Source organism: Polynucleobacter tropicus, assembly GCF_013307225.1.
GTDB classification, from domain to species: domain Bacteria; phylum Pseudomonadota; class Gammaproteobacteria; order Burkholderiales; family Burkholderiaceae; genus Polynucleobacter; species Polynucleobacter tropicus.
In genome coordinates this window covers 456,933-1,379,678 of sequence record NZ_CP028942.1, presented here as the reverse complement: position 1 = coordinate 1,379,678, position 922,746 = coordinate 456,933, and the positions used below count along the sequence as shown (strand labels likewise).

The 922,746-nt window shown below is 45.4% G+C and carries 902 protein-coding genes, 24 tRNA genes, 3 other RNA genes, 6 pseudogenes and 2 riboswitches (2 of these 937 running past the window's edge); of the genes and pseudogenes, 452 read left to right on the top strand and 483 right to left on the bottom strand.

The features are described 5' to 3' along the window. The 4 genes from DCO17_RS07105 to DCO17_RS07090 form a co-directional block, all read right to left on the bottom strand. Window positions 1-540, bottom strand: partial view of a transglutaminase-like domain-containing protein gene (locus DCO17_RS07105; protein ID WP_217425409.1) — the 5' portion only. It extends 570 nt beyond the left edge of the window; only the first 540 of its 1,110 coding nucleotides appear in the window; its start codon is at window positions 538-540; its stop codon lies beyond the left edge, outside the window. An 89-nt stretch (window positions 541-629) separates the two neighbouring features. Further along, window positions 630-1,217, bottom strand: coding sequence for a cysteine dioxygenase family protein (locus tag DCO17_RS07100; RefSeq protein WP_254598732.1), 588 nt, complete (start codon window positions 1,215-1,217; stop codon window positions 630-632). Between the two features lie 18 nt (window positions 1,218-1,235). Continuing rightward, the gene (locus DCO17_RS07095; RefSeq protein WP_173956052.1) at window positions 1,236-1,679 is read right to left on the bottom strand and encodes a YbgC/FadM family acyl-CoA thioesterase; all 444 of its coding nucleotides are present in this window, start codon (window positions 1,677-1,679) and stop codon (window positions 1,236-1,238) included. Window positions 1,680-1,690: 11 nt separating this feature from the next. Beyond that, complete coding sequence (locus tag DCO17_RS07090; protein WP_173956051.1) at window positions 1,691-2,128, bottom strand: GNAT family N-acetyltransferase; 438 nt, start codon at window positions 2,126-2,128, stop codon at window positions 1,691-1,693. A gap of 129 nt (window positions 2,129-2,257) precedes the next feature. Here DCO17_RS07090 and DCO17_RS07085 point away from each other — a divergent pair, with 129 nt between their 5' ends. After that, window positions 2,258-2,839 (top strand): hypothetical protein, encoded by a 582-nt coding sequence (locus DCO17_RS07085; protein WP_173956050.1) that lies wholly within the window; start codon window positions 2,258-2,260, stop codon window positions 2,837-2,839. Between the two features lie 85 nt (window positions 2,840-2,924). Here DCO17_RS07085 and DCO17_RS07080 read toward each other — a convergent pair whose 3' ends face one another. Then, on the bottom strand, window positions 2,925-3,749 hold the full coding sequence (locus DCO17_RS07080; protein WP_173956049.1) for an ABC transporter substrate-binding protein: 825 nt from the start codon (window positions 3,747-3,749) through the stop codon (window positions 2,925-2,927). Window positions 3,750-3,836: 87 nt separating this feature from the next. Here DCO17_RS07080 and DCO17_RS07075 point away from each other — a divergent pair, with 87 nt between their 5' ends. Continuing rightward, the gene (locus tag DCO17_RS07075; protein ID WP_173956048.1) at window positions 3,837-4,859 is read left to right on the top strand and encodes a substrate-binding domain-containing protein; all 1,023 of its coding nucleotides are present in this window, start codon (window positions 3,837-3,839) and stop codon (window positions 4,857-4,859) included. A gap of 28 nt (window positions 4,860-4,887) precedes the next feature. Beyond that, window positions 4,888-5,643: a molybdate ABC transporter substrate-binding protein gene (gene modA / locus DCO17_RS07070; RefSeq protein WP_173956047.1), complete on the top strand. Its 756-nt coding sequence runs from the start codon at window positions 4,888-4,890 to the stop codon at window positions 5,641-5,643. A gap of 12 nt (window positions 5,644-5,655) precedes the next feature. Here modA and DCO17_RS07065 read toward each other — a convergent pair whose 3' ends face one another. Further along, a complete protein-coding gene (locus DCO17_RS07065; RefSeq protein WP_173956046.1) occupies window positions 5,656-6,276 on the bottom strand; it encodes an FMN-binding negative transcriptional regulator in 621 nt (206 codons plus the stop codon). A 191-nt stretch (window positions 6,277-6,467) separates the two neighbouring features. On the opposite strand from DCO17_RS07065, the gene DCO17_RS07060 reads away from it, so the two are divergent. Both DCO17_RS07060 and feoB read left to right on the top strand, forming a co-directional pair. Continuing rightward, on the top strand, window positions 6,468-6,710 hold the full coding sequence (locus DCO17_RS07060; protein ID WP_173956045.1) for a FeoA family protein: 243 nt from the start codon (window positions 6,468-6,470) through the stop codon (window positions 6,708-6,710). After that, window positions 6,703-8,616 carry a ferrous iron transporter B gene (gene feoB, locus DCO17_RS07055; RefSeq protein ID WP_173956044.1) on the top strand — a complete coding sequence of 638 codons (1,914 nt, stop codon included), beginning with the start codon at window positions 6,703-6,705 and terminating at the stop codon, window positions 8,614-8,616. Before DCO17_RS07060 ends, feoB begins: the two co-directional genes overlap by 8 nt. A 97-nt stretch (window positions 8,617-8,713) precedes the next feature. Here feoB and DCO17_RS07050 read toward each other — a convergent pair whose 3' ends face one another. Next, window positions 8,714-9,601, bottom strand: a complete 888-nt coding sequence (locus tag DCO17_RS07050) for a fumarylacetoacetate hydrolase family protein (RefSeq protein WP_173956043.1) — start codon at window positions 9,599-9,601, stop codon at window positions 8,714-8,716. 112 nt (window positions 9,602-9,713) lie between these two features. Between DCO17_RS07050 and DCO17_RS07045 the strand changes: the two genes are divergently transcribed. The 4 genes from DCO17_RS07045 to DCO17_RS07030 are packed head-to-tail and all read left to right on the top strand — an operon-like array spanning window position 9,714 to window position 12,966. After that, on the top strand, window positions 9,714-10,700 hold the full coding sequence (locus DCO17_RS07045) for a tripartite tricarboxylate transporter substrate binding protein (protein WP_173956042.1): 987 nt from the start codon (window positions 9,714-9,716) through the stop codon (window positions 10,698-10,700). Further along, window positions 10,700-11,500, top strand: a complete 801-nt coding sequence (locus tag DCO17_RS07040; RefSeq protein WP_173956041.1) for a class II aldolase/adducin family protein — start codon at window positions 10,700-10,702, stop codon at window positions 11,498-11,500. Before DCO17_RS07045 ends, DCO17_RS07040 begins: the two co-directional genes overlap by 1 nt. Before the next feature lie 18 nt (window positions 11,501-11,518). After that, window positions 11,519-11,917: a c-type cytochrome gene (locus DCO17_RS07035; protein WP_173956040.1), complete on the top strand. Its 399-nt coding sequence runs from the start codon at window positions 11,519-11,521 to the stop codon at window positions 11,915-11,917. 59 nt (window positions 11,918-11,976) lie between these two features. Then, window positions 11,977-12,966, top strand: a complete 990-nt coding sequence (locus DCO17_RS07030) for a Bug family tripartite tricarboxylate transporter substrate binding protein (RefSeq protein WP_254598731.1) — start codon at window positions 11,977-11,979, stop codon at window positions 12,964-12,966. Between the two features lie 95 nt (window positions 12,967-13,061). Here DCO17_RS07030 and DCO17_RS07025 read toward each other — a convergent pair whose 3' ends face one another. Further along, on the bottom strand, window positions 13,062-14,069 hold the full coding sequence (locus DCO17_RS07025) for a Bug family tripartite tricarboxylate transporter substrate binding protein (RefSeq protein ID WP_173956039.1): 1,008 nt from the start codon (window positions 14,067-14,069) through the stop codon (window positions 13,062-13,064). A gap of 108 nt (window positions 14,070-14,177) precedes the next feature. Between DCO17_RS07025 and DCO17_RS07020 the strand changes: the two genes are divergently transcribed. The 3 genes from DCO17_RS07020 to DCO17_RS07010 all read left to right on the top strand — a co-directional run bounded on the left by DCO17_RS07020 (window position 14,178) and on the right by DCO17_RS07010 (window position 16,339). Then, window positions 14,178-14,462, top strand: coding sequence for a SemiSWEET transporter (locus DCO17_RS07020; RefSeq protein WP_173956038.1), 285 nt, complete (start codon window positions 14,178-14,180; stop codon window positions 14,460-14,462). Window positions 14,463-14,554: 92 nt separating this feature from the next. After that, window positions 14,555-15,247: a fumarylacetoacetate hydrolase family protein gene (locus DCO17_RS07015; protein ID WP_173956037.1), complete on the top strand. Its 693-nt coding sequence runs from the start codon at window positions 14,555-14,557 to the stop codon at window positions 15,245-15,247. A gap of 15 nt (window positions 15,248-15,262) precedes the next feature. After that, on the top strand, window positions 15,263-16,339 hold the full coding sequence (locus DCO17_RS07010; protein WP_173956036.1) for an alpha/beta fold hydrolase: 1,077 nt from the start codon (window positions 15,263-15,265) through the stop codon (window positions 16,337-16,339). A 37-nt stretch (window positions 16,340-16,376) separates the two neighbouring features. On the opposite strand, the gene DCO17_RS07005 is transcribed toward DCO17_RS07010, so the two are convergent. Continuing rightward, a complete protein-coding gene (locus tag DCO17_RS07005) occupies window positions 16,377-17,156 on the bottom strand; it encodes an enoyl-CoA hydratase/isomerase family protein (protein ID WP_173956035.1) in 780 nt (259 codons plus the stop codon). 122 nt (window positions 17,157-17,278) lie between these two features. Here DCO17_RS07005 and DCO17_RS07000 point away from each other — a divergent pair, with 122 nt between their 5' ends. From DCO17_RS07000 to DCO17_RS06980, 5 genes are all read left to right on the top strand, one after another. Next, a complete protein-coding gene (locus DCO17_RS07000) occupies window positions 17,279-17,437 on the top strand; it encodes a DUF5993 family protein (RefSeq protein WP_173956034.1) in 159 nt (52 codons plus the stop codon). A gap of 6 nt (window positions 17,438-17,443) precedes the next feature. Next, a complete protein-coding gene (locus DCO17_RS06995) occupies window positions 17,444-18,007 on the top strand; it encodes a disulfide bond formation protein B (RefSeq protein WP_173956033.1) in 564 nt (187 codons plus the stop codon). Between the two features lie 35 nt (window positions 18,008-18,042). After that, a complete protein-coding gene (locus tag DCO17_RS06990) occupies window positions 18,043-19,053 on the top strand; it encodes a Bug family tripartite tricarboxylate transporter substrate binding protein (protein WP_173956032.1) in 1,011 nt (336 codons plus the stop codon). 137 nt (window positions 19,054-19,190) lie between these two features. Continuing rightward, window positions 19,191-19,640, top strand: coding sequence for a hypothetical protein (locus DCO17_RS06985; RefSeq protein ID WP_173956031.1), 450 nt, complete (start codon window positions 19,191-19,193; stop codon window positions 19,638-19,640). Window positions 19,641-19,673: 33 nt separating this feature from the next. After that, complete coding sequence (locus DCO17_RS06980; RefSeq protein ID WP_173956030.1) at window positions 19,674-20,138, top strand: glycine zipper family protein; 465 nt, start codon at window positions 19,674-19,676, stop codon at window positions 20,136-20,138. A gap of 11 nt (window positions 20,139-20,149) precedes the next feature. On the opposite strand, the gene DCO17_RS06975 is transcribed toward DCO17_RS06980, so the two are convergent. The 5 genes from DCO17_RS06975 to trxA form a co-directional block, all read right to left on the bottom strand. After that, entirely contained in the window at window positions 20,150-21,541 is a 1,392-nt protein-coding gene (locus tag DCO17_RS06975) for an MATE family efflux transporter (protein ID WP_173956029.1), read from the bottom strand. 3 nt (window positions 21,542-21,544) lie between these two features. Next, window positions 21,545-23,263, bottom strand: coding sequence for an ArnT family glycosyltransferase (locus tag DCO17_RS06970; protein ID WP_173956028.1), 1,719 nt, complete (start codon window positions 23,261-23,263; stop codon window positions 21,545-21,547). Window positions 23,264-23,411: 148 nt separating this feature from the next. After that, window positions 23,412-23,759 (bottom strand): type B 50S ribosomal protein L31, encoded by a 348-nt coding sequence (locus tag DCO17_RS06965; protein WP_173956027.1) that lies wholly within the window; start codon window positions 23,757-23,759, stop codon window positions 23,412-23,414. 186 nt (window positions 23,760-23,945) lie between these two features. Continuing rightward, window positions 23,946-25,208 (bottom strand): transcription termination factor Rho, encoded by a 1,263-nt coding sequence (gene rho, locus DCO17_RS06960; protein WP_173956026.1) that lies wholly within the window; start codon window positions 25,206-25,208, stop codon window positions 23,946-23,948. 243 nt (window positions 25,209-25,451) lie between these two features. Further along, window positions 25,452-25,778 carry a thioredoxin TrxA gene (gene trxA / locus DCO17_RS06955; protein ID WP_068948270.1) on the bottom strand — a complete coding sequence of 109 codons (327 nt, stop codon included), beginning with the start codon at window positions 25,776-25,778 and terminating at the stop codon, window positions 25,452-25,454. A gap of 132 nt (window positions 25,779-25,910) precedes the next feature. Here trxA and DCO17_RS06950 point away from each other — a divergent pair, with 132 nt between their 5' ends. Together DCO17_RS06950 and DCO17_RS06945 are read left to right on the top strand one after the other, a co-directional pair. Then, complete coding sequence (locus tag DCO17_RS06950) at window positions 25,911-28,946, top strand: PD-(D/E)XK nuclease family protein (protein WP_173956025.1); 3,036 nt, start codon at window positions 25,911-25,913, stop codon at window positions 28,944-28,946. After that, window positions 28,943-32,449 (top strand): UvrD-helicase domain-containing protein, encoded by a 3,507-nt coding sequence (locus DCO17_RS06945; RefSeq protein ID WP_254598730.1) that lies wholly within the window; start codon window positions 28,943-28,945, stop codon window positions 32,447-32,449. Before DCO17_RS06950 ends, DCO17_RS06945 begins: the two co-directional genes overlap by 4 nt. Before the next feature lie 45 nt (window positions 32,450-32,494). Here DCO17_RS06945 and DCO17_RS06940 read toward each other — a convergent pair whose 3' ends face one another. Next, entirely contained in the window at window positions 32,495-32,803 is a 309-nt protein-coding gene (locus tag DCO17_RS06940) for a helix-turn-helix domain-containing protein (RefSeq protein WP_173956023.1), read from the bottom strand. Between the two features lie 237 nt (window positions 32,804-33,040). On the opposite strand from DCO17_RS06940, the gene DCO17_RS06935 reads away from it, so the two are divergent. From DCO17_RS06935 to DCO17_RS06925, 3 genes are all read left to right on the top strand, one after another. Further along, the gene (locus tag DCO17_RS06935; protein WP_173956022.1) at window positions 33,041-33,859 is read left to right on the top strand and encodes a tetratricopeptide repeat protein; all 819 of its coding nucleotides are present in this window, start codon (window positions 33,041-33,043) and stop codon (window positions 33,857-33,859) included. Between the two features lie 20 nt (window positions 33,860-33,879). Next, complete coding sequence (locus DCO17_RS06930) at window positions 33,880-34,383, top strand: DUF1993 domain-containing protein (RefSeq protein ID WP_173956021.1); 504 nt, start codon at window positions 33,880-33,882, stop codon at window positions 34,381-34,383. 271 nt (window positions 34,384-34,654) lie between these two features. Next, window positions 34,655-35,191 carry a hypothetical protein gene (locus tag DCO17_RS06925; RefSeq protein WP_173956020.1) on the top strand — a complete coding sequence of 179 codons (537 nt, stop codon included), beginning with the start codon at window positions 34,655-34,657 and terminating at the stop codon, window positions 35,189-35,191. A gap of 7 nt (window positions 35,192-35,198) precedes the next feature. On the opposite strand, the gene DCO17_RS06920 is transcribed toward DCO17_RS06925, so the two are convergent. Then, the gene (locus DCO17_RS06920) at window positions 35,199-36,170 is read right to left on the bottom strand and encodes a tripartite tricarboxylate transporter substrate binding protein (RefSeq protein ID WP_173956019.1); all 972 of its coding nucleotides are present in this window, start codon (window positions 36,168-36,170) and stop codon (window positions 35,199-35,201) included. Window positions 36,171-36,367: 197 nt separating this feature from the next. Between DCO17_RS06920 and DCO17_RS06915 the strand changes: the two genes are divergently transcribed. From DCO17_RS06915 to DCO17_RS06905, 3 genes are all read left to right on the top strand, one after another. Then, a complete protein-coding gene (locus DCO17_RS06915; protein ID WP_173956018.1) occupies window positions 36,368-36,865 on the top strand; it encodes a LexA family protein in 498 nt (165 codons plus the stop codon). After that, window positions 36,862-38,190, top strand: a complete 1,329-nt coding sequence (locus DCO17_RS06910; RefSeq protein ID WP_173956017.1) for a Y-family DNA polymerase — start codon at window positions 36,862-36,864, stop codon at window positions 38,188-38,190. Before DCO17_RS06915 ends, DCO17_RS06910 begins: the two co-directional genes overlap by 4 nt. Before the next feature lie 133 nt (window positions 38,191-38,323). Next, window positions 38,324-38,464, top strand: coding sequence for a hypothetical protein (locus tag DCO17_RS06905; protein WP_173956016.1), 141 nt, complete (start codon window positions 38,324-38,326; stop codon window positions 38,462-38,464). 82 nt (window positions 38,465-38,546) lie between these two features. Here DCO17_RS06905 and DCO17_RS06900 read toward each other — a convergent pair whose 3' ends face one another. Further along, window positions 38,547-39,272, bottom strand: coding sequence for an IclR family transcriptional regulator (locus DCO17_RS06900; RefSeq protein ID WP_173956015.1), 726 nt, complete (start codon window positions 39,270-39,272; stop codon window positions 38,547-38,549). A gap of 59 nt (window positions 39,273-39,331) precedes the next feature. Here DCO17_RS06900 and DCO17_RS06895 point away from each other — a divergent pair, with 59 nt between their 5' ends. From DCO17_RS06895 to DCO17_RS06875, 5 genes are read left to right on the top strand one after another with little or no spacing between them, the layout of a single operon-like run. Next, entirely contained in the window at window positions 39,332-40,273 is a 942-nt protein-coding gene (locus DCO17_RS06895; protein WP_173956014.1) for a hydroxymethylglutaryl-CoA lyase, read from the top strand. Further along, window positions 40,273-41,472, top strand: a complete 1,200-nt coding sequence (locus DCO17_RS06890) for a CaiB/BaiF CoA transferase family protein (RefSeq protein ID WP_173956013.1) — start codon at window positions 40,273-40,275, stop codon at window positions 41,470-41,472. The genes DCO17_RS06895 and DCO17_RS06890 overlap by 1 nt, the downstream gene beginning before the upstream one ends. 11 nt (window positions 41,473-41,483) lie before the next feature. Continuing rightward, the gene (locus DCO17_RS06885; protein WP_173956012.1) at window positions 41,484-42,452 is read left to right on the top strand and encodes a Bug family tripartite tricarboxylate transporter substrate binding protein; all 969 of its coding nucleotides are present in this window, start codon (window positions 41,484-41,486) and stop codon (window positions 42,450-42,452) included. A 10-nt stretch (window positions 42,453-42,462) separates the two neighbouring features. Continuing rightward, a complete protein-coding gene (locus tag DCO17_RS06880) occupies window positions 42,463-43,353 on the top strand; it encodes an SMP-30/gluconolactonase/LRE family protein (RefSeq protein WP_173956011.1) in 891 nt (296 codons plus the stop codon). A gap of 8 nt (window positions 43,354-43,361) precedes the next feature. Continuing rightward, window positions 43,362-44,324 carry a Bug family tripartite tricarboxylate transporter substrate binding protein gene (locus DCO17_RS06875; RefSeq protein ID WP_173956010.1) on the top strand — a complete coding sequence of 321 codons (963 nt, stop codon included), beginning with the start codon at window positions 43,362-43,364 and terminating at the stop codon, window positions 44,322-44,324. On the opposite strand, the gene DCO17_RS06870 is transcribed toward DCO17_RS06875, so the two are convergent. Genes DCO17_RS06870 through DCO17_RS06860 form a run of 3 tightly spaced genes read right to left on the bottom strand, consistent with a single transcriptional unit; the run spans window position 44,321 to window position 47,925 of the window. Next, the gene (locus tag DCO17_RS06870; protein WP_173956009.1) at window positions 44,321-45,928 is read right to left on the bottom strand and encodes an MFS transporter; all 1,608 of its coding nucleotides are present in this window, start codon (window positions 45,926-45,928) and stop codon (window positions 44,321-44,323) included. The genes DCO17_RS06875 and DCO17_RS06870 overlap by 4 nt on opposite strands. Window positions 45,929-45,934: 6 nt before the next feature. Continuing rightward, window positions 45,935-47,137: a 3-oxoadipyl-CoA thiolase gene (gene pcaF, locus DCO17_RS06865; RefSeq protein ID WP_173956008.1), complete on the bottom strand. Its 1,203-nt coding sequence runs from the start codon at window positions 47,135-47,137 to the stop codon at window positions 45,935-45,937. A gap of 11 nt (window positions 47,138-47,148) precedes the next feature. Then, the gene (locus tag DCO17_RS06860; protein ID WP_173956007.1) at window positions 47,149-47,925 is read right to left on the bottom strand and encodes an IclR family transcriptional regulator; all 777 of its coding nucleotides are present in this window, start codon (window positions 47,923-47,925) and stop codon (window positions 47,149-47,151) included. Window positions 47,926-48,011: 86 nt separating this feature from the next. Between DCO17_RS06860 and DCO17_RS06855 the strand changes: the two genes are divergently transcribed. From DCO17_RS06855 to DCO17_RS10555, 18 genes are all read left to right on the top strand, one after another. Next, window positions 48,012-49,010 carry a tripartite tricarboxylate transporter substrate binding protein gene (locus DCO17_RS06855; RefSeq protein ID WP_437342797.1) on the top strand — a complete coding sequence of 333 codons (999 nt, stop codon included), beginning with the start codon at window positions 48,012-48,014 and terminating at the stop codon, window positions 49,008-49,010. Between the two features lie 21 nt (window positions 49,011-49,031). Continuing rightward, on the top strand, window positions 49,032-49,826 hold the full coding sequence (locus tag DCO17_RS06850; RefSeq protein WP_173956005.1) for an enoyl-CoA hydratase/isomerase family protein: 795 nt from the start codon (window positions 49,032-49,034) through the stop codon (window positions 49,824-49,826). A 13-nt stretch (window positions 49,827-49,839) separates the two neighbouring features. Continuing rightward, window positions 49,840-51,936 (top strand): acetate--CoA ligase family protein, encoded by a 2,097-nt coding sequence (locus tag DCO17_RS06845; protein ID WP_173956004.1) that lies wholly within the window; start codon window positions 49,840-49,842, stop codon window positions 51,934-51,936. A 1-nt stretch (window position 51,937) separates the two neighbouring features. Further along, the gene (locus tag DCO17_RS06840; protein ID WP_173956003.1) at window positions 51,938-52,756 is read left to right on the top strand and encodes an alpha/beta fold hydrolase; all 819 of its coding nucleotides are present in this window, start codon (window positions 51,938-51,940) and stop codon (window positions 52,754-52,756) included. A gap of 2 nt (window positions 52,757-52,758) precedes the next feature. Then, window positions 52,759-54,810, top strand: a complete 2,052-nt coding sequence (locus DCO17_RS06835; RefSeq protein WP_254598729.1) for a 3-hydroxyacyl-CoA dehydrogenase NAD-binding domain-containing protein — start codon at window positions 52,759-52,761, stop codon at window positions 54,808-54,810. 13 nt (window positions 54,811-54,823) lie between these two features. Further along, on the top strand, window positions 54,824-55,774 hold the full coding sequence (locus DCO17_RS06830; RefSeq protein ID WP_173956002.1) for a D-2-hydroxyacid dehydrogenase family protein: 951 nt from the start codon (window positions 54,824-54,826) through the stop codon (window positions 55,772-55,774). 41 nt (window positions 55,775-55,815) lie between these two features. Beyond that, on the top strand, window positions 55,816-56,961 hold the full coding sequence (locus DCO17_RS06825; RefSeq protein WP_173956001.1) for an acyl-CoA dehydrogenase family protein: 1,146 nt from the start codon (window positions 55,816-55,818) through the stop codon (window positions 56,959-56,961). Between the two features lie 50 nt (window positions 56,962-57,011). After that, window positions 57,012-57,986, top strand: coding sequence for a Bug family tripartite tricarboxylate transporter substrate binding protein (locus DCO17_RS06820; protein ID WP_254598728.1), 975 nt, complete (start codon window positions 57,012-57,014; stop codon window positions 57,984-57,986). A gap of 3 nt (window positions 57,987-57,989) precedes the next feature. Further along, window positions 57,990-59,348, top strand: coding sequence for an MmgE/PrpD family protein (locus tag DCO17_RS06815; protein ID WP_173955999.1), 1,359 nt, complete (start codon window positions 57,990-57,992; stop codon window positions 59,346-59,348). Between the two features lie 39 nt (window positions 59,349-59,387). Beyond that, window positions 59,388-60,173, top strand: coding sequence for a class II aldolase/adducin family protein (locus tag DCO17_RS06810; RefSeq protein ID WP_173955998.1), 786 nt, complete (start codon window positions 59,388-59,390; stop codon window positions 60,171-60,173). 104 nt (window positions 60,174-60,277) lie between these two features. Beyond that, complete coding sequence (locus DCO17_RS06805) at window positions 60,278-61,252, top strand: Bug family tripartite tricarboxylate transporter substrate binding protein (protein ID WP_254598727.1); 975 nt, start codon at window positions 60,278-60,280, stop codon at window positions 61,250-61,252. Between the two features lie 2 nt (window positions 61,253-61,254). After that, entirely contained in the window at window positions 61,255-62,151 is an 897-nt protein-coding gene (locus DCO17_RS06800; protein ID WP_173955997.1) for an amidohydrolase family protein, read from the top strand. Next, window positions 62,132-63,148 carry a D-2-hydroxyacid dehydrogenase gene (locus tag DCO17_RS06795; protein ID WP_173955996.1) on the top strand — a complete coding sequence of 339 codons (1,017 nt, stop codon included), beginning with the start codon at window positions 62,132-62,134 and terminating at the stop codon, window positions 63,146-63,148. Before DCO17_RS06800 ends, DCO17_RS06795 begins: the two co-directional genes overlap by 20 nt. Window positions 63,149-63,187: 39 nt before the next feature. Beyond that, a complete protein-coding gene (locus DCO17_RS06790; protein ID WP_173955995.1) occupies window positions 63,188-64,378 on the top strand; it encodes a CaiB/BaiF CoA transferase family protein in 1,191 nt (396 codons plus the stop codon). Next, window positions 64,378-65,193: an enoyl-CoA hydratase gene (locus tag DCO17_RS06785; RefSeq protein ID WP_173955994.1), complete on the top strand. Its 816-nt coding sequence runs from the start codon at window positions 64,378-64,380 to the stop codon at window positions 65,191-65,193. Before DCO17_RS06790 ends, DCO17_RS06785 begins: the two co-directional genes overlap by 1 nt. Before the next feature lie 24 nt (window positions 65,194-65,217). Continuing rightward, window positions 65,218-66,195: a zinc-binding dehydrogenase gene (locus tag DCO17_RS06780; RefSeq protein ID WP_173955993.1), complete on the top strand. Its 978-nt coding sequence runs from the start codon at window positions 65,218-65,220 to the stop codon at window positions 66,193-66,195. 16 nt (window positions 66,196-66,211) lie between these two features. Continuing rightward, window positions 66,212-67,183: a Bug family tripartite tricarboxylate transporter substrate binding protein gene (locus DCO17_RS06775; protein ID WP_173955992.1), complete on the top strand. Its 972-nt coding sequence runs from the start codon at window positions 66,212-66,214 to the stop codon at window positions 67,181-67,183. 34 nt (window positions 67,184-67,217) lie between these two features. Further along, window positions 67,218-67,562, top strand: coding sequence for a YkgJ family cysteine cluster protein (locus DCO17_RS10555; protein WP_173955991.1), 345 nt, complete (start codon window positions 67,218-67,220; stop codon window positions 67,560-67,562). 16 nt (window positions 67,563-67,578) lie between these two features. Here the strand turns inward: DCO17_RS10555 and DCO17_RS06765 are convergent, their stop codons facing one another. Together DCO17_RS06765 and DCO17_RS06760 are read right to left on the bottom strand one after the other, a co-directional pair. After that, on the bottom strand, window positions 67,579-68,451 hold the full coding sequence (locus DCO17_RS06765) for a tripartite tricarboxylate transporter substrate binding protein (RefSeq protein WP_217425407.1): 873 nt from the start codon (window positions 68,449-68,451) through the stop codon (window positions 67,579-67,581). 95 nt (window positions 68,452-68,546) lie between these two features. Beyond that, window positions 68,547-69,380, bottom strand: coding sequence for an amidohydrolase family protein (locus DCO17_RS06760; RefSeq protein ID WP_173955989.1), 834 nt, complete (start codon window positions 69,378-69,380; stop codon window positions 68,547-68,549). A 58-nt stretch (window positions 69,381-69,438) separates the two neighbouring features. Between DCO17_RS06760 and DCO17_RS06755 the strand changes: the two genes are divergently transcribed. The 3 genes from DCO17_RS06755 to DCO17_RS06745 all read left to right on the top strand — a co-directional run bounded on the left by DCO17_RS06755 (window position 69,439) and on the right by DCO17_RS06745 (window position 71,849). Beyond that, window positions 69,439-70,320, top strand: a complete 882-nt coding sequence (locus DCO17_RS06755; protein ID WP_173955988.1) for an isocitrate lyase/PEP mutase family protein — start codon at window positions 69,439-69,441, stop codon at window positions 70,318-70,320. Window positions 70,321-70,388: 68 nt separating this feature from the next. Further along, window positions 70,389-71,354, top strand: coding sequence for a Bug family tripartite tricarboxylate transporter substrate binding protein (locus DCO17_RS06750; protein WP_173955987.1), 966 nt, complete (start codon window positions 70,389-70,391; stop codon window positions 71,352-71,354). 159 nt (window positions 71,355-71,513) lie between these two features. Continuing rightward, window positions 71,514-71,849: a helix-turn-helix domain-containing protein gene (locus tag DCO17_RS06745; RefSeq protein WP_173955986.1), complete on the top strand. Its 336-nt coding sequence runs from the start codon at window positions 71,514-71,516 to the stop codon at window positions 71,847-71,849. A 67-nt stretch (window positions 71,850-71,916) separates the two neighbouring features. On the opposite strand, the gene DCO17_RS06740 is transcribed toward DCO17_RS06745, so the two are convergent. Together DCO17_RS06740 and DCO17_RS06735 are read right to left on the bottom strand one after the other, a co-directional pair. Continuing rightward, complete coding sequence (locus DCO17_RS06740) at window positions 71,917-72,309, bottom strand: hypothetical protein (protein ID WP_173955985.1); 393 nt, start codon at window positions 72,307-72,309, stop codon at window positions 71,917-71,919. A gap of 31 nt (window positions 72,310-72,340) precedes the next feature. Next, entirely contained in the window at window positions 72,341-72,769 is a 429-nt protein-coding gene (locus DCO17_RS06735) for a bactofilin family protein (protein WP_173955984.1), read from the bottom strand. Between the two features lie 658 nt (window positions 72,770-73,427). On the opposite strand from DCO17_RS06735, the gene DCO17_RS06730 reads away from it, so the two are divergent. Then, a complete protein-coding gene (locus DCO17_RS06730; RefSeq protein ID WP_173956737.1) occupies window positions 73,428-73,955 on the top strand; it encodes an HD domain-containing protein in 528 nt (175 codons plus the stop codon). Window positions 73,956-74,002: 47 nt separating this feature from the next. Here the strand turns inward: DCO17_RS06730 and garD are convergent, their stop codons facing one another. After that, the gene (garD, locus tag DCO17_RS06725; RefSeq protein ID WP_217425406.1) at window positions 74,003-75,547 is read right to left on the bottom strand and encodes a galactarate dehydratase; all 1,545 of its coding nucleotides are present in this window, start codon (window positions 75,545-75,547) and stop codon (window positions 74,003-74,005) included. A 94-nt stretch (window positions 75,548-75,641) separates the two neighbouring features. Here garD and DCO17_RS06720 point away from each other — a divergent pair, with 94 nt between their 5' ends. The 15 genes from DCO17_RS06720 (at window position 75,642) to DCO17_RS06650 (ending at window position 89,320) form a co-directional block, all read left to right on the top strand. Further along, a complete protein-coding gene (locus tag DCO17_RS06720; RefSeq protein ID WP_173955982.1) occupies window positions 75,642-76,670 on the top strand; it encodes a LacI family DNA-binding transcriptional regulator in 1,029 nt (342 codons plus the stop codon). Between the two features lie 155 nt (window positions 76,671-76,825). Further along, window positions 76,826-77,737 (top strand): 5-dehydro-4-deoxyglucarate dehydratase, encoded by a 912-nt coding sequence (kdgD, locus tag DCO17_RS06715; protein ID WP_173955981.1) that lies wholly within the window; start codon window positions 76,826-76,828, stop codon window positions 77,735-77,737. Window positions 77,738-77,755: 18 nt separating this feature from the next. After that, window positions 77,756-78,730 (top strand): Bug family tripartite tricarboxylate transporter substrate binding protein, encoded by a 975-nt coding sequence (locus DCO17_RS06710; protein ID WP_173955980.1) that lies wholly within the window; start codon window positions 77,756-77,758, stop codon window positions 78,728-78,730. Window positions 78,731-78,777: 47 nt separating this feature from the next. Next, window positions 78,778-80,109, top strand: coding sequence for a glucarate dehydratase (gene gudD, locus DCO17_RS06705; protein ID WP_173955979.1), 1,332 nt, complete (start codon window positions 78,778-78,780; stop codon window positions 80,107-80,109). 37 nt (window positions 80,110-80,146) lie between these two features. After that, the gene (locus DCO17_RS06700) at window positions 80,147-81,715 is read left to right on the top strand and encodes an aldehyde dehydrogenase (NADP(+)) (protein WP_173955978.1); all 1,569 of its coding nucleotides are present in this window, start codon (window positions 80,147-80,149) and stop codon (window positions 81,713-81,715) included. Next, window positions 81,716-82,702, top strand: a complete 987-nt coding sequence (locus tag DCO17_RS06695) for a Bug family tripartite tricarboxylate transporter substrate binding protein (protein WP_173955977.1) — start codon at window positions 81,716-81,718, stop codon at window positions 82,700-82,702. Window positions 82,703-82,752: 50 nt separating this feature from the next. Then, a complete protein-coding gene (locus DCO17_RS06690) occupies window positions 82,753-83,733 on the top strand; it encodes a Bug family tripartite tricarboxylate transporter substrate binding protein (RefSeq protein ID WP_173955976.1) in 981 nt (326 codons plus the stop codon). Window positions 83,734-83,736: 3 nt separating this feature from the next. Beyond that, window positions 83,737-84,690: a 2-hydroxyacid dehydrogenase gene (locus DCO17_RS06685; protein ID WP_173955975.1), complete on the top strand. Its 954-nt coding sequence runs from the start codon at window positions 83,737-83,739 to the stop codon at window positions 84,688-84,690. A gap of 246 nt (window positions 84,691-84,936) precedes the next feature. Then, a tRNA-Ile gene (locus tag DCO17_RS06680) sits at window positions 84,937-85,008 on the top strand. A gap of 93 nt (window positions 85,009-85,101) precedes the next feature. Then, a complete protein-coding gene (locus DCO17_RS06675) occupies window positions 85,102-86,415 on the top strand; it encodes a DUF723 domain-containing protein (RefSeq protein ID WP_173955974.1) in 1,314 nt (437 codons plus the stop codon). Between the two features lie 458 nt (window positions 86,416-86,873). Next, on the top strand, window positions 86,874-87,752 hold the full coding sequence (locus DCO17_RS06670) for a PDDEXK family nuclease (RefSeq protein WP_173955973.1): 879 nt from the start codon (window positions 86,874-86,876) through the stop codon (window positions 87,750-87,752). A 128-nt stretch (window positions 87,753-87,880) separates the two neighbouring features. Further along, window positions 87,881-88,093: a hypothetical protein gene (locus tag DCO17_RS06665; RefSeq protein ID WP_173955972.1), complete on the top strand. Its 213-nt coding sequence runs from the start codon at window positions 87,881-87,883 to the stop codon at window positions 88,091-88,093. Between the two features lie 364 nt (window positions 88,094-88,457). Further along, window positions 88,458-88,667, top strand: a complete 210-nt coding sequence (locus DCO17_RS06660) for a hypothetical protein (protein WP_173955971.1) — start codon at window positions 88,458-88,460, stop codon at window positions 88,665-88,667. A 3-nt stretch (window positions 88,668-88,670) separates the two neighbouring features. Beyond that, window positions 88,671-88,841 carry a hypothetical protein gene (locus DCO17_RS06655; protein WP_173955970.1) on the top strand — a complete coding sequence of 57 codons (171 nt, stop codon included), beginning with the start codon at window positions 88,671-88,673 and terminating at the stop codon, window positions 88,839-88,841. A 107-nt stretch (window positions 88,842-88,948) separates the two neighbouring features. Beyond that, window positions 88,949-89,320: a hypothetical protein gene (locus tag DCO17_RS06650; RefSeq protein WP_173955969.1), complete on the top strand. Its 372-nt coding sequence runs from the start codon at window positions 88,949-88,951 to the stop codon at window positions 89,318-89,320. 22 nt (window positions 89,321-89,342) lie between these two features. On the opposite strand, the gene ffs is transcribed toward DCO17_RS06650, so the two are convergent. After that, window positions 89,343-89,441, bottom strand: an RNA gene (gene ffs, locus DCO17_RS06645) — signal recognition particle sRNA small type. A gap of 33 nt (window positions 89,442-89,474) precedes the next feature. On the opposite strand from ffs, the gene dnaX reads away from it, so the two are divergent. From dnaX to rlmD, 13 genes and pseudogenes are all read left to right on the top strand, one after another. After that, complete coding sequence (gene dnaX / locus DCO17_RS06640) at window positions 89,475-91,160, top strand: DNA polymerase III subunit gamma/tau (RefSeq protein ID WP_173955968.1); 1,686 nt, start codon at window positions 89,475-89,477, stop codon at window positions 91,158-91,160. 70 nt (window positions 91,161-91,230) lie between these two features. Continuing rightward, window positions 91,231-91,554 (top strand): YbaB/EbfC family nucleoid-associated protein, encoded by a 324-nt coding sequence (locus DCO17_RS06635; protein ID WP_173955967.1) that lies wholly within the window; start codon window positions 91,231-91,233, stop codon window positions 91,552-91,554. A 37-nt stretch (window positions 91,555-91,591) separates the two neighbouring features. Further along, window positions 91,592-92,206: a recombination mediator RecR gene (recR, locus tag DCO17_RS06630; RefSeq protein ID WP_173955966.1), complete on the top strand. Its 615-nt coding sequence runs from the start codon at window positions 91,592-91,594 to the stop codon at window positions 92,204-92,206. Window positions 92,207-92,280: 74 nt separating this feature from the next. Next, window positions 92,281-92,889 (top strand): hypothetical protein, encoded by a 609-nt coding sequence (locus DCO17_RS06625; protein WP_173955965.1) that lies wholly within the window; start codon window positions 92,281-92,283, stop codon window positions 92,887-92,889. A gap of 239 nt (window positions 92,890-93,128) precedes the next feature. Then, window positions 93,129-94,544 (top strand): carbohydrate porin, encoded by a 1,416-nt coding sequence (locus DCO17_RS06620; RefSeq protein ID WP_173955964.1) that lies wholly within the window; start codon window positions 93,129-93,131, stop codon window positions 94,542-94,544. Window positions 94,545-94,740: 196 nt separating this feature from the next. Then, complete coding sequence (locus DCO17_RS06615; protein ID WP_254598726.1) at window positions 94,741-96,420, top strand: TolC family protein; 1,680 nt, start codon at window positions 94,741-94,743, stop codon at window positions 96,418-96,420. A gap of 9 nt (window positions 96,421-96,429) precedes the next feature. Further along, window positions 96,430-97,689 carry an efflux RND transporter periplasmic adaptor subunit gene (locus tag DCO17_RS06610; protein WP_173955963.1) on the top strand — a complete coding sequence of 420 codons (1,260 nt, stop codon included), beginning with the start codon at window positions 96,430-96,432 and terminating at the stop codon, window positions 97,687-97,689. Then, window positions 97,690-100,767: an efflux RND transporter permease subunit gene (locus tag DCO17_RS06605; RefSeq protein WP_173955962.1), complete on the top strand. Its 3,078-nt coding sequence runs from the start codon at window positions 97,690-97,692 to the stop codon at window positions 100,765-100,767. Window positions 100,768-100,769: 2 nt separating this feature from the next. After that, window positions 100,770-101,561, top strand: a complete 792-nt coding sequence (gene surE, locus DCO17_RS06600; RefSeq protein ID WP_173955961.1) for a 5'/3'-nucleotidase SurE — start codon at window positions 100,770-100,772, stop codon at window positions 101,559-101,561. 29 nt (window positions 101,562-101,590) lie between these two features. Next, window positions 101,591-102,214, top strand: a pseudogene (locus DCO17_RS06595) (protein-L-isoaspartate(D-aspartate) O-methyltransferase); the annotation flags it as partial. 5 nt (window positions 102,215-102,219) lie between these two features. Continuing rightward, complete coding sequence (locus tag DCO17_RS06590; protein ID WP_367652081.1) at window positions 102,220-103,014, top strand: peptidoglycan DD-metalloendopeptidase family protein; 795 nt, start codon at window positions 102,220-102,222, stop codon at window positions 103,012-103,014. Window positions 103,015-103,044: 30 nt separating this feature from the next. Further along, a complete protein-coding gene (locus DCO17_RS06585; RefSeq protein ID WP_173955958.1) occupies window positions 103,045-103,866 on the top strand; it encodes a 3'-5' exonuclease in 822 nt (273 codons plus the stop codon). Beyond that, complete coding sequence (gene rlmD, locus DCO17_RS06580; RefSeq protein WP_173955957.1) at window positions 103,859-105,322, top strand: 23S rRNA (uracil(1939)-C(5))-methyltransferase RlmD; 1,464 nt, start codon at window positions 103,859-103,861, stop codon at window positions 105,320-105,322. Before DCO17_RS06585 ends, rlmD begins: the two co-directional genes overlap by 8 nt. A gap of 43 nt (window positions 105,323-105,365) precedes the next feature. Here the strand turns inward: rlmD and DCO17_RS06575 are convergent, their stop codons facing one another. Next, window positions 105,366-106,067 (bottom strand): Bax inhibitor-1 family protein, encoded by a 702-nt coding sequence (locus DCO17_RS06575; RefSeq protein WP_173955956.1) that lies wholly within the window; start codon window positions 106,065-106,067, stop codon window positions 105,366-105,368. Window positions 106,068-106,324: 257 nt separating this feature from the next. On the opposite strand from DCO17_RS06575, the gene ndk reads away from it, so the two are divergent. The 15 genes from ndk (at window position 106,325) to DCO17_RS06500 (ending at window position 123,427) form a co-directional block, all read left to right on the top strand. Continuing rightward, entirely contained in the window at window positions 106,325-106,750 is a 426-nt protein-coding gene (gene ndk, locus DCO17_RS06570; protein WP_173955955.1) for a nucleoside-diphosphate kinase, read from the top strand. Window positions 106,751-106,837: 87 nt separating this feature from the next. Then, window positions 106,838-107,986 carry a dual-specificity RNA methyltransferase RlmN gene (gene rlmN / locus DCO17_RS06565; protein WP_254598836.1) on the top strand — a complete coding sequence of 383 codons (1,149 nt, stop codon included), beginning with the start codon at window positions 106,838-106,840 and terminating at the stop codon, window positions 107,984-107,986. A gap of 27 nt (window positions 107,987-108,013) precedes the next feature. Further along, a complete protein-coding gene (gene ispG, locus DCO17_RS06560; RefSeq protein ID WP_173955953.1) occupies window positions 108,014-109,279 on the top strand; it encodes a flavodoxin-dependent (E)-4-hydroxy-3-methylbut-2-enyl-diphosphate synthase in 1,266 nt (421 codons plus the stop codon). Between the two features lie 75 nt (window positions 109,280-109,354). After that, the gene (gene hisS / locus DCO17_RS06555; protein WP_173955952.1) at window positions 109,355-110,674 is read left to right on the top strand and encodes a histidine--tRNA ligase; all 1,320 of its coding nucleotides are present in this window, start codon (window positions 109,355-109,357) and stop codon (window positions 110,672-110,674) included. Window positions 110,675-110,718: 44 nt separating this feature from the next. Next, window positions 110,719-111,378, top strand: coding sequence for a YfgM family protein (locus DCO17_RS06550; RefSeq protein WP_173955951.1), 660 nt, complete (start codon window positions 110,719-110,721; stop codon window positions 111,376-111,378). Window positions 111,379-111,380: 2 nt separating this feature from the next. Then, window positions 111,381-112,529, top strand: coding sequence for an outer membrane protein assembly factor BamB (bamB, locus tag DCO17_RS06545; protein WP_254598725.1), 1,149 nt, complete (start codon window positions 111,381-111,383; stop codon window positions 112,527-112,529). Next, window positions 112,526-113,887, top strand: a complete 1,362-nt coding sequence (gene der, locus DCO17_RS06540; protein WP_173955950.1) for a ribosome biogenesis GTPase Der — start codon at window positions 112,526-112,528, stop codon at window positions 113,885-113,887. Before bamB ends, der begins: the two co-directional genes overlap by 4 nt. Window positions 113,888-114,052: 165 nt before the next feature. Next, window positions 114,053-114,295: an RNA chaperone Hfq gene (hfq, locus tag DCO17_RS06535; protein WP_173955949.1), complete on the top strand. Its 243-nt coding sequence runs from the start codon at window positions 114,053-114,055 to the stop codon at window positions 114,293-114,295. Next, the gene (gene hflX / locus DCO17_RS06530; protein WP_496430660.1) at window positions 114,288-115,529 is read left to right on the top strand and encodes a GTPase HflX; all 1,242 of its coding nucleotides are present in this window, start codon (window positions 114,288-114,290) and stop codon (window positions 115,527-115,529) included. The genes hfq and hflX overlap by 8 nt, the downstream gene beginning before the upstream one ends. Next, on the top strand, window positions 115,519-117,060 hold the full coding sequence (gene hflK, locus DCO17_RS06525; protein ID WP_173955948.1) for an FtsH protease activity modulator HflK: 1,542 nt from the start codon (window positions 115,519-115,521) through the stop codon (window positions 117,058-117,060). Before hflX ends, hflK begins: the two co-directional genes overlap by 11 nt. Beyond that, window positions 117,060-117,929, top strand: coding sequence for a protease modulator HflC (gene hflC / locus DCO17_RS06520; RefSeq protein ID WP_173955947.1), 870 nt, complete (start codon window positions 117,060-117,062; stop codon window positions 117,927-117,929). The genes hflK and hflC overlap by 1 nt, the downstream gene beginning before the upstream one ends. 20 nt (window positions 117,930-117,949) lie before the next feature. Next, window positions 117,950-119,110 (top strand): ATP phosphoribosyltransferase regulatory subunit, encoded by a 1,161-nt coding sequence (locus tag DCO17_RS06515; protein WP_173955946.1) that lies wholly within the window; start codon window positions 117,950-117,952, stop codon window positions 119,108-119,110. A 103-nt stretch (window positions 119,111-119,213) separates the two neighbouring features. Next, entirely contained in the window at window positions 119,214-120,554 is a 1,341-nt protein-coding gene (locus tag DCO17_RS06510) for an adenylosuccinate synthase (protein ID WP_173955945.1), read from the top strand. Between the two features lie 69 nt (window positions 120,555-120,623). After that, window positions 120,624-122,837: a malate synthase G gene (locus DCO17_RS06505; protein ID WP_173955944.1), complete on the top strand. Its 2,214-nt coding sequence runs from the start codon at window positions 120,624-120,626 to the stop codon at window positions 122,835-122,837. Between the two features lie 95 nt (window positions 122,838-122,932). After that, window positions 122,933-123,427, top strand: a complete 495-nt coding sequence (locus DCO17_RS06500) for a hypothetical protein (protein ID WP_173955943.1) — start codon at window positions 122,933-122,935, stop codon at window positions 123,425-123,427. Here the strand turns inward: DCO17_RS06500 and DCO17_RS06495 are convergent. Next, entirely contained in the window at window positions 123,414-123,929 is a 516-nt protein-coding gene (locus DCO17_RS06495; protein WP_173955942.1) for a hypothetical protein, read from the bottom strand. The two genes, DCO17_RS06500 and DCO17_RS06495, sit on opposite strands and share 14 nt — an antisense overlap. An 80-nt stretch (window positions 123,930-124,009) precedes the next feature. Between DCO17_RS06495 and DCO17_RS06490 the strand changes: the two genes are divergently transcribed. Genes DCO17_RS06490 through DCO17_RS06475 form a run of 4 tightly spaced genes read left to right on the top strand, consistent with a single transcriptional unit; the run spans window position 124,010 to window position 127,336 of the window. After that, the gene (locus DCO17_RS06490) at window positions 124,010-125,248 is read left to right on the top strand and encodes an MFS transporter (RefSeq protein ID WP_173955941.1); all 1,239 of its coding nucleotides are present in this window, start codon (window positions 124,010-124,012) and stop codon (window positions 125,246-125,248) included. A 39-nt stretch (window positions 125,249-125,287) separates the two neighbouring features. Continuing rightward, complete coding sequence (locus tag DCO17_RS06485; protein ID WP_173955940.1) at window positions 125,288-125,974, top strand: dienelactone hydrolase family protein; 687 nt, start codon at window positions 125,288-125,290, stop codon at window positions 125,972-125,974. A 37-nt stretch (window positions 125,975-126,011) separates the two neighbouring features. Further along, on the top strand, window positions 126,012-126,797 hold the full coding sequence (locus DCO17_RS06480; RefSeq protein ID WP_173955939.1) for a bestrophin-like domain: 786 nt from the start codon (window positions 126,012-126,014) through the stop codon (window positions 126,795-126,797). Between the two features lie 41 nt (window positions 126,798-126,838). After that, complete coding sequence (locus DCO17_RS06475; protein WP_173955938.1) at window positions 126,839-127,336, top strand: hypothetical protein; 498 nt, start codon at window positions 126,839-126,841, stop codon at window positions 127,334-127,336. A 74-nt stretch (window positions 127,337-127,410) separates the two neighbouring features. Here the strand turns inward: DCO17_RS06475 and DCO17_RS06470 are convergent. After that, window positions 127,411-127,497, bottom strand: a tRNA-Leu gene (locus DCO17_RS06470). Between the two features lie 155 nt (window positions 127,498-127,652). Here DCO17_RS06470 and rnr point away from each other — a divergent pair. Genes rnr through DCO17_RS06455 form a run of 3 tightly spaced genes read left to right on the top strand, consistent with a single transcriptional unit; the run spans window position 127,653 to window position 131,067 of the window. Further along, window positions 127,653-130,037, top strand: coding sequence for a ribonuclease R (gene rnr, locus DCO17_RS06465; protein WP_173955937.1), 2,385 nt, complete (start codon window positions 127,653-127,655; stop codon window positions 130,035-130,037). A gap of 22 nt (window positions 130,038-130,059) precedes the next feature. Further along, on the top strand, window positions 130,060-130,827 hold the full coding sequence (gene rlmB, locus DCO17_RS06460) for a 23S rRNA (guanosine(2251)-2'-O)-methyltransferase RlmB (protein ID WP_173955936.1): 768 nt from the start codon (window positions 130,060-130,062) through the stop codon (window positions 130,825-130,827). A 54-nt stretch (window positions 130,828-130,881) separates the two neighbouring features. Next, a complete protein-coding gene (locus DCO17_RS06455; RefSeq protein ID WP_173955935.1) occupies window positions 130,882-131,067 on the top strand; it encodes a YgaP family membrane protein in 186 nt (61 codons plus the stop codon). A 16-nt stretch (window positions 131,068-131,083) separates the two neighbouring features. Here DCO17_RS06455 and tal read toward each other — a convergent pair whose 3' ends face one another. After that, complete coding sequence (gene tal, locus DCO17_RS06450) at window positions 131,084-132,058, bottom strand: transaldolase (protein ID WP_173955934.1); 975 nt, start codon at window positions 132,056-132,058, stop codon at window positions 131,084-131,086. A gap of 90 nt (window positions 132,059-132,148) precedes the next feature. On the opposite strand from tal, the gene rpiA reads away from it, so the two are divergent. Then, a complete protein-coding gene (gene rpiA, locus DCO17_RS06445; protein ID WP_173955933.1) occupies window positions 132,149-132,859 on the top strand; it encodes a ribose-5-phosphate isomerase RpiA in 711 nt (236 codons plus the stop codon). A 282-nt stretch (window positions 132,860-133,141) separates the two neighbouring features. On the opposite strand, the gene DCO17_RS06440 is transcribed toward rpiA, so the two are convergent. Together DCO17_RS06440 and argA are read right to left on the bottom strand one after the other, a co-directional pair. Then, a complete protein-coding gene (locus DCO17_RS06440) occupies window positions 133,142-133,414 on the bottom strand; it encodes an oxidative damage protection protein (protein ID WP_173955932.1) in 273 nt (90 codons plus the stop codon). Window positions 133,415-133,438: 24 nt separating this feature from the next. Beyond that, window positions 133,439-134,803, bottom strand: coding sequence for an amino-acid N-acetyltransferase (gene argA / locus DCO17_RS06435; RefSeq protein WP_173955931.1), 1,365 nt, complete (start codon window positions 134,801-134,803; stop codon window positions 133,439-133,441). Window positions 134,804-134,868: 65 nt separating this feature from the next. Here argA and hrpA point away from each other — a divergent pair, with 65 nt between their 5' ends. The 11 genes from hrpA to DCO17_RS06380 all read left to right on the top strand — a co-directional run bounded on the left by hrpA (window position 134,869) and on the right by DCO17_RS06380 (window position 149,229). Then, window positions 134,869-138,894, top strand: a complete 4,026-nt coding sequence (hrpA, locus tag DCO17_RS06430; RefSeq protein WP_173956733.1) for an ATP-dependent RNA helicase HrpA — start codon at window positions 134,869-134,871, stop codon at window positions 138,892-138,894. Between the two features lie 58 nt (window positions 138,895-138,952). Beyond that, entirely contained in the window at window positions 138,953-139,993 is a 1,041-nt protein-coding gene (locus tag DCO17_RS06425) for a YVTN family beta-propeller repeat protein (protein ID WP_173955930.1), read from the top strand. A gap of 12 nt (window positions 139,994-140,005) precedes the next feature. After that, window positions 140,006-140,791, top strand: a complete 786-nt coding sequence (locus tag DCO17_RS06420; protein WP_173955929.1) for a polysaccharide deacetylase family protein — start codon at window positions 140,006-140,008, stop codon at window positions 140,789-140,791. A 3-nt stretch (window positions 140,792-140,794) separates the two neighbouring features. Then, complete coding sequence (locus tag DCO17_RS06415; protein ID WP_173955928.1) at window positions 140,795-141,775, top strand: sterol desaturase family protein; 981 nt, start codon at window positions 140,795-140,797, stop codon at window positions 141,773-141,775. 22 nt (window positions 141,776-141,797) lie between these two features. After that, the gene (locus tag DCO17_RS06410; protein ID WP_173955927.1) at window positions 141,798-142,667 is read left to right on the top strand and encodes an EI24 domain-containing protein; all 870 of its coding nucleotides are present in this window, start codon (window positions 141,798-141,800) and stop codon (window positions 142,665-142,667) included. A 20-nt stretch (window positions 142,668-142,687) separates the two neighbouring features. Further along, entirely contained in the window at window positions 142,688-143,524 is an 837-nt protein-coding gene (locus DCO17_RS06405) for a competence/damage-inducible protein A (RefSeq protein ID WP_173956732.1), read from the top strand. A 206-nt stretch (window positions 143,525-143,730) separates the two neighbouring features. Next, complete coding sequence (glnA, locus tag DCO17_RS06400; protein ID WP_173955926.1) at window positions 143,731-145,146, top strand: type I glutamate--ammonia ligase; 1,416 nt, start codon at window positions 143,731-143,733, stop codon at window positions 145,144-145,146. A gap of 26 nt (window positions 145,147-145,172) precedes the next feature. Continuing rightward, window positions 145,173-146,294, top strand: a complete 1,122-nt coding sequence (gene glnL, locus DCO17_RS06395; protein ID WP_437342820.1) for a nitrogen regulation protein NR(II) — start codon at window positions 145,173-145,175, stop codon at window positions 146,292-146,294. Further along, window positions 146,291-147,745: a nitrogen regulation protein NR(I) gene (gene ntrC / locus DCO17_RS06390; RefSeq protein ID WP_173955924.1), complete on the top strand. Its 1,455-nt coding sequence runs from the start codon at window positions 146,291-146,293 to the stop codon at window positions 147,743-147,745. Before glnL ends, ntrC begins: the two co-directional genes overlap by 4 nt. After that, window positions 147,738-148,586, top strand: coding sequence for an exodeoxyribonuclease III (xth, locus tag DCO17_RS06385; protein ID WP_173955923.1), 849 nt, complete (start codon window positions 147,738-147,740; stop codon window positions 148,584-148,586). The genes ntrC and xth overlap by 8 nt, the downstream gene beginning before the upstream one ends. 34 nt (window positions 148,587-148,620) lie before the next feature. Further along, window positions 148,621-149,229: a glutathione S-transferase gene (locus DCO17_RS06380; RefSeq protein WP_173955922.1), complete on the top strand. Its 609-nt coding sequence runs from the start codon at window positions 148,621-148,623 to the stop codon at window positions 149,227-149,229. Between the two features lie 20 nt (window positions 149,230-149,249). Here the strand turns inward: DCO17_RS06380 and DCO17_RS06375 are convergent, their stop codons facing one another. From DCO17_RS06375 to DCO17_RS06360, 4 genes are read right to left on the bottom strand one after another with little or no spacing between them, the layout of a single operon-like run. Beyond that, window positions 149,250-151,376, bottom strand: a complete 2,127-nt coding sequence (locus tag DCO17_RS06375) for a M3 family metallopeptidase (RefSeq protein ID WP_173955921.1) — start codon at window positions 151,374-151,376, stop codon at window positions 149,250-149,252. Between the two features lie 18 nt (window positions 151,377-151,394). Further along, window positions 151,395-152,249: a bifunctional methylenetetrahydrofolate dehydrogenase/methenyltetrahydrofolate cyclohydrolase FolD gene (folD, locus tag DCO17_RS06370; RefSeq protein ID WP_173955920.1), complete on the bottom strand. Its 855-nt coding sequence runs from the start codon at window positions 152,247-152,249 to the stop codon at window positions 151,395-151,397. Window positions 152,250-152,266: 17 nt separating this feature from the next. After that, window positions 152,267-152,914, bottom strand: a complete 648-nt coding sequence (locus DCO17_RS06365) for a response regulator transcription factor (RefSeq protein WP_071467798.1) — start codon at window positions 152,912-152,914, stop codon at window positions 152,267-152,269. 34 nt (window positions 152,915-152,948) lie between these two features. After that, window positions 152,949-155,474, bottom strand: a complete 2,526-nt coding sequence (locus DCO17_RS06360) for a sensor histidine kinase (RefSeq protein WP_173955919.1) — start codon at window positions 155,472-155,474, stop codon at window positions 152,949-152,951. A 223-nt stretch (window positions 155,475-155,697) separates the two neighbouring features. Here DCO17_RS06360 and aceE point away from each other — a divergent pair, with 223 nt between their 5' ends. The 3 genes from aceE to lpdA (DCO17_RS06345) are packed head-to-tail and all read left to right on the top strand — an operon-like array spanning window position 155,698 to window position 161,821. Beyond that, entirely contained in the window at window positions 155,698-158,394 is a 2,697-nt protein-coding gene (aceE, locus tag DCO17_RS06355; RefSeq protein ID WP_173955918.1) for a pyruvate dehydrogenase (acetyl-transferring), homodimeric type, read from the top strand. A gap of 13 nt (window positions 158,395-158,407) precedes the next feature. After that, on the top strand, window positions 158,408-160,018 hold the full coding sequence (gene aceF, locus DCO17_RS06350; RefSeq protein WP_173955917.1) for a dihydrolipoyllysine-residue acetyltransferase: 1,611 nt from the start codon (window positions 158,408-158,410) through the stop codon (window positions 160,016-160,018). A 9-nt stretch (window positions 160,019-160,027) separates the two neighbouring features. After that, a complete protein-coding gene (gene lpdA / locus DCO17_RS06345) occupies window positions 160,028-161,821 on the top strand; it encodes a dihydrolipoyl dehydrogenase (protein ID WP_173955916.1) in 1,794 nt (597 codons plus the stop codon). Between the two features lie 92 nt (window positions 161,822-161,913). On the opposite strand, the gene DCO17_RS06340 is transcribed toward lpdA (DCO17_RS06345), so the two are convergent. Further along, window positions 161,914-162,285: a hypothetical protein gene (locus DCO17_RS06340; RefSeq protein WP_173955915.1), complete on the bottom strand. Its 372-nt coding sequence runs from the start codon at window positions 162,283-162,285 to the stop codon at window positions 161,914-161,916. Between the two features lie 110 nt (window positions 162,286-162,395). Here DCO17_RS06340 and DCO17_RS06335 point away from each other — a divergent pair, with 110 nt between their 5' ends. The 5 genes from DCO17_RS06335 to DCO17_RS06315 are packed head-to-tail and all read left to right on the top strand — an operon-like array spanning window position 162,396 to window position 166,825. Continuing rightward, complete coding sequence (locus DCO17_RS06335; RefSeq protein WP_173955914.1) at window positions 162,396-163,061, top strand: RraA family protein; 666 nt, start codon at window positions 162,396-162,398, stop codon at window positions 163,059-163,061. Beyond that, entirely contained in the window at window positions 163,058-164,008 is a 951-nt protein-coding gene (locus tag DCO17_RS06330; RefSeq protein WP_173955913.1) for a Bug family tripartite tricarboxylate transporter substrate binding protein, read from the top strand. The genes DCO17_RS06335 and DCO17_RS06330 overlap by 4 nt, the downstream gene beginning before the upstream one ends. A 6-nt stretch (window positions 164,009-164,014) precedes the next feature. Beyond that, window positions 164,015-164,980: a Bug family tripartite tricarboxylate transporter substrate binding protein gene (locus tag DCO17_RS06325; RefSeq protein ID WP_173955912.1), complete on the top strand. Its 966-nt coding sequence runs from the start codon at window positions 164,015-164,017 to the stop codon at window positions 164,978-164,980. A 12-nt stretch (window positions 164,981-164,992) separates the two neighbouring features. Continuing rightward, window positions 164,993-165,775: a transporter substrate-binding domain-containing protein gene (locus DCO17_RS06320; protein ID WP_173955911.1), complete on the top strand. Its 783-nt coding sequence runs from the start codon at window positions 164,993-164,995 to the stop codon at window positions 165,773-165,775. Between the two features lie 30 nt (window positions 165,776-165,805). Further along, on the top strand, window positions 165,806-166,825 hold the full coding sequence (locus tag DCO17_RS06315) for an amidohydrolase family protein (RefSeq protein WP_173955910.1): 1,020 nt from the start codon (window positions 165,806-165,808) through the stop codon (window positions 166,823-166,825). A gap of 93 nt (window positions 166,826-166,918) precedes the next feature. On the opposite strand, the gene DCO17_RS06310 is transcribed toward DCO17_RS06315, so the two are convergent. After that, entirely contained in the window at window positions 166,919-167,452 is a 534-nt protein-coding gene (locus tag DCO17_RS06310) for a phasin family protein (RefSeq protein WP_173955909.1), read from the bottom strand. Between the two features lie 215 nt (window positions 167,453-167,667). On the opposite strand from DCO17_RS06310, the gene DCO17_RS06305 reads away from it, so the two are divergent. Then, on the top strand, window positions 167,668-168,555 hold the full coding sequence (locus DCO17_RS06305) for a DMT family transporter (RefSeq protein ID WP_173955908.1): 888 nt from the start codon (window positions 167,668-167,670) through the stop codon (window positions 168,553-168,555). Between the two features lie 60 nt (window positions 168,556-168,615). Beyond that, window positions 168,616-169,647, top strand: a complete 1,032-nt coding sequence (locus DCO17_RS06300; protein WP_254598722.1) for a serine hydrolase — start codon at window positions 168,616-168,618, stop codon at window positions 169,645-169,647. A gap of 11 nt (window positions 169,648-169,658) precedes the next feature. Here the strand turns inward: DCO17_RS06300 and DCO17_RS06295 are convergent, their stop codons facing one another. From DCO17_RS06295 to DCO17_RS06235, 13 genes are all read right to left on the bottom strand, one after another. Then, window positions 169,659-170,483 (bottom strand): IclR family transcriptional regulator, encoded by an 825-nt coding sequence (locus DCO17_RS06295; RefSeq protein WP_173955907.1) that lies wholly within the window; start codon window positions 170,481-170,483, stop codon window positions 169,659-169,661. Between the two features lie 111 nt (window positions 170,484-170,594). Continuing rightward, window positions 170,595-171,629, bottom strand: a complete 1,035-nt coding sequence (locus tag DCO17_RS06290) for a quinone-dependent dihydroorotate dehydrogenase (protein ID WP_173955906.1) — start codon at window positions 171,627-171,629, stop codon at window positions 170,595-170,597. An 8-nt stretch (window positions 171,630-171,637) separates the two neighbouring features. Continuing rightward, a complete protein-coding gene (locus tag DCO17_RS06285) occupies window positions 171,638-172,384 on the bottom strand; it encodes an arginyltransferase (RefSeq protein ID WP_173955905.1) in 747 nt (248 codons plus the stop codon). Continuing rightward, window positions 172,381-173,118: a leucyl/phenylalanyl-tRNA--protein transferase gene (gene aat / locus DCO17_RS06280; protein ID WP_173955904.1), complete on the bottom strand. Its 738-nt coding sequence runs from the start codon at window positions 173,116-173,118 to the stop codon at window positions 172,381-172,383. Before aat ends, DCO17_RS06285 begins: the two co-directional genes overlap by 4 nt. Window positions 173,119-173,139: 21 nt before the next feature. After that, complete coding sequence (locus DCO17_RS06275; RefSeq protein ID WP_173955903.1) at window positions 173,140-173,694, bottom strand: NUDIX hydrolase; 555 nt, start codon at window positions 173,692-173,694, stop codon at window positions 173,140-173,142. A 9-nt stretch (window positions 173,695-173,703) separates the two neighbouring features. Then, complete coding sequence (locus DCO17_RS06270) at window positions 173,704-175,539, bottom strand: chorismate-binding protein (protein WP_173955902.1); 1,836 nt, start codon at window positions 175,537-175,539, stop codon at window positions 173,704-173,706. A 17-nt stretch (window positions 175,540-175,556) separates the two neighbouring features. Further along, entirely contained in the window at window positions 175,557-176,132 is a 576-nt protein-coding gene (locus DCO17_RS06265; protein WP_173955901.1) for a peptidylprolyl isomerase, read from the bottom strand. A gap of 57 nt (window positions 176,133-176,189) precedes the next feature. Next, window positions 176,190-176,819, bottom strand: coding sequence for a 2-hydroxychromene-2-carboxylate isomerase (locus tag DCO17_RS06260; protein WP_173955900.1), 630 nt, complete (start codon window positions 176,817-176,819; stop codon window positions 176,190-176,192). Between the two features lie 17 nt (window positions 176,820-176,836). Continuing rightward, window positions 176,837-178,150: a replication-associated recombination protein A gene (locus DCO17_RS06255; protein ID WP_173955899.1), complete on the bottom strand. Its 1,314-nt coding sequence runs from the start codon at window positions 178,148-178,150 to the stop codon at window positions 176,837-176,839. A 3-nt stretch (window positions 178,151-178,153) separates the two neighbouring features. After that, a complete protein-coding gene (locus tag DCO17_RS06250; RefSeq protein ID WP_173955898.1) occupies window positions 178,154-178,639 on the bottom strand; it encodes a DUF3429 domain-containing protein in 486 nt (161 codons plus the stop codon). A gap of 29 nt (window positions 178,640-178,668) precedes the next feature. Then, window positions 178,669-179,523 (bottom strand): 3-hydroxybutyryl-CoA dehydrogenase, encoded by an 855-nt coding sequence (locus tag DCO17_RS06245; RefSeq protein WP_173955897.1) that lies wholly within the window; start codon window positions 179,521-179,523, stop codon window positions 178,669-178,671. A 1-nt stretch (window position 179,524) separates the two neighbouring features. Beyond that, complete coding sequence (locus DCO17_RS06240) at window positions 179,525-180,262, bottom strand: glutathione binding-like protein (protein ID WP_173955896.1); 738 nt, start codon at window positions 180,260-180,262, stop codon at window positions 179,525-179,527. 25 nt (window positions 180,263-180,287) lie between these two features. After that, a complete protein-coding gene (locus DCO17_RS06235) occupies window positions 180,288-181,487 on the bottom strand; it encodes a pyridoxal phosphate-dependent aminotransferase (RefSeq protein ID WP_173955895.1) in 1,200 nt (399 codons plus the stop codon). Between the two features lie 94 nt (window positions 181,488-181,581). On the opposite strand from DCO17_RS06235, the gene yaaA reads away from it, so the two are divergent. Next, a complete protein-coding gene (gene yaaA / locus DCO17_RS06230) occupies window positions 181,582-182,358 on the top strand; it encodes a peroxide stress protein YaaA (protein WP_173955894.1) in 777 nt (258 codons plus the stop codon). Beyond that, the gene (locus DCO17_RS06225) at window positions 182,358-183,569 is read left to right on the top strand and encodes a DUF2863 family protein (RefSeq protein WP_173955893.1); all 1,212 of its coding nucleotides are present in this window, start codon (window positions 182,358-182,360) and stop codon (window positions 183,567-183,569) included. Before yaaA ends, DCO17_RS06225 begins: the two co-directional genes overlap by 1 nt. Before the next feature lie 92 nt (window positions 183,570-183,661). Here the strand turns inward: DCO17_RS06225 and DCO17_RS06220 are convergent, their stop codons facing one another. Together DCO17_RS06220 and DCO17_RS06215 are read right to left on the bottom strand one after the other, a co-directional pair. Continuing rightward, on the bottom strand, window positions 183,662-184,036 hold the full coding sequence (locus DCO17_RS06220; protein ID WP_173955892.1) for a hypothetical protein: 375 nt from the start codon (window positions 184,034-184,036) through the stop codon (window positions 183,662-183,664). 20 nt (window positions 184,037-184,056) lie between these two features. Continuing rightward, window positions 184,057-185,046: a malate dehydrogenase gene (locus DCO17_RS06215; RefSeq protein WP_173955891.1), complete on the bottom strand. Its 990-nt coding sequence runs from the start codon at window positions 185,044-185,046 to the stop codon at window positions 184,057-184,059. Between the two features lie 159 nt (window positions 185,047-185,205). Between DCO17_RS06215 and DCO17_RS06210 the strand changes: the two genes are divergently transcribed. The 24 genes from DCO17_RS06210 (at window position 185,206) to DCO17_RS06095 (ending at window position 207,859) form a co-directional block, all read left to right on the top strand. Then, entirely contained in the window at window positions 185,206-185,943 is a 738-nt protein-coding gene (locus tag DCO17_RS06210; protein WP_173955890.1) for a GntR family transcriptional regulator, read from the top strand. A 131-nt stretch (window positions 185,944-186,074) separates the two neighbouring features. Further along, entirely contained in the window at window positions 186,075-186,494 is a 420-nt protein-coding gene (sdhC, locus tag DCO17_RS06205) for a succinate dehydrogenase, cytochrome b556 subunit (protein WP_173955889.1), read from the top strand. Between the two features lie 24 nt (window positions 186,495-186,518). Beyond that, window positions 186,519-186,884, top strand: coding sequence for a succinate dehydrogenase, hydrophobic membrane anchor protein (gene sdhD, locus DCO17_RS06200; protein WP_173955888.1), 366 nt, complete (start codon window positions 186,519-186,521; stop codon window positions 186,882-186,884). A gap of 4 nt (window positions 186,885-186,888) precedes the next feature. Further along, the gene (sdhA, locus tag DCO17_RS06195) at window positions 186,889-188,667 is read left to right on the top strand and encodes a succinate dehydrogenase flavoprotein subunit (protein WP_173955887.1); all 1,779 of its coding nucleotides are present in this window, start codon (window positions 186,889-186,891) and stop codon (window positions 188,665-188,667) included. Window positions 188,668-188,683: 16 nt separating this feature from the next. Beyond that, window positions 188,684-189,388, top strand: coding sequence for a succinate dehydrogenase iron-sulfur subunit (locus DCO17_RS06190; RefSeq protein ID WP_173955886.1), 705 nt, complete (start codon window positions 188,684-188,686; stop codon window positions 189,386-189,388). Next, a complete protein-coding gene (locus tag DCO17_RS06185; RefSeq protein ID WP_173955885.1) occupies window positions 189,385-189,654 on the top strand; it encodes a succinate dehydrogenase assembly factor 2 in 270 nt (89 codons plus the stop codon). Before DCO17_RS06190 ends, DCO17_RS06185 begins: the two co-directional genes overlap by 4 nt. A gap of 82 nt (window positions 189,655-189,736) precedes the next feature. Beyond that, window positions 189,737-191,050 (top strand): citrate synthase, encoded by a 1,314-nt coding sequence (gene gltA, locus DCO17_RS06180; protein ID WP_173955884.1) that lies wholly within the window; start codon window positions 189,737-189,739, stop codon window positions 191,048-191,050. 17 nt (window positions 191,051-191,067) lie between these two features. Then, a complete protein-coding gene (gene leuC, locus DCO17_RS06175) occupies window positions 191,068-192,477 on the top strand; it encodes a 3-isopropylmalate dehydratase large subunit (protein ID WP_173955883.1) in 1,410 nt (469 codons plus the stop codon). An 11-nt stretch (window positions 192,478-192,488) separates the two neighbouring features. Next, window positions 192,489-192,698 (top strand): hypothetical protein, encoded by a 210-nt coding sequence (locus tag DCO17_RS06170; RefSeq protein ID WP_173955882.1) that lies wholly within the window; start codon window positions 192,489-192,491, stop codon window positions 192,696-192,698. Between the two features lie 36 nt (window positions 192,699-192,734). Continuing rightward, window positions 192,735-193,382, top strand: coding sequence for a 3-isopropylmalate dehydratase small subunit (gene leuD / locus DCO17_RS06165; RefSeq protein WP_173955881.1), 648 nt, complete (start codon window positions 192,735-192,737; stop codon window positions 193,380-193,382). A 23-nt stretch (window positions 193,383-193,405) separates the two neighbouring features. After that, the gene (leuB, locus tag DCO17_RS06160) at window positions 193,406-194,476 is read left to right on the top strand and encodes a 3-isopropylmalate dehydrogenase (protein ID WP_173955880.1); all 1,071 of its coding nucleotides are present in this window, start codon (window positions 193,406-193,408) and stop codon (window positions 194,474-194,476) included. A gap of 59 nt (window positions 194,477-194,535) precedes the next feature. Then, window positions 194,536-195,690: an aspartate-semialdehyde dehydrogenase gene (gene asd / locus DCO17_RS06155; protein ID WP_173955879.1), complete on the top strand. Its 1,155-nt coding sequence runs from the start codon at window positions 194,536-194,538 to the stop codon at window positions 195,688-195,690. A 10-nt stretch (window positions 195,691-195,700) separates the two neighbouring features. Further along, window positions 195,701-197,179 (top strand): FimV/HubP family polar landmark protein, encoded by a 1,479-nt coding sequence (locus tag DCO17_RS06150; RefSeq protein WP_173955878.1) that lies wholly within the window; start codon window positions 195,701-195,703, stop codon window positions 197,177-197,179. Window positions 197,180-197,188: 9 nt separating this feature from the next. Further along, window positions 197,189-198,019, top strand: a complete 831-nt coding sequence (truA, locus tag DCO17_RS06145) for a tRNA pseudouridine(38-40) synthase TruA (protein WP_173955877.1) — start codon at window positions 197,189-197,191, stop codon at window positions 198,017-198,019. Between the two features lie 27 nt (window positions 198,020-198,046). Continuing rightward, window positions 198,047-198,724 (top strand): phosphoribosylanthranilate isomerase, encoded by a 678-nt coding sequence (locus DCO17_RS06140; protein WP_173955876.1) that lies wholly within the window; start codon window positions 198,047-198,049, stop codon window positions 198,722-198,724. Between the two features lie 30 nt (window positions 198,725-198,754). Continuing rightward, complete coding sequence (gene trpB / locus DCO17_RS06135; RefSeq protein WP_173955875.1) at window positions 198,755-199,948, top strand: tryptophan synthase subunit beta; 1,194 nt, start codon at window positions 198,755-198,757, stop codon at window positions 199,946-199,948. 62 nt (window positions 199,949-200,010) lie between these two features. Beyond that, window positions 200,011-200,808, top strand: coding sequence for a tryptophan synthase subunit alpha (trpA, locus tag DCO17_RS06130; RefSeq protein ID WP_173955874.1), 798 nt, complete (start codon window positions 200,011-200,013; stop codon window positions 200,806-200,808). A gap of 5 nt (window positions 200,809-200,813) precedes the next feature. Then, window positions 200,814-201,701, top strand: a complete 888-nt coding sequence (gene accD / locus DCO17_RS06125; protein ID WP_173955873.1) for an acetyl-CoA carboxylase, carboxyltransferase subunit beta — start codon at window positions 200,814-200,816, stop codon at window positions 201,699-201,701. Between the two features lie 4 nt (window positions 201,702-201,705). Beyond that, the gene (gene folC / locus DCO17_RS06120) at window positions 201,706-203,031 is read left to right on the top strand and encodes a bifunctional tetrahydrofolate synthase/dihydrofolate synthase (RefSeq protein WP_173955872.1); all 1,326 of its coding nucleotides are present in this window, start codon (window positions 201,706-201,708) and stop codon (window positions 203,029-203,031) included. Between the two features lie 3 nt (window positions 203,032-203,034). Next, window positions 203,035-203,832, top strand: a complete 798-nt coding sequence (locus DCO17_RS06115) for an SPOR domain-containing protein (protein ID WP_173955871.1) — start codon at window positions 203,035-203,037, stop codon at window positions 203,830-203,832. Continuing rightward, window positions 203,832-204,398: a CvpA family protein gene (locus DCO17_RS06110; protein WP_173955870.1), complete on the top strand. Its 567-nt coding sequence runs from the start codon at window positions 203,832-203,834 to the stop codon at window positions 204,396-204,398. Before DCO17_RS06115 ends, DCO17_RS06110 begins: the two co-directional genes overlap by 1 nt. Before the next feature lie 4 nt (window positions 204,399-204,402). Next, the gene (gene purF, locus DCO17_RS06105; protein ID WP_173955869.1) at window positions 204,403-205,941 is read left to right on the top strand and encodes an amidophosphoribosyltransferase; all 1,539 of its coding nucleotides are present in this window, start codon (window positions 204,403-204,405) and stop codon (window positions 205,939-205,941) included. A gap of 60 nt (window positions 205,942-206,001) precedes the next feature. Beyond that, the gene (locus DCO17_RS06100; protein ID WP_173955868.1) at window positions 206,002-207,210 is read left to right on the top strand and encodes an O-succinylhomoserine sulfhydrylase; all 1,209 of its coding nucleotides are present in this window, start codon (window positions 206,002-206,004) and stop codon (window positions 207,208-207,210) included. Next, window positions 207,194-207,859 (top strand): class I SAM-dependent methyltransferase, encoded by a 666-nt coding sequence (locus DCO17_RS06095; RefSeq protein ID WP_254598721.1) that lies wholly within the window; start codon window positions 207,194-207,196, stop codon window positions 207,857-207,859. Before DCO17_RS06100 ends, DCO17_RS06095 begins: the two co-directional genes overlap by 17 nt. On the opposite strand, the gene DCO17_RS06090 is transcribed toward DCO17_RS06095, so the two are convergent. From DCO17_RS06090 to DCO17_RS06075, 4 genes are read right to left on the bottom strand one after another with little or no spacing between them, the layout of a single operon-like run. Beyond that, window positions 207,856-208,962 (bottom strand): ABC transporter ATP-binding protein, encoded by a 1,107-nt coding sequence (locus tag DCO17_RS06090; RefSeq protein ID WP_173955867.1) that lies wholly within the window; start codon window positions 208,960-208,962, stop codon window positions 207,856-207,858. The genes DCO17_RS06095 and DCO17_RS06090 overlap by 4 nt on opposite strands. Next, entirely contained in the window at window positions 208,962-209,624 is a 663-nt protein-coding gene (modB, locus tag DCO17_RS06085) for a molybdate ABC transporter permease subunit (RefSeq protein ID WP_367652080.1), read from the bottom strand. The genes DCO17_RS06090 and modB overlap by 1 nt, the downstream gene beginning before the upstream one ends. A 36-nt stretch (window positions 209,625-209,660) precedes the next feature. Then, entirely contained in the window at window positions 209,661-210,470 is an 810-nt protein-coding gene (locus DCO17_RS06080; protein WP_173955866.1) for a sulfite exporter TauE/SafE family protein, read from the bottom strand. Between the two features lie 3 nt (window positions 210,471-210,473). Next, window positions 210,474-211,715 (bottom strand): NAD(P)/FAD-dependent oxidoreductase, encoded by a 1,242-nt coding sequence (locus tag DCO17_RS06075; protein WP_173955865.1) that lies wholly within the window; start codon window positions 211,713-211,715, stop codon window positions 210,474-210,476. Between the two features lie 145 nt (window positions 211,716-211,860). Here DCO17_RS06075 and DCO17_RS06070 point away from each other — a divergent pair, with 145 nt between their 5' ends. The 17 genes from DCO17_RS06070 (at window position 211,861) to mnmH (ending at window position 225,220) form a co-directional block, all read left to right on the top strand. Next, entirely contained in the window at window positions 211,861-212,721 is an 861-nt protein-coding gene (locus DCO17_RS06070) for an MBL fold metallo-hydrolase (RefSeq protein ID WP_173955864.1), read from the top strand. 50 nt (window positions 212,722-212,771) lie between these two features. Continuing rightward, entirely contained in the window at window positions 212,772-214,124 is a 1,353-nt protein-coding gene (gene soxC / locus DCO17_RS06065; protein ID WP_173955863.1) for a sulfite dehydrogenase, read from the top strand. After that, window positions 214,108-215,193: a c-type cytochrome gene (locus tag DCO17_RS06060; protein ID WP_173955862.1), complete on the top strand. Its 1,086-nt coding sequence runs from the start codon at window positions 214,108-214,110 to the stop codon at window positions 215,191-215,193. Before soxC ends, DCO17_RS06060 begins: the two co-directional genes overlap by 17 nt. A gap of 81 nt (window positions 215,194-215,274) precedes the next feature. Continuing rightward, window positions 215,275-215,727, top strand: a complete 453-nt coding sequence (soxY, locus tag DCO17_RS06055; protein ID WP_173955861.1) for a thiosulfate oxidation carrier protein SoxY — start codon at window positions 215,275-215,277, stop codon at window positions 215,725-215,727. 51 nt (window positions 215,728-215,778) lie between these two features. Further along, entirely contained in the window at window positions 215,779-216,087 is a 309-nt protein-coding gene (gene soxZ, locus DCO17_RS06050; RefSeq protein ID WP_173955860.1) for a thiosulfate oxidation carrier complex protein SoxZ, read from the top strand. A 37-nt stretch (window positions 216,088-216,124) separates the two neighbouring features. Then, the gene (gene soxA / locus DCO17_RS06045; RefSeq protein WP_173955859.1) at window positions 216,125-216,937 is read left to right on the top strand and encodes a sulfur oxidation c-type cytochrome SoxA; all 813 of its coding nucleotides are present in this window, start codon (window positions 216,125-216,127) and stop codon (window positions 216,935-216,937) included. Between the two features lie 19 nt (window positions 216,938-216,956). Further along, the gene (soxX, locus tag DCO17_RS06040; protein WP_173955858.1) at window positions 216,957-217,595 is read left to right on the top strand and encodes a sulfur oxidation c-type cytochrome SoxX; all 639 of its coding nucleotides are present in this window, start codon (window positions 216,957-216,959) and stop codon (window positions 217,593-217,595) included. A gap of 44 nt (window positions 217,596-217,639) precedes the next feature. Beyond that, a complete protein-coding gene (gene soxB / locus DCO17_RS06035) occupies window positions 217,640-219,370 on the top strand; it encodes a thiosulfohydrolase SoxB (protein ID WP_173955857.1) in 1,731 nt (576 codons plus the stop codon). A 19-nt stretch (window positions 219,371-219,389) separates the two neighbouring features. Further along, complete coding sequence (locus tag DCO17_RS06030; RefSeq protein WP_173955856.1) at window positions 219,390-219,830, top strand: DsrE family protein; 441 nt, start codon at window positions 219,390-219,392, stop codon at window positions 219,828-219,830. A gap of 7 nt (window positions 219,831-219,837) precedes the next feature. Next, window positions 219,838-220,806, top strand: coding sequence for an MBL fold metallo-hydrolase (locus DCO17_RS06025; protein ID WP_173955855.1), 969 nt, complete (start codon window positions 219,838-219,840; stop codon window positions 220,804-220,806). A gap of 66 nt (window positions 220,807-220,872) precedes the next feature. After that, the gene (locus DCO17_RS06020) at window positions 220,873-221,190 is read left to right on the top strand and encodes a hypothetical protein (protein ID WP_173955854.1); all 318 of its coding nucleotides are present in this window, start codon (window positions 220,873-220,875) and stop codon (window positions 221,188-221,190) included. Between the two features lie 17 nt (window positions 221,191-221,207). Continuing rightward, on the top strand, window positions 221,208-222,329 hold the full coding sequence (locus tag DCO17_RS06015; RefSeq protein ID WP_173955853.1) for a YeeE/YedE family protein: 1,122 nt from the start codon (window positions 221,208-221,210) through the stop codon (window positions 222,327-222,329). Window positions 222,330-222,356: 27 nt separating this feature from the next. Then, a complete protein-coding gene (locus tag DCO17_RS06010) occupies window positions 222,357-222,794 on the top strand; it encodes a YeeE/YedE family protein (protein WP_173955852.1) in 438 nt (145 codons plus the stop codon). 1 nt (window position 222,795) lies between these two features. Then, entirely contained in the window at window positions 222,796-223,236 is a 441-nt protein-coding gene (locus DCO17_RS06005; RefSeq protein WP_173955851.1) for a YeeE/YedE family protein, read from the top strand. Between the two features lie 109 nt (window positions 223,237-223,345). After that, on the top strand, window positions 223,346-223,690 hold the full coding sequence (locus tag DCO17_RS06000) for a protein tyrosine phosphatase family protein (protein WP_173955850.1): 345 nt from the start codon (window positions 223,346-223,348) through the stop codon (window positions 223,688-223,690). A gap of 24 nt (window positions 223,691-223,714) precedes the next feature. Next, a complete protein-coding gene (locus DCO17_RS05995; RefSeq protein WP_173955849.1) occupies window positions 223,715-224,134 on the top strand; it encodes an acyl-CoA thioesterase in 420 nt (139 codons plus the stop codon). 9 nt (window positions 224,135-224,143) lie between these two features. Continuing rightward, complete coding sequence (mnmH, locus tag DCO17_RS05990) at window positions 224,144-225,220, top strand: tRNA 2-selenouridine(34) synthase MnmH (protein ID WP_173955848.1); 1,077 nt, start codon at window positions 224,144-224,146, stop codon at window positions 225,218-225,220. Here mnmH and DCO17_RS05985 read toward each other — a convergent pair. Beyond that, window positions 225,213-226,391 (bottom strand): acyl-CoA dehydrogenase, encoded by a 1,179-nt coding sequence (locus tag DCO17_RS05985; RefSeq protein WP_173955847.1) that lies wholly within the window; start codon window positions 226,389-226,391, stop codon window positions 225,213-225,215. The two genes, mnmH and DCO17_RS05985, sit on opposite strands and share 8 nt — an antisense overlap. 102 nt (window positions 226,392-226,493) lie before the next feature. Between DCO17_RS05985 and DCO17_RS05980 the strand changes: the two genes are divergently transcribed. Then, entirely contained in the window at window positions 226,494-227,204 is a 711-nt protein-coding gene (locus DCO17_RS05980) for a queuosine precursor transporter (RefSeq protein WP_173955846.1), read from the top strand. 124 nt (window positions 227,205-227,328) lie between these two features. After that, window positions 227,329-228,936 carry an ABC-F family ATPase gene (locus DCO17_RS05975; protein WP_173955845.1) on the top strand — a complete coding sequence of 536 codons (1,608 nt, stop codon included), beginning with the start codon at window positions 227,329-227,331 and terminating at the stop codon, window positions 228,934-228,936. A 40-nt stretch (window positions 228,937-228,976) separates the two neighbouring features. Here the strand turns inward: DCO17_RS05975 and DCO17_RS05970 are convergent, their stop codons facing one another. The 4 genes from DCO17_RS05970 to DCO17_RS05955 are packed head-to-tail and all read right to left on the bottom strand — an operon-like array spanning window position 228,977 to window position 232,472. Further along, window positions 228,977-229,240 carry a DUF1289 domain-containing protein gene (locus DCO17_RS05970; protein WP_173955844.1) on the bottom strand — a complete coding sequence of 88 codons (264 nt, stop codon included), beginning with the start codon at window positions 229,238-229,240 and terminating at the stop codon, window positions 228,977-228,979. Then, a complete protein-coding gene (locus DCO17_RS05965) occupies window positions 229,240-230,409 on the bottom strand; it encodes a GNAT family N-acetyltransferase (RefSeq protein WP_173955843.1) in 1,170 nt (389 codons plus the stop codon). The genes DCO17_RS05970 and DCO17_RS05965 overlap by 1 nt, the downstream gene beginning before the upstream one ends. 2 nt (window positions 230,410-230,411) lie before the next feature. Further along, a complete protein-coding gene (gene gloA, locus DCO17_RS05960) occupies window positions 230,412-230,798 on the bottom strand; it encodes a lactoylglutathione lyase (protein WP_173955842.1) in 387 nt (128 codons plus the stop codon). Window positions 230,799-230,801: 3 nt separating this feature from the next. Next, window positions 230,802-232,472 (bottom strand): electron transfer flavoprotein-ubiquinone oxidoreductase, encoded by a 1,671-nt coding sequence (locus DCO17_RS05955; protein ID WP_173955841.1) that lies wholly within the window; start codon window positions 232,470-232,472, stop codon window positions 230,802-230,804. 159 nt (window positions 232,473-232,631) lie between these two features. On the opposite strand from DCO17_RS05955, the gene DCO17_RS05950 reads away from it, so the two are divergent. From DCO17_RS05950 to DCO17_RS05875, 16 genes and pseudogenes are all read left to right on the top strand, one after another. Continuing rightward, entirely contained in the window at window positions 232,632-233,330 is a 699-nt protein-coding gene (locus tag DCO17_RS05950; protein WP_173955840.1) for a CoA transferase subunit A, read from the top strand. Window positions 233,331-233,357: 27 nt separating this feature from the next. Further along, window positions 233,358-234,008, top strand: a complete 651-nt coding sequence (locus DCO17_RS05945) for a CoA transferase subunit B (protein WP_173955839.1) — start codon at window positions 233,358-233,360, stop codon at window positions 234,006-234,008. Between the two features lie 35 nt (window positions 234,009-234,043). Further along, entirely contained in the window at window positions 234,044-235,912 is a 1,869-nt protein-coding gene (locus tag DCO17_RS10550) for an alpha/beta fold hydrolase (protein WP_173955838.1), read from the top strand. 8 nt (window positions 235,913-235,920) lie between these two features. Further along, on the top strand, window positions 235,921-237,948 hold the full coding sequence (locus tag DCO17_RS05935; RefSeq protein ID WP_173955837.1) for a RelA/SpoT family protein: 2,028 nt from the start codon (window positions 235,921-235,923) through the stop codon (window positions 237,946-237,948). An 18-nt stretch (window positions 237,949-237,966) separates the two neighbouring features. After that, window positions 237,967-238,043: transfer RNA gene (locus DCO17_RS05930), tRNA-Val, on the top strand. Between the two features lie 101 nt (window positions 238,044-238,144). Next, a complete protein-coding gene (gene thrS / locus DCO17_RS05925; RefSeq protein WP_173955836.1) occupies window positions 238,145-240,067 on the top strand; it encodes a threonine--tRNA ligase in 1,923 nt (640 codons plus the stop codon). 33 nt (window positions 240,068-240,100) lie between these two features. Then, window positions 240,101-240,634: a translation initiation factor IF-3 gene (gene infC / locus DCO17_RS05920; protein ID WP_437342819.1), complete on the top strand. Its 534-nt coding sequence runs from the start codon at window positions 240,101-240,103 to the stop codon at window positions 240,632-240,634. Window positions 240,635-240,781: 147 nt separating this feature from the next. Further along, complete coding sequence (gene rpmI / locus DCO17_RS05915; RefSeq protein ID WP_173955835.1) at window positions 240,782-240,979, top strand: 50S ribosomal protein L35; 198 nt, start codon at window positions 240,782-240,784, stop codon at window positions 240,977-240,979. Window positions 240,980-241,004: 25 nt separating this feature from the next. Then, complete coding sequence (gene rplT, locus DCO17_RS05910) at window positions 241,005-241,370, top strand: 50S ribosomal protein L20 (protein ID WP_068948443.1); 366 nt, start codon at window positions 241,005-241,007, stop codon at window positions 241,368-241,370. Window positions 241,371-241,399: 29 nt separating this feature from the next. After that, window positions 241,400-242,446, top strand: coding sequence for a phenylalanine--tRNA ligase subunit alpha (gene pheS / locus DCO17_RS05905; RefSeq protein WP_173955834.1), 1,047 nt, complete (start codon window positions 241,400-241,402; stop codon window positions 242,444-242,446). Window positions 242,447-242,462: 16 nt separating this feature from the next. Beyond that, complete coding sequence (pheT, locus tag DCO17_RS05900) at window positions 242,463-244,919, top strand: phenylalanine--tRNA ligase subunit beta (RefSeq protein WP_173955833.1); 2,457 nt, start codon at window positions 242,463-242,465, stop codon at window positions 244,917-244,919. A 32-nt stretch (window positions 244,920-244,951) separates the two neighbouring features. Continuing rightward, a pseudogene (locus DCO17_RS05895) lies at window positions 244,952-245,302 on the top strand (integration host factor subunit alpha); the annotation flags it as partial. Then, a complete protein-coding gene (locus tag DCO17_RS05890) occupies window positions 245,280-245,630 on the top strand; it encodes a MerR family transcriptional regulator (protein WP_173955831.1) in 351 nt (116 codons plus the stop codon). The pseudogene DCO17_RS05895 and the gene DCO17_RS05890, both read left to right, overlap by 23 nt. A gap of 25 nt (window positions 245,631-245,655) precedes the next feature. Further along, window positions 245,656-245,732, top strand: a tRNA-Pro gene (locus tag DCO17_RS05885). A gap of 28 nt (window positions 245,733-245,760) precedes the next feature. After that, window positions 245,761-246,180, top strand: a complete 420-nt coding sequence (locus DCO17_RS05880) for a PaaI family thioesterase (protein WP_173955830.1) — start codon at window positions 245,761-245,763, stop codon at window positions 246,178-246,180. Between the two features lie 216 nt (window positions 246,181-246,396). Continuing rightward, window positions 246,397-246,681 (top strand): H-NS histone family protein, encoded by a 285-nt coding sequence (locus DCO17_RS05875; protein ID WP_173955829.1) that lies wholly within the window; start codon window positions 246,397-246,399, stop codon window positions 246,679-246,681. A gap of 61 nt (window positions 246,682-246,742) precedes the next feature. Here DCO17_RS05875 and DCO17_RS05870 read toward each other — a convergent pair whose 3' ends face one another. Further along, complete coding sequence (locus DCO17_RS05870; RefSeq protein WP_173955828.1) at window positions 246,743-247,441, bottom strand: helix-turn-helix domain-containing protein; 699 nt, start codon at window positions 247,439-247,441, stop codon at window positions 246,743-246,745. 301 nt (window positions 247,442-247,742) lie between these two features. On the opposite strand from DCO17_RS05870, the gene DCO17_RS05865 reads away from it, so the two are divergent. The 9 genes from DCO17_RS05865 to bamC all read left to right on the top strand — a co-directional run bounded on the left by DCO17_RS05865 (window position 247,743) and on the right by bamC (window position 259,155). Continuing rightward, a complete protein-coding gene (locus tag DCO17_RS05865) occupies window positions 247,743-250,598 on the top strand; it encodes a 2-oxoglutarate dehydrogenase E1 component (RefSeq protein WP_173955827.1) in 2,856 nt (951 codons plus the stop codon). A gap of 48 nt (window positions 250,599-250,646) precedes the next feature. After that, the gene (odhB, locus tag DCO17_RS05860) at window positions 250,647-251,843 is read left to right on the top strand and encodes a 2-oxoglutarate dehydrogenase complex dihydrolipoyllysine-residue succinyltransferase (protein WP_173955826.1); all 1,197 of its coding nucleotides are present in this window, start codon (window positions 250,647-250,649) and stop codon (window positions 251,841-251,843) included. 12 nt (window positions 251,844-251,855) lie between these two features. Then, entirely contained in the window at window positions 251,856-253,292 is a 1,437-nt protein-coding gene (gene lpdA / locus DCO17_RS05855; protein ID WP_173955825.1) for a dihydrolipoyl dehydrogenase, read from the top strand. Next, window positions 253,293-254,396, top strand: a complete 1,104-nt coding sequence (gene zapE, locus DCO17_RS05850; RefSeq protein ID WP_173955824.1) for a cell division protein ZapE — start codon at window positions 253,293-253,295, stop codon at window positions 254,394-254,396. A gap of 9 nt (window positions 254,397-254,405) precedes the next feature. Next, a complete protein-coding gene (locus tag DCO17_RS05845) occupies window positions 254,406-255,254 on the top strand; it encodes a 3',5'-nucleoside bisphosphate phosphatase (RefSeq protein ID WP_173955823.1) in 849 nt (282 codons plus the stop codon). 30 nt (window positions 255,255-255,284) lie between these two features. Next, on the top strand, window positions 255,285-256,487 hold the full coding sequence (locus DCO17_RS05840) for a tryptophan--tRNA ligase (protein WP_173955822.1): 1,203 nt from the start codon (window positions 255,285-255,287) through the stop codon (window positions 256,485-256,487). 9 nt (window positions 256,488-256,496) lie between these two features. Beyond that, window positions 256,497-257,027, top strand: a complete 531-nt coding sequence (locus DCO17_RS05835) for a class I SAM-dependent methyltransferase (protein WP_254598719.1) — start codon at window positions 256,497-256,499, stop codon at window positions 257,025-257,027. Between the two features lie 110 nt (window positions 257,028-257,137). Continuing rightward, window positions 257,138-258,010, top strand: a complete 873-nt coding sequence (gene dapA, locus DCO17_RS05830) for a 4-hydroxy-tetrahydrodipicolinate synthase (protein ID WP_173956726.1) — start codon at window positions 257,138-257,140, stop codon at window positions 258,008-258,010. Then, the gene (bamC, locus tag DCO17_RS05825; protein WP_173955821.1) at window positions 258,007-259,155 is read left to right on the top strand and encodes an NlpB/DapX family lipoprotein; all 1,149 of its coding nucleotides are present in this window, start codon (window positions 258,007-258,009) and stop codon (window positions 259,153-259,155) included. Before dapA ends, bamC begins: the two co-directional genes overlap by 4 nt. Window positions 259,156-259,207: 52 nt before the next feature. Here the strand turns inward: bamC and DCO17_RS05820 are convergent, their stop codons facing one another. Both DCO17_RS05820 and DCO17_RS05815 read right to left on the bottom strand, forming a co-directional pair. Beyond that, on the bottom strand, window positions 259,208-259,396 hold the full coding sequence (locus tag DCO17_RS05820; protein WP_173955820.1) for a hypothetical protein: 189 nt from the start codon (window positions 259,394-259,396) through the stop codon (window positions 259,208-259,210). A gap of 98 nt (window positions 259,397-259,494) precedes the next feature. Then, on the bottom strand, window positions 259,495-260,742 hold the full coding sequence (locus DCO17_RS05815) for a cupin domain-containing protein (protein ID WP_173955819.1): 1,248 nt from the start codon (window positions 260,740-260,742) through the stop codon (window positions 259,495-259,497). 83 nt (window positions 260,743-260,825) lie between these two features. Between DCO17_RS05815 and DCO17_RS05810 the strand changes: the two genes are divergently transcribed. Beyond that, window positions 260,826-261,452, top strand: a complete 627-nt coding sequence (locus DCO17_RS05810) for an FKBP-type peptidyl-prolyl cis-trans isomerase (RefSeq protein ID WP_173955818.1) — start codon at window positions 260,826-260,828, stop codon at window positions 261,450-261,452. Here the strand turns inward: DCO17_RS05810 and cysE are convergent, their stop codons facing one another. Both cysE and DCO17_RS05800 read right to left on the bottom strand, forming a co-directional pair. Then, entirely contained in the window at window positions 261,453-262,211 is a 759-nt protein-coding gene (cysE, locus tag DCO17_RS05805; RefSeq protein WP_173955817.1) for a serine O-acetyltransferase, read from the bottom strand. It lies immediately after the preceding gene. Window positions 262,212-262,234: 23 nt separating this feature from the next. Continuing rightward, window positions 262,235-262,984, bottom strand: a complete 750-nt coding sequence (locus DCO17_RS05800; RefSeq protein WP_173955816.1) for an RNA methyltransferase — start codon at window positions 262,982-262,984, stop codon at window positions 262,235-262,237. A gap of 120 nt (window positions 262,985-263,104) precedes the next feature. On the opposite strand from DCO17_RS05800, the gene DCO17_RS05795 reads away from it, so the two are divergent. Next, window positions 263,105-263,893 (top strand): inositol monophosphatase family protein, encoded by a 789-nt coding sequence (locus tag DCO17_RS05795; protein ID WP_173955815.1) that lies wholly within the window; start codon window positions 263,105-263,107, stop codon window positions 263,891-263,893. Between the two features lie 24 nt (window positions 263,894-263,917). On the opposite strand, the gene DCO17_RS05790 is transcribed toward DCO17_RS05795, so the two are convergent. Genes DCO17_RS05790 through DCO17_RS05780 form a run of 3 tightly spaced genes read right to left on the bottom strand, consistent with a single transcriptional unit; the run spans window position 263,918 to window position 266,062 of the window. Beyond that, window positions 263,918-264,706 carry a UDP-2,3-diacylglucosamine diphosphatase gene (locus DCO17_RS05790; protein ID WP_173955814.1) on the bottom strand — a complete coding sequence of 263 codons (789 nt, stop codon included), beginning with the start codon at window positions 264,704-264,706 and terminating at the stop codon, window positions 263,918-263,920. After that, window positions 264,703-265,206: a peptidylprolyl isomerase gene (locus tag DCO17_RS05785; protein ID WP_173955813.1), complete on the bottom strand. Its 504-nt coding sequence runs from the start codon at window positions 265,204-265,206 to the stop codon at window positions 264,703-264,705. Before DCO17_RS05785 ends, DCO17_RS05790 begins: the two co-directional genes overlap by 4 nt. After that, complete coding sequence (locus DCO17_RS05780; protein WP_254598718.1) at window positions 265,178-266,062, bottom strand: tetratricopeptide repeat protein; 885 nt, start codon at window positions 266,060-266,062, stop codon at window positions 265,178-265,180. Before DCO17_RS05780 ends, DCO17_RS05785 begins: the two co-directional genes overlap by 29 nt. Window positions 266,063-266,123: 61 nt before the next feature. Here DCO17_RS05780 and cysS point away from each other — a divergent pair, with 61 nt between their 5' ends. The 7 genes from cysS to DCO17_RS05745 all read left to right on the top strand — a co-directional run bounded on the left by cysS (window position 266,124) and on the right by DCO17_RS05745 (window position 272,734). After that, window positions 266,124-267,545 carry a cysteine--tRNA ligase gene (gene cysS, locus DCO17_RS05775; RefSeq protein WP_173955812.1) on the top strand — a complete coding sequence of 474 codons (1,422 nt, stop codon included), beginning with the start codon at window positions 266,124-266,126 and terminating at the stop codon, window positions 267,543-267,545. After that, window positions 267,545-268,201 (top strand): DNA-3-methyladenine glycosylase family protein, encoded by a 657-nt coding sequence (locus DCO17_RS05770; protein WP_173955811.1) that lies wholly within the window; start codon window positions 267,545-267,547, stop codon window positions 268,199-268,201. The genes cysS and DCO17_RS05770 overlap by 1 nt, the downstream gene beginning before the upstream one ends. Window positions 268,202-268,210: 9 nt before the next feature. Then, window positions 268,211-269,182: an acetyl-CoA carboxylase carboxyltransferase subunit alpha gene (locus DCO17_RS05765; RefSeq protein ID WP_173955810.1), complete on the top strand. Its 972-nt coding sequence runs from the start codon at window positions 268,211-268,213 to the stop codon at window positions 269,180-269,182. Next, window positions 269,148-270,455: a tRNA lysidine(34) synthetase TilS gene (gene tilS / locus DCO17_RS05760; RefSeq protein WP_173955809.1), complete on the top strand. Its 1,308-nt coding sequence runs from the start codon at window positions 269,148-269,150 to the stop codon at window positions 270,453-270,455. Before DCO17_RS05765 ends, tilS begins: the two co-directional genes overlap by 35 nt. A 79-nt stretch (window positions 270,456-270,534) precedes the next feature. Next, entirely contained in the window at window positions 270,535-271,785 is a 1,251-nt protein-coding gene (locus DCO17_RS05755) for an aspartate kinase (protein ID WP_173955808.1), read from the top strand. A gap of 71 nt (window positions 271,786-271,856) precedes the next feature. Beyond that, a tRNA-Ser gene (locus DCO17_RS05750) sits at window positions 271,857-271,951 on the top strand. Between the two features lie 132 nt (window positions 271,952-272,083). After that, window positions 272,084-272,734 carry a phasin family protein gene (locus DCO17_RS05745; protein ID WP_254598717.1) on the top strand — a complete coding sequence of 217 codons (651 nt, stop codon included), beginning with the start codon at window positions 272,084-272,086 and terminating at the stop codon, window positions 272,732-272,734. Between the two features lie 95 nt (window positions 272,735-272,829). On the opposite strand, the gene DCO17_RS05740 is transcribed toward DCO17_RS05745, so the two are convergent. Then, window positions 272,830-273,378 (bottom strand): hypothetical protein, encoded by a 549-nt coding sequence (locus DCO17_RS05740; RefSeq protein WP_173955807.1) that lies wholly within the window; start codon window positions 273,376-273,378, stop codon window positions 272,830-272,832. A gap of 376 nt (window positions 273,379-273,754) precedes the next feature. Here DCO17_RS05740 and DCO17_RS05735 point away from each other — a divergent pair, with 376 nt between their 5' ends. From DCO17_RS05735 to DCO17_RS05710, 6 genes are read left to right on the top strand one after another with little or no spacing between them, the layout of a single operon-like run. Next, entirely contained in the window at window positions 273,755-274,051 is a 297-nt protein-coding gene (locus DCO17_RS05735; RefSeq protein WP_173955806.1) for a hypothetical protein, read from the top strand. An 18-nt stretch (window positions 274,052-274,069) separates the two neighbouring features. After that, entirely contained in the window at window positions 274,070-274,531 is a 462-nt protein-coding gene (locus tag DCO17_RS05730) for a DNA mismatch repair protein MutS (RefSeq protein ID WP_173955805.1), read from the top strand. 25 nt (window positions 274,532-274,556) lie between these two features. Beyond that, window positions 274,557-274,868, top strand: coding sequence for an ElaB/YgaM/YqjD family protein (locus tag DCO17_RS05725; RefSeq protein WP_173955804.1), 312 nt, complete (start codon window positions 274,557-274,559; stop codon window positions 274,866-274,868). A 6-nt stretch (window positions 274,869-274,874) separates the two neighbouring features. After that, entirely contained in the window at window positions 274,875-275,243 is a 369-nt protein-coding gene (locus tag DCO17_RS05720; protein WP_173955803.1) for a phage holin family protein, read from the top strand. Window positions 275,244-275,246: 3 nt separating this feature from the next. Further along, window positions 275,247-275,528, top strand: coding sequence for a YqjK family protein (locus tag DCO17_RS05715; protein WP_173955802.1), 282 nt, complete (start codon window positions 275,247-275,249; stop codon window positions 275,526-275,528). 59 nt (window positions 275,529-275,587) lie between these two features. Beyond that, window positions 275,588-277,255 (top strand): AMP-binding protein, encoded by a 1,668-nt coding sequence (locus DCO17_RS05710; protein ID WP_173955801.1) that lies wholly within the window; start codon window positions 275,588-275,590, stop codon window positions 277,253-277,255. 10 nt (window positions 277,256-277,265) lie between these two features. On the opposite strand, the gene DCO17_RS05705 is transcribed toward DCO17_RS05710, so the two are convergent. The 5 genes from DCO17_RS05705 to DCO17_RS05685 form a co-directional block, all read right to left on the bottom strand. Then, entirely contained in the window at window positions 277,266-279,014 is a 1,749-nt protein-coding gene (locus DCO17_RS05705) for an IlvD/Edd family dehydratase (RefSeq protein ID WP_173955800.1), read from the bottom strand. Window positions 279,015-279,080: 66 nt separating this feature from the next. Further along, window positions 279,081-279,977: a transporter gene (locus tag DCO17_RS05700; protein WP_173955799.1), complete on the bottom strand. Its 897-nt coding sequence runs from the start codon at window positions 279,975-279,977 to the stop codon at window positions 279,081-279,083. Window positions 279,978-279,987: 10 nt separating this feature from the next. Further along, a complete protein-coding gene (locus DCO17_RS05695; RefSeq protein WP_173955798.1) occupies window positions 279,988-280,527 on the bottom strand; it encodes a hypothetical protein in 540 nt (179 codons plus the stop codon). Window positions 280,528-280,548: 21 nt separating this feature from the next. Further along, on the bottom strand, window positions 280,549-281,868 hold the full coding sequence (locus tag DCO17_RS05690) for a peptidase U32 family protein (protein ID WP_173955797.1): 1,320 nt from the start codon (window positions 281,866-281,868) through the stop codon (window positions 280,549-280,551). A 110-nt stretch (window positions 281,869-281,978) separates the two neighbouring features. Next, entirely contained in the window at window positions 281,979-282,848 is an 870-nt protein-coding gene (locus tag DCO17_RS05685; protein ID WP_173955796.1) for a fumarylacetoacetate hydrolase family protein, read from the bottom strand. Between the two features lie 158 nt (window positions 282,849-283,006). Here DCO17_RS05685 and DCO17_RS05680 point away from each other — a divergent pair, with 158 nt between their 5' ends. Continuing rightward, window positions 283,007-284,665: a thiamine pyrophosphate-binding protein gene (locus DCO17_RS05680; RefSeq protein WP_173955795.1), complete on the top strand. Its 1,659-nt coding sequence runs from the start codon at window positions 283,007-283,009 to the stop codon at window positions 284,663-284,665. 71 nt (window positions 284,666-284,736) lie between these two features. Here DCO17_RS05680 and DCO17_RS05675 read toward each other — a convergent pair whose 3' ends face one another. Then, window positions 284,737-285,768 carry a Bug family tripartite tricarboxylate transporter substrate binding protein gene (locus tag DCO17_RS05675; protein ID WP_254598716.1) on the bottom strand — a complete coding sequence of 344 codons (1,032 nt, stop codon included), beginning with the start codon at window positions 285,766-285,768 and terminating at the stop codon, window positions 284,737-284,739. Window positions 285,769-285,922: 154 nt separating this feature from the next. Further along, window positions 285,923-285,998: transfer RNA gene (locus tag DCO17_RS05670), tRNA-Asn, on the bottom strand. A 21-nt stretch (window positions 285,999-286,019) separates the two neighbouring features. Between DCO17_RS05670 and thiD the strand changes: the two genes are divergently transcribed. Continuing rightward, the gene (thiD, locus tag DCO17_RS05665; protein ID WP_173955794.1) at window positions 286,020-286,904 is read left to right on the top strand and encodes a bifunctional hydroxymethylpyrimidine kinase/phosphomethylpyrimidine kinase; all 885 of its coding nucleotides are present in this window, start codon (window positions 286,020-286,022) and stop codon (window positions 286,902-286,904) included. A gap of 27 nt (window positions 286,905-286,931) precedes the next feature. Here the strand turns inward: thiD and thiE are convergent, their stop codons facing one another. From thiE to DCO17_RS05615, 10 genes are all read right to left on the bottom strand, one after another. Further along, a complete protein-coding gene (gene thiE / locus DCO17_RS05660; protein WP_173955793.1) occupies window positions 286,932-287,858 on the bottom strand; it encodes a thiamine phosphate synthase in 927 nt (308 codons plus the stop codon). Window positions 287,859-287,876: 18 nt separating this feature from the next. Then, window positions 287,877-288,695 (bottom strand): thiazole synthase, encoded by an 819-nt coding sequence (locus DCO17_RS05655; protein ID WP_173955792.1) that lies wholly within the window; start codon window positions 288,693-288,695, stop codon window positions 287,877-287,879. A gap of 6 nt (window positions 288,696-288,701) precedes the next feature. Beyond that, window positions 288,702-288,899, bottom strand: a complete 198-nt coding sequence (gene thiS, locus DCO17_RS05650; RefSeq protein WP_173955791.1) for a sulfur carrier protein ThiS — start codon at window positions 288,897-288,899, stop codon at window positions 288,702-288,704. Beyond that, window positions 288,890-290,029, bottom strand: coding sequence for an FAD-dependent oxidoreductase (locus tag DCO17_RS05645; protein ID WP_173955790.1), 1,140 nt, complete (start codon window positions 290,027-290,029; stop codon window positions 288,890-288,892). Before DCO17_RS05645 ends, thiS begins: the two co-directional genes overlap by 10 nt. Window positions 290,030-290,039: 10 nt before the next feature. Continuing rightward, window positions 290,040-291,962 (bottom strand): phosphomethylpyrimidine synthase ThiC, encoded by a 1,923-nt coding sequence (gene thiC, locus DCO17_RS05640; protein ID WP_254598715.1) that lies wholly within the window; start codon window positions 291,960-291,962, stop codon window positions 290,040-290,042. Window positions 291,963-292,001: 39 nt separating this feature from the next. Next, window positions 292,002-292,110: riboswitch (TPP riboswitch) on the bottom strand. Window positions 292,111-292,184: 74 nt separating this feature from the next. Then, a complete protein-coding gene (locus DCO17_RS05635; protein ID WP_173955789.1) occupies window positions 292,185-293,018 on the bottom strand; it encodes an NUDIX hydrolase in 834 nt (277 codons plus the stop codon). 226 nt (window positions 293,019-293,244) lie between these two features. Then, window positions 293,245-293,319 (bottom strand) — tRNA-Arg (locus tag DCO17_RS05630). Between the two features lie 74 nt (window positions 293,320-293,393). Continuing rightward, window positions 293,394-293,546, bottom strand: a complete 153-nt coding sequence (locus DCO17_RS05625) for a hypothetical protein (RefSeq protein ID WP_173955788.1) — start codon at window positions 293,544-293,546, stop codon at window positions 293,394-293,396. Beyond that, window positions 293,539-294,768: an MFS transporter gene (locus tag DCO17_RS05620; protein WP_173955787.1), complete on the bottom strand. Its 1,230-nt coding sequence runs from the start codon at window positions 294,766-294,768 to the stop codon at window positions 293,539-293,541. The genes DCO17_RS05625 and DCO17_RS05620 overlap by 8 nt, the downstream gene beginning before the upstream one ends. Next, window positions 294,768-295,988: a CaiB/BaiF CoA transferase family protein gene (locus DCO17_RS05615; protein ID WP_173956721.1), complete on the bottom strand. Its 1,221-nt coding sequence runs from the start codon at window positions 295,986-295,988 to the stop codon at window positions 294,768-294,770. The genes DCO17_RS05620 and DCO17_RS05615 overlap by 1 nt, the downstream gene beginning before the upstream one ends. A 77-nt stretch (window positions 295,989-296,065) precedes the next feature. Here DCO17_RS05615 and DCO17_RS05610 point away from each other — a divergent pair, with 77 nt between their 5' ends. Together DCO17_RS05610 and parC are read left to right on the top strand one after the other, a co-directional pair. Next, entirely contained in the window at window positions 296,066-298,054 is a 1,989-nt protein-coding gene (locus DCO17_RS05610; protein WP_173955786.1) for a DNA topoisomerase IV subunit B, read from the top strand. Window positions 298,055-298,233: 179 nt separating this feature from the next. Then, window positions 298,234-300,528, top strand: a complete 2,295-nt coding sequence (gene parC, locus DCO17_RS05605) for a DNA topoisomerase IV subunit A (protein WP_173956720.1) — start codon at window positions 298,234-298,236, stop codon at window positions 300,526-300,528. A 27-nt stretch (window positions 300,529-300,555) separates the two neighbouring features. On the opposite strand, the gene DCO17_RS05600 is transcribed toward parC, so the two are convergent. After that, window positions 300,556-301,515: an XdhC family protein gene (locus tag DCO17_RS05600; RefSeq protein ID WP_173955785.1), complete on the bottom strand. Its 960-nt coding sequence runs from the start codon at window positions 301,513-301,515 to the stop codon at window positions 300,556-300,558. 41 nt (window positions 301,516-301,556) lie between these two features. On the opposite strand from DCO17_RS05600, the gene DCO17_RS05595 reads away from it, so the two are divergent. Further along, window positions 301,557-302,198: a nucleotidyltransferase family protein gene (locus DCO17_RS05595; protein ID WP_173955784.1), complete on the top strand. Its 642-nt coding sequence runs from the start codon at window positions 301,557-301,559 to the stop codon at window positions 302,196-302,198. A 9-nt stretch (window positions 302,199-302,207) separates the two neighbouring features. Here DCO17_RS05595 and DCO17_RS05590 read toward each other — a convergent pair whose 3' ends face one another. From DCO17_RS05590 to DCO17_RS05580, 3 genes are read right to left on the bottom strand one after another with little or no spacing between them, the layout of a single operon-like run. Further along, on the bottom strand, window positions 302,208-302,663 hold the full coding sequence (locus tag DCO17_RS05590; RefSeq protein WP_173955783.1) for a RidA family protein: 456 nt from the start codon (window positions 302,661-302,663) through the stop codon (window positions 302,208-302,210). 49 nt (window positions 302,664-302,712) lie between these two features. Next, window positions 302,713-303,888, bottom strand: a complete 1,176-nt coding sequence (locus DCO17_RS05585) for a vWA domain-containing protein (protein ID WP_173955782.1) — start codon at window positions 303,886-303,888, stop codon at window positions 302,713-302,715. A 28-nt stretch (window positions 303,889-303,916) separates the two neighbouring features. Further along, window positions 303,917-304,798, bottom strand: coding sequence for an AAA family ATPase (locus DCO17_RS05580; RefSeq protein ID WP_173955781.1), 882 nt, complete (start codon window positions 304,796-304,798; stop codon window positions 303,917-303,919). Window positions 304,799-304,983: 185 nt separating this feature from the next. On the opposite strand from DCO17_RS05580, the gene DCO17_RS05575 reads away from it, so the two are divergent. Together DCO17_RS05575 and DCO17_RS05570 are read left to right on the top strand one after the other, a co-directional pair. Further along, complete coding sequence (locus DCO17_RS05575; protein WP_254598714.1) at window positions 304,984-305,349, top strand: c-type cytochrome; 366 nt, start codon at window positions 304,984-304,986, stop codon at window positions 305,347-305,349. Between the two features lie 11 nt (window positions 305,350-305,360). Continuing rightward, window positions 305,361-305,714: a c-type cytochrome gene (locus DCO17_RS05570; protein WP_173955780.1), complete on the top strand. Its 354-nt coding sequence runs from the start codon at window positions 305,361-305,363 to the stop codon at window positions 305,712-305,714. Between the two features lie 70 nt (window positions 305,715-305,784). On the opposite strand, the gene DCO17_RS05565 is transcribed toward DCO17_RS05570, so the two are convergent. Next, window positions 305,785-306,423, bottom strand: a complete 639-nt coding sequence (locus tag DCO17_RS05565) for a GntR family transcriptional regulator (RefSeq protein WP_173955779.1) — start codon at window positions 306,421-306,423, stop codon at window positions 305,785-305,787. Between the two features lie 67 nt (window positions 306,424-306,490). Between DCO17_RS05565 and scpA the strand changes: the two genes are divergently transcribed. Genes scpA through DCO17_RS05525 form a run of 8 tightly spaced genes read left to right on the top strand, consistent with a single transcriptional unit; the run spans window position 306,491 to window position 315,648 of the window. Further along, window positions 306,491-308,704, top strand: a complete 2,214-nt coding sequence (scpA, locus tag DCO17_RS05560) for a methylmalonyl-CoA mutase (RefSeq protein WP_173955778.1) — start codon at window positions 306,491-306,493, stop codon at window positions 308,702-308,704. 24 nt (window positions 308,705-308,728) lie between these two features. Then, window positions 308,729-309,754 carry a methylmalonyl Co-A mutase-associated GTPase MeaB gene (gene meaB, locus DCO17_RS05555; protein WP_173955777.1) on the top strand — a complete coding sequence of 342 codons (1,026 nt, stop codon included), beginning with the start codon at window positions 308,729-308,731 and terminating at the stop codon, window positions 309,752-309,754. A gap of 10 nt (window positions 309,755-309,764) precedes the next feature. Beyond that, window positions 309,765-311,297 (top strand): acyl-CoA carboxylase subunit beta, encoded by a 1,533-nt coding sequence (locus DCO17_RS05550; protein WP_173955776.1) that lies wholly within the window; start codon window positions 309,765-309,767, stop codon window positions 311,295-311,297. Between the two features lie 26 nt (window positions 311,298-311,323). After that, window positions 311,324-313,348, top strand: a complete 2,025-nt coding sequence (accC, locus tag DCO17_RS05545) for an acetyl-CoA carboxylase biotin carboxylase subunit (protein ID WP_173956718.1) — start codon at window positions 311,324-311,326, stop codon at window positions 313,346-313,348. Window positions 313,349-313,364: 16 nt separating this feature from the next. After that, a complete protein-coding gene (locus tag DCO17_RS05540) occupies window positions 313,365-313,832 on the top strand; it encodes a VOC family protein (protein WP_173955775.1) in 468 nt (155 codons plus the stop codon). A gap of 33 nt (window positions 313,833-313,865) precedes the next feature. Continuing rightward, window positions 313,866-314,600: a tRNA (adenosine(37)-N6)-threonylcarbamoyltransferase complex dimerization subunit type 1 TsaB gene (gene tsaB / locus DCO17_RS05535; RefSeq protein ID WP_173955774.1), complete on the top strand. Its 735-nt coding sequence runs from the start codon at window positions 313,866-313,868 to the stop codon at window positions 314,598-314,600. Beyond that, window positions 314,597-315,124, top strand: a complete 528-nt coding sequence (gene rimI, locus DCO17_RS05530) for a ribosomal protein S18-alanine N-acetyltransferase (RefSeq protein ID WP_173955773.1) — start codon at window positions 314,597-314,599, stop codon at window positions 315,122-315,124. The genes tsaB and rimI overlap by 4 nt, the downstream gene beginning before the upstream one ends. Then, window positions 315,121-315,648: a uracil-DNA glycosylase family protein gene (locus tag DCO17_RS05525; RefSeq protein ID WP_173955772.1), complete on the top strand. Its 528-nt coding sequence runs from the start codon at window positions 315,121-315,123 to the stop codon at window positions 315,646-315,648. The genes rimI and DCO17_RS05525 overlap by 4 nt, the downstream gene beginning before the upstream one ends. 29 nt (window positions 315,649-315,677) lie before the next feature. Here the strand turns inward: DCO17_RS05525 and lplT are convergent, their stop codons facing one another. Continuing rightward, window positions 315,678-316,997: a lysophospholipid transporter LplT gene (lplT, locus tag DCO17_RS05520; protein ID WP_173955771.1), complete on the bottom strand. Its 1,320-nt coding sequence runs from the start codon at window positions 316,995-316,997 to the stop codon at window positions 315,678-315,680. A 74-nt stretch (window positions 316,998-317,071) separates the two neighbouring features. Here lplT and alr point away from each other — a divergent pair, with 74 nt between their 5' ends. Next, window positions 317,072-318,172 carry an alanine racemase gene (gene alr, locus DCO17_RS05515; RefSeq protein WP_173956717.1) on the top strand — a complete coding sequence of 367 codons (1,101 nt, stop codon included), beginning with the start codon at window positions 317,072-317,074 and terminating at the stop codon, window positions 318,170-318,172. Between the two features lie 96 nt (window positions 318,173-318,268). On the opposite strand, the gene DCO17_RS05510 is transcribed toward alr, so the two are convergent. Further along, entirely contained in the window at window positions 318,269-319,156 is an 888-nt protein-coding gene (locus DCO17_RS05510; RefSeq protein ID WP_173955770.1) for an outer membrane protein assembly factor BamD, read from the bottom strand. Window positions 319,157-319,176: 20 nt separating this feature from the next. Here DCO17_RS05510 and DCO17_RS05505 point away from each other — a divergent pair, with 20 nt between their 5' ends. From DCO17_RS05505 to DCO17_RS05475, 7 genes are all read left to right on the top strand, one after another. After that, a complete protein-coding gene (locus DCO17_RS05505; protein WP_217425404.1) occupies window positions 319,177-320,223 on the top strand; it encodes an RluA family pseudouridine synthase in 1,047 nt (348 codons plus the stop codon). Further along, the gene (gene pgeF, locus DCO17_RS05500) at window positions 320,216-320,986 is read left to right on the top strand and encodes a peptidoglycan editing factor PgeF (protein WP_173955769.1); all 771 of its coding nucleotides are present in this window, start codon (window positions 320,216-320,218) and stop codon (window positions 320,984-320,986) included. The genes DCO17_RS05505 and pgeF overlap by 8 nt, the downstream gene beginning before the upstream one ends. A 152-nt stretch (window positions 320,987-321,138) precedes the next feature. Beyond that, entirely contained in the window at window positions 321,139-322,764 is a 1,626-nt protein-coding gene (gene phaC / locus DCO17_RS05495; protein WP_173955768.1) for a class I poly(R)-hydroxyalkanoic acid synthase, read from the top strand. 47 nt (window positions 322,765-322,811) lie between these two features. Then, window positions 322,812-323,552, top strand: a complete 741-nt coding sequence (locus tag DCO17_RS05490; RefSeq protein ID WP_173955767.1) for a 3-ketoacyl-ACP reductase — start codon at window positions 322,812-322,814, stop codon at window positions 323,550-323,552. Window positions 323,553-323,662: 110 nt separating this feature from the next. Next, entirely contained in the window at window positions 323,663-324,223 is a 561-nt protein-coding gene (gene phaR, locus DCO17_RS05485) for a polyhydroxyalkanoate synthesis repressor PhaR (RefSeq protein ID WP_173955766.1), read from the top strand. 2 nt (window positions 324,224-324,225) lie between these two features. Next, the gene (rimO, locus tag DCO17_RS05480; protein ID WP_173955765.1) at window positions 324,226-325,584 is read left to right on the top strand and encodes a 30S ribosomal protein S12 methylthiotransferase RimO; all 1,359 of its coding nucleotides are present in this window, start codon (window positions 324,226-324,228) and stop codon (window positions 325,582-325,584) included. A gap of 83 nt (window positions 325,585-325,667) precedes the next feature. Next, the gene (locus tag DCO17_RS05475) at window positions 325,668-326,852 is read left to right on the top strand and encodes an acetyl-CoA C-acyltransferase family protein (RefSeq protein ID WP_173955764.1); all 1,185 of its coding nucleotides are present in this window, start codon (window positions 325,668-325,670) and stop codon (window positions 326,850-326,852) included. Between the two features lie 4 nt (window positions 326,853-326,856). Here the strand turns inward: DCO17_RS05475 and serB are convergent, their stop codons facing one another. Together serB and mfd are read right to left on the bottom strand one after the other, a co-directional pair. Next, window positions 326,857-327,747: a phosphoserine phosphatase SerB gene (gene serB, locus DCO17_RS05470; RefSeq protein ID WP_173955763.1), complete on the bottom strand. Its 891-nt coding sequence runs from the start codon at window positions 327,745-327,747 to the stop codon at window positions 326,857-326,859. A gap of 29 nt (window positions 327,748-327,776) precedes the next feature. Beyond that, on the bottom strand, window positions 327,777-331,328 hold the full coding sequence (mfd, locus tag DCO17_RS05465; protein WP_173955762.1) for a transcription-repair coupling factor: 3,552 nt from the start codon (window positions 331,326-331,328) through the stop codon (window positions 327,777-327,779). Window positions 331,329-331,351: 23 nt separating this feature from the next. Here mfd and ispD point away from each other — a divergent pair, with 23 nt between their 5' ends. From ispD to DCO17_RS05420, 9 genes are all read left to right on the top strand, one after another. Then, entirely contained in the window at window positions 331,352-332,098 is a 747-nt protein-coding gene (ispD, locus tag DCO17_RS05460) for a 2-C-methyl-D-erythritol 4-phosphate cytidylyltransferase (RefSeq protein WP_173955761.1), read from the top strand. A gap of 10 nt (window positions 332,099-332,108) precedes the next feature. Continuing rightward, the gene (ispF, locus tag DCO17_RS05455) at window positions 332,109-332,612 is read left to right on the top strand and encodes a 2-C-methyl-D-erythritol 2,4-cyclodiphosphate synthase (protein ID WP_173955760.1); all 504 of its coding nucleotides are present in this window, start codon (window positions 332,109-332,111) and stop codon (window positions 332,610-332,612) included. A gap of 79 nt (window positions 332,613-332,691) precedes the next feature. Continuing rightward, window positions 332,692-332,778: transfer RNA gene (locus DCO17_RS05450), tRNA-Leu, on the top strand. Between the two features lie 57 nt (window positions 332,779-332,835). Then, window positions 332,836-334,173, top strand: a complete 1,338-nt coding sequence (tig, locus tag DCO17_RS05445; protein ID WP_173955759.1) for a trigger factor — start codon at window positions 332,836-332,838, stop codon at window positions 334,171-334,173. A 25-nt stretch (window positions 334,174-334,198) separates the two neighbouring features. After that, window positions 334,199-334,828: an ATP-dependent Clp endopeptidase proteolytic subunit ClpP gene (gene clpP / locus DCO17_RS05440; protein WP_173955758.1), complete on the top strand. Its 630-nt coding sequence runs from the start codon at window positions 334,199-334,201 to the stop codon at window positions 334,826-334,828. A gap of 33 nt (window positions 334,829-334,861) precedes the next feature. Beyond that, window positions 334,862-336,220: an ATP-dependent Clp protease ATP-binding subunit ClpX gene (gene clpX, locus DCO17_RS05435; RefSeq protein ID WP_173955757.1), complete on the top strand. Its 1,359-nt coding sequence runs from the start codon at window positions 334,862-334,864 to the stop codon at window positions 336,218-336,220. Between the two features lie 189 nt (window positions 336,221-336,409). Then, the gene (gene lon, locus DCO17_RS05430; RefSeq protein WP_173955756.1) at window positions 336,410-338,842 is read left to right on the top strand and encodes an endopeptidase La; all 2,433 of its coding nucleotides are present in this window, start codon (window positions 336,410-336,412) and stop codon (window positions 338,840-338,842) included. 111 nt (window positions 338,843-338,953) lie between these two features. After that, window positions 338,954-339,029 (top strand) — tRNA-Val (locus tag DCO17_RS05425). A 109-nt stretch (window positions 339,030-339,138) separates the two neighbouring features. After that, entirely contained in the window at window positions 339,139-340,602 is a 1,464-nt protein-coding gene (locus DCO17_RS05420; RefSeq protein WP_173955755.1) for a peptidylprolyl isomerase, read from the top strand. Between the two features lie 8 nt (window positions 340,603-340,610). Here DCO17_RS05420 and DCO17_RS05415 read toward each other — a convergent pair whose 3' ends face one another. Next, the gene (locus tag DCO17_RS05415; protein ID WP_254598711.1) at window positions 340,611-341,186 is read right to left on the bottom strand and encodes an arylesterase; all 576 of its coding nucleotides are present in this window, start codon (window positions 341,184-341,186) and stop codon (window positions 340,611-340,613) included. 86 nt (window positions 341,187-341,272) lie between these two features. Here DCO17_RS05415 and DCO17_RS05410 point away from each other — a divergent pair, with 86 nt between their 5' ends. Genes DCO17_RS05410 through DCO17_RS05400 form a run of 3 tightly spaced genes read left to right on the top strand, consistent with a single transcriptional unit; the run spans window position 341,273 to window position 346,773 of the window. Beyond that, window positions 341,273-341,947, top strand: coding sequence for an ABC transporter ATP-binding protein (locus DCO17_RS05410; protein ID WP_173955753.1), 675 nt, complete (start codon window positions 341,273-341,275; stop codon window positions 341,945-341,947). Window positions 341,948-341,968: 21 nt separating this feature from the next. Then, a complete protein-coding gene (gene purL, locus DCO17_RS05405; protein ID WP_173955752.1) occupies window positions 341,969-346,006 on the top strand; it encodes a phosphoribosylformylglycinamidine synthase in 4,038 nt (1,345 codons plus the stop codon). 11 nt (window positions 346,007-346,017) lie between these two features. After that, on the top strand, window positions 346,018-346,773 hold the full coding sequence (locus DCO17_RS05400; RefSeq protein WP_173955751.1) for a spermine/spermidine synthase domain-containing protein: 756 nt from the start codon (window positions 346,018-346,020) through the stop codon (window positions 346,771-346,773). Window positions 346,774-346,859: 86 nt separating this feature from the next. Here the strand turns inward: DCO17_RS05400 and DCO17_RS05395 are convergent, their stop codons facing one another. The 3 genes from DCO17_RS05395 to DCO17_RS05385 form a co-directional block, all read right to left on the bottom strand. Then, on the bottom strand, window positions 346,860-349,445 hold the full coding sequence (locus DCO17_RS05395; protein WP_173955750.1) for a bifunctional aconitate hydratase 2/2-methylisocitrate dehydratase: 2,586 nt from the start codon (window positions 349,443-349,445) through the stop codon (window positions 346,860-346,862). 129 nt (window positions 349,446-349,574) lie between these two features. Next, window positions 349,575-349,763 carry a superinfection immunity protein gene (locus DCO17_RS05390; protein ID WP_173955749.1) on the bottom strand — a complete coding sequence of 63 codons (189 nt, stop codon included), beginning with the start codon at window positions 349,761-349,763 and terminating at the stop codon, window positions 349,575-349,577. A 5-nt stretch (window positions 349,764-349,768) separates the two neighbouring features. Further along, a complete protein-coding gene (locus DCO17_RS05385; RefSeq protein WP_254598710.1) occupies window positions 349,769-350,158 on the bottom strand; it encodes a DUF2147 domain-containing protein in 390 nt (129 codons plus the stop codon). Between the two features lie 139 nt (window positions 350,159-350,297). On the opposite strand from DCO17_RS05385, the gene pyrG reads away from it, so the two are divergent. Genes pyrG through ftsB form a run of 4 tightly spaced genes read left to right on the top strand, consistent with a single transcriptional unit; the run spans window position 350,298 to window position 354,489 of the window. Beyond that, a complete protein-coding gene (gene pyrG / locus DCO17_RS05380; RefSeq protein WP_173955748.1) occupies window positions 350,298-351,959 on the top strand; it encodes a CTP synthase in 1,662 nt (553 codons plus the stop codon). A 1-nt stretch (window position 351,960) separates the two neighbouring features. Further along, window positions 351,961-352,824, top strand: a complete 864-nt coding sequence (kdsA, locus tag DCO17_RS05375; RefSeq protein WP_173955747.1) for a 3-deoxy-8-phosphooctulonate synthase — start codon at window positions 351,961-351,963, stop codon at window positions 352,822-352,824. A gap of 58 nt (window positions 352,825-352,882) precedes the next feature. Continuing rightward, on the top strand, window positions 352,883-354,169 hold the full coding sequence (gene eno, locus DCO17_RS05370; protein ID WP_173955746.1) for a phosphopyruvate hydratase: 1,287 nt from the start codon (window positions 352,883-352,885) through the stop codon (window positions 354,167-354,169). A gap of 14 nt (window positions 354,170-354,183) precedes the next feature. Next, a complete protein-coding gene (gene ftsB, locus DCO17_RS05365) occupies window positions 354,184-354,489 on the top strand; it encodes a cell division protein FtsB (protein ID WP_173955745.1) in 306 nt (101 codons plus the stop codon). 24 nt (window positions 354,490-354,513) lie between these two features. On the opposite strand, the gene hslO is transcribed toward ftsB, so the two are convergent. After that, window positions 354,514-355,479, bottom strand: a complete 966-nt coding sequence (hslO, locus tag DCO17_RS05360; RefSeq protein ID WP_173955744.1) for an Hsp33 family molecular chaperone HslO — start codon at window positions 355,477-355,479, stop codon at window positions 354,514-354,516. Window positions 355,480-355,543: 64 nt separating this feature from the next. Here hslO and gltX point away from each other — a divergent pair, with 64 nt between their 5' ends. The 5 genes from gltX (at window position 355,544) to DCO17_RS05335 (ending at window position 357,765) form a co-directional block, all read left to right on the top strand. Continuing rightward, on the top strand, window positions 355,544-356,938 hold the full coding sequence (gene gltX, locus DCO17_RS05355) for a glutamate--tRNA ligase (RefSeq protein ID WP_173955743.1): 1,395 nt from the start codon (window positions 355,544-355,546) through the stop codon (window positions 356,936-356,938). A gap of 81 nt (window positions 356,939-357,019) precedes the next feature. Continuing rightward, a tRNA-Ala gene (locus DCO17_RS05350) sits at window positions 357,020-357,095 on the top strand. 35 nt (window positions 357,096-357,130) lie between these two features. Further along, window positions 357,131-357,206: transfer RNA gene (locus DCO17_RS05345), tRNA-Glu, on the top strand. Between the two features lie 40 nt (window positions 357,207-357,246). Beyond that, window positions 357,247-357,323, top strand: a tRNA-Asp gene (locus tag DCO17_RS05340). 187 nt (window positions 357,324-357,510) lie between these two features. Next, a complete protein-coding gene (locus DCO17_RS05335) occupies window positions 357,511-357,765 on the top strand; it encodes a hypothetical protein (RefSeq protein WP_173955742.1) in 255 nt (84 codons plus the stop codon). Here the strand turns inward: DCO17_RS05335 and DCO17_RS05330 are convergent. The 6 genes from DCO17_RS05330 to DCO17_RS05305 all read right to left on the bottom strand — a co-directional run bounded on the left by DCO17_RS05330 (window position 357,762) and on the right by DCO17_RS05305 (window position 363,433). Beyond that, window positions 357,762-358,703, bottom strand: coding sequence for a CysB family HTH-type transcriptional regulator (locus tag DCO17_RS05330; protein ID WP_173955741.1), 942 nt, complete (start codon window positions 358,701-358,703; stop codon window positions 357,762-357,764). The two genes, DCO17_RS05335 and DCO17_RS05330, sit on opposite strands and share 4 nt — an antisense overlap. A gap of 19 nt (window positions 358,704-358,722) precedes the next feature. After that, on the bottom strand, window positions 358,723-359,805 hold the full coding sequence (locus DCO17_RS05325; protein ID WP_173955740.1) for a sulfate/molybdate ABC transporter ATP-binding protein: 1,083 nt from the start codon (window positions 359,803-359,805) through the stop codon (window positions 358,723-358,725). Beyond that, window positions 359,802-360,677, bottom strand: coding sequence for a sulfate ABC transporter permease subunit CysW (gene cysW / locus DCO17_RS05320; protein ID WP_173955739.1), 876 nt, complete (start codon window positions 360,675-360,677; stop codon window positions 359,802-359,804). Before cysW ends, DCO17_RS05325 begins: the two co-directional genes overlap by 4 nt. Then, the gene (gene cysT / locus DCO17_RS05315) at window positions 360,677-361,513 is read right to left on the bottom strand and encodes a sulfate ABC transporter permease subunit CysT (RefSeq protein WP_173955738.1); all 837 of its coding nucleotides are present in this window, start codon (window positions 361,511-361,513) and stop codon (window positions 360,677-360,679) included. Before cysT ends, cysW begins: the two co-directional genes overlap by 1 nt. 133 nt (window positions 361,514-361,646) lie before the next feature. Further along, a complete protein-coding gene (locus tag DCO17_RS05310) occupies window positions 361,647-362,651 on the bottom strand; it encodes a sulfate ABC transporter substrate-binding protein (protein WP_173955737.1) in 1,005 nt (334 codons plus the stop codon). 98 nt (window positions 362,652-362,749) lie between these two features. Continuing rightward, window positions 362,750-363,433 carry an RBBP9/YdeN family alpha/beta hydrolase gene (locus tag DCO17_RS05305; RefSeq protein WP_173955736.1) on the bottom strand — a complete coding sequence of 228 codons (684 nt, stop codon included), beginning with the start codon at window positions 363,431-363,433 and terminating at the stop codon, window positions 362,750-362,752. 144 nt (window positions 363,434-363,577) lie between these two features. Between DCO17_RS05305 and epsC the strand changes: the two genes are divergently transcribed. The 4 genes from epsC to cysK are packed head-to-tail and all read left to right on the top strand — an operon-like array spanning window position 363,578 to window position 368,026. Then, complete coding sequence (gene epsC, locus DCO17_RS05300) at window positions 363,578-364,477, top strand: serine O-acetyltransferase EpsC (protein WP_173955735.1); 900 nt, start codon at window positions 363,578-363,580, stop codon at window positions 364,475-364,477. 39 nt (window positions 364,478-364,516) lie between these two features. Next, on the top strand, window positions 364,517-365,437 hold the full coding sequence (locus DCO17_RS05295) for a family 2A encapsulin nanocompartment shell protein (protein WP_173955734.1): 921 nt from the start codon (window positions 364,517-364,519) through the stop codon (window positions 365,435-365,437). Beyond that, window positions 365,424-367,034 (top strand): family 2A encapsulin nanocompartment cargo protein cysteine desulfurase, encoded by a 1,611-nt coding sequence (locus tag DCO17_RS05290; RefSeq protein WP_254598821.1) that lies wholly within the window; start codon window positions 365,424-365,426, stop codon window positions 367,032-367,034. The genes DCO17_RS05295 and DCO17_RS05290 overlap by 14 nt, the downstream gene beginning before the upstream one ends. Before the next feature lie 20 nt (window positions 367,035-367,054). Continuing rightward, the gene (gene cysK, locus DCO17_RS05285) at window positions 367,055-368,026 is read left to right on the top strand and encodes a cysteine synthase A (RefSeq protein WP_173955732.1); all 972 of its coding nucleotides are present in this window, start codon (window positions 367,055-367,057) and stop codon (window positions 368,024-368,026) included. 675 nt (window positions 368,027-368,701) lie between these two features. Here the strand turns inward: cysK and DCO17_RS05280 are convergent. From DCO17_RS05280 to DCO17_RS05245, 8 genes are all read right to left on the bottom strand, one after another. Further along, on the bottom strand, window positions 368,702-369,004 hold the full coding sequence (locus DCO17_RS05280; protein ID WP_173955731.1) for a hypothetical protein: 303 nt from the start codon (window positions 369,002-369,004) through the stop codon (window positions 368,702-368,704). Between the two features lie 154 nt (window positions 369,005-369,158). Continuing rightward, on the bottom strand, window positions 369,159-371,459 hold the full coding sequence (locus tag DCO17_RS05275) for a phage/plasmid primase, P4 family (RefSeq protein WP_173955730.1): 2,301 nt from the start codon (window positions 371,457-371,459) through the stop codon (window positions 369,159-369,161). Beyond that, window positions 371,456-371,662: a helix-turn-helix transcriptional regulator gene (locus DCO17_RS05270; protein WP_173955729.1), complete on the bottom strand. Its 207-nt coding sequence runs from the start codon at window positions 371,660-371,662 to the stop codon at window positions 371,456-371,458. The genes DCO17_RS05275 and DCO17_RS05270 overlap by 4 nt, the downstream gene beginning before the upstream one ends. Before the next feature lie 58 nt (window positions 371,663-371,720). After that, the gene (locus DCO17_RS05265) at window positions 371,721-372,557 is read right to left on the bottom strand and encodes a hypothetical protein (protein ID WP_173955728.1); all 837 of its coding nucleotides are present in this window, start codon (window positions 372,555-372,557) and stop codon (window positions 371,721-371,723) included. A 2-nt stretch (window positions 372,558-372,559) separates the two neighbouring features. Beyond that, entirely contained in the window at window positions 372,560-373,768 is a 1,209-nt protein-coding gene (locus DCO17_RS05260) for a tyrosine-type recombinase/integrase (protein ID WP_173955727.1), read from the bottom strand. 290 nt (window positions 373,769-374,058) lie between these two features. Further along, entirely contained in the window at window positions 374,059-374,502 is a 444-nt protein-coding gene (locus DCO17_RS05255) for a hypothetical protein (protein WP_217425449.1), read from the bottom strand. Between the two features lie 23 nt (window positions 374,503-374,525). Further along, on the bottom strand, window positions 374,526-375,755 hold the full coding sequence (locus DCO17_RS05250; protein ID WP_173955725.1) for a TolC family protein: 1,230 nt from the start codon (window positions 375,753-375,755) through the stop codon (window positions 374,526-374,528). A 1-nt stretch (window position 375,756) separates the two neighbouring features. Beyond that, on the bottom strand, window positions 375,757-376,635 hold the full coding sequence (locus tag DCO17_RS05245) for an alpha/beta hydrolase (RefSeq protein WP_173955724.1): 879 nt from the start codon (window positions 376,633-376,635) through the stop codon (window positions 375,757-375,759). A 45-nt stretch (window positions 376,636-376,680) separates the two neighbouring features. Between DCO17_RS05245 and DCO17_RS05240 the strand changes: the two genes are divergently transcribed. Together DCO17_RS05240 and DCO17_RS05235 are read left to right on the top strand one after the other, a co-directional pair. Continuing rightward, entirely contained in the window at window positions 376,681-377,130 is a 450-nt protein-coding gene (locus DCO17_RS05240) for a DUF4118 domain-containing protein (RefSeq protein WP_173955723.1), read from the top strand. Window positions 377,131-377,193: 63 nt separating this feature from the next. After that, on the top strand, window positions 377,194-377,436 hold the full coding sequence (locus tag DCO17_RS05235) for a hypothetical protein (protein ID WP_173955722.1): 243 nt from the start codon (window positions 377,194-377,196) through the stop codon (window positions 377,434-377,436). A 15-nt stretch (window positions 377,437-377,451) separates the two neighbouring features. Here DCO17_RS05235 and DCO17_RS05230 read toward each other — a convergent pair whose 3' ends face one another. After that, on the bottom strand, window positions 377,452-378,312 hold the full coding sequence (locus DCO17_RS05230; protein ID WP_173955721.1) for a M48 family metallopeptidase: 861 nt from the start codon (window positions 378,310-378,312) through the stop codon (window positions 377,452-377,454). A 4-nt stretch (window positions 378,313-378,316) separates the two neighbouring features. Then, complete coding sequence (locus tag DCO17_RS05225) at window positions 378,317-378,922, bottom strand: hypothetical protein (protein WP_173955720.1); 606 nt, start codon at window positions 378,920-378,922, stop codon at window positions 378,317-378,319. Window positions 378,923-379,067: 145 nt separating this feature from the next. On the opposite strand from DCO17_RS05225, the gene hyi reads away from it, so the two are divergent. From hyi to DCO17_RS05200, 5 genes are all read left to right on the top strand, one after another. After that, complete coding sequence (gene hyi / locus DCO17_RS05220; RefSeq protein ID WP_173955719.1) at window positions 379,068-379,847, top strand: hydroxypyruvate isomerase; 780 nt, start codon at window positions 379,068-379,070, stop codon at window positions 379,845-379,847. 35 nt (window positions 379,848-379,882) lie between these two features. Then, on the top strand, window positions 379,883-380,782 hold the full coding sequence (glxR, locus tag DCO17_RS05215; RefSeq protein ID WP_437342818.1) for a 2-hydroxy-3-oxopropionate reductase: 900 nt from the start codon (window positions 379,883-379,885) through the stop codon (window positions 380,780-380,782). Between the two features lie 15 nt (window positions 380,783-380,797). Then, window positions 380,798-381,385, top strand: coding sequence for a YqiA/YcfP family alpha/beta fold hydrolase (locus DCO17_RS05210; RefSeq protein ID WP_173955718.1), 588 nt, complete (start codon window positions 380,798-380,800; stop codon window positions 381,383-381,385). Window positions 381,386-381,484: 99 nt separating this feature from the next. Next, window positions 381,485-382,054, top strand: coding sequence for an HNH endonuclease (locus tag DCO17_RS05205; RefSeq protein WP_437342817.1), 570 nt, complete (start codon window positions 381,485-381,487; stop codon window positions 382,052-382,054). A 213-nt stretch (window positions 382,055-382,267) separates the two neighbouring features. Further along, the gene (locus DCO17_RS05200) at window positions 382,268-383,077 is read left to right on the top strand and encodes a DUF3108 domain-containing protein (protein ID WP_254598820.1); all 810 of its coding nucleotides are present in this window, start codon (window positions 382,268-382,270) and stop codon (window positions 383,075-383,077) included. On the opposite strand, the gene DCO17_RS05195 is transcribed toward DCO17_RS05200, so the two are convergent. The 6 genes from DCO17_RS05195 to mltG all read right to left on the bottom strand — a co-directional run bounded on the left by DCO17_RS05195 (window position 383,074) and on the right by mltG (window position 388,071). After that, window positions 383,074-383,592, bottom strand: a complete 519-nt coding sequence (locus DCO17_RS05195; protein WP_173955716.1) for an ion channel — start codon at window positions 383,590-383,592, stop codon at window positions 383,074-383,076. The two genes, DCO17_RS05200 and DCO17_RS05195, sit on opposite strands and share 4 nt — an antisense overlap. A 71-nt stretch (window positions 383,593-383,663) precedes the next feature. Next, a complete protein-coding gene (locus DCO17_RS05190; protein WP_173955715.1) occupies window positions 383,664-384,374 on the bottom strand; it encodes an ankyrin repeat domain-containing protein in 711 nt (236 codons plus the stop codon). Window positions 384,375-384,376: 2 nt separating this feature from the next. Next, entirely contained in the window at window positions 384,377-385,165 is a 789-nt protein-coding gene (locus DCO17_RS05185) for a TatD family hydrolase (RefSeq protein ID WP_173955714.1), read from the bottom strand. A gap of 41 nt (window positions 385,166-385,206) precedes the next feature. Beyond that, window positions 385,207-386,340, bottom strand: a complete 1,134-nt coding sequence (locus DCO17_RS05180; protein ID WP_173955713.1) for a DNA polymerase III delta subunit-related protein — start codon at window positions 386,338-386,340, stop codon at window positions 385,207-385,209. A gap of 10 nt (window positions 386,341-386,350) precedes the next feature. After that, window positions 386,351-386,980, bottom strand: a complete 630-nt coding sequence (gene tmk, locus DCO17_RS05175; protein WP_173955712.1) for a dTMP kinase — start codon at window positions 386,978-386,980, stop codon at window positions 386,351-386,353. Window positions 386,981-387,003: 23 nt separating this feature from the next. Next, the gene (mltG, locus tag DCO17_RS05170; protein ID WP_173955711.1) at window positions 387,004-388,071 is read right to left on the bottom strand and encodes an endolytic transglycosylase MltG; all 1,068 of its coding nucleotides are present in this window, start codon (window positions 388,069-388,071) and stop codon (window positions 387,004-387,006) included. A gap of 20 nt (window positions 388,072-388,091) precedes the next feature. Here mltG and ygfZ point away from each other — a divergent pair, with 20 nt between their 5' ends. Beyond that, entirely contained in the window at window positions 388,092-389,096 is a 1,005-nt protein-coding gene (gene ygfZ, locus DCO17_RS05165; RefSeq protein WP_173955710.1) for a CAF17-like 4Fe-4S cluster assembly/insertion protein YgfZ, read from the top strand. 16 nt (window positions 389,097-389,112) lie between these two features. Further along, a complete protein-coding gene (locus DCO17_RS05160; protein WP_173955709.1) occupies window positions 389,113-389,970 on the top strand; it encodes an NRDE family protein in 858 nt (285 codons plus the stop codon). Between the two features lie 17 nt (window positions 389,971-389,987). Here DCO17_RS05160 and DCO17_RS05155 read toward each other — a convergent pair whose 3' ends face one another. Next, window positions 389,988-390,470, bottom strand: coding sequence for a PaaI family thioesterase (locus DCO17_RS05155; RefSeq protein ID WP_173955708.1), 483 nt, complete (start codon window positions 390,468-390,470; stop codon window positions 389,988-389,990). 54 nt (window positions 390,471-390,524) lie between these two features. Between DCO17_RS05155 and DCO17_RS05150 the strand changes: the two genes are divergently transcribed. Genes DCO17_RS05150 through DCO17_RS05130 form a run of 5 tightly spaced genes read left to right on the top strand, consistent with a single transcriptional unit; the run spans window position 390,525 to window position 394,121 of the window. After that, window positions 390,525-391,991 (top strand): protein adenylyltransferase SelO, encoded by a 1,467-nt coding sequence (locus tag DCO17_RS05150; protein ID WP_173955707.1) that lies wholly within the window; start codon window positions 390,525-390,527, stop codon window positions 391,989-391,991. 16 nt (window positions 391,992-392,007) lie between these two features. Beyond that, window positions 392,008-392,415: a peptide-methionine (R)-S-oxide reductase MsrB gene (msrB, locus tag DCO17_RS05145; RefSeq protein WP_173955706.1), complete on the top strand. Its 408-nt coding sequence runs from the start codon at window positions 392,008-392,010 to the stop codon at window positions 392,413-392,415. Between the two features lie 41 nt (window positions 392,416-392,456). After that, window positions 392,457-393,005, top strand: a complete 549-nt coding sequence (locus DCO17_RS05140; RefSeq protein ID WP_173955705.1) for a septation protein A — start codon at window positions 392,457-392,459, stop codon at window positions 393,003-393,005. Then, window positions 393,002-393,286: a BolA family protein gene (locus tag DCO17_RS05135; RefSeq protein ID WP_173955704.1), complete on the top strand. Its 285-nt coding sequence runs from the start codon at window positions 393,002-393,004 to the stop codon at window positions 393,284-393,286. Before DCO17_RS05140 ends, DCO17_RS05135 begins: the two co-directional genes overlap by 4 nt. A 43-nt stretch (window positions 393,287-393,329) precedes the next feature. After that, a complete protein-coding gene (locus DCO17_RS05130; protein ID WP_173955703.1) occupies window positions 393,330-394,121 on the top strand; it encodes a peptidylprolyl isomerase in 792 nt (263 codons plus the stop codon). Window positions 394,122-394,142: 21 nt separating this feature from the next. Here DCO17_RS05130 and DCO17_RS05125 read toward each other — a convergent pair whose 3' ends face one another. From DCO17_RS05125 to DCO17_RS05110, 4 genes are all read right to left on the bottom strand, one after another. After that, window positions 394,143-395,306, bottom strand: coding sequence for an MFS transporter (locus DCO17_RS05125; protein WP_173955702.1), 1,164 nt, complete (start codon window positions 395,304-395,306; stop codon window positions 394,143-394,145). A gap of 12 nt (window positions 395,307-395,318) precedes the next feature. Further along, a complete protein-coding gene (gene aroC, locus DCO17_RS05120) occupies window positions 395,319-396,434 on the bottom strand; it encodes a chorismate synthase (RefSeq protein WP_173955701.1) in 1,116 nt (371 codons plus the stop codon). A 43-nt stretch (window positions 396,435-396,477) separates the two neighbouring features. After that, on the bottom strand, window positions 396,478-396,933 hold the full coding sequence (locus DCO17_RS05115; RefSeq protein ID WP_173955700.1) for a CBS domain-containing protein: 456 nt from the start codon (window positions 396,931-396,933) through the stop codon (window positions 396,478-396,480). Window positions 396,934-397,011: 78 nt separating this feature from the next. Continuing rightward, window positions 397,012-397,860 carry a YihY family inner membrane protein gene (locus tag DCO17_RS05110; protein WP_173955699.1) on the bottom strand — a complete coding sequence of 283 codons (849 nt, stop codon included), beginning with the start codon at window positions 397,858-397,860 and terminating at the stop codon, window positions 397,012-397,014. 19 nt (window positions 397,861-397,879) lie between these two features. Here DCO17_RS05110 and wrbA point away from each other — a divergent pair, with 19 nt between their 5' ends. The 4 genes from wrbA to DCO17_RS05090 all read left to right on the top strand — a co-directional run bounded on the left by wrbA (window position 397,880) and on the right by DCO17_RS05090 (window position 400,575). After that, window positions 397,880-398,479 (top strand): NAD(P)H:quinone oxidoreductase, encoded by a 600-nt coding sequence (wrbA, locus tag DCO17_RS05105; protein WP_173955698.1) that lies wholly within the window; start codon window positions 397,880-397,882, stop codon window positions 398,477-398,479. Between the two features lie 11 nt (window positions 398,480-398,490). Further along, entirely contained in the window at window positions 398,491-398,883 is a 393-nt protein-coding gene (locus DCO17_RS05100; protein WP_173955697.1) for a DUF2069 domain-containing protein, read from the top strand. Continuing rightward, a complete protein-coding gene (locus DCO17_RS05095) occupies window positions 398,880-400,298 on the top strand; it encodes an FAD-binding oxidoreductase (protein ID WP_173955696.1) in 1,419 nt (472 codons plus the stop codon). The genes DCO17_RS05100 and DCO17_RS05095 overlap by 4 nt, the downstream gene beginning before the upstream one ends. A 91-nt stretch (window positions 400,299-400,389) precedes the next feature. Beyond that, window positions 400,390-400,575, top strand: a complete 186-nt coding sequence (locus tag DCO17_RS05090) for a hypothetical protein (RefSeq protein WP_015420997.1) — start codon at window positions 400,390-400,392, stop codon at window positions 400,573-400,575. Between the two features lie 71 nt (window positions 400,576-400,646). Here the strand turns inward: DCO17_RS05090 and DCO17_RS05085 are convergent, their stop codons facing one another. From DCO17_RS05085 to DCO17_RS05055, 7 genes are all read right to left on the bottom strand, one after another. Next, window positions 400,647-401,543, bottom strand: a complete 897-nt coding sequence (locus DCO17_RS05085; protein WP_173955695.1) for an alpha/beta fold hydrolase — start codon at window positions 401,541-401,543, stop codon at window positions 400,647-400,649. Between the two features lie 40 nt (window positions 401,544-401,583). Continuing rightward, on the bottom strand, window positions 401,584-401,976 hold the full coding sequence (locus DCO17_RS05080) for a hypothetical protein (RefSeq protein ID WP_254598819.1): 393 nt from the start codon (window positions 401,974-401,976) through the stop codon (window positions 401,584-401,586). Continuing rightward, a complete protein-coding gene (locus DCO17_RS05075) occupies window positions 401,976-402,710 on the bottom strand; it encodes an amino acid ABC transporter ATP-binding protein (RefSeq protein ID WP_173955693.1) in 735 nt (244 codons plus the stop codon). Before DCO17_RS05075 ends, DCO17_RS05080 begins: the two co-directional genes overlap by 1 nt. Before the next feature lie 27 nt (window positions 402,711-402,737). Continuing rightward, complete coding sequence (locus DCO17_RS05070) at window positions 402,738-403,406, bottom strand: amino acid ABC transporter permease (protein WP_173955692.1); 669 nt, start codon at window positions 403,404-403,406, stop codon at window positions 402,738-402,740. Window positions 403,407-403,437: 31 nt separating this feature from the next. Beyond that, window positions 403,438-404,220, bottom strand: a complete 783-nt coding sequence (locus DCO17_RS05065; RefSeq protein ID WP_173955691.1) for an amino acid ABC transporter permease — start codon at window positions 404,218-404,220, stop codon at window positions 403,438-403,440. A 49-nt stretch (window positions 404,221-404,269) separates the two neighbouring features. Further along, entirely contained in the window at window positions 404,270-405,169 is a 900-nt protein-coding gene (locus DCO17_RS05060; RefSeq protein WP_173956712.1) for an amino acid ABC transporter substrate-binding protein, read from the bottom strand. A gap of 162 nt (window positions 405,170-405,331) precedes the next feature. Beyond that, a tRNA-Arg gene (locus DCO17_RS05055) sits at window positions 405,332-405,408 on the bottom strand. An 81-nt stretch (window positions 405,409-405,489) separates the two neighbouring features. Between DCO17_RS05055 and DCO17_RS05050 the strand changes: the two genes are divergently transcribed. The 4 genes from DCO17_RS05050 (at window position 405,490) to DCO17_RS05035 (ending at window position 408,460) form a co-directional block, all read left to right on the top strand. After that, complete coding sequence (locus DCO17_RS05050) at window positions 405,490-406,512, top strand: tyrosine-type recombinase/integrase (protein ID WP_173955690.1); 1,023 nt, start codon at window positions 405,490-405,492, stop codon at window positions 406,510-406,512. Between the two features lie 232 nt (window positions 406,513-406,744). Beyond that, window positions 406,745-406,990 (top strand): hypothetical protein, encoded by a 246-nt coding sequence (locus DCO17_RS05045; RefSeq protein WP_173955689.1) that lies wholly within the window; start codon window positions 406,745-406,747, stop codon window positions 406,988-406,990. 64 nt (window positions 406,991-407,054) lie between these two features. Next, window positions 407,055-407,477: a DNA primase gene (locus tag DCO17_RS05040; protein ID WP_173955688.1), complete on the top strand. Its 423-nt coding sequence runs from the start codon at window positions 407,055-407,057 to the stop codon at window positions 407,475-407,477. Beyond that, window positions 407,474-408,460, top strand: a complete 987-nt coding sequence (locus DCO17_RS05035; RefSeq protein ID WP_173955687.1) for an AAA family ATPase — start codon at window positions 407,474-407,476, stop codon at window positions 408,458-408,460. Before DCO17_RS05040 ends, DCO17_RS05035 begins: the two co-directional genes overlap by 4 nt. Before the next feature lie 473 nt (window positions 408,461-408,933). On the opposite strand, the gene DCO17_RS05030 is transcribed toward DCO17_RS05035, so the two are convergent. From DCO17_RS05030 to DCO17_RS10545, 3 genes are read right to left on the bottom strand one after another with little or no spacing between them, the layout of a single operon-like run. Beyond that, on the bottom strand, window positions 408,934-409,506 hold the full coding sequence (locus tag DCO17_RS05030) for a hypothetical protein (RefSeq protein ID WP_173955686.1): 573 nt from the start codon (window positions 409,504-409,506) through the stop codon (window positions 408,934-408,936). 13 nt (window positions 409,507-409,519) lie between these two features. Continuing rightward, window positions 409,520-409,789 carry a hypothetical protein gene (locus DCO17_RS05025; protein WP_173955685.1) on the bottom strand — a complete coding sequence of 90 codons (270 nt, stop codon included), beginning with the start codon at window positions 409,787-409,789 and terminating at the stop codon, window positions 409,520-409,522. After that, the gene (locus DCO17_RS10545) at window positions 409,773-410,093 is read right to left on the bottom strand and encodes a hypothetical protein (RefSeq protein WP_173955684.1); all 321 of its coding nucleotides are present in this window, start codon (window positions 410,091-410,093) and stop codon (window positions 409,773-409,775) included. The genes DCO17_RS05025 and DCO17_RS10545 overlap by 17 nt, the downstream gene beginning before the upstream one ends. A gap of 90 nt (window positions 410,094-410,183) precedes the next feature. Between DCO17_RS10545 and DCO17_RS05015 the strand changes: the two genes are divergently transcribed. After that, complete coding sequence (locus DCO17_RS05015; protein WP_173955683.1) at window positions 410,184-410,417, top strand: helix-turn-helix domain-containing protein; 234 nt, start codon at window positions 410,184-410,186, stop codon at window positions 410,415-410,417. A gap of 328 nt (window positions 410,418-410,745) precedes the next feature. Here the strand turns inward: DCO17_RS05015 and DCO17_RS05010 are convergent. Further along, window positions 410,746-410,822: transfer RNA gene (locus tag DCO17_RS05010), tRNA-Pro, on the bottom strand. 84 nt (window positions 410,823-410,906) lie between these two features. Here DCO17_RS05010 and DCO17_RS05005 point away from each other — a divergent pair. After that, the gene (locus tag DCO17_RS05005; RefSeq protein ID WP_217425448.1) at window positions 410,907-411,251 is read left to right on the top strand and encodes a hypothetical protein; all 345 of its coding nucleotides are present in this window, start codon (window positions 410,907-410,909) and stop codon (window positions 411,249-411,251) included. Between the two features lie 140 nt (window positions 411,252-411,391). After that, window positions 411,392-413,422: a TonB-dependent receptor gene (locus tag DCO17_RS05000; RefSeq protein ID WP_254598818.1), complete on the top strand. Its 2,031-nt coding sequence runs from the start codon at window positions 411,392-411,394 to the stop codon at window positions 413,420-413,422. Window positions 413,423-413,424: 2 nt separating this feature from the next. Here DCO17_RS05000 and DCO17_RS04995 read toward each other — a convergent pair whose 3' ends face one another. The 5 genes from DCO17_RS04995 to DCO17_RS04975 form a co-directional block, all read right to left on the bottom strand. Beyond that, on the bottom strand, window positions 413,425-414,870 hold the full coding sequence (locus DCO17_RS04995) for an alkaline phosphatase (protein WP_173955680.1): 1,446 nt from the start codon (window positions 414,868-414,870) through the stop codon (window positions 413,425-413,427). Between the two features lie 15 nt (window positions 414,871-414,885). Further along, the gene (gene glmM / locus DCO17_RS04990; protein WP_173955679.1) at window positions 414,886-416,229 is read right to left on the bottom strand and encodes a phosphoglucosamine mutase; all 1,344 of its coding nucleotides are present in this window, start codon (window positions 416,227-416,229) and stop codon (window positions 414,886-414,888) included. A gap of 47 nt (window positions 416,230-416,276) precedes the next feature. Continuing rightward, entirely contained in the window at window positions 416,277-417,116 is an 840-nt protein-coding gene (gene folP, locus DCO17_RS04985) for a dihydropteroate synthase (protein ID WP_173955678.1), read from the bottom strand. A gap of 42 nt (window positions 417,117-417,158) precedes the next feature. Then, window positions 417,159-419,036, bottom strand: a complete 1,878-nt coding sequence (gene ftsH / locus DCO17_RS04980) for an ATP-dependent zinc metalloprotease FtsH (RefSeq protein ID WP_173955677.1) — start codon at window positions 419,034-419,036, stop codon at window positions 417,159-417,161. Between the two features lie 147 nt (window positions 419,037-419,183). Further along, window positions 419,184-419,858: an RlmE family RNA methyltransferase gene (locus tag DCO17_RS04975; RefSeq protein ID WP_173956711.1), complete on the bottom strand. Its 675-nt coding sequence runs from the start codon at window positions 419,856-419,858 to the stop codon at window positions 419,184-419,186. Window positions 419,859-419,985: 127 nt separating this feature from the next. On the opposite strand from DCO17_RS04975, the gene DCO17_RS04970 reads away from it, so the two are divergent. Then, on the top strand, window positions 419,986-420,612 hold the full coding sequence (locus tag DCO17_RS04970; protein ID WP_173955676.1) for a YhbY family RNA-binding protein: 627 nt from the start codon (window positions 419,986-419,988) through the stop codon (window positions 420,610-420,612). 25 nt (window positions 420,613-420,637) lie between these two features. On the opposite strand, the gene DCO17_RS04965 is transcribed toward DCO17_RS04970, so the two are convergent. The 7 genes from DCO17_RS04965 to gloB all read right to left on the bottom strand — a co-directional run bounded on the left by DCO17_RS04965 (window position 420,638) and on the right by gloB (window position 430,447). Next, the gene (locus DCO17_RS04965) at window positions 420,638-421,111 is read right to left on the bottom strand and encodes a DUF4149 domain-containing protein (RefSeq protein WP_173955675.1); all 474 of its coding nucleotides are present in this window, start codon (window positions 421,109-421,111) and stop codon (window positions 420,638-420,640) included. Then, window positions 421,111-421,587, bottom strand: coding sequence for a transcription elongation factor GreA (gene greA, locus DCO17_RS04960; RefSeq protein ID WP_173955674.1), 477 nt, complete (start codon window positions 421,585-421,587; stop codon window positions 421,111-421,113). Before greA ends, DCO17_RS04965 begins: the two co-directional genes overlap by 1 nt. Window positions 421,588-421,642: 55 nt before the next feature. Next, complete coding sequence (carB, locus tag DCO17_RS04955) at window positions 421,643-424,906, bottom strand: carbamoyl-phosphate synthase large subunit (RefSeq protein WP_173955673.1); 3,264 nt, start codon at window positions 424,904-424,906, stop codon at window positions 421,643-421,645. Then, complete coding sequence (gene carA / locus DCO17_RS04950; protein ID WP_173956710.1) at window positions 424,906-426,093, bottom strand: glutamine-hydrolyzing carbamoyl-phosphate synthase small subunit; 1,188 nt, start codon at window positions 426,091-426,093, stop codon at window positions 424,906-424,908. Before carA ends, carB begins: the two co-directional genes overlap by 1 nt. Before the next feature lie 232 nt (window positions 426,094-426,325). Then, window positions 426,326-428,209, bottom strand: coding sequence for a propionate--CoA ligase (locus tag DCO17_RS04945; protein ID WP_173955672.1), 1,884 nt, complete (start codon window positions 428,207-428,209; stop codon window positions 426,326-426,328). Window positions 428,210-428,237: 28 nt separating this feature from the next. Further along, a complete protein-coding gene (locus DCO17_RS04940; protein ID WP_173955671.1) occupies window positions 428,238-429,644 on the bottom strand; it encodes a transglycosylase SLT domain-containing protein in 1,407 nt (468 codons plus the stop codon). After that, window positions 429,644-430,447 (bottom strand): hydroxyacylglutathione hydrolase, encoded by an 804-nt coding sequence (gloB, locus tag DCO17_RS04935; protein ID WP_173955670.1) that lies wholly within the window; start codon window positions 430,445-430,447, stop codon window positions 429,644-429,646. The genes DCO17_RS04940 and gloB overlap by 1 nt, the downstream gene beginning before the upstream one ends. A gap of 7 nt (window positions 430,448-430,454) precedes the next feature. Between gloB and DCO17_RS04930 the strand changes: the two genes are divergently transcribed. The 5 genes from DCO17_RS04930 (at window position 430,455) to dnaQ (ending at window position 436,952) form a co-directional block, all read left to right on the top strand. Continuing rightward, window positions 430,455-431,276: a class I SAM-dependent methyltransferase gene (locus tag DCO17_RS04930; RefSeq protein ID WP_173955669.1), complete on the top strand. Its 822-nt coding sequence runs from the start codon at window positions 430,455-430,457 to the stop codon at window positions 431,274-431,276. Further along, window positions 431,276-431,722, top strand: coding sequence for a ribonuclease HI (rnhA, locus tag DCO17_RS04925; protein ID WP_173955668.1), 447 nt, complete (start codon window positions 431,276-431,278; stop codon window positions 431,720-431,722). Before DCO17_RS04930 ends, rnhA begins: the two co-directional genes overlap by 1 nt. Before the next feature lie 111 nt (window positions 431,723-431,833). Continuing rightward, window positions 431,834-433,141, top strand: a complete 1,308-nt coding sequence (locus tag DCO17_RS04920; protein WP_173955667.1) for an efflux RND transporter periplasmic adaptor subunit — start codon at window positions 431,834-431,836, stop codon at window positions 433,139-433,141. Next, window positions 433,138-436,236: an efflux RND transporter permease subunit gene (locus DCO17_RS04915; RefSeq protein ID WP_173955666.1), complete on the top strand. Its 3,099-nt coding sequence runs from the start codon at window positions 433,138-433,140 to the stop codon at window positions 436,234-436,236. Before DCO17_RS04920 ends, DCO17_RS04915 begins: the two co-directional genes overlap by 4 nt. After that, window positions 436,236-436,952, top strand: coding sequence for a DNA polymerase III subunit epsilon (dnaQ, locus tag DCO17_RS04910; protein ID WP_173955665.1), 717 nt, complete (start codon window positions 436,236-436,238; stop codon window positions 436,950-436,952). The genes DCO17_RS04915 and dnaQ overlap by 1 nt, the downstream gene beginning before the upstream one ends. Window positions 436,953-436,957: 5 nt before the next feature. Here dnaQ and DCO17_RS04905 read toward each other — a convergent pair whose 3' ends face one another. Further along, window positions 436,958-438,049: a tartrate dehydrogenase gene (locus DCO17_RS04905; protein ID WP_302479837.1), complete on the bottom strand. Its 1,092-nt coding sequence runs from the start codon at window positions 438,047-438,049 to the stop codon at window positions 436,958-436,960. Between the two features lie 63 nt (window positions 438,050-438,112). Further along, window positions 438,113-438,775 (bottom strand): SprT family zinc-dependent metalloprotease, encoded by a 663-nt coding sequence (locus tag DCO17_RS04900; RefSeq protein WP_173955664.1) that lies wholly within the window; start codon window positions 438,773-438,775, stop codon window positions 438,113-438,115. Window positions 438,776-438,857: 82 nt separating this feature from the next. Here DCO17_RS04900 and DCO17_RS04895 point away from each other — a divergent pair, with 82 nt between their 5' ends. Then, on the top strand, window positions 438,858-440,168 hold the full coding sequence (locus DCO17_RS04895) for an amidase (protein WP_173955663.1): 1,311 nt from the start codon (window positions 438,858-438,860) through the stop codon (window positions 440,166-440,168). 8 nt (window positions 440,169-440,176) lie between these two features. Here the strand turns inward: DCO17_RS04895 and DCO17_RS04890 are convergent, their stop codons facing one another. Together DCO17_RS04890 and DCO17_RS04885 are read right to left on the bottom strand one after the other, a co-directional pair. Next, window positions 440,177-441,106, bottom strand: a complete 930-nt coding sequence (locus DCO17_RS04890; protein WP_254598831.1) for a Bug family tripartite tricarboxylate transporter substrate binding protein — start codon at window positions 441,104-441,106, stop codon at window positions 440,177-440,179. 86 nt (window positions 441,107-441,192) lie between these two features. After that, window positions 441,193-442,314 carry an NADH:flavin oxidoreductase/NADH oxidase gene (locus DCO17_RS04885; RefSeq protein ID WP_173955661.1) on the bottom strand — a complete coding sequence of 374 codons (1,122 nt, stop codon included), beginning with the start codon at window positions 442,312-442,314 and terminating at the stop codon, window positions 441,193-441,195. A 157-nt stretch (window positions 442,315-442,471) separates the two neighbouring features. On the opposite strand from DCO17_RS04885, the gene DCO17_RS04880 reads away from it, so the two are divergent. Beyond that, a complete protein-coding gene (locus DCO17_RS04880; RefSeq protein WP_173955660.1) occupies window positions 442,472-443,992 on the top strand; it encodes a CoA-acylating methylmalonate-semialdehyde dehydrogenase in 1,521 nt (506 codons plus the stop codon). Window positions 443,993-444,076: 84 nt separating this feature from the next. On the opposite strand, the gene DCO17_RS04875 is transcribed toward DCO17_RS04880, so the two are convergent. From DCO17_RS04875 to DCO17_RS04740, 28 genes are all read right to left on the bottom strand, one after another. Beyond that, window positions 444,077-444,565, bottom strand: coding sequence for a DUF1178 family protein (locus DCO17_RS04875; RefSeq protein ID WP_173955659.1), 489 nt, complete (start codon window positions 444,563-444,565; stop codon window positions 444,077-444,079). 76 nt (window positions 444,566-444,641) lie between these two features. Continuing rightward, window positions 444,642-445,241 carry an NUDIX domain-containing protein gene (locus tag DCO17_RS04870; RefSeq protein ID WP_173955658.1) on the bottom strand — a complete coding sequence of 200 codons (600 nt, stop codon included), beginning with the start codon at window positions 445,239-445,241 and terminating at the stop codon, window positions 444,642-444,644. A 148-nt stretch (window positions 445,242-445,389) separates the two neighbouring features. Then, the gene (nuoN, locus tag DCO17_RS04865; RefSeq protein WP_173955657.1) at window positions 445,390-446,889 is read right to left on the bottom strand and encodes an NADH-quinone oxidoreductase subunit NuoN; all 1,500 of its coding nucleotides are present in this window, start codon (window positions 446,887-446,889) and stop codon (window positions 445,390-445,392) included. Window positions 446,890-446,899: 10 nt separating this feature from the next. Then, a complete protein-coding gene (locus tag DCO17_RS04860) occupies window positions 446,900-448,366 on the bottom strand; it encodes an NADH-quinone oxidoreductase subunit M (RefSeq protein WP_173955656.1) in 1,467 nt (488 codons plus the stop codon). 24 nt (window positions 448,367-448,390) lie between these two features. After that, window positions 448,391-450,445 carry an NADH-quinone oxidoreductase subunit L gene (gene nuoL, locus DCO17_RS04855; protein WP_173955655.1) on the bottom strand — a complete coding sequence of 685 codons (2,055 nt, stop codon included), beginning with the start codon at window positions 450,443-450,445 and terminating at the stop codon, window positions 448,391-448,393. A 2-nt stretch (window positions 450,446-450,447) separates the two neighbouring features. After that, entirely contained in the window at window positions 450,448-450,756 is a 309-nt protein-coding gene (nuoK, locus tag DCO17_RS04850; RefSeq protein WP_114638655.1) for an NADH-quinone oxidoreductase subunit NuoK, read from the bottom strand. Beyond that, window positions 450,753-451,400 (bottom strand): NADH-quinone oxidoreductase subunit J, encoded by a 648-nt coding sequence (locus DCO17_RS04845; RefSeq protein ID WP_173955654.1) that lies wholly within the window; start codon window positions 451,398-451,400, stop codon window positions 450,753-450,755. The genes nuoK and DCO17_RS04845 overlap by 4 nt, the downstream gene beginning before the upstream one ends. A 21-nt stretch (window positions 451,401-451,421) precedes the next feature. Further along, on the bottom strand, window positions 451,422-451,913 hold the full coding sequence (gene nuoI / locus DCO17_RS04840) for an NADH-quinone oxidoreductase subunit NuoI (RefSeq protein ID WP_173955653.1): 492 nt from the start codon (window positions 451,911-451,913) through the stop codon (window positions 451,422-451,424). A gap of 11 nt (window positions 451,914-451,924) precedes the next feature. Continuing rightward, window positions 451,925-452,998, bottom strand: a complete 1,074-nt coding sequence (gene nuoH, locus DCO17_RS04835; protein ID WP_173955652.1) for an NADH-quinone oxidoreductase subunit NuoH — start codon at window positions 452,996-452,998, stop codon at window positions 451,925-451,927. Window positions 452,999-453,006: 8 nt separating this feature from the next. Further along, the gene (nuoG, locus tag DCO17_RS04830) at window positions 453,007-455,316 is read right to left on the bottom strand and encodes an NADH-quinone oxidoreductase subunit NuoG (protein ID WP_173955651.1); all 2,310 of its coding nucleotides are present in this window, start codon (window positions 455,314-455,316) and stop codon (window positions 453,007-453,009) included. Between the two features lie 31 nt (window positions 455,317-455,347). Next, window positions 455,348-456,646 (bottom strand): NADH-quinone oxidoreductase subunit NuoF, encoded by a 1,299-nt coding sequence (gene nuoF / locus DCO17_RS04825; RefSeq protein ID WP_173955650.1) that lies wholly within the window; start codon window positions 456,644-456,646, stop codon window positions 455,348-455,350. Next, entirely contained in the window at window positions 456,643-457,149 is a 507-nt protein-coding gene (gene nuoE / locus DCO17_RS04820; RefSeq protein WP_173955649.1) for an NADH-quinone oxidoreductase subunit NuoE, read from the bottom strand. The genes nuoF and nuoE overlap by 4 nt, the downstream gene beginning before the upstream one ends. A gap of 22 nt (window positions 457,150-457,171) precedes the next feature. Further along, window positions 457,172-458,425, bottom strand: coding sequence for an NADH-quinone oxidoreductase subunit D (locus DCO17_RS04815; protein WP_173955648.1), 1,254 nt, complete (start codon window positions 458,423-458,425; stop codon window positions 457,172-457,174). 3 nt (window positions 458,426-458,428) lie between these two features. Then, window positions 458,429-459,028 (bottom strand): NADH-quinone oxidoreductase subunit C, encoded by a 600-nt coding sequence (locus tag DCO17_RS04810; RefSeq protein WP_173955647.1) that lies wholly within the window; start codon window positions 459,026-459,028, stop codon window positions 458,429-458,431. Between the two features lie 3 nt (window positions 459,029-459,031). Further along, a complete protein-coding gene (locus tag DCO17_RS04805; RefSeq protein WP_114638664.1) occupies window positions 459,032-459,514 on the bottom strand; it encodes a NuoB/complex I 20 kDa subunit family protein in 483 nt (160 codons plus the stop codon). Window positions 459,515-459,519: 5 nt separating this feature from the next. Further along, window positions 459,520-459,879, bottom strand: coding sequence for an NADH-quinone oxidoreductase subunit A (locus tag DCO17_RS04800; protein ID WP_068948474.1), 360 nt, complete (start codon window positions 459,877-459,879; stop codon window positions 459,520-459,522). 105 nt (window positions 459,880-459,984) lie between these two features. After that, window positions 459,985-460,069, bottom strand: a tRNA-Leu gene (locus tag DCO17_RS04795). Between the two features lie 85 nt (window positions 460,070-460,154). Then, complete coding sequence (secG, locus tag DCO17_RS04790) at window positions 460,155-460,499, bottom strand: preprotein translocase subunit SecG (RefSeq protein WP_173955646.1); 345 nt, start codon at window positions 460,497-460,499, stop codon at window positions 460,155-460,157. Between the two features lie 20 nt (window positions 460,500-460,519). Further along, the gene (gene tpiA, locus DCO17_RS04785; protein ID WP_173955645.1) at window positions 460,520-461,278 is read right to left on the bottom strand and encodes a triose-phosphate isomerase; all 759 of its coding nucleotides are present in this window, start codon (window positions 461,276-461,278) and stop codon (window positions 460,520-460,522) included. 17 nt (window positions 461,279-461,295) lie between these two features. After that, window positions 461,296-462,294 (bottom strand): NAD(P)H-quinone oxidoreductase, encoded by a 999-nt coding sequence (locus tag DCO17_RS04780; protein ID WP_173955644.1) that lies wholly within the window; start codon window positions 462,292-462,294, stop codon window positions 461,296-461,298. A gap of 31 nt (window positions 462,295-462,325) precedes the next feature. Then, window positions 462,326-464,485, bottom strand: a complete 2,160-nt coding sequence (gene pnp / locus DCO17_RS04775) for a polyribonucleotide nucleotidyltransferase (protein WP_173955643.1) — start codon at window positions 464,483-464,485, stop codon at window positions 462,326-462,328. Window positions 464,486-464,756: 271 nt separating this feature from the next. Continuing rightward, the gene (gene rpsO / locus DCO17_RS04770; RefSeq protein ID WP_068323724.1) at window positions 464,757-465,026 is read right to left on the bottom strand and encodes a 30S ribosomal protein S15; all 270 of its coding nucleotides are present in this window, start codon (window positions 465,024-465,026) and stop codon (window positions 464,757-464,759) included. A 210-nt stretch (window positions 465,027-465,236) separates the two neighbouring features. Continuing rightward, window positions 465,237-466,784 (bottom strand): 2-isopropylmalate synthase, encoded by a 1,548-nt coding sequence (locus DCO17_RS04765; protein WP_173955642.1) that lies wholly within the window; start codon window positions 466,782-466,784, stop codon window positions 465,237-465,239. Window positions 466,785-467,003: 219 nt separating this feature from the next. Beyond that, a complete protein-coding gene (gene pssA, locus DCO17_RS04760) occupies window positions 467,004-467,867 on the bottom strand; it encodes a CDP-diacylglycerol--serine O-phosphatidyltransferase (RefSeq protein WP_173955641.1) in 864 nt (287 codons plus the stop codon). Window positions 467,868-467,892: 25 nt separating this feature from the next. After that, window positions 467,893-468,540 (bottom strand): phosphatidylserine decarboxylase, encoded by a 648-nt coding sequence (locus DCO17_RS04755; protein ID WP_173955640.1) that lies wholly within the window; start codon window positions 468,538-468,540, stop codon window positions 467,893-467,895. A gap of 45 nt (window positions 468,541-468,585) precedes the next feature. Next, window positions 468,586-469,602, bottom strand: a complete 1,017-nt coding sequence (ilvC, locus tag DCO17_RS04750) for a ketol-acid reductoisomerase (protein ID WP_173955639.1) — start codon at window positions 469,600-469,602, stop codon at window positions 468,586-468,588. Window positions 469,603-469,657: 55 nt separating this feature from the next. Next, complete coding sequence (gene ilvN, locus DCO17_RS04745) at window positions 469,658-470,149, bottom strand: acetolactate synthase small subunit (protein ID WP_011902903.1); 492 nt, start codon at window positions 470,147-470,149, stop codon at window positions 469,658-469,660. Next, on the bottom strand, window positions 470,149-471,936 hold the full coding sequence (locus DCO17_RS04740; protein ID WP_173955638.1) for an acetolactate synthase 3 catalytic subunit: 1,788 nt from the start codon (window positions 471,934-471,936) through the stop codon (window positions 470,149-470,151). The genes ilvN and DCO17_RS04740 overlap by 1 nt, the downstream gene beginning before the upstream one ends. 192 nt (window positions 471,937-472,128) lie before the next feature. On the opposite strand from DCO17_RS04740, the gene DCO17_RS04735 reads away from it, so the two are divergent. The 4 genes from DCO17_RS04735 to DCO17_RS04720 are packed head-to-tail and all read left to right on the top strand — an operon-like array spanning window position 472,129 to window position 474,366. Further along, complete coding sequence (locus DCO17_RS04735; RefSeq protein ID WP_173955637.1) at window positions 472,129-472,698, top strand: RNA polymerase sigma factor; 570 nt, start codon at window positions 472,129-472,131, stop codon at window positions 472,696-472,698. After that, complete coding sequence (locus DCO17_RS04730) at window positions 472,695-473,165, top strand: DUF3619 family protein (RefSeq protein ID WP_173955636.1); 471 nt, start codon at window positions 472,695-472,697, stop codon at window positions 473,163-473,165. The genes DCO17_RS04735 and DCO17_RS04730 overlap by 4 nt, the downstream gene beginning before the upstream one ends. Window positions 473,166-473,197: 32 nt before the next feature. Beyond that, window positions 473,198-473,818, top strand: coding sequence for a DUF3106 domain-containing protein (locus tag DCO17_RS04725; RefSeq protein WP_173956708.1), 621 nt, complete (start codon window positions 473,198-473,200; stop codon window positions 473,816-473,818). Between the two features lie 11 nt (window positions 473,819-473,829). Next, entirely contained in the window at window positions 473,830-474,366 is a 537-nt protein-coding gene (locus DCO17_RS04720) for an RDD family protein (RefSeq protein ID WP_173955635.1), read from the top strand. A 9-nt stretch (window positions 474,367-474,375) separates the two neighbouring features. On the opposite strand, the gene DCO17_RS04715 is transcribed toward DCO17_RS04720, so the two are convergent. The 8 genes from DCO17_RS04715 to DCO17_RS04680 all read right to left on the bottom strand — a co-directional run bounded on the left by DCO17_RS04715 (window position 474,376) and on the right by DCO17_RS04680 (window position 482,465). Then, on the bottom strand, window positions 474,376-476,874 hold the full coding sequence (locus DCO17_RS04715) for an ABC transporter permease (protein ID WP_173955634.1): 2,499 nt from the start codon (window positions 476,872-476,874) through the stop codon (window positions 474,376-474,378). Next, the gene (locus DCO17_RS04710; RefSeq protein WP_173955633.1) at window positions 476,871-477,656 is read right to left on the bottom strand and encodes an SDR family oxidoreductase; all 786 of its coding nucleotides are present in this window, start codon (window positions 477,654-477,656) and stop codon (window positions 476,871-476,873) included. The genes DCO17_RS04715 and DCO17_RS04710 overlap by 4 nt, the downstream gene beginning before the upstream one ends. Window positions 477,657-477,720: 64 nt before the next feature. Further along, complete coding sequence (locus tag DCO17_RS04705) at window positions 477,721-478,692, bottom strand: tripartite tricarboxylate transporter substrate binding protein BugE (protein ID WP_254598830.1); 972 nt, start codon at window positions 478,690-478,692, stop codon at window positions 477,721-477,723. 27 nt (window positions 478,693-478,719) lie between these two features. After that, entirely contained in the window at window positions 478,720-479,346 is a 627-nt protein-coding gene (locus DCO17_RS04700; RefSeq protein ID WP_173955631.1) for a PqiC family protein, read from the bottom strand. Continuing rightward, complete coding sequence (locus DCO17_RS04695) at window positions 479,343-480,278, bottom strand: MlaD family protein (RefSeq protein ID WP_173955630.1); 936 nt, start codon at window positions 480,276-480,278, stop codon at window positions 479,343-479,345. Before DCO17_RS04695 ends, DCO17_RS04700 begins: the two co-directional genes overlap by 4 nt. Continuing rightward, window positions 480,275-481,087, bottom strand: coding sequence for an ABC transporter ATP-binding protein (locus DCO17_RS04690; protein WP_173955629.1), 813 nt, complete (start codon window positions 481,085-481,087; stop codon window positions 480,275-480,277). The genes DCO17_RS04695 and DCO17_RS04690 overlap by 4 nt, the downstream gene beginning before the upstream one ends. Beyond that, window positions 481,087-482,277, bottom strand: coding sequence for an ABC transporter permease (locus tag DCO17_RS04685; RefSeq protein WP_173955628.1), 1,191 nt, complete (start codon window positions 482,275-482,277; stop codon window positions 481,087-481,089). Before DCO17_RS04685 ends, DCO17_RS04690 begins: the two co-directional genes overlap by 1 nt. Before the next feature lie 111 nt (window positions 482,278-482,388). Then, window positions 482,389-482,465: transfer RNA gene (locus DCO17_RS04680), tRNA-Arg, on the bottom strand. 18 nt (window positions 482,466-482,483) lie between these two features. On the opposite strand from DCO17_RS04680, the gene greB reads away from it, so the two are divergent. Further along, window positions 482,484-482,984, top strand: coding sequence for a transcription elongation factor GreB (gene greB / locus DCO17_RS04675; protein WP_173955627.1), 501 nt, complete (start codon window positions 482,484-482,486; stop codon window positions 482,982-482,984). Between the two features lie 18 nt (window positions 482,985-483,002). Here the strand turns inward: greB and DCO17_RS04670 are convergent, their stop codons facing one another. Genes DCO17_RS04670 through DCO17_RS04655 form a run of 4 tightly spaced genes read right to left on the bottom strand, consistent with a single transcriptional unit; the run spans window position 483,003 to window position 487,267 of the window. After that, entirely contained in the window at window positions 483,003-485,384 is a 2,382-nt protein-coding gene (locus DCO17_RS04670; protein ID WP_173955626.1) for a RelA/SpoT family protein, read from the bottom strand. 15 nt (window positions 485,385-485,399) lie between these two features. Next, window positions 485,400-485,603 (bottom strand): DNA-directed RNA polymerase subunit omega, encoded by a 204-nt coding sequence (gene rpoZ, locus DCO17_RS04665; RefSeq protein ID WP_173955625.1) that lies wholly within the window; start codon window positions 485,601-485,603, stop codon window positions 485,400-485,402. Window positions 485,604-485,647: 44 nt separating this feature from the next. After that, a complete protein-coding gene (gmk, locus tag DCO17_RS04660; RefSeq protein ID WP_173955624.1) occupies window positions 485,648-486,286 on the bottom strand; it encodes a guanylate kinase in 639 nt (212 codons plus the stop codon). A 36-nt stretch (window positions 486,287-486,322) separates the two neighbouring features. Then, window positions 486,323-487,267 carry a YicC/YloC family endoribonuclease gene (locus DCO17_RS04655; RefSeq protein ID WP_173955623.1) on the bottom strand — a complete coding sequence of 315 codons (945 nt, stop codon included), beginning with the start codon at window positions 487,265-487,267 and terminating at the stop codon, window positions 486,323-486,325. Window positions 487,268-487,302: 35 nt separating this feature from the next. Here DCO17_RS04655 and rph point away from each other — a divergent pair, with 35 nt between their 5' ends. The 3 genes from rph to hemW are packed head-to-tail and all read left to right on the top strand — an operon-like array spanning window position 487,303 to window position 489,883. Then, window positions 487,303-488,043, top strand: coding sequence for a ribonuclease PH (gene rph / locus DCO17_RS04650; RefSeq protein WP_173955622.1), 741 nt, complete (start codon window positions 487,303-487,305; stop codon window positions 488,041-488,043). Between the two features lie 33 nt (window positions 488,044-488,076). Next, entirely contained in the window at window positions 488,077-488,688 is a 612-nt protein-coding gene (gene rdgB / locus DCO17_RS04645) for an RdgB/HAM1 family non-canonical purine NTP pyrophosphatase (protein WP_173955621.1), read from the top strand. Beyond that, the gene (hemW, locus tag DCO17_RS04640) at window positions 488,681-489,883 is read left to right on the top strand and encodes a radical SAM family heme chaperone HemW (protein ID WP_254598817.1); all 1,203 of its coding nucleotides are present in this window, start codon (window positions 488,681-488,683) and stop codon (window positions 489,881-489,883) included. The genes rdgB and hemW overlap by 8 nt, the downstream gene beginning before the upstream one ends. Window position 489,884: 1 nt before the next feature. Here the strand turns inward: hemW and DCO17_RS04635 are convergent, their stop codons facing one another. Then, window positions 489,885-490,697 carry an enoyl-CoA hydratase/isomerase family protein gene (locus DCO17_RS04635; RefSeq protein ID WP_173955619.1) on the bottom strand — a complete coding sequence of 271 codons (813 nt, stop codon included), beginning with the start codon at window positions 490,695-490,697 and terminating at the stop codon, window positions 489,885-489,887. 3 nt (window positions 490,698-490,700) lie between these two features. Continuing rightward, window positions 490,701-491,705 carry a Bug family tripartite tricarboxylate transporter substrate binding protein gene (locus DCO17_RS04630; protein WP_173955618.1) on the bottom strand — a complete coding sequence of 335 codons (1,005 nt, stop codon included), beginning with the start codon at window positions 491,703-491,705 and terminating at the stop codon, window positions 490,701-490,703. A 90-nt stretch (window positions 491,706-491,795) separates the two neighbouring features. Here DCO17_RS04630 and DCO17_RS04625 point away from each other — a divergent pair, with 90 nt between their 5' ends. Further along, entirely contained in the window at window positions 491,796-493,022 is a 1,227-nt protein-coding gene (locus tag DCO17_RS04625; protein WP_173955617.1) for a CaiB/BaiF CoA transferase family protein, read from the top strand. Window positions 493,023-493,054: 32 nt separating this feature from the next. On the opposite strand, the gene DCO17_RS04620 is transcribed toward DCO17_RS04625, so the two are convergent. Further along, window positions 493,055-494,488 carry a sensor histidine kinase gene (locus tag DCO17_RS04620; protein ID WP_173955616.1) on the bottom strand — a complete coding sequence of 478 codons (1,434 nt, stop codon included), beginning with the start codon at window positions 494,486-494,488 and terminating at the stop codon, window positions 493,055-493,057. A 132-nt stretch (window positions 494,489-494,620) separates the two neighbouring features. Here DCO17_RS04620 and DCO17_RS04615 point away from each other — a divergent pair, with 132 nt between their 5' ends. Next, window positions 494,621-495,535: a transporter gene (locus DCO17_RS04615; protein WP_173955615.1), complete on the top strand. Its 915-nt coding sequence runs from the start codon at window positions 494,621-494,623 to the stop codon at window positions 495,533-495,535. A gap of 12 nt (window positions 495,536-495,547) precedes the next feature. Here DCO17_RS04615 and DCO17_RS04610 read toward each other — a convergent pair. Then, window positions 495,548-495,635, bottom strand: a tRNA-Ser gene (locus DCO17_RS04610). Between the two features lie 35 nt (window positions 495,636-495,670). After that, the gene (locus DCO17_RS04605; RefSeq protein ID WP_173955614.1) at window positions 495,671-496,807 is read right to left on the bottom strand and encodes an NAD(P)/FAD-dependent oxidoreductase; all 1,137 of its coding nucleotides are present in this window, start codon (window positions 496,805-496,807) and stop codon (window positions 495,671-495,673) included. Window positions 496,808-496,936: 129 nt separating this feature from the next. Between DCO17_RS04605 and pgi the strand changes: the two genes are divergently transcribed. The 4 genes from pgi to nadC are packed head-to-tail and all read left to right on the top strand — an operon-like array spanning window position 496,937 to window position 501,952. After that, a complete protein-coding gene (gene pgi, locus DCO17_RS04600; RefSeq protein WP_173955613.1) occupies window positions 496,937-498,433 on the top strand; it encodes a glucose-6-phosphate isomerase in 1,497 nt (498 codons plus the stop codon). Between the two features lie 49 nt (window positions 498,434-498,482). Next, window positions 498,483-499,868, top strand: a complete 1,386-nt coding sequence (locus DCO17_RS04595) for a phosphomannomutase/phosphoglucomutase (protein ID WP_173955612.1) — start codon at window positions 498,483-498,485, stop codon at window positions 499,866-499,868. Window positions 499,869-499,917: 49 nt separating this feature from the next. Continuing rightward, window positions 499,918-501,045 (top strand): quinolinate synthase NadA, encoded by a 1,128-nt coding sequence (gene nadA, locus DCO17_RS04590; protein ID WP_173955611.1) that lies wholly within the window; start codon window positions 499,918-499,920, stop codon window positions 501,043-501,045. A gap of 49 nt (window positions 501,046-501,094) precedes the next feature. After that, the gene (gene nadC / locus DCO17_RS04585) at window positions 501,095-501,952 is read left to right on the top strand and encodes a carboxylating nicotinate-nucleotide diphosphorylase (RefSeq protein ID WP_173955610.1); all 858 of its coding nucleotides are present in this window, start codon (window positions 501,095-501,097) and stop codon (window positions 501,950-501,952) included. Window positions 501,953-501,960: 8 nt separating this feature from the next. Here nadC and nadB read toward each other — a convergent pair whose 3' ends face one another. Continuing rightward, a complete protein-coding gene (gene nadB, locus DCO17_RS04580) occupies window positions 501,961-503,625 on the bottom strand; it encodes an L-aspartate oxidase (protein WP_173955609.1) in 1,665 nt (554 codons plus the stop codon). On the opposite strand from nadB, the gene DCO17_RS04575 reads away from it, so the two are divergent. Then, a complete protein-coding gene (locus DCO17_RS04575) occupies window positions 503,611-503,940 on the top strand; it encodes a hypothetical protein (protein ID WP_217425446.1) in 330 nt (109 codons plus the stop codon). The two genes, nadB and DCO17_RS04575, sit on opposite strands and share 15 nt — an antisense overlap. Before the next feature lie 9 nt (window positions 503,941-503,949). Here DCO17_RS04575 and fdhF read toward each other — a convergent pair whose 3' ends face one another. The 4 genes from fdhF to DCO17_RS04555 form a co-directional block, all read right to left on the bottom strand. Beyond that, on the bottom strand, window positions 503,950-506,844 hold the full coding sequence (gene fdhF / locus DCO17_RS04570) for a formate dehydrogenase subunit alpha (RefSeq protein ID WP_173955607.1): 2,895 nt from the start codon (window positions 506,842-506,844) through the stop codon (window positions 503,950-503,952). Window positions 506,845-506,864: 20 nt separating this feature from the next. Further along, window positions 506,865-508,667, bottom strand: a complete 1,803-nt coding sequence (locus tag DCO17_RS04565; RefSeq protein WP_173955606.1) for an NAD(P)H-dependent oxidoreductase subunit E — start codon at window positions 508,665-508,667, stop codon at window positions 506,865-506,867. A gap of 174 nt (window positions 508,668-508,841) precedes the next feature. Then, the gene (locus DCO17_RS04560) at window positions 508,842-509,078 is read right to left on the bottom strand and encodes a hypothetical protein (protein ID WP_173955605.1); all 237 of its coding nucleotides are present in this window, start codon (window positions 509,076-509,078) and stop codon (window positions 508,842-508,844) included. A 9-nt stretch (window positions 509,079-509,087) separates the two neighbouring features. After that, window positions 509,088-511,529, bottom strand: coding sequence for a DUF748 domain-containing protein (locus DCO17_RS04555; protein ID WP_173955604.1), 2,442 nt, complete (start codon window positions 511,527-511,529; stop codon window positions 509,088-509,090). Window positions 511,530-511,616: 87 nt separating this feature from the next. Here DCO17_RS04555 and DCO17_RS04550 point away from each other — a divergent pair, with 87 nt between their 5' ends. Next, window positions 511,617-512,207: a 3-keto-disaccharide hydrolase gene (locus tag DCO17_RS04550; protein WP_173955603.1), complete on the top strand. Its 591-nt coding sequence runs from the start codon at window positions 511,617-511,619 to the stop codon at window positions 512,205-512,207. An 83-nt stretch (window positions 512,208-512,290) separates the two neighbouring features. Here the strand turns inward: DCO17_RS04550 and DCO17_RS04545 are convergent, their stop codons facing one another. The 4 genes from DCO17_RS04545 to acs form a co-directional block, all read right to left on the bottom strand. Beyond that, a complete protein-coding gene (locus DCO17_RS04545) occupies window positions 512,291-512,596 on the bottom strand; it encodes a YciI family protein (RefSeq protein ID WP_173955602.1) in 306 nt (101 codons plus the stop codon). A 56-nt stretch (window positions 512,597-512,652) separates the two neighbouring features. Next, complete coding sequence (locus DCO17_RS04540) at window positions 512,653-514,368, bottom strand: amidohydrolase (protein WP_173955601.1); 1,716 nt, start codon at window positions 514,366-514,368, stop codon at window positions 512,653-512,655. A 116-nt stretch (window positions 514,369-514,484) separates the two neighbouring features. Next, window positions 514,485-514,575: transfer RNA gene (locus DCO17_RS04535), tRNA-Ser, on the bottom strand. A gap of 59 nt (window positions 514,576-514,634) precedes the next feature. Beyond that, window positions 514,635-516,608 (bottom strand): acetate--CoA ligase, encoded by a 1,974-nt coding sequence (gene acs / locus DCO17_RS04530; RefSeq protein WP_173955600.1) that lies wholly within the window; start codon window positions 516,606-516,608, stop codon window positions 514,635-514,637. Window positions 516,609-516,783: 175 nt separating this feature from the next. Between acs and DCO17_RS04525 the strand changes: the two genes are divergently transcribed. The 5 genes from DCO17_RS04525 to DCO17_RS04505 are packed head-to-tail and all read left to right on the top strand — an operon-like array spanning window position 516,784 to window position 520,970. Then, window positions 516,784-518,307: a fumarate hydratase gene (locus DCO17_RS04525; RefSeq protein ID WP_173955599.1), complete on the top strand. Its 1,524-nt coding sequence runs from the start codon at window positions 516,784-516,786 to the stop codon at window positions 518,305-518,307. Between the two features lie 47 nt (window positions 518,308-518,354). Beyond that, window positions 518,355-519,179 (top strand): glutamate racemase, encoded by an 825-nt coding sequence (gene murI, locus DCO17_RS04520; protein ID WP_173955598.1) that lies wholly within the window; start codon window positions 518,355-518,357, stop codon window positions 519,177-519,179. Further along, a complete protein-coding gene (locus DCO17_RS04515; RefSeq protein ID WP_173955597.1) occupies window positions 519,176-519,856 on the top strand; it encodes an energy transducer TonB in 681 nt (226 codons plus the stop codon). The genes murI and DCO17_RS04515 overlap by 4 nt, the downstream gene beginning before the upstream one ends. Before the next feature lie 5 nt (window positions 519,857-519,861). Next, window positions 519,862-520,554, top strand: a complete 693-nt coding sequence (locus tag DCO17_RS04510) for a MotA/TolQ/ExbB proton channel family protein (RefSeq protein ID WP_173955596.1) — start codon at window positions 519,862-519,864, stop codon at window positions 520,552-520,554. A gap of 2 nt (window positions 520,555-520,556) precedes the next feature. Next, window positions 520,557-520,970: an ExbD/TolR family protein gene (locus tag DCO17_RS04505; protein WP_173955595.1), complete on the top strand. Its 414-nt coding sequence runs from the start codon at window positions 520,557-520,559 to the stop codon at window positions 520,968-520,970. A 35-nt stretch (window positions 520,971-521,005) separates the two neighbouring features. On the opposite strand, the gene DCO17_RS04500 is transcribed toward DCO17_RS04505, so the two are convergent. Both DCO17_RS04500 and DCO17_RS04495 read right to left on the bottom strand, forming a co-directional pair. Beyond that, window positions 521,006-521,479: a hypothetical protein gene (locus tag DCO17_RS04500; protein WP_254598816.1), complete on the bottom strand. Its 474-nt coding sequence runs from the start codon at window positions 521,477-521,479 to the stop codon at window positions 521,006-521,008. 25 nt (window positions 521,480-521,504) lie between these two features. After that, a tRNA-Leu gene (locus DCO17_RS04495) sits at window positions 521,505-521,592 on the bottom strand. A gap of 135 nt (window positions 521,593-521,727) precedes the next feature. Here DCO17_RS04495 and DCO17_RS04490 point away from each other — a divergent pair. The 4 genes from DCO17_RS04490 to purU all read left to right on the top strand — a co-directional run bounded on the left by DCO17_RS04490 (window position 521,728) and on the right by purU (window position 525,999). Continuing rightward, the gene (locus DCO17_RS04490) at window positions 521,728-524,187 is read left to right on the top strand and encodes a penicillin acylase family protein (protein WP_173955594.1); all 2,460 of its coding nucleotides are present in this window, start codon (window positions 521,728-521,730) and stop codon (window positions 524,185-524,187) included. 86 nt (window positions 524,188-524,273) lie between these two features. Beyond that, on the top strand, window positions 524,274-524,687 hold the full coding sequence (locus DCO17_RS04485) for a surface-adhesin E family protein (RefSeq protein WP_173955593.1): 414 nt from the start codon (window positions 524,274-524,276) through the stop codon (window positions 524,685-524,687). Window positions 524,688-524,701: 14 nt separating this feature from the next. Then, complete coding sequence (locus tag DCO17_RS04480) at window positions 524,702-525,070, top strand: hypothetical protein (protein ID WP_173955592.1); 369 nt, start codon at window positions 524,702-524,704, stop codon at window positions 525,068-525,070. A 74-nt stretch (window positions 525,071-525,144) separates the two neighbouring features. Then, the gene (purU, locus tag DCO17_RS04475; protein WP_173955591.1) at window positions 525,145-525,999 is read left to right on the top strand and encodes a formyltetrahydrofolate deformylase; all 855 of its coding nucleotides are present in this window, start codon (window positions 525,145-525,147) and stop codon (window positions 525,997-525,999) included. Window positions 526,000-526,029: 30 nt separating this feature from the next. Here purU and soxA (DCO17_RS04470) read toward each other — a convergent pair whose 3' ends face one another. Genes soxA (DCO17_RS04470) through DCO17_RS04445 form a run of 6 tightly spaced genes read right to left on the bottom strand, consistent with a single transcriptional unit; the run spans window position 526,030 to window position 530,805 of the window. Further along, window positions 526,030-526,812: a sulfur oxidation c-type cytochrome SoxA gene (soxA, locus tag DCO17_RS04470; RefSeq protein WP_173955590.1), complete on the bottom strand. Its 783-nt coding sequence runs from the start codon at window positions 526,810-526,812 to the stop codon at window positions 526,030-526,032. Further along, window positions 526,809-527,138 (bottom strand): thiosulfate oxidation carrier complex protein SoxZ, encoded by a 330-nt coding sequence (locus DCO17_RS04465; RefSeq protein ID WP_173955589.1) that lies wholly within the window; start codon window positions 527,136-527,138, stop codon window positions 526,809-526,811. Before DCO17_RS04465 ends, soxA (DCO17_RS04470) begins: the two co-directional genes overlap by 4 nt. 10 nt (window positions 527,139-527,148) lie before the next feature. After that, window positions 527,149-527,613 (bottom strand): SoxY-related AACIE arm protein, encoded by a 465-nt coding sequence (locus tag DCO17_RS04460; protein ID WP_254598815.1) that lies wholly within the window; start codon window positions 527,611-527,613, stop codon window positions 527,149-527,151. Window positions 527,614-527,636: 23 nt separating this feature from the next. Continuing rightward, the gene (soxX, locus tag DCO17_RS04455; RefSeq protein WP_173955587.1) at window positions 527,637-528,110 is read right to left on the bottom strand and encodes a sulfur oxidation c-type cytochrome SoxX; all 474 of its coding nucleotides are present in this window, start codon (window positions 528,108-528,110) and stop codon (window positions 527,637-527,639) included. 18 nt (window positions 528,111-528,128) lie between these two features. Further along, the gene (locus tag DCO17_RS04450) at window positions 528,129-530,345 is read right to left on the bottom strand and encodes a xanthine dehydrogenase family protein molybdopterin-binding subunit (RefSeq protein WP_173955586.1); all 2,217 of its coding nucleotides are present in this window, start codon (window positions 530,343-530,345) and stop codon (window positions 528,129-528,131) included. A gap of 10 nt (window positions 530,346-530,355) precedes the next feature. Then, complete coding sequence (locus DCO17_RS04445) at window positions 530,356-530,805, bottom strand: (2Fe-2S)-binding protein (protein ID WP_068948761.1); 450 nt, start codon at window positions 530,803-530,805, stop codon at window positions 530,356-530,358. Between the two features lie 136 nt (window positions 530,806-530,941). On the opposite strand from DCO17_RS04445, the gene DCO17_RS04440 reads away from it, so the two are divergent. Further along, a complete protein-coding gene (locus tag DCO17_RS04440; protein ID WP_173955585.1) occupies window positions 530,942-531,289 on the top strand; it encodes a CidA/LrgA family protein in 348 nt (115 codons plus the stop codon). After that, window positions 531,282-532,010 (top strand): LrgB family protein, encoded by a 729-nt coding sequence (locus DCO17_RS04435; protein WP_173955584.1) that lies wholly within the window; start codon window positions 531,282-531,284, stop codon window positions 532,008-532,010. Before DCO17_RS04440 ends, DCO17_RS04435 begins: the two co-directional genes overlap by 8 nt. Window positions 532,011-532,019: 9 nt before the next feature. Here DCO17_RS04435 and DCO17_RS04430 read toward each other — a convergent pair whose 3' ends face one another. From DCO17_RS04430 to aptA, 3 genes are read right to left on the bottom strand one after another with little or no spacing between them, the layout of a single operon-like run. Further along, the gene (locus tag DCO17_RS04430) at window positions 532,020-532,997 is read right to left on the bottom strand and encodes a Bug family tripartite tricarboxylate transporter substrate binding protein (RefSeq protein WP_173955583.1); all 978 of its coding nucleotides are present in this window, start codon (window positions 532,995-532,997) and stop codon (window positions 532,020-532,022) included. A 10-nt stretch (window positions 532,998-533,007) separates the two neighbouring features. Continuing rightward, a complete protein-coding gene (locus tag DCO17_RS04425; RefSeq protein WP_173955582.1) occupies window positions 533,008-533,883 on the bottom strand; it encodes an isocitrate lyase/PEP mutase family protein in 876 nt (291 codons plus the stop codon). A gap of 47 nt (window positions 533,884-533,930) precedes the next feature. Continuing rightward, window positions 533,931-535,283, bottom strand: a complete 1,353-nt coding sequence (gene aptA, locus DCO17_RS04420) for an omega-aminotransferase AptA (RefSeq protein ID WP_173955581.1) — start codon at window positions 535,281-535,283, stop codon at window positions 533,931-533,933. Between the two features lie 96 nt (window positions 535,284-535,379). Here aptA and DCO17_RS04415 point away from each other — a divergent pair, with 96 nt between their 5' ends. Then, window positions 535,380-536,360 carry a Bug family tripartite tricarboxylate transporter substrate binding protein gene (locus DCO17_RS04415; RefSeq protein ID WP_173955580.1) on the top strand — a complete coding sequence of 327 codons (981 nt, stop codon included), beginning with the start codon at window positions 535,380-535,382 and terminating at the stop codon, window positions 536,358-536,360. A gap of 19 nt (window positions 536,361-536,379) precedes the next feature. Next, window positions 536,380-537,969, top strand: a complete 1,590-nt coding sequence (locus DCO17_RS04410) for a gamma-glutamyltransferase family protein (protein WP_173955579.1) — start codon at window positions 536,380-536,382, stop codon at window positions 537,967-537,969. Between the two features lie 5 nt (window positions 537,970-537,974). Here DCO17_RS04410 and DCO17_RS10535 read toward each other — a convergent pair whose 3' ends face one another. The 14 genes from DCO17_RS10535 to scpB (DCO17_RS04340) form a co-directional block, all read right to left on the bottom strand. Next, window positions 537,975-539,315, bottom strand: coding sequence for an ATP-dependent DNA helicase (locus DCO17_RS10535; RefSeq protein WP_173955578.1), 1,341 nt, complete (start codon window positions 539,313-539,315; stop codon window positions 537,975-537,977). A 54-nt stretch (window positions 539,316-539,369) separates the two neighbouring features. Next, window positions 539,370-539,445, bottom strand: a tRNA-His gene (locus DCO17_RS04400). 54 nt (window positions 539,446-539,499) lie between these two features. Beyond that, entirely contained in the window at window positions 539,500-540,585 is a 1,086-nt protein-coding gene (gene dusA, locus DCO17_RS04395) for a tRNA dihydrouridine(20/20a) synthase DusA (RefSeq protein ID WP_173955577.1), read from the bottom strand. A gap of 89 nt (window positions 540,586-540,674) precedes the next feature. Continuing rightward, window positions 540,675-540,929, bottom strand: coding sequence for a hypothetical protein (locus tag DCO17_RS04390; RefSeq protein WP_173955576.1), 255 nt, complete (start codon window positions 540,927-540,929; stop codon window positions 540,675-540,677). A gap of 34 nt (window positions 540,930-540,963) precedes the next feature. Then, window positions 540,964-541,872, bottom strand: a complete 909-nt coding sequence (locus DCO17_RS04385; protein ID WP_173955575.1) for a pseudouridine synthase — start codon at window positions 541,870-541,872, stop codon at window positions 540,964-540,966. 34 nt (window positions 541,873-541,906) lie between these two features. After that, entirely contained in the window at window positions 541,907-544,258 is a 2,352-nt protein-coding gene (locus DCO17_RS04380) for a Tex family protein (RefSeq protein ID WP_173955574.1), read from the bottom strand. A 123-nt stretch (window positions 544,259-544,381) separates the two neighbouring features. After that, window positions 544,382-546,199, bottom strand: a complete 1,818-nt coding sequence (gene typA / locus DCO17_RS04375) for a translational GTPase TypA (protein WP_173955573.1) — start codon at window positions 546,197-546,199, stop codon at window positions 544,382-544,384. A gap of 58 nt (window positions 546,200-546,257) precedes the next feature. After that, window positions 546,258-547,169: a tRNA pseudouridine(55) synthase TruB gene (gene truB, locus DCO17_RS04370; protein ID WP_173955572.1), complete on the bottom strand. Its 912-nt coding sequence runs from the start codon at window positions 547,167-547,169 to the stop codon at window positions 546,258-546,260. A 1-nt stretch (window position 547,170) separates the two neighbouring features. Further along, window positions 547,171-547,539 (bottom strand): 30S ribosome-binding factor RbfA, encoded by a 369-nt coding sequence (gene rbfA / locus DCO17_RS04365; protein WP_173955571.1) that lies wholly within the window; start codon window positions 547,537-547,539, stop codon window positions 547,171-547,173. Window positions 547,540-547,551: 12 nt separating this feature from the next. Then, complete coding sequence (infB, locus tag DCO17_RS04360) at window positions 547,552-550,305, bottom strand: translation initiation factor IF-2 (RefSeq protein ID WP_173955570.1); 2,754 nt, start codon at window positions 550,303-550,305, stop codon at window positions 547,552-547,554. A 13-nt stretch (window positions 550,306-550,318) separates the two neighbouring features. Beyond that, entirely contained in the window at window positions 550,319-551,800 is a 1,482-nt protein-coding gene (nusA, locus tag DCO17_RS04355) for a transcription termination factor NusA (RefSeq protein WP_173955569.1), read from the bottom strand. Then, complete coding sequence (gene rimP, locus DCO17_RS04350) at window positions 551,797-552,288, bottom strand: ribosome maturation factor RimP (RefSeq protein ID WP_173955568.1); 492 nt, start codon at window positions 552,286-552,288, stop codon at window positions 551,797-551,799. Before rimP ends, nusA begins: the two co-directional genes overlap by 4 nt. Window positions 552,289-552,471: 183 nt before the next feature. Further along, the gene (gene rluB, locus DCO17_RS04345) at window positions 552,472-554,238 is read right to left on the bottom strand and encodes a 23S rRNA pseudouridine(2605) synthase RluB (RefSeq protein ID WP_173955567.1); all 1,767 of its coding nucleotides are present in this window, start codon (window positions 554,236-554,238) and stop codon (window positions 552,472-552,474) included. A gap of 6 nt (window positions 554,239-554,244) precedes the next feature. After that, on the bottom strand, window positions 554,245-554,997 hold the full coding sequence (scpB, locus tag DCO17_RS04340; RefSeq protein WP_173955566.1) for an SMC-Scp complex subunit ScpB: 753 nt from the start codon (window positions 554,995-554,997) through the stop codon (window positions 554,245-554,247). Window positions 554,998-555,181: 184 nt separating this feature from the next. On the opposite strand from scpB (DCO17_RS04340), the gene DCO17_RS04335 reads away from it, so the two are divergent. Continuing rightward, window positions 555,182-556,078 (top strand): patatin-like phospholipase family protein, encoded by an 897-nt coding sequence (locus tag DCO17_RS04335; protein WP_437342816.1) that lies wholly within the window; start codon window positions 555,182-555,184, stop codon window positions 556,076-556,078. 38 nt (window positions 556,079-556,116) lie between these two features. On the opposite strand, the gene DCO17_RS04330 is transcribed toward DCO17_RS04335, so the two are convergent. The 5 genes from DCO17_RS04330 to DCO17_RS04310 all read right to left on the bottom strand — a co-directional run bounded on the left by DCO17_RS04330 (window position 556,117) and on the right by DCO17_RS04310 (window position 562,561). After that, a complete protein-coding gene (locus DCO17_RS04330; RefSeq protein ID WP_173955565.1) occupies window positions 556,117-556,770 on the bottom strand; it encodes a C40 family peptidase in 654 nt (217 codons plus the stop codon). Between the two features lie 157 nt (window positions 556,771-556,927). Beyond that, window positions 556,928-558,574: an ABC transporter ATP-binding protein gene (locus tag DCO17_RS04325; RefSeq protein ID WP_173955564.1), complete on the bottom strand. Its 1,647-nt coding sequence runs from the start codon at window positions 558,572-558,574 to the stop codon at window positions 556,928-556,930. Further along, window positions 558,571-559,596 (bottom strand): ABC transporter permease, encoded by a 1,026-nt coding sequence (locus tag DCO17_RS04320; RefSeq protein WP_173955563.1) that lies wholly within the window; start codon window positions 559,594-559,596, stop codon window positions 558,571-558,573. Before DCO17_RS04320 ends, DCO17_RS04325 begins: the two co-directional genes overlap by 4 nt. After that, a complete protein-coding gene (locus tag DCO17_RS04315) occupies window positions 559,593-560,663 on the bottom strand; it encodes a microcin C ABC transporter permease YejB (RefSeq protein WP_173956705.1) in 1,071 nt (356 codons plus the stop codon). Before DCO17_RS04315 ends, DCO17_RS04320 begins: the two co-directional genes overlap by 4 nt. Window positions 560,664-560,674: 11 nt before the next feature. Then, on the bottom strand, window positions 560,675-562,561 hold the full coding sequence (locus DCO17_RS04310; protein WP_173955562.1) for an extracellular solute-binding protein: 1,887 nt from the start codon (window positions 562,559-562,561) through the stop codon (window positions 560,675-560,677). A 50-nt stretch (window positions 562,562-562,611) separates the two neighbouring features. On the opposite strand from DCO17_RS04310, the gene fabI (DCO17_RS04305) reads away from it, so the two are divergent. The 6 genes from fabI (DCO17_RS04305) to DCO17_RS04280 all read left to right on the top strand — a co-directional run bounded on the left by fabI (DCO17_RS04305) (window position 562,612) and on the right by DCO17_RS04280 (window position 568,997). After that, on the top strand, window positions 562,612-563,397 hold the full coding sequence (gene fabI / locus DCO17_RS04305) for an enoyl-ACP reductase FabI (protein ID WP_173955561.1): 786 nt from the start codon (window positions 562,612-562,614) through the stop codon (window positions 563,395-563,397). Beyond that, a complete protein-coding gene (gene chrA, locus DCO17_RS04300) occupies window positions 563,394-564,731 on the top strand; it encodes a chromate efflux transporter (RefSeq protein ID WP_217425445.1) in 1,338 nt (445 codons plus the stop codon). The genes fabI (DCO17_RS04305) and chrA overlap by 4 nt, the downstream gene beginning before the upstream one ends. A 44-nt stretch (window positions 564,732-564,775) precedes the next feature. Continuing rightward, the gene (locus DCO17_RS04295) at window positions 564,776-565,651 is read left to right on the top strand and encodes an HTD2 family dehydratase (RefSeq protein WP_173955560.1); all 876 of its coding nucleotides are present in this window, start codon (window positions 564,776-564,778) and stop codon (window positions 565,649-565,651) included. A gap of 22 nt (window positions 565,652-565,673) precedes the next feature. Beyond that, window positions 565,674-567,050: an MmgE/PrpD family protein gene (locus DCO17_RS04290; RefSeq protein ID WP_173955559.1), complete on the top strand. Its 1,377-nt coding sequence runs from the start codon at window positions 565,674-565,676 to the stop codon at window positions 567,048-567,050. Between the two features lie 23 nt (window positions 567,051-567,073). Continuing rightward, window positions 567,074-567,919: an HpcH/HpaI aldolase/citrate lyase family protein gene (locus tag DCO17_RS04285; RefSeq protein ID WP_173955558.1), complete on the top strand. Its 846-nt coding sequence runs from the start codon at window positions 567,074-567,076 to the stop codon at window positions 567,917-567,919. 88 nt (window positions 567,920-568,007) lie between these two features. Continuing rightward, window positions 568,008-568,997 (top strand): tripartite tricarboxylate transporter substrate-binding protein, encoded by a 990-nt coding sequence (locus DCO17_RS04280; protein ID WP_173955557.1) that lies wholly within the window; start codon window positions 568,008-568,010, stop codon window positions 568,995-568,997. 71 nt (window positions 568,998-569,068) lie between these two features. Here DCO17_RS04280 and DCO17_RS04275 read toward each other — a convergent pair whose 3' ends face one another. Genes DCO17_RS04275 through DCO17_RS04265 form a run of 3 tightly spaced genes read right to left on the bottom strand, consistent with a single transcriptional unit; the run spans window position 569,069 to window position 572,690 of the window. Further along, complete coding sequence (locus tag DCO17_RS04275; protein ID WP_173955556.1) at window positions 569,069-569,692, bottom strand: hypothetical protein; 624 nt, start codon at window positions 569,690-569,692, stop codon at window positions 569,069-569,071. After that, window positions 569,689-570,960, bottom strand: coding sequence for a sialidase family protein (locus DCO17_RS04270; RefSeq protein WP_173955555.1), 1,272 nt, complete (start codon window positions 570,958-570,960; stop codon window positions 569,689-569,691). Before DCO17_RS04270 ends, DCO17_RS04275 begins: the two co-directional genes overlap by 4 nt. Beyond that, window positions 570,957-572,690 (bottom strand): ArnT family glycosyltransferase, encoded by a 1,734-nt coding sequence (locus DCO17_RS04265; protein ID WP_173955554.1) that lies wholly within the window; start codon window positions 572,688-572,690, stop codon window positions 570,957-570,959. Before DCO17_RS04265 ends, DCO17_RS04270 begins: the two co-directional genes overlap by 4 nt. 197 nt (window positions 572,691-572,887) lie before the next feature. Between DCO17_RS04265 and DCO17_RS04260 the strand changes: the two genes are divergently transcribed. From DCO17_RS04260 to DCO17_RS04250, 3 genes are all read left to right on the top strand, one after another. After that, a complete protein-coding gene (locus DCO17_RS04260) occupies window positions 572,888-573,220 on the top strand; it encodes a c-type cytochrome (protein WP_173955553.1) in 333 nt (110 codons plus the stop codon). Between the two features lie 9 nt (window positions 573,221-573,229). Then, a complete protein-coding gene (locus DCO17_RS04255) occupies window positions 573,230-574,504 on the top strand; it encodes an NAD(P)/FAD-dependent oxidoreductase (protein WP_173955552.1) in 1,275 nt (424 codons plus the stop codon). A 106-nt stretch (window positions 574,505-574,610) separates the two neighbouring features. Further along, window positions 574,611-575,069, top strand: coding sequence for a phosphate-starvation-inducible protein PsiE (locus DCO17_RS04250; RefSeq protein WP_173955551.1), 459 nt, complete (start codon window positions 574,611-574,613; stop codon window positions 575,067-575,069). On the opposite strand, the gene DCO17_RS04245 is transcribed toward DCO17_RS04250, so the two are convergent. Then, window positions 575,070-576,482, bottom strand: a complete 1,413-nt coding sequence (locus DCO17_RS04245) for a TAXI family TRAP transporter solute-binding subunit (protein WP_173955550.1) — start codon at window positions 576,480-576,482, stop codon at window positions 575,070-575,072. Between the two features lie 78 nt (window positions 576,483-576,560). Between DCO17_RS04245 and DCO17_RS04240 the strand changes: the two genes are divergently transcribed. Continuing rightward, window positions 576,561-577,262 carry a pirin family protein gene (locus DCO17_RS04240; RefSeq protein WP_173955549.1) on the top strand — a complete coding sequence of 234 codons (702 nt, stop codon included), beginning with the start codon at window positions 576,561-576,563 and terminating at the stop codon, window positions 577,260-577,262. A 21-nt stretch (window positions 577,263-577,283) separates the two neighbouring features. Here the strand turns inward: DCO17_RS04240 and DCO17_RS04235 are convergent, their stop codons facing one another. Genes DCO17_RS04235 through DCO17_RS04220 form a run of 4 tightly spaced genes read right to left on the bottom strand, consistent with a single transcriptional unit; the run spans window position 577,284 to window position 580,995 of the window. Continuing rightward, the gene (locus tag DCO17_RS04235; RefSeq protein WP_173955548.1) at window positions 577,284-578,219 is read right to left on the bottom strand and encodes a Bug family tripartite tricarboxylate transporter substrate binding protein; all 936 of its coding nucleotides are present in this window, start codon (window positions 578,217-578,219) and stop codon (window positions 577,284-577,286) included. Between the two features lie 57 nt (window positions 578,220-578,276). Further along, window positions 578,277-579,326: an Ldh family oxidoreductase gene (locus tag DCO17_RS04230; RefSeq protein ID WP_173955547.1), complete on the bottom strand. Its 1,050-nt coding sequence runs from the start codon at window positions 579,324-579,326 to the stop codon at window positions 578,277-578,279. Between the two features lie 6 nt (window positions 579,327-579,332). After that, on the bottom strand, window positions 579,333-580,055 hold the full coding sequence (locus DCO17_RS04225) for a GntR family transcriptional regulator (RefSeq protein ID WP_173955546.1): 723 nt from the start codon (window positions 580,053-580,055) through the stop codon (window positions 579,333-579,335). Window positions 580,056-580,068: 13 nt separating this feature from the next. Next, complete coding sequence (locus tag DCO17_RS04220) at window positions 580,069-580,995, bottom strand: SMP-30/gluconolactonase/LRE family protein (protein ID WP_173956703.1); 927 nt, start codon at window positions 580,993-580,995, stop codon at window positions 580,069-580,071. Between the two features lie 146 nt (window positions 580,996-581,141). Between DCO17_RS04220 and DCO17_RS04215 the strand changes: the two genes are divergently transcribed. After that, on the top strand, window positions 581,142-582,077 hold the full coding sequence (locus DCO17_RS04215) for a 3-hydroxyacyl-CoA dehydrogenase family protein (RefSeq protein ID WP_173955545.1): 936 nt from the start codon (window positions 581,142-581,144) through the stop codon (window positions 582,075-582,077). On the opposite strand, the gene DCO17_RS04210 is transcribed toward DCO17_RS04215, so the two are convergent. Beyond that, complete coding sequence (locus tag DCO17_RS04210) at window positions 582,064-583,209, bottom strand: mandelate racemase/muconate lactonizing enzyme family protein (RefSeq protein WP_173955544.1); 1,146 nt, start codon at window positions 583,207-583,209, stop codon at window positions 582,064-582,066. The two genes, DCO17_RS04215 and DCO17_RS04210, sit on opposite strands and share 14 nt — an antisense overlap. A 61-nt stretch (window positions 583,210-583,270) precedes the next feature. Here DCO17_RS04210 and DCO17_RS04205 point away from each other — a divergent pair, with 61 nt between their 5' ends. The 4 genes from DCO17_RS04205 (at window position 583,271) to DCO17_RS04190 (ending at window position 587,186) form a co-directional block, all read left to right on the top strand. After that, window positions 583,271-584,233: a Bug family tripartite tricarboxylate transporter substrate binding protein gene (locus DCO17_RS04205; RefSeq protein WP_173955543.1), complete on the top strand. Its 963-nt coding sequence runs from the start codon at window positions 583,271-583,273 to the stop codon at window positions 584,231-584,233. 27 nt (window positions 584,234-584,260) lie between these two features. After that, on the top strand, window positions 584,261-585,808 hold the full coding sequence (locus DCO17_RS04200; protein WP_173955542.1) for a UxaA family hydrolase: 1,548 nt from the start codon (window positions 584,261-584,263) through the stop codon (window positions 585,806-585,808). Between the two features lie 72 nt (window positions 585,809-585,880). Continuing rightward, the gene (locus DCO17_RS04195) at window positions 585,881-586,861 is read left to right on the top strand and encodes a DnaJ C-terminal domain-containing protein (RefSeq protein ID WP_173955541.1); all 981 of its coding nucleotides are present in this window, start codon (window positions 585,881-585,883) and stop codon (window positions 586,859-586,861) included. A 4-nt stretch (window positions 586,862-586,865) separates the two neighbouring features. Beyond that, on the top strand, window positions 586,866-587,186 hold the full coding sequence (locus DCO17_RS04190; RefSeq protein WP_173955540.1) for a chaperone modulator CbpM: 321 nt from the start codon (window positions 586,866-586,868) through the stop codon (window positions 587,184-587,186). A 4-nt stretch (window positions 587,187-587,190) separates the two neighbouring features. Here the strand turns inward: DCO17_RS04190 and DCO17_RS04185 are convergent, their stop codons facing one another. After that, window positions 587,191-589,107, bottom strand: coding sequence for an ATP-binding cassette domain-containing protein (locus DCO17_RS04185; protein WP_173955539.1), 1,917 nt, complete (start codon window positions 589,105-589,107; stop codon window positions 587,191-587,193). A 67-nt stretch (window positions 589,108-589,174) separates the two neighbouring features. Here DCO17_RS04185 and DCO17_RS04180 point away from each other — a divergent pair, with 67 nt between their 5' ends. After that, on the top strand, window positions 589,175-589,771 hold the full coding sequence (locus DCO17_RS04180; RefSeq protein ID WP_173955538.1) for a P-loop nucleotide/nucleoside kinase family protein: 597 nt from the start codon (window positions 589,175-589,177) through the stop codon (window positions 589,769-589,771). Window positions 589,772-589,820: 49 nt separating this feature from the next. On the opposite strand, the gene DCO17_RS04175 is transcribed toward DCO17_RS04180, so the two are convergent. From DCO17_RS04175 to DCO17_RS04160, 4 genes are all read right to left on the bottom strand, one after another. Then, complete coding sequence (locus DCO17_RS04175) at window positions 589,821-590,501, bottom strand: OmpW/AlkL family protein (protein WP_173955537.1); 681 nt, start codon at window positions 590,499-590,501, stop codon at window positions 589,821-589,823. Between the two features lie 166 nt (window positions 590,502-590,667). Next, on the bottom strand, window positions 590,668-592,095 hold the full coding sequence (hemN, locus tag DCO17_RS04170) for an oxygen-independent coproporphyrinogen III oxidase (protein ID WP_173955536.1): 1,428 nt from the start codon (window positions 592,093-592,095) through the stop codon (window positions 590,668-590,670). Between the two features lie 9 nt (window positions 592,096-592,104). Next, complete coding sequence (locus tag DCO17_RS04165) at window positions 592,105-593,724, bottom strand: NAD(P)/FAD-dependent oxidoreductase (RefSeq protein ID WP_173955535.1); 1,620 nt, start codon at window positions 593,722-593,724, stop codon at window positions 592,105-592,107. A 23-nt stretch (window positions 593,725-593,747) separates the two neighbouring features. Continuing rightward, a complete protein-coding gene (locus DCO17_RS04160) occupies window positions 593,748-594,734 on the bottom strand; it encodes a tripartite tricarboxylate transporter substrate binding protein (RefSeq protein WP_254598814.1) in 987 nt (328 codons plus the stop codon). Between the two features lie 76 nt (window positions 594,735-594,810). Here DCO17_RS04160 and DCO17_RS04155 point away from each other — a divergent pair, with 76 nt between their 5' ends. Both DCO17_RS04155 and DCO17_RS04150 read left to right on the top strand, forming a co-directional pair. Then, the gene (locus tag DCO17_RS04155) at window positions 594,811-595,359 is read left to right on the top strand and encodes a YaeQ family protein (RefSeq protein WP_173955534.1); all 549 of its coding nucleotides are present in this window, start codon (window positions 594,811-594,813) and stop codon (window positions 595,357-595,359) included. 16 nt (window positions 595,360-595,375) lie between these two features. Next, a complete protein-coding gene (locus tag DCO17_RS04150; RefSeq protein ID WP_173955533.1) occupies window positions 595,376-595,786 on the top strand; it encodes a putative toxin-antitoxin system toxin component, PIN family in 411 nt (136 codons plus the stop codon). A gap of 28 nt (window positions 595,787-595,814) precedes the next feature. Here DCO17_RS04150 and DCO17_RS04145 read toward each other — a convergent pair whose 3' ends face one another. Beyond that, complete coding sequence (locus tag DCO17_RS04145) at window positions 595,815-596,813, bottom strand: LLM class flavin-dependent oxidoreductase (RefSeq protein WP_173955532.1); 999 nt, start codon at window positions 596,811-596,813, stop codon at window positions 595,815-595,817. A gap of 29 nt (window positions 596,814-596,842) precedes the next feature. On the opposite strand from DCO17_RS04145, the gene DCO17_RS04140 reads away from it, so the two are divergent. The 4 genes from DCO17_RS04140 to DCO17_RS04125 are packed head-to-tail and all read left to right on the top strand — an operon-like array spanning window position 596,843 to window position 598,037. After that, on the top strand, window positions 596,843-597,064 hold the full coding sequence (locus DCO17_RS04140) for a hypothetical protein (RefSeq protein ID WP_173955531.1): 222 nt from the start codon (window positions 596,843-596,845) through the stop codon (window positions 597,062-597,064). 12 nt (window positions 597,065-597,076) lie between these two features. After that, a complete protein-coding gene (locus tag DCO17_RS04135) occupies window positions 597,077-597,277 on the top strand; it encodes a SlyX family protein (protein ID WP_173955530.1) in 201 nt (66 codons plus the stop codon). Between the two features lie 58 nt (window positions 597,278-597,335). Continuing rightward, window positions 597,336-597,683 carry a phage holin family protein gene (locus tag DCO17_RS04130; protein WP_173955529.1) on the top strand — a complete coding sequence of 116 codons (348 nt, stop codon included), beginning with the start codon at window positions 597,336-597,338 and terminating at the stop codon, window positions 597,681-597,683. A 12-nt stretch (window positions 597,684-597,695) separates the two neighbouring features. Then, a complete protein-coding gene (locus DCO17_RS04125) occupies window positions 597,696-598,037 on the top strand; it encodes a zinc ribbon domain-containing protein YjdM (RefSeq protein WP_173955528.1) in 342 nt (113 codons plus the stop codon). A gap of 14 nt (window positions 598,038-598,051) precedes the next feature. Here DCO17_RS04125 and DCO17_RS04120 read toward each other — a convergent pair whose 3' ends face one another. Beyond that, window positions 598,052-598,270 (bottom strand): HP1242/YdcH family protein, encoded by a 219-nt coding sequence (locus DCO17_RS04120; protein ID WP_173955527.1) that lies wholly within the window; start codon window positions 598,268-598,270, stop codon window positions 598,052-598,054. Between the two features lie 225 nt (window positions 598,271-598,495). Between DCO17_RS04120 and DCO17_RS04115 the strand changes: the two genes are divergently transcribed. Beyond that, on the top strand, window positions 598,496-599,332 hold the full coding sequence (locus tag DCO17_RS04115) for a hypothetical protein (protein WP_173955526.1): 837 nt from the start codon (window positions 598,496-598,498) through the stop codon (window positions 599,330-599,332). Window positions 599,333-599,351: 19 nt separating this feature from the next. Here the strand turns inward: DCO17_RS04115 and DCO17_RS04110 are convergent, their stop codons facing one another. From DCO17_RS04110 to DCO17_RS04090, 5 genes are all read right to left on the bottom strand, one after another. Then, window positions 599,352-599,615, bottom strand: a complete 264-nt coding sequence (locus DCO17_RS04110; protein ID WP_173955525.1) for a hypothetical protein — start codon at window positions 599,613-599,615, stop codon at window positions 599,352-599,354. Window positions 599,616-599,644: 29 nt separating this feature from the next. Beyond that, window positions 599,645-599,734 (bottom strand) — tRNA-Ser (locus DCO17_RS04105). A gap of 61 nt (window positions 599,735-599,795) precedes the next feature. Beyond that, window positions 599,796-601,106, bottom strand: coding sequence for a serine--tRNA ligase (serS, locus tag DCO17_RS04100; protein ID WP_173955524.1), 1,311 nt, complete (start codon window positions 601,104-601,106; stop codon window positions 599,796-599,798). A gap of 47 nt (window positions 601,107-601,153) precedes the next feature. Further along, entirely contained in the window at window positions 601,154-601,837 is a 684-nt protein-coding gene (gene lolA / locus DCO17_RS04095) for an outer membrane lipoprotein periplasmic chaperone LolA (protein ID WP_173955523.1), read from the bottom strand. Window positions 601,838-601,843: 6 nt separating this feature from the next. After that, a complete protein-coding gene (locus tag DCO17_RS04090) occupies window positions 601,844-604,156 on the bottom strand; it encodes a DNA translocase FtsK (protein ID WP_254598813.1) in 2,313 nt (770 codons plus the stop codon). A gap of 39 nt (window positions 604,157-604,195) precedes the next feature. On the opposite strand from DCO17_RS04090, the gene trxB reads away from it, so the two are divergent. Further along, window positions 604,196-605,152: a thioredoxin-disulfide reductase gene (gene trxB / locus DCO17_RS04085; RefSeq protein WP_173955522.1), complete on the top strand. Its 957-nt coding sequence runs from the start codon at window positions 604,196-604,198 to the stop codon at window positions 605,150-605,152. 62 nt (window positions 605,153-605,214) lie between these two features. On the opposite strand, the gene DCO17_RS10475 is transcribed toward trxB, so the two are convergent. The 3 genes from DCO17_RS10475 to DCO17_RS04070 form a co-directional block, all read right to left on the bottom strand. Continuing rightward, window positions 605,215-605,556: a helix-turn-helix domain-containing protein gene (locus DCO17_RS10475; protein WP_173955521.1), complete on the bottom strand. Its 342-nt coding sequence runs from the start codon at window positions 605,554-605,556 to the stop codon at window positions 605,215-605,217. After that, entirely contained in the window at window positions 605,528-605,821 is a 294-nt protein-coding gene (locus tag DCO17_RS04075; RefSeq protein WP_254598812.1) for a BrnT family toxin, read from the bottom strand. The genes DCO17_RS10475 and DCO17_RS04075 overlap by 29 nt, the downstream gene beginning before the upstream one ends. 111 nt (window positions 605,822-605,932) lie before the next feature. Then, window positions 605,933-607,993, bottom strand: coding sequence for a sodium-translocating pyrophosphatase (locus DCO17_RS04070; protein ID WP_173955520.1), 2,061 nt, complete (start codon window positions 607,991-607,993; stop codon window positions 605,933-605,935). A 173-nt stretch (window positions 607,994-608,166) separates the two neighbouring features. Here DCO17_RS04070 and ppa point away from each other — a divergent pair, with 173 nt between their 5' ends. The 3 genes from ppa to DCO17_RS04055 all read left to right on the top strand — a co-directional run bounded on the left by ppa (window position 608,167) and on the right by DCO17_RS04055 (window position 610,765). After that, entirely contained in the window at window positions 608,167-608,703 is a 537-nt protein-coding gene (gene ppa / locus DCO17_RS04065; RefSeq protein ID WP_173955519.1) for an inorganic diphosphatase, read from the top strand. A 32-nt stretch (window positions 608,704-608,735) separates the two neighbouring features. Next, window positions 608,736-610,355 (top strand): NAD+ synthase, encoded by a 1,620-nt coding sequence (locus DCO17_RS04060; RefSeq protein ID WP_173955518.1) that lies wholly within the window; start codon window positions 608,736-608,738, stop codon window positions 610,353-610,355. Between the two features lie 71 nt (window positions 610,356-610,426). Further along, window positions 610,427-610,765: a P-II family nitrogen regulator gene (locus DCO17_RS04055; protein WP_173955517.1), complete on the top strand. Its 339-nt coding sequence runs from the start codon at window positions 610,427-610,429 to the stop codon at window positions 610,763-610,765. Window positions 610,766-610,794: 29 nt separating this feature from the next. On the opposite strand, the gene DCO17_RS04050 is transcribed toward DCO17_RS04055, so the two are convergent. Both DCO17_RS04050 and DCO17_RS04045 read right to left on the bottom strand, forming a co-directional pair. Beyond that, window positions 610,795-611,850, bottom strand: a complete 1,056-nt coding sequence (locus DCO17_RS04050; protein ID WP_173955516.1) for a helix-turn-helix domain-containing protein — start codon at window positions 611,848-611,850, stop codon at window positions 610,795-610,797. A 90-nt stretch (window positions 611,851-611,940) separates the two neighbouring features. After that, a complete protein-coding gene (locus DCO17_RS04045) occupies window positions 611,941-612,570 on the bottom strand; it encodes a response regulator transcription factor (RefSeq protein ID WP_173955515.1) in 630 nt (209 codons plus the stop codon). A 227-nt stretch (window positions 612,571-612,797) separates the two neighbouring features. Between DCO17_RS04045 and ilvD the strand changes: the two genes are divergently transcribed. After that, on the top strand, window positions 612,798-614,489 hold the full coding sequence (gene ilvD, locus DCO17_RS04040; RefSeq protein WP_173955514.1) for a dihydroxy-acid dehydratase: 1,692 nt from the start codon (window positions 612,798-612,800) through the stop codon (window positions 614,487-614,489). 83 nt (window positions 614,490-614,572) lie between these two features. On the opposite strand, the gene DCO17_RS04035 is transcribed toward ilvD, so the two are convergent. From DCO17_RS04035 to DCO17_RS03995, 9 genes are all read right to left on the bottom strand, one after another. Further along, window positions 614,573-615,052 (bottom strand): copper chaperone PCu(A)C, encoded by a 480-nt coding sequence (locus DCO17_RS04035; protein ID WP_173955513.1) that lies wholly within the window; start codon window positions 615,050-615,052, stop codon window positions 614,573-614,575. 38 nt (window positions 615,053-615,090) lie between these two features. Next, window positions 615,091-615,567, bottom strand: coding sequence for a TlpA family protein disulfide reductase (locus tag DCO17_RS04030; RefSeq protein ID WP_173955512.1), 477 nt, complete (start codon window positions 615,565-615,567; stop codon window positions 615,091-615,093). Continuing rightward, window positions 615,567-616,814 (bottom strand): sialidase family protein, encoded by a 1,248-nt coding sequence (locus tag DCO17_RS04025; protein WP_173955511.1) that lies wholly within the window; start codon window positions 616,812-616,814, stop codon window positions 615,567-615,569. Before DCO17_RS04025 ends, DCO17_RS04030 begins: the two co-directional genes overlap by 1 nt. Then, window positions 616,814-619,000: a TonB-dependent receptor gene (locus tag DCO17_RS04020; RefSeq protein WP_173955510.1), complete on the bottom strand. Its 2,187-nt coding sequence runs from the start codon at window positions 618,998-619,000 to the stop codon at window positions 616,814-616,816. Before DCO17_RS04020 ends, DCO17_RS04025 begins: the two co-directional genes overlap by 1 nt. Before the next feature lie 68 nt (window positions 619,001-619,068). Continuing rightward, window positions 619,069-619,437 carry a DUF2946 family protein gene (locus DCO17_RS04015; RefSeq protein WP_173955509.1) on the bottom strand — a complete coding sequence of 123 codons (369 nt, stop codon included), beginning with the start codon at window positions 619,435-619,437 and terminating at the stop codon, window positions 619,069-619,071. A gap of 113 nt (window positions 619,438-619,550) precedes the next feature. Continuing rightward, on the bottom strand, window positions 619,551-620,813 hold the full coding sequence (gene oxlT / locus DCO17_RS04010) for an oxalate/formate MFS antiporter (protein WP_173955508.1): 1,263 nt from the start codon (window positions 620,811-620,813) through the stop codon (window positions 619,551-619,553). A gap of 514 nt (window positions 620,814-621,327) precedes the next feature. Further along, window positions 621,328-621,403, bottom strand: a tRNA-Thr gene (locus DCO17_RS04005). Between the two features lie 15 nt (window positions 621,404-621,418). Beyond that, window positions 621,419-621,895: a cyanophycin metabolism-associated DUF1854 family protein gene (locus DCO17_RS04000; RefSeq protein ID WP_173955507.1), complete on the bottom strand. Its 477-nt coding sequence runs from the start codon at window positions 621,893-621,895 to the stop codon at window positions 621,419-621,421. Then, window positions 621,892-624,249 carry a cyanophycin metabolism-associated ABC transporter gene (locus DCO17_RS03995; protein WP_173955506.1) on the bottom strand — a complete coding sequence of 786 codons (2,358 nt, stop codon included), beginning with the start codon at window positions 624,247-624,249 and terminating at the stop codon, window positions 621,892-621,894. Before DCO17_RS03995 ends, DCO17_RS04000 begins: the two co-directional genes overlap by 4 nt. A 202-nt stretch (window positions 624,250-624,451) precedes the next feature. Between DCO17_RS03995 and DCO17_RS03990 the strand changes: the two genes are divergently transcribed. Both DCO17_RS03990 and cphA read left to right on the top strand, forming a co-directional pair. Then, entirely contained in the window at window positions 624,452-626,644 is a 2,193-nt protein-coding gene (locus DCO17_RS03990; RefSeq protein ID WP_173955505.1) for a cyanophycin synthetase, read from the top strand. Beyond that, a complete protein-coding gene (cphA, locus tag DCO17_RS03985; protein WP_173955504.1) occupies window positions 626,645-629,215 on the top strand; it encodes a cyanophycin synthetase in 2,571 nt (856 codons plus the stop codon). A 93-nt stretch (window positions 629,216-629,308) separates the two neighbouring features. Here cphA and DCO17_RS03980 read toward each other — a convergent pair whose 3' ends face one another. From DCO17_RS03980 to DCO17_RS03955, 6 genes are all read right to left on the bottom strand, one after another. Continuing rightward, window positions 629,309-630,304: a class 1 fructose-bisphosphatase gene (locus DCO17_RS03980; RefSeq protein WP_437342814.1), complete on the bottom strand. Its 996-nt coding sequence runs from the start codon at window positions 630,302-630,304 to the stop codon at window positions 629,309-629,311. A gap of 93 nt (window positions 630,305-630,397) precedes the next feature. Further along, a complete protein-coding gene (gene pepN, locus DCO17_RS03975) occupies window positions 630,398-633,007 on the bottom strand; it encodes an aminopeptidase N (protein ID WP_173955503.1) in 2,610 nt (869 codons plus the stop codon). Window positions 633,008-633,058: 51 nt separating this feature from the next. After that, window positions 633,059-633,634: a TMEM165/GDT1 family protein gene (locus tag DCO17_RS03970; RefSeq protein ID WP_173956698.1), complete on the bottom strand. Its 576-nt coding sequence runs from the start codon at window positions 633,632-633,634 to the stop codon at window positions 633,059-633,061. Between the two features lie 95 nt (window positions 633,635-633,729). After that, window positions 633,730-634,848: an alanine dehydrogenase gene (gene ald / locus DCO17_RS03965; RefSeq protein WP_173955502.1), complete on the bottom strand. Its 1,119-nt coding sequence runs from the start codon at window positions 634,846-634,848 to the stop codon at window positions 633,730-633,732. 9 nt (window positions 634,849-634,857) lie between these two features. Beyond that, a complete protein-coding gene (locus tag DCO17_RS03960; RefSeq protein ID WP_173955501.1) occupies window positions 634,858-636,243 on the bottom strand; it encodes an amino acid permease in 1,386 nt (461 codons plus the stop codon). 267 nt (window positions 636,244-636,510) lie between these two features. Continuing rightward, window positions 636,511-637,266, bottom strand: coding sequence for a tRNA threonylcarbamoyladenosine dehydratase (locus tag DCO17_RS03955; protein ID WP_173955500.1), 756 nt, complete (start codon window positions 637,264-637,266; stop codon window positions 636,511-636,513). A gap of 20 nt (window positions 637,267-637,286) precedes the next feature. Between DCO17_RS03955 and pdxH the strand changes: the two genes are divergently transcribed. After that, the gene (gene pdxH, locus DCO17_RS03950; protein WP_173955499.1) at window positions 637,287-637,922 is read left to right on the top strand and encodes a pyridoxamine 5'-phosphate oxidase; all 636 of its coding nucleotides are present in this window, start codon (window positions 637,287-637,289) and stop codon (window positions 637,920-637,922) included. A gap of 16 nt (window positions 637,923-637,938) precedes the next feature. Here pdxH and msrA read toward each other — a convergent pair whose 3' ends face one another. Further along, on the bottom strand, window positions 637,939-638,511 hold the full coding sequence (gene msrA, locus DCO17_RS03945) for a peptide-methionine (S)-S-oxide reductase MsrA (RefSeq protein ID WP_173955498.1): 573 nt from the start codon (window positions 638,509-638,511) through the stop codon (window positions 637,939-637,941). A 76-nt stretch (window positions 638,512-638,587) separates the two neighbouring features. Between msrA and DCO17_RS03940 the strand changes: the two genes are divergently transcribed. After that, on the top strand, window positions 638,588-639,985 hold the full coding sequence (locus tag DCO17_RS03940) for a coniferyl aldehyde dehydrogenase (RefSeq protein ID WP_173955497.1): 1,398 nt from the start codon (window positions 638,588-638,590) through the stop codon (window positions 639,983-639,985). Between the two features lie 5 nt (window positions 639,986-639,990). Here the strand turns inward: DCO17_RS03940 and leuE are convergent, their stop codons facing one another. Next, window positions 639,991-640,668 (bottom strand): leucine efflux protein LeuE, encoded by a 678-nt coding sequence (gene leuE / locus DCO17_RS03935; protein WP_173955496.1) that lies wholly within the window; start codon window positions 640,666-640,668, stop codon window positions 639,991-639,993. Between the two features lie 265 nt (window positions 640,669-640,933). Here leuE and DCO17_RS03930 point away from each other — a divergent pair, with 265 nt between their 5' ends. Continuing rightward, window positions 640,934-642,424: a DEAD/DEAH box helicase gene (locus tag DCO17_RS03930; protein ID WP_173955495.1), complete on the top strand. Its 1,491-nt coding sequence runs from the start codon at window positions 640,934-640,936 to the stop codon at window positions 642,422-642,424. A 2-nt stretch (window positions 642,425-642,426) separates the two neighbouring features. After that, entirely contained in the window at window positions 642,427-642,999 is a 573-nt protein-coding gene (locus DCO17_RS03925) for a chorismate--pyruvate lyase family protein (protein ID WP_173955494.1), read from the top strand. Between the two features lie 27 nt (window positions 643,000-643,026). Here the strand turns inward: DCO17_RS03925 and DCO17_RS03920 are convergent, their stop codons facing one another. Both DCO17_RS03920 and hemC read right to left on the bottom strand, forming a co-directional pair. Then, entirely contained in the window at window positions 643,027-643,845 is an 819-nt protein-coding gene (locus DCO17_RS03920) for a uroporphyrinogen-III synthase (RefSeq protein ID WP_173955493.1), read from the bottom strand. A gap of 41 nt (window positions 643,846-643,886) precedes the next feature. Further along, the gene (hemC, locus tag DCO17_RS03915; RefSeq protein ID WP_173955492.1) at window positions 643,887-644,864 is read right to left on the bottom strand and encodes a hydroxymethylbilane synthase; all 978 of its coding nucleotides are present in this window, start codon (window positions 644,862-644,864) and stop codon (window positions 643,887-643,889) included. Window positions 644,865-644,907: 43 nt separating this feature from the next. On the opposite strand from hemC, the gene argH reads away from it, so the two are divergent. From argH to DCO17_RS03900, 3 genes are read left to right on the top strand one after another with little or no spacing between them, the layout of a single operon-like run. After that, window positions 644,908-646,326, top strand: a complete 1,419-nt coding sequence (gene argH / locus DCO17_RS03910; protein ID WP_173955491.1) for an argininosuccinate lyase — start codon at window positions 644,908-644,910, stop codon at window positions 646,324-646,326. A gap of 5 nt (window positions 646,327-646,331) precedes the next feature. Then, a complete protein-coding gene (locus DCO17_RS03905) occupies window positions 646,332-646,883 on the top strand; it encodes a TRAP transporter small permease subunit (RefSeq protein ID WP_173955490.1) in 552 nt (183 codons plus the stop codon). Continuing rightward, entirely contained in the window at window positions 646,880-648,409 is a 1,530-nt protein-coding gene (locus DCO17_RS03900; RefSeq protein ID WP_173955489.1) for a TRAP transporter large permease, read from the top strand. Before DCO17_RS03905 ends, DCO17_RS03900 begins: the two co-directional genes overlap by 4 nt. 53 nt (window positions 648,410-648,462) lie before the next feature. On the opposite strand, the gene DCO17_RS03895 is transcribed toward DCO17_RS03900, so the two are convergent. The 3 genes from DCO17_RS03895 to DCO17_RS03885 form a co-directional block, all read right to left on the bottom strand. Next, complete coding sequence (locus DCO17_RS03895; protein ID WP_173955488.1) at window positions 648,463-650,730, bottom strand: arginine/lysine/ornithine decarboxylase; 2,268 nt, start codon at window positions 650,728-650,730, stop codon at window positions 648,463-648,465. 108 nt (window positions 650,731-650,838) lie between these two features. Further along, the gene (gene dcd / locus DCO17_RS03890; RefSeq protein ID WP_173955487.1) at window positions 650,839-651,405 is read right to left on the bottom strand and encodes a dCTP deaminase; all 567 of its coding nucleotides are present in this window, start codon (window positions 651,403-651,405) and stop codon (window positions 650,839-650,841) included. Window positions 651,406-651,445: 40 nt separating this feature from the next. Beyond that, a complete protein-coding gene (locus DCO17_RS03885) occupies window positions 651,446-652,297 on the bottom strand; it encodes a formate dehydrogenase accessory sulfurtransferase FdhD (protein ID WP_173955486.1) in 852 nt (283 codons plus the stop codon). 143 nt (window positions 652,298-652,440) lie between these two features. Between DCO17_RS03885 and metG the strand changes: the two genes are divergently transcribed. From metG to panC, 4 genes are all read left to right on the top strand, one after another. Next, the gene (gene metG / locus DCO17_RS03880; RefSeq protein ID WP_173955485.1) at window positions 652,441-654,111 is read left to right on the top strand and encodes a methionine--tRNA ligase; all 1,671 of its coding nucleotides are present in this window, start codon (window positions 652,441-652,443) and stop codon (window positions 654,109-654,111) included. A 103-nt stretch (window positions 654,112-654,214) separates the two neighbouring features. Next, complete coding sequence (locus DCO17_RS03875) at window positions 654,215-654,403, top strand: DUF3460 family protein (protein ID WP_173955484.1); 189 nt, start codon at window positions 654,215-654,217, stop codon at window positions 654,401-654,403. Next, window positions 654,396-655,259, top strand: coding sequence for a segregation and condensation protein A (locus DCO17_RS03870; RefSeq protein ID WP_173955483.1), 864 nt, complete (start codon window positions 654,396-654,398; stop codon window positions 655,257-655,259). The genes DCO17_RS03875 and DCO17_RS03870 overlap by 8 nt, the downstream gene beginning before the upstream one ends. Continuing rightward, window positions 655,256-656,107: a pantoate--beta-alanine ligase gene (gene panC / locus DCO17_RS03865; protein ID WP_173955482.1), complete on the top strand. Its 852-nt coding sequence runs from the start codon at window positions 655,256-655,258 to the stop codon at window positions 656,105-656,107. Before DCO17_RS03870 ends, panC begins: the two co-directional genes overlap by 4 nt. Before the next feature lie 14 nt (window positions 656,108-656,121). Here panC and DCO17_RS03860 read toward each other — a convergent pair whose 3' ends face one another. The 8 genes from DCO17_RS03860 to DCO17_RS03825 all read right to left on the bottom strand — a co-directional run bounded on the left by DCO17_RS03860 (window position 656,122) and on the right by DCO17_RS03825 (window position 665,270). Continuing rightward, entirely contained in the window at window positions 656,122-657,054 is a 933-nt protein-coding gene (locus tag DCO17_RS03860; protein WP_173955481.1) for a methionyl-tRNA formyltransferase, read from the bottom strand. A 1-nt stretch (window position 657,055) separates the two neighbouring features. Continuing rightward, window positions 657,056-658,303 carry a formyl-CoA transferase gene (gene frc / locus DCO17_RS03855; RefSeq protein WP_173955480.1) on the bottom strand — a complete coding sequence of 416 codons (1,248 nt, stop codon included), beginning with the start codon at window positions 658,301-658,303 and terminating at the stop codon, window positions 657,056-657,058. Between the two features lie 128 nt (window positions 658,304-658,431). Then, window positions 658,432-658,860: a PAS domain-containing protein gene (locus DCO17_RS03850; protein WP_173955479.1), complete on the bottom strand. Its 429-nt coding sequence runs from the start codon at window positions 658,858-658,860 to the stop codon at window positions 658,432-658,434. A gap of 116 nt (window positions 658,861-658,976) precedes the next feature. Continuing rightward, window positions 658,977-660,227: a formyl-CoA transferase gene (gene frc / locus DCO17_RS03845; RefSeq protein ID WP_173955478.1), complete on the bottom strand. Its 1,251-nt coding sequence runs from the start codon at window positions 660,225-660,227 to the stop codon at window positions 658,977-658,979. 47 nt (window positions 660,228-660,274) lie between these two features. After that, window positions 660,275-661,984 (bottom strand): oxalyl-CoA decarboxylase, encoded by a 1,710-nt coding sequence (oxc, locus tag DCO17_RS03840; RefSeq protein WP_173955477.1) that lies wholly within the window; start codon window positions 661,982-661,984, stop codon window positions 660,275-660,277. A 214-nt stretch (window positions 661,985-662,198) separates the two neighbouring features. Beyond that, window positions 662,199-662,816: a Crp/Fnr family transcriptional regulator gene (locus tag DCO17_RS03835; protein ID WP_173955476.1), complete on the bottom strand. Its 618-nt coding sequence runs from the start codon at window positions 662,814-662,816 to the stop codon at window positions 662,199-662,201. 84 nt (window positions 662,817-662,900) lie between these two features. Then, window positions 662,901-663,113: a C1orf53 family protein gene (locus DCO17_RS03830; protein WP_217425444.1), complete on the bottom strand. Its 213-nt coding sequence runs from the start codon at window positions 663,111-663,113 to the stop codon at window positions 662,901-662,903. Window positions 663,114-663,134: 21 nt separating this feature from the next. Further along, window positions 663,135-665,270, bottom strand: coding sequence for a TonB-dependent receptor (locus tag DCO17_RS03825; RefSeq protein WP_254598811.1), 2,136 nt, complete (start codon window positions 665,268-665,270; stop codon window positions 663,135-663,137). A gap of 124 nt (window positions 665,271-665,394) precedes the next feature. Continuing rightward, a riboswitch (cobalamin riboswitch) is annotated at window positions 665,395-665,605 on the bottom strand. A gap of 55 nt (window positions 665,606-665,660) precedes the next feature. Here DCO17_RS03825 and DCO17_RS03820 point away from each other — a divergent pair. The 4 genes and pseudogenes from DCO17_RS03820 to DCO17_RS03805 all read left to right on the top strand — a co-directional run bounded on the left by DCO17_RS03820 (window position 665,661) and on the right by DCO17_RS03805 (window position 667,266). After that, the gene (locus DCO17_RS03820; RefSeq protein WP_173955475.1) at window positions 665,661-665,933 is read left to right on the top strand and encodes a hypothetical protein; all 273 of its coding nucleotides are present in this window, start codon (window positions 665,661-665,663) and stop codon (window positions 665,931-665,933) included. Further along, window positions 665,854-666,129 (top strand): annotated as a pseudogene (locus tag DCO17_RS10540) (cell division protein ZapA); the annotation flags it as partial. The gene DCO17_RS03820 and the pseudogene DCO17_RS10540, both read left to right, overlap by 80 nt. Window positions 666,130-666,228: 99 nt before the next feature. Further along, window positions 666,229-666,447: non-coding RNA, 6S RNA (gene ssrS, locus DCO17_RS03810), on the top strand. Beyond that, window positions 666,448-667,266 (top strand): sulfite exporter TauE/SafE family protein, encoded by an 819-nt coding sequence (locus tag DCO17_RS03805; RefSeq protein ID WP_173955474.1) that lies wholly within the window; start codon window positions 666,448-666,450, stop codon window positions 667,264-667,266. An 11-nt stretch (window positions 667,267-667,277) separates the two neighbouring features. Here the strand turns inward: DCO17_RS03805 and DCO17_RS03800 are convergent, their stop codons facing one another. The 8 genes from DCO17_RS03800 to DCO17_RS03765 form a co-directional block, all read right to left on the bottom strand. Beyond that, on the bottom strand, window positions 667,278-668,801 hold the full coding sequence (locus tag DCO17_RS03800; RefSeq protein WP_173955473.1) for a malonate--CoA ligase: 1,524 nt from the start codon (window positions 668,799-668,801) through the stop codon (window positions 667,278-667,280). 36 nt (window positions 668,802-668,837) lie between these two features. Continuing rightward, window positions 668,838-670,196 (bottom strand): TRAP transporter large permease, encoded by a 1,359-nt coding sequence (locus tag DCO17_RS03795; protein ID WP_173955472.1) that lies wholly within the window; start codon window positions 670,194-670,196, stop codon window positions 668,838-668,840. A 1-nt stretch (window position 670,197) separates the two neighbouring features. Then, the gene (locus tag DCO17_RS03790; protein ID WP_173955471.1) at window positions 670,198-670,704 is read right to left on the bottom strand and encodes a TRAP transporter small permease; all 507 of its coding nucleotides are present in this window, start codon (window positions 670,702-670,704) and stop codon (window positions 670,198-670,200) included. A gap of 1 nt (window position 670,705) precedes the next feature. Continuing rightward, on the bottom strand, window positions 670,706-671,779 hold the full coding sequence (dctP, locus tag DCO17_RS03785; RefSeq protein WP_437342813.1) for a TRAP transporter substrate-binding protein DctP: 1,074 nt from the start codon (window positions 671,777-671,779) through the stop codon (window positions 670,706-670,708). A gap of 135 nt (window positions 671,780-671,914) precedes the next feature. Further along, window positions 671,915-673,219 (bottom strand): malonyl-CoA decarboxylase domain-containing protein, encoded by a 1,305-nt coding sequence (locus DCO17_RS03780; RefSeq protein ID WP_173955470.1) that lies wholly within the window; start codon window positions 673,217-673,219, stop codon window positions 671,915-671,917. 61 nt (window positions 673,220-673,280) lie between these two features. Beyond that, window positions 673,281-674,072 carry a prolipoprotein diacylglyceryl transferase gene (gene lgt, locus DCO17_RS03775; protein WP_173955469.1) on the bottom strand — a complete coding sequence of 264 codons (792 nt, stop codon included), beginning with the start codon at window positions 674,070-674,072 and terminating at the stop codon, window positions 673,281-673,283. A gap of 19 nt (window positions 674,073-674,091) precedes the next feature. Then, window positions 674,092-674,559: a DNA polymerase III subunit chi gene (locus DCO17_RS03770; RefSeq protein WP_173955468.1), complete on the bottom strand. Its 468-nt coding sequence runs from the start codon at window positions 674,557-674,559 to the stop codon at window positions 674,092-674,094. A gap of 11 nt (window positions 674,560-674,570) precedes the next feature. Next, on the bottom strand, window positions 674,571-676,181 hold the full coding sequence (locus DCO17_RS03765; RefSeq protein ID WP_173955467.1) for a leucyl aminopeptidase: 1,611 nt from the start codon (window positions 676,179-676,181) through the stop codon (window positions 674,571-674,573). A gap of 174 nt (window positions 676,182-676,355) precedes the next feature. On the opposite strand from DCO17_RS03765, the gene lptF reads away from it, so the two are divergent. The 3 genes from lptF to DCO17_RS03750 all read left to right on the top strand — a co-directional run bounded on the left by lptF (window position 676,356) and on the right by DCO17_RS03750 (window position 679,629). After that, window positions 676,356-677,471 (top strand): LPS export ABC transporter permease LptF, encoded by a 1,116-nt coding sequence (gene lptF / locus DCO17_RS03760; protein WP_173955466.1) that lies wholly within the window; start codon window positions 676,356-676,358, stop codon window positions 677,469-677,471. Continuing rightward, on the top strand, window positions 677,468-678,622 hold the full coding sequence (gene lptG / locus DCO17_RS03755; protein ID WP_173955465.1) for an LPS export ABC transporter permease LptG: 1,155 nt from the start codon (window positions 677,468-677,470) through the stop codon (window positions 678,620-678,622). Before lptF ends, lptG begins: the two co-directional genes overlap by 4 nt. A gap of 65 nt (window positions 678,623-678,687) precedes the next feature. Continuing rightward, entirely contained in the window at window positions 678,688-679,629 is a 942-nt protein-coding gene (locus DCO17_RS03750) for a CysB family HTH-type transcriptional regulator (RefSeq protein WP_173955464.1), read from the top strand. A gap of 64 nt (window positions 679,630-679,693) precedes the next feature. On the opposite strand, the gene DCO17_RS03745 is transcribed toward DCO17_RS03750, so the two are convergent. Further along, a tRNA-Leu gene (locus DCO17_RS03745) sits at window positions 679,694-679,778 on the bottom strand. A gap of 151 nt (window positions 679,779-679,929) precedes the next feature. Between DCO17_RS03745 and DCO17_RS03740 the strand changes: the two genes are divergently transcribed. The 8 genes and pseudogenes from DCO17_RS03740 (at window position 679,930) to rng (ending at window position 686,599) form a co-directional block, all read left to right on the top strand. After that, entirely contained in the window at window positions 679,930-680,649 is a 720-nt protein-coding gene (locus DCO17_RS03740) for a YebC/PmpR family DNA-binding transcriptional regulator (protein ID WP_173955463.1), read from the top strand. Window positions 680,650-680,693: 44 nt separating this feature from the next. After that, entirely contained in the window at window positions 680,694-681,971 is a 1,278-nt protein-coding gene (gene purD, locus DCO17_RS03735; protein WP_173955462.1) for a phosphoribosylamine--glycine ligase, read from the top strand. A 45-nt stretch (window positions 681,972-682,016) separates the two neighbouring features. Beyond that, entirely contained in the window at window positions 682,017-682,928 is a 912-nt protein-coding gene (hemF, locus tag DCO17_RS03730) for an oxygen-dependent coproporphyrinogen oxidase (RefSeq protein ID WP_173956694.1), read from the top strand. Next, window positions 682,925-683,626, top strand: coding sequence for a nicotinate (nicotinamide) nucleotide adenylyltransferase (nadD, locus tag DCO17_RS03725; protein ID WP_173955461.1), 702 nt, complete (start codon window positions 682,925-682,927; stop codon window positions 683,624-683,626). Before hemF ends, nadD begins: the two co-directional genes overlap by 4 nt. Window positions 683,627-683,666: 40 nt before the next feature. After that, a pseudogene (gene rsfS / locus DCO17_RS03720) lies at window positions 683,667-684,050 on the top strand (ribosome silencing factor); the annotation flags it as partial. A 17-nt stretch (window positions 684,051-684,067) separates the two neighbouring features. After that, complete coding sequence (gene rlmH / locus DCO17_RS03715) at window positions 684,068-684,511, top strand: 23S rRNA (pseudouridine(1915)-N(3))-methyltransferase RlmH (RefSeq protein ID WP_173955459.1); 444 nt, start codon at window positions 684,068-684,070, stop codon at window positions 684,509-684,511. 4 nt (window positions 684,512-684,515) lie between these two features. Then, window positions 684,516-685,139, top strand: coding sequence for a Maf family protein (locus DCO17_RS03710; RefSeq protein WP_437342812.1), 624 nt, complete (start codon window positions 684,516-684,518; stop codon window positions 685,137-685,139). Continuing rightward, on the top strand, window positions 685,136-686,599 hold the full coding sequence (rng, locus tag DCO17_RS03705; protein ID WP_173955458.1) for a ribonuclease G: 1,464 nt from the start codon (window positions 685,136-685,138) through the stop codon (window positions 686,597-686,599). Before DCO17_RS03710 ends, rng begins: the two co-directional genes overlap by 4 nt. Window positions 686,600-686,604: 5 nt before the next feature. On the opposite strand, the gene msbA is transcribed toward rng, so the two are convergent. After that, on the bottom strand, window positions 686,605-688,368 hold the full coding sequence (gene msbA / locus DCO17_RS03700; RefSeq protein WP_173955457.1) for a lipid A export permease/ATP-binding protein MsbA: 1,764 nt from the start codon (window positions 688,366-688,368) through the stop codon (window positions 686,605-686,607). A gap of 10 nt (window positions 688,369-688,378) precedes the next feature. On the opposite strand from msbA, the gene DCO17_RS03695 reads away from it, so the two are divergent. The 3 genes from DCO17_RS03695 to DCO17_RS03685 are packed head-to-tail and all read left to right on the top strand — an operon-like array spanning window position 688,379 to window position 691,075. Beyond that, a complete protein-coding gene (locus tag DCO17_RS03695) occupies window positions 688,379-689,146 on the top strand; it encodes a glycosyltransferase family 2 protein (protein ID WP_173955456.1) in 768 nt (255 codons plus the stop codon). Further along, the gene (locus DCO17_RS03690; RefSeq protein ID WP_173955455.1) at window positions 689,136-689,918 is read left to right on the top strand and encodes a glycosyltransferase family 2 protein; all 783 of its coding nucleotides are present in this window, start codon (window positions 689,136-689,138) and stop codon (window positions 689,916-689,918) included. The genes DCO17_RS03695 and DCO17_RS03690 overlap by 11 nt, the downstream gene beginning before the upstream one ends. Before the next feature lie 11 nt (window positions 689,919-689,929). After that, window positions 689,930-691,075, top strand: a complete 1,146-nt coding sequence (locus DCO17_RS03685; protein ID WP_173955454.1) for a glycosyltransferase family 9 protein — start codon at window positions 689,930-689,932, stop codon at window positions 691,073-691,075. Window positions 691,076-691,087: 12 nt separating this feature from the next. On the opposite strand, the gene dnaE is transcribed toward DCO17_RS03685, so the two are convergent. Then, a complete protein-coding gene (gene dnaE, locus DCO17_RS03680; RefSeq protein ID WP_173955453.1) occupies window positions 691,088-694,702 on the bottom strand; it encodes a DNA polymerase III subunit alpha in 3,615 nt (1,204 codons plus the stop codon). 3 nt (window positions 694,703-694,705) lie between these two features. On the opposite strand from dnaE, the gene gluQRS reads away from it, so the two are divergent. The 3 genes from gluQRS to DCO17_RS03665 are packed head-to-tail and all read left to right on the top strand — an operon-like array spanning window position 694,706 to window position 696,301. Next, window positions 694,706-695,662, top strand: coding sequence for a tRNA glutamyl-Q(34) synthetase GluQRS (gene gluQRS, locus DCO17_RS03675; RefSeq protein WP_173955452.1), 957 nt, complete (start codon window positions 694,706-694,708; stop codon window positions 695,660-695,662). Between the two features lie 30 nt (window positions 695,663-695,692). Continuing rightward, complete coding sequence (locus tag DCO17_RS03670) at window positions 695,693-695,989, top strand: type II toxin-antitoxin system RelE/ParE family toxin (RefSeq protein WP_173955451.1); 297 nt, start codon at window positions 695,693-695,695, stop codon at window positions 695,987-695,989. After that, window positions 695,990-696,301, top strand: coding sequence for an addiction module antidote protein (locus DCO17_RS03665; protein WP_173955450.1), 312 nt, complete (start codon window positions 695,990-695,992; stop codon window positions 696,299-696,301). It abuts the gene before it with no gap. Between the two features lie 81 nt (window positions 696,302-696,382). On the opposite strand, the gene DCO17_RS03660 is transcribed toward DCO17_RS03665, so the two are convergent. From DCO17_RS03660 to DCO17_RS03650, 3 genes are all read right to left on the bottom strand, one after another. Next, entirely contained in the window at window positions 696,383-697,786 is a 1,404-nt protein-coding gene (locus DCO17_RS03660) for a DEAD/DEAH box helicase (RefSeq protein ID WP_173955449.1), read from the bottom strand. A 6-nt stretch (window positions 697,787-697,792) separates the two neighbouring features. Then, window positions 697,793-698,197: a GlcG/HbpS family heme-binding protein gene (locus tag DCO17_RS03655; RefSeq protein ID WP_173956692.1), complete on the bottom strand. Its 405-nt coding sequence runs from the start codon at window positions 698,195-698,197 to the stop codon at window positions 697,793-697,795. Window positions 698,198-698,341: 144 nt separating this feature from the next. After that, window positions 698,342-699,526, bottom strand: coding sequence for a pyridoxal-phosphate-dependent aminotransferase family protein (locus DCO17_RS03650; protein ID WP_173955448.1), 1,185 nt, complete (start codon window positions 699,524-699,526; stop codon window positions 698,342-698,344). A gap of 178 nt (window positions 699,527-699,704) precedes the next feature. Between DCO17_RS03650 and DCO17_RS03645 the strand changes: the two genes are divergently transcribed. Both DCO17_RS03645 and DCO17_RS03640 read left to right on the top strand, forming a co-directional pair. Then, window positions 699,705-700,388 (top strand): GntR family transcriptional regulator, encoded by a 684-nt coding sequence (locus tag DCO17_RS03645; RefSeq protein WP_173955447.1) that lies wholly within the window; start codon window positions 699,705-699,707, stop codon window positions 700,386-700,388. Further along, on the top strand, window positions 700,385-703,456 hold the full coding sequence (locus DCO17_RS03640; RefSeq protein WP_173955446.1) for an FAD-binding and (Fe-S)-binding domain-containing protein: 3,072 nt from the start codon (window positions 700,385-700,387) through the stop codon (window positions 703,454-703,456). The genes DCO17_RS03645 and DCO17_RS03640 overlap by 4 nt, the downstream gene beginning before the upstream one ends. Window positions 703,457-703,463: 7 nt before the next feature. On the opposite strand, the gene DCO17_RS03635 is transcribed toward DCO17_RS03640, so the two are convergent. Genes DCO17_RS03635 through queG form a run of 3 tightly spaced genes read right to left on the bottom strand, consistent with a single transcriptional unit; the run spans window position 703,464 to window position 705,716 of the window. After that, window positions 703,464-703,823, bottom strand: coding sequence for an AzlD domain-containing protein (locus tag DCO17_RS03635; RefSeq protein WP_173955445.1), 360 nt, complete (start codon window positions 703,821-703,823; stop codon window positions 703,464-703,466). Next, a complete protein-coding gene (locus DCO17_RS03630) occupies window positions 703,823-704,572 on the bottom strand; it encodes an AzlC family ABC transporter permease (RefSeq protein ID WP_173955444.1) in 750 nt (249 codons plus the stop codon). The genes DCO17_RS03635 and DCO17_RS03630 overlap by 1 nt, the downstream gene beginning before the upstream one ends. A 22-nt stretch (window positions 704,573-704,594) precedes the next feature. Then, entirely contained in the window at window positions 704,595-705,716 is a 1,122-nt protein-coding gene (gene queG, locus DCO17_RS03625; protein ID WP_173955443.1) for a tRNA epoxyqueuosine(34) reductase QueG, read from the bottom strand. Window positions 705,717-705,758: 42 nt separating this feature from the next. On the opposite strand from queG, the gene tsaE reads away from it, so the two are divergent. The 3 genes from tsaE to DCO17_RS03610 all read left to right on the top strand — a co-directional run bounded on the left by tsaE (window position 705,759) and on the right by DCO17_RS03610 (window position 707,803). Further along, the gene (tsaE, locus tag DCO17_RS03620; RefSeq protein WP_173955442.1) at window positions 705,759-706,280 is read left to right on the top strand and encodes a tRNA (adenosine(37)-N6)-threonylcarbamoyltransferase complex ATPase subunit type 1 TsaE; all 522 of its coding nucleotides are present in this window, start codon (window positions 705,759-705,761) and stop codon (window positions 706,278-706,280) included. A 7-nt stretch (window positions 706,281-706,287) separates the two neighbouring features. Beyond that, the gene (locus tag DCO17_RS03615; RefSeq protein ID WP_173955441.1) at window positions 706,288-707,640 is read left to right on the top strand and encodes an N-acetylmuramoyl-L-alanine amidase; all 1,353 of its coding nucleotides are present in this window, start codon (window positions 706,288-706,290) and stop codon (window positions 707,638-707,640) included. Window positions 707,641-707,727: 87 nt separating this feature from the next. Beyond that, a tRNA-Lys gene (locus tag DCO17_RS03610) sits at window positions 707,728-707,803 on the top strand. Window positions 707,804-708,047: 244 nt separating this feature from the next. Here DCO17_RS03610 and DCO17_RS03605 read toward each other — a convergent pair. From DCO17_RS03605 to DCO17_RS03585, 5 genes are all read right to left on the bottom strand, one after another. After that, entirely contained in the window at window positions 708,048-709,157 is a 1,110-nt protein-coding gene (locus DCO17_RS03605) for a formylglycine-generating enzyme family protein (protein ID WP_173955440.1), read from the bottom strand. A 3-nt stretch (window positions 709,158-709,160) separates the two neighbouring features. Beyond that, entirely contained in the window at window positions 709,161-710,123 is a 963-nt protein-coding gene (locus tag DCO17_RS03600; RefSeq protein WP_217425443.1) for a SphA family protein, read from the bottom strand. A 37-nt stretch (window positions 710,124-710,160) separates the two neighbouring features. After that, window positions 710,161-711,693: an arylsulfatase gene (locus DCO17_RS03595; RefSeq protein WP_173955439.1), complete on the bottom strand. Its 1,533-nt coding sequence runs from the start codon at window positions 711,691-711,693 to the stop codon at window positions 710,161-710,163. A gap of 347 nt (window positions 711,694-712,040) precedes the next feature. Beyond that, window positions 712,041-712,370 carry a DMT family transporter gene (locus DCO17_RS03590; protein WP_173955438.1) on the bottom strand — a complete coding sequence of 110 codons (330 nt, stop codon included), beginning with the start codon at window positions 712,368-712,370 and terminating at the stop codon, window positions 712,041-712,043. A 17-nt stretch (window positions 712,371-712,387) separates the two neighbouring features. Further along, window positions 712,388-713,782 carry a P1 family peptidase gene (locus DCO17_RS03585; RefSeq protein ID WP_173955437.1) on the bottom strand — a complete coding sequence of 465 codons (1,395 nt, stop codon included), beginning with the start codon at window positions 713,780-713,782 and terminating at the stop codon, window positions 712,388-712,390. A 247-nt stretch (window positions 713,783-714,029) separates the two neighbouring features. Between DCO17_RS03585 and DCO17_RS03580 the strand changes: the two genes are divergently transcribed. Beyond that, entirely contained in the window at window positions 714,030-715,049 is a 1,020-nt protein-coding gene (locus tag DCO17_RS03580; RefSeq protein ID WP_173955436.1) for a linear amide C-N hydrolase, read from the top strand. A gap of 249 nt (window positions 715,050-715,298) precedes the next feature. Here the strand turns inward: DCO17_RS03580 and cynS are convergent, their stop codons facing one another. The 5 genes and pseudogenes from cynS to DCO17_RS03555 all read right to left on the bottom strand — a co-directional run bounded on the left by cynS (window position 715,299) and on the right by DCO17_RS03555 (window position 719,550). After that, window positions 715,299-715,742 carry a cyanase gene (gene cynS / locus DCO17_RS03575; protein WP_173955435.1) on the bottom strand — a complete coding sequence of 148 codons (444 nt, stop codon included), beginning with the start codon at window positions 715,740-715,742 and terminating at the stop codon, window positions 715,299-715,301. Between the two features lie 29 nt (window positions 715,743-715,771). Further along, the gene (locus DCO17_RS03570; protein ID WP_173955434.1) at window positions 715,772-716,638 is read right to left on the bottom strand and encodes an ABC transporter ATP-binding protein; all 867 of its coding nucleotides are present in this window, start codon (window positions 716,636-716,638) and stop codon (window positions 715,772-715,774) included. After that, window positions 716,628-717,456: pseudogene (ntrB, locus tag DCO17_RS03565) on the bottom strand (nitrate ABC transporter permease). The gene DCO17_RS03570 and the pseudogene ntrB overlap by 11 nt, the downstream one beginning before the upstream one ends. Before the next feature lie 44 nt (window positions 717,457-717,500). Next, complete coding sequence (locus tag DCO17_RS03560; RefSeq protein WP_173955433.1) at window positions 717,501-718,874, bottom strand: CmpA/NrtA family ABC transporter substrate-binding protein; 1,374 nt, start codon at window positions 718,872-718,874, stop codon at window positions 717,501-717,503. A 157-nt stretch (window positions 718,875-719,031) separates the two neighbouring features. Next, entirely contained in the window at window positions 719,032-719,550 is a 519-nt protein-coding gene (locus tag DCO17_RS03555) for an HPP family protein (protein WP_173955432.1), read from the bottom strand. Window positions 719,551-719,627: 77 nt separating this feature from the next. Between DCO17_RS03555 and DCO17_RS03550 the strand changes: the two genes are divergently transcribed. Next, entirely contained in the window at window positions 719,628-720,095 is a 468-nt protein-coding gene (locus DCO17_RS03550) for a nuclear transport factor 2 family protein (protein WP_173955431.1), read from the top strand. A 26-nt stretch (window positions 720,096-720,121) separates the two neighbouring features. Here DCO17_RS03550 and DCO17_RS03545 read toward each other — a convergent pair whose 3' ends face one another. The 8 genes from DCO17_RS03545 to DCO17_RS03510 form a co-directional block, all read right to left on the bottom strand. Further along, window positions 720,122-720,628 carry an HPP family protein gene (locus DCO17_RS03545; RefSeq protein ID WP_173955430.1) on the bottom strand — a complete coding sequence of 169 codons (507 nt, stop codon included), beginning with the start codon at window positions 720,626-720,628 and terminating at the stop codon, window positions 720,122-720,124. A 182-nt stretch (window positions 720,629-720,810) separates the two neighbouring features. Further along, window positions 720,811-721,227: a BLUF domain-containing protein gene (locus tag DCO17_RS03540; RefSeq protein ID WP_173955429.1), complete on the bottom strand. Its 417-nt coding sequence runs from the start codon at window positions 721,225-721,227 to the stop codon at window positions 720,811-720,813. 12 nt (window positions 721,228-721,239) lie between these two features. Continuing rightward, entirely contained in the window at window positions 721,240-722,031 is a 792-nt protein-coding gene (gene scpB, locus DCO17_RS03535; protein ID WP_173955428.1) for a methylmalonyl-CoA decarboxylase, read from the bottom strand. Between the two features lie 12 nt (window positions 722,032-722,043). Next, window positions 722,044-722,259: a hypothetical protein gene (locus tag DCO17_RS03530; RefSeq protein ID WP_173955427.1), complete on the bottom strand. Its 216-nt coding sequence runs from the start codon at window positions 722,257-722,259 to the stop codon at window positions 722,044-722,046. Window positions 722,260-722,273: 14 nt separating this feature from the next. Continuing rightward, complete coding sequence (locus tag DCO17_RS03525) at window positions 722,274-723,491, bottom strand: polyhydroxyalkanoate depolymerase (protein ID WP_254598810.1); 1,218 nt, start codon at window positions 723,489-723,491, stop codon at window positions 722,274-722,276. Continuing rightward, complete coding sequence (locus DCO17_RS03520; protein ID WP_173955426.1) at window positions 723,488-723,766, bottom strand: hypothetical protein; 279 nt, start codon at window positions 723,764-723,766, stop codon at window positions 723,488-723,490. Before DCO17_RS03520 ends, DCO17_RS03525 begins: the two co-directional genes overlap by 4 nt. A gap of 47 nt (window positions 723,767-723,813) precedes the next feature. Then, the gene (locus DCO17_RS03515) at window positions 723,814-724,254 is read right to left on the bottom strand and encodes a cupin domain-containing protein (protein WP_173955425.1); all 441 of its coding nucleotides are present in this window, start codon (window positions 724,252-724,254) and stop codon (window positions 723,814-723,816) included. 2 nt (window positions 724,255-724,256) lie between these two features. Then, complete coding sequence (locus tag DCO17_RS03510; protein WP_173955424.1) at window positions 724,257-724,916, bottom strand: glutathione S-transferase family protein; 660 nt, start codon at window positions 724,914-724,916, stop codon at window positions 724,257-724,259. A 173-nt stretch (window positions 724,917-725,089) separates the two neighbouring features. Between DCO17_RS03510 and DCO17_RS03505 the strand changes: the two genes are divergently transcribed. The 3 genes from DCO17_RS03505 to DCO17_RS03495 are packed head-to-tail and all read left to right on the top strand — an operon-like array spanning window position 725,090 to window position 732,055. Beyond that, entirely contained in the window at window positions 725,090-728,497 is a 3,408-nt protein-coding gene (locus tag DCO17_RS03505; RefSeq protein WP_173955423.1) for a transglutaminase family protein, read from the top strand. A gap of 11 nt (window positions 728,498-728,508) precedes the next feature. Continuing rightward, complete coding sequence (locus DCO17_RS03500) at window positions 728,509-731,121, top strand: circularly permuted type 2 ATP-grasp protein (RefSeq protein WP_173955422.1); 2,613 nt, start codon at window positions 728,509-728,511, stop codon at window positions 731,119-731,121. 10 nt (window positions 731,122-731,131) lie between these two features. Beyond that, window positions 731,132-732,055, top strand: a complete 924-nt coding sequence (locus tag DCO17_RS03495; protein WP_173955421.1) for a transglutaminase family protein — start codon at window positions 731,132-731,134, stop codon at window positions 732,053-732,055. On the opposite strand, the gene DCO17_RS03490 is transcribed toward DCO17_RS03495, so the two are convergent. The 4 genes from DCO17_RS03490 to DCO17_RS03475 all read right to left on the bottom strand — a co-directional run bounded on the left by DCO17_RS03490 (window position 732,042) and on the right by DCO17_RS03475 (window position 736,075). After that, a complete protein-coding gene (locus tag DCO17_RS03490) occupies window positions 732,042-732,380 on the bottom strand; it encodes a P-II family nitrogen regulator (RefSeq protein WP_173955420.1) in 339 nt (112 codons plus the stop codon). The genes DCO17_RS03495 and DCO17_RS03490 overlap by 14 nt on opposite strands. 767 nt (window positions 732,381-733,147) lie before the next feature. Beyond that, window positions 733,148-734,452, bottom strand: coding sequence for a hypothetical protein (locus DCO17_RS03485; protein ID WP_173955419.1), 1,305 nt, complete (start codon window positions 734,450-734,452; stop codon window positions 733,148-733,150). Next, window positions 734,449-734,823, bottom strand: coding sequence for a hypothetical protein (locus tag DCO17_RS03480; RefSeq protein ID WP_173955418.1), 375 nt, complete (start codon window positions 734,821-734,823; stop codon window positions 734,449-734,451). Before DCO17_RS03480 ends, DCO17_RS03485 begins: the two co-directional genes overlap by 4 nt. 103 nt (window positions 734,824-734,926) lie before the next feature. Further along, window positions 734,927-736,075, bottom strand: coding sequence for a DUF723 domain-containing protein (locus DCO17_RS03475; RefSeq protein WP_173955417.1), 1,149 nt, complete (start codon window positions 736,073-736,075; stop codon window positions 734,927-734,929). 136 nt (window positions 736,076-736,211) lie between these two features. Here DCO17_RS03475 and DCO17_RS03470 point away from each other — a divergent pair, with 136 nt between their 5' ends. From DCO17_RS03470 to DCO17_RS03455, 4 genes are all read left to right on the top strand, one after another. Then, a complete protein-coding gene (locus tag DCO17_RS03470; RefSeq protein ID WP_173955416.1) occupies window positions 736,212-736,628 on the top strand; it encodes a MarR family winged helix-turn-helix transcriptional regulator in 417 nt (138 codons plus the stop codon). A gap of 68 nt (window positions 736,629-736,696) precedes the next feature. Continuing rightward, window positions 736,697-737,086 carry a tautomerase family protein gene (locus DCO17_RS03465; RefSeq protein ID WP_173955415.1) on the top strand — a complete coding sequence of 130 codons (390 nt, stop codon included), beginning with the start codon at window positions 736,697-736,699 and terminating at the stop codon, window positions 737,084-737,086. Between the two features lie 104 nt (window positions 737,087-737,190). After that, entirely contained in the window at window positions 737,191-737,388 is a 198-nt protein-coding gene (locus tag DCO17_RS03460) for an antitoxin VbhA family protein (protein WP_173955414.1), read from the top strand. Further along, a complete protein-coding gene (locus DCO17_RS03455) occupies window positions 737,366-737,959 on the top strand; it encodes a Fic/DOC family protein (protein WP_173955413.1) in 594 nt (197 codons plus the stop codon). Before DCO17_RS03460 ends, DCO17_RS03455 begins: the two co-directional genes overlap by 23 nt. Before the next feature lie 300 nt (window positions 737,960-738,259). Here the strand turns inward: DCO17_RS03455 and DCO17_RS03450 are convergent, their stop codons facing one another. Then, entirely contained in the window at window positions 738,260-739,435 is a 1,176-nt protein-coding gene (locus tag DCO17_RS03450) for an HD domain-containing phosphohydrolase (RefSeq protein WP_173955412.1), read from the bottom strand. 380 nt (window positions 739,436-739,815) lie between these two features. On the opposite strand from DCO17_RS03450, the gene DCO17_RS03445 reads away from it, so the two are divergent. Continuing rightward, on the top strand, window positions 739,816-740,367 hold the full coding sequence (locus tag DCO17_RS03445) for a GGDEF domain-containing protein (RefSeq protein WP_173955411.1): 552 nt from the start codon (window positions 739,816-739,818) through the stop codon (window positions 740,365-740,367). Window positions 740,368-740,370: 3 nt separating this feature from the next. On the opposite strand, the gene DCO17_RS03440 is transcribed toward DCO17_RS03445, so the two are convergent. The 6 genes from DCO17_RS03440 to DCO17_RS03415 all read right to left on the bottom strand — a co-directional run bounded on the left by DCO17_RS03440 (window position 740,371) and on the right by DCO17_RS03415 (window position 745,123). Continuing rightward, the gene (locus DCO17_RS03440; RefSeq protein ID WP_173955410.1) at window positions 740,371-740,661 is read right to left on the bottom strand and encodes a hypothetical protein; all 291 of its coding nucleotides are present in this window, start codon (window positions 740,659-740,661) and stop codon (window positions 740,371-740,373) included. A 74-nt stretch (window positions 740,662-740,735) separates the two neighbouring features. Next, a complete protein-coding gene (locus DCO17_RS03435; protein ID WP_173955409.1) occupies window positions 740,736-741,317 on the bottom strand; it encodes a hypothetical protein in 582 nt (193 codons plus the stop codon). After that, window positions 741,314-742,615, bottom strand: a complete 1,302-nt coding sequence (locus DCO17_RS03430; protein ID WP_173955408.1) for a glycosyltransferase family 2 protein — start codon at window positions 742,613-742,615, stop codon at window positions 741,314-741,316. Before DCO17_RS03430 ends, DCO17_RS03435 begins: the two co-directional genes overlap by 4 nt. A gap of 215 nt (window positions 742,616-742,830) precedes the next feature. After that, window positions 742,831-743,616 carry a substrate-binding domain-containing protein gene (locus DCO17_RS03425; protein ID WP_173955407.1) on the bottom strand — a complete coding sequence of 262 codons (786 nt, stop codon included), beginning with the start codon at window positions 743,614-743,616 and terminating at the stop codon, window positions 742,831-742,833. A gap of 42 nt (window positions 743,617-743,658) precedes the next feature. Continuing rightward, window positions 743,659-744,666 carry a Bug family tripartite tricarboxylate transporter substrate binding protein gene (locus tag DCO17_RS03420; protein ID WP_254598808.1) on the bottom strand — a complete coding sequence of 336 codons (1,008 nt, stop codon included), beginning with the start codon at window positions 744,664-744,666 and terminating at the stop codon, window positions 743,659-743,661. A gap of 25 nt (window positions 744,667-744,691) precedes the next feature. Then, window positions 744,692-745,123: a VOC family protein gene (locus DCO17_RS03415; RefSeq protein WP_173955406.1), complete on the bottom strand. Its 432-nt coding sequence runs from the start codon at window positions 745,121-745,123 to the stop codon at window positions 744,692-744,694. A 130-nt stretch (window positions 745,124-745,253) separates the two neighbouring features. Here DCO17_RS03415 and DCO17_RS03410 point away from each other — a divergent pair, with 130 nt between their 5' ends. Further along, the gene (locus DCO17_RS03410; protein WP_173955405.1) at window positions 745,254-745,991 is read left to right on the top strand and encodes a GntR family transcriptional regulator; all 738 of its coding nucleotides are present in this window, start codon (window positions 745,254-745,256) and stop codon (window positions 745,989-745,991) included. A 96-nt stretch (window positions 745,992-746,087) separates the two neighbouring features. Here DCO17_RS03410 and DCO17_RS03405 read toward each other — a convergent pair whose 3' ends face one another. From DCO17_RS03405 to DCO17_RS03385, 5 genes are all read right to left on the bottom strand, one after another. Then, on the bottom strand, window positions 746,088-747,365 hold the full coding sequence (locus DCO17_RS03405; RefSeq protein WP_173955404.1) for a glutamate carboxypeptidase: 1,278 nt from the start codon (window positions 747,363-747,365) through the stop codon (window positions 746,088-746,090). Window positions 747,366-747,549: 184 nt separating this feature from the next. Beyond that, the gene (locus DCO17_RS03400) at window positions 747,550-748,374 is read right to left on the bottom strand and encodes a hypothetical protein (protein ID WP_173955403.1); all 825 of its coding nucleotides are present in this window, start codon (window positions 748,372-748,374) and stop codon (window positions 747,550-747,552) included. 177 nt (window positions 748,375-748,551) lie between these two features. Continuing rightward, the gene (locus DCO17_RS03395; protein WP_173955402.1) at window positions 748,552-749,850 is read right to left on the bottom strand and encodes a lipase family protein; all 1,299 of its coding nucleotides are present in this window, start codon (window positions 749,848-749,850) and stop codon (window positions 748,552-748,554) included. Window positions 749,851-749,975: 125 nt separating this feature from the next. Then, a complete protein-coding gene (locus tag DCO17_RS03390) occupies window positions 749,976-750,374 on the bottom strand; it encodes a hypothetical protein (RefSeq protein WP_173955401.1) in 399 nt (132 codons plus the stop codon). Window positions 750,375-750,460: 86 nt separating this feature from the next. Beyond that, the gene (locus DCO17_RS03385) at window positions 750,461-752,059 is read right to left on the bottom strand and encodes an FMN-binding glutamate synthase family protein (protein WP_173955400.1); all 1,599 of its coding nucleotides are present in this window, start codon (window positions 752,057-752,059) and stop codon (window positions 750,461-750,463) included. A gap of 213 nt (window positions 752,060-752,272) precedes the next feature. Here DCO17_RS03385 and DCO17_RS03380 point away from each other — a divergent pair, with 213 nt between their 5' ends. Beyond that, a complete protein-coding gene (locus DCO17_RS03380) occupies window positions 752,273-752,659 on the top strand; it encodes a hypothetical protein (protein ID WP_173955399.1) in 387 nt (128 codons plus the stop codon). Window positions 752,660-752,685: 26 nt separating this feature from the next. On the opposite strand, the gene DCO17_RS03375 is transcribed toward DCO17_RS03380, so the two are convergent. From DCO17_RS03375 to fabI (DCO17_RS03365), 3 genes are read right to left on the bottom strand one after another with little or no spacing between them, the layout of a single operon-like run. Beyond that, the gene (locus DCO17_RS03375) at window positions 752,686-753,927 is read right to left on the bottom strand and encodes an acetate/propionate family kinase (RefSeq protein ID WP_254598807.1); all 1,242 of its coding nucleotides are present in this window, start codon (window positions 753,925-753,927) and stop codon (window positions 752,686-752,688) included. Then, the gene (locus DCO17_RS03370) at window positions 753,905-755,314 is read right to left on the bottom strand and encodes a bifunctional enoyl-CoA hydratase/phosphate acetyltransferase (protein WP_173955398.1); all 1,410 of its coding nucleotides are present in this window, start codon (window positions 755,312-755,314) and stop codon (window positions 753,905-753,907) included. Before DCO17_RS03370 ends, DCO17_RS03375 begins: the two co-directional genes overlap by 23 nt. Window positions 755,315-755,324: 10 nt before the next feature. After that, window positions 755,325-756,083: an enoyl-ACP reductase FabI gene (gene fabI, locus DCO17_RS03365; protein ID WP_217425459.1), complete on the bottom strand. Its 759-nt coding sequence runs from the start codon at window positions 756,081-756,083 to the stop codon at window positions 755,325-755,327. A 231-nt stretch (window positions 756,084-756,314) separates the two neighbouring features. Here fabI (DCO17_RS03365) and DCO17_RS03360 point away from each other — a divergent pair, with 231 nt between their 5' ends. Further along, window positions 756,315-756,623, top strand: a complete 309-nt coding sequence (locus tag DCO17_RS03360; protein WP_173955396.1) for a hypothetical protein — start codon at window positions 756,315-756,317, stop codon at window positions 756,621-756,623. On the opposite strand, the gene DCO17_RS03355 is transcribed toward DCO17_RS03360, so the two are convergent. The 3 genes from DCO17_RS03355 to DCO17_RS03345 form a co-directional block, all read right to left on the bottom strand. Beyond that, entirely contained in the window at window positions 756,616-757,794 is a 1,179-nt protein-coding gene (locus DCO17_RS03355; protein WP_173955395.1) for an ion transporter, read from the bottom strand. The genes DCO17_RS03360 and DCO17_RS03355 overlap by 8 nt on opposite strands. Before the next feature lie 36 nt (window positions 757,795-757,830). Further along, window positions 757,831-758,508 carry a tetratricopeptide repeat protein gene (locus tag DCO17_RS03350; protein ID WP_173955394.1) on the bottom strand — a complete coding sequence of 226 codons (678 nt, stop codon included), beginning with the start codon at window positions 758,506-758,508 and terminating at the stop codon, window positions 757,831-757,833. A 114-nt stretch (window positions 758,509-758,622) separates the two neighbouring features. Further along, window positions 758,623-759,378 carry a PilZ domain-containing protein gene (locus DCO17_RS03345; protein WP_173955393.1) on the bottom strand — a complete coding sequence of 252 codons (756 nt, stop codon included), beginning with the start codon at window positions 759,376-759,378 and terminating at the stop codon, window positions 758,623-758,625. Between the two features lie 54 nt (window positions 759,379-759,432). Between DCO17_RS03345 and DCO17_RS03340 the strand changes: the two genes are divergently transcribed. Further along, the gene (locus DCO17_RS03340; protein WP_173955392.1) at window positions 759,433-759,642 is read left to right on the top strand and encodes a hypothetical protein; all 210 of its coding nucleotides are present in this window, start codon (window positions 759,433-759,435) and stop codon (window positions 759,640-759,642) included. Window positions 759,643-759,672: 30 nt separating this feature from the next. Beyond that, on the top strand, window positions 759,673-760,044 hold the full coding sequence (locus DCO17_RS03335; RefSeq protein ID WP_173955391.1) for a hypothetical protein: 372 nt from the start codon (window positions 759,673-759,675) through the stop codon (window positions 760,042-760,044). A 1-nt stretch (window position 760,045) separates the two neighbouring features. On the opposite strand, the gene DCO17_RS03330 is transcribed toward DCO17_RS03335, so the two are convergent. Next, on the bottom strand, window positions 760,046-760,603 hold the full coding sequence (locus DCO17_RS03330) for a hypothetical protein (protein ID WP_173955390.1): 558 nt from the start codon (window positions 760,601-760,603) through the stop codon (window positions 760,046-760,048). Between the two features lie 125 nt (window positions 760,604-760,728). Here DCO17_RS03330 and DCO17_RS03325 point away from each other — a divergent pair, with 125 nt between their 5' ends. Further along, window positions 760,729-761,085, top strand: a complete 357-nt coding sequence (locus DCO17_RS03325) for a hypothetical protein (protein WP_173955389.1) — start codon at window positions 760,729-760,731, stop codon at window positions 761,083-761,085. Window positions 761,086-761,097: 12 nt separating this feature from the next. Here DCO17_RS03325 and DCO17_RS03320 read toward each other — a convergent pair whose 3' ends face one another. The 6 genes from DCO17_RS03320 to DCO17_RS03295 all read right to left on the bottom strand — a co-directional run bounded on the left by DCO17_RS03320 (window position 761,098) and on the right by DCO17_RS03295 (window position 764,492). Then, window positions 761,098-761,325 carry a hypothetical protein gene (locus tag DCO17_RS03320; protein WP_173955388.1) on the bottom strand — a complete coding sequence of 76 codons (228 nt, stop codon included), beginning with the start codon at window positions 761,323-761,325 and terminating at the stop codon, window positions 761,098-761,100. Between the two features lie 4 nt (window positions 761,326-761,329). Continuing rightward, window positions 761,330-761,515 carry a hypothetical protein gene (locus DCO17_RS03315; RefSeq protein ID WP_173955387.1) on the bottom strand — a complete coding sequence of 62 codons (186 nt, stop codon included), beginning with the start codon at window positions 761,513-761,515 and terminating at the stop codon, window positions 761,330-761,332. Between the two features lie 353 nt (window positions 761,516-761,868). Beyond that, window positions 761,869-762,219 carry a hypothetical protein gene (locus DCO17_RS03310; protein ID WP_173955386.1) on the bottom strand — a complete coding sequence of 117 codons (351 nt, stop codon included), beginning with the start codon at window positions 762,217-762,219 and terminating at the stop codon, window positions 761,869-761,871. 12 nt (window positions 762,220-762,231) lie between these two features. Beyond that, window positions 762,232-762,780 carry a hypothetical protein gene (locus DCO17_RS03305; protein ID WP_173955385.1) on the bottom strand — a complete coding sequence of 183 codons (549 nt, stop codon included), beginning with the start codon at window positions 762,778-762,780 and terminating at the stop codon, window positions 762,232-762,234. Window positions 762,781-762,784: 4 nt separating this feature from the next. Then, window positions 762,785-764,026: a hypothetical protein gene (locus DCO17_RS03300; protein ID WP_173955384.1), complete on the bottom strand. Its 1,242-nt coding sequence runs from the start codon at window positions 764,024-764,026 to the stop codon at window positions 762,785-762,787. Window positions 764,027-764,126: 100 nt separating this feature from the next. After that, window positions 764,127-764,492, bottom strand: a complete 366-nt coding sequence (locus DCO17_RS03295) for a hypothetical protein (RefSeq protein ID WP_173955383.1) — start codon at window positions 764,490-764,492, stop codon at window positions 764,127-764,129. A gap of 153 nt (window positions 764,493-764,645) precedes the next feature. On the opposite strand from DCO17_RS03295, the gene DCO17_RS03290 reads away from it, so the two are divergent. Then, window positions 764,646-765,206 (top strand): YggT family protein, encoded by a 561-nt coding sequence (locus DCO17_RS03290; RefSeq protein WP_173955382.1) that lies wholly within the window; start codon window positions 764,646-764,648, stop codon window positions 765,204-765,206. 11 nt (window positions 765,207-765,217) lie between these two features. On the opposite strand, the gene DCO17_RS03285 is transcribed toward DCO17_RS03290, so the two are convergent. From DCO17_RS03285 to DCO17_RS03270, 4 genes are read right to left on the bottom strand one after another with little or no spacing between them, the layout of a single operon-like run. Next, complete coding sequence (locus tag DCO17_RS03285) at window positions 765,218-766,135, bottom strand: ParA family protein (protein WP_173955381.1); 918 nt, start codon at window positions 766,133-766,135, stop codon at window positions 765,218-765,220. 19 nt (window positions 766,136-766,154) lie between these two features. Beyond that, window positions 766,155-766,568, bottom strand: a complete 414-nt coding sequence (locus DCO17_RS03280; RefSeq protein WP_173955380.1) for a bactofilin family protein — start codon at window positions 766,566-766,568, stop codon at window positions 766,155-766,157. A gap of 12 nt (window positions 766,569-766,580) precedes the next feature. After that, window positions 766,581-767,048: a bactofilin family protein gene (locus tag DCO17_RS03275; protein WP_173955379.1), complete on the bottom strand. Its 468-nt coding sequence runs from the start codon at window positions 767,046-767,048 to the stop codon at window positions 766,581-766,583. A gap of 56 nt (window positions 767,049-767,104) precedes the next feature. Next, a complete protein-coding gene (locus DCO17_RS03270) occupies window positions 767,105-767,443 on the bottom strand; it encodes a bactofilin family protein (protein WP_173955378.1) in 339 nt (112 codons plus the stop codon). A gap of 148 nt (window positions 767,444-767,591) precedes the next feature. Here DCO17_RS03270 and DCO17_RS03265 point away from each other — a divergent pair, with 148 nt between their 5' ends. Together DCO17_RS03265 and DCO17_RS03255 are read left to right on the top strand one after the other, a co-directional pair. After that, complete coding sequence (locus DCO17_RS03265) at window positions 767,592-768,011, top strand: surface-adhesin E family protein (protein ID WP_173955377.1); 420 nt, start codon at window positions 767,592-767,594, stop codon at window positions 768,009-768,011. A gap of 496 nt (window positions 768,012-768,507) precedes the next feature. Further along, window positions 768,508-769,443, top strand: coding sequence for a M23 family metallopeptidase (locus tag DCO17_RS03255; protein WP_173955375.1), 936 nt, complete (start codon window positions 768,508-768,510; stop codon window positions 769,441-769,443). Between the two features lie 3 nt (window positions 769,444-769,446). Here DCO17_RS03255 and DCO17_RS03250 read toward each other — a convergent pair whose 3' ends face one another. Together DCO17_RS03250 and DCO17_RS03245 are read right to left on the bottom strand one after the other, a co-directional pair. Then, window positions 769,447-771,081 (bottom strand): ion transporter, encoded by a 1,635-nt coding sequence (locus DCO17_RS03250; RefSeq protein ID WP_217425441.1) that lies wholly within the window; start codon window positions 771,079-771,081, stop codon window positions 769,447-769,449. Continuing rightward, entirely contained in the window at window positions 771,078-771,638 is a 561-nt protein-coding gene (locus tag DCO17_RS03245; protein ID WP_173955373.1) for a hypothetical protein, read from the bottom strand. The genes DCO17_RS03250 and DCO17_RS03245 overlap by 4 nt, the downstream gene beginning before the upstream one ends. A gap of 97 nt (window positions 771,639-771,735) precedes the next feature. On the opposite strand from DCO17_RS03245, the gene DCO17_RS03240 reads away from it, so the two are divergent. Then, window positions 771,736-771,933 (top strand): hypothetical protein, encoded by a 198-nt coding sequence (locus DCO17_RS03240; protein ID WP_173955372.1) that lies wholly within the window; start codon window positions 771,736-771,738, stop codon window positions 771,931-771,933. Window positions 771,934-771,992: 59 nt separating this feature from the next. On the opposite strand, the gene DCO17_RS03235 is transcribed toward DCO17_RS03240, so the two are convergent. Next, complete coding sequence (locus tag DCO17_RS03235) at window positions 771,993-772,346, bottom strand: hypothetical protein (protein WP_173955371.1); 354 nt, start codon at window positions 772,344-772,346, stop codon at window positions 771,993-771,995. A 44-nt stretch (window positions 772,347-772,390) separates the two neighbouring features. Then, window positions 772,391-772,651, bottom strand: coding sequence for a hypothetical protein (locus DCO17_RS03230; RefSeq protein ID WP_173955370.1), 261 nt, complete (start codon window positions 772,649-772,651; stop codon window positions 772,391-772,393). A 209-nt stretch (window positions 772,652-772,860) separates the two neighbouring features. On the opposite strand from DCO17_RS03230, the gene DCO17_RS03225 reads away from it, so the two are divergent. Further along, window positions 772,861-773,427: a hypothetical protein gene (locus DCO17_RS03225; RefSeq protein WP_173955369.1), complete on the top strand. Its 567-nt coding sequence runs from the start codon at window positions 772,861-772,863 to the stop codon at window positions 773,425-773,427. A 1-nt stretch (window position 773,428) separates the two neighbouring features. Here DCO17_RS03225 and DCO17_RS03220 read toward each other — a convergent pair whose 3' ends face one another. From DCO17_RS03220 to fliF, 33 genes are all read right to left on the bottom strand, one after another. Then, window positions 773,429-775,645, bottom strand: coding sequence for a tetratricopeptide repeat protein (locus tag DCO17_RS03220; RefSeq protein ID WP_173955368.1), 2,217 nt, complete (start codon window positions 775,643-775,645; stop codon window positions 773,429-773,431). Between the two features lie 24 nt (window positions 775,646-775,669). After that, window positions 775,670-776,803, bottom strand: a complete 1,134-nt coding sequence (locus DCO17_RS03215) for an EscU/YscU/HrcU family type III secretion system export apparatus switch protein (protein ID WP_173955367.1) — start codon at window positions 776,801-776,803, stop codon at window positions 775,670-775,672. Between the two features lie 58 nt (window positions 776,804-776,861). Further along, a complete protein-coding gene (locus DCO17_RS03210; RefSeq protein ID WP_173955366.1) occupies window positions 776,862-777,455 on the bottom strand; it encodes a tetratricopeptide repeat protein in 594 nt (197 codons plus the stop codon). A gap of 11 nt (window positions 777,456-777,466) precedes the next feature. After that, the gene (locus tag DCO17_RS03205) at window positions 777,467-777,868 is read right to left on the bottom strand and encodes a hypothetical protein (RefSeq protein WP_173955365.1); all 402 of its coding nucleotides are present in this window, start codon (window positions 777,866-777,868) and stop codon (window positions 777,467-777,469) included. 27 nt (window positions 777,869-777,895) lie between these two features. Further along, window positions 777,896-778,696: a hypothetical protein gene (locus tag DCO17_RS03200; protein WP_173955364.1), complete on the bottom strand. Its 801-nt coding sequence runs from the start codon at window positions 778,694-778,696 to the stop codon at window positions 777,896-777,898. A 4-nt stretch (window positions 778,697-778,700) separates the two neighbouring features. Continuing rightward, on the bottom strand, window positions 778,701-779,735 hold the full coding sequence (gene motB, locus DCO17_RS03195) for a flagellar motor protein MotB (protein WP_173955363.1): 1,035 nt from the start codon (window positions 779,733-779,735) through the stop codon (window positions 778,701-778,703). Between the two features lie 5 nt (window positions 779,736-779,740). Beyond that, window positions 779,741-780,601, bottom strand: a complete 861-nt coding sequence (motA, locus tag DCO17_RS03190; protein WP_173955362.1) for a flagellar motor stator protein MotA — start codon at window positions 780,599-780,601, stop codon at window positions 779,741-779,743. Between the two features lie 19 nt (window positions 780,602-780,620). Further along, entirely contained in the window at window positions 780,621-781,487 is an 867-nt protein-coding gene (locus DCO17_RS03185; protein WP_173955361.1) for a flagellin N-terminal helical domain-containing protein, read from the bottom strand. Window positions 781,488-781,497: 10 nt separating this feature from the next. Further along, window positions 781,498-783,633: a FlgK family flagellar hook-associated protein gene (locus tag DCO17_RS03180; protein ID WP_173955360.1), complete on the bottom strand. Its 2,136-nt coding sequence runs from the start codon at window positions 783,631-783,633 to the stop codon at window positions 781,498-781,500. Window positions 783,634-783,646: 13 nt separating this feature from the next. Next, entirely contained in the window at window positions 783,647-784,090 is a 444-nt protein-coding gene (locus DCO17_RS03175; protein WP_173955359.1) for a hypothetical protein, read from the bottom strand. Further along, window positions 784,090-785,217 (bottom strand): flagellar basal body P-ring protein FlgI, encoded by a 1,128-nt coding sequence (locus tag DCO17_RS03170; RefSeq protein ID WP_173955358.1) that lies wholly within the window; start codon window positions 785,215-785,217, stop codon window positions 784,090-784,092. The genes DCO17_RS03175 and DCO17_RS03170 overlap by 1 nt, the downstream gene beginning before the upstream one ends. A 4-nt stretch (window positions 785,218-785,221) precedes the next feature. Beyond that, on the bottom strand, window positions 785,222-785,944 hold the full coding sequence (locus DCO17_RS03165; RefSeq protein ID WP_173955357.1) for a flagellar basal body L-ring protein FlgH: 723 nt from the start codon (window positions 785,942-785,944) through the stop codon (window positions 785,222-785,224). Continuing rightward, on the bottom strand, window positions 785,944-786,732 hold the full coding sequence (gene flgG / locus DCO17_RS03160) for a flagellar basal-body rod protein FlgG (protein ID WP_173955356.1): 789 nt from the start codon (window positions 786,730-786,732) through the stop codon (window positions 785,944-785,946). Before flgG ends, DCO17_RS03165 begins: the two co-directional genes overlap by 1 nt. Window positions 786,733-786,761: 29 nt before the next feature. Next, window positions 786,762-787,523 (bottom strand): flagellar basal body rod protein FlgF, encoded by a 762-nt coding sequence (locus DCO17_RS03155; protein WP_173955355.1) that lies wholly within the window; start codon window positions 787,521-787,523, stop codon window positions 786,762-786,764. 21 nt (window positions 787,524-787,544) lie between these two features. Beyond that, window positions 787,545-790,289, bottom strand: coding sequence for a flagellar hook-basal body complex protein (locus DCO17_RS03150; RefSeq protein WP_173955354.1), 2,745 nt, complete (start codon window positions 790,287-790,289; stop codon window positions 787,545-787,547). 58 nt (window positions 790,290-790,347) lie between these two features. Next, window positions 790,348-791,046, bottom strand: coding sequence for a flagellar hook assembly protein FlgD (locus DCO17_RS03145; RefSeq protein WP_173955353.1), 699 nt, complete (start codon window positions 791,044-791,046; stop codon window positions 790,348-790,350). A 36-nt stretch (window positions 791,047-791,082) separates the two neighbouring features. Beyond that, window positions 791,083-791,487, bottom strand: coding sequence for a flagellar basal body rod protein FlgC (flgC, locus tag DCO17_RS03140; protein WP_173955352.1), 405 nt, complete (start codon window positions 791,485-791,487; stop codon window positions 791,083-791,085). Further along, a complete protein-coding gene (gene flgB, locus DCO17_RS03135; protein WP_173955351.1) occupies window positions 791,484-791,900 on the bottom strand; it encodes a flagellar basal body rod protein FlgB in 417 nt (138 codons plus the stop codon). The genes flgC and flgB overlap by 4 nt, the downstream gene beginning before the upstream one ends. A 280-nt stretch (window positions 791,901-792,180) precedes the next feature. After that, window positions 792,181-793,266, bottom strand: coding sequence for a carbonic anhydrase (locus DCO17_RS03130; RefSeq protein ID WP_254598806.1), 1,086 nt, complete (start codon window positions 793,264-793,266; stop codon window positions 792,181-792,183). Between the two features lie 86 nt (window positions 793,267-793,352). After that, window positions 793,353-794,129: a hypothetical protein gene (locus DCO17_RS03125; protein WP_173955350.1), complete on the bottom strand. Its 777-nt coding sequence runs from the start codon at window positions 794,127-794,129 to the stop codon at window positions 793,353-793,355. Next, window positions 794,119-794,901: a flagellar biosynthetic protein FliR gene (locus DCO17_RS03120; RefSeq protein ID WP_173955349.1), complete on the bottom strand. Its 783-nt coding sequence runs from the start codon at window positions 794,899-794,901 to the stop codon at window positions 794,119-794,121. The genes DCO17_RS03125 and DCO17_RS03120 overlap by 11 nt, the downstream gene beginning before the upstream one ends. A 3-nt stretch (window positions 794,902-794,904) precedes the next feature. Beyond that, window positions 794,905-795,174, bottom strand: coding sequence for a flagellar biosynthetic protein FliQ (locus DCO17_RS03115; RefSeq protein ID WP_173955348.1), 270 nt, complete (start codon window positions 795,172-795,174; stop codon window positions 794,905-794,907). Between the two features lie 5 nt (window positions 795,175-795,179). Next, the gene (gene fliP / locus DCO17_RS03110) at window positions 795,180-795,926 is read right to left on the bottom strand and encodes a flagellar type III secretion system pore protein FliP (protein ID WP_254598805.1); all 747 of its coding nucleotides are present in this window, start codon (window positions 795,924-795,926) and stop codon (window positions 795,180-795,182) included. After that, window positions 795,923-796,240, bottom strand: coding sequence for a flagellar biosynthetic protein FliO (gene fliO, locus DCO17_RS03105; RefSeq protein WP_173955347.1), 318 nt, complete (start codon window positions 796,238-796,240; stop codon window positions 795,923-795,925). The genes fliP and fliO overlap by 4 nt, the downstream gene beginning before the upstream one ends. A gap of 26 nt (window positions 796,241-796,266) precedes the next feature. Then, window positions 796,267-796,644, bottom strand: a complete 378-nt coding sequence (fliN, locus tag DCO17_RS03100) for a flagellar motor switch protein FliN (protein ID WP_173955346.1) — start codon at window positions 796,642-796,644, stop codon at window positions 796,267-796,269. A gap of 26 nt (window positions 796,645-796,670) precedes the next feature. Then, entirely contained in the window at window positions 796,671-797,774 is a 1,104-nt protein-coding gene (fliM, locus tag DCO17_RS03095; protein ID WP_173955345.1) for a flagellar motor switch protein FliM, read from the bottom strand. Between the two features lie 32 nt (window positions 797,775-797,806). Further along, window positions 797,807-798,559, bottom strand: coding sequence for a flagellar basal body-associated FliL family protein (locus DCO17_RS03090; protein WP_173955344.1), 753 nt, complete (start codon window positions 798,557-798,559; stop codon window positions 797,807-797,809). A gap of 25 nt (window positions 798,560-798,584) precedes the next feature. Then, window positions 798,585-800,183, bottom strand: a complete 1,599-nt coding sequence (locus DCO17_RS03085) for a flagellar hook-length control protein FliK (protein WP_173955343.1) — start codon at window positions 800,181-800,183, stop codon at window positions 798,585-798,587. Window positions 800,184-800,209: 26 nt separating this feature from the next. Continuing rightward, window positions 800,210-800,656 carry a flagellar export protein FliJ gene (locus DCO17_RS03080; protein ID WP_173955342.1) on the bottom strand — a complete coding sequence of 149 codons (447 nt, stop codon included), beginning with the start codon at window positions 800,654-800,656 and terminating at the stop codon, window positions 800,210-800,212. Between the two features lie 26 nt (window positions 800,657-800,682). Next, on the bottom strand, window positions 800,683-802,071 hold the full coding sequence (locus DCO17_RS03075) for a FliI/YscN family ATPase (RefSeq protein WP_217425440.1): 1,389 nt from the start codon (window positions 802,069-802,071) through the stop codon (window positions 800,683-800,685). Beyond that, a complete protein-coding gene (locus tag DCO17_RS03070) occupies window positions 802,068-802,865 on the bottom strand; it encodes a FliH/SctL family protein (RefSeq protein ID WP_173955341.1) in 798 nt (265 codons plus the stop codon). The genes DCO17_RS03075 and DCO17_RS03070 overlap by 4 nt, the downstream gene beginning before the upstream one ends. Beyond that, complete coding sequence (gene fliG, locus DCO17_RS03065) at window positions 802,852-803,949, bottom strand: flagellar motor switch protein FliG (protein WP_173955340.1); 1,098 nt, start codon at window positions 803,947-803,949, stop codon at window positions 802,852-802,854. The genes DCO17_RS03070 and fliG overlap by 14 nt, the downstream gene beginning before the upstream one ends. 17 nt (window positions 803,950-803,966) lie before the next feature. After that, a complete protein-coding gene (fliF, locus tag DCO17_RS03060) occupies window positions 803,967-805,916 on the bottom strand; it encodes a flagellar basal-body MS-ring/collar protein FliF (RefSeq protein WP_173955339.1) in 1,950 nt (649 codons plus the stop codon). A gap of 166 nt (window positions 805,917-806,082) precedes the next feature. Here fliF and DCO17_RS03055 point away from each other — a divergent pair, with 166 nt between their 5' ends. Genes DCO17_RS03055 through fliE form a run of 3 tightly spaced genes read left to right on the top strand, consistent with a single transcriptional unit; the run spans window position 806,083 to window position 809,131 of the window. Continuing rightward, window positions 806,083-807,237 (top strand): sensor histidine kinase, encoded by a 1,155-nt coding sequence (locus tag DCO17_RS03055; RefSeq protein ID WP_173955338.1) that lies wholly within the window; start codon window positions 806,083-806,085, stop codon window positions 807,235-807,237. A gap of 3 nt (window positions 807,238-807,240) precedes the next feature. Further along, window positions 807,241-808,773 (top strand): sigma-54-dependent transcriptional regulator, encoded by a 1,533-nt coding sequence (locus DCO17_RS03050; protein ID WP_173955337.1) that lies wholly within the window; start codon window positions 807,241-807,243, stop codon window positions 808,771-808,773. A 34-nt stretch (window positions 808,774-808,807) separates the two neighbouring features. After that, window positions 808,808-809,131, top strand: coding sequence for a flagellar hook-basal body complex protein FliE (gene fliE / locus DCO17_RS03045; protein WP_173955336.1), 324 nt, complete (start codon window positions 808,808-808,810; stop codon window positions 809,129-809,131). An 89-nt stretch (window positions 809,132-809,220) separates the two neighbouring features. Here fliE and DCO17_RS03040 read toward each other — a convergent pair whose 3' ends face one another. The 8 genes from DCO17_RS03040 to DCO17_RS03005 all read right to left on the bottom strand — a co-directional run bounded on the left by DCO17_RS03040 (window position 809,221) and on the right by DCO17_RS03005 (window position 817,663). Then, window positions 809,221-809,517, bottom strand: a complete 297-nt coding sequence (locus tag DCO17_RS03040) for an EscU/YscU/HrcU family type III secretion system export apparatus switch protein (protein WP_173955335.1) — start codon at window positions 809,515-809,517, stop codon at window positions 809,221-809,223. Then, entirely contained in the window at window positions 809,510-810,574 is a 1,065-nt protein-coding gene (locus tag DCO17_RS03035; protein WP_173955334.1) for a hypothetical protein, read from the bottom strand. The genes DCO17_RS03040 and DCO17_RS03035 overlap by 8 nt, the downstream gene beginning before the upstream one ends. A gap of 64 nt (window positions 810,575-810,638) precedes the next feature. Then, the gene (locus DCO17_RS03030) at window positions 810,639-811,073 is read right to left on the bottom strand and encodes a flagellar export chaperone FliS (protein WP_173955333.1); all 435 of its coding nucleotides are present in this window, start codon (window positions 811,071-811,073) and stop codon (window positions 810,639-810,641) included. Window positions 811,074-811,102: 29 nt separating this feature from the next. Then, a complete protein-coding gene (gene fliD / locus DCO17_RS03025; protein WP_173955332.1) occupies window positions 811,103-813,799 on the bottom strand; it encodes a flagellar filament capping protein FliD in 2,697 nt (898 codons plus the stop codon). Between the two features lie 70 nt (window positions 813,800-813,869). Then, on the bottom strand, window positions 813,870-814,274 hold the full coding sequence (locus tag DCO17_RS03020; RefSeq protein WP_173955331.1) for a flagellar protein FlaG: 405 nt from the start codon (window positions 814,272-814,274) through the stop codon (window positions 813,870-813,872). A gap of 64 nt (window positions 814,275-814,338) precedes the next feature. After that, the gene (locus tag DCO17_RS03015) at window positions 814,339-816,396 is read right to left on the bottom strand and encodes a flagellin N-terminal helical domain-containing protein (RefSeq protein WP_173955330.1); all 2,058 of its coding nucleotides are present in this window, start codon (window positions 816,394-816,396) and stop codon (window positions 814,339-814,341) included. Between the two features lie 220 nt (window positions 816,397-816,616). Then, a complete protein-coding gene (locus tag DCO17_RS03010) occupies window positions 816,617-817,027 on the bottom strand; it encodes a flagellar protein FlaG (RefSeq protein ID WP_217425439.1) in 411 nt (136 codons plus the stop codon). 21 nt (window positions 817,028-817,048) lie between these two features. Further along, complete coding sequence (locus DCO17_RS03005) at window positions 817,049-817,663, bottom strand: hypothetical protein (protein WP_173955329.1); 615 nt, start codon at window positions 817,661-817,663, stop codon at window positions 817,049-817,051. Between the two features lie 403 nt (window positions 817,664-818,066). Here DCO17_RS03005 and flhA point away from each other — a divergent pair, with 403 nt between their 5' ends. Genes flhA through DCO17_RS02985 form a run of 4 tightly spaced genes read left to right on the top strand, consistent with a single transcriptional unit; the run spans window position 818,067 to window position 823,390 of the window. Continuing rightward, window positions 818,067-820,157 (top strand): flagellar biosynthesis protein FlhA, encoded by a 2,091-nt coding sequence (gene flhA, locus DCO17_RS03000; RefSeq protein ID WP_173955328.1) that lies wholly within the window; start codon window positions 818,067-818,069, stop codon window positions 820,155-820,157. 35 nt (window positions 820,158-820,192) lie between these two features. Beyond that, window positions 820,193-821,839 (top strand): flagellar biosynthesis GTPase FlhF, encoded by a 1,647-nt coding sequence (gene flhF, locus DCO17_RS02995; RefSeq protein ID WP_173955327.1) that lies wholly within the window; start codon window positions 820,193-820,195, stop codon window positions 821,837-821,839. Beyond that, window positions 821,836-822,654 (top strand): P-loop NTPase family protein, encoded by an 819-nt coding sequence (locus DCO17_RS02990; RefSeq protein ID WP_173955326.1) that lies wholly within the window; start codon window positions 821,836-821,838, stop codon window positions 822,652-822,654. The genes flhF and DCO17_RS02990 overlap by 4 nt, the downstream gene beginning before the upstream one ends. Before the next feature lie 46 nt (window positions 822,655-822,700). After that, window positions 822,701-823,390, top strand: a complete 690-nt coding sequence (locus DCO17_RS02985; protein WP_173955325.1) for a FliA/WhiG family RNA polymerase sigma factor — start codon at window positions 822,701-822,703, stop codon at window positions 823,388-823,390. 39 nt (window positions 823,391-823,429) lie between these two features. On the opposite strand, the gene DCO17_RS02980 is transcribed toward DCO17_RS02985, so the two are convergent. Then, entirely contained in the window at window positions 823,430-824,116 is a 687-nt protein-coding gene (locus DCO17_RS02980) for a tetratricopeptide repeat protein (RefSeq protein WP_173955324.1), read from the bottom strand. 177 nt (window positions 824,117-824,293) lie between these two features. Between DCO17_RS02980 and DCO17_RS02975 the strand changes: the two genes are divergently transcribed. Then, window positions 824,294-827,392 carry a flagellin N-terminal helical domain-containing protein gene (locus DCO17_RS02975; RefSeq protein ID WP_173955323.1) on the top strand — a complete coding sequence of 1,033 codons (3,099 nt, stop codon included), beginning with the start codon at window positions 824,294-824,296 and terminating at the stop codon, window positions 827,390-827,392. 26 nt (window positions 827,393-827,418) lie between these two features. Here DCO17_RS02975 and DCO17_RS02970 read toward each other — a convergent pair whose 3' ends face one another. The 11 genes from DCO17_RS02970 to DCO17_RS02920 all read right to left on the bottom strand — a co-directional run bounded on the left by DCO17_RS02970 (window position 827,419) and on the right by DCO17_RS02920 (window position 836,485). Further along, window positions 827,419-827,832, bottom strand: coding sequence for a hypothetical protein (locus DCO17_RS02970; protein ID WP_173955322.1), 414 nt, complete (start codon window positions 827,830-827,832; stop codon window positions 827,419-827,421). A 43-nt stretch (window positions 827,833-827,875) separates the two neighbouring features. After that, window positions 827,876-828,211 (bottom strand): flagellar biosynthesis anti-sigma factor FlgM, encoded by a 336-nt coding sequence (flgM, locus tag DCO17_RS02965; protein WP_173955321.1) that lies wholly within the window; start codon window positions 828,209-828,211, stop codon window positions 827,876-827,878. A 104-nt stretch (window positions 828,212-828,315) separates the two neighbouring features. After that, on the bottom strand, window positions 828,316-828,993 hold the full coding sequence (flgA, locus tag DCO17_RS02960; RefSeq protein WP_173955320.1) for a flagellar basal body P-ring formation chaperone FlgA: 678 nt from the start codon (window positions 828,991-828,993) through the stop codon (window positions 828,316-828,318). Continuing rightward, window positions 828,993-830,576 carry a hypothetical protein gene (locus DCO17_RS02955; protein WP_173955319.1) on the bottom strand — a complete coding sequence of 528 codons (1,584 nt, stop codon included), beginning with the start codon at window positions 830,574-830,576 and terminating at the stop codon, window positions 828,993-828,995. Before DCO17_RS02955 ends, flgA begins: the two co-directional genes overlap by 1 nt. Before the next feature lie 33 nt (window positions 830,577-830,609). Continuing rightward, a complete protein-coding gene (locus DCO17_RS02950; RefSeq protein ID WP_173955318.1) occupies window positions 830,610-832,595 on the bottom strand; it encodes a hypothetical protein in 1,986 nt (661 codons plus the stop codon). 43 nt (window positions 832,596-832,638) lie between these two features. Beyond that, the gene (locus tag DCO17_RS02945) at window positions 832,639-833,046 is read right to left on the bottom strand and encodes a hypothetical protein (RefSeq protein WP_173955317.1); all 408 of its coding nucleotides are present in this window, start codon (window positions 833,044-833,046) and stop codon (window positions 832,639-832,641) included. After that, window positions 833,043-834,071, bottom strand: a complete 1,029-nt coding sequence (locus DCO17_RS02940; RefSeq protein WP_173955316.1) for a PDZ domain-containing protein — start codon at window positions 834,069-834,071, stop codon at window positions 833,043-833,045. The genes DCO17_RS02945 and DCO17_RS02940 overlap by 4 nt, the downstream gene beginning before the upstream one ends. Window positions 834,072-834,078: 7 nt before the next feature. Next, on the bottom strand, window positions 834,079-834,888 hold the full coding sequence (locus tag DCO17_RS02935) for a hypothetical protein (protein WP_173955315.1): 810 nt from the start codon (window positions 834,886-834,888) through the stop codon (window positions 834,079-834,081). A 43-nt stretch (window positions 834,889-834,931) separates the two neighbouring features. Continuing rightward, a complete protein-coding gene (locus DCO17_RS02930) occupies window positions 834,932-835,690 on the bottom strand; it encodes a PilZ domain-containing protein (RefSeq protein ID WP_173955314.1) in 759 nt (252 codons plus the stop codon). A 9-nt stretch (window positions 835,691-835,699) separates the two neighbouring features. Then, entirely contained in the window at window positions 835,700-836,122 is a 423-nt protein-coding gene (locus DCO17_RS02925) for a surface-adhesin E family protein (RefSeq protein ID WP_173955313.1), read from the bottom strand. Window positions 836,123-836,302: 180 nt separating this feature from the next. Continuing rightward, entirely contained in the window at window positions 836,303-836,485 is a 183-nt protein-coding gene (locus DCO17_RS02920; protein WP_173955312.1) for a hypothetical protein, read from the bottom strand. 320 nt (window positions 836,486-836,805) lie between these two features. Here DCO17_RS02920 and rpoN point away from each other — a divergent pair, with 320 nt between their 5' ends. Then, window positions 836,806-838,191, top strand: a complete 1,386-nt coding sequence (gene rpoN, locus DCO17_RS02915; protein WP_173955311.1) for an RNA polymerase factor sigma-54 — start codon at window positions 836,806-836,808, stop codon at window positions 838,189-838,191. Between the two features lie 18 nt (window positions 838,192-838,209). Here rpoN and DCO17_RS02910 read toward each other — a convergent pair whose 3' ends face one another. The 3 genes from DCO17_RS02910 to DCO17_RS02900 are packed head-to-tail and all read right to left on the bottom strand — an operon-like array spanning window position 838,210 to window position 839,936. Continuing rightward, complete coding sequence (locus DCO17_RS02910) at window positions 838,210-838,884, bottom strand: GGDEF domain-containing protein (protein WP_173955310.1); 675 nt, start codon at window positions 838,882-838,884, stop codon at window positions 838,210-838,212. A gap of 21 nt (window positions 838,885-838,905) precedes the next feature. After that, window positions 838,906-839,397: a hypothetical protein gene (locus DCO17_RS02905; RefSeq protein ID WP_173955309.1), complete on the bottom strand. Its 492-nt coding sequence runs from the start codon at window positions 839,395-839,397 to the stop codon at window positions 838,906-838,908. Beyond that, window positions 839,397-839,936, bottom strand: coding sequence for an Ivy family c-type lysozyme inhibitor (locus tag DCO17_RS02900; protein WP_173955308.1), 540 nt, complete (start codon window positions 839,934-839,936; stop codon window positions 839,397-839,399). Before DCO17_RS02900 ends, DCO17_RS02905 begins: the two co-directional genes overlap by 1 nt. Window positions 839,937-840,207: 271 nt before the next feature. Here DCO17_RS02900 and DCO17_RS02895 point away from each other — a divergent pair, with 271 nt between their 5' ends. Next, window positions 840,208-840,480 carry a hypothetical protein gene (locus DCO17_RS02895; RefSeq protein WP_173955307.1) on the top strand — a complete coding sequence of 91 codons (273 nt, stop codon included), beginning with the start codon at window positions 840,208-840,210 and terminating at the stop codon, window positions 840,478-840,480. Between the two features lie 45 nt (window positions 840,481-840,525). Here DCO17_RS02895 and DCO17_RS02890 read toward each other — a convergent pair whose 3' ends face one another. From DCO17_RS02890 to DCO17_RS02880, 3 genes are read right to left on the bottom strand one after another with little or no spacing between them, the layout of a single operon-like run. Then, window positions 840,526-840,960: a hypothetical protein gene (locus DCO17_RS02890; RefSeq protein WP_173955306.1), complete on the bottom strand. Its 435-nt coding sequence runs from the start codon at window positions 840,958-840,960 to the stop codon at window positions 840,526-840,528. A 20-nt stretch (window positions 840,961-840,980) separates the two neighbouring features. Next, a complete protein-coding gene (locus DCO17_RS02885; protein ID WP_173955305.1) occupies window positions 840,981-841,454 on the bottom strand; it encodes a bactofilin family protein in 474 nt (157 codons plus the stop codon). Window positions 841,455-841,489: 35 nt separating this feature from the next. Continuing rightward, entirely contained in the window at window positions 841,490-842,515 is a 1,026-nt protein-coding gene (locus DCO17_RS02880) for a helix-turn-helix domain-containing protein (RefSeq protein WP_173955304.1), read from the bottom strand. 242 nt (window positions 842,516-842,757) lie between these two features. On the opposite strand from DCO17_RS02880, the gene DCO17_RS02875 reads away from it, so the two are divergent. Together DCO17_RS02875 and DCO17_RS02870 are read left to right on the top strand one after the other, a co-directional pair. Further along, window positions 842,758-843,090, top strand: a complete 333-nt coding sequence (locus tag DCO17_RS02875) for a hypothetical protein (protein WP_173955303.1) — start codon at window positions 842,758-842,760, stop codon at window positions 843,088-843,090. A gap of 95 nt (window positions 843,091-843,185) precedes the next feature. Continuing rightward, the gene (locus DCO17_RS02870) at window positions 843,186-843,581 is read left to right on the top strand and encodes a bactofilin family protein (RefSeq protein WP_173955302.1); all 396 of its coding nucleotides are present in this window, start codon (window positions 843,186-843,188) and stop codon (window positions 843,579-843,581) included. A 52-nt stretch (window positions 843,582-843,633) separates the two neighbouring features. On the opposite strand, the gene DCO17_RS02865 is transcribed toward DCO17_RS02870, so the two are convergent. From DCO17_RS02865 to DCO17_RS02850, 4 genes are all read right to left on the bottom strand, one after another. Then, window positions 843,634-844,521, bottom strand: coding sequence for a hypothetical protein (locus DCO17_RS02865; protein ID WP_173955301.1), 888 nt, complete (start codon window positions 844,519-844,521; stop codon window positions 843,634-843,636). 48 nt (window positions 844,522-844,569) lie between these two features. After that, window positions 844,570-845,019 carry a bactofilin family protein gene (locus DCO17_RS02860; RefSeq protein ID WP_173955300.1) on the bottom strand — a complete coding sequence of 150 codons (450 nt, stop codon included), beginning with the start codon at window positions 845,017-845,019 and terminating at the stop codon, window positions 844,570-844,572. 191 nt (window positions 845,020-845,210) lie between these two features. Continuing rightward, window positions 845,211-847,796, bottom strand: a complete 2,586-nt coding sequence (gene mgtA / locus DCO17_RS02855; protein ID WP_173955299.1) for a magnesium-translocating P-type ATPase — start codon at window positions 847,794-847,796, stop codon at window positions 845,211-845,213. Between the two features lie 75 nt (window positions 847,797-847,871). Beyond that, entirely contained in the window at window positions 847,872-848,060 is a 189-nt protein-coding gene (locus DCO17_RS02850) for a hypothetical protein (protein WP_173955298.1), read from the bottom strand. Window positions 848,061-848,129: 69 nt separating this feature from the next. Here DCO17_RS02850 and DCO17_RS02845 point away from each other — a divergent pair, with 69 nt between their 5' ends. Next, complete coding sequence (locus DCO17_RS02845; RefSeq protein WP_173955297.1) at window positions 848,130-848,429, top strand: hypothetical protein; 300 nt, start codon at window positions 848,130-848,132, stop codon at window positions 848,427-848,429. On the opposite strand, the gene DCO17_RS02840 is transcribed toward DCO17_RS02845, so the two are convergent. The 6 genes from DCO17_RS02840 to DCO17_RS02815 all read right to left on the bottom strand — a co-directional run bounded on the left by DCO17_RS02840 (window position 848,395) and on the right by DCO17_RS02815 (window position 851,066). Further along, window positions 848,395-848,898, bottom strand: a complete 504-nt coding sequence (locus DCO17_RS02840) for a hypothetical protein (protein ID WP_173955296.1) — start codon at window positions 848,896-848,898, stop codon at window positions 848,395-848,397. The genes DCO17_RS02845 and DCO17_RS02840 overlap by 35 nt on opposite strands. Before the next feature lie 17 nt (window positions 848,899-848,915). Next, window positions 848,916-849,407, bottom strand: a complete 492-nt coding sequence (gene pal / locus DCO17_RS02835) for a peptidoglycan-associated lipoprotein Pal (RefSeq protein WP_173955295.1) — start codon at window positions 849,405-849,407, stop codon at window positions 848,916-848,918. A gap of 87 nt (window positions 849,408-849,494) precedes the next feature. Further along, window positions 849,495-849,848, bottom strand: coding sequence for a hypothetical protein (locus DCO17_RS02830; RefSeq protein WP_173955294.1), 354 nt, complete (start codon window positions 849,846-849,848; stop codon window positions 849,495-849,497). A gap of 77 nt (window positions 849,849-849,925) precedes the next feature. Next, complete coding sequence (locus DCO17_RS02825; RefSeq protein WP_217425438.1) at window positions 849,926-850,474, bottom strand: DUF6803 family protein; 549 nt, start codon at window positions 850,472-850,474, stop codon at window positions 849,926-849,928. After that, window positions 850,474-850,821: a carboxymuconolactone decarboxylase family protein gene (locus DCO17_RS02820; protein ID WP_173955293.1), complete on the bottom strand. Its 348-nt coding sequence runs from the start codon at window positions 850,819-850,821 to the stop codon at window positions 850,474-850,476. Before DCO17_RS02820 ends, DCO17_RS02825 begins: the two co-directional genes overlap by 1 nt. 20 nt (window positions 850,822-850,841) lie before the next feature. Then, window positions 850,842-851,066 carry a YgaP family membrane protein gene (locus DCO17_RS02815; RefSeq protein ID WP_173955292.1) on the bottom strand — a complete coding sequence of 75 codons (225 nt, stop codon included), beginning with the start codon at window positions 851,064-851,066 and terminating at the stop codon, window positions 850,842-850,844. Between the two features lie 71 nt (window positions 851,067-851,137). Between DCO17_RS02815 and DCO17_RS02810 the strand changes: the two genes are divergently transcribed. The 7 genes from DCO17_RS02810 to DCO17_RS02780 all read left to right on the top strand — a co-directional run bounded on the left by DCO17_RS02810 (window position 851,138) and on the right by DCO17_RS02780 (window position 856,443). Beyond that, window positions 851,138-851,740 carry a Crp/Fnr family transcriptional regulator gene (locus tag DCO17_RS02810; RefSeq protein WP_173955291.1) on the top strand — a complete coding sequence of 201 codons (603 nt, stop codon included), beginning with the start codon at window positions 851,138-851,140 and terminating at the stop codon, window positions 851,738-851,740. Between the two features lie 132 nt (window positions 851,741-851,872). Further along, window positions 851,873-852,796, top strand: coding sequence for a DUF6662 family protein (locus DCO17_RS02805; RefSeq protein WP_173955290.1), 924 nt, complete (start codon window positions 851,873-851,875; stop codon window positions 852,794-852,796). A gap of 32 nt (window positions 852,797-852,828) precedes the next feature. After that, entirely contained in the window at window positions 852,829-853,008 is a 180-nt protein-coding gene (locus tag DCO17_RS02800; RefSeq protein WP_173955289.1) for a hypothetical protein, read from the top strand. 14 nt (window positions 853,009-853,022) lie between these two features. Further along, window positions 853,023-853,565 (top strand): FMN-binding protein, encoded by a 543-nt coding sequence (locus tag DCO17_RS02795; RefSeq protein WP_173955288.1) that lies wholly within the window; start codon window positions 853,023-853,025, stop codon window positions 853,563-853,565. Beyond that, window positions 853,562-854,365, top strand: a complete 804-nt coding sequence (locus DCO17_RS02790; RefSeq protein ID WP_173955287.1) for an FAD:protein FMN transferase — start codon at window positions 853,562-853,564, stop codon at window positions 854,363-854,365. The genes DCO17_RS02795 and DCO17_RS02790 overlap by 4 nt, the downstream gene beginning before the upstream one ends. Continuing rightward, entirely contained in the window at window positions 854,362-854,802 is a 441-nt protein-coding gene (locus DCO17_RS02785) for a hypothetical protein (protein ID WP_173955286.1), read from the top strand. The genes DCO17_RS02790 and DCO17_RS02785 overlap by 4 nt, the downstream gene beginning before the upstream one ends. Before the next feature lie 33 nt (window positions 854,803-854,835). Then, the gene (locus tag DCO17_RS02780; protein WP_254598804.1) at window positions 854,836-856,443 is read left to right on the top strand and encodes an MFS transporter; all 1,608 of its coding nucleotides are present in this window, start codon (window positions 854,836-854,838) and stop codon (window positions 856,441-856,443) included. Between the two features lie 69 nt (window positions 856,444-856,512). Here DCO17_RS02780 and DCO17_RS02775 read toward each other — a convergent pair whose 3' ends face one another. After that, window positions 856,513-857,658 (bottom strand): DUF3300 domain-containing protein, encoded by a 1,146-nt coding sequence (locus tag DCO17_RS02775; RefSeq protein WP_173955285.1) that lies wholly within the window; start codon window positions 857,656-857,658, stop codon window positions 856,513-856,515. A 108-nt stretch (window positions 857,659-857,766) separates the two neighbouring features. Between DCO17_RS02775 and DCO17_RS02770 the strand changes: the two genes are divergently transcribed. After that, window positions 857,767-858,147 (top strand): Rap1a/Tai family immunity protein, encoded by a 381-nt coding sequence (locus DCO17_RS02770; RefSeq protein ID WP_173955284.1) that lies wholly within the window; start codon window positions 857,767-857,769, stop codon window positions 858,145-858,147. Between the two features lie 41 nt (window positions 858,148-858,188). Beyond that, complete coding sequence (locus tag DCO17_RS02765) at window positions 858,189-858,461, top strand: YMGG-like glycine zipper-containing protein (protein WP_173955283.1); 273 nt, start codon at window positions 858,189-858,191, stop codon at window positions 858,459-858,461. Between the two features lie 85 nt (window positions 858,462-858,546). Here DCO17_RS02765 and ttdB read toward each other — a convergent pair whose 3' ends face one another. Together ttdB and ttdA are read right to left on the bottom strand one after the other, a co-directional pair. Further along, entirely contained in the window at window positions 858,547-859,155 is a 609-nt protein-coding gene (gene ttdB, locus DCO17_RS02760; protein ID WP_173955282.1) for a L(+)-tartrate dehydratase subunit beta, read from the bottom strand. Then, a complete protein-coding gene (gene ttdA / locus DCO17_RS02755) occupies window positions 859,152-860,051 on the bottom strand; it encodes a L(+)-tartrate dehydratase subunit alpha (RefSeq protein WP_173956681.1) in 900 nt (299 codons plus the stop codon). The genes ttdB and ttdA overlap by 4 nt, the downstream gene beginning before the upstream one ends. A gap of 279 nt (window positions 860,052-860,330) precedes the next feature. On the opposite strand from ttdA, the gene DCO17_RS02750 reads away from it, so the two are divergent. Genes DCO17_RS02750 through DCO17_RS02735 form a run of 4 tightly spaced genes read left to right on the top strand, consistent with a single transcriptional unit; the run spans window position 860,331 to window position 863,919 of the window. Continuing rightward, window positions 860,331-860,939, top strand: coding sequence for a cupin domain-containing protein (locus DCO17_RS02750; protein WP_173955281.1), 609 nt, complete (start codon window positions 860,331-860,333; stop codon window positions 860,937-860,939). A gap of 10 nt (window positions 860,940-860,949) precedes the next feature. After that, on the top strand, window positions 860,950-862,041 hold the full coding sequence (locus DCO17_RS02745) for an NHL repeat-containing protein (protein WP_173955280.1): 1,092 nt from the start codon (window positions 860,950-860,952) through the stop codon (window positions 862,039-862,041). Window positions 862,042-862,054: 13 nt separating this feature from the next. Further along, a complete protein-coding gene (locus DCO17_RS02740) occupies window positions 862,055-862,807 on the top strand; it encodes a molybdate ABC transporter substrate-binding protein (RefSeq protein ID WP_173955279.1) in 753 nt (250 codons plus the stop codon). Between the two features lie 14 nt (window positions 862,808-862,821). Continuing rightward, entirely contained in the window at window positions 862,822-863,919 is a 1,098-nt protein-coding gene (locus DCO17_RS02735) for an amidohydrolase family protein (protein WP_173955278.1), read from the top strand. 17 nt (window positions 863,920-863,936) lie between these two features. Here the strand turns inward: DCO17_RS02735 and DCO17_RS02730 are convergent, their stop codons facing one another. The 5 genes from DCO17_RS02730 to DCO17_RS02710 all read right to left on the bottom strand — a co-directional run bounded on the left by DCO17_RS02730 (window position 863,937) and on the right by DCO17_RS02710 (window position 868,927). Continuing rightward, entirely contained in the window at window positions 863,937-864,926 is a 990-nt protein-coding gene (locus DCO17_RS02730; protein ID WP_173955277.1) for a tripartite tricarboxylate transporter substrate binding protein, read from the bottom strand. Window position 864,927: 1 nt separating this feature from the next. Continuing rightward, window positions 864,928-865,923 carry a Bug family tripartite tricarboxylate transporter substrate binding protein gene (locus DCO17_RS02725; protein ID WP_173955276.1) on the bottom strand — a complete coding sequence of 332 codons (996 nt, stop codon included), beginning with the start codon at window positions 865,921-865,923 and terminating at the stop codon, window positions 864,928-864,930. A 27-nt stretch (window positions 865,924-865,950) separates the two neighbouring features. After that, window positions 865,951-867,186, bottom strand: coding sequence for a CaiB/BaiF CoA transferase family protein (locus DCO17_RS02720; protein WP_173955275.1), 1,236 nt, complete (start codon window positions 867,184-867,186; stop codon window positions 865,951-865,953). A gap of 10 nt (window positions 867,187-867,196) precedes the next feature. After that, on the bottom strand, window positions 867,197-868,075 hold the full coding sequence (locus DCO17_RS02715; RefSeq protein ID WP_173955274.1) for an enoyl-CoA hydratase-related protein: 879 nt from the start codon (window positions 868,073-868,075) through the stop codon (window positions 867,197-867,199). Between the two features lie 162 nt (window positions 868,076-868,237). After that, window positions 868,238-868,927 (bottom strand): nitroreductase, encoded by a 690-nt coding sequence (locus DCO17_RS02710; RefSeq protein WP_173955273.1) that lies wholly within the window; start codon window positions 868,925-868,927, stop codon window positions 868,238-868,240. A gap of 78 nt (window positions 868,928-869,005) precedes the next feature. Between DCO17_RS02710 and DCO17_RS02705 the strand changes: the two genes are divergently transcribed. Continuing rightward, window positions 869,006-869,881: an HpcH/HpaI aldolase/citrate lyase family protein gene (locus DCO17_RS02705; RefSeq protein ID WP_173955272.1), complete on the top strand. Its 876-nt coding sequence runs from the start codon at window positions 869,006-869,008 to the stop codon at window positions 869,879-869,881. Here the strand turns inward: DCO17_RS02705 and DCO17_RS02700 are convergent. Together DCO17_RS02700 and DCO17_RS02695 are read right to left on the bottom strand one after the other, a co-directional pair. Then, window positions 869,878-870,255, bottom strand: a complete 378-nt coding sequence (locus DCO17_RS02700; RefSeq protein ID WP_173955271.1) for a hypothetical protein — start codon at window positions 870,253-870,255, stop codon at window positions 869,878-869,880. The two genes, DCO17_RS02705 and DCO17_RS02700, sit on opposite strands and share 4 nt — an antisense overlap. Beyond that, window positions 870,256-870,483, bottom strand: coding sequence for a hypothetical protein (locus DCO17_RS02695; protein WP_173955270.1), 228 nt, complete (start codon window positions 870,481-870,483; stop codon window positions 870,256-870,258). 153 nt (window positions 870,484-870,636) lie between these two features. On the opposite strand from DCO17_RS02695, the gene DCO17_RS02690 reads away from it, so the two are divergent. Further along, a complete protein-coding gene (locus tag DCO17_RS02690; protein WP_173955269.1) occupies window positions 870,637-871,281 on the top strand; it encodes an energy-coupling factor ABC transporter permease in 645 nt (214 codons plus the stop codon). Between the two features lie 15 nt (window positions 871,282-871,296). Next, window positions 871,297-871,968 carry an alpha/beta hydrolase gene (locus DCO17_RS02685; RefSeq protein WP_173955268.1) on the top strand — a complete coding sequence of 224 codons (672 nt, stop codon included), beginning with the start codon at window positions 871,297-871,299 and terminating at the stop codon, window positions 871,966-871,968. 75 nt (window positions 871,969-872,043) lie between these two features. On the opposite strand, the gene DCO17_RS02680 is transcribed toward DCO17_RS02685, so the two are convergent. Continuing rightward, complete coding sequence (locus DCO17_RS02680; protein WP_173955267.1) at window positions 872,044-873,126, bottom strand: TRAP transporter substrate-binding protein; 1,083 nt, start codon at window positions 873,124-873,126, stop codon at window positions 872,044-872,046. 55 nt (window positions 873,127-873,181) lie between these two features. Next, on the bottom strand, window positions 873,182-874,528 hold the full coding sequence (gene pmbA / locus DCO17_RS02675; RefSeq protein ID WP_173955266.1) for a metalloprotease PmbA: 1,347 nt from the start codon (window positions 874,526-874,528) through the stop codon (window positions 873,182-873,184). A 26-nt stretch (window positions 874,529-874,554) separates the two neighbouring features. On the opposite strand from pmbA, the gene mog reads away from it, so the two are divergent. After that, the gene (mog, locus tag DCO17_RS02670) at window positions 874,555-875,178 is read left to right on the top strand and encodes a molybdopterin adenylyltransferase (protein ID WP_173955265.1); all 624 of its coding nucleotides are present in this window, start codon (window positions 874,555-874,557) and stop codon (window positions 875,176-875,178) included. Between the two features lie 24 nt (window positions 875,179-875,202). On the opposite strand, the gene orn is transcribed toward mog, so the two are convergent. From orn to DCO17_RS02650, 4 genes are all read right to left on the bottom strand, one after another. Beyond that, a complete protein-coding gene (gene orn, locus DCO17_RS02665; RefSeq protein ID WP_173955264.1) occupies window positions 875,203-875,793 on the bottom strand; it encodes an oligoribonuclease in 591 nt (196 codons plus the stop codon). Between the two features lie 61 nt (window positions 875,794-875,854). Continuing rightward, complete coding sequence (locus DCO17_RS02660) at window positions 875,855-877,324, bottom strand: hypothetical protein (protein ID WP_173955263.1); 1,470 nt, start codon at window positions 877,322-877,324, stop codon at window positions 875,855-875,857. 5 nt (window positions 877,325-877,329) lie between these two features. Continuing rightward, window positions 877,330-877,566 (bottom strand): hypothetical protein, encoded by a 237-nt coding sequence (locus DCO17_RS02655; RefSeq protein WP_173955262.1) that lies wholly within the window; start codon window positions 877,564-877,566, stop codon window positions 877,330-877,332. A gap of 168 nt (window positions 877,567-877,734) precedes the next feature. Next, window positions 877,735-879,186, bottom strand: coding sequence for an LVIVD repeat-containing protein (locus DCO17_RS02650; protein ID WP_217425437.1), 1,452 nt, complete (start codon window positions 879,184-879,186; stop codon window positions 877,735-877,737). Window positions 879,187-879,395: 209 nt separating this feature from the next. Between DCO17_RS02650 and DCO17_RS02645 the strand changes: the two genes are divergently transcribed. Both DCO17_RS02645 and rsgA read left to right on the top strand, forming a co-directional pair. Next, window positions 879,396-880,652 carry a M48 family metallopeptidase gene (locus DCO17_RS02645; RefSeq protein WP_173955261.1) on the top strand — a complete coding sequence of 419 codons (1,257 nt, stop codon included), beginning with the start codon at window positions 879,396-879,398 and terminating at the stop codon, window positions 880,650-880,652. Window positions 880,653-880,672: 20 nt separating this feature from the next. Further along, window positions 880,673-881,686, top strand: coding sequence for a ribosome small subunit-dependent GTPase A (gene rsgA, locus DCO17_RS02640; RefSeq protein WP_173955260.1), 1,014 nt, complete (start codon window positions 880,673-880,675; stop codon window positions 881,684-881,686). Here the strand turns inward: rsgA and DCO17_RS02635 are convergent. The 6 genes from DCO17_RS02635 to rpsP all read right to left on the bottom strand — a co-directional run bounded on the left by DCO17_RS02635 (window position 881,631) and on the right by rpsP (window position 885,611). Beyond that, entirely contained in the window at window positions 881,631-882,590 is a 960-nt protein-coding gene (locus tag DCO17_RS02635; RefSeq protein ID WP_173955259.1) for a CobD/CbiB family protein, read from the bottom strand. The genes rsgA and DCO17_RS02635 overlap by 56 nt on opposite strands. Continuing rightward, on the bottom strand, window positions 882,587-883,324 hold the full coding sequence (locus DCO17_RS02630; protein ID WP_173955258.1) for a CoA pyrophosphatase: 738 nt from the start codon (window positions 883,322-883,324) through the stop codon (window positions 882,587-882,589). Before DCO17_RS02630 ends, DCO17_RS02635 begins: the two co-directional genes overlap by 4 nt. Before the next feature lie 65 nt (window positions 883,325-883,389). After that, complete coding sequence (gene rplS / locus DCO17_RS02625; protein WP_173955257.1) at window positions 883,390-883,785, bottom strand: 50S ribosomal protein L19; 396 nt, start codon at window positions 883,783-883,785, stop codon at window positions 883,390-883,392. Window positions 883,786-883,922: 137 nt separating this feature from the next. Then, entirely contained in the window at window positions 883,923-884,669 is a 747-nt protein-coding gene (trmD, locus tag DCO17_RS02620; RefSeq protein ID WP_173955256.1) for a tRNA (guanosine(37)-N1)-methyltransferase TrmD, read from the bottom strand. A 16-nt stretch (window positions 884,670-884,685) separates the two neighbouring features. Then, the gene (gene rimM, locus DCO17_RS02615; RefSeq protein WP_173955255.1) at window positions 884,686-885,273 is read right to left on the bottom strand and encodes a ribosome maturation factor RimM; all 588 of its coding nucleotides are present in this window, start codon (window positions 885,271-885,273) and stop codon (window positions 884,686-884,688) included. Between the two features lie 92 nt (window positions 885,274-885,365). Further along, a complete protein-coding gene (gene rpsP, locus DCO17_RS02610) occupies window positions 885,366-885,611 on the bottom strand; it encodes a 30S ribosomal protein S16 (RefSeq protein WP_173955254.1) in 246 nt (81 codons plus the stop codon). A 222-nt stretch (window positions 885,612-885,833) separates the two neighbouring features. On the opposite strand from rpsP, the gene DCO17_RS02605 reads away from it, so the two are divergent. Then, on the top strand, window positions 885,834-886,373 hold the full coding sequence (locus DCO17_RS02605) for an META domain-containing protein (protein WP_173955253.1): 540 nt from the start codon (window positions 885,834-885,836) through the stop codon (window positions 886,371-886,373). Between the two features lie 44 nt (window positions 886,374-886,417). Further along, window positions 886,418-886,864 carry a hypothetical protein gene (locus DCO17_RS02600; RefSeq protein WP_173955252.1) on the top strand — a complete coding sequence of 149 codons (447 nt, stop codon included), beginning with the start codon at window positions 886,418-886,420 and terminating at the stop codon, window positions 886,862-886,864. A gap of 38 nt (window positions 886,865-886,902) precedes the next feature. Here DCO17_RS02600 and DCO17_RS02595 read toward each other — a convergent pair whose 3' ends face one another. The 5 genes from DCO17_RS02595 to DCO17_RS02575 form a co-directional block, all read right to left on the bottom strand. After that, window positions 886,903-888,690 carry an acyl-CoA dehydrogenase gene (locus DCO17_RS02595; protein ID WP_173955251.1) on the bottom strand — a complete coding sequence of 596 codons (1,788 nt, stop codon included), beginning with the start codon at window positions 888,688-888,690 and terminating at the stop codon, window positions 886,903-886,905. 33 nt (window positions 888,691-888,723) lie between these two features. Next, window positions 888,724-889,659: an electron transfer flavoprotein subunit alpha/FixB family protein gene (locus tag DCO17_RS02590; protein ID WP_173955250.1), complete on the bottom strand. Its 936-nt coding sequence runs from the start codon at window positions 889,657-889,659 to the stop codon at window positions 888,724-888,726. Beyond that, window positions 889,660-890,409: an electron transfer flavoprotein subunit beta/FixA family protein gene (locus DCO17_RS02585; protein WP_173955249.1), complete on the bottom strand. Its 750-nt coding sequence runs from the start codon at window positions 890,407-890,409 to the stop codon at window positions 889,660-889,662. Window positions 890,410-890,499: 90 nt separating this feature from the next. Continuing rightward, on the bottom strand, window positions 890,500-892,152 hold the full coding sequence (locus DCO17_RS02580) for an acyl-CoA synthetase (protein ID WP_173955248.1): 1,653 nt from the start codon (window positions 892,150-892,152) through the stop codon (window positions 890,500-890,502). Window positions 892,153-892,224: 72 nt separating this feature from the next. After that, window positions 892,225-893,145: a histone deacetylase family protein gene (locus DCO17_RS02575; protein WP_173955247.1), complete on the bottom strand. Its 921-nt coding sequence runs from the start codon at window positions 893,143-893,145 to the stop codon at window positions 892,225-892,227. Between the two features lie 71 nt (window positions 893,146-893,216). Between DCO17_RS02575 and DCO17_RS02570 the strand changes: the two genes are divergently transcribed. Beyond that, on the top strand, window positions 893,217-894,500 hold the full coding sequence (locus tag DCO17_RS02570) for a lytic murein transglycosylase (RefSeq protein ID WP_173955246.1): 1,284 nt from the start codon (window positions 893,217-893,219) through the stop codon (window positions 894,498-894,500). 21 nt (window positions 894,501-894,521) lie between these two features. Here DCO17_RS02570 and cysM read toward each other — a convergent pair whose 3' ends face one another. The 15 genes and pseudogenes from cysM to gyrA all read right to left on the bottom strand — a co-directional run bounded on the left by cysM (window position 894,522) and on the right by gyrA (window position 911,811). Next, window positions 894,522-895,433, bottom strand: a complete 912-nt coding sequence (gene cysM / locus DCO17_RS02565; protein ID WP_173955245.1) for a cysteine synthase CysM — start codon at window positions 895,431-895,433, stop codon at window positions 894,522-894,524. Window positions 895,434-895,474: 41 nt separating this feature from the next. Further along, entirely contained in the window at window positions 895,475-895,912 is a 438-nt protein-coding gene (locus tag DCO17_RS02560; protein WP_173955244.1) for a ComEA family DNA-binding protein, read from the bottom strand. Between the two features lie 88 nt (window positions 895,913-896,000). After that, on the bottom strand, window positions 896,001-897,020 hold the full coding sequence (gene rfaD / locus DCO17_RS02555; RefSeq protein ID WP_173955243.1) for an ADP-glyceromanno-heptose 6-epimerase: 1,020 nt from the start codon (window positions 897,018-897,020) through the stop codon (window positions 896,001-896,003). Then, the gene (rfaE1, locus tag DCO17_RS02550) at window positions 897,017-897,946 is read right to left on the bottom strand and encodes a D-glycero-beta-D-manno-heptose-7-phosphate kinase (RefSeq protein ID WP_173955242.1); all 930 of its coding nucleotides are present in this window, start codon (window positions 897,944-897,946) and stop codon (window positions 897,017-897,019) included. Before rfaE1 ends, rfaD begins: the two co-directional genes overlap by 4 nt. Before the next feature lie 26 nt (window positions 897,947-897,972). After that, window positions 897,973-899,337: a UDP-glucose dehydrogenase family protein gene (locus DCO17_RS02545; protein ID WP_173955241.1), complete on the bottom strand. Its 1,365-nt coding sequence runs from the start codon at window positions 899,335-899,337 to the stop codon at window positions 897,973-897,975. A 40-nt stretch (window positions 899,338-899,377) separates the two neighbouring features. Next, window positions 899,378-900,589 (bottom strand): lipopolysaccharide assembly protein LapB, encoded by a 1,212-nt coding sequence (gene lapB / locus DCO17_RS02540; protein ID WP_173955240.1) that lies wholly within the window; start codon window positions 900,587-900,589, stop codon window positions 899,378-899,380. Between the two features lie 108 nt (window positions 900,590-900,697). Continuing rightward, window positions 900,698-900,994: pseudogene (locus DCO17_RS02535) on the bottom strand (integration host factor subunit beta); the annotation flags it as partial. A 52-nt stretch (window positions 900,995-901,046) separates the two neighbouring features. Further along, window positions 901,047-902,720 (bottom strand): 30S ribosomal protein S1, encoded by a 1,674-nt coding sequence (rpsA, locus tag DCO17_RS02530; RefSeq protein ID WP_173955238.1) that lies wholly within the window; start codon window positions 902,718-902,720, stop codon window positions 901,047-901,049. A gap of 156 nt (window positions 902,721-902,876) precedes the next feature. Beyond that, on the bottom strand, window positions 902,877-903,539 hold the full coding sequence (cmk, locus tag DCO17_RS02525) for a (d)CMP kinase (protein WP_173955237.1): 663 nt from the start codon (window positions 903,537-903,539) through the stop codon (window positions 902,877-902,879). Window positions 903,540-903,554: 15 nt separating this feature from the next. Then, entirely contained in the window at window positions 903,555-904,874 is a 1,320-nt protein-coding gene (gene aroA / locus DCO17_RS02520) for a 3-phosphoshikimate 1-carboxyvinyltransferase (RefSeq protein WP_173956679.1), read from the bottom strand. Between the two features lie 5 nt (window positions 904,875-904,879). Then, window positions 904,880-905,764 carry a prephenate dehydrogenase gene (locus tag DCO17_RS02515; RefSeq protein WP_254598803.1) on the bottom strand — a complete coding sequence of 295 codons (885 nt, stop codon included), beginning with the start codon at window positions 905,762-905,764 and terminating at the stop codon, window positions 904,880-904,882. Next, window positions 905,761-906,885 (bottom strand): histidinol-phosphate transaminase, encoded by a 1,125-nt coding sequence (hisC, locus tag DCO17_RS02510; protein ID WP_173955236.1) that lies wholly within the window; start codon window positions 906,883-906,885, stop codon window positions 905,761-905,763. The genes DCO17_RS02515 and hisC overlap by 4 nt, the downstream gene beginning before the upstream one ends. A gap of 57 nt (window positions 906,886-906,942) precedes the next feature. Then, complete coding sequence (gene pheA / locus DCO17_RS02505) at window positions 906,943-908,022, bottom strand: prephenate dehydratase (protein ID WP_173955235.1); 1,080 nt, start codon at window positions 908,020-908,022, stop codon at window positions 906,943-906,945. Next, complete coding sequence (gene serC, locus DCO17_RS02500; protein ID WP_173955234.1) at window positions 908,022-909,119, bottom strand: 3-phosphoserine/phosphohydroxythreonine transaminase; 1,098 nt, start codon at window positions 909,117-909,119, stop codon at window positions 908,022-908,024. The genes pheA and serC overlap by 1 nt, the downstream gene beginning before the upstream one ends. 4 nt (window positions 909,120-909,123) lie before the next feature. Then, a complete protein-coding gene (gene gyrA / locus DCO17_RS02495; RefSeq protein ID WP_173955233.1) occupies window positions 909,124-911,811 on the bottom strand; it encodes a DNA gyrase subunit A in 2,688 nt (895 codons plus the stop codon). A 159-nt stretch (window positions 911,812-911,970) separates the two neighbouring features. Here gyrA and ompA point away from each other — a divergent pair, with 159 nt between their 5' ends. From ompA to ssrA, 4 genes are all read left to right on the top strand, one after another. After that, a complete protein-coding gene (gene ompA, locus DCO17_RS02490) occupies window positions 911,971-912,540 on the top strand; it encodes an outer membrane protein OmpA (RefSeq protein ID WP_173955232.1) in 570 nt (189 codons plus the stop codon). A gap of 99 nt (window positions 912,541-912,639) precedes the next feature. Further along, complete coding sequence (gene ubiG / locus DCO17_RS02485; protein ID WP_173955231.1) at window positions 912,640-913,329, top strand: bifunctional 2-polyprenyl-6-hydroxyphenol methylase/3-demethylubiquinol 3-O-methyltransferase UbiG; 690 nt, start codon at window positions 912,640-912,642, stop codon at window positions 913,327-913,329. 5 nt (window positions 913,330-913,334) lie between these two features. Then, the gene (locus DCO17_RS02480; protein WP_173955230.1) at window positions 913,335-914,015 is read left to right on the top strand and encodes an HAD family hydrolase; all 681 of its coding nucleotides are present in this window, start codon (window positions 913,335-913,337) and stop codon (window positions 914,013-914,015) included. Window positions 914,016-914,079: 64 nt separating this feature from the next. Further along, window positions 914,080-914,438, top strand: a transfer-messenger RNA (tmRNA) gene (gene ssrA, locus DCO17_RS02475). 41 nt (window positions 914,439-914,479) lie between these two features. On the opposite strand, the gene DCO17_RS02470 is transcribed toward ssrA, so the two are convergent. From DCO17_RS02470 to DCO17_RS02455, 4 genes are read right to left on the bottom strand one after another with little or no spacing between them, the layout of a single operon-like run. Continuing rightward, entirely contained in the window at window positions 914,480-915,646 is a 1,167-nt protein-coding gene (locus tag DCO17_RS02470) for a methyltransferase (protein ID WP_173955229.1), read from the bottom strand. Then, the gene (locus DCO17_RS02465) at window positions 915,646-916,500 is read right to left on the bottom strand and encodes a pirin family protein (protein WP_173955228.1); all 855 of its coding nucleotides are present in this window, start codon (window positions 916,498-916,500) and stop codon (window positions 915,646-915,648) included. The genes DCO17_RS02470 and DCO17_RS02465 overlap by 1 nt, the downstream gene beginning before the upstream one ends. An 18-nt stretch (window positions 916,501-916,518) precedes the next feature. Then, entirely contained in the window at window positions 916,519-917,070 is a 552-nt protein-coding gene (locus DCO17_RS02460; protein ID WP_173955227.1) for a carboxymuconolactone decarboxylase family protein, read from the bottom strand. A gap of 23 nt (window positions 917,071-917,093) precedes the next feature. Beyond that, entirely contained in the window at window positions 917,094-918,107 is a 1,014-nt protein-coding gene (locus DCO17_RS02455) for a tripartite tricarboxylate transporter substrate binding protein (RefSeq protein WP_173955226.1), read from the bottom strand. Window positions 918,108-918,192: 85 nt separating this feature from the next. On the opposite strand from DCO17_RS02455, the gene DCO17_RS02450 reads away from it, so the two are divergent. The 5 genes from DCO17_RS02450 to DCO17_RS02430 form a co-directional block, all read left to right on the top strand. Next, window positions 918,193-918,963 carry a sulfurtransferase gene (locus DCO17_RS02450; RefSeq protein ID WP_173955225.1) on the top strand — a complete coding sequence of 257 codons (771 nt, stop codon included), beginning with the start codon at window positions 918,193-918,195 and terminating at the stop codon, window positions 918,961-918,963. Between the two features lie 78 nt (window positions 918,964-919,041). Next, window positions 919,042-920,037 carry a Bug family tripartite tricarboxylate transporter substrate binding protein gene (locus DCO17_RS02445; RefSeq protein ID WP_173955224.1) on the top strand — a complete coding sequence of 332 codons (996 nt, stop codon included), beginning with the start codon at window positions 919,042-919,044 and terminating at the stop codon, window positions 920,035-920,037. A gap of 55 nt (window positions 920,038-920,092) precedes the next feature. After that, window positions 920,093-921,466 (top strand): MmgE/PrpD family protein, encoded by a 1,374-nt coding sequence (locus DCO17_RS02440; RefSeq protein ID WP_173955223.1) that lies wholly within the window; start codon window positions 920,093-920,095, stop codon window positions 921,464-921,466. A gap of 14 nt (window positions 921,467-921,480) precedes the next feature. Continuing rightward, window positions 921,481-922,458, top strand: coding sequence for a D-2-hydroxyacid dehydrogenase family protein (locus DCO17_RS02435; protein ID WP_173955222.1), 978 nt, complete (start codon window positions 921,481-921,483; stop codon window positions 922,456-922,458). A 37-nt stretch (window positions 922,459-922,495) separates the two neighbouring features. Beyond that, window positions 922,496-922,746, top strand: partial view of a chromate transporter gene (locus DCO17_RS02430; RefSeq protein ID WP_173955221.1) — the start only. 286 nt of this gene lie beyond the right edge of the window; 251 of the gene's 537 nt are visible here — the first part of the coding sequence; it begins with the start codon at window positions 922,496-922,498; its stop codon lies beyond the right edge, outside the window.

Genomic DNA, 922,746 nt, shown 5'->3' with positions numbered 1-922,746 from the left:
GTAGATTGCTTTGGCTTTTTCAACATCAGTTGCATTAGCTGGCACATTTGCAAGACATTCTTGTGCCTTAGCCTTCACGATGCCATCAGTTGGTAGATATTTTGTGCCGCGTGTCCAATAACTCTTCTCTGCTTTTGAAAGAGTTAATGCGGGATTGGCTTGATTAATTTCAAGATTGCGATTGCAGGTGCTTACCAGTATCGATACTTTGACGCTGTGATTCGTCGCGGATTTGTCCCACTTTGTCCAGAGCATGCGTGCTTGCTTGTCTGCAGTTTCATAAATTTGATTGACTGCTTTAGGATCGCTAGACTCTGGTCTGATTGCTAGAGTGCGGAAGTAGTTCGTATCAAAAACGAGAGGCAATGGAATCCATGTTTCCGCAAAGCCATTGGGCGATTCCAAATTGACTTCTGTGACGATTTCATAAGTTGACCAATTCGGATTGGCTTGAGCGAATGCAGAAGAAATTGGATTGAGTGTTGGCAGAGCAAATGCACCCGCAATAGTTTTAATAGCTGAGCGACGAGAAATAGTCATGGTTTTCCGAGTGATAAATAGAAAAGGGCGAAGGCATCAGACTGCATGCCGCGATAACCTGTCTATTTTAGCGAATCAGGTTGCTGTTACTAAGGATTCCAAAGATTGGGAATTAAGGTATTGGCGTAGCCAGATACAAAGGGTTTCTCGGCGCCGGTAACTGGATCGAAGACGGAGCGCTGAATTCTGCCGATATTGCCGCCATAAACATGAATGCTGATTGACGTTTGATCTGAAAGATTGTTCTCCACCACATGGATATCGTGCGTCTTCGGAGAGACAGTGTCGACATGACCCGGAGGGCAGATGCAAGGATCACCTGCTTTAAATCCACCTTCAGGCTGTCGATGGTAGGGCGTACCTTTTTCTTCGCCACGTAATTGCCCGACCATGCCCCAAACCGTATGGTTATGGACAGGCGTCTTTTGTCCAGGACCCCAGACAAAACTCACAATGGAGAAACGATCTAATGGGTCTGCATACAGAAGATATTGCTGGTAATACTGCGGATGCGGCTTTGTAAATTCCGCTGGAAGCCAGTCATCTACCGCAATAAGATCCTGGAGCAGTTTTTTGCCTTTAGTAAAAATAATTTCTTCGCTGGGATTCTGATCAAGCAGTTGACTTAATTCTTTAACAAAGGTGAGAAGCTTGCCATCGACCATCATTTTCTCCATCGTAGAAATACCTCCGGTCTATTGGTCTTGAAACAACCACTCGGGCCACGCCTTCGGTTTAAGCGTATTGGTATCAACACAGACAATGTGAAGCGTAGCGCTGGCAATGACTTGCATTTCATCGCTATCGGGAAGCTTGCGTTGAGCGGTTTGCTTAACGCTGACTTGCGTGCGACCACGATGCTCAATCACTTGGTCAATATGCAAGAGGTCATCCAGTCTGCCTGGTTTGTAGAAGTTCATAGTGAGCTCACGAACTGGCATCACTATATTGAACTCATTCATGAGCTTGGTTGGGCTTTGGCCACGTTGCGCAAGCCATTCTGCACGGCTACGTTCAAAGATTTCAAGGTAACGACCGTGATAGACAAAACCAGCTGCATCGGTATCGGAATAACAAACGCGATGAACGTAAGTAAATTCGGCAAGGGCGGAAGGGTTTGGGTTGGTGGAGTTGGTCATAGAAAGCAAATCTAGATTGGTAATACCATCATCATATTACGGTGAGGGATGCCTGCTTCATCGTATATAGGCCCATTGGCTATAAAACCAAGCTTTTCATAGAATGGAATTGCGCTTACTTGGGCGTGCAATGTGAGGGAGGAAATCCCTTTTGATTTTGCAGTGCCAATCAGTGCCTTCATGATTTCTCGGCCTAGCCCTTTATTGCGAAATGAGGGCAATACCGCCATGCGTCCAATCTGGCCAAAACCTTCATTATTAATATGCAATCTAGCTGTCCCAATGCAGGTATTGTCAGAGTAGGCAAGGACGTGGAAGGCTGCAGGGTCGAATTCATCGATTTCAAGATCTTCTGGCACTTTCTGCTCGAGGATAAAAACCTCGTGCCTGACCTTAAAGGCGTTTTTTTGAGCTTCTTGCCACGGTCTAATGAGGATGTCCAAATGCATAGGTCTTTTGTAGATAATCCTCCCAATTTATCAAATAAATCCCTGATTGGAAGCTTATTAATTGTGGTTACAATAAAAATAGCGATTCGTTCTTGAATCCATAAACCCTTTATTCAATTAGGAGTTACTTTGAAGAAATCTTTACTTGCTGGCTTATTCGCCGCTATTGGTGTTGCCTTTACCGCTTCCGCATTTGCTCAATTGCCTACAAAAATGTTGCCTTTGGCTGCTGATGTAGTTGTGCTTGGTGCGACTGTTGATTCAGTTGATGCAAAAAAACGTATCGTTGTCTTGAAAGACGCGAACGGCAATTTGGCGCAGATGAACGTTGCTAAGTCTGTAAATGACTTGGACAAAGTAAAGAAGGGGGATGTTTTCTTGGTTGAGCATGCGCAAGCGATTGCAGTTGGATTAACTGCCGCTGGGAAAGATGCTAAACCAGGTGTTTCTGGTGTGCGTTCTGTTGTGATTGCTGGTAAAGGATCTGCAAAACCATTCGAAGAAACTACTGATACGATTTATGCAACAGTAAAGATCGGCACAATCGATCAAAAAACCCGCATCGTAACTTTTACAATGCCTAGCGGTGAGAAGCAAAAGGTTAAGGTTGATCCAAGCGTTCTCGGTCTCGAGAAATTTAAAGCTGGTGACGATGTCATGGTTGAGTTTGTGGACGATACCGCGATTGGTTTTGTAACACCTAAGAAGTAATTCTTAATATGCAATACGCTGGATTAATCCAGCTAAAAGAAAAGCCCGCAAATGCGGGCTTTTTCTATAGGGTAATCAAAAACGGCTATTTCTTCGCATTGGGAAAGAAGAGTTGCTCTCCACCAATTTGATAGCTTGCAATCACGTCTTGACCATTCTTGGAAACTAACCAATCAATAAATGCCTGTCCCTCCGCTTTCTTGACCGAAGGGAATTTCGCTGGGTTCACCAACATCACGCCATATTGATTAAAGAGTTTGGGGTCGCCTTGAACAAGGATTGTTAAGTCGCCACGATTTTTAAAGCTTAACCATGTGCCTCGATCGGCAAGAATGTAGCCATTCATTGCGGAAGCGGTGTTAAGAGCAGGGCCCATGCCCGATCCTGTTTCTTTGTACCAAGACTGACTTGGTGAAACAGCAATGCCTGCACCTTTCCAATAACGAAGTTCAGCAGCATGTGTACCGCTTTTATCTCCACGGGAGATAAAAGGCGCTTGCGCTGCGGCAATTTTCTGGAATGCTGTTTGAATGTCTTTGCCACCGCCCACTTTCGCAGGATCAGACTTGGGGCCAATCAATATAAAGTCGTTGTACATGACTTCATAGCGTTTTGTCGCATAGCCGTCTTGTACAAATTGCTCTTCAGCGGGTTTGTCATGCACAAAGACCACATCAGCATCACCACGACGACCAATGTCTAGTGCTTGACCAGTGCCAACAGCGACAACTTTGACATCAATACCTGATTTCATCTTAAAGATAGGCAGGATGTATCCAAATAAGCCAGACTGCTCAGTAGATGTTGTGGAAGAAATAATGATGCTTTTTTCCTGGGCTTGAGCATTCGGAGCCAAGACTGCACTTATGAGTGCAAGACTTAATAAAAGTGAGTGAAAAAGCTTTTTCATGAAATTCCTCAATTAAATGCTATGGGGGTTGTGTAAATTTGTATCATCGCATACATTAATACTTAATGAATATGCAAAAAATTACATATGCGAATTGAAGCTCGACCAACCCTGATTCTGAATACCCAAGACCCCGAGAGGGATGCCATTGATCTTTACTGGTTAGTAGGGTTATTGAAGGATATTCGTGGCGGTAGTTCATTGGTTTTGGCTAGCAAGAACTCTGGCATCTCATATCGTGGAGTTTGGGGAAAATTGAATCAGGTGGAGGCAAGCCTTGGCATACCTTTGATGATTCGCACTAAAGGCCATGGATCCAAGTTGACAGAGTTCGGCTCATTTCTATGTCAATTCATTGAAGAAATGCAAGGGTCTTATGCGCAACATGGAGTGAGCTATCAAGATGCTTTGCAAAGAGAAATCAAGAAACACCAGAAGCTAGAGGGTGCTCGCTGGAGCTTTTATTCCAGCAGTGATTCAATCATTCAGAAAGCTGCTGCTGAGGTTAAAGGATTCGGTTTAAAGATTGCTGGATCCGGAGAGTCTTTAGAGCAGCTATTGAACAACAATGCCCATATTGCTGGCTATCACGTATCAGATGAAAAAAGTTCACAGGTAATACATCAGCGATTGCGTAAGCACAATATTGAAATCTTTCCCGTGATGAAGCGCACGCAGGGCTTCATTGTGAAGAAGGGAAATCCATTTCATATTCAGGCGATAGAGGATTTGCTTAACCCTAAAATTCGATTTATCAACCGCCAGATTGGCTCTGGTACGAGGCTATTACTTGATACCTTATTGCTGGAGCAGGGTATTGAGCCGGCAGACATTAATGGCTACCTTCATGAAGAATTTACCCATTCCGCGGTTGCCAACGCGATTTTGGCTGGTAAGGCTGACGTTGGCCTTGGGGTTAAAAATATCGCATTAGAAAATGGACTGGGTTTCGTGCCACTAAAAGATGAGATATTTTTCATCGCCATGCATAAAGATATGCTTTCTCATCCAGAGTCATCTAAGTTGATTCGTAAGATCCGTAGTTACTCAGGAAACACGTCAGGCTATAAATCTATTAGTCTGAATCGCCAAGTTCAAAATTGGCTCTAGAGTTGGTGATTGACTAGAATAGTTTCCCATGTCACTTTTCTCAACTTCACTGCTAGCTCCCCTTTTGTTATGTGCAAACATTGCGTTTGCACAAAGCACAACGGTTGCCGTTGCCGCCAATATGAAAGATGCTTTTGCTGAAATTTCATCAGCATTTAAATCAACCGGCAAGACAGATATGAGGGTGGTTTATGGCTCGTCAGGCAATTTCACTGCTCAGATCATGAATGGTGCGCCATTTAATTTGTTTATTGCTGCGGATGAACATTTCCCAATGGAGCTTTATAAGAACGGCAAGACGATTGATGAGGGAGCTGTTTACGCCATAGGTAAGTTGGCCTTGATTGCTAAAACGAATTCAGGAATCGTGTTGATGGATAACAAAGCGGAGTTGGCAAAAGCGATTGCTAAGGCTAACAAGGTTGCGATTGCCAAGCCAGAGTTAGCGCCTTATGGAAAAGCGGCGGTTGAGTTCTTAAAGGCTGAAGGGTTATGGGATCTTGCTAAAGATAAATTGGTTTACGGAGACAACATCGGAGTCGCAACGACCTATGTTGTAACTGGAGCTGCAGAGATTGGCTTTACTGCACTTTCTCTTGCCAAGTCACCCGAGGTGATTAAAGAAACAAATTTCATTCCGCTCAACCCTAAACTTTATGACCCTATCAGACAAAGAATGGTTCTGGTTAAGGGCGCGCCGCAGGAGGCCAAAGATCTGTATCGATTTATGCAGGGTGCTCAGGCTAAGGCAATCTTGATTAAGTATGGTTACGCAATACCTTAGCTAATAATTAAATTACGGCTTCATGTATTGGCGCATAGCCTGCAGCATTTCTTGAGGCGATTGGTCTAACTCATCCACTACCGCAGCGTAGTCCTCAGGAGGCCGATTTTGGCTAAGCTTAAATTTGCCAACTAGATTCTGAATATCGATTTCAATACCGACAATCGCTTTCAGCATAGTCTGCACATATTCCTCTGGGGCATCATCTAGTTTCCAGTTGGATTGATAGGTGGGCTCATGAATATCAGTCATTTGGGCTACATGACTTCTGAGCCACTGCGCATCTTCAATGAGTTTGATATTGCCTTGCGCATGAACTACCGCATAGTTCCAGGTCGGCACTACTTTCCCCGATTCTTTTTTTGATGGATACCATGCAGGTGTGATGTAAGCATTGGGCCCGTTGAAGATTGCAGTGACTGATGTATCTGAACTCTGCGCAATCTTCATGAGTGGATTCATTCTGGCGATATGACCATATAACTTCTTTTTATCGGCACTTAACATCAAGGGCACGTGGTTAACTTCGAGTTGACCGTTGAGATTGCCAGCAATGGTAGCGAGCGGATACTCATGAATGATCTGCGCTAGTAGGGTTGGGTTATCTATAGCAAAGTGTTTTGGTAAGTACATGATGATCTATGGATAAGAGTTTTAATCAGTATGCATTAGTGCCCACACTTTTGTTTTGGATCAAGCATTGAGGACTAAAAATCCCGCATTATTGCCCTGAAATCCCATCATTTTGCATGAATGATATTCATTCTCATTTGTCGCTATAATGAGCTATCAGCAGGCAAAACCAATCGTATTGAACACATTGCATGAATTTAGACCAAGTCAGTCTAGGCAGTCTTTATCGGGTGAGCGTCGTAAATGCACCTAAAGGTGCCCCTCAAATTAAGGGGCAGTTGGAGGATATTGGTTTTTTGCCGGGCGAGCAGGTCACTTTATTGCGTAAGGGTCTCCTAAAAAAAGGGCCTTATCTTGTTCGGGTGGGTGCCTCGACATTTGCATTGCGCCACTCCGAAGCGCGCATGATTGAAGTGGAGTCGGTCAATGACTGAGTCCACAGTTCATTTTTTTCCAAGTGAACCTCTCGTTGCCTTATTGGGAAATCCCAATTGCGGAAAAACTGCACTATTTAATTTACTCACTGGCAGTCGACAAAAGGTTGCTAATTACTCTGGTGTTACTGTTGAACGCAAAGAGGGGCGCTTAACTTTAGCCTCAGGAAAAAGTGTTCGCATATTGGATTTGCCGGGTGCTTATAGTCTTTATCCTAGATCGCTTGATGAGCGCGTCACTTGCAATGTGTTGTTGGGCAGGGCGGAGGGTGAGAAGCGTCCCGATTTGGTTCTATGTATTTTGAGTGCAATGAACTTACGTCGTAATCTGCGTCTAGTATTAGCCGCAAAGCGATTGGGTTTGCCTTGCGTGGTTGTTCTCAATATGCTTGATATTGCTAAGCGGCAAGGTTTAGAGATTGATACGACAGCGCTTTCAAAAGAGCTAGGTTTGCCAGTTGTAACTAGTGTGGGCATTCAGACCAATGGCGCTGATGAGATCAAGTCATTTTTGGCGGAACTAGACTGGCGTAATCTCAATACGCTACGCACAGGCACTGGTGATGCCACTCTAGAAAATGTGGCTTCACATATCGCTCATGCTGAGGCTGACAATGTGCAGGTGCAACGCATCTTACAAAACTTAGGCTTAGATCAAATCATTCCTGATCGCCTGAGTGATCGATTAGATTCGGTCTTATTACACCCAGTAATGGGCCCCATTATTTTAGTGGCGTTGCTCTTCTTTATATTCCAGGCGGTATTTAGTTGGGCTACGGTACCCATGGAAATGATTAAGACTTCAGTTGAATATCTCGGCGGTCAAATCAGCAGCATTCTTCCGGATACATGGCTACGTAGTTTGCTGATCAATGGCATTCTGGCGGGTCTTGGTGGTGTAGTGATTTTCTTGCCTCAAATTTTGATTTTGTTTTTCTTTATTTTGTTGCTCGAAGAGTCTGGCTACTTGCCAAGGGCTGCTTATCTATTGGATAGGGTAATGGGGTCGGTGGGTTTGTCTGGCCGCTCATTTATTCCTTTGCTTTCAAGTTTTGCCTGCGCAATTCCTGGAATTATGGCGACAAGAAGTATTTCTAATACGCGTGATCGCTTGGTAACTATTTTGATTGCGCCCATGATGACTTGCTCAGCGCGTTTGCCGGTATACGCATTATTGATCTCTGCATTTATTCCTCAGCAAAAGCTATGGGGCAATATTGATTTGCAGGGATTGGTGTTGTTCTTGCTTTATCTTGCTGGAATATTAGGGGCAATGGGGGTTGCTTGGGTCTTAAAGCGCTTTGCGAGTGAGCAGTTCCGCACCAATGTGTTGATGATGGAGTTGCCTAGTTATCACCTTCCTCGAATAGGCAATCTGGCCATTAGCTTATGGCAGCGTGCGGAAATCTTCTTGCACCGAGTTGGCGGCGTCATATTGGTAATGACAATTGGGCTCTGGGTACTCTCTAGCTTTCCGTTGCCGCCAGAAGGTGCAACCTTACCGCCGATTGAATATAGTTTCGCGGGTATGTTGGGTGAAGCGCTGGCACACATCTTTTCACCTATCGGATTTAACTGGCAAATCAGTATTGCCTTAGTTCCTGGAATGGCTGCACGTGAAGTAGTGGTGAGTTCATTGGCTACGGTTTACGCTTTATCCAGCTCAAGCGCGGATGCTGCTGAGGCATTGATACCGCTGATTTCTAGTGATTGGTCCTTGGCTACCGCGCTTTCCCTATTGGCATGGTTTGTATTTGCCCCTCAGTGTCTATCCACTATCGCTGCCGTTAAGCGCGAAACCGGTGGATGGAAGATTCCAGCCGTGATGTTGAGTTACTTGTTCGGACTAGCATATATAGCATCCTTCATTACCTATCGCATCGCCGTTCATTTTGGATTGGGATGATTGGGATAGGCGTGAATACTTGATGCCTGTTTGGTAAAACAAAAGCCACCCTAGGGTGGCTTTCTTCATTAAGAAAACGAATTACTAAATAAAGGATTTATTCGGCAATAAAAGTATTCTCAAGTTTTCCAATGCCACCCATTTCAACGACGACGACATCACCGTTGACTAAATATTTTGGTGGTTTAAATCCGATACCAACCCCAACTGGTGTACCGGTGGCAATAAGATCGCCAGGGTAGAGTGTGATTCCAGCTGAAACTGTAGCGATCATATTCGGAATATCAAAGATGAAGTCTTTGGTATTGGAGTTCTGGCGTAATTCGCCATTGACCCAGCACTTAACAGGGATGTCATCGTGCTTTACTTCATCGGCAGTGACTACCCATGGACCCATTGGGCAGAAGGTGTCAAAGCTCTTACCCAAAAACCATTGTTTGTGGCGTTGTTGCCAATCACGTGCAGTCACATCATTGATGGCGGTGTAGCCCCAGACATGCTTCAAGGCATCTGCTTCGCTAATGCCTTTGCCGCCTTTGCCAATTACAATCGTTAATTCAGCTTCATAGTCAATGCAAGTAGAAACAGCTGTCGGAATAATGACGTTTGTGTTTGGGCCTGTTACAGCTTCGGGTGGTTTGGTAAAGAAAATCGCGTGTGAGGGAATGTCTTCACCTGGTTTTGCGCTTCCATCAAAGCCGCTATTCGAAAATTCCTTAGCGTGTTCGTGATAGTTTTTGCCAACGCAGAAAATATTTCTACGTGGACGGGGTACGGGGGCAAGTAAGCGTATTTCATTCATTGCGTGCGTTGCTACAGGCTTAGGTGTTTTGCCCGCAAGATCCGCCTTCAGAATAGCGACGATCCCTTCTTCACTGACATCAACCCCTAAATCCAATTCTTGAATAGTCTTTTCGTCCGCGGAGACGATGCCAACACGAGTCTTTGAGGGCTCTTTGATTAAAGAAAATGCAGCGTATTTCATGATTGTTATCTCCAGTGGGGGTTATGTCTATGCTAACCCTTGATTATTGTGATCATTCTTGTAGTAGGATAAAGAGCATAAATAATAACTAAATTACGATTCAGGGGCAAAAATGAGACAAATCTTTACACTTGGCCGTGCGCTAAGCTACTTTGTGGCATGTTTTATTTCTATTGCGGCATTTGCGCAAGCGCCAGAAGTTTGGCCAACAAGACCGATCACCATGGTTGTGCCTTTTCCGCCAGGCGGCGTTGCTGATGCTGTAGGTAGACCTGTGGCGGAAGCCTTAACTCGCATCCTGGGACAACCCGTTGTCGTGGAAAACAAAGCAGGCGCTGGTGGCGGTATTGGGATGGCGGCAGTAGCTAAAGCGAAACCCGATGGATACACCATCTTGATGGCTTTATCGTCTATCTCGATTATTCCTGAGGCTGACAAAGTAGTGGGGCGCGAACAGTCCTTTCAATTAAATCAACTCAAACCAATCGCACGCTTTACTGCTGATCCAACGGTATTGGTTGTGAGAGCTGATAGCCCTTGGAGGGATTACAAATCTTTTGTAGCTGCGATGCGCGCTAATCCTGGTAAATACAATTTTGGTTCATCGGGCAACTACGGAACGATGCATGTGCCCATGGAGATGCTCAAGTCTTCTGAAAAGTTTTATATGGTGCATATTCCATATACAGGCGCTGGTCCAGCGATTGTGGGGCTTTTGGGTGGTCAGGTTGATGCGATTGCGACAGGACCTTCTTCAATCGTCCAGCAAATCAAAGCAGGCAAAGTCCGCGCTTTGGCGCATTGGGGTGATGGCAGATTGGCAAGCATGCCTGAGGTGCCTAGCTTTAAGGAAATGGGTGTGAAGATTGAATTCTCACAATGGGCTGGTCTCTTTGTGCCGAGCGCTACCCCCGATTACATTACCAATAAGTTGCGTGAAGCCGCGAAGCAAGCGGCAAATGATGAGCGTGTGCGTGCTGTAATTAATGGCGCTGGAAGTCCAATTCAATACATGGATGCGCCAGAATTCAAAGTCTTCTGGGATAAGGAATCTGCGCAGATGGGCGACGTCGTTCGCAAGATCGGTAAGGTTGAATAATGAAAAAAATTCTGATTTCATGTCTGGTGTTTGGCATCACGAATACCTTTGCGGTATCAGTGCAGGAGCAGATGGACCAAGACCCCAAAGTAAAAGCCGCAATTGAAGAGCTAGTGATCGCGAATCACATTTTGTATGACCAAAATGCAGTTGATGGCTATGGCCACATCAGCGTGCGTAATCCAGCCAATCCCAATACTTTCTTTTTAGCTAGAAGCGTTGCTCCATCGACCGTTAAGGTTGAAGACATTATTGAGTTTGATATGAGCGGTAAAGCGCTCAACGGCGATACGAGGGTGGCTTATGGCGAGCGCTTTATACATAGCGGTATTTTGAAAAACCGACCAGACCTTAATTCAGTAATTCATGGACATGCGCCACCCATCTTGCCTTATGGCTTAACTGGTACCACCTTAAAGCCGGTCTATCACATGAGCTCCTTCCTGGGTGAGGGCGCGCCGATATTTGAGATTCGTAATTTTGCTAAGCCAAATCCCGATACAGATATGTTTATTAGCAATGTGGAGTTAGGAAATGCTTTATCTCAAACCATGGGCTTGCAATACTTTGTATTGATGCGTGGTCATGGCTATGCAGCAGGTGGTGACTCAATCAAAAAAGCCGTGTTTCGAGCAATCTATGCAATTCAAAATGCCAGCATTCAGTCTGAGGCGATGAAGATGGGTCAAGTCCAATATCTAACACCTGGTGAAGCCACCATTTCTCAAGAGACGATCGAGAAAACGATTGGCAGACCTTGGCAGCTTTGGACTGAGCGTGTTAAAAAATCACAACCTTAAATTGGAGTTATGCGCATCATGAAATTTCAGCATCCATTACAACTTGTTGCGATAGTGTCCGTTTTGCTGTCTTTGTCTGGGATGGCCAATGCCCAGTCTGGCGAAAATACCTATAAGCAAGTATGTGTAAATTGCCATGGGGCGGGTGTATTAAATGCGCCGAAGTTTGGCGACAAGGCCAAGTGGGCGCCACTTATTGCGGAAGGTCAAGTAACCTTAACGGCACATGCCTACTTTGGAGTGCGCGGTATGCCGCCCAAGGGAGGCAGTCCTAATTTAAGCGTTGAAGGTTTCTCCGATGCATTGGTTTATATGGTCAATAACTCCGGTGGAAACTGGAAGTCACCAGATGCCAAAACCATTGCAGCAATCAATAAAGAGATTGAAGCTCGCAAAGCAGGAATGAATAAAAAGTAATTTTAACTACTCATTAACTACCTAGTTAGTTCATCAATATAAAAAAAGTTGGAGACGGGATGAATCAGTATATGTTTTGGCGTAAGAAGTGTGCGACTTTGGGTGCGGCCATCTTTGCAACCGCATTTGCGGTTGCATCAGCATTCGCGCAACCATTCCCAAATAAGCCAGTCAAAATTATTGTGACTGCAGCGCCTGGTGGAACCACGGATATTGCCTCACGCGCTTTATCGGATGTATTAGGCAAAGAATTGGGTCAGCCTGTGATTGTGGAGAATAAGGCGGGTGGTGCGGGGATTATCGGTATTCAGGCTTTGTTGGCTGCGCCAGCTGATGGTTACACCATGGCGATGGGCAACATTGGCCCAAATGCCATTAACTACAGCCTATATAAAAATCTTCCTTACAAAATGGAAGATATGGAGCCAGTCACTATTGTGATTGCCAACCCAAATGTCTTAGTTGTGAATCCTGAAGTTCCCGCGAAGACTGTGGCTGAGTTGGTTGCTTTAGCAAAAGCGAATCCTGGTAAATATTCGTTTGCGTCTTCTGGGCGGGGTCAGTCAATTCATATGTCCGGGGAATTGTTTAAGGCCCAAGCAGGCATCGATATTATTCATGTGCCTTACAAAGGTGCTGGTCCAGCCTTGGCTGATTTATTGGCTGGCCAAACCAGCATGATGGTCGATAACTTGCCTAGTTCAATGCAGTACATCAAGTCTGGAAAGTTACGCGCTTTAGCGGTGACCAGCAAGAACCGTGTTGCCGAGCTACCAGATGTGCCAACGATGATTCAGTCGGGCTATCCTAGCTTTGACGTAACGGCATGGTTTGGTTTATTTGTTCCAGCGGGAACACCAAAGCCGATTGTTGATAAGCTGTATGCGGCTGTGAAGAAATCACTTGAAACCCCTGAAATCAAGCAGCGCTGGAAAGATTTGGGTGGTTGGGCTGTGGGGGATACACCAGCAAATACCAAGATCTTTATTGCCGCTGAAAAGAAGAAGTGGGAGCAAGTAGCTCAGCAAGCAAAAATTGAAGCTGAGTAAAAAACCCACTTCATCAGAATTCCTTGCCGTATAAAAATAAAGGGCCTCATTGAGGCCCTTTATTGCATCCACTTGAATATCAATAAATGCATTACTTAATCTGCTTTGATATTGGCATCCTTAATCACTTTGGCCCACATATTGAGCTCACGAGTAATACGCTTGCTGGATTCAGCAGGAGATAGGTAGTTCACATAAACGCCAGCGGCGAGCATGCGTTCTTGCACATCTGAGCGTTGCAAGATAGTTTTGATCTCCGCACTTAATTTATTGACTATCAATTTTGGAGTTCCTGCAGGTGCTTCAATACCAAACATGCTGACCACATCAAAGTTGGGCAGACCAGTAGCTTCAGTAATAGTCGGCACATCAGGCAATTGGCTAATACGCTTGTTGGTTGTGACGGCTAGCGCTCTCAGTTGACCCGCTTGAATAAATTGCAAAGCAGCTGGCACAGTTTCTGACATGGATAAGACTTGACCGCCAACAAGGTCTGTCATTGCAGGGCCGCTACCTTTATATGGCACATGTAATAAATCTAAGCCCAGTTGATAGCGGAACATTTCCATTGCGAGACGTTGGGGCGCGCCTGCACCTGATGAGGCAAAGGTTAGTTTGCCTGGATTGGCTTTGGCATAAGCAATGAATTCTTTCATGTTCTTAACGGGAACCGAAGGATTCACGACAAAAACAAGAGGCACAACTCCAACCACCGCAACGGGTGTGAAATCTTTTTCTAAGTTGTATTTGATTCTGTCTTTGTCTAAATTGCTGTTGATGGAGTGGGAAGTTAGGGCGCCCATTAATAGGGTGTATCCATCAGGCGCAGATTTGGCCACCATGTCAGCACCAATATTGCCGCTATCTCCGGCTCGATTATCTGGAACTACTTGCTGCCCAATTGTCTTGGAAAGCTCTTGCGCCATGATTCGGCCAATGACGTCAGTGGCACCACCCGGAGGAAAGGGTATGACTAGTCGTATTGGCTTATCCGGATAATTTTTAACTGCCGCATCATTCTGGGCGACTGCGGGTACGGTAAAGATGAAGGCAGTAGAGACGCATAGGGCTGCGCCAAACCAGCGAATTAGTTGTTGTCTCATATGTTTTTAGTAATAGTTGAACTGCAGATCTGATTATCTCCAAAAATGGGTTCAGTACGGTAAATTCCTGAATTTACTTAGCGACTCATCTCTAATTACAATCAAAACATGAGCCTTGAACCCCATCAAATAGACATCATTGGTTATTGCGCTGCATTCTTAACTACTATTGCATTTCTGCCTCAGGCCATTTGGTCATGGAGAACCCGTGACCTATCTGGAATATCGTTGGGAATGTATTCTTTGTTTACGGCAGGGGTGGGTTTATGGCTGGTGTATGGTTTGATTATTGAGAAGTGGCCATTGATTCTGGCTAATGCTATGACGTTTGCATTGGCCTTGAGTATCTTGATGCTGAAATTGCGTCATACTGCTACAGAACACAAGAAATAAAAGAGAAAAAAACACAAGAAACGAAACACAAAAGAAGCGCAAAAGAAGCAAAAGCAAAAGCAAAAGCAAAAATAATATTGAGAAAGGTTTTTATGAGTTCAGCATTTGTAATTGATCCTCCAGTGCAAATTTCTTTGCCTGTGACAGGCGATGCTCGTCGCTTTGCGGTAAATCGAATTTATTGTGTTGGTCGCAACTATGCCGATCATGCAAGAGAAATGGGTCATGATCCAGATCGCGAGCCACCATTCTTTTTTATGAAACCGGCCAACTCTATCGTGACTGACGGTAAAGATATGGCCTACCCCAATCTATCTAATGATGTTCATCACGAGATAGAGATGGTAGTGGCAATCGCTAAGGGTGGCTCTAATATTTCTGCTGACAAGGCTCTGGACCATGTGTATGGCTACGGTGTAGGCCTTGATATGACAAGACGTGATTTGCAAGGTGAAGCAAAGAAGATGGGGCGTCCTTGGGATACAGGTAAGGCGTTTGATCAGTCTGCTCCTTGTGGTGAGATTACTCCGGTGACTCAATGTGGCCACCCAAGTAAAGGCACCGTAAAGTTGTTAGTCAATGGTGAAGTTCGTCAGTCTGGTGATCTGAACCAATTAATTTGGAATGTACCTGACACCATTGCGTATCTTTCAACTTTATTTACCTTAGAACCTGGCGATCTGATTTTTTCAGGAACACCAGCGGGAGTTGGCCCAGTGAAAAAGGGTGATGTTTTGGAAGGTAGTGTTGAGGGATTGAAAAACCTCAAAACCAAAATTGTTTAATTTATTTGGAAACATATGGGAACAATTCGCGTACTTGCTGCAGTTACCACGCTATTCACAGCTTCTGTATTGACTGGATTATTAGCTTCTTGCGCTAATAATCCATCATCAAATGCAACTGCTTCAGTCTCAACTCAAGCTCCAGCATCGCTTTATGCCAATGCAGCCCCACTCGATTTGCGATTGAGTACTTGGCAATATCCATACCCAACCAAAGAATTTAAGACAAGCTTGCAAGGGGCACCAGCAAGCATGGTGTATATGGATGTTCCCGCTAAGGGCAAGCAAAAGGGTGCGGTGCTGCTATTTCATGGAAAGAACTTTTCAAGTGACTACTGGGCGCCAGCGATTGCTGGTTTGACGCAAGCAGGTTATCGCGTAATTGCGCCTGATCAAATTGGATTTGGCAAATCCTCGAAGCCAAACGTGCCATATCACTTCGATGATTTGGCGGCCAATACCAAAGCCTTGCTGAAATCCTTGGGCATTAATCAAGTATCTGTGATTGCAAACTCAATGGGTGGTATGGTTGGCATTCGATTTGCACGCTTGTATCCACAAACAGTACAAAAGCTCGTGCTTGAGAATCCGCTGGGTCTAGAGGATTACAGTAAAGATATACCGCCACAGCAGAACGACAATTTATTAAAGCTGGAAATGGCGCAAACTGAGACAAGCTATCGCCGTTTTTTGCAAAGCTATTTCCCTAACTGGCAGCCTGCTTATGAAAAGTTTGTAGAGGTGTATGTCCGCGTACAAAAGGGTCCTGACTATCCCGCCTATGCGATGACCTCGGTATTAACTTACCAAATGATTGCTGAGAAACCAGTGGTCAATGATTTGCCAGAACTCAAAATGCCGGTATTGCTAGTGATTGGTCAAAAAGATCGTACTGTTTTTGGTAGACGCTTTGCTCCACCAGAGGCTGTGAAGTCATTGGGTAATTTCCCGGAGTTAGGTAAAAAGGCTCAGGCAGCTATTCCGAATGCGAAGCTAGTGCCAATAGATAATGTTGGTCATGTTCCGCACGTCGAAGTGCCTGATTTGTTTGTAACTACAGTTGTGCAGTTCTTGAATCAAGCTAAAAACTAAAGCTAACAACCTAAACCTAAAAAACTAAAGCTACAGATTATTTGCCTGCCCACTTCGGTGGGCGGCCCTCCAAGAAGGCATTCACACCTTCTTTAAAGTCCTGGCTGTTGTAGGTCTCGCGCATAAGGTCAGTACATTCTGGGAGATTATTTTGCAATAACCTCGCTAAAGTTAGCTTACTGGCCTTTTGTGTAATTGGTGCCAAGGCGGCTAACTTATTGGCAAGGGCATCAGCTGCTTGGGTAATTTCTTCTGCCGCTACTGTTTCATAAAGATAACCGGATGCGAGTAACTCGGGTGCTTTGATCAACTCACTGGTGAGTAGCATTTTCTTGACCATAGGAACGCCTAAGTGCGCGCTAATCCAAGAAAGATTGCTCGGCGATAAGCAATTGCCTAGAGTACGCGCTACCGGAATGCCAAAACGTGCGTCTAGTGTGGAAATTCGAAAATCACAAGCAGTTGCAATTAGCAATCCACTGCCAACTGCTAAACCTTCAATGAGCGCAATAGTTGGCATTGGTAGTTGCTGTAATGAGCTGAAGATGTTATCTACAGCCACTTCATATGCCTCATCTTTTTTCAGATCGACAAATTGCTGAATATCACTACCTGAAACAAATGCTTTGTCGCCAGCACCCCTAAAAATAGCCACCCGAATCGATGGGTTTGCTGCCAAGGAGTCGCAGATGGTTTTGAGCTCTTCGTACATAGGCCAGGTCATGGCATTACGAGCAGCTGGGTTATTAAAAGTAATCCGAGCAATTACCCCATCTATATGAAGATTTAAACAGGGAGGTGTGGCATTCATAGTCATGCAGATGTTCGTGGTTTTATTAACCAACCCATTCTAAACAATGGCTATTCTGAAAGACCACTTTTTGGGTCTTGTTTTAATGATTTACCCGACCCTAAACTGTCCTGCGCTAGAATTCCCATATGTATATGTTCCTGCCTTTTCTGACAGCATTTATCGGTCTCATCCTAGTTTGGTTTGAGAAGCGTCTTGCAGGACTCACTGTTCTTGCGTTAACGGTTGCCATATTGATGGTGTGGTTTCGCTTTCATGCGAACAGTCATCTCAATATCAGCCTATAAGACGGCATGAGTAAACATTCCTTCCCCTCATTAGCGGCGCTTGGTAACCAGCTGGCTTTATTGGCGGTTGTAGGCACACTGTCTTATGCCTTTTTTGATCAATTGTATTTTGGCGAACTGCCTTGTCCGTTATGTTTAATACAGCGCATCGGCTTTGTCATTATTGGATTTGCATTAGTTCTAAATATTCGCTGTGGTGCTCACTCCGCACATTATGGCTGGGGCATTATTGGTGGCCTGGTGGGAATGACAGTTTCCTTGCGTCAAGTGCTTCTTCATATTCTTCCGGGTGATAAAGGTTTTGGTAAAACATTTTTAGAGCTTCATTTTTATACCTGGGCTTTTGTAGGTTACTTAGGTTTATTGGCGGGTTTTGCAATTTTGTTAATGCTACCCAATCGAGACGTGCGTTCACGCTCTTGGTTTGCTAATGCCTTAATCATTGCTTTTATTCTGCTTGTATTCGGTAATCTGATTTCAACTCTACTCGAGTGTGGCATTGGCGCATGTGTGGATGACCCAAGCAAGTATGAAGGTTGGCTCTGGTTACGTTCGCGATTCAATTTTTAATTCAGTTCGCCTAGGTTCGCCCTAGGTTTGCAAGGATGCAATTTTCTATAGTGGCTAAGCGCCCATTTTTCACTCATTTATTGATTTGCCTAGTCTTATTGTTTGGCGGCAGTACGTCATGGGCGCAATCTTCTAAAAATGTTGCTTGGCCCAAACAAGCTATTCGAATTGTGGTGAGCTTTACTCCGGGTGGCGCACCCGATATCTTGGCGCGGGTGTTGGCAGAGAGCATGCAGCAAAATCTCGGCGTCCCCGTCTTGGTCGAGAATCGTCCGGGCTATGGTGGCAATATTGGCGCAGAAATCGTCGCCAAGAGTGACCCTGATGGCTACACATTATTAATTGGTACAGTGGGCATTCATGCGATTAATGGCGCACTCTATGAAAAGATGTCATTTGACCCCGTTAAGGATTTCACACCCATTAGCTTCTTAGCCAGTACGCCCAATGTATTGGTGGTTAATAAAAAACTCGGCGTTAATAATTTGCATGAGCTGATCGAGTTAGCAAAAGCGAAACCTAATCAACTGACATTTGGATCGTCAGGTGTTGGAACTTCATTGCATATGTCAGGCGAGCTCTTTAAAGAGATGGCTGGCATACAAATTCGTCACATTCCTTATAAAGGTCGTGCGCAATCTTTGCCTGATTTGGTTAGTGGTCGTATCTCGATGTTGTTTGACAACCTATCTTCTTCTTTGCCCTTGATCAAAGCGGGAGAGGTGCAGGCTTTGGGAGTGACCACCTTAAAACGCTCGCATGCTGCACCAGAGATTCCTACTTTTGCTGAACAAGGCCTTCCAGGTTTTGAAGCAGTCTCTTGGTTCTCATTGATGGCGCCTGCTAATTTACCGCCTTCTATTCAGAAGCGATTAAATCAACTCACATATCGCGCACTAAACGATTCGGAAGTAAAAAAACGCCTAGTGGCGGGAGGTCTGGATCCATCTCCAAGTAGTGCTAAGGACCTATCTAAATTAATTGCTCAAGAATCCGCAAAATGGAGCAGGATAGTTCAGCAATCAGGTGCGAAGCTAGAGCAATAAGCTAGATAAAAGCTATCAGAAATATCTTGATTTCCTGTCAGCTTAATAATTTATCGAGCGTTATTGATGGTAAGGCTAGTAAAAACTAGAATAAAGAAGTAGGCTGTATCAAGACCAAAGATAAGAAGGGGTCAACCATGAAAAAAGTCAATAAATTCAGCATCTTAGGTGTTATTTTGGCTTCAGTCTTAGCGTGCTCAGCAGTGCAGGCTCAGGCTGGTAACGTCGCTTGGAATGTATCGGTTGGCGGCGGTTATGGTGGTTGGCGTCCGGTTGCTTATGGACCTGGCTGGGGTCACGGCTGGGGTCCGGGTTGGCGAGGCAATTGGGGTTACGCCGGCGGCTATTACGGCCCTTATGCTGGCTACTATGCTCCACCAGTGGTTTACGCACCTCCACCTGTAGTTACTTACGCACCACCGCCACAGCCCGTAGTTCTAGCTGCGCAACCACAACCTGCGGTTTGGTATTACTGCGCGGCAAGCGGAAAATATTATCCGTACGCACAAGAGTGCCCAAGTGGATGGCAGACTCAGGCGGCTACACCGCCAACAAGTAGCGCGCCACATGGTCGCCCACAGTATTAATTTCAATACGTTTTATTTATTCAGGATTTTTATATGACAAGATTGATTCGCGTAGCTGTATTAGCCGCTGTTGCCACTGGCGTATTAAGTGCATGTGTATCTGCGCCAACAGGGCCAACGATTGCCATCATGCCGCGCGAAGGGAAGCCATTTGAAGTATTCCAACAGGAAGATCAAGTGTGCCGCGAATTTGCAGCGAATGCCGTGAAAGATACTAGTAATGCAGCCTTAAAAGAAGGCGCAACCAGTGCTGCGATTGGTGCTGCTCTAGGCGCCGCTGCGGGTGCAGTGATTCAGGGTGGTAGCAGTCAAAATATTGGTACTGGCGCAGGTGTTGGCTTATTAGGTGGCGCTGCTATGGGTGCCATGAACTCTGCTGGCAAACAAAATCAAGCGCAGACACAGTACAACATTGCTTACCAGCAGTGTATGTATTCGAAGGGTAATCAGGTGCCCAGCTATCCAGCGCCAGTTTCAGGCTCTGGCTATCGCCAGTAAGTACATGTAAATTAGACCTCAACAGGCGGATGCGTTTTCTCGTAACGCTCCGCTGTTTTTCTAAAGAGGTAGAGCAGTAAACAGGCGGCCAAACCTAGGCTGATACTATTGCCAGCCCAAAATCCATTAGCGCCTTGCAAAAATTTGGGTGTAAATCCTAAAACATTGAAGCCCATTAGGTAGCCGCCACCAAGGCCAACGCCCCACAGTGAGCCTGCATATATCACCATTGGCCAAAATGCGATGCGATAAGCCCGCAGAATAAATGCCGCAGTCACTTGTAGAGCATCAAAGACTTGATAAAAGGCAATAAACAAAAGGAGTGGGATGGAAAAGACTTTTACCGCCTCTGGTGGGTCATACAAATCCAATAGCTGTATGCGGAAAAACCAAACCGCAACCCCAATCAAAATGCAGGTGCTAGTGGTGAAGAATACAGATGACCAACCGATTTCTTCAGCGCGCTCTGGTCGATTAGCGCCAATCGATTGTGATACTAAGGTCATGGTGGCAATCGACAACGAGAGGGGCACCATGTAAATAACGGTACCCATATTGGCAACGATCTGATGGCCAGCTAATGCTGTAGTTCCCAAGCGAGCAATAAACAGCGACATGAAGGTGAATGAAGTTACCTCAATCAAATAACTAAAACCAATTGGAGTTCCCAGCTTTAGTAAGGTCCAAATGCGATGCCAATCAGGCATGCTAAAGCGTGCAAAGATTTGGAAAGGGCGATAGAAGCGGTCAAAGAGAACAAAGCCCAAGGTCATTAATAACCAAGTCCAGTTAATGATGACGGTTGCTACTGCACAACCAGGACCACCCATGCCTTTTACACCTAAGCCGCCATAAATAAAGAGGAGATTGAGTGGTAGCTTTAGAGCCAGGCCAATTAATTGCACAACGGTGATGACGCCAGGCCTAGATACTGCATTGTGAAGAGCCATGAGTACACGCATGCCCATGCTGGCAGGTAAACCAATTGCCAGAATCTTGAGATACAGCCTAGCTTTTGCTTCGATTTCGGGTGCCACTTGAGAGATTGCCAAAAGATGATCGGCGTTGAGCAAAATAAAGCAGCCCAGAATGGTTAAGCCAAAGGCAAGCCATGTTGCTTGGCGCACTTCTTCGCCGATATCTTCATGGCGTTTAGCACCAAATAGTTGACCAGCGATTGGCGCAAGAGCAGAAATAACTCCTGTTAAGCCTACATAGATGCTGATAAAAATCGCGGAAGCCATTGCTAGTGCAGCTAAGTCATCTGCAGAGTAACGCGCAGTCATTGCCGTATCTAAAACACCAAAGGCGATAACGGCTAACTGACCAATGAGTAGTGGGCCAGCCAGTTTTAATAAAGCAGGGATGTCCTCGCGAAGACGCGATACTTTAAAGTGCAGCACCCATTACTCCGGAATAACTTCGTAAAGGCGTAAGCGCTCATCACGGTCTGCAGCGCGACGATCTTCCCATAGTAAATGGAGCTTTTTATTATTGAGCTGAGCGTAAGCTTGAGCTTCAGACTGATTGTGGGTGAGCATCCATGGGCAATTAGGATCATCACGTAAGGTCAGCTTGGTGAAGTAATCAAAGGAAGCAAGCTGCGCAGGGCCGATATTGCTAGTATCAATACAGCCACCACCCGGAGGCACTACTTGTGCCAGTCGCGCAGAAACAAAGCGATAGGTCTTAGCGTAATTAATAGTTGGCAACCATAAGGTCATCAATAAAACCCACATCAAGGTAGTGCCCGATGCGGAAATAATCAGGCAGCGCCAGATTTCTTTTGGAGCGCGAGAGGTTCTCCAGCGAACTACTGAAAGCCAAACACCAGTAATGGCTAGTGCAACAATAAACGCGAGCCAATTAAATTGACCTTCAAAACCTGGAAGCAAGCGTGTGATGTTGGCGGCAGTGGTTTCTGGAAAGCCGGTCACTTTTGCTAACCAAATAATCCAAATAGCTAAAGCGATTAAGGTAAAGCTAAATAATGCGAACCAATCAATAAAACTAATGACGCTACGTTTCAGAATAGGCAAGCTAAAGGCCGCAATGATCGAGAGACTCGGAATCATGATCATCAGATCATGTTCATTTGCCTCAAGACGAAACAGTACGTAAATGAGGCTGCCAATAAATAAACTGAGTGGAATGCATAGGTGAGGGGCGCGCCATGCGCCTATAGATTTAATGCGACCCCAGTGCGCTAATGAGATAACAGCGAGAGGCCACACTGGCCAGGCATACGCCCAGAAGTTCACGCTTAAGAAGCCTAAAGATTCAATCGAAGGTCTTGCGCGCATCTCTGGAGAATTGCGCCAACCTTCTTCTGCGATATGGCGCCACTCGGTAGGTAGATCAACTAGATACCAAACGATAGGCCAGAGCGCAAAACCAATGAGGCCTAAGACAGTGCTGGTAAGTGTCCAGCGAAAGCGTAATTTGGCATTACTGGCAATTACTGCAATGATGGTAGATGTGACAACAATCAGGCTTAAGGTGAGATTGCTAGAGAGCGCCACAATTGCGATGCCTAGACCAGTCCATAAACCGCCTTGCCATGGTTTATCAAGACCACGCACGGTGCCATAAAGCACGATGCTGATGCCCATCAATTGGGCCATCATCGGCGTTGTTTCATGGGCGCGCTGCGCAAGACCAACGCAAGCTAAGAAGATGAGCAATGCGCCATCAGCCAAAGTCATACCGTAGCTCTTCATGTCAGGTTGACCGCCAACTGCTAAGGCCATGGGTTGGACTTCACGACGACGACCAAGTAGATAGGTGGCATACCAAATTGCTAGTGCTGCTGCAAAAAAGCAAATCGCTGAATACAAGCGCGCTGCATTAGCAGCACCAATAAATTGGCTAAATAATTTAATGAGTGTGGCGCCCATCCAGTAGGGCAGTGGGGCACCTAAAGAAACATCGCGACCAGCCAGATGCGGAACTATCCAGTCAATAGAGTTGCCGCGAAACAAGGTCCACATGCCACCAAAGCCAATCGCATCTTCATTTTTCCAGGGATCACGAAAAAAGAGACCGGCAAAGCCATAAATCAATGTCAGCGCAAAAATAATAATGCGCGGAATCGATCTAGTGGCGGCAGCGGTTAGTTTGACCATGAACTCTATTTGGGTGAAACGGTATTAATGCAGCAAATTAATAAAACAAAATGCGAAAGCAAGCTACGAAAAATAAAAAAGGCAGCAAAGGCTGCCTTGATTATCTCGCAGAGAAGGGCATTGCCATACCCTGCGATGAGGAGGTGTATTAAGCCTTCTTCTTAGATGTCTTTTCAGCAGCTTTTGCTTCTGCAGCAGCAGCTTTTTTCTCTGCAGTTTTAGCAGCGCCATCACCAGAAGCTTTAGCAACAGCTTTGCTACCGAATTTCTGACGGAATTTCTCAACACGACCAGCGGTATCCATGATTTTTTGGGTACCAGTGTAGAAAGGGTGTGATTCAGAAGAGGTCTCGATTTTGGCTAATGGATATTCATTGCCATCTTCCCACTTGATGGTTTCTTTAGTAGCCATTGTGGAGCGAGTCTTGAAGCTGAAGTTATTAGAAACGTCCAAAAAGACGATTTCGCGATATTCGGGGTGAATGCCAGGTTTCATGTGAGGTCCTATCAGCGGGTAGCCGTTTAAGTTAGTTAACTTAAATACTTTCCCAAGTTAAAAGCGGTTAAGGTGCTGCAAAAGCAAAATTATGCCATGAAATCAATAAGAAAGCGCTGTCAGGCTAAGTAAAAAGGGGCTAAAAAGCCCCTTTTTGCCTTAAAACAACCCTAAAGGGCGTCTCAATTAGCCCCCGCGACGCATCAGGTCGAAGAATTCACCATTGTTTTTAGTGGATTTGAGCTTATCAACAATAAAGTTCATTGCCTCGATGTCATCCATATCAGCCAGCAATTTGCGCAATACCCAGATCTTCTGGAGATTTTCTGGTTTAACCAGTAATTCCTCACGGCGGGTACCAGACTTATTGAGGTTAATAGATGGGTAGACGCGACGCTCAGCCAGGCGACGCTCAAGGTGAACTTCCATATTGCCGGTGCCCTTGAACTCTTCATAAATGAGGTCATCCATACGGCTACCAGTTTCAATCAAGGCAGTTGCGATGATGGTTAAAGAGCCACCTTCTTCAATATTACGTGCTGCACCAAAGAAACGTTTTGGACGTTGCAATGCATTTGCATCCACACCACCAGATAATACTTTTCCAGAGGAAGGAACAACGGTGTTGTATGCGCGTGCAAGACGAGTAATCGAGTCCAGCAAGATGATCACATCTTTACCCATCTCCACTAAACGTTTGGCTTTTTCAATCACCATCTCGGCAACTTGAACGTGACGTACAGCAGGCTCATCAAAGGTAGAGGCAACCACTTCACCGCGAACGGAGCGTTGCATCTCGGTAACTTCTTCAGGACGCTCATCAACCAACAATACGATCAAAATCGCATCAGGATTGTTCGCAGAAATTGCATGCGCAATGTGCTGCATCATCACAGTCTTACCGGATTTAGGTGAAGCAACAATCAAGCCACGTTGACCGTAGCCGATTGGAGAAATCATATCGATGATGCGGCCAGTGAGATTCTCTTCAGCCTTGATATCACGCTCTAAACCAATAATGCGGTTAGGGTGTAGTGGCGTTAAGTTTTCGAACATGATTCGGTTCTTTAGGGCTTCAGGAGCCAAACCGTTGATCTTGTCGACTTTTACCAATGCAAAGTAACGCTCGCCGTCTTTTGGTGTTCTCACTTCGCCTTCAACGCTATCACCAGTGTGTAAGTTAAAGCGGCGAATCTGCGCAGGAGAAATATAAATATCATCAGGAGAAGCCATGTATGAGGCTTCTGGAGAACGCAAGAAGCCAAAGCCATCTGGCAAGACTTCTAAGGTGCCATCACCGTAAACAGTTTCACCAGCTTTAGCGCGTTTCTTCAGAATTGCAAACATCAATTCTTGTTTGCGCATCCGTTGCGTGTTTTCAATTTCCAATCCAGCAGCCATTTCAAGCAAAGCGGATACGTGGAGGCCTTTGAGTTCAGTTAATTGCATGTGGTTCTCGGATGTTAAAAAAGGGTATTAAACAAATTGATTTTGAAATGAAGCTGTGCTGATCGATGTCACACAGATGTAGAAAAACAGAATTTAAGTTTTGCTAAAAGAAGGGGAAGTAAAAAACAGATGGGGATAAATTACGGGGAAGCGGTGCACTTTGAAAAATGCGCTGAACTGCTATTACCGAAATACTACACTAAAACCACAGGCTCAGCTCCTGAACCTGTGGTGCGGGACTATTTACAGATGACTATCAATAAATGCAGTCAACTGGGACTTGGCCAAAGCGCCTACTTTTTGAGCAGCTACAGTGCCGTTCTTAAATAGGATTAAGGTTGGAATGCCGCGGATATTGAACTGGGCAGGTACCCCTTGGTTCTCATCAACATTCATTTTGGCTATTTGCAACTTGTCGCCGTACTCACCGGAAAGCTCTTCCAGGATAGGGCCAATCATTTTGCAAGGACCACACCATTCAGCCCAGAAGTCGAGCAGAACAGGTTTATCGGACTTGAGGACGTCTTGTTCGAAAGAGGCGTCAGTTACATATTTAATGCCGGCACTCATGAAAATTCCTTATTTGGGCGTATTTGGTGATGTATTTAGTTATAGCGCTACAACGCTTATATTAGCAATAAGCGAAACATTCTGCTCAAAACCCAAAATTAGCCTTCAATCTGAAACTCAAAACCCCGCTTAATGCCGCAGCCATTTCCAACCATTTCTAACCAAAAGCAAGTACAGGCTTGGGCAATTACACCTGATGCCACTGCGCTTGAGCAGTTAGCTAAAGGCATTTGGGATTGTGCAGTGCAAACTAAAGTTCGTCCTCTCGTAGTGCTCAGTACTGCTGGTCCTTTGATTGGAGTTAGGGCGGCCCTAGAAAAACACCGGCCCAAAAACTTGGATCCTCAGATTGCATTCTTGCCCCAAGTCATTAGCTTTACAGATTGGTTGGAGGCAGCGCCAGGCGCATGGAAGTTTCCTAAAAAGCAAACCGATTTAGAGCGTTGGCTTTCGGTATTTGTAAATTTACGCAAACACAAAACATTGCAAGCTTGGTTCAAAGCCGAGAGTGAGGCGGGGGCATGGGGTCTTGCTCAAGCAGTGATTCAAGCATGTGATGCATTATCAGAATTAGTTGTTCCTCAATTGCAAGATGAGTTCAATGGCTTGCTGCAGACACATTCATTAGATACTCAAGCATGGCTAAAGAAAGTTGAGCTAGTTTTAGATCAAGCTATCGCAAAAGCCTATGTGGGCTTATCTAAAAATGTCGTTGATGAAGAGGCGGCGGTACTACTCGCTTTTTGGCGTTACCTCACTAATGCAGGTGATCCAGTGATTCGCAAGCATCTAGCGATGTCAGTGCACTTGCAAGCTGCCAAAGAGCAATCAACATACAAGAATTCAAATAACAATCCAAATACAAGCCCAAATCCCCGCCCATTTATATGGGTTCAAACTGCGGATCCAAAACCAATTGATCAGGAAGTCATTGATCGCTATTTAACGGAGTACGCTCAATGGGCACCGGTGATAGGTGTTTCTCTTGATTGGACCAGGGCTGCTTTATGGTGGGAAGCGCTTGCAGGTCAGGGCGTCACAGGAGAAGTTGCTGGCCTTGATGCAGAAGATGAACAGCAGATTCAACGCAATATTGATTCGAGTGTGCATGAGGGTTGGCGGTTAATTTCTGCCAAGCGTTTTGAAGAGTTGGCTTGGGCTGCAATCAAATCCGTTGAGTCTCACCTGATTGCAGGGAAGAAAAATATTGCCTTGGTTGCACAGGATCGTTTAGTTGCGCGCCGAGCCAGAGCATTATTAAGTCGCTTAGGCAATGCATTGCGTGTGCGAGATGAAACTGGATGGAAGCTATCCACTACTCGCGCGGCCGCTGCATTTGATAGTCTCCTAGAGTTAATGCGTGTACCCAAAGAAGGGCCGAGCGCAAGTATCTTGCTTGAGTTTTTACAAAATCCCTATTTAGATCTTGCGCACAGCCTGCAAAAGACACCTGAATCTTGTGTTGGGTTGCTTGCGCAGCTAGAAGATATCCTGGTGGCTAGTCAGGCTAAGTCTGGCTGGGAAACTTTTATGGCTGCGATTGAGAAGGCAAACAGCCATGCAGCGACCCATGGGGGTTCACCCAATCAACAGCTCATCGATTTAATTCGGTTTGTCAGGCAATTGCACGGACGGTGGCTAAACCCAGTATTTACATGCTCAGAAGCCTATCAAATATTGCAATCTCAGCTTGAAACAACAGGCATGGCTGGCCGATTGGAAAAGGATGCCGCAGGTCAGCAATTATTAGAAACCCTTAAACGATTTGATCTTGGCTCAGGACCATATAGTGACTTGAAGATGCGCTTGCCTGAGTGGCTAAGTCTTCTCAAAACCGTAATTGAAGAATCTTCATACGAAGAGGCGGGAAAAGATTCGTTAGCAACTTTAAGTATTTTGCCGCTCAGCTCAACACGGCTGCGCGAGTTTGATGCGGTAGTACTTGTGGGCTGTGATGAGCAACAGTTGCCAGCATTCTCCCAGCCGCCATTATTTTTTTCTGATGCGCTAAATCGCTATCTCAAGTCTTCAACGATTACTGCGCAATACATTCAACAGGCAAGGGATTTATCCCAGCTCCTGGTCTCATGTCCAAACGTTGATTTGTTATGGCAGAACAAAAGCAAAAGTGGCGAGCCTTTGAGACCTTCGGCTTGGATTGCGCGCCTGCAAGTAGCGCTTGGCAAGAGTGCGCTAAAAGTAACAGAGCCAAGCTTGAGGTCCTATGAAGGGCAGTCCCAGCCGATTCAGATGGCAATTGCTAAGCCAGACCAAGATTTGGCGATTCCGACGACGATTTCCCCTAGCGCCTATAAGGCTTTGCGCGATTGTCCTTATCGCTACTATGTCAGTAGCTTATTAGGATTGCGAAAGGCAAAAGAATTTGAAGAAGGTTTTGATGCTTCATTGGCAGGACAAATACTGCATGCGCTTCTGAGGAACTTTTTTCATGCTCTCAAGACAGAGGAGAGTAAATCGCACTCACCAATTCATGGAGGTGAAGAGGCAAAGCGTCAGTGGATGATTGAACATCTAACTCAATTCTCGGAAAAAGAGTTCGAGAGATTGATTGCTGGTGATGCAAGAGTCTTGGGAACCTTGCGAGATTGGCAAAAGCAAATCCCTAGTTTTATCGATTGGCAAATCAATCGAGAGAATGCAGGATGGCGCTATCACGATGCTGAGCTACCAGTAGGCTTTGCAATCACTTTAAAAGATCCCCATGGCGTAGAGCGAGAGATTCGTATCGCGGGGCGCGCCGATCGATTCGATATTCATGAATCGGACGGCTCGATTGCCGCTGTGATTGACTATAAAAATCAAGACATGAAGAAGATTGCTGATCGTGCGAAAAATATTCTGAATGATCCGCAGCTATTAATTTATGCGCGGGGTGCTAATGAGAATCAAGTTGCCACACGTTTACCGGGGCGAAAGGTAGAACAGGCTGAGTGGGTAAGCTTGAAGGCAAAAATCACCGAGAATGAGAAAAAAAATGGACGCGCTCATCTGGTTGAGGATATGCCAGAGCTGATGGAAGAGTTTTCCACTCAGATTGTTCAAGATTTAAATGACCTATGGGCGCGCAAATCCATGAAAGCCTTTGCCCCAGATAGCGTTTGCCAATACTGCGATGCTCGGGGAGTTTGCAGAAAGGGGATGTGGTGAGCGAGAGATTTGATAGCAAGATTGCCTGTGATCCCACTAAATCAGTAATTGTTTCTGCCTGTGCGGGCAGTGGCAAAACATGGTTATTGGTTTCTCGAATGATCCGCTTGCTGTTAGCCGGTGCGAAGCCACAAGAAATCTTAGCTCTGACATTTACTCGCAAGGCTGCGCAGGAGATGCGTGACCGCCTATTTCAATTGTTAGAAGAATTCTCAAGTAGTGATGATGCTGTTTTAGCTGATCAGTTAGAGCAGCGAGGCGTCGCCAAAGAGGATGTCAATACATTACTTCCAATCGCTCGCTCTTTGTATCTCAAGATATTGGCGAGTCCCCAGGCGGTAGTAATTGATACCTTTCATGGTTGGTTTGGCCGCCTTTTGGATGCGGCTCCCGTATCTGCCGAAGTACAGCCAGGCTTTCGTTTGCGTGAAGATGCCAAGCGTTTGCAGGAGGAGTGCATGTCCGATTGGTGGGGTAATTTGCCAACGGAATTGCAAAAACACTATGACGTCTTATTGGAAGAGTTTGGCGCATTTGAGACTCAAAAATTCTTGATGGGCAATTACAGTCTCTTTAAGCAAAGAGGCGCATGGACATTTTTTCAAGATATTTGCAATGCCCAAGGTGTTAAGCCTATAAATTGCCTTGACAAACTTCTTCCAACATTGGGTGCTTCAAATCCGCTAGAAGATTTTTGGAATCGACCACAAACAAAGGCCAATTTAGAAGTTATGTACAAGTGCTTTAGTAATGGCACTAAAACTCAAAAAGACAAAGCCCCATTTATTTTAGATGTGATAGCTCACCATGCGGCAGGTAGATCGGTGATGGAAATTGCCAATCAATGGGAAAGTTATTTCTTAACGCAAAAGCGCACCCCTTTAAAAGATATTGTAGAGATGAGTGTGCCAATGCGCACTTATCTTGAGAAAGCTGGGCAAGATCCCGCTGAAATTACTGCTATTCGCAACGATTGGATTAAAGCCTATGAAGCCCTATTTATTTGGCAGGGTGAGCATTTGATCCATCAATTAAATGATGCATGGTTTGCAATGAGTGAAGCCATGCTCACGCATATGGAAAAAACCAAAGAAGCGATGCGGGTACGCGACTTTGATGATTTAGAAATTGGCGTTAGTAAGTTAATGGCAAGTTCTGACAACGCAGCATATTTGCAAGCGAGGTTGGATGCTCGATACAAACATATTTTGATTGATGAGTTTCAGGACACCAATCCTTTGCAATGGCAGATATTACGCTCGTGGCTCGCTGGTTATGGCGATGACGGATCTATGCCAAGCGTTTTCATTGTTGGCGATCCCAAGCAGTCGATTTATCGTTTCCGTCGTGCGGATCCCAGATTATTTGATAGCGCTCGTGATTTTTTAGTTCAAAAGCTGGGAGCAATTCCCCTTTATCAAAACGAGACACGACGTAATGCGAATGCAATTAATAATGCTGTGAATGATATTTTCTTGGCCGGGTCTTTGCCTGATACTTATCGCTTCGCAAAACAAACTACCGCTTGGAAACCATTATTAGAAGGACTTCCAGAGCAAAATTACTCGGCTATTGGTGAAGCCTATCTATTGCCCTTAATTCCTAGGGAGGAACCTGTTGTGGGTACTCGTGTCGGTACCGCGCTCGAAGGTCCTGTAGAAGATGCGGGGCAAACCACTGCCGTTCAGCAACGCTACGAAGAGGGTAAAGTTGTTAGTCGTTTGATTCATCATTTGTTGAGCACTCGCCAAGTGATGGATAAAAAAGATGGAAAACTCATTTGGCGTCCAGCAAGGGGTAGTGACTTTATCTTATTAGTAAAGCGCCGTGAATTTTTACCCCAATACGAAAAGGCTTTACGTGAAGCGGGCCTTGCCTATGACAGCTCTCGACTAGGGGGCTTGCTCAATACTCTGGAGGTTGATGACCTCATTGCGCTACTGACGGTACTCGTATCACCAAGACATGATTTGCCTTTAGCTCAAGTGTTGCGTAGTCCGATATTTGGTTTTACCGAAGTGCAGATGCAAGAACTTGCCAAGAGTGTAGTTAATGAGCTTCCGAGCTGGTGGGACGCTCTACAACTAAGTCAGAACCCCGTGATTCAGAAGGCGGCTCGCTATCTAGAGCGCTGGCGCAGCTTGGGGGAGGCATTGCCAGTTCATGATTTGTTGGATTTGATTTATCACGAGAGTGATTTGCGAATTAAATATGCGGTTTCTGCCCAAAACTTAGCTCGCGCTCAAGTGCTAGCCAATTTGGATGCCTTCTTAGAGCTTGCGTTGAATCAAGATGGTGGTCGCTACCCTAGCTTGAGTCGTTTTATTGATGAGATTAATGCAATGCGTCGTGGTGACGATGATGAAACGCCGGATGAGGGTGATGTTGAATCAGAGGTCGATGACAACATCGGTGAAGTCGATTTAGAGAGCGAGATGTCTGAAGAGGATCAACATCGACGTGTTCGTTTAATGACGATTCATGGTGCCAAAGGATTGGAAGCGCCGTTTGTGTTCATGCTCGATGCCAACAACACGGAGTGGAGGGCGCCTCATCGCGGCGTTCTTTTGGATTGGTCGCCAGAAGAGGCTAGCCCAAGTCATTTGTCCCTGTATACCGCTAAGACCTTGACAGGTGAGCGTAGCGTGGTCTTTAAAAAGGAAGCTGTAGTTAGTGAAAATGAAAACTGGAATTTGCTCTATGTAGCAATGACTAGGGCAAAGCAGGGTTTATGGATTAGCGGCGTTGCAAGTAACTCCAATACTGGGATTAAAGAGAAATCATGGTACGGCAGAGCCTTGGCTGCAGGGCTGCCAACCTTAGATATCAATGCGCTTGAGCTTGAGGATGTGACCCTACAGACAAGCGGGGCTAAAGAGCAGCTTGGTAGCGTGCCATTTACGATGGATCACTTTGATATTGAATGGGATCAAGCTAAAAAAGATTACAAAGAACTTCTCTCCAGGATTGAGAGTGGAGAGTTTGCAAAAGAACTTGCAGTCAAATCCTTAGAGCAAGCTCAAGAGCAGTCCGACCCAGAAATCTTGGAGGAGGGTACAAACTTCCATAAGTTACTAGAGTTCCTAGTGCCAGACTCCAGCACTCCAAATAAACCACCTGTACTCAGTGAACAAGAGGCAATGAATTGGTTAGGGGTGGATCAAGAGCAAGCTAGGAAACTCATTGAGCGAGTGACAGCAGTTTTCAACTCTGCTGAGCTCACAGCTTATCTCACCTCCGGTCAGTGGATCGCTGCTTGGAATGAATTAGATATCGCCAGCGAAGAAGGTAAGAGTTATCGCATGGATCGATTGGTTGAGTTTGATGATCATATCGCCATACTTGATTACAAATTGACTATTCCGCAGGTAGGTAGTGAGAAGTATGAGAAATATCGCGAGCAGCTACAGAATTACCAAAAAGAATTAACACGCATACGCAAAGACAAGCCTAATAAGGCCTATTTGATTTCATCTTCAGGCGAGATAGTTGGCCCCATCTAAATGATAGAGATCGCCTCCCTCCTCTTTGATTGTGAGTTTTAATAATTACACTAAATGCAGCTCAATGCGTTTGCCTAAAGCGGCTGCATATTTTCGAAGTGTATTAAGGCTGGGGGAGTGCTTGCCGCTAGCTAAAGAGCTTTCTAGTCTAGCAATCGCTGGCGCTTGAGTGCCCATGCGTTTGGCGACTTCAGCTTGAGAGAGACCAGCCTTTTTTCTGGCTGCTAGTATCTCATCAAGAATGGCAAATTCTTCGCGGTTCAACTTATCGAACTCTGCTTTGACAGCGGGGTTCTTTAACATTTTTCCAACAAGTTGTTTGTGGCTTAAAGGCTTAGTTTTTTTAACTGGCATTGTTCAGTTCCCTCGTCCACTTACCTCTTCTTGTACCTCTTGGTTGAAATAAATAATGGAATAAGTCATCAAGTAAATGATAACAAATTTGTTATGATTGTATCAGGAAAACACTTTCAAAATAAAGGGTTATCTACCTTGAATTTCCCTAAAAAGCCCTCATATAGCTAAGGGATAGCAAAAATACCCAAACTAGCGATAATAAAAATCGCAATGAATTTCCTACAAGGAGTTTTAATGAAAATGCGTAATGTAATAAAGATGTTGGTGACAGTGTTTGCCAGTGCGTTATTGCTAACGAGCTCATTCGCTTTTGCCGAGGCAACATTGCCAGAGGTTTCTCAAGCCATTCAGTCCGGTCAATTGGCTAAAGCCGATACCATGATGAAAGAGGTATTGCAAAACCATCCTAATAGCGCCAAGGCACATTACATTGCATCTGAGTTGTATTTGCGTGAAGGCAAAATCGATGCTGCACGCCAAGCATTTGTTCAGGCAGAAAACTTAGCGCCTGGATTGCCATTTGCTCAGCCTGAATCTGTTCAGCGCTTACAGGCAGAGTTGCGTGCTGGCACAGTGCCTGCCCACACAAATGTGAATGCGGGCGTAGGCTCTATCTTCACTAGCCCAATGTTTTGGATTCTGATTGCGATCTTGATCTTCGGAATTATGTTCTTTATGAGAAAGCGTCAACAGCCGGTAGAGGTCTATAACGCTCCGACAGCAAACGGCCCATATCCTGGTGCCCCAGGTGCTCCTGGCGCTTATCCTCCTGGTTACCCTGGCGCACCTAGCGCAGGTAGTGGCTTAATGGGTAGCTTGGCAACAGGCGCCGCTTTAGGTGCTGGCATGGTTGCAGGCGAAGCATTGGCCAGCCATTTAATGGGTGGTGGTCAACATGCTAATTCTGGAAATGTGAATAATGGTTTTAATCAAGTCGGCGGCATTGCGCCAGATGCTCCGAACTTTGGTGTGAGCGATGCGAGTTCGTGGGATGACACTGGTGCTAGCTCATGGGATGACAGCGGTGGTGGCGATTTTATGAGTGATGTTTAATTAAGAGAGTGAGAATCAATATGGCAATGTCAATGTATCAAGCATCGATTCCACAGTTTGTGAAGATGCTGACAAATCTCTCCAACATTTTGAAAAAAGGTGAGGCTTTCGCTAAAGAAAAGAATATTGATGGCGCGGTGTTAGTCAACGATCGCCTCGCGCCAGATATGTTCCCGTTATCGAAGCAAGTGCAAATTGCCTGTGACCAAGTCAAAAACGGCATGGCGCGCTTAGCAGGTATTGAGCCGCCCAAATTCGATGATCATGAAAGTACGTTTGAGCAGCTACAAGAGCGTGTTGCAAAAACCATTGCTTTTGCTAAGACTATTACTCCAGCTCAGCTTGAAGATAGTGAAACCAAGGAAATTAAGTTTTCCATTAAAGAGTGGAGTTTTGAGTTTGTAGGCGATCAATACCTGTTGACCTGGATTATTCCGAACTTCTACTTTCACATTACGACCGCATACAACATCTTGCGTCACAACGGTGTAGAGGTGGGCAAGTCGGATTATCTCGGGGGTTAGGCTATTACAATAGCCTCATGGAGCTATTTTCAGAAATCGTTGAGACCGTAAATCCTTGGTTTTTTAGGGCCTGCATTTATCTATCGAATGCGTTTCTGGATGATCCGGCTGTGCTGGCATTCATGTTTTGTTAATTCAGCTTGCACAAAAAATGTGCAGCGATTCATGCGGCCGATCTATTTTTTTGGTATTTTATTGGTTCAATATTTTAGAAAAATTTGCTGGCGGGGCGCAACAGCCTGCCTTTTGAAATCAGCAAGGGTATCGGGAAATGACTGAGGGTATATTAATCGGGGGTCTAGTCGTGTTAGGTGGCTTAGTTGCCAGCTATATGAAAACACACCCTTTTTATAGCCACAAAACCCAAAAATACAAAGAGCGCTATCAAAATAAATTGCAGGACGTGCTCTTAAGTGACTATGACGCAACTGATGCTTATTGGTTGTCACGCGCCATTGCTGACAATATTTTTGATTTCGGCACAAGAACGTATCACGATTACCATGTTGAGCGTTACGAGAAAAAAGCAAAATCAGAGCGACCACATCTCTATGGACTTCATATTGAAAGGCCAGTCACTCTTTGTGAGCAATTAACAGAGCGGGCTATTGAGTTAAAGGTTCCAGTGAGTGCGTATAGCATGCATATGCGTCAGCTTTGGCAAGAGTATCTAGTGCCTGTTGGGCGTCTTGCCCCGAAGTCAATTGAGCGCCTGCCGGGTTCTGGCCTTTATTACACTGACCTTGTTAGCTTGCCTGTCTCGCAAGAGGATATTCAAATCTTTATGCATAAGACAGGACAAGCATAAGGCTTGCTCACTTAATCATTCCGGCATTTTTAGCATCTTCCATTGATTGCGCAGTTTTATCTTTGATAAACGCAGGCATCTTCGCTAGCGGAATGTCAACCAATACAAAGCCAGATTCCTCTAATTTTTTCTTGGTCTCAGGATCGGCGTTGAGTTTGGCAAAGTAATCAGACAATTTTTGCTGCAATACCAGTGGAGTGGATTTGGGCACGGCTACACCACGATAAGCGCCGTCTACCCAGTTTAGACCGAGCTCTTTAAAGGTGGGTACATCAGGTAGCGCAGGGTTACGTTTCTCAGTAGCAATCGCAAGAGTGCGCACCTTTCCTTTTTGCTGAATCGCTAATGGTAAGTAACCCATAGCACCATCAACATGCATGCCGATGAGGGCGGTAATTAAATCACCAGTACCTTTAAATGGCACATAGTTGATTTTGACACCCGCTAATTTGTTCAGACGCTCTACAGCCATATGGTTGGCGGAGTATTGGGCTGAACCGGCGAGCGACATCTTGCCAGGTTCTTTTTTGGCTGCCGCAATAAATTCTTGATAGGTCTTGTAGGGGCTGTCAGCCGAGACCATTAGGGCATCTGGGGTGAAGTGATAGTAGTAGATTGCGTTGATATCTTCCGTCTTGTACTGAATACCTTCTTGCAGTGGTTGCAAGATAGTGTGTGGGATATTGACGCCTACTACCGTGCTGCCATCGGCAGGGTAGGTATTGAGTGCGCTCCAAACAAGAGCGCCGCCAGCGCCAGCACGATTCATTACCACCATGGGTTGCCCAAATTTTTTCGCAGAGATATCAGCTTGATAGCGAGCCACTAAATCAGATTCACCGGCGGGTGGAAAAGGAATGATGTACTGGATCGTTCTATCGGGGAAGGGTGCTGCAGATTGTGCAAACGCTGCTGTACACAGACCTAAGAAAAAACAAAACCCAGCAACGATATGTGTTGCCTTTTGATGCACCTTCATTTGTCTCCCCCACCGGTATCGGTTGTCTTGGAATGGAACTTCATCGAAAACTCATGACTCATTATGGGTTAAATCCTTCTTGAGGAGATTGGGGTTTATGACTAGAAAATCTATCTAAAAGATTGGAAAACAACAAAAATAGCTTCATCTTTCAGGTTTTTATATATACTGTATAAACATACAGTATATTAATCACTATGAAGCCGCAGTTAAGCCCACTCAAAACGACCTTAAGTCAGGCGCCAGAAGCCTTGGCGGGCCATTTTGCCGCCTATGAGCTAAGGCTCTTAAGTCACCGAATTTCAGCTGGCTTCCCCAGTCCGGCGGCTGATTATGCCGAGGATGGCCTGGATTTAAATCAGTACCTTGTGGAGAACAAGCCGGCTACCTTTATGTTCACCGTTAAAGGCGACTCAATGTTGGGTGCCGGGATTTGTGATGGCGATAAGGTGGTAGTCGACAAAGCCCTAAAGCCAAAACACAAAGACATCGTGGTGGCAGTCGTTGATGGTGAGTACACCATTAAACGTCTATATCAATTGCGCGGTCGTGTTGAGTTGCAGCCCGAGAACCCCAGTTATGAATCGATCACCTTTAGCGAGGGTAATGAGTTGCAGATTTGGGGGGTAGTGGTTGGTGTGGTGCGTAAGTACAGCACTGCGAGTACTCGTTACAACAAGGGCATTAAGCCATGAACGCGCCACAAAAATTACCCACTACTCATTCAGCCGCAGCATTGTTTGCTTTGGTAGATGTCAATAATTTCTACGTTTCTTGTGAGCGTGTCTTTCAACCCAAGCTTGAAACCGTTCCTATGGTCGTGCTATCAAATAATGATGGATGCGCCGTAGCACGTAGCGCGGAAGTTAAGGCCCTAGGAGTCAAGATGGGTATGCCTTGGTTTCAGATGAAAGATCTGGCGCAGAAGCACGGCATTACTGCCTACTCATCAAACTACACACTATATGGCGATATGAGCAATCGAGTAGTGCAGGCGCTTAAAACCTTTACGCCCAAGATTGAGATCTACAGTATTGATGAAAGCTTTTTGCAAATCGAGAGCGTCTTAAAGCGATACCGCGACACTGTTGAGTTGGGCCAATCGATTCGACAAACCATAAAAGATACAACAGGCTTGCCAGTCTGTGTGGGTATTGGCGCTAGTAAGACTTTGGCGAAGTTGGCCAATCATTTAGCCAAGAAACATGCTTCATTCTCTGGTGTATGCGATGTGCAAGCAATGCCTAAAGAAGAGCTCTATCAATGGATGAGTGAGACTGAGGTTGGTGAAGTGTGGGGTATTGGTCGCCAGCTAAATAAAAAACTCAAAGCACAGGGTATTCATAGTGTGTTTGATTTGCTATGCGCTTCACCACAGGCTATGCGTCAGCAATATGGCGTGGTGATGGAGCGCCTTTGCTATGAACTGCGAGGTACTTCCTGCTTGCAGTTAGAAGAAGTGGCAGCAGACAAGCAACAAATCATTGCTTCACGTAGCTTTGGTAAGTTAGTTACTAGCCAGGCTGAGCTAGCCCAATCGGTAGCCACTCATGTCGCGAGAGCTGCAGAGAAGTTGAGGGGGCAGGATGGGGTGACTGGCGCGTTAACTGTGTTTATTCAGACCAACCCATTTAAGCAATACGAGCCGCAGCATCATCAAAGCATCACCATTCCATTGGCTGATCCAACAGATAACACGCTAACACTAACCAATGCAGCGCTAGCAGGTCTGAAGCAAATTTATCAACCGAACTTTCGTTATAAGAAAGCAGGAGTCATTCTGAACTGCATTAGCGATAAGCCCAGCGTTCAGCAATCGCTCTTTGAGGATCTTGAGAGTAAGGGTAAATCAGCGCACCTCATGAAGGTAATGGATGAGATTAATACGCGCTTTGGAAATGCAGCGATTCAGTCAGCAGCTTCGGGTACGCAAGACAGTAAAAAAGCCTGGCAAATGCGCTCAAACAATCGATCACCCAACTACACCACTAAGTGGGATGAGTTGCCGATCGCTCGTTAGGAAGCCCATGAAATATATGAATGAAGCACAGAAAAAACCACAATTTTTAACTAGCTCATTTCATGAGCTTTTAACTCGGTAGTCTAGTAATAACTAAGTAAACAACTAAGTAATTAAAGCAGAGGAGAAACAGATGAATACATTAAACAACTTGATGAACAACTTCAACGGCATCTCATTGGCTGCCATCATGATTTTGTCGTATGGAGCTGTCTTGAAAAACACTAAGCGTCATGAATCTGAAATGAAGCAAGTCCTAAATAGCAACAGCTAGTCGCAGTGCTGTTGTAAAAAACAAGAGGGGAATTGAGAAATCACGGATTCTTGATTCCCCTCTGGTTTCTTAGGGTGGGCGACTAAACTTGAGCTTGGAATTGACCTCCTAGTAATTCTGTTAACGCTTTAGCGTTACTTTTGATGGTGGCAGCCATTTTGGGGTTAAACCGATAGGTTGGCATTGTCAAGGTAATCACGCCAACTAGGCCTTCAGCATTAAAGACTGGGGCGGAGATCCCTGATATTTCTTTAACGCGATCGCCAGTAATTGCTAGCACCATATCTTTACGAATTTGCGCTGAAGCTTTATCTTTAGACCCCTCAAAGGCTCGTAAAACTTTTCCACCAGCTCCTTTGTCAATGGGAAGTAAGTCGCCTACTTTGATGTGATCTCGTAGCGCTTGATTCGAATCTACTCGATACAGACAAAGGCGCTTATCACCTTGACGCACATGAAAGGCGGCGCTTTCGTGGGTTATCCGCATGAGTTTATTCAGTATGGGCATAACTATGGCTTCAAGGGATTGTTGATGTTGATACGCAGCATATAAGGATGCGATAGTTGGGCCTAAAGCGTATTTGCCGTCCATTTTTTTTATAACAAGTAATGCGCTCTCGAGGGAGGCTAGCATGCGCAGGGCGGTACTTTTATACAAGCCTGTTCGTTCTGCAATCTGCATTAAGGAAAGTTCGGGAGCATCGGAATGAAACAGTCTCAAGATGCCTAGTGCTTTATCTACAGAGGCTACCCCAGTATCAGAAAGGGCAATTTTGACGCTATTTTGTTTGCTCGATATTTTGGGCATGGACAACCTCAATCTTGTGTGATTAAATAATAGAACTATATTCTATAGGATAGAACGCAATGAATTCGACGTCAACAGATATTCTGATTAGTGAAGTTGGTCCAAGAGATGGGTTGCAATCCATCAAGTCGATCATGCCTACAGAAAAAAAGAATGCATGGATTGATGCTTTGTATACAGCTGGCATTCGTGAGATTGAAGTTGCTTCATTTGTCCCTGCAAAACTTTTGCCACAAATGGCCGATGCAGATCAGGTGGTGCGCTACGCTAAAAACCTTCCAGGTTTGACGGTAATGGCTTTAGTACCGAATCTTAAAGGTGCTCAGGCCGCGATCGAAGCGGGGGTGGATAAGGTTACAGTTCCTGTCTCAGCGAGTGCAGCTCACTCATTGGCAAATGTTCGAAAGACGCGCGAGGAGATGATTGAGGAAGTTAAAAAAATTGCTCAATATCGAAAAGATTACGCCCCCCACGTTAAGGTTGAAGCAGGAATAGCTACCGCATTCGGATGCACTCTGCAAGGATTGGTTCCGGAAGATGAGGTCATTTGGATGGCCGAGCAAGTTATTGCCGCTGGTGCAGATGAGTCTGGTCTGTCAGACACAACCGGTTATGCTAATCCAGCTCAAATCAAAAGATTATTCAAGCGTTTGAAAGCAGCAATTGGAGATAAGGCTGGAGCTGCGCATTTGCACAACACACGTGGGCTTGGATTAGCTAATTGTTTGGCTGCATATGAAGAAGGGGTGACATCATTTGACTCTTCGATGGGTGGTTTGGGTGGTTGCCCATACGCGCCGGGCGCATCAGGAAATGTTGTGACAGAGGATCTTGTATTTATGTTTGAAGCGATGGGAATCAAAACAGGGGTTAATTTAGATCTCTTATTTGAAGCTCGTCAGCCATTGCAAATTGGTGTTCCAAATGAGGCGATCTATGGCATGGTTCCAGAGGCCGGTGTTCCAAAAGGCTTTGAGCCAGCAACACATTGGAGTAACTAATGAGCACTAAGAATAAATTGCCGTATGAAGGAGTTCGTGTTGTTGAGTTCACACACATGGTTATGGGACCAACCTGCGGAATGATATTGGGCGATTTAGGCGCCGATGTGATTAAGGTTGAGCCGATTGATGGTGACAAGACTAGAAATTTATTAGGTTCAGGAGCAGGATTTTTCCCAATGTTCAACCGCAACAAGAAAAGCATTGCGGTAGACATGAAAACTCCCGAAGGCATTGAGATTGTCAAAAAGCTTGTAGCTAGCGCTGATGTAGTGAGCGAGAACTTTAAGCCTGGAACAATGGCTAAGTTGGGGCTTGACTACGACACTCTAAAAAAGAGTGATCCTAAGATTATCTATGTCTCTCATAAAGGTTTTTTGCCAGGTCCATACGACCATCGAACCGCCTTGGATGAGGTGGTCCAAATGATGGGCGGTCTAGCTTATATGACTGGCCCAGAAGATCGCCCACTGCGTGCTGGTACATCAGTCAACGATATTATGGGTGGCATCTTTGGAGCAATTGGGGTAATGGCTGCATTGCGGCAACGCGATATCACCGGAGAAGGTCAGGAAGTTCAGAGTTCGCTATTTGAAAACAATGTATTCCTAGTTGGCCAGCACATGATGCAGTATGCCGTTACAGGTAATGCTGCTAAGCCAATGCCAAGTCGCATTTCCGCATGGGCGATCTATGATGTATTTGAAGTCCAGGGCGGGGAAAAGATCTTCTTGGCCGTAGTATCTGATACGCAGTGGAAGATTTTTTGTGATGCTTTTGGATTTGCTGATCTTTATGAAGATCCAACATTAAAGCTAAATAATCAGCGTGTGCAAGCTAGGCCAACATTAATTCCTGAAGTTAGAAGGCGTCTGGCCGATTTTTCAGCGAAGCACATTAGCGATATCTTCGAAAAGAATGGACTGCCATTTGCACCTATTACTAAGCCAGAGCGGTTGTTTGATGACCCTCACTTAATTGCAACAGGTGGATTAGCGCCAATCAAGATCACCGATGGTCCTAAAGCTGGGGCGGAAACAACAACACCTCTATTGCCACTCTTGATGGATGGTAAACGACTTGGTGTTCGTCATAACCCACCTAAGGCAGGGGAGCAGTCCAAGGAGATTCTTGTTGACTTGGGTTACGGCGAAGATCAAATTTCAAAATTTGCGGCAAACGGCGCAGTTCATATTTAAAGGGATCGAAGATGAACAAGAAGATTATTTTTGGATTGGTTGGTTTGTTGAGTCTTTTGGGAATGACCGTGTGTTTAGCGGAAAACTATCCAGACAGGCCCGTAAAAATTATTGTTCCATATAGCGCCGGAGGAACGGCGGACTATTCAGCAAGACAAATTGCTCAAAAGTTAACTGAAATGACAAAGCAATCATTCTTTGTCGAAAATAAAACTGGCGCATCTGGAACGATTGCTACGAGCTATGTTGCCAAAGCCGCTCCGGACGGATACACCTTGCTGGCAAACGATACAACCTATGCAATGTTGCCTTCATTATTTAAAACGTTGCCATGGAATCATGCTGAAGATCTTGAGCCAATTGGTGTGATTACTCAAACCCCTGTGGTATTAGTTGTACCCATTACCTCTCCTTATAAAACAGTCGCTGAGTTGATTGCTTTCGCTAAAAAGAATCCCGGTAAATTAAATTACGGCTCTGGTGGTGCTGGCAGCTCAACCCACTTGTCTGCTGAAATTTTCCAACAGGTTGCTGATATTGATGTTTCACATGTGCCATATAAAGGTGCTGGCGAGGCAATGTTGGCGGTTTTATCTGGACAAGTTGACTTTGCTATTACTGCTGCTCCAACTGCAATTGCGCAATTGAATGGCGGCAAGATTCGAGCGTTAGCAATTACTGGGGATAAGCGCATTGCTGCAATGAAGGATGTATCAACCTTCAAAGAGGCGGGTCTGCCAGCATATAAGGTAAGTAACTGGTTCGGCTTAGCTGCGCCAAGGGATACCCCAAAAGTCATTATTGATAAATTGGCTGCTGATATGAAAAAAGGTTTGTCTGATCCTGTGATGAAAGAGCGCTTTGCTGCTGTTGGTGCCGAACCGGGTAATCTCACGCCAGCAGAATTTAAGAAATTCATTAAAGGAGAGACGGTTATTTGGGGTGCAGCGGCTAAAAAGGCTGGATTGCAACCGGAATAATTAAAGCTATATGTGGAATCTAAACTTTCAACCGCCTAAGGTAATTGAAGCGCAAGTGCTGACGCAGATGCCTAGTCAGTTTCGTTTGCCAAAAGAAAACGCTTGGGCCAATATCAATAAACCCGGCCAAACCATTGACAGCTTTATTGAGGGACCGGTATTTGATAAGAATGGCAATCTCTACATTACCGATATTCCATATGGACGAATCTTTAGAATCAGTCCAGCGCTTGAGTGGGAGTTAGTGATTCAGTATGACGGTTGGCCAAATGGCTTAGCTATTGATGCGCAAGGGAACTTGTGGGTTGCAGATCACAAAATTGGCTTACTTCGTATTGATCCAAAAAATCCTGCTGTTGAAGTAGTAATGGCGGGTACTGATAAGCCATTTTTAGGTTTGAATGATTTGATATTTGATTCCAAGTGCAACTTATTTTTTACTGATCAAGGTCAAACGGGTTTGCATGACCCAATTGGTAGGGTCTATTGCCTAGAGCCTTCAGGTAGGTTGCATGAAATTGCCGGTAATGTACCGAGTCCTAATGGCTTAGTCTTTGATAGTTCAGAGCGCTTCTTATTTGTAGCTGCTACCAGGGCTAATAACATTTGGCGCATGCCAATCTTTGAAGACAAGACAACGGGTAAGGCAGGGGCTTTTCAGAATTTCTTTGGTACGAGCGGCCCTGATGGTATGGCGATGGATGAAGAAGATAACTTATACGTAGCACACGCTAGCTTAGGCGGCGTGTTTCAACTTAACCATCGTGGTGAAATACAAACTTATATAAAGTCTCCCACTGGACAAACGACTACAAATGTATGTTTTAGTTTGGATAAAAAATTGTTGTTGGTAACTGAGTCAAGTACAGGGAGTATTTTGATGGCTCCACGAATAAAATAGAGGATAGTATGAGAATACTTTTGCAAGCATTGACATTGACTTTTATGTCTATTGGACTATGTTTGGCGCAAAATTTTCCAGACCGGCCTATAAAGCTAATTGTTCCCTATACACCAGGTGGTGGAACGGATACTGTCGCTCGGATGATGGCTGAAAAAATCAGCGCCGATCTGAAATGGACAATTTTGGTAGATAACAAACCCGGCGGAGGTGGCAACATCGGCATGGAGTTTGTTGCTAAGGCCAAGCCAGATGGATATACCATTGGCATGGGCCAGACCTCTAACTTGGCAATCAACCCAGCATTAATTTCTAAGATGCCATTTGATTCGGTGAATGATTTGGTGCCAGTTGCCTTGGTAGCAGAGGTGCCGATGGTGCTTGTAGTGTCATCAAACTCACCATGGAAATCATTAACCGATTTAGTTAAGGCGGCAAAAGCTAAACCTGATTTTTATAAGCAAGCTACTGCGGGTGCTGGAACGGTTGGCCATATCGCGGGAGAGATGTTTGCCGGTAAAGCAGGGTATGTGGTTTCGTATATTCCTTATAAAGGAGCATCTCCTGCAATCACTGATTTGATTGGTGGGCAAACGGATTTTATGTTTGCGACCCCGCAATCAGTATTGGGAATGATCGCAGGTGGAAAGTTGCGGGCATTGGCAGTAACATCGGGTAGTCGAGCATCTATCCTTCCAACTGTTCCAACTGTGGGTGAGCAAGGTTACAGGGGGTTTGAGGCAACCGATTGGAAAGTCTTAGTTGCTCCAAACGGAACGCCTCAAGAGGCCATCAAAAAAATTAATGAGGCAGCTCAACGGGTGCTTAAAAATCCAAGTTTAATTAATAAACTTCGCGAAGAAGCCAGTTCGCCAATGTATGGAGATCCCGCTGCGGTTTTGAAATATATTCGTGCTGAACAGCGGGAGTGGGACGCTGCCGTAAAAGCTGCTGGAATCAAGCTGGATTAATCTTTTATTGATGTGGCAACACGTCTAGTTATCTTGGGGGGATGTTTATCGATGTGATATCGATGTCGATCTTCTTGCATTTTGAGATCTTCAACGGTAAAGCGATCAAATCGTCTGAGGTAATCGGCCCAAGTATCGAATACAAAGTATTCAATAAATTTTCCAGGATTTTCTATGTCATCAAACAGACTCCAAGACAGAGCACCCTGTCTCAGGCGAGACTTACGAGACTTCGCCATTGCCTTTTTAAATTCCTCGACTTTATCTAAATGAACTTGATACTCAATTGAGATCATGACTGGGCCTGCATTCATATCCATGTCAGGACTCGCTTGAGGATGTTCAATCGGACAAACTGGAGTGAAATCCTCTAGCGGATGATTATCAATGCGATGTTTGCGAATAAAGAAGAGTACTAGTAGGCCAAAAATAGCGCTGGCAATGATGCTGGTTGTGACCCCAAACTCGGTTGCAATTTTTCCCCAGACTGCGGCACCTGCTGCGCCTCCCCCCATTAATCCCATTTGATAGATGGACATGCCTCTTGCTCGAACCCATCCTGGTAACGTCATTTGCGCTGAAGTGGTTAATGAGTTGGCAACGGAAATCCATGCCGCACCACACAGCATCATCAAGAGAGATGCTAACCATAAATTAGGGGCAAGAACTACTCCGGTGGATGCTGCTGTTAAGACCATGAGTCCATAGGTAATCAGATTGCTTGTTTTTAAGCTAGCTCTGAGTCGAGGTAATTGAGATCCGGCAATAATTGCTCCCAGGCCCAATGAAGAAAGAAGTAGGGTGAAGGTATGGGCATCCCCTTGAAAATGGTCTTTTGCAATCACGGGTAGTAGGGCGATGAGTCCGGTGGATTGAAAGAAAAATAAAAATCCTCTGGCAATGATCGTGCGCATTCTGTTGGATTGCCAGGCAAATTGCATTCCAACTCTCATTGCGCCAATAAAACGCTCTCCAGGCAGGGCGGAAACGTAGTTTTGATATTTCCACCGCATCACAATGATGACCGTGAAGAGCGAGAGGATCATGTTCAGGGCGAAAACATACATGCTGCCTGCTGCCGCAATGATGGCTCCTGCTGTGAGTGGGCCAACAATTCTGGAGGTATTCATAGCAATTGCATTTAGGGCGAGCGCTGAAGGCAGAATATCGCGTGGAACAAGATCCGGAACAATTGCTGCGAAGATTGGCCAACGCATGGCTAAGCCAATCCCATTGGTAAAAGTAAGTAACAAGAGTAAATAGGGGTTGAGTGCGTCAAACACTAAAAACAACATCAGTACTGTTGCGTTTGTAGTAAGCCAAATTTGTGCAAACAGAAAGTAATGTTTGCGATTAATGATGTCAGCCATAGCACCACTAGGTATGCCTAGAAGCAATACCGGGAGACTGGAGGCGGTTTGGACTAAGGCAATTAGAGTTGCGGATGTAGTGAGTGAAGTCATGGCCCATGCTGCGGCTACATCGTTCATCCACATGCAAATATTGGCTACTAACCATACGGACCAAAGCGATCGAAAAACGCGATGTTTTAGAGGTGACAGCCATCCTGCATTGTGTTTTGTATGGGCTGGTGAATATGACATTGATGATTAAATGCGTTCAATCACCATAGCAATGCCTTGCCCAACACCGATACACATCGTACATAGCGCATAACGTTTTTGTTGCTCTTCAAGTTCCACTAGTGCAGTAGTGACTAATCTAGCACCACTCATGCCCAGTGGATGACCAAGTGCTATAGCTCCACCATTTGGATTTACGCGCGCATCATCATCAGCTACACCAAGCTGGCGAAGGGTCGCTAAACCTTGCGCTGCAAATGCTTCATTTAATTCAATGACATCCATTTGATCAATTGACATATTTAAGCGCTTTAATATTTTTTGTGTTGCTGGTGCAGGACCAATGCCCATAATTCTGGGGGGTACGCCAGCAGTCGCCATGCCTAAAATTTTTCCTCTCGGCTTAAGTCCATACTTTTTCGCAGCTTCTTCGCTAGCAAGTAGTAGGGCGCAGGCACCATCATTGACGCCCGAAGCATTTCCTGCGGTGATGGTTCCATCAGGACGTACGATTGGTTTGAGTTTGCTAAGCGCATCTAACGTGGTTGCGCGAGGATGCTCATCGTGATGAATAACAATCGGATCCCCATTTTTCCGAGGAATTACCACGGGTGTAATTTCTTTAGCAAGTCGACCATTTGCTTGCGCAGCTGCTGCTTTATTTTGGCTATGCAGCGCCATGAGATCTTGGTCGGCGCGATTGATCTTGTAGTCATCGGCCACATTTTCTGCTGTTTCTGGCATCGAATCTACGCCATAAGCTTTTTTCATTAATGGATTAATAAACCGCCAGCCAATCGTAGTGTCTTGTAATGAATGCCCGCGAGAAAATGCAGATTCTGCTTTAGGCATGACAAAAGGTGCGCGACTCATGCTTTCTGCACCACCAGCGATGGCTAAATGAATATCTCCACAGGCAATTGCTCTAGCGGCTGTTCCGATCGCGTCCATTCCTGATCCGCAGAGACGGTTAATGGTTGCACCTGGAATATCAGTGGATAAACCCGCCAGTAATGAACTCATCCGCGCTAAGTTGCGATTGTCTTCGCCAGCTTGGTTGGCACATCCATAAATCACCTCATCTACGGCATTCCAATCTACTTGTGGGTTGCGTTCCATCAATGCTTTAATGGGGATGGCACCTAAATCATCGGCACGTACGGCCGATAAAGCTCCACCATAACGGCCAATTGGTGTTCTTATCGCATCGCAGATGTATACAGGTTTCATATTCATTTCCATTAAGAATGGTTAATTTTGATAATTTCAGATTCAATCTTATCTTTTAATTCAAAAAGTGCCTGAACGTAATCTTCTAAATAATTACTTAAGTCGCTCTCAGCGGGGGTACTGAAATTCAAAGAAGCATACTTTCCATTTGAGAATTCCACGAAAGTGGAGATGGCTGATATTTCAGGAAGCCAAGTGGCAATGCAATACCCTCGTTCCGTCATTGATGTAATTGCATTTTTTATCTCTTTCTCAATTTGAGACCAATTTTTAATGCCTGATGCTTGAAGTTGTGACAATAGTTCGAGTCTATTTTTGGGTGGTAATTTTGCAATCCAGGCCCTACCCAATGATGTTCTCTCTATTGGGACGCGTTGACCGGCGGCTACTGCTCTTAAGGCTGTTTTTTTGGTGTAGCGAATCGATTCCAAGTAAACCATTTCAAGGCGATCGGCTACCGCTAAACCAACATTGAGTTTTAATTTTTCAGAGGCCTTGCGCATGAGGGGCTCAATCGCCCTAAGTTCTTGAGAGCTGGTTTTATATGCATGCCCAAGACTCAACACTGTTGGCGCCAGTCGATATGCAGATTTTTGCTTATCGTGCTCTAAAAAACCAGATAAAACAAGGGTTTGCGTTAAACGGCTGACGGTAGAGGGTGCTAGCCCTGTACGCTCTGCAATTTCACTGTTCCCAAGTAAATTCATTCCTGGTTTGAAGCAGCGCAGGATCTCCATTCCCCGCTCTAGGGAACGATTGAGTTTGGAGGAGGGCTTTTTTAATTCCATCTAGTGGAATTAGACCATAAAAATATTGTGATCTTGGGGGGATACTTTGTCATTAAAAAAATTACCTTAAACGGATGGAGACCCTCTTGTTTTATAGTTATTTCAGCAAAAAACGACTCACTTTTATAACTTTGATATTGGTAGGCGTGCTTGGATATTTTTCTGTAGGCGCTGCAGTTGCCGCTTATCCTGATAAGCCCATCAAAGTCATTGTTCCATTTGCGCCAGGAGGCGGTACTGATCTTGTGGCAAGAACACTGGCCGTTCCTATGGGTGAGGATTTACGTCAGGCCATTGTGATTGACAACAAGCCTGGTGGAAGCACCATCATTGGAACGGATGCGCTTGCGAAGAGTCCGTCAGATGGCTATACCCTTGTTGTCGCAACGCTTGCGCACGCTGTAAATCCGAGTTTAAAAACAAAATTACCGTATTCGCAGGATAAGGATTTTGCACCCGTTATTTTGGTTGGGGTTTCTCCAAATATTGTGGTGGTCTCCGAAAATAGTCCATATAAAAATTTTGCGGAATTTCTTGCGGCTGCAAAAGCGAATCCAGGAAAACTCTCTTACGCATCCCAAGGTGGAGGAACCTCTGCCCATCTTGCAGGTGAATTATTCAACTCTATGGCAGGTACCAAGCTAACGCATGTACCTTACAAAGGCGCTGGACCAGCCTTGACGGATGTGATTGGCGGACAAGTTGATGTTATGTTTGCCACTGCATCGGCAGTTGGAAGTCTGGTGGAGGCGGGTAAATTGCGCGCCTTGGCTGTTACTACGCCAGTGCGATCAACCACTCCTGCTTTGTCGAAGCTGCCAACGGTCTCCGAAAGTGGCGTGCCAGGATACTCTGCTGGAAGTTGGTATGGGTATATCGCGCCAGCTGGCACACCATCTAATGTGATTAATAGATTAAATGCATCCATTAAAAAAGGCGTTCAAACTCCAGCATTCAAGAGTAGGGTTGAGAGCGAAGGTCTCATTATTAAAACGGGATCCCCAGAAGACTTCGCTAAGTTTTTAAAAATAGAAGAACTTCGTTGGCGCACTGTGATTAAAGATGCCAACATTACTCCAGATTAAATAATTTCAAAGGAAATTGTGATGACATTCAAATTGGTTGAGCTCTCGGTTGAAGATGGTATAGCGACACTGCGCTTAAATCGCCCAGAAAAGCGGAATGCTATGAGCGATGAGATGCGTTCGGAATTTATCGAAGCTCTAGAAATGATTACGGCGGATAAATCTATTCGAGCTCTAGTCTTAACGGGTAATGGTAAGGGGTTTTGCGCAGGCGGAGATATTTCCGGAATGGAGAAGCGGATGAAGGCTCCTGCTGGAGAGGTGGCTTATAACGGTTGGCACCGCCAGCAACGCGTGCATCACGCCGTTTCTCTTTTGCACACAATGCCTAAGCCCACGATTGCCGCAGTGAATGGTCCCGCATCTGGTTTAGGAGCAGATACTGCATTAGCGTGTGATTTCATTATCGCCTCAGATGCGGCGAATTTCACTTGGTCATATATTCACCGCGGCATTATTCCAGATGGTGGAGGCATGTATTTTTTGCCGAGACGGGTTGGTTTAGTAAAGGCAAAAGAGTTAATTTTCTCAGGCAGAAAAGTTGAACTCGATGAGGCCGTCCGCATTGGCATTGTCGATAAAGTTGCTGATGGCCAATCGCTGGTAACTCAAGCCCAATCTTGGGCTAAGGAGTTAACACGGGGATCTGCTACTGCGCTCGCTTTGGGTAAAACTATTTTGGATCAAACGTTTGAAATGACTGCGGCACAGGTATTTGCGCAAGGCAGTCAAGCGCAGGGGATTTGTTATACAAGTACAGAGCATCGCGAATCTGTAATGGCATTTTTAGAAAAAGCAGCAGCTTCAAAAAGATAAGTAAGGTAAAGATATGAGTAGTGCAATTCAGAAGTTGATGGAGCCTCGCAGTATTGCCGTGATTGGCGCATCAACTGATCCCAAGAAAACTGCAGGCAGGCCAATTGCATATTTGCAAAAACATCACTTTAAGGGAAAGATTTATCCAATTAACCCTCGGGTAGAGGAAATTGCAGGGCTGAAGTGCTACCCTGATATTGAGAGTTTGCCCGAAACTCCTGATGTTGCCATTGTGATGGTGGGTACTGATAAGACGCTTGTTGCTGTTAAAGAGCTTGCCGCTATCGGCACTCCCGCGGCGATTGTCTTAACAAGTGGTTTTGCGGAACACGGTCCTGAGGGCTTGAAGAAGCAGGAGCAATTAATTCAAGCTACAGGGAGCATGCGAATACTTGGACCCAATACGATTGGCATGGTCAATATTACCGATGACATTCCTTTGTCTCCTAGTAGTGCGCTTGAGATGGATGAATTTCCCAAGGGTGCTGTGAGCGTCATTTCACAAAGTGGGGGTATTTTAGGATCGCTACTATCCCGAGCCGCCGCTAGAGGTCTTGGTTTATCCAAACTTGTTTCTACAAGCAATGAAGCGGACTTGGGTTTGGCGGATTTTGTTGACTATCTTGTTGAAGATCCAAGTACAAAAGTGATCGTTTTGTACATTGAGAGCATTCGCTACCCAGAGAGGTTTAGGGCTGCGGCTTTAAGAGCAAAGCAAGCAGGTAAGCCCATTGTGGTTTATAAGGTCGGAAAATCTGAGGCGGGAATTCGGGCGGCAATATCGCATACAGGGGCATTAGCAGGTACCGACAAAATGTATGACGCCTTGTTTAAACAAACGGGGATTATTCGCGCTAATCAGTTTTCAGATTTTCTTGATATTCCTGCCGCACTTTCATCGGGTAGGGTGCTCAAGGGCAAACGCGTCGCAATCTTAACTTCTACTGGGGGTGCGGGAACGCTAGTGGCGGATAGTTTGGGTGAGTGGGGTTTTGAGACGCCAGCACCAGATGAGAAAACTGCTGAGCGTTTACGTGCTTTGCAGCCAGGCGATCAAGCAGTCCTTGATCGCAATCCGATTGATGTCACTCTTGCGGGGTTGCAACCTGATTTGTTGCGTGGCGCGATTAGCGCTTTATTGGACAGCCCTACTTATGATGCATTGATACTAATTTTAGGCTCATCAAGTTTGGCTATGCCCGATTTGATGGCGGGAGCAGTGCGCGATTGCATGACAAGAAGTGATAAGCCGGTCATTGCCTACGTTAGTCCACATGCGCCGATTGCGAGCGCTCTAATGACAAGATTGGATGTCCCGGCATTTTCTCAGCCAGAGAGCTGCAGTGTTGCCTTGGGTAGCATGCTGCATGCTAATCAATTGAAATCTCAGTTAACTAAGCAAGGAGCAATAGCATCAACTCCAGCAAGCCTTAACATTGCTGACTTGCGCGGTTCCCTCGATGAGCATGAGGCAAAACACCTTTTTTCTATCTTTGGTATTCCAAGTGTGCGCGAGATAAAGTTGGGTTTGCACAACCCCGATCTTAATAATTTGGAGTCTTTAGGAGAAAAAATCGTTTTAAAGATTTTGTCGGGTGAGATTACTCATAAAACTGAAGTGGGTGGCGTGGCTTTGAATGTTCCGTCTGCGGAGGTATTGCAAAGAATGCAATTGATGTCCAAGCAAGTTCAATCCAAAACGGACTCCAATATTGAGTATTTTTTGGCACAAGAAATGGTGCAGGGTGGTCTTGAGCTCATGGTAGGGATGCATCGTGATCCATTGGGAACGGCCATTTTGATTGGGATGGGGGGCGTTACTGCTGAGTTGTTTAAAGATACGCAAATGCGTTTAATTGCACCGGGTCAGGCATTATCAGAAGAAGAGGCTCTCGAAATGCTGCGCGAATTAAAGACCTGGCCATTACTTGATGGATATAGAGGTAGGGCTAAGTCTGATGTTGGTGCGTTAACAAAAGCCATAGTGAACTTCTCAAATATGGTGGCTACTCTGGAGGATCGCCTATTAGAGTGCGAGATTAATCCGATCTTTGTGTTTGATGAAGGCCAAGGTGTAAAAGCTGCCGATGGAATCGCAGTTTTTAAATGATATGAAACTAATGCAGGCGCATACTATTCATGAAGTCTCTTATGGTGAGGGGCATGTCTCGTGGCATGAATTCGGAGATGCTAAAACCGAAGGTATACCCTTAATCCTGCTTCATGGTGGTCATGGTAGCTGGGAGCATTGGCATCGCAATGTTGAAGAGTTATCAGAGCACTTTCATGTATTTGTTCCCGATATGCCAGGCTTTGGGAATTCATCTTTTTTTGATAGCCAACTTAAAGCTGGAATGATTTCTCCATTGGTGGGCACGATTAATGACTTAATAGGAAAAGATAAGCAAATCCAAATTGCCGGCTTTTCATTTGGTGGGTTTGTGGCGGCACACTTGGCAAATCAAAGGCCTGGCATCACAAAATTGGCCTTATTGGGTAGTGCTGGTCATGGTGGTCCACGACGTCCACGCGGAGAATTGCTGGCATGGAGGGAGCTTTATGCCAACGGTCATCAGCAAGAGTTGCAGCGAGTTATGCGTGAGAATCTGTATCTGCAAATGTTGAGTTCGTATGACAGGATTGATTCTTTGGCAATACGCATACATCAAGACGCATGCGTTGCCACTCGTTTTAGAAGTAGGCCCATTGCCAGGCCTGGGGGCTTGGCAGAACAGCTTGAAGCTTATGCAGGACCTGTATTAATGATATGGGGGGAGCATGACATTACCTGTACTCCTGAGTATCTTGTGGAAAAACTAGTCAGCGAAAAACAGAATCGTTCAGCTGAAATTATTTTGGATGTTGGTCACTGGGTGCAATATGAAAAGCCAGAGCAAGTTAATTCACTTTTAGTGCAGTGGTTTAAATGAATATGTCTATAAATTACAAAGTGACTTCCCAGATTGAGTCAGGTGTCATGGTCATTACCGTGAATAACCCCCCGATTAATGCTGGTTCTATTGAGGTTCGCAAAGGGCTCCGAGAGGCTATTGCAGAATTAGGGCGTAATCAACAAGCTCAATGCGCAGTCATTATTGGCTCTGGCAACACCTTTATTGCTGGATCGGACATTAAAGAATTTGCTTTGCCCTTGGCTGAGCCGCATTTGCCTGAGGTAATTGCAGCAATCGAGAATTGCCCAAAACCTGTAGTTTGTGCCATTCATGGCGCAGCTCTTGGTGGTGGTTTTGAGTTGGCGCTAGCTTGCGATGCCCGTATCGCTCAAGACGGTGCAGTGGTGGGTTTGCCTGAGGTTACGTTGGGCATCATTCCTGGTGCAGGTGGTACGCAACGTTTGCCCCGGTTAATTGGCGTTGAAAAATCGATTGACTATATTTGTAGCGGCGCTCGAATCAAAGCACCAGAGGCTTTGAAATTAGGTTTAGTTAGTAAAGTGGTTCGGGAGCATTTGTTGGAAGAGGCGATTACTCTCGCCAAGAGCTTAGTGGGGAGTAAGTCCCGGATTCGTGATCTTGTGACACCTAAAGCGAATGATGCTGATGTGGTGGTGGCTTCGCAAAAAGCTCTGAAGGCTGGAAAGAATAGACCTAATATTCAAAAGGCAATCGAAATGATATGTAATTCCGTATCGATGCCAATAGATCAGGCCCTTGCTTTAGAGCGAGCTACCTTTCAGGATTTGCGAGTTTCAACTGAGGCGAAAGCATTGCGCCATCAATTTTTTGCTGAACGCAAACTTTTTCGCACCTTCGATGCCGATGATGTTAAGCCTATAGAGTTGAAGCATATAGCAGTGATCGGTGCCGGAACTATGGGCACTGGAATTGCGATTGCCTGCTTAACAGCGGGTTATGAAGTATTGCTATTGGATCAAAATGAGGCTGCCCTGACGAATGGCTCAAACAAGGTTAGATCTTTTTATGAGTCTCGTCTTCAAAATGGCAAGATGAGCGCCGATAGGGTATCGCAGATCTTGACACAATTTACTTATTCAGCCGATTGGAAAAAAATCCATAATGCTGATTTAGTAATTGAAGCTGTATTTGAAGATATTGAGGTAAAGCATGCAGTCTTTCGGAAGATCGAAGAGCATGCTCGGCAGGATGCATTGTTAGCATCTAATACATCATATTTAGATATTGATGCCATCGCTTCTCGACTGGAAAACCCAAGTAGGGTATTTGGATTGCATTTCTTTAGTCCAGCTCAAGTCATGAAGTTGATTGAAATCGTGCGGTGTCTGCGTAGCTCAGCGGTGGCAATCGCCACGGGTTTGCAACTGGCAAAAAGATTGGGTAAGACCCCGGTCATTAGTGCGAATGCTTTTGGCTTTATTGGAAATCGAATTTATGCCGCATATCGCCGTCAATGTGAGTTTATGTTGGAAGAGGGGGCTTATCCCGCTCAAATCGATAAAGCTTTAGAAGACTATGGTTTTGCGATGGGCCCTTTTGCGGTGGGTGATATGTCCGGCCTGGATATTGCTTGGGGTATGCGCAAGAGTCAAGCAGCCACGCGTAACCCTGCTCACCGCTATGTCACCATTCCTGATAGTTTATGTATCGCCGGTCGACTGGGTCGTAAAACAGGTGCTGGTTACTATCGCTATGATGCAAATTCTGGCGAGCGCTCCGAGGATCCAGGGGTGCACCACATTATTGAAGAGGCTAGCAAGGCAAAGGGTATTGTACGTAGGCAGTTTTCCGCCGCTGAAATTATCGATCGTGTTTTGCTGGCAATGATCAATGAGATTGCTCACTTGGTTTGCGAGCATGTGGTTCGAGACGCAACGGATTGCGATGTCGCACTAGTAAACGGCTACGGTTTTCCGAAGTGGCAAGGCGGCCCTGTATTTGTGGCACGCACGCTTGGTCTGGAAAAATTAAATGCACAAATGGATCTTCTTGAAAAGCAAAGTGGACCCGGATTTCATCGTGCAGAACTGCACGCATTATTTGAATAAGTAAGGAACTAGGATGCACATTGTTATTTCTGATGACCACCAAGATTGTGTCCGTCATCTCAAGTGCTTTGCTAAATTGCAGAACCATACCGTGGAAATTTTTAATAATACGGTGGTTGGGGTTGATGCTCTAGCGCAGCGTTATAAGAATGCGGATGCGATTGTGTTGATACGTGAGAGGACCTTCATTAGCAGGGAGTTGCTCAACCGCTTACCCAAGTTAAAGGTCATATCCCAAACTGGAAAAATAGCCTCCCATGTTGATCTTCAGGCATGCAAGGAGAAAGGTATCGTTGTCATGGATGGCCGTGGGTCTGGTTCTGCTACGGCGGAATTGAATGTACTCCTCATTTTGGCGGCCTTAAGAAGGTTGGTTGATGAAGTCAATCGATTAAAAAATGGTCAATGGCAAGGGCATCTAGGGGCTCAGCTTTGCGGGAAGGTATTGGGTGTTTATGGATTTGGGCGCATTGGCAAGCAAATGTGCGAGTTAGGAAAAGCATTTGGTGCAAAGCCGTTGGTTTGGGGGCGTCCAAGTAGCCTAGAAAAGGCTAGGCAAGCTGGATATGACGTAGCCACATCAAAAGATGCCTTCTTTAGTGAGAGCGATATTGTTTGTTTGCAATTAAGACTGAATGATGAAACGCGCGGAATTGTGAAGCGCTCCGATTTAGCGCTTATGAAGGATAGCGCTTTATTGGTAAATGCTAGCCGTGCAGAATTAATTGAAGCTGGTGCATTAGAGGCTGCCTTAGCAGAGGGTAGACCCGGCTTTGCTGCCGTAGATACTTATGAGTCTGAGCCAGTATTAGGGGCGAATCATCCTTTATTGCACCTGCCCAATTGCCTGTGCACACCTCATATTGGTTTTGTGGAGAAAGATAACTACGAGGCATATTTTGGAATTGCCTTTGACAATATAAATTCTTACGTAGCAGGCACTCCACAAAATTGCGTGGAATAAGTAAGCGTCACATTGCAATATCAATAATATTAGGAGTAAAAATGGATTTTCAGTTGACTAGTGAGCAGCAGGCATTTGCGAATGCAGTGGCCAAGTTTGCAGAGAAGGAATTAGCGCCTGGCGCTTTAGAGAGGGCTCATAGCCCAGAGTATCCATGGGATATTGCCAAAAAAATTAGCGCGCAAGGATTGCTTGGAATTGCCTTTCCCGAAAAAGATGGTGGGATGGGTGGAACCTTGATGGATGCGGTGATTGCTATTCAAGAGGTGGCGTTACATTGTCCAAAATCCGCCGATGTGGTGCAGGCTGGTAACTTTGGCGCCATAAGGACGTTTGTGGAGTATGCAAGCGAGTCTCAAAAGGAAATGTACTTGCCGGATTTATTGGCTGGCAAAAAGATTTTAGGTTTGGGTATGAGTGAGCCTGGAGCGGGTTCCGCTGTAACTGAATTGGTTACCTCTGCAAAAAAAGTTGATGGGGGCTATCTCATTAATGGCTCAAAAGTATTTTCAACTCATAGCCCCGAAGCAGGTCTATTTTTGGTGTATGTACGATTTGGTCCTGGTTTGGATGGAATTGGCTCTGTGTTAGTAGAGCGAGGTAGACCAGGCTTAACGGTTGGCAATCCTAACAGTTTTATGAGTGGCGAAGAGTGGTCTCAGCTATATTTTGAGGATTGTTTTATTCCGGACTCAGCGCTGTTGTTGGGTCCGGGTGGATTTAAAAAGCAAATTAGTGGATTTAATGTTGAGCGTATTGGAAATGCTTCACGCTCTCTTGCATTGGGTCGATATGCTTTTAATAAAGCAAAAGAATATGCTCAAGTGCGTGAGCAGTTTGGCAGGCAAATTTGCGAGTTTCAGGGAATTCAATGGAAGTTTGCTGAAATGGCTGTCAAGCTAGATGCCGCGCAACTAATGCTGTATAGGGCCGCTGTTAATGCCGAGGGTGGCCTGCCATCAGCATATGAAACAACCGCCGCAAAGTTGATTTGCAATACCACCGGATTTGAAGTGGCAAATGAGTCGCTACAAGTTATGGGCGCTACAGGATATAGTCAAGAAACCCTAGTGGAGTATTGTGTTCGTAGAACCCGGGGCTGGATGATTGCTGGAGGATCGATTGAAATCTTAAAAAATAGAATCGCTGAGGAAGTATTTGACAGACGATTTAATCAGAGAGCATAGTTTTCCGATTCAAATTCACTACATTAAAAATACATAGAGAGACAACTGCCATGAGAGTTTTGCAATACATCAAATTTTTTATAGCCTGTATGTTTGTTCTGGCTGCAAATGCTTTTGCACAATCTGCAGGAAATTATCCTGATAAGCCTATCAAAATTATAGTTTCGTTTACGGCTGGCGGAACTACGGATATATTGGCTCGTGAGGTTGCCAATCAAATGAGTATTCGCTGGAAAGTGCCAGTAGTGGTAGAGAATAAGCCAGGCGCTGCGGGCAATTTGGGTACCGAAGTTGTGGGACGTGCCGCTCCTGATGGTTATACATTGCTCGCCAATTCCATTGGTCCTATTTCAATCAATCCAACCCTATTTGGAAATTTAGCCGTCAATCCACAAAAAGCATTAGCGCCAGTAGCGCTTTTGGGGGATGTGCCAAATATATTGGTAGTTCCTAGTTCATTAGGAATTAAAAATTGGAAAGAGTTCTTAGCTTATGCAAAAAGCCATTCGGGAAATCTGAATTATGGTTCTACTGGCATTGGAACTACCGCCCATCTTATTAGTTTCTTGTTTGCGCAAAAAACCGGCTTGGATGCAACCCATATTCCCTACAAGGGTGCTGAGGCAACACGTGATTTAGTTGCAGGTCGTTTGCAATTTATGTTTGCCACTGCACCTTCTGTAGTGCCGCTGATCAAAGCTGGTCAGCTCAATGCAATCGCGGTTTCATCAAAAAAGCGAATCAGTGCAATGCCTGATTTGCCTACATTAAATGAGTTGGGTGTAGATATTGCTACGGGAGCATGGTTTGGATTGTTTGCGCCAGAAGGAACAAATCCCGCCATTATTAAGAAGTTAAATGAAACCGTTGTGAGTATCTTAGAGGAGCCTGCCATTAAGCAGAAATTATTAGGCTTGGGAGCGGATCCTATACCGATGAATGTGCAGGAATTTACTAAATTTGTGCGTAATGATTATTTGCTATGGGTGCCTGTTGTTAAGGCTTCTGGTGCAAAACCCGAGTAAGTTATGACCCTGTTACAAAAATTCGGCGAATTCATTGCAGCGAGCCAGCAAGCTGACTTTTCTGCGCAGGCTATCCACAGTGCACGCCGTGCACTGTTGGATTGGCATGGTGCATTGCTTGCTGGAAGTGATACGCTAGTTGCGAAAAAATTGCGACATGGCTACCAAGAAGAGCTTGGGGCGGGGGGTTGTACGGTTGCGGGCGCTGATCAAAAGTCGTTTTCTAGAGCTGCTGCTTTTCTCAATGGAACGATTAGTCATATTGCTGAGTTTGATGACATCTTTCGTGATGGTGCATATCACCCTGCATGTCCAACAATCTCTGCTGCATTTGCACTTGCTGAAGCGCATGATGATTCATTGTTGAATTTATTGAAGGCCATCATTATTGGGTATGAGGTCTCAACCAGAATCAGTAAGGTTATTCAACCAAGTCATTATCAGTACTTTCATACTACTGGTACGGTCGGGGTATTCGGCGCTGCCGCAGCCTGCGCATATTTATTGCGTTTAGATGCTGGTAAGGCTTGTGATGCTTTGGCTACCGCCGGTACATTTGCAAGTGGTCTACAACAAGCATTTCGTTCTGACTCGATGACTAAACCAATGCATGCTGGGCATGCTGCCGAGGTTGGATTAAATGCAGCGCTTTTAGCCAATGCTGGCATGACTGGGACGCCTGATTTATTAGAGGGTGATGCAGGCTTTGGTGCCGCTTTATGCAAGAACCCACGTTGGGACTTGGTGCTTGAGGATCTTGGTCATGGCTGGAATATTGAGCACATGACATTTAAAAATCATGGTTGCTGCGGACACAATTTTCCAGCAATCGATGCGGTCTCCCATCTTTTAAGCGCATACCCTATAGATGCTGAAAAAATTACTCAGATACGGGTTGGGGCGTACAAGCCTACCGTGGATGTTTGTCATTATGTGCATCCACAATCGCCATTTGAGGCGAAATTTAGTCTTACATACACGGTATCAGCAAGAATCATTTTGGGCCGAGTCCGAGAAATGGCATTTTTGCCAACCGCCTTGGACAACCCTCGAATTCGTGCCATGGAAAAGAAGATCAAACTTTTTGTAGATCCGGAGTGCGCTGCAAAGTTTCCAGTGCACCGCTCAGCAAAAGTAGAGATTGAAATGAGTGATGGCAGCATTTATACCCATCATCAACATACCCGTCATGGCGATCCAGATGAACCCCTCACGGATCAAGAGTTACTGGATAAATTTCAAGAGCTGGCTGAGCCCAGGGTGGGTATGGAGCTTGCGAAGCATTTATCTGATGAATTGATGGAAAGCCCTGATGTCAAAATTAGAAAATTGGCGACCTTATGGTCGAAAATGAGTGCTTAACGTAGATTACGCAATTAACTCTATAAATAGGTGATAAAAATGAGTTTCGGACGCTTACAACTAGCTTCTTTAAAGGATCGTGTTAGTCCTGAGGAATGGCAAGCGCGCATTGACTTGGCGGCATGCTATCGATTGATTGCCCATTATGGAATGTCTGACATGATGGCTAACCACATCACCATTCGCGTCCCAGGTGAAGAGGATGCGTTTTTGACTAATCCATATGGAATGATGTATGAAGAAATGACTGCCTCTTGTTTCCTCAAAATTAGTCACGATGGAGAAATCTTATTTAAGCCGGATTTTGGCGACTTGAATTATGGATTTAACAAGCCGGGCTATATATTGCATAGCGCCGTGCATAAGGCGCGCCCTGAAGTAGGCTGTGTTATTCACACGCATACACCCGCGGGCATGGCAATTTCATCACTTCAGTGTGGTTTGTTACCAATCAATCAAACCGCAATGCGCTTTCTTAAGATTAGCTATCACGACTATATGGGTGTGGTTCTCAATATGGATGAGCAAGAGATTTTGGTGCGAGATCTTGGCAATGCTGAAGCTATGATTTTGCGCAATCATGGATTATTGACTGTCGGTAGAACGGTGGGCGAAGCCTTTAATTGGATGCATCGTTTAGAAACTTCTTGTAGGGCGCAGCTTGCCGCGATGGCGTGTAATACCCCATTGCAGGAGGTTCCGCAGCAGGTGCTAGAAGAAACCTATATGAACTATCAGCCACAGACCCGTCGCCCCTATGGTTTGATGGAGTGGCCTGGCTTGCTGCGCATGGTAGAGCGTATGGATCCGAGCTTTAGGGAGTAATTCAAAAAAACAGAATTTGCAGTAGCATGAAGTGTATTGAGAGCCAAGAAATTGAGCTTTAAATAACGAGTATAAAAATAAAAGCCATTAGGCTGGAGACAAAAATGCAGCAACAAATTTTGCAAAGGTGCATCCTAGGCATCTTGATGCTTTCGGGTTCTTTGTTAGCATCTGCACAGGGCTATCCTAGTAAGACGATGACATTGGTAGTTCCCTTTGCGCCTGGCGGTAATATTGATGTAATCGCAAGAGCAATTGGACCATCACTCGCTAAAGTGACGGGTCAGTCGGTGGTAGTGGATAACAAACCGGGTGCAGGTGGCGCAATTGGATCTAATTTTGTTGCGCGCTCTGATCCCGATGGGTATACCTTATTGGTAGCCACAACCAATACTATTTCAGTATTGCCTTATATGCTCAAATCACCCCCATATAAACCAGATAGTTTCGAGCCTGTCGGTTTAACGGCAATTTCCCCTTTGGTGATTGTGGTGCGCAAGGACGATAAGCGTTTTCCAACGGCAAAAGCATTATTCCAAGCGGTCAAAGTTGCGCCTGAGTCTGTATCAGTTGGTCATGCAGGGCAGGGAACCTCGAATCACATTGCGATCTTGCGCATGGAGGATGCGGCTAGAGTAAATTTCAATGTCATTCCTTACAAGGGTTCCGCACCTGCGTTAACGGATTTGATGGGGGGTCAAATTGATTTTGTAGTCGATCAAATAACGAGTTCCAAGCCCTTCGTTGATTCCGGAAATTTAAGAATTTTGGCGGTGTTATCAAAGGATCGTGCGCAAGGTTTGCAAGATATTCCCACTTTGCGTGAGGCGATCGGTATAGAGCTTGATGCTAGTACCACTGCAGGTATTTTGGCGCCCCCTGGAACATCAGCGAATGTGATTAAGGCATTAAATGCAGCATTAAGAAAGGCGATTGACGATAGTGGGGTGCGCGGCCGCTTAAGTGCGGTTGGCAGTACGGCGCGGTCCTCTTCGCCTCAAGAATGGGCTCAAATGCTCAGTCAGGAATCGAGTAATTCACAGGCTTTAGTGCAATCTGGAAAAATTAAGGCTGAATAAAGATGACTCGTACTTGTTTGCCGCCTAATGCGGATTACATGAAGGTAGATATGACTATTCCGGCGGGTGCTTGCGATAGTCATGTTCATATCTTTGGACCATTTGCGCAATTTCCTTTAGCTGATGATCGTAGTTATACCCCTCAAGAATTTTCAGCAAATCAATTTATTGAGCATTTGAATAAGATCGGCTTCTCAAGGGGTGTATTGGTGACGGCCAGCGTGTGCGGCACCAATAATGGTTCTATATTGCGTGGTTTAGAGGAGTATCCCGATCGATTTAGGGGGGTAGTTGTTCCGGATGCGGATGTATCGGATAAGGAGTTGGATCGCTGGCATGATTTAGGTGTGAGGGGCGCGCGGTTTAATTTATTGCAAATTGATGGCAAGCCTATGTATCGAAATGGTGTGGGTCTAGAAGTTCTTCAAAGACTTGCGCCAAAATTTGCGGAGCGTGGGTGGCATGCCCAGATTTGGGCGCATGCTCCAGATTTGCCCGAGTTAGCGCCAAAACTATTGCCCTTGGGTTTGCCATTGGTGGTTGATCATATGGGACGCATGAATACAAGTCATGGAATTAACCATCCAGGTTTTCAATTTTTATGCAGATTAATCGGCGAAGGGAAAGGGTGGGTAAAGATTTCAGGTGCCGACCGTATTGGTACGAAAGAAATAGGCTATCAGGATGTCGATCCATTTGCTAAAGCGCTAATTGCTGCCAATCTAGATCGAGTAGTATGGGGCACAGACTGGCCGCACATTAACTATTTTGATCCGGTTCAACTGCCTAATGACGGAGATCTTGTGAATTTGTTATCCCGCTGGTTTAGCAGTCCCTCCCAAATTGAGAAGGTGCTTGTGTCAAACCCGGCCAATTTATATGACTTCCCAAAGCTCTAAAAATCTTTTGCGTATCTTAGTCAGTCATTATTCGCTACCCGCTCTTGAGTCACTCTTGAGTCATTCGGCCGATATGTCAATGGAATTGCTCGATGCAGATAATCAAGTGCCTGGGGTGGAATTTGATATTGCCTTAATTTCACGCGATGTTACGGCGACATCGACAAAACAAAAAATTATCCCCTCAACGCAAAAATTTTACGACTTGCTATTGGGCTCAAGCAAATTGAAATGGGTGCAAATTCATTCGGCGGGAGCGGATAGGCAGATTTATTTAGATTTAATGTCCCGCGGAGTTAGGGTTACGGGTTCTTCTGGCGTTAATGCGCCCGTCGTTACGCAAAATGCTATTGCAGGTATTTTGATGTTAGCGCGTAAATTTCCCCAAATGATGAAGGCGCAAGCTCAGTGTAAGTGGGATCCTTTGATTAACTACCCATTGCCCCCAGACCTAGCGGGGCAAAGTGCAGTCATTCTGGGTAGAGGGCCAATCGGTGAGGGTATTGCGGAGGTCTTAAATGTATTTGGTGTGAGAACCATCATGATAGGTTTTCATTCCTCTTTAAAAGATCGGTCAGATAACTCCAAGAATATGCGACATATTTCCGAGTTAGATCAAGTATTACCGCAAGCTCAGTGGTTGGTGATTGCATGCCCATTGAGTCAAGAGACTAAGGGCTTGGTTAATCGTCAAATGTTGACTTTATTGCCCGCCGGTGCACATGTAATCAATATAGCTCGAGGTGAAATACCGGTTGAGGAAGATTTGATTGGGGCACTAAAAAGTGGGCATCTAGCCGGAGCCTATTTAGATGTATTCGCAGTGGAACCGCTATCAACAAGCTCTCCGCTATGGAGTATGGAAAATGTGATTGTGACCCCGCACTCTGCTGGCCATTCTGCCGGTAATGAAAAAAGAGTGCTGCAATTGTTTGTAGAGAATTTACGACTTTTTTCAAATGGTAAGCATTTGAAAAATAGCATTAATCCTTCATAGTATTTTTAATTCCCGATTTATTTTGAACGAGACTCATCTATGCCCCACATTCCTGCTTCTGCCGCTCTAGCACGCTTTCGCGTAATTGATTTAACTCAAGTTAGGGCTGGTCCGACAGCCTGTCGTCAGTTAGCCGATTGGGGGGCGGACGTTATTCAAGTGCAAATGCCCGATCACATGCGCGGTGATGATACTTTAGGCGGTCAAGATGGTTCGGATTATCAATATACGCACCGCAATAAGCGTTCGATTACTCTAAATTTAAAAGAGCCCGAGGGTATTGCGATGCTGAAGAAGTTAATCGCAAGTGCGGATGTTGTTGTGGAAAATTTTCGGCCTGATGTGAAATATAGACTTGGAATCGATTACGAAACTTTGAGCAAAGAGCATCTAGGCTTGGTGTACGCTAGCATTTCAGGTTTTGGTCAAACGGGCCCATTAGCGCAACGCCCTGGTTTTGATCAAATCGCCCAAGGGATGAGTGGTTTAATGTCTGTGACGGGCCTTCCTGGTCAAGGCCCAATGCGTGTTGGGATACCGATTGCAGATTTATGCGCAGGTATATTTGCGGCTCAGGGAATTTTGGTTGCATTGCTTGAGAGGGATGCGTCAGGTAAAGGCCAGTGGTTGCATACCTCCTTGCTTGAGTCAATGATTTATATGATGGATTTTCAGACTTCACGTTGGTTAATTGAAGGAGAGATTCCAAAGCAGGCGGGCAACTATCATCCTACCAGCATTCCAACTGGGGTCTATAAGGCAAAAGATGGTTATATGAATATTGCCGTCTTTGGCTCTAAGATTTGGGAGCGTTTTTGCGATATCTTAGGTGCGCCTGAGTGGGTTACCGATGAACGTTACAAAGATAAACAGGGAAGATCGATTAATCGTGATTCCATCAATGCAGAAATTAATCGTCGTTTGGCGGCGCAAGATTGCGCTTATTGGGTCGAGCGTTTTAATGCTGGTGGCGTAGCTTGTGGATTAATTAATGATGTAAAGGGAGTTTTTGATGAGCCTCAAGTTCAGCATCTCGGAATCGTAAAAGAGGTTGTCTCTAAGCATCACGGACTACAACATTTAGTTGGTCAGCCGGTTCAACTTGAACGAACCCCAAGCACCGTTTCTAGGGCTGCTCCAAAGCGTGGAGAGCATAGCGAGGAAATTTTAAAAGAGATTGGCATGAGCTCTGAGGAGCTTGCCGTCCTAAAGTCAAAAGGAGTGTATTGATGAGTGAGCCAATTTATAAATCAACTACTGAGCGGGTAAAGGTTTGGCTAGATAAGGATGGCAGTACATTGCAAATTCAGTTTAATAATCCCGAGCGCCATAACGCGCTATCGGTTGATATGTGGGAAGCCGTTACACCACTATTAAATGTTGCCGAATCTGATGAGCGGATTCGTTTGGTAGTTTTTTCTGGGGCTGGTGATAAAGCATTTGTTTCGGGTGCGGATATTACGCAATTTGAAGATATGCGCGCTGCCAAAGAGGCAGTTGCTCGCTATGAGCTAATGGCCGAGCAGGCATTGATGGGTATCTATAACTTTAGTAAACCCACTTTAGCTCGCATCAAAGGCTACTGCATTGGCGGAGGCGTAAATGTGGCTATGAGTTGTGATATTCGAATTGCTGCTGATGATTCAGTTTTCTCGATTCCTGCCGCTCGCTTAGGCTTGGGATACCGTTATTCTGCTTTAAAAAACTTAGTAGATTTGGTTGGTCCAGCGGTAGCTAAGGATTTGTTTTTTACCGCTAGACGAATTAATGCAAATGAGGCTCGGGAGGTGGGCTTAATTACGCGTGTTTGTGAAGTAGAAAACTTGGATGCACTCGAGTCTGAATATAAGCAGGCATTGGCAGCTAATGCTCCCATTACGGTATGTGCAGGTAAATCCATTATCAGAGAGATTTTGAAGCCATCACCAGAAATTGATCATGATCTGTGTCGTCAACTGATTAAGAATTGCTTTGAAAGTGAAGACTATGCTGAGGGTCGTCGCGCATTTATGGAAAAGCGCAAACCAGTCTTTCGGGGTGAGTGAATTAAATATAAAAGAAAGTGCAAGATGAAATCGTATTGGATGCAAAGTGATGGCGCAAATGCAGTAATCGAGCTACGAGATATAGATCAACCCGCCCCAGGACCAAACCAATTATTAGTCAGAGTAAAAGCGGCTGGATTAAATCGCGGTGAATTTATTTTGGGTCATGGCTTACATAAAGCAGGCACAGCAAAGCAAATTGGGATGGAGGCCGCAGGCGAGGTAATTGCCTGTGGATCGGCTATCACTGGGTTTGTGGTTGGTGACCGAGTAATGGGCCGTTGCCCGGGCGCATTTGCTGAGTACGCACTGATGTCTGAGAGTGAAGTCCTGCCGATACCTGCGTTATTAACTTGGGAGCAGGCGGCTGCATTACCTCTGACATCCATGGTTGTTTTTGATATGTTGGTGGTTCAGGGTCATATACAGGCAGGCGAGTGGTTATTAATTACCGGCGTGACTTCTGGGGTTGGAGTAACAGCGTTGTCTATGGCTAAAGCTTTAGGTGCAAAAGTGATCGGCACTTCAGGATCGCAAGACAAGCTAAATCAGCTGGAAAGTCAGGGTTTGGATTTGGGTATTTGCACTCGGAAGCCCGATTTCTATGACGCAGTAATGAAAGTAACTAAAGACAAAGGCGTCGATTTAGTAATCAATACTGTAGGTGGGTCTGTTTTTTCGGAGTGTGTTCGCACGCTAGCCTTCCAAGGTAGATTGGCTACAGTAGGATATGTTGATGGCGTTTTAAAAGCCGAGATTGATATTGAGGCTTTGCATGCAAAACGCCTTACTTTATTTGGCGTATCAAATAAGTTGCGCACTCCCGAACAGCGCGCTCAAGCCATTCCAGAGTTCAGGCGTCAGATTTTGCCTTTGATTGATGCTGGAAAGGTCGCGCCCATGATTTACCAAGTATTTCCATTCGAGAAATTGGTCGAAGCCAAGGCGGCCATGGAGTCGAATCAGCATTTAGGAAAAATTATTTTGGCAGGCACGCCCTAAGCAAAGGACAAGGTAAATGAGTAGATTGAATCAATATTTTCTGATGTCGTTATTAGCATTGCTGACGGTGTGTACCGCGCAAGCTCAGCCATATCCTAATAAACCAATTAGATTACTGGTGGGCTTTGCGCCCGGCGGAGCTGCTGACTATGTCGCTAGAAATGTAAGTGTCCCTTTAGGGCAGGCATTGGGTCAGCCAATCGTAGTTGAAAATAAACCAGGCGCAGGTTCTAGTATTGCTGCTGAACAAGTTGCTAAATCAGCCCCGGATGGTTACACGATTTTGATTGCTAGCCCTAGCAGCATTTCTGTTAACCCAGCATTAAGCCAAAAATTAGGTTACCGCCCAAGTGATTTTGTTCCCATTAGCAAGATTACTAGCTCGCCTGTAGTGATTGCGGTTAATCCTAATACTGGGATCTTTAGCGTGAAAGACTTGATTGCTAAAGCCAAGCAAAATCCAGGTGGCTTGAACTATGCAACCTCTGGAAATGGTTCGGCACCGCATCTAGCAGCTGCATTATTTAGTCAAGTTGCAGATATTAAGATGACGCACATTCCGTTTCGAGGAGGTTCTTTAGCGATTCAATCGGTGATTGCGGGTGATACGCAGTTAACTTTTGGTACACCTCCATCCGTATTGCCAATGATTCAGGCTGGTAGATTAAGGGGAATAGCCATCTCCTCTAAAGAGCGCTCTCCTTTAGCTCCTAATCTTCAGGGTATGCGTGAAGCAGGCTTGCCTGACTACGCTATCGAATTTTGGTATGGCGTATTTGTGCCAGCTGGAACGCCTCCTGAGATTATTCAAAAGTTGTATGAAGCAACACAAGCGGCTATGAAACAACCCAATGTAAAAGCGGCCTTAGCGCGCGAGGGTACGGATGTGTCTGTGTCATCTTCGCCTGCGCAATTTGCTAAATTCCTCGTTGAGGACGAAAAATTTTGGGTGAAGTTGGTAAAGACTGCAGAGGTTAGCGTCGATTAGTCGGTCTGAAATTCCTGTTCATTAATACACCAAGGTGGAAGTCTCGTCGAATCCGTGTTTTGATTGCGGCCAGTGTTGCCAACATTTTCGCGTCAGTTTCTATCATGGAGAAATTGAAGGTAATGGCGTTGGCATTGTTCCCGCCGAACTGACAACCAAACTCACAAATCATTTAGCTTGTATGAAGGGTACCGAGAGGGGCGGTGAGCCTTGTATAGCATTACGTCACACCAAAGAAGAAGGCTGGCGTTGCTCTATTTATGAGAACCGACCGTCTCCATGCCGAGAATTTAATATCCTCAACGAGGATGGAGCGCCTAACCCAGATTGCGAGCGACTGCAGCAAGTCGCCAAACAAAAGCGACTAGCAAGCAGCTGAGGTAACAATCGGGGGCTTAACGCATATTTAGCGTTTTGGCGATTTGACTAAAAGCAGCGTATTCCTGATCGAGTTTGTTTTTTAGCTCTTTGCCTGTAAGAACGGCAGGAGATTCACCAACTTCATCTAAATATCGAACGGTATCAGACTCTTTCATGGCTTGAGTAAAAGCCTGCGCAATTTGTTTAACGCGCTCAGGCTTAGTGCCTTTAGGTGCCAGCACTACGCGCCACAACAAAGTCTCTTCTTTAGGCAAGCCAATATCTTTTAAAGAGCTGGCATTCGGGAATTGCGCATTTCGGTTTACAGAAGAAACTAATAAGCATTTGGCTTTGCCAATATTAGCGTGTTGCAAGACTGGCGGAATGGAGCCAACATAAATATCAATTTGATTGGATAAGAAACCAATAATGGTCTCACCAGCGCCTTTATAGGGGACATCAACGGCTTGGATATTTTGTGGCCTAAAAATGCGTTCAGTAGCAAGTTGCGCAGGGCCTCCTAAGCCATCAGTGCCGTAGGTATATTTCTTGGGATTCTTGCGAAGTTCTTCCATAAAGGATTTGCCGTCATTCGCCGGAAAATCAGGGTGAACGCAAAAGACATACGGTGCGGTGGATAGCTGAATGACTGGGATGTAGTCGTTAGGTGTGTAAGGAACCTTACTAGTTTGTGGAACCACGGTAACGGGAGATGGCCAAACACCGGCTAAGGTGTAACCATCTGGCGGAGAGTTCACCATTTGCGCAACACCAATCGTACCGCCAGCACCAGGAACGTTCTGTACGCTAATCGGACCACCAATAAATCGTTGCGCATCTTTTGAGGCCACTCGGAAGAGTGCGTCTGTGCCGCCACCTGGTGCGGTAGGAACAATCAATTTAGTCACGGTCTGCGCAGAAGCGGATTGTAGTAAACAGATTGCCGTAAAAGCAAAGACAGTTTTGAAAAAGAATTGTTTAGAAAGATTGCGCATATCAGGCCTTATTCAAAATGAAACAGGGTTTTGGGGTTATTAATCAAAATGTCATTCCATACTTCAGTGCTTGAAATGGCTGACTGAATCCAGGTAATACAGTCGGTATAAGTGAAGCGGTTTTCGTAACTGAGCCATGGCCAATCGCTAGCCCACACCAGTTGTTTGGGGTTTGCTGCCACAAGCGCATCGACATAGCTTTGAATGGATACACCATCCAAAAATCCATGGCGATAGGGTGCCGAGAGTTTGACCCACACCTTGCCATCCGCTAGGCCGCGAAGAGTATTCTGAAAACTCTTGCTCTGATTACCTTGCATGCCAAGTTTTGGATCGGGGTTGCCAAAGTGATCCAACACTAAAGTGGCGCCACTGGCTAATATTTTCGGGGCTACATGTTCTTGTAGGTGGTCTTCTAAAAATAATTCAATATGAAGACCCAAGTCTTTGGCAATACCCAAGAGCTTTTTATAGTCAACGCTATCAATATCTGGAATTGCTTTTTTCTTAATCCAATTCAGTCGTATACCAACGACACCATGCTCGCGCATCTGTAGCAACTCTTGCTCAAGACGAGGAGAGCTTGGATCAACAATTACTGTCCCACGAAGTTGATGTGGGTGACGACGTAGGGCATCAAGCAAAAGGGTATTGTTGCTTCCATAAAAACTGGGGGCAGTTAATACCCCATGAGAAATGCCATGTGAGCCTAAAACCGCTAGATATTCTTCTGCACCAATATCGCGCGCAGGGCGAGAATGAATCTCCGGGGCCAAGGGAAGATCCACGGCCATGATGTGGGCATGGCAATCAATGCCGGTAATGGCGGGTTTTTCTGACATCTGTCTCTTGTGTATATCTTGCGATAGGTATTTATAATTCTATAAAAAGGAGACTACCATGCCACAACTAGATGGCTCAACCTATTTGGGTACCAAGCTACGCTGCCTCATTAATGAGAGAAGGGGATTGCTTGTTCCTGGAGCTGGTAATGCGTTGGCGGCAAGGGTCATTGAAGATGCTGGATTCGAAGCAGTCTATTTAAGTGGCGCAGGTCTCACTAATCAGTTTTACGGCATTCCTGATTTAGGCTTCATTAGTCTGAATGATGTTGCGTCGCACACTGCCGCCATTCGAGATGTGATTGGGTTGCCGCTTATTGTTGATATTGACGTTGGTTTTGGTAATGCCGTAAATGTGCATCACACCATAAAGGTGCTAGAGCGCTCTGGCGCTAACGCAGTACAAATAGAAGATCAAGCAATGCCAAAGCGTTGCGGACATTTTGCTGGCAAAAGCATTATTAGCAAAGAAGAGATGTGCGGAAAAATCAAAGCAGCAGTAGATGCTAGAGTTCATGATGACTTTTTAATCATTGCCAGAACGGATGCTAGATCTATTAATGGATTACAAGATGCTTTGGATCGTTCACAAGCCTATGCGCAAGCAGGTGCTGATATGACCTTCATAGAAGCGCCAGAGAGCGTAGAAGAAATGAAGATCATTGCTTCCCAAACTTATTGCCCTCAGCTAATTAATATGGTGATTGGTGGCAAAACCCCATCACTTTCTCAGCAAGAGCTAGCGCAAATGGGCTTTGGGATTGTGCTGTATGCCAATGCCGCCTTACAAGGCGCGGTGCATGGCATGAACCAAGCCCTAAATCATTTAAAGAAAACAGGCGAGCTAAAAGAAGACCCTAATTTAGTAGCCACTTTTGCCGAGCGGCAAAGTGTCGTTAAAAAAGAAGCTTTTGATGCATTAGAAAAGAAGTTCTCTTAAAAACCCAAGCATCCACAATTAACAATCCACAATCAATATTCAACCACCATCACCAACCTTAACTCACCATGAAAATATCCAAAATTCTTATAGCGTTTATTTCCACACTCGTCGCTGCATCTGCGCTTGCTGCAGACCCATGGCCTAATCGTCCAATTAAGTTTGTGGTGGGCTTTGGTCCTGGCGGCGCAAATGACTTAGTAGCTCGCGCAGTAGCGGAAGCAGTGGGTAAGCAATTAGGACAACCAGTGATTGTGGAGAACAAGCCAGGCGCAGGTTCTGTGCTAGGTGGCGATTATGTCGCCAAGAGTGCCCCAGATGGTTACACCTTCTACGCAGGTGCAGCTGGTGGCGTTGTAACTATCCCGATGCTTCGTAATAGCATGCCTTATAAGCAAGAAGATTTGGTGCCTGTAGGCATGATGGCTGTTAGCCCATCGATCATTGTGGTGAATAGTGATTCACCAATCCAGAACTTTAAAGATCTTTTGGCAAAAGCCAAGAACAAACCGGGCGTGACATTTGCCACAGCAGGCTCGGGCAGCACGCCACACTTTGTGGCAGAGATGCTCAAGCTTTATGCTGGTGGCGGCAATTATGAAATCATTCCTTATAAGAGTGGATCAGAAGGTGTATTTGCCGTAGTTTCTAAGCAAGTGGATGCAACCTCAGAAGCCAGCGTTGTCGTATTGCCACAAATTGAAGGTGGCAAACTCAGGCCAATTGCTTCTACTTGGAACAAACGTATTACCCGCTTGCCAAATGTACCAACTACTAAAGAGTTGGGTTACCCCAATATTTTCATTGGCCACTGGTCAGGTATCTTTGCGCCTAAAGGTACCTCGCCTGAGATCATTGCGAAGATGAACCAGGCGATTAATGCATCTTTGGATACCAATGCACTGAAATCCCGCTTGATTCCGCAAGGTATTGAACCGGCGCCAGGTTCACAGGCGGACTTTATTAAGTTCTTGAATGAAGAGCGTAAGCGTCTGCAGCCGATTGTGAAAAGCGCCAATATGAAAGATGAATAAGTTTTTGTTGCATAGCAATATAGCCAAAATCGTCTAAACGATGAAGCCAAGCAAGATCACTCGCTTGGCTTTTTCTTTTGGTATTAGCCCTAGAGCCATTGACAGAGTTGCCATCTAAAAGCAAGATTGCCCTCCGAGCTCAAATAAATTGAGGGAGACATGGCAAATTTAACTGAGATTAAAAGCGCAAAAGAACTGGGTAAGTTGTTGCAAAAGTCGCGCGAATCACAGTGCATGAGTATTCTTGGATTGGCTAATTTAAGTGGCCTGTCTGTGAATCAAGTTGTGAATTTAGAAAACGGTAATTTTTTTGCATTCGGTCAGAGTATTAGTCAATTTGAGGCTAACGTGCAGCACTGTGCCGAAAAAATGGGCGTCACTATTAATCCAATAAAAAAATCGATTGAAGCGATCTCATCAAAACCAATCACACAATCTTTTTCAGTAGATTCTATTGAGCAATCAATTCCTGTATTTTTGCGACACGTAGCTTAGAGTCACGCATGATTGGATTTTGAAAGCCACCTTAGGGTGGCTTTATTTTTTAGCTAGCTTATGTGATTTACTCTTGGCTTGTGATTGATAGTTCGCCCCACATCACAATATCGGCATCAACTAGCTGCCAGCCTTTGTGTTGGAAGCCAATATCAAAATCATCAATGGTTTTGCTGCTCTCAAATATTTCTGTCATGACCTTCTGCTCGTCTTGAGAGGTAGTGGGCGAAAAGTAAATGAGCTTTTTGCCTTCATCAGAAAGGTTCACCTCGGAAAAGTCATGGCTACTCACGCTCAAACCAACATCTGCCTCATAATCATCTAAGAAGTCAGGGGACTGATTTGTAATGAATGCCCCCGTTTTCCACAGAAAGCCGCAATGAATTTCTTTATTGTCCTTGCGGTAAGTCATTCGCTCGCTAATATTAAATTCATTTTTTGGCGCAATCCGATACGGCATACATCACCCTCTAAATAGTAGTTGGCAGTAGTTAAGCTGATTTTTTATTGGTTTTAAGCTCAAGCACTTCAGACTCTGAAGAGTTGACCTTATCTAGCGCGGCGCATGAAAGTAGTCCATCAACTTTTGCATCGGGATGAATGTCTAAGATCTTATAGCGGATATCTCCGCGGATGACAGCGCTAGGATAGACTTCCATTTTTTCGTCAACCGTGATTGAGCCATCGATTCTGCCGGCGACGATCAGATTGGTATAGTGAATATCGCCTTTGAGAACCCCGTTTTTATCAATAACAAGCGTGCTCTTGCTGCCTTTGGCCTCAGTGATATTGCCGATAAAATTCCCGCTCACACGAAAATGTCCATTGCCTTCTAGGTTGCCCAGCACCTGAGAGCCCGTGCCAATTTCATTGCTAAATTGCAAGTGGTAGTTTGTGGATTTCTTTTGATCAAACATCATGCTTCTACTTTGCTTTAGTCACCACCCCAATCACTGAAATCTTGATCAGGAATTTGAGTCATACGTAAATTTTGCGTCGCGTTAATTTCTACTAAGTTAAGCATTCTTGGGTCAATTCATAAGAATTCTCAAGAACACATTATTTGGTTGCCAATAAATCCCTTGACCCATGTTGTGTCGAAACAAGACCGAACACATGTTCAACTGAGTTATCAGCATAGGTTCATGCTGAGGGGTCTAAGAAGTTTTGTCTATGAATTTTTCTGATTTTTTACGAGATGAAATCTCGTTGCAGAGCACCAAAATATGGCATGCCGTAAGTACTTGATTTTGCGAGGTAGAGAAAACGCACTGCAACATTTGTCATGACTAGCCCTAGGGTTAATAGGGCACCCAAATCTGATGTACGTCTTCTGATATTTATCTGAAATACAACCAAGTCTCTTGTGATGTTGGGAGGGTATTTGGAAAAATGACCGTTATCAAAATGCACCATGAATACTCTTGAGTTAGGTGGCAATTTCAAAGGGAACTTAACCGGGATTCGATATAGATTTTTGGGCGCTACTGTATGCGCTTGGCTCAAACATACTTTTGGGCATGCCTACTAATGCAAATTTAATAGTGCATCTCTAATCTTTATAATGAGGACACTATGATCAATCATTTTGTTCATGCATTATCGTTCGCCGCCGAGAAGCATAAAAATCAACGTCGCAAAGATGCGCAAATTACGCCTTATATTAACCACCCAATTGAACTTGTAAATGTTCTAGTAAATGAGGGCGGAGTAGTTTCCTGGGATATTCTGTGTGCAGCGCTACTGCATGATGTTATTGAGGATACGGAAACTACCGAAGATGAGTTAATGGCCCGCTTTGGTAAGAAAGTGGCATCAATTGTTAGCGAGGTTTCCGACGATAAATCGCTACCAAAGGATGAGCGAAAGCGCTTGCAAGTAGAGCATGCCCCATTTGCCAGTCATGAGGCAAAGCTCGTGAAACTCGCTGACAAGATATGTAATTTACGAGATATGTTGAGTTCGCCACCCACGGGTTGGGATCTTAAGCGTAGACAAGAATATTTTGCTTGGGCTCAAGCGGTAGTTCTGGGTATCCGCGGAACGAATTCTAAGATGGAAAAAGTTTTTGATGGCCTAGTTGAGCAAGGCAAAAACATGGAATAAATCTGATCGCTTTATTTCAGGGCAATCAGGCACGCAGGCAAAGAAACTTAGGTTACCGGTGCGGGGTTAAATAATGCAATTGCATTATGCAATTTCCATTGTTCGGCGAATGTTTGTTTCTTTCCGCTGGCAACATCTAACATGAAGTGAAACATTTCCCAGCCCAGTTCCTCAATAGTTGCTTGGCCATCAGCGATCTTGCCGGCATTGATATCCATTAAATCATTCCAGCGGCGCGCTAAATCCGTGCGAGTGGCTACTTTAATGACGGGTACGGCTGCTAAGCCATAAGGAGTGCCGCGACCAGTAGTAAAGACATGTAAGTTCATGCCTGCAGCCAATTGCAGTGTGCCGCAGATAAAGTCGCTTGCTGGGGTTGCCGCAAATACTAAACCTTTTTGCTTTAATTTATCGCCAGGAGCCAGTACTCCTGATATCGGTGAGGTGCCGGATTTAATAATTGAGCCCATTGCTTTTTCTACAATGTTCGACAAACCACCTTTTTTATTTCCTGGAGTAGTGTTGGCGCTGCGATCAACTTTGCCGCGCGCAAGATAAGCGTCGTACCAGGCCATTTGATCAATCATTGCTTGTGCAACTTCGGGTGTAGTGGCGCGAGAGGTGAGCTGATCAATACCATCGCGCACTTCAGTAACTTCAGAGAACATCACACTGGCGCCAGCACGCACCAAGAGATCGGTGCAAAAACCTACAGCGGGGTTTGCAGTTACGCCCGAGAATGCGTCGCTACCACCGCACTGAACACCCACAACTAATTCGCTAGCTGGAACAATCTCTCGTTTGCGTGCATTGAGTTTTTCTAGATGCTTTTTCGCAGTTTCCATAATGGAATTAATCATGGACATAAAGCCAATATGCTCATCATCCTGCAGGCACACAACATCCAGCTCGCCATCTGCCGAGCCTTTGATCGGGATGCTTCCTGGAGGTAGAAGGCGTTGAGGTTGGAGTTTTTCACAGCCAAGACTGACAACCATTACTTCGCCACCAAAGTTTGGGTTCAGGCTGATATTGCGTAATGTCCGAATCGGAATGTCTGCGCCATCAGCATCAATTGCTACGCCGCAACCATAAGTGTGTTCAATACCAATCACATCATCAACATTTGGGTATTTGGGTAGCAATTCAGATTTAATGCGCTGAACTGCAAAGTCCAGTACGCCGGATACGCATTGCACGGTAGTGGTGATGGCTAATATGTTGCGTGTACCCACAGAACCGTCTGCGTTGCGATAGCCTTCAAAGGTATAGCCTTCTAGGGACTCTTGCGGCTTAGGTTTAACTGTCGCAATCGGTAGGTTATCCAACTCCCGTGCATCCGGCATTTTCAGAATGACTTCGCTAACCCAGCTTCCGGCAGGGATATCTTGCGCAGCATAGCCAATCGGAATGCCATATCGAACAACAGGGGATCCATTTGGCAGATCCACCAAAGCTACTTTATGGCCCTGTGGAACATGCTCTTTAAGAGCTAACCCAGATGGAAGGGCTGTACCTTTCGGTAAACCACCATCATTGGCAACAATGGCGACATTGTCCTGTTCGGTCATCTTGATGGTCAGCGGTATCATGCCTAGTTCCTTCATTTATGGGCAATAAATGGATTTATCCAATGGATTCTGGCTATAATGATAGCGCTAACAATTATGAGATGCAATATTTCCCATGAGTGATTCTGAAACGAGTAAGCGTACGCGACGTGGCAGTGGTGCAATTACTTTGCATGATGTTGCTCGCCTTGCTGGGGTTTCGCCGATTACAGCTTCAAGAGCTATCAATAAACCTGAGCAAGTATCACCAGAGCTGCTTAAGAGGGTGGAAGATGCGGTAGCTCGAACAGGCTACGTTCCTAATCGAATGGCTGGCGGCTTAGCTTCTTCAAGAAGTAAGTTAATTGCCGCAGTTGTGCCAAGTACGGTGATCTCTGTTTTTAATGAAACTATTGAAGCCCTCAACAACACTTTGTTTGATTCTGGTTATCAATTGATGCTGGGGCAGTCGGATTACTCATCGGAACGTGAAGAACTGTTATTAGATTCGGTAATTGGTAGACGTCCTGACGGTATTTTTTTGGCGGGAGTAATGCAGCCCGGTAAGGGTAGGACGCGCCTAATGGCATCAGGTATTCCGGTGGTCGAAACTTGGGATTTAACGCCCACGCCAATTGATATGCTGATCGGCTTCTCCCATAAGGATATTGGCTTAGCGGTCGCCAATTATCTTATTCAAAAGGGCAAGAAGCACTTAGCTGTAATACGTGCTGGTGACGAGCGCGCGGATCGGAGAACGGTCGCATACCAAGAAGCAATTGCTCAAGCTGGTTTACCGCCACCTTTTGTTGTGAATGTCGGTGGAGAGCGATCGATTCATAGTGGTAGGGCGGCTATGGCAAAAATATTAGCTGATGCACCCAAAACCGATGCAGTATTTTGTAGTTCAGATTTGCTAGCACTTGGCGCGTTAACAGAGGCGCGTCATCAGAATATAGAAGTTCCCAATCAAATGGCCGTCATGGGTTTTGGTGATGTGCCGTTTGTTGCTGATATGCTCCCCGCCTTAACTACAGTCCGAATCAATGGCGGAAAAATTGGCCAATTGGCTGCGCAATACCTAATGGATCGTGCAGAGGGTAAAACCGTATCCGAACCCATTGTTGATGTGGGCTTCTCAATCATTGAGCGCGATACGGCTTAAAAGCCCAAAGCCCTCTAAACCCCCTACAAATCTACAAAAAATCTGTTGACAAGCTAATTTGGTATCGCTAACATTTGATCTACTTTGGTAGCGCTACCATTTATTCGTAAATTATTTGTCAAATTCGCAAAAAAACTCATACATAAGGACCCTGAATGAACCCGCAAGACCTTAAAAAGATTGTTTCAGACGGCTTACTTTCCTTTCCGGTAACGGATTTTGATCAACAAGGCAATTTCAATGCAAAAGGATATGCCGAGCGTTTGGAGTGGTTGGCCCCTTATGGTGCAAGCGCATTGTTCGCGGCAGGTGGTACTGGTGAGTTTTTCTCAATCGACGGTCAAGAGTATCCAGAGATCATCAAGACCGCAGTGCAAACTTGCAAAGGGAAGGTTCCTATTATTGCTGGGGCAGGCGGGTCTACTCGATTTGCTATTCAGTGCGCACAAGAAGCAGAGCGTCAAGGTGCCCACGGTATTTTGTTACTGCCGCACTATTTAATGGAAGCAGGCCAAGAGGGTTTGATTGCACACGTAGAGCAGGTGTGTAAGAGCGTGAAATTTGGCGTGATTGTGTACAACCGCAATGTCACTAAGCTCACTCCTGAGTCATTGGCCATTTTGGCGGATCGTTGCCCTAATTTGATTGGCTTTAAAGACGGCGTGGGCAATATCGAAATCATGTCTTCCATCTACATGAAGATGGGTGACCGTTTCTCATACCTAGGTGGCTTACCTACAGCCGAGGTATACGCTGCAGCCTATAAGGCATTGGGCACGCCAGTGTATTCATCTGCGGTATTTAACTTCATTCCAAAAACTGCCATGGATTTCTACCACGCTGTGAAGAATGATGATCTCAAAACTCAGCATCACTTACTGCGTGAATTCTTCATGCCATATTTGAAGATTCGTAACCGTGATCCAGGTTATGCGGTCAGCATCATTAAAGCAGGCGCGAAGATTGTTGGTCATGACGCAGGTCCAGTACGTGCGCCGCTAACAGATCTTAAGCCGACTGAGTATGAAGAGTTGGCAACATTGATTAAAAAATTAGGACCACAGTAAAAATTCAGGAGACGAACCATGAAATTTTCAAAATTACTTAACGCTATTTTTGGACTATTGATTTGTTTAATTAGTTCCGTTATTTGGGCGCAAGCATACCCAAATAAAGTCATCACTATTGTTGTTCCGTTTCCTCCTGGTGGCTCAACTGATGGAATGGCGAGAGCCATTGCCCCAAAGATGCAGGAAGTGCTTGGTCAAAATGTGATTGTTGATAACAAGCCTGGTGCAACAGGAACTGTAGGCGCAGGATTTGTCAAGCGTGCTCCAGCTGATGGATACACCTTGCTAGTGACATCACTTGGACCATTGGTAATTGCCCCGCACTTATTGCCTAGTGTTCCTTATAACGCTGCAACAGACTTTGACTATCTGACGGTGGGCTTGCAATCTCCTAATGTTTTAGTTGTTCCAGCAAACTCCCCATATAAAACATTGGCTGATTTAATTGCGGCAGAAAAAGCAAACCCAGGAAAGTTGTCATTCGGATCTTCTGGAAGCGGTTCATCTGATCATTTGGCAACTGAAATTTTCTGGCAACAAACAGGCACCACTGGAATTCACGTACCTTATAAAGGTGGTGGCCCAGCCATTACCGATGCTGTCGGTGGTCAATTAGATGCTTTATTTGCTAATGTGAACTCTGTTATTCAGTTTATTAATGCCGGCAAGTTGCGTCCGCTTGCATTGGCTGCAAACAAGCGTTCTCCTGTACTGCCAAATGTGCCAACATTTTCTGAGCTGGGTTACAAAGAGGTTGTGGCTTACGGATGGCAAGCTGTTCTTGCGCCAAAAGGCTTGCAACCGGATGTAAAAGCAAAAATTTATAAATCAGTCATTTTTGCCCTCAATGATCCGCAAACGAAAAAATCATTTATTGATATTGGTTATGAGGTCGTGGCGAATACTCCTGAGCAATTTGCGCAATATCAAGCACAAGAGAATGCTAAGTGGAAAAAGCTTATTGAATCTCGCAATATCACTGCTAATTAATTTCAGAACTTACTGCAAATACAAATAAGAAAAATTTACTGAAATCCATGAATTCAAATACCCCAAAAATTACCGAGGTGACTGTTATCCCTGTGGCAGGGGAAGATAGCATGCTCATGAACCTCAGTGGTGCCCATGGCCCATATTTCACCCGCAACATTGTGATTCTGAAAGATAGCTCTGGCAATGTTGGCGTAGGTGAAGTTCCTGGCGGTGAAAAGATTGAGAACACCTTAAAAAAATCCGCAGAGATTGTTATGGGTTCATCTATTGGTGCATATAAATCTGCTCTCAATGCCGTAAGAGATAAATTTGCCAACTTAGATGCCGGCGGTCGTGGTTTACAAACCTTTGACTTGCGTACTACCGTGCACGTAGTCACTGCGCTAGAGGCTGCCTATCTAGATTTATTGGGTAAACATCTTGGAGTGCCAGTTGCTGAATTGCTTGGCGAAGGGAAGCAGCGTGATTCTGTGGAGATGCTCGGCTATCTTTTCTTTATTGGGGATAAATCTAAAACTGATTTGGCATATCGCTCGGAAAAGGATTCTGCGGATGCCTGGTTTAGAGCTCGTAACGAGACGGCAATGACGCCAGAAGGCGTTGTGAAGTTGGCTGAAGCTGCTTATGAAAAATACGGCTTTAATGACTTTAAGCTTAAGGGCGGTGTATTAGCAGGTGAGGCTGAAGTAGAGGCGGTAACTGCTTTAGCAAAGCGTTTTCCAAATGCACGAGTAACACTGGATCCTAATGGCGGTTGGTTGTTAAAAGACGCTATTCGCCTAATGCGTGATATGCATGGCGTACTAGCTTATGCAGAAGACCCTTGTGGTGCTGAAGGCGTGTTCTCTGGTCGCGAGGTTATGGCTGAGTTCCGCCGTGCGACTGGTTTGCCAACCGCAACCAATATGGTCGCAACAGATTGGCGTGAAATGCAGCACTCCATTCAATTGCAATCGGTGGATATTCCTTTGGCTGATCCGCACTTCTGGACAATGGCCGGTTCAGTGCGAGTGGCGCAAATGTGCAATGAATGGGGTTTAACTTGGGGCTCACACTCTAATAACCATTTTGATATTTCATTGGCGATGTTTACGCATGTAGCCGCAGCAGCTCCTGGAAATATCACGGCAATTGATACTCACTGGATTTGGCAAGATGGTCAGCGCCTGACTAAAGAGCCATTCCAAATCAAAGGTGGTCATGTGCTAGTTCCTAAAAAGCCAGGCTTAGGTGTAGAGCTTGATATGCAAGAGGTAGAAAAAGCGCATCGTCTCTACAAGGAAAAGGCTTTGGGCGCGCGTGATGATGGCGTTGCGATGCAGTTCCTCATTCCAAACTGGAAATTTAATAACAAAATGCCATGCATGGTGCGCTAATACAAAATCAATCCAATTAAAAGAACGAAAGAACAAGATGACAATCGCAGGAAATATGATTATTGGAAAAGAGTTGGTACAAGGCTCTAAGAAAGCAATTTACGGAATTAATCCTGCGACTGGAGAAAATCTTGAACCCGCATTCTTGGGTGGAGGAGCACAAGAAGTTGAGCGCGCTTGCGCATTAGCCGAGCAAGCATTTGATGCTTACCGTGAAACCGATTTAGAGAGCCGCGCAAAATTCTTAGAGCAAATCGCTTCTAATTTAGCGGCTAATGGCCCAGCGATTGTTGAGCGTGCAGGTTTGGAGTCTGGCTTGCCAAAAGCACGTCTTGAAGGCGAATTGGGTCGCACCATGAATCAGCTCAAGCTTTTTGCGGAAGAGGTTCGAGCAGGGCGTTGGTTGGGTGTGAAAGTTGATACAGCTATGCCAGAGCGCACACCATTGCCAAGATCGGATTTGCGTTTACGTCATATTCCATTGGGCCCAGTTGCTGTATTTGGCGCAAGCAACTTTCCTTTAGCATTTTCTGTGGCGGGTGGAGATACTGCTTCGGCATTGGCTGCTGGTTGTCCAGTCGTTGTTAAAGGACATTCTGCTCATCCTGGTACATCTGAGTTGGTTGGAAAGGCCATTCAGGAAGCCGTGAAGACATGCAATATGCCAGAAGGAACTTTTTCATTACTGTTTGGTTCGGGTGCCGATATTGGATCTGCATTAGTCGCTGATTCCAGAATTAAGGCAGTTGGATTTACGGGCTCACGTTCAGGCGGTGTGGCGCTCATGAAAATTGCTGCAGCAAGACCTGAACCAATTCCTGTTTATGCGGAGATGAGCAGTATTAATCCGGTTTATTTACTACCAGAAGCATTGAAAAATCGTGCAGACGCGATTGCTACAGGTTTTGTGAACTCCTTATTAATGGGTTCGGGTCAGTTCTGCACCAATCCAGGCTTATTAATTGTGAAAGAGGCCCCAGAGCTCGATGCATTCATTGGCAAAGTAGCGGAGCTCGTATCGACCTCTACTCCAAGCATCATGCTTACCCCTGGAATCCACCAAGCTTATGAGTCTGGAGTGGCTAGGTTGAAGGCGAACAGCAATGTGCAAGAAATTGCTCAAGCTAAAGAAGCTAGTGGACCAAATCAATGTCGCGCAAACCTCTTTGTCACAAATGCCAAAGCCTTCCTACAAGATCATGCATTACGTGATGAAGTATTTGGCTCTAGCTCACTCATCATTAAATGCAAAACCGATGATGAAGTCCTTGAGCTTACTAAGAGCTTAGAAGGGCAGTTAACGGCGACAGTATTGATGGAGCCAAATGATGACAAGGTGTTCATTAAAAAACTTCTGAGTATCCTAGAGCGCAAAGTAGGTCGCATTCTCTTTAATGGTTATCCAACTGGTGTTGAGGTTTGCCATGCCATGGTGCACGGTGGCCCATTCCCAGCAACATCTGATAGTAGAACGACTTCGGTAGGTACGGAAGCCATTTGGCGTTTCTTGCGTCCGGTTTGTTATCAGGATGTCCCAGTCGATCTATTGCCGCTGGCGTTAAAAGACAATGGCATCAACATTCCCAAGCTCATCAATGGAAAGTAAATGAAAAAATTGCAATCCCTTTTCTTATTGTTTATTTGCATAGTTTGTGGAACCGCATTAGCGCAAGGCAATCCAAGTGCCGCAAGCTCCTATCCAAATAAGCCCATCAAAATCATTGTTCCGTTTCCGGCAGGAGGCACCTCTGATGTATTAGCTCGTTTAATCGGTCAAAAAATTGGCGATGCAATGGGTCAAATGGTAGTTGTGGATAACAAACCAGGCGCTAGCGGTAACTTAGGCGCTGAAATGGTGGCAAGGGCTGCACCCGATGGCTACACATTGGTATTGATGGATGTGGGTACTTTGTCTATTAGTCAAACGTTGTATCCAAACTTGCCATTTAATGTCACCAAGGATTTCGCTCCGATCACGATGGTGGCGTACTCGCCACATTTATTAGTGGCAAACAATAAGATGCCATTTAATACTGTTCCTGAGTTGATTGTCTATGCCAAGAAAAATCCCGGCAAACTCAATTTCGCATCAGCTGCTGGCAGTGGTAGCGCAAACCATTTGGCTGGGGTAGTGTTTGCCAAGCAGGCTGGCATTGAGTGGGCCTATATTCCATATAAAGGTGGTGCACAAGCTATTACTGACTTGGGCGCAGGGCAGGTTGATCTAACCTTTAATGGCATGACGGCTACTTACCCACATGTCAAAAGCGGTCTTATCAAGTTGGTTGCTGTCTCTAGCGCAAAACGTCTAGAGCAGTTTGCCAATACACCAACCATTGCTGAAACACTTCCTGGATTTTTGACTGGTAGCTGGCAAGGAGTGTTGGCGCCAGCTGGCACACCTCCTGCCGTTGTAGCCAAACTCAATGCCGAAATACTAAAGGCCATGAAATTGCCAGAGGTAAAAGAGGCATTAAAGACTGCGGGTGCTGATGCTTACCCAATGAGCCCGGCTGAATTTGGCAAGTGGCTACAGCAGGAAGTAAATGCCTGGGGCAAAGTTATTAAAGAAAACAACATTAAGTTGGACTAATGCATTTGCAATGCGAATGCATGAATAAAAAAGTAGGTTGAGGAGACAATATGCGTAAATTTATTCCACTATTCATGGTGGCCTGTATCGCCATCAGTAATGCTTCGTCATGGGCACAAGGTGCTGGCGAGGTATTTCCGAATAGACCGGTCACCATCGTGGTGCCATTTCCTCCTGGGGGTGGAACAGATGCTGGCGCACGCTTAATTGCACAAAAGCTTTCAGTGAAATGGGGGCAATCTGTCGTTGTGGAAAATAAGGCAGGCGCCTCTGGCATGCTGGGCTCTGAGTATGTGAGTAGAGCAAAGCCAGACGGTTACACATTATTGATTGGTAATGTCGGCACTTTATCTATTAACCCATCGCTGTATAAAAAGATGCCATACGATTGGGAGAAAGCCTTTTCACCAATCAGCATGATCGCTGAATTGCCTTATGTCTTATTGGTAACCCCAAGTTTTCCGGCAAATAGCACAAAAGAATTAATTGCAATTGCCAAGGCAAAACCAGGAAAAGTGAGTTACGCAAGTTCTGGTAGTGGCGGTGGGCCACACATTGCAGCAGAGATGTTTGAAAAAGCTGCCGGTATTCAGTTATTGCACGTGCCATACAAAGGTGGTGGCCCAGCAGCGGCAGACGTGATGGCTGGTCATGTGGATATGTACTTTGCAACTGTACTTGAGTCGATTGGTTCGGTAAAGACAGGCAAGCTGCGAGGCTTGGCGGTCAGCTCGCTCACAAAATCGCCTGCATTGCCAGAGTTGCCAACTATTGCTGAAGCGGCTTTGCCAGGGTTTGATACCAGCTCATGGATTGGTATGGTGGCACCAAGCGGAACATCCAATGCGATTGCTGATCAAATTTCAGCCGATCTAAAAACTGTGATTAATGATCCAGAAGTAAAGAAAACCCTGATTCAGCAGGGCGCTACACCGTTGGCAATGACTCCAGCAGCATTTAAAGCGCGCATCGAGTCTGATCGTGTGCGATACGCCAAGGTGATTAAAGAAGCCAATATTCAAATTGAATAATTCATGACAAAGCTAAAAGTTATTCAAAACAGCACCTTGCCAGAGTGGTTAGAAAATCAGCTCAAGAGTCGCTTTGATGTATTTCCACTTTGGAGCGAAAAAGATCCAGAAGTATTCTTAGCTAAGCATGGTGCTGAGTATGAGGCTGTTGTCTCGCGGGCCGCGGTGGGCGTCAGTGAAGCGCTGATCCAAAAGCTTCCATCTTTGAAAGTGATTTCTAGCTTTGGGGTGGGCTATGACAAGGTAGCTATTGATGCAGCGAAGAGTCGTGGCATACAAGTGGGTTACACACCCAATGTATTAAATGACTGTGTAGCTGATATTGCCTTTGGCTTACTTATTGATGTAGCTAGACAAATCAGTGCTGCAGATCGCTATGCTAGAGAAGGGCAATGGCTAAAAGGGCCTTACCCAATGACCACTAGAGTAAGTGGTAAGAAGCTTGGCATATTAGGTCTAGGCCGAATTGGTCAAGTCATCGCTAAGCGTGCAAGCGGTTTTGATATGGAGATTCGGTATCACAATCGCAAACAAAATTCAGAAGTGCCATATCAATATGAGCCTTCATTAATTGAGCTAGCAAAGTGGTGCGATTTCTTGGTGGTGGCTAGCGCTGGTGGAGAGGAGACTGCAAATCTAGTATCCACTGAAGTATTCGAGGTATTGGGACCAAAGGGCTATCTCATTAATATCGCCCGTGGCACCGTGGTTGATGAACTTGCTTTGGCTAAAGCATTAAAAGAAAAGCGCATTGCTGGTGCAGGTTTGGATGTCTACAAAGATGAGCCCAATATTCCCAATCAATTACTTGAGCTAGATAACGTTGTTCTGTTGCCCCATGTGGCTAGTGCAACCCATGAAACACGCCAAGCCATGAGTGAGTTGGTTTTTGAGAACTTGGTTAGTTATACAAAGACTGGAAAAGTAAAAGTTGGCGTACCAGGTACTGTCAAATAGATCATCAGAATTAAAGCAAAAACTAAATATATAAAAGATAGACCAAATCCCAGGAGATAAAAATGAAGTCAATTAAATCTCAATATTTTCTATGTCTGGAAAAAAGAGGGCAATACTTGGAAGTTGCTGGCTAGAAAAGCGTTTAGGGGGTGGTTTGAAGCTCAAACCCACCAAAAGGTGGGTTTTTTATCGAAAAAGTAAGTTGCAGGAAGTCGAAGCTCATGCTTATTCTTGTTTGTCACCCCTAATTGTTGAGTTGGTTAGAGCAGAGGACTCATAATCCTTTGGTCCCAGGTTCAAGTCCTGGTGGGCCCACCAGAAAAGCAAACCCTCATCAGAAGTGGTGGGGGTTTTGTGTTTTGATTAAGACAAAGCTAATATTAAATCCATAACTAATTAGTTTTTATATAGATGCCACCGAAGCTGAAATTGGATGTAGTGAATGCACGTTTGAATGAACGTGGGTTTGCGCTCGTGGGTGAATATATAAACGCGAACACTCATACATTGTTCAGATGTTCTAAAGGCCATGAGTGGTCTGCTCAGCCTAGATACATTATTAATTCTGGTTTTGGATGTCCTCATTGCGCTGGAAATGTAAAACTAACTAAGTCAGATATTGAGAAGCGACTAGAGGGCCGAGGTATTCGACTGCTGGGTGATCAACTGGGCTTACGAAATAAAGTCACGTTTGCTTGTGATTTTGGTCATGAGTGGAGAGCTGAAATTAATACAGTTCTTAATCACCATTCAGGTTGTCCGCATTGTGCTAAGAATGCCAAATTAGATGACGCGGTTATCAATGAGCGCCTCAAACCAAGAGGTATTCAAATGATTAGCTCGTATCAAGGCACTAAAAATAAGTCCACCTTCAGATGTAAAAAAGGGCATGAGTGGGAGGTTGGATTAGCAAGCGTCTTGGGCGGTAATGGTTGCCCTGTATGCAATATTGAAAAGCAAAGATTTACGACAGAAGAGTTTTTGCAGCTTGCTAGAGCGGCACATGGTGACAAGTATGACTACACAAAGACTCTTTATATAAATGGTAAAGAAAAAGTCGAGATCATTTGTAGACAACATGGATCATTTTGGCAATTGCCACTAAGTCATGTTCGGGGGCGCAAAAATGGCTGTAAACAATGTGTATTTGATGCATTAAGACTAACAACAGAAGAGTTTATTGAAAAATCTAAATTACGGCATGGCGACAAGTATGACTATTCAAGAGCGCAATACATAACCAATCATGACAAGGTTGAGTTGATTTGTAAGGAGCATGGGTCATTTTGGCAAATGCCAATGAATCACATTAAAGAGACGGGCTGTCCAGGTTGCGCTGTATCTGGTTTTGATCAGACTAAGCCCGGCACGCTGTATTACCTGGCTGTGTTAACGGACAATAACGAAACGTTATATAAAATTGGGATTACCAATCTAACAGTTCATCAGCGCTTTCCTAGGGTTGATATGGAAAGAATTAGGACGCTTCAAACTTGGTATTTTGAACGTGGGGAAGAGGCAGCTAAACGCGAGGAGTCAATTCTCCGTGAATTTGCAGATGATCAATATTTAGGACCCACTGTTTTGGTGGGGGCGGGTAACACTGAGCTATTCGTGCGAGATGTACTAGGATTAGATGATAGGGTGAGGTTAAAGTATTTTGAGCAATGGACTCAGGATTCCTTTGACTTATCTGTTGAGCCTAATCACAATCTAGGTGCCTAGAGGCAGGCTTTATATCCCGGCGGGCCTACTAAAAATGAAAATACCAAACTTCGGGCCGGTATTTTTTTGAGCGTTACTTTAAGTAACGGTTATGGGTTCACTAGCTTGGTATACATTAAATAATCATGCAGAAAAGATCCAAGCTACCTAATGGCTATTGGAATAACCTTGAGCATTGTAAAGCCGAGGCTATCCAATATGTCACCCGAACAGAGTGGCAAAGAGGTTCGCCATTAAGCTATCGTTGGGCAGCTAAAAATAAATGGCTTGAAGAATGTGCCGTTCATATGTCATCAGATCGAATGCCTGATGGTTATTGGACGCTAGAGCGTTGCCAGGAGCAGGCGGAGAAATATAAGACAAAGGTTCAGTGGAGGTTGGAGCATCGAGCATCCTTTTCTAAGGCAAATAAGGAAAAGTGGTTAGTTCAGTGCTGTGAGCATATGGAGCCAAGCGGTATGTGGTTTGGTCCGGCATCTGTTTTAGAGGCTTTGCTTTCACATGACGTATGTTACGAAATGGAATATCGCTTTAAAGATGGTGCAGAGATCTCACGCAGACCATTTGATTTCTATTTGCCTGATTACAACTTAGTGATTGAATTTCATGGGGAACAACATTTAATAGGTTGGGGCAGAAATGATTCCGACGCTCGAGGAATTCAGGCTCGAGATTTATTTAAAAAGACATGGGCTAAAGATCATGGTATTAATTATTTAGAGATAAAACAGTGGGAAATTAAGTCAAAAGAGGAAATCTGTGAGAAGGTAATTAAAGAGCTTAAATCGATTGCAAAAAAGAATAGCCTTTCTATCGACTTAATTAAAAGAGCTTTAACAAAAGCAGAGATGCTTAAGGTTAAAAATAAGCTTAAGTGGACAAAAGAAACGTGTATTTCAGAGGCAAAAAAGTACTCAACCATTAAAGAATGGCAGACGGGTAGTGCCGGTAGTTATCAAGCAGCTTTTAAAAAGAAATGGCTTGAGGAATGCTCAAGCCATATGGATAGACAGCTCCATAAAAAGAATTACTGGACACTAAGCACTTGTATTGAAGATGCTCGGCAATACAAAACAAAGACTGAATGGCAGCAAGCAAAAAGAAGCGGTTATTCAATAGCTTCTAAGAATGGGTGGATTGAGGAATGCACGGCTCATATGGAGCCCGATGGCCGTAAAACTGTAGGGCAAAGATTGTGGACAAAAGAAAAATGCATGGAGCTCGCTAAGAGGTGTAATTCTCGGGCCGAATTTAAAATGGCTTCCGGGTCGGCATATTTAAGGGCAAGAGTAAAGGGTTGGCTAGATGACTGCTGTGCCCACATGCAAGGTAATTAGCCTCAATAATTCCCCAAACTCTTCCACTATTCGCCATAACTTAGCCACTCATTCTTTTGGCCAAATTGACCTTAGTAATTCATCCAATTAGGTTGCTCTAGCTGGTGCTCAGAAGCTACAGTATGTGTATGGCAATTAAAAAAGAAAGTACACATCAACTCATACACCGTAACCTAACCCTGTACCAACGTGAACATAGTGCCGTGTGGCAATGTCGCTATAAGGTGGATAACAAGTGGATTAGGGCTACAACCAAAGAAACTCAGCTTGACCTAGCAATCAATAAAGCGAATGAGCTATTGGTGAAGCAGGGATTCTTAAGTGCTCTTGTATTCCAGTAGTTGCCAAGCGATTTAAGGATATTGCCATGTTGTTGCTGTTCGAGTTATTTGCCGAGCCTTGGGAGTGCCGGATTTTTGCGAGGGCTATTTAATCCCTTTCCTACAGCTATTTCATCTTTAATCTCTTTTGATTCCCTTCTGATTTGACTACGCTGAACCTTTCTATATATAGGAGGGTTCGTTTTGCAAGTATCTGTTGAGTGCACTCATAAAACATTACGTCTCTTTAAGATTCAGTTAGACGTAAGAACCGTCATGGTTTTAGTCATCTTTTGGTTCATTTGGGGGATTTTGAGCTTTTTAAAGATACTTTAGATCGCAGTGCCTCTAGCTTCTAGCCGCAATTTAAAAATAAAATAGCCGCATGCCCGAAAGCCTTCAACCATTACGATCAATAAAACCACTCAGGGTCAAAAAGACCTTGGATGATTTATTGGGAGAGGGGCAAGTCAAAACAGGTAAAGCAGTTTTAGATGAAAAAGCCCAAAAGGCGAAAGAGGAAGAGCTCTTTTTAGCAGCCGCGCTAGAAGAATTACACATGCGTCAATTTGCAACAAAAAGACGGGCTAGATAAATCATGTCAAAGTCCTCGAATCAAACGCCCAATCGAACTCTCAAGTGGTTGATTGCATTTGCCATATTAGGTTTGGCGCTATTTGTATTAGTTGACCAAGGCATATGCAATCGCTGGGTGTATCACGACTATGCCGCCGGAATAGATCGGCGGATGGAGTGTTTTTGGAAGTAATTGGCTGCGAGGGGCTGTGAGGGGGGCGGTAAGGCTGGCAAAGCTACATTTCCCTAGATTCGGGTTAGTATTGCCATCTCGTCCTTTGATTGCTTTGAACCCCTGCCATGACTGATCTGTCTTACTTTAATAACCCCGACTTTGCAGAAGGATTGCGTTGTCAAAATCTGGGGCTATACCCACAGGCATTTGATCTCTTTTTCACGATTGAGAGTGCGGGCTATGAGCGCACCTTTCGTAAATGCTGTGAAATGGCTTGGAGCAATCAATTACAAGAGCGTCAATTAGATCGACTCTTTTACGAGCTCGATTTAGAGGTCAAGCGTAAAAATGGCGTTGCTATATATAACTATGGCTTAGTCATGGAATTTAAGCAAAACATCGCCAAGGCAACCGAGCTATTAAATATTGCGGATCAACTTAAAGTGCCAGAGGCGCGCGATGCATTGATGCGCCTCTTGTTAGTGCCAAAAAAATAAGCTGAATTTGCACTGGGGAAGGGTGGATGAGCCAAGCCCCCGGCACTGGCAGAAATTGGGTTTGGCTGCTTCGTTCCCGACCTGACCAGGTTATCCAACCCACCATGCGGGGAGGCCCATCCAATTCCCATTTTAGCTTGTTAGAATGGAAGGCATGACAGCACTGGCATTAGCCCGTTCGTGGCGCCCCAAAACATTCTCTGAACTCATTGGTCAAGACCATGTGGTTAAAGCTTTAACCCATGCATTGGATCAAGGTCGTTTGCATCATGCTTGGTTATTTACGGGTACCCGTGGAGTAGGCAAGACCACGATTTCTCGAATCATGGCAAAAGCACTCAATTGCACTGGTGCTGATGGTTCTGGAAAGATGACTTCAGAGCCTTGCGGAAAATGTCCAGCTTGCATGGAAATTGATGCCGGTCGTTTTGTTGACTATATCGAGATGGATGCGGCTAGTAATCGTGGTGTGGACGATATTGCTTCTTTATTAGAGAAGGCGGCATACGCGCCAAGCAGTGGTCGCTATAAGGTGTACATGATTGACGAGGTGCATATGCTCACCAATCATGCCTTTAATGCCATGCTCAAGACCTTAGAAGAGCCGCCAGAGCACGTCAAATTTATTCTGGCGACTACTGATCCGCAAAAAATACCAGTCACCATTTTGTCTCGCTGCTTGCAGTTCAACCTCAAGCAAATGCCAGTACCGCTCATCGTTGAGCATTTAGAAAAAGTACTTGCTGCAGAGAAAGTCGATTACGAAGTCAATGCCTTGCGTGTGTTGGCAAAAGCAGCCCAAGGTTCGATGCGTGATGCCCTCTCACTTACAGATCAAGCCATTGCCTATGCCGCTGGCAAAGTTACCGAAGAATCTGTGCGCGGGATGCTTGGCACACTAGATGATGCTTATCTCATTCGGATTTTGGATTGCTTAATTGCTAAAGATGGCGCAACCCTTTTAGCGGTTGCTAATGAAATGGGTGAGCGCAGTATGTCTTTTTCATTGGCATTGCAAGATTTATCGAGTTTGTTGCAAAAGATTGCAGCAGCACAAGTCGTGCCTGAGTCTGTATTAGACGATTGGCCAGAAGCACCAGAGATTCGTCGCTTAGCAGGACAACTGACTAAAGAAGAGGCGCAGCTCTTTTATCAAATTACCATTACTAGTCGCCCAGATTTATCACTCGCGCCGGATGAGCAAACTGGCTTTGCCATGACTTTGTTGCGCATGTTGGCGTTTCGTCCAGGCAGTAGTGCAGGAAGCGTAAGTGGATCTGCACCATCAGCGCCACCAGTAAACACAGCGCGTCCAGTATCAACATCGCCGGCAGCACCAGCAAACCGTTCCGCTCCTGCAGCGCCCGCACCTTCAGCACCCAAGGCTTCTGCTCAAGCGCCTGTCGCTGCTCCAGCACCAGCTACACAAACTACTCCTGCAAACACTGGCCCAGTAGATCGTCCTGATTGGCATGGCTTAATGCGCCAACTGCCTGTGCGCGGTTTAGTGCAACAGTTAGCATTTCAGACGGAGTTGCAAGATTGGAATGATTCACCTAATGGCATTAAGGCAGTCGTTGTCACGCCGATGCCACAACTAGCTTCGGATTCATCAATTGCGCGTTTGGCTGATGCACTGACTGCTCACTTTGGCAAGACTGTCAAAGTCGTCATTGAAAAAGGTGAAGTAGAGGGCAAGACCGTAGCGAAGGTAGATGCGCAGATACACCAAGAGAAAAGATTAAATGCAGAACAAATGATTGCTGCCGATCCATTTATTCAGCAGTTAGAAAAAGAGTTTGGTGCCAAAGTGGTTGGTGGCTCAGTAAAGCCGCTATGAAGCCACTGTAGTGCAAGCTCTTTAACTCAATAGATATTCAACATATTCATAGCACTAAGGAAAAGAAGTCATGATGAAAGGTGGACTTGCTGGCTTGATGAAACAAGCTCAGCAGATGCAAGAGAAGATGAAAACCGCGCAAGCAGAGTTAGCCGCACTCGAAGTGACTGGTCAAGCTGCAGGTGGTTTGGTTAAAGTGACTGTCTCTGGCAAGTATGAGCTCAAGCGTGTACAGATTGATCCAGGTGCCATGGATGATCGTGAAATGCTTGAAGACCTCATTGTGACTGCATACACTGAAGCATTTAAGCAAGTGGAAGCGGCTAGCGCACAGTTAATGTCAGGCGCAACTGCAGGCATGCCAATGCCTCCTGGCTTTAAGTTGCCTTTCTAACTAAGTTACTTACTAAGTAGCTAAATAACTCAAGTTCATGGCGCGTCACGAAGCTCCAACCGATGCTCTTGGTCGTTTGATTGAGGCATTACGGGTATTGCCTGGAGTAGGCCCCAAGTCTGCTCAGCGCATGGCTTTCTATTTATTGCAACATGACCGCAATGGCGCTGCTGTATTGGCGCAGTCACTTGGTGAGGCCGTAGAAACCGTAGGTCATTGCACTCGTTGCAATACGTTTTCTGAAACGCAGATATGCACCACCTGTTCTGATGGTCGCCGTGATCCATCGTTGCTGTGTATTGTGGAGACGCCTGCTGATCAAGTGATGATTGAGCAAACTCTGAGTTTCAAAGGCAATTACTTTGTACTTATGGGTCGCATTTCACCGCTCGATGGTATGGGTCCCAACGAAATTCATTTTGACCGCTTGCTAGCTCGTATTGAAAACCCAGATACGGGTGTGCCGATTCGGGAAGTAGTGCTAGCGACAAACTTTACGAGTGAGGGTGAAGCTACTGCTCATTACATTGGTGAAGTACTTAAAACCAAAGGCATCAAAGTGACGCGTATCGCCCGCGGTATTCCGGTGGGTGGTGAGCTTGAGTACGTTGATGCTGGCACGCTTGCTAGAGCTTTAATGGACCGTCGTTAATGCACCATTAACGCAAATTAGCTTTACCCACAATTAATTAATAGCTACTAATTGATATTTATTCTAAAGAACTTATGAAAAAAACCACCATCGCTTTGCTATTTGCTACTCAATCTATTTTGTTGGCGTGTAGTTCTAATCCAACTGCGAATTTGGGTGTGAGTGCACAAAGCATTGCAGTATCCAATTTTGATCGTGATGGTGTTCAGGTTATGTATACGTTAGATGGCAAAGTTACTAGTGTTGAGTCTATTGTGTATATGCCAATTTGGGGAACGGCTACTGGCGCAGTCAGTGATGCGCAAAAGCGTAGTGAGAAAGCGGCCAAAATGCAGATTAAAAGTTTTGCCGATAAAAAAGCGTTTACTAGCGCACTCTCAGCTAGCATCATCTCCATTAATTTAGAGCATGCGAGCGAGCAAAAGAAAAGCGGCATGACTGACGCACAAAATCTCGTTGCTTCTGATCGCGAGGTGTTCTTTGATAAAAATGGCAAAGATATCAACGCCAAGGCAGAGAGCTCCAAGGTCTTGGATGATGCGAACAAATTAGCCCAGTTAGTAGATAAGAATATTGATTGGCGTGAAGTTGAGGGCGGCATGGTTTTATCTAGCGCCAAGCCGATCAACAATGGTCAAACCCTTGAGGTTATCTATCGCTGGTCAGCTAAGCAGGCTAACTAAGCCAACTAAATATGCAGGCTAGCTAACCTGCATAGCTTGCATATCCCCGTTTGTCGTCCCTTTGTCACTCTATCGACATAAACGCTAGGTAAATTACCTCTTTTTGGGGATAATTTGGGCTGCGCCATCCTTAGGCTTCAATTCCTGATGTTCTTGACGATGAGCTGCTTGAATTTCTGTCAATCTGTTGCCCTACGATCATGTGTTCGTTACTAGGCAACGCAATCTGAAAACTGTGAATGATCCGCAACATTTTGCTCATTCTCCTGCTAAGTTTTGTGACTGCTTTTGCGTATGCGCAAAGGGCAGGGTCAGGTGCTGACCAGATTGCCAGCTTTGCTGATGACTTATCTTGGCTGCCAACCGAGGGTGATATTTTTGGTTTGCCAGTAAACGTGCATGGGCAAACCACCTACATCAATCAACGCTACAACGCATTTAATTCACCATACCAAGGACAAAACAGTTTGTCGCCTAATAAGTCGATGAGCTACACCTGGTCAGGTACTTTGTTTTTAGGTGCGCGTCTTGCTGAGAACACTGATATCTATCTCAATCCAGAGGTTGTATCTGGTGTGCCATTTTCTGGCTTGACTGGCTTTGGTGGATTTACCAACGGTGAAGCTACTCGCGCGCAAGGTGCTCAAGCGCACTTTTATTCTGCACGCGCTTTCTTGCGCCAAACAATCAATCAAGAAGGTAGCAAAGTTGAGTTGGCTAATGACGCAAACCAGATCAGCCAAATTGTCAGCAGCAATCGTTTTGTGATTACTGCAGGTCAGTTTTCTACTTTAGATATTTTTGACGATAGTCGTTACGCTAAAGACCCTCGTGTGCAGTTTATGAACTGGGGCAACATGACCTACTTGGCCTATGACTACGCTGCCGATGCGCGTGGCTACAGCTGGGGCTTGGCGGGCGAGTGGTACCGTGATAACTGGGTCTTTAGAGCTTCGCGAATGATTACTCCCAAGCTACCCAATGGTAGGGAATTAAATTGGCAGATCTTTAATGCCTATGGTGATCAGCTTGAAGTAGAGCGCCAGCATAACATCGGTGATTTGCCAGGCAAGGTGAGTGTGCTGGGTTATCGCAATCGCATGATCATGGCGCGCTATGCCGATGCGACAAATTACCTAATTGCGAATAACGCTCAAGGTACTCAAGCAATCAATAATGTACGCAACAACTACCAATACAAAACGGGTATTGGTGTGAATGCTGAACAAGCATTAACAAAAGACATGGGCGTGTATATGAGAGCGTTTACATCAGATGGCCATACAGAGACGATGGCATTTGCTGAAGCAGATCAATCGCTGTCTGTGGGTATGGGTATTAATGGTGAGCGCTGGGGTAGAGCAAAAGACACGATTGGTGTGTCAGCGATGCTCAATGGTCTTTTGGCAAATCGTCGAGGATATTTACAAGCAGGCGGTATCTCTAACTTTGTGGGTGATACGCCATATCCTTATGCTGGTCCTGCGCAAACAATTAGCTATAAGCCAGAACAAGTGAGTGAGCTGTACTACAACGCTTTATTAGTGCAAAACGTACTCCTTGGTTTGAACTATCAGCACATCATTAACCCAGCCTATAACGCTGCGCGTGGTCCAGTAAATGTGCTCTCCTTTAGGGTTCATGCCGAGTTCTAAGGCTTTGGGGGCAGTTATGAGCCTTTCTGTTTCATTATTGCCTTTAGAATCAATAGGATAGAAATTGTCAATAATTCGACATTTGCGTTTTCTACCCTATAATCGATAAAACCCCCTAAACGGGCACCCAATTTGGGTAAAACCGCGTTAGGGGCTATAAAAACAGCTTTATTGAATTAAGAGGCAGCCGCTTTTGTTGAGTTTCGGCACACGCACAATTCGTCAAATTTCGCCACACGGTGTTGCCTTGTTTATCAGTGCAATTGCACTAGCCTCCCCATCTTTTTTGTATTCAACTGCGTTTGCTCAAGCAAGCAGTAATTTAGTTACCCAAAGTGATGGCGAGACGCCTATTCCAGTGCAAGCGGGTACGGTGTCATCGTCGACAACTCCCAATGCAAGCCCCATTGCAAACTCATTGGGCGCAGTAGGGTCCATCGATAAGATGGGTGCTAGTGTGACTGTAGTAACAAGCAACGAAGTATCCACTGATTTATCCGCGCCTCCTTCAATTGGGTCGCAGCTTAGTTCGCAGCCAAGTTCCCAGCTGAGTGCTCAAGATAAATCTAAAGCCTCTGAATTATTTGCACCTGTTACCAAGGCAAACACACCAAAGAGTTATGTCAAGAGCGCGCCATCGGGCCCAGTAGAGATGGATTTACGCCAACTTTGGAATGAGCTCAAACTCAACAACCCGCAGTTGGCCGCTTTGCGTGAGTCTTATTTATCCGCTAAGGCAACTGTGCCCCAAATTGCTGCTCCGGCAAACCCACAAGTGGGCTTGGTGTGGTCAGGTATGCCAGTCAATTCACCATTTGCTTTGGGTGGTGCAAATGCACCTTCCCCGCAATACCCAAATGGTATTAGTAGCAATAACTCAATTTCGGTAGCGCAACCACTTCAATTTCCGGGTAAGAAGAGCTTGGCTGCAGAGATAGCTGACACCAACGCCGAATCTTTGTTGGCGCAGTCTGAATCGACTTATTTGCAATTGGGTGCGCAACTCTCGACCTTGTACTACAACACCTTAGCGACCCAAAAGCAATTGCAGGTTCTTAAAGAAACGGTCATGCGTTTAGAGATGATTAAGAACGTGGCCAAGGCAAGATATTCTAATAACGCAGCAGCTTATGTTGAATATCTGAATGCACAAGTAGCTCAAAGTGCTGCACAGGCAGACCAATTTAATTTGGAGCGCCAACTTGAGGTCGGCATTAAGAACATCAATACATTGATTGGTCGCCACTCGAGAGAAAAACTCATACTCAAAGGTGATGGACGTCGCTTGGCGCCTGTTCCTACATTGGTTGAGCTCGAAGATTATGCAGAAACAAGTCATCCCAGTCTGAAAAGCTCTGCCTTGCAACTCGATGCTGCCCGTAAAGGCGTAAGCCTAGCCAAGAAAGCTTACCTGCCAGACTTTCAGGTGATTGGTTCTTCTTATACGCCAAGAGGCCCATTTACGGCGAATAATGGCGCCTTGTTCTATCAGTTTGAATTGGACCTCATCATTCCACTGTATTTCTTTACTAAAGAAAAATATGGTGTTGAGCAGGCGATGCGCAGTCAAGCTTCAGCTGAAGCAAGTGACATCTCTAATCGCCAGCAGGTGATCTTGGCGGTGAACTCAGCCTATGCGGCGTATCAGCAAGCAAAAATGGCAACTACTTTCTTAAAAGACCGCCAAGTGCCGCAAGCCGATGCAGCTTATAAGGTGGGCTTGATTCAGTATTCCAATAATGGGCAGGGCTTTAATGATTTGTTGACAGCCCAAACACAGTTGCGTAACTTGGAGGTGCAATTGGCATTAGCCGAAGCAAACCTCCTACAAGCACAAGCCACGTTGATGGTGACTGCTGGAAAAGAACCTTTTTAAGGAGTGGTTTTGAAAGACAAACTCATTCATCTCTATAAGCAAGCAATTGCAGAAGTGAAAAAGTTGCAAGCTAAGCTTGCAGCACGAGTCGCTGCTAATACCAACGAGATCCATCGTTCTTACTGGTCTCTTCCCCCAGAGACTCGTGCTCGTTTGCGCTTGGTGATTATTTGCGTTTCTATTTTGATGTTAGGTATTGTGATTGGCTTGTTTGTGAATGTGAACCGTCCGGTCAAATTAGAAAAGAGTGACAAAGTATTAAAAGTAGAAAGCAATGGCGCTATGGAGCTCAAGCTGCCTGGCATTGAACTGAATCCAAATATTTATGTGTTCCAAGATGCCACTTTAGTGACCGTCCCTGTTGAGTTGAAAGTTCCAGGACGTTTAGCATTTAATGCCGAAAAATCCAAAGTGCTTTCTGCTAGAGCGCCAGGGAGAGTGGAGCGTATTTATGCATTTGATGGGGCTGCTGTGGAAGTGGGCTCTCCAGTGATTGAGCTCTATAGTCCAGAATTTATTTCTGCACAACAAGAGTATTTGCTCTCATCTAAAACTGCTAGAGTACTGCAGCACAATCAAACTATGACAGATCTGCTTGGTGATGCACAGATTACTCAACAAGCTGCTGCTAATCGTATGCGCAATTTGGGTGCTAGTGATGGTGATATTAGAGCTTTAGATAGAAGTGGAAAAACCCAAAGCAATCTCATCATGCATTCACCTCTAGAAGGTGTTGTTGTTAAGCGTGCGGTTGAGCCTGGAGCCGTTGTAAATGCTGGTGATGTTTTAGTTACTTTGGCAAATCCTAAAGAGCTTTGGTTCTTAGGCAATATTTTCGAGCAAGATATTCGTAAGATTCAGAAAGGTCAGACCATGATTCTGCGCTCTGAGTCTTACCCTGATAAAGAGTTCGTAGCTACTGCCAATTACATAGCGCCAACCATTGATCCCGAGACTCATGCCTTGCTTATTCGTTGTGATGTGGAGAATCCAGATGGTTTACTGCGTCCAGATATGTATGTCAGTGCGCGTCTGAAGACTGCTGAAGCAGAAGCAGTGGTGGTGCCTCAGTCAGCAATTGTTCGGGTACGCGAGATGCGTTACGCGATTATCAAGACTGGAAAAGATTCGTATAGAAGATTTGTTGTTAAGGGCTATGACCTTGATGGCAAACGTTTTGCGATTACTGAGGGTATTGAGCCCGGCATGAAAGTTCTGACGGATGGCGCGGTTTTGTTGAATGACCGTTTTGCCAAGCAGGAGGAATAATTGAGTTTTGTTACCTCCTTCATTCGGGGAGTTTTAGACAAGCGCGTCGTGATTTTGTTCGCGGCTGCAGTGTTGTTAATTCTGGGTGCTTTTAGCCTTAAGCAACTTCCGATTCAGCCATACCCTGGTGTGGCACCATTAACAATTCAGGCAATTTCTCAATGGCCTGGTAGAAGTACGACTGAAGTAGAGCAACAAGTCACCATTCCTGTAGAGAACGCTTTAGCTGGTATTCCAGGTGTAAAAGCATTTCGTTCGGTATCCCTCTTTGGTCTGTCGGTGGTTACGCTCAAATTTAATGACAATGCCGACCCCTTTAAGGTTCGCCAAATTTTCATTACCAACTTAGGTAATGTGGCATTTCCACCTGGAGTAAGTTCCAGTGTGAGCCCAGATTCTGATGCAACAGGTGAGATCTTGCGTTATCAAGTAGCCTCCGACTATGCATCACCAACACGCTTAAAGACTTTACAAAACTACGAGATCTATAAAGAGCTTAAGCAAACACCAGGTATTGCTGATGTATCTTCATTTGGTGGCAAGGTGCGTCAATACCAAGTGATTGTGAGTCCAGAGAGTTTGCAATCCAAAGGGGTGACTGTTCCCCAGTTAATTGATGCTTTATCAAAGGCGAATGACAACACCGGAGGCGGTGTATTACCAAGCGGTGAGCAACAGTTTGTCGTGCGTGGCGTTGGCCTTTTGCGCAACATCGATGATATTAAGCAGGTTGTGATTGCGGTCAATAAGGGTGTGCCAGTTCGCATTGGCGATGTAGCGACCGTAGTTATTGGGAATGCACCTCGCTTAGGCATGTTCCAGTTTGATAGCAATCCTGACTCAGTTGAAGGTATTGTGTATTTGCGTCGTGGCGAGAATGCTTCCGAAGTATTGGCTCGTGTCCGTGAAAAAATTGACAACATTAACGATCACATCTTGCCGCCCGGTATTCAGGTAAAACCTTTCTACGATCGTCAGGTATTGCTCGACATTACGGTTGGCACAGTAAAGCACACCATGTTTTTTGGTATCACCATGGTTTTGGTCTTGCTTTATGTGTTCTTGGGTAATTTGCGTGCGGCAGCCGTGGTAGCGGCGGTAATACCGCTAGCACTTTGCTTTTCATTCATCATGATGTATCTCTTTAATGTGCCAGCAAACTTGATATCCCTGGGCGCAATTGACTTTGGTGTCATCGTGGACGCCGCTGTCATCATTACTGAAAACGTCATGCGTCACATGGAAGAGGGTGGCAAGCGCGTTAATCAAAGCATCATCTTGGCAACGAGCGAAGTACAGCGTGCCATGATTTATTCAACGAGCATCATCATCGTGGCGTACTCACCACTATTCTTGATGGGCGGTGTTGAAGGCATCATCTTTAAACCAATGGCATTTACCATGGGTTTTGCGCTGGTTGCTTCCATCGTGCTGAGCTTAACCTTCTTGCCTGCCTCGATGTCCTATGTCTTTGGTCAGAACTTTCATCATGCGCCACCGAAATTTATTACCTGGATGTTGCAGCATTACCGTCCTTTGTTGCGTAAATGGATGGACCATCCACGTCATGTGATCGCAATTTCTTTATTTATTTTGGGTGTTACCTTGCTCAGCGCAATTCGCTTGGGAACTGCATTCTTGCCAACTCTGGAAGAAAACAATATTTGGTTGCGGGTGGTGTTACCAAATACAGTAGATTTGAACTACTCTGTTAAAGTTGCCAATCAATTACGCGAGACTTTCTTAAAGCAGCCCGAGCTTGAGCGTGTGGCTGTGCAAATTGGCCGTCCGGACGACGGCACCGACTCTACCGGAGTATTTAATCAAGAGTACGGCCTGTATCTCAAAGCGCCCGACAAAATGCCAAAGGGCACCACCAAGCATGATTTGATTAAGCATTTGCAGGCTGAGCTCGATAAGATTCCGGGCGTTAAATATAGCTTCTCTCAATATATTCAAGATAACGTCAATGAAGCTTTGTCTGGGGTGAAGGGTGAGAACTCCGTCAAGATTTTTGGTTCAGATCTAGAAGTGCTCGCACAAAAAGCCCATGAAGTTGTGGAGCAGCTCAAAAAAGTTCGCGGCATTGAAGATGAAAACATTCTTAAAGAGCTGGGACAACCGACTTTAAATATTCAGATTGATCGAGAGCAAGCGGCACGTTATGGCATCAACGTGAACGATATACAAACAGTTGTTGCCAATTCAATAGGTGGCGCGCCAGTTTCTAACTTCCTGGAAGATGAAAAGACTTTCGGTATAGCAGTGCGCTTAAACGAAGCTAGTCGTAACGATATTCCAGATGTGGCTGGCCTCTTAATTGATGCCCCCAATGGGCAAAAGGTACCCTTGAGTATGGTTGCCAAAGTGCAACTGACTGATGGCCCATTCTTTATCTATCGTGAAGCGGGTAAGCGCTATATCGCTGTAATCTTTAGTGTGCGCGGTCGAGATCTTGGAAGCGCGGTTGAGGATGCCAAATATCTAGTGCAAAAGAATGTTGCCTTACCAACCAACTACACGATTGCTTGGGATGGTCAGTTCAATCAGATGAAGGCTGCTCAGCAAAAGCTGATGGTCATCATTCCGCTGACACTTGTGGCGATTTTCTTATTGCTAGTAACTGCCCTAGGAAACTTCCGTGACGCAGTGATTGTGTTGATTAATGTTCCTTTTGCTGCGATTGGGGGCATTATTGCCTTGCACCTTGGTGGCGAGACTTTAAGTATTTCTGCCTTGTTTGGATTCCTGTCCTTGTTTGGGATTGCGATTCAGGACGGTGTAATTCTGATTTCATATATTAATAAGACGGTTGCCGAAGAGCATGGCGCTATGAAGGATGCCATGGTGGATGGTGCAGCATTGCGGGTTCGTCCCGTATTGATGACTGCGATGTTGGCAGGCTTGGGTTTATTGCCCGCTGCGCTGTCACACTCGATTGGCTCAGAAGCACAGCGCCCACTCGCCTTGGTGATTGTGGGTGGCATGGTAACTACAACCGTTCTTACTCTCTTAGTGTTGCCGGTGATATACGCGGCCATGAGAGCGCGTGGTAAGCATAAGCCTGGATTGGTATAGAGATGTCAAAGCAACCTCATATTTTGGTATCCAATGACGATGGCTATTTGGCCCCTGGTTTGCTGGCCTTGGTAAATGCCGTACGTCCCTTGGGTCGTATTACGGTGATTGCGCCAGAGCAAAATCATAGCGGCGCATCAAACTCTTTAACACTCTCTAGACCGCTCTCGATTCATCGGGTTGCAGGCGGAGAGCGAGATGGATTCTTTTTCATCAATGGCACGCCGACCGATTGCGTGCACGTTGCCATGACTGGCTTCTTGGATGAAAAGCCTGACCTCGTCATCTCTGGAATTAATCAGGGTGAGAACATGGGTGAGGATGTGCTGTACTCAGGAACAGTGGCTGCTGCAATTGAGGGGGTCATGTTTGGCGTTCCAGGTATTGCTTTTTCTCAAATTGATCGTGGCTGGAATCGCATTGATGATGCCGCTAAAGCGGCGCATGATATCGTGGCGCAAATGCTGGTATCCAACTTGAGCAAAAATCATACTGATGGCATGGCATCTTTACTCAATGTCAATATTCCAAATCGCCCATATGAAGATTTGTATCGCTGGCGTGTTACTCGTTTGGGAAACCGCCATCATTCACAGCCCGTAGTCGTTCAAGACAGCCCTCGTGGTGACAAGATATATTGGATTGGTGCTGCAGGACATGTAAAAGACAGTTCAGAAGGTACGGACTTTCATGCAATCAATGAAGGATGTATCTCGATTACTCCAATGCAATTGGATTTAACTCATCACGCTCGTTTAGCGGCGATGCGCGCAAATGGTTGGGATCGCGGTTGAAGCAGCCTGTTGAACGATTTGCAGCCTATCGCCAGGCGCTTGCAGCAAAAGTGCATGCCAGTGGAGTAAAGCATGGCAAAACATTAGAAGCAATCGCCACCGTTCCGCGCCATGCATTTATGGATCCTGGTTTGCATGCGCAAGCATATGAAGATACGGCTTTGCCTATTGGACATGAACAAACGATATCTAAGCCCTCTGTAGTGGCACGCATGATTGAGCTCATGCATAAACCTCGCCACCCTTTGGGTAAAGTGCTAGAGATTGGTACCGGTTGCGGCTATCAAGCAGCTGTACTCAGCCTCTTGGCTGATGAGGTGTACTCTATTGAACGTATTCGTCCGCTGCACGATTTAGCAAGAGCGAAGTTGCGCCCATTTCGGATTAATAACCTACGTCTGATTTATGGCGATGGTATTTTGGGCTTGCCACAAGCAGCACCTTTTGATGGAATTATCTTAGCTGCGGCTGGCTTAGGCATACCAGACGCTTTGCTTGATCAGTTGGCAATTGGTGGACGGTTAGTTGCCCCAGTAGCCAAGAACGAAAAAGAGCAGCAACTAGTGATGGTAGAAAGAATGAGCTCTCAGCGTTATCAAAGAACTGTTTTAGACGGGGTCTTTTTTGTCCCCTTACAATCAGGGGTAGTATGAGATTGATGAAGAAATCTGATTCTATGAGCGCCTTATTTAAAGCAATTTTCTTTTTGGTTTTGTCTGCTTCCATATTGTTGGTGGCGGGCTGTTCAACACCTCGCACAAAACCAGCCGGCGTCATTGACCGTACCAGTGGATCTAGTTCATATGAGCCAGCACCTCCAGGCTACTACCGAGTGAAAAGAGGTGATACCTTGGCGCGGATTGCTCTAGATCATGGGCAGGCCCCACGTGATGTGGCTCAGTGGAATAAAGCCGAGAACTCTAGCTTTAATCCCGATGTCATTGAAGTCGGTGATTTAGTTTTGATTAAGCCGCCGGCAAATGCTAAAGCCATCGCGGCAAAACCAGTAGATAAAAAACCTTCAAGTTCCGTGACCGATAAAGCGGATGCGCCTACGCCAGCAGAGACGACTAAGTCTGAGTTAGTTGCAGAACCGGGTATTCGTTTGTCATGGCCTGCAAAAGGTAAAGTGACTGGCGAATTTAATGAAACTAATAAAGGTATTGATATTGCAGGTAAAGTTGGCGAGCCAGTCTTGGCAGCAGCTGATGGCAAAGTAGTTTATGCAGGTAATAGTTTGCGCGGCTACGGTAATCTCATCATCGTCAAACATGACAACACTTATCTCACAGCCTACGCCCATAACAGCAAGCTCTTGGTGAAAGAGGGTGATAGCGTTCGTAAAGGTCAGAAGATTGCCGAGATGGGTGATTCCGATACGAATTCACCAAAACTGCACTTTGAATTGCGCGTAAACGGTAAGCCAGTAAACCCAACGCCATATTTGCAGTAATACAGTAGCGCCAAATCTTCATACCCTGTCATGGCTACTGTTCTCGTCTTTGATATTGAAACCATTCCAGATGTAGCAGGGTTGCGTCGCGTTGAGGGTTATCCAGATTCGATGAGTGATGCCGAAGTTGCCGCTAAGGCAATGGCAGAGCGCGCAGAAAAAACAGGAAGTGAGTTTCTGCCTCTTTTTTTGCAAAAGGTGGTGGCGATATCTTGTGTTATTCGCAGGACCACAAAAGAGGGTCTACCTCAAATCAAAGTAGGCACACTCGGCACGCCAGAAGATGATGAGAAAATAATTGTTCAAGCCTTCTTTGATCTCGTTGAAAAGTACACCCCACAATTGGTTTCTTGGAATGGCAGTGGTTTTGACTTGCCAGTCTTGCACTATCGCGCCTTAGCCAATCATATTCAGGCATCCCGTTATTGGGAGATGGGTGAGAGTCAGGAAGCCGATAGCCGTGACTTTAAGTGGAACAACTACATCAGCCGTTATCACATGCGCCATCTCGATATGATGGATCTCTTGGCTAAATTTAATGGCAGGGCAAACGCACCCTTGGATGGCTTAGCAAAATTATGTGGCTTTCCTGGCAAGATGGGCATGGATGGCAGTCAAGTATGGCCAGCCTATCAAGAAGGCAAGATCAACGATATTCGTCGCTATTGCGAAACCGATGTCGTGAATACCTATTTAATGTACTGTCGTTTTCAATTACTACGTGGTGGTTTCACTGCTGAAGAGTACCAAGAAGAAATTGCTTTTGTTAAGGCCTATCTAGAGAAAGAAGCCAAAGAGCCAAATGGCGGTCAGTGGCAAGAGTATCTAGCAGGCTTCGCAGCGGATGCGTAGAGGGGATAAGCCAGTCAACATTGAAGTGACTGAGCCGATTATTGTTGAGTCCCTCGATTTAGATGCTCAAGGAATCGCACGTCTAGCTCCAAATGTTAAGAGTGCGGAAACAGAGGAAGTAGATCACGATGCAAGTGGTAAAGTCATTTTTATCAAAGGCGCATTACCTACTGAGTTAGTCACCTACACAATCACTAGCGATAAAGCGCGCTTTGCAAAAGCTAAAGTGCGCGACATTCTGAAACAAGCTGTCTTTAGAGCGCAACCCAAGTGTGCGGCATTTGGAGTATGTGGTGGATGCACGATGCAACATCTCGATATCCGAGCGCAGGTAGCGATGAAGCAGCGTGTTCTAGAAGATGACTTACGCCATATCGCCAAAGTCACCCCCGAAGAAATTCTTCGCCCGATGGGTGGTCCCACTTGGGAGTATCGACATCGCGCACGCTTAAGTGCTGTAAATCGCTCGATTAAAAAAGGCACCGTCTTAATAGGCTTTCATGAAGGTAAAAGTGGTTATGTAGCCGATATGCTGGCTTGTGAGATTTTGCCCAAGCATCTATCTGATCTATTGCCAGAGATGCGCAAATTAGTAATGGGCTTATCGATTGTGGATCGTATGCCGCAAATTGAGATTGCTGTAGGTGAGCCGGAGGAACCAAATTCGGATGATCCAAAGAGAGCTGCGCCAGTTACGGCCCTGGTCTTTCGGAATTTGAAACCGCTTAGCAAAGAAGACAATGCCTTGCTACGGCAATTTGCTGACCGCCACAATGTCTGGATTTGGTTGCAACCCAAAGGTATTGAGTCAGTTGCGCCGTTTTACCCTGAGACCGGCAAGCTTTGTTACCGTCTTCCCGAGTTTGAAATCGAGATGCCATTTAAGCCTACTGACTTTACCCAAGTTAATCACATGATGAATCGCTCTCTAGTAAGCAAGGCGATTCGTTTGCTAGAAGTAAAAGAGGGCGATCGGGTTCTCGACCTGTTCTGCGGTATTGGTAATTTCACATTACCATTAGCGCGCAAGGCAAAACAAGTATTAGGCATCGAAGGTTTGGCAACCTTAACCACGCGCGCAAAAGCAAATGCGCAGCACAATGGCTTGGCTGATAAAGCTAGCTTCATGCAAAGCGATTTATTTGAAGTTACAACCGAAACCATTGCCTCTTGGGGAAAATCGGATCGTTGGCTAATGGATCCACCGCGTGAAGGCGCCATGGAGATATGCAAAGCGCTAGCAGACTTGCATCTGCAGAAAAGCCCTTTATTGCCAAAGCGCATTGTGTATGTGTCTTGTAATCCTAAGACGCTAGCAAGAGACGCAGATATCTTGTGCCATCAAGCTGGCTACACCCTTAAAGGGGCTGGCATCGTCAATATGTTCCCACATACATCGCATATGGAATCAATGGCGGTATTTGACCGTAGTTTGGAAGAGGTCGCGGGTAAATAAAAAGGCGCCCGTAGGCGCCTTTTGACTTACTCAGTCTTCTCGTTTAGTCGCGATTGCCACCAAAGATGCCCAAGAGAGCAAGCAGGTTGGTGAATACGTTGTACACATCCAAGTAGATTGCTAATGTAGCCATGATGTAGTTGGTTTCACCACCATTAACTACGCGTTGTACATCAACCAGAATGAACGCAGAGAAGATGGCGATAGCAAGAACCATCACAGTCAACATCAGGGCAGGTAGTTGCAACCAGATGTTTGCCAAAGAGGCAACGATCAAGAGTAGAACGCCAACCATCAGCCATTTGCCCATACCAGCAAAGTCACTCTTACTTACCGTTGCAATCGTAGCCATAGTCGCGAAGATTGCCGCTGTGCCACCGAAGGACAGCATGATGAGTGCTGCGCCGTTGCTGTAGCTGTTGAGCGTAAAGCCAACCAAGCGAGAGAGCATGATGCCCATGAAGAAGGTGAAGCCCAATAGGAGCAGAACACCCACGCCAGTGTCTTTATTTTTGTCGATTGCCCAGAAGAAACCAAAAGCAACTGCCATGAACACGATGAAACCCATGAATGGGCTACCAGCAAACAGATCAAGTCCCATGGCAACACCTAACCAGGCGCCAATTACAGTAGGCACCATGGAGAGCGCTAAGAGCGCATAGGTATTACGCAGTACGCGGTTGCGTACTTGAACGGTACTGATTGAGCCAGCTTGACCAAAGCCGTAAGAGTTCAGGTCACTCATATAGACTCCTTCTTTCGTAGTAAATACATGAGCCCATCAAGGGCTGTTGACACTAAGTATAGACAAAACACCCTAATTTCAAGACCTGCCATAAAAAGACTACAAACCGAGGGGTTATACCTTGTAAATTCAAGAGCTTAGCCCTACCAATATAGGGGTAAATACGGTCAGACAATGTATAATTCGGGGGTCGCTAGAGCAGGGTACTTATTGACCCTTCCTAGTAAATACCTTTGAAATCACTATTGGAGTCCTGAATGGCAATCGAACGCACCCTCTCAATTATCAAACCTGATGCTGTAGCTAAAAACGTCATCGGCAAAATCTATGACCGTTTTGAATCAGCTGGTTTGAAGATCGTGGCGTCCAAAATGGCACATCTCTCACAATCTGAAGCAGAGCAGTTCTATGCCGTTCACAAAGAGCGTCCTTTCTTTAAAGATTTGGTGAGCTTCATGATTTCTGGCCCAGTCATGATTCAGGTATTGCAAGGTGAAGGCGCCATCCTTAAGAATCGCGACTTGATGGGTGCTACTGATCCTAAAAAAGCAGAAAAAGGCACAATTCGTGCTGATTTTGCTGACAGCATCGATGCGAACGCAGTACACGGTTCTGACGCCCCTGAAACTGCTGCTGTGGAAGTTGCATTCTTCTTCCCTGGCATGAACGTTTTCAATCGTTAATCGTTACTGGCTATTCAATAACTTTATTGATAAGTAGTCGCATTGACCTCCCCGCGCGTAAATCTCTTAGATTTTGACGCTGACCAAATGGCGGCGTATGTCGCGGGGTTAAACGAAAAGCCCTTCAGGGCAAAGCAGCTCATGCAGTGGATACATCAACGTGGTGTATCCAACATTAATGACATGAGTGATCTAGCAAAAACCTTCCGAGCAACCTTGCTCGATAAGGCAGAAGTACTCTCTCTTCCCGTTATCAAGGACGAACATGCCCAAGACGGCACACGCAAGTGGCTATTGGACGTGGGCGCCGGTAATGCGGTTGAGTCTGTTTATATCCCCGAGGATGATCGAGGTACTCTGTGTATCTCTTCGCAAGCAGGGTGCGCTGTCAATTGCCGTTTTTGTTCTACTGGACATCAAGGATTCTCACGCAACCTGACTTCCGGAGAAATCATCGGTCAATTATGGTTTGCTGAGCATTTATTGCGCAATGATCCAGACGCAGTGCGTCGTATTGAAAAATATCCAACACCTGGTTGGGAGCACACAGGACGCGTGATCTCCAATGTGGTAATGATGGGTATGGGTGAGCCATTACTCAACTACGACAACGTGGTATCCGCACTGCGTCTGATGTTGGATGATCGAGCCTATGGTTTATCGCGTCGTCGTGTGACAGTTTCAACGTCAGGTGTCGTGCCAATGATTGATCGCTTAGCGCAAGATTGCCCGGTGGCATTAGCGGTGTCTCTGCATGCACCCAATGATGCTTTGCGTGATCAATTGGTGCCTTTGAATCAGAAATACCCTCTACGTGAGTTGCTCGATGCATGTGAGCGCTATTTACCGTTTGCGCCAAGGGATTTCTTGACCTTTGAATACTGCATGCTCGATGGTGTGAATGATTCCGACATTCAGGCAAAAGAATTAGTGCGCTTACTGAAAAACATTAAGTGCAAGATCAACCTCATTCCATTTAATCCTTTCCCCGAGTCTGGCTTGAAGCGCTCGCCAGCTCAACGAGTGAACATCTTTGCAAGCATTCTCTTAGATGCGGGCATGGTCGCCACAGTACGCAAGACCCGCGGCGATGATATTGCCGCTGCTTGTGGTCAGTTGGCGGGGGATGTTGTCGATCGTACTCGTGTGCGTGAGCGCGCAGTACATGATTCTGAAATCATCGTCGATGCTCAAACTAATGAACAGCCGATTGAGTGGCTGAAAAAGTTGAATTAAGAAGCTGAATTCAGAAATTAAATTGATATGAGCGATTCAACAAAACCAACTCCATTGCCTTTGGGCCCATCGCCAAAGCGCGCTACTCGCCAAGCGCAGGTAGCTTGGAAAACCAACATCATTACTGTTGGTGGCGATGCGCCTGTACGCGTGCAGTCAATGACCAATACAGATACGGCTGATGCGGTAGGTACAGCGATTCAGATAAAAGAATTGGCCCGTGCAGGTTCGGAGATGGTGCGCATTACTGTCAATACGCCTGAGGCAGCGGCTGCGGTTCCTTATATCCGCGAGCAATTGGACAAGATGGATATCTTGGTGCCTTTGATTGGCGACTTTCATTACAACGGCCACACGCTATTAAATGATTTTCCAGAATGCGCTAAAGCACTCTCTAAATATCGCATCAACCCAGGCAATGTGGGTAAGGGTGCGAAGCGTGATCCTCAATTTGCGCAAATGATTGAAGCGGCTTGTAAATATGACAAGCCAATACGAATTGGTGTGAACTGGGGTAGCTTAGATCAGGATCTATTAGCCTCCATTATGGATAGCAATGCAGCCCTTGAAGTTCCAAAGACTGCGCAAGAGGTGATGATTGAAGCGTTGATTCAATCAGCATTGCAGTCTGCCGAGAAAGCAGTTGAGTTGGGTATGAGCCCTAATCAAATCTTGCTCTCATGCAAAGTGAGCAATGTACAAGACTTAGTAGCTGTCTATCGTGATTTATCACGTCGCTCAGACTACCCATTGCATTTGGGTCTAACAGAAGCGGGAATGGGCAGCAAAGGAATTGTGGCCTCTACTGCGGCGATGGGTATTTTGTTGCAAGAGGGCATTGGCGACACCATTCGAGTGTCTTTAACCCCAGAGCCTGGCGCCCCGCGTGAGAACGAAGTCATCGTTGCTCAAGAGATTTTGCAAACCATGGGCTTGCGTAATTTCACGCCAATGGTGATTGCATGTCCTGGATGCGGTAGAACGACCAGCACCACTTTCCAGGAATTGGCTGCCAATATTCAGTCTTACTTGCGCCAGCAAATGCCTGTTTGGAAGAAAACCCATCCTGGCGTAGAAAATATGAATGTGGCAGTTATGGGTTGCATCGTGAACGGGCCGGGTGAAAGCAAGCATGCCAATATTGGTATTTCCTTGCCCGGCACGGGGGAGACCCCTGCAGCCCCGGTATTCGTGGATGGGGTTAAAGTAAAGACATTACGTGGCGAAAATATCGCTCAAGAGTTTCAGGTGATCGTAGATGACTACGTCAAACAAAACTACGCTCCAAAATAAAAAATAAGAGCAAAACAAAAGAGCAAAACTAAAAAAGCAAGAACAATAAAGTAAGCACAATAAAGCAAGAACAACATGACTGACCAGAACAAACAAGCTAAAGTCCAAAAAATTAATGGCGTGCGTGGCATGAATGATTTATTGCCAGCCGACGCTGCGCAGTGGGCGCACCTTGAGCATGTTCTGCGTGATCTCACTCGTGCTTATGGCTATGAGTTTTTAAGAACACCAATTGTGGAAGCGACTGCCGTATTTCAACGTGGCATTGGTGAGGTGACCGATATTGTTGAGAAGGAGATGTACTCCTTTGAAGATAGACTCAATGGCGAGCAACTCACATTGCGTCCCGAAGGTACTGCTGCATTAGTGCGCTCCGTTATTGAAAATAATCTACTCTACGAAGGACCAAAGCGTCTTTGGTACACAGGTCCGATGTTCCGCCATGAGCGCCCACAACGTGGTCGTTATCGCCAGTTCCACCAGTTTGGTATCGAGGCATTGGGTTTTGCTGGCCCGGATATTGATGCAGAAATCATTCTCATGGGACAGCGCCTTTGGGATGAGTTGGGTTTGAAGGGCGTCCGCCTAGAGATCAACTCATTAGGCCAAGCAAATGAACGCGCCGAGCATCGTGCGGCTTTAGTGGCTTACTTTGAAAAAAATCAGTCACAACTAGATGAAGATTCTCAACGTCGCCTGCTTACAAACCCATTACGCATTTTGGATTCTAAAAATCCAGAGATGCAAGCCTTGATTGAAGGCGCACCAAAGTTATTGGATTTCTTGGGTGAAGAATCGCTCAAGCATTTTGAAGCGGTTCAAGCTTTACTGAAGGCAAACAACATTCCTTGCAAAATTAATCCACGCTTAGTACGCGGTTTGGATTATTACAACCTCACTGTTTTCGAATGGATCACTGACGAGCTAGGTGCGCAAGGCACGATTGCGGGCGGTGGTCGCTATGACCCATTAATTGAACGCATGGGTGGTAAAGCAGCACCTGCTTGTGGTTGGGCAATGGGTATGGAACGTGTTCTCGAGCTAATGAAGGTTTCTGGTTCCTTGCCGGAGCCTCAAGCGCAATGCGATATTTTTGTTTTGCATCAAGGTGGCGAGACATTGACTGCCGCCATGATTATTGCTGAGCGCTTACGTAGCGCAGGTATTGATACGATTTTGTTCTGCCCCCCAGATGGCCAATCTGCCAGCTTTAAGTCTCAAATGAAGAAGGCGGATGCTAGTGGGGCGGCGTTTGCGGTCATTATTGGCCCAGACGAGCTGGCTAAGAACGAAGCTGCCCTTAAAGACTTGCGTGGCACAGGGGAGCAAAAGACCGTTTCCTTAGATGGGGTGCTTGAGGCGGCAATTGACGCCTTGGTTGGTGCCTCCGAATAGAATAACGATATAGACATCAACTTAGATTGTGAGTTTGGATTGATATGCCATTAGATTTAGAAGAACAAGAACAACTAGACCAACTCAAAGCGTTTTGGCAAAAGTATCGCAACCTTATTACAGGCGTTGCGACAGTTGCTTTATTTGCGTATGCCACTTACAGTGGATATCAATGGTGGCGCAATAGTCAGGCATTAGAAGCATCGAAGTTATATGAAACGATGGTAAGTGCTATTGCTAAGGGTGATAAAGAACAAACTTTGCGCGCCGCTGATGATTTGCAAAAAGATTTTGCTCGTACACCGTATGCCCCAATGTCCAGCTTAATTGCTGCTCGTATTGCTTCTGATGCAGGCGACAGCGCGAAAGCTTTGGATTATTTGCGTTGGGCTGCTAAGAACGCTTCCAATGACGCTTACCTTGCTTTGGCTAAGATGCGTTTGGTATCTCAATTAATCGAGCAGGGTACTGAAAAAGATTTTGCAGAAGCTGATCAGATCCTGCAGGGCAAACCTATCGCAGGCTTTGAGGCTCTTTGGCTAGAGCGTCGTGGCGATTGGTATTTGGCGCAGAAGAAAAATGAAGAAGCCAAAACCAGTTACCAAGATGCTTGGAAGAAATTGGATCAGGCGAAAGAATTTCCGGAAGAGGCGCGTCGTCTCCTGAAGGTCAAGCTAGATGCTGTTGGAGGGGTTGCACAGTGATAGTGGCTAAGCGCATGGTAAAGATCGCCAGCAAGGTTTTGGTTCTTGGAGTGGTTGCGGCAGCCTTGGTGGCATGCTCTGGAAACTCTCGTGTTCGTAAACCTGCTGAATTGGTTGAAGTGAAGAATCAGTTTGATTTGCAACCAGTATGGTCGACCAGCGTTGGTTCATCGGAATCATTTAACTTTCATCCGGTTGTTGCGGGAGATTCTGTATATGCGGCATCACACCGTGGCAATCTAGCAAAGATTGATTTAGCTTCTGGTAATAAGGTATGGGAAGTTTCAGTGCCTGAGCGTTTGGCTATTGGTCCTGGATCGGATGGTCGCACCACTGTGGCGGTAACGATTAAGGGCAATGTGTACGCTTATGACGATACAGGCAAAGCCCTTTGGAACGTCAATGTTGGTAGCGAAGTATTAAGTGAGCCTGTCGTTGCGGGCGGCGTTGTGGTTATTCGTGCACTAGATAACCGCTTCATTGGCTTAGACGCGCAAACAGGCGCGCGCAAATGGAATTACCAGCGTCAACAATCCGCTTTGTCATTGCGTGTTGGTTATGGCATGTTGCCAATTAATAATGAAGTGATTGTGACTGGTTTTGCTGGCGGTCGCTTTGGTATGATCGCGCTTGCTAATGGCGGTTTGATTTGGGAAACGCCGGTATCCTTTCCAAAGGGTTTCTCTGAAATTGAGCGTTTGAATGATGTGACAGCAAAGCCGAGTATGGATGGAGAAATTCTCTGCGCAGTGTCTTATCAAGGACGTATTGGTTGCGGTCAAGCGCGTACTGGTAACTTGCTTTGGTTCAAGGATTTCTCAAGCTATACCGGTACGGCGCAAAGCTCGGATTTAGTCTTCTCCGCTAATGAAAAGTCTCATGTATTTGCTTTTGCGACAAAAGACGGTAGTCAAGTTTGGGAAAATACCAAGCTGACATTCCGTGATGTTGGCGAGCCCCTTGCTGTTGGTAGGGTATTGCTGATGGGCGATGCGCAAGGTTATGTACATGCATTTGCGCAAGCGAATGGTGAAATAGTTGCACGTATTCGTCACGATAGCAATCCGATTTCTGCAGCACCGATCGCAGTCGGCGGACTCATCATCATTCAGTCACAGGGCGGCAAGATCGCTGCTTATAGTCCTAAATGAATCCAGTTATCACCATTGTTGGGCGCCCCAACGTAGGCAAGTCCACTCTCTTTAATCGCTTGACACGTTCCCGCGATGCATTAGTCGCGGACTTCTCTGGTTTAACGCGAGACCGTCACTACGGCAAAGGCCGTATTGGTGATCGCGCATTTATTTGTGTTGATACTGGTGGTTTCGAGCCGGTTGCGAAGACTGGCATCGTGGCTGAAATGGCAAAGCAAACCAAGCAAGCGGTTGCTGAGTCTGACATTGTTATTTTCTTGGTGGATGGCCGTTTAGGTTTAGCTCCGCAGGACCGAGTCATTGCGGATTTCTTACGCAAGTCCGGTAGACCTGTCATTTTGGCAGTGAATAAAACCGAAGGCATGCAAGCGGGTGTTGTAACCGCGGATTTTCATGAGCTTGGACTTGGTGAGCCTTTCCCAATTTCTTCTGCACATGGTGATGGTGTTCGTAGCCTGATTGATGATGCCCTCGATTCCTTGGGAATCGAAGAGCCAGATGAGGAAGAGGCAAGCGACCCAAATCGCCCAATGAAGATTGCTGTGGTTGGTCGCCCGAACGTTGGTAAGTCAACCCTGATTAATAAATTAATTGGTGAAGAGCGAGTCATTGCATTTGACATGCCGGGGACGACAAGGGATGCCATTGAAGTGCCGTTTGAGCGCAATGGCAAGCCTTACATATTGGTAGATACAGCAGGCTTGCGTCGTCGTGGCAAAGTATTTGAAGCTATTGAAAAGTTCTCCGTTGTAAAAACATTGCAAGCGATTGCTGATTGCAATGTGGTGATTTTGATGCTCGATGCCCAGCAAGATATTTCCGAGCAAGACGCGCATATCGCCGGCTTTATTGTTGAAGCAGGACGTGCCTTAGTGGTTGCCGTCAATAAGTGGGATGGTATCGATGCCTACGTTAAAGAGCGCGCGCGTTTAGAGATTGCGCAAAAGTTGCGTTTCTTGGATTTCGCAAATGTACATCCGATCTCAGCGAAGAAGGGTACTGGCTTAAAAGAGCTCTTTAAGGATGTCGATTCTGCGTACGCTGCGGCAATGGCAAAACTGCCAACCCCACGCCTAACTCGTATCTTGCAAGAGGCAGTAGAGCATCAGCAGCCCAAGCGAGTTGGCATGGGTAGGCCAAAATTACGTTATGCCCACCAGGGCGGCATGAACCCACCGATTGTGGTGATTCATGGAACCTCTTTAAGCGGTGTGACCGATAGCTATAAGCGTTATTTGGAAGGTCGCTTTAGGGATGTATTTAAGCTACGTGGAACGCCTCTGCGAATTCAGATGAATACCGCTAAAAACCCCTATGTTGATGCTGACAAGGGTAAAAAAGGGAAAAAGCGCTAGTTTTCTACTGTTTTAACCCTGGATTCGAGTAAGGGCTTGATTTTTATAAAATTAGGCTCAATATGACAAGTTCAGTAATCAGTTTTTGAGACACACCAAGATAAATAAAAGCAAGACTCCCATAAAAACAAACCAATAAAAAATTAAAAATAAATTAGGAGCAGTATGAGCAATAAACAAATCCAATTACTCCAAGATCCATTTCTGAACGCTTTGCGTAAAGAACACATTCCTGTGTCGATCTATCTTGTTAACGGTATTAAATTGCAAGGCAATATTGAGTCATTCGATCAATACGTTGTGTTGCTTCGTAATACTGTGACGCAAATGGTTTACAAGCACGCGATCTCTACGATCGTCCCTGCTCGCGCCATTGACTTTCGTATAGAAGAAGGCAGCTCTGTATAAAACTGGAGTAGATGCGGCACGCGCGGTTCTGGTAGGCGTAGATACAGGACGCGAAGATTTTGCAGATAGCATGGCCGAACTCAGCCTCTTGGCTGATAGCGCAGGCTCTATACCCTCAGCTAGCGTAATCGCCCGCAAGGGCAGAACCGATCCCGCTTTATTCATTGGCTCTGGAAAAGCTAATGAATTAAAGCGTGTGATGGAAGAACAAGATGCTGAGTTAGCCATCTTTAATCACCCTTTATCCCCAACCCAGCAGCGCAACCTTGAGCGTCATATTGAGCGACATGTGATGGATCGCACTGGTTTGATCTTGGATATCTTTAGTCAGCGCGCACAAAGCCACATTGGTAAGACTCAAGTGGAATTAGCGCAAGTGCGTTATCGCATGTCTCGATTGGTGAGAGCATGGAGCCACTTGGAGCGTCAACGTGGTGGTATCGGTGTGCGTGGTGGTCCTGGCGAAACGCAGATGGAGTTGGATCGTAGGATGTTGGCAACCAAAGCTAAGCGTTTAGAAAATGAATTAGAAAAGCTCCAGCGTCAGCAGCGTACCCAACGCAGGGCGCGTAATCGTAAGGATGTGTTTTCTGTATCTTTGGTTGGTTACACCAATGCTGGTAAATCGACTTTATTTAATGCTTTAACCAAGGCGGGTACTTATGCCGCTGATCAGCTTTTTGCCACCCTCGATACCACCTCCAGAAAAGTGCATTTAGATGGGGTGGGCTCGATTGTGGTGTCTGATACGGTGGGGTTTATTCGGGAATTGCCCCACCAACTGGTTGAGGCCTTTAGGGCAACTTTGGATGAAACCATCCATGCCGACCTGATTTTGCATGTCATCGACGCTTGTAGCCCTGTTGCCAAAGAACAAAAGGCTGAGGTAGAGGCGGTTTTGGCTGAAATCGGGGCTGACGATATCCCCCGCATTGAGGTCATGAATAAGATCGATCTGATGCCCCAAACCTTTACCCGTGGGGCGGTTTTAGAGAGGGATGCCCAGGGCTTCCCAGCCCAGATTTTCCTATCCGCCCAATCGGGCTTAGGCCTTGATTTGCTGCGCTCAACCTTGGCGGAATGCTCCCAAATGACTGATAAAATGAGGGCTGAACAAAATCGTGCCAAAACTCAGATGACTCCAGAGGAGTTTTTAGCTCCTTTACCTGAGCGACCAGAGTCATCCGAATTTAATCCGATACCTAACCGAAGCTATTTTTCGAATGATGCGTAAATTCTTGGGCTTTTTTTCGGTCAGTGATCCCAATTGGGGCAATAGCTCTAATGAGGGGTCTAAAGATGCCAAAGATGGGCAGGGAAATGGTCAAGCTCCAAAAGTAGATCCAGAGCAAACAAATGCCCCAGTTGATAAACCAGTTGGTCAGCAAACCAAACCAGATGGCCCGCCTGATTTAGATGAATTGTGGCGCGATTTCAACGACCGCATCGCAGGCCTCTTTGGCGGCAAGAAAAAACCGAGTGTGAATGGCAGCAATAACTCCAGTCCAAACCCGAATACCAATAAACCAAACAGCACCGATATTCCTCCACCATCACAACGTGGCAATTTCGGAAATGGAGGGGGTAATAATGGTTTCTCCGCCCCTGACTTCAATTTCGTAAACCCATTTGAATCCAAAAAGGGATTTTTGGTAGCAATTGGAATTGCCGCTTTTGTTTGGTTGTGCAGTGGCTTCTTTATTATTCAAGAAGGGCAAGCAGGCGTTGTTCTGACTTTTGGCAAGTACGATTACACCGCTAAGTCAGGTATTAACTGGCACTTGCCATGGCCGATTCAAACAGAAGAGACCGTTAACCTATCTGGTGTGCGTTCTGTTGAAGTGGGGCGCCCAGTACTCATTAAGGCAACCAATCAAAAAGATTCTTCCATGTTGACGGAAGATGAAAACATTATTGATGTGCGCTTTGCCGTGCAATATCGCCTGAAAGATCCAACCGATTACTTGTTTAACAATCGCGATCCTGATGCAGCGGTTGTGCAAGCAGCTGAAACTGCAGTGCGTGAGATTGTGGCGCGTAGCAAGATGGATACGGTTTTGTATGAAGGGCGCGAAAAAATTGGCATTGATTTAGCCGGTTCAATTCAGAAAATTCTGGATAGCTATAAGGCTGGTATTTATGTCACCAGCGTTACAGTACAAAACGTACAACCTCCAGAACAAGTTCAAGCCGCCTTTGATGATGCAGTTAAAGCGGGTCAAGACCAAGAGCGCCTGAAGAGCGAAGGCGAGGCCTACGCGAATGACATCATTCCACGCGCTAAAGGAACTGCCGCTCGCTTGATTCAAGAGGCTGAAGGTTACAAAGCGGGGGTAGTCGCTACCGCTGAAGGCGATGCCGCGCGTTTCAAGCAAATCTTGCCGGAATATACAAAGGGGAGGCAGGTTACGCGTAATCAGATGTACCTCGATACGATGAACGAGATATACGGCAACGTCACTAAGATTTTGGTTGACACCAATAAGAGCAATAGTTTGTTGTATTTGCCACTTGATAAGTTGGTCTCGCAAGTCAATGCGGAATCTGCACAAGCTACGGGTGTGCCAGCGACTGCAAATACGCCAACACCAACAGGGTCAGTGACTGTTGGTGGATCTGCAAGCGCAAACCCTGGAGTAACTTCTGCATCATCCACAACTGCACCGCCAAGTGCAATAAGCCCTGCAAACTCATCAAATGCTACTGGCGGTAAGTCGGTAGACAAGCGTGATGGCTTGCGTAGTCGCGATCGGGATTCACGCTAATGAATGCTAATCGCCTGATTGCTGCCATTATTGGCTTTGTCGCATTGATCTATGTGCTCTCATCGAGCATCTTCGTAGTGGATCAGCGTAAGTTCGCTGTAGTCTTTTCATTTGGTCAGATTGTTCGTGTGATCGAGAAGCCTGGTATTCAGGTGAAGTTCCCGGCACCATTTGAGAGCGTGCGTTTTTTTGACCGCCGCATTCTAACGATTGACAATCCAGAAGCAGAGCGTTTCATTACCGCTGAAAAGAAGAATCTACTAGTTGATTCTTATGTGAAATGGCGCATTGTGGATCCGCGTAAATTCTTTATCAGCTTCAAAGGTGATGAGCGCTTAGCTCAAGATCGTTTAACTCAGTTGGTGCGTTCCGCCCTGAATGAAGAATTTACCAAACGCACCGTTCGTGAATTGATCTCAGATCAACGTGAGCAAGTGATGCAGGGTATTCGTAAAAAAGTAGCTGATGATGCTTCAGATATCGGTGTCGAGATTGTGGATGTGCGACTAAAGCGCGTCGATTTATTAGCTGAAATTAGTGATTCCGTATATCGTCGCATGGAGGCGGAGCGTAAACGCGTAGCAAATGAGTTGCGCTCAATGGGCGCTGCCGAGTCAGACAAAATTCGCGCTAATGCTGAGCGTCAGCGCGATACGATCCTAGCGGAAGCCTATCGTGATGCCCAAAAAATCAAAGGGGCAGGAGACGCAAAGGCAATAGCTATTTATAACGAAGCGTTTTCAAAGGATCCCGAATTTGCGGAATTCTATAAGAGTCTCCAGACTTATCGCAATACCTTTAAAGACAAGAAGGATGTGATCGTATTGGATACCAATAATGAATTTCTGAAGTACCTGCGTAAAAAATAAGAAAGCGAATAGTTCACATCATGAATCGTTGGTTACTTCCTGAAGATATTGCAGATGTATTGCCAGCACAGGCTCGCAAAGTAGAATCTTTGCGCCGCTCGATTTTGGATCTCTACCAATCCTATGGTTATGAGCTCGTAGCACCTCCGATCTTGGAGTTCCTAGATTCATTGTTAACTGGCACAGGCTCCGATCTAAATTTGCAGACCTTTAAGTTGGTTGATCAACTTTCTGGCCGTACCTTAGGCTTGCGTGCTGACATTACTCCTCAGGTTGCACGTATTGATGCGCACTTATTAAATCGCGCAGGCGTAACTCGTCTTTGTTATGCAGGCTCTGTGGCGCATGCCCGTACGCCAGTGGGTAGCTCTTCTCGTGAGCAGTTGCAGCTAGGTGCGGAGATTTATGGTTGCGCGAGCTGGGAAGCTGACTTTGAGGCGATTACCTTGCTTCTTAAAACATTAGATGTTGCTGGACTGAAAAAAGTCTACTTAGATTTGTCTCATGCTGGAATTCTGACTGGCATCTTGGCAGATCAAATGCTGGACAAAGACACTATTGAATCTTTATATAGCCTTTTGCAAAGCAAGGATCGTCCTCGTTTACGTCAATGGGCTACATGCTTACCTGCAAAAGTAGCTGATGGATTGCTGGCATTAACTGAACTCAATGGCCCATGTGCAGAAGTGTTGGCAAATGCTAAGAAGGTTTTGCCAAAACACGCAGCGGTAGATCAGGCGCTAGCCGATTTAGAGCGTATTGTTTCTGCTAGCAAGGTGAATAACAATCTTGAGCTCAGCATTGATCTTGCTGATCTGCGAGGTTATCAGTACCACAGCGGTGTGATGTTTGCCGCTTATGTGGATGGTTTGCCTCAGCCGATTGCAAGAGGTGGTCGCTATGACCAAGTTGGTCAAGCGTTTGGTCGTTCACGCCCAGCAACTGGTTTCTCATTAGATTTATTGACATTAGCAAGCTTGTCCCCATTAAGTGTTCGCAAGATGGCAATCTTGGCGCCTTGGGTGCAAGATGCTGCACTGGAAAAAGCAATTGCCGATCTGCGTAATCGCGGTGAGGTGGTTATTCAAGTGCTCGCTGGCGAAGCTGTTGAAGCGGCTGAATATGAATGTGATCGAGAGTTGATAAAGCAGGGAAGCTCTTGGGAAGTAAAGAAGAAGTAAGTAACGAACAAGTAAGAAGCAAAGAAGTAAGAAATAAATAAGAACCAAATAAAGCGAATTTTTACCCTTAACCTATTTTTGTAATTATCTTTTTGGATTGAATATGTCTTCAAAGCAGCAAGCACAAGGTCGTAACGTCGTTGTCATTGGTACCCAGTGGGGTGATGAAGGCAAGGGTAAAGTAGTCGATTGGCTGACTGATCACGCGCAAGCAGTGGTTCGCTTTCAGGGTGGGCACAATGCAGGACATACTTTAATCATTGGCGATAAGAAAACCATTTTGCGTTTGATTCCATCTGGAATCATGCACAAAGATGTTATTTGCTATATCGGCAATGGCGTTGTGCTGTCACCAGAAGCGCTCTTTAAAGAGATTGGCGAACTAGAATCGGCTGGTTTGAATGTGCAATCACGATTGAAGATTTCTGAAGCGACCACATTGATTCTGCCGTACCACGTTGCGATTGATCATGCGCGCGAGAAGAAGCGTGGTGAAGCCAAGATTGGTACAACCGGCCGTGGCATTGGCCCAGCTTATGAAGATAAGGTGGCACGCCGCGCTTTACGCGTTCAAGATTTGTTTTACCCAGAGAAGTTTGCAGCGCAATTGCGTGAGAACTTGGAGTATCACAACTTCATGCTCACCAATTACTATGGTGCAGAGCCTGTAAATTATGAAAAGACGCTGGCTGAAGCGTTGTCTTACGCAGAGCGCCTCAAGCCAATGGTGGTGGACGTATCTAGCGCCTTATATGCTGCTGAGCAAGCTGGTCAAAATCTTTTGTTTGAAGGTGCGCAAGGGACATTGCTTGATATTGATCATGGCACCTATCCATACGTAACTTCTAGTAACTGTGTGGCCGGTAATGCGGCTGCGGGATCCGGTGTTGGCCCAGATTCATTGCAATACATTTTGGGTATTACTAAAGCGTATTGCACTCGTGTTGGTGCGGGTCCATTTCCGAGTGAGTTATATGACCATGACAATCCAGCAAGACAAGATCCAATCGGCGTGCGTCTCGCGGAAGTAGGCAAGGAGTTTGGTTCTGTAACAGGTCGCCCACGTCGTACGGGTTGGTTGGATGCTGCTGCACTCAAACGATCTATTCAGATCAATGGCCTATCAGGCTTGTGTATTACTAAGCTAGATGTGCTTGATGGCTTAGAGACTATTCGTTTGTGCGTTGGCTATGCCTTGGATGGTAAGAAGCTGGAGGTATTGCCACGTGGTGCGGAATCCGTAGCTCGCTGTGAGCCAATTTACGAAGATTTCCCAGGGTGGAAAGGCACTACTTTCGGTATACGTGAGTGGGACAAGTTGCCGGTTGAGGCTCAAAACTTCCTGCGTCGCATCGAGGAAGTGGCTGGAAAACCGATCGCCATGGTGTCTACAGGCCCAGAGCGCGATGAAACGATCCTGCTCCAGCATCCTTTTCAGGATTGATGGAAAATAATCGATTCGCTTTACTAACTTAAATAACTCAACTTTTTGCATTCGAACTAAGGTTTAAACATGACTGCGCGTACTACCTGCAATAGCCTTCAAGTGGCAACTCCTCTATATCGTTTTATCGAAGACAAAGTGCTTCCTGGAACTGGCATTAAGAGTGCTGACTTTTGGAAGGGCTTTGATGAAATCGTTAAAGACTTAACTCCTAAAAATGAAGCGTTATTGGCCAAGCGTGACCGCATTCAGTTGGATTTGGATAAATGGCATCAAGCCAATCGTGGTCCGATCAAAGATATGCCTGCGTATCGCAAATTCTTAAAAGAAATTGGATATCTCGATGATGTTCCAGGAAAAGTTGCTGGTACTACCAAAAACGTTGATGATGAATTAGCTCTCCAAGCAGGTCCTCAATTAGTTGTTCCTGTACTCAATGCTCGTTATGCCTTGAATGCTGCTAATGCCCGTTGGGGTTCTTTATATGACGCTTTGTATGGCACAGACGTAATCTCCGAAGATGATGGCGCAAGCAAAGCAGGGGCGTACAACCCAATACGTGGTGCAAAAGTTGTTGCTTATGCACGCAACTTCTTGGATCAAGCGGCTCCTTTGGCAAAAGGTTCGCACCGTGATTCAGTGGCGTACACAGTAGATGGCAATAAGTTATCTGTGAAGCTCAAGGATGGCTCTACTACTGGCCTCGCAGACGAGAAGCAGTTTGTGGGTTATCAAGGTGATGCGGCAGCTCCAAGCTCTGTGCTTTTGCGTAACAACGGTGTCCATATCGATATCGAGATCGACAAGAGTAAAACTATTGGTGCTGGTGATCCAGCTGGCGTCAATGATGTAGTGCTTGAAGCAGCGCTTTCAACCATTTTGGATTTGGAAGACTCTATTGCCGCAGTTGACGGTGACGATAAAGTGCTCGCTTATGAGAACTGGCTCGGTATTTTGAAAGGTACTTTGGTTGAGGAAGTGAGCAAGGGCGGCAAGACCTTTACTCGCACCCTGAATCCAGACCGTAAGTACAAGGCAGGTATTGGCGCAGTAAACGCCAAAGATGGCGTGGTGACTTTGCATGGTCGCTCACTCTTGTTCCTCCGTAACGTTGGCCACTTGATGACCAACCCAGCAATTTTGACTGGCGAAGGCAAAGAGATTTACGAAGGTATTTTGGATGCGGTTGTAACAGTATTGATCGCTCTATACGACATTAATCGCCCAGCTACACAGGCAATCGGTAATACCCGTAAAGGTTCTGTTTATATCGTTAAGCCAAAAATGCATAGCCCAGAAGAGGTGGCATTTGCCGCTGAACTCTTCGGTCGCGTAGAGAAGTTATTAGGCCTGCCAGCTGATACCGTAAAACTCGGCATCATGGACGAAGAGCGTCGTATGAGCGCAAATATTAAGGCGGCAATCGCAGCTGCTGGTGCGCGTGTAGCATTCATTAATACTGGCTTCTTGGATCGTACTGGCGATGAGATGCATACCTCTATGTATGCTGGCCCGATGATTCGCAAAGGCGATATGAAGACCAGCAAGTGGTTATCTGCATATGAGCGTCGTAACGTGTTTGCTGGTTTAGATTGTGGCTTGCGTGGCCGCGCTCAAATCGGTAAAGGTATGTGGGCAATGCCAGATATGATGAAAGCCATGGTTGAGCAGAAGATTGTTCATCCAAAGGCAGGTGCTAACACTGCTTGGGTGCCATCACCAACTGCGGCTACCTTGCATGCGCTTCACTATCACCAAGTAAACGTGGCTGAGCTCCAAAAAGAGATGGAAAAGCTCGGCACTGCAGCTGAAGCAGAAGCTTTGTTAAATGACTTGTTAACTATTCCTGTGGCAGAGCAAGCGAATTGGTCTAAGGAAGAGATTCAGCAAGAGTTGGATAACAACTGCCAAGGCATCTTGGGTTATGTGGTTCGTTGGATTGACCAGGGTGTTGGTTGCTCCAAGGTTCCTGATATTCATAACGTAGGCTTGATGGAAGACCGTGCAACATTACGTATTTCTAGTCAGCATATTGCTAACTGGTTATTGCATGGCATCGTTACTGCTGATCAAGTGAATGAAACTTTGCAACGTATGGCCAAAGTAGTAGACGGTCAAAATGCAGGTGATCCACTGTACAAGCCAATGATGCCAAATTACAAAGATTCCTATGCTTACAAAGCGGCTAGCGATCTGATTTTCAAAGGCCTTGAGCAACCGAATGGCTACACCGAGCCACTCTTGCATGCATGGCGTTTGGAAGTAAAAAAGGCGGCAAAATAATCTAGATTTTCATCTGGATTACATGACTCCAAAATGGATTTGTCGAAAGGCAAATCCATTTTTGTTTGCCTAAATCAGAATCATCTCCAACAAGCATGTTCAGCTTCTTCACCCGACTAACTCGCCCCCATCAAACATATCCGTTACGGATAAATGATGGCGGTCGTTCTGCGGCGGGATTTATAGGTGGGGCAGGAGATTGCGTGGTGAGGTCAATCGCGATTGCAACTGGATTACCATACATGCAGGTGTATGAGGACTTGCGTGATGCCAATGCGCACTATGCGCAAGAGCGTGATAACAAGCTCTCTAGAATGCTAAAACAACGAGGTTCTTCGCCCCGCAACGGCAATCACCGAAATGTATTTCATGAATACATACTCAAGCAGGGATTTCAATGGGTGCCTACTATGAGGGTCGGTGCTGGATGTCAAGTTCACCTAAGACCAGATGAGTTGCCAAAAGGAACTTTAATTGTGAAAGTCTCAAAACACCTCACTACTGTCATCGACGGGGTATTGCACGATACGCATGATCCCTCAAGGCGAGGGAGTCGCTGTGTTTACGGGTACTACATCAAGAATTCTTAGGGTCGTAATACTTGTATTTGAGTTTCCAAGCAATTTTGTAAGTATTGGTCATGCCGACCATGATTGAAGTGGTCCATGCTATGGAAAACAAGCCTGAAAGCGCTATAAAGAAAGCGAGACTTTTCCAGCCAAAAGGAAGAATGTCGGCTACAAAACCAATGGTAGTGTAGCAACTGCCCGCAAATAATAATGATCCAATCGGGTCATGAATGAGGTCGAGTTTGATTAGGTATGCGGCCCAGATAAAAATTTCGGCAACATGGATTAAGGCAATGAAGAGAAACGCGAGGTAAAAGCGGAAAAATACACGGTTATATTTACTTGCCCTGATGAAACTATCGGTGCTTATTTCAAATCGCATTGTGATGTGATTAATGAATGCCCCATGAAAAATGAGTACAGCCGTAAGTCCAATAAGCCCATAAAAACTATCTTTAAGCAGTGGAATTAGTGGAATGCCAAAGGCGGTCGATTGGGTAGTAAGGTCAACAAGATTGGTCATGGCGGAGGATGAGTCTTCAGTGCAAAGAATGGCAGGTAAGACGATAATGTCATATCAATTACCACGTGTAAAGCAAGTCCTTGAGTAAACCCGATAGCCAAAATCTCTTTCAATCCAGCAGGCATGAGCGATTCTTCCTCCTGGCGTTAGCAGGCATACAGTTCACGCACATTCTGGATTTCATGATCATGATGCCCTTAGGGCCTCAGTTCATTGCAGCGCTATCAATTAATACCCATGAGTTTGGTTTATTGCTTTCTTCATATACCTTTGCTGCAGCGATAGCGGGAATATTTGCGACCTATTACATCGATCGTTTTGAAAGAAGGCAGTTGCTGTTGCGCTTGTATGTCTACTTTATTATTGCAACGGTTGCTTGCGCGTTTGCGCCGAACTATCACATGTTATTTATCGCGCGTGCTTGCGCTGGCGCATTTGGCGGCATCCTAGGTTCTTTTGTTCAAACGATTGTTGCCGACTCTATTCCGTTTGAGAGAAGAGGTAAGGCGCTTGGAACGGTGATGGCAGCATTCTCGGTATCGACCGTAGCTGGAGTGCCCCTCAGTTTATTTCTGGCAAACCATATTTCGTTTTTAGGATGGCGCGCACCTTTTTTATTTATTGGTCTTGTCTCAATAGTGATTCTGCTGATTGGATACCGCAACATCCCTAAGATAGCTGGTCACCTGCATCACGTACAAGAAGGCAATCGCTTTAAGCAAATCTATGAGATTGCAATAGCCCATCATCATGCACGCGCCTTTCTATTCATGGGCTTGATTATGATTACAGGCTTCTCTGTGATTCCCTATATCGCCCTATATCTCACATCAAATGTAGGTGTTGCTAATTCCTATATTTCTTTAATTTATTTATGCGGCGGAATTGCTACCTTAATGAGTTCTAGGCTGATCGGCCATATGGCTGATAAGTATGGCAAGGTTAAGGTATTCCGAGTGCTTGCCATTATTAGCCTTATTCCTTTGTTAGTTACAACCAATCTAGTGCCAGTTCCATTGTGGGTGGTATTGATTAACTCCACATCATTCTTCATTTTGATATCTGGGCGCATGATCCCAGCGATGGCAATCGTCAGTCAATTGGTGGAGCCCAAAATTCGGGGAACCTTTATGAGTTTGGTGGGTTCTACACAGATGCTTGCCTCCGGTATTGCATCCGTTCTAGCGGGTCTGGTGGTGACCATTACTCCTGATGGCAAGATGGAGCACTATAGCCTAGTGGGTTATGGTGCGGCAGCCTGTGGCTTGCTGACATTCTGGCTGGTAGGATATATTCATTCTGATACAAAGAAGTCGTAATAACGAGTAAGTAAGCTTAAGTAGGCAAAAGGAAATTACATGATTGAATACAAAAGACCTGATGGCAAAACTGTAAATGGGTACTTGGCTGAGCCTTCACAAGCGCAGAATGCTCCTGGAGTAGTGGTTATTCAAGAGTGGTGGGGTTTGGATGATGAAGTGAAGTCCGTAGCCGATCGTTTGGCTAAAGCTGGCTATCGCGCACTTGTTCCGGATCTGTATCGTGGCAAGCTGGCATTAGAAGCAAAAGAGGCCGAGCACCTCATGGGCGATCTTAATTTTGGCGATGCTGCAGGACAGGATATTCGTGGTGCAGTCCAGTACCTCAAAGCGACGGGGAGCTCTAAAGTAGCAGTGACTGGATTTTGCATGGGCGGTGCATTAACTGTATTGTCGGCATGCAATGTGCCTGAGCTCGACGGAACAGTAGTTTGGTATGGCTACCCCCCATTAGAGTATGTTGATGCTAAGGCAATTACGAAGCCGATGATGGCGCACTGGGCAACCCATGATGATTTCTTTGCGATATCAGGTGTTGATCAACTAGATGCAAAACTTAATGATGCGGGTGTTGCGCATGAGTTTTATCGCTATGATGCGAAGCACGCTTTTGCTAACCCAAAATCGGATTCACGCGGTTTGCCACCCTTGCAATACAACGCGGAAGCTGCCAAATTAGCTTGGGATAGAACGCTTGATTTCCTCAAAAAGTATCTCAATCCTTGATTCTTAGTCAATCAATATTGCAAAAATTGGATTTCACATGCTCTTTAATTGGATTTATAAGCGAAGCAACGTCCAGATCCTGATTTTGCTGGTATGTTTCTTTGTGGTGCTGCTAGATGCTGCTCCACGGGTGCTGCAATCGATTCCGGCATTGGTGCCGTCGCAAGATAGTACGCGTCTAGGATTGAGCCTGTTTGGATCCATCATTACTTTAAGTGGATTGCTGATCGGTTTTCTCTTAAATCAAGCGCAAATGAATTTGCGTGAAGTGCAATCCTTGGTGTCTCAAGAAGCGGGGCGGATTAATAATTTAGATCGCCTGCTCACTCGATATGGAGATCCTGCTGTTCCGGTAATTCGTAAAGAACTCTTTGAGTACATGAATTCAATCGTTAATGATGAATGGCCCAATTTGGAAAAGGCACAGGGCAGCAGCAAGACGCATATGCTCTGGCGCGGTATCTCTCGTAAGATTATGTCTTTGGAGCCGGTTACTAATCGTCAAATTGCGATGTACACGGACATCATTAAAAAGTCAGAAGAGGTGGCTGAGAGTAGGGAGGCCCGCATAGAACGAGCCAGTATTCATCTGCCTGGATTATTCTGGATTGTGATTTCGATCTGTATTTTTTCTCTGGTTGCTATCAATACCTTGTTTTTGCCATCAGACTCATTCGTATTTGGACTCAAAATATTGCCGGTGACCTTAGGTGCTTTAATTTCACTATTAGTGATTACTGACCAGCCATTTAAAGGACAAAGTGCAGTCAAGCCCGATGCCTTTTATAAGATCATTGAATCGATAAAGACTCGCACCGAATAAAATTTACAAATTAAGTCATACACAGATCAAATACACGTACTATGCATCTCTTTTCTGAAAATCTTGCCGTTGAAGTCTCTAGCTATTACCGTAATATTGTTTTAGGCCATGGCGCTACACCCAAGGTGTTTACTATGGTCAATAGTGATGGCGATCAGTATTTATTCTTTATTGATGATCTGCAGATGGAACGCGCTGATGAGGATCAGTTCTTGGCTTATATCGTTAAAGAGCATGATGCAGTCACCTACGCTAGAGGAACTTTGGTCATCGTGGAGAAGAACCAGCAATTTATTGAATTTGCCGTAGTTGATAAAGATGACGAGCAGGCAATCGTTTGCTCTGCTGAGTTAACTCGTGATATGGAAGATAAGCCGATTGGCCTGAGCGAGTTTGAAAAGACCTTGGTTAAACGGGATTCGATTGTTTTTGGACATCTTTACGACCCAGTCAAGCTCTCGGACGAAAAGATCGAGGATTTTGAAAGTCTCTGGGAAGAAATGAAGCCCAAGATCCTGCATCGAACTATGGGTCTCTAGGCGACCTTGAAAAGACAAGAATCGTCCCCATTTAGGACTATATGAAGTGGTTTGGAGGTTGGTTTGGAGGTGTTTGGTGCCCAGGAAGGGACTCGAACCCCCACAACCTTACGATCGCCAGCACCTGAAGCTGGTGCGTCTACCAATTTCGCCACCTGGGCATTCCTCCATTATAGAGGGGTGGGTGTTTTAGGCTTACCCTAGACTCATTTTGGCTTTTTCCCTTCGGACTCGGTGGTTTGATACAGTAGCCTTATTCATAACAATAATAGATATCAGTAGATATAAATAAGGCAGGAATTGCCAAAGGAATTAAATGCGTAAAGCAAAAGACTTGATGCCTCGACAGGCGGATCGTTTAGGAACGATTCAGGGGCACCGAGATGGGTTTGGATTTGTAATCCCCGATGATGGTGGTGAAGATATTTTTCTCTCTGAGAGAGAAATGTCTCGCGTCATGCATGGGGATAGAGTCAATGTCAGAGTCATAGGAACGGATCGACGTGGTCGCCCAGAAGGGCAGATCGTTGAGGTGATTCAACACGTCAACAAAGTCGTCATTGGCCGTCTCTTAAATGAAAACGGCGTACTGATTGTTGCGCCAGAAGATAAACGTATTGGTCACGATATCTTGATTCCGCCTAAGGGTCAGGGTCAAGCTAAGTTAGGTCAGGTTGTTAGCGTTGAGATTATTGATTATCCAGATAGTTATCGCCAAGCAGTAGGGCGTGTTGTAGAAGTCTTAGGTGAGATCGATGATCCCGGCATGGAGATTGAGATTGCGGTACGTAAGTACGGCGTTCCCCATGAGTTCTCTGCAGCAGCCATGAAAGAAGCTGCAGCCCTACCAGATAGTGTTCGCCAAGAGGATCTTGAGGGTCGTGTTGACTTGCGTGATGTTCCATTGGTCACGATTGATGGAGCTGATGCAAGAGACTTTGATGATGCAGTCTATTGCGAGCCAGTGATGTACGGCAAAACTAAGGCTTGGCGCCTTATTGTTGCGATTGCTGATGTGTCTCATTACGTTAAACCTGGCCAACCTTTAGATGATGAGGGCTTGTTACGCGCTACCTCAGTATATTTTCCAAGGCGCGTTATTCCGATGTTGCCCGAGAAGATCTCCAATGGCTTGTGCTCGCTAAACCCAGGTGTAGATCGCCTATGCATGGTGTGTGACTCTGTAGTCGATAACAATGGCGTCGTCTTGGCCTACCAGTTCTATCCAGCAGTGATGCATTCGGAACAACGTTTCACCTATGACACCGTCTGGGAAATTCTATCTAATAGCAAAGGTCCTGAGGCGGCTCGGTTTGCGCAATTCCGTCCGCTACTAACGAACCTGTATTCATTATTTAAGATTCTATTGGCTGCCCGTGAGAAGCGGGGTGCAATCGAGTTTGAAACAACCGAAACCCAAATCATTAGTAATGAACTTGGGAAGATTTTGCGGATCGAGCCACGTATTCGGAATGATGCTCACCGCTTAATTGAAGAATGTATGTTGACAGCGAACGTCTGTGCTGCGGATTTCATTGAGAAGAATAAGCATTTAAGTCTGTACCGTGTTCATGGTGAGCCTTCTGAAGAGAAATTGGTGACATTGCGCCAAGTTCTTAGAACCTCGGGATTATCGTTGGGTGGCGGTGAAAAACCCAAGCCAAAAGATTTCGCAAAGTTAATGCGGGAGATTCAGGATCGTCCTGACGCCAATATGTTGCAATCTGTTGTGTTGAGATCTATGCAGCAGGCAATGTATCAGCCAGACAACGAGGGACACTTTGGATTGGCATATCCAGCGTACTCTCATTTCACAAGCCCAATTCGCCGTTATCCTGATTTACTGACCCATCGTGTCATTAAGTCCATTTTGCAGAAGAAGCCATATGTCCCGGTCTTGCCGCCGAAAGTGCCGCTGAATTTAACTCTTCCTCGCAAAGGTAAGGGCAGGGAAAACGCAGTAAATGCTAAAAAATCCCAAAGCGATGCCAAAGCTGGTCCGGAAAAAGGCGCAAAAGTTCCAAAGGGTGCAAATGCCGCTCTACCAATTTGGGGTCAACTCGGTGTTCATTGCTCATCCAATGAGCGCCGCGCTGATGAGGCATCTCGAGATGTCGAAGCATGGCTCAAGTGTTACTACATGCGCGATCATTTAGGTCAAGAATATGCTGGCACTGTTACCAGTGTTGCTAACTTTGGCTTATTTGTTCAGTTAGAGAATCTCTTTGTCGAAGGCATGGTGCATGTAACTGAATTGGGCGGGGATTATTTCCAATACGATGAAGCACGCCAAGAACTACGTGGTGAACGCACCGGCATTCGTTATCGCTTAGGCGATCGAGTGCATGTATTGGTAAGCAGGGTAGATTTAGATGCACGTAAGATTGAATTTAGCTTGGTAAAGGCATCTGGCGCTGACTCGGGTGGTGCATCGGGTCGTCGCCAAATGATGCTGGCTACCGATACGGGTAGGCCAAGCAAGAAGGCTGCCTCTACTAAGAGCAGACCATCTCATAAAACGCCGCAAAAGTCGGGTGGCGTCAATGTAAACGCGGCTAAATCTGCGGGTACACTGAGTGCAACACAATCGAAAAGTAAGGCCAGCCGCAAGAATGCTAAGGGCGGTAAGCCCGGCAGGTCTGCAGGTAAAGCTGCTGGCTCAAAGCCATCAGTGCGCAATACTAGAGCTAGACGTAAATAAAGCAATTTAAGACGAAACAAATATGAAGCAAATATTAGTGGGATTTCATGCGGTACAGGCGCGTTTACGCGTTGACCCCGATAGTTTGAAGTCGGTGTATTTTGACTCCGGTCGTCGTGATCGACGCATGGGGGATTTTCTAAAGCAGGCTGAAGAAATCTTGGGTGAGCGTTTGCATGCAGCTGATGCTGAGCGTCTCCATAAGTTGACTGGTCATGATCGTCATCAGGGCGTTGTTGCTCTGGCTGAAAAAATGACTATGGCTCGTACGATTACCGAAGTCGTTGAAGATGTTGAAGAGGCTAAAGAAAAGCCTCTATTCCTTGTATTGGATGGCGTAACTGATCCACATAACTTTGGGGCTTGCCTACGAGTTGCAGATGGCGCTGGCGCCAATGCCGTTGTTGTTCCTAAGGATCGATCTGCCTCAATTAATGCCACTGTGAGCAAGGTTTCTAGTGGCGCATCTGAAGTCATGCCAGTGATTACCGTTACGAACCTTGTTCGCAGTATGAAAGAGATGCAAGAGGCGGGGGTGTGGTTAATTGGAACCGATGACGAAGCTGAAAAATCCATTTACGACATTGATTTGACTGGCTCCATTGCGATCGTTATGGGAGCCGAAGGCGAGGGCATGCGTCGCCTGACAAGAGAGACTTGCGATGAGCTAGTGCATATCCCAATGCAAGGGGTGGTATCGAGTTTGAATGTATCAGTCGCAAGTGGCGTATGCTTGTATGAGGCACTTCGTCAGCGCCAAGCTAAAGTAAAAAGTAAAGCAGCGAAGTAAAGTGGCGAGATAAAGTAGTTAAGCAATCCAAGTAATTAACAGCAAGGGGGCTTTATGAAATGCAATATAGGTCACACAGACCGCGTTCTTCGTATGACTGTCGGCGTTACGCTAATGGGTTTGGCGGGCTTCGGTATCACAGGCCCTTGGGCTTGGATCGGAATTGCTCCTTTCATAACCGGAGCGTTAGGTTATTGTGGTGCTTATAGCTTGCTAGGTATCAATACCGCCAAGAAATAAGTCGGCGACTAGCAAATCATTTTGCTAGCAAGGCTTCTAGTTTTTCGGTATCGACACAGAAATTGCGGATACCTTCAGCCAACTTTTCAGTTGCCATTGCATCATTATTCAATTGCAAGCGGAAGTTGGATTCATCAAGCTTCAGTGGGGTAATGTTTTCAGCGCTTAAGGCGCCTTGCGCATTAGCCGCATCTAATTTCTTGGCTATCACACCAGTATTTTCGCTGAGTTCAGCTAGTAGCTCAGGACTGATGGTTAGGAGATCGCAGCCCGCTAACTCCAGAATCTGACTGGTATTGCGAAAGCTAGCGCCCATGATCTCTGTCGGTATGTCAAAGTGCTTGTAGTAATGAAAGATGCGCTTGACTGAAGTGACGCCAGGATCATTTGCTCCGCCATTATTAGTATCGCTCCAATTGCTTCCTAATTTTGCTTTATACCAATCGGTAATACGGCCAACAAATGGAGAAATCAGTTTCGCATTAGCAGCTCCGCATGCAGCAGCTTGAACCAAAGAAAAAAGCAGAGTCATATTGCAATGAATGCCTGATGCTTCTAGTTCTTTTGCGGCAGCAATGCCTTCCCAAGTGCCAGCGAGCTTAATCAAGATGCGCTTGCGATCAATGCCATGAGATTCGTAGAGGCTAATCAGATGTTTTGCCTTGCCAACGGTGGCCTTTGTATCAAAAGATAGTCGTGCATCAACTTCGGTAGAGACGCGACCTGGAACGATCTTCAGAATCTCTAAACCAAAGGCAACCAGAATGTAATCGACTAAATCTGTCGCGCTTAACCCAGGATGTGCCGCCTTTACCGAATGAACTAAAGATTGATAGTTGCTTTGTTGAGCTGCCTTGAGGATGAGGGAGGGATTGGTGGTCGCATCTTGAGGCTGAAATGCCTGCATGCGTTCAAAGTCCCCAGTATCAGCCACTACGGTGGTGAATTTTTTCAGTTGCTCTAGTTGGCTTAAGGCTGAGATGCTGTTCATAAAGGGGTCTATGAGGTGTATATAGGGTCAATATCTTGAATATCATATGATAGATGTATTAAATACGATGTTCCAGTAAATGGCGGATATATGAATCAAGATCAACTAAAGCAAATGGTGGGTGAGGCTGCCCGTGATGAAGTGCTCAAGCTGCCGGCTGGTCAAATATTAGGGGTAGGTACTGGTTCTACCGCCAATTGCTTTATTGATGCATTAGCCCGACATAAGGATCATTTTGCTGGCACCGTATCCAGTTCAAATGCAACCACTGAGCGTTTGCTTAAACATGGATTTAAGGTGCTGGATCCAAATGATGTTCAGAGCTTGCCTGCCTATGTCGATGGCGCTGATGAAATTGATCCCAAGGGCAATATGATCAAAGGTGGCGGCGGGGCGCTTACTCGTGAAAAAATCATCGCCTCGATGGCTCAGCAATTTATTTGTATTTGTGATTCATCAAAGCAGGTGCCTGTGCTAGGCAACTTCGCATTGCCAGTGGAAATCATTCCTCTGGCAAAGGGCGCAGTGGCTCGGGAATTAGAAAAGTTAGGTGGCAAGGTCAGCTTGCGCTTAGCTAAGGCTACGCGCGCTGATTTAAATCAAACGCCAAGCGAACCTTTTGTTACGGATAACGGTGGTTGGATATTGGATGTAGCTGGTTTGCAAATTGCTAATCCAGCACAAATGGAAGCGCAGATTAATCAAATTGCAGGTGTGATCACTGTTGGTGTGTTTGCCAAAGAGAAAGCCAGCGTGCTTTTAGTGAGCAACGCAACTGGCGTCAGTCGGATTACTTACTAAGTTTCACCCCGCCGGAAATTAAAAAACCCGACGGGGTTTCCCCATCGGGTTATTTGCCATGATATGCATGGCGCAGGCTCTCGGAAGGTAATTGGTTCCTTAGCCTATAAGCGCATAGATGCGCTTATTTTTAATGGCTTTCGCCAATGTAGCAGGACACAACAACTGCCTCGCTACGGTTTCATCCTATGCCTGGGTAAATCCCAAGTCAACAGTAAAAATCGGATTTTGAATAAATAAATTAAAAAAATTATTGCTGTGGCGCAGCAGTATGAGCGCAACTTACTCTGCTGGAGGTACGTAGCCTTGCGCTGTATCAGCGCCACCTTCGAAGAAATGCTTTTCAACTTGCTTCAATAGGTATTGACGGGCACGCGGATCAGCCATATTGAGGCGATTTTCGTTAATCAACATGGTTTGCTGTTTTAACCAACCAGCCCACGCCTCTTTAGAGACTTGATTCCAAATTCTTTTGCCTAGCTCACCTGGAAGTGGAGCGAAATCCAAGCCTTCAGCTTCTTTGTTGAGTTTGATGCATTGAACCATCCGTGCCATCTGTAATACCTTTCTAAACTTCTCTTATAAGTCTTTTGTTAAAACCATGGACTTGCGGTCCCAGTTGTAAATTTGTTTTCTTTCTTCAGGCAAGTCATCGACTGTTGCCCGTTTAAAGCCGCGCTTCAAGAACCAATGCTCGGTTCTCGTGGTTAAAACAAATAATTTTTTAATGCCTTCTTGTTTGGCGCGCATTTCAATGCGCTTCAGTAGGCGTTCGCCGTCACCAGAGCCTTGCACATCAGGATCTACCGCTAAACAGGCGAGTTCGCCAACGCCATTTGGGAAAGGAAAGAGAGCGGCGCAGCCAAAGAGTACGCGGTCGTGCTCAATGACTGAGAAACGCTGAATATCGCGTTCGATCACATCTTGACCGCGAGCAGCCAAAATACCTTCTTCTTCGAGCGGCATGGTGAGTTGCAAAATGCCACCCACATCATCTTGGTTCGCTTCACGCAAGTTCTCGATGTCAGACGAGGCCAACATCATGCCAATACCATCATGGGTAAAGAGTTCCTCTAGGAGGGCGCCATCTTGGTTGCAAGGCAAAAAGTGCACACGGCTTACACCGGCGCGAATAGCTCTACCAGCGATATTGAGCATGCCTTTCATGCCTAGATCTAAATCCTTATGTTGCATGACATAGTCTTGCATCTGCGGCATAGAGAGTTCGGTAATGAAATCACCCTCATCATCCTTTAGGCCTTCATAGGGGCTTAAGAAGATGAGTTTGTCAGCCTTAAGGGCTGCGGCAGTAGAAGCGGCAACATCTTCAAACGCTAAGTTAAATGCTTGACCTGTAGGGGAGAAGCCCAAAGGAGATAGCAACACAATCTTATTGCTATCCAATGAGAGTTTGATAGAGGTTGAATCTACTTTGCGTACTAAACCAGTATGAATGTAGTCAACACCATCCACGACACCAACTGGCATCGCAGTGATGAAGTTTCCGGAGATCACAGAGATGCGTGAGCCAGCCATAGGCGTATTGGGTAGGCCACGACTAAATGCAGCTTCAATATCAAGACGCAACTCACCGGCAGCTTCTTTAACGCACTCGAGAGCGGCAGCATCGGTAATCCGATAGCTGTGCATCGCGCTCTTGCCAAATTTGCTCTTAATCTTGCGTAACTTCAACTGCTCTTCAATTTGTGGGCGAATGCCATGAACCAGAACGATCCGCATGCCCATGGCATGCAACATCGCAATATCCTCAATCAGGTTTTCAAGACCCGCCTCTTGGACAAGCTCACCAGCAAAAGCGATCACAAAGGTTTTTTCGCGGAAGCTATGAATGTAGGGTGCGACATCGCGCAACCACCCTACGAAGGGGAAGTTGGAGGTAGATTCTTCGGCGTTGGACGCCTGGTTTGGTGCATTTGTCGGCATAGTGAGAAAATTATAGGGTGCAAGAGCCTATAAACCAACAAAAACCCAAACCAATTCCAAAGCCTGTGCCCGCTTCCAACACTGGACGAAGGCTCGAGATCCGCTTTCCAGAAGAATTGCCAGTCTCTGGTCAGCGCCAGCTGATCAAAGATGCCTTGCAGAGCCATCAGGTGGTTATTGTTTGTGGCGAAACGGGCTCAGGTAAGACGACACAGTTGCCCAAGATCTGTTTAGATCTTGGCCGAGGCACAATCAATGGTGGCAAATTGATTGGCCATACCCAGCCCCGCAGAATCGCTGCGACTGCTACGGCCAAACGTATTGCCCAAGAGCTTGGATCGCCTATTGGACAAGATGTCGGCTATCAAGTGCGCTTTGCGGATAAGACTAGCCATACCGCCTCTATCAAGTTGATGACAGACGGTATCTTATTGGCGGAGACTCAGCGTGATCCCCAATTACGGGCTTATGACACCCTCATCATTGACGAGGCGCATGAACGCAGTCTGAATATTGATTTCTTATTGGGCTATCTCAGGCAGCTACTGCCTAAAAGACCAGACCTTAAGCTCATCATCACCTCTGCCACGATTGATGCACAGCGTTTTGCTGAGCACTTTGCAATCAACGGCAAGGTTGCTCCTGTAATTGAGGTGAGTGGCAGGTTATATCCGGTGGAGCAGCGCTATTCACCGTTAGAGCCCGATGCTAAGTCGGACGCCAAACCAGATAACAAAAAAGAATCAAAGACGGCCAAGGAAATCCCAGAGGCGGTAGCGGAAGAGATTGCCAAGTTATGGCGAGAGGGTGCAGCGGGAGCGGGTGATGTTCTAGTCTTTCTGCCAGGCGAGCGTGAGATTCGAGATTGCGCTGAAGCTCTTCGCAAAGACCACGTCTTGCAGCAACGTTTTCATCCTGAGGTATTAACCTTATTTGCGCGTCAATCGGTTGCGGAACAAGAGAGAGTGTTTTCTCCTGGCAATGGTCGTCGAATCATTTTGACAACTAACGTTGCCGAAACTTCCTTAACAGTTCCCAATATTCGCTATGTGATTGATAGTGGCTTGGCTAGGGTCAAGCGTTATTCCTATCGCAACAAAGTAGAGCAATTGCAAATCGAGTCCATCTCGCAGGCTGCGGCTAATCAACGCGCAGGTCGTTGCGGACGTGTGTCGGATGGCATTTGTGTTCGTCTCTACAGTGAACAAGACTTTTTAAATCGATCAAAATTTACCGATCCTGAAATTCTTCGTAGCTCTTTGGCTGCCGTCTTATTGCGCATGAGCGCTTTGCGCTTACCGAAGATTACGCATTTCCCATTCATTGATAAACCCTTGGGAAGAGCGATTGCAGATGGTGTACAACTTTTGGATGAACTGGGCGCTATTCAATTTGATGAGGCGCAGGCTAGTGATAGTAAGGACGGTAAAGAGCTACAAAATAACTTCAAGCTAACGCAGATTGGCAAGCAGTTAGCAGACTTGCCGCTGGATCCGCGTATTGGTCGCATGTTACTAGCTGCCAAAGAGCAGAATGCATTAAAGGAAGTGACGATCATTGCTTCGGCTTTGGCAACGCAGGATCCGCGTGAGCGCCCTATGGATCAAGCAGGGGCCGCAGACCAGGCGCATTTGCAGTTTGCCGATGAGCGCTCTGAGTTTTTGAGTTTTGTGAAGCTATGGAATTGGTATCAAGATGCCTTACAACACAAACATAGTAATCGTCAGCTCGAGAACCTATGCCGCAGTAAATTTTTATCTCCACGTCGCATGCGTGAATGGCGCGATGTGCATGGGCAATTGCGCACCATGCTAGGTGAGAAGGGCTGGAAAGAAAATGGCCTTGCTGCCACTTATGAACAAGTTCATTTATCACTATTAACTGGCTTACTTGGCTTTGTTGCTAAAAAAGAAGAGGATGAGAAGTCTCAAGATCGCAGTAGCAAAACGGGTGGTTATGTAGGTGCTCGCGGTATACGCCCATTTATTTGGCCTGGCTCCACTATTGGTAAAAAAGCGGGCGCATGGATTCTGGCGGGTGAGTTGCAAGAAACCAGCCGCATGTATGCGCGCACCATTGCCAAAATAGAGCCGCAATGGGTTGAGAAGGTTGCCGGCCATCGATTAATTAAGGCCTTAAGTGATCCATTTTGGGATAACCGCCAAGGTGAGGTATTGGCATTTGAGCGCGGCACTTTGTATGGATTGCCGATTTATCATGGGCGCCGTGTGCGGTATGAGCCGCATGATGCGCAAGAAGCGCGTGAATTATTTATTCGCCATGCTTTGGTCGAAGAAGAGTTATTTGGACGTATGGATACACCTTCGCTTCAACGTGAAACTGAAGCAGATGCCAAGCGTAAGTATTCGAATGCATTTGGATTCTTCTGGCATAACCATCGACTAGTTAAAGAGATCGAGGCTTTAGAGCATCGCTCACGTCGCCCCGATGTCTTAGTAGATGATGATCTGCTATTTGCTTTCTATGACTCTCGTATTCCGAAAGACATATGCAATCGTGAGGGCCTCAAAGGATATTTAAATAAACACCCCGATCTAGATGGACAGCTGCGCCTAGAAAAAGCTGACCTGATGCGCCATGAAGCAGCAGGTATTACCGTTGATCGCTACCCTAAGACCATGAAAGTAGGGGGCGCACAACTCAGCTTAACTTATCACTTTGAGCCAGGCAGCCCCAAAGACGGAGTGACGTTAGTAGTGCCTTTGGCCCAGCTCAATCAAATTGACGGGCGTCGTTGTGATTGGTTAGTCCCAGGGATGTGTGAAGAGAAGATTCTGTTGTTGCTAAAGACTCTGCCTCAAAAATTACGACGCCATTGTGTTCCTTTGCCTGATTACGCCAAGTCATATCTTGAGCGCAAGCTTGATAGCAATCAATTTGGAGTGGGTGATTTTCTAGATAGCTTGATTGATGACATTCGCCAAGAGCGTGGTCTAGAAATTAAAAGAACAGATTTCCGACCAGAAGCATTGCCATTGCATTGCTCTATGAACTACCGCTTGATTGACGAGCATGGGCGCCAATTAGAGCTTGAACGAAATCTGGCTCGTTTGCGTTCGGAGTATGGACAAACAGCGCGCGAGGCTTTTCAAGCGGTAACGCAAGAGGCAGTGCATGCGGAGCTAGGTATTGATTTAACTAAGGATCAAGCTAAGCCCGTTAGCCCCAATGGCAAGACTCAAGAACAAGTTCGCAAGATAGAGCAGGACGGTTACCGAAGTTGGGATTTTGGCGAGCTACCAGAAACCCTAGAGATCGCTAAAGCTAACAAGACCTTATTTGGTTATCCTGCACTCATTGATCGTGGTGATTATTGTGATCTAGAAGTATTTGATGATTTGCTGGAAGCGCGCAAGCAGCATACCCAAGGCTTGCGACGCCTCTTCGCCTTAAACAATAAAGACACGCTAAAAGCGTTACAAAAACAATTGCCTGGCATTAGAGAAATTGGTTTGCTATTTATTAATGTTGGGTCAGTAGAGAGTTTGCTTGAGCAGATTCTGAATCTCTCCATAGAGAGGGCTTTCATGGCAGAGCCACTGCCTAATACCGCAGAGCTATTTGCACAACGTCTGCAAGAAGGCAAGCCAAGATTGGCTTTAATTGCGCAAGAAATCGCGCGTCATGCTTTAGCTGCTTTGCAAGCCCACGCAGACCTGCTGAAAAAGATGGCTCAAGCAAAAGCGGCATCTCCAACTGCATACGCAGATATTCAGGCGCAGGTGCAAGGTTTAATCTTTGCTAAATTTGTTGTTGATATTCCTTATGCGCAGTTAGTGCATTTGCCGCGATACCTAAAGGCGATCGGCTTGCGAATCGACAAGATGCGGTCTAACCCAGCTCGAGATGCGCAGTGTCAAAAAGATTGGGAGTCGGTAGCAAGACCATGGCAAAAGCTGATACAAGGCAGCAGGGGGTCCGCTTCCTATGCAATGGAGGGTGACCAAGCCCTGATGGATTTTCGTTGGCAATTAGAGGAGTTAAGGGTGGCTTTATATGCCCAAGAACTTAAAACGCCAACGCCGATGTCCCTAAAGCGCTTAGAAAAAGTTTTAGCCAGCTTGCGTTAGGTCAAATTTGAGCTCTCAGAAGGGGCTTTAGGTATTCTGCATTGCTTACAATGTAGTTATGCACATATTTATCAAGATTAGAGCCTTTAGAGCCATTGCCTTATTCATTGGTTTTGCAATTACTGCATTTCAAACACCCGTAAATGCACAATCTAGTCCAACCTCCAACTCACCCGCGAACCCTTCAACACAACCTAAGATTGCAGTCATTCTGAACTCGGGTGCTGCCTCTATTAGCTTGATTGATATGCAGAAACGTGAAGTGATTAAGACAATACCGGTTGGCAAAGAGCCACATCACTTGATGATGACGCCGGACCAAAAAACCCTATTGATTGCTAATGCGGCCGGTAATGATGTGGTCTTGATGAATCCTGTGAGTGGAGAAATCACGGGGCGCGTGCCAAATATCATCGACCCGTATCAAATTGGTTACTCACCAAATCACAAATGGTTTGTAGCGAATGGCAATCGTTTGGACCGTGTAGATATTTACGCTGCAAATGGGGCAGACCTCAAATTAGCAAAGACAATTAAATTGGCAAAAACACCAAGCCATATTGCCTTCACTTCAGACAGCAAGATTGCTTTTATTACCTTGCAAGACTCCAGTGAACTAGCCGCCATAGATTTAGAAACACAAAATGTTCTCTGGGTAATGCCAACAGGCAAGGTGCCTGCTGGATTATGGATGACGCCAGGTGATCAGTATCTATTAGTAGGCATCACTGGTGAAGACAATGTGCAAGTCATTGATTGGAAAAACCGTAAAGAGGTAAAACGAATCTTTACCGGTAAAGGCGCGCATAATTTCCGACCTCTGGGTGATAAGAAGCATGTTTTTGTGAGCAATCGTATTGCTTCCACAATCAGCCTAATTAATATGCAAACCTTGGAAAAGGTGGGCGATATTACTGGCCTTCCTTCAGGTCCAGATGATATGGAAATCACCTCAGATGGAAAGACAATGTGGGTGACCTTTCGTTTTGCGAAGAAGGTTGGGGTAATTGATATTCCATCTATGAAATTGGTTGGGGTGATTCCTGTTGGCAAATCTCCTCATGGCGTCTTCTTTTATCCTCGCGCTTCATGGGAGTAAACAAAGGTAGCAATGAAGAGAAATAGCCTTATTTATTTCGCAGCCGCGCTCATGCTCGGCTGTTTTTCATTGAGCGTTTATGCCCAGGCGCAGGCATCAGCATGCAATAAGACGGTATACCTTACATTTGATACCGGCAATATGTCAGCGGCACAAAAAGTTGCCGAGATATTGAAGCGACAGAATGTCAAAGCCACTTTTTTCCTTGCCAATGAAAAAACCTTTCGTGGCGACTATGCTTTAGATGATTCATGGAAGCCTTATTGGCAGGAGCTAGCTAAAGAAGGGAATCGCTTTGGCAGTCACACCTATGACCATACTTATTTTGTAAAAGATGGTCCAAAAGGTGAGGTTTTTGAAAAACCGCAGTTTGGCCCTAAAGCAGGTATGACCGTTATGTATAACGAGGCGGCTATGTGCAAAGAAATTCGTCGCGTAGACCAGCGCTTTCAGGAATTAACTAATCAGCCTTTGCAAAAAATCTGGCGTGCCCCTGGCGGTAAGACATCGCCCACCTTAATTCGGATGGGGGATATGTGCGGATATCAACATATTGGCTGGGCATCTGCAGGATTTTTGGGTGACGAGCTCAACTCCGACAAATATCCCAATCAGATGCTCTTGGAGAAAGCCAGCAAGGGTATTCAGGATGGCGATATCACTATGGCTCACCTAGGCATATGGTCTAGAAAGGATCCTTGGGCCCCAGCAGTGCTGGAGCAGTTGATTATCAATTTGAAGCAGCGCGAATTTTGTTTTGGCTTGCTACCCAAAAATTCGGAGAATCAGTCAAAATAAAGTATGGCTTGGACTGACATTACCTCTGCGATTTCAGGTGCTTACGGCAGCATGCAGGAATGGCTATTCACAAATATTGTTGGCCCACTGCTTTATCAGTTCGATTTGATGTCATGGGCTGAGGATGCCTTTGATGGTCTTGACTGGTTTCTGTTTGGTTGCATTCAAATTATTCTGATCTTGCTAGTGCTCCGCACATGGGAGCGAGTGCAACCAGCGGAAGCACAAGAGCGATTTGCTGCATCTTCCAGAGCCGATGTGTTTTATACACTCTTTCATCGCTTGGGTATTTTTCATGGTCTGATGTTTGTCGCCTTATCAGGATTCTTTTTTGAAATTGATTCGGTATTGCATGATTTCCGTTTTGATCGCCTCAATGTCGAAAATTGGTGGCCTGGCATTACCTCAATACCAGTAGTGAGCTTTCTGATTTATCTGGTGTTGCTGGATTTAGTTGATTACCTCTATCATCGCGCCTCACACGCATTTAATTGGTGGTGGCAATTACATGCTTTACACCATAGCCAAACAGTGATGACCGCTTGGTCTGATAATCGCAATCATTTCTTGGATGACATCATGCGCGCAACAGTGATGGCATTTTTTGCATTGTTGTTTGGTGTCTCGCCAGGGCAGTTTGTTGCCTTGGTGGCGCTAAGTCAATTTATTCAAAGCTGGCAACATGCCAATATCAGAAGCGATTTGGGTATTGCGCGCTATTTGCTTATTTCTCCGATGTATCACCGTATGCACCACGCAGTTGGATATGGACATGAGGCGCAGGGCAAACCTGGGGTCTTGGGTGGTTGTAATTATGGGGTATTGTTCCCTTGGTGGGATATGGTCTTTAAGACCGCAATTTTTCCGAAAGCGGTTTACCCAACGGGCGTGCGAAACTTAACTGTCTCGCAAAATATCATCACGCAGCAATGGCAGGGATTAGTGCACGCAGTGCGTGAGTTGTTCGCAAAGTGGCGAACATAGACGCTAGTGAATTAGGAGTCATATGGTCGGCATTCAACAAGTATTTAAATCATTCGGACTTGCATTGGTGGGTACGATGCATCCGCGGATGTTGTGGCTAAGTTTGCGTCCATTTTTGATTGTGTCGGTACTCTGGGGGTGCTTAATATGGCTCACTTGGACGCCGGCGCTAGAAGCCCTCAGTATTTTTCTGACCAACTCCATCTTTACTAGTTGGATACAAGATGGTCTCGTGTGGGCTGGATTCGAAAATGCAAGAGCATGGATTGCGCCATTGTTTTTTGTGATGCTCATCATCCCGCTCATCATTATTAGTTTGTTAGTGCTAATTGCTTTTTCTACTGTTCCATCGATTGTGAATATTGTCACAAGACAAGCACAGTACCAGGGATTGGAGAGAAGGCAGGGCGGCGGGTTCTTTGGTAGTTTGGTTTATACGTTTTGGTCCGCATTGATTTGTCTAGCGCTTGTTTTGTTGACATTGCCAGTGTGGTGGGTGCCACCCCTTGTAGCAATTCTGCCGCCATTGCTTTGGGGTTGGTTGACTATGCGTTTAATGTCATATGACGTCTTGGCAAAACATGCGAGTTCAGAAGAACGCGATCTATTGATTGAGAAATATCGCTGGCCATTATTGGTAATGGGTATTGCTTCAGGAATGCTGGGAGCTGTGCCGACATTCTTCTGGGCTACTTCCGCATTAGCCTTGGTACTTTTCCCTGTGGTGAGCTTTGTAGCTCTATGGATTTATTCATTGATCTTTGTCTTTGCCGCCCTTTGGTTTAGCCATTTCTTATTGGATGCTTTAAAAAACTTGAGACAAGATGAATTAGATAAGGCATTAACAGTGCCTACACGCGTAATTGAAACGGAGCTGCCCCACCATGGCTGATGCGATAAAAAAAAGTAGAGATTGAAGTTCCTACTGGCGAAGCAAAAGTTGCAAGGCGCTTTGGTTTAATCGTGATTGGTGATGAGATATTGTCAGGGCGCCGTCAAGATAAGCATATGAGTAAGCTAATTGAATTGCTGGCAGAGCGTGGCTTAAGTTTGGGTTGGGCAAGATATGTAGCCGATGACCCCGAGCAAATTACCGCGACACTAAAAGATAGTTTTGCTAGTGGTGATGTGGTCTTTAGTACGGGCGGTATCGGGGCAACACCAGATGATCACACGCGACAATGTGCCGCATTAGCACTAGGAACAAAAACTGAATTACATCCAACTGCGCGTGAGTTGATTGCAGGGCGCATTCAATCGATGGCTGAAGGGGATCCTATCAAAGCAGATCTCAGCACCCCTGAGAACCAACATCGCTTCAAGATGGGTGAGTTTCCAATTGGTAGTGACATCATCCCCAATCCTTACAACCAAATTCCTGGTTTTAGAATCAAGGAGCATCACTTTCTTCCAGGATTTCCCGTGATGGCTACGCCAATGATGGCGTGGTGCTTGGATACTCACTACAAAGATTTGTTTCATCAGGAGAATTGGGCTGAGCAGAGTTTCATCGTGCCTAAAGGAATTGAATCGACTTTGACGCCTTTAATGGAGCGTATTGAAGCGAATTTTACAGGGGTGAAGGTCTTTAGTCTTCCGTCCGTTGGTGATGCCAGCAAGGGTGGTGTTTACGCCCAGAGGCATATTGAATTGGGCGTCAAAGGCAATGCAAATTTGCTGGAAAGTGCTTGGATTGCCCTTAGAACTGGCACCCAAGAGCTTGGCTATGAGATCCACGACATTAGCTAGTCTGTTTATGCCCTAAAAAGGTGCAAAGTGGTGATTTATGCAGATTAATGCGGGTATTCGGGCACTTAAATAGTGCAATAATGACTATTCCCCGTTGTTTGCTTCAGTAAATTACATACATCCGCAAGGCATGTTGCATGCCTGGAATAAACAAGGGTGTATGCCTTAGTTTTGAATTCCAAGTTTAGTTAATAGAGGAGAGTTGCATGACGAAAACCGTCGCTGATGTGATGAAGTTAGTTAAAGAGAAAGAATGTACTTTCATTGATTTCCGCTTTGTTGATACAAAGGGTAAAGAGCAACATACAACAGTACCTATTTCTGCTTTTGACGAAGACAAATTTGAGAGCGGTCATGCATTTGACGGTTCATCTATTGCTGGTTGGAAGGGTATTGAAGCTTCCGACATGTTGTTGATGCCAGATCCAACAGCTGCTTATATTGATCCATTCTATGAAGAGCCAACTTTGGTTCTGACTTGTGACGTGATCGAGCCATCCGATGGCAAAGGTTACGATCGCGATCCACGTTCTATTGCAAAACGCGCTGAAGCGTATTTGAAGAGTTCTGGTCTAGGCGATGCTGCTTACTTTGGTCCAGAGCCAGAGTTCTTTATTTTTGATGGTGTACGTTGGGGCGCCGACATGCAAGGTTGCTTCGTGAAGATTGATTCTGAAGAAGCTCCATGGTCATCTGGTGCTGAGATCGAAGGTGGCAATACAGGTCACCGTCCAGGTAAAAAAGGCGGCTACTTCCCAGTTGCTCCTGTAGATACATTCCAAGACATGCGTTCTGAAATGTGTTTGATTCTCGAATCTTTAGGTATTCCAGTTGAGGTGCATCACCATGAAGTTGCTGGCCAAGGTCAAAACGAATTGGGTACTAAGTTCAGCACATTGGTACAACGTGCTGACTGGACTATCTGGCAAAAGTATGTGATTCAAAACGTTGCTCATGCTTATGGCAAGACAGCAACCTTTATGCCTAAGCCAGTAGTTGGTGATAACGGTTCTGGTATGCACGTTCACCAATCTGTGTGGAAGAATGGTGAGAACTTGTTTGCTGGTAACGGCTATGCTGGTTTATCAGAGTTCGCTCTCTACTACATCGGCGGTATCATCAAGCACGCTCGTGCATTGAACGCGATTACCAACCCAGGCACAAACTCATACAAGCGTTTGGTTCCAGGCTTTGAGGCTCCAGTGAAGTTGGCTTACTCTGCACGTAACCGTTCTGCTTCGATTCGTATTCCACACGTTTCTAATCCTAAGGGTCGCCGTATTGAGACTCGTTTCCCAGATCCATTGGCTAACCCGTACTTGGCATTCTCTGCCTTGTTGATGGCTGGTTTGGATGGCGTACAGAACAAGATTCATCCAGGCGAAGCTGCTGATAAGAACTTGTATGACTTGCCACCAGAAGAAGATGCAAAGATCCCAACCGTTTGCCACAGCTTGGATCAAGCTTTGGAAGCCTTGGACAAAGATCGTGAGTTCTTGACTCGTGGCGGTGTATTTACAAATTCAATGCTCGACGCATACATCGCGTTGAAGAATGAGGATGTCACACGTTTCCGTATGACTACTCATCCAGTTGAATTTGATATGTACTACTCCCTGTAAGCGAAGGAGAGAACTTGAGCGCAGGTTTGTTGCGCAATTCGTTCAAGGGAGCAGCTTCGGCTGCTCCTTTTTTTCCGACATTGCTCGATCAGATGCCCAATGCCATCGTGGTATTCGAGGCCGAGAACCAACAATTGGTTTACGTGAATCCCGCTGCGGAGTCCGCATTGGATCTTTCACGTAAGTCACTTGAGGGTCAATCTGTGTATGACTTATTTGGCGATAACCAAGCGCTAAATGGGATGATTAATGACATCAAAGATGGCCGGGTAATGGCGCAACGCCAAGAGATGGTTTTACATTCATTGCCCGGAAGCATTCATCAAGACTCAATACCGGCACATGTAGTAGTTGCGGCGTTCGAGGACCCTAGCTTGATCATGATGGAGTGGTTCCCAATTGACCAACAATTGCGTAGTGAGCGCGATGAGCGTGTGACCCAGCAGGTTGAAGCAAATAAGCAATTGATGCGCAATTTAGCGCATGAGATTAAAAATCCATTAGGCGGTATTCGTGGGGCGGCTCAACTCTTGGAGTTTGAGTTGCCAGAAAAAGGTTTGCGCGAATACACCCAAGTCATTATTAAAGAATCTGATCGACTTCAGACCTTAGTTGATCGTTTATTGGCACCACATCGTAAGGCACACGTGATTGAGTCGTTCAACGTGCACGAGGCATTAGAGCGTGTGCGCAGTTTGGTGTTAGCTGAGTTTCCTAAGGGTTTGCGAATTATTCGCAACTATGACACGAGCTTACCCGAGGTAATGGGTGATCGCGAGCAGTTAATACAAGCCGTTCTGAATATTGTGCATAACGCAGCCCAGGCCCTATCCGAAGAAATTAGTCAGGGTACTGCGCAAATAGAATTAAAAACCCGAGTAGCTCGTTCAGTGACGATCTCGAAGCAACGTTATAAGTTGGCGATGGACTTGCATGTCATCGATAACGGGCCTGGTATTCCAAGAGAAATTATTGATCGCATCTTCTTCCCCTTGGTCTCAGGGCGTGAGGGAGGCAGTGGTTTAGGTCTTACTTTGGCGCAAACATTTGTTCAGCAACATCAAGGCTACATCGCCTGCGATAGTCGCCCTGGACGAACCGATTTTCATATTCAAATTCCATACCGTAAGCGGGAGAGGGCATCATGAAACCAGTCTGGATTGTCGATGACGATCAATCTATTCGTTGGGTATTAGAAAAAGCATTGGCGCGAGAGAATGTTCCATTCAAGAGCTTTTCTAATCCAAATGATGTGCTCAACGCACTAGAGAAAGAGGCTCCACAGGTATTAATTTCCGATATTCGGATGCCTCGTGGGAACGGATTGGATTTATTGCAGCATGTCAAAGTCACGCACCCGCATTTGCCGGTGATCATCATGACAGCTTATTCAGATCTGGATTCTGCAGTTTCTTCCTTTCAAGGCGGTGCATTTGAGTATCTAACAAAGCCATTTGATGTCGAGAAGGCGGTAGAGCTAATTCATCGGGCAGTAGAGCAGGGCGTCAGAGGTGATGCCAGTGCGAAAGAGGTGGCGGGCTGGAGGCAGGACTCCACTGAAATTATTGGTCAAGCCCCTGCGATGCAAGAGTTGTTTCGCGCGATTGGACGTTTAGCGCAATCGCATGCGACCGTATTAATCACTGGTGAGTCAGGTTCGGGTAAAGAGTTAGTGGCTCAGGCTTTGCATCGACATAGTCCACGCGCAAAAGGACCATTTGTATCCTTGAGTACTTCAGCCGTTCCAAAAGATTTGTTGGAGTCAGAGTTATTTGGCCATGAGCGTGGCGCTTTCCCAGGGGCGCAGACCTTGCGTCGTGGCCGATTGGAGCAGTCTGATGGCGGAACATTATTTTTGGGTGAGATTGGCGACTTACCGTTTGATCTCCAAACTCGTTTATTACGAGTGCTAACAGACGGACACTTCTATCGCCTAGGTGGTCAAGACCCCATCAAAGCTAATGTCCGTATTATTGCCTCAACTCATCAAAATCTGGAGCAGAGGGTTGCCGCTGGATTATTCCGTGAAGATTTGATGCATCGCCTTAATGTGATTCGCTTGCGGATGCCTGCTTTGCGTGAGCGCTCTGAAGATATTCCAGCGCTTGCAAAACATTTCATGATGATTTGCGCGAAATCTCTAGGTGTAGAGCCCAAAAAGCTTTCGGATGAAGTTCTTAAAGAAATGACTGCAATGCCATTTCCAGGAAATGTTCGTCAGCTTGAGAACCTTTGTCATTGGTTAACGGTAATGACTCCCGCCAATGTAGTTGGAGTTGGTGATTTGCCTGCTGATATCGTTTCACAAGTAAGTGAACAGCCGATCCTTGTTCAGGGAGAGTCAACACCTGTAAACAATTCTGCACCTGTGAAGACGGGTACTGCAGATTGGGAGAGTGGTTTATCTCGCCTAGCCGTGAAGATGCTGCAGGATGGTGATACAGCGGTATTTGATGCACTAAGTTCCCGTTTTGAAAAAGCTGTGTTGCAAGCAGCTCTTGAGGTGACGCGCGGTCGTCGAGTCGAGGCGGCGCAACGTCTAGGTATTGGTCGTAATACCATTACTCGTAAATTGCAGGAACTCGGAATCGATGACTGATTCGATTCGAATCGCAGCTTGGAATGTGAACTCTCTAAAAGTTCGCCTTCCACATTTACTACGCTGGTTGCAGGATCAAGAAAAGAAGCAACAAGCCATTGATGCGGTTTGCTTACAAGAGCTCAAGCTGACAGATGATAAGTATCCGCATAAAGAACTAGAGGCTGCGGGATACCTCAGTCTGGCAGCAGGCCAAAAAACCTACAACGGAGTAGCGATTATTGTGCGCAAAGCTGCATTAGCGCCTATCGCAACCGATGTGAACACTACTTTCTTAAAGCCTGTACGTAATATGCCGAATTTTGAAGATGAGCAACAACGCATCTTGGCTGCAACCATTCCATTTACAGGGATGCAGCCGATACGTTTGGTTTCTGCCTATTTTCCAAATGGACAATCACCCGATAGCGAAAAATTTGTTTATAAACTGAATTGGTTAACTTCTTTGCAAACCTGGTTGGCGAGCGAGTTGGAGCAAAATCCACGCTTGGCTTTATTGGGGGACTTCAATATTGCGCCAGCTGATGAAGATGTACATGATCCAAAGGCTTGGGAAGGGCAGAACTTGGTTTCACCGCCAGAACGAAATGCATTTCAATCCTTGGTTGGCCTTGGTTTGCATGATTCCTTCAGAATGTTTGAACAAGCGCCTAAAACATACAGTTGGTGGGACTATCGAATGATGGGCTTTCGTCGCAATGCGGGTCTACGAATCGACCACATTTTATTAAGCGATGCCCTCAAAGAAAAATGCAGTGCTAGCATCGTTGATAAAGAACCAAGAGCCTGGGAGCAGCCATCGGATCATGCTCCCGTGATTGCGCAAATCAAAAAATCTTAAGCACTTTTGAGCGGCTATCGATGGCGATGAAGTGATGACGGCAATTTTGTATTCTTATCGCCGCTGTCCTTATGCCATGAGAGCGCGGATGGCGCTGAAGTATGCCGGTATTGAGGTTCAGATACGCGAAATCTCGCTTAGAGATAAGCCCATCTCTATGTTGCAGATATCCCCCAAAGGAACAGTGCCCGTTCTTAAAACTGATGATCTTGTTCTTGAGCAAAGTATTGACATCATGCGTTGGGCGCTTGAACGGTCTGACCCGGATGCATGGCTGTCAGTAGACCTGGATTTAGCGCAAGCCTGGCTTGCTAAAAATGACGGTCCATTTAAGAAGTTGCTGGATCAATACAAGTACCCAAATCGTTATCCGGAATTGTTGCCTGCTCAAGTTTTAGATGGTGCAATCGAACTAATGCTTCAGCCTATTGAAAGCGTTCTTGAATCACATCCGTATTTGATGGGCGCAAAGTTAAGTTGGGTAGATATTGCGATATTTCCATTCATGCGCCAGTTTTCCATGGTCAATCCACAGCAATTTGAAGGATTACCATTTCCCAAGCTAAAACGTTGGCTTGCTGACCGACTGGAATCAAAGCTATTTCAGTCGGTGATGGAAAAATATCCGACTTGGATTGAATAGTTTGCTAGCCACCATCAGTTTTAAGCAAGCCCACCATGGCGCAAGAGCGCGTCAATGCTTGGCTCACGACCTCGAAAGGCTTTGAAGGACTCAGCGGCGGGGCGACTGCCACCCACTTCTAAGATTTCTTCGCGATAACGCGCACCAGTAATAGGATCCAGCACGGATCCCGTTAGTTTTGCAGCCTCTTCAAATGCGGAGTAGGCGTCAGCTGATAAAACCTCAGCCCATTTATAGCTGTAATAACCAGCTGCATAGCCTCCAGCAAAGATATGGCTAAAGGTATTAATCCATCGAGAAATCTCAGGCTGTGGAATAACATTAAATTCATCTGCAATTGCTCGCGATAGATTCAAAACCGCTTTTCCTTGTGCAGACTTCACATCAAAGTGCGAATGTAATCTCCAGTCAGTTAATGACATGACAATTTGGCGCAAAGTCATCCAACCGTTTTGGAAATTTTTGGCAGCCAACATTTTTTCAAATAATTCGCGTGGCAATGGTTTGCCAGTTTCCACATGAGAAGTCATTCTCTCTAAAACTTCCCACTCCCAGCAGAAGTTCTCCATAAACTGGCTGGGCAACTCAACTGCATCCCATTCCACGCCATTGATGCCGGAAACGCCTAAAGCGCTTACTTGGGTTAAGAGATGATGTAAGCCATGACCGCTTTCATGGAAGAGGGTGATGACATCATCATGGGTAATGGTGGGTTGGCGTAATACGCCATCAACTTTGACTGGTGCTGCAAAGTTGCACACTAAATACGCTACTGGAATTTGAATCTCGCCATTAGGTAGCTCCCTGCGGCCACGCGCATCATCCATCCAGGCGCCACCCCGTTTGCCTGGGCGAGCATAAGGGTCTAAATAAAAATATGCTCGCAACTTTCCAGAAAGATCCTTCACTGCAAACGATTGCACATCAGCATGCCAAGTAGGTAAGTCAGCCGCCTTAATCTTGACGTTAAATAATGTTTGAATTACGCCAAACAATCCTTCCAATACCTTGGGTAAAGGGAAATATTGTTTTAATTCATTTTCAGAGAATGCATAACGAGACTGTTTCAGGCGCTCCGATGCAAAAGCCATATCCCAAGGCTCAACAGCATCAGCCAAGCCAAGTTCGTTTTTAGCAAACGCACAAAGCTCATCCCAGTCGCGCTTTGCATAGGGCTTGGATTTAATGGCGAAATCAGTTAAGAAGCGATCCACTTCGTCAACGGTATTAGCCATTTTGGGTGCAAGACTCAGCGCGGCAAAATTAGCAAAGCCGAGCATCCGCGCTTCTTCATCTCGCAGACGCAATTGGTCCAGCATGTTTTGCGTGTTATCCCAATCTGCTTTACCTTCTCCGAATTGAGGTCCCAGTTCAGATGAGCGGGTGATATAAGCCTCATACATGAGGCGACGTAAGGCTCGGTTTTCGGAATACTGCATGACTGGGTAATAAGAAGGAAAGTGCAGAGTGAAAGCCCAACCCTGCAACCCTTTTTGCTGAGCGACGTCGGCTGCTGCGGCTTTGACATCATCTGGAAGGCCGGCTAACTGAGATTCATCGCTTACATGATGAACAAAATGATCGGTGGCATCCAAAACATGATCAGAGAATGCTTTTCCAAGCACTGCTTGCTCATCCTGAATCTGAGCAAAGCGAGGCTTATCTGCATCACTTAATTCTGCACCACCTAGACGAAAATCTCTTAAAGAGTTTTCAATGACTTTTTTCTGCGCACGATTTAGTTTTGCAAACCCAGGGCTATTGCTGAGCTCTTTAAACTTTTGATACAGAGCTAAATTTTGTCCGAGACTGGAGAAAAATGCGGTTACCTCGGGTAGCATCGCGCCGTAGGCTGCTCGAAGCTCAGCCGTATCTGCAACGCTGTTCAGATGAGAAATAACTCCCCAAGATCTACCTAAAGCTTCTGTAGCATCTTCTAATGGTTCTGCTAATTGATCCCAGGTGGCAGGAGTACTTGGATCAGTTGCAAGATCAACAGCGTTCTGAGCGCGCTTTAGTAGCCACCCAACCGCAGGCGTAATGTGTTCAGGCTTTACTTCTGAATAGGAAGCAATTCCTCGGCCAAAACTAAGTAAAGGATTGTTTTGTAATTCTGGGGAAAGGGTGGCAAGAGGGGATGTATTCATCCCTCTAGCTTAATGGATCTAAGGTTTGGCTGCTTTTTCTGCGGCTTCCAAAGTATTCATTAACAGCATGGTAATGGTCATGGGACCAACACCACCAGGAACAGGGGTAATCCAGCCTGCTACATATTTGGCCGTATCAAAATCAACGTCCCCACAGAGTTTGCCGTCGGGAAGGCGATTAATGCCCACATCAATCACCACGGCGCCATTTTTAACCATGTCGCCAGAAATCATTTTGGGCTTACCGGTAGCAACAACAAGGATATCTGCGTCCTTGGTATGGTGGGCAAGGTCACGAGTTTTGCTATTGCAAATAGTTACTGTGGCGCCTGCTTGTAAAAGTAGCATAGCCATTGGCTTGCCAACAATATTAGATGCGCCAACAATCACTGCTCTAGCACCACGAATGGGATAGTCAATGCTCTCTAAAATTTTCATGCAACCATATGGTGTGCAAGGTTTGAATTCTGGTTGACCAACCATCAGTGCGCCTGCATTAGCAACGTGAAAGCCATCCACATCCTTTTCGGGCGCAATTGCTTCAAGTACACGTTCCGCGGCAATATGCTCTGGCAGAGGGAGCTGCACCAAGATGCCATGAACGGAGGGGTCAGCATTTAATGTTGCAATGCGAGCCAATAATTCTTCTTCACCAAGCTCGGCAGAATAACGTTCCAGAACCGAATGAAAACCTACATCTTCACAGGCTTTCACTTTATTGCGTACATAGACTTGGCTGGCGGCATTATCTCCAACAACAATTACGGCTAGACCAGGGCGCACACCCTTAGCGGTCACAATGGCGCCACGAGCGGCGATTTCAGTACGAAGTTTCTTGGAGAGCGCGTTTCCGTCGAGTAATTGAGCCGGCATTACAAATAGGGTGGAAATTAATTAGGTTGTGGGTCAGAGAGCGCTAGGCGCAATAAGTCCGCTACGGTGTTGACGTTGAGCTTTTCCATAATGTTGGCGCGGTGTGCTTCAACAGTTTTGATGGAGATGCCAAGATCATCGGCAATTTGTTTGTTCAGGCGTCCAGCAACAATGCGTTCAAGAACTTGACGCTCGCGACCGGTCAGTTTGCTGAGCAAGCTCTGAGTAATTTTGCGTTGACTTGCTTGAGAGTAGTCCACACGAGCTTTTGCCAACATGCGATCAACAAGGCCACAAAGATCATTCTCTTTAAATGGCTTCTCAATGAAATCAACCGCACCACGTTTCATGGTTGATACCGCCATCGACACATCCCCATGACCTGTAATAAATGCAACAGGCATTGGCAGATTTTCACTAATTAAACGCTCTTGCAATTCAAGACCAGACATACCAGGCATGCGCACATCCAGAATGGCGCAGGAGATAGTTGACTTATCGGTGCTTTGTAAAGACTGCAAGAAACGTTCCGCGCTTGCATGGCAACGCACGACGTAACCATTGCTTTCCAAAAGCCATGTCAAAGAATCTCGAACTGCTTCATCATCATCGACGACATAAACAACTTCGGCCTGGTTAGGTTTGGTGCTGGCGCTTAAGTTCATAACGGTTCTCACAAATCAATCATCAGTACGACAGTTATACATTCCCGCTAGTTTCCGGAGATTCTAGGGGTAGCAATATTGTAAAGGTGCAGCCGACAAGCTTGGTATGTTCGGCATCCATGGAATTCACGGCCCACAAGCGACCGTGGTGGGATTCGATAATGGAGCGGCAAATATTGAGCCCCATGCCCATTCCATCAGATTTTGTGCTGAAAAAGGGCTCAAACATGCGTTGTGAGACCGATTCAGGGATTCCGGCGCCCCCATCCTTGACTTGAATGCGGAGCATGGCTGGAAAAATACTAGTGTCTAGGTCTGCACTAATAGAGACAGGAGGGGCTGACCAGCGTGAAGAGAGGGGGTAGGCCTCCCTAGTGCTATCTAAGCCATTTTTCAGTAGATTGACCAAAACCTGCAAGATGAGAACGGGGTCGACATTCACTTCGGGAAGATTTTCAGCAATGTTTGAGGTGATCGTGAGGCGGTGGCGATGTGCCTCGATCTCAACGAGCCCAACGGCGTCATTAATGATTTCGTTGATTGCGATAGGTTTTCTCTGAGGTTCGCTACGTTTCACAAATCCACGAATACGCTGGATGATCGTGCCGGCACGATGTGCTTGCTCAGAAGCTTTTTCTAGGGCAGGCAAAATTTCTTTATTGAGCATAGGGTCAAGGTTGCCCTCTAATCTTTTGGCAACACCCATGCAATAGTTCGAGATGGCCGACAGGGGCTGATTAAGTTCATGAGCCAAAGAGGATGCCATTTCACCCATGGTGGTTAAACGACTCGTAAATTGCATGCGCTCTTCTTGTTGGCGTGCCAGATCCTCACCCTCTTTACGAAGGGTGATGTCAGTGGCAATCAGTAATTGCGCAAGATGTCCATCAACCCATGGAATGAAGCGGCGACGTACTTCGTACCATTTATTGCTGTCATCGCTGAGTTGAACCTCTTCAGACTCAGACTCTTGATACAAGAAAGAGGTCGGAATGCCATCGCGGATGTAATCTTGAAGATCTTGTGCAATATTGTGCAAAGTATCAATCCGATTTTCTTGATGAGCTAACTGAAAGTGGCCCTTGGAATCGTTTCCAAAATTCTCACGGTAAAAGCGATTGGCAAATAGAAGTTCATCTGTTTCTAGTGAGACAACAGAAACAGCCGCATCGAGACCCTCGAGAACGGTTGTAAAGCGATCTTGCGATGCTGCTAATTCTTCCCGAATCTTTTTAGGCTCAGAAATATCAATTAATGAGGTGACCCAACCTGTTTGTTGGCCGCGCTCATTTATTAATGGGGCGATAAAGGTGCGTGTCTGTATCAGCGAGCCATCTTTTCTGAGGATTGCACCCTCAATGCCTTTTTTCAGGCTATTGCTGATGTCGGCCCTCAAGGCCCGATTCATTTTCTCAACTAGTTCATCTCTGCGGCTATCTGGCCAGAAAGGGAAAGGAGGCTCAAGCCCAATCAGCTCTTTGGCACTCCATCCCGTCATTTCACAGAATGCGCGATTGACATAGGTAATTCGCTTTTGCATATCGTGCGCACGAATACCCACTGGCGTGGAATTTTCCATGGCGCTACGAAAGTTAGTTTCTGTTCGTAAATTGGCTTCGGCTTCTTGTCTCACTTGCATCTGTTTCAATACAGACCAGAGACTCCAAATCACGAATGCGGAAAGTCCAATCACCACTCCAATAAGCATGCGGAATGTCAGGTTGGTGGGTGGGGGGTAGGTATCAATACGCAACACCATATTGGGGCTGAGTACACCAATGTCTAGACTGGTTTGATTGCTGAAGGCGCGTTTCGGGGTATCGCGATCAGAAGAGATGGCAAGAACTCTGTCGTTGTCGCTCAGTAGCGTGAAGCGATAGTGAGCCTTTAGCTCCCCTGGAATGATTTCTAGTACGCCTTGGGTTGTATATAGGGCAGCTAGGAAGCCGATGGTTTGACCGCCCACAATGTTCGGAACAACTTGCCAGAATACGGTCCGTCTTTCTTTAGTAATTGGCTCTTCATTTGGCAGGCTCAGAGTCATGAAGGGGCTGAATGCCGCTCTACTGGTGGCCTTGCTTAATTCAATAGTGCTTGCAAGACTCTCATTTGATTTTTGATCATTTTGAGTTTTGCTGATCCAGTCTGTTTTATTGATATTGACAGGAACTGTCCACAAGCGCTGGTTGTCCGCATTTATCCAAATGATTTTTACAATCTCATGATTATTGAGAATTAAATCATCTGCTTGTTCACGCACAAGCTGTTTAAGTTTGGGATCTTCTGTGCTAGTAGCTATTTCGCGATTAATAGCATTTAATGTTTCTGCATTATTTGCAAATCGCAATTGAATGCGCTGCTTTGCAAAAGATAGCTCTCGAAATAGGGCCGCCTCTTGCTGGTTTTTTTCTTGTAAGTGCAGGGTGCCCAAAATGACGCTCATCACCATCGTGAACAACACAATGGCAAGTAATGGGGTGTAAACCAGCTTAAAGCCCCGTATCTTTCGGAGCCAATTAAAGGGTTTGGTGATTAAGCTGACTAAGGCCGTGGATTTCATAGATATAAGCCCATTTTGCCTGATTGGGGCTCTAAATATCGTTTTTCAACTCTCTGAGCCTTATTCCTGTGCGTCGCAACAAAATACCACATTATGAGAAATATTATCATTATGTGGAAAATTGCTTGTTAACACCCATATACCTTCCTAGAATGTTGCCTATAGAGTGAATGACTAACAACGAAGCAACTGAAGTAAATCAAATAACTATTGGAGACAAGTTATGGCTGCAGTTCCAGATCAAGTTTTAGGCAAGCAAAATCCACAGGATGCAGATCCTGGTGAAACACAAGAATGGCTGCAAGCGCTCGATGGCGTAATTCATAACGAAGGTCCGCAACGTGCGGCTTATCTGATTGATCAGCAAATTTCCCATGCTCGCGTTAATGGGGTTGATCAACCGTTTCATGCTGAGACGCCTTATATCAATACGATTCCAGTAGAGAATCAAGCGCGTTTACCTGGCGATCAAAATGTAGAGCATCGTATTCGTTCATACACACGTTGGAATGCCATGGCAATGGTGTTGCGTGCCAATAAAGATACGAATGTCGGTGGCCATATTTCCTCTTTCCAATCCGCAGCAACTTTATACGATGTTGGTTACAACCATTTTTGGCATGCGCCTTCAGCAGAGCATGGCGGTGATCTGATATTTGTTCAGGGTCACTCAGCACCAGGTGTTTATGCGCGTGCATATATGTTGGGTCGCTTAACAGATGATCAGTTAAATAATTTCCGTCAAGAAGTAGGTGGCAAAGGTATTTCAAGTTACCCACATCCTTGGTTAATGCCGGACTTCTGGCAATTCCCAACCGTTTCTATGGGTCTTGGTCCGATTATGGCGATTTATCAGGCACGCTTTATGAAGTACTTGAGAGATCGTGGATTCATTCAAGAGCAGGGTCGCAAAGTATGGGCCTTCCTTGGTGATGGCGAAACGGACGAGCCTGAATCTTTGGGTGCAATCGGCATGGCTGGCCGCGAGAAGTTGGATAACCTTATCTTTGTTATTAACTGCAACTTGCAACGCTTGGATGGGCCGGTTCGCGGAAACGGAAAAATTATTCAGGAACTAGAGGGTGAGTTCCGTGGCGCTGGTTGGAACGTGATTAAAGTGGTTTGGGGCGGTCAGTGGGATGCTCTATTTGCGCGCGATAAGAAGGGTATTTTGATGCAACGTCTCGGCGAGATCGTTGACGGTCAATACCAAACCATGAAAGCGAAAAATGGCGCTTACGTTCGTGAGACTGTCTTCAATACTCCAGAATTAAAAGCCTTAGTTAGCGATTGGAGTGATGATGAAATTTGGCAGCTTAATCGTGGTGGTCATGACCCACACAAGGTGTATGCCGCATTTCATGCAGCAGTGAATCATAAGGATCAGCCAACGGTTATCTTGGCTCATACCATTAAGGGTTATGGTATGGGCGGCTCTGGCGAGGCAATGAATATTGCTCACCAAGCGAAGAAGATGAATGACGACGATGTACGTCGCTTTAGAGATCGTTTTGAGATTCCTGTTAAGGATGAAGATTTGGTGGAAATGCCTTTGGTGAAGTTTGCCGAGGGAAGCCCAGAGCTTGAATACATGAAAGCTCGCCGCCAAGAGTTGGGCGGTTACTTGCCACAGCGTCGCGCAAAGGCAGAGAGTTTGCCGGTTCCAGCTTTAAGTGCATTTGCTCCATTGCTTGAGGCGACAACAGAAGGGCGCGAGATCTCCACCACTATGGCATTTGTGCGTATGCTCAATACCATTGTGCGAGATCAATCTATTGGTAAACGTGTAGTTCCAATTGTTCCAGACGAGTCACGTACTTTTGGTATGGAAGGTATGTTCCGTCAATTAGGAATCTGGAACCAATTGGGCCAGCTCTACACCCCTGAAGATCATGATCAGTTGATGTTCTACAAAGAGGATAAGTCTGGCCAAATTTTGCAGGAAGGCATTAATGAGGCTGGCGGCATGTGTGACTGGATTGCAGCCGCTACATCGTATTCAACGCACGGTGTGCCAATGCTACCTTTCTATATTTTCTATTCCATGTTTGGCTTCCAGCGTATTGGTGACTTAGCTTGGGCTGCAGGCGATATGCGTAGTCGAGGTTTCTTACTTGGCGGTACTGCGGGTAGAACCACATTGAATGGCGAGGGTCTCCAACACGAAGATGGTCATAGTCATCTTTGGAGTGCAGCCGTACCAAACTGTATTAGCTATGACCCAACATTTGCCTTTGAGCTAGCAGTGGTGATTCAAGATGGTATGCGTCGCATGTTGGAAGTTCAGGAGGATGTGTATTACTACGTCACCCTCATGAACGAGAACTATGCTCATCCAGCAATGCCTAAGGGTGCTGAAAAAGACATTATTAAAGGGATGTATAAGCTGAAGTCTGTTGGCGATAACAATGCCAAGCTTCGTGTACAGCTTTTGGGCTCAGGCACGATTTTCCGTGAGGTGATTGAAGCAGCAGAGATGCTTCAAAAAGATTGGGGTGTTGCTTCTGACTTGTGGGGTTGCCCAAGCTTTACAGAGTTGGGTCGTGATTGGAATGCAGCGCATCGCACCAATTTATTGAATCCAACAGTAACACCAATGCTCTCTCATGTTGAGAAATGTCTAAGAGATACAACGGGTCCAATCATTGCTTCTACTGACTATGTTCGCCTATTTGCAGAACAAATTCGCCCAGCGATTCAGCACATGGGCCGTCGTTATGAAGTTCTTGGTACCGATGGCTTTGGTCGTTCAGATACCCGTGAGAAGCTTCGTGATTTCTTTGAAGTAGATCGTCGTTGGGTTGTTATTACCGCGTTGAGATCTTTGGTTGATGCAGGTCAGCTTGATCGTCAAAAATTGGCTGAAGCTATTAAGAAGTACGGCATCGACACTAACAAACCAAACCCAATGACGGTTTAAGGCGAGATCATTCATGAGTCAAATAATCGAAATCAAAGTACCGGACATTGGTGACTATAAAGATGTGCCAGTTATCGAGGTGCTCGTAAAAGCAGGCGACAAGGTTGAAAAAGAGCAATCAATTGTCGTTTTGGAATCTGATAAGGCCACTATGGATGTGCCTTCTTCGCATACTGGTGTTGTAAAGGATGTGAAGGTTAAGGTGGGTGACACCTTGTCAGAAGGTTCTGTAGTGATCACTCTGGAAGAGGGCGCAGCTGCATCGGCACCCGCTCCGGCAGTAACTGCTGTAAGCGCACCCCAAGCTTCTGCGGCCCCAGCTTCTTCAGGCGGCGCTCCGCTTGAAGTAAAAGTTCCAGATATTGGCGATTACAAAGACGTTCCTGTGATCGAAGTATTGGTAAGAGTAGGCGATAAGGTAGAGAAAGAGCAGTCGATTGTTGTTCTGGAATCTGATAAGGCTACGATGGATGTTCCATCCTCTCACGCCGGTGTCGTGAAAGAAGTTAAGGTTAAAGTTGGCGACAACTTGTCTGAAGGCTCAGTAGTAGTTATTTTGGATGGCGCTTCCAGTGGAGCTTCTGCACCTGCGGCACCAGCCCTTGCTGCATCTACAGCTCCTTTGGCCAGAGCAGTTGAGCCTCCTATCGCCAGAGCACCAGCACCTCCGCCAATTAGTAATACTCCTTCACCAGTAGATACTGTTGTTAGCCACGCAAGCCCTTCAGTCAGAAAGTTTGCACGTGAGCTTGGTGTAACCATCGCTCAAGTTAAAGGCTCTGGTCCAAAGGGACGCATTACTCAAGAAGACGTGCAAGCGTTTGTGAAAGCGGCAATGAGTGGCGGCGCTGGTAGTGCAGCTGCGGCCTCTAGTGGCGGAAGTTTGGGTGGCTTGAATTTAATTCCTTGGCCAAAAGTGGATTTCACAAAGTTTGGTGAGATCGAACGTCAACCATTGAATCGCATCAAGAAACTCACAGCGGCAAATTTAGGTCGCAACTGGGTAATGATTCCTGCGGTAACGTACCACGAGGATGCGGACATTACTGATTTAGAAGCTTTCCGCGTTCTCACCAATAAAGAGAATGAGAAGAAGGGAATCAAGATTACGATGCTCGCATTCTTGATGAAAGCCGCTGTTGCTGCGTTGAAAAAATATCCAGAGTTCAATAGCTCTTTGGATGGCGATGATTTAATTCTTAAGAAATACTTCAATATTGGCTTTGCTGCGGATACGCCAACTGGTCTCGTTGTGCCAGTAATTAAAGATGCTGATAAGAAAGGTATCTTTGAGTTAGCGAAGGAAACTTCTGAGTTAGCTGCATTGGCTCGCGATGGCAAATTGAAGCCAGATCAGATGCAAGGCGCAAGCTTTACCATTTCTTCCTTGGGTGGCATTGGCGGAACTTATTTCTCGCCAATCGTGAATGCGCCTGAAGTGGCTATTTTGGGTGTTAGCAAGGCTGCTATGAAACCAGTTTGGGATGGCAAGCAATTTGTACCTCGCTTGATTTGTCCGTTATCTTTATCTGCCGATCACCGCGTAATTGATGGTGCTCTGGCGACTCGCTTCAATGTGTATATTGCTCAACTCTTAGCCGACTTCCGTCGTGCTTCGCTATAAGGAGAACTTATGGCTAAGCAAAACATTCTAGTTCCAGATATTGGTGATTACTCAGATGTTCCTGTCATTGAAGTATTGGTGAAGGTGGGTGATGTGGTTCAAAAAGAGCAGCCATTACTCGTCCTCGAGTCTGACAAGGCAACGATGGAAGTTCCTGCGGATGCCGCAGGTACGATTACTAGCATTGCCGTGAAGTTAGGCGACAAGGTGAGCAAGGGTTCTGTGATCGCTGAAATCGAGGCAAGTGCTGGCACTACACCGGCTTCAGCCCCTGCACCAGCTGCGCCTAAACCCGCAACCCCAGCAACAGCTCCGGCTGCAATTGCTTCTGCACCAAAAGCGGGGCAGTACAACGGGAAGGTAGATCATGAGTGCGAGACATTAGTGCTCGGCGCTGGTCCCGGCGGATACAGCGCGGCATTTCGCAGTGCTGATTTGGGTATGAATACCGTTTTAATAGAGCGTTATGCAACCCTAGGTGGCGTGTGCTTAAACGTTGGATGTATTCCATCAAAAGCATTACTTCATACCGCTGCTGTCATGGATGAAGTAAAGACAATGGCTAAGCATGGCATCACATTTGGTGCGCCAAAGATTGAGATTGATCAATTACGTGGCTATAAAGAGTCAGTGATTGCAAAATTAACTGGCGGATTAGCTGGTATGGCTAAGGCACGCAAAGTGAAGGTAGTGCGCGGTCTTGGTAAGTTCTTAGATGCAAACCATGTGGAAGTTGAATTAACCAATGGTTCAGGCCAGGACTTAACTGGGCAAAAAGAAGTGGTACGTTTTCAGAAGGCAATCATTGCTGCTGGTAGCCAGCCCGTAAAACTACCTTTCTTACCTGAAGATCCTCGTATTGTTGATAGTACAGGTGCCTTATTGCTCAAGAGTATTCCAAAAAGAATGCTGGTAATTGGTGGCGGTATTATTGGTTTAGAAATGGCTACGGTTTACAGCACGCTTGGCTCGCGTATTGATATTGCCGAGATGATGGATGGTTTGATGGCGGGCGCCGACCGCGACCTTGAGAAGGTTTGGGAGAAGTTCAACGCTGGTCGTTTTGAAAACATCATGCTCAAGACTCGAGCAGCAAAAGCTGAAGTAAAGCCTGATGGTATTCAGGTGACATTTGAAGGCGAGAACGCACCTGCTCAACCACAGACCTATGATTTGGTATTGGTTGCAGTAGGGCGTACTCCAAACGGCAAAAAAATCGCCGCAGATAAAGCAGGCGTTCAAGTGGACGAGCGCGGATTTATTCCGGTTGATAAGCAGATGCGCACCAATGTACCGAACATCTTCGCAATTGGTGACTTAGTTGGTCAACCAATGCTGGCTCATAAAGCGGTGCATGAAGGTCATGTGGCTGCCGAGGCTGCCGCTGGTGAGAAGTCTTACTTCGATGCTAAGCAAATTCCTTCTGTTGCGTACACGGACCCAGAGGTTGCTTGGGCAGGCCTGACTGAGGAACAATGCAAGACCCAAGGTATTGCGTATGAAAAAGGCTTATTCCCGTGGGCAGCTAGTGGGCGCGCTATTGCAAACGGTCGCGATGAAGGTTTCACGAAACTGATTTTTGATGCTAAGACTCATCGCATTATTGGTGGCGGTATCGTCGGCACACATGCTGGAGACTTGATCGGAGAGGTATGCCTCGCAATAGAGATGGGTGCTGATGCGGTTGATATTGGAAAAACTATTCATCCGCATCCAACCCTGGGTGAGTCAGTTGGCTTGGCTGCAGAAGCGGCGCATGGTCATTGCACAGACTTGCCCCCGGTCAAGAAGAAGTCTGCTTAACCCCACTTCATTGAGCTAACGGTAGTTGCAAATAAAAAAGCCCTGAGTAATCGGGGCTTTTTTATGGCTAATCATCGGTAGTGATACAAGTTTTAAATAATGAGTTTTGCATCCAGTTTTCGAATGCGCTCATCTACGTAATAACCACCAGCTTCTAAATAGCGAAGATATTTAGAGCCACATTTCTTACATTGATGGACATCCGACTTGTTATAGGGGTGGAACCCGATCGCGATTGGAGCATTTTTTGACCAGAGATCTGTTCCGTCGGGGTGATATTCCTCCCAGCATTCCTGGTTATCTTCAACTCGAAGCGTGCCAATGCACTCTAGTGCTTTAGTTTCAAAGCCGCCAGGTATGCTTTCCCATCCATCGCACGTAAGGGATTGGCAATCTGGGCACGATTCCTTATGGCTTGATGTCGCTAGGGACAGTAATTCATCTCGATTAATGAGTTTTGTCATTTGAAACTTTTTGAATAAAAGGCTTCTAAGTAGGGTATATTTTTAAAAAGAATAGATCTTAGCTCAGACTGCTAATAACAGTTGAGTAAATCAACAATAAGGAAGACAAAATGGCTTATGGTTACGCTATCAACCCCCGAAAAGATGCCTTTAATGAAGGTATCACTGCATTGACTGGGTTAGCTACTTCAGTTGTTAGTGATGTGCTTGGTCGAACCATTGGTGCAGTAGGTATTCTGCCTGTCAATAAGTCGCCTGTTTCAGTTTGTGGAAATGCGGTTACGGTAAGCGTTCGCTCTGGCGATAATTTAATGATTCATAAAGCCTTACAAATTTTGCAACCAGGCGATGTTTTAGTGGTTGATGGCGGTGGCGATATCTCGCGTGCGTTATTTGGTGAAATCATGATGACGGTTGCGAAATCGCGCGGAGCAATAGGTGCGGTATTCGATGCTGCCATACGTGATGTTGAGGCCTTTGAACGTCATCAGTTCCCATGCTGGGCGCGTGGAGTGAATATGCGCGGTCCTTATAAAGACGGGCCTGGATCAATCAATGTGCCAGTTTGTATTGGTGGAATGACAGTGAACCCTGGCGATATTATTTTGGGTGATGGCGATGGCATCATCGCTTTATCCCCTGAGATTGCATTAGAGGGTGCGCGACTCGGTAAGGAGAAAGAGTTAACGGAGCGTAAAACTATTCAATCGATCTTGGATGGCAAGTATGACGATGCTTGGGTTGACGCTACCCTAAAACAAAAAGGCGCTCTATGAAAAAGCGCTTTTTTCTAGCGGCATTATTTGCCACTCTTTCTTTAAATGTATCAGCTGCTTATCCCGACAAATCAATTAAGTTCCTGGTTCCATGGCCTCCAGGTGGGGCAACAGATCAGGTTGCTCGCATCTTAGCTCAACCCCTCACAAAAGAGCTTGGCGTTTCTGTATTTGTTGAAAATAAAGGTGGCGCTGGGGGCAACATTGGCACTCAAGCATTCTTGCAAGATAAGCCTGATGGCTATTCTATTTTGATGGCTACAAGTTCAACGAATGCTGCAGGCCCTCATCTATTTGCCAATCAAGGTTTTGATGCTGCGAAAGATTTCACGCCAGTAGTGCTGGTTTGCACGATTCCAAACATCATGGTTGTACCAGCATCATCACCATGGAATAGCTTGAAAGATTTAATGGCCGATGCAAAACAAAATCCTGGCAAGTTTACCTATGGATCCGCAGGCATTGGCGCTTCACAACATCTAGCAGGCGCTCAATTTAAAACAGTAACCGGTCTAGATATTCGCCATGTACCCTATAAAGGTAGTGGCCCTGCTGCAGTCGATTTGATGGCTGGTCATATCGATATGATGCTAGACACGGGTTCAATGGCAAACATTAAAGGTGGAAAACTCAAGGCATTAGGAGTGGCATCTGAGAAGCGTATCCCTGAGTTACCCAACGTTCCAACCATGAAAGAGGCTGGTGCACCCATGGTGGCAAATGCTTGGTATGGGGTTATGTTGCCTGCTGGCGCACCAAAAGATGTAACCGATAAGCTAAATGCCGCATTTAATAAGGTGCTTAAGGACCCCGAAGTTAGAAAGCATCTGCAATCAATAGGCGCTCAAGTAGATGGTGGTTCCGTGGCTGACTTTACAAAGTTTTCGCAATCAGAGATTAAGCGCTATGAGGGCATCGTCAAAATGTCTGGCGCTCCTAAGGAGTAATTAATAATGAGACGAATGATTCAAATTGCTGTATTAGTATTTGCTACCATATTCCTATCGAACGCGAATGCTCAGGAATACCCCAACAAGCCAATCAAAGTATTGGTTGGTTATGCGCCCGGAGGAGCGGTCGATTTAGTTGCTAGAACTTTGGGGCAGATCTTATCAAGTTCGTTGGGTCAACCATTTGTTGTTGAGAACAAGCCTGGTGCTGGCACAAATATCGCAGTTAAACAATTAATAGATAGTCCGCCAGATGGCTACACATTGATGGTTGCAGCAAATGCCTTGGCGGCCAATATGTCTTTATATAAGCCACAACCTTTTGATATTGATAAAGACATCACACCCATCGCAATGATTGGGCGAGTGCCTGTTGTGATTGCAGCTCCTGCTGATAGCAAATATCAAAGACTAGCAGACCTCATTAAGGCCGCAAAGGTCAATCCTGATTACATTACTTACGGCACACCAGGAAATGGCGCTACCCCTCACATGGCTATGAAATTTTTCGAGCAAGCAGCTGGAATTTCATTGAAGCATGTGCCCTATAAAGGTGGCTCGCCCGCAATTACCGATGTGATTGGTGGGCAACTCGACTTGGTGGCAGTCAATATGTTAGAAGTTGCCCCTCAAGTTAAAAGTGGCAAGCTAAAAATTATTGCTGTAATGAGCGCAAAACGTTCGCCCTTATTTCCAGAGGTGCCAACTGTTGCTGAATCTGGATTTCCGGGTTTTGAGGCATCTGTTTGGTATAGCTTGATCGCACCAGCAAAGACACCAGCTTCAATAGTGAAGACCTTGCACGCCCATGTGGAAAAAGCCTTGCAATCAAAAGAAATGGTAGAGCGTTTAGGTTCAGTAGGGGGAGAGGTGAGTCCGGGAACAACGGCGCAATTTACGACTTATTTGAATTCAGAGCGTAAGCGCTATGAAAAATTGGTACGTGAAGCCAATATCCAGCCCGATTAATGATTCGTTAATATGATGCAAACAATATACAAACTAAAAGTTCTTTGTTTATTTGTCCTTAGCCTTGCCTTATGGGGATGCGCTAGTACACCCGCAGATTTATTGACTCCGCAGGGGGCGTTGCGGATGGGGCTATACAAAGGCACTCCGACTTCGGTTCTAGATTTTGATGGTCCTGGACAAGCTCGCGGTATAGGCTATGAGCTAGGAAAAAATCTCGCTACCCAATTGGAGGTGGGATATGACCCTGTTGTATTTGAGAAAAATGCGGATGTATTGGCTGCGATAAGGAGTGGTTCCGTCGATTTAGTGTTTACTAATGCAAGCGCTGATCGAGCAAAGTACATTCAGTTTTCTAAGACGGTGATCAAAATTGAAAAAGGGTTCTTAATAAGTCCGCATAGCAAGATTGGATCTCTTTCAGAAATCAATCGTCGAAACATTAAGATTGGTTACAGTGTGGGAAGTAATACCCAGTCTGAGTTACCAAGCTTAATTCCGAATGCTAGCTTGGTGCCGACCCAGTCTACAAAACATGCGATTGCACTCTTAAAGTCTGGCGAGCTTGATGGATTCTCCACTAATAAAGCAATTCTTTATGAAATGGCTGCTTCCATTCCTAAGTCTCGGGTCTTATCTACCATTATCGGGTATGAGTATTTGGCCCTCGGCACGCCTCAGTCACGCGCAATCCCAGATTCCCTGTTAAATGATTTTGTGGATCGCATGGAATCGACGGGCAAGCTCAAAGAAATAATTCAACGATCGGGCATTCAAGGTCTTGCGCCCAACTAATTCAGCATTAACCAGCTAGAAAGCGAAGTCATGATTATTGATTGTCATGGACACTACACTACCGCACCGAAAGCCTTGAGGGAGTGGCGAGAAGCTCAAGTTGCAAATCTAAATACACCAGAGCTTGGCCCCAAGGTTTCGGATTTAAAAATTAGTGATGATGAAATTCGGGAGTCAATAGAAAATAATCAATTGGCCAGAATGCGAGAGCGTGGCATTGATGTAACTATTTTCTCTCCTCAAGCCAGCTTTATGACCCATCATATTGGTGATTTCAATACCTCAGCTACTTGGGCTGCAATCTGTAATGAGCTTTGTTATCGGGTTACGCAATTATTTCCTAGGCATTTTGTCGGGGCAGCAATGCTTCCACAGTCACCAGGGGTGGATATCAGCGCCTGCTTGCCCGAGATGCGTAAATGCATTAACGAGTACCAATTTGTTGGTATCAATCTCAATCCCGATCCTTCTGGTGGGTATTGGCGTGATCCGCCCTTAACTCATGCGTATTGGCACCCAATATATCGTGAGATGGTGTTATTGGATGTTCCGGCAATGATTCATGTTAGTACGAGCTGCAATGACTGCTTTCATACGACGGGTGCACATTACCTCAATGCCGATACAACAGCTTTCATGCAGTGTTTGACCTCAGATCTGTTTGAGCAGTTTCCTGAATTGAAATTTTTAATCCCCCATGGCGGTGGAGCGGTGCCATATCACTGGGGGCGCTTTAGGGGGTTAGCGAAAGATATGAAGATCCCGGATATTAATCGCAAGCTATTGAACAACATCTACTTTGATACTTGTGTCTACCATCAGCCTGGGATTGATTTGTTAACCAAGGTGATCCCAGTTAAGAATATTCTGTTTGCCTCGGAAACTTTTGGCGCAGTAAAAGATATTGATCCCGATACAGGGCATTATTTCGATGACACACGTCGCTATGTTGATGCAGCGGATTCCCTAGGTGCTCAAGACAAGCAAATGATTTTTGAGGGTAATGCTCGCAAAGTGTTTGCCCGTATTAATCAACGAATCCCTTCTTGAACAAAGTAAAAGCACTTTTCAGTAAATAAAAAGCCCCGACTAGTCGGGGCTTTTACTTGAGAACTTCTAATAGATACCCTGGGCGGCTAGCAATTACTTTTTCTTGCTGGCCTTTGTTACTGCGTCAGCGGCTGTGTTGATGTTGGTTTGTGCAACTTCAACCGCATGCTTTACTGCCTTTTGGCTAGTTTCAAATACATTGTTCGCGGAGGCAATCGCTTGCTTGAGTGCCTGAACAGCGGCATCAGAACCAGCAGGTGCATTCTTAGTCCACTCTTCAACTAGTGCATTCATTTTCTTCTGTCCAGCGGCAAATTCTTTTTCTGCAGACTTGGTGAAGTTGTCCTGGGTTTCATGTGCCAATTCATAGAGATGGCGGCTGTATGAAATAATTTTCTCAGCGATAGGCTGGACGGTTTCTGCTTGGTGGGCAAGGAGCTGTTGAATATCTTTTACTTCCAATGCTTTCTTGGCATTGTTTACGCTATCACTCAAGCTCTGCTTGGCAATTGCTAAATTGAGTTCAACCAATCTCTCGATACTTTGCAGCGCTTGATTTGTTAAGCCACTCAAGGTTTCTAAGTTCGCCTTTTGTGCTGCTGCGATTTGTTCTGGAGTTAAGTTCATTGCAGACCCTTTCTTTGGTCTAGGTTACTTTCTTGAGTATGACCCTTTGGGGAAATTGGATCAACTAACTTATACGGACAATTATAAAGCCTCTATTTTGTATCGCATCATTCATAAGAGGCTTTAAATGTGGCTTTGCTATTAGTAAGACCCTTTTGAAAAAGCCTAAAATGAGGCATTAGGTTAAAAAATTCAATATTTTCAGTAAGTTATTCATGAAGCCAGGCTTAGACAGTTTTATTGCTCCCATTTTTGTGTTGATTTGGAGTACGGGGTTTGTGATTGCGCGTCTAGCCATGCCTTATGTTGAACCCGCAACTTTTCTATTTTGGCGCTTTAGTGGGGTGCTTGCGGCGATGGCTGCATTGAGCCTGATTTGGCGCATTACTTGGCCTAGCTGGCCTCAAATCAAGCATATTGCGATAGCGGGCATTTTGCTGCAGTTTGGATATTTGCTTGGCGTATGGTTTGCCGTAAGACTTGGAATGACTGCAGGATTAGTTGCGATTATTGTTGGATTGCAGCCGATATTGACCGCGTGGTTTGCCGCATGGATTTCAGAGAAAGTTACACCGCGTCAATGGATCGGTTTGTGTTTCGGGTTTGCTGGCGTTGCTTTGGTGGTGGCGGAAAAGATTGGTTTTGCGCATATTCCTTTTGCAAGTTATGTATTGGCTTTCATTGCGCTGCTATCGATCACTTTCGGCACGCTCTATCAAAAGAAATATTGCCCTGTATTTGATTTGCGGGCTGGCTCTTCAATTCAGTTTGGTGTTTCTGCTGTCTTATGCTTTTTTTGTATGTATTCCTTTGAGAGCGGGGTGATGGTCTGGAATGCCTCGGTTGTTACAGCTCTACTATGGGCAGTCTTCCCCTTATCGATTGGTTCAATTAGCCTGCTCTTCATGATGATTCGCAAGGGTGCGGCAACCAAGGTAACAAGCCTTTTGTACTTAACACCGCCAACTACGGCCCTGATGGCGTGGTTCTTGTTTGATGAGCCATTTACGCTCATGATGGCCCTAGGGTTATGCTTGACAATGACGGGAGTAGTGCTCGTTAATGCTCGTCAGAACAATACAGTCGCTACGATTGCTGAATAGAGGGTGAAATTAGGGTTGGAATAATTCCCATGTTGGTCTAGAAAGTATTTATCATTCCGTATGTCGAAAGTTTTGGAAGGTCTTGTTGGGATGCGTTTGAATCGAATTTGGCTGTTTTCTGTGATCTTTGCTTTTACTTGTGGCGCCTCTATTGCGCCAGCATATGCTGCCAGTAAAGATAAGGATAAGCAAACTAAGGCCAGCAAGGCTGTAGTTAAGTCTCCCAAGAAACCCAAAACAGTTCGCGTTACAGTAACCCGCGCAAATGCGCCGGAAGTTGCTGCGCCACCTTCATTTGCAACAGCACTAGGTTTACGAGGGCAGCATGATGATCTGAGTTTGAAGTCGAGTGTTGCAATGGTGGTCAATCAAGATACTAAAGAGGTTTACTTTGAAAAGAACCCAAAGGTGAGCTTGCCAATTGCATCGATCACAAAGTTGATGACGGCAATGGTAGTTTTGGATTCCAAATTGCCTCTAGATGAAACGATTGTAATTAATGCTGAAGATGCACATATTTATCGTCGCTCACGTTTAACTGAAGGTACGGCAATGTCACGTGAAGACGCATTGCATTTAGCTCTCATGTCTTCTGAGAACCGCGCAGCGTATACCCTAGGGCGAAACTACCCAGGAGGCATACCTGCCTTTGTTGATGCAATGAATCGCAAGGCTATAGAGCTAGGCATGGAGCATTCCCACTTTGCAGATCCAACTGGATTGCTCAGTGAAAATGTCTCCACCGCAGAAGACTTAGCTCGCATGGTTAATGCGGCGTATCAATATAAATTGATACGAGAGTATTCCACCTGGCCAGACTTAACCATGGTGATTGCAAAGCGCCCTCAGAAGTTTTTGAACACTAATCGCTTAGTACGTTCCGGCGACATGGACATTGGTTTGCAAAAGACAGGCTTTATTAACGCGGCTGGTAAATGTTTGGTGATGCAAGCTAGAGTAAACAATACACCTTTGTTGTTGGTCTTCTTGGATTCAGTGGGAACGCAGTCGCGTTTTGCGGATGCAGTTCGTGTGCGCGATTGGTATGAGCGCATGCCATCAGGCACCCAGCCAATACGTCGTTTGATGTAAAAGTAGATCTCTTAGGCCGAGCTGCCTGGCTCGTTTGATTTAGGTTTGTAACCCATGCCTTTGGAGATTTGCAGAGCAGTATCCTGTAGTGATCGCAACCAATCAGCTTGAATACGATCTGTAGGGGCGCTTAGTGATAATCCCGCTACCAATTTGCCAGTATCGTCCAATATGGCAGCCGCAAGGCAGCTAACCCCAAGTTCCAATTCTTCATCATCGCGTGCGCTGCCGACTCTGCGAACATGATTAAGTTCAGTTTCTAATTTAGTTAAATCAGTAATACTGTTGCGAGTGTGGCCTGATAGTCCAGTACGGGTGACGTAGGCTCGAACCTGATTGGCATCATCGCTTGCTAAAAAGAGTTTTCCAACCGAGGTGAGGTGAAGAGGGGCGCGACCTCCAATTGCCCTCACAACCTGCATACCCGAACGTTCACTGTATGCACGATCTACATAAACGATTTCATCGCCCTGGCGTACTGAGAGGTTTACTGTTTCGCCAGTAAGCTTGTGAAGAGTGCGCATCGGTCCCTGTGCTGCTTCACGGACAGAAAGTCTAGCCTTAACTAAATTTCCAAGCTCTAATAGCTTGAGTCCTAGGCGATAGGTACCACCATCCCCACGCTCAACTAAGCGGCATGCAACCATGTCATTCAAAATACGGTGAGCAGTAGAGGGGTGTAGTCCCGTTTGTTCTGCCAAGCTTTTAAGGCTGCAGGATTCTTCATGCTCTGCCAAAGCATCGAGCAAATTCATCATGCGCTCAACCACCTGGATGGCAGTTTTAGCAACTTCCCCAGTATTTTTGGAGTCTTTGACAGATTTGCTGGTATTCATATGCCCTATTGTAGCGATTTCAGGCCATATTGCATATTGTGAAATAAGCGCTTACTAAATTGCACCTCTTAACCAACTGATTAGGGCGGGCGGGAGTCCTAAAAACCCAATTTAGGCGCTTCTTAGAGCCTTGGCACACTCGTTGACAAGATCGGGACCTCTATAGATGAGACCGCTATAAAGCTGAACTAGGCAAGCTCCGGATCTGATTTTTTCCCTAGCATCAGCGCCAGATAGGATGCCGCCAACGCCAATGATTGGCAGACGATCTCCGAGTCGTGCTTTAAGTGCTTTGATGACGGCGTTGGATGCGGTTCGAACAGGGGCGCCAGATAAACCACCAGCCTCTTGACTGTGTTCGAGGTCTTGTACTGCATCGCGAGCAATGGTTGTGTTGGTAGCAATAACGGCATCCATACCAAACTTAACTAATAAATCAGCAATCAAATGAATGTCATCTTGATCAAGATCTGGAGCGATTTTTAGAAACACCGGTTTACGAATTCCTGTGCGATCACTTAAACGTTTTCTTGCATCATCAAGATTGCGAAGAAGATCGCGCAACATGTCTTCACCCTGAAGTGCACGAAGATTTTTAGTGTTAGGTGATGAGATGTTGACGGTGATGTAAGTTGCGATATCGTAGACTGCTTCCATGCCGAGCACGTAATCACTAGCAGCCTCCTCTATAGGGGTGCTAGCGTTCTTACCAATATTGAGTCCCAGTACACCGCCGCTTTGCCAATAATGAGATTTACGTACTCTGGCAACACAAGCCTCAACGCCATCATTGTTAAAGCCCATGCGGTTAATAATGGCCTGAGCTTCAGGCAGACGAAACATGCGAGGTTTGGGATTGCCTGGTTGAGGACGGGGTGTAACCGTGCCAATTTCCAAGAAACCAAAACCAAGTGCAGCCAATGCGTCAATGTGCTTGCCGTCTTTATCTAATCCTGCAGCCAAGCCAACCGGATTTGGAAATTCAATTCCACAAATGTGTTGCGGATCAGCGACTGGTCTGCTAACTAATTTATTTAGTAAACCCCAACGTTGTGCGCGATCTAAATTGGTAAGCGTAAGATTATGGGCTTGTTCTGGATCTAAACAAAAGAGCCAGGGACGTAAAAGTGAGTATCGATCGATCATGACAGATATTATGAACTAGTCAGTTTCTGCCAATGATCCTCTATGAGTCCTTCCATCGGCTGATACTTCGCCTTGTAGGACATCTTCTCGCTTTCTTTAATGTAATAGCCCAAGTAGAGGTAGGGTAGGTGCAGTATTCGTGCCTGCTCGATTTGCCACATGATGCTGTAACTGCCAAAACTAGCCGCGTTATCCGAGGCATCGTAGAAGGTGTATACAGAAGAGATGCCATGCTCCAATATATCGATCATGCTGACCATGCGCAATCTGCCTGGATGGGTGTCATTAGGACCATCCCTAAATTCGACAATGCGTGAATTAACTCTGCTTTGAAGCAAGAACTGCATGTACTGATCTTGATCGTCGCTATCCATGTCGCCACCAGCATGACGCTCATTTTGATAGCGTTGATAAAGTTGATAGTGTTCCTCTTGATACCCTAGATTCAAAACCGAGGCTTGAAGGCCAGAGTGTTTTTTCCAGGCACGGCGTTGACTACGGTTAGGGGTGAATTGGTTTACTAGCACGCGAGTAGCAATGCATGCCTTGCATGAGTCGCAATAGGGTCTGTATGTGTATAAACCGCTACGACGAAAGCCCGCATGAATGAGTTCGTTATAGACATCCGCATGAATTAAATGTGATGGTGTGGCAACTTGCGAACGCGCGGTTTTATTAGGCAAGTAGCTACATGGGTAGGGCGCAGTTGCATAAAACTGTAAGGTTGTGAGGGGTAGCTCTTTTAAGCGCGTCATAACCAGTGCGTCAATATTTGCTTATCAAATTTCCAGGATTTAACAATATTAGATTGATTTATGGAAGCTTGCAGTTGTTGTAAAAAGTCATGGCGGGGTATGGGTTTAGCGCCCATTGAACGTAAGTGACTCGTTTCTTGCTGGCAGTCAATCATTGCCACGTGATTCTGAATACACCAAGCGCTTAAGGCGGCTAAGGCTATCTTTGAGGCATTAGGCTTGCGACTAAACATCGACTCACCATAAACCATGCTGCCGATAGCAACGCAATATAAACCCCCAATCAATGCGCCATTTTCTATAACTGCAATTGAATGAGCATAGCCTTGCTCATGAATAGTTGAATAGGCATCCATGATTTCATGTGTGATCCAGGTGCCATCTTGATCTTTGCGAGCGCTTGTTGCGCATGCGCGGATGACTGCTCCAAAGTCCTCATTTACCACAAGCTCAGACTGGCTATCTTGGCATAAATGACGAATACTTTTCTGAAGAGATTCGCTGCAGTGAAAGTCGTTGGGCTTTAGAACCATGCGCGGATCGGGTGACCACCACAATACTGGTTGCTCATCTGAATACCAAGGAAAAATGCCTAGCTTGTATGCCTGCAGTAGTTGATTGGGATAAATGCACTCGCTGACTGCAATTAGACCGGGCACGCTTTGGTCTGGATCTGGACTTAGCAAGGGATTGGGAAAGGAATCTTGGGGCCCAAGCCAACAAATTTGACTCATCCGCTAACTAATCCAACTGGTTTAGATTTTCTCGGTACGCAAGACATCTCGACTGCGCACATGAAATTCGCTATTCAAAGCTCCAGAGGCGCGATCAGCAAAGAACCACTCTAGAGTCTGCTTCACGGTTGGAAAGGCAAGATCATTCCAAGGAATATCTTGTTCATCAAATAGGGCCACTTCTAAGCTTTCTTCGCCAGCTGAAAAATTTGGTGTCTTCATAGTGGCAAGATAGAACAAATGCACTTGCTCCGCATGAGGAACATTTAGCAATGAATACAGCGGCCCAATATCAACAACTGCGCCAGCTTCTTCAAATGTTTCGCGAGCGGCGCCATCACTGGTACTTTCGCCCAACTCCATAAAGCCTGCAGGCAGAGTCCAAAAGCCATGGCGTGGCTCAATAGCACGGCGGCAGAGTAATACCTTGTCACCATAAATGGGAATGCTGCCAACCACGTTTCTAGGGTTCTGATAATGAATGCTTCCGCATGCTTCACACACATGTCGCTCACGCGAATCATCAGCCGGTATTTTTACCGTGATTGTGGCTGCGCAGTTGGGACAGTACTTCATGAATGCTTTCTAGAAATGGGCTTTAATGGCGCCTCGCAGGGCATTGCTAAGCATAATCTCTTTCGCCATCAAGATATCCTGAATAGTCAGGTTGGCCTCACGGGCATTTATGCTGGGGTCAGCAAGTAAGGCCTTGCGCATGATCCCAGGCAACACTCCTGCAGAGATAGGCGGGGTTAGCCATTCATTTCTGTTGGCGGGTTTAATGAAGACGCTACTTCTGCCACCTTCAGTCACAAAGCCTTGTTCATTTACAAAGAGTGCATCAAATCCACCCAGCTTTACGGCCTTCTGCCAAGCAAGGTCGTACAAATCACGGGCGCTTACTTTGTGTTTCAGCAGTGGATTGCTGGAGCTCATTTTGCAGTTCATAGGCAGAATATCTTTTGCCCAAAAAATCTTGACCGGTTCATTGATCTGATCAAGGGTTCCGCATTGAGTGCTTAAATCCCCGTTGGCGGCAAGATCAAGTCTTAAGCGTGTGGGAAGAGTTTGATCCAAGGGGGTACACGCATTCAAAATAGCAGCACGAGCCCTCTCTCTATCAAAAGGGATGCGCAGGGCGAGCGCCGAGCTTTGCATCCGATCTAAGTGTGATTCAAGTCGTTGAGGCGACTTATTGAGAACTGCAATTGTTTCAAATACACCAGTGTTGCTTGGTAGCTCTGTTAGGAATGCGGATTTAATGTGACACTCATACCACTCCTGCTTTGCATCGGAATCGATTGTGATGCCAGCACCAACGCCAAGAGTAAAGCTCATCGCCTGAGATGACGAATCCTTTTCAATTTCAATAGTCCTAATGGGAACGCTAAAAGCAAAGTCGCCATTTGGGTCTAGCCACCCCAAGGCGCCACAGTAGTAGCCTCGATCAAATTGCTCAAGCTCTTGAATAATCTCCATGCTGCGTTTCTTGGGTGCGCCTGTTACCGAGCCGCAAGGAAAAACAGCGTTCAAAATGTCATGCAGTTTTACATCTGGCTTTATTTGCCCTTGTACAGTGGAGGTCATCTGCAATACATCGCCATGCCTCGCCACCTGAAATAAGTGAGGCACTTTTACTGTATTGGGTAAACAGATGCGACTTAAATCATTGCGCAATAGATCCACAATCATGACATTTTCTGCTTGATTCTTGGGATCGTCGGATAAGGAGTTTGCTGAATTGGATAGGGCGCTAGCAGTGCCTTTCATCGGCATTGCTTTTAATGTGTCTCTCTGACGCTCAATAAATAGCTCTGGTGATTGAGAGAGTAAATAGCGATGATCTTGTGCGATATAGGCGCCAAATCTACCGGGCTGGCGCTCACGCAATCGACTGTAAAGGGCAAGCGGTGCGCCGTAGACATCACCAGTGATGCGATAGGTGTGGTTAATTTGATAGGTGTCACCACTACGAATGTATTCTTGAATCTTTTCGATATCGTCACAAAAGTGATCTTCGCTTATTGAGTCTTGAAGATTCATGACTCCGGCAAGTTGTTCTACATTCGATAGTGCTTTTAATTCAGTCGCAATGTAGTGATCCATTTGCTCTTTTGAGAGCTTTTGGTATTCCTGAAAAGCCCACGCCTCAATCAGTGGATGAGAATTTGTTACTCCCTGCGACTCTTTGGTAGGTTGCGGTAAATGATGAATCAATCGACCTAGTTCATAGGCGAAAGCGGCAACCAAGTATTGGCCTTTATCTAATGCAAGAGTTATTTCTTCTAAGCAGTCTTTAACTGCTCGACGATCGGTTTTGGAGTTGCCGCTAGGAAGAACGCGCCAATTTTGCAGGGGCGCGTTATAGACTCGACTCGACGGATTGGCCGCCGTGCTTTGGGCGTCATCCAGCAAAATCATGACGCTTACTCTATCAATTATTTGAGAATGGTGGCCGATTCAATAACAACTGGCTTTGTTGGTACGTCAGCCATTCTACCCATGCGTGGAGCTGGGGCAACCATGGTGGGTACCTTGCGAATAGCATCAATAGTTTGGGTTCCAGAAATCACTTTACCAAATACGGTATAGCCATTACCCATAGCGTTTGGGTAGTTCAGGCCCTCATTATCTTTAACGTTAATGAAAAATTGAGCTGTCGCAGAATCAGGATCCGAAGTGCGGGCCATTGCTATGGTGTAAGTATTGTTTTTGAGTCCATTATTTGCTTCAGATGCAACTGGTGCATCAGTAGGCTTTTGCACGAGGTCAGGTGTAAAGCCACCACCTTGAATCATGAAGCCATCAATAACGCGGTGAAAAATGGTGCCGTTATAAAAACCGCTCTTTACGTAGTTCAGAAAGTTGGCCGTAGTTTTAGGGGCTTTAACATCATCCAATTCCACAACAAAGTTACCCATCGTGGTTTTAAATTCCACCTTTGGGCCGGCGATTGCCGCTTGAGTCGCAAAGCAAGTAAAAGCAAAAACGAATAGGGTAAAAAACTTACGCATAAAGACTCCTGAAACGAGACAAAGTTTTAATGAACAGCAATAGCCTATTGTATTGCGCTATGGTGCCAAGCCATTCGGAAGATTGCCCGCTCTTGCATAGGGGGCTTCATCAAACATTCCTGGACGAGAGAGGTAATCAAGTACCCAGTCCATCGTATCAACACCCCAAAAACAGCGTTGATTGACGATCAAGGCAGGCACTCCAAAGGCACCATCCGCTTTCGCCTGTTCGGTATTGGCAATTAGTTGAGATTTCACGGCGGCGTCATCTGGTTTCGGCGTGTCCCGAGATAAACCAAGATAAGCGCAAAAGTCAGGCCAAGAAAGGTTTGGATCTTTGCCTTCTAGCCAGACATAGTCAAAAGCTTTTTCAACCATCACCCAATCTGCTTTTTCTTGAACCAAAAGACGTTGGGGCGCGACGGTCATAAATGGATGGTGCTCCGGAAAGCGAAAGGGAATTCCTAATTTCTCAGCTTGCCAAACGCAAAATTGATAGGTATGAGGGCGCTTTGCGGCAACTTCACCAGGCCCTTTATTCTCCGTTGCTCTAAAAAGGCCGCCCAACAATATCGGCACAGGTGTGATTTCCAGCTTCTCTTCTAGTCGCCTGCGTTGCTTGATATATAGATACGCAAACGGAGAAATAATGTCGTAATAAAAACGTGCTGGTAACTTAGAAGACATTTTCCAATCTCGTCCTGTTATTTTTTCTGATGCTCGGCATCTAGCTGTCGTAAGAAGGACATCTTTTCTTTAATCTGACTTTCTAGGCCACGTTCGACTGGTTCGTACCAATGTGGCGCTGCCATTCCTTCAGGTAAGTACGATTCACCAACAGCATAAGCATGAGGCTCATCATGAGCATAGCGATATTCTTTGCCGTGACCTAACTCTTTCATAAGCTTGGTTGGTGCATTACGCAAATGATTAGGTACAGGTTTGGATTGGTCATTTGCCACAAAGGCGCGAGCCGCATTAAATGCTTTGTAACTTGCATTGCTTTTGGCTGCAACCGCGAGATAAACAACCGCTTGACCAAGCGCTAACTCTCCTTCAGGCGAGCCAAGGCGCTCATAGGTAAGGGCGGCATCGTTCGCTAGCTGTATGGCACGAGGATCCGCAAGTCCTATGTCCTCCCATGCCATGCGAATAATGCGACGAGCCAAGTAACGAGGGTCTACTCCACCATCTAGCATTCGGCATAACCAATACAGAGAAGCATCAGGATCCGAGCCTCTCACAGATTTATGCAGTGCGGATATCTGATCGTAAAACTGGTCACCACCTTTATCAAATCGTCTAGCCTGAGTAGAAAGGGCGTTTTCAATAAAGGTTTGATCAACAATCTTGGTTGCAGAGTCTGGCGCTAATACCGCGTTGCGCACCTGCTCAACTAAATTCAGCAATCTTCTAGCATCACCATCGGCATGATGGATGAGAGTGTCAATGGCCGCCTCCTCGAATTGAACTTCAGTCATTGCAAATTGATGCGCGCGCTCAAATAATTGTTGAAGCTCTGCCTTATTTAAAGACTTCAGAACATAGACTTGCGCTCGGGAAAGTAATGCAGAGTTCACCTCAAAAGATGGGTTCTCAGTAGTAGCGCCAATGAAGGTAAATAGACCTGATTCCACATGGGGTAAGAGTGCATCTTGCTGGCTTTTGTTAAAGCGGTGAATTTCATCAACGAACAGAATCGTCTGTTTGCCAGATTGCGCCAGGGTTTGCTCAGCCTGTTGAATGGCTTCCCGAATTTCTTTAACGCCGGCTAATACGGCGGAGATGGCAATGAACTCACGATCAAATGCTTTGGCGGATAAGCGAGCTAGCGTTGTTTTTCCTACCCCTGGCGGCCCCCATAAGATCATGGAGTGAGGCTTGCCTGATGCAAAAGCCAGATTTAGTGGTTTGCTGGGCGCCAGTAAATGGGTCTGCCCAATAACCTGATCAATTGATTTCGGGCGTAACGCTTCCGCTAGTGGTGGCGCTGGTGCGTTATCAAAAAGACCGCTCATTGATCAAGCTTGAATAAACAAAATCACTATGGCCGCCCAAGATAAACAGAAAGCAGCGATGTAAGTTAAGCGATTGCGCATCGTCATGAATGCCGCACATGTAGCTTCATCGGCGAAATAGTAACGATAAGTATTTTGATCAATATTTCGTTGAATAATCAGCGTAGATGCCATGATTAATAAGCCAACTGGGATGTAGATATGCAAGGCCACCCAAGCCACCAAAGCAGGAATAACTCCCCAGATCCAGGCGTTGCGATCTAACCAACGATCGCCTGTAGCCGCTTTGCCTAAATTATGCAAATTGGCACCCCAATGTAAAGCCCCCATAAAAGAGGTGATCACCGCGCCATATCCCGCCAGCGATTCAGCGCTTAAGTAATTAACTGGAGTTGGCGCAAGTTGTACCAACAAAGCTAAACCAATAAATGGAATTAAGCCTGCATAAGCAAGTTTAAGAACGAGTGGGGGAATGGGATTATTACTCACGACTATGTATTGAAATTTTTAATTAAAGATTATTTATCGTAGGTGTAAACGCCGCGTCCAGTTTTGCGACCAAGGTAACCTGCGGCAACCATTTCTCGCAAGAGTGGGCAAGGACGGTATTTTGAGTCGCTAAAGTTTTCAAAATACACTTCCATCACCGCAAGACAAGTGTCCAAACCAATTAGATCTGCTAGCGCAAGTGGACCAATAGGTTGATTGCAACCCAACTTCATACCTGCATCAATGTCTTCTGGACTGGCTAAGCCCTCTGATAAAACAAAGAAGGCCTCATTAATCATGGGCAACAAGATTCGGTTAACCACAAATCCAGGAGAGTTCTTCACGGTAATAGGTTCTTTGCCCACGCGTTTAGCCATTTCAATAATGGCGGCGTGTGTCTCATCGCTAGTCTGTAATCCGCGAATCACCTCTACCAATGCCATCAAGGGTGGTGGGTTAAAGAAGTGCATACCAATAAAGCGTGCTGGGTTAGAGTCTAGGGCCGCAAGCTTAGTGATAGATAGCGAAGAGGTATTGGTGGCAATGATGGTGTCTTTACTAACAATCTCGTCAACTTGCTTCAGAATTTTTTCTTTGATTGCCTGATTTTCTGTTGCAGCTTCAATTACTAATCCAAGACCCTTTAGATCTGCGTAAGAAGTGCTGCCTTTAATGCGCTTAAGCGCTGCATCTTTTGCTTCTGTTGTGAGCGTCTCTTTTTTAACTAGACGATCTAAGCTCTTGCTGATTTGATCAAGACCACGTTGAACCGCAGCATCATTAATATCAACCATAACAACGTCAAGTCCCGCGACAGCGCACACCTGCGCAATACCATTACCCATGGTGCCTGCACCAATTACGCCAACTGATTGAATCTTCATCTTATTTCCTTCGTTGATACTGGGTTGAACCAAATAACTGCTCTCTGGCCTTGTCATCATGCAATGGCTTGCGTAATGCTGTTAATACTTCGCAGCCGCGTTTTACCGCTGGGCGCTCGCCAATCATTTCAAACCAGCGCTTGAAATGCGGATAGTCATTGATATCGATTCCCTGATTTTTCCAATTGCGCGTCCAAGGAAAAATCGCCATATCGGCAATCGAATACGTTTTACCCGCGATGTACATATTATCTTTCAGTTGGGTATCCAGAACCCCATAAAGTCGCTTCGCTTCATTCGTATAGCGATCTACGGCGTATTGAATCTTCTCGGGGGCATAGATGCGAAAGTGGTGGTTTTGACCAAGCATGGGGCCAAGGCCGCCCATTTGGAACATTAACCACTGAAGAACCTCGTATTTGCCTCGGGTAGTTTTGGGTAGAAACTTGCCAGTTTTGGCGGCAAGGTAGAGCAAGATTGCGCCAGACTCAAAGATGCTGATTGGTTTGCCATCAGGCCCACGAGGATCTACCAAGGCAGGGATTTTATTGTTTGGGCTAATTTTGAGAAACGCCTTATCAAATTGATCACCTGCGCCAATATCAATCGGATGTGCTACCCAGTCATGACCTAATCTATAGCCACATTCCTCGAGCATGATGTGAACCTTGTGACCATTGGGGGTTGGCCAGCTATAAACATCAATTACATTGCTATCTATATTTTTCTTAATTGCCATAAGTTTCTCTATAGTTTTTGAGTGTTTAAAGTTTTTGTAAACGATCTAATGCTGAAGTAAGTGTTTGTTCCTGTTTGGCAAAACAAAAACGAATGACGCCTGACTCAGTTGGCTTTTCATAGAATGCGGAAATTGGGATGGCAGCTACGCCAACTTCAGTCGTTAGCCATTTGCAAAACTCCGCTTCACTGAGTTTCGCCTCAGGAATTGTTAGGGCGGTGTAATCAACGCACTGGAAATAGGTTCCTGGGGTTGGTAGCAATTTGAATGTCGTCTTCTCTAACCCCGCTCTAAAGAAATCACGCTTAGCTTGGTAGAAAGCAGGAAGATTTAAGTAATGGGATGCATCTGATAGATAGGTCGCTAAGCCATATTGCATAGGCGTATTGACGGTGAATACATTGAATTGATGTACCTTGCGAAACTCGGCGCTCATTGGAGCGGGGGCTGCAACGTAGCCCACTTTCCAGCCGGTAACGTGATAGGTTTTACCAAAACTCGAAATCAGAAAACTACGGGCCGCTAATTCTGGATGAGAGGCAACGCTATGATGACGTGCGCCGTCATAGACCATGTGTTTATAAACCTCATCACTCAAGACTAATGTCGAAGTATTTTTAAGTAAGTCCGCCAAACGATCGAGGTCGGATTTCTGCCAAACCATGCCTGTCGGATTGTGGGGTGTATTGATGATTAGTAGGCGCGTATTAGCGTGTATTGCTTTTGATAATGCTTCCCATGGAATTTGATAGGAAGCCACTTTCCCATCGCTATCGCGTGTAGCCTCAAGAGAAACTGCAATGACTTTTCCGCCGGCTAATTCAATTGAAGGTCTGTAGCTGTCATAGGCCGGTTCAATGATGACTACCTCATCACCTGGGCTAACGCACGCAAGAATGGCGGTCAAAATTCCCTGAGTGCCGCCAGCAGTGATCGTGATTTCAGAATCGGGGTTGTATTGATGCCCGTAAAGTTGTTGAATCTTATTTGCGATCCCATGACGTAAATTGGGAACCCCAATCATCGGAGGGTATTGATTGTGATCAGCGAGCATTGCCTCATTGACATCCGCAATCAATTTGCGATCGCAAGGGAAATCTGGAAAGCCTTGACCTAAATTAATCGCTTGATGTTCAGCGGCTAAGGCTGACATTACTGTAAAGATCGTTGTTCCCACTTTGGGAAGTCGACTGGGGAATGGGGGAGGCTTTGGGGCGGAATTCATGTGGTCAAAGGGGGCTACAAGTCTTCCGTTGGCCTTTTTGGCGAATAATTTGGGCAGTCGCTAGAATGGAAACAATACATATACAAATTGTGCCATGCTGATCGTACTTTCACCTGCCAAATCCTTAGATTACAAGACGCCCGTAAAGGTGAAGACCCCAACTCTGCCGGAGTTTGTTGCCGAGTCTGCCAAATTAATTGCCGATCTCAAGAAGTTAGCCCCTCAGGACGTGGCAAAGCTAATGGGTTTATCTGATCAGTTGGCGGTACTCAATGTCGGGCGCTATCGAGATTGGTCAAAAAAATTCACCGAAGAAAACAGCAAGCCTGCCATTTATGCTTTTGATGGTGATGTCTATGATGGATTTGACGTCAAAACACTCGACGCTAAGGCGGTCAATTTCGCGCAAGATCATATTCGTATTTTGTCTGGGCTCTATGGGGCTTTACGACCTTTGGATTTAATGCAAGCCTATCGCTTGGAGATGGGCACCCCATTTAAGAATGCCCGTGGCAAGGATCTGTATGCATTTTGGGGCAATAGGGTAACGAATGCATTAAAAGAGGTGCTCGAAAAACAAAAGAAGCAGGTCTTACTAAATTTAGCTTCCGAGGAGTATTTCAAAGTATTACAGCCAAAAGATTTGGATTGCCCAGTGATTTCTCCTGTGTTTCAGGATGCCAAGGATGGTAAATACAAGATTATTTCGTTCTATGCAAAGCGCGCGCGTGGTTTGATGGCGCGCTATGTTGTAGAGAATCGCATTACCGATCCAGCAGACTTAAAAGGGTTTAATTTAGATGGCTATAAGTACTATGCTGCCGACTCAAAACCAGATAAACCCGTCTTTAGACGGGCGGAGAAGAAGTAATGGCTGTGCATCGTACTAAGCCGTCTCAACGCACTTCACCAGAAGTAGAAAAGCTGGTGGCGGATGCTATTTCTTTGGCTGCTTCAGGTAGTCAGATTGAGGATCGCTATTGGGAAGAGCGCTTGAATGTGCGCCTCATGCGTTTGTTAAAAAGCCAGAATCAGAATGTGATTGATGCTGCCCTGGATCAAACTTTCCGCATTAATACGGTTGCGTTTGAAGTGCTGGCTGACACTGCGGAAACTTTGGCTGAGTCTCTCAAGATGGAGCATGAAGGACAGCAGTGGGATGCGCTGTTATTGGCTATGCCAATTGTTGCTCACACTCGTTATCAAATTCCTTCTGGGCCTTTGCCTGCCAACATGGTTGAAGCCACTGCCGGCGCCTTGCATACTGCTATAGCTGCAACTGATACCCGCATCGCGATTATTCCTTGGTTGTATAGCATTGACCAAATGCCGCATTCGCACTGCCAAACCCGCGTGTTAACGGAGGCGCTTGCTACTGCCGCAATCTCCGGCAAAGATGTCAAATTAGAGTTGCGCGATATGTCAGAAACGATTGCGGTATTGGCCGATCCCCGTTTCATCATAGCGGCAATCAGTGCGTCTAGTGGCTCTCCAATTTTTAAATGGCAAGAAGAGCCACCTGCAAGGCAGGAGCGCGGCGTCAGTTTGATTGGTTGGCAAAATGCGATGCAAGAGCCAATTGCTTCTATGTTGCCTGGTTGCGAATTTGAATTACTCCTACCAGAAGCGTATTTCACGAACTGCCGGTTGGCGGACAAGCATGTGCGTCCATTAAGCATTCGTGCCGCAGTTAACTTCCTGGAAAGTACTTTAGGCATTCTTCCCGCTGGACTATCGTGTGTTGTTGGCGCATTTGGTGAAGAGCAGGCTGATGAGTACCGCATTTCGTTTAGTGCAAAAGGTTCATCGGATGTGATGTATGGCGTTATCTGGCCTTTGTATGACCGTGAGAGCGTAGCGAATGATGCGCTCAATGATTTATCCGATGATGAGAGTCCGATTAAAAAGATCTGCGATGCCTTGCATGACGCTGGTGTGGAAGATGTGTTCCGCCATGCGATGTTATTTGATCCAGAGCTTTGTGATGACTGTGGTGCGCCACTATTCCCGGATCGCTCGGGTGAGGCAGTGCATGCTGAGATGCCTGAGGACACGCCAACCCAGCAGCCTTTATTTCATTGATGATGTAAAGAGTTAAACAAGCAATAAAAAAGCCGAGGGTCACTCGGCTTTTTTATTAAATGCTACAAAAACTTCGATAAGACTGAGATTACTTAGTTCTGTACAAACGGTTCAGCGCCAGCAAACAAATGCGGCAATTTACCCGCTTTCATTTCCGCTGTTTGGCAGAAGTCAGCAAGACGTGTTCCAACCTTGATATTGAACAGCATTGCTTTGTTACCCAATACAACTAGATCAAAACCAGAGTTTGTATTTTTGTAACGTAAGCTACCGGGTAGAGAAGTTTGGCGATCTAAATCATATGTTTTAGATTCCCAAGTCAAGCGAACTTTCTCGGTAGTGCCAGCCGTTTTGAACTGTTTGCTTTCGCTGCAAGTCCATGTGAATACTTCTTCATTAGCGCTTACGTTTGCCGCCCCAGAAAGGCATGCCAGCGCAAAGCTAATGGTGAGAAGAGACTTCTTCATATGCAATATTCCTTAGTAAATTAAGGGAGCAAATGTTTAACGCCAGCTTGCTCTTCAAGTAATTCATTGAGAGTGTGAGTCATGCGCTCGCGAGAGAACTCATCGATCTCCAAGCCTTCAACCATCTTGTACTCGCCGTTTTCGCATGTGACAGGGAAGCCATAAATCACTTCAGCTGGAATGCCGTATTCACCCTTGGATGGGATACCCATGGTGACCCATTTACCGTTAGTGCCGAGCACCCAATCGTGAATGTGATCGATCGCCGCATTAGCTGCTGAAGCAGCAGAGGAGAGGCCGCGTGCATCAATAATTGCTGCGCCACGCTTACCAACGGTTGGAATAAATACATCTTTGTTCCACGCTGCATCATTGATGTAATCTTTTACAGACTTACCATCAACAGTTGCAAAACGATAGTCTGGGTACATTGTTGGGCTGTGGTTACCCCAAACAACCAACTTCTCAATACCGGCAACTGGTTTATTCAATTTCGTAGCCAATTGAGATAGGGCGCGGTTGTGATCGAGACGCAACATTGCTGTAAAGTTTTTCGCAGGAATATCTGGAGCAGATTTCATGGCGATGTAAGCATTTGTGTTTGCTGGGTTGCCAACAACCAATACTTTGACGGTTTTCTTAGCAACCGCATTCAATGCCTTACCTTGGGCAGTAAAGATTTGCGCGTTGGCGGAGAGCAAGTCTTTGCGCTCCATGCCAGGGCCACGTGGACGTGCGCCAACCAAGAGGGCAACATCGATGTCTTTGAATGCGGTCAATGGGTCAGAGTGCGCTGTAACGCCAGCCAACAATGGGAATGCGCAGTCTTCAAGTTCCATGATCACGCCAGCCAAGGCTTTTTGCGCTTTTTCATCAGGAATTTCGAGCAATTGCAGGATTACAGGCTGATCTTTGCCTAATAGGTCGCCATTGGCGATACGGAATAGAAGGGAATATCCGATTTGACCGGCTGCACCGGTTACGGCGACACGCATTGGGGCTTTTGCCATTGCTGATAACTCCAGAGGAAGGTTAGTGGGGTTGATTAATAAAAACTTTTCTATTATCCATTCAAGTGTATGGACTTTGCCTTTACACTGTCAATGATGTCTTATATAAGACTAGAATTACTCAGAATTTTATCCAATTGATGTCCTTGTGGAGTGAATTTGTCAGAAGTAAATTTGCCTATCGCCTCATTTAGCCCTCTATACGAGCAGATCAAAGCCATGATTTTGGCTAGTCTGCAAGCTGGAGAGTGGCTTCCCGGCGAAGTTATTCCCAGTGAGATGGAGCTAGCGGCCCGATATGCTGTAAGCCAAGGCACAGTACGCAAGGCAATTGATGAGCTAGCTGCCCAGAATCTATTGGTTAGACGCCAAGGAAAGGGCACCTTTGTCGCGACTCACCAAGAAGATGATTGGCAGTACCGCTTTTTACGCTTAGCCCCAGACTCAGGGGAAAAGTTCCACCTCATTAGCCAATTTTTAGCCTGTGAGCAAACCAAGGCTACTGATTACGTAGCTAACTTGCTTAAATTAAAGGCAGGTGACCCCGTCATCTATATTGATCGCGTTCAAACGTTTGCAGGCCAACCTGTTGTTTTTGAAGAGATTTGGCTTCCAGGCAGTCGTTTTAAAGGACTAGACCTCAATACCCTTAATGATTGGCATGGTCCGGTTTATGCCCTCTATGAAAGCCAGTATGCCACCCACATGGTGCGGGCAGAAGAAAAAATCAAAGCGGTTTCAGCTGATGAAGGTCTTGCTAATCACCTCCAGGTAATAATCGGTGCCCCCTTGCTCTCAGTAGAGCGGGTTGCGTTCACCTACGGGAATAAACCAGTAGAAATTCGGCACGCAAGATACGACACTTCTGAGCAGCATTACGAGAATCGTTTGAACTGAACTTATCCGTAAAACCCCTTTTTAACCCTTATAAACCCTTAAAAGCCCCCACCAGACCCAAGGTTTCCAATAGAATATGTTGCGACACAACAAAATCAAACTGAACCTCCACCGAAAGATAGAGATTGCCCATGGTTGATGCACAGCAAAACGTAAAAAAAGATAGACCGGTTTATCGAAATATTGGTCTAGCCCAGTTGGTGAAATATCGCCTTCCTTGGGCCGGTAAAGTTTCCATTCTTCACCGTATTAGCGGAGCAGTTTTGTTCCTCTTGTTGCCGTTTATTTTGTACCTCTTTGATCAAAGCCTTGCTTCTGAATTGAGTTACCAAAAATTCCAAGCGTTCACAGGTAATGTCTTAGTAAAAATTATTTGCTTGGGATTGATTTGGTGTTTCTTGCACCACTTCTGCGCTGGCATTCGTTACCTCTTGCTCGATCTCGAGATCGGAGTAGAGAAGTCAGAGTCCAATCGTTCAGCAATCATCGTCTTGGTGATTGGCCTGGCTTTGACTGCGATAGTTGGTCTTAAATTATTCGGCTTGTACTAAGCGTTTCTTCATTAAGGAAATTTCATGCCTATTTATCAAATTGGACCAAAGCGCTTAGTTGTAGGCGCGCATTACGGCCTTAAAGAATGGATTATTCAACGCGTTACTGCGATTGTGATGGTGGTGTTTACCGTTGTACTGCTCGTGGATTATTGCGTTACTGGTAGCGCCACATACGAGGGCTGGTCTGGCCTGTTTAGCAATCAGTTAATGAAGTTGTTAACACTCTTGGCTTTCTTCAGTCTTTTCTATCACGCATGGATTGGCGTGCGCGATATTTGGATGGATTACATCAAGCCTGTCGGCATTCGCTTAACACTCCAAGTGTTAACTGTTTTGTATCTCGTAGCCTGTGCGGCATATGCCGTTCAAATTTTGTGGAAAGTGTAATTCGATGACTGCAATTCAAAAATCATTGCCACGCCGCCGTTTTGATGCGGTGATTGTTGGTGCGGGTGGTTCAGGTATGCGCGCTTCATTGCAGTTAGCAGAAGCTGGCTTGAATGTTGCTGTACTAAGCAAAGTATTCCCAACGCGCTCACACACAGTTGCAGCGCAGGGCGGTATCGGCGCTTCCTTAGGCAACATGAGTGAGGACAACTGGCACTATCACTTTTACGACACCATCAAAGGTTCTGACTGGTTAGGCGACCAGGACGTAATCGAATTCATGTGTCGCGAGGCTCCCAAAGTCGTTTATGAGTTAGAGCACTTTGGTATGCCGTTTGACCGTAACCCTGATGGCACAATTTATCAGCGTCCATTCGGTGGCCACACTGCAAACTATGGTGAGAAGCCAGTACAACGTGCTTGTGCTGCTGCTGACCGTACTGGTCACGCAATGTTGCACACCTTGTATCAACGTAACGTACGCGCGAAGACGAATTTCTTTGTGGAATGGTTGGCACTCGATTTAATTCGTGATGATGAGGGTGATGTAGTTGGTGTAACTGCTCTCGAAATGGAAACTGGCCAGGTATACATCTTGGAAGCCAAGATTGTGATGTTGGCTACTGGTGGTGCGGGCCGTATTTGGGATGCATCTACTAACGCGTTTATTAATACTGGTGACGGTATGGGTCTTGCGGCGCGCGCTGGCATTCCATTGGAAGATATGGAGTTCTGGCAATTCCACCCAACTGGTGTAGCTGGTGCGGGGGTGTTGTTGACAGAAGGTTGCCGCGGTGAAGGCGGTATCTTGCGTAATAAAGATGGTGAGCGTTTCATGGAACGCTATGCACCAACTTTGAAAGATTTGGCTCCACGTGACTTCGTATCACGTTCTATGGACCAAGAAATTAAAGAAGGGCGCGGTTGTGGTCCGAATGGCGATTATGTTGTGCTCGATCTGACACACATCGGTGCCGATACGATCATGAAGCGTTTGCCTTCTGTGTATGAGATTGGTATTAATTTTGCGAACGTTGATGTGACCAAAGAGCCAATTCCTGTTGTGCCAACCATCCACTATCAGATGGGCGGCATTCCAACCAACATCAACGGTCAAGTAGTTGTGCCTGCAAATGGCAAACACAATGAAGTTATCAATGGTTTATATGCTATCGGTGAGTGTTCATGTGTTTCAGTACACGGCGCAAACCGTTTGGGTACAAACTCATTGCTCGACCTCTTGGTATTCGGTCGTGCAGCAGGCAATCACATTGTGAACTTAGATCTTAAGAATCGTGAGTTCAAGCCGTTGCCTAAGAATGCTGGTCAGCAAACGATGGAGCGTATTGCGAAGTTAGATAACTCTTCTTCTGGTGAGTACGCGCAAGATGTTGCTAATGACATTCGTAAGTGCATGCAGAAATATGCTGGTGTGTTCCGCAACCAAGAGTTGATGGACGAAGGTGTTCGTCAAATGGCGAAGTTGACAGAGCGTGCTAAACACTTATGGGTTAAAGATAAGTCTGAGATTTTCAATACCGCGCGTATTGAAGCTTTGGAAGTGGCCAACTTGGTTGAGACTGCAAATGCAACGATGACCTCGGCCGCTGCTCGCAAAGAAAGCCGTGGTGCTCACTCTCATGATGATCACCCACATCGTGATGATGACAACTGGATGAAACACACTCTTTGGTATAGCGAAGGCAATCGTTTGGACTACAAGCCAGTTCAGCTAAAACCATTGACTGTTGATTCAGTTCCTCCAAAAGAACGTACTTTCTAAGCAAGAGAGATAGAAGATGAGCGATACCCGTATATTTGAAATCTACCGTTACGATCCAGATGTCGATGCAGCTCCACGCATGCAGCGCTATGAGTTAGAACTGACTGGTGAGCGTATGTTGTTGGATGCGTTGATTTCTTTGAAGAAACAAGACGAGACAATTTCTTATCGTCGTTCATGCCGTGAGGGCGTGTGCGGTTCAGACGCAATGAACATTAACGGTAAGAATGGTTTGGCTTGCTTGACCAATATGTTGACTTTGCCTAAGGTCATCACTTTACGCCCATTACCTGGTTTGCCAGTAGTGCGCGATTTGATTGTCGACATGACTTTGTTCTTCAAGCAATATTTGTCTATCAAACCTTACTTAGTAAACGACAATCCACCTCCAGAAAAAGAGCGTCTTCAGAGTCCTGAAGAGCGTGAAGAGTTGAATGGCTTGTATGAGTGCATTTTGTGTGCATCTTGCTCAACTTCATGCCCATCTTTCTGGTGGAATCCAGATAAGTTCGTAGGTCCAGCTGGTTTGTTGCAGGCATATCGCTTTATTGCTGATAGCCGCGATGAAGAAACCGCACGTCGCCTGGATAATTTAGAGGATCCGTACCGTTTATTCCGTTGCCACACCATCATGAATTGCGTGGACGTATGTCCTAAGCATTTAAACCCAACGAAGGCGATTGGCAAAATTAAGGAGTTGATGGTTCGTAGGGCGGTATGACCCTCGGAAACGCAGAGTTATATCGTTTAAAGAGTGACGCCCGCAGGGGGTTGCTTGAAAATGATTTAATTCTGCAACGTTTCTTTGCTCGCTACGGCGATCAGTTAAGCGTAGAAGATGGAAAAGTTTTAAGCCAGTTATTGGCCTTAGATGACAACGATTTGATGGATTTATTGATCGCTCGAAAAGATTCTGTGGCTGGATTGGAAAAGGAGATGCAGGCTGACTCCTTTAAAAAGGTATTACAAAGGCTGAGAGAGAAATAATTCAGTCTGTAGTCGCAGTAGTAGTGCAAGCGTGTGATCGAATAGTGAAGTAATCATAATTTTGAATGACTAAGGATTAGAAATGATTGAATCGGACATCAAGGCAAAACTTTCGTTTTCGGATGGCACACCAGATATTGATCTGCCAATTTACAAGGGGACAGTGGGTCCAGATGTAATTGACATCCGCAAGCTTTATGGTCAAACCGGTAAGTTCACTTACGATTCCGGCTTCCTTTCTACTGCGTCATGCAATAGCAAAATTACCTACATCGATGGCGATAAGGGTGAGTTACTCTATCGTGGCTATCCAATTGAGGATTTAGCAGGCAAGTGCGACTTCTTGGAAGTTTGCTACCTCTTGATCAATGGCGAATTGCCAAATGTTAAAGAGAAGAAGGACTTTGAAAATATGGTCATGCACCACACCATGGTTCATGAGCAGATGCAATTCTTCTTACGCGGCTTCCGTCGCGATGCTCATCCAATGTCTGTATTGACTGGCTTAGTTGGTGCAATGGCTGCTTTCTACCATGATGAGATTGACTATAGCGAGCCGTATGCGCGTGAGGTAGCGCAAATTCGTTTGATCGCAAAGATGCCAACTTTGGTAGCGATGGCATACAAATATTCTGTAGGACAACCATTTATCTATCCAGATAATTCTTTGTCTTACACCGCAAACTTTATGCGCATGATGTTCGCAACACCATGTGAAGAGTACAAAGTAAACCCAGTATTGGTTCGCGCATTGGATCGCATCTTCACATTGCATGCAGACCATGAGCAAAACGCTTCCACTTCAACAGTACGCTTGTGCGGTTCTTCAGGCACCAATCCATTCGCCGCGATTTCCGCTGGTATCGCTTGCTTATGGGGTCCTGCACACGGTGGCGCGAATGAAGCTTGCTTGCAAATGTTGAATGAAATTCAAGCAAATGGTGGCGTAGATAAGATTCATGAATTTATCGCGCAAGTAAAAGATAAGAACTCAGGCGTTCGCTTGATGGGCTTTGGTCACCGCGTTTACAAGAACTTCGATCCACGCGCAAAATTGATGCGTGAAACTTGCTACGAAGTATTGAATGAACTTGGCTTGCAAGATGATCCATTGTTTAAGTTGGCAATGACTCTTGAGAAGATTGCCTTGGAAGACGACTACTTTGTAAGCCGCAAGCTTTATCCAAACGTTGACTTCTACTCTGGAATTGTTCAGCGCGCTCTCGGCATTCCAACTGAGATGTTCACCTGTATTTTTGCTTTGGCAAGAACAGTGGGTTGGATTGCTCAGTGGGAAGAGATGATTACGGATCCTGAGTACAAGATTGGACGTCCGCGTCAGCTGTACGTTGGCGAAACTTCACGTAAGGTTCCAGATATTTCTACTCGTAAATAAAGGTTTTAAGGTCTCTCATGTCTCGTACGCTTTATGACAAATTGTGGGATGACCACGTTGTTTACTCTGAAGAAGATGGCACAGCCACGATCTATATCGATCGACAATTGCTGCATGAGGTAACAAGCCCTCAAGCATTTGAAGGTCTTAATTTGGCTGGCCGTCCTGTTTGGCGCATCTCCGCCAACTTGGCTGTCTCTGATCACAATGTGCCAACAACTGATCGGAGTCAAGGAATTACTGATCCTATTTCTAGGTTGCAAGTGGATACCTTGGATCAAAACTGTGACGCATTTGGAATTACCCAGTACAAGATGAACGACACCCGTCAGGGTATTGTTCACGTGATTGGCTCAGAGCAGGGCGCAACTTTGCCAGGCATGACAGTAGTGTGTGGTGATTCGCACACGAGTACACACGGTGCATTTGGCGCCTTGGCATTTGGTATCGGCACGTCTGAAGTGGAGCACGTTCTCGCTACACAAACCTTGCTCATGAAAAAGAGCAAGAACATGTTGGTGCGCGTGGATGGACGCTTGCAACCAGGTGCTACCGCGAAAGATATCGTATTGGCCGTGATTGGCAAGATTGGTACGGCTGGCGGTACGGGTTACACCATTGAGTTTGCAGGTGAGGCTATTCGCAATCTCTCTATGGAAGGTCGAATGACCATCTGCAATATGGCAATTGAAGCAGGCGCTCGTTCTGGCTTGGTTGCTGTAGATGAGACAACGATTGAATACATTCAAGGTCGCCCTTATGCGCCAAAAGGACCTGCTTTATTGCAGGCTTTGCAATATTGGAGAACCTTGCACTCTGATGCAGATGCGAAATTCGATGCGGTTGTTGAGTTGCGTGCAGAAGAGATTGCCCCGCAAGTGACTTGGGGTACGTCACCAGAGATGGTTCTCTCGATTGGCGATCGTGTTCCAGACCCAGAAAAAGAGCGTGATCCTAACAAGCGTTCTGCGATTGAGCGCGCTTTGGAATATATGAACCTCACTCCGAATACACCGTTGAGTAGCATTGCGGTTGATAAGGTGTTTATTGGTTCATGCACCAATAGTCGTATTGAAGATATTCGTGCTGCTGCAAAAGTAGTCGATCGCATTGGTAAAAAAGTTGCAGCTAATGTCAAATTAGCTTTGGTTGTACCTGGCTCTGGCTTGGTAAAAGCCCAAGCAGAGCGCGAAGGTTTGGATCGTATTTTCAAGGCTGCTGGCTTCGAGTGGCGTGAACCTGGTTGTTCTATGTGTTTGGCAATGAATGCCGACCGTCTTGAGCCAGGCGAGCGTTGCGCCTCAACCTCGAATCGTAACTTTGAAGGCCGCCAAGGTAATGGTGGTCGCACTCATTTAGTGAGCCCAGCAATGGCTGCAGCCGCGGCAATTGAAGGCCACTTTGTTGACGTTCGCAAGATTTCTTAAGGGTAATTGCAATGAAATTTTCTCCAGTTTCCTTAATTGCCAGATTAACAATTGTTGGCGTCATTGGATTGGTAATTGCAGCTTGCACTAGCACCTTCGAAGGTATGGGAAAAGATTTGCAGACCATGGGTAATGCCATGGGCGGCTCTGGCGCAAACACAACTCAACAGAATCAATCGCAGACTCAGGGTAAAGATGTTGTTGTTACTCCTGTGAAGTAAGCAGATTTAGATTAAATATTTAGCGAAGTCAGAATCATGGAAAAATTTACGGTATACAAAGGTCTAGTTGCTCCGCTCAATCGTGAGAACGTGGATACCGACGCGATTATTCCGAAACAGTTTTTAAAGTCGATTAAGAAAACTGGCTTTGGCCAAAACTTATTTGATGAGTGGCGTTACCTTGATCATGGTGAGCCTGGTCAGGATTGCAGCAAGCGTCCCGTAAATCCTGATTTTGTTTTAAATCAGCCCCGTTACAAAGGTGCCGGCATTTTGTTGGCACGCAAAAACTTTGGCTGCGGTAGCTCTCGTGAACATGCTCCCTGGGCTTTGGATCAATTTGGATTTAGAGCGGTTATTGCCCCTAGCTTTGCTGACATTTTCTACAACAACTGCTTCAAGAACGGTCTTTTGCCTATCGTTTTGAGCGAGATTCAAGTGGATCATCTCTTTAACGAGACCATGGCTTTTAGCGGATACCAGCTCACAATCGATTTAGAGGCTCAGCAGGTCATTACCCCTGATGGCACCGCACATAGCTTTGAGGTAGCCCCATTCAGAAAGTATTGCCTACTTAACGGTTTGGACGATATTGGCTTAACTCTGCGTCATGCAGATAAAATTAAGGCTTTTGAAGCTGAGCGCATTCTGAAAATGCCTTGGCTGGCAACCCAGTTGCCTTAATTTGTTGATTTAAAGGCCTTTTCATGAAAATTGCAGTTCTCCCGGGCGATGGGATCGGCCCGGAAATCGTTGCTCAAGCCGTCCGCGTTCTCAAAGCGCTGGGCCCAAATTTTGATTTGGAAGAGGCTCCTGTAGGTGGTGCTGCCTACGATGTAGCGGGGCATCCATTGCCACCAGCTACTCTTGAGTTGGCTAAGAAGGCCGATGCGATTTTATTTGGCGCTGTTGGCGATTGGAAATATGACTCCCTCGCACGTGAATTGCGCCCTGAACAAGCGATCTTAGGTTTACGTAAACATCTGGAGTTGTTTGCTAACTTTAGACCTGCGATTTGCTATCCAGAATTGACTGCAGCTTCTAGCCTAAAGCCAGAAATTATTGGCGGTCTCGATATTTTGATTGTGCGAGAGCTCAACGGCGATATTTACTTTGGTCAGCCACGAGGTATTCGTACTTCTGAGTTGCCTTTATTTAAAGGTGCGCGCGAGGGCTTTGACACAATGCACTATAGCGAGCCTGAAGTAGAACGCATTGGACGTGTTGCATTTGAAGCGGCGCAAAAGCGTGGCAAGAAGGTATGCAGTGTTGATAAGGCTAACGTACTTGAGACATCACAGCTATGGCGCGAAGTCATGATTCGGGTATCAAAAGACTATCCAGATGTAGAGCTCTCTCACATGTATGTAGATAACGCTGCAATGCAGTTAGTGAAGGCTCCAAAGGCCTTTGATGTTGTTGTGACTGGCAATCTTTTTGGCGACATATTGTCTGATGAAGCGGCAATGTTGACTGGTTCTATTGGTATGCTGCCTTCAGCATCTTTAGATAAGAACAATAAAGGCTTGTATGAGCCTAGTCATGGTTCCGCTCCTGACATTGCTGGCAAGGGAATTGCAAACCCTTTGGCAACTATTTTGTCGGCAGCAATGATGTTGCGTTACTCATTAGGGATGCCTGCTGAAGCGGATCGTATTGAGAAAGCGGTTCAGAAGGTATTGGCCCAAGGTTTGCGTACTGCAGATATTTACACCGAGGGCACGAAAAAAGTATCAACGGTAGAGATGGGTGATGCAGTTGTAGCAGCGCTTGCGTAAGAAGTAAAAAAGAAGACAGAAATTAAAGAGTAGTCAAATTCACTAAATAGTTGATGATCATGGCAAATACAAAAACACCTTTGGTAGGCTTAGTTGGCTGGCGTGGAATGGTTGGTAGCGTTCTGATGGAACGTATGCTTGCCGAAAAAGATTTCGATCTGATTGAGCCAGTTTTCTTCAGCACCAGTCAAGCTGGCGGCGAAGTCCCTTTGTTAAATGGTCAAAAAGTAACTAAGAGTGAAAGTACTCTACAAGATGCCAATGACATTAAGGCATTAGCTCGTTGCGACATTATTTTGACTTGCCAAGGTGGCGATTACACCAATGAGATTTTTCCAAAGCTGCGCGCTGCAGGCTGGAATGGCCATTGGATTGATGCCGCTAGTGCATTGCGCATGAAGGACGATGCGGTATTGATCTTGGATCCAGTAAATCGCCCTGTAATTGATAAAGCCTTAGCTGCTGGCGGCAAGAACTGGATTGGCAGTAACTGCACAGTGAGCTTGATGATGATGGCGATGGGTGGTCTTGTTAAGGCAGACATGGTTGAGTGGATTAGCGCCATGACTTATCAAGCTGCTTCTGGTGCTGGTGCGCAGAATATGCGTGAGTTGCTTTTACAAATGGGCGCATTGCGTGACAGCGTTGCCGCTGAATTAGCTGATCCTTCTTCATGGATTTTGGATATCGATCGCAAAGTTACTGAGACATTGCGATCGGCTGATTTTCCAAAAAAGAACTTCCGCAATACTGCTTTAGCTGGCAGCTTAATTCCGTGGATAGATGTGCCTGTAGAGAATGGTCAAACTAAAGAAGAGTGGAAGGGTGGCGCTGAGTTCAATAAGATTCTCGGACGTCCTGCATTCCGCACCCCTGGTAGCATTCCTATTGATGGCTTGTGTGTTCGTGTTGGCGCAATGCGTTGCCACTCACAAGGTCTAACTGTAAAGCTGAAGAAAGATATTCCGCTGAAGGAAATCGAAACCATTTTGGCAAATGATAATCAATGGGTAAAGGTTATTCCAAATGACCGGGAAACCACTGAGCGTGACTTGTCGCCAGCGGCCGTTAGTGGAACTTTGAGAGTGCCGATTGGTCGTTTGCATAAATTAGCAATGGGTCCTGAGTACCTTGGCGCCTTCACAGTCGGTGATCAGTTGTTATGGGGTGCCGCTGAACCTTTGCGTCGTATGTTAAGAATCTTACTTGAGTGATAATGCAAGAATGACTCGCTTTACCCGTTCCCTGCTTATCAAATTACTCTGCTTGATTGGGCTGGGGTGGGCTAGTTCGTCTTGGGCTTTCACATTAGGTGCGCCCCAGGTTCAATCATTGGCAGGTGAGCCGCTACGCGTAGAAATTCCAATCCAAATTACTGCTGATGATCAGGCTATATTGCCGAGCTTGACTGTCGATATGCCCAATAAGGCGATGTACGAACAATTGGGTGTATCGCAACGTATTGTTGATTTAAATCCACAGGCGATGATCTATCGCAATCGTCAAGAAGATTTAATGGTCTTGATTGAAACAGTCAATCCTGTTCCCATTATCGATGACCCATTTATTAATGTGTTGCTGAATCTCAGTTGGGAAAATGGCAGCCAATTCAAAACCTATACTTTTTTATTGGCTGACCCTCAGAAGATTTTGGTAAAGCCTGGCCAAACTCTTTCTGAAATTGCGGATAGCATCTTGCCTCAGCTAGATGGGGCAAACTTAAATCAAGCAATGATTGCTTTATTTAAAGCTAATCCTGATGCGTTCGCGAGTGGCAATATTAATGTTCTATCCGCGGGCGCAGAGCTTACGAAGCCAAGCCAATCTGTATTGGGCTCTATAAGTCCCACAGAAGCGAGTCAGATGGTTTCAGAGGCAAATCAAAAATGGCGCTCTGAGAGAGAGTCACAAGGCAAGGTAGAGGTTAAGTCCGATCGAGACGAGGCTCAATTAAGCAAGGATGCGCCCAAAGATGCATTAAAGATTGGCTCAAGTGCCGATAGTAAAGACCTAGAGAAGCAATATGTTGAGCAATTGGTTGCCGAAGAAAAGCAATTAGAGCAAACCAAATCTCGAATAGCGACTTTAGAAAAAAATATTTCTGAATTACAAGGATTGCTTGATCAAGCAAAGGTTGAAGAAAAGCCTGTACAGCAGCATAAATTTACTTTGCCACGCCTGCCTGATTTACCAACTTTATCTAATTTACCCAGCTTACCTGAATTGCCTAACGTGCCAAAGCAGGCAATGTTTGTGCTTGTGGTGCTAGCCGCTTTTGCAGTGGTAGCGTTGGTGGTAATTCTATTGTGGGGCTTGATTCGCTTTGTGCGTAAACCCATGCTAAATAGCATTCAGCATACCCCCACTGAAGATGCTCCATCAGAGTCTTTGGGGGTGCAATCTGGGCCTGAATACAGCATACCAGAGCGTGCCCAAGCAATTTTTTCTGGGCTTAATCTTGATCTTGGTTCTTCCAGTAAAAATGACGCGAGTCAGGTTCAGTCTAGTCCAGAAAACTCAAAGGCCCTTGCGGATGCTTTGCGAGTTAAGTTGAACTTGGCACGTGCATATATCACTATTGAAGATTTTTCTGCTGCAAAAAAGTCTCTAGAAGAGGTATTGAACACGAGTAATGCTGTTGATCCAGCAATTACCATTGAAGCACAGGGCTTATTGTCGGAGCTCTCTCAGCGTCAGTCTTAGGTTTAGCTTATGCGTATTGCGCTTGGCCTTCAGTATGACGGAGCTTCATATGCTGGTTGGCAAATACAGGCAAATCAACTGACCCTACAGGGAGAGCTAGAGAGGGCAATAACGGCATTTATCGGAGAGGTGCCTGGTAAGAAGGCCCCTATCCAGACTATTACCGCAGGAAGAACGGATGCTGGTGTTCATGCCTTAGGTCAAGTAGTTCATTTCGATACTGATGTGAAGCGCGAGATGTATTCTTGGGTGCGAGGGGTCAATTCTTACCTACCAAAGTCGATTGTGGTGAACTGGGCTACCGAAGTTTCAGAAGAATTTAGTGCGCGATTTAGTGCAAGCGAACGAACGTATATCTATGCCCTGCATGCTGGCCCTTGCAGATCTCCGATGATGAATGAGAGGGTGGGCTATGTGATGTTGCCTCCCGGTGCATGGTTTGACGTCGATGCTATGCGCGAAGCTGCGACTTGCCTTATAGGCAAACATGATTTCAGCTCATTTAGGTCGTCTGAGTGTCAAAGTAAAACACCAGTCAAAACAATGTATTCCATTGATATCGTTTCTAAAGAGCCTTGGTTGTATTTTCGAATTCGAGGCAATGCCTTTTTGCACCACATGGTCCGTAATTTGGTGGGCTCATTTTTGATGATTGGCCGTGGAAAAAGAAAGCCGGAGTGGATGACAGAAGTTCTGGCGGCAAAAGACCGCCAAATGGCAGCCCCTACGTTTATGCCAGATGGCCTTTATTTAGCCAAAATTACCTATCCCCCAGAGTTTGCTATTCCGGGCCCTTGGCTGAAAAACTCCTGGCTGCCACCTAGCGTGATCGGGGCTTAAGCCTTATTTAAGCCTTATCATTAACCTATGGGCTTATTGACTTACTCACCTGGCCGTACAAGGGTCAAAATCTGCGGCTTACGCACCGCTGCTGACATAGATGCAGCAGTGACAGCGGGCGTGGATGCAGTCGGTTTCGTGTTTTATCCGCCTAGCGCGCGGGCTGTAACCCCTCATATTGCTGCCCAGCTTATAGCTAGACTTCCCGCTGGAATAGATGCTGTTGGCTTGTTAGTTAACGCAAGTGATGAAGAATATGCCGCTATTCGTGCAGTCGCTCCAATTACCCTTTGGCAGTTTCATGGGGATGAGGCGCCTGAAAGATGCGCCCAAATAGCTCAAAATGAGCCTTGGATGAAGGCTGCCCGCATTGGCAAGCAGTTCGCCTTCGACGATTTTTCCCTACAATATAGGGATGCTGACGCTTTTCTGCTGGATGCTCTTGTCGAGGGCTATGGTGGCGGAGGCGTTCCTTTTGATTGGCAGGGGATTCCACAAACATGGGCAAGCGAAAACGCGCCTCGGGTCGTTTTGAGTGGTGGATTGAACGCGCACAACGTGGGCGAGGCGATTGCTCGTCTTCATCCTTGCGCAGTTGACGTCAGTAGTGGCGTCGAAAGCAGTAAGGGTGTTAAAGATGCCGCGCTCATGACTCAATTTGTTCAAGCTGTGCGCGCGGCGGATGCTAAAACATCTTCCCAGTAAATTGCCGCAAATAAATCAAAAGAGGTAACTATGTACGACAAGCCAGATGCTCGAGGACATTTCGGTCCTTATGGTGGTGTGTTTGTTTCAGAGACATTGATGTATGCATTGGATGAGCTCAAAGAGGCTTATGCAAAGTATCAACATGATCCAGAATTTCTGGAAGAGTTTCATTACGAGTTAAAACACTTCGTTGGACGTCCTTCGCCCATCTATCACGCAAAACGTTGGAGTGAGATGTTGGGTGGCGCGCAAATTTATCTAAAGCGTGAAGACTTAAACCATACAGGCGCCCACAAAATCAACAATGTGATTGGCCAGGCAATGCTGGCAAAGCGTATGGGTAAGCCACGTATTATTGCTGAGACAGGTGCGGGACAGCATGGAGTTGCTACAGCAACGATTTGCGCTCGCTTCGGCTTGGATTGCACGGTATATCAAGGGGCAGTAGACGTAGCTCGTCAAGCTCAGAACGTTTTCCGCATGAAGTTGCTCGGCGCCAAGGTTGTACCTGTTGAATCTGGTACTAAAACCTTGAAAGACGCACTCAATGAAGCTATGCGCGATTGGGTTACTAATGTAGATAACACTTTCTACATTATTGGAACAGTAGCGGGACCTCATCCTTATCCGATGATGGTGCGTGATTTTCAGAGTGTGATTGGTGAAGAGTGCAAAGTACAAATGCCAGAGATGACTGGCAATCAACCTGATTACGTATTGGCTTGTGTTGGTGGTGGCTCTAACGCCATGGGAATCTTCTACCCCTATATTGATTTACCAAATGTCAAATTAATTGGTGTTGAAGCCGCAGGGCATGGCTTGACTAGTGGATTGCATTCTGCCGCTCTATGCGTTGGTAAGCCTGGTGTTCTGCACGGTAATCGCACCTATTTATTGCAAGATCAGAACGGTCAAATTTCAGAGACGCACTCTGTATCTGCTGGCATGGACTATCCAGGTGTTGGTCCTGAGCATGCATGGTTGAAAGACTCAGGACGTGCTGATTATGTTGCCATCACAGATGAAGAAGCGCTTCAGGCTTTCCATGATTGCTGTCGTATTGAAGGCATCATTCCCGCTTTGGAATCCTCGCATGCAATTGCATATGCTTGCAAGCTAGCCAAGACGCTGCCAAAAGATAAAACTATCTTAGTAAACCTTTCTGGTCGAGGTGATAAGGATATGCATACTGTGGCGCAGGCAACAGGCTCTGAGGGTTAATGGCTAAGGCGAACGCACGCAGAAATAAAAAAGAAAAACAAAAATAAAAAAGAAACTTCCTTATGTCGAAAATTACCGCACTGTTTAAAGAGCTAAAAGCCACGGGTAAGAAAGGATTAATTCCTTTTATTACCGCAGGTGATCCGGATCCAAAATTGACTGTCGAGCTCATGCATGCATTAGTACGTGGTGGGTCGAGCGTGATCGAGTTGGGCGTGCCATTTTCAGATCCAATGGCAGATGGGCCTGTGATTCAAAGGTCATCTGAGCGTGCTCTAGAACATGGCGTGTCATTGCACACATGCTTAGAAATGGTCAAAGAGTTTCGCAGGACGGATGCAAAGACCCCAGTGGTGCTGATGGGTTACGCCAATCCGGTTGAGCAAATGGGTTCTGAACGATTTGCGAGCGAGGCAAAAGCAGCTGGTGTGGATGGTGTACTGGTAGTCGACTATCCACCAGAGGAGTGCGTGGATTTTGCGGCGCGCATGCGGACAGCTGGAATTGACCCCATCTTCTTGCTGGCACCAACTTCCTCGCACGATCGCATTAAAGAGGCCGCGAAAATTGCCTCTGGTTACATTTATTACGTATCTATGCGTGGAGTTACCGGTGCATCCCATCTGAATACCCAGGATGTGGCTAGCATCCTCCCTAAAATCCGCGAGGAAACCGATATTCCGATTGCTGTGGGATTTGGTATCAGTGATGCCGCCAGCGCCAAGGCTGTATCTGCTAGCGCCGATGCTGTAGTGATCGGTAGCCGCATTATTCGCCTATTGGAGGATGCGCCCCCAGGTCAGGCGGTACAATCACTGGAAACCTTTATTCGTGAGATTCGCGACGCATTGGATAGCTAAAACTGATGAGCTGGATAGATAAATTACTCCCACCCCAAATTCAACATACCGATCCAGCAAATCGCAAATCGGTTCCGGAAGGTTTGTGGGTTAAGTGTCCCAGTTGTGAAACGGTTTTATACAGCACTGACATTGAGGCAAATCTCTCTGTCTGTCCAAAATGTAGTCACCACATGCGTATTGGTGCACGTCAAAGGTTAGAGAATCTATTTGACGAAAAAGGTCGTTATGAAATCGGTGCTGATATCTATCCAACTGATCCACTGAGATTTAAAGATTCTAAAAAGTATCCCGATCGTATTAAAGAAGCAAATGATGCATCTGGTGAAACAGAGGCCTTGATTGTGATGGGAGGCAAGATTGAAAGTATTCCGGTTGTAGCAGCTTGCTTTGAGTTCCAATATATGGGCGGATCAATGGGCTCCGTGGTTGGCGAGCGCTTTGCTCGTGGGGTTCAAGAGGCTATCAATAAGAAATGTGCATTCATATGCATCACTGCAACGGGTGGCGCTCGCATGCAAGAGAGCTTGCTGTCACTTTTTCAGATGGCAAAAACAAATTCAATGTTGACCTTGCTATCTAAAAAAGGTTTGCCTTACATCAGCGTGCTGACCGACCCTACTATGGGCGGAATTTCAGCTAGCTTTGCATTTATGGGTGATGTCGTTATGGCAGAGCCAAAAGCATTAATTGGTTTTGCTGGCCCACGCGTGATCGAGCAAACTGTTCGCGAAAAATTGCCTGAAGGATTTCAGCGTTCAGAGTTTCTCATGCAAAAGGGTGGGATCGATATGATCGTCGATCGTCGTCAAATGCGTGGCGAGATTGCGCGTTTGTTGGCCTTGTTGCAAAAACTTCCAGAGCCTGCGATTGCGGGTAGCTCAGCCGTTTAAGCGCTTGAGCACTGCACACCAAAACCTAATTCTCTTTAATAGCCTCGAGGCTTGGCTTAGCCACCTTGAAACTGCTCACCCAGTCGGTATCGATATGGGGCTTGAGCGCATTAATCGCGTTAAGGCTGCGCTAGATCTCCATTATGACTGCCCAGTTATTACAGTCGCAGGCACAAATGGTAAAGGCTCTACATGCGCCTATTTGGAAAGCATCTTACTTGCTTCTGGTTATCGTGTTGGTTGTCATACCTCACCTCATCTTCTGACATTTAATGAGCGTGCGCGCATTAATGGCGAAGAAGTGAAAGATGCGCTCTTGCTTGAGAGTTTCACCGCAGTTGAAAATGCACGAGTTAGCTTAATTGATGCCCCAACACTCACATATTTTGAGTTCACGACTTTAGCGATCATGTTTTTGTTCTCAAAGTCAAGCTTAGATGCAGTAGTGCTAGAGGTTGGTATGGGCGGTCGTTTGGATGCCGTCAATATTGTCGACGCTGATTGCGCTATTGTGACTAGTATCGATATTGATCATGCTGACTTCTTGGGTGGTACACGCGAAGCAATTGGCTTGGAAAAAGCGGGAATTTTTCGTCCAGGACATATCGCTGTTTGTGGGGATCCGGTGCCTCCACAATCGTTAATTGAATATGCCGAAAAATTAGGTTGCGATCTTTGGTTGCAGGGTCGAGATTACAACTTCCAGGGTGATAAGCAACAATGGGGCTGGGCAGGGCGAGGAAAACGTTTTAGTGGTTTGGGTTATCCAGCCTTGCGTGGCGCAAATCAAATCCTGAATGCATCAGCAGTAATAGCGGCATTAATGGCGCTGCATCAGCGCTTACCGGTAAGCGCCCAAGATATTCGTAACGGTTTTGCCATGGTGGAACTTCCTGGTCGTTTCCAGGTTTTACCTGGGCAGCCAACGGTTGTGCTGGATGTGGCCCATAACCCTCATGCTGCCGCCACCCTGGGGCAAGGTCTAGATAAGATGGGGTATCACCCATACACCTATGCCATTTTTGGGGCCATGGCGGACAAGGATGTTGAGGGCGTTATTAAACCCCTTCTGAATATCGTGGATTTTTGGTTTTGCACTGACTTACCAACTCCAAGGGCAGCTTCAGCAAAGACCTTGGCCCATAAGCTTGAATCCATGGGGGTGAAGCCTAAAAATGGGGCAGATGGAGGCATCGAAATCTTTGAAAATCCCGCTTTGGCATATCAAAAAGCGCTATCTCAGGCAGGCGAGGGTGATAGAATTGTGACCTTCGGATCCTTCTATACCGTTGCAGGCGTAATGGCTTATCGAAACAACCAGGCGCATTGATCCATGATTCGTTTACCAAGCTTGTTTAAGCGAAAAACTCAGTCTGATGACCTTAAAACGGGGTCTGTGGGGCGTCGCACCACAAAAAGGGTTGAGCCACGTGCATTCCAGCGCGCTTCAGAGTCTGAAGAGCTTATATTTACGGATGATCCAGAGCAACAAAGGGCTCGGCATCGTCTGATTGGTGCAGCTGTTTTGGTATTGATCGCTGTGATTGGTTTGCCCCGCATCTTGGATAGTAAGCCTAAGGCTGTTAACAACGATATTGCCATCAATATTGTTACGAGTTTGCCGGCACCAAGTGTTGATAACAAGCTAGACGTAAAGTCGCAGGAAAGCCCAAAAATAGATACTCCTGTTGCGGTCTCTAAGTCAGCAACCCCCACTCCTGAAGTAAAGGTGGAGCCAAAGACAGAGGTTAAGTCAGCAAATGCGACTAACAAAGCGCCTTCTTTAGGTTTGGCTGATGGCGAAGAGGTGGTTTCTGCAGCTTCAAATGCAAAACCTAAGACTGATGTGAGCCCCAGGAACGCAGATAATTCTTCGGCTAAGAATTCAGTTAAATATGGAATTCCAGTTGGTAGTTTCGCAAACGATGACAGCATTAAAAATGTCGCTGCGAAATTAAAAGAGTTAAAAATCCCTTATTCTGCATCTACAAAAACCCGAGCTGATGGAGCAAAGCTCACTGTGTTTCGCGCTGGCCCTTTTAGTGATAAAGATACTGCCGAGCTTGCGGAAAAGAAAATTAAAGCGACCCTAAACCCCGCTGCCAAAATTATCGAGATTGGTAAGCAGTAATGGAGTACTTATCCACCTTAAAGCTGACATCGGTGGATTACTTCACCCTGGTTGTACTTTTGGTTTCAGCTTTGGTTGGTATTTCTAGAGGCTTATTTAAAGAGGTGCTGGCTTTAGCCTCTTGGTTTGTAGCTGCTTGGGTTGCCTATCACTACAGCAACTACTTATCCACAGAATGGCTATCGACATTTCACCTCGAGGAATTACTGAGTCTTGGATTAAGTTTCTTAATTTTGTTTGTCTTAACTTTAATTGTTTGCGGCTTATTTGGCGGCGTTGTGCAAAAGATTATTTTGTCTGCAGGTTTGAGTCTGACAGATCGCTTCTTAGGTTTGGTATTTGGTCTAGTGCGAGGTGGCTTGATTGTTGTAGTGTTTGCTACATTAGCAGCCTTGACTCCAATCCCCCAAAGCGTAGCCTGGAAAAATGCGATTACCAGGCCAGCTGTTGACATGGCAACGGGTTTAATTAAAGGTTGGCTCCCAAGTGATTGGGCAAAACAACTCAGCGATGCCATGCCAAAAGTTACCCCAACCATTACTCCTAAATTAACAATAGGAATCTAGCGATATGTGCGGCGTAGTCGGAACTGTTTCCCATTCACCAGTAAACCAGCTTCTTTATGATGCCTTGTTGCTTTTGCAACATCGTGGTCAAGATGCTGCCGGTATCGCTACGATGAATGGCAATTCATTTACGATGCACAAAGCCAATGGTTTGGTGCGAGATGTATTTAGAACGCGCAATATGCGCAGCTTGGTAGGTAATGCAGGTATTGGTCAGGTGCGTTACCCAACCGCTGGTTCTGCTAGCAGCGAAGAAGAGGCGCAGCCATTTTATGTAAGTGCCCCATACGGAATTATTTTGGCGCACAACGGCAATCTGACTAATGCAGCAAGTTTGCGTGTTGAGATGGCTTACCGTGACCGTCGTCATATCAATACCAGCTCAGATACCGAGGTATTGCTGAACGTTTTGGCTGATGAGCTTCAAAAAGAAACTAACAGCGCTGCCTTAGATGAGGGCGCAATGTTTAATGCTGTAACTGGTGTTGCTGGTCGCGTAAAGGGTTCTTATGCCGTTGTTTCCTTGATTGCTGGCTATGGACTATTGGCATTCCGTGATCCATTTGGCATCCGTCCTTTATGTATTGGCCGTATCGATACAGCTCAGGGTCCTGAGTGGATGGTAGCTTCAGAGTCAGTTGCTCTTGAGGGCCTTGGCTTCACATTTGTTCGTGATGTCAATCCTGGTGAAGCGATCTATATTGATTTGGATGGCAACTTCTTTGCGCGCCAATGTGTTGCGAATGCTGTTCTCACACCATGTATCTTTGAATATGTTTACATGGCTCGCCCTGATTCCACTATTGATGGGGTAACTGTCTATAACGTGCGCATGCGCATGGGTGATTACTTGGCCGAGAAAATACGCAAAGAGACTAACGTTGATGAGATCGATGTAGTCATGCCAATTCCGGATTCCAGTCGTCCAGCCGCGATGCAAGTAGCGAAAAATTTGGGCGTGGATTATCGCGAAGGGTTCTTCAAGAACCGTTACATTGGTCGTACCTTCATCATGCCGGGTCAGGCTGTTCGTAAAAAATCAGTTCGTCAAAAACTCAATGCGATGCGTGTTGAATTTAAAGATAAGACCATCTTGATTGTTGATGACTCGATTGTGCGCGGTACAACCTCTTTTGAGATCGTGCAAATGGCCCGAGAGTCTGGCGCCAAGAAGGTGATATTTGCTTCAGCTGCTCCACCAGTTCGTTTCCCTAATGTGTACGGTATTGATATGCCAACCCGTAGCGAGTTGGTAGCCTATGGTCGCACAGATGAAGAAATTAACAAGATGATTGGCGCCGATCAGTTGATCTATCAAAGTGTTGAGGATATGAAGCAGGCGGTTCGCGATATCAATCCAAAGATTCAGAACTTCGAAGCTTCATGTTTTGATGGAAATTACATTACTGGCGATATCAATGAGTCGTATTTAGATGCTTTAGAGGCGCAACGCAACTCCTCTGCAGCTAAGGCTGACCGTCAACGTGATTCAAGTGATTTCGCCCGCTCGCAGTTGCACTTGCATTTGGCAACCGAAGACTAAAAAGCCACAGGAATGCGCCTTCTCTGAGGCAAATTCGGAATTCGGTGTCAAAATAGCGCTATGAAGAGTAAAACCACCCGCAAAAAACCTGATTTTTCTAAGCTAGCGCTAGAGACGGTGGCTGTCCGCGCTGGCACTCGTCGTACCTCTGATTTTCAAGAGCACTCTGAAGCAATGTTTTTGACATCAAGCTTCTGCTTTGATAGTGCTGAGTTAGCTGCTGATGGTTTTGCTCATGCGGATCAAGGTTTCATTTATTCGCGCTTTACCAATCCGACTGTCAGTATGTTTCAGGATCGCTTGGCTGCTCTAGAGGGTGGTGAGGCTTGTATTGCGACTGCTTCAGGGATGTCCGCAATTCTAACGATGGCGATGGCGCATCTTCAGGCTGGCGATCATGTGGTTTGTTCTCGCTCTGTATTTGGTGCGACGATTCAATTGTTTACCAATATCCTAGGTCGCTTTGGCATCACCACAACCTACGTAGATTTGACTGATTCCAAAGCATGGCAGGACGCTGTTCAACCTAATACGAAGCTGTTTTACTTAGAGACGCCTTCAAATCCCTTAACGGAAATTGCGGATATCAAAGCAATTTCCAAGATTGCTAAGAAAGCAAAGGCCTTGTTTGCTGTTGATAATTGCTTTTGCACCCCTGCATTGCAAAAGCCATTGGCGTTAGGCGCCGATGTTGTGATCCACTCTGCCACTAAGTACTTAGACGGTCAGGGGAGGGTTGTCGGTGGCGCAATTGTAGGAAGCAATGATTTCGTGATGGGCAAAGTTTTCCCGTATGTTCGAACAGCAGGCCCAACCTTATCTGCATTCAACGCCTGGGTATTTTTAAAAGGCTTAGAGACGCTTGAGCTTCGTATGAAGCAACAAAGCGAGAACGCTCTTGCTTTGGCTCAATGGCTTGAGAAGCAATCTGGCGTTGAACGCGTTTACCATCCAGGTTTGAAATCGCATCCTCAGCATGCTTTGGCAAAGCGCCAACAAAAAGAGGGTGGAGCAATCGTTTCCTTTGTGCTTAAGGGGGGCAAAAAAGCCGCCTTCAAGTTGATCAATCAAACCAAACTTTGTTCTATTACCGCAAACTTGGGTGATACACGCACGACGATTACTCATCCAGCGACCACAACGCATTGCCGCGTGAGTCCAGAGGCACGTAAAGCCGCCGGAATTTCGGATGGTTTGGTCCGTATTGCCGTGGGCTTGGAAAATATCAACGATCTCAAGAATGATCTCGTTGGTGGACTCAAAAAATAAACAAGTACATCAAGATAAGCCTATGGGGTTTTCTGATGCCACACAGTTCTGGAATGAGCGCTTTGATAAAGAGGAGTTCATCTTTGGAAAAGAACCCAACGAATATTTAGTTGAACAAACTAAGAGATATCTAAAGCCTGGTGATAGGGTTTTGTGTATTGCGGATGGCGAAGGACGTAATGGTGTTTGGCTGGCTAAACAGGGGATGCGGGTTGTTGGCTTTGATGCATCAGATATCGCATTAGCAAAGGCGAATCAATTTGCTCAAGACAATCAAGTTGATGTCGAATATACATTCTCCGACACGGATAGCTATGCCTGGCACAGAGATAACTATGATGCAGTAGTCGGAATCTTTATTCAGTTCGCGGATCCCGCCATGCGTGAACGCATTTTCCAAAAAACCTATGAAACCTTAAAGCCTGGTGGAATTTTTATTCTCCAGGGCTATACGCCAAAGCAGTTGGAGTACAAGACTGGTGGCCCATCGCTGATTGAGCACCTTTATACCGAAGAGTTGATTCGTGAGCTAGCTAAAGACTTCAAAATTCTGGAGCTGTGTTCTTATGAAAAAGTCTTATCTGAAGGTGCTAGACATGAAGGAATGTCCGCATTGTTAGGCTTGGTGGCCCAGAAACCAAATCTTTAATTGCTAAAAAGCCTCGGGTCATTGATGGGGCGTAGCGGCATGATATGGATCTTGCCACCATCAATCTCTAGATGACACATTTTGTTGGCTTCTAGGGATAGGCGTTTAACTTCCGCAGCAGATGCCTCCCAGGTAACCATATGATTTCCTTCAATTGTCCGCAATTGAATAACAGCTATCTGTCCAATTGCGCTGATTTGTTCAACCATTACCTCAATAGAAGTGGCGCTTTGAGTCGCGCTTAGGCTTAAGCCGTCAGCAGGAATAACCCAAGCAACAGGTGTATTGGGCGGTATTTTTCCTTTATCGACAACATCAAATACCCGCTGACAACCATTCCATCTAAGTTTGCCAGCGGTAAATACACCCTCGAATTTATTGTTAATGCCAACGAGCTCCGCAACACGAGAATTTCGGGGGCGTTCAAACAAAATTTTGGGTGGTGCAGTTTGCAGGCCAACACCTTGGTCAATCACAGTAATTCGGTCTGCTAAGAGATCGGCCTCTCTTAAGTCATGTGTAACAAGTAGTATCGGAATGTTTAAATCTTTGCGCAGTTGTGCAAGTGTTTTGTATAGACTCTGGCGCGTTGGAGCATCAATCGCAGAGAAAGGCTCATCCAGCAATAAGATCTTTGGTGATCTAGCAAGCGCTCTCGCAAGCGCGACACGTTGCTGTTGTCCACCAGACAATTGATTTGGCATACGCTTTGCAAGCTCGCCAATCCCCATTCGGTCTAACCACTGTTGTGCCAATGCTTTGCGCTCTTCCAATGATGGCACAGAGTTATATAAGGGAATGCAAACATTCTCCAGTGCGGAGAGGTGCGGGAATAGTGCGTATTGCTGAAATAAGAACCCGCATGAACGTTGAGCAGGGCTCAGCGCTGTGGTAATGCCACCAATATCAGAAGCTTCAAACCAGATGTTGCCATCACATTCAATTTTTCCTGTTTGCGCATTGCTTAATCCAGCAATGGTGCGTAACGCCGTTGTTTTGCCACTGCCGGATGGACCTACTAGCGCATGCAGTTCGCCAGGAATGCACTCAATATTGAGCTGCAGTGGATTTGGCGAGACTTGGGAGAGCTTCACTTTCAGCATTAGGCTCTCCATTCTGCGTTACGTGATCGATTTGATTGGCGACCAAAAACGCCATAGGATAGGGCGATAGCTACTAATGAAGTACCCAGCAATATTAACGAAAGTACTCCTGCGCCCGAGGTGTCAAAGCTTTGCACTTTATCGTAGATCGAAATCGAAACTGTTTTTGTTTCGCCTGGAATTGCTCCGCCAACCATGAGGATGACACCAAATTCGCCAAGTGTATGCGCAAATGTTAAGACTGCAGCACTAGTAATACCGCGCCACGCAAGTGGCAATTCAATTAAGCGAAAGATTTGCCATTGAGATAGGCCACTAACTTGAGCCGCCTCACGAATTTCTGGGTGAATCGATTCGAAAGCGCGCTGTATTGGTTGAATGGCAAATGGAAGATTGACGATGAGCGACGCAATCAAAATTCCCGTAAATGAAAATACTAGCGGAATGCCGAAAAAATTTTTCCCACCTAAGCCAATAAGAAGGTAATACCCGAGTACGGTTGGAGGAAGCACTAAAGGGAGAGCAAGGGTTGCCTCAATCCAGGATCTTCCTTTGCGCATCCTCTGAAGGGAGTGAGCTACCCAAACTCCAAAAGGCAGAATAAGGACCAAAGTCCATAAGGCTAGCTTTAGAGATAGGAGGAGGGCATCAATATCAATCACTCTTGAATTGTATTGCCATTCAGTAGGTTCGCTAGCTCACAGCGTACATTTGTAAATCAAGCTGAGTGCCACCAGGAGTGTAAAGATGGAAAAAATTTGCTGAACTCGAGGGCCACTAATTTTTCTTTCGAGGATTTTCCCAATCAAAAGACCTAAAAGAGATCCGCCGCTAAAAGGAATGGCGATTGATAAATCCAGCGTTCCTGATGCGAGAGAAATTGCTGCACCACCAGTTGAGACGATTGCGAGCACACCCAGGGAGGTGGCGACAATGGCTTTCATGGGAAGGTCAGTGAATTTCTTTAGCGAAGGAACAATAATGAATCCGCCACCGACGCCAAGCAGTCCTGATAAAAATCCAGCGCATGCTCCCGCAAACATCAGCGCTCTAGCGCATGGTACTGTCCAAATTAATTTTCCAATGGACATGTCGAGTTGGCATGGAGGCGGCTTAGTCAATACGGATGCTTTGCCTGCAATGATCTGTGTAGCCTGAATAAACATTTTGCTCGACACATAAATCAATACGGCACTAAACATGAGTAGCATTGGCGTGTTGGGTGCACGTTGTGCAACCCACAATCCCAGAGGAGATAGCAGGAGACCAAAGGTGGCCATAAACATAGCCGCCTTGTAGCGCAACACCTTTGTGCACAAGCCAATTAACGCTCCAACCCCAGCTGATAAAGCGATCGCAGTTAATGCAATTGGACCCGCTTGCGAGATTGGCATGTGGAAAGCAAATACAAGTAGGGGCACTGACAGAATGCCTCCACCTGCGCCAGTGAGACCCATGAGGATGCCAATAAGCATCCCAAGGGCAGGGGCTAAAAAAATGTGTTCCATTGATTAGTTTTCAAATGGTCGCGCTAGCCACTCTCTGCCTTTGAGCATTGCATTCCAGTAGAGCCAAGGCAAAACATCCTTTTTCAGAATCCAAGCAAGCTTGGTTGCCTTAAGTGGGTTAATTAACCATGGGAATGTAGGCAATAGTTTTCCACCGTAGCCAAATTCCGCTAAAACAATTTTTCCTCTTTCCACTGTTAACGGACAAGAACCATATCCGTCATATTTGAGTGGCATTGCTTGATGATTTTTATGTGCCAATAGATTCTCTGCAACTACAACAACTTGCTTTCTAGCGGCTGCAGCAGTTTTTGAATTCGGCGATGAGCAGCAGTCACCCAATCCAAAGACATTAGGGTAACGAGTATGTTGCAATGTGGACTGATCGACATCTACCCAGCCATCAGCATTAGCAATAGGGCTGCCAATTAAGCAATCCTGGGGCCCTTGAGGCGGCACTACGTGAAGCATATCGAATGATTTCTCTACCTGAGTGACATTTCCATCGGCATCCTTAACAGCAAAGATCGCTTTCTTGTTAGGGCCGTCAACTGAAATCAGATTGCAATTGAAGTTCAATGTAGCTTGATATTTCTTTACGTATTCCATGAGTGGGGGTACAAAATCTGCCACGCCAAATAATGCAGCTCCCGCATTATTTAATTCCACTTCGATATTTTTGAGTTTGCCTTGTTTTTCCCATTCATGGCATGAGAGATACATTGCCTTTTGTGGGGCGCCAGGGCACTTAATCGGCATTGGAGGTTGAGTGAAGATCGCCTTGCCGGATTTCATTTGCTTCACTAGCTCCCATGTGTAAGGGGAGTAGTCGTAGCTATAGTTTGATGTCACGCCATTCTTGCCAATGGTGTCGACTAAGCCCGGTATTGCTTCCCACTTAATCTTTAGTCCAGTAGCTACAGCTAGATATTTATATCGAATGGGTTCGCCATGTGCGACTCGAACCTCGTTAGTCTCGGGGCTAAAACCAGTGATTTTGTCTTTAATCCAGGTAACCCCTGCTGGGATGATGTCTTTAGTCTTACGTTTGCTATTTTTGACATTGAAGGCGCCCCCTCCGACAAGAGTCCAGGAGGGTTGGTAGTAGTGCTCCTCAGAGGGTTCAATAATGCCAATTTTGAGGGAATTTTCTCTACTTTTTAGACTTGCTGCCAATCCGATGCCAGCGGCGCCGCCCCCGGCAATTAGGATGTCATATTCAGTATTGTGCTGTTTTGTGTTCATCTAATTCGCTTTCAAGTTCAATGGTTATATAGCTCAGCTATCTTAATTACTAAAAGTAATATATTTATAAGGGTTAGTTATTAGTGTATTTTTACCAGCTTTATTAAATAATTTCACCTAGAAATATTACCTAGAAGAGCGAAAGATGAATCCGGTTGTAAAAGGCTTTTTTGATATCGATACCTGGACGGTTACTTATGTTGTCTATGAGAAGCCAAATAGTCCATGCATCATCATTGATAGTGTTCTTGGCTACGACCCTAAATCAGGTCGCACTAACACCAAGATGGCTGATGAAGTTATCCAATTTGTAAAAGAGAACGCACTTAAGGTTGAGTGGATTCTAGAGACGCATGCGCATGCTGATCATGTAACTGCAGCCCCTTATTTGAAATCCAAGCTTGGCGGTCAAACTGCTATTGGTGATCATATCTCTGTAGTTCAAGGGGTATTCAAAGGCATCTTTAATCTGGAGAGCGCATTTCCAACGGATGGATCTCAATTTGATCGATTACTCAAGGATGGGGAGAGGGTAGATTTTGGCGGCCTCAGTCTTAAAGCCATTTTTGTTCCAGGGCATACGCCAGCTTGTATGGCATATCAGATAGGTGATGCCATCTTCGTTGGCGACACCATGTTTATGCCCGACGTGGGAACGGCACGCTGTGATTTCCCTGGTGGGAATGCCAGTGTTTTATATCAATCAATGAAAAAGATTTTGAGTAACCCGCCTGAGACGCGATTATTTATGTGTCACGACTATCCACCAAACAATCGACCTATTCAGTTTGAAACTACGGTTGCTGAAGAGAGGAAGTCCAACATTCATATGCATGATGGAATTTCTGAAGAGCAATTTATTGAAATGCGTACCAAGCGCGACGCTACTTTGGAAATGCCAGTCCTGATATTGCCTGCAATTCAGGTCAATATTCGCGCTGGAGAATTTCCGCCAGCAGAATCAAATGGCATTTCGTATTTGAAGATTCCAGTGAATGCGGTTTAGTCATTCAGATAACTGCAAGAGCTATATCTAATTGTGAGGATAACTATTTAATGGCCGATCAAAAACACAGGGGGCAAATAAAACAAGCCCCTGAGAATTTTCTATCGCAGGATTTAATTGCCGACCTTAATGAAAATGGGATGGATGACGCGCGTCGAGGTTTCTTGCGTAAAGGCTTTATGGCAGCCCTTGGTGGCGCGGTTAGTGTTGGCTCCGCCGCCAATGTATTGGCGGCAGATGGCGATCCAGTGATTTTAGAAAAACAAGAATGGCAGACAACGCTTGGTAAGAATGTGGCAACCATGCCTTATGGAATGCCATCTATTTACGAGGCTAACTTGATACGTCGCGAATCACCTGGCTTAACGAGGGTGTCAGCCGCTTCTGTTGCGTTTACACCTTTGCAAGGTTTGTTTGGAATTATTACTCCCAATGGCTTACATTTTGAACGCCAACATCAGGGCTGGTACAACATTGATCCAGAAAAGCATCGCTTGATGGTGAATGGTTTGGTTAAGCATAATCGAGTGTTCACCATGAATGACTTGATGCGTTTGCCTTCCGTATCCCGCATTCACTTTATTGAGTGTGGTGCTAATACTGGTTTGGAGTGGGGCAATGTTGCTGTACCCACAGTTCAGTACACCCATGGCATGTTGTCATGTTGCGAGTTCACTGGCGTGCCTTTGTCTGTCTTGCTAGAAGAATGTGGTGCGGACCTAAAGAAAGGTAAATATTTATTGGCTGAAGGTGGTGATGGCTCTGGCATGACACGAACCATTAACCTGCCGGATGTATTAAATGAAGCGATTGTTGCTTGGGGTATGAATGGTGAAATGTTGCGCCCTGAAAACGGCTTCCCATTAAGACTCGTTGTGCCTGGGGTGCAGGGTGTCAGCTGGGTAAAGTGGTTGAGACGGCTAGAGGTGGGAGATATGCCATACGCCACTAAAGACGAGGCGGTGCATTACAACGATTTGATGCCCGACGGATTGGCTCGTCAGTACACCTCCATTCAAGAATGTAAATCTGTGATTACGACGCCTTCTGGTGGTCAGCAATTATTGGATAAAGGCTTTTATAACGTTAGCGGTTTGGCATGGTCTGGAAGAGGAAAGATTAAACGTGTTGATGTTTCCTTTGATGGTGGCAATAACTGGAAAATAGCTCGCCTAGAGACCCCAGTTTTGAGTAAAGCCTTAACGCGCTTCAATATTGATTGGGTATGGGATGGCGCGCCAGCGATTTTGCAGTCACGTGCTATTGATGACACCGGTTACGTACAACCAACAATCAAAATGTTGAGAGATGTACGCGGTACAAGATCGATTTATCACAACAATGCGATTCAGTCATGGAAAGTTGGCTCAAACGGGGAGGTCAGCAATGTACAAGTTGGCTAAATTCGCAAGCTCCACTTTATTTTTAGTTACCAGCTATTTAGTTGTTGATATTGCGTGCGCGCAAAATGCAAGTTCACGTTTCCCAGGTATCGGTAGAGATGCAACGTCAGCAGAGGTTGCTGCATGGGATATCGATGTTCGTCCTGATTTCAAAGGCTTACCAAAAGGATCTGGCTCGGTAGACAAAGGTCAAGAGCTGTGGGAATCAAAGTGCTCTGTCTGCCATGGAACCTTTGGCGAATCAAATGAGATCTTTACACCCATTATCGGTGGCACTACAACTGATGACATCAAAACAGGCAGAGTGGCTTCTCTAGCAGACCGTAAGCAACCGCAAAGAACAACCATCATGAAAGTGGCAACGGTTTCTTCTTTGTGGGATTACATCTATCGAGCGATGCCATGGAATGCGCCTCGATCTTTGTCGGCTGACGATACTTATGCATTGGTAGCTTACTTATTAAGTATGGCGGAAGTGGTGCCTGACGATTACGTACTTAGCAACAGCAATATTGCTGAAGTGCAAAAACGTATGCCCAATAGAAACGGTATGCTTCTTAAGCATGGATTATGGAATGCAAAAGGCTCACCAGATACTCACGCTACTGCTTGTATGACAAATTGCGTGCAATTTGTTCAGATTGGTTCTGAGTTGCCGGACTATGCGCGTAATGCTCATGGAAATATCGCAGAACAAAATCGTCAATATGGGCCTTTCCGCGGAGCAGACTCTACAAAGCCTCCATTGGCTAAATTACCAGGGGCTTCTGGAGAGGGCTTAGCTCATGCTGCTGACACTCATGCAACTACCTCAAAGGGGCCTGCGGCATTATTTAAAAGTGAGAACTGCTCCGCTTGTCATGCTTTAAGTACGAAGTTGGTAGGACCATCTATCGCTGATATTGCGGCTAAGTATCAAGGTCAGGGTGGAGCCTTAGATAAGCTAATGGATAAGGTGAAAAATGGTGGCTCAGGTGTTTGGGGGTCTATCCCAATGCCGCCCCAAGCGCAATTGTCAGATGAGGATCGTAAGGCGCTGGTTACCTGGGTGCTTTCTGGTGGGAAATAGGAGGCATTTAAGTGATTACCAGCATGTATTTTTCAAAAGTAGATAATATATTCAAGTCAAAAGATTAATTAAGGAGTATCTATGAATCAACAGCGACGCAGTGTATTGAAGTATTCAGCCGTCTTCGGATTAATGGCCTCAGCTGGCCTCATTAGTGTGGCTCAAGCACAAGAGTGGAATAAAGCTGCTTTTGAGGGCAAAGGCTTGGATGACGTATTCAGAATTTTGGGTGCTGGTAGCCCAGATAAATCAAGTGCAGTTACTTTGAACGCGCCTGATATTGCTGAAAATGGCGCCGTTGTTCCAGTGGGTATCACTACTACATTGAAAGCAGAACAGATGGCCATCCTCGTGGAGAAAAATCCTAGCGCCTTAGCAGCGCAGTTCTTTATTCCTTCTGGCACAGAGTCATTTGTAACTACTCGTATCAAAATGGGACAAACCTCCAATGTGTACGCCTTAGTAAAGGCAGATGGCAAATGGAGTATGGCCGTAAAAGAAGTGAAAGTTACCTTGGGTGGTTGCGGCGGCTAATTCCGAGCAATCTCAATAATCAATTATTAAATACGAATACAAGAGGAAAATATGTCTGATCCAATGCGCGTAAGAGCAGCCGAGAGCGGTGGAATTGTGGATGTAAAAATTTTGATGAAGCACGACATGGAATCAGGTCAGCGTAAAGACGCTTCTGGAAAAGTGATTCCAGCGTGGCACATCACAACAATCAATGTCAAAGCAAACGGCAAAGATGTATTAAATGGCCAGTTTGGTCCAGCTGTCTCTAAGGATCCATTCTTGAACTTTAAATATAAAGGCGCCAAGGGCGACAAGATCGTGGTGAGCTGGGTCGACAATAAGGGTGATAAGCGTACTGATGAGGCAACAGCTTCTTAAGCACTCTTAATTCATTATGGCTTTGAAAGGGAACCAAATGCAGCGTAAATTCACCTTAGGCTTGTCCTCGGGAATATTGACGGCAAGCTTATCAATCTCATCTGCTTTGTTTGCTCAGACGGCGACAGACGAGATTGCAAAATATCGTGAAATGATTGCAGATGGCAACCCTTCAGAGCTTTATGAAGCTGCAGGTGAGGATTTATGGAAAAAGCCTGCAGGACCAAAAAACGCCACTCTAGAGAAATGTGATTTGGGATTAGGGCCTGGTGTTGTTAAAGGCGCGGCTGCTCAGTTGCCACGCTATTTCAAAGATACCAACAGGGTTCAAGATCTTGAATCTCGCTTAATGACTTGTATGCAAAAGCTACAAGGACGCGATCCTCAAGAGATGGTTGATGCGCCATTCCAAAAAGGCCCCAAGAAAGATATGGAGGCTATTGTTGCTTATGTGGTTACCGCGTCAAAGGGTGACAAGATTAAAGTAAGTACCAATCATCCAAAAGAAAAAGAAATGTATGAGCTTGGTAAGCGTGCATTTTATTTCCAGGGTGGTCCGATGGATTTCTCATGTGCATCTTGCCATGGCGAAGATGGAAAACGTATTCGTTTGCAGGATCTGCCTAATTTAACAACCCAAAAAGGAGCGGCATTGGGTTGGGGCTATTGGCCTGCATATCGCGTATCCAGTGGACAGTTTTGGACCATGCAACAACGTTTGAATGATTGCTATCGTCAGCAACGTTTCCCATTCCCAATTTATGGCTCTGATCTAACGATTGCTCTGTCAATGTATATGGCAAAGAATGCCAATGGTGGCACAGTTGAAACACCAGGTTTAAAGCGCTAACGGATAAGAGATAGAGAACATGACTATGAAAAACATCAAATCCCTCTTAGCCCTCGCTACGCTTGTGCTTACAGCCATTACATTTCAAGGTTCAGTTGTGGCTCAGCAAGCGAACGATCCAAAATTCAACAAGATGATGAAGGATGGTTTTAGGGCTGACGGTATTGCTGGCCTGGACCGTATACAACAAGACGAAACTCAAAAGTTTTGCTCTGACCCTGTGTTTGCGAATAGCGATAAAGGTCAGGCAATGCGCGAAAAGATCCAAAAGATCAATATGGATAGTATTAAGCAACCTTCAGATGGTAAATACATTGGAGATTGGAAGAAGGGTGAGGCAATTGCGCAAAGTGGTCGCGGTGCTACTTGGACTGATAAAGCCGATACTCCGATAGGCGGCGGTTGCTATAACTGCCATCAAATCGATAAGAAAGAGATTTCCTACGGCACGATTGGCCCATCGCTCTGGAATTACGGCAAGTTGCGTGGCAATTCTCAAGAGCTGGTTGTGTATACATGGAATCGCATCAATAACTCCAAGGCATATAACGCCTGTAGCAACATGCCAAGATTTGCGCACTTTAAGTTACTTAACGAGCAGCAGATTCAGGATTTGATGGCTTTATTGCTCGATCCCGCCTCACCAGTAAATCAATAAAACAAAAGCAGGCCGTAAGGCCTGTTTTTTATCAGGGGAAATTTATGTCTTTAAGTCGTCGCGATTTCTTGCAAGCTCTGGCTTTTGCTTCAGCCGGCGGAATGAGTTTGCAATCGAATTTTGCAGGTGCGCAAGTTGCGGCTCAAAAATTTTATGATGTACCAAAATTCGGCAACGTTCATCTATTGCACTTTACGGATTGCCATGCTCAATTACTACCAATCTACTTTCGCGAGCCAAATGTCAATCTAGGCATTGGTTCGCAAGAAGGTAAGACACCCCATTTAGTTGGCGAGTATTTTCTAAAGGCGAATGGTATTGCACCAGGCACACGTGATGCTCACGCATTTACCTATTTAGATTTTGTTGCTGCAGCTCAGAACTATGGAAAGATGGGCGGCTTTGCTCATATGGCAACGCTTATTAAGCAATTAAAAGCAGGCCGTCCTGGCGCACAGTTATTAGATGGTGGAGATACTTGGCAGGGATCAGGTACAGCACTTTGGACAAATGGTCAGGACATGGTTGATGCCGCTCTTGCCTTGGGTGTAGATGTCATGACTCCTCATTGGGAGATGACTCTGGGCGAGAAGCGTGTCATGGAAATTGTGAATGGCGACTTTAAAGGCAAGGTTTCATTTATTGCGCAAAACATTAAAACATCTGACTTTGGGGATATGGTATTTAACCCCTATGTGATGAAGAATATGAATGGCGTTCAGGTTGCCATTATTGGTCAAGCATTTCCTTATACTCCTATTGCAAACCCAAGGTATTTCACACCAGACTGGACATTTGGAATTCAAGAAGAAAATCTACAAAAGACTATTGATGAAGTGAAGGCTAAAGGCGCGAAAGTGGTTGTCTTGCTCTCGCACAATGGTATGGATGTGGATCTGAAGATGGCATCTCGAGTTAGTGGCCTGCATGCAATATTAGGTGGTCACACCCATGATGGAGTTCCCGTTCCTGTGCAGGTAAAGAATCGCGGTGGTATGACGCTTGTCACTAACGCCGGATCAAATGGTAAGTTTTTGGGAGTCTTGGATTTTGATGTGAAGGGTGGCAAGCCAGTTGATTTCCGATACAAGCTTTTGCCGGTCTTCTCGAATATGATTCCAGCTGATCCAACGATGTCTAAACTCATTGCCAAGGTAAGGACACCATTTGAAGCTAAGCTTGGAGAAAAGTTGGCTACTACCGATGGGCTTTTATATCGCCGCGGTAACTTTAATGGCAGCTTCGATCAATTAATTCTGGATGGATTAATGACTCAAAAAGATGCAGAGATTGCATTCTCGCCTGGCTTCCGCTGGGGCACTAGTCTACTTCCTGGTCAGGCGATTACGCGTGAGAACTTAATGGATCAAACGGCAATTACTTATCCTTACACCACGGTCACTAATATGTCTGGCGAAACGATTAAGACAATCCTTGAGGATGTAGCGGATAACTTATTTAATCCAGATCCTTATTACCAGCAGGGCGGCGACATGGTTCGCGTTGGTGGGATGCAATACACCATTGATCCTGCGCAAACTGCTGGAAATCGTATTTCTGACATGTGTCTTAACGGTAAATCTATTGAGGCTGGCAAGACCTATAAGGTCGCCGGTTGGGCTCCCGTTAGCGAGGATGCAAAGAATGCGGGTGGCGAAGCAATTTGGGATGTTATTGAGCGTCATCTAAAGGATGTCAAAGTTGTCAAAGCAGTTAAGCTCAATGAGCCTGTGATTAAAGGCGTTGCCAATAATCCTGGTATGGCTCCTATCTAATTTAATGCTAGAGGTAAATATGATTAAAAGAGTTATCCAACTTGCCGTTTGTCTAGCGATTTCATTTGGTTTCATTGCAAGCGCATCTGCGCAAGGCTCATCGGGTACTAAGGTTGTCTACCATATTGATGATGCTGAATCACAAGGCATTAAAGGATTGCGCAATATCCGAAACCATTTAGATACCGCTCCGAATACCACCATTATTGTTGTGACACATGCGAATGGTGTTGATATGTTGATGGAGGGTGCAAAGGATAAAAAGAACAATATTGAGTATGCTCCTTTGGTTTCCGCCCTCAAATCTCGCGGTGTCAAATTCGAAGTATGCGAGATTACCTTAAAGAACCGCAATCTGAAGAAAGATCAATTCGTATTGGACGCGGATTTCACGCCCTCAGGCGTAGTGCGGGTTGCGGATCTTCAATATAAAGATGGCTTTGCGTATATCAAGCCCTAAGCACTGAATGAAAGTTTGCATACGCCGTATTCAGCGCTCCCTTGGGATCCTTATCGGGTCCTTTGTTTTTTGTAGTTTAACGATTGCTCAAAATGCGGCAGTTGCAGATGAGGTGTTGGTCAAGCCTATTCAGGTGGCGCCACACACGTATTTTGTTCAAGGTCGCCCAGAAATGGGTAGTAGCAGCAATCAAAACTTTATCTCGAATGCAGGATTTGTTGTTACGCCTGGTGGAGTAGTTGTGGTGGACGCTCTTGGTTCACCGGTGTTGGCTAAAAAGCTAATAGCTGAAATCAGAAAAGTTACTAATCAGAAAATTGTGGCTGTGATTGTGAGCCACTATCATGCCGACCACATCTATGGTTTACAAGAATTCAAAAAGATTGGCGCAACAATTTATGCGCAGGGTGAAGGTAGAAACTATCTCTCATCTGAAACCGCTAAGCAGCGCTTGATTGCCTCAAGAGTGGATTTTGCACCGTGGGTAAATGCAAGCACTAGGCTAATCTCTGCTGATGTTTGGATTGATAAAACTTTTAACTTAAAAGTTGGCGGAGTTGATTTCTTGATTTCTAGAGTGGGTCCAGCACATGCGCCAGAAGATTTGATGGTTTATGTGCCCTCTGAGAAAGTGCTCTTTGCGGGAGATTTAGTCTTTCGTGGGCGAATTCCGTTTGTGGGTAATGCGGATAGCAAAGGTTGGTTATTGGCTTTGGATGAGATTGAAAGGCTCAATCCCAACATTGTAATTCCTGGGCATGGCGCATACTCTACTAAGCCACTCGAGGATATTGCGTTCACTCGCAGTTATCTGAAATATTTGCGGGAATCAATGGCTCCAGCAGCACTAAATCTAGATCCATTTGAAGCGGCATATCAGTCTACGGACTGGTCGGAATATGAAGGAATGCCATTATTTAGGGCCGCTAATCGAATGAATGCCTATAACGTCTACTTATCTATTCAGGCCGAGTAGGGCTTGAGGGCGAGATTAACGACTTGGCTCTAAAATAACCTTTTGCCCTTGTAACTCCAATTTGCAATGAATTTCCCCGCATTTTCTCGACAGGTTTTTGCTTGCGCCATGATTGGCTTCAGCGTGAGCGTTGCTGCGACCGTGAATTACGAGAATGGCAAGGAAATTGATCAACATAAGTGCTACGCTTGCCACGCAAAGAAAACTGGCTTTGGAAATGGGGACATGATTTACACCCGATCTGATAGTAAGGTGAACTCTCTTGCCAAGTTAAAGGTGATGGTTGAGCGTTGCAACACTGAATTGCGTCTCGATTTGTTTCCTGAGGACGAGGCAGATGTTGCTGCTTATTTAAACAAACAGTTCTACAAATTTAAACAATAATTTTTTATCGATTCTTTATGGACGCTGTAGATATTCCTCTTTTGAGTAAAACGGTGCTTTGGGCAACGTTTGCGATCACTTTTGCACTTGGCATGGTGATGCAAAAAACGGGCTTCTGCAGCATGGGTGCCGTATCGGATGTTTTCATCATCTCTAACTGGAATCGTTTGAGGCAATGGTTTTTGGCCATTGGTACAGCCGTTTTGGGGTTTGCATTTTTAGCGCATCTTGGATTGATTGATTCGCTCAAATCAATCTACACGGGCAATAAATTTTTATGGTTGTCGACAGTGGTAGGGAGCATCTTGTTTGGTTTTGGAATGGTGCTTGCTTCTGGTTGCGGTAGCAAAACTCTAGTTCGCATAGGTGGTGGAAATTTAAAGTCTGTCGTTGTATTCATGGTCCTGGGTTTAACAGCTTATATGACATTACGTGGGTTTTTAGGGGTTATTCGCACGAATTCTGTAGACCTTGTATTTGTTAGCTTTGCGACTCCACAAGATTTGCCAAGTTTGCTCGCCGGTCCTTTGGGTGTTGATAGAGCAAATTTGCATTTGGCACTAGGGCTCATAATTGGGTTGGCATTTATTGCCTTTGCTTTGACCGATAAAGCCTTCCGAAATTTTGAAAACCTCTTTGCGGGTATTTCAGTTGGCCTAGCTATCACTGCTGTATGGTGGGTATCTGGTGCGCTGGGGTATGCGGCAGAAGATCCCAATACTCTTGAAGAGGTATTCTTAGTAACTAATTCTGGTCGTATGGAAAGTTTATCTTTTGTAGCTCCATATGCTTACTCATTGGATTGGCTGATGATGTATAGCGATACATCAAAAGTACTTACGGTAGGCATAGTGGCTGTTGTTGGAATGATTTTAGGGTCGGCTGTAGTGGCAATTTCTAGCAAAACCTTTCGATGGGAAACTTTCAGAGATGCGGAAGATACGGCCAATCATTTGGTGGGTGCTGCATTGATGGGCTTTGGCGGTATTACTGCTTTGGGTTGCACTGTTGGTCAGGGCTTGAGTGGTATATCGACCTTGGCTTTGAGTTCTTTATTGGCGTTGCCAGGGTTTATTTTTGGTGGCTATCTGGGGGTTCGTTACCTTCAATTGCGTTTAGCCCCGAATCCTTGCGCGTAATTATTCACAATTATTAATAGGCATTCCATGCGAATTGATTGGCTTTCCTTTACTCCAATTCCTTCCTTATTAGGTGGAGTCCTATTAGGTATTGCGGCAGCTCTTTATGTGTTGCTTCATGGCAGGATTCTGGGTATAAGCGGGATTGTTTCGGGTCTCTTGCATCCAAAGTCAAATGATGTTGTGTGGCGATTGGCCTTAGTCCTTGGATTGTTATCTGCGCCACTTTGGGCGGCCTTACTTTTTGGTATCCACCCGATTGTTCAAATTGATACAGACTGGTATGCAATATTGCTAGCTGGATTGCTTGTGGGTTTTGGTGCGCAGTATGGATCTGGCTGCACCAGCGGGCATGGAATTTGTGGATTATCGAGACTGTCTCCACGCTCATTAGTGGCAACATTTACTTTTATGGGCGCAGGTTTTGTTACTGTATTTGTTGCACGTCATTTGATCGGGGCTTAATATGAAAAAACATTTCAGCCTCTTTAGTCAGTATGCAATTGGCGTACTTTTTGGATTTGGTTTAATCATTTCAGGGATGAGCAATCCGAAAAAGGTATTGGCCTTTTTGGACCTTGCTGGCGCATGGGACCCATCTTTGATTTTTGTGATGTTGGGGGCAATTTTGGTTGGGCTAGCAGGCTTCTATTTGGTGAAAAGACGTAGCGAAGCATTTTTTGGTGGAGCCTTACATATTCCAACTAGACGAGATATATCAAAAGCATTGGTAATTGGCAGCTTTATTTTTGGCGTTGGTTGGGGAATTGCAGGCATTTGTCCTGGGCCCGCGCTGGTGGCGTTGGGCGCAGGTTACTTAAAGGCTTTAGTGTTTGTTGTGGCGATGTTGATTGGTATGCGAGTTTGTGAGCGGTTTTTCACTGCGCATAAACAAGCTCCAAAATAATCAATAGATCCAATAGATCAACTGGATCCAATAGATCAATACTTATTAAAATATTGCTGTTCACTATTCAATGAATTTTTTTAAAAACATATTTAAATCAAGGGATGTCATGAGTCTTCCAATTGCATGCCACAACGATCAGTTTGGTACTTTAGGTCAAATCGAGCCTGCCCATTTGGCTGAAATTGCAAAGCAGGGCTACAAGAGCGTTATCAATAATCGCCCAGACGGAGAAGGTGGCCCAGAACAGCCTAAAAATGCCGATATTCAAGCTGAAGCAGAAAAGTTGGGCTTGAACTATGTGTATCTACCCGTTGTTTCTGGTGCCATTACGCCAGAGCAGGTGATCGAGATGGCGCGTTTGCTAAAAACCTTACCTGGCCCTGTGCTGGCGTTTTGCCGTTCAGGGGCACGCTCGACAAACTTGTATCAACTTGCTTTGCAAGTAAGATAATTCGATTGTTATAGCGACTACTAGATGCGCATTGCCATTCCTGAAGAGCGAAAATTAGTTCATGAAATGGTCGCGCCAATTCGGTGGGGCGACATGGATGCTTATGGCCATGTAAATAACACGATCTACTTTCGCTACATGGAGCAAGCCCGAGTAGAGTGGATTACTTCTTTGGGGTATCAAGTTGCACCAGGCCAAGAATCAATGTTGATGATGAATGGCTTTTGTAATTTCTATAAGCAGCTTTCATATCCCGGCGATTTGATTCTGAAAACATCTATTGGCGCGATTGGGCGCACTAGTATGGATGTTTATACGAGCATGGCCTTGACTACTGAACCTAATGAAGAGGTGGCTATAGGCGGGGCAACTATGGTTTGGGTTGACCTCACCACCAATAAATCAGCACCTTGGCCTGAGCATGTTTTGCAAAAGATTGGCTAAATAGGCGGCATGCAACCAGGCAATCCTCAGATCTTAAGGCTGGATCAATTCCTTGCTGAGTTAGATTCCTTTGATTGCGTTATTGACGTGCGATCACCAGCGGAATTCGCCTTAGATCATATTCCTGGTGCGGTGAACTACCCAGTTCTCGATAATGAAGAGCGGGCACAGATCGGTACTTTATATAAACAAGATTCTCCTTTTGCTGCCAAGAAGTTAGGTGCTGCTTTAGTCTCTCGCAATATTGCCAATCATTTAGAGAAACATTTCCAAGAGTTTCCGCGTACATGGCGTCCTTTAGTTTATTGCTGGCGCGGTGGTGAGCGTAGCGGTGCCTTTACTCACATCCTCAATCGCATTGGTTGGAAAGCCATGCAATTAGAAGGTGGCTACCAAGGCTTTCGTCGCACGGTGATTGATGGTTTGGATGAGGCAGCTAAGCAATTTTCCTTCCAGGTAATTTGCGGTATGACTGGTAGCGGCAAGACTCGGGTGCTGCAAGAGGCGCGTAACTATGGCGCTCAGATATTGGATCTTGAGGCGTTGGCGATTCATCGAGGATCTGTTTTGGGTAATGAGCCTAATATTGAACAGCCATCCCAAAAAGGGTTTGAGACAGCCTTATGGAACGCTCTGCGAGCTCTCGACCCCTCTAGGCCTGTGCTTGTTGAGTCCGAAAGCAAGAAGGTAGGCGGACTTCATGTGCCTGATACCTTAATGGAAAAGATTCGCAGTGGCGCCTGTATTGAGTTGAGGTCAACCCCACACACACGTGTCTCTTGGTTGATACGTGAATACCATCATTTTTTGACTGACACGGACAACTTTAAGGCCAAGTTAGCGCTATTAACAGCTCACTATGGAAAAGTGCAGATAGCCAAATGGAATGAAGCGATTGATGCTGGGCAGTTCCCAAGCTTGGTTGAGGAGCTTTTAATAAAACACTACGATCCATCGTATCAATCTTCTATTGTGCGCAACTTTCCCCAATACAACATTGATCACTTTGTGCAGCTAGAAGATGATAGTGACGAGGCCTTTGCAAAAGCGGCTAAGGCCATCGTCAGCAAGCTAAAACTTAACTAAAAGCTTGAATACCTGTTTGTGCGCGACCCAAGATGAGGGCATGAATATCATGCGTACCTTCGTAGGTGTTGACAACTTCTAGGTTCATCATATGACGTACTACGCCATATTCATCAGAGATACCGTTGCCGCCATGCATATCGCGCGCCATGCGTGCAATATCCAATGATTTGCCGCAGGAGTTGCGTTTCATGATGGAGGTAATCTCAGGCGCTGCAATACCTTCATCTTTCATGCGGCCTAAGCGCAAGCATCCTTGTAGTGCCAAGGCGATCTCCGTTTGCATGTCTGCTAACTTTTTCTGAATCAGCTGATTGGATGCTAGAGGTTTGCCAAATTGCTTGCGATCCATGGTGTATTGACGCGCTGCATGCCAGCACCATTCGGCAGCACCTAATGCGCCCCAAGAGATGCCGTAGCGTGCTGAGTTAAGGCAGGTAAACGGTCCTTTGAGGCCAGTAATTTCAGGGAACTCATTTTCAGCGGGAACGAAGACTTCATCCATCACGATTTCACCGGTGATGGAGGCGCGTAGTCCCATCTTGCCGCTAATCTTCGGAGCGCTCAGGCCTTTCATACCTTTTTCTAGGATGTAGCCACGAATGACGCCTTCATCATTTTTGGCCCACACCACAAATACATCCGCAATCGGAGCGTTGGAGATCCACATTTTTGAGCCAGTCAGTGAGAAACCTCCAGGAACTTTTTTCGCTCTCGTGATCATGCCGCCAGCGTCGGAACCATAGTTCGGTTCAGTTAGGCCAAAGCAGCCAATCCATTCACCACTTGCCAATTTAGGAAGGTATTTTTGTTTTTGTGCTTCACTGCCGAACTCATTGATGGGAACCATTACCAATGAAGATTGAACGCTCATCATAGAGCGATAACCAGAATCAACTCGTTCAATTTCGCGGGCAATTAAGCCGTAAGAGACATAGTTAAGATTGGCTCCGCCGTATTGTTCTGGAATGGTAATGCCTAGTAGGCCTAGTTCACCCATTTCACGGAAGATGGCAGGATCTGTTGTCTCATTGCGATACGCGTCCAAAATACGTGGCATTAAACGACCTTGCGCGTATTCGGCTGCAGCATCTCGCACCATGCGCTCGTCTTCGCTTAGTTGTGTGTCTAGTAGAAGGGGGTCTTCCCAATTAAAGCTCGCTTTACTCATCGTCTTTAGTCATCCTGGTTATTGCTGGTATTTATTTATCCAACCCTCAGCGAGGTTAGCTGAAAGGGGATATTCTTTCTCTATTATCCATTTTTTAGACCCATGGACACGCTAAGAAGACATCACCGCTACTACGACTTGATTCTGACTGCTTTTGTGGTTGTCTTGTTGTGCTCAAACTTTATTGGGGCTGGGAAAGCTGCGGTAGTTAATTTGCCGTATTTTGGTGAATTGCCTTTTGGTGGGGGTATCCTATTTTTCCCAATTTCTTATTTCTTCGGCGATATTTTGACCGAAGTATATGGATATGCTTACGATCGAAGAGCAGTTTGGGCTGGATTTGCAGCATTACTATTTGCTGCAATCATGGCGCAGATTGTAATTGCCTTACCTGTTGCGCCAGGTGAATACATGGCTAATTATCAACATGGCTTAGAAACCGTTTTTGGGAATTCTTGGCGCATCGCATTAGCTTCAATGTTTTCATTCTGGTGTGGCAGTTTTACGAATAGCTTTGTTTTGGCCAAAATGAAAATTTGGACGCAAGGTCGCTATCTTTGGATGCGCACTATAGGCTCTACTGCAGTTGGTGAGTTGGTTGATTCATCATTCTTTTATATGTTGGCTTTCTATGGCATTTGGCCGACTCATGAGGTAATCGCAGTGGCTTTGGCTCAATATGCTCTAAAAACGGGCTGGGAAGTCTTGGCTACACCCTTAACGTATTGGGTTGTAAATTTCCTTAAACGCAAGGAAAACGAAGATTATTACGATATTCATACGAATTTCACGCCATTTCGGGTCAAAGTCTAAGCGGGCGTCACACTTAGCCTTTTGAGGCGCTAAACCGTTAAAATAATGGTCTTTGCCTCAAATGAGGCCGCATTATCAATGCGCATTTGTTCCACTTGATTCATAGAAAGTTAGAGAAACATCCGTGCTGTCCGCATCTAATATCACCATGCAGTTTGGGGCAAAGCCTCTGTTTGAAAATATTTCCGTCAAGTTTGGCGGCGGTAATCGCTATGGCTTGATTGGCGCCAACGGCTGCGGTAAATCCACTTTCATGAAAATTCTCGGAGGCGAGTTAGAGCCCTCAAGCGGAAACGTAAGCTTAGATCCAGGCATCCGCTTGGGTAAATTGCGTCAGGATCAGTTTGCCTACGAAGATGTTCGCGTTCTCGATGTAGTGATGATGGGTCACGAAGAGATGTGGAAAGCCGCCGCTGAGCGCGATGCTATTTATGCGAACCCAGAAGCTAGCGATGAAGATTACATGAAGGCTGCAGAGCTTGAAGGTAAGTATGCAGAGTACGGTGGCTATACAGCTGAAGCAAAAGCAGGTGAGTTGTTATTGGGTATTGGTATTCCGATTGAGCAACACAACGGCCCCATGAGCAATGTTGCACCCGGTTGGAAGCTGCGTGTGTTGCTAGCCCAAGCTTTGTTCTCTGACCCGGACGTCTTGTTGTTGGACGAACCAACCAATAACTTGGATATTCACTCTATTCACTGGTTGGAAGAGATTCTTAATCAATTTAATAGCACCATCATCATAATTTCCCACGATCGACACTTTCTAAATGAAGTGTGTACGCATATGGCTGATATGGATTATGGAACCTTGAAGGTTTATCCAGGGAACTATGACTCTTACATGTTGGCATCTACCCAGGCAAGAGCGCAGCAGTTGGCCTCGAATGCCAAGGCTAAAGAGAAGATTGCTGAATTACAGGCATTCGTTAGTCGCTTCTCCGCAAATGCTTCTAAAGCGCGCCAAGCAACATCGCGTCAACGTCAGTTGGAAAAAATAGAGATCGCTGAAATTAAGCCGTCCTCTCGTCAAAACCCATTTATTCGTTTTGACTATGAGAAAAAGTTACACAACATGGCAGTGGAGTGCAATGCGCTTACTAAGGCTTACGATAGAACCATCTTCAAGAATCTGAAGCTGGGCATTCGTGCAGGCGAGAAGATTGCCATCATCGGACAAAACGGTGCCGGTAAAACCACTTTACTTAAAACTATTCTAAGCAAACGTTTTGATGGTATCGCTGCTGATAGCGGTGATGTGAAGTGGGCTGAGAATGCGAATGTGGGTGTCATGCCTCAGGACAATACAGAGCTCTTCGCCAAAGAAGAAACACTTATGGAGTGGATGAGCAATTGGCGTAATACTGGTGATGATGACCAAGTGGTGCGTGGCACTCTAGGCCGCTTACTGTTCTCGGGCGACGACATTGGCAAGGATGTCAAAGTGTTATCTGGTGGTGAGAAGGGGCGCATGATTTGGGGTAAATTGATGCTCCAAAAGCATAATGTTCTCGCAATGGACGAGCCAACCAATCACATGGATATGGAGTCAATCGAGAGTTTACAAATCGCGCTTGAGAAATTCGAGGGCACCTTAATATTCGTTTCTCATGACCGTGAATTTGTTCAAGCCTTAGCTAACCGTATCTTAGAAGTTAAAATGGATGGCACAGTTGAGGACTACTCTGGTACTTATGAAGAGTACTTGCGCAGTCAAGCCTTAGCTGGTTAATAGAACTAAGTTTAGAGTTCAGTTAAAAATAAGCCCACTATCAAGTGGGCTTATTTTCTTTGAGCTGGCGCTGAAAGCGCATAGCTGTACCGTCTTCGCGGATACGCTTCCACACCGATGCCTTCTCTTCATCAGAAAAAAACACCCAGTTACTTACTTCATTAAGAGTTCGTCCGCATCCCTGGCAAATCTCATCATAAAGAGTAGTGCAAATCCCAATGCAAGGTGAATCAGACTCATCATCTCCGGTTGAGAGGGAGTGTGAGCCGTCTTGTTGGGTGGGGGGATTGCTTTCAGAATTCATTAGAGTACTTTAGACGATTTCAGTGGATTATGCTCAGCAAGCTCGTCCACATAAGCCTCTATACCTTGATGCTCTCTTCCTAAGAAATGCTCAACAGCCTTAGCAAATCTAGGGTCTTTTATGAAATGTGCGGATTGAATCGTAGTTGGCAGGAACCCACGCGCCATCTTATGTTCGCCTTGTGCACCACCCTCAAAGGCTTGAATATTCGCAGCAATGCAAAATTCAATTGCTTGATAGTAGGCAGTTTCAAAATGCAAAAGAGGAACATGCTCAAGCGCACCCCAATAACGACCATATGCTTTCGACATCAACGTGTCTACAACGAGCAATGAGGATGCAATTGGAGCACCATTTCTCTCGGACACAATCAAATGTATATTTTCTGGGAGTCTTTTAGCCCAAAGCTTAAAGAATGCTTCATTGAGGTAGGGTTGTGATTGATGCTCATAATAGGTGTTTGCATAACAAGCGTAGAAAAATTCCCAATCTTGGTCAGTGGATTCTCTCCCAGAGATATGCCTAAATGAAATATTGTGTCTTGCAACAAACTCGCGCTCGCGACGTATATTCTTGCGTCTCTTCATGGTGAGTGAAGATAAAAATTGCTCAAAAGATTGATAGCCCTGGTTATGCCAATGAAACTGAATGGAGTCTCTTAGTAAAAATCCTTGCTCATTCAGTATCTCAAGCTCATCCTTTCGGGGAAATAAGATGTGTGCTGAAGATAGCTCATTGTTTATCACCAAGGATTTCAGTCCCGAAATCAGTTTTGAATAAATTAGCTCTTTATTCATTTCTGGTTTAGATAGCAGGCGTGAGCCCTGAACAGGTGTAAAAGGAATAGCGCAAAGAACTTTGGGGTAATAGTTCATGCCTTGCTGCTCATAAGCCTGCGCCCATGACCAATCAAACACATACTCGCCATAAGAATGTTGCTTTAAATAGAGTGGCATTGCACCGACAATTTCGTTATCCAATTTCAAAACAAGATGGGCGATTTGCCATCCAGTATTGTTGCCAACACAACCTGTCTCTTCAAGCGAGGATAGAAACTCATGCTTTAGGAAAGGACCCGAATCTTCTGCAAGTAGGCCATTCCATTCTGGCGCTGTTACATCAGATATCTTGGAGAGTATTTCGAGATGAAACTGCCCAGACTCTTTCACTGCTAATGTTGAATTAATTCGATTTTGTAGCCATCTGGATCGGTTACAAAGGCGATGATGGTATCTCCGCCGGCTACAGGACCAGCTTCACGAGTCACGCTACCGCCAACTGCTTTAATCTTTTCACAAGCAGCGTAAGCATCGGGTACTCCAATAGCAATGTGACCATAAGCGGTACCTAAGTCATAAGAATGAACACCATGGTTATAAGTCAGCTCAATTTCTGCTTGACCATCTGCATTGCCTTTTCCGAAGCCAACAAATGCTAGAGAGTATTTTTGTTCTGGTCGCTCAGTAGTGCGTAAAAGATTCATGCCCAATACTTTGGTGTAGAAATCAATTGAGCGCTGCAGATCACCAACACGCAACATGGTATGTAAAAGCATCATGACTTACATTGCTCCGTAATTTGGTCCGCCGCCACCTTCAGGTGTAACCCAAACAATATTTTGGCTTGGGTCTTTGATATCGCAGGTTTTGCAGTGCACGCAGTTCTGCGAGTTGATCTGGAGTTTGGGTTGACCGTCTGCCTCAACATACTCATAAACGCCAGCAGGGCAGTAACGTTGCTCTGGACCAGCGTAAGTCTTCAGATTAAGGCTTACTGGAATAGTCGCATCTTTCAGCGTAAGGTGGACTGGCTGGCTCTCGGCATGATTGGTATTGGAGATAAATACGGAAGACAGGCGATCGAAACTGATCTTGCCATCTGGTTTTGGATAGTCGATGGGCTTGTGTTGTGCCGCTGGCTCGAGGCACTCGTGATCAGCGTGCTTAAGGTGCACTGTCCATGGCATATTGCCACCCAATACCTTCTGCTCAAGACCAACCATCAGCGTCCCAAGATAAAGTCCTTTGGACATCCATGCTTTGAAGTTGCGGGCTTGATTGAGTTCGGTATGCAACCAACTATTTTGGAAAGCAGTTGGATACCCTGCGAGCACATCGGATGAGCGATTGTCAGCTAAAGCGGCAACAGCCGCTTCAGCAGCCAGCATGCCCGTCTTAATGGCGGCGTGACTACCTTTGATGCGAGAGGCATTTAAGAAGCCAGCATCGCAACCAATCAGTGCACCACCAGGAAATACTGTTTTAGGCAGGCTATTTAAACCACCAGCAGTTAATGCGCGTGCGCCATAGGCAATACGTTTACCGCCTTCAAAGGTTTCACGAATCTTCGGATGCAATTTATAGCGTTGGAATTCTTCAAAAGGTGAGAGGTAGGGGTTCTTATAGGAGAGGCCAACAACCAATCCCACAGCTACTTTGTTATCGCCTAAGTGATACAGAAAAGATCCACCATAGGTATCACTCTCTAAAGGCCAGCCGGCTGTATGAACCACTAAACCAGGCTTGCTCTTGGATGGCTCTACCTCCCAAAGCTCTTTAATGCCAATGCCGTAGCTTTGTGGATCAGAGTCTTTATCTAACGCGAACTTAGAAATTAATTGTTTGCCAAGGTGACCACGTGCACCTTCGGCAAATAGGGTGTACTTGCCACGTAATTCCATACCAAGCTGGAACTGGTCGGTTGGGTTACCTTCTTTATCTAAGCCCATTGCACCGGTAATGACTCCAGCAACAGCACCTTGTTCGTTATATAAAACTTCTGAAGCAGGAAAGCCTGGGAAAATTTCTACACCTAGCGCTTCAGCCTGTTCTCCCAACCAGCGGGTGACATTGGCGAGGCTGACAATATAGTTACCTTCATTCTGGAAGCATTGCGGCAGCATCCAATTTGGTACTTGATACGAATGGTCTTTTGTTAAAAAGAGAAATTGATCTTTACTAACTTCAGTATGTAGTGGAGCGCCTAATTCTTTCCAGTTCGGAAATAGCTCAGTTAAGGCTTTAGGGTCCATAACAGCGCCAGACAAAGTATGTGCGCCGATTTCAGAGCCTTTTTCTAATACACAGACGCTGATTTCTTTCCCAGATTCATTGGCGAGCTGTTTTGCTCGAATTGCAGTCGATAAACCAGCGGGTCCGCCCCCTACGATTACAAGGTCATAGTCCATGGATTCGCGAGGACCGAACTGTTCTAGTAACTGGGCTGGATTCATGCAAATTCTCCGAGATTTCTTAAAAAATGGGGTATTTCAGCTTAGATAGTTTAGTTCTAAGTGCTCAAAACTAGTTTGGTGCCAAGACTGGCTGGGCTTGGGCGCCTAAAGCATTATGATTACTTTTTTACCATTTTCGGCAATATTAGGACAAAAGTTATGAATAAAACTTACCCATCGGCAGTTGATGCCCTGCGGGATATTTTGAAGGACGGCCAAAAAATTGCCGTTGGTGGTTTTGGTTTATGCGGCATTCCTGAGGCATTGATTCAGGCGGTGAAGGATCTCGGCGCACAAAATCTCACTGCTATTGCAAATAATGCTGGCGTTGATGGCTTTGGCTTGGGCTTGTTATTGAATTCTCGCCAAGTGAAGAAAATGGTTGCCTCTTATGTTGGCGAAAACAAAGAGTTTGAGCGTCAATACTTAGCAGGTGAGTTGGAGTTGGAATTTACGCCACAAGGAACATTGGCAGAAAAATTACGTGCTGGTGGTTGTGGCATTCCTGCGTTCTATACAAAAACGGGTGTAGGTACATTAGTTGCTGAAGGCAAAGAAGAAAAAGAATTCGATGGTGAGAAATACATCATGGAGCGTTCTATCGTTTCAGATATTTCTTTAGTGAAAGCATGGAAAGCAGATAAGTCTGGCAACTTAGTTTATCGCTACACTGCGCGTAACTTCAATCCAGTAGTGGCAATGGCAGGCAAGATCACTGTAGCTGAAGTGGAAGAGATTGTGGAGAACGGTCAATTGCATCCTGATGAGATTCATACTCCAGGCATTTATGTACACCGCTTAGTTATTAATAAAACTCCAGAGAAGCGTATTGAGCAACGTACGCTTTCAGCTTCTTAATTATTGGAAAGAATTAGAGAGATCGATATGCCTTGGAATAGAGATGAAATGGCAGCGCGTGCTGCTAAAGAATTAAAAGACGGTTACTACGTGAACCTCGGTATTGGTATGCCTACATTGGTAGCTAACCATGTGCCAAAAGATATGGAAGTATGGCTTCAGTCAGAGAACGGTTTGTTGGGTATTGGCCCATTCCCAACAGAAGCAACCATTGATGCTGATCTGATTAATGCTGGTAAACAAACTGTTACAACTTTGCCTGGTTCTTCAATTTTTTCTTCCGCTGATTCCTTTGGAATGATTCGTGGTGGAAAAATCAACATCGCTATCTTGGGTGCGATGCAAGTGAGTGAGCATGGCGACTTAGCCAACTGGATGATTCCAGGAAAGATGGTGAAGGGTATGGGCGGTGCAATGGACTTAGTTGCCGGCGTGAAGCATGTGGTTGTTTTGATGGAGCACGTTGCCAAAAAGAAAGATGGCACAGAAGAGCTCAAAATTTTGCCTAAGTGCACATTACCCCTGACAGGTGTAAAGGTCATTAGCAAGATCATCACAGATCTTTGTGTATTGGATATCACTCCAAAAGGTCTGAAGTTGGTTGAGCTAGCTCCTGGCGTTACTAAGGAAGAGGTAATCGCTAAGACGGGTGCCCCTGTTGATACAACGGGTTTCTAACAAGCGTCATCGATTAATGGAATAATGGGTTCACCATGTCGGGATCCCATCATTTCCATTCAAGGTCATCAAAACACCAGAGTCACTCTGGTGTAGATCCTACTCTGCATGCTCATAAGAAGGGTGATGCAAAGCACTCTCATAGCAAAGAAGTCTCCAATCAAAACTTGCTTCTGATTGCATTAATTCTGACTCTTGGCTTTTCAGGGGTTGAGGGTGCCGCAGCTTATTTTGCGAATTCATTAGCTCTGATTTCGGATGCCGGCCATATGGTGACCGATGCAGCTGCATTAGGTCTTGCCTTATTGGCGCAAATCATTTCTCGTCGTCCGCCATCGCCAAAACATTCATTTGGTTTTGGAAGGGCAGAAGCGCTAGCTGCTTTCGTTAATAGTATTGCGATGCTCGGCTTGGTAGCTTGGATTGTGATTGAAGCTATCAGCCGCTTTTATGACCCACATAAAGTAGATGGTCTGACGGTAACCGTAGTTGCCGCGATTGGTCTGCTTATGAATATCGTTGTAGCGTGGGTGCTATCGCGAGATAAGAAAAGCGTTAATACTCGCGCAGCTCTAGTCCACGTCATGGGCGATCTATTAGGATCTATTGCCGCCTTGGTGGCTGGTATTGTGATTCAACTGACAGGTTGGATGCCGATTGATGCGATCTTATCTATTTTGGTTTCCTTATTAATCTTAAAGTCCACCATCTCCATTCTGCATGAGTCATATCACTTCTTAATGGAGGGTGTGCCACTGCACATTGATTACTTGCAAGTGGGTAAGGATTTAAAAAATGTTCCCGGCGTTCTCGCTGTGCATGATTTGCATGTTTGGGAAATGACGCCCAGTTTTCCTGCGCTGATTGGCCATATTGAAATTGCCAATATCCAAGAGTGGCCAGAGATTATGACCAGAATTAATCAGATGCTGCTCGATAAGCACGGAATTGATCATGTCACTTTGCAACCTGAAGAAGTGCAAGTCGTGATTGATTGTGTTGAAGATGGTGATGCTCATGAGTTTCATCAACGCGTTGGCGTGATTCACTCGGGCGATACCTTTTATGTGCAATGCTCTGGTGGAAAAAATTCGCATCGCATGGCTTATCACGCCTGGGGCGATCCCACCAATTCTAAAGTCCTCTTATGTGTGCATGGCTTAACGCGTCGTGGTAGTGACTTTAAGACGCTTGCGCAAGCAATGTGCAAAGACTATTACGTAGTTTGTCCAGATGTGGTTGGTCGTGGTGACTCTGATCGCTTAAGTAATCCCATGCAATATGCTGTTCCTCAGTATGTTGCGGATATGGCGCAACTGGTAAAACAGTTGGGCGTGACCCAGGTTGACTGGTTGGGTACTTCGATGGGTGGCTTGATCGGTATGGTATATGCGGCGATGCCAAATTCACCTATACGCAGAATGTTAATAAATGATGTAGGCCCCAGAATTGAGCCAGAGGCAATTAAACGTTTGGGCTCTTACGTTGGGCAACCTTTTGCATTTGCCAACCGTGCTGATGCATTAAACCGCTTGAATCAAATCTGCGCCACCTTTGGGGAGCACACTCCTGAGGAGTGGGAAATTTATAACGGACCGATGCTGGTGCAACGCGATGGGCAGTGGGTAATGCATTACGACCCTAATATTGCGGTTCCTTTTGCTTCTGTTAATCCCATCATGGCTAAAGCTGGTGAAATTGCCATGTGGCATGCATTCAAGCAAATTCAGATACCGATGTTGATTGTTCGAGGCGCTGACTCTGATCTACTCTCGGCAGCAACTGTCGCTGAGATGTGCAAGGTCAATCCCTATGCTCGCAGTATCGAGATTCCTAATGTAGGGCATGCTCCAGCATTTGTTAAGCCTGAGCAAATAGCACTGGCAAAAGAATTCTTTAGTTAATTTTGCCTATGGCAAATACTCCCAGCAAACCCGCCATTTTTGTAGATGCATGGTACGGCGAGCCATCTCAAGCCCATGCTTTGGGTGTCTCACAAATATTGCAAGGGCTTAATTTGGATCAAGCCACTTTGGTTGCTGCTAACAACATCGCCCGCACTCATAATAAAGAAGCTCTCGTTAAGTTAATCGGCGAGGAGTCTGCAAGGCTATTGATTGGCTATCGCGGACTTCGTCAGGCTCAAGCAAAGTTGGTGCGTGAAGATGGAGGTCTTAGCGTTTCAGGTCAAGAAGAGATGTTGCGCAAGATGCTCTTGGCATTTGGTGATGATCTTCGGGTAGTGCTGATTTATCTCGCTTCACGTCTGCAGACATTACGTTGGGTTGCTAAAGAAAAGATTTCAGTTCCCGCGCCATGGGCGCAAGAGATCTTGGATATCGACGCATCCTTGGCAAATCGTTTGGGCATTTGGCAGATGAAGTGGGAGATGGAGGATCTTGCCTTTAGGGCGCTTTCTCCGGATACCTATCGCGATATCGCCAAGATGCTGGATGCGAAACGCATAGAGCGCCAGGTCTTTATTGAAAAGATTGTCCAGCAGCTACAGGAAGAATTAAACGCTGCGCAAATCGCAGGAGAGGTGTTCGGTAGACCAAAACATATCTACAGTATTTGGAAAAAAATGCAAGGCAAGTCATTGGACTTTGCAAACTTGTATGACGTGCGCGCGTTTCGGGTGTTGGTAGAGGATATAAAAACTTGCTATGCCGTTTTGGGTATTGTGCACAACATCTGGCAGCCAGTACCGCGAGAGTTCGATGATTACATTGCGCGCCCTAAGCCAAATGGATATCAATCGCTTCATACTGTAGTGATGAATGAGGATGGCACTGCATTCGAGATTCAAGTGCGCACTCATGAAATGCACCAACAGGCTGAGTATGGTTTGGCTGCTCATTGGCGCTATAAAGAAGGCGCCTATATTGGTATGGCAACTCCACCAAATCAGACTAAGGCGGCTCAAGGCAATAAACCGCTTATCACTCATCAGCCAGGAACGCATAGTGCAGAAGTCGCTTATGAGCGTCAGATCGCATGGGCAAGACAGCTTATCTCTTGGAAAGAGGATGCGTGGGATCAACTCAAGCATCATGAAATTGATAACCACATATACGTGTTAACGCCATTGGGGAAAGTGATCTCATTAGAGAAGGGATCAACGCCAATTGATTTTGCATATGCGGTTCATACAAATCTAGGTCACCGTTGTCGTGGTGCTCGTGTTGATGGTGCCATGGTGCCCCTAGAGACCGCTCTTAAGAATGGCCAAACCATTGAGATCATCGCCGTAAAAGATGGCGGTCCTTCGCGTGATTGGATTAGTCCTGATAAGCATTACATTGGTTCTCAGCGGGCTCGTCAGCGGGTACGTGCTTGGTTTAATGCTTTAGACGATGTAGATGCCACACCGGCTTCAAAAGCAACCGAAGCAAAAACAGATTCATCAACAGAAGCAAAATCAATTACGCCTGAAATTATTCTTCGCCACAGCAGTCGCAAGTCAGGACAAGGTGGCGATGTTTTAGTGGTGGGCGTAGACTCTTTGTTAACGCAGTTGGCAAGATGTTGCCGCCCCGTGCCTCCAGATGCGATTGCGGGATTTGTTACGCAAGGTAGAGGTGTCTCGATTCATCGTCGCTCATGCAAAACATTTAGGGGTTTATTTGATAGAGCGCCTGAGAGGGTGATTCAAACGGCCTGGACAGCTTCAGCCGTTGATGCGGATGCCAAGGCAGATCAAAAACGTGTCTTTCCGGCGGATTTGCTGGTTTCAGGACTGGATCGCCCTGAACTGATGCGAGAGTTATTTGAAATACTGACTCGCCAGGGAGTGCATGTGATCGATTTGCGGAAATCCGCAAAAAAGGGCTTGGCCCAGATCCTTTTGACTGTAGAAGTCAAAGACTCTGAGGTGCTCAGAGTGGTTCAGAATAGCCTGGAAGAGCTTAAAGGGGTCACGCAAGTACGTCGCCGGTGATAAACTCTAGGGCTGTATAGGCTCGTAGCTCAGCTGGTTAGAGCACCACCTTGACATGGTGGGGGTCGTTGGTTCGAGTCCAATCGAGCCTACCAACGAATAATGACCCAAGATGCGCGGTTGCCCACAAGCTCCCGCGCTTTCTTTTTAGGTCAGTGAAGTGAAACTGGAGTTTAGTTAAGAAGATGGAGTTGTCATGCCAGTAGTTACTCTGCCAGATGGATCAAAACGAGAGTTTGAGGCCCCAGTTCGCGTGGCGGATGTGGCTCAAAGTATCGGTAGTGGTCTAGCAAAAGCCGCCTTGGGCGGAATCGTTGATGGCAAGATGGTGGATACCAGTTTTGTGATCGACAAAGATAGTCAACTCGCCATCATTACTGATAAGAGCCCAGAAGCCTTAGAGATTGTGCGTCACTCAACTGCGCACTTGCTCGCATACGCTGTTAAAGAATTATTTCCAGAGGCGCAGGTAACCATTGGTCCTGTCGTCGAGAATGGTTTTTACTACGACTTCTCATATCACCGTCCATTCACGCCTGATGATTTAGTCGCGTTAGAAAAGAAGATGGTTGAGCTGGCCAAAAAAGATGAGCCAGTAGTTCGTAATGTGTTGCCTCGTGATGAAGCGGTGAAGTTTTTCAAAGATCAGGGCGAGCATTACAAAGCTGAAATTATTGCCAGCATTCCACAGGGTGAGGATGTTTCACTCTATGCAGAAGGTAAGTTCACTGATTTGTGCCGCGGTCCACACGTACCTTCTACTGGTAAGTTAAAGGTATTTAAGCTCATGAAGCTTGCTGGTGCCTACTGGCGCGGCGATAGCAAGAATGAGATGCTTCAGCGTATTTATGGAACTGCTTGGTTACGCAAAGAAGATCAAGACGCTTACTTGCATATGCTCGAAGAGTCTGAAAAACGTGATCATCGCCGCTTAGGTAAGCAATTAGATTTATTCCATTTCCAGGAAGAGGCGCCAGGTTTAATTTTCTGGCATCCAAAAGGTTGGTCGATCTGGCAAGAAGTTGAGCAATACATGCGTCGCGTGTATCAGCAAGAGGGCTACCAAGAAGTAAAAGCCCCACAAATTTTGGATCGCGCGCTATGGGAAAAGTCTGGCCACTGGGAAAACTATAAAGAAAATATGTTTACGACAGAGTCGGAAAATCGTGCTTATGCATTAAAGCCGATGAACTGTCCAGGCCATGTACAAATTTATAACTCTGGTTTGCATAGTTATCGCGAGCTGCCTTTACGTTTTGGTGAGTTTGGTCAGTGCCATCGCAATGAACCATCAGGAGCGCTTCATGGTTTGATGCGTGTACGTGGCTTTACTCAAGATGATGGACACATTTTCTGTACTGAGGATCAAATTCAGTCTGAAGTGGCGGACTTCGATAAAGCGGTACGCGCTGTTTATCAAGATTTTGGCTTTACTGAAGTCGCTGTTAAGTTGGCCTTGCGTCCAGCCAAGCGTGTTGGCGATGATGCGATTTGGGATAAAGCCGAAGAGGCTCTCCGCGGGGCGCTAAAGGCATCTGGGCAGGAGTGGGAAGAACTGCCAGGCGAGGGCGCTTTTTATGGCCCTAAGATTGAATATCACCTCAAAGACTCGATTGGGCGTACTTGGCAGTGCGGCACGATTCAGGTTGATTTCTCAATGCCAGCCCGTTTAGGGGCGGAATATGTGGCAGAAGATAATAGCCGCAAGACTCCAGTAATGCTCCACAGGGCAATTGTGGGCTCTTTGGAGCGTTTTATCGGCATTTTGATCGAAAATCATGCTGGAAACATGCCAGTTTGGCTGGCTCCGACCCAGGCTGTGGTTCTTAATATCTCAGGAAATTCTGCTGCATATGCACAACAAGTCCAGCAAATCCTGAAAAAACAAGGGTTTAGAGTCGAGGCGGATTTGCGGAACGAGAAAATTACGTATAAAATACGCGAGCACGCATTACAGAAGATCCCATTTTTACTCGTTGTAGGGGATAAGGAATCAGAAAGTAATTCGGTGGCCGTTCGTGCCCGTGGCGGAGTGGATTTGGGTGTAATGCCTATTGATGCCTTCGTTGCCCGACTCCAGCAGGATATTTCCCAGAAAGTCGGACCCGAGCCTAGCTAGGGTTAGAACGGTATTTATTGTTTTTTTAAAGGAATTAAGAAGATCGCTACTGAAAAATTGCAACGCATTAATCGGGAAATTACTGCTCCTGAAGTGCGTTTGATTGGAATCGATGGGGAGCCCATCGGTGTAGTTAAGTTGAGTGAAGCCTTGGCTGCAGCAGAAGAGAAAGATACCGATTTGGTTGAAATTGCTCCAACAGCTGTTCCACCTGTAGTCCGCATCATGGACTTTGGCAAATTCAAATACCAAGAAGCCAAGCGTCAGCATGAAGCTAAGCTGAAGCAAAAAGTAATTCAGGTGAAGGAGGTTAAATTCCGCCCTGGTACTGATGATGGTGACTATGGTGTGAAGCTACGCAATCTGATCCGCTTTTTAGAGGATGGCGATAAGACAAAAATTACGTTACGTTTTCGTGGTCGAGAAATGGCTCACCAAGAAATCGGAGCAAGAATGTTGGAACGTTTGAAGTTGGACCTACAAGAGTACGGCCAAGTTGAACAGTTTCCAAAGATGGAGGGTCGTCAGATGGTGATGGTATTGGCCCCCGTTCGCAAGGCTAAGTAACTAGGGATTTAATAAGGCCTGGTTCTTATGTAGGGAGGCGTTCTGAGTGAATAACGAAGGCGCTGGCAGTTAAGAAGTGCTTCTGGGTACAGGAAGAGTAACCGTCGGTTACCACCTATGTTGCACAAGTAGAAGAAGGGGTGCTTTATGCCCAAGATGAAGAGCAAGAGTAGCGCCAAAAAGCGCTTCACGGTTCGCGCAGGCGGATCGATCAAACGAGGTCAGGCTTTCAAACGCCACATCCTCACCAAGAAGACCACAAAGAACAAGCGTCATTTGCGTGGTTCCGCCGAAGTTGCGAAATCTGACATCAAGTCAATTCGCTCCATGCTTCCATACGCTTAACCTCAGACTAGATTAGGAGAATTCAATGCCAAGAGTCAAACGTGGGGTTACAGCAAGAGCCCGTCATAAGAAAATTACCGATGCCGCAACAGGTTACCGCGGTCGTCGTAAAAACGTTTTCCGTATTGCTAAGCAAGCGGTTATGCGTGCTGGTCAATATGCATATCGTGACCGTCGCAACAAGAAACGTGTATTCCGCGCTTTGTGGATTGCCCGTATCAATGCGGCAGTGCGTGAGCACAACATGACCTATAGCGTATTCATGAATGGTATGAAGAAAGCTGCGATTGAGCTCGACCGCAAAGTGCTTTCTGATATGGCCATTGCTGACAAAGCGGCTTTCGCTGCTTTGGTTACTCGGATCAAATCCGTAGTAAACGCTGCAGCTTAATTCTTAGTTTCTAAGCAAACTAAGCTGCAATGGTTTCTCTCGACCAAATTGTCGAGGATGCCAAACGTGATTTCTCTGGAGCTGCCGATTCGGCGGCTCTTGAGGACGCGAAAGCCAGGTATCTCGGTAAATCAGGTGTTCTCACTGAGCGTTTAAAAGCGCTTGGTGCAATGTCGCCTGAGGAGCGCAAGAGTGCTGGCGCCCAAATTAATCAAATCAAAACTCAAGTAGAGACTGCATTACAAGAGCGTCGCCAAGCTTTGGCTGATGCCGTATTGCAACAGCGCCTTGCTGCTGAATCCATTGATGTGTCCTTACCAGGGCGGGGTCAAGCAGTTGGTAGTCTGCATCCAGTGATGCGTACTTGGGAGCGCGTAGAAGAAATCTTCCGCTCCATTGGTTTTGATGTGGCTGATGGTCCTGAAATTGAAACGGATTGGTTTAATTTCACGGCACTCAACAGCCCAGAAAATCATCCTGCTCGTTCAATGCAGGATACCTTTTATATTGATGGCAAAGATTCTCTAGAGAAACCTCTGCTGTTGCGCACGCATACCAGCCCAATTCAGGTTCGTTACGCCAGTGAGCATGTCAAAAAGTATGCCAATGCAGATGTAATGCCGCCGATTAAGGTGATTGCGCCTGGAAGAACATATCGCGTTGATAGTGATGCAACTCACTCACCAATGTTCCATCAGGTAGAAGGTTTGTGGATCGCAGAGAGTGTTTCATTCGCCGATCTCAAAGGCGTCTATACCGATTTCTTGAGAACCTTCTTTGAAACGAACGAGTTGCAAGTACGCTTCCGTCCGTCCTATTTCCCATTTACAGAGCCATCCGCAGAAATCGATATGGCCTTTGGTAGCGGCAAGTTAGCTGGCCGTTGGTTAGAAATTTCTGGAGCGGGGCAGGTTCACCCAAATGTATTGCGTAATATGGGCATCGACCCAGAGCGTTACACAGGATTTGCTTTTGGATCGGGTCTTGAGCGCTTAACCATGTTGCGTTATGGCGTTGATGATCTTCGTCTCTTCTTTGAAAATGATTTGCGTTTCTTAGCGCAGTTCCCTGCTTAAGCGAACAACATACCTCATGCAATTTTCAGAATCTTGGCTTCGTCAGTATGTAAATCCATCGCTTGATAGCGATGCCTTGGGTCATGCGTTAACAATGGCGGGCCTTGAGGTGGAAGAGCAGCACTCTGTTGCTCCAGCATTTAACAAGGTCGTTATCGCGAAAATTCTCTCGGCTGAGCAACATCCTGATGCGGACCGTTTGCGTGTTTGCAAAGTAGATGCTGGCACAGGCCAAGAATTGCAAATTGTTTGTGGCGCACCAAATGCACGTGCTGGTATCAAGATTCCATGTGCCATGGTTGGTGCTGAACTGCCTCCAGCAGAAGCTGGTGGCAAGCCCTTTGTAATTAAGGTGGGCAAGCTCCGTGGCGTTGAGAGTCAAGGAATGTTGTGCTCAGGCCGTGAGCTTGGTTTAGGTGATGATCATGAAGGCATTTTGGAATTACCTGCGGATGCTCCGGTTGGTGAAGATATTCGAAAATACCTCGACTTAGATGACCAAATTTTTGTTATCAAGTTAACCCCAAATAAAGCAGACTGCCTTTCATTGCTTGGAGTGGCTAGAGAAGTATCAGCTATTACTGGTGCGGCCTTATGTGCCCCTAAATGGAATGCGCCTGCAGCTGCAATTGATGAGAAGCGCAAAGTAGCCGTAGAAAACAAAGAGCTTTGCGGTCGCTTTGCTGGACGCGTCATTCGCGGTGTAAATCCTCAAGCAGAAACACCCAATTGGATTGTGAAGCGTTTATCGCGTGCTGGTCAGAGAAGCATTTCTGCTTTAGTGGATTTATCAAACTACGTCATGCTAGAAATGGGTCAGCCAACCCATATATTTGATATCGACAGGCTAGAGGGTGATATCACTGTTCGTTGGGCTAAAACAGGTGAGATACTTGAGCTATTAAATGAGCAAACAGTGACTTTGCAGGGTCCTGATTCAGCCGGAAAACTTCAGGATGCGGGAGTGGTGGCGGATCAAAATGGACCAGTTGCACTTGCTGGCATCATGGGTGGCAATCATTGCGCTGTAAGTGATGACACTAAAAATGTTTATGTAGAGGCAGCTTATTGGCTCCCGTCAGCTATTCAGGGTCGTGCTCGTCGATTTAATTTCAGTACGGATGCGGCGCATCGATTTGAGCGTGGCGTCGATCCACAAAATACCGTCAATTGCCTTGAATATCTTTCTGCATTAATTATCGAAGTTTGTGGCGGCCAAGCAGGTCCTGTCGACGATCAGATTCTGAATGTACCTGAGCGTAAGCCAGTCAAAATGCGCTTGGCTAGAGCGGAAAAAGTGATTGGCATTCCGTTAACAAAAGAAATTGTTGCGGATGTATTTAAACGTCTTGGTTTTGAGTTCAAGCAAGAGGGTGATGCATTTATTGTTATCCCGCCAAGCTATCGCTTTGATATCGAGATTGAAGAAGACTTGATTGAAGAGGTCGCACGCTTGTACGGCTTTGAAAATATCCCTGATCAGCCTCCCGTTGCCTCACTCAAGATGAGTGCCCAGGATGAGGCGAAACGCGGCATACATTTGCTGCGTCAACGTTTAGCGTTGCAAGGCTACCAAGAGGCTGTGAATTTTGGATTCACTGACCTAGAGAGCGAACAGCGATTAACGGGTGCTACCGATAAGGATGTGATTGCAGTTCTAAATCCAATCGCCAATCAGTATGGGGTCATGCGCAGCACCTTATGGGGTGGTTTGTTGTCAAACCTTAAATCAAACTTAAACCGTGGGGCCGGGCGTGTTCGTTTATTTGAAACGGGACGCGTATTTAAGCGAGATTGTAGTATTCAAGAGGCGGCGGGTAAGGTTGCTGGTTTTTCACAACCGCAAAAAGTAGGCGGTATTGCTTATGGTGCATTTGTACCGGAACAATGGGCTGCTGCCACAAGAGCAGTAGATTTCTTTGATGTCAAAGGCGATCTCGAGCGAGTTCTTGATCCTTTGCGCATCGTGACTGAAGCTGCAAAACATCCCGCATTACATCCTGGCCGCAGCGCAAAAGTTTTCTTGACTGGACTTAAGAGTCGTATTGATATTGGTTGGATTGGTGAATTGCATCCAGGTCTACAACAGGCTTATGAATTGCCACAAGCCCCAGTATTATTTGAATTAAATCTAGAGCCAATTAGTGAGTTAGGTTTGCCTGTCCCTCAAGAATTAAGTAAGTTTCCTGCAGTGCAACGTGATTTGGCCTTGGTAGTGAAGCAGGGTGTATCCGCTCAATCCCTGTTGGATGCAATGGCGGCTAGCAAACAAAATTTTGTATGTGCCATTGAGCTGTTTGATGAATTTAAGCCAAAAGCAGGATCTAGCAATATGGCCGATGATGAAAAAAGCTTGGCATTCCGAGTAACCCTGTTAAATCCTGCGGAAACTTTGCAAGATGCTCAAATTGATGCTGTAATGAGCGCTTTGCTAGGTGCCGTTGAGAAAAAATGTGCGGCTCGTCTGCGCTAGGTTTACTATTACGAAACACCTAATAAAAATACAGAGATACTTCAGAAAAGAATCCGACGATGAGTGAATTAAATTCTAGCGATACCGTAACGAAAAATGAGCTTTCTGAAGCGCTCTTTGATCAAGTTGGTCTCAATAAGCGTGAAGCCAAGGATATGATCGATGCTTTTTTTGATCGTATTGGCCAATCACTTGAGTCCGGTACGGAAGTGAAGATTTCTGGTTTCGGAAATTTTCAGTTGCGCAATAAATCGGCTCGTCCTGGCCGAAATCCAAAGACAGGGCAGATGATTCCAATAGCTGCTAGACGTGTGGTGACATTTCATGCAAGTCAAAAGCTCAAAGATGTAGTGGAGTCACATGCTCGAGAAAACCGAGTTTGATGCTAGCTCGGCGCTACCGAGCTCTCAACTTCCCCCCATACCATCAAAGCGATATTTCACAATTGGTGAAGTAGCCGATCTTTGTGGCGTTCGCTCGCATGTCTTGCGATATTGGGAGCAAGAGTTTTCTCAGTTAAGTCCGCAAAAGCGTCGTGGTAACCGCCGTTACTATCAGCATCACGAAGTGGTTTTGATTCGTAAAATTCGCGCCTTGCTTTATGAAGAGGGTTTTACGATTTCTGGCGCTAGAAATCGTCTTGAAGAAGCTCGCGGAGAGCTTCGTTTGCGCGATGAATTGCTTGCGGTCTTGCAAATTCTATCCAAGTAGTTGCTGATACAATTTCGTCTTTCGTCGGGGCGTAGCGCAGCCTGGTAGCGTACTTGCATGGGGTGCAAGTGGTCGGAGGTTCAAATCCTCTCGCCCCGACCATCAAATAAATTGCGTTAACCCAGTGAGTATGACTACATCTAACACTAAGACCTCATCCAATCAACGAACCAATTATTTTGGATTGGATATTCCGTTTTTGCATTATTTGGGAGTGATCCCGGAATTTGCGGAAAATGGAATGGCACGAATCAGTTACGTGGCGCAAGCAGAACACACCAATAGTTTCCATGTGGCTCACGGGGGTTTGGTTATGACTTTGTTGGATTTCGCCATGGGCGCAGCAGCCCGAACTGCCTCAAATCATCAGTTGGGTGCCATCACTATCGATATGACAACCAGTTTCCTGCGTCCAAGTCTTGGCAAGATCACGGTGGAGGGTAGGCTTCTGAAGGCGGGAAAGTCGATTAACTATTGTGAAGCGGTAGCTTTAAATGAGGCGGGGGAGATTACCGCCAAGGCAAGTGGCACCTTTGTTTTAAGGCGTTAATTTATTCTTTTATAGTTTAATTAATAATATTATTTATCATCATTATGTTTATTTGATTATTATTGATAAACATAAACCCATGATAAATATAGGTTAATGCCTCATTTTTCTTAATATTTACCCATATTCTTTTTTCTATATATAATATTTACTTGAAATACCGTATTTCAAGATTAATGCGTATTTCTATAACTTATTATCTGGAGAAACCCATAAATGTCTTCGTACAAAGAACTATTGGCTCAGCGCGAGCAATTAGATAAGCAGATTAAAGAGGCGATTGCCCGTGAAAAAGCGGATGGAATTGCTAAGGCTAAGCTCATTATTGAGCAGTATGGCTTGTCAGCTTCAGACCTATTTAGTCGTAAGGCGGGTGGCAAAAGCGCAGGTGGTAAGGTGGCTCCAAAATATCGTAACCCCTCAACCGGTGAAACCTGGACCGGTCGTGGCAAGGCTCCTAAATGGATAGAGGGTAGAGATCGTAGCAATTACCTTATCTAACTTGTTGATTTAATTCAGTTATTCAAAAAGGCCACATCTGTGGCCTTTTTTATTGGACTCCTTAAAAGCACTTCCTCGATAGGGCCTCCAAAAAGAGGGGTTCGAGCAATTCATGTCGGTTATCAGGGTTAAGTGCCGCATCCATTTCTGGGTCAGTGGCTGGGTAGCCAATAATTAATGGATTAAGCTCAATTAAGCCATTTTCCAACTCTTCTTTGAGTTCCTCCGGAACGCTAGATCGAGTCCCAGCGTTTTCATCAGCTAGGGTGACCACTCCTGGATGCAGCTTAATAAAACCTTCATCTACCAGTATAGGAATGCGCTGTGTGTCCTTGTTTTTGCTCAAATAATGTATCAAATGAACTTGCTCTACAGGAGGAATCAGTGCATCTAGAAAGATTAGATCGGGTGCAATGGATACCGCCTTCATTAGGCCTTCTAGGCTGTCTACTGCAACCTCCATTTCGACTTTGAGTTGCCAGTCTTGAATAGCCTCCAAAAGCGCCACGCTATTTTCAGTTCGGCGAAAGATTCCCATGGCAACGCAATGTTGGGTGCTTTTCTGGCGCATAGCCCGTTTGCGCCTTTGTAATTGCTGCTCCAAGGAGCTTGCCAATATGCGCCTATGTCCGCCGCGGGTCTTCCAGGCGATTAATTCACCTAATTCAACCATTTTTTGTACGGTTCCCAGTGAAACTTGCAATACTTTGGCGCTTTGTCTAGTGCTTAGATATTCCATTTCTGGCGTAATTGCTTTCATATTCTCCCTTGATTTCATTAATTCATTTGAAGATTTAGAGAATAAAAACGAATTTCGTTGGAATCTGTCCGTATATATTGAAAGAGCGGTAGGAAATTTCTTATTCAGTTTCTCTTTATAGGGATATACCCCCAAATCCCATGAAATCAGGGAAAGCCCTTTATATACGTATGGTCACTCGTGTTAAATTACTGTCGTAGTACCAGTATTTGCACAGAGCAATTCGTGAAGCGGTACAGCCGTGTAACGGATGGTTATAACCACAGTTTTTATTCGGGAAACCCGATGAAAGGTGAGCATCATGATGCAGGACCAAAGAGATAATTCCTATCTCTTCGGCGGAAACGCCCCCTACGTAGAAGAACTCTACGAATCTTACTTGCACGATCCCGCTTCTGTAGCGGATCACTGGCGAGACTATTTTGATAACGTGAAACAAGTTCCAGCAGTCGATGGTTCATCGCGAACCGATATTGCTCACGGACCTATTGTTGCCTCATTTGCTGAGCGCGCTAAACAAGGTCCGATTAGAACGATTTCGGATTCTGCTGATTCCGAGTTGGGACGTAAACGCGTTGCGGTTCAGCAATTAATTGCGGCGTATCGAAACGTCGGTAATCGCTGGGCCAATATTGATCCATTGAAGCGGACAGAGCGCCAGGATATTCCTGAGTTAGATCCCGCTTTCTATGGCTTTACTGATGGCGATATGGATATCGTCTTCAATACAAGCAATACATTCTTTGGTAAGTCAGAAATGTCCTTGCGCGATTTGCTGCAAGCATTGCGCGAGACTTACTGCGGCACGATTGGCGCCGAGTTCATGTTTATTGCCGATCAAAAAATTAAGAAGTGGTGGCAAGAGAAGTTGGAATCAATTCGTTCCACTGCGCGCTTTAATGTAGAAGAGAAGCGTCAAATCTTGGATCGCCTTACAGCAGCCGAGGGCCTAGAGCGTTATCTCCAAGCTAAATATGTTGGTCAAAAGCGCTTCTCTCTAGAGGGTGGCGAAAGCTTTATCGCCTGTATGGACGAGTTAATTCGTGATTCTGGTAGTAAGGGTGTGCAAGAGATTGTGATTGGCATGGCTCACCGTGGTCGTCTTAACGTTTTGGTGAACACCTTGGGCAAGATGCCTAAAGATTTGTTTGCTGAGTTCGAGCACAAAGGTCCTGAGACATTGCCTGCTGGTGACGTGAAGTATCACCAAGGTTTCTCGAGCGATATTTCTACTCCGGGCGGCCCAGTTCATTTGTCGCTAGCATTTAATCCATCTCACCTTGAGATCGTTAACCCAGTAGTTGAAGGTTCAGCACGTGCCCGTATGGAGCGTCGTGGTGATATGTTGGGTGAGCAGGTGATGCCAGTTCTGGTGCACGGTGATGCTGCGATTGCGGGTCAGGGTGTAATGCAAGAAACTTTGGCAATGTCCGAGGTTCGTGGTTATTCTACTGGTGGCACGGTTCACATCGTGATTAATAACCAGATTGGATTCACTACATCTGATCCACGCGATTTGCGTTCTAGTTTGTACTGTACAGACATCATGAAGATTGTTGATGCCCCTGTATTGCACGTAAATGGTGATGATCCAGAGGCTGTAGTGCTGGCAACCAAGTTGGCTGTTGAGTTCCGCACCAAGTTTCATAAAGATGTAGCAATCGACATCATTTGTTTCCGTAAGTTGGGTCACAACGAGCAAGATACGCCCGCAATGACACAGCCTTTGATGTACAAAATTATTGCCGCACACCCTGGTACACGTAAGCTATACGCAGACAAGTTAGAGGCTCAGGGTGTATTGCCTGCTGGTACTGGCGATTTGATGGTCAAAGAGTACCGCGCCGCCATGGATGAAGGTAAGCAGACATCTGATCCAGTTCTCAGTAACTTCAAAGGTAAGTTTGCTGTGGATTGGGCGCCATTCCTCGGTAAGAAATGGACGGACGAAGCTGATACTGCTATCCCTTTAACAGAATGGAAGCGCTTATCTGAGAAGATTTCGACTGTTCCAGAAAACTTTAAAGCCCATCCATTAGTCGCGAAGGTTTATAACGATCGTGCGGCAATGGGTCGTGGTGAAATTAATGTTGACTGGGGTATGGGTGAGCACATGGCTTTTGCCTCGCTTGTTGCTAGCGGCTATCCAGTTCGCTTGTCTGGTGAGGATAGCGGTCGTGGCACATTTACCCACCGTCATGCAGTTCTTCATGATCAAAATCGTGAGAAATGGGATACCGGTACCTATGTAGCCTTGCAGCATGTAACTAAAGACCAGGCACCATTTGTGGTGATTGACTCCATTCTTTCTGAAGAGGCGGTTCTTGGTTTTGAATACGGTTATGCAGCGGCAGAGCCAAATACCTTAACCATTTGGGAAGCTCAGTTCGGTGACTTTGCAAACGGTGCGCAGGTTGTGATTGACCAGTTCATCGCTTCAGGCGAAGTGAAGTGGGGTCGTGCAAACGGCTTGGTCATGATGTTGCCGCATGGTTACGAAGGTCAAGGTCCAGAGCACTCATCTGCACGTTTAGAGCGCTTTATGCAGTTATGTGCCGATACTAATATGCAGGTTATTCAGCCGACAACCGCATCACAAATTTTCCATGTGCTGCGTCGTCAAATGATTCGTCAGTTCCGCAAGCCACTGATTTTGTTTACACCAAAATCCTTATTGCGTAATAAAGATGCTGCGTCTCCACTCTCTGAATTTACGAAGGGTGGTTTCCAGACGGTAATCGGCGAGCGTGATGAAACAATCGACGCCAAACAAGTAACTCGTTTAGTCGCTTGTTCTGGCAAGGTGTATTACGACTTAGTTAAACAGCGCGCTGAAAAGAAAGCGACTGATGTTGCGATTATTCGTGTTGAACAGTTGTATCCATTCCCGCACAAGGCTTTGGCTTCCGAGTTGAAGAAGTATCCAAAGTTGGAAGAGGTTGTTTGGTGTCAGGATGAGCCACAAAACCAAGGCGCGTGGTTCTTTGTACAACACAACATTTTGGAAAACATGTCTGATGGTATGAAGTTGGCATATGCGGGACGTCCTGCATCTGCTTCTCCTGCTTGTGGATATGCCCATTTGCACCAAGAGCAGCAGAAGTCTCTTCTCAACGCGGCATTTGCCAAATTAAAGGGTTATGTGATTACCAAATAATCAATCGCAAACCAATACTCATATACATACAGATAAACAGGATTAATCATGGCTATTTTCGAAGTTAAAGTTCCACAACTCTCCGAGTCAGTTGCTGAAGCAACATTGTTGCAATGGAAAAAGAAGGTCGGTGACGCAGTCGGTCAAGATGAAATTTTGATCGAAATCGAAACAGATAAAGTTGTTCTCGAAGTGCCTGCACCGTCAGCTGGCGTATTGACAGAAATCGTAGTTGCTGATGGTGGCACAGTTGTAGCTGATCAGTTGATTGCAAAGATTGATAGCACCGCTGTTGCATCAGCTGCCCCAGCCGCTGCAGCAGCAGCCCCAGCTGCGGCACCTGCAAAAGCAGCTGCTCCCGCTAAGGCTACTGGCGCAGTCGCTTCTCCTTCAGCAGCAAAAATTCTTGCTGAAAAGAATGTGGATGCAGGTCAGGTTGCTGGTTCAGGTCGTGATGGTCGTATCACTAAGGGCGATGCGTTAAATGCTTCTGCTGGCGGCGCTAAATCCGCTGCATTGCCAAGTGCACCAATCCCAACAGGTGATCGTCCTGAAGAGCGTGTGCCAATGAGCCGCTTGCGTGCTCGTATTGCAGAGCGTTTGCTCGAGTCACAAGCAAACAATGCGATTTTGACTACATTCAATGAAGTCAATATGGGCCCAGTAATTGCATTACGTAATAAATACAAAGATCAATTTGAAAAGACTCATGGCGTAAAACTCGGCTTCATGTCTTTCTTCGTTAAAGCAGCTACACATGCACTGAAGAAATTCCCATTACTGAATGCGTCTGTTGATGGTAACGACATCGTTTACCACGGCTACTTTGATATTGGTATCGCTGTTAGCTCACCACGCGGCTTAGTAGTGCCAATCTTGCGTGATGTTGATCAAATGAACTTGGCTGATATCGAGAAGAAGATTGCTGAATTTGGTGTGAAAGCACGCGAAGGTAAGTTATCGATTGAAGAGTTGACTGGCGGTACATTCTCCATCTCTAACGGTGGTGTGTTCGGCTCTATGCTCTCTACCCCAATTATTAATCCTCCACAGTCTGCAATCTTGGGTATCCATGCGACTAAGGATCGTGCAGTAGTTGAAAATGGACAAGTAGTTGTTCGTCCAATTAACTATCTCGCTTTGTCTTATGACCACCGCATCATTGATGGTCGCGAGGCAGTACTTGGCTTGGTTGCTATGAAGGATGCGTTAGAAGATCCTTCACGTCTCCTCCTTGATTTGTAAGAAGGGGGAATCATGAGTCAAGCTTTTGATGTACTAGTAATCGGCGGTGGCCCTGGTGGCTACATCGCTGCTATTCGTGCGGCGCAATTAGGCTTCAAGGTTGCCTGTGCTGAATCCAATGCCTATGATGATCCAAAGGGTGAGCCACGCTTAGGTGGTACCTGCTTGAATGTCGGCTGTATTCCCTCTAAGGCTTTATTAGCCTCATCTGAAGAGTTCGAGAAGATTGGTCATCACGCTGCAGACCATGGCATCAAGGTTGGCTCTGTCAGCATTGATTCTAAAAAGATGGTTCAACGCAAAGATGACATCGTCACCAAAATGACTGGTGGCATTCAATTCTTGTTCCGCAAAAACAAAATTACTTTGTTAAAGGGTCATGCTTCATTTGAAGGTAAGGGCGCTGACGGATATCAAGTCAAGATTGATGGGAAAGATAAAGAAACAGTTACTGCAAAAAACGTCATTATTGCGACTGGTTCTAAAGCGCGTCATTTACCAGGCTTGCCAGTAGATAACGTATTAATTTGCGACAACGAAGGTGCATTGAAGTTTGAATCAGTACCTAAGAAATTGGGTGTAATTGGTGCAGGCGTTATTGGGCTTGAGCTCGGCTCCGTTTGGCGTCGTCTTGGCTCTGAAGTCACTGTGCTCGAAGCATTGCCTTCATTCTTGGCTGCTTGCGATGTCAGCATTGCTAAAGAAGCTCAAAAGCTTTTCACTAAGCAGGGCTTGAACATCAACATGGGCGTAAAGATTGGTGATGTGAAAGCGGACAAAAAAGGTGTGGTAGTTAATTACACCGACAGCGCTGGTAAAGCTGCCAAATTGGAATGTGATCGCTTAATCGTTTCAGTTGGTCGCGTACCAAATACCGACAAATTGGGCCTGGATAAGATTGGTCTCAAAGTAGATGAGCGCGGCTTTATTCCAATTGATGACCATACTTGCGCAACAACTGCGGCCGGCGTATATGCCGTAGGTGACGTAGTTCGCGGACCAATGTTGGCTCACAAAGCGGAAGACGAGGGTGTCTTGGCTGCTGAGGTGATTGCTGGTCAGAAACCACATATTGATTACAACTGCATTCCTTGGGTAATCTATACCGATCCAGAAATCGCTTGGGTTGGTAAAACAGAACAGGCCCTTAAAGAAGCTGGTATTGCCTATAAGGCTGGTCAGTTCCCATTTATGGCTAACGGTCGTGCTTTGGGTATGGGTCGCTCCGATGGTTTTGTCAAAGTATTGGCTGATGCGAAAACCGATGAAATTCTTGGTGTTCACATCATTGGACCAAATGCCTCAGACTTAATTGCTGAAGCAGCGGTTGCAATGGAGTTCAAGGCGGCAGCTGAAGATATTGCACGCATCTGTCATCCACATCCAAGCTTGTCGGAGGTGGTACGCGAAGCAGCATTGGCGACAGATCAACGCGCACTAAATATGTAATTGAAAACCATTGAGTTTTACCAGCAGGAGTTAAAAGCGCGCGGGTATCAAAGTGATCCCGCGCAGCTTCGTGCTGTTGAGCGTTTGCAAAAATGCGAAGATGAATGGATTGCCTATAAGGAAATCCGTAGCAACAATCTCAAAAAGAAATTATTTAAACCAACTCTCCCAAGAGGCTTATACCTTTGGGGTGGAGTAGGGCGTGGCAAGTCTTTCTTAATGGACTGTTTTTATGCTGCCTCTCCCTTGGAAAAAAAGATTCGTATTCATTTCCATGAATTTATGCGAGAAGTGCACCGTGAATTACATGAACTCTCGGGTTTATCGGATCCTTTAGATGAGCTTTCTAAGCGTATCGCCAAACGGTACCGTTTGATTTGCTTTGATGAGTTCCATATTAATGACATTGCTGATGCGATGATTCTGTATCGCTTACTCAATGCATTATTTGCTGATCGCGTGCAGTTTGTGATGACCTCTAATTACAGACCCGATCAACTTTATCCTAACGGCTTACATCGCGATCGCTTGATTCCGGCAATTAAGTTGCTTGAAGAAAAACTGGATGTTCTGAATGTGGATGCTGGAAATGATTATCGCCAGGTTCAGATGGCGCAAGTGGAGGCCTATCTCACTCCTGTGAATGCTGAAACCCAAGCTACTTTAGGGCAGATGTTCCAAACACTGATTGGTAATCAAAAAGAGGTGCGCAATCCCGTCTTACATATTGAGTCTCGTGAACTGCGACCATTGCATATGGTGGATGGTGTCGTGTGGTTCGATTTCCAGACCCTATGTTGTGGCCCGCGTTCTCAGAATGATTATTTAGAAATCGCCAATCAATTTCATACGGTCATCTTGTCTGGGGTTCCATATATGCCTCCCAAAATGACCAATGAAGCACGTCGATTTATCTGGTTAATTGACGTTTTGTATGACCATAAAATCAAGTTGATCATATCTGCTGAGGTGCCTGCAACGGATTTGTATACAGAAGGCCAAATCACCGCTGAATTCTCCAGAACGGTCTCCCGCCTGATTGAGATGCAGTCCCGAGACTATCTGGATGCGCCGCGCCGTGTCATCGATACCAGCTTGACCTAAAATGAGGGTATGAGCAGTTTTTCTACCCTAAATGCCGACCTCCATTGCCACTCTGTGGTTTCTGATGGCACTCTAACGCCCGAGGCTTTGGCTGAGCGCGCTAAGGCTAATGGCGTCGACTTATGGGCGCTTACGGATCATGATGAGCTGGGTGGTCAGCAGCGTGCTCGTGAAGCTGCAAAATCACTCAATATTGATTACGTATCTGGCGTAGAAATTTCAGTTACTTGGGCAGGGCAAACCATTCACATCGTGGGTCTTGGTATTGATGCGAATCATTTAGGGATTGTTGAGGGCTTGCGTCGCACTCGTGGTGGACGTGGTGACCGCGCAAAGTTGATGGCTGAACAGTTATTAAAAGCGGGTATACCAGGCGCCTATGAGGGGGCTCTGCATTTTGCGGGTAATCCTGAACTCATCTCTAGAACGCACTTTGCAAGATATTTGGTGGAGCAGGGCGCCTGTCGCGATACGGAAGAAGTGTTTAAAAAATATTTGGTTGAGAATAAGCCGGGATTTGTTCCGCATCAGTGGGCAACTTTGGATGATGCGGTGGCTTGGATTAAGGCCGCCGGTGGTGTGGCGGTTATCGCCCACCCCGGAAGATATAACCTAAGTGCTCTGCAGATGAGTGAGCTTTATGAGCACTTTAAGGAAATCGGCGGACTTGGTATCGAAGTCATTACAGGCAGTCATACCCCAGGCCAATACACCATTTATGGAAAGATTGCGCAAAAGTACGGCTTTTTAGCCTCTCGCGGATCTGATTTTCATGATCCAGGTGAAAGTCACATTGACCTGGGTACTTTGCCACATTTGCCGGATCATCTGACCCCTGTTTGGTCGGTATTCCATTAATTTATTTCACACTAACGATAAAGAAAAACAATGTTTGCTGAACGCGTTCTCTCTGGCATGCGACCTACGGGTAATTTGCACCTTGGGCATTACCACGGAGTATTAAAAAACTGGGTTAGGTTGCAATCTGAATACCCATGTTTTTTCTTTGTCGCTGATTGGCACGCATTAACTACGCATTACGAATCTCCAGAAGTTATCGAGCAATCCGTCTGGGATATGGTGATTGATTGGTTGGCGGCGGGCGTAGATCCAAACCAAGCCACCTTGTTTATTCAGAGCAAAGTGCCTGAGCACGCAGAGTTATTTTTGCTGCTCTCGATGGGCACGCCTTTGGGTTGGTTAGAACGTGTTCCGACCTACAAGGATCAAATTGAGAAGCTTAAGGAAAAAGACCTGCAGACCTATGGATTTTTGGGTTACCCCTTGCTGCAGGCGGCAGATATTTTGATTTATCGTGCACAACATGTTCCAGTGGGCGAGGATCAAGTTCCGCACGTTGAGATGACTCGTGAAGTTGCGCGTCGCTTTAACTACCTCTATGGCCGCGAGCCTGGCTTTGAGGAGAAGGCGCTCGAGGCCGCTAAGAAACTCGGTAGCAAACGCGCCAAAATGTACTTAGAGTTGCGAGTTGCGTTTCAAGAGCGTGGTGATGAAGAGGCATTGGAACAAGCAAAAGCATTGCTACAGGAATCGCAAAGTTTATCGATGGCAGATCGCGAACGACTTTTTGGTTTCTTGGAAGGCGCACGCAAAATTATTCTTCCCGAGCCACAGGCCCTTTTGACAACAGCGTCTCGTATGCCGGGTATAGATGGTCAAAAAATGTCCAAGTCGTATGGCAATACGATTAGTGTTCGTGAGCAACCAGAGGATGTAATCAAAAAGATTCGGACGATGCCAACTGATCCTGCGCGTGTTCGTAGAACTGACGCGGGTGATCCTGCTCGTTGCCCGGTGTGGCAGTTGCACACGGTTTATTCCAATGAAGAAATTAAGCAGTGGGTTGATAAGGGGTGTAAGTCTGCGGGCATTGGTTGCTTGGAATGCAAGCAACCCGTTATCGATGCGATTCTGGCAGAACAGCAGCCGATGTTTGAGCGCGCACAAAAATATTTAGACGACCCAAGCTTGCTCAGATCGATCATTGCTGATGGTTGCGATAAAGCACGTAAGGTTGCTCAAGAAACCATGAGGGAAGTTCGAGAAGCCATGGGTCTGGCTTACGACTAATGAGGAATTGTGACGATTACTCATGTAGCTGTAGAAAGCGCTTCACCTTGGGTGAGGCGTTTTGCTTCTCAGATTCCAAAAACGGGCACCGTTTTAGATCTCGCTTGTGGAGGAGGGCGCCACTCATTTCTGTTGGCAGAGATGGGCCACTCAGTATTGGCCGTTGACCAAGATATCGGTGAGATTGAAAAAGCTGTCAACCCCCTCATATGCCCAAAAGCACTCAATTTGGAGGAGAATGCTTGGCCACTGAGAAATGACAGATTTAGCGGCATTGTGGTGACCAATTACCTCTATAGACCCCACTTGGATCGGTTGCCGGAAATGTTAGAGAAGAATGGGGTTTTGATCTATGAAACCTTTGCTCAAGGAAATGAGCAATTTGGAAAGCCGTCTAACCCTAATTTCCTGCTAAAAACTGGGGAGTTACTAGAGTTAGCTCGATGCCATGGCCTTAAAGTCCTCGCCTACGAGGATATTTACCAGGGCGAGCCTAAACCAGCCATGATTCAACGCCTTTGCGCTGTAAAAGAAGGGTAAAAAGCGCGCATTCCGTTACAATTTCAAGGTTAAGACAGCTAAGAATCGGTATACATTCGGTGACAAATACAGCTCAATCCAAAGGTAGTAAAAAGACCATTTCTGGCAGCATGCCTGCCATCGTGACGCCAATGTTTGAAGATGGCAGTCTCGACTTTGATGGCCTTAAGTCATTATTGGATTGGCATGTAGCAGAGGGCTCTGACGGCATTGTGATTGTCGGCACAAGTGGTGAATCTCCCACGGTTTCTGTTGAAGAGCATTGTGAGTTGATTCGTGTAACCGTAGATCATGTTGCAGGTCGTATTCCAGTGATAGCTGGTACGGGTGGCAATTCTACTGCTGAGGCAATTGAGCTTACTAAATTTGCTAAGAAGGTTGGCGCTGATGCGAGCCTTCAAGTGGTGCCGTATTACAACAAGCCGACACAAGAGGGCATGTATGCCCACTTCAAAAAAATTGCGGAATCTGTTGAATTGCCAGTTATTTTGTACAACGTTCCTGGCCGCACCGTTGCGGATTTGGCTGGCGATACTGTTGTTCGTTTGGCTGGTGTACCAGGCATCATTGGTATCAAGGATGCAACTGGTAGTTTGGAGCGCGGGACACTATTAATTGAAGCCCTCAAGCACGCTGGCCACAGTGATTTTTCTGTATTTTCAGGGGATGACCTCACTGCAGCCATGCTCATGTTAATGGGTGGCAAAGGAAATATTTCAGTTACCGCAAACGTTGCACCTCGTTTGATGCATGAACTATGCGTTGCAGCAATGTCCGATGATGTGAGGCGCACTCGTGAGATTCAGTATCAACTCATTGCCGTTCATAAAGCTATGTTCACTGAAGCAAACCCAATTCCGGTGAAGTGGGCTCTTCATGAGATGGGCAAGATTACTGCAGGCATTCGCTTGCCTTTAACCCCCTTAAGTAACGCATTAAGAGAGCCTTTGAAGGCAGCACTAAAACAGGCCAATTTACTATGAAGAATGTATTTTCCTTGTCCCGCCTATTGACTTCAATCCTGGCATTGCTAGCTTTGGTTTTGGTCTTGAGTTCGTGTAAATCGGTTACCACTAACGATACTGTTGACTACAAGAGTTCAGGCGCAGTTCGCGGACCTAATTTATCCTATCCGCCAGACTTGATTACCGCTCAAGCGGATCGTCGCTATATCGTTCAGGATGGCACTGCTACGATGTCTGAATACAATGCGGCAGTAAAGAAATCTGCTCAGATGCGTAGCAACGTGATGACTGGCATTCCAGGTATGCGCATTGCCAAAGATGGTGAGCGTCGTTGGTTGGTGGTTGAAAAGCCAGCTAGCGAACTGTATCCACAAGTAAAAGATTTTTGGCAAGAAAATGGATTCTTATTGGTAGTTGATTCCCCATCCACAGGGATTATGGAAACTGATTGGGCGGAGAACCGCGCCAAGATTGCACAAGACTGGATTAGATCCACAATTGGTGGCGCTCTTGATTCAATTTATGACACCGGTGAGCGTGATAAGTATAAGACTCGTTTAGAGGTGACTAAACCTGGCGAGACTGAGATTTATATAACTCAGCGTGGCGCTATTGAGAAGTGTGTGACTGACGCCACAACGACTGCTTGTAATTCAACAATTTGGACATCAAGACCTAACGACCCCGAATTAGAAGCGGCTTTTTTAGCCCGTCTGATGGAGCGTTTAGGAATGACACAAGAGCAAGCCAAGGCAATGGTTTCAGCTCCCTTGGGATCAAAGATGCCTAAAGCTAAGTTGATTCAAGATGGCAATAACAAGAGTTATATAGAGTTAAGCAATAGCTTTGAGCGATCTTGGCGTGACGTTGGTCTAGCCTTGGATCGATCGAACTTTACGGTAGAAGATCGTAATCGATCTGAAGGTATTTACTTTGTTCGCTACGTTAATGCTAAGGATGTTGGCGATTCAAAAGGTTTCTTCGCCAACCTTTTTAGTAGTAAAGACGACTCAAAATTACAGGCTAAGAAATATCAGGTTGTAGTTAAGAGCACTGGTGAAAATTCAGCGAATGTTTATGTTCAGGATGCTGATGGGAAGCCTGAAAATACCCCTGCGGGAATTCAGTTGCTAACGATCTTGACCGATCAGCTAACCAAATAATTTGGATAATAAAAAAAGCCGCTCTAGAGCGGCTTTTTATTTAAGAAGAAGATTACTTCTTAGCGTCAGCAGCTGGAGCGGCAGCAGGAGCAGCATCCTTAGCAGCATCAGCAGCAGGAGCAGCAGCAGGAGCTTCGGCAGCAGGAGCAGCAGGAGCTTCAGCAGGCTTTGCTTCTTCTTTTTTACCGCAAGCGGCTAAAGCGATAGCTAACATGGCAGCTAATAGTAGTGACTTCTTCATTTGTAATTTCCTCTTAAAAAATTAGACATCAATTATCGATAATTGTTGTTGGATAAACCAAGGGCAATTCCCTAGGTAATTTCCTGCATATATTATATCTACCTCTTCGTTTGAATGTCGAAAATTAGCCACCCAGCAAGATAGGCCTCATAAAGGCTTGATTCTTGGACCTTCCGTAGACTGGAAATCTGCAAATATTTGTTTGCAGAAAGGGTGTTCCAGGCCGCGATAATCATGGCGGTTTGGTTTTTGCTTACCTCCTCACCGTTGCAGAAAACCTTTTTCCCAAGGCTTAGGATCCGAGTCTGAGGGCTTGGTCTTAGCTGCCTTTGGGCTAGATTTTTTAGAAAGGCATTTGGATTTAGGGGCTTAATGGGGCTATCAAAAAATGCCTGCTGTTTTGGCTCTGATAAATAGGCTGCAACCCCCGGCAGAAATGCATCTATTTGGTGCAGCTTAAGTTTTTGTATCTGAGAAGACAATTGCTTTATAAGTTCTTTGGGGAGTTGCTCAGCATTCTCAGTTGCTGCCTGCTTGGGGTCTGTAAATTTTTCTTCCAATTCTGGAGCATCCTCGAGGGATTCGGCAAGGCGCCAAAGGCCTTCTTGCAATAACTCTTTGAAGCTAGGAGAACGAAACCCAACAGACCAAGTTTGGCAGCCTGCATCTAATGCAATTCCGTCATGGGCAATGTGAGGGGGTAGATAGAGCATGTCGCCTGGCTCCAGAATCCACTCCTGTTCGCAGTTAAAGTTCTGCAAAATTTTTAGTGGTAATTTTGGATTGAGGTTTAAATCCTTTTGCTGAGAGATGCGCCATTGTCTGCGTCCAGACATCTGAATTAAGAACACATCATACGAATCAAAATGTGGCCCAACGCCACCGCCAATACCAGCAATGCTAATCATGAGGTCATCAAGGCGCGCATCAGGGATAAAACGAAACCAGGAAAGAATATTTGCTGCCGCAGGATGATGCGTCTCCATTCCTTGTAAGAGTAGAGTCCAGTCGGACTTCTTTAAGCTCGGAACAACTTTCTTTTGAAATGGCCCATGCTGAAAGCGCCATGGTTGAGATTGGATTAATCGACTCTCAACATCGTCGTAGCCTGACAGCTCAACCAACTCTTCATAAGAAATAGGACTCACTAAAGGAGGGTCACCGTTTTGAGAGGCAAGAGAGAATGCGGGAATTGCACCCCTAACTAATAGCGGTTTCTTTTGCCAGTAGTCCTTCATAAAGCGCTTAGGGTTAATTCCGCCAAATAAGGCCCACGGCTCGCTAATAGGCAGGTTTTTAGGGGCTAGAGGTGGCTGATAGGGCTTGCTCAAGTAAAATGAACTCATAAGTTAAGGGCGAAAAGACTGACTGGAAAAGTCAGTGTAAAGCAGCAGTAAATCATTAAAAATAAATGTACGACAATTTGCGCATGAAGATTCAAAAAAATACGATCGTATCCCTACGTTATAAGCTCACCGATGCACAAAACAATGTGATTGAAGAGCCAGATTCCCCAATGATCTATCTGCATGGGGGTTATGAGGGCACTTTTCCAAAAATTGAGGCGTTGGTCGATGGGCAAGATATTGGCTACGAAGCCACGATTCAGTTAGAGCCTAATGAGGCTTTTGGTGAGTATGACCCAGAGTTGCTCAAGATTGAGCCGCGCGCACGTTTCCCTGAGCCGCTAGAAGTAGGAATGCAGTTTGAAGGAGTTCCAGATGCTGATTCTGAGTCTGATGATGCCGCTCAAGTTGCAAGCGCAGAAGAGGAAGACGATGCCGATGCGGAACCTTTGATTTATACCGTTACCGATGTTGCGGATAATCAAGTGGTGTTGGATGGCAATCATCCATTGGCTGGAATGGCTCTACGTTTTTGGGTTCAGGTCGAAGACGTTCGGGCTGCCACAGAAGATGAAATTGAAAACCGACATCCAGAGGGTGGCGAGAACTTCACATTTGGCATGCCTAATGATGCTGAAGATGATGATGAGGAAGAGTTTTTAGAGAAGGCTCTTGGCTTGCAGGGTCACACCTCAAGAACGCTTCACTAATTATTCTTTAAGCCATTCTTTTATGGCGCCAAGATCCCGTTTTGTATCAGTATTGGAGCCAACATCAGTGGGCGTATTGCTGATCTTAGCTAATGCCTTTTCTAGTTGAGCGATCTTCGCCTCTTGTTCAATTGTTGCATCAATTAAGCCTTTGAGGGCCATAGATACAGGGTCATCCACGTTTGGTGTAACACCATAAGCGGAAAAATATTCTTTGGTTTTGCTATCAGCGCTTTGCGGCAAATCTGGATGCAGAATGCGCGCGGGAATACCAACTGCAGTTGCACCAGCTGGAATTTCTTTAAGAACAACTGCATTGGAACCAATACGTGCACCATCTCCAACTGTAAAACCACCAAGGACTTTAGCGCCAGCACTAACAACGACACCTTTGCCTAAGGTAGGGTGACGCTTTGCGCCTTTATAAAGAGATGTGCCACCTAAGGTGACGCCTTGATAAATTGTGCAGTCATCACCAATTTCAGTAGTCTCGCCAATCACGATTCCCAGGCCATGATCTAAAAATACGCGACGACCAATCCTTGCGCCAGGATGGATTTCAATGCCAGTAATTAGTCTGGAGAACATTGATAGAAATCGCGCAATCCACTTTAAGCCAAGATTCCAAAAAAAATGTGAGACACGATGCAACCACACGGCATGCAAACCTGGGTAGCAAGTAATCACCTCAAGGCGGTTTCTTGCTGCCGGATCCCGAACAATGATGGAGTCGACTTGGTCGAAGATTGAATTAAACATAGCTTGATTTTAACGGGGCTAGATTATTTTCTCAGGAGCATCTGTTTTGCTATGCCTCGTAAAAGATCGATTTCCTCTTTTCGTAGTCTACTGCGCGCAAATAGGGCTTCCAGCCTAGGCATTAATTTTTTTGGATTGGCTGGATCGAGGTAGCCAATAGCTTCAAGACCCTCCCGCCAATGCTCTAGCATCGCAGTGATAGCGGCTGGGTCAGCCAAATCTATTCCAGGGTCGCGATTTTTAGATGCATCGCTAATACCTATGCTTTGAAGTGATTGCCTGAGGGTATATGCGCAAACCATCAGGGCTTGTGCAAGATTTAGAGAGGGGTAGTTGGGGTTGGCATCAAGCCATACCCGATGGGTGCAAAAGGATAGGTGGTGATTTTCTAGTCCAGTTCTTTCTGGACCAAATACCAGAGCGGTTTTTCCTTGATTTTGAGTATTTTCAGATATCAAACTGAGCGCAGATTGCCAGTCAATTGCGGGTGGCCCAAATTCCCGATCTCTGCTAGTTAGGCCCAATACTAAGGAGTATCCCTGCACGGATTGCCCAAGTGATGAATGTTCAATGGCTGAGTCGAGAAGATCAGCAGCGCCGCTGGCGAGGGCAATAGCTTCTGGCTCTTTGGAGGTTTCCTGGATTTTTGGGTTAATTAAATGCAAGTCCTGAAAACCCATTGTTTTCATGGCTCTGGCAGCCGACCCAACATTACCTGGGTGGCTGGTTTCCACCAGTATCCATCGTAGTAAATGGGCTGAATCAATGTTCATGGTTTAGGTATTAGGGGGTAAATGAGGTAAATCGTTTAGAATCATAGTATTAGCTTTGTATTGTCATGCACTTTCGGCAATATTTCAGCCCTGTTCTTATTTAATTTGTCCATCCATACTATGCATCCCATGTTAAATGTGGCCGTCAAGGCCGCCCGTCGCGCAGGAACCGTTATCAATCGTGCATCTCTAAATTTAGAGAGACTGCAGGTGGATCGCAAGCAGCACAATGATTTTGTGACTGAGGTGGACAAAGCTGCCGAAGCAGCCATCATCGAGACCTTAAGTGAGGCTTATCCAACACATGGTTTCTTGGCCGAAGAAACAGGCGAACAAAACATCAATGCCGAAAACGTTTGGATCATTGATCCATTGGATGGCACAACCAATTTCATACACGGATTTCCACAATACGCAGTTTCTATTGCATTGTCGGTGAATGGCGTCACTCAGCAAGCGGTTGTGTATGACCCAAATCGTGATGAATTATTTACCGCTACGCGTGGTGCAGGCGCTTATCTTGATCGCCGTCGTCTACGAGTTGCCACGCAAGATCGACTGAGTAATTCATTGATCGGTACTGGTTTTCCTTATCGCGAAGATCAAGACTTGGAAAAGTACTTAAAAATATTTGCCGAGATGTCTCGTCAATGTGCTGGCTTGCGTCGACCAGGCGCAGCCTCATTGGACTTGGCTTATGTTGCGGCGGGTCGTTACGATGGTTTCTTTGAGAGCGATCTGAAACCTTGGGATATGGCTGCAGGTGCTTTGCTGGTGACTGAAGCAGGCGGTTTGATCGGCAACTATCGTGGAGAAGAGGGCTTTCTCAAGAGTGGTGAAGTCATGGCCGCCAATCCACGAATTTATGCGCAAATGGTGCAGTGCCTCTCTAAATACTCTGCCTGCTAAGCTTTAACTTCCAGGTTTTTACTACTAGGATTTAATTAAATCAATCGTGCGCACGCCTTGCGCATTGATTAGTAGGGCGCTTGCTCGTGGAGCGGTCGCTTCAGGGTGATCTAGGTCCCAATCAGACAGAACCCAGCGTTGCCAAGATTGACCTCCTAAAGATTCTTGATGATGTGATGGCCTATGTGTATGACCGTGAATTAACTTGTCACCAGAATGTTCACGCAGGATTGCTGCACAAGCCTCTTTGGTGACATCGGTCTTGATTTGATTCTGCTGATAGGATGACTGCGCGCCACGTGCGTAGTTAGCATGACTATTCATGCGCAATTGGTTGGCAATCGAACGTCTCCAGGTGATTGGTAAAGCGAGGAATAATTTTTGTAGCCAAGGCTTTCTAACCCAGCCACGAAATATTTGATAGCCGATGTCAGCGGTGCATAGCGCGTCACCATGGGCAAGAAGGTATTTGTTACCAGCAATTTCCACAAGCGAAGGATCGGCGAGTAAAGTCATGCCGGTTTTTTTCAGGAATGCAGAGCCCAATAGAAAATCCCGGTTGCCATGGATATAGTAGGTCTTCACCTTGTTTGATAGATTTGCAAGAGCCTGTTTTACTTCGTGCTGAAAGGGCGAGTGACTTGCCGCATCATCGCCGACCCAATACTCAAAGAGGTCACCTAATATAAAGACAGCCTCCGCTTGGGAGGCATCTTTTTCGCAGAAATCAAAAAAACGTTGCGCCGTCAAAGGCATTGACGGCGTCAGATGAAGATCTGAAATGAGCAGTGCGCTCGCGTGTTGAGGGATCATTCCTCGAGAACGGTAGCTTTCTCAATGATTACATCTTCGGCTGGAACGTCTTGATGAAAGCCAGCGCTGCCAGTTTTCACCTTGCGAATGGCGTCAACTACATCCATGCCATCGCTTACCTTGCCAAATACTGCATAGCCCCAGCCTTGAGCATTCGGGGCGGTATGGTTCAAGAAATCATTGTTATTGACGTTGATAAAGAATTGCGCTGTCGCAGAGTGGGGATCACTAGTGCGAGCCATTGCAATCGTGCCACGTTCATTTTTAAGACCGTTGTCGGCTTCATTTTCAATTTCAGCGCCCGTTGGTTTTTGTTTCATGCCAGGAGCCATGCCGCCACCTTGAATCATGAAGTTATCAATTACGCGATGGAAGATTGTTCCATCGTAGTGACCGCTTTTTACATACTGCAAAAAATTGGCAACGCTTTTTGGTGCCTTAGCAGAATCGAGGGAGAGGGTGATATCACCCTTATTGGTTTTTAGTAGTACCTTCGCCATTGCTTGATTTACCTTCTAATGTGTTGATGGAAAAATTTGATACGGGATTAACAGCGTTGTTGGCACCTTTGGATTGCGGCTTCAATAGGTTCAATAAGAATTTGGCGCGATTGGAATAAAGGCGCTGATTTAGCTGGGTATTGGCTGCTGCGTCTTCATAGGCTTTTGCGCCAAGGCGAACATAGACCTCACCTAAGTTCGCAGCAGCAAGGCTATAGCTAGGTCTGAGCTTAAGCGCTAACTCTAGATAGTCGCGTGCCTCGATCCATTTGCCTTGGTTGGCGGCAATTGCGGCGAGATTGTTGTAGGGTTCTGGCAGCTCTGGAAATTGTTGGGTAATTTCAATTAAGGTTTTCTTGGCGCCATCGAGGTCTCGTAATTCAATTTGTAGGCGTGCTTTTACATATCGAAGCTGAACATTGCGGGGAGTCTTTTTCAGTCGATCATTAATTGCGTCGATTGCATCTTGGTATTTGCGCGCTTTGACGAGTTTTTCAATATCCGATGGCACAGCATTTTTGGTAACTGGATCTGGTTCAATAATCAGAAATGACAAAAAGGGCACACCCACTGTTTCTGATAACTCTGGGTTTAATGGATCGTAAGGAGCATCAGTGGAAAGGCGTGGAGGATCTCCTGGACCATAGCCACCTAGGTAGGGTTGTGTTTGTGCCTCTGGAGACTTTGCCTCTTGTTTGTTGAGTGCCGCAATTTGGGCATCTGCAAGCTGCTGTGCTGGAGTGCTGCAGCCAATAAGAGCCACTATGGCGGAAAAAATGACTAAAGCCTTGAAAGGGCTGGAAAACTGTATTTTTTGGGACTCAAACATAGGGCTAACGGTGGAAAACTGGCTCATTCGATATACTCAGCGCTCAGTCTAACAAATAAGCACCGTCTCACCCCTCCTTTATAGCCCTATGCTGCAAATCTATAACACCCTTAACCGTTCTAAGCAGGTTTTTAAGCCCATCGAGCCGGGTAAGGTGAAGATGTATGTCTGCGGCATGACAGTCTATGACTTTTGTCATATTGGCCATGCTAGGGTCATGATCGTCTTTGACATGGTAGTTCGCTGGTTAAGGGCAAGCGGGTATGAAGTGCTTTATGTTCGCAATATCACGGACATCGACGACAAAATTATTAATCGTGCATTAGAGAATGGTGAGCCAATTTCAGCTTTAACCAATCGCTTCATTGATGCTATGCATGCTGATTCAGATGAATTGGGTTTAATGCATCCCGATGAAGAGCCACGTGCAACTGACTACATTAAGCAAATGCAGGGAATGATTGGCAAGCTTATTGAAAATGAGCTCGCTTATAAGGCTGAGGACGGTGATGTGAACTTTGCGGTTCGTTTACTACCTCGTTATGGCCAACTATCTGGCAAGACTTTGGATGAATTAAATGCGGGCGAGCGAGTAGCGGTTGGTGGTGGTAAGCGCGATCCACTCGACTTTGTTTTGTGGAAGAGCGCTAAGCCTGAAGAGCCAGCTGATACCCGCTGGGCCTCTCCTTGGGGAGAAGGTAGGCCAGGCTGGCACATTGAGTGCTCAGCAATGTCATGCGACCTGCTAGGCGAGCACTTTGACATTCATGGCGGCGGTGCCGACTTGCAGTTTCCTCATCATGAAAATGAGATTGCTCAAAGCGAGGGTGCTTTGTATGGTCAGAATCGCAAAGAGGGCGATGCTCCATTTGTAAATTATTGGATGCACAACGGTCATATTCGCGTAAATGAAGAAAAGATGTCTAAATCATTGGGCAATTTCTTTTTGATTCGAGATGTACTAAAAAGCTTTGACCCAGAGGTATTAAGATTTTTCATGCTCAAAGCGCATTACCGTAGTCCAATTAATTACAGTGATGCGCAATTAGAAGAGGCGCGTTCTGGCTTAGTGCGTTTGTATACTGCGCTTGCTCAAGAACCCGCAGCCAGTAATTTCTCGTTGGATGCTAAGAGTCCTTGGGTTCAGCGCTTTACTGAGGCCATGAATGATGATTTCAATACGCCAGAGGCTATAGCTGTTCTGTTTGAACTGGCAAGCGAAGTCAACCGTGCTCAAGGTCAAAATAAAGCGACTCTGGCTGCTACCCTCAAGACCCTTGGAGGCATGCTCAATTTCTTGCAAAGAGATCCAACCACATTCTTGCAAATGGGATCGAAGAATGAGGATGGATTACAAACGCAGGATATTGAAGAGCAGATCTCCGCACGTGCTGCTGCTAAACAAGCGAAAGATTTTGCTAAAGCGGATCTCATTAGAAAAACCTTGCTAGAGCAAGGTATTGTTTTGGAAGATAAGCCAGGCGGCATTACAGAATGGCGTAGAGCGTAGTGTCGAACGTAAAAGAAAAAGTAGCATCGGTTGATGGGGCCCCAGAATACTGGGAGCAAGCTTGTCGTGATTTGATGAAACAAGATCGCATCATGAAAAAAATCATTCCAAAGTATGGTTCTGGTTTTTTGGTGACACGAGGCGATGCTTTCACAACTCTTGCAAGGGCAATTGTGGGTCAGCAAATTTCTGTAGCGGCAGCCCAAGCAGTGTGGGATCGAGTTCTTGTTGCCAGCAAGAAAAAAATGAATCCCAAAAATATCCTAGCCTTATCGGTTGAAGAATTACGCGCCGCAGGATTATCTGGGCGCAAGGTTGAATACATTCGGGATTTAGCTGATCACTTTGATTCTGGACGTCTTCATGCCAATCAATGGAAAAACATGGATGACGAGAGCGTTATTCAAGAATTGAGCGCTATTCGGGGTATTGGGCGCTGGACTGCGGAAATGTTCCTCATTTTTAACCTGATTCGCCCCAATATCCTTCCTTTGGATGATGTAGGGCTAATTAAGGCCATTTCCCTTAATTACTTCAGTGGCGAGCCTGTAAGCCGCCATGAGGCCAGGGAAGTGGCTGCCAATTGGGCCCCATGGCGTACGGTTGCTACCTGGTATATGTGGAGAAGTATCGACCCCATTCCGGTTGAATATTAAAATCAGACTATGAAAACGACTTTCCTGGATTTTGAGCAGCAAATCGCCGAATTAGAGTCAAAGATTGAAGAGCTGCGTTTTGTGCAAGATGAATCATCGGTGGATATATCCGATGAGATCAAAACGCTTTCTGAAAAGAGTCTGCAGCTCACTAAAGATGTTTATGCCAATTTAACTCCATGGCAAGTCTCTCAGGTTGCACGACATCCGCAAAGACCATATACATTAGATTACGTAGGCGCATTATTCACAGATTTCCATGAATTACATGGCGATCGCACTTTTGCAGATGATCAATCCATCATCGGTGGCCTAGCGCGTTTTGATAATCAACCTTGCGTGGTGATCGGTCATCAAAAAGGTCGAGATACAAAAGAACGCGCATTACGCAACTTTGGTATGAGTCGCCCTGAGGGTTATCGCAAGGCAATGCGCTTGATGCGTCTCGCGGAAAAATTTGACATTCCAGTATTTACATTTGTTGATACACCAGGCGCTTTTCCTGGAATTGATGCGGAAGAGCGCAATCAATCCGAAGCAATTGGACGTAACCTCTATGTACAGGCCGAACTAGAAGTTCCAATCATTGCCACCATCATTGGTGAGGGTGGTTCTGGTGGTGCTCTGGCGATTGCGATGGGTGATGTGGTCTTGATGCTGCAAAACTCTACCTATTCTGTGATTTCCCCTGAGGGCTGTGCTTCGATTTTGTGGAAGACTGCAGATAAAGCCTCGGAGGCAGCTGAGCAATTGGGCTTAACCGCTCAACGCTTAAAAGCGCTTGGTTTGATTGATAAGATTGTTGCCGAGCCTATTGGCGGCGCACATCGTGATTACGATGTGATGATGGGCAATATGCGTAAGGCGCTTGCTGAATCTCTTAAAACTTTTGATGGAATGAAAACCGATGCTTTACTTGAGCGTCGCCATGAGCGTTTAATGAGTTATGGCAAGTTCAAGGAAGTTGCAGCCAAGTCCTAAATCACCAAAACGAATTGCGGTTGCTCTTAGTGGCGGCCTCGATTCCGTGGTGTTGCTTGATACGGTTTGCAGATCGCAAGCCAAGAGCAAAAATCCCGCCCTAGAAATCTACGCTTTTCATATTCATCATGGCTTGCAGAAGCCAGCAGATGATTGGCTGCTTTTCTGTGAAAAGCTTGCGAAAAAATATCAAATTCAATTCGATTTTCGATTGCTGCATCTTGGAGATCAAAAGAGTGGTGGCAATATTGAAGGTCGAGCTCGCAAGGCGCGGTATGAAGCTTTGGCTGAGCTTTGTGAGCAATATGGAATCGGTGATTTGCTCTTGGCGCACCATCAAAACGATCAAGCGGAGACCGTTCTCTTGCAACTACTGCGAGGATCGGGTGTCGCTGGACTATCTGGAATGCCAAGTACCCGCGATCTGAAGGCGCCAAATAAGCAAATTACTTTATGGCGACCGCTACTTAATCAAAGTCGCGCTGAATTAGAGTCTTACGCGAAAGAGCATAAGCTCAAGTGGGTAGAGGATCCAAGCAATCAGGATGACGTATTTAAACGCAATGCCATTCGTAAACAAGTTATTCCTCGATTAGAAAAACTTCAACCAGAGGCAGCTGCAAATCTTGCGAGAAGCGCCGCCTTGATCGGTGAGTCTCAGGTCTTATTGGATCGCTTAGCTCAAATTGATGGCAAGAATATTTACGAAGAAGAGGCTATTGCTATAAAGCCATTAAAGACTCTGGCAAAGCTTGATTCACCAGCTGCAAATAATGTATTGCGTTATTGGCTAAAAACCAAAGGACTTGCTATGCCTTCACAAGAGAGACTTGGTGCTTGGTGGCATGATCTTGAGGTGGTAAAGTCAGATGCGCAGTTGGAGTGGATGCATGACGGGCAAACTATTCGGCTTTGGCGAGGACAGTTGCAGGTAGCCGAAAATCAAACAGGGCAATGGGTGTTTAAATCCATTCCTAGTAAGAGTAAAAAACCAGGATTAAGTGCCGTTTGGATAAAGGCGGCTCAAAAGGATGGACTAATCTCCACTAAGGCGAGATCAGGCGCTGAAAAATTGCAGGTCAAGGCAAATGCACCGCGCAGAACCCTCAAAAATCTATTTCAAGAGAATGATGTTCCCCCATGGCAGCGCCAAGCGCCATTGCTATATGTTGATGAAGTGCTAATTGCGGTCGCCGGGGTAGGGGTGAGCTACCCATATTTGGTTCATTCAGGGTCTAGGGTTTGGCCAGAGTGGCAGCAGACGGCAAACTAGGGTGTAAAACCCTGTAAAATATAGCCTTTTTAGACTATCAGGAATTACATTCCTGCTTAACAAACGGCAAACAGTTTTTATGGCTCTTATTGTTCATAAGTATGGTGGCACCTCGATGGGTTCAGTTGAGCGCATCGCGAACGTTGCAAAGCGTGTTGCTAAATGGATGCGCGCTGGCCATCAAGTGGTGGTTGTGCCATCTGCTATGTCAGGCGAAACCAATCGCTTGCTAGGGTTGGCAAAAGAAATCAACCCAAATCCAAGCCCTCGTGAGCTTGATCAAATTGCCTCTACAGGCGAACAAGTCAGTTCTGGTCTATTGGCATTGGCATTAATGAAAGAGGGTATTGATGCGGTTAGTTATGCCGGTTGGCAAGTAACCGTTTATACGGACTCATCTTTTACTAAAGCGCGTATTAAAAGCATTGATAGCAAAAAGATTTTGAATGATCTGAATGCTGGTCGCGCAGTTGTTGTTACTGGTTTCCAAGGTGTGGATCCGGAAGGGAATATCACCACATTAGGTCGTGGCGGCTCTGATACATCTGCAGTGGCTATGGCTGCTGCGTTAAAGGCGGATGAGTGCCTTATCTACACAGACGTAGATGGTGTGTATACAACTGACCCACGCGTTTGCGAAGATGCGCGTCGCCTAGATAAAATTACCTTTGAAGAGATGCTTGAGATGGCAAGCTTAGGATCAAAGGTATTGCAAATTCGCTCTGTTGAGTTTGCTGGTAAGTACAAAGTTAAAACCCGTGTTCTGTCATCACTGACAGATCCATTGATGCCCTTAGACCAAGAGATGAAGTCGGGCACCTTGATTACATTTGAAGAGGATAGCACTATGGAAGCCGCCGTTATTTCCGGAATCGCCTTTGCACGCGATGAAGCGAAGATTACCGTACTCGGAGTTCCTGATCGCCCAGGTATTGCATATCAAATCCTAGGTCCAATCGCCGATGCGAATATTGATGTCGACATCATTATTCAGAATCAATCAGTTGAAGGTAAAACTGATTTCACATTTACTGTGCCACGCGGTGATTATCAAAAAGCCTTGGACATTCTTAAGGGAACTGTGCAGGCGCATATTGAAGCGAAAGAGATTTCAGGTGATCCTAAAGTTTCTAAGGTATCTGTTGTTGGTGTTGGTATGCGTTCGCATGTTGGAATCGCAAGCAAAATGTTCCGCACCTTGTCAGAAGAGGGCATCAATATCCTCATGATCTCCACTAGTGAAATTAAGATTTCTGTCGTGATTGATGAGAAATATATGGAATTGGCAGTACGTGCCTTGCACAAGGCGTTTGAGTTGGATCAGAAGTAAACCCCTTAAAAGGTCAATAAAACCCCTCAGAAGCGGTTATCCGTTAAACTGTGGGGCGCAGTAAAAAGTACGGAGACGTGGCCGAGCTGGTCGAAGGCACTCCCCTGCTAAGGGAGCATCGGGGCTAAAACTCTGATCGGAGGTTCGAATCCTCTCGTCTCCGCCAGTACTTTTCAAATAAACCCAGTAAATCTAATGATTTTCTGGGTTTTTTGTTGTCTACAGAAATGTCATAAGTTATTGAAAATAAACAAAAAAATAGAAATTATTAAATTATTTGTTGCTTAGCAGCAAATAAATGTTGCAATACAGCAAAAAGTTTGGAACAATGGTGCATCGCAACAAAAAACGTAACCACATTCTTAAAGGATTAACCATGTTCCAGAATCAATTAAACGATCAAATCGCTCAAGCTCAAGCTAAAGCTGTTGAGAATGCAAAACATTTGGCACAAGTAGCAGTTGAAAGTGCTCAAGAGTTGGCAGAAATCAACCAAGCTGCTGCTAAAGATGCCTTGGCTGCCGCACAAGATGCTAGCTCACAGTTGTTGGCTATCAAAGATCCACAGCAATTGTCTAAATTGGCTCAACCAGAAGCTGCTCAAGAAGCTGCTAAGTATGCTGCTGCATACCAAGCTAAAGTTAACAAAGTTGTTCGCAACGGTAACAAAGAAGTTGCTCAAGTTGTTGATGCTTCTATCGATGATGCACGTGCTGACTTAGTTAAGTTTGTTAAAGAAGCAACCAAAACTGCTCCTGCTGGTTCTGAGGCATTTGTATCTGCATTCAAAACTGCATTCGAAGCTTCTATTCAACAATTCGACCAAGTTCGTGCAACTGCAACTGATGCATTTGCTACTTTCGAAAAGAATGTTGATGCTGCATTGGCTAACTTTCAAGGTCAATACGCTGTAGCTAAGCCAGCCGCTAAAAGCCGTAAAGCTGCTTAATTAGTATTTTGCTTTAAAAAGAAAAACCGCCTTCGGGCGGTTTTTTGTTGCTTCCGAGAAATCAAATAAGGGCTAGGAGCCTTTGCTATCAAGGTTTAGTAAGCCACTCCATCCACGGCCTTCAAGTATCCTTGAATGTATTGCGGTGGAATGTACACAACTGTTGTAACCCCAGCTTTAGAGCCAACTTTGAGCTCAAAACCATTTTTCATGTTTTGTTTCAAGAATGCATCAGTCACTTTGATGGAAAGTAATTCTTTAAACATGCAACCCCTGGATTCACAAAGTCCAGCTTCCTTAGAGACTACTTTAAAGTTGCTTGCTGGACCATTAATGAGGCTTGCAGAGTTGTAGTCACGAACTTGATTGAAGTAGGTGAGGTGTACTTGAAGCTCATAGGTCTTCATGCCTTGCTGAGTTTCAGCGGTGCGTAGGTTAAACATTTCATAGGTATTGGCTTCATCCATCGTATTGATGGATGGGCCTAGATATGTTTTGCCGCCCGTTGCGGGATTTGGGGTGACGGTAGTGGATTGATACACATCATTAACTTCCCATGAGCTGATCTTTTTATCGTTATTGGCGCAAGCGCTTAGACCCAGAGCGATTGAAGTGAGTAAAACAAGTTGTGCAAGACGGTACATATTTATAGCTCCTTAGTTCCCCAAATCATACTATTGCCGTGACCCCAATGGCTTTCTTGGTCATTTGCCTAGCTACTTTTTTACTGCATTCATTAAAACAACCGCGTTTATTAGGGTTTGTCATGATGAAATTACTACACTTCACAACTTCACAAGTTGTGAAGTTGTGATATAGTCTTGGAACTGGGGGATGAAATGAAAAGACAAACACCGAAAACACATCAGGCTTTGGAGTGGGTAGGGAAGGGCATGAGCGCAGCTCAGGCCGCTAGAAAGATGGAGATTTCAGAATCCAGTGTGTATGCAGCCCTCAGAAAAACGAGGGCGAAAGATATGGGTTGCTGTCCAACATGTGGTCACAAAATAAGGAACTGAGATGAAAAAAACTTTATTAGCAGGTGTAACAATTTCACTTGCAGCATTTGCATACGCAAGCACATCGTCTGATTCATCTGCGCTAGTTAGTCAACAGTGCAAGATTTCCGCTGAGGCCGTATCTACATTAAAGGGCTTGCAGTATGGAAACACATCCATTCGTAAGGATGTAGCAGGCTTGATTGATCGCCACCTTAAGACGCCAGAAAATAAAGAGATGGCTTATAAGAAGTTGAACTTGATGGTGGATGATAAGTCTAGTAACGCAGCGACACTCGAGTCTAAGTACTGCTCATAAGCATAATTAAGAAGTTATATGACTCAGGTAGCAGAATGCTCTGAGTGTGGAAATGCTCGCGCCTTGTTTGGCAGTTGCCCTCATTGTGGATCATCCGCATCCCCAATTTTGGCTGTAGATGTAGTTGAATTAAATATTAAACATGGTAATCCAAGCGTTGAGGATGCGTTAAATATTCTTGCGGTAAAGATTCGCGAACTGCAAGAGCTTGGAATTAAGGCAATCATATTGATTCACGGATACGGCTCATCGGGTGAGGGCGGACATATTAAGCGAGCCATTCATGAGGCGCTTGAGCTAAATTATTACGCAGATCGAATAGACGAGTATTTTTACGGAGAAAATGTGCCGTATGGAAGTCCTGCCTATCATGAGTTAATGAAGAAGCGACCCAGCCTTAAGCGGTATTTGAGACATTTCAAGGCTTCTAATGCCGGAATAACTGTGTTGCTACTGGGGTCTGGCTACAGAAATGCTTAGAATAGATGTGAATAGAGGAATAATCATGACAGCAAAAAAAGCAGAGCAAGCAGATCAACTCGTCGATGAATTCAAATCCCTGGTTGCGGATGCAGAGGCTTTAATTAAGGCAACCCAAGATCATCCAAGCGAAACCATTGGTAACTTGCGTAACAAGGCGTTGGAAACTATTTCGGGCGCAAAAGAAAAGATTTCTAGCTTAGAAAGTGATTTGGCCGATAAGGCAAAAGTTGTGGCTGCGGGGGCGGATGATTTCGTACATCGCAATCCTTGGGAGGCGATTGGGGTGGCCGCCGGATTGGGTCTATTAATTGGTTTGTTTATTCGTCGACGCTAGGCATTTATGTCCCAAGAAAACTTATTATCCTCAATAAAAAATCTGGCGGCGACTGGTGCATCGATTGCGCAAACACGCTTAGAACTACTCTCGGTTGATGTGCAAATTGCCAGAAGTAAATTTTTGCAATCTCTAGTCATGATCGTATCGGCATTATTTTTTTTGTTCTTTGGGCTGGTAATGCTTGCGCTGTTGATCGTGATCTATAGCTGGGAGTCGGATCGCATCTTGGCGCTTAGTATATTGACGGGTGCTTTCATCTCAATCGGTGTTATTTTGGCTGTATTTGTTATCCAGTCTTTGCGCACCATGCCGAAACTTTTTGAGGCATCTATTGCTGAGTTAGCAAAAGATGCCGAAGAATTAAACCGCTAATCTATGAATCAAAAGCTAAAAGGCCTATTGCTAAGGCGTTCTGAGTTGCAAATGCTGTCTCAGAAAGAGCGACTTGAATTTTCAAAGCATTTTGAGCCCTGGGAAAAGCCCTTATCATGGGCTGATAAGGGTATTGATGCATTTCATTTTGTTAAAGACAATCCCTTGCTATGGACTAGCGCTTTCGCAGCTTTAGCGCATTACAAGCCTAAATTGGCCAGCAAGGTTTTGGCTCTTGGCTGGGGTGCTATAAAAGTGTTGAAGGGTGCTAAAAAGTTAGCTTAGGTTTCAGTTGAACTAACTACTCGCACTTACCGCATCTACTACAGGTATTTGAAAATAGCATGAGTAATTCAAAACCTTGGATTAAAAATTATCCCCCTGGTGTCGATCCAGAAATTGCTCCGCTTACATATTCATCTTTAGCGGAATTCTTTGAAACGGCATTTGACCGGTTTGGCAGTCGCAAAGCTGCTGAATCAATGGGTAAATCTTTTACTTACCGGCAGATAGATCATTTATCAAAAGACTTTGCATCTTATTTGCAGAGCTTGAACTTAGAGAAGGGTGCACGTATTGCCCTGATGTATCCAAATGTCATCGAATATCTAATTGCGATGATTGGCGTGTTGCGGGCTGGTTACGTAGTAGTAAATATCAATCCTTTATATACAGCACGCGAGCTAGAGGCGCAGCTACTCGATAGTGGGGCAACCGTACTAGTCTTAATGGAAAATTTTGCTCACACCTATGAGCAAATTGCGACTAAGACCTCCGTAAGTAAAGTAATCGTGAGTAGTCCCGGTGAATTAATGGGTCTTAAAGGTTACGTCATTAATTGGGTCGCGCGTAATGTCAAACGGCTTGTCCCAAAATGGAATATCGACCATATTGGCTTTAAACAGGCACTCGAAATTGGGCAAAAAAGATCATTTGATCAGCCTGCTATTGAATTATATGACATTGCCTTTTTGCAATACACCGGTGGAACTACTGGTATTTCTAAGGGCGCAGTATTGCTTCATAGAAATATCCTGTCAAATGTGGCGCAAATTGAAATGTGGTTGAATCCAGGGCTCAAGAAGGCGGATCAGCAATTACAATTTTTATGTGCGCTGCCGATGACGCATATCTTTGCATTAACTGCTTGCGCATTTCTTGGGATGGCAAAAGGTGCCATGCTTATTTTGGTAGCCAATCCTCGAGATATTGATGGATTCATAAATTTGCTTATCAAGCATCCCAAAATCAATATCTTTCCTGGTGTGAATACTTTGTTTCATGCGCTGATTCACCGACCAGAGTTCAAAAAAGTGAAATTTACTAATTTACTGGTAACGATCGGCGGTGGCATGGCTGTTCATCGTAAGACTGCTGATCATTGGCAGGCTATAACAGGGTGCCCAATTGCTCAAGGGTATGGTTTATCAGAAACCTCGCCGGTTGTTTGTGTAAATAGTCCGCTAGAAACTCATTTCACGGGACATATTGGCCCTCCGATGCCTAGTACGGACGTAGTTATCTTGGATGATGATGAAGTTCAGTTGCCCGATGGTACTCCAGGAGAGATCTGTATCAAAGGGCCTCAGGTGATGGCTGGCTATTGGAATAAGCCTGAAGAGACGGCGCACTGTATGACGGCTGATGGATACTTTAAATCTGGTGACATTGGTCTCATTACCGAAAGCGGACATATCCAGATCGTGGATCGCAAGAAGGACATGATTGTTGTCGCTGGATTCAAAGTGTTCCCAAATGATGTTGAAGATGTCTTAGCGCAAATGCCTGGTGTGCGAGAGTGTGCAGTAATTGGCGTCCCGCATCGCAAGCTAGGCGAGATTGTTAAAGCATATGTCGTCAAGTCTGATCATCATTTGACGGAGGCAGATGTCTTGCAATATTGCAAAGATACGCTTACGAGTTACAAGAGACCCAGGAAGGTAGTGTTTGCACACGAACTTCCTAAGTCCAATGTAGGAAAGATATTGCGTCGAGAACTCCGAAATCTCTAATCCGCTTTAATCATCTCTTGGGTGTCTTGCCAATGATTTTTGGTGCCCGCAGGAAATCAAAATCAACACCTTTATCTGCTTGGGTAACGGTATCAAGGAATAATTTCTTGTAGCCGCGTTCAGCCGTTGGCTCGACCGCTGGATTTTCCTTAGCACGCTTCGCTAGTTCTTCATCGCTAATCAGTAAGCTAATTTCACGATTTTTAACGGAGAGGCGAATGCGATCACCATTGCGTACATAGGCAAGAGGGCCACCGATTGCGGATTCTGGAGTAACGTGCAAAACAATAGTTCCAAATGCAGTGCCACTCATACGACCGTCAGAAATACGCACGATATCTTTAATACCAGCACGAGCTAGTTTTAAAGGAATGGGGATGTATCCCGCTTCAGGCATACCAGGGGCACCCTTAGGGCCAATGTTTTTGAGCACCAATATATCTTCTGCTGTGACATCTAAATCTGGGCTATCGATACGATTTGCTAAGTCCTCTGCGTTCTCAAATACCACGGCACGACCCTCATGTTCCATGAGTTTCTCATTAGCGGCTGATTGCTTAATGATTGCACCACCAGGAGCTAGATTGCCATGGAGGACTGCAATACTGCCTCTTGGATAAATGGGGTGATTAAATTTACGAACGACATCTTGTTTAAAACTAGGTGGACCTGCATCGATCTCTTCACCCAAGGTTCTGCCTGTAACGGTCATTGCATTGAGCTTGAGAAGTGGCTTGAGTTCACGCAGCAAAGTACTCATGCCGCCTGCATCATGGAAGTTCTCCATATAATGATCGCCTGATGGTTTGAGATCCAGTAGTACTGGGGTTTCATCTCCCATTTTATCTAGAGCATCAAGATCAATCTCTAGGCCCATGCGTCCAGCAATCGCTGCTAAGTGAACAATGCCATTGGTTGATCCGCCGATTGCTAATAGAACACGCATAGCATTCTCAAAGGCATCCGCTGTCAGAATCTTGTCGATGGTTAAACCATCTTTGGCCATTTGCACGGCTCTAGCCCCTGTCTCTTCCGCAATGCGAATACGATCGGCTGTCACTGCTGGTGGCGATGCTCCGCCGGGTACGGTCATACCAAGCGCTTCAGAAATACAAGCCATCGTACTTGCTGTACCCATTACAGAGCAAGTGCCAACGCTGGCTACCAGCTGATCATTTACTTCATCTTTTTCGACTTCATCAATCTCACCGGCTCTAAACTTGCCCCAATATCGACGGCAGTCTGTACAAGCCCCCACACGTTCACTGCGGTGAGAGCCAGTCAACATAGAGCCGGTAATGAGTTGAATGGCGGGTAATCCAGCAGACGCTGCGCCCATCATTTGCGCTGGCACAGTCTTATCGCAACCCCCAATCATGACAACTGCATCCATGGGTTGTGCGCGCAACATCTCTTCAGTGTCCATTGACATCAAGTTACGTAGGTACATTGATGTAGGTGATGAGAAGCTTTCATGAATGGAGATCGTTGGAAAGTCCATCGGCAATCCACCAGCCAACATAACGCCACGTTTCACCGCTTCAATGAGTTGCGGCATATTGCCGTGACAAGGGTTGTAAGAGCTACCAGTATTAATAATGCCAATGACCGGTCGATCTAACGCGCTATTTGTATAGCCAGCACCTTTAATAAATGCCTTGCGCAGAAATAAGGAGAAGCCTTTATCCCCATAGCTGGTTAAGCCTTTACGTAGACCGCTTTCTGGAGTGGATTTAGGGTCCTTTGGTTTTGAGGTCATATTTGTCTCGGTATAAGTCTAATAATTATGTTTTGTTCAATTGTAGCGATACCAGTATTAATCTATCTATGGGGTTCCACCCCAGCGGTATTGCCAAGAAATACCTACTGCGTTGTAGCTAGTGTCGGTACGTGAGTAGACTCCTTTGCTACCGCTTAGACGAATAGAGTTGCTTTTATCTATTGGGTAAGACAAGGTGCTACCAAAACGCCAGTTCTCTTGACTACCACTTGCAGGCAAGCCATTGACATAGGTTTGACCGCCCGTGAAATATGTTGCATCAGCAGAGATCCATGCCGCATTAGGAAAATAGTAAATTACATGGGTCTCGCCTGAGTAGATTGGATTTTGCGAGAGAGTATTGTTGCCCATGAAATTATTATTGCTTGTATAGATGGTTGCCATACCCGCAAGCTCTAATCGCCATGGACCAACTGCTTGAGAGAGTCCCGCTGCAGGCTGAATGAGCGATCGATTGGCCCCCACATTAATCATCTGATTGCTGTTGTATTGCCCCCAGGGAATAGATGCGGCAATACTGGCGCCAATAATTAAATCTTGTCGGTAGTTTGCGAACTCACTGTTGGTAAGCGCAGGAGCACCATATAAGTTGACCGATGCTTTGATGAGTGGGTCAGATAGACCCTCTGCAGAAGCATTAATTGTTTGTGCGCCCACTTGGCCAGTGCCAGTCAGCTCAGCATAGGGCAGAACCAAAGTGAGTCGTCCTGATTGGCCTACTGCATCAATTACATGGGTAAGACTTAATGCTTGAGTATTAAGGGTGTATGAACCACTTTTTGCTTGAGCGAGACCACCAGTGAGAAAGTTCATGCCTATAGGCGCATTGGAGTACGCGCGCGCTTCAATTTCTTGACCATGCGCATTAATCGAAGTGAACGCCAGTAATACAAGCCCAACTTGAAAAATTAGAGACTGAAATGATGACCAGAATCGGGTCATCACATCTAATTTAGTTATCGCTTGAATTTTTTGATCCAAAAAATAAACTCAGGATGTGGTCTTGACCCATGATGAGTTGCATGCCAGCAAGCATGAGGTATGGCCAAATGATGAGCCAGTAAACGATAGAAAGAGCAGCCAATCTTAAAGGGTTGGATTGACCAAATGATTCCAAAGATTCTAGGAAATGCTTTCCATGAATGACGCCATCAATACCCGCCTCAAGATAATTCAGTCCCAAAACAATAACAATGTAGATCAGAGACTCAACAAAAAGTGATTTAACGATGCCATGAGTTTTATCGACCTTAATCGGGTAAATTGCTTGTCCAATTAACAAAAACTTTGCGGTAATCCCTGCCTTAATCAAGGCAAAGCCAAACATGCTTAGTGGAATAGGGCGCTCATCAAGCAAAGTTGCCGCTAAGAATGCGAGAGCGCAGAACCATGTGCCCAAATAAAGAGTTAAGGCAAGCGCCTTTTTGGCCTCATCAATTAGTTTTTCTTTAAAGGTGGATTTTGCTGGGTTGGCGTTTGAGGCAGTATTCATGGGGGGGTTAATAAATCAAAATTAAGCGTTGCAGCAAGTTTCGCCATTTGAACAAGAGGAGGCGGTCTCAATTGGCGCTGGCTCGTTCGTGTAGCGCGCGATATATGCCTTGTTGCCTTTAAGGGCTAATTTGATCCATACAAAGTGGCCAGATCCTGGCGCAACGGATATAGGTTCGCCATTCATATTCCACATCTGATCCAGGGCAAGATCTTGATTTCCGTTGGGCTCAATGATTTCTAATTTGTCACCAATTGAGAAACGATTTTTGACATCTACCTTCACACGCCCATTCTTGTGGTCGACATCCAGTGTCTCGCCAACATATAGACTTCTTCCTGACAAGGAGTGGCCACGCATATAAAGCTGATACTCCTTATCGTGATGACGTTCATAAAAGCCATCGGTATAGCCACGATTAGCAAGGCCTTCTAAGTTACCTAGCAGGTTTGTATCAAATGGTTTTCCAGCTACAGCATCATTAATTGCGGAGCGATAAGCCTGGCAAGTACGAGCTACATAGTATGGTGATTTTGTGCGGCCTTCAATCTTGAACGAGTCGACACCCATTTTGGTGAGTCGCTCAATATGTTCAATGGCGCGCAAATCCTTAGAGTTCATGATGTAAGTGCCATGCTCATCTTCTTCCATTGGCATTAAATCATCAGGTCGTCTTGATTCCTGAAGTAAGACGACATCACCACTTTGGTTTTGTTGACCAGGTTTCACTTTATAGTCCCAGCGGCAAGCATTCGTGCATGCTCCTTGATTGGAGTCACGATGAGACATATAGCCCGAGAGGAGGCAGCGTCCAGAGTAGGCAATGCACAACGCGCCATGAACAAAAACTTCTAATTCCATTTCGGGGCAATCTTGGCGAACTTCTTCAATCTCATCAAACGACAGTTCTCGAGACAGAATGACGCGGCTAATGCCAACAGAACGCCAAAATTTAGCGGAAGCGCCATTCACGGTATTTGCTTGTACTGATAAATGAATCGGCATATCTGGCCATGCTTCTCTAGCCATCATGATGAGGCCGGGGTCAGACATAATCAATGCATCAGGTTTCAGTGCCACGACGGGAGTCATGTCACGAATATAGGTGCGAGTCTTTGCTCCATGTGGTAATAGATTTGAAACCAGGTAAAACTTTTTGCCTAAATCGTGTGCGGTATCGATGCCTTGTTTTAAGACCTCAATTTTTCCAAAGTCATTATTTCTGACGCGCAATGAATAGCGTGGCTGTCCGGCATAAATTGCATCTGCTCCAAAATCAAAAGCAGTTTGGAGCATTTGTAGGCTGCCCGCTGGGGCAAGGAGTTCAGGCGTTTTTGTCATGACGCCATTTTAATGCTTGATTCAGGTGTTTGCCTGGCTTAAAACCCCCCTAAATACCCTCTGGAGGCCAATAGACAGGGCTTTTGTGGGCTCTTGGATCAGTTGTTTGGCTACTCGTCAACAATGGTGTTGCGCAAGACGCCAATAGACTCAATCTCAATTTCGCAAATATCACCAGCCTTCATAAAGACAGGGGGATTTCGAGCGTAGCCTACGCCAGCAGGTGTTCCAGTGATAACAACATCACCTGGCTCTAAGGTCATACATTCAGAGATCAGCACAATCGTTTCCGCAATGCCCCATAGAAAATCCTTGGTGTTTGCGTTCTGCATCACCTGACCATTGAGTCGCGATTGGATATTTAGACCGTGACATCCAGTAGGTAGCTCATCTGGTGTCACTAACCAAGGACCAAATGCGCCAGTTTGATCAAAGTTTTTGCCGATAGTCCATTGTGTGGTCTTGCGTTGATAATCACGAATACTGCCGTCATTAAAAATGCTATACCCAGCAACGCATTCCAATGCATTATCTAAGGTGAGATGACGCGCTTTTTTGCCCACTACAAAAGCGAGCTCTGCCTCGAAGTCCAGCTTGTCGGAAACGCGAGGCTTGACGATGGGTCCAAGATGCGAAGTGAGTGAGCTAGGTCCACGCATAAAAAAGCTAGGGTATTCCGGTCTAGCATTGCCACCTTCTTTAGCATGATCCGCGTAGTTCAGGCCCATGCAAACAATTTTCCCGGGCTTATCTATAGGGGCCTTAAAAGAGACAGAGCTTGTCTTGCCGCGAACTGCATTAGGATTGTTCATGGCAGCATTAGCTCGATGCAATAAGCTTTCATCCTGAATGATTGATTGCAAGCTACTAGGTATCTGGGCATCGGTAGCGCATAAGTCTACAAACTCATCTGCAGCGCCTTTAATGAGCGCACCTACGCTTTCATTGCCATCTGATCCCTGATAAGCGAACAGTCTCATGTGATTGTCTCCAGTTAAATTAGTTTGTTTTGTAGTCGTTTTGTAAAGTATATGTCAGGCAATGCTCTGAATTCTCGGTAGGGTCCATAAAGTGTGATAACTTTCAATAAACACACCATAGACTTCGGTAAAAAGTCATAAAAAGAAGGCATAAAAGCATGGAGACATCGAGTAAGCCGCTAAACGGCGGCCAAATTCTGGCTAACGCTTTGGTGAGGCAGGGCGTAGAAGTAGCGTTTGGCGTTCCTGGCGAAAGCTTTCTGCCTTTATTAAATGGTTTGGTAGACCACCCCAAATTTCAATTTATTACCTGTCGTCAAGAAGGTGGCGCAGCCTATATGGCTGAAGCCTATGGCAAATTAACGGGAAAACCTGGGGTCTTAATGGTCACCCGTGGGCCTGGCGCATCAAACGCAATAGTTGGGGTGCATACCGCTTATCAGGATTCCACTCCAATGGTTTTGTTGATCGGCCAAGTGGGAACGGACATGGTCGAACGTGAGGCGTTTCAAGAGATTGACTATCGTCGTATGTATTCTGAATGTGCAAAGTGGGTTGGAAGTATTGACCGTGTTGATCGCATCGATGAGTTTGTTTCTCATGCTTTTCATGTAGCGCAAGCTGGTCGCAAGGGTCCTGTTGTTCTAGCGTTGCCAGAAGATGTTCTCTACATGAATGGAGACGAGCACCCAGTTGCGCCTGCTCATGTTGTACAGCCAGGCTTGGATATAAAAGCTTTTGATCAGGCGATGAAAGTATTCGCGGGCTCTAGACGCCCCATGATCATTGCCGGAGGTGGAAACTGGAATCGCGCTGCATGCGATAGCTTGAGCGTTTGGGCAAATCGTGAAGGTATTCCTGTTGCCACAAGTTTTCGATCCCAAGATCTTCTTGATAATCTTGATCCTATTTTTGCGGGTGATCTAGGGATCGGAGCCAATCCAGTCTTGGTAAAACGCGTTCAAGATGCTGATGTTCTATTGGTTATTGGCGAGCGTCTTGGTGAGATAACGACCGCAGGCTATAGCGTATTTAGTGTGCCTAAAGCAAAAAATACCTTGATACATGTTCATTCAGGCTCAGAAGAATTGGGGCGTGTCTATCGACCTGACTTCGCGCTTAATTGCAGCCCAGAAAATTTTTGTGCTGCCTTAGGTGGAGTGAAGATGGGTGGCAATCACACTTCTAATGATGCGAAGGCGGCGCATACCGAGTATTTGACTTTCTCCAGCCCCGTAACTGTGCCGGGCGATATGCAATTGGCGCAGATTATGAGTTCCTTACCAAAATCTATTCCACGCGATTCTATTTTGACCAATGGCGCAGGAAATTTTGCAACATGGGTTCATCGTTTCTATCCATACGGCCCATTTAAGACCCAATTGGCTCCAGCAAATGGCTCGATGGGCTATGGCTTGCCAGCAGCAATTGCAGCAAAGATTGTTCATCCTGAGAGAGTAGCAATTGCAGTCTGTGGTGATGGGGATTTCATGATGAACTGCCAGGAACTCGCTACGGCAGTTAGATATGATGCGTTTCCAATTGTTTTCGTGGTCAACAACAGCATGCTGGGGACTATTCGCATGCATCAAGAGCGAGAATTCAAGTCACGAATTATCGCCACTGGATTAACAAACCCAGATTTTGTGAAGTTTGCAGATAGCTTTGGTATTCCTGGCTTCAGAGTCAGCAAAACAGAAGAGTTTGCCCCCGTTTTTGCTAAAGCTCTTGAAAGTAAAAAAGGTGCTCTTATAGAGTTGATTCTAGATCAAGAGGTGATATCACCTAGCAAGTTACTATCCCAGTTGGGCAAATAAAAAGAGGGCGACAAGCCCTCTTTTTTATATACCTATGTATAGCAATTATCCTTCATTGCATAGAAAGACTATTAGTCAACCTTTGCGCCAGAGTCTCTGACAACCTTAGTCCATTTGGTGATTTCATTTTTAATAAAAGTTGAAAACTGTGCTGGTGTATTGCCCACTGGTTGTGCGCCCATAGCAAGATATTTCTCCCTCACAGATGGGCTATTAATTGCCGCCATTAAAGTGGTGCTGTCTTTGTTCAGAATATCTGCTGGCATATTAGCCGGCCCAACTATGCCAAACCAAGAGGTAGCCTCATAGCCAGGCAGATTGGCTGCCTCAGCAATTGTTGGTAAATCTGGGAATGCAGGCGAGCGTTTTGCGCTGGTGACTGCTAAAGCCTTCAAACGACCTGCGCGAATGTAATTAATGCATGAAGGCAGATTATCAAACATGATATCTACATTGCCCGCTAATAAATCTGTTACGGCTGGAGGGCTACCTTTATAGGGCAAATGCACCATGTAGGTTTTGGTCATTGTCTTGAATAGTTCTCCCGCCATATGGATGGAAGTGCCATTGCCGCTTGAAGCCATATTGATTTTTCCGGGATGGGCTTTTGCATAAGCAATTAAGTCATTCACGGAATTGATATTGTTCTTGGCAGCAAATTCAGGATTAAGAACCAGAACATTTGGTAACTCTGCTACTAAAGAAATGGGTGTGAAATCCTTGATAGGATCAAAGGGCATCTTGCCGCCACCTTGTGTGTAGAGCGGTAAGTTGATTCCGTGCGTGCCAACTGAAGCCATCAGCCATGTGTAACCATCGGGAGCTGATTTGGCAACAATCTCTGCGCCGATATTTCCGCCGGCCCCAGGTTTGTTATCAATAACAACATTCCATTTAAAAGAATTTAATAGTTCGTTTTGTAGTGGTCTTGCGATGTTGTCAGTAGCGCCGCCAGCAGGAAATGGAACAACATAGCGAATTGGTTTGTTTGGGTAATCAGATTGCGCAAAACTAGATTGAGCATTTGCTAGAAACAGCACCGCAAAAATAGTGAAAACCTTGCCTGACAGACTAAGAGCTTTAGATAAGCCGCTTCGCATCATTGTTATCTCCTGTTATTAGCTTCATTCTGGTGATGATTTTTAATAGCTTCGTAAAGCATAACAGACCCATAGCAAATTATTGGCTGTAGCATTTTGATAAATAGGGGGCTAGAAAACGAAAAACCCCCAGATTTCTCTAGGGGTTTAAGGTATTTGGCTCCTCGACCTGGGCTCGAACCAGGGACCTACGGATTAACAGTCCGGCGCTCTACCGACTGAGCTATCGAGGAATAAGCCGATATTATAGCAAGATGGAAACACTTCTTCCCACTTCTGTTCGGATCCCCAAAGTACTGACCATTGCTGGCTCTGACAGCGGTGGTGGGGCTGGTCTACAGGCGGACCTCAAGGTAATTACTGCCTTGGGTGGCTATGGGATGTCTGTGATTACTGCTATTACCGCACAAAATACACTTGGAGTTACACGCATTCAGGATGTCGATTTGGATGTGGTGGAAGCTCAGATGGACGCTGTTTTCTCGGATATTGGCGTTGATATTGTCAAGATTGGTATGTTAGCCAGTCCAGAAATCGTTCAAACAGTGGCTAGAACTTTGCTTAAATACGGGATCAAGAAGGTTGTTCTAGATCCTGTGTTACGAGCTACCTCTGGTGCTAGCTTGGGTGGCGATGACACTGCGCAAGCCATCATTACGGAATTATTTCCATTGGCTTTATTGGTCACGCCAAATATGGATGAGGCATCTTTAATGTTGGGGCGGGATGTTACTGGCCCAGATGATTTCAAATTGGCTGCACAAGAGTTATTAGATTTGGGGCCACAAGCTGTGCTTATCAAGGGCGGACATCTTGATGGCGCCCATACTCAAATTACGGATTACTTAATGTGGCGCACCTTCGAAGATGGCCTAGAGGTTATCCAGTCTAAAGAGTTCAAGCACTATCGAGTTAACACTGCTAACACTCATGGAACGGGCTGCTCACTTGCCTCAGCGATTGCCACTTATCTTGCAGCAGAGCATGATCTGTCTCATGCCGTAGCTAAAGCAATTGCCTATGTTGAGGCTGGTTTAGAGGCAGGGCGTTTTCTTAGTATTGGGGAAGGGCCGGGACCCTTGTGGCATATGCACGACTTCTATCCAACCGCTTTATTGGACGAGAGAGAAAAAAGATAATCTATCAGTAGCGTAATCGCTGATAGATTAGGCGCGCATCAAATCTTGCAAATGCTTTACTGCTGCCTTGGGGTCTTTTGCTTGTGTAATAGCGCGCACCACTGCAATAGATCCAACGCCACTCTTAGCAACCGCATGAATGCTGTCTTGATCGATGCCGCCAATCGCCACTAAAGGGTAATGGCTCATTAGTTTTGCATATTGATATAGCCTTCCTAATCCTTGAGGTGCGGTAGGCATTTTCTTGAGATTCGTTGGAAAGACTGCACCCATGGCGATATAGCTTGGACAAAAGCGATCGGCATAAACCATTTCAGCATAGCCATGAGTGCTAAGGCCCAATCTCAGTCCAGCAGCTCTGATTTGCTCGAGATCAGCACCTTCTATATCTTCTTGTCCGAGGTGAACACCATAAGCCTCTGCATCAATGGCTTCTTCCCAATAATCATTAATAAATAGCAAAGTCTTACTACCCTCAGTAGCTTTAACCGCTTCCTTAATCTGCTTTCTGATTTTGAATCGATCTTCAGATTTAAAACGCAATTGAACAGTAGGTATTTCTGCTTCCACCATGCGCTTTACCCAATCGGCATCTGGCATTACGCCATAGAGGCCTAAACGTTTAGGGCATTCTTTAAATGCCTTGGGATTCATATTGCGAGTCCATGGCAGTAGATCAAAGTGCTCTGGTCTGCTAGGCCATTTAAATGGGTTAAATCCACCATCTTGGATCGTCATGCGTGACCAAGCTTTACCAATGGTTCGCGCATCAGATTCAATAAAGCCCATTTCAATTGCCGCAAGCGCTCCAGCAAGTTCGTAATGATCTGTGGCAAATTCATTATCAATTCTGGGTGGCGGTGAGCTGATTGAATATTGTGGAATCGGCAGACATAAATCATCGTTGCGATGCGCTGAAATGATTTGATCGGCGAGATCTCTTACTAGGCTCATATCAATTCCCTTAATCTTTTAGCTTTGATGCCAAAAGGGTGTGCCAACAAGAGGGGTGCTGGCCTGTGCGGATGTTTGTGGTTTCATAGCACCAGATAGGTAGGCGCTGCGCCCAGCGTCTGTGGCCATAGCAAAGGCTTTTGCCATCGCTACCGGATCTTCAGAAAGTGCCACTGCCGTATTCAGTAGAACAGCATCAAATCCCCACTCCATTACCGTGCATGCGTGCGATGGCAAACCAAGGCCAGCATCAACTATGAGGGGAACTTTGATTCGATCGCGCAAGAGCTTCATTGCGAAGGGGTTTAGTGGGCCTTGTCCTGTACCAATAGGAGCGGCCCAAGGCATGATCGCTTGACATCCAGCATCTACAAGGCGTTGGCACAGAATTAGGTCTTCAGTGCAGTAAGGCAATACCTTGAAGCCGTCTTTAATTAAGGTCTCAGCAGTTTGTACTAAACGCAAAGTATCTGGTTGCAAAGTGTAGTCATCACCGATGAGCTCCAACTTAATCCAGTTGGTTTCAAAAACTTCTCGTGCCATCTGGGCGGTTGTGATGACCTCTTGAGGACTATGACAACCAGCAGTATTTGGTAATACTGGAACCGCCATCTTCTTAAGTAATTCCCAAAACCCACTATGCGCTTCTGTAGTGCTAGTGCCTTGGCGGCGCAAGCTAACCGTAATCATCGCAGGATTGGCGGCTTTTACTGCGTTTTCAAGAACCAATGGCGATGGATAGCGTGAGGTACCCAGTAGCAGGCGACTAGCGAAGCTCTCGCCATATAAGACTAGGGCATCGGCACTATTGAGTTGGTTGGGTAATGGTGCTGTCATAGATATTTAGCCTCCAGTAACTGGGGCAATCACTTCAATTTGATCGTTTTCATTCAATGCATGTAGTGCGTATTGAGATTTGGGCACAAAATTCAAGTTCACTGCGACTGCAAAAGGGGGCTTTGCATTAATAAGCTTGAGAGCATCTGCAATCATGCTGTGCGAAGGCAGATCGTATTCCACTTGGTTGACGATTATGCGCATACACTTGCCTCATGGCTGATATTGCTAATGCGTAAACCTAGCTCCAATGCAGTATTGCTTTGACCGTTCTCTAGTATTTCCATGGTTGCATCTAGCACCGCAGGAGAAATCATGAAGCCATGACGATAGAGGCCATTGATCATCATCAAATTAGATAGCCCTTTTTCTCTATTAATCAATATTTCAGGAAGATTGTTTTTGAGAGTTGGGCGGCATTGGGTTGCCATCTCTAGGATACGAGCTTCCGCAAATCCACTGTGTACTGTGTACACGGCGCTAAGTAATTCCATGGCTGAGCGAACGCTCATCTGTGATAAGTCTTCGGATTCAATTTCCGTAGCACCAACCACATATACATCATCTTCTTTAGGGGCAATATAGATAGGGTAGCGAGGATGTATTAGGCGAGTAGGCCTACTTAGCTTCACTTCTGGGGCATGCAAGCGGATAACCTCACCACGCACGCCGCGCAGAGTATTTTCATTGGAAGACCAGGCATCTTTTGCCCCATTACCGCGACAATCAATGACGCATTGATATGCAGAGTCATTTCGTAATGTATCTGGATTGACTTCGGTATTCCAATGGCATTGCACGCCAAATATGTTTAGCTCAACCAGTAAGGCATCTAACAGCTGTCGGTTATCCAATTGACCCTCATTAGGAAGGTATAGGCCTTGAGTAAATCGATCGGCAACGCCAGGTTCAAGGTTGCGTAATTGCTGTTCGTTCAATCGCTTAGGCGGATTGAGTTGACTATTGTGCAGACAATTTTTATCCAGATGATTGGTAAAGCGTTCTGCATCAGCGGCATCTTGCCGATGCCAGAGGATTAATGTGCCATCTTGCTGGAAAAATACAGGCGAAGAGAGCTCTTCGATCAATGTCTTCCAATGAGGAAGGCTATAGATACCCATCTGTATAACCGAATCTTCCGTAATTGCGGATTCTGCAAGAGGGGCTAGCATCGCGGCTGCCACTCTTGCTGCAGAATTGTTTGCGCTAGCATCGCCACGGTCAAATAAGTCAACCTTAGCCCCACGTTTTGCCAATGCGAATGCCAGCAGCCGACCCATCAGGCCAGCGCCAACAATGGCAAAGTGTTTATGTGCGAAGGAAGTGCCGCTCATTTACAGATGCTTACTGATAAATTTCACTACCGCGCTTACGGAACTCCGCAGACATTTCTTCCATGCCCTTATTAGGATCATTGACTTGCGCAATCGGAATCACCTTGGCATCTGCGTTGAGTGTTGCTGCGTAATCTCGAACTTCTTGCGTAATTTTCATTGAGCAGAACTTTGGGCCACACATTGAGCAGAAGTGTGCAATTTTTGCTCCTTCAGCCGGCAAAGTTGCATCATGGTATTCACGTGCACGTTCTGGGTCTAGGCCTAAATTAAATTGGTCTTCCCAGCGGAACTCAAAGCGCGCCTTAGAAAGGGCGTTATCGCGAACTTGAGCGCCCGGTAAGCCTTTTGCAAGATCCGCACCATGGGCCGCAATCTTGTAAGTGATGATGCCTTCACGCACATCTTCTTTGTCTGGGAGACCTAGATGCTCTTTAGGTGTGACATAGCAAAGCATCGCTGTGCCATACCAACCAATTTGCGCAGCGCCAATGCCGCTGGTGATGTGGTCATAGCCTGGGGCAATGTCGGTAATCAATGGTCCAAGAGTGTAGAAAGGAGCCTCTAAGCAATGCTTGAGCTCTTCAGTCATATTCTCTTCAATGCGTTGCATTGGAACGTGTCCAGGACCTTCAATCATGACTTGGACATCATGCTTCCAAGCTTTGGCAGTTAATTCACCGAGGGTATGGAGTTCACCAAACTGCGCAGCATCGTTTGAGTCGGCAATGCAGCCAGGGCGCAAACCATCACCCAAACTGAAGGAGACATCGTAAGCCTTCATGATTTCGCATATCTCGTCGAACTTGGTGTAGAGGAAGTTCTCTTTGTGATGGGCTAAGCACCATTTAGCCATGATGGAGCCACCACGTGACACGATGCCAGTAATGCGATCTGCGGTTAATGGTACATAGCGAAGCAATACGCCAGCGTGGATCGTGAAATAGTCAACGCCTTGTTCTGCTTGCTCAACCAAGGTGTCACGGAACATTTCCCAGGTGAGATCTTCAGCGATGCCACCGGTCTTATCTAGCGCTTGATAGATTGGAACTGTGCCAATAGGAACTGGTGAGTTACGAATAATCCATTCGCGCGTTTCATGAATGTGTTTTCCAGTAGAAAGATCCATGATGGTGTCTGCACCCCAACGAATAGACCAAACCATTTTCTCAACTTCTTCATTAATGGAAGAAGTGACTGCTGAGTTGCCGAGGTTGCCATTGATCTTCACGCGGAAATTTCTGCCAATAATCATTGGCTCTAATTCTGGGTGATTGATGTTTGCTGGAATAATCGCACGACCCGCAGCAATCTCCGAGCGCACAAATTCACCGGTAACCATCTCTGGGAGATTTGCCCCATAGGATTTACCAGGGTGTTGTTTGAGTAATTGCTTATAGGCTGGATCTTTACGTAATTGCTCTAGACCCATGGATTCACGAAGTGCAACGTATTCCATTTCGGGAGTGACGATCCCTTTGCGAGCGTAATGCATCTGACTAACGTTATGTCCAGATTTAGCAACGCGTGGGGCACTGATGTGTGCAAATCGCAAGCTTTGAGTTGCGGCATCATTTGCGCGGGCTACACCGTACTCAGAGCTTGGTCCAGATAACTGCTCAGTATCGTTTCGCTCAGCAATCCAAGCATCACGCAATCTTGGCAAACCTTTTTCTAGATTGATCACAATATCAGGATCGCTATAAGGGCCTGAAGTGTCATAAACCGGAACGGGGGGATTTGGAATCAGTTGCTCACCAGCACGGGTTGGCAATTGCTCAATCATGCGTATCGGCGCTTTGATATCTGCACGTGATCCCTGTAGGTAGGTTTTAGTTGATGCGGGATACGCAAATTTTTGACCGAAGTCACGTTCCAAGCTTTTGAGGCTCGGAATTTCATGTTTGTTTGATTTTTGATTGCCTGAGCTCATGTCCATCTCCTTGCTGTTTTAGATGGACGAAACCGGGTGTGTCGGTCTGATGTAACTCCCCACGCCAGCATTACCTGGATCGGGTTTTAGGGTCTCTCTCAGCGCCTCAGAGCAAAATCTGCTTTTAAGGGCACCCCTGTTTCATCCTTAGACTAGATTTAACCACGAAAAGGTGGCTGCGCTCATGACGCGCGTCAATTGCCTGTATCGAGGCTGCCAGACTTACTTATTGCGTCGCAAAATGAAGTCTGCCGTGACAAAGGCGGCATCGCTGGTGAACTCATCGGCCAAAATACGGGCAGCGGCTTCAGGGTAAGAAACCTCAATAAAGCCGCTAACTTCACCGTCATGGTTGGTTGGAATAAAGTGCTTAGGAAGTTCTAGGTCGTAAATGAACAGTTGTTCATCATGAAAGCCTCGTTCATTAGCGATACGACGCATATGAATTCTTCCAATAGGCTCGATGTCATCAGAAATTTGTTCTGGAACGCCAGCTTCCTCCCATAGCTCGCGACGCGCATTGACCCAGGGAGTTTCATCTGCACTAATTCCGCCGGCGGCGAGGTTATCTAATTTGCCTGGATCTGTTGGCTTGTTTTCACTTCTGCGTCCCAACCAAATAGTGTCAGCTTTTGTGTAACCGTTGATGTGCGTAGCCATGCTGCGAAAGCCAAATGTACGAAATGCAGCTCGCTCTAAGCGAAAGTATTTGTGGCCATTCTGATCAACCCATGCAAATTCTTCATTACGCCATCCAGGAATAAAACCACCTTGGCGCATGTGATTCGCTAAGAGGCTTAGCGTTGCTGATAATTCTTTTGGTCGCCCCAATTGAATGGATAGGCGATCATGTGACATTCTAGCTAAAGGTATGGATTGTTTTTTAAATAATTCCTGCAGGTGCGGAATGAAATCAGGATTGAGGTGCCCAATCAGTAGACCTTCTTGATTGTCCCGAGAAAAATAAATAGGCATGAAATCCGCAGGAACTGGTCTTGCGGTATTTTGAAGCATCTCCTCAAGGGCTGCGATGGTGCTGGTGGACAGGGCTGACATGCGGCTTAGTGTAAGGGAGCTTCACAAAATAAAGTGGGTTTTTAAGGCTGTATTACCACAAATAATATTAGAAGTTATCAATATCTTTAATAAAGATATTTAATTTTGCTACAAGAAACTTCTGCACACAAATTAAGCAAGTTAGGTCACTCTATACAAATCCTCGACTTACGAAAACTTTTATGGATTTATCCACATAGCCTGTGGATAAGTTCTGACAATTTTGTGGTCCCGCCGACAGGAATCGAACCTGTATCCCACGCTTAGGAGGCATGTGCACTATCCATTGTGCTACGGCGAGATGCATGCTTGTAAAAAAGTATGCTAGGGAATGAAGTTGAGATGCTAACCGATAAAAGTGATCTTCATTGGCTATTACCAGCCACAAAGTGCCCAAACTTGATTGGTGATCGACATCATCATTTCAGGGGCATAGTAAGCAGAAAATACCATCAACAATATAAAGATTGCAAAACCATACGCAATGATTTTCCAAAAGGAGGCATTGCGATTTGACGTCTTATGCATTTGCAACTCGATGAATAGCGCGCTCTTTAACGGGCAGGTTAACCAAGAACGCAAATACTCCTAATCCAATTGCGAGTTGCCAAACGATGACATAGGATCCAGTGCGATCGAATAAATAGCCGCCTAAGAATGCCCCGCAGAAGCTGCCAAGTTGGTGCGAGAAAAATACCAAACCAGAAAGCATGGTGAGGTACTTCACCCCAAAAATCTGCGCCACGATGCCATTGGTTAGCGGAATGGTAGATAGCCACAAAAATCCCATAATTGCGGCAAACACATATGTGGTCATGGGGCTCAGCGGTAACAATAAGAACCCGGCAATAGCAATCGAGCGGCCTAAATAAATACTTGATAGTAAATAACGCTTAGGAAGTCGTTGCCCTAGGATGCCAGCGCTATAGGTGCCAAAGATATTAAATAGGCCAATGAGGGCTAGGGCAGTTGTCGCCACCGCAGGTGCACCAACTGCTGGATAAATGGATGAGAGATCTTTAAGGTAGGGGGCAAGGTGAACAGCAATAAACACCACCTGAAAGCCACAAACAAAATACCCTAAGGTAAGCAAACGAAAACTAGGATTACCAATTGCTTCTTTAAGCGCTTCTTTGATGGTTTGTTCGCCATGGCTATTTTGATGCGCAAAATTTTTCTCACGCAATAAAAAAGCAGTGGGAATCATTAAGCTAGCCATCAATGCCAATATCAGTAGAGCGTCTTGGGCACCAAATGCGCTTAATAGACCTTGCTCAGCAGGAATCATTAAGAATTGTCCAAAGGATCCAGCAGCTGCAGCGATACCCATTGCCCAAACACGTTTATCTGCGGGGACATTTCGACCTAAGATGCCATAGACCACGCTGTAGGTGGTAGCAGTTTGTGCGAGGCCAATTAATAATCCACCTGCGATAGTGAAATTAAGCGCATCTGTCGAAATCGCCATGCCAACTAAGCCTAAGGCGTAAAGTGCTCCACCGAGAACCATGATTTTGAAGGCGCCAAATCGATCAGCCAGTGCGCCTGTAACCGGCTGAACTGCGCCCCAGATCAGATTTTGCAGTGCAATCGTCAATGCAAAGGTTTCTCGACCCCAGCCATTGGCCATGGTGATTGGCAGGTTAAATAAGCCAAAGCCATGACGTATGCCCATAGACATCGTCACCATAAATCCTCCGAAGATGAGGACTTGAGTCATGGTTAGTGATGTTTTAGGACTTGCGCTCATTAAATAATTCCCCTTTCTTTTAATTGAGCAATCGAAGCATCATCTAGTTGAAGGCGCTCATGTAAAACTTCATTGGTATGTTGCCCAAGAGTGGGTGGCGCCATCCGAACTTCTACTGGTGTTTTAGAAAGCTTCATAGGACTTGCTACGAGTTTCATACTTCCAACTGTTGGGTGCGGAACATCAATCTGTACTTTTCTAGCAATGACCTGTTCGTTTTCAAAGACTTCTTTGAAATTATTGATGGGGCCGCAGGGTACATTTGCCGCTTCTAAAAGCGCAATCCACTCCCCCTTTGTTTTCTTGCGTGTCATTGCTTCAAGCAAGGGTACGAGTTGTTTGCGACGTAAAACTCGATCAGGGTTGGTGAGATATAGGGGGTTATCTGCTAAATGGGCTTCACCACCAGCGGTCACAAAGTGGCGAAACTGACCATCATTGCCAGCGCCAACAATCATCCAGCCATCCGAGGTTGGAAAAGTTTGATAAGGAACAATAATGGGGGAGGCATTGCCCCAGCGACGCGGGATCTCACCAGATGTAAGGTAGGCGCTAGAGACATTAGCCATGACAGCAACTTGTGTATCAAGCAAGGACATATCAATGTATTGACCTTCGCCGGTTTGGTCGCGATGCACTACAGCAGCCAATATTGCAGTAGTGGCGTACATGCCAGTAAAAATATCAGCAATCGCTACACCAGATTTTTGTGGGCTAGCACCTTCAACATCTTCTGCTTCGCCAGTCACGCTCATAAAGCCACCCATGCCTTGAATAATGAAGTCATATCCAGGGCGATGAGCATAAGGACCTGTTTGCCCAAATCCAGTAATAGAGCAATAGATCAAGTCAGGCTTGATCTTTGCAAGACTTTCATAATCTAAGCCGTATTTCGCGAGATCGCCAACTTTGTAGTTTTCAATCACTACATCTGATTCGGCGGCCAATTGACGAATGATGTCTTGGCCCTCTTGTTTGCTGATATCAACGGTAATCGAACGCTTGTTGCGATTGATGCAAATAAAATAGGCAGATTCTTCTGTATCTCGGCCTTTTGGGTCTTTGGCAAAGGGAGGGCCCCAGTGCCGAGTGTCGTCCCCAGCCCCAGGACGCTCCACTTTGATGACATCTGCACCCAGATCAGCAAGATTCTGGGCGCACCAAGGACCTGCAAGCACGCGGCTGAGGTCTAAAACGCGAATATGACTTAAGGCTCCCATGCCTAATTTTGGCATGGATAGCAGGGGAATATCAGAAAAGTCCGACCCCTTCCCAGACATGGCTACAATTTTGGCGCATGGCTACCCGTAAAATTTCCGAATACAGCGAATCGTCGATTCAGGTCCTCAAAGGACTGGAGCCAGTCCGTCAGCGGCCTGGAATGTACACCCGAACCGATAACCCCCTACACATCATTCAAGAGGTTTTGGATAACGCTTCTGATGAAGCCTTAGGTGGTTATGGCAAGCAAATTATTGTGACTATGCACACCGATGGCAGTGTGAGCGTCGAGGATGATGGTCGCGGAATTCCGGTGGGAATGCATCCTACTGAAAAATTACCAGTAGTTGAAATCGTATTTACTCAGTTGCATGCCGGCGGTAAATTTGAAAAAGGTACAGGCGGTGCCTATGCATTCTCAGGTGGCTTGCATGGTGTTGGCGTTTCTGTAACAAATGCATTATCAAAACGCCTTGAAGTCACAGTATGGCGTGATGGTCAAGTTTCCACTCTCACTTTTGCTGATGGCAAAGTGATTGAAAAACTTAAATCCAAGCCCGCTTCAAAAGATGACAAGTCTCACGGTACGCGTGTGCGTGCTTGGCCCGATGGAAAATACTTTGATAGCGCTGCGATACCAATGGCTGAGTTGGTGCGTTTACTGAGATCCAAAGCAGTCCTATTGCCTGGTGTTAAGGTCACCCTTATCCAAGAAAAGTCAGGTGAAAGCCAATCATGGCAATACGCACAAGGCTTGCGCGGCTATCTTAATGAAGCGATGGCTCAAGCCGGTCATGGACCTGAGGTTATTCCACCATTTGAAGGCGAGCAATATGCGACAGGCGCTGGCGATGATGATTCTTTCGCCGAAGGTGAGGGCGCTGCTTGGGTGGTCTGCTGGACCGAAGATGGCGCACCAGTGCGCGAGAGTTATGTGAACTTAATTCCCACGCCTGCAGGAGGTACTCATGAAAGTGGCCTGCGCGAAGGATTGTTCAATGCGGTAAAAGGTTTTATTGAAATGCATGCATTGCAACCGAAGGGCGTGAAGCTGATGCCTGAGGATGTATTTGCACGCGCCTCATTTATTTTGTCTGCCAAAGTATTAGATCCACAATTTCAAGGTCAGATTAAAGAGCGTCTAAATTCTCGTGATGCGGTCCGCTTGGTTTCAGGCTATGCTAAATCCGCACTAGAGCTTTGGCTAAACCAGCATGTTGACTATGGTCGCAAACTAGCAGACCTGGTTATTAAGCAAGCTCAAGCTCGTACTCGTGCAGGCCAAAAGGTAGAGAAGAAAAAGTCCTCTGGCGTAGCGGTTTTGCCTGGCAAGCTAACGGATTGCGAGAGTGAGGATATTGCTCAAAATGAAATCTTCCTGGTAGAGGGTGATTCTGCGGGCGGTTCTGCCAAGATGGGTCGCAATAAGGAATATCAGGCGATCTTGCCTTTGCGCGGCAAGGTATTAAATACTTGGGAAGCAGAGCGCGATCGTTTATTTGCTAATAATGAAGTCCACGATATCGCAGTTGCTATTGGAGTAGATCCTCATGGCCCTAATGATGATCCTGATCTATCCAATCTACGTTATGGGAAGATTTGCATCTTGTCTGATGCGGACGTAGATGGCGCGCATATTCAGGTATTGCTACTGACATTGTTTTATAAGCACTTCCCCAAGTTAATCGATTTAGGTCATGTGCACATTTCTAGACCGCCATTGTTTAGGGTTGATGCACCTGCAAGAGGTAAGAAGCCGGCGCAAAAAATTTATGCCTTAGATGCCAACGAACTTCAAGCAATTGAAGATAAATTGCGTAAAGAAGGGGTTAAGGAAACAGCATGGCAAATCTCTCGCTTTAAAGGATTGGGCGAGATGAGTGCCGAGCAATTATGGGATACCACATTGAATCCCGATACACGTCGTTTACTGCCAGTAACTCTAGGTTCCTGGACGGAAGACGAAACATTTAAAACCATGGATATGTTGATGGGTAAATCAGAGTCTGGTGCGCGTCGCGATTGGCTTGAAGAGCGCGGCAATGAAGTTGAGGCGGATATTTAATGGCTACTAAGAAAACACCAGGTAACAATAAAGCCGCTGAGCAGGCCGATTTATTTTCAAATGCTATTGAAGAGATGGATATTGTTGAGGTTGATGAAGCGCCACAAAAATCCAACGTAGCTGCAACATCATCTAGCGGCAATTCTAACGGGCCTAAAGATCCACATGATCCAAAAACGATGGATTTAAATGAGGATAACAAGGATAGTTTGACGCTAGCTGTTTATGCCGAACGAGCTTATCTAGATTACGCCATTAGCGTTGTAAAAGGGCGTGCATTACCAGAAGTCGCAGACGGTCAAAAACCTGTTCAGCGACGCATCTTGTTTTCAATGAACGAGATGGGTCTTCGTGCTGATGCTAAGCCTGTCAAGAGTGCACGCGTTGTTGGTGATGTATTGGGTAAGTTCCACCCACATGGTGACCAATCTGCTTATGACGCATTAGTGCGTTTGGCACAAAGTTTTTCTCTGCGCTATCCATTAATTGATGGTCAGGGTAACTTCGGTTCTCGTGATGGTGATGGTGCTGCGGCGATGCGTTATACCGAAGCGCGTTTAACCAAGATTGCCGGCTTACTATTAAGTGAAATCGACGAAGGTACGGTTGATTTTGCGCCCAACTATGACGGTTCATTCCAAGAGCCAAAATTATTACCAGCCCGTTTACCATTCGTATTGCTCAACGGCGCATCTGGTATTGCAGTAGGTATGGCAACCGAGATTCCGTCCCACAATTTGCGTGAGGTAGCTTCAGCCGCGATTGCCTTGATGAAGTCCCCCAAGCTATCTACTACCGAATTGTTGGAGATCATGCCTGGTCCAGACTATCCAGGTGGCGGTCAAATTATTTCTTCGTCTGCGGAGATTGCGCAGATTTATGAAACAGGTCGCGGCAGCCTTAAAGTACGTGCTCGTTGGTCTATCGAGGAGTTAGCTCGTGGCCAGTGGCAAATTGTGGTCAACGAATTGCCACCATCAACATCTTCACAACGTGTATTGCAAGAGATTGAAGAGATTACCAATCCAAAAGTGAAGGTTGGTAAAAAGACCTTAACTCCTGAGCAGAACAATCTGAAGTCCACCATCTTGAATGTTTTAGATGGTGTTCGTGATGAATCTAGTAAAGATGCTCCAGTTCGTTTGGTGTTTGAGCCTAAGAGCAAAAACATCGATGTAAATGAGTTCGTTAACCTCTTGTTGGCGCACACCTCGCTTGAATCCAATGCGCCAATGAACTTGGTGATGATTGGCAACGACGGTCGTCCACGCCAAAAAGGCTTAAAAGAAATTATTTCTGAGTGGATTGAGTTCAGAGTCGTTACAGTGACTCGCCGAACCCAGTTCCGTCTCGGCAAAGTAAAAGACCGGATGCATATCTTGGAAGGGCGCTTAATTGTTCTTCTGAATATTGATAAGGTTATTAAGATCATTCGCAATAGCGATGAGCCTAAAGCCGACTTAATCAAAGAATTCAAGCTTACTGATCGTCAAGCGGAAGATATTTTGGATATCCGTTTGCGTCAATTGGCTCGCTTAGAAGGCATCAAGATTGAGCAAGAACTCAAAGAGCTCAAATCAGAGCGTGATGACTTAGAAGGATTGCTGCAAAGCGACACTGTTTTACGTAAACGCATCATTAAAGAAATCGAAGCTGATATCAAGGACTTCGGCGATGATCGTCGTACGTTGATTCAGGAAGATAAGCGTGCTGTTGCCGAGACTAAGGTGATTGATGAGCCAGTTACTGTCATCGTTTCACAAAAAGGTTGGGTGCGCGTTCGCCAAGGTCATGAGCATGACGCAACACAGTTCAGTTTCAAGGCTGGTGACGCTCTCTACGAGACTTTTGAAGTGCGTACTGTAGATGTGATTCAAGGCTTTGGTAGCGATGGACGGGTATATACGGTGCCGGTCAGCGAATTGCCCGGCGCTCGTGGCGACGGCTCACCATTAACCAGTTTCGTAAATCTGGCCGCCGGTTCTCAGATGGTTGCGTATTACGCTGGCCAACCTGATGACTTGGTCTTGTTATCCACAAAAGCAGGTTATGGATTCTTGGCCAATGTGGCTGATATGAGTACGCGCAATAAGGCAGGCAAATCATTTATTAGTATTGACGCTAAAGTAGCTGGCGATGCGCCACTTGGTGCCGCTAAGGTTGAGGTGGGCATGAAGCAGGTTGCTTGTTTATCAGCCGCCTCGAAGTTGCTAGTGTTTCCATTGGATGAATTAAAGCGCTTGCCTACTGGTGGCAAGGGAGTAATCCTGATGGGTCTTGATGACAAAGAGTTCATGTCATCTGCAATCGCAGTGGGGCCAAATGGAGCAACTTATTCTGGCGCGGGACGTGCAGGCAAGCCTACTGAGTTAAGTTTGGATGCGAAAACTCTGAAGTCTTTTGCTGGCAACCGTGCTCGTAAAGGACACTTTGTTGAGCCGCGCCTGAAAGACGGCAAGCTGAAAGCAAACTAAAGTTAACCAAACGAACTACCTAAAAAATTACTCTTTTTTAGGTAACCTCGCTCCATATTTGACGGCAATCACTTCCGCCAGAATAGAAACGGCAATCTCTGGTGGAGTAAGGGCTCCAATCGACAGGCCTACAGGCCCATATAGCTTTTCAACTTCTTCTTTGCTGACATCAAACTCAAGCAAGCGCTCTTTGCGCTTCTGGGTATTCTTTTTGCTACCTAAGGCACCTACATAGAACGCGGAAGACTTGAGGGCCTCCATCAATGCCATGTCATCAAGTTTAGGGTCATGGGTCAGCGCTACTACGGCAGTGTGAGGATCCACGCCAATCTCAAGCAGGACATCATCGGGCATACCTTGAATAAAGGTGATATCAGGGCGATTTAAGCCTTCGGCATATTCTTCTCGCGGATCAATCACTATTACTTCAAAGTCAGAGGCAATAGCAAAATCTGCCGTGTATTGAGAGAGCTGACCGGCACCAATAATGACCATGCGCCAACGCGGTCCATAAGTGGTGCGCATCTCTTTATCGTTACAAGCAAATTCATCATTACGCGTGCCTGGCTCTAAAGTAGATTCGCCAGTTGCAATATTTACTGACCGTTTGGTGATTTGATGGGAGCTAATGCTTGCTAATAATTGCTCCAAAATCGTAAGCTCAGGTTTAGGCTCTACTAATAGACGAAGCGTGCCGCCACAAGGTAGGCCAAAACGTGACGCTTCTTCTTGACTAACTCCATACACCACCATTTCAGGGGTATCGCGGGTCAAAATTTCAGTTTGTACGCGGCTAATCAGATCATCTTCAACGCAACCGCCAGATACTGAGCCGGCAACTTGCCCATCGCTGCGGATGGCCAGCCAAGAACCAACAGGTCGTGGGGCCGATCCCCAGGTCTGAACAACTGTGGCTATTGCGACAGAATGACCTGCTTGAAGCCAGTTCACTGCGGATTTGAGTACGCTTAGATCGGTGCTATTCATGCGGTATCTTTGTTTATGAGTTCTTATTTATTATCACCCTAATGACTTCATTGCGTAAACCTTCTAATCTGCGTCTGGCGATTGTCTTATTGGCTGCCGGCGAGGGGAGCCGTATGGGCTCTGTTCCAAAGGCACTTTTGCAAAAGGACGGCAAAACTTTGTTGGAGAGGTTTTGTACTACCGTTAAAGGCCTTCATCCAGTTGAGTTTGTTGTTATTACCGGATTTCATGCGACACCAATAGAGCAGGAGCTTAATAGATTGGCTAAGTTGATGGATCTATCCATCACCATCATGCATAACCAAAATGCGTCTACTGGCCAAGCTTCATCTGTAAGACTTGCTCTTGAATCCTTGAAAAATGAATTTGATGTAGTGGCAATGTGCTTAAGTGATCAACCCCAGATTGGTGAAGATGAGTTGATTGCCTTACTGAATCAGTTTGTAGATCGTGAGCCCAATCAAGACGTAGTGATGCCGATCGTGAGTGGTCAGCGCGGCAATCCAGTGCTATTTTCTAGGAAGGCGGTAGAGGAGATGCTGCAAATTCCAGGAATGGTTTGTAGATCGTTTACGGATAAGAATCCAAATCGAGTCAAAATATTTAATTCTGATAATGACGCATATGTTCTGGATGTCGATACAGACGCAGACATCCAGAGGCTAGGTATTACGCGAGATTAGTTGTCTAGCTTAGATCTCGGCGATCAACTCAATCTCAACACAGGCTCCCAGTGGAATTTGCGCAACCCCAAATGCGCTACGAGCATGTTTGCCAGCATCACCAAAAACCTCAAAGAGCAATTCAGAGCAACCGTTTACAACCAGGTGTTGTTCAGTATATTCATTGGTAGAGTTCACTAGACCCATTACTTTCACGATGCGCTTAACCTTGTCGAGTGAGCCAAGATGATTTTGTAGGGTAGAAATAAGGTCAATCGCAATCGATCTCGCAGCTGCTTTGCCTGTTTCTGTATCCATGTCTTTGCCGAGTTTTCCAACCCACGGTTTGCCATCACGTTTGGCGATATGCCCCGATAGAAATACTGTATTACCGGAAGTGGCGGCCATTACATATGCTGCTGCTGGTGGCCCCGGTGGAGGCAAATCAATCCCAAGGGTTTTTAATCGATCATTGATAGTACTCATGGTTTTCTCTGTTGGTGTTAATTGAATTAAACAAAATCTTACTGGTAATTTATTTGGATAGCTGACGCATTGCTGCTTCTAAGCCATTTAAGGTAACTGGGTACATGCGATCTTTCATGAGATTTTTCATGATGTCGATAGATTGACGATATTCCCAGATGGATTCAGGTTCAGGATTGAGCCAAGCAAAATGTGGAAAGTGACCTAAGAGGCGATTAATCCAAACTGCGCCAGCTTCTTTGTTGTTGTATTCAACTGATCCGTTTGGGCTCAGGATCTCATAAGGAGACATAGTGGCATCGCCCACAAAAATCAGTTTGTAGTCAGGTCCGTATTTATTAATAATGTCCTGAGTGGCTGTCACTTGGTCTCTACGGCGTCGATTGCTTTGCCAGAGATTCTCATATACGCAGTTATGAAAGTAATAATGCTCTAGATGTTTAAACTCCGCCTTTGCTGCGGAAAATAATTCACCAATACGCTGAATATGATCATCCATGGATCCACCAACATCCATGAGTAACAATACTTTGACCTGGTTGTGGCGTTCTGGCCGCATTTGAATATCCAACATGCCAGCGTTGGCCGCGGTTGAGCGTATGGTTTTATCAAGGTCGAGTTCTAGTGCTGAACCCTGGCGAGCAAAGCGACGTAAGCGCCTTAGCGCCACTTTGATGTTTCTAGTGCCAAGGGCTAAGTTGCTGTCGTAATCTTTAAACTCACGAGCCTCCCAAACTTTGATGGCGGTACGATTGCCTGCGCTCTCACCACCAATACGGATTCCTTCTGGGTGGTAGCCGCTATGACCAAAAGGCGATGAGCCGCCAGCACCAATCCATTTATTGCCACCCCCATGCCATTCCTTTTGTTCTTTGAGTAGTTCTTCAAGGCGTTTTTTGAGCGCCTCAGGGCCGCCTAGTTTCTGTAACGCCGCTTTTTCCTCTTCGGATAAAACGCGCTGCAATTTTTTCTCTAGCCAGTCGACCGGAATATCAGGTGATAGGGCAATGATTTGCTCCACACCCTTAAAGTAGTTGCCAAAAACTTGATCAAAGCGATCAAAGTATTGTTCATCTTTGATAAGTGTCATGCGTGAAAGTTGGTAGAACTCATCAATAGATGGGGCAATCACATCTGACTTTAGCGCTTCTAATAAAGTTAAAAACTCTCTCACGGAAACAGGCACTTTGGCCTCTTTCAAATTGAGAAAGAACGAAATCAGCATTGCTTAACTCTAGTTTTTGACGAACCTGTTAACGATGATTGCGATTCATCATCACCAGGCGCTCAAAAAGATGAATATCTTGTTCATTCTTGAGTAAGACGCCATGCAGAGGTGGCACCACAATTTTTTCGTCTTGGGAGTACAGGGCCTCCGGAGGAATATCTTCCGCGAGCAAAAGCTTTAACCAGTCAATTAACTCAGAGGTGGACGGTTTCTTCTTTAGTCCAGGTAGTGCGCGGATTTGATAGAAGGCTTTGAGGGCGGCTTCTAGGAGATCCTGCTTGATATTAGGGTGGTGGACATCCACGATGCTTTGCATCGTATTGGCGTCTGGAAAGCTGATGTAATGAAAGAAGCAACGACGTAAGAAAGCATCTGGCAATTCTTTTTCATTATTGGAGGTGATGATGACAAGAGGGCGGTGCTTCGCTTTAATGAGTTCACGAGTTTCATATACGTAGAACTCCATACGATCGATTTCTCGCAAGAGATCATTTGGAAACTCAATATCCGCTTTATCAATTTCATCAATTAGTAAAACTGTTGGCTGATCAGCTTCAAAGGCTTGCCATAAGACACCCTTCACAATGTAGTTGCGAATATCTTTTACTTTTTCATCGCCCAGCTGAGAGTCACGCAAACGACTAACCGCGTCGTATTCGTAAAGCCCTTGTTGCGCCTTGGTGGTGGATTTAATGTGCCATTGCAATAGTGGCATATTGAGAGCTGCTGCCACTTCTTCCGCCAACATTGTTTTGCCAGTTCCCGGCTCCCCTTTAATGAGGAGAGGGCGTTGTAGTGCTATTGCAGCATTTACAGCCAACTTCAGGTCATCGGTTGCCACGTATTGCTTGCTGCCATCAAAGCGCTTTGAGGACTGAGGGTTGCTACTCTTGTGTGCTGAGGTCATTTCGGCCAATCAAAATCTGTTCTGTAGGGTGTTCCAGTATAGGTAAATGGCGTTCAATTTTCAGTATTTCTACTGATTTTTGATGCTGAAAGGGCAAAAGAACGCCCCAAATGCGGGTTAAAGAGCCTACTCTCCGCTATACTCTCCCCAGTTGATTTAAATCAAACTCATTAATACTGATTTCTATGAAAAAACTCTCAATTCTTTCTAAATTGCTCGTCTGTGCTGGTCTGGCGTTTGCTGGATTTGCGGCTCAAGCTGATGAAGTTAAAGGTAACGCCAGTGCTGGCAACGGCAAGGTATGGCTTTGTATAGGTTGCCACTCAATTCCTGACTATCGTGCTGACTACCCATTGGTATACAGAGTTCCAATGCTGGGCGGTCAAAACGCTGCTTATATTGCTACCGCTTTATCTGAGTACAAGAAGGGCGAGAGAAAGCATCCAACAATGCGCTCCATTGCAGCTAACTTGTCTGACCAAGACATGGCTGATATTGGCGAGTACTATGCTGCGCAAACTGCCAGCTCACCGAATAACCCATTGAAGTAATAGAGGCGTTTATGAAATTTGCACTAATTACAGCAGCATTGCTATCTAGTATTGGTTTGGTAAATGTGGCAAATGCTGCAAGCGTTGACAAAGGCCAAGCTTTGGTAGAGAAGGCAAATTGTGCTTCTTGCCACGGTGCTGGCTTGAATGCTCCAATCTTGCCTGCGTATCCTAAGTTGGCTGGTCAGTATCCAGACTACATCTATTACGCATTAAAGGCTTACAAAGTAGGCAATGGCAATGCGCAGTATGGTCGTAACAACGCAGTGATGGGTTCGCAGGTTCAGTCTTTCTCAGATGCTGATCTACATGACATTGCTGCTTATGTAGCATCATTGCCAGGGAACTTTGTTATCAAGAAGTAAGATTTCTGATAACTGCATTTAAAAGGGCTTAGATCATTTTCTAAGCCTTTTTTGTTTCAAGCTTCCTGAATTATCTGAGTGCCTCTAATCCGCGCTCCATATGTTTTCTCATCGCCACTTCAGCGCCCGCCTGATCACGCTTGAGTAATGCTTTGAGTATCTCTCGATGCTCAAGCAGGGAATTTTGCAGCCTGCCAGTACTGGTTAGTGAGTCCCGGCGATGGAGTTTGAGAACTTTTCTTAAGTCTGCAATGACGCCATTCATCCAGCGATTGCCAGCGATTTCTTGAATGAGTTCATGAAACTTGCCGTTGATTTCAAAGAATTGCTCTATATCTCGGTCTGCCGCAGCTTTTTCTAGACGGTGATGCCAGTAGTCGAGTTGATTAAGTTCTTCTTCTGTGGCCTTAATGGCTGTTTGTTTAGCTGCTTCACCTTCAAGCAAGGAGAGGATGGTAAAGATCTGCTCGAGATCATTTCTGGCAATTTCCGTCACATAGGCACCGCGACGCATTTTGATCGTCACCAGACCTTCAGAAGCGAGAACCTTGATCGCTTCACGCATGGGGGTGCGACTAATCCCGAATTGATCCGCCAGACTTTGTTCATCCAGCCAACTGCCCGGAGCCAACTGTTTGGCAAAAATCTGCTCCCGAAGTCGATCTGCGACGTCTTCATATAAGGGTCTATTATTCAGTTTTGTATTCATAATTATGAATACATGATATCTAGACAAATATCAAATAGTCAAGCAGAATTAGAGAATCTTATATGCAATGCAACAAAAAACTAGGGAGTGTTTTGTGAGTTCAGAAAAGAAAAATCCATCTAGCAAAGAATGGCCATCATTTCCAGATGTCAATTTAGATTCTTGGAATAAAGCAGCGCAAAAGTCTGCACCTAATGGTGATGTTAATCAGCTTGGCTGGAAAACTCCCGATGGAATTCATCTAAAAGCGCTTTACACATCAGCGGATGCCAAAGATCTTCATTACACAGATACATTGCCAGGTTTTGAACCATTTATACGTGGCCCCCAAGCAACGATGTATTCGGTACGTCCTTGGACGATTCGTCAGTACGCTGGCTTTTCAACTGCTGAAGAATCGAATGCTTTTTATCGCAAGGCTTTAGAAGCTGGCGGACAAGGTGTTTCAGTTGCATTCGATTTGGCAACACACCGTGGTTACGATTCAGATCATCCCCGTGTAACAGGTGACGTTGGTAAGGCTGGTGTTGCCATAGACTCTGTTGAGGATATGAAAATTTTGTTTGATGGCATCCCGCTAGACAAGGTTTCTGTGTCAATGACCATGAACGGCGCGGTCTTGCCGGTATTGGCTGGATACATTGTTGCTGGTGAAGAGCAGGGCGTAAAGCAAGAGCAATTATCTGGAACGATTCAGAACGATATTCTGAAAGAGTTTATGGTGCGTAATACCTATATTTACCCACCAGAGCCTTCAATGCGCATCATCGGTGACATTATTGAGTACACCGCAAAAAATATGCCTAAGTTCAACTCGATTTCTATTTCGGGTTATCACATGCAAGAAGCGGGTGCTAATCAAGTATTGGAGCTGGCGTTTACATTGGCCGACGGTAAAGAATATGTCAAAACCGCCTTAGCAAAAGGATTGGATGTTGACGGATTTGCTGGTCGACTTTCATTCTTCTTCGCGATTGGTATGAACTTTTACCTTGAAGTGGCTAAATTGCGCGCGGCACGTTTATTGTGGTGGCGCATCATGAAGTCTTTTGAGCCAAAGAATCCAAAATCATTAATGTTGCGCACTCACTGTCAGACATCTGGTTGGTCTTTGACGGAGCAAGACCCATATAACAACGTCGTGAGAACGACTGTTGAAGCGATGGCTGCAGTATTTGGCGGTACACAGTCTTTGCATACCAATTCTTTGGATGAAGCAATTGCTTTGCCTTCAGAATTCTCAAGTCGCATTGCTCGAAACACACAGCTCATTTTGCAGGAAGAAACGCATATTACTAGCGTGATTGATCCATGGGCAGGCTCTTACATGATGGAGAATTTGACCCAAGAGATGGCCGATAAGGCCTGGGAGATCATCCAGGAAGTAGACGCTATGGGTGGCATGACCAAGGCGGTTGAGAGTGGTTGGGCCAAACTCAAGATTGAGGCCGCTGCCGCTGAAAAACAAGCGAAGATCGATTCAGGTTCCGATGTAATCGTGGGTGTAAATAAATACAAGCTGGCTAAAGAAGATCTTGTTGATGTCTTAATGATTGACAACGACAAGGTTCGTGATGGACAGGTTGCTCGTCTCAAGGATATTAAGGCGAAGCGCGACAGCAAAAAAGTAGAGGCTGCATTGGAGGCATTAACTAAGGCCGCCGAAGAAGGCTCAGGAAATTTACTGGAGTTATCTGTTAATGCAATTCGTTTGCGCGCAACAGTTGGCGAAGTGTCTGATGCATTGGAAAAAGTTTACGGGCGCCATCGCGCCGATACTCAAAAGGTGACCGGAGTGTATGCAGCTGCCTATGACTCAGCCGAGGGCTGGGCAAAATTACAAACAGAAATCGCTGATTTCGCGAAAGAGTTTGGACGTCGTCCACGTGTGATGATTGCTAAGCTTGGTCAAGACGGTCATGATCGTGGCGCAAAGGTTGTTGCAACCGCTTATGCCGATCTTGGTTTTGATGTGGATATCGGACCTTTGTTCCAAACTCCTGAAGAGTGTGCGCGTCAGGCAATTGAGAATGACGTTCATGCATTGGGTGTTTCAACCTTGGCAGCTGGTCATAAGACTCTGGTCCCAGCCATCATTGCCGAACTGAAGAAACAAGGCGCTGATGACATCATCGTCTTCGTTGGTGGCGTAATTCCAAGACAAGATTATGAGTTCCTGTATGAGGCAGGTGTTAAAGGCATCTATGGTCCAGGAACACCAATTCCAGCCTCAGCCAAGGATGTGCTTGAGCAAATTCGTAAATCTGTAAAACCTGCTTAATACGATCTGGGCGAGATAGGCAAGATGCTCGAGGCAGTTGATCAGGTTTTGGTGAATGATCTCACCAGCGCTCCGTCGCTAAAGCAGCGTAGGGCGTTGGCGAAAGTTATTACATTGCTTGAGTCGACTCGTCTTGATCATCGCAAGCGCGCCGATGATGTTCTGAATGCCTTGTTACCTAAAACAGGGAAGTCATTTCGTTTGGGTATCTCTGGTGTTCCTGGTGTTGGCAAGTCCACCTTAATTGAATCTCTTGGTCTATATTTGATTGAGAAAGGTCATCGGGTTGCAGTTCTCGCAATCGATCCTTCTTCAAGCTTATCTGGCGGATCTATTTTGGGTGACAAAACCCGAATGGAGCGCCTCTCTGTTTTGGAGAATGCGTTTATTCGACCCAGTCCATCATCCCTTACCTTAGGTGGGGTTGCCGAAAAGACTCGCGAAGCCATGTTAGTTGCTGAAGCTGCTGGTTTTGATGTGGTGATTGTCGAGACTGTGGGTGTAGGTCAAAGCGAAATAGCGGTTGCAGGCATGACAGATATGTTTTTGCTGCTGCAGTTACCTAATGCTGGGGATGATTTGCAGGCCATCAAGAAGGGTGTGATGGAAATCGCCGACTTGATTGTCATAAATAAAGTAGATATCGATCCAGATGCTGCAATGCGTGCGCAGCTCTTTATTACCAGCTCATTGAGATTGCTGGGTTTTCAAGGCAATCCAGATCATGCCTCACATGATGTCAATTATTGGCATCCCACGGTAATGACTTTGAGTGCTCTTGAGGGTAGAGGCGTCCCAGAGTTATGGGAAAAGATTTCTCGCTTTGAAAAGCTGCAAAAGGCTAATGGTAAGTTTGACTCACGTCGTAAGCAACAAGCTGGGACTTGGATGTGGGACCGTATTGATGCGGGCTTAAAGAACGCATTTCGTAGTAATGAGGCGGTGCAAGCGCTTCTACCAAATTTGGTTGCAGAAGTTAATCAAGGAACCATGGCGCCTTCAGTTGCAGCAAGACGCTTATTGGAGTCCATGGGTCATGAATTTTTCTAAGGAGTAGGCAATGAAGGAAATCATTCAACAACTAGAGGCGAAGCGCGAGCTGGCACGCTTAGGCGGTGGGCAAAAGCGTATTCAGGCTCAGCACTCAAAGGGTAAGTTAACAGCCCGTGAGCGTATTGAGCTATTGCTTGATGCAGGCACATTCGAGGAATGGGACATGTTTGTTGAGCACCGTTGCCACGACTTTGGAATGGGTGATCAAACCGTACCAGGTGATGGCGTAGTCACTGGTTACGGAATGATTAACGGCCGTCTCGTATTCGTGTTCTCACAGGATTTCACAGTTTTAGGAGGCTCACTATCCGAAGCGCATGCAGAGAAGATTTGCAAGATCATGGATCAAGCGATGAAGGTAGGTGCTCCGGTTATTGGTTTGAATGACTCTGGCGGCGCTCGAATTCAAGAGGGCGTTGCTTCTCTTGGCGGCTATGCTGAAATTTTCCAGCGTAACGTAACGGCCTCAGGCGTGATTCCTCAAATCTCTTTGATCATGGGGCCGTCTGCTGGCGGTGCCGTCTATTCACCAGCGCTTACTGACTTCATCTTCATGGTGAAAGATAGTTCTTACATGTTCGTAACTGGCCCAGAGGTGGTTAAAACAGTTACGCATGAAGATGTCACTGCCGAGGAATTAGGTGGAGCTGTAACGCACTCAACAGTATCTGGTGTTTGCGATTTGGCTTTTGATAACGATGTAGATGCCATCATGATGCTACGTCGTTTCTTCAATTACCTGCCTTTATCAAATCGTGAGAAGCCACCACTCATTAAGGGTGCGAATCGTACTGAAGAGCCAGATTTCTCCTTAGATACTTTGGTTCCATCTAATCCGAATCAACCTTATGACATGAAAGAGTTGATCGAGAAGATTGTTGATGATGGTGAATTCTTTGAGTTGCAACCAGATTACGCAAAGAACATCGTTATTGGTTTTGCACGCATGGAAGGCCGCTCAATCGGCATCGTAGCCAATCAGCCACTAGTATTGGCGGGTTGTTTGGATATTAAGGCATCCATTAAAGCGGCGCGTTTTGTGCGCTTTTGTGATGCTTTCAACATTCCTGTGGTGACATTGGTTGACGTCCCTGGATTTATGCCGGGAACAGCCCAAGAGTACGGTGGCATTATCAAGCATGGTGCGAAATTACTCTACGCATACGCAGACTGCACAGTGCCAAAAGTCACGCTCATTACTCGCAAGGCTTATGGCGGTGCATATGACGTGATGGCCTCTAAGCATTTGCGCGGTGACGTGAACTTTGCTTGGCCTTCTGCTGAGATTGCAGTGATGGGTCCTAAGGGTGCTGTAGAAATCATTTTCCGTGAAGAGAAATCTGATCCAGAAAAGATCGCTGCTCGTGAAGCGGAATACAAGGCTAAGTTTGCAAACCCCTTTGTAGCAGGCCGTCGTGGATATATTGATGATGTCATCCTTCCACACGAAACCCGCAAGCGTATTGCTCGCTCTTTAGCAATGCTAAAAGACAAAGATTTGAAGAATCCTGCGCGTAAACACGGCAATATTCCTCTGTAAAGGCGCTGATAAAAATGACTACAAAAATGTTTAAGAAAATTTTGATTGCTAACCGCGGTGAGATTGCTTGCCGTGTGATGAAGACCGCTAAAAAGATGGGGATTAAAACTGTCGCCGTGTATTCAGAGGCAGACAAGGAGGCCCGACATGTACAGCTGGCTGATGAGGCTGTTTGTATTGGACCTGCACCATCGAGAGAGTCTTATCTTGTAATGGATCGGATTATCCAAGCTTGTAAAGATACTGGTGCAGAAGCGGTGCATCCAGGCTATGGATTCCTTTCTGAGAACGAGCAGTTTGCTAAGCGCTGCGAAGAAGAAGGCATTGTCTTTATTGGCCCTAAACACCAATCTATTGCAGCCATGGGTGACAAGATCGCCTCCAAGAAGCTTGCTCAAGAAGCCAGGGTCAATACGATTCCTGGTTACAACGATGCTATTGATACCAACGAAGAGGCTGTCAAGATTGCTCAAGACATTGGTTATCCAGTCATGATTAAAGCGTCAGCAGGCGGCGGCGGCAAAGGCTTGCGCGTTGCGTTTAACGACAAAGAGGCGGCTGAAGGCTTTGCAGCATGTAAAACAGAGGCTATGAATAGCTTTGGAGATGATCGCATCTTTATTGAGAAGTTTGTTGAAGGTCCAAGACATATTGAGATTCAGATCTTGGGAGATTCTCATGGCAATGTGGTTTACCTCAATGAGCGTGATTGCTCCATTCAACGTCGTCACCAAAAGGTGATTGAAGAGGCTCCATCTCCATTTATTGATCCAGCTACTCGTAAAGCAATGGGTGAGCAAGCGGTCGCCCTAGCTAAAGCGGTGAACTACCAGTCAGCAGGAACGGTAGAGTTTGTCGTCGGCAAGGACAAGTCTTTCTACTTCTTGGAAATGAATACCCGTTTGCAGGTAGAGCATCCAGTTACAGAGAGCATCACTGGTCTTGATCTTGTAGAGCAGATGATTCGTGTTGCTGCAGGCGAAAAGTTGGCATTTAAGCAAGAGGATGTGAAGCTAGACGGTTGGTCAATGGAGTGTCGAATTAACGCAGATGATCCATTCCGCAACTTCTTGCCTTCTACAGGACGTCTTGTGAAGTATCGTCCACCAGAGTCCGTAAATGGCGTTCGTGTTGATACTGGCGTATACGAGGGTGGCGAGATTCCGATGTATTACGACTCCATGATTGCCAAATTGATTGTGCACGGCAAGGATCGTACGGAAGCCATCGAGAAGATGCGTTCCGCATTGAATGATTTTGTGATTCGCGGCATTCATTCCAACATTCCATTCCAAGCGGCGCTATTGCAACACCCAAGGTTTGTGAATGGCGATTTCACAACAGGCTTTATTGCTGAAGAATATCCAGAAGGCTTTAAGAAGGATTCAGTGCAACCTGCTGACCCTAAACGTTTAGCCGCTTTGGCAGCCTTCATGCGCTATCGCTATCTTGAGCATATTAAGATGATTGATGGTCAGTTGGCTGGCCATGAAATGGTTATTGCTAAGAAATTTGTTGTGGTAACTGGCAAAAAAACTGGCTCTATGAATGATCCGTATGAAGTTCCAATTCGGGTTGAGCTTAAAGACGGTGTTTATTCAGTCTATATTGAAGAAAAAGATGGTGTTAGCCGTTATGACATCGTCAGCGATTGGCGTCCAGGTCAAATATGTCTTAATGCAACAATCAATGGCACGCAGAAAATCACCGCTCAAGTAGAACGCAAGGGTGTGAAGTTCTGCCTCATTCTGGATGGCGCACACTATGAGTGTATGGTTCTCAGTCCATTGGGTGCAGAGCTTCAGCGTCGTATGCCAGTGAAGCTTCCACCCGATACATCTAAGCTTGTTATGTCACCGATGCCAGGTTTGCTAACTAAAGTTGCGGTTAAGGTTGGGGAAGCTGTAACTGCAGGTCAGAAACTAGCCTCAATTGAAGCAATGAAGATGGAGAATACGATTTCGGCAATGCAAGATGGCGTTGTTGCGGAGATCTGTGCCAAAGAGGGTGAGAGCTTGGCAGTTGATCAATTAATTATTCGTTTTGAATAAGAGGGGTTCCGTTTAAATGACAGCTAAGCCTTTTAAGATTCTCGGAATTCAGCAGATAGCGATTGGTGGCGAGAATAAAGATCGCCTCAAGAAGCTATGGGTCGATTTATTCGGTTTTGAATATAAGAGCACTTTTGTATCTGAACGTGAAAACGTTGATGAAGATATTTGTTCAATTGGCTCTGGAGTACATGAGATCGAGGTTGATCTCATGCAACCTCTGGATATAAATAAAAAGCCAGCAGTGCATCAAACGCCGCTAAATCACATTGGTTTGTGGGTTGATGATTTGCCAAAAGCTGTTGAGTGGTTATCCGCAAATGGTCTGCGCTTTGCGCCAGGTGGAATTCGCAGGGGCGCTGGCGGCCACGACATCACCTTTGTCCATCCTAAAGGTAATGACGAGTTTCCGATTGGCGGAGAAGGGGTCCTAATTGAGTTGGTTCAAGCTCCTCCAGAAGTAATTGCTGGATTAAGTTCATAATTTGGGTTTTAGCCAACGCAATAAGAGTTCAATTTGAAACGCATCTTGGCCATCGACACCTCATCGGCTTGGTGTTCGGTGGCTTTATCTTTAGGTGAGGTAGAGCCTGCATTTAGACATCAGCCAGTCGCCGCTGGTGCTAGTCAGCTACTTTTGCCATGGATCGAAGAGATGCTGCAAGCTTCAAAGCTTGCTATGGCCGATTTGGATGCTATAGCGATTGGTATTGGCCCAGGAGCATTTACAGGCGTGCGATTAGGGGTTGCTGCTGCTCAAGGTCTAGCGCTAGCCGCAAATCTACCAGTGATTCCGATTGCAAGCTTAGATGCAATTGCAATGGAATTGTTATCTAATCAAAGCTTCCATAAAATACAGCCCAGTCAGTTTGTAGTTGCGGTTGACGCACGCATGGACGAAATTTACTGGGCTAAATATCAATATGCATCATCAGATAACGAGCCCCAGAGGCTGGGCGATATTCATTTGAGTAGTCCTGAAGCGATTGACTTGGAAGGCGCGCGGTATTTAGCTGGTAGCGCAATTAATGCTTATGGCAATCGCTTATTTACCCACCATCAACTGCCTGTTAATTGCTTAGATGCAAATATTGGTGTTTCTGCACTTGGGATTTTGGGCTGTGCAATGCCTGCATTGGTTAGCGGCAAGCAAATACCGGTTCAAGAGCTGGAGCCGCTTTATGTACGTAATAAAGTGGCTTTAACTACTGAAGAGCGCGATCAGATCTTTAAAAAGGGCACCCAGCAATGACAAGCCCAAAAGAAGTTGCCGAGCTTTCTTTTATGCCCATGCAGCCGGCAGACCTTGATGCCGTATTGGCAATCGAATCTGTTTCTCATATTCATCCATGGACCCGAGGAAACTTTTCCGATTCTCTGGCGGCAGCACATTGGGCTTATTGCATCAGACCAAGCCTTGCTGAGAACGATGTATCTCCAGGTACATTTACGGATTCTCAGGCTTTATGGGCATACTGCATTTTGTATCCCGCAGTTGATGAGCTCCATCTCTTGAATATCACGGTCTCACCGAAATTAAGAAAGCTAGGCTTGGGTGCTCGCATGATGGAGGCAATCGAGGGAGTTGCAGCTCAGCAAAAAATGCCTCGAATCATATTGGAAGTGCGTCCCACAAATGAGCCTGCTTTTGCCTTGTATAAAAAATTGGGGTATGAGCAGATAGGTATACGAAAAGGTTACTATCCAGCCAGCCCTGAGACGGGTATTCGGGAGGATGCAATTGTCATGGCAAAATCCATTAAGCTAGAGTCATGAGCAATTTGCACGCAAGCTATTTGAAAGAAATGGGCATTACCGAATGGGTCTCAAGAGAGCAGGGGTCTACTGTACCTTCAATTCCTGCGATCAAGTCCGCAGAAGATAGTGCGGTCTCACAGGCTGCAGAATCCTCAGTTCGGGCACATTGGTGGTTCTTTGGAGCAAAGCCTCAGGGTGATACGCAGTTGCTCTTTCAGAATCTCATTCGAGTTTTAGGTTTATCTTCTCAAGAGTGGTCTTGGAAGCTTCCGAGCGATGACTTATCTAAGCTCACAATGCCGGAGGATGGTGCGCCAGTGGTGGCGCTTGCTTTTGGCGGACCAGCCGTACAGAAAGTCACAGGTGAGTGTGATCCTTTGTCCCAGTTGCGTGAAACTATATTGGCCTTGAGTACTGGAAATGATGATGAGATTCCAGTGGTCGCCTCTCAAGACCTTGCGCAAGTGGTTGGAAAGCCAAAGGAGAAGGCTTTGCTTTGGCAAGATTTGTTATTGGCTAAATCAGTTCTGCAAAATATTTAGTGCCTCGTAGCTATACAAGGCATAATTTTTTAGTGCTTATGTTCACCAATCAAATGCATTGAGTCGTATTCTGCTTGGTTACGAGCATGACGCTTGATTACGAGCCACATGATGCCGCTGACCGCAAGTCCAAAGCCAATAATGACGGCCTGAACAGGCACATCTAACCATATCAACAAAGAATACATGGCGAGCATTGCTAGTACAGAAATATTTTCATTGAAATTTTGTACTGCAATTGAATGACCTGCCGACATGAGAACGTGGCCGCGATGTTGCAGTAAGGCGTTCATTGGCACCACAAAGTAACCTGCAAGCCAACCAACTAAGATCAACAATGCATACGCAGGTAATAAATTCAGTGTGACCTGTAATTTGCCAATTGTCATGAGCGTGGTATTGGGTAATAAATCAGAGTTGTAAATTGCCATTACGCAGACGACCAAACCCATGACAATGCCGTAGGGTAATACATTAAGAGAGCTACGGAGTGGTACGCGCCAAGCTGCCCACACAGCACCACCTGCCACGCCTACGGCTGAGATAGCCTGCAATATCGCGCCTTGCGAAAGGTTCATATGAAGGGCAACTTGCGCCCATTTGATAACAATGAACTGCAGGGTTGCTCCAGCGCCCCAAAACAATGTTGTCACTGCTAGGGAGATTTGTCCTAGGCGATCGTTCCAGAGCGTTTTGAAGCAAATTGAAAAATCCTTGATGAGTGCGATGGGATTTGTCTTTTGAGATACATAGCGTGCGCCAGTATCTGGAATCTTAAGATTAATAAGTGCTGCTACTACATAAATCATCATGATGATGAGAATGGCTGATTCTGCAGGAGTATCGATGCTTGTATCAAAGCTGGGCATATCAAGCGCAAGTAAGCTTTGTGACACAGTGCTGCTGATTAAAATACCACCTAATACAGTCCCCAAAATGATCGACCCAACAGTAAGTCCTTCTATCCAGCCATTTGCCGCCACGAGTTTTTCAGGGGGGAGGAGTTCAGTCAGAATTCCGTATTTGGCTGGGGAGTAGGCTGCAGCACCTAAACCAACAACTGCATATGACAGCAAAGGGTGCCCACCAAAAAGCATGGCAACACAGCCAATGAATTTAATGGTGTTCGTAATGAACATTACATTACCTTTTGGGCGGGAATCTGCAAATGCACCCACAAATGCAGCAAGCAGGACATACGACAATACGAAGAATAATTTGAGTAAAGGGGTCATCCAGGCCGGAGCGCTAAGCTGGGCCAGAAGGGCAATTGCTGCGATGAGCAGGGCGTTATCAGCAAGCGACGAAAAAAATTGCGCCGCCATAATGATGTAAAAACTACGGTTCATTCGTACAATCTAGTCATTAATACAATTAAAACATGAAAGGAGGGGTAAATATGGGTGCTTCAGCTAATGGCTTGATTAATAGACCAATTTTGGCATCTATTGACACCCAGGCCTTTGCACACAATTTAAACCGAGTTCGTGAACTTGCTCCTGAGTCCAAGATTTGGGCGGTGATTAAGGCGCGTTCATATGGTCATTCCTTTGATGCTGCCCTAAAGGGGCTTGGTTCCACAGATGGTTTTGCGCTTCTGGATATTCAAGATGCTGTTTGGCTTAGAGAGCATGGATGGCAGGGGCGGATTTTGCTCTTAGAGGGACTTTTTCATGAAAATGAATTGGCTCTCGCACAAGAACTGAATTGCGATTTAGTGGTTCATTGTGATGCTCAAGTAGGATGGTTAGAGCGATATGCCGATAAAGTCCACAAGCCTATTAATGTTTTTTTGAAGATGAATACAGGCATGAACCGCTTGGGATTTACGCCCGATAACTACAGAACAGTATTTCACCAACTACATGCTGCTGGCTACCATATGCATCACATGACCCATTTTGCTAACGCAGATCAGGTCAATCAAGAGCCAACAGTTGGCAGTCAGCTTGAATTATTCGATCAAACTATACAAGGCCTTGAGGGCTCAACCTCTTTGGCAAACTCAGCCGCGATCTTGTGGCACCGCAACGCGCTAGGTGACTGGGTTCGCCCTGGAATCATGCTCTATGGCGCTTCTCCAACTGGTTTATATGCTGATATAGAGCACGCCCATTTGAAGCCAGTAATGCAGCTTCGTAGTGAAGTTATTGATATTCAAAATTTACGCAAGGGTGATCGCATTGGTTATGGCGGACGTTTCTGTGCACCCGAAGATATGCGTATCGGAATTATTGCCTGTGGCTATGCCGATGGTTATCCACGACATGCAAAAGACGGCACCCCCGTATGGGTAGGAAATTCAGCCGAATCTAGCGACGGTGTGATTTGCCCACTCGTAGGGCGTGTATCTATGGATATGTTAACTATCGACTTGAGAAATGCGCCTCACTCTAATATTGGCAGCTTAGTCGAGTTATGGGGAAGCAAAGTTCCAGTAGATGAGGTTGCAAGAATGAGTGGCACGATCGGTTACGAGTTACTTTGTGCTGTAGCGCCAAGAGTGCCAGTAGCAATTAAATAGTTAGGCATTTACTAGGACGAGCTAAATCATGAGTTGAAATAAAAAATCCTCTTTGTAGAGGATTTTTTGTGCAGCTTATAAATTCATGATGCGGAATTATTTATTCCAGATTTGCCACCAGCGACGCTCTTTTTGAACCCGTTGACCAGTTTCCATCATCTGGCTATCGGGGAAGTTCAATTTGAATACGCGCAACGTGTCATTGCTGAGCTGGGTGAGCCCCAATTTTTCATAAGACTTGGTGAGAATATATAGGGCCTCTTCAACTGCTGGCGCCCGATCGTAGTCTTTAATAACCAGTTGGGCTCTATTGGCAGCGGCTAGATAGGCGCCGCGCTGGTAGTAGAAGCGGGCGACTATGACATCAGCCTCGGCTAGTGAGTTCACGATGTAACGCATGCGATCTAATGAGTCGGGTGCATATTTACTGTTTGGGAAACGCTCAACAACAGTTTTAAAAGACTCAAATGCTTCTTTGGCTGCTTTAGGGTCGCGCTCGCTTAAATCTTGGCCGGTAAATTTGCCAAGCCAGCCCAAGTCATCATTAAAAGTAATTAATCCTTTAAGGTAGTAAGCGTAGTCCAAAGTTGGACTACCTTGATGCAACTTAATAAAGCGATCAATTGCAACTAGAGCCTGCGTTTGTTCTTGGGCCTTCCAATAGCAGTAGGCTGCATTAATTTGCGCTTGCTGAGAATACGGGCCAAATGGGAAGCGTGCCTCGAGTTTGTCAAAGTACTTTCCGCACTTTGCATAATCAGCATCATTGAGCTTATCCGTTGCTTCTGAATACAACTTGGACTCTGACCAAATATCGGTGTCATCTTTTTGACCATCACTACCAGCACAACCCCCCAAAAGGAATAAGCTGCAGACAACTGCGATTAGTAGCGCAACAGAAACCAAGCTGAATTGAGGGCTTTGCTTTTGTGACGCAAAAGATCCAGCAAGCCTTAAACTGGCGTCTGATATTGCTTCGGACATAACTGAAAGGCTCTTTAAGCGTGGCATTGCCGCAAACTCCTGATTCGAATCCCATTGATTATATCGATGAAGAGGATTTCATCTCCCTGGAAATGCCTCTGGAGATGGCTGGCGAACGTCTGGATAAGGCGCTGGCGGTATCTTTGCCGGATTATTCCCGTAATCGTCTAAAAACTTGGGTTGAGGCGGGCGCTGTCATGGTGGATGGCAAGGTAACAAAGGCTCGCTATTTATTGCGGGGTGGAGAGAGTATTAAGCTATTTCCGCAGGAGATGCCGGAGCAACATGCTTTCAGCCCGCAAGATATTCCTCTGGATGTGGTTTATGAGGACGACTCAATTATTGTGATTAATAAGCCGCCTGGTTTGGTTGTGCACCCTGCAGCTGGTAATTGGTCAGGGACATTGTTAAATGGCTTACTTTTTAAATACCCAGAGCTAAAGTCATTACCGCGCGCAGGGATTGTCCATCGCTTGGATAAAGATACTTCTGGATTGATGGTGGTAGCTCGCACATCTCAGGCTCAGACTGCATTAGTTCGTCAATTACAAGATCGAACAGTAGGGCGTCGATATTTAGCATGGGTTTGGGGTGATACCCCAGCTCAAGGTAAGGTGCTTGCATCGGTAGGACGTGATCAGCGTGATCGCCTCAAGATGTCCGCGGGTAGTCCACAAGGCAAGCCAGCAGCAACTTTATATCGCAGGCTTGTTAAGGGGAGGTTTCAGGATCATCCAGTTTCTTTGGTGGAATGTCGTCTTGAAACTGGGCGTACACATCAAATTCGTGTGCACTTAGAGTCATTGGGGTTTCCCTTATTGGGTGATCCTGTCTATCGCAAGAAAACACCCGGGGTTTCCCAGTCCTTGCCTTTTGCTCGACAAGCACTGCATGCGTTTGCGCTTAGTTTGCAACACCCTCAGACTCATGAGCTTGTAAGTTGGTTTAAGGCGCCCCCACCGGATTTAATGGATTTGCTACCGAATCTTGGTATGTCTAATGAAGATTTGCCGCAAGAGCAGAGCGTATTAGCCGCAATTCATCAAGGGCAAGCGCCGAATGAATAACTCGGTACCTGCACTCAAGCTCCTAAAACCCGAATGGCCAGCACCGCCACGAGTAAAGGCAGCAGTTACCACTAGAGAGGGCGGCATTAGTCAGGGGTCATATCACTCTCTCAATTTAGGCGATCATGTTGGCGATGATCCAAAGTGTGTTCTTGCAAATAGAGTGTTGTTAGGTAAGTTATTGCCAAATGAACCTATTTGGTTGAAGCAAGTTCATGGCGTGAAGGTAAGCACTCCAGATGCTCGACTTGATGAAGCGGACGCGGTTGTGACGAATAAGCCTAATGAAGTTTTAGCAATTATGACCGCCGACTGTTTACCCGTTTTATTTACCAGTGAATCCGGTGATGTTATTGGTGCGGCGCATGCGGGGTGGCGAGGCTTGTGCAATGGCGTACTTGAAAATACTGTGAAAGAGATGCAAGCGTTATCTGGAGCCAGCTCTGCCAAAAATATGCTGGCTTGGTTCGGCCCCGCTATAGGCCCTACAGCTTTTGAGGTTGGTACCGATGTGCTTGAGGCTTACCAAGATGCCAAAATTTCATTTCCTAATCAATCGTTTGTAGCTGTACCAAACAAACCTGGCAAATATTTAGCCAATTTATATCTATTAGCACGCAGTCGTCTCGAGTCAATTGGCCTTAATCAAATTTATGGCGGTCACTATTGCACCGTAAATCAAGAGGAGCAATTTTTTTCTTATCGTCGCGATGGGGTGACTGGTAGATTTGCGAGCCTCATTTGGATATCTCAATCCAAGTAGTTTGCTAACTAGTCTAGTTACCTGGTTGCGTTGCATTCATTCCATCATGTACTGAGGGTTATTACTAGATAAACCCTGTTTCTAGGGTTATTGCGTATAACTCTATTGCACTTACGGGTGGAGAATGCTCTAAACCATTAGAAGAGAAGACTATGTTTGCAGGTATGAATACAGGTGCGACGCCATCTTTGGCGCCGCACCATATGGCATTAATCCCCCAAGATCGCTTAGCAGAAATTCAAAAGGAATATTTTGCGGAATTAGCGCACATTGCCACCAATCCTGAGGCGATTGAAGTAGAGGACCGTCGCTTTGCTGGCAAAGCATGGCATTCCTCTTGGAGCAAAGTAATTGCCGCCACATATCTTCTGAATTCAAAGCATTTAATGTCGCTGGCCAAAGCGGTTGAAACGGATGAGAAAACGCGTCAGAAGATTTTGTTCACTACCGAGCAAATGATCGATGCGCTATCGCCATCCAATTTCATTGCCACTAATCCAGAGGTGCTCGAGAACATTATTAGCACCCAAGGGCAATCCATTCAAAAGGGTATCGTCAATTTGCTTGGCGATATGAAAAAGGGCAAAGTCTCTATTACTGATGAGAGTGCTTTTGAGGTTGGTAAGAATATCGCCACCACTGAGGGCTTTGTTGTCTTTCGAAATGAATTATTTGAGTTGATTCAATACAGCCCATTAACAGAGACAGTATTTGAGCGTCCTTATTTAATGGTTCCGCCATGCATCAATAAGTACTACATCCTTGATTTACAGCCCGACAACTCAGTAGTTCGCCATATGGTTGCTCAGGGTCATACGGTTTTCTTGGTATCTTGGAAAAACCCAGATGCCTCGATGGCAGAAGTGAGTTGGGATGATTACGTAGGCAAGGGCGTTATCAAAGCAATCGACGTTGTTCAAGAAATCAGTGAGTCTAAGCAAATTAATATCTTGGGCTTCTGCGTTGGGGGCACCCTAACGACTTCCGCTTTGGCTGTTTTGGCGGCTAAGGATCAACATCCAGCAGCAAGCTTAACTTTGTTTACGACATTGTTAGACTTCACCAATACCGGTATTTTGGATGTCTTTATTGATGAAGCCATGGTGGAGTTGCGTGAAAACACCATCGGTGGAAAGGCAGGTAATTACGGAATGATGTCAGGCCTAGATCTAGGCAATACATTTTCCTTCCTGCGACCCAATGATTTAGTTTGGAACTACGTTGTTGAGAATTACCTAAAAGGAAATTCTCCGCCTCCATTTGATTTGCTCTATTGGAATGGCGACTCTACAAACCTGCCAGGCAATATGTATTGCTGGTATCTACGTCACACTTATTTGCAAAATGATTTGGTTAAGCCCGGCAAGGTCACCATCTGCGGTGAAAAAATCGATCTAGGCAAAATCAAATGCCCCGCCTATTTATATGCCTCGCAGGAAGATCATATCGTGCCGTGGCAATCAGCCTATGAATCTACTCATATTCTTAAAGGTAAAAACTGCTTCGTCTTGGGTGCATCAGGGCACATTGCCGGAGTGATCAATCCTCCTGCAAAGAATAAGCGTTTTTACTTTGAGAACAACACAATCGCCCCAACAGCTGAAGAGTGGTTTGAGGGTGCAAAAAAAATTCCTGGTAGTTGGTGGCCCAATTACACAGAATGGCTTGAAAAGCATGCCGGTAAGCGCAAGCCTGCAAGCAACGCCTATGGCAATCAAAAGCATAAAAAGAAAGAGGCTGCACCAGGCCTTTACGTCAAAGAAAAAATTTCTAAATAGAGAATTCATCAAACACATTTAACGAAGGTTTTTTAAAGGGGAAAGTAATGTCTCAAAAAGTCGCATATGTAACTGGCGGTATGGGTGGTATTGGTACCGCTATTTGCCAACGTTTAGCTAAAGATGGTTTCAAGGTAATCGCAGGTTGCGGACCTAATTCACCACGTAAAGATCGCTGGCTTGCTGAGCAGAAGGCGCTTGGCTATGACTTCGTCGCCTCTGAAGGTAATGTATCTGACTGGGATAGCACGGTAGCTGCTTTCGATAAGGTCAAGGCTGAAGTAGGCCGTGTGGATGTATTGGTTAATAACGCTGGTATTACCCGTGACAGCGTATTCCGCAAGATGACCCCTGATGCATGGAAGGCTGTTATTGATACCAATCTTAATTCCTTGTTTAATGTTACTAAGCAAGTGATTGATGGCATGGTTGATAACAACTGGGGTCGCATCATCAATATTTCCTCTGTGAATGGTCAGAAAGGCCAGTTTGGTCAATGTAACTACTCCACTGCTAAAGCAGGTTTACATGGATTTACCATGGCTTTGGCTCAGGAAGTAGCAACTAAGGGCGTTACTGTGAATACAGTGTCTCCTGGCTATATCGGCACTGATATGGTTAAAGCTATTCGTGAGGATGTCTTGGAGAAGATTGTTTCTGGCATTCCAGTTAAGCGTTTAGGCACGCCTGATGAGATCGCGTCTATTTGCTGCTGGATCGCCTCGGATGATGGTGGCTATGCGACTGGCGCCGATTTCTCTCTGAACGGCGGTATCCATACAGGCTAATTTTGCCAAAAAAGCGGTATTGGATGAGCGCAACTCGGCTTGTTTACCTTTTGTTCAAACTAAGGCTAAACTATGCCGATGTTGCGTTGCAGTAATCAGTAAGGAAAATAATGGCTACCCGTTCCAAAAAAGCCGGTGAAGATCGGTTGATTAAGAAGTACCCCAACCGTCGTCTCTATGACACCCAAACAAGCACTTATGTCACCTTGGCTGACATCAAGGGTTTGGTAATGACCAACGAAAGTTTTAAGGTTGTCGATGCCAAAACTGATGAAGATTTAACGCGTAATATTCTGTTGCAAATTATTTTGGAAGAAGAGGCTGGTGGCGCACCAGTGTTTTCTACCCAGATGCTTTCTCAAATCATTCGCTTCTATGGAAATTCCATGCAAGGTCTGATGGGAAATTATTTAGAGAAGACCATGCAGTCTTTTGTGGATATCCATAACAAATTAGGCGACCAGACTAAGGGTCTTGGCGCGGGCAGCACTCCAGAAGCTTGGGCGCAAATGCTCAACTTGCAGAATCCTCTAATGCAAAACCTCATGGGTAACTACATGGAGCAAAGCAAGGATTTGTTTGTCAAGATGCAAGAGCAAATGCAGGGTTCACAGAATATGTTTGGCAGTTTCCCATTCGCACAACAGCCTAATAAATCTGAAAAAGAATAGTTGTGGCTGGAAAAATTGGTTTTGTATCCTTGGGTTGCCCCAAGGCATTAGTTGATTCCGAACTTATTCTGACGCAATTAAGCGCAGAAGGTTATGAAACCGCGAAAGACTATTCTGGCGCGGACCTCGTAGTAGTCAATACCTGTGGCTTCATTGATTCCGCTGTAGAGGAAAGCCTCTCAGCTATCGGTGAGGCTTTAGCTGAAAACGGCAAGGTAATTGTCACTGGCTGCCTTGGCGCCAGAAAGAATGCGGATGGCAGTGATCTCATTCAAAGCATTCATCCTAAGGTTCTAGCAGTTACCGGCCCACATGCTACCGATGAAGTAATGCAGGCCATTCATTTGCATTTACCTAAGCCGCACGATCCATTTACGGATCTTGTTCCGCCAGCTGGCGTCAAGCTTACCCCCAAACACTACGCTTATCTCAAAATTTCTGAGGGATGCAATCATCGTTGCACCTTTTGCATTATTCCTAACTTGCGTGGAGATTTGGTATCTCGCCCGATTGGCGAGGTATTGCTAGAGGCAAAGCGTTTATTTGAATCGGGCGTAAAAGAGTTGCTTGTTGTATCTCAGGATACGAGTGCTTATGGCGTGGACATTCAATATCGCACTGGTTTTTGGGATGGCAAGCCGGTCAAAACCAAAATGTTTGATTTGGTGAATGCCTTAAATCAAATTGCGCGCGAATATCAGGCATGGGTGAGGTTGCATTATGTCTATCCCTATCCTCATGTTGATGATGTATTGCCCCTGATGGCTGAATTTTCTGAGCATGGATATGGCGTATTACCTTATTTAGATATCCCATTGCAGCATGCCCATCCAGCCGTACTCAAACGTATGAAGCGACCAGCAAGCGGCGAGAAAAATCTTGACCGAATCTTGGCATGGCGCAAGGCTTGTCCTGATTTGGTTATTCGCAGTACTTTTATTGCTGGTTTCCCTGGTGAGACAGAGGAAGAGTTTCAGTATTTGCTCGATTTCTTGGATGAAGCACAAATTGATCGTGCTGGATGCTTTGCATATTCGCCTGTAGAAGGTGCATTAGCAAACCAACTAGATAATCCGGTTCCTGATGCCATCCGGGTGGAGCGTAGGACGCGATTCATGGCTAAGGCGGAAGACATCTCTATACAGCGACTAGCCAAAAAGGTGGGTAAGCGTATTCAGGTGCTAATTGATCGAATTGACGAATCTGGCGGTATTGGCCGAACCATAGGTGATGCCCCTGAAATTGATGGTCTGGTGAGGGTTTTACCACCCAGCAAGCCTTCAAAACGCTACCGGACTGGCGAAATCATCCGCGCGACAGTGATTAGCTCCCAAGGGCATGACCTAATAGCCGAAACTTGACGAATGTAATAAAACTATTGTTTTGGCAGTTTTAGTACTAATTTGACCCAATCAATGGGTTTATTCACCGTAAGGGGATTGTTATGAGTCGTGATGTCGTTGTCTTAAGTGCAGTACGTTCCGCAATTGGTAGCTTTAACGGTTCACTCAGCAGCTTTGAGCCATCTGAACTTGGCGGAATTGTCATGAAAGAGGCGGTAGCGCGCTCTGGTGTAGATCCCGCAAAAATTAATTATGTAACTGTCGGTAACACCATTCCAACGGATAGTCGTTACGCTTATGTTGCTCGCGTTGCTTCGATTCAAGCTGGCTTACCAATGGAATCTGTTGCAATGGCCTTGAACCGTTTGTGTAGCTCTGGTTTGCAAGCGATCGTGACAACAGCTCAGCAAATTATGTTGGGTGACTGTGACTACGGTGTTGGCGGTGGCGTTGAGGTAATGTCTCGCGGTATGTATGGTTCACCAGCGATGCGTAGTGGTGCGCGCATGGGTGACACTAAGATGCTCGATTTGATGGTGTCTGTGTTGACCGATCCGTTTGGTGTTGGCCATATGGGTGTTACTGCAGAAAATCTTGTTGAGAAATGGAAATTAACTCGCGAAGAGCAAGATGCTCTAGCTGTTGAATCTCATCGTCGTGCTGCGAATGCTATTAAAGAAGGTCGCTTTAAGTCTCAGATCGTTCCAATCACGATTAAGACTCGTAAGGGCGATGTTGTATTTGATACAGACGAGCATTGCAAGCCTGACACCACAATGGAAACGCTCGGCAAAATGAAAGCCGTGTTTAAAAAAGAAGGTGGTTCAGTTACTGCTGGTAACGCTTCGGGCATTAATGATGGCGCTGCATTCTTTGTATTGGCTGATGCTGAGACAGCGAAGAAAGCTGGCCATAAGCCAATCGCTCGCTTGGTTTCTTATGCGGTTGCCGGTGTTCCAAATCACATCATGGGTGAAGGCCCAATTCCTGCTACCAAGCTTGCGCTTGAGCGCGCTGGTTTGAAGCTTGATCAAATGGACGTGATTGAATCTAACGAAGCGTTTGCCGCGCAGGCGCTCGCAGTGACTAGGGGCCTGGGTTTAGATCCAGCCAAGACCAATGTGAATGGTGGCGCGATTGCTTTGGGGCACCCAATTGGTTGCTCAGGTGCGGCGATTGCTACCAAAGCAATTCATGAGTTACAACGTGTTCAAGGTAAATACGCTTTGGTAACAATGTGTATTGGTGGTGGTCAAGGTATCGCAACTATTTTTGAACGCATGTAATTAGTTAGCTAATTAATAGCAGAGCAGCATCCAAGCCGACGTGGTCAAAAGCCGCGTCGGCTTTTTCTTTGACTACTGGCTTCGCTTGATAAGCCACGCTAATCCCTGAGCCATTCATCATGATGAGGTCATTTGCGCCATCGCCCATTGTGATCGCATTGGCTCTGGTGCAACCCAATCTTTGGCAGGCATCATCGAGGTGAGCAGATTTGGCTAGCCCATCAACAATATCGCCCAAAACTCTGCCAGTAAGTTTCCCGTCAATAATTTCTAGGGTATTTGCTTGAGTTTGCTTAAAGCCTAGTCTCTCCCGCAGCTTCTCCGTGAAGAAAGTAAAGCCTCCTGATACTAGGAGCGTGTAGAGACCTCGTTGCTGTGCGCCAGCAAGCAATTCAACTGCGCCAGGGTTGGGTTGTAAACGTTCGCGATACACAGCCTCAAGAGCGTCCGCATGGATGCCTTCCAATAAAGCCACGCGCCTTCTGAGACTCTCCTTAAAGTCTTTAATCTCGCCGCGCATCGTAGCTTCAGTAATTTCTGCGACAGCAGATTTTTTTCCTGTGAAATCCGCGATCTCATCAATGCACTCAATATTGATTAAGGTGGAATCCATATCCATGGCTAGGATTTTTATATCCCTAGGGGCTAAATCTGGATTCAAAAAGCAAAGATCGGTCTTATATTGAGAGCAGAGTGTGCGCAACTTCTCTCGCTGTATTACATCAAGATGTAGACTGCATGCCCAACGCTCAGAGTGGTAGGGACCATTGGCAATTTGCCCACTAAGCGTATGCAAGGTGGCGCCAAATTGAGTGGCGTGGTCCTTTAATTCAAATATAAGTTTCTCTGAGATGGGTTCGCGTGAGAGTGCTACAAGGGTTTGATGTTCTGCCATAGCTAAATAATAGATGAGTGGAACGTCTTCTAGCTTACTTTTGCAGCACTTAAGACCGCTGAATCATTCAGGCGGCGAAGAACCTGCCGGATGGCTTCAAGACGTTGCTCCAATTTCTCAAAGTCGCGTTCTTTCTGAGGGGTAATTTTGAGCTTATCTTGACCATTCAACTGAATATGCTTTGATGACTGAATGAGCTGAATGATCTTCAAGGAGTCTATTGGGGGATTGGGGATAAATTGAATCTGGATTGAGAGGGGGCTCGCATCAATTTTCTTGATGCCAAAACCTTGCATTTCTAAACGTAGACGATGAGTCTCATAGAAAGACTTCGCTTGATCTGGCAGATCACCAAAGCGGTCAACGAGCTCTTCGCGCAAACCCATTAACTCAGAGAAATCATTGCAATTGGCAAAACGCTTGTACAAAGATAGTCGCTCGTGTACATCAGGACAATAATCGTCAGGCAGAAGGGGTGGTACACCCAAGTTCACATCGGTTGTAGCCTGCAGTGGTGAAAGTAGATCGGGCTCTTTCCCACTACGCAAGGATTTCACTGCGCGATTAAGCATTTCCGTATAGAGCTGAAATCCAATTTCATGAATTTCCCCTGATTGTTTATCGCCCAGCACTTCACCAGCGCCTCGAATCTCAAGGTCATGCATCGCCAAATAGAAGCCAGAACCCAGCTCCTCCATTGCTTGAATTGCGTTCAAACGTAACTGAGCCTGTTTGCTTAATGCCTCAGGATCTGGAACGAGTAAATAAGCATAAGCTTGGTGGTGGGATCGACCAACGCGACCGCGTAATTGATGCAGCTGCGCTAAGCCAAACTTATCAGCGCGATGCATGATGATAGTGTTAGCTGTTGGAACATCAATACCAGTTTCAATGATAGTTGTACAAAGCAATATGTTTGTGCGCTGCGTAACAAACTCACGCATGACAGCCTCTAGCTCTCGTTCGTGCATTTGTCCATGTGCCACGCTGATCCGGGCTTCTGGAATGAGCTCTTGCAAAGCATGCTTCCGATTTTCAATCGTCTCAACTTCGTTATGCAGGAAATAGACTTGTCCGCCGCGCTTAATTTCACGAAGCACTGCCTCGCGGATAACGCCATCGCCTTCACGTCGTACAAAAGTTTTGATAGCCAATCGCTTTTGTGGAGCTGTTGCGATGATGGAGAACTCACGCAAGCCTTCCATAGCCATTCCCAAGGTTCTTGGAATGGGTGTTGCCGTAAGAGTGAGGATATCTACCTCTGCACGTAGAGCTTTTAAAGCATCCTTTTGTCGCACTCCAAAGCGATGCTCTTCATCGACAATAACAAGGCCTAAATTTGCAAATTGCGTTTCTTTGGAGAGCAATTTATGTGTGCCAATAATGATGTCTGCTTCACCTTTGGCAATCGCCTCTAGCGCAGCATTAATCTCCTTAGTGGTTTTAAAGCGGGACAACTCAACAATTCTGACAGGCCAGTCGGCAAATCGATCTTTCCATGTTGCTACATGTTGTTCGGCAAGTAGAGTAGTTGGAGCAAGGATGGCTACTTGTTTGCCACCCATGACGGCTACAAAGCTGGCGCGCAATGCAACTTCTGTTTTTCCAAAACCTACATCTCCACATACCAAGCGATCCATTGGGGTTCCACTGGTCATGTCGCCTATAACGGCAGCAATCGCATTGGCTTGATCAGGCGTCTCTTCAAAGCCAAAACTTTCTGCAAAGGCCGCATAGTCATGCGCTGAGAATTCAAAAGCATGGCCCTTACGAATTGCGCGTGCTGCATAAAGTCCGAGTAGCTCAGCGGCAGTATCCCGAATTTGTTGTGCAGCCTTGCGTTTTGCCTTATCCCATTGGCCTGAGCCAAGCTGATGTAAAGGTGCTGAATCTGGGTCTGAACCAGCGTAGCGGGTGACCATTTGCAATTGTTGAACAGGCACATACAGTGTGGCATCGCCCGCATATTGCAGATGCAAGAACTCCTCAAATATTGGCGCCTCTTTCGGTGCTGCGAGATTTAGCAAGACTAAGCCTTGATATCGTCCTATACCGTGCTCAGAGTGAACAACTGGGTCTCCAATTTTTAGCTCAGATAAATCCTTAAACAACATGTCGGGATCGGTGTTTTCTGCGCCTTTGCCCTTGCGTCTCTGTCTCGCTGTAGAGGTAAATAATTCAGCCTCAGTTAAAACGAGTAGGTTTTCTGAGGTCCAGAGAAAACCATTAAAAAGTGGCGCAGTTACTAGACCAAAGAGCGATTCGCTCTTAACAAATTCAGCGATGCTATCGAACCCTTCAGGGTGTAATGGGTACAGCGCCTTACCATCTTGCCCCGCGACACCATTGCTTTCATCTAAAAGTTGCCGAATGGATTCTTTTCGACCTGCGCTATCACTACAAATCAGAACGCGTAATTTTTCTTGGGAGACAATATTGCGCAAGCGCGATATTGGATCTGCATCACGTCTGTGAACCGCAACATCGGGTACAGCCTTGAAAGTGCTGGTGTCATGATTGGTGATGACTTCATTCTCTAACGCTAGGCGTGCATAAGGCTTTGCATTTGTAAAGAATTCGTCGACATCTAAAAATAATTGATTAGGCGGGAGAATCGGACGATCAAGATCGTGCTTCAGAAACTCATAGCGTGACTGAGTATCTTTCCAAAAGTTTCTTATTGATTGTTCTACATCGCCAATATTCACCAGCCATACAGGGTCCCCAGATCTGGGGAAGTAGTCAAACAAAGACGATTGTTCGTCAAAAAAGAGGGGTAAATAAGATTCAATACCCGCACTAGGAATCCCGAGGTTTGCATCTTTATAAATTGAGCAACGGGTTGGATCACCTTCAAATACTTCTCTCCAGCGACCCCTAAAGGCTGTGCGCGCTTCGTCATTGAAAGGAAACTCATGCCCAGGAAGAATGCGGACTTCTTTAACGGGGTAAAGGCTACGTTGCGTGTCTGGATCAAATGCTCTGATTTGCTCGATTTCATCTCCAAACAAATCCAGTCGATAGGGAAGGCTTGACCCCATAGGATATAAATCAATAAGGCCACCACGAATGCTGAACTCACCAGGTCGCATGACTGCGCTAACAGGGTCATAACCAGCTTGCTGCAATTGCAGTTTTAGTGCGGCTTCATTGAGCTTATCGTTTTGTCTGAAAAAGAAAGTATGGCCAGATAGAAATTGCGGTGGACCTAAACGTTGCAATACTGTGGTCACTGGTACCAGGACAATGTCGCAACTACCATTCAGAAGTTCATACAAGGTAGCCAAACGCTCGGATACCAAATCCTGGTGTGGTGAAAAATGATCATAGGGCAGGATTTCCCAATCAGGTAATAGGCGTACCTTTAGCTGAGGGGCAAATGCAGGGATCTCTTCAGCCAGTCTTTGTGCCTCTTGAGCTTGCGCGCAAAAAACGACCATGACAGAGAAATCGTTGCGATAGCGTATTGCTGATTGGGCTAGTAGGGCGGCATCCGCTGAGCCAATCAGCCCCGAAAAGGTAAAGCGCTGCCCAGCCCGAGGAGCGGGTACGGGGGGTGCTAGATTTAATGCATCAGACATCTGCGCTCATTATAGAATCAGGTATGAGCTATGGAAACCATGTTCCCAATCAATCTAAACGCTGTCACGCGGTATTGCCAACTGCGGGTACCGGCTCTCGATTGGGCGGGGAGTTACCAAAGCAATTCCAGCAGTTGGCTGGTAAGCCAATGCTTGCATATGCACTAAATGCTTTTGCTCAAGCGCCTCAGATTGAATCTATTTGGGTTGGTGTCTCACCAGGTTTTATAGACCATCCAATCCTGAAAGAATTTTCCAATTTAGATAAGCCCGTTCATTTCTTGCCAACAGGTGGACCCACTAGACAGGAAACCGTTCGAAATACGTTGGCAGTCTTAATGAGTTCAGGAATTGGTGCGGACGATTGGGTGCTTGTTCATGACGCTGCTAGACCAGGAGTTACGCCCACTTTGATCGATAGGTTGATTCAGGCTGTTCAGAACTCTAGTTCGGGGGGCTTACTCGCTATACCTCTAGCAGACACCTTGAAGCAGGCTGATCTCAATTCAGTTGTCGCTGGAAATCTTCCGCATTCTGTTAAAACCATTCCCCGCGACCACCTTTGGCAAGCTCAGACCCCGCAAATGTTTGGTTTAAAAAAGCTACACACTGCATTGGAAGAGGCAATTAGACAAGAATCCGATGTAACAGATGAAGCAAGTGCTATGGAGCTAGCAGGTGAAAAACCTTTGTTGATTGAAGGTGCAACTCGTAATTTTAAAGTGACCCATCCAGCAGATTGGGAGCTCATGCAACTCTTACTGGGCTAAGCTATTTAGTATGACTCAATCAAACATTCATATCCCTCAATTTCGAATTGGCCAAGGCTACGACGTACATGCATTAGTTTCAGATCGCAAGTTAATCTTAGGAGGCGTTCACATTCCTTATGAAAAAGGTTTGCTAGGTCATTCCGATGCAGATGCTTTATTGCATGCTTTAACGGATGCTTTATTGGGGGCTGCAGGCCTTAATGACATTGGCCAGCTATTTCCAGATGATGATCCTCAATTTAAAGACATGGATAGCCGAATCCTATTAAGAGCTGCGTTGCAGAAGGTTCAGGCGGCTGGATACCATGTGGGTAACGTAGATGCCACCATCATTTGCCAGAAACCTAAATTGGCAGGATATTTGCCTGAAATGGTTCGAAATATCGCCTCTGATTTAGCTGTAACCCCCAGCCATATCAACCTCAAAGCCAAAACCAATGAATCCCTGGGTCATTTAGGGCGTGGAGAGGGGATTGCAGTGCATGCAGTCGCTTTGCTCTATAAGGCCTAAAACAGGCTCTAAAACCCTAAACATTGTAGAATTACGGTCTTTAGAGTGAAGTTTGAGCTTGGTAGTGTTTGCGGAATTCGCGAGGATGGCGAAATTGGTAGACGCACCAGGTTTAGGTCCTGACGCCAGAAATGGTGTGGGGGTTCGAGTCCCCCTCCTCGCACCACAAGATTACTACTTGGCTTGGACTTCATATTTCCAGATCTTCAATTAAGAGACGAGAATGGCTGTGCAGATAGAAAATTTAGGTTCCTTAGACCGCAAAATGACTTTGGAGTTTGCTCGCGCTGATTTAGCGAAAGCACGCGAAGCGCGTTTGGCTAAAGTGGGTAAGACCATGAAAATGGCTGGCTTTCGTCCAGGTAAAGTTCCTAAGAACATGGTGGAAAAACAGTACGGCATGCAAGTTGATTTTGAACTTCAATTTGACAAAGCATCCGAACTCTTTTTTGAGCACAGCAAAAAAGAAGGTATTGCTTTAGCTGGTCAGCCACGTCTTGAGCCAAAAAGCGAATTAGATGCAGACACCATTGTGTTTGATGCATTCTTTGAGGTTTTGCCAGAAGTGAAGATTGGTGACTTCAGCAAAGCGGAAGTGACTAAGTACACAACTGATATTGGTGATGCTGAAATTGATCGAGCATTAGATGTATTGCGCAAACAGCAGGTTCACTATCATCCACGTGGAGAGGCTGGCCCTCATGGCGATGGCGGCGCTAATACTGCTGCTCAAAACGGCGACCAAGTAGTGATTGATTTTGTTGGCAAGATCGATGGCGTTGAGTTTGCTGGCGGGAAGGCGGAGAATTTTGAATATGTTTTAGGTGAAGGTCGCATGCTTCCTGAGTTTGAAGCGGCTACTTTGGGTTTAAAAGCTGGCGAGAGCAAGTCATTTCCACTTAGCTTCCCGGCTGACTACCACGGCAAAGATGTTGCAGGCAAAACAGCTGAGTTCACTATTACCGTTAAATCGGTTAACTGGGCTCACTTGCCAGCGGTTGACGATGCATTCGCGCTTTCATTAGGTGTGACTGAAGGTGGCGTTGCAAAGATGCGCGAAGAAGTAAAACAGAATTTAGATCGCGAAGTAAAACGTCGCATCACTTCTTTATTGAAGAATGATGTAATGGATAAGCTCAACGAATTATGCGAGTTAGATGCACCAAAATCTTTGGTGTCTTCCGAGCAAGAGCGTTTGGTAGAAGGCGCTCGCCAAGATCTTATGCAGCGTGGCGTTCCAAATGCAAAAGATGCGCCAATCCCACCAGAGATTTTTGCTGAACAAGCCCTAAAACGCGTTCGTCTCGGATTAATCTTGGGTGATTTGGTAAAGCAAAACAATTTGGCTGCTACAGCGGACCAAATTAAGGCTGAAATCGACGAGCAGGCTGCTACTTATGAAGATCCAAAAGAAGTGGTGCGTTGGTTCTACAGCAACCCAAGCCGCCTAAAAGATATCGAAAATTTAGTGCTTGAGGACAATGTTATTAAGCATTTCACATCACTTGCCAAGGTAAATGAAAAAGCAATTAGCTTCGAAGAATTAAGCAAGCTAAACTAATTCAATTATTTAAAAGGGGTCCTAAATGAGTCAGAACCATTTACAAGCTGAAAATCTAGAGCCAAAAGGTCTGGGCTTGGTTCCGATGGTCATCGAAACCTCTGGTCGTGGTGAGCGTGCTTACGATATATATTCGCGCCTTTTGCGTGAGCGTGTCGTGTTCTTGGTTGGCGAGGTGAATGATCAAACTGCCAACCTCGTTATTGCGCAGTTATTGTTCCTGGAAAGTGAAAATCCAGACAAAGATATTTCCTTGTACATTAACTCTCCTGGCGGATCCGTTTCTGCAGGCTTGGCAATTTACGACACCATGCAATTCATCAAACCACACGTAAGCACTTTATGTATGGGTATGGCTGCAAGCATGGGCGCATTCTTATTGTGCGCAGGCGAAAAGGGTAAGCGTTTTGCACTACCAAATTCTCGCGTAATGATTCACCAGCCATTGGGCGGTGCTCGTGGTCAGGCCTCTGATATTGAGATTCAAGCCCGTGAGATTTTGTATTTGCGTGAGCGCTTGAATAAGATTTTGTCTGATCGCACTGGTCAGTCGATTGAAACAATTGCTAAAGACACTGATCGCGATAACTTCATGTCTGCCGAGCAAGCTCGTGAGTATGGCTTGATCGATACAGTTATCGAAAAGCGTCCATAAAATTTTCTTTTAATTACTCTTTGGGTAAATAGATTGAGCGATACAACAACAAATTCAGGTGATAAGCTTTTGTATTGCTCTTTCTGTGGCAAGAGTCAGCATGAAGTAAAGAAGCTGATTGCTGGTCCCTCGGTATTTATCTGTGATGAGTGCATTGATCTTTGCACCGATATTATTCAAGAAGAGATTGCTAAGCTTCCGAAAGAAGAGGGCGATGATTCTTTACCTACGCCACATCAAATTCGTGAAAACTTGGATCAGTATGTGATTGGTCAAGATCAGGCGAAAAAGACATTGGCTGTTGCCGTATATAACCATTACAAGCGTTTGCAGTATCTGCCAAAACCTAAAAAAGAGAAATTGGATAAGGATGGCAAGCCTGTAGAAGCAAGCGATAAAAAAGAGTCAAAAGCACCCGCAAAAGCCATTGTTGATGGCGTTGAGTTGGCAAAGAGCAATATCTTGTTAATTGGACCAACGGGTTCTGGCAAGACCTTGCTTGCCCAAACATTGGCTCGCATGCTCGATGTTCCGTTTGTGATGGCTGACGCTACCACCTTAACCGAAGCTGGTTACGTTGGTGAGGATGTTGAGAACATCATCCAAAAATTATTACAAGCCTGTGATTATAACGTAGAGAAAGCACAGCGCGGAATTGTATACATCGATGAGATCGATAAGATTTCACGCAAATCTGATAACCCTTCTATCACTCGCGATGTATCTGGTGAGGGTGTTCAGCAAGCCTTGCTGAAATTGGTCGAAGGCACGATGGCATCTGTGCCGCCACAGGGTGGACGTAAGCACCCTAATCAAGATTTCTTGCAAGTTGACACTACCAATATCCTTTTCATTTGCGGCGGCGCATTTGACGGCTTGGAAAAAGTCATTCAGCAACGTACTGCGAAGACTGGTATTGGATTTAATGCAACCGTTCCTGGCAAAGATGATCGTGGTGTAAGTGATTTGCTGCTTGAAGTGGAACCAGAAGATTTAATTAAGTTCGGCTTAATTCCCGAATTGATCGGTCGTTTGCCAGTAGTGGCTACTTTGGCCCAATTAGATGAATCAGCCTTAATTGCTATTCTGACTGAGCCTAAAAATGCTCTGGTGAAGCAATATCAAGCGCTTTTGACAATGGAGGGCTCAGAGCTCGAAGTGCGTCGTGAAGCCCTATCTGCGATCGCCAAGAAGGCAATTGCCCGTAAAACTGGTGCACGCGGCCTTAGATCTATCCTGGAAGGCTCTTTAATGGATGTGATGTATGACTTGCCATCTTTGAAGAACGTTCAAAAGGTTGTCATTGACGAATCTTGTATTGCTGAAGGTGGCAAACCACTTTTGGTCTATAAGCAGGATCTTGAACAAGCCGATTTAAGCAAAAAAGCTTAAATTCTTAGGGTTTTCGCTATTTTTTGGGTATTTTTGCCCATTTTTTGCACTTTTTTCACTTGAATTTCTCAAAATGCCACCCATATAGGTAGTATGCTACTCAAGAATAATGTCTCTATTTAGTGGTTGAGCATCAACAAATCACTAGAAAAGACGCTTGAGGATTAATTACTTGGAGGAATTGCCTTTATGCCTGGCCACTTATTACTACCCTCTGAACCGATTCAATTGCCATTACTTCCATTAAGGGATGTGGTGGTGTTTCCTCATATGGTGATTCCACTCTTTGTGGGACGCCCAAAATCCATCAAGGCTCTCGAAGCTGCAATGGAAACCGGTAAAAACGTCCTTTTGGTTGCCCAGAAAACTGCTGCCAAGGATGAGCCTGGAATCGAAGACCTCTACGAAGTTGGATGCATTGCCAATATTTTGCAGATGCTCAAGTTGCCTGACGGTACCGTAAAGGTGCTTGTTGAGGGTGTGCAACGTGCAGAAGTTAGTCAAATTGAAGATAGTCTTGGCTATTTCAATTGTGAGGCTACGCCTACTGCAATCAATGCAATAGATGCGCATGAAACAGAAGCATTACGCCGTGCCATCATGGCGCAGTTTGATCAATACGTGAAGCTCAACAAGAAAGTTCCCCAAGAGATTCTGTCATCCTTGGGTGGTATTGATGATCCAAGCCGTTTGGCAGATACCATTTGCGCGCATTTGCCAGTCAAGCTAGAGCAAAAGCAACGCTTGCTTGAGATGACTGATGTCGTTCAGCGCCTCGAAAGTCTCTTGGCTGATCTTGAGAGTGAAATCGACATTCTGCAAGTGGAAAAACGTATCCGTGGTCGCGTCAAGCGTCAGATGGAAAAGAGCCAGCGTGAGTACTATTTGAATGAGCAAGTTAAAGCAATTCAGAAAGAGCTCGGCGAGGGCGAGGAGGGCGCTGATCTTGAAGAGCTCGAGAAGCGCATCAAGGCCGCTCGTATGCCTAAAGAGGCTTTAAAAAAGGCTGAGTCCGAACTGAAGAAGTTGAAGTTGATGTCACCAATGTCTGCTGAGGCAACCGTGATTCGTAACTTCATTGATACGCTCGTAAATCTGCCTTGGAAGAAGAAGACCAAAATTAACAATGATCTTTCCAATGCCGAGAAAGTATTAGATGAGGATCACTATGGCTTGGATAAGGTCAAAGAGCGTATCTTAGAGTACCTCGCAGTTCAGCAACGTGTTGATCGTGTAAAAGCACCGATTCTTTGTCTGGTCGGTCCTCCTGGTGTAGGTAAAACCTCATTAGGTCAATCCATCGCACGCGCTACCAATCGCAAGTTTGTGCGCATGGCTTTGGGTGGTGTGCGTGACGAATCTGAGATTCGAGGTCACCGTCGAACCTACATCGGCTCAATGCCTGGCAAGATTCTGACTAGCTTGACTAAAGTCGGTGTACGCAATCCCTTATTCCTATTGGATGAAGTGGATAAGATGGGTATGGATTTTCGTGGAGATCCTGCAAGCGCTTTACTGGAAGTTTTGGATCCTGAGCAAAATCACACTTTCCAAGATCACTATGTAGAAGTGGATTTCGATCTATCTGATGTGATGTTTGTAGCAACCTCAAACTCTTTGAATATTCCTGGCCCTTTGCTTGATCGCTTAGAGATCATTCGTTTGGCTGGCTACACGGAAGATGAAAAGACTAGCATCGCTGTTAACTATTTAATTCCAAAGCAAATCAAAAACAATGGTTTGAAAAAGGATGAACTCAAGATTGAAGAAAGCGCTGTGCGTAATATGATTCGCTATTACACGCGCGAAGCTGGCGTTCGTTCTTTAGAAAGAGAAATTAGCAAGATCTGCCGCAAGGTAGTGAAGCTGCTGCTTTTGAAGAAAGAGGCTGCTCCAGTGGTAGTTAATGCTGAAAATCTAGAGAAGTTCTTATCAGTACGCATGTTTGACTTTGGCTTGGCAGGCAAAGAGAATCAAGTTGGGCAGGTAACAGGCCTTGCATGGACTGAGGTTGGTGGCGATCTTCTTACCATCGAAGCCGCTGTGATGCCGGGTAAAGGCGTTATCACTAGAACAGGTTCTATTGGTGACGTTATGAAGGAATCCGTAGAGGCTGCCCGTACAGTTGTTCGTTCACGAGCAAGACGTCTTGGAATCGAAGATGAATCCTTTGAGAAAAAAGATATTCACATTCACTTCCCGGATGGTGCAACTCCTAAGGATGGTCCTTCAGCAGGTATCGCAATTACTACAGCCTTGGTATCCGTCTTTACAGGTATTCCGATTCGATCTGACGTAGCCATGACCGGCGAAATCACATTGCGTGGTGAAGTACTTCCAATTGGTGGCTTGAAAGAGAAGCTATTGGCTGCGCACCGTGGAGGTATTAAGCTTGCCTTGATTCCAGAAGAAAACGTCAAGGATTTGATTGATATTCCCGATAATGTCAAGAATGCAATTGAGATTGTTCCTGTGCGTTGGATTGATAAGGTATTGGAGCTGGCTTTAGAGCGCATGCCTGAGGCTCTCCCAGAGCTCACGCCAGAAGAGCTTGCCAAAAAGGCTGCAGAGGCAAGTAAGGCTTCTGAAGCTGCTGCGTCGAGTAAGGTGCTAAAGCACTAGCTGCTTATTTGTTTGGACTCAACCGCTAAATTCGGCTATTGAACTAGCTAGATTTGGCGGTTTTTATCAAGAATTCCGCGCTTAGGTTACAATCTCACCTGTAATGTTTTGGGGCGCTTAGCTCAGTTGGTAGAGCGTCTGCCTTACACGCAGAATGTCGGGAGTTCGAGCCTCTCAGCGCCCACCAAATATTTACTTTCAAAGCCTGTTCTTGGCTTTATCCTCTGAATCCCCATAGCCTAGTAAACTCTTAAAGTTACACGCTTTATTGCTTAACTTTATTAGCCAGAATATTCATGTTTGATACCGTTCGTAAGCACCAAAAAATACTTCAATTGGTTTTGATGCTGTTTATCGTCCCATCATTTGTGATGTTTGGGATTTCCAGCTATTCCAGCTTTATGGATAAAGAAACTGACTTAGTGAAGGTCAGTGGAAAGCCAATTACCGCTCAAGAAGTGGATAGCGCGGCTAAGCGTCAAGCGGAAAGAGTTGGCGGTAATTTGCAAATTGCGCAAAGCTTGCAATTTCGTCAAGCAATATTAAATGAGTTGCTACAACAACGTATTCTTGGATTCGCTGTAAAAAATTTACGTTTGCAAGTTGGCAAAGAGGCGCTGATTAAAAGTTTGCAGGGTATTCCACAAATCCGCGCTTTGTATCGTCAAGATGGTAGCTTTGATGATGCGCGTTTTAAACAGTTACTTGCTAGCAATGGCCTAAACGAAGAGCAGTTCTACGCAAGTCAAGCGTTTGATTTGAAGATTAATCAATTGGTTAACTCTGTGGCTCGTACTGAGATCGGCACTCCGAAATTATCCGAAGTGATTTCTACGCTCTATGAAACCGAGCGACAGGTGCAATCCTTATCCTTTGACGCAAAAGATTTTTTAAGCAAGGTAAGTCCATCACAAGAAGAACTTCAGGGCTTCTATAACGCGAATAGCAAGTTGTTTGAAAGTCCTGAGTATGTTGATGTGGAATACATTGTTCTCAAGGCTGACCCCAGGGAAGATGCCAAAGTATTTAGCGAGAAGGCTGATCAATTCGCCAATATGACTTACGATCAGTCCGATAGCTTGAAACCGGCTGCTGATAAGCTGAAGTTGACTGTTCAAAGCCAAAAGGGGATGACTCGTTCCGGCCCAACCGGCGTATCCAGGGATCACCCTTTAGCAAACCCCAAAGTAGTTCAGTCCCTTTTTAGTGATGAGGCGTTAAAAAATAAACGAAACACTGAGGCCGTTCAAACTGCACCAGGAGTTTTTGTTTCTGCTCGCGTTGTTACGTTCCATCCAGCTCAAATCCTTCCTTACAAAGATGTTGCAGCTGAAGTGAAGCGACGGGTAAGTCGGCGCGCCGCTGAAAAGCTTGCAGTATCTGCGGCCGCTGGGAAATTTTCAGCATTGGAAAAAGATCCTAAAAATGCCTCTGGTTTTGCAGCACCTGTGTGGATATCTCGTAACAAGCCCACTAATTTGGTTGGTCCAGCTTTGGATGATGTGATGTCGATTAACCCAGATAAGTTCCCGGCCGTAGTTTCAGTAAGTAATCCTGGGGTTGGCGCAACACTGTACCGTGTTGATCAAGTTCGTCAGCCTGCTGGGGTGGATGCTAAGGTTCATAAGGCTCAGGCTCAGCAAATACAGGCACTTGCAGCACAGTCTGAGTTTGCAGGCTTTATGTCTTACTGGCGTGATGCTGCTAGCGTAAAAGTCATTAACCCTCTTAAACCACTAGCCAGCGGGTCTGGCAGTTAATTTTTAAGCTATCTCTTTGGAACTAGTATTGATTGATATGGGGCCATAGCGCCCCATACGTTTTTGAAGAGTATCGATTGGGCTGCAACATTCGGGTGAATGTTATCCGCCTGAAATAGGTCTTGATGCTGAGCTACCCCTTCTAAAAAAAATGGCACTAGTTGAATTACTTCTTGAGAAGCAAGCATCGGATAAAGATCTTTAAATTGTTTGGTGTATTGCTGCCCATAGTTCGGTGGTATCTGCATTCCAAATAGCAGCACCTTTGCCCCCGACTTTTTTGACAACCGAATTATTTTTTGTAGATTGTCTTTGGTTTGCTCGATTGTTAAGCCGCGCAATGCATCATTTGCGCCTAATTCCAAAAACACAATTTCAGGTTTTTTAGACTCCAAGAGGGTGGGGAGCCTTGTAAGTCCGCCAGAGCTTGTTTCCCCGCTGATGCTGGCATTAAATACAGACCAGTTGCTTCCTTGTTTCTGCAATTCTTGATCTAGCAGTGTTACCCAGCCACTACCGCGAGGCAGTCCGTATTCAGCGGAAAGGCTATCTCCTAAGACTAGGATGACGGGATTTGCGCACACCCAAGAACTGAATGTAAATAACAGGCAAAATAGGCCAGTTAATGTACATTTTTCAACTAGTTTAGCTATACGTTTTTGAAGCATATATGACTATTTCTGCAAAGGCCCTTATTGCCAATCACCTTGATAAAGAGGTTTCATCGAGTGATGGCGTTTTGACTATTTTGCACGACATTGACTTTGCTATTGATCATGGCGAGAGCGTCGCTATTACTGGGGCATCAGGTTCTGGTAAGAGCACTTTGCTCGGCCTAATGGCTGGATTGGATCTTCCTAGTTCCGGATACGTTTCCTTAATGGGGCAAAACCTAGGCGAACTAGATGAGGATGGAAGGGCAAGATTACGTGGTGAGCATATAGGGTTTGTGTTTCAGTCGTTTCAGTTACTCTCCCATTTGACGGCTCTTGAAAATGTTGCCTTGCCAGCTCAAATGCAAGGCCACCCAAATGCGCTCAGAGAAGCTAAAGCTTGCCTAGAGAAGGTTGGTCTTCAAGATCGCCTGAATCATTTCCCAAAAACCCTTTCTGGAGGTGAGCAGCAGCGAGTAGCGCTGGCGCGAGCCTTTATTACCAAACCCAAAATCCTCTTTGCGGATGAGCCTACGGGAAGTCTGGATGAGGCTAGCGGTAAACGGGTTATTGATCTACTTTTTGACCTAAATCTGGCCAACCAATCCACCTTGATATTGGTTACCCATGACCCAGCCTTGGCTGGTAGGTGTCAACGCCAAATCCACCTCCGGGGCGGTCGTTTGACGTAGGTAAAACCTTATAATCTAGGGATGTCCTTTTTCCATTTTTTGCCCGGCGCAACCGCGCTTTCCGCCTTCCGCCAACAACGCCTTTTGGCCGCCTTGAATTCCCAGGGTGTAGAGCTTGAATCAATTGAGGCGCAATTTTTGCATTTCATCTGGTCTGAAGAGAAGGTTGGTCAAGATAAAGAGCAAGTTCTTCAGAATCTTTTAACTTACGGCCAGCCTTTTGTTTCTCAGTTATCCAATGGGAAGTCATGGTTTGGAAAAGGTTCGGGCGATATTCAAGGTGCAATTGCTATTCCTCGTTTTGGCACCGTTTCACCTTGGGCTAGTAAGGCAACTGATATTGCTAAGCAATGTGGATTAGATGTTTTGAGAATTGAGCGCGGTGTTCAGTTTTCGTGGAAATCAAAAAAGCCTTTGAACCCTGAACAACACCAGCTTGTCTTAGCTGCAATTCACGATCGAATGACGGAGTCGGTAATTGATTCTGTTGAATCTGCCAATCAGCTATATCAAACGCTTAACGATCGTCCATTAGTGCGCATTCCAGTGTTAAGTGAGGGCAGATCGGCCCTAGACAAAGCAAATCAAGAACTAGGCTTGGCCTTATCAGATGATGAAATCACCTACCTTGCGGACAATTTTGTAAAACTCAATCGCAATCCTAGCGATGTAGAGTTAATGATGTTTGCGCAGGCTAATAGCGAACACTGCCGCCATAAGATATTCAATTCAAGCTGGACGATTGATGGTGAAGAGCAAGATAAATCATTGTTTGCCATGATTCGTAATACTCATCAACTTCAGCCTGAAGGTACGATTGTTGCGTATTCAGATAACTCAGCGATTATGGTTGGATGCGAAGCAGAAACTTGGACTCCACAAGGTAATGAACATCGCTATGTAAAAGATACTCGTCTAGTTCACACCTTGATGAAGGTGGAGACACATAATCACCCAACTGCAATTGCTCCTTTTCCTGGCGCATCAACCGGTGCGGGTGGCGAGATTCGTGATGAAGGCGCCACTGGTATTGGCGGTCGCCCTAAAGCTGGATTGACTGGCTTTTCGGTTTCAAATCTCAATATCCCTGGAACCAATCTTCCGTGGGAAGAAGAGCAATATGGAAAACCTGAACGTATTGCAACACCTCTGCAAATAATGACTGAGGGGCCGCTGGGCGGAGCTGCTTTTAACAATGAGTTTGGTAGACCAATTCTTGGCGGCTATTTCCGAGTATTCGAGCAAACACTTGGTGGCTTACGCCGTGGTTACCATAAGCCCATCATGATTGCTGGTGGTATCGGCAGCATTGATTCGATTCATACGCATAAGAAAGAAATTCAGTCTGGCCATTTATTGATTCAGCTGGGTGGGCCTGGAATGCGCATTGGTATGGGTGGTGCAACTGGTAGCTCTGTAGCTACTGGTACGAATACTGCGGATTTGGACTTCGATTCAGTGCAACGCGGTAATCCAGAAATGGAGCGTCGTGCTCAAGAAGTGATTAACGCTTGCCGTGCCTTAGGTGATCAAAATCCTATTGTGTCCATTCATGACGTTGGCGCTGGTGGTTTATCAAATGCCTTCCCTGAGTTGGCTGATGGCGCAGGACTAGGCGCTCAATTTAAGTTGCGCAGCGTGCCGCTTGAGGAAAGCGGTATGAGTCCTGCCGAGATTTGGTGTAACGAGTCTCAAGAGCGTTATGTATTGGCTATTGAGGCCAAAGATCTAGATCTATTTAAATCTTTCTGTGAGCGTGAGCGTTGCCCGTTCGCAGTAGTGGGGGAAGCAACTCAAGAACGTCAATTGCGATTGCTTGACTCGAAGCAGCCTGCGGGATCAGACGATGCCTTGCCAATTGACATGCCAATGGAAGTTTTGTTGGGCAAGCCGCCACGCATGCATCGTGATGTGAAACGTGAGCACCAGTCTTTTGCAGAGTTGAATGTAACGGACGTAGATTTGGCCCAGTCTATTGCCTGGGTACTGCAACAACCAACTGTTGCTAGCAAATCATTCCTCATTACGATTGGTGATCGAACAGTTGGCGGTTTAAATGCACGTGATCAGTTTGTTGGTCCGTGGCAAGTTCCAGTGGCAGATTGCGCTGTCACTATGATGGATTACAAAGGATATCGCGGTGAAGCGATGTCCATGGGTGAGCGTACTCCGGTTGCGGTAATTGATGCGCCTGCAGCCGCTCGTATGGCTGTTGGCGAGGCTATAACCAATTTATTAGCTGCTGACATTAATCAACTTGAGGATGTAAAGCTTTCAGCAAACTGGATGGCAGCTTGCGGTTCACCTGGTGAAGATGCCAAGCTTTATGATTCTGTTAAAGCGGTTGGTATGGAGATTTGTCCAGCTCTAGGAATCTCAATTCCTGTGGGCAAAGATTCTTTATCAATGGCCACCGAGTGGAAAGAGGGTGATCAAGCTAAGAAGGTAGTTGCTCCCGTTTCTTTAATTATTTCTGCTTTTGCTTCAGTACACGACGTTCGTAAAACTGCAACGCCATTACTTAAGCTTAATAATTCAGATGGATCGCCTCTCGAAACTGAATTGATTTTGATTGACTTGGGTCGCGGTAAAAATCGCATGGCGGGTAGCATCTTGTCACAGGTTTTAAACCAGTCAAGCAAGACTGCTCCAGACCTTGATCATCCAGAGGATCTCAAGAATCTTGCTGCCGCAATTATTGAGCTTCGCAAAGACAATCAATTGCTTGCTTACCATGATCGTTCTGATGGTGGTTTGCTAGCGTGCGTGGCTGAGATGGCTTTTGCGTCTCATACAGGTATCTCAATAAACGTCGACATGATTGCGGTAGATGCTGGTCAAGAACCCGATCATGGTGATGCCAAGAATTGGGCGCAACAAGTTTCTGGCCGTCGTCATGAGCAAACGATGCGCGCATTATTTAATGAAGAGCTTGGTGCAGTAATCCAGGTTCGCAGAGACGATCGTGATGCTGTATTTGCTACATTGCGTAAGCTTGGTCTAAGTGCGTTTAGTCATGTTATTGGTAAGCCTAATACAAATGGCCGTATTGAAATCTGGCGTGATGCAAAGAGTGTATTTGCTGAACCTCGTGAAGTATTGCAAAAGATGTGGACTAACACGAGTTATCAAATTGCTCGCCTGCGCGACAATCCAGACTGCGCCGATTCAGAGTTTGCGCTTTTAGATAACCTAGCTGACCCTGGCATGTCGCCTAAATTGACGTTTGATATTGCTGACGATGTATCTGCGCCGTATATCAATAAAAACGCTAGACCTAAAGTGGCTATTTTGCGTGAGCAAGGGGTGAACTCACATGTTGAAATGTCTTATGCCGTTAACTGGGCCGGTTTTGATTGCTACGACGTACATATGTCGGATCTCTTAAGCGGCAGAGCCAGGCTAGATGATTTCAGGGGATTAATAGCCTGTGGTGGATTTAGCTATGGAGACGTTCTTGGGGCGGGTGAAGGATGGGCAAAGACTATTTTGTTTAATCAGCAGTTGCGTAATCAATTTGAGTCATTCTTCAATCGCCAGGATAGTTTTGCTTTAGGCGTTTGCAATGGTTGCCAGATGATGAGTAACCTTGCGGGAATTATTCCCGGGGCTGAAGCATGGCCTAAATTTACGCGCAATCAATCAGAGCAGTACGAAGCGCGTTTAGTGATGGCTGAGATATTGGCTTCTCCATCGATCTTTACGCAAGGCATGGAAGGAAGTCAGCTTCCAATTGCTATTGCTCATGGCGAGGGGTTTGCTAATTTCAGTCAGCAAGGAAATTTGGAGAAAATTCAAAGCCAGGGCTTATCCGCTCTCCGCTTTGTGGATCATGCTGGTAAGCCAACCGAGTTATACCCAATGAATCCAAATGGGTCACCTGGCGGCTTAACTGGGGTTACCACCCCTGATGGTCGTTTCACGGTCATGATGCCTCATCCAGAGCGTGTTTTCCGAGCCGCACAAATGAGTTGGTGTCCACCTGAGTGGCTTGATACCCCAGATGGCGCAAGCCCATGGTTGCGTTTATTCCGTAACGCACGCGTTTGGGCTAAATAAACTTGTTAGCAATGGAGTCAGTAACTTTCTCCGAAAGCGGGGGAATTCGGTATCTACATTTTGGTACCGACATGATTCAGGGTGCGATGCGCATTCGTGATCCTGACGAAATTTATCTGGAGTACAACCAGCAGATGATGGCTTGGCTGCTGTTTCTTGAAACAAAGCCGGGAATGAGGGTTGCTCAATTGGGTCTTGGCACAGGCGCCTTGACTAAGTTTCAGCATCGTCATTGCCCCGCGGTTAAAACAACAGTGGTGGAATTAAATCCCGCAGTAATTGTGTCTGCTCGCTCCATGTTTTCTACCCCAGATGATGATCGTAGGTTAGAAACCCTGCAAACTGACGCTAAAGCATTTGTCAAATCAAGTCGATATAAGAATCACTTTGATGCCGTACAAGTAGATTTGTATGATGCTATTTGTGATGGGCCGGCTGCTAGCTCACTTGAATTCTACAAGGGCTGCTTTGAAATTCTCAAGAGCCCAGGTGTAATGACGGTGAATTTGTTTTCACGTCATAAAAGCTTTGATATCAATCTTAAGAACATCTGCGAAGCTTTCGATAACCGTGTTTTGTTATTTCCAGAATCACATGATTGCAATGTTGTGGCAATGGCGTTCAAGGGCCCCAGGTTGGAAGTGGAGTGGAAAGATGTTGCAAAACGTGCCAAGATAATTATGGATAAGACTGGGCTGCCAACAAATACATGGGCATCAAGCCTAAGTCGTGCCAATGCTCGCCAAGAGAACAAGTTAAGTATTTAGGTTTGATTTCGATAATTTCGTGTAAATAAAAAGGCGATCAATAGATCGCCTTTTTATTGTTAAGCCGACTTACCGGCTAATTTCCGTTATACCGTGACAGTATCGGCCACTTCGCTAAATGATTTGATCTTGTCAAAGTTCATGTAGCGATACACTTCAGCGGATTTCGCATTCAGAGACTCTACTTGATCAAGATATTCTTTTGGAGTTGGTAGACGTCCCAAGAGTGCGGCAACAGATGCCAACTCAGCAGAAGCCAAGAACACGCGTGTATCAATACCAAGACGATTTGGGAAGTTACGTGTCGATGTTGAAACCGCAGTAGACCCTTTGCGGATTTGCGCTTGGTTACCCATGCATAGTGAGCAACCTGGCGTTTCCATGCGAGCACCAGTACGACCCAAAATGCCATAGTAGCCTTCTTCAGTCAGAACCATTTGATCCATCTTAGTAGGAGGCGCAATCCACAAGCGTGTTGGAATGTCTGATTTGCCTTCAAGAACTTTACCGGCAGCACGGAAGTGGCCAATATTAGTCATGCATGAACCGATAAATACTTCATCGATTTTCTCGCCAGCAACTTCAGAGAGGAACTTCACATCATCTGGATCATTAGGGCAGGCTAGGATTGGCTCTTTGATATCGTTCATATCGATTTCAATGATCTCAGCATAGTCTGCATTCGCATCGGCTTTGAGTAATTCTGGCTTAGCAATCCAGGCTTCCATCGCCTTAATGCGGCGACCTAAAGTGCGCTTATCTTCGTAGCCATTAGCAATCATCCACTTCATTAAGGTGATATTGGATTGCATGTATTCGATGATGGGTTCTTTGTTCAATTGAACTGCGCAACCGCCGGCAGAACGCTCCGCTGATGCATCAGATAGCTCAAAAGCTTGTTCAACTTTAAGATCTGGTAAGCCTTCGATTTCCAAAATACGACCAGAGAAAATGTTCTTCTTGCCTTGTTTTTCAACAGTCAGCAAACCTTTCTTGATCGCATACAGAGGAATCGCATTTACCAAGTCACGCAATGTGATGCCTGGCTGCATTTTTCCTTTAAAGCGAACCAATACAGATTCAGGCATATCAAGTGGCATTACGCCAGTAGCTGCAGCAAACGCAACCAAGCCTGAACCAGCTGGGAAGGAGATACCAATTGGGAAGCGAGTATGGCTATCGCCACCAGTTCCGCAAGTATCTGGAAGCAATAAGCGATTGAGCCAGCTGTGGATCACGCCATCACCTGGACGCAATGCAACGCCACCGCGATTAGTCATAAAAGCAGGCAACTCATGGTGAGTGCGAATATCAACTGGTTTTGGATATGCAGAGGTGTGACAGAAAGATTGCATGACCAAATCTGCAGAGAATCCCAAACAAGCTAAATCTTTTAACTCATCGCGAGTCATTGGACCAGTTGTGTCTTGTGAACCCACAGTCGTCATGTGTGGCTCGCAGTAGGTTCCTGGGCGTACGCCTTGACCTTCTGGCAGACCACATGCGCGTCCAACCATTTTTTGCGCCAAGCTGAAACCTTTTTTGTTATCAGGAGGGCTTACTGGCACGCGGAATTCTGTAGAGGCGGGCAAGCCTAATGCTGCGCGAGCTTTTGCTGTCAATCCACGCCCAACGATTAATGGAATACGGCCACCGGCGCGTACTTCATCAAAAATTACCGGGGACTTGAGTGAGAAAGTGGCAATTTCTTTTCCGTCTTTGAAAGCTTTGCCTTCATATGGGCGCAATTCAATAACGTCACCCATATTCATTTGAGATACATCCAATTCGATTGGCAATGCACCAGCATCTTCCATCGTGTTGAAGAAGATTGGAGCAATCTTAGTGCCTAGACAAACGCCACCAAAACGCTTGTTAGGTACAAATGGGATATCTTCGCCAGTCCACCACAAAACTGAGTTGGTTGCTGATTTACGGGATGAGCCAGTTCCAACTACGTCACCAACGTAAGCAATCAAATTACCTTTCTTTTGCAAGGCTTCGATCTGCTTCATCGGACCGCGAACACCAGCCTCATCAGGCTCTATGCCAGGACGTGGGTTCTTGAGCATTACAGTTGCATGCAATGGAATGTCTGGACGACTCCATGCATCAGGAGCTGGAGATAGATCGTCTGTGTTGGTCTCGCCTGTAACTTTAAATACAGTCAACTTCATGCTTTCTGGAACAGCAGGGCGACTTGTAAACCATTCAGCATCAGCCCAGCTTTGCAAAACAGCCTTGGCATTTGCATTACCTTTTTCAGCTAGTTCCTGAACGTCATGGAAGTAATCAAACATCAACAAAGTTTTCTTTAGGGCTGCAGCGGCAGCGGAGCCACACTCAGCATCCGAAAGAAGTTCAACCAATGGCTTGATGTTGTAGCCACCAAGCATAGTGCCTAGTAATTCAGTTGCCTTCACGCGAGAGATAAGTGGGGATTTTTCTGAGCCTTTGGCTACTGCATCCAAAAATTCAGCTTTTACCTTCGCCGCTTCATCAACACCAGCTGGAACTCGGTTTGTGATTAACTCAACCAACTCGGCTTCTTTGCCGGCTGGTGGGTTCTTGAGTAACTTCACTAATTCCGCTACTTGATCCTTGGTAAGCGGGAGAGCGGGAATGCCAAGAGCGGCACGTTCAGCAACTTGGGCGTTATAGGCGTCTAACATGGTGGTTCCTATGCGGTAAAAGTGATAAAAGACAGGCCAAAAGGGTATTTTTACCCGATTGAGCCCATTATAGTTACTAATTTAAGTCTTATATAAGAGTTTAAACCCTAAGGGTTTTAGAAGGTAGTCCTAGACTACATTTTCTTCTTTTAAAGCCCAAACCAAGGCTACTACCCAGCCAATAAGCGACCAGCCCAAAAATAGGTTTAGGACAAAAATTGCCCCTGTATTTGCTCGTTTGCGGTTAAAGGCTATTGCAAAAGGCAAGAAATAAAAGAGCGAGAGTAGGGTGATAAGAACGGCAAATAGCAGGCGCATACGTCCTATTTCTCTCGGATCCAGGTTTGGGTTCTGCCAAGCAAAGGGATGCCAATATAAGCCCTTAAATCCAATTTAGCCCCTTGGTCCTTTAATTTCATTTCGGCCTTATATATTTCACCATCATCTGGGTCCAGAATTTGTCCGCCAGAATAGCTTTCCCCTATTTTTTTAAGGCCGGAAAGGATCTCCATGCCCAATATGGGCTTGCCTTTTCGGGAATCCGTGCACTTTTCGCAAGTGGAGGGGCCTGATGTATCCAGTAATTTGGTAATTGACCCAGAAAAAACACCATTTTTTTCGATAATCTGCACTAGGGCGGCGGGCTGATTTGTCTCATCATCGAAGGTTTTCCAGAGGCCCGTAATTGAGTCTGAGGTTTGAGCGGAGGCCACGCCCCCCAAGCCTAGGATGGTGGCGAAAACAAGTTTGAATATCGTTTTTTTGATCATTTACAAGCATATTACCCCGTTTCAAATCGGCTATTTACCCTCGGCTATCGTTATAATTACTTTTTCCAACAGAGCTTAAGCGATGACCAAATACGTTTTTGTCACTGGTGGTGTGGTTTCTTCTTTAGGGAAAGGAATTGCAGCTGCCTCGCTTGCCGCGATTCTCGAATCCCGCGGCCTGAAAGTCACCCTCCTAAAATTAGACCCATATATCAACGTTGACCCGGGCACTATGAGCCCGCTGCAGCATGGTGAGGTTTTTGTTACCGAAGATGGCGCAGAAACTGATTTAGATTTGGGTCACTATGAGCGCTTTGTTTCCGCAAAGATGCGCAAGAGCAATAACTTCACCACCGGACAGATTTACGAGTCTGTTATTAGCAAAGAGCGTCGTGGTGAATATTTAGGAAAAACGGTTCAAGTTATTCCACACATTACTAATGAGATTCAGGCATTTATAGAGCGTGGTGCCAAGGCAAGCCATGACGGTAAGGCTGACGTTGCTATTTGCGAGATTGGTGGAACGGTAGGTGATATTGAATCTCTTCCATTCCTAGAGGCTGCAAGACAGATGAGCATTCGTCTGCCAAAACACAGTTGCGCTTTTGTTCACTTAACACTCGTCCCTTATATTAATAGCGCTGGCGAGCTGAAGACAAAGCCAACCCAGCATTCTGTTCAGAAGTTAAGAGAAATTGGCATCATGCCAACCGTACTTCTATGTCGCGCGGATCGCCCAATACCAGACGATGAGCGTGCAAAAATTTCTCTCTTCTCAAATGTAAGGGAAGAGGCTGTGATCTCCGTTTGGGATGTCGACACGATCTACAAGATTCCTGAAATGCTGCACTCTCAGGGAATGGATGATCTTATCTGCCGCGAGTTGGAGCTCAATGCTAAACCTGCTGATCTCTCAGTATGGGCAAACTTGGTGTATGAACTTGCTAATCCGAAACACGAAGTGACGATTGGTATGGTTGGTAAGTATGTAGAGCTGACTGAATCATATAAGTCACTTATCGAGGCCCTGCGCCATGCTGGCATCCATACGCATACACGTGTAAACATTAACTATATAGATTCTGAGCAGATTGAAAAAGATGGAGTAGGGTGTCTTAAGGAGTTAGATGCGATTCTGGTTCCTGGAGGTTTCGGTAAGCGTGGAACGGAAGGCAAGATTGCCGCGATTCGTTATGCACGTGAAAACAATGTTCCTTACTTGGGTATTTGCTTGGGAATGCAACTTGCTGTTATCGAGTTTGCTCGTCATGTGGCTAATATCGCGAAAGCAAATAGTACCGAGTTTGATGCTGATACGGATAGCCCTGTGGTTGCCCTGATTACCGAATGGCTTGACCGTGAAGGCCGTGTTGAAAAACGCACGAATGATTCAGACTTAGGTGGAACAATGCGTCTTGGTTCGCAGCGTTGCCCGATCAAGCCGAATACACTTGCCCATCGCATTTATGGTGCTGAAGTAAATGAGCGTCATCGTCATCGCTATGAAGTAAACAATGTGTACGTGCCAAAGCTAGAGCAAGCAGGCCTGGTAATCTCAGCCAGAACACCAAATGAATCATTACCTGAAATGATGGAGTTGCCCGAGTCTATGCATCCGTGGTTCTTTGGCGTTCAGTTTCACCCAGAGTTCACTTCGACGCCACGCGATGGACACCCATTGTTCTCAGCGTTCATTAAGGCCGCACTTGTCCATCAAGATGCTGCGCTGAAACAGGTTGCCTAAAATGAACGCCTTCAAGCTTTGTGGCTACAACATTGGTTTAGACCAACGTTTTTTTCTGATTGCTGGTACATGCGTTATCGAGTCAGAGCAGTCAGCTATTGATGTAGCAGGGCAGTTAAAGGAAATTACATCCTCACTCAACATTCCTTTTATTTATAAATCATCTTTTGATAAAGCCAATAGATCATCGGGCAATTCATATCGTGGTTTGGGGATGGATAAGGGCCTGGAGATTCTAGCTAAAGTTAAAAAGCAGATTGGTGTTCCTGTTTTAACTGATGTTCATGACATTGCAGAGATTGCACCAGCCGCCCAGGTTGTAGATGTTTTGCAAACCCCTGCATTTCTTTGTAGGCAAACAGACTTTATTCGCGCCTGCGCTCAGAGTGGTAAGCCGGTTAACTTTAAAAAAGGCCAATTTCTTTCTCCACAAGAAATGCTCAATGTGATCGAGAAGGCAAGGGTTGCTGCAGCCGAGAAAAATCTTCCCGATCAATTTATGGTTTGCGAGCGTGGTGCATCTTTTGGCTACAACAATCTTGTCTCAGATATGCGCAGTCTTGCGATATTGCGAGAGTCTAAGGCGCCTGTAGTCTTTGATGCCACTCATTCTGTCCAGCTTCCTGGAGGTCAAGGAAGTTCCAGCGGTGGTCAGCGAGAATTTGTTCCTGTATTGGCGCGTGCAGCCGTTGCTGTTGGCGTTAGTGGATTGTTTATGGAAACACATCCAGATCCTGCTAAAGCGCTATCAGACGGACCTAATGCTGTACCGCTTAATCGCATGAAAGAATTACTTGAGTCTTTGCTTGCAATTGATAACGTTGTGAAATCAAGTAATGCTTTTTTAGAAGATAGCTTTAAGTAACTTTAAGTAATTAAGTTAATTAGATACCCAATTTCATATTGTTTTAAGGAGAAGGTGCATGAGCGCCATTGTTGACATCATCGGTAGAGAAGTTCTGGATTCACGCGGCAACCCAACAGTAGAGTGTGATGTTTTGCTTGAGTCGGGTGTAATGGGTCGTGCAGCAGTGCCATCTGGTGCATCTACTGGATCACGCGAAGCAATTGAATTACGTGATGGCGACAAATCTCGCTACCTGGGCAAGGGAGTGCTAAAAGCAGTTCAAAACATCAATGTCGAAATCGCTGAAACTATCCTTGGTTTGGATGCGAGCGAGCAGGCTTTTTTAGATAAGACTCTGATTGACTTAGATGGCACTCACAATAAGGCACGCTTAGGTGCGAATGCAACATTGGCAGTATCCATGGCGGTAGCAAGAGCGGCAGCAGAAGAAGCTGGATTACCTTTATATCGTTATTTTGGCGGCTCTGGCGGCATGCAATTACCAGTTCCAATGATGAATATTGTGAATGGTGGCGCTCACGCCAATAACAGTTTAGATATCCAAGAATTTATGGTGATGCCGGTAGGCGCAGAAAGCTTCCGCGATGCTCTTCGTTGTGGCGCTGAGATTTTCCATGAGCTCAAAAAGATTATCGGCTCACAAGGTATGCCAACAACTGTTGGTGATGAGGGCGGCTTTGCACCAAACTTCAAGAGCAATCATGAGTGCCTGCAAACGATTATGAAAGCCATTGAAGGCGCCGGATATCAAGCAGGTGAGGATGTGTTGTTGGCTCTAGATTGCGCAGCAAGTGAGTTTTATAAAGATGGCAAATATCATTTGTCTGGCGAAGGCTTACAACTGAGCTCTGGTGAGTTTTCAGACTATCTCGGCAATTTGGCTGATCAGTTCCCAATCGTATCCATTGAAGATGGCATGCATGAAAGCGACTGGGATGGTTGGGCTGACATTACAAAGAAGCTTGGTAAGAAGATTCAGTTGGTTGGTGACGATCTTTTTGTTACCAATACGCGTATCTTGAAAGAAGGTATTGAGAAGGGTATTGCTAATTCGATTTTGATCAAAATCAATCAGATCGGCACATTAACCGAGACTTTTGCAGCAATTGAAATGGCAAAACGTGCGAACTACACTGCTGTGATTTCACATCGCTCGGGCGAAACTGAAGACAGCACGATTGCAGATATTGCAGTTGGTACAAATGCTGGTCAAATTAAGACTGGTTCTCTGTCTCGTTCTGATCGTATCGCCAAATACAATCAATTGCTCCGTATTGAAGAAGATTTAGGTGATGTGGCGACCTATCCAGGTAAGTCGGTTTTTTATAACCTGAGCCGTTAATACATTAGTTATTTATGCGCATTGTCATCTACTCCATGCTGGTATTGCTTATCGCAATCCAGTTCCCGCTATGGCTGGGTAAGGGTGGGTGGCTAAAGGTGCATGAAATGGAGAAGCAAGTAGAGCTACAAGAGGCTAAAAACAGCCTCTTGGCTCTTCGCAATGCCAAGCTCTCTGGTGATGTAAAAGACTTAAAAGATGGAACTCGCGCGATTGAAGAGCGTGCGCGTGTAGAGCATGGCCTCATCAAAGAAGGTGAGTTCTTTGTGCAAATCTTACCAGCAGATAAATCAAGCTCTGCACCCGCTACAAAGCAGTAACCTGAATTAAGCTACTTAGCTGACTTAATGACCCTTCGACGGGGGTCTTGTAGCATCGCTTAATAAATCAGTTTTAAAGACTTGCAGGCAATCAACTGCATCAAAGCGGTATGGTTTTGCACAAAAATCACAAATCGTTTCAACGGATCCAAGTTCTTCCAGGATGCCCTGAACTTCCTCTTCCCCAAGCATTCTAAGTACATCAGCCACTTTATTGCGTGAGCAAGTACAGGAAAAACGAATAGAGCGCACTGGGAAGCTCCGCACCCCATATTCCATAGACTCTTCCAGGAAAAGCCTTCTCAAGGTTGTTTGTGGGGGTAGCGTCAGCAATTCTTCGTTAGTAATGGTCTCGCCAAGCGTCTGAATGCGAGACCAGCCTTCCGCAGCAACCTGCGGGTCAAGGTGCGCATGGCCTCCAGAGTCAGGTAGTCGTTGCAAAAGCAGGCCGCCAACACTTTTATCGTCCGAACTTAGCCAGATACGTGTATCCAACTGCTCAGAATTCTGCATATACAAAGCTATCGCCTCAGCAGCGTTTGCAACTGGTCTAAGCTCATCGCCGAAATATTCTTGAAGGGCAACAATTCCTTGATAAGGCGCTTGTCCAGGTTCTCGATCTGCAGGGTCGAGGGTGATGACTAATCTTCCGGTATTGCTGGCGTCTAATAATTCGCCTAGGGTGGCTTTATCGTCAATTTCTGAAGACTCAACTGAAAGCTTAACAGTTGCACGCATACTGAGATCAGACTTGCACTCAACCACTAAAAGCTGAATAGGGCCTTTGCTTTGGGCCTGAATAATTAAAGTGCCATCAAATTTAAGGCTGGCGCTAAGCAGAGTGGCGGCGCCAACAAAGTCGCCAAGTATTTTCCGGACCGCTGGAGGGTCATTGCGACGCTCCAAAACAGCCTGCCAGGCTGAGCCTATGGAAACTATTTCACCGCGAACGGGTGCGCCATCACAAATAAATACAAGTAACTCATTCATGGGTGAAAGTATCCACTTTTTTTGAAAATACTGCCCATTTGGCCGACCTGAGATAATAGAGTCTATGCATATTCGTACACGCTTTGCCCCTAGTCCCACGGGCTTTATACATTTGGGAAACTTGCGCAGCGCGCTATATCCGTGGGCATTTGCTCGTCACAATAAGGGCGATTTCATTCTGCGCATCGAAGACACCGACCTAGAGCGATCTACTCAAGAGGCTGTTGATGTAATTATTGAGGGAATGGCATGGCTTGGTATGGATATCGATGAGGGTCCTATTTACCAAATGCAGCGCATTGATCGGTATCGAGAAGTAATCAAGCAAATGCTGGATGCTGGTTTAGCTTATCCCTGCTATATGAGTGAAGGGGAATTAAATCATCTTCGCGATCAGCAAATGGCAAATAAAGAAAAGCCACGCTATAACGGCTTATGGAGACCTGAATCAGGTAAAACTTTACCGCCAATACCTGAGGGTGTGTTGCCGGTAATTCGCTTTAAAAATCCCATTGGCGGATCGGTTATCTGGAATGACGCTGTTAAAGGTCAGATTGAAATCTCAAATGACGAATTAGATGATCTCATCATCGCAAGACCTGATGGAACGCCTACCTATAACTTTTGCGTCGTGGTTGATGATCTCGATATGAAGATCACTCATGTGATCAGAGGTGACGATCATGTGAACAATACCCCTAGGCAAATCAACATCATGAAGGCTTTAGGCGGTACACCCCCAATCTATGCGCATTTGCCAACAGTACTAAATGATGCCGGCGAAAAGATGAGCAAACGCAATGGTGCAATGAGCGTTCGAGACTATCAAAAGGCAGGGTATTTGCCGGAAGCCATCTTGAATTACCTTGCTAGATTAGGTTGGTCTCATGGAGATGCTGAGGTCTTTACAAAAGAGCAATTTGTAAATTGGTTTGATTTAGAGAGTCTCGGACGTTCTCCGGCTCAACACAATCCAGAAAAATTGCTTTGGTTAAATCACCAATATATTCAAAATGCAGATGCAGCTAAGTTAGCGGAAGCAACTAAACCATTCGCTCATGAATTAGGAATTGATACTGAACACGGACCAGATTTTGTTCAAGTGGTTGGATTATTAAAAGACAGGGCAAATACCTTAATTGAAATTGCCGAGGGCTCAAGACTTTTTTATCTACCTGCGCCACAACTCACTGCGGAGCAAATCGCTGCAAATATTCCTGAAGCGGTCGTTCCTGCTTTAAAAGATTTGATTGAGGCAATTAAAGCTGCTGAGCCAAATAAGGAGTCTTATAGCGCAGCATTTAAACAAGTTTTAGCTAAGCATCAATTAAAAATGCCTGCGCTTGCTATGCCTGTTCGCTATGGATTATTTGCCACCACCCAAACCCCAGCCATTGATGCTGTATTGGTTGTATTGGGTAAGGATGAGGTGATAAATCGGCTTTCCAGACTGGCCTAGCCTGTAATTTGCGCAGTTGCACAAAAATAGGCTAAAATCTTGGATTGTTTTGATTGTCTTGTAGTTTTATTGCGAGATTTCGGGGGTATAGCTCAGCTGGGAGAGCGCTTGCATGGCATGCAAGAGGTCAGCGGTTCGATCCCGCTTATCTCCACCAAGATTTCAAAATAGAAGACGTACAAAGTAGTCTTGGTCCCCATCGTCTAGAGGCCTAGGACATCACCCTTTCACGGTGAGTACGGGGGTTCGAATCCCCCTGGGGACGCCAAACTTTTTTGGCTATTGCAGTTGTAGTGTTGAAGTTATTTGGAGCGGTAGTTCAGTTGGTTAGAATATCTGCCTGTCACGCAGAGGGTCGCGGGTTCGAGTCCCGTCCGTTCCGCCAAGTCAATAGGTATTACAAGGGTTTGCTGTTAAACAACACCCTTGTTACCAAAAGCGTTACCAAAAAACCACCTTCGGGTGGTTTTTTGTTACCCCATTCCATTAAAGTGAAATTGCTTATCTGAAATTCTTGGTTCTCATAGTCCCGAGCAAGGCCTAGCATTTACTTATTGCGAAATGGAGGATTTATGAGTTTATTAAAAGGGAATCTAGCGTCGATTGAGGCAGTTATCTCACTTATTCTGGGCGCATCGTTAATAGCCTTGGCAACTCATTTTTTTGCCAGAAAGGATATTTTTGGGTATCTATTTCACGAATCGGCAACCATTGGTTATCTATTAATTGCTGAATTGGCCTTGAGCGTACTTGCAGCATTATTGTTGGTCTATAGGCATGTCTCCTATCTTGAAGGAGGTGCCTTAGTAGATCAACCGCCTTACTAATCAATATCCGCGTCAATATTTGGATTTAATGACTCTTGTATATGACTTTTAGTCAGCTTTGGCGAGCATAATTCAATAAAGTCATAGGCAAAGCCCCTCAAGAAATACCCCTTACGAATGGCAATTTTGGTTGTGTTCGTTGAAAAGAGGTGCTCGCTATCAAGAAGGGTCAGGTTTGTGTCCCGCTCTGGCTGGTAGGCCATTGAAGCAATAATCCCAACTCCTAGGCCAAGCTCAACATAAGTTTTAATTACGTCGGCATCTAACGCGGACATTACTATGTCTGGAGATATGCCGGATTTGGTAAATGCATCATCAATGGATTGTCGGCCTGTAAAGCCTTCGTGATAGGTGACTAATGGGTATTCCTCAAGGTCGCCAAGAGAAACTCTTTTGCTTTTTGTGAGGGGGTGCTCATTAGGTGCGACTAATGCGTGATGCCAGCTGTAATATGGAAAGGTAACCAGATCCGGCACCGCGTCCAAAGATTCAGTAGCAATTCCGAAATCGGCTTTACCCTCAATGAGCATTTGAACGATTTCTGTTGGGCTCCCTTGATGGAGGGCAAGGTGTACATTAGGATATTTCTTCTTAAATGCACTTACTACATGCGGTAGAGCATACCTAGCTTGTGTATGGGTTGTTGCAATGGTTAGTTGCCCTTTATCGCTCGAGCTAAACTGCTTACCAAGCTGCTTGATGTTCTTGGTTTCAAGCAAGATACGTTCAGCCATGGCTAGCAGCTCTTTTCCTGGTTCAGTAAGGCCCAAGAGTCTCCGGCCTTTTCTAACAAAGAGCTCGACTCCTAACTCATCTTCCAAGTCAAGAATGTGCTTGCTGACACCAGATTGAGAGGTAAAAAGCGCATTCGCAACTTCTGTGAGGTTAAAGTTTTTTCGTACAGTTTCGCGAATGATCCGCAGTTGTTGGAAATTCATAATTTAGATTAAGTGATGGTTAACTTTTTTCGAAGATACGTAATTGTGATGGAATAATGCGAACACGCTGCCCTTCAGTAAAGCCTCGCTTATCGAGTTCTGTGCGTGGGATTTCTACTTCATAGAACTGAGGCGTTTCTTTTGAATCTGGCGAATTTGAAGCGGTTAATTCAACCTTGGCATTTAGTCCAAACGAAAGAATGCGATCGATTGTGGCCAAGACACCAGTACCATTTTCAATTTCTTCGGTAATTTCAAGTTCATGAGGTCTTGCAAAGGCTATTACCGAAGCTCCATCTGAAATGGTATTCGTTTGATCGTGTTGTAAGCGATTCTTTCCCACATGGATATTGTCGCCTTCAACACGACCGTGAAAAAGGTTTACATTTCCAAGAAAGCCATAAACAAAAGGAGTTGCTGGATGTGCATACACCTCATCTGGTGCACCTATTTGTTCAATATTGCCTTGATTCATTAGAACAACCCTGTCTGCTACCTCTAAGGCCTCTTCTTGATCATGGGTGACAAAAATTGAGGTAATGTTGAGCTCATCATGAAGCTTGCGTAGCCAACGACGTAATTCTTTGCGAACTTTAGCATCAAGAGCGCCAAAGGGCTCATCCAGTAAAAGCACTTTTGGCTCTACAGCAAGGGCTCTTGCCAGCGCAATACGTTGTCTTTGTCCTCCAGATAGCTGGGCAGGAAAACGATCATGTAGCCAATCAAGCTGAACGAGATTTAACAATTCATGTACTTTATGGGCTATCTCTTCTTTGCTAGGGCGCTCTTTTCGATTCTTAACTTGCAAACCAAATGCAACGTTGTCAAATACGGTCATGTGCTTAAAGAGGGCATAGTGTTGAAATACAAAGCCAACCTGACGATCTCTGACTGAAGTTGTGGCGGTATCTACGCCATCAAGAATAATATTGCCACTATCAGATGTTTCTAGGCCTGCAATAATTCTTAATAGAGTTGTTTTGCCGCAGCCAGAAGGCCCCAATAAAGCAACAAGTTCACCGGATGGAAAATCTAAAGAAACATTATTGAGGGCAACAAAATTGCCAAATGACTTATTAATATTTTTTACTTCAATGCTCATAAAGGTCCTTCAATTGCAGGTGCTGCATTAGTTTCAGATTTCAGTCGCCATTCAATATATGTTTTGGCGGCCAAGGTCAACAACGCCAACAAGGCCAATAATGAGGCGACTGCGAATGCGGCTACATAGTTGTATTCGTTGTAGAGAATTTCTACTTGCAGGGGGATTGTGTTCGTATACCCGCGAATGTGGCCGGAAACCACAGACACGGCGCCAAACTCACCCATGGCGCGGGCATTACACAAGATGACCCCATATAAGAGTCCCCATTTAATATTCGGAAGGGTGACATGCCAGAATGTCTGCCAGCCGCTAGCACCAAGCACAGTAGCTGCCTCTTCTTCTTCGCGGCCCTGAGATTCCATTAGTGGGATTAGCTCTCTGGCTACGAATGGGAATGTCACAAAAATGGTCGCAAGAACAATGCCGGGGACTGCAAAGATAATTTTGATATTTTGGCCTGAAAGCCAATTTCCAAGCCACCCTTGTGCGCCAAATACCAGGACGAAAATAAGACCGGCAATGACGGGTGATACTGAAAAAGGTAGGTCAATAAGCGTGATGAGAACGTGTTTTCCTCGAAAATCAAACTTGGCAATTGCCCAGGAGGCGGCAACTCCAAAAATTAAATTTAAAGGTACAGCTATGCCGGCAGCTAAAAGGGTTAGCTTAATTGCAGACCATGTATCAGGTTCGCTAATTGCCTGAATATAAAAGAGCAAGCCTTTGTGAAGGGCTTCAGTGAAAACAGAAATTAATGGGAGCAACAAAAAAATCCCAAAAAAGCTCAGTGATAGAGATAAAACAATGGTTTTAACAAGCCATGAATCTTTAGTGGCTGAGCTAAGTTCAAAGCGCGTGATTGAGCTCATTAACGGGATCTCCCAGTGCGCTTAGCGGTCCAGGATTGCAGTCCATTAATGGCAAATAGTAGTAACAGTGAGATTAATAGCATTACGGATGCGATAGCAGTAGCGCCCGCATAGTCATACTGTTCTAGTTTGGTAATAATCATTAACGGAGTAATTTCAGAAACCATGGGGATATTTCCCGCGATGAAGATGACTGAGCCGTATTCACCTACCGCTCTTGCGAATGCCAACGCAAATCCTGTGAGTAGGGCGGGAGTTAATATGGGGAAAACAACTCGTTTAAATGTTTGCCAGCGACTAGCCCCTAGGCTTGCAGCTGCCTCTTCTAGCTCTAATTCAATTTCCTCGAGAATGGGTTGAACCGTGCGAACAACAAAAGGTAGGCCTATAAAGATCAGCGCTATCAATACACCCCATGGTGTAAATGCGATCTTGATGCCAAGAGGTTCAATACTGCTACCAATCCAACCATTTTTTGAATAAAGGGCTGCCAAGGCAATCCCAGTTACCGCAGTCGGTAATGCGAATGGTAAATCTATTAATGCATCGATGAGGTTCTTGCCTATAAATGTATAGCGTACAAGTGACCAAGCAAGTAGTAGCCCAAAGAAGGTGTTAATTAGACCGGCTAAGAGCGCCATTCCAAAGCTTAGTCGGTATGATGCAAGCACTCGTGGAGCGGTAACCGCATCAAAGAAAGCCGGCAATGTCATACTGGTCGATTTGATGATGACGGCCGACAGGGGAATTAAGACGATTAGTGATAGATACACAATGGTGTATCCAAGGGACAGGCCAAACCCAGGGAAGATTGAAGTTTTCTTTGCGCTAAACATCTATAGAGTCTAGGGATACCCTTTAAAAAAAGGAAACAAGAAAACCTTATTTGCTTATATGAAAAATGAATATGAGTAGAGCAGATGTGAAAAAGCCCAGAAGATCTGGGCTTTAATGGGTTCCTATAGCGGTTTACTTGGTGACAATTTCATCAAACACTCCGCCATCATTAAAGTGGATCTTTTGGGCTTTTTGCCAGCCGCCAAAGACTTGATCGATTGTGACCAATTTCACTTTTGCAAATTGGTTTGAATACTTAGCCGCGATCTTGGGATCTCTAGGTCGGTAGTAGTTCTGAGCGGCAATTTCCTGACCCTCTGGTGTGTATAGGTTTTGCAAGTAGGCTGTAGCCACCTTACGGGTTCCTTTTTTATCGACAACCTTATCAACGACAGCTACTGGCGGCTCTGCCAAGATAGAGATTGATGGGGTCACAATTTCAAACTTTTCAGGCCCCAACTCTTTCACAGCAAGATAGGCCTCATTTTCCCAGGCGATCAATACGTCGCCAATGCCACGTTCGGTGAAGGTCGTGGTTGATCCGCGTGCGCCAGAATCTAGAACTTTAACGTTGCGGTATAGGTTTTTAACAAACTCCTTAGCCTTCGCATCATTACCACCTGGTTGTTTTAGTGCATAAGCCCATGCCGCCAGATAGTTCCAGCGTGCGCCGCCAGATGTCTTAGGATTTGGTGTAATTACCTCGACACCAGGTTTAACTAGGTCGTTCCAGTCCTTAATGCCCTTGGGGTTACCCTTACGCACCAAAAAGACAATGGTGGAGGTATATGGCGAGGAATTGTCTTTAAATTTTTTCTGCCAATCCTTAGCAACCAAACCCTTTTCGGCCAAGATATCGATGTCATAAGCAAGTGCAAGCGTAACCACATCAGCATCTAAGCCATCTAGCACGGCTCTTGCCTGTTTTCCGGAGCCGCCATGCGATTGCTTGATTGATATTTCTTGTCCCGTGGATTTTTTCCAGTCACTAGAAAACACCTTGTCATAGTCTTGGTAAAGCTCGCGGGTTGGATCATATGACACATTGAGAATGCTTTGCTGTGCAAAAGCGCCTGTAATTAATCCCGTACCCAGCGCCAGTCCGACAAGGGTTTTAGATATATTTGCCAATTTCATGTTAATTCCTTTCTGTCAATGAAAAGAATTTATGACCCAAATTCAATTTTGTGAAACAAGAAAAAATGGATTGCTTAGTGAAAAAATGAATTTAGGACTTAAAAGATGCCCAAATACTTTCTGGTCTCAAACCGAAGCTTTGCAATTTGACCAGTTTTACCTGACAAACGTCTTTTCTTCATTGGACTAAGTGGCTTAGCGGCTAGCTTTGATTGCGTAAGTTGAAAATTCTCAAATAACGTTAAGCCAGCATGCCATGGGCCAAATCCTGATGCTGTGTTGATGTGGCCTGCAGAAGGAAGATTGATAAATTCCGAGTGCCATATGTTGCTCCAGAGCTGAACTTTGCTAGCTTGCATCCAGGGATCATTATCGCTGGCGATTACAAGGGTTGGAAATGGCAGTCGGTGAGTAGGGATTAATGATCGAATACTCTCAGATCCAGTTAGCTCAGACTCTTCCTTAATGCCGCCAAGTGTGAACCTCTCTGGATCTGCTGGGGCCACCAACATGGCGCCCGCGATATTTTGATAGCGGTCAATTCCCGCAAGAATTGCTGCTAAACATCCAAAGCTGTGAGCAACAATCCAGACCTTGCCGTTGCATTTATCAATTGCATTCCTGATGTTTTCTGCCCAATGAGCAAGAATCGGTTCATCCCAGTTTTGATGAACGCGATGGGTATTTTCAATCTTTGATTGAAACCAGCTCTGCCAGTGCGCTGATTCGCTACCCTGAAATCCAGGAATGATGAGGGTGGTTAAGGCCTGAGTGCTGGTCATGCACGAACTTTATTTGATAGTTGCGGATTATCAAAATAAGAAAAATTCATATTCTTATGAAGCATAGCTTATCAATTTTTATTGGTTTTAATGCCAGATATTTGGCTCTAGAGTGGCTCAATACTAATTTGAGTGGCCTTAATAATGCTAGAAGCTGAATTTACCTATAACTTGCCTGGAGTGGTGCAATCCCTGCGTGAATCTAGAGAGAAAACTCACAAAATACGGCATCTTGGAAAGGTGAGGGAATTGCCTGATCGCCAGTCTATAGAGGCAATCTTGGAGGGCTTATTTGCTGCGTTATTTCCAACTCATTATGGCCGCGCTGATTTAACCGATGAAAGCATTGATTACTTTGTTGGTAACGTTTTAAGTGTTGCTCTAAATTCGTTGACTGAGCAGATTCGGCGAGGTCTTTATTTTTCTGCGGGTAATGACCTTACAAGAGAAGTGACATTTAATGAATTATCAGAATCATTAACGGCTCGATTTGCAAGTGAGCTTCCTGCTATTCGCGCACTAATTGTGAGCGATATACGCGCAGCTATGAGTGGCGATCCCGCCGCTACTAGCGTCTCTGAAATTCTTTTGTGTTATCCGGGCGTGAGTGCGGCCATCCATTATCGAATTGCTCACTCCTTGTATCAGCTGGGCGCGCCGCTATTGGCACGATTTATTTCTGAGATAGCACATTCTCGCACTGGTGTTGATATTCATCCTGGTGCAATGATTGGTGAAGGATTTTTTATCGACCATGGTACGGGCGTAGTGATTGGTCAAACGGCAATATTAGGAAAGAACATTCGTTTATACCAAGCTGTCACTTTAGGGGCAAAACGATTTCCGGAGGATGGTGATGGCAACCTCATTAAGGGTGCAGATCGACATCCAATTTTGGAAGATGACGTCGTGATTTATGCGGGGGCCACGGTTCTTGGGCGCATCACAATTGGCGCTCGATCCACGATAGGCGGCAATGTTTGGCTCACTAAAAACGTTCCTCCCGATAGCAATATTTCTCAAGCCCAATCCCTGGGACATTAATTGTCAATATGTTTTTTATTAACCATTGAAGGAGTAGTCATGGCAGAAGTAATTCAAAGTCCAACAGCATTAGGTGATGTAGCAGCGCGGCAATTAGCAAACGCCACCAAAACCATTCCACAGTTAGCCACGATTTCTCCTCGTTGGTTGACGCAATTGCTTGGCTGGGTTCCTGTTGAAGCGGGCATTTATCGCCTGAATAAAGTCAAAAATGCATCCGATGTATTAACGGATTGTTCTGGACGTGGCGATGAGCGCGTTTTACCTCAGACTTTTGTTGACTATGACTCTAATCCGCGCGAATACTTTCTTAGTGCTGTGAATACCGTATTAGACGTTCATACTCGTATTTCCGATTTATATAGCAGTCCTTATAACCAAATTAGCGAACAATTGCGTTTGACTATTGAAACGGTCAAAGAGCGTCAAGAGGGTGAGTTAATTAATAATGCTGAATATGGGTTGTTGGCAAATGTAGCGCCAGAACAGCGCATTAAAACGCGCACTGGCGCACCTACCCCTGACGATCTGGATGAGTTGTTGACCAAAGTCTGGAAAGAGCCTGGATTCTTTTTGGCTCATCCTAAGACGATTGCGGCTTTTGGTCGTGAATGTACGCGTCGTGGTGTGCCTCCTCCAACTACTGGATTATTTGGCAGCCAGTTCCTTACTTGGCGCGGGGTTCCATTAATTCCATCTGACAAGGTAAAGATTCAAGATGGGAAGTCTTCAATCTTATTAATTCGCTCTGGCGAGAAGAAGCAGGGTGTAGTTGGCTTGTATCAGCCTAATTTGCCAGGGGAGCAAAGTCCAGGTCTATCTGTGCGCTTTATGGGAATTAATAACAAGGCAATTGCTTCTTATTTGGTTTCTCTGTACTGCTCTTTGGCGGTGTTAACTGATGATGCGCTTGCAGTATTAGATGGCGTTGAGATTGGCAAATATCATGAGTACAAGTAATCCCGCGCAGGTAGGGTTACTTGACCCTAAGATTTTGGCAGAGTTGGCAAATCAAAATTACTCGGATTATCAAGGGCCGACGAATCAGTTTGGTGATCCCCGCGATAATTTACCAAGTGGACTGGCTAGCTATTCTTTGCAACCAGCAACGGGATTGGATCTGTCGGATCTAGCCCGGCTAGCTTTGGGTGGCTTGCAGCAGCAAGCCGGCCATGATGCGCTTGCTAAGAATCCAAGCTCATTATCTTTGGGGCGTAGTTTTGGTACTGAGCAATTTATACCAAGTACCCTTCTATATGGGCTGACTAATCCTAGTCATGATCAATTAATAAATCATACATTTCCCGATCACATTCCCGTATCCAAAATTCAGCAGACAAGCCTTGATCCTTTGTTAGTCCGCAAAGATTTTCCAATACTCTCTGAGCGGGTAAATGGTCGCCAACTAATTTGGTTTGATAATGCCGCAACCACACAAAAGCCAAAGTCTGTGATTGATCGTATTAGCTATTTTTATGAGCATGAAAATTCGAATATTCATCGTGCTGCCCATGAATTAGCTGCAAGGGCTACGGATGCTTATGAGGGTGCTCGAGAGAAAGTACGCGCCTTTCTAAATGCAAGGTCAGTAAATGAAATTGTATTTGTTAGGGGTACTACAGAGGCAATTAATTTAGTCTCTCAAAGCTGGGGGCGACAAAATCTTAAAGAAGGCGATGAGATTATTCTAAGCAACTTAGAGCATCATGCCAATATCGTTCCATGGCAATTACTTGCTAAAGAAAAGGGCTTGAGAATTCGCATCATTCCTGTAGATGATGATGGCCAGTTACTTTTGGATGAATATCAAAAGTTATTTAATAGTCGCACAAAGCTTGTCAGTTTTACGCACGTCTCTAATGCCTTGGGTACGATAACACCGGCTAAAAAAGTTATTGAGATCGCTCGTGCTGCTGGTGTTAAGGTTTTATTGGATGGGGCTCAGTCTATATCCCATATGAAAGTGGATTTGCAAGATTTGAACCCCGATTGGTTTGTATTTTCTGGTCACAAGATCTTTGGCCCAACTGGTGTTGGTGTCTTGTATGGGAAGGAGGATCTCCTTAATGCAACTCAGCCGTGGCAGGGCGGTGGCAATATGATTAAAGACGTTACTTTTGAGCATACGCAATTTCATGATGCGCCAGGGCGATTTGAGGCTGGAACTGGGAATATTGCGGACGCGGTTGGGCTTGGTGCGGCATTAGATTATGTGAGCTCAATTGGTATTGATCTCATTGAACAATACGAGCATCAGCTATTGCTTTATGCAACGCGTCTTTTAAAGGATGTGCCGGGAGTGAGATTAATTGGTACGGCAAAAGAAAAAGCGAGCGTTTTATCCTTTGTGATTCCTGGTATTAAAACGGAAGATATTGGCGCCGCATTAAATAAGGAAGGGATTGCCGTACGCTCAGGCCATCATTGTGCTCAGCCCATCTTGCGACGTATGGGGGTAGAAACCACTGTACGTCCATCGTTAGCGTTTTACAATACCTGCCAAGAGGTAGATGCATTAATTTCGGCCCTATATAAGTTGCCGCGCAACCGTTATTAGAATTTTAATTAGGAATACTCATGACTTACTTTACTGATAACTCACAAACGATTGGTCGCACACCTTTAGTTCGCCTTAATCGTGTTACTGATGGCGCTAAAGCAACTGTGCTTGCCAAAATTGAAGGTCGTAATCCGGCTTATTCAGTTAAATGTCGTATTGGCGTAGCTATGATCAATGATGCCCAAGAAAAAGGCCTTTTGGGGCCTGGCAAAGAAATCGTCGAGCCAACTAGCGGTAATACAGGTATTGCATTAGCTTTTGTGGCTGCTGCACGCGGCATTCCATTGACGCTGACAATGCCAGAAACAATGAGTCTCGAGCGTCGTAAGTTGTTGACTGCTTTAGGAGCCAAGATTGTTTTGACTGAGGGTCCGAAGGGAATGAATGGGGCAGTTGCCAAGGCAAAAGAAATTGCAGATTCTGATTCTAAATACGTGTTGCTCCAACAATTTAGTAATCCATCCAATCCAGCCATTCATGAAAAAACTACCGGCCCAGAAATCTGGGAAGATACCGACGGCAAGATCGATGTATTTGTAGCTGGTGTTGGTACGGGCGGCACAATTTCAGGGGTAGGTCGTTATATCAAAAACGAGAAGAAAAAGAATATTGAAGTCGTCGCAGTGGAGCCAACTACAAGTCCGGTGATTACTCAGAAACTCAATGGTGAGGAAATCAAACCAGCTCCGCATAAGATTCAGGGTATTGGCGCTGGCTTTATTCCAGATAACCTCGATTTATCAGTAGTAGACAAAGTTGAGCAAGTTAGCAACGAAGAAGCCATCGAATTTGCTCGTCGCATTGCCAAAGAAGAGGGTATTTTGGTGGGCATCTCTTGTGGTGCCGCTGCTGCCGTTGCTGTACGTTTGGCTAAAAAGCCAGAGTATGCCGGCAAGACAATCGTAGTTGTGCTGCCAGATGCTGCTGAGCGCTACCTGAGCTCTGCGTTGTTTGAAGGTGTCTTCGACGAGAAGGGATTGCCTTCATAATTTATTGCGGAGAAAATCTCCGCTATCAGGCTCCACGCCGTAGGCCTTCCAGGTATATAGCTTGAGAGTTACCAAAGAAATTACCAATGGATAGGATTGAAGCGTTCCGTATCCATGGTAACTTTAGGAAGCATTTAAGCTATGCATGTACCCCGGGGGTCTTTTAAAACCGATACACCCAATTTGACCGATTAGGCATGACACCCATAATGGTACCTAAGGTGTCAAGCCCATCCAACTCAGTCAAACAACCCTAAATGTTCGGCAATTCTTTCCGTTGATTCCTTGGTAAGAAATGCTTTTGGTTGAGGGGCGTTCAATTCTGATCCCAATGACTTTGCTTGATTAAGCATCCACTGAACGTGCCTGGCTATTTGGACTCTATAAGCCGCGGTAATGTTAATTTCCGAAATAGTGGTTCTTAATCGATTTCCAAGTAAGTGAAAGTCGTATGCCAAACGAGTTAATTCAACATTTGTGGTCAATTTATTGCGTTTTTTGCTTCGTTTCTGAGTCATTTTTTTCTACCTCTAATTTTTTTTAAATATTTACAGTACAAGTCCGATGTATTTTTGAGAACATTGCTGGGCTAGCGCTGTGCCTGTTTGTTAATAAGTGGCGCAGAGGGTCAAAAATCAGCTAAAAACCGTTCCTAACCCTTCGCGCGCGCGTAGCCTAAGTCATCAAATCTGGGAAATTGACATAAGCCACCTCTGGTTCAAATTTCATGAGCTCCTGAGCAAGCCTTGTTGCTGCCAACATTCCGCTATTGAAGCCATGACTCCAGTCCCCAGTGCGCGCCGACCTGAGGTCTGCTGTTTCGTTGGGATACTGTTGCTCAACTCTGTCGATGGCATCTTGTAGTCGAGGGAAGGTTGCAATTTGCTCAGGTGACTTTCTTGCGTACCAAACTAGCGATTCATACTTCTTCTCCAATTGCTTTAATTCTTCGAGGGTTTGTTTTTTAGTTACAGCCATTTTGTTAATTCCTTTTCATTAAATTGAGATTTGTTGGTGTCGATGGTGTCGAAATAAAGGTTGTCTCCTAAAAGTGCCTCATGAGAAAAATACTTAGAAGACTTTTGGGAATTGGGCATTAAATCGTCACTATCGTCACCGCCAGAGTCATTGGTTATTCAAAGTCAAACTGTTTCCAGCGCTTTTGTGCAGCCTCTGTTAGTGATAGGCCAACATAAAAGCGTTTTGTGTCACCTTGCGCCTTTATTCGTTTTGTATCGACCCCACGGCTGCCTAGTTGGCGTGTAAAGGACTTTTGGCTGGCTGGGTGAGTGCCATTACTTCGAGCCCATACTTGATAGCTTCCAAAAACCGACTTTTGACTCTCCATCTTTCCGGCACCAACCTCGCAACAGTCCTCTAAAAACTCACCCAGCATGTCAGACTCCTCTTGATAAACACGACTTGCATCTTCAATATGTTTTGGAGGACTTAGACGTTCCTTTTGCCAAAGCTGGCAGCCATCAATCAACCAAGCCAAGATTCCTTCCTTTTCGTCTAGGAGTTTTTGCTCTAACTTAAAGTCAGTTTTATCTTCTGGAACTTGGTATTCAAATGGAACTAGCCTCATACGACGCCATGCACCGTTGCTACTGTCGGTAATGATGGGTTTGTAGTTGCCTCGAAGCCAAATCTTGAACTGTGGCCAAAACTCAAAATATTCGGCATACATAAAGCGTGCCGTGATCCTTTCAGTAGACACCAGGGCTTTGAGTTTTTGATCATCCAAGCGTTGGTTTTCCCGCGTCTCGTTAGCCATCACCATGCGCGCTCCAACCAATCTAGCAACATCATTCGTGGCAGCAGAGTCCTTCATGGCCAATAGGTCAAAGTTCGCCGTTTGAACGTAATCGCCCATGATCTTCACGATGACGTTCGCCATGACCGATTTGCCGTTCTTTCCATGGCCGTAGCAAAAGTGAAGCAACTCCTCAGAAACATCGCCTGTTAACGAGTAGCCCAGAGCTTTTTGGATGTACTGAATGACATCTTGGTCGCCCAGAAATATTTCGTCGAGGAACTTAAGCCAAAGAGGGCAGGTTGCAGCAGGGTTGTAATCCGCATGAACTTGCCTACTAATGAGTAGCTTAGGATTTGCGGGTAGTAATTGCATCCGCTTGAGATCAACGACACCATTGGCAACGCCAAGTAGCATGGGTTTGCTATCAAGCTCACTAATGGAGGCAATGCTCATACCAGGCTCGCTAGTTGCAAGCTCAATCATGGCGATAATGCGTCCATTACTACGGATGGTTTTGGCATGAGACTGCCAAGCTTTGGAAACAGCCCCTGTTGGGTCTAGCTTGAACAGCTCGCCCGCCTTATCCATAATTTTTTCAGCTACCAACTTTGCTGCACCCATCTGCTCATCTTTTTGGCACCATTCCCAACGCTTGCCATTAAAGCGGAGCCATTTACGATTGGAGTGACAAAACAGAAATTCACCTTCAAACATGGCTCTAAAATGCCGAGCGTTATCTAGGTCTCCCATGATGTGCCCTTGATTTTCAGTAATCTGTTGGCGCACTAAATGCAATAGCCAGCGAAAAGTTTTGTTTAATCGCTGGGGATTAAGGGTGGTGCTTTTCCATAGGGCATCTACTTCATCGGCGTTATACATTTCCGGAATACGAGCGCTGTACTCATGGAATAGCTCAAGCCCTTCGTCGCTGCCTTGGGTTTGATGATGTAGGGCAAAGCAAACGTCTCTCCAGTTGTCCCTATCCTCAAAATCTTTTAGCCTAGGTAATACTTCTGAGCGAATCCGATCTACATCCCACCCTGCAACTGGTAGGTTGTGATCAAACGGGATCTCCTGGTGAATGAATGTGCTCTCACTTTCGGATCCAGTAAGCAAAGAGCGCCACTTATGAACCATGGAGAAATCTTGATCCAGACCCATGGTGTAGCTGGCATCATCAATGGCGTCCCCAGTAACCATGACATAGGAGCCGCCACATAGGACATCAATGCCTGATCCATCACCAAACTTACCTCGTTTGGTGCCTAAAGACCATCCATTCTGCTTAACAAAGATATGCAAGCCTGTGCCGCTGACTGATTTTTCAACGAAGCCGTGAAGACTAGTCAGAATATCCTTGGCAAAGGGTTTTAAAGCCTCTCCATCGAACGCCTTATCTAAATCAACGCACAAGTAGTCGGTATCGTTTAAAACGAATCCAACACCATGAAAACGTCTTTCACTGGGTTCGCGGTCAAGCTCTTCATTTAGTTGGGCTTTAACAATTTCAAAAGATGAGCGATTCTTTTGTGCGCCCCAGGCCAGCTCAGTTACACCACTAGCCGACAAACGCACGGGCACCTTATCAAATCGACCATCTTTCTTTGGTCTTAACTGCACTAATACCCAGTTATCAATGACTTTGAATTCTTGTGGAATCTGATCTAAGTTCATGCTGCCTCCTTCAGTGAAGTTGGACTGCAAAAACTATCGATCCAGGCATCCACATCAGATTCTTTCCAGACGCTGATAGCAGGGGATAGCTTGATTGGCTTTGGGAATTGACCCCTGGCGACTTTTAACCAGAGGGTACTTTTAGCGAGGGTTGTTTTGTTAGCTACGTCGCTAATGCGTAGCAGTTTGATACTTGTTTGCATCTGCCTGATCTCCTATTAAGTTATTGGCAGATGTCAGTTTCTTGCTCACGTGGTGTTTTTACCGGTTATCACTGAAGTGTTCCTTCTTTAGTCTTGAAACTTCTCTCTTGCTGAATTTTGCTGAGAGTCCAGTTGCTTTTTCAAAGTAGTTTCTAACGGTTTTGATGGCCCATTCCTCTCCTCCAGAGTCAGAAATTTCGGGAGCTGGTGGAATAGGGAAGTAGTGCTCAAGGACAACTACATAAAAGGAGAAATCTTCAGATTTAATAGGTCGATTTAGGATCTTTTCAAATTTCTTGAATGCCGCTTTTAAGCAATCGTTATTTTCCTTGAATCGTTTTTCTTTACCCTTGCTTTGTTTTTGAACTGTTTTCTTTCTGCCGCTGTAGAAGGATTCAAATTGCTCAGAAAGAAACCTGATTTCATTGCGTTGTACTTCTACATATTGATTAAGTTCTTCCACAGTTGTTGCAGCGTACCCAAGTTCCTGTGCAAGCCACTCCTTACTCTCACTCATCAATATTGGCTTTAGTTCATCAATCCTCTTTTGACGACCTTTTTCGGTGGAATAAAGCTCAATAGGAGAATTAGGATCGTATTCAAGCCCTTTGCTTCTGATGATCCATTCTTCATAGGCTTCATCAATTTTGTCCTGTAGAGAAACTCGACCTTTTCTTGGTTTTCGATTTAATCTTTTTGCTTGTATATCGGCTACTGCTGCCCTCAAAATTGTTTTTGTATCGGCGATTTTCAGTGCGCCAACAAGTTGTTCTAGTTTCAGCGTATCAGGATCATTCTTGGCCTTTGCTCCAAGCCTCTTCCTTTGGGCTTTAAGGGCACTCTCTAGCTGAGCCAAATGTTCCTCCATAGCCTCTCTTAATTCTGCTTCACTCATATTTAAGCCGCCTTCAATTCAATTACATTTTCGTTAACTATATTGCAGTACCGTTCCCAATCATTTAATAACTGTCTACGTTTCTCAAGCAAGTCTTTTCTTCTGTACGCTCTTTCCACAGTATTTCTAATTGTGTGGGCCAGCGACATTTCAGCAACTTCTGCTGAGTGACTCGTTTCCTCCGAAACCCAGTCTCTAAAGGATGATCTAAAACCATGAACTGTGGCATCTACTTTTGCTCTACGCAGCATCATCGGCATTGCCATGTTGGTAATCATTCTCCCATTACGAGAGAAGAGGTATTTACTATCTTCGTCTTTTGCTTTGGCAATCTCTAGTATTTCTAATGATCGTTTGCATAGGGGAACTCGATGTTCCTTTTTGGCCTTCATACGACTTCCGGGTATCGTCCAAACATCACCATCAATTTCGCTGCGTAGGCCTCCAATAACCTCGCCAGTTCGTGAGGCGTTCAGAATGAGAAACTCAAGAGCTAGGGCACCCATGGAGTCCATTTCCCGAAGTTGGGCAACAAGTGCCGGAACTTGACGATAGGGCAGGGCCTTATGGTGCTCAACTTTCTTAATCTTGTTAGGCGCTGGCAGAATGGTTTGAAGGTAATTTTTCCACTGAGCTGGATTAATACCAGAGCGCAGTTTTCGCGTGGTAGCTGCGGCCAACACCCATTCAATTCGCCCACGTAATCTTGAGGCGGTTTCAGTTTTGGTGGTCCAGATTGGATTAAGGATCTCCAAGATGTCTTCCATAGTTATTTCGTCAAGAAATTTCTCCCCGATAATGGGGTAGGCAAACTCTTCTAATGTGTACTCCCATTGATCGCCATGCTTTTGGTTGGTCCACTCGGCGCGTTTAGTCTGAATGCAAGAATGAGCAAAGTCTTTGAATCGAACCTTTTCTGTTTCTACAGCCTGTTTTAAGGCTTTAGAAGCCCTTTTGGCTGCTACGGGGTTTGTGCCCTTGGTAAGCTCATCACGAGCTTGCTGAGTCTTTAATCGAGCGTCAGCAATAGACAGCGCAGGGAAGGATCCAAGGCTGGTGTTGTGTTGTTTCCCATTGTGAGTAAATCGGAAGATCCAATACTTATTGAGATTCGGTTTTACCCAGATGTGCAACCCTTTTACAAGAGCATCTGTGTAGCGGCCGGGTTGCTTGAGGTTTTTGACTGTTTGATAGTCGAGCTTGATAGTCATTTGCTTCTCCATTAGTTACCAAAGTTTGTTACCAAAATCCACCTCTGTAATGAGGTGAATCGCTTTAGATTCCAATGTATGACTCGAAGCCTTTTAGGGGCAGTTATCACTTAAGTGATAACAATTTCTTTATTAAAGACAATGGGTTAGGGTGTCTTAGTGAAGCTAATAGCATCCAATCGAACTCATAGCCATACACCCCTAGGCTAAGCCGTCCGTTCCGCCAAATTTCTAAATAAAAAAGCCTCCGACTTGGAGGCTTTTTTATTTACTTCATTGGATTAAAGCAATTATTGCTGAGATGAAGTGGGTGACCCTGTTATGTAGCCGTTAGAGTCTGTAGGGCCGCCTGAGCTTGCTGCCTGATTGGCCGACTTTTCTGCTCTAGCTATTGGCAGTGGGGCAGTTGCTTTACTAACAAGAGTGGTTACAGGCTTTAAAGGATTGGCAGCAGATGTTGTTGAAGCTGTTTTTTCAGTCACAACCACTGGTTTAGTGGCCGTAACAGTTGTAGCAACTGCAGCATTAGTCGCTGTAGTTTTTGCAGTTGTAGCAGCTGCGGCTGCCTTAGCTGCGGCTGCAGCAGCAGCGGCTTTGGCTGCCGCCTCTTTTGCGGCTTCTTGTTGCTGCGCTAAAGTTTGAGCAGTTGTAGTAGCTTGACTAATACTGCAAAAAAAGGTTGAGACCATTAGCAGCAATAGTGAAAAAAACGCGTTAGAAAGGTTATTTCTCATTACAAATTTGCCTTCAAAGTTATTTAGTTAAGGCTTGGCACATCAAAGTTGCCGCTAATTCGCTCTAATAGTATCAGGGTTTTTGCATGAATGGCTCTGGCCTCTATCAGCTCCGATTCCACATCACGATATTTCAGAATTCCAGCCAAACTATTATTTTTTTGACCGCTAACTTGCTTAAATGCTGCATTGGCATTTTTTAGTCGTTCCTTTGCCGATTCATACTGTAAATAGGTTTGATTAATTTCGGTCACAATTTTTGTTTTTGTCGACGCCAAGTTAGCCTCATGCTCAGTTACAGCGTTTGAAGCTACTATGACCTCCGAGTTATCAATAAAGCCATTCCCTAAAGGCACCGTCAAAATAAAGCTGAATGATTTTTGGGATCCATATCCTGTTCCACTGGAGGTATAGGGGGGTGTCTCGGTATAGTAAACACCGGGCATAAAGTCTACATTTCTATTTGCCTGAACCAACTCTAGATTTGCAGATGCCGACTCAATTGAAGCTTTGTTTGTTGAGATATCCGGTCTTTTTTCCTGTGCATGAGATATTAAGGTGTTTACATCGAGAGATTTTGGTGGGACGTTTAAAGTTCCAACAGGTAAAGGCAATGTCTGGGTAGGCTCACCTAAATAGTTCAGTAGGCCGTAAGAAAAGAACTTTAAATCATTGCTTAAGACTTTTTGTGATGAAATAAATTCATCCTTATATCTAGTGGAATCAGTTGTATTGAGTAAGCTTAGTTGATCAATGGCTGCCTGATAGCTTTGCCAAAGTAATTTGGTGCGCAACGCATCAACATAGTTAAAGATGGCCTGGGTTTCGACGGATCTCGATTCATTAACCATTTCTGCAAGCTGTCGATTTGCTTCGGCCTGTGCGTAAGCCTCGCGAGCAGAGCGCTTCCCCCATCCCTCTACCGTTACTGTCGCCCCAAATGTATTTGATGAGGGGTTTGTATAGCCAACATAAGGCTGTTGTGTATAGATGCTGCCTTTTGAGTAGGTGAGCAGGGGGCTAAGATGCGGCATTCCAGCCTGTTTTGCAACTGCTGACGCCGAATCTGAATTAAGTCTTTTTACTTTAATGGTTGAATTTTTCTCGTTCAGCTCATTTAAAAAGGAGGCGAGCGTTATTGCCTGAAAGTTGGTTCCTTGTGTCTTGAAAGGAGGAAAATTTTGACAGAAAGATAGGTTGCAATAAGAAATAAAATATAAACCTATAAGCAGAATAGAATTTTTATAAGACACCTTAATTAGCCCCTCTATTCTTTATGATGAGATTGGGGGTATTAGCATTTAAGTTGTGAATTAAAGATGACTTCTCGTAGCCTTGCTTAATGAAGTTGATTACTTCGTTAGCAACGATTTCTCTCTCATTATCTACAGTAATCATGTGGTAAGAGTTACCAAGCCATATAACCCGCCTGGTTTCTGAGGAGATGGCGCGAAGAATCATGTCTGGATTTTTTGGCGAAGCCGTTTCATCATCAATTGCATGAATGATTAAAGTATCACTTTTTACCTCACTCAACGATTTTTTGGCGTCCTTAATCAATTGCAAGGATTGGTAAAGGTGCTTAGCTGGCAAATGTGCAGCACCAAGTTCGCTTACAGTGTTTGCTTGGACGGCTTTACGAATATGACGCCTTAGCTCTTTATTTTTAACTCCAAATGGCTCTGACTCCTTGTAATGCCAGTTTCTTATGCCAACTTTGTAAATCAGAGAGAGAAATGGGTGGTACCAGGGCACCGACCAGCCGTCAAAAATTAAAACTGGGGACAGGATGCAGAGGCTTTGAAGTTTTTGATTTCTGCTGGCAACTGACAACGCAAGGGTGGCGCCCATGCTTAGGCCAACTATAGATACAGATTCATGTGATTCTTGAAGCTCGCTACACAGTTGATCGACAAACTCAATCCATTCTGGGTAATCCGTTAAGGCTGTATGTGCTGAATAGCCTGGTATTCTAGGAATTACATAAGTTAAATTGGATTGCTGAAGTAGACGGGGGATTACCCCCATTTCCAAGGCTGACCCGCATAAACCAGGCAGCAAAATTACTGCATGCCCTGAATTGCCTTGGTAGAATGATTCAAAACGTTCTGGGTTATTAGGTAAAGCGCTCATACAGGTGCTTAAACGGACCAATTTTGTAAGGCTTCATTATTACCTATGAAAATATTAAATTCGAAGCGATGGGCAAAAAGCGGTCCAGAAGCCTACTTCTTTGCTTTATTTGGCGTGTTTGTTGCTTTTTGCATACGCTTTAGTTTGCATGGGTTTTTGCAGGGCAACATTCCCATGACTTTTTTCATTATGAATACGATTGTCATAGCCCTTTTTTATGGTTATCTGCCAAGTCTTCTAACAATTCTGCTTTCTATCCCTTTGGCCTTCTTTTTCTTTGTTCCACCCTTTGATTCCTTTGATACGCCAACGCCACAAGACGGTTTTGTATTTTGTTCTTATATCCTGATTGCCTTGATTGCCGTAGGGATTGTAGAGTGGCTTCAGCGGGAGCGCTATAAAACTGAATTGATGAGCAGGGTAAGCAATAGCAATTTTCAACTACTTAGCGAGGCTAGTAGCTCACTAAAAAGAGCAAAAAACCTTGTTTCGTAGGTTTTTTCTTTTTTAATTGCTAGTGTTAATGCAAATTTCCCTAGTCTATGTAAGAATTGCGCGATGCATAAAATTTTAGCAATTCTGTCTGGCTTACTGTTGTCTATTCCCGCTTATTCGGCTGGTTTGGGCTTTAACCCATTTGAGCGGAGTTCGCCCACTTCGGCTACGGGGGCTGCTAAACCAAGTCCGGCCTCACCAGCCCCAGCCGCAACTCCAGCGCCTAAGGCTGCGCCTTCCCCGGTTGCCCCTGCAAAGCAAGATGCTCAAACTCAGAAATCATCAAATACGCCAAACAAGAAGTAATTAAAAGACTGGCTTCTATTGCTGCTTTATTTTTTGAATTGCTGTATTAGACTTTCTGGGAGTTTGGGATGCTAAATACAGTGGCTCAACAGCAGGCATCAGTTCTGTAAGTTGCTCGATTCGAGTATCGCCTGATGGGTGAGTGGATAAGAACTCAAATGTGCCTTTACCCTCTGTGGCTTTATTCATCTTTTGCCATACGCTAATTGATGCCTTGGGGTTATATCCAGCTCTGGCCGCAAGTTCTAATCCAATCGCATCTGCTTCAGATTCGTTCTGACGTGAATTTGGTAAAACGAGAACATATTGAGCTGCTTGATTTGCAGCGCTTACTGCTGAACCATAAGGCCCAGCAACAGCCATGGCGATATTAGCCACAGCGCTTTGAGCCATGGCTTGCGATAGACGCTCACGTCCATGCTCTCTTAATGCATGTGCAATCTCGTGTCCCATGATGGCTGCAATTTCATCATCAGTCAGGTTTAATTGCTCAATTAGCCCTGTATAAAAAGTAATCTTTCCGCCTGGAGCGCATGTTGCATTGAGTATAGGGGCGTTGATAAGTACAAGCTGCCAATTCCACTGCTGCGTATCATCACGAAAAACTCCAGTTTGAGCAATTAGTCGTGTGGAGATGGTCTTTAGCCTATCGTAGGCAGGGCCGGAGGTGATAAGAATATTTTTCTCTTTAGCCTTTTGGTTTTGCTCGCTATAGCTAGCTGCAGATATGCGATCCACCTGAGAAGCGGGCACCATTAAGAATTGGGATCGATCAACACCAACTGCTCCTGACCTTGTTGTATTAGCGCAGGCCAGAAGCAGGGTGGTTAAAGTTAGACCAAGAAAAACCTTACTGCATACAACCAAAAACTGCATCTAGTTACTTCTTAGGAGCTGTTATTGAGGCTGCCATAGCGTCGTAGTAGATTACCTTTACCTGCTCACCCACGTTAACATCAGCTAATAGGGCTGGGTTTTTGACAGTAACGGTGGTCACTTTTCCGCTCGGTCCTTTTACTGAAACTAGTTTTTTCTCGCGGTTTACTTCAACAATGTCGGCTACGATAGTGGTCTTATTGGCGATAGTTTCAGCTGGTTTTTCATTTGCCTTAGAGGTTGTGACAGTATTGGTTTCCACTTTACTGCGCACGCCATCACTCTTTGTCTTAATTAACTCAATTGCCACGGCGAGTTGATAAGTCACATTGAGATGATCGCCTTTTTTAATTTGATTGAAATTGGTAATTTCAGGTCCAGCAACAAATTTAGATTCACCTTCTTTATTCTTAAAAGTGATGGTGCGAGTTTTCTTGTCAACCTTAACAACATCACCCTCATAAAGGGAATAACTATTGTCGACTACTGCAGCATCAATCACCATAGGTTTACTAGAGGCTGGGTTCGCATTACTTTGTGCAACAGCTGCGGCTGAGAGAGTAGTTGCAGCTATAAGCCCTAAGGAGGCTTTAATAAATTGAATATTCATTCTGTTCCTTATAAGTAAACTATCTTGCTATCAATATTAGCGCAATTTTCTTCAAAATTAGCTATTTAGGACCTGATTCATGCTTCTGATGAATATTCTCATCTTTGTTAAGATTCTTGCTTAATCTGTATTTCAAAAGGATCCAATGCCACAGTTTGCCGCTAACTTAACTATGCTTTTTAACGAAGCTCCATTTTTAGAGCGCTTCAACTTGGCTGGTAAAACAGGATTCAAAGCCGTTGAATTCCTTTTTCCATATCCATTTTCTGCTCAGGAAATCAAAGCACAATTAGACAAGAATCAATTGCAATTGGTCCTCCATAATTTGCCTGCTGGAGATTGGGATGCGGGTGAGCGTGGCATTGCATGTCACCCTGAAAGAGTAGATGAGTTTCGATCAGGGGTTTCTAAGGCTGTTGAATATGCAAAGACTCTAGGCGTTGGGCAACTAAATTGCTTGGCAGGTAAAACCCCAGAGGGCGCAAACTCTGATGTTGTGCGTGCGACCTTTATTGATAATCTACGCTTTGCTGCTTCTGAATTAAAGAAGGCAAATTTGCGTTTATTAATTGAACCGATTAATACATATGATATTCCTGGGTTTTATTTATCCAGAACTGAAAAAGCAATTGAAATTATGGATGAAGTGGGGGCTGATAACCTCTATCTTCAATATGATATTTATCACGCTCAACGCATGGAAGGTGAGCTGGCAAATACCATTCAAAAATATCTGCCACGTATTGCCCATATTCAACTTGCAGACAATCCTGGACGCAACGAACCAGGCACTGGTGAGATTAACTTTCGTTACCTCTTCAAGCATCTTGACCGTATCGGTTACAAAGGGTGGATCGGCTGCGAATATAAGCCAGCAAACACTACCGAGGCAGGTCTTACTTGGTTAAGCGAACATACTTCTTAAAACATTTATAGATAACAATTAAAGCCGGAGACATCATGAGTAATCAATTAAACCTAGGATTCATTGGGCTTGGCATTATGGGTGCGCCTATGGCTAGTCATTTAGTAAATGCTGGACATTCTGTTTTCATCAATACGCGCAGTAAAGTACCTGAATTGCTTGCTTACTCAAAAGCCAAGCAATGCCCTAGCCCCAAAGAAGTGGCGCAGAATGCAGACATTATCTTCACAATGGTTCCTGACACCCCAGATGTTGAAAAAGCTCTCTTTGGAGAAAATGGTGTTGCGGCAGGATTGAGTAAAGGAAAGATTGTTGTGGATATGAGTTCGATATCCCCAATCGCTACAAAAGAGTTTGCTAAAAAAATTAATGCGCTTGGGTGCGATTATTTAGACGCTCCAGTATCTGGTGGTGAAGTTGGCGCTAAGAACGCAACTCTTTCGATTATGGTCGGTGGTGATGAGGGCGTATTTAATAAGGTTAAGCCAGTTCTAGATCTGATGGGTAAGAACATCAATCTAGTAGGTGGCAATGGTGATGGACAAACCGCAAAGGTTGCAAACCAAATCATCGTTGCATTGAATATTGAAGCCGTTGCAGAGGCTTTGTTATTTGCTTCAAAAGCTGGCGCAGATCCAGCTAAAGTTCGTCAGGCATTGATGGGTGGTTTTGCTGGTTCAAAGATTCTAGAAGTTCATGGTGAGCGAATGGTAAAGCGTACATTCGATCCAGGTTTTCGTATTGAACTCCATCAGAAGGATTTGAACTTAGCCCTTAATAGCGCAAGATCACTTGGCGTATCTCTTCCGAATACAGCGACAGCACAAGAGCTTTTTAATTCTTGCTCGGCTCATGGTGGAAAAGGCTGGGATCATTCAGCAATGGTTAAAGCTCTGGAGATGATGGCTAACTTTGAAGTAGGGCAGAAGTCCTAATCGACTTCAATCTTTATGAGCACAACGCTATTGGTTTATTTACATGGGTTTCGCTCTTCGCCGCGGTCTAGTAAGGCAGTAATGACAGGCGAAGGGATCAAAGCTATATCAAGCCTAGAGAATCCATTTGAATGGTATTGCCCACAATTACTTGCATCACCCAAGGAAAGCATGGCAATGGTCGAGGATCACATTAATCGAACAGGCGCCGATCGAATAGTGGTAGTGGGTTCTTCGCTTGGTGGATTCTATGCAAATTACCTTGCTGAAAAATATGACTGCAAAGCTGTTGTTTTAAATCCTGCAGTTAGAGCGGCAAGAGAGTTGGCTCCACACGTTGGCATGATGACCGCTTATGACAGCGATGAGCCTTTTGACTTTCGCCCCGAATACATAGATGAACTTAAATCTTTGCAAGTTGAAAAAATTAGCAATCCATCCCGATATTTTTTGATTGCCGCTAAGGGTGATGAACTTCTGGACTGGCAAGAGATGGTTGGCTTTTATCCAGGAGCCAAACACCTTGTACTTGAAGGTAGCGACCATGGTATTGCGGACTACGCAGACCATCTTCCTCAAGTACTGAAATTTATCTCCGCCTAAAAGATTCTCTCTGTTGATTGCATTTTGCTTCTTCGGTAAGATGCTCAAAACGACCGCTTAAAGATAAGGCATTTTGAAGCGGCCTGGAAAGGAGAGATTGTGCTGAGCATCTTGAAATTAGACGCTGGTGGAATTCCCCAAGGCTGGGTGAACGCAGAAGGTGCTACCAAGCATTATGCGGAGAGCAGTGTTCTTTGGACATTAGGCGACCCTATTATGCGTATGCGTGGCGGCATATCTCGAGTCAGCGGTACGCAATCCATTATTGAGCTCCATTCGATCATTGCCGTTAAGGGTAGTTCAAAAATCAATCTTTTTGATGTAGTCCCTGTAATTACTAAACACAAATTGTTTAAACGTGATCGCGGTCTCTGCGCTTACTGTGGAGATGCTATTTCGGAGAGTTGTGCTGAAGCAGAACATATTATTCCCAATAGCAGAGGCGGAAAGTATTCCTGGATGAATCTTGTTATTTCATGCAGGCCTTGCAATCAGCGCAAGGGTAATCGCACTCCTGAGCAGGCTGGAATGAGTTTGCTTTATACGCCATACCTACCTAGTCTCTATGAAGATATGATTTTGAAGGGGCGCAATATTTTGGCAGATCAAATGGATTTCTTGGCGGCTAACCTTCCGAGAAACAGTCGACTTCTTGAGGGTCTGACATAAAGTCAACACTTGCTAGTATTGCAATCTAGTATGAGCTCACTTTTTCGCAAACAATCTTTGCGAATCCTTCTAATTGCCTTGCTCCTATCTTTATTGGGGCATCTCATTCTATTTTTTGGACTACCGTTCATTTCCTTTTCCACCATTCCGGAAGTCTCAGATGATTTAATAATTAGATCTGAATTGAAATCGGAGCCTCCGAAAAAAATTCAAGTGACCAGAGCTCCTAAGCCAAAACCTAAGGAACAAACCCCTTCAAATGATTTGCTGGATAACCAAGCCTCAAACTTAATCACCCAAGGGGGTGCATTCAATCAAGCTGGAGTTCCGTTTAAGTTACCAGAATCGGGAACCATTTATTACGATTCCTTTGTTGATGGTCAGAAGTTGCAAACAGGTGAAATTGATTGGATTGCGGATGGAAACTCCTACCGTCTATACGTAAACATACCTTATGCATTTGTTGGCCCCTTTGTCTTTGAATCAAGAGGAACGGTTGACTCATTTGGTATTGCCCCGGCCATTTATTGGTCGCAACGTGGCACTAGGCCGCCACGCTACTCCCGTTTCGATCGAGATCCAAATGGAGGAGGGCAGATGTTTTTCTCAGAGAAGCCCGAATTCACACCCAATATAGTTCCGGGTACTCAAGATCGATTTAGTCTGATGTTTCAATTGGCATCGCTTCTTAATGGGGACAGTAAAATTGATGAGCCAGGAACTGTTCGATCCATACCTGTTGTTGACTACAACACACTAGATCAGTGGCATTTCAAAAGCTATGGGGAGGCTGTCAATGAAGATATTCCAAGCCTTGGTAAGTCAATAAATCGACATTACGCATTAATGCAGCGGGAAAATGACCCCTATAAACGACAGGTAGACATCTGGTTAGCTAAAGACCTTGAGTGGCTTCCTGGTCGAATTCGCTCTCTAGAAGCTAATGGGCGTGTTCTGGAGCTAGTTTTTAAGCAAAAGAATCCTATTGCTTTAAACCCAACTCCAAGCGCTGTTTTGAACTAACTTGGTTGCTTAGGGGCTTGACTACCGTTCTTATTGATTAAAGAACCCATCATTGTGTACAGCGCTGCACCTGACATAGATACGGCAAATATGCCTGTAAATGAGATGATGATTGGCAATATTCTCCATTGTTCCGTCAACTTGTAATCCCCATAACCGACGGTTGTATACATTTCGCCAGCAAAGAAGAAGGTCTGTGGATTGGTCGGAAAGACCTTAAATGCCACGCAAATGTAGGCCCAGATAATGATTTCTGCAAAATGGATTGCTATTACTAAAAATATGGCTATGAAGTACGAAAGAAAGCTAGCGCCATGGATGTTATGGCGTGACATAACGTTATCAATGTAATGAAACGCGCTGGCAATGCCTAAAACTACAACCGCATGCACTGCAAGCATCAAGCATGCGCTCAACATCACAATCCATATCTGGCTATTTGCGATGTCGGCATTAATCTCATTGAATAGATTTACAAAGCTGGGTAGGTCAACGTTCTGGATAAGGTTTGGCATAGCTGGAGCGTGTATAGGATTATTGGCTTTATTTCTTATTTGACATAATAATGATTATACGCAAATAGCATTTATGTAGCTTTTGTAGGGAGCGCCTTCAAAGGACCTGGATATGGCTGTTTATATAGCCTCTGCCAGCGTGACTTTAAGCCATCAGCAATCCATGGCTTGTCGTAGATTTCAGCTATATCAATGGCTGAGAATCCTTGTGTATTTCGTAAGCGAATGTCCGCGCCATTCTCAAGCAGGAAGCGAATGAGGTCTTCATTGCCCGACTGAACTGCCATCATCAATGGTGTTGTGCCGTTTAAGGCATTTGAGTCAACTACAGCACCATTTGCCACTAGAAACTTTGCAACATCAAGATTGCCTTTAGCGCATGCGTAATGCAGTGGTGTCCAGCCAATATGGTCAATACGAGCCTTGTTTTGCAGAACTAGAGTTTTAACTAAGGGTAAATCACCTTCAATGGAGGCCATCATTAGAGGCGTTTCACCATACTTATTGGATAGATCTACGTCAATATTACGGTTTTGGAGTAATACCTCTGTGACTTTGGTAGATCGGTCCTTAATTGCCAATACCAGCATCGGGTTGCCTTTTGAATCCACTATATTTGGGCTAACACCCTTGGAAATCAATGATTTCACTTCAGAAACATCATCAAATTTCGCTGCTTTTGCAAAATCCTCTGCTTGCGAAGTGGTCTGAGCACCCACCTTAAAGGCTGCTACAGTTAAAAGCAGCCCAAATACAAGGGAACATTTTTTAAGAAAATACATTTCTAAATAACTCTATTTAATTGAAAACATTGATAAAAATTCTTGGATGTCTGATCTGCGAGTACATTTACAGTTACACCCCTAAGATCGGCTATAAATTCACCCACCTTAGAAACCCAAGCTGGTTCATTGGTTTTGCCGCGATACGGAATGGGCGCCAAATAAGGAGAATCGGTCTCAATTAGCATGCGTTCAAGGGGGATTTTCTTGCAAGTCTCTTGGAGGTCTTTAGCGCTCTTAAAGGTCACAATTCCAGAAAAAGAGACATAAAAACCCAAATCCATAGCTTGCTTGGCCACTTCGTAGTTCTCGGTGAAGCAATGCATTACCCCGCCGATGGCATCAGCACCCTCTTCTTTCATGATTTGAATGGTATCGGCTGAAGCTGAACGAGTGTGAATGATTAAAGGTTTTTTGACCTTTATGGCTGCGCGAATATGGGTTCTAAATCGATCTCGTTGCCACTCCATGGACTCATAGCTTCGGTCGCCCATGCGGTAGTAATCAAGGCCAGTTTCACCAATCGCGATAATTTTGGGGTTCTTGGAGGCAGTATCCACCAAAAATTCCTCAGTGGGCTCTGGAGTATCTTCATAGTCTGGATGAACTCCCACCGATGCATACAGATTGTCATTTTCTTGGGCTAACTTCAGGACATTTGGAAAATCCGGAATATCGACTGAAACACAAAGTGCATGACTAACTTTGGCAGCTTTCATGTTCGCCAAAACTTCAGGTAGACGACTTTGGAACTCTGGAAAATCGAGATGGCAATGGGAATCAATGAACATAGGCCCCATTTTAGACTGTCTGAGTTAATTAAGGACCTGGTCTAGACCTCAAAAACTTGTTGATATTGAGACAGCAAAGCCTCTAATTGAACGCGGGCGGCTATGGGGTGATTTTCAGATCGGCGGGCCTGAAGAAGGGATTTCCAAAATTGAAGCAACTTGATAGTTTGGACTGATTGCGAGAGGCTCTTCAACGTACCAATATGTTTTGGGTAGTATCGTGGTACACCGCCCCCGTTCACCAATTGAAGATCAGAGATCCAGCGTTGAATGGTGGCTAATAAAAATGCATATTGCGCCTTATGAATCTTTTCTGAAGTCTCTAGCCAATTAATTCGTGCGCCCTGCGACATAGATTGAAGCAACACTCGCGAAGCTGCAATAGAGATGGTGAGTTCATCCTTCTCGTCTTTGTGATGTCTGGCGATCAATGATTCCAGAACTGCATAGGGTGCCCCACCCTGCTCGTCAAAAATTGTTTCGATATCACTGTCAGCAACCTTGATTTCTGGGGAAGAGCTAAGCTGAGATTTAAGCCAGGCTAAACCAGTTGACCGATCGGGTCTAGGGGCGGTTAATAATCTGCAACGCGAGCGTATTGTTGGAAGTACACGATCTACCCTATCAGCCAATAAGATAAAAATAGTTTTATCTGGTGGCTCCTCAAGAGACTTGAGTAAGGTGTTGGCAGAATCAGATCGCAACATCTCCAGCGGGTAAATTAGGATCACGCGATTGCCACCTCGGTGGGATCCTATAGATAGGCCCTCAATGGCGCTTCTAGTCTCTTCTATTGAAATGTTCTTCTTTTCTTTTTTCTCGCTGGATTCCGAATCATCATCTTTTATATTGCGTGATTTCTTGGCAGGCTCATCCGACTCATAGTCAGCTTGCGGCAGCAATTTTCGATGAGTTTCCGGAACTAAAGCCGTAAAGTCTGGATGGTTTCCTGTATTAAACCAATGACAACCATCGCATTGATTGCATGGCTTTCCAGATGGAGTTGTGGATTCACATAACAACGCCTTGGCAAGCTCAACAGCGAATGCGAATTTTCCTATCCCTGATTGCCCATGAATCAAAATCGCATTGGGAAAACGATCAAAATCCAAGCTCGACCACAGCGGCTTAAGCCATGGCGCAATTTTGATTTCTTGTTCAATAGCGGGAAACATCAAATGCCAATCAAATCTTGATTTCCAGACACTCTAAACCACTCCAGATTATTTCTGGGGTTTGGGTTGCATCTACCAAATGAAAGCGCTTTGGATCTTCTTTGGCGCGCCTTAAATATTCCTGTCGAACTTTCTCAAAAAAGTTGAGATCCATTTTTTCGAATTTGTCAGGGGTTCGCACTTTTGAGCGACGAGCCTCGGCCACTTCCCCAGGCAAATCAAACAAGATAGTGAGATTTGGCTGAAGCAAAGAGCCATCTGCTTGGCCCTGAACCCAGCGCTCTAGATCATTTAATTTGGCGATGCTTAGCCCCCGCCCTCCTCCTTGGTATGCAAAGCTAGCATCGGTAAATCGATCTGAAATCACAATATTTCCAGCTCTTAGCGCAGGCTCAATGACCTGGGCAATATGTTCACGTCTTGCCGCAAACATGAGAAGCGCTTCCGTTTCAAGATTCATGGGGGCATCGAGCAACAGACTTCGTAATTGTTCGCCCAAAGCTGTTCCGCCAGGCTCACGAGTTACTACCACCCCTCGATCTGGGTAGCGACCTTGGATCAGTTTGCAAAAGCTATCGATGTGCGTACTTTTTCCGGCGCCATCAATGCCCTCAAAGCTAATGAAATATCCTGAATTCATGGTGATCTTATAAGTCTGTTGTGCTAATTGGATTTAGGCATTGATTTACGTTGATATCGATCAACAGCTGATTCATGTTCATTCAACGTTTCTGAAAAGTGGCTACTTCCATCACCTTTAGCAACAAAATATAAAGCCTTGCTTTGTGCTGGATGTGTCGCAGCTAAAAGCGATTCTTTACTAGGCATAGCTATAGGAGTTGGTGGCAGACCTTTGCGCATATAGGTATTGTAGGGACTATCTTTCCGTAAATCCGCTTTACGAAGATTGCCATCAAATCGAGGTCCAATGCCATATATAACCGTTGGATCGGTTTGCAGCATCATTCCCTTATTAAGCCTATTTATAAAGACAGCAGCAATTAAACCTCTATCACCAGATTTGCCGGTTTCCTTTTCAATAATTGAGGATAGGATCAATAAATCGTAGGGATTATTTAGTGGCAAACTAGGTGATCTTTGCCGCCATGCCAGGTCAAGCTGTTTTTGCATAGCCTGAGAGGCGCGCTGGTAAATATTGACATCAATCTCGTCAGGATCAAAGACGTATGTGTCAGGATAAAAAATGCCTTCATCACTCGAATAGTTGAGCTTCAAGACCTGCAGCAAAGCTTTTGAGCTAATACCCTTAGTTTGATGAATTAATGCAGGGTGTGAATCTATTAAATTGCGGACCTGCCAAATTGTCATGCCGGGAATGATCGCGATACTCTCACGGACTCGATCGCCACGCGCTATTTGCAGCAATACTTCCCCAAGACTTGCGCCTTTAGGCAGTAAGTATGTTCCGGGCTTTAATTTTACTCCAACAAACAGAGCTCTCGCACCTACTTGAAAGGGAACGGTTGAGAGAAACAGTCCTTGTTCTTTTAATTGTTGCGCAATACTTGTTAAGCCTGATTGAGGCGTAATTTTTACCTTGTACGCTAGATCATTTTGCGCATTGGAGATTCTTGGTACAACCGGCCATAAGAAAATAGCGGCATAAATGATGACTACAAATCCAATGAGGGCCAAAGTGTAAGAAAGCAAGCTAGGGGCTTTGGACTTCTTTCGTTGGAAAAGGGACCTTCCCTGAATTTTTTTACGCATCAGGCTATGATAAAAGGAAGATGACTACTGAGAACCAAAACTCACTTGAAAACGGTATGCCCATTGCTATCGGGCTCTGCTCCCTGCCTGACTGGAGCTTGATTTTCGTTGAGGGGCCTGATGCGGCTAGTTTTCTACAAAATCAGCTCACCAATTCTGTTTTGGGTATGGATAAGACTATTTCACCTGAAATGGCTCGTACACCGTCTTCAGTCAGATTGGTTGGTTACTGCAGCCCAAAAGGAAGATTACTGGCTAGCGCCTGGCTAACTTTAGCTCCCCACGACCCTTCTTCAGAAGATCGTTTTGCGCTATTTATTTCTAAGGATATTGCCGCAAGTACTGCTAAACGTTTATCAATGTACGTATTGCGCTCTAAAGTGAAAGTCATTGATGCGTCTAATGATTGGAGTGTTTTAGGCTTTTGTGCACCAATCAATCATGTGAATTCGTTCACGATTGATGGTATGCAAATTGCCCTTCAGCTTCCTAACGTTCAGGTTCATGATCAAGTCTACGATCGAGCATTAATTGCCCAACCAAAATCTCCTGATTCAATTGAAAATCAAAGTGAAGTTTTGCAGATTTGGAATGATTTAGAGGTTCTCAGTGCTATCCCAAGAATTGTTCAAGCGACGCAAGAGCAATTTGTGCCGCAAATGATTAATTTTGAATCCGTTGCGGGGGTGGATTTCAAAAAGGGATGTTATCCAGGCCAAGAAATTGTGGCGCGCAGCCAATATCGTGGCGTTATTAAACGACGCTTGAGCTTAGCTCATGTTGCAATCGATCAACTTAATGGGACCACCTTTAATCCTGGTGTAGAGATTTTTCATGGCAATGATGCTAGCCAGCCTGCTGGAATAGTTGTTTTATCAGCACAAAGTGTTTTTGACTCTAGTCGCATAGACCTGCAAATTGAGTGCAAATTGGAGGCCTTGGAACATGAGGAAATACGACTAGGAAGTATCGATGGGCCTGTGTTAAAAATAGATCCATTGCCCTACCCTTTGATCGAAATTTAAAAAGTCCGCCAATACTATGTGCCTCATCCTTTTCGCCTGGAATTCTCATCCAGACTATTCACTAGTGGTGGCTGCGAATCGTGACGAGTTTTACGAGCGCGATACCGAAGGAATTTCCTATTGGTCAGAGCACCCGGACATTCTTGCCGGAAGGGATCGCGCAGATGTATTGGGAAGTCCGGGCACATGGCTCGGGTTTAGCAAGGCTGGCAAGTTTGCTGCTCTTACCAATGTTCGTGCGCCTAGCGAAAAAAATCCGGATGCACGTACTAGAGGCGAACTATCTCTAATGTATTTGACGAGTAAAGATAAGCCCGCTTCTTTCGTAGAACAACAATCAAAACGGTTTGGTCTCTACAACGGCTTTAATTTGTTGATGGCTGACTTAAGTAACCCTAAAAATGCAGAGATGCATTGGGTTAGCAATCGGATGTTGATGGGACATAGTATTCGCCCTAGAAAGGTATTTCCACACCAACCATTAGCTCCTGGTGTCTATGGGCTATCCAATGCCATGCTTGATACCCCGTGGCCCAAAGTAAATCATCGTGTGGCCGCATTTGCTCAAGCCCTCGCAATGGATCAAGGCGAACTGAAAAATGCAGATCAATACCTCAAAGTTCTAGCTGATACGCGTTATGCAAGTGATCACGAATTGCCCAGCACTGGAGTCAGCAAGGAATGGGAAAAGGCTCTGTCTCCAGCATTTATTAAAACACCCTCTTATGGAACGCGTTCGAGCACCCTACTTAGGGTGCGCAAAGATGGCAACTTTGAAATGGTAGAGCGCCGCTTTGATGCTACCGGCACGGTTGGACACGATGTAATTACTGGCGCCCTCAGCACCGCACCCGATTCAAACCTTTCGGTTTAATGATTTAGAGAAGTTACTTACTCTGAGTGTAGGTCTTCGTTAACTACACGCTCACCTTTTGCATTGCGGGTCGGCAGTCTTTTGATGTACTGGAATGTGCCCGTAGCCATACAGCAAATCTCACCCTGATCGTTATAGAGCTTGGCTTCGCAAAAAGCCATTGTTGCCGTTCTGCGAACAGTATCCGCCTTCACACGCAATATACCGTTAGCAGCTTGCATGAAGTTATTCTTTAATTCAATGGTGACTACGCTGCGATCGCTTGGGTCTCCAGAGCGAGCAGCCACAGCCATGGCAACGTCCATTAGCGTTAATAAAACGCCGCCATGAGCAACAGCCCAAGTATTTGTATGCTCTGGTTTAAGGGCAAGAAGAATCTCCCCTTTGCCCATTTCAGCACTAAGAAAACGTACCCCCAAAAGTTTTAAGAAGGGAACATTTAATTCCTCTCCCAAATTAGCAAGTTGAGTTTGTGGGTTGATTTGGACTTGTTTATTCATAGGAAGATTTTAGGGTCTTTAGCGCCAATTTGGGAAGTCACCTAGAATAGCCCCATGGCTTATACCCTGAGTGGCGATGACGCCTGCCAAATTACACAACCTAGCCCAATACCCAATCCGTATTGGGTGGCTTTTTCATCCTCCGCAGCAAAACTGATTGATCTGGAGTTAGGTCCAAATGGATTGCCTGTCGATCCAGCATGGCTTGAGATTTGCGCAGGAAATTCATTATCTACATCAACCCATCAATTTACAAACCCTCTATCAACTGTTTATAGCGGTCATCAATTTGGCGTTTGGGCAGGACAATTAGGTGATGGTCGAGCTATTTTATTGGGTGATATTAACAGCCAGGAACTGCAACTTAAGGGCGCTGGTAAAACGCGCTACTCCCGAATGGGAGACGGACGAGCCGTTCTACGCTCTTCTATTCGTGAATTTTTGTGTAGCGAAGCAATGCATTCGTTGGGAATACCAACCACGCGTGCCCTATCAGTTGTCGGCTCTGAAATGCCAGTACGGCGTGAAAGCATTGAAACCGCTGCGGTTTGTACTCGACTTGCCTCAAGCTTTTTACGCATTGGGCACTTTGAACATTTTGCATCACTACAAGATGTTTTACGTCTAAAAGAACTTGGAGACTTGTTGATTCGAGATCATTACCCCAAATGCCAAGACACCAGCTATCCCTATTTGGAATTATTCAAGCAAATATGTGACCGTAATGCCAAGCTTGTGGCGCAGTGGCAAGCGGTGGGTTTTTGTCATGGCGTTCTCAATAGTGACAACATTAGTGCCATTGGCTTGACTATGGATTACGGACCATTTGGTTTTATGGATCAATTTCAAATTGACCATATTTGCAATCATAGTGATCAAGGTGGTCGATATGCATATCATCGTCAACCACAAATCATGCACTGGAATATGGTCTGCCTTGCCAGTGCATTTATACCTCTGCTCGGGCAAACTCATGATACCAATGATGCTCAAACGCTCTTGCGTGAAGCGCTAGAGGAATTTGCAGTAAGTTATGCAAAGGCCTGGCAATCCCTTTTTAGACAAAAGCTGGGATTGACAACTGCGCAGGATGGGGATATTCATTTGATTGAACGTCTTCTCCAGGCAATGCATGAATCAAGGGTGGACTTCACGCATCTCTTTAGACAACTAGGTCAAGTTCGGCAAGAGCAGAAAGTCCAAACAATTGCTCTAAGAGATCATTTTATGGATCGAGAACTGATTGATCAGTGGCTCTCTGATTACATCAATCGCCTAAAGTCAGAAAATAGTTCTGATAAAGAGAGGCAAACGGCTATGAATTTAGTTAACCCAAAATTTGTCTTGCGAAATCATCTTGCCCAAGTCGCAATTGATAAAGCCAAGCAACATGATTTTTCGGAAATCCAAACCTTACTCAAAATACTCGCCAACCCTTATGATGAGCAGGTTGAATATGATGCTTATGCCATGCCTCCTCCTCTTGATATCGAGAGGGTTGAAGTGAGTTGTTCATCTTAAGCATAGAGATCTCCAAATGAAAAAGACTGATTCAGAATACAAACAGATATTGAGCGATATTGAATACCGTGTCACACGAGAGGCCGCTACGGAGAGACCTTTTACTGGCAAGTATTGGGATCACTGGGATAAAGGTGGTTATTCTTGTGTATGTTGCGGCACACCACTATTTTTATCGAATACGAAATTCGATGCGGGTTGTGGCTGGCCAAGCTATAACGCACCTCAGGATGAATCCGCTATTAAAGAGGTTCGCGACACAACCCACGGTATGATTCGTACCGAAGTGAGATGTGCGAATTGTGATGCTCATCTTGGGCACGTGTTTGATGATGGCCCCATGCCAACTGGCCTCCGCTACTGCATTAATTCAGCATCACTAAACTTTGAGCCGAGTGATAATACACAAGTCACTAAAGACTGATTAACCTCAAAGCTACAGATATCAAACCAAGTAAATCATCCATGAAATTCTTATTTGACCTTTTTCCGATCATCCTTTTCTTTATCGCCTTCAAGTTTGGCGACATCTATACAGCAACCATCGTAGCGATGGTTGCCACCATTGTTCAAATTCTTTGGGTTTACTATCGACATCGAAAAATCGATGCCATGCAGTGGGTTAGCCTTGTCATGATTGTTGTGTTTGGCAGTTTGACGATCTTTTTACATGACAAAACTTTCATTCAGCTAAAGCCTACTGCCCTGTACTGGCTATTCTCAGGCACTCTATTAATTAGCGCTCAATTCTTTAATAAGAATTGGATTCAAGTTCTCATGGGTAAGCAAGTGACGCTAAAAGCGAATCATTCACATTCGGTCTGGCACAAACTCAATCTTGCTTGGTCTGCATTCTTTTTTGTTATGGGAGCGTTAAATCTCTATATTGCCTTTGAATATTCAGAGGATACTTGGGTGAACTTCAAGTTATTTGGTAGCACTGGCCTGCTAATAGTTTTTGTTATCGCTCAAGGTATCTGGCTATCCAAGCATATGGAGCATCCAGAGTCATGAGCACCAATGAAGAGCGCATCAAATTATTCAAGACAGATCTTGAGCAGGCTTTTACTGCCCTGCAATTAAGCATCGAGGATGAGAGCCACTTACATGCTGGTCATGCAGGTGCAGCTAGCGGTGGTGGCCACTTTAGACTCAGAATTGTTGCTCCCGAATTTGACTCCTTGCCCACCGTAGCCAGGCATCGCGCCGTATATGCTGCCTTAAATCGCCATATTCCTAAGGAAATCCATGCCTTAACCATTTCCGCCCTTACTCCAAAGGAAGCTAGTCTCTAGGCTGCTTTACACTAAGACTCATTACTTACAACTTTCGGTCATCATGTTAACAAATCGTCACTTTCTAGCAATTAGCGCTATCGCCGCCCTCATCTCCACCTCTGCGTTTTCTCAAAATGCGGCCATCGTGAATGGCAAAGCAATTCCTAAAGCGCAGCTTGATAAATTAGTTCAAAAATCAGGTCAGCCTGATAATCCTCAAGTGCGCGATCAAGCGCGCGAGATGTTGGTTACTAAAGAACTCATTCTTCAGGAAGCAGACAAGCGTGGTCTGATTCAAAAAGAATCAGTTCGCGAACAGTTAGAACAGTCTCGAGTGGGCATATTGGTTGCCGCTGTTTTTGAGGACTACGTTGAAAAAGAAGGTGTTACAGAAGCCGAGCTCAAAGCCGCCTATGATTCCGTAAAGAATCAATACACCGGCAAGGAATACCATGTCGAACATATCCTCGTGGAAAAAGAAGCTGATGCAAAAGCCATCATTGTCCAGATAAAGGCTGGTGGAAATTTTGAAGACATCGCTAAAGCAAAGTCGAAAGATCCAGGCTCTGCGCCTAATGGCGGAGATTTGGGTTGGGTTACCGAGAAGTCCCTTGTGCCAGAGTTTTCCAAATCTATGGTGCAACTTAAAAATGGTCAAATTACCGATAAGCCGGTCAAATCCCAGTTCGGTTGGCACATTATCAAAATGGTTGATTCTAGAGACATGAAGGCGCCAAGCTTTGATGAACTCAAGGCTGAATTAAAGCAAATGATTGCCTCAGATCAAAATTGGCAAAAAGCTAAATTTGCAGAAATGATGCAAAAACTACGTTCTAAGGCCAAGGTTCAATAAACGCATCAGCAATAGTAGTGGCTATGCTTTTCTAGATGGGTATCGGCGAGGTCGCAGTTTCTGAATCGCCATACCCGCGATACCGCAAGCAAGCGCGGACATCACAAAGACATCTCTAGGCTGAAATAAGTCCCATATCCATCCCGCACACAAACCCCCAATAGTTCCGCCTAAGCCGTAAGATACCGTCGCCATGATTGCCTGCCCTCTTGCTTGTAATGGGCCCGTAAACCAACGTAGCAAAAGTTTAGTTGCAGCACTATGGTGAGCGGCAAATGTTCCAGCATGCATGAGTTGAGCCAGAATAAGCACGATAGTTGTTGGAAAGAATGCAATCAAAATGAATCGAATTACCCCAACACCAAAAGCGCCTTGAAGAATGACTTCTGAGTCAACGCGACTAAGTATTTTGTTTTGGAAATAGAAAAAGAGAACTTCTGCCGCAACCCCTAAAGCCCAAAATAAGCCAATCTGAAATTTGTCATAGCCCAAGTTCGCTAGGTAGAGCGAATAAAACACGTACAAAGATGCGTGAGCAAAAATCATAAAGAAGCCTGAAACTAGAAACCAACGCACATCAGGATTCAGTAGCACCGCAAATAGCTCGCCCTTTACCATTTTGCGACGTTCCATTTTGGGCTCGTGAAGGCAAAAAGTAATTACCGCCAGTGCAAACAGAATTACAGTGCCAACATAGGGATATAGCTCGATTCCTTTGCGCTGGAATAGCTCACCCGCAATGAGAACCATCGCAATAAAACCTATTGAACCCCATAATCTCAAGCGACCATAACGTTTATCAAAGGAATTGTCTTTGTATAGCGCGTGGATAGTTGCAGTCTCGCCCAAAGGCATTTGGCTGCTCAAAATGGTGTGCAGAACAAACATCCATATGAAAAATCCAATATAGGACTGCAAATAAAAAATGCACAAGAACACCAATGCTGCTAGACAGGCGCAGATCCTAATAATGCCAATGCGATTTGATAGGTAATCCGAAAGCCATCCCCAGCTAAATGGGCCCACAATTCGAGTGATTTGCAACATAGACATCAACACCGCAATTTCAATGACGTTGAAGCCGCGATCTAAAAAGAAGAGGCTTGCATAAGGAGAAACTAAGCCTACGTAAGCAAAATATAAAAAGAAAAAGGACCCGAAGGCCCAGCGAAGTACAGGCGTCATTTAAGCAATCAATTAATCACGTTTTGCGCCTGGTCTCACAGCGGGAATTGGCTTGAGATCCAATTTGACATCGCCGCATTGCGCACGATTGCGCAATGCGTGATCCATGATGACTAGCGCCAGCATGGCTTCCGCAATTGGAGTTGCACGAATACCAACGCAAGGATCATGACGACCCTTTGTTTGAACCGTAATAGGTTTGCCCTGCAAATCAATTGATTGCTTTGGACTCATAATGCTGGAAGTTGGCTTAATTGCAATGGCTACTCGCAAATCTTGCCCAGTGCTGATTCCACCTAAAGTCCCGCCAGCATTATTTGTGGCAAAACCGTCGGCGAACAATTCATCGCCGTGCTCGCTGCCCTTTTGAGCTACCGACTTAAATCCAGCGCCAATCTCAACCCCTTTGACTGCATTAATGCCCATCATGGCATGCGCAATATCAGCATCAAGCTTGTCGAACAAGGGTTCGCCTAAGCCCACAGGAGCATTACGTGCCCTCACCTCAATGCGGGCACCACAAGAATCACCTGCCTTGCGCAGTTCATCCATGTATGTCTCTAATTGAGGAATAACTTCATTGTTCGCGGCAAAAAAGGGATTTGCCTCAATATGAGAAACATCAATAAAGGGAATCTCAATTTCACCAAGCTGGCTCATGAAGCCATAAAACTCAGTGCCATATTGTTCACGTAACCATTTTTTTGCAATTGCTGCAGCGGCAACGACTGGCGCAGTCAATCGTGCAGAAGAGCGTCCGCCCCCACGAGGATCTCTTAGACCATATTTATGGTGATATGCATAGTCTGCGTGACCAGGGCGAAACGTTTGCAAAATGTCACCGTAATCTTGGCTACGTTGATCTGTATTGCGAATGAGTAGGCCAATAGGCGCACCAGTAGTCTTTCCCTCAAAAACTCCAGAGAGTATTTCTACCTTATCTTCTTCTTTACGCTGCGTAACGTGACGAGATGTACCTGGTTTTCGGCGATCTAGGTCAATTTGGAGATCCGCCTCAGATAAAGACATGCCTGGAGGGCAACCATCTACCACTGCCCCAATTGCAGGTCCGTGTGATTCACCAAAAGTAGTAACAGTAAAGAGGAGGCCTAAAGTATTTCCTGACATACCAACATTATGTCATTTGTCGGAAATCTTGGACTAGAAAGCCTTAATTTGTCGTTTTTTCTGCATCTTCAGGCCAGTCGCGAATATAGGCCTTGAGCATCGTATTTTCAAAATCTTGAGCTTCTACAACTGACTTTGCTACGTCATAGAAGGAAATGACTCCCATGAGCATCTTCTGGTCCATTACAGGCAAGTAACGAGCATGATCAACCAACATCATGCGACGCACCTCATCAATTTCCGTTTCCATATTGCAAGTTAGCGGCTTTTGATTCATAACCGAGCTCACTTGCAGCCCATCGAGCTTGCCATGATGCTTTGCTAATGCTGCTATCACTTCGCGGAAAGTTAAGATACCAGCGAGCTTGTCATACTCCATTACAACCAAGGAACCAATGTCATGTTCGCTCATCACGAGCACTGCAGTTTGCAATGCTGTTTCTGGTGCAACCGTAAATAAGGTGCTCCCTTTAACGCGCAAGATGTCCCGAACTTTCATTTTGTCTCCGAATGCGGTGGATTTATAGACTAAATATAGACCCAACTATCTGCTGAATCAAGGGTTTAGATCATTGTTTTAGTAACGAATAACCCTAATGACACCACTTCGTATGATGGGTAAATTGGCCACCAAGACAGCCCCAGCTAGTGTTATCCACCACGTCAGGTAGATCCACAGTAATGCCAATGGGAATATGGCAAAGGCCCCATATACAGTCTTATAAAAGGCGGTGTGAGTTAGAAAGAATGCAAAACCAAATTTCATAAGCTCAAAACTGATGGCTGCAAAGAACGCTCCAGAGATGGCATCGCTCCATAAAATCTGGGAATACGGCAAAATTTTATAAACCACTGCGAACACCAGCACCGCCAAAATAATCGGAGCAATTGTGGCTATTAAGCTGAAACCAATCGATAGAGCTTCTGTCCAGCCCTCTGTTGCGCTGAACAATGCGCCGCTTAAATAAATGCCCGCACCAAGAAGTATTGGACCAAGAAATGTAGCCGCTGAATAAATCAATACCTTTTTAAATAAAGGTCGACTACGATGCACTTTAAAAATTTGATTAAACGCCTTTTCGATAACGGATAAGGTCATGATGGCAGTGACAAATAAACCAGCAATACCCAAAAGTGTCAGCCCTCTGGCTTGAGCTGAGAATTGATCTAGATAGATAAATACTTGTTGATTTATTCCACCAGGCATATAGGTATCAAGCAACCACGTTTTAAATGCGTTCTTAACCTGTATCACCCTTGGTAAATAGCCGATCAAAATCGTCGCAATGGTTATCATGGGAACCAAAGAAAGAATCGTGGTGTAGGCCAGGCTGGCGGCTATTTGATTGAGTTTTTGGTCGCGATTACCCTCCCAGATCTCTTTTGCAAGAGAAAGCCATAATTGGGGGTTACGAATTAGACGCATCGCCGTATCATAAAAGACTATGAATAATCACGACATTTTAGTTTTGTACTATTCCCGCTATGGAGCCACTAAAGAGCTAGCGCGCCTGATTGCCGAGGGGATTGAGTCTGTTCCAGGCGTCAATGCAAGAATAAGAACAGTCCCTTCTGTGTCAACCGTATGCGAAGCATCAGAACCATCGGTGCCTACTGATGGAGCGCCTTACGTAGAGTATTCTGATCTAAAAGACTGCATAGGCCTGGCTCTTGGCTCCCCTACTCGCTTTGGCAATATGGCCTCTCCCATGAAGTATTTTTGGGATGGCAGCTCTTCAGAATGGATGGGTGGTTCCTTAATTGGAAAACCGGCCTGCGTATTTACCAGCACTGGCAGCATGCATGGCGGTCAAGAAAGTACTTTGCTAACCATGATGATCCCATTGCTTCATCATGGAATGATGGTATTGGGTCTTCCCTATAGCGAACCAGATCTCATGTTATCCACGACTGGTGGCAGCCCTTATGGCGTGACTCATCATGCCCATGCTGATGGCCGTGCCCCTATTAGCCCAGAAGAAGCAAGACTTTCTAAGTCTCAAGGCAAACGACTCGCCCTGACTGCTTTAAAACTGATTGCATAGTTCATTTAGCAATGTACAAACACTTACTCAATAAAAACCCGTACCAATTGCTTGCAGTAGCAGCATTCGCAGATCTTTTTATTTTGTGCGTTGCCTGGGAATGGTTTATTTCCCCACTTCGCCCAGGTGGGTCATGGCTCATCTTGAAGGGCATCCCCCTGCTATTTGCAATTCCGGGAATATGGAAGGGTAAGGCTTACACCATGCAATGGGCGTCTATGTTGATATTGCTCTATGTGACCGAGGGATTGGTCAGGATTTTGGAAAGCGGCGCTAATTTTTGGTTGGCATTATTGGAGACTGTTTTAGCAACTACCGCATTTATTTGTCTTTTGATTTACTTGAAGCCTATTAAGAAAGAAGCAAAAAGTTTAGCAAAGAAAAATATGGAATCAGCTTCATGACAGATAAATTCCTTGAGCAATTGAGGCAAATAATCGATCAGCAATATATTTTGACGGCTGATCACGATAAAGAGCCCTACCTTACTGATTGGCGCAAACGTTACACGGGTAAAGCACTTGCTATCGTACTTCCTCGTACTTCTTCAGAGATTGCCAAGATTGTGCACCTCTGCGCTAGCAATAATATTTGCATCGTTCCTCAAGGTGGTCATACAGGCTTTTGCGGTGGCGCCACACCTGATCAAAGTGGAAATCAAATTGTCTTGAATTTGAAGCGCATGAATTCCATACTTCAAATCGATGAAGCAAACCAAACCATTACTTTGGAAGCTGGCTGCATTCTGCAAAATATTCAAGAGGCTGCAGCAGCAAAGGGATTTTTATTTCCTTTAAGTCTTGGCGCTGAAGGAAGCTGCATGATTGGCGGCAACCTAGCTACCAATGCAGGCGGCACGAATGTATTGCGCTATGGTAATACCCGAGATCTTTGTTTGGGTCTTGAGGTTGTTACTGCTAAAGGAGAAATCTGGAATGGCTTAAAGGGATTGCGAAAAGACAATACAGGATATGATCTTCGTGATCTTTTTGTTGGCTCGGAAGGCACTTTGGGAATTATTACCGCAGCCGTAATGAAGCTGTATCCGCTACCGATTTCTCAATGGACAACTCTTGTAGCAGTTGATGACGTTCGATCAACGATTGCGCTACTCAATCTATTTCAAAAGCGCGCTACCTCACTGCTAACCGGTTTTGAGATGATGACTAATGAGTCACTAGTTCTCACTCATAAACACTTTCCTCAAATGGGAAATCCTCTGAAGGGTAATCCGCCATATACGGTATTAATCGAGCTATCAGATCATGAGAGTGAAGCCCATGTACGGCAGCTCTTAGAAGATATATTGCAGGATGCTTTTGAATCTGAATTAATCTCTGATGCAGTAATCGCTAGCAATTTATCTCAAGCAAATGCGTTTTGGCATATGCGCGAACATATTACTCTCGCTCAAGCAGAAGAAGGCGCCAACCTGAAACACGACATCACTATTCCGCTATCTGCTTTGGATGACTTCATGCGCGACACTGATGCCCTGATCAGGGCCAAATATCCTGGCGTACGCATTATCAATTTTGGCCACTTGGGTGATGGGAATCTGCATTACAACATCGCTGCCCCCCAGGGAGTTGCGCCAAAAGAATTCAATCGCTTAAACGAAAAACCCATTCACGAGCTGGTCTACGCCCAAGTAGAGCGCTTTAGGGGGTCCATCTCAGCTGAGCATGGGGTTGGGCAGCTTAAATTGGAGGGTTTACGGGCTCACAAGGGCGAGGTTGCCCATGAGCTCATGAAAAGCGTAAAAAGGGCTCTAGACCCCCAAAATCTCCTGAATCCACACAAGGTTGTCTCTATTTAGGGATTTCAGCACCCTATTTTTCAGATTTATTTGTAATCCTTGTCATCCCAAGCCCTCTTGCTTGCGTTAAAGGGCTATGGAGGTGACAAATATGTCAACAAGACTTAAACGTTGGGCCCGTGCTATTCAACAAATCGACCTGTCCAAAAGGACTCCCGAGGTTGCTATTGGCTACTTAGATAGCAAATACCGTGATATCGCATGGCGTTACATCCGAATTCTGGGTTTTGAGCGCACCATCAGCTTCATGGCTAGCAATAATTTCCATCCAGAGTAAGCAAGCTCAAATACCTAACCCCGTAAATATTTGATTTATTTAGGGGGTTTTTCTTTTCTAAGCTGAATTTTCTAATGAAAGAAAGCTTTTGCTTCCTGAATAACGAGTTCAGGAAGTTCTTCTGGGATGTAATGCCCGCATGCTACTGCCCTTCCAGTGACCACCTCATCTGAAACGGCCTGCCAGTCATCAACAGGAGTAAAACACTGATTCACCAGCCCATGCTCACCCCAGAGAACCCGAACCGGCATTTCTAGCTTTCTGCCATCCTTGCGGTCCGCGCGGTCATGAACAAGGTCAATACTTGCAGCAGCACGATAGTCTTCGCACATCGCATGCATGCTTTGTGGATTGCTTGCTCCAGAAAGATACTCAGACCATCGATCAGGTGAAAAGATTCCTGTGCCCGCATGGCGTCCCATGTGATTCTTCAGCCAATACTCTGGATTTGCGCCAATCATGGTTTCAGGCACCGGCTCAGGCTGAATTAAAAAGAACCAATGCCAATAACCCTTTGCAAATGCCATTGTGGTCTTCTCATACATTGTTAATGTCGGTGAAATATCCAAGAGCATCAGTTTGCGAACGCACTGAGGAAAATCCATGGCCAGGCGATGTGACACCCTTGCTCCACGATCATGACCCAAAACAAAAAACTGTTTGTGGCCCAATGCATTCATTAAGTCATGCTGATCCTTCGCCATGGATCTTTTTGAATAAGTAGAATGATCAGACCTGCCATGAGGCTTGGATGAAGCGCCATATCCACGAAGATCTGCAGCTACCACAGTAAAAGATTTTGCAAGTTCCGGGGCTACCTGATGCCATATTGCTTTTGTCTGCGGAAAGCCATGAAGCAAGAGTAATGCGGGTCCAGCCCCGCCGACCATACAAGCGATTTCAATAGGCCCGTCATCCGATGAGACGGTAACCAGCTTCTGTTCAAAACCTGGAAAAGTAATAGCCATAATTTGCTTAATTCGCTATGAATTTACGTATCTGAGGTAATTAATTGGGTGATGGACATGGCAAAATGCCCCCTGTTTTTTTATGTAAGGTTGGCTTGCAGTCTGATGATGTTGCTTGAGAAGATGGGTTTGGGGTAACTGCAGTAGCTGCCTCAGATGGCAATGCAGTCGAATTCAGGGTAACAGTTGGCGTGCTTATTACGGTCTGAGTAGATTTAGTTGGCTCTAGTCCTACTGATTTATAAAACGCCTTATCAGATCCAGGACAAGGCATGACAGCACCAGTCTTGGGATTTACTACATCTTTGCATTGCGGATTGGCTTCTAATCGCGCCTCTAATTTGGCTGCAGAACAAGCGGTAATGCAAATTCCTAAAACAACAATGATGTAGAGCTTAATGTTCAAGAAATTCATCAAGGATTGAATTGACACTATCCTGCCAAAATCTTCGATAAGAAATCTTTAGCGCGATCGGATCGTGCGTCTGGGTTACCAAAAAACTCTTCTTTGGGACAATCCTCAATAATGCGACCTTGATCCATAAAAATCACGCGATTGCTTACCTTGCGAGCAAAACCCATTTCATGGGTAACGCAGCACATTGTCATGCCTTCGTTCGCTAGTTTCACCATCACATCCAAGACTTCGCCAACCATTTCTGGATCAAGCGCTGAAGTGGGCTCATCAAACAACATCACAATTGGATCCATGCTTAATGCACGAGCGATAGCAACACGTTGCTGCTGTCCACCTGAAAGCTGACCCGGAAATTTATCCTTATGTGCTATCAAACCAACGCGCTCCAGGTACTTCAGCCCATGCGTTTTAGCAGCATCGGCTGTACGACCTAACACCTTCATTTGTGCCAAGGTAAGGTTTTCTGTAATGCTTAAATGCGGAAAGAGTTCAAAGTGCTGAAACACCATGCCAACCCTAGCCCTCAATTTCGGCAAGTTCGTCTTTGGGTCGTGCAAAGGAATGCCATCAACAGTAATCTGTCCAGCCTGGAATGGCTCTAATGCATTGATTGTTTTGATGAGGGTTGATTTACCAGAACCAGAAGGACCGCAGATAACAACAACCTCACCTTTATTGATTGAGGTGCTGCAATCCGTTAGGACCTGAAAGTCGCCGTACCACTTAGAAACGTTTTGAAGTTCAATCATGATCAATTATGGTGTGGACATTAAAAATTAGCGAATGATTGCCACTTTCGATTGCACCTTGCGAACAATCTTAGAAAGCGAGAAGCAAATAATGAAGTAAGTAAAGGCAGCCAAAATATAGGTCTCGATAGGTCGACCATAATTTTTACCGGCGATTTCAAAACCTTTTAACAGGTCATAAGCGCCTATGGCATAAACCAGGGAGGTATCTTGAAACAAAATAATAGTCTGCGTCATAAAGACGGGAATCATGTTTCTAAATGCCTGCGGCAATACGATGAAACGCATATTCTGACTATAGGTCATGCCCAAGGCCTGCGCTGCATAACCCTGACCCTTGGGAACAGACTGAATACCTGCGCGCACAATCTCCGAAAAGAAAGCACCTTCAAAAGCAATAAAGGTAATTGTTGCCGATAGATCAGCGCCGATGGGGCGACCAATTAACATGGGGATTAATAAGAAGAACCAAAGGATCACCATGACCAATGGAATCGATCGCATTGTATTCACATAGATGGTTGCTGGGTAAGCTAAAGCAGGCTTTCCAGATAAGCGCATCAATGCAAGGGATGTGCCGAAGATAATTCCACCAACTGTAGCAATGACAGTTAGCTGCACACTGAAGAGCAGACCCTTCAAAATGTAGTTTGTGAAGAGCTCCCAGTTATAGAAGCTTAAATCTAAGCTCAACATGCTGACACCATTTGATTAATAGCTGCGATCATTAATGTGCCGCCGCTTCTGAGTTGGCAACAATGAAGCCTGGGATACGAGAACGCTTCTCGATATACGCCATCACTCGATTTACAGCAAAGGCTGATAAGGCATAGAGCAAGGTTACCGCTAAATAAATTTCCACCCCATGCGATGTCTCTTCTTGAGCCTGCATGGCAAAGAGCGTTAACTCGGGTACTGAGACCGCAAATGCAACAGATGAGTTTTTAATGAGATTCATACTCTCGGATGTCAGTGGCGGAATCACAATACGCAAGGCCATCGGCAAAATGACATAGCGATAGGACTGGAAAGTGGTAAGACCCAAAGCTGTAGCAGCAGACTTCTGACCAGAAGGTAAAGACTGAATGCCCGCCCTAACCTGTTCCGCAATACGAGCTGAAGTAAAAAATCCTAAAGCAATGCTGACCAACAAATAGGACGGGAAAGATTTCAATACAGGAATAAATGCTGGCACAACGTGGTACCAAAGAAATACCTGCACCAAGATTGGAATATTCCTAAATAGCTCAACCCATGCAGTTGAAATACGCACTAAGAATTTATTTAATTTAGTTTCAAGAGGCAAAGTACGCAAGGTACCCATCACAGCCCCAAGAATTAAAGCAAGAAAAAGGCCAAGGGCTGCAACCGCTAAGGTCCAGCCCCAAGCCTTCATAAGCCAATCCAAATAACTTGGATCTGGATTTTTGCCAAGGACAAACAAGGCTGAAAAACAGTGTTCAACAGGCTCTTGGTCTAGCGTGCCCTTGCAAAATATTCCTAAATCCATAGTTCCAATCGTATCAAGATGAAATGATTTTCAATAAACGCGATTGAAATTACTTCTTGTTGTAATCCTCAGCTGGTTTGTCGTTCAAATTAGCCCAAGCGTTTTTAGTCGCTGGAGATAACTCGAGACCAACAACGATATTTTTTGGAGGGATTGGTGACAAGAACCACTTATTCCAAAGCTTTGGCATATTGCCGTTAGCAACAATCTTAGCGATGGCTGCATTCACTGCCGCTTTGAATTCAGGATCATCCTTACGAACCATGATTGCGATAGGCTCAGTACTCAATACTTCACCAACAATCTTGTAATCTTTTGGATTCTTGGAGTTGGCAATATTACCGGCCAAAATAGAGCCATCCATTACGAATGCATCAGCACGGCCTGATTCCAATAATAGGAAGCTGTCCGCGTGATCCTTACCAAATACTTCATCAAAGTTAACCCCAGTAGCTCTTTCGTGCTTGCGGAGTAGTTGAACTGAAGTAGTTCCAGTAGTAGTAGCAACTTTCTTGCCATTTAAGTCTGCAATAGATTTAATTCCAGAGTTTGCTTTTACAGCAATGCGAACTTCTTCAACATATAGCGTGTTAGCAAAGCCGACATCCTTTGCGCGAGCTGTGTTGTTAGTTGTGGTTCCACACTCAATATCAACCGTGCCGTTCTGGACCAAAGGAACGCGATTTTGCGAGGTAACAGGCTGATAATTGATACGTAGAGTATTCATGCCCAGCTTATCTTTAATGTCACCCAAAATCATGCGGCAAATTTCAACGTGATAGCCATCAAAACGGCTATCACCAGTGGTATAGGACATCGGGATAGATGACTCACGCACACCCATAGTCACAGTACCAGTGGATTTCATTTTGTCTAATGTTTGGCTTGCAGCCTGAGCGTTGATGCTAGAAAGCAATAAACCAGCCGCAATCAGACCTGCCTTAACCATTGAAATACGCTTCATAGAATTTCTCCTTTAATTACTGCACTCTATTTATAGTGATGTAGATACATCTGCATTTATAGCAAATTTATAGGCTAACGCGAGATTTTGCATGAATTTAGCGGGTTTCTACCAGCGCCAAGAGAAAAAACTGGAGGATGGAAAATTTGGCCTGCCCAGCAGGAGTCGAACCTGCGACCTACGGCTTAGAAGGCCGTTGCTCTATCCAGCTGAGCTATGGGCAGAATGAATAAATACAAGTACTTATAGGCTATTTGCAAAAACCAAATCTTGTTTTGGTCAGGATTTGGTCAGGAGTACAGCAAATGGCATCCATTCAAAAGCGGGGTTCAGCCTATCGGGCAAGGATCACTCGTCAGGGCAAAAGCACACTTTGTGCGACATTTTACAGCCGTAATGAAGCTCTAGCCTGGGCAAGGGAGCTTGAAGCTAAGTTGCGCCTAGGGATCTATGAGGAGAAAAGCCCTCCTGTTGGTGCTGATATGGCTTTTAGAGCAGCAGCCGAACACTATATTGCCACCCACTCTATTCATAAGCGTAATTGCACCTCAGAAACGGGGATTTTTAAAATACTGATTAAACGATGGGGTGACTTAGCGGTTAGCAAGATTGATAAGCAGCAGGTGCTGGCTTTAAGGGATGAGCTCCTTAACAATGGACGATCTAGCGATACCATCAACCACTATTTCAATGCAATATCCAAACTCTTTCAGATGCTTGAAGGAGACTGGGATCTTGTTCTGCCAAATCCCATAAAGGGCATCAAGCGGATGCCACCCTCCGCTGGACGAACCAAACGAATTACTCCTGAGATGGAAACACAACTGCTATTAGCCTGCAATTTATTTAATCTGCCCAGTTTGCGGGCAATCTTAATTATTAGCATTGAAACTGGAATGCGTAGAGGCGAGACTATGAGTTTGAAATGGGAGGATGTAGATCTTGTGAACCGCAAGCTATATCTACACACAACCAAAAATGGAGAGGCTCGTCAAATCCCTCTCACCAAAAGGTCTTTAATCACGCTAAAAGAACTTGAGCAAATTGTTGGTGGGTTTGTATTCCCAATTACCTTGGATTCATTACGATGCCAATTTAAGAAAATTAGGAAGCACTGTGAAGCTAGTTGGGTTCAATCTGGAATTAATCCATTCAAGGAGTTGCGCTTTCATGATTTTCGACATGAAGCAATTAGCAGACTTTCAGATGCTGGACTAAATGTTATTGAGCTTTCTTGCATCAGTGGTCATAAAACTTTGGCAATGCTGAAGCGCTATACACATCCTTCACATCAGGCAATTTTTGCAAAACTTGATCTGCATGAATAGATGAATTGCATTAATAGATGAACGGGTTTTTCCTATCTGAAAATCAATCAAAATATATTGACATGGCTATTCATTTCTTTAAACTCGTATCTAAGTAAAGCAATGTAGCATCATGCGTTACTTTCTTTAGCTTTGTAGTACTTCGCTAGAGATGTAGTTTTTACCTAACTGGAGACAACGGCTGGTGAACGAAAGTTCGCTTGTTAATTAATGCTCATTTTAGGAAAAACTAATGAAAATCAATTCAAACTATCTTGATATAGACCTCCCAGTTGGTCTGGCAAAGATCGCCAATGGTCGTGATCTTATTTCTACTCATGAAACAGCATTCGCATTTGGCATTGTTCCGCAAACATTGCGAAAGCACTTATGCACCAAAGGAAGTTTTCATGGTGTAAAACCAATCAAGATCGGTGAGCGCTGGCACTTCTCTGTAAGAGATCTTGCTCTACTAATGCGTGGGGAACTACATAAATAAAAAATCCCCCACTCCTACAAGCAAGGGATTTTTACATATCAACACACACTTCGGAAACTAAATTATGACTATAGACACTTTAATTAACAGGTTAAATAAGGTCAAGCAAACAAATCACTTAACATGGATAGCATGCTGTCCAGCACACGATGATAGGAATCCATCATTAGCAATTCGCCAAATCGATGATGGCAGAACTCTTATTCATTGTTTTGCAGGTTGCACTCCTAACGAGATAGTTGGTTCGATAGGATTATCACTTCAAGATCTATACCCAGAAAAAAATCAAGACGCTACCTATAAGCCCTTTCGAAAAATATTTGATGCCCACACATCACTTCAATTGCTTAAATTTGAAAGTTTATTGGTATTGGAATGCGCTAGAACAATAAATCGAGGTGAGTTATTAAATTATCAAGATCGTGATCGGTTATTTAAGGCTGCTGAGCGAATCCAAAGGGTTTGTGAAGCTGGGGGACTGGTATGACCTACGAAAATATTGCCAATCGGTTTATGGCTGCAACCACAAACCAAAAGTCGTTATCAATGAGTCAATTGCGAGACAAGATGGCTATGACTACAGAGCGAGTGCAAAAAATTGAGAGCGCAGAACTAATATTCGAAAAACTTATAGCAAAGGGTTTGATTACGGTTGTAGCTGCACCACCAAACGGTGGAAAAACAACTATTGCTAGGCATATTGCACGAATACTTGCTAACAAAGGCTTCCAGCCCATATATATAGACTTCGATTCTGCAGGCATTCATGTCCGTGAATACTTTGAGTATGCAAAGGATGCGGGCTTTGAGTACTGGGCTGAAATGAATTCAGACATCGATGCTGAAAAATTGGCGGACTACTTGGTTGCTGCGTCTAAAAATGAATCAAACCAAGCTGATTACATTTATATTTTTGACACACTTAAAAAGTTCACTAACTTAATGACTAAAAGTAAGGTCGCAGACTTCATGTCAAAAATGCGAATATTAACCAGACATGGATCTACCGTCATTCTATTGGCGCATACAAATAAAAGACCAGAATCAGATGGAAATTATCTTTTTGAAGGAGTGGGAGATGTTAAAAATGACTGCGACAATCTTTTTTACCTAATCCCTAGAAAAAATCATGATGGCAGCACTACAGTAACCGTTGATTTTGATAATGGTGGTAAGAAAAAAGCGCTTTTAGAACCATGTACCTTCGTTATCCAGCCTGATCGGACAGTTAGCCTCGCTGAAGAATACACTCAACCAGAAGATCTCAAAAATTATGAACTTGATAAAGAAGATATAGAAGTGATCTTAGGGTTGTTATGTAATGGCGAATTAAATGAATCAACGCTTGTAGATTTATGCCAGAAACAAGGCATTTCAAGACGCACTAGCAGACGCATACTACGATCATATGAATTATGGAATGTCCGCAAAGGAGATAAGAATGCAACGCTCTACTCATTACTGGAATAACTAGCCATGTGGAATTGCTAGGTAACTGGTAAAACTGGTAGATCTGGTTATTGCTGTTTATCCAGATTTACCAGTTATTTAAGTATTACCAGATAGATTGATTTACCAGTACACCCGTTTTATCAAAATTTAAAGAGGACGGTGAGTGGTACGGCTACAAACCTTCCCTTACAGACCAAATCTGATTCTTGGTGTAGCACCCGTTAATTCAACCCTAGCTACTCTAGAGTGCTGGTAACTCGGATCAGATGATATTTGACTAATTACCCTACTAATCCGTATTTGAGCCACTTCCCCAAACTCACTTCGCTCACCCCTTAATATTGCATAAAGAGTTTGCCGAGAAATTCCAGACCTTTCGGCTACTTTTGACATAGAGGGTATCGCCTCATCAAACCTGAGACGCCTTTGGTGAGCCCTCAACCATAACGAAATTTCTGCAATACTCAAAACCAATCTAAGACCCAGATTATTTACTTGCCATAACTTGGAATATAGTAGTACCCATTATCTTCGTTGTATATGTTTACATATTCAGACTCTTTTCCTTGAGCAACCCCAGCGTTAAGAAATTTTTCAAAGTAAATTTGCGTCTTATCATTTGAAAAACCAATTGGCATATCGCTATCTGGTCGCATCATCACAGAAATTTTATATAAGCTATCAACAGTCTTGGATTGTTTTAGAGAGCACTGGAATTGCTTGACACCAAGCCAGTTGGGTTTTGCGAGTGCAACTGACTTACATTCGCTCATAGAATATTCTTGAGGGGTAGTGCTTTGAGGAACTGTCTCCCAAACTCCCAAAATTCTTCTAGCCTCACCTAAAAAAATAAATTTTTGCGAAGAATATATTGCGCATAACCCACGGTTGAATTTATAGGAAGTATCTTCTATAGGCGCTACTGCGTATAAGCATCTTGAAAAAAATACAGGCTTTCCATAGTTATTTTGAATGCCAATATCATCAGCAAGACTCCCAGGATTGGATATGGAAGAGCATCCAATTAAAACGAGGACGCACCATAAAAGAAGGATCTTTATCATCTTGATGCGATGGTCATTCGGAAGTTTGATAGTAACCCTTAGCCCTTAAGCATTGCTCAACATACGAATCACGATTCATTGACATCAACATTGCAGAGGACATAGCGCCAGCCATATTCCCCACTGGAGGCGATCTTTGCCCATAAGTCGCATTATTTGCATAAACCTGACAATCCGCTACATCTTGTTGAAAATAACTTAGGCGATTTTTATCTGAATGTGTCCAGTAAGAGGCACAACCTGTTAACAATACAGTTAGAACAAAACTAATGCTTCGGGACATATACTTTGTTTCCGTTGTCGTTTATATAGTACTGACCTCCCTGAGGACCTGTGTAAATAGGTCTGCCACCGCCATAGCTCTGAGCCTCAGATGAATAATCTCTAGCTCTCGTCCCCTCGCCCCCTGTATAGGGGTTTGAATTGCCTTGTGTTGAGTAGTTATTCCAGTTTGTTGAATCGGGAGAGGATCGAGTGTACCCATTCACATAAGTTCCATCCTTTTTGTAATACCCGTTTACATAGGTATCAGCAAAAGCCGTACCAAAAGCAATGCAAAAGATGATGAAAGCCAGCAAATGTTTCATGCTTACCCCTAGATAGTTATTAGACTTGGCACTAATTCCTACTATAGTGGGAAGACTTTAGGGTGTCAAAAACGAACAATCCCCAGTTATATGGGGAAATCAACCGATCTAGACGCTGCATTTGGGATAGCCCTTAGAAGACTTAGGCAATCCAAAAAACTTACGCAAGAACAACTGGGATTTGAGGCTGGTCTACGCAGAACTTTTATTAGCTCACTAGAGCTTGGCGAGAAACAAGCCTCTTTAGCAACAATACAGAAGCTGGCAGCCGTTTTTGACTTAACTATGGCTAAATTCATTCAGCTTGTAGAAAAAGAGCTGTAACAACCCAAAAGCTGATTTTTTTTGGTGGAGGGAGGCGAATGGGGCACGCACCGTTAGACCTCATGCCCAACTTGATTACCTTTTGGTCAGGATCTGGTCAGGATTCTTACAAATTGGTCAAGATTTACTGTATAAATCTCATCAGGCGCAAGATGCGGTTAAATAGCAAAAACCCATATAGACGCTTGTAATTAAGGATTTCTGACGCTTTAAGGTTTTATGGAGTTATGCCTTCATGCCGATTTATCGGCTTAGAAGGCCGTTGCTCTATCCAGCTGAGCTATGGGCAGATATTGGCTGGGTCTATATCAGAACTAAATAGAGAAAATGGTCGGAGTACAAGGATTCGAACCTTGGACCCCCTGCTCCCAAAGCAGGTGCGCTACCAGGCTGCGCTACACTCCGACGGAATCAATATTCTACACCGACAGGGCTATTTCAGGCAAATCCTGTAATATTCGGCAGATGGTTGCCCATTTTTCCAGCAAATTGAATAAGCAAGTACACGCCGTGCTTATGGTGGTACTGCTGGCATTTTGCATGTTGGGAACACGCTGGGTAGGCCTCAATCATGGCGTCTCTCATTTGGGCTTCGCAAAACAAACAGTTTGCGAGAGCGCTGCTGTTGCGAGTATATCCACCGCTTCTCATAGCTCGGATGTCTGTCATCTATTTGATGCCTTAACGCTGGCTGGTTGTATCCCACCTAGTTTTTCTTCAGCACCTTTAGCAAACCACAATCAATCCATCAGCCATCAGGGAAAAGCGGAACAGGTAGATGCACCCTCTTTGATTGCATATCAATCTCAAGCACCCCCTTCTCTCATTATTTAAACGTTAAGTTCAATCCAGATTATTCATTCTGGATTTGATTGTTTATTAATCGTCAATTCACCGACGAATATGGATGAAGTATGTATTTTCAGTATTACCGTTCTTTTCTTATTGCAATCTCGCTAATTACATCCTCCTTGATGAGTGCGAATGCATGGTCACAAAATGATCTGGATACAGCATTGCAGATTAATGTCAGTGGCTCACGCGATGATGGTCAGGGGTTTTTGTCGCCGAACAAGGTAATTGCAGGAGATGAGCTACAAAATAAGCTTGGCAATACTCTGGGCTCAACCCTCGCAAATGAACTAGGAGTCTCAGCTACTGGCTATGGATCTGGCGCATCAAGACCAGTGATTCGAGGGCTTGAAGGTGCGCGCGTGCAAATCTTACAAAATGGTCTCTCGGTAGGCGATGTGTCTAGTGTTTCACCAGATCACGCTGTAGCCAACCCGATGCAAAACACACATCAGATTGAAATACTACGCGGCGCAGCTGCATTAATGTATGGTTCTGGCTCTAGTGGCGGCTTAGTGAATGTCTTGAATGATCGCATCGTAACCACATTACCCGATGCATTATCTGGAGCAATGAATGCAAGCTATGAAACTGTAAATCAAGGAAAAACCGGCAATATTGAATTAGATGGACCAGTTGGCCCCTTAGCTCTGCATCTGGATTCAACTATCAACAACTCAAACAATTATCAAATTCCTGGATACGCAGAACAAGGCGGTCCTAATGCAAATTGGGCAATTAATCCAGGCAATCCGGTAAACGTTCCGTACAGTGGAAAACTGCCGTTTTCATTTAGCAATCAAAATAGCCTGGGACTTGGCGCTTCATACATTCGAAATGATGGCTATACCGGGGTTTCATTAGAGAGAATGAATCACAACTACGGCATACCTACTGCCGAGGATGGATTTATTCAGCAGTCCCAAAACCGATATGACCTAGCGCATCAAACGAATAACCCATTTGATGGTTTTAGCTCCCTAAAGCTCAGCGCAGCCAACACGAATTATCAGCATACTGAATTTACCAATAATGGTATTGCATCTACACAATGGAATAACACTGCCACGGAAGCTCGATTGGAATTAGCACACAAACAGTGGCTTGGATCTAACGGTGTAATTGGCGCTCAAGTGACTGGTGCGACACTAAATGCGATTGATTTAGCTACAAATAACTATGCCATCGTGCCACAAACAAAATCTAATGCAAGCGCTCTATTTTTAGTTGAAGAAGGTCGCTATGGTGACCTGAAAACCAGTTTAGGAGCACGCTACAGTTATGCAGCACAAAATCCTAACTCGGCAACCCAATTTCCAAGCCCAGAATCACAAAAATTTGTACCAAACACCTATGGCCCACCAATTATTCAGAACCGACAGTTCAATTTGTTTTCGTATTCAGCGGGAGGAATATACGACCTTGCCAAGGGCTACGGTCTTGGACTGGCTTACACCGTTTCTCAAAGAGCGCCAACTCCACAAGAGCTATATTCATATGGGCCCCACGACTCGACAGCAACCTTTGATATAGGCAACTCAAATCTAGGTACTGAAACTTCTCACAATATTGAACTCAGCTTCCAGAAAACTTTAGGCGATATTCGCAGCAAAGTAAGTCTGTATCGCAATCAATTCACTAACTATATATATGGCTTCTACACTGGCTCATACAGCACGGCAAACGATAACTTTTCTGTTGTTCAAGCATCACAAGCCAATGCCAATATCAGGGGCGCAGAAGGCGAGCTATCTTACAACTGGAACCAAACAGGAATTGGTAGTCGTATTTTTGGAGATGTATCGCAAGGCAGTTTTAATGCTGGCGGAAATTTACCTCTACAACCGGCTCCACGCTTAGGCGCTGAAATGGCTTACCAACGCAATGGATGGCTGAGCAGTGCAACCTATATCTACAGTTATCAACAAAACCGTTTAGCGAATTGGGAAATCGGACCAACACCAAGTTATAACCTGGTAAATGCAAATCTTTCCTACACTGAGCGAATTGGGAAAATCAATTGGACTGGCTACTTGGCGCTGAAGAACTTATTGAATCAAGATATTCGATACGCAACATCACCGATGGCGGTTCGACTCTATGCACCACAACCCGGTAGGAGTTTAATGGTGGGCGTACGCGCTGCTTTTTGAGATCACTTGCCAGCAATAAGGCGTCGTAGCTTTAAGGCAAAACTAGTATTGTCGTCATACCCCTTGAACATATTTGATCCTGGACCTATAGCCGCCACCGTAATTGGAGATGGAGTATGACCAGAGGTGCCCCAATAAAAACCCGTTTGACGCGCTATTGCCAAACCAAGAATATTTGCTGGTAAATAGTTTGAGTTCGGATACAACTGACCTTGACCGGTTATTTTCTCTCGGAGATCTTCGTCTAGATTCAGCCCAGGAAAATTTTCCGCAAGCAATGTGTTGAGAAAATCATTCAACTCAGCCTTACTAGCACCCTGTTTTATCTTGGCCTTAAATTGCATTGAAAATTCATTTAAAGACATCTTGAATTGTTCAATAAGCTTTAATTGCTCCATATCCACATTCAGATAGTTAGCATTACCTGCAGGACCAAGGTTTTTACGTCCATAGGTGGGAGAAAACCCGCCTGTTTCATGATCACCAGTAACGATGATTAAGGTGTTGGGGTTGCGCCTCTGAAAATCCAATGCAATCTTGACTGCATCATCAAACGCCCAGAGATCACGCATTAGTGAGGCTACGTCATTATTGTGTCCAGCGGAGTCTGTGTTTTCATTTTCAATAAAAAGTACAAAACCTTTGTTGGGGCTTGTCTTTTGTTCAAGGGCGCGCAATCCGATATCCAACATTTGCGATAGGCTGGGCGCCTCTTTGGGATTTCGTTCAATTTCGTAGTCAATATCTTCATTGGCAAACAGCCCTAGCACCTTTGGCTTGCTTAGATTGCTCAGATCATCTGAAGAATCAATATATTGAAAGCCTCGATCCTGAAAAGCTTGAATGATATTTTTCCCATCTAGCCTCTTTCCACCCTTAATAGTGGTTGGAAGAAAAAAGTCTGCGCCGCCACCCATTAAGACATCAGGCTCTAGTTGCAAGTACTGGTTCACGATGGATTCACTATCGCGCCTTGACTTTGCATGCACACTAAAAGCTGCAGGACTAGCGTCATAAACTGGTGCGGTACTGATGAGGCCAATGCGCTTGCCGCTAGCTTTAGCGTACTTCATCAGTGTCACAGGAGACTTGCCATCAGGCGTTACTGAAATCGCGCCATTATTTACCTTCTGACCAGTAGACATTGCTGATGCAGCAGCCGCAGAATCTGTCACAAAATAATTTGCAGATTCTGTCTTCATCAACTGGAAATTTCCTTTTGTCATCACAACATCTGTAATGGCAAAAGGTTGTTGGCGCAAAAGCTGACTTGAATACCGGCCAAACTCATATTGACTACTAGTAGTGCCATCAGCAAACAAAATAATGATATTTTCAGGATGCTGCTTTTGAGTTTGAGCCAGGCCAATCGGCGAGTTCAGTAGCGCTAAGGCGAAAAACAAACCAGCAATGACTCTGAACTTCATTATTGCCAGCTTATAAAACATCGGTAGATCCCCTATTTATGCAGTAGGGACTAAATCTGCGATGCTTTTGGCTGTTCTCATTGCAACATTGGCATCTTTAGTCTCGACCATGACGCGAAGCAGTGGTTCTGTCCCAGAAGCTCTGATCAGCACCCTGCCACTATCCTGAAGCTCTTTTTCAACCAACTGAATCTGCTTACTTAAAGCTTCGTCTGTTTTCCAGTTATAGCCGGTCTTGAATTTCACATTCAAAAGTACTTGAGGAAAAATCTTCACAGCATCCAATAATTGGGACAGACTTTTTTTATTGTGACTCATGGCCGCCAAAACTTGTAGCGCAGCTATCGTGCCATCACCAGTAGAGTGCTGATCTAAACAAAGCAAGTGACCAGAACCTTCGCCACCGATGAGCCAACCCTTCTGCTTTAGTAACTCAAGCACATAGCGATCACCTACGTTTGCTCGTTCAAAACCAATACCTAAACCTTTAATGGCATTTTCAACAGCTAGATTAGTCATTAGCGTGCCAACTGCACCACCTAATTTTTGTCCGCGATCTAAACGGTCCTTAACCAGTACGTATAGAAGCTCATCACCATTAAATAATCGTCCGGATGCATCAACCATTTGTAAACGATCTGCATCGCCATCAAGCGCAATGCCCAGGTCCGCCTTGACTTCCTTAACTTTAGCTATGAGGGCTTCAGGCGATGTGGCACCACAGCCATCGTTAATATTTCGACCGTCTGGATTAACGCCAATCGATACTACTTCCGCCCCGAGCTCATGAAAAACATGGGGCGCCGTGTGATATGCAGCGCCATTTGCACAATCCACAACCAGTTTTAATCCCTTTAAATTGAGATCGCCCGGAAATGTAGATTTGCAAAACTCAATATAGCGTCCAGCAGCATCATCCAATCTAAATGCCTTGCCCAACTCTTTTGAGCTAACGCAACCCATAGGTTTTTCCAGTTCAGCTTCAATTGCTAATTCAAAATCATCGGATAATTTATCGCCATTAGCCGAGAAAAATTTGATGCCATTATCTTGATATGGATTGTGTGATGCTGAAATCACAATGCCAGCCGATAAACGCAAAGCTTTTGTCAGGTATGCAACGCCTGGGGTTGGGATTGGTCCGCATAACATCACATCGACACCTGCAGCAGCGAACCCCGCTTCTAGAGCTGCTTCTAAGAGATAGCCGGATACTCGTGTATCTTTACCAATAAGCACCTTGCAGCGCTCACCGGATTTCGCATCCTTGCTTAACACTTTGCCAGCAGCATAGCCAAGACGGGTCATAAACTCCGGAACAATCGGAAATTTGCCTACCTCACCTCGAATGCCGTCAGTTCCAAAGTATTGTTTTTTCATATGGATTGATTATAAAACTTTGGTAGATTCAGTAGAAAGTAAAAATCCTATGTATTTACGGCTTCCCAAAGCTTCAAGGCATCGATGGTTTCGGCCACATCATGCACCCGAACGATTCTGGCTCCTCGATCTGCAGCCATTATTGACGCAGCAATACTTGGCGCAAGACGTTGATCTGCCTCCTTGTTGGTGATCTTGCCAAGCATTGATTTTCTCGAGATTCCAGCAAGCACTGGATACCCTACCTCTGAGAAACAATCAAACTTAGCAAGCATTTCTAGATTATGTTCAAGGCTTTTACCAAAACCGAATCCTGGATCTAATGCAATCCTATCGTGATCAATGCCTTTATTTATCAAAAGATTTGCACGCTCTTCCAAAAACTGCATCACCTCGAATACAACATTCTGATATTCAGGATTAAATTGCATCGTGAGCGGATCGCGTTGCATATGCATCAAGACTATTCCGCAATTAGAATTCTCAAGAACGGCATCAACTGCACCCTTCTGGCGTAATGCCCAAATGTCATTCACACAATCCACACCAGCATGAAGGGCTTGCCGCATAGTTTCTGCTTTATAGGTGTCGATTGACAAGGGAACGCCACAATCCTTTAAACCCTCTATTACTGGAAGCACGCGATCGAGTTCTTCTTGCAATGAGACTGGTTCGGCACCCGGCCGTGTAGATTCTCCTCCGATGTCTATCAAATCCACTCCAGCAGCAATCATTACTTCAGCCATAGCGATTGCATCTTTTGCTGAGCGAAACTTACCACCATCTGAAAATGAATCGGGCGTGGCATTTAATATGCCCATCACAATAGGACGTTTGTGTTTCGAGAAGTCAAAAAGGAAACGCCCACAACGCCAAGTTGTGGGCATGTCTTTTCTACCTCTTTTGCCTGTCACAGACTAATAGAAGTCTTAGGCTGTTGCTGGAGCACTGCCAGCTGCTGGACCAGTTGTTCCAGCAGAGTTGCCGAATTGCGTAGCTGGAGGTGGTTTAGGCGCTCTAGGTGGACGACCTTCCATGATGTCGGTGATCTGCTCAGCATCAATTGTTTCCCACTCAAGCAGAGCGGCAACCATTGCTTCAACCTTATCGCGATTCTGCTCCAAAATAGATTTGGCCAACGCATACTGACTATCAATTAAAGTGCGTATCTCAGCATCAACCTTTTGCTGAGTGAGCTCAGAAACTGTCTTAGTGCTATTCCGACCAAAAATACTTTCTGATTCAGTATCAACATAAACCATGGTGCCAAGGCTATCACTCATGCCGTAGCGAGTAACCATATCACGCGCCATTTTAGTAGCGCGCTCAAAGTCATTCGAGGCACCCGTGCTCATTGAATTGAGGAAGACCTCTTCGGCAGCACGGCCACCAAAAAGAATTGCCAACTCCTCTAACATGCGATCTTTATAAAGATTTACGCGATCGTGCTCAGGCAATTGCCAAGTCACGCCAAGAGCCATGCCACGAGGCATGATGGTCACTTTATGAACAGGATCGGCCTTTGGCAGAACCTTGGCAACAACAGCGTGTCCAGACTCGTGATAGGCCGTATTTCGACGTTCTTCTTCACGCATTACAGCTGACTTACGCTCAGGGCCCATGTAAATCTTATCCTTGGCATCCTCAAAGTCTTTCATGTCCACAGATCGCTTATTGCGACGCGCAGCAAACAAGGCGGCTTCATTTACAAGATTAGCCAAATCAGCGCCCGAGAAGCCTGGTGTACCACGAGCCAACACCGCCGCATTAACATCAGGATCGATTGGAACTTTGCGCATATGCACTTGAAGAATTTGTTCGCGACCACGAATATCAGGCAAGCCAACGTGAACCTGTCTATCAAATCGACCGGGACGTAATAAAGCTCTATCTAAAACATCTGAACGGTTAGTTGCAGCAACAACGATAACGCCACTATTGCTTTCAAAACCATCCATCTCAACCAACATTTGGTTGAGGGTTTGCTCACGCTCATCATTACCACCGCCCATACCTGCACCACGATGACGGCCAACTGCGTCAATCTCATCAATAAAGATGATGCATGGTGAATTCTTCTTGGCGTTTTCAAACATATCGCGTACGCGAGATGCGCCAACACCCACAAACATTTCTACGAAATCTGAACCAGAAATCGAGAAGAATGGAACTTTTGCTTCACCAGCAATCGCACGAGCCAAAAGGGTTTTACCAGTACCTGGAGGCCCTACAAGGAGTACGCCATGTGGAATGCGTCCGCCAAGCTTCTGAAACTTTTGCGGGTCTTTTAAGAAGTCGACCAGTTCAAAAACTTCTTCTTTTGCTTCATCGCAGCCTGCAACATCAGCAAAGGTCACAGTGTTGCTATTCTCATCAATCAAGCGCGCTTTTGATTTACCAAAAGAAAATGCTCCGCCCTTGCCACCACCCTGCATCTGGCGCATCATGAAAAACCAGAAACCAATAATCAACAATGTTGGCCCAAGGTAGTACAAAGCAGAAACCAGCATATTGGGCTCATCTTCTGCCTTACCGGTAACCTGTACACCGTACTTCATCAAATCACCAACCATCCAGATGTCGCCTGGAGAGATGATGGAATACTTATTGCCGTCAGCAGGTGTTACTTGTAACGTGCGACCCTGGACATCAACGCGCTTTACCTTACCTGCCTTAGCGTCATCCATAAATTGGGAATACGTGACTTGGTTTTGGTCCTTGGGCTTATCAAACTGTTTAAAAACAGTAAATAAAACCAAGCCCACAATGAGCCACACACCGATTTTTTGAAACATATTGCTGTTCAAAATGAGTCCTTTTCTGGATTGATCCAGGAGTTAAAGCGAATCGCTACCTAAGTATTTGATTCTACTACCAGCCTTTTTCAAGGGCTTTAGGGAGATTTATTTAGTAAACCCATGTAAATCAGGGGGTTATTTGCCGAATTTATAGACTTATTTAGGCGGCTTTAGATTTCGACCCAAAAGGAATATTTCCGAGGATCGAGCTCTTGAAGCCTTGGGCTTTCTGGAGGATACCGATTTGAAGACCTTTTTAAAGGACTCCACGATTTGGCTGTAACCACTGCCGTTAAAGCATTTGATCAATAACGCTCCTTCAGGCCTTAGATGAGCAACAGCAAAGTCCAAGGCGATCTCCGCCAAAAAAGCCATTCTTGCCGCATCTGCCACTCCAACACCAGACAAGTTAGGCGCCATATCGGAGAGAACTAAATCAACCTTCCCATCAGCTGATTTAGGTAGCAATGCCTCAAGAGCAGCAAGACCTTCATCTTCACGAAAATCTGCCTGTATGAAATTCACATCGGCAATCTCTTCCATGGGCAAAATATCAATCGCAATAATCTGGCCATCAGGCTTGCCAGACTCAATCGCAGGATTGCTTTTGCCAAGCTCAGTTAAACGATTGCGCACATATTGCGACCAACTACCAGGCGCGCTACCCAGATCCACAATTGTCATGCCAGCTTTAATGAGGTGATCTTCCTCATCAATCTCGCTTAGCTTGTAAACCGCTCTAGCGCGATAACCCTCTTTTTGGGCCATCTTCACATATGGGTCAGTTAAATGGTCTTGTAACCAGCTTTTATTAAATTTATTCTTTGCCACAACATAATCGCTTTCAAGGCCATATTTTCCTTGTTTCCATGCTCTAAAGCAAAAAGAATCGCAATAAATACCTTGAATTTTGCTCATAACAGGGCTTATTTAGACTCAATGCTCTATCATCGAGCCCATGACAGCACTTACGATTACCCCAGCACAACGCAAATCTCTAAAAGCAGATGCCCATGGTCTAAACCCCGTGGTAATGGTTGGTGGTGACGGTTTGACAACGGCCGTAATTAAAGAAGCGAAATCCGCTATTAATCACCACGGACTAATTAAGATCCGCGTATTTGGTGATGATCGTGAAGCACGTATCGCAATATATGAGGAACTGTGCGACAAGCTCGATGCCGCTCCTGTGCAGCACATCGGCAAACTGCTTGTACTCTGGAAGCCTAAAGATGTCGTTGACGAGGCTTATGCAAATCTTGGCCGCTCAAGCAAGCAGACCAAGAAGTCATTGCAAGACCCACGCACTAAACGTCAACCCAATCGCACCAGTTCTAAAGCCGGAGTGCGTACCAGCAGCTCCGAGAGGTCAGATCGACGTTCGGTCTCATCTAAATCTCCATTTGAACGCGCGGCTGCTGCTAAGTCATCAACACCCAAAAAACGAGTTTTGCGCTCAGAGGCTGCCGAGTCAAAAATTGGCTGGTCTTCACCGGGCTACCGCAAAGCAACTCCCGCTCCAGCGCCTATTAAAAAACGTAAGGTGCGCATGAGCAGCAATAAGAAAAAATCGCTGGGCTCTTAATAACGAAAAATATAAACAAACGTCGCTAGTCGGCGTTTTTTGTTGACCACCATACCAATACAATCCCTAGGATTGATTGGATGATAAAAACTACACTCGATACCATATGCAATAGTCCAAATAGTTTGGCGTTGCTTGTATCGCGAATGGATATACCCAATTGCAGAGCCTGGTCTCGTAATGCATTCATCCAAGGAATGATGATGAATGCAGCTGCTACAGCACACACCAGCATCAACAATAGAATCCAGCGGATTTGTCGATAGGATCCGTTACCAAGATTGACCACATGATTGGCGACTAGCATTAAAAGGCTACAAACCCCTACACCAATGTATGCGTTTATCTTAAATAGGTTGGCAGCAATAACTCCCGCAACCTGTCGATCCCCAAGCGTAGTAAACAGAATGGGAACAACCAAAAATCCAATCGCAATAAAACCGCCAACCCAAAGTCCAGAAATTACAGTAAATAATCGCTGGATTTTGGTTTGAGACATTAGATGTATTTAACGGCTAGGATTTCAACTTCGCGATTACCGCCGGGGGCTTGAACTGCCACAACATCACCCTCTTCCTTGCTAATTAAAGCGCGGGCGATTGGTGAGCTAATTGAAATTTTATTTGCGGCAATATCTGCCTCATCATCACCAACAATTTGATAGGTAAATTTAGTACCATCCTCAAGATCCTCCAGATCTACGGTGGCGCCAAAGACAACACGACCAGAAACATCTAGAGATGCAGGATCAATAATCTGAGCGGCTGACAACTTGCCCTCTAACTCTTGAATGCGGCCTTCGATAAAGCCTTGCTTTTCTTTGGCGGCATCATACTCGGCGTTCTCTGAGAGATCTCCCTGAGCGCGCGCTTCGGCAATTGCATTAATAACTGCAGGACGCTCTACATGCTTAAGATGGTGCAACTCCTCTTTTAGGAGTTCTGCACCACGTTTAGTAATTGGAATTGTGCTCATGCTACTAACCTAACTTAAAAAAGGCGCAAAACTCGCCTAGATAATTAATTTTAGATTAAATAAGCGTTCCATGTAAATTCTGAAGAGAATAAACCTCTAAAGAGTCCTTGTTGCCATTCTGCGATGCCAGCAATCCATCCATCACCGCCCTAGCTGCGCTAATGGTTGTGTAATACGTCACACCATTTGCTTGCGCGCTAGTACGAATTGAACGTGAGTCGGCAATGGCAGTACGGGTCTCATCAACAGTAGTAAACACCAATGAAATCTCACCATTCTTAATGAAATCCACAATATGTGGACGCCCGTCTTTTACCTTGTTGACCAATTTCACTGGTAACCCAGCAGCCTCAATGGCAGCAGCGGTACCTTTTGTAGCGACCATTGGGAATCCCAATTGATGCAAAAGCTTGGCAACCTCTACTGCTTTTGGTTTATCACTATCTTTTACAGTCAACAACACGGTACCGCTCTTAGGTAGCTTAATGAATGCACCCAACTGAGACTTAAATAAGGCCTCGCCAAAAGTTTTACCCACACCCATGACTTCACCGGTAGATCGCATCTCTGGTCCGAGTATGGGATCAATTCCGGGGAACTTATTGAATGGGAATACTGCCTCTTTGACCGAGAAGTATGGGGGCTTTACTTCAGACTTAATGCCCTGTTTATCTAAAGACTGGCCTACCATGCAACGCGCCGCAATTTTGGCTAATTGCAAACCAGTGGCTTTAGACACAAATGGAACAGTACGTGATGCACGTGGGTTTACTTCTAGAACATAAATAACGTCTTTGCCATCTACATTCTGAATCGCAAACTGCACGTTCATCAACCCAACAACATTGAGACCCTTTGCCATTGCAGCTGTTTGACGCTTAATTTCATCAACAGTAGCGTCTGATAAAGAATACGGAGGCAAAGAACACGCAGAGTCACCAGAGTGAACGCCGGCTTGTTCAATATGCTCCATGACGCCGCCAATAAAGACTTTACCGCCATCGCTAATACAGTCGACATCGCATTCAATCGCGTCATTCAAGAAGCGATCTAGCAAGACAGGGGAATCGTGAGAGACTTTAACTGCCTCACGCATATAACGCTCTAGGTCGCGACCATCATGAACGATTTCCATTGCTCGACCGCCAAGAACATACGATGGACGAACAACTAAGGGATAGCCAATCTCTTCCGCAAGCTTTAGGGCCTCATCCTCAGTACGCGCAGTACGATTTGGAGGTTGACGCAATCCTAAATCATGCAGGAGCTTCTGGAAGCGCTCGCGATCCTCTGCCGCATCAATCATGTCGGGAGATGTACCGATGATTGGAACGCCATTTCGCTCTAGATCCAAAGCGAGTTTCAATGGGGTTTGTCCTCCATACTGAACGATCACGCCCTTTGGTTTTTCTTTGGCGACGATTTCCAGCACATCTTCCAACGTTAAAGGCTCGAAGTACAAACGATCTGAAGTGTCATAGTCGGTAGAAACTGTTTCTGGGTTGCAATTAACCATGATGGTTTCATAACCATCATCGCGCATTGCCAATGCGGCATGTACGCAGCAATAGTCAAACTCAATACCTTGACCAATTCGGTTAGGGCCGCCACCCAACACCATAATCTTTTGCTTATCAGTTGGACGTGATTCACATTCACCATGCTCAGCTTCATATGTAGAGTACATATAGGCTGTATTGGTTGAGAATTCTGCGGCACAGGTATCCACACGCTTATAGACAGGCACTACCTTTAAGCGATGACGGATAGCACGCACAGAGGATGCATCAACGCTAAGTAATTTTGCTAAACGCCTATCCGAGAATCCCCTTTGCTTCACAAAGCGGAGCTCTGCTGCCGATAGGCCGTCTACCTTACGCTGTTTGAGTTCAGCCTCAATTGTGATGAGCTCTTCAATCTGCTCTAAGAACCAAGGATCAATTTTGGTTTCGCTATAGACCTCATCGAGCCCCATTCCCATGCGGAATGCATCTGCGAGATACCAAATACGGTCAGGACCAGGCTCATTGATTTCATTGATGATGTCATCAAGATCGGTGGAGACTTCGTCCAAACCATCTACGCCGACTTCAAGCCCACGCAGGGCCTTCTGGAAGGATTCTTGAAATGTGCGACCAATTGCCATCACTTCACCAACAGACTTCATCTGTGTGGTTAAACGAGAATCGGCTTGAGGAAATTTCTCAAATGCGAAACGTGGAATCTTGGTGACAACATAGTCAATAGATGGTTCAAATGAAGCTGGTGTTGCGCCACCAGTAATATCGTTCTTCAATTCATCCAATGTGTAACCAACAGCAAGCTTGGCGGCAATCTTAGCGATTGGGAACCCAGTTGCTTTAGAGGCCAATGCAGATGAGCGAGAAACACGAGGGTTCATTTCAATCACAATCATGCGTCCATCTACTGGATTGATTGAGAACTGAACGTTTGAACCGCCCGTATCTACGCCAATCTCACGCAGAACGGCAATCGATGCATTTCGCATCAATTGATATTCTTTATCTGTGAGAGTCTGTGCAGGGGCAACGGTAATCGAGTCACCTGTATGCACACCCATCGGATCCAAGTTTTCAATGGAGCAAACAATGATGCAATTGTCGTTACGATCGCGCACCACCTCCATTTCGAACTCTTTCCAACCCAAGAGTGATTCTTCAATCAAGAGTTCACGTGTTGGCGAAAGGTCAAGGCCGCGCTTGCAAATCTCTTCGAACTCTTCGCGGTTATAAGCAATACCACCGCCTGATCCACCCATGGTGAATGAGGGACGAATAACCACCGGGAATCCTGAACTACCCGTCTCCTTTTGAATGCGCTGCTGAACTTCATGAGCTTCATCCATAGAATGCGCAATGCCAGACTTTGCAGATCCGAGACCAATCTTAGTCATGGCATCTTTAAACTTTTGACGATCTTCTGCCTTATCAATCGCTTCGGGAGAGGCGCCAATCAATTCACAGCCATATTTTTTTAATACGCCATTGCGATGTAAATCTAGCGCGCAATTCAAGGCGGTTTGTCCGCCCATTGTTGGCAAAATCGCATCTGGCTTCTCGGTTGCAATAATGCGTTCAACGACTTCCCAAGTAATTGGCTCAATGTAAGTTACATCAGCCATCTCAGGATCCGTCATGATGGTTGCAGGGTTGCTGTTAACCAAAATGACTTTATAACCTTCATCACGCAATGCTTTACAAGCTTGCGCACCTGAATAGTCAAACTCACATGCTTGACCAATCACAATTGGTCCAGCACCAATAATCAAAATGCTCTTAATGTCGCTACGCTTAGGCATTATTCGCCCTCCTTCTTGCTGGCAGCATTCATGAGCTCCACAAATCGATCAAATAAATAAGCTATGTCGTGAGGGCCTGGTGAGGCCTCAGGATGACCCTGGAAACATAGGGCAGGCTTATCTTTCCAAGCAAGACCTTGTAATGAGCCATCAAATAAAGAAACATGGGTTACACGCACATTACCTGGCAAGGTGTTTGCATCCACTGCGAAACCGTGATTCTGAGAAGTAATCGCAACACGACCAGTATCCAAATCTTTCACGGGATGGTTAGCACCGTGATGACCAAATTTCATTTTCAAAGTTTTGGCACCAGCTGCTAATCCCATAATTTGATGACCCAGACAGATGCCAAAGGTTGGTACACCCTTTTCAATAATTTCTTTAGCGGCGGCGATAGCATAATCACATGGGCCAGGATCTCCAGGGCCATTTGAGAAAAATACGCCATCTGGGTTCATTGCCAGCACATCCCCAGCAGGGGTTTGAGCTGGAACCACAGTCAATTCGCATCCACGCTCTGTGAGCATACGCAAAATATTACGTTTGACGCCAAAGTCGTAAGCAACCACTTTTTTGACGGGCTTGGATATATCCAATGACTTATAGGCAGGTTTTCCATTGGGGCCACTAAGCTCCCATTCTGCTTCGCGCCATTCGTACGGTTTCTTGGTTGTAACCACCTTGGCTAAATCCAGACCGGCCATACCAGGGAAGGCTTTTGCTAATTCCAAGGCCTTTGCAGATAAAGATTCATAGCTATCACCTAATTTGCCAGCAACAACTGCGCCAGATTGAGCGCCTTTGTCGCGCAGGATGCGGGTGAGCTTGCGAGTATCAATTCCAGAGATACCGACAACACCTGCATTTACTAAGTAACTGTCGAGACTGGCTTCAGAGCGGAAGTTAGATACCCGTTTAGGCAAATCTTTTATTACCAAGCCAGCGGCATGAATTTGATCAGATTCTGCGTCTTGGGCATTTATGCCTACGTTACCAATATGGGGGTAAGTCAAAGTCACGATTTGTCGTGAATAACTTGGATCGGTAATGATTTCTTGATAACCAGTTAATGCGGTATTGAAAACAACTTCGCCAGCAGTCTCGCCAGAGGCGCCAATACTAAAACCGGGGAAGATAGTGCCGTCAGCTAAAGCCAACACGGCAGGAGGAAAAGAAGGAAGCAAGGGTGACAAACTATCTCCAGTCCCTGCTCCATCCGACGCTCAACACCCCAAAAAGACCAACCCGGGGCTGTATATGCGGGAGGTGAGTGTCTTTAAGCGCTAGGGTAATTAATTAGTTTCGAACCCTGTAATGATACCAGTTTTGGGTTCTAAGCCCTTGAATCCCCAGCCAATTAGGCTTTGCAAGCCATTCTCCCTAGACCGTAGATCTAGGGAGTGATCAAAAGCCCTACTATCCCGCTGCTCTTTGATCGATGATGGTCTTAATTTGGGCCAAAACGTTTTGATCTTCCATGGTGCTAATGTCACCAGGATCACGGCCTTCAGCCACAGCTTGTAAAGCACGGCGGACAATCTTGCCTGATCGTGTTTTTGGCAAAGCAGTCACAACATAAACATGACTTGGTCTAGCGATGGCGCCCAATTGACCATCAACGGTTTTCATACACTCTTTTTCCAAATTCTCTGCCTTTGAAGCATCTTTTGGAATCACGAATGCAATTGCTGCCTGGCCTTTCAATTTGTCTTCCACACCAACAACCGCAACTTCGGAAATATTCGGATGGCTAGAAATGCTTTCCTCAATTTCACGAGTTCCAAGACGGTGACCTGCAACGTTAATCACGTCATCGGTGCGACCCAAGATAAAGAAGTAACCATCTTTGTCTTTAATGCCCCAGTCAAATGTTGAGTAGATCAACTTACCAGGGATTGTTTCCCAATAAGTACTAATGAAGCGTTTGTCATCGCCCCAGACAGTTTGCATACATCCTGGAGGTAATGGGCCTTCAATAGCGATCACACCTTTTTGATCGGCGCCTAACTCTTCTGAAGTAGCGTCATCCAGCAACTTCATGTTGTATCCAAAGGATGGAACTCCTGGTGATCCAAACTTATGCGGCATAACTTCAACACCGCGCTGAATCGCGAGCATTGGCCAGCCAGTTTCAGTTTGCCAATAGTTATCCACGATTGGCTTCTTAATCGCATCATGAATCCAGCTTGCTGTTGGCTCATCCAATGGCTCTCCCGCTAAGAACAATGCTCGCAAGCTAGAAAGATCATGCTTGGTTAAGAATGCAGGATCTTGTTTCTTCAGAACACGAACAGCAGTTGGTGCAGAGAACATGACGGAAACATTGTATTTAGCAACGAGCTCCCACCAGATACCTGCATCCGGACGCAAAGGCGTGCCTTCATACATTATGGTTGCCATGCCGTTGAGCAATGGACCATAAATAATGTAGCTATGGCCAACAACCCAGCCAATGTCAGATGTAGTGAACATCGTTTCGCCAGCTTTGCCACAGAAAATGTGGTTCATGGTTGACATCAAGGCCACTGCATAACCACCGGTATCACGCTGTACACCCTTAGGCTTACCAGTTGTCCCAGATGTGTACAGAATGTAAGAAGGATGAGTTGCGTCAACCCACTCTACAGACACCAAATCATTAAGATGTTTTTGGCGCTCAGAGGCGTAATCCAAATCCCTGCCAGCCACGGTTGTGAACTCAGACAAACCGCGGTTCACAATTAAAACCTTTTCAGGCTTGTATGTGGCCAGTGTGATCGCCTCGTCCAATAGAGGCTTGTAAGGAACCGCTTTGCCACCGCGCATACCCGCTTCAGCCGTCACCACCATCTTTGGCTTAGCATCATCGATACGAGTAGCTAGGCTATGAGAAGCAAAACCACCGAATACTACAGAGTGAATGGCGCCAATACGTGCGCATGCAAGCATGGCAAAACAGGCCTCAGCAATCATGGGCATGTAGATAAGAACGCGATCGCCCTTTTGAATGCCGTTAGCTTTGTAAATTGCCGCCATACGATTTACTTCTTCGTATAGCTCTTTAAACGTATAAGCCTTCTCCTGATTGGTCTCTGTAGAGACTGCTACAAGGGCCAATTGATTAGGATTAGATGTGTAGTGGCGATCAACTGCGTTGTAGCAAAGATTTGTAAGGCCACCTTCGAACCATTTTGCAAATGGCGGGTTATCGTAATTTAAAACCTTATCGAATGGCTTTTCCCAATGTATTAATTTGGCCTGCTCACCCCAAAATCCATCTGGGTCTTTAATTGAGCGTTCATGGTGTGCTTTATAGGACATGGTCAACCTAATCAAAAAGTTTCAAAAATTACTGGTTCTTATTCACCCCTTTTGCGGCTGAATTCGCTTTTAAAGAAGGTGAACTAGCATTTTTCGCAGATTTTGCAAGCCCTGTCGATGCGGATTTATGCTGAGAAGCAGTGCTTTTCCCTGAAGAATTACCCTTACCTGGGGTTCCTGGCCCGCACTTTGCAGGCTTTGATCCCTTGGCTCCTTTTGCAGGTTTTGGGCACTTAGGCACTGCTGAAGGTGGTTTTTCCAAACTTAAGCTTGCGTTATCCGCCATTGCCGACGAGACATCTCCAGTCCTACCATTGGTTTTTGGAATAATGATGGTAGAGCCTGCTTTGATGCGCATTCCTCGAGGTATGCCATTCACCAGCCTCAAGGAATCAGCATCAACCCCCAAACCTTTGGCAACTTGATCCACACTCTCGGTCTTGGAGACCTTTACAGCAGTCCAGGTTGATAAGGGTTTATTGAATTTTTTGAGATTCGATTGAAAGATTTCCGCATGACCAAACGGCAGAAGAATTTGCTGGTTTGCGTTACTTAATATCACCGGCTTATTAAAGGATGGATTTAAGCTATGAAATTCATCTTCAGGTATCTCTGCCAATTTAATTACTAACGCTACATCAATATCGTTATCCACATCAATCGCCACAAAGTATGGATGATTCTCAAGTTGTGGCAAAACAATCCCATAGGCCTCAGGATCCAATACGATCTGACGATAAGCCATAAGCTTGGGTACATACATGCGCGTTTCTCGTGGCATCGTCAGACTTTCATAGTTGGTAGGCAAACCAGCAGCCTGATTTCGCTTTTGCGCTTTGAGTACATTACCAGCGCCCCAGTTATATGCAGCTAAAGCTAGTTCCCAACTTCCAAATTGGTTATTTAATCGCTGCAGGTAATCCAATGCAGCATCTGTAGATTGCAGTACATCTCGCCGTTCATCGCGAAATACGTTTTGTGTTAACTGAAAATCTTTTCCAGTGGCCGGCATAAATTGCCATAGCCCCACCGCTTTGGCGCTGGACTTTGCATTGGTAACAAATGCGCTTTCTACAAACGGTAGTAGCGCAATTTCAGTAGGCATATTGCGCGCATTTACTTCTTGCACAATATAAAACAAGTAGCGGGATGAACGCTCCATTGAGCGATGAACATAATCAGGTCTGGCACTCAACCACCGAACCTGCTCAATTTCAAGGGGGCTATTCATAGGCGCCATCTGAAAACCATCACGTATCCGTAGCCATAAATTATCGGATGGGGCATAAACCTTGCTAACTGACTGCGTCTGGAGATTCACGCGAGTGGCTTTTCTAGAGTCAACTTTAGTGGGCGTATCTGAAGACCAATCGCCAGTGCTGGCGCAACCTGATAGCAACGCTATTGTTGCTATAGCAACATAAAGCAAACGCATTAGAACTGATCTTTCCAAGCGCGAATCACTGCAAGCACATGAGCAGAATCAGGAAGCGTTTCTTGCCCAGACTTTGATTTTGCAGATTGAATAACCTCAGTTTGATCACATCTCATAAATGGATTAACTTGAAGCTCCTGACCAATTGTTGTTGGTAGTGTAGGTAGATTTTTATCTCTAAGCTCTTTTGCGCGCTCTGACCATGAAATGAGATTCACATTGTTCGGCTCTACCGCGAGAGCAAATCGAATGTTAGATAAGGTGTATTCATGAGTGCAATACACCAAAGTATTTTTTGGCAGGCTCTTAAATTTATCCAAAGACTGAGACATCTGGGTTGGCGTACCCTCAAACAATCGGCCACACCCCGAGGCAAACAAGGTGTCGCCACAAAACAGCATTGGTTCAACGACATTCGCCTGCATATTTGCAAAATAGGCTACGTGACTTAGTGTGTGACCTGGAACCTCAAGAGCTTTGAGGGAGACTCTGGGCGCAGAGATTTCCAAAACGTCGCCCTCTTTAACTAGCTGAGTTCGGCCAGGAATATTGTCGCCACGAGGACCGTAAACAGGGATATCTGCTCCCAATTCATTTAATAACTTCAAAATACCGCCTACATGATCCGCATGATGGTGGGTAATGAGAATTCCTTTTAAATGAAGCCTTGAGTCTGCTAAATACCGCAAAACAGGAATGGCATCGCCTGGATCCACCACCAAGGCAGAGTTTCCATCATGGATACACCAGATATAGTTATCATCAAACGCCGGAATCGGCCAAACTTGCAATAAAGTATTCATAAAGGCGATGATACCAACCCCACCCATTCCTCTGCAGAGCAGTGCACCTCCTTGGAGTTCCTGGGAAAAATGGCTCCAATCTCCGCCTGGTCGCTATGTATTGGGCTGGGAGCAGCATTGCCTGGACCAGATAGTGGCTGACGTTTTCGGGTTTCATGCGGTCCAAATTGGACTCCCGCAATTAAATGGTTTGCGAGAAAACCGCATGCCCATGCATGCTCTACTAACTCACGCCAATGACAATCGTGAATTAATTTCACGGTTTAATTGGCACCCTATTGAAGGCAGCTCATCTGAGATGCCATTTGCTAATGAGAGCATTGATCTTATTGTGATGCCTCATGTGTTGGAGTTTGCTACTGATCCTCACCAGATTTTGCGAGAAGTGGATCGCGTGCTGCGCCCAGAAGGACGTATTGTGATTTCCGGATTCAATCCCGCAAGCTTATGGGGGGCAAAACAATATCTCAGTCGCCTTATAGGCAGTCCCTATCTTCCAAGAGATGGTCAATTTATTAGCCTAATCAGAATCAAGGACTGGTTACAGCTCCTCAATTATTCGTTAGATCGTGGTCACTTTGGTTGCTATAAATTCCCTCTGCATAGTGAGTCAGCTATGGGTCGCATGGACTTCTTGGAACCCATGGGGAATCGCTGGTGGCCTATATTTGGAGCTGTTTTTATTGTCTCCGCCATCAAACGGCATCAGGGTATCAGGCTGATTGGACAAGTTCAGAAGGCTCGTATTCCTAGTTTGACGCAATTAAGTCCTGCAGCTGAACGCAATACACTAACGGTAATCCACGACTCAAGTACTGATAAGAATTAATGAGCACTAAACCATACATCATCATCTATACCGATGGGGCTTGCAAAGGCAATCCAGGTCCTGGAGGTTGGGGTGCAGTCCTGAGGTCAGGCGAACATGAGAAACATCTGTACGGTGGCGAAAGGCTCACGACAAATAATCGAATGGAAATCAGCGCGGTGATTTTTGCTTTACGTGCTCTAAAACAACGAAGCTCTGTTGAGCTTTGGACGGATTCCCAATATGTGCAAAAAGGTGTCACGGAGTGGCTTGAGGGCTGGAAAAAAAGGGACTGGAAGACAGCGAGCAAGGACCCAGTCAAAAATGCCGATTTATGGCAAGAATTAGATGCCCTCCTTCCAGATCATGAAATTTCCTGGCATTGGGTACGAGGCCACAACGGCCACCCTGGGAACGAGCTGGCGGATCAGCTAGCCAATAAAGGCGTCGAAGAATACCTGCCTTAGCAGAAAACCCACTTTTAGAGGCGTTTTTCGCACTCTTGTGAGAGAATGGGCGAGCTTTAAAGTACCCAAAGATGGGTGTTTAATCCATATAAAACAAAGAAATACGAGACTGTGTCAAAAATTGAATCTACCCTGGATCGTTTGTTTGCCAAATTAGTCGGACTAAAAGGTTCTTCCAAAGCTCGCTTATGCTCTCTCTGGACGAAAGCAAGCCCATACGCAAGCAAGCTAAAAAAACTAGATTTGCAAACGATTAAGACATATGCAATTCAGTACAAATGGCGCATTCTATTAGTGCTGATTGTTTTATACGCCGGCTCTAAAACATTTGATTACTTTTTCCCTGACGCCGATAAAGCAGGAGGCCCCGTTACTGTCACGACAATAGTGGTCGAGAAAAAAGATATTCCCCTCATTATTGAAGCTACTGGAACCATCGTATCCAATAGCATCGTAGATATACGTCCGATGGTTACCAATACAGTAGCCAAAGTGAATGTCAAAGACGGTCAAGAAGTAAAGGCTGGGGATTTGCTATTTACCCTAGATGATCGTAACGACAAGGCAAATTACGAAAAACTTAAAGCCCTGGCTGACGATGCTCAGAAGCAGTATCTACGTGCCAAAGAGTTAGTTGCAAAAAACTTTATCTCAAAGGCAGGTCTTGAGACCTCATACGCCAATGCCAAATCCGCTGAGGCTGCAGCTAAGGCAGCAGAAGTCCAGCTATCTTTTGATTACATTAAATCCCCGATTGATGGCCGTGCCGGCATAGTCAATGTTTTCCCAGGATCCTTGGTGCAGGCGAGCAACGTAGTAACTACTGCTACAAGCTCAACCGCCACATCCAGTGTTGGATCGATGGTTACTATCACCCAGCTAAATCCAATCAACGTTCAATTTGTTATTCCAGAAAAAGATATTCCAACCATTCTGGAAAATCAGCTCGATGGTGAACCGCTTAAAGTAAAAGTCACTGTGGGTGATAACAGCAAGAAAGCTTACGATGGCACTGTGCTGGTTGTAGACAACCAAGTTGACCCCTCTATTGCAGCAGTTCGGGTGAAAGCGCAAATTCCGAATGAAGGTATGACCTTGCTCCCAGGTCAGTTTGCTCGCATTTCACTTGTAGCAAGCGATCTTAAGGACGCCCTTTCTGTTCCATCTCAAGCTGTAGTGATTAATCCTCGTGGCAAATTTGTATTTACTTTGGATAAAGATGGCAAAGCTAGCATGATTCCCATCAAAGTTATTTATGAATACCAAGGATCCTCTGTTATCACTGGTATTCAGGCTGGCGACAAGGTAGTTGTAGAAGGCAAGCAGAACTTGCGCCCTGGTGGCAAAACTCGCGAGTCTAAGAGTGCGCCTGTGCCAACAACTCAGCAGGCCCCCACATCTCCAGCAGATAAAAAATGACCTTATCCGAGTTATGTATACGCCGCCCCGTGATGACGGTACTGCTCTCTATAGCAACCGTCATCGCCGGAACTATTGCTTACCTCAAAATTCCGGTAGCGGCACTACCAAGTTTTAACTCCCCAATCATTTCAGTTAGCGCATCTCTTCCGGGCGCTTCGCCTGAGAATATGGCGGCATCGGTAGCGCTTCCCTTGGAAAAAGAGTTTTCTACTATTGATGGCATCACCGTTATTAGTTCTACCAACTTTTTAGGCAGTACCAGCATCACGCTGGAATTTAATAATAATCGCGATATTGATAAAGCTGCTGTAGACGTACAAGCCGCATTATTGCGTGCTCAGAAGCGCCTGCCGATTGAGATGACGATTCCGCCGTCATACCGCAAAGTCAATCCTGCTGACACACCAGTTTTAGTAGTACGCATGAGCTCACCGTCAGTTAACTTATCAGACTTAAATGCTTATGCAGAAAACCTACTGTCCCCAAACATCTCAACCATCAGCGGCGTCGCGCAAGTTTTAGTCTACGGTGCAAAACGCTACGCAGTCAGAGTACGCATTCATCCTGATGCATTGGCGAATCGCAATCTCACCATGGATGATGTGGCAGTAGCCATCAACAAAGCAAACTCCAATAGCCCAGTAGGCGTTTTAGATGGTCCTCGTCAAGCGATCACCATATACGCAAATCCTCAGTTGGTGAAGCCTGAGGAATTTGGCAATCTCATCATTAGCCAAAAGAATGGCCTACCTATTTACTTAAAAGATGTTGCCGAGGTAATGGAGAGTTATGAAGACGTCAAAACTCTGGCAACCGCAAATGGTGAGCGCTCCATCGCTATTGCCATTTTGCGACAACCAAGCGCGAATACTGTTGAAGTTGTTAAGTCTGTCAAAGAATTACTCCCGCAGTTGCAAAAGCAAATGCCTGAGTCAGTCAAACTTCAACTTCTCAATGACAGATCCCTATCGATTATTGAGGCGATTCATGATGTTAACTACACGCTGGCTTTAACAGTTTTACTGGTTGTGCTGGTTATCTTCTTATTCCTGAAACATATTTCCGCGACAGTCATTCCGTCTATTAGCTTGCCAATCTCTTTGATTGGCGCATTCTTCTTGCTGTATTTCTTGGGGTATAGCCTAGACAATATTTCCCTACTCGGCATTACGCTAGCGGTAGGCTTAGTGGTCGACGATGCGATTGTGGTACTAGAAAACATCATGCGCTATGTCGAGGAAGGAATGGAGCCCTTAAAGGCATCGCTCAAGGGCAGCAAAGAGGTGGGGTTCACAATCATTTCCATCTCAATCTCTCTAGTAGCAGTATTTATCCCCCTATTCTTCATGGCCGGCCCTATCGGCCTTCTATTTAGAGAATTCGCAGTAGTAGTATCACTATCAATTTTGGTATCAGCGGTAGTTTCATTAACGGTTGTGCCTATGCTTTGCAGCCGATTTTTGCCAAAACCAGGCGAGCACGCCAAGGAATATGATATCAACAAGAAATTTGATCGTTTGTTTGATTGGATGTTAAAGACTTACATTCATTATTTGGACCTAGCATTAGCAAATCGCAAAAAAGTTCTGTGGGGCGCTGTATCAACCTTTGTAATTACAGTGGTTCTATTTATCAATAGTCCAAAAGGCTTCTTCCCCGAGGAGGACATTGGACAAATCCAGGCAACCACTGAAGCTTCAGAAGATATCTCCTTTAAAGCTATGCTTGCCTTGCAAGATCGAGCTGCGGAGCTTGTCAATACTGACCCCAACGTTGCCAGCTCTATTTCCGTAACTGGTGGTGGCGCTAGCTCCGGAACCAATACTGGTCGCATCTTCATTATTCTTAAGGACAAAGCGGATCGCCAAAAGATGTCCAAGGTGCTGGAAGGATTAAGAGCAAAATTTAAAGAGATTCCAGGATTACAGGTCTATATGCGCCCCGTCCAAAATCTGCAGTTGGGCGGAAAGAATAGTAAATCTCGGTATCAATTTATTTTGCAAAGCGTAGGCTTTGAAGGTGTTAACGAATGGGCAGATAAGCTCATGCAAAAAATGCGTGCTGATCCGATGTTTAGGGACGTTACCAGCGACTCGCAACTTAAAGGCTTGAATGTTAAGATTGACATCAATCGCGAGAAAGCTGCTAGTGCAGGAGTTTCTATCTCAGATATTCGCAGTGCTTTGTATACGGCATATGGCGAGAAGCAAGTATCCACCATCTATACGCCCGTCAATACTTACTATGTCATTCTTGAGGCATCAGAGGATGATCGTCAATTTGAGACGGATCTGAATAAGATCTTTGTGAGGGGTCGCGCTACTGATAAGTTAATTCCTTTATCAAGCTTAGCTACCTTTAATCGAACGATTGGACCAACCGCGGTAAACCATCAAGGTCAAATTCCTGCGGTAACCCTATCGTTTAACTTGGCCCCCGATGTCTTTTTGGGTGATGCAACTAAAAAGATTGAAGAATACACAAAACAAATTGATCTACCCCCCTCCATCATTACCAGCTATGGAGGTGATGCAGCAGTATTTAAGAGCAATCAATCCGGTCAGCTTATTTTGATCTTTGCAGCCTTGGGCGTAATTTATATCTTGCTAGGCGTGCTGTATGAGAGCTACATTCATCCATTAACCATTTTGGCTGGATTGCCATCTGCGGCAATTGGGGCAATTGTCTCTCTAAGACTTTTTGGATTTGAGTTAACCATTGTTGCATCCATCGGTATCTTGCTATTGATTGGTATCGTAAAAAAGAATGCGATCTTGATGATTGACTTTGCGCTGGATGCGCAGCGCAACCAAAATATGACTCCAGAGAAAGCTATCCGCGAGGCTTGTATTTTGCGCTTTAGACCCATCATGATGACGACATTCGCCGCATTAATGGGCGCACTGCCTATTGCACTTGGTATTGGCGCTGGCGCTGAATTACGACAGCCACTAGGTATTAGCGTTGCTGGCGGTTTGATTTTTTCTCAGTTCGTCACGTTGATCATTACTCCGGTGATTTATCTTTATCTTGATAAGTATGCTGGTAATGGCCCAATGGATATACCCGCCTCCGTTCTTGAAGGAACTTAATGCGTCAAGTTATTCTAGACACTGAAACAACTGGATTGAGTCACGCAACCGGCGATCGCATCATTGAAATCGGTTGCGTTGAGGTCATTGATCGCAGACTTACTGACAGAACTTTTCACTACTATATCAATCCTGAACGTGATATTGATGCCGGTGCTTTTGCTGTCCACGGTCTTTCTAGAGAATTTCTTTCTGACAAACCTTTATTTGCCAATATCGCAGAAGAGCTGATTGAGTTTGTGGATGGCGCTGAAATTGTTATTCATAATGCAGCCTTCGACTTGGGCTTCTTGGATAATGAATTCGCCCTCTTAAAGCGCCCACCATTTCGTGGATTAGCCTCAAAGATAACCGATACCTTGCTCGATGCACGCCAGATGTTCCCAGGCAAGAGAAACTCTTTGGACGCCCTTTGCGATCGTTTCTCAATCAGCAATGAACATCGCACTCTTCACGGGGCGCTATTAGACGCCCAGTTATTGGCGGAAGTTTATATCGCCATGACTAGGGGTCAAGAAGATCTCTCGATTGATCTAATTGACTATACAGTTAACGACGAAGAAGCGGAATCCACAACCAAGGTGCTGCCAACTCAACTCAAACTTATTTCGGCAAGCGTTGATGAAATTGAAGAGCACGAAAAGATTTTGGGTGAGATTGCTAAATCAAGTAAAAAGGACCCCGTATGGAGTCCTTTGGGTGCAGCACAAAGCTAATTCAGTTAGATCGCGGCAGCAATAGCCTTCCCGAGATCGTCCGTTTTGGCAGTACCACCAAGATCTGGTGTTAAAGGAGCATGCGCAGGTCCAGCCGCTAATACTTTTTCAATTGCGGAGAAGATTGCGTTACCAGCCTCTGGATAACCCAGGTGATCAAGCATCATCGCCCCACTCCAAATTTGCCCAATCGGATTGGCAATCATCTTGCCGTAAATATCCGGAGCTGATCCATGAACTGGTTCAAAGAGTGATGGGAATTTACCTTCTGGATTAATGCTGCCTGATGGAGCTACAGCGATAGTACCTGTGCATGCAGGACCTAAGTCTGAGAGGATATCGCCAAATAGATTGCTTGCAACAACCACATCGAAACGATCTGGATTCATAACGAAATGAGCTGCCAAGATATCAATATGGTATTTGTCTGTTCTGACATCACCGAATTTCTTGGACATGGCTTCAACGCGCTCATCCCAATATGGCATCGTAATTGCAATGCCGTTAGACTTTGTGGCCGAAGTTAAATGTTTCTTTGGGCGGCTCTGCGCAAGATCAAATGCGTACTGCAAAATACGATCTACGCCCTGTCTTGTAAAAATGGACTCTTGAATTACAAATTCACGATCAGTGTCTGGGAACATTTTTCCACCAACACTCGAATATTCACCTTCAGTATTTTCACGCACGACAAAGAAATCAATGTCACCTGGTTTTCGATTTGCGAGTGGGCAAGGAACGCCTGGCAGTAAGCGCACTGGACGTAAATTGACGTATTGATCAAATCCGCGACGGAATTGAATCAAGCTACCCCATAATGAAACGTGATCAGGCAAGATATTTGGCATACCAACAGCGCCAAAGAAAATCGCATCGTACTTCATCAAAGTATCGAACCAATCATCCGGCATCATTTTGCCGTGCTTGAGATAGTAATCACAGCTCGCAAAATCAAAATGGTCGAACTGCATGCCAATGCCAAACTTCCGATTGGCCGCCTCCAAAGCGCGAACACCCTCTGGAATTACTTCTTTACCAATTCCGTCACCTGGAATAACGGCAATCTTAGGATTTTTGAATATTTTCTTTGCATTCATGGGTATGTAGTCTCAAAAAGTGTTTTTTGTATATTGAAGATTCAATTTTAGCTTTTTTAATAACTAGCTTATCGCACGGCGGATCTCGTCAGGGGGCGCCTTTCCGCCCTTGCCAAGACCCTCAGAATCGTATTCCGTGGTGTTTTCAATAGTTTCAGGAATATCTTCTTGCATGCGGATATTATCTTTTGGGCAGATAGGAGCGCCATAACTAGCCCATTTCTTTAATAGAGTCACCTCGTATCCGCATTGGCCACACTTAGCCTTACTTCTACTTGCATTGCTAGGCCTAGGCGGTGGAAACACAATTGCATGATGTGGATAGGGTCCGAGTTCCTGGCTAATCATCATCAACTTCACGGTGAGCTCTTCTGTGGCATGCGCCATCCGAGCTGGACCTTCTAAACCAACAGTTTGAGCAATCCCCTTGAAATCCTCTCCATGACCACTGAAACAATCATCTACAGCATGGCACAACTCATGTACCAAAGTATCTAGCAACTGAACTGGGTCATCGAGCTTAGGCGAGATAAAAATCTCATTCACGCCGCCACCAGATCGCTCACGAGGCCAGCACTGACCTAAGGTTGTCCTTGGGCTGCTTGACGCTGGAAATCCACATGAGACTCTTACAGGAGGAATGGCATAGCCTGCTTTTGAAAATATGGGTTCCAAGTGCTTAACAGCATCTTCTAGCCAAGTTTCACGTACAGAATGTTGCTTCATTTAATGGAGAATAAATTGGTAAATATTAGAGAGAAAACAGCAGGAAATTGCGATCATACGCTACCAAAAGTAGAATACCTAAATGAAAGATCTAGAAAGCCTGAGCGCATCCCAGGCATCTAAAAAACTAGCCAAACGGGAGATTAGGGCAACTGACCTGCTGCTGGCCTGCTTAGATCGCATTGGACAGCGTGAAAGCATCCTGAAGGCATGGGTCAGCCTTGACAAGGAGAATGCACTAGCACGAGCCAAAGCACTGGATAAAGGTGCCATTAAGGGGCTTTTGCATGGTCTTCCAATTGGCGTCAAAGACCTCTTTGATACCCATGATTTACCCACCAGCTATGGGTCACCCATCTATGCCAACAATTATCCCAGCGCCGATGCAGTTTCAGTTGCGCTGATGCGCCAATCTGGCGGCATCATTCTTGGAAAAACCGTTACAACCGAGTTTGCCTCCTTCAAAAGCGGAAAGACAACGAACCCTCACCATTCTCAACATACGCCTGGCGGTTCTTCAAGTGGATCTGCGGCTGCGGTGGCGGATTTTATGATCCCTCTTGCTACAGGCAGTCAAACTGCGGGCTCCATTATTCGACCTGCTTCCTTTTGCGGTGTTGTTGGCTACAAGCCCAGCTTTGGAAAGATCAGCACAGCTGGGGTTAAGAGTCTAGCTCCATCATTAGATACCTTGGGTTGCTTTGGCCGCACCGTTGAAGATGTAGCGCTAGGTGTTGCTGCAATGAGCGGTGATCATGAACTAGCAAAAGTGTCCGATCTTCACAATAAAGTTCGCATCGCAATTTGCAAAACTCCTGAGTGGCAATATGCCAGCCCAGAAACACGTGGAGCACTTGCCCTTGCTCGCTTTAGTGCGGAATCATTTGCAAAAGGTAAAGTAAGCGATATTGAGCTGCCTGCCGAGCCTCAACATCTGATGCAAACTCAAACGCGCATCATGCTCAGCGAAATGTCGCGTAGTCTTGCTTTTGAGCATATGCAGTTTCCTAAAAAACTCAGCACGATGATTGCATCGCAAATTGATCAGGGTGCTGCCATTGAATTTAGCCAATACAAGCGCGACTTAGATCATGCTCAGATAGCCCGAAAAGCCATGCAGAATACGTTTGATGAAGGCGTTGATTTAATTATTGCGCCCAGCGCCATTGGTGAAGCGCCATTAATTAAAGAAGGTACCGGAGATCCTCTATTCTGCCGAACCTGGACTTTATTGGGTCTACCCTGCATTAATCTCAATGTCTCAACAGGTCCCAATGGACTCCCAATTGGAGTACAGCTCATCGCCGCATATGGGCAAGATCAATTTCTATTGAGTGCCGCAAGAGCGTTTGCGCTTGCATTACCTGATCCCGTTTTACGAGATCAGGCATAGCGCATTAATCAATCCAAAGTGATATTCGCTGACTTAATTACCTTATTCCAGTATGGCAGCTCTTTCTTCACAAGCGCCTCAGTGGCAGCAGGATTTTGATAGCGCAACTCAACACCAGCTGCATCAGCACGCTCTTTTACTTCAGGCAAGGCAAGACTCTTTTTAACCGACTCAGTCAGCTTAGCAACAACAGGTGCTGGAGTGCCTGCAGGTGCGAATAGCCCAACCCACGATTCCAACTGAAAGGATGGGAGACCAGCTTCCGCGGTAGTTGGCACATTAGGCATGCCAGGATGACGATTTTTACCAGTCACAGCCAAGCCTTTTAACTTACCACTTTGAATGTGTTGCATTAATGATGGCGGAGTTGAGATGAAGACTTGCACTTGACCAGCCAACACATCTTGAATGGCCGGACCAGATCCCTTGTATGGGACGTGAACCATATCTACGCCTGTAGTCTGCTTAAACATTTCAGTACCAATATGCGATACCGAACCATTTCCCTGAGAGGCGTAATTTAATTTGCCAGGATTCGCCTTTGCATAGGAAATAAATTCTTTTAGATTATTAACTGGAACGGATGGATGAACCGCAATCACATTGGTTGATACCGTCAGTAACGCAATCGGGGAGTAATCCTTAATTGGATCCCATGGTAATTTATCCATCAATGCAGGATTACCAACGTGATAACCGGAATAAGAAATCAATAATGTGTATCCATCGGGTTTTGCTTTAGCCACATACTGGTAGGCCGTATTCCCGCTAGCCCCAGGCTTGTTATCAACCACGACTGGCTGTCCAATCACACGAGTTAGAGGCTCGCTCAGCAAGCGAGCTGAAGTATCAACCAAGCCACCAGGTGGGTTGGGGACGACTAGAACGATTGGTCGATCTGGATATGACTGGGCAAAAACGATATTCATCATTGCCATCAGACCCAAAATTAAGGACTTTGATGTTATAGAAAATGTTCTCATTTATTCTCCACGGATATTTACTAAAGGGTTTAATAAATTACTTAGCGTTGTCCTACTTTGACATCACCAAAAACGGACTGCGCCTCACGAGGTAAACAACGCCAGTATCGTTCGTTCGCTTTGACTGTGGCGCCGAGTGCAGCAGCAGCCTCCCATCCCCATCGAGGCCTGTATAAAAATGCGCGTGCTAAGGCGATTAAATCGGCATCACCGGCCTGCAAAATATCTTCGGCCTGCTGTGGCTCAGTAATTAGGCCAACTGTCATAGTTGGTAAGCCAGATTGGTCTTTAACGATCTTGGCAAATGGAACTTGATAATTTGGGCCTATAGCAATTTTTTGCTTAGGTGAAATACCACCAGAGGAGATGTGCACAAAATCACAACCCAATGGTTTGAGTCGCTTTGCGAATTCCGCTGTTTCTTCTGGGGTCCAACCTCCTTCAATCCAATCACTTGCAGAAATTCGAATACCTAAAACACCTGAGTATGCCTTACGGACCGCACTAAATAATTCCAACGGAAAACGAATGCGGTTTTCAAAGGATCCGCCATAAGTATCAGTACGCTGATTAGCAATCGGCGATAAAAATTGATGCAATAAATATCCATGTGCGCCATGTAACTCAATTCCATCTATACCAATCCGGTCAGCGCGTTGAGCGGCAACAACAAAAGCATCAATCAGCGCGCTAAGTTCCTCAGTAGAGAGTTCGTGTGGCATACGCTCGCCATCAAGCTGGGGAATGGCAGATGGCGCCAATGTTTCCCAACCGCCATGATCAACCGCTAAAAGTTGTCCCCCATCCCAAGGGGTTGCACTAGATGCTTTGCGCCCAGCGTGCGCCAGTTGAATAAACACCGGCGTAGCTGGCGCCAATTTTCTAGCGCGGCTTAATTTATCCTTTAATGCAGCTTCAGTTTTATCATCCCATAAGCCCAGACATGCGGGGGTAATGCGTCCCTGTGGGGTCACGCCAGTAGCCTCAATAATGAACAGCCCAGCCCCACTATTGAGCAAATTTCCCCAATGCATGAGGTGCCAATCAGTAGCTTCGCCATTTATGGCCGAGTATTGGCACATAGGCGCCACAACAATGCGATTAGCAAGGTTAAGCGGCCCACGCGGTGAACCAAGGGTGTAATTGGTGAAAAGAAGACTCATGGCTAGCTAAGGGTCCAAATATGGGGTGAAAATACGAAATTCATCGTAAAGCGATAAAATAACTAAAAGAAGAATAAACGAGACAGAGAAGTCCTGCAGACCGTTGGTTTGAATGGCTTTTTTACCCAAAAAACCTAATTTATTACTACAAATGATTATGAATGCACCGCAAGCCTTTGAATCAAAAGAAGATATTGGCCACTATGTAGGCGGCTCTGTTATTAATCCAAAAGATGGTCGTTTTGCAGACGTCTACAACCCTGCAAAAGGAGCGGTCGCTCGCAGAGTTGCCTTAGCCAGCCGCAAGGAAGTCGATGCTGCAGTGGCGGTTGCCCAAAAGGCATTTGAAAGCTGGAGCCAAACAAGTCCACTAAGACGCGCACGCATTCTTTTTAAGTACCTCGAATTACTCAATGCCAATCGTGACGAGTTAGCCGCCATCATTACCGCTGAGCATGGCAAGGTGTTTACCGATGCCCAAGGCGAAGTTACTCGCGGTATTGAAATCCTGGAATTCGCAACAGGCATCCCTGAACTCCTTAAAGGCGATTACACCGAGCAAGTATCAACCGATATCGATAACTGGGTAATGCGCCAACCATTGGGTGTTGTCGCCGGTATCACCCCTTTTAATTTCCCTGTCATGGTTCCAATGTGGATGTTCCCGATGGCCATCGCCTGCGGAAACACCTTCATCCTCAAGCCTAGCCCAACAGATCCATCGGCATCCCTTTTCATGGCTAATTTACTTAAAGAAGCTGGCTTGCCTGATGGCGTATTCAACGTGGTTCAGGGCGACAAAGAAGCAGTTGATGCTTTGATTGAGAATCCAGATGTGAAGGCAATTAGCTTTGTTGGATCCACCCCAATTGCAAACTATATCTATGAGCGTTGCGCACACTTTGGTAAACGCTCTCAAGCACTTGGTGGCGCCAAGAACCATATGGTCATCATGCCAGATGCGGATATTGATAAGGCGATTGATGCATTGGTTGGTGCCGCTTATGGTTCTGCAGGCGAGCGTTGCATGGCGATTTCAGTAGCCGTGCTGGTTGGAGATGTAGCAGAAAAGATCATGCCTAAATTGATTGAGCGTACTAAAACCCTCAAGGTCAAAAGTGGCATGGAGCTTGATGCGGAGATGGGCCCTATCGTTACTAAGGCGGCTCTTGAGCGCATTACCGGATATATTGAAAGTGGCGTAGCTTCTGGCGCAAAACTATTGGTGGATGGTCGTGGCTTTAAAGTTCCGGGCAATGAAAACGGCTTCTTCTTAGGCGGAACCTTGTTTGACAACGTCACGCCAGACATGAAGATCTATCTCGAGGAGATCTTCGGGCCAGTCCTCTCCTGCTTGCGCGTAGCCAACTTTACCGAGGCTTTGAATCTGGTTAACTCTTGCGAGTTTGGTAACGGAGTTGCCTGCTTTACTAGTGACGGCAACATTGCACGCGAGTTTGCCCGTCGCGTTCAAGTTGGCATGGTTGGTATTAACGTGCCTATCCCAGTTCCAATGGCTTGGCATGGTTTTGGTGGCTGGAAGAAGTCTCTCTTTGGCGATATGCACGCATATGGAAAAGAAGGTGTTCGCTTCTATACCAAACAGAAGAGCGTGATGCAGCGCTGGCCTGAAAGCATTACCAAAGGCGCTGAGTTTGTAATGCCAACTTCCAAATAAGTAATATTGCTTTCCGCCATTCAATCTAATGGCAATAAAAAATGGCGATCCAAGGATCGCCATTTTCTTCAGGTATTAAAGAAATTATTGCAAAGTATTCTTAAATGCGGGAATGATTGGTACGGCCAACACTTCAATACCCTCTTCACGCAGAGATTCTGCTTCATCTAATGTAGTTTGGCCACGAATGCTGCGCTCTGGCGCTTCTTTATAGTGAATCTTTCTGGCCTCTTCAGCAAACGCAGCGCCAACATCCTCTGACTTACCCATGAGCTCACGCATGCCCTTTAGGAAGGCTGCCTGTACTTGGGCCTCTAGCTGAGAGTGGTCATTACCTGTTAAGGCAACAACTTCACCAGATCCTGAATTAGCATTTACATCCTCGGGCGCGCTAACAACTACAGAAGAAGACTTTGCAATATGCGGTGCAGATGGCATGCGGGTAATTTCAGTGCTGTCACATACAGGACAGGCGAGCATACCCTTGTCTTGCTGAGCGAGACAATCTTCTTCAGAGGCAAACCATCCTTCGAAACGATGGTCTAGGGGGCAAGCGAGGTTATAAACTTTCATAGAGGCTAAATGGGGGCAAAAATGCCAAATTCAATGCCTTTATTTTAATAGGAATTGAATTTATCCATGAAACGCCTCAGGAGAGCGCCCTAACCTGAGTTAGACCTCTACGATATCGGTCTAACCAGTATGCGGAAATGGTGGTTTTAACATCGGTAATCTCGCCAGACTCGATCCACCCAAGCAATTGATCCAAGGGGGCAGCAAAGACATCCAAAAACTCTTCCGCATCCAAACGATTTTTGCCAGGAACTAAATCCTCAGCCAAATAAATATCAATGAATTCTGTGGAATAAGAAATTACTGGATGTATACGACGGATATAGCTCCACTTTTTAGCGGTATAACCCGTTTCTTCCTCAAGTTCGCGTTGTGCGCACAGCACATGATCTTCACCGGCCTCTAACTTTCCTGCTGGAATTTCTATGCAAGCTTTTGCAATCGGATAACGATATTGGCGTTCTAGCAAAATTCTGCCGTCATCCAGGATTGCTACAACTGCCACAGCGCCTGGATGGGTTAAATACTCACGTAAAGCTGTTTTGCCATCCGGCAATCTCACTTGGTCGCGTTTCATATTCAAAAAGATGCCGCCATAGACATCCTCGCCATCAATACGATCTTCTCGCAAATGCGTATCACCGGCAGGCAAATCCTCAAATGATTTTTCAGTCATATCCAATAATCTATTAAGTTAATAGTAGTTTGCTAATTATGTTTAATGACGCCACTAAAGCATAACAACTATCCATGACATATCTATGTCGATAATCTAAAAACATAAAGGCTCCCAAGGGAGCCTTTATGTTTATGATTTGGCACGCTTAAGAACCCAATAATGTACGGCGCATTGCATCCAAACAAATACTCATTAAACTTGCTGGAACTATACCTATAGCCAGCACGAGAATGGTATTCAGACTCAACAACCCTTTAGCAACAGCAGAACCAGATACGCTGTGCTCATGAGCTGGCTCATCAAAATACATTACCTTAACAACTCTGAGGTAGTAGAAAGCACCTATCAAGGAAGCAATCACGGCAATAATCGCCAAGAAAGTGTGCTCCGCATCAACCAATGCTTCTAAAACGCCCAATTTAGCTGCGAAGCCAACAGTTGGTGGAATACCAGCTAATGAGAACATCATCACCAAACCAATGAAGGCAAACCAAGGGTGCTTTTTATTTAATCCTTTGAGTCCTTCCAATGTTTCGCAGTCATAACCCTTACGAGATAACACCATCAAGAGACCGAAGGTACCCAATGTTGTTAATACATAAGTAATCACATAAAACATAGATGCACTAAAGGCATGATCATCAAATACAGACAACATACCAAGCAAGACAAAGCCCATTTGCGCAATTGCTGAATAAGCCAACATGCGCTTCACGTTAGTTTGTGCGATCGCTGTCACGTTACCGACAACCAGCGAAAGAATCGCCAAGAGAACCAACATGGGCTGCCAGTCGCCCATTAATGGCAATAAAGTATTTACCAATAGCCTAAATAGCAATGCAAATGCAGCCAATTTAGGTGCTGCGGCAATCATCAGCGTAACCGCTGTTGGCGCACCTTGATACACATCAGGAACCCACATATGGAATGGCACTACACCCAACTTAAATGCAAGGCCAGCAACAATAAAGACTAAGCCGAATGCCATTACTAAGTGATTAACACGTGGATCTGCAACCGTTTTAAAGATCTCAATAAGATCTAAAGAACCAGTTACACCATAAAGCATAGACATGCCGTATAACAAGAAACCAGACGCAAGAGCACCCAGGATGAAATACTTGATACCAGCTTCAACACTCTTCTCGCTGCTATGACGCATTGCTACCAATGCATACATTGGCAAGGCCATCAACTCCAAACCGAGATAGAGAGTTAGTAAGTTGGCTCCGGAAATCAAAACGAACTGGCCTAGCAAGGCCAATAAGACTAGAACAATAAAGTCAGGGCGAAATAAAGCACGATCTGACAAATACTGCTTCGAGTAAATCAAGCTTACAAACACTGCTCCACATGAACATGCCTTGAGCAAGTTAGATAACGAGTCGGATTGAAATAACCCATTCATTGCCACCAAGGAAACATCACTTAAACGGCCGATAAAAGCCAAAAAAAGATAAACCAAGAGAATTAATGAGAAAAAGTAGACAAAGCCTACGCCACGTGGCGTATGAAATATATCTTGCTCTACCCCTGGTACAGACTTCACTTTTTCGCGTACATAAACGCTAGCTACCAGCAATACGCAAGTAGCAAGTAGTAGAACCAGTTCAGGCAGGACGGCGTATAGGTCGAATGCTTGCATTTGCTTTTACTCAGAGTTTGCTCACAGCAACATGCTGCAGCAGATTAATTACGGCTGGATGAATAATGTCTGTAAATGGTTTTGGATATACACCCATACCAATAACGCAAATCGTTAATACAGTCATCATGAAATATTCACGAGCATTGAGATCTTTCAACTCTTCAACGTGCGCATTATGAATAGCGCCAAAGAATACGCGCTTCACCATCCACAAGGAATAAGCAGCGCCTAAGATCAATGCTGTCGCTGCTAGGATGCCGATCACAAAGTCATAATCAACAGCAGCCAAAATCACCATAAATTCACCGACGAAACCGGATGTAGCTGGCAATCCACAATTAGCCATTGCCATCAGAACAGCAAACGCAGTAAATGCTGGCATGCGGTGCACTACGCCACCGTAATCAGCAATTTGACGAGTATGCATGCGGTCATAGAGAACACCAATGGATAGGAACATTGCGCCCGCTACAAAACCATGGGAAATCATCTGCACTATGCCGCCCTCAATACCCAAAGGACTAAAGAGGAAGAAACCGAGTGTGACAAAGCCCATATGCGCTACTGATGAGTAGGCCACCAGCTTTTTCATGTCCTTTTGCACTAAAGCAACTGCGCCAACATAAATAACAGCAACAAGTGACAAGAAAATAACGAATGGCCCCAAGTATTGACTTGCGTCTGGTGCGATTGGCAAAGAGAAACGCAAGAATCCATATGCGCCAAGCTTCAACATAATTGCCGCCAAAACAACAGACCCACCAGTAGGTGCCTCAACGTGAACGTCAGGCAACCATGTGTGCAAAGGCCACATTGGAACTTTGACCGCAAACGCCATAAAGAAAGCAGCGAACAATAGAATCTGCTCAACAATATCAAGACGAGCATTTTGCCAAGCCAATATATCAAAGGTATTGGTGACGTTATAGAGATACAACATCGCAACCAATGTCAGCAAAGAGCCCAGCAAGGTATACAAGAAGAACTTAAACGCTGCATATATACGGTTATGGCCGCCCCATACACCGATGATGATGTACATCGGAATTAACGTTGCTTCGAAGAAGACATAGAACAGCAACGCATCTAGCGCGGCAAATACACCAATCATCAATCCAGAAAGGATCATGAAGGATGCCATGTATTGCGATACCTTGGTATCAATTACTTCCCAAGCAGCAATCACAACAAAAATGTTGATGAATGCAGTTAATACGATGAACCAAACTGAGATGCCATCAATACCCAAGTAATAGTTAATGTCGTAACGAGGAATCCAGCTAATCTTTTCTACAAACTGCATGCCAGGGTTGGCAATATCGAAATTGATAATCAATGGCAGAGTTGCAATGAACCCAATAATTGATCCAACGAGCGCTAACCAACGCACTCCAGCGGATGGCTTTTCAGACCCATAAAACAAAATAATGAGTCCAAAAATTATTGGGGTCCAGATGGCGTAAGAAAGAATCATAGTGGCTACTTAAGTAACAAAGGCCTAGCGAACAAAAGGCAGATAAGCGTATAAAACCCAAGCCAGCAATACTGCTAAGCCTGCAATCATTGCAAACGCATAGTGATAAACATAACCGGATTGCAAATGACGAATCACTCCAGCAAAGCGCCCTACTGTATGCGCGCTTCCGTTGACCAGGAAACCATCAATCACTTTCTGGTCACCACGATGCCAAAGAATTCCGCCAATCCAAATAAGACCCTTAGCAAATACTGCTTGATTCAAATCATCCAAGTAGTACTTGTTATCAAAGAGCTTCTTAATAGGCGCAAAAGTCTGAGCAAACTTAGCTGGCAAGCCTGGGGCCCATAAATAGCCGATGGCTGCAGTCAGAACACCCAATACAACCAACCCTAATACAGGGGAAGTAAATGCATGAATAGCCATTGCAACTGGACCATGGAATTCTTCTGCAAGTTCTTTCATGACTGGATGACGGGCAAGATCAATAAAGATCGAATCACCGAAATATGTACCAAATAGAAGTGGAGTAATGGTGTAAAAACCAATAATCACAGATGGAATTGCCAACAAAATCAGCGGCAATGTAACCACTAATGGTGACTCATGAGGTTTCTCACCTGGTGCTAAACCGTGGTGAGCATGGTCATCACCCTGCTCCGCATGATCATGATGGTGAGCATGAGAATCTGCATGACCCCAACGAGCCTTTCCGTGGAATACCCAGAAATAGAGGCGGAATGAATACAAAGCTGTAACAAAGACGCTAGCCATAACCGCAAAGTATGCAAAGCCTGATCCAGGAATATGGCTTGCTGCTACCGCTTCAATAATTGAGTCTTTCGAATAGAAACCCGAGAAGAAAGGTGTACCAATTAAAGCGAGATTACCAAGCAACATCATGAGACAAGTGATTGGCATGTATTTCCACAGGCCGCCCATTTTGCGCATGTCCTGCTCATGGTGCATACCTAAAATCACACTACCCGCAGCAAGGAATAACAACGCCTTAAAGAATGCGTGGGTCATCAAGTGGAATATGGCGACTGGGTATGCAGATACACCAAGTGCAACTGTCATATAGCCCAACTGTGAAAGCGTGGAATACGCTACAACACGCTTGATGTCGTTTTGCACGATTCCCAAGAATCCCATAAACAGCGCAGTAATTGAGCCAATTACCAAGATGAAGCTGAGTGCAACATCTGAAAGCTCAAACAATGGCGACATACGGGACACCATAAAGATGCCAGCGGTAACCATGGTTGCTGCGTGAATCAATGCAGAAATCGGGGTTGGACCTTCCATGGAATCAGGAAGCCAGACATGCAATGGAAATTGCGCAGATTTACCCATTGCGCCAATGAATAAACAAATACATGCAACTGTTAGAAGATTCCAACCAGTGCCAGGTAGTGTTTGTGCGGCTAATGCGGTGTTTTGTGAAAAGATAACGTCATATTGCATAGAGCCTGTGCTTGCTAGCAACAAGCCAATACCCAAAATGAATCCAAAGTCACCAACACGGTTGACCAAGAAGGCCTTCATGTTTGCAAATACTGCAGACTGACGCTCAAAGTAAAAGCCAATCAATAAGTAAGAAACCACACCCACTGCTTCCCATCCAAAAAAGAGTTGCAATAGGTTGTTACTCATCACCAGCATCAACATTGCGAAGGTGAATAGAGAAATATATGAGAAAAAGCGGTTGTACCCTTCTTCGCCATGCATATAACCAATCGTGTAGATATGAACCATGAGCGACACAAATGTCACTACGCACATCATGGTTGCGGTCAATGGATCAATCAAGAAGCCAATGTCTAAATTGAGTTCACCCAACTGCATCCATCGATAAACAGTGCCATTGAAGTAGAAGCCATCCATTACTTGAGCCAATACATTGCATGACAAGGCAAATGCAATCGCCACACCCAAAATAGTCACGAATTGGCAAGCTCCATGACCAATTCGATTGCCGCCCAATTTAGTACCAAAGAAGCCGGCAATCATGGAGCCAAACAATGGCGCCAACGGAATTGCGCAAAGAACAGGAATAGTTAAGGTTAATTGCATGACTAGCCTTTTAGGTGGTCTAGATCTTCGGCATTAATCGTGTCAACCTTACGGAAGAGCACAACCAAGATTGCTAAGCCGATCGCCGCTTCAGCAGCAGCCACAGTCAAAATAAAGAATACAAATACCTGGCCAGCCATATCCCCTAGGTAATGAGAGAAGGCTACAAAGTTCATATTGACCGATAACAACATCAGTTCAATAGCCATCAACAAGACGATGACATTTTTGCGATTCAAGAAAATACCAATCACGCTGGTGGCAAACAGAATGGCGCTAAGCACCAAGTAATGAGCTAGAGTAATCGTCATTTCTTTTCTCCTCTAGCATCTTGCTTCGCATTCATATCGGCATCCATCTTGACGATTTTCATGCGGTCAGCGGCAACCACGTTTACCTGATCATGAATATTTTGTGACTTGGAATCTTTGCGATTACGCAAAGTAAGCGCCACCGCAGCAATGATCGCCACTAGCAAAATAACGCCAGCAACCTCAAACGCATACACATAGTCACCAAATATCAGCATGCCTAATGCTTGTGTATTGCTTGCCATCGCCTCCTCAGGCATTAACTGAACTGGCACATCTGTTCCAATAAAGCTTCTGATAATTACGATAGATAACTCAAGAACAATCACAGCACCCATCAAGAATGCGATAGGAAGAAACTTTTTGAAATCACGGCGCAAATGCTCTAAATCCAGATCCAACATCATGACAACGAAGAGGAACAGAACCATCACCGCGCCAACGTAAACCAAAATTAATGCCAAGCTCAGGAACTCTGCCTTTAGCAACATCCAGATTCCAGATGCACAAAAGAATGCGAGAACCAAAAATAGCGCTGCATGCACAGGATTACGTGCGGTAATCACGCGTAAGGCGGAAATCACCAACAAACTTGCGAAGCCGTAAAAAAATACGGCAAATAAAGTGGATGGATCGAATGTCATAGTTTCTTTTGCTCGATTCGATTAACGATAAGGCGCATCAATAGCGCGGTTAACGGCAATATCTTTTTCATACTTATCGCCTACAGCCAAAAGCATCTCTTTTGTGAAATACAAGTCGCCACGCTTATCGCCAAAGTATTCAAAAATATTGGTTTCAACGATAGCGTCAACTGGACAAGCCTCTTCACAGAATCCACAGAAAATGCACTTAGTTAAATCAATGTCATAGCGAGTCGTACGACGGGTACCGTCATCACGCTCGGCTGTCTCGATCGTAATTGCATAAGCTGGGCATACTGCTTCACATAATTTGCAACCGATGCAACGTTCTTCCCCATTTTCATAACGGCGCAATGCATGTAGACCACGGAAACGATTCGACAATGGCGTCTTTTCGTCTGGATATTGAACAGTGATTTTTGGTTTAAAGAGATAACGACCGGTAATTGACATACCAGTCAGAATGTCTTTCAACATCAAGCTATCGAGGAATTGGGAAATTTTCTTAAACATGATTGATCAACTTATTTCCAAATATTCCATGGGGATACAACCCATGCACCGATAACCACTACCCAGAATACTGAGATAGGAATGAAGATCTTCCAGCCTAAACGCATAATTTGGTCATAGCGATAGCGAGGCAATGTGGCACGTAACCAGATAACACAAGACAGCAAGAAGAAAGTTTTGCCAAACAACCAGAAAAATCCAGGGATATCTCGCAGAATCGGCAAATCAACAATTGGCAACCAACCGCCTAAGAACATGATTGATGCAACAGCGGCAATCAAAATCATGTTGGCATATTCCGCCAAGAAGAACATGGCAAATGACATACCAGAGTACTCAACCATGTGACCAGCAACAATCTCTGACTCACCCTCAACCACGTCAAATGGGTGACGATTCGTTTCAGCCACACCAGAAATGAAATAGATCAAGAACATCGGCAGCAATGGCAACCAATTCCACGACAAGAAATTCAGACCCATGTGAGCAAAATAACCATGCTCTTGAGACTCAACAATAGTGCTTAAATTTAATGAGCCTGATGTCAGCAATACGGTTACCAATGCAAAGCCCATAGCAATTTCATAAGAAATCATTTGTGCTGATGCACGCATTGCGCCAAGGAATGGGTACTTAGAGTTAGATGACCAGCCAGCTAGGATGACACCATAAACACCAATGGAGGAAATAGCCATGATGTAAAGCAGTCCGGCATTAACGTCCGCCAACATCATCTTCGCTTGGAATGGAATCACCGCCCAAGCTGCAAAGGCTGGTGCGATCACCATAACCGGTGCAATGAAATATAAAACTTTGCTTGCTTGAGTTGGAGAAATAATCTCCTTCATTAGCAGCTTTAATGCATCTGCGATTGGTTGCAATAATCCCAAAGGACCAACACGGTTTGGTCCAAGACGAATGTGCATCCAGCCAATTAATTTACGTTCCCACAAAGTTAGATACGCTACACATCCAAACATTGGTAGAACGATGATGACGATCCGAACCAAGGCCCAAACTAATGGCCACAAAGAACCAAAAATAGCTTCGCCTTGGGTAGTAACGAGGTCTAAGAAATTTTCCATCTCGTTCCTTATGCCTTAGTTACGGTTACAGGACCAAACATAGATCCCAACTTGGAGCTAGCAGCAGTTCCTGCTGAAACTCGAACGGTATTTGCAGCCAAATTTGCCTCTAGTGTTGCTGGCATGTCTACAGATGAACTTCCCTGCGTCACGCGCACTGCATCACCCTCTTTTAAGCCTAATTCAGCGAATAGTTTTTGGCCCAAGCCAACCTGATTGCCACGCTTGGCATCTTTAGTTAGCTGCAAAGCCGAAGCGCGACGAACAATTAAGTCGCCAGCATAGATATTGACATCAGCTAAGCGCTCTAATCCAGAGGATTGCGCGCCTGCGGAAATTGAATTGCTGGAACTTTGATTGTTCAAACGAGTGCAATAGTTATCACCCAATGCCTCACCCAGCACTTCTTCTGGCAAGTTGTATAAGAAACCATCAAGATCCAACAAGCCACCAAGTACTCGTAACACTTTCCAAGCAGGTCGTGAATCACCAAGTGGTTTTACAGAAGGCTGAACTGTTTGCGCTCTACCCTCGGCATTAACAAACGTAGAAACTGTTTCAGTGAATGGCGTAATTGGCAAAATAACATCCGCCACTTCCAATAAGTCTGCAGATTTGAATGGGCTCAATGCAATTACTGTATTTGCTTTTGCTAAAGCAGCACGAGCCTGCTGTGGATTTGGCAAATCAGTATCTGGCTCGATATTCATCAACAATACCGCGCGACGCTCACCTGACAATACAGAGTCAACTCCAGCGCCATTCGCATTTACCAATGAAGCACCAACTGCATTACCGCCCTCAGGCAAGAAACCTAAAGTAGCACCAGTTTGATTAGCAATAAATTGTGCAAGCACATGAAGATCGGATGATTGTGGATGCGCTACCGCTGCAGAGCCAAGCAATACAGCAGTAGTTGCTCCAGATAACAAGCTGTCAGCAATCTTTTGCGCTGCGGCTGAAATAGTTACTGAAGGTGTTCCAGCGGGAACTGAAGCAGACTTCGCTTTTGCTACAGCTTGAGCTACCTCTGCTAATGCGTTCAACCAGGAACTTGGAGCAGCAGCGATGTTAGCAGCCGGAATTAACCAATCATCACCACCCGCATCGATACGTGAAACCTGCAATCCACGTTTAGCAGCAGTGCGTAGACGGGCAGCAACAATTGGTTGATCCTTGCGCAAGAAACTGCCGATGATTAGAGCACGATCCAACTCGCTTAACTTTGCAACTGGCATACCCAACCATGCAGCTGATGCAGCACCAGCAATATTGGCTTGACGTAGACGAGTTTCAACTTGATTTGAGCCCAATCCGCGAATTATCTTTTGTAAAAGATGCAATTCTTCCGTGCTTGAAATTGGATGTGCCAAGGCTCCAATTGATTGCGCGCCGCTTTCAGAGGAAATTGTTTTTAATGAATGAGCTACATAGTCCAATGCAGATTGCCAGTCAGTTTCTAACCACTGACCGCCCTGCTTGACCATTGGTGTTTTTACACGATCAGCGCTATTGAGACCTTCATAAGCAAAACGATCGCGGTCACTAATCCAGCATTCGTTGATAGCTTCATTCTCTAAAGCAACCACACGCATTACTTTGTTATTTTTGGTCTGTACCGTAGTATTTGCACCGAGGCTATCGTGTGGACTTACAGAACGCTTACGCCCCAATTCCCATGTACGAGCCTCATAGCGGAATGGCTTGCTCGTTAGCGCACCAACTGGACATAAATCAATCATGTTTCCAGATAGCTCTGAATCTACCGTTTGACCAACGAATGTAGTGATCTCTGAATGCTCACCACGATTGATCATACCAAGCTCCATCACACCGGCGACTTCTTGGCCAAAGCGGACGCAACGAGTGCAGTGAATGCAACGGCTCATCTCCTGCATGGAGATCAATGGGCCTACATTCTTATGAAATACCACACGCTTCTCTTCTTCATAGCGCGAATTTGACTTACCGTAACCAACCGCCAAATCTTGTAATTGACATTCACCACCTTGGTCGCAAATTGGGCAATCCAATGGATGGTTAATTAGCAAGAATTCCATCACTGAGCGCTGTGCTTCAACCGCCTTAGCAGAGTGCGTAAATACCTTCATGCCTTGAGTCACCGGTGTAGCGCAAGCAGGCAAAGGTTTTGGCGCCTTTTCAACTTCCACCAAACACATACGGCAGTTAGCGGCAATTGATAGTTTCTTGTGATAGCAAAAATGCGGTACGTATGTTCCCAATTTATTCGCGGCGTGCATCACCATCGAACCTTGCGGAACTTCTACCGTCTTGCCATCTAATTCGATTTCAACCATGCTCACTTTTAGGTGTCCCGTACTCAATAACTTATAAAGGTTTCACAGAATCTAAGCAGCGCTTATGTTCTACGTGATACGCAAATTCATCCATGTAATGCTTCAACATGCCGCGTACTGGCATAGCAGCTGCATCACCCAATGCGCAAATGGTGCGACCCTGAATATTGGCAGCAACATCATTTAGCAAATCCAAATCTTCTGGTCGTCCTTGGCCATGTTCAATGCGATGAACAATACGCCATAACCAACCAGTACCTTCGCGACATGGCGTGCACTGACCACATGATTCTTCATGATAGAAATAAGACAAACGCTCTAATGCGCGCACCATACAACGTGTCTCATTCATCACAATCACAGCACCCGATCCCAACATCGAACCAGCTTTCGCAATGCTGTCGTAATCCATTGTCAGATCCATCATTTGCGCACCAGGAATCACTGGAGCAGAAGAGCCGCCTGGAATAACAGCTTTAATTGCCTTGCCATCACGCATGCCACCTGCCAACTTCAATAAATCAGCAAAAGGTGTGCCCAATGGAATCTCATAATTACCAGGATGAGCTACGTCACCAGATACAGAGAAAATCTTTGTACCGCCATTATTTGGCTTGCCAAGATCTAAATAAGCTTGACCACCAATCGCCAAGATGAATGGCACGGCTGCAAACGTTTCAGTATTGTTAATCGTTGTTGGCTTGCCATACAAACCGAAGCTTGCTGGGAATGGTGGCTTAAAGCGTGGCTGACCTTTTTTGCCTTCTAAAGACTCAAGCAATGCAGTTTCTTCGCCACAAATGTATGCACCCCAACCTGGCGCTGCATGTAATTGGAAAGAGAAATCACTACCTAAAATTTTGTCGCCCAAATAACCTGCAGCGCGAGCTTCTTCTAAAGCCTCTTCGAAGCGTGAATACACTTCCCAGATTTCGCCGTGGATGTAGTTGTAACCAGCACTAATACCCATGGTGTACGCACCAATAATCATGCCTTCGATGAGCGCATGTGGGTTGTAACGCATGATGTCGCGGTCTTTAAATGTACCCGGTTCACCTTCGTCGCTATTGCAAACCAAATACTTTTGGCCAGGGAATTGGCGAGGCATAAAGCTCCACTTCAATCCCGTTGGGAAGCCAGCACCTCCACGACCACGTAATGAGGAAGCCTTTAATTCTGCAATAATGGCATCGGGCGCAACCTTATCGTTAATTAAACGACGCAACTGTTGATAACCACCACGGCTTTCGTAATCTTTTAAACGCCAGTTATTGCCATTCAATCCAGCAAGGATGAGAGGTTTAATGTGGCGATCGTGCAAACTGGTCATGCCGCTTTCCCTTCTGCACGGAGTTCATTCAATAGAGCATCAATCTTCTCTTTACTCATAAAGCTGCACATACGCTTGTCATTCACCAACATCACAGGCGAATCACCACATGCACCCATGCACTCACCCTCTTTAAGGGTAAATGTGCCGCACGGCGTAGTTTCATTAAAGCCAATACCCAAAGTTTCTTTAAGGTATGTAGCTGCTGTTTCACCATGCGTTAACTGGCAAGGCAAGTTTGTGCAAATGACCAATTTGTACTTACCAATCGGCTTGGTGTTGTACATGTTGTAGAAGGTAGCAACCTCTTCTACAGCGATGGTTGGCATTTCTAAAATTTGAGCAACGGTAGCAATCACCTCTGGCGATACCCAACCTACTTCAGTTTGGGCTGCGATCAATGAAGCCATGACTGCAGACTGTTTTTGCTCTGGCGGATATTTCGCGACATTGCGGGCAATGTCTGCCAGCGTTTTGTCAGATAGTTGAAGAGTTGTTGTCATTAAATAATCCTTGGCGCGCTAATTAGCGGTCAATCTCCCCGAACACAATATCTTGCGTACCAATAATGGTTACAGCGTCAGCCAACATATGGCCACGAGACATCTCATCCATAGCTGACAGATGCACGAAGCCTGGTGCACGAATCTTCATGCGATATGGTTTATTGGCGCCATCGGAAATCAAATAGATACCAAACTCACCCTTTGGATGTTCAACAGCTGAATAAGCCTCACCATCTGGAACGTGAATACCTTCGGTAAATAACTTGAAGTGGTGAATCAACTCTTCCATATTGGTTTTCATATCCACGCGCTTAGGTGGAGAAACCTTGTGGTTATCACTCATCACAGGACCAGGGTTTGCTTTTAACCAAGCAACGCACTGTTTAATAATGCGATTGGATTGACGCATTTCTTCCATGCGAACCAAATAACGATCATAAGAATCGCCATTTACGCCAACTGGAATATCAAAGTCGAGACGGTCATACACTTCGTATGGCTGCTTTTTACGTAAGTCCCACTCAATACCAGAACCACGCAACATCGGACCCGTAAAGCCTAACTGCAAAGCACGCTCTGGAGTTACCACGCCGATGTTGACCAGACGTTGTTTCCAAATACGGTTATCAGTCAGAAGATTGCAATACTCATCAACGTTTGCATCAAAGCCATTGCTAAATTGCTCAATGAAATCAAGCAATGTACCGCTACGGTTTTCGTTCAAACGTTTTAATGCAGATGCGCTACGAATCTTGGATTTGTTGTACTGCGCCATTTGATCTGGCAAATCACGATATACGCCACCTGGACGATAGTAAGCAGCATGCATACGAGCACCTGATACCGCTTCATACATATCAAAGATATCTTCGCGATCACGGAATGCATACAAGAACACTGCCATTGCACCGACGTCTAATCCGTGGCAACCAATCCAAAGCAAGTGATTCAACAAGCGTGTGAGCTCGTCATACATTACACGAATATATTGAGCGCGTAATGGAACATCTACTTGAAGCAATTTTTCAATTGCCATCACATAAGCATGCTCATTGGACATCATGGATACATAGTCCAAACGATCCATGTATGGAACGTTCTGAATCCAAGTGCGCGTCTCTGCTAATTTTTCTGTAGCGCGATGCAACAAACCAATATGTGGGTCGGCGCGCTGAATGACTTCACCATCCAATTCGAGAACAAGACGTAAAACGCCGTGAGCCGCAGGGTGCTGAGGACCAAAATTGAGGGTGTAATTCTTAATCTGTGCCATGGCTTAAGCTTGACCTCCATACTGCTCTTCACGTACGATGCGTGGAGTAATCTCGCGTGCTTCGATGGTTACCGGCTGATATACAACGCGCTTCAACTCAGGGTCATAACGCATTTCTACATTACCGCTGATTGGGAAATCTTTTCTAAATGGATGACCGATAAAGCCATAGTCAGTCAAGATACGACGTAAGTCATCGTGGCCTTCAAAAATAATTCCATAAAGGTCAAATGCCTCGCGCTCGAACCAGTTTGCAGAATTCCATACGGGAGTAATTGAAGCAACTAATGGATAGCTATCATCTGGAGCGAATACGCGTACGCGCAAACGCCAGTTATGTTCTAGGGACAATAAGTGACTAACAACGCCAAAGCGTTGACCGCTCCAAGCGCCATCTCGGTAGTCTTGGTAATCGACACCACATAAATCAATCAATTGCTCAAACGCTAAAGATGGATCGTCGCGGAGCATTAAAGCAGACTCAAAATAAGTATCTGCTTTTACAGTAACCGTCACTTCACCAAGAGCGATTTCAACAGATTGAATGCGCTGACCTAAAACTTTTTCGAGGTTAGCGGCTAATTGAACCAAACGATCTGACATGCTTTAAGCCTTCCGCGCGATGGTGCTAGTGCGAGTGATCTTGGATTGCAACTGAATAATTCCGTAGATCAACGCTTCTGCAGTTGGAGGGCAACCAGGAACATAAATGTCGACTGGAACAATGCGGTCGCAACCGCGAACAACTGAATAGGAGTTATGGTAGTAACCACCGCCATTTGCGCATGAACCCATAGAGATTACCCAACGTGGCTCAGGCATTTGGTCGTACACCTTACGTAAAGCTGGCGCCATTTTGTTACATAAGGTTCCAGCAACAATCATGAGGTCTGACTGACGCGGTGATGGGCGGAAAACCACGCCAAAACGGTCCAAGTCATAACGTGAAGCACCCGCATGCATCATCTCTACCGCACAACATGCAAGACCAAATGTCATTGGCCACAAAGAACCGTTACGGGTCCAATTAATCAGCTGATCAGCTGTGGTTGTTACAAAACCTTCTTTAAGAACGCCTTCTAATGCCATATCGATCACTCCCAGTCGAGAGCGCCCTTTTTCCAGATATATACAAATCCCACAATGAACTCCAAGAGGAAGATCACCATAGAGGCGTAGCCAAACCAACCTAGATCACGCAATGCAACACCCCAAGGAAAGAGGAATGCAGTTTCAAGGTCAAACAAAATAAAGAGGATGGCAATAAGGTAGTAGCGCACGTCAAACTTCATACGCGCATCTTCGAAAGCTTCAAAACCGCACTCGTATGGCGATAATTTTTCAGCATCAGGCTTCGAAGGAGCCAGAATTTTTCCGAGGAACATGGGGACTAAGCCTACCCCGATACCTACGAGGATAAATAGCAAAACAGGAAAGTAATTAGCGAGATTCAAAATGGTCCTGATTACGTCTAGTAAGCCTTAAAACAGCGAATTATCAATTATTCCACTTCATGCTCAATTGATTTAGAGCAAAAACCCTTACAGATACTGCTTTTTTGGTGCCGACGGCGAGACTCGAACTCGCACAGCCTAAGCCACTACCCCCTCAAGATAGCGTGTCTACCAATTTCACCACGTCGGCATCTTGCAAAACCCATCAATTCTACTGCATTGCACCACTCAACACCCTCAAAAAGAGGTAAGAAAAGCGGTAAAAGACTACATATTTACTTTGGAACCGCTGGCTTGCTTGGATCTTGAGCTGGAGCAGCCGGAACTGTTGGGACGGCAGATGGGGCTACCGTTCCAGAGAGAACGCCAGGGCTGACTTCCTTCTTATTTCCAATCCAAGTAATACCAATGGTGCTGATAAAAAATACAGCAGCAAAAATAGCGGTGGTATGGGACAAAAAGTTGGCGGATCCACTGGCGCCAAACAAGCTACCAGAAGCACCGGAACCAAACGCGGCACCCATATCAGCACCTTTACCCTGTTGCAAGAGAACCAACAGGATTACAGCTAATGCTGAAATTACCTGCAACACGATTAATAAAGTCTTAAACCATTCCACAACATTTCTCCAATAAAAAACTATGCTCTACAGATAGACAGAAAATCCTGTGCATCTAAAGATGCGCCACCAACCAAGCCACCATCAATATCTGGCATGGCAAACAATTCAACGGCATTATCGGGCTTGACACTGCCGCCATACAAAATTCCTACATGTGATGCAACATCTTCATCAAACTCAGCCAACTGAAGACGAATATGTCGATGCATATCTTGCGCAATTTGCGCACTAGCAACTTTTCCAGTCCCAATAGCCCAAACAGGCTCATATGCAATTAAGCAGTCAGCCAATCGATCTTGCAATACATTTACTTGCTTTGCTACCTGCCCACAAACAACCTCCTCAGCCCTGCCGGAGTTACGTTCATCAAGGGTTTCGCCAACACAAATGATCGGCGTCATGCCGTTATCTAGAGCCTGCAATGCTTTTGCCGCAACTGTTTCATCAGCCTCATGGTGCATCTGGCGACGCTCAGAGTGCCCGACGATGACATACTGACAACTCATTTCTTTCAGCATGCTTGCGCTTGCTTCTCCAGTGTATGCACCAGAGGACTGAGCAGAAACATCTTGAGCTCCCAAACTTAAAAAAGCGATGGATTGCTCCTGAATTAATTTCCCACATTGTTGCAAATACGGAAACGGCGGACAAACTACAAATTTACGACCAGCAGGCATACCACTTTCCATGCCTTGAGCAACTGATTTCATCCAATCTTGATTACTAGCAAGACTGCCATTCATTTTCCAGTTGCCAACGATGATGAGCGGACGCATAGGATTGATTAAGTCGTTTATACCGTTAAAACAATCTTGCCAACGTGCTCTGAAGACTCCATCAAGCGATGTGCGTCTGCAGCCTGATCCAATGTAAATGTCTTATAAATGGCCGGCTTTAACTTGCCTGCATTAAGCAAGGGCCAGACATTGTCATGCAACTGTTTAGTAATTTGCTTCTTAAACGAAACAGGACGTGGACGTAAAGTCGATCCAGTAATAGTAAGACGGCGACGTAATATCTGATTAGTACTGACTTCAGCTTTAGAGCCACCTTGAATGGCAATAATCACAATACGACCATCATCAGCCAAGCAATCGATCTCACGTTGAACGTAAGCGCCTGTAACCATATCTAGAATGACATTCACACCTTTGCCATCAGTAGCTTTTTTTACTTCTTCAACAAAGTCTTGAGTTTTGTAATTGATAGCAAGATCAGCACCTAACTTCAAACAAGCGGCGCACTTTTCATCCGTACCAGCGGTAACAAAAACTTTGTGGCCTAAAGCTTTAGCTAGCAAGATGGCTGTTACGCCAATACCGCTTGAACCACCCTGTACTAATAAAGTCTCACCTTCTGATAACTCACCACGCATGAAGACATTGCTCCACACGGTGTAAAAAGTCTCTGGCAATGCTGCTGCCTCTTGATCAGTAAAGCCGGTTGGATAAGGCAAGCACTGCGCAACTGGCGCAGTACATAGGTCTGCATATCCACCGCCCTGGACCAAGGCGCAGACTTTATCGCCAAGCTTGAGACCAAAAGCATTATCAGCATGCGATAAATCACCGCCAATAATTTCACCAGCAACTTCAAGGCCGGGAATATCAGATGCGCCAGCAGGAACTGGGTAATGCCCCTTACGCTGCAAAACGTCAGGGCGATTAATTCCCGCGGCCAGTACCTTAATTAAGATCTCGCCAGATCCCGCAGATGGAACTACAGGGTCAGGACGAGTGGTTGGCACCAACATTTCTGGTGCGCCATATTCTTTAATCTCTATAACGCGCATGAATATCCTTGCTAGTGATCTAGTTCAGAACTTAAGCAGTCTCGCCAGATGGAGCAGGAGCGGCATCAGCCGCGCCTGCTAAAGGAGTAATCGTGCCACCCTCATCTGCCATTGCAGCCTTAAGAGATAAACGCAAACGACCACGCTCATCAGCAGCTAACAACTTCACGCGAACAATCTGACCTTCTTGCAAATAGTCCTTAACTTCCTTTACACGCTCATTTGAAATCTCAGAGATGTGCAAGAGGCCATCTTTACCAGGAAGAATATTGACTAATGCGCCAAACTCGAGGAGCTTCACTACTGGGCCTTCATAGATCTTGCCTACTTCAGCTTCTGCAGTAATACCTTCGATGCGGGATTTAGCTTCAGCCAAACCATCAGCATTGGTAGAGGCAATCGTTACAGTGCCATCATCCTGAATGTCGATGCTGCAACCAGTTTCTTTGGTCAAAGCCTGGATGGTTGCACCACCCTTACCAATCACTTCGCGAATCTTGTCTGGATGAATCTTAAATGACACCATGCGTGGAGCATGTGCTGACAATTCTGTACGTACAGAACCCATTGCTTCTTGCATCTTGCTCAAGATATGTAAGCGACCTTCTTTAGCCTGGGCTAATGCAACCTGCATGATCTCTTTAGTAATACCTTGGACTTTGATATCCATCTGCAATGCAGTAATACCGTTAGCTGTACCAGCTACTTTGAAGTCCATATCGCCCAAGTGATCTTCGTCACCCAAGATGTCAGTTAGAACAGCAAAACGATTGCCATCCAAAATCAAGCCCATTGCAACGCCAGCAACGTGAGCCTTAACTGGAACACCAGCATCCATCATTGCTAAGCAGCCGCCGCAAACAGAAGCCATGGATGAAGAGCCATTAGATTCGGTGATCTCAGAAACTACACGAATGCTGTATGCAAAGTCCTCTGGGCTTGGCAACACGGGAATCAATGCGCGCTTTGCCAAACGACCGTGGCCGATTTCACGACGCTTAGGGCTACCTACGCGACCAGTTTCGCCAGTAGCAAATGGAGGCATGTTGTAGTGGAACATGAAACGATCGCGGTATTCACCTTCGAGCGCATCAATAATTTGTTCGTCACGCGCTGTACCCAAAGTAGCAACAACGAGAGCCTGTGTTTCACCGCGAGTAAACAATGCTGAACCGTGAGTGCGTGGTAATACGCCATTACGAATCTCGATTGGACGAACGGTGCGTGTATCGCGACCATCAATACGTGGCTCGCCATTCAAAATCTGACTACGAACAATCTTTGCCTCGATTTCAAACAAGATATTGCCAACAGCAACATCATCCACTTCACCTTCTTCAGCTAATTTCGCCAATACCTCTTTAGTGATTGCCTTAAGCTTGTCAGAGCGTGCGCCCTTTTGACGAATTTGATATGCCTCACGCAATGGGCCTTCAGCCAATGCGCTTACTTTAGCAATCAATGGCTCATCTTTAGGGGCTGCTTGCCAATCCCACTCTGGCTTACCTGCTTCACGAACCAAATCGTTAATCGCATTGATCGCGGTTTGCATTTGCTCGTGACCATATACGACTGCGCCCAACATAATTTCTTCAGAAAGTTGGTTTGCTTCAGATTCAACCATCAATACAGCAGCTTGTGTACCAGCAACGATTAAATCGAGCTCGCTAGTAGCTTGCTCTGAACGAGTTGGGTTCAATAGATACTGGCCATTTGCATAACCCACACGAGCTGCGCCAACTGGACCGCTAAATGGGATACCAGAAACCGCCAATGCTGCAGAAGCTGCGATCAATGCAGGGATGTCAGATGGAACGTCTGGATTGATCGACAACACGTGCACTACAACCTGTACTTCGTTGTAGAAGCCTTCTGGGAATAATGGACGAATAGGACGGTCAATCAGACGAGAGATTAATGTTTCACCTTCAGATGGACGACCTTCACGACGGAAGAAGCCGCCAGGAATCTTACCTGCAGCATAGGTCTTCTCAAGATAATCTACTGTCAATGGGAAAAAGTCTTGGCCTGGCTTAGCAGTCTTAGAGGCAACTACTGTACCCATTACTACGGTGTCATCTACGTTAACGATTACAGCACCACCAGCTTGACGAGCGATCTCGCCTGTTTCCATGGTTACTTGATGGTTGCCCCACTGAAAACTCTTCACTGCTTTTTTAAACATACTCATTTTTGATTCTCTCCAAATTATTCACGCAATACTCACACGAGCACTACGTTTGCCGTGAGATAAAGCAGTGTCACGACAACACTGGAGCGATTGAAGATTTCAAGGGATGCCATTCCAGGGAGACTCTGTTTTAACTACTCAGAAACTCATTGGAATGACACGATCCCCTACACAAATAATCTAAAAGCGCTCAAAAAACATGCCACCTTCTTAAGACTGATTCAGTGAAGAAACAACCCTAAGCAAGATGGCATTGCAATACCGATAAGAATTACTTACGGAGACCTAATTTCTCGATCAATGCGCGATAGCGATCCAGATCTTTGCCTTTAAGGTAATCCAAGAGGCGACGGCGACGTGAAACCATCTTCAACAAACCGCGACGGCTGTGATGGTCTTTAGCGTTAGCCTTGAAATGGGGGGTTAATTCATTGATGCGGGCTGTTAGCAATGAAACTTGAACTTCAGGGCTACCCGTATCGTTTGCGCTGCGCGCGTTTTCTTTGACGATTTCCGCCGTTTTGATATCAGCAACTGCCATTTTTAATACTCCTTACTTGCGAACACCTGAGCTTTCACCCAATTTGTGTCGTGCTTAATTAAACAAAAAAACTAAAAAAGCTTTATAAATCAAAGCCCTCGAATTGTAGCAGATTCAGAACTGGTTTACGGGCCAAGAAAAAGCCCTCTAATGAGGGCTTTATACATTTTATCCTTTAAAAACAGTTACTTAAGGATTTATAGGTGACCACTACGGCGTCATTTGGGCATTTAGCTTCGCCTGGCTTGGATCATGCAACTTATTTAAAGCAGATAAATACGCTTTTGCTGAAGCAGCAATGATGTCAGGGTCTGTGCCCACGCCATTCACAATGCGACCGCCTTTTGACAGGCGCACTGTTACTTCGCCTTGTGACTGAGTTCCCGAGGTAATCGCATTAACAGAGTACAACAATTGTTCGGCCCCACTCTTTGCAATTTCCTCTATAGCATTCAAGCTTGCATCAACTGGTCCGTTGCCTTCTGCTTCAGAGCTCACTTCATTATCGCCCATACGGAAAGTGATGCGGGACTTAGGTCGCTCACCTGTTTCAGAATGTTGATTCAAAGAAATGAATTGGAAAAATTCACCCTCTTCTGCAGCGGCTGCATCCGACATGATGGCGATGATGTCTTCATCAAAGATCTCCGCCTTTTGATCAGCCAATGCCTTAAAGCGCGTGAATGCTTCGTTCAAATCCGCTTCAGCTTCTACAGTAATGCCTAATTCTTGCAAGCGCTGTTTAAATGCATTACGTCCCGACAATTTGCCCAAGACGATCTTGTTGGTTGTCCAACCCACATCTTCTGCGCGCATGATTTCATAGGTTTCACGATTCTTCAAAATACCGTCCTGGTGAATACCAGAGGCATGCGCAAAGGCGTTCGCCCCAACAACTGCCTTGTTTGGCTGAACAACGAAACCTGTGATCTGAGAAACCAATTTGGATGCGGGAACAATTTGACTTGCATCGATGCCGCAAACCACATCGAAGTAATCTTTGCGAGTACGCAAGGACATTACGATTTCTTCTAATGCGGTATTACCAGCGCGCTCACCCAAGCCATTAATAGTGCACTCGATTTGACGAGCCCCACCAATCTTCACGCCAGCCAATGAATTAGCGACAGCCATACCCAAGTCATTATGACAATGCACTGACCAAACGGCTTTATCAGAATTAGGAATACGTGTACGCAAAGTCTTAATAAACTCGCCATACAACTCAGGTGTTGCGTAACCAACCGTATCAGGAATATTAATAGTTGAAGCCCCTTCATTGATGACTGCCTCAACTACGCGGCATAAGAAATCCATCTCTGATCGATAGCCATCTTCCGCAGAGAACTCAATATCCGAAGCCAAATTTCTAGCAAAACGAATCGAGCGTTTGGCTTGCTCCAACACCTCTTCGGGAGACATGCGCAATTTCACTGCCATATGCAATGGGCTGGTAGCCAAAAATGCATGAATACGCTTGGCATTGGCAGCCTGTAATGCATCGGCAGCACGGATAATGTCTTTGTCATTCGCTCTAGCCAATGAGCAGACAATCGAATCCTTGACTGCAGCAGCTACCGCAGAGATAGCCTGAAAGTCCCCTTCAGAACTTGCCGCGAATCCAGCTTCAATCACATCCACCTTTAAACGCTCGAGTTGACGAGCAATGCGAACTTTCTCGTCCTTAGTCATCGACGCGCCTGGGGATTGCTCACCATCACGCAAGGTGGTGTCAAAAATGATTACTTTGTCGCTCATCACTACTCTCCGGTTTTACTTAATATCTCTTGAACAGCATTCTAAAAACAAAAACCCCAGCAATATGCTGGGGCTGGTATTGGTGGTTAATGAATAGTATCTATCTCATCAACTCAGGCCTTACCCGCCCCAAGCTTTAGGCTTAGTGCTAGCAGAAGAAGGCCGTTTAAAAGTGAGAAATTCATCAACATGGAATTACTATACCCCAAAAAAAGGGTTTTAGCTAAAACGTTTACCGCTGAGGCGTTCCCATGCCCAAATCACATAACCAGAAACCGAGTAGACAACGAACAAGCCGAACAAGGTTAGCGGTGGATTAGAGGAAATCAATACAAAGGTCAGAATTAACAAGACCATCACCCCAAAAGGGACTCGGTAGCGAACATCCAAGGCTTTGCCGCTGTAAAACCGTGCATTAGACACCATGGTTAAACCAGCATAAACCGCAATAAAGAAAGTAATCCATGGAATAGCGGAATCGCGCACTGGAATCTTGTTGTCATCCGCCAGCCATATAAATCCAGCTATAAGCGAACCTGCAGCTGGACTAGGAAGACCTTGGAAGAATTTTTTATCCACCACGCCAGTATTAACGTTAAAACGAGCTAGACGCAATGCAGCGCCAGCGCAATAAGTGAAGGCAGCCAGCCAGCCCCACTTACCCAAATCTTTCAGTGCCCACTCATAAGCAACCAATGCGGGAGCAACACCAAAAGACACCATATCTGCGAGTGAATCGTACTGCTCTCCAAACGCACTTTGCGTATTGGTCATACGGGCTACTCGGCCATCCATTCCATCGAGCACTAACGATGCAAAGATCGCAATAGCTGCTACTTGGAATTGATCATTCATCGCATTGACGATGGCGAAGAATCCGCTAAACAAGGCCGCCGTCGTAAATGCATTTGGCAATAAATAAATGCCCTTGCTACGTAAACGTGGTTTTTCTGGAAGTAGCTCTTCTATTTCATAATCAAGATCATCACCAAGAGCGTCAGCCCACTGGCTCTCATCAGAGCCAAGTCGGCGTGAATTGATGCGACTGCGATTGATGCGACCACGACGGCGAAATGTAGTCAAAATATTTTCCGTTGAATGAAATAAATCAATCTAAGCCTGGCACGCGCGCCAAAGCGGTATTCGTTGCGAATACTTTATCACCTACAGATACCAAAGGCTCTGCCGTCAAAGGCAAATACACGTCCACACGTGAGCCAAAGCGGATAAAACCATAACGCTCACCTGCTTTCAGGCGGTCACCAACATGGATATAACAAAGAATACGGCGTGCAATTAAACCAGCTACTTGCACGAGAGTGATTGTTTGACCATTAGCGTCTATCACAACTGCATTGCGCTCATTCTCAGTAGAGGCCTTATCCAAATCAGCATTCACAAACCTGCCTGGGAAATATTGAATTTCTTTTACTAAGCCATTTACAGAACTGCGATTGGAATGCACATTAAATACGTTCATAAAGACACTGATCTTCAGCGCTTCACGACCAGCGTATGGATCATTTGCGGTTTCAACAACCACGATACGACCATCAGCAGGAGATAAAACTAAATCGCGACCTAGTGCTGGAATGCGCTGGGGATCGCGGAAGAACTGCAGAACAAAGAGGGAGATAATCCACAAGGGCCAAGACCATGCAATGCCGCCAAAGTGATGAACCAATAGGGTCACCACTCCCACTGAAGCCAAATAAGGCCAACCTTCTTTCGCAATAATGGGATGGGGATACATCATCTTTGTTCCGAGCCTTTTAAATTACTTCTATTAATGAATGAATGCTTAGTTCTTAGTTTGATCAACCAACTTGTTCTTCGCAATCCAAGGCATCATCGCGCGCAATTTCGCACCTACTACTTCGATGTCATGCTCTGCGTTCAAACGACGACGTGAAATCAATGTTGGAGCACCTGCCTTATTCTCCAAAATGAAGCTCTTCGCATACTCACCAGTCTGAATGTCTTTCAAGCACTGACGCATTGCGTTCTTAGTGTCTTCAGTAACAACGCGTGGGCCAGTTACATACTCGCCGTACTCAGCGTTATTAGAGATAGAGTAGTTCATGTTGGCAATTCCGCCTTCATAGATCAAATCCACAATCAACTTGAGCTCATGCAAGCACTCAAAGTAAGCCATCTCAGGAGCGTAACCAGCTTCAACCAAAGTTTCAAAGCCTGCTTTGATTAATTCCACTGCGCCACCGCAGAGAACAGCCTGCTCACCGAACAAGTCGGTTTCTGTTTCTTCACGGAAATTGGTCTCGATAATGCCAGCACGACCACCGCCGTTAGCAGTTGCGTATGACAAAGCGACATCACGGGCTGAGCCAGATTTATCTTGGTACACAGCGATCAAATGTGGAACACCGCCACCTTGTGAGTAAGTGCCACGAACAGTATGACCAGGAGCCTTAGGAGCAATCATAATCACGTCCAAGTCAGCGCGTGGCTGAACTTGACCGTAGTGAACATTAAAGCCGTGAGCGAATGCAAGAGCAGCGCCCTGCTTAATATTGCCATGCACTTCTTTGTTATACACGTCAGCGATTTGCTCATCTGGCAACAACATCATGACTACGTCAGCATCTTTAACAGCATCCGCAACTTCTTTAACAGTTAAACCTGCATTTGCAGCTTTGCTCCAGGAAGCGCCGTTCTTACGCAAACCAACAGTCACATTCACACCAGAATCCTTGAGGTTCAAAGCGTGTGCATGGCCTTGGGAACCATAACCAATGATCGTGACTTTCTTGCCCTTAATGAGGGACAAATCTGCGTCTTTATCGTAAAAAACTTTCATGCTGTTTCCTTCTGTTGAAAAATATAGTTATTAGAGTAATAAATCGGTTTAAAAATTAGACTTTTAAAATACGCTCGCCGCGCCCAATACCAGATCCGCCTGAGCGCACGGTTTCTAGAATCGATGCACGATCAATCGAATCGATAAATGCATCCAACTTAGCGCCATCACCGGTCAATTCAATGGTGTAACTCTTGTCGGTGACGTCAATAATGCGTCCACGAAAGATATCGGTTGTACGCTTGAGCTCTTCACGCTCTTTACCTACCGCACGAACTTTAATCATCATGAGCTCGCGCTCGATATGAGGGCCCTCACTCAAATCAAACACCTTCACCACTTCTACTAAGCGGTTTAAGTGTTTAGTGATTTGCTCAATCACATCATCAGAACCAAATGTCACGATCGTCATACGGGAAAGTGATGGATCTTCAGTTGGCGCAACGCTTAAGGTGTCGATGTTATAACCGCGAGCCGAGAACAAACCAACCACGCGAGATAAGGCGCCCGGTTCGTTCTCAATGAGTACAGAAATAATGTGTCGCATTACAGATCCTCACTACCCAAAAGCATTTCAGTAATACCTTTGCCTGCTTGAACCATTGGCCAAACGTTTTCTTCTGGGTCTGTCTGGAAATCCATGAATACCGTGCGATCTTTCAAACGAATTGCTTCTTTGAGCGCACCCTCAACATCAGATTTTTTCTCAATACGCATACCAACGTGTCCATAGGCCTCTGCCAACTTCACGAAGTCAGGCAAAGAGTCCATGTAGGAACTGGAATAGCGCTTGTTATAAGTGAGCTCTTGCCACTGACGAACCATACCGAGGTAACGGTTGTTCAATGACACGATCTTCACTGGAGTGTCGTATTGCTTACAGGTTGAAAGCTCTTGGATACACATCTGAATGGAGCCTTCACCAGTAATTGTGAAAACATCCTTCTCAGGAAATGCCTTCTTGATACCCATTGCGTATGGCAAGCCAACACCCATAGTACCTAAACCACCGGAGTTAATCCAACGACGTGGCTTATCAAACTTATAGAACTGGGCAGCCCACATTTGATGCTGACCAACGTCAGAGCAAATGAATGCATCGCCACCGGTGAGTTCCCAAAGCTTTTGAACTACGTACTGAGGCTTAACAATTTGTGAAGCCTCGTCATACTTCAAGCAATCTTTCTTACGCCACTCATTAATCTGATCCCACCAAGCGGCAACTTTGTCACCATTCTTGCGCGGACCAGCAGCTTTGAGCTGAGCAGTCATCTCAACTAACACTTCTTTGAGATTGCCAACGATAGGTACATCCACTTTAACCCGCTTAGAAATAACAGAGGGATCGATATCAATATGAATAATCTTGCGTGGATGACTTGCAAAGTGTGCGGTGTTACCGATCACACGATCATCAAAGCGTGCGCCAATCGCAATCAACACATCACTGTGTTGCATTGCCATATTGGCTTCGTATGTTCCATGCATACCCAACATGCCAACAAACTGTGGGCTTGTTCCTGGGAAGCCACCAAGACCCATCAGAGTATTGGTTACGGGGTAGCCCAATAAATCCGCAAACTCTTTGAGCTCAGGCGCTGCGTCAGCAAGAATGATGCCGCCACCAGTGTAGATATATGGGCGCTCAGCCTCTTGCAATAAGGCAATCGCTTTACGGATTTGACCGCTGTGACCCTTAACTACAGGGTTATAAGAACGCATTTCCAGAGTCTCTGGATACACAAATGAGCCCTTAGCAGCAGATACATCCTTTGGAATATCAATCAATACTGGGCCTGGACGGCCAGTCTGTGCAATGTGAAAAGCCTTCTTCAATACCATTGGCAAATCTTTCACATCCTTCACAAGGAAGTTATGCTTTACCACTGGGCGAGTGATACCAACAGTATCTGCCTCTTGGAATGCGTCTTCACCAATCGCGTATGTTGGTACATTACCGCTGATGATCACCATTGGGATCGAATCAGTATATGCAGTAGCGATACCAGTAACGGCATTCGTAACACCAGGTCCCGATGTCACCAATGCAACGCCAACCTTACCGGTTGCGCGAGCATAGCCATCGGCTGCATGAACAGCTGCTTGTTCATGACGAACCAAAATGTGCTCGAACTTATCTTGTTTAAAAATTTCGTCGTAGATAAAGAGAACAGATCCACCTGGATAACCCCAGACGTATTCGACACCCTCTTTGTGTAGTGCATGCACGAGCATTTCAGCACCAATCATTTCTGGAGGCGCTGCTTCGGCATTTGTATTGGCTGAGTCTTTGTTAGCTTTAGTAGCTAAAAATTCGGCGCTGCTTGTATTCATTTTCTTTCGTCCTTTGCAATTTTCGGCAAAAAATTGTTTGGTCTGTTCTATCCCCTGCTTATGGCCTGAGTTCGAACGGCGCTGCTACCGGAAAAACCACTTCGTAAATGAGAATCTAGGTAGTAAGCCCTATATTCTATAGCAATCCCCTAAAATGACCCAATTCTGACCGATTCAGGTGTAATCGACTGCATGGCATCCGCCCAAGAACTATCCGACTTTCTCAGCAGCGTTGAGCAGCGTGCTTTTAAGCAAGCGGTATACGCCGTGCGCGACGATGACGCGGCAATGGATATTGTTCAAGATGCCATGATTAAGTTGGCTGAGAAATACGGGGATAAACCTGCTGCTGAACTCCCCTTGCTCTTCACCCGCATTCTGCAAAACCGGATTCATGACTGGTTTCGTCGTCAAAAGGTCAGAAATGCTTGGGTGACCCTGTTCTCCAGCATGGGCAGAAAAGCTGAAGAAAACGACGATTTTGACCCTCTTGAGTCACTTTCAGCTCCAGATGACAGTGAAATTCACCAAGATGGGGCAAAACAGCTCGAAAAGAGTCAGCTTTTACAGACTTTGGAGTCAGAAATCGCTAAATTACCTGTACGTCAACGAGAAGCCTTCCTGATGCGTTATTGGGATGAGCTAAGCATTACCGACACCGCCAAAGCCATGAATTGCAGCGAAGGTAGTGTCAAAACGCATTGCTCTAGAGCAACGCAATCATTAGCTAAAGCATTGAAATTAAAAGGAATTACCCTGTGAAGCACCTTGATGACACCCTCAGTCCAGTACAAGCCGATGAATTTGGTCGTGCTAGCGCAGCCCTTTTGAGCCAAGGAGCTCAAAGCCTGCCTACCAGCATTAAAGATCGCCTGTATGAAGCACGTAAAAAGGCTTTGGCTGCACGCAAGCTTGAAAAGGTGCACATCAAGACCACAGCTTTAGCCGGCACATCCGGAAATTGGGCTGGCAGCTTTAAATCCTCCAGCAATCTTTGGGATACCCTCGGGTGGGTAGCACCAGTAGTAGTGCTGGTATTTGGACTTATCGGCATAGCGCAATGGCAAAACGAGTCTCGCATCAATGACATCGCTGAAGTAGATGCAGCATTGCTCACTGATGATGTTCCACCTGATGCCTATGCTGACAGCGGATTTATGGCCTTCCTTAAAAACGGCCCACTCTCTGATTCTGAAGACTCATCTAGCGAGCTATCACCAAGCAAATAAGCTTGGCCATGATCGCTCAGTTAGACACAAATATGAAGAACATTGCTAGCAAAGCCTTGATGGCAACCACGCTGGCATTGCTCGTCTTTAGCGCAACGAATCTTCATGCGCAATATACAAACCCCCAACATGGAAAAACCGCAGCGGTACCCGCTAAGGCTCCAGATGGAACCTGGGATAACTTGAGCCCTTCGCAACAAAAGACGCTAGCGCCGCTAGAGAGCGACTGGGACTACATGCTCCCCGATAGCCGAAAAAAATGGATTTATGTAGCAAATCTCTATCCAAAGATGACTCCTGCGGATCAAGATCGTCTGCAATCACGTATGACTAGCTGGTCCAATCTCTCTCAACGCGATCGTCGCATCGCTCGCGAAAACTATCTCACTAGTTTGAAATTCCCCGCTGAGAAAAAGGCAGAGGCATGGAGCGCTTATCAAAAACTTAGTGATGAGCAAAAGAAAAAGTTGGCGGAGATGGAGGCCAAGAAAAAGCCTAACGCGACTAATGCTCCTACTTTGCAACAACATGCCATCAAACGCGAAACAACTCCCGCCCCTGCTGCCCCAAGCCCACGCGCCGTTCAAGCAACTACACCAGAAACTGGCTCTTCAGTGACCCCGGCAGCGCCAAGTACTACTGAAAATCAATAATTCACCTATAAATGACGCCTGCTGAATTAAGCGAATTACCTGCACCTCAGTTTTGGCGCCGCGTCTCTTGCTGTCTTTATGAGCAGCTTGTATTGCTTGGCGTTATCGCTTTTACTTTTCTAGTGCCCAATTTAGGTCTTGGCATACTTTTTGGCGTATCACTACCAAGCTGGTTAACCTTCCTCTACTTGTACTCAGTGTTAGGCATTTATTTTGTTTGGTATTGGACAAAATCTGGTCAAACACTTGCAATGCAAACTTGGCGCATTCGCATGATTGGTGCAAATGGTTTTAATCTAAGTAGACGCCAGGCAATTTGGCGATATGTCTATGGCTCGCTCTGGATCGTTCCCTGCATATTCTTGCAATGGATCTTTCATCTGGAGAAATGGCAAATCATTGAAATGCTCTTTACTGTCGCTTTATTCATCTGGCCACTGAGCATCTTCTTGGATAGACGCAGCGCCTCTTTACGCCAAAGTCTTCCAGACCGATTGGCAAACTCTAGATTAGTTGAATTACCGAAGAATCTAGTAAAACTTTCCTAAGGCTTAAACTTAATATTCACGCAGACATTGCACTGCTGTAGCACCTTGAATGCGCCTCTGAAAGCGATATCCTGCCAACATAGTGGCAACCACACCAAGTACAAGACCTAAAGCGATTGCTTGCGCAAAGGCGTTAAATTCAATATCCATTACATAACGGCCCAAGCACCACGCGGCCATTCCCGCAGAAATGCCAGCTAATAAACCTGCAACTGCTCCAATAATGAACAACTCCGTAATTGCAATCTGCTTGATCATCTTTTGCGATGCACCTATAGCCTTCAATAAAGAGGCATTGCGATAACGTTCGTCTTGCGTAGCAGCCATAGAAGTCATTAACACCAGAATCGCTGCCATTAGCGTAAATATGAACAATAAGCCCAATGCCGTTGAAAGCTTATTCAATACTTCCTGAATCTGCTGCAAAGATGCTGAGACATCCACCATAGTGACATTGGGATAAGCCTGGTTAATCTGAAAGTCTAAGCTATCTAGATTCGGCGCTTGATAGTAAGAAGTGATCCATGATTGCGGCATCGATCGTAATAGCGCTGGGGGCATGATGACAAAGAAGTTCACACGCATGGAGCTCCAATCTAATTTACGAATGGAAGTAATGGGTGCGACGACCGTTTCACCGGCGACTTCATAAGTTAATTGATCACCAAGCTTGAGCTTTAAGGTCTTGGCAATACCTGACTCAATAGAGATTTGCGGCTGATCACCTGCAATCCATTGTCCTGACAAGATGCGATTACCTGCTGGCAATTGATCCGAGTAAGAAAGATTAAATTCTCGATCAACCAAACGTTTTGCGTTCTCATCCGTATAGCTGCTAGGTGAAATATCAACACCATTGACTTGAACCAAGCGACCTCTCACCATCGGATAAAAATCAGGCTTAGGCGCACCCGAGGATTCAATAAGCTTAGCTAGATTGACCTTTTGATCCTCTTGCACATTAATCATGAAACGATTGGGTGCTTTTTGAGGAATATTGTCGCGCCAGGAATTTAGCAAGTCTTGTCTTAATAAGAAGATCAAAAGTATGGCCATGATGGCGATGCCTAGTGCAGTTATCTGCATCACAGCAAAGCCTGAGCGTCGCTCCATCGCCGTATAGGCAAAGCGTGTAGCAAATTGACGCATTGAAATCTTAGAAACAAGCCATAGAGAAACGCGAGCGCACAATGAAAATATAAGTAACGCGCCGATAAAGCTTAACCCTACCCAAAGCGCCAACTTCCAATCACGAGCCACTAACGCAATCAATGTAGCGCAACTAGCCAAAGCCAACACAAATAACCAAAGCGTAGAAACACCTGCAAACTCAAATTCTTTACGAATCAAACGCATTGGCGATACCGAAGATAGGCTTAACAAAGGCGGCCCCGCGAAGGCAAATAGCAAGACCCAAGTGAATGCCGTACTCCATAGAACGGGAAACAAGCATGGACCTGGTAAAGAGGCAACAAGCAGATTGCCCAATACGCGAGTCAGAGCTTCTTGTGCCAAGAAACCAATAATCGAGCCCAAGATTACAGACAATGCACATAAGGACAGCATCGTAGCCCACTGTTTTCTCAAAATGGTTCTTCTAGTGGCGCCAAAGCATTTCAAGGTTGCACAAACATCCGCCTGCCCAACGGCATAGCGCCTTGCTGATAAAGCAATCGCCACCGCAGAAATCATGGCAGTGAGTAAAGCAACCAGTGATAAGAACTGCTCTGCCCTCTCTAATGTCTTGCGCATCATGGGCTGCGCGTTCTCGAGCGTTTCAATACGAATACCACGCAAATTTTGATTCTGTATCGATTGCTCCGCCCATTCACGATAGGTGGCGATAGCATTATCTGATCCTGCCAGCAATAAGCGGTAAGTGACTCGACTTCCCATTCCCACCAAGCCAGTTGATGGCAAGTCATCTAAAGACATCATGACGCGTGGTGCGAAATTCATAAATCCAGCGCCACGGTCGAGCTCTTTAACCAACACACCCGTAATCTGAAATTGGCGATCCCCTAAACGTAATTCGTCGCCTAGTTTTATTTGTAAATTTCGGAGAATAGCCGGCTCTACCCAGACAGTGCCAGCCGATGGTCCATGCTTTTGAGGCAACTCTTTGGATGATTCGGTTCCCAGCGGATTAATAGCTAAAGATCCCCGTAAGGGATAAGTCGCACTAACGGCTTTAATAGAGGCCAATTTACTTTGCGTGGGGCTGCTGGCCATGCTAGGAAAGACGGTTGTTTGCGCAGCGTCTAAGCCCAATTGCTGAGCATACTCGATCAGGCTTTGTGGCATGGGCTGATCCGAAACGATCAACAAATCAGATGCCAGGAGTTGGCGGGCATCAAACTCAAACGCACGATGCATGCGATCCGCTAAAAAACTAACGCTTGTTAAAGCGCTTACAGAAATAACTAGGGCAGCAAGCAACCACCTGAGCTCTTTCGAGCGCAGGTCTTGCCGTAAACCACTCAATAGATTCTGAATCCGAGTAATCAAATCGCCTGAATCTGGCCGCCATCAATTCGCATAATGGTGCCAGTTATGAAAGATGCATTCTGACTTGCCAAGAAGGCTGCAGCATCACCATACTCCTTGGGATCACCATAGCGCCCCATTGGTATTTGACGCAAGCTAGCTTTCACAACATCCTCATAGCTTGTGCCTTCTCGCTTTGCACGTGCCTCATCTAACTGACGCAAACGATCGGTAGCAACACGGCCTGGCATGATGACATTTACCGTAATCCCCTCGGCTGCAACCTCAGCAGCTAAAGTTTTTGACCAACCCAATAATGCTGCTCGCAATGTATTGGAAATAGCCAGGTTTTTAATCGGCGCGATTGCGCCAGATGTGGTGCTGGTAATAATGCGGCCCCACTTTCGCTGACGCATTCCAGGAAGCACGCGATCTGTAATGGCGATGAGTGAGAGCACCATGTCATTGAAACTCTTTTGCCACAAAGCGGGATCTTGTCCTGCAGCAGGTGTTGGGGGTGGGCCACCAGTGTTGTTAATCAAGATATCAATCGGGCCAAGCTCTTTTTCTACCTTGGATACCAAACCATCAATTACCGATGAATCGGATAAGTCCCAGTTCAAGGCTAATGCAACACCTCCAGCAGCTTTGATCAGCTCGACCGATTTCTGCAGCCCTTCTTCACTTCGTCCAGTGACAGCCACCTTCACACCTTCACGCGCCAAAGAAACCGCCATTGCCTGACCCAAGCCACGGCTAGAAGCCATCACTAATGCAACCTTGCCTTTGATACCTAAATCCATACTATCTCCAGTTTTTTATTTATGTTGCAACTTTTGTTTTGTTATTTTTTATTTGATTTTGATCTTAATCTAAAGCCAATTTTTGTTTCGCCACTACTTCTTTGTAGACCACATATTCTGCTTTAATCTCTTTTGAGAAGGCTTCTGGTCCATTCACGTTGATGATCGAACCTGTCTCTTCAATGCGCTTCTTAACTGCCGGATCAGCCACAACAACTTTTAAGGCGGCATAGTATTTATCCACTATATCCTTCGGAATGCCTGCTGGCCCTAATAAGCCGTAATAAGCCATACGGTTTACAGGGGCTAAACCAACTTCCGAGAAAGTGGGAACGTTTGGTAGTTGAGCTAAACGTTTAGGCGCTGCAATCACGATCGGAATCAATTTGCCATCTTTCACAAAGGGCAATGTAGAGGGCAAGTTATCAAAAATCATGGAAACCTGACCGCCAACGGTATCAGCCAATGCAGGACCCGCGCCACGATATGGAATATGTACGATGTATACACCAGCCAAACTCTTGAACAACTCGGTTTGTAAATGGCCAATACCCCCAGTACCTGAACTTGAATAAGAATACTTTCCAGGGTTGGCTTTTAAAACAGCCATAAAGGTTTTGAAGTCTTTAGCTGGGAAAGAAGGATTGACCGCAATAATGTTTGGAGTTGCAGCGATATTACTAATAGCCGTGAAATCAGTAATGGGGTCATAACCAATCTTCGGATTAATCGCAGGATTTGCAGCTGTAGTCGATACAGTAGCCATGCCGATGGTGTAACCATCTTTAGGCGCACGCATCACTTCTAGCGCCCCGATAGAGCCACCCCCACCCGCTTTATTTTCGACAATCACTGGTTGGCCAAGCTGGCGACCTAGCGCATCACCAACTGCACGGGCAATGATGTCGGTACTGCCACCAGGCGCAAATGGAACAATTAAACGAATGGGTTTATTTGGGAAGTTTTGCGCATGGGCAAATCCAACTAAGCCAAAAAATGAAATTACTACGCTTACTATTGCAGATAAGGTGCGCATATTGCTTTGCTTCATGAATTACTTTTCCTATTGTCCTAATGGTTTGGGTAAATTACCGGCATATTGATTAAGCTGATTTTCATACTCTTTAAAAATCTCTGCCAAGGCCTGTTGCTGACCCAACACCAAGGCTTGCGGAGTGTTATCTTTTAAGGCAACACGCTTGGTATAGCGGTTAGTACCGATCATGGAACTCCCTTTAGCGCTATTGGTATAGCTAAGCAAAAACTCCATACTGACTACCGCCTCAGGTCTGACGCGATAGTCTCCATAGAATTCATTAACGGTTGCCTGCAAGAAGTAATATGAAAAATAACTATTACCCTGACCTAGCGCTGCAGAAAAGATATTTGATTGATTAATCCACTGACGCTCAGCGCTCCCAATCATCTCGGCAGGTATGGAGGTATAAACGTTATAGAAATCCCTCTCATAGCGCGCGTCGCCAAGGCGATATACCAAAGATTTGCCATCATATGGCGGGGCAACCGCCACAGGACCAATCTTTAACCAATACTCTGTACGAGCTTGACGAGGCGCCCCTACACGCTCTGGTGCAACCATCCAACTTGTCGGCGTAACTGGTGCGCGAGTAGGCAATGAGCAAGCGCTCAATACCAATGCTGTGACAATCAATAAAAACGTCTTCATCATTTTTGCACCCCTGACTGTCCTTGTGTGCCATTCATGGGCAGTGTGATTTTGGCAGGTGGTTCACCCCAAATAATGCTAGATGGCGACTGACTAGCAATACGCGAAAATTCATTAAGCTGTTCGCTCGTTTGCTTTAGATTTTCAATAGTTAACTGGGTATCACCCTGCATACTGGTAACTGTTTGACGTATCGCCACCATGGTTCCAATCAATTCACGCATCAAGATGTTGAGCTCTTCCTTGTCGGTAACTCTGGCAATTCGCTCCAAGATCACATTCATATCCTTAACGGATTGCACCAAACCGGCATTGTCTTTGCCATTGCCAGCCATTAAGACGTTCAGATTCGCCAGTAAAGCATCAAACTTCTTCTGAGTTCCATCAATGTTCATATCATTTAAAGCGCCAATCAATTTCTGAATACCGGAAATGATTTCATCTGCTTGATTTGGCAAAGATGGCACAACTGGGTATTCTGGTTTCCAGTTGTATGGTAAAGGCGGATACTCCTCAGCACTCACTGGAGAAAAGTCGAACTCAACATAATTAACGCCAGTAATGCCCATTGACTTCACGCGCGCACGAAGATTATTTTTTACGAAATCCGAGACCTGCTTCTCATCAACTTTCTCACCGAAAATTTGCATACGGACCAATACATACTGTTTTCGATCTTTAAAGGGGATATGGTCTTCATATACATCGCCTGTAAGACCAATAAAGCTTACTTGTCCAATCTTGACGCCCCTAAAGCGTACTGCTGCGCCGGCATCTAAGCCTGTTACTGATTGCTTAATGTAGGTTTCTACATAAAAGGACTTTTTGAATATTTGGCCTGAACCAAAAATCAAAATCGCCGTCACTAATGCACCGATTGCCGCTAAGACAAAAATGCCTAGGCGAAAGTAATTGGGGTTTGAGTTATTGCTCATGCTACGTCCTTACTCATGATGCGATTAAAGAATTGATGCACGCGAGGATCGGTGCTGGTGTCGCGCAATACCTTAGGATCGCCCTCCGCAATAATGCCTTTAGCACCTTTGTCTAACATAATGACCTTATCGGCGATCGCGTAGATGCTCGCCAACTCATGGGAAACAATCACAAAGGTAATCCCCAAGTTTTTAGATAAGTCCATAATGGTCTGATCCAAATCAGCAGATGTAATAGGATCCAAACCTGCTGAAGGCTCATCCAAAAACAAAATTCTAGGATTGAGTGCCATTGCCCTAGCAATCGCTGCGCGCTTTTGCATGCCACCACTGATTTCACTGGGCATATAAGACTCATAAGGCAATAGACCTACAAGATCAAGCTTACAGCGCGCCAACAAATCCATTTGATTCTGCGTTAGTTTGGTGTACTCCTGCATAAACAGGGTCACATTCTCCAATAAATTCATGGAACCAAATAAAGCACCCTGCTGATACATCACGCCAAAGCTAGTCATGATGTGCTGACGTTCTGCTCCCTGTGCGGTAGTGATGTTTTGCCCCTCAATCAAAACATCTCCAGAAAGAGGCTGATATAGGCCAAATAGGTTTTTCAGCAAACTGGACTTGCCACATCCTGAGCCCCCCAAAATCACGAAGATCTCGCCGTTATTCACTGTGAAATTCAAATTTTGCATTAAGACATTACTGCCGTAGCCAACAGTAAGGTTTTGCACGTTAATTGCATACTGAGCGCCACCATTGCTCGATGGGCTTACTACGGCATTTGGGTTACTTGGCGCAGTCATTAGAAACCTGTCTTGTAAGAAATAACTGCGAAGATTCCGTCTACCAAGACAATCATCACAATACTACTCACCACTGCCCTAGTAGCAGAGATACCAACTGCAGCAGCGCCAGTTCCAGTCTGCATGCCACGCAAACAACCCATTGCTGATACCACCACACCAAACATCGTTGCTTTTACCAATCCCGAAATAATGTCTTCCACATCAACCGCACTGAGCATGCCGTTATAAAAATTAATAAACGGTATGCCATAAATCAACATAGTAAACATCGATGCAATGATGCTTACGATATCGGCATACAAAGTGAGAATAGGCGCAACCAAGACGCCTGCTAATACTCGTGGCACGACCAAGAATCGAATCGGGCTTAAGCCACCTGTTACCAAAGCATCGACCTCGCTATTGACAGTCATAGTGCCAATCTCAGCGGCAAAAGCTGCGGAAGATCTACCCGCCAACAAAATAGCGGTAATCAAAGGACCCATTTCTCGAACAATTCCCAAGGCCGCTAAAGGTCCTACAAATGAGACGGCGCCAAATTGCTTCATACCAATAGCAGCCTGGAACGAGAGAATTACACCAATTAGAAAGGAAACCAGACCAACAATTGGCAAAGCAGCAATCCCCGCCTCTACTGCGGCATTAACGAAGTCACCCCAGCGTACTTGACGAATGTTTCGTACCGACCAAACCAAATCGGCTGATAAATGGCCTAAAAAGGCAATAAGGCCTTTTGCGTCACCCAATAAATTCTGCACAGCCATGCCAGTGCTGACCACAAAACTTCGCCTAGGCTTTATTGCTGGAACCGGAAATAAATTGCTGATGGGCTGAAATTCTTTGAGCAAAGGCTGGTAACGAGGCTGCAAACCTTGCAAGTCAAATTGAGCGCCCACTTTTTCTTGTGCTTCTTGAGTGCTAATTAAAAAAGCAATTGCGGCACCATCCATCGATGTCACTTGTGCAGCGTCAAAGGTTAAGGTGGCACTCTTTAAGTCATTTGCAGCAATCTTCGCAAGCCAAGCATTTTGCGCATCTTGTATTTGCGTCCAAATACCGCCCAAGCTGTATATATCAACATCACCACTCAGGGTAATTTTCGCGTGACGTGCATCGGTTTGAGTCCATGCCGCTACCGGAATACCGGCAACCGTAGATGCTGGAGAAATGGTGTCAGAAACGCTCATAAATAGACTATAAGGTATCTGTATGAATTTACTGAGAAATGCCTATGCAAAAGTCGTTTCTTAAAACACTATGAAAAAAGGCCTAGTTTTTCAACTAGGCCCTGTATAAGGTGGTGCGGCTGGCAGGAATTGAACCCACGACCCCTTGGTTCGTAGCCAAGTACTCTATCCAGCTGAGCTACAGCCGCAACAGCCATAATTATGCCATGGAAGAGAAGAACTACATCACACCCGCTGGTCATGAACGGATTAAGACCGAGCTCTTACAGCTCCTAAACCTTGATAGACCCGAGGTTGTAAAGGTGGTGCACTGGGCTGCCAGCAATGGCGATCGGTCAGAAAATGGGGACTATATTTACGGAAAAAAGCGCCTTCGAGAGATCGATCGGCGCATTCGGTTTTTGAATAAACGGCTTGAAGTAGCTGTTGTGATCGACAATTCTGCCCGAAAATCAGGCGAAGCTGATGCCGAGCAGATCTTTTTTGGCGCAACGGTCACCTATTCCGCACTAGAAGGCAAAGATGCTGGAAAAGAAACGGAAATCACGATTGTGGGGGTCGATGAAGTGGATCTTGAGAAGAACCATGTCAGTTGGGTTTCACCAATTGCCAAGGCCTTAATTAAATCGAGACTTGGCGATTGTGTGACGATTCAAACACCAACTGGCCCTACCGAAATTGAAATTCTGGATGTGCAGTATTTGTAAATAATTGCGCCGCTATGCTTACAGTGCACGCGTACGGGTCACGCGCATTACATCTGGATTCGCACGTAAGCTACGCATCACCTTCGAAAGGTGCAAACGATCAAAGACTTGGATCGTAAATCGGATAGTGACAGAATCCTCTTTAAATCGGTCTTCCATTGATACATTCATGATGTTCGAGTCAGCGGCAGTCACACTACTTGCTACGCGCGCCAATACTCCCTTACCTTGCTTGGTATCAATAGCTAGGTCGACTTCAAATTCACGATTGAGATCTTTGCCCCACTCGACCTCTACCCACTTATCACTATCTTTAGAGAGCATGCGCAATGCTACTGGACAATCATTGGTGTGAACTTGTAAGCCCTCGCCTTTGCCCAAGTAGCCAATGATGTTGTCGCCTGGAATTGGATGACAACAAGACTGAAAGTGAATGGAATTGCCTTCACGGCCATCTACTAAGATTGCTTGGCGCTGATGCTGGGCAATATCTTGGCTTGGGCTTACCCAGTCAGCCGCGCCCAAACGCATTTGCTCACCACCACCTTCATCATCAATCAAGATCTTTAGACGAATTGCCAACTCTTGAGGCGAGCGACGACCTAAGGCAATGTTGACACATGCTTCTTCACGGGTTTTATCACCCGTCCAGTGCATTAACTTTTCCCAGATCTCTTGTGTTAGTAGTGCAGCATCAACACCTTGTTGGCGAAGACTATTTGCTAAGAGACGCTCACCCAGTTGGAGTGACTCTGAATAATGTTTTGTCTTGAGTGAGTGACGAATGGACGCTCTAGCTTTACCAGTGCGCACAAATGCCAACCAACCTGGATTGGGTTGTGAGTTCGCTGAGGTGACTACTTCAATAATGTCGCCATTCTTAAGCTCGCTACGCAATGGCAATTGCAAGCCATTAATCTTCACAGCCACACAGGTATTACCTAAATCACTATGAATGGAATACGCAAAATCTAGAGCTGTTGCTCCTCTTGGTAAGGCGCGGATTTGGCCTGCTGGTGTAAATACATAAACCGCATCGGGAAATAAGTCGATCTTGACGTGCTCTAAGAACTCCTGAGAATCGCCGCTACTATCCTGAATATCAATCAAGGACTGCAACCATTGGTGAGCGCGATTTTGCACCTCACTCATATCAGGCGAACCTTCTTTATAAGCCCAGTGCGCTGCTACGCCAGCTTCCGCTACTGCATGCATATCCGAAGTTCGAATCTGGAACTCCACAGGCACACCAGATGGACCCAACAAGGTCGTATGCAAAGACTGATAACCATTTAGCTTGGGAATGGCAATGTAATCCTTAAACTTGCCTGGCATTGGCTTGTAAAGAGAATGCAAGATTCCTAATGCTCGGTAGCACTCATCAATAGTGCTAACAGTTACCCTAAATGCGTAAACGTCTAGGACCTGCGAGAAGCTCACATGCTTGGTGCGCATCTTGTTGTAGATGCTGTAAAGCGTTTTCTCACGGCCACGTAAATCCACCTGAAGATTCGCTTTTGCAAAGGCCATACGCGAGGCCTGCAAAATCTTCTCCACCATCTCCTTACGGTTACCACGCGCCCGTTTAACAGCCCCTTCAATCACCCTAAAGCGCATTGGCATTGAATAACGGAAACTCAAATCTTGTAGATCGCGATATATAACGTTCAGACCAAGACGGTGAGCTACAGGCGCATAGATTTCGATGGTTTCCGTGGCAACCCTACGGCGCTTTGCCATTGGTACGGCATCGAGGGTGCGCATATTGTGAGTACGATCGGCAAGCTTGACCAAGATCACACGTACATCGCGCGCCATTGCCATAAACATCTTGCGAAAGCTCTCAGCTTGCGCTTCAGCATGGCTTTGAAACTCTAATTTATCGAGCTTAGTGAGACCCTCGACAAGCTCAGCAACTTTGGTACCAAACTTTTCTACTAGATCTGCTTTAGTACTACCGGTATCTTCGATCACATCATGCAAAAGCGCTGCCATGATGGATGGGGCATCTAGGCGCCAAGTAGCGCAGAGCTCTGCTACCGCAACTGGGTGCGTGATGTATGGCTCACCGCTATGACGGTATTGCCCGAGATGCGCTGCATCAGCAAACTGAAACGCCTTTTTAATCTGCGTAACTTCCTCAGGCTTGAGATAACTCAGCTTAGAGAGCAAGCCATCAATTGAAACGACTTGGTGCTTTAAAGGACGATCAGGCGCTGAAGTCGGGCCAAAGAGATGGCGACTCGATTGTGCGAGCAGACTCGCAATAATGGACTTCTTACTAGCTTTTAGATTTGATTCTGGATCGAGCAGGCTAGCCTGCTCTTTAGGCGTAGAACCACCTACGAATTCCGATGTGTTTTTAGACCCTGATGGTCCAGTTCCTAGAGGGAGCTCCACACCGGAACCCCTAAATTACAAAGGTACTTTGGTCAACATGTCACGGTCAGTCGCACCTGCAGCTACTTCGCGCAATGCAACTACCGTAGCTTTATCTCTGGACTCAACGCGTGGAGAGTGACCTTGAACCAATTGACGAGCGCGATATGTCGCAGCCAATACTAGTTCAAAACGGTTTGGGATAGTTTTAAGGCAATCTTCTACAGTAATACGGGCCATGCTGAACTCACTTAAATTAGCTTCAATACCGATAGGATACCCGATTAGACCCCTAGGCGCCTCAAAAGTGCTGGATTACGGGCCATGGCAGGACCAGAACGCAGGCGGCTGGAGGCCAAAATATGCTTTAAATCCACTAACGCCTCATCAAAGGAATCATTGACTACTATGTAGTCCGCCTCATGGGCATGCATCAGTTCCACATGAGCAGCTGCCAAGCGACGCTGAATCGTTTCCTCATCGTCCTGCCCTCTTTTGCGAAGACGCTCCTCTAAAGCCTCAATCGATGGTGGAAAAATAAAGATCCACTGCACCGATGGAATGAGCTTACGAATTTGCTGTGCGCCTTGCCAATCGATCTCGAGCATCACATCATTACCCGCCTGCATCTGAGATTCGATCCATGGTTTAGATGTGCCATAAAAATGACCATGTACTTGAGCCCACTCTAAGAAGTGGCCCTGGTCACGCTCAGCAATAAATTCCTCTTGAGAAGCAAAGCGGTAATCTTTGCCATCTACTTCACCTGGTCGCGGTGCGCGAGTTGTTGTTGATAGAGACAACTTAAGAGCAGGGTCATCTTGCAATAAGGCATTTACCAAAGAAGACTTGCCAGCACCTGATGGCGCAACAATCATCAACATACTGCCTTGATAAGATGGTGTCGAGTTTGGAGTATTCATGTATTGGCTAGCGTCGGCATTATTGATGGCGATAAATTACTCTAGATTCTGAACCTGTTCACGCATTTGCTCAATCAAGAGCTTAAGCTCGAGAGCCGCTTGGGTACATTCCTCAGAAACCGACTTAGAGCTGAGGGTATTGGCCTCACGGTTTAGCTCTTGCATGAGGAAATCCAGCCTCTTACCTACCGGACCTTTACCGGTCAAGGCAGTCTGAACTGTATTTAAGTGCGTCTTTAGGCGAGCGAACTCTTCCGCCACATCAATACGCACTGCATATAAAACGACTTCTTGGCGAATACGCTCCATCAACTCGGAACCAATGCCTTTGCCTAGTTCTTGGGCGGCCAAAGATTCAGACAAACGCTCTGTCAGTTTTTCTTGATACTGCGCAACATACTCAGGAACCTTAGGTTCAATGTTGGCAATGACTTGATTCATCTTCGAAGTGATATTGGTCAGCACAGTTACTAAAGCTTTACCTTCAGCTTGACGACTCTTCATGAGCGCATCTAATGCGGCACGCCCTGCTTCTACAGTTGCGGCAAGCCAACCCTCTTCTTCACCACGTGGTTCAGCAACAATCCCAGGCCAACGCAAAATCTCGCCAATGCTCAGTTCTCTGGCTTTGGGAAAAATATCTTGAGCACGTTCTTGTAGGGTATAGAGCGCGTCTAAACGCTCTTTGCTGATTGCCCCCAATGCATGGGAATCGCTATGAAAGGCACCAGTTGCACTAGAGTGATTCGACTGATTGATGCGCCAAGCCGCCCGAAACTCCACTTTGCCTCGGGATAGGCTTTGGGTAGTTATCTCACGAAGCGCAGGCTCCGCAGCGCGACACTCGTCCGGAAGACGAAAGCCCAAGTCCAGAAACCGGCTGTTTACAGCCCGGCATTCCACCTGCAGATCAGCTACCACGCCAGCTCCTAGGGAGACTTGGCGAGAAGCGCTGCCATAACCAGTCATGCTCGATATCATATGGACATTGTAGATTCTTTATTTAGGACCCCGCCATGAGTAGCACCACCGTAGCCAATATTGCCCGTCCAAGTGGTCGTAAGCCCAAAGACTTACGCCCTGTCTCGATCTCCCGTAGCTTTACTAAGCACGCAGAAGGCTCAGTCTTAATTGCCTTTGGCGATACCAAGGTTCTATGTACAGCCAGCATTCTAGATAAAGTGCCTCCACATAAACGGGGCTCTGGTGAGGGTTGGGTAACTGCCGAGTACGGCATGCTTCCACGATCAACTCATACACGCAGTGATCGTGAAGCAGCACGTGGCAAGCAATCAGGTCGCACTCAAGAAATCCAACGCCTGATCGGTCGCGCAATGCGTAGCGTCTTTGATCTCAAAATTTTGGGTGAGCGCACCATTCACCTAGATTGCGATGTATTGCAAGCCGATGGTGGCACACGCACCGCATCAATTACTGGCGCTTATGTAGCGGCACGTGATGCCGTTAATCAATTACTCAAAGATGGCTCCTTAACGCAAGATCCCATTATTGATAGTGTTGCTGCAATTTCCGTGGGTATTTATCAAGGTGTACCAGTGCTGGACTTAGACTACCCAGAAGACTCTGCATGCGATACCGATATGAACGTGGTGATGACTGGCAAAGGCGGCATGATTGAAGTGCAAGGTACCGCTGAGGGTGCAGCGTTTTCAAGAGCCGAGCTCACCGCCCTCTTGGATCTGGCTGAGCAAGGGATTCATGAGCTCACAAAGTTGCAAATTGAGTCACTGAAATAATCTCCTCCTTTAGATCTCTTAATCATTAATTACATGCGAAAGCTGGTTCTTGCTTCTAACAATGCTGGTAAGGTGCGCGAGCTTGCCGCCTTACTTGCACCTTTACAGCTTGAAGTCATTCCTCAAGGTGCATTAGACATACCTTCGGCTGAAGAACCACATCACACCTTTGTTGAAAATGCGTTGGCTAAGGCAAGACATGCGAGTGCAGCTAGTGGTTTGCCTGCGCTTGCTGATGATTCTGGTATTTGCGCACATGCACTTGATGGCGCGCCTGGTGTCATATCAGCTCGTTACGCTGGCGAACCTGCAAACGATGCAGCGAATAATCAAAAGCTCATTAAAGATCTTCAGGGAAAAAACAATCGTGGAGCGCATTATGTTTGCGCACTCGTGTTTGTAAACAGCGCCAATGATCCTGAGCCACTGATTGTGCAAACACGCTGGTATGGCAGCCTAATTGACGAACCTAAAGGCGCCAATGGCTTTGGTTATGACCCGCACTTCCTCTTGCCAGAATTAGGTCTTACTGCAGCAGAACTGGCGCCAGAACAAAAGAATGCAATCAGTCACCGAGGCCAGGCATTGCGTGAGCTTATCGCCGAATTACAGTCTCGCAACGAATGGCAAACCCAGCGTGACTAATTTACAAAAGCCGCTGCAAACTCAAGCGGTAAATCTAATAGTCCTTCCACCATTGGCGCTGTACATACACTTTCCTTGGTGCGAAAAGAAATGTCCTTACTGTGACTTTAATTCTCATCAAATTAAAAAAGATGGCATCAAGCAAATTGGATTTGATGAGAAGCGCTACATCCAAGCGCTAATTAAAGATCTAGAAACTGAGTTACCCAATGTCTGGGGTCGACAAGTTCATAGTATTTTTATTGGCGGTGGCACACCAAGCTTGTTATCACCTGTCGGCATGGATGAGTTACTTTGTGCCATTAGAGCTCGAGTGAATTTAGAACCTGATGCAGAAATCACCATGGAGGCCAATCCTGGATCGATTGAAGCAGAGAAGTTTGCTGGGTTTGCCAAGTGCGGTATTAGCCGGATCTCTATTGGTGTGCAAAGCTTTGATGATGAAAAACTCAAAGTTCTAGGTCGCATTCACAATGGCGCCGAGGCTAAGCGAGCTATCGCCATAGCTCTAGAACACTTTAAATCCGTCAATCTCGATTTGATGTATGGATTACCCAATCAAAGTCTAGAAGATGCGAAAACAGATGTAGAAATTGCTCTATCTTTTGGCACGCCACATCTTTCGCTCTACAACCTCACTTTAGAGCCTAATACCTACTTTGCAAACTTTCCGCCACAGCTGCCCTCTGATGATGAAGTTGATGCTATTTACGAGCAGAACTTAGACCTGCTAACTAAGGCTGGCTATGCACGCTATGAAGTCTCAGCATACGCCAAGAAAAATCAAGAATGCAAACACAATCTCAATTATTGGCGTTTTGGTGATTACATAGGTATCGGCGCTGGTGCACATGGCAAGATCTCTTTTCCAGATCGCATTACTCGCCAGGTTCGTGAACGCCATCCAGAGAACTATATGTCCGCCATGGAAAACAAAGGAAATGCACTTATTGAGTCCAAAGTCATAGAGCCCAAAGATCTTCCTTTTGAGTTCATGCTTAATGCCTTACGTTTAACAGGCGGTGTTGAAACCCATACTTTTAGTGAGCGCACAGGTTTGCCGCTGAGCGTGATTAGTAAAGGCCTTGCAGAAGGAAGTAAAAAAGGTTTGTTAGATGAGAACCCCAGCAAACTCAAGGCAACTGATTTGGGTCTGCGCTACCTTAATAATCTTCAAGAGTTGTTTTTAGACTGAACTATTTACCAGTCCAAACTGGTGGCTCACCCTTTAAGAAAGAGGCGACGCCGTTTCTAAAGTCTGCACTTCCATATGTTTCTGAAATGAGATCAGCGCAGTCAGGCAAATGATTGCGTAACAAGCGAGCTAAGGCGAGCTTGCTCGACTTTTGAGTGATGGGTGCCAATACAGAAAGTTTGCTTGCTAATGCATCCGCTTCTTTAGCAAGATCTGCTTGCTCATAAGTTGCTAAAAGGTAGCCTTGCTGAAGCAGTTGAGATGCGGGTATGAGCTCAGCTAATAGCAACATGCGTTTCACAATGTTGATACCCATATGAGCGACCAACCATGCAACATTACCTGCTGATAAGCAATTTCCTAAAGTTCTGGCTATGGGAACCCCAAACTTAGCGTCTGGTGTTGAGATCCGAAAGTCGCAACAGCTCGCAATCGCTAAGCCCCCACCAACCGCCATGCCATCAATCACAGCAATTGTTGGTATGGGCAATAAGGCTAAAGGACTTAAGTAATCATCAATGCCTTCTTCATAATGTACGCCATCTTGACCACTGGCAAAGCTAGCAAATTGGGCAATATCACTACCTGATACAAATGACTTGCCGCCGGCTCCACGAAGTATCGCCACTCGCACATCGGGATTATTTGCTAGATCTTGGCAAATGGTTTTCAGACTCTGATACATGCCTACTGTCATCGCATTGCGAGCGGCAACATGATCAAAGGTGATGTAGGCAATATTGTCGCGCAGCTCAAGAGTAACTTGCGCTATGCGTTCAGAATTGCCCTGCCCAGCCTGTGACACCAGGGACATTAATTACTCGGCTTTAATGTTCAAGCTTTTGACTAAGCGTTGATATTTGAGTAACTCTGCATTAAGGAATAAACCAAAGGCCGCTGGCGTTGCTGGGCCTTCAGGCTGCAATCCCTGAGAATCCAAAGTCTTTTTAATTTGTGGGTCCGCCATGGCAGCCTTAACCGCTTGGTCGATCTTATTCACAACAACAGGATCCATGCCTTTTGGACCCATGACTGAGTACCAGTTAGTGACATCGAAGCCTGTAATACCCACTTCATTAAAGGTTGGCACGTTAGGCAAGATCGCCAAGCGCTTTGGGGTAGAAATCGCCAATGCTTTTAGACTGCCGTCTTTAATTTGCTGCAAGTTCGGCGGCAAGGTATCAAAGTTCATGGTGATTTGACCACCTAACAAATCGATAATCGCCTGACCACTACCCTTGTATGGAACGTGATTGAGTTGAATGCCAGCGATCTTGGCAAATAAAGCACCTGCCAAATGTTGCGTACTACCAATGCCAGACGAGCCGTAAGTCATCTGACCAGGGTTGGCTTTTGCCAAGGCAATCAATTGAGAAACAGAATTAACAGGCAATGATGATTTAACAACCAATACGTTAGGTACATAACCTAAGTAAGTAATGGGCGTGAAATCTGTTGCTGGGTTGTATGGAACATTGGTTAATACATATGGGGCAATCGCATTGGAGTTAGAGTGTCCTACTAACAAGGTGTAACCATCTGGCGATGATTTTGCAATTTGGTCTGCCGCAATCGTTCCCGCTGCGCCAGACTTGTTTTCCACAATGACACTTTGACCAAGAATCTCACCCATCTTCGGAGCAATCGCTCTAGCCACAATATCAGTGCCGCCACCAGGTGCAAATCCCACAACCAAACGAATCGGTTTTGTTGGATAAGCTTGTTGAGCAAAGCTAATGTTGGCAAATGCCAATACGGATAACGCTAGTAATGCACAGCGTGCAGATGATTTACTTATAAAGCTTAGTACGGCATTCTTCAAAATGTAGTCTCCAAGATTCTTTTAATAGTGTTTATGTGGTGTTTGTTAATATTAGACGCTGATTCTAAACATATAAAAACGCTTGAGACAATGACGAAAACACCTATAGAGGGTCAATCTAGACCCCTGCCCCTTACCGGAGTCCGAGTTCTGGATGTGAGCCAGGTTATGGCTGGGCCTTATTGCTGCATGCTCTTGGCTGACCTGGGTGCCGATGTCATCAAAATTGAACCACCAGGCACGGGCGACCAAACTCGTGGTGCCATGGGATTCAAGATGAAGGGCTCAGACAGCATGGGCTTTTTAAACATGAATCGCAATAAGCGCAGTCTGACTTTAAACCTAAAAACTGAAGCGGGTAAAAAAGTATTTTTTGAACTCGTCAAATCTGCTGATATCTTGGTTGAGAACTATCGCCCTGGCGTTATGAAAAAACTCGGCATTGATTACCCGTCATTACAAAAAATCAACCCAGGTTTGGTATACGCGAGTATTTCTGGGTTTGGTCAAACCGGTCCATGGGCTGATCGCCCTGGCTTTGATTTAATGGCTCAAGCCATGTCTGGCGTGATGAGCGTTACCGGCTATCCTGATGGCCCGCCAGTTAAAGCAGGTGTGCCGGTTGCCGATATTGGTTGCGCACTCTTTGCGGTTTATGGAATCTTGTCTGCGTATATTGGCAAAACCAAAACGGGTGAAGGTCAATTCATTGATGCCTCTTTATTTGATTCAGCATTAGCATTCTCAATTTGGGATACCGCGCAGTACTGGGGCACTGGCATTGAGCCTTACAAACTTGGCACCGCTAATCATATGAGCGCCCCCTATCAAGCCATGAAAGCTTCTGACGGTTACTTTGTGATGGGTGCGACCAATCAAAAGTTGTGGAAGTTGCTTTGCGACAAGATTGGCAGACCAGAACTATTTGAAGATCCGCGCTTTAAAAGCAATCCATTACGTTTGGCAAACCGTTTAGCGCTAGCCACCGAACTAGAGAAGACTTTTGTTACTAAATCTTGCTCTGAATGGGTTGATGAACTCTTGACAGAAGGCATTCCAGCAGGCCCCATTAACACTTATCCAGAAGCATTTGATAGCGAGCATGGCAAACATCGCAAGATGCGCATGGAAATTGATCATCCAATTGAAGGTAAAGTTCCTAACATTGGATTTGCAGTCAAGATGATGGGCACACCACAGCAAGTTCGCAAACATCCACCGCTACTGGGCGAACATAATGCTCAACTCTTGGCGGAATTGGGCATTGCTGGCGAAGAACTCAAAGCCTTAGAAGCTGGTGGCGCATTTGCACCTTAGCCGCAAGAAGCAATCCCGGCCTAATTCAGGCCTTAGGCGACTGGCAATTCCACTATAAATTTGGCTCCACCACCCTCATTGGGTTCGAATAGTATATGCCCACCATGACGGGTAACGATATGATTACAAAGCCACAAACCAAGCCCCATACCGGTGCTTTTTGTACTTGTAAAGAGCTCAAATAATTGATCCTGTGCAGCCGTAGGTATTCCATCGCCATTGTCGGCTATGACTATTTGCACATAATCGTGAGATCGTTGGGCTGTAATAGTAATTTTTTTATTCTCTTGCGACGAAGCTACTAAAGCCTGAATGGCGTTATTGATCAGATTTAACAAAACCTGCTGAATTTCACCAGAGTCCGCATTTAATACGAGATCAGACTCAACTCTGAGCGCTACTTGAATATTTTTAGAGTTAATTTCTGGCTTAGTAATGCTGAGTACATTGAAGATTAAATCACCCACCTCGAACTCGGTTGTTGCAACATCACTTTCGGAGAAAATTGAACGCAGAGATCGAATGATATTTGCCGCACGTTGATTGTCTGCAAGCAAGGTATCAAGAATTTCCTTTTGTAGAGCTGGATTCAGATCTCCCTGGGCTAATTTCTTCTGGAGAAACTGAATATTTAAGCTCGAGGCGCCAAGCGGTTGATTTAGCTCGTGGGCAATAGATGCCGACAAAGCGCCAGTACTGGCAGTCTTATTAGCCTTTAATAAAGAACCTATCAATGCCTCTCGCTCTTCTAAGAGGGACTTAATTTCTTCATTTTCGATCTGAATCTTTGCATTTGCTAGTGCAAACTTTTCTGCCCAGTAACCACCAATAGCGATATATGAAAGCGTATTCATTACAAGTTGCGCAATTGTGAAAAGAATTAATAATTGTGGGATTTGTTCAATCTGGCGAATAGTCAAGGAGGATGCAATCAAAATAATCAAACGCCCTAGCGCAAAAAATAACTCTGCAAAGCTTGCAAACTGCATATAAAGCAATTGGGTCGAAGAATCTTTTAACTTTGTCTTACGAATCTCAACGATCTGCCATATATAAAAAATACTGGCAATCACACACATAAATGAGGTGCGTATTTCAAATGTGCCAGCTACGCGCATCCACTCAAAGATCAATAAAAATGCAAGGGCTGAAATATATAAACCTACCTTGAGGTATCGTGGAATGGGCTTATTGAGCGACAAACAAAATAGCGCCTGCAAAACAGCAGCAACATAAAATAAAGTATTGCCAATAGTGAAGTTGAATTGGGGCTTGGCAATATCCTCCACTGACAAGATGCTACCGCCAAATATAAATAAAGCGAAAACACTAGCAAGCAAAGAACTCATCCAATAGGGACTTGGCTTAACAATATTTTGCGACCGATAGTAGTGATAGATGCCAAAGAACAATCCTGTTTGGATAATGGCAATAATGAAGAAGTAGATGGCTAATAGCAGCTTCATGACGCTATCGTACCCTGAACTCAATAATTCAATTAATTCATCGAAAGCATACCTATAGATATCTATCGGCTTTTGGGCAAAGTTCTATATTGGAAGTGATATTCATCCAGAAATCAGAATAAAATTGCGCCCATGCAAAGATACATGTCTAAACGGTCGATTTTTCTAACTACGACCATTCTCTTAATATCTTTGTATGCCCCTACCTATGCAATTGACCTGCAGCCCAATGACATTGTTGCGCCTTTGCCAAATAAGCATTACCTGACACTGACTTATCAAAATAGCGAGAACACCACTTTTTATAACAACGGTTCTGTAGTGACTAGTAAACCCTATGGAAACCCGATAATTAACACCAACGCTGCTTTCGCCAGAGTCTCATCTACCTATGAGCTTGCAAGCCTCCCTGGCGTTTCTTATGTTCAACTCCCATATGGCAGCATTACAACAGCAGGATCGCTGACTTCTTATGCGGGAGATGCCGGCTTTGGAGATATCTCGATTGCCTCTGCAATTTGGCCATACTCCAATCGAGAAACCAGAACATACCTAGGTATTGCAGGATATTTTTTGGCGCCAACAAGCAGATACTCAAACCAAACCGTATTCAATGTAGGCGAAAACCGCTACAAATCAGATTTACAAATGGGCTTCCAGAGACCAATCATTGAAAGTGTTGATGGCGCCATTGCTGTTGATACTATGTGGTACGGTGGTAATAGTCAGTGTGCGGCCCTATGCGGCACCCCATCCACCAATAAATCATTGACCCAAAAGCCCTTAACAACGATTCAGGCTGGTCCCATATATAGAATCGACCCCATCTTCACGGTTGCCGCCACTTATTTCTATGTCGCGGGTGGTGCCACATTAATTAACAATCAATATCAAAACAATGTGGTTAATACCCAAAGATATCTTCTCAGCGGAGTCGCTCATACCTCGGTGGGCAGGCTCACATTGCAATACGGTCGCGATATGGAAATCAAAAATGGCTTCATGCAATCGCGCTTACTCAATTTGAGATACACGGTAGAGTTTTAAAGGCAGGAAATTTGGCGGAAGAGGTGAGATTCGAACTCACGGACCTATTACAGTCGCCAGTTTTCAAGACTGGTGCATTCAACCGCTCTGCCACTCTTCCGTATCTTGTGAATCGCGATTGATTCAAGACCATGATTATAAAGAACTTTTGATTTGAGCTTCTAAATACCTTGCAATGGCTAGACTAGAGGTCAGCCCAGGGGACTCAAAGCCATATAGGTTATAGAGCCCCTGCATTCCATTTTCTTTAGGGCCATTGAAGCAAAAGTCTCCTGCCGGCGCATTTGGCGGAACAATTTTGGCCCTCACCCCTGAATAATCTGGCTGTAATGAGGCATCTTTTAGGTCTGGCCAATAGCGCCGTACTGCCTCATAGAACCCGTCACCACGCTTTGGATCGACGGCGTAGTCAATTTGCTCTTCTTGATCAATATCGAGCCACTCTACATCTGGTCCAAACTTAGCTTGCCCGCCCATATCCAAAGTCAGGTGGACTCCAAGTCCACCAGGTTCTGGAATTGGATAAATCAAATGAGTAAATGGTGATTTACCAGAAAGAGAAAAGTAATTACCTTTTGCAAAGTAGGCTTTGGGGATTTGGTCTTTTGCTAAGCCTTCAATTTTTTGCGCAACTGCTGGAGCACTCATACCAGCGCAATTGATGAGCAACTTAGTTTGGATTTGCATGCCATCGGCACCACCGATTTGAAGTTCATAGCCATTCTGAGCATTACCACCTATTGGCTTTGCACTTAGCAGTGGTGATTGATAGGCCACCATCCCACCCGCATCCTCAAAGCCGCCTAGCAGGGATAGCATATAGCCGTGACTGTCAACAATGCCAGTAGTCGATGAAAGTAATGCTGCAGAACATTGGAGATTGGGCTCTAGCGCTTTTGCCTCTTCCCCTGAAATCATCTTAATTTCAGGCACGCCATTATTTTGGGCTTTATATAGAATGGCTCTCAAATCATCGATTTGAGTTTCATCGCTAGCAACGATCAATTTGCCATAAGGTTGTGTTGCTACTAGATGGTCACGGCAATACTCATATAAGAGGCGATTACCCTGCACACAGAGTTTGGCTTTGAGCGAATCTTTTGGGTAATAAATTCCAGCGTGAATAACTTCACTGTTTCTGGCACTACTAATCGTGCCAAAGGCATTTTCGCGTTCGAGCAAAATGGTTTCTCGACCTTGCAATGCCATTTCTCTGGCAACTGCCAAGCCCACTACGCCGGCGCCAACAACGACACAATCCACCTGGTCCATTAACTCGTCTCGCCTTAATTTTGAATTTTTAGTGATTTATTTGTAAATATACTGAAATCCTAACATTTTCAGTGTTTTAGAGGGTTTTTCAAGGGTTCTTGATAAAATCTAGCAATGTCTTCTAGGTCCATGCAAACTGAAAAAAATCTATCCAATACTGCCCATGATTCCCATGTGGCAGTCGATATGGTTTTAGATACTGCATATCAAAACATTAGCGAGGCGCAATGGAAGGAACTATTTTCTTTTGCACGAAAATCCCATCTTCCAGAATTTATTGAAGATCTATTAAGCGGCAAGCATGTCAATCTAAGTGAAGATCGCCCTGCACTGCATTCTGCTCTACGTAATCTTTCTAAATCACCAGTCATCCTAGATGGTCAAGATGTAATGCCGTCGGTTATTAAGGTGTGGCAACGCATTGATGCACTATGCAATCAGTGGGTTGGCGTCACTGATGTAATTCATATTGGTATTGGGGGCTCCGACTTTGGTCCACGATTAGCAATTGAAGCTTTAGCTCACGTTCCTGAGATTGAGAGCCGTGGCATGCGTATGCATTTCCTAGCCAATATCGATACCGCTGAATTAGCGCGGATTTTGACAAAGGCATTACCGCATAGCACTCGCGTGATCATTGTTTCTAAATCATTCACCACCCTAGAAACCACCATGAATGCCAAGGCTGTAGTAGCTTGGCTTAAAGATAGCGGACTTACGCAACGTCAGATCAATAAAGCCCTATTTGCGGTGACCGCCAATGTTTCAGGCGCCAAGGCATTTGGCGTTGAAGAAGAGCATATCTTCCCATTTTGGGATTGGGTTGGCGGTCGTTACTCCGTTTGGTCCGCCGTCGGCTTGCCGATTGCATTGCAATACGGCTTTAAAACCTTTGAAGAATTCTTGGCTGGTGCTCATGCCATGGATTTGCATTTCAGAAATGCGCCCTTAGAAGAAAATCTTCCGGTCATCATGGCTGTGGCGCTTTTGCATCAACAAGAAAAAAATGGCATTAAGTCTTATGCAGCCATTCCATATGCCGATGCTTTAGATTGGTTTCCAAAATGGTTACAGCAGTTAGATATGGAAAGTAACGGTAAGAGTGTTGGCAAAGACGGTAAGCCTATTAAACATTCCTCACCAATAGTGTTTGGTAGTGCCGGCAGTAATGCACAGCATTCTTACTTCCAACTCTTTCACCAAGGTCCCGAGGTCATTCCAATTGACTTTATTGCCGTTCGCAAACCGATGAGCGATCGCCCTGAAGCCCTAGCCCACCACCGCATCCTGCTATCAAACTGCTTAGCACAGGCTCAAGCCCTAGCGCATGGTAAAGATGCCAATAACCCCAATGACGTTTACCCAGGTAAGCGCCCTAGCAATCTATTGCTTTTGCCTGAGCTCAACGCTTTTTATTTGGGTGCACTTCTTGCCCTTTACGAAAACCGTGCGGCTACATTAGGCGCGCTTTGGAATATCAACAGCTTTGATCAGCCTGGCGTGGAATACGGCAAAGTTTTAGCCAAGCCAATTGAAAAAGCATTGGGTAGTGGCTCAGACCATGTGGAAGCAAATGACAGCATTGATGTAGTTACAGCTGCACGCATTAATTTATTAAATTCTTAATTTACTAAGCGCCCTGCGCTTCCTTTACACCTCTATCTAAAGGTATTTCATGCAACTCTCCCCCTCCATCTTTAAGGCTTATGACATACGTGGAATCATTGATCAAACTTTAGATCCCTCGATTGCTAAGTTGATTGGTCAAGCCTTTGGCACAGAGATATGTGAACTAGGCGAGACAGAAATTGTGATTGGTCGTGATGGTCGCTTATCTGGCCCGAGTTTGATTGAGGCCCTCACTGAAGGTCTACTCTCAACCGGTATCAATGTGATTGACTTAGGTATGGTAGCTACACCAATGGTGTACTTTGGCGCTAACCAAGTATTGGATGGCAAAAAACCCAAATCCGGCATCATGATCACCGGTAGCCATAACCCACCGAATTATAACGGCTTCAAGATGGTCTTGGGTGGTGCAGCTATTTATGGAGATCAAATTCAAGATTTGCGTAAACGCATTGAAGCAAAGCAATTTGCTACCGGCCAGGGCACTCGCAGTGCTTTTGATATTTTCCCAATGTATTTAGAGCGCATTGTGGGTGATGTCAAACTAGCCCGCCCCATAAAAATAGCCGTTGACTGTGGCAATGGTGTTGGCGGCGCCTTTGCAGGCAAACTATTTAGAGCGCTAGGCTGTGAAGTGCAAGAGCTCTTTTGCGAAGTCGATGGCAAGTTCCCAAATCACCATCCCGATCCAGCTCATTTAGAAAATCTACAAGACCTCATTAGGAATTTACAAGCCACTGACAATGAACTCGGTCTTGCCTTTGATGGTGATGCTGATCGTCTTGGGGTGGTTACTAAAGATGGTCAAGTGATATTCCCAGACCGTCAAATGATGCTTTTTGCAAAAGATGTTCTCTCGCGTAATACAGGCGGTCAGATTATTTATGACGTCAAATGCACGCGCAACTTAGCCTCTTGGGTTAAACAACATGGTGGCGAGCCACTCATGTGGAAAACTGGTCACTCTTTAGTCAAGGCAAAACTTAAAGAAACTGGTGCACCATTAGCCGGTGAGATGAGTGGTCATATTTTCTTCAAAGACCGTTGGTTTGGCTTTGATGATGGCCTATATACGGGCGCACGTCTTTTAGAGATTCTTTCTAAAGAAAAAGATCCTAATCAGACGCTCAATGATTTACCAAACGCGATTTGCACCCCTGAATTACAGTTAGCCTGCGCTGAAGGTGAGCCCTTTAAATTGCTTGAAATCATTAAAGCCAATGCCAAATTCCCTACTTCTGAGTCTATTAACACTATTGATGGCGTGCGCGTAGAGTATGCAGATGGCTTTGGTCTAGCTAGACCATCGAATACCACTCCAGTCGTAGTGATGCGCTTTGAAGCAGACAGTGAAGCAGCGATTGCACGTATTCAGGCAGAGTTTAAAGTGGCTTTGCTGGCAGCTAAACCTGATGCGAATTTACCGTTTTAAGATCTGCTGCTGCCCCTGCATATCAATAGCCATTGGATTATGATTTGGCATGAGCTCAACTGTTAGCACCCCCATATCTTTTGACTACCCCCTGCAAGACTCCGCTGGGCTAACTTGCACTGCCCAAGCCTGGGCCAAAGTTCCCCCCCATTTAGCAGGCCCTGAAAAGGCAGCTGTGATTGAACGCATTAAGCAGCTCTTGATTGAGAAAGATGCTGCGTTAGTTGCTCACTACTATGTAGATGGGGATATTCAAGATTTAGCCTTAGCAACTGGTGGCTTTGTTGCCGACTCTTTAGAAATGGCCCGCTTTGGTAAAAATCATTCCGCCAAAAATTTAATAGTTGCTGGTGTTCGCTTTATGGGTGAGACCGCCAAAATTCTCAGTCCTGAGAAGCGTATCTTCATGCCTGATCTTGAGGCCACCTGCTCTCTTGATTTGGGTTGTGATACAAATGACTTTGCTAAATTTCGCGCACAATATCCTGATCGCGTGGTAGTTGTTTATGCCAACACCTCGGCTGCTGTTAAAGCTCAAGCTGATTGGATGGTCACGAGCTCTTGCGCTTTGGCAATTGTTCACCAACTCAAAGTTGAAGGTAAAAAGATTCTGTGGGCACCGGATCGCCACTTGGGTCGCTATATCCAAGAACAAACTGGCGCTGATATGCTGCTTTGGAATGGCGCCTGTATCGTTCATGATGAATTCAAAGCAGCTGAATTGGAAATTCTCAAGGCAGCCCATCCCAATGCCCAGATTTTGGTACACCCTGAATCACCTCAAGCAGTAGTTGATCTAGCAGATGTTGTTGGCTCAACCTCCGCCATGATTAAAGCAGTCGTTGAAGGCACGGCTGCTGAATATATTGTGGCAACGGATAAAGGCATCTTGCACCGCATGCGCCAGTTAGCCCCCAATAAGAAATTGATTGAGGCACCCACTGCCGGCAATAGCGCTACCTGTAAGAGTTGCGCCCATTGCCCATGGATGGCCATGAATGGTTTGCAAGGCATTTTGGATTGCCTGGAAAATGCTTCTGGTGAAATTTTTGTTGATGAACCAATCCGCACTCAAGCCTTAGGCTGCATTGAGCGCATGCTCGACTTCACCGCCAATCACCCTGACCTACTCGCTAAAGCACAGCACGGCTTTGTCAAAAATATTGGCGCCGCATAATTTATTAACTATTTTAGTGGTCTATTGATACTCCTTTTATCTCAAATACATGTTTGATTTCAACGAAACTTTAGAGCAAGCACGTCAACGCAATATTCATGATGCCTTAATGGAAGATATTGGCATCTGCGATTGGACTGCCAAGCTTGTTCCTAATAAAATGGTGCAAGCGCAGTTAATTGTTCGGCAAGGTGCGGTGTTGTGTGGTGTAGATTGGTTCGAAGGCACACTCAAGAAGCTTGATCCCAATGCCAAAGTGACATGGCATTACATTGAGGGCGACCTCATGAAGGCCGATACCAAGGTCTGCGATATCGCCGCAGACTCGCAAGCTCTGCTATCCGCTGAACGTACCTGCATTAACTTCCTACAAACCCTGTCTTGGACAGCCAGCATTACCCGTCAACACGTCGATGCCATCGCAGGCGCTAGCCCCAACTCCAAAGGATGCGCAGTACTGGATACCCGCAAGACTATTCCTGGTTTACGCCAAGCCCAGAAGTATGCAGTACGTATTGGTGGCGGGCAAAACCAACGTCTTGCGCTATGGCATGGCATCCTGATTAAAGAGAATCACATTGCGGCGGCTGGCAGCGTGACTGCTGCGCTCAAGAATGCCCAAGCCCTTAATGCTGGCGTTGATATTCAGATTGAGGTGGAGAACTTTGCAGAGCTAGAAGAAGCGCTTGCTGCTGGTGCTAAGAGTATTTTGATTGATAATTTCACCACAGATCAAATGAAAGATGCAGTAGCTATTACTGCTGGCCGAGCTTTACTTGAGGCTTCTGGCGGCATCAATCTAGATCAAATGCGCGCAATTGCAGCGACTGGCGTTGATCGAATCTCCCTAGGCAAACTCACCAAGGATGTAATTGCGGTTGATTTCTCTATGCGAGTTTTAGGTTAATAGTAAAGCTAAGTTTCCGCAGAAGCTTCACTACCTTCAGCTTGCGGAGTCAGAATAGTTGGGTAAGACACCGCCCAAGTACCCGGATAGTCTCGGCTGTAATGCAAGCCTCTGCTCTCTCTTCTCATAAGGGCAGATCTAACAATCAACTCGGCGCACTCTAGTAAGTTGCGCAATTCAATAAGGTCACGCGTTACCTTAAAGTTAGCGTAATACTCTTGCACCTCATAACGAAGTAACTTAATGCGATGCAAAGCGCGCTCTAATCTTCGATTGGTGCGAACGATACCTACGTAGTTCCACATCAATGAGCGTAATTCATCCCAGTTGTGCGCAATGACTACTTGCTCATCAGCATCTTCTACCTGACTCTCGTCCCACAACGGAAGATTTGGCATTGATGGTGTTGTTAATCCTGAAATATCTTGGGCAGCTGCTTTACCAATCACCACGCACTCTAATAGCGAGTTGCTAGCTAGGCGATTGGCGCCATGCAAACCAGTATATGTAGCCTCACCAACCGCATAAAGACCTGGCAAATCGGTACGGCCTTTGAGGTCTGTGACAACTCCGCCACAGGTATAGTGAGCAGCAGGAACCACGGGAATTGGCTCTTTAGTAATATCTAAACCGAGACTTAAGCAACGTGCATAAATCATCGGGAAATGTTCTTTAATAAATGCCTCGCCTAAATGTGTAGCATCCAGATGCACGTAATCTAAGCCATGTTTTTTCATTTCAAAGTCGATGGCGCGCGCTACGATATCGCGCGGGGCCAGTTCATTGCGCTCATCATGCTCTGGCATAAAGCGTGTACCGTCTGGCAGCTTTAATAGGCCACCCTCACCGCGCATCGCTTCTGTAATCAGGAATGTTCTATCACTTGGGTGATACAAACATGTTGGGTGAAATTGGATAAATTCCATATTGCCTACACGACAACCCGCACGCCATGCCATAGCAATGCCATCACCTGTAGCAGTGTCAGGATTGCTGGTATAGCGATAGACCTTACCAACACCACCAGTAGCCAGAACCACTGATTTAGCAGCAATCGTTTCAACGCAATTATTTTTAATATCTAAGGCATACACGCCATAACAACGATTCGGTTTGGTGCGCTGCGTTTTCGCGTCTAAATGTCGATTGGTAATGAGATCAAGGGCAATCCAATGCTCCAAAATCCGAATGTTCTTATGCGCCCTTGCTTTATCTAGCAAGACTTCATGAATTGCTTTGCCGGTTGCATCTGCGGCGTGCGCAATACGACGATGACTGTGTCCGCCTTCGCGCGTCAGATGCAAACCCATTGGCCCGGATTTATCTTCAGTAAACGGCACACCCTGCTCAACTAACCATTCAATCGCCTGCGCACTTTCTTCGGCGATATAGCGAGCTGTGGACTCCACAACCAAGCCAGCACCTGCATTTAAGGTGTCCGCTACGTGAGCATCAATGCTGTCATGCTCTTTATCCACCACACCGACAATGCCACCTTGCGCCCACGCAGTTGCTGCTTCACCTAGACCACGCTTAGCCATCAATATGACAGGTTGACTCTCTGCCATATGCAAAGCAACAGTTAAACCAGCAAGCCCCGCCCCGATAATAAGTACAGGCAACTCATTTTGAGTGTCTTGAACTTGTTGGTGTATTGATTGAGAACTGACCATAAGAGACTTATTTTAAGGGGCAAATCGTTTATTTACCTGATGCCAGCTTTTCGAGTCCGAGGCTTAAAAGGTGTGGATGCAGAAGAGGGCTCATCTAAAGCAAGCAATAAATCCTTCACAAACGACCTTGGTAAATCAGGATTATCTAGACAAGCTCTAGAAACCCTCTCTTCAAAATCAATGGGCATTGAATTCTCAGCAATTGAAGGCCTCTGTTTTTTAACCATAACCCTAATTATGAACCAGCCAGAATGCAATAAACCCCATCAAATCGATGGGGTTTATTTAGTCAATGCAATTTTGAATTTTTGTTAATTCAAATAATTAAACATTCACCATCAACTTTGGTCCGTTTGGTGCATTGGTGCCGTAGCCCACTACCTTGGATGGTTCACCACCTTTAGTGAGTTTGACTGCACAGTACTTAAACTCCGGAATCTTGCCAAATGGATCTAAGGCTGGGTTGGTAATCAGATTTGCTGCTGCCTCATAGTATGCAAATGGAATAAAGATAGATCCTCTTGGAGTGCCATCATCTCTGCGCACATGAATACCTACCTCACCACGACGAGATTGAACTGTGATGACATCACCAGCAGATACACCAAGTTGAGTCATATCTTCACCATTCATGGATACGGTAGCGAGCGGCTCAATCGCATCGAGCACAGTGGCGCGGCGCGTCATACTGCCGGTATGCCAATGCTCCAGCTGACGACCAGTGATCAGAACAAATGGGTACTCAGCATCTGGACGCTCATTTGCTGGAATGATGTCGGCAGGAACCAATTTAACCTTGCCATCAGCAGTCGCAAATGCATCATCAAACACGATTGGACGACCTGGGTCTTCCAAAGATAAGCATGGATAAGTCACGCTAGATTGTTTTTCTAGGCGGTCCCATGTAATTCCCTTGATAGCGCCGTGCATTGCTTGACGCATTTCTTCGTATACCTCTGCCACACCAGCGTCAGGACCTTGGTAGTTCCAGTTCAAGCCCATACGCTTAGCAATCTCTTGGATGATCCACAAGTCCGCCCTGGCATCGCCAGGAGGCTCAACCGCTTTTCTACCCATCTGTACCATTCGGTCAGTGTTACTTGCAGTACCCACCTTCTCTGGCCAAGCGCTTGCAGGCAACACCACGTCTGCTAATAAGGCAGTCTCGGTCATGAAGATGTCCTGCACTACTAAATGTTCTAAGGATGCCAATGCGTGACGTGCGTGATTTAAATCAGGGTCACTCATTGCCGGGTTCTCACCCTCAACATACATGCCACGAATCTTATCCGGGTCACTGTCAGGCGCAGTAATCTTGTGCATGATTTCTACCACGGTGTAACCAGGTTTCTTATCCAGTGGTGTATTCCAGAATTTCTCAAACCAAGCATGTGCTTCTGGGTTATCAACGCGTTGATAGTTCGGGAACATCATCGGAATTAATCCAGCATCACTAGCGCCCTGCACGTTATTTTGACCGCGCAATGGATGCAAGCCTGAACCAGGTTTACCAATTTGACCGGTAATGCTGACCAAAGCAATTAAGCAACGCGCATTATCCGTGCCGTGGACGTGTTGGCTAACGCCCATGCCCCACAATATCATCGCTGATTTAGTGGTTGCAAATTCCCTAGCCACTTCACGCAAGGTCTCAGCCGGGATACCGCAGATTGGCGCCATCGCTTCTGGGCTATAGCCTTTGATGTTTTCTTTTAGAGCTTCAAAGTTATTTGCACGGTTCGCAATAAAATCTTTATCAACTAAACCTTCTTCAATGATCGTGTAGATCATCGCGTTAAGCATTGCTACGTCAGTGTCAGGCTTAAATTGCATCACGCGCCAAGCATGCTTAGCGATATCCGTTTTACGTGGATCGCATAGAACCAACTTCGCGCCCCGTTTAGCAGCATTCTTAAACCAGGTTGCTCCAACCGGGTGGTTTGCGGTTGGGTTTGAGCCAATCACCATAATCAGGCTGGAATGCTCAACATCGTTTACTTGGTTACTTACCGCACCAGATCCCACGCCCTCTAATAGCGCGGCAACAGAGGAAGCATGGCAGAGACGTGTGCAATGGTCTACGTTATTGCTACCAAATCCGGTACGAACGAGTTTTTGGAATAAGTAAGCCTCTTCATTGCTGCCCTTGGCGGAGCCAAAGCCCGCCAACACCTTGAGGCCATGTTTATCTTTAAGCTCTTTTAACTTCCCACCAGCAAAATCCAGCGCTTCTTCCCAGGTTGCTTCACGGAAGATATTGGACCAATCTTGATTTTTCTCAAGGAGAGATTCATCCTTGGGTACGCCAGGTTTACGAATCAATGGCTTTGTTAAGCGCTGTGGATTATGGATGTAATCCATACCAAAGCGACCCTTAACGCATAAACGATTATGGTTCGCTGGGCCATCACGACCCTCTACGCTCACAATCTTTTCATCTTTAATGTTGTAAGTGATCTGGCAACCAATACCGCAGAATGGACATACAGAATCCACTTTGCGATCAACGGTTTGTGAACCAATGAGGCTTTTTGGCATTAATGCACCGGTAGGACAAGCTTGCACACATTCACCGCAAGCAACGCAAGTGCTCTCGCCCATTGGATCGTTCAGGTCAAATACGATCTCGCTATGAGCACCACGCATAGCGTAACCAATCACATCATTTACCTGCTCTTCACGGCAAGCGCGTACACAACGATTGCATTGAATACATGCATCGAGGTTCACGGCCATCGCTGGATGTGAAAGATCATTGCTGACTTTTTCACGGCGCAAGGCTTTGAGTTCAGGGCGCACAGTCACATCCATACGCGCAGCCCAAGTGCTGAGCTCGCCATGTTGATACTTTTTCTCTTCTTCTTTAGAGTCACCTACCCACTTAAAGCCTTCATCGGGCATATCAGAGAGAAGCATCTCCAAAACGAGTTTTTGACTCTTGAGAGCACGCTCACTATTGGCTTTCACTTCCATGCCTGGAGTTGCGCTTCTGCAGCAGCTTGGCGCCAAGGTACGCTCACCATTGATTTCAACTACGCAGGCACGACAGTTACCATCTGGACGATAGCCGTCTTTAAAGCACAAATGAGGAATATCGATGCCATGACGTTTTGCTGCCTTGAGAATCGTTTCGCCTTCATAGGAAACAATCGTCTTGCCGTCTAACTTGAATTCAACGGTTTGTAATTCGAGTTCTTTTGGGTTAGTTGGTGCGTTCATATTTGTCTCGTTCTCCCCTCTTATGCAATTTCTTGTGGGAAATATTTATGAATACAGCGAATGGGGTTTGGTGCTGCTTGACCCAAGCCACAGATCGAAGCATCAACCATGACGGTCGCCAAATCTTCAAGCGTTTCTTGATCCCAAGACTTGGCTTGCATGAGCTTAGCGGCTTTACCAGTTCCTACGCGGCATGGTGTGCATTGACCGCAGCTCTCATGCTCAAAGAAGTGCATGACATTTAATGCCATATCGCGCGCTTTATCTTGATTACTAAATACCATCACGGCAGCAGAACCAATGAAGCAGCCATAAGGTTGCAAAGTATCGAAGTCGAGCGGAATGTCATTCATGGTTGCTGGCAAGATGCCGCCTGATGCGCCACCAGGCAAGTAGCCATAAAACTGATGACCGTCTTGCATACCACCACAGTATTCATCAATGAGTTCCTGAATAGTGATACCAGCAGGTGCTAATTTCACACCAGGATTTTTTACTCGGCCGCTTACGCTGTAGCTACGCAATCCCTTGCGGTCATGACGGCCGTATGAGCTAAACCAATCTGGACCACGCTGGACAATATCGCGCACCCAATACAAGGTCTCAAAGTTGTGCTCTAGTGTTGGTCGACCAAACAATCCGACCTGCGCAATGTATGGAGGACGCATACGTGGCTCACCACGCTTACCCTCAATACTTTCAATCATCGCGGACTCTTCACCGCAGATGTAGGCACCAGCACCGCGGCGCAATTCAATATTCGGAATCGCAAATGGTGGATTCGCTTTGAGCTTGGCTAATTCTTTCTCTAACAATTCACGGCAACCGTGATATTCATCGCGCAAGTAGATGTAACAAGCATCAATTCCCACTACATTGGCGGCAATTAACAAACCTTCCAAGAAACGGTGTGGATCACGCTCAAGATAAGTGCGGTCTTTAAATGTACCTGGTTCACCTTCGTCAATATTGACTGCCATTAACTTAGGTGCCGCTTGATCTTTCACAATGCGCCACTTACGACCTGCTGGGAAGCCCGCTCCACCTAAACCGCGTAGACCAGAATTTTCCATAGCTTTGATGATGCTTTCAGCATCACGTTTGCCTTCAACGATTTCTTTAGCTAAAGCGTAACCACCTTTAGCGCGATAAGCCTCATAGCCGACATAGTCCGGTGATACCGCTTGATTCTCACCCTGTGGTGAAACGCCCTTTTGAGCCAATTCTGCTGGCTCAAATACCGCATCATCTTTAGCCAAGGGCTGAGTGGTCAGTTTGTTGTTGACTGCTGCTTTTACCTTGTCGGTAGTAGCGAATATCACTGGATATTGATGTACTACGGCCACCGGAGCCTGCTCACAGCGACCTACGCATGGCGCTGCTACCACTTTTACATTTGAATTGCCCAAGATAAAAGGTAACTTAGCTAATAGGTTTTGCGCACCAGCTAATTCGCAAGCAACCCCATCACATACGCGTACAGTGATATCAGCCACTGGATCGTTGCCACGCACCACTTCAAAGTGGTGATAGAAAGTGGCTACTTCATAAACCTCAGACATTGGCAAATTCATTTCTTTTGCCAGCGCCACTAAATGACGATCATGCAATGCACGGTACTCATCATTGAGCTTGTGTAGATTTTCAATTAACAAATCACGGCGATGTGGCGCATTACCAATTAACTGTCGCACCTCAGCGATCGACGCGTCATCCGCTTGACGACCTTTTAATTTGCTTTTGCGACGAATGGTCTCCCGCAAATCATCTGCAGTTGCAACAGCGACTGCGTTGACTTCTTTGGAAGGCTTTGGGTGATTCATAGTCTGTAGTCTCTAACTTTTTATGTAATGCGTTTTTGTAATTCGTACTCGTGTGCATATCCCCCAAAATGAGGATTTTTGCTATTTAACAGCAGATTTTGGGTTATTTCTCACCCTAAGTCCTTGACTAAGCTCAAGGGAGATTTGCAGCCGTATTTTAAGGGTAAACCCTAGTTAGAGCAGAGATGGCGAAGGCTTGTCGCCTAGCGGCAATGAATAGTCGAGTTTGCGCTCATAGAGTCTCGCTTTGTAGCAGTCCTGGTAGCCCTTGCTGCCGATTTGCCAGCCAATCGAGGTGCAATCATCTTGGGCAGCCTGCTCTACTGAGCCGCAGGCGCTTAAACCAGCAGTCAAAGCTGCAGCCAAAAAGACAGTAGGAACCCAAGTTAAGCGCATTTTTGATAATTTCATGACTCAAGTCTACTTGATTCTGAGCTCCATATCGAGAGGAATCCCATTCTTGCCAGCCTCTACCGTTTTCACCTCTCCAATAGTGATGCGGTCTTTTAGACCTGGATTCTCTTTAACCATTATTTCAAAGGCAAGCTGCGCACGAGTCTTGGCAAGTGTTTTTAACTCGGCATCCGCGACATCGATGCCAGCAATTAGTTCATTGTGTAATTGTTCGTTACGAGCCTCACCATCAGGAACCATTAATAAACGTTGGCCTAATTTAATGCGACCAATGTATTGCGCATACGCCACCTTCAAGCCCGACTGAATTCTAGGATCTGACAAACTCGGTGATGGCACCGGTTCACCAGCTTGCAACTTAAATCCAGCGTCTTTCAAAATCGCAGTATCTGCTTTTACTCTTGCCATCGCTAGCTTGTCTTGTACTAGATCATAAGTGCCAATAATTTCCATATTGCTATTTGGCCTCTTAACAAGGAACTGACCAAATTTTTCCAGGCGCTCTTGATCATCTGGCAAAAATACTGCTTCACCTGGCACTGCATTAACTCCCTCATCAGAGCCCATACCCAAAATAGAAGCCAATGCCCTAAAGGGCGCAGTGGTCACGTTGGTGAGTACATTAGCAATTGCCTGCCACACTAGACCACTAGCGCTAAATTCGGGTGAATCCACATCTCCAGCAATTTTCACGCTTACATCAATGATGTCATCGGAATCTTCTAAGAGCGCAATAGCTAAACCCAATGGTAATTTTTTACCCTGAAAGCCCTCTACTTCATCGCCAAGCTGAACGTTCTTAATAATGATTTGATTGCTGCCATTTAATTGACCATCTTTTGCACGGTAACTCAGATTCAGATTGAGTTTGCCACCTGTAATTTGATAACCAGCATAGGTCATTACAGCAGGATTAAATGTCGTCAGCGGCAAATTTTTGAAACTCATGAAAATGTCATGATTGCGACGGGGGTCATCAAAGGAAGTTTGTCCTTTGGCGCGCATACTGCCTGAGTTCGCAACCACCCCTTCCATTGCAACCGAAGCAAATCGACCGGGTGTATTACTAACGCCAATAAAGCTCGCATTAAATTTCTTAACATCAACATGGAAATTTGGCTTCATTGCCATGTCTGCAAAAAATACTTCGCCAGACTTCAGGTTGACAGACCGAATATCTAAACCAAACGCGCCTTTTTTACTCTCTGGGGCGCTCTGAGTAGCTTGACTGCCAACCGAATCTTCTTCGGCCGCTTTGGAAAATAAACGCCGAAAATTAGACAAACCTTGGGCATTGATTTCAAAACGAAGTATTGGGTGCTCCAGCACAACTTCATCAATCACTAAATTAGTCGCCGGTTTAGGGCCGGCGCCAACAGTCTTATATTCAAACTGACGAATGTCTGCAAGATCCCAATCAATCAAAGGCGTCTTTTCGCCTTTCTCAAGCACGGACACTTTATTAAGTTGAGCGCTTCCAGAAATGCTATTTGATTGACTGCTCAGCTTGATCAATAACTCTGCATTGATTTCGCCACTCTTAGCCATTAACTCTTTATTGGCCGGAAGCAATGCAATCCATGGACCAGCTTTTAGGTTTTCGAGTTTGACCTTGCCCTCGAATAATTTGGATGCAGTATTCAAATCCCAGTGGGATAAGATTTTTCCCTCGTCTAATTTAAGATCAAGTTGCGCACCCAGAAGATTGGGGCTTGGGTTGCTTAAGCTTCCCCCTATGGCAACATGATTAAACGCAATGGTCTTATTAAGACCTGGAATAGCCAGTTGTAACGAGCCCAGATTAAAGTCATATTGGCCACGGACACCAGAGACAAGACCTTTTTGGTCATAGTTAGCAACATCCAATAATTTGATCGAAAAGGGCTTTAACTCTTCTTTCAACTTGGTCGATGCATCTACCAGACGCAGAGATGCTCCGCTCACCTCAAACTGATCTACCGAGATTTTCAGTGGCGCCACTTGCTTTGCATTTTCTTTTGCGTCATCTTTGGGTGAAAGACTTTTCTCAATCGCACCAAATAGTTTTTGCCAGTTCCAAAGATTAGCAGTCTTACCTTTGATGTTCGGTTTTTTCTCAACTAGCAATTTGGGCTCGTCTAGTAAAACCGCATCTAAGCCCACCTCCCCCAAAATAAGCTTTGTCCACTTAAGGTCAATAGTTAGTTTCTTGAGGTCCAATAACTGGTCGCCACCCTCTTCTGCTAAGCGCAAACCTTCTAAGGTCATGCGCAAGCGTAAGGGAGACAGGCTTAGATCTTGATAGGTGATTTCATAGCCAATTTTTTGGCCGTATTCAGCTACGGTCTTTTTTAATAGGCTAGGCACAAATGCATGGCATGCAGCCCAAAAAATAATCGTTAATACAAGCAAGCCCCCCGCTATCCTGCGACTCCAGCGGTAAATTTTGGATTTATTCAGGGAAAGCATCTACTTGTCTTTATCAGGCAATGTCAGTAACAATGAAAATTATCACAGAATATGTACCAAATATAACTAAACAACCCTGGAGACATTATGAAATTTATCCTTAAGTTCGCTGCACTCTTGTGTCTGTGTATGCACATGTGCTTGAGCAATCTTGCCAATGCTCAAAATCAAGATGGTTTTGTAGATCTCATTGACGGTGTTAGCCTCAGCGGATGGAATATTGTGGGTAATGCCAACTGGGTTATCGGCAATGGAATTATTGAGGGCAATAAACCCATGGGATTTTTAGTGAGCACAAAATCCTACAAAAACTTCATTATCAAAGCAGAGTTTTGGGCAGAGTCTGAGACCAATAGCGGCATCTTTATTCGCTGCCAAGATCCAAACAAAATTACCGCTGCTAATGGGTATGAAGTCAATATTTGGGATACACGTCCTGAACAAGCCTATGCAACCGGAGCTATTGTGGATGTTGCTAAGGTAAATCCCATCCACAAAGCAGGTGGTCGTTGGAATACCATGGAAATCGTAGCCAATGGATCTCACTTCAAGGTGAGTCTCAATGGCGTAGTGACCGTAGGCGATGGCCAAGATAGCCGCTTTGCAGAAGGCGTTATTGCTCTTCAGTCAGCAGGTGGCGTCGTGAAGTTCAGAAAGCTACAAATTAAACCGATTTAGTTTTGATTAACTTTTAAGTGCGCACGAATAAACTAAGCCACCGATTTGGTGGCTTAGTTTTTAGATATCGGCATTAACTGTATTTATGCCGCCGGCGGGAACCCTACCTTTTGTGCCCACATATTATTAAATACATGGATAACAGGTTTCTCGTAAACACCCGCCTTGGTAAAAGGCTCATTACTTAACCACTCATCTACCGCAGCCCTGCTCGGGAAATCCATTGCCAAGAGACTTCCTGTAACAGTTTTTCCATCTTCAGAAGTGAGTGGGCCAGCAAAAGCCATGCGCTCTGCCTGTTGGGCCAAATAAGCGCGATGCTCTGGTCGAACTTGCACACGCAAATCAGCCGTACCAGGTCGATCCATTAGCAAAATTGCAAAAATCATATTTATTCCTTAATTGTTTGGTCTATTGCTTGTTCTATTGTTTTCTTTATTACCAATCACCAAGCTTGCTTTTTACCATCAATCCAAGTTTCCTTAACTTGGATGTTGCGGATCTGATCGACAGGAGTCTTTTTAGGATTTGCTGACAATACAACTAGGTCGGCTTGCTTACCCACCTCAAGACTGCCAACCTTATCGTCAGAGAACATTTCATAAGCAGCATTGATAGTTACCGCACGAATCGCATCGTCAACAGTAATGCGCTCATTAGGCCCCAAAACTTTGCGTGGCTCTTTTTGCCACAGACGACCAGCGCCTTCAGAAATGTAATTTAGAGGACCTACGTTCGATACTGGGGAGTCGCTATGGTAAGCAAAGCGTCCGCCCTCCTTTTTGAATGAGCCAGATGGGTCAATACGGTCGGCACGCTCAGGGCCAACGATCTTGTCGTGAAATGCCTCACCCCAATAGTCGACGTGTCCAATCGTAAAGCCAGGAATTACGCCCAACTTCACTGCACGTTTAACCTGCTCTGGTGTGTTGATCGTGAAATGCTCAATACGCAAACGACGAGCCTTTGGATCAGGAGAGTTAGCCAATAACTTGCTATAGGTATTAAGCGTTTGCTCAATCGTACGATCACCATTGGCATGTGTCGCAATCTGCCAGCCCTGGTCAAAAATAGGCTTGGTCATCTTATAAATTTGATCATCAGCGTAATCTAAGTTACCTCGGAACTTTGTTCCCCTTGGATAAATATAGGATTCATTTAAGGCGGCAGTAATACCCTGCGTAGATCCATCGGAAACAAATTTCACACCCACATAACGCAACTTATCGTCGCCATCATTCGGCTTTAGGCTATTTGTTCCATTAGCTAACAAAGGGCCATATAGATATGCTCTGACACGTAGTGGAAAGTCGTTTGCATGAACAAGTGCATTAAAGAGTTTTACTTCGTTATCTAAGCCCAACATCAAACCTAAGGTGATTTCTGCGGAAGTCGTCACACCTTTTGACGCAATCATCTTTGCGGTTTTTTGCATAGCTGCAGCTAACTCAGCCTCAGAGGGAGCAGGCGCATGCTTAAGGATAGACAAAATTGCTGACGGCTCTACCACCACACCCGTCAAACGGCCTTGAGCATCACGCATATAAATGCCGCCATCACCTGGATTTGGGGTCTTATCGTTAATGCCTGCCACTTCAAGTGCTTTGTGGTTCACATACAAAATGTGGCCCGACTGGTTCATAACTGCAATTGGTACCTCTGTAGATACTTTATCTAAAACGTCTGCAGTCAACTCAGCCATAAAGGGTTGGGTACGAGATGGATCCACACCAAAAGCGCCTAACCATTGACCTTTTGGAAGTGTCTTTAATCTTTCCTTCAATTTTTGGCTAAGCGTATCTAAGGTGTCGTATTGAGGTGTGAAGTTCGATAGATTGAGCCAAAGGACTTCTGTCATCGCCGTCATCACAATATGAATGTGTGGCTCCACAAATCCAGGCATCAACGTTTGACCCTGAAGATCGACAACCTTGGTATTAGCGCCCTGCCAATTTTTTACAACTGAGTCTTTGCCACCAACCGCCACAATCTTGCCGTTTTGAATGGCTAAGGCTTGAGCCTGTTCATTTTTTGCATTGACCGTCAGAATAGGTCCGCCATAAAAAATGGTGTCAGCCGCTTGATTGGGCGCCGCATTAGCAAACTGCAAACAAGCAACAAGACCAATTGAGAGCAATGCTCTTTGAAAAAATGGGTTCATTCAAAGCCTCTTAGGGTGATGGATTTAGATATTTAAAGCATAGCGGATATTTAAACGAGTATTTAAATGTTGGGGACTAAAAATAGAAAACCACCCGAAGGTGGTTTCGCATTGTTTGGCGGAAGGGGCGGGATTCGAACCCGCGGTAGGCTATTAACCTACGCACGCTTTCCAGGCGTGTGACTTAAACCGCTCATCCACCCTTCCGGAACCGATGATTATACGATTGCCGAAAGGGTTTTGCCCCAAATCCCAGTAAATACAGCTTAGAGGGACTCTTTGAGTTGCTCCAAGATTGCTGGGTTTTCCAAAGTGGATGTGTCTTGAGTCACTTCCTCGCCCTTCGCGATTACACGTAAGAGACGACGCATGATCTTGCCTGAACGCGTTTTTGGCAAGTTATCACCAAAGCGAACATCTTTTGGCTTAGCGATTGGACCAATCTCTTTGCCTACCCAGTTGCGCAGTTCAGTTGCGACCTTCTTAGCATCTTCGCCGGTTGGACGACCACCTTTGAGAACCACGAATACGCAAATGGCTTCACCGGTTAAATCATCTGGACGACCAACCACTGCTGCTTCAGCAACTAATGGGTTTGCAACTAAGCAAGATTCAATTTCCATCGTACCCATACGGTGACCTGATACGTTTAGAACGTCATCGATACGACCAGTAATGGTGAAATAACCAGTTTCTTTGTTACGAATAGCGCCGTCACCAGCGAGGTAAAGGTTACCACCCAACTCTTCAGGGAAGTAAGACTTCACGAAACGATCTGGGTCATTCCAAATAGTACGAATCATGGATGGCCATGGGCGCTTAACAACCAAAATACCGCCGTTTCCGTTTGGCACATCGTGACCAGCCTCATCCACGATCGCTGCCTGAATACCTGGCAATGGCAATGTGCAAGAACCTGGAATCATTGGAGTTGCGCCTGGCAATGGGGAAATCATGTGGCCACCAGTTTCGGTTTGCCAGAATGTGTCAGCGATTGGGCAACGTGAGCCACCCACATTTTCGTAGTACCACATCCAGGCTTCTGGATTAATTGGTTCGCCTACTGAACCCAAGAGACGCAAACTAGATAAGTCATAACTCTTTGGATGCACCGCTTGATCATTGCTTGACGCTTTGATCAATGAACGAATCGCTGTTGGTGCTGTGTAGAAAATCGTTGCTTTGTGTTTTTGGATCATGTCCCAGAAACGACCAGCATTTGGATAAGTTGGCACGCCTTCGAACACAATCTCGGTAGCGCCTACTGCGAGTGGGCCGTATGTGATGTATGAGTGACCTGTTACCCAACCAATATCAGCTGTACACCAGAACACGTCGGTTGGCTTGATATCAAAGGTCCACTTCATTGTGAGAATTGCCCACAAGAGATAGCCGCCAGTTGAGTGCTGCACACCCTTTGGCTTACCAGTAGAACCAGATGTATACAAAATAAAGAGTGGATGCTCAGCGCTTACCCACTCTGGCTCGCAAGTTGCTGCTTCATTAGCCACAATATCTTGCATCCAAACGTCACGACCCGCTTTCATCTCAATCGCAGTACCAGTGCGTTTGCTCACGATTACATGTTTAACCTTGCCACATTCACCTGTAGAGAGCGCTTCGTCACAGATAGCTTTTAATGGCAATGATTTGCCGCCACGATATTGACCATCAGCAGTAATCACTGCAACTGCACCAACGTCGATGATGCGGTCACGCAATGCTTGCGCAGAGAAACCACCAAACACCACAGAATGAATTGCACCAATACGAGCACATGCTTGCATTGCCACAATACCTTCGATAGTCATCGCCATATAAATAATGACGGTGTCGCCAGACTTAATGCCCATCTTGCGCAGTGCGTTGGCCATTTTGCAAACACGCTCAAGCATCTCTTTGTAGCTAACTTTAGTTACAGTACCATCGTCGGCTTCAAAAATAATCGCTGTCTTATCGCCTAGACCAGCTTCAACTTGGCGATCTAAACAGTTGTAAGAAGCGTTAGTAGTGCCATCTTCAAACCACTTATAAAAAGGTGCTTTGGACTCATCCAATACTTTGGTAAATGGCTTTTTCCAGTAGATATTCTCTTTAGCGAGGTGACCCCAGAAACCGTCGTAATCTTTTTCAGCTTCAGCGCAAAGTTTTTTGTAGGCATCCATGCCTGGAATAGCCGCACCCTTAACGAAGTCTGCAGGTGGGTTAAAAACGCGGTTTTCTTGCTTTAATGGTTCCATGCTTCACTGCCCTCTATTTAATAAACAATGTTCTTTTTTTGCCAAAAACCAGCAAAATGACGGGTTATGACCCTCAAGACTTATGAAGATAAGTGAAAACACTTGGGATTTGCTCTATGGCAAACCCTTAAAATAGGGCAAACCTTACTATTAATGTGGAAATAAGCCTAAAACCATGACTCAGATTAAACAAAACGACCTCATTCAAAGCGTTGCAGACGCATTCCAGTTCATTTCCTACTACCACCCTAAGGACTTTATTGATGCCATGGGCAAGGCTTACTCCTTAGAAAAAGGTGAAGCGGCCAAAGATGCGATTGCGCAAATTTTGACCAATAGCCGCATGTGCGCTGAAGGTCATCGTCCGCTTTGCCAAGATACCGGTATTGCAGTGGTCTTTTTGAAGATTGGTATGAACGTTCAATGGGCGGATGCCACTATGAGCGTTACTGAAATGGTGAATGAAGGTGTGCGTCGCGCCTACCTCAACCCAGACAACACGTTACGTGCTTCTGTATTAACTGACCCTGCAGGCAAACGCAAGAACTCGGGTGACAACACTCCTGCTGTGGTTCACTATGAAATTGTTCCAGGAGATGATGTTGAAGTCATTTGTGCGGCAAAAGGTGGTGGCTCTGAAAACAAAGCCAAGATGGTGATGCTTAACCCATCTGACTCGATTGTCGATTGGGTGCTGAAGACTGTTCCAACTATGGGTGCAGGCTGGTGCCCTCCCGGTATTCTTGGCATTGGCATCGGCGGCACACCAGAGAAGGCCATGCTGATGGCTAAAGAAGCTTTGATGGGTCCAGTAGATATTCAGGAGTTAATTGAGCGTGGTCCTAAGAACCGCGTGGAAGAATTGCGCTTAGAGATTTATGACAAAGTAAACAAGCTCGGCATTGGCGCTCAAGGCTTGGGTGGTTTGGCGACTGTTCTTGATATTAAGATTTTGGATTACCCAACTCATGCTGCTTCATTGCCAGTCGCAATGATTCCAAACTGCGCAGCAACACGTCACGTACATTTCCATTTGCATGGTGATGGTCCTGCAAAACTACAGGCACCTTCTTTATCAGATTGGCCAGATGTCACTTGGACGCCAGATGTTCAAAAATCTAAGCGCGTCAATTTAGATGCTTTGACTGCGGAAGAAGTGGCGAGCTGGAAACCAGGCGAAACATTGCTGCTCAACGGCAAAATCTTGACTGGCCGCGATGCTGCGCACAAACGTATTCAGGACATGCTTGCTAAAGGTGAAGAATTGCCAGTGAGCTTTAAAAACCGCGTCATATATTACGTTGGCCCAGTAGATCCCGTACGCGATGAAGTTGTTGGCCCAGCAGGCCCCACCACCTCCACCCGTATGGATAAGTTCACTGAAATGATGCTGGCTAAAACTGGCTTGATTTCCATGATTGGTAAAGCGGAACGGGGTCCAGTTGCTATTGAAGCGATCAAGAAACATAAGTCCGCTTACCTCATGGCAGTTGGTGGCGCTGCTTATCTTGTTTCTAAGGCGATTCAGACTTCTAAGGTAGTTGGCTTTGCCGACCTCGGCATGGAAGCAATCTATGAGTTTGAAGTAAAAGATATGCCAGTAACAGTTGCCGTTAATTCAGAAGGCATCTCAATGCATGAAACTGGTCCAAAAGAATGGCAAGCAAAAATTGGCGGCATTCCTGTCAAGATTGCTTAATTCACTTTTGTTAATTAGCTTTAACTTGGTACTGAGTTGACACTGAATTGTCGTTAATAGGCGTTTTTGATTCTGGCGTTGGTGGCTTATCCATTTTGGATGAGGCGCTGCGCCAGCTGCCGCAACACGACTATATCTATTTAGCCGATTCTGCGAACGCGCCTTATGGTGAAAAATCTCCTGATTGGATTGCGCAGCGTAGCTTAAGTCTTTGCAAACATCTCGCGCAAGCTGGGTGCGATGCCATCGTAGTTGCTTGCAACACTGCGACTGCAGAAGCAATTAAAGATATTCGTGCAGCAATCCCAATTGCCATTGTGGGCGTTGAGCCAGGCATTAAGCCTGCCGCTATGCAATCAGCAAATGGCATTGTTGGCGTATTAGCGACTGAGGCGACTTTAAACAGCGACAAATTCAATTCCCTGCTCTCTACATTGCCAAATCATTGTCAATTTATTAAGCAAGCTGGTGCAGGTCTAGTGCCACTGATCGAAGCAGGCAAAGCAAATGATGGAGAAACTTTAGAGCTACTTGCTAAGCATCTAGAACCCATCCAGGTAGCGGGTTCTGACACGATTGTCTTGGGCTGCACTCACTATCCATTTTTACGTAAAGCCATACGCAAACTGCTTGGCGACAAAATTACCCTGATCGACACTAGTGAAGCGGTAGTAAAGCAACTAAAGCGGCAATTAGAGGCGCTCGCGCTCAATCAAACAGATTCTGCTAATAGCGTTTCTTCGCAATACGGTGCCGTGCATTTTTTTAGTAGCAAAGATGAGCAAGCGCTTTTGAAGATGGCGCAAGATTTAATGCATACCGATCTTAAGAATCATCGCGTTAGCACAGCACTGTTAGGTAATGTGTCATGAGCGCATTTTGGCAAAAGGTGGATGAGCGTCTGCCATTCACCAAAAGCGAACGCATCATTATTGGTATCGTGCTTTTATTGCATGCTTTACCAGCTCTGGAATTTTTACATTTGTCTACCAAGCCACCCCGGATGGATGATGAACGCGTAATGGCCAATCTAGTCAGCCCAGACACTGCTTCAAGCAAAAGCCAGCAACCACCTGCGCCACCTCCAAAGCCCAAAGAAGAGCCAAAGAAGAAAACGGTAGAAGAGAAGCCCCCTCAAAAATCGACCCCCACTCAGACACAAAATACCCCTACACAAAAGAGTGAATCATCAGCTCAAAGTCAGACACAAAACGCCGCTGTAGCACCAGCGACTTCTGGCGGATCAAGCGGTACCCCCATTCAGACAGACATTGGTAAACTGATTGTTGTATTTCAGCCTGATGCTGATGCGTATTACCCTTCGTTCTCCAAAAGATCTGGAGAACAAGGAACTGTAGTGGTGCGTTTAATTATTTCTGAGATAGGTGAAGTTGAAGATGTTGCAATATTGCAATCAAGCTCCTTTCCTAGACTCGATCGCGCCGCTACCGATATCGGCCGGCGTTATCGCTTTAAACCTTTTTTAGTCAATGGCTCACCCCAAAGAATTTCAACAAATCTTTTAATTAAATTTAACCTTAAGAATTAAGCGCTATGAATACACCTTTTGGAATTGCGAATCTCTGGCTTGAAGGCGACGGCATCACCCGCTTTGTAGCAATTGCACTGTTAGCATGCTCAATTATTACCTGGGTTATTTTGCTCACCCGCCTTTGGGACTTACGCAATCTTCGCAAACTCAAACCTGAGCTTGATCAATTCTGGCACGCAAACTCATTTGAGCAAGGCTTACAATCCTTTAGTACCCCATCTAGCAACCCCTACTATCAGATTGCCAAATCTGCGAGCAGCGCTTCAGTGCACCACCAAGGTCAATCAAGCAATCATCGTGAATTACTCCAAACCCTCAACTATTCAGAGTGGATGGCAAGAAGCATTAAAAATAGCATTGATGGCGTAGCTGCTAGCTTGCAAAAGGGTCTGACTTTCTTGGGCTCAACAGGCGCAACCGCCCCATTTATTGGCTTATTTGGTACTGTGTGGGGCATCTACCATGCGCTGATTTCTATTAGCAGCTCTGGTAGCGCCCAAATCGATCAAGTTGCAGGCCCTATTGGTGAAGCTTTGATCATGACTGCCTTAGGGCTTGCTGTAGCGATTCCTGCGGTATTGGGTTTTAACGCCATTAATCGCGCGAACAAATTGTTTGTGGCTGATCTCAATCGCTTTGGCAATGATTTGTTAGCCTATTTTGTAACTGGCGCCCGTGTTAACTCCGGAGAATAAGCATGGCGTTTCATTTGCAAGACGATCAAAACGATGATGCCATCATGGCGGAAATCAACATGACACCCATGGTGGATGTCATGTTGGTGCTTCTCATCATTTTTATCATCACCCTTCCCGTCATTCAACAGGCTGTGAAAGTTGAATTACCTAAAGCTAATAGTGTGCGCAATGAAGTAAAGCCTGAGTCAGTGCAACTGACGATTGATGCCAAAGGCCAAATCTTTTGGAATAGCACTCAGATTGATCTCAAGACATTTGATGGCTATGCAGAAAAAGCAGCCCAAAAAGATCCGCAGCCTGAGATTAATTTACGTGCCGATAAGGCTGTGAAGTATGAGTATGTGGCGCAAGTACTTGCCGCATCACGCCGTGCAGGCCTTACCAAGCTGGGGTTTGTGACAGAACCTAACTAGGCCATCTGATGCTGGGTGTGATGCCAGGAGATACCTTATTTACTAGTGACTCTGTAGGGCATCTTCGTTAACGCGCAACTCTCTTCGCTCACATGTGTGCCATTACCAATCGTGGCACCCAAAATACCCCCCTGAATTTTTTCTACTTTTTTGAGCTTGCCAGTAATTGGGTCTAGCGTGATTTGTGTTGTTACAGTTCCGGCAGGATAAGCAACATCCATTATTTTTTCAGGCTCGAAATTCGCCTCAATCAAAATCAGGATGTTTGGACGAGCCATAGTGACACTCTTCACCATTTGATTGCCATAAGCATCAGACTGATCTAAATCACGATCATCTAGATATACCTTGGCTTTTTGACTACCTGATGCCAAAGTAATTTTCATGTCGTACTCTTCCGTGAAATCCTTTTCTTTTCTTGAGCAATGAAACTCCATTACATCAATTGACCATGCTGATGCAGAGATTGAATACAAGCAAAGATAGAGAAGGATTTTGAACAAATTCATAGAAATGAATACGAGGAATGAAATTTGGTGCCCGGGGCCGGAATCGAACCGGCACGACTGTTTAGGTCGCAGGATTTTAAATCCTGTGTGTCTACCGATTTCACCACCCGGGCTCGCACTGGCAATTACTGCCGCGCTATGTAAATCAAGACAGGGTGAATTTTAGCATGTGAGCTAAAAACCGCCTTGGGGACGCTATATCGCTCGAGACCAACAGGCTATTCAGCCAAAAAGATTAAAATATTTATATGAATTCTCAGGGCAAGATGGCCGGCATTTACAAACTCTTGCGACCGCTTCGTTGGGTTGCTGGGGGTACTGTATTAATCGTGCTGGCAGTTGTAATTGCTTATCTATATTCAGCCCAATCCAACCCCTCTGGGAAAAGAACGATTAAAAGCTTAGGGGATTCAGTTACCATTTCTTTTGATGAAACCGACATCCCCCATATCAAAGCCAAGAGCCAAACTGATGCCCTATTTGCATTAGGCTACCTTCACGCAATAGAGCGCTCTTGGCAATTAGAGATGAATCGCCGCATTGCTAGCGGACGTCTTTCTGAAATTTTGGGTCCCGATACCGTCAAAATAGATCGCTTCATTAGAACTTTAGGGGTGAAGCGCGCAGCAGAAAAACAATTTGATAAATATCCCGTAGCAGCAAAAAGATTACTTCAAGCATATGCTGATGGCGTTAATGCTGGTAATGCCAGTTTAGGCTGGGCACTTCCAGTGGAGTATTTTTTAACCGGCTCCAAACCAGGTCACTGGTCACCCACCGACAGCGTTGCCTGGATGCTGATGATGGCCTATGACTTAGGCGGTAATTGGCAAAAAGAATTACAACGACTTGAGCTTTCGCAATACCTCACCACAAAACAAGTTTGGGAGGTAATCCTGCCCTATTCCCATGGTGAACTAGTGAGCAATATGGACTTTGCCAAGCTGTACCATGAGCTGAACGTATTTAATACAAACCCCAAAACCGAAAATCATAAATCTAAGAAGCTGCCCTCTATTGAACTAAGTACAAATGACTTGCCTGGCGGCAAAGATGGTATTGGCTCTAATAATTGGGTTTTGAACGGCAAGCTTACTGATACGGGCAAGCCATTGTTGGCAAATGATCCGCATCTTGGATTATCTGCACCAGCTATTTGGTATTTCGCTCACCTAGATGCACCAGGGCTCAACGTTATCGGCGGCACCCTACCCGGCATTCCAGCGGTGGTTTTAGGCAGAACTGAAAAATATGCATGGAGCTTTACGAACACTAATCCAGATGTTCAAGATACTTACCTAGAGCAATTAGATCCAAACAATCCGAGCATGTATCGCGGCCCAAATGGGATGCTGCCATTTACCGTTCGCCAAGAAATCATTGATATCAAGGGAGCGGCCCCGCTGACATTCATTGTTAAAGAGACGCGCCATGGTCCGGTGATTTCAGATTCTTATGCTCAAGCACAGCGCGCAATAGATACCAATAGATACGCACTTGCCCTACGCTGGACTGCTTTAGATCATGAAAATCAATCCGTTGCCGGTCTGCTAGAAATGAATCGGGCTAAGGACCTTGATTCATTTAAAGCGGCACTGCATAAAAATTATGCGCCGATGCAAAACGTTGCTATGGCTGATACGGAAGGAAACATTTCCTATCAAGCCGCAGGGGTTGCGCCAAAACGGACGCTTCATCAGGGACTTTACGGCATTGCTCCTGCTCCTGGATGGGATAACCAGTTCGACTGGAATGGCTACGTACCCTTTGATCAATTACCAGCCAGCAATAATCCAGAGCAAGGCTGGATTGCAACTGCAAACCAAGCAATCATTGCTTCCAACAACCCAAACCCTTTGACCGCAGACTGGGATGTTCCAACTCGCTACGAGCGTATCGTGCAAATGATTAAAGACCGAAGCACTCACGACACGAAATACATAAAAACGATGCAGGGCGATACGCTCTCATTAGGCGCTACCCCACTTCTCGACTTGTTCAAGTCTTCCCAGCCAAAACATACCCTGGGAGCAAAAGTGCTTGAGCTCACTAAAAACTTTGATGGCAATATGAGCATTGATAGTCCGAGCGCATTAATCTTTAATGCTTGGGCTGATCAACTCACGCGCAATGTGTTCTCTAGACTAAGCTATTTATTTTATGAAAACTATGGTGCGCGCAACTTTCGCTTTCCACTAATTTCTGTATTACAGAATCCCAATAGCCCATGGTGTGATATACCAAACACCCCCGCTATTGAAACCTGTGCCGAGTCATCCAATATCGCGTTTGATCGCGCTCTCGAGTACCTAAGTAGCCAATATGGCAATGATCCAAAATCATGGTCATGGGGTAAGGCACATATTGCCATCTCTGAGCATCGCCCCATAAGCAAGGTTCCTGTACTTGGCAAGCTCTTTAACATCACCACCCCATTTCCGGGTGATAGCTTTTCAGTCAATGTGGGTCGACTCGAGCTCAATAATTCTCAAAATCCATTTGAAACATTACAAGCCCCCAGTCTGCGTACGATTTATGACTTATCGGATCTTGAAAAATCCCTCTTTATTTACCAAGCCGGTCAATCGGGTTGGGTCCAGAGTCCTCGGTACCGCAATATGAGTTCGCTCTGGGTCAAAAACGAATACCTCCCCTTACAAATGAAGCCCGAGAAGATGACTCGCGCTCTAGAATTAAGCAATAAATAGCTTCTAATATGGCAAAGGTGCTGTAGCCGTATAAAATAATCTTCAGGCTTAATCTTTAGTTACATCGTTTATTAATAAGGTACTTCATGAAAAAGATTTCTCTTGCTACGTTGACTGCTTCAGCGCTTTTTGTTGCCACACAAGGAACTGCTAATGCGGCATGGAAAGAACTTGGCTCCAATACTGTCATGACGGTGTATGTTGACTTGGATACCGTACAAACACAAGGCGAGAAAACGCAAATTATTTCCATGCTGGACTTTAAGAAGCCGGGCACTAACCCAACAAATAAAGAACCCGTTAGCTCCATCATTGGCCTAAACGAATACGATTGCCCATCGGTAAGTTACCGCCCTATTGCTTATAAAGAGTTTTCTGGAAACAAGGGTTCTGGAAAAGTAGTCACGGAGAGCAACACCCCTGATAGCAAATACGAGCCCGTAGTAAGCGAAAGCTGGACTGCAGGTGTATTTAATTCTGTTTGCAAAATAGCGAAGTAATACAAGCTTGATCCATGCGGGCATTTTGGATTGTCACGCTTAACTCAATTACTCTAAGCAGCACAATTTATTTATCGGGTTGCGCTGCGCCAATCGCCGCAATCGGCGCTAGCAGTACGGCAGCTGCAAGTTCAGCCGGAACCAGCATTGTGGCCGCTGCGGCAGCCAACCCTGTTACTGCAACCAGTGTGGCATCAACAGTTACTACCGGCAAATCGCCGCTAGAGCATGCAGCATCTGCAGCTACCAAAAAAGAATGTAGCTTTACTAATATTATCGGCCCAAAACCAATCTGCGAGGATGTAGTGATACCCAAGGTTATTGATAAAAGCGCGCCACTTACTGGTCCAGCCGATCTACCTAAGGGCCCTGGCAAGCAATAATTACTTTGAGTTTTGTCATTACTGACTAGTAAAGGCTAAAATCAGGGTTTACCAGCACTATTCAAGCACTAAAGATGACAACTCAAAACTATTACCTCACCCTAACCTGCCCAAACAAGCCTGGAATTGTGGCTGCCGTATCCACTTATATTTTTCAAGCGGGCGGCGACATTGAGGAGGCACAACAGTTTGATGACAAAGCCTCAAAGCGCTTTTTCATGCGTGTTAGTTTTAGCTGCCCAACTGATGGCAATACTTTGCGATCTGGATTTGCTGAAATCGCAAAACGTTTTGAGCTCACTTGGAATTTGCGTGCAGTAAAAGATCTCAAACGCGTTCTCATCATGGCTTCTAAATTAGATCATTGCTTGGTTGATCTTCTCTATCGCTGGCGCATCGGTGAGTTACCGATGATTATTTGCGGCATTGTTTCCAATCACCCACGTGATGTTTATGCCAGCATTGATTTTGCTGATATCCCTTTCTATCACCTACCAGTGACCCCAGAAACCAAGCCTGCACAAGAAGCAAAACTCTTGGATATCATTGCCGAATCCAATGTAGATATGGTGATTTTGGCCCGCTATATGCAAATTCTCTCTGATGATTTATCAACCAAATTATCAGGACGCTGCATTAACGTGCACCACTCTTTCTTGCCAAGCTTTAAAGGCGCCAAGCCGTACCATCAGGCGCATGCACGCGGTATTAAACTGATTGGCGCAACAGCACACTTTGTTACAAGCGATTTGGATGAAGGCCCTATCATTGAACAAGACGTCACACGCGTTACACACGGCGATGCCCCGGACGATCTCGTACGCAAAGGTCGTGACCTAGAGCGTACCGTTCTATCACGCGCTCTACGCTATTACTTGCACGACCGCGTCTTAATTAACGGCGCTACCTCAGTCGTATTCTCTGATTAATTAACTCTGACTAATTAGTTTTTACTTTCACTAAGGCCTTACCCCTGGAGACTCCAGGGGAAGACCTCGAGCGCGAGCTGCAAGAAACAACTCAAGCTGCGCCATTTCAGGCGAGCCATAATCAAATTGTTGAGCTCTAACACCACTCATACAGTTGCGCAAACGGCGCTGCAAGGAACCTAAAGTTTGCCACTCCAAGCGGTAGATTGGATAAGCGTTGGGATGTCCTTGCGGGATCACCGCCCCACCCAATTTAAGTCCTGCGCGTTCTTCATGACACTGTGCGCAAGATAAATTGAGCTGCCCCATTCGTTCGTAAAAAGTCTTGCGACCTTTTTGCATAGCGCTTTTATTTTCAGGGGTTTCGCGAACAGTAATAGGCATACCTTTTGACTGATAGGCGACATACGCAGTTAGAGACAGAAGATCCTTAGTCTCATAGGCAAGAGCTGTTGAAGCTTGAGCCTGAGTTCTACATTGATTAATTTGCCCCTCTAGGGTTTGCACTTTACCTTTAATCATTTTGGGGAATGCAGCGGCCACTCCACGCATCGACTTTCTTGCATCACCATGGCAACTGGCACATGATTTTCCGTTTTGTTCTGAAAGCTTATTCCACAAGGCCTCGCCATCACCCACCCAGAACATCGCTGGATTTAAACTTGCGTCATCTTGCATAGTTTTATTTTCAGCCGACATAAGCTCGTAACTCGACTGAAGTTTTAATTTACTTAGATCCGTTGCGCTTCCGATAGTAGAAGCAAAGAAACATAGGAGGCTAAATACAAAAGCCCAACTTTTTGAAATACTCATGAAACCATTATGTGGGCTTGATTGACTGCTTCGTAGCCATCATCCCCCACCCACCTAAATTCCAAGTTACCCGTTTCAGTAGCAATGGTAGTAAAGATAATTAAGGGGTTGGCACCAGTACCTGGATAAAAATCAGCTCTAAAGATCTCTACATTGTTATAGGTGCAGGTGAATTCGCGAATAATATCGCGAGGAATCAATTTACCGCCTTCGGTATACCGAAAACCAGACTCCATATCATGCTGTGCAATTGCACGAATCTCAATAATCGAGCCCTGCTTTGCTGTAGCTGGCATCGTGATCGAAGTGCGTGATGTTTTATTCATACCCACACCCTCACACAAGCTCTGTACAGGCTGAGAGTGTTACCAAAGTCTCAGCAGAGCCTTGGTAAAAACTGCCGTCGTTCATTTGTGCAATTGCCCATACAGTTTGACTGTCTGCCAAACGAACTCGTGTTGTGATGTTGGCAGTACCAGATCGCGGTGTTAAGTGCACGGTGAATATATTAGGCAAGGGATTGCCTTCTGCAATAACATGAACAGATTTAACGTAATCATTGGCAGTCATTGGGCTATCCACACTCAGTTTGAGCACTACTAAGTTTCCGTTTTCTACAAGCGGCGGAATAATCAACTTTACCTTGCCATCAATGATGGGTTTGCCTCCTGTGATTTCTTGAATAGCCTTTGCTGCATCCTCCTTTTTAGCCAATACAGTTAAGGGGCTAAACCAGGCGCCCAGAGCCAAAATACTAAGACTTTGAATTCTTTTTAACCAACGGCGGCGACTTGATTGCATCTTCATAACTCAATAGGTATTGTTTATTGTTTTTGTTTGCTTGTTGTTACTGTTTGTTGATTCGTATTTTGTAGACTTAACAAAAACGCTACAACATCTTCAATTTCTTGCGCACTCAAAATCGTTTGACCCACAAACTTACTTGCTACGCGATTTAAATGATCTGCACGGTAATAAGACGGCATGATGGTGTTTTGATTGAAATAACTTGCGTTAACAATTCTTGCACGCAGCTGCGGAGCGGTCAAAGAAGCAACACTTACGGCCAGATCTGGAGCTAAATTACCCTGAAAGCGCTCTTCTGGAAAAGGTCCGCTATGACAAAGAATGCACAGCCCAGTTTGACGGCTCAAAACAATCTTACGACCATGTTGCGGATCTCCTAGTGTAGTCGTAAGCGGTTTTTCTATTTGACCCGCGACTATTTCTTGTGCAAATACTTCAGAAAAACTAAGGGCGCCTAGCAATATGATCGCTAGAACGCCCTTCTTACTCATCTACTGCGATTCTCTGAATTAAACGAGCTTAATGCCGCTATTTTTCAGAGGGACTGTGCGGTAACGCTTACCGGTAGCTCGATAGATCGCATTGAGCACTGCAGGTGCTACAACCGCAATCGTTGGCTCACCAACACCACCCCAATCCTTACCACCACCCTGGATGATGATAGTTTCTACTTTTGGCATTTGTGCAAGTCGAATCGAATTAAAGGTATCGAAGTTTTTTTGCACAACGGCGCCCTTCTCAAGCGTAATCTCTTCTTCAAAGAGGGCAGATAAGCCGTAAACGAAAGAGCCTGATACCTGACGATTTACTTGAGCTGGGTTAACAACATAGCCAGGATCGGTAGCCGCAACAATGCGATGAATCTTCACTTCGTTGCCATTCTTCACGGAAAGCTCGCAAGCTGCTGCAACATAGCTACCAAATGAGCGCATCTGAGCAACGCCACGATAAACGCCAGGAGCCGCAGGCTTAGTCCAGCCAATACCGTCAGCAACCGCATTCAATACTGCTTCCGCTCTTGGAAACTCTTTCATATGCTTGCGACGGAACTCCACCGCATCCATGCCAGTTGCTTCAGCTAACTCATCCATAAAGGTTTCAATGAAAATGGCGTTTTGATTGACGTTTACACCGCGCCAGAATCCTGGTGGCACATGGGTGTTGCGCATCGCATGATCAATGGTCAAGTTAGGGAAGCTATAAGTAATACCGTGCTCACCACTTGGCTCAAGACCCTGGAAGGCCAACGGATCTTTACCTTTGTTAGCAGCAACAACCGCTGGGCGTACTGCAGCCAAAATTGATTGGCCTGATAAACGCATATTTACCCCGGTGACGTTCTTCTTATCATCGATCGCTGCTGTCATTTTGCACATCATTACTGGGTGGTAACGACCCTGTGTCATATCCTCTTCACGAGTCCAAATCAACTTGATTGGTGTGCCAGGCATTTGCTTAGCGATATTCACTGCCTGAGTGGTGTAATCCTGGAAAGCGCCACGACGACCAAAGCCACCACCAAGGTTTACTTTGTAGACGTTGCACTTTTCAGCAGGCAATCCGGAAGCCGCAATCACCGCCGCTAAAGATGCCTCACCGTCTTGAGTGGGAACCCAAGCTTCACAAGAATCTGGAGTCCACTTCGCTGTAGCTGTTTGTGGCTCAAGCGTTGCATGGTTTAAGAATGGATAGAAGTATGTTGCCTCTATCTTCTTAGATGCATTAGAGAGAGCAGATTTGACATCACCATTGGTGTTATGAACAAACGCATCGTCAGCATTCAGCCCATCTTCAAGCATCTTTTTAATTGAAGCGCTTGAAACATCGCCATTAGCGCCGTTATCCCAAACGATATTGACTTGGTCCAAAGCCGTTTTAGCTTGCCAGAAAGTATCAGCCACTACAGCAACCGCTGAATCGCCAACCTGCACGACTTTCTTAACGCCTTTCATACTCTGAGCTTTGGCTGCGTCATAACTCTTCACTTTGCCACCAAATACAGGAGACTCTTTAATGTTGGCGATCAACATTCCAGGCATCTTGAGGTCAATTGCATAAATCTGACGGCCTGTTACCTTATCAGAGACACCATCAATACGATTTACGGACTTACCAATGAGCTTCCACTCTTTTGGATCTTTTAACGGCACTTCAGTAGGCACTGGCAACTGAGATGCCGCTACAGAAACCTTACCAAATGTCGTTTTGCGTCCTGATGGAGTGTGGGTAATCACGCTATTAGCAGCAATGCACTCTGAGACAGGCACATTCCACTGATTTGCTGCAGCTTGAATCAACATCATACGTGCAGCTGCGCCACCCTTACGAACATATTGCTCTGAAGTACGAATGCCGCGGCTGCCACCAGTTGAGTAGCTACCCCATGCCGCTTTACGCTTTAAGCTTTCTGCTGGACTTGGATATTCATAGTTCACTTTTTTCCAGTCGCACTCTAATTCTTCGGCAACCATCTGTGCCAAACCAGTAATCGTGCCTTGACCCATTTCTGAGCGAACGATACGAACAACGACATCATCATTTGGCTTCACAACTACCCATACACCAATCTCAGGGGTAGCCAAAGGTGTCATAGAGGTAGTGCCTGTGCCCATTGCAGCATTGGCGCTAGACATAAAGCTCAAATCAAAACCGATTGCTAAGCCTGTAGCAATAGCGCTTGAGCCAACCACAAACTGGCGGCGGGAAGTATTAATTGCATTTGTCATGATTACCCCCTTAAGCCTTGCTAGCAGCATGAATCGCTGCACGCACTTGTTGGAATGTGCCGCAACGGCAGATATTGGTGATTGACTCATCAATCTGAGCATCAGTTGGCTTTGGATTGTTACGTAGCAACGCAGTGGTTGCCATCACCATGCCAGATTGGCAGTAGCCACACTGAGGCACTTGATTATCAACCCACGCCTTTTGCACTTTAGAAAGCTGACCGCTCTTTTCCAAACTCTCAATAGTTTCAATTTTTTTACCTTCTGCTGCGGCAACTGGTAAAGAACAGCTACGCACCGCTTGACCTTCAAATAACACCGTGCAAGCACCACATTGACCAACACCGCAACCGTACTTTGTTCCGGTCAAACCAATTTGTTCGCGTATTACCCATAGCAATGGAGTATCTGGATCAACATCCACTTTATATTTTTTGCCATTGACATTTAACTCGGCCATTACGGTCTCCTATTAGTCTCTTTTTGTATTCGTTTTAGTAAATAGAGGCATAAACCCCTAAGCATTTGTGTGGTTATCTTAATCAAGAATTAAATTATTGCTATGCAACATAAAAACTAGCCTGTAAGATCAATTCATGATTTTTGGCTTAGTTCAAATCCTCCTTTTTCAAAGCCTAGGCGAGCTAGTCTCCAAGTTCCTTCTCCCATCCCTCCCTGGCCCAGTTATTGGGCTGGTTCTATTGGTTGTTTGGTTAGTAATACGCAAGGGCATCAATGCGGAGCTGGCGACAGTCGCTGATACCTTTAGCCAATATCTTGGTCTCTTATTTGTTCCGGCAGCTGTTGGGGTAGTTTTATTTCTACCCCAACTCAAGGCTAATGCCTTTGCCATCATTGCAGCCCTAGTTGGAAGTGTCATCCTCACCATTGGCTCGTGCGCTTTTGTAGTACGCCTCTTGAGCAAGAAAGCAAGCGATGAGTGAAAAGCATTCCATCGTAGAAATTTGGGTATATCTATCAGGCAGCCCACTATTTGCCCTCTTCATCACCTTAGCGGCTTATCAGATTGGCTTAAGCATCTACAAACAAACAAAACAAAATCCTTTAGCCAACCCCGTAGCAATTGCGATTTTGATTGTTGCTAGCACAATTCAACTGATCGATATGCCCTACTCAACTTACTTTGAGGGCGCGCAATTTATTCACTTCTTATTAGGCTCAGCAACTGTCTCTCTAGCGATTCCCATCTATCGAGGTCTAAATAGCCTGAAGGGTCGATCTATCCCATTACTGGTTTCTCTATGCACTGGTGGTTTGGTATCGATCATTAGCGCGGTAGGTATTGCAACCCTTCTTGGCGCTGATAGCAGCATTACTGGGGCTATGTATCCTAAATCAGTAACCGCTCCGATTGCTATGGGTATTGCCGAGCGCATCAGCGTATCACCAACACTCACTGCCATCTTTGCAGTGAGTACGGGCATCTTAGGTGCAATCTTGGCGCCATTTGTTTTGAATGCTCTTGGCATGAAGGCTTGGTGGCAAAGAGGATTTGCGATTGGTATCGGTGCGCATGGCATCGGCACATCGCGCGCTTTTAGCATTCATCCTGAGGCAGGAACTTACGCTAGCCTAGCAATGGGAATGAACGGCGTTATCAGCGCCATTGCCATCCCCATTATTTATCACGTGCTAAATCGATAAGATCGTAAATCATTCCGATTTAATTTGTGCAGCCTTCACAATTGGTGCGAACCGAATTAAATCACCTTTAATTTGCTCGCCAAATTTTTCTGGGGTACCAGGCGATGGAAAGATACCCATCGACAATAGTTTTGCCTTACCCTCAGGTGAATTCAAAATCTCATTTAATGCCTGATTTAATTTATTAACAATTGGCTTTGGTGTTTTAGCTGGAGCCAAAAGCCCCACCCAGTCGTCAATTACAAAATCTTTAACGCCACTCTCAATGAAAGTCGGCACATCCGGCATGCTTGGACTTCTTTTGGAGCTGGAGACCGCAATCGCCCTAATACGGCCTGTGTTGACATATTGATTTGCGCCAGCAACCGCTGTGTACACAAGGGGAATGTTTCCACCTAAAAGATCTAGCAAAGCTTGGCCACCGCCCTTATAAGGAACGTGAACTAAATTTGCGCCAGTCTTTTGTTTAAAAAGCTCACCGGCGATATGCGGTGTGCCACCAGATCCTGAGGTGCCATAGGAGAGGCCATTAGGATCTTTTTTGGAGATGGCAATAACATCAGCTAGGGTCTTACCTGGAAAATCATTATTCGCGACGATAATTAAAATTGCGTCGCCTATTTTTCCGATGGGCGTGAAGTCTTTCACACTATCAAATGGCACCTTATCAAATAAAGATGGATTAATCGAGAGCGTTCCAGCATAACCAAGTAATAAGGTATAGCCATCAGGCTCAGCAGTCGCAACCATCTGAGTACCAATATTTCCGGAGGCTCCAGGTTTGTTGTCGGCAATGACCTGTTGCCCAAGCTTGAGAGACAACTGCTCTGCAATAAAGCGGCCAGAAGTATCAGTCACACCACCCGGCGTAAAAGGAATGATTAAACGAATCGGTCGATTGGGATAATTGGCTTGCGCATAGCTATTCGTAGCTACTAGAGAGCTAAATAAAAATAGTACCGAGAGAAACCGATGAGTGAATTTCATAGAAAGCCCCTTATTTAATTTCTACAAACCGTTTTTCAAACTCCCAAACATCCTCAAAGCCCATGAGCTTTGATAAGTCACCAAAGTCATATAAATCCACAGGATTATTAATTGATGATCCTGACTCTTTAAAATGTTCATAAACTTTAGTCATGGCCTGCACAGAGGCTAATAGCGCCGTTACCGGGAAGATTGCAATCTTATAGCCCAATTGCTCTAGCTCCTGTTTTGATAAAACTGGAGTTCTCCCCTTTTCAACCATATTTGCAATCAATGGATGTTTCGGAAATGCCTGTCCGATTTTTTGCATTTCTTCTTGCGTCTCAGGAGATTCAATAAAAAGAATATCCGCTCCTGCACGCGCATATGCCTCACCACGACGCAAAGCTTCATCTAAACCAAGAGTAGTTCTAGCATCTGTGCGAGCAATGATTTTGAAATTTGGATCGCTACGTGATGCCACCGCAACCTCAATTTTTTTAACCATGTCTTCCATCGGTATAACTCTACGTCCAGGTGTATGGCCACATTTCTTGGGAAACTCTTGATCCTCAAGTTGTATCGCTACTGCCCCCGCAGCCTCATAGCCACGAATGGTATGGCGCACATTTAGCAAGCCCCCATAGCCGGTATCTCCGTCGGCTATTAATGGGGTTTTAGCCATACCTGCCATTGCACTGACCCTACCAACCATCTCTGTATAGGTGGCCAAACCAGCATCTGGCAAGCCCAGCAAAGAGGCAACGGTGCCATAGCCTGTCATATAAAGCGCGTCAAAACCCATCCGATCAGCTAAGCGCAATGAAACCATTTCATAAACACCTGGTGCAACAATTAATCCAGGTTTACTGAGGCGCTGATTGAATTCAACTCTTTGCTTGCTCATACATCCCCTTTAATCTAGTTTTTAGCTAACTTTTCTGTGTTAGTTTTTTATGAATTGATTTTCATTGCCGCATCAACGGCATCGCCAAGTACGCTGCAGAGAAACTCTACTTCTTTGGGCTCGGAAATAAATGGAGGACCAACAGCGATGACATCGCCAGCAACCCTGACTAATGCGCCACGCTCAATACAAGCCTCTAACACCTTAAGTGCCCGCAAGCCTGGTTTACCAGCAATGGGTTCGAGCTCTACTGCACCAGATAATCCAAAGTTACGTATATCCAATAAGCCCGCTTTTCCTTTCATGGCATGCAAACCATTTTCTAGAACGGGTTCTAAGGCTCTTGCGCGATTAACCAAATCATCTGATTCAAAAATGTCGAGCACCGCATGCCCTGCAGCCATAGGAATTGGGTGGCCTGAATAGGTATAGCCATGGAAAAACTCAATAGCCTGCTCTTGACCGCCATTAGCGATGATGCTGTCATAAATATCGTCACGCACAATCACACCGCCGAGTGGAATTACTCCATTAGTAATTGCCTTAGCAAAGGTAATCATGTCAGGCACCACACCGAATCGATCAGCGCCAAAATTTGCACCTAGACGACCAAATCCTGTAATCACCTCATCAAAGATCAGCAAGATGGCATGCTTAGTACAAATCTCACGGATCTTTTGCAGATAACCTTGTGGCGGCACAATCACACCAGTTGAACCTTGCACAGGCTCGAGAATGACCGCTGCAATCGTATTAGCATCATGTAGAGCTACGATCTTCTCTAACTCGTCAGCAAGATGCGCTCCCCAAGTTGGCATTCCTTTTGAAAATGCCATTTGCGAGAGATTTAATGTGTGCGGCAAATGATCCACGCCAGGCATCATCATGCTGGCAAACATCTTGCGGTTGGCCACCATGCCCCCAACTGAAATACCACCCATACCAACACCATGATAGGCACGATCTCGCCCAATCATGCGAATCCGCGAAGCATTGCCCATCACGCGGTGATATCCAATTGCAATCTTGAGAGCTGTATCTACTGCTTCAGAACCGGAGTTTGTAAAAAAGACTTTATTCAAGCCTTTAGGAGCCATATCAGCTACACGGGTTGCTAAGCGAAAGGTGTCTTCGCTCGCCATCTGAAATGCAGGGCAATAATCCATCTTTTCATATTGTTTGGAGATTGCTGCACCAATGCGTGGATCAGCATGCCCCAATGGTGAGCACCAAAGCCCTGATAGACCATCAAAGAGCTTACGTCCATGATCATCAAAGTAGTAAGCTCCCTTAGCAGACTGCATGATCTTGGGGTGTTGGTGAAAATATCGATTGGGCGTGAATGGCAGCCAATAAGCTGACATATCTACTCCATTTACGGTTTTATTCGATCCGCTCATATGATTGTGCTCTGTGTAATACATTTAAATATCCAATACTATAGTACCCAATAACCCTAGAAATCTATTTGAAACTTTAGAAATTCGGACCTGGAAATGACCTTTACAAAATCCCTCCTATATGGTTTTTGCGCAATTGCAAGCTTATGCGGATCGGTTCATGCCGCCAATGAAACTGATTGGCCTAAAAAGCCCATCGTAGCGATTGTGTCTTTTCCGGCTGGTGGGTCCACTGATATTTTTGCTAGAAGTCTTACCGCTCCTCTCGCAGAGGCTCTAGGGCAATCCATTGTGGTTGAAAATAAACCTGGTGCAGGCGGAATGATTGGTCTTCAAGCGGCTGCTAAAGCTACTCCCGATGGTTACACGATTCACATCAGCGCCCTCACCAATCAATCTATCTCTTCAGCGCTCTTTAAAAACCCTCCGGCTGATTTGCAAAAAGATTTCTCTCCAGTTTCGCTGATGGGAACTATTCCGCATTTAATTGTCATAAACCCAAGCGTCCCCGCTAAGAATCTTCCTGAGCTCATCGCCTTTATCAAATCCAAAAAGGGGAATTTCAATTACGCCTCTCAAGGTAATGGCAGCTTGTCTCACTTAGAGTCAACGATGTTTATGGAGCGCATTGGCGCCAGCGGAACACATATTCCTTACAAAGGTAGCAGCTTTGCCCTTCCCGATTTAATTGCAGGCAACACCTTAATGATGTTTGACAGTGTCACAGCCTCGCTACCCCATATTCAAAGCGGAAAGCTACGTCCGATTGCGATTGCTGCAGCGGAACGCTCACCACTCATGCCCAATGTCCCAACACTTGGTCAAGACGGCATGAAGTCATTTGATGTTGAAAACTTTTATGCTGTTTACGTACCCAAGGGTACGTCGCCAAACATTGTTGCTAAGTTAGAGCGCGAAATCCGCAAGATTTTGACTAACCCTGACTTTAAAGCACGCATGGCAACACAAGGTATTCATCCACAATTTGCCAATTCAGAGAAGTTGGGTGAAATCACCACAAATGAAGCAAACAAATGGGAGAAAGTAGTAAAGTCTGCCAATGTCAAAGTTGATTAATCCACTAAATATATAAGTCATGTTGATTTCCCCTCCATTTGGTGGCGGTCGCGCACCAGTCCTTGCTAAAAATACGGTTGCTAGTTCGCAGCCACTCGCCACTCAAGCAGGTATTGAGGCGCTACAAAATGGTGGCAATGCAGTTGACGCCGCATTAGCCACAGCAATCACACTCACAGTTGTTGAACCCACCATGAATGGCCTTGGAGGAGATGGCTTTGCCATCTTATGGGACGGCAAACAAATTCATGGACTTAATGCCTCAGGTCGTGCGCCGGCAGCCTGGAGCACAGAATATTTTGCTGGCAAATCTGCAATGGATTTAATTGGCTGGAATACAGTTACCGTGCCTGGTATGGTCGCTGGCTGGGTTGAGCTTTCCAAAAAATTTGGTAAGTTGCCATTTGCACAACTATTTAAGCGTGCGATTGATTACGCTGAGAATGGATTTCCGGTATCACCTGTCATTGCGCGTCAATGGCGTGAAGCGATTCCGATTCTCAAAAATCAACCGGGGTTTTCAGAGTCTTTTTTGATTGATGGCAAATCGCCTCAAGCAGGACAAATCTGGCGCTATCCAGCCCAAGCAAAAACCTTAAAGGAAATTGCCGCTACTCAAGGTGAATCTTTCTACAGGGGTCCACTAGCTCAAAGCATGGTCGACTTTGCGCAATCAACCGGTGGCTGCTTTACGATGCAGGACTTTGCGGACAATAAACCAGACTGGGTTGAACCATTGGCATTTGATTACGGCGATTACACACTCTTGGAAATTCCGCCTAATGGTTCCGGTATCGCAGCCCAAATGGCTTTAGGAATTTTGCAGGCTGCAAACGTTAAGCAATATCCAGCGAACTCTGCGCAGCGGATTCATTTGCAAATTGAAGCGATGCGACTGGCCTTTGCAGATGCATATGCTCATGTATCTGACTCTAGATCCATGAGCGTACCGGTAACCAAACTTTTAGATCGCGATTATCTATCGAGCCGTGCCGCTTTGATTGATCACAATAAAGCTGGTAGCTATGGTGCTGGAGACCCCCACTCAGGTGGCACTGTGTACTTATGCGCCGCCGATGAATCCGGCATGATGATTTCTTATATTCAATCTAACTTCAAAGGCTTTGGCTCTGGAGTGGTCGCCCCAGGTGGGATCGCTTTTCATAATCGCGGCATGAGTTTTGGCCTGAAAGATGGACATCCCAATCAAGTTGGTCCTGGCAAACGCCCTTTCCACACCATCCTCCCTGCCTTCTTAACTAAGAATGGAAAGCCAGCGATGGCATTTGGCGTGATGGGTGGCAATATGCAACCGCAAGGTCACATTCAATTTGTCATGCGCTTTGTTGATGAATACCTCAACCCGCAAGCCTGCTCTGATGCGCCACGCTGGCGCATCGATGATTTAGGCAAGCTCACAGTTGAAGCTGCGATGCCTGCAAGCATCGTGGATAGTTTGCGTGCAATGGGTCACGAAGTTGCTGTGCAACCCGCTAACAGCTTAGATTTTGGTAGCGCTCAGGCGATTGCCAAATTAAGTGATGAAGATCACTCTGCATATATTGCTGGTAGTGACCACCGAAGAGACGGCTTAGCTGCAGGCTTCTAAGTAATTTACTGAGGCCTTGGAAGGCAAGCGAGATAGAAGCGTTTAATTTCTTGATCGCAACTCACATCCCTAGGCTCAATGGGCCGCTGTAAGGTGATGCCCTCAATGGTTTTGCAACGACTTAAAGCAACATAAACTTGCCCCGAAGCAAAAGCGCCTGATGAAAGATCTACTTTGATCTTATCAAGGGTCTTTCCTTGGCTTTTATGAATTGTTACAGCCCACGCAAGCATGAGCGGTATCTGTACATAGGTACCAATAATGCTTGGAGAGATTTTCCCTGACATCATGTCATGGTCATAACGATACGATTCCCATTGGTGACCAGTGACCTCAACCGTATTTGAGTATGGTCCGTTTTGAACCATCACTTTGACCTTATCCGGCAGCATCTCTCGCACCACCCCAATTGTTCCATTGACCCAACGCTTTGGAAAGCCCGGATCGGTAGCGGTGAACATTACCTTCGCACCTACTTTAAGAGTAAGTTGATTGGGTGACGGCAAGTTTCGATCATCGACATTGAACTTTCCGGTAGTTTTACCCGCATAGACTTTGGCTTCTGTCTCAATCGCTCTAAGCCCAGCCGCATTAATCTGATCAGCTCTTGCGTTGGTAGTGGTCAGGGTAATAGTTTGCTCATCTACTTGATGATCCTTGCGATAGCATTGGGCATTCAATATATCAATCGCTTCATCAGCATCTTGATTAATTCGAATTTGATTCAACAGACTAGCAAAGTGCTCATCTTTTTGGCGGAAGATCTTACTCAACTCCACCATCGTGACATCTTTACGATGAAGTGCCATTGCACAAAAGAAATAAGGGCCATCATATCCACGATCTGCTAGCACTTGCATGTCGGCAGCAGAAACTACTGGCGGCAATTGAAACAGATCACCCACAAACATCACCTGAATACCGCCAAAGGGCTTTCCTTTTTGCGGACCATTCTCGCGCAAGAACAAATCCATCGCATCAACTACATCCGCACGAACCATCGAGATTTCATCAATGATTAATAAACGAATGTCTTTATAAAGTCGCTTGTCACGCAATGGTTTGATATCTTCTTCGGGGAAAATGAGGCGTGGCGGCAAACGAAAGAATGAGTGGATTGTCACGCCCTTGACTTGCAGAGCGGCCACTCCTGTTGGCGCGACGACAACGACATTACCTGAAACAGTTTCTCGGAGATGGCCGATCAGAGTAGTCTTACCCGTGCCCGCCTTGCCGCTTACAAAGATATAAGGGTCGCCACGATCAATCGCCTCGATAACCGCCTGGTAATCAGGCGTAATTTCTATTTCAGAAGAATCGGCGATTGGCTTGTTTGTGTTATTCATCTATACAGTGCAAGCCATGCATTTCTCCGCTTGGGGAGTGCTTTATTGATATTTTGGGGCGAACGACGGGACTCGAACCCGCGACAACCAGAATCACAATCTGGGACTCTACCAACTGAGCTACGTCCGCCTCTGAAGAAGGTGAAATTATAGCCTTTTTAGCCAAAAAGCCGCCAAAACGGCCCTATTCTGCGGTCTCAAGCTCAAATGCAGCCCAATCGCCAAGGGTTAGGCTGGCATCAATAAAGAAGTCTGCGATTGCAGCCTTACTTTGCACTTTGGCCAATGCATGGTGATCTGAGAGACGTTGGCGCCAATAGCGTGAGCCTGCCCTGCCATGGGCTAAGCCCAAAATATGTCTTGTAAATGCGCCGATATAAAAGGGCTTGTTCTTCTCCCTGCATTCATCAAACCAAGCCTGCACCTGCTTAACCAGCGCTATCTGAATGCGATGCCACTCCGTCTCACTAAAGAGATAGCCCGCTGCATCACCATCGGTACTAATTAAATCATCCCAGCCCAAGATCATTGCGGGAAAGTGATATGCTGCTCTGCCCACCATAAAGCCATCAAAATCATTCCAAAGACCAGCAATTTGCTCATTCGACTCTAGGCCGCCGTTGAGTAGAACTTTTAAATCGGGGAATTGCTTTTGTGCATCTAAACGTAATTGAGTCGCCACTTCGTATCGCAAGGGAGGCTTGCTGCGATTCTCTTTAGGAGATAAGCCTTTAAGTACCGCATTACGCGCATGGATAGTTACTTGACTTGCCCCAGCATCAGCCACCGACAAAATAAAATCGAGCGCAAACTGATAATCAGTTTTTGAAGTGGATGCGTCCATGGAGTCCAGTCCCAACCGATGTTTTACCGAAATAGGAATATCAACTGCATCTTTCATCGCTGTGACACAGTCAGCTACCAACTTAGGCTCTGCCATCAGACATGCACCAAATGCCCCGCGTTGAACGCGCTCAGATGGGCAACCGCAATTGAGATCGATCTCATCGTAGCCCCATTGCTGGGCTAACTCAGCTGATTTTGCTAAATCGTTGGGCTCGGACCCCCCCAATTGCAAAACTACAGGATGTTGATCCTGCGAATAATCCAAATGACGTGGCACATCCCCATGAATTAGCGCACCAGTAGTCACCATCTCTGTATATAAGACAGCTTCTTTGCTAAGCGAACGGTGAAAAGAGCGGCAATGACGGTCGGTCCACTCCATCATAGGGGCAACCGCAATGCGCTTCTTTGGTGAACTATTCATGAACTTCTTTAATTAAGTCGATGGCCTATTTTAAAGGCATCAGGGCAACCGAAGTTGCCCTGAACTAATACTGTTGGGACATGGTTGCCCTATTTCATCTTATCGAGCTTGGCCTCTAGTTCTGCAGCTAAATCGAGGGCCCCCATATATCCAGACTTGAGATGATTTGGTAGATCTGGGTCGCCAACCATTGAACCCAAAGTTTCAACGAGGCTAAAAACAATTCCCTTTGCGGCGCCAATCGCAATAGCATTGCTCTTTACAGCTTGATCAATATGATTTACTGCATCTAAAAAGTAATCATGACCTGGCAAACCATCAGGACCCAATTCTTCTTTACCCATAATGATTACTCCTTATTTAATTAATGTAATAACTTCAATTTAATCCGAATTTTAATTCTTGACCACTGCAAAATTCTCTGTCTTCACCTGTTATGGGGTCTTTAAAAGAAATTTTCTTAGCTAATAGCTGCAATGGTTTTGTAAAGTCGAGTTCGTATTCTTGATATGGCGTCAGGATTGGGTAGATCTGATCGTTTTTAATTGGGACACCAAGCGCATCCAGATGAGCACGTAGTTGATGCTTTTTACCACTACCAGGGATTAAGCGATATCGAGCCCATGGCCTACTTTCCTCAATGAGCTCAATTCGCGTATCAGTATTTGTCTCACCCTCCACTTCTTGCATTTGTAGAAAATGTCTTGATTCCTCTAGGCGACTACGATAAGTGAATGGGAGTTTCTTGCTAAGCTCTTCTGAATAAGGTGCAATAGCCTCATACAGCTTCATTACCACTCGATCCCGAAAGAGATTCTGATATGGCGCCCTCTCTTCAGGATTAATTGAGAAGATCACCAAACCTGCCGTATCTCGGTCTATGCGATGAATTGGGCTAAGCGTCTGAATTTGCGTCTTTTTCTTTAAGCGATTCAGAAGTGTTTGATGCAAATACAAGCCACTGGGGGTCACTGGCAAAAAGTGAGGCTTGTCCGCGACCAGCAGATGCTCGTCCTGAAAAAGAATCTTTTCCTCAAATGGAATTTCAGGTTCACGAGCCAGCCTTCTGAAATACATCAAATGTGTATTGGGTCGATATGAATCATTTGCCCCTAGCGGATGGCCATCAGAATCTATAATTAAGCCTTCTGCAAAGCGACTCTCCCACTCGGCCACTTCAATATGAGGAAATTGGGCAATGAAGAATTGCAATAAATTTGAGTGTGATTCATCGGCCGGCAAATACACGCGTGATGCCGATACCCCCTCAGAATTAATCGCAGTCATTGCCCTAGATATTCTTCTTAGATTACTTTCTGAATTACTTCTTAAGCTTTGCTAATGCCATCGCCATCGCATTATTCATTAGGGGCGCTTGCCTCCGCTCTTCTTGCGGCCTTTTAACCTCGCCTTGCTTTGGACGATTTGGTGACTTATGCTCTGGCTTTGAGCCAGACTTAGGTGCTTCATCTGATAGGCGCATGGTTAAGGCAATACGCTTACGCTTTTCATCTACCTCAAGCACTTTTACCTTTACAACTTGGCCAGCCTTAACAACTGAATGCGGATCTTTAACAAAGGTATTAGACAAAGCCGAGATATGAACTAACCCATCTTGGTGAACGCCAATATCTACGAAAGCACCAAAGGCGGCAACGTTGGTCACCACACCCTCCAAGATCATGTCGACCTTCAAATCTCCAATAGTCTCTACACCCTCTTTAAAGGTGGCGGTTGTAAATTCTGGCCGCGGATCTCGCCCTGGCTTTTCTAATTCCTTCAGGATATCGGTGACTGTCGGAACACCAAACTGCCCATCTGCGTATTTCTCAGGCGATAGCGATTTGAGAAGGTTTGCATCTCCAATAACTTCTTTAACGCCCTTCTTAATGTCTTTAAGAATTTTCTCAACCAATGGATAGGATTCTGGGTGAACAGCGGATGCATCCAAAGGATCTTGTCCATTCATGATGCGCAAGAAACCCGCTGCCTGCTCAAAAGTCTTTTCGCCTAAGCGAGGCACACTCTTTAAATCCGCCCTAGACTTAAAAGCGCCCTTGCTATCACGATAGGCAACGATTCCATCTGCTACCGTGGAACTTAAACCCGAGACCCTTGCTAATAATGGAGCTGAAGCAGTGTTCACATCAACGCCGACCGCGTTCACGCAATCCTCTACAACCGCTACCAATGATTTTGCTAGCTGTGTTTGCATTACATCATGCTGATACTGACCTACACCAATCGACTTTGGATCGATTTTGACAAGCTCAGCCAAAGGATCTTGTAATCTTCGTGCGATAGATACTGCGCCACGCAAGGAAACATCCATTCCCGGTAATTCTTTTGAAGCATATTCGGATGCTGAATACACCGAAGCGCCCGCCTCTGAAACCACAATCTTTGTAAGACCCAGTTCAGGCTTAGCCTTAATTAAATCCTGCGCCAACTTATCTGTTTCTCTAGATGCTGTGCCATTGCCAATTGAAATTAGCGTTGCTTTATGCTTTTGAGCTAATTTAGCTAAGGTCACTAACGAGCCAGCCCAATCATTCTTAGGTTGATGTGGATAGATCACATCCGTATCAACTACCTTACCAGTCTCATCGACCACCGCAACCTTTACGCCAGTTCGCATACCAGGATCCAAACCAATAGTAACCCTAGGTCCAGCGGGTGCAGCCAGCAATAAATCCTTAAGATTACGAGCGAACACATTGATCGCTTCGGTCTCTGCACGCTCGCGCAAGGCAGTCATAAGCTCGGTCTCAAGATGCATAGAGCATTTGATGCGCCAGGTCCAGCGAACGGTATCAGCTAGCCAAGCATCCGCAGGTCGACCTTCATTCTTAATTTTGAAATGATTTGCAATGCGTTGCTCACACGGATTGTGTGGGGAATCCCATTTTGGTTTTTCTTCTTCGCTATCTAAACGTAAGCTCACCATCAGCATTTGCTCTCGACGCCCCCGAAATAACGCCAGTGCCCGATGAGATGGAATCGCTTTGATAGGTTCAGAGTAGTCAAAATAATCGGCAAATTTCTCGCCCTCTTGCTCTTTGCCAGCAATCACCTTGGACTCCACTACGCCGTGGTCTTGCAAATAAGTGCGCAATGATTGAACCAATCCAGCATCCTCAGCAAAACGCTCCATCAAGATTTGACGGGCACCCTCCAAAGCCGCTTTAGTATCGGGCACACCAGCATTGTCACCCTGCTCTGTTTTAAACGCCTCTTTAATGTAATTCGCCGCCTCAATCTCAGGATCAAGATTTGGGTTAGCAAGTAAATCGTTGGCAAGGGCCTCTAAGCCCGCCTCTAAAGCTATCTGAGCCTTTGTTCTGCGCTTAGGCTTGTAGGGCAAGTAAAGATCCTCAAGACGCGTCTTATCTTCTGCCAGCATGATGGCTTTAAGCAACTCAGGCGTCATCTTACCCTGCTCTTCAATAGAAGCCACAATAGTCTTACGTCGCTCTTCAAGCTCACGCAAGTAACCTAAACGTTCTTCCAATAGGCGCAACTGCGCATCATCCAGTCCACCTGTAGCTTCTTTGCGATAACGAGCAATAAACGGTACTGTCGCACCCTCATCTAATAAGGCAATCGCAGCAGCTACCTGATTGGGTTTAGCGGATAACTCTTGGGCAAGACGTTGTTCTATTGATGGCAGCATGAATTTACTTTGATAGGTTATCTTTACTTTGTTTCTTTGCTTCGCATTCTTTTTATTGAATATCGAATTTAATGAAGTACAAAAGCCACCCGTAGGTGACTTTTGTGGTGATGCTAAGTTAGCTTATTCGCGTGATGCTTTTTTACGCTCATGCTCTTTGAGATAGCGCTTACGAATACGAATGCTTTTAGGCGTTACTTCAACCAATTCATCATCATCGATAAACTCAACGGCATACTCAAGATTGAGTGCAATCGGTGGCACCAAGCGAACTGCTTCATCAGTACCAGAGGCACGAACGTTGGTTAGCTGCTTGCCTTTAATTGGGTTAACAACCAAGTCGTTATCGCGACTATGAATACCGATCACCATACCTTCGTACAATGGATCTCCAGGGCTCACGAACATACGGCCACGATCTTGCAATTTCCATAACGCGTAAGCAACCGCTTCACCATCATCTTGGCTTACTAATACGCCGTTATGACGCTCACCCAAAATGCCATCCTTAGCGGGCGCATATGAATCAAACGTGTGACTCATCAAACCATTACCACGAGTCATGGTCATAAAGTCGCCTTGGAAACCAATCAGGCCACGCGCAGGAATACGGTATTCCAAACGGGTACGACCTTTGCCGTCACTCACCATATCGAGCAATTCGCCTTTGCGCTTACCCAAGTCTTCCATCACGGCACCTTGAGTAGTGTCTTCAAGGTCAACCGTCAAGTTCTCGTACGGCTCCATCTTGACACCATCTTCTTCATGGAAAACCACGCGAGGACGTGATACTGCTAATTCATAGCCTTCGCGACGCATTGTCTCAACCAAGATAGTGAGGTGCAATTCACCGCGACCAGATACTTCAAATACGGTGTCATCGTCAGTATCTTTTACGCGCAAAGCCATATTAGATTTGAGCTCACGATCCAAGCGCTCACGAATTTGACGGCTAGTAACAAACTTACCTTCACGGCCCGCTAATGGGCTGGTGTTCACCATGAAGTTCATGGTTAAGGTTGGCTCATCAATCTTGAGCATTGGCAATGCTTCAGGCGTATCAGGTGCACATACAGTAGTACCGATAGCCAAATCTTCAATACCGTTAATCAATACGATATCGCCCGCTTGCGCTTCATCAACCAATTCACGCTCTAAGCCACGGAACTTTAATACTTGATTAATACGGCCCTTACGTTGAACGCCTTCTGGGCCATCCATAAAGACTACATCCATGCCTGGCTTCACAGTGCCACGATTGACGCGACCTACACCGATCTTACCGACATAAGTACTGTATTCAATAGAAGTGATCTGCAACTGCAAAGGACCATCAGGATTGTCATCACGTACTGGCACATGCTTGAGTACCGTGTCAAACAAAGGTCGCATATCTCCTTCGCGCACATCATCAGTCATGCCTGCATAGCCGTTCAAGCCAGAGGCGTAAACCACTGGGAAATCTAACTGCTCTTCTGTAGCACCTAATTTGTCAAACAACTCAAAAGTAGCATTAATCACATAGTCAGTACGAGCACCTGGGCGATCTACTTTATTGATAACAACAATCGGCTTGAGTCCAAGAGCCAATGCTTTCTTGGTAACGAAGCGAGTCTGTGGCATTGGGCCTTCAACAGCATCAACTAACAAGAGCACGCCATCAACCATTGACAGTACACGCTCTACCTCACCACCAAAATCCGCGTGCCCTGGTGTATCAACGATATTAATGTGAGTGCCATCGTATTCAACCGCGCAGTTTTTGGACAAAATGGTAATGCCGCGCTCTTTTTCAAGATCGTTTGAGTCCATGACCCGTTCGGCCACTTTCTCATTTGAGCGGAAGGTACCAGATTGACGCAAGAGTTGGTCAACTAAGGTAGTTTTACCGTGGTCAACGTGGGCGATGATGGCGATATTACGAAGTGCGCGTTTAGTCATGTGAAGCTTCTAAAGTTAAAGATAATAAAAATGGATAGTTGGTTCTATTCGGTTTGTCTTAATGTGCCTGCGAAATAAGTCGCTTTGGGTGCAATACCCCAGAACGCCAATCGGCAGTTCCAATAAAGTTATGTGGTGCGGCAGTGGCGCGATAAATACGCACCAATGCTTCGATAGACGGCAAATTGAGCGGCACGCGCTGACCCATCTCCAAGCGCTTTGCTTGCTGCTCATCAACCGTTAAGTGAGGCAAAGTTTGCAAAAGCGCATCGACTGGAAGAATATAGCTAGAACTATCGTGTACAGCCTGTTGAATCGACTCGATCGTAAATGATTGTTCTAAGCTTAAGTGACCCACTTCTGTTCTGCGTAAGCCGACTAAATGGGCGCCACAACCTAAGGCATTTCCCAAGTCTTCAGCTAAAACACGAATGTAAGTACCTTTACTGCAAGTCACCTCTAAAGTTGCTTGCGGCCACTGAATATCAGTCCAACGAATTTTGTGAATAACGATATCGCGTGGGTTGCGCTTAAGCTCTACTCCAGCACGTGCATACTCATACAAAGGTTTACCATCGCGCTTTAATGCCGAGAACATTGGAGGCACTTGTGAGATTGCCCCAGTAAATTTTGGCAACAAGGCATCTAATGCTTTTTGAATATCAGCTGAATTATCAAAAGTAGGCAGTGGCAACTCTTCAATCACCAAACCTTCCGCATCACCTGTATCGGTGCGGGAGCCAAATTTAACTTGAGCAACATAAGTTTTATCTGCTTCAAGTAAATCTTGCGAGTATTTAGTGGCCTCACCCAAACAAATAGGGAGCAAACCTGTTGCCATCGGATCTAAAGTACCAGTGTGACCCGCTTTTTCAGCGTTGAATGCGCGCTTGACAGCGGTGACTGCACCCTGAGAACTCATTCCTGCTGGCTTATCAAGCAAAACCACTCCGTCAATCCGCGTGGACATATTAAGGATTCTCATCCTGATGATCGCTTTCTACTGCCTTATCGATCAATCTCGACATTTCGATGCCATGCTCAACAGAGTTGTCATAATGAAAATGCAAAGTCGGTACGGTATGAATGTGCAAACGCTTGAATAGCAATGAATGCAAATAACCGGCCTTTTCTTGCAAGGCATTTAATGCATGCTCAGGCTCAGCACCCAATACAGTGAAAAATACTTTGGCATGAGCCAAGTCCGGAGAGAGCTCAACACTTTGTAAAGTAATCAAACCTAAGCTAGAGCTACGCAACTCGCGCGGAATAAGCTCAGCCAGGTCTCGCTGAATTTGATCGGCGAGACGCTGGTTACGATGCGGGCTAGTCTTATGCATATTGACTACAACTTACAGAGAACGAGCAACTTCGGTTACTTCAAATACTTCGAGTTGATCGCCTTCTTTAATGTCGTTGTAACCTTTTAGCGACAGACCGCACTCAACGCCGGCGCGAACTTCTTTTGCATCATCTTTAAAGCGTTTAAGCGAATCCAATTCGCCAGACCAGATAACCACGTTATCACGCAAGAGACGAACGCTTGATGTGCGTTTAACAACGCCGTCAACCACCAAGCAACCCGCAATTGCGCCAACTTTAGATACTAAGAAGACTTGACGGATTTCGACCAAACCAGTGACTTCCTCTTTCTTATCTGGAGTCAACATACCGCTCAGAGCGAGTTTCACTTCATCTACCGCGTCATAAATGATATTGTGATAACGAATATCCACACCATTGTTCTCAGCTAACTTACGCGCAGCAGCATCAGCACGTGAGTTAAAGCCAATAATGACTGCCTTAGAAGCAACTGCCAAGTTCACGTCAGTTTCGGTAATGCCACCCACAGCTGCGTGAACAATCTGCACCTTCACTTCTGGCGTAGAGAGCTTTAACAATGATTGTGACAACGCTTCTTGAGAGCCCTGTACGTCCGCCTTGATGATCAATGGCAACAACTTCGCCTCAATCGCACCCTCACCCATGTTTTCCATCATGGTCTCGAGCTTGACAGCCTGTTGTTTTGCCAGCTTCACATCACGGAACTTACCTTGACGGAAGAGCGCAATCTCACGAGCCTTACGCTCATCTGGCACAACCTGAACTGTTTCACCAGCGGCAGGCACTTCTGCCAAACCTTGAATTTCCACTGGAATAGAGGGACCAGCTTCATTACAAGGCTTACCGTTTTCATCCAACATCGCACGAACACGACCAAAAGTAGAGCCAGCCAACAACATATCACCGCGCTTGAGCGTACCTGACTGAACTAGTACGGTTGCCACAGCACCCTTACCTTTATCCAATCTTGCCTCAATCACGAGACCTTGAGCAGGCGCATCTTTAGGAGCTTTCAGTTCCAAGATTTCTGCTTGCAAGAGAACGTTCTCTAATAATGCATCAATGCCTTCGCCTGATTTTGCAGACACAGGAACAAATGGCACATCACCACCGTATTCCTCTGGAACCACTTGCTCAGCAACTAATTCTGTTTTTACACGCTCAGGATTAGCTTCAGGTTTATCAATCTTGTTAATTGCAACGACTAAAGGAACTCCACCTGCGATTGCATGATGAATTGCTTCTTTGGTTTGCGGCATCACACCATCGTCAGCTGCAACTACCAGAATCACAATGTCGGTTGCCTTCGCACCACGAGCACGCATTGCGGTAAACGCTTCGTGACCCGGAGTATCGAGGAAGGTAATCATGCCGCGTGGTGTTTCTACGTGGTATGCGCCAATGTGCTGAGTAATACCACCAGCTTCGCCAGAGGCGACTTTTGCAGTACGAATCTTGTCAAGCAAAGAAGTCTTACCGTGGTCAACGTGACCCATTACCGTAACCACTGGTGGGCGTGGCAATAGCTCGGCATCATGACCTTCAGCGCCAAGATCTAAGTCTGGATCATCCAACTTCGCAGCATGGGCACGGTGACCCATTTCTTCAACGAGAATCATCGCAGTATCTTGATCAAGCACTTGGTTAATGGTGACCATTTGGCCCATACCCATTAACAACTTAATAACTTCAGCACTCTTCACCGCCATTGCATGAGCTAACTCGGCAACAGTAATTGTTTCTGGAACGTTTACATCGCGCACGATAGGCTCAGTAGGCACCTGGAAATTGGTATCCACGTTTGCTTCAGCGATTTGACGTTGCTTCTTGCGAGCTCCGCCAGTACGCCATCCGCCCACACCACCAGAAGTATCACCACGAGTTTTCAGGCCACCGCCAGGCTTTTTGGCGCCCTCTTCTTGCCAGGTTGATGATGTTTCAGAAGACTTAATCGTCTTACCGCCGACCTTTGCTGGTTTTTTCTTATCTTCCGCGCCTTCTGCTTTTGCAGGTTTGTGCAAAGTACCTTTTTTCGCTTCTTCAGCAGCAACTTCGCTTGGTGCCTTTAAAACACGCGCTGGCGCACTCATCATGTCGCGAATTGCTAAAGCTTCCGCCTCAGCAGCGGCGCGTCGAGCACGAAGATCGGTCAACTCTTTTTCTTTGGCAGCGGCTAATTCTTTTGCCGCTTTATCCGCTTGTGCTTTTTTCTCAGCCGCAGCTTCAGATGCTTCTTTTGTTGCTTGCTCTTCTTTTTCCGCTGGAGTTGCCGCCTCTTTTTGACGCGCCTCTTCAGCAGCTTTCATTTCAGCTTCTTGACGAGCCAATAACTCAGCTTGGCGAGTTGCTTCCGCTGCACGCTTCTCCAACTCTTCTTCTGTCAGAATTGGTTTAGCCGGTGCAGCTGTAGCAGCCTTCGTTGGCTTTGAGGCTTCAGCAGCAGGAGCTGCAGCCTCATCTCCACGCTTTACCAAGACTCGCTTTTTACGAACCTCAACTTGCACGGTTCGAGTACGTCCGGCAGAATCCGCCTGACGAATTTCAGAGCTCTCACGCTTAATTAAAGTGATCTTTTTACGAGCGCCCGCCTCAGCATTTCCATGAGCTTTTTGTAAATACTCAAGTAAGGCTGTTTTGTCCTTATCGGTAATGCTCTCGTCCTCAGAACCTTTATCGATCCCGGCTGCCTTTAATTGCTCTAAGAGGTCAGCCGAAGTTCTTTTCAGCTCCTTAGCGAGTACTTTTACTGTTGTTGTTGCCATGTACTACTTCCTCTCATGAAGTAAACCAATGTTCGCGCGCTTTCATGATGAGCGTTTTCGCAGTATCTTCGTCAATTTGTGTTGCCTCAACCAGCTCATCAACAGCCAGTTCAGCGAGGTCATCACGGGTATGCACTTGATTGTCAGCAAGCTTTGCGATCAATTCAGGAGTCATGCCTTCCAATGAGCGCAGGTCTTGAGACACTTCGCCAATACGCTCTTCTTTTGCCAATTCCATGGTTAACAAGGAATCACGAGCGCGGGTACGCAACTCATTTACGGTGTCCTCATCGAATGAATCGATTTCTAACATTTCAGAGAGCGGCACATAAGCCACTTCTTCCAATGTATTGAAGCCCTCTTCAATCAAAATATCAGCAACCTCTTGATCAACATCCAACTTATCCATAAACAACTGACGTACAGATGAAGCTTCTTTTTCCGTCTTCTCTGCAGACTCTTCAGGAGTCATGATGTTGATCTGCCAGCCTGTCAAATCGCTCGCCAAGCGAACGTTTTGACCGCTACGGCCAATCGCGATTGCCAAATTCTCTTCGTCAACTACCACATCCATCGCGTGACGCTCTTCGTCAACCACGATGGAGGATACTTGTGCTGGAGCTAAAGCGCCAATCACAAATTGCGCTGGATCTTCAGACCATAAAACGATATCAACCGCCTCGCCAGCAACTTCATTGCGCACTGCAGTAACGCGAGTTCCACGAACGCCTACGCAAGTTCCAATTGGATCAATACGTTTGTCATAAGTGATAACAGCAATCTTCGCGCGTACGCCTGGATCACGAGCAGCACCCTTAATCTCAAGAAGACCCTGCTCCATCTCTGGAACTTCATTCTCGAATAACTTAATCAAGAACTCTGGGCAAGTACGGGAAAGTTCAATTTGTGGACCGCGTGCTTCACGATCCACTTTCAAGATATATGCGCGTACACGATCGCCAGAACGCAAGTTCTCTTTTGGAATCATCTGATCACGGCGCAACAATGCTTCAACACGACCTGATTCAATAATCAAACCATTTTTGTCGGCACGCTTAACAGTACCCGTCATGACTTTCTCGCCACGTTCGAGGTAATCATTCAAAATTTGCTCGCGCTCAGCATCACGAATGCGTTGCAGAATGACTTGCTTTGCAGCTTGGGCGCCAATACGTCCGAAAGCCAAAGATTCGATCTGCTCTTCAATGTAGTCTCCTACTTCGATGTCAGAGATTTGCTCTTTTGCCTCGAATTGCAAAATTTCCTTATCCGGCTCTTGTAGACCAGCTTCATCTGGCACTACCAACCAGCGACGGAAGGTTTCATATTCACCTGAATCGCGATCGATCGATACGCGAATATCCACGTCTTCGGTTGCATAACGTTTCTTTGTGGCTGATGCCAACGCCATTTCAAGCGCCTCAAACACAATCGCTTGATCAACGTTCTTTTCACGCGCTAGCGCGTCTGCCAACATGAGAACTTCTCGGCTCATGACTTTCTTCCTTTGAAATCAATAACAGGGACCAACCGAGTCTTATCGACCTCGGCTAAAGAAAACTCCAATTGAGACGGCTGACCATCAGCTGCCTCGAACACCAAACCAAATTTCGCATCAGGCGAATCCAATTCACCGCTCAGCAAACCTTGCAACACACCACGAAAATTTTTACGGTTGCCAACAGCAACACGCAACTTCAAATCCACCTCCATACCAGCGAAACGGTCAAAATCTGCAGCACTCTTTACTGGACGATCCAAGCCTGGAGAAGAAATCTCTAAGCGCTCGTAAGGAATGTTTTCAACTGGCAAGGTGTAACTCAATTGATGGCTCACCTTTTCACAGTCCATTACCGTGATCAATCGTTCGTAGTCAGGGTTTTCGATTGTGACGCGCAGCAAACCGCCGGCTTCGCGCTCGATATCCACCAGCGTGTAACCTAGGTTTTCCAACTCTGCAGCAATGATCTGCTGATCTCTCACAATTTCCTTCAAACTAAAACGGCAAAAAAAAATGGGCTTCAAAGCCCATATTCTCGAAATTCAGAACAGGCCGACTTACGTTGATCGCAACATCAGTCGGTAACAACACTTGCAACTATTTGTGTTGCAAGACCTAAATTGTAGCGGATTTTTGGAGGGATTTCTAGGGAAAACTGTTAAAAATCAGAAGCTTTCGCTGGGATTTCGAGGTTTTCTAGGGCCCTTATGAAAGGGTTTTTTACCTTTTGGCGCACCCCGTTTAGGACCATTGCCAGGATTTTGGGGGTTCCCAGTGACAAAAGCAGATTGGCCGTGGTGGACCTTTTTGCCCTTATTTCGACCTTGGCCATTACCGCCCTGACCTCCTTGGCCACCTTGACCAGGTCTACCGCCCTGTGTCCGTCCACGGAAAGGCCCACGACCATCTCCAGAACCGCCGGATTTGGCATTTTTACCCTGATGAGTCATGCCATGGTGACCGCTAGCCAGAGTTAAGGCATCGCGTGAGCCCCAATAAGAAACTGAGGTTTGCATTGGATCGGGCTGGAAATCTTCCGCGGAAGGATTGCGACCTTGCCCACCTGAATGAGAGCCGCGATTTTTATCTTGCGCCTGAGGCACTTTCAAGCCAGCCGATTTCATCAAACTTGCTACACCTTCAGGAGAAACTTCTTCCCACTTACCGCGACGCAAACGTGGGGGCAATAAGAACATGCCGTAACGAGTACGAATCAAACGAGAAACTGTGTGGCCCACCGCCTCAAACATACGACGCACTTCGCGATTACGACCTTCAGTAAGCGCAACGTGATACCAACGATTAGCGCCGTCGCCACCACCCATTGCTAAACGCAAAAATCGTGCTTGGCCATCATCGAGTTTGATGCCACTCTTCAGTTGCGCGGTATTATCCTGACTCAATTCACCCAAGATGCGCACAGCGTATTCACGCTCAACGCCATAACGTGGGTGCATTAAACGATTCGCCAATTCACCAGAAGTTGTAAACAGCAACAAACCTTCGGTATTAAAGTCTAAGCGCCCTACCGCAATCCAGCGGCCTTGTCGTGGCTTTGGTAAACGATCAAATACAGTTGGGCGACCCTCTGGATCTGACTGGCTCACGATCTCACCAGCAGGCTTGTGATACATGATCACGCGCGGTGGTTTTGTTTGTATCTTGCGATGAACTTGTTTGCCATTAATACGTACTTGATCTGTTGGTCCAATGCGTTGACCGATATGGGCAGGCAAACCATTCACTGACACGCGACCTTGAATAATCAAATCCTCCATGTCGCGGCGTGAGCCCATGCCAGCATCAGCCAGCACCTTGTGTAACTTAACAGTGTCTTCGTCTTCCGCTTCATCATCCAACCCATCAAGATCAGACCAAACTTCATCACGTAAGCTCAAAGGCAATTCGTCAATATTGGCAAATTGCAAACTACTCATTTCTTCTTCGGTAGGCGCATCAGAGTCTTCATCCTCACGCGAACGTTGAGCACGTTGCGCACGACGCTCCGCTCCAGTCTGATGCGAGATTTCATTCTCATTCAAACCTTCGGGATTCTTTACCTCAACTACTTCAGGAGCATCCAATGCCGCGTCAAATTCACCAGATACTACGGAAGCAAATAAAGCCTCTGCCTCTGCTGGATTGGGGGCGAACTTAGAACCCTGATTGCTGCTGCCTTCGCGAGGACCATTTTGCTGATCCCCCTCGCGACCATCGCGGCGTTGCTTATCTTTATTGAATGGGCGCTTCTTATTAAAGGGGTGTTTACCCGTTCCTGCGCGTCGCGGATGACGTGGACCCCGATCTTCACGCGAGCTACGCTCACCATTTTCCGATTGATCGGCGCCTGCTTGTGAGGACTGATGATCGCTATGGTTTGAAGCTGCTGCGGGAACTACTGGGGTTGAATCGTTTTCGTTAGAGCTTGTCATTACAAATTATTTTGTTTCGTCTGCTTGCTTGTCAGACTCAGGGCTTATTTCTTCTGCGGTTTCTTCTGTTGCTTCTTGCGTTGGTTCTTCTGCTGCATCTTCTACCACTGCTTCTGTATTTTCTTCACCAGCTTCTGTGCTTTCGGTGATTTCAGAAACTTCAGATTCTTCGATAATTACTGTCTCTACTGTTGCGCTTGGATCAAACTCAATTACTGCTTGACCTAACTGTTCTGCGGCAGCCATTGGCGCAGCATCTTCCAAGATTGGCAGGCTTTGTAAATTGGTGAGACTCAAATCATCTAAGAATTGTTTTGTAGTGGCGTATAAACCTGGACGACCAACGGTGTCTTTATGGCCAATCACTTCTACCCAGCCACGATCTTCTAATTGCTTCATTACGTTACTACTCACAGCAACGCCGCGAATCTCTTCGATCTCGCCACGGGTTACCGGTTGGCGGTAAGCAATAATTGCCAAGGTTTCCAGCACGGCACGTGAGTACTTTGGTGGCTTCTCTGGTGTAAGGCGATCCAAATACTCGCGCATAGACAAACGACTTTGGAAGCGCCAGCCAGTTGCGATATGCACAAGCTCCATGCCCTTGTCATCCCAAGCGCGCTGCAACTCTACGAGTGCTTCATCAATATCTGCTGTAGTGATGTCTTCTACAAATAGACGTGACAGGTCAGCTACAGTGAGCGGCTCCTGAGCACACAGGAGAGCTGTTTCAATAACGCGCTTGTTATGATCGTCCATAAAAATTGGGCTATCAGGAATTTCCTGATTAGACTCTTATCAATGTATTTCAGTAATGGGTTGGGTGTTTTCTAGCGACTACGGACAATCCATCTGATTTCTAGTTTGGGAATTGCCCGCACTGCACGAAGTCTTTTTCGTTCACCGTGAGCCCATTATAAGGTAGGCTCAATACAATAGCCAAATGCACCTGAATTCATCAAAAACCTCGATCTCTCCTGGTCGCCGTCAAGCGCTGGGCCTTGGAATTGCCTCTCTTTTAAGCATGGGCGGTCTTAGCTCATGCAGTCTCATGGGTTCAAAAAAGCCGGTTGTTGGACTAGTTTTGGGAGCTGGCGCTGCCCGAGGCTTTGCGCATGTGGGCGTCATTAAAGTGCTCGAAGCCCAAGGAGTTCGACCCGATATCGTTGTGGGCAGTAGTGCAGGCAGCGTTATTGCCGCCCTACTCGCTTCCGGTGCAACTGGAAATGACTTAAATCGACTTGCCCTGAATTTAGATGAAGCGACGATTGCTGACTGGGGCTTGCCGTTTGCGGGACGCTTTGGCGGATTAATTAAAGGTGATGCTCTACAAAACATGATTAATCGTGAAGTGCAGAACAAATCCATCGAACAAATGCGTATTCCACTGGGAATTGTTGCAACAGAATTGCAATCCGGTAAAGGCGTATTGTTCCGCACCGGAAATACCGGCCAAGCCGTTCGCGCCTCCTGCAGCATTCCTGGAGTATTTCAGCCAACCGTCATTGGTGGCAAAGAATATGTTGATGGCGGCTTAGTTGCACCAGTGCCAGTAAGTTATGCAAAGCAAATGGGGGCAACCTTAGTGATTGCAGTCAACATCTCTTCCGAGCCAGTTCATCAAGATGCAAGCGGCACACTTGGGGTGCTCCAACAAACCATTTCGATTATGCAAAGGAGCATTAATCAGTTTGAATTAAAAAGTGCGGATATCGTCATCACACCACATTTAAAGCAAATGAGTGGCAGCGACTTTAGATCCCGAAACGCGGCAATTCTAGCCGGCGAAGTGGCCACCCAGGAGCAAATGGGATTAATTAAGGAAAAGCTGAAAGGTTAGGCTCTATAAGAGCTGGCGGAGCTTTTTAGGAAGCTGAATTAGAGACTACGAGACTTGCGCTTGAGATTTTTGACTTCGTTCAATAACTCTTGACGCTCGCTGTCATCTAAGTTGTCGCTACCATCAAGACGACGCGCACCATCAAAGCGTTTATCCCAGTACAAACTGCCAAGGTCATCTACGCGAACACTTGTGCCCTTTGAAGGAGAGTGGATAAATTTGTTGTCGCCAACATAAATGCCCACATGTGAAAACGTGAGGCGCATCGTATTGAAAAACACGAGATCGCCCGGCTGCAATTCTTCGCGACTAATTGGCTTGCCAACGCGGCTCATTTGCGTGGACTTGCGTGGCAATAAAAAGCCTAACTTGTCTTTGAACACATAACCAACAAAGCTGCTGCCATCTAATCCAGACTGAGGTAACTCCGTGTCCCAGCGATAACGCACGCCAATTACTTCCATAGCGCGATTAATCAACTCTTCGGATTTTCCAGTGACGGTATCGGCAAAGCGATCAGAAACTTTAGCAATGTAAGCCTTACCAGCTTGGAACATGCTCTCCTTGGGAACTGCCGTTTCCGCAACCACTGGAGCATCCGTAGGTGCATCGGCCGCGCGCGCCACGAAAGGCGTACCCAGGACAAGAATGAGTCCTAAACTTTGCGAAAGAAGCACTTTTTTGAATGACATCAGGTCAGTTTAACAAAGATCCATCAATTAACCAAGTTGAGGTATACCTCTTAATTTCTTGTTTTTATTAGATTTTTTGTATTTAAGGATCATTCTTGGGGGAAATTTGCACCAAAACCGCCCATGCATTACCTGCCTCAACCAGGATGAAAACTACCTAGGTCAGCTCAGCTGCCGCAAAGAGCTCTTTGGTATAGACCTGTCGCGGACTCTTAATCATGGTTTCGGTATCCCCGAATTCAACAACTCTACCCTCTTTAAGAACCATTACCTCATGAGACATGGCCCGAATCACCGCCAGGTCATGGCTAATCATGAGATATGCCAAGTTGTATTTCTTTTGCAGTTCGGAAAGTAAAGCGAGTACCTGTTTTTGAATAGAGACATCTAATGCTGATGTGGGCTCATCCAAGACCAAAATCTGAGGGCGCAAAATGAGCGCGCGTGCAATCGCAATTCTCTGACGTTGCCCACCAGAAAACTCATGCGGATAGCGATGCAATGCTGAGCGATCAAGCCCAACTTCCTTGAGCATGTCTACTACGCGAGACTCTCTCTCTGCGGGAGATAGGTTTGGGTGATGCACATCCAAACCCTCCGCAATGATTTGCAGCACACTCATGCGCGGAGAAAGCGAACCAAATGGATCCTGAAAGATCACTTGCAAGCTAGAGCGCATTGCTCTGCGCTCAACTGGCTTTAATAGCTGCCAATGCTTACCAAGCACATCCACGTTTCCAGAGACCTGAGCAGCAGAGTCACCCAGTAAACCCAGCACAGCCATACCTAGTGTCGTTTTGCCAGAGCCTGACTCACCAATAACGCCAATGGTTTGACCCTGCTTTAATCCAAAACTAACTTTCTTTAACACCTTGTGTGGAGACGCCCTTTTAAACCAGCCAACCGTTTCAGAACTCGGATAAGCAACTGATAACTCTTCAGTCTTTAATAAAACTGGGGCTAAGGGCATCACAGGCGCGAGATTGCGAACGGGCTCGCTATTTACCAAGGCGCGAGTATAAGGATCGACCGGATGCTCGAATACCTGCTTGGTGGCGCCAACTTCAATTAAGTTTCCTTGATTGAGAACGGCAACCCGTTGTGCAAAATGCTTCACTAAGTTGAGGTCATGAGTAATTAACAAAATACTCATGCCGCCATGCTCTTTGGATTCTTGTTGTAATTCTTTTAAGAGATCCAGAATTTGCATCCGCAAACTGACATCTAGCGCGGTCGTTGGTTCATCTGCAATCAGCAATCTTGGCTTGCATGCCAATGCCATCGCAATCATAGCGCGTTGCCGCTGACCACCAGATAATTGATGCGGATAGGAATGAAAACGGCGCTCAGGCTCTGGAATGCCGGTCTTCTTAAGTAAATCAATCGCAGCATCAATGGCATCCGCTTTGGATATCAAGGGCTGATAGATCTGCACAGCCTCGATGATTTGATTGCCAATAGTAAACAGCGGGTTGAGAGCTGTCATTGGCTCCTGAAAGATCATGGCAATCTCGCGCCCACGAATCTCCCGAATATCTTCAATCGACATTGAGAGGAGATCAACCTCACCCTGCCCATCATTCACGTCACTTTTTTTCCACAGAATCTTGCCACTTACTTTGGCACCCTCAGGTTCTAATCTAAGAGGCGCTAATGCGGTGAGTGTTTTTCCAGAGCCAGACTCACCCACCAAGGCTAGTCGTTCGCCAACACCGATATCGAGATCAAGTTGATTGACCGCAAACTTTTCTCTTCGACCTACACCAAAGGAAATAGAAAGATTTTCATAGCACAAGAGGCTCATGAACGTCCTCCGCTCATCAACCCAGCTTTACGCGAGTCATAAGCGTCACGTAGTGCTTCACCCATAAAGGTCAGCAGCAATAAAGTGCTGACTAAAACTACAAAGGTAGATAAAGAAATCCACCAAGCGTCTAAATTCCCCTTACCCTGCGAAAGCAACTCACCCAAGCTAGGCGTACCTGGAGGAACTCCTAGACCAAGAAAATCCAAGCTAGTGAGAGACAAAATTGCAGCACTCATGCGGAAAGGTAAGAAGGTAATGACAGGGGTCAAACTATTAGGAAGGATGTGGCGCCACATGATTTGCACGTTTGTTAATCCCAGCGCTCTAGCGGCTCGAACATACTCTAAGGCGCGGTTACGGAAGAACTCAGCTCGCACATAGTCCGATAAACCCATCCATCCAAATGCTGCCAAGAGAAGAATCAACAATAAGACGCTTGGATGAAAGATCGAAGCAAAAATAATGAGCAAATATAACTCTGGCATTGCCGCCCAAATCTCAATCAATCGCTGAGAAATCAGATCAAACTTGCCACCAAAAAATCCCATTAGCGACCCTGTGATGACGCCAACCGTTACACCTACGATCGTCAATGCCAAACCAAAGAGAATAGATAAGCGAAAACCATAAATCAGGCGAGATAGAACGTCGCGCCCCCGATCATCAGTCCCCAGCCAGTTCTGCCAAGATGGTGGAGCTGGGTTTGGTGATGGCGCAAAGTAATTGAGCGTCTCATAGCTATATTTAATCGGCGGATAGATCGCCCAATTTCCGCCACTCGTAATGTTGTGACGAATATCAGGATCTAAAAAGTCTGTTGGAGTTGCAAAGTCACCGCCAAAAACCGTTTCGGGCTGACTCTTCACAATCGGAAAATAAAAATGTCCATCATAACGAACCACTAGAGGCTTATCGTTTGCAATCAACTCGGCGCAAAGGGATAAACCAAAGAGGCCAAGGAAAATCCACAGGCTGATATAGCCACGACGATTCGTCTTAAAACGCTGCCAACGACTCATGACCCCCCTCCTGAACCAAACTGGATACGAGGGTCAACATATACATAGCAAAGATCAGAAATCAGCTTAGTAAATAAACCAATTAATGTAAATAAATAAAGGGTTCCAAATACCACCGGGTAATCGCGGCGCATGACCGACTCATAAGAAAGCAAGCCAAGTCCGTCTAAAGAAAACAGGGTTTCAATCAGCAGTGACCCAGTAAAGAATGCGCCAATAAATGCAGCAGGAAAGCCCGTTACAAGCGGCAACATCGCATTGCGGAAAACATGCTTCCAGAGTACCTGCCTCTCAGTCAGGCCTTTGGCCCTCGCAGTCAACACATACTGTTTACGAATCTCCTCCAAGAATGAGTTCTTAGTCAACATCGTCACTACTGCAAAGCTACCCAATACCGATGCTGTAATTGGCAAGACAAGATGCCACAGATAATCCATGACCCTGCCAATCAGACTCAACTCACTCCAGTCATCCGAGGTGAGACCCCGCAAGGGGAATATTTGCAGAAAGCTACCACCGCCAAATATCACGAGTAACAAAACTCCCAATACAAATCCTGGAATGGCGTAACCTACTAAGATCATTGTGCTTGTAACGGCATCAAATCGAGATCCATCACGTACTGCTTTGGCAATTCCGAGGGGAATAGAAACTAAATAAGTAATGAAGAATGTCCATAAGCCAATACTGATGGAGACTGGAAGCTTGGATACCACTAAACGCCAAACACTTTCGTGCTGGTAATAGCTATCACCCAAGTCAAATCGAGCAAATCGGCCTAGCATCATGAAGTAGCGTTCAACTGGCGGCTTATCAAAACCATAAAGTGCTTTGACTTCTTCCAAGCGCTGCGCATCAATACCTTGGCGCCCTCGATAGTTTGCACTTGCGCCTGCGCCAGAAGATTCGCTGCCACCGGTTGCAGCGCCACCTTTGCCTTTGAGCTCAAGCACCATTTGTTCAACTGGACCACCTGGAACAAATTGCACCACGGCGAATGTAAGCGTTAAGACACCCAAGAGAGTCGGGATCATTAATAACAAACGCTTGAGGATATAAACGCGCATTTGAGCTTGCATTATTTACTCTCCTCTTTCCACCAATTTTGCATAATCCAGGGCTCGGCTTGGTAATACAGTGGCGGCTCTGGATAACGCATTTCCTTGCGGAAGGCGACACGATGGGTGGGGTTGTACCACTGCGGCACTACGTAATAGCTATTCCACAAGACCCGATCGAGTGCGCGAGCAGCCGTTCTTAATTGATCTCGATTTTGGGCTCTCGTAATTTCCGAAACTAGCGCATCGACAACCGGCGATTGAATTCCGATCACGTTATCCGAACCTTTTTCTTTTGCAGCCTGACTACCAAAGCGATCCCACAACTCACTTCCAGGATTTTGTGAATCCTGGAAACGCACAGTCGTCATATCAAAATCAAATTCATTCATGCGTTTTTGATGAAGTGCAAAGTCACTAGTGCGCACATCCACCTGAATTCCGAGCTTTTCAAGATTGCGAATGTATGCCGAAATCACTCTGAGGAAGAATCCGCCATCCTCCACAATCTCAAATCGAAACGGCTCACCCTTTTCATTGCGCAAAGCGCCACCGCGATATTGCCAACCCGCATGCATTAATAACTCTCGCGCTTTGCGTAGGTTTTGCCTCAAGCTGCCTGGCGGCGCAGTTGATGGGGCCGGCGGCATCGGCCCAAACACCGCATCAGGCACCCACTGGGGATATTGGGTCTTGAGGGACTTGAGCAACTTCAACTCCCCATCAGTCGGCTTGCTTGGACCATCAAAGTTCGCACTCAAATCACTATTCGTGAAGTAACTATTAATGCGACCGTATTGGTCAAAAAAGATCTGGCGATTAAGCCACTCAAAATCTAATGCCAATCCTAAAGCTTGGCGAACGCGCGGATCCTGAAAAATAGGTTTGCGAATATTCATTGCAAAACCTTGCATGCCTGCACCATTGTGATTGATGAATGCTTTCTTCGTCAGCGTGCCGTTAGCAAACTTTGAACCAACATATCCTTTGGCCCAAATTTTGGCGCGATACTCTACGATGGCATCGAACTCCCCTGCCTTAAATGCCTCAAGGCGAACAGCATCATCACTATAGAGTTTGTAGAGCACACGATCGAAGTTGTAAAAGCCAACCCGAATATTGAGCGGCTTAGCAAGTTGATCAGCCCAATACTGTGGGTTCTTTTTATAGACAATCGATTTGCCAGCCTTGAACGACTCTATTAAGTAAGGGCCGCTTCCAATCGGAGCCTCAAAAGCAAGTTTCTCAAATGGAATCATGCTGCCATCAGGCTTCTTGCCCCAGTTACGCGAGAAAATGGGAAGTGTTCCCGCCAAAATCGGCAATTCTGAATTGTTATTCTTAAATTCAAAACGCACCAAGCGATCAGAGAGAACTACTGCGGATGTGATGTCGGCAAAAGTGGTTTTATAACGCGGATGTGCTTTACCACTCATGAGCACATCAAAACTGTATTTCACATCCGCTGCTAATACGGGACTACCATCTGAAAATTTTGCTTCTGGGCGAATATGAAACGTAACTGACTTGCGATCCCTTGCTACCTCAATGTCATCTGCAAGCAATCCATAGACGCTTGATGTTTCATCAGCGCTACCCTCAGCCAAAGATTCAAACATCAACTCAATTCCTGGGGCGGTAACGCCACGCAATGTGAATGGGTTGAACTTATCAAAACTGGTTCGTTGCCCCGGATTGGGCAAAACAAGAGTGCCTCCCTTGGGGGCATTCGGATTGACATAGTCAAAATGGGTAAAGCCCTCTGGATACTTTGGTTTGCCGTACTGGGCAATGCCCTGAGCCGCCAATGCCAGACCGCTCAACGCCGCAGTTAGGGCGACCAAGAGCAAGAATTGGGTAATTTTGCGGAATAAGGCAGAGGAGGCAAAAAGGGTTTGGGCTCGCATATATGCAACAATTGTAGATAGCAAATCATATTTGAAGCAAAGGACACAACATGGGCTTTCTCGCTGGCAAAAAAATCCTCATTACCGGCCTCCTCTCTAACCGCTCGATTGCCTATGGCATCGCCAAAGCCTGCCACCGTGAAGGTGCCGAGCTTGCCTTTACCTATGTTGGCGAGCGCTTTAAAGACCGTATCGTGGATTTTGCGAAAGAATTTAATTCTGAGCTGATTTTTGACTGTGACGTTGGTAGCGATGAGCAAATCTCTGCGCTCTTTAGGGATTTAGCAAAATCCTGGCCCCAGTTTGATGGTTTTGTACATGCAATTGGTTTTGCACCACGCGAAGCGATTGCCGGTGATTTTTTGGATGGCCTCTCACGCGAGGGATTCAAGATCGCTCATGATATTTCCGCATACAGCTTTCCAGCAATGGCAAAAGAAGCATTGCCAATGTTGCGCGATAAGTCTTCATTGCTTACATTGACCTATCTTGGTTCAATGAAGAATGTTCCGAACTACAACACCATGGGTTTAGCCAAAGCCTCACTTGAAGCATCCGTGCGCTACCTCGCTGGATCTGTTGGCCCTAAAGGGATTCGCGCTAATGGCATCTCTGCCGGCCCTATCAAGACCTTGGCAGCCTCTGGTATTAAAGGCTTTGGCAAGATTTTGGAAGCGGTTGAACAAACCGCGCCACTACGTCGCAATGTCACAATTGACGACGTGGGCAATACTGCTGCCTTCTTGTTATCTGATTTAGCAAACGGCATCACTGCTGAAATCATTTACGTTGATAACGGCTTTAGCCAAGTGATTGGCGGAATGGAAGAGGCTTGAGTTCACCCTCAACTATTAGCCTTCGCGAAGCCCTCAAATTTTGGACCAAGCTAGGCTTTATTAGCTTCGGGGGACCCGCAGGACAAATTGCAGTTCTGCATCAAGAATTAGTAGAAAAGCGTCGCTGGATTTCTGAGCGGCGCTTTTTACATGCACTTAATTACTGCATGCTCTTACCAGGGCCGGAAGCACAGCAACTGGTTACCTATATTGGCTGGCTCATGCATCGCAGCTGGGGTGGCATTCTGGCAGGCAGTCTATTTGTTCTGCCCTCCCTTTTGATATTGATTGCCCTATCTTGGGTTTACATCGCCTTTGGCCAATTGCCATGGATAGCCGCTGTTTTCTTTGGCATTAAACCAGCGGTCACCGCCATCGTCTTGCATGCCGCTGTGCGTATTGGTAAACGCACAATTCACAACAATGCCCTGAAATGGATTGCACTGTGCTCTTTTTTAGCAATATTTGTATTGAACCTGTCTTTCCCAATCATTGTGTTGATTGCCGCTGCCATTGGCTACTGGGGTGGTAAGCGCCATCCAGAATACTTTCAGCAGTCTGGTCATAGCAATAAAGAACTTGCGCATTACGGCACTGCCATCATTGATGACAATACCCCTACGCCACTGCATGCGCAATTTCATATTCAAAAAACAGTGTTGCATAGCGTCGTCGCCCTGAGCTGCTGGCTTATTCCCATCGGAATGCTCGGCTTAGTATTCGGATGGAAAACGCTTTACCCCAATATCGCTTGGTTCTTTACCAAGGCTGCATTCTTAACGTTTGGTGGCGCATATGCGGTTTTGCCATATGTTTACCAAGGTGCAGTGGATCACTTCCATTGGTTAAGCGCCAATCAAATGATTGATGGACTCGCTCTAGGAGAAACCACTCCTGGTCCACTCATCATGGTTGTCGCTTTTGTTGGTTATCTAGCGGGTCACATTCAACACCTTATTGGAAATAGCAATCCATTTTGGTTTGGCGCATTAGGCGCAATTGTGGCAACTTGGTTTACTTTCTTGCCATCGTTCTTTTTTATCTTGGTTGGCGGACCCCTTGTGGAATCTACTCACGGCAAACTAGGGTTTACCGCACCGTTGACCGCAATCACTGCCGCCGTTGTCGGAGTTATTGTTAATTTGGGATTATTTTTTGCCTACCATGTGTTCTTTCCGCATGGCATTGGCGGATCCATCTCTTGGCTTTCAATAGCTATTTGCGGCGCGGCCTCGCTTGCCCTCTTTAAGTATCAAAAAGGTGTCATGACGGTCTTAGGTGGTTGCGCCCTTGCCGGCCTTTTAAGCTACCTCGCAAGCGTATTGCTAGGATGATCTAGCGCAATTGCATTTTCCCTAAGATTGGCATAATAGAAGTTATGCGAATCGAACCCCAAACCATTACCCATCTACAAGAGTGGCTCGGCAAAACCGAGACCTTAACGGACACCGTTACCGCTGCACCAGTGCGAGCACTATCAGCAACTCTAGATAGACCAGACCCCGAGCCAAATAAAGGCACTTTTTTGCCTGAGCTATGGCACTGGCTTTATTTTTTGCCACATGCTCGTCAATCAGAAATAGGTCCCGATGGTCACCCAAAACGTGGTGGATTTTTACCGCCCGTTCCACTACCCCGCCGGATGTGGGCAGGTAGTCGCTTGCAGTGGCTAGAACCTTTAGCTGTTGGTGATGAGATTAAACGTCTTTCCAAAATTGAATCTGTAACCCATAAATCTGGTCGCACAGGGGATTTGATTTTCGTTTTAGTTAAACATGAAATCTCTAATCAAAAAGGTTTGGCGATTATTGAAGAGCACGACATTGTTTATCGCGATGCTCCCGGGCCAGACGACAAACCTGTTGCACCAACACCTGCGCCAACTGATGCTAAATGGAGCAAGACAATCACTCCGGATGATGTTTTGCTATTTCGCTACTCTGCACTCACGTTTAATGGTCATCGCATTCATTACGATCGCAAATATGTCACCGAGGTAGAGGGCTATCCAGGTCTGATTGTGCATGGGCCTCTGATTGCGACATTACTTGTAGATCTGGTGCGCCAAAGTATCTCAGGCTGTAAGCTCAAGAGCTTTGAGTTCCGAGCTATTCGCCCTACTTTTGATATCAATATCTTCAAAGTCAGCGCCAAACCTGATTTAGAAAAAGATCCTTCTGGCAAAACGATTGCCATTTGGGCGCAAGACCATGAAGGGTGGCTCACCATGCAGGCAACTGCGGTTCTTGCTTAGAAAACGAATTTAGCAATCGAACATGACAACCGAACATTTTTCTCGTGAGCTAGCTGCGTTTGCGGCAAATCTCAAAATTTCTGACATTCCTGATAATGTAATTGCCAGGGCAGAAGATCTTTTGGTCGACTGGTTCGGCTCTGCAATTGCCGGCAAAGGCTCACGCCCAGTTGAAACGATTACCCAATTTGCAGAGCACATGGGCGGCTTTGATGCTTCTCATGCTGGTCCTTCAGAAATTCTAATCACTCGCAAAACATCAAGTCCATTTTTAGCGGCAATGGCAAATGCCGCCGCATCCCATGTGGCAGAACAAGATGATGTGCATAACGGCTCCGTATTTCATCCAGCCACCGTAGTGTTTCCGCCAGCGCTAGCTTGTGCACAAGCGATTGGTGCATCTGGCGAGGATTTGATTGTTGCTGCTGTTGCTGGATATGAAGTCGGTATTCGTGTTGGTGAATTTTTAGGTCGTTCGCATTACAAAGTGTTTCATACGACAGGTACCGCAGGCACTATTGCTGCTGCGGCAACTGTTGGGCGACTACTTAAACTCAATCCAGAGCAAATGTTGCATGCCTTTGGATCTGCTGGCACTCAATCTGCCGGCCTTTGGGAATTCTTGCGAGACGCTGCTGATTCCAAACAATTACATACCGCCCATGCAGCCTCTACCGGCTTAATGTCTGCTTACATTGCCAAGTCTGGCTTTACTGGCGCAGAGCATATTTTGGAAGGCAAACAAGGATTAGCGGCTGGCATGTCAAGTGATGCAGTTCCAAGCAAGCTGGTTGACGGCCTAGGCACTCGCTGGGCTTTAGCAGAGACGAGCTTTAAATATCACGCCTCTTGTCGACATACCCACCCTGCTGCCGATGCTCTGTTACAAGTAATGCTTGCGAATAAGCTCAAACCAAGCGACATCGCAAAAGTTGAAACCCTGGTTCACCAAGGTGCCATTGATGTTCTAGGTCCAGTGACAGATCCCGCTACCGTTCATCAGTCCAAGTTTTCTATGGGTACAGTGCTTGCGTTGATCGCGCATTACCAATTTGCCGGCCTACAAGAATTCGATCAGCATTTTCATGATGATGCGATTTGCCTTTTCCGCGATCGTGTCACCATGATTCTGGATCCTGAAGTCGATTCCGCCTACCCACAACGTTGGATTGGCAAGGTAAAAGTGCATCTTCAGAATGGTCAAGTACTTGATGGTCGCGTTGATGAACCCAAGGGAGACCCTGGCAACACTCTCTCTCGCGCAGAAATCACCGATAAAGCACTTCGTCTCGCTGCATTTAGTGGCGGCGCAAATCCAGCTGAAATGAAACAAGCTATCGATCTTTTGTGGAACATTCGCAAACAAAAATCGATTGGCAATCTCTTACCAAATACCTAATTTCAAAAGTCATTCCTTCCTACATGAACCCACTCAACACCCCGCTCGGTTTTTGCTCTAATTTCTTATTCGTTCCTGGCACACGTCCAGAGCGTTTTCTGAAAGCATTAGATAGTGGCGCCAGTGGCGTCATATTGGATCTAGAGGATGCGGTAGCGGAAGAAGATAAAGAAACTGCGCGCGCTGCTATTCGGTCTACTTGGCCACAGTTTTCAGATGAGCAAAAGAAACGCCTTGTGATTCGCACAAATTCACCGGGCTCTAAATTTTATTCAGCGGATTTAATTCTGGCGCAAGAGTTACAAGTTGCTTGCATCCTGATTCCTAAGAGCGAATCTTTAGATCAAATTAATGGCGCCGCCCTCATACTCCCAAACACTGCAATTATTCCGATGATTGAAACAGCCCTTGGTTTGCATCACCTGAATGAAATCGCAAACTCCAATCAAGTTTTGCGCCTAGCTTTGGGAAATCTAGATTTGCAAGCCGACCTTGGCATGATTTGTGATTCTCAAGAGACTGAACTGCAAACAGCGCGTTATCAAATCGTCCTAGCTTCTCGATTGGCGCAAATTACCCCTCCGGTTGATGGGGTTACACCATCTACCGATGACCTACCCCGCATTACTGATGACGCTGAGCGAGCCAAACGCATGGGTTTTGGCGCAAAACTTTGTATCCACCCCAAGCAAGTCGCCATTGTTCAGACAGCCTTTATGCCTACCGAAGAAGAGATTCACTGGGCTCAAAGGGTGATTGAGGCAGACAAGACCTCCAAAGGAGGTGCCGTGAAATTAGACGGAAAGATGATTGATCGCCCAGTGGTACTTTTAGCCAAAAGAACGCTTGCAATTGCTGGTAAACACTAATTTAGAAGCATCCTCTTTTTTGCCAAAAAATGGCAAAATGATCACCTCTTAGCAGTACCAAAAAATTACATAAACGGTGGGACTAATCATGAAATTTTGCAAATCCTTTATTACAAGCGCATGCGCAATCGCTGCAGGCGCACTCTTAACTAGTGGTGTTTTTGCTGCTGACGTTTACCCAAATAAACCAGTTACCTTGGTAGTTCCTTTCGCCGCAGGCGGACCTACTGATGCCGTCGCTCGCTTAATTGCGGTGCCTATGGGTAAAGAATTAGGTCAATCTGTCATTGTTGAAAATACCGTTGGTGCTGGCGGAACGATTGCTGCTACTCGCGTAGCCCGCTCTGCTCCAGATGGCTACATGGTATTCATTCACCACATGGGTATGGCGACTGCGCCGGCTTTATACAAAAAGCTGCCTTTCGATCCAATGAAAGACTTCGAGTACATCGGTCAAGTGGTTGACGTACCTATGGTTCTTTTGGGTCGCAAAAACTTCCCACCAAACAACTTTAAAGAACTAGAGACCTACATCAAGGCCAACAAAGAGAAGGTTACTTTGGCAAATGCTGGTCCAGGCGCGGTTTCACAGCTGTGCGGCCTTTTATTTATGTCTCGTGAAGGCGTAGAACTCACAACTGTTCCATATAAAGGTACCGGTCCTGCGCTAACTGATCTCTTGGGCGGTCAAGTTGACCTCTTGTGCGATCAGACAACGCAAACCATTCCATACATCAAAGATGGCCTCGTAAAAACTTATGGCGTAACCACACCAAAACGCCTTCCTGCCCTACCAAACGTTCCTACATTGGATGAACAAGGCCTCAAAGGCTTTGAAGTAAAAGTTTGGCATGGCATGTATGTTTCTAAAGGCACACCTCCAACCGTCATCAGCAAGATCAATAAAGCACTCAACGTTGCTTTAAACGATCCTGAAGTCAAAGCTCGTTTAGTCGAGTCCAATATTGAAATCGTGCCACCAGCCAAAAGAACTCCGAGTGGCTTAAAAGACCACTTGGAAGCTGAAATCAATAAATGGGGTCCAGTGATTCGTAAAGCGGGCGCATACGCAGACTAATCCAAGTCCCTCTAGCAAATAAAGCCAGCTAAGCAATTAGCTGGCTTTATTTTTAGCTACAAATCATGCAGTCATCCTGGCCTGAATAAATATCCAGATCGAGCCTTTTCTTTTCGCTGCTTTCGAATTCCATCCAATGCAGCAAATAGAGCCCAAATTGCTAATGCGGGATCCAATAAGTAATCCCATAAGTTGTTTGACTCATGCCAATGAAAGCTCCATGCAATGATGGCGAAGCCAATAATCCAAACCCCCTTGGTCCAAGCGGCTAAACCACAGATCAAGGCAAAGATCAGAACACCAATTAGAAAGGCAATGGAACCATAGCCCCAAGCATAAGGATCAAACATGCTGACACCCAAGGCAAATGGATAAAAGATGATTGCCACAATCGCAATACACCATTTGATTGGGGTGGGTGTAGCTTGGTGATTCGGTAGCAAAGCACTCCAAAGCAAGAGCGTGCTCACAATGCTCAAATCTCCAGTCACTCCTCGTATGTAAGCAGCCAAAGGCAATTCCATCGATATTCCTAGAGGCCAGAAAAATAAATTAGCGAATATTAAAACGAACAATCCCTTTGCAAAGAATGGGATGCCATTACGAGCAAAGGCTTGAAACAACAGAATCAATAACGCCGAGCATGTAATCGACATCTCCACCAAGGCGACTATTTGCATGAGATTATTTGTCATTGGGCCTCTCCTGATTCAGCAGCAGATTGTCTTTCAACAGCGTTTGGTAACTGCTTATATGCCCGATCCAACCATGCGCTTGAGAAATAAGCATGACGAATCTTTTTACGATCCCAGGTATACACCAGATGCGCATCATCACCATGGGCGCTTAACAAATAGGGATAAGAAAACTCCTTACGTTCTTGCTCTGGCAAAGCTTCGTCGTTTTCGATGGTTTCTACAATATGCCATTCACCTGACTTGGGCTTACTCATCATCAACACCAGGCGATAACGCCCTGCATCAATATTATTAAGCGCCAGTAATTGAGTCCCGTTTCGCAATAGCACTCCTGCCACCGCTGAATTTGGATTTAGAACTTCTAAATCACCCAATGATTGCCAAGATTGGCCTGCATTTTGAGTGGCGCTTACTGGAATTTGTTTTGGCTGCCCTGCACTACGCGTTTGCCTGAAAAGCGCAGTCGCACTTTGAGCATCATTGATAAACATAACGGGCTGTATAGCGCTACGTCCTGTACTCATGCGACGCTTATCTAGAACCTGAGCAGTATCCAATCTCAAAAATTCACCAAAGCGACCAATCCATTCGTGATATGCAGGCAAACCTAAGCGACCGTCTGTAAATGCTACTGCTGGTGATTTAACTAAAGTACTGAGATTAAAAAACGGTGAAGTAATTAAACGTTGTGGACGAGACCATGTTGCGCCCTCATCCTCAGAAAATATCGTTGAAATTGAGCTACCAGCCCAACCGCCAATCGATACCGTTACAAAGAACAGTTGTAAACGTCCGTCAGGAAGTCGCACTGGCACAGGATTGCCGAGTTTAGCGATATAACGTGAGAGACCTTTCTCTGCTGCAACTCTATCCATCACTACAGTTGGCGCACCCCATGTATTTGATTTTGGATCCAGCACTGCGGTGTTAATCACTACGTCTGGGGCGCCTTCGCGACTACCCGCAAACCAAAATGCCCGAATACCGCCATCCTTTAATGCAATTAATGAAGCTGCATGCACTGAAGCAACGCCTGTATCAGGCAGCCAGTCCATGCGTGGGCCTTGGACTGTAAATTGTGAAACATGCTTACCTTTTATAGCACCTGGCTTTAATTCTGGAACTTTATCTAATGATGCGCCCACAGACTCTTCATGAGCACCTTCATTTGTAGCAAACGGCGCCCAAGATGGCCGACCATCAATATGAATAAAGCCAAGCACTGCGGCTAAAAGTAAAAAGCAAAAAGCGAGTACACGACTCATCTGCAAACATCCTTCACATTCAATAAGCCTGGACTAGCAACAGAATTAGCCGCCGGAGTAGATACCAAGTATTCGACCACAAATAAATGCTCAGCAATTTTTCCAAGCAGCATTTCTTTAATCTCCTCATCGGAGTGACGCGCCCTCATCTCCATGCGTTGACCCAATAACTGACAAGAATCACATAATGCGGGCGCGGCTCCGATTGGCGCATGAACGGCGACAATTGGATACGTTTTTGTGAGGCCCTCTATATCACTGGCGTCTTTAGCAAGATATCCATGCAATTGAGCTCCTGGGAGTAGCAATCGATACTCCTCATCCTTTGCGCGATAGTCGCATGGAATCCATACATCTTTACTCTGCACGCGCTCAATCGTTTCTACGGAAAATCGCCCCAACTGTCCCTCAAGCGGAGCCAAGCTACTAGTTAAAGCACCATAAACCAGAAAACAAGCCATTAGAGCAAAAGCCTTGCACTGCTCACGTCGGATCAATCCAGCAATCACAAGCAATAGGCTCAACCCCATGAGAAACCAGTGCAATGGGTTGTAATGCCAAGCTCCTGACTCTCCCATTAATGTAGAGATTTGAAGATTGACTCCGAGCCATAACAATAGTGCGAGCACGATTGCCTGCAAGACCAATGCAATTCGGAATCCCCATAAAGGCAATCGATCCCAATGCATGGCAATCAAAGTGGCAAATGCTGGCATCACAGGAAGAAGATAGCGAGCAGATCGTTGACTTGGCAAACTAAATACTAAGAAAAAAGCTCCAATCAGCAATAACAACAATGATTCTTCTGTGGACATGAATCGTCTTTCACGCCAGCACTGCAGTAGGGTTGCAATCAGTACAAAGATGAAGAGCCCAGCATTGGCAAGCGTCGTGAGTGCTAGCATCCAAATGCTGTCACCGCCACGCACCAAATCCAAAAGATAGCTAGAGCTTCGAGCAGAAAACTTTCCTGCGTTTTCACCCAAGACAAACTCTCGCCAAACAGCCTCAGGGTTAGGGTCTAAGAAAAACCATAAGGAGAAAATGCCAATCGCAATAATGCCAAGCAGTATCAACTTATATAGATCGCGAATGAGCGTTTGGGGAATGCTCCACTTACGCCAATGCCAGTAGTACAAGCCCAGTGCAAATGCGGCAGGAACAATATAAGCGAAGGATTTAGCAAATAAGGCAAACCCAAGGGATAGGCCAGCCAATACCGGGAATAATAGTATCGACTCAAAGGCGCTCTTGCCCCAATACAGAAGCGCAAAAAATGGCAGACTTAACCAAAATACTTCTGGGGGGTCCGTTAGAAATGGTCGGCCATAGCGATAAGTTGCAAAAAAAGATAGCCAAACCAATGCGGCAAGTATTCCTGTTTGCGTTTTTCCACTAAAGCGGCGAACAGATAGAAAAAGCAGTAAGGCGGTTAGCGCGGTATATAGAACGCTAGGCCAACGTAAGTTTTCTAAACTCCATTGACTTGCCCAATGGGTACTGGCAATCCCCTGCCAAAAAATCAGCGGTGGCTTGGTATTTTTAATGCCGTCCATTTCAGACTGAAGTGGCAACCATGATCCCGAATCCGCGGTCATTCTGACAATATGCATATAGGGATACTCATCCCCATTTTTAGGGGCAAAACGACTATCCAAACCGTACAGGTAGGCAAATATCGCCAAGACCAGGGTCAATAGTGCATATCGGAGGGTAAATGAACCGCGCATACCTATAGTTTATAGGCGCATGGGCTTACAGCGACAAAAATGGGTTTACCCCTGATTGGGTATGAATATATAAAAATTCCATCTTAAAAGGGAATTTCGTTTTCTTCGTATTTGCTTCGTTCTTGATTAAGATAGTACAAGCTTTAAACAAGGCTGCCTTCCAACTGAGGTGCCAACTAGAAATGGAGATTGTTCTCATGCAATGGAAACAAATAAAGTTCTCTTTATGCCTTTTGGGTTTTTTAAATCTTTTCTTGATCTCTCATCAAACCCAGGCACAGTCAACAGACGCAACTAATCTTTATCACCGCGGACTTGCCGCAACCTGCGCTAACTGCCACGGTACCGATGGAAAAGGTGTAGTTAATGGTGGTATGCCATTAATTAACAATCTTAGTAGCGAGCAAATTCTGAATCAACTTAAAGCATTTAAATCTGGCACTCGCGAAGGCACCATCATGCCGCAACTCGCCAAAGGTTACTCCGATGAGCAACTCGAAATCATCGCCAAGCAATTGGGAAATAAATAGGAGCCCAACATGGATCGTCGACACTTTATTGGACAAAGCGCAGCTGGAATAGGCTTATTGGCAGGCTTTGCTGGCCAAGCCCATGCAAACTTACAAAAGGCGGAAATACTCGTGATTGGTGGTGGCTATGGTGGCGCTACCGCGGCGAAGTATCTACGTCTTTTTTCAAATAACACAGCAAATGTGACCTTGATTGAACCCAATGCCGCATTTATTTCATGCCCCTTATCCAACCTTGTAGTTGGTGGATCGCGCACTCTGGCTGATATAACCAGCCCCTATGACAATCTCAGTAAGCGCCATGGAGTCAAGATTGTTCAAGACAGCGTTAGCAGCATCGATCCGGAGAAAAAAACTGTCAAGTTAGCCTCAGGCAAAACCTTACGCTATGACAAAGTCATTTTGTCACCAGGCTCTAGTCTGTTAATGAATAGCATTGAGGGTCTCGCACAAGCCAATAAAGCTGGAGTGACCTTGCAGGCATGGAAGGCGGGTCCTGAAACTGTAACCTTATACAAGCAACTAGCCGCAATGCGGGATGGTGGCATCTTTGCTATTAGCATTCCAGAGGCGCCCTACCGTTGCCCTCCCGGACCCTATGAACGCGCTTGCCAAGTAGCGAACTATTTCAAGCAATACAAACCAAAGTCGAAAGTACTCATCCTAGATGCCAATCAGGATGTGGTTTCTAAAGGTGCGCTCTTTAAAAAGGTCTGGGCTGAACAGTACCCCGGCATGATTGAATACTTACCAAAATACAACGTAACCGGTGTTGATGCAAAAACCAAAACAATCAAGTTTGAAATTCAAGAAGACATCAAAGCCGATGTGCTGAACTTATTACCCGCGATGAGTGCTGGCGACATTGCCGTGAAAACTGGCCTTGCCAATGCCAACGGTCGCTGGGTCAATGTGAACTTTCTGAACTTTGAGTCAACAGCGCAAAAAGATATTCACGTACTAGGTGATTCGATACAGGTTGCTTATGCAATGCCAAAATCTGGTCATATGGCAAATCAACATGCCAAAGTGGCGGCAGCCGCAATTGTTGCTGAACTCAGCGGCTGGGAAATAAATCCTTCCCCGGTATTAACAAATACCTGCTATAGCTTTGTTAATGCGAAAGACGTAGTCCATGTGGCTAGCGTGCATCAGTACATTGCCGCAGAGAAGACCTTTAAGCCCGTTCCGGGATCTGGCGGCCTTTCACCTGCCCCATCAACACTAGAAGGGGTCTATGCATGGGGATGGGCCCACAATATCTGGGCAGATACCTTGGGTTGATCCAGGTCAACACTTATGAAAAAAGGGGTGCATTTGCCCCTTTTTTTGTTTACTTATTGACGCCGATAAATATACTGAGCTCAATAACAATAATGCAGGAGGCTTTATGAATATGACCCCAACCTCACCAAAAGACGCAACCAAAATAGAAAACGCCATCGAACGGTGGACTGTACCTATTGGCAATTTATTTGTCTCGCTCTTTCATCGGATTGCATTGTTTGGTATTGGCGCGGCGACTGTTTGGTCAGCAGCAGTTGCCTTTTTAGGAATGGTCAGCAAAGGATCTGCATCAATTGAAGATCTGCTGCTTTTATTTATCTACCTTGAAATCGGCGCGATGGTCGGAATTTATTTCAAGACTAACCATATGCCAGTGCGCTTTCTGATTTACGTTGCCATCACCGCGGTAACACGTTTGATTATTGATTTGGTAAACACCAAACACGAAGCAGATATGGCCATCCTGCTGATGGGCATCACTATTCTTGTTTTAGCCCTAGCCAATGCTGTCGTTCGGTACGCGTCTTACAAATTCCCAAGCCGTCACGCGGACAACGAATAACTATAGATCAGGGTCCACTGCATCATTGAACTGATAGGGGTGCATACCCCTATTCAGACAATTGCGAACGTAATCAATGCTGGTTCGCAAGGCGTAGTAGTCCCCCGCTAGGCGTTTCGACACCTTGATGTTGAGCGCTTGATATTCCATTAGATCCAGCTTTTTCAAGTACTCATCTCTTTTTGCAGGATCAAAAGTTAATAATAGACTTTGCTCAAAAGTTTTTAATTCACCATAGAGGCGATTAATCTTGTTGTACATCAATTTAGTTCGATAGCTTGGCAAGCTACGCAGAACTGGGTACGCGATGATACAAAACGGCAGGAAAATAAACAAAAGACGACTAATAAACTCCGCAATCCAGAATGGGAAATATGCAGAAATTAGCGGGTAACTATTCTTCTCATAATGAACAGCTACTGGGCTCTCAGGCCAAAGAGAATCTTTAAAGGACGGGAATTCTCCCCTATTCGCAAAAAATGATTCCTTGCCATTGATTTCTCTGGCGGCTTCTAAAAATAAAAACTGAATCGCGGGATGCATCCGGTCATCAATCAATAAATTAGTTGTGGTTGCAATTAACTTGATATCTTGACTTGGGAAATTACGTTCTAGATTAAATGCGCCCTCTGGGACGCTTAAGATTTTCACATAAGGCAATAGCTTCGTGAATGCCTCTGCGCGCTTAAAGGTAACCAAATGCAACTGTGGATCCTTTAGCAAGGTCTGCACGTTATGCGCCTCTAAAGCGTCAACAATAAATGCGCCATCAATCTCTCCGGCTTGTAAAGCCTTAACAGCCTTTTCACCCGGGTAGTTCACAAATTGCAGGCCGGCCTTTTCCAATCCCGATAGTTTAATAATCCGAGTAGTCTGAGCATGAGTCCCGCTGCCCTCTACGCCGACGGATACTTTGCGATTAGAAAAATAATTAGAGTGTCCGGCGATGACTTGAAAGTCGCTGCTTTTTATTTCTGGACCGCGATAAAAGAACCAAATCGGATCATAGCCAATTGAACCCAAAGATTGAATGCCGCTAATATTTTTAGGCCGTTCCACTCCAGCCTGAACAAAGGCAGCTTGAACAGGATCATTCCGATCACTTAAACGAATGAGATTTTCTTGCGCCCCGTTAGTTGGGACGAGCTCAAGAGTGACGCCTTTGCCAGCAAAATACTCAGCATATTTTTTACCTAGATCTTCATAGGATCCGCCTGCTGATCCTGTAGCCATCTGCACATGTCTAGGCGGTGGTGGATCTGCATACCACCAAATACCCATCAAAATCGCGAGTAAGAGAATCAATAAGGGCCATGTCTCCTCGAGAAACTGGATAAAGTCAGTCCATTTTTCTTGAACTGTCTCAGCCAACCCCAAAAAGGTTTCACGAGTATTCTCTTTAAAACTTCCCATGGCCTACCATTTAGCAAATATTCCAAAAGCTAATGATAATGTGCTTAATATAGGAATAACCAAGAAACGACGCTCAATATGCTACTTCTCCGAAAATCCCAAGAGCGAGGCTATGCCGACCATGGTTGGCTCAAAAGCTTTCACTCCTTTTCCTTTGCTGGTTATCACGATCCCCGATTTATGGGCTGGGGAAATTTACGCGTTATTAATGAAGATCGCGTTGCACCTGGCATGGGGTTTGGGAAACACGGCCATCGCAATATGGAAATCATTAGCTATGTACTCTCAGGCGAATTGGCACATGAAGACAGCATGGGAAATATTAAAGGGATTCCTCCTGGCGATGTGCAACGCATGAGCGCCGGAACCGGAGTAATGCATAGCGAATTCAATCACGCCAAAGACCAAACCACGCACTTTTTACAAATCTGGATTGAACCCAATCAATTAGAAATTACGCCCAGTTATGAACAAAAAACAATTCCCGCTGCCAATAAGGATGGAAAGCTATGTTTAGTTGCCTCCCCTACCGGCGAGGCGGGATCAGTCAGCATTTCGGCTGATGCCAAAATGTATGCGGGACTTTTTGACGGTGAGCAGTCAGCCAATCTGAAATTAGACACGAGTCGTAAAGCCTACGTTCACCTTATTCGCGGTTCACTTCAAGTTAATGGCCAGGAATTAAATGGTGGCGATGCGCTTCTTATTCAGAATGAAGCTGACTTAACGTTTTTGAATGGAAAAAGCGCCGAAGTCTTGGTATTTGACCTCAGCGCTTAATCGGTAAAACTGGGTTTAGATTTAGTCGAGCTTAATCTTGGCTTTTTCCATCACCACTTTCCACCTAGCAATATCGGAAAAGTAAAGTTCTGAGAACTGCTTGGTATCCATAGGCGCGATTTGTACGCCTGCCTTTTGAAAACGCTCCTTCATCTCAGGAGTTTCCAGAATTTTCAGAGTTGAATTGTTAAGTGCTTTGACAATATTTTGTGGAGTTCCAGCTGGAACAAACATGCCCTGCCACAAAGCCATCTCATAACCCTTCACTCCAGCCTCTTGAATGGTTATTAACTCAGGGGCACCACTAAAACGATTCTTACTTGTCACTGCTAAAGCTCTCGCCTTATCACCTTTATAAAGAGGAAGACCTACTGGCATACCAGCGAAATAGAAATCAATTTGACCTCCTACTAAATCTGTCGCTGCAGGTGAGCCACCTTTATAAGGCACGTGAATGGCCTGTAAACCAGTGGTAGCCAGAAATAACTCGCCTGCCATATGATCAGAATTTCCAATACCAGAAGAACCGAAACTCAATTTACCCGGATCCGCTTTCAGCATTGCCATTAGATCAGCCACGGTTTTTGCCGGAGAATTATTGTTCACGATCAAAATGTGAGGAGTGGCCGCAACACCTACTACAGGCAATAAATCTTTTTGGCCGTTAAAAGGTAATTTTGGATTTGCGGCAACATTAATTGCTAAACCGTTTTGAGCAAATAGGATGGTGTAGCCATCAGGAGCGCTTTTGGCGACTGCTTCAGCAGCCAAACTTCCCGCTGCACCACCACGATTTTCAACAACTATTGGTTGTTTAAGCGCAATACTTAAATCGTTCGCAATCATTCTGCCTACGATATCGGTTGAGCTACCTGGCGCATAACCAATCATCATCTTGATCGGTTTGTCTGGATAGGCAGCATTGACTGCTCCTACCAAAAGGCCGGTGATCGCCACACTAATTGCTATGTTTTTATATATATTTTTTTAAACATATTGTCTCCTCCAGAATTTTTACAGTACTAGTGATGTGATTCCGCATTCTCTAGCGCAGGCATTTAAGGCATCTAATAGTTCGGGCGAAACTGGTATGCCCAGTTTCTGTCTTTCTGCCATAGTTTTGGCGGCACCTTCTCCTGGCACACGAATTTCCTTAACACCCGGAAGGGTTGTTGAGCTCTTTAAATCATTCACCAACTCAATCACCCGAGCAATGAAATCATCCTTGTTGCCAAAAGCGCTTGGATCCACCGCAATAATCGTTTGCCCAGTATTGGTAACCAAATCATGGTGAGCATTGAAATCAATAGTTCCCTTGCCTACTGCCGCATTATTTAAAGCACCAGCCAATAGGCCAATCATGACCGCCAAACCATAGCCTTTGTAACCACCGATAGGCAATAAAGAGCCTTCAGCAGATCGCTTAGGATCTGTAATCGGTTTGCCTTGTTTATCAATCATCCAATCATCAGGAATGGATTCGCCCTTTTGCGCGGCCACTTTTACTTTGCCGTAGGCGGCGACTGTAGTTGCTATATCCAACAAGACAATCGGCTCTTTGCCAGCAGGAACCGCAATAGCAATCGGGTTGGTTGATAAGAGCAAATCAATTCCACCCCATGGAGCCATATGATTTGCATTACCTACAGCCATGTAAATGCCAATATATCCTTGCTCGGCTAGTTTACGAACATAAACCGAAGCAGCGCCAGAATGATTTCCAAAATGGCTGCCAATCCAGCAGACGCTGTGTTGTTTCACCTTCTCAAGCGCTAGCTCTACTGCGCGATTCATAACTAAATGACCTAATGCATTGTCGCCATTAATAAGTGCCGTCGCACCCTGCTCACGTTCAACACGAATATTGGGCTGAAGATTTACACCGCCAGCACGAATTCTCTTCAGGTAAGCGGGTAATCGGAAGATGCCATGCCCATCAGCACCAGCCAAATCTGACTGCACCATCAAATTAGCAATAATTTTCGCATCCGCTGCAGGCACTTTTTCCGCTTCAAGAGCACTAGCAATAAAACCTTCTGCATCTGCAATGGATAAATATTTCATCGTGATTTATACCTCTGAGCTCGCTTTAAATTCCATGCTGTATTTGTATTTATTTTCTGGATGGTGCGTGACCGTTACCTCAAACAACTTATCTTGGTCATCAAAATAGCGACGAATAATTACCAAGCATGAGGCATTGGGCTCTATATTCAACTTTTTGGAAATAACAGGCGATGCGGCTCCTGCATAAACATCCACTTCAGCACGTTCAATACGAGCCCCATATTTCTTTTCAATCTGCTCGTACACCATTACTTGAGTGTGCTCAGGGTCTTTAGTCAAAGATGCAAACTGCGGCAGGATATAAATATCTGTCCACGCAATAACCTCTTCCAGCTTTTGGCGTTTGCGTATTCCACCAATGTGATACCAAGAAGATCCAACCGGAGCGCCAACGATTTGACTCAAGGATTGATCTAACTCGATATATTCCTCAACTAAGTTCTCGCGATAGGTATCTCGTGAATAGCTCAAAATATCAATCGGGGAATTAAAGCTTTGCGTGAAACGACGCAAACGTTGGCGGGATACGACTTTTGTAGGTGCGCCTTGATGGCGATAGATCAATCCATTCGCTTCCAAAATCTGCAAAGCATGTCGCAAAGTATGTCGACTAGACCCAAAGTCTCGGCACAGGTCTGCCTCAGCAGGCAAGACAGACCCCACCGGCCAGTCTCCGTTATAAATACGTTGCTCTAGCGTATTCGCTAGAGACTTGTATAACGGCAATCGCTCAGACAATTTAGGAAAGTCCAAACATTTTTTTGCCAGCCACTGGCAAAGTTACTTTCAAAATATCGCCTGACAAAGATTCGGTAATGTAGAGATCTTTATTGTCAGGGCCACCAAAGCACATATTTGCTAAGTGGTGGTGATGTGGGTTCTCGGAATAGATTAAATGGGTTGGCAGCATGTTGCTGTCAAATCTCCAGATGCCGATTCCCAGGTGGCATACCAACAAACCATTCTCAGAATCCATCTCAATACCATCAGGACCTGCAACACCACCAGTTAACTGAATAGCCACACCGGTCTTGGAAACCGAACCATCGGCCATTAAAGGTAGACGCCAAATTTGCTGTGATCGAGTAGCTGCAACAAATACATGCTTCTCTTGAGTGTTTAAAGTAATGCCGTTAGGGCTTGGAACGTTTAACGCCAAGCGATCCAATTGACCGTTTGCACGCAATCTGAATACACGTCCTGTTGGATCTGCGATGCCGGTCTGACCTTGATCCGTGAAATATAGGTCACCATTGGATGCGAAGTGAAGGTCGTTTAAACCCTTGAAGTTCTCGCTATACATGGATCCCAGGATAGTTTCAATTTTTCCTGTTTTTGGATCTAAAGCCAACAATCCTGCTTTGTAGTCACAAATGAATGCGCGACCATCTTTGTGGAACTTCAATCCATTTGGCCATCCATCATATTGAGTAATTAATTCCCAATTGCCTTTGGTGTCGATTCTGAAAATGCGGCCAAAGGGGATATCAACAAACCACAAGTTACCTTCGCGATCAAAGGATGGGCCCTCCAAGAAGCACTCTACTTCTGCTCCCTGACGGTTTGGATCTGACCAGCCAGTACGAGATTTCTTTCTGAATTTCTCTGGCATTGTTGCAAAAACTTCCGTTTTGATTTTTTCTACTGGCTGGAAGGGGTTATGCATGGTCACGCTTTGTCTCCTCGAATTAGTTATACGGATAAGTTATTTTTAAGGTTTCACTATTAAACCATAATTAATGCTAATCTTACGCAATTATTAACGCATCACCTTCTAATCAAATAATTACTTAGCCGTATAGGTTTATAAATATGAAATCTGTAGTCGTTGTTGGAACCGGAATCATGGGCGCAGGTATTGCCGCTGGATTTTTAGCCCGCAGCATCCCTGTAACCATCCTTGGAAGAAATAAAGAAAAGGCGGAGGCCTGCCTTGATAAGGCCCTCACCCTTGCAAAGAAAATTGGCGTGGAAGGAGACAATGCCACCAAAGATCAAGCTGACATCAAGAAGCAGCAGGTCGTTGGAATAGTGGAGGAATACCAGGGGTGGAATGATTCCATGTGGGTCATCGAAACCGTTGCAGAGAACCTTGCATTAAAACAAGAGGTTTTCAAATATCTAGATCAAGTAGTTCCAGCAAATATTCCCATTGGAAGCAATAGCTCCGGTTTCCCAATCAGCAAAATAGCTGAGGGCTTGAAAACTGCAAACCGCATGATGGGCGCACACTACTTCATGCCTGCCGAAGTAGTGCCATTAGTTGAAATTGTCATGGGTCAAAAGACAGATATTCAATACGCGGAGCAAGCTTGTGAGCTCTATAGGTCGGTTGATAAGAAGCCGGTTCTAGTTAAGAAAGATATTCCAGGATTTCTGGCAAACCGCATTCAACATGCCCTCATGAGAGAGGCTTTGTCGCTAGTGCAGGAAGGTATTGCTACTCCAGAGGATATCGACGATGCAGTACGTTATAGCTTTGGATTTCGTTATGCAGCCGTTGGTCCAATGACGCAAAAAGAAATCTCAGGCTGGGACGGAATGGCTAATGCCGCAAAAGAGATCTACCCATCCCTTTCAAACATCACCACCCTACCACCGAAGGTTGTACAACTTATGGCTGATGGTAAAACTGGCATGAAAGCCGGTGAAGGTTTTCGTAAGTGGAGCCCCGAAGAAATTGCTCAGGTATCCGACTCTTATTCACGCAGATTAAAAGCTGCATTTGATGTTCTTAATATTGAATAGTTGAATAACCTTGGGCCACAGCATCTTTAACGCGACTGATATTGGGAGTAATGCCAACCCCAACGATATTCATTTGGGCGCAATCCAAATGCCCCTGATTGGCTCGCAATGGCTTGTCGCAAATATCAAACTGTAGATATTGATTTGACATGCTAAATCCCCAGGGAACCTCGCCTAAGGCAAAGCCAATTGAAGCAGTTGCCGCACCCGATAAGGATGTTTCCGCAACTTTGCATGCCAAATTAAGCTTAAAACTCTTTTCACGCAAGGTCTGGGCGCAAGTCCACGCTTCTAGAATCCCGCCCGTTTTAATCAATTTAAGACTTGCCCCATTAAAAGCTTTAGCCTTCATAAACTCTTCAATTTCTTGGATGCCATGGATAGATTCATCCAAAGCAATGGGGATTGCAGAATGCTTCTTAAGTTTCACAAAATCCTCTAGAGAAGAATTCGCATTGATCAATTGCTCTGCGAAAGATAAATTTTTAGCTTCTGTAGATTCGCAGAAACAAATTGCATCTTCTAAAGACATGGCGCCATTGGCATCAACTGAAACGACATCGCCCTTTAACAACTCAGACAATACCTTAACGCGATGCAAGTCTTCATCTAAAGATAAAAGTCCAATCTTGATTTTCCAATGCTTAAATCCAGCTTGGCGAAATGTTTTTGCATCTTCAATCTCTTTTTCTAAACTGCCACCAAGCATTCTTAGGAGTGGTATCTCATTTGGACTTGCTACAGCATTTCCATTGCTTAATGACTGTAAGTATTTCCAAAGAGGAATGGATTTCTTTTGTGTATATAAATCAAGCAATGCCATTTCTAAACAAGACTTTGCGGATGGATTGCCATATAGAATTGCATCAAGCTGGCTAATAAATCCTTTGGGATCAGCCCATTCTGTTGTGCGTACTTTTTCCGCCAAGTATTTAACACTGGCAAGCAAACTATCAAGGGTCTCGCCCGTCATCAGAGGCGCTACTGACGCTTCCCCCCAACCTTGGCGGCCATCTTCATCAGTCAAGCCTACCAATACAGTTTTGGCATCAACGATCACTTCCTTAGCCATCTTGATTGGCTCAATCAATGGGATGGATAACGGAAAAATGAGAGCCTGAGTAATTTTCATATTAAAAATTAACTAATACACTAAAAGAAACGATTAAAAAAATAATTAGGGAGAACATTACATGAGAAAAGTATTTTTAGCATTGTCGCTAGTCAGTATTTGCTTTGCCTTTAATGTGCAAGCTCAAAGCTACCCTTCTCAGCCGATTAAATTGGTTATTCCATTCGCAGCTGGAGGCCCTTCTGATGTTCTGGCTCGAGGCTTCACACCAAAGCTTGGTGAAAATCTTGGGCAACCCATCATTATTGAAAACAAACCAGGCGCTGGCGCTAACTTAGCGGCAGAGTACGTGGCAAATTCAAAACCAGATGGCTACACATTGTTTTTAATGATGGTAGGAACTCAAGCTATCAATGAAACTCTTTACAAAAAGCTGAATTACAACCTCATCAAAGATTTCTCACCAGTCTCATTAGTTGCTTCTTCCTCATTGTTATTTGTTGCCAATCCCTCAGCCCCTTTTAAAACGATCCCCGAACTTATTGCATACGCTAAAGCAAATCCAAACAAAGTTAGCTTTGCTTCCTCGGGTGCAGGCACCCCCTTGCATTTAGGTGGTGAGCTCTTTAATACACAAGCAGGAACCGACATCCTGCACGTTCCATATAAAGGCGCAGCGCCAGCACTTACCGATGTACTGGGTGGGCAGATTGAAACAGCTTTAGTTGGCACGCCTGCAGCGCTTCCTTATGTTCGTTCAGGAAAATTAATTCCATTAGGAATCACGAGCCTTAAGCGTTCGCCAAACGCGCCTGATATCCCAGCTATTTCTGAATTTCTTCCAAAGTTTGAAGTTGAGTTGGTGTACGCGATTGTTGCCCCTGCTAACACCCCAAAGGCAATTATTGACAAACTCAATTCTCAATTGAATACAGTATTAAATAATCCCGAGATTAAAAGTCAGATCAATGGCAAAGGATTTGACATTGTCACTAGCACTCCCAGCCAGCTAGGTGATTACATCAAATCTGAAGTTGCCAAATGGGGCCCGATCGTCAAGAAATCTGGCGCCACTGCAGAATAATTAAATTCATTTACTAGAAAGCATTCCATGATTGAAATCTCTGAAAAAAAATTAGCCGGCCCAATCATCCGCCTACACCCGAACGACAACATCGTTGTTGCTCGAATAGATGTGGGCATTGGCACTGAAGTGCCTAGCGAAAACTTTACAAGTCGCAGCCAAGTACCTGCAGGCTACAAAATTGCCGCCAAAAAGATTCTTAAAGGTGAACCCATTCTTAAATACAACGTCACCGTTGGTTTTGCCAATACGGATATTGAGCCCGGCACGATGGTTCACAGCCACAATACCGAGTTCCGTGAATTTGATCGCGATTATGCGCATGCCAGCGAATACAAGCCCACTCAAATGCTGCCCGAATCTGAGCGCGCAACCTTCCAAGGCTATGTCCGAGCAAATGGCAAAGTGGGCACTCGTAATTTCATTGGTATTTTGTCGACCGTTAACTGCTCCGCTACTGTAGTAAACAAAATTGCGGCGTATTTCACCCCCGAACGTTTAAAAGATTTTCCGAATGTTGATGGGGTTGTTGCGTTTAGCCACGGTATCGGTTGTGGAATGGAAATGAGTGGCGAGCCGATGCAGTTACTTCGTCGCACTATGGCAGGCTATGCTCGTCACCCTAACCTTGCTGCTGCATTAATTGTGGGTCTTGGTTGCGAGCGCAATCAACTAAAAGGCTTAATGGAGCAAGAGGACCTAAAAGAAGGCTCCAATTTGCACACCTTCATCATGCAAGAGTCTGGCGGTACACGCAAAACCATTGAAGCCGGTATTGAAGCAGTTAAAGCCTTGTTGCCTGAAGCAAATAAAGCTAAACGCCAAACAGTATCTGCAAGTCACCTTACAGTAGGCCTTCAGTGCGGAGGCTCTGATGGCTTCTCATCCATTACAGCCAACCCAGCACTGGGCGCAGCAATTGATATTCTGTCTCGCCATGGTGGTACGGGTATTTTGTCCGAGACTCCTGAGATTTATGGCGTTGAACATACGCTTACCCGCCGCGCAGCCAGCAAAGAAATTGGTGAAAAACTGATTAAACGTATTCGTTGGTGGAAGGATGAATACTCAGTTGGACGCGATGTGCAAATTAACGGCCAAGTTAGCCCAGGAAATCAAATTGGTGGACTAGCTAATATTTTTGAGAAGTCATTAGGCTCTTCCATGAAAGGTGGGACTGGTCCATTAATGGAAGTCTATAAATATGCAGAGCCAGTTACTACGAAAGGCTTTGTATTTATGGATACCCCTGGATTTGACCCTGTATCAGCAACCGGTCAAATTGCCGGCGGCGCGAATCTCGTTGCCTTCACTACTGGACGCGGCTCTATGTTTGGATCTAAACCTGCGCCATGCCTTAAATTGGCTACGAATACCCCTATGTATCAGCGTCTTACTGAAGATATGGACATTAACTGCGGAGAAATTTTGGACGGCACAGTCTCTGTCCAGGAGATGGGTCAACGCATATTTGAATTATTCCTTAGAACGGCGTCTGGAGAACCATCCAAGAGTGAGCTTTTGGGTCTAGGAGACTATGAATTTGTACCTTGGCAAATTGGCGTAATGAGCTAATACGCCTGTAGAATTAATCCAATAACGCAGTATTGATTGGTTAAGGATTAATAGAGGAATTAACGCAGGCATATGAAATTTAGGGATTATTACGAGACCCTCGGTGTTGCTCGCACAGCCACCGAGGCGGAAATCAAATCGGCCTATCGGAAGATGGCTCGCAAGTATCACCCAGATGTCAATAAAGAATCTGGTGCCGAAGAAAAGTTCAAAGAAATTGGTGAAGCCTACGCTGTATTAAAAGATACCGAGAAGCGTGCTGCTTACGATCGCTTTGGCGCTAACTGGAAAAATGGACAAGACTTCACTCCCCCGCCAGACTGGAATGAAGGCTTTGAATATTCCGATGGCGGCTTTGGCGGTGGCCATCCTGGATATGGTGGCGGCTTTGAAGGCGATCAAAGCGAATTTTTTGAATCGTTATTTGGCAGAGGAAAACATCGTCAAGGCGGTAAAGGTAGTCATACACGCCAAGGCATGAATTTCAAAGGGCAAGATCATCATGCCAAAATATTGATTGATCTTGCCGATGCTTATAACGGTGCTAAGCGAACTATTGCCCTGCACATGCCGGCCATGGATGCTAGCGGTCACGTGATCACACAAGAACGTAAATTAGACGTAAGCATTCCAAAAGGCATTAAAGCAGGTCAGAATCTCAGACTTTCTGGACAAGGTGGTCCAGGCGTTGGTCAAGGTCCTGCAGGCGATCTCTTTCTCGAAATTGATTTTCATGCAAACCCCATTTATCGCGTCGATGGAAAAGATGTCTTCATTGATATCCCTCTTGCGCCATGGGAAGCCGCCCTTGGTACCACAGTGAATGTTCCAACTCCTGCTGGATCAACCCTGGAACTGAAGATACCTGCAGGTACCATTGCCGGTCGAAAAATGCGCCTTAAGGGCAAAGGCATACCAAGCGCGGAACCTGGGGACTTATATGTAGTTCCAACTATTTCACTACCTCCCGCTGATACCGATGCTCGCAAAGAGGCGTATCAAAACTTTGAGAAGGCTTTTGATTTCAACCCTAGAACCCATTTGAAGGGATGATGCCATGACACAAATAAACACAAGCAATATCACTTGGATTGAAGGTAGCGTTGTCGAGAATGAAGTGCATATGAGCATTGTTGAGCTCTCACACGCATCACGTACGCCAGAAGATTTAATCATGGCTTGGGTGACTGAGGGGGTACTAAGCCCTACTGGCTCATCACCAGAAGACTGGCGTTTTAGTGGAGATTCTTTGCGTAGAGCTAAGACTGCCGCTCACCTCACCCACGATCTCGAGTTAAATGTTCCTGGCGTTGCTTTAGCCCTTGATCTGCTCGATGAAATTGCGCAGTTACGCTCACAACTTCATCGCGGCGACTAGTTCTTTAAGATTCTGAGCGACTTAGCAAAGCTTCCCAGCGCTGCAACTTTTGATCAAGCCGATCTGTAATCTCACTCAAGCGCGCCTGCATACTGGCAGCTAATTCTGGCTCGTTCTTATATAAATCAGGATTGCTCATCGCAATTCCAATATCCGCTTGCTCAGTCTCCAACTCTTCAATTAGAGCTGGCAACCCTTCTAACTCTTGCCGCTCTTTGCCATTTAGCTTCTGCACGTTATTTTTGGCTACTGGTTTAGGAGTTGGGGTCGAGGTTGGCGCAGGCTCTTGCCTTGCAGGAACCTTTTGACTTTGGTTGGCTGCACGTAATTGCTCTGAACGTGCTTTTTGTATCTTCCAGTCTTCGTAGCCACCCTCGTACTCACGCCAGAAGCCATCGCCTTCATTGGCGATGATGCTAGTAACTACGTTATCCAAGAAATATCGATCATGACTGACCAAGAAAACAGTTCCTTTGTAATCTTGTAACAATTGCTCGAGTAAATCGAGGGTATCAATATCTAAATCGTTTGTTGGTTCATCCAAAACCAGCACATTTGCAGGTCTTGCAAATAAGCGCGCCAATAAAAGGCGATTGCGCTCGCCACCAGACAGTGTACTTACCGGTGAATTGGTTCTCTCTGGCGCGAATAAGAAATCACTCAAATAACTTTTAACGTGTTTCTTATTGCCATTAATTTCAATCCATTCACTACCAGGGCTGATGCAGTCTTCTAGAGATGCATTGAGATTAAGACCTTCGCGCATCTGGTCAAAGTAGGCTACTTCAATACGGGTGCCCATGGTTGCAGAACCAGAGTCTGGCGCAATCGTCCCCAGAATCAATTTCAGTAAAGTAGTTTTGCCGGCGCCATTTGGACCAAGCAAGCCCACCTTATCCCCACGCAATATCGTAGCCGTGAAATCCTTCACAATTGGCTTGTCGTAAGACTTGCTGACGTTTTGTAACTCGGCAACAATCTTGCCACTGCGCTCACCAGCAGAAACGGCAAGCTTCACCTGACCCATCGCATCTCTCCGCTCAGCGCGACTGGCGCGTAACTTTTCCAAGCGGGCAATACGGGCTACGCTGCGAGTGCGTCTTGCTTCAACGCCCTTACGTATCCAAACCTCTTCTTGTGCCAAGAGCTTGTCAGCTCTAGCGTTGGCCAAAGATTCTGCGCTTAGCTCTTGCTCTTTAAGAACTTCGTATTGCGTGAAGTTTCCAGGATAGCTGCGTAGTATTCCACGATCTAGCTCCACTATTTGCGTACAAACATTATCCAAAAATGCTCGATCGTGTGTAATCAGAATCACAGAGCCTTGATATTCTTTCAGAAGCTCTTCTAGCCACGCAATCGAATCTAAATCCAAGTGGTTGGTTGGCTCATCTAACAATAGAACATCCGGAACTTCAACCAATGCCCTAGCAAGTGCCACCCGTTTTTTTGTACCGCCAGATAAATTGCTGATTTTGACGTCAGCATCTAAATGCAAGCGATCTAGAGTTTCGTGAACGCGCTGCTCCCAGTTCCATCCACTCAACGCTTCGAGTTTGGATTGAACTTCATCCAAGCGATGATGAGCAGCATCATCCCATTCCCCAACGCTAAGGGCCTCATACTCCTCACGCAAAGCCTTTGCTTCGGCAACACCCTTGGAAACCGCCTCAAATACTGTTTCTTCTGCCTCAAATATAGGCTCTTGAGGAACATATGCAATACGAAGCTCTTGCTGATACTGCAAGAGTCCATCATCCATTTTCTCTATGCCAGCTAGGATCTTCAGCAAAGAAGATTTGCCGGTGCCGTTACGGCCAATTAAGCCTACGCGCTCGCCCGATTCGAGAGAAAAAGCAGTGTTAGCAAGGAGGTCTACATGGCCAAAAGCCAGTTTTGCATCAGTTAGTACGATTAAAGCCATGGCGACATTATCGTCACTTCAGAGAAATAGAAGAAATTTCTCCCATTTTCTGCGAGACTAATACCAAATGGTCTGCAAACTTACCCCCTCCGCCCCTCGGCTCATCCTTTTCGCAGGACATGCTGGAACAGGTAAATCCACACTAGCTAAAAGAGCTCTGCCTCTTATTATTGAAAGCACTGGCGAAGATTTTTTCTTTTTAGATAAAGACACTGTCTATGGCGCTTTTAGCGCTCATGTGATGGGGCTAACAACCCAGAACCCCAATGATCGCGATAGCCCCTACTATCTTCAAAATTTGAGGGATTGGGAATATCAAGGCTTAATCGATATTACTCGAGAGAATTTGTTGTTGGGTGTCAATGTCATTTTGGTAGGGCCATTTTCAAAAGAGATTCAAAGTGGCCGCATGTTTAACCCTGAAGCACTTGGCATTCCAGCACAAACAAAGATATCCATTGCCTGGATTGATCTTGAAGAAAGCGAAGCAAAGAGTCGAATGGAAAAACGTGATGATCCACGAGATCAATGGAAGCTCGCCCATTGGGATGAATATGCCAAACGCAGGATTGATCCACCCCAGCATTCAAGCATTCAACGATTTGATAATCTGAATTTTAATCAGGCAAAGTTTGAAGAACTCATCAATGCCCTGATCAAATAAAAATAGAGCCCCTAAGGGGCTCTATTTCAAGATACTAAGAACTGAATTCTTAGAACTTGTAAGTCACGCCAACAGAAGGCATGATGGGATTAAGCGTTAACTTGCCGATGCTACCAGCACTAGCTAGCGGACCCGCACCATTTACTTCAGTACTCATCGTTGCGTATTTAACATCCACATTCATACCCCAATTTTTATCCAACATATAGTCTGCACCTACCTGGAAGACTGCGCCAACGCTTGATTGGTTTACAGTAAGAGAATTTGGGTAATTAGTTCCGCCAGCCGCAAAGGAAAAGTTATTTCTATTGCTAAATATGGTGTAGTTCACGCCAGCACCCACATAAGGCTTAAATGCGCCCAAGTCTGTAAAGTGATATTGCAATAAAAGTGATGGAGGCAAAGCAGTAATTGTACCTGTTGGTCCAGCAGTTAGATTTGAGTAAATATTGACACGCTGTGGGTAAGTAAGAACTAATTCAGCTGCAATATTTTTTGTAAAGAAATAAGAAATATCAAATTCCGGAATCCATTGATTTTTGGCTCGCACATTATTTGTTTGAACGCCTGCATTTAAGCCATTAGTTCCGCCATTCGATTGACCATTCTGCCAAAGCAGGTCTGTCGCGCGAACGCGAACCATCCAAGGATTTTCTTCGGCAGCGTGTGCTGCGATTGGGACTAAGGAAGCTACCGCAGCCATTGCTGCTACTAGTGATTTAAGACGCATGATGATTCCTTTTTGTTATCAATTTCGATGCATTCATTTTGAAATTGATACTCTTGGGGGAATTTGACTTAAATCAAATTGGTTGGCGTCGAAAATTTTTTATTGGTTTTAAAGCAACAGTGTTTTGCCCCTTATTTGATCTAGATCAAATTGACTGAGGTTTACCCTAAAGCACTTTGGAGTACGTGCCTTTAGCTTGTGACTCTCTTAGATGACGATCAAATGTCATCGCAACACGCCTTGCTAGTAGGCGGCCTTTAATGGGCACATAAATATCTTCTTCACGCCACTCCAATAGGCCAGCCTTCTCTAGGTCTTTAAGCTCTTCTATCTCTTTTTTGAAATATGTCTGAAAGTCGATCTGGTGTTGGCCTGCAAAGCGCTTTGTATCTAGATTGAACTGGCACATTAACTCGCCGATCAATTCTCGGCGCATTAAATCATCTTGATCTAAGCGCAAACCCCTCAATACTGGAAGATGACCAGAATCTAGCGCAGCGTAATACTCATCCAAAGTGCGCACATTCTGAGAGTAGCAGTCATCTACTTTGCCAATAGAAGAAATTCCAAAAGCCAATAGATCGCACTCGGCTTGTGTGGAATAACCCTGGAAGTTACGGTGCAACTTCCCCTCTCTTTGCGCGATCGCCAATTCATCATCAGGTTTCGCAAAGTGATCCATGCCAATAAATTGATAGCCCGCTTCACCCAACCTCTCGATCGTGTTGGACAGAATATCCAGTTTAGCCGCAGCTGGCGGAAGATCTGCTTCAGCAATACGACGTTGTGGTTTAAAAATATGCGGCAAGTGAGCGTAGTTGTATACCGAGAGGCGATCCGGATTCATCTTCAGCACCGCATCAACAGTTTCTTTAAAAGTCTCTGGGGTTTGCTTGGGCAAGCCATAAATCAAATCAACGCTACGAGATTTAAAGCCATACTTACGAGACCAATCCATTACAGCCTGGGTTTCTTCAATGGTTTGAACGCGATGTACTGCTTCCTGCACCGCTAAATTGAAATCCTGCACACCCAAACTGATGCGGTTAAAGCCAAGATCGGCCAAAAGCTTAATGTCTGCCTCGGACACTCTACGCGGATCGATCTCAATGGAATACTCGCCACCTGGTAATAAGTCAAAGTGCTGCCGAGTATGTTGCATTAACTCAATCATCTCTTCATGAGATAGAAAAGTAGGTGTACCACCACCCCAGTGCAGTTGTGTAATGGGAATTTTTTTATTAACACCCATTGCATCGCAAACCATCGCCATTTCTTTTGCCAGGTACTTGATGTATTTGGCACTACGCCCATGATCTTTAGTGATGATTTTGTTACAACCGCAGTAGTAACAAATGTTGGGGCAAAACGGCAAATGAAAATACAGCGATAAAGGCTCGTTAACGCCTGCTACTCGCTTGAGAGCCCCCAGATAATCTTGCTCTGAGAATTCATTATGAAACCGATCGGCGCTTGGATAGGATGTATAGCGCGGTCCATTGATATCAAATTTCTGGAGCAACTCAGGATGAAACAAGACTTCTTTTTCCTGTGTATTTCCTTTTGTTTGTCCTTGAGGTGCGCTGGAGCTCATGTACGCTTATTAGTGTGTGGATTCTAAATAATCTAGTGCTACTGCTTCTGCTACTTTAATCCCATCGACGCCAGCTGACAAGATTCCACCTGCATAACCAGCACCCTCTCCTGCAGGATATAGGCCTTTGATATTAAGACTCTGGAAATTGGGTCCACGTGTAATACGTAATGGCGAAGAAGTTCTAGTCTCAACCCCAGTCAATACAGCATCCTTCATTGAAAAGCCCTTAATCTGCTTTTCAAAAGCAGGTAAAGCTTCTCGAATGGCTTCGATTGCATATGACGGCAATGCTTGAGCCAAATCCGTTAAATGAACTCCAGGCTTGTAAGATGGAATCACTCTGCCAAACTCAGTTGATGGCCTACCTTCGATAAAGTCCCCCACCAATTGGCCTGGCGCTTCATAGGTTCCACCGCCAAGCTCAAACGCTTTTGATTCAATTTGGCGCTGAAATTCTATTCCCGCTAACGGACCACCTGGATAGTCTTCTGGCGTAATGCCAACTACGATCCCCGCATTAGCATTGCGCTCATTCCGAGAATACTGGCTCATACCATTGGTCACAACGCGATTAGGCTCTGATGTTGCAGCAACCACAGTTCCGCCAGGGCACATACAGAAGCTATAGACAGAGCGTCCATTCTTGGCATGGTGAACTAACTTGTAGTCGGCGGCACCAATTAACTCATTGCCGGCATGAGGACCTAAACGCGCCTTATCAATTAAGGACTGCGGATGCTCAATACGGAATCCTACTGAAAATGGCTTGGCCTCCATAAAGACGCCAGCATCATGCAATGCTTTAAAAGTATCGCGCGCACTATGTCCCAAGGCAAGAACAACATGACTGGCTGGTAAATCTGGATGCCCCTCAATTTTGACGCCAGTGATTTGCTCATTTTTTATATCGAAGCCAATCACTTTTTGTGAAAAGCGGATTTCACCACCCAAATCAATGATTTCTTGGCGAATCTTTTCCACCATACCTACCAAGCGGAAGGTGCCGATATGGGGCTTAGCTACATATTGAATTTCTGGGGGAGCCCCCGCTTTCACGAACTCATTGATGACCTTGCGCCCATAAAACTTTGGGTCTTTAATTTGACTATAGAGCTTGCCATCAGAAAAGGTTCCTGCGCCGCCTTCACCAAACTGCACATTGGACTCAGGGTTCAATATCTTTTTGCGCCATAAGCCCCAAGTATCTTGAGTGCGTTCACGAACTTGCTTGCCACGCTCAAGCACGATCGGCTTAAAACCCATCTGGGCCAACAACAAAGCAGCAAATATTCCGCATGGGCCAAACCCAATTACTACAGGGCGCAATACTTCACCCGAATTAATAGATGCTGGCGCTTTTGCTACGAAGTGATAGCTAGTGTCTGGCGATGGGCGGATATGAGCATCGTTTGCCAATTTCTTTAATACAGACTCTTCGCTCTTCACCGAAACATCGACGGTATAAATAAAAGCAAGCGAGACATTCTTGCGGGCGTCATAACTGCGCTTGAAGATTTCAAATGAAATTAATTCTTTTGCGGTAATACCAAGACGCTTTAATATTGCCTCCTCCAATGATTCAGGAGCGTGATCGATTGGTAAGCGCAGTTCGGTAATTCGAATCATGTGACTTAATTCAGCCTATTTGCTTATTCAGGCTTTGCGCCTGATGCTTTAACAACTTTTGCCATACGAACATAGTCTCCAACCAATAGCTGATTTAATTCACTGGGAGTCAAACGACCAATCTCAATTCCCTGGCGCTTCATGCGCTCAATAATTTCAGGTTGTTTCAATATCCTGCTCATTTGCGCCTGTACTTTATTAACAACCTCTTGTGGAGTCCCTGCTGGCGCGAGCAATCCAAACCAACTATCAAAAACATAGCCCTTCACAGTATTGCCAATGGGCGGAACACCTGGTACGAATGGCGAAGGCTTCTCTGAAGAGACTCCAAGAAACCGAATGCGCGGGTCATTTGCAAATGGCAAAGCGGCCACATTCGCTGCAATCACTGCTTGAGCACGACCTGCTAATAATTCAGTAATTGCATCGCCAGTTCCTTTGGTGGGAATATGCACCAACTGAATACCAGCCATACTGTCAAAGTAAGCCATCGCCAAGTGCGAGGCACTGCCATTGCCAGCGCTTGCATAGTTGTATTGGCCTGGGTTTGCTTTTGCAAGAGCAATAAACTCTGCCACCGACTTTGCAGGAAACTCTGCATTTATCATCATGATGTAACTGCTAGTACCAATATAGGCTACACCAGTGAAGTCTTTAATAGGATCAAAACTCAACTTAGTAAAAAGACTACCGTTGATATTGTGACTCGCTGCAGCCAACAAGAATGTATATCCGTCAGGGTTTGATTTGGCAACGATTCCTGTTCCAACGGTACCGCCTGCCCCTGCTTTGTTTTCCACAACTACGGCTTCGCCCAAGGCGGCACCAAGCTCATTGGAAAAAGATCGGGCAAGAGCATCCTGAACACTACCCGGCGAAAAAGGAACGATGATTTTGATTGGCTTAGTTGGCCAAGCTTCAGCAGAATTCGCTGCTGAACTAAATAAAGCAGATACACCAAACAAGAATGTCGCTACTAGGCGAACTCCTAGAGTCATGCTGGTGATCATATGGGCTCCAAAGCTGAGAAATTCCTAAAATGATACGGCAATATGGGGTTCGTCCATTTAAAGGCGATAATGCCCCATGGCTCTACGCGCAACTATCCATAAAGCCGACCTTCACGTCGCAGATTCAGACCGCCACTACTACGGCAGTCATTCCCTCACCATTGCAAAACATCCATCTGAAACTGATGAGCGGATGATGATCAGAATCATCGCTTTCGCACTGCAAGCCCATGAAGATTTGGTTTTCACTAAAGGCTTAAGTGATACCGATGAACCAGACCTTTGGATCAAGGACCTCACTGATCAAATCAAACTCTGGATTGAGGTTGGCCAGCCTGATGAACGTCGCATCCTGAAGGCTTGCGGTCGCGCAGATCAGGTCATTGTGTATTGCTATGGCGGTCAAACCAGCAAAATTTGGTGGGACGGCATTGCGAATAAATTAACGCGCGCTCGCAATCTTCAAGTAATTGCCATTCCAGCAGAACAGTCGCAAGAACTCAATAAGCTAGTAGAACGTAGCATGGTGTTACACGTAAACATTCAGGATGGTGAAGTCTATGTATCCTCGGATCAAGGTCAAATGACAATTACCCCAGAAATATGGCGTAGTCAGCAGGATTAATTTTTAAACTGATTTGATGAAGACCGTTATTTTTGACACCAATGTGTTGCTAGATATATTTGTCTTTAATGACTTTCGAGCAATTCACATCAAGGCTGCTTTAGTAGATAAGCAATTAAAAGTTTTAGCCACACCCAAAACGATTGAGGAATTCGCGGATGTTATCTCTAGACCTCTCTTCTCTTTGAATCAATCTACTCAAGAGCAAATACTTAATGAATGGCGCAATTTAGCCACCATCATCCAGGATGATTCGCTTAATAATGCACCTTGGCAATGCCAAGATCCTGATGATCAGGTCTTCTTAAATCTTGCTTACACCTCAAAGCCTTGTTTATTGCTCAGTAAGGACAATGAACTTCTGAAGCTAGCCAAGAAAGCAGCATTAGAAGACGTAGTCATTAGCGCCGATTACAACGCCATCTAATTGAATCCTGAGTATTAGCAGGGAATCACTAAAGGCTTTGAGCCGCTTGAGCCGCAATCTCAAATGATTTGAGACGTGCCTTGTGATCAAAAATTTGCCCTGTGAAAAGAATCTCATTGGCACCCGTACGATCCAGCCATGTACGCATCCCCTCCCGAATGGTATCTAGCGAACCTACCAACGAGCATTGCAAGGTATGGGCCGCAGCCGCTTGCTCATGGGGATCACAAAAATCATCTAAATTCTCAATAGGTGGCGGCAGTTGGCCTCGAGTGTTACGACGCATGCGCACGACATTCTGCTGCAAGGTTGTAAATAGATATTGTGCCTCTTCATCTGTATCGGCTGCAACAACATTCATCACAAATCCAGAATACGGCTTTGCCAATTGCTCTGAAGGTTTAAATAAGTCTCGATAAATCGACATTGCCTCCAATAAATGATCTGGCGCAAAGTGCGATGCGAATGCATAAGGCAAGCCAAAATGCGCGGCTAGCTGGGCACCATAGAGACTGGATCCTAAAATCCAAATGGGTACATGGGTGTTTGCTCCTGGAATTGCTTTTACAGACTGCCCATCTTGGATAGGGCCGAAGTAGTGCTGTAACTCACGAACATCTTGAGGAAAGCGATCATCGCTTCCCAATAGATCACGGCGCAATGCCCTCGCAGTCATTTGATCTGTACCAGGCGCCCTACCCAACCCCAATTCAATTCTCCCAGGGTATAGAGATTCGAGTGTGCCAAATTGCTCCGCAATCACTAAAGGCGCGTGGTTAGGCAGCATCACCCCGCCAGAACCCACTTTAATCTTGGTAGTGCCACTAGCGATATGGCCAACCAATACAGCCGTGGCTGAACTGGCGTTACCAGTCATATTGTGGTGCTCGGCCACCCAATAGCGCGAATAGCCCCACTGCTCTGCATGCTGCGCTACGTCCAAGGAATTGCGCAAAGCATCGGCCGCGGTAAATCCTTGGGGAATAGGAGATATATCTAGAATAGAGTACGGAACAGAATTTGCCATCACCAAATCATACCGAGAAAGTGCGTTTTATGAGTAAACCCAAAATGGCCGATCCAGACGATGGAATCTTTAAGCCTGGCGCTAAGCTGCGACACATAAAGACTGGTGGTTTTTATAAAGTTCTTTTGCTAGCCAACGTGGAAGCTACCCTCGAGCCGGCTTACGTCTATGAATCCATGCAATCCCATGATTTTTGGATTAGGCCTAAAACGGAAATGGAAGATGGTCGCTTTGAACTTATCACTGAATAATGAAGGCAAGACATGACCGACGATCGAATTACCAATCTCGAAATCAAACTAAGCTTTACCGAAGATCTCATTGAAAAACTAAATGAGACGGTCTACAAACAGCAGCAACAAATTGAATTTCTCTATAGAGAGCTAAAAGCCATTAAAGAACAGGCTAGCGCTAGCGGCTCAGGTGGCGGCAGCCTTAAAGATGAAATTCCGCCGCATTATTAATGCGGCTGATACCATATCGTTAAAAATTTATTAATAACCATTATCAAAGGAGTCCAGTATGGGCAACCTGACACTGTTTTTAGTTCAATGGGGTCTAACATCCCTCTCTCTATGGGTAGCGAGCTATATTTTTAGTGGCCTGAAGTTTGCTGATGGTGGCTCTCTATTAATTGCAGCCTTACTCTTGGGTTTTGCCAATGCGGTAGTGAAGCCTTTGCTCATCCTACTTACACTCCCATTAACGATTGTGACAATTGGGTTGTTCCTATTGGTAGTTAATGCATTGGTATTGATGCTGGTATCTGCGTTGGTTAGCGGATTTACGATTTCTAGCTTCTGGACCGCTTTCTTCGCAAGCATCTTTATTTCCATCTTCAGCCTATTCGTAAGTGGCCTCATTTTTTAATTAACCCAATCCATGAATACAGATAACCTTCCAAAGTGCCCCGCTTGTCAAGAGGACATGACCTACCCCGATGGCGATAACTATATTTGCGCTCAGTGTGGACATGAATGGCCTATGACGGCAGTCGAGGAAGAAGAAATCGGCTTAGTCGTCAAAGATGCCAATGGCAACTTACTAGCCGATGGAGATACCGTGACACTGATCAAGGACCTCAAAGTAAAGGGCTCTTCAACCACCCTTAAGGTTGGCACCAAGATTAAGGGCATTCGATTGGTCTCGGGAGACCATGAGGTGGATTGCAAAACAGAAGCAGGCAATATGCTACTAAAAGCCTGCTTCCTAAAGAAGGCTTAAGCCCCTCTAAATCACTAGGCGGCGCTAGCCTTCTTGAGTACTGCGTAGATCTGATCCTTCAATAGAAGCTTTTCTTTCTTAAGAGTCTCAATTTCTTCTGGAGTACTCGGCTCATTATGGTCTTCCATACGAAGAATCTTGGCATCTAGGTTGTTGTGCTTATCAAATAAATGAGAAAAGTGGCGGTCGGTGGTTTTAAGCTTGGTAATTAATTCACGATATTCCGGAAACATAGAATCTCCCATTTAAAAGTAACGAAATAAAAATGCATTGAGCATTTACTACCCTACTCAAGACACTTTTAGTGTATCAACCTCAACCCCGAAGAACAATACACAAAAATAATATTTTTATTAATCTTAAGGTCATTCATATCGCGTGATTAATTTGCGGTAGTATTAATAAGTTGATACTACTAAATACACACTTTAATAACCAAAGCATAAGGGCAACATATCATGGCCACAAAGAAGACGGCAACAAAAAAGAAAGTGGCTAGCAAAGCGGTGAAAAAGACTCCCGCCAAGAAAGTTACTAAAAAGACAGTTGCTAAAAAACCAGTAAAGAAGCCAGCAGCTAAGAAACCTACAGTTAAGAAAGTAGCAAGCAAGAAAACTGTTGCAAAGAAAATTGCCGCTAAAAAACCGGCAGCAAAAAAGGCGGCGGCAAAAACAAGCAAGAAGACCACCAACAAATCACCTAAAGTAGATCAATATGGTCTAGAGAAGGATGATGAGTTTTATGGTCTTTACTTTGCTAAATCCACCAAAAAGGGATTGGTTGAAGTGAAGCCCTGCACCTTCTCGCTCATGTATTGGTGGAAAGGTTTGCTTGGCTATCCTGACATGATCGAGATTTCCAAGAATAGCAATACCGCCATGTTGCAGTTTGAATCCACTTTTGGTGGTGGCGACTCTGGCGAAACCGAGCTGACTGAACAGGACGTACTGGATATCGATCACATCATCGAAGTAGATGAAGAAGAAATGCTGATATCACTTTACTCTTATGTTCCGATTCCAATCCCCAGCAAGGTATTGGGTGCTATTGAGCTTTCTGTTCTGAATATCAACCCTGAAACTCGTTATGGCAACCTAGAAATCTGCACTACCGAGAATGAAGAAGGTGAAACGGAGCACTTCTTGCGCTACCGTGCTGCAACTTACTTGCGGGGAATCAAATCTGGCAAGGTGGAAGCCATTGAAAACATGGTCACCAATGGCTCTGAATTCTTTGGGCTTGCCTTAGATGCGATGTGCGTTAATAAATCCATCAAAAAGTGGCTTTTAAGTTAACCCACTAGCTCAACAAAACCTATCTACACAGATAGTTGTACGTCATCGGAAAGCGGTCATTGACCGTTTTCCGACTATCAATAATCGTTACATTGCGTTTACCTAATTTCTTGCACTCCGCAAGTGCAACGTCTTGAGCCTCTTCCTCTTTTGCATCCTTGGGTGCATGCACACCAATGGTTCCATCCGATTGCTGATACACACCAAATCGACTTGGTGGCGTTGAGCAGGCGCCAATAGCGACCGCAATCAGAATAAAAAGAATGTAACGAAAGAAATTCATAGTGAATTCCTAAATTGGAATTAAAAATATGGCGGAGAGGGAGGGATTCGAACCCTCGGTACTATTGCTAGTACGCCTGATTTCGAGTCAGGTACATTCGACCACTCTGCCACCTCTCCGAACCGACAGCAAATTATAGCTTTGGGATGGTTTTTCAGCGGTAGAGGTAGCCTACTCAACTTAAGCCGGCTTAAGAACTTCCAGGCCACCTAAGTAAGGCTGCAATGCTTTCGGGATTGCAATGCTGCCGTCTACTTGTTGCTTATTCTCAATCAGCGCAACCAATGCCCTACCAACAGCCAATCCTGAACCGTTGAGGGTATGAACTAATTCTGGCTTACCTTGCCCTGCTTTAAATCTAGCTTGCATGCGGCGCGCCTGGAAATCACCCATGCTTGAACAAGAACTAATCTCTCTGTAAGCATTTTGTGATGGCACCCACACTTCTAAGTCATAAGTCTTAGTGCTACCAAAACCCATATCACCAGTACATAACAAAACTTTGCGGTATGGCAACTCAAGAAGCTCTAAGATTCGTTCAGCATGACCAGTTAGATCCTCAAGTGCCCGCATAGAATCTTCTGGTTTGGTGATTTGTACTAACTCAACTTTGTCAAATTGATGCTGACGAATCATGCCGCGCACATCACGGCCATAGCTGCCAGCTTCAGAACGGAAACAAGGTGTATGGGCAACGAACTTTAAAGGGAGCGTATCCGCATTCACAATCTCATCACGCACAAGATTGGTTACGGGCACTTCTGCGGTAGGAATGAGGTAAAAGTTTTCAGTTTTAGTTTCGCCATCTCCGCTCTCACCACCCATTTGACGAGGAACCTTGAAGAGATCCTCTTCAAACTTTGGCAATTGACCGGTACCGCGCATAGATGCAGCGTTGACCATGTAAGGCGCATAGACCTCTTGATAGCCATGATTGCTTGCATGTGTATCAATCATGAATTGCGCTAGAGCGCGATGCAATCTAGCAATAGGTCCTTTGAGCACAACAAAGCGTGAACCGCTAATCTTCGCCGCCACTTCGAAATCCAATCCTAGCGGGCCTCCAAGATCAACGTGATCCTTAATCTCGAAATCAAAAATTGGTTGCTCACCCCAACGCTTGATTTCTTTATTTTCGGTTTCATCTTTACCGGTTGGAACAGACTCGTCTGGTAGATTTGGAATGCCCATTAAGAAGTCTGATATCTCTGCTTGCAATATAGCTAAACGTGCGGCACCAGATTCCATATCCACATTGACTTGAGAAACCTCAGCCATTTCGGCAGAAGCATCTTCGCCTTTGCCCTTTTTCATACCAATTGCTTTGGATAGCTGATTGCGTTTTGCCTGCAGCTCTTCGGTGCGAGTTTGCAAAGATTTGCGCTCAGCTTCAAGGGTGTTGAATTTCTCAATATCCAACTGGAATTTACGCGTAGCTAAACGCGCCTGCACTGCGGCGATATCTTTACGAAGTAGTTGCGGATCAATCATGTAACACTCAATGAATAGGGGTTAATCTGTTATGGACTATTTAGACTCTAGTTTAAGCGCAAGACTTCGGCTCCCGCAGGAGGCGTGAAATTAAAGCGATGAGCCGGCAGATTGACGTTTAGTTGAATCTTATCCAGAGTCACCAACACCACGCTGCCTAAGCCGTCTACTAGCTCCAAAGCCTTTGGTAGGCCGTTGCTCATACCAATCGATATCTTTGTGTAAGGCAGATCATTTTTATTCTTGGCGCCAGGATCTTTTTTGGGTGCTAATGCAACCCATTTCATTCCCAAACGCTCTTCACCATCAATTAAATCGAAATGCTGGTCAAGAGAGGTCTCACCAAACAATATTGCGGCTGGTGTTGCAGCTAAAGCCTGACCTGCAGGACGAATGGTTGCTTGATTTAAATCTTTATCCCATAAGACCAATTGACTTCCATTGGTAATGAGTTTTTGCTCGTAAGGCTTTTGTGTTTCCCAAACAAAACGACCCGGTCTTTGAAAAACAAAATGGCCTTGGGTTTGGCGTACCACCTTCAGACCTTTATCTTGTGGCTCATTGGCCTTAGGTGCTCGTAACTGCTGCTGTACAAAGTCACCCTCGGCAGTTTTGGAATTACGAACAAATTGACGCAACTGTTCAGAGCCTGTTTCGCCTTCTGCCAGTACTGAGTTAGACAGAGCAATACACGCAATACCAATGAACACCGCAGACCAGAATTTTTGCAAAGGGAATTACTCCGAAGGGCGATGAAGAATCTCGCGATTACCGCCATTACCCATCTTAGAAACGAGGCCCGCCTTTTCCATATCCTCTAAGAGGCGTGCCGCACGGTTGTAACCAATACGGAGATGACGTTGCACCAAAGAAATCGATGGGCGCTTGTTTTCTAGAACAATAGCAACCGCTTGATCATAAAGCGGGTCAGCTTCGCCGCCGCTCTCACCGGTTAGCGCGTCAATATTAGACTCGTCGGCACCTTCGAGAACGCCATCAATATAGTTGGCCTCACCCTTCTCTTTGAGCCACTCAACCACACGATGCACTTCATCATCAGATACAAAGGCGCCATGCACACGAACTGGCAATCCAGTGCCTGGTGCCATGTACAACATATCACCCATACCCAAGAGCGTTTCTGCACCCTGCTGATCCAAAATTGTGCGGCTATCAATCTTGCTGCTGACTTGGAATGAAATACGAGTTGGTACGTTGGCTTTAATCAAACCAGTAATCACATCAACGCTTGGACGTTGTGTAGCCAGCACCAAGTGAATACCAGCGGCACGAGCCTTTTGAGCAATACGGGCAATCAACTCTTCAATCTTCTTGCCAGAGACCATCATCAGGTCAGCCAACTCGTCGATCACAATCACGATGACTGGCGCCTTATAGATAGGTTCTGGATCTTCCGGGGTTAAGCTAAATGGATTAGTAAGCTTCTCACCCTTCTCTTCGGCTTCAGCAATCTTCTTATTAAAGCCTGCAAGGTTACGTACGCCAAACTTACTCATGAGCTTGTAGCGACGCTCCATCTCATTCACGGCCCAGTTGAGCGCGTTATATGCCTGCTTCATATCCGTTACTACTGGGCAAAGCAAATGCGGAATCTTGTCGTAGATCGCCATCTCTAACATCTTGGGGTCAATCATGATGAGACGTACTTCATCAGGCTTAGCCTTAAAGAGGAGGGACAAAATCATGGCATTGATACCAACAGATTTACCAGCACCAGTAGTACCAGCAACTAAGCAGTGCGGCATCTTCGCCAAGTCAGCAACCATTGGACTACCAGAAATATCTTTACCTAAAGCAAGCGTCAATAAAGAATGGTTGTCGTTGTAGACCTGCGAAGTCAAAATCTCAGATAAGTACACAGACTGACGTGTTGGATTTGGCAACTCCAAGGCCATGCAAGTTTTACCGGGAATTGTTTCCACCACGCGCATACTGACAACGCCTAAGGAGCGAGCCAAGTCACGGGATAGATTCACAATCTGACTACCCTTAACACCTACCGCTGGATCAATCTCATAGCGAGTCACCACAGGACCAGGGTAAGCAGCAATAACAGTTACCTGCACATTGAATTCAGCTAACTTACGCTCAATCAAGCGCGAAGTGAATTCCAATACATCTGCGGAGATAGTTTCCTTAGCTTCCGGAACCGGATCTAGCAATGCTAGCGGCGGCAGTTCTGAATCGGGGATATCCACAAATAGTGGCTGCTGCTTTTCGCGCTCCACTCGCGCACTCTTTGGAATTTCTACTGGTGCACGCACAATCTGAACCGGTGTTGCAACTTCAACACGCCCACGAATTTCTTCAACAAACTCTTCGCGCTCTTCAGCGGCAACTTCACCGAGCTTGCGATCTTCCTCGCTATCGCGACGCTCACGAATGCGGTGATAAGAAACTTCCAAGAAGCGCCCTACTTTTTCAGCGACATCGAGCCATGAGAAATGCAAGAAGAGTGAAAGGCCTGCACATAAACCAAACAGCAAAACTAAAGTAGCGCCAGTAAATCCTAGAGACATTTGCATCGGGTCGCCAATTAACTCACCCAAAATGCCGCCAGGTGGTCGCGGCAACTCCCAAGTCAAAGAATGCAAACGAATAGATTCAAGGCCCATACTGCAAACCAAAGTCAGAGCAAAGCCCAACCAACGCGTCAACAAAGAATCTGGTTTTGCGTCTGGGTCGACTGGCAAAGGGATGCTCCAAAGCTCTCGCCAACCCTGAAGGACGCGACGCCCAAACAGAACTACCCACCAAAAAGCGGATATTCCGAAGATATAGAGCATTAAATCGGCTAAATAAGCACCAAAACGACCGCCCAGATTCTTAGGGGCCTCAAAACTAGCATGTGACCAGGCGGGGTCTGCCTTAGAGTAAGTAAGAAGGATGGCAAATAGACCCAAACAGAGGCCCAGGGTGATAAACCAACGGACCTCCAAGAGGAGGCGGGGCATTCTGCCCTGCCCATCGCCGCTGGGGGGCTGGGGGGTCGTTTGGGTCTTAGACTTTGGGTATACGGTTCTCGCCATGTTCTACCGATTGTAAACAAGCAATTCTATAATTTGGGTATGACTACAAATACCCCAAAACACTACAAAGTTCTCATCCTCGGATCCGGTCCTGCAGGCTATACAGCTGCGGTTTATGCCGCCCGAGCCAATCTCAAGCCCACCCTCATTACCGGCCTAGCTCAAGGAGGTCAATTAATGACCACTACTGACGTTGAAAACTGGCCCGCAGACCCTAATGGGGTACAAGGTCCAGAGTTGATGGATCGCTTTTTAAAGCATGCTGAGCATTTCAACACCGAAATCATTTTTGACCATATTCATACGGCTGCTCTCAAAGAGAAGCCAATTCGCCTCGTTGGTGACGCTGGAACCTATACCTGTGATGCGTTAATTATTTGCACTGGCGCTTCTGCTCAATACATTGGCTTACCAAGCGAGGAAGCATTCATGGGTCGCGGTGTATCTGGCTGCGCAACTTGTGATGGCTTCTTCTATCGCAATCAAGATGTCTGCGTTGTGGGTGGTGGCAATACCGCCGTTGAAGAAGCGCTCTACCTCACCGGCATTGCCAGGAAAGTAACTGTCATTCATCGTCGCGACAAATTCCGCGCCGAGCCAATCCTCAATGATCGCTTAATGGCAAAAGTTGCTGAAGGAAAAGTGGAATTGAAATTGAATTCCACTCTTGATGAGGTTCTTGGCGATGAAAAAGGCGTAACTGGTGTGCGCATCAAAAAACAAGATGGCAGCACTGAAGATATCGCCGTTACTGGCGCCTTTATTGCTATTGGCCACAAGCCTAATACCGAACTATTCGTTGGTCAATTGGATATGAACAACGGCTACCTCAAGACCCACTCAGGATTAGAGGGCAACGCTACTGCTACCAACATCCCCGGTGTGTTTGCGGCTGGGGACGTACAAGATCATATCTATCGTCAAGCGATCACGAGCGCTGGCACAGGTTGCATGGCTGCCCTAGATGCACAACGTTATCTAGAGTCACTTTCTTAAAAAGCAATTCTGTTGTGCAATAAAAAACGCCTAGCAATGCTGGGCGTTTTTGTTTTAGCTGATTAAATACCCAGTGCCAACAGTGCGACTTCTGGTGCACGATCAAGTATTTTTAGCAATGCTTTAGCGGCACCCGTGGGACATCTCTTGCCTTGTTCCCAATTTCGAATTGTCTCCAAGGAAACCTCTATTCGATTTGAAAATTCTTGCTGTGACAAACCTATGCGCTCACGAACTCGTTTTGCATATTTCGCAGCGTCTTGCATTGCTTCAGCATCATCCTCCTGTTGATGTAATTTAATAAGACGCTCAGTAGTCGCTTCCACCAATTTTTTATTGATGAAACCTTTAGGGAAACTTTTGGGATTATTTAAATCAACGCTGACTCGAACTATTTTTTTCATATCGCTTGACCTCCATACCATTTGCCCTTCTAGCCGAAATGATTCGGATAGCTTTATCCCTTCTAGTAAACACAACAACGTAAACCTTGCCCTCTACGATACCTAGAGCTCTGAATCGTTCCTCACCATAATCCCAACGCTGATCATGCTCCACAAGCAAAGTAGGATCTACAAAAATTGCTATTACATATGCAAAATCAAAATTTCGAGAGTTCCGGCAAGCATTACTTTTGGCCAGATCCCATTCAAAATCCATTAACGCCATAGTAGTTCATTGAACTACTCCATGTCAATAGATCAAATAAAAAAACGCCTAGCATTGCTAGGCGTTTTTGTTTGTTACAACTATTTCAGTTGCGCATTGCTTAATGCGTGCTTAACGTGTAATTACTGGTAGCAATGGAACGATGAGCAAGGCAACAATGTTGATGATCTTAATCAATGGGTTCACTGCTGGACCAGCGGTATCTTTGTAGGGGTCGCCTACAGTATCGCCAGTAACAGCCGCTTTGTGCGCCTCGGAACCTTTGCCACCGAAATTACCTTCTTCGATATATTTCTTAGCATTATCCCAAGCGCCACCACCAGTACACATCGAGATCGCAACGAATAAACCGGTCACGATGGTACCCATCAATAGGCCACCCAATGCAGCAGGTCCTAATAAGAGACCAACAACGATTGGAGCAACTACTGGCAATAAGGAAGGAACGATCATTTCCTTAATGGCAGCTGAGGTGAGCATATCCACGGCCTTGCCATACTCAGGCTTTGCAGTGCCAGACATGATGCCTGGGATATCACGGAACTGACGACGCACTTCCTCAACCACAGCACCTGCGCAACGGCCAACCGCTTCCATCGCCATCGCACCAAACAAGTAAGGAATCATGCCGCCAATAAAGAGACCAATAATCACCATATGATTGGATAGATCAAAGGACACTTGCTGACCAATACCCTCTAATGCATGGGTGTAATCTGCGAAGAGCACTAATGAAGCTAAACCAGCAGAACCAATCGCGTAACCTTTGGTAACCGCTTTGGTTGTATTACCAACAGCATCCAATGGGTCTGTAATATCACGAACGGCTTGTGGCAATCCAGCCATTTCTGCAATACCACCAGCGTTATCAGTAATTGGGCCGTACGCATCAAGCGCAACCACAATACCTGCCATGGACAACATGGATGTAGCGGCTACTGCAATACCGTACAAACCAGCTAACCAGTAAGCGGCAAAAATCGCTGCACAAACAAATAACACTGGATAAGCAGTCGACTTCATCGAAATACCCAAGCCAGCAATAATGTTTGTGCCGTGACCTTTAGTGGATGCTTCAGCAATGTGTTGCACTGGCTTAAATTGAGTGCCTGTGTAGTACTCGGTAATCCATACCAATGCTGCGGTCAACAAGAGGCCTACGACAGTTGAGCCAAACAAGCGCCACTGGCTACCTGGAATACCCAGAGCATCATCAGGCATCACAAAGTTCGTCACAAAGTAGAAAGCAACTAATGACAAACCGCCAGCAATGATCAAACCTTTGTACAGTGCTGGCATCACATTCTTCATACCAGGACTTGCTTTAACAAAAGAGCAGCCAACGATGGAAGCAATGATCGATACACCACCAAGAACGAGTGGGTAAATGATTGCTGCCACTGGCGCACCAGAGACCATCAAAGATCCCAGGACCATTGTGGCAATCAGTGTCACTGCATAAGTTTCAAATAAGTCGGCAGCCATACCTGCGCAATCACCAACGTTATCACCAACGTTATCGGCAATCACTGCTGGGTTGCGTGGATCATCCTCTGGAATACCTGCTTCAACTTTACCAACCAAGTCGGCACCTACGTCAGCACCTTTAGTGAAGATGCCGCCACCCAAACGGGCGAAGATAGAAATGAGAGAAGATCCAAAAGCCAAACCAATTAATGGATGCAAGACAGAAGAAAGGTCTTGTCCAGCGCCAATTGAAACTAAGAACATAAAGAATAGGCCAACACCTAGGAGCCCGAGACCTACCACTAGCATGCCAGTAATAGCGCCACCTTTAAATGCGACATTAAGCGCTTCATTCATTCCCTTGGTTGCGGCTTCAGCAGTGCGCACATTAGCGCGTACTGAAACGTTCATGCCGATAAAACCACATGCACCGGAAAGAACTGCACCGACTACAAAGCCGATTGCGGTTGCAAGATCCAAAAAGAGCGCCATCAAAATAGTGAGGACTATTCCCACAATGGCAATCGTTTTATATTGACGCGATAAATAAGCTGCCGCGCCCTGCTGAATCGCCTCTGCAATTTCTTGCATTTTGGCGTTGCCCGTACTTTGCTTCAAAATCCAGCTGCGCATCACAAAACCGTAAATCACGGCTAGGACACCGCATGCCAAGGCAAAATACAAGCCTAAAGTGACATTAGTCATGCTTGAACTCCCTAAAGTTAGTCTTTATTGTTTTGTATCTACTAGCGCTTAGGTCGACCAGGTTTGCGAAGGCTTTAAACTATGGTCTTTAAGCTGTACCAGTATGTAGCAGAATTACCCCTGAGACCCCTCTCGAGGATCAGGGTATTTACTAATCACTATTCGGAGTATTTATGAGTCTCGACAACGTCAAGCCAGGTAAAAAGATCCCTGAGAGCTTTAACGTCATTATTGAAATCCCAATGAATGCGGATCCAATCAAGTATGAAGTTGATAAAGAGAGTGGCGCTATTTTTGTCGATCGCTTCATGGGCACTTCTATGCACTACCCATGTAACTATGGCTACATCAACAAAACCATTGCTGGTGATGGCGACCCTGTTGACGTTCTCGTGATTACTCCATTCCCACTCATTCCAGGTGTTGTTGTAAGTTGCCGCGCGATTGGCATCTTGATGATGGAAGATGAAGCAGGTCAAGATGCAAAATTGTTGGCCGTTCCAGAAGACAAGATTTTGCCGATCTACACCCACTGGCAAAAACCAGAAGATATGAACCCATTGCGTTTGAATCAGATTCAACACTTCTTCGAGCACTACAAAGATCTCGAAAAAGGTAAATGGGTCAAAGTTAAAGGCTGGGGTGGTGTTGCCGATGCTCATAAAGAAATTCTGGAGGGGATTGAGCGTTACAACAAAGAAAACGCTTAATTCGCTAACACTAAAAGGCTTTGTGATTCGGAGTGAGCGCGCAAACCATCGCCCTAGCCCAAATCAACCCATTACTGGGTGATTTGACTGGCAATGCGCAGCTCATTCTCAAAGCCGCTCAAGAAGCCAGCACCAAAGGCGCCAAGCTTCTTGTTACCCCAGAGCTCTCGCTTACTGGCTACCCTCCAGAAGACTTATTGCTGCGCCCTGCTTTTATTGAAGCGGCTGCGCATGAGCTGGAATCTCTCTCAAAGTCACTAGCGCAATTTCCAGACCTCTCGGTCATAGTGGGACATCCAAAACAAACTGAAAATGGTTTGCAGAACTATGCTTCCGTGCTGCGCAATGGCAAAGTGATTGCGGGTTACGCCAAGCAAGAATTACCCAACCATGAAGTATTTGATGAAGTGCGCTACTTCGTACCCGGAAATGAAGCATGTGTATTTGAATGTAATGGCATTTCATATGGCGTGATTTTGTGTGAAGACGCTTGGCATGCCGGTCCGGCAAAACAAGCGCACGCTGCTGGCGCACAAATACTATTGGTACCTAACGCATCACCCTACCATCTCCAGAAAGAAGCATTGCGTATCGATGTCTTGCGCAGTCATATTGCGCAAACCAAAATGCCTTTGGTATATGTCAATGCCGTTGGTGGTCAAGATGAGTTGGTATTTGATGGAGGCTCATTTGCCTTAAACAGCAAAGGCGAAGTGGCTATGGCAATGCCACAGTTTGAGTCTAGTCTTGGCTTGGTCAATGTCAATGCAGCCGCCGAACTTGAATCTGGATCCATTACCCCAACCCAAAGCGTAGAAGCACAGGCTTATCAAGCTCTCGTTTTGGGTGTGCGCGATTACGTGAATAAGAACCGCTTCCCGGGTGTGATTATTGGCCTATCTGGTGGGGTTGACTCTGCCTTAGTGCTCGCTATTGCAGTTGATGCGCTTGGCGCTGATAAAGTACGCACAGTCATGATGCCTTCACGCTATACGGCAGACATCTCCTGGATTGATGCCAGGGAGATGGCTCAGAACTTAGGCGTGCAATACGATGAAATTCCGATTAGTGGGCCTGTCGATGCACTGGAATCTTCTTTGGCGGAGCAATTTAAAGGCTTGCCAGTAGATGCCACTGAAGAGAATATTCAAGCGCGTGTACGCGGCACCCTACTGATGGCGCTTTCGAATAAAACTGGACGCCTAGTATTAACCACCGGCAACAAGAGCGAAATGGCTGTCGGCTACTGCACTCTCTACGGCGATATGGCTGGTGGCTTTGCAGTCATCAAAGATATTGCCAAGACTTTGGTTTATCGTTTATGCGCTTATCGCAATAGCATTGCACCAATCATTCCAGAGCGTATTCTGACGCGTGCACCTTCAGCAGAATTGCGCCCCGATCAAAAAGATCAAGATAGCCTACCGTCATATGAAGTGCTCGATGGCATTGTTGAGCGCTATATGGAGCAGAACCAATCTATCTCCCAGATTATTGCTGCTGGCTATGATGTTGAAAGCGTAGAAAAAGTAACGCGCTTGATTAAGCTGAACGAATACAAACGTCGTCAAGCGCCGCCCGGGGTGCGCGTTACCACCCGCGCTTTTGGTCGCGACTGGCGCTACCCCATCACATCCCAATTTAGAGCCTAAAGTGCTCATAGAAGGTCAAATTTGGCACTTCTTTCCAGTTCTAGGTATGATTACTGCATTAGGGGGAATACATGAAACTCATTACATCAATCATTAAACCGTTCAAACTCGATGAAGTTCGCGAAGCGCTAGCTGAAGTTGGCGTCACTGGCCTTACCGTTACTGAAGTTAAGGGTTTTGGTCGTCAAAAAGGTCATACCGAGCTCTATCGTGGCGCTGAATATGTTGTCGACTTCTTACCTAAAGTAAAAGTTGAAGCCGTTGTTCCAGGCGATCGTGTTGAAGCGGCTATTGAAGCAATTACCAAAGCTGCACGCACTGGCAAGATTGGTGATGGAAAAATCTTCATCACCCCGGTTGAGCAAGTAATTCGTATTCGCACTGGCGAAACAAACGAATCTGCGGTCTAAGGATCTAGCTTAGACTGAAGTAGCCAGTTTCAACGAAACTGGGAATCTGCGGGAGCCAATGGCTGAATGATTTCAGCCGGCTCCAAAAGAATATTCTTTGCAGCGATATTAGATGGGCGTACTTTTACACCTTGATAATAGATATCTACTTGGGCCGCACCTGAAGTTAACACCTTCAATGGTGGCTTCCCATAAATACTTACCCCCACTCCAGGCTCTAGCGTTTTATTTTGAGTCTTGCCGCTCGCATCAACAACACAAACCGTTTGCGCAGTCTTTGATTGCAAATACACCATATCTCCCGCCTTTTTAGGTGCGTCCGGTCTGTAACTCACCGCTGCGGTATCTGCAGGCGGACACTCTGTTGGTGGCGCTGCCACAGGAGCTTGGGCCGAGACTGGAGTAGGCGTAGCGGCGGCCGCAACGGGTTCCGGAGTGCTTGGTGATGCAGCTTTAGGATCGGCAGGCGTATCAGAGGAGGTTGTTGCTTGAGTTTGCTCTACAACCACCACTTCTTCTTTAACCACCTCTGGGAAAAATGATGGGCGCAAATTAATGATTGAAAAAACGAGTGCCACAGCAATACCTCCAAGAATATACAACTTTCTCTTTGGATTTTTTGAGGTGGAACTTTGGGTACTTTGATTAATCGCTTGTTGAGATGGTGCAAATTTTCTTGCGTCATCTGCTTTTTTAAGATCGCTTGTCTTAACCGACCCTGATGACTCCGCATCAGTAACTTGAACTTCCTTGGCTACTTTTTCTGAATCCTTAGCCTCCTCTTCGGATTCTTCTTTAACTTCTTCTTTTGCTTCTTCATTAGCCTCTGCTTTATTCGATGCCACCGCTCCAAAATCAAAAGCATCTTCTTCTTTAAGCTTTAGTAAGCCTGCCACTTTTTTTGCGGCAGTTACCTTTACTTGAGGACCATAAAAAGTGTCGGTCTCGCCATTCTCAATTTGTTCGATTTGACGAACAGATAAACATGCCATTACAGATAATTCTTTAGTGCTTAGACCAAGACTTTCTCGAGCCTTGGTAAAGGCCTCTTTTTTAATTTCAGGAAGTTTGTTTGGTGTGTTCACTTGCCAGAATCAATTTTGTTGAATTTAATATATTTGATACTAATCCGATAATGGCACAGAAGTAATTAGCCGTATAGACAATTGTTGGCTTCAGACGGTCAGGGGGTGGTTTTCAAGATCGGACTCCAAGTACTTCTTGACTAAGGTCTGTAGCGATTCCGCATGCATCTTTTCCATCACCCTAGCCTTGTGCACCTTAATCGTGGCATCTGTAGTCCCTAGCTTGACGGCGATATCTTTATTTAACAGCCCCTTTACCAACCAAGCACAGACCTCCCTCTCCCTGGGCGTCAGCTTTTCATAATCACGTTTTGTTTCCACATCAAGAGAAACACGCCTTAGTTGACGACTATCAAAATCAACAGCATCTGCTACCGCCTTTAATAGCTCCTCTAAATTAAAGGGCTTAAATAGAAAATCGAGTGCACCTTTCTTAAGCCCTTGCACAATTTGATGAGGGTGGCTTTGACCGCTTACAAAGACGATGGGTGTCTTGCGACCCAGTTTCAGAAGCGCTTCTTGCAAATCTAAGCCGGTCATATCTGGCATTTGCATATCTAACAAGATAACGGCTGGGGATACCGGAACGGATTTCTCTAAAAATACACTTGCAGAGGCGTAATCCTCTACGAGATAGCCCAGCTCTCGCAACATCCTAGTGAGAGATAAGCGCATAGACTCATCATCATCAATCAGGTAAACGTGGCCGACTTTAGTCATTGAATTCAAAGGAAAAAATATTCTGTAGGTAAATGTACTGCAGCAAATTTGATAAGGCTATTAGCTATCAGGCTAATATTTACTGCCAAACAGCAATATTTCCTGGGATTTGATATTGCAACGCAGCATACAGAAGTCGACTCCAATATCCACCCCAGAAATACGGCATTTGATATATCACGGCACAATAGAGCCTTTCGAAACAACCCTTTTTTGGAGTAACTTGCATGAAACGCCTTAATGAACGCTCTCGTATGGTCACTGAGGGAGTTGCTCGCGCACCCAACCGCTCGATGTATTACGCGATGGGCTATCAAGAAAAGGATTTCTCCAAGCCTATGGTTGGAGTTGCTAATGGCCACTCCACTATTACTCCATGCAACAGCGGTTTACAAAAACTAACTGATGCAGCAGTCACTGCCCTCGAAGAAGCTGGCGCCAAGGCGCAAATGTTCGGCACTCCAACAGTATCCGATGGTATCGGCATGGGCACCGAGGGCATGAAGTATTCACTCGTGTCTCGTGAAGTGATTGCCGATAGCATTGAAACTTGTGTCAATGGTTTATGGCAAGACGGTGTAGTAGTGGTTGGTGGTTGCGATAAGAATATGCCAGGCGGCATGATGGCGATTGCCCGCACCAATGTTCCAGCAATTTATGTTTACGGTGGCACCATTAAACCAGGCCATTACAAAGGCAAAGATCTAAATATTGTTTCCGCATTCGAGGCGGTTGGTGAATTTACCTCCGGCAGAATGACTGAAGAAGACTTGAAGGGTGTTGAGCAACACGCTTGCCCAGGTAGCGGCTCTTGCGGCGGCATGTATACCGCCAACACAATGAGTTCAGCCTTTGAAGCCCTAGGCATGAGCCTTCCCTACTCTTCCACTATGGCTAATGAAGATGCCGAGAAGGTGGCGAGCGCTGCTGAATCTGCACGCGTATTAGTTGAAGCCATTAAAAATAATTTACGTCCACGCGACATCATCACCAAAAAATCCATTGAGAATGCGGTGAGCGTCATCATGGCGGTTGGTGGATCTACGAATGCGGTATTGCATTTCTTGGCAATTACTAGCGCAGCAGAAATTGAATGGACGATTGATGACTTTGAACGTATTCGTAAACGCGTTCCCGTCATCGTTGACATGAAACCGTCCGGCACTTACCTTGCAACAGATTTACATCAAGCTGGTGGCATCCCACAAGTGATGAAGATTTTGTTAGATGGTGGCTTATTGCATGGCGATTGCATGACAATCACTGGCAAAACCATTGCTGAAGTATTAAAAGATGTTCCATCCGTACCACGTGCCGATCAAAAGGTAATTCGCACTTTAGACAATCCTTTGTATAAGCAAGGCCACTTAGCAATCTTGAAGGGCAATATCTCTCCGGAAGGTTGCGTTGCCAAAATTACCGGCCTCAAGAACCCCTCCATTACCGGCCCAGCCCGTGTATTTGATTCTGAAGATGACGCGATGGCTGCCATCATGGCGCAGAAGATTAAAGATGGTGACATCGTTGTGATTCGCTACGAAGGTCCTAAAGGTGGTCCCGGTATGCGTGAGATGCTTGCACCCACATCTGCCCTAGTGGGTCAAGGCTTAGGTGAATCTGTAGGCCTCATTACCGATGGTCGCTTCTCTGGTGGCACATGGGGTATGGTGGTTGGTCACGTTGCCCCAGAAGCTTATGTTGGAGGCACCATTGCACTCATCAACGAGGGTGATTCAGTAACTATCGATGCACACAAGCTCTTAATCCAGCTCAATGTGAGCGATGAAGAAATCGCTAAGCGTCGCGCCGCATGGAAGCAACCTAAGCCACGTTATACCCGCGGCTTGCTAGCTAAGTACGCCAAGTTGGCGAGCACAGCAAGTAAAGGTGCGGTTACAGACTTGAACTTGGATCTATAAGCAAACAACAGAGGTCCAAAAACATAGCCCCTAGGTAAAACTAGGGGCTTTTTTATTTAAGGCAATCTCAATGCCAATAGCTCTTAGTGACTATGTTGAGCACCAACTTCATTTACAGGCAACTTCACTTCCAACTCACCTGCCTTTGCAAATTTCAGTTTCACTGGAACCGTTTGCCCAGCAGCAAATGGGCCTTTGAGATTCAAGAACATTAAGTGATATCCACCTGGCTTTAACTCAACAGAACCACCAGCAGGAACGGCAATATCTTTTACTTGACGCATTTTCATGACATTGCCATCCATGGTCATTTCGTGTAATTGCACCTCACCTGCCGCAGGCGAACTTGCGGATAACAGTTGATCAGTAGTATTGCCCTTGTTATCGATTTTCATAAAACCACCGGCCACTTGCTGACCAGGTGCAGTAGCACGGGTATAGGCACCCTCAATTTTGATTGCATCTGTTTTAACAGTTTTTGTAACGCCCTGCGCCATTGAGATGCCTAATACTGCAAAACCAAGAACGCCACTAGCAATCACTTTTACTAAAAATTGTTTCATTACATTCTCCTTAAGAATTCTTTATCTTGCCAGCCAACTTAAGTGCTGACTAAATACCATTGTTTTAATTTATCGAAATCCATAGTGCCTGTTTTCCGAATCACTTTGCCATTCTTATCGATAAGTAATGTCATTGGTGTTTCACCTCGCCACTTGGCATCAATCTCGTAGCGCAAAGCATCATCGAATGGTGACGCTAATGTATAAGCATTGGCCCCAGCAAGACCGCCAGATGACATCATCTTAGAGGCGCTATCGGGAGAAACATCGTCGACCTGTATAAAAATAACTTTCGCGTTCTTATTTTGAGCAAGAAACTTCCCCCATTGCGGCATCTCTTTAGCGCAAGGAGCGCAAGTAACACCCCAAAAGTGAATCACTACTGCTTGACCAACATAAGGCTTGGTTACCGCCTTCCAATCCCCTTTTTGGTAATTCTTGATGGAATTGTTTTGCGCCAACCCTGATTGAATAAAAATACACATCAAGGAAATTAGTAGAAGGAGCTTTTTCATTATCTTGAGTTTAATGGAATCAATTGGTAACCATCTTCACGAGTAAGCCAAGATAGATATACCTCATCGTCTTGGTTTAATAGGAGTGGATGATCGCTATAGCCAGTTGTACTAGAAACCATTACTGGCACAGACCAAGTCTTTCCATCATCAAATGATTTCTTTAGGTGGATTGATGTACGCACCCCATCAAATTCTTTCCACACCAACCAAATGGATTTACCCACCGCCAGTAGATATGGTCTTGAGATATTCGCATCTACAGCCCCAATACGTTGCGGCCTTGTGTATGCCTCGCCCTGATTAACGGAGCTTGCGTAAAACACTCCAGAACGAGCACTTCCTTGAGTAAACCAGGCAACATGTATCTTTCCTGAATCGGAGATGGCGATAGTCGGCCCATGATGTGGGCAAGCATCTGTCTTCCACCCATCATTTGAGACGCGACGAATTTGCCCAGACCCAGATGATGTAATGATTTGGCTTGCATGATCCCGTACGCCGCCAGGAAAGATTGCACGGTAGACAATTCCCACCCCACCCTTAGGATCCCCACTTACGCCGATTCGACAACACTCGCAACTTGATTCGTTAGCAATTCTTTCTGGAGCAAAAGTCACCCCACCATCTTCAGAGAATGCATATGCAATAGATCCGCCCAGGCGTTGCTGCCCCGCCTTTTTAGCATCAGCCACTAAACGCTTATCAATCCATGCTACAAAAATCTTGTTATCCGGTTGAACTAATACAGATGGAAATCTCTGGCTAGAGGAGTCATTTACCAAAGAGTTTGGCGTTGAGAATATCTTACCTCCATCATTTGAAACTGAGGTATTGATTTGCGCATTCCAATTGGAGTCCTTAAAAAAGGCATAAGCTAAAAATACTTGACCGTTGGAATTAGCAACAATTTGCGGCCTAGCATCAGCACCTGAATCCAAGGACTTACCGTGTTGAGCAATAGCCACTGGGGATGAAAATGTTTTTCCCTTGTCCCCTGACTGCGCAACTGAAACTACACCACCTGCAGTCCAAGCTAATAACAAGCTGCTGTCAGCCATGAAGAATGGAGTCGCAGCATTGGCGCACTCTAAGCCAGACCCAGCACAAGCCGCCGGCTTGGCTGGAGCAATATCCATCATATGAGATGAGTGATCTGTTTGAGCGACCGCAGACTGGAGGATGAAGAATCCCCCAAGACCTAGCAAAAGAAACTTAGTAAAGATGGAATTCAATTTTGTATTCATCAGAAAATAACTCGTGCGCCCACATTAATAGATTGCGGCATACCAAGAACATAACCTGTATTGCTTGAGCCCGTTCCAAAAGTAATATATTGGCGATTAAATAAATTTACAGCGGATGCATATACAGTCGCATTTTTTGTCAAATCATAGTTGGCACGCAACCCCACAACTGCGTATGCCGGGACTGGTAACGTATTTGCGGTATTCATCCAAGAACTACCAACATAGCGCAATGTCGCACTTAAGCTGGCTTGCGGCACCGGATAGTAAGTCAATCCTCCTCCCAGCAAATTCTGAGGCACCCCTCCTATTTGCTTTCCCGTCGGATCACTGGTGGCACTCATAGTTAGCTGCGTACTAGTAAAGGAATAGTTAGCATCTGCTGCCCACTGAGAATTAATGTCGTGATGAAGCTGAAATTCAATGCCCTGGCTAAGTAAATTCTGATTATTTGTGTAATAGCTTAAGCTTGAAGAATTGCAAATTCCATAATTGCTTTGACCGGTCCAGGTAGCTGAAGCGCCGCATAGTTGCTTTGCCAAGGCTTGATCGGTGGCACTATTTTTATTTAGAGAGTAAGAAGCCACTGCACTCTGAATATAGTTATTAAATCCGGTTAATTGAACAAACCCACCTTTCCATCGATAGTCAGTGCCAATTTCATAACCCGTCATCGTCTCAGGGGTAAGGTTTGGGTTGGCAAAACTGAAACCCGTCGACGATCCATATGACCTGAGAGTATTATTTAAGCCTGGCGCGTGAAAAGCTTGATAGGCAGCCGATCTTAAATCCCAATTATTAGACAGCTTATACAAAAATCCCAAAGTGGGACTCAGTTGCGTCTTACTTTGATTGGGGATATTTTGATAGACTGGATTGGCGCCATTTGCGCCAGTATTGTAATTTGTGGGGGTTTGACTATTCCATTGATCTATTCGGGCAGCCAAGGTTGTCTCAAGCGGGAATGATTCGGCGTTTGACTTTAGCTGTCCCATCAAACCGTAAAAAGTCTGCTGGCCCTGGGCGTAATTTACAGCCGCAAGAGTACCATTGTTATTTAGGTTATTTGTAAAATTTGAGCCGGCAATATTGCGCGCATCAACACCAACAACATATTGATCGATCACTCCCGTTAGCTTTTTCGTAAACAATGCGGACGCACCAACAGTGCTATAAGGATCTTTGTAGTTTGCATTTACATATGGCGTATTAGATGGGACTCCATTCGATGCACTAGTAGTTGTAGATCCATTTTGCTTATTGAAGCCAGTATTTTCATAAAAGATATTGACGTCAACCTTGGATTCATTATCTAAGCGAGTTGTAGTACCGGCAGCCAAATCAGTTTCTTGCATGATATTGGACGCAAACGAATATCCTGAAGATAGATCGGACATGGTGTGATAGCCTGCCCTAAAAAATCCATTGGTATCTTGACTGGTTTTAAAGTAACCCTGCAGCCTCATATTAGAGTTATGAGAACTTGCCGGGCCTTGACCATTTTTAATGCTATTGGGTGATGCTGGAGATATGGTTGCAATCTGTTGATAACCATCGGTTGAAAAATAATCCGCAGAAAACCTCAGCTGCAATGCGTCTGAAGCCATCAGGTCTTTTGATGCCGCTATATTTCCAGTCCCATAGGATCCTATGCTGGCGGAAACTTCTTGCTGACTATTAACTGGAGTCTTAGTCTTAATATTAATAACTCCGCCCATTCCGTAGTTTCCCCATAAACTGGAGACCCCTCCTCGAATGAATTCCACAGACTCAATAGAAGACATGGGAACTAAATTCCATTGCACCGTCCCATAAAATGCATCATTAGCAGGCAGACCATCAATTAAAACTAGAGTTCTAGCATTACCAAGGCCTCGGACATTAATGCTTTGGCCTGTAGGATCTTTTTGATAGTAAGGCGTGTCATTCAAAACAACGCCTGGCACGTTTTTTAATATTTGATCTATGGTTTGGTCGGGCGCTACCTCTAATACTTCTTTAGTCAAAATAGTGGTGTTAAGAGGGATTTCATCTAAAGCACTACCAGAGCGTGTTGCTGAAACTGTAACGCTCTTTAATTTCTGATCATAATCAGGTGGTGGCGCAATCTGCGCCGACACACTAATGATTGCCAAACTCAGCAATAAACCCAATACTGCACTATTTCTCTTCGTCTGTAACCGCATTACTTTTCCACACAATATTCGGCAACATCGTTGCCAATTACATAGCTAGGCTATGCCCTAAGTTTTATTTAGGCTTGTGTAGGAGGTGCTGCTGAGGGAGGCGTTACCCAAACAGAGAGTGGCTTGGGTGATTGATAGAAAAGTTTTGGAAGCAACGCAAACGATGATGGTGCTGCAAAAGTGAGATTGGTATTAAATGCTGGTGTGATGTTGGCGTGAGTTACGCAGTATGGGCAAGGCTGCATGGAATTGCTAGCCTCATCATCAATCTGGACATCCAACCGCATCTTGCTACCATCAGCAGAACAGATTTCCATTGCTAAACCGTGACCACCCTTAGCAAGTGACACCGCTTGTGAAACCGCTGGCGCAAGAGCACTCATTGCAATTGCCATGGCGGCAATCCAGTGAATGAAGCGGTTTTTATGGAAATTCATGATGAGAAGATTTTATCTGAATTAACCAGTCGCCCTCTTCTTATGGTTCACTTTGCATTTTGGGCAAATAAAAAGGGGTCCGAAGACCCCTTTTTGTTGGTATATGAACCAAATTACATATTGGCAGAGCGCTCGATGAGTTTGCGACGCATTGGACGCAATACAAACCAAGCCAAGATCGCAGCAGTTCCGTTCAAGAAACTAGCAACCCAGAAAACCGCTTCCCAACCACCAGTAGCAGTTACCAATACGCTAGACAATGGAACGAGCAAAGATGCTGTACCTTTTGCTGTGTAGAGCAAGCCTGCGTTACCAGCTGCATAGGTTGAGCCGAATGTGTCAGCATTGGTTGATGGGAACAAGCTATAGATCTCGCCCCATGCGAAGAACACTAAACCAGTCAACAGAACAAACATCACTGGATCACGACCGAGGTAGTACAAACCAAGAATACCCAAGCACTCAAAAGTGAAGCACAGTGTCATCGTTTGCTCGCGACCAATCTTGTCAGATACCCAACCAAAGAAAGGACGTGTCAAACCGTTCAATACACGATCAACTGTCAATGCAAATGTCAAAGCTGGTAATGCTAAGCCCATCAAGCTCACTGTTACGCCAGCAATTTGGAAGTCCTTAGCAATTGGGCCCAACTGAGCAGTAGCCATCAAGCCACCAGCTGCAACCATCACGAACATTATGTACATGATCCAGAATACTGGCTGCTTCACCATCTCCATTGGACGGAAGTCTTTACGTGTCTGCACAACGGCTGCTTTAACGTTTGTAATGGCGCTCTTAACTGGCTTAGAAAGCAACAAGCTGAGAACTACTACGATTACGCCCTGACCGATACCGAAATACCAGAAAGCATCTTGGTAGCCTTGGTTAGCAATCATGTTTGCAATTGGAATAACAGTCAATGCAGAACCAGCACCGAAGCCAGCCGCAGTCATACCAGCAGCCAAACCACGACGATCTGGGAACCATTTCAATGCATTACCAACGCATGTGCCATAAACAGCACCTGCACCAACACCACTAACAGCAGCTGCTACGTAGAGCATTGTTAATGTTTCAGCGTGGGCATTCATCATCCAGCCGAGGCCGCACAAGATACCGCCGCCAAATACTACTGGACGTGGGCCAAATTTATCAACGAGGTAGCCTTCAATAGGCACCAACCAAGTTTCGGTCAATACGAAAATCGTGAATGCAACTTGAATTGCTGCACGACCCCAACCAAACTTGGCATCAATTGGGTTTACAAACAAGGTCCAACCATACTGCAAGTTAGCAATCATCGACATACAAATAATGCCGATTAGTAGCTGAAACCAACGGCCTCCAATTGGCCCAGTAGTTTGCGTACCGCTCATTTAAATCTCCTATTTATACTTTTATAGATTCTTAAAAATCACCCCACTAAAAAGGGGTTACGTGATTTTTAAGCATTTGATTAAAGATAATCTTGACGTTAATCAAGATTCCCCCAAAACCCCACTAGTGATTACCCTTCTAAAATCCTTCTAGGATTTAGGGGTATTAAGAGTGATTTAACTGAATTCATCTGCATGGGCGGGCGAAATTTCTAAACAAAAAAGCCACCCGAAGGTGGCCTTTTTGATTTCGTAATTTTTAAATTACATGCCGCGGTAAGCGCCGTCGAAATCATAGTGACGGGGAGCCTGCTCTTGGCTAGTTGTGCTTTCAGTAAAAAGCTGGTTAATCATATTCAACAATACAGTCATTTGAATCTCCTTAAGGGTTAATACTTAGAGTATAACCCTAATATTATTGCGATGCAACAAGTTCGGATAAGCTAATTAGGAAATCCATAAGCACAGTAACTTATTGATTTTATTGTTTTTATAATTTTAGGTGAGGATTATTTGGTGCCGCTTGCCGGAATCGAACTGGCGACCTTTTCATTACGAATGAACTGCTCTACCAACTGAGCTAAAGCGGCCTGGCTGAGTAAATTCTAGCGGAAACGGTCCAAAAACTTCTTGCTGAGCTTATCAAGTTGGGTTGAGTCTTTGATTAAGAACTGCAAGCCATTTGAATCAGCGATCAAAAGTGTATTGCCAGCGATTCTGCGGATATCTTCCTCGCCCTTCAAGCGAATCCGAGTTGGTCCGCGGTCAGTTTCAATATCCCAAATACTAGGCGTTGCAAAGGTAGAAACTCTTGTGATCTTTTCAATCACCGGCATAAATTCACGTGCGGCTAGTTCTTCTTCGATCAGCACAAGCTCTGCTTTAGGAATATCCGCAACATTCGGATACCAGCAAACTTCTTTGCCTGATTGATTCATGATGCCAATGCCACTAGTAGGCGCCGTAATTGGAAATGCTCTAACTGGGTGAACACCAATATGTGAAACACCTTTTGCATCAACAAAAACTAAACGACCTAGTGAATCACGGTGCAGTTGATTGGCAGGGTTGTGTTGTGTCATACCCCTCCCCCAATATTTTTCGCGATCACCTGCAATGTCTCTTCTTGCTTCTCTTCTTGTTTTTCTTCAGCAGATTCTTCCAAACTTTCACCAATGGCGCCGCCTTCAACCAGCTCTGCAGCATGGCGTAATTGGGCTTGATACAAGGTGTAGTAAGCGCCTTGTGCTTCCATTAACTGCTCGTGAGAACCAATCTCTACGATCTCGCCTTTATCAAGTACTACTAGGCGATCAGCCTTTCTCAAGGTAGAGAGACGGTGCGCGATTGCAATAGTTGTGCGGCCTTTAACCAGATTATCCAAAGCCCGCTGAATTTCTTTTTCGGTAGTAGTGTCCACAGATGATGTTGCTTCATCCAAGATCAAGATGCTTGGATTAATGAGCAAGGCTCTTGCAATTGATATACGTTGACGTTCGCCACCAGAGAGTGACTGACCACGCTCACCTACTAGTGAGTCATAACCTAGCGGCAAACGCAAAATGAATTCATGGGCATGCGCAGCGCGCGCAGCTTCAATGATTTCCTCACGAGTTGCATCAGGTTTGCCGTATGCAATGTTTTCCGCAATCGTTCCAAAGAACAAGAATGGTTCTTGCAATACCAATCCGATACGCTTGCGATAGTCGGCAATGCCAATACTGCGAATATCACGCCCATCTAATGCGATAGAACCAGAACTCACATCATAGAAACGGCAAATCAAGTTCACCAAGGTGCTCTTACCTGAGCCACTATGGCCAACCAAGCCAATCATTTCGCCGGGAGCGATTTCTAAATCGATTCCCTTGGATACGGCGCGGTTGCCATAACGGAAACCCACGCCACGCATTGTGATTCGCCCCTGCACAGGACCCAAAGGAGCAGGATTGATTGGCTCGGGAACACTTGATACGTGATCAAGAATGTCAAAGATACGCTTGGCGCCAGCGGCCGCTTTTTGTGTGTGCGAAACAATGCGGCTCATAGAATCTAAGCGCACATAGAAACGACCAATATAAGCAAGGAAAGCAATCAGAACACCCACTGTTACTTTTTGATGAGCTACCTGCCAAATACCAAAACCCCATACCACCAGCAAACCAGTCTCAGTTAACAAAGTTACTGTCGGTGAAAACAATCCCCACACACGATTGACTCGATCATTGATTTGCAAATTGTGTTTGTTGGAGTCTATAAAACGTTTGAGCTCACGATCTTCTTGTGCGAATGCTTTAACAACACGAATACCTGGAATGGTATCGGCCAAAATATTCGTGACCTCAGACCAAATGCGATCAATCTTTTCAAAACCAAAGCGCAACTTATCGCGTACCACATGAATCATCCAAACGATAAATGGCAAAGGGGCTAACGTAACTAATGCGAGCAAAGGATCAATCGAAACCAAGATGGCCGCAGTCATCGTAATCATGAGGACATCAGTCGCAAAGTCAAGCGCATAAAGGGATAGGAAGACGCAGATACGATCTGTCTCTGCACCAATGCGGGCTATCAAGTCTCCAGTGCGCTTGCCCCCAAAGTACTCCAGCGAGAGCTTCAGTAAATGCTCAAAGGTGGTATTACGTAAGTCAGCGCCAATACGCTCGCTTACCAAGGCAAGTAAGTATGTTTTCCACCAACCAAGACCCCAAGCAACTACTGCAGCACCAAATAGCGCTAGCAAATACATGCTCGCCAAATGGAAATCAATTGGATTACCACGCTCGTATGGAATCAATACATGATCCATTAAAGGCATCGTAAGGTATGGCGGGATTAAAGTTGCCCCAGTAGAAAGTAGCGTCAATACAAAGCCGAGTAATAACTGGTTTTGATAAGGCTTGGCAAAACGCCAAAGCTTAAAAAGCGTCCAAGTTGAAGGCGGTTTATCGTCTTCAGGATCGCACGTTGGACAAACGTCAGAGTTTGCTGGCTTAGGACTTAAGCAAACTGGGCAAACTTGTTTGTCGTACTCACTGAGTTCAGTCTCGCTTTGCTGACCATCCTTTGTGAGTTTTCTGAAAGACGATTGAAGACGCAATACCTGGGGGTTTACTGCGAGAGTGAAATACCAAACCCTTTTCAAACTATTGGCTAGCTCGAGCCTTAAGTGCCCGACACCCGCATGATCCCCATGAAGCAAGTGCTCTTCTACATTGACCGCCCAAGACTCGAAATGTTGGCCATCAGTCCACATTAAAAGCCGCCCTGTCAGCAGCAAAAGGCTCTTGTTAAAACGCAGATCTGCATCTAAGTCGAGCTCAACCCATGCCAGCACAGCCTCTTGGGATTGAATGGGCGATTTTTCACCCCTCAGAATAGCTTGCCAGTGGCTTGGCAAAGCGGGGGCAAAAGGTAGGATTTCTGGCTTCATTAACCCTAAAAGTATAGTGGAGCTCAATTTTTTAGATTTATTGTCTCTGTCAACTTTAGGAGGCAGAAAACCGTTAAATTAGCGTAATCAGCCTTTTTATGTATTTTTGCCATTTTTTGGATTTTCAATAAAACTAGAACTCAGAGACAGCCTGCTCCGTCTAAGCCCCAAACATCGGCTAGGACCCCTCGCTACACCATAAATGCCCCAGTTATTAGATAAATCCATTGAAATCCTGAGCGTTAAGCATCTGCGCGGTCCCAATATGTGGACCTACCACCCCGTCATCGAGGTCTGGATCGATATTGGCGAGCTCGAGGACTACCCCTCTAACCTCATTCCAGGCTTTTATGATCGCCTGGTAAAAGCACTCCCAAGTCTAGTTGAGCACCGTTGCAGTTATGGCGAAACCGGCGGCTTTCTTAAGCGTGTTGAAGAAGGCACATGGCCAGCTCACATCATGGAGCACCTAACACTTGAATTACAAAATCTAGCAGGCATACCTGGTGGATTTGGCAAGGCTCGTGATGGCGACCGTCGTGGCGTTTACAAAGTCATGGTCAGTGCAATTAATGAAGAAGTTACCCTCACCGCATTAAAGTACGCTCGCGATCTCTACTTAGCACTTGCCCAAGACAATCAAGATTGCCTTGCCTTATCTAAAGACATTATTGAAAAGTTACGTGATCTTGGTGATGACTTATTGCTTGGCCCTAGTACTGCATGCATTGTGAATGCAGCTGAGGAACGCGGCATTCCATCGATCCGCCTATCTGAAGGTAACTTAGTACAACTAGGCTATGGCGCAAAGCAACGTCGCATATGGACTGCTGAGACAGATCAAACCAGCGCCATTGCAGAAACGATTTCTCGCGACAAAGACTTAACGAAAAGCTTATTACGCAGCGCGGGTGTTCCAACGCCCGAAGGCAGAACCGTGACCAGCCCTGATGATGCCTGGGAGGCAGCACAAGATATCGGCCTGCCTGTTGTGGTGAAACCAATCGATGGCAACCATGGTCGTGGCGTATTTATTAATTTATACACACAACAAGAAATCGAAGCAGCCTATGCCGTAGCGATTGATGAAGGCAGCGAAGTTCTGGTTGAGCGTCATATTGTTGGTGACGAACACCGCTTGCTGGTTGTCGGCAATAAAGTAGTTGCCGCGGCAAAAGGGGAAACCGTTTGGGTTACTGGTGATGGTAAGCATACGGTTCGAGAACTGATTCAGATTCAGATTAATTCTGATCCACGCCGTGGTACCGCTGAAGAGCATCCTTTAAATCCAGTGAGAATTGATTCTGCTGTTGAATTGGAATTGGCTCGTCAAAAACTTACAGGTGATAGCGTTCCTGCCTTAGATCACAAAGTGCTTATTCAGAGCAATGGCAATGTTGCATTTGATGTCACCGATTTAGTTCACCCTGATGTTGCCAGCCAGGTCGCTTTAGCGGCTCGAGTTGTTGGCCTAGAGATTGCTGGTGTTGATCTTGTTGCGCAAGATATCAGCCGTCCACTAGCAGAGCAAAACGCTGCAATTGTTGAAGTCAATGCAGGCCCAGGTCTGTTAATGCACTTAAAGCCTGCAAGCGGTAAGCCACAGCCTGTTGGTAAAGAGATTGCGAATCACCTCTTTCCTCCTGGCGCCGACTTCCGCGTTCCACTAGTTGGCATCTGCGGCCAAAGTGGCAAGACACCCGTTGCTGAAATGGTTGCCCACTTTTTGCGTCTAACCAATGTTTATGTCGGCCTATCCTGTAGCAAAGGGTTGTTCTTTGGGAGTCGCGCCATTCCAAATACCAATTCATCAAATTGGGAAAACGCTCGTCGCACACTATTGAATCGCGCTGTTGAGGCTGCGGTCATTGAAAACAATCATCTGTCAATGCTGATTGAGGGCTTGGCTTACGATCGCTGCCAAGTGGGTGTTGTTCTTAACGTAGATCCTAAAGCCAACTTCCCTGAGTACGCTATCTATGATGAAGACCAAGTCTTTAGCGTTGTGCGCACCCAAATTGATGTTGTGCTTCCAACTGGGATTGGCGTTCTGAATGCTGATGATGCCATGTGCGTTCAAATGGCTGAGCTTTGCGATGGTGAAGTGATTTTCTTTAGCGAGAATCCAGAATCTGAAGTGGTTAAAACCCACATTCAAAATGGTGGTCGAGCTGTGCTCGTTGGCAAACAACAAATTACCTTGAAGTCTGGCAAGTTGGATCAAAAATCGATCCCCGTGCCAAGACATTCCGAATCTAATACCACTACACCTTGGAAAACCATGAACCTAGGCGCCGCCATTGCAGCAGCGTGGGCCTTGGATATTCCGTTTAACGTGATTGAAGCTGGCGCGCAAACTTTTGTGCCAGATGCAACAACCATAACAGGGGCTTAATTGGAAATCACCCGCATTCGTATGTTGCGCGGCCCAAATTTATGGAGCCGCCACACAGCATTAGAAGCCATTGTCACTTGTGAAGTGAACGAGCGTTCAATCGATGCTATTCCGCAGTTTGAAACCAAAATTCGTGAACGTTTTCCGCAACTCGGTAGCATGCGTCGTGGTGGCCTAACCGACCCGCTCTCTCTTGCAAATGCCTTAGAACATGCTGCACTTGGATTGCAGGCGCAAGCTGGTTGCCCTGTGACATTCAGCCGCACTGTTCAAACTCTTGACGAAGGTGTTTACCAAGTCGTTGTTGAATATATCGAAGAAGTCGTTGGCCGTATGGCATTTGATTTTGCCTTCGCGCTCATTCAAGCAACTCTGAATGATGCCCCTTTTGACTTAGCCGCTGCTTTGGCAGAGCTCGAAGCACTGTATGAGGATGTGCGCCTGGGTCCCAGTACTGGCTCAATTGTGGATGCCGCCCTTCAAAGAAACATTCCCTATCGCCGCATGACTGAAGGCAGCATGGTGCAATTTGGCTGGGGAAGCAAACAAAAGCGTATTCAAGCGGCAGAAACCAGCGATACAAGCGCAATTGCAGAAGCGATTGCTCAAGATAAAGAACTTACTAAGAACTTACTCGCCGCCGCAGGCGTCTCTGTTCCGATTGGCGACGTAGTTACCAACGCTGATGATGCATGGCGTGCTGCCCAAAAAATTGGTGGCCCTATCGTTCTAAAACCCAAAGATGGTAATCAAGGTAAAGGTGTTGTAGCGAACATCCAGACCGAAGAAGAAGTTCGCGCTGGATTTGAAGTGACACAAGCCTTTGGTCGTGAAACGATTGTTGAACGTTATCTACCAGGTGCCGACTACCGTCTGCTAGTAGTAGGCAATCGTTTATCAGCCGCTGCTCGTCGTGAGCCCGCACAAGTTGTGGGCGACGGCAAACACACTGTGGCTGAGCTCGTAGAAAAAGAGAACCAAAACCCTTTGCGAGGCGATGGTCACGCTACCGCCCTTACCAAGATTCGCTTTGATGATATTGCCCTAGCGCACTTAGCGAGCAACGGCTTATCGCCACAGTATGTACCAAAGACTGGTGAGCGCGTATTACTTCGCAATAACGCCAATCTCAGCACCGGTGGAACAGCTACCGATGTGACTAATGATGTACACCCTGATGTCGCAGCGAGCGCTGTTGCTGCCGCACAAATGATCGGACTTGATATAGCTGGTGTAGATATTCTGTGTGAGTCCATCTACAAACCGTTAGAACAACAAGGTGGTGGCATCGTAGAGGTTAATGCTGCGCCTGGATTACGCATGCACCTTAAGCCCTCCTACGGCAAAGGTCGACCTGTAGGCGAAGACATCATCAATATGATGTTCCCTCCCGGCGAAGATGGACGTATTCCAGTGGTGGCGGTAACTGGCACCAATGGCAAAACGACTACTGTGCGCTTAATTTCTCATCTTTTAAGTGAAACCGGCTTAAGGGTTGGCATGACTGGCACTGATGGTGTTTATATCAATCATCGCCTCATTGACACTGGCGATTGCAGTGGACCAAAGAGCGCGCGCAATGTATTAATGCACCCAGATGTAGACGCAGCCGTTCTAGAAACCGCTCGCGGCGGTTTATTACGTGAAGGCTTAGGTTTTGATCGTTGTGAAGTTGCTGTCGTTACCAATATTGGTGAAGGCGATCACTTAGGCTTGAACTACATCACCAGCGTTGAAGATTTAGCAATTCTCAAGCGCGTGATTGTGCAAAACGTTGCCCCTACTGGTGCTGCCGTTCTCAATGCAGCAGACCCAATGGTTGCCAAAATGGGAGATAAATGCTCCGGTCGCGTCATCTTCTTTGCGAAAGATCAATATCATCCGGTGATTACCGCGCATCGCGCTAAAAATAAGAAAGTGATTTTCTTTGACGGCACTTATATCGTTGCCTCAAAGGGTTCACGCGTCATGTACCGCTTCCCTGTTAGCGAAATTCCATTGACACAAAATGGTGTTCTTGGCTTCCAAGTGGAAAATGCCATGGCTGCAATTGGTGCTGCGTGGGCACTTGGCCTAGATGCGGAAAAAATTGCACATGGGTTAAACAGCTTTGAAAGCACAGCCAACTCTGTGCCAGGCCGCTTTAACCAATTTAAACACAAAGGCGCTACTGTCATCGCTGACTATGGTCATAATCCAGATGCGATGCGCGCCCTAACCAGTGCAATCGAAGCGATGAAACCTAAGAAGAGTCATGTGGTTATCAGTGGCGCTGGCGATCGTCGCGATGATGATATTCGCGACCTCACCCGCATTTTGGGTAATGCGTTTGATAACGTCATTCTGTATCAAGATGCCTGTCAGCGTGGTCGTGAAGACGGCGAAGTGTTAAAACTATTACAAGAAGGTTTGGTTGGCGCAACCAGAGCTAAGCAGGTAAAAGAGATTCACGGGGAGTTCTTGGCAATCGATACCGCCCTAAGTGAAGTCTCAGAGGGTGACATCTGTTTAATTCTGATTGACCAGGTTGAAGAGTCGTTGGCCTACCTTAAGGAAAAGGTTCAGCCTTAGAAACCTGAATTAATTAGGCTTACCCAATAAAAAACCCAATCACCTGATTGGGTTTTTTGCATCCGATTTCGGAATTCGATCGAGTGATATCACTTATGCATGGTAATGACGCAAAAGATCCACCTCTTCCTTGGATCCAAGTATTACTGATACACGCTCATGTAAGTCAGTAGGTTGCAAATCCATAATCAAGTCCTTGCCATTGGTAGATGCGCCACCTGCCTGCTCTACCAGAAAGCTCATTGGATTAGCCTCATACATCAGGCGCAACTTACCTGGTTTATTTGGCTCACGCTTGTCCCATGGATACATAAACACGCCACCACGAGAAAGCACACGATGCACATCCGCCACCATAGATGCAATCCAACGCATATTGAAATCTTTTTCACGAGCACCACCAACTCCAGCCAAGCACTCCTCGACGTAGCGACGTACTGGATCTGCCCAATGACGCATATTCGACATATTGATCGCAAACTCTTTGGTTGAATGCGCAATGGTTACGGCGTCTTTAATAAGCAAGAACTCGCCTGTCACCTTATTTAGCGTGAACATGACTACACCATCACCCAAGGTCAGAGCCATCGTCGTCTGTGGACCATACACCACGTATCCTGCAGCCACTTGGTGACGACCAGACAATAAAAAGTCAGAGGTTTGCAGTGGTGCCTGTGGTTCTTGCTTCTTCAGAATTGAAAAGATTGTTCCAATCGAGACATTGACATCAATATTGGAAGAGCCATCGAGCGGATCAAATAACAACAGATAGTCGCCTGTGCCTTGAACAGGAACGGGCAATTCCATTTCTTCAGATGCCAAACCTGCTAATGATTTGCAGTTTTTCACACCGTCAATCAATAAATCATTGGCAATAATGTCGAGCTTTTGTTGCACTTCACCCTGCACGTTCCCAGTACCAGCAGAACCTAGCAAACCAATTAATGCGCCTTGAGCAACTTCATGACTTAATGTTGAACAGGTATTTACAACAGCAGTTAGCAAATCCTGAAGACCAGCAGGTATTGCAACCCCCTTTGGTTTGGCTGTCGCTAAATATTGCTTGAAATTGGTATGGGTAGAAGACAAAACGATTTCTCCGAAGATTTCTGCTGGGGCTCGAGAATGCTAATAGCCTCTATTTTGCCCTGTTATCTAAAAACTCAAAAATAGGCGCCAAAATTAGATGCCTAAGGCTTTACTAACCACCTCTTTAACGTCTGGTGACAAGGTCTGGCAAGCTGCTACCTGCTCTAGAGCTGCCTTCATTTTGCTCTGGTACGGCTCAGCAAATAGGCGCCAGCGATCTAAGGCCCTGGCAAGACGAGCGGCAACCTGGGGGTTGATGGGGTCTAGAGCCAAAACACTTTCAGCCCAGAAGGCATAGCCACTTCCATCAGCCTGATGAAAGCTCGCGGGATTGTTTGCGCAGAAGACATGGATAACACTGCGGGCACGATTTGGATTATTCAATTTAAATGCTGGATGCTCACGCAAGCGCTTCACCTCATTGAGCGTGGATTCAAGACCTTCAACAGGCGGGCGACTAGACTGCAATGCAAACCACTTATCAATCACAAGAGCATCATCTGCAAAACGCTTGTAGAAATCCTCTAGACATTCAGCAGCGCCTTTAGCGCCATGCATTACCAGGGCGGCAAGCGCTGCATAACGATCGGTCATATTGTCGGCAATCTGAAATTGATTGCGTGCCATTGGTGCCCAAATCTTGGGATCCGCATCTAACAACATGCTTAAAGCCAGATTCTTGAGAGCACGCTTTCCAGAATTAATAGCATCGGACTTAAAAGGTCCTGGAGTTTGGTTTTGCTGATAAAGCGCAGCCCACTCTAACTGCAATTGCTTAGCAAGCTCTTTTCGGAAGGATATTCGTGCGGCAAATATCTTCTGCGGGTCAACACTCTTGCACTGCTCATATAAATAAGATTCAGCAGGCAGCGTTAATGCCAACTCTTTGAATGCTGGATCAAGGTTTGGATCAAGCAAGATTTCGCGGTAAGCATTAATGAGGGCTGAATCTGGCAGACGATTATTCAAAATCATTTGCATAGCCAGCTTCTGCCCCGCTTCCCAGCGATTAAATGGATCATCATCGCTAGAAAGTAGCGTCAATAAATCCTCCTCTGACTGCTCAAAATCAATATTGACTGGTGCAGAGAAGTTTCGGTTAATAGACAGCACAGGTCGATCTTCAATATGATCAAAAGTCCATGTTTGTGTTGACTCTGTCAGCTCAAGCAGTTGCTCTACTTGATCATTACCAGCAGTAATGAGGCACACTTTCAATCGAATATGAAATGGCTTCTTTTCTGCCTGACCAGGTGTAGGTGCGCAGCTCTGAGTTAATGTGAGGCGGTATTGCTTATTGGCTGCATCGTATTGCCCATCCACCTTCACGCGTGGAGTGCCCGCTTGGCTATACCAATTCTTAAACTGGCTTAAGTCTTTACCATTCGCATCAGCCATCGCAGCAAGAAAATCGTCGCACGTTACTGCCTGACCATCATGGCGCTGGAAATACAAGTCCATACCCTTGCGGAAGCCATCTCTACCTAATAAGGTCTGGTACATCCGCACGACTTCAGAACCCTTCTCATACACAGTTACCGTGTAAAAGTTATTGATCTCTTGGTACTCGTCCGGGCGTATCGGGTGCGCCATTGGACCCGCATCTTCCGGGAACTGTAATTGGCGCAATAAGCGCACATCTTCAATACGTTTGACCGCTCTTCCAGACTCGCTACCCATTTGGTCAGCCGAGAACTCCTGATCGCGAAATACCGTGAGACCTTCCTTAAGGGATAACTGAAACCAATCTTGGCAAGTGACACGATTGCCTGTCCAGTTATGGAAGTACTCATGGGCAACAACACTTTCAATATTGGCAAAGTCAGCATCGGTAGCAGTCTCTGGTTGGGCCAATACAAACTTGGTATTGAATATATTCAATCCCTTGTTTTCCATAGCACCCATATTGAAGTCGCCCACGGCTACGATCATGAAACGCTCAAGATCTAGTTCAAGACCAAAACGCTTCTCATCCCAATGTATTGAAGCGATCAAAGAGTCCATTGCATGACGGGTCTTTTGTAAATCATGAGGCTCAACCCAGATTTGCAGTAATTTTTTTGCCCCACTACTGGTAGTAATGGTCTCTTCTATGCATTCCAGTTTTCCGGCTACTAAAGCAAACAGATACGATGGCTTTGGAAATGGGTCTTCCCAAGTGGCACTATGCCAACCGTTTGGCAATTTTTCTTCTTTGAGTAAGTTGCCATTGGATAGCAACACAGGATATTGGGCTTCAGGCGCCTGTAAGGTCACTCGATAGCGAGCCATGACATCAGGACGATCCAAGAAATAAGTAATTTTTCTGAAGCCCTCTGCCTCACATTGGGTAAAGAAGTTGCCATTAGAGACATACAAACCCATCAGGCTGGTATTTTTCTCTGGTACACAAATTGAAATTATTTCAAGGGTAAATTTCTCTGCTCCTTCTTTTGGCAAAGAGTGAATCGTCAAAGTCTCTGGCGTGAGCTCAAAGCGCCTATGCGCTTCACCATTAATCCGCAAGCTCACAAACTCCAGCTCCTGACCGACCAATACCATTGGTGCGCCTGGCTCAAAACTATTACCTGGTAAAACCTCAATCTTGCTTTTAACAATCGTGCGCGCAGGATCTAGCGCGATATCTAATTCAACTTGACCAAAGGTGTAAACAGGGGGACGGTATTCGAGCCGACGGAAGCTCTGCGCTAATTCAGTTTTCATAGACCTATTTTAAGTCTAAGGCCATGCTATTGCAGAAGGCTGGCTAGCAGTCTAACTCCAAAGCAAAGTTACCACCCCAATAGCAATAAAGGTTAAAGCAGCCACGCCATGGACCCACTTGATTGGCATACGCTTGGTAAATTTCTGTCCCAGCCAAACCGCTGGCGCATTAGCCAACATCATGCCCAAGGTAGTACCGATTGTTACGGTGACTACATCTTCGTATTTCGCACCCAAGGCAATTGTGGCGATTTGGGTTTTATCACCCATCTCAGCCAAAAAGAATAACACCACTGTCAGAATAAAAACCTGCAGGGCTCGGTCCACTACTTTTGATTCAGCTGCGTCGTCAATATGATCGGGTACTAATAACCAAAGACCAATACCTAAAAAGCTCAATCCCAAAATCCATCTCATTACATCGGGCGAAACTAAAGTCATCAGCCAATGACCTAAGAGTGCGGCGCAAGCATGATTAGCAATCGTTGCAATAAAAATACCAGCAATAATGGCTAGCGCCTGTTTGGGATAACGAGCCGCCAGCATCAAAGAAAGCAATTGGGTTTTATCACCCATCTCAGCTAACGCAACAACGCCAGCCGACAGGGTTACAGCAGATAAGTCCATGAGTTTGGTAGTGAAGTGATCAGAATCTAGCCAGTTTAAATCTTCTTTATGACTATTTAGAGATTTCACTCTCACCCATGGATCAATACTTTTTGCTAGGCCGCCAACAACTCCTCTGCTGAAGCAAAGTCCAGGCCTTGGGCCTGGGCTACAGGCTTCGAAGTTAACACCCCTTTATGCACGCTCAGACCATTACGCAAGTGATGATCAATTGACAGTGCATTGACGACACCACGATTAGCCAAGACCTCTACATAAGGAAAGGTGGCATTGGTTAGAGCAAAGGTAGAAGTTCTGGCAACAGCACCAGGCATATTAGCAACGCAGTAATGTAAAACACCATCCACCATAAATGTGGGATCCGCATGCGTTGTTGGCTTTGAAGTCTCGAAGCAACCGCCCTGATCAATCGCAACATCCACCACTACTGCACCTGACTTCATTTTCTTGATCATGTCGCGAGTCACTAACTTTGGCGCTGCACCCCCTGGAAGCAATACCGCTCCAATCACCACATCCGCTTCGCTCACCTCCTGCTCAATTAGCAAACTATCCGAGTAAAAGGTGCGAACTCGATTGCCATAAGAGAGATCGATTTGTCGTAGTCGATCAATATCGCGATCAAAGACACAAACGTCAGCCCCCATGCCCACTGCTATTTGCAATGCATTACGCCCTACCACCCCGGCACCAAGAATGACAACCTTCGCAGGCGAGACTCCGGGCACCCCTGCCATCAAGACCCCAATGCCTCCATGTGTCTTTTCTAAGTGGGTGGCTGCCGCTTGAATCGACATGCGCCCCGCCACTTCGCTCATTGGGGCTAATAGCGGTAAAGCGCCATTGAATGCGGTAACGGTCTCATATGCGATACAGCTAGCACCCGACTGAATCAATGCTTGGGTTTGAATTGGGTCTGGGGCTAAGTGCAGATAGGTAAATAGAATCTGATCCTCGCGCAGCATGGCGCACTCTTGTGGCTGAGGCTCCTTTACCTTCACAATCATTTCCGCCTTCTTAAATACTTCGGCGGCACTGTTAATTAAGGTGGCACCAGCAATTCGGTATGACTCATCACTTAGACCAATTTGCTCACCAGCCCCTCGCTGAACTAATACCGAATGCCCTTGTTTGCAAAGTCCACTGACATTGCCTGGCGTTAAGCCAACCCGAAACTCATTATTTTTTACTTCCTGTGGAACACCAATAATCATGTTGATCTCCTATGATTTAAATACAGCTTGCGTTTTTGTTTTGCGATGCAAGCCCACGATGTAAAACATCGCGAGATACACGCCCAGTAAGCACGGACCCAATATCAATGCAATCCGAGCATCCTCATGAAAGCCCATAAGCACTACAACCAAGCAAATGAATGCCAAAGCAAACCACGAGGAATAAGGCCACCAAGGAGCGCGATAACCAAGCTCAGCTACTTGCGCTTTTGTTAAAGAGCGACGGAATTTCATTTGAGTAAACAGAATGGCAATCCACACCATCAATCCCACAAAGGTGACTGCAGCCATGATGTATTGAAAGGCTTTATCAGGAACGAAGTAGTTCAAGACAACCCCAGACATACAGACTCCAACGGTAGCCATCACTGCACGATGCGGAACCCCATATTTGGATAGCTTTGCAAAAGACGCGGGTGCATAGCCATTAGTAGATAAGGAGTACAGCAATCGACCGCCGCTGAAAATGCCAGCATTGCAAGACGACAGTGCAGCGGTAATCACCACAAAGTTAATCAGACCAGCCGCTTCACGTAAACCAATTCGCTCAAACATCACTACAAAAGGACTACCCTGCTGACCCACCTCATTCCAAGGGAAGATAGCTAAGATAACCAGTATTGCACCCATGTAGAAAATCAAAATTCGCCAGGCTAATGAATCGATTGCCATTGGAATTGTTTTCTTAGGATTTTCCGCTTCGCCGGCAGAAAGACCAATCATCTCAATACCAACATAGGCGAATAAGACCATTTGCAATGAGAGCAACATTCCCTCAAAGCCATTTGGAAAGAAACCACCATGCTGCCAAAGATTACTCAAGCCAATAGGCTGCCAATCATTTGTGAAGCCAAATAAGATGACTGAGCCACCCAATCCAATCATGGCAATGATGGCAACGACTTTAATGAGCGCAAACCAAAACTCAAACTCGCCAAATACTTTTACAGCGATGAGATTGATCAAGCCCATCAACACAATCGAGGACAGCGCCCAAATCCACTGCGGCACTTCAGGAAACCAAATTCCCATATAAATGCCCACAGCCGTCACTTCGGCAATGCCCACGACTATCCAATAGGTCCAGTAACCCCAACCCACCATATAGCCTGCCAGCGGCCCAACATAGGTATTGGCATAAGCAGCAAAAGAACCCGCTACAGGCTCATGTACCGCCATTTCACCTAAGGTGCGCAAGACAATGAAAGCAACGATTCCTGCGAGTAGATATCCCAATAGAATCGATGGGCCAGCGATTTGAATAGCGCTAGCAGATCCTAAAAATAAACCAACGCCAATCGTTGATCCTAAAGCCATCAAACGAATATGTCGTACTTTGAGATGGCGTTTTAAGCCAGTTTGTTCAGTCTGCAAAAGAGACCTCCTTTCGATTTGCTGTTGGCGGTTTACCAACGAGACAAAGTCTAGGGAGGAGTTTTGTTATTCACTAGAGGGCAAAAGTTCCTAAAGTGATTTAAAGACTAAATATGAACCCAGAAATAGAAAATTGTCTTTTAAAACAACTGTGCTCTATCAAGAATTAATTTTCACCTGCAAGAGAATCAGTAATTTCTTACAGGGAATCCCCTTAGGAATTTCTGCTGAATTGAAGGCCTTAATTTGAAATTGATGAGCCAAGACTTATTGTTGCTCTTGACCAATCAGATTAAGTATCTCTGCAGCTGCTGCTAAACCACAAGCCGCAGTCACCATGACAGTTGAGCCATAGCCTGAGCAAGCCAGCCCCCCGGTAGAAGCTCCAGCACGGGGCTCGTGGGAGTAGATTGCTCTGATGCCAATCTTATGTTTTAGGTTTCTTGAGAAACCATGATCTTGTCTCAGCCCCTGCCGTACTTTTGCTAGCAAGGCATCTTGCTCGGTTCGCGAGAGGTCATCACATCGCACTGCTGTGGGTTGAGTCTTTCCTCCAGCGGCGCCACACATCACTAAAGCACGGTTATGCGCTCTAGCCCACACTGATAATGCAATCTTTGTTTGAACTGAATCAGTAGCATCTAATACATAAGCATCTGCTGGAATAATACGTTCCAAATTATCTGACTCTAAAAATTCATCGCAAACGGTTAAACGAATATCTGGATTGATCTGCAAAATGCGCTCAGCCATCGCTTGAACTTTTGCTTTGCCATACTGCCCCTCGATGGCATGAAGTTGGCGATTGGTATTGCTCTCCGCAATATGATCAAGGTCTACCAAGACTAGGTGACCAATCCCAGTACGAGCCAGTGACTCAGCAGCCCATGAACCAACACCGCCCAATCCAGCAACTACGACTGTGGCATTCAGAAACTTCACACGCAGGTCGGATCCATAGAGTCTAGAAACCCCTCCAAAACGGCGATCCTCAATACTGCTATCTGTCTTGTTTTCTGCCATAGCCTCTTTATACTGAATAAATGAACTCCATTGCCCAACTTCGCAAAAACTATACCCTTGGTCAGCTTTCGGAAACCGAAGTTCCCCATCAGCCATTACCCCTATTTCAGCTATGGTTTGATCAAGCAATCAAAGCAGAGTGCCCCGAACCCAATTCAATGACTCTAGCCACTGCCGATCAAGCTGGAAATCCATCAGCCCGTATTGTCTTACTAAAAGGCGCCGACGAAAATGGCTTTACTTTTTTTACCAACTACGAGAGCCAAAAAGGGAAGGAACTAGCCATTCGCCCACAGGCGGCGCTTCTATTTCATTGGCATGAACTTGAGCGTCAAGTGCGCATTAAAGGTATTGTTGAAAAAGTTGATGCCACTGAAAGCGACCAATACTTTCAATCCCGCCCACCCGCATCTCGAATTGGTGCCTGGGCTTCACCTCAAAGCTCCGCCATCCCAAATCGTGAGTTCCTTGAAGCGGCAGAGCAGAGATTTAAGTCGGAGTTTGGAGAAAACCCACCACGCCCAGAGCACTGGGGCGGATATCGCCTGCGTCCTACAGAAATCGAATTCTGGCAAGGTCGCCCTTCCCGCCTGCATGATCGCATCCATTACCAACTCAAGGGTGACCGCTGGGAAATCAGCCGACTGGCCCCTTAAGCGTCGTTAGTAAGCCTTACTGATATTGCTGGGCAATCAAGGATTTAAATTTAGCCCTGAATTTTTCAAGCTTGGGCGCAACCACAAATGCGCAATACCCTTGGTTCGGATATTGCTGAAAATAATTCTGGTGATAGTCTTCCGCTGGATAGATGATTGGCGCAGCTTCAATTTGTGTGACGACTGGATCACGATAAATCTTCGATGCCTCTAGCTCGCGCACTACCTCATGAGCGATTTTGAGTTGCTCATCACCATGGGTAAAAATCGCTGAACGGTATTGCGTACCATGATCATTACCCTGATAGTTCAAGGTCGTTGGGTCATGAATCACAAAAAAAATCTCTAAGAGGTCTCGATAGCTAATGACTTGAGGATCAAACTCGATATCAACAATTTCCGCATGGCCAGTATTGCCATCACACACCGCCTCATATGAGGGATTCGGTACCGCACCTCCAGCATAGCCAGATACGACCGTTTTTACCCCTTGAATCTGCTGGTAAACAGCCTCAAGACACCAAAAGCAACCGCCGCCTAGGGTTGCCCGCTCAAGTTTAGACAGGTTTTTATCGATGATTTCAATCATAGCTTTATCCTAATACCTTATTGAAATCCCTGCAAAATGTTAATCACCGTCTTATTTACCTATTAATTAATACACCATGAATCGCTTCACCATTCAGCTTGATGAAATCAAAGCAGCCTATGAGGCCGAACCCCACCCCAGCATCGAGGTACGACTCGAGCGTATTGGGCGTATTGAAAAGATGATCAAGACCAATGAAGAAAAGTTATGCAAAGTGCTAACTGCCGATTTTGGTGTGCGCCATCAAGCTGAGACTTACCTTGCTGAATTTCAGATGGTGTATCAAGCCTGCAAATTTGTTCGCAAGCATCTCAAAGACTGGATGAAGCCGGTTCAAATGGAAACGCCCTCCTATTTAGATTCATCAGAAGCATGGATTGAAAGCCAATCGATTGGTGTAGTTGGCATCATCAGCCCCTGGAATTACCCTATACAACTCGCACTTCTACCAACCATCTCCGCATTTGCCGCAGGTAATCGTGTTTGGCTCAAACCTTCAGAGCGCAGCTCTCGTACATCAGGATTCTTGGCGAGTCTTATCCAAGAATACTTTCACCCAACTGAATTTTGCGTCAGCACTGGTGGCGAAGATGTAGCCGAACAATTTGCCGCCCTACCATTTGCACACCTTTTCTTTACCGGCTCAGAGGCGATTGGGAAAAAGGTAATGCGAGCCGCCTCTGAGAACCTTACGCCCGTGACCCTAGAGCTCGGCGGCAAGACTCCCGCAATTGTTGATGCCTCTGCCAACATTAAAGATGCGGCTGAAGCAATTATTTATGGCAAATTACTCAATGGTGGTCAAACATGCATTGCTCCAGACTACGTATTAGTAGAAGCCAGTCATCAAGAGACTTTGATTAAAGAGCTACAGATTGCAGCACAAGCGCAATTTAGCAATCCTGAAGAGTTAACTGGCCCAATCGACGATAAGCAAGCAAAGAATTGGCAACATTTATTGAGTGATGCAATTGATCGTGGCGCCAAACCTATTTCACTGCTCCAGAATTCTGGAGCAGGTGCACGTCGCTTCGAGCCCGTGCTTCTCATAAATACTCCAGCAGAAGCGCGCGTATTACATGAAGAAATCTTTGGCCCAATCCTACCGATTGTTGCAATCCAAGATACAGATGCCGCAATCTCTTTCATAAATAAAAAACCTAATCCACTAGCGCTCTATTGGTTTGGCAAAAACAAAAAGCAGTTGAACCAGGTATTGCAAAGGACTCGCTCTGGTGGCGTAACAGTGAACGACGTTTTCTTGCACGCCGCTATAGAGACATTGCCATTCGGCGGAGTAGGTAGCAGCGGCATGGGACGCTATCATGGTAAAGCTGGGTTTGATACCTTTAGCCACCAAAAATCTATCCTCGATGTTCGCGGCCTTTGGGGAACCAGTCTTTTCAAGGGAACGAAACCAGCTCGCCCAACCTATGGAAAAAAGACAGCTCGACTACTACGACGCTTAAAGTAAGCGACTTAGACCAACATCAGACGTATCGCAAAGCTGATAAAAAGAGCTCCGGTAAGCAACCATAGACCTGCTGCTAGACGCTGATGGCCTTGAAAATACCCTGAGAAATATTGGCCTGCAAAGATCAGTCCTGTTAGGTAGGCCATGCTCATTATTTGCAAAACAACTGCGAGATACATAAAGGTATATGCAGGATAAGCAAAGTCTGGGCGAATAAATTGCGAGAAGAAGGCAATAAAGAAAAAGATTGCCTTTGGATTAGTTAATGAGAGCGAAAGAGCCGCAATCAAGGGATGCAATTGCATCAAGCGCGCTTGAATTTCATAAGCATTTGCTTTAGAAGATAAGTTCCAGCGTTGCCGCCCACTTTGCAATAAGCCAAATCCCATCCACCCCAAGTACAAGGCACCAGCAATTCGTACTGTCTGAAAAAGCACTGGGGATGACAACAGCATAGAAGCTGCACCCAAAGCAATAGCGATCATCAAAATAGAGTCGCCAATAAAAATCCCGATAGCACCCCAAGCACCATGCCGCCATCCCTTTTGCGTGGAGATCGTCAACACATAAAGTGAGTTTGGACCCGGCAACAAAATAATCAGTAGGGTTCCGAGCAAATAGCTTGAGAAATCTGCTATTCCGGCATTTACTGGCGATAAAAGGTTAACTGCGCTCCATTCCATCACTACATCATAATAAATTCGGGAAAACCCTTGAAATTAGATGTTCATACTGTCATAATGAGAGGCTTTTTTAAGCAATTTGATTCATCGCCCCCCAGCTATATTTCAGCGCACCGTTTAGAAGCTATAAGCCCTAAACACCGGAACTACCGGAACAACAATCGCGCTGCCGCCTGTCTGATGGTCGATGCCTTTGACCATCGCACTTCAAAAAAACATGAGTGCAACATACGGAGACATCTCTCAAAAGGAGATGTGTAATAGCATGACTTTTTCTAAAGAAAACAAACAGACTGGAACTGAATTCCAGAATTTTGCCTTGGCAGCACCACTACTCAAAAATATTTCTGAGTTGGGCTTTACTCAGGCAACTCCCGTTCAGGCTCAGGTTATTCCTGCAGCTTTAGCAGGTGGTGACTTATTGGTTAGCAGTCAAACTGGTAGCGGTAAAACCGCAGCCTTTTTGTTGCCGATCATTCATCAACTGATTGAAGACAATCCTAAAAACTCACCTGTACCAGGTCGCGCGCAACCAAAGGTTCTCGTGCTCTGCCCTACTCGTGAGTTAGCTCAACAGGTTGCTGCCGATGCGGTGAATTTCGTGCGTGGCATGAAAGGCATTCGTATTGCCACGATTATGGGTGGGATGCCTTATGGCAAACAAATCCAAGCTCTTAAAGGCGCTTTGTTGGTAGTTGCCACCCCAGGACGCCTATTAGATCTATGCGATAGCAAAGCCATTCGCTTGGATGATGTACAGCAACTGGTGATTGACGAAGCAGATCGCATGTTAGATATGGGTTTTGCTGAAGACTTAGAAGCCATTGATCAACGTTGTGCAGGTCGCAAGCAAACCTTAATGTTCTCTGCAACCTTTGCGCCAAAGATTATGTCTTTAGCAAATGAGTTGACCACTGATGCGAAGCGTATCGAACTGGCTCATGCTGGTGAAAAACACGCCAACATTGAGCAGAAGTTACACTGGGCCGACAGCATGTCACACAAACACAAGCTTCTTGAGCACATCTTGGCTGATGCCTCTTTGGATCAAGCGGTGGTGTTTGCAAGTACACAAGTTGAAAGCGAAAAGATTGCGGATACCCTGCGCTCTAATGGCTATGAAGCAACAGCACTACATGGCGCAATGCCCCAAGCAGTTCGTATGCGTCGTCTAGAGTCCTTGCGTAAAGGTCACACCAAGATTTTGGTAGCAACAGACGTTGCTGCTCGAGGGATTGATGTGCCACGCATTAGCCACGTGATTAACTTTGGCTTGCCAATGAAACCAGAAGACTACACACACCGCATTGGTCGTACTGGTCGTGCTGGTCGCAATGGCGTAGCAATTACCTTGGTTGAGCACCGCGATCGCGCGAAGATTCGCAACATCGAACGCTTCACTCAGCAAGATATTGTTGCCTCTGTAATCGCAGGACTTGAGCCACAAGCTAAACCGAGCTTTGGTGGTGGCAATCGTTCCGGTGGTGGCGGTCGTCCTGGTAACCGCTCAGGCGGTGGCTTTGGTGGCAATCGCTCAGGCGGTGGTGGCGGTGGTCGTTATGGCTCTGGAGCGCGTTCTGAATCTCGTTTTGGCGGCAATAAAGAGGGTGGAAATCGCTTTGGCGACTCACGTCCTAGCCGCTCTGCGGATTCTCGCCCTTCACGCTCCGCAGACTCTCGCCCAAGTCGTCCGGCCGGTCCTCGCTTTGCGAAACCAAAGTCAGGCAGCCAACGTCGCAACTTTAGCGGCAGCTAAATATGCCCCACCGCAATCGTCTCCGTTCTGCATGGAATCGAGTCGATTCCGGTGAAATTCATCGGGCGCCACTTCGGTGGCAACCATGGTTAAGTGACACTGGGTCACTTACACAAAAGATTGAGAAAGCGATTGGCCAAAAGCTAACCGTCAAGGTTTTACGAGATCGCCCTCAATCTTTGCATCAAGATGAATACCTCTATTTTCAGAACAGAATTAAACGCTGCCGAGTGAGAGAGGTATTACTCTGCGTTAATGAAACACCACTTGTCATCGCGCGCAGCATTATTCCCACACTGAGCTCAAGCGGTAGCAATCATTCGATCTTGCGCTTAGGAACAAGACCTCTAGGCGCAGTTTTATTTAGCAAAACTCGGATGCAGTCGAGGGCTAGGCCTCAGCGTGATATTGCTCGTATTGATAAAAGTGCTTCACTGTGGAAAGGCTTTAACAAGGCAGGCATTACATTGCCTTCATCTCTTTGGGCGAGACGTACCCTATACCGCCTAAAGGGTCACCCCATCCTAGTTAACGAAGTTTTTCTACCTGCCCTACTCCAATACTCCGCAATTTAATTGCATTAATTAATGGAAGAAAGACTTTTAGATCGAGAGCCAAGCTAATGTGGTTTTGATCATGGCTTCATCACCTGGCTCGGTCGTGAAGACTTCACCAAAACCAATTGCTTCCGCTGCATCGGTAATGTTGTAATGCGGACAGATCGCAACCGCAAGGTTCAGACTTTGTGAAAACTGATCTTTTGCCACACTTCCTAGATATCGAACCGCTTCTGAAGAAGTCAATATCCACAGCGATGTTGAAAAATCTACCTCTCGAATAGATTGCCAAGCGGGGTTATCAAGATCTAACGGAATACGAGAATAAGTAGAAATCGCTTCTACTATTGCCCCAGCTTTTTTCAGTGTATCGGCAAGCCACTCTCGACCGCCATCACCTTTAAAAATAACAATTTTTTTAGCTGTCCAATCCCAACCCAGTTTTTGCAACTCTTGCCACAAACCTTCAGAGTCCCACTGCCCGCTCTCTTGCGGCATAAGCACTGGAGTCGGGGTGTCCTCTAGGCCGATCCCATGATTGCTTAATGCCAAACGACTGCTACCACCCATCACCCCAACAGGGATGACGTTCTTAGAAAAATCCTGCCAGTTACGCTCAAGTAAACGCATGACGCTTTCAATTGCATTTGGACTTACAAATATAGCTAAGTCCGAATCCTTTAAGGCGCTAGCAATATGGTCAGCCAGTTGCTCATTATCTTTTGGTACAATCGTCAACAGGGGTAATGAAATGATATTCACTGTCGAGCCGACACTGCTTTGGTCGATAGCCTTGCGCAGCAATTCCACTTGCTGTCGCGCCTGACCACTTGGTCGAGTTATCACGATAGTTTTAGTGCTCATGATGACTTAAATAATGAATGCACAAAAAGATTAAAGAGTGCTTACTTTGCAATCTTAGGAATCAAATTTTCAGCACCCTGCGCAATCAGATCTTGGGCCACCGTTAAACCCAGAGCCTCGGCTTCTGCGACTGAATTGACTTTTGCATTACCAGTAGCCAAGCAGAATGATTTGCCATCCGTGCTAGCTACAAAGGAACGAATATCCATCTGCTGATCTTTCCATTGCGCATAGGCAGCTAAAGGCACCTCACAAGATCCACCCAATTGACGGGAAACCATACGCTCTGCTGATACCGCATATAGAGTTGCAAGATCATTTAATGGCGCTAACCACTGTTTGATATTTGGATGCTTACTCAGTGTTTCGATACCCAATGCGCCCTGTCCTGCTGCAGGAGTGTAAGGATCAAATGGCAAGCAATTGCGAATACGACTTTCTAAACCCAATCGCTTTAAACCAGCTGCTGCCAAAATAATGGCTTGATACTCACCGCGATCCAACTTACTCATGCGAGTATCTAAGTTGCCGCGCAAAGGAACAATTTCTAGATGGGGAAATTTTGCTCGCAATACAGACTCACGGCGCAAACTCGAGGTACCGACAATGGCACCTTTTGGGAGCTCTTCTAAGCTAGCGTAGTCATTTGAGACAAAAGCATCTCTGGCATCCTCTCTTGCCATCACGCAAGCCAGATCAAATCCCTCGGGCATGACCATGGGGACATCCTTGAGAGAGTGAACAGCTAGGTCAGCTCGACCATCTTCTAGCGCAGTTTCTAGCTCTTTAACAAAAAGGCCTTTGCCCCCCACTTTGGAAAGGGCTCGATCCAGAATTTGGTCGCCACGGGTTGTCATGCCCAAAATCTGCACGTCGCATGCTGGATAGAGCTTTTTTAGGCAATCGCGCACGTGTTCAGCCTGCCACATGGCCAATCGGCTCTCACGGGAGGCAATTACTAGGCGCTTAGGGGCTAACTGAGCAGCTACAGAAGATGAAGAATTTAGAAAATCAGACATAACATTTAAAATAATCAAAGACCTACACCAATATACTGTGTTTATGAGCTCATCTAAAAATTCCTTAGCCAATAAAGCCCAAGCCTGGTCGGCCCGTTTTGCCGAACCAGTTGACGAACTTGTTCAGCGTTATACAGCCTCTATTGGCTTTGATCAACGTTTTGCGCTTGTCGATATTGCAGGATCTTTAGCTCATGCCCAGATGTTAGCTACTCAAAAAATCATCAGCGCCCAAGACCTTGCTGATATTGAGCGCGGTATGGCTCAAATTAAGAGCGAAATCGAAGCCGGTGAATTTAATTGGCAGCTCGCCCTCGAGGATGTCCACCTCAATATTGAAGCCCGCCTTACCGAATTGGTTGGCGATGCTGGCAAACGTTTACATACTGGTCGCTCACGTAATGATCAAGTAGCAACTGATTTGCGCCTATGGTTAAGAGGCAGCGTAGATGAGATCGCTGCAAGCTTGAAAACACTACGCACAGCATTATTGGATTTAGCCGAAAAGCATGCTGAAACAATCATGCCCGGTCATACTCATTTACAAGTTGCTCAACCGATTACTTTTGGCCATCACTTGATGGCTTACTTTGAAATGTTTAGCCGTGACGCAAGTCGTCTTGCTGATCTGCGTGCGCGCTTTAATCGTTTGCCTCTAGGCGCTGCTGCGCTTGCTGGTACTACCTACCCTATCGATCGCGAGCAAGTAGCCAAGACGCTTGGCTTTGACGGCATTTGCAACAATTCTTTAGATGCTGTGTCCGATCGTGATTTTGCAATTGAATTCTGTGCCTTTGCATCCATTTTGATGATGCACGTTTCACGTCTTTCTGAAGAACTTATCCTCTGGCTAAGCCCTCGCTTTGGCTTTATTGATTTACCGGATCGCTTCTGCACTGGCAGCTCAATCATGCCCCAGAAAAAGAATCCCGACGTTCCTGAATTAGCGCGCGGCAAAACTGGACGTGTTTATGGCGATCTGATTTCTTTGTTGACGCTTATGAAGGGTCAACCTCTTGCGTATAACAAAGATAATCAAGAAGACAAAGAGCCTTTGTTTGATGCCGTTGATACCGTGCAAGATACTTTGCGCATCTTCGCGGACATGGTGCCGCACATTGAAGTGAAGGCAGCCGTCATGAAAGCAGCTGCGGAAGAAGGTTTTGCTACAGCAACCGACTTAGCCGACTATCTCGTGAAAAAAGGTCTTGCCTTCCGTGATGCTCATGAAGCTGTGGCCCATGCGGTAAAAGCCTGTGTTGGCAGAAACTGCATGTTGACCGACTTAAGCCTTTCAGAATTGCGCTTTGCTTGTGGGTTAGATAGCCGTCCTGAACTCATTGGTGATGATGTATTTAAGTTACTTACAGTAGAAGGTTCCGTGCAATCTCGCCAACATGCTGGTGGCACAGCCTCCGCCCAAGTTCTGGCCGCCATCAAACGAGGTCGGGCAGACCTGTAATCAGTATGGGGTTTTGGAACATAATCTCCAAGGGAATTGATTCGATCAATCATTTGCTTGGCAACGCAGCCAGCATCATGATTTTGCTCTCTTGTATTGTTTCCGCTGCCAATGCCTTACTACGTTATGGCTTAGATATCAGCAATAACTGGCCCCTTGAATTGCAGTGGTATTTATTTAGCGCCGCTGTCATGCTTGGCGCTTCCTACACACTCAAGCGCAATGAGCATGTCCGAGTTGATCTAATCTACTCACACCTCTCTGATCGTGGCCGCATTTGGGTAGATCTATTTGGTTTAACTTGCTTCTTAATGCCCGCTTGCTTACTCTTTACTTGGCTCTCATGGACAAGTTTGTTTTATCCATCCTGGCTCATCGCCGAGGGCTCACTGAATTCTGGGGGTCTTGCGCGCTATCCCATTAAGTTCATCGTACCGTTTGGATTTTTCATGTTGAGCCTACAAGGCTTATCTGAAATCATCAAACGCATTGGCGCCCTCAAAGGTGAATACACCTTGTCCGCCGAAGATCTTCATTACGAAAAGCCCATGCAATGATTTCATTGGAGTGGATGCCCCCTCTCATGTTTGGCGGCCTGGTCATCTTTATGTTGATCGGCTTCCCAGTAGCATTCTCATTGATGGCCGCGGGTTTATTCTTTTCTGTGATCGCCATGAGCGAAGGCTTTTTTGGCATCGCGTTTTTACAAGCTATTCCACAACGTATCTTTGGCAGCGTACTCGCCAATGATTTACTCTTAGCCATACCCTTCTTCACCTTTATGGGTGCCATTTTGGAGCGCTGTGGCCTCGCAGAAGAAATGCTGGACTCGATGGGTCAGCTCTTTGGTCGCGTGCGTGGTGGCCTTGGCTACTCCGTCATTATTGTGGGCTTTATTCTTGGGGCAATCACTGGAACTGTAGCCGCCCAAGTGATTGCTATGGCAATGATTTCTCTTCCGGTGATGATGCGCTATGGCTACAACATGCGCTACTCTACGGGCGTTCTAGCGGCATCCGGCACGATTACTCAATTAGTACCTCCGTCACTGGTACTGATTGTGCTGGCAGATCAACTTAAAACCCAAAGCGGCAGTGCGGATGTAGGCAGCATGTATCTAGGCGCATGGGGTCCATCTATTTTGCAAATTGCTTTATTTGCGCTCTACACCTTCTTCCTCTCACGTATTCGCCCTGACTATTTGCCACCAGTCCCCGAAAGCGATCTCACCCTCAAAGGCTGGGCGCTCTGGAAAAAATGTCTCATGGGCATCATCCCGTCTGCGGTTCTAATCTTCTTAGTTCTGGGCACCATTATGACCGGCATTGCCACTCCAACGGAGTCGGGTGCAATGGGTGCTATGGGTGGGCTATTGCTTGCTTGGCTGCGTCGGGCCAGCATTCCAAACCTTTCAGGGCTGATTAAGCAGTCATATCAGAACACCATGCGTATTACCGCAATGGTGGTCTTTATATTGATTGGCTCAACCTGCTTCTCAGTCGTCTTTCAAGGGGTTGATGGTGGTCGTTGGGTAGAAGAGCTATTTTCCAACTTGCCTGGTGGCTGGATTGGCTTTCTGATTGTCGTGAACCTGTTTGTCTTCTTCTTAGCATTCTTCTTAGACTTCTTTGAGATTGCCTTCATTGTGGTGCCGATGTTGGCACCAGTAGCGGTTAAATTGCTTTCACCTGTATTGCTTGAGTCCATGAACGGCAATCCTCAAGCTGCCGCAAGCGCTGCCCTAGTTTGGTTTGGCGTGATGCTTTGCGTCAATATGCAAACTTCATTTATGCACCCACCTTTTGGCTTTGCCTTGTTCTATTTACGTGGTGTAGCGCCTAAAGAAGTAAAGAGTAGCGATATCTATTGGGGCGCCCTTCCCTGGGTAGCTCTGCAATTAGTGATGGTTGTCCTTGTGATGGCATTCCCAGCCATGGTCACTACCTTCTTAGACAAACCTGCAGCAGTAGTACAAAGCCAGGATTTCAATTTCACTGGAACCGATGAAAACAAGCCGGAGCAAGCCAACAAGGTTGATGAAGATGCTCCGGTCACATTTCAGCTGGATAAACCAGGTAAATAAAAACCCCGCTGCTGCTGGGTTTTACGGGGTTTTTATTTAAGCAAGAATTCCTTTTATAGAGTGATATCAGGCTGCTGTCTTACGCAGTCGACATAGTACTCACTGCGGCCATCCACTTCTGCCTTAACTAGGCCATGGATATCAGTCTCAAAGCCAGGGAACTTCTCGTTAAAGTCTCTAGCAAAGTAGAGGTAGTCAACGATACGTTTATTAAAGCGCTCACCTGGAATCAGCAATGGAATACCTGGAGGATAAGGTGTAACCAACATCGCTGTTACACGACCATCCAATTGATCTAATGGAACACGATCCACTTCCCTATGCGCCATTTTCGCCCATGCTTCTGAAGGCATCATGGCAGGCTCCATATCCGATGTATACATCTCGGTTGTCATACGCGCCACATTGCGACTCTTATAGAACTCATGGATCTGCTGGCAAATATCTTTCAGGCCAACACGCTCATAACGTGGGTGCTTCGCCACAAACTCAGGCAAGACTTTCCAGAGCGGCGCATTTTTATCAAAGTGATCTTTAAATTGCTGTAACTCTGTTACCAAAGTATTCCAACGGCCTTTGGTAATGCCGATAGTGAACATGATGAAGAAAGAGTACAAACCACACTTCTCCACAATCACGCCATGCTCCGCAAGATACTTTGTCACGATGCTTGCTGGGATACCCATTGAACCAAAGTTACCTTCGATATCGAGGCCTGGAGTAACGACTGTGGCCTTAATTGGGTCAAGCATATTGAAGCCCTTGGCCAGTTTGCCAAAGTCATGCCAGCTTGCATTCGGCTCCAGCACCCAATCAGAGCGCTCACCAACTCCCTCTTCAGCCAAATGATCTGGACCCCAAACCTTAAACCACCAATCAGCGCCAAACTTATCATCCACTTCGCGCATAGCACGGCGAAAGTCCATAGCTTCAGCGATCGATTCTTCAACCAAGGTTGTGCCACCAGGTGACTCCATCATCGCGGCAGAGACGTCACAAGAAGCAATAATGGCGTACTGTGGACTAGTCGAGGTATGCATCAGATAGGCTTCATTGAAGCAATCCTTATCAAGCTTGTGCTCTTCCGCATCCTGCACCAAAACTTGCGAGGCTTGAGATAGACCGGCTAAGAGCTTATGAGTTGACTGAGTAGCGAACATCAAACTCTTCTTGGTGCGTTTACGATCAGCGCCAATTGCATGCATATCCTTGTAGAACGGATGGAATGCGGCGTGTGGCAACCAAGCCTCGTCAAAGTGCAAGGAGTCTACCTTACCATCCAACATCTCTTTAATCATTTCGACGTTGTAAACGATGCCGTCATAAGTGCTTTGTGTCAACGTCATCACACGTGGAACAACGTTTTTATTCTTAATGAACGGGTTCGCATCAATTTTCTTCTTAATGTTGCCCCACTCAAATTCTTCTTTTGGAATCGGGCCAATAATGCCCAGGTGATTGCGAGTTGGCATTAAGAAAATAGGAATCGCGCCCATCATCGTGATCGAATGAATCACGGACTTATGGCAATTCCGATCAACTAAGACTACGTCACCAGGAGCAACTGTGGAATGCCAAACAATTTTGTTGGAAGTTGATGTGCCGTTGGTCACGAAGAACAAGTGATCTGAATTAAAGATGCGCGCAGCATTGCGTTCACTCTGGAGCACTGGTCCAGTATGGTCCAAGAGCTGACCCAGCTCTTCAACCGCGTTACATACGTCAGCGCGCAACATGTTCTCACCAAAGAACTGATGGAACATGCGTCCTACAGGACTCTTCAGAAACGCAACACCACCCGAGTGACCTGGGCAGTGCCACGAATAAGAGCCTTCAGATGCGTAATTGGTTAAAGCGCGGAAAAATGGCGGCGCCAATGAATCTAAATATACCTTCGCTTCACGAATAATATGGCGCGCCACAAACTCGGGCGTGTCTTCATTCATATGAATGAAGCCGTGTAACTCACGCAAGATATCGTTTGGCATGTGGCGTGAGGTACGTGTCTCGCCATACAGGAAGATCGGAATGTCTTCGTTACGCTTACGCACTTCTGTAATAAATGCACGCAAGTTATTTAAAGCGGGTAAATCATGATCTTCAGAGTCCGATACAAACTCCTCATCATCAATCGATACGATGAATGAAGAAGCGCGGGAGGCTTGTTGTGCGAATGAGGTCAAGTCACCATAGCTAGTTAAGCCAATGACTTCCATGCCTTCGTTCTCAATAGCCTCGGCGAGATCGCGAATACCTGAGCCCGAAATATTTTCGGAGCGAAAGTCCTCATCAATAATGATGATTGGGAAACGAAACTTCATAAATACTCCCCTGCTGTTTTGTCCGATGTGCTCGAAACCCACTTCTCAAAATTGATTAGCGAGGCTTGGCTACGGCCTTGGTGCAATTTGTCTACTACCGCGAAAGAATTAAGTCTTAGGCAGGGTTACGCCCCGCTGACCTTGATATTTACCACCACGATCTTTATATGACGTGCCACAAACTTCATCACTCTCAAAGAAGAGTACTTGCGCGCAACCTTCACCCGCATAAATTTTTGCTGGCAATGGTGTGGTGTTAGAAAACTCCAAAGTTACATAACCCTCCCACTCAGGTTCGAATGGAGTTACGTTCACAATAATGCCGCAACGGGCATAAGTACTCTTACCAACGCACACAGTTAAAACACTGCGTGGAATCTTGAAATACTCAACCGTTCTTGCTAAAGCAAAAGAGTTTGGTGGAATGATGCAAACATCACCCTTGAAATCAACAAAGGATTGTTCATCAAAGTTTTTAGGATCAACAATCGTGCTGTTGATATTGGTGAAGATCTTAAATTCGTCTGCGCAACGAATGTCATAGCCATAACTTGATGTGCCATAACTTACGATTTTGTTGCCTGAAGCGTCTTGGCGAATTTGCCCAGGTTCAAATGGGCTAATCATGCCTTGCTCGCCCATGCGGCGGATCCAGTGGTCAGATTTAATAGTCATGGGCGAATTGTAAAACCTTCACCCCGTACTGCCCATGAAATTATTGGCTTTTTGGACTAAAAACCACCCGCTCCGGGGCGTTGTAGATCTCAAAATGTTTGCCCGAACAACGGGACAGGATGGTTAGATTGGTTTTTCGAGCCAACTCCAGCCCCATCAGGGTGACTCCAGAGCGCGTTAACAAGAATGGAATGCCCATTTGGGCACCCTTAATCACCATCTCCGAGGTGAGGCGCCCAGTAGTGAAGAAGACCAAATCTCTGCCAGGCTTATTGTCCAGCCACATCAAACCAGAAATAGAGTCCACAGCATTGTGACGCCCTACATCTTCGATAAAGTGGAGCAGGCGTACGCCATGCTCACCCTCACGCTCGAAAACGGCGCAAGCATGAACCGACCCTGACTTCTTATAAATCGTGTCATGAGTCCGAATATTTTCAACAAGGGTGATGATGGCCTCTTGGGTTAGCTTCGGACCATCAGGCAAGCGAATTTCGGCCATCTCTTCCATGAGTCCGCCAAACATGGTTCCCTGACCACAGCCAGTAGTGACAACTCGCTTGCTCGTTAGAGCATCAATATCAACCGTACTACGCCGTGTCTTCACCGCGGCTGAATCGGTTTCCCAGTCCACCTGAATACTTTCAATATCGTCTGGCGATTCCACCAGGCGCTGATTGCGTAGGTAACCCAGGACCAAAGCTTCTGGAGCACTTCCCAAGGTCATCAAGGTCACAACCTCTCTCCTATCTAGATAAATCGTCAGCGAACGCTCTCCAGGGATATGGGTTAACTTGCGACGCCCAGCCTCGTCCAATACCTCGACCTCATGCACCAAGGGCACTGAAGCGCTAGACATCTGGATTGTGGATTTTGCCGCCTCTGAGGACATGAACTACCTTCTAAATCGGGTGTGAATACTATTTTATCGAGACTAAATGGGTCTTTACTTTAACCGCAGACTAAAATCACTGCTCAAGCCATCATAATGTTGGATTGAACCCAATTTAACCCTTCTTTATTAATCTGCATTACATGAGCAGCCCCCAGCGTCGCCTTCTCGTTACTTCCGCCCTACCGTATGCCAATGGTCAAATCCATATTGGCCACCTGGTGGAGTACATCCAAACAGATATCTGGGTCCGATATCAAAGAATGCGTGGCCATGAAGTCCATTATGTTGGCGCCGATGACACGCACGGCACCCCAATCATGTTGCGCGCGGAAAAAGAGGGTCTAACCCCCAAAGAATTAATCGCCAATGTTTGGAAAGAACATAAACGCGACTTCGATAATTTTCTGATTTCATTCGATAACTACTACACCACTGATAGCCCCGAGAATGAAAAACTGTCACAAAGTATTTATCTAAAGTTACGCGATGCTGGTTTGATTGAAAAACGCGCAATTGAACAAGCTTACGATCCTGTTAAAGAAATGTTTTTACCGGATCGCTTCATCAAGGGCGAATGCCCGAAGTGTGGCGCAAAAGATCAGTATGGCGACAATTGCGAAAAATGTGGCGCCACATACTCCCCAACCGATCTCAAGAATCCATTTTCTGTTGTGAGTGGTGCAACCCCCATTAAAAAGATTTCTGATCACTATTTCTTTAAGTTATCCGATCCTCGTTGCGAAGCATTTTTACGCGAGTGGACGCAGGTAAAAACGCCCCTGCAATCCGAAGCTCGTAACAAGATGAAAGAATGGGTTGGCGGGCCTGGTGAGAGCAAATTGGGTGACTGGGATATTTCTCGTGATGCCCCCTATTTTGGCTTTGAAATCCCCGATGCCCCAGGCAAGTACTTCTATGTCTGGCTGGACGCCCCAATTGGCTACTACGCCAGCTTCCTCAACTACTGCCAGGCTAAAGGCCTGAATTTTGATGAATGGGTTAAGCCTGACACCACCACAGAGCAATACCACTTCATTGGCAAAGATATTCTGTATTTCCACACCCTGTTCTGGCCAGCCACTTTGCAATTTGCGGGCTACCGCACCCCTACTAATGTATTCGCTCATGGCTTCTTAACCGTTGATGGTGAGAAGATGAGTAAATCACGTGGCACTTTAATTTCCGCAAACAGTGTGATTGAGTGCGGCTTTAATCCTGAATGGTTCCGCTATTACTTCGCTACCAAGCTCAACGACAGCATGGAAGATTTGGATTTAAATCTTCAAGACTTTGTTGCGCGCGTAAATAGCGACTTACTAGGCAAGTACATCAATATTGCAAGTCGTAGCGCAGGATTCTTAGTAAAACGTTTCGGCGGCGTTGTTTCTGATGAGGCAATGAATCATTCATTGCTAAAAGAAATTGCCGATGCTAGTGAAAAAATTACAGCGCTTTACGAGGCGCGAGAATTTGCAAAAGCCTTGCGCTCGATCATGGAGCTTGCTGATAAGGTGAATGGCTTTGTAGATGAAAACAAACCTTGGGAAATCGCCAAAGATCCTGCCCGAGAAGCTGACTTGCAGAAAGTTTGCAGCGTGACGCTAGAAGCATTCAGAATGCTCAGCCTTTATTTAAAGCCAATCATCCCGAATGTGGCGGCTGGTGTAGAGGAATTTTTGTCATTGGCATCTCAATCTTGGTCCGATATAAATAAGCCTCTCTCGAGCAAAAACCCAATCAAGCCCTATAAGCACCTGATGACCCGCGTGGAAGCCCCACAAATCGAGGCTTTACTGGCTGCAAACTTGTAAAAATCGGTCCAAAAAGCACCTATAATGGTGCTCGTAGACCGTAATTCCCATTGATCATTAACTTTTTAAGTTATTGAATTTATTGAGTATTTTAGGAAACATCATGGCAAGATACCAATCTGAATTCACCCAGTTCTTAAATGAGCTGAAAACCCAGAAACCTCATCTGGAGGCTGACCAACAAGCTGGTCGCGCCCTGCTATGGGACAAAGAGCCTCTGACCGCGGAAGATCAGCGTCGCGCCAAAGCAGCCAAACTCAAACAACGCGCCTACGTTTACTCGAATGACTGAGCCAAATTCTCAGCCAATTCCAGATTTACTTGATAGCACCCCATCAGTTACTGATGGTATGTCGGAGGCGTTCGCCAAGCTTTATGGCGAGCCACTATTCAAGCTTCCAAACGATTTATACATCCCACCCGATGCATTAGAAGTTTTTCTAGAGGCCTTCGAAGGTCCACTGGACCTTTTGCTGTATTTGATTCGCAAACAAAACTTTAATGTGCTCGATATTCCTATGGCGCAGGTCACCCAACAGTACCTGAGCTATATCGATCAAATTCGCCATCACAACCTAGAGCTTGCTGCCGAATACTTACTAATGGCTGCCATGTTGATTGAAATTAAATCACGCATGTTGTTGCCAATGAAGAAGGCTGACAGTGAAGAGGAAGTAGATGATCCACGCGCTGAATTAGTCCGTCGCTTATTGGAATACGAGCGCATGAAATTGGCAGCCCAAGAGCTTGACCAAATTCCCCAGCACGGACGTGACTTCCAGGTGGCACATGGCTTTGTGGACACTACCATTGCGATCTCATGGCCGGAAGTGAATCTTGAAGATTTACAAATGGCATGGCGAGATGTTTTACACCGCGCTAAATTAACTCAGCACCACACTATTACTCGCGAAGAACTTTCTGTTCGCGACTTTATGACTCGCATTTTGCGTCGCCTGCAAAGCACCCGCTTTATCGAATTTGGCGAGCTATTTGAAGATGCCATCAAGTCCGGCAAGGGGATCCCGGTTGTGATCGTCAACTTCATCGCCATGCTAGAACTTTCTCGCGAATCTTTGGTGGAGATTACCCAAGCTGAGCCTTATGCTCCGATTTACGTTCGCTTGGCCTACACTCCCGTTGCATGAAAATCATTAGCGACATTCAAGAGCTACGAGATCATTTGCGCGGACAAAATCGCGCCTCATTTGTGCCAACCATGGGCAACCTTCATGAAGGCCACCTATCCCTAATGCGCCTAGCAAGACAGCATGGTGATCCAGTAGTAGCAAGCATCTTTGTGAACCGCCTACAGTTTGGCCCAAACGAAGACTTCGATAGCTACCCTCGCACTATGCAGGCCGATATCGAGAAGCTTGAAAAAGAAGGTGTATATGTTTTGTTCGCGCCTACCGAGCGTGACCTCTACCCGCAACCACAAGAGTATCGAGTAGACCCCCCTCAACAGCTCGGAGACATTCTTGAAGGCGAGTTCCGCCCAGGCTTCTTTAAGGGTGTGTGCACCGTAGTTTTAAAACTCTTTTCCTGCGTACAGCCCAAGGTAGCCGTGTTTGGCAAAAAGGATTATCAGCAGTTGATGATCATCCGCCAGATGGCCAAGCAGTTTGCATTACCAGTAGAGATTGTTCCTGGCGAAACTATTCGCGCAGATGACGGCCTAGCGCTCTCTTCCCGAAATGGCTATCTATCTGTTGAAGAGCGTGCCGAAGCGCCAGAACTCCAAAGAGCACTCAAGGAAGTGCGTGAGCAAGTATTACAACTAAGTTCACGAAACGCTAATGCGATTTCTGAGATTGAAAAAGCGGCTGTTGCTAATTTAGCAAGCCGAGGCTGGAAACCCGATTACATTGCGATTCGTCAGCAAAGCAATCTTGCCCCTGCTTCTAATGAAAACTTGCAAGCAGGTGAGCCACTAGTGATTCTGACTGCCGCCAAACTTGGTAAGACTCGCTTGATTGATAACCTAGAGATTTAATCTCTAGGTTTTTCTTATAGGGCGAAGAACTGCCCTACTTGTAGATTCAATTCCTTAGCCAATTCGGCGCCATTTACCTTACCAGCAGCGCCTTTAGCTTTAAGCACTTCAATCTGACCACCGTGACATGTCACAAAAAATGAATCCAATGTGATTTGAGTGACCTCACCTGGCTTGCCTTTGACTGCGCCAAAAGTTGCGGCAACATGTTTGTGGCAATCGTAGATTTGCACCTTTTGTTCGCCAAATTTAGTCCATGCGCCTGGCGCAGGGTTACAAGCACGAATCAAGTTATAAATTTGTGAGATATGAATTGCCCAATGAATCTGCGCAGCATTGGCGTCAAACCAACCTTCATAATTAGCCTGAGATTCATCTTGAACAATTTCTTGATGCTTGCCAGCCACCACTAAGTCAGCTGCCTCAAGCAAGGCTTTTACGCCAATCGGAAATAAATGATCAAAGTAGATTTTTCCGAGAGTGTCATCTGGCCCAATGACCACTTCTTTTTGCAAAATCACCTCGCCCTCATCCAGACCATCGGATGGACGGAAGATGGTGAGACCCGTTTTTTCTTCTCCCAATGCGATAGCCCAGTTGATGGCGCTAGGGCCACGATACTTTGGCAATAAGGATGGGTGATATTGAATCGTGCCGTGCTTCGGAATTTTGCAAAGCTCTTGCGGGACAAATTGCAACACATAAGCCATGACGCAAATATCCGCCTGGCTATCAATCATAGCCTGAGCGGCCTCAGGACTTTTAAGGGAGGCAAACTGCAAGGGGGTTAAACCCCTTGCAATAGCAGCCTCTTTTAAGACCTCTGGTTTGCTTGACTTGGGATTGTCTGGTGGGCAAAAAACAGCAACCACTTCATCGCCGCGATCCAAAAAGGCCTCTAAAGTCGCCTTACCAAAATCCGCACTCCCAATCAAAGCAATCCGCATCTTAGATCACCTTATCGTGACGAAGTGCAATCAAGTCATCTGTAGTGTATCCAAGCTCACTCAGAATCTCATCGGTGTGCTCACCAAGCAGTGGTGAACGTGTCACCTCTGTTGGGCTATCAGACATCTTAATTGGATTGCCCACTGTCAAATACTTACCACGAATCGGATGATCTACTTCCACCACTGTTCCAGTAGCACGTAAAGCTGGCTCTTCTGCGATTTCTTTCATCGACAAAATTGGGCCGCATGGAATGTCGTACTTGTTCAAGATATCCATGACTTCAAACTTAGTCATCGTCATTGTCCACTTCTCGATCTCCGCGAAGATCTCCATTAAGTGCGGCAAACGAGCCATTGGCGATGCAAAGCGCACATCAGTAATCCAATCTTCACGACCAATCACTTTACAGACCGCTTCCCATACTGGGGCTTGAACAATCACATACATGTAGGCGTTGGGATCTTTTTCCCAGCCTTTGCATTTCACAATCCAACCGGGCTGACCGCCACCAGAAGCATTGCCGGCGCGGGGTACAGAGTCACCAAACTCACCATTCGGGAACTGTGGGTACTCTTGCATTAAGCCATTGCGCTCTAAGCGCTGTTGGTCACGCAACTTCACGCGGCACAAGTTCAATACTGCATCTTGCATTGCAGCCAATACCTTCTGGCCACGGCCAGAATGTGTGCGTTGATACAAAGCAGTCACGATACCTAAGGCCAAATGCAAACCAGTACCGCTGTCGCCAATTTGCGCACCAGTCACCATAGGAGGGCCATCATCAAAACCAGTTGTGGATGCAGAACCACCTGCGCACTGCGCAACGTTCTCATACACTTTGCAATCTTCGTATGGACCAGGACCAAAACCTTTCACTGAAGCCATGATCATCATTGGATTGAGTTCTTGAATGCGCTCCCAAGAAAATCCCATACGATCGAGCGCACCTGGTGCGAAGTTCTCAACTAAAACATCGCACTCTTTAATCAAGCGCTCAAGAATTTCTTTACCCTTTTGGGTTTTTGTGTTGACGGTAATTGAACGCTTGTTGTGGTTCAACATCGTGAAATACAAACTATCAGCATCGGGAATATCGCGTAATTGACCGCGAGTAGCATCCCCCTCTCCAGATTTTTCTACTTTGATTACATCCGCGCCAAACCAGGCCAACAACTGCGTACAAGTTGGCCCTGATTGAACGTGCGTAAAGTCGAGGATTTTGACCCCTTCTAGTGCTTTTGCCATGGTTTAAGTCCTAATAAGAATGAAAATTTTGAATTAGGACGATTTTACCAGCGGGGACTGCTGAGAAACGGCATGTGCCTATTTTTTAAGCACACTCTGCGGACAAAGCCCGCAGGGACTAGATGAGATTAAGCCAGTGGATTTTCTAGGTCTGCAATGCGTTTTTTAAGGGCTCTTTCCTCGGCAAACCGAACCGTCTCATCCCGAATGATTGCGACAACACCGTTTGCTTGATGATGCTCGTCAAATAACATGCCAACTGTAAAAGCGATCGATAGTGTGCTGCCATCCTTATGCCTAGCAGGAACCTTTAGCAAAGAAGTGCCGTAGCGAGTTGTGCCTGTCTCCATAGACTTGCTATACCCCTCGCTATGTCGTTGGCGCTGACGCTCAGGAACTATCAAATCTAAAGTCTGCCCTAATGCCTCTTCCTCTGTATAGCCAAAGATTCGGGTTGCGGATGGATTCCACAAAACAATTTTTTCATTGGCATCTGACACGATAATCGCATCGCCAACACACTCCACCAACTGGTGTAAATCAACACTGGTTTTCATACGCTCAGTCTAAAACGATTTCAAAATATCTGCTCAATTACTTGTTGCATTTGATGCAATAAAAAAGGCGCTCACTAGGAGCGCCTTTGAGATACATCAATTGCTGATAGTTCTTATTAAACTGCTTTCGCTGCGTGCAACTTAGCGATGTCATCAGCGCTGTAGCCAAGGTCAGACAACACTTCATCAGTATGCTCACCCAATACAGGAGATGGCTTCACATCGATTTGCAAATCAGAGAACTTGATTGGGCTGCCGATAGTCAAATACTTACCGCGTACTTTGTGGTCAACTTCAACAATCGAACCGCTCTTACGCAAGTCTGGTGATGCGGCCAATTCTTTCATAGAGAGAACTGGGGCACATGGAATATCGAACTTGCGGAGAATGTCCACAGCTTCGTATTTAGTCTTGTCTTTGAGCCAATCTTCAATGGTTGCGAAGATGTCAAAAATCTTATCTTGACGAGCTTCAGCAGTCATGTACGCAGGATCTGTTGCCCACTCTGGTTTGCCCAAAGCCTTAGTAATTGGCTCCCAAGCGTGACCTTGAATTGTGAAGTAGATGTATGCGTTTGGATCAGTTTCCCAACCTTTACACTTCAACACCCAACCTGGCTGACCGCCACCACCAGCGTTACCGCCACGTGGAACTACGTCAGAGAAAGAGCCGTGTGGATATTGTGGGTACTCTTCCAAGTAGCCAACTTTGTCCAAACGTTGTTGATCGCGCAACTTCACGCGGCACAAGTTCAATACAGCGTCTTGCATTGAGCAAGATACTTTCTGGCCACGGCCAGTTTTTTCACGCTGCATCAATGCAGTCAAAATACCGATTGCCAAGTGCATACCAGTGTTGGAGTCGCCCAAAGCTGCTGCAGAAACAGTAGGAGGACCATCCCAGAAACCAGTTGTAGAAGCAGCACCACCAGCACACTGAGCAACGTTCTCATACACCTTTAAATCTTCGTATGAGTGGCCATCGCTAAAGCCTTTTACAGAAGCCATGATCATCTTTGGGTTCAATTCTTGGATACGCTTCCAAGAGAAACCCATGCGATCCAACGCGCCTGGACCAAAGTTCTCAACCATTACGTCAGAAGTCTTGATCATCTTCTCCAAAACTTCTTTACCTTCTTGGGTCTTGGTATCGAGAGTCAATGAACGCTTGTTACCGTTGAGCATTGTGAAATACAAAGCATCAGCGCCTGGAATATCGCGTAATTGGCTACGTGTAACGTCACCAGCACCTGGACGCTCTACTTTGATTACGTCTGCGCCGTACCATGCCAACAACTGAGTACAAGCAGGACCAGCTTGTACGTGTGTGAAGTCAATAATGCGAATGCCATCTAATGGTTTAGTCATGCTTATTTCTCCTTAAGTATTTCTTGTTTGCTTCTAAATTAATTAAATTACTTCTTAGCAGCTGCTGTAGATGGGTTTAAGTTTGTTAAACGTCCACTTTCAGTTCCTGCAGTCTCATCAATAACAGCATTGATGAGGGCTGGTTTACCGGCAGCAATTGCTTCTGTTAATGCTGCTTCTAATTCTGCTGGGGTTGTTACATAGTAGCCAACACCACCAAATGCTTCGATCATCTTGTCGTAACGCGCGTCTTTAACAAACACGGTTGGCGCAACATCCGCACCACCAGTTGGGTTTTGATCAGTGCCGCGATACACACCATTGTTATTGAACACAACAGTTGTGATTGGGAGCTTGTAACGGCAAACAGTTTCTAATTCCATACCGCTGAAACCGAATGCGCTATCGCCCTCAACTGCCACAGTTGGCAAACCACTAGTTACGGCTGCACCGATCGCGTAGCCCATACCAATACCCATAATGCCCCATGTGCCTGAGTCAAAACGTTTACGTGGCTTATACATATCCACGATTGCACGGCAGTAATCCAATGTGTTTGCGCCCTCGTTAACCAAGTTCACATCTGGGTTCTTCTTGATCACATCACGAATTACACGCAATGCGCCATGGAAGTTCATTGGGTTAGCTTCTTTAGCCAATGTCTCAGCCATCTTCGCTGTGTTCTTCTCTTTCTTTTCGGTAATCGCAGCAATCCACTCAGCGCTTGGCTTCGGAACCGCAGAAATACCTTTCAAGAGTTCACCAACGCATGAACCGATATCACCGATCAATGGTGCAGCGATTTGTACGTTGCTATCCACTTCGTTTGCTTGAATATCGATCTGGATAAATTTCTTAGGATCTTTGCCCCATGTCTTGCCTTTACCGTGAGCAAGCAACCAGTTCAAACGCGCACCAACCAACATCACCGCATCAGCTTCGGCCAATACAAAGGAACGCGCTGCAGAAGCAGATTGTGGATGGTTATCAGGCAACAAACCTTTTGCCATAGACATTGGCAGGTAAGGAATGCCAGATTTTTCGATCAAATCACGAATCTCTTTATCAGCTTGAGCATAAGCAGCGCCTTTACCCAAGAGAATCAATGGACGCTTAGCGCCTTTGAGCACATCTAATGCACGAGCAACTGCATCAGCAGCTGGGATCTGACGTGGAACTGGATCGATTACCTTGAAGATTGACTTCTTAGCTTCTTCAACAGGCATTGTTTGAGACAGCAACTGTGCTGGCAAGTCCAAATACACACCACCTGGACGACCAGAAACAGCAGCGCGAATCGCACGAGCAAAACCAATACCGATATCTTCGATGTGATTGATACGGTAAGCGGCTTTACAGTATGGTTTAGCAGCATTGAGCTGATCCATTTCTTCGTAGTCACCCTGTTGCAAGTCAACGATTTCGCGTTCGCTTGAACCAGAAATCAAAATCATTGGGAAACAGTTCACAGTAGCGTTTGCTAATGCGGTCAAACCGTTCAAGAAACCTGGCGCAGAAACAGTCATGCAAATACCAGGCTTTTGTGTCATGTAACCTGCGATCGCTGCAGCATTACCTGCGTGTTGCTCATGACGGAAACCGATGAAGCGCAAACCTTCCGCCTGAGCCAAACGGCAAAGGTCAGTAATTGGAATACCAACAAGACCGAAAATAGTATTGAGGTCATTTGCTTTCAACGCATCGATAACGAGGTGAAAGCCATCTGTTAACTGGGTGTTTTGATTATCTGTTGTCATAGTTGTGTATGTGAATTGCAGGTATGGCCCCAACCTTCGTCAAGGCAATTTAGCTTGCGCTACCGTCTCCAATAAAGTTATTAATCGCACAACGGGTTTTGGGACCCGCTTAGGCTGATGTGAATATTAGGCTTGAGGGTGGGGATCATCATTGACTTCGGTCAATTTCCCTCAAATCCTTGATCCTAAAGGGGGTTACCCCCTTCTAAAAGGCTTAAATGAAGAGCTCTTTATGCTTGGTTTTGAGGCGGCTTAAGGTCTCTGGGGAGAGGTTCAAATAAGCGGCCAACTCCTTCTTAGGGAGGAGTTCAAAGAGGTCTTCGTACTTACGCAGAAAACGCTCTACCCTGCCCGGGGCATCAAGCATGTGCAAGGTAATCGTGTGAGCCATGATTTCGCTCATCAAGCGCATCACCTCAAACTCAAAGCTCTCTTTAAGCGACTTATGCTCCTCCAAAAACTCTGCCCACTTTTTAAGGGGCATACGAGCTACGCGGGCTTTTGTAACGCTGGCAATGCTATATGGAGCTGCGGTCTTTAGGCGCCACGCAGCGTAACTAGTCTCAATGTCTTTTTCAATGGAAAAGCGCAAAATCATCTCTTTGGCGTCTGCGCTAGATACGATGCGCTTCAGAATTCCGTCCAGCACAAAGTACTGCTCCATCTGATGATCACCCTGATGCAACAGAATCTCAGACTTTTTGAGGTCTGAAATCTCTAAATGGCGCTCTAAATCTGCCATTGCAGCTGAATCCAGGCTATTTAGTACACAGTTTTGGCTCAACTGAAGGCGAATCAGGTTTTTTTCGGGGTGCTTATCTAATGCAGTCATGAATCTTTTGTCCTAGGCCTCTATTGTAGGCTTATTGACCTTGGTCAAGTCTTTTGGTTTTTGCTGCGTTGCAATAAGAATTCATCACCCAGCTACCTTAGACGTCTGCTTCGGAACATTGATACGGCCATATGGGCAATGGCGACAAGAATTGCCGCAACACCTTCCCTGTTTAAGAAGCGCTGCGCTAGTAAACACCTGATATCCAGAAGATGGATCGACATAAGTATCACTGCCTTGGTCACAAGCGGCTTGATGTAACTCCGTGATGGACTGCATATTTATGAGGAATGCCAATGGCAGTCCTCTTTCCAAATCTCAGTTAAAACTATATTTAGCCGTCAAAAAGACTGATCTGCCATCAGAGGGATAGTAGTAATAGTTGTAGCCAGAGGCTCCACTAGCATTTGTGATGAATGCATAACCCCCAGTTGTTGCATAGTGGGCATTTCCTACGTTCTTAACAATAAACTTTACATCCCATTGCTTTTCTGCGTAGTTCACAAACACATCACCCGTGGTGTATGCAGGCATTTGGCTTAATGAGTTGTAATCAGTCCAGGCACTCACCCCTGTATCGTAACGCTGGCTGCTAACAAAATTAACAACCCCGCCCAAGGACCAATTGGAATCAACTGCATAATTAGCTCTCGCATTAAGCAATAGGTTTGGTGCCAAAGCTACAGCGTAACCTGCATAAGGACCATTTGCATAAACGGAATTTTGAAATTGCCCACCCGCAGCAAGCGTTAATCTATTGGTTAGACTTGATGACGCATCTAGATTTATGCCTCTACGATTAATGTAATAGTCAGAATTAATATTGTTTCCACTATCTACATCATATCGAATCTCATTCTGCGTAACGGAAGAGAATGCGGCTCCATGAAGCTTTAAATTGCCAATTAACCAGTCTCCGCCAATCTCATAAGCCTGGGTCGTTTGAGGTTTCAAAATTCCGCTAAATGCTCTGTTATAGGTTGCTTGATCCCAACCCCAATACTCATCAATATTGGGGAATCTATAAGACTGATTCCACTTAATATAGATTCTTTGATTTTTCTGATAGTTGTAATTTAAAGCTACATCTCCTGCATTGGCGGAAAAAGTTTTGCTAGCATTTTTACCTGCATTAGAGTTATAGGCTGTCGTTAAGGAATTATCGTAAGCCGTGGCACTTTGTGTTTGATGTCGAAATCCACCACTAAAGTCAACGCTTTCCACTAGAACCAGCTTTAGAATTCCATATATCGACTGATTGAGCTGACTGGCAGATTGAGTACCTTGCTCAGTTGAGCTTGGATTTTTAATTTTATTCGCCGCAAGCATTGCAGCATAGGTATTTGGACTGTATGCGTTATAGCCACCCTGGCTAGACTGATTAAACTCATAACCCAAAATTCCACTGCCAAAACCATTAAAGGTTGACTTAAATCGCGGACTAAGATTCATTGTCCAACCATTTAGGTTGCTATTGCCAGCACCGTAATTGCCAACTCCTATTGCCGCAGTACTGTCATAGTATGGTGTATAAAAAAATGTAGACTTATTTGAGTAATATCCGTCAAGCTCAGCAATATTTTGCGAGCTAAGCTCTTTAGTGCCGCCAAATCGGATACCGGAGTTGCTTACAGTCGTGTTAGCTCCAACGTTATTAAATTTAGGGGCTTGAGGATTTCCAGACCCGACTTCACCAACCACTCCGCCAGGGTTCTGAGCATTTGTATATGCATAAAAAAGATCGGTATAAATTTTATCTATACCGCCAAATGACTGAGTAATTTTTCCATCAAATGAATAAGCATTTGCAGCAGAATTCTGTCGCCAACCATTTGAATTTGAAGTATTAGCGGTTACTTGATAAGTAGTTTTATCAACACTGTCACGAACAATAGCATTACCAATAGTGGTGCCAAAGCTGCCATAACTAATGCTTGCTTGGTTTAATTTTGCTCGATTGCCATTGGTAATAATGTTAATTACGCCACCAACCGCACCATTGCCATATTGGACGCTTGCACCACCCCTTAAAATCTCAATTCTTTCAATTGAGTCAATTGGGACTGATTCCCAGTTAACGTTGCCCGAATCAATCGGATTAATTCTTTGCCCATCAACAAGGACAAGGGTATTACTACTTGCAGTAGCACCATAGCCACCCATATCAACGGTAGCATCCAAATTTAACTGCCCACCATTGGTGCTTCTTACATTTAAGCCTCCAATTTGCGACAAGACATCTGGAATATTTTGAGATGTTGAGTTTGCTATTTCATCTCGAGTGATCACTGTTACGTTTGCAGGAACCTCGTTTAAGTTCTCCTCAAAACGAGAACCTGTCACAACAACCGTTTGCTGACTCGAGGATTGGGAATAGGAGTTAAGACTGGATACTGCAAATACTCCACCAAGCAATAACTTGGTTAACTTACTTTTTTGAAAAAAATGCTTCACATTGGACTTTCAGTATTCGGTGACCAATTAACTTCCCCGTTAATTAGTCCGAACAAAGTTCACAAATAGAAATAGCATGCTGAGGTTAATCATTAACCAATCGGCGCGCAAACTCCCACGTTGCAAACTCTACCTACTGAGGCCGGTATCCGGGCTGGCGAGTTTAGGTATTTCACCTTCCCATGCAATTAGATTGCACAGTGGTTTACTGAAATACTGAGTACTTAAAGCACACTCGCTTACCGTTGCGGGGACAGCGCACGTTTGGTTAGTGCTTCCCGTTTAACTTCAATGCCCCTTTAGGGCTTTGAAGCACCATCAGCACGCCCACTATAGCATATGAGCCTTAATTGATATGAAATAACTCCCGCCTGAGGCTACAATGCCCATATGAGCGAGCCAACCTCCCTGCCCCCAAGTCTTGATGACCTCAGCGCGTCAATTCAGCGCTTATCTGAAAAGATTTCTCTTGTTCAAGATGCTGTGCGCAACCTGACTCAGAGTCGAGTGCAACTTGAGGGAAAGATTGAGGATGCTCAAAAACGTGTACAACGTATTTTGAGTCGCTTGCCAGAGCAAAACGATGGACGCCAACTCAACTTACTTGGCGAAACAATTCCAACAACTAATCCAGAGGACGACAGTGAGCCAACAACGCATTGAAGTAACCCTTGCTGGTCAAAAAATCACTTTAGCCACCAGCGCTGAACATGAACCACTGCTTCGTGCAGCCTGCGTATTAGTTGACGAACAAATTCAACTTGCCATTAGTGGTGGCAATCGCAGCATTGAGCGCGCCAGCATGATGGCCGCACTCAAAATTGCTGGTGACCTAATTAAGCTGCAAAAAAATTCAGCGCAACAAAGCTCTTCCTCTAATGTCAGCTCTGATGAAGTTAGCCGTCTTCAAGCAGAGATACGGAGCCTCGAAGATCAAGTGGACGCTTTGATGCAAACTCTTTCCCTGCCTGGTTCGCCAAGGCCAATAGTTCCTTGAACCGATGCGCAAGCATCAGGAACGATCTTTACCTTGTGGGCGTGAGCGTTTTGCGGGTTCACAGTGCCAACTCAGACTTGGTTTCTCCCTGAACTCCTTAATGCACCCGAAACAAAGTAGCCGTTCCACCTTGAACCTTTGGGTTCAGGATGACGGCCTAGCGGCTAAGGCGGGGAATTCATGTTACTAAGCGATATCTTGATGTTGATGCTGTGTGGAAGCATCTCCGGGTTTTTAGCAGGACTTCTTGGCATTGGTGGCGGCATGATCTTGGTGCCGTTCATGATTCTTGTTTTTAATCACCTCGGCTTTAATCAAGAGGTGATTGTGCACATGGCTATCGCTACAGGCATGGCCACAATTTTATTTACCACCTCTTCCGCCATTTGGGCTCACCACAAACACGGCTCGATTGATTGGAAATTAGTCGCATCACTCAGCCCCGGAATGATTTTTGGCGGACTTGTTGGTGGAAGTGAATTATTTGAAGCTTTAAAGACATCTTGGCTTTCATTGTTCTTTGCTATTTTTATTGTTTACACATCAATTCAGATGCTGCTGAATAAGAAGCCTACAGCGGGCAGAGATCTGCCTGGTGTTATCGGTCTTTTCTCCTTCGGAACCTTCGCAGGCGCTTTAGCCAGTCTCGTTGGCGCAGGTGGCGCCTTTATTACCGTGCCATTTATGCTTTGGTGCAATGTAAAGCCACACACAGCAATGGCAACCTCTTCAGGCTTAGGTCTTCCAGTTTCGCTGGCTGCAACTATTGGTTATATGTATGGCAGCTGGGGTAACCCCAACCTTCCATCAGGATCTTTAGGGTTTGTGTACTTGCCTGCGGTCGCCTGCATTGTGATTGTGAGTATCTTTACGGCACCCTTTGGCGCCAAGATGGCCAGAAAACTTAACGTCGCTCAACTCAAACGCGTCTTTGGCATCATGCTGTTTTTCCTTGCAGCCTTCATGTTTAATGAAAGCCGCAAGGCATTTGGTTTCTAACAGCTACTGAATCAACTGCTGTATTGCTGACGCAGAATATTCTTCTGCACTTTACCCATTGCATTACGCGGTAAATCTGAAACAATCTCTAAACGCTTTGGAATCTTAAAGTTAGCAATCTGGGTTTTCAGTGTTGCAATCATGGCATCGGCATTCAACTTGGCACCCGCTTTAGGGACTACGATTGCCATTACTGCCTCACCAAAATCAGGATGTGGAATACCAATTACCGCGCTCTCATCCACGCCATCCATATCATCAATAAAACCTTCGATTTCTTTTGGATACACGTTGTAACCACCAGAAATAATCAAGTCCTTGCTGCGTCCAACGATGCACAGGTAATCATTTGGAGCTTTGCCGCCATTGGCCTCACCACCCCAACGACCTACGTCACCAGTCTTAAACCAACCGTCTTTGGTAAATTCTTCTGCGGTTTTTTCTGGCATGCGCCAGTAGCCTTTAAATACATTCGGGCCTTTTACCTGAATGCTACCGATGTCATTCACGCCGCATGGTTTATTTTTATCATCTACCACGCGCACTTTCACGCCCGGCAATGGCAATCCAACTGATCCGCCTACGCGCGGACCTTTGCATGGATTAGAGACCAGCATCACTGTCTCACTCATGCCATAGCGCTCTAAAATGGGCTGACCAATAACCTTTTTGAAGGTATTAAAGGTTTCAGTAAGCAATGGTGCTGAGCCTGAAATAAATAGACGCATATTGCGTGCTACTTCCTTATTAAATCCTTTATCAGCTAGGAGGCGAACATAGAAAGTTGGCACACCCATCAGCACTGTTGAATTAGGCATGTGATGAATTAACTGCGCCACATCCAAACGTGGCAACCAAATCATCTTGCTACCGTTGATCAGTGCGCCATGCGCCGCTACAAAAAGACCATGCACGTGGAAAATTGGCAAAGCGTGTAAGAGCACGTCACCTTTTACCCAACCCCAATACTTTTGCAACACTTGAGCATTGCTATACAGATTCTTATGAGTCAGCATTGCACCTTTACTGCGACCAGTAGTGCCAGAGGTGTACAAGATAGCAGCTAAGTCATCGTCTTTAGTGGTTACTGTTTTAAACACATCGCTCAACTTACCTGCGCGCTCAAGCAAAGTACCAGTGCGGTTGTCATCTAAGGTTAGGACATGTTTTGTGCCCGCCTTGGTTGCAACCTTCGATACCCAGGAGTAATTCTTACTACTGCAGACCACTAGAGCTGGCTCAGCGTTTTCAATGAAGTACTGCATCTCAGCCGCTTGATAGGCGGTATTGAGTGGCAAGTAGACATAACCAGCGCGGATCGTAGCTAAGTACAAAAACAGGGCTTCAGGAGATTTTTCAACTTGAACTGCAACTCGAGCACCTGCCGGGAGCTTCAGACTCTTCAATAAATTCGCGAGCTTGGCTGTAGCTCGCTCCAAGTCACTCCATGAGTAATACAAGCCATCATGGGTCTCAATGGCGCAGGCTGATTTATCTTTTGGAAAGCCTTTTTCCAATACTGAATACAAATTCATGAAGTAGTCCTAGTAAATGCAGTTATTTCAATTCAATCAATGAACCCTTGCTGGTCCCATAACGTAGTCAGATAAACCAGTAGCAATCTCTGGCATAAAGCAGAGAAGCACAACCGAGAGAATCATGATCACAACAAATGGTAGAACTCCATAAATGATTTCATTTAGGGAAATATCGGGTGCAATATTTTTAATCACAAAGATATTGAGACCTACCGGTGGATGTATTAATCCTGTTTCCATCACGATGGTCATCACAACACCAAACCACACCAAGTCAAATCCTGCGGCACGCAATGGTGGCAAAAAGATAGGTGCTGTCATCAAAATGATCGACACTGGTGGCAAAAAGAATCCCAAAATAATCACCAGAATCAAGATGGCAGTTAAAAGACCCCATCTACCCAAGCCAAGATCGACAATGGCTTGCGCCGCCGACTGACTTAAATGCAAATGACTCATGACATTTGAGAACAATAAAGACATGCCAATAATAAACATCAGCATGGTGGACTCTTTAATGGTGGCATTGAGCAATGGCGATAAATCTTTGACGCGCCACATCTTGTAGATGCCCGCAATCAAGGCAAAAGCCAAAATCGCACCAAGGCCAGCAGTCTCAGATGGAGTTGCATAACCTCCATACAAAGCAACCATCACACCAATCAATAGAACCAAGAATGGCAGTACGCGAGGGAGTGAACTCATTTTCTGCTGCATGGTGTAAGTCTGTCGCTCCAAAATAGCCTGCTTTGGAGCGCCCTTCTCTACTGCATTTAGAGCTATGTTGTATTCCTTGCGGAAACGATATACGGTATACATAGAGAAAAAGACTACTAACATCAAACCAGGGCCAATACCCGCGAGGAATAATCTGCCCAATGATTGCTCCGCAGCAACAGAGTAAAGAATCATGGTGATGGAAGGGGGCAACAAGATGCCGAGTGTTCCACCGGCGGCAATGATGCCTGCCGCTAAGCCGGAGGAATATCCACGCTTACGCATCTCTGGTATGCCAGCGCTACCAATTGCTGAGCAAGTTGCCGGACTTGAACCCGCCATTGCAGCAAATAATGCGCAAGCCAGCACGTTTGCAACGCCAAGTCCACCAGGAACCTTGCCTAACCAAACATGCAATGCCTCGTACAAATCTTGACCAGCGCGTGATCGACCAATAGCCGCGCCCTTCAAAATGAATAGCGGAATTGAGAGTAAGGTAATGCTCGCCATCTCTTCATATACGTTCTGGGTAACTGTATCTAATGAAGAAGCTGGCATGAAGAAGAACATAAATACAACTGCGACAGAGCCAAGCGCAAATGAAATTGGCATGCCTGAGAACATAATCAACAAAGTGACTACGCCAAATAACAACCCGAGCATCATGATAGACATGCTATTCCCCTTTGTTTGGATTAACTACATCTCCAAACGCTTGGAGCAAAACTTGGAATGCCAATAAAGTCATCCCGATCGACATCATGATGTATGGAATCCACAAAGGTGGCGCCCATGAGGATGATGTAACTTGACCATCCACCCAAGCCTCATGAAATAAAGTCCATGACTTCCAAGCGAAGAATGCACAAAAAGCAAATGATGCAATGTCAATCAGCAAGACTCTGACCTGGTTGACCGCCTTAGGAAGCATTGTCGAGATCGCAGAGATCCCAACGTGCCCCCGAATTTGCTGCACATAGGCACCACACAAAAATGTCGCACCTACTAAGCAGAAAACCGCAGCCTCATCTTGCCAATCTGTCGTAGCCCCAAAAAAAGCACGGGAAGCTACGCTGTAACTCAAAATTACTGAGGCTGCGACCAAGGCCAATGACCCTAAAAAGACCATCAGTCGATTAATGCCTGACATAAAGCGGTCAGTCGCTTGCAAAAGCTCACTCATATCAGCTTATTTTTTCCGCAGCTTTAAGTAATGCCGCACAACTTTCGTTCTTCTCTGAGTAATCTTTCCATGCGGTATCACGAGCAATTGCTTTCCACTTTTCTACAACTGCGGCATCAACATCAGACACCTTACTACCAGCTCTTGCATAAGCTAGGGCTGCAGTCTTATCGTCATCCTTCGCCGCATCCATTCCAAACTTTTCCATTTCGGCACCAGCAGCCATCAATGCATCACGCTGGTCTTTTGGCAATGAGTCAAAAATTTGTTTTGACATCATCAAAGGCTCCAACATGAACCAATAGGATTTTTGACGGGCGCTTGTAAAAGCCTTAGCAAGCTCTTCCAACTTAAATGACATGAAACTGGTAGAAGAGGTATAGGCTGCATCCATTGCGCCAGTCTGCATTGCAGCATAAATCTCATTGGATGGTAGGGAGATCACCGAAGCGCCAGCAGCTTTGAGCATCAAATCAAACTCACGGCTACCACCACGGATCTTTAAGCCTTTAACATCCTCCGGTAGAACAATTGACTTTGAGCGACTTGCGACACCACCCGCTTGCCAAACCCAACTCAAAAGAATAATTCCCTTATCTTCCAAAACCTTAGTTAGCATGCGACCGACTTCCGCAGTCTTCCACTTGGCTGCCTGCTCGTAGCTACTCACCAATGCCGGCATTAATCCAATATTCAACTCTGGCACTTCACCGCCTGCATATGGCATTGGAAACAGTGAGATATCCAAGGCACCCTTACGCATTGCACTGAATTGCGCATTGGTTTTCATCAATGACGATCCTGGATAAACCTGAAATTTCAATGCCCCCTTAGTGCGCTTTTCTACAGATTCAGCAAATTTTCTGCACAGACGATCGCGAAAATCACCTGCCTGAATTGTTCCACCAGGAAATTGATGAGAAATATTCAATGTCTTGGTCGCGCCCTGGGCTGATGCATTTGAGCCGTAACCCATCACTCCCGCCAAAGGCAAAGCGGCTGATCCAGCCAATAATTGCCGACGAATAGTATTTGGCTTTGATTGGCCTGCATTCAAATGAAATTTGTTGCTCATGCTGATCTCCTCATTAGTTCATTCTTCTACTATTTATATAGCCTGGATTTTGGTGCCCAGTTCTCTCCATTCTAAAGCGAATCACTCGTTGGGATTCTGCCTTTGATGCCCCTCCTAAATACCCTCCACGGCAAATCAGACCTGCATTAAACGCCCTACAGCACGGGAATAATCAATTTCTCCATGGGTAAAGCGCTCATGATTTTCTTCCACAGAAGATAAGTCGTATAGGTAATTGACCATCAAAGAGGCGGATTGGCGCAAGCCTTTACGAGATAAATCCCCCGCCCAATTGATTTGATGCAACTTGGCACCATTACCCAAGTGAAACTTAGCAACTGGATTGCCGTTTCTACCAGCAGACCCCAAAGCAAGATAAATACTCGCAAGACAGAGTAATGCAGACTTTTCTTTTTCCGTTGCAGTATCGGGATGCCATCCAGCGCTGAGTCGCTCCGTCCAAGATCGATTAGCCAGATCCAACACCTCCAAAGATTGCTCTCGAGCCAATCGAACCGCTGGTTTTAGTTGAACACCGGTTTTTTCATCGCTTATATCGGCGCCCGCAGCAACCCAATCAATAAATCCTGGGATAGGAGAAAGCGTTACAAAGGTTTTAATGCCAGGGAATTCAGCATGCAATTTCTCGGCAACACGTTTAATCAAGAAGTTGCCCATGGAAACGCCACGTAAACCAGGTTCGCAGTTACTAATGGAATAAAAAGCGGCAACTTTGTATTGCGATGTCTGATGCACGGTCTCTGCCTTCTTGTCTACCAAAGGCGTAATCACCGCTGGAATCTCCGGGAGTAATGCAACCTCAACGAAGATCAGAGGCTCATTAGGTAACTGCGGATGAAAGAAGGCAAAGCAACGACGGTCAGGCTGTAGACGTCTGCGTAGATCATCCCAACCATCAATAGCATGGACAGCCTCGTGTTGAATCAACTTCTCCAATATCTCCGCTGGCGACTTCCAGTCAACCTGGTGCATTTTCAGAAAACCAGGGTTAAACCATGAAGATAAGAGATGACGCAAATCGAAATCCACTGCAGTCAGCTCAGGCTGTTTATCCAGTAGCTGCAATAAATCACGACGCATTGCAACTAAGTCGGCAGTTCCGTTCGTTGCGCGATTTAAGCGACGAAATAATTCTTGTCTTGGTGGTTCCGCAACCCGCTGCAATTTAATGTAGTTGCGCGCGCTAGCTTCTACGGAAAAGTTTTGCGCAGCACTCATCACTGCAACAGGATCCGGATTTAATTTCTCAAATAAAAAAGTAAAAAACTTTAGATGCTGATCTTTGGTGAGCTTACGATAGTTATTAAATACATCGTCCGCCATACTTAGGGCATTAGACTCGCCTCGCTCAGAAATCAGACGATTAACTGCGCCTGTGACTCTTGAGAAATATCGCGCTTTTGCTAACTTTTCAAGCATTTGAATAACTTTCTAATGACTTACAAAGATTAAACAGGGTTCGCACTTCACTTAACTCAAATTATGAAGCCAAAGACGTTAATCTGCGTTGCATTAGATAGATGCCAAAGATGACCATGGGTACGCAAAGCCATTGACCCATAGATAAGCCAAGGCCTAAGAGGCCTAAAAATGCATCGGGCTCCCTAGCGTATTCCGCCAAGAAACGACATACGCCATAACCCAACAGGAATAAACCGGAGATCTGACCTACCCTTCTAGGCTTGCTTGCGTAGATCCATAACACCACCCCAAGCAAGACACCCTCTCCAAGCAATTGATAAATTTGGGAAGGATGGCGTGGAATTGAATCCACCAAGGGAAACACCATCGCCCAAGGCAAGTCCGTTGGTCTGCCCCAAAGCTCACCATTAACAAAGTTGCCCAGACGCCCAAAGGCCAATCCAAACGGTACTAAAGGCGCAACCAAATCACTGACAACGAAAAATTGCGTGCCCTTCTTTTTAGCGAACCAGAGCAAAGCCAGCAACACACCCAAGAGGCCACCATGAAAAGACATACCGCCTTCCCAAATCTTCAAAATATTCAATGGATGTGCAAGATAAAAACCAGGCATATAGAACAGGGTATAGCCAATACGCCCACCAAGCACTACACCCAAGACACCTGCAAATAGTAAGTCCTCTAGATCTTTATAAGTCCAACCTAAGACTTGATAGCGTGGCGCCCGAATACGCAAACGACCAAGCAACAAGAATTGAGCAAACGCCATGAGATACATTAATCCATACCAGTGAATCGCAAAAGAACCAATGCGTATCGCAGCAGGATCAAACTGTGGATGAATCAACATGAAAAATGGGGATTTACTTTTATTTAGATTGAGATTGGTCAAAGTTGTGCAGCTCGTGACCAAGTTCACGATAGGCTTTATAACGCTCGCGCCCCGCTAAACGCTCAGCCTCATTAACTGTCACCACTTCAACAATACGGGGAAATCTCGCAACCAAAGCTGGCACATCAGTAGGCATACGCATACCTAGATGAATCATGACGTCAGCATGAGGAATGGCGGCAAGCGATGGTGATGCAAAGCTCTCGCTCAGAACAATAGGCGTTTCAGCAGCAGCCTCATCATCAATGTAACAGTGGGGTAAAAAATCAGTACTACTAAATGACCAGAGCAATTCATCCAGCTTTTTGAGATCTGCTTTTTCTCCAACAATCACAATATTGCGTACGGGCTGACCTTCTGGTGTCGCACTCCAAATTTTGCGCGTCAGACGGCATGCATATTCCAATTTGTCAGCCACATTGCTGTGAAAATCAATTCTTGCCATGGTTGCTAGATTTATTTTTGCTCGAGCAAAAAGTTCACTAATAATGGCACTGGGCGCCCAGTAGATCCTTTAGCGGCCCCACTCTTCCATGCGGTGCCTGCGATATCCAGATGCGCCCATTTATATTTCTCAGCAAAGCGCGAGAGAAAACAAGCCGCAGTCACACTACCAGCAGGACGACCGCCAATATTGGCCACATCCGCAAAGTTGGACTTCAATTGCTCGTGATAGGCGGCATCTAATGGCAATCTCCATACGGTATCTAAAGAGTCTTTACCTGCTTTGGTAATGGCATGCACCAAATCTTCGTCGTCAGAGAACAAGCCGCTATGCACATGACCCAAAGCAATGATACATGCGCCCGTAAGAGTGGCGATATCAATCACTGCTTTTGGCTTGAAACGCTCAACATAGGTAAGCGCATCACAGAGAATTAAACGGCCCTCAGCATCCGTATTGAGAATTTCAATCGTTTGGCCAGACATGCTCTTCACAATATCGCCAGGACGCGTTGCTTTGCCTGAAGGCATGTTTTCACAAGTAGGAATGACGCCAATGACATTCTTCTTCAATTTCATCAGGCCAACTGAATACATTGTGCCAATGACTGATGCAGCGCCACACATGTCGTATTTCATTTCATCCATTGCTTCGCCTGGCTTTAATGAAATTCCGCCGGTATCAAAAGTAATTCCTTTGCCTACCAAAACAATCGGTGCCTCACTAGCTTTACCGCCTTGATGACGCATCACGATAAATTGAGGTGGCGTTTCCGATCCTTGCGCCACAGATAAAAAAGATCCCATACCAAGCGCTTGAATTTGTTTAAGGCCGAGCACCTCTACCTTCAGCCCCGCCTTTTTAGCTAAACCCTGAGCGGTTTTGCCAAGATAGGTAGGCGTACATACATTCGGAGGTAAGTTACCCAAATCCTTGGCAAGGTTCATACCCTCAACCATCGCGCCACCCTGCTCTACAGCGAGCTTCAACTCTTTTGCGCACGCATCGTTGCCTGCAAATACCAAATGCTTGAAAGTGTCAGCCTTATCCTTAGCTTTAAATTTCATTGCGGGTTGGCGCACACCAAAGCGGTAAGCCTGGTCGCCTGCATATTGAATTGTCAGACGCACTTCTTGAGCAATTGCCTCGGTTGATTTTGAATGCGTAAAGCTTGGGGAGAACCAAATGGCATTCTCAATAGAGCCACCACTCAACGCCTTCAATCCTGCACGAGCCACTTTAGAGTAGGCATGAAGACTGCGCTCAGATGATAGATGCAAATCACCCAAGCAAATTAACAGCACACGTTTTGCCTTCACAGCATTTGCTGACCATGACTTGTCTGCTCTCAAGACACAAACAGAAGCTTGCTTGTCATACAGATCACCCAACACATGAGCATGACTTACAGCCCCACCTAAACAAATATCTAACTCAGCCAAAAGGCCCGATTTTGTTTTTGCGGCCTTAGTTCCAGCAAAGCCATCCAAATCTGTTTTGGAGTAAGCCAAAACCAAACAATCCGTCGTTTGGGCTAATAGGGTTTTTAGGCTGGATTTAAGAGTTTTGGCGCCCTGAAGGTCTGCTTGAGGGAAAATCTTGGTACTTAATTGAATAGTCATGATGAATTGCGTTACTTTTAGGTCGATCTAAGGTCTAAAGATACAGATTTATGATGTTTATCCATTATCCTCCGACATGAGATTAACCTAATTTGTCTAACCATACTGATAAGCAATCAAACCCCCAGAAACCAAAAGTTAGTCCTAATTTAGCCCCAGACAAATCCCCCATCCATGATCTTTAAAAGTGCCCTCCGCCGCGAACTAAGCTTTACTACTGGTGGGGTCTTTTTGGTGCTGGTAACCATTATGGTCACCACCTTGGTGATTCGAATCCTAGGTTATGCAGCTAACGGCACTGTCAACCCCGAGGATGCCATCGTACTGATCGCATTAGCCACCCTAGGTTACCTTGCTGTTTTATTAACCGTTTCACTATTTGTTGCCACCCTCATTGTCTTGGTGCGTTGGTACAAAGACTCGGAAATGATCGTCTGGTTCGCTAGCGGACTAAGTATCAGCAACTTAATTCGGCCAATTTTGCAATTTGCTACGCCACTCATTATTGTGATCGCCCTACTCGCTCTTTTTGTGTGGCCTTGGGCCAATCGCGAGACAACGCTGATTAGTCAACGCTTTCAGCAACGCGATGACGTCTCGATGGTGAGCGCTGGACAATTCAAAGAATCCGCCCGAGCCGAGCGGATTTTCTTTATCGAAGAGCTTGATGTCGACAAGAGTGAAGTTAAGAATATTTTCGTTGCGGACAATAAAAATGGGCGCCTGAGCATTGCCGTTGCCTCTACTGGATTCATTCAAAACTCAGAAGGCGGAGAAAAATCTATCGTGCTTCGTAATGGGCGTCGCTATGAAGGATATCCCACAGAGCCTGATTTCCGGATATTGGAATTCAATGACTACACCACCAAGATTCGCAGCAAAGAGGCTCTAGCACCAGCACCTCGTGATAGAGAAAAAACCATTTCTGAATTGCTAAACGACGGCAACCCCAATGCCATCAATGCGAACCGCGCTGAATTGCTATGGCGCATAGGCCTGCCACTCATGGCATTGGGTTTAGTGCTCATTGCCATTCCCCTCGCTTACGTCAATCCCCGCCTCGGCAATTACACCGCTATGTTTTATGCGGTTCTCATCTATTTGATTTACAGCAACTTACTGAATCTCACGCAAAATTTTGTTGCCCAAGGAAAGTTCAGCGTATTTGTTGGTGTCTGGCCTATTCACCTGCTGGCCTTACTGATCGCGACGATATTAATTCGTAATCGTATTAACCCATCAGTGAAGTGGTGGCGTCGTCAATTACCTGCTGCATTAGCTAAAAAATGAAATTGCTCTTTCCCCATATTTACGAACGCTATTTAGCCAAGCAAATTTATGTTGCGTTTGGTTTTATCTTGTTTGCATTGGTAGCGCTATTTCTATTTTTTGACATCCTGAGCGAACTGGGATCAGTACAAGGCAGCTACACTCTACCGCTAGCGCTATTACATGTTTTATTAAAAGCGCCAGGCCGTATTTCTGAAATCATTCCTATTGCAGGCCTGATCGGCAGTATCTATGTGTTCGCGATGATGGCCAGTCAATCCGAGTTCACCATCCTGCGTATCGCTGGATTAGATGTGAAGCGCGGTCTGATTGCGCTCACCAAGATTTCTATCCCATTAATCGTTCTCACGCTTGTGATGAGTGAATGGGCTGGTCCATATGCTGAGAATAAGTCAGAGCAGATCCGTATGAAGGCGCTTGGCGCTACATACTCCTCGCAATTTAAGACCGGTGTTTGGGTTAAAGATCGCCTACGTGATGAGGATGGTAGCGGTCCTGTACGCCCTGGAGTTCGTTATGTCAACGTGGGAAATGTTGATAAGGACAATGAGATTCGCAACATTCGCATGTATGAATTCAACGATACCTACAATTTGCTTTCCATTCGTAGTGCACCCTCTGGTCACTTTGATGAGGGTGGTATTTGGGTTCTCAATGATGTAACCGAGACACGTTTCAAGGAAATAAAACAATCTGATCCACTAAATCCTGTATTTAGTGCGCAAACATTTACTCACCCGATTTTGACTTTGGAATCTGAGGTAACGCCCCAAATTTTGAATGTGCTCTTAATTAGTCCAGAAAAAATGTCGATTGTGAGCTTGGGTCGCTTTATTGCGCATCTCCAAGAAAATAAACAAGATGCAAAACGCCATGCGATCGCATTCTGGAAAAAAGTGATCTACCCCCTCACTATTTTCGTGATGCTTGCTCTCGCACTGCCCTTTGCATATTTAAAGGTGCGCGCTGGTAGCGTGGGTATCAAAGTATTCGGCGGCATCATGCTTGGCATGAGTTTCCAACTTTTTAATTCTTTATTCTCCAATGTGGGGCTGCTGAGCGCATGGCCGGCACTTTTGACAGCTTTAATTCCCCCAATGTTTTATTTCTTCTTAGCCCTTGTAGCGCTAAGATGGGTTTCTAAAGCCTAATACCTAAAATTCATATAGAATTTGATTCCTATATCTTTGTAGATATATAGACAGGAGTCGTTCTCATGAATTTGCATCAATTTCGCTTTGTCCGTGAAGCCGTTCGTCAGAACTTTAATTTGACCGCTGCTGCTAAAGCCCTCTTCACTTCACAACCTGGTGTTTCAAAAGCCATCATTGAACTTGAGGATGAGCTCGGCGTAGAAATTTTTCGTCGACACGGCAAACGCATTCGCTCGCTAACAGAACCGGGCAAACGCATCTTGGTTTCTATTGAGCGCATTCTGGATGAAGTGGAAACTTTGAAACGCGTGGGCAAAGATTTTGCGAGCCAAGATCAAGGCAACTTCGTTATTGCGACTACACATACTCAAGCACGTTATGCGCTTCCTAAAGTACTTACAGAATTTACTAAGCGCTTTCCAAAAGTGCGTGTCAGTATTCAACAGGGTAGCCCAGGGCAAATTGCTGAACTCCTTATTCATGATCGCGCCGATATCGCAATTGCTACCGAGGGTATTGCGAATACCCCTGGAGTGCTTGCCCTGCCTGGATACCAGTGGCAACACGTCATCATGGTTCCACTAAGCCACCCCTTGCTAAATCAAGCCACTGTTACCTTAGAAGAAATCGCAAAATATCCCATCATTACTTATGACAAAGCTTTTGCTGGTCGTAGCAAAATTGATGCTGCATTTGCGCAGCGCGGCATCACTCCCGACATTATCTTGGAAGCGATTGATGCTGACGTGATTAAGACCTATGTTGAGGCTGGCATGGGCATTGGTATTGTTGCTGGGCATGCATACGACACTGACAGAGATCGCAATCTGAAAGTTGTTCCTGTGGGTCATTTATTTGGAAACAACGTCACCCACATTGGCGTGAAGCAAGGCGCTTATCTACGTTCTTTTGTGTACACCTTCATTGAACTGTTCTCGCCAACACTCACCAAGAAAATTGTTGAGCAGGCTATGAATGAAAAGGCGGAGACTTACGAGATCTAGTTACAGATCCAGTAGTACTAGGCACTTATCGGAAGAATCTTGGGATTGAAATAGGTTCAATAGATGGTGCCTCGGGGCGGACTCGAACCGCCACGCCTTGCGGCACCGGATTTTGAGTCCGGCACGTCTACCAATTCCATCACCGAGGCAGGTGTTTGCAGTGGAAATTCTGCTTAATTAGCCAAATTGCTACAGCTGAGACATGAGAGTGTAACAAAAATGCCTCCCTGCCACCTACCTCGCATTCAGAACCCTTTAAAATAGGGTCTTATAGCCAAATAATGCAAAGGACTTACCCGTATGGCCGGCCATTCGAAATGGGCCAATATTCAGCACCGCAAAGGACGTCAAGACGAAAAGCGCGGCAAGATTTGGACCAAGCTCATCAAGGAAATCACCGTTGCTGCCAAGTTAGGCGGTGGCGATATTTCCACTAACCCCCGTTTACGCCTCGCCATCGATAAGGCAAAAGATGCCAATATGCCCAATGACAACGTGCAAAGAGCAATTGCTCGTGGCACCGGCTCATTAGAGGGCGTGAACTATGAAGAAATCCGTTACGAGGGTTATGGCATTAACGGCGCAGCGGTGATCGTAGATTGCTTGACTGATAACCGTACTCGCACCGTAGCTGAGGTTCGTCACGCTTTTAATAAAAATGGTGGCAATATGGGTACCGAAGGTTCTGTTGCCTTCTTATTCAAGCATTGCGGTCAAATGCTATTCGCACCAGGCACAAATGAAGACCAACTCATGGAAGTGGCATTAGATGCTGGTGCTGATGATGTGATTAGTCATGATGACGGATCCTTTGAAGTGCTTACGCCTGTGCCTGATTTTCCAAAAGTACAAGATGCCATTGCTAAAGCAGGATTAAAGGCGGAGCTAGCTACGATTGCGATGCGTCCTGAAACAGAGATCGCTCTCGAAGGTGATCAAGCTGAAAGTATGCAAAAGTTACTGGATGCACTAGAGAACCTAGATGACGTACAAGAAGTATTTACCAACACCGCTCTATAACCCTCGCTCTATAACTCTATTTATTCTTTTTTATATTTGTCATTATGAAAATTCTTCTCGTTGGATCCGGTGGACGTGAGCACGCATTAGCTTGGAAGTTAGCCCAGTCGCCACAGGTACAAACCGTATATGTGACACCAGGCAATGGTGGCACCGCCACTGCAAAGCAAACTGCAGCTGGCATTGAAAACCTTCCGATTACCGGCCTTCAAGAATTGGCTGACTTTGCCAAACGTGAAAAGATTCATCTCACTGTAGTTGGCCCAGAAGCACCGCTAGCGGCTGGCATTGTTGATGTATTTCGTAATAACGGTTTACGCATTTTTGGCCCAACACAATTGGCCGCTCAACTCGAATCATCAAAAGACTTTTCTAAAGCTTTTATGAAACGTCATGGTATCCCTACTGCTGACTACCAAACATTCTCGAGCGCAGTAGAAGCGCATGCTTATATTGATGCCAAAGGCGCGCCGATTGTGGTTAAGGCTGATGGTTTAGCGGCAGGCAAAGGCGTGGTAGTCGCCATGAGCCTTGAAGAGGCGCATGCAGCAGCAGATATGATGCTGGCCGACAACAAATTAGGCAATGCTGGCGCACGAGTTGTGATTGAAGAATTCCTCACTGGCGAAGAGGCTAGCTTTATTGTTTTAGTTGATGGGAAAAATGTTCTTGCATTAGCGACCAGTCAAGATCACAAGCGTTTATTAGATGCCGACCAAGGTCCTAATACCGGCGGTATGGGCGCTTACTCCCCTGCCCCTGTTGTTACACCTGAAATTCATGCACGCGCTTTACGTGAAGTAATCATGCCAACTGTTAAGGGCATGGAAGCCGATGGTTTGCCATACACAGGATTCCTCTATGCGGGACTCATGATTACGCCTGATGGAAAAATCAAAACACTCGAGTTCAATTGCCGTATGGGCGACCCTGAAACCCAGCCAATCATGGCTCGCTTGCGCAGCGATCTAGTAAATGCCCTGGATCATGCTGTCGATGGCAAGTTAAATGAAGTTGAATTGGAATGGGATCGTCGTACCGCACTAGGTGTTGTGCTTGCTGCACACAACTATCCAGATACTCCACGTAATGGCGACGTCATTACCGGCATTCCAGCGGATACCGATGACCAAATCACCTTCCATGCGGGCACCAAATTACAAGATGGAAAAGTGGTCACTTCTGGTGGGCGCGTTCTTTGTGTTGTTGGTTTGGCGGATACCGTTAAAGGCGCGCAACAAAAGGCTTATGATGCAATTAGCAAAATCCAATTTGATGGCATGCAATACCGCAAGGATATTGGCTACCGAGCTATTAAGTAAAACTTCCAATAGAGATTCGATCTTTTGTCAGCAGAACAAACCCAAATTGATATAGCAGCCCTCAAGAATTATTTTCTAGGCCTGCAAGATCGCATCACTAGCGCAATGAGCGCACTTGATGGCAAAGTTTTCATCGCCGATGAATGGCATAAGCCTGAAGATAGCAAGCTCAAAGGATATGGTCGCACCTGCATTTTGGATGGCGGCAATATTTTGGAAAAAGGCGGCGTTGGCTTCTCCCATGTTCGCGGCGACCAAATGCCCCCTTCCGCGTCGCATCACCGTCCTGAAGTAGCTGGTCGCAGCTTTGAGGCCATGGGGGTTTCCTTGGTCTTCCATCCCAACAATCCTAAAGTACCGACTACGCACATGAACGTGCGCTGCTTCATTGCTCAAGCGCCCGATAAAGAACCAGTGTGGTGGTTTGGTGGTGGCTTTGACTTAACGCCCTACTACGGTGTTGATGAAGATTGCAGGCACTTTCATCAAACCGCAAAAGATGCGCTTGATCCTTTTGATAAGGCCCTCTACCCTCGCTTTAAGAAATGGTGCGATGAGTACTTTTACTTAAAGCACCGAGAAGAACCCCGCGGTATTGGTGGAATATTTTTTGATGACTTTAATGAGTTAGGGTTTGAGAAGAGCTTTGCCATGACTCGCGCAGTCGGTGATGCATTTATAAATGCTTACCTTCCAATTGTTGAAAGACGCTATAAAGATTCCTTTACTGCCGAAGAAAAGTCATTCCAAGAATATCGCCGTGGTCGCTACGTGGAATACAACCTCATCTTTGATCGCGGCACTATCTTTGGGCTGCATTCTGGTGGGCGCACTGAGTCAATCTTGATGTCGATGCCACCAGTGGTGCAGTGGCGTTATAACTGGCATCCAGAGCCAGGCACGCCCGAAGCCAAACTCTATGACTATTACCTCAAACCACGTGATTGGTTAGCTTGAGCACTATAGAAACAAGTTCTCGCAAACGCATTGGTATTTTGGGTGGTACCTTTGATCCGCCTCATGTTGGTCATTTAAAGCTTGCAACTCATTTTGCAAAACTTCTGCACCTCGATAGCCTATTATTTGTGCCTAGCGGTGAACCTTGGCAAAAAGGTACTGGCATTACCCCTGCTGAAACTCGCTATCAATTAACGGAAGCAGCTGGCGTTGATTTAGCAAGAGCATTTCTGTATCTGAAGATTCCGACCCAAATTGGAATTGATCGCATTGAAATCGATCGCGCAGGACCAAGCTATTCGATTGACACCGTTAAGGAATTGCGAAAGCGATTTGGCGATGAAGCTAGCCTTATCTGGTTGATGGGTGCAGATTCACTGAATGCGCTACCCAGCTGGAACTCTTGGAAAGAACTCCTCAATTATGTGAATTTCGCTGTGGCAAGCAGACCTCATCATGATCTTGAGGCAAATAGAAGCGCTGAAGTAAAAGAATTGCTACTCAATCATCAAACCATGGATGCAAGTGCTCTTGAAAACCAAGCTTTTGGCCTTATTTATGTAGATGAGACACTAGCAGTGGATCTTTCTTCAACAAACCTGAGAAAACAGCTTAAAACCGCGCGTAATTCGATTGAGGTCGAAGCTATTCCATCTCAAACCCTCAGCCTAATTCACAATCTGGGCTTGTATCAGTAATCAAGCTAAGATCGCATACAACATTAGAATAGTTAACGATATGGACTTAAAAAAATTACAACGCGTCATCATTGATGCCTTAGAAGATGTGAAGGCGCAAGATATTCGCGTATACGACACCACCAAGCTAAGCGAACTATTTGATCGCGTCATCATTGCAACTGGTTCTAGCAATCGCCAAACACGATCTTTAGCTATGTCGGTCAAAGAAGAAGTAAATGCCAAAGGTGGAGAAGTCATCTCGATTGAAGGCCTAGAAACTGGCGAGTGGGTGCTAGTCGATTGCGGCGATATCGTGGTGCACATTTTGCAACCGATGTTGCGCTCTTATTACCAGCTCGAAGGCATGTGGGGTGCTAAGCCCGTGCGCGTAAAATTAGCTGGTAGCAAGGGTCTAGCTAAAGCAAGCGAGTCCGACGAAGAGTAATTTACGTCCCGCCAATGCGTTTAACCATTGTTTCCGTTGGCCACAAAATGCCAGACTGGGTTGCCACCGCAACCCAGGATTACATCAAGCGTATGCCTGCCGATTGCAGCATTGATATCAAAGAAATCAAACCAGATCTGACCCCCGCTAAAGAAGCTGTAAAGATCCTGGCGGCGATACCAAAGGGATCACGCGTCATTGCCTTAGATGAGCGTGGCAAAGATCAAACTACGCAGAACCTAGCTACTCAATTAGCTAATTGGCGTCAAGAAGGTTTTGACATCACATTCTTGATCGGTGGCGCGGACGGCTTAGATGCGGACCTTAAGAAGAATGCTCAGGCTATGTGGAGACTATCTAGCCTCACAATGCCGCATGCGATGGCAAGAGTCTTGCTCGTAGAACAACTCTATCGTGCATGGACTATTCTGCAAGGCCATCCCTATCATCGCGAGTAATCTCTTGAGTGACTTTATCTACCTGGCCTCTCAGAGCCCTAGACGTCAAGAACTCTTAAAACAAATTGGGGTTCGCTATGAAATGCTGCTTCCTCGACCTGGAGAAGATGCTGAAGGTATTGAAATTCCTTTTCCCCAAGAAAAAGCTCGCGATTATGTGAAACGCGTCACTCTAGCGAAAGCGTCATTAGCGCTCGCACGTTGGAAAAAAACTGGTTTACCTTGGGTGCCTATTCTCTGTGCGGATACTACGGTGAGCCTACCCAATAGTGCCGATGGGGAAATTCTTGGAAAACCGATTGATGCAAATGACGCTCGCCGAATTCTAGAAATGCTGAGTGGCAAAACCCATGAAGTATTAACGGCTGTTGCCCTCATCAACAATCCAGAAGATGTGCCAAATTGCGTAGTCCAGATATCGGAAGTGGAATTCACCTATCTCTCCTCGGAACAAATTAATAGCTATATCGCTAGCGAAGAGCCTTTTGGTAAGGCTGGCGCCTATGGCATTCAAGGCAACGCTGGCGCTTTCATCTCCAAGATCACTGGGAGTTATAGCGGTATCATGGGGCTTCCGCTTTACGAAACTGCTCAACTACTGGATCACGCGCGAATTACCCGTATATGAATGAAGAAATTCTAATTAATATCACCCCGCAAGAAACGCGCGTTGCACTTATTCAGCAAGGCGCTGTTCAAGAACTACAAATTGAGCGCACTCGTCAGCGTGGCATTGTTGGCAATATCTATCTTGCAAAGGTTGTCCGAGTGCTACCAGGCATGCAATCCGCCTTTATTGAAATTGGTCTAGAGCGCACCGCTTTCATGCATGTAGCGGACATTACCCAAAATAATCCGCAAGCCCAAATCGAGAAGTTATTGTTTGAAGGTCAAACGCTGTTAGTGCAGGTCTTAAAGGATCCGCTTGGCACCAAGGGCGCGCGCCTAACTACACAATTGAGTATTGCTGGTCGCAATCTTGTTTACCTCCCCCCAGCAGGAACTGATGTTGCTACCGAGAAATACATTGGGGTATCTCAGCGCATAGACCAACCAGAAGAGCGTGAAGCGATCAAAGCGCGTCTAGCGGGTTTAATGGCTGAAGATGAAAAAGGTGGAATTATCGTGCGCACCAGCGCTCAAGATGCTACCGATACCGAGTTGCAGCACGATATGCACTATCTCAGAACTACCTGGGAAAGCATTCGTGTCGCTATGAAACATAAGGCGGCACCAAGCTTGTTATATCAAGATCTCAGCCTTGCGGAACGCGTACTACGCGATGTTGCTGGCGAAGAAACTACGCAAATTCGAGTGGACTCTGCCGAGAACTTTGAGAAGCTCAAGGGCTTTGCCAATCTGTATATGCCCAACCTCTTAGGTAAGCTAACTCTGCATCGCGGCGAACGCGCCCTCTTCGATCTATTTGATGTCGATGCTGAAATTAATAAGGCGCTTGGTCGTCGGGTTGACCTCAAGTCTGGCGGTTACCTCATGATTGATCAGACAGAGTCCATGACAACGATTGATGTCAACACCGGAAGTTATGTTGGTGCTCGTAATTTAGATGACACTGTCTTTAAAACCAACCTAGAAGCCGCTCAAGCGATTGCCCGTCAATTGCGTTTACGGAATCTTGGCGGCATCATCATCATCGACTTCATTGACATGATCAGCAAAGATCATCAAGAAGCTGTTTTAAATGAATTGAAGCGCAATCTTGAGCGCGATCATGCCCGCACCTCGGTGAGTGATTTCTCCGCATTAGGCTTGGTAGAGATGACGCGTAAACGTACTCGTGAATCACTAGCCCATATCACCTGCGAGCCCTGCCCCACCTGTACCGGCAAGGGCGAGATCAAAACCGCGCAGACCATCTGCTACGAGATTTTGCGAGAAATCGTGCGCGAACATCGTCAATTTAATCCGCGTGAATTTAGAATCGTTGCCGCCCCCGATGTGATTGATCTCTTCCTGGAAGAAGAAAATCAATTTTTGGCGCAGCTAGGTGACTTTATTGGCAAACCTATCACCCTACAGGCAGAAGGAAGCTTCCGCCAAGAACAATACGATATTGTCCTTAGCTAGGGATATTAAGCGTTCGCAAACTGAATGCGATGAAGATTGGCGTATAAGCCATCCTTCTTGATCAACTCTTCGTGCGAGCCATTCTCCACAATATGCCCATGCTCAAGCACTACGATGCGATCCGCATGCTCAATCGTTGAGAGTCGATGTGCAATCACCAAAGTAGTTCTGCCCGCCATCAGACGTTCTAAGGCATCCTGCACCTGACGTTCTGATTCTGAATCTAGAGCTGAAGTGGCTTCATCCAAAATCAGGATCGGCGCATTTTTATAGATTGCCCTAGCAATCGCTAGGCGCTGGCGTTGTCCACCGGATAAGCGGTTGCCGTTATCACCAACCAAAGAGTCAATTCCATCTGGAAGCTCACGAATCATGGCGCTCAAATTGGCGGCCTCTAAGGCCTCCATGACACGCCCACGATCAATGCCCTTTTCGCTTGTGGCGCCGTACGCTACGTTAGCTGCAATAGTGTCGTTGAATAAAATCACATCTTGACTTACAAATGCCATCTGCTTTCTGACATCAGCAAGCACAATATCCTCCAATGGATGATCATCGAGGTAAATATGTCCACTAGTAGGCCTAAAGAAACGTGGCAACAAATTAACCAGCGTTGACTTACCACCACCAGAAGGACCAACAAAGGCGACTATTTCACCGGGCTTGATATTTAAATCAATATTGCTCAGAGCATCTTTACGACCTTGCTCTTGCTGATAAGAGAAGCCAACATTCTCAAATCGAATTGCGCCTTTGGCTTTATCCAAGGGCCGCATATTGAGTCGATACTCTTCTGCCTCTTCAAATGGCTGATCCATCAAACCAAAAATCATTTCTGCCGCAGTAAGACCGCGTTGCAATGGCTGATTGATATCTGCTAAATGCTTTAATGGAGAAATCACCAACATCATTGCGGTAATAAAGGCCGCAAACCCACCAACAGTAGTACCCTCTGTGGCTGACTGCATCAAGGCAATCACCAGGACTATGGATAAGGCCATGGAAGCGATTAACTGTGTAATCGGTTGATTCAAGCCCCCTGCGACTGCGGACTTAAGAGCAAATTGGCGCAAGCGCTCCGCCTTTTGCATGAAGCGATTCATTTCATATTCATGGGCACCATGAACCTTCACAATCTTATAACCAGCGGCAGATTCCTCAACGATGTATGCCAGCTCGCTGGTTAAATTTTGTTGCTCCCGATTGAGAGATCTCAAGCGACGATTAATCTTACTCATGATGAAAGCAATGACTGGGAAGATAAATAAAACTACGAGTGTTAACTTCCAGTTCAAGTAAATCAGATAACCCATCAAGCCAACCACTGTTAATGAGTCTCGTACTAAACTAATTAACATGCCGCCCATAATTGACAGCACATTATTTACTTCGAACACCACTGCATTAATTAAGCTTGATGCAGAATTTTTCTGAAAGAACGTCGTACTGGCATGCAACAGCGTCTGAAACATTTGCTCTCGAAGTTTTAAGAGAACCGCATTGATGACGCGCGTCAGCAAGTAGTTCGACAAAAATTGCGCCAAACTCCGAACCAAAGCTAATCCCACTAAAAATACGGGTACTTGCCAAAGCTTGCTATTGAGCTGACCAGTGAAGCCACGGTCCAATAAAGGCTTCATCAATGCAGGTATTGATGTCTCGGCCGCGGCGACCAATGCCATAGCCAACAAAGAGCCGACTATCAGCCCAATATGGGGCTTTAGGTAGGTAATTAAGCGATTTAGTGCGGTACGGTCTTGAGCATTCATATAATGAATTATGCCCACCTTATCCGTCATACTCATCACCCGCAACGAAGAGGCCAATTTAGGGGACTGTCTAGCCTCCCTGGAAGGGATTGCCCAGCAGATCGTGGTGGTGGATACCAATAGCACCGACCGTACCCTAGAAATCGCCCAAAAGCATGGCGCTACCGTCGCCCAACCATCAGATTGGCCGGGTTTTGGCCCCCAAAAGAACCGTGCTTTAGATCTAGCCACGGGCGACTGGGTTCTTTCTCTGGATGCTGATGAGCGCCTAACTCCCGCCTTGAGATCAGAGATCCTGACCGCTATTCACCATAGCGCCCATGTGGATTGCTTTGCCATCCCTAGGCTGTCTTGGTATTGTGGGCGATTTATTCGCCACTCGGGATGGTCTCCGGATTATGTTGACCGCTTATTTAAACGGGGCACCGCTTGCTTTTCCGATGACTTAGTCCATGAGAGACTCATTCCGAATGGTCCAGTAGCCAAACTAGAAAACCCCATGTTGCATTACAGCTTTAGAGACTTCTCTCAGGTGCTCAATAAAATTGATCGTTACTCAACCGCTTCTGCGATACAAGCTTTTGCTGCTGGTAAACGTAGCAATCCTTTTAAAGCGCTCTTACATGGTTTCTGGGCTTTTTTTAGAACCTACATACTGAAGGCTGGATTTTTAGATGGTAAACACGGTTTTGCCTTGGCAATCTCCAATGGCGAAGGTAGTTACTACCGCTATATGAAAATCTGGCTACTTGAACTTGATAAACAGAATGAAAATTAGCGTTATCGTAGCCACCTATAACCGGGTGGATGCACTCAACTTGGTGCTGCAATCACTTGAAACGCAAACGGACTCGAACTTCGAGGTCATTGTCGCGGATGATGGATCGCGCGAGGAAACCAAAGAATTCATCTCAAAATTTGCAAAGACGTCCAAGCTTGCAATCAAACATGTTTGGCATGAGGACAAAGGGTTTAGGTTGGCTTTAATTCGAAACCTTGCTACCGCCCAGGCATCTGGTGAATATCTCATATTTTTGGATGGCGACTGTATTGCACAACCTGACTTTGTGGCTCGTCATCGCATGCTTGCGCAGAAAAACTTTTTAGTAACAGGTAGTCGCGTCCTACTGAGCGAAGCGCTGACTCAAGAACTCCTTCGATCCGCCCATTGGGACTTTAAGCTTTTTAGTGCAAGCCTTTTAAAATATCGCCTTACGGGTGGAATCAATAAGTTTTTGCCGCTCAAATTCAAGTTTGGTGATGGCGCTTGGCGCCACTACAAAAAATTTGTATGGCGTCGCATTAAAGGCTGTAATTTAGCTTGCTGGAAAACTGATGCGCAAGCTATCAATGGATTTGATGAAACGATGACTGGCTGGGGCCATGAAGACGCAGACTTTGTTTTTCGACTACAGCATAACCATATCAAAAGAAAGTCTGGCTCATGGTCAACTGAGGTTTTGCATCTCTTTCATAAAATGAGCGATCAAAGCAATGCCGCCGAGAATGCTCGCCGAGTTCGTGAAAAAATCATGGCTAAGACCCTTTGAATACAAACGCTATGAAGTCCTTTTCTAACTTCAAACCGAAAAAAGTATTATTTATTGCCACTCGACAAATCGGAGATGTACTTGTCACCACCCCTTTGATAAGTAAAGCGCGAGAGCTCTGGCCTGAGGCAGAGTTCCATTTTCTAGGCTACAAGGGCAAGATGGATATGCTCAAAGGCAACCCGGATATCGCCCAAATCATTGAGACTTCGGATCGCCCTGGCTTTACTGAATATCTATCATTATTTAATCGCCTCTTTCAGCGCTATGACCTCGCATTTGTTACTCAGCCCAGTGATAGAGCCTATCTATATGGCCTAGTTGCAGCCTTTCATAGGGTTGGCGTGCTTGGAGGACATCCTCAAGGCAAGCAGAGCCTATCAAGCGATAAAACTCAAAAGCAAAACGCATGGAAAAAGTTTGTTTCTATGCATACAGTCGATGTCGATTATTTCAATCAACACGTCATTACTGAAAAATTGCGTTTACTTGAAGCATTTGTTAATGAGCCATCTCAGTTATTTGCAAAACCGATTGATGTCACTCCGCCAGTTGCTGAAGCACTGACACCTGTTATTGCTAGTCAGTTGACGCAATCCTATGTGGTTTTGCATCCTGGTCCATTAACTGCTTACAAACGTTGGCCATTAGCACATTGGCAAGCACTCATTACTTACCTAGCTCAACGTGGACTCCAGGTAGTTCTCAGTGCATCCCCTGCCAAACAAGATTTGCAACTCAATCAAGACATTCTGTCTTTGTTGAGCGATGGGGTACGTGCACAGGTAATTGATACAGCCGGAAAACTAACTATCCCACAGGCTGGCGCCCTACTCAGAAATGCATTGCTATATATCGGTGTTGATACTTCGATTACCCATTTAGCAGCAGCGTGCAACACCTCAACGATTACTTTATTTGGGGCTACACCGCCTACCAACTTTGGCCCATGGCCCAATGGCTTTGTCGGCAAACAACCTTATCAATTACGCGCCCGCTCTCAGACTGTTGGCAATATTACGATTTTGCAAGGTCCTGGAGAATGCGTTCCTTGTCGCAAAGCGGGATGCTTAGATCGCGCTGATAGCAATAGCGAATGTCTTGATTTACTTGAACCCAGTCAAGTTATTGCTACCGTAGAAAAAATACTAGATTAAAGCCTCTTGGCTTTAGTGATATTGAACCTGAACAGGGTCTTTCTGTTTAATGCCCAGTAATTGATTCAAACTGTGTAGGCATGCATCATCTGGATAGATGCGCATCTCTTCTGGAAACTGCACCAAGCACGCGCCGCCACTCGTAGTAACCGCAGCAGTGAGCATCAACCCTTTCACACCATCGTTGGCATTCGCAGTTGGATTTAAATTACCCAGCTTTGGATCGCGCGCACGATTAGACATCAGGTATGGGCCAATCTGATTGCGCAGCATACGAACATCAACCGCAGGATCTAGATTAACGTGCACATTGCGCGCGAATCGCATACGTGCACCGGTAATATCCATGACCGCCTCAGAAACGATACGCATACCACCAGAAAACTTGTCAGGCGTGACATTCACTTTGGCAATCAACAACTCATCTTCTTTGAGCCATGAGCGATTCGGTTCGTAGACTTCGCTATACAGCGTAATTTCTAAAGCAGCCGTCCCATCGTCAATAGTTGCAATCATCATGCGGCCCCGTTGACCAGTCAGCATGCGGGCGGAAGTAATGATGCCGGCAATCAATTGATCCTTACCTTCAGTAATTTTTGCCAATGGCTGACGAATGAAATGAGATGTTTCTTCGCGATAGGCATCAAACATATGACCAGTAAGGCAAAGTCCTAAAGCAGTTTTCTCCTCTTGAAGTCGCTTTTTCTCAGACCAAGTGGGCTCACGCACCAACTCTGGAAGATGGCGATGATCTTCACCTGCCACCTCAAACAAACTTACCTGGTGAATCGATGCTTCAGCTTGCTCGGCCGCTTCAATTGCCCTAGCCAAGGAAGCCAATAGAGTTGAACGAATGTCATATAAATTACCGCCAGCAGGAACCTGATCGCGATAGAGGCTATCAAAAGCGCCTGCACGCATCAAGGCTTCAATCGCCCTTCGGTTTACTTGCCTGCGGTCTACGCGAGCGCAAAAATCAAATAAGTCTTTGAATGGACCACCCGCTTGACGCGCCTTCACAATCACTTCGATCGCCGCTTCACCAGTACCCCTAACCGCTCCTAAACCATAACGAATATGGCTAATCGGGGAATCTGGTGCGGCATCCGGCGCACGCAATGGCGTGAACTCATAAACACCAGTATTGATGTCAGGCGAGAACACACGAATTTGATTTGCCAAGCAATCGTCATAGAGAATCTTCACCTTATCGGTGTCATCCATTGCGAGCGATAAGTTAGCCGCCATAAATTCGGCTGGGTAGTAGGCTTTTAACCAAGCAGTTTGATAAGCCAGCAAGGCATAGGCAGCAGCATGGGACTTGTTAAATCCATACCCCGCAAAACGCTCCATCAAGTCATAAATCTCATTAGCTTTAGCTTCAGAGATACCGCCTGCTTTTGCACCATCGCTAAAGATCTTGCGATGTTGAGCCATTTCTTCTGGCTTTTTCTTACCCATCGCGCGACGCAACATGTCTGCGCCACCCAGTGAGTAGCCACCAATCATCTGCGCCATCTGCATCACCTGCTCTTGGTAGACCATGATGCCGTAGGTCTCTTGCAAAACAGGTTCAATACGAGGATCTGGATACTCTACTTTTTGACGACCATGCTTACGCTCAATAAAGTCTGGGATCAAATCCATTGGACCCGGGCGATACAAGGCCACCAAAGCAATAATGTCTTCAAAGCGGTCCGGCTTAGCTTCGCGAAGCATGCCTTGCATGCCGCGGCTTTCCAACTGGAACACGGCGACGGTATTCGCTCTTTTTAAAACCTCAAATGCCTTCTCATCATCGAGCGGAATTTCGCTAATACTCCAATCCTTACGATCTGCATGCAAAGCTTTAATCCAACGCTCTGCCGCCGCCAAGATGGTGAGCGTGGTTAATCCTAAGAAGTCGAATTTGACCAAGCCAATGGCTTCTACGTCATCCTTATCAAACTGACTAATAACAGAGCTACTGTCTTGGTCTTTCGTCTCTTGCGTGTAGAGTGGGCAGAAATCCGTCAGGCGTCCAGGTGCAATCAAAACGCCACCCGCATGCATACCCACGTTACGAGTCATGCCCTCTAATTGCTCTGCTAATGAAAGTAGCTGACGAACTTCATCTTCATTTTTCTCGCGCTCGGCTAACTGCTTCTCTTCCTTCTTGGCCATATCAATGGTCATGTATTGACCTGGCTTATTCGGCACCAGCTTTGCAATGCCGTCAACGAAGTTATAGCCCTGCTCTAAAACTCGACCCACATCTCGAATCGCCGCACGCGCAGCCATGGTACCGAAAGTCGCAATCTGACTCACCGCGTCCTTGCCGTACTTATCCTTCACGTACTGAATCACGCGATCGCGTCCATGCTGGCAGAAGTCAATATCAAAGTCGGGCATCGATACCCGCTCTGGATTTAGGAAGCGTTCGAAGAGTAAGTTGTAACGAAGTGGGTCAAGATCGGTAATGCCTAATGAGTAAGCCACCAAAGATCCTGCACCAGAACCACGACCAGGCCCTACTGGTACGCCATTATTTTTTGCCCAGTTAATGAAGTCGGCCACAATCAAAAAATAGCCTGGGAAACCCATTTGTGCAATCGTTTTGACTTCAAACAACAGTCGCTCACGATAGCGCGGCATTTCTTTGGCGCGCTCTTCCGGATCTGGAAAATTGCGCTCCATGTGACGCTCAAGTCCAATCTCGGATTGAGCTAAGAGGTATTCATCCAGAGTAATGCCGGGAGGCGTTGGGAAATCTGGTAAACGCGGCTGGCCTAAGACTAGAGATAAGTTGCATCGCTTCGCAATCTCTACAGAGTTAGCCAGTGCTACCGGCAAATCAGCGAAACGTTTTTCCATTTCCTCTTGTGTCAGGAAATACTGCTCTTCATTAAATTTCTTTTGACGACGTGGATTACCGAGCAACTCACCTTCAGCGATACAGACTCGCGCCTCATGCGCAATGAAGTCGCTCTTTTGCATAAATTGCACTGGATGGGTTGCCACTACCGGCAGATCTAGCTGACTCGCTAAGTGACAAGCTAACTGGAGTTGTCTTTCATCTTGGGGGTGTCCGCCACGTTGCACTTCAATATAAAAAGCATTGGGGAATATTTTCTGAAAGCGTTTAATAGCCTTTTTAGCCTGCTCTTCTTGGCCTGCTAGCAATGCCGTACCCACTTCGCCCATGCGCGCACCTGAAAGCGCGATCAATCCATAAGCAAGTGTTTTCTTCGCAGCCTTATCTTCCGCTTTTGCGGCTGGGTCACTAAACCATGACAAATCAATTTCAGCGCGACCACGATTTTGATTGTCCAAAGAAGCTCTGGATAGAAGCTGGCACAGATTTAAGTAGCCAGAATGGTTTTGCACCAGCAATAGGAGTCGATGAGGCTGATCTTGATCTTGTGGATTGCTTACCCATACGTCAGCTCCAGCGATTGGCTTTACACCCCCAGAACGGGCAGCAGTATAGAAACGTACCAAACCAAATAAATTGCTCAGATCCGTAATTGCCAGAGCACCCATCTCATCTTTGACTGCCGCAGCCACCGCATCGTCGATGCGCACCGTCCCATCCGTGATGGAAAACTCAGAATGGACGCGAAGATGTACAAAACGGGGTGAAGCCATGAGATGATTTTAGCTGTGTCCAAGCTCAAAAACCCCTCACCCCCAGCCGACGGCTATCGTGGGCGATTTGCCCCTTCGCCAACAGGGCCACTTCATGCCGGATCGCTAGTTGCCGCCCTTGGAGGTTGGTTAGATGCCCGTGCAAATGGGGGTCAATGGCTCCTCAGAATCGAGGATATTGATACCCCTAGATGCGTACCAGGGGCTGACATTCAGATACAGGCTCAATTGCGCGCTTGCGGCCTTTTTTGGGACGAGGAGCCCAGTTATCAATCTAGACGGCAAGAGCTCTACCAAGCCGCTTTTCAGCGCCTTAATGGGCTTGGCAAACTATATTCATGCTCTTGCTCAAGGCAGACAATCGCCAATACCTTGGCAGCAGCGGGTATTCATACTCCACGCAATCAAGAGATGGTTTATCCAAGAACTTGTAGACCGTCACAGATCACCCCCTATTCAGATGAATTGTTAGGCGAAACCAAAAAAGCATGGCGTATCGCCCTTCCTGAAAATTGCCAAATTCAGTTTGAAGATCTTTCCCTCGGAATGCAGAGTCAAGACCTCAATCATGAAGTGGGTGATTTTGTTTTACGCAGAAACGATGACTTATTTACTTATCAACTCGCAGTCGTTGTTGACGATGCACAGCAAGGTATCACCCATATTGTTCGTGGCCAAGACTTGCTAAATAACACCGCTAGGCAAATCTATCTACAAAATCAATTGGGCTACTCAACCCCAAGCTACCGCCACCTTACTCTAGTACTAGATGAGCATGGCGAAAAGCTCAGCAAGCAAACGCTAGCCAGCTCAATCAATACTGAAAATGAGAAAAGTGCGCTTACCGAACTTCGCAAAGCCGCAAAACACCTTGGCTTACATGGCTTGCCTGATAGGGATACCACTATTGCAGGGTGGTTGTTCGCCGCCACTAAAGCTTGGAGAAGCAATACTACTTGACTTATTGTAATCGATCGAATACAATGACTAATGTATAGAGTTTTTGAGACTGATAATTTCCTTGAGTGGCTGGATAACCTTAAAGATCTTTCAACTCGGATTCGACTGGCTAGAAGACTGGATAGAGCTAGATTAGGAAACTTAGGAGATATTAAGGCTCTCAGTGATGGCATTTATGAAATGCGTGAAAAGTTTGGCCCTGGATGGCGAATGTATTACGTATTAAGAGGTAAAACGATTATTGTGATGCTAGGCGGTGGAGACAAGTCAAGTCAATCTAATGATATTAAAGCCGCAAAAAGGTTAGCGAAGCAATTGGAGGATTAAATGAAAGCTACTAAAGTAAGCAAGAAAATAAAAATTAGTGATTTAACTGAATTTGATATTACTCGACATCTCAAAAGTAAACGTGCGATGACCGAGTATTTAAATCAAGTGATTGCTGATGGCGATGATGCTGAATTAGCAGCCGCCTTAGGACATATTGCTAGAGCGAAAGGTATGGCGGAAATATCTAAATCAAGCGGAATTACAAGAGAAGCTTTATACAAAGCCCTTAAGCCGAACACCAAACCCCGTTTTAATACGGTATCGAAAGTTATTGGCGCCTTAGGCATGAGAATTATCGTCCATGCTTAAACGGCTTTAAAAAACTTGTGGATGTCCGGCTAAATGCACCTACAAGTGCGCTGAAACTTGCACGCCTAAATATTAGGTAATCTATTTTTTCTTAAAGCCACCTAGCAATGCACCCACAGCAGGCTTAGCAGGAGTGATGCCTGCCTTTTTTACGTCCGGCAACTGAGTTGCTTGTGCCGAATCTGCATTTGCGGATTTTAGTGCACCGCCTGGTTCATAAGGTTTGTAGAAGAACGGGTCTGTGATTTGCCCTGGGGTGGATTTCACATCAGGCAATGGAGCCACTTCTAGTTTGCGCTTCATTAATTTCTCAATATCATCGAGCAAACGCTTTTCACTGTCGTCAACTAGGGCAATCGCATCGCCTTTACTACCTGCGCGACCCGTACGACCAATGCGATGAATAAAGTCTTCAGCATTAAATGGCAACTCATGATTAATCACGCATGGCATATCGGGAATATCCAAGCCACGCGCTGCAACGTCAGTTGCTACTAAAGCTTCAATTGCACCTGACTTAAACGCTTCTAGAGTTAAGGTGCGTTCACCCTGACTCTTGTCACCATGAATCGCGCCAGCCTTGATGCCATCACGCTCTAGGGCGCGTGCTAATTTTGCGCAACCAAGACGGCTATTGGTAAAGATGATGCACTGACGTGACAAGCCTTGACGAGTACGATTCTCCAAGACCTTCACAATCGCACGTTGCTTATCCATTGAATTTACCAAATGTACTACCTGCTTCACTGTATCAGCCGCGGCATTTTGTCGTGCCACTTCTACCGTTACCGGAGAGCGCAAATAGCTTTGCGCTAATTTCTTAATCTCTGGCGAGAAGGTCGCAGAAAATAATAAGGTTTGGCGTTGCGCCGGAATCAAATTGATGATGCGCTGCAAGTCAGGCAAGAAGCCCATGTCGAGCATGCGGTCTGCCTCATCTAGCACCAGTAACTCTACTTGTGACAGGTTGGCCACCTTGGAACCAATGTGATCTAGCAATCGGCCTGGCGTAGCAATCAAGATCTCTACGCCATTACGTAAGACTTGCACCTGCTCTTTCATATCAACACCACCATAGACCACAGCAGTGCGTAAATCCGTATGTTTTGAATAATTAGCCGCGTTATCGGCCACCTGCACCGCCAACTCTCTTGTTGGCGTCAACACTAGCGCGCGAATTGGGTGACGTGCTGGTGAAGCACTATTACTTGCGTGACGCAAAATCTTTTGAATAATTGGCAATACAAAGGCTGCTGTCTTACCAGTGCCTGTTTGCGCTGCGCCCATCAAATCACTCCCCGCTAATACATGGGGAATCGATTGCGCTTGAATCGGTGTTGGGTTGTTGTAACCCTGTTCGGCAACCGCTTTTTGAATCAGCGGATCTAAACCAAAATCAGCAAAAGTAATTGTTGCTGTAGGGCTGGCAGCAGGAGCTGCGCCAGACCCTGTAGATGAATTGTTATCAGTAGCAGTATTTGTCAAGGTAACTTACAAAATGGCCGCAATGCCGGCCTTAGCGGTCTCAGCATCTTCGGACGATTTAACGCCGGAAACGCCGACTGCGCCGATGGTAAACCCATTTACCTCGATGTTGACCCCACCCTCTAACATGCCAGCGATATGCGGAGCAGATAAGAAAGAAGTACGGCCATTGTTAATAATCTCTTCGTAAACACGGCTTTCGCGTTTACCCATTGCGGCAGTACGCGCTTTTTCTTGTGCAATGTATGCAGACACAGGAGCGCAACCGTCACGACGAATTAAGCCCAACATATGACCACCATCATCACAAACCGCAATTGTCACTGCCCAATTATTCGCAGCGGCATGTTTATTAGCAGCGTCCAAGATTTTTTGAACATCTACTTGTGTGAGGTAAGGTTTAGTTGCCAACATGTTGAATCCTTTTTAAATACGTTTGTCTCGAATATGTTTTATGTGATGAAAATATCATCTTTACAAGCCCTTGAATTATAAAGGGTGTAGCCAGACTCAAACCTACAAGCCCCGCTACACCGCATTTCTAAGACCTGGAGATTACTTCAGGAACTCCTGGGCAGCCACTACGCCGCTTGCCTTGGGCTTATAGCCCATTGCGCCCAAACTCATTTCAACACCGCTCAAAGCAGCCATCAAGCTCAATTCATTGCAGTCACCTAAGTGACCAATACGAAATGCCTTGCCTTTAATCTTGCCAAGACCAGTGCCCAATGAGAGATTGAATTTCTCAAGAGCGTGCTTACGCAATACATCCGCATCCATACCTTCAGGCACAGCAATACAAGTTAATACTGGTGAATAGCAATCTTTATCTTGGCACTGAATTTCCAAGCCCCAAGCATTTACCGCCTCACGGCAAGCAGCAGCTAAACGTTGATGACGTGCAAAGATGTTATCTAAGCCCTCAGCCATCATCATGTCCATTGCTTCATGCAAACCATACATCAAATTGGTGCTTGGAGTAGTTGGCCAGTAACCATTCTTATTGGACTGCAAAATCTCATCCCAAGCCCAATATGATTTCGGAAAAGTATTACGCTTACTTGCTTCAATCGCTCTTGGTGATAAGGCATTAAAACCAATACCAGGAGGCAGCATCAAACCCTTCTGAGAGCCAGACACTGTCACGTCTGCGCCCCACTTGTCGTGCTCGTAGTCCGCTGAGCCTAAGCCAGATACGCTATCGACTAGCAATAAGGCTGGATGCTTCAGGGAATCAATTGCTTTACGCACTTGGGCAATATTGGAAGTGACCCCAGTAGAAGTTTCGTTATGCACCACACAAACCGCTTTGATCTCATGCTGCGTATCTTTGCGCAAACGCTCTTCAATCACAGAAGCATCAACACCCCAACGCCAAGTATCTTGCCCTGGTTTGCCAACCACCTCGACACCCAAGCCAAGTCGTTTTGCCAAGGCGCGCCACAAGTTTGCAAATTGACCGGTCTCATAGAAAAGCACCTTGTCACCAGGATTAAGAACGTTTACTAAAGCACCTTCCCATGATCCTGTTCCTGATGCGGAGTAAATAATCACCGGCTGCTCAGTTTTGAAAATCCTCTTAATACCTTCAAGAACCTGCAAACCAAATGCGCCGAATTCAGGACCACGATGGTCGATAGTTTGGTAACTAATAGAGCGCAACACTCGGGAAGGCACAGGACTTGGGCCAGGAATATGCAAAAAATGGCGTCCTGATGCGTGGTTATCAAGTTTCAGCATGGTTTGTCTCGCTATAGATAGGTTTTAGGAATTCAATTCTGATGCTAGTGTATGCCAATTTTGGGGAATTTTCCATTTTGTATACAAATTAATCTTAATAATTTAGCGAAATAAGGCTTATTTATGCTTTATTATGGCTTATTGACTATTTTGTATACAAATTTAGGATTCCAGAATCATGGCAAACGAAACGCTGAATTCCCAGAATCTTCACGAAGTCACCTTCCAGAAGCTCCGCTCTTTATTAGTGGAAGGCAAGATTGCCCCCGGTAGCAAGCTCAACGAACGTGAGCTAGCTGAAAGTCTGAACGTTTCTCGCACACCGATTCGCGAAGCGATTCGCCGCTTAGCTGCTGATGGCTTGGTAGAGCTAATCGCCAATCGTGGCGCCATTGCTGTGCAACTTACGCTTGAAGATGTTATCCACACTTTCGACGTGATTGCAGATCTTGAAGGATTCTCTGGAGAATTAGCGGCTAACAATATTAGCGATGCCACCCTTTCTGAATTAGAAGCCCTTCAATATGAAATGATGGCTTCATATGCGCGCAGAGATTTATCCGGCTATTACCAACTCAACCTTCGCATTCATCATCTAATTAATCAAGCAGCAAATAACCCCGTTCTCTCTCGCTTGTTTACCCAAGTTAATGCCCGCATTGAAGCCTTGCGCTTCCGATCTAACCAGGATGGCGTGAAATGGGAGAAAGCCGTTGAAGAACATCAAGAAATGCTCGACGCCCTGAAGGCTAGAGATGCCAAGCGCATGCGCAAGATCATGATGCAACACGTTCATAACAAACGCGATGTTGTCGTGCAATTACTCAAATCGGAAATCTCTCTAGAGGCAATCAAATCATGAACAAACCCCTTACTAAAGAACTCATGATGGATACGGCCCTACTGACAAAACGCCTACGCCAAGAAACTTCTAGCGAAGTCATGACCGACAGCGCGAGTCGTGGACGTTATGCAACCGATGCTTCTATTTACCAGGCTATGCCTGTCGCTGTTTTTGTGCCTAAGACAGCGCAAGATATTGCTAGCGCTATTCAGATTGCAGCAGAGCTAAAGGTACCTGTATTGCCTCGTGGCGGTGGCACCAGCCAGTGCGGTCAAACTACTGGCGCTGCTTTAGTCATCGATAACACGAAATACTTTCGCAATATTCTTGACCTCAATGTAGACAAGGGTTATGTAGAGGTTGAACCTGGAATAGTGCTTGATCACTTGAATAGTTCGCTAAAGCAACATGGCCTTTGGTATCCAGTGGATGTCTCTACAGCTGCGCAAGCCACGATTGGCGGCATGGCAGGCAATAACTCCTGCGGTAGCCGTTCAATTGCTTACGGCAATATGGTGCATAACGTTTTAGGCATTGATGCTTGGTTAGCAAATGGTCAGGTTGCGCAATTTGGGAGCTATGCCAATAGCTCTGGTGCCGCAAAACAGTTGGGTGATTTTGTCAAAGACTTAGCCCACACGCTACAACCTGAAATCGAGGCACACTTTCCGAAAGTACTTAGACGCGTTGCTGGTTACAACCTCGATATCTTTCATCCACAGAGCGAACTGCCTTACACCCGGGATGGGAGCGTCAATCTCGCGCATCTCTTAGTTGGTAGCGAAGGCACGCTGGCTTATTTTAAATCCCTAAAGCTTCAACTGGCGCCTTTACCTAAACACAAAGTGCTGGGTATTGTGAACTTCGCCAGCTTTTACAAAGCGATGGATAGCGCGCAGCACATTGTCAAACTCGGACCAACCGCAGTTGAGCTTGTCGATCGCACCATGATTGATTTGGCACGCAGCAATCCCAGCTTTAAAAAGACGATTGAGACTTCACTCATTGATCCTGCCGCGCAAACACCTGAAGCCATTCTCTTGGTGGAGTTTTCTGGTGAAGCGCATGCGCCATTACTTGAGAAACTCAAAGCCCTGCAAGAGCTCATGGGTGACTTAGGTTTACCGGGCTCAGTAGTAGCAATGCCGGACGCAGGTTTACAGAAAAATCTTTGGGAAGTTCGCAAAGCTGGCCTCAACATCATGATGAGTCTCAAAGGCGATGGCAAGCCAGTAAGCTTTATTGAAGACTGCGCCGTTCCTCTAGAAAGCCTAGCTGAATACACCCAAGCCTTGACTGATGTCTTCTCTAAATATGGATCACGTGGCACTTGGTATGCGCATGCATCCGTTGGTACTTTGCATGTACGCCCTATTCTAGATATGCGTCGCGATGGTGCACAGAAGATGCGTGCAATTGCCGAAGAAGCCTCTGCCTTAGTACGCAAATACAAAGGGGCATATAGCGGTGAGCACGGTGACGGCCTATGTCGTGGTGAATGGATCTCTTGGCAATTTGGACCCAAGATTACCGAAGCGCTTGCGCAAATAAAACAGGCTTTTGATCCAAAGGGTTTATTTAATCCTGGCAAGATCGTCGACCCACCCAAGATGGATGATGCAAGCAACTTCCGCTTTCCACCAAGCTACAAAGTCATTTCATTGCAACCCGCTTTAGATTGGTCTGCCTGGAATGTCCAAAATAATCCGGTCACAGAAGAAACCACTTCGCCTGGAACAGGTGGTGACCCTGCTCAAGGATTAGCTAAAGCAGTTGAGATGTGCAATAACAATGGCCATTGCCGCAAGTTCGATGCGGAGGTGATGTGCCCTAGCTATCGCGTTACCCGCGATGAGAAACATCTGACGCGCGGCAGAGCCAATACCTTACGATTAGCTCTATCCAATCAACTAGACCTTCAAGATAAGACATCGCCATTAGGTAGTGATGCCATTAAAGACGTGATGGAGCTTTGCGTCAGTTGTAAGGCCTGCCGCCGTGAATGCCCTACTGGTGTTGATATGGCCAAGATAAAGATTGAGTTTCTGTCGGCTTATAAAAAACGTGTAGGTCACTCATTGCGAGATTTAGCAGTAGCTTATTTACCTAAATATGCAGCTACGATTAGTAGCATTCCTCTTCTACCGTCATTACTTAATCTACGCAATCACATCGCGCCCATCGCCAAACTACAAGAATGGGTAATGGGCATTTCTGCAGAACGTAGTTTGCCTATTTGGAAGAGCAAGACTTTTTGGAGGCAGAAGAATACATCCTCTCACCAATACAGCCCTGCTCAATTAGCAAGTCAAGATGGTAAAGGCGTGGTATTGCTGGCTGACACTTTTAATGCCTACTTTGAAGATGAAAATCTCCAAGCGGCGATTAAAGTACTAGAGACTGCAGGATATCAAGTACACATTCCACAAAAGAGTAAAGACAAGACCAAGACAAACGCCTACACTCAAAACACTTGCTCTAAAGAATTTTGTTGCGGCAGAACGTATTTGGCCGCAGGCATGGTTGACCAAGCAAAAGCGACATTAGGTGAGCTAGTTAGTCACTTAGCGCCCTACGCAGAACTTAATATTCCGATTATTGGCTTGGAACCTTCTTGTCTTTTCACCTTAAAAGATGAGGCGCTAGTAATGGGTCTTGGTGAGCAAGCAATATCGGTCTCTAAGCACGCTCAACTCTTAGAGGAATTCTTGGCCAAGGAAGCTAAAGCAGGAAAACTGACGCTCAATCTCAAAGCGGCGACTAAGGGAGTACTCTTCCATGGCCATTGCCACCAAAAATCTTTTGCTGCAGTGACTCCTGCGCTTGAATTACTCAAACTCATTCCAAATGCCGAACCCAAACTGATTGAGTCTTCTTGTTGCGGCATGGCAGGCAGCTTTGGTTATGAAGCTGAGCATATTGAAGTATCCAAGCAAATGGCTGAAGCCAGCTTATTGCCCAGTATTCGTAAATCGGCAGATAATTGGGTGGTTGCTGATGGCACCAGTTGTCGCAATCAAATTGCCGATGGCACGAACCGTGAAGCGGTGCACATCGCCAAAATACTGGCAGCGCATCTTGAGTAAAAATTGTTCAGCGAATAATGCCGTAACCTACCATGAGTAAAGTACCAGTCAATAAAGCCGGTACTAAGCGCTTGGTAGGTTTAGATACCATCACGCCAATACTGAGTCCGCAAATGAGAATGCGTATCCACAAAGGTACGGTTGCCATCAATCCTAATGGCATCACAATCAATCGAATCGTTAAAGCGGCTACCATCGCATAGGTCACTGCTGAGAGCCAGCGGAAGATTTCACTATCTTGATTAATGCTATTGGAGAGCAAGACCCCAATAGCCCTACAGAAATAAGTACCAAGGCAAGCGCCAACTAAGGCAATCCAGAGACCCCAGCCAGAAAGCGCATCAGCCATGTTGTGAATCACATTCATTAGCCGATCATCCCTGCTCTTTTACGCAAAAACTTACGGTCGAGGAAGTAAGCCAAAGTGCCTCCAATGACACCCGCTGTCAACAAACTAGTATCACGGTCCACAATAAAAAAGATGGGGCCAAAGATGCAACCCATCAAGATGGCAATGCGATTAATCCAGGGTTTTACTTCGGTAAATGTCAGCAAGAAGAATAGAGGATTAATAAATACCAAACCTAAAGTCACAGCTGGCGGAACCATTCCCGCCAAATAGAAACCCAGAATCGTCCCTGGAATTGAAATCAACCAGCAGAGCAGACCTAAGCCCACGAAATAACTCAAGCGATGCTTCACCTCAATAGAATGAAACTCCTTCATCGAGATAGCCCATGCTGTCATAGCCAATAAATGTACGGAGGCATATAAATTGCGATTGCGATCTTTTTGATGAAACTGCGGAAAGAGCGTCACTGTCATCGTGACAAAGCGAGTTGAGGTCAAAGTAACCGCCAAGGCAATTGCTAAAACCGAAGAACCAGTAATAGCCATTTCCAGAAGAACTACCTGCCCTGGCAACGCGAACATGAAAAAAGTTGTAAAGCTAGTAAACCAAACATCAAAGCCATTGGTCTTGCCCATTGCACCAAAGCCCACCATGCCTGCAAACAGCACCATGGCCGGGGCACCTGCCGCATCGCGTATGCCCGACCAAAATGCATCGCTACGATTTTGAAAGCGTTGCACTACAGAAGTTTCATTGGAGGACATGGTGTGATTGTAAAAGCCAGGTTCAATCTTTGCTTGTTTTAACTGAAAGTGCCCACTCAATGTGCTCGGCCACTAAAGGGTCTGCGCTGGCAATCGCATTTTGCAAGGCCTCACGAATCTCTTGCCTCTCTTCATTGCTTACTTTGGTGCTGGCTAAGGCATTACCCAGTCCGACGGCTAAATTGCGACGCCAACGAGCATATCCAATACGACGAATCGCACTACCTTCATGACGATGATTAAATTCAGCTTCAGTCCATGACCATAGTTGCAGCAAGCTAGCATGGCCTAGGCCATTGCGCTGCGCAAAATCAGGAAGCTGTGAGCGCTTAGCAAATTTATTCCATGGGCAAATGAGTTGGCAGTCATCACAGCCATAGACGCGATTCCCCATTGCTTCACGAAACTCCACTGGAATGGCTCCGGGATTCTCAATAGTTAAATACGATATACACCGCCGTGCGTCTAATTGATATGGAGTAGTAATCGCCTGCGTTGGACAAACATCAATACAAGATTGACATGTTCCACAATGCGCCTCTTGAGGCTCATCTACTGGGAAGGGAATATCGACTAAGATCTCACCCAAGAAAAATGTTGAGCCTGATTCTCGATTGAGCAATAGCGTGTGTTTACCGCGCCACCCAAGCCCTGCTTTACGTGCAAGCTCTACCTCCATTAATGGCGCTGAATCCGTAAACACGCGATAACCAAAAGGGCCAATTTTTTCTTCGATGGCTTTTGCGAACTCTTGCAAACGATTGCGCAAGACCTTGTGATAGTCGCGACCACGAGCATAAATAGAGACCGATGCTTTGGTTGGGCTCTCTATGCCTTGCCACTCTGCATCGAAATCAATGTCAGGCGAGAGGTAGTTCATAGAAACGCAGATCACTCTGAGAGCGCCTGGTACTAATAATTCGGGATTGACCCTTAAGTCCGCATGGCGCTGCATGTACTCCATGTGCCCATGGCGCCCTTCTGCCAACCACTCTTGAAGTTTTTGGCTAGCATCACCCATTAAAGTATCAGTGATTCGTAGATCATCAAAACCCAACTCCACTGCCTTTGCCCCCAGCCATACACGCAGCGAGGCAGCGTCCTCGGCTGAAGCTTGACTTGAAGGATCAGTGGATAAAGGCATATAAGTAGAGAATGTAGCCGAATAATTGAATAAACTAGAACAATGGCCAAAATACCAGAACCACTGGACACCATTACGCAATATTGTAGGCAGGAAGCGGATACCGCTCAGCTTGCCCAACGATTTGCCTCTAGCATTCGCAAAGGGCTTGAACTAAACCCTAAAAGTCATCTCAATATCGCTCTTGAGGGTGACTTAGGAACTGGTAAAACTACCTTTGCTAGATATCTGATTCAAGGCCTAGGCTATAAGGGCAAAGTAAAGAGTCCCACCTACACCTTATGTGAGCCTTACCCACTTCAAGCCGACAATACCCAATACTCTGCACATCACTTTGATCTGTATCGCATGCGCGATCCATTGGAGTGGCAAGAAGCAGGATTTGCAGAATACTTTGATGTTCCTGGTTTTTGCTTAATTGAGTGGCCAGAGAAAGCAGAAGGCACCTTACCACCATTTGATATACAGGTTGCGCTTGAAGCTGGCAACAAGGAGGGTGAACGCGCAATCAAGATCAGTGCTTTTTCAGAACAAGGTCTAACTCTTTTGAAGAGTATTGCTTAGTCAGCCTATGAATAAGCCAAATTCACAAACCAGTCTTGCCAGAAGACGCCATCTTAAGACTACAGCGAAAGCATTGGGCTTCGTTCTACTTATCGGCGAGCTAGATCTAGCTTGGGGCGCCAAGATTCTGGGTGTGCGTGTTTGGCCCTCTGAGGATTACACCCGCATTACTCTTGAGTCTGATACGCCACTGCCGATTACGCAGCAGGTTTTGACTAATCCTGATCGCCTAGTGGTGGATGTTCAGGGATTAGAACTCAATCCAACACTCAAAGATCTGGTTGCTAAAGTCAAACCCAATGATCCTTATGTTTCACAAATTCGGGTTGGACAATTTCAGCCCGGGATTGTGCGCTTGGTGTTTGATTTAAAAGAACCCATCAAGCCACAGCTCTTTACATTAGATCCCGTTGGTGAATATAACTACCGAATGGTGTTTGACTTATACCCAAGCACCCCACTCGACCCACTGATGGAGCTAGTGAAAAATAGCGCTCGCAAGGAAACGGCTTTAGCTAAATCCAATGAAGAAGTCGATTTGATTGCGCAATTTGCAACTAAGAAAGATAAAGAAGTAACAAAAGGACCGTCTGGCCCAGTGGTTCAAACCATTCCAGAAACCAAAGAAGCGGCCGCACCCTCTAAATACAAACGCCTTATTACTATTGCCATTGATCCCGGCCATGGCGGTGAAGATCCTGGAGCGATTGGCTCCTTAGGCTCTAAAGAAAAGCATGTCGTTCTCTCAATCGCCAAGCGCTTGCGTGACAAGATTGAAAACGAATCCTATATGCGCCCTTTCTTAACTAGGGATGGCGATTACTTTGTGCCATTACATACTCGAGTACAAAAAGCTAGAAGGGTTGAGGCCGATTTATTTGTATCGATTCATGCGGACGCATTTATTCAGCCTCATGCAAAAGGCGCGTCTGTTTTTGCCCTCTCGCAAATGGGCGCTAGTAGCACCATGGCGCGCTGGATGGCAAATAAAGAAAATGCTTCAGATTTAATTGGCGGAATCAACATTAAAGTTCAAGATAAACAAGTAGCCAACTTACTGCTGGATATGTCTACCACCGCTCAAATTAAAGATTCATTGCAAGTTGGCAATTCTGTTCTGAGGCAAATTGGTGGTTTTGCGCCCTTACATAAAGGCAAGGTTGAGCAAGCAGGTTTCGCTGTTCTCAAGGCCCCAGATGTGCCGTCCATCCTCGTAGAGACAGCATTTATTAGCAATCCCCAAGAAGAATCGAAATTAAATGATGACGGCTACCAAGACCGAATCGCAGATGCCATTTTGAGGGGAATTAAGGACTATTTTGCTAAGAATCCACCCGTTGCCAGACGGGGAAATGCATAGCGCACTTGTAACTACAAGGGCTCTGGGGCAGACACCCCGCACTCGAGTAAGCGCCAAGAACTTCTTGCTATAATTTATCGCTTAACTGGGTCGGTAGCTCAGTCGGTAGAGCAGCGGACTTTTAATCCGTTGGTCGCGAGTTCGAATCTCGCCCGACCCACCAGTTATATGAAAGCCTCTAGAGAAATCTAGGGGCTTTTTCTTTTGGTTAAATGGAATGTGTTGTTACTGTGTGGACTCAATAGGCAATCTTGTGAATCGTTACACGTCAGGATGACGGACGCTGGACTGAGACTAGGCATCTCTTGGGTTTTATCGGTCTTCAAGTGTCGCGTTTCGAGACACTTATGACTTAACTTCAGACTTAAGAATGGGTGACCACCACGTTTGTCGGGTTACCCGACAAGTTACTTCCCATCAACCACCAATCTAAACCCTAGATGCGACATAGGGCTATAGGGATCTGCTCCTCGGCGTGCGCTAGGACGATAAGACTGGCAATAGTCTTCATTGCATAAAAATGATCCACCTCGAATAACTCGCTTAGGTGCGTTAAGCGGTACGCCACTATCATCGGGATCGTATGAATTGCCTGGCCCCTTTGGATTCAGAATTACGTTGCTTCCAAATTCTTTTGCCTGCATCGCAAAGTAATCTGCGCGATACCAATCTGCAACCCATTGCCAGGCATTACCCGTCATATCGAATAAGCCATATCCATTTTGCGGAAAGGTCCCAACAGAGCTTGTACCAACCGCACCGCCTGCTTTGGGGCTCACCACTGGAAATGCCTGCTTCTTTACATCCCAAATATTGGCTTGTAATTTGCCATCCTGCTCAAGCTGATCACCCCAGACATAAGTAGCCTGATTGAGACCACCTCTTGCTGCAAACTCCCACTCTGCCTCTGTAGGCAATCTTTTGCCAGCCCATTTAGCATATGCAAGCGCATCCTCGTAACTTACTTGAACAACAGGATGATTTCCTTTGCCATCAATATTGCTTTTAGGTCCAGTTGGATGACGCCAATCAGCGCCCGGCACGTAAGCCCACCATTGCGAGTAATCATTGAGGTTTACTTTGGCTTTTGTACCCACAAACACCATAGCGCCTGGCACAAATACCGAAGCTGGTGGTTTAGGTGTTCCTGGTGGCAATTGCACTCGAATGGTTTCCCAATCAGGAACTTGTTCAGCAGTAGTTTTGTAATTGGTCTCTTTTACAAATTGAGCAAATTGATCATTTGTGACATGAGTGGTATCCATCCAAAACCCGGACACCTTCACTTTATGTGTTGGTCTCTCATTAGCTTGAGACTTTTGATGGTCGCTACCCATTAAAAATTCACCTCCGGGTACCCAGGCCATTCCGAGAGGGGCATTTTTGCCATCACTTAATATGATTGCTGGTGTAACTTGTTTTGGCTTGGAGAAGAATTGCTTCCACGCAAAGAAAGCGCCGATGCCTAACAAGATAATTGCGAGAGCTAGCAAAATCTTTCGTTGTAAAACAATCATTTCTTATTTACCTAGTGGCAGACTAATCGTTGCGATTGTGGCATAGCCCTCAACACGATTCTTCGCCCAGAACTCTTTATAAGTTCTTAAGTTAATGTAAGCCTGATTGGCCCCCATATTAAATACATAACCAATTTGTGGGCCAATTGCTGCAATTTGAGATTTAAAAGCGCCCACCTTATCGCCACTACCCGAATCACCCGTCAACTGGTAGTACGCATAACCTGCAATACCCACCTGCCATTGCTGTGACAAAAATTGAGAAACTGACCAATCCAGGTGGGAATCAACGCCGTTCTTGTAATTGGTTTGCTTATTCTCTAGGTTATAAGTTGCACCTGCGATCGCTGAAAACTCTAGACCTGTGGTGTTATTGAGATAGGTATACCCACCACCTGCATCCATCGCTCCGTGTCCAATCCCAATACCAGACAAACTAGTTGGACTATACGCACCAACTGGAATGTCGCCAGTGATATAGGTTTTGTAATTATTATTTCCACTATTCCAAGTCAGACTTGCTAACGGGTAAATATCTGAACCACCAGTCATGGTATTTGTGCGATTGAGATCAATATTTGGGTGAGTGACACTCACTGATGCGGTGGTTGTGTTTGTTCCAGGACCCCACCCCAAACCAATATAAGGTTGACCACCCAGAATCTTTTCCTCAGCAACATATCCTAGCTGAATGAGTCCAAGAGTCATGCTTGTTGACAATCCCGCGTTGACACTTGGACCATGTTGAAAGGTTTTAGATTTATCTGCACTTCCACTATAGACATAGGGCATTGCTACCAATGACCAACCCGTTGCCATTGGTACTGCAGCCATACTTGCGTATTGACCCGACATCCAAAAAGGAACTCCGCCCTCATCAGCATGAGTGCAAAAGGGAGTCACCAAGGTGGTAAATAGAAAAAAAGACTCGACTATTTTTAGTCGAGTCCATGCAGGCATATTCATTTTATATGCGCGCCTAAGAGTAGCCTCTTATTCGCAATTAATTACTTAACGGCTGAGAAAAATTGGTGACGTTTGATGGAGGCGGGTTTGGAAACTTCTTAACCGAAGCCAAATACTCTTCAACCACTTTAAATATGGGTCCACCAATCCATGCATAGTTGGTCAATTGCAAATCTTCATGAGGATCCATTTCAACGTTATAGAACTTTGGGGTATATAAAGGCGCTGAGTTAGCCCACAATCCACCGACTGTTTGCTGCCCCGTCCCAGTGCGATTCATATCCTTAAAATAAATTCTCCACTGCTTCCAACGAGCAGCAACTAAATCAGGCCCAATGAAAGACAACAAGGATTCCCGATTACCTGTTGCGCTTTTACCCATGAGTACATCAAGCTGATTTACACCGTCAATTGCTCGGTCAGTTGGAAGTTTTGCACCCAGAATATTTGCAAATGTTGGCATGAAATCCATAATAGAAAACATTGCGTTAGATGTGCTGCCAGGCGCCGTATGCCCTGGCCATCGTATGATGCAAAACGTACGGACAGCACCTTCAGTTGCTTCACCTAAATCGCCACGAAATGGGCCATTCGATCCCATATCTGGAGCTCCAAGCCCCTGACGATCCCAGTGCATCACCGTTTGACCCGTTGAGCCATTATCGGAGGCGAACACCAAAATCGTGTTGTCTTCGATATTCATTTCCTTAAGAGCATCCATAACCTGACCAAGGTGATAATCACCCTCCATCATTTTGTCGCCATATTGACCAATGCGTGATTTACCAGCAAATTGCTTGGAGGGTAAATTTGGATAATGCCCCATAGAGAAAGGCAAATACAAAAAGAAGGGTTTGCCCGCAGCATTTTGCTGCTTCATAAATGCTATGGATTTATCAGTCAGCTCATTATCAATCTCAGCTCGAACAGCCATGGTGTAGGGCTTCACTCGTTCCAGAGGTCCATTGCCCTTTTGCTGGTTGATCCAAGGGCCTTTGTCATACAAAACTTTATCGGGGACATCGCCAAATGAATGTGTTTGTATAGCCTGGGGCACGAGGCTGGCAGAGTCCCAAGAAATATCGGGTGGGATTCCATAAAACTGATCAAATCCATGGGCACCTGGCAAGCTCTGAGGGGCGCTACCTAGATGCCACTTACCAAAAAGCGCTGTTGAATAGCCAGCATCTTTGAATAATTGACCCATTGTGTAAGCCTTGCCAGATAAAGTGCTTGGCGAACCAGGAATGATAACTAGCGATAAGCCATTCCGTATTGAATACTGACCAGTCATTAATGCAGCACGTGATGGAGTGCATGCGGGCTCAACTAGATATTGCGTTAGTCGCAAACCACTTTTTGCTAATTCATCTGAACGAGGTGTAGGAGCGCCACGCAACTCTCCGCCACCATACGAACCTAAATCTCCATAACCAACGTTATCGGCCAAAATGAAAATTACGTTAGGCTTTTTTTGCTTGGCCTCAGAACTGTTCTGAGCATGTACGGACACTGAAGATGTGGCAATTAGGGCCGACAACACTCCAGTCAATATTTTTTTCAAGAACATCGAGCTTTCCTAATTTAGGTCTATATTTTTTTGAATTAGATGGAGAGTTTAAAGCAGTAAATCTAGATATTAATGATATTTTTATTCGTCTTAGCCGCTTTGGTCTTGAGGGCAATAAAAACTACCCGGAGGTGGTTTTTGGCAATAATGTTGTGACTACAAACCCTTGTAATACGCATTAACTTGGCGACAAGGGAGTCACACCCTTAAAAAAGCAAAATATAAGTCAACAGCAACGGATCACCAAATCCGTTGGTCGCGAGTTTGAATCTCGCCCGACCCATCAGTTATAAAAAAGCCCCTTGAGAAATCTAGGGGCTTTTTCTTTTGCTTGGCTTAAGAAGTTATTAGTGCGAGATAGATTTTGAAAAAACATTAATAATCACAACTCCAGAAATGATGAGTGCAATTCCAATCAGCGCCCCCAAATCCAGTTTTTGATCTAACCATACCCAGCCAATTAAGCCTACGAGAGAAATCCCAGTGCCCGACCAAATGGCATATGCAATAGCAGTCGGGATTTGATCAAGCACTTTTGAGAGTGCAAAAAATGAAATGCCATACCCAGTTAGAGTTATCAAGGTAGGGGATAGCTTTGTAAAACCTTCTGTGTACTTTAGAGCAGTTGTTGCGATCACCTCGGTGATGATCGCTAAACTCAACATAAACCACGCCATAGTTCGCCTTTATAAAATTAGCGCTTCTCACTCATTTGCGCCCACAATCCCGGATTGATCACCAAAGAATCGCCTGTGAAATCGAGCACCAATGGGTAGCGGGCCGACTCATTTAACGTGAACTGGGTTAAATTCTCATTAATGGGCAAAAGTTCAACGGATCGGCCCTTGGGAATAGCAAAGGCATTTCGCTCACCAGTTGCCCGTGCATATAGCTTGCCATCTTTAGCCGTAATTTCTACAGTAACAAATCGACTAAATCGATACTTACCCGCGTATTTCGCTGGAAGTACTTTATCTGTTTTGATTGGAATGGGCAATGCAGGCTGCTCAGGAGCGGCAGATAACAATGCATCCCACATAACTTCAGAAGCAATTACAGGGAGCAATGCCATGGTTTTTTCACGCTCAACCTTAGCAGTAGGCAAATCAACCTCATCGGTAGAGACTGCAAAAAGTACATCGCCGTCCCACTGAGTGGCAAATGGTTGAAGTGCTCGAGACATTGAAGTATGAACCTGAGTTGCTAATCGCTGTAGGTCAGCGTTTGGCAACTTTTGATTCACAATGATTAAGCTAATAGTCGTGTTTTGAGTTTGCCGAACCTCGTTGTCTTTGGTGCCCCAGGCGTTTTTGGTAATCCTTAATAAATCAGCAATTTTTAGGTTGGGCGGCCAACTCGAATGAGAATATCCAGTCTGAATATTGCCATCCCTATCCACGACAGCACCTAGTGGATTAACCACGGCAAATGCCGCGATCTTTAAATTACCTTTTTCATAAAAGGCACCACCCTGTCCAGAATAGCCATTTAATCCAAAAAGTCCGCCACTCTTTGCGGAGCGCCCCGCTCCAGCAGAGCCAACTCGAAAAATACCTTCCTTAGCATTTCTATATGCCGCTTGCGCTAACTTTTTATCTGGGACAACTTCATTTAAACGTCGATCTCCTAGGTCATAAATAATCGCACCGGTCGATAATGCGACATCGCCAATAGTGCCTGTTCTATATTGATCATCTTTCATTGCGGAGGCAACAGCAGTCGTACTCTCTAAACCGTAGATTGATCCTCCCGATAAGACAACGGCATCTACCACTGGGGTATCACGCCCTAATCTCAACCATTCCGTATTGGCAATACCCGGCTCCCCTCTTACATCCATCACTGCATGTACTTTATTATTAAAACTAAAAACAGTTACGCCCGTTGGCCCCTCTTTGTATTCTGCGGTACCAATTTTGAACATGGGCCAGTTAAATTTTATTTCTTTGCCACCTGAATTTACGATAGGCTTCAGACTTGACTGATCATTAGGAATAACATCATCCGTTGCAGCTATAGCATTCATCATAAAAACGGAAGAAGCAATTACACCAATTAAGTGCTTTGGTAGGCCTATTTTGATTTGCATATTTCTGAATTTAAAGGCTGCATGTTAGAGATGTATTTAGTATAACGATTCACAATATCGCAACCCTATTGACCTAAATCAAACTTAAATAGCTCAATTTTTACGACAAATCCTTAAAGCATGAAAAAATATCGCAATCAAATAATTCTTAGACTGGATATCCTTAGTTAAGCATTACCTTTATATTCCCAGGTGGAAGCCTGTGGAGTCGTATATAACTATTTCCCATTCATATCAAGAGAGCATCATGTTTAAAAGTAAAAATATTGCCTTCGCATTAGTTGCTAGCCTATCAATAGGCCTTCTAAATAATCAGGCGATTGCTTGTTCTCGTGTTTTATTTAATTCAACTGGCAATGTTGTAGTTGGTAGAACAATGGATCTGTATATGCCAGATCACGCTAAGCTCATGATTTATCCAAGAGGTGTTGCTAGAAACGGCGGAGTGCCTAATTCAGCAAAATGGAATGCTAAATACGGAAGTGTTGCAGTTAACTCACTAGATGTCGGTAGCTCAGATGGCATCAATGAAAAAGGCTTAGTAGCTAATCTTCTTTATCTTCATGAGTCTCAATATGAAAAAAGGGATACTCGCCCTGGCGTATCAAATGCGGTAATCGTTCAATATTTGCTCGACAATGCGGCGACAGTTAATGAGGCGCTCGCAGAGATAAAGAAAATTCAGATTGTTTCTATCAAAGCATCTGGACGCGAGTGGCCCCTACATGTATCTCTTTCAGACGAAGTAGGTGATTCTGCGGTAATTGAATTTATTGATGGCAAGATGGTCATTCATCATGGCCCAGAAACAGCAGTAATGACAAATGAGCCGCCATTGGATTGGCAATTAAATAATCTCAAGAACTACAAATACTTTGGTGGCAAGGAATCCCTTCCTGGTGATATCGACCCAGCCAGCAGATTTGTTCGTGCCTCTGCCTTCCTAAAAACTAGTCCAGTACCAAAATCTACGCAAGAAGCATTAGCTCAAGTGTTTAGCATCACTAAAACAGTTTCCGTTCCTCTTGGCGCTCACAATACCTCTACCGCAATCGAGTCTGAAGATACTTGGCCTACCTTGTGGACAACTTTGGCGGACTCTAAAAATAGGATCTACTACTTTAATGCCTCTGATTCCCCAAATATGGTTTGGGTTGATCTAAAGAAAGTAGATTTTTCTAAAGGCGCCTCAATTAAGTCTTTATCTGGTGAAGACTCGACAATAAGCGGCGATGTGACTAGCAAGTTTCAGACATTAAAGAAATAATCTTCTCATTTCATTAGTCAGGGAATTAAAAGCTGGAAATCTAATCCACAGATTCGAACTTTGCACCAAAAAGCAATCGCACAGTCAATCGCACGGTCATATTTTGGTCGCTTAAAGCCTTATGTTATATAGGTTTTTGAAGAGGTATGACTTCTTTTAATCCGTTGGTCGCGAGTTCGAATCTCGCCCGACCCACCAGTTATACAAAAGCCACCTCTCGGTGGCTTTTATTTTTGATTTATAAATTGACTAGTAAGTTTTATAGGATAGATATTTACCCGATAAAACTACCTGCACTCGATCGCCCTTGGGATCAGGCTCTCGTTGGATATCCATAGAGAAATCAATAGCACTCATAATTCCATCACCAAATTCCTCATGAATGAGCTCTTTGATTGTTGTTCCATATACGCTCACGATTTCATACCAACGATAAATTAATGGATCCGTTGGAACCGCTGTTGGTAAAGAACCTTTATAAGGAACAATTTGCAACCATGCCATCTCTTCATCAGTTAAATCAAACAATTTTCCGGCAGCTTCGGCCTGAGCTTTAGTAAAAGTCATTTGACCTAAGCAACCAGCCGTGACCCACTCTTTTGACTCACCAATTGCTTTCGCAATATCAGCCCACTTCATACCTTTTTTTACTTTTGCTTCAATAATTTTTTGTGTCACTACTGAACGATCCATCTTTTTCTCCTTAATTGTAGGTTTTTGATTTATTGCGTAACTGGGGTTTGTAGACCTGGGCAAACTAATATAGGCTTATAGCCGTCCAACATGCCCGCCGAACCTTTGGCTTGTAAATCCTTTGAACGGTTAACCAAAAAGTCAACTAAGTGATTGCGCATTGGATAATACATTGGATCATGATGCAAGTTTGCACGCTTTCGATCCTTTGGCAATGTGTTGATTACGATCTCGGCAATACGAGCATTTGGCCCATTACTCATGAGCATAATTTTGTCTGAGAGCAAAATAGCTTCATCAACATCGTGCGTAATCATAAATACAGTTTGCTTCGTTTCGCTGCATATCTTTAGCAACTCATCTTGTATCACTCCTCGCGTTAAAGCATCTAAGGCGCCAAATGGCTCATCAAGCAATAACATTTTGGGCTCAATCGCAAATGCTCTGGCAATACCAACCCTCTGCTTCATACCGCCAGATAATTCAGAGGGCTTTTTATTCTCGGCGTTAACCAATCCAACCATTGCTAAGTATTTTTTTGAATGCTCCTCAATTTGAAATTTATTCCAATCAGGATGCTTAGATTTGACGGCAAAGGCTACATTTTGAAGAACTGTCATCCATGGCATTAATGCATGCCCTTGGAAAACAACGCCGCGATCTAAACTAGGCCCTTTAATCTCTCGGTCAAGCATATAGGCATAACCGCCAGATGCATCCTCAAGACCAGCAAGCACATTAAGAATTGTGGTTTTGCCGCAGCCGGAGTGGCCAATAATGCAGACAAACTCGCCGCGATCAATTTCAAAATTGATATCTTCAAAAACTGGGGGTGCATCTAGCTTATAAGATTTAGATAGGCCATCTACCCTGAGGAATGCTTTTTCAATCTGCATATGAGACCACTTTCTGAAGTTTTGCAAAGACCATATCTAGCAACATGCCAACAATCCCAATCATCACAATTGCAAAAATAACGCTCGAAATAGACAAGTTATTCCACTCATTCCATAAGAAATATCCAATACCAGTACCACCAACTAGCATTTCTGCAGCAACAATTACAAGCCATGCGATACCCATTGAAATTCTCATCCCAGTCAAAATAGTCGGAGCGGCAGCAGGTAAAATTACCAAAAACGCCTTGCGCAGAGGAGATACTTCAAGGGTTTTGGTTACATTAAGCAATTCTTTTCTGACATTGGCTACACCAAAAGCGGTATTTAACAGCATTGGCCAAACTGAACAAATGAAAATTACAAATATTCCCGAAATAGAAGAATCTTTAATTGTGTATAGCGCTATTGGCATCCAAGCTAAAGGGGAGATGGGTTTTAGAATTTGAATAAATGGATTGAATGCTTCATAAGCCAACGGAGACATTCCGATCAAAAATCCAAATGGAATAGCAACGAGCATTGCCAGAAAAAATCCTAGTCCAACCCTACCCAAGGAATATGCAAGCTGAATACCAATACCTTTGTCATTCGGCCCATTGTCGTAAAAAGGTCGAGATAGTTGCTTATAAAAAGTCTCGCCCATCTGAGTTAGAGTTGGGAAGCCTGACTTCTCAGCATCACCGCCTCCACCTTGCCCCATAAGCGCCTGATATTCGCTTGAGCCAGAAGCAACAATTGGAGTGGTGGCAACTTTTGGAGCGGTGGCTATGTGCCATATGCATAATCCAAAAAATAAGCATCACCACGGAAAGCATTGCACCCTTCGCCTTGAGAGATAAGTTATTCATTTTTAAACTCTCTACGCCTTGCTTATGGGAAATGATTTTAGATAAGCAGCAGGCTGGGAAGGATCAAACTCTTTGCCCATAATCTTGTCTTTCTTGTAGCCAACCTTTGCCAAAGGAGGAACGGAAATGCCAGTCTCGCCCATATATTTCTTAGCATCAGTCAACAAAAAGACTTTCTCTGAGATGTCTTTATAGTTCACATCACCTTTTACATAGCCCCAGCGCTGCATCTGCGTTAACATCCAAGTGGCCATGGAGTACCAAGGTATTGGGTTGAAATCAATGCGGTCAGGCACATTTTGAACATTCCCCAATCCATCAGCGAACTTTCCAGTCAACACCTGCATTACTACTGTTTCAGGCTGGTTGAGATAATTTGCAGGAGAGATCACTTTTGCAATTAGAGGTCGATTAGCTGGATCTCGCGCCATCGTTGAAGCATTTAATACGGCGCGATATAAGGCTGCAAAAGTGTTTGGATTCTTCTTGATAAAGTCCTCAGATGTTCCAAATGCGCAGCAAGGATGTCCATCCCAAATTTCTTTGGTTAGGATATGAATAAAACCAACTTCATCATAAACCGCGCGCTGATTAAAAGGATCTGGTCCAAGGAAGCCGTCAATATTTCCAGCACGTAAATTGGCAACCATCTCTGGTGGAGGTGTCACACGGATTTGAATATCCCTATCTGGATCTAACCCAGCTTGTGATACGTAATATCGCAATAAGAAGTTATGCATGGAGTATTCAAATGGAACAGCGAATTTCATGCCCTTCCATTTTTTGGGATCTCGATTATCTCTATGCTTATTAGCCAAAGTTATCGCCTGGCCATTTACATTCTGGATTGTTGCAACTCTCATCTGACTTGGATCAGATCCAAGACCCATAGACATTGCAATTGGCATTGGAGATAAAAAGTGTGAAGCATCATGCTCTTTGTTGAGCATCTTGTCGCGTATAAGGGCCCAGCCGGCAGTCTTATTCAAAGTAACATTTAAGCCCTGCTTTTTATAAAATCCTAAAGGGTCAGCCATGATGAGAGGGGTTGCGCAGGTAATCGCAATAAATCCAATTTTGAGGTCTGGCTTTTCAATAGGTGCTTTTTCTTGAGCCATGGCCTGCAAAGCGCCAACCGGAAGAAACCCAGATAGCGCGCTCATTGCACCACCAGCACCAACTGCCTTTAGAAAAGCACGGCGACGGCTTTCTTGAGGAAATAATGCTTTAACAAGGCTGGCCTCAACAAAATCTGCGCTTATCTTTTCTTCGTCGATTTTTGCCGATAGCTCTAAAGCATGCTCAGCGTCGGATGCATGACGCCCACAACTACAGCGACTAGTAAACAAAGGCCTATCTGGGTCAAATGGGCGGTATGAATTCATTTCAATCTCCTCATGTTTTTTATTCAGCTGACTACATGAATCCATTCTGAATAAAACGCTTTGGGTTAATCCCGAGGAAATGCACCAAAAGAACTCATAGAAAAATCGTATGCACCAAAACTGTATTTTTATTGGCCTGATTTTCTTGAAGTTTTAATCAACGATTCAAGTAAGACCGATAGAGGTAGCTTGCCAAAGATAATAAGAGGGAGTCGACCATAAGTGGATAGAAGGCAAAGTCCAAACTATCTACTCCCGCCATCACTATAACCACCCCTAGAAAAAAAGCTGGTGGGTGGATGCAATTTAGGAGATAAAGCCCTAAAGTAGTGCATAACATACAAATAATAAGCCCCAATATTGGTATGGGCATTATGTATACACAGGTTAGAGCAACAAATGAGGCAAATAAGTTTGCCTCCAATATTGTTAACGGTGAATACATCATGCTATTTGGAAATAGGAATATCAACAAGGCAGTCACCCCAAAGACAGCAAGCACCATTGACTCACTAACACCAAGAGTGCCATAAGCGAGATTCATGAATTCAATAGCAAGTACTGCAATGCCAACGCCAGCCGATATTACCAAGGCTCTTCGCCATTGAACTACAGGCTGGCCAGGCGCTATACGATCAAGATAAGAATTTAACTTAGCAATAAATTTTTGTAGCATGCAAAATTACAAACAATTAACAATTTATGGATCATCATATATCCATATTGAAATAATTATGATTAATGGAGCTAAAAATGGAAAAAAAATTACCTCTCCCGCCATTCACAAGAGAGACGGCCATTCAAAAAATTAGGATGGCTGAGGATGCATGGAATACTCGGGATCCTGAAAAAGTTTCGCTGGTCTATACAGAAGATACCATTTGGAGAAATCGCGCTGAATTTCCAATTGGGCGCGAGCAAGTAAAAGAATTTCTTCACCGCAAATGGGCGAAAGAATTGGATTACCGATTAATTAAAGAACTTTGGGCGTTTACTGATAATCGAATTGCGGTCAGGTTTGCCTACGAGTGCCATGATGACTCAGGAAACTGGACGCGAAGTTTTGGTAACGAGAATTGGGAATTTAATGAAAATGGCTTTATGATGCGTCGCTTTGCTAGCATCAATGACCTACCAATCAAAGAGTCTGAGCGGAAATTTTTTTGGCCCCTCGGCAGAAGACCGGATAATCATCCAAGCCTGAGCGACTACGGTTTCTGATTTTTGCCCTGTTAAGGGAAATCTGGTCAATCGTCCCAAATACCCCAATTATGAGTTGGGGGCGATGGTTGCGTCCATGAAACAGGATACTTTTTTGATCCAATTCCGAGGCGACTCCAGATCATTGCAGTCAAGAAAATGATCGATACTCCAGCCATCACAGTGACACCAAGATGAATAAAGCTAGCATGGGCCTGGATCATAATCAGCGGATTTGCGCCCGCTGGAGGATGCACACACCTAGTGAGCAATAAGATCGCAATGGTAATAATCAAGGCAAGAACATAAACCCAAAAAGCATCTCCAAACAATTGATATGCCAAAATGCCAATCAAACTACTGATCAAGTGCGCACCAAATACCGCCCTAGGTTGAGCAGCCGGCGCCCCCGTGAGTGCAAATAAAAACAAAGTTGTTCCACCAAGGGATGCCAGCAATAGCGGAGAATTTGCCTTTGTAATAAGTAAAGCTAAACCAATGGCAATAAAAGATCCAAATAGGACCCATAACAATCGTAGTGAATAAACTTTCATTGATAAATCATAGGCATTTACCCTCCGGAATGCATTGACCTCCATCAATGTGCTCGTCAAAAGCTCAATTAGACCCCTTTCCGAGCGATTGCTTGCATAGTTATTTAACTCCTTAGTCACCAGTTGGAATCTCGTCCGACCTACCAGTTATACAAAAGCTCCTTGAGAAATCTTTGGGCTTTTCATGTTTTATCCAAAGCTGCAACTGAACGCATTAAGGTTAAGAGCTTGGAGTCATTCTCCGGCAAACCATTAAGATGCTGCTTCAAATTCGGGATATATTTCGCAATTCGATCAGCACCAAAGAATCGCATACCCCAACTAGGAAATGCTCGCTCATCAATCTCTCGAAAATCTAATTCACGAATAATTACATGACGATTATCGTTTTGTATTTGCTTCCATAGATGAGAAATGTCTTCCCTAGTGCCCTCTAATATTTGAGCAAAATATCGATTTTCATAGAACAAGACGCCGGTAACTCTATTTGCGGTATTGAAATTAAATGCCTTATCAAATAGCTGAACTAGCTGTAGTTTCGAAAATGGATCTTTAGCTCTACTGATATAGCTAAATTCAATTAGAGATTGTCGATCCATCAACGCAGAACCCTACTCAGTAGCTTGACCAAAAATCGGGTCCCGCTTTTCAAGGAACGCTGTAATCCCCTCTTTATAGTCGCTACCCATATAGACGTTTTTACGCAATGATTGCAAATGCTCAAAGACAGATGGGTTCATGACAGCCGCATCCGATAACATTTGTGCCTGAGCTTTGAGGACTGAATTAGCCTGTGGTGATCGGGAAGCAATGGTTTTTGCCATTTGATATGTCTTAGCTTCCAATTCACCCGACACGTAAAGATGATTAAGAATACCAATCTGTAATGCTCTGTCAGCGCCAATTGGATCTGCCGTTAAAAACATTTCCTTAACTACATTAAGGGGCATTCTTGACATGAAGTGCAAGATACCACTTGCCGTGTATGGAAGACCTAGTTTTGCGGGCGTAATTGCAAATGTCGAATCATGGTCCCCTATTGCTATATCGCAACTCATAATCAGATCTGTAGATGCGCCCCAGACAGAACCATCAACCATGGCAATTACTGGCGCCCTAAAAGCCCTAATAGATTTCAGCAAAACCATAACAGGATCATCTGCTGGAAGGGGATCACGCTCAGACCTAGGGAGCTCCATTACATCATGACCGGCAGACCATACCTTATTCTTTTTATCAGATCGAAGCACTAAGACACGTACATCCTCTTTACTAAAAAGTTCAAGCGCATGATGTATCTCTTCGATTAAACATTCACTCAACGCATTTCTTTTGCTGTAGTGATTGAATCGAATTGTCGCAATCAATTCTGCTTGTTCAATTTTGATGTACTGATAATTCATTTATAAAACCTTTTATGCCGCAATCAAAAGATCCCCTAATTCCATCTTTTCCCACCAAATAAAAGGCAACAAGTAAACAGGTTCCCCAGCATCCTGCAAAATTTCTAATGAGCCATCATTGATTTTGTTTGCAACATATTTTCCTGGTTGAAGCGATAGAGAACCTCTATCAGTTCCATCATTGCGCCGCATCCTCGCAACTATCCCATTAGTGATATAGACAACCATGATTCCCTCCCGATTTAAAGAGCCGATTGAATGTGGTTACGAACAACGGGATATATTTGTGTATCCCAGCGCTTACCGTTAAATACACCGTAATGCCCCACACCAGCCTGAAGATGGTGTGACTTCATGTAGCCCGGCAGACCACTACAAAGATCTTGGGCAGCCAATGTTTGTCCTATGCCACAAATATCATCCCTTTCTCCCTCCACCGTCAGGAGAAAAGTTTTTTTTATTAGCCTTGGATTAACCAATCTACCATGGTATGTCAACCTTCCCAAAGCAAGGTCTCGATCCATAAAAACTTTTTGGATTGTTTGCAGGTAAAACTGGGCAGATAAATCCATGATGGCAAAGTACTCCTCATAAAACTCATGAATAGCGTCAGCCTTCTCAGTCTCACCGCTAATTCGGTATTCGTAGAGCTTACGAAACGATTCCGCATGACGATCTGGATTCATGCTCATAAATGCCATTAGCTGCAAAAAGCCTGGATATACTTTTCGACCCGCACCTCCAAAAGGTTTTGGTATCTCTCCGATAAGCTTTTCTTCAAACCATGATATCGGCTTGCTACTTGCTAACTCATTTACCTTAGTAGGATTTTGACTGACATCAATTGGGCCAGCCATCAGTGTCAAACTTGCTGGCACATCAGGACTTTTATCTTCGGACATGATTGCTGTAGCAGCAAGGCAGGCTACCGTTGGCTGACATACCGCCATGAGATGAGTTTGCGGACCAATAAACCGCAGAAAATGAATAATATGTTCTACATAAGAATCAAATTCAAATTCACCGCAGCTCAGAGGTATATCGCGAATATTGAGCCAATCAGTGACATACACATCATGATCTCGCAATAGGGTTCTAATAGTGCCAGCCAAAAGAGTGGCGAAGTGCCCTGACATAGGCGCTACCAACAATATCTTCGGCTGACCCTCAACAGCAGGTTTATTAAAGCGCACCAAATCACAAAAATGGGTTGAGTGCACCTTTTCTTCTCTTACAGCTTGCTCTATGCCGAACGAATCAATTACAGAATGAATCTTAAAATCTGGCCTCGTGTGCGTAAAACCAAGCAATGCAATTTGTTCATAGTGCGCCGAGAGCCGTTGTAGCGGATTTAAGCTGAGATTACCAAACCAATTATTGGAAACACGCTCTGATGCTTTCGCAAATATTCGAATAGGATCATGCAGGTTTGCAAAGGTTTGGTAAGCCTTGTACATCATTTATAAGAACCGCTCTCAATGTGGCGTAGCGCTCGCTCAGTGGTTTTTAAAGTGGGATCAAATACCCTGCTTAGGGAAACATCATTCGCAATGATTGCCGCTGTTTGTGCTGCTTGTGCAGAAATAATGGATAAATTGACAAAACCCGCAACGTTAAAGATTTTAAGAAGGTCTAACTCTTGTATATCTACATCCGAGAATTCATCCGCCTCAATCTTCTTATAAAGATCTCGGTAATACTCACGCATGCCATCAAGCTCTTCTGCCAACGTCATAATCCGCTGAAACAGCACCGTAAAATCGGAGGTCAGTGAATTCTTACTCAAGACTTCCATGGGGTAACTCCAGGAACATCTGCTGGCCCCTTAGCCACTGGAACCGTTTCAAAATCCGCAGGTCCTACAATTTCTAGATACTCCATATCTGGCGAGTAATCAAATAGATAGTGAGCAATCCCAGGCATTTGATGCACGACATCGCCGGCCTCAACTAATGTGACCTTATCTTCATACATGAACTTTGCCCAACCCTTGTTCATGATGACAATTTGAAATTCAGCTACGTGATAGTGCCAGCCAGTACCATCAACTGGTGGTTTATTGGCTTTAACCAAATGGGCAATTACTTTTCCCTTGGTTGCTTTTGCCACTCCCAAATCGCGGTATAAGAAAAAGTCTCGTAAGCCACCTGGCAAAAACTGCGTATCTGCTGGCTTTACATGAGAAAAATCAGTATCACTTTTAAATTTAACGGGTGCGTTCATGATCAAAACTCCACTTCAAGTTCTTCAATATCATCGGGTTCTTCAAGGGCGCCCATCACCCATTCCTTCATCTCAGGCATTGCCATGATGTGATCACAGTACTTCTCACATGTCTTATCAAGCGCTACGTGATAAGTCAGGAATCTGGTAACAACCGGTGCAAACATGGCATCGGCTAGCGTGGGATCTTTACCAAACAAAAATGGACCACCATAGCTTGTAAGGCAGTCTTGCCAAATGACCACTATGCGATTGATATCAATTTGTGCTTTTGACCAAACCTTAAATGATGCAAACTTTGCCTTAATGTTCATTGGCAATGAAGCACGCAGAGCTGAGAATCCAGAGTGCATCTCGCCGCATACAGAGCGACAATGTGCTCTAGCAATAGGATCTTTTGGTAATAGATGAGCGCCTGGCTTAAGCTCATTCAAATATTCGCCAATAGCCATGGTGTCCCAAACTCGACATCCATCATGATCCAACCGAGGAACCAGAATTGAGGGTGAGAGAAGTAATAACTCTGCTCTGTTATCAACATCATCTGGTGACACCACTATTTCTTGAAATGGCAATCCAGAGAGTTTGAGCATGAGCCAACCCCGCAAAGACCATGATGAATAGTTTTTGCTACTGATCGTCAAGGTAGTTTGATTGGACATATCCACTTTCAGAGGGAGTACAACTACAACTTATTCCTTCTGCATTGGGAATTCTGGCCTTAATGCCCTATTTTTGACGTCTTTTGTCCAATTTTGGGCATTTTCAGATTTACCGCACTAGTCTTGTGCGAAGCAATTCTGCACCCTTATAGTGAACTTATAGACTTTGAATCATGTCTATACATGCTGCGCTCCATCACGTCACCGAATATAACTATGACCACCTAGTGGAACTGGGGCCGCAAATAGTTCGCCTACGTCCAGCGCCTCATTGCCGCAGTCATATTCTTTCTTACTCACTTAAGGTGGAGCCTGAAGGACATTTTGTTAACTGGCAACAAGACCCCTACGCCAACTATCAGGCGCGCTTAGTTTTTCCTGAAAAGGTAAAGAAATTTAAGGTAACCGTTGATCTTGTGACTGAGATGGCGGTATACAACCCTTTTGATTTCTTCTTGGAACCTGACGCTGAGAACTATCCGTTTAGCTATAATTCAGAATTAAAAAAGGAATTGCGCCCCTACTTAGGTAAGATGCGCAACGCTACTTTAAATAAGTATTTAAAAACTATCGATCGCAGCAAAATGCGAACGATTGATTTTTTAGTCAAGCTAAATCAAAAAGTTCAACGCGACATTAATTACCTCATTCGCATGGAGCCTGGCGTTCAGACTCCCGATGAGACTCTAGATTTACAAAGCGGATCCTGTCGTGATTCAGCATGGTTAATGGTGAATTTATTACGCCTAAGCGGTTTAGCCGCTCGCTTTGTATCTGGATACCTGATTCAATTAAAGCCAGATGTCAAAGCCTTAGATGGCCCTAGTGGCACAGAGGTGGACTTCACAGATCTGCATGCATGGTGCGAGGTCTATTTGCCTGGTGCAGGCTGGATTGGTTTAGATCCAACCTCTGGACTATTTGCCGGTGAAGGCCATATTCCAGTTGCCTGCACCCCAGAACCTTCAGGTGCAGCTCCAATTGAAGGTGGTGTTGATAAGTGCGAAGTAGACTTTAAGCACACGATGGAAGTCACAAGGATTTATGAATCACCTCGAGTGACAAAACCCTATACAGAAGAACAATGGCAAGCCATTGTGGAGCTTGGTCATAAAGTTGATCAGAAATTAGAAGCTGGTGATGTACGTCTAACTATGGGCGGAGAGCCAACCTTCGTTTCTATCAATGGTCGTGATGAGCGCGAGTGGAATGTCGATGCGCTAGGACCTACAAAGCGTGGTTATGCAACGGATTTAGTGGAGCGCCTACGCAAACAATATGGTGATGGTGGTTTCTTGCACTTTGGACAAGGCAAATGGTATCCGGGTGAACAGTTACCTCGCTGGGCACTTTCGATTTACTGGAGGGCTGATGGTCACCCAATCTGGAAAAACCCAAAACTCTTTGCTGATGAACGTGATCCCATTACCTACACCAACAAAGATGCAGAAAAATTTGTCTATACACTTTCCAAAAATCTAGGGCTTGCTGATAAGTTTATTGAGCCTGCCTACGAAGATGTTTTTTACTACCTCTGGCGCGAATCTAAACTGCCAGTCAATGTCGATCCATTTCAGTCGAATTTAGATGACGAGATGGAACGCACCCGCTTAAAACGCGTCTTTACTCAAAAATTAGATTCCGTAATTGGTTATGTATTGCCGATTGAAGCAGGTCAAGCTCAGAACTACTTCGACACCCATTGGAAAACTGGTCCCTGGTTTTATCGCGAAGATCGCCTATATCTTTTACCCGGAGATTCTCCGATGGGCTACCGCTTACCTTTGGACTCGCTGCCCTGGACCAGTAAAGCGGATTACCCTTACATGATTGAGCAAGATCCGTTTGCGCCTAGACCACCATTGCGAACAAGCGCGCCAGTAGTTCAGCAGCATCAAACATTAATCAAAAAATCCTTGGGCCCTTCTAGTGGCTCTGGTAATTCTATCTGGAGCCAATCTCAAGAAAGCCGCAGTCCACTTCGCCAAGAGTCTGCTGCCTGGATCACCAGGACAGCGTTATGCGTCGAGACTCGTGATCCAATGCGCGCTAGCGGCCCTGATGCCGAAAACAAACATGGCGGCAAAAATGGTGCCCTCTATGTATTCATGCCACCACTGGCCAGACTAGAGGACTATCTAAATCTACTAGAAGCTGTGGAAGCTACAGCTGATCAATTGCAGTTTCAAATCGTGATTGAGGGATATCCACCTCCACGTGATCCAAGATTAAAAATATTGCAAGTTACTCCTGATCCAGGTGTTATTGAAGTCAACATTCATCCAGCTCATAACTGGAATGAGTTGGTCGAGCATACTGAGTTTCTCTATCAGGCCGCCTTTGAGTCTCACCTATCTGCCGAAAAATTTATGACCGATGGCCGCCATACTGGCACAGGTGGTGGTAATCACTTTGTGATGGGTGGCGCCACACCAGTCGATAGCCCTTTCTTACGCAAACCCGAGCTCTTGGCAAGTTTGATTTTGTATTGGCACAATCATCCGAGCCTGAGTTATTTATTTAGCGGCATGTTTATTGGCCCAACGAGTCAAGCACCGCGAGTCGACGAAGCGCGTAATGATCAGCTTTATGAATTAGAAATTGCTCTTAAAGAGATTCATGAAAATCGTAAGAAGTATGGCGCAAGCATGCCACCCTGGCTGGTTGACCGAACCCTGCGTAATATATTGATCGATGTGACAGGCAATACCCACCGTAGCGAATTTTGTATCGATAAGATGTATTCACCCGATAGCCAAACTGGTCGGTTAGGACTACTTGAATTACGCGCTTTCGAGATGCCGCCTCATGCGCGCATGAGTATCGTTCAGCAGCTACTGATTCGCGCACTGATCGCCCGTTTCTGGGATGAGCCCTATTTAGCACCAGCAACACGCTGGGGCACCGAACTTCATGACCGCTGCCTGCTACCAACATTTATCAAGATGGACTTTGATGACGTCATTGAAGAGATGCAACGCCATGGCTATGACTTTAAGCCTGAATGGTTTGCACCACACCTCGAGTTCCGCTTCCCACTCATTGGTCAAATCCAAACCATGGGTACTGAAATCACCATTAGAAATGGTCTTGAGCCATGGCATGTGATGGGCGAGGAAAGTACGGGTGGCGGGACCGCACGATATGTTGATTCTTCTATTGAACGTATAGAGGTGCGCGTGACAGGACTCAATCAAAGCCGCTACACCATTACCTGCAACGGAAAACCATTGCCGCTACAACCGACTGGCACAGCTGGAGAGTACGTTGCGGGAGTAAGGTACAAGGCCTGGAATCCCCCATCAAGCCTACACCCCAGCATTGGCGTTCATGCACCTCTCACCTTGGATGTTGTTGATACTTGGATGAAGCGTTCTGTGGGTGGCTGCCAGTACCATGTTGCCCATCCCGGCGGCCGAAATTACGACACCTTCCCTGTGAATGCTTATGAGGCAGAAAGCCGTCGTCTTGCTCGCTTCTTCCGCATGGGTCATACGCCTGGACCGATAGAGGGAGTTCAGTCTAATATTGAAATTAGTGCCAGCAAAGAGTTCCCATTTACCCTTGATATGCGTCGATGAGACAATAGCTTGTGGATCCTTCTCAAGCAAATCCTCCGATTTCTGTAGACACCCTCCCTTTGGCGGATGAGATAGCTCGTTTAGCCCCACATGCAAAAGCCGGTCATTTTGACGAACTCCGAGGTCACTCCCAGGATCTATTGCCACACTGGAAAACGTTTTTTGAGCAGCTTGGGCCATCTGGGCTGTCTGATTTAGACCAACGAACGCTTGAGCTCAATCGCCAAGTTCGTGATAACGGCATTACCTATAACGTCTATGCCGATGAATTTGGTCCGCAGCGCCCATGGTCGGTAGATCTATTCCCCTTAATTATTAATCCTGATTCATGGCAAGAGATTCAGGCAGGAGTTTTGCAAAGAGCAAAACTCCTTGAGGGCATCATGCAAGATATTTATGGGCCGCAAACTTTGCTTAAGGAAGGATTCATTCCTCCGGCACTTATTCATGGTCACCCAGGATATCTGAGGTCAATGTATGGAGCAAACTTTCATGGCCGTAAGTATCTGCATATCATTGCCTTTGATTTAGCAAGATCTCCAGATGGTAAATGGTCTGTTTTGTCACAGCGCACCCAAGCTCCCTCTGGACTGGGCTACTTACTAGAAAACAGAAACTTAATTTCTCGTCAGTTCCCCAAGGCTTATGAGCAAATGAACGTTGCCCATTTAGCGAATGCCTATCGCGATTTAATTGATGCATTAAAGCTAGAAAGTCCTGCGGGGTCGAATGTCCATATTGCCCTTCTAACTCCAGGCCCATACAACGAAACCTATTTTGAGCATGCTTACCTTGCTCGTTACCTTGGATTAACCTTAGTTGAAGGTGGAGACCTTACCGTTCGAGATCAACGCGTTTACTTAAAAACAGTCCGTGGCTTGGAACCGGTTGATATTCTCCTAAAACGCTTAGATGACGCATTTTTGGATCCCCTTGAATTACGCTCTGACTCGACTTTAGGGGTTCCTGGTTTACTACAAGCCATCCGCGCTGGCAATGTGATTTTGGCAAATGCTCCAGGCTCTGCCTTTTTGGAGTCCCCTGCGCTTCTTGGTTTTTTACCTGCCATCAGCGAGCGTCTACTGGGCGAGCAAATTCAACTACCTGCAATGGATACCTGGTGGTGTGGCGAGCGAGCAGCATTGGAAGCAGCGATTCCAAATTTGGGTCGTAGCGCAATTAAACCAACATACCCTAAAGGTAGCGGGCACCAAAATTACGAGTCAGTTCTTGGCGGCGACCTTACGCAAACTCAATTAGATGAATGGGTTGGAAAAATTACTCGGCAGCCTGATGAGCATACAGTTCAAACCTACATACCACTGGCACAAATGCCAACCTGGTTGAATGCCTTCAATCTCAATGATGCGTCACTAATAGAGCCACACTCTTATATGTTGCGAGTATTCGCCCTGAGCAACGGCGAGAATAGTTGGCAGGCTTTACCAGGAGGTCTTGCCCGCATTGCTAGCGATGATTCAGGTATCGCCTCCATGCAACGCGGCGGAAGTAGCGCTGATGTCTGGGTACAAACCAATCAATCCGCTATCAATATTGAAGAAAATTCTCAGCAAGCAAACCAACCTAAAGAATTAACCATCCGTAAACGCATGGTTACCAGTCGTGCAGCCGAAAATTTATATTGGTTTGGCCGATATACAGAGCGTAGCGAGAATATCCTACGCCTAGCTAAACTGTATCTTGAAAATATCAATAGCGAATACACTCCATCTCGATCTTTATGGTCATGGCTTGAGTATCTCTGCCACCAATATGGCCTAGTACCCGAGGGCGTCCCAAGTAATTTTGACCAAGGCGACATTCGCCATCGTATTTTTGAGAGAACCTTAATTGACTCGCTTAACAACAGCAAAAATGTCACTAGCGTAGGATTTAATCTCAATGCAATGAAACGTACTGCATCAAATGTGCGTGAACGACTCTCAACTGAGCAATGGAGCGCCATTAATCACTGTATTGAAAACTTTCAAAAAGATTGCCATAAGGCTGCCACCTATCACGACTTTTCATCCTCTTTAGCGATTGACGCTCTGGGCCAAGTCAGTAGCTCTCTAGCTGCCATTACGGGCGCCCAAACTGATCGCATGACGCGTGATGACGGCTGGCAGCTCCTCTCGATAGGTAGACACATAGAACGTTTGTCGTTTTTCACAACGGTGCTGGACTCTGCAATTCAAATGGGATTATTGTTTAACCCAAATGTTGATGGCTCTGGATATACCGCGCTACTGAATTTATTTGACAGCACCATTACCTTCCATGCCCAGTACCAGCAGAGCCGTGATATAGCACCGCTGATCAGCCTGTTAGTAATGGACGATGAGAATCCCCGTTCCTTGGCATGGGTCAGCAAGGCTCTACGAGCTCGATTATCTAAATTAGCAGGCACTGAGCGCGACAACCCGGATGAGCTCACTCGTAGTGTGACGAATTTGCAAAATTTCGATCTACTGAAGCTATCCACAGCAGATGCTTATGGTAATTTTTCGGACTTGAGAAACTGTTTGCATGCCGTTTCTCAATCAGCCTGGAATGTCTCTGATGCAATTAGCGCACGCTACTTTAATTTGATTCATACCCAAGAGTACACAGTTCAGATATAAGCACAACTTTATGTTGCTCGAAATTATTCACGAAACCCAATACGACTATGATCCGAGCGTTGAAATTGCGCAGCATTTTGCTCATCTAAAGCCAGCCTCGGTTCAAAGTCAGCAGGTTCTGGAATCAGAGATTCAAGTGAATCTAAAACCTGCTTGGTCAGAAGAGAGCCTAGATAACTATGGAAATGTACGGACTTTCTTTTCTCTACAAAATCGACATAGCGAGTTGTTAATCAGCGCTAAATCATTGATTGAAACCAATGGAAACTTTCAATCAGGACCTAAACCGCAAGATACGCCCGCCTGGGAACTGGTGCGCGAATACTTTCGCTATCACTCCAAAAGCAAATGGGATGCTGCATCAGAATTTTTATTTAGCTCTCCGTTTGTGGAAATTCGCTCAGAATTCTATGAGTTTGCTAGAGCAAACTTCACGTCAGGACGTCCAGTACTAGAAGCTGCAATTGATTTAACCCAGAGAATTTATGGTGAGTTTCACTATGTCAGCAAAAGTACAGATATTGGTACACCCGCACTCGAAGCTTTAAATAATCGAAAAGGTGTCTGCCAGGACTTTGCACATATTCTGATTGCGTCTCTTCGTAGTATTGGACTACCAGCCAAGTACATCAGCGGCTATATCCTTACCAACCCACCCCCAGGTCAACCACGCCTAATTGGTGGCGACGCCTCTCATGCATGGGTTTCTGTATATGTACCTAATATTGATTCAAATGGAGATTTAACAGGTGGAAATTGGTGTGACTTAGATCCCACAAATAATCGCTGGGGATATATCTCACCTGGTGAAGACTATGTTCTTCTCGCTCAGGGTAGGGACTATGCAGATGTGTCCCCCATTCGCGGGGTTATTCATGGCGGGTCAGATCACAAACTAGATGTTGCAGTTACAGTCCGGCCTATAGAGCGTTAGGACCCCTCTCTCCAGTACGAATACGAATGACCTCAGTGATCGGATGCACAAAAATTTTCCCATCACCAATTTTTCCGGTGTAGGCTGCCCGAGAAATTATTTGCAACGCATCTTCCAGCAGCTCATCGGCAACTGCTACTTGAATTTTTAATTTCAAGATAAAGTCAATGATGTACTCGGCACCACGATAAAGCTCGGTATGTCCTTTCTGACGACCAAATCCTCGCACATCATAAGATGTCATTCCATTAACACCTATTTCGGCAAGAGCCTCATGAACTTCATCTAACTTGAAAGGCTTAATAATTGCAGTGATTAGTTTCATAATTCGCCATAAGATCGGATCATTGCATTGCACAAAAATTCTTACAAACTCATTAAACAACCAATTAGGGAGCAATAGTAAATTTTTTGCACTTGAGTAGTGCAATTCATAATATTGAATCTTATTGTGGCACTAAGACTCATTTTGGTGCAGAGTATTAGCAAAAGCGTGCATCTAGTTATTTGTTTCTAATAATTAAGAAATATGCTTTGGCATGCGTATCAGAATTACACATGGGCTTATCCTTGATGCTTATTCAAGCAGCAAGACTCATCTTGCTCAGATATTATTTCCCGCTGGAGAATATTTTGCGAATTTCACTCCCGATGGAAAGATTGAAATCTTGAACTCTGGAGTAAGTAAGGCTCAATTTTCTTTTTCCCAATTTAGAGAAAAACTTTCATTAGGCGAGTTCGTGCTTATCGAAAGTTAGTACTGAGACATCAAATCCGACCTACAGATTCGAACTTTGCACCTAAATGCAATCGCACAGTCAATCGCACAGTCATTTTTTGGCCCTACAAACTATTGATTTATATGGGTTTTTAAAGAGCCACGACTTCTTTTAATCCGTTGGTCGCGAGTTCGAATCTCGCCCGACCCACCAGTTATACAAAAGCCTCTAGAGATATCTAGGGGCTTTTTCTTTGGGGCTATGGTGAATGTGGAGACTGTGTGAGCTCAATAGGTGATCTATTGGACCGATATGGGTGGGGATGGATAACGCTGGAATGTCGTGGGCGTCTTCTTAAAGAATGTTAGCGAAATTATTCCTCTTCAGGCAATGATTTCAGGAAATTTGGATATGGCGATAAATCAGTAATTCCACAAAAAATTGCAACCTCATGAATAATTGGATGGTCAATACATGAGCGATATCTCAGGTATGTTTGATTATGACCTTCTATGCCTTTTAACAAAAAATCAATTGATTTTGAATCAAAGCTATCTATATAAGGCTTAACAAACTTAGAAAAGTTAGCATCAGCCGAATCAAAATTAGGACTCTCATAATAAATTTTTGATCCAAGCCTAAAGACTATTTGCCGTAATTGATCGTTTTTATCGCAACCGCGGACAACTTTGACAAAATCCTCGCCAGTCATTTCTTTAAGCTGCGAGTAGTCATACTTACATAGCTGACTTATATGATCTGCATAAGATAAATTTAGAAAAATTGATTTGGAAAATAGCACTCCGGAAGCCTTGGCAAATGTTTCTATTAGCGTTTTAGCGGCATCTGACAAGATATCGAATACACGGGGAGCATCACCCAAAAAATTAACTAGACACAACAATTGATCGCTTCCTGCAGATATTTCACTGAAATAATCAACATTTCTTTTAATCACTTCATGAAAAGTGCGCGGACTTCTTTCATACAGCAACCCCAAGCAACGAAGATTAATATCTCGATTTGCATCTACCTCTAAATTTGAGCTTCTGAAGCAGAACTTCCATAATGCTTTTATCAAGTCCTCTTCGATCGCTGGAGCAAGATGTCCAAAATACTTGGCATTTAAATACTTCCTTAATCCAATCTCATCAGGCAAAAGGTCTTTTTTAGAAGCCATATCCTGAACAAATTCATGAACGATTTTCTTAGAAAAAATTGGCGGCTTTAATAAAACCCCTTCTAAGGTATTTCTAATTAATGCTCTAACAGTCTCTTTATTAGGAGAAAAAAGTAGATTTTCTCCACTCAAAACTGGATGAGCGGACAGATGTCGATACTTTTGCAAATTCTGAATTGACTGATAATCCGAGGCCTCAATAAGATGAAGTCTTTTATATACCTCATCAACCAAATACATTTCCCACTCTGGATTAGCATGGTTAGTGCTTTGTTTTTTTAGCACCCCGTCCAAGATTGAGCTTGCAATTTGATCTTGATAAAGATCCTTTAGGGAGTGAAGTTTGTATATCAGATCTGAAATCAAAACAGACCAGAGCATTACAGTCGCGGATCGGTAATTTTTATTTATAAATGAGCCGAGTACCTCGCTAAAGTACTCTCTTGTCCTTGAATCGTAAATTTGCTCAGCCGCTAAGTCTATTGAAAAATCACTCATAGCAATTTACAAGTCCCAAAAGCAATTCCACCACGGCCATTATTCTCAACAAACTTCATATCGGGAAAGAGTTGGATGTCGAATTGGCTTCTAAATAGATAAAACTTCTTATAGCCAACATGTTTATCGACCTCTACCCTGTCGATATCGTAAGAGTCACAAGTTACCTTATTGTCATTTGGCTTAATACTGCATCTATCAACCTTAGGCTTCTCTGAATCATGGATCCTGGCTGAGAACTTGTATTTCTCCATTTGGGCTGGCTGATAGACATTCTCAAAATCTAGCTTTTTAGTAACGGTACAGTCGTAACTAACAGCATTGGCAAGACTAGTTACGAGTGAGAACGCTAGAAATACAAGGTATTTCATTAAATGCCTTTGGTAATAGGTGAATCAGTCCAGTTTAGTTATGAAATTCTTAACTGTCTAGCCAAACACATAAGATGTCGGGTAACCCGACAAACCAGGTGCTCTATTCATCCAAATCAAAAGACTCTTGAGACCATTGCTTGAAATATTTAAGCCCTACCTCGTTTTCAAGACCTAAAACATCTCGAACAAATAACTCCGTATTGCCTGCACCTACCAGCACATCAGGCCCGAGATATTGATCATCTTCAAATTCACGAAGAATCCTTAATTCCTCCTGTGCCGCATCAGCCCCTTGGTCAAATTGCCATATTTTTAGGGTTCGGATTCTCTCAAGGTCTATAGATGGAAATCTCTTATGAACTGAAAGATTGGTAATACCTATCTTATATAGAGTCTCATTGCTATCTGTTAGTACCGCAAGGTAGTAAAGGGTAGCAGGTTTAGTTTGATCAAATCCAGAAACAGCACATCCGGGGCAACCAGACCCTCTTGAATGATTGATTGGTGACTGCCAAAAGGAACCATGCTCGGAGCAAATAATCTCAACCTTTTCCAAGGCGGTCACATAGTTGACTTTCGAATAGTCGTAACGATCTCCATGAGTTAACCAAGCCGCTCTAATAAAGTCTTCTGTAGTTAATCTACGTTTATCTGCGCTAGCGATATCGCTGCATTTGGAGCAATTAACCCCATTAATATGACTGGATGGTGTTTGATAAAAGGCTCCGTGTTTTGAGCAAATGATTTTGACTTTGGTTAACGCATTTGTGTAATCAACTTCTGAATAATCATATCTATCACCATGCATCGCTTTTGCGTCTTGTAAAAAACGCTCTAAAGAATGGCCAAGCTTTTGAGCGGTAGATTCACGCCCACAACTGGGGCAGTTAAAGCCCCTTAAATGAGACATTACCCGCTGGCTAAAAAATCCATGCTCTGGACAAAGAATCCTTACCTTGTCCTCAACGCTTTTAAAACTTACAAGGGCATAGTCATAGCGATTGCGATGCAATATCTGTGCACGAATTATGAAACTTGTAAGACTTAAAGGCCTATTCCCCCCACAAGCTCGACAACCACGGCCAATATTGTGATTTGCTGGTCTTTGTTGAAATTCTCCATGTATGGGGCAAATAATCGTGACATCTTTAATGGCGGCTATATAAACGGTCTTTGAGTAGTCGTACTTATCTCCGTGAACCTCACGGGCACGTCTTATGAAATCGGCAGTTGTGACTTTTTTGGACAAGGAGCGCTTAAATCAGGGTTATTTGGTCTTATATGCCCATCCTACTTCAAGATTGCTATGGACAGAAGTGTCACGTAACGAGACACCTGGAAAGATATAGTTGCATAGCTAACTAAACTAGTCTAAACTAACCCTCATGTTTGAACAATGCCTCTATTTCAACACCACCAGCCTAGCTAGGCAGCTAGAGCGGGAATGGACTAGCGCATTTAAGCCTTTTGGTCTTACTCCCTCTCAAGCCTTCATGCTCAGAGTCGTTCTGGATAAAGCCCCTTTATTGCAAAGTGAACTTGCTGTAGAGATGAACATCAGCCGCCCCACTGCTACTAGAGGCTTGGACGGCCTAGAGCGTTTAGCGCTGATTAAACGGGTTGCCTCCAGTAAAGATGGGCGTGAACAGGAAATTCACCCCACTAAAAAGGCCCTTGAGATGAAAAACGCCATTAACGCAGCAAGTGGTGCTGTTACCAAGCGTCTAAAGAAAGTATTGGGCACCAACCATTTTGAGGAAGTTGTAGGACAACTACGAGGAATTAGTTCTGCCCTGAAGTAACTGGGCTTTTTTATTTCCCTAATAGTTGCATAGCTAATTAGTTTGATTAATTTTTAAAGGAGAAACACATGCCAATATTGAATGTTAAAGTCAGCGGTCAAAAAAATGTCGCTACGACCAAAGCTATTCATGAATTATTGCTTGATCTTACTCATCGTATTTTGGGTAAAAAGAAGGAAGTAACAGCAATTGCTATTGACTACGCTGATCCTGAGTGCTGGATGGTTGGTGGAAAGCTATTGAGTGAACAAGGCAAGAATAGCTTTTACTTTGATATCAAGATTACCGATGAAACTAATACCAAGGATGAGAAAGCCCAGTACATCAAGGAAGCTTTTGAAGGATTTGAACGGATCTTAGGCAATCTTCATGAAGAAAGCTATATCTACGTGCAAGATGTCAGAGCAGCAAGCTATGGCTATGGTGGTAAAACCCAGGAATATCGATACCATCAATAACATCCAAAATACAGCCATAATTCCTTGAAATATCAGGAGTTTATGGCCAGATTATTGAATAGATTTCCCTAGGAAATCCACGTTAAATCCTTTAAAATGTACTCATGCCAACGAAATTCGCCACCCAATCTCAAGTTCGCCAATACAGCGTTTCCAACGCCGTGGCTTCTGCTCGAATTGAGGGCATTATTCCCACCAAACAGTTAGCGCAAAACCTCACGGATTACGTTGCTGGCAAAAAGACTATTGCGCAATTAATCGAAGAAACCAAACAACGGTATGTCACGCTACGACGCGGATGACACCTACTGCTACCCAGGTACGGATGTACTTCGAAATAAAGCAGAAATAACTAACGCAAATGAATTGGACGCCTACGAAGGTGAGCTATCTACTTTGCGCTCAATTGAAATCATAGAAAGTCCTGTATCAGGAAAATTTGACCTAGCCCATCTGCAGAACATCCACTTAGCGCTTTTCCAAGATGTATATGACTGGGCTGGAAAGATTCGCACTGTAGATATTAGTCGTGGAAATAGTCGTTTTGCCAATGTGCGATTTATTAAATCTGCAGCAAACGAGATCTTTAATAAGCTGGCTCGAGAAAATCGCCTAAAAGGTCTAGATGCCAACGATCTATCAAAAAGATTAGCCCATTATCTATCTGAGATAAATGCCCTTCACCCTTTCCGAGAGGGAAATGGTCGCGTACAACGCCTATTTATCTCCCAACTAAGCGAAGAGGCTGGCTACAAACTTGATTACTCAGACTTAGAACAAGAACAAATTTATCGGGCAATGGAATTAGCTTTCAATGGCGACGAATCGATTCTTGCCAATCTCATCTTGGAACGCTTGGAGAGCGATAAATAGGTTTAGGCAATGTGCTGGCCTGTCTAATCCAATCTACATTCTTTAATCCGTTGGTCGCGAGTTCGAATCTCGCCCGACCCACCAGTTATACAAAAGCCCCTTGAGAAATCTAGGGGCTTTTTCTTTTGAGACTCGTTAAATTTACTGACCGTGTGGGCTCAGTAGGCGATCTTGCGGAGGTTAATTGAGTCAGGATGAAAGGCACTGGGTGACCGCGGGCCACCATAGGCGTCTCAAGGGATATTCAAGTGTCAAGTAACGTGACTCTTGGGCACATGGAATGTCGGGTTAAGGACAAACTCAACTCTTTCTCACTAAGCCTTGCAATAACCCTTGCTGATAGAGTTTATTTGCCGCTAAAACTACACTAGCATCAAGAGTTTTCCCAGATTCCGCAAGGATCAACTCCATTGCCCTATCCAATCCCAATGCAGGTCGATACGGCCTAAAAGCAGACATTGATTCAAGAGTATCGGCTACCGCAAGAATTTTTGCCTCTAACAATATTTGGTCGCCTTTAAGGCCCAACGGGTAACCAGAGCCATCAATTCGCTCATGGTGCTGCCTAACGATTTCAGCAATAGGCCAAATGAAGGGAATCTCTTTTAGCACTTTATAGCCACTGTTGACGTGATCTCTCAATATAAAGTGCTCATGATCCGTCAGAGCTATAGGTTTCATTAATATTTCAGCTGGAATAGAAATCTTGCCAATGTCATGAACTAATGCGGCCAACTTTAACCCGTGAATTTGATCTTCACTACAACCCATTTCTTTAGCAATAGCCTCAGAGATAATAGCTACCTGATGTTGATGTCCAGAAGTATAAGGGTCACGTAACTCCATAGTGGTGGACATTGCTCCAACCATTGCTTCTAAGGAATTAATTAATCTTTTTTGAGAAGCCTCAGTTTGAATTTTTTCTTTTTCCAGCTCAAACTCTTTTTGCAAACTATCAATGCCGTATGAAACCTCATCGGCCAAGCCCTCAAAAAGATGGATTTCTGGTTGCGCAAAGGCATCTGGAATGCTCGCATAAACAATCAGCGATCCTATTACCTTTTCGTTCAGAATAAGTGGGACAGCAACACAGCTTTTGATCCCATGAGATTTAGCACGATCTCTCCATGGTAAAAATGAAGGATCCGTGGCGCAGTTATTAATAATCTTGGGTTTGCGCGTGCGAATAGCAGTTCCCATGGGACCTCGACCACTCGGAAGGGTCTCATCCCAACTTACAACTATTCCATCTGCATAAGCACTGGCTGATCCTGAGACACCAGCCATGAGCAACTCTTTTGTATGGTTTTCTTTAATTAAGCCAACCCAAGAAACTACATATGGAAATTGATTGGTAATGCCTTGACATACGCCTTCAACCAACTCTAGTTGTGACTTAGCTCGCAATAAAACTTTAATGGCATTTGTATAAGCTGCCAAAGCCCAGACTTGCTTTTCTAATTGAATATCACCCATTGTCTAATGTTAGCGGATAAGTGCTTTTGAAGCGAATTCCATTTGCTATTGACGGGCATAATCCAATGTGCGAAATTCTAAAGACAGAAGCCATTACAACCGACAGCCTGATGATCACCATAGCACTGATCCTATATTCACTATCTCTAATAACCCAAGCTGGAACAGCCTTCTTTGCGTTTCTATTGGCTAAAAAATCTCCTTCGCCATTTAAATGGGGTTGGATATTTTTAGGTATTGGCTTATTCCTGATGCTAGGGCGAAGAATTAGCCCAATTGCTTCCATATTGGAAACAAGTCATTTCAATCTCTTAGACTCGATACTTTCCTTGCTAATATCTACCGCTCTTTTAATTGGTGTTATTGGAATTCATCGGTTAATGTCCAGAATCAATTCGGATAATGATCTATTAATAGCGCTATCCCAAATTGACCCCCTTACTAAATGCCTAAGCCGCACAGAGTCACTTTATAAGCTCTCCAATGAAATTAAACGGTCCTTTAGATCTAAAAATCACCTTTCAATACTTGAGATAGATATTGATCGCTTTAAATTGATTAATGACGAGCATGGTCACGCTATTGGAGACGAGGTACTTTGCTCCCTAACAAGGTCCATTAAGAACCTACTTCGCGTGAATGATCATCTAGGACGCATCGGTGGCGAAGAATTCATTGTTATCTTGCCGGAAACAAATCAAGAGTCTGCCAGCATTATTGCCGAACGCATACGCAAAGAGATTGAACAAACTACTAATTTCGCACAAACCAGCAACCGTCCTGTCAGACTTACAATTAGCATTGGTATTGCAACACTCATTCCAATCGACTCAATCTATTCAATAGATAGCCTAGGGATCAGTTTGCTCAAACAGGCAGATGATGCAATGTATAGAGCTAAAAATAATGGGCGGAATCAAATTGCGCTTTGAAAACTAGAACGGGAAAATAAGCTCTTCCATTACATAACGATAAAAGTAATTTGGGCCTAAGAATCCTGCGGATTTTCCATAGCCTGCCCTAGTTTTAAAGTAATAGCTATCCGATGCTACAGGGCTAGTAGCAGCCAATTCATAAAGTTGTGTAGTTGTACTGGGATCTTGATTTACAGCTTGCCTTCCAAGACCTGCTGTGCCACTAACCACCCATCCTTCCATACGTTTTCTAAAGCCAAAGGCAACCATGGTCTCGTTATACGTTGAAGGGTTGAAATAATTATTAGCCACATTGATATTGGTATCGCGGTACTGACGATACCGTAACTGGGCCGTTAATCCATACTCAGGAATTAAATCATAAATTAGCTTTGCTCTAAATGTGGGCCTTGTATTTGTATCTGAAAGTACATATTGGCACCCATGGCCACGAGTGATAATCGCTCAATAATCTGCTGTTCAATGCTTGCCCCGCCCAGCGTGTAATAAATTCCATTATTTAAAGAGTTCTGTGTTTCAACTCGATCACGGTTCAGCAATACCTCTAGCTTGGTGGTGTCTGTTGCTCGAAAACCATAGTTGCTATCTGTCGTTATTAACTGATGGCCATTTTCAGTGTTATATCCAATATTAAGGTTGTATCCAAGCGCTGTTCGTGGATTGATCGACTTGGTTAGCAAGGTGTATTGCTCAGCCGAAGAATTCCACGAGCCCTGCGTGAAGTAATTATGTTGATAGGTAATGCCCGTATATTTCTCACCATGCTCATATAATGGCAAATACCCCGCACGGTATTTATAGGTAGAGAAATTTTCGCTATCAGACGCTATATAAACATCAGGCACTGAAAGTGCTTGCTTAGTTTGTTCTGGGCTGTCTTCAGCCCACGCTATTGGCACCCATAGCATGAATATTAAATAACCATATAGAGATGGATATCGTTTCATTTTGTTCCCCATGTTTTCTTTAAATTGAGGAATTCTGAAAAATAACCATAAACACAGGCAGGCTGAAGAACCAATCCATATGCAAACACATAGAAGACAAACCCAAAAATATTTCGTCTCACATGCAGATGTTCTGCTTCAAACATTTTTTGACCCCTAAGGTACATCTGCCAGTTAAGCAAGAATGCCATTGGTAGCAACGTCAATGTCATTGGACCAACGATCCAATAGATACCAAAACATGCCAAAACTAACCCCGGTATAAAGCCAAGCGTATAAGCAATATCCATCAAAGGAAACATGGTATTCCACCATACATACAAGGTTGTTAATCTTGGCTTAAACAAAATCAGTGGGTTTTCTTTGAAGGCCTCGATCAGCCCCCGTGACCAACGCTGTCTTTGTTTAATAAATTTATTGAGCGTATTAGGGCAATCCGTAAATGCAAGCGCATCTTCTGCATGACCCACCCGATGACCTGCCAACAATATCTTCCAGGTTAATACAATATCCTCACCAACCATCTCTGGCCAACCACCCAGCTCTTGAACTGTTTTTCTGTCGTACAGAGAAAAAGCGCCCTGTGCCACCAATGTTCCTTGAAATAATGATTGAATGCGCTTAACCGTTGCGATCCCCAAAAAGTAATCCCACTCTTGCGCCTTAGTAATCCAATTTTCTCGAGAATTGCGTATTAGAATTTCGCCTGCGACAGCTTTAGTATCCGTAGGATCTGAAAGATAGCGGCCTACTAGATGCCGAATTCCATCTTTCAAAATATAACTATCAGCATCAATTGAAATCAAGATATCAGTTGTACATTTTGCTAAACCCTTATTTAATGCCGCAGCCTTACCACCGTTCTGCTCCAGATCAATCAATTCAAGATTTGAATGTTCTCGTTGAATGTTCTTAACAATTTCTGCAGTCTGATCATGGGAGCCGTCGTTGATAACAATAATCCTCACATCAGCCGGGTAATCCTGTTTAAAAATTCCTACGAGCGTTTCCTGTATGACAGATTCTTCATTAAAAGCAGCAATAAGAATTGTTACTGGCGGATAGTGTTGATCTGCAATCACCTTGGGTCGCTTATCCAGCAGCATTGCAGCTGCGACAAAAGCATTCATAAATCCAGGAATGATTGCTATAAATGTAATTAGAAAGTACGCTAGAAATTTGCCAATTTGCAAAGAGAGGTCTTGATACCATGGCGCAGATAGCCATAAAGAACAACTTAACCAAATTAATGAGAAGGTGAGTGAGAGTAAGTACTTGGCTTTTACCGAAAAATACATAAGCCCTTGGTAACTGTTATTAATTGCTCAGTTTATGATCCTCTTACAACCAAAACAAGGACTTTGTAGACAATCAATCACCTTGATTGATGTGCATCAATCTCGCCCCCATAGATGCGGGCTTGCTAGATATTTTTATCGGGTAACCCGACAAACATTGCAATCCCCAACAAATTACGGGTGCCAAGTTGCAATACAACAACATGGAATTTCATTTATCTTGCGGGAATCAAACCCGCTTTCGAAATCACTGGCCCCATGCTGGGAGCGCTTAAAAATTGAATCAATTCCGACGCACCTTTGGCCTGAATCGAATTGCTCGTGACGCCAGCCGCAAAACTAAAGCCTGGTTGCATTGCTTTTGGGATAGGGCCTAAGTAAGTAATGCCTGGTGTATGAATAATTTCGCTAACCTGCTGAAAACCTATCTCAGCTTCACCGCGAGCGACGACCGCAGCAACAGACTCACCGGAAGGAGGGCCGCGAACTTTAATACTTTTATCCTTAACCTGATCCTGGATTCCCAATTTACCGAACATCTGGTTAGCGATGTATGTACCACTACCGCTATCCGAATAGGCGATTGATTTTGCCGCCAAGAGTGTTTTTCTAAATTGCTCCACGTTACTGATATCCAGTTTTGGCGTCCCCTGCTTTATGGCAGCCCCAATCTGAGAAAAAGCCAAAATAGCTATTGAATCTGGTTTAACAAATCCAAGCTTTGCCAAATTTTCAGCAGATTCGCCGTCCAAAATAACCAGGTCGGCCTGCTGCCCACCCGCAAGACGCGTGGGAATCGCCTCAGGTGAATCGCCAATGGAGGGACCACGGGTTGTAATTAATTTGTAGCCTGTTTGTCTTTCAAATTCTGGGGCCATTTGCTCGTAAACCCCATAAAATCCAGCCGATATCATCACCCTTAAATCAGCCGCAAATACTTGAGCAGCAAAAGTTGCTATACCAACACAGAACCAAAATTGCCGCAGAGCTTTAATTATCATTAGGACTCACTTTTGAAAATTTCAAATCAGCTAACCATCTAGTTAAGTAGCGTCGACTTCAATGCCACGATCTTTCACAAGTTTTTTCCATTTAGACGCATCCTTGTCTATGAAAGCAGTAAATTGTTGCGGGGTCATTGGCATTACTGTTAATGTTTCGGCCTCAAACTTAGATACCACCTGCGGATCTTTAAGAACCTTATTCATTTGAACATTGAGTGTATTCACAATGTGAGCCGGGATTCCAGCTGGACCAGATATACCATACCACTGTAAGCTCGAAAACTCAGACATACCGAGCTCAGCAAAGGTTGAAACCGTAGGTATTTGTGGCATACGTAGTTGCGAGCTAACTGCCAATGCTTTTAATCGGCTTGCTTTAATAAATTGCAACGCAGCAATCAAGCCTGGAAACGCCATATCAGTTCTACCCGCCATCACATCAACCATGGCGGGCCCAATGCCGCGATACGGGACATGCAAAAAAGGAATGCCTGTTGCAACACTTAATTGCTCAACCAAAAGATGTGAAGACGTTCCAGGTCCCGCCGAACCATATGTTGCCGGCTTACCTCGCTTCTTGAGTTCAGCAAGCAAACTCTCCATTGAGTTGGCTTTGCTTAATTCGGGACCAACGACCAACACATTCGGCGACCCGCCAACCATTCCCACATGGGTAAAATCTTTCATCGTGTCATATGGAAGATTGCGTATAGCCGGATTAGTGCCATGAGTACTAATATTCACAATCATAAAGGTCTGTCCATCAGGAGCAGCCCTAGCCGTTGTGAGGCTGGCAATTGTTCCACCACCGCCACCCATATTCTCAGCAATAAATGGGGTACCCATTGCCTGAGATAATTTATCCGCCATCGTACGAGCAATAAGATCCAACCCCCCACCAGGCTGAGCCGGAATAATAATTTTAATGGGCTTGCCTGTTGGCCATACCTCTTTAGCCTGTGATGTCGCCGCACCAATTAATGCCAATCCAACTCCGCCAATACCCATTTGCAATATGGATCTGCGGCCTGCAGATATTTGACTCATTTTGATCGCCAATGAGATATGGCGATTAAGCCAATACTTTTCCGTGGACACCAGCACTTAAAGTTTTTGCCTCCCAACGCTCCATGGGAACTACCTCAGCAACTGGACCGCCTGGCGAGCGAAACTTCACAGGCAAATGACCAGGCTCAGTCAAGATCACGCCGCCATTGGCTTTAATCTCTTTAATAAAAGCATCAAGATCTTCAACCTCCATTCCAATATGATGTATACAAGGTGCTGGACCAGCAAAATCAGCTTCATCCGCATTAGGTGTTTCATAGTGAATCAAAGTTAAATCCATGTATCCATCTGTCATATGACAGGAAATATGATCGCCATGCTTTCCTTTCCGTAGAACGGTATTGACATGTTTGTAGCCAAATACGGTCTCATGAAATTTTCTAGATTCCTCTATATCCAATACGCGCATTGCAATATGTTTAATCAAATTCGACATAAATCAACTCCCTTGTGGTTTTGGTAATTTAAGTACATTCATATTAATCATATATATGATTAATATGAATGTCAAAAAATAGGTCAAATTCTAGTAAAATAGTGTGATGCCTAACCAAAAGACCGCTTAGATGAACAGCAAAAGCGCTATAGACCAGCCCCTCTACAACACCATAAGGGGCAAAATTTTGGCTAAATTAAAGTCGGGTGAATGGCCCCCTGGCTCCAAAATTCCCACAGAGCCCGAGCTAGCAAAATTATTTTCAGTGAGCATCGGAACGGTCAGAAAAGCAGTTGAAGACTTAGTCTCTGAAAATGTTTTAATCAGACGCGCCCGAATTGGGACAACAGTTGCAACTCATGAGCAACATAACCAATTCAGCACCTTCTTCAATTTTTCAAGTAAGCAACAAGAAGAAATGAGAGTGGAGCCAAAGCTCTTATCCTTTAAAAAAGTTTTGGCAAGTCAAGAGTTGGCAAATACTTTAGAAGTTAGGGAAGGTGATACCTTATTCATGATTGATAACTTGCGTCTCATCAATCATGAGCCTGCAATGTATGATCGCATTTGGCTTCCGCAGAAGAAATTTGCCAAGCTTACACAAAAGAATTTTGAGGGCCGTGAAGGCTCCATCTACTCGCTCTATCAATCCCAGTTCATGATGACGATCGTCAGAATTCAAGAGCAAGTTGAGGCTATCAAGACACCAGACTTCGCCGTGAAAGAGTTAAACCTCAAAAAGGGATATCCCGTTCTAAAAATTACTCGATTTGCCTATACGTATGGTGACACTATTGTGGAATATCGAAATCGTTATGTGAATACTGCTCTAGGCATTTACATAAATGAAATTGGACTTAAAGAATAATGAACGCACCCCTAAGAAAAGACTAATGGGAGTTAACCATAGTTATACAAAAGCCACCTAAAGGTGGCTTTTCTTTTGGAGCATATCGGTAGCAGCTTAATTCTTATCCCCTACCTTGCCTTTTGACACATCCATAATCAGGCGCGAAAGCAGATACATTCTTGGCGTAATGGAACTCAGCAAGATATATTCATCGTCATTTGAATGCGCACCAAATCCCTGAACGCCCATACTTTCAATGACTGGGTTTTGAGTATCTTGGGCTGCAAATGCAGCATCAGTGCCACCACCAGCAGCCACTGTTCCCAAAATTAAATCTCGTCCAAGCTCGGCGTAAACCCTTTTTGCATATTCAGCCATTTGCAATGATTGCGGGCTGGTTACCAAAGGTGGACGGCGACGCTCAAAACCTACATCAACTTTTATATCAGGTGTTTGCTGTGTTTTGGCACGATCTCGCACTTCTTTTTCCACAACATCAAAATCGTCTTTTTTCATCACACGCACATCGGCAGTAGCAAAAGCATTTGCAGGTATTACATTGCGATTGGTGCCCGCTGTTGCCAAGGTCCAGTTCATCTTGATCCCCTCCTTGGGATTAGATAAATTTCGCATCTGCTGAATCTGGAATGACAACTCATCCAGCGCATTACGCCCTAACTCGGGCGCAGAGCCTGCATGCGATGCTTTTCCGGTGATATTTAAATTGACCGCCGCAATTCCTGCGGTAGTCAAAGCAATACGGTCAGATTTTGCTTGCGAAGCCTCGCAAGAGAAGGTAGCGTCATGCTCAGCACCTAACTTCGCAAAATAGGCGCGAGCAGCTGGTGAGCTGATTTCTTCATCGCCGTTAATCAGTACAGTAATTTTTCCATACTCATTAAATTTCAGCTTTTTCAAGCTATCAATCGTATGTAAAATTAAGGCAATGCCTTGCTTGTCATCTGATATACCTAGACCGTAGGCACGATCACCATCAATCCTAAAAGGCTGTTTTGCCAACATACCTTTGAGATACACAGTATCCATATGGGCAATCAAGAGAATTTTTTTAGTGCCAGTACCTTTAAATTCTGCTTTGACCATACGACCAGGTTTCTCTGGCGTGTCATGCATGCGGTACATTTTTCCATCGGGCTCAATGAACTCAACTTGCCCGCCCAGCGCCTTAAGGCGATTAAAAATCAGTTGAGAAATTTTGTCCAAACCTTCTCGATCCCTGCTACCTGACTCAATTGAAACCAGCTCTTTTAAAGTACTTAAGTAAGGCTTTTGCTCTTTCTCAACCATTGAATAAATAGGCTCCTGTGGAGCAGCAATACATGCCGCAGAAATACTTATTGCAGCGCATAAAAATATCCCAAGTTTCTGCATTTAACCCCCGATAAATATTGAAAGAATCATGCATAAATCGCACTAATACCACTATACAGATAATCTCGCCCGACCCTCCAGTTATACAAAAGCCCCTTGAGAAATCTTGAGGCTTTTTCTTTTGCGCAACCAAGCACACAAAAAAACCACCCGAAGGTGGCTTTATTTACATGCAAGCAGTCCTTTAGAAATTAAATGTCGCTGAAAGTTGCGGTCCAGCATTCGTATAGTTTGTTTTACCTACGGCGCCATTTAGATGCAAGCCCATTGCGCGATACGCCAAAGTTACATCACCCCAAGAATAGGCATTACCTATACCAATGAGGGTCTGCCAAGTTCCGTTATTAGAGCTTGGGCCCTTACCAATATCAGCATAGAAAGGAACAAACCATGAAGTATCGGCGATTCTAGCGCGACCTTTGAAACCAATCACAGGATCGATTGTTTGATTAGTGGCAGAAGGATATTTAGCAGCAGAAGCCACAGTAGTTCCATCAAGCGCAAGCTTAGCAGTCGCATCTAGAGTGGTGGTAGAAGTAATGTAACGCGCGCCAGCCAAACCATCCAAATAAAGGCTATTGGAGTTGTAAGCAGTATAGGTAGCGGCCATTGTCAAGATTGTCTGAGTATCCTTGCCGTTTACGCCCGCATAAAGACTAGCATCATCCCTACTTGGCACATACCGTGTTTTACTTCCACTGCCTAACATTTGCCAGTAAACCAAATCAGCCATAACACCCCAATTACCTTTATGAGCTTCACCGGTCAATTGCGCAAAACCACCTGCGCTATTTAGATTGTCACTAATAGAGGAATAAGTCGACTTTGATAGCTTCCCAGCGGTTGTTGTTGTCCAACTTTCTGGCGCCCAAGCATTAATGCTGACAGAAAAACGCCAATCATCACTCACCTTTGGCATAGGGTTGATTGTTTGCGCACCTGCACCTATAGCAAATGCTAGAGCGAAAAATGCGAGACTAGATTTAATAAATGTGTATTTGATTTTCATAAAAAATTGGAACCAATTAGTAATGGCCATATTTTAAACCGAACCCCATAAGACGCTGAGATTGCAGGCTAGGCGTCGTTTTGCATAACACTTTGGCAAATTAAATATTGGCTCACCGAATGAGTAACAATAAAAAACCACCCAAAGGTGGCTTTTTATTTAAATAAATTACCCGCACTAGCTTTGAGGGCATCCATTTGCCAAAGGCTTTCCGGCGATACGATCCTTGACCCATTCAAGATACATTGGCGCCGCAACACCAGGAGTTCCAAAGTGGGTTTGTTCACCTGGCAACTGAACTCTTCCAACGTTGGCCCCCATAGCGCACATCTGCTTTTGATACAGCTCATGCTCAAATGGAGGAACTGCAGTATCTTTTGTGCCCCAGTAAATAACAACAGGTGCTACTGGCTTAACTGGTTTTACGCTGCCGTCAACAAAACCTTTAATCCAAGCCAATGCATTGGTAGCGCTGGGTTTAATCAAGGTTTTATATTGATCGCCATAGGCATAATTAAATGAATCTGCCATGACGTGCACGCATTTATTTGTCGCTAACTTATCAACAAATCCTGCACCTTCATCAGTCAAGATGTCCGTTAACTTTAGATTGGGGAATGCGGCCTGAGTACCCCAAAGACCCATCACATAATGAGCAAATAGAAATACATTGGGAATGTTAGCTTGGGTAAATTCGTTAATGACTTTGGTGGCGCCCGCTTCATCAGTCGGAGGATTTTGCAACAACACTGCCTGATCGTCTGGGGCCAAACCCACAAAACCTAAGTATTCAAGGTTATCTGCGACCGTTCCCTGAAGGGCCTGGTAATCCAGCATGCTTGCAGCAGCAATAGTTGCCCCGCCACCCTGAGACCAACCATAAACAATAGTCTTTTTACCTGCTCCCACCTCTTTCATGGAACTGGCCGCTCTTGCTGAATTAATAACATCTCTACCATTGGTTGCGGCTACGGCGTATTGATGCTTTCCGCCACCGCCCAAGCCTTGATAGTCGGTAGCAACAATTACATAACCCTCTTTAATAAACTGCTCTACATTTGCAATGCCGTAATCAGTCCATGAATTACCGTCAGGTAAAAAATATTCATTGAGTGGCGCAGTGGGATCGATAATTTGGGACGGTCCGCAATTTTGCGCAGACCCAGTAGTACCATGAGCCCAAGCCATGATGGGTCTACCCTCTTTCGGAGCGCGTCCGATAGGTGAAATGATCGTCCCTGTCGCAATTGTTTTACGTTCAGCAACATCTGAAGATATGTAAGCAATTCTCCAAGCTTGAGCACCCTTAACTGAAGTTTTGATCTGCTCCTTCTTGATGATCTGACCTAGCTTGCCATTTGGAGCCATCTTCGTAACAGACTCATAAAACGGTGGAAGAGGTGGATCAGCCAAAACCGGAATCGAAGTGAGCCCAAAAGTAAGGCCAAAAGTCAAAGTAAATAAAGTTTTTTTCATATTCATTTGAGAGGGTAGGTAAAAGACTGGTAATTGCTAGAACTATAGCCGAGTAATACGAAGTAAATGAGCTCAGAGTACTACTAAAAGGAAAGGGATCATGACTAAGAATTTAGGTGTTAACACTATTCAACCACAATGCATTTCAATGAAATTGAGATGCCATCTTTTTTAGGCTTAATGGTGAGTGTGCCAGTGCGCCGATCTAAAGATGCTTGGCTAGTACCTCGGTCCCAGGTAAAAGTATTTTTTGTCGCCTTACCAATACACGTTTCAGAATTAAATCCATCTAATACAGTAATAGGTAAATTGTAATTAAGCTCTGACCACAAAATTTTAATGCTTTCAGGCTTTACATATTCACCTGAACAAGAGTAAGAAATATCTCTTGCTGCGCTCTGCTTAGTTTTACTAGCGCTTTGCGAATTATTGCCATGGCTATTTGCGCTTGAGTTGGCACTAACATCTACAAGCGCATTGGCCAACATAAAGATGCTGGCTAAGAATAGATTTTTACTCGTCATAGATAAGTTGAAAATTTATGAATATTAATGTGTGCCAAATTAAAGCTTACATCAAGATAGTTTTTGGCTATATATGTTGAGAGCACTCATATAAGCGGCGCCAATCCAAACTTATTGGTCAACGCCCTATTCCAATACAGCTCATATTCTTGAGGAAGGCCAGACATACTATCAACTCTTTGCAATAAATGACCTGGGTTTACAGTCGGCAATTTAGAGAAAAGCGGAATTGCTTTACCAGACGCATCCCTACACATCAGATAATCAGATGTAATTTCCCTGGGGTGCGCAAGCCCAGCTGCGCCAATCAATTCAGCAAGAGACTGCATCGTGTTGTTATGAAATGCATGAACTCGTTCAGCCTTATCAGGAACAACCAGCGCTCTTTGACGAAGCGGATCTTGTGTGGCAACACCAGTAGGGCATTTATCAGTATGGCAAGATCTTGACTGAATGCATCCCAAAGCAAACATAAAGCCCCTTGCAGAATTACACCAATCTGCGCCTAGGGCAATTGCTCGAATAATATCGTAAGCAGAAATAATTTTTCCTGATGCGCCTACAACTATCTCTTTTCTTTTGCCGATGCCAACCAGCGTGTTGTGCACCAAGCGCAGGCCCTCGCGCAAGGGCATACCAACATGATCGGTAAACTCGACTGGTGCTGCGCCTGTACCACCTTCACTACCATCGACCACGATAAAGTCCGGGCATATTCCGGTCTCTAGCATTGCCTTTGCAATTCCAAAAAACTCCCATGGTTGGCCAATACACAACTTAAAGCCGATGGGTTTGCCACCACTGAGCTTTCTTAAGCGAGCAATAAATTGCATTAACTCTACTGGCGAAGAAAATGCCGTATGACTAGCCGGGGAAACGCAATCTTCACCAGCGGGAACGCCACGCGTTATAGCAATTTCCGCAGTGACCTTAGGGCCGGGTAAAACACCGCCATGCCCAGGCTTAGCGCCCTGAGATAACTTAATCTCTACCATCTTAATTTGTGGATCTACAACTTGCTCTGTAAATTTTTCTTCAGAAAAAGTTCCGTCTTGATTTCGACAACCAAAATATCCAGATCCAATTTCCCAAATGATGTCGCCACCAAACTCTCTATGGTAAGGAGATATCGATCCTTCACCAGTGTCATGTGCAAAACCGCCAAGCTTTGCACCCTTATTGAGCGCTCTAATGGCATTGGAAGAAAGAGCGCCAAAACTCATTGCTGAGATATTAAAAATCGACAATGAATATGGCTGTAAGCAACTAGGCCCACCCACTTGAATACGAAAGGTTGTAGGATCAGGATGCTGCGGGGAATTAGAGTGTCCTAACCACTCTCCATCTGGACCATACATTAATTTGGTTGAACCAAAACCTCTTTTATCATTTGCCTTTTTTGAGCGACTGTAAACCATCGCCCGCTGATTTCTAGAAAAAGGAATTTTCTCTTCGTCATCTTCTAAAAAGTATTGACGAATTTCCGGGCGAATATACTCCAGCATGAAACGCAGATGCCCAATCAGAGGGTAATTACGTAAAATCGAGTGACGGTCTTGAATCACGTCTGCAAGACCAATTAGAAATAAGGCTATAAAGAGGATGCTAAGGGGGCTATCGTAAGCAATAGAAATGGCTACGAGTATCAGCGTTGAGAGCCATGCAAAATATCTTGAATATTGCAATTGATACTCCTCCTAATATATTGAAGAAATCAGCCTAATTAGTGCGATATGCCTAACTCTAATCGATTTAATTTAGTTTTGGGAAGTCTAGCTTAGATCCAACTGAATTCCAAAATATTCACCTATTTAACGGCACTTTGACTATGCTCAAAAGGTGACTTTTTAACTCTGTGAAAGTAAAATTAATTAATTCAATTTAAGGGGTGATATTCCATGACAATGACACCATTCGAGCAAGAAAGACACATTGAGTGCGTTCAGAGATCGAAGATTCTGAGCTCTGCTAGCGAACTCTACTTCAAAGCAGCCGAAGCTATTGAGGCTGGTGCACCTGAGGATGAGCGGTATCGCTATATCAAATCCGCAAAAGAATTAATAGAAGAAGCCTTCCCTGAAGTTTTTGAAGTACGCCACCCTGCCCCCAAATATGTCATCAAAGAAGAGCGTGACTATAAAGTTCTCAAGATCGTGGGATTGGCCGCGGTAATTCTGGGCATCTGCTATTCATTTGTCGCCTTTGGCCCAACTGGTGACTTAAGCAAAACCTGGACGGCGGATGATGTTGCTAAATCGACGGCTTACCCAAAACCTAGAAACTAGCCATTTATATTTTGGTAGCTTGATGTTCAGCGCTGAGCCAACAGCGCTTGAGCATCGCGAGCGGCAACCAAGCCCTCATCTGTTGGGATAACCCATACTTCAATCGCACTATCTTCAGCGCTAATTTTGGAAATCGCATCATTCGTTGCGGCTTGATTGAGGGTCTCGTCTAGCTTAATACCCAGCCAAGATAGTTTTTCGCATACAGACTGTCGCAGCCGACTATCATGCTCACCTATTCCACCACTAAAAGCAATAACATCCAAGCCTTCAAGACAAGCAACCATAGCCCCAGCCTCACGCACGACTCTATGAGTAAACAAATCAATTGCCACTATTGCCAAGGGCTCCTTGCTTGCTCTAAGTTTACGCATATCAGCTGAAATCCCTGAAACCCCGAGTAAGCCACTCTTCTTATAAAGTAATTTTTCCAGCTGTTCGGGCGTAAGACCCTTATCCAAAAGATACAAAAGAACACCCGCATCTAATGATCCAGCTCTTGTCCCCATCATGAGTCCATCCAAAGCGGAAAATCCCATGGTAGTAGCAATACTCTTACCACCAATAGCAGCACAAAGACTTGCGCCATTTCCAAGATGAGCCATCATCACCCTGCCCTGAGCGCGCTTCGTGCAATCCAAAAGCGTGCCAATAATATATTGATAAGACAGGCCATGAAAACCATACCTCCTAACACCCTGAGAGGTAATTTCCGCCGGTAACGCAAAAGCTGATTCAATACTCGATACAGTCTTATGGTAGGCAGTATCAAAGCAAAGCACCTGTGGAATATCAGGAAACGCATTTGCAAAAGCACGCACACCCTCAATATTGTGCGGTTGATGCAATGGCGCTAATACATTCAACTTTGATAATTCTTTAAGTATCGATGTCGTAGAGATGACGCTTTGAGTAAAGAGTGATCCGCCATGAACAATACGATGAGCTATGGCTTGAATTTTTGGAATATTCGGAAGCGTCAGGACCAAGTTTTTTAATTGACTCAAGGCGCAAGCAAAAGGCTCTCTTGATAGGCAATCCAAGGGCACTGACCTTATCTCCCCCTCGTAGCCATACTTGAGCATCGGCGCACCATTTGGTTCCAAACCTTCATAACTTCCTACCAAGACCGAGGGCTGAACCGCACCTTGATCAACGGGGTAAAGCGCAAACTTTAAAGTTGAAGATCCCGCGTTGACAGAGAGAATTGCCATGATGAAATCTGTAGTTTGATATTGAGTAAGGCTAGCTGTTTTGGCGATGCGCATGCGCTACAAGTAGACCCAATATGGCAGATGCCACTCTAGTGCGTGCGCTATCAGCCCTACTGGTTAACGCCACTGGAATTTTGGAGCCTAAAACTAAGCCGGCTCCACTTGCGCCAGCAAAGTACTCTAGTTGTTTTGCCAGCATATTGCCAGACTCTAAATCAGGCACATTTAAAATATCAGCATCACCTGCAACAGGCGAATCAATTCCTTTAATCTGCGCTGCATGAATCGAGATCGCATTATCGAATGCCAATGGGCCATCCAGAGTGCCGCCCTTAATTTGTCCGCGCTGAGCCATCTTGCAAAGTGCAGCCGCCTCAATCGTTGACGGAATATCTGGGTTCACTGTTTCGACTGCCGACAAAATCGCTACCTTGGGATTGGCAACGCCCATGATCACACTAAAATCGATAGCATTTTGAATAATGTCGACCTTTTCCATTAGCGTTGGGCGTATGTTCAACGCCGCATCTGTAACTAATAAAGGCTTGCTATACATCGGAATGTCAAAACGGAATACGTGCGACATTCTTCTGCCGGTTCTTAACTGAGGGCGAGCCAATATTGCATGCAAGAGTTCATCTGTATGCAAACTACCCTTCATCATCATTTCCACTTTTCGCTCTACCGCTAAATCAGCCGCTTTATCTGCAGCAGCATGGCTATGAGGAACGTCAATCAACTCATATGACGAGATATCAATGGCAGCAGCACTTGCAATCGATAAAATTTTCTTTTCTGGACCAATCAAAATCGGCTTGATTAAGCCTGCAATAGCAGAATCGACCGCACCTACTAAAGACTCCTTATCGCATGGATGCACTACCGCACAAAAAACGGGCTCTAAATTTTTAGTCTTTTCTAATAACGTATGAAAGCGGGCTTCAGGGTCAAATATCTGAATGTGTGGCGAACTCAATCTGGGTCGCGATATTTTTTGCGTAGGGGCAATAATGCGAGCCGTGCCATGCAGCACTTTTTCACCATTTTGGTTTTGAACCACGCAGTCCAGTTCAACACGTTTTTTTTCGTCATCTTTGGATTGCACTGTCGCCACTACTGCCAATGTATCGCCAATACGAACCGGTCTTGAAAAATGCAAATCCTGCTGCAGATAAATAGTTCCAGGCCCTGGAAACTTAGTACCCAGCAATGCAGAAATCAAAGCCCCTCCCCACATTCCATGAGCGATAACACCATGAAACATCGTGTCATTGGCATATTCAGGATCTAAGTGGGCTGGGTTCGTATCGCCAGAGACCGCAGCAAATGCCTGAATATCCTCAAGCGTGAGAGTGCGCAATAAGCGAGCACTTTGACCAATACTGAGCTCGTCATAAGTGATGTTCTCTATTAAATCTTTGTCATCTAGCTGTGTGTTCATCTAATTTTCCTTAGGCAACGGCGTGAGAGCCGCCATCCACATAAATCGTTTGACCTGTCATTCCTGATGCTGCATCTGAGCACAAAAATGTACTCAAGCTAGCAATTTCATCTAAGCGCACTGGTCTTCCTAATGGCGATTTTTGCGCTGCTTCGCGCATGAGTTCATCAAAATGATCAATACCCGAAGCCGCTCGTGTCAATATCGGTCCAGGAGAAACTGCATGTACTCGGATTCCATTGCCGCCTAACTCTACCGCCATATATCGAACCAAAGATTCAAGCGCAGCCTTCACTGGCCCCATCAAACCATAGTGAGGCACTGCTTCATCAGCACCCAAATAAGTCATTGTTAGCAAAGCGCCTCCTTTGGGCATATGAGGTACACATAACTTAGCCAAGGTTGCAAAGGAGTGACATGACACCTCCATTGCCCTGGAAAAACCCATGCTTGAACTATCCACTACGCGCCCATGCAAATCTTCTAATGGCGCCCACGCAATCGAGTGAATCACAAAATCCAATTGACCGAATTTGTTAACCGCAGTATTAACCAGCGCCTCCAATGCGCCTGGATCTTCCACGTTGCAAACCTTAAGATCGATTTGCTCAGCCTTGGTAAGTGGTTCGACATATCCTTTTGCTTTTTCATTAAGGCAAGTCACAATTACATCAGCGCCCATCTGCTTTGCCATGAGCGCGCATCCCCAGGCGATACTTTGATCATTGGCCACCCCAAGAATGAGTCCTTTTTTGCCACTTAAATTCAATACTTGATTCATTCTTTTATCCACATTTCTTACCAAAACATGATGACTGGGGGTTTATGCTTTTAATAGCCAAGGGAAAACCCATCGTCAAAAGCGCCATTGAGCATTATAAGTCGCAAATAAGACCAAAAAATGACGCATTTACAGCGCCTTACCTATAATAGAAGGCTGTAAACTGCCAATGCATCAAAAGTGAAAATTCCGAATAGATTGGCTGAGAGCTGAAATGATATGAGCCAAATTGATAAGCCCTACCTCGATAATGAGCTGCACAAAGTTGTGCATCAACTCAATCAAGAAATTGATCGCTTAGCATTTGCATTAAAGCTTGACCTCTCCAATCACACTTTCTTGCATCAGTTTTTGATCCAAGAGATTGATCGAGAGCACGATCACTTTCATAAACGCGAAACGCTGAAGGGCTTAATCGTTTTACGTGGAAAAATTAGTATGGAGCTTACTGAATCTGGCCAGCAAGATCTACCCAGCCCAATCCATGAGTCGATTTATCAGCTGCTACGCGTTGAGCAATCTAATTAGATTTTTGTTTTATTAATAACCAAATTTGGCGCTCCAACTCAGTGGCATTGCCACTTTCTTGAAGCATCAACTCAACATGCTCAGATTGCTTGCTCAGAGAAAATACTTTGAGATGGCTAATTTGCTGGCGATATTTTTCAAACACAATTTCCGGAGCAATGCCCTCTGGCAAGACACCCGTGTTACTCATGAGCTCACTCTTGACCTTGTCAGTAATGCGATCCACATCTTCCATAGATAGGTGCAAGCGTTCTGCCTCAGCCTCTAAAGCAAGGCGATCTCCAGGAGAGAGTCTTCCCTTGGCAATGGCATCCCTGAACTCATTTTCAAATGCCTCACGATCAATGCGCAACTGATCGGTAAAGGCGGATGCCATTAAGCCTGCTGGGATTGCAAAAATACCAATTCCAATCAGACTTATTACAACAGTCATTGCCTTGCCCAGCGGGGTAACTGGGGTTAAGTCTCCATAACCAACGCTAGCAAGAGTAATGACGGCCCAATACATAGCATCAGGAATGGTGTCAAATTTATCGGGCTGCGCTGCATGCTCCAATTCAAAACCCAAGCTTGCCGTCAATATGACCAATAAAGTCATCATGAATGCAGCTGCAAATAGGACACGGCGCTCACGATAGATAGCCTTGTACATTGTATTAAGCGTACCGGTGTAGCGCGTTAGCTTGAGTAATCGCGACAACCTAAAGACTCGCAAGAAACGCAAATCGAAGGTTTCATGAAACGCAAGTCCGACAAAGAATGGCGCTACCGCAACAAAATCAATCAAAGCGCCAATCGTAAACATGTATTTGAGCCTTCCCATAATAGGCTCTTGGTATTTGGGCTCTTCACAGCAGGAATACACGCGCCCTATGTATTCAACCGAGAATACAGCTACAGTGAAAAGCTCAATTGCGTAAAATTCCTTCTGAAAAGGCGCGTGAATCCATGAAACCGTCTCCAAAATAATGGATACGACGGACAGCAATACCGAAATCACAATCACATGATCAATGATGTGATGCAACTCTCCGGATGTTGGTGTTGGATTTAAAAGCGAGAAAACCTTTTGGCGAAAGGTTCGTCCTTTATTTTTTACGACGAAAGTATGAATAGCGTGAAATACATACGCTGGAAAATTCAATTTTTTTAATACGCTTTTTTTCATCATGCCGATTGACTCAAATTGAATTTCTAATTCATCAAGTTAGAGGCACTTATATAACAGTCGAAGATTTTGAATCTTCCCAAATTGATACTGAGCAGCTTCCATCTCAGCATCATAATTTTCTTTATGGGTGTGCACAAAAATGTGTAGTACGCGTTTAGCTTGATCATGGCCCTGTAGTGCGGCCAAGGATAAGAAGTAAAAGGCTTTTTTGAGATCTAATGGTACAAATTCACCTTTGCCATAGAGCGAGCCCAAGGTATACGCACACTGACGGCTACCCTCTTCTGCGCCAATCGTAAGGTATTTAACTCCTAACTCCACATTTCTTGGAACGCCTTCCTCCATGCCGAGCCCTAAGGCATAAATATTGCCCAAATTACAAAATGCATCCTTTACTTCTTCCTTAATTGCTTTTTGGTAATACTCGACTGCAGTTTTATAACATTGCTTGACATTACCAAGGCCGCGCTCATGCATCAAGCCAACATTAAATAAAGCGTAACCATTGCCTAAGCTGGTATGGCCATTTTGTAACTCATAGAACTTTTCCATCTGCTCGGCATTGAGATTGCCGTCAAAGGTCATCTTAGTCAGCAAAAAGAGCGCATCATCATTTTGATCATTAACTGCAGCATCAAACAAAATATCAAAGGCAACCTCATACTTGCCTCTTTGCATATTTAATTGTGCTAAATCAATTGCGCCGTAACCCATAACCTTATTCCTATGCTCTTTTGAGCAAATATCTATAAGAACTGATTGTAATATGGGAGTGTTACCGCACCACTCTAGTGCCTTAGGGTGTTGATACCTTGGTAACGTCTTGCACTAACACCAGGATGTATCTTGAAACCAGTAGTTAATACGGCGATTTAGTCTAGCACTCTGAATGGCTGATCTGGTACTCAAAAATTCGTTTAAATTGAGCTTGGTTGGCTCATGCAGCTCACAGCCCACCCGAATTCGAGAGGCCTCCAAGGGGCTTGGCCGAATGTTTCTGATGATAAGATCGAATTTAGCAGTTCTAGCGGTTAACCGCTCTAACGAACAATTGGTCCAAATAGTACCAACTTCCATCTCTGTTGCCCCAAGGCGAAGATCTAACTGTAACCCTTTATCAGAGACATCCACAATATCCCCAATCATCTCTTTGCCTACGGTAAAGAAAATGAGCGCCTTAAAAGCTCGGTCAGGCGGTGCCTTTGCCCTAAAGTCTTCTCGCCTCTGAATGAGTGTTACAGCATTAGGTATATCGCAAGCCAATCCGCCTACTTCGGCCGACCTTAAGCCTCCAATGGGAAATTGCAGCTTGCCAGCCTCAAGACCAGCAACAAAATAACATGACTCTTGAAGATACGAACCCATACCATTCTTAGGCAACTCTTCTGCTTTGAATTTGATACCCAACTTGGGATCCAAGCTCTGCACACTAACCGGAAATTTTTCAGAGGTTTTTACATTAAAGATTGCTGATACCGGCCCCGGGGATAACATCCTCTCCAAGTTTTTAAAAATAAAGCGTGGATCTAATGCGAATTTAGGATCGATTTTTCCGAGCTCTGGGGGGTACGTTTCATAGGCCATGCCGTTTATTTTACTGGGAGTATGATTAATCTGAATTAAGGAGCAAAGTCAGCCGTGCAAAAGTTTGAAGTGATCTTGATCGAACCGAGCGATTTAGCCCATTATTGGGTTGTCAGCTACAGAATCGGCGATGGCGAGATCGAAAAAGAGGCTATTGAGGCATTTGACTCTAATGAGGCTTTTATCAAATTTCGTAATCAAATGATCAATCAATTTAAAGCCCTATCCAAATCCAAGCGCACCAAGAAGAAAAGTAATGCCTGAGGCATGCCGTTAAATGGAGATTAGCAGGCAATGACACCGGAAGAACTTGAAAGACACTCAGACCTGATTCACAAAGCCAAAATACTGAGTGGGGCTAGCGAACAATACTTCAAGGCTGCTCGTGCGATTGAGATAGGCGAATCTGAAGAAGTGCGCTACCGCTTTATTAAATCAGCCAAAGAATCCATTGAAGACGCCTTTCCTGAAGTTTTTCAAGTGCGCCAGCCAGCGCCAAAATACGTCATTAAAGAAGAGCATGATCACAAAATAACAAAAATCATTGCCATCGCAGCTTTGATACTGGGCGTCTTATATTCATTTGTGAAGTTTGGCCCAACAGGCGATCTGAGCAAAACTTGGACAGCCGATGACATTCCAAAGGCTACAGCCTACCCAAAATAGTTTAGATTTCTGAGGCAACCTGCGCTTCAGCAAATTTCATCTCTAAAGCAAGTCGTTTAAATCCAGGTCTATCGGGATAAGTTTTAGATAAGTAATAAATGAGCTCACGGTCCGTTTTGCCGTACTGATGCTCTTTGAGTAAAGTCCTTAGCGCCCAAATGAGCTGCAGCGTATTGCGCTCATCTCTTAATAAATTCGCTTTCTCTTCTGCATTCTCATCTAAAGCATCGAGATCAACCCCTTGCGCAAATGCCGCCAACCTTGGTGGCATATCCCATTTACGAATGTGGCGTGCCCAGAATAAAAACCGCTTGAAATCCACTCGCATATTTTGGGCGGAAAAGTTTTGTATCCAAGCATGCTCGGTGAGTAAATCGAGCTTGGCCTTAAATTCATCGTACTGACCATCAAAATTTGATCGATCAAAGTGCAACTCACCTGCTGCATCACGCACTGGAAACTTCACTTGCTTGGGATTAATTCCATGGATCAAAGCGGCAGCCTGCCAAGTGTATATATAGGGCTTTGAAAACCAAAAATCCCAGTCAATATCAGCCATAAATGATCCTTGTTAGTAATCTATTGCTCATAGCTTACTATGGCTTGAAAAAGCGCGGTATTTCCGGCATCTGTTAAATTATTCCTAAGTCCACATTCAGCTCACTTTTGCTTTGCTTAAAAACTATGATCACAAAATCACCACTCTTGCTACTCCTGCCACTCTTGATTGGAACCTTCGCCTCCTTCAATGCCTGGGCTGACTTATCTATCGCTGATTATGAGAACAAAAGTAAGACGCAATCTACGAATACTTATTTATTGGGCCTCAGCTCCGGCCTGAATACCGCAAATAAGGCGCTTGTTAACAATAAACAAGTTCCCTTGTATTGCTTCCCGCCCTATTTAAAGCTGAGCATCTCTGACTATCGAGAGATCATTGCCACCGGCATCAATGAGATTGCTGATAACCCGATTAAGCCGAACGTCGATGACATTCTGCTCAAGAAACTGAGGAAACTCTATCCTTGCGGATATAACTAGAGGATTGGCAATCTAAATCTGGCCTGCTTTTTTGGCCGACTTTCCGCTATTGGCCTCGGCATCTTCTTTGGCATATTGATCCGCTTTAGCTGAAAAATAGCGCAAGACTTCAGCATCCAAGGCGCCGCCCTCGGAATGCGAGCGAGTGTTCGCTGGGCTAGACCCCAGCAACAGATAAAACCCAATAATGGCAGTGAATACTGCCAAAGCAATGGGGGCAATATAGCTCTTGAGGTTCATGCTGCTATCTAATGGCTGTCAGACTTGATTCAAGAATATGAATCACGCTAGGGAGGGTGTCGCTGGGATAGGTACGCCTTCCGACTTGCGCCTGCCACAAAAGACGATCCTTAACGAGATCCTCAATATGCAACTCCACAAAAGACTCGGAAGCCTGTTCTGATTTGCCAAGAGCTTCTTTTTGTCCCATATAACCTCCATCAAGATAAGCAATGCTGATTGCTACATCGTAGGGGTAGTTATGGACTTCTCAAAGGGAAAAACCCTTGTTTTGAGGAATTTCTTACCAGTTGAAATCTAGCTCCAACTGATTGATTTATATAGATTTATTAGTGGGTTTCTATGCTTAAAAATTAAGCATATATATGATCAACAACTAATCCTAAAAATTACAAAGGGGTGCGCAGCAAAACTAAGGCTTTCTTGAGGATAGAGTTTTAAGCTATTGATTGGAATACAAATTTTACCTATTTAAACATCTTGATATAAGCAAAAGTAAGAATAAAAGAGTTGTGTAATATCAAAATGATCTAAGTCAGTGTCTTACTTGAGCAGCAAACGGCTTAATGCGCCGCGGGCTTCGGCAACACCTAAATCCATGGCCAATTGCAATAATTCAGTCGCCTTATGAACATCCCCAAGGTGGCTTTTTACAACCCCGTAGTTATAGATCGCTTGCGGATTTTTATTTTTTAGCTCACGTTCAAGCTCGTGAAATAAGACTTCTAACTGAGATTCATTGAGCTGACCATCTAAAGCCATTTTGCAGGGTGCCAAAAAAGTACACTCGAAATTACCTACCTCAAGTGACATAAATGTCTCAAAAGCTTGGGGATATAGACCCAACTTCAAATATTGTTCAGCTTGGTAAAAATCAGAGTTTTGCATAGACATAACGGGACTATCTTAGACCGTGATTTGTTCCCAGGTACCACTCAACTTCGCATGAAAAGGCTCATGGTATCGATAAAACTCGATATCTTTAAATTGGTTACCTTCTTCCAATATCCTGTTTGACAACTCAGCAATGCTCGACGGCTGCCAACTAAAGTCTGGTTGCTCTACCCAAGCACGAATTCCCTCCTCACGCTTAATGAAATGGTCCATTGATCCAATCATCTTAGTGATGTCCCCACCATAAGTAACTATGGCGCGTAAGTAACCAGGTGAGTTAGCAAAAGCGAGTTGAATAACAATATATGGCAAAGCAAATGCAAGCGCTTTGTGTTTGCGTACATTGCGAAAGTAAACCTGTTGCGTAATGTCCCATTGCCTGTCGGAACTATTGAGAGAGTAATCAAATACCCAATTTCGACTATAAAAAAAGATGCATTGTTGACCGACGATTTCATCGGTAATGGTCCGAATGTGAGTCTGCTCCCGCAATAAACGCAATTGCTCATACGGCTGCAACTTGGTAGCTGAAGAAGGCTCCAATTCGGATGGGGATGTCATTGGCTTATTCTTGTTTTTTAAATTGCTCTACTACTACGTCAGCCTTATCACCTAAATCTCGACTAATGCGATATACAAAATTTTGGTCATAGATAAAGAAGTATTTTTTGAGGAAAGGATCCGCAAATACAATTCGTTTAAAGTTACCATCGCTTAAGCCATTCACCAAAGCCAAAGTTTTTTGGGGTTCAGGCTTAAGTGTTGCACCAGAATCTTGTGCACCAGAAATTCTGGCAAGTAAGTCGGCCTTTGTGGTTGCCCCCTCATAAAAAGCCAAGCAGCACTGCACAATACCTTTTGGTCGAACTCCTACCCAAGAAAATTCTTCATCCCCATACTTCATTAGGCTTGCGGTAACTGAAAGCTTTTGCTTGCCACCCCCTTCTGGAGCCCAGAGACCAATCCATCTCTCGTTTATGGGTACAGTTGTTGATGGCTTACCAGTTTCTTTTGCTTCAGGTGCATTACTTGTATCTTGGCTTGCAATTGTTCCAGAAACAACCTGATCAGTATTAGCGACTGAAGCAGCACTTGGAGCGGGCTCTGTGACAGTAACAGCTTTAACATTATTCCTGAGAGAGTGAGAGTTAGCATAAAAGAGGCTACCCAGCACAATCACAACTAGCAAAACCCCTATAACAACGGTAACCTTGATGCGCTTAGCCTCACTCCATACCGGATGCTCAATAGACATAGTTGCCGCTTGAGAACGTGAAAATGGATTCTTGAGATTATCCGCAAAGCCACTTTGATTGATTGGCTGGGGACTTGGCTCCTCTGGAGCCGATGGTGCAACTTCTGGGGAAGAAAAGCTGGTAGCTGGTGCGCTAGCTTTAGCTGGACACTCAATAGCGTGCGCAAAGGCTAAAGCATCTTCTGCATTGGAAAATATTTTGTCACGAACTATCAGTTGATCCAGCACCAGATTTTTTTCAATACTGTATTTGTCGACTAAATACAGCACATAAGAGTCGTTGCCTAATTCTTTGGCACCAGAAAATGATCTTGGCGTTTTCGCTTTTATTGGCACAAAGACAATGCCCGCAGTTAGAAAAATAATCCCAAATATCCATTGCAACTGTTGCGAGCTCTGGACTTGGCTAATAACAAACTGTGAAAACAAACCAAAGTCCAGCGAAGCACTTCCGGTGTGCGCAGAAACTAGCAACAAAATGCTACCGCAGATAATGGCGGTAATTTTTAGTGCTACTTGAGGACCCCGAGATTGGGGGGCAGTATCTCGCATCGGTTTCCTTGTGGGATAAAAAGCTCTGACAAGCAAAGCCAGAGGGTCGGCATCTAAATCTCTAAGTAAGATGCGCTAATTTTAACCACAAGCAGCCAATTTATTCGGTTCTAGAAGGCTTTGCAGCCTGATTTTCCTCTGCATGGTCAGCCGCAGACTTATCTGACTCCCCGGAAGCTGCCTTCGCCTCTCCGGAACCCTTTTCTTCGCCCTCTTCGGCGTGAGGAGGGGCAACTACTGCTACATGGGCGTTGGTTTTGGCAAAAGTATCAGTTGCCCCAAAGTTATCTACCCACTTAAATTTTTCTAAAAACTCTGCATGCGGCAAAAAACGAAGGTTAGAGTCGGACAAATTCTTATACTCAATATAAGCAATTCCCATCGCATTAGGAGGAAAAACCTGCCTTACAGCTACGCGTGTGCCATTTTCATCTTCAAAAATATCGTGTCTTTGGGGATCGCTCATCCTGGCCCTAACTCAGTTTTAGATTTAAGAAGGTTAAATGCTACCCCTCTATCTCACAGTCAAATCATTTTCGATGGGCTCATCTGAAATGTCAATTGAGGCTTATAAGGCTTAATATGTGGCTTGATATAAAAATTAGAGTCAATCTAAAACATGTTTTTTGAACTATTTTCACTTTGTATTGAGGCCTGCACCACCGTTTTGGTGGCCGCCTGCCTTTTACGTTTTTATTTACATTATTTAAAAATCAATTTCTCGCCTACCTCAGGCAATCCTTTTGGCCACCTTCTGTACGCACTTACAAACTGGCTGATTGGCCCATTAGGAAAAATCATCCCTTATGGCGCTCGGATTGATATCAAGTCATTGGCCGCCAGCTATTTACTTGTTTTAACAAAAGTACTCTTGCTCCAAGCTCTTTCAAATGCAAAATCTCCCGATGTACAAATACTAGTTATCGCACTATTTGATCTACTTGATTTGGCGCTATCGGGTTTGATTGGCTTGCTATTGGTTTATGTAATTTTTAGTTGGATTCAAACATACTCCCCCACACAAGAGCTGTTTAGTGAAATGGTTGAGCCCCTTTTAAGACCTTTAAGAAAAATCAGCCCCAAAATTTCAGGGCTTGATTTGTCGGCGCTAATTTTGATGCTGCTCATTCAGATGAGCAAAGTCATCTTAGGGCACTTGCAAATGGCTCTACTAGCTTAGCCAAGCAATCCTTAATCCTGCTCTGTAGACTTTCGCAAAAAGCTAGGGATGAAACGCTCTCCAATTGAACGGCTAAGCGGCGCTTCCTGAGGAATATCAGGACTTGCTTTTGGTTTTACTTCAGCCATTGCAGCGCCGCCATAAAAACCAAGATTATGAGCACGTTTGCGATAGTCATCTAATACGCTGACTTTTTTCGCGATCTCACGATTGACGGACTGACCGCTAATAGACAAAGTCTTTTTGGTCTCACGACGCTCTTCAATTTTATTAACAATGTATTTACCAAAAGTGCAAAAATTATCAGCAACCGCCTTATCTGGACAAACACAAAAGAAATCTTCATACACATAACTATCTACTTGGGGCGTACGATGTATCGGTGGAGCGATATGGCAATTTGCTAAAAAATCTAAATTGGTAAACGCCCCAACTGCTGCGTAACCTGGATCGACCCTACTTGGAACCACAATCAAACTTTGTTTGCTTGCCGCCAAACGAGCCATTCTCTTTTGCACGTACTCCAATATGAAAATTTCAGTGCTAGCCATTTCAAATTTAGCGCTAGAACTAGGAATCAGAACAATATCAAAATCAGACATAAAGTCTTCTGACATCGCCGGAGTCCAAGTAAAGTCGCAGATACTGATATCCACTCCAGATGAATACTTACGAACACCAGCGCGAGCGCTAAGCAATGCCATGCCTGCGCTCTGATAATTAATCTCTACTTGACTGACTCGAATGCCAACATCTGGCGCTTTTTTAGTCCAACGTGATGAAGATGCTTGCTTATCAAAGTCAACGAGCGCGACTTGTAAGCCCTCTTGCAAAGCAAAATAGGCTGCTAAATTTGCCGAGATGGTGCTTTTGCCAACACCACCCTTTTGGTTGGTGACAAGTATCTTGATGGGTTCGTTAGATGTCATATTTTCCTATTGCGAAAATTTAACGATCCGAATGGTCGTCGAGCAATATATCCTGCTCGGTGATCTTTGATAACAACCCACTTAAGCGGGCGCCTTGCTCAATACCAATTTGGGCGTAAATAATATCGCCATGCACATCGGCGCCGCTATGCAATTCCACTCTTTCGGTAGCGCGAACGTTGCCTTCAACTCGCCCAGCTACCAACACTCTCCCCGCAGATATATTGCCTTGGACTAGGCCCGTCTTACCAAGTGCCACACAAACATCTGCGCCCTGCTTAGTTACTACATCACCAATAATGGTGCCATCAATACGCAGACTCTTAGTTGCAACAATACGGCCAGAGATCTCTAAATCCGATCCAATAATTGAACCAAACGTTTCCCTAGAGGGATCTAATACTCGAATCGCATGACTTTGTCTGATGGCCATGAGAATTCAGTATTAGTTTTTAATAAATTTTCCAGCCACCTTACCGCCGCGCTGAATATGAATGTATTTGTAACTAATATTGCCATCCACATAAGCAAGTGGACCAACATTAAGGTCTTCGCAATTGACGTCACCTTTAAGTTGACCCTTGATGACCAATTGCTCTGAATTCAGCTCGCCATCAACCTGACCACTGGAATCGATCAATACAGACTTAGCTGTAATTTTGCCGCGCACTGTACCAGCAATGTTGAGAACGCCATCCGAAGTAATGGTGCCCTCAAATGTAAAGCCTTCGCTGATGATGGACGGCTTACTTAATACACTTGATCGAGCGCTAGACTCCAACCTTGTGACTTGCTCAGAGGCGCTCGCACTCGCAACAACTTCTTCGGGCGCAACATATTCCTCGGTAGCCCCTTCATTATTGGCGCTTGATTCATTTTCCGTTGCAGGAGTATTTTTTGAAAAGATAGACATCGTTATGTATTAAGTAATTAGTAATGAAATTAATCGGTTTAATCGAGTTAAGCGAATTAAGAATGTGGATTGAGATTATGCAAATCACCATGCAGATGACCGCCCTTCTCAATTTCAATTTCAGAGTAATTAATAGAACCAGTCACCTTGCCAGTAGATCGAATGATTAAGCTGCGTGATGATGAAACATACTCATTCACTTCACCGCGAATATCAATTGACTCACCGGTGAGCTTGCCGCGCACAATGCCAGTAGCCTCGATTAAAACTTGTTTAGCAGTGAGTTCGCCCTCAACCGTTCCAGAGATTGACGCGATATCAGGTACCTCAAAGTTACCCTTGAGAACTACGCCCTCACCCACAAACAGGCAACCTTGTTGATTTACTTCAGCCATACTTAGCACTCCTTAGCGCGCAATGTCATTAATAAAGATTTAGGCAATTCTATCAGTTGATCTTTGTTTTTGGGCTTTAAAATGCATAAATTACCAATAAAACAATGTGTAAGACATGCGCCTAAAAATACTGCTATTTTTCAAAAATTTGATCCTTGTAGGCGTAACGGCAATTTTGCTCAATCCTGTTACCCCTAGTTATGCCAAATGGGTGTTTTTATCCAATGACAATGTTGGAAATGCCTACTACTATGACGATAGTAAGACGGTAAATGACCCTGGAAATGAGCAAGTAAGCACCTGGCAGCTTATCAGCTATGCCGAAACCCTGACCGCGCCCAATGGCGAACCTACCCAGTCGGTGATTCAAGACATCTCTTATTACTGCAGGGTCGGCTATGAAAGCTATAAACAGTACTATATTGGCTACTATTCTGGTCCTGAAGGTGCTGGCGTTAGCGTAGACCAAGCCGATACTTCAAGCTCAAATTGGGAAAGAGTGATTCCGGACACCATGAGCTATGTGCTTTACAAGTTTTTTTGCAAACCACCCAATATTCCAAGCTAATAGGGTAAAAAGCTCTACTGCTTCACTTCAGGCGGGGTATCCGCCCTACTGGCTTCAGTAGGCTTGGTGAAATAATTCATTGGAAAAGTGGATTCCGAGCCATATGGGCCTTTAAGCCATATTTGGTCGTTATAGCGAACATAACAGCTTCGAGTAACAGTTCCGACCGCGTTTACCGAATAAGAAAAGTACCAATTAGGCTCAACCCTCCCGGTCTCAGATGTGCAAGGCTCGGAAGTTATGTACAAAACCTCACTAAAAGAGGGCATTTGACCAATGATAGCAGCTTTTGCCGGCAAAACGAGTGCCGTCAACAAGGAGGTCAAGAGCAAAAAATGGGATTTATACATGCCCAAGGGGGTTTTTATTTTGTTCACGAGGCTATATTAAGGCTAAAATCACATGCGCGGTAAGATTCAAAGTGGCAATTATAGGCCTAATAAGGGCTCTAAACTTAGCAAATAATTTATATACATCAGGTACTTATACTCACTAAATGCAATTATTTTGGGTATCAGGCTCAACTGGAGCCATTAAGCAAATCAACATTACCAAGGAACGCCTTACGCGCGTTGCTGTAATTGTTGGCGTGTCTTTCCTATCCTTGGGAATATTAATCTTCTCTACAGGCATTCATATTGCCCTTGAGGTTAGCCCAGACTTTGCTAGAGAAGTAAGCGGTGTGGTTACGGTTAAAGAGCGCATGGCACTTGATAACAGGTACGCAAAACAACTTAAGGCAATTCAAGATCAGCTCGCAAGAGCTTCTATGCAATTTAATGAACTTAAGTCGATTAAAGATCGTTACCTTGCCATCTCAACTCCCTACACCATCAAAAATAAATTTACAGAGAGCAATAGCATCGGCGGTCCGCTCAAGCCTCTAAGCTTTAAGTTTGAACCAGCCAAAACCTTGGTCGAGAACTTCGAGGACTCTGTTTCTAAATCCACCGAAATGGCTCAAATTTTTGAGAAATCCGAACCCGAGTGGGAAAAGCAATATCAGTGGCTGAGAACATTACCGATTGGACCACCCATCGATGCACGCTTAGGTATGACAAGTAATTTTGGTGTTCGCGTAGACCCATTCACCAAGCAGTTGGCCCAGCACTCCGGTATTGACTTTGTCACACCCGCAGGCACACCTATTGTGGCAACAGGCGATGGCACTGTATTAAAGGCCGGATTTGATCCAGCCTATGGAAACTTTATTGAAATTGTTCATGGCGATGGATTCATTTCGAAATACGCTCACAACAGCAAGCTTTTCGTAAAGCCAGGCCAAACTATTACTCGCGGGCAATTAATTGCAAACTCGGGTTCTACTGGACGCTCCACTGGCCCGCACTTGCATTACGAGATACATCAAAACAATAGCTACTTAAACCCAGCCAAAATCCTAGTTTACGCACCACCCTCCGCATACTGGTAGTGCTTAGGCCCCACCCTTTTGCTTTTGTGCATTTTCTAATAAAAGTTTAAATAGCGCGCTTTGCAGTGGCGTTACGTTATTTGGATTCCCAAAATATTTTGCCAATTCATCGGCACTACTCACACTCATAATTTGCTGCAGTTTTGAGATCGCGATCTTTAGCTCCTCTGCTGCTGCCGTTGGGTGTTTAGATAAAAATGTTAAATCAAGTTCACGCGCTACTCCATGAGCACCATTAGCATCAGCATGCTCAACACCCATTTGCACCTTTGCTTTTTCAAGTAAGCGATCTAGCTCACTTTTAGACAAATGCAATCGCTTAGCTTCAGCCTCGATGAGCTCTTGCTCTTCCGCAGAAATTACACCATCCTCTAGCATGTGATAAAGCTCATTCATCATCTTTTCGCGCTCAATGCGTAACTGATCACTCAATGCGGATGACAGAATTGCAGCAGGGATAGCAAAAATACCGATGCCCAAGAGTGCGAGCACGATAGTCATCGCGCGCCCCGCAGGAGTTATTGGAGAGATATCCCCATAACCCACGCTGGCCAGCGTCACCACTGCCCAGTAAATAGACTGGGGGATATTTTCAAACTTATCGGGCTGCGCTTCGTGCTCAAATAAATACCCTAAGCAAGCCGCCAACATCACCAACAAAATCATGATGAAAGCGGATGCCTTCATGACTGGCCATTCGCGCTTGATCACCACAAATAGCGATTGCGTAGCACCAGAATAGCGGGCCAACTTGAGTAATCGCATCAATCTGAAGACTCGCAAGAAACGCAAGTCGAATAAATGGTGCAAAAGGCTCTCTAAATAAAACGGCAGGATAGCCAACAAATCAATAATGCTAGTTGGACTGGTGGCATTTTTCAGGCGCCCCATTAACCAAGATTTATATCTTGGATCCTCAGGGCAGCTGTATATGCGCATTAAATACTCGGTTGAAAATACAGCTACCGCCATGATGTCGAGAATCACAAATTCAGAATGCAAATAGTAATTAACGCTTTGCACCGACTCCAAAATGACGCACAACACAGAAATAATGACCCAGACCACAATCATGAAATCAAACAAGTGATGAAGTTCCCCGCTCGTTGGAGTTTCATTCACTAAAGCATAAATTTTGTAGCGAAATGACTTGTTTTTATTCTGCTCTAAGAAATCTTGTACGGCTGGCGCAACGGCTCTAAATAACTTAAATAACCGTAGCAGTCGCAGCGCTCTCAAAACGCGCAGATCAGCATCGAAGAAGGCGCCAAGGTAGAACGGCAATATTGATATCAAGTCAATTAAAGCAAAGGGGCTTTTGAAAAAGGCAAAGCGGGGAACTTTTGCTGAATGAAAAGCTGGATCTTCAGGTGCAACGTAAAGGCGCAGTGCATACTCTACCGTAAAGACGCCTAAAGAGAAAACATCAAAAAGATGAAACAGGTGTTGACGGGAATCGTAAATGACCGGTATGTGCTCAAGCACTAAGCCAGCCATATTGAGCACAATCATGTAAGTGATGAAATGCTCAAACTGATTATGAAAATTATTTTTTAAGCGGGCATTAAACAGAAGGTCATATACCCTCTTACGCAAACGTAAATTCAGACTGGAGGTTAAGGGGGTCTTCATATTCATAATTTGAACTCCCCAATTTTGACCAAGTAGTAACCAGTATCACAAACGCTTAAACGAATATTCATGCCGCTTACTAACTTTTCATGCGGCTCCATGGGGCCAACCGCTGGAGGTCCAACTGGGTTCATCGTCATTTTTTCAAATATGAATGCACCACTCGTTCCAAGCTCATGCTTGTCGCATTTATTTGCATAAGGGGCATCTTCCGGCATTAGCAAATTCGTATATTCATGAAAAGGACCGTCAGCAGCGAATAAGGAGCCAATGCAATCTTTCCAAGTATTTGGTTTAGTGCCCTCAGGGCTAGCCACACCCTCTTGTGCAGGTACGCAAGAGTTTTGCGCTACAGGTTCATTTTCTTGGAGTTTTTGATTAAAACCATCAAACCAAGCAATGATCTGCTCGCCATTAGTCTGAGAATAAGCAATCTTCAGCGCTTTTTGATGATCACCAACACCCAGGTAAGCAACCAAAAGCAAATTTGCAAATAACACCCATAGGAATAAAAAATCGGAATATCGCATTCCCTGAAATATTCCATAGCTTTGTTTACTCAAAACTGCCTCCCCAAACCACGCATATCTTAGCTATCGCGCTACTTTTAATTGCTGTATATTTAATTGAAATACTTTGCAACATTTTTTGGAATTACTCATGTTTATTCAAACAGTTATTCAAACCCTTCTGAGAAAAAGAAAAAAGGCTGAAAGTACCCCTAAACCTAGTACCCCTACTGCTGAAAACGAATTATCCCCAATGGCTCAGAGGATAATGCAAAAGCTTGCTGAGCACGAAAAAAATGCTGCTCATGGCTCAAAAAAAGAGGGCGCCATGGAAGATAAGGATGCTTAATACACTAAAGAGGGCTTAAAGAAGCTCCGAATGAAGATTTGCACCTTAAAGTCAGGTTTTTAGTCTATCTTGATCTTTTTAAATTTACCTAGCAGCGCCAAGCTGGCTAAAATTTTGTTAGCCATAGAGGCAGTCAAATTCCCCTTAGCCAATCCATAAAGCACTTGATCCGCCCTTTCATTCTCAGGCGCACCTAGTAAAACCTTAAAAACATCCCCTTCGCCCATGCTCGGATTAAATTGCAAGGAGGTTAGATTGATGTTCACGCTGCCGCCCTTGATGCCAAAGCGTATCTGAGAAATTTCAATGAGTTCTCTTTCTTGCTTTTCTTGGAGTTGCACCAAACTTGGCGTTGAATCATCAGCAGGACTAGGCTGTGGCTTTTTATATTTTGTGTAGACCAGATCATCCATACCGACTCCTTTTCAACGCATGGGCATCTGCGTGTGTTTTTAGCCTATAGCAACTTCGTAATTCTTTGGTAGGCGCTAATACGCCTATCAGCACTCATCGGAATCGTATCCAGCGGATTAGGGCTGCTTACTTTTACGTCAAGATTAACAGAGGGACCTGCTTGGGCAATCTTTAAGTTTTGAGGGGCTGGATGAGACCTGCTAACGGCCGCCTTCGGGATCGTCGTTTGGCGCTCATGAATCGTGCCCCCACTCTTTTGGGAGGAGGCATTTAAATACTGAGCCTGTAGATTTAATTTATCCAATGGACATCACGGAGTAAGGTTAATTAATAACTATATTAACAAAAAATCCTTCTAGTTAAGGGCAAAAATGAGGCTTTAAAGCCCATTTAGATATTGAGCGGATTATTAGATCTGTGGGTTATGATTATCGGGATATAAAGACGTTTGCGTGCACTTAACCCGACCCTGACGGAACCCTATTTAACCAAGCCAACCCAGTCGAGAATGCCATGACAATTAATAAGCCCTGGATTTACCTCATTTTTGCAGCTGGTTTAACACTCTCCCTTGTCGCCTGCGGCAACAAAGAGGAGCAGGCAAAAGCAGAGATTTGGCTACCAGATACCAAGGTAGTCAAAATGCCCATGGATGACTACGCCGGCATTCCATTTAATACTACTCGTGAAGAAGCTAAAGAAAAATTTAATTGCACGGCATATGAGCTGTCATTTAGCTGCAAGGTGAAAGTAGATGATAAGGAAGAAGCAATTTGGCTCATTTATAACGAAGCCGGACGTCTTGTTTTGATGAAAAAAGAATTGGGCTACTACAACAAGCAAATTGCCGATACGATTATCGAACGCTTCACCATTAAATATGGCCTTGACTACACCCCGTCTGAAGGCCAAGAAAGCGCATTTGCTGCGGGCATTCGCAAATCAAAGACCTATGTATTCGGCGGTGGGCAAGTTGCCTTTCAGATTGGACGCAGCTTAAATAATCGGAATGAATTGATGCTAGTTTATTTTTTTCCGGAAGATGTCGGCACAACCTTTGCCAAGAGCGTCATGAATTAAGTTATCTCACATCTTCAAAACTAAAGGTTTCTGGAGGCAAGCCCGACAAATGACGGCGATACATCTCGAGATATAAAACTTCAAGATTATTTACGTAAGATCGCGTATCGAACAATGGCTTTGTTTTAATGTTTTCAACCAACCTTACTCGGATACTATTTAGATTCTCTTGCGATAAATAAAGATCTATTGCTTTCGTTACATACTCATCAAGGGAGTTCGCAATAAGCTCCTTGAGATCCAAACACGTTAATAAACTTGTGGCCACTCGACCCGCAAAAGCTTTTCCGCAATAGGTCAAAACTGGAATGCCCATCTTAAATGCATCAAGCGCAGTTGTGTGAGCATTATATGGATGGGTATCGAGGAATACATCAGCAAGCCGGTATCGAGCGAGGTGATCAGCCATTGACTCAAGTCTTTTGGCAAAAAATATCCTATCTGAGTCAATTCCAAGCTTAGAAAGCTCTAGCAAGATATTGTTTCTAAATTCTGAATTATTTTCAGTCAGCCAAAGAATGCTATTTGGGCAATTCGCCAAAATATTTGCCCACGCCTTTAGAATCTCAGGGTTAAATTTATAACCGTTATTAAAGCAACAAAAAACAAACTTATTCTCTGGCAAACCAAAATCCGATCGAGAGTAATTAACATCGGACGGCAAACGTCTCGAATCATCGACCATATAGCTATTTGGCATGAAGGCAATTTTTTCAGAGAAAAATGCATGGCTTTCGGGCGGGATTACTACATGATCTGCAATGATGTAGTCCATAAACTGGGCTCCACTCGTTCCAGCATAGCCAAAATAATTAATTTGAATCGGGGCAGCTCTATATGCAAAAATTCCTAGGCGACTGTCTTGAGTATGGCCGCCCAAGTCAATTGCAATATCAATCTCTAACTCACGAGCTATCTTTGCAACCATTTCATCAGACTTATCCTCAACATCCAAGAAATAATCAAAAACATTTAGAAGCTTTTGGTAGACCAAATCCTCTGATGATGGTTTCTTTAGGCAAAAAGCAACAACCTCAAACAAATCTCGGTTATGCCTCTCAAAAACTTCTGCCAATAACAAACTTACTGGATGACTCCCAAAGTCGGCGGAGAAGTAAGCGATTCTAATCTTTTGATGCAAGGACTTGCTGATTGGCTCTTGCTTAATTTTTATCACATCATCTGTCACATATTTAGATGTGAGCTCATACTGCAACTCAGAGTCATTAAGAAATGCTAAGTTAAGAAATGGATTTAATGATCTGCCATCCTTATTTGCAATTGAGCTAATTTTGGGTACATAAGCATCAAAATCAGTCCAACTAGCAATTTTTAGCTGATCGTAAATCATCGCAGAGAATGCGCTACAAAAATGGTCAGAGACATCCAGCTCTAGAACCCGAGAGAAGCAAGCAATTGACTCCACATAGCGTGAAAGCCTACTTAATGCCAACCCCTTCCCAAACCACGCACCAGCGCACTCTGAATCTATATCTATCGCACGAGAATAGCTCTCTAGAGCTAATTCAAATTGATGTTTTGATCTATACAAGTCGCCCTGAGAAGAAAAACCAGCGGGAGATAATCTAAACTGTAAGGCACGGTCTATATTAAAAAAACTTTTCCCAAAATCCCTCGTTGCTCGCTGAGCCTGAGCAATACCCAGCAATGCATTCTCATGATCTGGTTGATATGACAAAGCTAACTCGTACACCTGTATTGCCTCATCGTAACGTCTAAGCTCGCCTAACGTATTCGCCTTATTAATGACTGCATCAATGTATTGAGGTTTTAGTTTCAGAGCCTGATCATATCCCTCCAATGCTTCATCATATTTTTTGAGTGCACTGTATAAGTTCGATCTATTAAAAATAGCTTCATCATAATCAGGCTTGAGCGTAATCGCTTGGTTATAACTATTTAGAGCCTCATCTAATCTATTAAGATTTTTTAAGCATATCCCTTGGTTATTGAAACAAATGGGATTCTTTGAATTTAACTTGATAGCGTTTGAAAGTAGCTCTAAAGCAGCTGAATAATCTTTTTGCTGTAAAAGTAATGTGCCATACAGATTTAGAGCATCGAAGTTGTTTTTGCTGGTGTGAAGGGCTTTTTTATACAACTTAGCAGCATTTTCAAAATCATTATTACGATGAAATACCAGCGCTTGGCTTAATAACTGCTGCAATTGATCCATCTCAAATGATTTTTTTGTCATATTAATTAATACTTCTAACAGTTTTTATATTAAAGCTTTACCGGGCTTGAGCTGAGTAGCCTCAAAACTGATTTCAGGTATCTCGCCCTCTATCCCGCCCGATTCTTTTACCTCATATGCCCATGCCAATATTTTGGCAACTGCCTCAAAGAGCGACATTGGAATTGCCTCACCAATCTCAAGCTGACTATATAAGTAACGAGCTAGCGGGGGTATTTGAGCAACTGGCACATCATGCTCTCTAGCTACCTCTTGAATGCGTAGGGCAACCAAATCCATTCCCTTGGCAATCACAATTGGCGCCACCATTTTTTCCATGTCATAACGCAATGCGACAGAATAGTGTTCTGGGTTGGCTAAGACCACATCGGCACGCTCAATTGCAGCCATCATTCGTGATGAAGCGATTTGACGCTGTCGTTGACGTAGACGCTGCTTGATCTCAGGTGAGCCCTCGGATTCCTTCATCTCCTGCTTCATCTCCTCTGGACTCATTCGAATTTGCTTGCGAAAGTTGAACCATTGCAACCAGCCGTCACCAACAGCAATCAATAGTAATGGGGCCATCAACAATAAAAATCCATTTAAGATGAAATAAGAGGTGTGTAAAAGCGCAGCATCAAAATCTTGACTCACAATGGATCGTATGTAGACGAATAACCCTGATAAATAGGCCATCCCTATACCCAATACTAGGGTAGTTTTCAAAATGTTTTTGATGAGCTCTGTTAATGCATTTAACGAGACCATTCTTCCAAGGCCGGAAATAAAATCTAAGCGCCCCATGTCGAACTTAGGCGCAAAGTAAGCGCGAAAATTGACCAGAGATAAAGGAGCAAAGACCGCTACTAGCCAAATAGGCAAGAAAATTAAACTCAGTAAGAGCAAGACAACCAGGAATGCGCCACCCAGCCACTCACGAATATGATCCAAAAGCTCTACTGGCCTAGAAAATACAAAACTAGACTTAGTCATCAAGACCAACTGCTGCAAGAGCAATGGACCAGCGGCAATCAAAAAGATAATGAAAACCGTCAATAGCGCAAAGGTGGCTATATCCCTAGATTGCGGAAGCTGGCCTTGTTCACGGGCACGTAGTATTCGCCGTTCACTCGGCTCTAGTTCCCGTTCTTGAGCGTTATCTCCGCCTTCAGCCAATTCTTACCTCTTCAAGAATACGTTTCCAGTAGAGGATAAACGATTTGAAACTGGATGCCTAAGGTAGAGCCTTCTTGAGCTTGGAAATCATTACGTCGGCTTTATCTAGCTCTGCTGGGCTTAATTTTGCCTTTAATTGCTTAGCCTCGGAAGCAGCCATTGGATTGCCAGAATTATGTGATAACACCATCCAGACATAAGCCTGTACTAGATCAACTGGAGTCTGATTGCCATCCTCATACAGATGTGCCAAGTTGTACTGACCAGCAGCACTGCCAGCCATTGCCGCCTTCTGAAACCACATAAATGCCATCTGCTCAGAGTTTTCAAGAGAGGGGCTTTTTTGATAACGGACAGCCAACTCCAACATAGCCTGCACATTGCCACCATTGGCAGCTCGATTCATCCAAACCCAGCCCTTTTCAAGATTTTTATTTGTGCCAATGCCCTGTAAATACATTTGCGATAGGTCATATTGCGCCTGACTGTCACCAGCATTAGATAACTGCTCGAAGATATGTAAGGCCTTTGTATATTCACCGGCCTCATAGGCCGATCTAGCCTTACGATAATCAGAGCAAGCAATCAGCAAACAGGCCAGCAAGAAAACAAACGGCACCCGTATAACGGAGTGCCAATTGATCAATCGCATAAAACGCTTAATTATTTTTTAGCTGGAGCTTGCTTGTCTTTACCCGCAGCAGGCTTGGCGTCTTCCAAGTCCTCCTCATCTTCGGCAGGCGCATCGGCAGCCTTCAAGTTGAGAGCAGGAGCTGGTGGCTCAACGCGATAGCTCGCCCCAAGATCGCCGCCGATCATTCTGGCATAGGCGCCAAAGTAACGGCGACTAAGATCGGGGTAATAAGGCGAGGTTGCTAAATAGCCTTTGCTACGAATGCATGCGGCATTATTCATTGCACCCTCACAACTAGCGATCGCAGAAAGTCTACCCACCTCAAATTGCTCACCCAAGATAAAGCAAAAAATGAGCAATACCAGAGGCAGAATGAACCAGAGCAGGACTTTTTTAAGAAGACCAACTATACGTTCTAATTTTTCATTCATGCTATGCAATCTCCAAAGTATTCAGTATTAATGCTGTTGCGTTTTTTTACTTGCAGGTTTTTGCACTAGATCGCTAGGCAACTTTCTCCAAGAGGCAATCGGCTCCTCATTATGCAGTTTTGCATAAACCTCGACAATGCGAGAATCTGCCGGATTAGCGTTTTCTTTCATGGCGTTATACATTTTTGCGCCTTCAATCTTATTACCCTGATTGATAAATTCAATAGCTGCCGTGTAGTAATAATTAGTGGCTTTATCTTTACGTGGTGCACCCAAAATCGTTGAGCTGTAAACATTGCCTAAATACTGGCAAGCGTATGGATTCTTTTCTTTGGCTGGAACCGCTAAATATTTCTCAGCCAACAAAAACTGTTGTTTAGCATAGCGACGATACACAGTAGCTGTCAAAATAAAATCGGGATGAGTAATGATCTCCGCTTGAGAGTCGTAATAAACACCACGCTCATAAGCAATCAAGCCACGATAGTAATTTGCCTGAATATCACCTTCAGCGGACAACTCATCGAGCTTTTGCAAAATTCGCAATGCCTCTTTGCTATAACGCAGAACTTCATCCTCAGGCTCAATACAACTGGGGCTACGAACACAAGCAATTGCAGTAATCGCCTTATCAGTCGCCTTCTTGTAGCGCCTGTACAATTTTTTTGCCTCTGATGCAGGACCTACAAATGGATCGCCATTATTAGATGAACTAGCTTTAGCCTCGCTATGAGCAGTCTCTACTGGAGAATGGGCATCATTAGCAAAACTCGTCTTGCAAATTAAAGCGATCATCAGGAATAAGCCAAACCTTGAGATTGTGGACAAGGCGTTACCTCGCTGGCTTATCCGCAGGCGGGCTTAATTTCGAAGGTATATCCATAACCGGTGCTTTTGGCGCATTATCTTTCGATAGGAATTGTGCTGGGGCACGCAAATTAGGCGGGATTTCTTGCGCGCCCTTCTCAATAGTCTCCGGCACTTTTTCTATTGGGCGTACAACCGACTTCTTCTCTTCCTGCTTAGGCTTCTTATTGAGCAAAGTAATCGAGATACGGCGATTCAATGGGTCATTCAAATCCTCAGGATTGAGGGGAACAGTGTTTGCAAAGCCAATGACCTGAACAATTAAAGCGGGATCAAGACCGCCCGCAATCAACTCACGACGTGCTACGTTTGCACGATCCGTAGAAAGTTCCCAGTTCGTATAGCCAGTCTCGCCATTACCAAACTTGGCACCATCTGAATGCCCTTCAATGCGGACAGGACCTGGAGACATCTGAATGGATTTACCAATGATTCGCAACAATCTTCGCGCTGACACACTAGGAACTGTGCCGCCACTGCTAAAGAGTGGTTTACCCTTTTCGTCAACAACCTGAATACGCAAGCCCTCAGCGTTGATATCCATAAAGACTTGGCCCTTGGCATTCTTGAGCTCAGCATCAGCCTCAATCTTCTTCTGAATATCCTCTTTGACTTGCTCATTCTTCGTTTTATCTTTGCGAGCATTCTCAACGTCGGTTACCGATGAGTCACTTATGCGACGCTGCTCAGTATCGGCATCGGCACGCGATTCTTCACCAACGGTTCGAGAGATATTGTCGCCACCACCCTTGATAATGCGGGTGGCATCGCCGGAGCCCTGTCCACCAGACAAGGAAACACGCAAAGGATTTTGAAAGTAAGCGGAAATACCAGCCAAGTCACCCGCCGTTGTAGATCCCAGAACCCACATCAATAGGAAGAAGGCCATCATGGCGGTTACGAAGTCTGCGTAAGCGATCTTCCAGGCGCCACCGTGATGTCCATGGCCGCCCTTCTTAACGCGCTTAATGACAATAATTGGCGCGTCGTTCTTAGCCATACTGCTTATTTCCCTTTAACGGCTTTGGTACCCTCATCAAGCTCAGCAAATGTTGGACGTTGATAGCTAAAGAGCACTTTGCGACCAAACTCAACTGCTGCTGCAGGAGGGAAATTATTTAAGCTTGCAATCAAAATTGCTTTAACTGCCATGTAAGCGCGGCTATCAGCTTCTGCGTTTTGCTCCAATACTTTCGCCACTGGAGAAACAATCGCATAAGCAAGCAAAATACCCAAGAAGGTACCTACGAGCGCCGCACCAATCAGCTTACCCAGTTCAGCAGGTGGCAAGCCAATGGATCCCATGGTGTGAACCACGCCCATAACCGCCGCCACAATACCGAAAGCCGGCAAACCATCACCGACGTTAGTGACGGAGGCTACTGGGATGTGAGTTTCTTGGTGATGAACATCCAACTCTTGCTCCATCAAGCTTTCGATCTGAATCACATCTAAAGATCCGCCGAGCATCATACGCAAATAATCAGTAATGAAATCGACCAAGTGATGGTCTTTCATGATTAGAGGGTACTTTTCAAATAGCGGACTAGCTTCTGGCTCCTCAATGTCACCTTCTAATGACATCAAGCCATCGCGCTTGATCTTTTGCAAAATTTCAAACATCAGACAAAGCAGATCCAAGTGCATCTGCTTAATATTGCTTTTTGATTTAAACGCGCCACCCAAAGCAGAGATTGTCTTCTTTAGGTTAATCATGCTGTTTGAAGCAATCATCGTTCCAACAGCAGCACCCACAATAGTCAGAACCTCAGTTGGCTGCCATAAAACCATAATGTGGCCACCATGCAAGGCATAGCCTCCCAGGGCACAAGCAAGCGCAATAATCCACCCTAAAGGAATATTCATACTTCGATCAACTCAGTTTTTATAGTTTTGAAAATAAGTTACTTTGCTGCAGTCTAGCAAACATTGCTTGGGCTGCATTAAGTAAGGTCTGAGCTCTAGTATAAGACGCTGTGGCTGCCGCCATGTCGGTATCCAATAAGGCGGACTGGGAGGCGGCCATTTGGGTGCCAAAAGCCGTCATGGCATTCTTGGCATTATCCACCTGCAAAGCCACCCCACCGCTGCGCTGCTCAGCCATGGTCATCTGATCAAAACTGGCATTTAGACCATCTGAAACCACATTTTGGGCGCGTGTAGGCTGTATTCCAGAAGCCATTTCGCCTAGATAAGTGACGAAATTATCGATATTTTGATAAAGGGAGGCATTCTCAGGGTGAGCCAAGGAGCCGCCAGACCCAAAAACATCATCAAATTTCACACCTGATGCCACCATCACGTTTGGCTCAATTTGCACCTGATTGACAGTTTCATTAAAAATTGGGTTTCCAGTTGCATCACGAGCAACCATCTGATCCTTCATAGCGTCGCGAATTTGCTCAGCCTGGACTTGGAGTGCTTTGTAATTGCTTGGATTTAAAGATCCGTCTCTTGACTGCACAAACAATTGCTTTAGCTTATTCATCTCATTGATAAGACTATCCATCTGAGTCTGTGCATTAGCATGGCTGCTGGCAACAAAATTCTGATTTGCCTTGAACATATCTAGACGAGAAATATCAAAATCTAGGCGTACACCCCTAGAAACCGCATAGGCATTATCAGAAGCAGTGCTGTATTGCTTACCCGATGTGACTTTCTTGTTCCATGACATTGCATCGGCCAAAGCGTTATCCATGCCCTGCACGCCTGCATCGACAACCTGATTTGAACTAAATCGCACACTCATCATTTACTCCCTAGTTCATGATCGACAAAAGAGTGCTAAACATCTGATTGCCTGCCTGCAATACTTTGGTTGATGCAGTGTAAAGCTGTTGGTATTTCAGAAGATTAGCAGCCTCTTCATCCAAATTCACCCCAGACACTGAATCGCGCTGCGCCTTTAAATTAGTCAGCACTACGTTATTTGCTTTTTGATTACTTTTCCAGGTTGCTACTTTGACGCCAACTTCATTCACCAGATTAGATACCGATGTTCCAAAGACCGCACTTAATTTTTGAACTATATTAGCTTTATCAGAACTTATTAGCGGCGTGTTGCCGTTAAAGTAACTTGCAAAATTACTTGGTGCAAGAGACACGAAGTTTGCAGCATTCAAGCCATAATTTACCAGCGGGTTGGCTATTCCACTCACCTTGATTTTTTGACCGTCAAGGGTCGTTGCGATAGCGGATTTAGAATCATCCGCCTTCTCAATCGTGATTGCTTGACTGTTTAAGTACCCTGCAATTGTTGCTGCATCTTTAACGGGCGTACCTGTATCAGAAACCGAAAACAATATCCCCATTTGATCAAAATTCAATGTTTGACCCGAGGCCACCCCATCACCAACGGTGATAGTCTGGCTACCGCCGTTGCTACTTGCTAAAGTTAATTGATTACCGCTACTACTGAATGTATAAATTCCAGATTGCACATTATTTTGAACAACCATATTGGAAATATTTTGATTTGCCGTTCCACCAACAGGCAATGTTGAACCTGATTTAATAACACTCGAGGAGCTAACGGCACCTAATGCCGGACTGATATTTGCCAATTGAATTGTGATACCAAATTGATTAAAGTCAATTGTCTGAAGTCCACCGGAAATGCTGTCAATAACTGAAACAGTTTGCATCTTTCCCAGCCTATCAGAAATCTGCAACTGATCCGATCCCACCTTAGTTAAGGTATATTCACCAGCCAAAGTTGTGGGTCCAGCTGTTAATGAACTCACCTTTGAATAATTGCCTACGGTACTGCCTACCTTAATACCGCTATCGGAAGAAATGGCGTTACCTAAGCTACTGTATAAATCCAAAAGGTCATTTTCATTTGCGATCGTCGGCAAGTTACCTGTCAAATCATTTGTCGCAAGACTAGAATAAGTTTTATCGGAAACCTTAAATCCAAAAATAGCCAAATTCGTTGCCAACCCTGGATTCGTTTGAGCTGCGCTATTGGCAACCTTAACCAAGCCCATTGCTATAGTATCTAAGCGTTTTTGTACGCCTGGTACAAAATTATTTGTTAACTCTAAAAGAGCGCCTGCCTGCCCGCCATCCAAACTTTGCACTGTCTGCAATACACCCTTGTTAGGACCATTTTGCAAATTAAATGTAAGCGCAACATGCTGCTGATCTGCATTAACAGTTACCTTATTCGCGATTGCCCTCTCAACCAAAGGCATTCCAGCAACTAATTGAGTTGCCGTGCCATCAGAGTTAATCAAGCTTTGGCCACCAACTAACTGTTGTAGCTGTGAGAGCAAACGATCTCGCTCATCCAATAAATCTGCTGATGGAGATGTATTTCCTGGGCTATTACCATCAACAATTTTTTGATTAATATCAGCCAATGCTGGCAATAAAGTATTTACTTGAGAAACAGTATCGTTAAGCGCACTGCGAGCATCGCTTTGAATTTGACTAACGAGACTACTCATACCTGTCATGCGCTGAGCAACAGCGTTAGCAGTGCCGGTAATCGCACCAGCCATTGCCTTGTTCGTTGGATCCGCGGCATAACTACCCATGGCATTGAAAAAATCGCTAATGGCTGTATTTAAGCCTGCCGACTTATCTGCAACAAGGCTGTCGACGGAATTGGTGTACTGAACCAGTGTATCTGAATAACTTGATTTAGCTTGCTGACTTAATAACTGTGAGCCTATCAAAGAAGAGTATTGACGAGTAAATCCCTCGACTGCAAAACTAGTACCATTGAGCATTAAAGAGTTTGGCGCCAATGCATCCATTACGGTACTTGCACTACGACGAGAATAGCCCTCAACTGAAGTGCCCGCCACGTTTTGTGAAGTCGTCAAAATCCCAGCTTGAGCGATATTCAAGCCGGAAATTGCTGATTCAGTGATGGAGTAGATACCCATTTCGCTTCCTTACCTATTTGGCGGTGCCTAAGAACCCATCAGGCCTTTTTAGGGCATTTAGGGTTTCTGGGGACGCCGCACCTTCTCTTGGTGCATTCAATGGTTTAACGGCAATTTCAGAGGTTCCGATTAGTTTTCCAGCATTTGCTTGCTGTATCAACTGCTCGGCCATTTTGCTTGCAAAACCCATGCCGTTACCTTTGGAAAGCATATCCGCCACATGGTCATCCATAATTTCTAGATATGATTTTGAGGAATCACTAGATTCATCGGTTCCGCGCAAGTTGGTGCTACGAACAGTACTCAACATTTGCCGAATGAGTGTGCGCTCAAATCCCTGGGCAGCCTTTTTTAACTTATCCTCACTACTTGTTGCTGGCGCATCAACCTTTGTTGGCATCAGCAGTCTTGCGCTATTTTGGTCAATTGGCGCTGAGATTGAATTGATAACAGTCACTAGATCACCTCCAACTCTGCCCTTAGGGCGCCGGCGGACTTTAAGGACTGTAATATTGAAATTAAGTCTTGCGGCGTTGCGCCCATCATATTTAATGCCTTTACCACTTGATCCAATGATGCGCCCTGCGGCACCGCAATCAAGCTGTTTTCTTTACCACTATCACTAAGTGTTGCTGTATCTTGGGTGGCAACCGCTGTCTGTCCACGACTAAATGGCAATGGCTGACTAATCGTAGGGGTTTGCTGAACCTTAACTGTTAAATTCCCATGGGCTACCGCTGATGGAGACAGCCTAACTGCCTGATTCATAACCACCGACCCAGTTCTAGAATTCAAAATTACGCGAGCTGGTCCACTGACCATTTGAACATCAAGATCTTGTAGGGCCGCCATGAATGCAGTACGTCTCAGTGGTTCAACAGGAACTCTTACATTGAGCGTTCTGGCATCTATTGGCAGAGCTGTGCCCAAGCCAAATCTTCTTCCAATTGCTTCGGCAGTTTGTTGCATTAAGGCAAAGTCAGCTCGATGAAGATCAAGCTGCACAAACTCATCAGCCAATAGAGATGGAACTGCTTTTTCAATCAAGCCACCACCAGGAATGCGGCCCGCATTTAAATGATTTACAGAAGTTGCTGCGCCGCCGGTAGCCGCTCTAGCACCACCGATAACAAGATTACCTTGTCCTTGTGCGTAAACCTGTCCATCAGCAGCTTTCAGCGGCGTCATCACTAATGTGCCGCCTTTTAGACTTGTGGCATTACCCAAAGAGGAGACGGTAATATCAATTTGCTGACCTGGTCGTGCTAGCGCTGGAAATTCAGCAGTAACCATAACCGCAGCGGTATTACGCAACTGCGTTTGACCACCGCCCTGAGGGATAGTTACCCCTAAAACGCCAATCATCTGCAATACGCTTTGCAGAGTAAATGGGGTTTGTGTGGTTTGGTCACCGGTTCCATCCAAGCCAACCACCAACCCATAACCTACTAACTGATTTGAGCGTTGACCTGCTACATCTGCAAAATCCTTGATCCGATCTGCAAAACAATTGCCCGAGAAAATGCTAAAGCTTACCAGTAGAAGTAAGCCTTTTTTTAGCGAGGAAATTGATCTATTTTTCATCAAATTAGAATGGGGCAATCTTCAGGAAAAGTCTTGTTAGCCAACCCGTACCCTGAGTATCGTCAGTTGCACCTCTACCGCGATACTCAATTCGTGCATCAGCAACCTGCTGGGAAGATACTTGATTAAAGACCAAGGTATTTGGGTTTACTACGCCACCAAAGCGAATAATCTCTTCTTCATTACTGACGGCAACCTGCTTCTCGCCCGCAACCACTAAGTTACCGTTAGAGAGAACCTCAACAACAGTTACCGTAATCGTTCCAGCAAAGGTATTGCTAGCAGCACTTGCGCCAGTACCCTCACTCTTAATGTCGCCCGTACCACCAAAGTTTGCGATATTAGCAATGCTGGTGTATGGACCAAATGCCATTGGGCCTGTATTAGAGAAATCTGAAGCGGCGTTTGCCTTTCTTGCTGCTGACATACCGGTATTCTTGGCAGCGCTAGTGGTTTCATTCAAAACAACAGTCAATGTATCACCCACATTACGTGCACGACGATCCTCGAATAACGGGCGATGAGTTACGGCATTCACATATGGGCCACCAGAATTTGCTGGGTATAAGCTACCCATATTCGCAGAGGTCTCTTGAATTGGACGAGGCCTTGCTGTTACCGGTGTTGTTAACAATGTTGGGCGATCCGCACTTGCGCAGCCCCAGAGAACAATCACGCTAAATGCTAGCGCGATATGTAATCGAAAGTTCTTAATGAAACTACTCATCACTGACCCATGTTGCTTACACGTTGCAAAATTTGGTCAGATGCCGTTACTGCACGAGTATTAATTTCATAAGCACGCTGTGCAGCAATTAGATTGACCAATTCTTCAGCCACGTTGACGTTAGATTGCTCGATGTAATACTGATTCGTCGTGCCCATGCCGTTTGTTCCAGCTATGTTATTTTGAGCAGTTCCAGACGCAGGAGTTGGAATAAAGTTTCCACCACCAAGAGCGAACAAACCAGCCGGATTAACAAAGTTAGCCATCGTAATTTGACCAGCTTGAATGGCAGTTTGATTGCCCTGCAAGGTGTACTGCACAAGGCCAGCCTGATTAATTGTGATAGAAGTTGCATTCGCAGGAATCACACCCGCCCCTGCAACTACGTTACCGGATTGGGTAACAATCTGACCTGTAGCACTCTTACTAAACTGACCATTTCTTGTATAGGCCAATGTTCCATCGGCTAATTGAATTTGGAAAAATCCATTCCCTTGAATCGCCACATCAAGCTGATTGCCAGTTTGAATCAATGTTCCCTGAATATTATTGCGCTCTGTTGAAGTAACCGCGGCACCTGCACCAATCTGCAATCCAGTTGGTAACAAATTTTGCGCATTTGATGCCGAGCCAGCTGTACGCAGTGTGGTGTACAACAAATCCTGAAACATTGGCTGGACACGTTTAAACGCTGTCGTCTGAGAGTTCGCAAGGTTATTAGTAATAACATCAAGATTGAACTGCTCTGCATCCATTCCGGTTTTGGCGATCCATAACGAACGTAACATATTTTTCTCTTTTTCTTATTTATGAATTATTAGACGCGCGATAAAGATAACAAAGTTGTTGCAGATCTGGCATTCTGATCTGCATAAGTAATTGATCTAGTGTTTAAATCAAACATACGACTCTGATCAATCATCTGAACCATGGCCAATGCGGGATTATTGTTACTCAACTCAAATGCACCTTGCACTACCCTTACCCCAGGATCTGCGGCAGCCTGTTCGCCTGGAATATCAAATAATCCATCTGCAGCACGAACCAAGCTATTAGTATTCGGATTTACTAGCTTTAGCTTGCCTGCTTGATTCAAATACTGATTTCCTGGAATCTGTGTATATACGGAACCATCCTCGGCGATCTGAACTGATGCCCCGACTGGAATGGTGATCGTTCCACCTGCACCCACTACTGGAATATCTTTTCCTAGCATAAGTAAGCCCTGTTCATTTGTCATAAACTTGCCGGCTCGTGTATATGCTTCCTGACCGTCTGGGCGACGTACTGTAAACATTCCATCACCCTTAATCGCTACATCCAAAGAGTTTCCAGTCGTTTGGATTTGACCTTGATTAAAATTGCTACCAGGCGTTGTATCGGCAACAAATACACGCGTATCTGCGCCGTTACCTGTAAATGGTTCTCCATCGCCCTTAAGAGGCACCGCCCGAAATGCACTAATCACCTCACGAAAACCTGGCGTTAGAGAATTTGCCAAGTTATTCGATGTCACGGCCAACTGCTGCGTAGCAGAAGTTGCACCGGTCATTGAAGTGTATGCGTAGCGGTTAATCATAGTAGCTTAGTAGATTGGCTCTTAACGACCAATGTTGATTGCATCATCAATTAGGGTTGCTGCCATCACTTTAGTTGCCTGTGATACTGCAGAGTATTGACGTTGCAACACCATCAGCCTTACCAATTCTTCCGTGAGATCAACGTTGGACTGCTCAACCGCCTTAGATCTGATTGCACCCAATGTGCCATCACCTGGGAAACTCAGCAACGGATCACCGGAGGCGGATGAAGCTTCATAAGTATTGTTTCCGTTAGGAATCAATCCCTCTAAATTGTTGAAGTACGCCAAAATCACCTGGCCCTTCACTACCGATTTACCGTTGTCATATTGTGCGACAAGCTTTCCGCTGTTATCGATATTGAAAGAAGCTAATTGTGAAGTTGCGGACCCATCTTGATCGTTTGCATAGGTCTGACCAGCAGATGAATACGCAGTCATGTTGGTGCTCTTCAAAGTAAATTGAACAACACCGCCATTGTTAGTTTGACCCCACCCGTTACCTGATCCGCCTGATGCATCAATTTTGAATTGAGTATCAAATTGCGGCGTACCAAAGGCATCACGTGACAATGAATCCAAATCCTTTCCACCCACAAATGCTACTGTTCCCAAGGATGTCTGCTCATCTGTCAAGATTCCGCCAATTTTTACCTTGGTAATTGCTGCTCCAGATGCATCTTGCCCAACTGGATTTCCATCCAATGTTGCAAACACTGAGTAACGATCTACGTTCACCACGTATTGCGGTGTTCCGTTTCCTGCCTCACTTATTTGCGTTAGAGATAAATTTGTACCATCGGTTAATTTAAGGTTATAAGTAGAGCCTCTTGTGCCTTGACCAGCAGCAATCTGTGTATTTAAGCCACCAATTGCAACTGCAAAACCAGAGCCTGTACCCCCTACCGAGTTTGCATTAACACTCAAAGAGTCAGTAGCGGCATAACCTGTGCCACCATCTGTCAATGTAACTTTTGTAACAAGACCATTTGAAATAACAATTGTTGCCTTTGCACCAAATCCTGTTGATGAGCCAGTCAGAGGAACATCCTCGTAAATACCATCTGTATAGCCTGTACCAGCATTTGATGGTGAGGTTGCTAGCGTTTTAATACCCGCCCTTTTCGAAGCTACGGATACTGCAAACCCTGTTCCCGCCCCATTAGGACCAATACTTGAAGCGGATATCGTTAGATTGTCATTTGGCAAATAGCCAGTACCGCCCTTTGTCAAAACAACGCTAGTGACTACCCCGCTGGAATTAACTGTTACGTTTGCTCTAGCACCTGTTCCACTGCCACCTGATAGAGGCACATTGTTATATGTGATTCCAGATGGGCCATGGCCCGCAGTATTCGCCAATAAGGTTACTCCCGCGACCCCTCCTGCAGTTACAGAGGCTTGAGCAGTTAAGGCTGCAGGGGTCCCATAGTTGCCAATTGAGCTATTGGCGATTGTCAATGTCTCGCCATTTGTATATCCAGTTCCTGCATTGGTAACCGTATAAATTGATGCATCACCATTTGCATTCACAATGACAGTTGCTCTTGCCGTATTGCTACCACTACTTCCCCCAACCAAAGGAACGTTTGTGTAAGTTGTGGCGCCATATCCGCTACCACCAGTAATACTAAATGCGCCAATACCATCAGTGATTGTTGTGGCAACTGGTATTGAAAAACCAGTTCCCGTACCACCGACCACATTCGGCATTACCGTCAAATAATCGCCTACCTGGTAACCCACACCAGATGATGTCAATGTTACGGTTGTAATGTTTCCACCTGCGCCAACAACAATGTTTGCCTTCGCACCCTGACCGGAGCCGCCAGACAAAGCCACATCTGAGTAAGTCCCAGGAAGATAGCCGGAGCCTCCAGTAATTCCACCAAATGTACCAATTTCGGAATCCAAAGACTCTGAACCACCGCTTACATATGTCAAGACTGCATTAGAAATGGTTTCCGTTGTTCCACCGGCAGCTGCTAGCGGTTTTGAACTAGTTGCAATTTTACTGGTTTGCTCTCCAGCGAGAGTTGTACCTAAATCCTGCTGCGGTGTAAATGTATAAGTAGTGCCCGTTCCATCACCCTGCAATACAAGGTTTGTGGAATGCATCTTTTTGTAGTAAACAGCCAATGTATGAGCTAAGCCTTTATCGTCATACACAGTCTGTGAGGTAGTTTGACTATAGCTAGTTGGCTCTGTTTTATTAAATGGATTACCGGTGATTGGATCAACTCGATTATCTAGGTTCAAATTGATATTTGAATTTTTAGTAGCTTGCTGTGCCAATGGCGATTGGTCCAATATCATCACAGACTTTGAGCTAGAAATAATTTTCCCGGACGCATCAGCAGGATATCCAACCAAGAACATTCCGTTTTCATTTACGATCCGATTCTTGTTATCAACTGCGAACTGGCCGTTACGGGTAAATTGAAATTTTGTTGGATTTTCGGTGGGCACTGTTCCGTCAACTGTCTTTGCCAACATAAACATACCTGGACCAGTAATAGCCATGTCGAGCGGGTTTTGCGTATTCACCACCGTGCCATAACTACCAGTTCTTCGAATTGCCATGCGATAAGCACCCATACCGGCACGATCAACAGACTGAGGATCTTGAGCTCTAAAGAATTGATCGGAGAACACATATTCCCCCGACTTATAACCCACTGTTTGAGCGTTAGAAATATTATTACTGGTAACGTCAATTGCTTCGGAGGCTGACTTTAATCCTGATAATCCGATCCCGTATCCCATTTTGATTCCTTTTGTCTATCTATGTTTGTTCTATTTATTGCTACGATTTTGTTCTTAATTAACTAATCCACTGCTGTACATCCGAAGAATTTACAGTTCTGCCATCGAGGAGATTGAGTACCGCATCACCATTTGAACCTTTGGTTACGGAGGCAACTGCGGATGCTACATATGCCGTTGGATTTTCCGTGGCATTATCTGCATTCTTACCCGAGAGGTTTAAGTAATACATGCCAGCTGAAACTGTATTGCCATTAGCATCCTTACCATTCCAAACAAAGTTAGTCATGCCCGCATTCACATTACCAAGGTCGACACTATTGACCACATTGCCACTTGCATCAGTAATCGTTGCTACAACTGATTTCAACGGATTCGTTGCATTGGCACCAAGCATCACTTGATTTGTGCCATCAAAGGCAATTCCATTACCCGCTACTACTGGGCTATGGCCAATCAATGCAGCTTGATTCATAAAGTTCACGCTCTGCATTTGTGCAAGCATGGCAGTCATTGATGTATTCATGTTACCCATGCTGCTCACCATATTGAGCTGCGACATTTGCGACGTCATTGTCGACGCATCCATTGGTGACATGGGATCTTGGTTTTGGATCTGTGCAATCAATAACTTCAAAAAGTTTTGCGTTTGTTCAGCAGCAGTGCCACCTGTAGTTGAGTTCGTGGTTGCATCAGCAGGCTTATTAGCCGTAGCTGGGTCATAAACTCTGATTCCACTTAATGGATTGGTTGCCATGATTTTCTCTTTCTCTTACTTTTCAGGTGCTACTGTTTACTTACCTAAATCCAGGGTCTTTAACATCAACTGACGCGAGACATTCATTGCCTCCACGTTCATCTGATAAGAGCGAGATGCAGAAATCATGTTCACCATCTCCTCTACTGGATTAACGTTTGGCATTTCTACATAACCAGCCGCATTTGCTTTTGGGTGTCCAGGGCGATACTCAATGCGCATCGGAGCATTGCTCTCAATAATTTTGCTGACCTCAACACCGGCGCCAGGCTGTCCTGGTTTATATACAGAACTAAACTCAACCTGACGCGCACGATAAGGACGGCCATCAGGACCGGATACGCTTTCTACGTTGGCAATATTGGAGGCAGTGGTATTCAAGCGCATAGATTGCGCTGTCAGCCCAGTAGACCCAATATCAAAGGCGCCCAATAAACTCATGAAGCTTGTCCTGTAATCGCTGACATACGTGCGCGAATCGTACTACCCAACATGTTTAATGCAGACTCAGTAAATACTGAGTTTTTAGTAAATTCGCTCAGCTCAATATCACCATCGACCGTATTGCCATCCATGGATGGTTGATTCGGGATGCGGTAGAGCAAACGGGGGTCTTCCTGAGGCACCTTTCCTGGAATATGCGCTGAATTAGTAGTTGCCAATTCAATTGCATTAGAAGGAGCAACACCCTCTAATTGAGCCTTCAGTACGTCAGCAAAGCGGATATCCCTGGCCTTAAAGCCTGGAGTATCTGAATTTGCCAAATTGTTACCCAGCACTTGTTGACGGAAAGTCCGCAATTTAAATGCGGTTTCGCCAAAAGTAAGTGGGTCGTACTGCGGCACTGCGTTCATTTAATCTCCTCCCTATTCGGGGACGATAAAACCTAAGGGGAAAGTCCTCAGGTATGAATATGCAAAGACCGTGCCAGATTTAACTATTTATGGATATAAATGTAAGGGCCAACCCATGTGGGTTTGCTTAACGGGAAGCCTAAAAGTGAAAACTGAGGCGAAAATAGCAAAAAGCCCTATTTCTAGGGCTTTTTAAATGAGGGTGGCAAATTTTGCCGTTTTAGCAGATTGCCCCGAAACTAATCAGGCAAAACCTGCCAAAACAGACATGGGGTGTTAACTAACTACCCTTGGTTTCCTTGATTAAGCGATCGCCCTTAGGCTGCAAAGGGCGAGCATTCATTGGATAGATGCGATCAAAGTTCTTAACCTGCTCTTCGCTTACATAAATCGGGTTTTTCATCACAAACCACAGCACGTTCTCGCTGCATGGAGGTGTTGTTAAAGAACCCATATAGGTGAAATAACTTCTGTCGGCTGGTAGCAACTGATTCACATCGATCATGACTCCAGGGCTTTCTGTCTTACCTTTTACCAATGGAACATTGTTCCAGAGGGTCTGAATCATCGGATTTTCTTTGCCAGCATCACTACCAAACCATGACTTTTTAGCTGAACCAAGCGTTTTAGTATTCATCAAAACACCTACGACAGCGAGGCTGCCGTCGTAATGCTGATGAACCAAGTGCACCACCATATCGGTCCGCTCACCATTAATAGCTTCTTCGCTAGGCTTATGGAAGTGGAACTGAACAAGACGATATTGGCGGCCATCAACCAATAAATTACTGCCCTCACCATAATTGACCATTACAGTGTGCCCGTTATCAACAATGGACAAAGGAGATGGTCTGTACAAGAACTCTAAAGGAGGAAGCTCAGCTTTTACTGCTCGATCCACATTGATATTAATTGGGGACTGGGTTTTGCCTGTTGAGCAGGCCAAATTGGCTTTACTCAGATTGCCCCAGTTTTCAGGACCGCCAGGGCCATCTACATAAGACCAATGCACATCATGGGCGTCATGCGAATCTTTTTCGGAAGGCTTTGCAGCTGCTTTGGCAACTTTCGGCTTCTCAGCGGTCTTAGACTCGCTAGGAGCCGCACCCGCAGGCAAATCACCGGTGCGAATGACGATATCACCAGAACCCTTGCTGATTTTGTCAAACAAGGCTTTACTCATTTGGTCATCGCCTGAAGCTGCCGGCACGGCTGGCTTTGCCTTTGGCGTAGCTGGCGCCGCAGCAGCCGCAGCTGGCGCAGGAGCGTCGTGTGAATCGCTTGAAATAGCGTTGCCTGCAACCAGCATGGCTGCTAGAGCACCCATCACGGCAATAAAACGAGAATGTAGATTATTGGTTTTCATAGGTTTGCTAACGGCTTTTATAAAAATAATGTTTATATTGCCATATAAATCAATGCTTAAGACAACTTCTTAAGCATATTTAAAGGTTATTGGCCAGCAGACTTCTTTGGAGCAGCCCTTTTAGTAGGTGTGACTACTGGTGTTGAAGCAGCATTATTTACGCCTCCACCGGGCAATACGTCAATTACCGGTGAACTGCTTCGAGAAAACATCCACTCGCATTTCATTAATCCTGCGGTATCTTGCCTACTTTCCAGTGGAGTGGACTGCTTCAAAGCTACCTCTAAAGCCTCATCCGTGGGTGGCGGAGTCAAGTCATTACTAGTGGCCCATCTCAGAAACCGTTGATACCAGCCTTGCTTTGGCATTCTTCCTGGATCGGCATAAAAGTTCGAGCTACAGATTTGTAGACGGCGCTCAATCTCGCTGGCGGCCATGTAGTAGCCATCTACCAAAATATTCGCAACGCTGGCATTGCATCGAGCCCACGCGGCTAATTCAATCTTAGAGCCTGTAGTACTTCCACCAGACGGCTTATCCGCTACCAAAGAATTAATTTCGCAAATCATTCTTTTGCCACGAATTTGCAATCTCTTGCAAATATCAGAGCCGCTTTCTGCATATGGATTGCTTGGGCTTGATGGAGGGAGGGGATATTTCAATTCACAATCTTCTGGACCTGTTGGCGCCTGGTCTAGTGAATTTTGATTTAATTTATTTTTTTGCGCAGCCGTAAGCCCCTCTTCCACAGAGCCGTTCAATGGAACTTCCGAGTTCGCCTGCGCATTTGCAAATGAGCTAAAGCTTGTGGCAAATAAAAATAAGCTGATAGCCAATAAATGAGAGAAGGATTTATTTTGCATAAGGAGTCTCTACGCCTTGGCGAATAAGTTGCATGGGGTTTTCAAGGGAACGCTCCAAAACGATTTGCAAGTCTGGAAGAATCATAAAAATAACTAAGAATGCTAAAGGAATGCTAACAGCAAAGCCCACGGAGAACAAATTCATCTGAGGGCTAGTTCTTCCCAAAAATGCCTGCGTTAAGTTAAACATCATGTAGACCAACAAAATAGGCATGGAAAGAATCAAGCCCAATCGAAACGATGCCGACACCAAATCCACCACACCTTTGGACGACCACGCACTTGGCCATTGCCCCACAGGTATCGTTTTAAAGCTGTGCAAAATAATGTCGATCAATACCAAATGAATATTTAAAGCAAATGCCAGAGCAATGACAATTAAACCTAAAAACTGTCCTACCAAACCGGAGTCAAGTGTGGGATCACGAAAGTACGTTGAGGCAAAACTAAAGCCCGCCTGAAATGACAACACCTCAGCTGCAATATCAACCACCATAAAGCCAATTCGAATTACAAAACCAATAAATGCACCGATGGCTAATTCAATAATCGATGCAAAGAAAGTAATGCTACCCGGACTAGGAATTTTTTCACCACCGACCAAAGGCATCACATAAAAAGCAAATGACAATGCAATCAATAATCGGAATTGCATCGGCAGTGATCTGAAAGCAAACATCGGAGTGGTTAAAAAAATACCAAAGACTCGCAGCGAAGCAAACATAAAAATTGCCATGTACTGCTCAATTTGCAGACCTGTGATGGTCAGCATAATTTAGTTCACCAAACCCGGAATACGGGCAAAGAGCTCTTTAATGTAATCAGTGAACAATGACAGAGTTACTGGGCCGATAAGCAAAACAACCACACCAAAAACAATGAGCTTGGGAACAAAGGCAACGGTGGATTCATTCACGGAAGTGGCAGCCTGCAAAATACCAATCACCAAACCAATTACTAACAGCGCCATCAGTATTGGGCCTGCCAACACCGCCGCCATGCGCAGAGCCTGGTATACCAAATCGATAATGACTCCGCTTTCCATAGCGCCTAGTTAATGTAGCTTTGCACTAGTGAAGTAGATAACAAGGCCCAGCCATCAGCTAAAGCAAAAACAATCAACTTGAGCGGCAGCGAAAACATCATGGGCGATACCATCACCATACCAAGCGAAGTCAAAATGCTGGCTACGGCAAAGTCAATCACCAAGAATGGCAAATAAATAACAAAGCCTATTAAGAATCCCGTTTTAATTTCTGAGATAGCGAATGCTGGAATTAGGACCGTGAAAGGCACGTCTTCACGCGCCTCAATTTCTTTTCCATAAAGCTTGGCAAATAAATTTAAATCATCTCGGCGCGTTTGCTTGAGCATGAACTCTTTAAGCGGCTTAGCACCCACTTCCACCGCCTGAGGAAATCCCATCTTGCCCGCAGAATATGGTTGATATGCATTTTTGTATATCGAATCAAACACCGGATTCATGATGAACAAAGTCAGGAAAAATGAAAGGCCAATCAATACAATGTTTGGCGGCATAGTTGTTAAACCCAAGGCCTGACGCAATAAAGAAAAAACAATCAAGATCCGAGTAAAGCTTGTCATTAAGACAAGCGCTGCTGGCAAAAAGCTTAACGCCGTTAAAGCTAAAACCGTTTCAACTGGAACTGCATAAATAGTGCCACCGCCGCCCTGCTTTGCAGTAACCAAAGGCAGTGTTTGACTCCACGCAACTAAAGGAAACAGCCCAATAAGGGCTGTGATTGCAAACGACCACCAGAATATTTTGCGCTTCAACCTAGCTTCCTTTTTACAAACTGTCGCAAGTTGTTTGCAAAATCAGCACTTGCAACCTGTGGTTTTAGATTGGCCACATCCTCAGGCTCCAATTCAGTAATTAGCGAAATTTGTGATGGCGTATGACCCACCACCAAAATTCGATTCAATACATTAAGGACAACTACACGCTCTCTCGGACCCAAGGCTTGTTGCGCCAAAATCTTGACATGCGGATTGCTGGCGCGCATCGCTGAATCGCGCTTGACCAAAAATGCTACAACCCAAATGAGAGCTGCAGCAAGGGCAAGCCAAATAAACGAGAAGAGCAACATACCTCCCACTGAGGAGCCCATGCCGATTAGCGGTTGATTTTGCGAAGTCGTTCAGCAGGTGTAACGATATCGGTCAAACGAATACCGTAGCGATCGTTGACAATGACCACCTCACCCTGAGCTACCAAACAACCATTGACCACAACCTCTAGTGGTTCACCCGCCAAGATGTCGAGCTCGATAACTGAACCGTAAGTGAGATTGAGCAAGTTACGGATTTGCATTTTGGCGCGACCAAGTTCAACTGTGACCTGAACCGGAACATCCATCACCAAGTCAATTTCGTTGAAATCAGCACCCGCTCTAGCGCCATCTTCTAAATTATTAAAGGTGGCTTTACGTAATGATCCGGATACGTCAGTGCTGGTAAGCGATTTCGCTAAATCATTGTCATTTTCAGCCATCGTAATCCTCTTATTCTTCGCCTTCTTTATGCGTTAGGGCCATCTGGCATTAGGCCATCAGCTATGGTACTAATTGTATCTCCAGCAGGCATAGAGCCTAAATTTTCTGGGTGGCTTTGACTGCCTTCAGGTAACTGCTCATAAAGCTCGCCCTTTTCAGCGCTACGCATCATGCTTGGCCCTAGGCGGGCACTTTCTAATGGGCTCTTTAAGAACTCCGCAGGGTGCTGTATGGTTCCCACTTTTACAGAGTACCGTCCGTCTTTGGTGCCATATTGCCCCTTGATCACTGGCAAACCGTCTACATAGACAGTAACCGGATCATTAATTTCAATCGGAATAATATCGCCCACAGATAGAGAGGTTACTTCCCGCAAAAGCATTTGCTTGCGCGCAAGAACCGCCACAGCAGTAACAGGGGCTTCGTGAACCTGATCATTAAGAAGGTCGGTCCAATGCTGGTCTGGCTCAGTCGCAAAACCTTGCATATTGTTATACAAAATACTCTTAACAGGCTCTAGTACCCAAAATGGAATACATAAATCGATATCACCTGGGCGACCGTTAATCTCAATCGTGAATTTAGAATGCAACACCATCTCACCAGGAGAGGTGATTTTTGCAAAACCAAAGTTGGTTTCTTGACGCATGAAGTCAAACTTAATTTCATAAACAGACTTCCATGCTTTTTCATATTCATTCAAAAAAGCATCAACTAGACGGCGAATAATGCGTAACTCTGTAGCGGTATATTCACGCAAGTTTAAGCGTGGAGCCAAACGCCCTTCCCCGCCAAACATATTGTCAATTGCGATGTACACAACACCTGGATCAACAATCCAGCAACCCACACCCCTCAATGGACGAATACCAACAATATTAATGTTGGTACGCTCTGGGAATTCATCTACGAATTTTTGATAGCTCTTCACAATCGGAAGATGCATTTGCACCTCAATCGGCGCACGAATCATATTAAAGAGTGTTAAGCGAACCGCACGACTAAAGCGCTCATGAATAAGCTCCAAAGTCGGCATGCGGCGCCGAGCAATAATTTTCGATTTGTCAAACATTGCACGCTGATCTTCAGCGTCAATATTCATCTCGACATTTATTTCCTCTGCCGCCATGATTTCCTAAATGGACTTTCTAAAGTGGTTGATTACTGCATCACAAAAGAACTAAACAACACTGCCTGCACTGGCAAATCCATTTCAGTCACATTCCAAAATTCTGCTGCCGCTCTAGCCGCTTCACCGGTAATCTTTTGACCCGATGAAGTTTCTTTTGGTACGGCACCAATACGCTCTAGATTTTGCATATCGGCTGTGCCTGGTTGCTGCTGCAACACATAAATAGCAGTCAGTTGTGGCGCAATAATAGAGTTAATCACCAAGGCGATTTCGCGGGCCATCATCACTTTACCCTCAACCGTTGCCAATTCTTGCATTTGCCGTGAAGATAAAACGGTAATGATCTTATCGCGAATCACAGGCATGAAATTCTTAATCTTGCCTTCAGTTGAAGAATCATTAGTGCGTAAAACAATTTTGGTTTGTAAATAGTGCTCGCCACCACGACCAGGCAAGTTCACCACCATTTCTTCCAAAGGAATATAGATAGGAGGCGCATTTTCTTTGCGCTCCATCAATTGTTTTTTAAGAATATTTTCTGGGCGCTTGGCTTCTTCTTCGAGGCGATGCTTTTCCTCGGCAGAATGCTTCATATACATATAGCCACCAACACCACCAGCTATCAAAACTACCAAAGCAATAATGATTAGCAGCTTGCCTTTGCCTTTTGGCTTTGGTGCTTCTTCATCAGAATCATGACCACCCGCAGGAGCAGCAACAGCTGCCTGTGGGGCAGCTGCGTTTGGATCTAAGGTAGGTTCAACGCGCTCTTCATCAGCCATTACTAATCCTCTTTACTCAATAGTATCAAGCATACAGGTGAACTGCACCGCTATTACCCCTATTATCACCTGAACCGATAGAATTGACTGAGATTGAAGGGCTTAAGCCTTGATTATTTGAAGAAACGATGTTGTAGCCTGGCTGACGTCCGCCAAAAGAGGCTTGATCACGCATTTGCTGAGACTGACTGCCCTGTCTTAAATCTAGAGATAAGTTAAGCCCCATTTGGGCAAACTCATTCTTCAGGTTTTGGCCACCTTGATCTAAACGGGACTTAGTTGCGTCACTAGCACCCTCAACAATTAAATGGGCTTGCCCAGCGGAATTGATGCGCAAATCAATTCGGATAGTGCCTTGCTCAGGAGGAGTTAGCTCCAGCATAATTCTGCCGCCACCGGATTTAGCAGCGCTCATAACTTCAGAATGCAATGGGCCTGAAGCCAAGGAAACTTCGGAGGCTTTTAACTCCATCTTTTGGGCTGCAGCCGAATGACCGTCAATCCTTGCAAGGCCACTATTGCTATTAGCTGATAACGCATTTAGATCGGGCTGATCTTTAGGGTTTTGAGTAGTCAACTTGTCTACCTGACCAGACTCAGCGGCCTCGCCTTGATCTTTCGTCATAGCCGATACAGCTTCGTCAATCAATGAACCTGGCTTTGCTCCGTAATTCTTATCACCAACCGCATTAAAGGCAAGAGGACCATCTATAGCCTTGCCCTTTGGTAATTTATCGACGGCAGTAGTCATAACCTGAACTTGCTTGCCCTCGGTTAAGTTCTGGATTGTTGTTGCTTTCGTGGGATCAACTGTTCCAGCCTGAAGCGTGGCATCGGTCTGGACCCCAAGCAACTTAATACCGGACGACTGGTCATTACCCTGACTAATAAGGTTCGTTAATTGCGTCTGAAGTTCAGGCGGAAGGCTAATGCCGTTTTTCTGAGCAAATGCTTGAATCGCGCTCGCAATCTGAGCTGGCGTTTGGCTATTTGCTTGAGTTTGACCGTTCTGAGCGCCGCCACCTTGCAAAGACTGCAACAAAGCAGCTACCTGACTTTGCATCATCGCATCTGGTGTTTGCCCGCTAGCTTTCATTGCCTTGGTTAAGGCCTGACTAATAAGAGCCGCTTGTTTAGCGTCGATTTGCTGACCCATTTGACCCATCAAGGACATTAAGTCCATACTTGAACCATTTGATTGCGCGCCCAGACTAGCCATCAATGCCTCGACACTCATGGACTGATTCGATGCTCCACTAAGCGACACTTGGTTTGTCGCATTAGATGCTTGTATTACCGCATTCTGAGCCGCTAAGCTTTGAGCAGCTAGTTGAGCCATTAAAAGCTGTAATGGATCGGAATTTTTTGCAGGGTCAGAGGCGTTTTGACCTAAAGTAGGCAAATTTTGCCCCTTTAGCACCCCTGGTAATGCACTTTGATTGGCCAAACGATCAGAATCACCTCTAGCACTAAGGCGCGCCATTTGACTTTGATCTAAGGCCGCCAAGAAAGCCTCGAAGCCACCAGGCGTAGCAGAGCTGCCAGGCGTAGAGCCGGGCTTAGCCATAGCGTTATTTACGCTATTAGCTGCTGCTTGCATCCGAATTTGACTTACTGTTGGCATAGCCTCTCCAAAAGGAACACTTCTTACTATGCATCTTTCGTGCCAGAATTCACATTCAGTCTTGCAGCGTAGTTATCTTCAAACTGGTTCATCTCCGCCTTAGCCTTCTTCTGCCTGGCTTCATGCCGTTTTTTCTCGACCAATTTTGTTAGTCCGCGGGTGCGCATTCTGGCCTGGGTAGCAGTCATCAGAGTCTCTTCAGAGGCTCTAGATAGCCCTTGAATTTGCCCATCCATCTCAACTGAGCTTTGTATCAACTTTTCCCTAAATGCGTTAGCATCCTGAATAAAAGAGATCGGCATGCTCTGAGTGGAGGCGGCGAGCACTTGACCTTCATACTCCTTTGCATACTCAAGAACTTGATTTTTAAAGGCTTTTGTCTGATTTACTTGCCCAGCAGCCCTTTTGGCTCTGGCCATAGCTTGATCCTCACGGATTTTTGCTAAGCGGAGTAAAAGCTCGATGGCAGACATTTGAGTGAAATCACCGTGTCATTAAATTACTGGGTTATTGGAGGCGCGATCTCAAACAATAACCTTTCGGTCTGATCAATGGGAATCGTCACTTCCGCATCTTGCTGCAAAAAGGCCTGAATTTTTGGCCAGGCGGCTAAGGCCGCATCCAAGTCTGGATCCGTGCCAGCAATATAAGCGCCCATAGAAACCAGATCCCTACCACGCATATAGCGACTATATAACTGCTTTAAGCGACGCGCCGACAATAAATGCTCTTTTGAAACTACTTTTGGCATGACACGAGAAATCGACTTCTCTACGTCAATCGCTGGGTAGTGGCCGCTATCAGCCAATTCTCTAGAAAGGAAAAAGTGGCCATCCAAAATACCTCGAGCGGTATCGGCCACTGGATCATTTGTGTCATCACCTTCTAAAAGCACCGTATAGAACGCTGTAATCGATCCATTAGGATTGGCGCCATTACCAACGCGCTCGACAAGCTCAGGCATTCTGGCGAAAACGCTTGGTGGATAACCGCGAGCAACGGGCGCCTCACCTAAGCTCAAACCAATTTCCCTCAAAGACATGGCGTATCGCGTTAATGAATCCACAATTAACACCACATGCTTACCTTGATCACGAAACCAAATTGCTACGTCAGTCGCATACGAAGCACCTTTGGATCTAGCAAGCGGCGAAGCATCTGCTGGGGCTGCTACGACAACCGCCCTCTTGAAAGATTCTGGGCCTAAAGTATCTTCACAAAATTCTCTTACTTCGCGACCACGCTCACCCACTAGACCGATGACGATCACATCAGCAACACAATTACGCGCCAGCATTCCCAGAAGAACACTCTTGCCAACGCCAGAGCCAGCAAAGATTCCAACACGCTGACCACGACCAACTGTTAATAAACCATTGACCGCTTGAATACCAACATCCAAAGGCTCATGAATCGGAGTTCTGTCTAATGGATTTAATGTTCTCTGAATATAAGGTGTAAGTTGTTTTTCACCATAACCTTTGCCATCGATTGGACGCCCAAGACCATCAACCACTCTACCCAATAAATCTTCACCAATGGGAAGCGGATCACCAATGCTATTTGAGGTGTAACCACTTCCAGAATTAAATGGAGTATTGGTTGGGTAAACGAGCGCACCTGGAGAGATACCATCCATCGCATCAATTGGCATTAGATAAGTAATTGCGCCATTAAAGCCAATGCACTCAGCATCATAAGTTTTGCCACCCAGCTCAGAGAGTATGGTGGCACCAGCGCCAATGCTCATTGGCAAACCTTCTACCTCAAGCACGATGCCAGAGACTCGCTTTAACTTTCCTTCGCGAATCGATAGTGGCGTTTCAAGCAAATGCTGTTTGCGCATCTCTAACTGATTTGCTAATTCAGCCGGCTGCAAATGACTCACTCTGGTTTTACCTCGTCGCCCGCAGCAGAGTCATCTTGATAAGCATCTTCAATCTCTTGATACCCAAGGGCTGCTTCATTTTCTTGCGAGTTTAAATCCTGCACACCTAAATCTTGCTCGCTTGAATCTCGATCTAATCCAAGAGCAGCTCTCACCAATGCAATCCGCGCTTGCTGACCAACATCAATGCGCGCACCACTTACTTCAACATAAGCATGGCCAGGATTTACATCCGCATCAACTAATATCGTGCAATTAAATGGCAGGCCAGGATCATCCACAATTTTTTTCCAGGTCTCAACCTCTTCTGCATTTAGACGAAGATACAGATTTTCACCTGGGCGAGGCAATCGCATGAGCGCCTCTTGAACGGACGCAACAAATGGCGCTCGCTCCATGGAGACGTTAGCCGCCAATCGCGATGCTGTTTCGTAGGTAAATTCAATCAAAGGTTGCGCAATTGCTTCAGGCATTCCCCTTAGCGCTTCTAGCAATTTTCCAAGAGCATCTTGCAAACGTTTTGTTTCGCTATCCGCATCGGCATAGCCCCGCTCGTAACCTTCGCGGTAGCCAGATTCTTTTCCTTCTTTGTACCCAGCATCGCGGCCTTCCACAAAGCCTTGGTTATTTCCTAATTCGTAAGCTTCTTTGTAGGCACTTTCTCGAATAGCCTCAACTTCTTCAACCGTAGGGTAAAGAACGGGCGGAGCCTTTGGGGGCTTTGGGGGCTTTGGAGGATCAAAGGAGGGCGGCTCCCACCTCGTCAGCAGAGAGTCCTCATCAGAGGAAGGCATCGGCTGACTTGCCCCTTTCCATAATCATGCGGCCTTCTTCTGCCAGAGTACGTGCGATGCGAATAACTTCCTTTTGCATCTCTTCGACTTCTTGCACCTTGACTGGTGGGCGTGTCTCGAGATCTTCGCGCACGCCATCGGCAGCACGCTTGGCCATATTCTTGAATAGCTTCTCGCGTAACTTTGGACTTGCGCCCTTGAGAGCCATAACCAAGGTTTCTTGAGGAACTTCCAAGAGCAAGGTTTGCAAAGAACGGTCTTCGATGTCGTTGAAGTCTTCGAACACGAACATCTTTTCTTGAATAGCATCAGCCAATTCAGCATTGAAGTCATGAATCGTTTTGAGCGCTTGCTTATCAAGGCCGCCAGAAAGCATATTCAGAATTTCGGCAGTAGGCACGACGCCACCGACAGTACTTCTACGGAAGTCTGCATCTGGACCAGCAGAACGCGACATCACCTCGTTCAATTCTTTCAGAGCAGCAGGTTGGACTTTTTCTAACAAGGCGATACGCAAAATCAGTTCGTTACGCAAATCGTCTGGGAAGAGCTTCAATACTGAAGCGGCTTGACCAGGCTCCAAGAACACCATCACGGTTGCAACAATCTGTGGATGCTCACCCTTAATCATCTCATAGAGAACATCCGGCTCCATCCGCTTGAGCGTTTCAATACCAGACATATCTAGCGTTGATTCGAGACGACCAAGCAAATCAGATGCGCCTTCTGCACCCATCGCTTTTGTAAGCATGTTCTGCATAAAGTCGTCGGTATCAAACGCTACTTGAGAGTTATTCTCTGTGACATCTTTAAACTGGCGTAGCACTTGCAATACCAAATCACGACTGAGTGAGCGCACCACAGCCATCTTTCCTGACAGTCTTTGCACTTCAAACGGCGTCATCGTACGCAACACATTTGCTGCTGACTCCGCACCAACAGCGAGCAAAATCACAGCAGCACGAGAAGCACCATCAAGCTCTTCAAAGGTTAAAGCGCCTGTTTGGGTGGCGCCCTTAACGCCCTCTTTAAGTGCCTCCGCTATCGAGAGGCTTTTCGGTGCTTCGACTTCTTCATCAGCCATATTGTTTACTCTTTATCTCAACCTGCAGAAGCGGCAGCAGCATTTGCTGTATTGGTTTTCTCAGCATCAGCAGCAAGCCATTCCTTAAAGATGCCTGATACCACTTTCGGATTTTCGCCCACGAAATCAGTAGCGTACTTAAGAAGCGACTCGTACTCGTTCTTTTTCTCTTCCTCCAAGCGAAGACGCTCCTCATCCATGCGTTTTTTCTCTTCTTCAATCCGCTGACGCTCTTCTTCTTCAGCAATCCGCTGACGCTCTTTCAATAACTCCATTTCCATACGCCGCTTCTCGCGGAGTTTTGGATCCATTTGAGCCATCTCAGCTTTGATCTTCTCATCAAACTCTTCTTCAATACGCTGCTCTTCCATAGCATCGTCGACTTTCTTTGGAAAGAGTAATGGCTTCACAACTCCGAAGAACATAATGCCTAAAGATCCTAAGATGATGGCAAATTTAAAGAATTCTTTACTGAGCTCGATAACTCCAGGTTGCTTGTAGAACGCCGGCTCATCAGGCACTTCAACCTTAAATGGAATGTTGGCAACACTCACGCTATCGCCCCGCTTCTCCGTGTAACCCACAGCATCACGAGCAAGATTATTAATCTGATCCAATTCTTTAGCGTTAAACGGTACAGGCTTTAAAGGCTTGCCATCTTTATCGACGCCGGAAGGTTGCTTGTAATTCACTACCACTGCAGCAGAAACCCTTCTAACCTTACCTTTTTCTGACTTGATACGCTCAATCGCACGATCTAACTCGTAGTTAACGGTTAAATCTTTCTTGATATTGCTAGCGCTTGAGCTCGAGCTTGATGGTGGTGCATTTAGATTTTGAGGTCCTGTATTTGCTGCTGCACCACCTGCTGCATTAATCGGCGCTTGCCCTCCACCCGGCGGCTGATTGGTCAATGCGCCCGGAACACCAGATGCCGATGAGCTTGGTGTTGCTGCCTCATTGGATTGCTGACTACGAATCGATGATTGATTGGGTGGCGAGTTGCGACCAAAGGTTTCTTCGGTACGCTCAAGTTCACCAAAATCCATATCAACTGTGACTTGTGCGCGTACGTTTTCTTTGCCAGTTACAGGTTCCAAAATTGCTTGAACACGTTTAGATAGCGCACCCTCTAACTCCGCAACGTACTTGAGTTGATTGCTATCCAAGCCCATCAAACGCTGGGCATTAGGAGCGAGCAAGCTGCCTTCAGCATCGACGATCGTCACGTTTGCTGGACCCAGGTTTGGAACAGAAGATCCAACCAAATTGGTAATCGCAGCAACCTGTTGGGAATCCAAGAAACGGCCTGGGTGCATGGTGACTACAACCGATGCGGTTGGTTTTTCTTGCTCACGCATAAATGCGGTTTGCTTTGGAATTGCCAACATCACTCGCGCGGATTTAACTTGTGCCAAAGAACTGATGCTGCGCGCTAATTCGCCTTCAAGGCCGCGCTGATAGTTCACCTGCTCCACAAACTGGCTGGTACCCATCTTTTGGTTTTCAAGCAACTCAAAACCAACGTTGCCAGCTTTAGGCAAGCCCTGACCCGCCAAGCGCAAACGTGTCTCGTAAACCGAAGATTCAGGCACTAAAATCGCTGCGCCACCCTCGGTAAATTTGTAGGGCACGTTCATTTGCTGCAGGGCTGCAACGATAGCTGCGCCGTCACGCTCATTCACACTAGAAAAGAGCACGCGATAGTCATCCTTGCTGCGACCAGAAACAGCCACAAAAATCAAGGCAGAGATAAAAAGGAATAAGGCGGCAGCAACAATCAAGCGTTGTTGCATCCCCAGCGCTTCATAGCGCATTTGGAGTTCGCCTAATTTTGAGGGGAGTTTTACCTTGCCCGCTCGCGGGGCTGACGCTGGAACAGCAGAGGTCGCCGACTTAGAGCCAATATTGACTACCGCCGCGTCCTTTTCGCTTTCCTGTATTCCGGGCTGTGCTTCTTCGCTCAATCGCTCATTTCCGTCAAATCAGGCAAAAATTCTAAAAAAGATAATAGCACTAAATATAGAACCTTTTTGCCCATTTTCTCTAAATATTGATATCCTATGCCCATATTATGGAAAAAGAGGCAAAATTTGCCACCCCGCTAGCTAAGCATAAAACCCCAAATACCCATTGACCAAGCCTGAGACCACTATACCCGCAAGCACGCAAAGTGCAAGCCCTAGCCTAGATGCTAAGGGTCTAGAGGAGGCATTTGCAATTTTTTATGCTGAATCTCAGAAATTAGAAGCTCAGCAAATCGCCCTACAGGGCAAGATTGATCAGCTCAGTGATGAGCTTCAGAAATCGAACCAACGCCTAGGCATCCTCATGAATGCCATTCCCGCTGGCGTAATCCTGCTCGAAAACAATATCGTTCTTCTGCATAACCCTGCAGTCTTGCACTTCTTGCCCACCCTAAGCTCAGGTCAATTTTTTGAGATTCCTGGTGACTGGCAGCCATCGATTGCCCCCGGGGAATACTTAATTGGTAACACCGATACGTCTGGCTCAAAACCTCAAAAAACGGTACAAGTCATTCGTATTGATGAGGGCATTCGAAGCTTTATTCAAATTCAAGACATCACCGCAAATATCTCATTACATCAAGAGACTCAAAGAGAAAATCGCCTCACTGCTATGGGAAAAATGGCAGCAGGCATTGCGCATCAATTTCGCACTCCTTTGGCAACCGCCCTGCTGTATTCATCCCACCTTTGTGATGACAGTCTTACGCCAGATATCTCGCAAGAATTTGCTGAGCGTCTTCGTAAGCAATTGCTCGATCTTGAAAAACTTTCGCAAGACATGCTGCGCTTTATTTCAAATCGCCCCACCAAAACCATTTTGGTTAGCGCTCACCAAATTATTGATGAAGCACAAGCAAGCATTCAAGCCCTCTTTGAAAGCAATGATGTTGCATTGGTCGTGCAAAGCAATATTCCTGCATCATGCATGTTATTGGTTGAGCCCAAATCAATACCCAATGCTTTAGTGGCGATTTTAGAAAATGCTCTGAGTGTTTCTAAGCCAAAAGACAAGGTGACATTACGAGCACAAGTCGATGCAAAAAAACTGATGATTACGATTGAAGATCAAGGCCCTGGAATTGCGTCAACCATTATTGACTCTTTGTTTGAGCCTTTTTCTACGACCAGCGCCAATGGTACTGGTCTTGGCTTATCAATTGCCAAAAATACGATTGAAGCGCACCGTGGAACCATTAGCGTTGAGAACTCTCCACATGGTGCCATTTTTAAAATTACCTTACCAATTACTTCTGAGTAAATTATGTCTGAGCTTGCAAATGAATGTTTCCCCGTCATCCTCGTTGAGGATGACGAAGACCTTAGAGAGGCCATTGCGGTAACGCTTCGCATGAAGGGCATTGATTTTGTCACACACCAGCGCGCCGAAACAGTCGTGCCTTTGTTGCGCCCCGATCTTAAGACGGTCTTAGTGACAGACTACAAGCTGCCAGGCATGACTGGCATTGATCTGCTCAAGATTGCGCAAAAAGAATGCCCAGACTTACCCGTGGTGATCATGACTGCATTCGCCGACGCCAAACTTGCTGTTGAAGCACTTAAAGCAGGTGCACGTGACTTCTTAATTAAACCTTTTGTCCCCCAGCAATTGATTGAAATCATTTCGCGCTATCGCGCTCCTGATGGCGCCAGTACAAATCCAATCAATGCAAATAATTCCAGCAATTCCAATAATGCAGATGCTGGATCAAGCACTAACGAAACAGAATCCAAGAGGAGTGAAATCGTTGGATCAGAAATTCGGCCTGCTGATCACAATGTGATTGCCGTTGATCCACAAACGGTAGCGATATTTTCTCGTTGTGAGCGAGTTGCCGCAACTGATACTAGTGTTTTAGTAACCGGCGAATCTGGTGCGGGCAAAGAAGTTGTCGCGCATCATATTCATAAAACATCCAAGCGCGCAAACGGCCCTTATATTGCGATTAATTGCGCAGCAATTCCAGACACACTTCTCGAATCAATTTTGTTTGGTCATGAAAAAGGATCGTTTACTGGAGCCACTAAAGCGCAAGCAGGTAAGTTTGAGCAAGCAAATAAAGGCACACTCTTCTTAGATGAAATTGGTGAGATGCCCGCAACATTGCAAACGAAATTGCTGAGGGTGCTACAGGATAAAAAGGTGGAGCGCATTGGCTCGACCGATTCGATTCAAGCAGATGTGCGCATCATTGCAGCCACCAACCTCAACCTACAAGATCAAGTTAAAGCTGGAAAATTCAGAGAAGATTTGTACTTTCGTTTGAACGTATTTCCAATTCATGTACCAGAACTTCGCAAGCGTCCACTAGACATCATCCCTTTGGCTGAATTTTTCCTCAAACGTTACAGCGTGAACATCGGGAGGGATTCTTTAACCCTAAGTAACCCAGCCAAAGCGTTACTGCAAAAATATACCTGGCCTGGGAATGTACGGGAGCTAGAAAACATTATTCAGCGAGCAGTATTGCTTGCTGATGGAGATCAAATCTCCGCCCAAGACCTAGAGCTAGATGAATCTCAAGGGAATCAAAGTAGCGCAGCTAAAGATCAGATTACTTCAGAGATAGTAGAAAACCCAAATTTGAGCCCAAAAAATGGGCAAAATGGCACAGAAATTGCATTAAATAAGAGCGAAAGTCAGGATATTGAGTCCGTAGAGCGTGAGCACATTCTCAAAGTTTTGGCTGAAGTAAATGGAAATAGAACAAAAGCCGTAGAGATATTAGGCATTTCAGCAAGAGCCCTGCGCTACAAGCTCAAATCCTATAAAGATGCTGGCTTTTTAACTGAATAAGTAATTTGACTGTTTTTGATAGATAATTGGGCACATGAGTACAAGCAATGTCGATTCTATGATTACCCGGATGCAGGCCTTGGCCGCAGCAGCCAGCGGTAAGCCTTTAGCCAGCGATAACCAAGCAACTAATGGTGTTGACTTCTCTGCAGTACTGAAAAACGCTATTGAAAATGTCAATACCGCTCAAAACAGTGCCCAAGCCAAAGCCCAGTCTTTTTCTAGTGGAGCCTCTGACACCTCTTTGGAAGATGTGATTGTGTCGCTCCAAAAAGCCAATCTTTCTTTACAAGGCATGATCGCAGTACGTAACCGCTTAGTGGACGCCTACAAGGAAGTAACCAATTTACAGGTTTGATATTTAGTAATTAGTTACTCCAAAAAAATAAAAGCCCGATGAATCGGGCTTTTTTGTTGGGCGCATTTATTTCTTGCGCCCCTGGTTTTTCAGCGATCAATCACTACATTATTAGGATTGGGCGCAGTTTTGCCATCAACCTCATAAGCCCAGGCCAACACCTCCGCAACAGCAGCATAGAGCTTAGGGGGCACTAATTCATTGAGTTTAAGTTGCATTAAAAACTCGACTAACTCAGGCTCAGTTCTTGTAGGAATCCCGAATTCTTTTGCCTTGGCTAGAATCGCATCCGCCACAAAGCCTTCGCCCTGCCCTGTAATACGCGGAGCAGCACTATTGGCCTCATATACAAGAGCTACTGCCTTGCGGACTTTTCTTTCATCCATCCTTAGCTTCACCCTTAAGACTGACTTTTGCATCCGCATCTACTTGCGTGCGCATTTGTTCTAATAACTGCGCAAAAGAATTGGCAAGAGTTGATTGAGATTCGGGGGCAGCCTCAATTGCTACGTGCACCCTATTACCAAATTGAGTGCCAACAACCTTAAATGGCCCCAGATTAGGCAAGGTAACTTCCATCGTAATTCGGCTGCCTTTTTGCATTTGACTGGGATCTTGGGGGTCAGCTTCCCAAGCATCCTCACGATAAAGACGACCTTGCACATTAGGCATTAATTGCCCTTGCCACAGCAAATCACCACGCAACAACAACTTCACTGAGTCTTGCAACGCTGGAGCATTAGTACTGATCTGTGACAGTAACTTTTCAGTTTCTGCAGGAACATCAGTAATTCCACTGGCTTGAATATCGCCATCTTCGCTGGCAGGAAAGAGAAGTCTCTTTAATTGATCGGCCGCAAAGATTCCAGATGTCTGTAAGTTTTGATATAAAACATTCATTGCTACATTCGGATCACTGGTGTTTGCAACTACATTGCTACTAAGATTGTCGGCTCCCGGCCAATTAACAACAACACTTTGTGTTGTATTTTTATTGCCAGCATTAACACTCTGACCCAACTCAGGAACATCAACCGCCAAAATGTCAGAAAGTAACTGACCTAGGGCAGCACCGCCCAAATTATCCATACGGCTTAAGCTTTGCGATAGCAAACTATCAATGCGAGCTTGAGAGGGATTTGAAGCAGCTTCAGCCTGATCGGCTGTCATGCCAGATATTTCCAGCAAGACTGCCTGATCAACCGCGGGCTCTGTTGGCAATGCACTAGGCTGACCGCGCCCCACCGAACTTTGTAGCGCATCCTGCAATGATCCTCCTGCAGAAGAGTCCACTACCGGCAAGGGCATGTTGAGTGCGACCCGTGGATCAATAGCTCCCAAACTTTCAACCACAGCAGGTGCCGATGGAGGTGAAATTAAATCGTTACGATGAAAATCAACTACTGGATTGATTGGTAGGTTTGATGGAATTGGGATCGCCATACTTAACCCTTTCGTAACTGACTAAGAGAATCCCAAAGATGGATTCACTTAATTCAATTATTACTCATGAGCTTATTACTGACTCATTTGCGGCAGACTCAGGACTAGAAAAATGCATTGGCTCTTTTGCCGACAGAGCTAACCAACCTTCATAAAGAGGGGTTAATACATCAATTACGGCTTGAATCTTTTCTGGAGACTTTTCAGCTCTACCCTTAATAATTTCCCTTAGTGACCACTCATAAATTGCCGCTAAGTTATCCGCCACATCAGCGCCGCGGTTGTAATCCAAGCAGGCGAGCAGCCCCTTCTGAATTAGATCGTTTGCTTTTGTAAAGTTTTCAATCCCATATTGAGATTCCTCAAGCATTTTTTTTCCAAGCTTGAGGTGATCGAGAGTACGCTCAAATATCAAAACAATTAACTCAGCTGGATCAGAATCAATGACCCCACCCTCGACATCATTGGAGGCATAAGCCTTGGCTGCTTTAGCACTCATTACGCGCTCTCATTTTGAAATTTGTCATCTTATTTTCCAGCATTGATATTGGTAATCGCAGTTAGGGCACTCGCTAGCGATGTACTGGTAGAGCTCAATTGAAATAATAAGGCATTTAAGGCTGAATATTGAGAAATATAATTATTTTGAACCTGATTAATGTGGTCCTGTAAATCAACCTTTTTCTCTTGCAAGCGCGTTATGGCGTCTTGCTGTTGACTAATTTCCGTTACCAAGGCACCTTTTGAATTATCAATTTGCGCTTTGATAAAGCTATCTAAATTACTAGTCTCACCTAAATAACCAACTTTTAAACCTTTTGCTAATTTTGCAAGCAATCCGCTAGTAACTGATTTTTGATAACTTGCCGTATTAAATTGCATCGTGCCGTCAAGCTGAATATCTAAGCCCAAAGAAGCTAGGCTTGTCGTACTTCTGGTCACGGTAGCATTGAGCCCCGAGAAATCTACCGTAAAGCCAGTGTTTACCTGATCATTTTGAATGTTGATTTTTGTACCATCAAAATTTGCATTGACGCCAGCTTTAAGACTATTAATCCAACTAACAAATTGGTTAACAGTTGGGGTGGTAGTACCAACACCGCCAGTACCTGCAAAATTATATTTAACAGAGCCCACTTTAATATAGCCATCTGAGCTTAGGCTCATGGTTTGACTGCTTGACGTATAACCAGTAATTGTCGCCGATCCTGCATCCGTAGCGCCATATGCAAACATGGATTTAATATTATTCACAAATGACAGCATTGCCGGGTCAGTTGCAAAAGTACCGGGCGTTGCAGAATTAGAGCTGTTGGCAGTCAACTTGTTATATGTTGTAACCATATCGTTATAAGCCTGCATCAATGTAGTAATCATTGAGCTTGAATTATCAGCGCCCTGGGAAACCGTCACGACAGTAGGATTGGTAGAAGTTGATTTACCAGTAAGGTTGAAGGTAATACCATCAACTACATCATTAAATTGATTGCTAGAACGTGTTACTGACAAGCCTCCAATAACTGCTTTTGCATCTTGTGCGGTAACTAATGTCTCAATATTGGATACTCCGGTACCTGCAGAAAATGGAATGGCCGTACCCACAGCATTCGTTTTAGCTGTAAACCCAACCGTACTCGTGCCGGTGACTGAGCCAGAGTCCCAGCCTGATAGTAAAGCTCCGGAATATGTTCCGGTGGTTACTCCCGCCTTAGTAGTTGCACCAGCAGAAAGGCTAGTGAACGCTGCGGCTACATTTGCAGCGCTCAGATTGGTATTTGCTGTAAAGGTAAGCCCTCCAACGGTAATAGATTCACCGCTATTCAGAGCATTGAAAGTAATCGCTTGGGTAGCTGGGGTTCCTGCCGTTCCAGCGGTAAATGAGTTGCCGGTAATTCTATTGGCTACAGAAGAGTACGCTATCGCAGAACCAGCGCCATTCGCTATTGCCGTAAACGTTACATCACTGGTATTAGCTACAGATCCTGTGCTCCAATCTGACGTAAACGTTCCAGAATAAGTTCCGGTAGTAACTCCCGCCTTGGTGGTGGCACCAGCAGAAAGGTTAGAGAACGCAGCAGCTACACTTGCAGCGCTCAGACCACCATTGGCTGTAAAGGTAAGCCCCCCTACGGTGAGGGACTCACCACCTCTAAGACCATTAAAAGTAAATGTTTGAGTAGCTGCGGCACCAGCCCCGCCAGATGTAAACGAACTTGTTGCCACACCAACTGTTCCGACAGACGATGTAATAGCCGTACCAACAGCATTCGCTTTAGCTGTAAATCCAACGGTACTCGTACCAGTCACCGAGCCAGAGTCCCATCCTGAGGTAAACGTTCCAGAATAAGTTCCGGTAGTTACTCCCGCCTTGGTAGTCGCTCCGGCAGAAAGACCAGAGAAAACTGCGGCTACTTGAGCAGGGTTTAAACCAGTATTGGCTGTAAAGGTTAGTCCCCCAACGGTGATAGATTCACCACTGTAAAGAACATTAAAAGTAATCGCCTGGGTAGCTGGAGTACCTTCTGTTCCAGCGGTAAATGAACTAGCCAATGAGGGAGCAGAAATACCAATGTTGCTAACTTCGTTAACAGCGCCAGTATCTGCTCCTTGAATTTGCAATACCCACCCACTAGAGGCTCCTGTCTGCACTGTTGAAGCACTAACATTTGCCCCCAAGGCGTTAATCCAGGAAGCCAAATCAGTTAAAGTGATTGCACCACTTGTGCCAGTGCCAACAATTGAAGTTGTAGCAGTGCTGTACGTTTGCCCACCTACGGTAAGGCTAAATGGATGATCTGCATCAATCGCTAATGTTGAGTTGGATGCCGGGAAATCGGTGTAACTTGTAACACCATTTACAGTAGATGCTGACTTATGAAGGGCATAACTAGAGGCTGTCGCAATTTGATTAACAAGCACTCCGACTGATCCAATGACGGCGCCACCACTTGCCTTAGCCGTCACAATGGAAGCATCACCACTTTGAGCTACTGGATTGTTATAGGTACTTGGATCTTCAAAGGTTTGTAGTGCACTTTGTAGACTGGCAATTTTTCCTTTTATAGTGCCTAAATCACTGATTTTTGTCTGGATTCCAGTAATTTTTGCCGTGATGGCATCTAAAGGCTTATTCTCAACCGTCATCAGTTGAGAAACAATGCTAGCAACGTCAATTGCGCTTGTTGTTACAGACCCAGTGCTGGAAGTTGTGCTTGATGTGGCCATTTTTATCTTTAAATCAGAAGAGCATAAAGATAACAGCAAGATTCATGCCAGCCCAAGGGCCAGCATGAATTTACGCTTTTTGATTAACCAATGCACTGTTAGTTTGCTCAAACATCTCGGCAATTTTCAGCAACTCCTCGGAAGGAAGCTGACGAATAACCTCGCCGGTCTGAGGGTTTACTACTCGAACTACCGAGTAACCCGATGCCTTATCGACTGAAAAATTCAGCTCTCTACCCATGGACTGCACAAAACTTTCCATTTGCTTTGCAGTCTTTGCAATAACCTCTTGAGTTGGTTGAGAAGCTTGATTTACGTTAGAAGGCTTAAACTCTGTACTAAGAACCTTAGCAATTACTTCTGCATCTGTTGGAGCTTGCTTAATACTAGGTGCGGATAATTGCTCGAGTGTTTTAACAGAGCTTGTTGCAACATTAGCAACTGTAGTTGCATTAGCTGATGTAACTGAACTCATGATATAACCCCACAATAATCAACAGAGGGTTATCAGAAACTGATAACCCTCTAAGTACAAACCATTACTTCAAGAGAGACAGGATAACGTTTGGCATCTGATTAGCTTGTGCCAACATTGCTGTAGCAGCTTGCTGCATGATCTGACCCTTAGTCAAAGTTGCAGTTTCAGAAGCAAAGTTTGTGTCCATAATCGCAGACTTAGAGCTCTGCAAATTGGTACTTTGCGCTGACAAGTTGGTAGTAATGTAGCTTAAGCGATTAATCTGTGAGCCAAATGTAGAGCGCTGTGTGGAAATATAGTCAATTGCAGAATCGATAGCAGCAGAAGCCTCTTTGAATGCTGCTTGCCAATCTGCTGTAGAGGTCTGAGCATTCATGCCAGCCAAGACATCATGCTTAGAACCAACTTCAGTCATTGCAATTTGGTCACCAGAGAACTGACCAGAAGTTCCAGTGTAAACATTCAAAGTATTAATAGTGATGAAACTATTGCTTTGTGGTCCGCTTTGGAAATCTAATGAACTTGCTCCTGGATTTACAACATTTAAGTGCCCATTAGTAGAGCCCAACGGGTCCTTAAGATGCGCAAGCTGCCATGCGACATTTGCGCCAGATTGAGTCTGGAAATTATGGAGCTTGATATTAATCCCAGCATTTTTGAAATTAATGGATGTATCGGTGCCACGAGTAAAATCATAGTTTGCAAGATCAACTGTTTCCGAGTGATTTACTTGTGCGGAATCTGTCCAAGCCAAGTTGAGCACACTATTTTGCTTTGTCTGACTAGCTGTCCAAGCGGAAGAAACTAAGGACGCAGCAGTCTGAGTAAACGTTGCTGTGGTTGCATTTGCTGTATAAGCAGCACTTGAGTAACCCGAGATAGCGCTACCAGACCATGTACCCAGTTGAGTCTTGGTTATTGAGCCAGCGGTGGTGCCAGCCGTATATCCACTAAACTGCTCTGCAACCTGAGCCGCTGTCAAGCCTGTTTTAGCAGTCATTGTCAAACCATTAACCGTAACAGATTCGCCAGCCGCCAATGATGTAAATGTTACCGTCTGAACGGCCGCAACACCACCGGTACCTCCCGTTGGAGCAACACCAGCCGTTGTTAATGCAACCGTTGCAGGAGTTGTAGAAGCACCAAGACTGCTAGTAGTTAATACATAACTGTTAGCAGCAGACCCCGATAGATCTATCGATGTAATTTTTGACGCCTGACCTGTAACTTGAAATTTTTGACCTTGGAGTTTTAGGGCAATATCTGAACCCAATACATCCGCACCACCCATTTGCGCTGTTGTTGTCAAATTCAAAGTAATGCCAAACTTGCTGAAATCAAGATGTTGAATGTGGTCTTTGGTTGCATTAGCATCCGCAGGAGCATTCTCAACGGTTATTGTTTGCTGTTGCGGAACATTGTCAGTGCCAGTGTAAGACATTGTTAACTGATTTCCAACCGCAGTAAATGTATAAGCACCTGGGTTTTGACGAACTACATCGTCATTTGTCAATTGAATGTCAAATTTTGCATCATAAGCACCAGTTGGTGTATAAGTGCTTGAACCAAATGCAGTTGCAAAAGAGACAACTCCTGATCCCATTTTGTATGTGCTGTCCGTAGGTCCCAAATTTGCTGAGATGCTTGATAAATATTGTCCAGCATATACACCACCAGTTACGCGATCAACTGATGACCCGCTGCCGATTAAGCTAATACCGTTAAATTGAGTACGCTGAGCTGTTTGATTGATCTCGGTATTTAGCTCGCTCATTTGCTGAACAACGTCTTGCATTTGAGTTGCATTCAAAGACCCATCGTAACCTTGAGTCGCCAATTGCTTCATGCGCAGCAACATGTCTTGAATAGTAGATAAAGAAGTATCGGCTGTTTGCAAAAGGTTTGTTGCATTGCTCAAGTTTTGAATAGACTGATTTGTGCCATTTAATTGGCTTTGCATGTTTTGTGCAATGGCTAGGCCAGCAGCATCGTCTTTTGCGCTATTAATACGCAAACCAGAAGACAAACGCTGTACAGATGTTGCTAGGTTGTTTTGAGCATTAGACAAGCTGTTCTGCGCAAACAATGATGCTAAGTTGGTATTAATAACGGTAGACATTTAATTCTCCTTAAAATTCTGTTTCGGGAACTACACCAATGGGGTTAAGTTCCCCTGTATATCCCTTAACGGCACCCCAAGGGCAACTGTTTAGGAATATTTAGGGTTCTTTTGTTTATTTAAGGTCTAAATAAACGCCAATACTTGTCAAAAGCACAAATACAAACAAGCAGACCTAAATAAAGTCCGCCACAAGATTGGGTAATGCCCTTGGAAAGATTTAAGCCTTGCGGCTTAAGAAGAGCCCGTCGTACTTTGGTAGGCTTTGAGCGATCTTCAACAGCTCTGGAGATGGCATCTGGCGAATGACTTCACCAGTTTCGGGATTAGTCACAGTGACAACATGGTAACCAGTGTTGCCATCGACTGAAATATTCAAATTACGGCCCATGGACTGAACAAACGATTCAAGCTCTTTAGCGGCCTTTTCAACTGCTATACGTGTTGGCTGAGCAGCTTCATTGACGCCTGAAGATTTAATCTCAGTACTAGCTACCTTAGCCACCACCTCTGCATCACTTGGAATATTCACCTTCGGAGCGCTAGATGCGACAGGCGCAGTTTGAGCTGGCAATACGCTTGGTGCGTATTGCGCGCTAGCTCCCACTGTGCTGTTGATCGAATTGCTCATTTGATTAATTCTTTATTTATATTATGCAGTTAAGTTAATTAAACTTCCAGAATCCATTCCATCAACCAAAGATTTTTGCAAACTAGAAAGTAAATTTGCTATTGAAGATGAGTTACTTGATAAACCTGCAGCCTTGAATAGTGCATTGGCACTTTGATTCACTGATTCGGCTGGGCTAACGCCATTTGCAACAGCACTAGTCATTTGCGCTACTCCAGCAACAACCTGATCTGCAGCATTAGAGTATTTTGAGCTTTTTTCAGATGAGCCTAATTCAGACAGCACAGAAGTTACAAAACCTAAGGCAGATTTTTTTACTTCATCGGCTGATGCGCTTTTATGAGATTGGTTTGCAGTATTAATATCGACATTCGCGCCCAATTGATTTAAAGCCTCTAATGTGGCTTTCACCAGCTTAGGAGCAATCGATTTTTGTGCACCAGGCACAGTAGGCGTAGAAGATGAACCATCCGCATCACCATCGGCATCCTGCCCATTGACGGCATTAATTTTGTTGATACGCAGAAGACTCGCCATACTTGGCGGCTGCACACCTGCGTTTGTCATTGCCGAAATAGACATAAAACCTTCATTCAATAAAAATTCTTTACGATTACCAAGAGCCCAACGCCTCATGGCATCAAAACTCTGTCCTTATCGATGACTACGGCAATAATCGCAATTTTGTTTAGCAATATTTACAAATAATTTGTAGAAATTATTAAAAATTAATAAAATCAATGACTTAGAAATAATAAAATTGATAAAATAATGTTAGAAACCCCCTTACTCAGAGGCATAGCAGAGCCAAAAGAACTATTAAGGCAAAAGTTACTCGAGTTAAACCTACCTAGGTGGCAAAATTTGCCATTTTTGGTGTTTTTTCCAATGAAATCAAGTATATTTAGGGGTACTTTTAGTGCCAACCACTAGATATGGTGATTTACGCCTCTTGTGAATGGGCGCTAACTGAATGAAGGCTATTTTTTAGATATTTTCAGCTTTTTTTAATTATTTTTCGGGCAAAAGACCTATACGCATGAAAATTCTGGGTTTTGACACCTCTAAGCTGCCGAGCCCTTCGGCACAAGGCGCCATCCCGATTCTGGTTCTGCTGGTTTTGATCATGATGCTGGTGCCCTTGCCAGCCATCATTCTCGATGTTCTCTTTACCTTCAACATCGCCCTTTCGATCATCGTCCTGTTTACGGCGATCAATATCAAAAGCTTTAAAGACTTCGTTGCCTTTCCAACGGTTCTGCTACTCACCACCCTACTGCGCCTATCGCTGAACGTTGCTTCAACCCGTATCGTTTTATTAGATGGTTATAAAGGAACCGATGCCGCAGGTAAAGTAATTGAGGCCTTTGGTGTGTTTTTGATTGGCGGTAACTTTGCGGTTGGTATCGTGATCTTTATTGTGATCACCATCATTAACTTTGTGGTGATCACCAAAGGTTCTGGTCGTGTGGCTGAAGTTTCTGCTCGCTTTGCGCTCGACTCCATGCCTGGCAAGCAGATGGCCATTGATGCCGATCTGAATGCAGGATTGATTCAGCAAGATGAAGCTAAAGCACGCCGCGCGGATGTAGCGCAAGAAGCAGACTTCTTTGGTTCCATGGACGGTGCTTCCAAGTTTGTACGTGGCGATGCTATGGCCGGCATCATGATTTTGGTCATCAACCTCATTGGCGGTTTGATGATTGGCGTATTGCAACACGGTATGGATTTTGGCAAGGCGCTTTCTACCTTTGCATCCTTAACCATTGGTGACGGCTTGGTTGCGCAAATTCCGGCACTGGTGATTTCTACTGCAGCTGGTATTTTGGTTACCCGCGTTGCGACTGAAGATGACTTTTCTGGTCAGGTTTCTAAACAGTTTGAAGCCAATAGCAATGCACTAGGTGTTGTGGCCGCTGTTCTAGGTATTCTGGGTGTGTTACCTGGCATGCCGCACTTTATCTTCTTAGCTTTTGCGACCCTCTTTGGCACGCTTGCCTACATGACGCATCAGAGAATTAAAAAGGAAGCTGCTGAAGCGAAGATTGCTGCCGCGCAACCTGTGACGAATGAAGAGCTTGAATGGAAAGATGTTCCGATTGTTGAGCCGCTCTGCTTAGAGCTCGCCTATCGCCTGATTCCCCTAGTAGATAAAGGTGACGATAGTGATTTAATCAAACGTATCAAAGCGATTCGTCGTAAGTTTGTCACGCAAGTTGGCTTTCTGATTCCGTCTGTTCATATTCGCGATAACTTACAACTATCCGCAGAGAGCTATCGTGTATTGCTCTACGGCGCAGAGATTGGTCGCGGACAATGTTTGCCAGATCGTTTATTGGCAATTCAACAAAGTGGTACAGAAAAAATTCCTGGCATTGAAGTCAAAGATCCCACTTTTGGAATGCCCGCTGTTTGGATTGAGCGCCGTCAACGCGATGAGGCAATCGCCAAAGGTTATACCGTTGTTGAACCAGCAGTGGTGATCACCACGCACTTAGATCATCTTATTCATCAACATGCCGCTGAACTCTTAGGTCGTCAAGAAACTCAAGATTTACTTGATCACTTTAAAATGAGTTATCCAAAGTTGGTGGAAGATGTCATTCCAAAGATTGTGACCGTTGCGCAATTACAGCGCATCTTGCAGTTACTGTTGGAGGAAAATGTGCCCATCAAAGACTTGCGCACTATCTTAGAAGTCTCCAGTGAATATGCAGGCAAATTAAATGATCCATTAGAAATACTGCCGCATATTCGTTACGCCTTGCGTCGCACCATCGTGCAAGATTCTCTGGGTGATGGCAATAACTTCAAAGTACTTGGCATCCAACCCGAATTTGAGCGCCTAATTGAACAATCGATTGGTGCTGGTGCTATCGCTCCTGATGGCTTAATTGAGCCCTCTTTAGCACGCATGTTTGGCGAAGAAGTGATCAAAGGGGTTCAGGAAATGGAGAATGAAAATCTGCCCCCAGTGATTGTGAGCGGCACCCGCACCAGGGCCACGATTTCCAGAATCGCCCGCCGTGTTTGCCCTCAAGCGATCATTTTGGCCCTTAGCGAGCTGCCACCCACGGCAAATCTGGCTTTTTACAAGGTTCTTTGTTCCCAGACGGGCAAAAACCCCTAAAATCACTACTAGAGAGAATGATTCGGAGTTAACGCATGGGCCCCCAAAAATTTATAGCAGCCAATACCGCTGACGCCTTAAAGCTCATACGTGCTGAGATGGGTCCGGATGCTATGGTGCTGTCCACTAAAGATACCGATCAAGGTGTTGAAGTCATGGCGATTACCTCGGGTGATTTGGCAAACCTTTCTGCTCGCTCCGAAGCATTAGACCCACAATTTGGCGAACCTAGTGCGTTTTCTGAGCGCTCCCTAAAGCAGTCTGGTCTTACTGATAAATTTGCTAACGCTATTGCACGGCGCGCGCCATCTGCATCTACTGCCTCAAGCGAATCAGCCAAACCCAGAGTACATCCTGATGTTCCCAATGGCATTTTGCGTCGCAACCCAGCCAGAGTAGAACGCCCGATTCGCGCTCCCGGTGCAGAGGCTTTTTTACCCACTTCATTTAATAATGCTGAGCGTATTCCTAGAGGCTCAGCAAATGTTGTTAACCCATCCAATAACGATGCTATCTTTAGCGCTAGCCTTGCAGCCAATACCAAGGCAGCACAGGAGGCTGCCGCGCTAAATGCCTTAAAAACAGCTGCGCAAAGTGCCGCTCAAAAAGTGCGTGCACCCAGTAACCAAACAGAGTCAGCAAATAACTTGTCAGCCGGCACACCCAACAATGTCACATCTAGTATTGCCTCACAAGCCGAGAGCTCTCCTAAGGTAGAAAAACTTCTTTCTGAAATCAGCGAAGTTAAAAATCTCTTGCAGTCTCATGTTGCTGGTAGCTTTTGGGGCAACATTCAGCAAGGAAATGCACAAATCACTGAGGTTGTAAAACACCTTCTCAATAGCGGCTTCTCACCAAAACTGGTTGCAGAGATCGCCCAAAACCTGCCAGAGAATTTAAGCGTATTACATTTACTCAAAAATGCCCGTGAGCAAGTTAAATGCATGCTTAAAACTTCTCGCGCATTTGATATTTTTGATCGGGGCGGTGTTTTTGCTTTTATTGGGCCAACTGGGGTTGGTAAGACCACTACTATTGCCAAGATTGCAGCGCGTTGTGTATTGCGCTATGGTCGTAATCAAGTTGCATTACTCACTACCGATACCTATCGTATTGGCGCCCAAGAGCAACTGAAGACTTTTGCCAAAATCTTAGGCTTATCGGTTACCGCTGTCAGAGATAGCGAAGATTTAGCCGCCAAAATTAAAGACTTCTCTAATCGCAAGATTATTTTGCTAGATACTGCTGGAGTGAGCCAGCGAGATACTTTGATGGTTGAACAATCTCATTTACTAGAGCATGGCTCTAGTAAGGCCCGCCGTATTTTGGTTATGAGCTCAACGACAGATTTGCGCACCCAAGAAGAAGTGATCAATTTGCATAATCAAGCCATGCAGAACACCAATGGTGAAAAACTGGATTCAGTAATTATTACCAAGATTGATGAGGCTGCCCATTTAGCCCCAGTTATTGATAGCGTCATTCGCCATGATTTATCTATTTTGTTTGTCTCCAATGGCCAGCGAGTTCCAGAAGATTTAAGCCAGCCTGATGTCAATTACTTAAGTCATCGCGCCATGGCAATGCGCGCCTTTGCTGAGACATTCTCTTTAACTGACGAACAAGTTCCAGCCCTACTCTCTGATCATTTGGGCGACTGGATTCGCAAAGTGAATCAATGAATACAGCAAGCACTGCTAGTGGCGTTGATCAGGCCGCAGGTTTACGTGATATTTTTGGCTCAGAGTTGTGCCGCGTTATTTGTATTGCGAGCACGCTAGACCCAGACTCTACGATTCACCTGGGTCACGGAACTGCTCATAACATCAAACAACTTGGTCACAGCGTCCTTCTCATTGATGAAGTTCCTTTGGCCGATCGCAAAACGATGTCAGGGTTTTTATACCCCGTTCGCTATGACCTTGGCCAGGTTTTTTCAAACTCGATTGATTTATTAAGAACCATTAAGCAGATTGATGAGAACTTTTGGTACGCTACGAGCGCCAAGCTGCGTCAGGAGATCACCAGCCGCTTTGCAAAATATCCCAAGTTAGATGAGCGCCTGGTGAAGCACGAAATCAATATCGATTATGTTGTTTTCCCTACCATTGATCCGCAAGCCAATCTGGTTGCTTACTTTGGCAGCAATATCAAACGCATTTTGGTTGCCTCTACTGAAGAAGCTTGTTTAAAAAGAGCGATGGTAATGATTCGTCAGATGGCTGAATTACAACTTGATGAACCGCTTTCAGTATTAATTGTTGGCGGCCATGATGAGGCTGCAGGAACTGCTGCTTTTGAAAAGCTACAAGATGCAGCGCAAAGGGCTCTAGAACAAAATATTGAGTCTTTAGGCTGGATTCAGGCCTTTACTGCTCAAAGGGTTGAAATTGATTTGGATGACATGAGCTTTAACCCAGTTACACATGGCACCCCTCATGAATTTGTTCTCCCTCATAATTTCTTTAAAGCAATTTCTGCCAAGATTACGGCTTGATACAATTGCCTGAATTCCGATTGATGTCCTTTTGCGCGAGTTGTGATTGAAACCATCTAGTTATACCCAGTCTATTGACATTGATCTCGCCATCAAAGAACATCTTCCTCTAGTTAAGCGTATTGCTCATCAAATCTGCTCGCGCCTACCACCTAACGTAGAAGTCGACGATTTAATTCAAGAGGGCTTAACAGGACTATTAGATGCCTTAACTCGATATGAGCCTCAAGCCAATCTGAACTTTGAGGTCTATGCTCGTACCCGAATTCGTGGAGCCATCTATGATGCTTGTCGTAAGAACGATATCTTGCCGCGTAATCAACGTGATGAGCTGGAGGGACTAGAGAAAGTTACCCGCAAGCTTGAGCAAAATTTGGGGCGCCACCCATCCGAAAGAGAAATTGCCGCAAGCGCTGAAATGTCGATTGAGGCCTACCATGCCATCATGGCCAATATGGTTCACCTTATGCCGCTTGATGATTTATCAGATGACCTCTTGCCATCTGATACCGACTCATCAGATCCCATGAGAGCTGTGGCAATGGCTCAACTAGCTGAACGTATCGCGACTATCTTGGAAGGCCTTCCTGAAAACGAGCAGTTAGTATTTGCGCTTCACTATCAAGAAGATTTATCTTATCGAGAAATTGCCCAAGTGATGAATATCACACCAGGGCGTATCAGCCAGATTCATACCCAAGGCATGATTCGAATTCGTGCCAAACTCAAAATTTAGCAATCATTCCGCATAACCACTATCAGTATTTCCCGCTACTCATAGACACTTATAGAGTCTGCGCATATTTTGAATTTTTCCATACTGCATTTCAGCATCATCAAACTCTTTATTGAAATCACCTTTATTGGTGTGCTGAAAAATAATTAACACGCGATGAGCTTGTTCATGACCAGCTAAGGTCGCCAACACCAAGTAATAACAGGCCTTACGATGATCTTGAGGAATAAACTCCCCTTTCTCATAAAGGCAGCCAAGGGTATAGGCTGCCTGTCGACTACCCTCTTCCGCACCTTTAGCAAGATATTGAATGCCTTTATACATATCACGAGGAATACCCTGCTCCTCGGCCAAACCTAATGCGTAAATATTGCCTAGATTGCAATAGGCATCTACAACATCCTCTTTAATCGCTTTCTCGTAATACTCAATAGCTGTTTTGTAGCTTTGCTTAATCTCGCCCATACCCCGTTCGTACATGAGGGCCACATTAAAGTGTGCATAACCATTACCAAGACTGCTATTGGAATTTACCCACTCAAAGAGCTTGGCTATTTGCTCCGCATCCAAATGTCCATCAAAGCACATTTTGGTAAGCGCAAATTGAGCCTCTTCATCTAGATCATGGACGGCCAACTCATAAAATATCTCAAACGCAGCTTGATAGCGTCCACGATTTAAGTTTTGCCTAGCAATATCTAGGCGGGCATTATCAAAAAATTGCATTAGAAGTCATGTCCAACAAGCATGCCATACGGGTAATCGAGTTAATTATGACCCTCTTTTAAAAAGCTTGCAGACTCTTCTTGAGGTGCGCCGACTAAACACTTTACTCAAAAAAACCGTAAACCGATTGGGAGCTTTTCCATGTGAGAAAAGCCAGCTTTGCTATGGGAAAACATCATGACGATGTCTATTAATAACAATATTGCGTCTAATTACGCGCAAGATAATTTATCGCAAGCACAAAAAATCGTTACTCAAACGGTGCAAGCCCTATCGACAGGCAAGCGAGTTAATGGAGCACAAGATGATCCGGCCAGTTTGGCGATTTCCCAAAACTTAGTCAGCCAGATTAATGCGACCAATCAGTCCTTGATGAATCTGAATAATGGGACCAATCTACTGCAAATTGCTGATTCAGCCTTATCTAGCGTGCAAGACATGCTGCTAAAAATGGAGCAACTATCGACGCAAGGTATGGACGCAAGCTTAAATGGGGTCCAAAGACTTGCTATTGCCGGTCAAGTTGCTGATTTATATACGGCGATGGTCAAAACTGTAGCCGATACAAGCTATAACAGCCACAGCTTGTTTAGCAATAGCAGTTGGTTTGATCAGGCTAACTCGGGAATTAAGCTTAATGCAACCAATGTCGGCGAATTAGATACAACTGTAATTACAGGCATTTTTTCTCCCGAGGCAAGAGAGGGAGTCTACAGCTTTAGCAATAATGGCAACAATCTTACTCTTACGAAAATTGATTACAGCGGCAATACTTTAGCCTCGCAAACTCTGCAAGTCCAAGATCCTAGAGGAAAAACTGGTGTTTTTACACAATCCTTAAACTATGACCAACTAGGAATCACAGTAAATTTACAAACTACACCTTGCGGAGTTTTGGGCTCAAACGACAGCGCCGAAGCAATTGCCTCAAATATGTCCAATATATTTCGGCCAATTGTTATTAAAAATGGTCCCGATATTACCATCGGCAGCGACAAAGGGGCTCCAGATTATTTGGCATACTCCCCATTAAACGTTACCTCCCTAGTCGTTGGCGACAATCAAATCGGCTCCAATAAATCCGTAGCAAATTCAAGCAATAACGATCTGATTACGGCAATGACTACTACGGCCACTGCTTTGGGCAATTTCGCAGTCACTGTGAATAGAACTGCACAAGCAACAAATTTTTCCCTTACCGGCCTTACCAGCACAACAGATACCGTTGGAATTACTGATACTTTTTCATTCAAAGTAGGTGGAAATACCTACTATGCCGATGGCAGTAAGCAAAATAGCAATGGTGATATTTCTGCAAATAGTGCCGGCGCATTAAGCACAAATACGACGGCTGCCCAATTTGCCACATGGATCAACCAATTAAACGATAACGTCTCAGCCTGTCTTGATCAGGATGCACCTGGAAAGTACTCAATTGAAATAAAAGGTACTCAAACAGGCGCTGCTAATGCCGTCTCTTTTAGTAATCTCTACACGGTTACCAGCAAAGATATTCAAACTGGCGTCATTAATAAAGGGCTGGTATCGCTGGCAACAGATGGAACCATCACTAATAGCGAATGGAATTTACCAATCAAAGAAAATCCGTTAATCACTAATAACACTGAAGGAGTAAGCTATAGTGCAGCAAATTACTCTGGCAATGGAACATTGATTTCTACAGGCGCTGCCGCTGGCGCCTTAAATACGAATATTCCATTTAATACATCATGGGCCGCTCCTTATCAAGATTTAACCCAGTATCTAACCTTTTCAGTAACCAATATTGTCCCTGCTTCAGCAGGCGCATCAACATCTTTTAATTTGAATGGCTATGCCACATCAGCGACAGCTGCAGGCGTTACAAGTAATTTTTCATTAACCGTTGGCTCAAATACGTATTACGCAAGTGGCAGGCAAACTGTTGGCGGAGTCACCACCACAGATCCAGGCAGAGCGCTATCCACTAATGCAACTTTGGCAGATCTCAATACTTGGATTAATAGCGTAGGACTGTCAAATGGAGCGGCATCACCATCACTGAGTTCGCCATTTGCGAGCTATAGCAGTCATAGCACGAGTTATAGCAACTTAGCCCTGACAACGGTATCTGGCGTTGGCGTTGGCGCTACTGCAAATTTGACTCTTGATGCCGATGGAGTCATTTCATCTATTAGCATTAACAATGCTGGCACAGGATATGCCACTGGAGACTCATTACGTTTAGCTGCAGGCTGGGGCGGCAATCCTGCAAATGCAGCTGTTTATATGACATTAAACGGCACTCAAACTGTAGGTTCTCGCGATAAGGTGACATCAAGTATTTCCTCAGCTGGTGGCTATGCGACCTTAAGCGTTGCGGGAACACAAAATAATAATGCGGTGACATTTAATAACTTAAGAATGGTTACTAGCACGAATTCAACTGGCGGCAACATACATTATGGAAATGTCTCTTTAGCAGCTGATGGATTGCAAACCAATGGGGAATGGGCAGTATCTCTTTATGAGACCGTTGGAAATCCCAACCATATTTACAGTATCACGCCTTCGTTTTTTGGATCAGCCACTTCCTCTTCAACAGGCTCAATACTAAATAATGGATACTTAAATACTAATATCCCATTTGCCGCAGCATGGGGAGCCCCAACAAATAATTTAAATCGCTTCCTTACATTCTCGGTTGTTGGCGTTAATGTTGCTTCTGATGCCTCCCTATCATTAAATGGTAGATCAATCACGAACGCAAAAAATGTCTTTAGCGATACGACCAGTGGAATGACTTTATATTTAAATAAAAGTATTACGCAGTACGACAGCGCACAATCAACAACTATTAAAGTCAGTAATGCACCTCAAATTCAATTGGTATCCAATGATGCAACCGGCATGAGAAATGTTGGCGTTGCACTTAACCAGACACTCAGAGGTTTATCCACCTCTAGTACTGGTGATGAATGGAATAACTTTTTCGCAACCCTCACTACAAATGTTAATTCGGCTAATAATTGGATTTCAAACAATCGAACAAGGATTGGGTCTCAATTAAATGGCGTGTCATTCAGCATTACAAACTTGGCCTCACAATCTACCAATCTACAAAAGGCAAATTCCGATTTGGTTGATGAAGATTATGGTCAAGGAGCTGCAACACTGACTAAGGCATTAGTTACAGAGCAAGCAGCCGCTGATATGGCTGCAACTGCAAATAATTTTCCATCGATGATGCAGTTATTAATGGAACAATGGGGGCAGATTAAGTCCGGCTCAAAATAATCAAATTACGCTTAGCTGGCGGACTGCTAGACCTTACGCGAAAGTACGCCACCAACAGAGCCGGGAACCCCACCCTCACTATCATAAGTTGCGCTGGGAGCTTGTTGTGCGATAAATGATTGCATTGCGGCACTGCGTTGCATTGCCAAGCGAATCAGATCACCGTTGATCTGGTGATTAACAGATGCCTCATCGAGTAAACTCATAAGGGAGCGATTTTGCTCTTCTGGAAACCGACCAATATCAACCTTGAGCTGCTCAGCACCACCAGGGTATTGGTTGATGGAATCTAACGCCGCATTAGTGAGATCTAATGCATTCGGCAAGCGTTCCATATCGTTTGCTTCCAATGCACTACGCAAATCTAATACAGCACTCGCAATCTTTTGCAAAAAAGATTGCATCCCATCAAATGAAATTGATGGGACTTGACCTGACATTGATTAACTTAGATTACTGGGGTGATGCAAACCTAAGATGAACTTAGGCTTGTTTTGGCTTTTGTCCAATAGCGGCAACAACATCTTTAAGCATTGCCTGAGAGATCTTTTTGTAATCGATCTTAAATTCACCATTAGCCACTTGATTGCGAAGCTTCTCAATCAAAGCTTCATCGGAAACCTTGTTTGCCTTTGAGTCACTTTGCACTTCAGCCAACTTGGCCGTCAAACTAATATCCAAATTAACTGCTGGACCAGCAACGGCATCCGTTGCTACTTTATTCGCGCTTGGGTTTACAGAAGTCGAGTTCGAGCCAGGGTTAGCTTTATTAACCCCTGTGTTTGGCGAAATTAACGCCCCATTCTCGTTTACTTTCATCGCTTTCTCCTCTGTACAAGCAGCATTTTACTACCCTTAGCACCAATCTGGTGACTGGTACCTTTTCGTAATACTGTAACCCAAAAAATGGGTTTTTACATCTTTTACTCAACCGTCACTACGACTACTGACGGCCTTAAAACCTTTCCTTGCAGGACCTGACCATCTGCAATACGGACTCGGACCATATCGCCAATCATGCCTGCGGTTTGGGCTATACCCTCACCAGAAACCTCAAAATCCTTGCCTTTTAAAACAAGTCTTACGGGATCTCCTGCTTTTATAACGGATGATTCTTTTAAATCGTTTAGCCCAACAGGGGAACCCATTTGCAGGGAACGGCTCAAAATGCGGTCATAAGCCCCCTTTGGACTTCTCAGAACATCATCAGGCAATAAACTTAACTCCCCATCAATTACCCGAATATCGCTTGGCTCGATTTTTTGACCAGCTGGAAGGTACTGGCTGGCAACAACATAATTACCGAATACCCGAATATTGAAGGGCACATTTACCATCCAGCCCGCCCTGGCACAGCGCAACTGAAGAGTTGTCCTACCCCAGATACGCGCCCCAGGCTGAGTACTGATCTCAATAGCACCACCTGAACAGGCAGGCACAACAATATTAGGGTCAACCAACTCTGGCTGAACTCGTAAACCATTGACCGTGGGGCTTGATTGAATAAAACGCGTGATTTCTTTATCAAGATCAGGCGTCAATGCTGCTTGAGCATTTGTGCCTAATAAATAGGCAACTATGATGACCCCAATAAAACGCATTATCTGATGTACCGGTCTAAAGCTATCCAAGAATAAACATTATTAGCACCATCAAGAGCAACGCCAGCCATCCAATAGGGTCGCTCTAAAGATCTCGGAAGATTTTGATGCACATTCATATTTTGAACGCCCAAGAACTCATGGGCATGAATCACATAATCATGATTCCCTGCGCGAATATAAATATTTCGAGCCGGGTGAATGATTTCCCCTAGGAAATCAACCTTGGAATCCACCGCTTTGCTCAGGGGCTCTTCACCCAGATACTGTATTGCCGAGACTGCGTACTGCTCCCCATGTCGAGTAAAGAAAGCCATAGGCATGCGTAGCAAACTAGATGGGCATGATAAACGTACACCATCATGATGAATTTCAAGTGACCCGCCGATCTCGGCCATCATATTACTCACAGCCAAGAGATGCTCATTAGACAGAGTCACATGATCCAAATCGACAAAAATCATCAACTCTTGTTGAACTGCAAAGATACTCGGGCATGGCGGCAAAATGCTGAGGATCGTTAAAAGCTGCTGAGCAATATCTGGATCAGCATATACCTCATCAATCAATAACTCATCTGTGAGGTTCTCAAAGATATGGCGCAGTGATTGTTGGCCTGAGCGAACTAGCTCATCTTGTTCACGACCCAATAAAAAGTCTACCTCTACACCGCTCCAGTTATCACCTTTACCAATTAAGCTTCGAGCTTTTTGCATGCGATTTAAGTTGCTAGAGCGGTCTAATGCGTAATGCTTATCTAGGTAGCGCGCCTTACTTGTGTATTCAAAAGCACTCTCGCGATCAATTGGCTTAGTCAAATTTTCAGGCAATACAAATGGCTTTGGCTCTGGCGGAGTAAATAAGACCGGAGGCGATTCTTTTCTGGGTGCAAATAAATGATTTAACTCATTCACAGCACGGTCTAAAGTTTGCTCTAGGGCTTGTTCAAGAGAAATTGGCTCTGATGATGATGCAACTGCTAGCGCTATAGTTTGCTCTGGAGTTTCTGCCACAGTTTGTGCTGAAACAGCATCAACAGGCGCCTCTTTTTTAGCCTCTAAAGCACGGAAGAGTTCCGGTGAAAACTCTTGATTGGGGAAGGCATCCTCAATACTCTCTTCGACGGGCTTTGCTTGAGTTGTAACTACAGCAGGATCTTGCGACACTTGCGCAGCCTGACTGGCTACCGCAATAGGCTCGGAAGAAATTGGCGTGCCAGCTTTTAATTGCGCTAATTTCTTGGCAAAGCTAGCTTTAGCAGCATTCAATACCTCGTCAGTGACAACTAAGTGGGTTGCTTCACCAGGGTGAATTTGGGTAACCCCCGCATTTGTCAATGCAATAAAGTCATTTACCAGCAGTAGGGACTGTGCTTGATTTTGCTTAAACTGCGCCGCCAGCTCTTGCGCGAACCCAGAGAGATCTTCAAGCCCAGCTCCATCAAGTGCGTTGGCTAGATCAACGCAATGCATCACAATTGACTCAACCTGAATTGGGCCAGACGCATTTTTAGGCGTAGCTGAAAGCAATCCTTCGATTGCTCGATCAACGTCTATCAGAAATAAGGGTTTTTCTTCAGCCATGTTTACGTTGTGCTTAATCGATGTTTAACATCATCACGCTTTGATTTCATGTTTGAGATCACCAAAAGCGCGATTTAACCCATCAAATTCCTCTTGCCACAAATCTAAATCGCGCATCACCTGCTTCGCATCCATGCTAATTAACTCAATGACTTCTGGTGAAACCTGAGGGGCAGAAGCCTGGGCATCAGCAGCTTGATCTAAGGCCTGCGCTAATGATGTGCGCATTTTAGAAACTGTTGCTTCTACACGCTCAACTAATAAATTCAGTTGTTCGGTTTCTATTGCTAACTGCTTACTGGAGTGGTTATCCAATATCGCTAAATACAAACGCACACCTTGTTGCTTGAGTGCGAAGAATGCATCTTGCAATTGCTCTAGAGGGCCGCCACGATTTGGATTTGCACTTGATCCATAAGTTCCGTCAGACTGTTCATTGGAACCTGACCGCATCTGCGCACTCTTATCTTGCAAAGTATTTACTGAGTGACGCAACTTATTGCCTAGCTGGCTGAGCGCTTTCATGCGTGACTCAATACCAATGACTTTATCTTTCAAGTCATGGCTAAGTTCGGTAATGACATTAACAACTGTTTTTAGCTCTGACCTGCTTGCATCAGCCAAATCTCTACGATCAATATCCTCTTTAATTGAGTCTGAGGACTTAGATTTAGTCTCAGTGGTAGTTTTTGTATCCTGAGTATTGGCACCACCCGATTTATTAAGCGCCAGATCAATAGAACCCAACAACTCATCAGCATGAGCTGCGAGCTTTGTTGTACGCTTGTACTCAACTTCAGGAACGCGGCTATTTTTCAATAGCATCAACCCACCCAATCCAGCAAAGACTAAGGCAACGATGCTCACCAAAGTTAACCCCAAGAATCCGCCAGCTGCCGCAAAGTCAAATAAACGGATGCCATTTGAATTTTTCTGAGCAACAACCCTTAAAGCCTCATGGTCTGAGGCAAATTCACGGACTACCTGAATATTATTTGCATACATCTTCAACGCAGAGGCGCTCTCTTGCGGCAACTTAGTATGCCAAGGGCTTTGATGTACCTTAGGCAGCGCCTGTGTGAGGCTTAAAGTAGATTTACCCGAGGTCTTCTTACCTGCCTCGATTTCAATCAAGACCTTTTGATCGATCACTACACCTAGGGCCTTTTGCAAATCTGCTGATGCAGATGCGTTAGTAATATTTTTTTGCCAAGCGGCATTCGCTTTGATGAACTCGGTCAAGCTCTCAGCATATTTTCTTGCGGGGGAATCAGTAGCAATCTTTTCTAGGTCAAGTGGGCCCTTGGGAGAAATGAGCGTCTCAGCAGATTTAGCCAATATATCCAAGCCAGCCAAACCCTTCTCTTGGGCAAGCACCAACACAATGGATTGCTCAGCGGTTTTAGCGCCAATTAATACATCCTGAATATCTACAGCATTAGTTGTTTTTTGTTCCACTACCGCAGGAGTCGAGGGCGCATCCTCTTCCCTATCTAACTCGGCATATTTATCCGGCTTACCGAAGACAATCTTCATAATTTTGGAATCTAGCTTTTGGAAAAAAGCCAGGGCGGGATTATCCGAAAGTGTTGCCACAACTTTTGGCTCTTCCATTGAACTCTTTGAAGCCGCAGTATTTTTGCTGCCATTAACAGGGGCAGGCAATTTTGCAGGCGTCATAACATTAGATGAACTAGCGTTATCAGCAGGCAGCTTGACATCGTCAGTCATTGACCTTAACAGTCGATCTGCCTTTTTTAGACCATTAAAAAACTCTGAATCTAGTACGTGAGTTCCCGTTACTTGTTGCTGTAAATCTTTGAGCGCGGGAATAAGACGCAAGACCTCTATTTGCTCAATATCCAAAGACTGCAAATATCGCCCATCGGTTAACCAACTGCGTGCAGTTACATATGCGCCTATGCTTGCTAGCAGTGCAATGGCAAAAGAAATTGTGGCTAACCACTGCCAAGGCTTAGTTGAGCGTTGAAAGACGTGATTGTTATATATTTTGCGCATATTTAATTTCTAACTGTAAGGCCTCGCGACATACCCGGCAACTTTATAGAACCTCTACCAAATGAAAATCTGATCCGTTGTAGTGCAAAAAAGCCGCCTCAGGAAATGTAGATGAATGAAAAGGCCCGACTATGTTGTTCACTCGAAAACCCAGGCCTTTATCGACATCATCCTTCAGAACCACTACCCACGGCGCTTGATCTCTTTTTAAAACCTGTTGCCAAGTCATCGCACTATTAGAACTAAGACTGGTCTTTAGCAATTGAAAATGATTGCGCAAATAAACTGGTTCACCCTCATGCACGACAACGCCGCTGATTTTTAAATCTTTAATCGACTGCTCCACCTCTGGACAAAGAAATACCGAATGCACTTGGGATGCTGGCAGAGCATAGCGCTCACCATTAATGCGCAATCCAAGCCAATACTCTTGATTCTCTAGCGAGCTCATGACTTTTTACCCGCAATACGACGTTGATACCAATACAACGCCCCAGCAATTACGAAAATTACCAAGCTGCAAACAAAACCAACAACCGCATCGCCCATACCAGTTAGATAGAATGCGTTTTTATTCTCAATTTTTCTTCTTTGTGAAAAATAAGCATCAATAGACTCCAAAACTTTTTTATGTTGCCAATTCAGCACGTCTTTAGCGCGAATCTTGGCAGAAGACGTCCCACTTGGATCAACCACACCCTTGGAAATTAAATTCAAGCGCTTAGCACTTTGCATCAAATTATTAGCAGCTTCAGTTCGCCAATCAACGGAGATCGCAGGAAGCATTTCGCGACGATATTGATCGGCCATACGTTTGCTATCTTGCTCAGTTAAGTAAACCGCCTCAGGTGGAATTGCAAAAGTAATTCCACTATTACCTCCAGTTATGGGGGTACGGTTTAAGCTCTTCATTGCAACCGAAATCGTACCCTGCTTATTTCTTTGCAATTTCAAGCTAATTTCTGAAGATAGCTTTTCATTTAGCGCCTGGTAATACCCCATCACTGACTCAATCTTATTAGAGCCAACATACAGAATGAGGTCCCCGGGCTTTACGCCTGCTGCATCAGCAGGAGAGCCAGACTCCACCGACTCAACGCTAGGCGGCGTTACAGTAAGAATTGGTCCAGAACGCTTGTTTTCAAATTCTGCGAAGTACTGGAAAGCGCGATTAACAGCATCATCCAAGCTAACCGGAACAATCGCATCATCAGCCAACTTTGGAATATCGCTCGGCTTTAATCGACGTGTATTTAGCGTAGTATTGTTGAGCCGAAAATCAATTGCCTGATAGCTAACGTACTCTTCCAAATTCGGCATTACCACTTTCAAATTTTTTAAATCTGAAGAAGAGCTAGACAACTCGCCGGCCGCAGCCAAAAGAGTGGCTAAAGAAACAAAAAGCAAGAAGCTTGAAAAGGCTAAGAACCAGAAGTAAATACCTTTTTGCGTGCGAGGAAACTGAATTTTTAACACGGTATTTTTACTTTTTCTTTAGGCCACTATCAGCTTTGCTAGCAATAAACTTATTGCCGCCCTGATTCAATATGAACCGCTGTTTTAATAACTCCACCTCACGATGCTCAGCCATCAACTGAACTTCGGTTTTCCGCTTATCCATCAGCAATCGGCAACTTGCAATGTCATCAATCCAATCGCCTGATTTCATTTCAATAATTGCGGTCTCCAAAATCTCGCGACCGTTCGTCTCGCTCGCTTTAACCCTAACTACGAACAATCGAACATCATCCACATCACGTAAGGTCAACTCAACAAAATAAGTCCTAGCAAATCGGTGATTAACTGCTGTGAGCTTGTATGGATAGTTGTGCAAGGTAAAGTAAATCTGAGTCCCATCATCGAGCGGCATAGGCTCAACCTTCAGATCGGTGATCCCTGCTTGTGCATGCCACTCCAAATCTGTCTGTTGCGCCTCTAAACTCTTTTTTGGAAAAGCACGCGTTTCAAAATAAATTTGATACAGAGTTTCAGGAAGATGCCTTTCATTCGCCAAGTTCTTCAAGACTTCAGCAGTAGAAGTAATGCGCAAACGCTCTGCCATAAGATCCAACTTCATGTTGGCAATTTTTTGATTAATTACCTCTTCAAGTTGATGTGTTTTTTGAAGGCTTGCTACAGCAACTGGCTCTATTGGTTTAGCTTGTTTTTCCTTAACTTCATCTACCACTTTTCCGTAAAAATCACGAATGAAAAAATAGATCAATGCAATGAACATGAGCAAGCTCACGATCATGATCAATTTTCCAGTGGTAAATGACGCGAAGAAATTCATATCAATATCAAACCGAGATTACGCAAATTCGCGAACAAATAAATTACTCATGCCAGCTAGCTCCAAGGTACCAACGATTTAGGCGACCTTGCACGCGGGCATTTTCAATTGCGCTGCGAGTGCTTTCAAACTCTTTAAGAGTTTGCTTTTTAGGCTCATATAACTCACACCCAGCCCGAATACGATCAATGTCTGCGCCTGGGCGAACGTTTTTAATGACTAGGTCAATAGTGGTGGAGCGAGATCTGAGGCGCTCAAAATAGCCGGAGTGCCAATAGCGCCCCACTTCTACTTCCGTAGCCCCCAGACGAATATCTAGCAAGATGCCATGATCCGATATATCAATGACCTTGGTGAGCAATTCTTGTCCAGCACCCAAACAAAGGACAAAATTTAAATCGTCATCCGCAGGTCCAAGAGTTCTAAATTCTTTACGACGTTGAATCAAGATTAAATCTGCTGGCATAGGGCACACCAGATTGCCCTCTTCATTCAATCTCAAGTTGGTGGCTAAAAACTGCATCTTGCCACTTTCGCCGCACATCACCACAATTCGTTGTCCGCCAATCAAACTGGTAAAGCCACCTTCAGGCTTTGTTTCAGGCTTCATCACCAGCAAACCCTTGGCAACATCTAACAGACTTACCGGAATTGCACTCCCTACACCGTCAATGGGATACAAACCAGCAAGTGGTTTTTTATGCAATTCACGCTCAATTGTTTTTTGAATCAATCGAGTATCAACATGAAACTTGGGCTCAATGCTTTGTAGCCCCTCGGGTGGAAAAATATTAAATCTCATATCAATAAATTAAGAACTGCAAACTTGTGAATAAATAATGGATATAGGAGTGCCCTCCGGAACAGGGTCATCGTTTAATTCGAAGCCAGTCTCAGTCTGCAAATTGGGTTTACCCATTGCATTGAGCTCAGAATAATTTACGGTAGCTAAAGTGGAATACGTATTACGAACACAATTAAACAAAATATTCCGCCGGATGGATTGAACTCGCTCGGGTGCAGCGCCAGCTTCTTGTTTTCGATTTGTGATTATCCAAACCTTTTTCCAGTCAGGAGGTAAAGATTTAATTGAGCTTTTGTAATAAGAGACACTGTATTGGCGACCGTCAATAACGGTAACCATATCTTCGTTTACTTGAGCCAATGCAAAACCACTGCCAAATGTGGCAAAAAGCACAACAAAAGTGGTATTTCGGAAAAGGAAGCGGCCCATGCAACTAACCCACATTAAATGGGTCATTATACGGATATCCTGCGTTTATAGCCCTCTAAACGCCATTTAAAACTTTCCAATCCTCCTGTTTTGGAGGCGCTAAAGAGTCGCCTTAAAGCCCATTCTAGACTCTAGAAAATTGGGTGTTGGGTTGGGTGCCTAAGTAATGCCTTAGGGGGCTTAACCATCCTTAGCGACGGAATCAACTTGGGGGATAGATACATTCTCGCCATCAACCACATGCTTCACCCAATAACGGGCAGCAGCAATGTTGGTCGTGTAAAAAGCAATTTTGTTGCTTTTTTCAATGGTGTAGAAACGCTCACCTCGGATTCGATGCTCAGTAATGACAGGATATTCCATAATGTGAAATTCCTCTTTTTTAGTGACAGGGTAACTGTAAACGGACAAATCTTGCTAATTGATTACCTATTTTATACATTCCTAAAGAGATTTATGTACCAATAGCCATCTATATCATTGATTTATATAGACTTTATTTATATGATTGAAAATGTCTACCCAATAAAACAAAAAATATTCATCAGGATGGCCAAAGATAAAGACTACAGAGGTAATTTCCCTTCTCGATTCCTGGTAAAGCATTTCTGACCTCGTTTGGCAATTACACTCATTCTGTGAACCACTGCTTTTTCCCAATCCTCTTTTGCATTCAGTAAGTTATGGCCATCTCACTTAATACCCGAGTCAGCCAGACGGTAAGCCTTACCCCGCAATTACAGCAATCTATCAAGCTTTTGCAACTCTCCAACTCAGAGTTGGAGCAAGAATTAGCCAAGGCGGCTGAAGAAAACCCGCTACTAGAATTTGAACCCAACCCCGAAATTGAATCCAACCACTCTCAATCCAATGAGCGTGTTGAGGTTGCTCAACAGTCTTGGGGAGGCAGTCAAATCTCCCAAGATGATGATGAAGATTGGGGGGAGCGCTATGAGCGTGTCGCTCACAAGCAAACCCTATTGGAATATTTGGATGAACAAATTCATCTTCTGAATATCAACCCAGAAGAGCAATCCTTAATTGCCTATATGGCCGGATGTCTCGATGATCGCGGCTACCTTCCAGAAGACCTTAAGGCCATACACACAGATATTGCATCCCAACTAGCCGAAAATACTTCATTCAAGCACATTGAAAAAGCGCTAGCTAAGTTACAGACACTCGATCCACCTGGAATTGGCGCTCGTGATCTTGCAGAATGCCTTTCCCTTCAGATTGATCGCATTCTAGAAAACGTCAAAGTTGATATTGCCGCATGGGAGTTAGCAAAAGAAATTGTTACATCTCATTTATCAAAGGTGGGCTCTAAGGACTGGCAGAAAATTAAACAGGCTAGCGGCAAATCTGAAGCAGAAGTACTCAAAGCCGTCGAACTCATTCGGACATTGCAACACAATCCAGGCTCTCAATTTGAGCGCGAGAATGATCAATGGATTTTGCCGGATGTCGTCGTCAAAATTAAACAAAATCGCTGGATTGTGGAATCAAACCCCAATGCAAAACCTCGCCTCACTTTAAACAACGAATACGCCAGGATCCTAAAAGAAAATGGGCAAAAGAAAATTGATGGCGCCCTAAAGCAAAAAATGCTGGAAGCCAGTTGGCTAGTAAAAAATATTGCTCAACGTGAAGAAACAATTCAAAGGGTGGCACAAGCAATAGTAGAGAGACAGCAGCAATTTTTCTCGATGGGCGCAATCGGCATGAAACCCTTAGTTCTTCGTGAAATTGCTGAAGAATTGGAAATGCATGAATCGACTATTTCGAGAGTTACAACCCAAAAATACCTAGCATGCCCTTTAGGGATCTTTGAATTCAAATACTTTTTTAGCAGTCAAGTCAGCACAGAAAAAGGCGGGGGGATTTCGTCCACCGCAATACAGGCGCTAATTAAAAAAATTGTTGAGGAAGAATCTGCGAAGAAACCCATTTCCGATACCCAGATTGCGCAACTATTAAGCGAACAAGGTTACATTATCGCGCGACGTACTGTAGCAAAATATCGAGACGTCCTTCGCATTCCACCCGTGCATCTGCGCAAACAATAGTTTTGTGCAACTATGAAACTAGGCAGTAATTTCGATACGGTTTTTGCCTGCTCTTTTGGCCTTGTACATTGCCTGATCTGCGCTCTCAATTAATCCAAGCGCATCCAACTTCTCACGCAAGACTCCGGGCGCAAGGATTGACACGCCAATGCTAGCGCCCAAGAATAATGTGAGTGGCTCATCAGCACTTAATCTCAATGGATGAGAAATTGCATTTAACAAACGGTCAGCCAAATGCTCAACCGATTTTTGGTGATCGATATTTTGCAAAACCACTACGAATTCATCGCCGCCCCAGCGACACAGCAAATCATCCGAACGAATTGAGTTCTGCAAGCGCTGACCCACCAAGCTCAACGCCTGATCACCAATGGCATGTCCATGTTGATCATTAATTTGCTTAAATCCATCGAGGTCAATGAAACACAGCGCCAAGATTGAATCTCGACTACTGGAGCCACCCAAAGCCTGATCCAATCGCTCAAGCAAGCTCGAGCGAACAAGTAAGCCCGTTAACTCATCACGCACTATTTGGGGTTGCGCTGGCCGACCCTCCAATAGCTCTCGCAAAATGTGTCGCTGCAGAGGGGTTAATTGTCTATCTGCATCCGCCTCTAGAACACTGCCATCTTGCATAGATTGATGAGCAAGTTTTTGTAACTGCTCAAAAAGATTCTGGAATTGCTTTAACACTGTGCGCCAATCAGACAGCAATCACTCATTACAGATGATTGCTTTAACGCTTGACTCTATGGTCTCAGGATTTATTGAAATAACGTCAGATTTAGCTTTTTTGAAAAAGACTTCATTCAAAGACTTGGCCTTAACATCAAAATACATATATGAGGTGCGATAGAAAAAGAAATGGTTTTCTTTGCAATCAAGAGCGCCACTTAAACTAAAAAGATTAAATGGCTTCCCATTTGGAGACAATTGGTCTGAGTTGAAGTGCGCCGATACTGTGTACCAAACAAATGGCCCTTCCGTCTTACCCCAGCCAGACAAAAGATATAAAGTGGATTGCGCATTCTTACGCAGCACAATATCTTTATCATTGCTATATTTATGAGCGCCCTTTTGAGCACCCGCTTTTGCTGGGGTTGACTCTTGATGGTCTGACTTAGCATGCACCCCATGCATAACAAATAGAGCCAGCATCAGACTTAAGCAATATTTATTCAAAAATGATGGTTTTGTGAGCAACATTACTTAGCTCCCTCTGCAGCATGGCTACCATGCCATTGTTGAAACGCTGCGGGAGCTAGTGCACCATCTTCAATGCCGTAATACTCAACTTTTCCCCCATAACTAATGGCTGCGTAATATTTGCTACTCTCAGGATCAACCACAAACGCAGCCTCTCCATCGCTACACCCCTGCTTTTTGCAACCAGAGCCCAGAATTTGCTTGCCCACATAAATGATTTGAGCACTATCTTCCATTAGCTCTTGATAAAGCTTGTAATTAGAACCTAGCAAATACGAAAAAATGAATTCTCCATTACCTTGCTGCACGTAATCCAATGAAGAGCCGCCAACCACCAAAGGGATATAAGATGCTTGATCTCTAGTTAGATCTTCAAACTGATTCTTCAAACGGTTTTGGATGGCAACATTTTCCGCCCGCTTGGTCTCTATCGCTTGATATTCCCAAAGCTTGAATGCTGCATAGAGCAAAACCAGCAAAACCAGCAATAGGGCGACGCCCTTCAAAATAAATTTAGCTAAAGCTTTAACTTGAGCCACTATCATCGGCTTTTGATTTCCATGCTGCGGTTAGATTTATTGAGTGTTATGCCACACATAAAGGCATAATTATGTCTAGCACCACTATAAAGCAAATTAATTCAATAAAACCCAATTCCAAACCAAAAGTTAGCTCATTTGTAACGTTTTTACAAAATTAATAAAAAATGTCAGGCGAGCTTATGAAATTTGCCATAATTCCTTTAACTTTTAAAACCCCGTTTACGGCACGAATGACAATACATAGCCTCACCCCCGATTTGGAGCATCCATGGGCAATCTAGACGACGCCATCGCAGAACTAAAGGCGATCAACTTCCGCTTAACTGAAATTAGCGAATCGATTCAAGCTAAAGACCGCAAATCCGAGGAAAGTCTAAACACCATTAGAAAAGATCTTTGGAATATTAAAAATATTGTTGCCGATGAAAATATTCAGAACAAGATTGTTCAAAAGGGTGTTGAAAGAGCATTAGGTAAGGCTGCGATTTACATAGTGGTATCAACTATGATGCTCTACATTGTTGGCAAGTTTTTGCTGTAGTGATTTCTCGGCAATCAAAAGCAAAATCAAACGGACATTAATGCTTTACTGAGCAGACTCTATTTTTTCTATTGAAATAGAGTACTCAACCTTGCCTAAGAACTTGCTCATCCAACTATTCTCAATCAAGTCATTCTGTACTAGATAGGTAACAAGGTAATTTCCTTGACTGGTGATTAGGTTGGCGCGACAAGAGCGCTGATCATTGTTTTGCGAAATCTCTTTAATTCCCTCAAAAGCTAGAGTTCTTGAATTCTGAATTAGAGCCTCATTACTTCTGATATTTTGGTTCAGCAATATTTGCACTCTCTCGTCTTGACACTTGGGAAGATCTCGATAGTGGTAGGTATAAGTTAATGCGCCCGCAATTACTAACAGCAGAAAACCGAACAATAAAATCCATGGAGCTCTTTTTTTAAAGGAGTTCTCTTCTAAAGATTCTTTGAGATGGTGAATCTGATTCTCGGGGATCTGCGTCATCTCAATATCTCCAGGGGGAGTTATGCGCCTTCAGCCTTTGTCATCAACACAACATTGCTAGCTAAATCATCGACCTCGGTTGTAGTCGCTGCAATATTTAAAGTATCTGGAAGCAAGCATTTGAGGTTGCCATTTACCTTAGCGTCAGGATGCACGTTAATTTGTGTATACGTAATATCGCCACAAACAACTGCACCTGGATAAACCTCAACCCTGCCTTTTGCAAGTACAGAGCCGTTAATGCGGCCAATGATAATGGCGTGAGCGCTATGAATATCACCCTCTAAAAAACCCGTTTTGCCAATAACTGCAGTAAATCCATTAGCAGCATCTGGGGCAGCATCATCCTGATGGATATCTCCAACGAGATGGCCAGAGAGCAACATATTGCCTCGATGCGTAAAGTTTCCAGTGACAGAAGACCCAGTACCAACAGTGGTTTGATAAGTTAACTGCGTATCGGCCATCGGGCCTTTTTTTGAGAATTCAAACATCTAGCTACCTCCGAAATACCTTCAGAAAAGTCACTTCACTGCATCGCAACTTCGACTAATTTCATTTGCTTCAATCCCGAACTAGGAGGTCTCACCCTCCAACCCTGATAATACATTTCCACATTGTCCAAATCTTGCGCCGAGATAACAAAGGGCGATACCCCTCTAAAGGAATGGGCGGTATTCGGCTCTAAATCCACCGAAGTGTTTCTGCCCTGACCATCGGCAACACATATAGATTGCTTCACCAAGGTTTTAATATTCACCGCATCCCCCAATTTGGATGGGTTGGGAGATTTATAAATTGGCAGCTGATCATCGCGCACTTGCGGACATTGAATCTGGGATGGTGCTGCATTAGCAACTAATTCAGGCTTTACCGGAGCTTTCTCAGAAACGCCATCTTCAGCGACCGCTTGCTGCGGTTCTTGCGATGCACTCTCGCTAGGAGACTCTTGCTGCTCTACTTTCTTAGCCCCAAAACTATCCACGAATGCTAAGACTGCACTAGAAACTTGAAATTTATTTCCTACGCCATAGAGTGCGCCCATGACAATCAATATGCCTAATGCAAGCCCCAGCTTCTTAAAAGCAAATGGTGTCGAACGCGCAGCGATATAAGGCAGCGATGTTCCTGAGTGGGTGCTTTCATAAATTAAATCATCCAACTGCTCGCCCTCATCAACAACCGTCTTAGACGGGGCGCTGATTTCCGCGGGCTTTGCATCATCCTTGACTGACACACTGTCTTGCGAAGCTTGTGCATCATTTGCATCTGACGAATTTTCCACTTCAGAAACAGGTGTAACCGTCGCAACTATTGCAACTGGTTGCTCAAGGTAATCCGTAGGTGCCAAACCTAGAAACGTCCCAACTCGCTTTGCAGTAGATAGTTTGAGTTGAAAATTGTAGAAAGAGCTGCTGCCCCCCTCCTCTAACTCCAAAATCATTTTGCTAGAAAGGCAGCATTGCGTTGCCAACTCGCCACGCTCCATACCCCTCTTTTCTCTAGCAGCTTTAAGTGCAGAGCCAATAATTTCAGGTAAACGAGTTTGGGTCATAACCAAATTTAATAGTTAAGTGGCGCGGTAAGAAACATGATGCGGGTTATTTGTCTAATTTCTTATAAATATTGTTATTTTGCGCAATATTAGCATCAAATAGCGATCAATCCCCCTAAATTGGCACCTTAACTTTACTTTTAAAGCAAAGATGTCCAAAATTGCGACTACCGCAATCTTAGCTAGTAAATAAAGGTAAAAATCAGATGCAACTGATCTGGATCTCAGGATCTACTTCAACAATGAAGCAAATAAAAATCACGGGTAGGACCTTGATTAAGCTAGCTATTTTGTCGTTCAGCATCTTCATCTTTATTGGCATCGGGATACATTTTCTTGGCTTTAGAGTGGCAATTCGGTTCAGTCCTGAGATGACCAAGGAGATGGGTGGCGTCATTACTCGAAAAGAATTGGATGAAATTGAGGCCACATACCGAGAAAAACTACAGGCTCTGCAACGCCAATTACCACTTATAGAATCAAAAATTATCTCTCTTAGTAAACTAAAGGACCAGTTTTCCGAGCTAGCCACCCCAACACCAATTAAATCTAAACCACAAAATACAGACAATTAATGCACTATATTTGTGCATTAAGGCTTTTAAAAATAAAAATGTGGTTGCGCTCCAATGCGATATGATTTATCAAAATCAACAAATTAGGAAAAAATATGGACAACAATCCAAAAGGCTCACTTTTCGTAGGTGAAGGCGTCGTTGTTAAAGGCACTTTCGAAGTTCCCGAAATGGCAGTAGTAGCAGGCCTCGTTGAGGGCGAACTCAATACCAAAGAAGTATTGGTAGATACCACTGGAATTGTGAATGGAAGAATTAACGCGGAAGTTGTCGAGATTCGTGGCGAAGTAACCCAAGGCTTACACGTTACCAATCACCTCAACATCAAATCTAGCGCAAAAATTACTGGATTAACACAATACGCGGAGATGAGCGTTGAAAAGGGCGCAAAGTTAAGCGGCGAGCTAAGAGTAATTGAGTCTAGTCACTCTCCTGCCTATTCATCTACCCCATCCTACGGATCAAGCTCTGATTACTCAAATAACGAGTAATACCGAAGCATAGAAATACTTCCGCATAAAACCTTTGATTGCTGCTAGATATTTAGCAACTTTCAAAGGGCTTCTCCCCCGTTACGTTTAGCATCGCAAGCATCTGAAAATAGCTTGGGGGGCTCAAATTAAATTCTGAATTATCAAACGCAGTGACTTGTGTCTTATCAATCGCTTTAAATATCTCTGAATCAAAATGAATACCTCTGATTGACTCATCAAGCTTATAGGTATCTTGATTTAGTTTTTCTACCGCACTAAATACTTCCGCCCTGCCATTCTGAATCTTGACAATCCAAACATCAGAGTAACCGGTTGAATCGCGAAATAAAGTCCACCTACCCCAAGTCACATCCTCATTTTGTATGTAGGAATCTTGCTCTAGGACCTTGAGTACGCTACCGCTATATTTGTAGCTAGAGCTCAGCGTTTCATTTAGGCCATCTAAATAAAAGTGGATTTTTGTTTGATCATCAAAACGTATTGGCTTTAATTGTTGAATTTGGATCTCATATTTATAGAGATTTCTCATGCAGGTTTCCACTCTTGCGCCTGTGTTGATATGGGCGTCAGACTGCCTAGCATCAACTGCCTGAGCTTCAGACTTAATTAACGCCTCTTCCGCCTGAGAGTAGATGTTACTAAAAATAAGAAGTGACTCGGGACTACTGCCAAATTTCTTATTCCAATATTTTTCAATTTCTAAACATGCCTCGGAGAGCTGCGCTCGCAATGACTCGTCTTTAGGATACTTGCTTGCGTTGGCCAATAGACTATCCACTAAACGAACTTCCACGCCTCCAGAATTTGTTTTTGCATGCCAAAAACTTTGGAAATCTTCATACTGATGACGTAGTCGATAAAATTTATATACCGTTTCATCAAACAATACCTGCTCCATATACTGAGGAGCGGACGATCCCAAATTAAATAAGGCCATATATTCTTATCTTTTAGCTAAAACACTGAAACCTAATAAAGACTATTCTTAGCGACTTTTTATCTTAGCCCAATTTGCCTGAAATACTGCGGATGAATCAACTATGCCCTCTGGCTCTTCGCCATTTCTAGAAATCATCAATCCATTCAACTTAGCCCCATGTTCAATGCCGAGCTGACCGTAAGTAATATCGCCGCGAACCTCAGCACCTTCATGTAGTTCTACTCGCTCAACCGCATAAATATTTCCCTCTACCCGGCCGGCAACCAATACCCTAAATGCATAAATATCACCTTGCACTACGCCTGTACGCCCCAATGCAATGCTGACATTCTTACCTTGACGCGCTTCGATGTTTCCAATGACGCTACCATCAATGCGCAAGCTTTCATTAGCAACTAATCTTCCATGCACTTCAGTAGCTGGACCAACAATAGTCTCAAAGGACTCCATTGTGGGTTGCAAAAATTTGATTGATTGAGATTTCTTGAACAACATATCTTGATAACTTTCAGTCTCTAAACGGTTCCGTATATCTGAAACGTGACTTAAATCTAGTCAGGGGCATCAATTCTAGCTCCATTTCTCCGCCCAAAAAAGCAGAAAAAATAAAAAGTTAGTAAAAACTAACGTTTTTCAGTCTTTACCTACTCTAAGCGCTAAATTAAATGATATTCGCGCCCATCTGCCTATAGAACTCCTGAATGCTTGATAACCCACGTCTTAACTAACTGAGTCAGAATTAAATAACAGGGAACCAAGAAAATAAGACCAATCCAATATATTTCGGGTAATGGCACCATCTGAAAATAGTGCCCAATAGCAAGATAGGGCAAAAAGACGCCAAGCGTGCAAACGGATAAAGTCATGAGAACCAAAGGCAAGCTAGGCTTGCTCTCTATAAATGGGATCTTGCCTGTACGAATCACATAGACGATTAGTGTTTGGGATAAAAGAGATTCTACAAACCAACCTGTTTGAAATATGGGTGACAACTCTAAAGAATTGGCTTTGACATAAAACCATAGCAATCCAAATGTTAAGTAGTCAAAAATGGAACTAATTGGGCCAATGCAAAAAATAAAACGAGCCAATCCTTTTATATTCCATTCCCGCGGTTGAGATAAGTACTCGGAATCGACTGCATCCGTAGGTACTGCAGTTTGCGAGAAATCGTAGAGCAAATTATTTAACAGTATTTGCACTGGCGCCATTGGTAGGAAGGGTAATAAAGCGCTGGCACCCAGCATGCTGAACATGTTGCCAAAATTGGAACTAGCGGACATCTTCAAATACTTCATGAGATTGCCAAAAACTCGCCGCCCTTCAAGTACGCCTTGATATATAACCAGCAAGCTTTTCTCTAACAAAATGATGTCAGCCGATTCTTTTGCGATATCCACCGCAGAATCTACCGAGATGCTGACATCGGCTGTCTTTAAGGCTGGGCCATCATTAATGCCGTCGCCCATATAGCCAACCACACGGCCTTCACCTCTCAGCAAGCGAATCACCCTAGCCTTTTGTTGAGGCGTCATCTTCGCAAAGATTTGGACATTCATTGCCCTAGCAGCGAGTTGCTCATCACTTAATGCATCTACCTCTGCGCCCAACATCACATCACGAATCGGCAGCCCCACTTCATGACAAACCTTGCGGCTAATGATCTCATTATCACCGGTCAAAATTTTGATTTGCACACCGCTTGCTTGCAAGGATTCAATGGCAGCCTTAGCGGATTCTTTTGGTGGATCTAAAAATGCGACATAGCCCAACAATACTAAATCACTCTCGTCAGTAGTGCTATAGGGCTTTTGTGATGCCGCATCTTCTCGCACCGCGATTGCTATTACCCGAAAGCCATCTTCATTGAGGTCCGCAACAACCGTTTTTAAATTGGCGAGATGTTCTGGTGTTAAGGGGATTTTTTGCCCATTGCTTTCCGCGTACTGACAACAAGAAAAAATCTCCTCCACTGCACCTTTGCAAATCAAAATATCGCGTTCATTATTTTTACGCACCACCACAGATAAGCGTCGACGCTCAAAATCAAATGGAATCTCATCTATCTTTTGATAGGTATTGTCATCATGTAATTTTTCATGAACATCGACATGTTTTAGGATGGCGACATCCATTAAATTCTTAAGCCCTGTTTGATAATGGCTATTGAGATAGGCGTAGTCGAGCACTTGGACGCTATCTTGACCATCAACATCAATATGTTTTTCTAAAATAATCTCGTTTTGCGTCAATGTTCCTGTTTTATCCGTGCAAAGAATATTCATTGCACCCAAATTTTGGACAGCATTTAAGCGCTTGACGATGACTTTTCTCTTTGAGAGTGAGATTGCGCCTTTTGCTAAATTAACTGTAACCAACATTGGCAACATTTCAGGAGCAAGCCCAACGCCAACGGCGATAGCAAAAAGCGCGGCCTCCATCCAATCGCCCTTGATCAAGCCATTGATCAAAAAGACTGTCGGAATCATGAATAACATGATGCGAATCATGAGCCAAGTAAATTGATTAATTCCTTTATCAAAAGTAGATTGCTTTACCTGCTTTGTAGTTTCCTGTGCCAATTGACCGAAGAAACTTCCCTGCCCAGTTCGAACAACTAAGGCACTTCCCATTCCAGAAACCACATAACTTCCCATAAATGCAAGATTGCTCCAATCATAGGGAGAACTTATTTGCGAATTTAAGCAAGTAGATAATTTTTCCGTAGGCAGAGATTCGCCCGTAAGAGAGGCTTGGTTAATAAATAAATCTTTGCTGCTGATCAATCGCACATCGGCCGGGATCATATCGCCAACCGATAGATGAACTACATCTCCAGGCACTAAATCTTTTAAATCAACCTCAAGCTCGACACCATCACGAATAACCTGAGTCTTTGCGCTAACCATTGCAATTAGCTTTTTAGCAGCATTATTTGATTTGTATTCTTGGGTAAATGTCAAAATTGTGGACAAAAAGACCATGATGGCGATCATCAATGCACCGCTATGCTCGCCTGTTAGATAGGAAAGCATAGAAAGAGCTATCAGCAGTAACGAAAGCGGAGAAAGAAAACTACGCAAGAAACGTAATGCAACCCACTCCCCTGTTTCAATAGGTAACTGGTTCTTGCCGTACCGATTGAGGTTGCTACGCCACTGAACCTGGGTTAAGCCTTGCTCGGAAGATTGAAATCGTTGATAAAGCGACTGCAAATCAGCCAAAGCCAATTGCTGAATATCTGAGGGTTGATGCAGGATGCGGTCACTCATCCTTTCATTCTATTCTTAGCTCAGGGCAAGTAAATAGATTGGTGACATCCAATCCATAATGTCCGATAAGCTAGATCATTCATCCCAAGGGAAACGTTCACGGGATAGTTGCTCCATAATTTCTCGCTTGCTAAGCGCCTTTTTGGCTCTATTCGAATCCTGTGCGTTAGATACCTGATCAGTCGCAAGCTCTTTCTGGCTTTCTACGGCCCCACTCTCTTGAGTAGACTGAGCGGGCGTTTTTTGAGAGTTCGCATTTGTCATATGAGTTGATCATACCCCTACCAATGCTTATATGGTTTCTCTGCATCGATATCCGCGCCCAAGGCCCTCATGCTCTTATTGCAATGCGGACACGTCAAGCCATCCCACTCTATTAAGTGGGCGCTTGATGAGCAATGCTTACAAACAGGTATTTTGCTGATTTCAGAATTGATGCTTCCGGGAAGCGCCAAAGTGTATTCATCAATAGTGGAACAGCTCTTACAAACCATTGCCACTTTTGAAGAATATGGCCCAACCTCTTTACCTATGCTGCTAACGCACTCAAACTTGCAAGATCGGCAGGCGAATTTGTATCTTGGCATTGCTCGCCTCCTTATTTGCTTTTTGTCTGAATGGCAACGCGCTTGAGATGCGCATCTTGTATCAGCAGCTGCCGCTCTTGATTAGCTACACCAATAGTGATTTTTCTGGCAATCAAATCCGCATACACAGCATCTATACGCTTGAAGAAATCCTGATAGACAGCCGTCATTTCTGGGTTGACGCCCTCAAGAGCAATTGGCCTACAGGCATTTGCTTCAGCCAAATAGTTCGTTAATGCCTGAGCTTGTTGGTCAGTTAACTTATCGGGTGAGCTAAATAAGCTTTTGGCATGAGGATTGTTTCTGGTAACAGCAATAATCTGGCTGTCCACCAACAAAGCATCAGCACTTTGATTGCTACGAACAATACAAGCGTTGAGGCGCTTTGAAACCGATTCAGAATGAATGGGTGTTGGTGCCTTAGCAACTTGAACTAGATTATTTGCTATTGGGTTGCTCGCACAAGCGGTAAGCATCATTAGCCCTACACAACTGAATATGTATAACTTTTTCATTTGCAGTCTCCGTTCGCCTATTGATAGACGAAATCAGCGCGCCGATTCTCTTTAAACGCTGCTTCAGTTTGTGCCGGATTTACAGGCTTTTCTTTACCGAAGCTCACAGCCTCAAGCTGAGATTCGCTAACACCTTGATTCATGAGAGCCTTTTTGACTGCTTCTGAACGGCGCTGTCCCAATGCTAAGTTATACTCTGCGGTACCCCTATCATCCGTATTGCCTTGAATAATGACAGAAGCTTTTTGCTTTTGAAACGCCTTCAGATATCCCGCATGCGCTGAAATCACTGAAGCATATTTAGGATCAATGGTGTAACTATCGAACTCAAAATAAATCGATCGTTTGCCATAGACGCTAGACTTTGGATCGCTAATAGGGTCATACCCTGATGACCCACCTGCATTGACTGTAGCAACAGAGTTGCTGTCATCTAATTTCACACTACTGCAAGCAGAAGCTAACAAAACGAGTAATGCCAATGACAACACTTTTACGAATTTAAACATGGATATATTTCCCAAACATGGCCACACTTACATGGCGCAACAACATGAATACGGACTCAGCCTCTGAGCTCGTCAGCCTAAATGGATTTAGGTATTTATTTTGGGAGGTTTAAATTCCGCGTCTGGGAAATTTTGAGTGAGAAGTACTTTGTCAGCTACGAAATACTGAATAGATCTTACCTGAGGCTGGCAAATAGCGATTTCAGAATTTGAGATATTGGCTGTGACATGGCTCATCAAGTTCATGGTGTGCACCTTACCATTGTCATCCGATGTATCGCTAGTCTCTGGATTCATTTGCATAGCAACGATACTGCTGTAATCGCCTGCTAATTCCGCGCGTTCAATGGCGGCCTGAACAAAGATACTGGAGGCTGCGACCTTAAATGCAATCAGGAAAAGGCACAGCAATAACGGGAATGTTTTACGACGCAGCAACATGAGGCGAATTCTAAACCCAATTCTCTTGGTTTTACTATTTTTGTCGTTTTCTCTAGCTCAATGCCTACAGTGCATTATTAGTGCATATGTGCTGCATTGCCCATCGGCATTTCTTTCATAGGCACTTCTTGACCATTACCCATCATCTGATGAGGGTTTTGATAACCAAGCAGTCCAGGATCAAGCATGCCAGCAATCATCGCAATATGACCAAATACCAAGAACAAAGCTACACAAATAGCATGAATCTTGAGCTTACTCATTTGATCTAAAGCCTTGTTGACTAAGCCAAGTTCTTGCAATGAAATCCATACCAAAGGTAATCCTGCAATGACGTAACTACCGACAGCAACTATATCAATCGCAGTACGCCACTCACCTGCCTTGGTGATTGGGATGATTGCATTACTAATGATGTAGTAAATGATGCCAATGAAATAGAGACCCACTACTGCTCCAGCAAAGCGATTTAGATAGTAAATCGCACCACCGAACTTTCGAGTAAACAATAAATACAACTCAGTTATTGCCAATGTCTCAGCCAATACAACCGGTATCGCCATAAAGATGATTAAGTTCCAAGGCTGATTAACAGCAAGCAACTCCATATAGTGGGTCATATTCATTATTGAACTCCTTGCGCCTGCTCAAAGGCGCTCATCGCATCTGCTGCATACATGAGTGATGGTCCGCCACCCATATAAATTGCCATTCCCAAGGTTTCAACAACCTCTTGTTTGCTAGCCCCTAATTTTGCTAAAGCCTGAGTATGAAATCCCAAACAACCGTCGCATCTTGCGGCCACACCTAATGCCAAAGCAATTAGCTCCTTGGTCTTTTTATCCAAAACCCCATCTTTCGTTGCGGCAGCTGCTAAATCACTAAACCCCTTCATGACCTCTGGAGCCTCAGCTCTCAACTTGACCAAAGATGAAGAAATATCACGGGTAATTTGTTTATAGTCTTTTGGCATTTAGGCTCTCCATTAAGCAATTATTTGCAGCAACCGCCGCCGCCACAACTAGATCCGGTACCAGTACCGCAAGAATTAATTCCCAAGACTGGATACAAAGGACAGAATCTAAATAGGCCTGTTGCAAGCGGAACGATTCCGACCCAACCCCATATGCCAATCACATTGCTTGCCGCCAAGGCAACCAAGACTAAACCAACAGCAATACGCAAAACACGATCGATACCACCAACATTGCATTTCATATAAACCTCCTATTGATTTCTACGTTTTTATTATTAGCCAAAATTGCCAAAGGGCGTATGATCTAAATCATATGGACCTGTACATACCCGATCTTCTAAAGAACCTTCTTCCAAAAGAGCTATTAAGCGAGTGCCACAGTCGCTCATTTAATAAAGGTGATCATCTTTTTCACCAAGGGAAAAAGCCGGATTACATGTTCTTCATCGTTTCAGGCGAGGTTATTTTGACAAGGGCAAATAAACACGGCGAACCTATCACCCTACAAAGATGTAAGGGTGGGTTTGTAAGTGAAGCCAGTCTGCTAACCGATGTTTATCACTGTGATGCCATTGCGACCCACTCTGGGTTGTCCATCACTTTACCAATTCATTCATTGAGAAAGGCGCTAATGGATAGCAACTTCTCATTGAAGTGGGTTCAATTGCTCAGTAAAGAAATCATGCGCCTGCGAACGCAGTCTGAGCGTCTAGGTATGAAAGACATCAAAAGTAAACTTATTCATCTTATTGAAACTGATGGCAAAGCGGGCACCCTTCACCTGCAATCGGATTTGAAATCTATGGCATCAGAAATTGGCGTAACGCATGAAGCACTCTACCGTGCCATCTCCACTCTAGAAAAAGAAGGTCTCTTAGTTAGACACCCAGATTCACTAGAACTAATTCGGAATTAAGTTCATCAAATAATTGAATGTGTTTCAACGCCTTTATGGGTGTTGGCTGACTTCTTCTTATTTTAAATAGGAATAATTCTCATTTGTGGTATATTAATGATAACGATTCTCATTAATATTAAGTGTAGCAATATGAAAACCACAAAATTAGGCGCTAAAAGCCTACTTTTCTTCGCCCTAGTCTTAGCAACCCTATTCCACTTCTCCATGGCTCAGGCAGGTGAAGGCAATTTCGGCTGGATCTACACGCTCGATCTTCAACCCAAGGGAAAAGCAGAATTTGAGCAACGTCTACAGTTAAATCAGGGACAGGCAACTGGAACATATCAGTCTTGGTATTCGAGAACAGAAATTGAATATGGCGTTACCGACGACTTTCAACTCGCTGGTTATTTAAACGCCTATAAAGTCACTGCCAAAAATAATTACCTGAACCCAGATTTATGTGGTGCTACGCCATGTACGGCTGGTGCTGGAGTTCCGCAATGGGTAACCTCCTCTGGCGCCTCTAGCTATAGTCAAACAGGATTAGATGGTGGATCGCTTGAAGCCATTTACAGAATTGCCGACCCAATCACTTCTCCCATTGGTGTTGGTGTGTACTTCGAACCTACCGTAGGTCGCAATGCAAATGCGCTCGAGTACCGACTGCTCTTGCAATCAAACTTTATCGATGATCGATTAATACTGGCCGCAAATATAGTCGCTGAACAAGAACAACTGAAATCCAATGGTTTCTTATTACAAGAATCTCAAGTCGATCTTCTTGTGGGCGCAAGCTATCGCTTTATACCCAAGCTCTCAGCAGGCCTTGAGGCTCGTTTCCATAATGACTTTTACGGCTATATGTGGCAAAGCCCTACGCAAAATGCCATCTTTGTAGGCCCTAATGTCCACTATGCAGAAAAGGATTGGTGGGTAACAGTAGCTTGGCGCTATCAACTACCTGGCGGCACATGTCACAACACTGGTGCGGGCGATTGTTGGGGCAACCGTGTCTGGGATGGCCACACCAAAAATGAATTCATTGTCAAAGTGGGATTCCCACTGAACTAAGGTTCATCCAATTTTATTCCTGGAGAAATGTCATGGAAATTCAGAATCTACTGATTGGTGCGATGACCTATCTATTGAAGTTTCAAACTACACAATGTCCTACCGCAAGAGAAAGAGCGTTGATGATGTTTGACGCCTTATCCAATGCGAAATCTAGCAATAAAGAAATACAAACGCTTTGTTATGAGGCGAATGAATTCTTGTCACATTAATAAAGATCAATCCTATGAAATGGAATCCCAATCCGCTTATTGCAATCACAGGCATTACTCTAGTGGGCGCACCCATCTATGCACACGCAAAGATTTACGTCTCCGCCGAACAAGCGCAGAAATTGATCTTTCCTAATAAGCAATTTACCAAATACCCCATCGTATTAAGCGAGGATATCCAGGACAAAATGCAATCAGCCTCCAGTGTGAGACACCCTTTTAAAGGCGACAGAACCTGGAAAGCAGCCGATGGAAGCTATTTCATCGTAGATGAAGTGGTTGGCAAACATGAAATGATTACTTACGCAGTTGGCATTGCCCCAAACGGCACAGTGCAAGGCATCGAGATTATGGAATATGTTGAGTCATATGGTTACGAAGTAGCTGAAGATAGTTGGCGCAAGCAATTTGTTGGCAAAACTGCGGAAGATCCTTTGAAACTCAAGAAGGATATTCAGAATATTTCTGGTGCAACCCTCTCTTGCAAGCACTTAACTGATGGCGTCAAGAGAGTAATGGTGATGTACGAATTAGCATTGAAACCTAAGTCCAAATGATTCGTTGCAAACCACTCTTGGGGACTTATGTTGAGATCTCCGCCGATACTGATAAAGCGATTGATCAGGCATTTGCAGCTATTCAATTAATTCAAGACTTAATGGTGTTTCATAACCCTAATAGCGAACTATCCCAAATCAATGCTCGTGCTCACTTAGAGCAAATTAAAGTGCATGAGTGGACTTATCAAGTTCTTCACATCGCCAAGGAATTATGTGAAAGCACAAATGGCATATTTGACTGTGGCGTTGGCAGAAAGTTAGTTGACTCCGGTTTACTGCCAAAGCACTCCGAACGCGTGGGTATATCCTGCGATAGCATCATGGATCTCGTGCTCACTGAGCCGAATCTAGTCTCTTCAATTACCCCGCTTACCCTAGATCTTGGTGGTATTGCCAAAGGATTTGCTGTCGACAAAGCAGTCGAGGCGCTACAAGAATGCGGAGTTACAACTGGCTATGTAAATGCTGGCGGTGATTTACGGGTTTTTGGAAATACCTCTCAGAAAATTCAAGTACGCAACCCTAGCAATCCCAGTGAATTAATTTCGCTGGGGTCACTCGAGAATGGCGCTATGGCTAGTAGTGGACTCTACTACCGCGATAACTCCAGACCCAATCAAGGGCATATCGTTAACCCCCAAACGATGGAGCAAATTGAATTTACCGAGTCTTATACAGTCATTGCACCTGAATGCATTTATGCAGATGCCCTAACAAAGGTCTTTGCTATTAGCAAAGATAATGCCCACCCCTGTTTTCAGAAGCATTCAGCGCAAGCTATTGGGATTGCTCTATGAAGAAACATGGCTTAGGTAAGATGCCAAACTGGCAACGTTGGTTCACGATTAGCGTTCTATGCGTTTGCTCCTTATCAGGCATCGCTTTTTTACTCGGCCATGAGTTTCACATTTCACGCGCGCTGCTTGGCGATAGAACAGTGCTCATCATGCATGGCGTTTCTGCGGCAATTGCTTTAATTGCATTTGGTACAGTACTGCCCTTTCATATCAAGGCCGGCCTTAAGGCCAAGAAAAATCTGATCAGCGGAATCTCACAGCTAATTTTCTTGGCAATTCTGATTATTACGGCAATGCTCCTTTACTACGGCCCAGAAGAACTTCATCAAGGTAGTGGAATAACGCACTGGACTCTGGGATTAATCTTCTTCGCAATCTTTATCTTCCATGGAATTACTAGGTCAATTGGGGCTTCGACCCCATCCTCATCTCCTTAGACAACAAATAACACTCTGAGTAATAATTGGGTAATGAGCATGCATTCCCTTCCGCCATCCAAATTACCTGTTTGGTTGGCGCCTCTCAGAATTCCAGTTTTTCGAGCACTCTGGACCACATGGCTAGTAGCCAATGTGTGCATGTATACCAACGATGTTGCTGCCGCCTGGATGATGACATCCTTAACGAACTCGGCAACCTTGATTGCCCTAGTTCAAACTGCGGCCAACTTACCTGTCCTTCTATTTGGTCTACCTAGCGGAGCCCTTGCCGATATTCTGAATCGTAAGCATTTCCTCGTGTTTACACAAGCCTGGCTTGCCATCAATGCCACTCTATTGTTTTTGTCTTCGGTGTTTAATCTCCTAGACCCAATCTTTTTACTACTGCTGACATTTATTAATGGGGTTGGCCTAGCAATGCGTTGGCCTGTATATGCAGCGATTGTTCCTGATCTGGTTCCTCGCGACACCCTTCACTTGGCTCTAGGCTTAAATTCCATCGCCATGAATGCTTCACGCATTCTGGGGCCTTTGATTGCTGGATTCATCATCGCAGGCATTGGTACGGAGTATGTATTTGCGCTGAATATGGTTTTGTCTTTAGCCATGAGCGTCATTGTCTTGCGCTGGAAGAATGAGAGTTACATCTCAACCTTACCAGGCGAACGATTCTTTGGCGCCATGCGCGTCGGTGCGCAATATATTCGCCAATCAAAACCGATGCGCTCGATTTTGATTCGTTCGTTCTTGTTTTACATGCAATCCTCTAGCTTGCTAGCCCTGCTGCCGGTGATCGCAAAGTCTCATTTCAATGGCGATGCGAATACTTTTACCCTACTGCTTTCTTGCCTTGGTTTTGGAGCAATTGTCATTGGGTCACAACTGCATTACTTAAGGGATAAATTCACACCACAACAAATGGCGAGCTATGGAATTATTTTTCTTTCTATCAGCTCCGCAGGTGTGGTTCTAGCACCCAACCTTTGGTATGCGGCACCCATCATGATATTGAGTGGTATGTCGTGGTTTAGTGTTGGCAATACCTTAAGTACTTCATCACAACTCTCATTGCCAAACTGGATTCGCGCGCGTGGCATGTCCTTCTACCAAATGAGTCTTATGGGAGGTAGCGCATTAGGGGCATTCGTTTGGGGCAAGATCACCAACTCCACCGATGTAACTACAGGTGTTATCGCCAGCGCTATTTTTGGCATCATCGCCTTGCTATTAATACGCAAGCATCGCATTCATGGACACGAAGCAGAAGATCTGAGTCCAGTATGTCCGATTGAGCGCCCTCACCCCTCTAGAGATATAGATCTCGATGAAGGCCCCGTCATGATCTCTGTCGAATATCAAATTCATCATGAACAGGCAGAGCTTTTCAGAAAACTAATGGGGAAAACAAGACGCTCGCGATTAAAGCAAGGGGCGCTCTCATGGAGCTTGTTTGAAGATGCCGAGCACGCTGGAAAATTTCTGGAATATTTTGTCTTTGAAACTTGGGCAGATTACCTAAGGCGATTTGATCGATTCACGGCTGATGACTTAGCCATGCAAGAAGAGCGCCACCGCTTTCATATTGACTCTAGTCCACCCAAGTTGACTAGACGTATTGCTGCTCAATTGAAGCAATAAAAAAACCTCCACCGTTTCGGGTGAAGGTTTTTAGCTCCACCGCAGATGTTTATCTGCTTTTATCTGAGCTCATCTTCTAAAGCCACCCATGCGCTCGCCACCACCCTCACGCTCGCCACCAAATCTCTCCGGTTCACGCTGAGGCTCACGAGTATTTTCACGTGGAGCTTCCCGCTCATTGCGATTGCCACCCGATCTTGAAGGATCTCTATTTGGTTCACGGTTTTCCGCGCCACTGCGCTCACCACTTAAACCATTCTTATTGAGATTCTGTTGAAGCTGTTGTCGTTCTTGATTGCGCTCCTGATTAGAGGCTTGACCACTCAACTTGCCATACTTATTCTGTAAAGCAGAGTTTGAGTAAGGCACATTGCCGCGATGCTGAGGATTGAATTGCCACTTATCTCCAGAGGCAAATGAGCCTGCACGGTAGTTTCCATTTGCAGTCGTTCTATTGAAGTTGTTAAATGTGTTGTTGTTGACGGTAATAGAACCGCCGCCACCCCAGTGCATGCCACCAAACATGGCTGCACCTACTGCCATGCCAACACCAAATGAGAGCAAAGCTGTACCCGCTACATATCCAGGAGGATAGTAAGGAGGTGGCGGCGGATAAGCCGGGTAAGGCCATGGACCATAAACCACTGAGGGGTTATAAGTTGGCACATAAACCACTTGTGGATTTGCAGGCTGAATAATGATCGTCTGACCAGAAGTACTAACTGTTTGTTGCGGTGTGGAGCTTAGGTTACCCGCTTGCTTTGCTTTTGTGCGCATTGCTTGGATAGCAGCCATGACATCAGACTGCTGAGACAAAACCGCATCGCCCAACTTTTGTGTCCAACTGAGATCTGAGCCCATCATTTGCAAGGCTTGTGGAAAGCTCACTAAAGATTTAACGCTCGGATCCCAAGACTGAGATTGCAAAGCATTATCTAACGCAGAACCTGTCAAACGAGAATTTTGTTTCTGCCAAGTGGCAGCTTCGCCTACTTCCAAAGGATAAGTAGAGGCCATCAATATTTGCGACACCAAAGGATCTGGATACAAAGCAATTGGCGCCACCAGGGCGCTTAATTGCTGTTGGGAAAGAGGCGCATTGCTTTGGCTAGCAGGTTGCGCAAATACATAAGTAGGCGACATTGGCGCCATTACTGCAATTGAAAGCAATGAGGCTAACAAACGCGGGGCTAACTGTTTTTTTGATGGTTTCATACTATCCCTAATAAATTCGGTGAGAAGCAATCGATAAAGCGTTGGTTTTTTGTTGCTACAAACCCTGCTCGTGATAAGATTTTAACCACACTTTATAGAGGAAAATCCATGAAAAAACTCTCATTTACCCTAGCAGCCGCTTCAGCTATTTGTGCTGCCGCACTCACATTCAACGCTAACGCTGATCAAAAGATTCCTGTATTAAGCGCACAAGAATTGGTTAACCACTGCAAATTACCAGCTAGTCCAGACTCTCGCAGCTACTGCATTGGCTACACTACCGCAATTTACGACACCTATTTGGCTACTCGTCATCCACAACGTGCAAAGAACACAATTTGCGTAAAGCAACCAGCGCCAAAGCGTGATGAAGTGATTGCGGATTACGTTCAGTTTATTTCACAGACAGCTCCAATGTTGGCAAATGATCCAGCTGCTGGCACATTCCTGAGCTTCCTGTCTATGCGCTTCCCTTGCGCCAAGAAGTAATCTCTAAATAAATTACCTTATTACCTAAACGGAATACGATCATGAAAAAAATTATTGCAATCACAGCTGCTACCGTAGCCATTGCTGGCTGCTCCAATATGAGCAATACAGAACAACGCACTTTGTCTGGCGCTTCAATTGGCGCGGTTGCAGGTGGCGTTGGCGCGGCGATTTTCCATGGCAACCCAATTTGGGGCGCAGTTGGTGGCGCAGCGGTTGGCGCAGCTTCAGGCTATGCTTATGACGCTTACAAAAAGAATCAAGCTTCTGAATACAACGCTGGTTACAACGCTGGCAAGAATTCTGGTAACTAAGCAATACTCGCCAATAGAGGCGATAAAAAAGCCAACCGAAAGGTTGGCTTTTTTGCTTTCTGACTCCTACTTTTAGATAGCAGCCTTACTTAATGAAACGAATCTTTTCATTAATCTTGCTGAGAATTGGACCCTTCTTAGCATTGAAGACTTTTTTGTTTTCTTCAATCAAGTTCTTGCCTTTTGTATCAATCGAGATGATTAAGGGGCCAAACTCTTTTACACGGTTTACCCATAGAGTTTCAGGCATTCCCAAATCTTTCCATTGGGCATCCTCAATCTTTTCCACCTTAGTTGCAGCCAACACGGCGCAACCGCCTGGGAAAATTGCGTGTACGGCTTTATTCTCCGCGCAGCCCTCTTGAGTCTCAATGCCCATGCCGCCTTTACCGACAATTAACTTCACGCCAGTTTGTTTGATAAATTCTTTTTCAAACTTTTCCATGCGCATGGAGGTAGTTGGTCCAATCGATACCATCTCGTATTCGCCATCTTCTTTCTGGCGAACAATTGGTCCCGCATGAAATATCGCGCCACCCTTTAGGTTTACAGGCAGTTCACGACCCAGTTCAATTAAACGACGGTGCGCCACATCTCGACATGTCACTAATGTACCCGTGAGATAGACCACATCACCAATATTGAGAGCCTCTAAATCTTCGTCTTTAATAGGCGTTTGTAGAATCTTCTTCACAGCTTGAATCCTTCATGAGAAATGACTTCATAAGACATATCGGCATTAATCTTGATCTTGCCGCGACGGTGTGCCCAACAGCCTGTAGATACCGCCACTCCGATCGTAGATGGATGACGCGCTGAGGATTCAATATTGACACCCATCACGCTGTTTGCGCCAGTTAATCCTTGTGGCCCAAGTCCTAGCTCATTTAAACCTTCAGTCAGCAACTCTTCCATCATCGCCGCATTCTCATTCGGGTGACTAGATGTCACTGGACGCAAGATTGCTTTCTTGGAGAGACGCGCTGCGGTTTCTGCCGAAGTAGATACACCCACTCCAACCAACAATGGAGGACATGCATTCACACCTCGCGAGGTGATGACATCAAATACAAACTCCGCTACACCCTCATATCCTTGACCTGGCATTAATACCTTTGCAGCACCAGGCAAAGTGCAGCCACCGCCCGCCATATAGACATCTACGATGCAGTAATCAGCACCAGGAATAATTTCCCAATCCAACCATGGAATCTTTGATCCTGTATTAGTTCCGGTATTTTTCTCGTCAAAGGTTTCCACTGCGTTGTGACGCAATGGGCCTTCTTTAGTAGCGCCCTTAGTGGCATTGAGCAAAATATCTTCTAATTCACCCAAAAGTGGAAAGTTTGAGCCCGCTTGTAAGAAGTACTGAATGACGCCAGTATCCTGGCAACTCGGGCGATCCAGCTTGTCTGCCAGCTCTTGGTTTTCACGCATGGAATCGAAAACTTCTTTTGCTAAGAAGTTCACTTCCTTGCTGCGTAACTCCCCTAATTTCGTTGTGACATCCGTCGGCAGTCGCTTGCCAATATAGGATGTGAACTTGGACAGCACCTGAGTAATGCCAGCTACCGCCGCTTCTTTATCCACTGCTGAAGTTTGTTTATTCACGAACCACTCCTTTTTGTGAATACTTTTAATTATTGAACCGTTTTCATGGTTTTATGTCTCAATAGCAAGCTTATCAGTAAGTTTAGAAAGATGCCTAAGCTAGCGTACATATGGGCTTTGGAACTTGTTCGGACCTCTTTGGTTGGGCGCTGACCCACCCAATCCAATCCCTCCCTAGGGGATAACCCAGTGTTTTTGAATTTGAGGGAAAGTTTCAATGTAAGCTTTCCAAAACTATTACAAAAACTAGGAGACAACATGAAATACCTTATCGGTATCGCATTGCTATTTATTTCTAGCCTGATCTTTGCGCAAGCAAAAGTGAATCCAACGGATCCACAACCAACTTGCTATATGTGTCCCGGCACGTTCATACCAGTTGATGAACTAAATGCGTACACCAAAAAAGCAATTCAAGAAGGCCATATTGATCAACAAGTTCGTGATATTGATATTGGCAAAGCACGAGTAGGCATTGGCATGGTCTATCGCGGCAAACTAGATGCACCAAACCCAGACTCTGTTGCCGAACATGATCAAATCAGCGAGGTCTATCACATTATCTCTGGATCAGGCACGCTCGTGCTCGGTCCTGACATCACCAATCGTCAACGTAGACCTGCTACCCAGAGAACCGTTGTTGAATTTAATGGTCCAGGAAACAATAGCAGCGAAATTCAAAATGGCATATCAAGAAAACTTCAGCCTGGTGATGTTGTGGTTATTCCAGCAGGAACTGGTCACTGGTTTACTGAGATTCCAGATCACATCAACTACCTCATGATTCGCTTTGACCCAGATAAGGTGACGCCACTCAAGAGCGAAGCACAGTCATTGAATTACCTATCAAAACCCGCCAGCCGATAAGGAGAATGGCATGAAACGTATTGCTCATTGCATTGCTGTATTTGCTTTCTTATTCACTGGATTCTCTGCTCTTGCTCAAAATACTCCGGCATCTAAAGCTCCACAGTACAAAGTGGATGCATCATGGCCAAAAGCTTTGCCAAATAATTGGATCTTAGGCCAGGTTGCTGGTGTCGCTACAGACAAAAATGATCACATCTGGATTATTCATCGCCCTGGAACAATTACCGATGATGAAAAAGGGGCGACATTAAATCCCAAAAGATCAAAGTGCTGCGTACCAGCACCACCTGTTTTGGAATTTGATAAACAAGGTAATTTATTACAGGCATGGGGCGGTCCTGGTTCTGGATATAACTGGCCCAAAAATGAACATGGCATTTATATAGATCCAAATGGCTATGTTTGGCTCGGGGGCAACGATCAATCCGATCACATGATTTTGAAATTTACCCAGCAAGGTAAATTCCTGCTACAAATTGGATCACCTGGTGCAAGCTTAGGTAGTAATGACACCACTCAATTGGGTCGTCCTGCGCACATGAACGTAGACCCTGTAGCTAATGAAATTTATATTGCTGATGGCTATCTAAATAAACGCGTCATTGTCTTTGATTCCAATACTGGCGCCTACAAACGACATTGGGGCGCCTATGGAAATGTACCTAGCGATGAAAAAATGGCGAACTTTAATCCAAGCTCTTCTCAGTTCGCGAATCCTGTACATTGTGTTCGCCTGATGAAGGACAACACCTTATTTGTCTGCGATCGCGCCAACAATCGTATTCAGGTATTTGAAAAAAATGGCAAGTTCATTCGTGAGATGGCTTTTGAAACTGAAACTAAGGGTTCGGGATCAGTATGGGATCTCATTCCATCCGATGCTAGTCAGAAATACATTCTGATTGCCGACGGCACAAATAATGAAGTCACTGTGCTAGTTCGTGAGACCGGGCAAAAAGTAGGTTCATTTGGCAGAAATGGTCGTAATGCCGGTCAATTTCATTGGGTGCACAACATCGCCGTTGATTCGGATGGCAGCGTCTACACCACTGAAGTGGATACTGGTAAACGCGCCCAGAAATTTGTAAGAACTCAATAAATGAACTTCACTCATGAAATATTTTCTCTTATGCCTCAGTACCCTTTTTTTCTCTGCACCAGCCATGGCACAGCTTGAAGTCATCATCTCGGGAGGCTTTAGTGGGCCTTACAAGCAAATGCTTCCCGAGTTTGAGAAGACTACTGGCATTAAGGTAGTTACCAAGTCAGGTGCATCGCAAGGCTCAGGATCCAAGACCATTAAAGCTCAATTGGCGACGGGAGTCACTGCTGACGTGGTGATTCTGTCTCGAGAGGGTCTCGCCGAACTAGTGGAACAAAAAAGAATTCTTGCGGGCTCCGATGTGGATTTAGCGCAAGCGCCACTCGGACTTGCAATACCCTCTGGCAACCCAAGGCCCAACATCTCCACCGTTAAGAGCTTTACGGACAGCTTAGTACAGGCAAAGAAGATTGTTGTGCCTGGTAGCACGAGTGGAATTTATTTAGTTCAAGATGTATTTCCTCGGCTTGGCGTTGCGAACAAAATCTCTGTTCAAGTGACAGAGCGTGGATCTGATGCCACAGCAATACTGGCTGCTAAAAACGCAAACATTGCCGTTCAACCAAGTAGCGAGTTAGTCAATATTCCTGGGGTGGATTATGTTGGGCCTATCCCAGACAGCCTACAACTCATTCAAACTTTCGCAGCCGCGATTGTTGTTGGATCACCGCATGAATCAGAGGCAAAGAAATTAATTGATTACTTAAGCTCAAAAAATGCCATAGAATCCATTAAAAATGGTGGCATGAACCCCGTACGCTAAACGAAAGGATATTTATGAATCAGCGACGCTCATTTCTAAAGACTTCAGGAAAAGCTCTAGGGGGCCTATTTTTTTGTGGCTGCGGCTTTGCTCATGCGAGTGACTCCAAAGAAGTATTTCCAAAACGGGTAACACCAGTATTTATTAACGGCAAACGAATAAAAACAATTGATGTGCATGCGCATTGCATGTTTCAAGATGCGATTGATTTGATGGGCGAGGATGCAAAATCCGTTCCTCCACCAACTAAAGGAGTGCCAGAACACTTTATTAAGATTAATGAACGCATACGCGCCATGGAAGAACAAGGTATCGATATGCAGGTATTGAGCATTAATCCCTATTGGTATCGCAAGGATAAAGAAACCTCCGCGGAAATTTGCCGCCTTAATAATTTACATTTAGCCGAGCTTTGCGCCCTGCGTCCTGATAAATTTGCCGCTTTTGCATCCCTTAGCATGCAGTATCCAGATCTTGCTGTAGAGCAACTAGAGTACGCAGTGAAACAACAAGGCCTTCGTGGCGCAGCAATTGGCGGTAGCGTATTAGGCCAGGACTTTTCGGATCCCAAATTCCATCCGGTTCTCGCTAAAGCTCAAGAGCTGAATGTGACGCTATTTATCCACCCTCAAAGCACGCCACAATTAGCGCAGCGCTTTAAAGGAAATGGCTGGATGTCCAATGTGATTGGCAACCCACTGGACACTACAATCGCCTTGCAACACCTCATTTATGAAGGGGTATTAGATAAATATCCACAGCTAAAGATCTTGGCTGCACATGGTGGAGGTTTTCTAGGGTCTTATGCTCCTCGCATGGATCACAGCTGCTTTGTTTCCCCGCAAAATTGCGATCCCAATATTGTTTTGAAAAAGAAACCTTCTGAATACCTAAAGCAACTGTACTTTGATTCTCTGGTATTTACTCCAGAGGCTCTGGCTTATTTGGTATCGCAGGTGGGTGCAAGCCAAGTGGTAATCGGTACTGATCACCCTATTCCATGGGAAGAATTTCCAGTTGAGCGCGTCATGGCAACTAAAGGATTAAGCAATGCCGATCGCATTGGAATTCTTGGTGGTAATGCTGCAAGATTATTGAATCTAAAAACGTAATTTACGTTTAAGGTCAATTACTCCAGCTGAATATTATTTTCTTTAATTACTTTTGCCCATTTTGCCGACTCCTGCCCAAGGAATGCGCCAAATTGGGCTGATGAGCTTGCGACGATCTCATTACCCTGCTCTGCCATTCGAGCTTGTACAGTAGGATTTTTTAAGGCCTGACTAAATGCAGCATTAATCTTTTCAACTATCGGGGTAGGTGTACCAGCAGGAACTAATACTCCAACCCAAGAACTAACATCAAAGTTTGTTAAACCCTGCTCACTTGCAGTGGCAACCTGAGGTAACGCAGGTGTACGCTTTTTGCCTAATACCGCTAGAGCCTTTAAGTTGCCACCTTTAATCTGGGGAACGGTGATCACCGCGCCCAATATAGTGATATCTGTCTCGCCTGCAATCGTTGCGGTTAAGGCTGGTCCCCCGCCTTTATAAGGCACATGCGTCATATCGATACCTAAATTACTCTTGAGTAATTCAGCGGCAAGATGGCCAGAGCTACCAGCTCCTCCACTGGAATAATTGATACCCCCGGATTTCGTTTTGGAAAGATCAGCCAATTCACGTAAATTATTAGCAGGCAACTTATTGCCAGCCACCACCAACAAGGGGATTTTTACCAGCTCGGTAACTGGGGTGAGGTCCTTAAATGAATCAAAAGGAAGATTTTTATAAACGTGAGGATTTACGGCAAAAGTGTCATACACCATCAAAATGGTGTATCCATCTGGTGGTGATTTAGCGACAAAGTTACTTCCAATTGTGCCACCAGCCCCAGGCTTGCTTTCAATAATAATGGGCTGCCCCAAAGCATCTTGCAAAGCAGGAGCAAGCAATCTAGCCATAGTATCAACAGCGCCACCAGCCGCTAAGGGATTAATAATTTTGATAGGCCTATTGGGATAATTGCTCGACTCTTTAACGTTTTGAGCAAGTACAGCACTATTCACACAACCCAAAAAAATAAGCGCTCCGAATAATTTCAATTTTTTGTAATTCATATTAATCCGCCTTTATATTGCCATCTTTAACAATTTTGCTTAAACGTTGCATTTCTTTTTGGAAATACGCATTACTCTCCGCCACTGTAGACAAGTTCATCACCTCACCTCCATCACCTACCAATTTCTCTTTAAAAGCACTGGAGGAAACCACTGTCTCTACCGCTTTACCTAACTTAGCCAAGATAGGTTGTGGCACTCCCGCTGGAGCCCACAGTGCATACACGATTGACATTTCATAACCCTTTAATCCTCCGGCTTCTTCAATTGTCGGCACATCAGGAAGCAACTTTGATCGAGTGGATCCCGTAACGCCAAGTGGAATTAACTTTCCCGCTCTCACATGGGGCAATGCCAATCCAAATGCAGAGAAACTCAGAGGAGTTTGGCCGCTCAATGTATCCGTTATAGCTGGTGCTCCCCCTTTGTATGGGATATGCGTCATCTTGATACCGGCCTGATTTGTAAATAGCGCCCCGGCAAGATGGCTTGCGCTTCCATTACCAAATGTGGCATACGATAAAGAATCTGGCTCTTTTTTTGCCAAGGAAATCAATTCGGAAACAGTCTTTGCGCTCAGACTTGGATTAGCAACTAACAACATAGGCACTGAAGCCACTACTGCAATTGGAACAATATCTTTTTCTGTTGAATATGGAGTCTTGCCATACATCGCGGGATTTATCGCATGCGAAGTAATAGATTGAAACATCAAGGCATAGCCATCCGGCGCTGACTTCGCTACTGCATCAGCTCCGATCATTCCATTAGCACCACCTCGGTTTTCTACAACCACTTGTTGACCAAGAATCGTCCCGAGCTGACCTGCAAGCGTGCGGCCTAAAGTATCTGCAAAGCCCCCTACCGGCCAGGTAATGATTAATTTAATGGGTCTATTGGGATACGCATCAGTCTGGGCCAAGCCAAGTGAGCTAAAGCACAACATTGAGGTAATGAAACAAGCTTGAATGAATCTTCTATTTAAAACAGTCCACATATTGAACCCCTTATTTCCAATTCAAAATTAACCAATCACCTTTTTCTCTCTCAAGGCAACTAATTCCTCAGGCGTCAAACCAAGATACTGCTTCAGAATCACATCTGTATGCTCTCCAAGTTGTGGAGGAGCGTTTTTCACTGTATTTTTTGTGCCATGCAACTTTAATGGCGATGCTAATGATTGAAATTCACCAATTTTTGGATGCTTCATATTCAAGATCATGCGTCTAGCATTGGTTTGCCCTTGTGCCAAAGCTTGACTTACCGTATTTACTTTTCCAATTGGAATTCCAATCGCTCTGCAACTCGCAATGAGCTCAGCACTTGTGTAAGTCAGGATCACTTCTTGTAATAACTGATCAATGAGGGCTCTATTCTTTACTCGTGCGGCATTTGTAATCAATCGCTCATCTTCAGCCCACTCTGGATGCCCCAATAATGTTGATAACTTGGCGAATTGCTTGTCATTGCCAACTGCCAGAGCAATCATTCCATCAATACAGCTATAGGTGGTGTAAGGAACAATCGTTGGGTGCCCGTTTCCATAACGACCCGCCTCTTTTCCAGTAGCTAGATGGCTATTTCCAACGTTAGCGAGTAGCGTAATTGAGGTATCAAAAAGTGAAACCTCTACAAATTGACCTTTACCTGTTCTGTAGCGCGCGAGAAGAGCTGCTTGAATCGCATTCGCAGCCATCATTCCTGTTGCTAAGTCAACTATGGCAACTCCATACTTAGTTGGCTCGCCATTAGTCGGACCAGAGATGCCCATCAAACCGGATTCCGCTTGCAAAATAAAATCGTACCCAGGAAGATCCGACTGCGGCCCATCAGATCCATAGCCAGTAATCGAGCAGCGCACAATTTTTGGCGCATGCTTTTCGAACCAACCCTTATCAAACCCCCACTTCTCAAGAGTTCCATTCTTGAAGTTTTCAATGAGCACATCAAATTGAGGAATGAGTTTTGCAAGCAAGCCTTTTCCAGACTCACTGGAGAAATCAATCGCAATGCCTTGTTTATTTCGGTTGCAGCCCAAGAAGTATGCGGACTCCCCCTCCAAAAAAGGAGGGCCCCAGGCCCGCGTATCATCGCCCCCATGCGGTGATTCCACTTTAATCACCTCCGCCCCAAGATCGCCGAGGAGCTGGCCACACCAGGGGCCAGCTAGAACTCGACTGAGATCCAGCACCTTGAGACCACTTAAAGCACCGTCATCTTCGACATGATGTCTAGATGCAGGATTTCTATTAAGGCTCATGGGCTTAGACTCAATCACGCATGTCGGGCGGCGCGTTTAGATTTTTTCTAAACCCATCCAAGTACTCCTCAAGCGCTGCTTTATTTTTAAGTCTGAATTTCTGGAAATCTGGTTTGCGCCCCTCTAAAAAAGCGTTCATACCTTCTAAGCTCTCCTCTGATCCCCATACATATGCAAGCAACTCCATACCATGTTGCCATGATGCATATAACTGGTCAGATTCAAAATTGAGACTCTTCTTGGTCATGCGAATAGTTTGCGAACTATTACTCTTGATGTTTTCACACCAAGCCAATGTTTCCTTGAGTAAATCCGCCTCAGGAACGCACTTATTGATCAGGCCGATGCTTTCTGCCTCTTTAGCCTCAAAACGTTTAGCCAAGAAGATCATTTCACGCGCAATGCGCTCACCAACAATTCTTGGCAGATATTGTGTAGCCCCTACAGTCGGACATGCGCCAACTTTTGCACCAGTTTGCCCGAATACTGATTTCTCTGAACCAATCACCAAGTCACACCATAAAGCTAACTCATGACCGCCGCCAACACACCATCCGTTTACCATCGCGATTACCGGGATTGGAACACCACGAATAGCCATTGCTAATCCAAGCATACGATCATTCCACATCGAACCATTTGTGAAGGTAAGGCGCTTCATTGCATAAAAATCTCCGCCCGCAGAAAAGGCTTTGTCGCCAGCTCCAGTGAAGACAATACATGCAATTGACGGGTCCTCGCGGGTGAGCTTAACCGCGTCAATCATCTCATCGAGCGTTTGCTCTCTAAATGCATTGAGAACTCTTGGACGATTGATGGTAATCCATGCAACCTGATCCTTAACCTCAAACAAAATGTCCTTGTACGGCTTTTCTGGTTTGATGCTCATGATGTCTCCATTTAATTAATTATTGGTTTTTATATCATTTAAGCGAAACTCTTGAATAAATAATACCTATAAATTCAAAATCCAATTTAAAAATTTTTGCAAATATACGGACAAGTTGGCTCTCAGTTATCTCGCTATTTTCGTAGCTAATATGGAAGATATTCAATCCACCCAAGTAGTAAATTCTTCTGCAGCAACACGCGGGGTGCGGAAGGTGTTAACGATATCGGCTTTATCGGCATGCCCAAGTGCCATTCCACATACCAGCATCTCATTCTCTTTGGCGCCGATCATTGGCAGAATAATTTTTGCGTAGGTATTCCAGGCAGCTTGAGGACAGGTATCCAAACCCTCTCCTTTGGCTGCAATCATGAAGTTCTGCAAGAACATTCCGTAGTCAAGCATAGATCCCCTACCAAGCTCTTTATCAATCGTAAAGAAGATACCTACTGGTGCGCCAAAGAATTGAAAGTTTTTACGGTGCTGTGCGTGCATCTTATCTTTATCACCCTTGGTAATACCAAGTAAGCCATATAAACCCCAACCGTTTTCACGGCGGCGATCAATATATGGGCTAAACCATTTACTTGGATAGTAGTCATAAGCCTCTTGATATTCTTTTGCCAACTCTGGGTTGTTGGCGATGTTGTCATAAGCTGCACAAACTTGATCACATAGCGTTTGTAACTTTTGACCTTCGAGAACATATGCTTTCCATGGCTGGGTGTTTGTACCTGATGGTGCGCGAGCTGAGAGATTGAGCAGTTTCAAAATTTGTTCGTGTAAAACCGCTTCTTTTGTAAATGCCCGCACCGACATACGCTGTTCAATTGCCTCGGCTACAGAATTCATTTTTCCCTCTTTTTTGAAAACATCGATTCGGATATGGTATTTTGATTCTTTACCAATAAGTCATTCCCTATTTTTAACATGATTAACATCCACAGACCCCGTCGCTCAGTTCTGTATATGCCAGGCGCCAATACTCGCGCCCTAGAAAAGGCGAAGACCTTGGCGGCAGACTCCCTAATCTTGGATTTAGAAGATGCTGTCGCTCCTGATGCAAAGGTGGCTGCAAGAGCCAATATTCTTGCTGCACTTGAAACGGGTTTTGGTCATCGTGAGGCCGTTGTTAGAATCAATGGCTTAAACACACCTTGGGGGGCAGACGATTTAAGTGCGTTCGCCAATTCAAAAGCAGATGCCATTGTTCTCCCTAAAGTAGAGTCGGCAAGTCAAATTCAGGAAGTGGCTACGATGCTCGATAAAGCAGGCGCTAGATCTGATCTCACTATTTGGGCCATGATTGAAACGCCAATGGCTATTTTTAAATTACAAGAAATTGCGAGCGCGCACCCCAAGCTAGAAGCACTTGTATTGGGCACCTCCGATCTCGTTAAAGATTTGCATGCAAGACATACCCCATCCCGTGTAGAAACACTAACTGCCCTCTCGCTCTCAGTATTGGTTGCTAGAGCATATGGTTTATGTGTGTTAGATGGAGTACATCTCTCTTTGGATGATGAAGAAGGTTTGCGACTATCTTGCATACAAGGAAGAGATATGGGCTTTGATGGCAAAACCTTAATTCATCCAAAACAGATAGAACTTGCTAATGAATTTTTTGGCCCATCACCCCTAGAGATTACTGAAGCACAAGAGCGAATCGCGGCTTATGATGCAGCTATTCAGGCTGGCGCTGGAATTGCCGTACTCAACGGCAAGTTAATTGAAGAGCTACATATTCAGGATGCGAAGCGGATCCTAGCTTTGGCGAAAGCCATTGAATCATTCGCATCCAATTAATGATCTAAATCGAAACTTTGTATCAGGCTCGCAAGCTTTACCAGAGGCTCGAATGCGTGCGTACGACTATTCTCAACATCGAGGCTTTCCCAATTAAATTCTAGGGAAAAATGGGCTGATTCAATAATCAACTCATAGCTTGAGGATGCCTTATTGCTTGGATCTGCCGACATTTCTTCGCTCACCGGCACCGCGATAGATTCAATTGTCTCGATTAAGCGCTTTGTTTCAGAGTCTGTGAGATCTCGACTATGCAATACATCATCCGTGCGCTTCACTGATAGCTTAGAGACTCCATCAATCGTAATCTCATATTGATTTAATCCCAGATCAAACCAAACCGTTAATTCAATCGCAATAGGATAGGTTTTCATTTAGTCGACTTCGTCAGCATGGGGTTCATCAAAATGCTCTTTGTGGGGTTTTAATTTGGCCGCCAACTGCGTCCATTTACTTTGCTGAGTTCGATAAGCGCAATCTTCAGCATGGTTTTCAAGTAGTCCAAAAATAATGGTTGTTGGAATCTTGCAGTGCGCACATCGATAAGCGTGCTGGTGCTCCTCAATTTTTTCCTGTGGGTAATCAATATAGAAGGGCTTCATCTAAAACCTCCAACTGGCAGATCGTTTAGAACATATTACACCCCCTATGCATGCCATAAACCAAGCCATCCCTAGTGAAAGTGCGGATGGGATTTATCCCTCATTTGATTAGACTGACTCGATCTCTTTATCTTTCTAAATATAAGACCAAATATGACCTGGGTAGGCTTAGCAGTCTTCATTTTTCTAGGGGCGCTCCTGAAGAGCCCACCATCGATCTTTTCCAAACCTCCACTATCGTTTCTCGCAGTTGCGGCCATCCTCTTTTTGGCTATCGCCTGGAATGTATCCCCCACATTGCCAGGACAAGCTCCGGGTAAATTCTATGGGCTTATCTTCCACTTCTATGGTGCCGCGCTGCTGACAGCTATGTTTGGGCCAGCGATTGCACTCACTATTTTGCTCCCCGTCGCCTTCTTGGGTATCTTTGTACTCCAAGGGGGAATGATTGAGGCAGCGCAACATTATTTGATGGTTTGCGTTCTACCCACCTTTTTTGCTTATCTAACTATTCAAGTAATTCAAAAATATATTCCCAAGCATTTGTTTGTTCTGATTCTAGGAAATGGCTATGTCGCCGCCTTTCTGAGCGTCATCCTATCGGGAATAGTTCTGCTGATTGGTAAAATGCTATTTGCCAGCACAGGTACACATATCGATCTTGAGGGTTGGTTACTGGGGTTGATTATTATCGCCTTCATGGAAGGCTCTTTGTCTGGCATGCTCTTGGCAATCTTCTTGATCTACAGGCCAAATTGGGTATCGACCTACAATGAATCAGCCTATATGAACCATTAATCATCTACCAAAACTATGCTCCCTTGTATCGAAATTGAAACCGCCCCCAATCCCAGTGCCGCAGTCATTTGGATACACGGACTTGGGGCCGATGGCAATGATTTTGTGCCCATCATTCCAGAACTCCAGCTGACAGGTTGTCCTGGCATTCGATTTGTTTTTCCGAGTGCACCTAGCATGCCGGTAACAGTAAATGGTGGTTATGTCATGCCAGCTTGGTACGACATCATTGGCAGAAATCTCATGGATCGCGAAGATGCGGATGGTATTTTGCGATCAGCAGCAGCAATTACAGAGCTGATTAAACACCAGTACAGCAGAGGTATCGCCTATGACAATATTGTCTTAGCTGGATTTTCTCAAGGCTGCGCCATGGCATTGCATATTGGCCTGCGCTTCCCCCACAAACTCGCGGGCATCATTGCCCTATCAGGCTACCTACCATTAGCAATGACATTGCATCTTGAAAAACATTCCGCCAACTCTAAAACCCCTATCTTTATGGCGCATGGGGAATTCGATCAAGTGGTCATTCCTGAGCGCGCCCAAGCTTCTTGCGCTGTATTGGAAAAATTGGGTTATGAGGTAGATTGGAATGAATACCCGATGGAGCACTCCGTCAATCGCGAAGAGCTAATAGACATCTCTCGCTTCTTGCAAAGAGTATTGATAAAACCCTCTAGCTAAATAGGTAAAAAATAAAGGGCTCTATGAGCCCTTTTTGAATGAGGCCCAAGCCCCATCCATACAGTTGCAATCTGCTTATAGCTTTTTATTAAAACTAAATTGCGCAAAAGCCTGCTCTGCAACGTTGAACCATTGCGCTTCCATGTTTCTGAATGCTCGATAGTCATCAAAAATCTTCTTGAACTGAGGATTTTTTGCAGACTCTTCAGCGTATGTTTCTTGGCTTGCTTTAAAGCATGCCTCCATGATCGATGTGTTGAACTTACGTAACACCGCGCCATTCTGTAAAAGACGTTGCAAAGCTGGTGGGTTGAGTGCGTCGTACTTAGCGCACATATCAGTATGCGCTTCGTAACAAGCCGCTTCCCAAGCCGCTTGATAAGACGGTGGCAAGGAATCCCATTGCTTCTTATTAACCAAGAATGAGAGTCCAGCAGCGCCTTCCCAGAAGGCTGGGTAATAGTAATTTTTAGCAACTTTAGCCAAGCCTAATTTCTCATCATCGTATGGGCCTACGAATTCAGCGGCATCAATCGTACCTTTCTCTAGCGCAGAGTAAATTTCGCCTGCAGGTAACTGCTGTGGCACAACACCAAGTTTTGAAAGAACTTGACCAGCAAATCCAGCGATACGGAATTTCAGACCCTTTAAATCCTCTGGTGATTTAATTTCTTTGCGGAACCATCCACCCATCTGCGTACCTGTTTGACCTCCAAGAAAATTCACAATGTTGTAGCTGGCATATAACTCACGCATTAGCTTCATACCATTGCCATGCAACATCCATGCAGATTGTTGACGCGCTGTTAGACCAAATGGAGCAGCGGTATCAAAAATAAACGCGCTGTTCTTGCCAAGATAGTAGTAGCTCGCTGTATGTCCGCATTCAACAGTACCGTTTTGCACTGCATCTAATACTTGTAATGCAGGCACCACTTCTCCTGCAGCAAATACTTTCACATTGAATTTGCCGTCGGTGGCTTTGCGCAATGCATTAGCAAATACTTCAGGAGTTCCATACAAAGTATCCAGTGATTTTGGGAAGCTGGATACCAAACGCCAGTTCAGGGTTGGTAAGCTCTGCGCAATTGCCGGAGCCCCAAGCGCTGCAACACCAGCACCTACGGTTGCTTTCTTTAAAAACGAACGTCTTTGCATCGTTATCTCCCTTCCATGTTTTGGAGTAATTTAGTTTTTGATTCTATCGTCTAGCTTATTTTCCGCCAACCGTCATAGAGCTAATCAAGATTGAGCCCGTTTCTTTGGTCCCACGAATCAGTGAGTCGCTGCCAATAGACACAATATCCATCAACATATCACGCAAGTTTCCGGCGATGGTTACTTCTTCAACGGGATACTGTATCTCACCATTCTCAACCCAATAACCAAACGCACCGCGTGAATAATCTCCTGTGACATAGTTCACGCCCTGCCCCATTAATTCAGTGACCAGCAAGCCAGTACCCATTTCTTTTAATAACGCAGGTAATCCACCCTTAGGCGTCTTTTTGCTTTGCAAGCGCAGGTGATGCGAGCCGCCCGCATTTCCGGTAGTCTTCATACCCAACTTACGCGCTGAATAAGTAGATAAAAAATAGCCTTGCAAAATACCTTTATCGACAACTGTTCGTGCGCTGGTTTTTACGCCCTCCTCATCAAAGGGAGCGCTTCCAGTCATGGACTTCAGGTGGGGATTTTCAAAAAGGCTAATGTGCTTAGGCAATACCTGCTTACCCAAACTATCCAACAAGAAGCTAGAGCGACGATACAAGGCGCCACCTGATACCGCCTGAACCAAGCCACCCAATAAGCCCGCAGCTAGCGGCGCTTCAAAAATCACTGGGCAACGGCGTGTAGTTAATGACCTTGCTTTCAAACGCGATAAGGCTCTTTGCGCCGCATAACGCCCAATAGACGCAGGATCTGCGAGCTCACTTGGAATACGAGAACTGGAATACCAATCATCTCTTTGCATCTGCGATTTTTTTCCACCGAGACTTGCGATCGGCGCACAAGAAATATAGTGACGTGAGAATGGATAACCACCCATAAATCCTTGAGAGGTTGCCATCATAAAGTGCGCATGATGTGCCGAGACAGAAGCACCATCGCTATTTTGAATTTGCTTGCTCACTGCAAACGAAGCACCTTCTGCTGATCGCGCAATTTCTACTGCGTGCACGGCATCAATATCCCAAGGGTGGAACAAATCCAAATCCAATGGTTTCTTTTCAAGCAACTTCGCTTCAGCTGGACCTGCGCAATCATCTTCAGCCGTATGTTGAGCAATGTGATACGCAGCTTCAACTGTTGCCTTTAGTGATGCTTTAGAAAAATCACTCGTACTGGCATTGCCTCGGCGATGCCCTAAAAATACGGTCACTCCAACTTGCTTATCCAAGCTTTGCTCAATAGTCTCAACCTCGCCTTTGCGAACAGTGACTGAGAGGCCTTGACCCTCCGAAACTTCCGCAACCGCATCTGAGGCACCCCTTCTTTTGGCCTCTTTGAGCATGAAATCGACAATTTCCTGAAACTGGTGAGATGAATATGTAAACATGCCTCAATAATAGCTAGAATAGAAACATGAAGCATACCGAAGCCCTGCAACGCAAGTCGCCAAATGAGGTCAAAATTGGCCTTATTTCCATCTCTGATAGAGCCAGCAAAGGCGTCTACCAAGATGAGGGGATTCCTGCCTTGCAAACTTGGCTTATGAAGGCGATCAGCAACCCCTGCACCTTCCATGAACGCCTTATTGCCGACGAGTCTGAAGTCATCACCGAATCCATCGTTGAGCTTGTTGACGATTTTGGTTGTGACCTAGTTTTAACCACTGGCGGCACTGGCCCATCAAGACGGGATGTGACCCCAGAAGCGACCATTGAAGCAGGCACCAGAGAAATGCCAGGGTTTGGTGAGCAAATGCGCCAAATTAGCCTCAAATTTGTTCCTACAGCCATTCTTTCTAGACAGACTGCTGTGTTGCGCGAGATTGAAGGACATGCCGCCCTCGTGATTAACTTGCCAGGCCAACCAAAGGCAATTGCGGAGACCCTTGAAGGCCTTAAGGATGAAAACGGCAAATCTATCGTCCCCGGAATCTTTGCCGCAGTTCCCTACTGCATCGATCTCATTGGTGGTCCGTATATTGAAACCAATGAAGCAGTCATCAAGGCCTTCAGACCAAAGAGCGCGCTCAAGAAATAAGCGGTCTGGTTTTAGCTACTCACCTCACTGCGGTGGTAGAGGCACGATAAATTTATCGCGATAGTATTTCAGCTCTTCAATAGATTCTTCAATATCCGCCAATGCGGTATGCGCTTGTTTTTTAGTAAAGCCCTTCACTAATTCTGGATGCCAGCGTTTGCATAATTCTTTTAATGTCGATACATCAACATTTCGATAATGAAAATAAGCTTCTAGCTTTGGCATGTACTTCGCCATAAAGCGACGATCTTGACCAATCGTATTGCCACACATTGGCGCAATGCCAGCTTTAATGTATTTCCTCAAGAAAGCAATACACTCTGCCTCAACGGCAGCCTCGTCTAGCGTAGATGCCTTTACTTTATCGATTAAACCTGAACGACCATGAGTGCCCTTATTCCAGGCATCCATCGCATCTAAGACAGCGTCCTCTTGATGTACAACCCAGACAGGCGCAGTGGCAATGGTATTGAGATACCCATCTGTGACGATAATGGCGATTTCTAAAATACGCTCGGTTTCTGGGTTTAAACCGGACATCTCCATGTCCACCCAAATCAGATATTCATTAGGTGATGCAGTCTTCGTTACTTGATGATTGGCAATTTCAGTCATGCTGCTTATTTTAATGCTCATTTAACCCTAAGCCGACCCAAGCCTCAGGAACTAAAGTCTTTTATGAGGCATCATTAGAAAAGCAGATTTCTATGGGATTAAATTCAGAGGTCGTCATGGGTTCCGCAATAATCACCAAGCTTAGCATGGTGAACATGATCATTAGGACCGCCTGGGGCAAGGTAACCCAAGTAGCTTTTTGACTCGATCCCACTAACCGCATGGCAAGCAAGTGGTTCAGAACTAGGGCAATAATATGTCCCACCACAATTGCAAATACGGCCATATACCAAGTGAACTTCGCATCAATCACCCCAATATTTGGACGAAAATTGGCTGTTGAAAATATATCCCATCCAAGACCTAGTGGATCCGACATTAAAAAAATAATACTCTGCCCCTGAATCATTAAGCTAGAAAAATTATGCGCAATTAAATAAGCAACAGCTATAGGTATTAAGGCGGTAGCAAAAAAATGACTCAATTGGCCTACTGATACATTGGCATAACAACTGGAAATCCAACAGGATCCATAAAAGAGTCCCATAAACACTAACCATACCAATAGCAATCCAATCGTACCCATAGCATATGAACTCGAGCTAATCCGAGATAAACCTAGGTGTTGCACTAGAGATATAAAATAGCCCCATCCCTCGCTGCCATGCAGTCCATCAAATAAAACAATCGCTAGCATCGCGATAATGAAAGCCATTACCCCGGGTGTATTCCGCCAATAATTGGCATTGAGCAAAATCCCTGCTCCAGGCATGCGAATCCTCAAACTGCGATCGCTTGTCTGGAAATAAAAAATTCCGAACTGACCCAACATCTCAAAGTAAACAGAAAAAACATCGCCCCTCTTTAGCCATACATCCCTTCCAAACAAATACACGCCAATTAAACTGAGGAGGGTCCAAATTAATCCAATACTAGCTACCTTTGCCGGAACAAAAGCAATCGGATACACCACCTCCATCCAGCTCCATGCCAATAGGCAAGCAGTAACCCAAAAGAGGCCTAAATAATTGGGAAAAACAAGCATAGGAGAGGGGGTTTTTAGTTGCAACCCCAAGCGCTGACCGATCCAGGCAAGTAGATCATAAAGAGCGCTCCATGGGTTAATGATGGGCCAAATATTTCCAAATAAAGCAATGAATAGAGATGTGCCAAGCCACCAAGTAATCCAAATAAAATTTGGCGCTAAATTTAAGAGCGGGTTTCCAGGCCCCCAAAATCCAGCGGCAATCACCAAGAACAGAAGAGTGATGCTCACCAGCTGGCCAAGAAACAAAATGGTAGCGCTCATTCGCTCGCCGAAAACTAGTACTGAGCTTCCGCTGATGTGCCAACTAGTTGGCCAACTTTTTACGGCAATGACGATCATTAAAAATGTGGCCGCGACCACTGCGCCTCCACCCACCAAAAAGAATTCCAATGGAATGGGCAGGTCATAGCGCTCGTCAAAGCTATGAGCCCTGGCGAGCGCACCCCAAAAAAAGGAGAGAATAAAAATCAAATGCTTTAGCATGAACGCTAATTGGGAAAAACTTCAAAAGAAGCTAGGCTTTCTTGGTGGTGAATGCCCTTCCCCCGCTCGTTTTCGGGGTGCCATTCCACTCGATACCTGCCAGTAGCAAAAGCTGTAAAAACATGCTTTTTCTCAACCCCTGGCTTTACTGTTAAATCAATCTGATAGGCATGGATATGAAGCTCACCCTCGGCATCACTACGAATTTTCCAAATAACTTGATCGCCTTTTTTAACCCTCATAACCCGCTCTGAAGGGGGGACTTTTCCATCCTGAATTTGAATATTAAATAGTCGACTTTCAGCACACAGCTGTGAAGAAAAAAAAGCAATGGAAAATAAAAAAAGGTACCTATGAGTCAGAATTTCCCAACGCATAAATACCCCCCTTAATGTCTTAATAAAGAATGATCATTTAACAGCGGCATTCCAATTCGCTATAGATCTAGCGGGGCCTGTTAAAGATAGGATATGCATGCCTGTATTGGCCCTATCAACAATATAAATATAGCCGCGATCATCAACCTCAACATTATTTGTTTGAATTACTTTGCGATCAGATGCGGCAGTGAATGGCAACTTGCCTCTTTGAGTCACAGGCGTTTCTAGAACGACGGTGTTTTTATTCATAGCCGGCACAAAGTAAGCCACCTCCTTAGGTTGGAATGGATCCCGCATATCTACAGCACGCACGCCAGCATTGAAGTATGAGAAAAACATGAGCTTGTTGTAGTAAATGTCAGTCATGTTTTCATTAGAGGAGTGGGTCCCAAAGCGCCCACCTTTTGAGCAATAGTTGCCTGATTTTTCTGGGATCCCCCAGTTAGCAACCCCAAAGGCTCTTTTCTCATTAGTGGCATCAACCACCCAAACCATTTGACGACCCTCAAGACACTCTTTCTGAATTGCCTCGTTTGTCACAACAATAAAGTCGCGACTTGCGCCCAATAAATTCTTTGAAAACTCTGGGACTTTAACTCCCAACATAGGGAAAGTAGTATGCGCACCATGCATGGTTGGCATATCAATACGAGTCACTTGCGGGTAGAGCAAATTCTCTGGCGTAGGATCCTTAGGGCCATTAATTAACTTATCACGGTCAACAATTTGAATAACGCCATTGGTGTTAGTGCCATAACCAAAGTACACTCGGTTCCCCTTTGGTCCGGTCGACATCACACCATGCAACTGAACAGGTACTTCTCCAGAAGCTCCGGGTTGCTGACCAACCAGACCAAAATCTCGAATAAATACTGGTTTAGCAGGATCCGATAAATCGTAAACTTGCGTCATACGCGTTGTTCGCCATTGGGGGTTGCCAGAAACAAGGTATGCAATCCCAGTATCACATTCCCAGAAGTTTTTATGGGTCCCTTTTAGGCCCTTGGTAATGGTTGTTAGCAAGGTTGGACTCTCGGGTGTAGTGACATCCCAGATTTCATGCGCTTGATTTCCAAAAACCCGCAGCATGTAAAACTTACTCTTGTCTGCTTTGGGTAGGGTTGCGCCACTACAGACGCGCACCATCTGACTACCACCCTGCTCTGCAAGCCCCTCTTCACCAGGAATGTGATAAAGATATTTAGGTTTTTTGACATCGGTAACATCAATAATGGATGTGCCGTTATCTTCCATCTTGCCATTCAGCGGATTTAATTTGTTATCCCCATGATGTCCGACATAAGCAATCCATCGATTGCCTTGCTTTTGAATGGTTGGCTGATAAGCTGTGCGAGCTTGTAAATCGTTATACCCCTCAAGAGCCATATTCTTGGAAGAATCAACTCCCTGAGCACAAACTGTAGCGGTTAGCGCAAATGGTAAAAGAGTTGCCCATAACATGCGAAATTTATTAGTAATCATGCTGACTCCATTTTTAATATTTATTGCCTAGTGCATTCCACACTCGGTTGTCTCAAATTTTTACAATATCAAACCAGCTAGCGATTAACTTTACACAAATCTGATCCAATCGTTTAAAAAATTTCTTACGGGTATCCCCTAAATCTGGCAGCCAAAATCCAATTGATACGGACAAGTTTTGAAAAATGATCAGCTAGATATAATGAAGTATGACCTTCACCATCGTTTTCTTAATCGCTTTTATTGCTAGCTTTGGCTTGCGCCACTGGCTTTCTCAACGCCAAATTCGTTATGTAGCGCAGCATCGAGAAATAGTGCCGACCGATTTCGCTGAAAAAATTACCCTAGCCGACCATCAAAAAGCTGCTGATTACACAGTTGCCAAATTACGCCTAGGTATTTTAGAGAATGGTTTCAGTGCCATCGTTTTAATTGGCTTCACCCTCTTGGGTGGCCTTGAAATCCTAAACATTGCTTTATTAAATTATTTCGGCCCAGGTATCACTCAACAAATCGCATTGCTAGCCTCAATCGCTGTTATCTCCGGCATTATTGATCTGCCCTTTTCCTGGTACAAGCAGTTTTATTTAGAAGAGCGCTTTGGCTTTAATCGCATGAGCAAAAAATTGTTTTTTGTTGATCTCGTAAAAGGTGTTGCGCTTGGTGCCGCCATCGGACTGCCATTGCTATGGGTCATTCTTTCGCTGATGGCGAAAGCAGGTGATCTTTGGTGGCTTTGGGCTTGGGGTGTATTAACTGCATTTAGCCTTCTCATGCAGTGGATCTTTCCAACATTTATAGCCCCTTTATTCAACAAATTCCAAGCGCTTGAAGATGGTCCGCTCAAAACACAAATCGAAGCGCTTCTTACTCGCTGCGACTTTGCCAGCCAAGGCTTATTTGTGATGGACGGTAGCAAGCGTAGCGCCCATGGAAACGCCTTTTTTGCAGGCATGGGTAAAGCCAAGCGCATTGTGTTTTTTGATACCCTCATTGAAAAACTTAATCCTGGAGAAGTAGAGGCGGTGCTTGCTCACGAACTCGGTCACTTCAAACGTAATCACATCCGTAAACGCTTACTCGTTTCCTTCACACTCAGTTTTGGTATGTTTGCCTTATTAGGCTGGATCAGTACTCAAGTTTGGTTCTATACCGATCTTGGTGTGATGCCCAATCTGAATGGTTATAACGGCGGCCTTGCCTTAGCTCTGTTTATGTTGGTATCACCTGTGTTTAGCTTTTTCTTCACACCACTTGGCAGCTTGGCTTCACGCAAACATGAATACGAGGCAGACGACTTTGCCGCAGAAAAATCATCCGCAAACGATTTAATCTCCGCATTGGTTAAGCTGTATCAAGATAACGCCTCTACCTTGACGCCAGATCCGATCTATACCGCCTTTTATAGTTCACATCCGCCAGCACCATTGCGTATCGCTAATTTGCAGCGCTTTAGTAAGCCATAATAAGTCTCAATCACTCAAACATGGATCAGTTTCACGCGCTACTTACCGCCTCTTACGGAAGGCATTATTTAGCGCAACGTTTGGTGAGCGACGCCACAGGCAATGAATCCCCCATCGGCCAATTAATTCAGGTAAGCACCCCTGCAAAACAACATATTGGCGCAGTGGGTGATCGCATGTTGCTGGAGATGACCTCTGCAGATCAGGCACGCATTATTGGAATCGAGCCACGCCAAAATATTTTGTATCGCTCAGATGCATTTAAGAGCAAGATCATTGCCTCGAATGTAGATCAAATATTGGTAGTACTTGCCACGCAACCTGCCTTCTCACCCGATCTACTAGGTAGAGCAGTTGTAGCGGCAGAAGCAAATCAAATCGGGCTGCACATACTTCTCAACAAGTGCGACCTTAAAGATCAACTGGAAAATGCTCGCAAGATCATTGCGCCTTATGCGCGGATGGGCTACCCAGTCAGTGAAGTGTCGGCAAAATTTGATCCCGCATCGATTGATGCGTTACGTCCAGTCTTACAAGGCAAAGTCTCTGTGTTTGTTGGTCAATCCGGCATGGGCAAATCCAGTCTTCTCAATGCCTGGGTACCCAATGCAGCGGCGCTGACGCAGGAATATTCTGTCCGCCTAGATACTGGCAAGCACACCACAACTGCTTGTCGCTACTTTGAGCTACCAGAATCTTGGGGAAGAGGCGCCGATGGTAAATTAGGCGCCCTCATAGATTCACCGGGCTTTCAGGAGTTTGGTCTCGCTCATATGTCAGTTAGTGAGCTACAGCATGCCTTTAGAGAATTTAAAGACTTGCTAGGTAAGTGCCGTTTTCATAACTGCGCTCATCAATCAGAGCCTGATTGCGCGATACGCGAAGCGGTAGATAAAAATGAAATAGCGCCAGAAAGACTAGCGCTATTTAGACAACTACGATCGGACTCAAAGACTGCCGATATTCAAATTCAGGGAATTAGCCAAGCCAAAGAGCGATGGTCAGCATTAGCAACAAAGCCATCCAAGCGATAACCAAGCGCCACACCAATCCCACTGCTGAGCGCATCGTGCGTTCCGTAGGCTCCAGACCTACCTCATAAACCAAAGGCTCGCCAGCCTCAGCCATACGCAAAGCCTCATCACTATCAGGCTCACTTAATGGCTCGCCCAAACGCACTCCAAGTGCGCCACTACCTGCAGCTAAGATCACTGCTGATAAAGAATCAGACCACTTCTGCGTGAGGTAACGCCATGCATACACCGCACCCTCGAAATTGCCCACGATCGCAAAACCCATCGCTGTAATACGTGATGGAATCCAGTCAATCACGTAGAAGAAATGGCGCGCGGATTCGCTCAAGTTGTAATCGCCACGCTCTGACCAACGTTGCGCAGCGATGTCTGCCAAGCGATAGAGCACAACGCCAGCTGGACCCATTGGCATCATGAACCAAAACAGCACGCCAAATACATGGTGATGCGAGCCAATGATGGCGCGCTCAAGCGCCAATGAAATTACTTCCGTTTCAGTAAGATCAGAAGTATCAAGTTCAGGACCATACCACTCACCTAAGGCAGCGCGAGCTGCTGGCAAATCATGAGCTTCAATCGCCTCATGCACCAAGGTGAATGAATGACTAAATTGACGAAAGCCAAAAAACAAATAGGCGATCGCAACGTTCCACAAAAATCCGAGGATCGGATATGTCACCATACAAACGACATAAACGATGAATACCAAAAAGGTTGGCAATATAAAAGCAACCAAGCATGCCATGCGTGCGCCAACTGGGCTAGCACCCTCTTCCGTTTTGCCACCAAACTCTTTAGCAACCCAATCCAACCAGCGTGTGCTCATGCGCACAATCCAGTGTTGAGAAGTAACCGGGCGATATTGCTCGGCTATCAGGGCGAAGAGAATAGAAAAGAAAGTCATACTTTTAATAAATGATATAGGTTACGTAACATTCCCGCAGTAGCACCCCAAATAAAGCGGTTCTCATAAGGCATTGAATAAAAACGACGTCCGCCTTGCTCGGTTTCCCATAGTCTAACTTGATGGTTGGCAGGATCCAACAAAAACTGTAGCGGCACCTCAAATACATCCGCTACTTCAAACTCATCTAAGACATACTCTGCCTGAGGCTGCACTAATCCGACCACTGGCGTGACGCTATAACCAGAAACAGTCAAATACTCCGGTAAATGACCAATAATCTCGACTCGACTAGGATTCAAACCAATCTCCTCATGACTCTCTCTTAAAGCAGTGTCATTTGGACTTTGATCTTCTGGGTCCATACGACCACCAGGAAAACTAATCTGCCCAGCATGGTCGCGCAAATGATTTGTTCTTTGTGTTAGCAAAACCGATAAGCCACCTTCTTTTAATAGCAGTGGAATTAATACCGCTGCGCGAGTGACCTTGCCAGCAGCCTGACGACGCGCAATGATATCAGCGGCGATCACATGGCGATTCTCGTCGGTGATTTCTGGTTCCCACTGGGGAGGCGACTGCAATCTCGCTTTTAAAGCTTGAGGCTCCAAAAATTCTGGCGCCACCTTCTTTTGATCTGCGCACACTTCATGAATCGGAATGGCCTGCGCATCAAAGCCTGGAGGCGCAGCGACATTAATTGCGCCTACTTCAGGAGTGGATGTTTTTGACATAGCTCTATTCTAAGGCAACAAAAAAGGCGACCGAGGCCGCCTTTTTATTCGCATCAAAGCGGCAATTACTCAGCGACTGTAGCAGCCTCTGGCTTGTTGCGAGCTTGGAGCTTTTCTTTAATACGCGCAGACTTACCAGAGCGATCGCGCAAGTAGTACAACTTCGCACGACGCACATCACCGCGACGTTTTACTTCAACGCTAGCGATCAATGGTGAGTAAGTTTGGAATGTACGCTCAACGCCTTCACCAGAAGAAATCTTACGCACGATAAAGCTTGAATTGAGTCCGCGATTGCGTTTTGCAATCACAACACCTTCAAAGGCCTGGGTACGCTTACGTGTACCTTCAACAACGTTAACACTAACAATCACTGTATCGCCAGGCGCAAAGCTTGGGATTGTTTTATTAGCACTTAAGCGAGCAATTTCTTCTTGCTCAATTTTTGCGATTAAATTCATTTTTAAATCCTTAAACATCTTGTTAGCGTTTTATCCCGCAATTAAAAATTGACGGACCTAACAGAGGATGCAGTTAAAACCATTTCACTAAACCAAAAACAAAACTACCTATTCACTACTAAGAAAACCGAAGGTGTTCACAGCGAGCGAAGAAATTGTTCATCTTCTCGGGTTAGCAACCCATTGGCTCTGGCAGATTCAATTAAATCTGGCCTTAGCCTTAACGTTAGCTCTAAAGACTTCTGCCGACGCCAATCCGCTATTTTAGCGTGATGTCCACCTAAAAGCACGTCCGGAACCGATAAATTTTCATAAATCTCAGGTCTTGTGTAGTGCGGATAGTCCAAAAGACCGTTCATAAAGCTGTCCTGAACGGCGGATTCACCATCCCCAAGAGCCCCTGGAATCAGCCTAATGACGGCATCCATAATCGCCATAGCAGGAATTTCACCCCCAGAAAGCACAAAATCGCCGATTGAGAGCTGTAAATCGACATTACGGTCGATAAAACGCTGGTCTACAGCCTCATATCGACCACAAATAAAGCTTAAATTACCGTAATTGACGATATCTGTTGCTATCTTCTGAGAAAAACGCTCACCTTGAGGCGCCAAAAGGCAAATTGGCCCACTTTTGACCCCCTCTTTGGCATGGGCAGTCCGAATTCCAGCAACTGTGTCTTCCAAGGGCTTGGCCATCATGACCATTCCTGGACCGCCACCATAAGCACGATCATCAACAGTCTTGCGGGGATCGTTACAAAAATCTCTTGGATTCCATAAATGCACACTGGCCAAAGATTGTTCGCATGCGCGCCCAGTAACACCCCACTTAGTAAGTGCGGAGAACATTTCCGGAAAGAGAGTGACTACATCAAAGCGCATATCGAGTTCTAAAAATTTATTGCCAATCTAATTGCCAATCAAGTGTGATGACCTTATTTGGTAAATCCACGCTTTGCACTACTTCTTTTACAAAAGGCACGAGGTATCGAACTTCTTTCTTAACAAGTTCGCCGATAGCAATGACACCATGGGCGCCATTCTCGGTGACATCAATTACTTCACCAAGTGATTCTTTTTGCAAATTGATTGCATGACATCCAATCAGATCAACCCAGTAGTAATCATCCTTGTCTGCTTTTGGAAATGCATCACGCGCTACTAAGATACGCGCGCCTTTTAGCGCCAATGCCTGATCGCGATCATCCACACCATCTAATGTCATTACGACATTACCGCTGTGCATCTTTGCGCCCTTCACTTTATATTCACTCAAGGAAGCCTTAGAGTTATGTGGAGCAGAAGCGCTAGAGACAGTAGAGAGACTCAAATCCCTACGAGGAATCAAAGAAAGCCAAACGGTTTTAGAAGAAAGAAGTGCTACGGGATCTGATGAGTGAGGTCTTACCTTCACTTGTCCTCGCAAACCTTGGGCCTCAGAAATGGCGCCAAGTTCTATTAAATCATTTAGGGAAGGCGTACTCATTTGTAAGTCACCTGCGTTCCCAAAATAAAACTACCAATCCAATGCATCACTAAAAACTTCACCGAGATGATGAAGTTTTTAGCAAAGGAATATTAAGCAGCAGGATTGTTTTTGATTAAACGAACTACTGTTGGAGAAACTTGTGCACCAACGCCAGTCCAGTAAGTCAAACGATCTTGAGCGATGCGCATTGCTTGCTCAGATTCTGCAGCGTTTGGATTGAAGTAGCCAATACGCTCGATAAAGTTCGAGTCACGACGGTTGCGCTTATCAGTAGCAACGATGCTGTAAAAAGGGCGCTTCTTAGAGCCACCACGAGCTAGTCGAATGACGACCATACTTATTCCTTAAAATCTAATAATGAAAACTGGTTGATTACAACCCAATGAAATTTATTCAAAATCTTGGGATTCAGCCCACCAACAAATGTACGGTGATGCGGAAAACCTCATATTCTAGACGAAAACCCCTACTTCTTCCACCTATTTAAGCGCCTTCAAGATTAGAATAGATACAAAAATAGAATAATATTCCTATACAAAACAATAACTTACATAAATATGCCCCATAAAATGCCCCATTTACGCCCCACTAAACAGATCTCAAAAAGGTCGTTTCTGACCCTTTTACTCCTGAGCCTGGGTTTTATCGGTGGCTGCGCTAACATTATCCCGCCCTGTGGCGCCAAAATTAGCCCACCAAGCAGTGAGCTACGCAACACCCGCTGGGAGCTCACTCGCTGGAATTTGACCCCCAATAGCAAGGGCGAGGTGCGCGCCCGTCAAATACCTCAAGGAGAGGCGAGCAACCCTATTCAAATCGCTTTTGATGCCAATGGGCAACGCGTCAGTGGATCAACAGGCTGCAATCGCTTTACTGCTGAACTAGATGAAGATTCACGTGGGTTTAGCTTAAGCAAAATCTCTAGCACTAAGATGGCCTGCACTCCCCAGCGCATGGAATTAGAGAATGACTTTCTGTATCAACTTAATGACTACCGCAGCATCATTCGCAATGGCGATCAATTGCTAATGGTTGGAAACGATCGTGAAGTATTAAGTTTTACTCAACGCCAATCTACACAACCCACCAACAAATAATCCAAACGATTTAAGACTCATAAGACCCATAAGACTGAATTGCCATGAAAAAATCCAAACTCATATTTTGCGCACTCGGATTATTTTTTCCAGGCAGCGGCTTTAACTGTTTCTATTTGCTTGGCCTTAAATCTTTTTGGGGTTGGTCACAATTACTCGCAACGTTTGGCGGCATTATTGGTTGGAGTTTATTGAAAGATGCGCACTTTCATTCAGCGCCAGGCTGGGTGCTCCTCACTTTTGGATTTATTGCCATTGAGGCAAGCTGGCTAACGACGATTACCTTTGGATTACGCCCAGATGAAAAGTGGGATGCTCAATTTAATCCTGGTATTGCTGAGCATGAGCGCAATCAATCTGGCTGGCTAGTTGTATTGACGGTCATTTTCTCGCTGGTGTTTGGTGCCGGTATCATGATGACATTTCTAGCCATCGCATTTGAGCAATTCTTTATCTCTCAAATCTACGAAGCAAAAAAGCTATCCCAATAATTGCGGATAGCTTTTGGATTGTTTGTTAAATTTTTAAACTAGAACTGCTCTACTTCCAAAGCGTTAGCAGAATAGCCACCCTCAACAATCGATGTCGCCAAGCCCTGAGCTTGAGGCAATAAGTTCTCGATAAAGAATCGAGCAGTAGCGATCTTGGTATTGTAGAAAGCAGGGTCGCTGTCACGCAAACGTTCGGCAGCTAACAAGCTACGAGCCATTTGCCAAGCACTGAGCACCAAACCAGCTAAACGTAAATAAGCGCAGCTACCTGCATATACAGCCTTGGTATTTGTTTTTGCATTGGCCAGGATATAAGCAACGGCCTCATCAAATGCAGCGCGGCCAATTGATAATTGCTTTAACACTGCTTTTGCATCTGCGCTGCCACCAGCTGCTAACTCTTTTTCAGTTTCTGCAATCTTTTCCGAAAATACTTTAGCGGTAGCGCCACCATCACGCACAGTCTTACGACCAATTAAGTCATTTGCCTGAATCGCAGTTGTGCCTTCATAAATCGTCAAGATACGTGCATCGCGATAGTGTTGTGCAGCACCAGTCTCTTCAATGAAGCCCATGCCACCATGCACCTGTACACCCAAACTAGCAACTTCAATCGACATCTCGGTAGAGAAGCCCTTCACAATCGGCACTAAGAATTCATACAAAGCTTGATTTGATTTTCGTACCGCTTCATCAGGCGCTGCGTGTTGCGCATCGTAAGCCGCTGCAGCGTAATACGCTAAAGCACGAGCTGCCTCTGTATAGGCGCGCATTGTCATCAACATACGTTTAACGTCAGGCTGATGAATAATCGCTACAGGACCAGGAGATCCTGCTAGATCACGACTTTGCACACGGTCTTTAGCATATTGCACTGCCTTTTGATAAGCACGCTCAGCCACCGCAATACCTTGCATCCCTACTGCGAAGCGGGCGGCATTCATCATCACAAACATGTACTCAAGGCCGCGATTCTCTTCGCCTACTAAGTAACCAACAGCACCGCCGTGATCACCAAATTGCAATACTGCTGTCGGACTCGCTTTAATGCCTAGCTTATGCTCAATCGAAACACAATGTACATCATTGCGCTCACCCAAAGTGCCGTCTGCATTCACTAAGAACTTAGGCACAACAAAGAGTGAAATTCCTTTAACGCCCTCAGGCGCATCTGGCGTTCTTGCCAAGACCAAGTGAATAATATTCTTGGCCATATCGTGCTCACCATAGGTGATAAAGATTTTGGTGCCAAAGATCTTGTAAGTGCCATCACCTTCTGGAACGGCACGTGCACGCACCATCGATAAATCTGATCCTGCTTGTGGCTCTGTCAAACACATGGAGCCAGTCCACTCGCCAGAGATCATGCTGGGAACATAACGCTCTTGAAGTTCCGGGCTAGCAGCAGTCAACAAAGCCTCAATCGCACCATCAGTCAACATGGGGCACAAAGCAAACGATAGACTTGCTGAATGAACCATTTCAAAGCAAGCTGTTGCAATGAGTTTTGGTAAGCCTTGACCACCAAACTCGGCGGGATGAACCACTCCCTGCCAGCCCGCAGCCGCAAACTGCTCAAATGCATTTTTAAATCCAGGTGTTGTACTTACAACGCCATCCTTCCAAGAGCTTGGATTTTGATCACCGGACCAATTAAGCGGCGCAACAACATCTTGATTGAACTTTGCCGACTCTTCCAAAATCGCTGGAGCCAAATCAACATCAGCGCCTGCCTCCGCATACGATGGGTAAGCCACAACTTCAGATAGCCCCGCCAATTCGTTCATCACAAACAACATATCTTTTACAGGGGCTACATATGGCATTACAACTCCTATCAATTCAAATCAGCTACGTAATTACGAAAGCGCCTTTGTCAGTTCGGGCACAGCAGTAAAGAGATCAGCTACCAAACCATAATCGGCAACGCCAAAGATTGGCGCTTCTGGATCTTTATTAATCGCCACGATCACTTTGGAATCTTTCATGCCGGCCAAGTGCTGAATAGCGCCAGAGATACCAACGGCTACATAGAGCTGTGGCGCAACGATCTTGCCGGTCTGACCAACTTGATAGTCGTTTGGTACATAGCCCGCATCAACCGCAGCGCGTGAGGCGCCCAATGCAGCACCCAGCTTATCTGCCAAAGGCACGATCAACTCTTCATATTTTTCGCCAGAACCCAAACCACGACCACCAGACACAATGATCTTGGCTGCAGTTAGCTCTGGACGATCAGATTTAGTCAACTCACGACCCACAAAGGATGACTTGTTTGCAGAGTCATCAGCAGATGCTTTTTCAACTGCGGCAGATCCACCTGTAGCAGCAACAGGATCAAATCCAGTAGTGCGCACAGTTATCACTTTGATGGGGTCAGCACTTTGCACTGTCGCAATTGCGTTACCTGCATAGATTGGACGCTCAAACGTATCAGGTGAAACCACTTTAGTAATGTCAGATAACTGAGCAACATCAAGCTTAGCTGCAACGCGTGGCAATACATTCTTACCATTAGCAGTTGCAGGGGCTAATATGTGGCTATAGTTTTTGGCCACAGAAAGAATTTGCGCTGCCAAAGGTTCCGCTAATTGATCAGCTAAATTAGCTGCATCAATTTGAATGACTTTACGCACACCAGCAATTTGCGCTGCAGAAGCTGCAGCCGCATCAGCGCTGCTACCAGCAACTAATACGTCCACTTCTGGGGAACACTGCAAAGCAGCAGCAACCGCATTTAAAGTGGCGGCTTTTAAAGATTGATTGTCGTGTTCAGCAATAACGAGTGCAGCCATTTAAATCACCTTCGCTTCATTTTTGAGTTTTTCAACAAGAGCGGCCACATCAGCAACCATGACACCCGCGCTACGCTTAGGCGGCTCTTCTACTTTGATCGTTTTAAGACGTGGGGCGATGTCAACACCCAAGCTATCCGGGGTAATCGTATCGATCGTCTTTTTCTTGGCCTTCATGATGTTTGGCAAAGTCACATAGCGTGGCTCATTGAGACGTAAGTCGGTAGTAATGACTGCTGGCAATGACAATGCAATAGTTTCTAAACCGCCATCAACTTCGCGAGTTACGGTAGCTTTACCATCAGCAACAACTACTTTAGATGCAAATGTCGCTTGTGGAATATCCATCAAGCTAGCCAACATCTGACCAGTTTGATTACTATCGTCATCAATCGCTTGTTTGCCCAAAATAATAATTTGAGCCTGTTCTTTTTCGGAGAGTGCCTTGAGAATCTTAGCTACCGCTAAAGGCTGCAACTCGGCATCGGTTTCAACCAAGATAGCACGGTCAGCGCCAATCGCTAAAGCAGTGCGGAGAGTTTCTTGGCACTGGGTAACGCCTGCGGTAACCACTACCACTTCAGTTGCTACACCAGCTTCTTTAAGTCTGACAGCTTCTTCAACCGCGATCTCATCAAAAGGGTTCATGCTCATTTTGACGTTGGCGATGTCCACACCAGAGTTATCGGACTTCACGCGCACTTTGACGTTGTAATCCACTACACGCTTAACAGCTACTAAGATTTTCATCTGAATTCACAATCCTCAATGACTACTAACAAACAGAATATTTACTAAAAATGGGGGTAATCCTTATTTTAACGCCCCCATCATTGATAACTAGACATCGATTGCAGCCGCAGAACCAGCCTGCTTGCGCAATTCAAACTTCTGAATTTTTCCTGTAGATGTCTTTGGCAACTCCCCAAACACAATCGCCTTGGGAACCTTAAAGCCCGCCAAATGTTGCTTGCAGTGGGCAATGATGTCAGCAGGTGTTACTTCAACGCCAGGCTTAACCTCCAAGAATGCGCATGGCGTCTCGCCCCACTTTGGATCTGGCTTAGCTACCACCGCCGCAGCGATCACTGCTGGATGACGATAAAGCACATCCTCTACCTCGATTGATGAAATATTCTCACCACCAGAAATAATGATGTCTTTGCTACGGTCTTTAATCTTGACGTAACCATCGGGGTTCTTCACCGCCAAATCCCCTGAATGGAACCAGCCACCCTCGAATGCTTCTTTGGTAGCTTTTTCATTCTTAAGGTAGCCCTTCATGGCGATATTGCCCTTAAACATAATCTCGCCCATGGTTTCGCCATCGGCAGGAACAGGCTTCATTGTTTCTGGATCCAAAACATCAATCGCTTGTTGCATGTGATAGCGAACGCCTTGACGCGCATTTAAACGAGCACGCTCACCAATATCCATGTCATCCCACTCTTCTTGCTTCACGCAAACTGCAGCGGGGCCATACACTTCAGTTAAGCCGTATACGTGGGTTAGATCGAAGCCTAACTTTTCCATACCTTCAATAATGGAGGCTGGAGGCGCAGCACCTGCGATCAAGCCCTTCACGCCCGCAGGCACGCCGGCCTTGAGCTCGTCCGGGGCATTCACTAGCAAGTTATGCACGATCGGTGCCGCGCAGTAGTGAGTAACACCATGCTCTTTAATGGCGGCAAAAATATGTTGCGCATCTACACGACGCAAGCAGACGTTAATGCCTGCACGCGCGGCAATCGTCCACGGGAAACACCAACCATTGCAATGGAACATTGGGAGTGTCCACAAATACACTGGATGTTTGTTGATATCCCAGTCCAAAACATTGGATACGGCATTAATCGCTGCACCACGGTGGTGATACACCACGCCTTTTGGATTGCCTGTAGTACCAGAGGTGTAATTTAAGCAAATCGCTTGCCACTCATCAGCGGGCACTTGCCATGCAAACTGAGGATCGCCTTCAGCTAGCAACTGCTCATAAGTTAACTTACCCAACTTCTCGCCAGGCACATCAAATTCTTTTTCTTCCACATCAATTACCAAGAAGTCACGACCGCTATCTTTCTTGGCAATCTCAAGCGCTTTTTTCATAACGCCAGAAAATTCTGGATCGACGATTACCACTTTTGCCTCACCGTGATTAAGCATGAAGGCAACAGACTCTGGGTCTAAGCGGGTATTTAAGGCATTCAATACAGCGCCAGCCATCGGAATACCAAAGTGGGCTTCCACCATAGGGGGCGTATTAGGAAGCATGACGGCAACAGTATCGCCAATCCCAACGCCATGCTTTTGCAAGGCGCTTGCTAAGCGACGGCAACGATCATAGGTCTGCGCCCAAGTCTGACGTAACTTGCCATGCACGATGGCTACTTTTTTAGGATAGATCTCGGCTGATCTTTCTAAGAACAACAGTGGAGTAATCGGGGTGTAATTCGCTGAATTACGCTCTAGACCCTGTTCATAAATATTTGCCATCTTTTACTTTCAATAACCCTTGTATTTGTTCTTCTTAACTTTTGCTTTTACTTTTGTTTTTACTTTTACTCTTTAGATATCAGCCAATGCTTTTACGTGAGCTACAACACTGCGACCTAAAGCGGATAGGTTATAACCACCTTCTAGGCAACTCACGATGCGATCATTAGCGAACTCATGCGCAACTTCTTTTAAGCGCTTAGTGATCCACACATAATCGTCTTCTACCAATCCCATCTGGCCTAAATCATCTTCACGATGAGCATCAAATCCCGCAGATATAATGATGAGTTGCGGCTCAAAATTGCGTAGGGCTGGTAGCCACTTTTCCTCAACAATCGAACGCACCACATCGCCACGGGTCGCGGCAGGCAAAGGCACATTGACCATATTGTTAGCGTGATCAAGACCGCTGTATGGGTAAAACGGGTGCTGGAAGAAACTGCACATCAACACGCTTGGATCATTGAAGAATGCGGCTTCAGTTCCATTGCCGTGATGCACATCAAAATCAATAATTGCCACACGTTCTATTCCGTAGGTCTCCATCGCATATCGTGCGGCAATGGCAACGTTATCAAAGAGACAAAAACCCATTGAGCGTGTTGGCTCTGCGTGATGACCAGGAGGCCTTACTGCGCAAAACACATTTTCAACTTCGCCCTTCATTACAGCATCAACGCCAGCTATTGCGGCACCAGCCGCACGTAAAGAGGCTTGCCAAGTATGCGGATTCATAATGGTGTCGCCATCAAGCATGGCATACCCACTCTGTGGCGCCTGCTCTTTTACAAAGGCAATATGGTCTGGGCTATGCACTAACTCGAGTTGATCTTCACTAGCTAATGGCGCATCCAAGTGATGCAGGAAGTGATCGATACCACTGCGGATCATTTGATCATTAATTGCCTGAATGCGTTCTGGACATTCAGGGTGATGACTACCCATCTCGTGTTTCAGAAAATCGGGATGAGTTATGTATCCTGTTGTCATTTACCTAAATCCTTAATAACAAAACTGTAATTTTTATAATCTAATCAACATTGCTTAATTCGTTAAATTCTATGTCCCCAAATTCCTGCTTGCGCATCCACTTCCCACTGCTCCTGCTAGCGATACTCGCTCTTGGAGCCTGTTCAAGCACACCCCCACAACAAAGTGGCGCCCAGCAAACCATCGTAAACCAGGCGGATGATGCAGCCACCGAAGCGCGCTATAACCAAAGCCTGAACGCCCTACTTAATCAGGTATCCCAAACCCAGGAAATCCCCATTCAGACCCTAGAAATGGGCTTCCTAGATGCTAAAACGATTCCCTCTATACGCAAATTGGTATTACCCCCATCGGGAACCTTTAAGAAGAATTGGTTAGCCTACCGCAAGCGCTTCATCGAACCTGTCCGACTTAAGGCTGGAAAGGCCTTTTTAGAGGAATACCAAGCCTTTTTAAGCCAGGTTGAGCAATCCTATGGGGTGCCAGCCGAAGTCATTACAGCCATCATCGGCATTGAAACGATTTACGGTCGCCAAACTGGCAATTTTCGAGTGAAAGATGTTTTATCGACCCTAGCCTTCAGTTATCCGGATACCCCAAACAAAACTGCTCGAGAGCAGCTTTTTAAAGATCAGCTTCAAGAGCTTATTTTGCTTTGCTGGACAGAATCCGGTGGTCAGCTACCAGCCAAAAATACTACTCAGGGGGTTAATCAAGCTGGCTTTAATTCTTGCCTGAATCAAAACAGCTCTTATGCTGGGGCCATTGGTTTGCCGCAATTTATGCCCAGTAGCATTCGCAGCTTTGCAATCGACGGGGATGGTGACGGACGCATCGACCTAAAGCAAAGTCCTAAAGATGCCATCGTCAGCGTTGCCAACTTTATGAAGAAACATGGCTGGCAAACTGGTATGCCCATCTCCTTCCCAGTGCAAGAAAGTGGCTTAAGCGCTGCTAAAGAATTGGCGGATGGTGAGCCGCAACTGAAACATACCGTTGCCGAATTAATTCAGAAGGGAATTTTGAGTCCACAACAAGGTGACTTGCAACGTGGCGGTGTAGAGCCTCAAAGCAAAGGGCTTATTGTTGACCTGCCGTTTCCAGGCAAAGATGGATCAGAGCAGGCGCAATACTTTGTTGGTTTAAATAATTTTCTGACGATCGTGCAATACAACCGAAGCTATTTCTATGCACAAAGCGTAGCGGAGTTTGCGGAAGCTTTAGGCTATAAAAACCAAACCGCCGTACCCGTAGAGACTTTACAGAAAACAAGCAGCTCCAAAGATGTCTCTGATAAACCCAAAAGCAAGAGCAGTAAGAAGTCGAGCGCTAAGAAAAAACCAAAAACAAACTAATGAATAGTTACAGCTATTCGCTTATGCCGGGAAAACGCCAGTAGATAAGTAGCGATCGCCACGGTCGCACACAATAAAGACAATCGTGGCATTTTCAACTTGACGCGCGATGCGCAAGGCAACCACTAAAGCTCCCCCCGCTGAAATGCCGCAAAAGATACCTTCTTCTACTGCTAAGCGACGCGCCATATCTTCAGCATCAGCTTGGGTTACATATTCAATGCAATCAACCCGTTCGCCTTGATATATCTTTGGTAAATATTCTGGGGCCCATTTACGAATGCCTGGAATCTGAGAGCCCTCTTCAGGTTGCGCGCCAATAATTTGAATATTGGGATTCATGGACTTTAGATAAGTCGATACACCTGTAATAGTGCCGGTAGTGCCCATTGCTGAAACAAAGTGGGTAATCTGGCCATCGGTATCACGCCAAATCTCAGGTCCTGTAGTTTCGATATGCGCTCTAGGGTTATCGGGATTGGCGAACTGATCAAGCAATCTTCCACGACCTTCGCGTTGCAGTTGCAAGGCGTAATCTCTCGCAAACTCCATACCACCCGAAGCTGCCGTCAAAATTAATTCAGCGCCATAAGCAGCCATGCTTTGTCGACGCTCGATACTTTGGTTTTCTGGCATCACCAAAATCATTTTGTAACCCAACATCGCGGCAGTCATTGCCAGAGCAATACCAGTGTTTCCGCTGGTTGCTTCGATTAAGGTATCGCCAGGTTTAATTTCGCCACGTTCTTGTGCGCGCATGATCATCGACAGCGCAGGTCGGTCCTTAACCGACCCCGCTGGATTATTACCCTCTAACTTACCTAGAATGACATTGTTGCGGGCGTCATTTTCCAATCCCGGAATACGCTGCAAGCGCACCAAAGGCGTATTGCCTACAGTTTGTGAAATGGTTAGGTAAGAAGGCCTGCTCATATGCTGATTTTAGCCGTAAGCAAACCTAAGCGCGAAGGGGTCTAATTTCTGCGATGTGGCGCTGCACGCTCCGATGAATTACGCCCATTACCCTGATTACGCGAATGACGGCGGCCAGAGACTCCCCCTTCTTTCTGCGTGCGCCCATTTGGCTCCCGAAAAGAACTTGGTGACTCAATGGTTAGGCCGTTATCCACCATCTTTTCAACCGATCTCATACCAATACCACGCACCCGCTTTTGCAAATCATTGGCATCCTGAAAGTGACCGCCATCTTGACGCTCCGCAATGATGGTTTTCGCCTTAGATGGGCCAATGCCTTTGATACTTTCTAATTCAGATTGAGATGCCGTGTTGACATTAATAGGTGAGGCGATTGCTGTGCCTAGACTGATACCTAAACCGGAAATTGAGATTACTGCTGAGACCAAGGCGGATCTCATCATATTTTTGGCACTTCCAAAATTTACATTTGTCATACATTCTCCAGAGATAAATAAAAAATCCACGGGCACAAAGTGCGCGTGGATCAATTACAACGAAGATGTATGGATCTAGTTGACTAACTTACAGTGGGTTTGCCAAGAAATCAGAATTGGCTTCTAGCCACTCGATATAACGGCTGACGCCCTGTTCAACATTGAGGAAAGGCTCTGAATATCCAGCAGCGCGCAATTTTGTTAAATCGGCCTGCGTGAAGCATTGGTACTTGCCTTTGAGTGCTTCCGGAAATGGAATGTACTCAATCGCTTTTTCTTTAACCAGTTCTTGCAAGCTTGCTGGTTGCGCTTTATCTAATTTGCGCATCGCGTTAGCAACAGCATGCGCAACATCGTTAAATGGTTGCGCGCGACCACTGCCCAAATTGAAGATTCCGCTGATCTCTGGGTGATCTAAGAAAAAAAGGTTTACTTTGACAACATCTTCAACCGATACAAAGTCGCGACTTTGCTCGCCTGGTCCATAGCCGCCATATTCACCAAATAGTTTTACGTGGCCATTTGCCTTGTATTGATGGTATTGATGAAATGCTACGGATGCCATACGGCCTTTATGCGATTCGCGTGGACCGTATACATTGAAGTAGCGAAAGCCCACTACCTGAGCAGTGTTCGCATTTTCAGCAAAACGCTTACGCATTACCTGATCAAATAAGAACTTTGAGTAGCCATAAATATTCAAAGGCTTCTCATTCTCACGGCTTTCAACAAACACATCGGAACCGCCATAAGTGGCAGCAGAAGAGGCATACAAGAGCTGCACCTTTTTAGCGGTACAGATATCCAGTAAATCCATGGTGTAGCGATAGTTATTCGCCATCATGAAAATACCGTCGGCCTCCATCGTATCGGAGCAAGCGCCCTCATGAAATACTGCTTTTACCTTGCCAAAGCGACCACTTCTAAATGCTTCTAGAAATTCATCTTTATCAAGGTAATCAATAATGTCGAGATCAGCGAGATTGCGATATTTATCGGCTGGACGTAAGTCGTCAACAGCAATAATATTTTTCTCGCCACGCACATTTAAAGCCTGAACGATGTTCGCGCCAATAAATCCTGCGGCGCCAGTTACGATAATAGTCACTGTAATTCCTCTGAAGTAACGGTAGCAGTACCCAGCTTACCAACCACAATTCCACCAGCGCGATTTGCCAAAGCCATTGCTCGCTCTAATGGCCAACCCGCTGCCAAGGCAACGGCCAAAGTGGCAATAACCGTATCGCCAGCACCAGATACATCAAACACCTCTCTAGCCTGCGCTTTTACATGGCTCACACCAGCTTCGGTATATAGACTCATACCTTCTTCAGAGCGTGTAAGCAATAGCGCCTGAAGGTTAAGAGATTTTCTGAGATCTTGCGCTCTCTTGGTGAGATCCTCTTCACTAGTCCACTGTCCAACCACTTGACGCAGTTCACTGCGATTTGGCGTTAAAACGGTAGCGCCACGATACTTCTCATAATCTTCACCCTTGGGGTCAACCAAGATCATTTTGTTTTGCGCTCTAGCCTGCTCAATCATATGGGCAACCTGACCTAGAGCACCTTTGCCGTAATCTGACAAAATCACAACATCTGCAGAACCAACTAATTTTTCAAAGCGCTCTAACTTGTGTGCCAAAGCTTTCTCGCTTGGAGCTTCTTCAAAGTCCAAGCGGATTAACTGTTGCTGACGTGCAATCACACGCAACTTCACGATCGTTGGAACTTTTGCATCAATCTCAAGTTGACTATCAACGCCACCCGACTTCAACAAATTGATCACCCGCTCACCTGGCTCATCTTGACCAACAATTCCCAGAATAGTTGTTTGCGCACCAAGAGCTGCCACATTGCGTGCTACGTTTGCAGCGCCGCCTAAGCGCTCATCGATCTTGCCAACCTGAACCACTGGCACTGGTGCCTCGGGAGAAATACGGTTGGTATCGCCAAACCAATAGCGATCCAGCATGACATCGCCTACTACCAGCAGGCGCGCCTTAGAAAATTGTTCGCGATTGGCTTTTTCCATTTGAATAGCTTTTATTAATGACTTGTTTAATTATGTCGCCCAATGCCGTGGTATTCAATACCCAACTCTTGCATTGCTTGAGGCTCATACAAATTACGTCCGTCAAAAATGATGGGGCGAGTTAATTTTTGGAGAACCACATCAAAATCGGGGCTACGGAATGCTTTCCACTCGGTAACAATGATCAACGCATCGGCGCCATCAAGTGCATTCATGGGGTTATCAACCATAGAAATTTTTTTCAGTCCCTGGGGATTGCTCTGAAAATCGAGCTCTAAAGCATGTTTAGCTTCTGGCATTGAGACTGGATCATGGGCAACAATCGTGGCGCCACGCTTAACCAACTCAGAAATAATGACACGACTTGGTGCTTCACGCATATCGTCCGTATTTGGCTTGAACGCTAACCCCCATAATGCAAATTTCATATTAGAAAGATCTTTGCCAAAGCGCTTTTCGATCTTCTCTACCAATACATATTTCTGAATTTCATTTACCGCGTCAACTGCACCAAGAATCTTCAATTCTCTACCGTGCTCTTTGGCGGTCTTTGATAACGCAGACACATCTTTCGGGAAGCAAGAGCCGCCGTAACCTGTGCCCGGATACAAGAAACCAAAACCAATACGCGAATCCGATCCAATGCCTTGGCGCACGGCTTCAATATCCGCGCCTACGAGATCAGCCAAATTGGCCAACTCATTCATAAAGGAGATACGAGTTGCCAACATGGCGTTAGCAGCGTATTTAGTTAACTCCGCACTCTTTACATCCATGTAATAGGTGCGCTCATGGTGGCGATTAAATGGTGCATAAAGTTTCCGCATCTGTTCTTTAGCACGTAAACCAGCTGGCGTATTTTCCGTACCAATCACAATCCGGTCAGGGCGCATAAAGTCCTCTACCGCAGCACCTTCTTTTAAGAACTCCGGATTTGAAACAATAGAGCACAGATCGGCAGGTAAATTACGCTTTTCTAATTCTTCAGTAATTGCAGCTGATACCTTATCTGCTGTTCCAACAGGTACAGTCGATTTATCAACGATCACTTTTGGAGTGGTCATATGGCGACCAATATTGCGCGCAGCTGCTACTACGTACTGCAGATCCGCAGAGCCATCTTCATCAGGGGGAGTGCCTACTGCAATAAATTGAATATCACCATGCGCTACTGAAGCGGCGATATCCGTAGAGAACTGCAATCTGCCAGCAGCGCGATTGCGCTCGATCATTTCTTTTAAGCCGGGCTCATAGATAGGCACGCCACCAGAATTCAGAATCTCAATCTTCTTTGGATCTAAATCCAAGCAGAAGACATTATTGCCTTGCTCTGCAAGACAGGCTCCGGTAACTAAACCCACATAACCACTTCCAACAATCGTAACTTTCATGCGGCCTCTATTTTCTCAGCATCTTATTTCTTTAAATCAATCACATTGAAGGGCCGCTTGGCGCGACACCTTCTGAGCGTCTTGGTGAGTATGCCTCCCAATTATTACAACCAGGGCACTGCCAATAAAAACGGCGCGCACGGAAACCACAATTACCGCAGGTATAACGAGCCAAACTCGTTGTACGTTGGCGCAAGAGATTCAGAATGGACTGCAACTCCGAAAGTCTTTCTGGGTTGGCATTGCCTTCCTCTAATGCAACACGTGTTTCAGCAAGCTTTGATAAAGCACTCAAGCTAGGTGAATGCTGCATGACCTCAGACAACATCGCATTGGCAGCTTCTGGGCCACGAATCTTCATAACTTGCTTGTGCACAATATCCAACAACTCGCCAGTAGCCTGTGTTTTTAAGAGCGCGCAGAGTCGATCTAAGCCCTCAGACTCTTTGCCTAAGGCGGTATGAGCCAGCATCCAACGATCCGCTAATAGATGCATATAAGCTGGGTGTGAATCTGCAACTACACCCCATACTTCAATAGCTTGTGCGGGACGCTCCATCGCCATTAAATAATCGCCCTGCAGAATTAGACTGCGGGCATGATTTGGCACAGCTTGCAAAGCACGCTGAATAGATTGTTCGGCTTCAGATAAGTCTTTACGACGCAAAGCATCTTGAGCCAGCTCACAATGGAATTGAGCAATCTCGGTGCGGTGTGATTTACCCTGAAGACTCTCGAGCTCAGTAGCAGCAATGATGGCCTTCTTCCAATCACGCTCTACTTGATACATCTCCAAAAGACTTTCTTTTGCTGGAACAGCATATTTGCCTTCACCCACGCGATTGAGTGAAGCTTCTGCGCGATCCAATAAACCAGCACGCAAAAAGTCGCGACCCAATTCATAGGCAGCATGATCTCGATCACGTGGCTTTAAGTCATCGCGATTGGCTAAGTGCTGATGCACCCGAATCGCACGTTCAGTTTCACCACGACGACGGAATAAATTCCCTAAGGAAAAATGCAATTCAACTGTTTCGGGGTCTAACTGCGCAATCTTGACCAGTGTCTCAATCGCTTGATCTGGTTGCTCATTTAATAAAAGGCTCAGACCTTTAAAGGTAGAGCGCTGTTGACGCATACGTTCGCGCTCATCCATGCGATTTTCAAGTCGCAGATCCCAGCGGGAAGCAAGCCAGCCAATACCAAACATGACTGGTAGCAACAATAACCAAGATGTCGCAATTTGAATCATGCTTAGCAGAAATCCAATAAAAAAATGGTCCGATTGGACCACTGAGGTTGAGCCTGAATACTAGGCACCAGTACCCTCTTTAGGGCTCGCCTGTTTCAAAGGCTTGTAATCAACTCGCTCACGCAACTCTTTGCCAGGCTTGAAGTGCGGAACGCGTTTTTCCGGAATCAATACTTTCTCACCAGACTTCGGATTGCGACCTGTGCGCGCAGGACGATGGTGAAGCACAAAACTTCCCACGCCGCGCAACTCAATACGCTTACCTTCAGCCAAGGCTTGAGTCATTGTGTCCAGCAATGTCTTTACCGCCAACTCCACATCCCTAGGCAGTAGCTGCGGAAACTGTTCCGCTAAGCTCTCCACTAGTTCGGAGCGGGTGATTGCTTGTTGCTCTTGATCTGTCATGATCTATCAATAAAAAATCGCCGCCCTCCCAATGGAAAGCGGCGATATTGATTTAGCCTTGATTATCCAATTTTGCTTTTAACAAAGCGCCCAAATTGGTTGTGCCAGACTGCGCATCACCTTGGAGCTTGCTCATTGCATCTTGTTGATCAGAGCTATCTTTTGCCTTAATTGAAAGGTTGATTGCACGTGACTTACGATCAATGTTGATGATCATTGCAGTTACGCTATCGCCTTCTTTCAATACATTGCGAGCATCTTCAACGCGATCTGTTGAGATCTCAGAGGCACGCAAGTAAGCTTCAACTTCATCAGCCAAGTGAATGGTTGCGCCTTTAGCATCAACACTCTTAACAGTGCCGGTAACCATAGCGCCTTTGTCATTCACAGAAGTGTAGTTGTTGAATGGGTCACCAGACAATTGCTTGATGCCGAGAGAGATACGTTCTTTCTCAACATCGATTGCCAAAACGGTGGCTTCAACTTCATCACCTTTTTTGTACTTCTTAACAGCTTCTTCGCCTGGCTCATTCCATGAGAGGTCTGAGAGGTGAACTAAGCCATCGATACCGCCAGGCAAGCCAATGAACACACCAAAGTCGGTAATTGACTTGATTGCGCCAGAAAGCTTGTCGCCTTTTTGTTGTGAACGTGCAAACTCTTCCCATGGATTTGCTTTGCACTGCTTGATGCCCAAACTGATACGACGCTTGTCTTCATCAATATCGAGAACCATTACTTCAACTTCAGTACCTAATGCAGTAGCCTTGCTTGGAGCAACGTTCTTGTTAGTCCAGTCCATTTCAGAAACGTGTACCAAACCTTCGATGCCGCTTTCGATTTCAACGAATGCGCCGTAATCAGTCAGGTTAGTCACTTTGCCGAATAAACGGGTATTTGGTGGGTAACGACGAGCGATACCAACCCATGGATCATCACCAAGTTGTTTCACGCCGAGTGAAACGCGGTTCTTCTCTTGATCAAACTTCAAGATCTTCGCGGTCACTTCTTGACCAACAGTCAACATCTCGCTTGGGTGACGCACACGACGCCATGCCAAATCGGTAATGTGCAAGAGGCCGTCGATACCACCGAGGTCAACGAATGCGCCGTAATCAGTAATGTTCTTAACGAGGCCAGTAACCACTGCGCCTTCTTTCAAGTTAGACATCAACTTAGCACGCTCTTCACCTTGGCTAGCTTCAACCACAGCACGACGTGACAACACAACGTTGTTACGCTTACGGTCAAGCTTGATAACCTTAAACTCCATCGTCTTACCTTCGTAAGGGCTGGTGTCTTTGATTGGACGTGTATCAACGAGTGATCCGGGCAAGAATGCGCGGATACCGTTCACCATTACTGTCAAGCCGCCTTTAACCTTACCAGTAACAGTACCGGTAACGATTTCTGCTTGCTCGAGAGCTTTTTCCAAATTCAACCAAGATGCCAAACGCTTCGCTTTATCGCGAGAGAGGATGGTGTCGCCATAGCCGTTCTCAAGAGCGTCAATAGCAACAGAAACGAAATCGCCAGGAGCTACTTCAATCTCGCCAGCGTCGTTATGGAATTCTTCAACAGGAATAAACGCTTCAGACTTTAAGCCAGCGTTAACAACGACGAAGTTATGGTCGATGCGAAGAACTTCAGCCGAAATAACTTGGCCGGTCTTCATATTCGATCGGGTTAATGATTCTTCAAATAGTTCTGCAAATGATTCAGACATGTATATTCACTTTGTGCCGCCAGAAGGCCCGACGGGTTAGGTTAAAAAAGCCTTAAAGAAACACGCTAAAGAAATAATCGCGTTGTGGAGTTTCTCAAGACACCAAAATTACTACTTACAGCTCGCTACTAACTACTCACTACTTACAAAACTGAGTTAAGCAATTGCAGATTGATACCAATCCAAAACTGTCTTAACTGCTTGATCTATCGACAAATCTGATGTTTCGAGCACTTTTGCACCGTCTGCGACTAACAAGGGGGCAGTGCCTCTACTGCTATCTCTGGCATCACGCTCCTGCAAATCTTGCAGCAAGTCCTCAAGTTTAGCAGAAATTCCCTTAGCTATCAATTGCTTATAGCGACGTTCGGCTCTCGCGGCCGCAGTTGCGGTGAGAAAAACCTTCAAAATCGCATCTGGAAATATCACGCTGGCCATATCGCGACCATCGGCCACCAAGCCAGGAGATTGCCGAAAACTGCGCTGCAAGCCCACCAAGGCAGCACGCACCTCTGGATGAACCGCCACTGCAGAGGCTCTCAAGCCGATGTTTTCTGCGCGAATAGCCTCGGTCACATCCTCATTATTCAAGAAAACTTGGTTATTTTTGAATAAAATCAATAACTTAGGAACTAAAAGGCCCAATTCTGGGCCATTTTTAGCATCGATTCCTTGTTTTTCACTCGCTAGAGCCACCAAACGATACAAGGCACCACTATCCAAATAATGAAAGCCCAGCTTTTGAGCCACCAGGGATGCAACTGTGCCCTTACCTGAAGCAGTAGGTCCATCGATGGCAATGACTGGGAATTGACTCATAAAAAGCTTAAGAAATTACGCAACTACCGTCGCAAATTCCGAAAAATAAGTTGGGAATGTTTTTGCCACACAATTCGGATCATTAATCTTGAGTGAATTCGGGCCAAATCCGGCTAATGAAAAGCACATTGCCATGCGATGGTCATCGTAGGTGTCAATACCTTCAGTTGGAGATTTCCAATCACTGAGTGATGCTGGTGCATTCACCACAATGTAGTCGGCGCCCTCTTCAACCACTGCACCCACTTTTTTTAATTCTTTTGCCATTGCTGCAATTCGATCGGTTTCTTTCACGCGCCAGCTTGCTATGTTGTTTAAGCGTGTTGGGCCATTAGCAAATAAAGCGGCAACCGCCAGAGTCATCGCCGCATCCGGGATTTCAGTGCAATCTAAGGTGATGCCGTTGAGTTTGCCATTGGTATTTTTTACACCAGCAACTTCTATCCAATCTTCACCAGCAGTAATTTTGGCGCCCATCAAGGCAAGCGCATCGGCAAATGCCACATCCCCCTGAATGCTGTCTTTGCCCACACCCAACACACGCACTGGGCCACCGCCGATAGCGCCTAAAGCCAAGAAGTAAGATGCGGAAGAAGCATCGCCCTCAACCGATAACTGACCAGGACTCTTGTAGACCGCATCAGATGTTTTAGCTGGGATCACAAAAGACTGCGCATCAGGACATGCAACAGTTACTCCAAACCTTGCCATCAACTTCAAGGTGATATCAATGTATGGACGTGAAATTAACTCACCAACCACTTCGATGCGCACTGGTTCATTTGCCACTAAAGGCAAAGCCATCAGCAAAGCAGTTAAGAATTGACTCGATACATCGCCGCGCACTTTCACCACATCTTTTATCTGAATAGGCGAAGCCAAAATCTTGATTGGCGGATAACCTTCTTGCAGCTCATACTCAATCTTCGCGCCCACTTGACGCAAACCATCAACCAAATCACGAATAGGTCGCTCGTGCATGCGCGCAACACCCGACAGGCGATAGTTGCCGCCCTGCATTGCCAGTGCTGCAGTTAATGGTCGAATCGCAGTACCCGCATTTCCCATAAAGAGATCTGCATCTTGCACAGGAAATTTGCCGCCACAGCCCTCAACCACGCAAACATGATTGTCTTTATCAGTAACCGTGAGACCCAACTGACGCAAGGCATTACGCATGACTTGGGTGTCATCGGCATCCAATAAGTTTTTAAGAGTCGTTGTTCCAGAGGAAAGCGCTGCAAGCAATAACGCGCGATTAGAAATACTCTTTGAGCCAGGCAAGACAATCGAGCCTTGCGCTCTCTTGAATGGGCCAATACTGATATCAGGCAAACCACTCATTCAGATGCATCCAAATCTTGACGCGCTTTACTAGCTTTGTTAAATAATTTTTCTAAACCAGCGCCATCATTTTCCGCAATCAATTTACGCATGTGATTGACAATTAATAAATATTGATCGAGCTCTTTCAAAATAGCGGCGCGGTTTCCAAGGCAAATATCACGCCACATCTCTGGGCTAGAAGCGGCAATGCGCGTGAAATCCTTAAACCCTGCGCCAACATGACCCAGCTTCTGATCTGCGTCTTCAGAATTCACTACGCTAGCCATTAAGGCATAAGACAAAATGTGCGGCAAGTGTGAGACTGCGGCATAAATAGCATCATGCTGCACAACGCCAATTTTCTTCACTGCAGATCCCGCTGACTCCCAAAATCCGGTGATCAGCGCAGTATCTTCTGGTGAATTTTCTTGTAGCGGGCAAATAATGGTTTGCTTGCCTTGAAACAAATCTGCTCTTGCTGCGCTAGCACCATGTTGCGCACCACCAGCAATTGGGTGCGCCGGCACAAATTGACAAGCCTTTTTACCCAAGACTTCTTTGGCGGCCAAAATCACATCGCCTTTAGTGCTGCCAGCATCCGTAATCATGGTACGCGACTCAAGATGTGGCTCCATCACTTCAAATGCCGCGCGCATTTGTGCAACAGGTACACAAAGCACAATGACATCAGACTGCTTTGTAGCCTCTACTAAATCGACTACACCATCAATCGCACCCATCTTTAGCGCTTGATCTAAATTTTCTTTGCTACGACCAACACCAAGCACCTTTGTGACAACCCCCGCTTTTTTGAGGGCAAGACCTAGAGAGGCACCAATCAGACCAACACCCACAATGGTGACGGTTCCGTAATTGCTTGCTGGATTAATAATGGTCATTCGCTTGCCAAGATTGCTTTTAATGCGTCGATAAAAGCTGCGTTCTCTTCTGGCAAACCAATTGAGATGCGCAACCACTGCGGCAAGCCATAGTTACCAACTGGACGAACAATAATGCCGCGCTTAAGCAAGGCTAAATTCATGCGCGCGCCCGCTTGATCGTCATCGCCTACCTTGACCAATACAAAATTACCAGCTGATGGCAAATAGCGAAGACCTAGTTGATCAAATGCTTTCGTCAACTGCTCATAACCAGCGCAATTAAGCTCAAAGCCTTTTTGTAAAAACGCTTTGTCCTGAAATGCGGCAATCGCAGCAGCTTGCGCCAGACTATTGACATTGAATGGCTGACGAATGCGATTTAATAAATCCGTTAAATGTGGCTGAGCAACTCCATAGCCAATACGTAGACCTGCAAGACCGTAAGCCTTAGAAAAGCTACGCGACAAAATCATATTCGGGAAGCGCTTCACCCAAGCAATCGCATCATAACGTTGCTCTGGTGTGAGGTATTCGTTGTAGGCCTCATCCAATACCACCACAACATGTGATGGCAGCGCCACTAAAAAGTCTTCAATCTCTTTGGCAGTGAGGTAACTTCCTGTGGGATTGTTTGGATTGGCCACAAAAACCAATTTCGCTTTATCACCCGCTGACTTCAAGGCAGCGAGCATTGCTGGCAAATCATGTCCGTAGCTTGAAGTTGCAGCCACCTCCACTGCTTTTGCTCCAACCGCCTGAGTGGCAAGCGGGTAAACAGCAAATGCATGCTTAGAGAAAATCACTTCATCACCTGCTTGCGCAACTGCACGAGCAGCTAATTCCAAAATATCGTTACTGCCATTACCTAGCGTAATCCAATCAGATGGCACGCCTAAAGAGGCGGATAAAACATTCTTTAATTCAAATCCATTTGAATCGGGATAACGACCTAAATCACCAGCAGCCTTGAGCATTGCTTCTTGTGCAGACTTTGGCATTCCTAATGGATTTTCATTAGACGCCAACTTCACAATCTTGTTTTCATCAAGACCGTATTCACGCGCCACCTCACTAATTGGACGGCCGCCAACATAGGGGGCAATCGCATGAATGTGTTTTAAGCCAATCTTAGAAGTCATTCGAATTTACTAAATGTGTTTACTGATTAATCTTTTAAAAGCCTGCCAGAAGCTTGCTTATGCGGAATGAGGATAGGAGCCAAGGTTTTTATAAAACGCGGCTACTTCCTTTAACTCATTCAAAGCAGCTACCACCTTCGCATCATCAGCATGACCAGCAATATCAATGTAGAAGTGATATTCCCAGGTACCTTTGCGTGCTGGACGAGACTCAAAGCGGTTCATAGAAACACCATGTTTTGCCAATGGCGCTAGCAAACGATGTACTGCGCCTGGCTGGTTATCCACAGACAGTACTAATGATGTTTGATCTTTGCCTGTAGGTTGACAAGCGTAGTTACCCACAACGACAAAGCGAGTGCGATTATGCGGATCATCCTGAATCTGTGCAGCCACTGCCTGCAAACCGTAAGCTTCTTGAGCAGGATCACCAGCAATAGCAGCCAATGTTGGATCGTTAGCAGCAAGACGCGCTGCTTCCGCGTTACTGCTAACTGCTTGGCGCTTTAACTGTGGCGCATGCACGCTTAACCATTGCTGACATTGAGCTAGCGCTTGTGCATGAGCGCAGACAGTGGTCACACCATCAAAGTTGCCACTCTTTGTTAATAAATGGTGACGAATAGGGAGAACAACTTCACCGCTAATTCGCATGGAAGAATCTAATAACAAATCTAGCGTGCGAGAAATCGCGCCTTCGCTTGAATTTTCAACAGGCACCACGCCAAATTGCGCCGCACCCTTCTCAACCGACTTAAATACCTCATCCAAGCTAGCGCAAGGCAAACCAGCAATTGAGTGACCGAAATAAGTTTGCGCAGCTTGCTCAGAAAAAGTACCCAATGGTCCAAGATAGGCAATCGTTTGACGAGCCTCTAAGGCACGACAAGCAGACATGACTTCGCGCCAAATCGCAGCAATACCATCAGACAACAAAGGGCCTTGATTAATCTCTTGTAAGCGAGCGACAACTTGACGTTCACGCTCAGGACGAAATACTGGCGAAGAAAATCCGCCTTTGACGTGACCCACTTCTTGAGCCGCTTTAGCGCGCTGAGTTAGCAAATCCAAAATCTGCGCATCAAGCGCGTCAATTTTTTCACGCAATGGCGCTAGGCGCTGTTCTTCAGTGCTCATTAAGCCCGCCTTTCAAAGTCGCGCATAAATTCAACCAGAGCTTTTACACCCTCAATCGGCATTGCGTTGTAGATACTGGCGCGCATCCCACCAGCAGCTTTATGACCACGCAAAGCAACTAAACCTGCGGCATTCGATTGCGCCAAGAACTCCGCATTCAAATTTTCATCTTTCAAGAAGAAAGTCACGTTCATGCGTGAACGATATTCTTTAGTAACGCGGTTCTCATACAAACTGCTTTGATCAATGAACTGATAGAGCAAGTCTGCTTTTTCTTGATTGCGTTTTTCAATCGCTTTAACGCCACCCTGCTTTAAGAGCCACTTGAATCCAAGGCCCGCCATGTAAATTGCAAACGTAGGAGGCGTATTGATCATTGACTGCGTATTCGCTTGAATAGCCCAATCCCAAATGGTTGGCGTAATGCTCATGCTATGACCAATCAAATCTTTACGAATAATCACAATCGTGACACCAGAAGGTCCAATATTCTTTTGCGCACCACCAAACCAGACGGCGCACTTATTAACATCCATCTCTTTGGAGAGCATGTTGCTTGAGATATCCGCAACTAAAGGAATGCTTCCAACGTCGGGTACATCAGGAAACTCAACGCCACCAATGGTTTCATTGGCGCAGTAATGCACATAGGCTGCATCACTTGATAGCTGCCAAGTTGATCTTGCTGGAATCGTATTGAATTTTTCTGCGGCGGATGATGCCGCTAAATTTGCAGTACCGTACTTCTGCGCTTCTTTGTAAGATTTTTCAGACCAAATACCAGTCACTAAAAAATCTGCCTTGGGGCCATTCTTCGCTAAAGGCATTAAGTTCATTGGTATGGCCGCATTTTGTCCAAGACCACCGCCTTGCAAAAGTAAGATCTCGTAGGCATCAGGAATGTGCATTAGCGTACGCAGATCGCGCAGAGTCTCTTCGTAGACTTCCATGAACTCTTTGCTGCGATGGCTAATCTCCATCACGCTAGTGCCAAGCCCGCGCCAGTTCAACATCTCATCGGCGGCCTGCCTCAATACCTCTTCAGGCAAGGTAGCAGGCCCCGCAGCGAAATTGAAGATGCGGTGGTCGAAAGTCATCGCCTTACTGATCTTGATCAGCTACTGGGTCTGCAGATGCTTCACCATCTTCGGCATCGTCTTCTTCATCTGAATCGCTCTCAGCAATACGCTGCAAGCCAGACAAACGAGTGCCTTCGTCGACGTTAATCAAGGTAACGCCTTGAGTAGCGCGGCCCATCTCACGAATCTCTGATACACGAGTGCGAACTAAGACGCCACCAGTAGTAATCAACATGATTTGATCTTCTGGTGACACAAGCGCTGCTGCAACTACTTTACCGTTACGCTCAGTTGTCTGAATCGCAATCATGCCTTTTGTACCGCGACCATGACGCGTGTATTCAGCGATTGGGGTGCGCTTGCCATATCCATTTTCAGTAGCAGTTAAAACGCTACTTGGAATAGCAACACCATTCTCGTCAACTACCGCAACTTCCGCGCCCTCTGCCGCTTCTGCAGGCGCTACCAACATAGCAATAACTTGATGCCCTTCACCCAAGTTCATACCGCGCACACCGCGTGCAGTACGACCCATTGGGCGCACATCGTTTTCATCAAAGCGAACTGCTTTACCAGCATCTGAAAACAACATCACATCGTGTTGGCCATCAGTAATCGCAGCGCCCACCAAGAAGTCATTCTCGTTGAGGTCAACAGCAATAATGCCGGCCTTACGTGGGTTAGAGAAGTCAGACAAACGTGTCTTCTTCACTGTACCTAGACTGGTAGCCATGAATACATAGTGATCGTCTTGATAACCCTTGATTGGCAGAATCACAGTGATTTTTTCGCCTTCAATCAATGGGAACATATTGACGATTGGTTTGCCACGCGATGTACGACTTCCTTGTGGAACTTCCCACACCTTGAGCCAGTACATGCGACCACGATCAGAGAAGCACAAGATCGTGTCATGCGTATTCGCTACGAACAGAGTGTCAATCCAATCCTCATCTTTTGTGGCTGCAGCTTGCTTACCGCGACCACCGCGTTTTTGCGCACGGTATTCGCTGAGCGGCTGACTCTTCATATAACCAGTATGAGAAAGCGTCACCACCATATCTTGTGGAGTGATTAAATCCTCAGTAAAGAGTTCAGTTGCGTTCATTTCAATAAATGAACGACGACCGTTATCTGTGCCTGCAGCACCAAATTCAGATTGAACTTCTTTCAGCTCATCTTCAATCACTTGGGTCACGCGCTCTGGCTTCGCCAACAAATCTAACAAGTCAGCAATTTCTGCCATAACTTCTTTGTACTCATTAACAATCTTGTCTTGCTCAAGACCAGTCAAACGTTGCAAACGCATTTGCAAAATTTCTTGCGCCTGACTATCAGATAGACGATAGAGGCCAGTACTTTGCATGCCGTATTCAGCTAGCAAGCCTTCTGGACGATAGGCATTACGGCCGCCTGGTGTATCACTTTCAGCACGCGCCAACATCTCACGCACCATCGAAGAATCCCAAGCTTTGCCCATCAACTCTTGCTTAGCGATCACAGGATTTGCAGCCGCTTTAATAATCGCGATGAACTCATCGATGTTTGCTAATGCGACAGCCAAACCCTCAAGAACATGACCACGCTCACGCGCTTTACGTAATTCAAAAATCGTTCGACGTGTAACTACCTCGCGACGATGTTGCAAGAAGTACTCAAGCATTTGCTTCAAGTTCAACAAGCGTGGCTGGTTATCTACCAAGGCCACCATGTTCATGCCGAAGTTATCTTGTAATTGAGTACTCTTATACAAATTATTGAGAACAACTTCAGGCACTTCACCGCGCTTGAGCTCAATCACAACTCGCATACCGGATTTATCTGATTCATCACGCAAATCAGAAATACCTTCGATCTTTTTCTCATTCACTAACTCGGCGATACGCTCGAGCAAGTTTTTCTTGTTTACCTGGTAAGGCAATTCATCAACGATGATGGCCTGACGTGAGCCCTTATCCAAGTCTTCAAAATGGGTCTTGGCGCGCATCACCACACGACCACGGCCTGTCCGGTAGCCCTCACGAACCCCCTGGAGGCCGTAAATAATGCCGGCAGTTGGGAAATCGGGGGCCGGAATGATCTCAATGAGCTCGTCAATGGAGCATTCTGGGTTGTGAAGTACGTGTAAACAGGCCGAAATCACCTCATCCAGGTTGTGGGGAGGGATATTGGTGGCCATACCTACAGCAATGCCAGAACTGCCATTTATCAGCAAATTTGGCACTTTGGCCGGCAAAATCAGGGGTTCTTTCTCGCTACCATCGTAATTTGGCCCAAAATCGACGGTTTCCTTGTCCAAATCAGCCAAAAGCTCATGAGCTATCTTGCGCAGGCGGATCTCGGTATATCGCATCGCAGCAGCGTTATCGCCGTCTACAGAGCCAAAGTTACCCTGGCCGTCAACTAGCATATAGCGTAGAGAGAAATCCTGGGCCATACGGACGATCGTGTCATACACCGCAGAATCACCATGCGGGTGGTATTTACCGATTACATCGCCAACTATACGGGCAGATTTTTTGTAAGCCCGGTTCCAATCGTTGTTTAATTCATACATCGCATACAAGACCCGGCGGTGAACCGGTTTGAGGCCGTCACGCACGTCTGGCAGGGCTCTGCCGACGATGACGCTCATTGCGTAGTCCAAATAGGACCGCCGCATTTCGTCTTCAAGGGATATTGGTAGTGTTTCTTTAGCGGCTTGTTCCATCTAGAAATAATATCATTTTGATGACAGAGGGGCGCTATGCTAAGATTCTGTCAGTTTGTACGAAATTGAGATGTGTCGCTTTGCAGTTTTAGCTTTAAGGTAGGGCGAATTACATTTAAGTTTGACTTTAATTAAAAAAGAGATTTTTGAGGACTAAAAATGAACAAAACCCTAAAAGTGTTGCTCGCTTCTGTTATTACCGTTTCTGCTTCTGCAGCAATGGCTTCTGACAACTGGCAAAACGGCGACGGCGCCCTAAACTGGAAAAACGGCGACGGCCAATTGTGCTGGCGTGATAACAACTGGACACCTGCTACTGCAGCTAAAGGTTGTGACGGCGCATTGACTGGTGGTGCAGCTGCTGGCGTTAGCCAAAGCAAAATCACTTTGCAAGCTGACACACTTTATGACTTCAACAAATCTGATTTGAAACCAGAAGGTAAAGCTACTTTGGACAAAATCGCTGCTGACTTGAAGAAAATCAAGTTGGAAGTGATCATCGCTGTTGGTAACACAGACAGCATCGGTACAGATGCATACAACATGGCCCTCGGTCAGCGTCGTGCGCAATCTGTTAAGACATACCTCGTAAGCAAGGGTGTTGACGGTAGCCGTATCTACACAGAATCTAAAGGCAAGAGCAATCCAGTTGCATCAAACGCAACTGCTGAAGGCCGCGCTAAGAACCGCCGTACTGACATCGAAGTTGTTGGTACAGCAGCTAAGTAATTCACTTTACTTGTAAAAAAGCCCGCTTCTAGCGGGCTTTTTTATTTCCGCTATATTCATTACATCAGCATCTTTTTCAGCATTAATAACAAGCCCAACATGAACGTCGATCAATCTGAAATCGCCAAATTTAGCGCCCTAGCCCATCGTTGGTGGGATCCCAACAGCGAGTTCAAACCATTACATGCAATCAATCCATTGCGTTTGAATTGGATTAAATCGTTTGTGTCACTTGAGGGTAAAAAAGTAGTTGATGTGGGTTGCGGTGGCGGCATCTTGGCCGAATCTATTTCTCAATCTGGTGCTGATACAACTGGCATTGATTTATCCGAAAAAGCACTCAAGGTTGCTGAGCTTCATGCATTAGAAGTTGGTGCTAATCTCACCTATCGCTCTATTTCTGCTGAAGATTTAGCAGATGAGCAGCCTGCACAATACGATGTGGTTACCTGCATGGAAATGCTGGAGCATGTTCCCGATCCCGCATCTGTAGTTCGTGCCTGCGCCAAACTTTGCAAACCAGGTGGCACACTATTTTTTAGCACTCTGAACCGCAGTCCAAAGTCCTACTTATTTGCGATTATTGGCGCAGAGTACATCCTCAAATTGCTGCCTAAGAGCACCCACGAATACGCCAAATTCATCAAACCTTCTGAGTTAGTTGCGTTTACTCGCCAAACTGGATTGGAAATGCTTGGTATGAAAGGTCTGAGCTACAACCCTCTTACCCAGGTTTACAGCCTGAGTGATGATGTCGACGTCAATTACATGATTGCAGTTCGCAAATGAGTCGTATGGGTCGTTTTAGCAGCCCCTTTCATGGGGTATTTTTTGACTTAGATGGAACCTTAGCGGATACCGCCCCTGACTTAGTGGCGGCCACAAACAAGCTCCTAACAGCTCGCAATCTCAATCCTAAGCCTTATGAATTTCTTCGCCCTTACGCCTCTGCGGGAGCGCGAGGATTGCTAGAGGGCGCTTTTGGCATCGGCACAGACCATCCTGATTTCGTCACCTTGAGAGATGAATTCTTCTCCAACTATGAAAAAGCACTGCTTGTTGAGAGCAAATTGTTTGAGGATATTGATCACTTACTAGATCAAATGGATCAAGCCAAGCTTCCTTGGGGAATAGTCACCAACAAAAGCCAGCGCTTTACCAACCCACTGGTTGAACTCATGGGTCTTCATGAGAGATCAGTCTCTACCGTATCTGGTGACACCACTCCGCACTCCAAACCCCATCCTGAGCCGATTTTGCATGCTGCCAAATTAGCTAATATCGACCCTACAAAATCACTTTATGTGGGCGACGATATTCGCGATGTTATTGCCGGCAAAGCTGCTGGCATGAAAACCGTTGCTGCAGCATACGGTTATTGCGGCTGCAAAGAGCCTCCTGAAGCCTGGGGAGCGGATTACCTTATCAACACCCCTCTAGAGCTAGTAGAAATCATTTTTCCCAATAGGGATTAATGCAATATTCCTCAGCAAATTAAGGCTAGCAGCTTTAAAATAAGAGTTCTTATGCGTGAACTCCGGGGTCGACATGGTTTCGACGTGGATTGCAAAGCATCAAGGGCATACCGAGGACCCGTTATCTCGTAAATCAATGGGAATGTAATAACTGCTAACGACGAACGTTACGCACTAGCCGCTTAATTGCGGTTGCCCCTGAACTGATTCTCTCTTGGGTCAGGTAGCGCAAGCTACATCAGGGTCATTTACAAGAGATAAGACTATTTTGCGTCACGAAGAATAGTACGAAAACTTAGTGAATCGTCAGCGAGAAACGTGTCAGTCCGTGCCTAACTGATTAAATCAAATGATATGACTAAGTATGTAGAACTTGTTGTGGAGGATTTGCGGACGCGGGTTCGATTCCCGCCGACTCCACCAATTAAGGCAAACCCCTCTGATCTTTAGAGGGGTTTTGTTTTTTATTTGGCTACCAAACGCCACAAAGAAGTAATCTCTTTTGATCTTGCTGCATATAAAGCATCAGCTTGATCAAACGCCTTTGGATGATGAGGTTTGGTATCAAGGCGGTCAATCGCAGTCAGACCTTCATCATCAATCCAGTTAAGCAACTCTTCTCGAGTACGCAAACCAAGATGCTCAGCTAAATCTGAAAGAATTAGCCAGCCCTCACCTTCGGGCAAAAGATGCTCTCTTAAGCCATGCAAAAAGCCTTTGAGCATCTGGCTGTTTGGGTCGTATACCGCGCACTCGAGAGAGGAGCTCGGTCTTGCAGGCAACCACGGTGGATTGCAAACGATTAAGGCAGCCTTACCTTCGGGAAATAAATTGGTTTTCTGAATCTTTACTTGGTTGCTTAAGTGAAGACGATCAATGTTTTCTTTGGCGCAAGCAATGGCTCGATCATCCTGATCTGTTGCGATGATGTTTTGAATTTCTCGTATGGCCAACACCACTGACAAAACTCCGGTGCCCACCCCAATATCAAATGCAGTAGAACTTTTGATAAGCGCTTTTGGTAAAGGCGCCCTTAAGACCAACTCAATATATTCACCACGTACAGGAGAAAACACGCCATAGTGCGGATGAATACGAATCTCTTCATCATCCCTCACCAGAACAGGAACGCCTTTCTTGCGCCACTCATGAGCACTAATGACGCCCAATAGCTCTCGTAAAGAAATAATGCAAGACTGTGTTTGCGGGCCATATGCCTCTATGCAAGCTTGAGCGACATCTGGCGCCCTCCTAAGGGGTATAGAGTGATCTGCCTCAATCTGAATCAACAGCATTCCTAAAATGCGTGCCCGCTGTGATTGCGACAAGCGATGCAAGTTGAAAAGATCTAAGGGGCTTTTCTCCTTAACCTCCCCATCTTTAGAGTCTTTATTTGCTCTTTTTGATTTCTTGGAGGGCTTATCTACCCTTCGAACCAGAGCTTGCAGTAACTGTCTAGCATTTTGAAAATCGCCTCGATACAAAATAGCTACGCCCTCGCAAGCCAAACGATAAGCTGCATCTGCAGTTAAGGTGTCATCGCCAATCTGAATTTTTTGATGGGGCGCTATCCCATTTTCAGAATGCCATTTTGCGGAGCATTGTTTCCCGCCTTCATTCCAATAAATCATTAAGAGACTACAAAACGATTATTTTGATAATCATCAATGGCTTGCTCGATCTCAGCGCGAGTGTTCATGACAAAGGGACCATATTGCACAATCGGCTCATGCAAAGGTAATGCAGCCAAAACAATGAACTGCGCACCTTCAGTGCCCGCCTTTGCCCTGAGTTGGTCACCTTCGCCTAAGACGATCGCAGCTTGCTTAGGAGTGGCTTTCAAAGGACTACCAATTTCTAAGCCGCCTTCGTAGGTATACACAAAGGCATTGAGCTCTTTTGCAATAGGGTATTCAAATTCGGCATTTGGAGGTAAGCGCACATCTAAAAATACAGGTGCAGTACTGATGCCGTGTATTGGCCCTGTAATAGTTTGATTGCCATGCTGAAATGAACCAGCAATCACCTTTACAGATCTGCCGTCAGTAAGCGATACCTTAGGAATACTCTCTTCCTGAATATCTTGATAGCCTGCTGGCTTCATCTTCTCTTTGGCTGGCAGGTTAATCCACAACTGAAAGCCTCGCATTGCGCCACTCACCTGCTGTGGCATCTCTGAATGAATAATGCCGCGCCCCGCTGTCATCCACTGCACGCCACCCGTCTTCAGATGCCCTTGATTGCCCAAATGATCTTCATGGAGCATATGACCTTCAAGCATATAGGTCACTGTCTCAAAGCCACGATGGGGGTGCGGCGGGAAGCCAGCAACATAATCATTTGGATCGTTTGATGAAAACTCATCCAACATCAAGAATGGGTCTAATCGAACTTGCTGTTGACCACCAAGACTCCGTCGCAACTTCACTCCCGCACCATCTGAGGTGGCGATACCAGGAATTACTGTTTGAATGTTGCGAATCATGATGTGCCGTTCTCCAAATTAAGCAGGTGGATGATCTTCTGGATTAACATCCAGCGCGATTAAGAAACGTGAGACCATGTTGTATGCCGCAATCACCGTCACCAACTCCACGGTATCCGTGCTACCTAATGCTTTTTGTAGGCGCTTCATTAACTCAGGATCAACCTTGATGTTGCGTGTCATCTGGAATGTCAGATCAGCAGCATCATTCTCAACCTGAGTAAACAGGTTTCTAGGGAAGTTGGCTTGCCCGATCAGGCGCAATGCCTGAACCTGCTCTTCAGTACCGCCGGCTTTCTTGAAAGGAGGTGCATGATGAAAAAATTCATACTCAGCGCCGTTCAGAACGGCTACACCACACATCGCCAACTCGCGCAACTTTGGATCTAGCGATAGGTTATTACGAATTTCGCCAATAAAATGATTCCAACCTTCTGCGATTGGCACGCTATGCAACAACATACGATCCAAATTAATAAATTGGCCGCCACGACGCTTACGAATCGCAGCTACCAACTCAGCAGGCTCAGCCAAATCCATTGGCTGATAAGGAATTAAACGTTCTGACATAAATACCTTTAGTGAGATAACTCTTATTGAGCTGTTTCTTTAATATTGTTTTCAATAACAAACTTGCCCCAAATCGCGATTTGCTTACCGATGAAGTCACGCAAAGTCTCTGGGCTACCGCCAACCACTTCAATGCCTTGAGCTTTAAATTTTGTAGCTACAGCAGGATTCTTCAGAGCTTTATTTAATGCCTTATTCATCGCATCAATTACTGCTGGAGGCGTTTTTCCTGGAGCTAGAACTGCCCACCAAGCAGGAGCGCTAAAGCCAGGGAAACCACTCTCAGAAATTGTTGGTACGTTAGACAAAGCAGGAGAACGTTTTGCAGTAGTAATCACCAGCGGAATAACGCCACCGCTTTCAATATGAGGTTTCACCAAGAATTCTGAGCCCACAGCCAACTCTACTTGACCACCCAATACGTCTTGCATCAATGGGCCGCCCCCACGATAAGGAATGTGATTCCAATCAAATCCAGCTTGCTTGGCTAAACGCGCCATTGCTAAGTGGCCAAGACTACCGATACCAATAGAGCCATAGCTAAATTTTTTGCCAGCCTTAGATTGATCAACTAACTGCTTAAAGCTAGTGATGCCAGAATTTTTGCTAGCCACCAACACCATCGGTGAAGTGCCAACCAAAATGACAGGAGCAATATCTTTAATCGTGTCGTAAGGAAGTTTTTCTTTAAGGCTGGGGTTAACGCCGTGAGTATCAAAGACTACTGCAAAAGTGTAACCATCAGGATCTGATCGCGTCATGGCAGAAGTACCAATCACACCCGATGCGCCGCCGACGTTTTCAACGATCACGTTTTGCTTTAATTCTGATTGCAAAGCGGGAGCTAAGATACGGGCCACTTGATCAACAGAACCGCCAGGCGGAAAGACCGCGATTAGGCGAATGGGTTTTTGTGTTGGCCAAGCTCCAGAACCCGTTGTCTGGGCCGATACCAGGGAGCTAGCCCCCAATACAAATAATGCCAATGCCAGGATCTTCTGAAGGGCTTTAATGCCAAATTGAGCCGTCAGCTTCATGGGTTTGTCTCCTATAGTGAATCAGGAAGATTACCACCCATTGGGGCTATTTGCTCGATAATAGCTAGGTCACCAAAAGAAACATATGAAACCCATACTCAATATTGCCGCCTATCTATTTGTAAGCCTAGATGCGTTGCCAGAACTGCGCGCAAAAATGCTAGACGAATGCAATACCCGTGAGCTCAAGGGAACGATTTTGCTCACTGGCGAAGGTATCAATATGTTTTTGGCTGGCAAACCTGATGCACTTCGTGGATTTCTGGATTGGCTCCGAGAAGACCCCCGTTTTGCCCCTCTTGAAGCAAAAGAAAGCTGGTCAGAAGACCAGCCTTTCAAAAAAATGCTCGTCAAGCTAAAGAATGAAATCATTCGCATGAATCATCCAAGTATTCAGCCAGAGAAAGGTCGTGCGAATTTTATTTCGCCGAAAAAATTACAAGAATGGCTCGATCGCGGAACGGATGATCTCGGGAGACCTGTGGTGATGATTGATACCCGCAACGCATTTGAAGTTGACTACGGCACATTTGAAAATGCCTTGCATTTCAACATTGAAAAATTTACCGAGTTCCCTGCCGCTATTTCTGCGCACAAAGATGAGCTGACTGATAAAACATTAGTGAGTTTTTGTACTGGCGGCATCCGCTGTGAAAAATCCGGCCTATACATGCGAGAAATTGGCATGGAACACAGCTACCAGCTGGAGGGTGGCATTCTGAAGTATTTTGAGGAAGTGGGATCAGCACACTATCAAGGCAGTTGTTTTGTTTTTGACACGCGCGAGGCCCTAGAACCCAATCTTGACTCAATCCCCCTGGATCGCTCCACTCGAAAAAAGATCAAAACTAGCTAAAACACCAAAATTAGCCATAAATAGTAAAATAATCAGGCTTTATAAAAACTATTCAATAACAAAATATAGGCCTGAGACATGTCTAAAACCCTTTATCGGCACCAGCCGATTTTTTTATCTTTTTTGTTTATCGCTTTAGGTTTATTCCTAAATCTCAATGCCCATGCACAAGCACCGGCTTATCCAACCAAACCCATTAAGCTGATAGCTCCAGTTGCTGCAGGTGGCGGACTTGATAACATCGCTCGCGCTGTTGCAGAAAAACTCTCACGCTCCATTGGCCAGCCAGTCATTGTTGAGAATATGGGCGGTGGCGGAGGTGCAATTGCCTCGCAAGCTACAGCCAAAGCTCCAGCAGATGGTTATACCTTGATGGTTGCTTATGTGGGCACTCATGGAACAAACCCAGCGGTGCGTCGCTTACCTTACGATGCGATTAAAGACTTCACTCCAATTGGCATGATCGGCGCTACACCAAATGTGCTCATCATTAACCCTGACCTGCCAATCAAAAACTTTAAAGAGTTTGTAGATTACGCCAAAAAGAATCCTGCCAAACTGAGTTATGGATCTGCAGGTCCAGGGACCCTAACGCATTTAGGCATGGAGCAATTAAAACTGGCTGCAGGTATTTTTATGGTGCATGTTCCTTATCGAGGCGTAGGTCCTGCCTACACTGATTTATTGGCCGGCCAAACACAGGCCATGCTCCCTACACTGTTTGCCGCTTTACCCTATATCAATACCAATCGCGTTCGCGGGCTTGCAGTCACCGGCGCGAAGCGTAGTTCTGCTGCGCCTAATATTCCCACCTTTAAGGAGTTGGGCTTTAACGGTTTTGATGGTCAGCAATGGTATGGCATCGTAGGCCCCGCCAACCTACCTCCTGCAGTTGTTACAAAGCTGAATGCTGAACTAAATAAAGTTCTTGCCAATCCAGAGTTCTCAGAAAAAATGACAAGTGAAGCCATGACGCTCATGCCAATGAGCCCTCCTCAATTTGCCAACTACATCAAAGAAGATATCGCACGCTGGGCAAAAGTTGCCAAAGATCGCCATATCGAAATTGAATAGTTTTTTAAATCCAATAATTATCCATACTCACTCATACTCAATTACAGGAAATCATATGTCTCACGCTATTGCCGCAGCAGCCGATCTCAATGCGCCACCAGTTACTAAAACACTTGCTCAGTTTGTTCATTCCCACCCAACCCAAGGTTGGGCCCCTGAAGTAGATCATGAGGCACACCGCACATTCTTAAATTGGCTTGGTTGCGCAATTGGCGCAGCGAATCATGAAAGCGTGGAATCTTCCTTAGCTGCAGTTCGTGAATTTCAACCGGCGCCACAAGCAAGTATCTTGGGCCGGAAAGACAAAGTCGACATGGGTGGTGCAGCTTTAATTAACGGCATCAGCTCGCATACATTTGACTTTGACGATACCCACCTAAAAACAGTGATTCACCCTGCAGGCCCTGTTGCCTCTGCTATCTTGGCACTGGGTGAGCACATCGGCGTAAACGGTCGCCAAATCATCGACTCACTTGTTCTCGGTATTGATGTTGCTTGTCGTGTTGGTAATGCGATGTACCCTGACCACTACCACCGTGGCTGGCATATCACCGGCTCTACAGGCACTCTTGGTTCTGCGGCAGCATGCGCTCGCTTAATGGGCTTAGATTTACAAAAAACCACTATGGCATTAGGCATCGCCGCTTCTCAACCCGTGGGAATGCGCGAGCAATTTGGCACGATGACTAAACCTTTCCATCCAGGTGGTGCCGCACGCGCAGGACAACTATCAGCTTTATTGGCAAAACATGGTTTCACAGCAAGTCCAAAAGCGCTTGAGGCAGGTCGTGGCTATATGCAGACTGTTTCAACTAAATGCGACTGGTCAGAGATCGACCGCGAACTAGGTAAATCATTTGAGATCTCACTCAACACCTATAAGCCATTTGCATGCGGCATTGTGATTCACCCTGCGATTGATGCTTGCGCACAGCTGCGTGCTCAAGGCGTTAAGGCTGAAGATGTTGAACGCATTGAATTGCGTGTTCATCCACTCGTATTAGAGCTCACTGGCAAAAAGACGCCAAAGGATGGACTCGAAGGTAAATTTAGCGTCTACCATGGTTGCGCTGTTGGCCTCATCTTTGGTCAAGCAGGCGAAGGTGAGTACGCTGACGATATTGTCAATCGTCCAGATGTTGTAGCTTTACGCGCTAAAGTTAACGCAACTACAGATACCTCCATCAGTGAAGCATCTGTTGATGTAAAAGCCTTCTTGAAGAATGGCAAAGAAGTTCACATCTTTGTGAAGAACGCGATTGGCTCTTTGGAAAACCCAATGAGCGATGCCAATCTAGAACAAAAATTCACCAGCCTCGCTGAACCCGTAATCGGCAAAGAAAAAACCCGTCAACTCATCTCTGCTTTGTGGAAATTAGGACAAGCTTCTGATCTCAAACAAATTATCAGCCTTTGCACACCAGATTAATTTAGAAAATATTCATGAGTTCATTGCCTAATGTCGTCATCCTTGGAGATTACGAACGCGCATTGCGTCGTTTCTCGAGCTGGGAAAAATTAGAGAAGCAAGCAAATTTGACTTTTCATCATGAGCCTTTACGTGATGAGGCTCTTTATGAAGCGGTAAAAAATGCTGAAATCATTGCGATTGTGCGCGACCGCGCGCCATTCAATGAAGCGATGATCGCGCGTTTGCCTAAATTGAAATTTCTGATGTTTACTGGTGAACGCAATGGCACTCTAGATGCATCTGCCTTGGTTGCTCGCAATATCCCAATAGCCTGCTCTCCAGGCGGCCCTTCAAAGGACACGACTGCTGAGTTAACTTGGGCCCTAATTCTAGGCGCATCAAAACGTCTAGTTGAAGAAAATAAACTCATTGCATCCGGTGGTTGGCGTGATCAACTATCTGTTCTCCCAATGCTTGCAGGCGAGCGCCTTGGAATTATGGGCTTAGGCGCTATTGGTAGTCGTGTTGCTCGCGTTGGCGCTGCTTTTGGCATGGAGGTTGTAGCCTGGAGTCCACGCATGACTCCAGAGCGCGCCGCCGCCGAGAATGCTAAAGCAGTTAGCCTAGATGAATTACTTTCTACCTCGAAGATTGTCTCCATGCATTTGGTGGCCGGACCGGGAACCAAAGGACTCATCAGCGCAGATCAATTAGCTTCAATGCGCCCAGATTCTATTTTGGTAAATACTTCGCGCGCAGCCCTCATTAATATGGGCGACTTACAAAAAGCATTGTCTGCGGGTAGGCCAGGTCAGGCAGCGATTGATGTCTTTGATGTTGAACCTCTTCCCGAAAAAGATCCACTGCGTAACACGCCAAATCTCTTGGTAACACCGCATCTTGGCTTTATTGCTGAACCCATTTTTGAGGCTTTTGCAAAAGGTATTACTGAGACACTAGAAGCTTGGTTAGATCAAAAGCCAGTTCCACATCCTTATAAGCCGAGCTAAGCCTCAATATAGATCTCGAATTACATCTCTAATCATTTTGAAAACACTAACCCCTCTTGAGCTATTCATCAGCTTTAGCAAAATCGGCATGTCCGGTTTTGGAGGTGTATTACCTTGGGCCAGAAGAACACTCGTAGAACGAGACAAAATTCTGACTTCAGAAGAATTTAATGCCATGCTGGGTATCTGCCAAATTGTTCCGGGGCCCAATATTGTCAATCTTGGCATTTGTGTTGGCAGCAAGTTTGCAGGTGTGCCTGGCGCATTCGCAGCAGTGCTTGGGCTTAT

Bases quoted from the DNA above. Each gene is read 5' to 3' on its own strand.
- sdhC (WP_173955889.1), top strand. From the start codon at position 186,075: ATGGTTGATGCACAGCAAAACGTAAAAAAAGATAGACCGGTTTATCGA.
- DCO17_RS06585 (WP_173955958.1), top strand. From the start codon at position 103,045: ATGGCTACTGTTCTCGTCTTTGATATTGAAACCATTCCAGATGTAGCA.
- trmD (WP_173955256.1), bottom strand. From the start codon at position 884,669: ATGCGCTTTGATGTAGTCACTCTCTTTCCGGAAATGTTCTCCGCACTT.
- DCO17_RS10535 (WP_173955578.1), bottom strand. From the start codon at position 539,315: ATGAATAACACAAACAAGCCAATCGCCGATTCTTCTGAAATAGAAATT.
- DCO17_RS05400 (WP_173955751.1), top strand. From the start codon at position 346,018: ATGGAGTCAGTAACTTTCTCCGAAAGCGGGGGAATTCGGTATCTACAT.
- DCO17_RS02605 (WP_173955253.1), top strand. From the start codon at position 885,834: ATGCCCCATAAAATGCCCCATTTACGCCCCACTAAACAGATCTCAAAA.
- DCO17_RS05720 (WP_173955803.1), top strand. From the start codon at position 274,875: ATGTCCCAAGAAAACTTATTATCCTCAATAAAAAATCTGGCGGCGACT.
- nuoN (WP_173955657.1), bottom strand. From the start codon at position 446,889: ATGCAAGCATTCGACCTATACGCCGTCCTGCCTGAACTGGTTCTACTA.
- DCO17_RS05390 (WP_173955749.1), bottom strand. From the start codon at position 349,763: ATGCGCCTGCTATTTGCCGTTCTTATCACCCTACTCTCGCTCTTTTAT.
- DCO17_RS02935 (WP_173955315.1), bottom strand. From the start codon at position 834,888: ATGAATTTCTTCGCGTCATTTACCACTGGAAAATTGATCATGATCGTG.
- DCO17_RS03305 (WP_173955385.1), bottom strand. From the start codon at position 762,780: ATGACATCCCCATCCGAATTGGAGCCTTCTTCAGCTACCAAGTTGCAG.
- DCO17_RS06260 (WP_173955900.1), bottom strand. From the start codon at position 176,819: ATGTCTTCTAAGTTACCAGCACGTTTTTATTACGACATTATTTCTCCG.
- DCO17_RS06270 (WP_173955902.1), bottom strand. From the start codon at position 175,539: ATGATTTTGCTGGATGACGCCCAAAGCACGGCGGCCAATCCGTCGAGT.
- DCO17_RS06330 (WP_173955913.1), top strand. From the start codon at position 163,058: ATGAAAAAGCGCTTTTTTCTAGCGGCATTATTTGCCACTCTTTCTTTA.
- DCO17_RS07015 (WP_173956037.1), top strand. From the start codon at position 14,555: ATGAGTTCAGCATTTGTAATTGATCCTCCAGTGCAAATTTCTTTGCCT.
- DCO17_RS02820 (WP_173955293.1), bottom strand. From the start codon at position 850,821: ATGCCAAAAGACTATAAACAAATTACCCGTGATATTTCTTCATCTTTG.
- DCO17_RS03770 (WP_173955468.1), bottom strand. From the start codon at position 674,559: ATGGCAAGAATTGATTTTCACAGCAATGTGGCTGACAAATTGGAATAT.
- gyrA (WP_173955233.1), bottom strand. From the start codon at position 911,811: ATGGAACAAGCCGCTAAAGAAACACTACCAATATCCCTTGAAGACGAA.
- DCO17_RS06795 (WP_173955996.1), top strand. From the start codon at position 62,132: ATGACTTCCCAAAGCTCTAAAAATCTTTTGCGTATCTTAGTCAGTCAT.
- DCO17_RS06980 (WP_173956030.1), top strand. From the start codon at position 19,674: ATGACAAGATTGATTCGCGTAGCTGTATTAGCCGCTGTTGCCACTGGC.
- DCO17_RS02795 (WP_173955288.1), top strand. From the start codon at position 853,023: ATGAAATGGAATCCCAATCCGCTTATTGCAATCACAGGCATTACTCTA.
- rlmB (WP_173955936.1), top strand. From the start codon at position 130,060: ATGAAGCAAATATTAGTGGGATTTCATGCGGTACAGGCGCGTTTACGC.
- DCO17_RS06335 (WP_173955914.1), top strand. From the start codon at position 162,396: ATGGCTTATGGTTACGCTATCAACCCCCGAAAAGATGCCTTTAATGAA.
- DCO17_RS02470 (WP_173955229.1), bottom strand. From the start codon at position 915,646: ATGATTTATTGGAATGAAGGCGGGAAACAATGCTCCGCAAAATGGCAT.
- DCO17_RS05115 (WP_173955700.1), bottom strand. From the start codon at position 396,933: ATGAAAGTTCGGGACATCTTGCGCGTTAAAGGGAGCACCTTATTTACG.
- trpB (WP_173955875.1), top strand. From the start codon at position 198,755: ATGTACGACAAGCCAGATGCTCGAGGACATTTCGGTCCTTATGGTGGT.
- DCO17_RS04215 (WP_173955545.1), top strand. From the start codon at position 581,142: ATGAAATCTGTAGTCGTTGTTGGAACCGGAATCATGGGCGCAGGTATT.
- DCO17_RS06985 (WP_173956031.1), top strand. From the start codon at position 19,191: ATGAAAAAAGTCAATAAATTCAGCATCTTAGGTGTTATTTTGGCTTCA.
- rpmI (WP_173955835.1), top strand. From the start codon at position 240,782: ATGCCCAAGATGAAGAGCAAGAGTAGCGCCAAAAAGCGCTTCACGGTT.
- ubiG (WP_173955231.1), top strand. From the start codon at position 912,640: ATGAACGTCGATCAATCTGAAATCGCCAAATTTAGCGCCCTAGCCCAT.
- DCO17_RS03350 (WP_173955394.1), bottom strand. From the start codon at position 758,508: ATGGGTTACGGCGCAATTGATTTAGCACAATTAAATATGCAAAGAGGC.
- DCO17_RS03405 (WP_173955404.1), bottom strand. From the start codon at position 747,365: ATGCAGAAACTTGGGATATTTTTATGCGCTGCAATAAGTATTTCTGCG.
- rpiA (WP_173955933.1), top strand. From the start codon at position 132,149: ATGAATCAAGATCAACTAAAGCAAATGGTGGGTGAGGCTGCCCGTGAT.
- DCO17_RS03695 (WP_173955456.1), top strand. From the start codon at position 688,379: ATGCCCACCTTATCCGTCATACTCATCACCCGCAACGAAGAGGCCAAT.
- DCO17_RS04115 (WP_173955526.1), top strand. From the start codon at position 598,496: ATGGCCACAAAGAAGACGGCAACAAAAAAGAAAGTGGCTAGCAAAGCG.
- DCO17_RS03250 (WP_217425441.1), bottom strand. From the start codon at position 771,081: ATGAATATGAAGACCCCCTTAACCTCCAGTCTGAATTTACGTTTGCGT.
- DCO17_RS05195 (WP_173955716.1), bottom strand. From the start codon at position 383,592: ATGCCAAACCTTATCCAGAACGTTGACCTACCCAGCTTTGTAAATCTA.
- DCO17_RS04735 (WP_173955637.1), top strand. From the start codon at position 472,129: ATGGCATCCGCCCAAGAACTATCCGACTTTCTCAGCAGCGTTGAGCAG.
- DCO17_RS02630 (WP_173955258.1), bottom strand. From the start codon at position 883,324: ATGTCAAAAACATCCACTCCTGAAGTAGGCGCAATTAATGTCGCTGCG.
- msrA (WP_173955498.1), bottom strand. From the start codon at position 638,511: ATGATTGAAATCATCGATAAAAACCTGTCTAAACTTGAGCGGGCAACC.
- DCO17_RS03415 (WP_173955406.1), bottom strand. From the start codon at position 745,123: ATGTCGAATTTGATTAAACATATTGCAATGCGCGTATTGGATATAGAG.
- DCO17_RS05715 (WP_173955802.1), top strand. From the start codon at position 275,247: ATGAATCAAAAGCTAAAAGGCCTATTGCTAAGGCGTTCTGAGTTGCAA.
- DCO17_RS05950 (WP_173955840.1), top strand. From the start codon at position 232,632: ATGAATAAAACTTACCCATCGGCAGTTGATGCCCTGCGGGATATTTTG.
- DCO17_RS06995 (WP_173956033.1), top strand. From the start codon at position 17,444: ATGAGTAAACATTCCTTCCCCTCATTAGCGGCGCTTGGTAACCAGCTG.
- DCO17_RS05225 (WP_173955720.1), bottom strand. From the start codon at position 378,922: ATGAATATTCAATTTATTAAAGCCTCCTTAGGGCTTATAGCTGCAACT.
- pgeF (WP_173955769.1), top strand. From the start codon at position 320,216: ATGAATAACTCGGTACCTGCACTCAAGCTCCTAAAACCCGAATGGCCA.
- ilvN (WP_011902903.1), bottom strand. From the start codon at position 470,149: ATGCGACACATTATTTCTGTACTCATTGAGAACGAACCGGGCGCCTTA.
- DCO17_RS06410 (WP_173955927.1), top strand. From the start codon at position 141,798: ATGGTCGGCATTCAACAAGTATTTAAATCATTCGGACTTGCATTGGTG.
- DCO17_RS04430 (WP_173955583.1), bottom strand. From the start codon at position 532,997: ATGAAATTCACTCATCGGTTTCTCTCGGTACTATTTTTATTTAGCTCT.
- DCO17_RS07095 (WP_173956052.1), bottom strand. From the start codon at position 1,679: ATGACCAACTCCACCAACCCAAACCCTTCCGCCCTTGCCGAATTTACT.
- DCO17_RS06140 (WP_173955876.1), top strand. From the start codon at position 198,047: ATGGGCTTATTGACTTACTCACCTGGCCGTACAAGGGTCAAAATCTGC.
- DCO17_RS06340 (WP_173955915.1), bottom strand. From the start codon at position 162,285: ATGACAAAACTCATTAATCGAGATGAATTACTGTCCCTAGCGACATCA.
- DCO17_RS04425 (WP_173955582.1), bottom strand. From the start codon at position 533,883: ATGAGCAAGCAAAGAGTTGAATTCAATCAGCGCCTCAGTAAACCTGGA.
- DCO17_RS03505 (WP_173955423.1), top strand. From the start codon at position 725,090: ATGTCTATACATGCTGCGCTCCATCACGTCACCGAATATAACTATGAC.
- DCO17_RS05130 (WP_173955703.1), top strand. From the start codon at position 393,330: ATGTTAACAAATCGTCACTTTCTAGCAATTAGCGCTATCGCCGCCCTC.
- DCO17_RS07010 (WP_173956036.1), top strand. From the start codon at position 15,263: ATGGGAACAATTCGCGTACTTGCTGCAGTTACCACGCTATTCACAGCT.
- DCO17_RS02650 (WP_217425437.1), bottom strand. From the start codon at position 879,186: ATGATTACTAATAAATTTCGCATGTTATGGGCAACTCTTTTACCATTT.
- DCO17_RS03560 (WP_173955433.1), bottom strand. From the start codon at position 718,874: ATGAATTCATACCGCCCATTTGACCCAGATAGGCCTTTGTTTACTAGT.
- motB (WP_173955363.1), bottom strand. From the start codon at position 779,735: ATGGCTAAGAACGACGCGCCAATTATTGTCATTAAGCGCGTTAAGAAG.
- DCO17_RS02645 (WP_173955261.1), top strand. From the start codon at position 879,396: ATGACCTTCACCATCGTTTTCTTAATCGCTTTTATTGCTAGCTTTGGC.
- DCO17_RS02735 (WP_173955278.1), top strand. From the start codon at position 862,822: ATGAATCAGCGACGCTCATTTCTAAAGACTTCAGGAAAAGCTCTAGGG.
- DCO17_RS05050 (WP_173955690.1), top strand. From the start codon at position 405,490: ATGGCATCCATTCAAAAGCGGGGTTCAGCCTATCGGGCAAGGATCACT.
- aroC (WP_173955701.1), bottom strand. From the start codon at position 396,434: ATGTCAGGAAATACTTTAGGCCTCCTCTTTACTGTTACTACTTTTGGT.
- hisS (WP_173955952.1), top strand. From the start codon at position 109,355: ATGACTGACCAGAACAAACAAGCTAAAGTCCAAAAAATTAATGGCGTG.
- hflC (WP_173955947.1), top strand. From the start codon at position 117,060: ATGAATGCTAATCGCCTGATTGCTGCCATTATTGGCTTTGTCGCATTG.
- mgtA (WP_173955299.1), bottom strand. From the start codon at position 847,796: ATGAGTGACCGCATCCTGCATCAACCCTCAGATATTCAGCAATTGGCT.
- purD (WP_173955462.1), top strand. From the start codon at position 680,694: ATGAAAATTCTTCTCGTTGGATCCGGTGGACGTGAGCACGCATTAGCT.
- DCO17_RS06990 (WP_173956032.1), top strand. From the start codon at position 18,043: ATGCAATTTTCTATAGTGGCTAAGCGCCCATTTTTCACTCATTTATTG.
- flgA (WP_173955320.1), bottom strand. From the start codon at position 828,993: ATGCGTTTTATTGGGGTCATCATAGTTGCCTATTTATTAGGCACAAAT.
- soxY (WP_173955861.1), top strand. From the start codon at position 215,275: ATGAATCAACAGCGACGCAGTGTATTGAAGTATTCAGCCGTCTTCGGA.
- DCO17_RS03080 (WP_173955342.1), bottom strand. From the start codon at position 800,656: ATGTCTGCCATCGAGCTTTTACTCCGCTTAGCAAAAATCCGTGAGGAT.
- DCO17_RS04940 (WP_173955671.1), bottom strand. From the start codon at position 429,644: ATGCGTTTGCTTTATGTTGCTATAGCAACAATAGCGTTGCTATCAGGT.
- DCO17_RS03940 (WP_173955497.1), top strand. From the start codon at position 638,588: ATGAATCGCTTCACCATTCAGCTTGATGAAATCAAAGCAGCCTATGAG.
- DCO17_RS06930 (WP_173956021.1), top strand. From the start codon at position 33,880: ATGGCAATGTCAATGTATCAAGCATCGATTCCACAGTTTGTGAAGATG.
- DCO17_RS05600 (WP_173955785.1), bottom strand. From the start codon at position 301,515: ATGAATAGCACCGATCTAAGCGTACTCAAATCCGCAGTGAACTGGCTT.
- DCO17_RS04560 (WP_173955605.1), bottom strand. From the start codon at position 509,078: ATGAAATTATCAAAAATGCGCTTAACTTGGGTTCCTACTGTCTTTTTG.
- DCO17_RS06380 (WP_173955922.1), top strand. From the start codon at position 148,621: ATGACGGCAATTTTGTATTCTTATCGCCGCTGTCCTTATGCCATGAGA.
- DCO17_RS05820 (WP_173955820.1), bottom strand. From the start codon at position 259,396: ATGAAGAAGTCACTACTATTAGCTGCCATGTTAGCTATCGCTTTAGCC.
- DCO17_RS05230 (WP_173955721.1), bottom strand. From the start codon at position 378,312: ATGCAGTTTTTGGTTGTATGCAGTAAGGTTTTTCTTGGTCTAACTTTA.
- DCO17_RS04280 (WP_173955557.1), top strand. From the start codon at position 568,008: ATGAAATTTTGCAAATCCTTTATTACAAGCGCATGCGCAATCGCTGCA.
- aat (WP_173955904.1), bottom strand. From the start codon at position 173,118: ATGAGTCAAATTTGTTGGCTTGGGCCCCAAGATTCCTTTCCCAATCCC.
- pcaF (WP_173956008.1), bottom strand. From the start codon at position 47,137: ATGAAACCTGTATACATCTGCGATGCGATAAGAACACCAATTGGCCGT.
- DCO17_RS07005 (WP_173956035.1), bottom strand. From the start codon at position 17,156: ATGACTATGAATGCCACACCTCCCTGTTTAAATCTTCATATAGATGGG.
- DCO17_RS05765 (WP_173955810.1), top strand. From the start codon at position 268,211: ATGAAAACGACTTTCCTGGATTTTGAGCAGCAAATCGCCGAATTAGAG.
- cysM (WP_173955245.1), bottom strand. From the start codon at position 895,433: ATGAGCAGGCCTTCTTACCTAACCATTTCACAAACTGTAGGCAATACG.
- ilvD (WP_173955514.1), top strand. From the start codon at position 612,798: ATGAAACGCCTTAATGAACGCTCTCGTATGGTCACTGAGGGAGTTGCT.
- DCO17_RS05700 (WP_173955799.1), bottom strand. From the start codon at position 279,977: ATGACCCGATTCTGGTCATCATTTCAGTCTCTAATTTTTCAAGTTGGG.
- DCO17_RS07050 (WP_173956043.1), bottom strand. From the start codon at position 9,601: ATGAAATACGCTGCATTTTCTTTAATCAAAGAGCCCTCAAAGACTCGT.
- DCO17_RS05335 (WP_173955742.1), top strand. From the start codon at position 357,511: ATGAGTTTATTAAAAGGGAATCTAGCGTCGATTGAGGCAGTTATCTCA.
- DCO17_RS03875 (WP_173955484.1), top strand. From the start codon at position 654,215: ATGGCAAGATACCAATCTGAATTCACCCAGTTCTTAAATGAGCTGAAA.
- DCO17_RS03470 (WP_173955416.1), top strand. From the start codon at position 736,212: ATGTTTGAACAATGCCTCTATTTCAACACCACCAGCCTAGCTAGGCAG.
- infB (WP_173955570.1), bottom strand. From the start codon at position 550,305: ATGGCAACAACAACAGTAAAAGTACTCGCTAAGGAGCTGAAAAGAACT.
- ispF (WP_173955760.1), top strand. From the start codon at position 332,109: ATGACTCAATCAAACATTCATATCCCTCAATTTCGAATTGGCCAAGGC.
- DCO17_RS06900 (WP_173956015.1), bottom strand. From the start codon at position 39,272: ATGCCCAAAATATCGAGCAAACAAAATAGCGTCAAAATTGCCCTTTCT.
- DCO17_RS03375 (WP_254598807.1), bottom strand. From the start codon at position 753,927: ATGCGCATCGCCAAAACAGCTAGCCTTACTCAATATCAAACTACAGAT.
- pheS (WP_173955834.1), top strand. From the start codon at position 241,400: ATGGTTTCTCTCGACCAAATTGTCGAGGATGCCAAACGTGATTTCTCT.
- DCO17_RS03430 (WP_173955408.1), bottom strand. From the start codon at position 742,615: ATGTATTTTTCGGTAAAAGCCAAGTACTTACTCTCACTCACCTTCTCA.
- DCO17_RS03525 (WP_254598810.1), bottom strand. From the start codon at position 723,491: ATGATGTACAAGGCTTACCAAACCTTTGCAAACCTGCATGATCCTATT.
- DCO17_RS02695 (WP_173955270.1), bottom strand. From the start codon at position 870,483: ATGAAGCCCTTCTATATTGATTACCCACAGGAAAAAATTGAGGAGCAC.
- DCO17_RS04210 (WP_173955544.1), bottom strand. From the start codon at position 583,209: ATGAAAATTACTCAGGCTCTCATTTTTCCGTTATCCATCCCATTGATT.
- DCO17_RS04845 (WP_173955654.1), bottom strand. From the start codon at position 451,400: ATGACATTCGATCCATCCACTTTATTTGCCGTATTTTTTTACGGCTTC.
- DCO17_RS03165 (WP_173955357.1), bottom strand. From the start codon at position 785,944: ATGAGTAGTTTCATTAAGAACTTTCGATTACATATCGCGCTAGCATTT.
- tal (WP_173955934.1), bottom strand. From the start codon at position 132,058: ATGAACAGCATCTCAGCCTTAAGCCAACTAGAGCAACTGAAAAAATTC.
- DCO17_RS06660 (WP_173955971.1), top strand. From the start codon at position 88,458: ATGCCCGAAAGCCTTCAACCATTACGATCAATAAAACCACTCAGGGTC.
- DCO17_RS03270 (WP_173955378.1), bottom strand. From the start codon at position 767,443: ATGGCTGAAGTAAATCAACAAGGTTGCCTGTTTGTGGGTGAGGGCGTA.
- accD (WP_173955873.1), top strand. From the start codon at position 200,814: ATGAGCTGGATAGATAAATTACTCCCACCCCAAATTCAACATACCGAT.
- DCO17_RS03300 (WP_173955384.1), bottom strand. From the start codon at position 764,026: ATGCGAGATACTGCCCCCCAATCTCGGGGTCCTCAAGTAGCACTAAAA.
- DCO17_RS03990 (WP_173955505.1), top strand. From the start codon at position 624,452: ATGCCCCAGTTATTAGATAAATCCATTGAAATCCTGAGCGTTAAGCAT.
- DCO17_RS04655 (WP_173955623.1), bottom strand. From the start codon at position 487,267: ATGATATCGAGCATGACTGGTTATGGCAGCGCTTCTCGCCAAGTCTCC.
- DCO17_RS05410 (WP_173955753.1), top strand. From the start codon at position 341,273: ATGACTATTTCTGCAAAGGCCCTTATTGCCAATCACCTTGATAAAGAG.
- DCO17_RS05710 (WP_173955801.1), top strand. From the start codon at position 275,588: ATGAGTAATTCAAAACCTTGGATTAAAAATTATCCCCCTGGTGTCGAT.
- DCO17_RS05550 (WP_173955776.1), top strand. From the start codon at position 309,765: ATGAAGGAAATCATTCAACAACTAGAGGCGAAGCGCGAGCTGGCACGC.
- DCO17_RS03605 (WP_173955440.1), bottom strand. From the start codon at position 709,157: ATGATTGTTTTACAACGAAAGATTTTGCTAGCTCTCGCAATTATCTTG.
- DCO17_RS03600 (WP_217425443.1), bottom strand. From the start codon at position 710,123: ATGAATATGCCTGCATGGACTCGACTAAAAATAGTCGAGTCTTTTTTT.
- DCO17_RS03925 (WP_173955494.1), top strand. From the start codon at position 642,427: ATGCCCCACCGCAATCGTCTCCGTTCTGCATGGAATCGAGTCGATTCC.
- DCO17_RS04200 (WP_173955542.1), top strand. From the start codon at position 584,261: ATGATTGAAATCTCTGAAAAAAAATTAGCCGGCCCAATCATCCGCCTA.
- DCO17_RS05070 (WP_173955692.1), bottom strand. From the start codon at position 403,406: ATGTTGAGCTTAGATTTAAGCTTCTATAACTGGGAGCTCTTCACAAAC.
- DCO17_RS04720 (WP_173955635.1), top strand. From the start codon at position 473,830: ATGACGCCTGCTGAATTAAGCGAATTACCTGCACCTCAGTTTTGGCGC.
- DCO17_RS03355 (WP_173955395.1), bottom strand. From the start codon at position 757,794: ATGATGAAAAAAAGCGTATTAAAAAAATTGAATTTTCCAGCGTATGTA.
- soxB (WP_173955857.1), top strand. From the start codon at position 217,640: ATGTCTTTAAGTCGTCGCGATTTCTTGCAAGCTCTGGCTTTTGCTTCA.
- DCO17_RS06515 (WP_173955946.1), top strand. From the start codon at position 117,950: ATGAATCGTTGGTTACTTCCTGAAGATATTGCAGATGTATTGCCAGCA.
- DCO17_RS04885 (WP_173955661.1), bottom strand. From the start codon at position 442,314: ATGAGTCTTCTTTTCACCAATTACACCCTTGGTTCACCGCGTGGGCCG.
- mfd (WP_173955762.1), bottom strand. From the start codon at position 331,328: ATGTCTGATGCATTAAATCTAGCACCCCCCGTACCCGCTCCTCGGGCT.
- meaB (WP_173955777.1), top strand. From the start codon at position 308,729: ATGCTCGAGGCAGTTGATCAGGTTTTGGTGAATGATCTCACCAGCGCT.
- DCO17_RS04505 (WP_173955595.1), top strand. From the start codon at position 520,557: ATGGCGTTTCATTTGCAAGACGATCAAAACGATGATGCCATCATGGCG.
- folD (WP_173955920.1), bottom strand. From the start codon at position 152,249: ATGCCGGCTCAATTACTCGACGGAAACGCGCTCTCCAAGAAACTTCGT.
- DCO17_RS02955 (WP_173955319.1), bottom strand. From the start codon at position 830,576: ATGGCTGAAGAAAAACCCTTATTTCTGATAGACGTTGATCGAGCAATC.
- DCO17_RS05800 (WP_173955816.1), bottom strand. From the start codon at position 262,984: ATGAACATTGATTCAGCCCATTTACTACGATGGATACTGGTGGAAACC.
- DCO17_RS05270 (WP_173955729.1), bottom strand. From the start codon at position 371,662: ATGCAAACAAGTATCAAACTGCTACGCATTAGCGACGTAGCTAACAAA.
- fliG (WP_173955340.1), bottom strand. From the start codon at position 803,949: ATGGCTGATGAAGAAGTCGAAGCACCGAAAAGCCTCTCGATAGCGGAG.
- DCO17_RS04540 (WP_173955601.1), bottom strand. From the start codon at position 514,368: ATGAACCCATTTTTTCAAAGAGCATTGCTCTCAATTGGTCTTGTTGCT.
- DCO17_RS05655 (WP_173955792.1), bottom strand. From the start codon at position 288,695: ATGACAGCACCATTACCCAACCAACTCAATAGTGCCGATGCCCTAGTC.
- DCO17_RS04090 (WP_254598813.1), bottom strand. From the start codon at position 604,156: ATGGCGAGAACCGTATACCCAAAGTCTAAGACCCAAACGACCCCCCAG.
- DCO17_RS02920 (WP_173955312.1), bottom strand. From the start codon at position 836,485: ATGGAATATCCTGTCATTACTGAGCATCGAATCCGAGGTGAGCGTTTC.
- DCO17_RS02805 (WP_173955290.1), top strand. From the start codon at position 851,873: ATGAAAACCACAAAATTAGGCGCTAAAAGCCTACTTTTCTTCGCCCTA.
- rimI (WP_173955773.1), top strand. From the start codon at position 314,597: ATGACAAGCCCAAAAGAAGTTGCCGAGCTTTCTTTTATGCCCATGCAG.
- DCO17_RS05030 (WP_173955686.1), bottom strand. From the start codon at position 409,506: ATGATAAAGATCCTTCTTTTATGGTGCGTCCTCGTTTTAATTGGATGC.
- DCO17_RS03805 (WP_173955474.1), top strand. From the start codon at position 666,448: ATGTTACTAAGCGATATCTTGATGTTGATGCTGTGTGGAAGCATCTCC.
- DCO17_RS06455 (WP_173955935.1), top strand. From the start codon at position 130,882: ATGAAATGCAATATAGGTCACACAGACCGCGTTCTTCGTATGACTGTC.
- DCO17_RS06170 (WP_173955882.1), top strand. From the start codon at position 192,489: ATGAAATTTTCTCCAGTTTCCTTAATTGCCAGATTAACAATTGTTGGC.
- rnr (WP_173955937.1), top strand. From the start codon at position 127,653: ATGCGTAAAGCAAAAGACTTGATGCCTCGACAGGCGGATCGTTTAGGA.
- DCO17_RS04740 (WP_173955638.1), bottom strand. From the start codon at position 471,936: ATGAATACAAGCAGCGCCGAATTTTTAGCTACTAAAGCTAACAAAGAC.
- DCO17_RS04445 (WP_068948761.1), bottom strand. From the start codon at position 530,805: ATGGCCGAGTTAAATGTCAATGGCAAAAAATATAAAGTGGATGTTGAT.
- DCO17_RS05045 (WP_173955689.1), top strand. From the start codon at position 406,745: ATGAAAATCAATTCAAACTATCTTGATATAGACCTCCCAGTTGGTCTG.
- DCO17_RS04545 (WP_173955602.1), bottom strand. From the start codon at position 512,596: ATGATTTTTGCAATTTTGCTAATGGATCGACCTGGTACGGCTGATTTG.
- DCO17_RS02975 (WP_173955323.1), top strand. From the start codon at position 824,294: ATGACGATGTCTATTAATAACAATATTGCGTCTAATTACGCGCAAGAT.
- rpoN (WP_173955311.1), top strand. From the start codon at position 836,806: ATGGCCATCTCACTTAATACCCGAGTCAGCCAGACGGTAAGCCTTACC.
- DCO17_RS06735 (WP_173955984.1), bottom strand. From the start codon at position 72,769: ATGATGTTTGATCAAAAGAAATCCACAAACTACCACTTGCAATTTAGC.
- rpsO (WP_068323724.1), bottom strand. From the start codon at position 465,026: ATGGCAGTTGCTGATATCAAAACGGCGGAAATCGTCAAAGAAAACGCG.
- DCO17_RS05595 (WP_173955784.1), top strand. From the start codon at position 301,557: ATGACTTCATTGCGTAAACCTTCTAATCTGCGTCTGGCGATTGTCTTA.
- DCO17_RS05155 (WP_173955708.1), bottom strand. From the start codon at position 390,470: ATGAATAAACAAGTCCAAATCAACCCACAAACTCAACTTGCTAATTTG.
- DCO17_RS03645 (WP_173955447.1), top strand. From the start codon at position 699,705: ATGGCAAACGAAACGCTGAATTCCCAGAATCTTCACGAAGTCACCTTC.
- greA (WP_173955674.1), bottom strand. From the start codon at position 421,587: ATGAGCACAATTCCAATTACTAAACGTGGTGCAGAACTCCTAAAAGAG.
- DCO17_RS04915 (WP_173955666.1), top strand. From the start codon at position 433,138: ATGACCTTATCCGAGTTATGTATACGCCGCCCCGTGATGACGGTACTG.
- DCO17_RS02580 (WP_173955248.1), bottom strand. From the start codon at position 892,152: ATGGCAAATATTTATGAACAGGGTCTAGAGCGTAATTCAGCGAATTAC.
- DCO17_RS03450 (WP_173955412.1), bottom strand. From the start codon at position 739,435: ATGGGTGATATTCAATTAGAAAAGCAAGTCTGGGCTTTGGCAGCTTAT.
- DCO17_RS06590 (WP_367652081.1), top strand. From the start codon at position 102,220: ATGAAGAAATCTGATTCTATGAGCGCCTTATTTAAAGCAATTTTCTTT.
- DCO17_RS02750 (WP_173955281.1), top strand. From the start codon at position 860,331: ATGAAATACCTTATCGGTATCGCATTGCTATTTATTTCTAGCCTGATC.
- fliE (WP_173955336.1), top strand. From the start codon at position 808,808: ATGAGTACAAGCAATGTCGATTCTATGATTACCCGGATGCAGGCCTTG.
- DCO17_RS03540 (WP_173955429.1), bottom strand. From the start codon at position 721,227: ATGGATCGACAATCTCTAATTGAATTTAGCTATATCAGTAGAGCTAAA.
- DCO17_RS05525 (WP_173955772.1), top strand. From the start codon at position 315,121: ATGAGCAATTTGCACGCAAGCTATTTGAAAGAAATGGGCATTACCGAA.
- DCO17_RS04390 (WP_173955576.1), bottom strand. From the start codon at position 540,929: ATGGGTAAAGAAGAATTGGGTCCTGATGGTTTGCCAGGTCATGATTAC.
- DCO17_RS06925 (WP_173956020.1), top strand. From the start codon at position 34,655: ATGACTGAGGGTATATTAATCGGGGGTCTAGTCGTGTTAGGTGGCTTA.
- DCO17_RS02840 (WP_173955296.1), bottom strand. From the start codon at position 848,898: ATGAAAAAGTTATACATATTCAGTTGTGTAGGGCTAATGATGCTTACC.
- DCO17_RS06215 (WP_173955891.1), bottom strand. From the start codon at position 185,046: ATGGCAAAAGCCCCAATGCGTGTCGCCGTAACCGGTGCAGCCGGTCAA.
- DCO17_RS05635 (WP_173955789.1), bottom strand. From the start codon at position 293,018: ATGTCAGCCCTGTCCACCAGCACCATCGCAGCCCTTGAGGAGATGCTT.
- DCO17_RS03465 (WP_173955415.1), top strand. From the start codon at position 736,697: ATGCCAATATTGAATGTTAAAGTCAGCGGTCAAAAAAATGTCGCTACG.
- DCO17_RS03740 (WP_173955463.1), top strand. From the start codon at position 679,930: ATGGCCGGCCATTCGAAATGGGCCAATATTCAGCACCGCAAAGGACGT.
- flgM (WP_173955321.1), bottom strand. From the start codon at position 828,211: ATGAAAGTAAACGAGAATGGGGCGTTAATTTCGCCAAACACAGGGGTT.
- DCO17_RS06875 (WP_173956010.1), top strand. From the start codon at position 43,362: ATGAGAATACTTTTGCAAGCATTGACATTGACTTTTATGTCTATTGGA.
- DCO17_RS02710 (WP_173955273.1), bottom strand. From the start codon at position 868,927: ATGAATTCTGTAGCCGAGGCAATTGAACAGCGTATGTCGGTGCGGGCA.
- DCO17_RS06820 (WP_254598728.1), top strand. From the start codon at position 57,012: ATGAGAGTTTTGCAATACATCAAATTTTTTATAGCCTGTATGTTTGTT.
- hisC (WP_173955236.1), bottom strand. From the start codon at position 906,885: ATGACTTCTAAGATTGGCTTAAAACACATTCATGCGATTGCCCCCTAT.
- DCO17_RS05730 (WP_173955805.1), top strand. From the start codon at position 274,070: ATGACTCAGGTAGCAGAATGCTCTGAGTGTGGAAATGCTCGCGCCTTG.
- DCO17_RS05490 (WP_173955767.1), top strand. From the start codon at position 322,812: ATGTCTCAAAAAGTCGCATATGTAACTGGCGGTATGGGTGGTATTGGT.
- scpA (WP_173955778.1), top strand. From the start codon at position 306,491: ATGCAACAAAAAACTAGGGAGTGTTTTGTGAGTTCAGAAAAGAAAAAT.
- DCO17_RS04465 (WP_173955589.1), bottom strand. From the start codon at position 527,138: ATGAATAAAACATCACGCACTTCGATCACGATGCCAGCTACAGCAAAG.
- DCO17_RS04480 (WP_173955592.1), top strand. From the start codon at position 524,702: ATGCGGGCATTTTGGATTGTCACGCTTAACTCAATTACTCTAAGCAGC.
- DCO17_RS03395 (WP_173955402.1), bottom strand. From the start codon at position 749,850: ATGAAAAAAACTTTATTTACTTTGACTTTTGGCCTTACTTTTGGGCTC.
- DCO17_RS04230 (WP_173955547.1), bottom strand. From the start codon at position 579,326: ATGAAATATTTATCCATTGCAGATGCAGAAGGTTTTATTGCTAGTGCT.
- DCO17_RS05795 (WP_173955815.1), top strand. From the start codon at position 263,105: ATGCATCCCATGTTAAATGTGGCCGTCAAGGCCGCCCGTCGCGCAGGA.
- DCO17_RS06075 (WP_173955865.1), bottom strand. From the start codon at position 211,715: ATGAACACAAAACAGCACAATACTGAATATGACATCCTAATTGCCGGG.
- DCO17_RS04930 (WP_173955669.1), top strand. From the start codon at position 430,455: ATGATACCAACCCCACCCATTCCTCTGCAGAGCAGTGCACCTCCTTGG.
- flgB (WP_173955351.1), bottom strand. From the start codon at position 791,900: ATGAACGCAGTGCCGCAGTACGACCCACTTACTTTTGGCGAAACCGCA.
- DCO17_RS02460 (WP_173955227.1), bottom strand. From the start codon at position 917,070: ATGTCAGAACGTTTAATTCCTTATCAGCCAATGGATTTGGCTGAGCCT.
- DCO17_RS07100 (WP_254598732.1), bottom strand. From the start codon at position 1,217: ATGGAGAAAATGATGGTCGATGGCAAGCTTCTCACCTTTGTTAAAGAA.
- DCO17_RS03820 (WP_173955475.1), top strand. From the start codon at position 665,661: ATGAGCGAGCCAACCTCCCTGCCCCCAAGTCTTGATGACCTCAGCGCG.
- DCO17_RS05035 (WP_173955687.1), top strand. From the start codon at position 407,474: ATGACCTACGAAAATATTGCCAATCGGTTTATGGCTGCAACCACAAAC.
- hflK (WP_173955948.1), top strand. From the start codon at position 115,519: ATGATGCGTAAATTCTTGGGCTTTTTTTCGGTCAGTGATCCCAATTGG.
- leuE (WP_173955496.1), bottom strand. From the start codon at position 640,668: ATGGAATGGAGCGCAGTTAACCTTTTATCGCCAGTAAATGCCGGAATA.
- DCO17_RS03170 (WP_173955358.1), bottom strand. From the start codon at position 785,217: ATGAAAAATAGATCAATTTCCTCGCTAAAAAAAGGCTTACTTCTACTG.
- DCO17_RS04880 (WP_173955660.1), top strand. From the start codon at position 442,472: ATGAATGCACCGCAAGCCTTTGAATCAAAAGAAGATATTGGCCACTAT.
- DCO17_RS04195 (WP_173955541.1), top strand. From the start codon at position 585,881: ATGAAATTTAGGGATTATTACGAGACCCTCGGTGTTGCTCGCACAGCC.
- DCO17_RS04905 (WP_302479837.1), bottom strand. From the start codon at position 438,049: ATGAATGCAAAGAAAATATTCAAAAATCCTAAGATTGCCGTTATTCCA.
- DCO17_RS02705 (WP_173955272.1), top strand. From the start codon at position 869,006: ATGATTAACATCCACAGACCCCGTCGCTCAGTTCTGTATATGCCAGGC.
- DCO17_RS03640 (WP_173955446.1), top strand. From the start codon at position 700,385: ATGAACAAACCCCTTACTAAAGAACTCATGATGGATACGGCCCTACTG.
- DCO17_RS07045 (WP_173956042.1), top strand. From the start codon at position 9,714: ATGAGACAAATCTTTACACTTGGCCGTGCGCTAAGCTACTTTGTGGCA.
- rluB (WP_173955567.1), bottom strand. From the start codon at position 554,238: ATGACAAGCTCTAACGAAAACGATTCAACCCCAGTAGTTCCCGCAGCA.
- DCO17_RS06000 (WP_173955850.1), top strand. From the start codon at position 223,346: ATGAGTCTTCCAATTGCATGCCACAACGATCAGTTTGGTACTTTAGGT.
- cysT (WP_173955738.1), bottom strand. From the start codon at position 361,513: ATGTTTAGCGCAAAGAAAACTTCAATCTTCCCTGGGTTTGGCCTGTCC.
- DCO17_RS03005 (WP_173955329.1), bottom strand. From the start codon at position 817,663: ATGAGGCGTTGGGCTCTTGGTAATCGTAAAGAATTTTTATTGAATGAA.
- DCO17_RS05110 (WP_173955699.1), bottom strand. From the start codon at position 397,860: ATGCGTCTAATTCGTAACCCCCAATTATGGCTTTCTCTTGCAAAAGAG.
- DCO17_RS05540 (WP_173955775.1), top strand. From the start codon at position 313,365: ATGACAGCTAAGCCTTTTAAGATTCTCGGAATTCAGCAGATAGCGATT.
- DCO17_RS06480 (WP_173955939.1), top strand. From the start codon at position 126,012: ATGCTCTTTAATTGGATTTATAAGCGAAGCAACGTCCAGATCCTGATT.
- DCO17_RS06190 (WP_173955886.1), top strand. From the start codon at position 188,684: ATGAGCGATACCCGTATATTTGAAATCTACCGTTACGATCCAGATGTC.
- DCO17_RS04135 (WP_173955530.1), top strand. From the start codon at position 597,077: ATGACCGACGATCGAATTACCAATCTCGAAATCAAACTAAGCTTTACC.
- serB (WP_173955763.1), bottom strand. From the start codon at position 327,747: ATGGCAGAACATCAAACCCTTGTAGCACTCTCACGCGAACCCATCTCA.
- DCO17_RS04120 (WP_173955527.1), bottom strand. From the start codon at position 598,270: ATGTTTCCGGAATATCGTGAATTAATTACCAAGCTTAAAACCACCGAC.
- rbfA (WP_173955571.1), bottom strand. From the start codon at position 547,539: ATGCATAAGACTAGCCCGCATCGTAACCAGCGTCTCGCCGATCAAATT.
- DCO17_RS03425 (WP_173955407.1), bottom strand. From the start codon at position 743,616: ATGATAATTAAAGCTCTGCGGCAATTTTGGTTCTGTGTTGGTATAGCA.
- DCO17_RS04190 (WP_173955540.1), top strand. From the start codon at position 586,866: ATGACACAAATAAACACAAGCAATATCACTTGGATTGAAGGTAGCGTT.
- ispG (WP_173955953.1), top strand. From the start codon at position 108,014: ATGAGCGATTCAACAAAACCAACTCCATTGCCTTTGGGCCCATCGCCA.
- DCO17_RS02465 (WP_173955228.1), bottom strand. From the start codon at position 916,500: ATGATTCGCAACATTCAAACAGTAATTCCTGGTATCGCCACCTCAGAT.
- DCO17_RS04165 (WP_173955535.1), bottom strand. From the start codon at position 593,724: ATGATTCGAATTACCGAACTGCGCTTACCAATCGATCACGCTCCTGAA.
- ndk (WP_173955955.1), top strand. From the start codon at position 106,325: ATGGCAATCGAACGCACCCTCTCAATTATCAAACCTGATGCTGTAGCT.
- DCO17_RS05815 (WP_173955819.1), bottom strand. From the start codon at position 260,742: ATGAGTTCATTTTACTTGAGCAAGCCCTATCAGCCACCTCTAGCCCCT.
- DCO17_RS06850 (WP_173956005.1), top strand. From the start codon at position 49,032: ATGACATTCAAATTGGTTGAGCTCTCGGTTGAAGATGGTATAGCGACA.
- DCO17_RS05160 (WP_173955709.1), top strand. From the start codon at position 389,113: ATGTGCCTCATCCTTTTCGCCTGGAATTCTCATCCAGACTATTCACTA.
- DCO17_RS02895 (WP_173955307.1), top strand. From the start codon at position 840,208: ATGGGCAATCTAGACGACGCCATCGCAGAACTAAAGGCGATCAACTTC.
- aptA (WP_173955581.1), bottom strand. From the start codon at position 535,283: ATGAGCGGATCGAATAAAACCGTAAATGGAGTAGATATGTCAGCTTAT.
- DCO17_RS05610 (WP_173955786.1), top strand. From the start codon at position 296,066: ATGGCTACCCGTAAAATTTCCGAATACAGCGAATCGTCGATTCAGGTC.
- DCO17_RS03210 (WP_173955366.1), bottom strand. From the start codon at position 777,455: ATGCGATTGATCAATTGGCACTCCGTTATACGGGTGCCGTTTGTTTTC.
- DCO17_RS03180 (WP_173955360.1), bottom strand. From the start codon at position 783,633: ATGGGTATCTACTCCATCACTGAATCAGCAATTTCCGGCTTGAATATC.
- rplT (WP_068948443.1), top strand. From the start codon at position 241,005: ATGCCAAGAGTCAAACGTGGGGTTACAGCAAGAGCCCGTCATAAGAAA.
- DCO17_RS07040 (WP_173956041.1), top strand. From the start codon at position 10,700: ATGAAAAAAATTCTGATTTCATGTCTGGTGTTTGGCATCACGAATACC.
- DCO17_RS06830 (WP_173956002.1), top strand. From the start codon at position 54,824: ATGCACATTGTTATTTCTGATGACCACCAAGATTGTGTCCGTCATCTC.
- DCO17_RS03570 (WP_173955434.1), bottom strand. From the start codon at position 716,638: ATGCAGATTGAAAAAGCATTCCTCAGGGTAGATGGCCTATCTAAATCT.
- DCO17_RS04900 (WP_173955664.1), bottom strand. From the start codon at position 438,775: ATGAAGCAACATTCTGTACGTGAAACTTGGCTAGAAGATGCTGTTAAG.
- DCO17_RS02570 (WP_173955246.1), top strand. From the start codon at position 893,217: ATGTCCCCAAATTCCTGCTTGCGCATCCACTTCCCACTGCTCCTGCTA.
- DCO17_RS06905 (WP_173956016.1), top strand. From the start codon at position 38,324: ATGAATACATTAAACAACTTGATGAACAACTTCAACGGCATCTCATTG.
- DCO17_RS03850 (WP_173955479.1), bottom strand. From the start codon at position 658,860: ATGAAAACCAGTGTTGATTTACACCAGTTGGTGGAGTGTGTTGGCGAT.
- DCO17_RS03765 (WP_173955467.1), bottom strand. From the start codon at position 676,181: ATGACTATTCAATTAAGTACCAAGATTTTCCCTCAAGCAGACCTTCAG.
- DCO17_RS03145 (WP_173955353.1), bottom strand. From the start codon at position 791,046: ATGGCAACCAATCCATTAAGTGGAATCAGAGTTTATGACCCAGCTACG.
- DCO17_RS03490 (WP_173955420.1), bottom strand. From the start codon at position 732,380: ATGAAACTAATCACTGCAATTATTAAGCCTTTCAAGTTAGATGAAGTT.
- DCO17_RS05245 (WP_173955724.1), bottom strand. From the start codon at position 376,635: ATGAGCGCTTTACCTAATAACCCAGAACGTTTTGAATCATTCTACCAA.
- DCO17_RS06080 (WP_173955866.1), bottom strand. From the start codon at position 210,470: ATGGAACACATTTTTTTAGCCCCTGCCCTTGGGATGCTTATTGGCATC.
- wrbA (WP_173955698.1), top strand. From the start codon at position 397,880: ATGAATAATCACGACATTTTAGTTTTGTACTATTCCCGCTATGGAGCC.
- DCO17_RS04285 (WP_173955558.1), top strand. From the start codon at position 567,074: ATGAACCCACTCAACACCCCGCTCGGTTTTTGCTCTAATTTCTTATTC.
- DCO17_RS04725 (WP_173956708.1), top strand. From the start codon at position 473,198: ATGAAGAACATTGCTAGCAAAGCCTTGATGGCAACCACGCTGGCATTG.
- DCO17_RS05585 (WP_173955782.1), bottom strand. From the start codon at position 303,888: ATGCTGATTTCGTTCTTTCTCAATTTGAAAGAGGCCAAAGTGCCTGTT.
- DCO17_RS04450 (WP_173955586.1), bottom strand. From the start codon at position 530,345: ATGACAAATGCAATTAATACTTCCCGCCGCCAGTTTGTGGTTGGCTCA.
- DCO17_RS06025 (WP_173955855.1), top strand. From the start codon at position 219,838: ATGAAAGTTTGCATACGCCGTATTCAGCGCTCCCTTGGGATCCTTATC.
- DCO17_RS03310 (WP_173955386.1), bottom strand. From the start codon at position 762,219: ATGTCTATGCAAAACTCTGATTTTTACCAAGCTGAACAATATTTGAAG.
- rnhA (WP_173955668.1), top strand. From the start codon at position 431,276: ATGAGCACTAAACCATACATCATCATCTATACCGATGGGGCTTGCAAA.
- DCO17_RS03485 (WP_173955419.1), bottom strand. From the start codon at position 734,452: ATGAGTGATTTTTCAATAGACTTAGCGGCTGAGCAAATTTACGATTCA.
- DCO17_RS06375 (WP_173955921.1), bottom strand. From the start codon at position 151,376: ATGAATACATCCCCTCTTGCCACCCTTTCCCCAGAATTACAAAACAAT.
- DCO17_RS03635 (WP_173955445.1), bottom strand. From the start codon at position 703,823: ATGAATGTGATTCACAACATGGCTGATGCGCTTTCTGGCTGGGGTCTC.
- DCO17_RS02830 (WP_173955294.1), bottom strand. From the start codon at position 849,848: ATGTTGCTGCGTCGTAAAACATTCCCGTTATTGCTGTGCCTTTTCCTG.
- gloA (WP_173955842.1), bottom strand. From the start codon at position 230,798: ATGATGCTTTTACATACCATGTTGCGTGTTGGTGATCTGCAGCGCTCA.
- msbA (WP_173955457.1), bottom strand. From the start codon at position 688,368: ATGAATGCTCAAGACCGTACCGCACTAAATCGCTTAATTACCTACCTA.
- DCO17_RS05190 (WP_173955715.1), bottom strand. From the start codon at position 384,374: ATGTATTTTCTTAAAAAATGTTCCCTTGTATTTGGGCTGCTTTTAACT.
- DCO17_RS04320 (WP_173955563.1), bottom strand. From the start codon at position 559,596: ATGAGTCGTTGGCAGCGTTTTAAGACGAATCGTCGTGGCTATATCAGC.
- thrS (WP_173955836.1), top strand. From the start codon at position 238,145: ATGCCAGTAGTTACTCTGCCAGATGGATCAAAACGAGAGTTTGAGGCC.
- hyi (WP_173955719.1), top strand. From the start codon at position 379,068: ATGCCACAGTTTGCCGCTAACTTAACTATGCTTTTTAACGAAGCTCCA.
- DCO17_RS04035 (WP_173955513.1), bottom strand. From the start codon at position 615,052: ATGAAACAATTTTTAGTAAAAGTGATTGCTAGTGGCGTTCTTGGTTTT.
- DCO17_RS05310 (WP_173955737.1), bottom strand. From the start codon at position 362,651: ATGAAATTGGCAAATATATCTAAAACCCTTGTCGGACTGGCGCTGGGT.
- DCO17_RS05290 (WP_254598821.1), top strand. From the start codon at position 365,424: ATGAGTACAAGTAATCCCGCGCAGGTAGGGTTACTTGACCCTAAGATT.
- fdhF (WP_173955607.1), bottom strand. From the start codon at position 506,844: ATGAACGCACCAACTAACCCAAAAGAACTCGAATTACAAACCGTTGAA.
- DCO17_RS10550 (WP_173955838.1), top strand. From the start codon at position 234,044: ATGTCGGGATCCCATCATTTCCATTCAAGGTCATCAAAACACCAGAGT.
- DCO17_RS03015 (WP_173955330.1), bottom strand. From the start codon at position 816,396: ATGTCTACCGTTATTAATACCAACTTAGCATCATTGTTTGCGCAGAAC.
- DCO17_RS05875 (WP_173955829.1), top strand. From the start codon at position 246,397: ATGTCTTCGTACAAAGAACTATTGGCTCAGCGCGAGCAATTAGATAAG.
- DCO17_RS04315 (WP_173956705.1), bottom strand. From the start codon at position 560,663: ATGCGCGTTTATATCCTCAAGCGTTTGTTATTAATGATCCCGACTCTC.
- DCO17_RS05065 (WP_173955691.1), bottom strand. From the start codon at position 404,220: ATGGATTTAGGAATATTTTGCAAGGGCACGCTAGACCAAGAGCCTGTT.
- gloB (WP_173955670.1), bottom strand. From the start codon at position 430,447: ATGAATACTTTATTGCAAGTTTGGCCGATTCCGGCGTTTGATGATAAC.
- DCO17_RS05240 (WP_173955723.1), top strand. From the start codon at position 376,681: ATGAAAATATTAAATTCGAAGCGATGGGCAAAAAGCGGTCCAGAAGCC.
- DCO17_RS06860 (WP_173956007.1), bottom strand. From the start codon at position 47,925: ATGGAATTAAAAAAGCCCTCCTCCAAACTCAATCGTTCCCTAGAGCGG.
- DCO17_RS04075 (WP_254598812.1), bottom strand. From the start codon at position 605,821: ATGGCGTTAATGGATTTTGAATGGGATCTGGCCAAAAGTAATGCTTGC.
- DCO17_RS05870 (WP_173955828.1), bottom strand. From the start codon at position 247,441: ATGAAAGCAATTACGCCAGAAATGGAATATCTAAGCACTAGACAAAGC.
- DCO17_RS02545 (WP_173955241.1), bottom strand. From the start codon at position 899,337: ATGAAAGTTACGATTGTTGGAAGTGGTTATGTGGGTTTAGTTACCGGA.
- DCO17_RS06775 (WP_173955992.1), top strand. From the start codon at position 66,212: ATGAGTAGATTGAATCAATATTTTCTGATGTCGTTATTAGCATTGCTG.
- ilvC (WP_173955639.1), bottom strand. From the start codon at position 469,602: ATGAAAGTTTTTTACGATAAAGACGCAGATTTGTCCCTCATTAAGGGC.
- DCO17_RS07020 (WP_173956038.1), top strand. From the start codon at position 14,178: ATGAGCCTTGAACCCCATCAAATAGACATCATTGGTTATTGCGCTGCA.
- DCO17_RS06255 (WP_173955899.1), bottom strand. From the start codon at position 178,150: ATGAGCGGTCTTTTTGATAACGCACCAGCGCCACCACTAGCGGAAGCG.
- motA (WP_173955362.1), bottom strand. From the start codon at position 780,601: ATGAATATTCCTTTAGGGTGGATTATTGCGCTTGCTTGTGCCCTGGGA.
- DCO17_RS02980 (WP_173955324.1), bottom strand. From the start codon at position 824,116: ATGCAATTTTTTGATAATGCCCGCCTAGATATTGCTAGGCAAAACTTA.
- DCO17_RS06245 (WP_173955897.1), bottom strand. From the start codon at position 179,523: ATGAAGATTCAATCAGTTGGCGTAATTGGTGCAGGCACCATGGGTAAT.
- thiC (WP_254598715.1), bottom strand. From the start codon at position 291,962: ATGAGCTCAGGCAATCAAAAATCAAACAAACATGAAATTCCGAGCCTC.
- DCO17_RS04620 (WP_173955616.1), bottom strand. From the start codon at position 494,488: ATGAAGCTGCTATTAGCCATCTACTTCTTCATTATTGCCATTATCCAA.
- fabI (WP_173955561.1), top strand. From the start codon at position 562,612: ATGGGCTTTCTCGCTGGCAAAAAAATCCTCATTACCGGCCTCCTCTCT.
- DCO17_RS03115 (WP_173955348.1), bottom strand. From the start codon at position 795,174: ATGGAAAGCGGAGTCATTATCGATTTGGTATACCAGGCTCTGCGCATG.
- DCO17_RS04180 (WP_173955538.1), top strand. From the start codon at position 589,175: ATGGTCTGCAAACTTACCCCCTCCGCCCCTCGGCTCATCCTTTTCGCA.
- flgC (WP_173955352.1), bottom strand. From the start codon at position 791,487: ATGAGTTTATTGGGCGCCTTTGATATTGGGTCTACTGGGCTGACAGCG.
- DCO17_RS03420 (WP_254598808.1), bottom strand. From the start codon at position 744,666: ATGAGTCAAATATCTGCAGGCCGCAGATCCATATTGCAAATGGGTATT.
- dctP (WP_437342813.1), bottom strand. From the start codon at position 671,779: ATGAGCAACAAATTTCATTTGAATGCAGGCCAATCAAAGCCAAATACT.
- DCO17_RS07065 (WP_173956046.1), bottom strand. From the start codon at position 6,276: ATGTACTTACCAAAACACTTTGCTATAGATAACCCAACCCTACTAGCG.
- DCO17_RS05135 (WP_173955704.1), top strand. From the start codon at position 393,002: ATGAGCACCAATGAAGAGCGCATCAAATTATTCAAGACAGATCTTGAG.
- argA (WP_173955931.1), bottom strand. From the start codon at position 134,803: ATGCCGACAAATGCACCAAACCAGGCGTCCAACGCCGAAGAATCTACC.
- DCO17_RS06235 (WP_173955895.1), bottom strand. From the start codon at position 181,487: ATGAATTCCGCCCCAAAGCCTCCCCCATTCCCCAGTCGACTTCCCAAA.
- nadC (WP_173955610.1), top strand. From the start codon at position 501,095: ATGTTTGATTTCAACGAAACTTTAGAGCAAGCACGTCAACGCAATATT.
- pal (WP_173955295.1), bottom strand. From the start codon at position 849,407: ATGTTTAAATTCGTAAAAGTGTTGTCATTGGCATTACTCGTTTTGTTA.
- nadA (WP_173955611.1), top strand. From the start codon at position 499,918: ATGAGCTCAACTGTTAGCACCCCCATATCTTTTGACTACCCCCTGCAA.
- lptG (WP_173955465.1), top strand. From the start codon at position 677,468: ATGAAATTGCTCTTTCCCCATATTTACGAACGCTATTTAGCCAAGCAA.
- DCO17_RS03885 (WP_173955486.1), bottom strand. From the start codon at position 652,297: ATGTCCTCAGAGGCGGCAAAATCCACAATCCAGATGTCTAGCGCTTCA.
- hemN (WP_173955536.1), bottom strand. From the start codon at position 592,095: ATGAGCTCCAGCGCACCTCAAGGACAAACAAAAGGAAATACACAGGAA.
- mog (WP_173955265.1), top strand. From the start codon at position 874,555: ATGAAGCATACCGAAGCCCTGCAACGCAAGTCGCCAAATGAGGTCAAA.
- leuB (WP_173955880.1), top strand. From the start codon at position 193,406: ATGAAAATTGCAGTTCTCCCGGGCGATGGGATCGGCCCGGAAATCGTT.
- DCO17_RS06305 (WP_173955908.1), top strand. From the start codon at position 167,668: ATGAAGCCAGGCTTAGACAGTTTTATTGCTCCCATTTTTGTGTTGATT.
- yaaA (WP_173955894.1), top strand. From the start codon at position 181,582: ATGCTGATCGTACTTTCACCTGCCAAATCCTTAGATTACAAGACGCCC.
- DCO17_RS03335 (WP_173955391.1), top strand. From the start codon at position 759,673: ATGACACCGGAAGAACTTGAAAGACACTCAGACCTGATTCACAAAGCC.
- DCO17_RS07060 (WP_173956045.1), top strand. From the start codon at position 6,468: ATGAATTTAGACCAAGTCAGTCTAGGCAGTCTTTATCGGGTGAGCGTC.
- DCO17_RS03530 (WP_173955427.1), bottom strand. From the start codon at position 722,259: ATGGTTGTCTATATCACTAATGGGATAGTTGCGAGGATGCGGCGCAAT.
- DCO17_RS03690 (WP_173955455.1), top strand. From the start codon at position 689,136: ATGAAAATTAGCGTTATCGTAGCCACCTATAACCGGGTGGATGCACTC.
- cysW (WP_173955739.1), bottom strand. From the start codon at position 360,677: ATGAGCTCAATCACGCGCTTTGAACTTAGCTCAGCCACTAAAGATTCA.
- DCO17_RS02770 (WP_173955284.1), top strand. From the start codon at position 857,767: ATGAAAAAACTCTCATTTACCCTAGCAGCCGCTTCAGCTATTTGTGCT.
- DCO17_RS06720 (WP_173955982.1), top strand. From the start codon at position 75,642: ATGAGTGATTCTGAAACGAGTAAGCGTACGCGACGTGGCAGTGGTGCA.
- DCO17_RS03780 (WP_173955470.1), bottom strand. From the start codon at position 673,219: ATGCTTGAAAAGTTAGCAAAAGCGCGATATTTCTCAAGAGTCACAGGC.
- DCO17_RS05185 (WP_173955714.1), bottom strand. From the start codon at position 385,165: ATGTTCATTGATTCCCATTGCCATCTCGATTTTCCAGAGTTCCAAAGT.
- DCO17_RS03275 (WP_173955379.1), bottom strand. From the start codon at position 767,048: ATGTCTATCTTTTCAAAAAATACTCCTGCAACGGAAAATGAATCAAGC.
- ppa (WP_173955519.1), top strand. From the start codon at position 608,167: ATGAGTCTCGACAACGTCAAGCCAGGTAAAAAGATCCCTGAGAGCTTT.
- DCO17_RS06710 (WP_173955980.1), top strand. From the start codon at position 77,756: ATGAAATTTTCAAAATTACTTAACGCTATTTTTGGACTATTGATTTGT.
- msrB (WP_173955706.1), top strand. From the start codon at position 392,008: ATGAAAAAGACTGATTCAGAATACAAACAGATATTGAGCGATATTGAA.
- glxR (WP_437342818.1), top strand. From the start codon at position 379,883: ATGAGTAATCAATTAAACCTAGGATTCATTGGGCTTGGCATTATGGGT.
- DCO17_RS04460 (WP_254598815.1), bottom strand. From the start codon at position 527,613: ATGCAATCAAGTCGCCGCCGTTGGTTAAAAAGAATTCAAAGTCTTAGT.
- thiS (WP_173955791.1), bottom strand. From the start codon at position 288,899: ATGCGCATAATCGTCAACCAAGTGGAATACGATCTGCCTTCGCACAGC.
- tpiA (WP_173955645.1), bottom strand. From the start codon at position 461,278: ATGCGTCCGCTCATCATCGTTGGCAACTGGAAAATGAATGGCAGTCTT.
- DCO17_RS02730 (WP_173955277.1), bottom strand. From the start codon at position 864,926: ATGAATTACAAAAAATTGAAATTATTCGGAGCGCTTATTTTTTTGGGT.
- DCO17_RS04380 (WP_173955574.1), bottom strand. From the start codon at position 544,258: ATGCTGCCATCAATAGAACAACGTCTTGCCCAAGAGTTATCCGCTAAA.
- dnaX (WP_173955968.1), top strand. From the start codon at position 89,475: ATGACAGCACTGGCATTAGCCCGTTCGTGGCGCCCCAAAACATTCTCT.
- DCO17_RS03380 (WP_173955399.1), top strand. From the start codon at position 752,273: ATGACAATGACACCATTCGAGCAAGAAAGACACATTGAGTGCGTTCAG.
- DCO17_RS04160 (WP_254598814.1), bottom strand. From the start codon at position 594,734: ATGATCACCAGCATGACTCTAGGAGTTCGCCTAGTAGCGACATTCTTG.
- lpdA (WP_173955916.1), top strand. From the start codon at position 160,028: ATGGCTAAGCAAAACATTCTAGTTCCAGATATTGGTGATTACTCAGAT.
- oxlT (WP_173955508.1), bottom strand. From the start codon at position 620,813: ATGAGCGGTACGCAAACTACTGGGCCAATTGGAGGCCGTTGGTTTCAG.
- DCO17_RS04150 (WP_173955533.1), top strand. From the start codon at position 595,376: ATGAAGACCGTTATTTTTGACACCAATGTGTTGCTAGATATATTTGTC.
- DCO17_RS05785 (WP_173955813.1), bottom strand. From the start codon at position 265,206: ATGGCGAAGGTACTACTAAAAACCAATAAGGGTGATATCACCCTCTCC.
- DCO17_RS03520 (WP_173955426.1), bottom strand. From the start codon at position 723,766: ATGACGTTGGCAGAAGAGCTTGATGGCATGCGTGAGTATTACCGAGAT.
- DCO17_RS03010 (WP_217425439.1), bottom strand. From the start codon at position 817,027: ATGAGCAATTCGATCAACAGCACAGTGGGAGCTAGCGCGCAATACGCA.
- DCO17_RS05865 (WP_173955827.1), top strand. From the start codon at position 247,743: ATGATGCAGGACCAAAGAGATAATTCCTATCTCTTCGGCGGAAACGCC.
- trpA (WP_173955874.1), top strand. From the start codon at position 200,011: ATGTCGAAAATTACCGCACTGTTTAAAGAGCTAAAAGCCACGGGTAAG.
- DCO17_RS04965 (WP_173955675.1), bottom strand. From the start codon at position 421,111: ATGTCTCAAACCAAAATCCAGCGATTATTTACTGTAATTTCTGGACTT.
- DCO17_RS05620 (WP_173955787.1), bottom strand. From the start codon at position 294,768: ATGAGCGCAAGTCCTAAAACATCACTAACCATGACTCAAGTCCTCATC.
- dusA (WP_173955577.1), bottom strand. From the start codon at position 540,585: ATGAATAGTTCACCAAAGAAGCGCATTGCGGTTGCCCCTATGATGGAG.
- nusA (WP_173955569.1), bottom strand. From the start codon at position 551,800: ATGAGCCGAGAAGTTCTCATGTTGGCAGACGCGCTAGCGCGTGAAAAG.
- metG (WP_173955485.1), top strand. From the start codon at position 652,441: ATGAGCAGCCCCCAGCGTCGCCTTCTCGTTACTTCCGCCCTACCGTAT.
- DCO17_RS06685 (WP_173955975.1), top strand. From the start codon at position 83,737: ATGACAAAGCTAAAAGTTATTCAAAACAGCACCTTGCCAGAGTGGTTA.
- DCO17_RS03255 (WP_173955375.1), top strand. From the start codon at position 768,508: ATGCAATTATTTTGGGTATCAGGCTCAACTGGAGCCATTAAGCAAATC.
- DCO17_RS06015 (WP_173955853.1), top strand. From the start codon at position 221,208: ATGGACGCTGTAGATATTCCTCTTTTGAGTAAAACGGTGCTTTGGGCA.
- DCO17_RS06695 (WP_173955977.1), top strand. From the start codon at position 81,716: ATGAAAAAATTGCAATCCCTTTTCTTATTGTTTATTTGCATAGTTTGT.
- DCO17_RS05725 (WP_173955804.1), top strand. From the start codon at position 274,557: ATGACAGCAAAAAAAGCAGAGCAAGCAGATCAACTCGTCGATGAATTC.
- DCO17_RS02885 (WP_173955305.1), bottom strand. From the start codon at position 841,454: ATGTTTGAATTCTCAAAAAAAGGCCCGATGGCCGATACGCAGTTAACT.
- DCO17_RS06110 (WP_173955870.1), top strand. From the start codon at position 203,832: ATGGAGTACTTATCCACCTTAAAGCTGACATCGGTGGATTACTTCACC.
- DCO17_RS05395 (WP_173955750.1), bottom strand. From the start codon at position 349,445: ATGTTAGACGCCTATAACGCCCAAGTTGCTGAACGTGCCGCTCTTGGC.
- DCO17_RS02930 (WP_173955314.1), bottom strand. From the start codon at position 835,690: ATGAGATTTAATATTTTTCCACCCGAGGGGCTACAAAGCATTGAGCCC.
- DCO17_RS05880 (WP_173955830.1), top strand. From the start codon at position 245,761: ATGACTACATCTAACACTAAGACCTCATCCAATCAACGAACCAATTAT.
- fliD (WP_173955332.1), bottom strand. From the start codon at position 813,799: ATGGCCACATCAAGCACAACTTCCAGCACTGGGTCTGTAACAACAAGC.
- kdgD (WP_173955981.1), top strand. From the start codon at position 76,826: ATGAACCCGCAAGACCTTAAAAAGATTGTTTCAGACGGCTTACTTTCC.
- DCO17_RS02655 (WP_173955262.1), bottom strand. From the start codon at position 877,566: ATGAGGGTTAAAAAAGGCGATCAAGTTATTTGGAAAATTCGTAGTGAT.
- DCO17_RS04970 (WP_173955676.1), top strand. From the start codon at position 419,986: ATGACAGCACTTACGATTACCCCAGCACAACGCAAATCTCTAAAAGCA.
- DCO17_RS05280 (WP_173955731.1), bottom strand. From the start codon at position 369,004: ATGGCTGTAACTAAAAAACAAACCCTCGAAGAATTAAAGCAATTGGAG.
- DCO17_RS04435 (WP_173955584.1), top strand. From the start codon at position 531,282: ATGAGTGAAAAGCATTCCATCGTAGAAATTTGGGTATATCTATCAGGC.
- DCO17_RS04685 (WP_173955628.1), bottom strand. From the start codon at position 482,277: ATGAGCGTTTCTGACACCATTTCTCCAGCATCTACGGTTGCCGGTATT.
- DCO17_RS02600 (WP_173955252.1), top strand. From the start codon at position 886,418: ATGAAAAAATCCAAACTCATATTTTGCGCACTCGGATTATTTTTTCCA.
- asd (WP_173955879.1), top strand. From the start codon at position 194,536: ATGGCAAATACAAAAACACCTTTGGTAGGCTTAGTTGGCTGGCGTGGA.
- DCO17_RS02450 (WP_173955225.1), top strand. From the start codon at position 918,193: ATGAAACCCATACTCAATATTGCCGCCTATCTATTTGTAAGCCTAGAT.
- DCO17_RS03155 (WP_173955355.1), bottom strand. From the start codon at position 787,523: ATGATTAACCGCTACGCATACACTTCAATGACCGGTGCAACTTCTGCT.
- carB (WP_173955673.1), bottom strand. From the start codon at position 424,906: ATGCCTAAGCGTAGCGACATTAAGAGCATTTTGATTATTGGTGCTGGA.
- DCO17_RS04625 (WP_173955617.1), top strand. From the start codon at position 491,796: ATGACGAAAACACCTATAGAGGGTCAATCTAGACCCCTGCCCCTTACC.
- DCO17_RS04895 (WP_173955663.1), top strand. From the start codon at position 438,858: ATGAAAGATCTAGAAAGCCTGAGCGCATCCCAGGCATCTAAAAAACTA.
- DCO17_RS05570 (WP_173955780.1), top strand. From the start codon at position 305,361: ATGAAATTTGCACTAATTACAGCAGCATTGCTATCTAGTATTGGTTTG.
- DCO17_RS04245 (WP_173955550.1), bottom strand. From the start codon at position 576,482: ATGGGAAGTTTTAAAGAGAATACTCGTGAAACCTTTTTGGGGTTGGCT.
- kdsA (WP_173955747.1), top strand. From the start codon at position 351,961: ATGAACGCCTTCAAGCTTTGTGGCTACAACATTGGTTTAGACCAACGT.
- DCO17_RS05740 (WP_173955807.1), bottom strand. From the start codon at position 273,378: ATGTACCGTCTTGCACAACTTGTTTTACTCACTTCAATCGCTCTGGGT.
- DCO17_RS07000 (WP_173956034.1), top strand. From the start codon at position 17,279: ATGTATATGTTCCTGCCTTTTCTGACAGCATTTATCGGTCTCATCCTA.
- truB (WP_173955572.1), bottom strand. From the start codon at position 547,169: ATGTCCACGCGGATTGACGGAGTGGTTTTGCTTGATAAGCCAGCAGGA.
- DCO17_RS03835 (WP_173955476.1), bottom strand. From the start codon at position 662,816: ATGACTGCATTAGATAAGCACCCCGAAAAAAACCTGATTCGCCTTCAG.
- DCO17_RS03870 (WP_173955483.1), top strand. From the start codon at position 654,396: ATGACTGAGCCAAATTCTCAGCCAATTCCAGATTTACTTGATAGCACC.
- DCO17_RS05015 (WP_173955683.1), top strand. From the start codon at position 410,184: ATGGGGAAATCAACCGATCTAGACGCTGCATTTGGGATAGCCCTTAGA.
- DCO17_RS03920 (WP_173955493.1), bottom strand. From the start codon at position 643,845: ATGAGCACTAAAACTATCGTGATAACTCGACCAAGTGGTCAGGCGCGA.
- DCO17_RS02990 (WP_173955326.1), top strand. From the start codon at position 821,836: ATGAATACAGCAAGCACTGCTAGTGGCGTTGATCAGGCCGCAGGTTTA.
- DCO17_RS06845 (WP_173956004.1), top strand. From the start codon at position 49,840: ATGAGTAGTGCAATTCAGAAGTTGATGGAGCCTCGCAGTATTGCCGTG.
- DCO17_RS06620 (WP_173955964.1), top strand. From the start codon at position 93,129: ATGATCCGCAACATTTTGCTCATTCTCCTGCTAAGTTTTGTGACTGCT.
- DCO17_RS04485 (WP_173955593.1), top strand. From the start codon at position 524,274: ATGAAAAAGATTTCTCTTGCTACGTTGACTGCTTCAGCGCTTTTTGTT.
- DCO17_RS06005 (WP_173955851.1), top strand. From the start codon at position 222,796: ATGAAAAAACATTTCAGCCTCTTTAGTCAGTATGCAATTGGCGTACTT.
- bamC (WP_173955821.1), top strand. From the start codon at position 258,007: ATGAAGAATGTATTTTCCTTGTCCCGCCTATTGACTTCAATCCTGGCA.
- DCO17_RS03480 (WP_173955418.1), bottom strand. From the start codon at position 734,823: ATGAAATACCTTGTATTTCTAGCGTTCTCACTCGTAACTAGTCTTGCC.
- rlmN (WP_254598836.1), top strand. From the start codon at position 106,838: ATGGCGGCGTATGTCGCGGGGTTAAACGAAAAGCCCTTCAGGGCAAAG.
- DCO17_RS03020 (WP_173955331.1), bottom strand. From the start codon at position 814,274: ATGAGTTCAGTTACATCAGCTAATGCAACTACAGTTGCTAATGTTGCA.
- DCO17_RS06780 (WP_173955993.1), top strand. From the start codon at position 65,218: ATGAAATCGTATTGGATGCAAAGTGATGGCGCAAATGCAGTAATCGAG.
- DCO17_RS06300 (WP_254598722.1), top strand. From the start codon at position 168,616: ATGTCGAAAGTTTTGGAAGGTCTTGTTGGGATGCGTTTGAATCGAATT.
- DCO17_RS04325 (WP_173955564.1), bottom strand. From the start codon at position 558,574: ATGAGCCTCTTGTGCTATGAAAATCTTTCTATTTCCTTTGGTGTAGGT.
- DCO17_RS06840 (WP_173956003.1), top strand. From the start codon at position 51,938: ATGAAACTAATGCAGGCGCATACTATTCATGAAGTCTCTTATGGTGAG.
- DCO17_RS07035 (WP_173956040.1), top strand. From the start codon at position 11,519: ATGAAATTTCAGCATCCATTACAACTTGTTGCGATAGTGTCCGTTTTG.
- DCO17_RS03630 (WP_173955444.1), bottom strand. From the start codon at position 704,572: ATGTCCTCCAATGAAACTTCTGTAGTGCAACGCTTTCAAAATCGTAGC.
- DCO17_RS06670 (WP_173955973.1), top strand. From the start codon at position 86,874: ATGTGGTTTGGTCCGGCATCTGTTTTAGAGGCTTTGCTTTCACATGAC.
- rpoZ (WP_173955625.1), bottom strand. From the start codon at position 485,603: ATGGCCCGTATTACTGTAGAAGATTGCCTTAAAACTATCCCAAACCGT.
- DCO17_RS02875 (WP_173955303.1), top strand. From the start codon at position 842,758: ATGAAGCAAATAAAAATCACGGGTAGGACCTTGATTAAGCTAGCTATT.
- DCO17_RS05295 (WP_173955734.1), top strand. From the start codon at position 364,517: ATGGCAGAAGTAATTCAAAGTCCAACAGCATTAGGTGATGTAGCAGCG.
- purU (WP_173955591.1), top strand. From the start codon at position 525,145: ATGACAACTCAAAACTATTACCTCACCCTAACCTGCCCAAACAAGCCT.
- DCO17_RS04875 (WP_173955659.1), bottom strand. From the start codon at position 444,565: ATGAAAGTTTATAACCTCGCTTGCCCCCTAGACCATCGTTTCGAAGGA.
- DCO17_RS05210 (WP_173955718.1), top strand. From the start codon at position 380,798: ATGAGCACAACGCTATTGGTTTATTTACATGGGTTTCGCTCTTCGCCG.
- DCO17_RS06010 (WP_173955852.1), top strand. From the start codon at position 222,357: ATGCGAATTGATTGGCTTTCCTTTACTCCAATTCCTTCCTTATTAGGT.
- DCO17_RS05690 (WP_173955797.1), bottom strand. From the start codon at position 281,868: ATGACAAAAACGCCTGAACTCCTTGCCCCAGCGGGCAGCCTACAAATG.
- DCO17_RS03800 (WP_173955473.1), bottom strand. From the start codon at position 668,801: ATGAATTTGTATTCAGTATTGGAAAAAGGCTTTCCAAAAGATAAATCA.
- rplS (WP_173955257.1), bottom strand. From the start codon at position 883,785: ATGAATTTAATCGCAAAAATTGAGCAAGAAGAAATTGCTCGCTTAAGT.
- DCO17_RS06760 (WP_173955989.1), bottom strand. From the start codon at position 69,380: ATGTCAGAAAAACCCGCCATTACCGGCATTGATTGCCATGCCCACATC.
- DCO17_RS02880 (WP_173955304.1), bottom strand. From the start codon at position 842,515: ATGACCCAAACTCGTTTACCTGAAATTATTGGCTCTGCACTTAAAGCT.
- DCO17_RS06100 (WP_173955868.1), top strand. From the start codon at position 206,002: ATGAAGAGTAAAACCACCCGCAAAAAACCTGATTTTTCTAAGCTAGCG.
- DCO17_RS04175 (WP_173955537.1), bottom strand. From the start codon at position 590,501: ATGCGTCTTAAATCACTAGTAGCAGCAATGGCTGCGGTAGCTTCCTTA.
- DCO17_RS04000 (WP_173955507.1), bottom strand. From the start codon at position 621,895: ATGACACAACACAACCCTGCCAATCAACTGCACCGTGATTCACTAGGT.
- DCO17_RS04260 (WP_173955553.1), top strand. From the start codon at position 572,888: ATGCAATGGAAACAAATAAAGTTCTCTTTATGCCTTTTGGGTTTTTTA.
- DCO17_RS04410 (WP_173955579.1), top strand. From the start codon at position 536,380: ATGTTGATTTCCCCTCCATTTGGTGGCGGTCGCGCACCAGTCCTTGCT.
- DCO17_RS06635 (WP_173955967.1), top strand. From the start codon at position 91,231: ATGATGAAAGGTGGACTTGCTGGCTTGATGAAACAAGCTCAGCAGATG.
- DCO17_RS02810 (WP_173955291.1), top strand. From the start codon at position 851,138: ATGGACCTGTACATACCCGATCTTCTAAAGAACCTTCTTCCAAAAGAG.
- DCO17_RS04290 (WP_173955559.1), top strand. From the start codon at position 565,674: ATGACAACCGAACATTTTTCTCGTGAGCTAGCTGCGTTTGCGGCAAAT.
- DCO17_RS05275 (WP_173955730.1), bottom strand. From the start codon at position 371,459: ATGAACTTAGATCAGATTCCACAAGAATTCAAAGTCATTGATAACTGG.
- DCO17_RS06800 (WP_173955997.1), top strand. From the start codon at position 61,255: ATGACTCGTACTTGTTTGCCGCCTAATGCGGATTACATGAAGGTAGAT.
- DCO17_RS05235 (WP_173955722.1), top strand. From the start codon at position 377,194: ATGCATAAAATTTTAGCAATTCTGTCTGGCTTACTGTTGTCTATTCCC.
- serC (WP_173955234.1), bottom strand. From the start codon at position 909,119: ATGACTTTCGACCACCGCATCTTCAATTTCGCTGCGGGGCCTGCTACC.
- DCO17_RS06625 (WP_173955965.1), top strand. From the start codon at position 92,281: ATGAAAAAAACCACCATCGCTTTGCTATTTGCTACTCAATCTATTTTG.
- DCO17_RS04125 (WP_173955528.1), top strand. From the start codon at position 597,696: ATGAATACAGATAACCTTCCAAAGTGCCCCGCTTGTCAAGAGGACATG.
- DCO17_RS03205 (WP_173955365.1), bottom strand. From the start codon at position 777,868: ATGAATGAAAAATTAGAACGTATAGTTGGTCTTCTTAAAAAAGTCCTG.
- DCO17_RS06150 (WP_173955878.1), top strand. From the start codon at position 195,701: ATGACTCGCTTTACCCGTTCCCTGCTTATCAAATTACTCTGCTTGATT.
- pgi (WP_173955613.1), top strand. From the start codon at position 496,937: ATGCAAACTGAAAAAAATCTATCCAATACTGCCCATGATTCCCATGTG.
- folP (WP_173955678.1), bottom strand. From the start codon at position 417,116: ATGCCCACAACTTGGCGTTGTGGGCGTTTCCTTTTTGACTTCTCGAAA.
- DCO17_RS03460 (WP_173955414.1), top strand. From the start codon at position 737,191: ATGCCAACGAAATTCGCCACCCAATCTCAAGTTCGCCAATACAGCGTT.
- nuoK (WP_114638655.1), bottom strand. From the start codon at position 450,756: ATGACGATTACTCTAGCTCATTACTTGGTGCTTAGCGCCATTCTGTTT.
- DCO17_RS02780 (WP_254598804.1), top strand. From the start codon at position 854,836: ATGAGCATGCATTCCCTTCCGCCATCCAAATTACCTGTTTGGTTGGCG.
- DCO17_RS04615 (WP_173955615.1), top strand. From the start codon at position 494,621: ATGCAAAGATACATGTCTAAACGGTCGATTTTTCTAACTACGACCATT.
- DCO17_RS06950 (WP_173956025.1), top strand. From the start codon at position 25,911: ATGCCGCAGCCATTTCCAACCATTTCTAACCAAAAGCAAGTACAGGCT.
- nadB (WP_173955609.1), bottom strand. From the start codon at position 503,625: ATGGTCAGTTCTCAATCAATACACCAACAAGTTCAAGACACTCAAAAT.
- DCO17_RS05890 (WP_173955831.1), top strand. From the start codon at position 245,280: ATGCTCGAGAAAACCGAGTTTGATGCTAGCTCGGCGCTACCGAGCTCT.
- DCO17_RS05075 (WP_173955693.1), bottom strand. From the start codon at position 402,710: ATGATTGAACTTCAAAACGTTTCTAAGTGGTACGGCGACTTTCAGGTC.
- hslO (WP_173955744.1), bottom strand. From the start codon at position 355,479: ATGAATGAGTTACTTGTATTTATTTGTGATGGCGCACCCGTTCGCGGT.
- DCO17_RS03120 (WP_173955349.1), bottom strand. From the start codon at position 794,901: ATGCTGACCATCACAGGTCTGCAAATTGAGCAGTACATGGCAATTTTT.
- DCO17_RS04330 (WP_173955565.1), bottom strand. From the start codon at position 556,770: ATGTCATTCAAAAAAGTGCTTCTTTCGCAAAGTTTAGGACTCATTCTT.
- DCO17_RS04515 (WP_173955597.1), top strand. From the start codon at position 519,176: ATGAGCGCATTTTGGCAAAAGGTGGATGAGCGTCTGCCATTCACCAAA.
- orn (WP_173955264.1), bottom strand. From the start codon at position 875,793: ATGACTGAAATTGCCAATCATCAAGTAACGAAGACTGCATCACCTAAT.
- DCO17_RS05955 (WP_173955841.1), bottom strand. From the start codon at position 232,472: ATGAATCCAGCCCAGTTACTAGAACAGTTCGGTCCTCGCGAATCCATG.
- DCO17_RS02720 (WP_173955275.1), bottom strand. From the start codon at position 867,186: ATGAGCCTTAATAGAAATCCTGCATCTAGACATCATGTCGAAGATGAC.
- DCO17_RS03895 (WP_173955488.1), bottom strand. From the start codon at position 650,730: ATGAAGTTTCGTTTCCCAATCATCATTATTGATGAGGACTTTCGCTCC.
- DCO17_RS06655 (WP_173955970.1), top strand. From the start codon at position 88,671: ATGTCAAAGTCCTCGAATCAAACGCCCAATCGAACTCTCAAGTGGTTG.
- epsC (WP_173955735.1), top strand. From the start codon at position 363,578: ATGCTAGAAGCTGAATTTACCTATAACTTGCCTGGAGTGGTGCAATCC.
- DCO17_RS03225 (WP_173955369.1), top strand. From the start codon at position 772,861: ATGACAATTAATAAGCCCTGGATTTACCTCATTTTTGCAGCTGGTTTA.
- DCO17_RS06475 (WP_173955938.1), top strand. From the start codon at position 126,839: ATGCATCTCTTTTCTGAAAATCTTGCCGTTGAAGTCTCTAGCTATTAC.
- DCO17_RS03555 (WP_173955432.1), bottom strand. From the start codon at position 719,550: ATGCTACAAAAATTTATTGCTAAGTTAAATTCTTATCTTGATCGTATA.
- DCO17_RS03955 (WP_173955500.1), bottom strand. From the start codon at position 637,266: ATGGCAGAAAACAAGACAGATAGCAGTATTGAGGATCGCCGTTTTGGA.
- DCO17_RS04130 (WP_173955529.1), top strand. From the start codon at position 597,336: ATGGGCAACCTGACACTGTTTTTAGTTCAATGGGGTCTAACATCCCTC.
- DCO17_RS05265 (WP_173955728.1), bottom strand. From the start codon at position 372,557: ATGAGTGAAGCAGAATTAAGAGAGGCTATGGAGGAACATTTGGCTCAG.
- flgG (WP_173955356.1), bottom strand. From the start codon at position 786,732: ATGTTACGTTCGTTATGGATCGCCAAAACCGGAATGGATGCAGAGCAG.
- DCO17_RS06500 (WP_173955943.1), top strand. From the start codon at position 122,933: ATGTTCAGCTTCTTCACCCGACTAACTCGCCCCCATCAAACATATCCG.
- DCO17_RS06745 (WP_173955986.1), top strand. From the start codon at position 71,514: ATGGCAAATTTAACTGAGATTAAAAGCGCAAAAGAACTGGGTAAGTTG.
- leuC (WP_173955883.1), top strand. From the start codon at position 191,068: ATGTCTCGTACGCTTTATGACAAATTGTGGGATGACCACGTTGTTTAC.
- acs (WP_173955600.1), bottom strand. From the start codon at position 516,608: ATGGAACCATTAAAGCAAGAAAACCGCGTTTTTAACCCACCTGCAGAC.
- fliO (WP_173955347.1), bottom strand. From the start codon at position 796,240: ATGTTGCTCTTCTCGTTTATTTGGCTTGCCCTTGCTGCAGCTCTCATT.
- recR (WP_173955966.1), top strand. From the start codon at position 91,592: ATGGCGCGTCACGAAGCTCCAACCGATGCTCTTGGTCGTTTGATTGAG.
- DCO17_RS03235 (WP_173955371.1), bottom strand. From the start codon at position 772,346: ATGGATGATCTGGTCTACACAAAATATAAAAAGCCACAGCCTAGTCCT.
- DCO17_RS03030 (WP_173955333.1), bottom strand. From the start codon at position 811,073: ATGAGTGCTAAAGCAGCCAAGGCTTATGCCTCCAATGATGTCGAGGGT.
- lon (WP_173955756.1), top strand. From the start codon at position 336,410: ATGCCTGGCCACTTATTACTACCCTCTGAACCGATTCAATTGCCATTA.
- gltA (WP_173955884.1), top strand. From the start codon at position 189,737: ATGATTGAATCGGACATCAAGGCAAAACTTTCGTTTTCGGATGGCACA.
- DCO17_RS06265 (WP_173955901.1), bottom strand. From the start codon at position 176,132: ATGCGTAAGTTTTTTACCCTATTCGTTTTTGCTTTTACTTGCTTTGCG.
- DCO17_RS03750 (WP_173955464.1), top strand. From the start codon at position 678,688: ATGAATTTGCATCAATTTCGCTTTGTCCGTGAAGCCGTTCGTCAGAAC.
- DCO17_RS02745 (WP_173955280.1), top strand. From the start codon at position 860,950: ATGAAACGTATTGCTCATTGCATTGCTGTATTTGCTTTCTTATTCACT.
- DCO17_RS02725 (WP_173955276.1), bottom strand. From the start codon at position 865,923: ATGTGGACTGTTTTAAATAGAAGATTCATTCAAGCTTGTTTCATTACC.
- soxX (WP_173955858.1), top strand. From the start codon at position 216,957: ATGACTATGAAAAACATCAAATCCCTCTTAGCCCTCGCTACGCTTGTG.
- DCO17_RS06740 (WP_173955985.1), bottom strand. From the start codon at position 72,309: ATGCCGTATCGGATTGCGCCAAAAAATGAATTTAATATTAGCGAGCGA.
- tig (WP_173955759.1), top strand. From the start codon at position 332,836: ATGGCTGTGCAGATAGAAAATTTAGGTTCCTTAGACCGCAAAATGACT.
- DCO17_RS06310 (WP_173955909.1), bottom strand. From the start codon at position 167,452: ATGAACTTAACTCCAGAACAAATCGCAGCAGCACAAAAGGCGAACTTA.
- DCO17_RS05330 (WP_173955741.1), bottom strand. From the start codon at position 358,703: ATGAATTTCCAACAACTGCGGATCATTCGCGAAACTGTACGAAAAAAC.
- DCO17_RS06320 (WP_173955911.1), top strand. From the start codon at position 164,993: ATGATGCAAACAATATACAAACTAAAAGTTCTTTGTTTATTTGTCCTT.
- DCO17_RS03285 (WP_173955381.1), bottom strand. From the start codon at position 766,135: ATGACATCTAACGAACCCATCAAGATACTTGTCACCAACCAAAAGGGT.
- DCO17_RS03650 (WP_173955448.1), bottom strand. From the start codon at position 699,526: ATGCTGAAACTTGATAACCACGCATCAGGACGCCATTTTTTGCATATT.
- DCO17_RS10545 (WP_173955684.1), bottom strand. From the start codon at position 410,093: ATGAAACATTTGCTGGCTTTCATCATCTTTTGCATTGCTTTTGGTACG.
- DCO17_RS04705 (WP_254598830.1), bottom strand. From the start codon at position 478,692: ATGCGCACCTTATCTGCAATAGTAAGCGTAGTAATTTCATTTTTTGGC.
- DCO17_RS05255 (WP_217425449.1), bottom strand. From the start codon at position 374,502: ATGAGAAATAACCTTTCTAACGCGTTTTTTTCACTATTGCTGCTAATG.
- DCO17_RS02775 (WP_173955285.1), bottom strand. From the start codon at position 857,658: ATGAAACCATCAAAAAAACAGTTAGCCCCGCGTTTGTTAGCCTCATTG.
- rlmH (WP_173955459.1), top strand. From the start codon at position 684,068: ATGCGTTTAACCATTGTTTCCGTTGGCCACAAAATGCCAGACTGGGTT.
- cynS (WP_173955435.1), bottom strand. From the start codon at position 715,742: ATGGATCGTTCAGTAGTGACACAAAAAATTATTGAAGCAAAAGTAAAA.
- DCO17_RS04860 (WP_173955656.1), bottom strand. From the start codon at position 448,366: ATGATTCTTTCTTACGCCATCTGGACCCCAATAATTTTTGGACTCATT.
- cysE (WP_173955817.1), bottom strand. From the start codon at position 262,211: ATGTTTAATTCAATCTTCGACCAAGTCGACTCCATCATTGTTCGGGAT.
- DCO17_RS06835 (WP_254598729.1), top strand. From the start codon at position 52,759: ATGTCTATAAATTACAAAGTGACTTCCCAGATTGAGTCAGGTGTCATG.
- DCO17_RS04565 (WP_173955606.1), bottom strand. From the start codon at position 508,667: ATGAATCACCCAAAGCCTTCCAAAGAAGTCAACGCAGTCGCTGTTGCA.
- modA (WP_173956047.1), top strand. From the start codon at position 4,888: ATGTCACTTTTCTCAACTTCACTGCTAGCTCCCCTTTTGTTATGTGCA.
- rng (WP_173955458.1), top strand. From the start codon at position 685,136: ATGAATGAAGAAATTCTAATTAATATCACCCCGCAAGAAACGCGCGTT.
- DCO17_RS05685 (WP_173955796.1), bottom strand. From the start codon at position 282,848: ATGAGACTGTTCGCTTATCAGGGATCAGATGGCAATGAAAGCGTAGGT.
- DCO17_RS05980 (WP_173955846.1), top strand. From the start codon at position 226,494: ATGGACACGCTAAGAAGACATCACCGCTACTACGACTTGATTCTGACT.
- pmbA (WP_173955266.1), bottom strand. From the start codon at position 874,528: ATGTTTACATATTCATCTCACCAGTTTCAGGAAATTGTCGATTTCATG.
- DCO17_RS06920 (WP_173956019.1), bottom strand. From the start codon at position 36,170: ATGAAGGTGCATCAAAAGGCAACACATATCGTTGCTGGGTTTTGTTTT.
- DCO17_RS06810 (WP_173955998.1), top strand. From the start codon at position 59,388: ATGAGTTTCGGACGCTTACAACTAGCTTCTTTAAAGGATCGTGTTAGT.
- scpB (WP_173955566.1), bottom strand. From the start codon at position 554,997: ATGGACGATCATAACAAGCGCGTTATTGAAACAGCTCTCCTGTGTGCT.
- nuoH (WP_173955652.1), bottom strand. From the start codon at position 452,998: ATGGAAAATTTCTTAGACCTCGTTACTACCCAAGGCGAAGCTATTTTT.
- DCO17_RS06550 (WP_173955951.1), top strand. From the start codon at position 110,719: ATGCCATTAGATTTAGAAGAACAAGAACAACTAGACCAACTCAAAGCG.
- DCO17_RS10475 (WP_173955521.1), bottom strand. From the start codon at position 605,556: ATGAAAAAAATAGTTCGAGTCAGCGTTGATTTAAATAATCCCAAAAGT.
- DCO17_RS03280 (WP_173955380.1), bottom strand. From the start codon at position 766,568: ATGGCCATCAGACAAAGTCATGCGATTCGAGTATTAGATCCCTCTAGG.
- DCO17_RS07075 (WP_173956048.1), top strand. From the start codon at position 3,837: ATGCGAATTGAAGCTCGACCAACCCTGATTCTGAATACCCAAGACCCC.
- DCO17_RS06325 (WP_173955912.1), top strand. From the start codon at position 164,015: ATGAGACGAATGATTCAAATTGCTGTATTAGTATTTGCTACCATATTC.
- DCO17_RS05180 (WP_173955713.1), bottom strand. From the start codon at position 386,340: ATGTTTCCCGCTATTGAACAAGAAATCAAAATTGCGCCATGGCTTAAG.
- rpsA (WP_173955238.1), bottom strand. From the start codon at position 902,720: ATGTCTGAATCATTTGCAGAACTATTTGAAGAATCATTAACCCGATCG.
- DCO17_RS04275 (WP_173955556.1), bottom strand. From the start codon at position 569,692: ATGACAAATAATCTCATGCAAATAGTCGCCTTGGTGGAGATGTCGATT.
- DCO17_RS06020 (WP_173955854.1), top strand. From the start codon at position 220,873: ATGAATTTCCCCGCATTTTCTCGACAGGTTTTTGCTTGCGCCATGATT.
- DCO17_RS02825 (WP_217425438.1), bottom strand. From the start codon at position 850,474: ATGAATATGACCCACTATATGGAGTTGCTTGCTGTTAATCAGCCTTGG.
- DCO17_RS05565 (WP_173955779.1), bottom strand. From the start codon at position 306,423: ATGAATACAAAACTGAATAATAGACCCTTATATGAAGACGTCGCAGAT.
- hemC (WP_173955492.1), bottom strand. From the start codon at position 644,864: ATGTCTGATTTTCTAAATTCTTCATCTTCTGTAGCTGCTCAGTTAGCC.
- DCO17_RS06815 (WP_173955999.1), top strand. From the start codon at position 57,990: ATGACCCTGTTACAAAAATTCGGCGAATTCATTGCAGCGAGCCAGCAA.
- DCO17_RS06220 (WP_173955892.1), bottom strand. From the start codon at position 184,036: ATGAAGAAGTCTCTTCTCACCATTAGCTTTGCGCTGGCATGCCTTTCT.
- feoB (WP_173956044.1), top strand. From the start codon at position 6,703: ATGACTGAGTCCACAGTTCATTTTTTTCCAAGTGAACCTCTCGTTGCC.
- DCO17_RS05040 (WP_173955688.1), top strand. From the start codon at position 407,055: ATGACTATAGACACTTTAATTAACAGGTTAAATAAGGTCAAGCAAACA.
- DCO17_RS06825 (WP_173956001.1), top strand. From the start codon at position 55,816: ATGGATTTTCAGTTGACTAGTGAGCAGCAGGCATTTGCGAATGCAGTG.
- thiE (WP_173955793.1), bottom strand. From the start codon at position 287,858: ATGAGCCTAGTAAGAGATCTCGCCGATCAAATCATTTCAGCGCATCGC.
- DCO17_RS04525 (WP_173955599.1), top strand. From the start codon at position 516,784: ATGACTCAGATTAAACAAAACGACCTCATTCAAAGCGTTGCAGACGCA.
- gudD (WP_173955979.1), top strand. From the start codon at position 78,778: ATGAATTCAAATACCCCAAAAATTACCGAGGTGACTGTTATCCCTGTG.
- DCO17_RS04145 (WP_173955532.1), bottom strand. From the start codon at position 596,813: ATGGCAAATTCTGTTCCGTACTCTATTCTAGATATATCTCCTATTCCC.
- typA (WP_173955573.1), bottom strand. From the start codon at position 546,199: ATGACTAAACGCGCACTTCGTAATATCGCCATCATCGCCCACGTTGAC.
- ftsB (WP_173955745.1), top strand. From the start codon at position 354,184: ATGCGCATTGTCATCTACTCCATGCTGGTATTGCTTATCGCAATCCAG.
- DCO17_RS06505 (WP_173955944.1), top strand. From the start codon at position 120,624: ATGACTGCGCGTACTACCTGCAATAGCCTTCAAGTGGCAACTCCTCTA.
- DCO17_RS03050 (WP_173955337.1), top strand. From the start codon at position 807,241: ATGTCTGAGCTTGCAAATGAATGTTTCCCCGTCATCCTCGTTGAGGAT.
- DCO17_RS07025 (WP_173956039.1), bottom strand. From the start codon at position 14,069: ATGAGACAACAACTAATTCGCTGGTTTGGCGCAGCCCTATGCGTCTCT.
- DCO17_RS02970 (WP_173955322.1), bottom strand. From the start codon at position 827,832: ATGTCAGGTCAAGTCCCATCAATTTCATTTGATGGGATGCAATCTTTT.
- lplT (WP_173955771.1), bottom strand. From the start codon at position 316,997: ATGAACCGTAGTTTTTACATCATTATGGCGGCGCAATTTTTTTCGTCG.
- DCO17_RS02680 (WP_173955267.1), bottom strand. From the start codon at position 873,126: ATGCAAAGACGTTCGTTTTTAAAGAAAGCAACCGTAGGTGCTGGTGTT.
- flhA (WP_173955328.1), top strand. From the start codon at position 818,067: ATGAAAATTCTGGGTTTTGACACCTCTAAGCTGCCGAGCCCTTCGGCA.
- DCO17_RS02925 (WP_173955313.1), bottom strand. From the start codon at position 836,122: ATGGGCCGCTTCCTTTTCCGAAATACCACTTTTGTTGTGCTTTTTGCC.
- DCO17_RS06885 (WP_173956012.1), top strand. From the start codon at position 41,484: ATGAACAAGAAGATTATTTTTGGATTGGTTGGTTTGTTGAGTCTTTTG.
- DCO17_RS05985 (WP_173955847.1), bottom strand. From the start codon at position 226,391: ATGAGTAAAGCGAGCTTTAATTGGGAAGACCCCCTTCTACTAGACACA.
- DCO17_RS05995 (WP_173955849.1), top strand. From the start codon at position 223,715: ATGCGCATTGCCATTCCTGAAGAGCGAAAATTAGTTCATGAAATGGTC.
- DCO17_RS06425 (WP_173955930.1), top strand. From the start codon at position 138,953: ATGCACATATTTATCAAGATTAGAGCCTTTAGAGCCATTGCCTTATTC.
- DCO17_RS06970 (WP_173956028.1), bottom strand. From the start codon at position 23,263: ATGGTCAAACTAACCGCTGCCGCCACTAGATCGATTCCGCGCATTATT.
- DCO17_RS03670 (WP_173955451.1), top strand. From the start codon at position 695,693: ATGTATAGAGTTTTTGAGACTGATAATTTCCTTGAGTGGCTGGATAAC.
- DCO17_RS04810 (WP_173955647.1), bottom strand. From the start codon at position 459,028: ATGTCAGATCGTTTGGTTCAATTAGCCGCTAACCTCGAAAAAGTTTTA.
- DCO17_RS06420 (WP_173955929.1), top strand. From the start codon at position 140,006: ATGAAGAGAAATAGCCTTATTTATTTCGCAGCCGCGCTCATGCTCGGC.
- DCO17_RS03510 (WP_173955424.1), bottom strand. From the start codon at position 724,916: ATGTCCAATCAAACTACCTTGACGATCAGTAGCAAAAACTATTCATCA.
- DCO17_RS03400 (WP_173955403.1), bottom strand. From the start codon at position 748,374: ATGAAAATCAAATACACATTTATTAAATCTAGTCTCGCATTTTTCGCT.
- DCO17_RS02700 (WP_173955271.1), bottom strand. From the start codon at position 870,255: ATGAAAACCTATCCTATTGCGATTGAATTAACGGTTTGGTTTGATCTG.
- DCO17_RS02685 (WP_173955268.1), top strand. From the start codon at position 871,297: ATGCTCCCTTGTATCGAAATTGAAACCGCCCCCAATCCCAGTGCCGCA.
- tsaE (WP_173955442.1), top strand. From the start codon at position 705,759: ATGGCCAAAATACCAGAACCACTGGACACCATTACGCAATATTGTAGG.
- xth (WP_173955923.1), top strand. From the start codon at position 147,738: ATGACTGATTCGATTCGAATCGCAGCTTGGAATGTGAACTCTCTAAAA.
- DCO17_RS05475 (WP_173955764.1), top strand. From the start codon at position 325,668: ATGAGTCGTGATGTCGTTGTCTTAAGTGCAGTACGTTCCGCAATTGGT.
- DCO17_RS05000 (WP_254598818.1), top strand. From the start codon at position 411,392: ATGAGTGCGAATGCATGGTCACAAAATGATCTGGATACAGCATTGCAG.
- DCO17_RS04270 (WP_173955555.1), bottom strand. From the start codon at position 570,960: ATGAGTCGTGTACTCGCTTTTTGCTTTTTACTTTTAGCCGCAGTGCTT.
- DCO17_RS03495 (WP_173955421.1), top strand. From the start codon at position 731,132: ATGTTGCTCGAAATTATTCACGAAACCCAATACGACTATGATCCGAGC.
- DCO17_RS02515 (WP_254598803.1), bottom strand. From the start codon at position 905,764: ATGACCATTATTAATCCAGCAAGCAATTACGGAACCGTCACCATTGTG.
- DCO17_RS07090 (WP_173956051.1), bottom strand. From the start codon at position 2,128: ATGCATTTGGACATCCTCATTAGACCGTGGCAAGAAGCTCAAAAAAAC.
- DCO17_RS06965 (WP_173956027.1), bottom strand. From the start codon at position 23,759: ATGAAACCTGGCATTCACCCCGAATATCGCGAAATCGTCTTTTTGGAC.
- der (WP_173955950.1), top strand. From the start codon at position 112,526: ATGAATCCAGTTATCACCATTGTTGGGCGCCCCAACGTAGGCAAGTCC.
- DCO17_RS05695 (WP_173955798.1), bottom strand. From the start codon at position 280,527: ATGAATACTGCCTCAAACGCCAACCCAGCAAAATCCACCTTTAAAGAA.
- rlmD (WP_173955957.1), top strand. From the start codon at position 103,859: ATGCGTAGAGGGGATAAGCCAGTCAACATTGAAGTGACTGAGCCGATT.
- lpdA (WP_173955825.1), top strand. From the start codon at position 251,856: ATGAGTCAAGCTTTTGATGTACTAGTAATCGGCGGTGGCCCTGGTGGC.
- DCO17_RS06440 (WP_173955932.1), bottom strand. From the start codon at position 133,414: ATGGCACGGATGGTTCAATGCATCAAACTCAACAAAGAAGCTGAAGGC.
- DCO17_RS03360 (WP_173955396.1), top strand. From the start codon at position 756,315: ATGAGCCAAATTGATAAGCCCTACCTCGATAATGAGCTGCACAAAGTT.
- DCO17_RS06805 (WP_254598727.1), top strand. From the start codon at position 60,278: ATGCAGCAACAAATTTTGCAAAGGTGCATCCTAGGCATCTTGATGCTT.
- DCO17_RS03125 (WP_173955350.1), bottom strand. From the start codon at position 794,129: ATGCAAAATAAATCCTTCTCTCATTTATTGGCTATCAGCTTATTTTTA.
- soxC (WP_173955863.1), top strand. From the start codon at position 212,772: ATGGCCGATCAAAAACACAGGGGGCAAATAAAACAAGCCCCTGAGAAT.
- fliN (WP_173955346.1), bottom strand. From the start codon at position 796,644: ATGGCTGAAAATGACAATGATTTAGCGAAATCGCTTACCAGCACTGAC.
- rimM (WP_173955255.1), bottom strand. From the start codon at position 885,273: ATGAGTACGCCTTCCCTAAATGATTTAATAGAACTTGGCGCCATTTCT.
- gmk (WP_173955624.1), bottom strand. From the start codon at position 486,286: ATGAATACTCCAAACTCGACACCATCTTATCAAGGCAGTATGTTGATG.
- argH (WP_173955491.1), top strand. From the start codon at position 644,908: ATGAGCTCATCTAAAAATTCCTTAGCCAATAAAGCCCAAGCCTGGTCG.
- DCO17_RS03370 (WP_173955398.1), bottom strand. From the start codon at position 755,314: ATGAACACACAGCTAGATGACAAAGATTTAATAGAGAACATCACTTAT.
- DCO17_RS06880 (WP_173956011.1), top strand. From the start codon at position 42,463: ATGTGGAATCTAAACTTTCAACCGCCTAAGGTAATTGAAGCGCAAGTG.
- leuD (WP_173955881.1), top strand. From the start codon at position 192,735: ATGGAAAAATTTACGGTATACAAAGGTCTAGTTGCTCCGCTCAATCGT.
- sdhA (WP_173955887.1), top strand. From the start codon at position 186,889: ATGACTGCAATTCAAAAATCATTGCCACGCCGCCGTTTTGATGCGGTG.
- ompA (WP_173955232.1), top strand. From the start codon at position 911,971: ATGAACAAAACCCTAAAAGTGTTGCTCGCTTCTGTTATTACCGTTTCT.
- DCO17_RS06755 (WP_173955988.1), top strand. From the start codon at position 69,439: ATGCCACAACTAGATGGCTCAACCTATTTGGGTACCAAGCTACGCTGC.
- DCO17_RS02560 (WP_173955244.1), bottom strand. From the start codon at position 895,912: ATGACAAATGTAAATTTTGGAAGTGCCAAAAATATGATGAGATCCGCC.
- DCO17_RS04295 (WP_173955560.1), top strand. From the start codon at position 564,776: ATGCGAATCGAACCCCAAACCATTACCCATCTACAAGAGTGGCTCGGC.
- DCO17_RS06060 (WP_173955862.1), top strand. From the start codon at position 214,108: ATGTACAAGTTGGCTAAATTCGCAAGCTCCACTTTATTTTTAGTTACC.
- DCO17_RS04805 (WP_114638664.1), bottom strand. From the start codon at position 459,514: ATGGCATTAGAAGGCGTTCTTAAAGAAGGTTTTGTAACAACCACAGCT.
- cysS (WP_173955812.1), top strand. From the start codon at position 266,124: ATGCTGCAAATCTATAACACCCTTAACCGTTCTAAGCAGGTTTTTAAG.
- greB (WP_173955627.1), top strand. From the start codon at position 482,484: ATGGAAGAGAAGAACTACATCACACCCGCTGGTCATGAACGGATTAAG.
- nuoI (WP_173955653.1), bottom strand. From the start codon at position 451,913: ATGTTTAAGAAAATTTCCCAATTCCTCGATAGCTTGATGTTGAAAGAC.
- DCO17_RS04555 (WP_173955604.1), bottom strand. From the start codon at position 511,529: ATGCTTTCCCTGAATAAATCCAAAATTTACCGCTGGAGTCGCAGGATA.
- DCO17_RS02455 (WP_173955226.1), bottom strand. From the start codon at position 918,107: ATGAAGCTGACGGCTCAATTTGGCATTAAAGCCCTTCAGAAGATCCTG.
- DCO17_RS05095 (WP_173955696.1), top strand. From the start codon at position 398,880: ATGACAGATAAATTCCTTGAGCAATTGAGGCAAATAATCGATCAGCAA.
- DCO17_RS06290 (WP_173955906.1), bottom strand. From the start codon at position 171,629: ATGATCGATCGATACTCACTTTTACGTCCCTGGCTCTTTTGTTTAGAT.
- DCO17_RS06415 (WP_173955928.1), top strand. From the start codon at position 140,795: ATGGCTTGGACTGACATTACCTCTGCGATTTCAGGTGCTTACGGCAGC.
- tilS (WP_173955809.1), top strand. From the start codon at position 269,148: ATGGCAAGTTCAAGGAAGTTGCAGCCAAGTCCTAAATCACCAAAACGA.
- DCO17_RS06495 (WP_173955942.1), bottom strand. From the start codon at position 123,929: ATGACCAATCTTGTTGACCTTACTACCCAATCGACCGCCTTTGGCATT.
- DCO17_RS05735 (WP_173955806.1), top strand. From the start codon at position 273,755: ATGAAAAAAACTTTATTAGCAGGTGTAACAATTTCACTTGCAGCATTT.
- DCO17_RS05590 (WP_173955783.1), bottom strand. From the start codon at position 302,663: ATGAGTACTATCAATGATCGATTAAAAACCCTTGGGATTGATTTGCCT.
- DCO17_RS04945 (WP_173955672.1), bottom strand. From the start codon at position 428,209: ATGTCCTATAAAGCACACCATGAACGCTCAATTAAAGACCCAGATGGA.
- DCO17_RS04255 (WP_173955552.1), top strand. From the start codon at position 573,230: ATGGATCGTCGACACTTTATTGGACAAAGCGCAGCTGGAATAGGCTTA.
- DCO17_RS02480 (WP_173955230.1), top strand. From the start codon at position 913,335: ATGGGTCGTTTTAGCAGCCCCTTTCATGGGGTATTTTTTGACTTAGAT.
- DCO17_RS05140 (WP_173955705.1), top strand. From the start codon at position 392,457: ATGAAATTCTTATTTGACCTTTTTCCGATCATCCTTTTCTTTATCGCC.
- DCO17_RS03590 (WP_173955438.1), bottom strand. From the start codon at position 712,370: ATGGCGTGGTTTATGTTGAGTTTAGCGATCATCACCGAGGTGATCGCA.
- DCO17_RS04490 (WP_173955594.1), top strand. From the start codon at position 521,728: ATGAATTCTCAGGGCAAGATGGCCGGCATTTACAAACTCTTGCGACCG.
- DCO17_RS04710 (WP_173955633.1), bottom strand. From the start codon at position 477,656: ATGGATTTAGGTATCAAAGGCAAGGTTGCATTAGTGATGGCTTCTAGC.
- DCO17_RS06895 (WP_173956014.1), top strand. From the start codon at position 39,332: ATGAATTCGACGTCAACAGATATTCTGATTAGTGAAGTTGGTCCAAGA.
- DCO17_RS05840 (WP_173955822.1), top strand. From the start codon at position 255,285: ATGTTTGCTGAACGCGTTCTCTCTGGCATGCGACCTACGGGTAATTTG.
- DCO17_RS03070 (WP_173955341.1), bottom strand. From the start codon at position 802,865: ATGCCTTCCTCTGATGAGGACTCTCTGCTGACGAGGTGGGAGCCGCCC.
- DCO17_RS04550 (WP_173955603.1), top strand. From the start codon at position 511,617: ATGAAATTTATCCTTAAGTTCGCTGCACTCTTGTGTCTGTGTATGCAC.
- DCO17_RS06360 (WP_173955919.1), bottom strand. From the start codon at position 155,474: ATGAAATCCACGGCCTTAGTCAGCTTAATCACCAAACCCTTTAATTGG.
- DCO17_RS04140 (WP_173955531.1), top strand. From the start codon at position 596,843: ATGAGTAAACCCAAAATGGCCGATCCAGACGATGGAATCTTTAAGCCT.
- soxA (WP_173955590.1), bottom strand. From the start codon at position 526,812: ATGAGTATTTCAAAAAGTTGGGCTTTTGTATTTAGCCTCCTATGTTTC.
- rho (WP_173956026.1), bottom strand. From the start codon at position 25,208: ATGCAATTAACTGAACTCAAAGGCCTCCACGTATCCGCTTTGCTTGAA.
- DCO17_RS03515 (WP_173955425.1), bottom strand. From the start codon at position 724,254: ATGAACGCACCCGTTAAATTTAAAAGTGATACTGATTTTTCTCATGTA.
- DCO17_RS05125 (WP_173955702.1), bottom strand. From the start codon at position 395,306: ATGACGCCTGTACTTCGCTGGGCCTTCGGGTCCTTTTTCTTTTTATAT.
- DCO17_RS02815 (WP_173955292.1), bottom strand. From the start codon at position 851,066: ATGAAATGCAATGTTGGTGGTATCGATCGTGTTTTGCGTATTGCTGTT.
- nuoE (WP_173955649.1), bottom strand. From the start codon at position 457,149: ATGACAACAACTCTTCAACTATCTGACAAAACGCTGGCAGACATTGCC.
- DCO17_RS04240 (WP_173955549.1), top strand. From the start codon at position 576,561: ATGCTACTTCTCCGAAAATCCCAAGAGCGAGGCTATGCCGACCATGGT.
- DCO17_RS03345 (WP_173955393.1), bottom strand. From the start codon at position 759,378: ATGGCCTATGAAACGTACCCCCCAGAGCTCGGAAAAATCGATCCTAAA.
- eno (WP_173955746.1), top strand. From the start codon at position 352,883: ATGAGCGCCATTGTTGACATCATCGGTAGAGAAGTTCTGGATTCACGC.
- DCO17_RS04155 (WP_173955534.1), top strand. From the start codon at position 594,811: ATGGCTCTACGCGCAACTATCCATAAAGCCGACCTTCACGTCGCAGAT.
- DCO17_RS05305 (WP_173955736.1), bottom strand. From the start codon at position 363,433: ATGACCAGCACTCAGGCCTTAACCACCCTCATCATTCCTGGATTTCAG.
- DCO17_RS06070 (WP_173955864.1), top strand. From the start codon at position 211,861: ATGAATCCGGTTGTAAAAGGCTTTTTTGATATCGATACCTGGACGGTT.
- lptF (WP_173955466.1), top strand. From the start codon at position 676,356: ATGATCTTTAAAAGTGCCCTCCGCCGCGAACTAAGCTTTACTACTGGT.
- rsgA (WP_173955260.1), top strand. From the start codon at position 880,673: ATGGATCAGTTTCACGCGCTACTTACCGCCTCTTACGGAAGGCATTAT.
- pheA (WP_173955235.1), bottom strand. From the start codon at position 908,022: ATGAGCACTGAAGAACAGCGCCTAGCGCCATTGCGTGAAAAAATTGAC.
- ygfZ (WP_173955710.1), top strand. From the start codon at position 388,092: ATGACTACTGAGAACCAAAACTCACTTGAAAACGGTATGCCCATTGCT.
- DCO17_RS02590 (WP_173955250.1), bottom strand. From the start codon at position 889,659: ATGGCTGCACTCGTTATTGCTGAACACGACAATCAATCTTTAAAAGCC.
- rfaE1 (WP_173955242.1), bottom strand. From the start codon at position 897,946: ATGGAAAAAGCCAATCGCGAACAATTTTCTAAGGCGCGCCTGCTGGTA.
- pnp (WP_173955643.1), bottom strand. From the start codon at position 464,485: ATGAGTATGTTTAAAAAAGCAGTGAAGAGTTTTCAGTGGGGCAACCAT.
- frc (WP_173955478.1), bottom strand. From the start codon at position 660,227: ATGACTAAACCATTAGATGGCATTCGCATTATTGACTTCACACACGTA.
- DCO17_RS05705 (WP_173955800.1), bottom strand. From the start codon at position 279,014: ATGACCTCAAAACCAAAGGACCCTAAATCCACTCCAGAAAGCGGTCTA.
- DCO17_RS02435 (WP_173955222.1), top strand. From the start codon at position 921,481: ATGAGTTCATTGCCTAATGTCGTCATCCTTGGAGATTACGAACGCGCA.
- DCO17_RS03685 (WP_173955454.1), top strand. From the start codon at position 689,930: ATGAAGTCCTTTTCTAACTTCAAACCGAAAAAAGTATTATTTATTGCC.
- DCO17_RS03330 (WP_173955390.1), bottom strand. From the start codon at position 760,603: ATGGCTGATATTGACTGGGATTTTTGGTTTTCAAAGCCCTATATATAC.
- DCO17_RS03090 (WP_173955344.1), bottom strand. From the start codon at position 798,559: ATGGCTGATGAAGAGCGCGTTGAACCTACCTTAGATCCAAACGCAGCT.
- DCO17_RS04025 (WP_173955511.1), bottom strand. From the start codon at position 616,814: ATGAATACAAAATTGAATTCCATCTTTACTAAGTTTCTTTTGCTAGGT.
- DCO17_RS02660 (WP_173955263.1), bottom strand. From the start codon at position 877,324: ATGCTAAAGCATTTGATTTTTATTCTCTCCTTTTTTTGGGGTGCGCTC.
- DCO17_RS04310 (WP_173955562.1), bottom strand. From the start codon at position 562,561: ATGCGAGCCCAAACCCTTTTTGCCTCCTCTGCCTTATTCCGCAAAATT.
- DCO17_RS04045 (WP_173955515.1), bottom strand. From the start codon at position 612,570: ATGACTAAAGTCGGCCACGTTTACCTGATTGATGATGATGAGTCTATG.
- DCO17_RS04020 (WP_173955510.1), bottom strand. From the start codon at position 619,000: ATGCGGTTACAGACGAAGAGAAATAGTGCAGTATTGGGTTTATTGCTG.
- DCO17_RS03995 (WP_173955506.1), bottom strand. From the start codon at position 624,249: ATGAAGCCAGAAATCCTACCTTTTGCCCCCGCTTTGCCAAGCCACTGG.
- DCO17_RS06935 (WP_173956022.1), top strand. From the start codon at position 33,041: ATGAAAATGCGTAATGTAATAAAGATGTTGGTGACAGTGTTTGCCAGT.
- DCO17_RS06675 (WP_173955974.1), top strand. From the start codon at position 85,102: ATGCCACCGAAGCTGAAATTGGATGTAGTGAATGCACGTTTGAATGAA.
- DCO17_RS05260 (WP_173955727.1), bottom strand. From the start codon at position 373,768: ATGACTATCAAGCTCGACTATCAAACAGTCAAAAACCTCAAGCAACCC.
- DCO17_RS05420 (WP_173955755.1), top strand. From the start codon at position 339,139: ATGTTTGATACCGTTCGTAAGCACCAAAAAATACTTCAATTGGTTTTG.
- fliM (WP_173955345.1), bottom strand. From the start codon at position 797,774: ATGGCGGCAGAGGAAATAAATGTCGAGATGAATATTGACGCTGAAGAT.
- DCO17_RS03665 (WP_173955450.1), top strand. From the start codon at position 695,990: ATGAAAGCTACTAAAGTAAGCAAGAAAATAAAAATTAGTGATTTAACT.
- DCO17_RS03390 (WP_173955401.1), bottom strand. From the start codon at position 750,374: ATGACGAGTAAAAATCTATTCTTAGCCAGCATCTTTATGTTGGCCAAT.
- DCO17_RS06690 (WP_173955976.1), top strand. From the start codon at position 82,753: ATGCGTAAATTTATTCCACTATTCATGGTGGCCTGTATCGCCATCAGT.
- accC (WP_173956718.1), top strand. From the start codon at position 311,324: ATGTTTAAGAAAATTTTGATTGCTAACCGCGGTGAGATTGCTTGCCGT.
- pepN (WP_173955503.1), bottom strand. From the start codon at position 633,007: ATGAAAACTGAATTAGCGCAGAGCTTCCGTCGGCTCGAATACCGTCCC.
- DCO17_RS05575 (WP_254598714.1), top strand. From the start codon at position 304,984: ATGAAAAAACTCTCAATTCTTTCTAAATTGCTCGTCTGTGCTGGTCTG.
- DCO17_RS04870 (WP_173955658.1), bottom strand. From the start codon at position 445,241: ATGACTGAAAAATCATTTGAGGATTTGCCTGCCGGTGATACGCATTTG.
- DCO17_RS03545 (WP_173955430.1), bottom strand. From the start codon at position 720,628: ATGAAAGTTTATTCACTACGATTGTTATGGGTCCTATTTGGATCTTTT.
- DCO17_RS05935 (WP_173955837.1), top strand. From the start codon at position 235,921: ATGGCAAATACTCCCAGCAAACCCGCCATTTTTGTAGATGCATGGTAC.
- DCO17_RS03130 (WP_254598806.1), bottom strand. From the start codon at position 793,266: ATGAAAACCAATAATCTACATTCTCGTTTTATTGCCGTGATGGGTGCT.
- pdxH (WP_173955499.1), top strand. From the start codon at position 637,287: ATGAACTCCATTGCCCAACTTCGCAAAAACTATACCCTTGGTCAGCTT.
- phaC (WP_173955768.1), top strand. From the start codon at position 321,139: ATGTTTGCAGGTATGAATACAGGTGCGACGCCATCTTTGGCGCCGCAC.
- DCO17_RS02715 (WP_173955274.1), bottom strand. From the start codon at position 868,075: ATGAGCATCAAACCAGAAAAGCCGTACAAGGACATTTTGTTTGAGGTT.
- flhF (WP_173955327.1), top strand. From the start codon at position 820,193: ATGGGCCCCCAAAAATTTATAGCAGCCAATACCGCTGACGCCTTAAAG.
- DCO17_RS06575 (WP_173955956.1), bottom strand. From the start codon at position 106,067: ATGAGTGACCTGAACTCTTACGGCTTTGGTCAAGCTGGCTCAATCAGT.
- dnaQ (WP_173955665.1), top strand. From the start codon at position 436,236: ATGCGTCAAGTTATTCTAGACACTGAAACAACTGGATTGAGTCACGCA.
- DCO17_RS02870 (WP_173955302.1), top strand. From the start codon at position 843,186: ATGGACAACAATCCAAAAGGCTCACTTTTCGTAGGTGAAGGCGTCGTT.
- DCO17_RS06240 (WP_173955896.1), bottom strand. From the start codon at position 180,262: ATGGCAATTAAGAAAAATATAGATAGCAATGTAATTGATGTTTATAGC.
- DCO17_RS05645 (WP_173955790.1), bottom strand. From the start codon at position 290,029: ATGAGCGGCACTTCCTTCGCACATAAACACTTTGCCATTGTTGGCGCT.
- DCO17_RS02860 (WP_173955300.1), bottom strand. From the start codon at position 845,019: ATGTTGTTCAAGAAATCTCAATCAATCAAATTTTTGCAACCCACAATG.
- DCO17_RS04765 (WP_173955642.1), bottom strand. From the start codon at position 466,784: ATGAGCGACAAAGTAATCATTTTTGACACCACCTTGCGTGATGGTGAG.
- glnA (WP_173955926.1), top strand. From the start codon at position 143,731: ATGACGAAAACCGTCGCTGATGTGATGAAGTTAGTTAAAGAGAAAGAA.
- DCO17_RS02445 (WP_173955224.1), top strand. From the start codon at position 919,042: ATGTCTAAAACCCTTTATCGGCACCAGCCGATTTTTTTATCTTTTTTG.
- DCO17_RS05790 (WP_173955814.1), bottom strand. From the start codon at position 264,706: ATGATCCCTCAACACGCGAGCGCACTGCTCATTTCAGATCTTCATCTG.
- aceE (WP_173955918.1), top strand. From the start codon at position 155,698: ATGGCTGCAGTTCCAGATCAAGTTTTAGGCAAGCAAAATCCACAGGAT.
- hfq (WP_173955949.1), top strand. From the start codon at position 114,053: ATGAGCAATAAACAAATCCAATTACTCCAAGATCCATTTCTGAACGCT.
- DCO17_RS06365 (WP_071467798.1), bottom strand. From the start codon at position 152,914: ATGAACTTAAGCGCCAGCACCAAACCTAACCAGGCCGAAGTTGTTTAT.
- DCO17_RS03595 (WP_173955439.1), bottom strand. From the start codon at position 711,693: ATGTTCTTGAAAAAAATATTGACTGGAGTGTTGTCGGCCCTAATTGCC.
- DCO17_RS02765 (WP_173955283.1), top strand. From the start codon at position 858,189: ATGAAAAAAATTATTGCAATCACAGCTGCTACCGTAGCCATTGCTGGC.
- soxA (WP_173955859.1), top strand. From the start codon at position 216,125: ATGCAGCGTAAATTCACCTTAGGCTTGTCCTCGGGAATATTGACGGCA.
- DCO17_RS05680 (WP_173955795.1), top strand. From the start codon at position 283,007: ATGGAGACATCGAGTAAGCCGCTAAACGGCGGCCAAATTCTGGCTAAC.
- mnmH (WP_173955848.1), top strand. From the start codon at position 224,144: ATGCAACCAGGCAATCCTCAGATCTTAAGGCTGGATCAATTCCTTGCT.
- nuoL (WP_173955655.1), bottom strand. From the start codon at position 450,445: ATGCAATTAACCTTAACTATTCCTGTTCTTTGCGCAATTCCGTTGGCG.
- DCO17_RS03550 (WP_173955431.1), top strand. From the start codon at position 719,628: ATGGAAAAAAAATTACCTCTCCCGCCATTCACAAGAGAGACGGCCATT.
- DCO17_RS03040 (WP_173955335.1), bottom strand. From the start codon at position 809,517: ATGGATGAAAGAAAAGTCCGCAAGGCAGTAGCTCTTGTATATGAGGCC.
- ntrC (WP_173955924.1), top strand. From the start codon at position 146,291: ATGAAACCAGTCTGGATTGTCGATGACGATCAATCTATTCGTTGGGTA.
- DCO17_RS03860 (WP_173955481.1), bottom strand. From the start codon at position 657,054: ATGCGGATTGCTTTGATTGGGAGTGCGGATTTTGGTAAGGCGACTTTA.
- DCO17_RS04250 (WP_173955551.1), top strand. From the start codon at position 574,611: ATGAATATGACCCCAACCTCACCAAAAGACGCAACCAAAATAGAAAAC.
- DCO17_RS03220 (WP_173955368.1), bottom strand. From the start codon at position 775,645: ATGACAAAAAAATCATTTGAGATGGATCAATTGCAGCAGTTATTAAGC.
- rpsP (WP_173955254.1), bottom strand. From the start codon at position 885,611: ATGGTCGTCATTCGACTAGCTCGTGGTGGCTCTAAGAAGCGCCCTTTT.
- DCO17_RS02865 (WP_173955301.1), bottom strand. From the start codon at position 844,521: ATGGCCTTATTTAATTTGGGATCGTCCGCTCCTCAGTATATGGAGCAG.
- scpB (WP_173955428.1), bottom strand. From the start codon at position 722,031: ATGAATTATCAGTACATCAAAATTGAACAAGCAGAATTGATTGCGACA.
- sdhD (WP_173955888.1), top strand. From the start codon at position 186,519: ATGCCTATTTATCAAATTGGACCAAAGCGCTTAGTTGTAGGCGCGCAT.
- DCO17_RS02945 (WP_173955317.1), bottom strand. From the start codon at position 833,046: ATGAGCTCGCTAGAGAATCAAGAGTATTGGCTTGGATTGCGCATTAAT.
- rph (WP_173955622.1), top strand. From the start codon at position 487,303: ATGAGTAGCACCACCGTAGCCAATATTGCCCGTCCAAGTGGTCGTAAG.
- DCO17_RS03325 (WP_173955389.1), top strand. From the start codon at position 760,729: ATGATCACAAAATCACCACTCTTGCTACTCCTGCCACTCTTGATTGGA.
- dcd (WP_173955487.1), bottom strand. From the start codon at position 651,405: ATGACTATTAAATCTGACCACTGGATCCGCCGCATGGGCGAGCAAGGC.
- garD (WP_217425406.1), bottom strand. From the start codon at position 75,547: ATGATACCGCTGACCATCAAGATGACCGAACAGGACAATGTCGCCATT.
- DCO17_RS02585 (WP_173955249.1), bottom strand. From the start codon at position 890,409: ATGAAAATCTTAGTAGCTGTTAAGCGTGTAGTGGATTACAACGTCAAA.
- dnaE (WP_173955453.1), bottom strand. From the start codon at position 694,702: ATGGCTTCACCCCGTTTTGTACATCTTCGCGTCCATTCTGAGTTTTCC.
- odhB (WP_173955826.1), top strand. From the start codon at position 250,647: ATGGCTATTTTCGAAGTTAAAGTTCCACAACTCTCCGAGTCAGTTGCT.
- DCO17_RS05100 (WP_173955697.1), top strand. From the start codon at position 398,491: ATGTACAAACACTTACTCAATAAAAACCCGTACCAATTGCTTGCAGTA.
- DCO17_RS04815 (WP_173955648.1), bottom strand. From the start codon at position 458,425: ATGGCACAGATTAAGAATTACACCCTCAATTTTGGTCCTCAGCACCCT.
- DCO17_RS05845 (WP_173955823.1), top strand. From the start codon at position 254,406: ATGAGCAGTTTTTCTACCCTAAATGCCGACCTCCATTGCCACTCTGTG.
- DCO17_RS03185 (WP_173955361.1), bottom strand. From the start codon at position 781,487: ATGAGTGTGCGATTTAGTTCAAATCAGGTTGTCGATGCAGGCGTGCAG.
- DCO17_RS06915 (WP_173956018.1), top strand. From the start codon at position 36,368: ATGAAGCCGCAGTTAAGCCCACTCAAAACGACCTTAAGTCAGGCGCCA.
- tmk (WP_173955712.1), bottom strand. From the start codon at position 386,980: ATGAATTCAGGATATTTCATTAGCTTTGAGGGCATTGATGGCGCCGGA.
- aceF (WP_173955917.1), top strand. From the start codon at position 158,408: ATGAGTCAAATAATCGAAATCAAAGTACCGGACATTGGTGACTATAAA.
- DCO17_RS02800 (WP_173955289.1), top strand. From the start codon at position 852,829: ATGGAAATTCAGAATCTACTGATTGGTGCGATGACCTATCTATTGAAG.
- DCO17_RS05325 (WP_173955740.1), bottom strand. From the start codon at position 359,805: ATGAGCATTGAAGTAAAAAATATTAATAAGTCATTTGGCAATTTTGTT.
- DCO17_RS04500 (WP_254598816.1), bottom strand. From the start codon at position 521,479: ATGAATTTGTTCAAAATCCTTCTCTATCTTTGCTTGTATTCAATCTCT.
- DCO17_RS06285 (WP_173955905.1), bottom strand. From the start codon at position 172,384: ATGACGCGCTTAAAAGAGCTACCCCTCACAACCTTACAGTTTTATGCA.
- surE (WP_173955961.1), top strand. From the start codon at position 100,770: ATGTCAAAGCAACCTCATATTTTGGTATCCAATGACGATGGCTATTTG.
- DCO17_RS05675 (WP_254598716.1), bottom strand. From the start codon at position 285,768: ATGATGCGAAGCGGCTTATCTAAAGCTCTTAGTCTGTCAGGCAAGGTT.
- parC (WP_173956720.1), top strand. From the start codon at position 298,234: ATGGATTTAAATGAGGATAACAAGGATAGTTTGACGCTAGCTGTTTAT.
- DCO17_RS05090 (WP_015420997.1), top strand. From the start codon at position 400,390: ATGTCAACAAGACTTAAACGTTGGGCCCGTGCTATTCAACAAATCGAC.
- queG (WP_173955443.1), bottom strand. From the start codon at position 705,716: ATGCCTTTATCCACTGATCCTTCAAGTCAAGCTTCAGCCGAGGACGCT.
- DCO17_RS05810 (WP_173955818.1), top strand. From the start codon at position 260,826: ATGAAGATTCAAAAAAATACGATCGTATCCCTACGTTATAAGCTCACC.
- DCO17_RS02785 (WP_173955286.1), top strand. From the start codon at position 854,362: ATGAAGAAACATGGCTTAGGTAAGATGCCAAACTGGCAACGTTGGTTC.
- DCO17_RS05060 (WP_173956712.1), bottom strand. From the start codon at position 405,169: ATGGTTAAGGCAGGTCTGATTGCGGCTGGTTTATTGCTTTCTAGCATC.
- DCO17_RS06115 (WP_173955871.1), top strand. From the start codon at position 203,035: ATGATTCGTTTACCAAGCTTGTTTAAGCGAAAAACTCAGTCTGATGAC.
- DCO17_RS05615 (WP_173956721.1), bottom strand. From the start codon at position 295,988: ATGGGAGCCTTAAGTCATATTCGCGTTTTAGACCTCAGCCGCGTGCTT.
- DCO17_RS02845 (WP_173955297.1), top strand. From the start codon at position 848,130: ATGCTCTTATTGCAATGCGGACACGTCAAGCCATCCCACTCTATTAAG.
- DCO17_RS04220 (WP_173956703.1), bottom strand. From the start codon at position 580,995: ATGCATAACCCCTTCCAGCCAGTAGAAAAAATCAAAACGGAAGTTTTT.
- DCO17_RS03290 (WP_173955382.1), top strand. From the start codon at position 764,646: ATGTTTTTTGAACTATTTTCACTTTGTATTGAGGCCTGCACCACCGTT.
- DCO17_RS05150 (WP_173955707.1), top strand. From the start codon at position 390,525: ATGGCTTATACCCTGAGTGGCGATGACGCCTGCCAAATTACACAACCT.
- DCO17_RS03445 (WP_173955411.1), top strand. From the start codon at position 739,816: ATGTCCAGAATCAATTCGGATAATGATCTATTAATAGCGCTATCCCAA.
- thiD (WP_173955794.1), top strand. From the start codon at position 286,020: ATGGAAACACTTCTTCCCACTTCTGTTCGGATCCCCAAAGTACTGACC.
- DCO17_RS02905 (WP_173955309.1), bottom strand. From the start codon at position 839,397: ATGTTGCTCACAAAACCATCATTTTTGAATAAATATTGCTTAAGTCTG.
- DCO17_RS03035 (WP_173955334.1), bottom strand. From the start codon at position 810,574: ATGGCGATCCCAATTCCATCAAACCTACCAATCAATCCAGTAGTTGAT.
- DCO17_RS07080 (WP_173956049.1), bottom strand. From the start codon at position 3,749: ATGAAAAAGCTTTTTCACTCACTTTTATTAAGTCTTGCACTCATAAGT.
- DCO17_RS04510 (WP_173955596.1), top strand. From the start codon at position 519,862: ATGAATACACCTTTTGGAATTGCGAATCTCTGGCTTGAAGGCGACGGC.
- DCO17_RS05970 (WP_173955844.1), bottom strand. From the start codon at position 229,240: ATGAATTCTGAAAGCAATCCCCCCACCCAACAAGACGGCTCACACTCC.
- DCO17_RS02740 (WP_173955279.1), top strand. From the start codon at position 862,055: ATGAAATATTTTCTCTTATGCCTCAGTACCCTTTTTTTCTCTGCACCA.
- DCO17_RS03320 (WP_173955388.1), bottom strand. From the start codon at position 761,325: ATGAACCTCAAGAGCTATATTGCCCCCATTGCTTTGGCAGTATTCACT.
- DCO17_RS02690 (WP_173955269.1), top strand. From the start codon at position 870,637: ATGACCTGGGTAGGCTTAGCAGTCTTCATTTTTCTAGGGGCGCTCCTG.
- DCO17_RS06870 (WP_173956009.1), bottom strand. From the start codon at position 45,928: ATGTCATATTCACCAGCCCATACAAAACACAATGCAGGATGGCTGTCA.
- DCO17_RS05945 (WP_173955839.1), top strand. From the start codon at position 233,358: ATGCCTTGGAATAGAGATGAAATGGCAGCGCGTGCTGCTAAAGAATTA.
- DCO17_RS05025 (WP_173955685.1), bottom strand. From the start codon at position 409,789: ATGTCCCGAAGCATTAGTTTTGTTCTAACTGTATTGTTAACAGGTTGT.
- gluQRS (WP_173955452.1), top strand. From the start codon at position 694,706: ATGATTTTAGCTGTGTCCAAGCTCAAAAACCCCTCACCCCCAGCCGAC.
- phaR (WP_173955766.1), top strand. From the start codon at position 323,663: ATGGCTACCCGTTCCAAAAAAGCCGGTGAAGATCGGTTGATTAAGAAG.
- gltX (WP_173955743.1), top strand. From the start codon at position 355,544: ATGCATATTCGTACACGCTTTGCCCCTAGTCCCACGGGCTTTATACAT.
- DCO17_RS02950 (WP_173955318.1), bottom strand. From the start codon at position 832,595: ATGCGCAAAATATATAACAATCACGTCTTTCAACGCTCAACTAAGCCT.
- ispD (WP_173955761.1), top strand. From the start codon at position 331,352: ATGAGCTATGGAAACCATGTTCCCAATCAATCTAAACGCTGTCACGCG.
- DCO17_RS04335 (WP_437342816.1), top strand. From the start codon at position 555,182: ATGCACCTGAATTCATCAAAAACCTCGATCTCTCCTGGTCGCCGTCAA.
- ald (WP_173955502.1), bottom strand. From the start codon at position 634,848: ATGATTATTGGTGTTCCACAGGAAGTAAAAAATAATGAGTTTCGGGTT.
- DCO17_RS07030 (WP_254598731.1), top strand. From the start codon at position 11,977: ATGAATCAGTATATGTTTTGGCGTAAGAAGTGTGCGACTTTGGGTGCG.
- nuoF (WP_173955650.1), bottom strand. From the start codon at position 456,646: ATGACCAGTTTGCACGATCGCCACATTAAACCTCTCATCCTTGCTGGA.
- DCO17_RS03790 (WP_173955471.1), bottom strand. From the start codon at position 670,704: ATGAGTGAGCTTTTGCAAGCGACTGACCGCTTTATGTCAGGCATTAAT.
- DCO17_RS03900 (WP_173955489.1), top strand. From the start codon at position 646,880: ATGATTTCATTGGAGTGGATGCCCCCTCTCATGTTTGGCGGCCTGGTC.
- DCO17_RS04415 (WP_173955580.1), top strand. From the start codon at position 535,380: ATGACCTTTACAAAATCCCTCCTATATGGTTTTTGCGCAATTGCAAGC.
- DCO17_RS02790 (WP_173955287.1), top strand. From the start codon at position 853,562: ATGATTCGTTGCAAACCACTCTTGGGGACTTATGTTGAGATCTCCGCC.
- DCO17_RS04635 (WP_173955619.1), bottom strand. From the start codon at position 490,697: ATGTCCCTGGTGTCACAGGCTGGGCAGGGCAATTCTGAACGCATAGCG.
- DCO17_RS06185 (WP_173955885.1), top strand. From the start codon at position 189,385: ATGACCCTCGGAAACGCAGAGTTATATCGTTTAAAGAGTGACGCCCGC.
- glmM (WP_173955679.1), bottom strand. From the start codon at position 416,229: ATGAAAAAACAATACTTTGGAACTGACGGCATTCGAGGTGAGGTAGGC.
- DCO17_RS04700 (WP_173955631.1), bottom strand. From the start codon at position 479,346: ATGATGAAGACGTTTTTATTGATTGTCACAGCATTGGTATTGAGCGCT.
- DCO17_RS03970 (WP_173956698.1), bottom strand. From the start codon at position 633,634: ATGGACTTATCTGCTGTAACCCTGTCGGCTGGCGTTGTTGCGTTAGCT.
- trxB (WP_173955522.1), top strand. From the start codon at position 604,196: ATGACTACAAATACCCCAAAACACTACAAAGTTCTCATCCTCGGATCC.
- cmk (WP_173955237.1), bottom strand. From the start codon at position 903,539: ATGAGTCAATTCCCAGTCATTGCCATCGATGGACCTACTGCTTCAGGT.
- DCO17_RS04015 (WP_173955509.1), bottom strand. From the start codon at position 619,437: ATGAATTTCCATAAAAACCGCTTCATTCACTGGATTGCCGCCATGGCA.
- rdgB (WP_173955621.1), top strand. From the start codon at position 488,077: ATGCGAAAGCTGGTTCTTGCTTCTAACAATGCTGGTAAGGTGCGCGAG.
- DCO17_RS05510 (WP_173955770.1), bottom strand. From the start codon at position 319,156: ATGTCCGAAGCAATATCAGACGCCAGTTTAAGGCTTGCTGGATCTTTT.
- DCO17_RS05085 (WP_173955695.1), bottom strand. From the start codon at position 401,543: ATGGCTATTACTTTTCCAGGTTTTGAACAGAAGCTGGTTACCGTCTCA.
- DCO17_RS06700 (WP_173955978.1), top strand. From the start codon at position 80,147: ATGACAATCGCAGGAAATATGATTATTGGAAAAGAGTTGGTACAAGGC.
- DCO17_RS06275 (WP_173955903.1), bottom strand. From the start codon at position 173,694: ATGAAGTACTGTCCCAACTGCGCAGCCACAATCACGGTAAAAATACCG.
- purL (WP_173955752.1), top strand. From the start codon at position 341,969: ATGTCCTTTTTCCATTTTTTGCCCGGCGCAACCGCGCTTTCCGCCTTC.
- trxA (WP_068948270.1), bottom strand. From the start codon at position 25,778: ATGAGTGCCGGCATTAAATATGTAACTGACGCCTCTTTCGAACAAGAC.
- DCO17_RS04755 (WP_173955640.1), bottom strand. From the start codon at position 468,540: ATGATGTATCCCCATCCCATTATTGCGAAAGAAGGTTGGCCTTATTTG.
- DCO17_RS06650 (WP_173955969.1), top strand. From the start codon at position 88,949: ATGACTGATCTGTCTTACTTTAATAACCCCGACTTTGCAGAAGGATTG.
- DCO17_RS03615 (WP_173955441.1), top strand. From the start codon at position 706,288: ATGAATAAGCCAAATTCACAAACCAGTCTTGCCAGAAGACGCCATCTT.
- DCO17_RS05755 (WP_173955808.1), top strand. From the start codon at position 270,535: ATGGCTCTTATTGTTCATAAGTATGGTGGCACCTCGATGGGTTCAGTT.
- DCO17_RS03240 (WP_173955372.1), top strand. From the start codon at position 771,736: ATGTTTATTCAAACAGTTATTCAAACCCTTCTGAGAAAAAGAAAAAAG.
- lgt (WP_173955469.1), bottom strand. From the start codon at position 674,072: ATGTTGATTCATCCACAGTTTGATCCTGCTGCGATACGCATTGGTTCT.
- DCO17_RS06315 (WP_173955910.1), top strand. From the start codon at position 165,806: ATGATTATTGATTGTCATGGACACTACACTACCGCACCGAAAGCCTTG.
- DCO17_RS04695 (WP_173955630.1), bottom strand. From the start codon at position 480,278: ATGAGCAATAACTCAAACCCCAATTACTTTCGCCTAGGCATTTTTGTC.
- DCO17_RS02575 (WP_173955247.1), bottom strand. From the start codon at position 893,145: ATGACAACAGGATACATAACTCATCCCGATTTTCTGAAACACGAGATG.
- DCO17_RS04605 (WP_173955614.1), bottom strand. From the start codon at position 496,807: ATGGACCAGGTGGATTGTGTCGTTGTTGGCGCCGGCGTAGTGGGCTTG.
- DCO17_RS06030 (WP_173955856.1), top strand. From the start codon at position 219,390: ATGATTAAAAGAGTTATCCAACTTGCCGTTTGTCTAGCGATTTCATTT.
- DCO17_RS03580 (WP_173955436.1), top strand. From the start codon at position 714,030: ATGTTTAAAAGTAAAAATATTGCCTTCGCATTAGTTGCTAGCCTATCA.
- cysK (WP_173955732.1), top strand. From the start codon at position 367,055: ATGACTTACTTTACTGATAACTCACAAACGATTGGTCGCACACCTTTA.
- DCO17_RS06910 (WP_173956017.1), top strand. From the start codon at position 36,862: ATGAACGCGCCACAAAAATTACCCACTACTCATTCAGCCGCAGCATTG.
- DCO17_RS04440 (WP_173955585.1), top strand. From the start codon at position 530,942: ATGATTTTTGGCTTAGTTCAAATCCTCCTTTTTCAAAGCCTAGGCGAG.
- DCO17_RS03410 (WP_173955405.1), top strand. From the start codon at position 745,254: ATGAACAGCAAAAGCGCTATAGACCAGCCCCTCTACAACACCATAAGG.
- DCO17_RS03905 (WP_173955490.1), top strand. From the start codon at position 646,332: ATGGGGTTTTGGAACATAATCTCCAAGGGAATTGATTCGATCAATCAT.
- DCO17_RS03315 (WP_173955387.1), bottom strand. From the start codon at position 761,515: ATGGGACAAAAAGAAGCTCTTGGCAAATCAGAACAGGCTTCCGAGTCT.
- panC (WP_173955482.1), top strand. From the start codon at position 655,256: ATGAAAATCATTAGCGACATTCAAGAGCTACGAGATCATTTGCGCGGA.
- DCO17_RS06295 (WP_173955907.1), bottom strand. From the start codon at position 170,483: ATGAATACCAGCAAATCTGTCAAAGACTCCAAAAATACTGGGGAAGTT.
- DCO17_RS04780 (WP_173955644.1), bottom strand. From the start codon at position 462,294: ATGCGCGTTATAGAGATTAAAGAATATGGCGCACCAGAAATGTTGGTG.
- DCO17_RS03585 (WP_173955437.1), bottom strand. From the start codon at position 713,782: ATGCAAATCAAAATAGGCCTACCAAAGCACTTAATTGGTGTAATTGCT.
- DCO17_RS04110 (WP_173955525.1), bottom strand. From the start codon at position 599,615: ATGAATTTCTTTCGTTACATTCTTTTTATTCTGATTGCGGTCGCTATT.
- DCO17_RS06485 (WP_173955940.1), top strand. From the start codon at position 125,288: ATGATTGAATACAAAAGACCTGATGGCAAAACTGTAAATGGGTACTTG.
- DCO17_RS05625 (WP_173955788.1), bottom strand. From the start codon at position 293,546: ATGCATAAGACGTCAAATCGCAATGCCTCCTTTTGGAAAATCATTGCG.
- DCO17_RS04385 (WP_173955575.1), bottom strand. From the start codon at position 541,872: ATGACTGCGATTAATTCTGAGGGGGTATCGGCATCACGCGTGTATTTG.
- DCO17_RS04690 (WP_173955629.1), bottom strand. From the start codon at position 481,087: ATGACTGCGCCAAGTAACCCAAATGCCGTAGTAAGCCCATCGAGCAAT.
- DCO17_RS06940 (WP_173956023.1), bottom strand. From the start codon at position 32,803: ATGCCAGTTAAAAAAACTAAGCCTTTAAGCCACAAACAACTTGTTGGA.
- DCO17_RS03795 (WP_173955472.1), bottom strand. From the start codon at position 670,196: ATGTCTATCATGATGCTCGGGTTGTTATTTGGCGTAGTCACTTTGTTG.
- DCO17_RS06750 (WP_173955987.1), top strand. From the start codon at position 70,389: ATGAAAATATCCAAAATTCTTATAGCGTTTATTTCCACACTCGTCGCT.
- DCO17_RS04205 (WP_173955543.1), top strand. From the start codon at position 583,271: ATGAGAAAAGTATTTTTAGCATTGTCGCTAGTCAGTATTTGCTTTGCC.
- DCO17_RS03455 (WP_173955413.1), top strand. From the start codon at position 737,366: ATGTCACGCTACGACGCGGATGACACCTACTGCTACCCAGGTACGGAT.
- DCO17_RS04070 (WP_173955520.1), bottom strand. From the start codon at position 607,993: ATGACTAATGTCACTTTAGGCTTGTATTTTGCCTTGGCATGCGGTGTC.
- clpP (WP_173955758.1), top strand. From the start codon at position 334,199: ATGAGTCAGAACCATTTACAAGCTGAAAATCTAGAGCCAAAAGGTCTG.
- DCO17_RS03295 (WP_173955383.1), bottom strand. From the start codon at position 764,492: ATGAGCGATCCCCAAAGACACGATATTTTTGAAGATGAAAATGGCACA.
- DCO17_RS04185 (WP_173955539.1), bottom strand. From the start codon at position 589,107: ATGGCTTTAATCGTACTAACTGATGCAAAACTGGCTTTTGGCCATGTA.
- serS (WP_173955524.1), bottom strand. From the start codon at position 601,106: ATGATTGATCCGCAACTACTTCGTAAAGATATCGCCGCAGTGCAGGCG.
- soxX (WP_173955587.1), bottom strand. From the start codon at position 528,110: ATGAGTAAGAAGGGCGTTCTAGCGATCATATTGCTAGGCGCCCTTAGT.
- DCO17_RS06665 (WP_173955972.1), top strand. From the start codon at position 87,881: ATGGCAATTAAAAAAGAAAGTACACATCAACTCATACACCGTAACCTA.
- DCO17_RS02440 (WP_173955223.1), top strand. From the start codon at position 920,093: ATGTCTCACGCTATTGCCGCAGCAGCCGATCTCAATGCGCCACCAGTT.
- DCO17_RS05745 (WP_254598717.1), top strand. From the start codon at position 272,084: ATGTTGCAATACAGCAAAAAGTTTGGAACAATGGTGCATCGCAACAAA.
- DCO17_RS04030 (WP_173955512.1), bottom strand. From the start codon at position 615,567: ATGAAAAAGCTCCTTCTACTAATTTCCTTGATGTGTATTTTTATTCAA.
- DCO17_RS04265 (WP_173955554.1), bottom strand. From the start codon at position 572,690: ATGCGCGGTTCATTTACCCTCCGATATGCACTATTGACCCTGGTCTTG.
- DCO17_RS03150 (WP_173955354.1), bottom strand. From the start codon at position 790,289: ATGGGATACGGGATCGGATTATCAGGATTAAAGTCAGCCTCCGAAGCA.
- DCO17_RS02635 (WP_173955259.1), bottom strand. From the start codon at position 882,590: ATGACTTTCTTTTCTATTCTCTTCGCCCTGATAGCCGAGCAATATCGC.
- DCO17_RS04995 (WP_173955680.1), bottom strand. From the start codon at position 414,870: ATGTTTTATAAGCTGGCAATAATGAAGTTCAGAGTCATTGCTGGTTTG.
- truA (WP_173955877.1), top strand. From the start codon at position 197,189: ATGCGTATTGCGCTTGGCCTTCAGTATGACGGAGCTTCATATGCTGGT.
- DCO17_RS06510 (WP_173955945.1), top strand. From the start codon at position 119,214: ATGTCTTCAAAGCAGCAAGCACAAGGTCGTAACGTCGTTGTCATTGGT.
- soxZ (WP_173955860.1), top strand. From the start codon at position 215,779: ATGTCTGATCCAATGCGCGTAAGAGCAGCCGAGAGCGGTGGAATTGTG.
- DCO17_RS04890 (WP_254598831.1), bottom strand. From the start codon at position 441,106: ATGGCAATGATGAATATCGTTTTTGCCCAGTCATATCCAGATCGACCA.
- pyrG (WP_173955748.1), top strand. From the start codon at position 350,298: ATGACCAAATACGTTTTTGTCACTGGTGGTGTGGTTTCTTCTTTAGGG.
- DCO17_RS02850 (WP_173955298.1), bottom strand. From the start codon at position 848,060: ATGACAAATGCGAACTCTCAAAAAACGCCCGCTCAGTCTACTCAAGAG.
- purF (WP_173955869.1), top strand. From the start codon at position 204,403: ATGTGCGGCGTAGTCGGAACTGTTTCCCATTCACCAGTAAACCAGCTT.
- DCO17_RS04055 (WP_173955517.1), top strand. From the start codon at position 610,427: ATGAAACTCATTACATCAATCATTAAACCGTTCAAACTCGATGAAGTT.
- nuoG (WP_173955651.1), bottom strand. From the start codon at position 455,316: ATGGTTGAAATCGAATTAGATGGCAAGACGGTAGAAGTTCCGCAAGGT.
- DCO17_RS02595 (WP_173955251.1), bottom strand. From the start codon at position 888,690: ATGCCATATGTAGCCCCTGTAAAAGATATGTTGTTTGTGATGAACGAA.
- DCO17_RS05780 (WP_254598718.1), bottom strand. From the start codon at position 266,062: ATGAGCCAGTTTTCCACCGTTAGCCCTATGTTTGAGTCCCAAAAAATA.
- DCO17_RS03085 (WP_173955343.1), bottom strand. From the start codon at position 800,183: ATGCCAACAGTAAGTCAAATTCGGATGCAAGCAGCAGCTAATAGCGTA.
- DCO17_RS04595 (WP_173955612.1), top strand. From the start codon at position 498,483: ATGCAACTCTCCCCCTCCATCTTTAAGGCTTATGACATACGTGGAATC.
- DCO17_RS02890 (WP_173955306.1), bottom strand. From the start codon at position 840,960: ATGACGCAGATCCCCGAGAATCAGATTCACCATCTCAAAGAATCTTTA.
- oxc (WP_173955477.1), bottom strand. From the start codon at position 661,984: ATGACAACAGATAATCAAAACACCCAGTTAACAGATGGCTTTCACCTC.
- DCO17_RS03930 (WP_173955495.1), top strand. From the start codon at position 640,934: ATGACTTTTTCTAAAGAAAACAAACAGACTGGAACTGAATTCCAGAAT.
- DCO17_RS05580 (WP_173955781.1), bottom strand. From the start codon at position 304,798: ATGACCTCAGCACACAAGAGTAGCAACCCTCAGTCCTCAAAGCGCTTT.
- lapB (WP_173955240.1), bottom strand. From the start codon at position 900,589: ATGATTCAAATTGCGACATCTTGGTTATTGTTGCTACCAGTCATGTTT.
- DCO17_RS03435 (WP_173955409.1), bottom strand. From the start codon at position 741,317: ATGAAACGATATCCATCTCTATATGGTTATTTAATATTCATGCTATGG.
- DCO17_RS06790 (WP_173955995.1), top strand. From the start codon at position 63,188: ATGCCCCACATTCCTGCTTCTGCCGCTCTAGCACGCTTTCGCGTAATT.
- DCO17_RS06225 (WP_173955893.1), top strand. From the start codon at position 182,358: ATGGCTGTGCATCGTACTAAGCCGTCTCAACGCACTTCACCAGAAGTA.
- mltG (WP_173955711.1), bottom strand. From the start codon at position 388,071: ATGCGTAAAAAAATTCAGGGAAGGTCCCTTTTCCAACGAAAGAAGTCC.
- DCO17_RS06090 (WP_173955867.1), bottom strand. From the start codon at position 208,962: ATGCTGAAAGTGAAGCTCTCCCAAGTCTCGCCAAATCCACTGCAGCTC.
- frc (WP_173955480.1), bottom strand. From the start codon at position 658,303: ATGGCAAAAGCACTAGAAGGGGTCAAAATCCTCGACTTTACGCACGTT.
- DCO17_RS06785 (WP_173955994.1), top strand. From the start codon at position 64,378: ATGAGTGAGCCAATTTATAAATCAACTACTGAGCGGGTAAAGGTTTGG.
- DCO17_RS06890 (WP_173956013.1), top strand. From the start codon at position 40,273: ATGAGCACTAAGAATAAATTGCCGTATGAAGGAGTTCGTGTTGTTGAG.
- pheT (WP_173955833.1), top strand. From the start codon at position 242,463: ATGCAATTTTCAGAATCTTGGCTTCGTCAGTATGTAAATCCATCGCTT.
- dapA (WP_173956726.1), top strand. From the start codon at position 257,138: ATGCCTGCCATCGTGACGCCAATGTTTGAAGATGGCAGTCTCGACTTT.